Origin of the sequence: Pseudomonas sp. HR1 (assembly GCF_030175875.1) — a bacterium.
Classification (GTDB): Bacteria; Pseudomonadota; Gammaproteobacteria; order Pseudomonadales; family Pseudomonadaceae; genus Chryseomonas; species Chryseomonas oryzihabitans.
Map to the genome: position 1 here is coordinate 1 of NZ_JASNRF010000002.1, position 900,692 is coordinate 900,692.

The 900,692-nt window shown below is 66.0% G+C and carries 815 protein-coding genes, 5 tRNA genes, 1 other RNA gene, 12 pseudogenes and 2 riboswitches; of the genes and pseudogenes, 491 read left to right on the forward strand and 342 right to left on the reverse strand.

Annotated features, from left to right (window positions below; all coding sequences use genetic code 11):
• From QKY98_RS07325 to mgrA, 3 genes are all read left to right on the forward strand, one after another.
• A partial coding sequence (locus QKY98_RS07325; protein ID WP_284670592.1) for a TraX family protein occupies positions 1–633 on the forward strand: 633 nt, incomplete at its 5' end.
• A 193-nt stretch (positions 634–826) separates the two neighbouring features.
• Entirely contained in the window at positions 827–1,096 is a 270-nt protein-coding gene (locus QKY98_RS07330) for a hypothetical protein (RefSeq protein WP_284670593.1), read from the forward strand.
• Entirely contained in the window at positions 1,097–2,134 is a 1,038-nt protein-coding gene (mgrA, locus tag QKY98_RS07335; RefSeq protein ID WP_284670594.1) for an L-glyceraldehyde 3-phosphate reductase, read from the forward strand.
• A 92-nt stretch (positions 2,135–2,226) separates the two neighbouring features.
• Here the strand turns inward: mgrA and QKY98_RS07340 are convergent, their stop codons facing one another.
• Entirely contained in the window at positions 2,227–3,141 is a 915-nt protein-coding gene (locus QKY98_RS07340; protein ID WP_144953920.1) for an AraC family transcriptional regulator, read from the reverse strand.
• 248 nt (positions 3,142–3,389) lie between these two features.
• Between QKY98_RS07340 and QKY98_RS07345 the strand changes: the two genes are divergently transcribed.
• Positions 3,390–4,697, forward strand: a complete 1,308-nt coding sequence (locus tag QKY98_RS07345) for an ABC transporter substrate-binding protein (protein ID WP_284670595.1) — start codon at positions 3,390–3,392, stop codon at positions 4,695–4,697.
• Between the two features lie 60 nt (positions 4,698–4,757).
• A complete protein-coding gene (locus QKY98_RS07350; RefSeq protein WP_077172817.1) occupies positions 4,758–5,531 on the forward strand; it encodes an L-iditol 2-dehydrogenase in 774 nt (257 codons plus the stop codon).
• A gap of 11 nt (positions 5,532–5,542) precedes the next feature.
• On the opposite strand, the gene QKY98_RS07355 is transcribed toward QKY98_RS07350, so the two are convergent.
• The 3 genes from QKY98_RS07355 to QKY98_RS07365 form a co-directional block, all read right to left on the reverse strand.
• A complete protein-coding gene (locus QKY98_RS07355) occupies positions 5,543–6,136 on the reverse strand; it encodes a DUF1349 domain-containing protein (RefSeq protein ID WP_027602287.1) in 594 nt (197 codons plus the stop codon).
• 553 nt (positions 6,137–6,689) lie between these two features.
• Entirely contained in the window at positions 6,690–7,634 is a 945-nt protein-coding gene (locus QKY98_RS07360; RefSeq protein WP_044341878.1) for a DNA replication terminus site-binding protein, read from the reverse strand.
• A 94-nt stretch (positions 7,635–7,728) separates the two neighbouring features.
• Complete coding sequence (locus tag QKY98_RS07365; RefSeq protein ID WP_284670596.1) at positions 7,729–9,306, reverse strand: alkaline phosphatase D family protein; 1,578 nt, start codon at positions 9,304–9,306, stop codon at positions 7,729–7,731.
• 204 nt (positions 9,307–9,510) lie between these two features.
• On the opposite strand from QKY98_RS07365, the gene QKY98_RS07370 reads away from it, so the two are divergent.
• Both QKY98_RS07370 and QKY98_RS07375 read left to right on the forward strand, forming a co-directional pair.
• Complete coding sequence (locus tag QKY98_RS07370) at positions 9,511–10,779, forward strand: 3-phosphoshikimate 1-carboxyvinyltransferase (protein WP_284670597.1); 1,269 nt, start codon at positions 9,511–9,513, stop codon at positions 10,777–10,779.
• A gap of 42 nt (positions 10,780–10,821) precedes the next feature.
• Positions 10,822–13,893, forward strand: coding sequence for a hybrid sensor histidine kinase/response regulator (locus tag QKY98_RS07375; protein ID WP_284670598.1), 3,072 nt, complete (start codon positions 10,822–10,824; stop codon positions 13,891–13,893).
• On the opposite strand, the gene QKY98_RS07380 is transcribed toward QKY98_RS07375, so the two are convergent.
• On the reverse strand, positions 13,853–14,737 hold the full coding sequence (locus QKY98_RS07380; RefSeq protein WP_284670599.1) for a helix-turn-helix domain-containing protein: 885 nt from the start codon (positions 14,735–14,737) through the stop codon (positions 13,853–13,855). The genes QKY98_RS07375 and QKY98_RS07380 overlap by 41 nt on opposite strands.
• A 146-nt stretch (positions 14,738–14,883) precedes the next feature.
• Between QKY98_RS07380 and pobA the strand changes: the two genes are divergently transcribed.
• Both pobA and QKY98_RS07390 read left to right on the forward strand, forming a co-directional pair.
• Complete coding sequence (gene pobA, locus QKY98_RS07385) at positions 14,884–16,068, forward strand: 4-hydroxybenzoate 3-monooxygenase (RefSeq protein WP_044341882.1); 1,185 nt, start codon at positions 14,884–14,886, stop codon at positions 16,066–16,068.
• 78 nt (positions 16,069–16,146) lie between these two features.
• Positions 16,147–16,923, forward strand: a complete 777-nt coding sequence (locus QKY98_RS07390) for a TSUP family transporter (RefSeq protein WP_007161717.1) — start codon at positions 16,147–16,149, stop codon at positions 16,921–16,923.
• Here QKY98_RS07390 and nudC read toward each other — a convergent pair.
• From nudC to QKY98_RS07415, 5 genes are all read right to left on the reverse strand, one after another.
• The gene (gene nudC / locus QKY98_RS07395) at positions 16,891–17,718 is read right to left on the reverse strand and encodes an NAD(+) diphosphatase (protein WP_027599362.1); all 828 of its coding nucleotides are present in this window, start codon (positions 17,716–17,718) and stop codon (positions 16,891–16,893) included. The genes QKY98_RS07390 and nudC overlap by 33 nt on opposite strands.
• A complete protein-coding gene (locus QKY98_RS07400; protein ID WP_027602279.1) occupies positions 17,715–19,415 on the reverse strand; it encodes a FimL-related protein in 1,701 nt (566 codons plus the stop codon). Before QKY98_RS07400 ends, nudC begins: the two co-directional genes overlap by 4 nt.
• Positions 19,416–19,829: 414 nt before the next feature.
• A complete protein-coding gene (gene dnaQ, locus QKY98_RS07405; protein WP_027599364.1) occupies positions 19,830–20,564 on the reverse strand; it encodes a DNA polymerase III subunit epsilon in 735 nt (244 codons plus the stop codon).
• 18 nt (positions 20,565–20,582) lie between these two features.
• Positions 20,583–21,047, reverse strand: coding sequence for a ribonuclease HI (gene rnhA, locus QKY98_RS07410; RefSeq protein ID WP_007161713.1), 465 nt, complete (start codon positions 21,045–21,047; stop codon positions 20,583–20,585).
• Complete coding sequence (locus tag QKY98_RS07415; protein WP_007161712.1) at positions 21,040–21,816, reverse strand: methyltransferase domain-containing protein; 777 nt, start codon at positions 21,814–21,816, stop codon at positions 21,040–21,042. Before QKY98_RS07415 ends, rnhA begins: the two co-directional genes overlap by 8 nt.
• Before the next feature lie 83 nt (positions 21,817–21,899).
• On the opposite strand from QKY98_RS07415, the gene gloB reads away from it, so the two are divergent.
• The 3 genes from gloB (at position 21,900) to fabI (ending at position 25,454) form a co-directional block, all read left to right on the forward strand.
• On the forward strand, positions 21,900–22,679 hold the full coding sequence (gene gloB, locus QKY98_RS07420; protein WP_042134090.1) for a hydroxyacylglutathione hydrolase: 780 nt from the start codon (positions 21,900–21,902) through the stop codon (positions 22,677–22,679).
• A gap of 145 nt (positions 22,680–22,824) precedes the next feature.
• On the forward strand, positions 22,825–24,459 hold the full coding sequence (locus QKY98_RS07425; protein WP_027602276.1) for a lytic transglycosylase domain-containing protein: 1,635 nt from the start codon (positions 22,825–22,827) through the stop codon (positions 24,457–24,459).
• A 194-nt stretch (positions 24,460–24,653) separates the two neighbouring features.
• Entirely contained in the window at positions 24,654–25,454 is an 801-nt protein-coding gene (gene fabI, locus QKY98_RS07430; protein WP_042134086.1) for an enoyl-ACP reductase FabI, read from the forward strand.
• Positions 25,455–25,510: 56 nt separating this feature from the next.
• Here the strand turns inward: fabI and QKY98_RS07435 are convergent, their stop codons facing one another.
• The 14 genes and pseudogenes from QKY98_RS07435 to QKY98_RS07495 all read right to left on the reverse strand — a co-directional run bounded on the left by QKY98_RS07435 (position 25,511) and on the right by QKY98_RS07495 (position 39,297).
• Entirely contained in the window at positions 25,511–26,374 is an 864-nt protein-coding gene (locus QKY98_RS07435) for a formate/nitrite transporter family protein (protein WP_037007038.1), read from the reverse strand.
• On the reverse strand, positions 26,374–26,619 hold the full coding sequence (locus QKY98_RS07440) for a hypothetical protein (protein ID WP_027599369.1): 246 nt from the start codon (positions 26,617–26,619) through the stop codon (positions 26,374–26,376). The genes QKY98_RS07435 and QKY98_RS07440 overlap by 1 nt, the downstream gene beginning before the upstream one ends.
• A gap of 94 nt (positions 26,620–26,713) precedes the next feature.
• On the reverse strand, positions 26,714–27,097 hold the full coding sequence (locus QKY98_RS07445) for a response regulator (RefSeq protein WP_085982650.1): 384 nt from the start codon (positions 27,095–27,097) through the stop codon (positions 26,714–26,716).
• Between the two features lie 107 nt (positions 27,098–27,204).
• Positions 27,205–27,417: a hypothetical protein gene (locus QKY98_RS07450; protein WP_037007037.1), complete on the reverse strand. Its 213-nt coding sequence runs from the start codon at positions 27,415–27,417 to the stop codon at positions 27,205–27,207.
• A 277-nt stretch (positions 27,418–27,694) separates the two neighbouring features.
• Complete coding sequence (locus tag QKY98_RS23935) at positions 27,695–28,558, reverse strand: methyl-accepting chemotaxis protein (protein ID WP_391564128.1); 864 nt, start codon at positions 28,556–28,558, stop codon at positions 27,695–27,697.
• Positions 28,550–29,320: pseudogene (locus QKY98_RS23940) on the reverse strand (MCP four helix bundle domain-containing protein); the annotation flags it as partial. The pseudogene QKY98_RS23940 and the gene QKY98_RS23935, both read right to left, overlap by 9 nt.
• Positions 29,321–29,447: 127 nt before the next feature.
• A complete protein-coding gene (locus QKY98_RS07460) occupies positions 29,448–30,755 on the reverse strand; it encodes an OprD family porin (RefSeq protein ID WP_232104488.1) in 1,308 nt (435 codons plus the stop codon).
• 963 nt (positions 30,756–31,718) lie between these two features.
• Positions 31,719–33,191: an ABC transporter ATP-binding protein gene (locus QKY98_RS07465; RefSeq protein WP_284670601.1), complete on the reverse strand. Its 1,473-nt coding sequence runs from the start codon at positions 33,189–33,191 to the stop codon at positions 31,719–31,721.
• Positions 33,188–34,009, reverse strand: a complete 822-nt coding sequence (locus QKY98_RS07470) for an ABC transporter permease (RefSeq protein WP_284670602.1) — start codon at positions 34,007–34,009, stop codon at positions 33,188–33,190. The genes QKY98_RS07465 and QKY98_RS07470 overlap by 4 nt, the downstream gene beginning before the upstream one ends.
• On the reverse strand, positions 34,006–34,941 hold the full coding sequence (locus QKY98_RS07475; protein WP_284670603.1) for an ABC transporter permease: 936 nt from the start codon (positions 34,939–34,941) through the stop codon (positions 34,006–34,008). The genes QKY98_RS07470 and QKY98_RS07475 overlap by 4 nt, the downstream gene beginning before the upstream one ends.
• A complete protein-coding gene (locus QKY98_RS07480) occupies positions 34,938–36,479 on the reverse strand; it encodes an ABC transporter substrate-binding protein (protein WP_284670604.1) in 1,542 nt (513 codons plus the stop codon). Before QKY98_RS07480 ends, QKY98_RS07475 begins: the two co-directional genes overlap by 4 nt.
• Positions 36,480–36,788: 309 nt before the next feature.
• Positions 36,789–37,391 carry an EF-hand domain-containing protein gene (locus QKY98_RS07485; protein ID WP_284670605.1) on the reverse strand — a complete coding sequence of 201 codons (603 nt, stop codon included), beginning with the start codon at positions 37,389–37,391 and terminating at the stop codon, positions 36,789–36,791.
• A 101-nt stretch (positions 37,392–37,492) separates the two neighbouring features.
• Positions 37,493–38,554 carry a sensor histidine kinase gene (locus QKY98_RS07490; RefSeq protein ID WP_284670606.1) on the reverse strand — a complete coding sequence of 354 codons (1,062 nt, stop codon included), beginning with the start codon at positions 38,552–38,554 and terminating at the stop codon, positions 37,493–37,495.
• 2 nt (positions 38,555–38,556) lie between these two features.
• A complete protein-coding gene (locus QKY98_RS07495; RefSeq protein ID WP_027599379.1) occupies positions 38,557–39,297 on the reverse strand; it encodes a response regulator in 741 nt (246 codons plus the stop codon).
• 345 nt (positions 39,298–39,642) lie between these two features.
• Here QKY98_RS07495 and QKY98_RS07500 point away from each other — a divergent pair, with 345 nt between their 5' ends.
• The 12 genes and pseudogenes from QKY98_RS07500 to tal all read left to right on the forward strand — a co-directional run bounded on the left by QKY98_RS07500 (position 39,643) and on the right by tal (position 48,541).
• Positions 39,643–40,218, forward strand: coding sequence for a sigma-70 family RNA polymerase sigma factor (locus QKY98_RS07500; protein ID WP_156045006.1), 576 nt, complete (start codon positions 39,643–39,645; stop codon positions 40,216–40,218).
• Positions 40,215–40,919: an anti-sigma factor gene (locus QKY98_RS07505; RefSeq protein ID WP_284670607.1), complete on the forward strand. Its 705-nt coding sequence runs from the start codon at positions 40,215–40,217 to the stop codon at positions 40,917–40,919. The genes QKY98_RS07500 and QKY98_RS07505 overlap by 4 nt, the downstream gene beginning before the upstream one ends.
• Positions 40,920–40,993: 74 nt before the next feature.
• A complete protein-coding gene (locus tag QKY98_RS07510; protein WP_284670608.1) occupies positions 40,994–41,557 on the forward strand; it encodes a fasciclin domain-containing protein in 564 nt (187 codons plus the stop codon).
• 236 nt (positions 41,558–41,793) lie between these two features.
• Positions 41,794–42,294: a signal peptidase II gene (lspA, locus tag QKY98_RS07515; protein ID WP_284670609.1), complete on the forward strand. Its 501-nt coding sequence runs from the start codon at positions 41,794–41,796 to the stop codon at positions 42,292–42,294.
• A 303-nt stretch (positions 42,295–42,597) separates the two neighbouring features.
• Positions 42,598–42,776, forward strand: a pseudogene (gene lysC, locus QKY98_RS07520) (Rz1-like lysis system protein LysC); the annotation flags it as partial.
• Positions 42,773–43,302 (forward strand): annotated as a pseudogene (locus QKY98_RS07525) (phage tail protein). The pseudogenes lysC and QKY98_RS07525, both read left to right, overlap by 4 nt.
• Positions 43,295–43,746 (forward strand): annotated as a pseudogene (locus tag QKY98_RS07530) (phage virion morphogenesis protein). Before QKY98_RS07525 ends, QKY98_RS07530 begins: the two co-directional pseudogenes overlap by 8 nt.
• A gap of 192 nt (positions 43,747–43,938) precedes the next feature.
• Entirely contained in the window at positions 43,939–44,718 is a 780-nt protein-coding gene (locus QKY98_RS07535) for a reverse transcriptase family protein (protein WP_284670610.1), read from the forward strand.
• A gap of 145 nt (positions 44,719–44,863) precedes the next feature.
• A complete protein-coding gene (locus QKY98_RS07540) occupies positions 44,864–45,676 on the forward strand; it encodes a hypothetical protein (protein WP_284670611.1) in 813 nt (270 codons plus the stop codon).
• A gap of 77 nt (positions 45,677–45,753) precedes the next feature.
• Positions 45,754–46,218: a phage baseplate assembly protein V gene (locus QKY98_RS07545; protein WP_309545655.1), complete on the forward strand. Its 465-nt coding sequence runs from the start codon at positions 45,754–45,756 to the stop codon at positions 46,216–46,218.
• A 338-nt stretch (positions 46,219–46,556) separates the two neighbouring features.
• Positions 46,557–47,567 carry a tRNA dihydrouridine(20/20a) synthase DusA gene (gene dusA, locus QKY98_RS07550; protein ID WP_284670612.1) on the forward strand — a complete coding sequence of 337 codons (1,011 nt, stop codon included), beginning with the start codon at positions 46,557–46,559 and terminating at the stop codon, positions 47,565–47,567.
• A gap of 47 nt (positions 47,568–47,614) precedes the next feature.
• Positions 47,615–48,541: a transaldolase gene (gene tal / locus QKY98_RS07555; protein WP_027599427.1), complete on the forward strand. Its 927-nt coding sequence runs from the start codon at positions 47,615–47,617 to the stop codon at positions 48,539–48,541.
• Positions 48,542–48,553: 12 nt separating this feature from the next.
• On the opposite strand, the gene rssC is transcribed toward tal, so the two are convergent.
• Both rssC and rssB read right to left on the reverse strand, forming a co-directional pair.
• Positions 48,554–49,036 carry an anti-sigma factor antagonist RssC gene (rssC, locus tag QKY98_RS07560; RefSeq protein ID WP_007158388.1) on the reverse strand — a complete coding sequence of 161 codons (483 nt, stop codon included), beginning with the start codon at positions 49,034–49,036 and terminating at the stop codon, positions 48,554–48,556.
• On the reverse strand, positions 49,033–50,217 hold the full coding sequence (rssB, locus tag QKY98_RS07565; RefSeq protein ID WP_284670613.1) for a two-component system response regulator RssB: 1,185 nt from the start codon (positions 50,215–50,217) through the stop codon (positions 49,033–49,035). The genes rssC and rssB overlap by 4 nt, the downstream gene beginning before the upstream one ends.
• A gap of 204 nt (positions 50,218–50,421) precedes the next feature.
• Here rssB and QKY98_RS07570 point away from each other — a divergent pair, with 204 nt between their 5' ends.
• A complete protein-coding gene (locus tag QKY98_RS07570; RefSeq protein WP_144944946.1) occupies positions 50,422–50,721 on the forward strand; it encodes a PilZ domain-containing protein in 300 nt (99 codons plus the stop codon).
• Between the two features lie 56 nt (positions 50,722–50,777).
• On the opposite strand, the gene QKY98_RS07575 is transcribed toward QKY98_RS07570, so the two are convergent.
• Complete coding sequence (locus tag QKY98_RS07575) at positions 50,778–51,404, reverse strand: MlaA family lipoprotein (RefSeq protein WP_376781520.1); 627 nt, start codon at positions 51,402–51,404, stop codon at positions 50,778–50,780.
• A gap of 217 nt (positions 51,405–51,621) precedes the next feature.
• Here QKY98_RS07575 and QKY98_RS07580 point away from each other — a divergent pair, with 217 nt between their 5' ends.
• Positions 51,622–51,891 carry a DUF4404 family protein gene (locus QKY98_RS07580; RefSeq protein ID WP_007158392.1) on the forward strand — a complete coding sequence of 90 codons (270 nt, stop codon included), beginning with the start codon at positions 51,622–51,624 and terminating at the stop codon, positions 51,889–51,891.
• Here the strand turns inward: QKY98_RS07580 and queF are convergent, their stop codons facing one another.
• From queF to QKY98_RS07595, 3 genes are read right to left on the reverse strand one after another with little or no spacing between them, the layout of a single operon-like run.
• A complete protein-coding gene (gene queF, locus QKY98_RS07585; protein WP_284670614.1) occupies positions 51,892–52,719 on the reverse strand; it encodes an NADPH-dependent 7-cyano-7-deazaguanine reductase QueF in 828 nt (275 codons plus the stop codon).
• Positions 52,720–52,732: 13 nt separating this feature from the next.
• Positions 52,733–53,512, reverse strand: coding sequence for an ABC transporter permease (locus tag QKY98_RS07590; protein WP_027599433.1), 780 nt, complete (start codon positions 53,510–53,512; stop codon positions 52,733–52,735).
• On the reverse strand, positions 53,509–54,441 hold the full coding sequence (locus tag QKY98_RS07595) for an ABC transporter ATP-binding protein (protein WP_027599434.1): 933 nt from the start codon (positions 54,439–54,441) through the stop codon (positions 53,509–53,511). Before QKY98_RS07595 ends, QKY98_RS07590 begins: the two co-directional genes overlap by 4 nt.
• Before the next feature lie 142 nt (positions 54,442–54,583).
• On the opposite strand from QKY98_RS07595, the gene QKY98_RS07600 reads away from it, so the two are divergent.
• Entirely contained in the window at positions 54,584–54,994 is a 411-nt protein-coding gene (locus tag QKY98_RS07600; protein ID WP_284670615.1) for a PA2817 family protein, read from the forward strand.
• A 59-nt stretch (positions 54,995–55,053) separates the two neighbouring features.
• Here the strand turns inward: QKY98_RS07600 and nfuA are convergent, their stop codons facing one another.
• The 3 genes from nfuA to QKY98_RS07615 form a co-directional block, all read right to left on the reverse strand.
• Positions 55,054–55,638 (reverse strand): Fe-S biogenesis protein NfuA, encoded by a 585-nt coding sequence (gene nfuA, locus QKY98_RS07605; RefSeq protein WP_007158397.1) that lies wholly within the window; start codon positions 55,636–55,638, stop codon positions 55,054–55,056.
• An 81-nt stretch (positions 55,639–55,719) separates the two neighbouring features.
• Positions 55,720–56,685 (reverse strand): sensor domain-containing diguanylate cyclase, encoded by a 966-nt coding sequence (locus QKY98_RS07610; protein ID WP_042134048.1) that lies wholly within the window; start codon positions 56,683–56,685, stop codon positions 55,720–55,722.
• Positions 56,686–56,687: 2 nt separating this feature from the next.
• Positions 56,688–57,689 (reverse strand): response regulator, encoded by a 1,002-nt coding sequence (locus tag QKY98_RS07615; protein WP_115945666.1) that lies wholly within the window; start codon positions 57,687–57,689, stop codon positions 56,688–56,690.
• A gap of 233 nt (positions 57,690–57,922) precedes the next feature.
• Here QKY98_RS07615 and metH point away from each other — a divergent pair, with 233 nt between their 5' ends.
• Together metH and QKY98_RS07625 are read left to right on the forward strand one after the other, a co-directional pair.
• Positions 57,923–61,633 (forward strand): methionine synthase, encoded by a 3,711-nt coding sequence (metH, locus tag QKY98_RS07620; RefSeq protein ID WP_284670616.1) that lies wholly within the window; start codon positions 57,923–57,925, stop codon positions 61,631–61,633.
• 93 nt (positions 61,634–61,726) lie between these two features.
• The gene (locus QKY98_RS07625) at positions 61,727–62,854 is read left to right on the forward strand and encodes a PQQ-dependent sugar dehydrogenase (protein ID WP_284670617.1); all 1,128 of its coding nucleotides are present in this window, start codon (positions 61,727–61,729) and stop codon (positions 62,852–62,854) included.
• Positions 62,855–62,889: 35 nt separating this feature from the next.
• Here the strand turns inward: QKY98_RS07625 and QKY98_RS07630 are convergent, their stop codons facing one another.
• Positions 62,890–63,192: a DUF1883 domain-containing protein gene (locus tag QKY98_RS07630; protein WP_017640573.1), complete on the reverse strand. Its 303-nt coding sequence runs from the start codon at positions 63,190–63,192 to the stop codon at positions 62,890–62,892.
• An 85-nt stretch (positions 63,193–63,277) separates the two neighbouring features.
• On the opposite strand from QKY98_RS07630, the gene QKY98_RS07635 reads away from it, so the two are divergent.
• The 9 genes from QKY98_RS07635 to QKY98_RS07675 all read left to right on the forward strand — a co-directional run bounded on the left by QKY98_RS07635 (position 63,278) and on the right by QKY98_RS07675 (position 72,555).
• Positions 63,278–64,306, forward strand: a complete 1,029-nt coding sequence (locus tag QKY98_RS07635) for an RNA methyltransferase (protein WP_027599440.1) — start codon at positions 63,278–63,280, stop codon at positions 64,304–64,306.
• Positions 64,307–64,406: 100 nt separating this feature from the next.
• Positions 64,407–64,811: a hypothetical protein gene (locus QKY98_RS07640; RefSeq protein ID WP_007158404.1), complete on the forward strand. Its 405-nt coding sequence runs from the start codon at positions 64,407–64,409 to the stop codon at positions 64,809–64,811.
• A 49-nt stretch (positions 64,812–64,860) separates the two neighbouring features.
• Positions 64,861–65,883, forward strand: coding sequence for a twin-arginine translocation pathway signal protein (locus QKY98_RS07645; RefSeq protein WP_144958737.1), 1,023 nt, complete (start codon positions 64,861–64,863; stop codon positions 65,881–65,883).
• Between the two features lie 150 nt (positions 65,884–66,033).
• Positions 66,034–66,888 carry an iron uptake transporter permease EfeU gene (efeU, locus tag QKY98_RS07650; protein ID WP_027599442.1) on the forward strand — a complete coding sequence of 285 codons (855 nt, stop codon included), beginning with the start codon at positions 66,034–66,036 and terminating at the stop codon, positions 66,886–66,888.
• Positions 66,885–68,084: an iron uptake system protein EfeO gene (efeO, locus tag QKY98_RS07655; RefSeq protein WP_284670618.1), complete on the forward strand. Its 1,200-nt coding sequence runs from the start codon at positions 66,885–66,887 to the stop codon at positions 68,082–68,084. Before efeU ends, efeO (QKY98_RS07655) begins: the two co-directional genes overlap by 4 nt.
• On the forward strand, positions 68,081–69,373 hold the full coding sequence (efeB, locus tag QKY98_RS07660) for an iron uptake transporter deferrochelatase/peroxidase subunit (RefSeq protein ID WP_284670619.1): 1,293 nt from the start codon (positions 68,081–68,083) through the stop codon (positions 69,371–69,373). Before efeO (QKY98_RS07655) ends, efeB begins: the two co-directional genes overlap by 4 nt.
• Before the next feature lie 21 nt (positions 69,374–69,394).
• Positions 69,395–70,210, forward strand: coding sequence for an iron uptake system protein EfeO (gene efeO, locus QKY98_RS07665; RefSeq protein ID WP_284670620.1), 816 nt, complete (start codon positions 69,395–69,397; stop codon positions 70,208–70,210).
• Between the two features lie 202 nt (positions 70,211–70,412).
• On the forward strand, positions 70,413–72,071 hold the full coding sequence (locus tag QKY98_RS07670; protein ID WP_042134031.1) for a nitrite/sulfite reductase: 1,659 nt from the start codon (positions 70,413–70,415) through the stop codon (positions 72,069–72,071).
• Positions 72,055–72,555, forward strand: coding sequence for a DUF934 domain-containing protein (locus QKY98_RS07675; RefSeq protein WP_027599447.1), 501 nt, complete (start codon positions 72,055–72,057; stop codon positions 72,553–72,555). The genes QKY98_RS07670 and QKY98_RS07675 overlap by 17 nt, the downstream gene beginning before the upstream one ends.
• 61 nt (positions 72,556–72,616) lie before the next feature.
• On the opposite strand, the gene QKY98_RS07680 is transcribed toward QKY98_RS07675, so the two are convergent.
• Both QKY98_RS07680 and sohB read right to left on the reverse strand, forming a co-directional pair.
• Positions 72,617–73,609 carry a YhdH/YhfP family quinone oxidoreductase gene (locus QKY98_RS07680; RefSeq protein ID WP_007158412.1) on the reverse strand — a complete coding sequence of 331 codons (993 nt, stop codon included), beginning with the start codon at positions 73,607–73,609 and terminating at the stop codon, positions 72,617–72,619.
• A 50-nt stretch (positions 73,610–73,659) separates the two neighbouring features.
• The gene (sohB, locus tag QKY98_RS07685; RefSeq protein ID WP_027599449.1) at positions 73,660–74,685 is read right to left on the reverse strand and encodes a protease SohB; all 1,026 of its coding nucleotides are present in this window, start codon (positions 74,683–74,685) and stop codon (positions 73,660–73,662) included.
• Positions 74,686–74,944: 259 nt separating this feature from the next.
• Here sohB and QKY98_RS07690 point away from each other — a divergent pair, with 259 nt between their 5' ends.
• Complete coding sequence (locus QKY98_RS07690) at positions 74,945–75,256, forward strand: SCP2 sterol-binding domain-containing protein (RefSeq protein WP_007158414.1); 312 nt, start codon at positions 74,945–74,947, stop codon at positions 75,254–75,256.
• 301 nt (positions 75,257–75,557) lie between these two features.
• On the opposite strand, the gene QKY98_RS07695 is transcribed toward QKY98_RS07690, so the two are convergent.
• The 7 genes from QKY98_RS07695 to QKY98_RS07725 all read right to left on the reverse strand — a co-directional run bounded on the left by QKY98_RS07695 (position 75,558) and on the right by QKY98_RS07725 (position 90,686).
• On the reverse strand, positions 75,558–77,039 hold the full coding sequence (locus tag QKY98_RS07695; RefSeq protein ID WP_284670621.1) for an efflux transporter outer membrane subunit: 1,482 nt from the start codon (positions 77,037–77,039) through the stop codon (positions 75,558–75,560).
• Positions 77,036–80,146: an efflux RND transporter permease subunit gene (locus QKY98_RS07700; protein WP_027602238.1), complete on the reverse strand. Its 3,111-nt coding sequence runs from the start codon at positions 80,144–80,146 to the stop codon at positions 77,036–77,038. Before QKY98_RS07700 ends, QKY98_RS07695 begins: the two co-directional genes overlap by 4 nt.
• A gap of 1 nt (position 80,147) precedes the next feature.
• The gene (locus QKY98_RS07705; protein ID WP_284670622.1) at positions 80,148–83,279 is read right to left on the reverse strand and encodes a multidrug efflux RND transporter permease subunit; all 3,132 of its coding nucleotides are present in this window, start codon (positions 83,277–83,279) and stop codon (positions 80,148–80,150) included.
• 9 nt (positions 83,280–83,288) lie between these two features.
• Positions 83,289–84,524, reverse strand: coding sequence for an MdtA/MuxA family multidrug efflux RND transporter periplasmic adaptor subunit (locus QKY98_RS07710; RefSeq protein WP_284670623.1), 1,236 nt, complete (start codon positions 84,522–84,524; stop codon positions 83,289–83,291).
• 159 nt (positions 84,525–84,683) lie between these two features.
• A complete protein-coding gene (tpx, locus tag QKY98_RS07715) occupies positions 84,684–85,184 on the reverse strand; it encodes a thiol peroxidase (RefSeq protein WP_027599454.1) in 501 nt (166 codons plus the stop codon).
• Positions 85,185–85,263: 79 nt separating this feature from the next.
• Complete coding sequence (locus QKY98_RS07720) at positions 85,264–88,956, reverse strand: translocation/assembly module TamB domain-containing protein (protein ID WP_284670624.1); 3,693 nt, start codon at positions 88,954–88,956, stop codon at positions 85,264–85,266.
• Complete coding sequence (locus tag QKY98_RS07725) at positions 88,953–90,686, reverse strand: autotransporter assembly complex protein TamA (RefSeq protein WP_219860232.1); 1,734 nt, start codon at positions 90,684–90,686, stop codon at positions 88,953–88,955. Before QKY98_RS07725 ends, QKY98_RS07720 begins: the two co-directional genes overlap by 4 nt.
• Before the next feature lie 121 nt (positions 90,687–90,807).
• On the opposite strand from QKY98_RS07725, the gene xthA reads away from it, so the two are divergent.
• The gene (gene xthA / locus QKY98_RS07730) at positions 90,808–91,620 is read left to right on the forward strand and encodes an exodeoxyribonuclease III (RefSeq protein WP_284670625.1); all 813 of its coding nucleotides are present in this window, start codon (positions 90,808–90,810) and stop codon (positions 91,618–91,620) included.
• Positions 91,621–91,690: 70 nt separating this feature from the next.
• Positions 91,691–93,046, forward strand: coding sequence for a substrate-binding domain-containing protein (locus tag QKY98_RS07735; RefSeq protein WP_284670626.1), 1,356 nt, complete (start codon positions 91,691–91,693; stop codon positions 93,044–93,046).
• 237 nt (positions 93,047–93,283) lie between these two features.
• Here the strand turns inward: QKY98_RS07735 and QKY98_RS07740 are convergent, their stop codons facing one another.
• Positions 93,284–93,694 carry a DUF192 domain-containing protein gene (locus QKY98_RS07740; RefSeq protein WP_284670627.1) on the reverse strand — a complete coding sequence of 137 codons (411 nt, stop codon included), beginning with the start codon at positions 93,692–93,694 and terminating at the stop codon, positions 93,284–93,286.
• Between the two features lie 136 nt (positions 93,695–93,830).
• Between QKY98_RS07740 and QKY98_RS07745 the strand changes: the two genes are divergently transcribed.
• Positions 93,831–95,039 (forward strand): MFS transporter, encoded by a 1,209-nt coding sequence (locus QKY98_RS07745; RefSeq protein WP_027599460.1) that lies wholly within the window; start codon positions 93,831–93,833, stop codon positions 95,037–95,039.
• On the forward strand, positions 95,036–96,244 hold the full coding sequence (locus QKY98_RS07750; RefSeq protein ID WP_027599461.1) for an MFS transporter: 1,209 nt from the start codon (positions 95,036–95,038) through the stop codon (positions 96,242–96,244). The genes QKY98_RS07745 and QKY98_RS07750 overlap by 4 nt, the downstream gene beginning before the upstream one ends.
• 24 nt (positions 96,245–96,268) lie before the next feature.
• Here QKY98_RS07750 and QKY98_RS07755 read toward each other — a convergent pair whose 3' ends face one another.
• A complete protein-coding gene (locus QKY98_RS07755; protein WP_027599462.1) occupies positions 96,269–96,463 on the reverse strand; it encodes a hypothetical protein in 195 nt (64 codons plus the stop codon).
• Between the two features lie 252 nt (positions 96,464–96,715).
• Here QKY98_RS07755 and QKY98_RS07760 point away from each other — a divergent pair, with 252 nt between their 5' ends.
• Together QKY98_RS07760 and QKY98_RS07765 are read left to right on the forward strand one after the other, a co-directional pair.
• Positions 96,716–97,132: a response regulator gene (locus QKY98_RS07760; protein WP_027602230.1), complete on the forward strand. Its 417-nt coding sequence runs from the start codon at positions 96,716–96,718 to the stop codon at positions 97,130–97,132.
• A 1,219-nt stretch (positions 97,133–98,351) separates the two neighbouring features.
• Positions 98,352–98,513 carry a hypothetical protein gene (locus QKY98_RS07765; protein ID WP_284670628.1) on the forward strand — a complete coding sequence of 54 codons (162 nt, stop codon included), beginning with the start codon at positions 98,352–98,354 and terminating at the stop codon, positions 98,511–98,513.
• A gap of 36 nt (positions 98,514–98,549) precedes the next feature.
• On the opposite strand, the gene QKY98_RS07770 is transcribed toward QKY98_RS07765, so the two are convergent.
• Positions 98,550–99,791, reverse strand: a complete 1,242-nt coding sequence (locus tag QKY98_RS07770) for a GTP pyrophosphokinase (protein ID WP_284670629.1) — start codon at positions 99,789–99,791, stop codon at positions 98,550–98,552.
• Positions 99,792–99,880: 89 nt separating this feature from the next.
• On the opposite strand from QKY98_RS07770, the pseudogene QKY98_RS07775 reads away from it, so the two are divergent.
• Positions 99,881–100,063, forward strand: a pseudogene (locus QKY98_RS07775) (site-specific DNA-methyltransferase); the annotation flags it as partial.
• Here the strand turns inward: QKY98_RS07775 and QKY98_RS07780 are convergent.
• Positions 100,060–100,263 (reverse strand): hypothetical protein, encoded by a 204-nt coding sequence (locus tag QKY98_RS07780; protein WP_284670630.1) that lies wholly within the window; start codon positions 100,261–100,263, stop codon positions 100,060–100,062. The pseudogene QKY98_RS07775 and the gene QKY98_RS07780 sit on opposite strands and share 4 nt — an antisense overlap.
• Positions 100,264–100,349: 86 nt before the next feature.
• Here QKY98_RS07780 and QKY98_RS07785 point away from each other — a divergent pair, with 86 nt between their 5' ends.
• Positions 100,350–101,456, forward strand: a complete 1,107-nt coding sequence (locus tag QKY98_RS07785; RefSeq protein WP_284670631.1) for a DNA cytosine methyltransferase — start codon at positions 100,350–100,352, stop codon at positions 101,454–101,456.
• Positions 101,457–101,510: 54 nt separating this feature from the next.
• Here the strand turns inward: QKY98_RS07785 and QKY98_RS07790 are convergent, their stop codons facing one another.
• Positions 101,511–102,227 (reverse strand): hypothetical protein, encoded by a 717-nt coding sequence (locus tag QKY98_RS07790; protein WP_284670632.1) that lies wholly within the window; start codon positions 102,225–102,227, stop codon positions 101,511–101,513.
• A gap of 65 nt (positions 102,228–102,292) precedes the next feature.
• Here QKY98_RS07790 and QKY98_RS07795 point away from each other — a divergent pair, with 65 nt between their 5' ends.
• A complete protein-coding gene (locus QKY98_RS07795) occupies positions 102,293–102,571 on the forward strand; it encodes a hypothetical protein (protein ID WP_284670633.1) in 279 nt (92 codons plus the stop codon).
• On the opposite strand, the gene QKY98_RS07800 is transcribed toward QKY98_RS07795, so the two are convergent.
• Positions 102,568–102,744 (reverse strand): hypothetical protein, encoded by a 177-nt coding sequence (locus tag QKY98_RS07800; RefSeq protein ID WP_284670634.1) that lies wholly within the window; start codon positions 102,742–102,744, stop codon positions 102,568–102,570. The two genes, QKY98_RS07795 and QKY98_RS07800, sit on opposite strands and share 4 nt — an antisense overlap.
• 281 nt (positions 102,745–103,025) lie before the next feature.
• Between QKY98_RS07800 and QKY98_RS07805 the strand changes: the two are divergent.
• From QKY98_RS07805 to mqo (QKY98_RS07815), 3 genes and pseudogenes are all read left to right on the forward strand, one after another.
• A pseudogene (locus QKY98_RS07805) lies at positions 103,026–103,987 on the forward strand (Arm DNA-binding domain-containing protein).
• Between the two features lie 20 nt (positions 103,988–104,007).
• Positions 104,008–105,597: an ABC-F family ATPase gene (locus QKY98_RS07810; RefSeq protein ID WP_027599464.1), complete on the forward strand. Its 1,590-nt coding sequence runs from the start codon at positions 104,008–104,010 to the stop codon at positions 105,595–105,597.
• A 454-nt stretch (positions 105,598–106,051) separates the two neighbouring features.
• On the forward strand, positions 106,052–107,548 hold the full coding sequence (mqo, locus tag QKY98_RS07815) for a malate dehydrogenase (quinone) (RefSeq protein WP_284670635.1): 1,497 nt from the start codon (positions 106,052–106,054) through the stop codon (positions 107,546–107,548).
• A 118-nt stretch (positions 107,549–107,666) separates the two neighbouring features.
• On the opposite strand, the gene QKY98_RS07820 is transcribed toward mqo (QKY98_RS07815), so the two are convergent.
• From QKY98_RS07820 to QKY98_RS07830, 3 genes are all read right to left on the reverse strand, one after another.
• Entirely contained in the window at positions 107,667–109,454 is a 1,788-nt protein-coding gene (locus tag QKY98_RS07820; protein WP_284670937.1) for a gamma-glutamyltransferase family protein, read from the reverse strand.
• 82 nt (positions 109,455–109,536) lie between these two features.
• Positions 109,537–110,037, reverse strand: coding sequence for a DUF1294 domain-containing protein (locus QKY98_RS07825; protein WP_027599467.1), 501 nt, complete (start codon positions 110,035–110,037; stop codon positions 109,537–109,539).
• The gene (locus tag QKY98_RS07830) at positions 110,034–110,870 is read right to left on the reverse strand and encodes an undecaprenyl-diphosphate phosphatase (RefSeq protein WP_027599468.1); all 837 of its coding nucleotides are present in this window, start codon (positions 110,868–110,870) and stop codon (positions 110,034–110,036) included. Before QKY98_RS07830 ends, QKY98_RS07825 begins: the two co-directional genes overlap by 4 nt.
• Before the next feature lie 266 nt (positions 110,871–111,136).
• On the opposite strand from QKY98_RS07830, the gene pnuC reads away from it, so the two are divergent.
• From pnuC to QKY98_RS07855, 5 genes are all read left to right on the forward strand, one after another.
• A complete protein-coding gene (pnuC, locus tag QKY98_RS07835; protein ID WP_027602227.1) occupies positions 111,137–111,700 on the forward strand; it encodes a nicotinamide riboside transporter PnuC in 564 nt (187 codons plus the stop codon).
• Entirely contained in the window at positions 111,697–112,224 is a 528-nt protein-coding gene (locus QKY98_RS07840) for an AAA family ATPase (protein WP_108582681.1), read from the forward strand. The genes pnuC and QKY98_RS07840 overlap by 4 nt, the downstream gene beginning before the upstream one ends.
• 37 nt (positions 112,225–112,261) lie before the next feature.
• Positions 112,262–112,816 (forward strand): Smr/MutS family protein, encoded by a 555-nt coding sequence (locus QKY98_RS07845; protein ID WP_241810075.1) that lies wholly within the window; start codon positions 112,262–112,264, stop codon positions 112,814–112,816.
• Positions 112,817–112,879: 63 nt separating this feature from the next.
• Positions 112,880–113,428, forward strand: a complete 549-nt coding sequence (folE, locus tag QKY98_RS07850; protein WP_027599472.1) for a GTP cyclohydrolase I FolE — start codon at positions 112,880–112,882, stop codon at positions 113,426–113,428.
• 64 nt (positions 113,429–113,492) lie between these two features.
• Positions 113,493–113,798: a putative quinol monooxygenase gene (locus QKY98_RS07855; RefSeq protein ID WP_284670636.1), complete on the forward strand. Its 306-nt coding sequence runs from the start codon at positions 113,493–113,495 to the stop codon at positions 113,796–113,798.
• 126 nt (positions 113,799–113,924) lie between these two features.
• Here QKY98_RS07855 and QKY98_RS07860 read toward each other — a convergent pair whose 3' ends face one another.
• Positions 113,925–114,473 (reverse strand): adenine phosphoribosyltransferase, encoded by a 549-nt coding sequence (locus tag QKY98_RS07860; RefSeq protein WP_027599474.1) that lies wholly within the window; start codon positions 114,471–114,473, stop codon positions 113,925–113,927.
• A 208-nt stretch (positions 114,474–114,681) separates the two neighbouring features.
• On the opposite strand from QKY98_RS07860, the gene QKY98_RS07865 reads away from it, so the two are divergent.
• The 6 genes from QKY98_RS07865 to rbsD are packed head-to-tail and all read left to right on the forward strand — an operon-like array spanning position 114,682 to position 120,503.
• The gene (locus QKY98_RS07865) at positions 114,682–115,638 is read left to right on the forward strand and encodes a sugar ABC transporter substrate-binding protein (protein ID WP_007158440.1); all 957 of its coding nucleotides are present in this window, start codon (positions 114,682–114,684) and stop codon (positions 115,636–115,638) included.
• Between the two features lie 16 nt (positions 115,639–115,654).
• A complete protein-coding gene (locus QKY98_RS07870) occupies positions 115,655–117,211 on the forward strand; it encodes a sugar ABC transporter ATP-binding protein (protein WP_144958769.1) in 1,557 nt (518 codons plus the stop codon).
• A complete protein-coding gene (locus QKY98_RS07875) occupies positions 117,208–118,185 on the forward strand; it encodes an ABC transporter permease (protein WP_007158442.1) in 978 nt (325 codons plus the stop codon). Before QKY98_RS07870 ends, QKY98_RS07875 begins: the two co-directional genes overlap by 4 nt.
• The gene (locus tag QKY98_RS07880) at positions 118,185–119,204 is read left to right on the forward strand and encodes a LacI family DNA-binding transcriptional regulator (protein WP_284670637.1); all 1,020 of its coding nucleotides are present in this window, start codon (positions 118,185–118,187) and stop codon (positions 119,202–119,204) included. Before QKY98_RS07875 ends, QKY98_RS07880 begins: the two co-directional genes overlap by 1 nt.
• Complete coding sequence (gene rbsK / locus QKY98_RS07885) at positions 119,194–120,102, forward strand: ribokinase (RefSeq protein ID WP_284670638.1); 909 nt, start codon at positions 119,194–119,196, stop codon at positions 120,100–120,102. Before QKY98_RS07880 ends, rbsK begins: the two co-directional genes overlap by 11 nt.
• Positions 120,099–120,503, forward strand: coding sequence for a D-ribose pyranase (gene rbsD / locus QKY98_RS07890; protein ID WP_027599478.1), 405 nt, complete (start codon positions 120,099–120,101; stop codon positions 120,501–120,503). Before rbsK ends, rbsD begins: the two co-directional genes overlap by 4 nt.
• Here the strand turns inward: rbsD and QKY98_RS07895 are convergent.
• The gene (locus QKY98_RS07895) at positions 120,500–123,364 is read right to left on the reverse strand and encodes a sensor domain-containing phosphodiesterase (protein WP_256326371.1); all 2,865 of its coding nucleotides are present in this window, start codon (positions 123,362–123,364) and stop codon (positions 120,500–120,502) included. The genes rbsD and QKY98_RS07895 overlap by 4 nt on opposite strands.
• A 352-nt stretch (positions 123,365–123,716) precedes the next feature.
• On the opposite strand from QKY98_RS07895, the gene QKY98_RS07900 reads away from it, so the two are divergent.
• The 3 genes from QKY98_RS07900 (at position 123,717) to QKY98_RS07910 (ending at position 125,930) form a co-directional block, all read left to right on the forward strand.
• On the forward strand, positions 123,717–124,229 hold the full coding sequence (locus tag QKY98_RS07900; protein ID WP_074582481.1) for a ferritin-like domain-containing protein: 513 nt from the start codon (positions 123,717–123,719) through the stop codon (positions 124,227–124,229).
• Between the two features lie 39 nt (positions 124,230–124,268).
• Positions 124,269–125,168 carry a manganese catalase family protein gene (locus QKY98_RS07905; RefSeq protein ID WP_007158448.1) on the forward strand — a complete coding sequence of 300 codons (900 nt, stop codon included), beginning with the start codon at positions 124,269–124,271 and terminating at the stop codon, positions 125,166–125,168.
• A 405-nt stretch (positions 125,169–125,573) separates the two neighbouring features.
• On the forward strand, positions 125,574–125,930 hold the full coding sequence (locus tag QKY98_RS07910) for a hypothetical protein (RefSeq protein ID WP_027599480.1): 357 nt from the start codon (positions 125,574–125,576) through the stop codon (positions 125,928–125,930).
• 46 nt (positions 125,931–125,976) lie between these two features.
• Here QKY98_RS07910 and QKY98_RS07915 read toward each other — a convergent pair whose 3' ends face one another.
• Together QKY98_RS07915 and QKY98_RS07920 are read right to left on the reverse strand one after the other, a co-directional pair.
• Complete coding sequence (locus tag QKY98_RS07915; protein WP_027602219.1) at positions 125,977–126,576, reverse strand: glutathione S-transferase family protein; 600 nt, start codon at positions 126,574–126,576, stop codon at positions 125,977–125,979.
• Position 126,577: 1 nt separating this feature from the next.
• A complete protein-coding gene (locus QKY98_RS07920) occupies positions 126,578–127,747 on the reverse strand; it encodes an aminotransferase-like domain-containing protein (RefSeq protein ID WP_144944916.1) in 1,170 nt (389 codons plus the stop codon).
• Positions 127,748–127,827: 80 nt separating this feature from the next.
• Between QKY98_RS07920 and QKY98_RS07925 the strand changes: the two genes are divergently transcribed.
• The 5 genes from QKY98_RS07925 to QKY98_RS07945 all read left to right on the forward strand — a co-directional run bounded on the left by QKY98_RS07925 (position 127,828) and on the right by QKY98_RS07945 (position 132,355).
• Entirely contained in the window at positions 127,828–128,310 is a 483-nt protein-coding gene (locus QKY98_RS07925; protein WP_077172765.1) for a MarR family winged helix-turn-helix transcriptional regulator, read from the forward strand.
• Between the two features lie 88 nt (positions 128,311–128,398).
• Positions 128,399–129,004: a LysE family translocator gene (locus QKY98_RS07930; protein ID WP_284670639.1), complete on the forward strand. Its 606-nt coding sequence runs from the start codon at positions 128,399–128,401 to the stop codon at positions 129,002–129,004.
• Positions 129,005–129,013: 9 nt separating this feature from the next.
• Positions 129,014–130,201, forward strand: coding sequence for a benzoate/H(+) symporter BenE family transporter (locus QKY98_RS07935; protein ID WP_058791445.1), 1,188 nt, complete (start codon positions 129,014–129,016; stop codon positions 130,199–130,201).
• Between the two features lie 55 nt (positions 130,202–130,256).
• Positions 130,257–131,258, forward strand: a complete 1,002-nt coding sequence (locus QKY98_RS07940) for an NADP-dependent oxidoreductase (RefSeq protein WP_007158455.1) — start codon at positions 130,257–130,259, stop codon at positions 131,256–131,258.
• A 173-nt stretch (positions 131,259–131,431) separates the two neighbouring features.
• Positions 131,432–132,355: a GGDEF domain-containing protein gene (locus QKY98_RS07945; RefSeq protein ID WP_278897558.1), complete on the forward strand. Its 924-nt coding sequence runs from the start codon at positions 131,432–131,434 to the stop codon at positions 132,353–132,355.
• Positions 132,356–132,385: 30 nt separating this feature from the next.
• Here QKY98_RS07945 and rluB read toward each other — a convergent pair whose 3' ends face one another.
• The 4 genes from rluB to zwf all read right to left on the reverse strand — a co-directional run bounded on the left by rluB (position 132,386) and on the right by zwf (position 136,566).
• Complete coding sequence (rluB, locus tag QKY98_RS07950) at positions 132,386–133,447, reverse strand: 23S rRNA pseudouridine(2605) synthase RluB (RefSeq protein ID WP_042133979.1); 1,062 nt, start codon at positions 133,445–133,447, stop codon at positions 132,386–132,388.
• A 293-nt stretch (positions 133,448–133,740) separates the two neighbouring features.
• A complete protein-coding gene (locus QKY98_RS07955; RefSeq protein ID WP_284670640.1) occupies positions 133,741–134,379 on the reverse strand; it encodes a bifunctional 4-hydroxy-2-oxoglutarate aldolase/2-dehydro-3-deoxy-phosphogluconate aldolase in 639 nt (212 codons plus the stop codon).
• A 20-nt stretch (positions 134,380–134,399) separates the two neighbouring features.
• Complete coding sequence (gene pgl, locus QKY98_RS07960; protein WP_284670641.1) at positions 134,400–135,110, reverse strand: 6-phosphogluconolactonase; 711 nt, start codon at positions 135,108–135,110, stop codon at positions 134,400–134,402.
• Complete coding sequence (gene zwf, locus QKY98_RS07965; RefSeq protein ID WP_007158460.1) at positions 135,097–136,566, reverse strand: glucose-6-phosphate dehydrogenase; 1,470 nt, start codon at positions 136,564–136,566, stop codon at positions 135,097–135,099. Before zwf ends, pgl begins: the two co-directional genes overlap by 14 nt.
• A 164-nt stretch (positions 136,567–136,730) precedes the next feature.
• On the opposite strand from zwf, the gene QKY98_RS07970 reads away from it, so the two are divergent.
• Entirely contained in the window at positions 136,731–137,600 is an 870-nt protein-coding gene (locus tag QKY98_RS07970; RefSeq protein WP_007158461.1) for a MurR/RpiR family transcriptional regulator, read from the forward strand.
• A 48-nt stretch (positions 137,601–137,648) separates the two neighbouring features.
• On the opposite strand, the gene QKY98_RS07975 is transcribed toward QKY98_RS07970, so the two are convergent.
• From QKY98_RS07975 to QKY98_RS08005, 7 genes are all read right to left on the reverse strand, one after another.
• Entirely contained in the window at positions 137,649–138,698 is a 1,050-nt protein-coding gene (locus tag QKY98_RS07975; RefSeq protein ID WP_027599490.1) for an AI-2E family transporter, read from the reverse strand.
• A 124-nt stretch (positions 138,699–138,822) separates the two neighbouring features.
• Positions 138,823–140,499 carry a methyl-accepting chemotaxis protein CtpM gene (gene ctpM, locus QKY98_RS07980; RefSeq protein ID WP_284670642.1) on the reverse strand — a complete coding sequence of 559 codons (1,677 nt, stop codon included), beginning with the start codon at positions 140,497–140,499 and terminating at the stop codon, positions 138,823–138,825.
• A 67-nt stretch (positions 140,500–140,566) separates the two neighbouring features.
• Positions 140,567–141,904, reverse strand: a complete 1,338-nt coding sequence (locus QKY98_RS07985) for an ATP-binding protein (protein ID WP_284670643.1) — start codon at positions 141,902–141,904, stop codon at positions 140,567–140,569.
• The gene (locus QKY98_RS07990; RefSeq protein ID WP_284670644.1) at positions 141,901–142,566 is read right to left on the reverse strand and encodes a response regulator transcription factor; all 666 of its coding nucleotides are present in this window, start codon (positions 142,564–142,566) and stop codon (positions 141,901–141,903) included. Before QKY98_RS07990 ends, QKY98_RS07985 begins: the two co-directional genes overlap by 4 nt.
• The gene (locus QKY98_RS07995; protein WP_007158466.1) at positions 142,567–142,842 is read right to left on the reverse strand and encodes a PepSY domain-containing protein; all 276 of its coding nucleotides are present in this window, start codon (positions 142,840–142,842) and stop codon (positions 142,567–142,569) included. It abuts the gene before it with no gap.
• Positions 142,843–142,862: 20 nt separating this feature from the next.
• Positions 142,863–143,171, reverse strand: coding sequence for a PepSY domain-containing protein (locus QKY98_RS08000; protein ID WP_284670645.1), 309 nt, complete (start codon positions 143,169–143,171; stop codon positions 142,863–142,865).
• A gap of 73 nt (positions 143,172–143,244) precedes the next feature.
• A complete protein-coding gene (locus tag QKY98_RS08005; RefSeq protein ID WP_284670646.1) occupies positions 143,245–143,502 on the reverse strand; it encodes a DUF3253 domain-containing protein in 258 nt (85 codons plus the stop codon).
• A gap of 90 nt (positions 143,503–143,592) precedes the next feature.
• On the opposite strand from QKY98_RS08005, the gene QKY98_RS08010 reads away from it, so the two are divergent.
• The 4 genes from QKY98_RS08010 (at position 143,593) to QKY98_RS08025 (ending at position 147,490) form a co-directional block, all read left to right on the forward strand.
• Complete coding sequence (locus tag QKY98_RS08010) at positions 143,593–144,690, forward strand: DNA topoisomerase IB (RefSeq protein ID WP_007158469.1); 1,098 nt, start codon at positions 143,593–143,595, stop codon at positions 144,688–144,690.
• A 267-nt stretch (positions 144,691–144,957) separates the two neighbouring features.
• Positions 144,958–145,692 (forward strand): zinc ABC transporter ATP-binding protein AztA, encoded by a 735-nt coding sequence (gene aztA, locus QKY98_RS08015; protein WP_027599495.1) that lies wholly within the window; start codon positions 144,958–144,960, stop codon positions 145,690–145,692.
• Positions 145,689–146,558, forward strand: a complete 870-nt coding sequence (locus tag QKY98_RS08020; protein WP_077172758.1) for a metal ABC transporter permease — start codon at positions 145,689–145,691, stop codon at positions 146,556–146,558. Before aztA ends, QKY98_RS08020 begins: the two co-directional genes overlap by 4 nt.
• Before the next feature lie 11 nt (positions 146,559–146,569).
• On the forward strand, positions 146,570–147,490 hold the full coding sequence (locus tag QKY98_RS08025; protein WP_284670647.1) for a metal ABC transporter substrate-binding protein: 921 nt from the start codon (positions 146,570–146,572) through the stop codon (positions 147,488–147,490).
• A gap of 116 nt (positions 147,491–147,606) precedes the next feature.
• Here the strand turns inward: QKY98_RS08025 and QKY98_RS08030 are convergent, their stop codons facing one another.
• The 4 genes from QKY98_RS08030 to cobW are packed head-to-tail and all read right to left on the reverse strand — an operon-like array spanning position 147,607 to position 154,125.
• Positions 147,607–148,251 (reverse strand): vWA domain-containing protein, encoded by a 645-nt coding sequence (locus QKY98_RS08030; RefSeq protein ID WP_037007024.1) that lies wholly within the window; start codon positions 148,249–148,251, stop codon positions 147,607–147,609.
• Between the two features lie 20 nt (positions 148,252–148,271).
• Entirely contained in the window at positions 148,272–149,315 is a 1,044-nt protein-coding gene (locus QKY98_RS08035; RefSeq protein WP_284670648.1) for a magnesium chelatase ATPase subunit I, read from the reverse strand.
• A 1-nt stretch (position 149,316) separates the two neighbouring features.
• A complete protein-coding gene (cobN, locus tag QKY98_RS08040) occupies positions 149,317–153,066 on the reverse strand; it encodes a cobaltochelatase subunit CobN (RefSeq protein ID WP_284670649.1) in 3,750 nt (1,249 codons plus the stop codon).
• Between the two features lie 6 nt (positions 153,067–153,072).
• Positions 153,073–154,125 (reverse strand): cobalamin biosynthesis protein CobW, encoded by a 1,053-nt coding sequence (cobW, locus tag QKY98_RS08045; RefSeq protein ID WP_027599500.1) that lies wholly within the window; start codon positions 154,123–154,125, stop codon positions 153,073–153,075.
• A gap of 103 nt (positions 154,126–154,228) precedes the next feature.
• Positions 154,229–154,554, reverse strand: a riboswitch (cobalamin riboswitch).
• Positions 154,555–154,612: 58 nt separating this feature from the next.
• Positions 154,613–154,818, forward strand: a riboswitch (cobalamin riboswitch).
• 86 nt (positions 154,819–154,904) lie between these two features.
• Between cobW and QKY98_RS08050 the strand changes: the two genes are divergently transcribed.
• The 3 genes from QKY98_RS08050 to QKY98_RS08060 are packed head-to-tail and all read left to right on the forward strand — an operon-like array spanning position 154,905 to position 156,154.
• Positions 154,905–155,090 carry a CbtB domain-containing protein gene (locus QKY98_RS08050; protein ID WP_284670650.1) on the forward strand — a complete coding sequence of 62 codons (186 nt, stop codon included), beginning with the start codon at positions 154,905–154,907 and terminating at the stop codon, positions 155,088–155,090.
• A 12-nt stretch (positions 155,091–155,102) separates the two neighbouring features.
• The gene (locus QKY98_RS08055) at positions 155,103–155,780 is read left to right on the forward strand and encodes a CbtA family protein (RefSeq protein ID WP_027602204.1); all 678 of its coding nucleotides are present in this window, start codon (positions 155,103–155,105) and stop codon (positions 155,778–155,780) included.
• Positions 155,780–156,154, forward strand: a complete 375-nt coding sequence (locus tag QKY98_RS08060) for a cobalamin biosynthesis protein (RefSeq protein ID WP_027599502.1) — start codon at positions 155,780–155,782, stop codon at positions 156,152–156,154. Before QKY98_RS08055 ends, QKY98_RS08060 begins: the two co-directional genes overlap by 1 nt.
• Here the strand turns inward: QKY98_RS08060 and QKY98_RS08065 are convergent.
• From QKY98_RS08065 to QKY98_RS08075, 3 genes are read right to left on the reverse strand one after another with little or no spacing between them, the layout of a single operon-like run.
• Entirely contained in the window at positions 156,145–156,987 is an 843-nt protein-coding gene (locus QKY98_RS08065; RefSeq protein WP_007158481.1) for a segregation and condensation protein A, read from the reverse strand. The genes QKY98_RS08060 and QKY98_RS08065 overlap by 10 nt on opposite strands.
• A complete protein-coding gene (locus QKY98_RS08070) occupies positions 156,984–157,613 on the reverse strand; it encodes an L-threonylcarbamoyladenylate synthase (RefSeq protein ID WP_027599504.1) in 630 nt (209 codons plus the stop codon). The genes QKY98_RS08065 and QKY98_RS08070 overlap by 4 nt, the downstream gene beginning before the upstream one ends.
• Positions 157,610–158,482, reverse strand: a complete 873-nt coding sequence (locus tag QKY98_RS08075; protein ID WP_007158483.1) for a PHP domain-containing protein — start codon at positions 158,480–158,482, stop codon at positions 157,610–157,612. The genes QKY98_RS08070 and QKY98_RS08075 overlap by 4 nt, the downstream gene beginning before the upstream one ends.
• Before the next feature lie 60 nt (positions 158,483–158,542).
• Between QKY98_RS08075 and QKY98_RS08080 the strand changes: the two genes are divergently transcribed.
• The 4 genes from QKY98_RS08080 to QKY98_RS08095 all read left to right on the forward strand — a co-directional run bounded on the left by QKY98_RS08080 (position 158,543) and on the right by QKY98_RS08095 (position 161,926).
• On the forward strand, positions 158,543–159,127 hold the full coding sequence (locus QKY98_RS08080; protein WP_150338709.1) for a septation protein A: 585 nt from the start codon (positions 158,543–158,545) through the stop codon (positions 159,125–159,127).
• Positions 159,128–159,131: 4 nt separating this feature from the next.
• Complete coding sequence (locus QKY98_RS08085) at positions 159,132–159,809, forward strand: response regulator transcription factor (protein WP_027602201.1); 678 nt, start codon at positions 159,132–159,134, stop codon at positions 159,807–159,809.
• 111 nt (positions 159,810–159,920) lie between these two features.
• Positions 159,921–160,355 carry a Spy/CpxP family protein refolding chaperone gene (locus tag QKY98_RS08090; protein WP_007158486.1) on the forward strand — a complete coding sequence of 145 codons (435 nt, stop codon included), beginning with the start codon at positions 159,921–159,923 and terminating at the stop codon, positions 160,353–160,355.
• Between the two features lie 197 nt (positions 160,356–160,552).
• Complete coding sequence (locus tag QKY98_RS08095; protein WP_058791427.1) at positions 160,553–161,926, forward strand: sensor histidine kinase; 1,374 nt, start codon at positions 160,553–160,555, stop codon at positions 161,924–161,926.
• Here QKY98_RS08095 and QKY98_RS08100 read toward each other — a convergent pair.
• Positions 161,901–162,467, reverse strand: a complete 567-nt coding sequence (locus QKY98_RS08100; RefSeq protein WP_027602198.1) for a nitroreductase family protein — start codon at positions 162,465–162,467, stop codon at positions 161,901–161,903. The genes QKY98_RS08095 and QKY98_RS08100 overlap by 26 nt on opposite strands.
• A 200-nt stretch (positions 162,468–162,667) precedes the next feature.
• Here QKY98_RS08100 and QKY98_RS08105 point away from each other — a divergent pair, with 200 nt between their 5' ends.
• The 4 genes from QKY98_RS08105 (at position 162,668) to QKY98_RS08120 (ending at position 168,740) form a co-directional block, all read left to right on the forward strand.
• On the forward strand, positions 162,668–164,050 hold the full coding sequence (locus tag QKY98_RS08105) for an adenylate/guanylate cyclase domain-containing protein (RefSeq protein ID WP_007158489.1): 1,383 nt from the start codon (positions 162,668–162,670) through the stop codon (positions 164,048–164,050).
• Positions 164,051–165,011: 961 nt separating this feature from the next.
• On the forward strand, positions 165,012–166,112 hold the full coding sequence (locus QKY98_RS08110) for an amidinotransferase (protein WP_027602197.1): 1,101 nt from the start codon (positions 165,012–165,014) through the stop codon (positions 166,110–166,112).
• 99 nt (positions 166,113–166,211) lie between these two features.
• The gene (locus QKY98_RS08115) at positions 166,212–167,435 is read left to right on the forward strand and encodes an ATP-grasp domain-containing protein (protein WP_284670651.1); all 1,224 of its coding nucleotides are present in this window, start codon (positions 166,212–166,214) and stop codon (positions 167,433–167,435) included.
• A gap of 60 nt (positions 167,436–167,495) precedes the next feature.
• Complete coding sequence (locus QKY98_RS08120) at positions 167,496–168,740, forward strand: ATP-grasp domain-containing protein (RefSeq protein ID WP_284670652.1); 1,245 nt, start codon at positions 167,496–167,498, stop codon at positions 168,738–168,740.
• A 224-nt stretch (positions 168,741–168,964) separates the two neighbouring features.
• Here QKY98_RS08120 and QKY98_RS08125 read toward each other — a convergent pair whose 3' ends face one another.
• Positions 168,965–170,659 (reverse strand): DEAD/DEAH box helicase, encoded by a 1,695-nt coding sequence (locus QKY98_RS08125; RefSeq protein WP_007158490.1) that lies wholly within the window; start codon positions 170,657–170,659, stop codon positions 168,965–168,967.
• A gap of 282 nt (positions 170,660–170,941) precedes the next feature.
• Positions 170,942–171,691, reverse strand: coding sequence for a spermidine synthase (locus tag QKY98_RS08130; RefSeq protein WP_027602193.1), 750 nt, complete (start codon positions 171,689–171,691; stop codon positions 170,942–170,944).
• Positions 171,692–171,803: 112 nt separating this feature from the next.
• On the opposite strand from QKY98_RS08130, the gene QKY98_RS08135 reads away from it, so the two are divergent.
• A complete protein-coding gene (locus QKY98_RS08135) occupies positions 171,804–173,150 on the forward strand; it encodes a class II 3-deoxy-7-phosphoheptulonate synthase (protein ID WP_044342060.1) in 1,347 nt (448 codons plus the stop codon).
• A gap of 22 nt (positions 173,151–173,172) precedes the next feature.
• Here QKY98_RS08135 and QKY98_RS08140 read toward each other — a convergent pair whose 3' ends face one another.
• Both QKY98_RS08140 and QKY98_RS08145 read right to left on the reverse strand, forming a co-directional pair.
• The gene (locus QKY98_RS08140; RefSeq protein ID WP_284670653.1) at positions 173,173–174,372 is read right to left on the reverse strand and encodes a winged helix-turn-helix domain-containing protein; all 1,200 of its coding nucleotides are present in this window, start codon (positions 174,370–174,372) and stop codon (positions 173,173–173,175) included.
• A 33-nt stretch (positions 174,373–174,405) separates the two neighbouring features.
• On the reverse strand, positions 174,406–174,657 hold the full coding sequence (locus QKY98_RS08145; RefSeq protein ID WP_284670654.1) for a DUF1127 domain-containing protein: 252 nt from the start codon (positions 174,655–174,657) through the stop codon (positions 174,406–174,408).
• A 101-nt stretch (positions 174,658–174,758) separates the two neighbouring features.
• Between QKY98_RS08145 and QKY98_RS08150 the strand changes: the two genes are divergently transcribed.
• Complete coding sequence (locus tag QKY98_RS08150; protein ID WP_044342058.1) at positions 174,759–175,610, forward strand: LysR substrate-binding domain-containing protein; 852 nt, start codon at positions 174,759–174,761, stop codon at positions 175,608–175,610.
• Here QKY98_RS08150 and QKY98_RS08155 read toward each other — a convergent pair whose 3' ends face one another.
• From QKY98_RS08155 to earP, 3 genes and pseudogenes are all read right to left on the reverse strand, one after another.
• Positions 175,611–176,351: a sulfite exporter TauE/SafE family protein gene (locus QKY98_RS08155; RefSeq protein WP_027602189.1), complete on the reverse strand. Its 741-nt coding sequence runs from the start codon at positions 176,349–176,351 to the stop codon at positions 175,611–175,613.
• 123 nt (positions 176,352–176,474) lie between these two features.
• Positions 176,475–177,041, reverse strand: a complete 567-nt coding sequence (gene efp / locus QKY98_RS08160; RefSeq protein WP_007158497.1) for an elongation factor P — start codon at positions 177,039–177,041, stop codon at positions 176,475–176,477.
• 48 nt (positions 177,042–177,089) lie between these two features.
• Positions 177,090–178,217: pseudogene (earP, locus tag QKY98_RS08165) on the reverse strand (elongation factor P maturation arginine rhamnosyltransferase EarP); the annotation flags it as partial.
• A 138-nt stretch (positions 178,218–178,355) separates the two neighbouring features.
• Here earP and QKY98_RS08170 point away from each other — a divergent pair.
• Positions 178,356–179,048, forward strand: a complete 693-nt coding sequence (locus QKY98_RS08170) for an endonuclease (protein ID WP_007158498.1) — start codon at positions 178,356–178,358, stop codon at positions 179,046–179,048.
• A 6-nt stretch (positions 179,049–179,054) separates the two neighbouring features.
• Here the strand turns inward: QKY98_RS08170 and QKY98_RS08175 are convergent, their stop codons facing one another.
• The 3 genes from QKY98_RS08175 to QKY98_RS08185 all read right to left on the reverse strand — a co-directional run bounded on the left by QKY98_RS08175 (position 179,055) and on the right by QKY98_RS08185 (position 181,758).
• Positions 179,055–179,666 carry a MiaE family protein gene (locus tag QKY98_RS08175; protein WP_169886934.1) on the reverse strand — a complete coding sequence of 204 codons (612 nt, stop codon included), beginning with the start codon at positions 179,664–179,666 and terminating at the stop codon, positions 179,055–179,057.
• A gap of 73 nt (positions 179,667–179,739) precedes the next feature.
• On the reverse strand, positions 179,740–180,216 hold the full coding sequence (locus QKY98_RS08180) for a DUF1289 domain-containing protein (protein WP_007158500.1): 477 nt from the start codon (positions 180,214–180,216) through the stop codon (positions 179,740–179,742).
• 96 nt (positions 180,217–180,312) lie between these two features.
• Positions 180,313–181,758 (reverse strand): NCS1 family nucleobase:cation symporter-1, encoded by a 1,446-nt coding sequence (locus QKY98_RS08185; protein WP_027599520.1) that lies wholly within the window; start codon positions 181,756–181,758, stop codon positions 180,313–180,315.
• Between the two features lie 297 nt (positions 181,759–182,055).
• Between QKY98_RS08185 and QKY98_RS08190 the strand changes: the two genes are divergently transcribed.
• From QKY98_RS08190 to QKY98_RS08245, 12 genes are all read left to right on the forward strand, one after another.
• Positions 182,056–182,760, forward strand: coding sequence for a GntR family transcriptional regulator (locus tag QKY98_RS08190; protein WP_077172741.1), 705 nt, complete (start codon positions 182,056–182,058; stop codon positions 182,758–182,760).
• A 7-nt stretch (positions 182,761–182,767) separates the two neighbouring features.
• Entirely contained in the window at positions 182,768–183,499 is a 732-nt protein-coding gene (locus tag QKY98_RS08195; RefSeq protein ID WP_027599521.1) for an aspartate/glutamate racemase family protein, read from the forward strand.
• Between the two features lie 355 nt (positions 183,500–183,854).
• Positions 183,855–186,455, forward strand: coding sequence for a bifunctional aconitate hydratase 2/2-methylisocitrate dehydratase (gene acnB, locus QKY98_RS08200; protein WP_197851671.1), 2,601 nt, complete (start codon positions 183,855–183,857; stop codon positions 186,453–186,455).
• A gap of 237 nt (positions 186,456–186,692) precedes the next feature.
• Positions 186,693–186,905, forward strand: a complete 213-nt coding sequence (locus tag QKY98_RS08205) for a hypothetical protein (protein ID WP_197851672.1) — start codon at positions 186,693–186,695, stop codon at positions 186,903–186,905.
• A gap of 44 nt (positions 186,906–186,949) precedes the next feature.
• Entirely contained in the window at positions 186,950–188,017 is a 1,068-nt protein-coding gene (locus QKY98_RS08210; protein ID WP_278897567.1) for an endo-1,4-beta-xylanase, read from the forward strand.
• Positions 188,018–188,144: 127 nt separating this feature from the next.
• Positions 188,145–188,363: a hypothetical protein gene (locus tag QKY98_RS08215; protein ID WP_027602181.1), complete on the forward strand. Its 219-nt coding sequence runs from the start codon at positions 188,145–188,147 to the stop codon at positions 188,361–188,363.
• A 142-nt stretch (positions 188,364–188,505) separates the two neighbouring features.
• Entirely contained in the window at positions 188,506–188,595 is a 90-nt protein-coding gene (locus tag QKY98_RS08220) for a potassium-transporting ATPase subunit F (protein WP_017640468.1), read from the forward strand.
• 9 nt (positions 188,596–188,604) lie between these two features.
• The gene (gene kdpA / locus QKY98_RS08225) at positions 188,605–190,302 is read left to right on the forward strand and encodes a potassium-transporting ATPase subunit KdpA (protein WP_284670655.1); all 1,698 of its coding nucleotides are present in this window, start codon (positions 188,605–188,607) and stop codon (positions 190,300–190,302) included.
• A gap of 1 nt (position 190,303) precedes the next feature.
• On the forward strand, positions 190,304–192,334 hold the full coding sequence (gene kdpB, locus QKY98_RS08230; protein WP_284670656.1) for a potassium-transporting ATPase subunit KdpB: 2,031 nt from the start codon (positions 190,304–190,306) through the stop codon (positions 192,332–192,334).
• Between the two features lie 10 nt (positions 192,335–192,344).
• A complete protein-coding gene (gene kdpC / locus QKY98_RS08235) occupies positions 192,345–192,896 on the forward strand; it encodes a potassium-transporting ATPase subunit KdpC (protein WP_027602178.1) in 552 nt (183 codons plus the stop codon).
• Complete coding sequence (locus QKY98_RS08240) at positions 192,893–195,517, forward strand: DUF4118 domain-containing protein (RefSeq protein WP_284670657.1); 2,625 nt, start codon at positions 192,893–192,895, stop codon at positions 195,515–195,517. Before kdpC ends, QKY98_RS08240 begins: the two co-directional genes overlap by 4 nt.
• Before the next feature lie 62 nt (positions 195,518–195,579).
• Complete coding sequence (locus QKY98_RS08245) at positions 195,580–196,269, forward strand: response regulator (RefSeq protein WP_027599528.1); 690 nt, start codon at positions 195,580–195,582, stop codon at positions 196,267–196,269.
• Between the two features lie 304 nt (positions 196,270–196,573).
• Here QKY98_RS08245 and QKY98_RS08250 read toward each other — a convergent pair whose 3' ends face one another.
• The 4 genes from QKY98_RS08250 to QKY98_RS08265 all read right to left on the reverse strand — a co-directional run bounded on the left by QKY98_RS08250 (position 196,574) and on the right by QKY98_RS08265 (position 199,216).
• Positions 196,574–196,948 carry a histone-like nucleoid-structuring protein, MvaT/MvaU family gene (locus QKY98_RS08250; RefSeq protein WP_007158514.1) on the reverse strand — a complete coding sequence of 125 codons (375 nt, stop codon included), beginning with the start codon at positions 196,946–196,948 and terminating at the stop codon, positions 196,574–196,576.
• A gap of 349 nt (positions 196,949–197,297) precedes the next feature.
• Complete coding sequence (locus QKY98_RS08255; RefSeq protein WP_027599529.1) at positions 197,298–197,873, reverse strand: hypothetical protein; 576 nt, start codon at positions 197,871–197,873, stop codon at positions 197,298–197,300.
• 157 nt (positions 197,874–198,030) lie between these two features.
• Positions 198,031–198,107, reverse strand: a tRNA-Asp gene (locus tag QKY98_RS08260).
• Between the two features lie 161 nt (positions 198,108–198,268).
• Positions 198,269–199,216 (reverse strand): LysR family transcriptional regulator, encoded by a 948-nt coding sequence (locus QKY98_RS08265; protein ID WP_007158516.1) that lies wholly within the window; start codon positions 199,214–199,216, stop codon positions 198,269–198,271.
• Between the two features lie 179 nt (positions 199,217–199,395).
• Here QKY98_RS08265 and QKY98_RS08270 point away from each other — a divergent pair, with 179 nt between their 5' ends.
• The 6 genes from QKY98_RS08270 (at position 199,396) to QKY98_RS08295 (ending at position 205,865) form a co-directional block, all read left to right on the forward strand.
• Entirely contained in the window at positions 199,396–200,694 is a 1,299-nt protein-coding gene (locus QKY98_RS08270) for an MFS transporter (RefSeq protein WP_058791406.1), read from the forward strand.
• Between the two features lie 12 nt (positions 200,695–200,706).
• Positions 200,707–201,891, forward strand: a complete 1,185-nt coding sequence (gene rhmD, locus QKY98_RS08275; protein ID WP_278895412.1) for an L-rhamnonate dehydratase — start codon at positions 200,707–200,709, stop codon at positions 201,889–201,891.
• A 21-nt stretch (positions 201,892–201,912) separates the two neighbouring features.
• Positions 201,913–203,247, forward strand: a complete 1,335-nt coding sequence (locus QKY98_RS08280; protein ID WP_284670658.1) for an MFS transporter — start codon at positions 201,913–201,915, stop codon at positions 203,245–203,247.
• Positions 203,248–203,267: 20 nt separating this feature from the next.
• On the forward strand, positions 203,268–204,068 hold the full coding sequence (locus QKY98_RS08285; protein ID WP_074582576.1) for an aldolase/citrate lyase family protein: 801 nt from the start codon (positions 203,268–203,270) through the stop codon (positions 204,066–204,068).
• A 13-nt stretch (positions 204,069–204,081) separates the two neighbouring features.
• Positions 204,082–205,515, forward strand: coding sequence for an aldehyde dehydrogenase (aldA, locus tag QKY98_RS08290; RefSeq protein WP_284670659.1), 1,434 nt, complete (start codon positions 204,082–204,084; stop codon positions 205,513–205,515).
• Positions 205,516–205,640: 125 nt separating this feature from the next.
• A complete protein-coding gene (locus tag QKY98_RS08295) occupies positions 205,641–205,865 on the forward strand; it encodes a DUF2188 domain-containing protein (protein WP_007158522.1) in 225 nt (74 codons plus the stop codon).
• Positions 205,866–205,885: 20 nt separating this feature from the next.
• On the opposite strand, the gene QKY98_RS08300 is transcribed toward QKY98_RS08295, so the two are convergent.
• Entirely contained in the window at positions 205,886–206,794 is a 909-nt protein-coding gene (locus QKY98_RS08300; RefSeq protein WP_284670660.1) for a LysR family transcriptional regulator, read from the reverse strand.
• Between the two features lie 367 nt (positions 206,795–207,161).
• On the opposite strand from QKY98_RS08300, the gene QKY98_RS08305 reads away from it, so the two are divergent.
• The 19 genes from QKY98_RS08305 to QKY98_RS08395 all read left to right on the forward strand — a co-directional run bounded on the left by QKY98_RS08305 (position 207,162) and on the right by QKY98_RS08395 (position 226,292).
• Positions 207,162–208,325 (forward strand): isovaleryl-CoA dehydrogenase, encoded by a 1,164-nt coding sequence (locus tag QKY98_RS08305; protein WP_007158524.1) that lies wholly within the window; start codon positions 207,162–207,164, stop codon positions 208,323–208,325.
• A 10-nt stretch (positions 208,326–208,335) separates the two neighbouring features.
• A complete protein-coding gene (locus tag QKY98_RS08310) occupies positions 208,336–209,943 on the forward strand; it encodes a carboxyl transferase domain-containing protein (RefSeq protein ID WP_044342045.1) in 1,608 nt (535 codons plus the stop codon).
• 3 nt (positions 209,944–209,946) lie between these two features.
• Complete coding sequence (locus QKY98_RS08315; protein ID WP_284670661.1) at positions 209,947–210,747, forward strand: enoyl-CoA hydratase-related protein; 801 nt, start codon at positions 209,947–209,949, stop codon at positions 210,745–210,747.
• On the forward strand, positions 210,744–212,678 hold the full coding sequence (locus QKY98_RS08320; RefSeq protein WP_284670662.1) for an acetyl/propionyl/methylcrotonyl-CoA carboxylase subunit alpha: 1,935 nt from the start codon (positions 210,744–210,746) through the stop codon (positions 212,676–212,678). The genes QKY98_RS08315 and QKY98_RS08320 overlap by 4 nt, the downstream gene beginning before the upstream one ends.
• Positions 212,675–213,589, forward strand: coding sequence for a hydroxymethylglutaryl-CoA lyase (locus QKY98_RS08325; protein ID WP_181083702.1), 915 nt, complete (start codon positions 212,675–212,677; stop codon positions 213,587–213,589). Before QKY98_RS08320 ends, QKY98_RS08325 begins: the two co-directional genes overlap by 4 nt.
• A 79-nt stretch (positions 213,590–213,668) precedes the next feature.
• Positions 213,669–214,703 (forward strand): LacI family DNA-binding transcriptional regulator, encoded by a 1,035-nt coding sequence (locus QKY98_RS08330; protein WP_284670663.1) that lies wholly within the window; start codon positions 213,669–213,671, stop codon positions 214,701–214,703.
• A gap of 148 nt (positions 214,704–214,851) precedes the next feature.
• Complete coding sequence (locus QKY98_RS08335; protein WP_027602164.1) at positions 214,852–216,207, forward strand: MFS transporter; 1,356 nt, start codon at positions 214,852–214,854, stop codon at positions 216,205–216,207.
• Positions 216,208–216,225: 18 nt separating this feature from the next.
• Positions 216,226–217,584 carry a glucarate dehydratase gene (gene gudD / locus QKY98_RS08340; protein ID WP_077172725.1) on the forward strand — a complete coding sequence of 453 codons (1,359 nt, stop codon included), beginning with the start codon at positions 216,226–216,228 and terminating at the stop codon, positions 217,582–217,584.
• Positions 217,585–217,789: 205 nt separating this feature from the next.
• Entirely contained in the window at positions 217,790–218,500 is a 711-nt protein-coding gene (locus QKY98_RS08345) for a YfdX family protein (protein ID WP_284670664.1), read from the forward strand.
• Between the two features lie 129 nt (positions 218,501–218,629).
• Complete coding sequence (gene mdcA / locus QKY98_RS08350) at positions 218,630–220,306, forward strand: malonate decarboxylase subunit alpha (protein WP_284670665.1); 1,677 nt, start codon at positions 218,630–218,632, stop codon at positions 220,304–220,306.
• Positions 220,306–221,163, forward strand: coding sequence for a triphosphoribosyl-dephospho-CoA synthase (locus tag QKY98_RS08355; protein ID WP_284670666.1), 858 nt, complete (start codon positions 220,306–220,308; stop codon positions 221,161–221,163). The genes mdcA and QKY98_RS08355 overlap by 1 nt, the downstream gene beginning before the upstream one ends.
• Positions 221,163–221,477 (forward strand): malonate decarboxylase subunit delta, encoded by a 315-nt coding sequence (locus QKY98_RS08360; RefSeq protein WP_027599548.1) that lies wholly within the window; start codon positions 221,163–221,165, stop codon positions 221,475–221,477. Before QKY98_RS08355 ends, QKY98_RS08360 begins: the two co-directional genes overlap by 1 nt.
• Positions 221,470–222,336, forward strand: coding sequence for a biotin-independent malonate decarboxylase subunit beta (locus tag QKY98_RS08365; RefSeq protein WP_284670667.1), 867 nt, complete (start codon positions 221,470–221,472; stop codon positions 222,334–222,336). Before QKY98_RS08360 ends, QKY98_RS08365 begins: the two co-directional genes overlap by 8 nt.
• A complete protein-coding gene (gene mdcE, locus QKY98_RS08370) occupies positions 222,333–223,148 on the forward strand; it encodes a biotin-independent malonate decarboxylase subunit gamma (RefSeq protein ID WP_284670668.1) in 816 nt (271 codons plus the stop codon). Before QKY98_RS08365 ends, mdcE begins: the two co-directional genes overlap by 4 nt.
• Before the next feature lie 14 nt (positions 223,149–223,162).
• Positions 223,163–223,783 (forward strand): malonate decarboxylase holo-ACP synthase, encoded by a 621-nt coding sequence (locus QKY98_RS08375; protein ID WP_044342098.1) that lies wholly within the window; start codon positions 223,163–223,165, stop codon positions 223,781–223,783.
• A complete protein-coding gene (mdcH, locus tag QKY98_RS08380; RefSeq protein ID WP_284670669.1) occupies positions 223,780–224,715 on the forward strand; it encodes a malonate decarboxylase subunit epsilon in 936 nt (311 codons plus the stop codon). Before QKY98_RS08375 ends, mdcH begins: the two co-directional genes overlap by 4 nt.
• A 223-nt stretch (positions 224,716–224,938) precedes the next feature.
• Positions 224,939–225,373 carry a malonate transporter subunit MadL gene (gene madL / locus QKY98_RS08385; RefSeq protein WP_144944850.1) on the forward strand — a complete coding sequence of 145 codons (435 nt, stop codon included), beginning with the start codon at positions 224,939–224,941 and terminating at the stop codon, positions 225,371–225,373.
• A gap of 1 nt (position 225,374) precedes the next feature.
• Positions 225,375–226,139 (forward strand): malonate transporter subunit MadM, encoded by a 765-nt coding sequence (gene madM, locus QKY98_RS08390; protein ID WP_027602155.1) that lies wholly within the window; start codon positions 225,375–225,377, stop codon positions 226,137–226,139.
• A gap of 61 nt (positions 226,140–226,200) precedes the next feature.
• Positions 226,201–226,292, forward strand: a non-coding RNA gene (locus QKY98_RS08395) — sX9 sRNA.
• A 3-nt stretch (positions 226,293–226,295) separates the two neighbouring features.
• On the opposite strand, the gene QKY98_RS08400 is transcribed toward QKY98_RS08395, so the two are convergent.
• The 5 genes from QKY98_RS08400 to QKY98_RS08420 form a co-directional block, all read right to left on the reverse strand.
• Positions 226,296–227,204, reverse strand: a complete 909-nt coding sequence (locus QKY98_RS08400) for a LysR family transcriptional regulator (RefSeq protein ID WP_284670670.1) — start codon at positions 227,202–227,204, stop codon at positions 226,296–226,298.
• A gap of 135 nt (positions 227,205–227,339) precedes the next feature.
• The gene (locus tag QKY98_RS08405) at positions 227,340–228,335 is read right to left on the reverse strand and encodes a transketolase family protein (RefSeq protein WP_007158546.1); all 996 of its coding nucleotides are present in this window, start codon (positions 228,333–228,335) and stop codon (positions 227,340–227,342) included.
• Positions 228,335–229,183, reverse strand: coding sequence for a transketolase (locus QKY98_RS08410; protein ID WP_284670671.1), 849 nt, complete (start codon positions 229,181–229,183; stop codon positions 228,335–228,337). The genes QKY98_RS08405 and QKY98_RS08410 overlap by 1 nt, the downstream gene beginning before the upstream one ends.
• A 14-nt stretch (positions 229,184–229,197) precedes the next feature.
• A complete protein-coding gene (locus QKY98_RS08415) occupies positions 229,198–230,496 on the reverse strand; it encodes an MFS transporter (protein ID WP_007158548.1) in 1,299 nt (432 codons plus the stop codon).
• Between the two features lie 77 nt (positions 230,497–230,573).
• The gene (locus tag QKY98_RS08420) at positions 230,574–231,323 is read right to left on the reverse strand and encodes an SDR family NAD(P)-dependent oxidoreductase (protein WP_284670938.1); all 750 of its coding nucleotides are present in this window, start codon (positions 231,321–231,323) and stop codon (positions 230,574–230,576) included.
• Between the two features lie 194 nt (positions 231,324–231,517).
• On the opposite strand from QKY98_RS08420, the gene QKY98_RS08425 reads away from it, so the two are divergent.
• Positions 231,518–232,429 carry a LysR substrate-binding domain-containing protein gene (locus QKY98_RS08425; protein ID WP_077172713.1) on the forward strand — a complete coding sequence of 304 codons (912 nt, stop codon included), beginning with the start codon at positions 231,518–231,520 and terminating at the stop codon, positions 232,427–232,429.
• Here the strand turns inward: QKY98_RS08425 and QKY98_RS08430 are convergent.
• The gene (locus tag QKY98_RS08430) at positions 232,426–233,307 is read right to left on the reverse strand and encodes a LysR family transcriptional regulator (protein ID WP_150338733.1); all 882 of its coding nucleotides are present in this window, start codon (positions 233,305–233,307) and stop codon (positions 232,426–232,428) included. The two genes, QKY98_RS08425 and QKY98_RS08430, sit on opposite strands and share 4 nt — an antisense overlap.
• Before the next feature lie 128 nt (positions 233,308–233,435).
• Here QKY98_RS08430 and QKY98_RS08435 point away from each other — a divergent pair, with 128 nt between their 5' ends.
• Genes QKY98_RS08435 through QKY98_RS08445 form a run of 3 tightly spaced genes read left to right on the forward strand, consistent with a single transcriptional unit; the run spans position 233,436 to position 236,410 of the window.
• Entirely contained in the window at positions 233,436–234,746 is a 1,311-nt protein-coding gene (locus tag QKY98_RS08435; RefSeq protein WP_284670672.1) for a CitMHS family transporter, read from the forward strand.
• The gene (locus QKY98_RS08440) at positions 234,747–236,099 is read left to right on the forward strand and encodes an acyclic terpene utilization AtuA family protein (protein WP_284670673.1); all 1,353 of its coding nucleotides are present in this window, start codon (positions 234,747–234,749) and stop codon (positions 236,097–236,099) included.
• Entirely contained in the window at positions 236,096–236,410 is a 315-nt protein-coding gene (locus QKY98_RS08445; RefSeq protein WP_284670674.1) for an AtuA-related protein, read from the forward strand. Before QKY98_RS08440 ends, QKY98_RS08445 begins: the two co-directional genes overlap by 4 nt.
• A 9-nt stretch (positions 236,411–236,419) precedes the next feature.
• On the opposite strand, the gene QKY98_RS08450 is transcribed toward QKY98_RS08445, so the two are convergent.
• The gene (locus tag QKY98_RS08450) at positions 236,420–236,701 is read right to left on the reverse strand and encodes a hypothetical protein (protein WP_042133866.1); all 282 of its coding nucleotides are present in this window, start codon (positions 236,699–236,701) and stop codon (positions 236,420–236,422) included.
• A 211-nt stretch (positions 236,702–236,912) separates the two neighbouring features.
• On the opposite strand from QKY98_RS08450, the gene QKY98_RS08455 reads away from it, so the two are divergent.
• The gene (locus tag QKY98_RS08455) at positions 236,913–237,365 is read left to right on the forward strand and encodes a type 1 periplasmic-binding domain-containing protein (RefSeq protein ID WP_284670675.1); all 453 of its coding nucleotides are present in this window, start codon (positions 236,913–236,915) and stop codon (positions 237,363–237,365) included.
• A gap of 16 nt (positions 237,366–237,381) precedes the next feature.
• Here QKY98_RS08455 and QKY98_RS08460 read toward each other — a convergent pair whose 3' ends face one another.
• Complete coding sequence (locus tag QKY98_RS08460; protein WP_284670676.1) at positions 237,382–238,353, reverse strand: SDR family NAD(P)-dependent oxidoreductase; 972 nt, start codon at positions 238,351–238,353, stop codon at positions 237,382–237,384.
• Between the two features lie 171 nt (positions 238,354–238,524).
• A complete protein-coding gene (locus QKY98_RS08465; protein ID WP_284670677.1) occupies positions 238,525–240,408 on the reverse strand; it encodes a sigma-54-dependent Fis family transcriptional regulator in 1,884 nt (627 codons plus the stop codon).
• A 365-nt stretch (positions 240,409–240,773) separates the two neighbouring features.
• On the opposite strand from QKY98_RS08465, the gene QKY98_RS08470 reads away from it, so the two are divergent.
• The 5 genes from QKY98_RS08470 to QKY98_RS08490 are packed head-to-tail and all read left to right on the forward strand — an operon-like array spanning position 240,774 to position 246,042.
• Positions 240,774–241,823 carry an ATP-NAD kinase family protein gene (locus QKY98_RS08470; RefSeq protein ID WP_284670678.1) on the forward strand — a complete coding sequence of 350 codons (1,050 nt, stop codon included), beginning with the start codon at positions 240,774–240,776 and terminating at the stop codon, positions 241,821–241,823.
• A gap of 1 nt (position 241,824) precedes the next feature.
• Complete coding sequence (locus QKY98_RS08475) at positions 241,825–242,802, forward strand: thiamine pyrophosphate-dependent dehydrogenase E1 component subunit alpha (RefSeq protein ID WP_007158560.1); 978 nt, start codon at positions 241,825–241,827, stop codon at positions 242,800–242,802.
• 25 nt (positions 242,803–242,827) lie between these two features.
• The gene (locus QKY98_RS08480; protein ID WP_284670679.1) at positions 242,828–243,847 is read left to right on the forward strand and encodes an alpha-ketoacid dehydrogenase subunit beta; all 1,020 of its coding nucleotides are present in this window, start codon (positions 242,828–242,830) and stop codon (positions 243,845–243,847) included.
• On the forward strand, positions 243,844–244,965 hold the full coding sequence (locus QKY98_RS08485) for an acetoin dehydrogenase dihydrolipoyllysine-residue acetyltransferase subunit (RefSeq protein ID WP_284670680.1): 1,122 nt from the start codon (positions 243,844–243,846) through the stop codon (positions 244,963–244,965). Before QKY98_RS08480 ends, QKY98_RS08485 begins: the two co-directional genes overlap by 4 nt.
• 12 nt (positions 244,966–244,977) lie before the next feature.
• Positions 244,978–246,042 carry a 2,3-butanediol dehydrogenase gene (locus QKY98_RS08490; protein ID WP_284670681.1) on the forward strand — a complete coding sequence of 355 codons (1,065 nt, stop codon included), beginning with the start codon at positions 244,978–244,980 and terminating at the stop codon, positions 246,040–246,042.
• Positions 246,043–246,082: 40 nt separating this feature from the next.
• On the opposite strand, the gene QKY98_RS08495 is transcribed toward QKY98_RS08490, so the two are convergent.
• The 3 genes from QKY98_RS08495 to QKY98_RS08505 all read right to left on the reverse strand — a co-directional run bounded on the left by QKY98_RS08495 (position 246,083) and on the right by QKY98_RS08505 (position 249,232).
• Positions 246,083–246,661, reverse strand: a complete 579-nt coding sequence (locus QKY98_RS08495; RefSeq protein ID WP_074582638.1) for a glutathione S-transferase family protein — start codon at positions 246,659–246,661, stop codon at positions 246,083–246,085.
• Positions 246,662–246,724: 63 nt separating this feature from the next.
• Positions 246,725–247,687 carry a methyltransferase gene (locus tag QKY98_RS08500; protein ID WP_074583176.1) on the reverse strand — a complete coding sequence of 321 codons (963 nt, stop codon included), beginning with the start codon at positions 247,685–247,687 and terminating at the stop codon, positions 246,725–246,727.
• A gap of 72 nt (positions 247,688–247,759) precedes the next feature.
• Positions 247,760–249,232 carry an iron-containing redox enzyme family protein gene (locus QKY98_RS08505; RefSeq protein ID WP_144944821.1) on the reverse strand — a complete coding sequence of 491 codons (1,473 nt, stop codon included), beginning with the start codon at positions 249,230–249,232 and terminating at the stop codon, positions 247,760–247,762.
• Positions 249,233–249,501: 269 nt separating this feature from the next.
• Between QKY98_RS08505 and QKY98_RS08510 the strand changes: the two genes are divergently transcribed.
• Positions 249,502–250,422 (forward strand): GGDEF domain-containing protein, encoded by a 921-nt coding sequence (locus QKY98_RS08510; protein ID WP_284670682.1) that lies wholly within the window; start codon positions 249,502–249,504, stop codon positions 250,420–250,422.
• Here QKY98_RS08510 and QKY98_RS08515 read toward each other — a convergent pair.
• The gene (locus QKY98_RS08515; RefSeq protein ID WP_169853753.1) at positions 250,419–250,727 is read right to left on the reverse strand and encodes a hypothetical protein; all 309 of its coding nucleotides are present in this window, start codon (positions 250,725–250,727) and stop codon (positions 250,419–250,421) included. The genes QKY98_RS08510 and QKY98_RS08515 overlap by 4 nt on opposite strands.
• A gap of 154 nt (positions 250,728–250,881) precedes the next feature.
• Complete coding sequence (locus QKY98_RS08520) at positions 250,882–252,501, reverse strand: methyl-accepting chemotaxis protein (protein ID WP_284670683.1); 1,620 nt, start codon at positions 252,499–252,501, stop codon at positions 250,882–250,884.
• Positions 252,502–252,729: 228 nt separating this feature from the next.
• Here QKY98_RS08520 and QKY98_RS08525 point away from each other — a divergent pair, with 228 nt between their 5' ends.
• Positions 252,730–255,816: a hybrid sensor histidine kinase/response regulator gene (locus tag QKY98_RS08525; RefSeq protein WP_284670684.1), complete on the forward strand. Its 3,087-nt coding sequence runs from the start codon at positions 252,730–252,732 to the stop codon at positions 255,814–255,816.
• Here the strand turns inward: QKY98_RS08525 and QKY98_RS08530 are convergent.
• Positions 255,813–257,129 carry an APC family permease gene (locus tag QKY98_RS08530; protein ID WP_027602127.1) on the reverse strand — a complete coding sequence of 439 codons (1,317 nt, stop codon included), beginning with the start codon at positions 257,127–257,129 and terminating at the stop codon, positions 255,813–255,815. The two genes, QKY98_RS08525 and QKY98_RS08530, sit on opposite strands and share 4 nt — an antisense overlap.
• A 393-nt stretch (positions 257,130–257,522) precedes the next feature.
• Between QKY98_RS08530 and QKY98_RS08535 the strand changes: the two genes are divergently transcribed.
• Positions 257,523–260,432, forward strand: a complete 2,910-nt coding sequence (locus tag QKY98_RS08535) for a PAS domain-containing hybrid sensor histidine kinase/response regulator (protein WP_284670685.1) — start codon at positions 257,523–257,525, stop codon at positions 260,430–260,432.
• Positions 260,433–260,441: 9 nt separating this feature from the next.
• Here the strand turns inward: QKY98_RS08535 and QKY98_RS08540 are convergent, their stop codons facing one another.
• The gene (locus QKY98_RS08540) at positions 260,442–261,356 is read right to left on the reverse strand and encodes a SphA family protein (protein WP_027599580.1); all 915 of its coding nucleotides are present in this window, start codon (positions 261,354–261,356) and stop codon (positions 260,442–260,444) included.
• Between the two features lie 107 nt (positions 261,357–261,463).
• The gene (locus QKY98_RS08545) at positions 261,464–262,456 is read right to left on the reverse strand and encodes a helix-turn-helix transcriptional regulator (RefSeq protein ID WP_284670686.1); all 993 of its coding nucleotides are present in this window, start codon (positions 262,454–262,456) and stop codon (positions 261,464–261,466) included.
• A 277-nt stretch (positions 262,457–262,733) separates the two neighbouring features.
• Here QKY98_RS08545 and QKY98_RS08550 point away from each other — a divergent pair, with 277 nt between their 5' ends.
• On the forward strand, positions 262,734–263,699 hold the full coding sequence (locus QKY98_RS08550) for an alpha/beta hydrolase (protein WP_284670687.1): 966 nt from the start codon (positions 262,734–262,736) through the stop codon (positions 263,697–263,699).
• 15 nt (positions 263,700–263,714) lie between these two features.
• On the opposite strand, the gene QKY98_RS08555 is transcribed toward QKY98_RS08550, so the two are convergent.
• From QKY98_RS08555 to QKY98_RS08565, 3 genes are all read right to left on the reverse strand, one after another.
• Positions 263,715–264,881: a D-alanyl-D-alanine carboxypeptidase family protein gene (locus QKY98_RS08555; protein ID WP_007158576.1), complete on the reverse strand. Its 1,167-nt coding sequence runs from the start codon at positions 264,879–264,881 to the stop codon at positions 263,715–263,717.
• Between the two features lie 113 nt (positions 264,882–264,994).
• Positions 264,995–266,368, reverse strand: coding sequence for a sensor histidine kinase (locus QKY98_RS08560; protein WP_284670688.1), 1,374 nt, complete (start codon positions 266,366–266,368; stop codon positions 264,995–264,997).
• Positions 266,346–267,023 (reverse strand): response regulator transcription factor, encoded by a 678-nt coding sequence (locus QKY98_RS08565; RefSeq protein ID WP_042133829.1) that lies wholly within the window; start codon positions 267,021–267,023, stop codon positions 266,346–266,348. Before QKY98_RS08565 ends, QKY98_RS08560 begins: the two co-directional genes overlap by 23 nt.
• Positions 267,024–267,174: 151 nt before the next feature.
• Between QKY98_RS08565 and QKY98_RS08570 the strand changes: the two genes are divergently transcribed.
• Positions 267,175–267,963: a substrate-binding domain-containing protein gene (locus QKY98_RS08570; protein WP_027599585.1), complete on the forward strand. Its 789-nt coding sequence runs from the start codon at positions 267,175–267,177 to the stop codon at positions 267,961–267,963.
• A 157-nt stretch (positions 267,964–268,120) separates the two neighbouring features.
• Here QKY98_RS08570 and QKY98_RS08575 read toward each other — a convergent pair whose 3' ends face one another.
• From QKY98_RS08575 to QKY98_RS08585, 3 genes are all read right to left on the reverse strand, one after another.
• Entirely contained in the window at positions 268,121–269,434 is a 1,314-nt protein-coding gene (locus QKY98_RS08575) for a CitMHS family transporter (protein WP_007158580.1), read from the reverse strand.
• A gap of 114 nt (positions 269,435–269,548) precedes the next feature.
• Positions 269,549–270,862 carry a C4-dicarboxylate transporter DctA gene (gene dctA, locus QKY98_RS08580; protein ID WP_007158581.1) on the reverse strand — a complete coding sequence of 438 codons (1,314 nt, stop codon included), beginning with the start codon at positions 270,860–270,862 and terminating at the stop codon, positions 269,549–269,551.
• 58 nt (positions 270,863–270,920) lie between these two features.
• Positions 270,921–272,000: a 4-oxalomesaconate tautomerase gene (locus QKY98_RS08585; RefSeq protein WP_284670689.1), complete on the reverse strand. Its 1,080-nt coding sequence runs from the start codon at positions 271,998–272,000 to the stop codon at positions 270,921–270,923.
• 146 nt (positions 272,001–272,146) lie between these two features.
• Here QKY98_RS08585 and QKY98_RS08590 point away from each other — a divergent pair, with 146 nt between their 5' ends.
• The 5 genes from QKY98_RS08590 to QKY98_RS08610 all read left to right on the forward strand — a co-directional run bounded on the left by QKY98_RS08590 (position 272,147) and on the right by QKY98_RS08610 (position 277,095).
• A complete protein-coding gene (locus QKY98_RS08590; protein WP_007158583.1) occupies positions 272,147–273,046 on the forward strand; it encodes a LysR family transcriptional regulator in 900 nt (299 codons plus the stop codon).
• Between the two features lie 120 nt (positions 273,047–273,166).
• Complete coding sequence (locus QKY98_RS08595; RefSeq protein ID WP_284670690.1) at positions 273,167–274,108, forward strand: cytochrome ubiquinol oxidase subunit II; 942 nt, start codon at positions 273,167–273,169, stop codon at positions 274,106–274,108.
• Positions 274,109–274,130: 22 nt separating this feature from the next.
• Complete coding sequence (locus QKY98_RS08600; protein WP_502945083.1) at positions 274,131–276,164, forward strand: cbb3-type cytochrome c oxidase subunit I; 2,034 nt, start codon at positions 274,131–274,133, stop codon at positions 276,162–276,164.
• Positions 276,161–276,790, forward strand: coding sequence for a cytochrome (ubi)quinol oxidase subunit III (locus QKY98_RS08605; RefSeq protein WP_027602117.1), 630 nt, complete (start codon positions 276,161–276,163; stop codon positions 276,788–276,790). Before QKY98_RS08600 ends, QKY98_RS08605 begins: the two co-directional genes overlap by 4 nt.
• The gene (locus QKY98_RS08610) at positions 276,787–277,095 is read left to right on the forward strand and encodes a cytochrome o ubiquinol oxidase subunit IV (protein ID WP_017641225.1); all 309 of its coding nucleotides are present in this window, start codon (positions 276,787–276,789) and stop codon (positions 277,093–277,095) included. Before QKY98_RS08605 ends, QKY98_RS08610 begins: the two co-directional genes overlap by 4 nt.
• 45 nt (positions 277,096–277,140) lie before the next feature.
• On the opposite strand, the gene QKY98_RS08615 is transcribed toward QKY98_RS08610, so the two are convergent.
• Both QKY98_RS08615 and QKY98_RS08620 read right to left on the reverse strand, forming a co-directional pair.
• Entirely contained in the window at positions 277,141–278,436 is a 1,296-nt protein-coding gene (locus QKY98_RS08615) for a PQQ-dependent sugar dehydrogenase (protein WP_058786338.1), read from the reverse strand.
• Positions 278,433–278,861 (reverse strand): DUF2231 domain-containing protein, encoded by a 429-nt coding sequence (locus QKY98_RS08620; RefSeq protein WP_284670692.1) that lies wholly within the window; start codon positions 278,859–278,861, stop codon positions 278,433–278,435. Before QKY98_RS08620 ends, QKY98_RS08615 begins: the two co-directional genes overlap by 4 nt.
• Positions 278,862–279,125: 264 nt before the next feature.
• Between QKY98_RS08620 and QKY98_RS08625 the strand changes: the two genes are divergently transcribed.
• A complete protein-coding gene (locus QKY98_RS08625) occupies positions 279,126–280,250 on the forward strand; it encodes an MFS transporter (protein WP_284670693.1) in 1,125 nt (374 codons plus the stop codon).
• Between the two features lie 55 nt (positions 280,251–280,305).
• Here the strand turns inward: QKY98_RS08625 and QKY98_RS08630 are convergent, their stop codons facing one another.
• From QKY98_RS08630 to QKY98_RS08640, 3 genes are all read right to left on the reverse strand, one after another.
• Positions 280,306–281,631 (reverse strand): M20/M25/M40 family metallo-hydrolase, encoded by a 1,326-nt coding sequence (locus QKY98_RS08630; RefSeq protein WP_284670694.1) that lies wholly within the window; start codon positions 281,629–281,631, stop codon positions 280,306–280,308.
• Positions 281,632–281,965: 334 nt separating this feature from the next.
• Positions 281,966–282,418, reverse strand: a complete 453-nt coding sequence (locus tag QKY98_RS08635; protein ID WP_284670695.1) for a hypothetical protein — start codon at positions 282,416–282,418, stop codon at positions 281,966–281,968.
• Between the two features lie 116 nt (positions 282,419–282,534).
• Positions 282,535–283,290, reverse strand: coding sequence for a GTPase domain-containing protein (locus QKY98_RS08640; RefSeq protein WP_284670696.1), 756 nt, complete (start codon positions 283,288–283,290; stop codon positions 282,535–282,537).
• Between the two features lie 913 nt (positions 283,291–284,203).
• Between QKY98_RS08640 and QKY98_RS08645 the strand changes: the two genes are divergently transcribed.
• Positions 284,204–284,827 carry a VOC family protein gene (locus QKY98_RS08645; RefSeq protein WP_284670697.1) on the forward strand — a complete coding sequence of 208 codons (624 nt, stop codon included), beginning with the start codon at positions 284,204–284,206 and terminating at the stop codon, positions 284,825–284,827.
• 33 nt (positions 284,828–284,860) lie between these two features.
• Here QKY98_RS08645 and QKY98_RS08650 read toward each other — a convergent pair whose 3' ends face one another.
• From QKY98_RS08650 to QKY98_RS08675, 6 genes are all read right to left on the reverse strand, one after another.
• Positions 284,861–286,075, reverse strand: coding sequence for a cyclic di-GMP phosphodiesterase (locus QKY98_RS08650; protein ID WP_027602108.1), 1,215 nt, complete (start codon positions 286,073–286,075; stop codon positions 284,861–284,863).
• 186 nt (positions 286,076–286,261) lie between these two features.
• Positions 286,262–287,890, reverse strand: coding sequence for a methyl-accepting chemotaxis protein (locus QKY98_RS08655; protein ID WP_145247788.1), 1,629 nt, complete (start codon positions 287,888–287,890; stop codon positions 286,262–286,264).
• Positions 287,891–288,030: 140 nt separating this feature from the next.
• Positions 288,031–288,672, reverse strand: coding sequence for a response regulator transcription factor (locus QKY98_RS08660; protein ID WP_278387528.1), 642 nt, complete (start codon positions 288,670–288,672; stop codon positions 288,031–288,033).
• Positions 288,669–289,727, reverse strand: coding sequence for a sensor histidine kinase (locus tag QKY98_RS08665; protein WP_037007009.1), 1,059 nt, complete (start codon positions 289,725–289,727; stop codon positions 288,669–288,671). Before QKY98_RS08665 ends, QKY98_RS08660 begins: the two co-directional genes overlap by 4 nt.
• A gap of 26 nt (positions 289,728–289,753) precedes the next feature.
• Positions 289,754–291,061: an ABC transporter ATP-binding protein gene (locus tag QKY98_RS08670; protein WP_284670698.1), complete on the reverse strand. Its 1,308-nt coding sequence runs from the start codon at positions 291,059–291,061 to the stop codon at positions 289,754–289,756.
• Positions 291,062–291,074: 13 nt separating this feature from the next.
• Positions 291,075–292,829 (reverse strand): ABC transporter permease, encoded by a 1,755-nt coding sequence (locus QKY98_RS08675; protein WP_027599601.1) that lies wholly within the window; start codon positions 292,827–292,829, stop codon positions 291,075–291,077.
• A gap of 278 nt (positions 292,830–293,107) precedes the next feature.
• Between QKY98_RS08675 and QKY98_RS08680 the strand changes: the two genes are divergently transcribed.
• From QKY98_RS08680 to QKY98_RS08730, 11 genes are all read left to right on the forward strand, one after another.
• On the forward strand, positions 293,108–294,109 hold the full coding sequence (locus QKY98_RS08680; protein WP_027602103.1) for a substrate-binding domain-containing protein: 1,002 nt from the start codon (positions 293,108–293,110) through the stop codon (positions 294,107–294,109).
• Positions 294,106–295,119 carry an ABC transporter substrate-binding protein gene (locus tag QKY98_RS08685; RefSeq protein ID WP_058791338.1) on the forward strand — a complete coding sequence of 338 codons (1,014 nt, stop codon included), beginning with the start codon at positions 294,106–294,108 and terminating at the stop codon, positions 295,117–295,119. The genes QKY98_RS08680 and QKY98_RS08685 overlap by 4 nt, the downstream gene beginning before the upstream one ends.
• 1 nt (position 295,120) lies before the next feature.
• Positions 295,121–295,978: an ABC transporter permease gene (locus QKY98_RS08690; RefSeq protein WP_027599604.1), complete on the forward strand. Its 858-nt coding sequence runs from the start codon at positions 295,121–295,123 to the stop codon at positions 295,976–295,978.
• Complete coding sequence (locus QKY98_RS08695; protein ID WP_284670699.1) at positions 295,975–296,769, forward strand: ABC transporter permease; 795 nt, start codon at positions 295,975–295,977, stop codon at positions 296,767–296,769. Before QKY98_RS08690 ends, QKY98_RS08695 begins: the two co-directional genes overlap by 4 nt.
• A complete protein-coding gene (locus QKY98_RS08700; protein ID WP_074582689.1) occupies positions 296,766–297,797 on the forward strand; it encodes an ABC transporter ATP-binding protein in 1,032 nt (343 codons plus the stop codon). Before QKY98_RS08695 ends, QKY98_RS08700 begins: the two co-directional genes overlap by 4 nt.
• A gap of 12 nt (positions 297,798–297,809) precedes the next feature.
• Positions 297,810–298,637, forward strand: a complete 828-nt coding sequence (locus QKY98_RS08705) for a phosphodiesterase (protein ID WP_027599607.1) — start codon at positions 297,810–297,812, stop codon at positions 298,635–298,637.
• 179 nt (positions 298,638–298,816) lie between these two features.
• Positions 298,817–299,503 (forward strand): GntR family transcriptional regulator, encoded by a 687-nt coding sequence (locus tag QKY98_RS08710; RefSeq protein ID WP_027599608.1) that lies wholly within the window; start codon positions 298,817–298,819, stop codon positions 299,501–299,503.
• Positions 299,504–299,542: 39 nt separating this feature from the next.
• The gene (locus QKY98_RS08715; protein ID WP_044342000.1) at positions 299,543–300,349 is read left to right on the forward strand and encodes an ABC transporter substrate-binding protein; all 807 of its coding nucleotides are present in this window, start codon (positions 299,543–299,545) and stop codon (positions 300,347–300,349) included.
• A 12-nt stretch (positions 300,350–300,361) separates the two neighbouring features.
• The gene (locus QKY98_RS08720; RefSeq protein WP_284670700.1) at positions 300,362–301,129 is read left to right on the forward strand and encodes an amino acid ABC transporter permease; all 768 of its coding nucleotides are present in this window, start codon (positions 300,362–300,364) and stop codon (positions 301,127–301,129) included.
• A gap of 2 nt (positions 301,130–301,131) precedes the next feature.
• Complete coding sequence (locus tag QKY98_RS08725; protein WP_007158608.1) at positions 301,132–301,908, forward strand: amino acid ABC transporter ATP-binding protein; 777 nt, start codon at positions 301,132–301,134, stop codon at positions 301,906–301,908.
• A 42-nt stretch (positions 301,909–301,950) separates the two neighbouring features.
• Positions 301,951–303,567, forward strand: a complete 1,617-nt coding sequence (locus QKY98_RS08730; protein WP_284670701.1) for a gamma-glutamyltransferase family protein — start codon at positions 301,951–301,953, stop codon at positions 303,565–303,567.
• Positions 303,568–303,608: 41 nt separating this feature from the next.
• On the opposite strand, the gene QKY98_RS08735 is transcribed toward QKY98_RS08730, so the two are convergent.
• Positions 303,609–305,810, reverse strand: coding sequence for an OsmC domain/YcaO domain-containing protein (locus QKY98_RS08735; protein WP_284670702.1), 2,202 nt, complete (start codon positions 305,808–305,810; stop codon positions 303,609–303,611).
• A gap of 97 nt (positions 305,811–305,907) precedes the next feature.
• Entirely contained in the window at positions 305,908–306,786 is an 879-nt protein-coding gene (locus QKY98_RS08740) for a LysR family transcriptional regulator (RefSeq protein WP_169853726.1), read from the reverse strand.
• A gap of 106 nt (positions 306,787–306,892) precedes the next feature.
• On the opposite strand from QKY98_RS08740, the gene QKY98_RS08745 reads away from it, so the two are divergent.
• The 6 genes from QKY98_RS08745 (at position 306,893) to QKY98_RS08770 (ending at position 310,661) form a co-directional block, all read left to right on the forward strand.
• Complete coding sequence (locus tag QKY98_RS08745) at positions 306,893–307,756, forward strand: SDR family oxidoreductase (protein WP_169853725.1); 864 nt, start codon at positions 306,893–306,895, stop codon at positions 307,754–307,756.
• A gap of 100 nt (positions 307,757–307,856) precedes the next feature.
• Entirely contained in the window at positions 307,857–308,207 is a 351-nt protein-coding gene (gene bigR, locus QKY98_RS08750; RefSeq protein WP_027599615.1) for a sulfite-sensing transcriptional repressor BigR, read from the forward strand.
• A complete protein-coding gene (locus tag QKY98_RS08755; protein WP_144958938.1) occupies positions 308,204–308,614 on the forward strand; it encodes a YeeE/YedE family protein in 411 nt (136 codons plus the stop codon). The genes bigR and QKY98_RS08755 overlap by 4 nt, the downstream gene beginning before the upstream one ends.
• On the forward strand, positions 308,611–309,057 hold the full coding sequence (locus tag QKY98_RS08760; RefSeq protein ID WP_197851887.1) for a DUF6691 family protein: 447 nt from the start codon (positions 308,611–308,613) through the stop codon (positions 309,055–309,057). The genes QKY98_RS08755 and QKY98_RS08760 overlap by 4 nt, the downstream gene beginning before the upstream one ends.
• Positions 309,058–309,143: 86 nt before the next feature.
• The gene (locus QKY98_RS08765) at positions 309,144–309,854 is read left to right on the forward strand and encodes an SOS response-associated peptidase family protein (RefSeq protein ID WP_284670703.1); all 711 of its coding nucleotides are present in this window, start codon (positions 309,144–309,146) and stop codon (positions 309,852–309,854) included.
• A 249-nt stretch (positions 309,855–310,103) separates the two neighbouring features.
• Positions 310,104–310,661, forward strand: a complete 558-nt coding sequence (locus QKY98_RS08770; RefSeq protein WP_197851886.1) for a histidine phosphatase family protein — start codon at positions 310,104–310,106, stop codon at positions 310,659–310,661.
• A gap of 9 nt (positions 310,662–310,670) precedes the next feature.
• On the opposite strand, the gene QKY98_RS08775 is transcribed toward QKY98_RS08770, so the two are convergent.
• From QKY98_RS08775 to QKY98_RS08815, 9 genes are all read right to left on the reverse strand, one after another.
• Positions 310,671–312,074 (reverse strand): LLM class flavin-dependent oxidoreductase, encoded by a 1,404-nt coding sequence (locus tag QKY98_RS08775; RefSeq protein ID WP_074582727.1) that lies wholly within the window; start codon positions 312,072–312,074, stop codon positions 310,671–310,673.
• A gap of 8 nt (positions 312,075–312,082) precedes the next feature.
• Positions 312,083–313,036 (reverse strand): ABC transporter permease subunit, encoded by a 954-nt coding sequence (locus tag QKY98_RS08780; protein ID WP_027599621.1) that lies wholly within the window; start codon positions 313,034–313,036, stop codon positions 312,083–312,085.
• On the reverse strand, positions 313,033–314,022 hold the full coding sequence (locus QKY98_RS08785) for an ABC transporter permease (protein WP_081347895.1): 990 nt from the start codon (positions 314,020–314,022) through the stop codon (positions 313,033–313,035). Before QKY98_RS08785 ends, QKY98_RS08780 begins: the two co-directional genes overlap by 4 nt.
• On the reverse strand, positions 314,006–315,544 hold the full coding sequence (locus tag QKY98_RS08790) for a sugar ABC transporter ATP-binding protein (protein WP_284670704.1): 1,539 nt from the start codon (positions 315,542–315,544) through the stop codon (positions 314,006–314,008). The genes QKY98_RS08785 and QKY98_RS08790 overlap by 17 nt, the downstream gene beginning before the upstream one ends.
• Positions 315,541–316,506 carry a sugar ABC transporter substrate-binding protein gene (locus QKY98_RS08795; protein ID WP_144953536.1) on the reverse strand — a complete coding sequence of 322 codons (966 nt, stop codon included), beginning with the start codon at positions 316,504–316,506 and terminating at the stop codon, positions 315,541–315,543. Before QKY98_RS08795 ends, QKY98_RS08790 begins: the two co-directional genes overlap by 4 nt.
• A gap of 12 nt (positions 316,507–316,518) precedes the next feature.
• On the reverse strand, positions 316,519–316,875 hold the full coding sequence (locus QKY98_RS08800) for a hypothetical protein (protein ID WP_027599625.1): 357 nt from the start codon (positions 316,873–316,875) through the stop codon (positions 316,519–316,521).
• A gap of 4 nt (positions 316,876–316,879) precedes the next feature.
• Positions 316,880–318,106 carry an SfnB family sulfur acquisition oxidoreductase gene (locus QKY98_RS08805; RefSeq protein WP_108583031.1) on the reverse strand — a complete coding sequence of 409 codons (1,227 nt, stop codon included), beginning with the start codon at positions 318,104–318,106 and terminating at the stop codon, positions 316,880–316,882.
• 199 nt (positions 318,107–318,305) lie between these two features.
• Complete coding sequence (locus QKY98_RS08810; protein ID WP_284670705.1) at positions 318,306–320,336, reverse strand: hybrid sensor histidine kinase/response regulator; 2,031 nt, start codon at positions 320,334–320,336, stop codon at positions 318,306–318,308.
• 401 nt (positions 320,337–320,737) lie between these two features.
• Positions 320,738–321,727 carry a GlxA family transcriptional regulator gene (locus QKY98_RS08815; RefSeq protein WP_284670706.1) on the reverse strand — a complete coding sequence of 330 codons (990 nt, stop codon included), beginning with the start codon at positions 321,725–321,727 and terminating at the stop codon, positions 320,738–320,740.
• A gap of 107 nt (positions 321,728–321,834) precedes the next feature.
• Between QKY98_RS08815 and QKY98_RS08820 the strand changes: the two genes are divergently transcribed.
• Positions 321,835–322,410 (forward strand): cysteine hydrolase family protein, encoded by a 576-nt coding sequence (locus tag QKY98_RS08820; protein ID WP_077172650.1) that lies wholly within the window; start codon positions 321,835–321,837, stop codon positions 322,408–322,410.
• On the opposite strand, the gene QKY98_RS08825 is transcribed toward QKY98_RS08820, so the two are convergent.
• Both QKY98_RS08825 and QKY98_RS08830 read right to left on the reverse strand, forming a co-directional pair.
• Entirely contained in the window at positions 322,407–323,015 is a 609-nt protein-coding gene (locus tag QKY98_RS08825) for a DapH/DapD/GlmU-related protein (protein ID WP_115945495.1), read from the reverse strand. The genes QKY98_RS08820 and QKY98_RS08825 overlap by 4 nt on opposite strands.
• Before the next feature lie 80 nt (positions 323,016–323,095).
• Complete coding sequence (locus tag QKY98_RS08830) at positions 323,096–323,743, reverse strand: TetR/AcrR family transcriptional regulator (RefSeq protein ID WP_007158625.1); 648 nt, start codon at positions 323,741–323,743, stop codon at positions 323,096–323,098.
• Between the two features lie 148 nt (positions 323,744–323,891).
• Here QKY98_RS08830 and QKY98_RS08835 point away from each other — a divergent pair, with 148 nt between their 5' ends.
• The 9 genes from QKY98_RS08835 to QKY98_RS08875 all read left to right on the forward strand — a co-directional run bounded on the left by QKY98_RS08835 (position 323,892) and on the right by QKY98_RS08875 (position 333,297).
• Entirely contained in the window at positions 323,892–324,311 is a 420-nt protein-coding gene (locus tag QKY98_RS08835) for a DUF2147 domain-containing protein (RefSeq protein WP_074582743.1), read from the forward strand.
• Positions 324,312–324,332: 21 nt separating this feature from the next.
• Positions 324,333–325,217, forward strand: a complete 885-nt coding sequence (locus tag QKY98_RS08840) for a TorF family putative porin (RefSeq protein ID WP_027599631.1) — start codon at positions 324,333–324,335, stop codon at positions 325,215–325,217.
• Between the two features lie 10 nt (positions 325,218–325,227).
• On the forward strand, positions 325,228–326,862 hold the full coding sequence (locus QKY98_RS08845) for a xylulokinase (protein ID WP_027599632.1): 1,635 nt from the start codon (positions 325,228–325,230) through the stop codon (positions 326,860–326,862).
• Complete coding sequence (locus QKY98_RS08850; protein WP_183629769.1) at positions 326,859–327,515, forward strand: class II aldolase/adducin family protein; 657 nt, start codon at positions 326,859–326,861, stop codon at positions 327,513–327,515. The genes QKY98_RS08845 and QKY98_RS08850 overlap by 4 nt, the downstream gene beginning before the upstream one ends.
• Before the next feature lie 8 nt (positions 327,516–327,523).
• On the forward strand, positions 327,524–329,005 hold the full coding sequence (locus QKY98_RS08855; protein WP_284670707.1) for an aspartate aminotransferase family protein: 1,482 nt from the start codon (positions 327,524–327,526) through the stop codon (positions 329,003–329,005).
• Positions 329,006–329,013: 8 nt separating this feature from the next.
• Positions 329,014–329,634 (forward strand): hypothetical protein, encoded by a 621-nt coding sequence (locus QKY98_RS08860; RefSeq protein WP_145150484.1) that lies wholly within the window; start codon positions 329,014–329,016, stop codon positions 329,632–329,634.
• Positions 329,635–329,656: 22 nt separating this feature from the next.
• Entirely contained in the window at positions 329,657–330,844 is a 1,188-nt protein-coding gene (locus tag QKY98_RS08865) for a hypothetical protein (protein ID WP_284670708.1), read from the forward strand.
• Positions 330,845–330,898: 54 nt separating this feature from the next.
• On the forward strand, positions 330,899–332,344 hold the full coding sequence (locus tag QKY98_RS08870; protein ID WP_284670709.1) for an aldehyde dehydrogenase family protein: 1,446 nt from the start codon (positions 330,899–330,901) through the stop codon (positions 332,342–332,344).
• 398 nt (positions 332,345–332,742) lie between these two features.
• Positions 332,743–333,297: a ProQ/FinO family protein gene (locus tag QKY98_RS08875; protein ID WP_027602073.1), complete on the forward strand. Its 555-nt coding sequence runs from the start codon at positions 332,743–332,745 to the stop codon at positions 333,295–333,297.
• 54 nt (positions 333,298–333,351) lie between these two features.
• Here QKY98_RS08875 and QKY98_RS08880 read toward each other — a convergent pair whose 3' ends face one another.
• Positions 333,352–334,521 carry a sensor histidine kinase gene (locus tag QKY98_RS08880; protein WP_284670710.1) on the reverse strand — a complete coding sequence of 390 codons (1,170 nt, stop codon included), beginning with the start codon at positions 334,519–334,521 and terminating at the stop codon, positions 333,352–333,354.
• Positions 334,518–335,192 (reverse strand): response regulator, encoded by a 675-nt coding sequence (locus tag QKY98_RS08885; protein WP_284670711.1) that lies wholly within the window; start codon positions 335,190–335,192, stop codon positions 334,518–334,520. The genes QKY98_RS08880 and QKY98_RS08885 overlap by 4 nt, the downstream gene beginning before the upstream one ends.
• Positions 335,193–335,288: 96 nt before the next feature.
• Here QKY98_RS08885 and QKY98_RS08890 point away from each other — a divergent pair, with 96 nt between their 5' ends.
• From QKY98_RS08890 to QKY98_RS08910, 5 genes are all read left to right on the forward strand, one after another.
• Positions 335,289–336,728 (forward strand): TolC family protein, encoded by a 1,440-nt coding sequence (locus tag QKY98_RS08890; protein WP_284670712.1) that lies wholly within the window; start codon positions 335,289–335,291, stop codon positions 336,726–336,728.
• A gap of 11 nt (positions 336,729–336,739) precedes the next feature.
• Complete coding sequence (locus QKY98_RS08895) at positions 336,740–337,525, forward strand: MipA/OmpV family protein (protein WP_284670713.1); 786 nt, start codon at positions 336,740–336,742, stop codon at positions 337,523–337,525.
• A 14-nt stretch (positions 337,526–337,539) separates the two neighbouring features.
• Positions 337,540–338,637, forward strand: coding sequence for an efflux RND transporter periplasmic adaptor subunit (locus tag QKY98_RS08900; RefSeq protein WP_284670714.1), 1,098 nt, complete (start codon positions 337,540–337,542; stop codon positions 338,635–338,637).
• Positions 338,638–338,640: 3 nt separating this feature from the next.
• Positions 338,641–341,646, forward strand: a complete 3,006-nt coding sequence (locus tag QKY98_RS08905) for an efflux RND transporter permease subunit (protein WP_284670715.1) — start codon at positions 338,641–338,643, stop codon at positions 341,644–341,646.
• A 141-nt stretch (positions 341,647–341,787) separates the two neighbouring features.
• Entirely contained in the window at positions 341,788–344,787 is a 3,000-nt protein-coding gene (locus tag QKY98_RS08910; RefSeq protein ID WP_284670716.1) for a chemotaxis protein CheB, read from the forward strand.
• Positions 344,788–344,797: 10 nt separating this feature from the next.
• On the opposite strand, the gene QKY98_RS08915 is transcribed toward QKY98_RS08910, so the two are convergent.
• The 9 genes from QKY98_RS08915 to QKY98_RS08955 form a co-directional block, all read right to left on the reverse strand.
• Positions 344,798–346,354, reverse strand: a complete 1,557-nt coding sequence (locus tag QKY98_RS08915) for a UxaA family hydrolase (protein WP_284670717.1) — start codon at positions 346,352–346,354, stop codon at positions 344,798–344,800.
• A 73-nt stretch (positions 346,355–346,427) separates the two neighbouring features.
• Positions 346,428–347,612 carry a mannonate dehydratase gene (uxuA, locus tag QKY98_RS08920; RefSeq protein ID WP_284670718.1) on the reverse strand — a complete coding sequence of 395 codons (1,185 nt, stop codon included), beginning with the start codon at positions 347,610–347,612 and terminating at the stop codon, positions 346,428–346,430.
• Between the two features lies 1 nt (position 347,613).
• Positions 347,614–349,047 carry a mannitol dehydrogenase family protein gene (locus tag QKY98_RS08925; RefSeq protein ID WP_284670719.1) on the reverse strand — a complete coding sequence of 478 codons (1,434 nt, stop codon included), beginning with the start codon at positions 349,045–349,047 and terminating at the stop codon, positions 347,614–347,616.
• Positions 349,044–350,321: an MFS transporter gene (locus QKY98_RS08930; protein WP_284670720.1), complete on the reverse strand. Its 1,278-nt coding sequence runs from the start codon at positions 350,319–350,321 to the stop codon at positions 349,044–349,046. Before QKY98_RS08930 ends, QKY98_RS08925 begins: the two co-directional genes overlap by 4 nt.
• Positions 350,322–350,391: 70 nt before the next feature.
• Positions 350,392–351,420 carry a Zn-dependent oxidoreductase gene (locus tag QKY98_RS08935; protein WP_284670721.1) on the reverse strand — a complete coding sequence of 343 codons (1,029 nt, stop codon included), beginning with the start codon at positions 351,418–351,420 and terminating at the stop codon, positions 350,392–350,394.
• Positions 351,421–351,434: 14 nt separating this feature from the next.
• A complete protein-coding gene (gene manD / locus QKY98_RS08940; RefSeq protein ID WP_284670722.1) occupies positions 351,435–352,646 on the reverse strand; it encodes a D-mannonate dehydratase ManD in 1,212 nt (403 codons plus the stop codon).
• A gap of 4 nt (positions 352,647–352,650) precedes the next feature.
• On the reverse strand, positions 352,651–353,634 hold the full coding sequence (locus QKY98_RS08945) for a sugar kinase (RefSeq protein ID WP_074582790.1): 984 nt from the start codon (positions 353,632–353,634) through the stop codon (positions 352,651–352,653).
• Positions 353,631–354,542 (reverse strand): SMP-30/gluconolactonase/LRE family protein, encoded by a 912-nt coding sequence (locus tag QKY98_RS08950; RefSeq protein WP_284670723.1) that lies wholly within the window; start codon positions 354,540–354,542, stop codon positions 353,631–353,633. The genes QKY98_RS08945 and QKY98_RS08950 overlap by 4 nt, the downstream gene beginning before the upstream one ends.
• A complete protein-coding gene (locus QKY98_RS08955; protein WP_223855444.1) occupies positions 354,529–355,824 on the reverse strand; it encodes an MFS transporter in 1,296 nt (431 codons plus the stop codon). The genes QKY98_RS08950 and QKY98_RS08955 overlap by 14 nt, the downstream gene beginning before the upstream one ends.
• 194 nt (positions 355,825–356,018) lie before the next feature.
• Here QKY98_RS08955 and kdgR point away from each other — a divergent pair, with 194 nt between their 5' ends.
• From kdgR to QKY98_RS23950, 3 genes and pseudogenes are all read left to right on the forward strand, one after another.
• Entirely contained in the window at positions 356,019–356,801 is a 783-nt protein-coding gene (gene kdgR, locus QKY98_RS08960; RefSeq protein ID WP_027599650.1) for a DNA-binding transcriptional regulator KdgR, read from the forward strand.
• A gap of 184 nt (positions 356,802–356,985) precedes the next feature.
• Positions 356,986–357,750: pseudogene (locus tag QKY98_RS23945) on the forward strand (MCP four helix bundle domain-containing protein); the annotation flags it as partial.
• 66 nt (positions 357,751–357,816) lie between these two features.
• Complete coding sequence (locus tag QKY98_RS23950; protein ID WP_394373010.1) at positions 357,817–358,605, forward strand: methyl-accepting chemotaxis protein; 789 nt, start codon at positions 357,817–357,819, stop codon at positions 358,603–358,605.
• A gap of 139 nt (positions 358,606–358,744) precedes the next feature.
• On the opposite strand, the gene QKY98_RS08970 is transcribed toward QKY98_RS23950, so the two are convergent.
• From QKY98_RS08970 to leuC (QKY98_RS09055), 18 genes are all read right to left on the reverse strand, one after another.
• A tRNA-Asp gene (locus tag QKY98_RS08970) sits at positions 358,745–358,821 on the reverse strand.
• A 38-nt stretch (positions 358,822–358,859) separates the two neighbouring features.
• Positions 358,860–358,935 (reverse strand) — tRNA-Val (locus tag QKY98_RS08975).
• Positions 358,936–359,014: 79 nt separating this feature from the next.
• Positions 359,015–359,782 carry an SDR family oxidoreductase gene (locus QKY98_RS08980; protein WP_284670725.1) on the reverse strand — a complete coding sequence of 256 codons (768 nt, stop codon included), beginning with the start codon at positions 359,780–359,782 and terminating at the stop codon, positions 359,015–359,017.
• Complete coding sequence (locus tag QKY98_RS08985) at positions 359,779–360,990, reverse strand: O-succinylhomoserine sulfhydrylase (RefSeq protein ID WP_044342554.1); 1,212 nt, start codon at positions 360,988–360,990, stop codon at positions 359,779–359,781. Before QKY98_RS08985 ends, QKY98_RS08980 begins: the two co-directional genes overlap by 4 nt.
• A 10-nt stretch (positions 360,991–361,000) precedes the next feature.
• Positions 361,001–362,509 carry an amidophosphoribosyltransferase gene (gene purF / locus QKY98_RS08990; RefSeq protein WP_007158654.1) on the reverse strand — a complete coding sequence of 503 codons (1,509 nt, stop codon included), beginning with the start codon at positions 362,507–362,509 and terminating at the stop codon, positions 361,001–361,003.
• Between the two features lie 81 nt (positions 362,510–362,590).
• A complete protein-coding gene (locus QKY98_RS08995; RefSeq protein ID WP_007158655.1) occupies positions 362,591–363,136 on the reverse strand; it encodes a CvpA family protein in 546 nt (181 codons plus the stop codon).
• A 54-nt stretch (positions 363,137–363,190) separates the two neighbouring features.
• Positions 363,191–363,856 (reverse strand): SPOR domain-containing protein, encoded by a 666-nt coding sequence (locus tag QKY98_RS09000; protein WP_027599653.1) that lies wholly within the window; start codon positions 363,854–363,856, stop codon positions 363,191–363,193.
• Positions 363,857–363,859: 3 nt separating this feature from the next.
• Complete coding sequence (gene folC / locus QKY98_RS09005; protein WP_108583045.1) at positions 363,860–365,152, reverse strand: bifunctional tetrahydrofolate synthase/dihydrofolate synthase; 1,293 nt, start codon at positions 365,150–365,152, stop codon at positions 363,860–363,862.
• Positions 365,152–366,021, reverse strand: a complete 870-nt coding sequence (gene accD / locus QKY98_RS09010) for an acetyl-CoA carboxylase, carboxyltransferase subunit beta (RefSeq protein ID WP_007158658.1) — start codon at positions 366,019–366,021, stop codon at positions 365,152–365,154. Before accD ends, folC begins: the two co-directional genes overlap by 1 nt.
• Before the next feature lie 210 nt (positions 366,022–366,231).
• On the reverse strand, positions 366,232–366,861 hold the full coding sequence (locus tag QKY98_RS09015) for a phosphoribosylanthranilate isomerase (RefSeq protein ID WP_074582808.1): 630 nt from the start codon (positions 366,859–366,861) through the stop codon (positions 366,232–366,234).
• 54 nt (positions 366,862–366,915) lie between these two features.
• Positions 366,916–367,767 carry a tRNA pseudouridine(38-40) synthase TruA gene (truA, locus tag QKY98_RS09020; protein ID WP_007158660.1) on the reverse strand — a complete coding sequence of 284 codons (852 nt, stop codon included), beginning with the start codon at positions 367,765–367,767 and terminating at the stop codon, positions 366,916–366,918.
• 71 nt (positions 367,768–367,838) lie between these two features.
• Entirely contained in the window at positions 367,839–370,517 is a 2,679-nt protein-coding gene (locus QKY98_RS09025; RefSeq protein ID WP_284670726.1) for a motility hub landmark protein FimV, read from the reverse strand.
• A 123-nt stretch (positions 370,518–370,640) separates the two neighbouring features.
• A complete protein-coding gene (locus QKY98_RS09030) occupies positions 370,641–371,636 on the reverse strand; it encodes an aspartate-semialdehyde dehydrogenase (RefSeq protein WP_284670727.1) in 996 nt (331 codons plus the stop codon).
• 76 nt (positions 371,637–371,712) lie between these two features.
• Positions 371,713–372,825: an aspartate-semialdehyde dehydrogenase gene (gene asd, locus QKY98_RS09035; RefSeq protein WP_007158663.1), complete on the reverse strand. Its 1,113-nt coding sequence runs from the start codon at positions 372,823–372,825 to the stop codon at positions 371,713–371,715.
• 56 nt (positions 372,826–372,881) lie between these two features.
• A complete protein-coding gene (gene leuB, locus QKY98_RS09040) occupies positions 372,882–373,964 on the reverse strand; it encodes a 3-isopropylmalate dehydrogenase (RefSeq protein WP_027599659.1) in 1,083 nt (360 codons plus the stop codon).
• A 19-nt stretch (positions 373,965–373,983) separates the two neighbouring features.
• Entirely contained in the window at positions 373,984–374,748 is a 765-nt protein-coding gene (locus QKY98_RS09045; protein WP_027599660.1) for a class I SAM-dependent methyltransferase, read from the reverse strand.
• A 45-nt stretch (positions 374,749–374,793) separates the two neighbouring features.
• Positions 374,794–375,438, reverse strand: a complete 645-nt coding sequence (gene leuD / locus QKY98_RS09050) for a 3-isopropylmalate dehydratase small subunit (RefSeq protein ID WP_027599661.1) — start codon at positions 375,436–375,438, stop codon at positions 374,794–374,796.
• An 11-nt stretch (positions 375,439–375,449) separates the two neighbouring features.
• Entirely contained in the window at positions 375,450–376,874 is a 1,425-nt protein-coding gene (leuC, locus tag QKY98_RS09055) for a 3-isopropylmalate dehydratase large subunit (protein WP_027602049.1), read from the reverse strand.
• A 141-nt stretch (positions 376,875–377,015) separates the two neighbouring features.
• Between leuC (QKY98_RS09055) and QKY98_RS09060 the strand changes: the two genes are divergently transcribed.
• On the forward strand, positions 377,016–377,885 hold the full coding sequence (locus tag QKY98_RS09060) for a LysR family transcriptional regulator (RefSeq protein WP_144944716.1): 870 nt from the start codon (positions 377,016–377,018) through the stop codon (positions 377,883–377,885).
• Positions 377,886–378,274: 389 nt separating this feature from the next.
• On the opposite strand, the gene QKY98_RS09065 is transcribed toward QKY98_RS09060, so the two are convergent.
• The 12 genes from QKY98_RS09065 to edd form a co-directional block, all read right to left on the reverse strand.
• Entirely contained in the window at positions 378,275–378,448 is a 174-nt protein-coding gene (locus tag QKY98_RS09065; protein WP_007158669.1) for a DUF1289 domain-containing protein, read from the reverse strand.
• A 92-nt stretch (positions 378,449–378,540) separates the two neighbouring features.
• Positions 378,541–379,941: a carbohydrate porin gene (locus QKY98_RS09070; RefSeq protein WP_284670728.1), complete on the reverse strand. Its 1,401-nt coding sequence runs from the start codon at positions 379,939–379,941 to the stop codon at positions 378,541–378,543.
• 64 nt (positions 379,942–380,005) lie between these two features.
• The gene (locus tag QKY98_RS09075) at positions 380,006–381,217 is read right to left on the reverse strand and encodes an AGE family epimerase/isomerase (RefSeq protein ID WP_284670729.1); all 1,212 of its coding nucleotides are present in this window, start codon (positions 381,215–381,217) and stop codon (positions 380,006–380,008) included.
• Positions 381,218–381,257: 40 nt separating this feature from the next.
• On the reverse strand, positions 381,258–382,163 hold the full coding sequence (locus tag QKY98_RS09080) for a carbohydrate kinase family protein (protein WP_007158672.1): 906 nt from the start codon (positions 382,161–382,163) through the stop codon (positions 381,258–381,260).
• A 128-nt stretch (positions 382,164–382,291) separates the two neighbouring features.
• On the reverse strand, positions 382,292–383,392 hold the full coding sequence (locus QKY98_RS09085) for an ABC transporter ATP-binding protein (protein WP_284670730.1): 1,101 nt from the start codon (positions 383,390–383,392) through the stop codon (positions 382,292–382,294).
• Between the two features lie 11 nt (positions 383,393–383,403).
• A complete protein-coding gene (locus QKY98_RS09090) occupies positions 383,404–384,234 on the reverse strand; it encodes a carbohydrate ABC transporter permease (RefSeq protein WP_007158674.1) in 831 nt (276 codons plus the stop codon).
• Positions 384,227–385,144, reverse strand: coding sequence for a carbohydrate ABC transporter permease (locus QKY98_RS09095; protein WP_027599667.1), 918 nt, complete (start codon positions 385,142–385,144; stop codon positions 384,227–384,229). The genes QKY98_RS09090 and QKY98_RS09095 overlap by 8 nt, the downstream gene beginning before the upstream one ends.
• 163 nt (positions 385,145–385,307) lie before the next feature.
• Positions 385,308–386,570 (reverse strand): ABC transporter substrate-binding protein, encoded by a 1,263-nt coding sequence (locus QKY98_RS09100; RefSeq protein ID WP_044342565.1) that lies wholly within the window; start codon positions 386,568–386,570, stop codon positions 385,308–385,310.
• Positions 386,571–386,694: 124 nt separating this feature from the next.
• Positions 386,695–388,143, reverse strand: coding sequence for an ATP-binding protein (locus tag QKY98_RS09105; protein WP_108580971.1), 1,449 nt, complete (start codon positions 388,141–388,143; stop codon positions 386,695–386,697).
• Complete coding sequence (locus QKY98_RS09110; RefSeq protein WP_007158678.1) at positions 388,133–388,873, reverse strand: response regulator; 741 nt, start codon at positions 388,871–388,873, stop codon at positions 388,133–388,135. The genes QKY98_RS09105 and QKY98_RS09110 overlap by 11 nt, the downstream gene beginning before the upstream one ends.
• Positions 388,874–388,978: 105 nt before the next feature.
• Complete coding sequence (locus QKY98_RS09115) at positions 388,979–389,956, reverse strand: glucokinase (RefSeq protein WP_007158679.1); 978 nt, start codon at positions 389,954–389,956, stop codon at positions 388,979–388,981.
• A complete protein-coding gene (edd, locus tag QKY98_RS09120; protein WP_007158680.1) occupies positions 389,953–391,782 on the reverse strand; it encodes a phosphogluconate dehydratase in 1,830 nt (609 codons plus the stop codon). The genes QKY98_RS09115 and edd overlap by 4 nt, the downstream gene beginning before the upstream one ends.
• A 136-nt stretch (positions 391,783–391,918) precedes the next feature.
• Here edd and gap point away from each other — a divergent pair, with 136 nt between their 5' ends.
• Positions 391,919–392,923, forward strand: coding sequence for a type I glyceraldehyde-3-phosphate dehydrogenase (gene gap, locus QKY98_RS09125; protein WP_007158681.1), 1,005 nt, complete (start codon positions 391,919–391,921; stop codon positions 392,921–392,923).
• Between the two features lie 633 nt (positions 392,924–393,556).
• Here gap and scpB read toward each other — a convergent pair.
• Entirely contained in the window at positions 393,557–394,303 is a 747-nt protein-coding gene (scpB, locus tag QKY98_RS09130) for an SMC-Scp complex subunit ScpB (RefSeq protein ID WP_044342567.1), read from the reverse strand.
• Between the two features lie 137 nt (positions 394,304–394,440).
• Here scpB and QKY98_RS09135 point away from each other — a divergent pair, with 137 nt between their 5' ends.
• Together QKY98_RS09135 and QKY98_RS09140 are read left to right on the forward strand one after the other, a co-directional pair.
• Positions 394,441–395,427: a GlxA family transcriptional regulator gene (locus QKY98_RS09135; protein ID WP_077172618.1), complete on the forward strand. Its 987-nt coding sequence runs from the start codon at positions 394,441–394,443 to the stop codon at positions 395,425–395,427.
• Positions 395,428–395,452: 25 nt separating this feature from the next.
• Positions 395,453–395,638 carry a DUF1272 domain-containing protein gene (locus QKY98_RS09140; protein WP_284670939.1) on the forward strand — a complete coding sequence of 62 codons (186 nt, stop codon included), beginning with the start codon at positions 395,453–395,455 and terminating at the stop codon, positions 395,636–395,638.
• Positions 395,639–395,766: 128 nt separating this feature from the next.
• On the opposite strand, the gene QKY98_RS09145 is transcribed toward QKY98_RS09140, so the two are convergent.
• The 4 genes from QKY98_RS09145 to QKY98_RS09160 all read right to left on the reverse strand — a co-directional run bounded on the left by QKY98_RS09145 (position 395,767) and on the right by QKY98_RS09160 (position 399,203).
• Complete coding sequence (locus tag QKY98_RS09145) at positions 395,767–396,678, reverse strand: bestrophin family protein (RefSeq protein ID WP_027602042.1); 912 nt, start codon at positions 396,676–396,678, stop codon at positions 395,767–395,769.
• Between the two features lie 71 nt (positions 396,679–396,749).
• The gene (locus QKY98_RS09150) at positions 396,750–397,274 is read right to left on the reverse strand and encodes a chromate transporter (protein WP_007158686.1); all 525 of its coding nucleotides are present in this window, start codon (positions 397,272–397,274) and stop codon (positions 396,750–396,752) included.
• On the reverse strand, positions 397,271–397,822 hold the full coding sequence (locus QKY98_RS09155) for a chromate transporter (protein WP_027602041.1): 552 nt from the start codon (positions 397,820–397,822) through the stop codon (positions 397,271–397,273). The genes QKY98_RS09150 and QKY98_RS09155 overlap by 4 nt, the downstream gene beginning before the upstream one ends.
• Positions 397,823–397,835: 13 nt before the next feature.
• Positions 397,836–399,203, reverse strand: a complete 1,368-nt coding sequence (locus tag QKY98_RS09160; RefSeq protein WP_267398376.1) for a GntT/GntP/DsdX family permease — start codon at positions 399,201–399,203, stop codon at positions 397,836–397,838.
• A 185-nt stretch (positions 399,204–399,388) separates the two neighbouring features.
• Here QKY98_RS09160 and QKY98_RS09165 point away from each other — a divergent pair, with 185 nt between their 5' ends.
• Together QKY98_RS09165 and QKY98_RS09170 are read left to right on the forward strand one after the other, a co-directional pair.
• Complete coding sequence (locus tag QKY98_RS09165; RefSeq protein ID WP_027599677.1) at positions 399,389–400,021, forward strand: cyclodeaminase/cyclohydrolase family protein; 633 nt, start codon at positions 399,389–399,391, stop codon at positions 400,019–400,021.
• 6 nt (positions 400,022–400,027) lie between these two features.
• Positions 400,028–401,284: a DUF2254 domain-containing protein gene (locus tag QKY98_RS09170; RefSeq protein ID WP_284670731.1), complete on the forward strand. Its 1,257-nt coding sequence runs from the start codon at positions 400,028–400,030 to the stop codon at positions 401,282–401,284.
• Between the two features lie 7 nt (positions 401,285–401,291).
• On the opposite strand, the gene QKY98_RS09175 is transcribed toward QKY98_RS09170, so the two are convergent.
• Positions 401,292–402,230 (reverse strand): cation diffusion facilitator family transporter, encoded by a 939-nt coding sequence (locus tag QKY98_RS09175; protein WP_284670732.1) that lies wholly within the window; start codon positions 402,228–402,230, stop codon positions 401,292–401,294.
• Positions 402,231–402,458: 228 nt separating this feature from the next.
• Here QKY98_RS09175 and QKY98_RS09180 point away from each other — a divergent pair, with 228 nt between their 5' ends.
• The gene (locus QKY98_RS09180; RefSeq protein ID WP_284670733.1) at positions 402,459–404,165 is read left to right on the forward strand and encodes an amidase; all 1,707 of its coding nucleotides are present in this window, start codon (positions 402,459–402,461) and stop codon (positions 404,163–404,165) included.
• Positions 404,166–404,369: 204 nt separating this feature from the next.
• On the forward strand, positions 404,370–404,909 hold the full coding sequence (locus tag QKY98_RS09185; RefSeq protein WP_284670734.1) for a nuclear transport factor 2 family protein: 540 nt from the start codon (positions 404,370–404,372) through the stop codon (positions 404,907–404,909).
• Positions 404,910–404,925: 16 nt separating this feature from the next.
• Here the strand turns inward: QKY98_RS09185 and QKY98_RS09190 are convergent, their stop codons facing one another.
• The gene (locus QKY98_RS09190) at positions 404,926–405,537 is read right to left on the reverse strand and encodes a TetR/AcrR family transcriptional regulator (RefSeq protein ID WP_284670735.1); all 612 of its coding nucleotides are present in this window, start codon (positions 405,535–405,537) and stop codon (positions 404,926–404,928) included.
• A 173-nt stretch (positions 405,538–405,710) separates the two neighbouring features.
• On the opposite strand from QKY98_RS09190, the gene QKY98_RS09195 reads away from it, so the two are divergent.
• Entirely contained in the window at positions 405,711–406,856 is a 1,146-nt protein-coding gene (locus tag QKY98_RS09195) for an MFS transporter (RefSeq protein WP_284670940.1), read from the forward strand.
• A 30-nt stretch (positions 406,857–406,886) separates the two neighbouring features.
• On the opposite strand, the gene QKY98_RS09200 is transcribed toward QKY98_RS09195, so the two are convergent.
• Genes QKY98_RS09200 through QKY98_RS09220 form a run of 5 tightly spaced genes read right to left on the reverse strand, consistent with a single transcriptional unit; the run spans position 406,887 to position 413,499 of the window.
• Positions 406,887–408,428: an APC family permease gene (locus QKY98_RS09200; RefSeq protein ID WP_027599684.1), complete on the reverse strand. Its 1,542-nt coding sequence runs from the start codon at positions 408,426–408,428 to the stop codon at positions 406,887–406,889.
• Positions 408,429–408,486: 58 nt separating this feature from the next.
• Entirely contained in the window at positions 408,487–409,233 is a 747-nt protein-coding gene (locus tag QKY98_RS09205; protein WP_145150402.1) for a gamma-glutamyl-gamma-aminobutyrate hydrolase family protein, read from the reverse strand.
• Between the two features lie 45 nt (positions 409,234–409,278).
• Positions 409,279–410,556 (reverse strand): NAD(P)/FAD-dependent oxidoreductase, encoded by a 1,278-nt coding sequence (locus QKY98_RS09210; protein WP_502945080.1) that lies wholly within the window; start codon positions 410,554–410,556, stop codon positions 409,279–409,281.
• A gap of 55 nt (positions 410,557–410,611) precedes the next feature.
• Positions 410,612–412,105: an aldehyde dehydrogenase gene (locus tag QKY98_RS09215; protein WP_042133652.1), complete on the reverse strand. Its 1,494-nt coding sequence runs from the start codon at positions 412,103–412,105 to the stop codon at positions 410,612–410,614.
• 11 nt (positions 412,106–412,116) lie between these two features.
• Entirely contained in the window at positions 412,117–413,499 is a 1,383-nt protein-coding gene (locus QKY98_RS09220; protein ID WP_284670736.1) for a glutamine synthetase family protein, read from the reverse strand.
• Positions 413,500–413,701: 202 nt separating this feature from the next.
• Here QKY98_RS09220 and QKY98_RS09225 point away from each other — a divergent pair, with 202 nt between their 5' ends.
• The 4 genes from QKY98_RS09225 (at position 413,702) to QKY98_RS09240 (ending at position 415,731) form a co-directional block, all read left to right on the forward strand.
• A complete protein-coding gene (locus tag QKY98_RS09225) occupies positions 413,702–414,589 on the forward strand; it encodes a LysR family transcriptional regulator (protein ID WP_042133648.1) in 888 nt (295 codons plus the stop codon).
• A gap of 294 nt (positions 414,590–414,883) precedes the next feature.
• Positions 414,884–415,096 carry a hypothetical protein gene (locus QKY98_RS09230; protein ID WP_284670737.1) on the forward strand — a complete coding sequence of 71 codons (213 nt, stop codon included), beginning with the start codon at positions 414,884–414,886 and terminating at the stop codon, positions 415,094–415,096.
• Positions 415,097–415,177: 81 nt separating this feature from the next.
• Positions 415,178–415,498 (forward strand): hypothetical protein, encoded by a 321-nt coding sequence (locus tag QKY98_RS09235; protein ID WP_284670738.1) that lies wholly within the window; start codon positions 415,178–415,180, stop codon positions 415,496–415,498.
• Complete coding sequence (locus QKY98_RS09240) at positions 415,495–415,731, forward strand: hypothetical protein (RefSeq protein ID WP_042133645.1); 237 nt, start codon at positions 415,495–415,497, stop codon at positions 415,729–415,731. The genes QKY98_RS09235 and QKY98_RS09240 overlap by 4 nt, the downstream gene beginning before the upstream one ends.
• 24 nt (positions 415,732–415,755) lie before the next feature.
• On the opposite strand, the gene QKY98_RS09245 is transcribed toward QKY98_RS09240, so the two are convergent.
• The gene (locus QKY98_RS09245; RefSeq protein WP_150338814.1) at positions 415,756–416,751 is read right to left on the reverse strand and encodes a LacI family DNA-binding transcriptional regulator; all 996 of its coding nucleotides are present in this window, start codon (positions 416,749–416,751) and stop codon (positions 415,756–415,758) included.
• Positions 416,752–416,913: 162 nt separating this feature from the next.
• Between QKY98_RS09245 and QKY98_RS09250 the strand changes: the two genes are divergently transcribed.
• The 12 genes from QKY98_RS09250 (at position 416,914) to QKY98_RS09305 (ending at position 430,762) form a co-directional block, all read left to right on the forward strand.
• On the forward strand, positions 416,914–418,080 hold the full coding sequence (locus tag QKY98_RS09250; RefSeq protein ID WP_181083573.1) for a Gfo/Idh/MocA family protein: 1,167 nt from the start codon (positions 416,914–416,916) through the stop codon (positions 418,078–418,080).
• Between the two features lie 2 nt (positions 418,081–418,082).
• Positions 418,083–419,153, forward strand: a complete 1,071-nt coding sequence (locus QKY98_RS09255) for a sugar phosphate isomerase/epimerase family protein (RefSeq protein ID WP_284670739.1) — start codon at positions 418,083–418,085, stop codon at positions 419,151–419,153.
• Positions 419,154–419,201: 48 nt separating this feature from the next.
• On the forward strand, positions 419,202–420,437 hold the full coding sequence (locus QKY98_RS09260) for a nucleoside permease (RefSeq protein WP_284670740.1): 1,236 nt from the start codon (positions 419,202–419,204) through the stop codon (positions 420,435–420,437).
• A gap of 354 nt (positions 420,438–420,791) precedes the next feature.
• Positions 420,792–422,342 carry a sugar ABC transporter ATP-binding protein gene (locus tag QKY98_RS09265; RefSeq protein ID WP_027602021.1) on the forward strand — a complete coding sequence of 517 codons (1,551 nt, stop codon included), beginning with the start codon at positions 420,792–420,794 and terminating at the stop codon, positions 422,340–422,342.
• A gap of 37 nt (positions 422,343–422,379) precedes the next feature.
• Entirely contained in the window at positions 422,380–423,366 is a 987-nt protein-coding gene (locus QKY98_RS09270) for an ABC transporter permease (protein WP_027599698.1), read from the forward strand.
• Positions 423,367–423,396: 30 nt separating this feature from the next.
• Entirely contained in the window at positions 423,397–424,341 is a 945-nt protein-coding gene (locus tag QKY98_RS09275) for an ABC transporter substrate-binding protein (protein ID WP_027599699.1), read from the forward strand.
• A 14-nt stretch (positions 424,342–424,355) separates the two neighbouring features.
• Positions 424,356–425,372 (forward strand): aldo/keto reductase, encoded by a 1,017-nt coding sequence (locus QKY98_RS09280; RefSeq protein WP_284670741.1) that lies wholly within the window; start codon positions 424,356–424,358, stop codon positions 425,370–425,372.
• A gap of 91 nt (positions 425,373–425,463) precedes the next feature.
• Positions 425,464–426,474: a zinc-binding alcohol dehydrogenase family protein gene (locus tag QKY98_RS09285; RefSeq protein ID WP_027599701.1), complete on the forward strand. Its 1,011-nt coding sequence runs from the start codon at positions 425,464–425,466 to the stop codon at positions 426,472–426,474.
• Between the two features lie 29 nt (positions 426,475–426,503).
• A complete protein-coding gene (locus QKY98_RS09290; protein ID WP_027602017.1) occupies positions 426,504–426,842 on the forward strand; it encodes an L-rhamnose mutarotase in 339 nt (112 codons plus the stop codon).
• A 64-nt stretch (positions 426,843–426,906) separates the two neighbouring features.
• The gene (locus tag QKY98_RS09295) at positions 426,907–427,614 is read left to right on the forward strand and encodes a FadR/GntR family transcriptional regulator (RefSeq protein WP_027599703.1); all 708 of its coding nucleotides are present in this window, start codon (positions 426,907–426,909) and stop codon (positions 427,612–427,614) included.
• Positions 427,615–427,870: 256 nt separating this feature from the next.
• Complete coding sequence (locus QKY98_RS09300; protein ID WP_197852227.1) at positions 427,871–429,109, forward strand: OprD family porin; 1,239 nt, start codon at positions 427,871–427,873, stop codon at positions 429,107–429,109.
• 60 nt (positions 429,110–429,169) lie between these two features.
• A complete protein-coding gene (locus tag QKY98_RS09305) occupies positions 429,170–430,762 on the forward strand; it encodes an argininosuccinate lyase (protein WP_181083559.1) in 1,593 nt (530 codons plus the stop codon).
• A 4-nt stretch (positions 430,763–430,766) separates the two neighbouring features.
• Here the strand turns inward: QKY98_RS09305 and QKY98_RS09310 are convergent, their stop codons facing one another.
• Complete coding sequence (locus QKY98_RS09310; RefSeq protein WP_181083557.1) at positions 430,767–432,020, reverse strand: cation:dicarboxylate symporter family transporter; 1,254 nt, start codon at positions 432,018–432,020, stop codon at positions 430,767–430,769.
• A 105-nt stretch (positions 432,021–432,125) separates the two neighbouring features.
• On the opposite strand from QKY98_RS09310, the gene QKY98_RS09315 reads away from it, so the two are divergent.
• The 9 genes from QKY98_RS09315 (at position 432,126) to QKY98_RS09355 (ending at position 441,623) form a co-directional block, all read left to right on the forward strand.
• Positions 432,126–433,076, forward strand: a complete 951-nt coding sequence (locus tag QKY98_RS09315; RefSeq protein ID WP_197852230.1) for a LysR family transcriptional regulator — start codon at positions 432,126–432,128, stop codon at positions 433,074–433,076.
• Positions 433,077–433,350: 274 nt separating this feature from the next.
• Positions 433,351–434,109, forward strand: a complete 759-nt coding sequence (locus tag QKY98_RS09320) for an enoyl-CoA hydratase/isomerase family protein (RefSeq protein WP_077172591.1) — start codon at positions 433,351–433,353, stop codon at positions 434,107–434,109.
• Between the two features lie 154 nt (positions 434,110–434,263).
• On the forward strand, positions 434,264–435,328 hold the full coding sequence (locus QKY98_RS09325) for an ABC transporter substrate-binding protein (RefSeq protein ID WP_077172590.1): 1,065 nt from the start codon (positions 434,264–434,266) through the stop codon (positions 435,326–435,328).
• Positions 435,329–435,340: 12 nt separating this feature from the next.
• On the forward strand, positions 435,341–436,393 hold the full coding sequence (locus QKY98_RS09330) for an ABC transporter ATP-binding protein (protein WP_284670742.1): 1,053 nt from the start codon (positions 435,341–435,343) through the stop codon (positions 436,391–436,393).
• Positions 436,390–438,093 (forward strand): ABC transporter permease subunit, encoded by a 1,704-nt coding sequence (locus QKY98_RS09335; protein ID WP_144959066.1) that lies wholly within the window; start codon positions 436,390–436,392, stop codon positions 438,091–438,093. The genes QKY98_RS09330 and QKY98_RS09335 overlap by 4 nt, the downstream gene beginning before the upstream one ends.
• Positions 438,094–438,096: 3 nt before the next feature.
• Positions 438,097–439,632, forward strand: coding sequence for an AMP-binding protein (locus tag QKY98_RS09340; protein WP_181083550.1), 1,536 nt, complete (start codon positions 438,097–438,099; stop codon positions 439,630–439,632).
• A 90-nt stretch (positions 439,633–439,722) separates the two neighbouring features.
• Entirely contained in the window at positions 439,723–440,517 is a 795-nt protein-coding gene (locus QKY98_RS09345; protein WP_197852235.1) for an IclR family transcriptional regulator, read from the forward strand.
• Between the two features lie 305 nt (positions 440,518–440,822).
• Entirely contained in the window at positions 440,823–441,092 is a 270-nt protein-coding gene (locus QKY98_RS09350; protein WP_284670743.1) for a hypothetical protein, read from the forward strand.
• 114 nt (positions 441,093–441,206) lie between these two features.
• On the forward strand, positions 441,207–441,623 hold the full coding sequence (locus tag QKY98_RS09355; protein ID WP_284670744.1) for an NUDIX hydrolase: 417 nt from the start codon (positions 441,207–441,209) through the stop codon (positions 441,621–441,623).
• A gap of 78 nt (positions 441,624–441,701) precedes the next feature.
• Here the strand turns inward: QKY98_RS09355 and QKY98_RS09360 are convergent, their stop codons facing one another.
• Positions 441,702–444,149, reverse strand: coding sequence for a YbcC family protein (locus tag QKY98_RS09360; RefSeq protein WP_284670745.1), 2,448 nt, complete (start codon positions 444,147–444,149; stop codon positions 441,702–441,704).
• Positions 444,146–445,672, reverse strand: a complete 1,527-nt coding sequence (locus QKY98_RS09365) for an NADH-quinone oxidoreductase subunit L (protein ID WP_284670746.1) — start codon at positions 445,670–445,672, stop codon at positions 444,146–444,148. Before QKY98_RS09365 ends, QKY98_RS09360 begins: the two co-directional genes overlap by 4 nt.
• A gap of 103 nt (positions 445,673–445,775) precedes the next feature.
• Here QKY98_RS09365 and QKY98_RS09370 point away from each other — a divergent pair, with 103 nt between their 5' ends.
• Positions 445,776–446,666 (forward strand): LysR family transcriptional regulator, encoded by an 891-nt coding sequence (locus QKY98_RS09370; protein WP_284670747.1) that lies wholly within the window; start codon positions 445,776–445,778, stop codon positions 446,664–446,666.
• A gap of 151 nt (positions 446,667–446,817) precedes the next feature.
• On the opposite strand, the gene QKY98_RS09375 is transcribed toward QKY98_RS09370, so the two are convergent.
• From QKY98_RS09375 to QKY98_RS09390, 4 genes are all read right to left on the reverse strand, one after another.
• Positions 446,818–448,146 carry an MFS transporter gene (locus QKY98_RS09375; RefSeq protein WP_284670748.1) on the reverse strand — a complete coding sequence of 443 codons (1,329 nt, stop codon included), beginning with the start codon at positions 448,144–448,146 and terminating at the stop codon, positions 446,818–446,820.
• An 84-nt stretch (positions 448,147–448,230) separates the two neighbouring features.
• Complete coding sequence (locus tag QKY98_RS09380) at positions 448,231–449,076, reverse strand: NAD(P)-dependent oxidoreductase (protein WP_284670749.1); 846 nt, start codon at positions 449,074–449,076, stop codon at positions 448,231–448,233.
• An 8-nt stretch (positions 449,077–449,084) separates the two neighbouring features.
• Complete coding sequence (locus QKY98_RS09385) at positions 449,085–450,086, reverse strand: transketolase family protein (RefSeq protein ID WP_074582935.1); 1,002 nt, start codon at positions 450,084–450,086, stop codon at positions 449,085–449,087.
• 1 nt (position 450,087) lies between these two features.
• Positions 450,088–450,960: a transketolase gene (locus QKY98_RS09390; RefSeq protein WP_042133616.1), complete on the reverse strand. Its 873-nt coding sequence runs from the start codon at positions 450,958–450,960 to the stop codon at positions 450,088–450,090.
• A gap of 126 nt (positions 450,961–451,086) precedes the next feature.
• On the opposite strand from QKY98_RS09390, the gene QKY98_RS09395 reads away from it, so the two are divergent.
• Positions 451,087–451,992 (forward strand): LysR substrate-binding domain-containing protein, encoded by a 906-nt coding sequence (locus QKY98_RS09395; protein WP_223855447.1) that lies wholly within the window; start codon positions 451,087–451,089, stop codon positions 451,990–451,992.
• A 67-nt stretch (positions 451,993–452,059) separates the two neighbouring features.
• On the opposite strand, the gene QKY98_RS09400 is transcribed toward QKY98_RS09395, so the two are convergent.
• Positions 452,060–452,929, reverse strand: coding sequence for an NAD(P)-dependent oxidoreductase (locus QKY98_RS09400; RefSeq protein ID WP_284670750.1), 870 nt, complete (start codon positions 452,927–452,929; stop codon positions 452,060–452,062).
• Between the two features lie 15 nt (positions 452,930–452,944).
• Positions 452,945–453,565: an RraA family protein gene (locus tag QKY98_RS09405; protein WP_027599711.1), complete on the reverse strand. Its 621-nt coding sequence runs from the start codon at positions 453,563–453,565 to the stop codon at positions 452,945–452,947.
• A gap of 97 nt (positions 453,566–453,662) precedes the next feature.
• On the opposite strand from QKY98_RS09405, the gene QKY98_RS09410 reads away from it, so the two are divergent.
• Entirely contained in the window at positions 453,663–454,562 is a 900-nt protein-coding gene (locus tag QKY98_RS09410) for a LysR family transcriptional regulator (RefSeq protein ID WP_027602003.1), read from the forward strand.
• A gap of 81 nt (positions 454,563–454,643) precedes the next feature.
• On the opposite strand, the gene QKY98_RS09415 is transcribed toward QKY98_RS09410, so the two are convergent.
• Positions 454,644–456,017: an MFS transporter gene (locus QKY98_RS09415; protein ID WP_144959075.1), complete on the reverse strand. Its 1,374-nt coding sequence runs from the start codon at positions 456,015–456,017 to the stop codon at positions 454,644–454,646.
• Positions 456,018–456,375: 358 nt separating this feature from the next.
• Between QKY98_RS09415 and QKY98_RS09420 the strand changes: the two genes are divergently transcribed.
• Positions 456,376–458,391: a peptidase U32 family protein gene (locus tag QKY98_RS09420; RefSeq protein WP_284670751.1), complete on the forward strand. Its 2,016-nt coding sequence runs from the start codon at positions 456,376–456,378 to the stop codon at positions 458,389–458,391.
• 58 nt (positions 458,392–458,449) lie between these two features.
• Here the strand turns inward: QKY98_RS09420 and QKY98_RS09425 are convergent, their stop codons facing one another.
• Entirely contained in the window at positions 458,450–459,154 is a 705-nt protein-coding gene (locus QKY98_RS09425; protein WP_284670752.1) for a glutathione S-transferase family protein, read from the reverse strand.
• 305 nt (positions 459,155–459,459) lie between these two features.
• Between QKY98_RS09425 and QKY98_RS09430 the strand changes: the two genes are divergently transcribed.
• Positions 459,460–460,092: a pyridoxamine 5'-phosphate oxidase family protein gene (locus QKY98_RS09430; RefSeq protein ID WP_144944646.1), complete on the forward strand. Its 633-nt coding sequence runs from the start codon at positions 459,460–459,462 to the stop codon at positions 460,090–460,092.
• A 41-nt stretch (positions 460,093–460,133) separates the two neighbouring features.
• Positions 460,134–460,694, forward strand: coding sequence for a DUF1993 domain-containing protein (locus QKY98_RS09435; protein WP_284670753.1), 561 nt, complete (start codon positions 460,134–460,136; stop codon positions 460,692–460,694).
• 80 nt (positions 460,695–460,774) lie between these two features.
• Here QKY98_RS09435 and QKY98_RS09440 read toward each other — a convergent pair whose 3' ends face one another.
• Entirely contained in the window at positions 460,775–461,371 is a 597-nt protein-coding gene (locus tag QKY98_RS09440; protein WP_027601998.1) for an NUDIX domain-containing protein, read from the reverse strand.
• Between the two features lie 104 nt (positions 461,372–461,475).
• Between QKY98_RS09440 and QKY98_RS09445 the strand changes: the two genes are divergently transcribed.
• A complete protein-coding gene (locus QKY98_RS09445) occupies positions 461,476–462,228 on the forward strand; it encodes a DeoR/GlpR family DNA-binding transcription regulator (RefSeq protein ID WP_284670754.1) in 753 nt (250 codons plus the stop codon).
• A 133-nt stretch (positions 462,229–462,361) separates the two neighbouring features.
• Positions 462,362–463,111 carry a BPL-N domain-containing protein gene (locus QKY98_RS09450; RefSeq protein WP_284670755.1) on the forward strand — a complete coding sequence of 250 codons (750 nt, stop codon included), beginning with the start codon at positions 462,362–462,364 and terminating at the stop codon, positions 463,109–463,111.
• 24 nt (positions 463,112–463,135) lie between these two features.
• Here QKY98_RS09450 and QKY98_RS09455 read toward each other — a convergent pair whose 3' ends face one another.
• Entirely contained in the window at positions 463,136–463,747 is a 612-nt protein-coding gene (locus tag QKY98_RS09455; RefSeq protein ID WP_284670756.1) for an NIPSNAP family protein, read from the reverse strand.
• Between the two features lie 72 nt (positions 463,748–463,819).
• A complete protein-coding gene (locus QKY98_RS09460) occupies positions 463,820–465,295 on the reverse strand; it encodes an MmgE/PrpD family protein (protein WP_284670757.1) in 1,476 nt (491 codons plus the stop codon).
• Between the two features lie 107 nt (positions 465,296–465,402).
• Between QKY98_RS09460 and QKY98_RS09465 the strand changes: the two genes are divergently transcribed.
• Positions 465,403–466,299 carry a LysR family transcriptional regulator gene (locus QKY98_RS09465; protein ID WP_284670942.1) on the forward strand — a complete coding sequence of 299 codons (897 nt, stop codon included), beginning with the start codon at positions 465,403–465,405 and terminating at the stop codon, positions 466,297–466,299.
• A gap of 296 nt (positions 466,300–466,595) precedes the next feature.
• Positions 466,596–468,254 carry a methyl-accepting chemotaxis protein gene (locus QKY98_RS09470; RefSeq protein WP_284670758.1) on the forward strand — a complete coding sequence of 553 codons (1,659 nt, stop codon included), beginning with the start codon at positions 466,596–466,598 and terminating at the stop codon, positions 468,252–468,254.
• Positions 468,255–468,376: 122 nt separating this feature from the next.
• On the opposite strand, the gene QKY98_RS09475 is transcribed toward QKY98_RS09470, so the two are convergent.
• Positions 468,377–468,748: a hypothetical protein gene (locus tag QKY98_RS09475; protein WP_027599722.1), complete on the reverse strand. Its 372-nt coding sequence runs from the start codon at positions 468,746–468,748 to the stop codon at positions 468,377–468,379.
• A 352-nt stretch (positions 468,749–469,100) separates the two neighbouring features.
• Complete coding sequence (rlmE, locus tag QKY98_RS09480; protein ID WP_007158737.1) at positions 469,101–469,721, reverse strand: 23S rRNA (uridine(2552)-2'-O)-methyltransferase RlmE; 621 nt, start codon at positions 469,719–469,721, stop codon at positions 469,101–469,103.
• 244 nt (positions 469,722–469,965) lie between these two features.
• Between rlmE and QKY98_RS09485 the strand changes: the two genes are divergently transcribed.
• Positions 469,966–471,615, forward strand: a complete 1,650-nt coding sequence (locus tag QKY98_RS09485) for an NAD(P)/FAD-dependent oxidoreductase (RefSeq protein ID WP_108581013.1) — start codon at positions 469,966–469,968, stop codon at positions 471,613–471,615.
• The gene (locus tag QKY98_RS09490; protein ID WP_027601994.1) at positions 471,615–472,340 is read left to right on the forward strand and encodes a TrmH family RNA methyltransferase; all 726 of its coding nucleotides are present in this window, start codon (positions 471,615–471,617) and stop codon (positions 472,338–472,340) included. The genes QKY98_RS09485 and QKY98_RS09490 overlap by 1 nt, the downstream gene beginning before the upstream one ends.
• A gap of 181 nt (positions 472,341–472,521) precedes the next feature.
• On the opposite strand, the gene QKY98_RS09495 is transcribed toward QKY98_RS09490, so the two are convergent.
• Positions 472,522–472,914 (reverse strand): winged helix-turn-helix transcriptional regulator, encoded by a 393-nt coding sequence (locus tag QKY98_RS09495; RefSeq protein WP_284670759.1) that lies wholly within the window; start codon positions 472,912–472,914, stop codon positions 472,522–472,524.
• Between the two features lie 103 nt (positions 472,915–473,017).
• On the opposite strand from QKY98_RS09495, the gene QKY98_RS09500 reads away from it, so the two are divergent.
• The 11 genes from QKY98_RS09500 (at position 473,018) to QKY98_RS09550 (ending at position 485,642) form a co-directional block, all read left to right on the forward strand.
• Positions 473,018–473,743, forward strand: coding sequence for an SDR family NAD(P)-dependent oxidoreductase (locus tag QKY98_RS09500; RefSeq protein WP_284670760.1), 726 nt, complete (start codon positions 473,018–473,020; stop codon positions 473,741–473,743).
• A 168-nt stretch (positions 473,744–473,911) separates the two neighbouring features.
• Entirely contained in the window at positions 473,912–474,826 is a 915-nt protein-coding gene (locus QKY98_RS09505; protein ID WP_108581016.1) for an EthD domain-containing protein, read from the forward strand.
• A gap of 376 nt (positions 474,827–475,202) precedes the next feature.
• Positions 475,203–476,426 carry an MFS transporter gene (locus QKY98_RS09510; protein ID WP_284670761.1) on the forward strand — a complete coding sequence of 408 codons (1,224 nt, stop codon included), beginning with the start codon at positions 475,203–475,205 and terminating at the stop codon, positions 476,424–476,426.
• Positions 476,427–477,423: 997 nt separating this feature from the next.
• Entirely contained in the window at positions 477,424–478,146 is a 723-nt protein-coding gene (locus QKY98_RS09515; RefSeq protein WP_284670762.1) for a FadR/GntR family transcriptional regulator, read from the forward strand.
• Complete coding sequence (locus QKY98_RS09520; protein WP_284670763.1) at positions 478,143–479,129, forward strand: ABC transporter ATP-binding protein; 987 nt, start codon at positions 478,143–478,145, stop codon at positions 479,127–479,129. The genes QKY98_RS09515 and QKY98_RS09520 overlap by 4 nt, the downstream gene beginning before the upstream one ends.
• Positions 479,126–480,214, forward strand: coding sequence for an ABC transporter ATP-binding protein (locus QKY98_RS09525; protein WP_115945425.1), 1,089 nt, complete (start codon positions 479,126–479,128; stop codon positions 480,212–480,214). The genes QKY98_RS09520 and QKY98_RS09525 overlap by 4 nt, the downstream gene beginning before the upstream one ends.
• A complete protein-coding gene (locus tag QKY98_RS09530) occupies positions 480,211–481,713 on the forward strand; it encodes an ABC transporter substrate-binding protein (RefSeq protein ID WP_284670764.1) in 1,503 nt (500 codons plus the stop codon). Before QKY98_RS09525 ends, QKY98_RS09530 begins: the two co-directional genes overlap by 4 nt.
• 2 nt (positions 481,714–481,715) lie before the next feature.
• Positions 481,716–482,663 carry an ABC transporter permease gene (locus tag QKY98_RS09535; RefSeq protein ID WP_278388646.1) on the forward strand — a complete coding sequence of 316 codons (948 nt, stop codon included), beginning with the start codon at positions 481,716–481,718 and terminating at the stop codon, positions 482,661–482,663.
• Positions 482,660–483,532: an ABC transporter permease gene (locus QKY98_RS09540; protein ID WP_042133579.1), complete on the forward strand. Its 873-nt coding sequence runs from the start codon at positions 482,660–482,662 to the stop codon at positions 483,530–483,532. The genes QKY98_RS09535 and QKY98_RS09540 overlap by 4 nt, the downstream gene beginning before the upstream one ends.
• A gap of 11 nt (positions 483,533–483,543) precedes the next feature.
• Positions 483,544–485,133, forward strand: a complete 1,590-nt coding sequence (locus QKY98_RS09545) for a gamma-glutamyltransferase family protein (protein WP_144944622.1) — start codon at positions 483,544–483,546, stop codon at positions 485,131–485,133.
• A 263-nt stretch (positions 485,134–485,396) separates the two neighbouring features.
• Positions 485,397–485,642 carry a hypothetical protein gene (locus QKY98_RS09550; protein ID WP_077172563.1) on the forward strand — a complete coding sequence of 82 codons (246 nt, stop codon included), beginning with the start codon at positions 485,397–485,399 and terminating at the stop codon, positions 485,640–485,642.
• Between the two features lie 129 nt (positions 485,643–485,771).
• Here QKY98_RS09550 and QKY98_RS09555 read toward each other — a convergent pair whose 3' ends face one another.
• The gene (locus tag QKY98_RS09555) at positions 485,772–485,993 is read right to left on the reverse strand and encodes a hypothetical protein (protein ID WP_027601984.1); all 222 of its coding nucleotides are present in this window, start codon (positions 485,991–485,993) and stop codon (positions 485,772–485,774) included.
• Positions 485,994–486,329: 336 nt separating this feature from the next.
• Between QKY98_RS09555 and QKY98_RS09560 the strand changes: the two genes are divergently transcribed.
• Positions 486,330–487,268 carry a LysR family transcriptional regulator gene (locus QKY98_RS09560; RefSeq protein ID WP_223855448.1) on the forward strand — a complete coding sequence of 313 codons (939 nt, stop codon included), beginning with the start codon at positions 486,330–486,332 and terminating at the stop codon, positions 487,266–487,268.
• Here the strand turns inward: QKY98_RS09560 and QKY98_RS09565 are convergent.
• Positions 487,265–487,726, reverse strand: a complete 462-nt coding sequence (locus tag QKY98_RS09565; RefSeq protein WP_284670765.1) for a Rid family hydrolase — start codon at positions 487,724–487,726, stop codon at positions 487,265–487,267. The two genes, QKY98_RS09560 and QKY98_RS09565, sit on opposite strands and share 4 nt — an antisense overlap.
• 269 nt (positions 487,727–487,995) lie before the next feature.
• Between QKY98_RS09565 and QKY98_RS09570 the strand changes: the two genes are divergently transcribed.
• The 6 genes from QKY98_RS09570 to QKY98_RS09595 all read left to right on the forward strand — a co-directional run bounded on the left by QKY98_RS09570 (position 487,996) and on the right by QKY98_RS09595 (position 493,483).
• Positions 487,996–488,682: a hydrolase gene (locus QKY98_RS09570; RefSeq protein WP_027601982.1), complete on the forward strand. Its 687-nt coding sequence runs from the start codon at positions 487,996–487,998 to the stop codon at positions 488,680–488,682.
• A gap of 66 nt (positions 488,683–488,748) precedes the next feature.
• Complete coding sequence (locus QKY98_RS09575; protein ID WP_278897454.1) at positions 488,749–489,312, forward strand: antibiotic biosynthesis monooxygenase; 564 nt, start codon at positions 488,749–488,751, stop codon at positions 489,310–489,312.
• Between the two features lie 73 nt (positions 489,313–489,385).
• Positions 489,386–491,224: an amidohydrolase gene (locus QKY98_RS09580; RefSeq protein ID WP_284670766.1), complete on the forward strand. Its 1,839-nt coding sequence runs from the start codon at positions 489,386–489,388 to the stop codon at positions 491,222–491,224.
• A gap of 302 nt (positions 491,225–491,526) precedes the next feature.
• Positions 491,527–491,955 (forward strand): nuclear transport factor 2 family protein, encoded by a 429-nt coding sequence (locus tag QKY98_RS09585; RefSeq protein ID WP_027599744.1) that lies wholly within the window; start codon positions 491,527–491,529, stop codon positions 491,953–491,955.
• Between the two features lie 282 nt (positions 491,956–492,237).
• Positions 492,238–492,795, forward strand: a complete 558-nt coding sequence (locus QKY98_RS09590) for a hypothetical protein (protein ID WP_284670767.1) — start codon at positions 492,238–492,240, stop codon at positions 492,793–492,795.
• A gap of 187 nt (positions 492,796–492,982) precedes the next feature.
• Positions 492,983–493,483, forward strand: a complete 501-nt coding sequence (locus QKY98_RS09595) for a DUF4126 domain-containing protein (RefSeq protein WP_284670768.1) — start codon at positions 492,983–492,985, stop codon at positions 493,481–493,483.
• Positions 493,484–493,533: 50 nt separating this feature from the next.
• Here the strand turns inward: QKY98_RS09595 and QKY98_RS09600 are convergent, their stop codons facing one another.
• From QKY98_RS09600 to QKY98_RS09610, 3 genes are all read right to left on the reverse strand, one after another.
• Complete coding sequence (locus QKY98_RS09600; protein ID WP_044342847.1) at positions 493,534–494,220, reverse strand: LrgB family protein; 687 nt, start codon at positions 494,218–494,220, stop codon at positions 493,534–493,536.
• Positions 494,213–494,563 (reverse strand): CidA/LrgA family protein, encoded by a 351-nt coding sequence (locus QKY98_RS09605; RefSeq protein ID WP_284670769.1) that lies wholly within the window; start codon positions 494,561–494,563, stop codon positions 494,213–494,215. Before QKY98_RS09605 ends, QKY98_RS09600 begins: the two co-directional genes overlap by 8 nt.
• Positions 494,564–494,902: 339 nt before the next feature.
• Positions 494,903–495,523, reverse strand: coding sequence for a TetR/AcrR family transcriptional regulator (locus QKY98_RS09610; protein ID WP_027601977.1), 621 nt, complete (start codon positions 495,521–495,523; stop codon positions 494,903–494,905).
• A gap of 142 nt (positions 495,524–495,665) precedes the next feature.
• On the opposite strand from QKY98_RS09610, the gene QKY98_RS09615 reads away from it, so the two are divergent.
• The 5 genes from QKY98_RS09615 (at position 495,666) to QKY98_RS09635 (ending at position 500,590) form a co-directional block, all read left to right on the forward strand.
• A complete protein-coding gene (locus QKY98_RS09615; protein WP_394373004.1) occupies positions 495,666–496,928 on the forward strand; it encodes a serine hydrolase domain-containing protein in 1,263 nt (420 codons plus the stop codon).
• A gap of 127 nt (positions 496,929–497,055) precedes the next feature.
• Positions 497,056–498,390, forward strand: a complete 1,335-nt coding sequence (locus QKY98_RS09620) for an alginate export family protein (protein ID WP_284670770.1) — start codon at positions 497,056–497,058, stop codon at positions 498,388–498,390.
• A gap of 41 nt (positions 498,391–498,431) precedes the next feature.
• On the forward strand, positions 498,432–498,920 hold the full coding sequence (locus QKY98_RS09625) for a DUF3237 domain-containing protein (RefSeq protein ID WP_108581028.1): 489 nt from the start codon (positions 498,432–498,434) through the stop codon (positions 498,918–498,920).
• Between the two features lie 77 nt (positions 498,921–498,997).
• Positions 498,998–500,170 (forward strand): MFS transporter, encoded by a 1,173-nt coding sequence (locus QKY98_RS09630; RefSeq protein WP_284670771.1) that lies wholly within the window; start codon positions 498,998–499,000, stop codon positions 500,168–500,170.
• Between the two features lie 165 nt (positions 500,171–500,335).
• Positions 500,336–500,590 carry a DUF2790 domain-containing protein gene (locus QKY98_RS09635; RefSeq protein ID WP_027599750.1) on the forward strand — a complete coding sequence of 85 codons (255 nt, stop codon included), beginning with the start codon at positions 500,336–500,338 and terminating at the stop codon, positions 500,588–500,590.
• 94 nt (positions 500,591–500,684) lie between these two features.
• Here the strand turns inward: QKY98_RS09635 and QKY98_RS09640 are convergent, their stop codons facing one another.
• Positions 500,685–500,882, reverse strand: coding sequence for a hypothetical protein (locus tag QKY98_RS09640; protein WP_042133554.1), 198 nt, complete (start codon positions 500,880–500,882; stop codon positions 500,685–500,687).
• Between the two features lie 230 nt (positions 500,883–501,112).
• On the opposite strand from QKY98_RS09640, the gene QKY98_RS09645 reads away from it, so the two are divergent.
• The gene (locus QKY98_RS09645; protein ID WP_027599752.1) at positions 501,113–502,075 is read left to right on the forward strand and encodes an endonuclease; all 963 of its coding nucleotides are present in this window, start codon (positions 501,113–501,115) and stop codon (positions 502,073–502,075) included.
• Between the two features lie 48 nt (positions 502,076–502,123).
• Here the strand turns inward: QKY98_RS09645 and QKY98_RS09650 are convergent, their stop codons facing one another.
• The 3 genes from QKY98_RS09650 to QKY98_RS09660 all read right to left on the reverse strand — a co-directional run bounded on the left by QKY98_RS09650 (position 502,124) and on the right by QKY98_RS09660 (position 505,380).
• On the reverse strand, positions 502,124–503,356 hold the full coding sequence (locus QKY98_RS09650; RefSeq protein WP_284670772.1) for a glutamate carboxypeptidase: 1,233 nt from the start codon (positions 503,354–503,356) through the stop codon (positions 502,124–502,126).
• Between the two features lie 320 nt (positions 503,357–503,676).
• Positions 503,677–504,126, reverse strand: coding sequence for a DMT family transporter (locus QKY98_RS09655; protein ID WP_027599759.1), 450 nt, complete (start codon positions 504,124–504,126; stop codon positions 503,677–503,679).
• A 261-nt stretch (positions 504,127–504,387) separates the two neighbouring features.
• A complete protein-coding gene (locus QKY98_RS09660; RefSeq protein ID WP_284670773.1) occupies positions 504,388–505,380 on the reverse strand; it encodes a dienelactone hydrolase family protein in 993 nt (330 codons plus the stop codon).
• A gap of 183 nt (positions 505,381–505,563) precedes the next feature.
• Between QKY98_RS09660 and QKY98_RS09665 the strand changes: the two genes are divergently transcribed.
• From QKY98_RS09665 to QKY98_RS09685, 5 genes are all read left to right on the forward strand, one after another.
• Complete coding sequence (locus tag QKY98_RS09665) at positions 505,564–506,532, forward strand: helix-turn-helix domain-containing protein (RefSeq protein ID WP_284670774.1); 969 nt, start codon at positions 505,564–505,566, stop codon at positions 506,530–506,532.
• A 65-nt stretch (positions 506,533–506,597) separates the two neighbouring features.
• Positions 506,598–507,524 (forward strand): SphA family protein, encoded by a 927-nt coding sequence (locus QKY98_RS09670; RefSeq protein WP_027601964.1) that lies wholly within the window; start codon positions 506,598–506,600, stop codon positions 507,522–507,524.
• A 10-nt stretch (positions 507,525–507,534) separates the two neighbouring features.
• Positions 507,535–508,752, forward strand: coding sequence for an MFS transporter (locus tag QKY98_RS09675; RefSeq protein WP_027601963.1), 1,218 nt, complete (start codon positions 507,535–507,537; stop codon positions 508,750–508,752).
• Positions 508,753–508,772: 20 nt separating this feature from the next.
• A complete protein-coding gene (locus QKY98_RS09680; protein ID WP_027601962.1) occupies positions 508,773–510,221 on the forward strand; it encodes an amidase in 1,449 nt (482 codons plus the stop codon).
• Between the two features lie 218 nt (positions 510,222–510,439).
• Positions 510,440–512,908, forward strand: a complete 2,469-nt coding sequence (locus QKY98_RS09685) for a PAS domain-containing protein (RefSeq protein WP_284670775.1) — start codon at positions 510,440–510,442, stop codon at positions 512,906–512,908.
• Between the two features lie 25 nt (positions 512,909–512,933).
• Here the strand turns inward: QKY98_RS09685 and QKY98_RS09690 are convergent, their stop codons facing one another.
• On the reverse strand, positions 512,934–513,869 hold the full coding sequence (locus QKY98_RS09690; protein WP_284670776.1) for a DMT family transporter: 936 nt from the start codon (positions 513,867–513,869) through the stop codon (positions 512,934–512,936).
• Positions 513,870–514,007: 138 nt separating this feature from the next.
• Here QKY98_RS09690 and QKY98_RS09695 point away from each other — a divergent pair, with 138 nt between their 5' ends.
• Together QKY98_RS09695 and QKY98_RS09700 are read left to right on the forward strand one after the other, a co-directional pair.
• On the forward strand, positions 514,008–514,511 hold the full coding sequence (locus QKY98_RS09695; protein WP_197027415.1) for an Lrp/AsnC family transcriptional regulator: 504 nt from the start codon (positions 514,008–514,010) through the stop codon (positions 514,509–514,511).
• Positions 514,512–514,703: 192 nt separating this feature from the next.
• Positions 514,704–515,891: a BaiN/RdsA family NAD(P)/FAD-dependent oxidoreductase gene (locus QKY98_RS09700; protein ID WP_284670777.1), complete on the forward strand. Its 1,188-nt coding sequence runs from the start codon at positions 514,704–514,706 to the stop codon at positions 515,889–515,891.
• A gap of 28 nt (positions 515,892–515,919) precedes the next feature.
• On the opposite strand, the gene QKY98_RS09705 is transcribed toward QKY98_RS09700, so the two are convergent.
• Both QKY98_RS09705 and QKY98_RS09710 read right to left on the reverse strand, forming a co-directional pair.
• Entirely contained in the window at positions 515,920–516,921 is a 1,002-nt protein-coding gene (locus QKY98_RS09705; RefSeq protein ID WP_284670778.1) for a membrane dipeptidase, read from the reverse strand.
• An 80-nt stretch (positions 516,922–517,001) separates the two neighbouring features.
• Positions 517,002–517,262 (reverse strand): hypothetical protein, encoded by a 261-nt coding sequence (locus tag QKY98_RS09710; RefSeq protein WP_058790431.1) that lies wholly within the window; start codon positions 517,260–517,262, stop codon positions 517,002–517,004.
• Positions 517,263–517,521: 259 nt separating this feature from the next.
• Between QKY98_RS09710 and cydP the strand changes: the two genes are divergently transcribed.
• The 8 genes from cydP (at position 517,522) to QKY98_RS09750 (ending at position 526,320) form a co-directional block, all read left to right on the forward strand.
• Positions 517,522–517,665, forward strand: coding sequence for a cytochrome oxidase putative small subunit CydP (gene cydP, locus QKY98_RS09715; RefSeq protein WP_169742405.1), 144 nt, complete (start codon positions 517,522–517,524; stop codon positions 517,663–517,665).
• Between the two features lie 33 nt (positions 517,666–517,698).
• Entirely contained in the window at positions 517,699–519,312 is a 1,614-nt protein-coding gene (locus tag QKY98_RS09720; protein WP_284670779.1) for a cytochrome ubiquinol oxidase subunit I, read from the forward strand.
• A 10-nt stretch (positions 519,313–519,322) separates the two neighbouring features.
• Positions 519,323–520,462, forward strand: coding sequence for a cytochrome d ubiquinol oxidase subunit II (gene cydB, locus QKY98_RS09725; RefSeq protein ID WP_284670780.1), 1,140 nt, complete (start codon positions 519,323–519,325; stop codon positions 520,460–520,462).
• Between the two features lie 23 nt (positions 520,463–520,485).
• Entirely contained in the window at positions 520,486–520,602 is a 117-nt protein-coding gene (gene cydX / locus QKY98_RS09730) for a cytochrome bd-I oxidase subunit CydX (RefSeq protein WP_007158843.1), read from the forward strand.
• Positions 520,589–520,885 carry a cyd operon YbgE family protein gene (locus QKY98_RS09735; protein ID WP_051399117.1) on the forward strand — a complete coding sequence of 99 codons (297 nt, stop codon included), beginning with the start codon at positions 520,589–520,591 and terminating at the stop codon, positions 520,883–520,885. The genes cydX and QKY98_RS09735 overlap by 14 nt, the downstream gene beginning before the upstream one ends.
• 217 nt (positions 520,886–521,102) lie before the next feature.
• Positions 521,103–523,064, forward strand: a complete 1,962-nt coding sequence (locus QKY98_RS09740; protein WP_197852272.1) for a methyl-accepting chemotaxis protein — start codon at positions 521,103–521,105, stop codon at positions 523,062–523,064.
• A 505-nt stretch (positions 523,065–523,569) separates the two neighbouring features.
• Positions 523,570–525,531 (forward strand): methyl-accepting chemotaxis protein, encoded by a 1,962-nt coding sequence (locus tag QKY98_RS09745; protein WP_284670781.1) that lies wholly within the window; start codon positions 523,570–523,572, stop codon positions 525,529–525,531.
• A gap of 156 nt (positions 525,532–525,687) precedes the next feature.
• On the forward strand, positions 525,688–526,320 hold the full coding sequence (locus QKY98_RS09750; RefSeq protein WP_074583044.1) for a LysE family translocator: 633 nt from the start codon (positions 525,688–525,690) through the stop codon (positions 526,318–526,320).
• Here QKY98_RS09750 and QKY98_RS09755 read toward each other — a convergent pair.
• On the reverse strand, positions 526,317–528,893 hold the full coding sequence (locus QKY98_RS09755; RefSeq protein WP_044342810.1) for a bifunctional diguanylate cyclase/phosphodiesterase: 2,577 nt from the start codon (positions 528,891–528,893) through the stop codon (positions 526,317–526,319). The genes QKY98_RS09750 and QKY98_RS09755 overlap by 4 nt on opposite strands.
• A gap of 314 nt (positions 528,894–529,207) precedes the next feature.
• Between QKY98_RS09755 and xdhA the strand changes: the two genes are divergently transcribed.
• The 4 genes from xdhA to guaD are packed head-to-tail and all read left to right on the forward strand — an operon-like array spanning position 529,208 to position 535,203.
• Positions 529,208–530,647, forward strand: a complete 1,440-nt coding sequence (gene xdhA, locus QKY98_RS09760; protein ID WP_284670782.1) for a xanthine dehydrogenase small subunit — start codon at positions 529,208–529,210, stop codon at positions 530,645–530,647.
• The gene (gene xdhB / locus QKY98_RS09765) at positions 530,640–533,039 is read left to right on the forward strand and encodes a xanthine dehydrogenase molybdopterin binding subunit (protein ID WP_284670783.1); all 2,400 of its coding nucleotides are present in this window, start codon (positions 530,640–530,642) and stop codon (positions 533,037–533,039) included. The genes xdhA and xdhB overlap by 8 nt, the downstream gene beginning before the upstream one ends.
• The gene (xdhC, locus tag QKY98_RS09770; RefSeq protein ID WP_042133517.1) at positions 533,036–533,863 is read left to right on the forward strand and encodes a xanthine dehydrogenase accessory protein XdhC; all 828 of its coding nucleotides are present in this window, start codon (positions 533,036–533,038) and stop codon (positions 533,861–533,863) included. Before xdhB ends, xdhC begins: the two co-directional genes overlap by 4 nt.
• Positions 533,864–533,898: 35 nt before the next feature.
• Positions 533,899–535,203 carry a guanine deaminase gene (gene guaD, locus QKY98_RS09775; protein ID WP_502945081.1) on the forward strand — a complete coding sequence of 435 codons (1,305 nt, stop codon included), beginning with the start codon at positions 533,899–533,901 and terminating at the stop codon, positions 535,201–535,203.
• A 213-nt stretch (positions 535,204–535,416) separates the two neighbouring features.
• Here the strand turns inward: guaD and ptaA are convergent, their stop codons facing one another.
• A complete protein-coding gene (ptaA, locus tag QKY98_RS09780) occupies positions 535,417–536,580 on the reverse strand; it encodes a pyoverdine biosynthesis transaminase PtaA (RefSeq protein ID WP_074583054.1) in 1,164 nt (387 codons plus the stop codon).
• 143 nt (positions 536,581–536,723) lie between these two features.
• On the reverse strand, positions 536,724–537,821 hold the full coding sequence (locus QKY98_RS09785) for an NADH:flavin oxidoreductase/NADH oxidase (RefSeq protein WP_044342806.1): 1,098 nt from the start codon (positions 537,819–537,821) through the stop codon (positions 536,724–536,726).
• 107 nt (positions 537,822–537,928) lie between these two features.
• Here QKY98_RS09785 and QKY98_RS09790 point away from each other — a divergent pair, with 107 nt between their 5' ends.
• Together QKY98_RS09790 and QKY98_RS09795 are read left to right on the forward strand one after the other, a co-directional pair.
• The gene (locus tag QKY98_RS09790) at positions 537,929–538,252 is read left to right on the forward strand and encodes an ArsR/SmtB family transcription factor (protein WP_284670784.1); all 324 of its coding nucleotides are present in this window, start codon (positions 537,929–537,931) and stop codon (positions 538,250–538,252) included.
• Between the two features lie 187 nt (positions 538,253–538,439).
• The gene (locus tag QKY98_RS09795) at positions 538,440–539,486 is read left to right on the forward strand and encodes an SGNH/GDSL hydrolase family protein (RefSeq protein ID WP_241809716.1); all 1,047 of its coding nucleotides are present in this window, start codon (positions 538,440–538,442) and stop codon (positions 539,484–539,486) included.
• A 68-nt stretch (positions 539,487–539,554) separates the two neighbouring features.
• Here the strand turns inward: QKY98_RS09795 and uraH are convergent, their stop codons facing one another.
• A complete protein-coding gene (gene uraH, locus QKY98_RS09800; RefSeq protein ID WP_042133511.1) occupies positions 539,555–539,926 on the reverse strand; it encodes a hydroxyisourate hydrolase in 372 nt (123 codons plus the stop codon).
• A gap of 216 nt (positions 539,927–540,142) precedes the next feature.
• Between uraH and puuE the strand changes: the two genes are divergently transcribed.
• Genes puuE through QKY98_RS09820 form a run of 4 tightly spaced genes read left to right on the forward strand, consistent with a single transcriptional unit; the run spans position 540,143 to position 543,089 of the window.
• Positions 540,143–541,051 carry an allantoinase PuuE gene (gene puuE, locus QKY98_RS09805; protein WP_077172531.1) on the forward strand — a complete coding sequence of 303 codons (909 nt, stop codon included), beginning with the start codon at positions 540,143–540,145 and terminating at the stop codon, positions 541,049–541,051.
• Positions 541,048–541,560 carry a 2-oxo-4-hydroxy-4-carboxy-5-ureidoimidazoline decarboxylase gene (gene uraD / locus QKY98_RS09810; protein ID WP_284670785.1) on the forward strand — a complete coding sequence of 171 codons (513 nt, stop codon included), beginning with the start codon at positions 541,048–541,050 and terminating at the stop codon, positions 541,558–541,560. Before puuE ends, uraD begins: the two co-directional genes overlap by 4 nt.
• Before the next feature lie 24 nt (positions 541,561–541,584).
• Complete coding sequence (alc, locus tag QKY98_RS09815) at positions 541,585–542,592, forward strand: allantoicase (RefSeq protein ID WP_007158863.1); 1,008 nt, start codon at positions 541,585–541,587, stop codon at positions 542,590–542,592.
• Complete coding sequence (locus QKY98_RS09820) at positions 542,589–543,089, forward strand: ureidoglycolate lyase (RefSeq protein WP_027599785.1); 501 nt, start codon at positions 542,589–542,591, stop codon at positions 543,087–543,089. The genes alc and QKY98_RS09820 overlap by 4 nt, the downstream gene beginning before the upstream one ends.
• Here the strand turns inward: QKY98_RS09820 and rarD are convergent.
• From rarD to QKY98_RS09835, 3 genes are all read right to left on the reverse strand, one after another.
• Complete coding sequence (gene rarD / locus QKY98_RS09825; protein ID WP_169853635.1) at positions 543,086–543,994, reverse strand: EamA family transporter RarD; 909 nt, start codon at positions 543,992–543,994, stop codon at positions 543,086–543,088. The genes QKY98_RS09820 and rarD overlap by 4 nt on opposite strands.
• Complete coding sequence (locus tag QKY98_RS09830; RefSeq protein WP_007158866.1) at positions 543,991–544,842, reverse strand: EamA family transporter; 852 nt, start codon at positions 544,840–544,842, stop codon at positions 543,991–543,993. The genes rarD and QKY98_RS09830 overlap by 4 nt, the downstream gene beginning before the upstream one ends.
• Positions 544,843–544,916: 74 nt before the next feature.
• Positions 544,917–545,507, reverse strand: a complete 591-nt coding sequence (locus tag QKY98_RS09835; RefSeq protein ID WP_007158867.1) for a DUF3060 domain-containing protein — start codon at positions 545,505–545,507, stop codon at positions 544,917–544,919.
• A gap of 172 nt (positions 545,508–545,679) precedes the next feature.
• On the opposite strand from QKY98_RS09835, the gene QKY98_RS09840 reads away from it, so the two are divergent.
• From QKY98_RS09840 to QKY98_RS09850, 3 genes are all read left to right on the forward strand, one after another.
• On the forward strand, positions 545,680–546,570 hold the full coding sequence (locus QKY98_RS09840) for a LysR family transcriptional regulator (protein ID WP_007158868.1): 891 nt from the start codon (positions 545,680–545,682) through the stop codon (positions 546,568–546,570).
• A gap of 62 nt (positions 546,571–546,632) precedes the next feature.
• Positions 546,633–547,187: a peptidylprolyl isomerase gene (locus QKY98_RS09845; protein ID WP_502945084.1), complete on the forward strand. Its 555-nt coding sequence runs from the start codon at positions 546,633–546,635 to the stop codon at positions 547,185–547,187.
• A gap of 95 nt (positions 547,188–547,282) precedes the next feature.
• Complete coding sequence (locus QKY98_RS09850) at positions 547,283–549,154, forward strand: ABC transporter ATP-binding protein (RefSeq protein WP_027599789.1); 1,872 nt, start codon at positions 547,283–547,285, stop codon at positions 549,152–549,154.
• Here the strand turns inward: QKY98_RS09850 and QKY98_RS09855 are convergent.
• A complete protein-coding gene (locus QKY98_RS09855) occupies positions 549,109–549,726 on the reverse strand; it encodes a hypothetical protein (RefSeq protein ID WP_284670787.1) in 618 nt (205 codons plus the stop codon). The two genes, QKY98_RS09850 and QKY98_RS09855, sit on opposite strands and share 46 nt — an antisense overlap.
• Positions 549,727–549,840: 114 nt before the next feature.
• Between QKY98_RS09855 and QKY98_RS09860 the strand changes: the two genes are divergently transcribed.
• The 4 genes from QKY98_RS09860 (at position 549,841) to QKY98_RS09875 (ending at position 552,433) form a co-directional block, all read left to right on the forward strand.
• Positions 549,841–550,098, forward strand: coding sequence for a DUF1652 domain-containing protein (locus tag QKY98_RS09860; protein ID WP_007158872.1), 258 nt, complete (start codon positions 549,841–549,843; stop codon positions 550,096–550,098).
• Between the two features lie 105 nt (positions 550,099–550,203).
• Positions 550,204–550,560: a 6-carboxytetrahydropterin synthase QueD gene (gene queD, locus QKY98_RS09865; protein WP_081320902.1), complete on the forward strand. Its 357-nt coding sequence runs from the start codon at positions 550,204–550,206 to the stop codon at positions 550,558–550,560.
• Positions 550,561–550,642: 82 nt separating this feature from the next.
• Positions 550,643–552,109, forward strand: a complete 1,467-nt coding sequence (locus QKY98_RS09870; RefSeq protein WP_007158874.1) for an inorganic phosphate transporter — start codon at positions 550,643–550,645, stop codon at positions 552,107–552,109.
• A gap of 141 nt (positions 552,110–552,250) precedes the next feature.
• On the forward strand, positions 552,251–552,433 hold the full coding sequence (locus QKY98_RS09875) for a hypothetical protein (RefSeq protein WP_284670788.1): 183 nt from the start codon (positions 552,251–552,253) through the stop codon (positions 552,431–552,433).
• Positions 552,434–552,534: 101 nt separating this feature from the next.
• Here the strand turns inward: QKY98_RS09875 and QKY98_RS09880 are convergent, their stop codons facing one another.
• A complete protein-coding gene (locus QKY98_RS09880) occupies positions 552,535–552,744 on the reverse strand; it encodes a hypothetical protein (protein WP_007158876.1) in 210 nt (69 codons plus the stop codon).
• Positions 552,745–553,167: 423 nt separating this feature from the next.
• On the opposite strand from QKY98_RS09880, the gene QKY98_RS09885 reads away from it, so the two are divergent.
• The 31 genes from QKY98_RS09885 (at position 553,168) to QKY98_RS10035 (ending at position 590,323) form a co-directional block, all read left to right on the forward strand.
• Complete coding sequence (locus QKY98_RS09885) at positions 553,168–555,399, forward strand: NADP-dependent isocitrate dehydrogenase (RefSeq protein WP_044342797.1); 2,232 nt, start codon at positions 553,168–553,170, stop codon at positions 555,397–555,399.
• A 129-nt stretch (positions 555,400–555,528) separates the two neighbouring features.
• The gene (locus tag QKY98_RS09890; protein ID WP_042133495.1) at positions 555,529–555,981 is read left to right on the forward strand and encodes an NUDIX hydrolase; all 453 of its coding nucleotides are present in this window, start codon (positions 555,529–555,531) and stop codon (positions 555,979–555,981) included.
• A 1-nt stretch (position 555,982) separates the two neighbouring features.
• Complete coding sequence (mnmA, locus tag QKY98_RS09895; protein ID WP_027599793.1) at positions 555,983–557,092, forward strand: tRNA 2-thiouridine(34) synthase MnmA; 1,110 nt, start codon at positions 555,983–555,985, stop codon at positions 557,090–557,092.
• Positions 557,089–557,709, forward strand: coding sequence for a high frequency lysogenization protein HflD (gene hflD, locus QKY98_RS09900; protein ID WP_007158880.1), 621 nt, complete (start codon positions 557,089–557,091; stop codon positions 557,707–557,709). Before mnmA ends, hflD begins: the two co-directional genes overlap by 4 nt.
• Positions 557,710–557,796: 87 nt before the next feature.
• Positions 557,797–559,167 carry an adenylosuccinate lyase gene (gene purB, locus QKY98_RS09905; RefSeq protein WP_007158881.1) on the forward strand — a complete coding sequence of 457 codons (1,371 nt, stop codon included), beginning with the start codon at positions 557,797–557,799 and terminating at the stop codon, positions 559,165–559,167.
• 58 nt (positions 559,168–559,225) lie between these two features.
• Entirely contained in the window at positions 559,226–560,404 is a 1,179-nt protein-coding gene (locus tag QKY98_RS09910) for a ribosomal protein uL16 3-hydroxylase (RefSeq protein ID WP_044342796.1), read from the forward strand.
• 12 nt (positions 560,405–560,416) lie between these two features.
• Positions 560,417–560,947, forward strand: coding sequence for a DUF7931 domain-containing protein (locus QKY98_RS09915; protein ID WP_007158883.1), 531 nt, complete (start codon positions 560,417–560,419; stop codon positions 560,945–560,947).
• Positions 560,944–561,705: a secretin N-terminal domain-containing protein gene (locus QKY98_RS09920; protein WP_027599797.1), complete on the forward strand. Its 762-nt coding sequence runs from the start codon at positions 560,944–560,946 to the stop codon at positions 561,703–561,705. The genes QKY98_RS09915 and QKY98_RS09920 overlap by 4 nt, the downstream gene beginning before the upstream one ends.
• Positions 561,706–561,963: 258 nt before the next feature.
• A complete protein-coding gene (locus QKY98_RS09925) occupies positions 561,964–562,377 on the forward strand; it encodes an NADH-quinone oxidoreductase subunit A (protein WP_007158885.1) in 414 nt (137 codons plus the stop codon).
• Between the two features lie 10 nt (positions 562,378–562,387).
• Positions 562,388–563,062, forward strand: a complete 675-nt coding sequence (locus tag QKY98_RS09930; protein ID WP_007158886.1) for a NuoB/complex I 20 kDa subunit family protein — start codon at positions 562,388–562,390, stop codon at positions 563,060–563,062.
• A 51-nt stretch (positions 563,063–563,113) separates the two neighbouring features.
• The gene (gene nuoC, locus QKY98_RS09935; RefSeq protein WP_017642311.1) at positions 563,114–564,898 is read left to right on the forward strand and encodes an NADH-quinone oxidoreductase subunit C/D; all 1,785 of its coding nucleotides are present in this window, start codon (positions 563,114–563,116) and stop codon (positions 564,896–564,898) included.
• A 2-nt stretch (positions 564,899–564,900) separates the two neighbouring features.
• A complete protein-coding gene (gene nuoE / locus QKY98_RS09940; RefSeq protein WP_007158888.1) occupies positions 564,901–565,401 on the forward strand; it encodes an NADH-quinone oxidoreductase subunit NuoE in 501 nt (166 codons plus the stop codon).
• Positions 565,398–566,747, forward strand: coding sequence for an NADH-quinone oxidoreductase subunit NuoF (nuoF, locus tag QKY98_RS09945; protein ID WP_017642309.1), 1,350 nt, complete (start codon positions 565,398–565,400; stop codon positions 566,745–566,747). The genes nuoE and nuoF overlap by 4 nt, the downstream gene beginning before the upstream one ends.
• Positions 566,748–566,887: 140 nt before the next feature.
• Positions 566,888–569,605 (forward strand): NADH-quinone oxidoreductase subunit NuoG, encoded by a 2,718-nt coding sequence (gene nuoG / locus QKY98_RS09950; protein ID WP_284670789.1) that lies wholly within the window; start codon positions 566,888–566,890, stop codon positions 569,603–569,605.
• The gene (gene nuoH / locus QKY98_RS09955) at positions 569,602–570,612 is read left to right on the forward strand and encodes an NADH-quinone oxidoreductase subunit NuoH (RefSeq protein WP_007158891.1); all 1,011 of its coding nucleotides are present in this window, start codon (positions 569,602–569,604) and stop codon (positions 570,610–570,612) included. Before nuoG ends, nuoH begins: the two co-directional genes overlap by 4 nt.
• A gap of 10 nt (positions 570,613–570,622) precedes the next feature.
• On the forward strand, positions 570,623–571,171 hold the full coding sequence (gene nuoI, locus QKY98_RS09960; protein WP_284670790.1) for an NADH-quinone oxidoreductase subunit NuoI: 549 nt from the start codon (positions 570,623–570,625) through the stop codon (positions 571,169–571,171).
• A 9-nt stretch (positions 571,172–571,180) separates the two neighbouring features.
• Positions 571,181–571,693: an NADH-quinone oxidoreductase subunit J gene (nuoJ, locus tag QKY98_RS09965; protein ID WP_027599799.1), complete on the forward strand. Its 513-nt coding sequence runs from the start codon at positions 571,181–571,183 to the stop codon at positions 571,691–571,693.
• A 25-nt stretch (positions 571,694–571,718) separates the two neighbouring features.
• Entirely contained in the window at positions 571,719–572,027 is a 309-nt protein-coding gene (nuoK, locus tag QKY98_RS09970; protein ID WP_007158894.1) for an NADH-quinone oxidoreductase subunit NuoK, read from the forward strand.
• Complete coding sequence (nuoL, locus tag QKY98_RS09975; protein WP_027599800.1) at positions 572,024–573,871, forward strand: NADH-quinone oxidoreductase subunit L; 1,848 nt, start codon at positions 572,024–572,026, stop codon at positions 573,869–573,871. The genes nuoK and nuoL overlap by 4 nt, the downstream gene beginning before the upstream one ends.
• 27 nt (positions 573,872–573,898) lie before the next feature.
• Positions 573,899–575,431 (forward strand): NADH-quinone oxidoreductase subunit M, encoded by a 1,533-nt coding sequence (gene nuoM / locus QKY98_RS09980; protein ID WP_007158896.1) that lies wholly within the window; start codon positions 573,899–573,901, stop codon positions 575,429–575,431.
• 7 nt (positions 575,432–575,438) lie between these two features.
• The gene (gene nuoN / locus QKY98_RS09985) at positions 575,439–576,890 is read left to right on the forward strand and encodes an NADH-quinone oxidoreductase subunit NuoN (RefSeq protein WP_027599801.1); all 1,452 of its coding nucleotides are present in this window, start codon (positions 575,439–575,441) and stop codon (positions 576,888–576,890) included.
• Between the two features lie 150 nt (positions 576,891–577,040).
• Positions 577,041–579,074, forward strand: coding sequence for a M13 family metallopeptidase (locus tag QKY98_RS09990; protein ID WP_284670791.1), 2,034 nt, complete (start codon positions 577,041–577,043; stop codon positions 579,072–579,074).
• A gap of 73 nt (positions 579,075–579,147) precedes the next feature.
• The gene (locus QKY98_RS09995; RefSeq protein ID WP_284670792.1) at positions 579,148–580,818 is read left to right on the forward strand and encodes a bifunctional protein-serine/threonine kinase/phosphatase; all 1,671 of its coding nucleotides are present in this window, start codon (positions 579,148–579,150) and stop codon (positions 580,816–580,818) included.
• Positions 580,819–580,881: 63 nt separating this feature from the next.
• Positions 580,882–582,126, forward strand: a complete 1,245-nt coding sequence (locus QKY98_RS10000) for a nitrate regulatory protein (RefSeq protein ID WP_042133471.1) — start codon at positions 580,882–580,884, stop codon at positions 582,124–582,126.
• 289 nt (positions 582,127–582,415) lie between these two features.
• Positions 582,416–583,741: a CmpA/NrtA family ABC transporter substrate-binding protein gene (locus QKY98_RS10005; RefSeq protein ID WP_042133469.1), complete on the forward strand. Its 1,326-nt coding sequence runs from the start codon at positions 582,416–582,418 to the stop codon at positions 583,739–583,741.
• Positions 583,742–583,770: 29 nt separating this feature from the next.
• On the forward strand, positions 583,771–584,616 hold the full coding sequence (gene ntrB, locus QKY98_RS10010) for a nitrate ABC transporter permease (RefSeq protein ID WP_284670793.1): 846 nt from the start codon (positions 583,771–583,773) through the stop codon (positions 584,614–584,616).
• A 12-nt stretch (positions 584,617–584,628) separates the two neighbouring features.
• Positions 584,629–585,429 carry an ABC transporter ATP-binding protein gene (locus QKY98_RS10015; RefSeq protein WP_017642296.1) on the forward strand — a complete coding sequence of 267 codons (801 nt, stop codon included), beginning with the start codon at positions 584,629–584,631 and terminating at the stop codon, positions 585,427–585,429.
• Positions 585,430–585,670: 241 nt separating this feature from the next.
• Positions 585,671–586,417, forward strand: a complete 747-nt coding sequence (gene cobA / locus QKY98_RS10020) for a uroporphyrinogen-III C-methyltransferase (RefSeq protein ID WP_027599806.1) — start codon at positions 585,671–585,673, stop codon at positions 586,415–586,417.
• Positions 586,418–586,478: 61 nt separating this feature from the next.
• A complete protein-coding gene (locus QKY98_RS10025; RefSeq protein ID WP_044340719.1) occupies positions 586,479–587,498 on the forward strand; it encodes a ligase-associated DNA damage response exonuclease in 1,020 nt (339 codons plus the stop codon).
• Complete coding sequence (locus QKY98_RS10030) at positions 587,495–589,216, forward strand: ATP-dependent DNA ligase (RefSeq protein ID WP_042133461.1); 1,722 nt, start codon at positions 587,495–587,497, stop codon at positions 589,214–589,216. Before QKY98_RS10025 ends, QKY98_RS10030 begins: the two co-directional genes overlap by 4 nt.
• 3 nt (positions 589,217–589,219) lie before the next feature.
• The gene (locus QKY98_RS10035; RefSeq protein WP_284670794.1) at positions 589,220–590,323 is read left to right on the forward strand and encodes an FUSC family protein; all 1,104 of its coding nucleotides are present in this window, start codon (positions 589,220–589,222) and stop codon (positions 590,321–590,323) included.
• Here QKY98_RS10035 and QKY98_RS10040 read toward each other — a convergent pair.
• Positions 590,263–590,748, reverse strand: coding sequence for a hypothetical protein (locus QKY98_RS10040; RefSeq protein ID WP_284670795.1), 486 nt, complete (start codon positions 590,746–590,748; stop codon positions 590,263–590,265). The genes QKY98_RS10035 and QKY98_RS10040 overlap by 61 nt on opposite strands.
• A gap of 495 nt (positions 590,749–591,243) precedes the next feature.
• Here QKY98_RS10040 and QKY98_RS10045 point away from each other — a divergent pair, with 495 nt between their 5' ends.
• The 5 genes from QKY98_RS10045 (at position 591,244) to QKY98_RS10065 (ending at position 595,522) form a co-directional block, all read left to right on the forward strand.
• Positions 591,244–592,023: a transporter substrate-binding domain-containing protein gene (locus QKY98_RS10045; RefSeq protein ID WP_007158910.1), complete on the forward strand. Its 780-nt coding sequence runs from the start codon at positions 591,244–591,246 to the stop codon at positions 592,021–592,023.
• 102 nt (positions 592,024–592,125) lie between these two features.
• The gene (locus QKY98_RS10050; protein ID WP_007158911.1) at positions 592,126–592,866 is read left to right on the forward strand and encodes an ABC transporter permease; all 741 of its coding nucleotides are present in this window, start codon (positions 592,126–592,128) and stop codon (positions 592,864–592,866) included.
• Positions 592,863–593,573, forward strand: coding sequence for an ABC transporter permease (locus QKY98_RS10055; protein WP_007158912.1), 711 nt, complete (start codon positions 592,863–592,865; stop codon positions 593,571–593,573). Before QKY98_RS10050 ends, QKY98_RS10055 begins: the two co-directional genes overlap by 4 nt.
• 37 nt (positions 593,574–593,610) lie before the next feature.
• Positions 593,611–594,723: a succinylglutamate desuccinylase/aspartoacylase family protein gene (locus QKY98_RS10060; protein WP_144944552.1), complete on the forward strand. Its 1,113-nt coding sequence runs from the start codon at positions 593,611–593,613 to the stop codon at positions 594,721–594,723.
• A gap of 34 nt (positions 594,724–594,757) precedes the next feature.
• Positions 594,758–595,522, forward strand: a complete 765-nt coding sequence (locus QKY98_RS10065) for an ABC transporter ATP-binding protein (protein ID WP_007158914.1) — start codon at positions 594,758–594,760, stop codon at positions 595,520–595,522.
• A 70-nt stretch (positions 595,523–595,592) separates the two neighbouring features.
• Here the strand turns inward: QKY98_RS10065 and QKY98_RS10070 are convergent, their stop codons facing one another.
• Positions 595,593–595,724, reverse strand: coding sequence for a hypothetical protein (locus QKY98_RS10070; protein WP_007158915.1), 132 nt, complete (start codon positions 595,722–595,724; stop codon positions 595,593–595,595).
• A 470-nt stretch (positions 595,725–596,194) separates the two neighbouring features.
• Here QKY98_RS10070 and QKY98_RS10075 point away from each other — a divergent pair, with 470 nt between their 5' ends.
• On the forward strand, positions 596,195–596,920 hold the full coding sequence (locus QKY98_RS10075; protein ID WP_027599811.1) for a TorF family putative porin: 726 nt from the start codon (positions 596,195–596,197) through the stop codon (positions 596,918–596,920).
• 3 nt (positions 596,921–596,923) lie between these two features.
• Here the strand turns inward: QKY98_RS10075 and QKY98_RS10080 are convergent, their stop codons facing one another.
• Positions 596,924–601,270 carry a DEAD/DEAH box helicase gene (locus QKY98_RS10080; RefSeq protein ID WP_284670796.1) on the reverse strand — a complete coding sequence of 1,449 codons (4,347 nt, stop codon included), beginning with the start codon at positions 601,268–601,270 and terminating at the stop codon, positions 596,924–596,926.
• A gap of 53 nt (positions 601,271–601,323) precedes the next feature.
• Positions 601,324–602,268: a 2-hydroxyacid dehydrogenase gene (locus QKY98_RS10085; RefSeq protein ID WP_284670797.1), complete on the reverse strand. Its 945-nt coding sequence runs from the start codon at positions 602,266–602,268 to the stop codon at positions 601,324–601,326.
• A 206-nt stretch (positions 602,269–602,474) separates the two neighbouring features.
• Here QKY98_RS10085 and QKY98_RS10090 point away from each other — a divergent pair, with 206 nt between their 5' ends.
• From QKY98_RS10090 to QKY98_RS10105, 4 genes are all read left to right on the forward strand, one after another.
• Complete coding sequence (locus QKY98_RS10090; RefSeq protein ID WP_027601917.1) at positions 602,475–603,704, forward strand: maltoporin; 1,230 nt, start codon at positions 602,475–602,477, stop codon at positions 603,702–603,704.
• Between the two features lie 98 nt (positions 603,705–603,802).
• Complete coding sequence (egtB, locus tag QKY98_RS10095; RefSeq protein ID WP_042133447.1) at positions 603,803–605,086, forward strand: ergothioneine biosynthesis protein EgtB; 1,284 nt, start codon at positions 603,803–603,805, stop codon at positions 605,084–605,086.
• A 3-nt stretch (positions 605,087–605,089) separates the two neighbouring features.
• Positions 605,090–606,052: an L-histidine N(alpha)-methyltransferase gene (gene egtD, locus QKY98_RS10100; RefSeq protein ID WP_284670798.1), complete on the forward strand. Its 963-nt coding sequence runs from the start codon at positions 605,090–605,092 to the stop codon at positions 606,050–606,052.
• A 114-nt stretch (positions 606,053–606,166) separates the two neighbouring features.
• Complete coding sequence (locus QKY98_RS10105; protein WP_044340727.1) at positions 606,167–608,002, forward strand: putative bifunctional diguanylate cyclase/phosphodiesterase; 1,836 nt, start codon at positions 606,167–606,169, stop codon at positions 608,000–608,002.
• A 54-nt stretch (positions 608,003–608,056) separates the two neighbouring features.
• On the opposite strand, the gene QKY98_RS10110 is transcribed toward QKY98_RS10105, so the two are convergent.
• Positions 608,057–609,376 (reverse strand): DEAD/DEAH box helicase, encoded by a 1,320-nt coding sequence (locus QKY98_RS10110; protein WP_044340728.1) that lies wholly within the window; start codon positions 609,374–609,376, stop codon positions 608,057–608,059.
• Between the two features lie 50 nt (positions 609,377–609,426).
• Complete coding sequence (prmB, locus tag QKY98_RS10115; RefSeq protein WP_284670799.1) at positions 609,427–610,341, reverse strand: 50S ribosomal protein L3 N(5)-glutamine methyltransferase; 915 nt, start codon at positions 610,339–610,341, stop codon at positions 609,427–609,429.
• A gap of 111 nt (positions 610,342–610,452) precedes the next feature.
• Here prmB and QKY98_RS10120 point away from each other — a divergent pair, with 111 nt between their 5' ends.
• Both QKY98_RS10120 and QKY98_RS10125 read left to right on the forward strand, forming a co-directional pair.
• A complete protein-coding gene (locus tag QKY98_RS10120; RefSeq protein ID WP_284670800.1) occupies positions 610,453–612,219 on the forward strand; it encodes a thiamine pyrophosphate-requiring protein in 1,767 nt (588 codons plus the stop codon).
• Between the two features lie 75 nt (positions 612,220–612,294).
• The gene (locus QKY98_RS10125) at positions 612,295–612,612 is read left to right on the forward strand and encodes a hypothetical protein (protein ID WP_256681092.1); all 318 of its coding nucleotides are present in this window, start codon (positions 612,295–612,297) and stop codon (positions 612,610–612,612) included.
• Here the strand turns inward: QKY98_RS10125 and QKY98_RS10130 are convergent, their stop codons facing one another.
• From QKY98_RS10130 to QKY98_RS10140, 3 genes are read right to left on the reverse strand one after another with little or no spacing between them, the layout of a single operon-like run.
• Positions 612,613–613,482, reverse strand: a complete 870-nt coding sequence (locus tag QKY98_RS10130) for a rhomboid family intramembrane serine protease (protein ID WP_027599822.1) — start codon at positions 613,480–613,482, stop codon at positions 612,613–612,615.
• Entirely contained in the window at positions 613,479–614,438 is a 960-nt protein-coding gene (locus tag QKY98_RS10135) for a metallophosphoesterase (RefSeq protein ID WP_284670801.1), read from the reverse strand. Before QKY98_RS10135 ends, QKY98_RS10130 begins: the two co-directional genes overlap by 4 nt.
• Entirely contained in the window at positions 614,438–615,322 is an 885-nt protein-coding gene (locus QKY98_RS10140; RefSeq protein WP_284670802.1) for an NAD(+) kinase, read from the reverse strand. The genes QKY98_RS10135 and QKY98_RS10140 overlap by 1 nt, the downstream gene beginning before the upstream one ends.
• Positions 615,323–615,362: 40 nt before the next feature.
• On the opposite strand from QKY98_RS10140, the gene QKY98_RS10145 reads away from it, so the two are divergent.
• Positions 615,363–616,343, forward strand: coding sequence for a DUF1853 family protein (locus QKY98_RS10145; protein ID WP_108581071.1), 981 nt, complete (start codon positions 615,363–615,365; stop codon positions 616,341–616,343).
• Here QKY98_RS10145 and QKY98_RS10150 read toward each other — a convergent pair.
• The 3 genes from QKY98_RS10150 to QKY98_RS10160 all read right to left on the reverse strand — a co-directional run bounded on the left by QKY98_RS10150 (position 616,316) and on the right by QKY98_RS10160 (position 620,873).
• The gene (locus QKY98_RS10150) at positions 616,316–617,239 is read right to left on the reverse strand and encodes a 1-aminocyclopropane-1-carboxylate deaminase/D-cysteine desulfhydrase (protein WP_284670804.1); all 924 of its coding nucleotides are present in this window, start codon (positions 617,237–617,239) and stop codon (positions 616,316–616,318) included. The two genes, QKY98_RS10145 and QKY98_RS10150, sit on opposite strands and share 28 nt — an antisense overlap.
• A gap of 11 nt (positions 617,240–617,250) precedes the next feature.
• On the reverse strand, positions 617,251–618,564 hold the full coding sequence (locus tag QKY98_RS10155) for a chromosome partitioning protein ParA (protein ID WP_169886929.1): 1,314 nt from the start codon (positions 618,562–618,564) through the stop codon (positions 617,251–617,253).
• 287 nt (positions 618,565–618,851) lie between these two features.
• Complete coding sequence (locus tag QKY98_RS10160) at positions 618,852–620,873, reverse strand: NADPH-dependent 2,4-dienoyl-CoA reductase (protein ID WP_284670945.1); 2,022 nt, start codon at positions 620,871–620,873, stop codon at positions 618,852–618,854.
• A 228-nt stretch (positions 620,874–621,101) separates the two neighbouring features.
• Between QKY98_RS10160 and QKY98_RS10165 the strand changes: the two genes are divergently transcribed.
• The 4 genes from QKY98_RS10165 to QKY98_RS10180 all read left to right on the forward strand — a co-directional run bounded on the left by QKY98_RS10165 (position 621,102) and on the right by QKY98_RS10180 (position 626,501).
• Positions 621,102–622,124: a carbon-nitrogen hydrolase family protein gene (locus tag QKY98_RS10165; protein WP_077172504.1), complete on the forward strand. Its 1,023-nt coding sequence runs from the start codon at positions 621,102–621,104 to the stop codon at positions 622,122–622,124.
• Complete coding sequence (locus QKY98_RS10170; protein WP_074583118.1) at positions 622,121–623,164, forward strand: AraC family transcriptional regulator; 1,044 nt, start codon at positions 622,121–622,123, stop codon at positions 623,162–623,164. The genes QKY98_RS10165 and QKY98_RS10170 overlap by 4 nt, the downstream gene beginning before the upstream one ends.
• A gap of 65 nt (positions 623,165–623,229) precedes the next feature.
• Entirely contained in the window at positions 623,230–625,755 is a 2,526-nt protein-coding gene (locus tag QKY98_RS10175) for a mechanosensitive ion channel family protein (protein WP_284670805.1), read from the forward strand.
• Positions 625,756–625,760: 5 nt separating this feature from the next.
• The gene (locus QKY98_RS10180; protein WP_284670806.1) at positions 625,761–626,501 is read left to right on the forward strand and encodes an NUDIX domain-containing protein; all 741 of its coding nucleotides are present in this window, start codon (positions 625,761–625,763) and stop codon (positions 626,499–626,501) included.
• Here QKY98_RS10180 and cysE read toward each other — a convergent pair.
• The 3 genes from cysE to QKY98_RS10195 are packed head-to-tail and all read right to left on the reverse strand — an operon-like array spanning position 626,483 to position 628,405.
• Positions 626,483–627,271, reverse strand: coding sequence for a serine O-acetyltransferase (gene cysE, locus QKY98_RS10185; RefSeq protein WP_044340737.1), 789 nt, complete (start codon positions 627,269–627,271; stop codon positions 626,483–626,485). The two genes, QKY98_RS10180 and cysE, sit on opposite strands and share 19 nt — an antisense overlap.
• A 15-nt stretch (positions 627,272–627,286) precedes the next feature.
• On the reverse strand, positions 627,287–627,853 hold the full coding sequence (locus QKY98_RS10190) for a GNAT family N-acetyltransferase (protein ID WP_284670807.1): 567 nt from the start codon (positions 627,851–627,853) through the stop codon (positions 627,287–627,289).
• 9 nt (positions 627,854–627,862) lie between these two features.
• Positions 627,863–628,405, reverse strand: a complete 543-nt coding sequence (locus QKY98_RS10195) for a helix-turn-helix domain-containing protein (protein ID WP_284670808.1) — start codon at positions 628,403–628,405, stop codon at positions 627,863–627,865.
• Positions 628,406–629,077: 672 nt separating this feature from the next.
• Between QKY98_RS10195 and QKY98_RS10200 the strand changes: the two are divergent.
• The 8 genes and pseudogenes from QKY98_RS10200 to QKY98_RS10235 form a co-directional block, all read left to right on the forward strand.
• A pseudogene (locus QKY98_RS10200) lies at positions 629,078–629,254 on the forward strand (con-10 family general stress protein); the annotation flags it as partial.
• Positions 629,255–629,472: 218 nt separating this feature from the next.
• Positions 629,473–631,278, forward strand: coding sequence for a methyl-accepting chemotaxis protein (locus QKY98_RS10205; protein WP_284670809.1), 1,806 nt, complete (start codon positions 629,473–629,475; stop codon positions 631,276–631,278).
• Positions 631,279–631,280: 2 nt separating this feature from the next.
• Positions 631,281–631,736: a chemotaxis protein CheW gene (locus tag QKY98_RS10210; RefSeq protein WP_284670810.1), complete on the forward strand. Its 456-nt coding sequence runs from the start codon at positions 631,281–631,283 to the stop codon at positions 631,734–631,736.
• Complete coding sequence (locus QKY98_RS10215; RefSeq protein ID WP_108581081.1) at positions 631,733–632,983, forward strand: CheR family methyltransferase; 1,251 nt, start codon at positions 631,733–631,735, stop codon at positions 632,981–632,983. Before QKY98_RS10210 ends, QKY98_RS10215 begins: the two co-directional genes overlap by 4 nt.
• Positions 632,980–633,507 (forward strand): chemotaxis protein CheW, encoded by a 528-nt coding sequence (locus QKY98_RS10220; protein ID WP_027599837.1) that lies wholly within the window; start codon positions 632,980–632,982, stop codon positions 633,505–633,507. The genes QKY98_RS10215 and QKY98_RS10220 overlap by 4 nt, the downstream gene beginning before the upstream one ends.
• Positions 633,504–635,690, forward strand: coding sequence for a hybrid sensor histidine kinase/response regulator (locus tag QKY98_RS10225; RefSeq protein ID WP_284670811.1), 2,187 nt, complete (start codon positions 633,504–633,506; stop codon positions 635,688–635,690). Before QKY98_RS10220 ends, QKY98_RS10225 begins: the two co-directional genes overlap by 4 nt.
• Complete coding sequence (gene cheB, locus QKY98_RS10230) at positions 635,687–636,724, forward strand: chemotaxis-specific protein-glutamate methyltransferase CheB (protein WP_027599839.1); 1,038 nt, start codon at positions 635,687–635,689, stop codon at positions 636,722–636,724. Before QKY98_RS10225 ends, cheB begins: the two co-directional genes overlap by 4 nt.
• A 96-nt stretch (positions 636,725–636,820) precedes the next feature.
• Complete coding sequence (locus tag QKY98_RS10235; RefSeq protein ID WP_284670812.1) at positions 636,821–637,849, forward strand: GGDEF domain-containing response regulator; 1,029 nt, start codon at positions 636,821–636,823, stop codon at positions 637,847–637,849.
• 18 nt (positions 637,850–637,867) lie between these two features.
• On the opposite strand, the gene QKY98_RS10240 is transcribed toward QKY98_RS10235, so the two are convergent.
• Both QKY98_RS10240 and QKY98_RS10245 read right to left on the reverse strand, forming a co-directional pair.
• Positions 637,868–638,782, reverse strand: coding sequence for a diguanylate cyclase domain-containing protein (locus QKY98_RS10240; protein ID WP_027599841.1), 915 nt, complete (start codon positions 638,780–638,782; stop codon positions 637,868–637,870).
• A gap of 6 nt (positions 638,783–638,788) precedes the next feature.
• Positions 638,789–645,394, reverse strand: a complete 6,606-nt coding sequence (locus tag QKY98_RS10245; RefSeq protein ID WP_284670813.1) for a response regulator — start codon at positions 645,392–645,394, stop codon at positions 638,789–638,791.
• A gap of 170 nt (positions 645,395–645,564) precedes the next feature.
• Here QKY98_RS10245 and QKY98_RS10250 point away from each other — a divergent pair, with 170 nt between their 5' ends.
• Positions 645,565–647,670: an NAD(P)-binding protein gene (locus tag QKY98_RS10250; RefSeq protein ID WP_284670814.1), complete on the forward strand. Its 2,106-nt coding sequence runs from the start codon at positions 645,565–645,567 to the stop codon at positions 647,668–647,670.
• On the opposite strand, the gene QKY98_RS10255 is transcribed toward QKY98_RS10250, so the two are convergent.
• From QKY98_RS10255 to ccmA, 10 genes are read right to left on the reverse strand one after another with little or no spacing between them, the layout of a single operon-like run.
• Positions 647,596–648,492: a hypothetical protein gene (locus QKY98_RS10255; RefSeq protein ID WP_284670815.1), complete on the reverse strand. Its 897-nt coding sequence runs from the start codon at positions 648,490–648,492 to the stop codon at positions 647,596–647,598. The two genes, QKY98_RS10250 and QKY98_RS10255, sit on opposite strands and share 75 nt — an antisense overlap.
• Positions 648,493–648,527: 35 nt before the next feature.
• The gene (gene ccmI / locus QKY98_RS10260) at positions 648,528–649,715 is read right to left on the reverse strand and encodes a c-type cytochrome biogenesis protein CcmI (protein WP_284670816.1); all 1,188 of its coding nucleotides are present in this window, start codon (positions 649,713–649,715) and stop codon (positions 648,528–648,530) included.
• Complete coding sequence (locus QKY98_RS10265; protein ID WP_027601893.1) at positions 649,712–650,161, reverse strand: cytochrome c-type biogenesis protein; 450 nt, start codon at positions 650,159–650,161, stop codon at positions 649,712–649,714. Before QKY98_RS10265 ends, ccmI begins: the two co-directional genes overlap by 4 nt.
• Positions 650,158–650,691 carry a DsbE family thiol:disulfide interchange protein gene (locus QKY98_RS10270; RefSeq protein ID WP_027599846.1) on the reverse strand — a complete coding sequence of 178 codons (534 nt, stop codon included), beginning with the start codon at positions 650,689–650,691 and terminating at the stop codon, positions 650,158–650,160. The genes QKY98_RS10265 and QKY98_RS10270 overlap by 4 nt, the downstream gene beginning before the upstream one ends.
• Positions 650,691–652,652 (reverse strand): heme lyase CcmF/NrfE family subunit, encoded by a 1,962-nt coding sequence (locus QKY98_RS10275; RefSeq protein ID WP_284670817.1) that lies wholly within the window; start codon positions 652,650–652,652, stop codon positions 650,691–650,693. Before QKY98_RS10275 ends, QKY98_RS10270 begins: the two co-directional genes overlap by 1 nt.
• Positions 652,649–653,104: a cytochrome c maturation protein CcmE gene (gene ccmE, locus QKY98_RS10280; RefSeq protein WP_027601890.1), complete on the reverse strand. Its 456-nt coding sequence runs from the start codon at positions 653,102–653,104 to the stop codon at positions 652,649–652,651. Before ccmE ends, QKY98_RS10275 begins: the two co-directional genes overlap by 4 nt.
• Positions 653,101–653,277: a heme exporter protein CcmD gene (ccmD, locus tag QKY98_RS10285; protein WP_074583134.1), complete on the reverse strand. Its 177-nt coding sequence runs from the start codon at positions 653,275–653,277 to the stop codon at positions 653,101–653,103. The genes ccmE and ccmD overlap by 4 nt, the downstream gene beginning before the upstream one ends.
• Positions 653,274–654,020, reverse strand: coding sequence for a heme ABC transporter permease (locus QKY98_RS10290; protein WP_284670818.1), 747 nt, complete (start codon positions 654,018–654,020; stop codon positions 653,274–653,276). Before QKY98_RS10290 ends, ccmD begins: the two co-directional genes overlap by 4 nt.
• A 10-nt stretch (positions 654,021–654,030) precedes the next feature.
• Positions 654,031–654,702: a heme exporter protein CcmB gene (gene ccmB, locus QKY98_RS10295; protein WP_027599850.1), complete on the reverse strand. Its 672-nt coding sequence runs from the start codon at positions 654,700–654,702 to the stop codon at positions 654,031–654,033.
• Positions 654,699–655,304 carry a cytochrome c biogenesis heme-transporting ATPase CcmA gene (gene ccmA / locus QKY98_RS10300; RefSeq protein WP_284670819.1) on the reverse strand — a complete coding sequence of 202 codons (606 nt, stop codon included), beginning with the start codon at positions 655,302–655,304 and terminating at the stop codon, positions 654,699–654,701. Before ccmA ends, ccmB begins: the two co-directional genes overlap by 4 nt.
• Before the next feature lie 107 nt (positions 655,305–655,411).
• Here ccmA and fliK point away from each other — a divergent pair, with 107 nt between their 5' ends.
• The gene (gene fliK, locus QKY98_RS10305) at positions 655,412–656,986 is read left to right on the forward strand and encodes a flagellar hook-length control protein FliK (protein WP_284670820.1); all 1,575 of its coding nucleotides are present in this window, start codon (positions 655,412–655,414) and stop codon (positions 656,984–656,986) included.
• A complete protein-coding gene (locus tag QKY98_RS10310) occupies positions 656,983–657,297 on the forward strand; it encodes an EscU/YscU/HrcU family type III secretion system export apparatus switch protein (protein WP_007158963.1) in 315 nt (104 codons plus the stop codon). Before fliK ends, QKY98_RS10310 begins: the two co-directional genes overlap by 4 nt.
• Before the next feature lie 149 nt (positions 657,298–657,446).
• Here QKY98_RS10310 and mazG read toward each other — a convergent pair whose 3' ends face one another.
• The 5 genes from mazG to QKY98_RS10335 all read right to left on the reverse strand — a co-directional run bounded on the left by mazG (position 657,447) and on the right by QKY98_RS10335 (position 663,885).
• Positions 657,447–658,292 (reverse strand): nucleoside triphosphate pyrophosphohydrolase, encoded by an 846-nt coding sequence (gene mazG, locus QKY98_RS10315; protein WP_284670821.1) that lies wholly within the window; start codon positions 658,290–658,292, stop codon positions 657,447–657,449.
• Between the two features lie 69 nt (positions 658,293–658,361).
• Complete coding sequence (relA, locus tag QKY98_RS10320; RefSeq protein WP_007158965.1) at positions 658,362–660,602, reverse strand: GTP diphosphokinase; 2,241 nt, start codon at positions 660,600–660,602, stop codon at positions 658,362–658,364.
• Positions 660,603–660,663: 61 nt separating this feature from the next.
• A complete protein-coding gene (gene rlmD / locus QKY98_RS10325) occupies positions 660,664–662,028 on the reverse strand; it encodes a 23S rRNA (uracil(1939)-C(5))-methyltransferase RlmD (protein ID WP_042133386.1) in 1,365 nt (454 codons plus the stop codon).
• Positions 662,015–662,914, reverse strand: a complete 900-nt coding sequence (cysM, locus tag QKY98_RS10330) for a cysteine synthase CysM (RefSeq protein ID WP_007158967.1) — start codon at positions 662,912–662,914, stop codon at positions 662,015–662,017. The genes rlmD and cysM overlap by 14 nt, the downstream gene beginning before the upstream one ends.
• A gap of 80 nt (positions 662,915–662,994) precedes the next feature.
• Positions 662,995–663,885, reverse strand: a complete 891-nt coding sequence (locus QKY98_RS10335) for an alpha/beta hydrolase (RefSeq protein WP_169742403.1) — start codon at positions 663,883–663,885, stop codon at positions 662,995–662,997.
• A gap of 213 nt (positions 663,886–664,098) precedes the next feature.
• Here QKY98_RS10335 and QKY98_RS10340 point away from each other — a divergent pair, with 213 nt between their 5' ends.
• Positions 664,099–666,867 carry a response regulator gene (locus QKY98_RS10340; RefSeq protein WP_044340751.1) on the forward strand — a complete coding sequence of 923 codons (2,769 nt, stop codon included), beginning with the start codon at positions 664,099–664,101 and terminating at the stop codon, positions 666,865–666,867.
• 4 nt (positions 666,868–666,871) lie between these two features.
• Here QKY98_RS10340 and dinB read toward each other — a convergent pair whose 3' ends face one another.
• The 3 genes from dinB to QKY98_RS10355 all read right to left on the reverse strand — a co-directional run bounded on the left by dinB (position 666,872) and on the right by QKY98_RS10355 (position 668,646).
• On the reverse strand, positions 666,872–667,969 hold the full coding sequence (dinB, locus tag QKY98_RS10345) for a DNA polymerase IV (RefSeq protein ID WP_284670822.1): 1,098 nt from the start codon (positions 667,967–667,969) through the stop codon (positions 666,872–666,874).
• Between the two features lie 93 nt (positions 667,970–668,062).
• Complete coding sequence (locus QKY98_RS10350; RefSeq protein ID WP_007158971.1) at positions 668,063–668,296, reverse strand: hypothetical protein; 234 nt, start codon at positions 668,294–668,296, stop codon at positions 668,063–668,065.
• Between the two features lie 23 nt (positions 668,297–668,319).
• A complete protein-coding gene (locus QKY98_RS10355; protein ID WP_042133380.1) occupies positions 668,320–668,646 on the reverse strand; it encodes a hypothetical protein in 327 nt (108 codons plus the stop codon).
• Between the two features lie 172 nt (positions 668,647–668,818).
• On the opposite strand from QKY98_RS10355, the gene QKY98_RS10360 reads away from it, so the two are divergent.
• The 5 genes from QKY98_RS10360 (at position 668,819) to QKY98_RS10380 (ending at position 673,663) form a co-directional block, all read left to right on the forward strand.
• The gene (locus tag QKY98_RS10360; protein WP_165904647.1) at positions 668,819–668,965 is read left to right on the forward strand and encodes a hypothetical protein; all 147 of its coding nucleotides are present in this window, start codon (positions 668,819–668,821) and stop codon (positions 668,963–668,965) included.
• An 89-nt stretch (positions 668,966–669,054) separates the two neighbouring features.
• Positions 669,055–669,131: transfer RNA gene (locus tag QKY98_RS10365), tRNA-Met, on the forward strand.
• Positions 669,132–669,321: 190 nt separating this feature from the next.
• Positions 669,322–671,979 carry a bifunctional lysylphosphatidylglycerol flippase/synthetase MprF gene (mprF, locus tag QKY98_RS10370; RefSeq protein ID WP_027599857.1) on the forward strand — a complete coding sequence of 886 codons (2,658 nt, stop codon included), beginning with the start codon at positions 669,322–669,324 and terminating at the stop codon, positions 671,977–671,979.
• A gap of 7 nt (positions 671,980–671,986) precedes the next feature.
• A complete protein-coding gene (locus QKY98_RS10375; RefSeq protein WP_145248061.1) occupies positions 671,987–673,261 on the forward strand; it encodes a virulence factor family protein in 1,275 nt (424 codons plus the stop codon).
• 96 nt (positions 673,262–673,357) lie between these two features.
• Positions 673,358–673,663: a hypothetical protein gene (locus tag QKY98_RS10380; RefSeq protein ID WP_027599859.1), complete on the forward strand. Its 306-nt coding sequence runs from the start codon at positions 673,358–673,360 to the stop codon at positions 673,661–673,663.
• 46 nt (positions 673,664–673,709) lie between these two features.
• Here QKY98_RS10380 and QKY98_RS10385 read toward each other — a convergent pair whose 3' ends face one another.
• On the reverse strand, positions 673,710–675,551 hold the full coding sequence (locus QKY98_RS10385; RefSeq protein ID WP_007158976.1) for a potassium transporter Kup: 1,842 nt from the start codon (positions 675,549–675,551) through the stop codon (positions 673,710–673,712).
• A gap of 306 nt (positions 675,552–675,857) precedes the next feature.
• Between QKY98_RS10385 and rimO the strand changes: the two genes are divergently transcribed.
• Positions 675,858–677,183: a 30S ribosomal protein S12 methylthiotransferase RimO gene (gene rimO / locus QKY98_RS10390; RefSeq protein ID WP_284670946.1), complete on the forward strand. Its 1,326-nt coding sequence runs from the start codon at positions 675,858–675,860 to the stop codon at positions 677,181–677,183.
• Positions 677,184–677,190: 7 nt separating this feature from the next.
• Here rimO and cadR read toward each other — a convergent pair whose 3' ends face one another.
• From cadR to QKY98_RS10405, 3 genes are all read right to left on the reverse strand, one after another.
• The gene (cadR, locus tag QKY98_RS10395) at positions 677,191–677,661 is read right to left on the reverse strand and encodes a Cd(II)/Pb(II)-responsive transcriptional regulator (protein WP_284670947.1); all 471 of its coding nucleotides are present in this window, start codon (positions 677,659–677,661) and stop codon (positions 677,191–677,193) included.
• Positions 677,662–677,855: 194 nt separating this feature from the next.
• Positions 677,856–678,035 carry a hypothetical protein gene (locus QKY98_RS10400; RefSeq protein ID WP_007158979.1) on the reverse strand — a complete coding sequence of 60 codons (180 nt, stop codon included), beginning with the start codon at positions 678,033–678,035 and terminating at the stop codon, positions 677,856–677,858.
• Positions 678,036–678,204: 169 nt separating this feature from the next.
• Complete coding sequence (locus QKY98_RS10405) at positions 678,205–679,608, reverse strand: hypothetical protein (RefSeq protein ID WP_284670823.1); 1,404 nt, start codon at positions 679,606–679,608, stop codon at positions 678,205–678,207.
• 136 nt (positions 679,609–679,744) lie between these two features.
• Between QKY98_RS10405 and QKY98_RS10410 the strand changes: the two genes are divergently transcribed.
• Positions 679,745–679,996: a CsbD family protein gene (locus tag QKY98_RS10410; RefSeq protein WP_007158981.1), complete on the forward strand. Its 252-nt coding sequence runs from the start codon at positions 679,745–679,747 to the stop codon at positions 679,994–679,996.
• A 79-nt stretch (positions 679,997–680,075) separates the two neighbouring features.
• Here QKY98_RS10410 and QKY98_RS10415 read toward each other — a convergent pair whose 3' ends face one another.
• The 3 genes from QKY98_RS10415 to tesB form a co-directional block, all read right to left on the reverse strand.
• A complete protein-coding gene (locus tag QKY98_RS10415; protein ID WP_007158982.1) occupies positions 680,076–680,444 on the reverse strand; it encodes a response regulator in 369 nt (122 codons plus the stop codon).
• Positions 680,445–680,469: 25 nt separating this feature from the next.
• The gene (locus tag QKY98_RS10420) at positions 680,470–681,918 is read right to left on the reverse strand and encodes an ATPase domain-containing protein (protein ID WP_027599865.1); all 1,449 of its coding nucleotides are present in this window, start codon (positions 681,916–681,918) and stop codon (positions 680,470–680,472) included.
• 114 nt (positions 681,919–682,032) lie between these two features.
• Complete coding sequence (tesB, locus tag QKY98_RS10425; RefSeq protein WP_027599866.1) at positions 682,033–682,893, reverse strand: acyl-CoA thioesterase II; 861 nt, start codon at positions 682,891–682,893, stop codon at positions 682,033–682,035.
• A 171-nt stretch (positions 682,894–683,064) separates the two neighbouring features.
• Between tesB and QKY98_RS10430 the strand changes: the two genes are divergently transcribed.
• The 7 genes from QKY98_RS10430 to QKY98_RS10460 all read left to right on the forward strand — a co-directional run bounded on the left by QKY98_RS10430 (position 683,065) and on the right by QKY98_RS10460 (position 690,933).
• The gene (locus QKY98_RS10430) at positions 683,065–684,681 is read left to right on the forward strand and encodes a histidine kinase famiy protein (protein ID WP_052382612.1); all 1,617 of its coding nucleotides are present in this window, start codon (positions 683,065–683,067) and stop codon (positions 684,679–684,681) included.
• Positions 684,678–685,310, forward strand: a complete 633-nt coding sequence (locus QKY98_RS10435; protein ID WP_074583152.1) for an exopolysaccharide biosynthesis protein — start codon at positions 684,678–684,680, stop codon at positions 685,308–685,310. The genes QKY98_RS10430 and QKY98_RS10435 overlap by 4 nt, the downstream gene beginning before the upstream one ends.
• On the forward strand, positions 685,307–686,233 hold the full coding sequence (locus QKY98_RS10440; RefSeq protein WP_284670824.1) for a histone deacetylase family protein: 927 nt from the start codon (positions 685,307–685,309) through the stop codon (positions 686,231–686,233). Before QKY98_RS10435 ends, QKY98_RS10440 begins: the two co-directional genes overlap by 4 nt.
• A 12-nt stretch (positions 686,234–686,245) precedes the next feature.
• Positions 686,246–687,022 carry an NYN domain-containing protein gene (locus QKY98_RS10445; RefSeq protein ID WP_150338966.1) on the forward strand — a complete coding sequence of 259 codons (777 nt, stop codon included), beginning with the start codon at positions 686,246–686,248 and terminating at the stop codon, positions 687,020–687,022.
• Positions 687,023–687,176: 154 nt separating this feature from the next.
• Positions 687,177–688,418, forward strand: coding sequence for a zinc-dependent alcohol dehydrogenase (locus QKY98_RS10450; RefSeq protein ID WP_042133367.1), 1,242 nt, complete (start codon positions 687,177–687,179; stop codon positions 688,416–688,418).
• 46 nt (positions 688,419–688,464) lie between these two features.
• A complete protein-coding gene (locus QKY98_RS10455; RefSeq protein WP_284670825.1) occupies positions 688,465–689,709 on the forward strand; it encodes a TIGR03862 family flavoprotein in 1,245 nt (414 codons plus the stop codon).
• A gap of 108 nt (positions 689,710–689,817) precedes the next feature.
• The gene (locus tag QKY98_RS10460) at positions 689,818–690,933 is read left to right on the forward strand and encodes an FUSC family protein (RefSeq protein WP_077172486.1); all 1,116 of its coding nucleotides are present in this window, start codon (positions 689,818–689,820) and stop codon (positions 690,931–690,933) included.
• 18 nt (positions 690,934–690,951) lie between these two features.
• Here the strand turns inward: QKY98_RS10460 and QKY98_RS10465 are convergent, their stop codons facing one another.
• A complete protein-coding gene (locus QKY98_RS10465) occupies positions 690,952–692,844 on the reverse strand; it encodes a metallophosphoesterase family protein (protein ID WP_284670826.1) in 1,893 nt (630 codons plus the stop codon).
• Between the two features lie 138 nt (positions 692,845–692,982).
• Here QKY98_RS10465 and rhlE1 point away from each other — a divergent pair, with 138 nt between their 5' ends.
• Positions 692,983–694,299, forward strand: coding sequence for an RNA helicase RhlE1 (gene rhlE1 / locus QKY98_RS10470; RefSeq protein ID WP_145248070.1), 1,317 nt, complete (start codon positions 692,983–692,985; stop codon positions 694,297–694,299).
• A gap of 331 nt (positions 694,300–694,630) precedes the next feature.
• On the opposite strand, the gene cysS is transcribed toward rhlE1, so the two are convergent.
• Complete coding sequence (gene cysS / locus QKY98_RS10475; protein WP_284670827.1) at positions 694,631–696,016, reverse strand: cysteine--tRNA ligase; 1,386 nt, start codon at positions 696,014–696,016, stop codon at positions 694,631–694,633.
• Complete coding sequence (locus QKY98_RS10480; RefSeq protein WP_058791590.1) at positions 696,016–697,704, reverse strand: glutamine--tRNA ligase/YqeY domain fusion protein; 1,689 nt, start codon at positions 697,702–697,704, stop codon at positions 696,016–696,018. The genes cysS and QKY98_RS10480 overlap by 1 nt, the downstream gene beginning before the upstream one ends.
• Positions 697,705–697,850: 146 nt before the next feature.
• Between QKY98_RS10480 and QKY98_RS10485 the strand changes: the two genes are divergently transcribed.
• The 3 genes from QKY98_RS10485 (at position 697,851) to QKY98_RS10495 (ending at position 700,067) form a co-directional block, all read left to right on the forward strand.
• A complete protein-coding gene (locus QKY98_RS10485) occupies positions 697,851–698,345 on the forward strand; it encodes a peptidylprolyl isomerase (RefSeq protein WP_007158996.1) in 495 nt (164 codons plus the stop codon).
• Positions 698,342–699,070, forward strand: a complete 729-nt coding sequence (gene lpxH / locus QKY98_RS10490) for a UDP-2,3-diacylglucosamine diphosphatase (RefSeq protein ID WP_284670828.1) — start codon at positions 698,342–698,344, stop codon at positions 699,068–699,070. The genes QKY98_RS10485 and lpxH overlap by 4 nt, the downstream gene beginning before the upstream one ends.
• Positions 699,071–699,254: 184 nt before the next feature.
• Positions 699,255–700,067, forward strand: coding sequence for an HDOD domain-containing protein (locus tag QKY98_RS10495; protein WP_074584242.1), 813 nt, complete (start codon positions 699,255–699,257; stop codon positions 700,065–700,067).
• Positions 700,068–700,141: 74 nt separating this feature from the next.
• On the opposite strand, the gene QKY98_RS10500 is transcribed toward QKY98_RS10495, so the two are convergent.
• The 13 genes from QKY98_RS10500 to aroC form a co-directional block, all read right to left on the reverse strand.
• Positions 700,142–700,231 (reverse strand) — tRNA-Ser (locus QKY98_RS10500).
• A 533-nt stretch (positions 700,232–700,764) separates the two neighbouring features.
• Complete coding sequence (locus tag QKY98_RS10505) at positions 700,765–701,502, reverse strand: proteasome-type protease (RefSeq protein ID WP_027601867.1); 738 nt, start codon at positions 701,500–701,502, stop codon at positions 700,765–700,767.
• A gap of 98 nt (positions 701,503–701,600) precedes the next feature.
• Complete coding sequence (locus QKY98_RS10510; protein WP_027599879.1) at positions 701,601–702,401, reverse strand: transglutaminase family protein; 801 nt, start codon at positions 702,399–702,401, stop codon at positions 701,601–701,603.
• The gene (locus QKY98_RS10515; protein ID WP_007159008.1) at positions 702,398–703,351 is read right to left on the reverse strand and encodes an alpha-E domain-containing protein; all 954 of its coding nucleotides are present in this window, start codon (positions 703,349–703,351) and stop codon (positions 702,398–702,400) included. Before QKY98_RS10515 ends, QKY98_RS10510 begins: the two co-directional genes overlap by 4 nt.
• Positions 703,352–703,413: 62 nt before the next feature.
• On the reverse strand, positions 703,414–704,823 hold the full coding sequence (locus tag QKY98_RS10520; protein ID WP_007159009.1) for a circularly permuted type 2 ATP-grasp protein: 1,410 nt from the start codon (positions 704,821–704,823) through the stop codon (positions 703,414–703,416).
• Between the two features lie 257 nt (positions 704,824–705,080).
• A complete protein-coding gene (locus tag QKY98_RS10525; protein WP_007159010.1) occupies positions 705,081–705,422 on the reverse strand; it encodes a ribonuclease E inhibitor RraB in 342 nt (113 codons plus the stop codon).
• A 104-nt stretch (positions 705,423–705,526) separates the two neighbouring features.
• Entirely contained in the window at positions 705,527–706,378 is an 852-nt protein-coding gene (speE, locus tag QKY98_RS10530) for a polyamine aminopropyltransferase (protein ID WP_027599880.1), read from the reverse strand.
• Positions 706,379–706,474: 96 nt separating this feature from the next.
• On the reverse strand, positions 706,475–706,687 hold the full coding sequence (locus QKY98_RS10535; RefSeq protein ID WP_026083979.1) for a PLD nuclease N-terminal domain-containing protein: 213 nt from the start codon (positions 706,685–706,687) through the stop codon (positions 706,475–706,477).
• A 105-nt stretch (positions 706,688–706,792) separates the two neighbouring features.
• On the reverse strand, positions 706,793–707,479 hold the full coding sequence (mtnC, locus tag QKY98_RS10540; RefSeq protein WP_284670829.1) for an acireductone synthase: 687 nt from the start codon (positions 707,477–707,479) through the stop codon (positions 706,793–706,795).
• Positions 707,476–708,027 (reverse strand): 1,2-dihydroxy-3-keto-5-methylthiopentene dioxygenase, encoded by a 552-nt coding sequence (locus QKY98_RS10545; RefSeq protein WP_027599882.1) that lies wholly within the window; start codon positions 708,025–708,027, stop codon positions 707,476–707,478. The genes mtnC and QKY98_RS10545 overlap by 4 nt, the downstream gene beginning before the upstream one ends.
• On the reverse strand, positions 708,024–708,638 hold the full coding sequence (locus tag QKY98_RS10550) for a methylthioribulose 1-phosphate dehydratase (RefSeq protein ID WP_284670830.1): 615 nt from the start codon (positions 708,636–708,638) through the stop codon (positions 708,024–708,026). The genes QKY98_RS10545 and QKY98_RS10550 overlap by 4 nt, the downstream gene beginning before the upstream one ends.
• Positions 708,639–708,761: 123 nt before the next feature.
• Entirely contained in the window at positions 708,762–709,925 is a 1,164-nt protein-coding gene (locus tag QKY98_RS10555) for an MFS transporter (protein WP_027599884.1), read from the reverse strand.
• A 14-nt stretch (positions 709,926–709,939) separates the two neighbouring features.
• Positions 709,940–711,031 carry a chorismate synthase gene (aroC, locus tag QKY98_RS10560; RefSeq protein WP_027599885.1) on the reverse strand — a complete coding sequence of 364 codons (1,092 nt, stop codon included), beginning with the start codon at positions 711,029–711,031 and terminating at the stop codon, positions 709,940–709,942.
• 135 nt (positions 711,032–711,166) lie between these two features.
• Between aroC and QKY98_RS10565 the strand changes: the two genes are divergently transcribed.
• The 11 genes from QKY98_RS10565 (at position 711,167) to QKY98_RS10615 (ending at position 722,615) form a co-directional block, all read left to right on the forward strand.
• Positions 711,167–712,135 carry an alpha/beta hydrolase gene (locus QKY98_RS10565; RefSeq protein ID WP_284670831.1) on the forward strand — a complete coding sequence of 323 codons (969 nt, stop codon included), beginning with the start codon at positions 711,167–711,169 and terminating at the stop codon, positions 712,133–712,135.
• Positions 712,136–712,178: 43 nt separating this feature from the next.
• Positions 712,179–712,958, forward strand: coding sequence for a hypothetical protein (locus QKY98_RS10570; RefSeq protein WP_027599887.1), 780 nt, complete (start codon positions 712,179–712,181; stop codon positions 712,956–712,958).
• Positions 712,959–713,103: 145 nt separating this feature from the next.
• Complete coding sequence (locus tag QKY98_RS10575) at positions 713,104–715,482, forward strand: penicillin acylase family protein (protein ID WP_284670832.1); 2,379 nt, start codon at positions 713,104–713,106, stop codon at positions 715,480–715,482.
• A 244-nt stretch (positions 715,483–715,726) separates the two neighbouring features.
• Positions 715,727–716,923 carry a CmpA/NrtA family ABC transporter substrate-binding protein gene (locus tag QKY98_RS10580; RefSeq protein ID WP_284670833.1) on the forward strand — a complete coding sequence of 399 codons (1,197 nt, stop codon included), beginning with the start codon at positions 715,727–715,729 and terminating at the stop codon, positions 716,921–716,923.
• Between the two features lie 11 nt (positions 716,924–716,934).
• Positions 716,935–717,507, forward strand: coding sequence for an ANTAR domain-containing response regulator (locus tag QKY98_RS10585; RefSeq protein ID WP_027599890.1), 573 nt, complete (start codon positions 716,935–716,937; stop codon positions 717,505–717,507).
• Between the two features lie 98 nt (positions 717,508–717,605).
• Positions 717,606–717,929: a TM2 domain-containing protein gene (locus QKY98_RS10590; RefSeq protein WP_044340768.1), complete on the forward strand. Its 324-nt coding sequence runs from the start codon at positions 717,606–717,608 to the stop codon at positions 717,927–717,929.
• A gap of 146 nt (positions 717,930–718,075) precedes the next feature.
• A complete protein-coding gene (gene alaC, locus QKY98_RS10595) occupies positions 718,076–719,317 on the forward strand; it encodes an alanine transaminase (protein ID WP_007159024.1) in 1,242 nt (413 codons plus the stop codon).
• 94 nt (positions 719,318–719,411) lie between these two features.
• Entirely contained in the window at positions 719,412–719,606 is a 195-nt protein-coding gene (locus tag QKY98_RS10600) for a hypothetical protein (protein ID WP_007159025.1), read from the forward strand.
• Complete coding sequence (locus QKY98_RS10605) at positions 719,606–720,361, forward strand: hypothetical protein (protein WP_058791598.1); 756 nt, start codon at positions 719,606–719,608, stop codon at positions 720,359–720,361. Before QKY98_RS10600 ends, QKY98_RS10605 begins: the two co-directional genes overlap by 1 nt.
• Before the next feature lie 123 nt (positions 720,362–720,484).
• Positions 720,485–721,003, forward strand: a complete 519-nt coding sequence (locus QKY98_RS10610; protein WP_108581114.1) for a DUF4142 domain-containing protein — start codon at positions 720,485–720,487, stop codon at positions 721,001–721,003.
• A 400-nt stretch (positions 721,004–721,403) separates the two neighbouring features.
• On the forward strand, positions 721,404–722,615 hold the full coding sequence (locus QKY98_RS10615; RefSeq protein ID WP_027599894.1) for an MFS transporter: 1,212 nt from the start codon (positions 721,404–721,406) through the stop codon (positions 722,613–722,615).
• Between the two features lie 224 nt (positions 722,616–722,839).
• Here QKY98_RS10615 and QKY98_RS10620 read toward each other — a convergent pair whose 3' ends face one another.
• The 6 genes from QKY98_RS10620 to QKY98_RS10645 are packed head-to-tail and all read right to left on the reverse strand — an operon-like array spanning position 722,840 to position 730,250.
• Positions 722,840–723,412 (reverse strand): GNAT family N-acetyltransferase, encoded by a 573-nt coding sequence (locus QKY98_RS10620; protein WP_284670834.1) that lies wholly within the window; start codon positions 723,410–723,412, stop codon positions 722,840–722,842.
• Positions 723,409–723,945 (reverse strand): GNAT family N-acetyltransferase, encoded by a 537-nt coding sequence (locus QKY98_RS10625; RefSeq protein ID WP_027601857.1) that lies wholly within the window; start codon positions 723,943–723,945, stop codon positions 723,409–723,411. Before QKY98_RS10625 ends, QKY98_RS10620 begins: the two co-directional genes overlap by 4 nt.
• Positions 723,942–725,594 carry an ABC transporter ATP-binding protein gene (locus QKY98_RS10630; protein WP_284670835.1) on the reverse strand — a complete coding sequence of 551 codons (1,653 nt, stop codon included), beginning with the start codon at positions 725,592–725,594 and terminating at the stop codon, positions 723,942–723,944. The genes QKY98_RS10625 and QKY98_RS10630 overlap by 4 nt, the downstream gene beginning before the upstream one ends.
• A complete protein-coding gene (locus QKY98_RS10635) occupies positions 725,591–727,048 on the reverse strand; it encodes an ABC transporter permease (protein ID WP_144953106.1) in 1,458 nt (485 codons plus the stop codon). Before QKY98_RS10635 ends, QKY98_RS10630 begins: the two co-directional genes overlap by 4 nt.
• Positions 727,049–727,053: 5 nt before the next feature.
• On the reverse strand, positions 727,054–728,031 hold the full coding sequence (locus QKY98_RS10640; protein WP_284670836.1) for an ABC transporter permease: 978 nt from the start codon (positions 728,029–728,031) through the stop codon (positions 727,054–727,056).
• On the reverse strand, positions 728,028–730,250 hold the full coding sequence (locus QKY98_RS10645; protein ID WP_284670837.1) for an ABC transporter substrate-binding protein: 2,223 nt from the start codon (positions 730,248–730,250) through the stop codon (positions 728,028–728,030). Before QKY98_RS10645 ends, QKY98_RS10640 begins: the two co-directional genes overlap by 4 nt.
• A gap of 88 nt (positions 730,251–730,338) precedes the next feature.
• On the opposite strand from QKY98_RS10645, the gene QKY98_RS10650 reads away from it, so the two are divergent.
• A complete protein-coding gene (locus QKY98_RS10650; RefSeq protein ID WP_027601852.1) occupies positions 730,339–730,860 on the forward strand; it encodes a cupin domain-containing protein in 522 nt (173 codons plus the stop codon).
• A 306-nt stretch (positions 730,861–731,166) separates the two neighbouring features.
• Here QKY98_RS10650 and aroQ read toward each other — a convergent pair whose 3' ends face one another.
• The 6 genes from aroQ to QKY98_RS10680 are packed head-to-tail and all read right to left on the reverse strand — an operon-like array spanning position 731,167 to position 735,475.
• Complete coding sequence (gene aroQ, locus QKY98_RS10655; protein WP_074584253.1) at positions 731,167–731,613, reverse strand: type II 3-dehydroquinate dehydratase; 447 nt, start codon at positions 731,611–731,613, stop codon at positions 731,167–731,169.
• Between the two features lie 8 nt (positions 731,614–731,621).
• Positions 731,622–732,440 carry a shikimate dehydrogenase gene (gene aroE, locus QKY98_RS10660; protein ID WP_284670838.1) on the reverse strand — a complete coding sequence of 273 codons (819 nt, stop codon included), beginning with the start codon at positions 732,438–732,440 and terminating at the stop codon, positions 731,622–731,624.
• Complete coding sequence (locus QKY98_RS10665) at positions 732,437–733,669, reverse strand: CaiB/BaiF CoA transferase family protein (protein WP_115946619.1); 1,233 nt, start codon at positions 733,667–733,669, stop codon at positions 732,437–732,439. Before QKY98_RS10665 ends, aroE begins: the two co-directional genes overlap by 4 nt.
• The gene (locus QKY98_RS10670) at positions 733,666–734,124 is read right to left on the reverse strand and encodes a MaoC family dehydratase (protein WP_027601849.1); all 459 of its coding nucleotides are present in this window, start codon (positions 734,122–734,124) and stop codon (positions 733,666–733,668) included. The genes QKY98_RS10665 and QKY98_RS10670 overlap by 4 nt, the downstream gene beginning before the upstream one ends.
• Before the next feature lie 8 nt (positions 734,125–734,132).
• Entirely contained in the window at positions 734,133–734,528 is a 396-nt protein-coding gene (locus QKY98_RS10675; protein ID WP_044340777.1) for a VOC family protein, read from the reverse strand.
• On the reverse strand, positions 734,483–735,475 hold the full coding sequence (locus QKY98_RS10680; protein ID WP_284670839.1) for a ketopantoate reductase family protein: 993 nt from the start codon (positions 735,473–735,475) through the stop codon (positions 734,483–734,485). Before QKY98_RS10680 ends, QKY98_RS10675 begins: the two co-directional genes overlap by 46 nt.
• A 91-nt stretch (positions 735,476–735,566) precedes the next feature.
• On the opposite strand from QKY98_RS10680, the gene QKY98_RS10685 reads away from it, so the two are divergent.
• A complete protein-coding gene (locus QKY98_RS10685) occupies positions 735,567–736,475 on the forward strand; it encodes a LysR family transcriptional regulator (protein ID WP_077172457.1) in 909 nt (302 codons plus the stop codon).
• A 66-nt stretch (positions 736,476–736,541) separates the two neighbouring features.
• Here the strand turns inward: QKY98_RS10685 and QKY98_RS10690 are convergent, their stop codons facing one another.
• The 4 genes from QKY98_RS10690 to QKY98_RS10705 form a co-directional block, all read right to left on the reverse strand.
• Positions 736,542–736,988: an Hsp20 family protein gene (locus QKY98_RS10690; RefSeq protein ID WP_007160292.1), complete on the reverse strand. Its 447-nt coding sequence runs from the start codon at positions 736,986–736,988 to the stop codon at positions 736,542–736,544.
• 130 nt (positions 736,989–737,118) lie between these two features.
• Positions 737,119–737,277 (reverse strand): hypothetical protein, encoded by a 159-nt coding sequence (locus QKY98_RS10695; protein WP_007160293.1) that lies wholly within the window; start codon positions 737,275–737,277, stop codon positions 737,119–737,121.
• On the reverse strand, positions 737,274–737,858 hold the full coding sequence (locus QKY98_RS10700; RefSeq protein WP_077172456.1) for an alpha-ketoglutarate-dependent dioxygenase AlkB family protein: 585 nt from the start codon (positions 737,856–737,858) through the stop codon (positions 737,274–737,276). The genes QKY98_RS10695 and QKY98_RS10700 overlap by 4 nt, the downstream gene beginning before the upstream one ends.
• A gap of 2 nt (positions 737,859–737,860) precedes the next feature.
• Positions 737,861–738,118 (reverse strand): hypothetical protein, encoded by a 258-nt coding sequence (locus QKY98_RS10705; protein WP_007160295.1) that lies wholly within the window; start codon positions 738,116–738,118, stop codon positions 737,861–737,863.
• A 105-nt stretch (positions 738,119–738,223) separates the two neighbouring features.
• On the opposite strand from QKY98_RS10705, the gene rapA reads away from it, so the two are divergent.
• Entirely contained in the window at positions 738,224–741,058 is a 2,835-nt protein-coding gene (gene rapA / locus QKY98_RS10710) for an RNA polymerase-associated protein RapA (RefSeq protein ID WP_044340782.1), read from the forward strand.
• A gap of 473 nt (positions 741,059–741,531) precedes the next feature.
• Here rapA and dhbA read toward each other — a convergent pair whose 3' ends face one another.
• Genes dhbA through QKY98_RS10730 form a run of 4 tightly spaced genes read right to left on the reverse strand, consistent with a single transcriptional unit; the run spans position 741,532 to position 745,980 of the window.
• On the reverse strand, positions 741,532–742,287 hold the full coding sequence (gene dhbA, locus QKY98_RS10715) for a 2,3-dihydro-2,3-dihydroxybenzoate dehydrogenase (protein ID WP_058791613.1): 756 nt from the start codon (positions 742,285–742,287) through the stop codon (positions 741,532–741,534).
• Between the two features lie 11 nt (positions 742,288–742,298).
• Positions 742,299–743,162 (reverse strand): isochorismatase, encoded by an 864-nt coding sequence (locus tag QKY98_RS10720; RefSeq protein WP_007160298.1) that lies wholly within the window; start codon positions 743,160–743,162, stop codon positions 742,299–742,301.
• 8 nt (positions 743,163–743,170) lie between these two features.
• A complete protein-coding gene (locus QKY98_RS10725) occupies positions 743,171–744,796 on the reverse strand; it encodes a (2,3-dihydroxybenzoyl)adenylate synthase (protein WP_044340784.1) in 1,626 nt (541 codons plus the stop codon).
• Positions 744,793–745,980, reverse strand: coding sequence for an isochorismate synthase (locus QKY98_RS10730; RefSeq protein WP_284670840.1), 1,188 nt, complete (start codon positions 745,978–745,980; stop codon positions 744,793–744,795). The genes QKY98_RS10725 and QKY98_RS10730 overlap by 4 nt, the downstream gene beginning before the upstream one ends.
• Positions 745,981–746,254: 274 nt before the next feature.
• On the opposite strand from QKY98_RS10730, the gene fepB reads away from it, so the two are divergent.
• Entirely contained in the window at positions 746,255–747,223 is a 969-nt protein-coding gene (fepB, locus tag QKY98_RS10735) for a Fe2+-enterobactin ABC transporter substrate-binding protein (RefSeq protein ID WP_284670841.1), read from the forward strand.
• A gap of 225 nt (positions 747,224–747,448) precedes the next feature.
• Here fepB and entS read toward each other — a convergent pair whose 3' ends face one another.
• Complete coding sequence (gene entS / locus QKY98_RS10740) at positions 747,449–748,678, reverse strand: enterobactin transporter EntS (RefSeq protein ID WP_284670842.1); 1,230 nt, start codon at positions 748,676–748,678, stop codon at positions 747,449–747,451.
• A gap of 126 nt (positions 748,679–748,804) precedes the next feature.
• Between entS and fepD the strand changes: the two genes are divergently transcribed.
• The 3 genes from fepD to QKY98_RS10755 are packed head-to-tail and all read left to right on the forward strand — an operon-like array spanning position 748,805 to position 751,589.
• Entirely contained in the window at positions 748,805–749,800 is a 996-nt protein-coding gene (gene fepD, locus QKY98_RS10745) for a Fe(3+)-siderophore ABC transporter permease (protein ID WP_284670843.1), read from the forward strand.
• A complete protein-coding gene (fepG, locus tag QKY98_RS10750; RefSeq protein WP_284670844.1) occupies positions 749,797–750,795 on the forward strand; it encodes an iron-enterobactin ABC transporter permease in 999 nt (332 codons plus the stop codon). The genes fepD and fepG overlap by 4 nt, the downstream gene beginning before the upstream one ends.
• On the forward strand, positions 750,792–751,589 hold the full coding sequence (locus QKY98_RS10755; RefSeq protein WP_027599916.1) for an ATP-binding cassette domain-containing protein: 798 nt from the start codon (positions 750,792–750,794) through the stop codon (positions 751,587–751,589). The genes fepG and QKY98_RS10755 overlap by 4 nt, the downstream gene beginning before the upstream one ends.
• Here QKY98_RS10755 and QKY98_RS10760 read toward each other — a convergent pair.
• From QKY98_RS10760 to QKY98_RS10820, 13 genes are all read right to left on the reverse strand, one after another.
• Positions 751,586–752,716, reverse strand: coding sequence for a M20 family metallopeptidase (locus QKY98_RS10760; protein ID WP_284670845.1), 1,131 nt, complete (start codon positions 752,714–752,716; stop codon positions 751,586–751,588). The genes QKY98_RS10755 and QKY98_RS10760 overlap by 4 nt on opposite strands.
• A 28-nt stretch (positions 752,717–752,744) precedes the next feature.
• The gene (locus tag QKY98_RS10765; RefSeq protein ID WP_284670846.1) at positions 752,745–753,500 is read right to left on the reverse strand and encodes a glutamine amidotransferase; all 756 of its coding nucleotides are present in this window, start codon (positions 753,498–753,500) and stop codon (positions 752,745–752,747) included.
• A gap of 21 nt (positions 753,501–753,521) precedes the next feature.
• Positions 753,522–754,607: a phosphotriesterase family protein gene (locus QKY98_RS10770; RefSeq protein ID WP_077172451.1), complete on the reverse strand. Its 1,086-nt coding sequence runs from the start codon at positions 754,605–754,607 to the stop codon at positions 753,522–753,524.
• The gene (locus QKY98_RS10775; protein ID WP_027599920.1) at positions 754,604–755,623 is read right to left on the reverse strand and encodes an ABC transporter permease; all 1,020 of its coding nucleotides are present in this window, start codon (positions 755,621–755,623) and stop codon (positions 754,604–754,606) included. The genes QKY98_RS10770 and QKY98_RS10775 overlap by 4 nt, the downstream gene beginning before the upstream one ends.
• A gap of 13 nt (positions 755,624–755,636) precedes the next feature.
• Complete coding sequence (locus QKY98_RS10780) at positions 755,637–756,413, reverse strand: ATP-binding cassette domain-containing protein (protein ID WP_027599921.1); 777 nt, start codon at positions 756,411–756,413, stop codon at positions 755,637–755,639.
• Between the two features lie 12 nt (positions 756,414–756,425).
• Complete coding sequence (locus QKY98_RS10785; protein WP_042133232.1) at positions 756,426–757,367, reverse strand: substrate-binding domain-containing protein; 942 nt, start codon at positions 757,365–757,367, stop codon at positions 756,426–756,428.
• Between the two features lie 243 nt (positions 757,368–757,610).
• On the reverse strand, positions 757,611–758,627 hold the full coding sequence (locus tag QKY98_RS10790; RefSeq protein WP_284670847.1) for a LacI family DNA-binding transcriptional regulator: 1,017 nt from the start codon (positions 758,625–758,627) through the stop codon (positions 757,611–757,613).
• 113 nt (positions 758,628–758,740) lie between these two features.
• A complete protein-coding gene (locus tag QKY98_RS10795; RefSeq protein WP_284670848.1) occupies positions 758,741–762,679 on the reverse strand; it encodes an enterobactin synthase subunit F in 3,939 nt (1,312 codons plus the stop codon).
• Positions 762,680–762,690: 11 nt separating this feature from the next.
• Positions 762,691–762,897, reverse strand: coding sequence for an MbtH family protein (locus tag QKY98_RS10800; RefSeq protein ID WP_027599925.1), 207 nt, complete (start codon positions 762,895–762,897; stop codon positions 762,691–762,693).
• Between the two features lie 22 nt (positions 762,898–762,919).
• Positions 762,920–764,173, reverse strand: coding sequence for an enterochelin esterase (fes, locus tag QKY98_RS10805; RefSeq protein WP_284670849.1), 1,254 nt, complete (start codon positions 764,171–764,173; stop codon positions 762,920–762,922).
• Positions 764,174–764,256: 83 nt separating this feature from the next.
• Entirely contained in the window at positions 764,257–766,446 is a 2,190-nt protein-coding gene (locus QKY98_RS10810) for a TonB-dependent siderophore receptor (RefSeq protein WP_284670850.1), read from the reverse strand.
• A gap of 288 nt (positions 766,447–766,734) precedes the next feature.
• Positions 766,735–766,998 (reverse strand): hypothetical protein, encoded by a 264-nt coding sequence (locus QKY98_RS10815; RefSeq protein WP_007160310.1) that lies wholly within the window; start codon positions 766,996–766,998, stop codon positions 766,735–766,737.
• Positions 766,999–767,302: 304 nt separating this feature from the next.
• On the reverse strand, positions 767,303–767,584 hold the full coding sequence (locus tag QKY98_RS10820) for a hypothetical protein (protein ID WP_027599928.1): 282 nt from the start codon (positions 767,582–767,584) through the stop codon (positions 767,303–767,305).
• A gap of 1,134 nt (positions 767,585–768,718) precedes the next feature.
• Here QKY98_RS10820 and QKY98_RS23955 point away from each other — a divergent pair.
• From QKY98_RS23955 to QKY98_RS10830, 3 genes and pseudogenes are all read left to right on the forward strand, one after another.
• A pseudogene (locus QKY98_RS23955) lies at positions 768,719–769,114 on the forward strand (HAMP domain-containing protein); the annotation flags it as partial.
• Between the two features lie 102 nt (positions 769,115–769,216).
• Entirely contained in the window at positions 769,217–769,972 is a 756-nt protein-coding gene (locus QKY98_RS23960) for a methyl-accepting chemotaxis protein (RefSeq protein ID WP_371100814.1), read from the forward strand.
• 14 nt (positions 769,973–769,986) lie between these two features.
• Positions 769,987–770,907 (forward strand): substrate-binding domain-containing protein, encoded by a 921-nt coding sequence (locus QKY98_RS10830; protein WP_044340792.1) that lies wholly within the window; start codon positions 769,987–769,989, stop codon positions 770,905–770,907.
• Between the two features lie 100 nt (positions 770,908–771,007).
• Here the strand turns inward: QKY98_RS10830 and QKY98_RS10835 are convergent, their stop codons facing one another.
• The 3 genes from QKY98_RS10835 to QKY98_RS10845 all read right to left on the reverse strand — a co-directional run bounded on the left by QKY98_RS10835 (position 771,008) and on the right by QKY98_RS10845 (position 775,119).
• Complete coding sequence (locus tag QKY98_RS10835) at positions 771,008–774,052, reverse strand: autotransporter domain-containing protein (RefSeq protein WP_502945085.1); 3,045 nt, start codon at positions 774,050–774,052, stop codon at positions 771,008–771,010.
• A gap of 223 nt (positions 774,053–774,275) precedes the next feature.
• Positions 774,276–774,800 carry a GNAT family N-acetyltransferase gene (locus QKY98_RS10840; protein WP_284670853.1) on the reverse strand — a complete coding sequence of 175 codons (525 nt, stop codon included), beginning with the start codon at positions 774,798–774,800 and terminating at the stop codon, positions 774,276–774,278.
• Positions 774,801–774,876: 76 nt separating this feature from the next.
• Positions 774,877–775,119 carry a DUF1654 domain-containing protein gene (locus tag QKY98_RS10845; RefSeq protein ID WP_100168972.1) on the reverse strand — a complete coding sequence of 81 codons (243 nt, stop codon included), beginning with the start codon at positions 775,117–775,119 and terminating at the stop codon, positions 774,877–774,879.
• A 528-nt stretch (positions 775,120–775,647) separates the two neighbouring features.
• Between QKY98_RS10845 and QKY98_RS23965 the strand changes: the two are divergent.
• The 3 genes and pseudogenes from QKY98_RS23965 to QKY98_RS10855 all read left to right on the forward strand — a co-directional run.
• A pseudogene (locus tag QKY98_RS23965) lies at positions 775,648–776,625 on the forward strand (methyl-accepting chemotaxis protein); the annotation flags it as partial.
• A gap of 27 nt (positions 776,626–776,652) precedes the next feature.
• Positions 776,653–777,483, forward strand: a complete 831-nt coding sequence (locus QKY98_RS23970; protein ID WP_376786104.1) for a methyl-accepting chemotaxis protein — start codon at positions 776,653–776,655, stop codon at positions 777,481–777,483.
• A 183-nt stretch (positions 777,484–777,666) separates the two neighbouring features.
• Positions 777,667–779,658 carry a putative bifunctional diguanylate cyclase/phosphodiesterase gene (locus QKY98_RS10855; RefSeq protein WP_044340797.1) on the forward strand — a complete coding sequence of 664 codons (1,992 nt, stop codon included), beginning with the start codon at positions 777,667–777,669 and terminating at the stop codon, positions 779,656–779,658.
• Between the two features lie 54 nt (positions 779,659–779,712).
• Here QKY98_RS10855 and QKY98_RS10860 read toward each other — a convergent pair whose 3' ends face one another.
• The 3 genes from QKY98_RS10860 to QKY98_RS10870 all read right to left on the reverse strand — a co-directional run bounded on the left by QKY98_RS10860 (position 779,713) and on the right by QKY98_RS10870 (position 781,467).
• Positions 779,713–780,111: a hypothetical protein gene (locus QKY98_RS10860; protein ID WP_027599935.1), complete on the reverse strand. Its 399-nt coding sequence runs from the start codon at positions 780,109–780,111 to the stop codon at positions 779,713–779,715.
• 224 nt (positions 780,112–780,335) lie between these two features.
• The gene (locus QKY98_RS10865) at positions 780,336–780,785 is read right to left on the reverse strand and encodes a hypothetical protein (RefSeq protein WP_284670854.1); all 450 of its coding nucleotides are present in this window, start codon (positions 780,783–780,785) and stop codon (positions 780,336–780,338) included.
• Positions 780,786–781,074: 289 nt separating this feature from the next.
• Entirely contained in the window at positions 781,075–781,467 is a 393-nt protein-coding gene (locus QKY98_RS10870; RefSeq protein ID WP_284670948.1) for a RidA family protein, read from the reverse strand.
• A 316-nt stretch (positions 781,468–781,783) separates the two neighbouring features.
• Between QKY98_RS10870 and QKY98_RS23975 the strand changes: the two are divergent.
• The 5 genes and pseudogenes from QKY98_RS23975 to mqo (QKY98_RS10890) all read left to right on the forward strand — a co-directional run.
• A pseudogene (locus tag QKY98_RS23975) lies at positions 781,784–782,554 on the forward strand (MCP four helix bundle domain-containing protein); the annotation flags it as partial.
• 126 nt (positions 782,555–782,680) lie between these two features.
• On the forward strand, positions 782,681–783,409 hold the full coding sequence (locus tag QKY98_RS23980) for a methyl-accepting chemotaxis protein (protein ID WP_437123743.1): 729 nt from the start codon (positions 782,681–782,683) through the stop codon (positions 783,407–783,409).
• 620 nt (positions 783,410–784,029) lie between these two features.
• The gene (locus tag QKY98_RS10880) at positions 784,030–784,938 is read left to right on the forward strand and encodes an AEC family transporter (protein WP_181083359.1); all 909 of its coding nucleotides are present in this window, start codon (positions 784,030–784,032) and stop codon (positions 784,936–784,938) included.
• Between the two features lie 96 nt (positions 784,939–785,034).
• On the forward strand, positions 785,035–785,430 hold the full coding sequence (locus QKY98_RS10885; protein ID WP_044340800.1) for a cupin domain-containing protein: 396 nt from the start codon (positions 785,035–785,037) through the stop codon (positions 785,428–785,430).
• Between the two features lie 22 nt (positions 785,431–785,452).
• Positions 785,453–786,958 carry a malate dehydrogenase (quinone) gene (gene mqo / locus QKY98_RS10890; RefSeq protein ID WP_502945086.1) on the forward strand — a complete coding sequence of 502 codons (1,506 nt, stop codon included), beginning with the start codon at positions 785,453–785,455 and terminating at the stop codon, positions 786,956–786,958.
• 318 nt (positions 786,959–787,276) lie between these two features.
• Here the strand turns inward: mqo (QKY98_RS10890) and QKY98_RS10895 are convergent, their stop codons facing one another.
• Positions 787,277–788,200: a LysR family transcriptional regulator gene (locus QKY98_RS10895; protein ID WP_027599942.1), complete on the reverse strand. Its 924-nt coding sequence runs from the start codon at positions 788,198–788,200 to the stop codon at positions 787,277–787,279.
• Between the two features lie 485 nt (positions 788,201–788,685).
• Here QKY98_RS10895 and QKY98_RS10900 point away from each other — a divergent pair, with 485 nt between their 5' ends.
• The 35 genes from QKY98_RS10900 (at position 788,686) to pilM (ending at position 824,825) form a co-directional block, all read left to right on the forward strand.
• A complete protein-coding gene (locus QKY98_RS10900; protein ID WP_027599943.1) occupies positions 788,686–790,047 on the forward strand; it encodes a dicarboxylate/amino acid:cation symporter in 1,362 nt (453 codons plus the stop codon).
• 110 nt (positions 790,048–790,157) lie between these two features.
• A complete protein-coding gene (leuC, locus tag QKY98_RS10905) occupies positions 790,158–791,576 on the forward strand; it encodes a 3-isopropylmalate dehydratase large subunit (protein WP_027599944.1) in 1,419 nt (472 codons plus the stop codon).
• An 11-nt stretch (positions 791,577–791,587) separates the two neighbouring features.
• Positions 791,588–792,256: a 3-isopropylmalate dehydratase small subunit gene (gene leuD, locus QKY98_RS10910; protein ID WP_077172438.1), complete on the forward strand. Its 669-nt coding sequence runs from the start codon at positions 791,588–791,590 to the stop codon at positions 792,254–792,256.
• 719 nt (positions 792,257–792,975) lie between these two features.
• Complete coding sequence (locus QKY98_RS10915; protein ID WP_284670856.1) at positions 792,976–794,289, forward strand: methyl-accepting chemotaxis protein; 1,314 nt, start codon at positions 792,976–792,978, stop codon at positions 794,287–794,289.
• 694 nt (positions 794,290–794,983) lie between these two features.
• On the forward strand, positions 794,984–795,868 hold the full coding sequence (locus QKY98_RS10920) for a ParA family protein (protein ID WP_443218033.1): 885 nt from the start codon (positions 794,984–794,986) through the stop codon (positions 795,866–795,868).
• A gap of 1 nt (position 795,869) precedes the next feature.
• Positions 795,870–796,634, forward strand: a complete 765-nt coding sequence (locus QKY98_RS10925) for a hypothetical protein (RefSeq protein WP_284670857.1) — start codon at positions 795,870–795,872, stop codon at positions 796,632–796,634.
• Positions 796,634–797,335 (forward strand): DUF2786 domain-containing protein, encoded by a 702-nt coding sequence (locus tag QKY98_RS10930; protein ID WP_284670858.1) that lies wholly within the window; start codon positions 796,634–796,636, stop codon positions 797,333–797,335. Before QKY98_RS10925 ends, QKY98_RS10930 begins: the two co-directional genes overlap by 1 nt.
• On the forward strand, positions 797,332–798,744 hold the full coding sequence (gene dnaB, locus QKY98_RS10935) for a replicative DNA helicase (RefSeq protein ID WP_284670859.1): 1,413 nt from the start codon (positions 797,332–797,334) through the stop codon (positions 798,742–798,744). The genes QKY98_RS10930 and dnaB overlap by 4 nt, the downstream gene beginning before the upstream one ends.
• A gap of 104 nt (positions 798,745–798,848) precedes the next feature.
• Positions 798,849–799,172 (forward strand): FYVE zinc finger domain-containing protein, encoded by a 324-nt coding sequence (locus QKY98_RS10940; protein ID WP_273805869.1) that lies wholly within the window; start codon positions 798,849–798,851, stop codon positions 799,170–799,172.
• Between the two features lies 1 nt (position 799,173).
• On the forward strand, positions 799,174–799,563 hold the full coding sequence (locus tag QKY98_RS10945; RefSeq protein ID WP_273805868.1) for a hypothetical protein: 390 nt from the start codon (positions 799,174–799,176) through the stop codon (positions 799,561–799,563).
• On the forward strand, positions 799,560–799,799 hold the full coding sequence (locus QKY98_RS10950) for a hypothetical protein (RefSeq protein ID WP_044340809.1): 240 nt from the start codon (positions 799,560–799,562) through the stop codon (positions 799,797–799,799). The genes QKY98_RS10945 and QKY98_RS10950 overlap by 4 nt, the downstream gene beginning before the upstream one ends.
• A complete protein-coding gene (locus QKY98_RS10955) occupies positions 799,796–800,074 on the forward strand; it encodes an Arc family DNA-binding protein (RefSeq protein WP_273805867.1) in 279 nt (92 codons plus the stop codon). The genes QKY98_RS10950 and QKY98_RS10955 overlap by 4 nt, the downstream gene beginning before the upstream one ends.
• Positions 800,071–801,819 carry a ParB family protein gene (locus QKY98_RS10960; protein WP_284670860.1) on the forward strand — a complete coding sequence of 583 codons (1,749 nt, stop codon included), beginning with the start codon at positions 800,071–800,073 and terminating at the stop codon, positions 801,817–801,819. Before QKY98_RS10955 ends, QKY98_RS10960 begins: the two co-directional genes overlap by 4 nt.
• A gap of 73 nt (positions 801,820–801,892) precedes the next feature.
• Positions 801,893–802,612: an STY4526/YPO1902 family pathogenicity island replication protein gene (locus QKY98_RS10965; RefSeq protein WP_284670861.1), complete on the forward strand. Its 720-nt coding sequence runs from the start codon at positions 801,893–801,895 to the stop codon at positions 802,610–802,612.
• A 17-nt stretch (positions 802,613–802,629) separates the two neighbouring features.
• Positions 802,630–803,925 carry an STY4528 family pathogenicity island replication protein gene (locus tag QKY98_RS10970; RefSeq protein ID WP_284670862.1) on the forward strand — a complete coding sequence of 432 codons (1,296 nt, stop codon included), beginning with the start codon at positions 802,630–802,632 and terminating at the stop codon, positions 803,923–803,925.
• A gap of 501 nt (positions 803,926–804,426) precedes the next feature.
• Complete coding sequence (locus QKY98_RS10975; RefSeq protein WP_284670863.1) at positions 804,427–805,224, forward strand: PFL_4669 family integrating conjugative element protein; 798 nt, start codon at positions 804,427–804,429, stop codon at positions 805,222–805,224.
• Positions 805,225–805,229: 5 nt separating this feature from the next.
• Positions 805,230–805,805 carry a DUF3158 family protein gene (locus QKY98_RS10980; RefSeq protein WP_284670864.1) on the forward strand — a complete coding sequence of 192 codons (576 nt, stop codon included), beginning with the start codon at positions 805,230–805,232 and terminating at the stop codon, positions 805,803–805,805.
• 1 nt (position 805,806) lies between these two features.
• On the forward strand, positions 805,807–806,277 hold the full coding sequence (locus QKY98_RS10985) for a single-stranded DNA-binding protein (RefSeq protein WP_284670865.1): 471 nt from the start codon (positions 805,807–805,809) through the stop codon (positions 806,275–806,277).
• Between the two features lie 241 nt (positions 806,278–806,518).
• On the forward strand, positions 806,519–806,968 hold the full coding sequence (locus QKY98_RS10990) for a hypothetical protein (RefSeq protein ID WP_284670866.1): 450 nt from the start codon (positions 806,519–806,521) through the stop codon (positions 806,966–806,968).
• A gap of 104 nt (positions 806,969–807,072) precedes the next feature.
• Entirely contained in the window at positions 807,073–807,333 is a 261-nt protein-coding gene (locus tag QKY98_RS10995; RefSeq protein ID WP_284670867.1) for a hypothetical protein, read from the forward strand.
• 304 nt (positions 807,334–807,637) lie between these two features.
• Entirely contained in the window at positions 807,638–807,838 is a 201-nt protein-coding gene (locus QKY98_RS11000) for a CrpP family ICE-associated protein (RefSeq protein WP_284670868.1), read from the forward strand.
• A gap of 97 nt (positions 807,839–807,935) precedes the next feature.
• Positions 807,936–808,916: a hypothetical protein gene (locus QKY98_RS11005; RefSeq protein ID WP_284670869.1), complete on the forward strand. Its 981-nt coding sequence runs from the start codon at positions 807,936–807,938 to the stop codon at positions 808,914–808,916.
• Positions 808,852–810,789 (forward strand): hypothetical protein, encoded by a 1,938-nt coding sequence (locus QKY98_RS11010; RefSeq protein WP_284670870.1) that lies wholly within the window; start codon positions 808,852–808,854, stop codon positions 810,787–810,789. Before QKY98_RS11005 ends, QKY98_RS11010 begins: the two co-directional genes overlap by 65 nt.
• Positions 810,786–812,753 carry a DEAD/DEAH box helicase gene (locus QKY98_RS11015; protein WP_284670871.1) on the forward strand — a complete coding sequence of 656 codons (1,968 nt, stop codon included), beginning with the start codon at positions 810,786–810,788 and terminating at the stop codon, positions 812,751–812,753. The genes QKY98_RS11010 and QKY98_RS11015 overlap by 4 nt, the downstream gene beginning before the upstream one ends.
• Before the next feature lie 801 nt (positions 812,754–813,554).
• A complete protein-coding gene (pilL2, locus tag QKY98_RS11020) occupies positions 813,555–814,757 on the forward strand; it encodes a PFGI-1 class ICE element type IV pilus protein PilL2 (protein WP_284670872.1) in 1,203 nt (400 codons plus the stop codon).
• Positions 814,754–816,490 (forward strand): PilN family type IVB pilus formation outer membrane protein, encoded by a 1,737-nt coding sequence (gene pilN, locus QKY98_RS11025; RefSeq protein ID WP_284670873.1) that lies wholly within the window; start codon positions 814,754–814,756, stop codon positions 816,488–816,490. Before pilL2 ends, pilN begins: the two co-directional genes overlap by 4 nt.
• A gap of 4 nt (positions 816,491–816,494) precedes the next feature.
• Positions 816,495–817,829 (forward strand): type 4b pilus protein PilO2, encoded by a 1,335-nt coding sequence (gene pilO2 / locus QKY98_RS11030; protein WP_284670874.1) that lies wholly within the window; start codon positions 816,495–816,497, stop codon positions 817,827–817,829.
• Entirely contained in the window at positions 817,819–818,469 is a 651-nt protein-coding gene (gene pilP, locus QKY98_RS11035; protein WP_284670875.1) for a type IV pilus biogenesis protein PilP, read from the forward strand. Before pilO2 ends, pilP begins: the two co-directional genes overlap by 11 nt.
• A 10-nt stretch (positions 818,470–818,479) precedes the next feature.
• Positions 818,480–820,096, forward strand: coding sequence for a GspE/PulE family protein (locus QKY98_RS11040; protein WP_284670876.1), 1,617 nt, complete (start codon positions 818,480–818,482; stop codon positions 820,094–820,096).
• Positions 820,086–821,174 (forward strand): type II secretion system F family protein, encoded by a 1,089-nt coding sequence (locus QKY98_RS11045; protein WP_284670877.1) that lies wholly within the window; start codon positions 820,086–820,088, stop codon positions 821,172–821,174. Before QKY98_RS11040 ends, QKY98_RS11045 begins: the two co-directional genes overlap by 11 nt.
• Positions 821,175–821,316: 142 nt before the next feature.
• Positions 821,317–821,784 (forward strand): type 4 pilus major pilin, encoded by a 468-nt coding sequence (locus QKY98_RS11050; protein ID WP_177416753.1) that lies wholly within the window; start codon positions 821,317–821,319, stop codon positions 821,782–821,784.
• Between the two features lie 6 nt (positions 821,785–821,790).
• The gene (locus QKY98_RS11055) at positions 821,791–822,726 is read left to right on the forward strand and encodes an ATPase, T2SS/T4P/T4SS family (RefSeq protein WP_284670878.1); all 936 of its coding nucleotides are present in this window, start codon (positions 821,791–821,793) and stop codon (positions 822,724–822,726) included.
• On the forward strand, positions 822,723–824,156 hold the full coding sequence (gene pilV / locus QKY98_RS11060; RefSeq protein WP_284670879.1) for a shufflon system plasmid conjugative transfer pilus tip adhesin PilV: 1,434 nt from the start codon (positions 822,723–822,725) through the stop codon (positions 824,154–824,156). Before QKY98_RS11055 ends, pilV begins: the two co-directional genes overlap by 4 nt.
• A gap of 9 nt (positions 824,157–824,165) precedes the next feature.
• Complete coding sequence (locus QKY98_RS11065) at positions 824,166–824,384, forward strand: hypothetical protein (RefSeq protein WP_284670880.1); 219 nt, start codon at positions 824,166–824,168, stop codon at positions 824,382–824,384.
• Positions 824,385–824,387: 3 nt separating this feature from the next.
• Positions 824,388–824,825, forward strand: coding sequence for a type IV pilus biogenesis protein PilM (pilM, locus tag QKY98_RS11070; RefSeq protein ID WP_284670881.1), 438 nt, complete (start codon positions 824,388–824,390; stop codon positions 824,823–824,825).
• Here the strand turns inward: pilM and QKY98_RS11075 are convergent.
• A complete protein-coding gene (locus QKY98_RS11075) occupies positions 824,822–824,950 on the reverse strand; it encodes a hypothetical protein (protein ID WP_284670882.1) in 129 nt (42 codons plus the stop codon). The two genes, pilM and QKY98_RS11075, sit on opposite strands and share 4 nt — an antisense overlap.
• A gap of 235 nt (positions 824,951–825,185) precedes the next feature.
• Here QKY98_RS11075 and QKY98_RS11080 point away from each other — a divergent pair, with 235 nt between their 5' ends.
• Together QKY98_RS11080 and QKY98_RS11085 are read left to right on the forward strand one after the other, a co-directional pair.
• Positions 825,186–826,103 (forward strand): glycosyltransferase family 2 protein, encoded by a 918-nt coding sequence (locus tag QKY98_RS11080; RefSeq protein ID WP_082066232.1) that lies wholly within the window; start codon positions 825,186–825,188, stop codon positions 826,101–826,103.
• Positions 826,104–826,107: 4 nt separating this feature from the next.
• Positions 826,108–826,983, forward strand: a complete 876-nt coding sequence (locus tag QKY98_RS11085; protein ID WP_284670883.1) for a glycosyltransferase — start codon at positions 826,108–826,110, stop codon at positions 826,981–826,983.
• A gap of 14 nt (positions 826,984–826,997) precedes the next feature.
• Here the strand turns inward: QKY98_RS11085 and QKY98_RS11090 are convergent, their stop codons facing one another.
• A complete protein-coding gene (locus QKY98_RS11090; protein ID WP_284670884.1) occupies positions 826,998–827,816 on the reverse strand; it encodes a WaaZ-like lipopolysaccharide core biosynthesis protein in 819 nt (272 codons plus the stop codon).
• A gap of 286 nt (positions 827,817–828,102) precedes the next feature.
• On the opposite strand from QKY98_RS11090, the gene QKY98_RS11095 reads away from it, so the two are divergent.
• From QKY98_RS11095 to QKY98_RS11135, 9 genes are all read left to right on the forward strand, one after another.
• On the forward strand, positions 828,103–830,121 hold the full coding sequence (locus tag QKY98_RS11095) for a DNA topoisomerase III (RefSeq protein WP_284670885.1): 2,019 nt from the start codon (positions 828,103–828,105) through the stop codon (positions 830,119–830,121).
• A gap of 1,158 nt (positions 830,122–831,279) precedes the next feature.
• Complete coding sequence (locus tag QKY98_RS11100; protein ID WP_284670886.1) at positions 831,280–831,699, forward strand: hypothetical protein; 420 nt, start codon at positions 831,280–831,282, stop codon at positions 831,697–831,699.
• 256 nt (positions 831,700–831,955) lie between these two features.
• The gene (locus tag QKY98_RS11105; protein ID WP_007160880.1) at positions 831,956–832,081 is read left to right on the forward strand and encodes a hypothetical protein; all 126 of its coding nucleotides are present in this window, start codon (positions 831,956–831,958) and stop codon (positions 832,079–832,081) included.
• 303 nt (positions 832,082–832,384) lie between these two features.
• Positions 832,385–832,615, forward strand: coding sequence for a hypothetical protein (locus tag QKY98_RS11110; RefSeq protein WP_058778667.1), 231 nt, complete (start codon positions 832,385–832,387; stop codon positions 832,613–832,615).
• Between the two features lie 103 nt (positions 832,616–832,718).
• Positions 832,719–833,189, forward strand: a complete 471-nt coding sequence (locus tag QKY98_RS11115) for an STY4534 family ICE replication protein (RefSeq protein WP_284670887.1) — start codon at positions 832,719–832,721, stop codon at positions 833,187–833,189.
• 141 nt (positions 833,190–833,330) lie between these two features.
• Positions 833,331–833,498: a hypothetical protein gene (locus tag QKY98_RS11120; protein ID WP_167497031.1), complete on the forward strand. Its 168-nt coding sequence runs from the start codon at positions 833,331–833,333 to the stop codon at positions 833,496–833,498.
• A 51-nt stretch (positions 833,499–833,549) separates the two neighbouring features.
• Complete coding sequence (locus QKY98_RS11125; protein WP_044340834.1) at positions 833,550–833,774, forward strand: hypothetical protein; 225 nt, start codon at positions 833,550–833,552, stop codon at positions 833,772–833,774.
• Positions 833,775–833,890: 116 nt separating this feature from the next.
• Positions 833,891–834,322 carry a hypothetical protein gene (locus QKY98_RS11130; RefSeq protein ID WP_284670888.1) on the forward strand — a complete coding sequence of 144 codons (432 nt, stop codon included), beginning with the start codon at positions 833,891–833,893 and terminating at the stop codon, positions 834,320–834,322.
• 63 nt (positions 834,323–834,385) lie between these two features.
• Positions 834,386–834,940 carry a hypothetical protein gene (locus QKY98_RS11135; RefSeq protein WP_284670889.1) on the forward strand — a complete coding sequence of 185 codons (555 nt, stop codon included), beginning with the start codon at positions 834,386–834,388 and terminating at the stop codon, positions 834,938–834,940.
• A 194-nt stretch (positions 834,941–835,134) separates the two neighbouring features.
• Here the strand turns inward: QKY98_RS11135 and QKY98_RS11140 are convergent, their stop codons facing one another.
• From QKY98_RS11140 to QKY98_RS11150, 3 genes are all read right to left on the reverse strand, one after another.
• Positions 835,135–836,118, reverse strand: a complete 984-nt coding sequence (locus QKY98_RS11140) for a 2-hydroxyacid dehydrogenase (RefSeq protein ID WP_284670890.1) — start codon at positions 836,116–836,118, stop codon at positions 835,135–835,137.
• Positions 836,119–836,221: 103 nt separating this feature from the next.
• Positions 836,222–837,547: a C4-dicarboxylate transporter DctA gene (dctA, locus tag QKY98_RS11145; protein WP_284670891.1), complete on the reverse strand. Its 1,326-nt coding sequence runs from the start codon at positions 837,545–837,547 to the stop codon at positions 836,222–836,224.
• A 92-nt stretch (positions 837,548–837,639) separates the two neighbouring features.
• Complete coding sequence (locus QKY98_RS11150; protein ID WP_284670892.1) at positions 837,640–838,809, reverse strand: mandelate racemase/muconate lactonizing enzyme family protein; 1,170 nt, start codon at positions 838,807–838,809, stop codon at positions 837,640–837,642.
• 102 nt (positions 838,810–838,911) lie between these two features.
• On the opposite strand from QKY98_RS11150, the gene QKY98_RS11155 reads away from it, so the two are divergent.
• From QKY98_RS11155 to QKY98_RS11180, 6 genes are all read left to right on the forward strand, one after another.
• Positions 838,912–839,784 (forward strand): LysR family transcriptional regulator, encoded by an 873-nt coding sequence (locus tag QKY98_RS11155; RefSeq protein WP_284670893.1) that lies wholly within the window; start codon positions 838,912–838,914, stop codon positions 839,782–839,784.
• A 328-nt stretch (positions 839,785–840,112) separates the two neighbouring features.
• Positions 840,113–840,745: a DUF3275 family protein gene (locus tag QKY98_RS11160; RefSeq protein ID WP_284670894.1), complete on the forward strand. Its 633-nt coding sequence runs from the start codon at positions 840,113–840,115 to the stop codon at positions 840,743–840,745.
• 76 nt (positions 840,746–840,821) lie between these two features.
• Positions 840,822–841,187: a hypothetical protein gene (locus QKY98_RS11165; RefSeq protein ID WP_284670895.1), complete on the forward strand. Its 366-nt coding sequence runs from the start codon at positions 840,822–840,824 to the stop codon at positions 841,185–841,187.
• 65 nt (positions 841,188–841,252) lie between these two features.
• On the forward strand, positions 841,253–841,831 hold the full coding sequence (locus QKY98_RS11170) for a hypothetical protein (RefSeq protein WP_284670896.1): 579 nt from the start codon (positions 841,253–841,255) through the stop codon (positions 841,829–841,831).
• A gap of 72 nt (positions 841,832–841,903) precedes the next feature.
• On the forward strand, positions 841,904–843,355 hold the full coding sequence (locus QKY98_RS11175; RefSeq protein WP_284670897.1) for a DUF6094 domain-containing protein: 1,452 nt from the start codon (positions 841,904–841,906) through the stop codon (positions 843,353–843,355).
• A gap of 116 nt (positions 843,356–843,471) precedes the next feature.
• On the forward strand, positions 843,472–845,715 hold the full coding sequence (locus QKY98_RS11180; RefSeq protein ID WP_284670898.1) for an SNF2-related protein: 2,244 nt from the start codon (positions 843,472–843,474) through the stop codon (positions 845,713–845,715).
• 71 nt (positions 845,716–845,786) lie between these two features.
• Here QKY98_RS11180 and QKY98_RS11185 read toward each other — a convergent pair whose 3' ends face one another.
• From QKY98_RS11185 to QKY98_RS11200, 4 genes are all read right to left on the reverse strand, one after another.
• Positions 845,787–846,251: a hypothetical protein gene (locus QKY98_RS11185; RefSeq protein WP_284670899.1), complete on the reverse strand. Its 465-nt coding sequence runs from the start codon at positions 846,249–846,251 to the stop codon at positions 845,787–845,789.
• Positions 846,252–846,372: 121 nt separating this feature from the next.
• Positions 846,373–847,995 (reverse strand): tetratricopeptide repeat protein, encoded by a 1,623-nt coding sequence (locus QKY98_RS11190; protein WP_284670900.1) that lies wholly within the window; start codon positions 847,993–847,995, stop codon positions 846,373–846,375.
• 2 nt (positions 847,996–847,997) lie between these two features.
• Positions 847,998–849,101 (reverse strand): protein kinase domain-containing protein, encoded by a 1,104-nt coding sequence (locus QKY98_RS11195; protein ID WP_284670901.1) that lies wholly within the window; start codon positions 849,099–849,101, stop codon positions 847,998–848,000.
• 103 nt (positions 849,102–849,204) lie between these two features.
• Entirely contained in the window at positions 849,205–849,765 is a 561-nt protein-coding gene (locus QKY98_RS11200; protein WP_284670902.1) for a recombinase family protein, read from the reverse strand.
• A gap of 440 nt (positions 849,766–850,205) precedes the next feature.
• Here QKY98_RS11200 and QKY98_RS11205 point away from each other — a divergent pair, with 440 nt between their 5' ends.
• From QKY98_RS11205 to QKY98_RS11320, 25 genes are all read left to right on the forward strand, one after another.
• Positions 850,206–850,649: a hypothetical protein gene (locus tag QKY98_RS11205; protein ID WP_284670903.1), complete on the forward strand. Its 444-nt coding sequence runs from the start codon at positions 850,206–850,208 to the stop codon at positions 850,647–850,649.
• Complete coding sequence (imuA, locus tag QKY98_RS11210; protein ID WP_284670904.1) at positions 850,642–851,271, forward strand: translesion DNA synthesis-associated protein ImuA; 630 nt, start codon at positions 850,642–850,644, stop codon at positions 851,269–851,271. Before QKY98_RS11205 ends, imuA begins: the two co-directional genes overlap by 8 nt.
• 12 nt (positions 851,272–851,283) lie before the next feature.
• Positions 851,284–852,699, forward strand: a complete 1,416-nt coding sequence (locus tag QKY98_RS11215; RefSeq protein WP_284670905.1) for a Y-family DNA polymerase — start codon at positions 851,284–851,286, stop codon at positions 852,697–852,699.
• Positions 852,675–855,770, forward strand: a complete 3,096-nt coding sequence (locus QKY98_RS11220; RefSeq protein ID WP_284670906.1) for an error-prone DNA polymerase — start codon at positions 852,675–852,677, stop codon at positions 855,768–855,770. The genes QKY98_RS11215 and QKY98_RS11220 overlap by 25 nt, the downstream gene beginning before the upstream one ends.
• A gap of 522 nt (positions 855,771–856,292) precedes the next feature.
• Positions 856,293–856,466, forward strand: coding sequence for a DUF3606 domain-containing protein (locus tag QKY98_RS23780; RefSeq protein ID WP_350030288.1), 174 nt, complete (start codon positions 856,293–856,295; stop codon positions 856,464–856,466).
• Positions 856,467–856,635: 169 nt separating this feature from the next.
• Positions 856,636–857,391, forward strand: coding sequence for a COG4705 family protein (locus QKY98_RS11225; protein ID WP_284670907.1), 756 nt, complete (start codon positions 856,636–856,638; stop codon positions 857,389–857,391).
• Positions 857,392–857,623: 232 nt separating this feature from the next.
• Positions 857,624–858,811 carry a UDP-4-amino-4-deoxy-L-arabinose aminotransferase gene (arnB, locus tag QKY98_RS11230; RefSeq protein WP_284670908.1) on the forward strand — a complete coding sequence of 396 codons (1,188 nt, stop codon included), beginning with the start codon at positions 857,624–857,626 and terminating at the stop codon, positions 858,809–858,811.
• Between the two features lie 61 nt (positions 858,812–858,872).
• A complete protein-coding gene (gene arnC / locus QKY98_RS11235; RefSeq protein ID WP_115947122.1) occupies positions 858,873–859,862 on the forward strand; it encodes an undecaprenyl-phosphate 4-deoxy-4-formamido-L-arabinose transferase in 990 nt (329 codons plus the stop codon).
• A 14-nt stretch (positions 859,863–859,876) separates the two neighbouring features.
• On the forward strand, positions 859,877–861,856 hold the full coding sequence (gene arnA, locus QKY98_RS11240; RefSeq protein WP_502945082.1) for a bifunctional UDP-4-amino-4-deoxy-L-arabinose formyltransferase/UDP-glucuronic acid oxidase ArnA: 1,980 nt from the start codon (positions 859,877–859,879) through the stop codon (positions 861,854–861,856).
• Positions 861,857–861,867: 11 nt separating this feature from the next.
• On the forward strand, positions 861,868–862,749 hold the full coding sequence (gene arnD, locus QKY98_RS11245) for a 4-deoxy-4-formamido-L-arabinose-phosphoundecaprenol deformylase (RefSeq protein WP_145248658.1): 882 nt from the start codon (positions 861,868–861,870) through the stop codon (positions 862,747–862,749).
• A complete protein-coding gene (arnT, locus tag QKY98_RS11250; protein ID WP_284670909.1) occupies positions 862,746–864,389 on the forward strand; it encodes a lipid IV(A) 4-amino-4-deoxy-L-arabinosyltransferase in 1,644 nt (547 codons plus the stop codon). Before arnD ends, arnT begins: the two co-directional genes overlap by 4 nt.
• A complete protein-coding gene (locus QKY98_RS11255; RefSeq protein ID WP_145248248.1) occupies positions 864,386–864,727 on the forward strand; it encodes an EamA family transporter in 342 nt (113 codons plus the stop codon). The genes arnT and QKY98_RS11255 overlap by 4 nt, the downstream gene beginning before the upstream one ends.
• A complete protein-coding gene (locus QKY98_RS11260) occupies positions 864,724–865,125 on the forward strand; it encodes a DMT family transporter (protein ID WP_145248250.1) in 402 nt (133 codons plus the stop codon). Before QKY98_RS11255 ends, QKY98_RS11260 begins: the two co-directional genes overlap by 4 nt.
• Positions 865,122–866,474, forward strand: a complete 1,353-nt coding sequence (locus tag QKY98_RS11265) for a UDP-glucose dehydrogenase family protein (RefSeq protein ID WP_145248252.1) — start codon at positions 865,122–865,124, stop codon at positions 866,472–866,474. The genes QKY98_RS11260 and QKY98_RS11265 overlap by 4 nt, the downstream gene beginning before the upstream one ends.
• 29 nt (positions 866,475–866,503) lie before the next feature.
• A complete protein-coding gene (locus QKY98_RS11270) occupies positions 866,504–868,177 on the forward strand; it encodes an ArnT family glycosyltransferase (protein WP_145248254.1) in 1,674 nt (557 codons plus the stop codon).
• Between the two features lie 15 nt (positions 868,178–868,192).
• Entirely contained in the window at positions 868,193–869,866 is a 1,674-nt protein-coding gene (locus tag QKY98_RS11275; protein ID WP_425326775.1) for an ArnT family glycosyltransferase, read from the forward strand.
• A 193-nt stretch (positions 869,867–870,059) separates the two neighbouring features.
• Positions 870,060–870,764: a methyl-accepting chemotaxis protein gene (locus QKY98_RS11280; RefSeq protein WP_284670910.1), complete on the forward strand. Its 705-nt coding sequence runs from the start codon at positions 870,060–870,062 to the stop codon at positions 870,762–870,764.
• Between the two features lie 12 nt (positions 870,765–870,776).
• The gene (locus QKY98_RS11285; RefSeq protein WP_284670911.1) at positions 870,777–871,529 is read left to right on the forward strand and encodes a TIGR03759 family integrating conjugative element protein; all 753 of its coding nucleotides are present in this window, start codon (positions 870,777–870,779) and stop codon (positions 871,527–871,529) included.
• A complete protein-coding gene (locus QKY98_RS11290; protein ID WP_284670912.1) occupies positions 871,514–872,092 on the forward strand; it encodes a transglycosylase SLT domain-containing protein in 579 nt (192 codons plus the stop codon). Before QKY98_RS11285 ends, QKY98_RS11290 begins: the two co-directional genes overlap by 16 nt.
• The gene (locus tag QKY98_RS11295) at positions 872,089–872,589 is read left to right on the forward strand and encodes an integrating conjugative element protein (RefSeq protein ID WP_284670913.1); all 501 of its coding nucleotides are present in this window, start codon (positions 872,089–872,091) and stop codon (positions 872,587–872,589) included. Before QKY98_RS11290 ends, QKY98_RS11295 begins: the two co-directional genes overlap by 4 nt.
• A gap of 72 nt (positions 872,590–872,661) precedes the next feature.
• Positions 872,662–872,970, forward strand: coding sequence for a hypothetical protein (locus QKY98_RS11300; protein WP_284670914.1), 309 nt, complete (start codon positions 872,662–872,664; stop codon positions 872,968–872,970).
• A 2-nt stretch (positions 872,971–872,972) separates the two neighbouring features.
• Positions 872,973–875,138: a type IV conjugative transfer system coupling protein TraD gene (gene traD, locus QKY98_RS11305; protein ID WP_284670915.1), complete on the forward strand. Its 2,166-nt coding sequence runs from the start codon at positions 872,973–872,975 to the stop codon at positions 875,136–875,138.
• The gene (locus QKY98_RS11310; RefSeq protein ID WP_284670916.1) at positions 875,135–875,617 is read left to right on the forward strand and encodes a hypothetical protein; all 483 of its coding nucleotides are present in this window, start codon (positions 875,135–875,137) and stop codon (positions 875,615–875,617) included. Before traD ends, QKY98_RS11310 begins: the two co-directional genes overlap by 4 nt.
• The gene (locus QKY98_RS11315; RefSeq protein ID WP_284670917.1) at positions 875,617–876,363 is read left to right on the forward strand and encodes a TIGR03747 family integrating conjugative element membrane protein; all 747 of its coding nucleotides are present in this window, start codon (positions 875,617–875,619) and stop codon (positions 876,361–876,363) included. Before QKY98_RS11310 ends, QKY98_RS11315 begins: the two co-directional genes overlap by 1 nt.
• A gap of 107 nt (positions 876,364–876,470) precedes the next feature.
• Positions 876,471–877,943, forward strand: coding sequence for a UvrD-helicase domain-containing protein (locus QKY98_RS11320; RefSeq protein ID WP_284670918.1), 1,473 nt, complete (start codon positions 876,471–876,473; stop codon positions 877,941–877,943).
• Between the two features lie 541 nt (positions 877,944–878,484).
• Here QKY98_RS11320 and QKY98_RS23785 read toward each other — a convergent pair.
• A complete protein-coding gene (locus tag QKY98_RS23785) occupies positions 878,485–878,973 on the reverse strand; it encodes a response regulator (RefSeq protein WP_350030289.1) in 489 nt (162 codons plus the stop codon).
• Positions 878,974–879,490: 517 nt separating this feature from the next.
• On the opposite strand from QKY98_RS23785, the gene QKY98_RS11325 reads away from it, so the two are divergent.
• From QKY98_RS11325 to QKY98_RS11385, 13 genes are all read left to right on the forward strand, one after another.
• On the forward strand, positions 879,491–879,820 hold the full coding sequence (locus tag QKY98_RS11325; RefSeq protein WP_284670919.1) for a hypothetical protein: 330 nt from the start codon (positions 879,491–879,493) through the stop codon (positions 879,818–879,820).
• Positions 879,821–879,984: 164 nt separating this feature from the next.
• On the forward strand, positions 879,985–880,281 hold the full coding sequence (locus QKY98_RS11330) for an integrative conjugative element protein, RAQPRD family (protein ID WP_284670950.1): 297 nt from the start codon (positions 879,985–879,987) through the stop codon (positions 880,279–880,281).
• Between the two features lie 2 nt (positions 880,282–880,283).
• Positions 880,284–880,517 carry a TIGR03758 family integrating conjugative element protein gene (locus QKY98_RS11335; protein WP_284670951.1) on the forward strand — a complete coding sequence of 78 codons (234 nt, stop codon included), beginning with the start codon at positions 880,284–880,286 and terminating at the stop codon, positions 880,515–880,517.
• An 18-nt stretch (positions 880,518–880,535) separates the two neighbouring features.
• Entirely contained in the window at positions 880,536–880,901 is a 366-nt protein-coding gene (locus tag QKY98_RS11340) for a TIGR03745 family integrating conjugative element membrane protein (protein ID WP_284670920.1), read from the forward strand.
• 15 nt (positions 880,902–880,916) lie between these two features.
• On the forward strand, positions 880,917–881,297 hold the full coding sequence (locus QKY98_RS11345) for a TIGR03750 family conjugal transfer protein (RefSeq protein ID WP_284670921.1): 381 nt from the start codon (positions 880,917–880,919) through the stop codon (positions 881,295–881,297).
• Positions 881,294–881,950, forward strand: a complete 657-nt coding sequence (locus QKY98_RS11350) for a PFL_4703 family integrating conjugative element protein (RefSeq protein WP_284670922.1) — start codon at positions 881,294–881,296, stop codon at positions 881,948–881,950. Before QKY98_RS11345 ends, QKY98_RS11350 begins: the two co-directional genes overlap by 4 nt.
• Positions 881,947–882,864, forward strand: coding sequence for a TIGR03749 family integrating conjugative element protein (locus QKY98_RS11355; RefSeq protein ID WP_284670923.1), 918 nt, complete (start codon positions 881,947–881,949; stop codon positions 882,862–882,864). The genes QKY98_RS11350 and QKY98_RS11355 overlap by 4 nt, the downstream gene beginning before the upstream one ends.
• Complete coding sequence (locus tag QKY98_RS11360) at positions 882,848–884,368, forward strand: TIGR03752 family integrating conjugative element protein (protein ID WP_284670924.1); 1,521 nt, start codon at positions 882,848–882,850, stop codon at positions 884,366–884,368. Before QKY98_RS11355 ends, QKY98_RS11360 begins: the two co-directional genes overlap by 17 nt.
• Entirely contained in the window at positions 884,346–884,792 is a 447-nt protein-coding gene (locus QKY98_RS11365) for a TIGR03751 family conjugal transfer lipoprotein (RefSeq protein ID WP_284670925.1), read from the forward strand. The genes QKY98_RS11360 and QKY98_RS11365 overlap by 23 nt, the downstream gene beginning before the upstream one ends.
• Entirely contained in the window at positions 884,792–887,818 is a 3,027-nt protein-coding gene (locus tag QKY98_RS11370; protein ID WP_284670926.1) for a conjugative transfer ATPase, read from the forward strand. Before QKY98_RS11365 ends, QKY98_RS11370 begins: the two co-directional genes overlap by 1 nt.
• The gene (locus QKY98_RS11375) at positions 887,815–888,123 is read left to right on the forward strand and encodes a hypothetical protein (protein ID WP_284670927.1); all 309 of its coding nucleotides are present in this window, start codon (positions 887,815–887,817) and stop codon (positions 888,121–888,123) included. Before QKY98_RS11370 ends, QKY98_RS11375 begins: the two co-directional genes overlap by 4 nt.
• Complete coding sequence (locus QKY98_RS11380; RefSeq protein WP_284670928.1) at positions 888,120–888,815, forward strand: DsbA family protein; 696 nt, start codon at positions 888,120–888,122, stop codon at positions 888,813–888,815. Before QKY98_RS11375 ends, QKY98_RS11380 begins: the two co-directional genes overlap by 4 nt.
• Before the next feature lie 83 nt (positions 888,816–888,898).
• A complete protein-coding gene (locus QKY98_RS11385) occupies positions 888,899–889,357 on the forward strand; it encodes a hypothetical protein (protein ID WP_284670929.1) in 459 nt (152 codons plus the stop codon).
• 377 nt (positions 889,358–889,734) lie between these two features.
• On the opposite strand, the gene QKY98_RS11390 is transcribed toward QKY98_RS11385, so the two are convergent.
• Positions 889,735–889,911: a hypothetical protein gene (locus QKY98_RS11390; protein WP_155951382.1), complete on the reverse strand. Its 177-nt coding sequence runs from the start codon at positions 889,909–889,911 to the stop codon at positions 889,735–889,737.
• A 233-nt stretch (positions 889,912–890,144) separates the two neighbouring features.
• Between QKY98_RS11390 and QKY98_RS11395 the strand changes: the two genes are divergently transcribed.
• The 7 genes from QKY98_RS11395 to QKY98_RS11425 all read left to right on the forward strand — a co-directional run bounded on the left by QKY98_RS11395 (position 890,145) and on the right by QKY98_RS11425 (position 897,314).
• Positions 890,145–890,378: a hypothetical protein gene (locus QKY98_RS11395; RefSeq protein ID WP_144949569.1), complete on the forward strand. Its 234-nt coding sequence runs from the start codon at positions 890,145–890,147 to the stop codon at positions 890,376–890,378.
• A gap of 1,407 nt (positions 890,379–891,785) precedes the next feature.
• Positions 891,786–892,067: a hypothetical protein gene (locus QKY98_RS11400; RefSeq protein ID WP_027602314.1), complete on the forward strand. Its 282-nt coding sequence runs from the start codon at positions 891,786–891,788 to the stop codon at positions 892,065–892,067.
• A 633-nt stretch (positions 892,068–892,700) separates the two neighbouring features.
• Positions 892,701–893,042 carry a TIGR03757 family integrating conjugative element protein gene (locus QKY98_RS11405; RefSeq protein ID WP_284670930.1) on the forward strand — a complete coding sequence of 114 codons (342 nt, stop codon included), beginning with the start codon at positions 892,701–892,703 and terminating at the stop codon, positions 893,040–893,042.
• Positions 893,039–893,986: a TIGR03756 family integrating conjugative element protein gene (locus tag QKY98_RS11410; RefSeq protein WP_284670931.1), complete on the forward strand. Its 948-nt coding sequence runs from the start codon at positions 893,039–893,041 to the stop codon at positions 893,984–893,986. Before QKY98_RS11405 ends, QKY98_RS11410 begins: the two co-directional genes overlap by 4 nt.
• 17 nt (positions 893,987–894,003) lie before the next feature.
• Entirely contained in the window at positions 894,004–895,377 is a 1,374-nt protein-coding gene (locus QKY98_RS11415) for an integrating conjugative element protein (RefSeq protein ID WP_284670932.1), read from the forward strand.
• Positions 895,378–895,379: 2 nt separating this feature from the next.
• Entirely contained in the window at positions 895,380–895,742 is a 363-nt protein-coding gene (locus tag QKY98_RS11420) for a hypothetical protein (RefSeq protein ID WP_284670933.1), read from the forward strand.
• A gap of 9 nt (positions 895,743–895,751) precedes the next feature.
• Positions 895,752–897,314, forward strand: a complete 1,563-nt coding sequence (locus tag QKY98_RS11425) for a conjugal transfer protein TraG N-terminal domain-containing protein (protein ID WP_284670934.1) — start codon at positions 895,752–895,754, stop codon at positions 897,312–897,314.
• 51 nt (positions 897,315–897,365) lie between these two features.
• Here the strand turns inward: QKY98_RS11425 and QKY98_RS11430 are convergent, their stop codons facing one another.
• The 3 genes from QKY98_RS11430 to QKY98_RS11440 all read right to left on the reverse strand — a co-directional run bounded on the left by QKY98_RS11430 (position 897,366) and on the right by QKY98_RS11440 (position 899,295).
• On the reverse strand, positions 897,366–897,746 hold the full coding sequence (locus QKY98_RS11430; protein WP_284670935.1) for a DUF3742 family protein: 381 nt from the start codon (positions 897,744–897,746) through the stop codon (positions 897,366–897,368).
• 284 nt (positions 897,747–898,030) lie between these two features.
• Entirely contained in the window at positions 898,031–898,753 is a 723-nt protein-coding gene (locus tag QKY98_RS11435; RefSeq protein WP_108576350.1) for an anti-sigma factor family protein, read from the reverse strand.
• Between the two features lie 29 nt (positions 898,754–898,782).
• Entirely contained in the window at positions 898,783–899,295 is a 513-nt protein-coding gene (locus QKY98_RS11440; RefSeq protein WP_027597937.1) for an RNA polymerase sigma factor, read from the reverse strand.
• Positions 899,296–899,425: 130 nt separating this feature from the next.
• Here QKY98_RS11440 and QKY98_RS11445 point away from each other — a divergent pair, with 130 nt between their 5' ends.
• Both QKY98_RS11445 and QKY98_RS11450 read left to right on the forward strand, forming a co-directional pair.
• Positions 899,426–899,779 carry a DUF305 domain-containing protein gene (locus tag QKY98_RS11445; RefSeq protein WP_058777457.1) on the forward strand — a complete coding sequence of 118 codons (354 nt, stop codon included), beginning with the start codon at positions 899,426–899,428 and terminating at the stop codon, positions 899,777–899,779.
• A 5-nt stretch (positions 899,780–899,784) separates the two neighbouring features.
• Positions 899,785–900,692, forward strand: a 908-nt coding sequence (locus QKY98_RS11450) for a YncE family protein (protein ID WP_284670936.1), incomplete at its 3' end; no start/stop codon positions are given.

Below are 900,692 nucleotides of genomic sequence, written 5' to 3' on the forward strand. Positions count from 1 at the left end.
CTCTGGCCTAACGCGGAATGGCTGTTCAGCCTGGGCCGCTTGACCTTTCCGCTGTTCTGTCTGGGTATCGCCGTCAACATCGCGCGCTCGCCAGCAGGCGATCTCTATACCGAAAGCAACGCTCGCTACCTGATCTGGATGACGGTGTTTGCCGTCATTTCCGAACTGCCTTTTCGACTCCTCTCCAGCGACAGCGGCACGCTCAACGTCATGTACTCGTTGATGCTGGGATTGCTGATTGTCTGGGGAGTCCATCATCGAGGTCGGGACGGACTGCTGCTCGTGGTGGTTAGCGTCGGTGTAGCCGTACTCATTCGCGAACGGCTTATGTATGGCGTCTTTGGCGCGTTGCTACCTGCGGCGCTGCTGCTTGCCATACGCCGGCCAGGCCTGCTCTGGCTCCTACCTGCTGTGCTCTGCGTGCTAGCCAACTGTCGTAATCGCTGGGTCGAAGAATGGGATCAGCCGGTCTTCGGCGCGCTTATTCTGCTGGTGGCTTTCGTTGCCCCTATGCTCGGGCTCTGGCTGCTACGAAGCGCTAACGACCTGAAGGTCTGGGCAGTACGTCGGTGGGGTTACTGGTTCTATCCAGGCCACTTGACTGCGTTGTACATGATAGAACTCGTGGTCTGAGCCCCTAGCAAACGTACTCGCTATGCTTTGTTGTAGCAGCGAACGACAACAATCTGCGGGCGCCTGCGAGTTACTGTGACTAAAAACTTCACTGCCGAAGCTGACTCATTCTGTCTGCAGTGACATTTCTAATTAGCTACCAGAGTGACATCTGTATTTAGCCTTGACATATGGTTATGGAGCGCTGCACCGAGTGTCTGCCTTTTCACGCTGGCGGCTTTCTGAAATCCGCTACCGCCTTGCCAGTTTGCCAGACATGACCGCTTCAGGAATTCAGATCGCCGCTTACCGCACACCTGCAGCGCAAAATCCGCAGCGGCCGTTTGTACAAGCTGCCGCCGACAGCTTTAATCGGATGGCGTCCGTTCCCGGAGCTCTTTTCCCGGTGGTCGCGCCTCCGCCTGTGTCACCACGCGCGAATGTCCTGGGTTTCCAACAAGTATTCCATCCCGAGGAGTTTTGAATGGCTTATCAAGCCGCTTCCGATCGCTACGACCGTATTCCTTACCGCCGCGTGGGTCGCAGCGGGCTCGTGCTGCCGGCGCTGTCGCTGGGCCTCTGGCACAACTTCGGCGATACCACGCCACTGGATCGTCAGCGCGCCTTGCTGCGCACCGCCTTCGATCTGGGCATCAATCATTTCGACTTGGCCAACAATTACGGGCCGCCCTATGGCAGCGCCGAAATCAATTTCGGTCGGTTGCTGCGCGAAGACTTCGCCGCCTATCGTGACGAGCTCATCATCTCCAGCAAGGCCGGCTGGGACATGTGGCCCGGGCCCTATGGCCAAGGTGGCGGCTCGCGCAAATACGTGCTGGCCAGCCTGGACCAGAGCCTCAAGCGCCTGAGCCTGGATTACGTCGACATCTTCTATTCGCACCGTTTCGACGAACACACGCCATTGGAGGAAACCGCCAGCGCCCTGGCCACCGCGGTCCAGCAAGGCAAGGCGCTCTATATCGGCATCAGCTCCTATTCGGGGACCAAGACCCGGGCAATGGCCAAGCTGCTGGCCGACTGGAAGATCCCGCTGCTGATCCACCAGCCGGCCTACAACCTGCTCAATCGCTGGATCGAAAAGGATCTGCTGGATGCGACCGAGGAAATCGGCAGCGGCGTGATCGCCTTTACGCCACTGGCCCAGGGCTTGCTGACCGACAAGTACCTCAATGGCGTTCCGGCCGAAGCCCGGGTCAATCAGCCCGGTGGCCAGTCGCTGCAGCAAGGCCATCTGTCTGCCGAGAACCTGGCCCGGGTCCGCGCCCTGGATGCCATCGCCAAGCGCCGCGGCCAGAGTCTGGCGCAGCTGGCCCTGGCCTGGACCCTGCGCGATCCGCGCATCACCAGCGCCCTGATCGGCGCCAGTCGGCCCGAACAGATCGTGGAAAACGTCGCGGCCCTGGACAACCTGAGCTTTACCGCCGAGGAACTGGCCGAGATCGACACCCATGCGGTCGAAGGCGACATCAACCTCTGGGCCAAGCCGTCCAGCGCGGAATAAGGCTGTGTTCGGCGTATCTGGCGCTCCAGGGCCAGGTACGCCTACCTCTATGAGCGCCTACCGGCCCAGGACACAAACACCCTCGCCCGCCCTCACCCATGCGGCTGCTGACGCCGGGTTCCGATCTGCTCCTGGCGATACTGACTGGGCGTCCGTCCGGTCTCGTTGCGGAAATGCCGGTTGAAATTGGACAGGTTGGAATAGCCCACCTCGAAACAGATGGCGGCGATGGACAGCTCCGCCTGCAGCAGCAGCCGACAGGCTCGCTGGATGCGCAGCTTGCGCGCCAGTTCGATGAAACCGTGGCCGGTGACCTTCTTGAAGAAGCGTGAAAACCCCGCCTCGCTCATGCCGACGCGCCTGGCGATCACCGGCAGCCGGATGTCCTCGGTGAGTTCGCTCAGCAGATAGTCGAAGGCCTGATGCACCCGTGCGGAACTGCGGGCATCCAGCGCCGGCGCATAACAGGTACTGGCCAGGACGAGCCTCTCGCTTCCCGGCGCCCGGCACAGTAAGCCCAGCAAGGCGAACAGCCTGAGTAGCCGCTCGGCGCCCTGGGCCTGGCCGATCGCCTCGATCAAGGCAGCCGCTTCGCGGGCCGTGTCGCCGCTGAACTCCAGGCCGCGTCGGGCCTGTTCCAGCAACGGCAGATAATCGCCCAGTTCCGGCGCCACGGCGCTCAGCGAGCGCAACAGTTCGCCGTTGAACTGGATGACCACGTCACGGCCAGCGAGCACCTCGCCGGGTGGCAGATCGCCGATCCAGTCGTGCGGCAGATCCGGTCCGATCATGGCTACATGACCTGCGGCAAAGGGCCCGACATAGTCGCCGGCCAGCAGCCGGCCGCTGCCTTGGCGGATCAGGTGGATCTCGTATTCCGGATGATGATTCCAGCGCGCCAAGGCGTAGGGATAGTCGTGCTCGTACCAGCGAAAGCTCTGGTCGGGCGCGGCAAGGATCACTTCCAGCTCTGCCGGCCGCGCCTCGAGGAAGGCGGTCGCCTTCATGATGCACCTCTGCTCGTTCTTGTAGGCCCGCACCGGCCGGCCTGGCTATCGATGCTTTTTTGACCTCGGTGCGCTCGGCGATCCAGGTCAAAAATGTATCGGTAATCGGTCAGTGCCAGGTTAGCCAGCGGCTTGGCCCTGCTGTTGTAATCCTCTCCAGCTGCGCTGTCGAGATCAGATTTATATCGGCGGCCAGTCATTCATAACAACAACAAGCTGCCCGTTGTGGCAGTCACGGAGAGAAGAATATGAAGCGCCCTATCGCCTTGCTGCTGTTGGCCGGTCTCGGGTTGACCGGTATTGCCCAGGCCGTCGAATCGGTCACCGTTGCCACCGTCAACAACAGCGACATGGTGCGCATGCAGCGGCTGTCCCAGGTGTTCGAACACCGGCACCCCGACATCAAGCTCAACTGGGTGGTGCTCGAAGAAAACGTGCTGCGGCAGCGGCTGACCACCGACATCACTACCGGTGGTGGCCAATTCGATGTCCTGACCATCGGCACCTACGAAACCCCGCTCTGGGGGGCCAAGAACTGGCTGGAGCCGCTCGACAACCTGCCTGCCAGCTATGACGTCGAAGACATCTTCCCGGCAGTCCGCCAGGGGCTGTCGGTCAACAACCATCTCTATGCCCTGCCGTTCTATGGCGAAAGCACCGTCACCTACTACCGCAAGGACCTGTTCAAGGCCGCCGGCCTGCAGATGCCCGACAAGCCGACCTGGTCGCAACTCGCCGCGTTCGCCAGCAAGCTCAACCAGCCGGACAAGGAGCAATACGGTCTCTGCCTGAGGGGCAAGGCCGGCTGGGGGGAAAACGTCGCGCTGCTCAGCCTGATGGGCAACGCCTTCGGCGCGCGCTGGTTCGACGAGCAGTGGCACCCCGAACTGACCAGTCCCGAGTGGACGGCAGCGGCCAACTTCTATGTCGACAACATGAAGAAGTACGGCCCGCCCGGGGCTTCCAGCAACGGTTTCAACGAGAACCTGGCCCTGTTCAACAGCGGCAAGTGCGCGCTCTGGGTGGATGCCAGCGTCGCCGGTTCCTTCACCACCGACAAGAGCCAGAGCAAGGTGGCGGACGAGGTCGGCTTCGCCGCCTCGCCCCATGAGGTCACCGACAAGGGCTCGTCATGGCTGTATGCCTGGTCGCTGGCGATCCCGGCGAGCGCCAAGCACAAGGAGGCGGCCAAGACCTTCATCACCTGGGCGACTTCCAAGGAATACATCCAGCTGGTGGCCGACCAGGACGGTATCTCCAACGTCCCGCCGGGCACTCGCCAGTCAACCTACAGCCAGGCCTACCTGAGCGCTGCGCCCTTCGCCAAGATCACCCTGGAAATGATGCAGCACGCCGACCCGGCCCATCCCTCGGCCAAGCCGGTGCCCTATGTCGGCATCCAGTACGTGACCATTCCCGAATTCCAGGCCATCGGCACCTCGGTCGGCAAGCTGTTCTCGGCTGCCCTCACCGGCCAGATGAGCGTCGAACAGGCCCTCAACGCGGCCCAGACCTCGACGACCCGCGAGATGAAACGCGCGGGCTATCTCAAGTAATCCCTTTCTACCCCAAGAAGCCGACCGCGCGGTCGGCTTCTCTCGATTGGAGCCAAGACCATGAACAGACTGGAAGGAAAAAGCACCCTGATCACCGGCGCCGCGCGCGGGATCGGCAAGGCCTTCGCCCAGGCCTACCTCAGGGAAGGCGCGACGGTGGCCATCGCCGACATCAACATCGAAAGAGCCCGCGAAACGGCCGAGGAACTGGGCGAGCGTGCCTACGCCCTGGCCATGGACGTCACCGACCAGGCCTCCATCGACACGGCCATCGCCCAGGTGGTCGCTACCGCCGGCAAGCTCGACATCCTGGTCAACAATGCCGCCCTGTTCGACCTGGCACCCATCGTCGAGATCTCGCGGGCAAGCTATGACCGGCTGTTCGCCATCAACGTGGCAGGTCCCCTGTTCACCCTGCAGGCCGCTGCCCGGCAGATGATCGCCCAGGGGCATGGCGGCAAGATCATCAACATGGCCAGTCAGGCCGGTCGCCGCGGCGAAGCCCTGGTGGCCGTCTATTGCGCGACCAAGGCGGCGGTGATCAGCCTGACCCAGTCGGCCGGCCTCGACCTCATCAAGCACCGCATCAACGTCAATGCCATCGCCCCGGGCGTGGTCGATGGCGAGCATTGGGAAGGTGTGGACGCCCTCTTCGCCCATTACGAGCAACGACCGCTGGGCGAGAAGAAGCGCCTGGTCGGCGAAGCCGTGCCCTACGGCCGGATGGGAACCGCCGAGGACCTGGTCGGCATGGCGCTGTTCCTGGCGTCCAGTGACAGCGACTTCGTGGTGGCCCAGACCTACAACGTCGACGGCGGCAACTGGATGAGCTGATCGCCGCGCGGTCAGCTCAGGTCGTGCAGTTCCTTGACGATCGCCGGCCCGATCTGCAGGTCGGCAAAGCTGACCTCCAGGCCCTCGCGCTGCGGCGAACAGCAATAGGGCCCGACCTGCAGCGCCGCGCCCTCTTCGCTCGCGAAGCGGCACAGCCGCAACAGCGGCCAGGTCTGGCCATCCAGGGAATACTGGAGGCGCAGCACCTCGGCGTGCAGCGTCATGCGCAGCCAGAATCCCCTGACCGCATCAGGCATCGGCCCGAGGGCCCAGTCGGAATGCCCCAGGGTGAGGACGCTGCCCAGATGGGCGATGCCATCGTTGATCTCGAGCCCGGTCTTGCACCAGCGCTCGCTGCCCTGCCGCACCATCAGGCCGGCCTGGTCGTACAGCTCGGTAAAGGTCCCGGTGATCCGCACCTGCACGGTGAAGTCCGCGCCGGCCGCATAACCCCGGAAATGTCCGCTGTCACGTTCGAAGCCGTATTGGGTCTTCTGCCAGAAGTCGGTCTCGCGATCGGTGCTGATATGCAGCAGGCCGTCCGTATCGGACCAGCGCGTCGGCTCGTTCAGCCAATGGGCAGGCAGGGTCTTCGCAAGGGTCATGACAGGTATCCATGGCGGATGGGCTGCGCTCACGATAGATCACGGATGCCCGATGCGCCAAAGCCAGACGGTAAATCGTACTGCGAGGACCACGAGCAGAGTGCTGAGCGCTGTGCCAGGGGCCATTACCTGCCCTCCAGCGACTTTTTTGCAGGCATGAAAAAAAGGGAGCCCTGAGGCTCCCCTGTTCAAGTACGTCTGCTGTCCTCTTGTTTTTGTTGTCGGACGTCGACGTCATCGATCTTTAGTACGCCCCACCAACGAGGTGGGAAGTGAACAGATTACTTTGGTTGCTCTGGAGCGTTCCAAAATGATCGGTTCGCGAGCCTTGGCCGTCTTGTTCTTGTTGTGGGCGGTTAGCGGCGCATCTTGTTGTTCTTGTGCCAGTAATAAAGCACTCGCCGTGCCAACATTCATAAGTCGTTGAAAATCCCGGGTTTCTCTGATTCGAGGCTGGTGTGCAGGCAACTGTTGCGGAGGATTTCGTTACCTTTTCACTCGGCCATGAAGGATCTGGTTACGACATCCACCCGCTCGGTAACGTCATCGGGGCTCAGCGACTGTAGGTCGAGCGCTTGAGCGTAGCCTCGTTGTTGCGCTGGGCGGCGGGCCGTTCCGGGTTATCGGTGGGCAGGTACAGCAACCGCGTGGCCAGCACCTCGCGACGCGGCTTGATGTCGGGTCGCAGTGCCCCGCGCTGAGTCCGGTCGAAATCGCGCAGATCGACGACCTGCATGCCGTCCTGAGCCGGTACCACGAACACCGGCAGGTTCGCGTGGATCATGGCGTCATAGCGACTCTCCTCGCCGAACCAGAGCATCGCCCGCGGATGCGGCGCGATCTTCTTGTGGCGGACCAGGATGTCATCGTCCGCCATGCGATTGAGCGCCTGGTGTTCCTGCCATTCCGGGGTGCGATCCAGGGCGATCCGCTCCCGGTCGGCACGGGCCATGGCCAGGGTCTTGAGTTGCTCGCGCACCTTGGCCACCTTGACCCGCTCTCCCCCTGCGGTGTGCCCGGCCCAGGTAAAGGTCAGCTGCCGGACCGGATCGGGAAAGCCATGCACCTTGCGGATCAGCTGCTTGGTATTGAAGGCGCCACCCAGGGCCTTGCGCATGATGCGGGGCCGCGCCTCCGGCGCCAGCTCCAGCTCCAGGCGTGTCTGCTCGATCGCCGCGCTGAAGGCGGCCTTGCAGGTATTGATGGCCAGGATCTCCTCCATCAGCGGCTCGGCCAGGGCGATATAACCGGGCAGTCGGCTGACCGTACCCGGTGCCTGGCCGGGTTGCAGATGGAAGGCCAGCAAGGCATCGCGGGTGAGTTCCACCGCGGCGCTGCCCTCGAAGGACTCCGCCGCGATGTGGTCGGGCACCCGCTGTTGGGCCAGCAGCGGCAGCCGCCAGACCCGGGCAGCTATCACCTTCCCGGGCCAGCGTTCATTGAAGATAGCGATGCTCCGCTTTAGGTCTTCGAACGCGCTCTTGATGTCTTCGTACATGGCCAACTCCAACCTGATATCTACCAGATTGTAGCATTTACAAGAACTTGGACCTCTTCTTGATAGCTGTGCAGAGGATTATCATTAAGTGTATTTACGCTACAGGGGTGGTATTGCTATTCAGGGGCTGCAACTTCTGGGTAAATTGCGGAAGGCCGTCCTGATCCCTGAGAGTGACTTGCAATTCGGCGGTCTTGCCGTCGATCTCCACCTCCCCGAAGAATTGAAAGTTGCTCAGCGGTGAGGTATTCGCCTGAGGTGGCGCCTTCTGGAACACCACCTCGGGCCCGAAGGTGGCATCCAGCGGGTTGGGACCGAAGCTGCCGGCGTTCAGCGGCCCCGCCACGAATTCCCAGAAGGGTTCGAAATCCTGGAAGGCCGCCCTGTCCGGGTGATAGTGGTGCGCGGCGCAGTAATGCACGTCCGCGGTAAGCCAGACGGTGTTGCGGATCCCCTGCCGGGCGATGAAACGCAGCAGGTCGGCCGTTTCCAGCTCGCGCCCCTTGGGGGCTCCGGGATCGCCATTGGCGATCGCCTCCCAGCGCGCCTGGCCCTGTGCGTCCTTGCCATCCGGGACCTGCAGCCCGATGGGCATATCGGCCGCGATCACCTTCCAGGTCGCCTTGGACGCCTGCAGCTCCTTTTTCAGCCAGTCGAGTTGCTCCTGACCCATAAAGGCGCCCTGGCCGCCCTCCTCACTACCCAGATTGCTGTCATTGCCGGCGCGATAGCTGCGCATGTCCAGCACGAAGACATCCAGCAGGGGGCCATAGGCGATCCGTCGATAGATGCGCCCTGCCCCGTCGGCCGAGACGCCCCGCATGGGCGCGTATTCCAGGAAGGCCTGGCGGGCCCGACCGCTCAGGACATTGATGTCCTTGACCCGGTAGCGATCGTCCAGCGTCTTGCTCGGCGACCAGTTGTTGGTGGTCTCGTGGTCGTCCCACTGCCACACCTGGGGCACCTCGGCGTTGAATCTCTTCAGGTGGGCGTCCATCAGGTTGTAACGATAGTTGCCGCGGAATTCGTCCAGGGTTTCCGCCACCTTGCTCTTGGCCTCGGTGGTGAGGTTGCGCCAGATGCGTCCCTCTTCCACCGTCAGCTGGGCCGGGACCGGGCCGTCGGCATAGATGGTGTCACCGCTGTGCAGGAAGAAGTCCGGCCGCCGCTCGCGCATGGCGTTGTAGATGCGCATGCCGCCGATGTCGGGGTTGATGCCAAAGCCCTGCCCTACGGTGTCGCCGCCCCAAACGAAGCGGATATCGCCGCGCTGACTGGGCGCCGAGCGCAGGTGGCCGATGACGGGCTCGCTGAGCGCGCCGCTGTCTACGTCTTCGAAGCGCACGCGGTAGAAAATGTGCTGATCGGCCGGCAGCCCGGACAGGTCGATGCGGGCCGTGTAGTCCTGGGCCGCCGTGGTGACGGGGCCTGCCGCCTTGCGCAAGGAGCGAAAGCTCTCCTGGGTATCCCACTCCACCAGCAGCCGCGCCGGACGATCCGTCCGACTCCAGATCAGCGCCTGCCCGCCGGTGACATCCCCCGCCTGGACCCCATCGGGTATTCCCGGGCGCCCTGCCGGTGCGGCCCAGGTTCGCTGGCCCAGGGCGGGCAACAGCAGCGTGGCACCCAGGCCTTGCAGAACGCGACGACGATCGGGACGGATAAGGGACATGGCAACGGCCTCTGGCGGAAAAAGGCTAGCACTACCCCGCCTTGATGACCCGTTCGTGACAATAGGGGTAACAGGTAAAAAGCATTGTCCCTATAGGGGTGGTATTAAAGAATGGGCGCTTTGGCCTGGGCGGCCTGAAATGGCATCATGGCGCCCCCATTACGATCCGCCGTTGTGGCCGTCGCGAAGTTGCTTGGAGCCCCCATGTCCGCCAGACCCTACATCACCGTCACCCCGCCCAACGTCGCGCTGCATGGACGGGTCGCCCCACCCGGTTCCAAGTCCATCACCAACCGCGCCCTGCTGCTGGCAGCGATGGCCAAGGGCACCAGCCGCCTGACCGGTGCCCTCAAGAGTGATGACACCCGGCACATGTCCGAGGCGCTGCGGCAGATGGGTGTCACCGTCGACGAACCCGACGCCACTACCTTCGTGGTGACCAGCTCCGGGCGCCTGCAGCAACCGGAAGCACCGCTGTTTCTCGGCAATGCCGGCACGGCGGTACGCTTCCTGACCGCGGCGGTGGCCACCGTTGACGGCGCCGTCACCCTGACCGGTGACACCTATATGCAGAAGCGGCCGATCGGTCCCCTGCTGGAGACCCTGAGCGCCAATGGCATCCAGGTGGAGGCGCCGAGCGGCTGCCCGCCGGTGACCGTTACCGGCCAGGGCCGTCTCACCGCGCGCCGCTTCGAGGTGGATGCCGGCCTGTCCAGCCAGTATGTCTCCGCCCTGCTGATGCTGGCCGCGCTCGGCAGCGAACCGGTGGACGTCGCCCTGCGCGGCAGCGACATCGGTGCCCGTGGCTATGTCGACCTGACCGTGGAGGCGATGCGCGCCTTCGGCGCCCAGGTCGAGCAGCTGGACGCCGCCACCTGGCGGGTCGCCCCGACCGGCTACGTCGCACGGGACTACTTCATCGAGCCGGACGCCTCCGCCGCCACCTATCTCTGGGCGGCCCAGGCCCTCACTGGCGGGACCATCGACCTGGGGGTGGCCGACGACGCCTTCACCCAGCCCGATGCCAAGGCCCTCGACCACATCGCCGCCTTCCCTCGGCTGCCGGCGGTCATCGACGGCTCGCAGATGCAGGATGCCATTCCTACCCTGGCGGTCCTGGCAGCCTTCAACGAGACCCCCGTGCGCTTCGTGGGCCTGGCCAATCTGCGCGTGAAGGAATGCGACCGGGTGGCGGCCCTGCACGACGGCCTCAACGCCATTCGCGCCGGTCTCGCCAGCGTCGAGGGTGATGACCTGCTGGTGGCGGCCGACCCTGCCCTGGCCGGTACCCGGACCGATGCCGTGATCGAGACCCATGCCGACCACCGGATCGCCATGTGCTTCGCCCTGGCCGGCCTGAAGGTGGCAGGCATCCGCATTCTGGACCCCGAATGCGTCGGCAAGACCTATCCTGAATACTGGAATGCCCTGCGCAGTTTGAACGTCCAGCTGAGCGAGGGTATCGAAGCCTAGGTAACGCCCGTCACACGCCCGCTCGCTGAATGGAATCCCCGCATGTCGACCTCTCTGCTCGAACAGCAGGCGCTTTTGCAGTTGACCTCCCACGCTCTGGTCATCACCGACCGTGACGGGTGCATCGAGCGTTGGAACCGCGGGGCAGAACTGCTATGTGGCTGGCCGGCCAGCGAAGCCCGGGGCCAGCGCTTCGCTGATCTGCTGACGTCGGGTCGGGACGCCGCCTTCCTGACCACCGCCCTGCATCAGGCGCTGGTCGACGAGCACGGCCAGGGCGCCGGCTGGATCACGGTGCAGGGCGGTACGCCACGCTGGGTGGAGATCGCCACTACCGCTCTGAAGGACGCCGAGGACCCGCTCGGCTTCGTGCATGTGCTGCAGGACAGGACCGATCAGCTGATAGCCGAAGAGCGGGTGCGACTGGCCCAGGAGGTCGGGCGCGTCGGTACCTTCGAGCTGTTACCCGGCGAGGCCCGACTGCTGGTGTCCTCGGGGTTCTGCCAGCTGTGGGGCTTGCCGGTCAGCCGCAGCTATCCCCTGGAAGAGCTGATCCGGCAGCTGCATCCCGACGACGTCTCCAGCCTGCGAACCCTGACCGCGGCGCCGGACGACGACGCCCTCGACTATCTCGAATACCGCATTCGCCGTGCCGACACCGGCGAGGAGCGCTGGCTCGGTCGACGCGGCCAGCTGATGACCAGCCAGGGCGGCGGCCGCTACCTGGGCGTGTGCTACGACATCACCGAGCGCAAGCTCAACGAAGCCGCCATCACCGAGCGCGATCTCTGGCTGCAGGAGCTGTACCACGGCATGCGCGAGGGCTTCTACATGGCCCAGGCGATCCGCGATGCCGCTGGCCGGATGGAGGATTTCCGTTTCCTGGAGGTCAATCCGGTCTTCGCCACCCTCACCGGCATCCCCCTGGATCAGGTCCTGGGGCGGACGCTGCGCGAATCCCTGCCGCAGCTGGAAGCCGACCTGCTGCCCGCCTATGTCGACTTCATGAACGGCGATGCCGAATTCACCCAGTTCGACATCCTGCTGCACCTGCAGCATGAACACTGGTACGAGGTGCGCGCCCACAAGCTGCCGGGCGACCGTTTCGCGGTATTGTTCATCGACATCAGCAATCATCGCCGCCAGGCTCAGGAGCTGGCCCGCAACGAGGCGCAGCTGCGCGCCATCATCAACTCCATCGACCAGATGGTCTGGGCCACCCGCCCCGATGGCCACCACTTCTATTTCAACAACCGCTGGTACGAATTCACCGGGGTGCCGGAAGGCTCCACGGAGGGCGAAGGCTGGGCCAACGTCTTCCACCCGGACGACCAGGAGCGCACCTGGAAGGTCTGGCACCACAGCCTCAGCACCGGCGAGCCTTACCATATCGAATATCGCCTGCGGCATCGCTCCGGGCGGTATCGCTGGGTGCTTGGCCGGGCGCAACCGGTGCGTGACGCCAAGGGCCGCATCGAGCAATGGTTCGGCACCTGCACCGATATCCAGAGCATCGTCGATGCACGGGAGGTCCTCACCCGTTCGCGCCAGGAGCTGGAACAGCAGATCGAACTGCGCACCCGCGAGCGTGACCGGATGTGGCGCATCAGCCATGACCTCATGGTGATCTGCCGCGCCGATGGCGAGGTGAAGACGGTGAACAGCGCCGCTACCCGCCTGCTGGGACGGCGTGAGACCGATCTGGCCAGCATCCAGCTCACTGAACTCATCCATCCCGACGATCAGCGCCAGGTCTTCGATACCCTGCGCAGCCTGGGCCGCCAACAGGGCTCGGCCAATCTCAGGGCGCGGTTGCGTGGCCGCGATGGCAGCTATCGCATCCTCGACTGGACCGCCAGCGCCGAAGACGAGCTGATCTACGCCGTGGGGCGCGACGTCACCGAGCAGCAGGAGCTGCAGGAGCAGTTGCGCCAGGCGCAGAAGATGGAAGCTGTGGGTCAGCTCACCGGTGGCATCGCCCACGACTTCAACAATCTGCTGACCGGCATCATGGGCAGTCTCGACATGCTGCAGCGGCACCAGAAGGCCGGTCGTCAGGACAAATTCGACCAGTATCTGCATTCGGCGCTGACCTCCGCCCAGCGCGCCGCCGCCCTCACCCAGCGGCTGCTGGCCTTTTCCCGGCGCCAGGCGCTGGATCTGCAGCCCATTCACGTCAACGACTGCGTGCGCTCCATGGAGGAGCTGCTGCTACGCAGTCTGCGCGGCGATATCGTCCTGCAGCTCGAGCTGGACGCCGGACTGTGGCAGGCGCTCACCGATGCCCACCAACTGGAAAGCGCCCTGCTCAATCTGGTCATCAATGCCCGCGATGCCCTGCCCCATGGCGGCACCGTCCGCATCGAGACGCGCAATGTCTATCTCAGCGACAGTGGCAATGGCCTGGACGCCGTGAGCGCCGGTGACTACGTGGCGCTGCTGGTGGCGGACAACGGCACCGGGATGCCGCCCGAGGTCATGGCACGCGCCTTCGACCCCTTCTTCACCACCAAACCCATCGGCCAGGGCACCGGCCTGGGGCTGTCGATGATCTACGGCTACGCCAAGCAGTCCAAGGGGCATGTCCGGCTCGATTCCCTGCCCGGCCAGGGCACGACCGTGGGCCTCTACCTGCCCCGCTACCTGGGCGCCGATGTGGAACCGCCGCGGCTAGCCTCCCCTACGGTCACCGCTCATAGCGCCGGCAAGACCGTGCTGGTGGTGGAAGACGAACCCGTGGTCCGGCAGATGGTGGTGGATCTGTTGCGCGAACTGGGCTACGCGACCCTGCAGGCCGAAGACGCGCGCAGCGCCCTGCCGTTGCTGGAAAGCGGCCGCCCCATCGACCTGCTGCTGTCCGATGTCGGCCTGCCGGGCATGAACGGTCGCCAGCTGGCCGAGATCGCGCGGCAGCGCCGGCCCGGCCTCAAGGTACTGTTCGCCACCGGCTATGCCGAGGGGGCCCACCTGGAAGGCTATCTCGACCCCGGCATGACCCTGATCACCAAGCCCTTCAATCTCGACGCCCTGGCCACGCGCGTCGGCGAAACCCTGGCAGCCGATCCCCTGCCCCTCAGCTCGGCGGCTGTTGGCCCGCAAGACGGCGATAACTGAGCGGACTCTGGCCGGTGCCGCGGCGGAAGAAGCGGGCGAAGTAGGCCGGATCGACAAAGCCCAGGGCATCGGCGATCTCGCCCACCGATGCCTGGGTGTAGGTCAGGGTGCGGCGCGCCTCCAGCAGCAGGCGCTGGTGCACGATGGCCAGCGCCGAGGCTCCGGCCAGCTGCCGGCAGAGGCCGTTCAGGTGTACTCCCGAGATCCCGAGCGCCGCCGCGTAGCGCCCCAGGCTCCAGTGCTCGCGATAGTGCTGCTCCACCAGCGCCAGAAAGCGTCCCAGGTGCTGTTCGGCGCGTCGTGGCAGGGTCGCGCCCTGTTCGGGCCGATGCTGCCGCAACAGCCAGATCGCCAGGCTGTCGAGCAGGGCTTCGAGCATGACCTCGCGACCCGGCTTGTGGCCCTCGTATTCGGCGACGAGCTGACCGATCAACTGGTCGATCCAGGGGGCGTCGGGTCCGCTCAGGTCCAGGCACCCGGCGGCCAGGAACAGTCCCTGCCCGGCTCTCTGGCAGCGCTGCTTCAGGCGCTCCAGCTGAGGCACCGGCAGGGTGACCACGAAGCCCTCCACCGAAGGCTCGAATTCGAAGGCATGCACGCACAACACCGGCAGCACCACCAGCAGCGGCCCGGTCCTTTCGCCCTGCCAGTCTTCCAGCTGCAGGCGCACCCCGCCCTGGCGCACATAGAGCAGCTGCGCGAGATCCGCATGACGATGGGTTTCGATATGCCAGGCATGCAGCCGACTGCGACTCTCGATGGTTTCGCAGTGCAGCAGGTCCGGCGCCGGCCAGGCCTGGGCCTCGCCATACAGCTTGAAGATGGGTGGCAAGGCAGTGGTCATCGTCAGTCCCTGGGCGATAGCCGCACGAATCATTGAAAAGTACCAGAAAGTATCGCAAAGGTCGCTGTCGATACCGGCGAAAACCGTCCAAAAATACCGGAGCCCCATAATAAACGGCGATCACGCCAGACAAGAGGACAGACTCCATGCGCACCCAAGTCGTCATCATCGGCGCGGGCCCTTCCGGACTGCTGCTGGGCCAGCTGCTCACCCGCTCGGGTATCGACAACGTCATCGTCGAGCGCCAGAGCGCCGACCACGTACTCAGCCGCATCCGTGCCGGCGTGCTCGAACAGGGCACGGTCGATCTGCTACGCCAGGCCGGCGTCGCCGGGCGGCTGGAACAGGAAGGCCAGGTGCATGAAGGTGTGGAGTTCGCCATCCACGGCCAGCGCGAGCGACTGGACCTGAACGATCTGCTGGGCGGACGCTGCGTCACCGTCTATGGCCAGACCGAGGTGACCCGCGACCTGATGGCCGCCCGCCAGGCCAGCGGCGCCCCTACCTTCTACCAGGCCAGTGAGGTCCAGCCCCACGAACTCAAGGGCGAGCGCCCTCATGTCACCTGCCAGGTCGCCGGTGAGACGCTGCGCATCGACTGCGATTACATCGCCGGCTGCGACGGCTTCCATGGCGTTTCCCGCCGCAGCATCCCGGACGGCGTGCTCACCGAATACGAGCGGGTCTATCCCTTCGGCTGGCTGGGCTTGCTGAGCGACACCCCGCCTGCCGCCGACGAACTCATCTATGTCAATCACCCCCGCGGCTTCGCGCTATGCAGCATGAGATCGGCGACCCGCAGTCGTTACTACCTGCAGGTGGAAGCCGGAGATTCGGTGGAGAACTGGTCGGACGAGCGTTTCTGGGCGGAACTCAAGGCGCGCCTGCCGGCCGAGACGGCGGCCCAGCTGGTGACCGGTCCCTCGCTGGAAAAGAGCATCGCCCCGCTGCGCAGCTATGTGGTCGAACCCATGCAGTACGGCCGGCTGTTCCTGGTCGGCGATGCCGCCCATATCGTCCCGCCCACCGGCGCCAAGGGACTCAACCTGGCCCTGGGCGACGTGCGCAATCTGCACCTGCTGCTGGAACGCGCCTATCGCAGCGGCGACGCCAGCTGCCTCGAACGCTACTCGGCGCTCTGCCTGAAGCGGATCTGGGCGGCAGTGCGCTTCTCCTGGTGGATGACCACCGCCCTGCACCGTTTTCCGGATACCGATGCCTTCACCCAGCGGGTGCAGGACGCCGAACTCCAGGCGCTGCTCGATTCCAGAGCGGGTCGCACGACCCTCGCGGAAAACTACGTCGGATTGCCCTTCCCCGCCCTGGATTGATCGAGGTCGCCCGCAGGTGGTGACGGCTGCGCGTCTGATGCATGATGGCGCCCCCGTTCCACCTGGCGCCCTACCCTCATGCTCGAATTCGCCCTGGACCCCATGACCCTGACGCTGCTCGCCGGGGTCGCCTTCCTCGCCGGTTACATCGACGCCATCGCCGGCGGGGGCGGCCTGCTCACGGTGCCGGCGCTGCTGATGGCCGGCGTGCCGCCCCATCTGGCGATCGGCACCAACAAGCTCAGCTCGACCTTTGGCAGCGCCACCGCCGCCTACACCTTCTACCGCCGCAAGCTGTTCCATCCCCGTCAGTGGCGGCATGCGCTGCTGGCTACGGCCCTCGGTGCGGGGATTGGCGCCCTGGTGGCCCACCATCTCTCCGCGGACTTCCTCAATCAGCTGCTGCCGGTCGTGGTGTTCAGCTGCGCCCTCTATCTGCTGTTCGGCGGCACGCCCAAGGCACCGGTACTCAGCGATGCGCCCGTGCCGCAACGGCGCCAATGGCCCCAGGGCCTGACGCTGGGTGCCTACGACGGCCTGTTCGGGCCTGGTACGGGCGCCTTCTGGACGGTCAGCAGCCTGCTCCTCTATCCCCTGGATCTGCTCAAGGCCAGCGGCGTGGCGCGCACCATGAATTTCGTCAGCAACGGGGTCGCCCTGGTGATGTTCATCGCCCTGGGACAGGTGCTCTGGGTGCTGGGGCTGACCATGGGTCTGTCGCTGACGCTCGGGGCCTACCTGGGTGCGCGCAGCGCCATCGCCGGCGGCGCCAAGTTCATCCGCCCGGTGTTCATCTGCGTCGTGCTGGCGCTGACCGTCAAGCTAATCTGGCAGCACTGGTTCAGCGCCGCCTAGGCGCTCGACCCGATAGCGATCGATCAGAAAGCGCGAGATGGAAAAGGCCGGCGGCAGCGTCGGCAACTCGCGCAGGTGGAACCAGCGGGCATCTTCGATTTCATCCGGTTGGCACCGGATGTCGCCGCTCAGGTAATCGACGTGATAGCCCAGCATCAGGGAATGCGGATAGGGCCAGTTCTGGCTGCCCTGGTAGCGCAGGTTGGTGACCGAAACGCCCACCTCTTCCATGATCTCCCGGTGCACGCAGGCCTCCGCCGACTCGCCCGGCTCGACGAAGCCGGCCAGGGTGCTGAAGACCCCGGGCGCGAAACGGGGCGACCGCGCCAGTAGTACCTCGTCGCCGCGCGTGACCAGGGCGATCATGCTCGGCGACAGGCGCGGATATTGGGTGAGCTGGCAATTCGGGCATTTGAGGCCGCGCTGGCCATCGAGGGCGAAGGTGCGGGTACCGCACTGTCCGCAGAAGCGATGCTGGCGTGCCCAGGTCCCGATCTGATTGGCATAGCCCAGCAACTTGAACAGCGCATGGGGCGATTGCAGCATCAGCGGCCGCAAGGGTTGCCAGACGCAGCCCTCGATGTCCGGCGGGGTGTCCAGTTCGAGCAGGGTGACCGGCTGGGCCTGCCACTGGCCAAGGCCGTGGCGCTCTCCTTCGAATCCCTGCACCCGCGGATCGTCGCTGGCGAAGAGCACGTCCGCCCCCGAGGTCAAAAACGCCTGGCCGCTATGGACGACCAGCCAACCGCCAGAGGATTGGGCAGTCTGGAACCAGCCGGGCTGCCAGACACTCATGCCGCAGCCGAGGTCCAGCCCAGGGCGCGAATGCTTTGCGCGGCGATATCGAGGATTTCCGGGGTACCGTCCTGACTCTCGGTGCCACCGCTTTCGACAAAGAATTCGATGCTGCTGAGGGCATCCGCCAGCACCTCGAGGGTCGCCGGCTCACAGGCCTGGCCGCCTTCGATCAGGCAGCGCTGGATGTAACCGGTACAGGCACGCACCAGCTCGGCCGCCCGGGGATTGCCCAGGAAGAACAACGCCCCGCGGACGGTATCCAGCAGCGCCGGCACGGTGGCCAGGTGCAGGGCGTCGCCCCGCGAATCGAGGAAGGCACCGATGGCGCGCTTGGCGTCGGTCAGGCCTTTGTAGGCTTCCCGATGCAACAGCGCCTGGGCTTCGCCCAGCTGGTAATTGGCGACACTGACCTGGACGCCATCGGCTTCCAGCGGCACGTCGATCAGCGAGCCCTGCCCTTCGGGCTGGCCCAGCAGACTTTCCACCAGCAGCAGGGCATCGGCCAGGGGCGCGAGATCATCCAGCACCAGGGACTTGTCGCGGAACTGGGAGATGTTCGGCAGGCACTGCTGCAGGACCTGGCCGGCATTCTCCTGGCCAACCATCTCCAGCGTCTTGCCGAGCAGGCCGACCTGGACATACAGCCGGGAGAAGTTGTCGGAGCGTGGCAGCCGATTCTGCTCGGCGCCGTTGCGCAACTCGGTTTCAATGAGATCTATCAGGTCCTTGACCGTCTCCAGCTCTTCGCGGATGGCGGCCGACAGCGAATGCATCACGGCATGACCCGGACCGGCGAGACGCTTCTTGCCGGCTTCGAGCTGGGCGTCGGTGAAACCGAGTCGCTCGAAACCGTAGGCATTCATGACTTCCTGTGGATGGGCGCCTTCGACACCGGCCAGCGCCAGCAGATACAGCAACTCCTTGAGAGTGCTGCGCGCGGGCTCGTGCAATTCGTTGCCCAGCATCTGGCGCAATTCGCGATCCACCCGGGCGAACAGCTGCTTGCGTTCACGGGTGGCAGTCAGGCGACCCTGGGCGAAGCCCTCGACGGTAGCCGCGGCGACCCAGGGCAGGTAGCCGCCGACCTGATCGTGCAGCAGCGCCGCGGAGCGCTCCAGCGCCCGCGCCATTAGGCGCAGACTGGCTACGCCATTGACGTCGCGCAGGAAGCCCAGCAGGCCGACCTGGTACATCTGGCGCATCCGGCGTGCCTGGGCCTGACGCTCGCGCAGGCCAAGGCGCGTGGTGGCGCTGATCAGCGGGCGCTGATCGAGGCGGACGCTGAAGAAATAGCTTTCCGGAAGTTCGGGTTCGCCGCCCGCCAGGCGCAGGGCATTGATCGCCGGCAGCAGCAATTCGGGCATCTCGTCCTGGCCGCTGCGCAGCTGTTCGAGATAGCGGCGCAGGACATGCAGCCCACGGCAGATCGCCATGAGGTGCTCGTCATGCTCGGGACCGGCGCCGGCCGGGATGTCGTTGGCAATCTGCAGCGTCTGATGGGCGAGCAACTGGGCGCCTGCCAGCTCGATCAGCGTCAGGGCGCCGCGAATCTGGCCGATACTCTCGACCGCGCGCTGCAACAGGCTGCTGCAGTGCCGCTCGACGATGAATCGTTCAAGATGGGATTCAGCTTCCTCTATGGTCGCGAACAGCTGTTCGCGGACCAAGCTCAAAGCTCTTGCTCCGGTCACCATAGTGCCTTACGCCTCCTGCGCCATTACAACCTCGCCAACGCCATTTTAAAACGGGAAGAAAGGCTTGCTATTCCAACTAGAGCCTAGGTACCTGCGTCTTCCTGACCGGGCCACACTAATCATTCCAGGCGGACGGGGATTCGACCTCACGCCACGCCAGGGAACCTTGCTCTGGAACGCTAGACCTGTAAATCCACAAAAGCGAAGCGATAATTCCGAATCGTCATATGATTTTCAGGAACCAAGAAAGTTCCGCGCAATTCGAAATTCGAGGCTTCATGCGGGCTCAAATGACCAGCCTGCAGCATCTTAGTTGAACGATAGCTGAAAATTGTGAGGTCTTTCAGCTTATTCGGACGAACGCGAACGCCCGTTCAGGCAGTGACCGGGCGCTGGGGAGAAGGGAGGAAGGCGTTATTCGGCTCCGGCGCCCGCCAGCCAGAGCGGGGTCCGGCCACAGCTCTTCTCGATGGCCGCCATGCGCGCCGCATGGGCATCGAGATCGGCGCTGCTGGCGTTGATCACGCGCGTGCGCTGGCGATCGGCCGGCAGTCGCCGGATCGGCATGACATAGTTGCCATCGCCATTGCCTTCCTGGCCGTGCGCGGCCAGGGACAGGCTGGTCTGGCCACCGGTCATGGCCAGGTAGACGTCGGCGAGGATCTCGGCGTCCAGCAGGGCGCCGTGCAGCTCGCGGTTGGAGTTGTCTACGCCATAGCGCTTGCAGAGCGCATCCAGGCTGTTGCGCTGCCCGGGATGCCGACCACGCGCCATGACCAGCGTGTCGAGCACCGAGCAGTGCTGGGTGATGTCGGCCCGCTCGGGATGGGCACCCAGCCGGGCGAACTCCATGTTGATGAAGCCCACGTCGAAGGGTGCGTTGTGGATGACCAGTTCGGCGCCTTCGATGAATTCGAAAAAGCTGTCGGCGATCTCGGCGAAGCGCGGCTTGTCGGCAACGTATTCGTCGGTGATGCCGTGGACCGCGATGGCGCCTTCGTCGATCTGCCGATCCGGATTGAGATAGACATGGAAGTGCCGCCCGGTCAGTCGCCGGCCAATGACCTCCACCCCACCGATCTCGATGATTCGATGGCCATCGGTCACCGGCATGCCGGTGGTTTCGGTATCCAGAACTACGTATCTCATCGCTAACCTCTTGGCTGGTTACGCCTTGGCGGCCTGCTTGGCCTGCCGGACTTCATCGACACCGCGGTTGGCCAACTGGTCGGCCCGCTCGTTCTCGGGATGGCCGGTGTGACCGCGCACCCAGCGCCACTCGACCTGATGGCGCTGAACCTGCTCGTCCAGGGCCTGCCACAATTCGGCATTCTTCACCGGCTGGCGCGCGGCGGTCTGCCAGCCGCGCTTCTTCCAGTTCACCAGCCACTGGGTGATGCCCTTCATCACGTACTCGGAGTCGGTGGTCAGGCGGATCTGGCAGGGCCGCTTGAGCGCCGCCAGCGCCTGGATGGCCGCCATCAGCTCCATGCGGTTGTTGGTGGTGTTGGCTTCGCCACCCCAGAGCTCGCGCTCCGCACCCTTGAATTTCAGCAAGGCACCCCAGCCGCCCGGGCCGGGATTGCCCTTGCAGGCGCCGTCGGTAAAGACCTCGACGATGTCGTCACTCATTGGATTCACTCGATTCGCGGCGGCTGATCTTGGCCACCGGCATGGGCACCAGCTTGCCACGGGGCTCCTTGCGCGCCTGGGGCACGGGGCGCAGGCCGAACATCAGCTTGCGCGCCGACAGCAGATAGAAGCCCGCCCCCGCCGCCTGTTCGCAGTTGGGTTCGGCCTCGCCCTGCTCCATCCAGGCCAGCCGCTGCTGCCACTTGGGGGATGAAAGCGGCGGACGATAACACCCGAAGCGACGTTTCTCCAGCGCGAAGCCCAGTACCGAGAGCCAGTCGCCGACCCGGCTGGGGCCGAAACAACGGGCCTTGCGCAGGGCATCCCGGGCCAGGTAATGGCGCATGCCCCAGAGGCTCCAGGGGTTGATGCCCACCACCACCAGATGCCCGCCCGGGCGCACGCTCAGAGCCGCTTCGCGCAACAGCCGATGGGGCGCCAGGGAGAAGTCCAGACCGTGCTGCAGCAGGACCACGTCGGCGGCGTGCTCACCCAGCGGCCAGGCGCCCTCCTCGCAGACGATGTCGACATCCCCCAGCGGCGGACCGATGCGCACCGCATGGCGGAGCTGGCCGCAATTGGCCGGCGCCTCGGGGTGCGGACCGTAATGGATCAGATAGCTGCCGAAGTGACGCTTGAGCTCTTCATCGATCAGCACCCGCTCCTGCTCCAGCAGCAACTGGCCCAGCGGGCCGGCCAGCCATTCCCGTGCCGAGCTCATCAATTTCAGCCAGCGCGGATCGACCTGGGCGGAGAATTCATCGTGCATCGTCTGGTCCTCTCATACTGAAGCCTAAGCCCTTCCGCCGACTGCTACCCTAGGGGCCAGCCGTCCGACCAGAGAGCCCATCCATGTTCGACATCCTTCCGCTGCCCGCTTTCAACGATAACTACATCTGGCTGATCAAGGACGCCGCGACAAGACAGGCGGTCGTGGTCGATCCCGGCGATGCCGCCCCCGTCCTGGCCTGGCTCGACGCCCATCCGGACTGGCGCCTCTCCGACATCCTGATCACCCACCATCATAACGACCACACCGGTGGCATCGCCGCCCTGAAGCAGCGCAGCGGCGCCCGGGTCAGCGCGCCAGCCGACGAACGCATCGCCGCGGTCGATCTGCCGCTGACCGACGGCCAGCAACTGGAGGTGCTGGGTACGCGCTTCGAAGTCCTGCGCGTGCCTGGCCATACCGCCGGCCATATCGCCTTCCATGTCCCTGGCGAGCGGCCCCTGCTGTTCAGCGGCGATACCCTCTTCTCGGCCGGCTGTGGCCGCCTCTTCGAAGGCACGCCCAGCCAGATGCTCAGCTCGCTGCAGCGCCTGGCCGAGTTGCCGGACGCCACCGAAATCTACTGTGGCCATGAATACACCCTGAACAACCTGCGTTTCGCCGAGGCAGTGGAGCCGGACAATGCCGCGGTCCGGGAGGCCCTGGCCGAGACCCGGCAACTCAGGGACGCCGAGCGCCCCACCCTGCCCTCCAGCCTGGGCCGCGAACGCCAGATCAACCCCTTCCTGAGAACCGGCGAAAGCAGCGTGCGCCAACGCCTGCAGGAAGAACGCGCGGTTCCGGCCGAGGCGTCGGAGGATACCTATTTCGCCGCCTTGCGCGGCTGGAAGGACACGTTCTGACACCTATTGCCCAGATCCTGCCAGAGCGCTGAAACCCAGGGTTTTCGGTCGTCGTACAGGTCACAGGCCAAGGGGTTGTTCCTTGACCCCCCGGGATGCGGTTCCTAGAATCGCCCATCCTTCAGCTCCCGGAAAGCCCAGACCGATGCCGCCAGCGACGCCGAAAACCCGCGAAATAGACGTGCTGGCCACCTCCTTCAAAGTCTCGGCGCTCTGCCTCGCCGTCTTCCTCGCCGGCTGTCAGAGCAACCAGCAGCCCGATAATCGTGCCTACCAGGCCGATCTGCACATGACGCCCAGCAAGATCCAGCGCCCGCCGGAATGGCTGCGCAAGGCGCCGACCGCGGCAGCGACCAGTGGCGACATTTGGGACCGGGTACGGGACGGCTATCAGTTGCAGGGCGCCGGCGACAACGGCACCAATCCGCGCATCGATCGCCAGCGCCTCTGGTACGCCAGCCACGAAGCCGCCCTCGCGCAGTCCTGCAGTCGCGGTGCGCCCTATCTGCATTACATCGTCGAGCGCCTGGAAGAGCGCAACATGCCGCTGGAACTGGCCCTGCTGCCGGTGGTGGAAAGCTCCTTCAACCCCAACGCCCTCTCGCGCAGCGCCGCCTCCGGGCTGTGGCAGTTCATCCCCACCACGGGGAAGTACTTCAATCTGCGCCAGACCCGCTTCTATGACGGTCGCCGCGACATCACCGCCTCGACCAATGCCGCCCTGGATTACCTGAGCAAGCTGCACGACATGTTCGGCGGCGACTGGCTGCTGGCGCTGGCCGCCTACAACGCCGGCGAAGGCACGGTCAGCCGCGCCATCGAGCGCAACCAGTCGTTGGGCCTGCCCACCGACTACTGGAATCTGTCGTCGCTGCCCCCGGAAACCCAGGACTACGTGCCCAAGCTGCTCGCCGTCTCCCAGATCGTGCGCAACCCGGACGCTTACGGCCTGGCCCTGGAATCCATCCCGGACGAGCCCTACTTCGAAGTGGTGGACATCAAGCAGCACCTGGACCTGGCCCGGGTGGCCGAGCTTGCGGACCTGGATGCCAACGAACTCTATCGCCTGAATCCCGCCTACACCCAGCGCGTCACCATGGACGGCCCCAAGCACCTGCTGGTGCCGGCGGAAAAGGCCAAGCGCCTGGTCGCGACCCTGCCCAACATCACCCCCGACGCCGTGGTGCAGTGGCAGGAATACCGGGTGCGCCGCGGCGACACCATGCGCAGCGTGGCCAAGCGCAATCGCGTGAGCGTCGAGCAGCTCGCCGCCCTCAACAAGCTCAGCAGCAGCAGCCGCCTGTCCGCAGGCCGGGAATTGATGATTCCGCGGCGCGAGACCGGCAAGACCACCACCCCGCTGGAAACCATCGCCGTGGCCGAAGAGCCCGTGGTGCGCACCTACAAGGTGCGGACCGGCGACAGCCTCTGGTCCATCGCCCGGGCCAACGAGGTGGAACTGGCCGACCTCAAGCGCTGGAACGATCTCGGCAAGCGCGGCCTCAAGGTCGGCGAGACCCTGAAGCTGCACGGCACGGGCAGCAGCAGCGCCTCCGCCGTGGCGATGCCGGCGTCCTATACCGTCAAGACCACCCAGGCCGCCGCCAAGGCGACCAAGACCGCCAAGGCCGCGCCCACCTACTACAGGGTCAAGGCGGGCGATTCGCTCTACCAGATCGCCAAGCGCTACAACATCGGCGTGCAGGCGCTGCAGGACTGGAATCCGCGCATCGCCTCCGCCCTGACCCCAGGTCAGACCCTGACGCTGTTCCTCAACTGAGGCGCGACCGCTCACCGCAGCGGTCAACCAGCGCTTTTGTCCCGGGTATCGACCTGCTACCTTACCGCCCCACCCGTGCCTGACCCCTAGCGGAGTCAGGCCAAGATCTCGCTCTGACCTGCGCAGAGCCCTGCCCAACCCGGACCTCAGCCCAAGGCTGCTGCCCGGGAATCAACACAGAAGAGGAAAAAACCATGGGATTTCTCGCCGGTAAGCGCGTTCTCATCGTCGGCGTCGCCAGCAAGCTGTCCATCGCCTCCGGCATCGCCGCGGCCATGCACCGCGAAGGCGCCGAGCTGGCCTTCACCTACCAGAACGAGAAGCTCAAGGGCCGCGTCGAAGAATTCGCCGCGGGCTGGGGTTCCAATCCCGAGCTGTGCTTCCCCTGCGACGTTGCCGACGACGCCCAGATCGAAGCCGTGTTCGCCGCGCTGGCGAAGAAGTGGGATGGCCTGGACTGCATCGTCCACTCGGTCGGCTTCGCCCCGGGCGACCAACTGGACGGCGACTTCACCGCCGTGACCACCCGTGACGGCTTCAAGATCGCCCACGACATCAGCGCCTACAGCTTTGTCGCCCTGGCCAAGGCCGGTCGCGAGATGATGCGCGGCCGTAACGGCAGCCTGCTGACCCTGTCCTATCTGGGCGCCGAACGCACCATGCCCAACTACAACGTCATGGGCATGGCCAAGGCCAGCCTCGAGGCCGGCGTCCGTTACCTGGCCGGCAGCCTCGGCCCGGAAGGCACCCGCGTCAACGCCGTGTCCGCCGGTCCCATCCGCACTCTGGCCGCCTCGGGCATCAAGAGCTTCCGCAAGATGCTGGCCGCCAACGAGCGCCAGACGCCCCTGCGTCGCAATGTGACCATCGACGAAGTCGGCAATGCCGGCGCCTTCCTCTGCTCCGACCTGGCGTCGGGCATCAGTGGCGAGATCCTCTACGTCGACGGTGGCTTCAACACCACCGCCATGGGTCAGCTGAACGACGACGAGTAATCGCGGCAGCTGCCTGATCACTGCGAAGGGCCGGCAATTTGCCGGCCCTTTTGCGTTCAGGTATCACTGCGTACCTGGGCGTGGCTGATCAGCGCGAAGATCAGGCTACCGCCGACGATGTTACCGGCCAAGGTCGGCCCGGCAAAGGTCAGCAGGAAATCGCTCCAGCTCGCCTCACCTGCGAAGACCAGATAGGCCACCTCGACGCTACCCACCACGATGTGGGTGAAGTCACCCAGGGCCATCAGGTAGGTGATGAGCACGATGATCCAGATCCTGGCGTTCTCTGCTGCTGGCAGCATCCAGACCATGGTCGCGATCATCCAGCCCGACACTATGCCCTTGGCAAACATCGCCGAGGCGTCGTTCTCCATGACATGGGTGCCGATTTCCAGAAATTTCGCGTCGGTCTTGGCGTCGAACAGGGGCAGGTGGAGTACCACATAGGCCACCAAGATGGTACCGATCAGGTTGCCCACCAACACGATGCTCCACAGCCTGGCCAGACGGCCAAAGTTGTGCAGCGTTGGTTCGCTCATCACCGGCAGGACTGCCGTAAGCGTGTTTTCGGTGAACAGCTGCTGACGAGCCAGGATCACCGCCAGAAAGCCGGCCGAATAGCCAAAGCTGGCAATAACCTTGCTGTAGCCACCCTCGGGGAGGTTGGCATTGAGCAATCCCATCGCCATCAACGACAGGCCCATGGTCAAACCGGCCGCTAGTGCCGACCAGAACAACGCCGCGATCGTCCGCTCCAGTTCATGATCACCCTGGGTGCGGATGATCTCGTGGAGAACCACCGCGCGAGGCAGCTGACTCTCGCCGACATCCTCCTCTTCTTCACGACTCAGCTCCGGATCTTCCGGAGTGGATTCCTGAGTCTGTCGAGGTTCTTCGCCCTGCTCCTGGTCTCTCTTCATCAGACGGCCTGCTCGTCCCAAAGAAGCTCATCGTTCTCGCCGATTTCCGTCACCCGATTGAGCGCGGCATCAGCGGCTTCTTCCGCTTCCGAGGCCAGATCGAAATGCCGCTCGGTAGCGACCTTGTGAAAGGTCGGACGGGCGTCATCGCGCCGCGCCTTGACGGCGATGACCGCTTCAAAACCCTGTTCAGCCGGAACGGCAGACGAGATCGCTTCGTGATGATCGAAATGCTTGATAGCCATGGACGCCGATGTCTCCAACCTGAGGCGACCGGACTGGTCGCACCTGATCAATAGACTGCCCAGGCAGGAAAACGATCTGTGGCGATGGCGAGGATCAGGCGCCGAGCAGCTTCTGCACCTGGAGGTGGAGACGCTCGAGCGAGAAAGGCTTGGTCAGCAGCGGGACCTTGCCCAGCAACGGCGACCCGGTGTCGATGATTTCGGCGGGATAGCCGCTGATGAAGAGAACCTTGAGGTCGGGGCGCAGCTTTAGCGCCGGCTCGGCGATCATCACGCCGGACACGTCGTCGGGCAGACGAAAATCGGTGATCAGCAGATCCAGCCGTGGCCGCCCGGCCAGGATCCGGAAGGCTTCGAGCGACGAGGGGGCTTGCAGGACGGTGTAGCCCAGTTCGGAAAGATAATCCGCCAGAATCATCAAAATCTGCGGCTCATCCTCGACGACCAGGACAACCTTGCTCTGTTCCGCACTCACCATCTGACCCCTGTACCCACACGCTCGGCTCCCTTGGACACAAGGGGCCTGTAAAGTTCCATTCTAGACGCAGGTTCAGGGTCGCCGGCGGTGCCAGCGACCCTTCGACCTTACTGCTGTTGCTTCTGGCCCTGCTCGTTGAGCGTGGTCTTGCCAGCACCGGTAGCGGCGCCTGCGCCTTCACCGGTCTTCTGACCCGCCGGGGTGCCCATACCGGCGCTGTTGGCCTTCGGCGGATTGCCTGCACCTTCGGTGGCGAAGGCAGCGCCACTGGCGGCGATCAGACCAGCAAACATCAGGGCAGAGATTTTCTTCGCGTTCATGGTAGGACTCCGGGTTGATTGGACACTGTTTAGGCAGGCCAAGCGCCGATTCGTTCTCTACCGGATGCCAGAGGCGATGTAACGGGATACTAAAGACGGTCTGGCGGGTGTGCCAGCGCCGAGCGGGCGTGCCAGAGGCCCCGCCGCCGCTTGGAAGAGTGCCGCGCGACGGGTAGTAGTCAGGCTATTGCAGCATGGGTGACTGAGGCAAAGATGCAGCGGGAGGCTGCGCGCCCTTCCCGCCCGGGCTAGGCGGGAACGGCGCGACGATGCAAGGTCAGACGGCGAATTCCCGCACCACGCGATTCAGTCCGGTGGCGAGCTTGGAGACCTCGGCGCTGGCGCTGGCGGTCTGGGTGGCTCCGGTCGCGCTCTGGGTCGCCAGGTCGCGGATGCTGGTGATGTTGCGATCGATTTCGCGGGCCACCTGGGCCTGCTCCTCGGCGGCGGTGGCAATGACCGCATTGCGGTCGTTGATCTGGGAGATGGATGCGGCGATCTGTTCCAGGGACACATTGGCCAATTGGGCGACCGAGGTGGACTCGCCCGCCAGTTGCTGACTCTCGGCCATGGCCTTGACGGCCAGCGACGAATCGCTCTGGATGGCGCCGATCATCTGCTCGATCTCGCGAGTCGACTGCTGGGTACGATGGGCCAGCGCCCGCACCTCGTCGGCGACCACGGCGAAGCCACGGCCCTGCTCGCCCGCCCGGGCCGCCTCGATGGCGGCGTTCAGCGCCAGCAGATTGGTCTGCTCGGCGATGCCGCGAATGACCTCGACCACGGCGTTGATGTCCTGGGCACGGGAGGACAGGGCCTGGATCTGCTCGCTGGTACTGGCCACGTTCTGCGCCAGTGCCTCGATCGACTGGACCGTGCGGGTGACCTTGTCCAGGCCATCGCTGGTCAGGGTCTGGGTATGCAGCGAGGTGCTGGCCGCATCGGCGGCGTTGCGCGCGACCTCCTCCACCGCCGAACTCATCTCGGTCACGGCGCTGGCAGCCTGATTGACCTCGTCGTTCTGCCGCACATAACCGCGCCCGGCTTCATCGATCACCGCGGTCATTTCTTCCGCTGCGGACGCCAGCTGGGTCGAGCTGTCGGCGATATGGGAAACGGTGTCGCGCAGATTGCCCTGCATCTGGGCCAGCGCCTGCAACATCCCTGCGGCCTCGTCACGACCGACCACGGTGATGCGCTCGGTGAGGTCCTTGCGCGCGATCCGCTGGGCGATGCGCAGGGCTTCGCCCACCGGCAGGGTGATGCTGCGGATCAGCAGCGCGGCCAGCACGACGGTGGCCGCTATGGTCAGGCCGATCAGCCCATAGACCCAGAGCAGGCCGTCGGCATAGGTGGCGCCGGCCGCCTGCCCAGCGGCCTTGGCACCACGCTCGTTGAAGGCGTTCAGCTCGGCGATGGTCTTTTCCAGCGCGTTGGTGAGCGGACGGATCGAGGTGTTGATCAGGGCGATGGCGCCTTCGTTGTCGCCCGCGCGCAGCTTGGGTTCGAAGGTATCCAGCAGTGTCCGGTAGCTTTCGGCGCCCTTGACCACGGCGGCGTACAGCTGGCGATCTTCAGCGTCGGCCACGGTCCTTTCGTAGTCCTTGACCGCGGTGAAGAAGGCCTCGCGATAGCCGGGGAAGGCCGCGACGGTCTGGGCCCGCAGCTGCGGATCCGGCGTGGTGGTGGCCCTGAGGCTTTCCAGGCGCAGCCGCAGCAATCCGCCACTCATCTTCGCCGCCAGCTGGTTGCCCGGCAGCCAACTGGTCTCCACCTCCTGTTCCGCATCGTACAGCTTGCCCATCTGCACCACGGCGACCCCGCCGAGGGCGAAGACGATCAGGACGATCACGGAAAAGAACAGCACGGCGCGGGGCGCGACGTTCAGGCTGCGAAGATTCATGGGTGGGCATCCCTAATAAAATGACTATTAGGGATATCGGCGCAGCGGTGCCCCCTTAAGCCAGGGGCGACGGACGGCCGCGAACCGCTTGCCAGCGGTTGCGGCGTCCATTGGGAGGACGGTAGCGTCAGAGCAATTGCAGCGGATAGTCGAGGATGACCCGCAGCTGATTGACCGAACCGCCGGTGGATGGCGAGCCGCGGTGCCAGGCCTGGCGGACCCGGATCGACAGCCCCTTGACCGCGCCCGACTGCAGCACGTAGCGACCCTCCAGGTCGACTTCGTGCTCGTGGTCGTCGGCGCCATAGAGCCCGCGATAGGCACTGTTGGCCGGCAGATCACGGCCATCGATACCACTGCCCTCAAGGTAGCGGGTCATGAGGCTGAGGCCGGGCACGCCGAGCGTCTTGAAGTTGAGATCGTAGCGCGCCTGCCAGGAGCGTTCGCCCGGGGCATTGAAATCGGAGAGCATGACGGCGTTGGCCAGGAAGATTCCGCCGCCCAGGCGGTCGTTGTCGCCCAGGGCCACATAGTCGAACGGCGTATCACCGTGGATCTGCTGCCAGCCCAGGGTGAAGGTGTGCGGCCCCTGGCTGAAGGCGGTGGCCAGGCTATAGGAGGTATTGTCGATGGGACCCGCCTTGGCCGCTCCGGTATCCCGCGTGCGATAGAGATTCGCATCGAAGGTCAGCGCCTGGGTGCCGGACAGCGCCTTCACCAGATTCAGGTTGCCGTAGTACTGGTTCCAGATGTCATCCAGCTGCGCCGCATAGAGCGACAGGCTGACGCCCTTGACCGGGCTGTACTTGCCACCGGCGAAATCGATGTGATCGGCGCGCTGCCGTGCGTATCCGGCCCAGAGATCCCCGTTGCGGTTGGTGCTGACCTGATCGGTGGAAGAGGTGAAATGCCCTGCCTCCAGCAACAGATCCGTCACGTCGTTACTGAGCAGGCTCCAACCCGTGGCGGTCTGCGGCAGCAGGCGACTGGTGCTGATGGCGAACACCGGCGCCGTGGGCGCCTGTTGCCCATAGCGCACCACGGTATTGCCCAGACGCAGCTTCAGCGCAGCGCCGGCACGGGAATATTCGTCAGCCGGCTCGTTCCCGGCATGGACGGGCAAGTTACCGGTGCCACGGCGCCCCGGGCCGGCATCGAGCTTGAGGCCCAGGTAACCGAAGGCATCGATCCCGACCCCCACCGGGCCCGGCGTGAACCCTGACTGATAGTCCAGCAGGAAACCCTGAGTCCAGTCTTCCTGGTTCGCCCGTCCGTTGGCGCGGTCACTGTTGAAGTAGAAGTTGCGTACCGTCAGCACCAGTTTGCTGTCGTCAACCAAGCCCTCGGCGAAGGCTGCCTTGCAGCCAAGCAGCAGCGTACAGCCGCCCACCACCCCAAGCGTCCAGGGGCCGAAGAATCGGCTGAAACTGGTCAAAGGGCTATTGGATATAGCTCCTTTCTGATAACGCGAGCTTTGCATAACTTCCCCTATTCATTGTCGGCGACTACTAGTGATTGAAGACGCGCAGCCAGACGCGCGCCGGAGAGCAAAGCCGCACCGGCGAGGCTTGATATGCGCGTTGAAGAGAGCCCGCACTCCCCAGTACGGACTCTAAAATCAGGTCATGGCGCTGGCGAATCGACTACCAGAAAGAAAAGACTGCGGATATAAGAATCATCAGTTCCTTAGCGCCAAAAAGCGGAGTTGCAGGCTGACTAATTCAGCCCTTCGCTAGAACTTGAGGCCCTTGTCAAAATGGGCCACATAAACTTTTGTACTCTTGCCCAACCAAGGGTGTAGAAATCAGTCGTCACATGAACTTCATTGCTAGAGCGTTCTCTTATACGGACACCGCCTTGCAATCGCCTGGCGCAGTCGATTGCAAGAGGGGCACGTCTACACGGGATGCATAATGCTGCTTTTTCTTTTCAGCATGCGTCAAGTAATAAGGCGCTCTTTCACTCAAAATTCAAATTTGGACATTTGAGACACCAAGGCTTTTAGCGCCAACAGCCGCCGACAACCAACTAGCACTGAGGATAAAAAGCGGACGTATTATAAGAATGCCTTAATTGAACAGTGGAAACTTACGAACTTCGCAGTGGACGCCCCAACCAAACAAAGGTCGACGAAAAACCTAGATCAAGTCGCCCAGTGGTTGTGCCGCCAACCGAGATTCCGCTCTAACTGACCCAAAGCGCATTACCGGCAACTTGCAATAAAGTAATACCAAGTTGAATCTGCGGCGCTCGAAGCAGGGTGTGGCCACCTCCTGCCCGCTACCCAGGGCTGTTAGCCGCGGCCGTTGCACGCAACACGCGACTGTGGCCGCCGGGTGTCAGGAGGCGCTCTTGGCTGGGAGGGTGAAGCCGGCGCCAAGGGATGCCGGCGAAAACCCTATTCCTGAGCGGTGGAGACCACCTCCATCCCCCTGGAACGGGATTGCCGATCCACCAGACTCCGCGCAAGCGCCGGATCTGCCAGGTGGATGCGCCGATCGGCGACGGCGTCCACCAAGTCTTCGTCATGGCTGACCAAGAGGATGGCGGTTCCGGATTCATCGGCGGTTTCAACCAGCAGCTCGATCATCTCCTTCTGGGTGATGAGATCCAGCCGCGAGCTCGGCTCGTCGGCAAAGATCAGCGCCGGATCGAGCAGGAGCACCCGCAGCAGGGAAAAGCGCTGCAGCTCACCGCCGGAAATATTGCCGGGCAGTCGATCCAGCAGGCGCTCGTCGAGGCGCAGGCGCTGCATCAGCCGACCGATGCGCGTCGCATCCAGCCGATGCAGTCGCACCAGATCCGTTAGCAGTTGACGGATGGTCACCGAGGGCGCGAAGGCGGCCACCGGATCCTGATGCAGCTTCTGGAAGGCGAAGCGACCGAGCCCCGGCTGACGGCGGATCGTCCCGGCGCTGGGCGCGGCCAGGCCGAGCAGGATGTCGCCCAGGGTCGACTTGCCACAGCCCGACGGCCCGGTCACGCCGAGGATTTCCCCGGGCCGGACGGTAAAGGACAACTCCTCGAACAGCTGCCTGCCACCGCGCTGGGCGGCGAGCCCTTCCACCGTGACCACGGCTTCGCCGGTAAGGGACCGCGACGGACGTCTTGGCCACTGAGCGGGATCGGCGGCCAGCAGCTGGCGGGTATAGGCATGCTGCGGCCGGCCCAGCACCTGCTCGGCCGTACCGGCCTCGATGACCTGCCCCTTGAGCATGATCATCACCTCGCCACCCAGCCGGCGCGCCACTTCCAGGTCGTGGGTGATGATGAGCAGGCTGCCGCCTTCGGCGAGCATGGCCTTGAGCAGGTCGATGACCTCGTCGATGCGGTCGCGATCCAGCCCCTTGGTGGGCTCGTCGGCGATCAGCACCGGCGAGCCGCCGGCATGGGTGGCGGCGAAGGCCAGGCGCTGGGCCATGCCCCCGGACAGCTGGAAGGGATACTTGCGCTCGGCGCCGGCCAGGCCCAGCCGCGCCAGATCCGCGCTGGCCCTGTCGCGGGCTTCGCTACGACCGAGGCCGACCACCTGGGTATAGGTCTCGGCGACCTGGGACAGCGCCTGCATGGTCGGGTCCAGGCTCAGCCAGGGTTCCTGGGGCAGCACCGCCAGCCCCCTGCCCCAGTGCGCCCGGCGACCGGTCTGGCGGCCTTCTTCGCTGAAGCCGTCCGCCAGGCCTATCTGCCCGTGGGCCTCTAGCCCCACCGGCAGATTGCCGACGACGCCCTGGGCGAACAGGCTCTTGCCCGAGCCGGTCTCGCCGATGATCGACAACACCTGACCCGGCGCCAGGCGGATGGACAGCGGTTCCACCAGCTGGGTATCAGCGGTACGGATCTCCAGCGCCGTGGTGGTGAGCAAGGCGGTCATGGCTTGCGGCCTCCGGTGATGAGCAGCAGCGACAGCACGGTCAGGAAGATCGCCAGGATCGGCAGACCTATGACCAGCGGCGCCTCGGCGTAATAGGGCAGCAACTCGGTGATCATCAGCCCTAGCTCGGCGGTGGGCGGGCGTACGCCGATGCTGACGAAGCCCAGAGCGGCGATGGCCATGATGGTCGAAGCCGCGCCAAAGGCGGCGATGGTCAGGAGCACCGGCGCCAGCTGCGGCCAGAGATGCCGACGCACGATGTAGACGGGACCGAAGCCCAGCAGCCCGCTGGCGGCCACCGCCGGCGAGGCCAGCACGGTGCGCGCCAGCGCCCGGGTCATGCGGAAGTACTCCACCCAGAGCACCAGGGCCACGGCGCTGTAGAGGGCGACGAAGGAGCCGGGAAACACCGCGACGATCAGCAGCACCAGCAGCAAGCCCGGCAGCGCCAAGAAGAGTTCGGCCAGGCCGCCGAGCAGCTTGTCCACCAGCCCGCCCTTCCAGGCGGCCAGGATGCCCAGCAGCACGCCGGGAATGGCGGCGGTGCAGACGCTGATGAAAGCCAAGCCCAGGGAGAAGCGAATGGCCACTGCCAAGCGCGCCAGCATGTCGCGGCCGAGGTGGTCGGTGCCAAGAGGATAGGCACCGCTGGGCGCCGACAGAATCGCCATATAGTCCTGTCGGGCGATGTCGCCCTGCCAGAGCAACGGGGTGAGGACGGCAAAGGCGATCAGGGCCGCCAGCAGACCCAGGCCGAGCCCGCGCGCGGAAGACCGCTTGTGAGGCGCCGCCAAGGCGACGGTAGCGTCGAGATTCATGCGTTTCTCCCGCGCGGATCGATCAGGTGGTTGGCAAGATCGACCAGGGTATTGAGGATGACGAACAGCAGCCCCATCGCCAGGGCGGTGCCCTGTACCATGGGCACATCGCGCTGGACGATGGCGTGGACCAGGCCGTGGCCGATGCCCGGCCAGGCGAACAGCGTCTCCACCACCACCACGCCTTCGATGAGATACACCAGCTGCACGCCCAGGTAGGTCACCACCGGCACGCCGATATTGCGCAGGCCATGGCGCAGGAAGACGCCAGCGCCTCTCAGGCCCTTGAGGCGGCCGAAGCGGTAGTAGGCGGATGCGGCCACCTCCACCGTGGCATCCCGGGCGACCCGCGACGACACCGCGGCCAGCCCCAGCGCCAGGGTCAGCGTGGGCAGGACGCTGTGCCAGAAGGTACCGTGACCGGCCGCCGGGAACAGTTGCCAGGAGATGGCGAACAGCAGCACGAAGATCACGCCCAGGACGAATTGCGGCAGCGCGCGGATCGCCGTGGTCAGCACCAGCAGGCCGCGGTCCAGCAGGCCGCCCGGGCGCAGACCGGCCATCACGCCCAGCGGCGGACCCAGCAGCAACGACAGGCACACGGCGCCGATGGCCAGGCGGATGGAGCTGCCCAGTTCGTGGGCGACGACGTCCATCACCGGCTTGCCGGAGACCAGCGAATGACCGAGATCCAGGGTCAGCAGATCGCCGATCCAGGCGAAGAAACGCCACAGCAGCGGCTGATCCAGATTCAGCTCAGCCCGCACCGCCTCGGCCGCGGCAGTATCCACCAGGTCATAGCCGTAGCGTCCGGCGGCGATGCGGTAGGCGGCATCGCCCGGCAGCAGGTTCATGAACAGGAAGGTGAGACCGCCCACCAACAGGGCGACCAGGCCCGCCTGCAGCAGGCGAAAGGCGAGCAGCCGGGTCATTGGGCCCACCGCAGCGTGCTCAGGCCGAAGGTGCGCTCGAAGGGATCGATGGCAGCGCCTTCGACGGCATTGGAGACGGCCATCGTCTGGCGGTACCAGGCCACCGGAATCACCGGCAGGTCCTTTTGCACCTGGGCCATGGCGGCATAGCGCTGACGCTGTTGCTCGGCTGGATCATCGCTAGCCAGTAAGGCGGCCATGGCCTGGTCGAAGGCCTGATTCTTCCAGCCCAGAGGGCCCCATTCGGCGCCGCCATGGCTGAAGTCATTGAGCAGAGTGACCAGGGGATCCGGCACCAAGGCGAAGTTGCGGCCATAGAGCGCCAGTTGCAACGACCCATCGTTGTGCGCGGCCGGGATGGCGCTGGAGTTCTGCACCGCGACCTCCACGTCCACACCCACCTCGCGCAACTGTGCCTGCAGGGCGGTGGCGATCAGCGGCAGCTCGGGTCTGTCGGAATAGGTCAGCAGCTTGAGCCTGAGTGGCGTGCCGTCCTTTTGCAGGATGCCATCGGCGCCGGGGGTCCAACCCTGCCCCGCCAGCAGCTTGCGTGACGCCGCCGGATCGTAGGCGAGCGGCGCCAGCGCGGGGTCGTGCCAGGCGGGCACGTTCTTCGCGAACAACTGGGTCGCCCCGGTACCCGGCGCCCGCAACACGGCGGCAGCGACGCCGTCGCGCTGGATGGCCAGGCTGAGCGCCTGCCGGACCTCGACCGGCGCCGTGGCACCAGCGCCGGAGTTCGGGGTCAGCAACACCACCCGCGGGACTGGCTCGATCAGCACCTTTAGGCTGCTGGAGCGCTTGAGGCGGGCGATGCTGGGCGGGTCGAGCTGGAACACCAGCTCAACATCGCCGCTCTCGGCCATCAGGGTGCGGGTCTCACCGCGGCCGGCGGCCAGGTAGGTTGTCCGGGCGATCTCCGGCTTGGCGCCCCAGTAGCCTTCGAAACGTTCGGCGGCCAGGCGCTGCGGCGGTTCCAGCAGGGTCAGCCGGTACGGCCCCGTGCCGATGATCTTCTGCACCTTGCCTTCGGCGTCATAGGCGGCCGGCGCCAGAATATTGGTGGAGGAATGCGCCAGCAGTGCCAGCAGGGGCTTGAAGGGTTTCGCCAGCCGGATCACCACTTCGTTGCCCTCGGCGATGACCGACTCGATGCCCGCCTGCTTGAGCACCCCCGGCTTGCCCCGCGCCGCATCGAGGGCAGCCGCCGCGGCCTTAGCCGTGAGCGCGCTGCCGTCATGGAAGGTCACCCCCTGGCGCAGGCCAAGCCGCCAGGTCAGGCCATCTGCGGATTCCGTCCAGCGCTCTGCCAGTCCGGGAATCGGCTTACCCTGGGCATCGGCTTCGAGCAGGGTCTCGGTGATCTGCATGCGCTGGAAGACGAAACCGGAAATCGACGGGTCCAACCCACCGATCTCGAAAGGTCCGACTACGTCGAAGACGCGTTCTTCAGCGCTGGACAGCGGTGGCACGAAGGCAACCAGGGTCGCCAGGGCCGAAGCGGTCAGCACCAGGCGAAGGGAGCGGGATACAGGCATGACAGTCCTTAGCAGAGCGAAAGCGCCGATACCCGCCGCCGACAGCTGGGCATCGGCCAAGCCAATGAAGGCGCACGTTATATCATAACGTCTTCGTGAGAATCCAAGGCCAGCTGGTGATGGCAACATCTTGAAACAGCTGAAGATTTTGCTGGGGAGCTTCGTCAGAGAGTGACGCCGAATTCACCTGGCCGAAGGCTCGGGTGAGCGCCATTGGAGGCATGCGGAGTCATGCAGGAAGTCGAGTGCAGTCTGAGTGCATGGACCGGACGGCCTCTGGCCGCCCTGCCCTGCACTACCGATCTTTGCTCAGGCGGCCACGTTCAAGGTGCTGCCCGCGGCAGTGCTGCTGCCGTTGCTGCCGATGCTCTGGTACTGGCGCAACACCGCCTGGACCAGTTGCGTGTAGGGGCTCGACGCGTCCTGAGTGCTGGAATCGGCCTCGCTGTCCCCTTGCCCGCTCGCCCCCTGCGGTGGCGGTGGCGGCGGCATGCGCGGAGGCGCTGAACCGCCCAGGCCGGCAACGCCGGCATCGCTGGAATCGCTGGATTCTTCGGTGCCCCTTTGCCCCTGAGGCCCACCCGGCGGCGGCGCGAAGGCCGAGGCGAATTCGCTTTCGCCGACGCTGCCATCGCCATCCTGGTCGAGCATGCCGAGCAGCTTGTCGACGTCGATATCCCCGCTCTCGTCGGTATCCGTCTGGGTATCGCTCGCCGCGCTGGCGGCGGTGGTGAGTTCGCTCTTGCTGATGGAGCCGTCGCCATCGCTGTCGAGCTTGCCGAACAGCTTCTTCAACGGATTACCATCTTCGCTGCCGCTGACGCTACTGCCGGACGCTGTCGCGCCAGTGCCTTTGATCGCGCTGGCACTGCTGTAGTAGCTGGAGTAGCCACTGCCTATTCCGCTGATCATGGATGTCTCTCCCGGGAAATGCGGACATCAGTGTTCCGCGCCTCCCAGTATCCGCTGGGTAGATGTCAGCCGTTTGGTCACTTTGTATGCCGGGCGATACATCAGGGGCGTGGCAGCACCACCTGGCAGGTCAGGCCGCCGCCGGGGGTTTCGCCGAGGGTCAGCTCGCCGCCCATGTGCGCCGCCGCTTCCCGGGCGATGGCCAGCCCCAACCCGGTCCCGCCAGAGGATCGGTTGCGCGACCCCTCCAGGCGATAGAAGGGTTCGAACACCGCTTCCCGATACTGGGCCGGTATGCCCGGCCCGCGGTCGAGGATGGAGATGATCAGCCGCTCCGGCTGCTCGCTCAGGCGGATCTCCGCCTGGCCGGCGTAGCGCAGGGCATTCTGCAGCAGATTGCCGAGGCAGGAGCGCAGTGCCATGGGCGCCACCTTCAGCGGCTGGCAGCTACCCTGGACGGCGACCTGGGCGCCCTCCTCGGCCGCGTCTTCGGCCATGGCCTCGACCAGTGCCTGGACGTCGCAGAGGATGGGGCGCTCCTGGCGGTGCTGTTCGCGCAGGTACCTCAGGGTGCCGTCGAGCAACTCGATCATGTCGTCCACGTCCTGGCTGACCCGGGCGTGCAGGCGCGGATCGTCGATGTCCTCGATGCGCAGCTTCACCCGCGCCAGGGGCGTGCGCAGGTCATGGGAGATGGCCGTGAGCATGCGCCCGCGCTGCTGGAGCTGTTCGAGCAGGTGCTGGTGCATGCGATTAAGCGCCCGTGCGGCCTCGCGGGTCTCCCAAGGCCCGGTAACGGGAATGGGCGAACCATCGAGGTTGTGACTCAGGTGCTCGGCGGTCTCGGTCAACTGGCGCAGCGGCCGGGTCAGCAACCGCGCCCCGAGCCAGGCGGCGATCACCAGCGAGCCCAGCTGGAAGATCAGCGGGCCGCCGAGAAACCACTCGATGTGCCGCCACACGCCGGGTTCCCGGTGCGGGAAAGGCCCGGGCGGAGGTGGCCGATCAAAGCCGGCCTCGCCCTCCATGGGCGGCGGCGGCGGGGGCGGCGGTCGCTCGCCGAGGCCATGCCGAAACCAGAAAAAGGCCAGCAGATGGCCCAGCAGGATGGCCAGCAGAAAGACCGCGAACAGGCGGGCGAACAGGGTATCCAGGCGGCGCACGGCTAGTGCCCTATCTGCCTGGCATCGAACAGATAGCCTTCGCCGCGCACGGTCTTGATCAACTGCGGCGCCCGCGGGTCATCACCCAGCTTGCTGCGCAGCCGCGACACCTGCAGATCGATGCTGCGATCGAAAGCCTCGATTGCCCGCCCGCGGGTGGCGTCGAGCAGTTGCTCGCGGCTCAGCACCTGGCGCGGCTGCTCGATGAACACCCACAGCAGCCGTACCTCGGCATTGGACAGCGGCACCATCACCCCGGCCGGCGAATGCAGCTGGTGCAGGACGCCGTCGAGCTTCCAGCCATCGAAGCTGACACTGGTCCGCGGCGCCTTGCGCTGGGGCACGCGGCCATCCTGGGTCCGCCGCAGCACCGACTGGATCCGCGCCACCAGCTCCCGGGGCTCGAAAGGTTTGGCCATATAGTCGTCGGCGCCCAGCTCCAGGCCAATGATGCGATCCGCCGGCTCGCACTGGGCGGTCAGCATCAGGATGGGAATGCCGCTGTCGCGCCGCAGCGAACGACAGAGGGAAAGCCCATCCTCCCCCGGCAGCATCAGATCCAGCACCACCAGGTCGAAGGCCTCCTCCGCCAGCGCCCGGCGCATCTCCAGGCCATCACCCACCCCGCGGGCGTTGATGCTGAAGCGCGCCAGATAGCCGCAGATCAACTCGCGGATCGCCGGATCGTCATCCACCAGCAGGATGCGCGAGGTCCAGCGCGGGGATTCGGATGACAGCGACATCGGGGCTACCTGAACAGTCGGACGATCTGGACGTGCATGCTAGCCGCTCAGCCTGCAGGGCAGCTACGGCCTGGCATGTAGGCTTGTGTAAAGGTGGTAAAGAGCCGGATACGGAGCCAGAGCCTGCCAGGCAGCCAACCACCCGCAGGCGAGACGCCGTAGGCGCACGACGATGATCGCGATTGCGAAGCCATTCGTTCGATGGTACATCGGACCCATCGCCCCTCGTCCTCTAGAGGGCTGGGAGAGTAAAGCCGTCAGGACTCGCGCTTCAGCGCTCAGCGAAACGCGGCCCTTAGCGAACAAAAACAAGACACTGCCGTGCCTCCTTTCGGAACGCCATCCTTGACGAGCAGATCAGCCGTATCGGCCAGCCCTGAAACGAACCCGGAGCCCGTCGCGCTCAATGTCCTGCTGCAGGCCTGCGGCCAGGGCAATCGCCTGGCCTTCGAAACGCTCTACCGCGTGACCTCGAGCCGGCTGTTTGGCGTGTGCCTGCAGTACGTGGGCGATCGCACGGAGGCGGAAGAGGTGCTGCAGGAGGCCTATACCGCCATCTGGCTCAAGGCCGGCACCTTCGACGCCACACTGTCCAGCGCCCTGACCTGGATGGCGACCCTGGTGCGCCACAAGGCCATCGATCGCCGCCGTGCCCAGCGTCGGCACGAGCCGCTCGACAGCCTGGCCGAGTGGCCGGCGACCCAGTCCGTCGCCGAAGACTTCGAAGCCCATCGCCAGCGTCGCCAGATCGATCTCTGTCTGAAAACCCTGGGCAAGGACCAGCAGACCTATATCCGGGTCGCCTTCTTCGAGGGCTATTCCTATGCCGAGCTGGCCGCTCGCCACCGCATCGCGCTTGGCACGATGAAAAGCTGGATTCGGCGTGGCCTCCTGCAACTGCGAGCGTGCCTGGGCCTATGAACGACGACATCCCTCCTAACGACCGGCACGCGCTGCTCATCGCGGAATACGCCCTCGGCGTACTGTCCGCCGAAGAACGCCTGGAGGTGGAAGAACTCGTGCGGCGGGAGCCTGCCTACCAGGCGCAACTGGCGGCCTGGCAGCGGCATTTCGCCGACTGGCTCGATGAATTTCCGGTCGTCGAACCGCCGGCTCACGTCTGGAACGGTATCCAGCAACGGCTCTTTCCGACGGAGCAACCGGCACCCGAGCCGACCCGCCGCTGGAACGATCCGCGCCTGTGGCGCTGGACGACCGGGCTGGCACTGGCCGCTGCCCTGGTACTGGCGCTGCTCGCGCTGCTGCGCCCGGTCCAGGTCGCGACGCCCGCCCTGCTCGCCCGCCTGGAACAGAGCAATGGCAGCTTGGCGTTCAGCGTCACCCTGCAGGGGAATGGTCGGCAACTGCTGTTCGTACCCGCCGGTAAACCGGATTGGCCAGACAGGAGTCCCGAGGCCTGGATCATCACGGCGGATGGCAAACCCCATTCGCTCGGTCTGCTCCAGGACGCTACGGCCGTGACCCTGACCGTACCCGCCGGGCTCGCACCGGCACTGAAGCCTGGAGCGGTACTTGCGGTCTCCCTTGAACCGCGAACCGGCTCGCCTACCGGCGCGCCCACGGGACCGGTCATCGCCCAGGGAAAAATAATCGCGCTGTGATGCATCCGTTTACCAGGCCGCTCCGTACATTCATCACCCTCATCCGGAGGGCCGAAGAACTCAGGAGACGCACCATGCACACCTTGCTCAAGCGCATCGCCATCGTAGCCAGTCTCGCGATCCTAGGTGCCACCGCCTCGCTCAGCTTCGCCGCCGATACCGTCATGGTCGGCGGTGCACCCATGTACCCGTCCAAGACCATCGTCGAGAATGCGGTCAACTCCAAGGACCACACCACGCTGGTGGCGGCCGTCAAGGCGGCAGGTCTGGTCGACACCCTCAACGGCAGCGGTCCCTTCACCGTCTTCGCCCCGACTAACGAAGCCTTCGCCAAGCTGCCGGCCGGCACCGTTGATACCCTGGTCAAGCCCGAGCACAAGGCCGACCTGACCAAGATCCTGACCTACCACGTGGTGCCCGGCACCCACACCGCCAGGCAACTGATGGCCGAGGCGAAGATGCACGGCGGCATGACCAAGCTGAAAACCGTCCAGGGCGAGGACCTCACCGTGAAGCTGCATGACGGCAAACTTTGGCTGGTCGACGCCAAGGGCGGCAAGGCAGCCGTCACCATCGCCGACGTGATGCAGTCCAACGGCGTGATCCACGTGGTCGATACCGTGCTGATGCCGAAGTAACGGGCATGGACAACGCGGACACCTGTGAGGGGTGTCCGCTTTTATTTGGTATCGACCCGCGGGTGGTTACCTTTTCCGTCGCGAGCAATACTATACCGTATTCTGACTAGCCAGCTGCGCGAGACGCGCCCGAACCCTGCGCCTTTTGAATGCTTGAAGAAATGCCCATCTGTGGAGCTAAAAGGCAGCTTTGATGCGATCATGGCGCCGCCTAACGTACATAGACGGGGATTAAGATGAAGCGGAGTACTTGGACCCTCTGGGCCATCGCAGGGGCGGGACTGGCTTTTGTAGCGGTAGACCAGTTGATTAAGCTCGCTGCATTGGCTCAACTTGCAGCAACCTCCTATCGACTAGGCACCTCTAGCCTATGGATGGATGTGGTCCTGAGTCTGAATCCTGGCGCCTTCCTCAGCATCGGTCAGGATCTGCCGCCGACAGTGAAATCAGTGATTTTCCTTTGCGCGCTGGCAGCTGTGGCAGCCGTTATCTACTGGGCACTCTCGCATTGGAAGCAGTCCCCAGGTCGCTCGGCGGCTTTGTATCTGATCGCTCTTGGAGGCGGTTCGAATCTCATCGATAGATTCTTTCGCGAAGGCCACGTTGTCGACTACCTGGTCCTGAACCTAGGTTCACTCCATACGGGCGTCTTCAACCTCGCAGACGTGGCGATCATGGCAGGTGTGGCCTACCTGGCCCTGTCAGGATTTTCGAAAGAACAGAAGACGCTAGCCTGATCTGCGGGGCAGCGACCAGCGCAGTTATCTGCGGCTAGCCACGGAAGCAAAATGCGATCACATATAGGGCAGCATTCAGGCTCGTCCCGTCTTACTCGCCAGTCCAGCACTGCGGTGAGCAGCACCAGGCTAAAGGGCTAGTTGCCTAATAGCCTATCGACTTGAGCCGCAAAGGCATCAACCAAAAAAGGCTCCGTCAGCAGCCATCTCAGATCCGAGCTGCCCTTCGTCCTGAAAGGCCACAGCGGCATAGCCGGTGAGGAAAAGCACCTTGAGCGCCGGGCGCGCCGTCTGACCGGGCTTTCACCGGAGCCGCGGTTTACCGTGAGTGGCTGTCCAGTGGTACCCGCTGCTAGCTGCCATCGATCAACCCGCGCAATAACTGCGAGCTCGTGGACGACAGCGAGGCCCTGGAAGCTGCCTGGGCCAACTGCGCTGGCCAGGTCGATATGGTCTATGACGCTCAGCAGGCCCACCCATGAACAAGCCCGAGAGCCTGCGCGCTCACTTGCTCGGCGCCGTGCCGGAGCTGCACCACAGCCCTGACCAGCTACTGGTCTTCGACGACAAGGGCAAGCTGCGCTGCACCGCCGCGGCCAGCCTATCCTGGGAGTACGGCTACAAGCTGCAGATCATCCTCGCCGACTTCGCCGGCCATCTGGAGCCCGTGATGCTGCCGCTGCTGGCCTGGTCAGGGCGAACCAGTCCGAGCTCCTGGTCAACCTGGACAAGTCCGCCCAGGGCATCGGCTTCGAGGCCGACATCCTGGACAACTCCAAGGTGGACCTGGCCATCACCCTGCCGCTCACCGAGCGCGTGGTCGTCAAGCATCAGCCCGATAGCACCTACCAGCTCAGCCACGCACCGGAGCCGCAATACACCGAGTACCAAGAGCCGGCCACCTGGCAGGTCTTTACCGGCGGCGAGCTGCTCGCCGAGTGGCAGTCCGGATCCGCCGGCGACGCCCTCGCCCTGGAAACACCTATCCCGGGCCGTAGCCGTGGCTGACCTCGAGGCGCTGGAGACTTGGCTTTCGCCGCTGCTGCAGAAGCTGGATGGACGTAGTCGGGCGCAGCTGGCACGCAAGGCCGCCCAACAGATCCGCCACAGCCAGCAACAACGCATTCGTGCTCAGAAGAACCCCGATGGCTCGCCCTATGCCCCGCGCAAGCCGCGGGAACTGCGTGGAAAGAAGGGGCGGGTCAAGGGAAGATGTTCGAGAAGCTCAGAATGGCACGATATCTTAGGGGAAAAGGGACCCCGCAGGAGGTAGTGGTGGGCTTTGCAGGACGGGTTTCGCGGATCGCTCGTGTCCATCAGTATGGTCTGAAAGATCGAGCAGAGCGTGAGGCGCCAACGATTCACTATGCGCAGCGCGAGATCTTAGGGCTTGCGACAAAGGATCTGACGGTATTGAGAGACTTTATTTCGGACCGCATCACCATCGATTAAGATATTCCAGTCTCATAAAAAATCGCATAAGATCCAGCTTGGGCTGTCCAAGGCTCGCAATTCTGAGATGTATTCGTCTCGGCTTGTAGTGCTTTTACCTTTGACTCTCTGCGAGAGCAGTCTGCCGCCAATGTGTCATGGCGGGGTTGGAGCCTTGGGCAGCCCTTCTGCCTTAGACATAGGATAGTCCTCTTGGCAAAGCCTGACGAGTTTCTAGATCTTCCTCTTCAGCCACCTATAAAAATCAAAAACAACAAAGAATTAGCTGATTTTTTAGAAATCAAAGTCAATAAGCTGACTTATTATGCTTACCACCTCGATGACCGAAAAAAATACACCACTTTTGAAATAAAAAAAAGAAGCGGCGGGCTTAGAAAGATCGATGCCCCAATTAAGGGCTTGAAGGATATTCATAGGCAAGTCCTTTTAAAACTCGATCCTTACTACAAACCAAGATCATGCGTATTTGCTTACATCAAAAAGCGTGGAATCGTAGAGAACGCTGATTTGCACAAGGGTCAAAGATGGATCCTACGCATAGACCTTGTAGACTTTTTCAACACAATCACATTTGAAAGGCTCAAAGGGCTCTTTGCGAGCCAACCATTTTCGATGTCCGAAAATGCCTCTCGAACACTTAGCATGATCTGCACTAAAGATGGCCATCTCACTCAGGGCTCACCTGTAAGCCCTCTACTCAGCAATATTATTTGTCGCGGCCTGGATTACAAACTGAAAGAGATATCGGCGAAGAACAAATGCTATTACTCCAGATATGCCGACGACATTTTTATTTCCAATAATGGCGCAATTTTTCCAAATGCTATTGCCGAAAAGAAAAGCGATGGATCTGTTGAACTGAACCCCCAAATATTATCAACAATTTATGATGCAGGATTCTCACCCAACAAAGAAAAAATCACTCTCAGAAGCCGGGCCGAAAGACAAATAGTAGCAGGGGGTTATTGTTAACAGAAAAACAAATACACCTCGAGAATACATCAAAAGCATCCGAGCAACCCTCTAATCTTGGCGCAAATATGGCTTAGAGAGCGCAGAGGAATACTGGCTTAAGCATATCTTTCGCCAAAGTCCCCATGGGGATAATCAGCCAAGAATGCGATGGGTACTTCGTGGGCAAATCAACCACGTCGGCCATGTCAAAGGCTATAGCGATCCGGTTTACATTGGGCTAGCCAAGAAGCTCAAAAGTCTTGACCCCACCTTCAAATTCAACGAGCAGAATGCTATTGATTTCGTTAGGGAGGAAATCCACATCTATTCCGAGGGTATTACAGACAGAAAACACCTTGAAAACGCTTTACTATCCCTCAAGTCTCAAGGACTGTTTACCGAGCTCAATCTAGTATTCAGAGAAACTTCGACTGACAGTAAGAAACAAGGAAGCGCCGCTCTTAGATCACTTTGCGAGACGTTATGTGCCGCAACTCAAAAACACCTGACAATCTGCCTATTCGACAGAGACGAAAAAGAAATAACTGAGTCAATGGGCGGCTCCACCAGAACATATAAAGATCATGGAAATAATGTTTGGAGTCTAATTATACCCGCACCTGAATTTCGAACCTTAACATCTTTTTGCATAGAACACTTATATAGAGATGAACAGCTTTATCAGTACGACCAAGAGGGCCGACGGCTATATTCCAATTCAGAATTTGACGACAATCAATGCCACCGGGATCCCGACAAATTAGTATTCCAAAAGCATCCAAACAAAAAAGCACTCATACTGGACGACGCAGTAATTGACATTACTACAAAAACAAATGTAGCACTCCCAAAAAATAAGTTCGCAGATTATATATCATCAAAAACCGCGCCATTCGACGACATGGATTTTAGCGGCTTTATACCTACCTTTGATCAAATTATTGAGATCGCAGCGCGATACACGTCGAATAAATAGATCCTCGACTTTGTAGATCCTAACGTTACATAAGCAGACTACTGCGCGCCTCACATTACAAAGCCATCCTCCGCGGCATGACCGACATCGCCGCCCTCTCCCGCCTCATCGAGAACCTGATCCGCCTCGGCACCATCGCCGAGGTCGACCATGGCAGTCTCCAAGACAAGCGCCCTTCCCGGGTTCGGGTTCAGAGCAGCGAGCTGCTGACCGGCTGGCTGCCCTGGCCCGCCCTGCGCGCTGGCACCACCCGCGACTTGGATCCGCACACCTTGGGCGAGCAGGTCTTGGTCCTCAGCCCGAGCGGTCAGACCGCCCAGTGCATCTCCATCACCGGCCTGTTTAGCGCCCTCATTCCTGCCAACGGCGATCGCGCCTACCCGCACCGCCGCACCTACCCGGACGGCGCCGTCGTCGAGTACGACAGCGAGGCCCAACGCCCGCGCCATCCTACCCGCCAGCGGCGTCATAGATCTGGCCAGACCTGGCGGCATCAAGATCGTGGGCCCTACCGGCCACCAGGGAATAGATCAGCAGCGTAAGCGCTGCTGGGCAAGGCGATAGCCAACGCAGATGCTGGCGCGCAGTCATGCAGCTAAAAATCTGAGGCTTTCATCGCACTAGTCGCTTCAGCTGTACGCCACAGAAGCTGGGACGGTCGCCGCTCGATCAGAAACCCGGGATTCTTGATAGACTGTTTCCCTCTCGCGGCGCAGTCGGATTAGGGCATAAACATTCACGCCCTAGCGCTTTCTCGCCGTGCCATCCTTCCCGTCTGCCACCGAGTGCCACACGTTTTTTCCGAGTGCTTAGATTCAGCACTAAGCCGGGGAAAGCACGCTGAATCGGGGCAAAACAGTGCTACACACGAAGTCTCCGAATGCTTGCCACAACCGCCCTACCGCCAGCAACCACGCGCCTTGAGCCGTCCCGCCGCTTCTCCGTGGCGCCCATGATGGACTGGACGGACCGTCACTGCCGCTATTTCCACCGCCTGCTGTCCCAGCATGCCCTGCTCTATACCGAGATGGTCACCACCGGCGCCTTGCTGCATGGCGATGCCCAGCGCTTCCTGCGCCATGACGAGACCGAGCATCCCCTGGCGCTGCAGCTGGGTGGCAGCGTGCCGGCCGAGTTGGCCGCCGCGGCGCGGCTGGGTGAGCAGGCGGGGTATGACGAGATCAATCTGAACGTCGGCTGCCCCAGCGACCGGGTGCAGAACAACATGATCGGCGCCTGCCTGATGGCCTATCCCGAGCGGGTGGCCGACAGCGTCAAGGCGATGCGCGATGCCGTGGCCATCCCGGTGACGGTCAAGCACCGCATCGGCATCTCCGGGCGGGACAGCTACGACGCCCTGCGGGACTTCGTCGGCCAGGTTGCCGAGGCCGGTTGCCGCAGCTTCACCGTACACGCGCGCATCGCCATCCTCGAAGGGCTGTCGCCCAAGCAGAATCGCGAGATCCCGCCGCTGCGCTACGATGTGGCCGCGCAGCTGGTGCAGGATTTTCCGGATCTCGAGTTCATCCTGAATGGCGGCATCAAGACCCTGGACACCTGCCGCGAGCAGCTGGAGGTCTTCGATGGGGTGATGCTGGGTCGCGAGGCCTACCAGAATCCCTATCTGCTGGCCGAGGTGGATGCGGCGCTCTACGGCTGCGACCGTCCGCAACAGACCCGCCATGACGTCATGCTGCAACTGCGGCCCTATGTCGAGGCGCATCTGCAACAGGGTGGCCTCATCCACCACGTCACCCGCCATATCCTGGGCCTGGCGCAGGGGTTTCCCGGCGCGCGGCGCTTCCGTCAACTGCTGTCCACCGATCTGCATCGCAGCCCTGAACCGCTGCGCCTGTATGACGAGGCCACTGAACTTCTCAGGGGCCACTGAGTCACGTCTCCACGATGTCCATTCGCTAACCGAAGGAAAGACCTGCCATGAGCAAGCTGGAACAACTCAAGCAATACACCACGGTCGTCGCCGATACCGGCGATCTGGACGCCATCGCCCGCCTCAAGCCCTACGACGCCACCACCAACCCGTCGCTGCTGCTCAAGGCCGCTGCCCTGCCCCGCTACGAAGAGCACCTGCAGGCCGCCTTCAGCGGCGCCAATGGTGACATCGGCCTGGCCTGCGATCGCTTCGCCGTGGCCGTCGGTGGCGAGATTCTCAAGCTGATCCCTGGTCGCATCTCCACCGAGGTGGACGCGCGCCTGTCCTTCGACACCAGCGCCACCCTGGATCGCGCCCACCGCCTGATCGAGCTGTACGAGAAGGCCGGCATCGGCAAGGATCGCGTGCTGATCAAGATCGCCTCCACCTGGGAAGGCATCCGCGCCGCCGAGCAACTGGAGAAGGAAGGCATCCAGACCAACCTGACCCTGCTGTTCTCCTTCGCCCAGGCCGCCGCGTGCGCCGACGCCGGCGTGTTCCTGATCTCGCCCTTCGTCGGTCGCATCTACGACTGGTACAAGAAGGCCGAAGGCCGTGACTACGAAGGCGCGGAAGATCCGGGCGTGAAGTCCGTGACCCGCATCTACCAGTACTACAAGGCCAATGGCTACGACACCGTGGTGATGGGTGCCAGCTTCCGCAACCTGAACCAGATCGAGCAGTTGGCCGGCTGCGACCGCCTGACCATCAGCCCCGAGTTGCTGCAGCAGCTGTCGGAAGCCCAGGGCGACCTGCCGCGCGTGCTGACCGCCGACAGCAAGGGCGGTGAGCCCAAGCAGCAGCTGAACGAGGCGGCCTTCCGCTGGGCGCACAACGAAGACGCCATGGCCACCGAAAAGCTGGCCGAAGGCATTCGCCAGTTCGCGCGCGATCAGGAAAAGCTGGAAGTGCTGCTGCCCGGCAAGCGCTAAGAGCTGACGCGGTCAGTGCCTTTCGAGGGCACTGACCAGATCGCGAAAGGCATTGCGGTTGGATTCATTGAGGCCCATCAACACCCGATGGGCTTCAAGCACGCGACTGCGCACCTCGGCTTCGGACTGGTCCTGCGGTGGCAGGTCGGTCAGGCAATCCGGGCAAGGCAATACGGTCTCGACGATATTGAACACCTGATCGAAGCCCATGGAATCCAGCAGGCGCAGGATGTCCGGGTTGTTGGTGGTCAGCATGGGCAGCAGCCCGATGCGCTGCCGCGACAGGATCGACAGCTTGGCCAGCAGGCCCAGCGTGGTGCTGTCGATGCTCTGCGTCTCGGTCAGATCGATGACGATGGACGAGAAATTCAGCGACGAGAAGATGTGCTCGATGGTCGCGTCCAGCGCCGAGCAGAGGGTCAGACGCACCTCGCCGGTAAACTTCAGGACGAAGGTGCCATCCTGCTCGGCAAATTGGATTTTTCCGGTGCTCATGCCAGGTTCCTGCTCAACACCAGCAAAGCGATATCGTCGGGCATCTCGGTGACGGATGCCAGATCCAGGGCTTCGCTCAGGCCTGCCAGTGTACCGCCAGCGCGGCGGACGTAGTCGGGCAAGCTTTGTTCTTTCTCTTTCAAATTGTCTCCCGGCAGCAGGTCGAAGATGCCATCCGAAAAGAGGGTCAGGCTGAAACGCTCGGGCAGATCCATCTGGTGGTCATTGTAGGCCGCCTCCTGGAACAGGCCGACCGGCAGCCCCTTGCCGACCAGGAACCGCGTTTCTTCCGGGGTATGCAGGACCGGCAAGGGCAGATGGCCACCGATGCTGTACGCCAGGGTACCCGTGGTTTCGTCGATGACGCCACCCAGCATGGTCACGTGCTTGCCCAATTTGCAATCCAGTAGACCCCTGTTGATGTGGCCGAGCACATCCGAGGGCTTGAATTCGGGCAGGGTGCCGTTGCGCTTGGACTCGTAGAGCAGGCGCGTGGTCATGAACTTGAGCAGCACGGTCACGAAGGCCGACGAGGCGCCATGGCCGGAGACGTCGGCCAGATAGAAGGCGACGCGGTGCTCGTCGATGCGAAAGTAGTCGACGAAATCGCCGGACAGGTACAGCGAAGGGATGATCTCGTGGGCGAAGTTCAGCCCCTCAGTTTCCCAGGGCGTCACCGGCAGCATGTTCATCTGCACGTGGCGTCCGGCGTTCTGGTCTTCCTGCAACAGGCTCAGACTGGCCTGCAGCTCACGATTGGTGTTTTCCAGCTTGACCCGGTAGCGATCGTTTTCCAGGCGCAGGCGGGCGCGATCCAGGGCACGGTTGACCGAGTGCTCGAGCACCATCAGGTCTTCCAGCGGCTTGATCAGGTAATCGGCGGCGCCCAGGCGCAGGGCTTCCACGACGTCACTCATGACACCGGCGCCGGACAGTACCAGCACCGGCGTATCGATGGACAGCTCGCTGATGCGGCGCAGCAGCGTCAGCCCATCGACCTGCGGCATGCGCAGGTCGCAGATGATGAGGTCGGGCTGTTCGCGCTCGAACATTTCCAGGCCCTGCTGGCCATTGCTGGCCTGCAGAACATTGAAGCCACTGTCTTCGAGATAGTCGGCGAGACTGAGGCGAACCACCTCGTCATCGTCAATGATCAAGAGCGTGGCAGGCGAATTAGACATAGAGGATCCAGGCATGCACCCGAACGGCAAACCGGCGGACAGGATCCGACACGGGCCACGGTGATTACGACACGGCGGAGACACTACTCCCATCCACCGGGGCGTTCAAGCTTGCCAACCGGATGGAATTTCTTTACAGGGTGCCTTTATGGAGTTTATACCTCCAACAAACCACCTTCCATCCTCCCAAGCAGTAGGATTGCCATGAGTACCATCGACCGTTCTTACAGTGAAAAGCGCGATTTCATTCGCATGCACGTCGACTCCCAGGCCGTATTGAAGGTCGGCGACGCCTCCTTCGAGGCGCGCTGCGTCGATCTGTCCAGCACCGGTTTCCAGATCGAGGCCGCCACCCGCCTGCAGGTCGGCGACAAGGTAACCGTGCTCATCCCCTCCAGCCATGCCGAACTCCCCGGCCTGGAAGCGGACGCCGAGGTCCTGCGGGTCCAGGCCACCGATTCGGGCAAGCAGCTGCTGGGCCTGTCGGTGCTGGAAATGCGCTAGGCGCTTTGGCTACAAAAAAGGCAGCCCTTGGGCTGCCTTTTTCATTGGGGCCGGGACTAGAAGTCGTCGACCACCTGGCCATCCTTGACCTTGAACTCACGGGTCTGCAGGTAGGCGTTGCGAATGAACACGTACTTGTCGCCGGTGATCAGGCGCTCGGCCTGCAGCAAACCGGCGCGGGTGTCGACGGTGCTGAGGGCGAAGGCGCTGTTGCGTACGGCGACATCGTCCACATAGGGATAGGCGCTGGTGTAGCTGTCCGGGATGCGACCGAGGCCGTCACGCACGCTGCTGGGGCCGAAGAACGGCAGGACCAGGTAGGGACCGCTGCTCGCACCCCACTTGCCCAGGGTCTGGCCAAAGTCTTCGTCGTTGCGCTGCAGGCCGGCCTTGGTGGCCACGTCGACCAGGCCGAGACCACCCAGGGTGGTGTTCATCAGCAGGCGCGCGGTATCGACCCCGGCGTGCTCGACCTTGCCTTGCAGCAGATCGTTGGCCAGGTTGCGCACATCACCCAAATTGTTGAAGAAGTTGCTCACGCCGGTCTGCACGAAGCCGGGCGTGAAGCGCTGATAGCCTTGGGCGACCGGCTTGAGGGCATAGGTGTCCAGGGTATCGTTGAACACGAAGATCTTGCGGTTGAAGCCTTCCCAGGGATCGGGATTCTCGGCTTCGGCCGCCATCGCCTGACCGGCAAACGTCAGGGCCGTTGCAAGGAGCGCTCCCCAGACCCTGGAACCACGTCGCTCGACCGTCATCGCTTCTCTCCTCGTTGAACTCAGACGCCTGAAAGGCGCCGATTATAGTCATAGCTTTGCCAGTTTGGCTTAGGGCCAGGCTCAGTCACTCGATCTTTGACCCAACGTTGCGGTCAAAGAGTCCGGACACAGGAGAAACGCCATGACCACCTCTCATCTGCAGGAACAACTCGACCACCTCCGCCATCAGCTGGACCAGGACCCACCCGCCTCGCCCGAGGACCGGGAGGAACTGGAACTGCTGATCCGGGACATCGAATTCCAGCTGGCCAACGAAGATGCCACCCATACCCGGGATGGCAGTCTGGTGGAAGGCGTCAATCTGGCCGTAGAGCGCTTCGAGGTCAGTCACCCAACCATGGCCGGCACGCTCCGCTCGATCATGAACAGCCTGAGCAGCATGGGCATCTGATCACTGCCGAACGTAACGCTCCGCGGCGGGCTGGATGGCGTCACTGCTTCGGTAGGGATTGATGTCCAGCCCGCCACGCCGCACATAGCGGGCGAACACGGTCAGCTTCGCCGGCTTGAGCAGCCGCCACAGATCCAGATAGATGCGCTCGACGCACTGCTCGTGGAAATCCGCATGCTGGCGGAAGGCGACCAGGTAGCGCAGCAGACTAGCCGCCTCCAGTGCCAACCCCTCTTCGTACTCGATCACCACGGTGCCCCAGTCCGGCTGGCCGGTCACCGGGCAATTCGACTTGAGCAAGTGGCTGTAAAACCTCTGACTATCCCGGGCTTCACCCACGCTCAGCAGTTCAGGCTGCGGGTGGGCGTAGCGATCCAGGCCGATATCCAGGTCATCGACGCACTGGCCATCGGGGCGTTGCATACCACGGGCCGCCCAGTCGTCCAGCGACACCAGGCTGACACCGACGGTCCCCCCGGCAGCGGCGCTCAGGTCCCTGACCAGCACGGCTTCGACGTCGGCCAGGCTGGCGAACGCCGACTGGTTCAGGGAATTGAGGTAGAGCTTGAAGGACTTGGACTCGATGATGTTCGGCGAATCGGCAGGAATGGCGAATTCGCCGATGGCCACCACCGGCTTGCCGGACGGCAGCAGCCAGGACAGCTCGTAGCAGGTCCAGATGTCCACGCCGCGAAACGGCAGGCCCTGCCCGTCCAGCCCCAGCTCCGCCCACTTGGGCGCCCGCGGGATCGGATACAGCAGCTCCGGGGCATACTGGCTGACGTACTCGGTGCTTTTGCCCAGGGGCGATTGTTCTACGCTATGCATGACGCTCAGACACTCAATGACGCATGCCGCGCCCGCTCACGAGCAGACGGATGCTGACCAGATAAAGCACGACCACGGCGACCAGCATGAAGGCGATCGCCACCCCGATGCGGATGTCGGACACCCCGAGGATGCCGTAGCGGAAGGCGTTGACCATGTGCAGGATCGGATTGACCAGGGACACCTTCTGCCAGAAGGCCGGCAGCAGGTCGATGGAATAGAAGACCCCGCCCAGGTAGGTCAGGGGCGTCAGCACGAAGGTCGGCACGATGGAGATGTCGTCGAAGTTGCGCGCGTAAACGGCGTTGATGAAGCCGCCCAGGGCGAAGATCGCCGCGGTGAGGATGATCACCAGCAGCATGATGCCCAGGTGGTGCACCTGCATGTGGGTAAAGAACAGCGACAGCACGCTGACGATGGCCGCCACGGCCAGGCCACGCAGGATGCCGCCCATGGCATAGCCGATGAGGATGACGTGGGGCGACACCGGCGAGACCAGCAGTTCTTCCACCGAGCGCTGGAACTTGCTGCTGAAGAAGCTGGAGACCACGTTGCTGTAGGCGTTGGTGATCACCGACATCATGATCAGGCCCGGCACGATGTACTGCATGTAGGTGAAGCCACCCATGCCGCCGATTCGATTGCCGATCAGGTTACCGAAGATCACGAAGTACAGGACCATGGTGATCGCCGGAGGCAGCAGTGTCTGCGCCCAGATGCGGGTGAAGCGGCGCACTTCGCGATGGACGATGGTCCGCAGCGCCACCAGGTTGGCTTGGAATTCGGTACTCATCGGGCGACCTTGGCTAGATTCTTTTCCACCAGGGAGACAAACAGCTCCTCCAGGCGATTGGCTTTGTTTCTCAGGCTCTGCACCTGGATGCCGGCGGCGTCCAGCTGGCGGAACAGGGCATTGACCCCGCTGGCCTTGTCGATGGCCACCTCGAAGGAGTGATCGCCCAGCAGCCGGGTCGGATAGCCTTCCAGTTGCGGCGCCGCCGTCAGCGGCTGGACCACGTCGACGATGAAGGTCTCGACATTGAGCTTCTGCAGCAGCTTGCGCATGCTGGTGTGCTCGACCAGCTCGCCATGGTCGATGATGGCGATGTTGCGGCAGAGCTGTTCGGCCTCTTCGAGATAGTGGGTGGTGAGGATGATGCTGGTCCCCTGCCCGTTCAGCTCGGTGAGGAAATTCCACATGGAGCGGCGCAGCTCGATGTCCACGCCGGCGGTGGGTTCGTCGAGGATCAGCAGGCGCGGCTTGTGGATCAGGGCGCGGGCGATCATCAAGCGCCGCTTCATGCCACCGGAGAGCATGCGCGAGGGGGTGTCACGCTTGTCCCACAGGCCGAGCTGGGTCAGGTACTCCTCGGCCCGCTCGCCGGCGATCCGCGCCGGGATGCCGTAGTAGCCCGCCTGGGTCACCAGGATGTCGAAGGCCTTCTCGAACTGGTTGAAGTTGAATTCCTGGGGCACCACGCCGAGGCAGCGCTTGAGGCCCGCCGGATCCTTGTCCAGGTCGTTGCCGAACACCGAGACTTCGCCGCCGGACTTGTTGACCAGGGTCGAGAGGATGCCGATGGTGGTCGACTTGCCCGCTCCGTTGGGACCGAGCAGCGCGAAGAAATCGCCTTCGACCACGTCGAGGTCGATGCCCTTGAGCGCGGTGAAGCCGTTGTTGTAGGTCTTGGTCAGACCACGAATGGAGAGAGCTAGACTCATGTGCCTCCCGGCAAGAACTGATTCGCAAAGAAAAGTGCTACTTCCTATAACCCCGGCAGAGGGCAAAGGTTCGATCCTAGTCGAACCAGACAACGTCGGACAGTGCCCCTATACTGCGCAGCCGCTTTTTCAGGAGACACCCATGGCCACTTCCTATCTCGCCCACCACGTTGCCCTCCTCGCCCAGCTGCGTGCGGTCCTGGCCGACGTCGGCGCGGCCGAGCAGGTGCCCTCGGAGAACCACGCGCTGTTCCTCGACCGCTTCGACGAACTGGTCGCCGGCCTGCCGCGGGCGCCCGAAGAGTACGCCTATCTCGGCCAGGACCTGCTCAGCCAGATCTTCAGCCGCTATCCGCAGATCGCTCATCGGGTGCCGCGCGACCTGCTGTGGTTCTTTGGCGGCGATTGCCTGCACTTCATGCCGGACGAAGAGCTGGCGCTCTACCAGCGACTGGACGAGCGTCGCCACGAAGCGGAATCCCGCGGCGAGGCCTTCGACTGGGCGCAGGAACAGCGCCTGATGGCCCTGCCGGACGACGCCGCGCGCCACTGAAACGCCGAAGGGCTATCGAATCGGTCGATAGCCCTTCGTACCCGCAACACGCGCTATCTCTAGTAGTAGGCGTTTTCGCGGTTGGTGTGGTCGGTGACGTCGCGCACGGCGGTGAGCTCGGGGATCCGCTCCAGCAGGGTGCGCTCGACGCCATCCTTGAGGGTCAGATCGACCTGGCCACAGCCCTGGCAGCCGCCGCCGAAGCGCAGGACCGCGACATTGTCGTCGACGATGTCCACCAGGCTGACCATGCCACCGTGGCTGGCGAGCCCCGGATTGATCTCGGTCTGCAGGTAGTAGTCGACGCGCTCGTTGAGCGGGCTGTCCTCGTTGACCATGGGCACCTTGGCGTTGGGCGCCTTGATGGTCAGCTGGCCGCCCATGCGGTCGGTGGCGTAGTCCACCAGGGCGTCTTCCAGGAAGGGCTGGCTGATGGCGTCGATATAGGCAGTAAAGCTCTTCAGCCCGATAGGCTGGTCATCGGGCTTCTCTTCGCCGGGCTTGCAGTAGGCGATGCAGGTCTCGGCGTACTGGGTGCCGGGCTGGGTAATGAAGATCCGGATACCGATCCCGGGGGTATTCTGCTTTTCCAACAGGTCGGCCAGGTAATCCTGAGCCGCGTCGGTAATGGTGATGGCGCTCATGGTCACTCCTCAACAGGTGTGACAAGTTTACGCCACCCCACCCCTCGACGAAAGCCCTAGTGAAACAGTCGGATAATCGTCTCAGTCGAGGCGGTGCACGAAACTGGTCACCCGGTTGCGCCCATTGTGCTTGGATTCGTACAGGGCCTTGTCTGCCTGCTGGATCATCTGCTCGTGATTGCCCAGGGGCACCGACAGATCGGTGATGCCAACACTGATGGTGAAGGCGATGGGCGTCCCCAGCACGTCGAGCCGCATGGCCTCGACCGCCTCGCGCAGGCGTTCGGCGAGCAACCGGGCGCCTTCCACCGCCGTGTCCAGCAGCACCACGCCGAATTCCTCGCCGCCGTAGCGTCCGGCGATGTCGGCATTGCGCACATGGGTCTTGATCACCCCGGCCAGCGCCTTGATCGCCTGATCGCCGACGGCATGACCATAGGTGTCGTTGATGCGCTTGAAGTGATCGATGTCGAGCATCATCAGCGCCAGGCGACCGCCATAGCGCTGGTGGCGGGCGAACTCCTCGGTGAGGCGCTCTTCCCAGTAACCACGGTTGGCCAGACCGGTGAGGCGATCGGTACGCGACAGTTCCTGCAGCTTGTCGTTGGAGAGCTCCAGTTGCCGCTTATTGATGGCGACATCGGTGACATCGTAGATCACCACGCAGATGTGGGCGATGGCACCGGTGGAATCCCGCAGCGGCAGCAGGGTGACGTTCTGGTACATGAAGGCTTCCACGCCGGTGATCGGCTGGTAGCTCTTGAAGTGCACCAGGTAGGGCCGCTGTTCCCAGATGGAAAAGGCCCGGGTACCCAGCAGCACCACGCTCTCGGCCTTGGCGCGAAACCAGGCCTCGTCGATTTCGGCGAAGACGGCGAACAGCGACTGCTGGCTGACCTCGCTGAGGATCCGTCCGGAATGGTTTTCCATGAAGCTGTTCCAGACCTCGATGCGGTAGTCGAGGTCCAGCACCACCACGCCGACATCGATGTTCTGCACGATGTCCAGCAGCCAGTGGAGTTCGTTGATATCGATCTGTGCCGCCATGCTCAACTCATCAGGTAGCCGATCTTGCGGGTGATACGCTTCACCGAATCCTCGGTGAACAGCAGCAGCAGATCGAAGTGGACGTTATGGCCTTCCAGGCTGTAGCTGAGTTCGACCGCCAGGGTCTTCTTCCAGCGGGTCTTGTTGACGACGATGAGTTCGTCGATGGACGCATGGTGGCCGAGGATGGTCGGATGACCCTGGGAAAAGCGGATGTCGAACTGCTCGGCGATGCCGGCCAGGCAGGCGCCGATGATGATGCTCGACAGATCCAGCAGCATCTCGATGTCACCGGACTCCCCTGCCTCGCGCCAGCGCACCAGCTTGGCCATGTCGTCGAATTCGGAGTCGTGGAAGATCAGCAGCGCTTCGCCGGCGATACCCTCGCCGATATAGCCCTGGCAGACCGCACTGAGGCGATCCTCGCGCTGGGCGTCCACCAGCGTCATGTGCAGCTCGCTGACTTCAAGGATATTGACGTTGGGAATCGGCAGCTGGACGAAGACATCCAGCGCCTTGGCCAGCAGCGCGCCGGCCCGACCCATGGAAACGTTGACCACCTCGCGGAAGGCGTCGCGGAAGCTCACCTCCAGCTCGGGACGCACAACCGGTTCCGGCAGCGCCGCAGGGCTGGGGCTATAGAGACCATGGCGCTCGAGCACCGCGGCCAGTTCGGCGGGATCGGCCGGCTTGCGCAGAAAGTCCAGGGCGCCCAGTTCGCGCACCCGGGCCACCGCCTGGTCCTGGACGTCGCCGGAGACGACGATCACCTTGACCGCCAGGCCTTCGTTGCGAATGGCCGCCAGGGTGCCGTAGCCGTCCAGGATCGGCATGGTCAGGTCCAGCAGCATCACCTGACCCAGCCCCTGGCGCAGCGCCGTGAGGGCTTCCTCGCCATTGGTGGCCTGGGTGATGGATACCGCCCAGCCTTCGGGCAGGGAGCGAACCAGCTGCTTGCGCGCCATGTTCGAGTCGTCGCATATCACCAGAGGAATCACGGCCACCTTCCATGACACTGTTTTGACGCACAGTAAACGTCGGTCAATTGCCAGTAAAGCAGCACTTGAAGGCCTTGCCCACCAGACGCGCCAGATCGTCAGACGTTTTCGCCATGAAAGACTCGCCGACCCTGCATGAGCGCTGTTCATCATGGACCGTCGCCAATACCGGGGCAGGCGCCGGCTTTTGCTATGCTGCCACCCTTTGTCCAGCGTCTCTTCATCTCTGTGGAATGCCCATGACCGATCGCAGCTCTCGCCTCGCCGCCCTCCGCCACGCCCTCGCGCAGCGCATCCTCATCCTCGACGGCGGCATGGGCACCATGATCCAGAGCTATCGGCTGGAAGAAGCGGACTACCGTGGCGAGCGTTTCGCCGACTGGCCGAGCGACGTCAAGGGCAACAACGATCTGCTGCTGCTGACCCAGCCGAAGATCATCGCCGAGATCGAGAAGGCCTACCTGGATGCCGGCGCCGACATCCTGGAAACCAATACCTTCAATGCCACGCGCGTCTCCCAGGCCGACTACGGCATGGAGGCCATCACCTATGAGCTGAACCTGGCCGGCGCCCGGGTCGCCCGCGAGGTGGCCGACGCCAAGACCCTGGAGACCCCGGATCGTCCACGTTTCGTCGCCGGGGTGCTCGGCCCGACCAGTCGGACCTGCTCCATCTCTCCGGACGTCAACAACCCCGGCTATCGCAATGTCACCTTCGACGAGCTGGTGGAGAACTACACCGAGGCCACCCGCGGCCTGATCGAAGGGGGCGCCGACCTCATCCTGATCGAGACCATCTTCGACACCCTCAACGCCAAGGCGGCCATCTTCGCGGTCCAGGGCGTGTTCGAGGAGGTTGGCGTCGAGTTGCCGATCATGATCTCCGGCACCATCACCGACGCCTCCGGCCGCACCCTGTCCGGCCAGACCACCGAGGCCTTCTGGAACTCGGTACGCCACGCCCAGCCGATTTCCGTCGGTCTCAACTGCGCCCTGGGGGCCAAGGAATTGCGGCCCTATGTCGAGGAACTGGCGACCAAGGCCGACACCTTCGTCTCCGCTCACCCCAACGCCGGCCTGCCCAATGCCTTCGGCGAATACGATGAAAGCCCCGCGCAGATGGCGGCGGTGGTCGAGGAATTCGCCGCCAGCGGCCTGCTCAACATCGTCGGTGGCTGCTGTGGTACCACCCCGGCGCATATCCAGGCCATCGCCGAGGCGGTCGCCAAGCATCCGCCGCGCCAGCTGCCCGAGATTCCCAAGGCCTGCCGCCTCTCCGGCCTGGAGCCCTTCACCATCAGCCGCGACTCGCTGTTCGTCAACGTCGGCGAGCGTACCAACATCACCGGCTCGGCCAAGTTCGCCCGGCTGATCCGCGAAGAGAACTACGCCGAGGCCCTGGAAGTGGCCCAGCAGCAGGTGGAAGCCGGCGCCCAGGTCATCGACATCAACATGGACGAGGGCATGCTGGATTCGAAGGCGGCCATGGTCACCTTCCTCAACCTGATCGCCTCCGAACCGGATATCTCCCGAGTGCCGATCATGATCGACTCCTCCAAGTGGGAGGTGATCGAGGCCGGTCTCAAGTGCATCCAGGGCAAGGGCATCGTCAACTCCATCTCCATGAAGGAAGGCGTCGAGGCCTTCATCCATCACGCCAAGCTGTGCAAGAGATACGGCGCGGCGGTGGTGGTCATGGCCTTCGACGAAGACGGCCAGGCCGACACCGAGGCGCGCAAGAACGAGATCTGCGCGCGCTCCTACGACATCCTGGTCAACCAGGTCGGCTTCCCGCCGGAAGACATCATCTTCGACCCCAACATCTTCGCCGTGGCGACCGGGATCGAGGAGCACAACAACTACGCGGTCGACTTCATCAACGCCTGCGCCTTCATCCGCGACAACCTGCCCTACGCCCTGACCTCGGGCGGCGTGTCCAACGTCTCCTTCTCCTTCCGCGGCAACAACCCGGTGCGCGAGGCCATCCACTCGGTCTTCCTCTACCACGCCATCCAGAACGGCCTGACCATGGGCATCGTCAACGCCGGTCAGCTGGAGATCTATGACGAGATCCCGGCCGCCCTGCGCGAGCGGGTCGAAGACGTGGTGCTCAACCGTACCCCGGCCGGCACCGATGCCCTGCTGGCCATCGCCGACGACTACAAGGGCGGCGGCGCGGTCAAGGAGGCCGAGACCGAGGAATGGCGTGGCCTGCCGGTGGACAAACGCCTGGAGCATGCGCTGGTCAAGGGCATCACCACCTATATCGTCGAGGACACCGAGGAATGCCGGCAGCAGTGCGCGCGGCCCATCGAGGTTATCGAAGGCCCGCTGATGAGCGGCATGAACGTGGTCGGCGACCTGTTCGGCTCGGGCAAGATGTTCCTGCCCCAGGTGGTCAAGTCCGCCCGGGTGATGAAGCAGGCGGTGGCGCACCTGATCCCCTTCATCGAGGCGGAAAAAGGCGACAAGCCCGAAGCCAAGGGCAAGATCCTCATGGCCACGGTCAAGGGCGACGTCCACGACATCGGCAAGAACATCGTCGGCGTGGTCTTGGGCTGCAACGGCTATGACATCGTCGACCTGGGCGTCATGGTCCCGGCGGAAAAGATCCTGCAGACCGCCATCGCCGAGAAGTGCGACATCATCGGCCTGTCCGGCCTGATCACCCCCTCGCTGGACGAGATGGTCCATGTCGCCAAGGAGATGCAGCGCCAGGGCTTCACCCTGCCCTTGATGATCGGCGGCGCCACCACCTCCAAGGCCCATACCGCGGTCAAGATCGAGCCGCAGTACCAGAACGATGCCGTGGTCTATGTCACCGACGCCTCCCGCGCCGTGGGCGTAGCCACTCAGCTGCTGTCCAAGGAACTAAAGGCCGGCTTCGTCGAGCGCACCCGCGCCGACTACGTCGAGGTCCGCGAGCGCACCGCCAATCGCAGCGCCCGCACCGAACGCCTGTCCTATGCGAAGGCGGTGGCCAACAAGCCGGCCTTCAACTGGCTCGGCTACCAGCCGCCCACGCCCAGCTTCACCGGCACCCGGGTACTGGAAGACATCGACTTGGCAGTCCTGGCCGAGTACATCGACTGGACGCCCTTCTTCATCTCCTGGGACCTGGCCGGCAAATATCCGCGCATCCTCACCGACGAAGTGGTGGGGGAAGCGGCCACCGCGCTGTTCCACGACGCCCAGGCCATGCTCAGGAAGCTGATCGACGAGAAGCTGATCAAGGCCCGCGCCGTATTCGGCTTCTGGCCGGCCAACCAGGTGCGCGACGACGACCTGGAGGTCTATGGCGAGGACGGCCAGCCGCTGGCCACCCTGCACCACCTGCGCCAGCAGACCATCAAGCCCGAGGGCAAGCCCAATCTGTCCCTGGCCGACTTCGTCGCGCCCAAGGAAACGGGCGTGACCGACTACATGGGCGGCTTCATCGTCACCGCCGGCATCGGCGCCGAGGAGCTGGCCAAGGACTACGAACGCAAGGGCGACGACTACAACTCCATCATGGTCAAGGCCCTGGCCGACCGCCTCGCCGAGGCCTGCGCCGAGTGGCTGCACGCGCAGGTGCGCAAGGAGTACTGGGGCTATGCCGCGGACGAGACCCTGGACAACGAGGCGCTGATCCGCGAGCAGTACAAGGGCATCCGCCCCGCTCCCGGCTACCCGGCCTGCCCCGACCATACCGAGAAGGCCACCCTCTTCAAGCTGCTGGACCCCGAGGCCCGCTTCAACGAGGCCGGTCGCAGCGGCGTCTTTCTCACCGAGCACTACGCCATGTTCCCCGCCGCCGCCGTCAGTGGCTGGTACTTCGCCCATCCCGAGGCCCAGTACTTCGCCGTGGGCAAGATCGACCGGGATCAGGTGGACAGCTACACCGAGCGCAAGGGCCAGGAGCTGGCGGTGACGGAGCGCTGGCTGGCGCCGAATCTGGGGTACGACAACTAGCCTGGCAGACGCCTCAGGTAACAAAAACGCGGCCCTTTTCGCGGGCGTCCCTACTAGGGTGTAGGGACTTCCATCGACGAGGACCGCGTGCCCATGAAAGGCCTTACCCTAGCCGCCGGCAGTCTCCTGCTCGGTCTCGCCACCCTGAACGCTAGTGCCGCGCCCCAGGCGCTGAGTGAAGCTCAGTGGCCCTTCACCGCCACACCACGGGCCACCCTTGACGCACCCTGGGCCATCGCCTTCCTGCCGGACGGCACCGCCCTGGTCACCGAGAAAGGCGGCGTCCTCAAACACCTGAACGTGCAGACCGGCAAGGCCCAGGATATCAGCGGGGTACCCAAGGTGGTCGCCGCCGGCCAGGGCGGGCTGGGCGATGTCATCCTGCATCCGCAATACGCCAGCAACGGGCTGATCTACCTCAGCTATGCCGAGGCCGGCGAAGACGGCACCCAGGGCGCGGCGGTCGCCCGGGCCAAGCTGACCCTGAAGCAGGACGGCAGTGGTTCGCTGGGCGAGCTCAAGGTGATCTGGCGGCAGACGCCCAAGGTCACCGGCAACGGTCACTATGGCCATCGCATGAGATTCGGCCCGGACGGCAAGCTGTGGATCACCTCGGGGGAGCGGCAGAAATTCACCCCGGCCCAGGACATGACTGGCAACCTGGGCAAGCTCATCCGCCTCAACGACGATGGCAGCACGCCGGCCGACAACCCCTTCGCCCAGCAGGGCGGCGTCGCGGCCCAGGTCTGGTCGCTGGGCCATCGCAATCCACTGGGTATCGCCTTCGACGCCCAGGGCCGGCTGTGGGAACAGGAAATGGGCCCCCAGGGTGGGGACGAACTGAATCTGATCCAGCGTGCCGGCAACTACGGCTATCCCGAGGTCTCCAATGGCGACCACTATGGCGGCAAGCCGATTCCGGATCATGACACCCGCCCGGAATTCATCCCGCCCAAGATCACCTGGACGCCAGTGATCTCGCCGGCCGGCCTGATGATCTACGCAGGCGACCGCTTCCCCGCCTGGAAGGGCAATGCCTTCATCGGCGGGCTGTCGTCCAAGGCGCTGGTGCGGATCGAACTCAAGGGCGAAGAGGCGCGCGAGGTCGAGCGCTATGCCATGGGCACGCGCATCCGCGACGTCGAGGAAGGCCCCAACGGCAGCCTCTGGGTGCTGGAAGACGGTGCCAAGGCGCGACTGCTCGAATTGCAGCCGAAGTAGCGGCAGGAGTCACCCAGGGACGGGTGACCGCCGGCTCAGCGCAGCTCGGAAGGCGAGCGGCGAACGATCTTGATCGAGTGCTTGATCTCGGGCTTGCGGGTCACGCTGATCGGCCGTTTGGTGACGGTGTCCAGGGTGATGTTCCAGAAGCCAGTGCTCGGTACCGTGATGCGCGCCGGAAAGGTGTCGAAGGCGCCACCGTGATAGGTGTGGCGGCCGCCATTCTTGAAGCTGCGGAAATTGGCATCGTTCATCAGGCGGATGTTGCACACCCCCGAACTCTGGATGACGACCAGGTCGCCCTCGTTGAGATGCTCGCGCTGGTGGATGAACTTCATGACGGGTCCTCGTCTTGCAAAGGACTAGGATAGCATCCCTGCCCTGTCCTATTATCGCCGCCCGCCCTCGACCTGCCCTTTTCCCATGCGTATCTCCGATGTCGTCCAGTTGCTCGCCGATGCCGGCGCCAAGCCCAAGCACAGCGCCCGCATCCTGCGCGCCTGGTGTCAGGGGCTGCCCCTGGACACCGGCACCCGGCGCCAGCAGGCGGAAAACTTCCTGCCCCTGGAGGTGCGCCACGCCATTCCGGCTCTGACCGCGCGACTGGAAGGCCTGGCCCGGGTGACCTCGGAGCACCCGGGCGCCGACGGTTCGGCGCGGATGCTGGTGACCCTCGGCGATGGCCAGGCGGTGGAAAGCGTGCTGCTGCCCCGTGATGGACTCTGCGTGTCGTCCCAGGTCGGCTGCGCGGTGGGCTGCGTGTTCTGCATGACCGGCAAGAGCGGCCTCCTGCGTCAGGTGGGCAGCGCCGAGATCGTCGCCCAGGTGGCCCTGGCGCGACGCATCAGGCCGGTCAAGAAGGTGGTCTTCATGGGCATGGGCGAGCCGGCGCACAACCTGGACAACGTGCTGGAAGCCATCGACCTGCTGGGCACGGCCGGTGGCATCGGCCATCGCAACCTGGTGTTCTCCACCGTCGGTGATCCGCGGGTATTCGAGCGACTGCCGCAGCAGGCGGTCAGGCCGGCGCTGGCGCTGTCGCTGCACAGCACCCATGCCGAGCGAAGGGCCCGCTTGCTGCCCAAGGCGCCCCGGTACGAACCCGGCGAGCTGATCGAGCAGGGGGAAGCCTATGCCCGGCTGATCGGCTATCCGATCCAGTACCAGTGGACGCTGCTGGCCGGCATCAACGACAGCCAGGACGAGATGGACGAACTGCTGCGGCTGATGAAGGGCAAGTACGGCGTGCTCAACCTGATTCCCTACAACAGCCTGGAAGTGGACGACTACCAGCGACCCACTGGCGAGCGCATCGTGCAGATCGTGCGCTACCTGCACAGCCGCGGTCTGCTGACCAAGGTGCGCAATTCCGCGGGCCAGGATGTCGATGGCGGTTGCGGCCAATTGCGGGCCCGGGCCGAGGTGCTGCGCCCGGTGCGCGTCAGCGTCTGACCGATCGTCCTGCGACTGGCCCCGCCCATCAGATCTGGCGGAACGCCAGGCCGGGCGGCCTCTCAGAGTGCACTCGCACCATTCAGAGGGAAGCTTTTCCATGCAGGATCGCATCAAACGCCACGACCCCTTCATCGCCGGTCTGAAGGAACGCCTGCCCGAAGAGCTGCGCGAATCCTTTACCGAGGAGCAGCTGGAAGCCCTCAAGCTGGCCTTCGGCACCCGCAGCTGGGGCAAGCACAGCGTCGATCTGCGCGGCACCGTCAAATTCTGGCACCGCCGTTACTACTTCGTCTTCCTCGCCGGTCGCAACTACCGTCAACTCTCCCGCCTGGAGCAGGAATTGTCCCTGCTCGGCAAGGCCACCGTGCTGGCGGTGATCCTGCTGGCCTGCGGCCTGGTGGGTCTGCTGCTGCTCTATCTGCTCAAGTCGGCGCTGGGCATCGACATCTTTCCCGACTACTCCTTCGGAGTTTGGACCTGGTTCAAGGGTCTATTCGACTAGCACGGATGCTTGACCCTGGCAGGGAGGCTTGCCGCTCGGGAGACCTCCTATGCCCCACCTGAATCGCCGCCGGACCCTCGGCCTGCTGGCTGCCAGTGCCGCCCTGCCCCTGCTGGGCGGCTATCCGCTCAATGCCCTCGCAGCGGGCGACGAATACCTCGCTCTGGTCGAGAAGGAAGCCCCCGGCCTCGGCTTCTATCGCCTGGCCGATGGCAAGCGTATCGGCAGTCTGGAATTGCCCGAGCAACCCCATGAAATCGTCGCGGACCGCCAGGGTCGCTATGCCTACGTCGGCCAGTACGGGGTCAAGAGCTGGCAGGCGCCCGGCGAAGGCGGCCATCAGGTCAGCGTGATCGATCTCGCCGAGCGCCGGCTGGTGAGAGCCATCGACCTGTCGCCCTATCACCGCCTGCACGGCATGCGCCTGGATGACCAGGGCCGCCTCTATGTGCTGAGCGAGACCGACTCGCTGCTCATCCGCTTCGATCGCCCCGCCACCGCCGAATATCCCAGCCAGATCGTCCCGGTTGGTGGCACCCGCAGCCACTACTTCGTCCTGACCCGTGACGGACGCCGCGCCTACGTTGCCGACACCCTGAGCGGTCTGGTGATCCTGGTCGATGCGCACAATCCTGCCGTGCTGCCGGTGAAGAGGTACCTCGGCCAGGCGCCGGAGGGCTGCTGCCTGAGTCCGGACGAGCGCACCTTCTATGTGCTGGATCGCTTCGCCGGCATCCTCCATGCGCTGGATGCCCGCGACCTGACGCCGATCCGCCAGGTCAAGCTGCGCGGCGAAGCGGTACGGGTAGCCGCCCTGCCCGATGGCCGCCTGCTGGTCTCCAACCTGTCGGACAAGAGCCTCTCGCTGCTGCGGCCCGATACCCTCGCTGAAGTCGCCTATCTGCCCATGGGCAGCGCCGTGCCCGGACTCAACCTCGATCCCCGCGGCGAGCGGCTCTTCGCGGCCCTGGAGGACAACCAGCTGGCGGTGGTCGATCTGCGCAACTGGCGCGAGATCCACCGCTTCTCTACCGGCAAGGCGCCGGATACCGCCGTGGTCTTTCGCGCCTGAGGCTCTGCAATACGGGGATCCGCTGCCAACCAGTCAGCGGATCCGCGAGGCACGAGAATCATCCGCATTTAACAATCCGAATCATTGTGATACAAATCACCGACCTCCGGGCGCCTCTGCGCCCCTTCGCTTCTGTCGGTGATAGCTTTCATGCTCGTTCCCTTTCTGATCATGCTCCGCGAAGGCATCGAAGCGGCGCTCATCGTTGGCATCATCGCCAGCTACCTGCAACGCACCGGTCGCGGCCACTGGATGCCAGCGGTCTGGATCGGCGTCATGCTGGCCGCCGCCCTGTCGCTGTTCGTCGGCGCCGGCCTGCAACTGGCCAGCGCCGAATTCCCGCAGCGTCAGCAGGAGCTGTTCGAAGCGGTGGTCGGTCTGGCGGCCACCGCCATCCTCACCTCCATGGTGTTCTGGATGCGCAAGGCGGCGCGCTCGATCAAGACCGAACTGCACGACTCCCTGGAAAACGCCCTGTCCGCCTCGCGCAACCAGGTCTATGCCCTGATCGGCATGGTCTTCCTGGCGGTCGCTCGCGAAGGCCTGGAAACCGTGTTCTTCCTGCTGGCGATCTTCCAGCAGAGCGCCGGCCCCGGCGCGCCCCTGGGTGCCCTGCTGGGGCTGATCATTGCCATCGCCGTGGGCTATGGCCTCTATACCGGCGGCGTACGACTGAACCTGGGCAAGTTCTTCCGCTTCACCGGCCTGTTCATCCTCTTCGTCGCAGCCGGCCTGTTCACCAACTCGGTCAAGGCGCTGCATGAAGCCGGCCTCTGGAATTCGCTGCAGCAGGTGGTCTTCGACTGGAGCCACGCGCTGCCCGCCGACGGCCCGGTCGGTACGGTGCTGGCCGGGATGTTCGGCTACCAGGACACTCCGACCGTCAGCACCCTGGGCGCCTATCTGCTGTTCCTGGCAGTCACCCTGCCGCTGTTCTTCCGCACCCCGGCGCCGCCCCAGCGTCCTGCCGTGACCACCCCTGCCTCGCTGGAGCGCCCGTCGTGAATCACGCCAACCCCCATCCGCCGAAGCAGGGCTCCCTGGCGCTGCGCCTGGCCGTGATCGGCTCGGCCACCCTGCTGATCGCAGCCGCCGCGGCCTTCTACTATGCCTCGCGCGCCGCAGGCGAGCGTCACGCCACCGTGGCCGACGGCGAAATCAAGGTCGACATCCTCGCCAATCGCTGCGAACCCAACGCCCTGCAGGTACCCGCCGGGCCGGCGCGCTTTCGTATCGTCAACCGCTCGGACCGGGCGGTGGAATGGGAGATTCTCGACGGCGTCCTGGTGGTCGAGGAGCGTGAGAACATCGCCCCCGGCCTCAGTCAGGTCATTAATGCCACCCTGGCCCCCGGCGACTACGCCATCACCTGCGGTCTGCTGAGCAATCCGCGGGGCACGCTGAAGGTACTCCCGACCGCCGCCTCGGAAGCCGCCAGCAAGGCCGGTCCGACCCTGACCCAGTTCGTCGGTCCGCTGTCGGAATACCGCGTCTACCTGAATCAGCAGAGCCGCTTGCTGCTGCAGGGTCTCGCCACCCTGCAGCAGGCGCTGACCGCGGGCGATCTAGAGCAGGCACGCGCCGCCTATGCGGCCGCCCGCCTGCCCTACCAGCGCCTGGCGGCGACCGCGCAGCGCTTCGCCGAACTGGACAATCGCCTCAATGCCCGCGCCGACTACTACGAAAAGCGCGAACAGGATCCGGCCTTTGGTGGCTTCCATCGCCTCGAACAGGGCCTCTTCGCTGGCAACAGCACCCAGGGCCTGACAGCGGTCGCCACTCGCCTCGAGCAGGACGCCGCCGCCCTGCGCGACGCCCTGCTCGGCCAGTCGCTGCCGCCCGAACAACTCAGTGGCAATGCCGCGCGCCTGCTGCACAACCTGGCCGGCACCCGGATCTCGGGTGAGGAAGAGCGCTACAGCCAGCTCGTACTGCCCGGCTTCGCCGCCAATCTGGATGGCACGCGCAAGGTGATCGAGTTGCTGCGCCCCCTGCTCGGCAAGGGTCATCCCGAGCTGCAGCACCGCCTGGATACCCAGGCCGACGCCTTCGCTACGGCCCTGGGCGATGTCCAGCGTCCCTACTCCACCCTTTCCCCTTACGACCGCCAGCGCATCGCCGCCGCGGCCCAGGCGCTGGCCGATTCCCTCGACCAGGTCGCCCCGGCCCTGGGTCTGGCCGCGACCAAGACCACGCCATGAAGAAGTCCGCTCCCGATCAGCCCAACATCGAACGTCGCCGCCTGCTGGGTGGCCTCGGCGCCGCCAGCGTGGCCCTGGCCGGTGCCGGGCTCTGCCCGATGCACGCCCGGGCGGCCAGCACCGCCGAGGTGACCCGTGCCCCGGGCAGCGCCAATACCCATCAGCGCCAGGCGTTCCTTGGCCTGCACCAGAGCGGCATCGTCACCCCACGGCCGGCGGCCGGAATGATCGTGGCCTTCGATGTGCTGGCCAGCGATCGCGAGGACCTGGAACGCCTGCTGCGGACCCTCGACGAGCGCATCCGCTTTCTCATGCAGGGCGGCCCGGTGCCCGAGGTCGACCCCAAATTGCCACCGCTGGATTCCGGCATCCTCGGTCCTGTGGTGACGCCGGACAACCTGACCATCACCGTCTCGGTGGGCGAATCGCTCTTCGATGACCGCTTCGGCCTCACCGCGGTCAAGCCGCGGCAGCTGCAGCGCATGACCGGCTTTCCCAACGACGCCCTGGAAGCGGACTGCTGCCACGGCGATCTCTGCCTGCAATTCTGTGCCAACACCCCGGACACCAACATCCACGCCCTGCGCGACATCGTGAAGAATCTGCCCGACCTGCTGGCGATCCGCTGGAAGCAGGAAGGCAGCGTGCCGGTGCAGGATCCGCCACCCGGTCAGCCCGCCGAGAGCGCGCGCAACTTCCTGGGCTTTCGCGATGGCTCGGCCAACCCCGACTCCACCGACCAGCAGGCGATGGACCGGATCGTCTGGGTCCAGCCCGGCAGCGGCGAGCCGGCCTGGGCGGCCCAGGGCAGCTATCAGGCGGTGCGCATCATCCGCAATTTCGTCGAGCGCTGGGATCGCACCCCGCTGCAGGAACAGGAAGCCATCTTCGGGCGGCGCAAGGCCAGTGGCGCGCCCATGGCCGGCGGTCATGAGACCGATGTGCCGGACTATGCCAGCGATCCCAAGGGTAAGGTCACGCCGCTGGACGCCCATATCCGCCTGGCCAATCCCCGCACCGCGGAGAGCCAGCGCAACCTGATCCTGCGCCGCCCCTTCAACTACTCCAACGGTGTGCACAAGAACGGCCAGCTCGACATGGGCCTGCTGTTCATCGCCTACCAGGCCGACCTGGAACAGGGCTTCATCGCCGTGCAGAAGCGGCTGGATGGTGAGCCCCTGGAGGAATACATCAAGCCCATCGGCGGCGGTTACTTCTTCGTCCTGCCGGGGATCACCGATGCCAAGGACTACCTCGGCCGCAGCCTGCTGGCCGCCGCATCGCTTTAACACCTCGACAGGAGAAGTCGAATGAAACGCTCGTTCCTCGCCGTTGCCCTCGGTCTGGCCCTCGCCACGCCGGCCTTCGCGGCCAACTCGCCGCTGGATCTGGTCGGCCCCATCTCCGACTACAAGATCTATGTCACCGACAACCTGGCCAAGCTCACCGGGCAGACCCAGGCCTTCACCGCGGCGGTCAAGCGCGGCGACCTGGCCACCGCGCGCAAGCTCTATGCGCCGACGCGGGTCTCCTACGAGCAGGTGGAGCCCATCGCCGAGCTGTTCAGCGACCTGGACGCCGCCATCGACTCCCGCGAAGACGACCATGAGCAGGGCGTGAAATCCGAGGACTTCACCGGCTTCCACCGCCTGGAATACGCACTCTTCACCCAGAACACCACCGAGGGCCAGGGTCCCGTCGCCGACAAGCTGCTGGCCGACGTCAAGGACCTGCAGGCCCGCGTCGACGGCCTGACCTTCCCGCCGGAAAAGGTGGTGGGTGGCGCTGCGGCGCTGATGGAGGAAGTGGCGGCGACCAAGGTGTCGGGCGAGGAAGAGCGCTACAGCCACACCGATCTCTACGACTTCCAGGCCAACGTCGATGGCGCCAAGAAGATCGTCGACCTGTTCCGCCCGCAGATCGAGAAGCAGGACCAGGCCTTCGTCGCCAAGGTCGACAAGAACTTCGCCACGGTCGACAAGATCCTGGCCAAGTACAAGACCAAGGACGGCGGCTTCGAGACCTACGACAAGGTCAGCGAGCGTGACCGCAAGGCCCTGGTCGGTCCGGTCAACACCCTGGCCGAAGACCTCTCCACCCTGCGCGGCAAGCTGGGCCTCAACTGAGGCCCGCGGTGGGCGGTGTCCGGCGCCGCCCACCCACTCTCCGCTTATCGCCGGAATAGATTTATATATAAAGAAACATCGCTTTTAAGCATATAGACCTGCTGCTATCGTGCACGGCCTAGAAAAGTCGCCAGAGCGCCCCCGGGGTGCCCAAGACTTCGATCACGCGCAGCCGTGCGCGCCGCCTGACAGCAGGATGACCATGTACGTTTACGATCAGTACGATCAACGGATCGTCGAAGAACGTGTCGCCCAGTTTCGCGACCAGACCCGCCGCTTCCTGGCCGGAGAGCTGGGTGGCGAAGAATACCGCCCGCTGCGCCTGCAGAACGGCCTCTACATCCAGCGCTATGCGCCCATGCTGCGGGTCGCCGTGCCCTATGGCCTGCTGAACACCACCCAGGTGCGCAAGCTGGCGCAGATCGCCCGTGACTACGACAAGGGCTACGCCCACATCAGCACCCGGCAGAACTTCCAGTTCAACTGGCCAGAGCTGGAAGACGTCCCCGAGATCCTCGCCGAGCTGGCCACCGTGCAGATGCACGCCATCCAGACCAGCGGCAACTGCATCCGCAACACCACCACCGACCAGTTCGCCGGCGTCGCCCACGACGAGCTGATCGATCCGCGCCCCTGGTGCGAGATCATCCGCCAGTGGTCGACCTTCCACCCCGAATTCGCCTTCCTGCCGCGCAAGTTCAAGATCGCCGTCAACGGCGCCGCGCTGGATCGTGCCGCCATCGAGGTGCACGACATCGGCCTGGAAGCGGTGCGCAACGAGGCCGGCGAGCTGGGCTTCCGCGTGCTGGTCGGCGGCGGCCAGGGCCGTACCCCCCACACCGGCGAATTCATCCGCGAATTCCTGCCCTGGCAGCACCTGCTCAGCTACCTGGAAGCCACCCTGCGGGTCTACAACCGCTACGGTCGCCGCGACAACAAGTTCAAGGCGCGCATCAAGATCCTGGTCAAGGCCCTGGGCGCCGAGGCCTTCGCCGAAAAGGTCGAGGCCGAATGGGCCCACCTCAAGGACGGTCCCATCACCCTGACCGACGCCGAGGTCGCGCGGGTCTCCGCCTTCTTCGTCGATCCGGCCTATGCCGAGCTGCAGGACCAGGACGAGGCCCTCGCCCGCCTGGACGCCGAGCACCCCGGCTTCGCCCGCTGGCGCCAGCGCAACACCTTCCGCCACAAGCGTCCGGGCTATGTCGCCGTGACCCTGTCGCTCAAGCCCACCGGCGTGGCCCCCGGCGACGTCACCGATCGCCAGCTGGACGCCATGGCCGACCTGGCCGATCGCTACAGCTTCGGCGAGCTGCGCACCTCCCACCAGCAGAACGTCATCTTCGCCGACGTGCGCCAGGACCAGTTGCTGGAGCTCTGGCACGCGCTGCGCGAGCATGGCTTCGCCACCCCCAACATCGGCCTGCTGACCGACATGATCTGCTGCCCGGGCGGTGATTTCTGCTCCCTGGCCAACGCCAAGTCGATCCCCATCGCCGAATCCATCCAGCGCCGCTTCGACGACCTGGACTACCTGTTCGACATTGGCGAGCTGGACCTCAACATCTCCGGCTGCATGAACGCCTGCGGCCACCACCACGTCGGCCACATCGGCATCCTCGGCGTGGACAAGAAGGGCGAGGAGTTCTACCAGGTGTCCCTGGGCGGCGACGCCGGCCGCGACGCCACCCTGGCCAAGATCCTCGGCCCCTCCTTCGCCCAGGACCAGATGCCCGAGGTGATCGGCAAGCTGATCAACGTCTACGTCGAGCAACGCACCGAAGACGAGCGCTTCATCGACACCTACCGCCGTATCGGTATCGACCCCTTCAAGGAGCGCGTCTATGCAAAGAATCATTAAGGGCGACCAGCTGGTCACCGACAACTGGCACCTGCTGCCCAAGGACGTCGCCTTCGCAGACGTTCCCAACAGCGACGACGTGATCATCCCGGCCGCCCTGTGGCTGGAGCACGGCCATGCCCTCACCTGCCGCGACGGCAAACTGGGCATCTGGCTGGACAGCGACGAAGAGCCGGAAAGCATCGCCGGCGACCTTGAGCATTTCGATCTGATCGCCATCAACTTCCCGGCCTTCGTCGACGGTCGCGGCTACTCCTACGCCCGGCTGCTGCGCGAGCGCTTCGGCTGGACTGGCGAGTTGCGCGCCATCGGCGATGTGCTGCAGGACCAGCTGTTCTTTCTCAAGCGCTGCGGCTTCGACGCCTATGTGGTCCGCGCCGACCGCGATCCGGAAGCGGCCCTGGCCGGTCTACGCGACTTCAGCGTGACCTACCAGAGCGCGGTCGACCAACCGGAGCCGCTGTTCCGCCGTCGCCAGGCCTGATCGCTGGCTTGGACGCAAAAAGAAACCCGCCATGGCGGGTTTCTTTTTGCCTGGCCTTCGCTCAACCGAGATCGACCACCACCCGGCCCACCATCTTGCCGGCGAGGATCTGGCTGATGGTATCGGGCAGTTCCTCCAGGCCGACCTCGCGGGTCAGGCTGTCCAGGTCGTCCAGCTTCCACTGCACCGAAAGCTTGTCCCAGAGCGCGGCCTTGGCCATCAGCGGCAACTCGACGGAATCCACGCCCAGCAGATTCACCCCGCGCAGGATGAAGGGAAAGACCCCGGCTTCGAACTTGGTGCCCGCCGTCATGCCGCAGCAGGCCACGCTGCCGCCGTATTCCAGCGACTTGATGACGTTGAAGAGGATGTCGCCGCCGACGGTATCCACCGCTCCGGCCCACTGCTGATCCAGGAGCGGCTTGCCGACGCCATCGGCCAGGGTCGCGCGGTCGAGGATCTGCCGGGCGCCCAGGCGATGCAGCCACTCCGCGCGCTCCAGCTTGGCGGTGGACGCCGCCACGTGATAGCCGAGTCGCGCCAGCAGCTTGACCGCAAGGCTGCCCACGCCGCCACTGGCGCCGGTGACCAGCACGGTGCCGGCCTCCGGGGTCAGGCCCATCTGTTCCAGTTTCTCGACGCACAGCGCCGCGGTGAGACCCGCGGTGCCCAGCACCATGGCCTCGCGCAGGCCGAGATTGTCCGGGCGCCGGATCACCCAGGCGGCCGGCACCCGGATGTACTGGCCGAAGCCGCCGGGGGTGTTCATGCCGAGGTCATAGCCGGTGACGAGGACTTCGTCGCCCACGGCGAATTCGCCCGCGCTGGACTGCTCCACCACGCCCGCCGCGTCGATCCCCGGGGTATGGGGATAGCGCCGGGTCACGCCGCGGTTGCCGATGGCCGAGAGCGCGTCCTTGTAGTTGAGCGAGGAGTAGCGCACCCGGATCAGCACCTCGCCCGCGGGCAGGTCGTCCAGGGTGCGTGTCACCACTTCTTGCCGAAAAGCACCATGGGCCCCTTCGGTTACCCAGAGCGCCTGAAAATTGCTCATCGCAGAACCTCCGTTGGAGTCTTGTTATGGGGCCGCCCGTCCTATGGACCTCAGCGCCAGCGGGTCGACTCGCCCAGACGCTCCCACCAGGTGGTCACCAGACGATCGACACCGAGACTCGCCGCCATGCCCAGGCGTTCGGGCAGGGATTTCTTCTCGACGAAACGCAGCGAAAAGACCTCGACCACCTGGGCCCGTTCGGCCAGGTATTCGTCGCTGGTACGCAGTTCGTCCACCAGTTGCTTGCCCAGCGCGGCCTGGCCCAGCCAGACCTCACCGGTGGCGACCTCGTCGATGTTGAGCTGCGGCCGGTAGTGGGAGACGAAGTTCTTGAACAGGACGTGGGTGGTGTCCAGGTCGTGCTGGAATTTCTCCTTGCCCTTCTCGTCGTTCTCGCCGAATACGGTGACGGTGCGCTTGTACTCGCCCGCAGTGAAGACCTCGAAGTCCACGTCGTGCTTCTTCAGCAGGCGATGGACATTGGGCAACTGGGCGACCACGCCGATGGACCCGAGGATGGCGAAGGGCGCGCAGAGGATGCGATCGCCGATGCAGGCCATCATGTAGCCGCCGCTGGCGGCCACCTTGTCGACACAGATGGTCAGGGGGATCCCGGCCTGGCGGATGCGCGCCAGCTGGGAGGCGGCCAGGCCATAGCTGTGCACCAGGCCACCGCCGCTTTCCAGCCGTACCACCACCTCGTCCTTGGGCGTCGCCAGGGTCAGGACCGCGGTGATCTCGTTGCGCAGGTGTTCGTTGGCCGTGGCCTTGATGTCGCCATGGAAGTCGAGCACATAGACCCGCGATTTGCCGGTCTCGCTCTTGCGCTTGGTCTTCTCGGCCTTGGTCTCGCGTTTGCGCAGGGCCTTGAAGGCCTCCTTGCCCAGCACGCTCTGCTGCAACCTCAGCCGCAGATCGCGATAGAAGTCGTTGAGCTTCTGTACCTGCAGCTGGCCGGCCGAGCTGCGCCGGTTGCGGCCGCGAACGGCGGCGGTGAACAGCAGCACGGCGATGATGGCGACCACCACGGTGACGGTTTTGGCCAGGAAACTGGCATAGTCGGCAAGAAACTCCACGGACTCTCCTAGGATGGCGGCAGCAGTGCCCTGCCCAGCATACCGAGTCGCCCGACCGATAGAAACTCGGCGACTCCCGGGCGGTCTTTCTGCACAGGCCGGCCGTGGGCCGTGATCCGGCCGGGCATGCGCCCGCGCCTTTCAAACAAGCGTATGAATATCCGTTGACAGGCCTCCTGTCGCCCCCTACCCTCGGTCGAGTGCCCTGCCCCTCCGCCTGGAGTGGGCCTCATCGAAAAAGACCACAAGGACCCTCGCCATGAGCGCAGCCGAAGCCATCGCCACCCTGAAGAGCAAGTTCGACCCCTCCGCCGCGGCCGGCCTGGACCTCACCTATCAATTCGACGTCGAGGGTGGTGACAACTACTACGTGGTCGTCAAGGACGGCACCTGCGACGTCCAGCAGGGCGACGCCGCCGACCCGGATTGCACCCTGATCATGGACCAGGCCACCCTGGCCGGCATCGTCAGCGGCGAGACCGACGGCATGCAGGCCTTCATGTCCGGCAAGCTGCGCGTCGAAGGCAACATGATGCTGAGCATGAAGCTGGGCGAACTCTTCCCCAACTAAGCGCCAGTCGTGAAAAAGCCGGGCCATCGCCCGGCTTTTTTGTGCCCGCCGTCAGGGCCGCTGGGGCGTGACGTTGCCCTCCCGTGCAGTAGCGTGGAAAACAGCGCAGCCTGTTCCACTGGGGACTTCGCGGCAAAGGGCCCCCTGACCCCAGCCCTCTCCCGCAGGGAGAGGGGGCTATCCACGCAAGCGTTCAGCTCCATCCACTCCGGCACGCCGGTGATCGGCCGTCGTGCCTCGCCCAAAGGCGCGCCCACAGCCTCGACAATCCAGAATCTGCGCGGCTTTTTCCTGCTCACGATCAGGGCCGCCGTGGCGGTGCGGGCGGCGTGAGATTGCCATCCCAGCCACCGCCAAGCGCGGCGATCAGCTGGACGCTGGTGCTGAGGCGACTGCCGAGCAGGGTCAGGTTGGTGCGCTCGTTGCTCAGGGCGGTGGTCTGCAGGGTGACCACGTCGAGATAGCCGATCAGGCCGGCCTGGTACTGGTTCTCGGCCAGTTGCAGGGCGCGGCGCGCGGCATCCAGGGCCTCCTGGCGCACGCCGGCTTCGTCGCTGTAGGTACTCAACTGCACCAGATAGTCTTCCACCTCGCGGAAGCCCGCGAGCACGGTCTGGCGATAACCGGCGACGCTGGCGTCGTAGCTGGCCTCGGCGGACTCCACCTGAGCGCGTCTCAGGCCGCCATCGAACAGCGACAGGGCAAAGGACGGCCCGATCGACCAGAAGCGATTTGGCGTGCTGATCAGGTTGCCCCACTGGCTGGCGCTGTAGCCACCGCTGGCACTCAGGGTCAGGTCGGGATAATAGGCGGCTTCGGCGACGCCGATGGCGGCATTGGCGGCCATGACCTGGCGCTCGGCCTGGGCGATGTCCGGACGACGTTCGAGCAGCGTCGAGGGCACGGCGCTCGGCAGCGGCGGCAACTCGGGAATCGTTTTGACCGCGGCCAGCTGGAAATTGGCCGGGACCTCGCCGACCAGCACCGCGATGGCGTTTTCCAGCTGGGCACGCTGATACCTGAGGTCGATGGCGTCGGCCTGGGTGCTCTTCAGCTGGGTGGTGGCCTGGGCCACATCCGCCGGGGTGACGATGCCGGCGCGGTACTGATTCTGGGTCAGGCGCAGGGATCGCTCGTAGGCGGCCACGGTGGCGTCGAGCAGTCGCTGCTGGGCGTCCAGTACGCGCAGTTGCAGGTAGTTGGTCGCCAGTTGCGTCTGCAGGCTCAGGCGGGTGGCCGCGAGCTCCGCGGCGCTGGCCTGGGCAGAGGCCCGATCCGCCTCCACCTGGCGCCGGACGCGGCCCCAGAGATCCAGCTCCCAACTCACCCCCAGACTGGCGTCGTAGGCGTTGCTGATGGTGCTGGAGCCACCGCTGCTGACGGTGCTGCTGGTGCCATTGGAGTTGCGGATGACGGTGTTGCTGCCCGAACTACCCCCGCGCCCGGAGCGGGTGGCGCCCAGGCTGCTGGAGAGGGTCGGGAATAGCGACGCCCGCGCCTGGCTGACCAGGGCCAGGGATTGCCGATAGGTCGCCTCGGCCTGGGCCAGGCTCTGGTTGCGCTGGTTGAGCTGGACCATCAGACGGTCGAGGGTCGAATCGTCATAGCGCCGCCACCAGTCGCCACGGATCTCCAGGTCCTTGGGCGCCGCCGCCTGCCAGCCTTCGGCGTGGCGATAGGCGACCGGCACCGTGGTGGTCGGCCGCTGGTAGTCCGGGCCCAGGGTACAGCCGGCCAGCAGCAGAGCCAGGGTCAGCGTCGGCAGGCGCAGGGTTGGGGTCATAGCGGCGTATCCAGGGCAGCGTCGGTACGGATGCCGCGCCAGCGATTGACGCGGCGGCGCAGGCGTTCGAAATAGAGATAGACCACCGGGGTGGTGTAGAGCGTGAGAATCTGGCTCAGCACCAGCCCGCCGACGATCACCAGGCCCAGCGGCTGGCGCATTTCGGCGCCTTCGGTATCGCCGATCAGCAGCGGTACGGCGCCGAGGATGGCGGCCATGGTGGTCATGAGGATGGGCCTCAGGCGCAGCAGGCAGGCCTGGCGGATGCCCTCCTCGGGCGTCAGGCCCTGCTGGCGTTCCAGCTGCAGCGCCAGGTCCACCATCATGATGGCGTTCTTTTTCACCACCCCGATCAGCAGGAACAGCCCGAGCATGGAGATCAGGCTGAACTGGCCACCGGTGAGCTGGATGGCCAGCAAGGCCCCTACCCCGGCCGACGGCAGCGTCGAGAGGATGGTCAGGGGGTGGACATAGCTTTCGTAGAGCACGCCGAGCACGATGTAGACCAGCACCAGGGCGCCGAGGATCATCAGCGGCTGCCCGGACACCGTGCTGGCGAAGATGTTGGCGGAGCCGCCCAGGCGCCCCTGCACATCGCTGGGCAGGCCGATGGCGGCCACGGCGCGCTGCACCGCCCGGGTCGCCTGTTCCAGGCTGACATCCGGCGCCAGGTCGAAGTTGATGCTTTCCGAGGCGAACTGGCCGTCGTGGGTGACGCGGTCCTCGGCGAGGCTGTTGGTGTAGTAGGCGAAGGCCGCCAGCGGAACCTGGGCGCCGCTGGCGGTGATGACCCGCACCTGCTCGAGGACGGTCGGGTCCTGGGCATAGCGCGGATTGATCTCCATCACCACCTTGTACTGGTTGAGCGGCTCGTAAATGGTCGAGATCTGCCGCTGGGCGAAGGAGTTGTTGAGTACCGCGGCCACGGTCTCCATGTCCACGCCGAGGCGCTTGGCCTTCTCGCGGTCGATCTGCAGGGTGATCTGCTGGGTGCTGCCTTCGCGACCGTCCACCGCGGTCAGCTCCGGCAGCGCCTTGAGCGCGGCCAGCACCTTTGGCTGCCAGGTTTCCAGCAGCCCGACGTCGCCGGAAAGCAGGTTGTACTCATAGGACGAGGTGCTCTGCTGGCGACCGCCGAATCTCAGGTCCTGGTCCGCCATGAGGAACAGCTGGGCGCCCGGCACCTTGGGTGCATTGGCGCGGATGCGCTCGATGACCTTCTGGGCATCCAGCTGGCGCTCGGCGATGGGCTTGAGGCGAATCAGCATCACCGCGTTGTTCACCCCGCTGCCGGAGCCGGAGCTGCCAACGAAGCCGGAGGCGCTGGCCACCGCCGGATCGGCCAGCAGCGACTTGCGCAGGATCTCGATCTTCGGCTGCATCACCTGGAACGACAGGGCGTTGTCGCCGCGGATGAAGCCGATCAGCTGGCCGGTGTCCTGCTGCGGCATGAAGGTCTTGGGCACCACCACATAGAGCGCCACGTTGAGCGCTATGGTGGCGAACAGACTGAGCAGGGTCAGGCGCCGATGGCGCAGCGCCCAGCCGAGGCTGCGGTCGTAACCCGCCACCAGGCGACGATGGGCGCGCTCGCTGAAGCGCTGCAGGCGGCTTTCGGTGGCCGGGTCATGAGGCCTGAGCCAGCGTGCGCAGAGCATGGGCGTCAGCGTCAGGGACACCACCAGCGACACCAGGATGGCCGCCGCCAGGGTCAGGGAGAATTCGCGGAACAGCTTTTCGACGATACCGCCGATGAACAGGATGGCGACGAAGACCGCCACCAGGGAGACGTTCATCGACAGCAGGGTGAAGCCGACCTCGCGGGTACCCTGGTAGGCCGCCTTGAGCGGCGCCATGCCGTTGTCGATGTGGCGGGCGATGTTCTCCAGCACCACGATGGCATCGTCCACCACCAGCCCTGCCGCCAGGATCAAGGCCATCAGCGACAGGGTGTTGAGCGAAAAGCCCAGGATGTACATGACGGCGAATGTACCCACCAGCGAGATGGGTACCGCCAGGGCCGGGATCACCGCGCTGCGCAGCCGACCGAGGAACAGCCAGACCACGCCGATCACCAGGAAGACGGCGATGATCAGGGTCAGCTCGGCCTCGTGCAGGGTCGCCTTGATCACCCCGGATCTGTCCATGGCCACTTCCAGACGCGCGCTGGCCGGGACGATGGCTTCCAGCGCCGGCAGGCGCGCCTTGAGCGCGGCGATGGTCTCGATGATGTTGGCGTTGGCCTGGCGATTGACCACCAGCAGCACGGCGCTCTGGTCGTTGTAGAAGCCGGCGTTGTAGCGGTCTTCCACGGCGTCGCTGACCTTGGCGACATCGCGCAGGCGCAAGGCCGCGCCATCCTGGTAGCGGATGATCAGGGGCGCGTAGTCGGCCGCCTTGAACAGCTGGTCGTTGGCCTGGATCTGCCAGTTGTGCTCGTCATTGGCCACCGCGCCCTTGGGCCGGCGCTGGTTGGCGCTGTTGATGGCGGTGCGGACGTCGTCCAGCGCCAGGCCATAGTGCTCCAGCTGCCGCGGCTCCAACTCGACGCGCACCGCTGGCAGGGAGCTGCCGCCGATCTGCACCTCGCCCACGCCGTTGACCTGGGACAGGCTCTGCGCCAGCACCGTGGACGCCAGGTCGTACAGCTCGCCCTTGCTCAGCGTCTTGGAAGTCAGGGAGAACACCATGATGGGTGCCTGGGACGGATTGACCTTGCGATAGCGCGGCATCTGGCGCATGCCGCTGGGCAAGAGGTTGCGCGAGGCGTTGATGGCCGCCTGCACCTCGCGGGCGGCGGTATTGACGTCCTTGTCCAGGTCGAACTGGATGATGATCTGGGTCGAGCCCTGGCTGCTGCGGCTGGTCATGGAGCTGATGCCGGCGATGGTGCCCAGGGAACGCTCCAGCGGCGTGGCGACGCTGGAGGCCATCACCTGGGGACTGGCGCCGGACAGGGTCGCCGAGACCGTGATGGTGGGAAAGTCCATCTGCGGCAGGGGCGCCACCGGCAACAGCCGGAAGGCGATGGCGCCGAGCAGCAGCAGCGCCAGGCTCAGCAGCAGGGTCGCGACCGGCCGGGCGATGAAGGGCGCCGAGAGATTCACCTCAGGCCGTCCTGCGCCGACCCAGGCGCTCGCCCAGGCTGTCGAAGGCCAGGTAGATCACCGGGGTGGTGAACAGCGTCAGCACCTGGCTGACCAGCAGGCCGCCGACCATCACCAGGCCCAGCGGCTGGCGCAACTCGGCGCCGGCGCCGGTGGCCAGCATCAGCGGCACCGCGCCGAACAGCGCGGCCAGGGTGGTCATGAGGATCGGCCGGAATCTCAGCAAGGCGGCCTGATAGATGGCTTCTTCCGGCTTTAGCCCCTGGTGCCGTTCGGCGTCGAGGGCGAAGTCGATCATCATGATGGCGTTCTTCTTGACGATGCCGATCAGCAGGATGATGCCGATCACCGCGATCAGGCCGAGGTCGTTGCCGGTGAGCAGCAAGGCCAGCAGCGCGCCGATGGCCGCCGAGGGCAGCGTCGAGAGGATGGTCAGGGGATGGATGAAGCTCTCGTAGAGCACTCCCAAGACGATGTACATCACCACCACCGCCGCCAGGATCAGCAGCAGGGTACTGGACAGGGAGGCCTGGAAGGCTGCCGCCGCGCCCTGGTAGTGGGTGTTGATGCCCACCGGCAGGCCGATCTCCTGCTTGGCCGCATCAATGGCCGCCACGGCGGCGCCGAGGGAAACGCCGTTGGCCAGGTTGAACGACAGGGTCACCGCCGGGAACTGGCTCAGGTGGTTGATCACCAGCCGGGTCGGCCGCTGATCCATCTTCACCAGACTGGATAGCCGCACCGGGGCGCGACCGGTGTCCGTGGTGGTCTCGGTGGTGGTGGCCGTTCCGGTACCGCTGCTGCCGCTGGACGAGGTACCACTGCCCGCCTTCACCCAGACCTGGCTGAGGGCGTCTGGACCCAGGCTGTCAGCGGCGGCGCTGGCCAGCACCACCCGATACTGGTTGGCCTGGGTGTAGATGGTCGAGATCTGCCGCTGACCGAGGGCGTCGTAGAGGGCGTCGGTGATGGCCGAGACCTGGACACCGAGGCGCGCGGCGGCGTCTCGGTCGATGGTCAGGTACAGCTGCAGGCCCTTGTTCTGCAGGTCGCTGGTGACATCCGTGACTTCCGGGCGTTGCTGCAGGGCCTGGGTCAGGCGCGGCACCCAGGTGTCGAGCAGATTGGCATCGGGCGAGTCCAGGCTGAGCTGGTACTGGGTCCGGCTGACCCGGTCTTCGACGCTGAGGTCCTGCACCGGCTGCATGTAGAGGGTGATGCCCACCACCTTGGCGACCTCGGGACGCAGGCGGTCGATCACTTCCTGGGCCGTCACGTCGCGCTCGCTCTGCGGCTTGAGGTTGATCTGCATGCGGCCGCTGTTGAGGGTGACGTTGTCGCCGTCGACGCCGATGTAGGACGACAGGCTCGCCACCGCCGGGTCCTGCAGCACCACCTCGGCCAGCGCCTGCTGGCGCTCGCTCATGCCGCGGAAGGAGATGGACTGGGGCGCCTCGGTGATGCCCTGGATGGAGCCGGTGTCCTGGGCCGGAAAGAAGCCCTTGGGCACCAGCAGGTAGAGCACCGCGGTGAGCACGAAGGTCGCGACCGCCAGCATCAGCATCAGCGCCCGGTTGGCCAGCGACCAGCGCAGCGCGCGACCGTAGCCGGCGATCAGCCGCTCCAGCCAGACCAGTCGATGTTCCGCGGCCTCCTCGCGCTTGAGGAGCCGGGCGCACATCATCGGCGTGAGTGTCAGGGAGATCACCAGGGAGATGAGGATGGCCACCGCCAGGGTGATGGCGAATTCGCGGAACAGCCGGCCGACCACGTCCTGCATGAACAGTAGCGGGATGAGCACCGCGATCAGCGAGACGGTCAGGGACACCAGGGTGAAGCCGATCTGGCGGGCGCCCTTGAGCGCCGCTTCCAGGGGCGTGGCGCCCTCTTCCAGATGCCGGGAGATGTTCTCCAGCATGACGATGGCATCGTCGACGACGAACCCGGTGGCGATGGTCAGGGCCATCAGCGACAGGTTGTTCAGCGAGAAGCCGGCCAGGTACATGGCGCCAAAGGTGCCGATCAGCGACAGCGGCACCGTGACCGAGGGGATCAGGGTGGCGCTGAAGCGGCGCAGGAAGACGAAGGTGACCATGACTACCAGCCCCACCGCCAGCAGCATCTCGTGCTGGACGTCGGTGACCGCCGCGCGGATGGTCTCGGTACGGTCGCTGAGCACGGCGATGTCGAGACCGGCCGGCAGGCTTTCCCTGAGGCTGGGCAAGAGCGCCTGGATGCGGTCGACGGTCTGGATAACGTTGGCGCCGGGCTGGCGCTGGACATTGACCAGAATGGCGCCACTGCGATTGGCCCAGGCGGCCAGGCGGTCGTTTTCCGCGCCCTGGGCGATGGTGGCGACGTCACCCAGGCGCAGGGCGCCGTTGTCGGCGTAGTTGAGGATCAGGTCGCCGTAGGCCTTGGGGTCGCGCAACTGGTCGTTGGCGTCCAGGGTGGCGACCCGGGTGGGACCGTCGAAGCTGCCCTTGGGCTGGTTGGTGTTTTCGCTGGTGACCAGGCTGCGCACGTCGGCCAGGGTCAGGTTGTGGGCGGCGAGCTTGTCCGGATCGACCTGGATGCGCACGGCCGGGCGCTGGCCACCGGCCAGGCTGACCATCCCCACCCCGCTCACCTGGGCGAGCTTCTGCGCCATGCGGGTATCGACCAGGTCGTAGAGCGTGGGCAGCGGCAAGGTCCTGGAGCTGATCGCCAGGGTGACGATGGGCGTATCGGCCGGATTGACCTTGTTGTACACCGGCGGCGCCGGCAAGTCGTTGGGCAGCAGGTTGTTGGCCGCGTTGATCGCCGCCTGGACCTCCTGCTCGGCGACCGACAGGTCCAGCTCGAGATTGAATCTGAGGGTGATGACCGAAGCCCCGCCGGAGCTGGTGGAGGCCATCTGCGACAGGCCGGGCATCTGCCCGAACTGGCGCTCCAGCGGTGCGGTGACGGCGCTGGTCATGACGTCGGGACTGGCGCCCGGATAGAGGGTGAGCACGCGGATGGTGGGATAGTCCACCTGCGGCAGGGCCGCGACCGGCAGCAGGCGATAGGCCAGCAGACCGGCGATGAGCAGCGCCACCATCAACAGGGTGGTGGCGACGGGGCGCAGGATGAAGGGGCGCGAGATATCCATCGCGGCCGGTCAGCCCTGGGTCTTGCCGGGCTTGCGTACCGCCGGCTTGGCTGGTTCGCTGGGCGCCGCCGAGGCCCCGGTGACCACCTCCACCTCGTTGCCCTCGCGCAGGCGATCGGTGCCTTCGGTCACCACCCGGTCACCGGCGGCCAGGCCCTCGGTGACTACGGTCAGGCTGCCGTCATCCGGCCCCAGCTTGAGGCTGCGCACCTGGATCTTGTTGTCGGCCCCGACCACGTAGGCGAAGGTGCCATTGGAGCCGAACTGGATGGAGGCCGAAGGCACCACCAGCGCCTGCTCCAGCACCTGCTCGCGCACCCGCACGGTCACGAACTGGTTGGGGAACAGCGCCTCGTCGCCGTTGGCGAAGCGGGCGCGGAACTTGAGGGTGCCGGTGGCGGTGTCGATCTGGTTGTCGAAGCTCTGCAGGGTGCCGTCGGCGACCTTGCGCGAACCGCCGCGATCCCAGGCTTCGACCGGCAGGGTCTGGCCGGCGCGGGCACGCCTGAGCAATTCGCCCAGCTGGCTTTCCGGCAGGGTGAAGACCACCGAGATCGGCTGGGTCTGGGTGATCACGGCCACCACGGTGCTGTCGTTGGCGGACAGCAGGTTGCCGCCGTCCAGCTGGCGCAGGCCGACGCGCCCGGCGATGGGCGCCTTGATCTGGGTGAAGGCCAGATTCAGCTTGGCATCGGCCACCGCCGCCTGGCTGTTCTTGAGGGTGCCGCGGTACTGGTTGACCAGGGCTTCCTGGGTATCCAGGGTCTGCCTGGCGATGCTGTCTTCGCGGAACAGCCCCTGGTAGCGCTTGAGGTCCAGCTCGGCGTTGCGCAGCTGCGCCTGGTTCTGCTGCAGGGTGCCTTCGGCCTGTTGCAGCGCCACCTCATAGGGACGCGGATCTATGCTGGCCAGCAACTCGCCGGCCTTGACCTTCTGGCCCTCCTCGAAGGCCACCCGCACCAGTTCGCCAGCGACCCGGGTGCGCACATTGACGGTGTTGAGCGCCGTCACTGTGCCGATGGACTTGCGCACGATGGGAAAGCTGCGCTGCTCCACCGCCACCACCCGTACCGGCGTGGGGCCGGTCATGCCGAAGGGCGAACGCGCGCCCTTGCCGCCAGCGGCCTCGTTCTTCTGGCCGTGCTGGTGATACCAATACCAGCCGCCCGCAGCCACCAGCACCACGAGGACGAGCAGCCACACCAGTCGGCGACGGGAGGAAGAGCTAGGCGAAGAGTCGGACATCGGAAGATACGTACACGCTGGGAAAGGCGGAAGATAAGCAGTAGCGAGACGGCTAACCAGCCCCTTTACCGCGATTTTACCTAAAGCAAAACGGGCAGACACAAAAGGCGCCTGCCCGTTTCGAAACGCCCACCGTGCAGAGCGGTGGGTTGGCGGCGATCAGCCGAGAACGGCGAGTGCGGCCGCGTAGTCCGGCTCCTGGCCGATCTCGGGGACCAGCTCGCTGTGCAGCACCTTGTCCTGCTCGTCCAGCACCACCACGGCGCGGGCGGCCAGGCCTTGCAGCGGACCGCTGGCCAGGGCGACGCCGTAGTTCTGCAGGAATTCGGCACCGCGCAGGGTGGAGAGGTTCACCACCTTTTCCAGGCCTTCGGCGCCGCAGAAGCGCTTCTGGGCGAACGGCAGGTCGGCGGAAATGCACAGCACCACGGTGTTATCCAGCTTGTCGACTTCGCTGTTGAACTTGCGCACCGAGGTGGCGCAGGTCGGGGTATCGACGCTGGGGAAGATGTTGAGCACCTTGCGCTTGCCGGCGAGGCTGGCCAGGGTAATGTCCTGCAGATCGCCGTTGACCAGGCTGAACGCCGGGGCCTGCTGGCCGACCTGCGGCAGGTTGCCCTGCACCTCGACCGGGTTGCCACGCAAATTGACGGTTGCCATGAACTGCTCCTTTCTCATGAGACGGGACAGGGAGTAAACACGTTTTCCGCACCCGATCAAAGCGTTACGCGTCCTTGCGTCAAAAATCGCGGCGATAGAAGAAATCCAGGGAGTTGGCCAGACCGCTGGCGATCTCCAGATAGAGCCGGCGGGTGAGCTGGTAGCGCAGGGCGACGGTGTTGGCGGAATCGAACACCCCTACCCCATAACGCACCGACAGCCTGTCGGTGAGATTGCCCGAGGCGACCACGCTGGTCTTGTCCCCCGAACCGGCGGTATCCAGCTGGAAGTTCTGGATACCCAATCGCTGCGCCAGGGCGCCGGCGGTGCCGGAGCTGCCGGCCAGGCCGAGGGCCAGTGCCGCCTGACCGAGCACGTTGTTGTCCCCTTCGCTGCCGCTGGAAAGCGGGCGTCCCAGCACCAGGTAGGCCAGCGCCTGCTCCTGGCTCATGCTCGGTTCGGAGAACACCTCGATGCGCGGCTGCTGGGCGAAACCCGAAAGCCGCAGGCCGGCGGTGACGTTCTGCTCCTGTACCACCCGCACGGCTTCCACATCGATATAGGGCTGGGCGATGGGCCCCTGGAAGAACAGCCGTGCGCGTCTCATGGTGAGGCGCTGACCATAGGCGTTGTAGCGACCGTTGCGCAGGTTCAACTCGCCGCGGGTGTCGAGGTTGTCGCCGATGTGCACCTTGCCAACGATTTCGGCGGACAGGCCGAAGGCATCGAAGGTGAGCTTGTCGGATCCGACCAGCACGTCGACGTCCATGGCGATCTGCATCGCCGGCTGCTTGGCCGGAGCCTCCTGGCCGACGATGACGGCATCGTCCGACACCTTGACCGTGGATGGCGGCAGCTGCTGCACCTGGATGCGCCCGCGCGGCACCCGCACCTCGCCGGCCAGGGCCAGGCGGCCGTCCTTCATCAGGATCTTGAGATCGGGCGCCACTTCCAGCTGCGCATAGGGCTCGACATTGACCGGCAGCTTGTCGCCGGTGACCGCCACATTGACGTCCAGGCCGTTGGCCCAGCCGACGCTGCCCCGGATCTGGCCGCGCCCCTGGGTGCCGCTGCGCCAGCCGCCGTCGAGCAGCGCGGTGTCGCCCTGGATGCGGGCGGTCAAGCCGAGGTCCTGCAGGCGCGTCGGCACGCTGCCGCCGCCGATGTCGCCCCCGCTGAGCTGGATCTGGCCGTTGACCCTCGGTTGCAGCAGGGTGCCACCCAGCTCGCCGGCACCGTTGATCTTGCCTTCGAGGTGTTCGATGCCTTCGACGAAGGCCTTGCCGAGGGCCAGATTCAGGCCCTGCAACTGGAAGCGACCGGCCAGCGCCTGGTTCGGATCGCGGGGATCCAGCCTCGCCTGGATGTCGAGTCGGCCAAGATCGGCACTGGTCAGGCGCACCTGGGTGTCCACCTGCTGCGGCTTCAGGGCGCTGGTGACGTCCAGGCTGTCGTAGCTGAAGGTCTGCCACTGGCCAGCGGCGTCGCGCAGCTTGAGGCTGCCACGACCGGCCTGGAGACGGATCTCGCCATCGGGTCCGGCCTTGGGCAGGCGCAGGTCGACGTCGCCATCGAGGGTGCCCTGCCAGGCCAGTTCCGGGGGCAGCAGCGGTTGCAGACTGGCGAGCGGGAAGGCGCGCAGGTGCCAGGCGAGACGGGTGTCGGGCAGCAGTTGCTGATCGTCGCCACAGAGGCTGGCCGCGCCGGACCGCCAGCAGTGCCGGCCCAGTTCCAGACGCCCGTTGGCCAGGCGCTCGATGCGCGCGGGGCTTTGCAGGGTCCAGTTCTGGCCACTGGCGGCAACCGAGCCGCGGGCCAGTTGGCCTTTCCAGTCACCGTTGTCGGCCAGGGTACCACCGGCCGTGAGCGCCAGGTTGAGCTGTGGCCCCTTGAGCGACAGCTCGGCCTGCTGCTGGCGGCGATCGCCCTGCCCCTGCAGGCGCAGGACGCCGAAATCGCGCCCGGCCGCCTGCAGACCCTGGGCAGTCAGCTCCAGGTTGCCGCGCTGACGGTCATCAAGGGTGGCCGCCAGCGCCAGGCTGCTCATGCGGTTGTCGGCATAGGCGAGCTGGCGCCCGTCGAGGCGCAGCTGGCCAGCCGGCGCCTTGAGGGTTCCGGCCAGATCCAGGCGGCCCTGGGCGCTGCCGGACAGATCGGGCCAGAGCTGGCCGAGGCGCCGCAGATCCAGTTGCAGCTGCCCCTGCAGCCGTTGATCGAGGGCGCCCTGCCCCTGCATGCGATTGTCACCCAGGCGGATGTCCAGCTGCGAAACCTGCCACTGCTCGCCAGCCCCCTTGGCCTTGGCGGCCAACACGGCGGGCTGGTTGCGCAGCCGACCCTTGAGGTCCAGATCGGCGTCCAGCTGCAGGCGGCCATCCTTGAAGGCACCGGAACTGCGCAGCGGACCGGCCAGGCTGCCGGGCAGCTGGGCGACCCAGAAGGCCGGATCAAGGCGGCTCAGATCCAGGGCCACCTGCCAGCTCACGCCCTCGGCGAAGCCCAGGTTGACCTTGCCCTGCGCCCGCCCCTGGCCGGCCTGGAGATCCAGCGAGGGCAGATTGAGCTGGGTGGTATCGCCGCTGAAGGGGGTGGCCAGGGTGAAGGCGCCGGCCGGACCGGTCGCCGCAGCCTTGAGATTGCCCAGGTAGGCACCATCCCTATAGGCCACCTCGCCCTGCAGACGCTGCAGACTTACCGGGGGCTCCGCCATGGGATACAGCCGGCGCCAGGGAAAGTCGCGCCAATCCAGGGTGGCGTCGGCGGCGAGCCCCTGCTGCCAGTCGATCTGGCCGGCCAGCGCCACACGCTGCTCGGGCGCGGCCTGGAGGCGCAAGGCCGCGATCCGCGCGCCCTTGGCATCGACGCGACCCTCCAGATTCAGGTCCACCGGACCGCCCTCGCCCGGCAGTTTCGCCTGGCCGACCAGGGCGTAGCCCGCAGCCAGATCGCCTCGCGCGGTCAGCTTGAGGTCGTTCAGCCGCAGGGTATCGGGCAGGCTGGCGGCCGCCTTGAAGCCATCGGCCACCAGTTGCAGATCGGCCGGGACGTTGTCCACCAGCGGCTGCACCGTGCCGGTCAGGCGGCCGGGCAGATAGCCGCTGCTGTCGGCCTCCAGCTGCAAGGTCTTCTGCAATTCGCCGTTCAGCTTGAGCGCCAGCGACCAAGGCGCGGCCTCCGGCGCAGGCAGGCCGAGGGTGCCCTGCAACTGCAGCGGCCAGGCGCCGCTGGGCTGCAACCGGCCGTGGGTATCCAGGGTGATGCCGTGCGCCATTCCGGCCAGGCGCTCGATGGCTATCCCATCAGCCTGCCAGCGGGCCTGGAGCTCCAGGTCACGGGCCTGTTCGGCGTCGTTGTAGCGGATCTCGCCGATCCGTACCTCACCTAGCTGCACCCCCAGCGGCAAGCCGAGGCTGGGCAACTGGATGGGCCCGCTCTTCTCCGGCGCCGCCTCCGGACTGGGCGCCTGCTCGATGGCGACGCGCGAGGCGACCAGGGTATCGATGCACAGCTGTAGCCTGAGCAGGCAGGCGGGTCGCCAGGCGAATTTGGGAGCCTCGACCGTTACCCGGGTGGCGCCCCCCTCCCAGACCAGCTGCCGGGCCTGCCAATGGCCACCCAGGCGCCCCTGGAAGTCGGTCAGGGTCAGACCCGGCACCCGTTCCAGCACCAGCCGGCTGACGCCGGCGTTGCCCAGCACCAGGGCGAGAAGGAGGATCAGCGCGCCCAGCAGGGCCGCCAGTACGCCGAGAATGACACCGCCTACCGACTTCACAGCTCAGGCCCTATGGAAAAGTGCAGGCGGATACCGCCGGGTTCGTCGAGACCGTGCGCCAAGTCGACGCGGATCGGGCCGACCGGCGAGACCCAGCGTACGCCCACGCCGACGCTGGTCTTGAGTTCGTAGTTGTTGAGGTCGTTGAAGGCGCTGCCCTGGTCGATGAAGGTGGCCAGCCGCCACTTGTCGCGCAGGGGATACTGGTATTCGACCCCGCCGGCGACCAGGTAGCGACCGCCCACGTAGTCGCCTTCGTCGTTTTCCGGCGACAGGGTCTGGTAGTCGTAGCCGCGAACGCTCTGGTCACCGCCGGCGAAGAAGCGCAGCGATGGCGGGACCTTGTTGTAGCCATTGGTGAAGTTGCCGCCCAGTTGCAGGCGTCCGAGGAAGCGGTGCCCGTCGCCCACCGTGATCAGGCCACGGGCCAGCGCCGTGGTGTGGATCATGTTGGCATCCGAGAGCAACCCCTCCTTCGCCGCCGAGACGCCGAATTGCAGGCGATAGCCGCGATTGGGGTCGATGCGGTTGTCGCTGCGCAGCAGGGAGAAATCCACCCCAGGCATCACCAGGTTGGAGGTGCCCTCATCGTCGCCCAGCCGATAGCTTTCGTTGCGCCACTTGAGCGAGAGCACCCGCTCCCAGCCGTTGGGAAACTTGCGATGCCACTCGGGACCCACGGTCAGCAACTGGCTGAGGGAGTCGTCGTTGGCGATCTGCTCGTACTGGTAGCCGCCGGCGAAGCGGAACTTGTCGTTGATCGGGTCCTGCCCGGGAATGTCGTACCAGGTGGCGATGCTCTGGCGTGGCGCCGACAGCTCGGCCTCGGCGCCCAGGCTGTGGCCCTGGGGATTGAGCCAGTGATTTTCCCAGGTGAATCTCAGCCGCGGACCGACATCGGTGGAGTAGCCGGGGCCGAAACCGAAGGTGCGCGGCTTGCGCGTGCGCAGCGTAACCGTCACCGGCACCTCGGCGGCGCCATCCTGCTTGGGATAGGTATCGAGCCGCGCCCCATCGAAGAAGCCGCTGGCCAACAGATTGCTCTGGAAATCGGCGATCAGCTCGGAATCGTAGGGCGTCCCCTGGGCGAAGGGCACCATGCGCTGAAGCAGATCGGGATCGAAGGGCGCATCCCCTTCGAAGGACACCTTGCCGAGGACGAAACGCGGCCCGCTGTCGAACACCAGGGCGATGTCGGCAAATCCGGTGGCAGGGTCGATCCGGAGCTGGTGCTGGGTAAAGGTGCCGCGAAAGAAACCATACCGTTGCGCCTGATTCTGGATCAGGCTCTTGGCGTCTTCGTAGAGGCCCTGGTTCAGCGGCTGGCCCGCCTTGAGTCCGGCCGGTATCGGCTGGCGAAAGGCGCGCAACTCGCGCGCCGGCCCTTCGATACGGATATCCACGTTGCGCAGCCTGACCGGCTCGCCGGGGCGTACCTCGACCACCAGCCGTGGCGTCTCCCCCGGCTCGACGCGGGTCTCGATCTGCGCATGGTAGTAGCCGAGTGCCTGGGCTGCCTGCTCGGCCTGCCGCTCCGTCGCCGGGCGTAGGCGTTGCAACCCGGCGACATCGCGCCCTTCGACGGAGCCGATATAGGCCTGGATGTTGTCTCGCAAGGCGTTATTGGCAGGCTGGACGCGAACGCTGACTTCGGCGGGTGCCGCCCAGGCCACGCCGTGCAGACAACAAATTCCAATCAGGGCGCGGCGTAGAGCGTTCGGCTTATTCATACAGGGATGCTAACGGGCGTTGCGCTGTGAGACAAACGGGAGTGGCCAGGGTTCGCCCGCCTGCCGCTTCGGCGACAGGCTTTCTGCTAGGCTAGGGCCATCCACCTTTAGAGAGGGCGTCATGAAGGTAGTTTGCTTCAATATCAATGGCTTGCGCGCAAGACCTCATCAACTTTCTGCCATCATCGAACGCTATGAGCCGGATGTGATCGGACTGCAGGAAACCAAGGTCTCGGATGACCAGTTTCCCCGGGCCGAGGTCGAGGCCCTGGGTTATCACGTGCACTACCATGGCCAGAAGGGTCATTACGGCGTGGCCCTGCTGTCGCGCCTGGCGCCCCTGGAGTTGCACAAGGGCTTTCCCGGCGATGGCGAGGAGTCCCAGAAGAGATTCATTTATGGCGTCTTCGCCGACCGCCAGGGTCAGCCGCTGGTGGTCATGAACGGCTATTTTCCTCAAGGCGAGAACATCGCCCATCCGACAAAATTCCCTGGCAAGAGGAAGTTCTACGCGGATCTTCAGAATCTACTTGAAGAACGTTTTTCGCCGGACACGCCCTTGCTGCTGATGGGCGACTTCAATATCTCGTCCCAGGATCGTGATATCGGCATCGGCGCCGCCAATGCCAAGCGCTGGCTGCGTACCGGCGCCTGCAGCTTTCAACCGGAAGAACGCGAATGGATGCAGCGGCTGCTGGGCTGGGGCCTGCTCGACAGCTATCGCCAGCTGCATCCCGAAGTCGACGATCGCTTCAGCTGGTTCCCCTATCGCAGCCGCGGTTTCGAGGACGAACCCAAGCGCGGCCTGCGCATCGACACCATCCTCGCTTCGCGGGCCTTGCGCGAGCGCATCGTGTCCGCCGGGGTGGACTACGAGATCCGCGGCATGGAGAAACCCTCCGACCATGCGCCGATCTGGCTGGAATTGGCGTGAGCGGCTGTCACATCGACGTCATGCGGCATGCCTAAGGTGTCGGCCTCGCCTTTAGGCTCGAGGCCGACCCATGAATTGCTCCGCCCCGGTATTCCGCCGCGCCTTTCTGCGGCGAGCGGTGCTCGCGACCCTGCTTCCTCTGCTGCCCTCACCCCTGTTGGCCAGCGAATCCACGACCATCCTCCTGCGCCTGCAGGGCTCCAACACCATCAATGCCCGGCTCGGGCCACGTCTGGTCGCGGCCCTGCTCGCCGAACGCGGCTATCGGGATCCACAGGTGGTGCCCACCGCCGTCATGGACGAATGGCACCTGATGGCCCGAGCCCCGCAGGGCAATACCGTGGCCGTGCAGATCGCGGCCCATGGCTCCAGTACCGGCTTTACCGCCCTAGCCGCGGGCGCGACCGATCTCGCCGCGGCCTCGCGCCCCATCACCGATAGCGAAGTGAGTGCCCTGGCCAATCTGGGTGACCTGCGAAGCAAGGAAGCGGAATACGTCATCGGCCTGGATGGTCTGGCGATCATCGTGCATCCCGGCAATCCGCTGCGGGAACTCGATCTGCAGCAATTGGCGCAGGTCTTCTCCGGCGACGTTGGCGACTGGCAGCAACTGGGCGGCACGCCCGGCCCGATCCGGATCTATGCGCGGGATGACCGCTCGGGTACCTACGACACCTTTCGCGAGCTGGTCCTGAATCCGGCCGGCAAACGCCTGAGCGCCGCCGCCCGGCGCTTCGAGTCCAACGAGGAATTGGCGCAGCGGGTGGCCGACGACCCCGCCGGCATAGGCTTCACCAGCCTGGCGGCGGCTGCCGGGTCGCCAAAGCTCGCCCTGCGCGACGGTGAAGGCCGCGCCATCGCGCCCAGCGAAGCCAGCATCGCCACCGAAGACTATCCACTCGCCCGCCGCCTCTTTCTCTATGCACCGCCGGCCCAGCGTTCGGACTGGACGCGGAGCCTGCTGGAATTCAGCCAGACCCCGGCGGGCCAGGCGGTGGTGCAGCAAAGCGGCTTCGTCGCCCAGCGCATCGAGCCTCTGACCATAGGCGACACCCGCGGCATGCCGCCCGCCTACAGCGAGCTGGCGCGCCGGGCGCAGCGCCTCACGGTCAACTTCCGCTTCACCGCCGGCAGCGCACGTCTGGACAACAAGGCGCTGCGCGATGTCGAGCGGCTGGCCGCCTTCATGCGCCAGCCCGAGAACGCCAAACGGCAGCTGATCCTGGTGGGCTTCAACGATGCCACCGAGGATCCGGCACGGGCATCTCTACTGGCGCGCCTGCGGGCCACCGCGGTGGCCACGGCACTGCGCCATCAGCAGGCCTTCGCCAGCGAAGTGCTCTCCCTGGGCGACCAGTTGCCGGTTGCCGGACTGTCAGCCAATGGCCGGGTCAAGAACCGGCGTGTCGAGGCCTGGATCCATTAGCGATCGCCTGGCTGATTCTTTGGCAGGAAACGGTAGGAAGCAACGGACGGCGTCATCGCCTTCGTGGGTAGAGGGCAGTTGCCGAGTCACCTGGATACAGATTTCGACTGCGTTTCGAGCGCTACCCTGTACTTAAAGTGATTTCTCACAAAGTACCTAGACTCAACACTAAAATAATCTATCAAGCTCATTTTTTTTAATGACTTTTAAGTAATAAAAGACTTCAATTACACGCGCTCACCGGGATGCTGGCGCCACTCCTTCCAATCCCTGTACGGATTCGCCCGGCTTGATCCCGCGCGCCGCAAACCAGCCGGCCTGGGTCTCCAGCGCATAGCGCGCCGGCGCCCTCGAGCAGTGCCGGGTATCGGTCAGAGGCAGCATCTCGACCGTGTTGAGGATCCTGCCGCTGGCATCGATGAAGGCGGCGGCCAGCGCGCTGGGGGTATCGCGCATCCACAGGCAGCGCTCGTCATCCCCAGCGAAGACGAACAGCATGCCCTCGCGAGCAGCCAGTGGCGGTCGCCCCATCAATCCCTGGGCCCGTTGCGCCGGTGTCGCCGCCACCTCGACGGCCAGGCGCTGCTCACCGATGCGCAGTTCGATCCGCTCCGCCGCCCAGCCGGGCAAGGCCACCCAGGCGGCCAACAGCAGCAGACCACCCCAGCCAGTGCCTGGCGCCCGCTTCGCTCCCTCTCGAGCGTGGACAAAAAATGTCATCGCATGTGACCTTTACCGGACGAAAGCAATCTATCCCACATTGTCAGACAACCTCTCGAGTCCGATGTCGACCGCCAGCCTACCGCCCGCACCCTCACCCGCTCTGGCCACCCGCATCACCCTGGGTACGGTGCTCTTCACCTTTATCGCCTACCTTACCATCGGCATTCCCCTGGCCGTGCTGCCGGGCTATGTGCACGACCAACTAGGCTTCAACTCCATCATCGCCGGCCTGGTGATCAGCAGTCAGTACCTGGCTACGCTGTTCTCGCGCTCCCATGCCGGCCGCATCATCGACACGGTCGGCGCCAAGCAGTCGGTACTCTACGGCATGCTCGGCTGCGGGCTCAGCGGCGTGCTGATGCTGGCGTCGGTGCTCTTGCAGGCCTGGCCCTGGGTCAGCCTCGTCGCCCTGCTGCTCGGCCGACTGGTGCTGGGCTGCGCCGAAAGCCTTTCGGGGACCGGCGCCATCTCCTGGGCGATCGGTCGGGTCGGTCCGACCAACACCGCCAAGGTGATCTCCTGGAACGGCGTCGCCAGCTATGGCGCCCTCGCCATAGGCGCGCCGCTGGGCGTAGTGCTGGTGGATACCCTGGGGCTGTGGATCATGGGTGTCAGCATCATCGGCCTGGCCGCCCTGGGCTATCGCATCGCCAAGCCCCGCCCGCCCATCGTCCCGGTCCGCGGCGAGCGCCTGCCCTTCACCACGGTGCTGGGCCGGGTCCTGCCCTTCGGGCTCGGCCTGGCGCTGGGCGGCATCGGCTTCGGCACCCTGGCAACCTTCATCACCCTCTATTACGCCAGTCAGGGCTGGAGCGGCGCGGCCCTGTGCCTGACAGTGTTCGGTTCCTTCTTCATCGGGGTACGCCTGGTCTGCGCCAACGCCATCAATCGCCACGGTGGCTTTCGTGTCGCCATCGTCAGCCTGGCGGTGGAAGCCGTCGGCCTGGCCGTCCTCTGGCTGGCCCCCAGCGTGACCACTGCCCTGGTAGGGGCAGCGCTCACCGGCATCGGTTTCTCGCTGGTGTTCCCGGCGCTGGCCGTGGAGGCGGTGCAGCGGGTGCCGTCCTCCAACCGGGGCGCCGCCCTGGCCGGCTATTCGGTGTTCATCGACCTCTCCCTGGCGGTGACCGGTCCGCTGATCGGGGCGGTGGCCACCCATTTCGGCTATGCCGCGAGCTTTCTCTGCGCCGCGCTGGCCGCGCTGGCAGGCCTGGCGCTCAGCGTTCGCCTCCTCTGCCGTTTCGACGAGTCCTCTCGAGAACAGCCATGACCACGACCGCACCAGCCGCCAGCTCCCTCGCCGTCACGCTGCGTATCGTTTCCATCGTCGTCTTCAGCTTTCTGCTGTTCCTGGCGATCGGCCTGCCGCTGGCGATCCTGCCGGGCTACGTGCACGACGATCTCGGCTACGGCTCGGTCATCGCGGGACTGGCGATCAGCATCCAGTACCTCGCCACCCTCTTCACCCGCCCCCTGGCCGGCAAGCTGGCCGACAGCATCGGCGCCAAGCGCGGGGTGATCTACGGCCTTTTCGGTTGCGTCGCCTGTGGCGTGCTCACCCTGCTGGCCACCTCGCTGCAAAGCGTGCCTGGCCTCAGCCTGGGCCTACTGATCGTCGGCAGGATCATTCTCGGCATGTCCCAGGCCATGATAGGCACTGGCTGCCTGAGCTGGGGCATGGGCAGCGTCGGCATGCAGCACGTCAGCAAGGTAATCTCCTGGAATGGCATCGCCGCCTATGGCGCCCTGGCCCTGGGCGCCCCCCTGGGCGTGGCCATGGTCGCGGGTCTGGGCCTGTGGAGCCTGGGCGTGGCTATCGCGCTGCTTGGCGCCCTGGGTCTGGCCCTGGCCTGGAACAAGGAGCCGGCACCGGTGATTCCCGGTGAGCGACTGCCCTTTCACAAGGTGTTCTGGCGCATCAGCCCCTTTGGCCTCTGCCTGCTGCTGAGCTCCATCGGCTTTGGCGCCATCGCCACCTTCGTCACGCTCTACTACGCGAGCAACGGCTGGCCCAATGCCGCCTTTTGCCTGACCGCCTTTGGCGCCGCCTTCATCTGCGCGCGACTGCTGTTCGCCGGCACCATCAACAAGCTGGGTGGTTTTCGGGTTGCCCTGGCCTGTTTCACCGTCGAGACCCTGGGTCTGCTGCTGCTCTGGCTGGCGGTCACGCCGCAGATGGCACTGATCGGCGCGGCCATGGCCGGGTTCGGGCTGTCGCTGGTCTATCCAGCCCTGGGTGTGGAAGCCATCGTCAAGGTTCCCCCGACCAACCGTAGCGCCGCCCTGGGCGCCTATTCGCTGTGCCTGGATCTGGCCCTGGGCATCACCGGTCCACTGGCCGGCGCTATCGCCAATGGCTTCGGCTTCAGCGCCATTTTCCTCTTCGCCGGCCTCATGGCCCTGGCTGGCCTGGGGCTCAGCGCCCTGCTCTATCACCGGGCGCTGCGCGAACGCCCTGACCTGACGCCGGCCTGACCGCAGGTGAAATCGGATGCGCGCCTACAACGGACCGGGATCCGGAATCGGCGCTGGCGGCTTGGCCGGCTCGGTCAGGTTCTCGACCACTTCGTCGGGGATGTCGGTATCGATCTCCTCGTCAGCCATGTCGGAATCGTTCAGCGGTGCCTGATCGCCACCCAGCCAGAGGGCGAGCGGGGACGTGGTATCGGGCGCCGGAGAAAGAGAAAGGATCATGCCGTGGCTCCTGTGCCGGTCGGTCTCAGAGGTTAGTAGGTCGGCGGCGCCAGATGTTTCATCCTGACGCTTACCGCACGTCGCCCGACTGCCAAGCGGCGTCGACCCCTTGCCAGAGCCTTCGCGCGAGTCAGCTGCCTGGACCTAGAGGCTCATCCCTAAAAAAGCTGAGTGCTGATCCGGGCCATTGGCCAGCAGCCTGGCCAAGGCTGACTAGACTTCAGGTATTTCTCCACTCCGGACTGCCTGCCTATGGATACGCCGACCCGCTCCGCCAGCACCCCGAATCTGCTCGCCGTCGTGGCCGAGGACGAACTGCTGCTCCAGGCACTGGTCCGCGAGGTCCTCAAGCAGGAAGGCTTCCATGTCGAGACCTTCGGCACTGCCGATGCCGCCCTGCAGTTTCTCGAGCTGCACTGGCAGCAGGTCAATGTGGTGGTGTCGAACGTGCGGATGCCGGGCGTGATCGACGGCGTCCAGTTGGCGAAGATCGTCAGTGAACGCTGGCCCGCGGTGCCCTTCGTACTGATGTCCGGCTACGCCGGCCTGAGAAACGACATTCCGTCCGGGGTGCCCTTTCTGCACAAGCCGTGGACACTGGATCAACTGACCGAAGCGATCTGGAAAGTGGTACCCCGGCCTGGCACCCCCGACCCGACCGCCCGCTAGTCCAGCGACACCCGGCCGCCGCCTGCCCCGTACAAAGGACCTCGCAGCTATGACACAATAGGCGGCATGTCGGGCGCCGCCCGCCTTTACCGCAACCCAGCCAGGCCGCCGCGCATCGTCGCGACCCCTCGACCCTGCCCGCTGGAGCTCTGCCCATCCGATCGAAACGCCCCGCCCAAGCCGCCCGCCGGCTCGGGTCGCAGGCGAGCTCCGGTCTGAAACCCCTACAGGTACCCCCCTTTATCTCCACCGCTAAACATTACCATGCAGTATAGGTGGCGTTAGCTTGTGCTCGTAAGGCCCTGGTTTTGCTGGGGTTCTAGGTTTTCTAGGATGGCTTCAGAACCCCTCAAAACGCTCCCGAACGCAGCGATTGGTATCAGAATTGGTATCGCTCGCTGCACCTCTCACGGCGTCCTGCCGACTCGAAAACCTCTCCTTTCGTCACCACCTGCTCGACATCCAGATCGATGGAATTACTGTATGTCCGAACAGTAAGGACGCAACCAGGTTTCGACCCAGATAACTCTTCCGTCCTCGGGCTACGGCGATACCTCGCCGATGAGCGCAACCGGCTTACCTTTTCGGAGATTTGTCATCGGTTCTGTACCGCGGCCGCCCCCACGCCGCTGCAGGTAAGGACCATCGGCCAGTCTGACAGCACGCGTCTTTATAGGTTGGAGTAGTGCTCGACTAGGCTTACGGGTGATGACCTCACGAGGTCCGATAGAGCTGAAGGCCGCAGTGATTGCAACTGAAGGTACGCTTGGCATCCTCGGCTCCGTGCAATCCCCAGCTGCGAATACTGCCCGAACCGCAAGAGTGGCACCTAATACCCCGGTTAGTTTTGCACTCGGGGTTGATATCCAGATACGCCTCAAGTGTAGGCCGGCGCCTCCATCGCCTTACCTCCTCCCTCTTCTGGTGGAACGCATAGGCTATGCCTAGGCCAATGACAAGTGCGACGAACAGCGCCATACCCCTCTCCCTGGAGATCTACAAAATAGGAAAGGTAGTCTCCTACCGAACAGATACAGCAGGAAGGAAATGGCCGCTGAACGTAGGTAGAAAATCGATAGGCGGCGGACCTCAGGGCAATCCTCCGGGCACCTTTACGGTCTGCTCTCTGAATCGGAGAAGTGGCGCGCCGTCATCCTGATGGCCATCGCCATCGCTCGGCTGTCGGGGCATCCGCCTGAGGCTGCTGGCCCGCTTCGACGTGCTGCAGCTCACCGCCCGACCCCAGGCGCTGCTGCTCAGCCTGACCCGCGCCGGTGACCTCGATAGCGCGGTCATGGCCGGAACGATGAAGGAGCCAATGGCCAAGGTGCCGGCTGGCATCCAGCAGGTGTGGATTGCATGTAGCATGATCACCAATTAGGAGCAGGCGGCGGCATAGCCGCCTATTGGCCACTAATCAATTGGAGTACCGCATGAGTATCTCCTTGAATTCTTTACCTCTAGCACCCAGATGCCAATTATTTTCTAACAAATAGGCATCCAACACTGCCTCTGTTGATTTTCCGGCAAGAAGATGGCAAAGATAAAAACAGGCAATCCCCCAATCTAGCTTCATATTCGCAGAATTAATACCGGCACGACTAGGGCGCGCGAAGACCGCCACAGCTAAATCGACAATTTCCGTCTTGAAGCGCTCTAGATGCTGAATGAGGCCACTTATATTATCGATCCCAAAAAATTTGAGTCTATTTATCTGGCTGGCATAATCATCATTTTTATCAAACTCCAGACTGCAGCCGACTGCGCTTGCAAGCTCCTCATCTATCTGGCGCGAAATCTCATTTTTAAGGATAAAGGCCTCGTACGAAACCCTATCGATACCGACATTCACAACCTTGTAATTAACCTCAGCCTCCACTCGCCTTGTGTAATCGATAATTTCATTTCGAATTGAATTGAATTCTTGATCTGCCAACTCAAGAAGCCCCGCTAACCTGGAGAATTTCCGCCTGATTGGAGAAGGCACCTCCAGCTCGCTTTTATATCCAGTATCGTGCTCAATCTCTGCCCACGCATGCTGTAAGATTGAGCGAATCTGAATTTCAACTTTTAAATCTGCGATGGACAGATTCTCTAGAAGCTGTGCTCTTGCTTCAGATAAAGATACAACATAATGAAGCGACACGTAACCAAACCGATCTGGCTCTGTAGCAATCCTTCTATCCAACGTATTATTTTGATCGACTTGAAATTCTTTGGATATTATTTTAGCAACTTTATCGACGTCATCTCCATAGTGAGTAATCACCCTTATCCCTGCAAGATCAGTAATTTCTGACAAATCACTATACTTACGCTTCTTAAGTATCTTCTTTTCCAAGCTACCACGAGCTTTGCAGCGACTCAAAATAGAGTGAACCTCAATGCTGCTAGCAGCCAGCACCCGCACAAGAAGCGTGGAAACAACTTCGCAGAGATACTTATAGGAAGACTCTTGCTTGTCAAAATCTTCCAGTATTTTTGCACTGTAAATATCATCAGGCTCAGCCATGGCATACTTCCCTTTATAGAACTGAACCATTGATTCGGCATAGGATGAAAAACCTTTAGCCAAGAGCGACAGGCTCGACAACATCAAGGCCAATGCGGCCAGGCATGCGAGTAACTTTGTCTGCTCAGTAGGCAGTGACGCTAACACCTTGACCAAGCTTCCATAGATGAGCAGGTTGCAGCCAGCCCCGCATCTAGGTTATCCGTGGAAGACTAGTGCAGCTTGTTGACCGCAGCCTCGTTCTGGACCCGCCCGGCGGCGCCAGCACCATCGCCCTTATGGCTATGCTGGAAGGCCGCCGCTCTGTGCTCTGTGAGCTGAACCCTGAATACCCAGCTCTTGCGCGCGCCCGCCTAGATGCCGCCTGGCTCGACGGCGCAGCGCAGATGGATCTGATCCACGACGCGCCTGCAGCCTAGCGCTGCACCTGCCGCTGGATCTCCTTCAGCGAATCAACCGCCTCGGACTTCTGTGCGGGTCCACCAGGACCGTCGCTGCCGAGGAGTGAAGAGGTGGCTTTCTCGAAAACTCTATCTACGTCTAGACCCTGCCTCTTGGCCTCCTTTAAGAGTTCGGCGGCGAGATGTTCCAAGGCTGCTATCCGGCTATCAGTGCTCATCGTCTTCGATCCTTTGCGGTGGATCTGAAGGTATAGCAGCAGAGCACGTTCCGCGCCCCCGCCCCCCCCGAACCACCGAGCATCCCATGCCTGCCTACTACAACGAGATCGACCCGTATGCGGCCGCGTGGCTGCGCACCCTAATTTCCGCCGGGCACATCGCGCCTGGCGACGTTGACGAGAGGGACATCCGCGATGTTCGACCAGACGATCTCAAGCCTTATGCCCAGTGCCATTTCTTCGCCGGCATCGGGGTGTGGTCCTACGCTCTTCGCCGCGCCGGCTGGCCAGATGATCGACCTGTTTGGACCGGTTCCTGTCCTTGCCAACCTTTCTCCCAGGCAGGCGCGGGAGCTGGGTTTGATGACGAGCGGCACCTTTGGCCGGACTTCCATTGGCTCATCCGCGAGCGCCAGCCTCCAGTCGTCTTTGGAGAGCAGGTTGCGAGCAAAGACGCAGACCCTTGGATCGACCTTGTACAGGCTGACCTGGAAGCCATGGCGTACGCCTTCGGGGCCGTCCCGTTCCCGGCTGCGGGCGTCGGTGCTCCGAACATCCGCGATCGAGCCTACTGGGTGGCCCACCGCGACAGCGACCGACACGCTTCGGCATCCAGGCTTCAGGTTCACAACCAGGAACATCACCCTAAACCACGCTGCCGTTCTAACCGGATGAGGAACACCGACGGCGAACGAATGCGGCGGAACAGCAGAGCGCTTCCTGGAGCGCAAGAGTCAGTTGGGCGGTCGGTGCGGGGCGAGCCTGACGCCTTTGAATCTCCAAGTGCAGCTAGCTGCCTGGCCAACACCAAACGCAGGAACGCCGCAGAGCCTCAGGGGATATGGACAGGACCCGGAGCGCCGCAAGGAGCAAGGGCATCAGATCAACCTCAAGGACGCGGTGCGCTACCTGATCCACGACCAGCCGGCCCGGCTAACGGCTTCTGGTCAGATGCTGACTGGCTCTTCTGCCGGGATGGAAAGTGGCGGGCAGTGGAACCCGGCACATTCCCGCTGGCTGATGGGGCTCCCGCGCGAGTGGGACGCCTGCGCGCCTACGGCAACGCGATCAACGCGGAGGCGGCCATAGCCTTCATCCAGTGCGCGATGGACTTCCCGCCTGAACCTGCTCGCACACCGGTCCCCAGCGTGCTTTATCCCCAGCCAACCCGGCCCTATGTGCCTACGGCTTGAACATCTTCACGTCAGGCCTCTTTTAAGCAGGTTTGGATTGTTAATCGGCCGCAGCTACGGCGAATCGCTACCGCCTGCTTCTTCGCGACCCTTTCTATTTCTCAATTCAAAAATAGATCGGATCTTGCCACCAAATCTTGATCCTCTATTTTTTTTGAGCATTGGAATCTGGGACTCCAAGACAGCCAGTTCTTTAACTGCGCTGTCGGCCAACGACTCAATCAACCCCATGGCGAAAATTTTCTCATCACTACCTTTTAACGTTGTGGCGTAGATAATGGACGCATCTTTCACCTGCTGCTTCACGCGCAGCAAAGCAATTGCAGCCTGAGCAGAGGACATCCTACTAACCTCGAAGCTACCAATAGCTTCAATCAGCACATCCAGTCCGTTCAGTATCAACTTATGATCCGTCTCGCTAACAAAAAGCTTTTTTATCTCTTTAAGCGCCACAACACCGTCAACAGCCTCACTGGCTACTTGATAGGCTTTCAAAGTATAAAGATCATATTCTTCTTCATTTTGAAGATATGCGTGCTTCCGCTGGATTGCCGGAATCGATAAAGCCGCAATTAGCGTGAATATGATACCCACACCTTGAAACCAAGCTGCGCCATCCTTTACGTCCGGCCTATTAAACACATTGAATAGGACTAAAAGCATGCCCACGAAAATAGCTATGAGTAGCGAATACTCAAAATTAAAACCAACTCTTCCATATAACCTTTTCAAATGCGCCTCCATAGCAAAATTTCTGAATTTATATACCACCTAGATCGCAGCCAACCACTGTCGTCCGCGAGACTTCTTATTCTATATAGATTGAGGGCCCTGACATGGCGCCGCAACCCATCAAAACCCTGGTGCGCAGCAAGCGGCTCACGCTGCGCGAGGTGTCCGACCGCTACGGCATCGCCTACGAGGCGGTACGCGAGCGGCACTATCGAGGCAAGAAGCGCGGCGAGGACTTGATCAAGCCGTCAGCGAGGGTGAGCAACACCAGGCGACAGGTGCTAACGCTGCTGGAGCAGGACCTGCCAGGCGTCCAGATCGCCAGGCTTGCGGGCTGCACCCCGCGGGTCGTCAGCTACTACAAGGCGACATACCTCAACTAGCCCTTTTGCTTCCGAGCTGCAGCGATACCGCATGCAATCAGCGCCAGCCCAGGAATAAAGAACCCTGCAGCGACGGCTGAATAGCCCGATGAATCGCTTTCACCAAAGGCGATGCCGCATGCCAGAAGCGGCAGTCCTGAAAGAAACAGCGGGTTGCTGAATACCTTCTTCATGTCGAGCGCTCCATACCGTTTCCCTGATCATACGCCGCCCTGGGCGTAGCGATCTTTCCCCACCATCCCGCACCGCTGGCCGCCGGCCGGCGAGGAGCCCCCATGTCCGCTGCACAGGAACTGGTCGACGACCGCGACAAGCTCAACGAGGCCCAATTCGCCCAGTACCTGGGCATCACCGTCCGAGCGCTCCGAACGCGGCGTGCCCGCAACCAAATCCCCGCCGGCATCTGGATCAAGCAGGGCCGCGAGACCATCTACAGCAAACGGAGGTATGACGAATGGCTGGAAGCGCAATGGATATGCCCACCGGAGTCGAGATTTTCCGCAAGTCGCTCCGCATCCGCTTCACCTGGAACAGCAGACGGCACAGCGAGACGCTCCCCTATCCCGTCACGAAAAAGGGCATCGCGGCTGCATCCCGACTGCGTACTCAGGTAATAGACCTGATCAAGCTGGGCCTGATGGACGACGCCAAGTACGCCGATCTCTTCCCGGGCTCGGCCCTGGCCGCCAGCAGCAACACCTTCGGCGAATACGCGCAACTCTGGCTGGACAGCCGCGGGATGGCCAAGGGCACCAGGAACAACTACCTGAGCGCGCTCAACATCTACTGGCAGCCGCACCTGGCCCGGACCCGGATCGACCTCATCACTCCGGCCCTGCTGCGGCGGATCGTCGCCGAGACCGACTGGACCTCGCCGGCGGTGAAGCGTAACGCGATGACCCGGCTGTTGACGCTGCTGAAGTCGGCGGCCAGCGATGGGCTGATCGAGAAGAACCCGGCCGAGGCCCTGGAGCTGCCGCGCCGGACGAAGAAGGAGGTGGACCCGTTCAGCCAGGCCGAGGCCGACCGGATCATCGAGGCGATGTATGCCCGCGATCACTGGCCCACCAGCATCTATGCCGCGCTCTATGAATCAAGGAGACCCCGTTCGTCTTCCCGCCCTCGAAGAATGCCGAGCATGTGAAGCAGACGTCAGACATCCATCACCAGTGGCGACCTACCCTGGCCGCCCTCGGCATCCGGTACCGGCGGCCTTATAACTGCCGTCACACCTATGCGACAATGTGCTTAATGTCCGGCATGAACATCGCCTTCATCGCCCAACAGCTGGGAAACACGATCCAGATCCTCCTTTCCACATACGCTCGCTGGATCAACTCAGGTTCAGACTGGAGCGAGATAGCAAAGCTCGGAATTGGTATCAAATCGATATCGGCGAATCCGGCGACGCTGTAAGTCCTTGATAGGTAACCCCCTTGATCTCCACCGCTAACATCACCATGCAGTTTGGCGCCAAGCCGCTGTTCGAGAACGTATCCGTCAAATTCGGCAACGGCCATCGCTACGGCCTGATCGGCGCCAACGGCTGCGGCAAGTCCACCTTCATGAAGATTCTCGGCGGTGACCTGGAACCCACTGGCGGCCAGGTGATGCTCGAACCCAACGTGCGCCTGGGCAAGCTGCGCCAGGACCAGTTCGCCTACGAGGATTGCACGGTCATCGACACCGTGATCATGGGCCATGCCGAGCTGGCCAAGGTCAAGGCCGAGCGCGACCGCATCTATTCCCTCCCGGAAATGAGCGAAGACGACGGCATGGCCGTGGCCGAGCTGGAGGTCCAGTTCGCCGAATACGACGGCTACACCGCCGAAGCTCGTGCCGGCGAACTGCTGCTCGGCCTGGGCATCCCCCAGGACCAGCACTTCGGCCCCATGAGCGCCGTCGCCCCCGGCTGGAAGCTGCGCGTGCTGCTGGCCCAGGCGCTCTTCTCCGATCCGGAACTGCTGCTGCTCGACGAACCGACCAACCATCTGGACATCAATACCATCCGCTGGCTGGAAGGCATCCTGGTCGCCCGCAACAGCACCATGATCATCATTTCCCACGATCGCCACTTCCTGAACAGCGTCTGCACCCATATGGCCGACCTGGATTACGGCGAACTGCGCCTGTTCCCCGGCAACTACGACGAGTACATGACCGCGGCCACCCAGGCCCGCGAGCGCCTGCTGTCGGACAACGCCAAGAAGAAGGCCCAGATCGCCGAGCTGCAGCAGTTCGTCAGCCGCTTCTCGGCCAACGCCTCCAAGGCCAAGCAGGCCACCAGCCGGGCGCGTCAGATCGACAAGATCCAGCTGGACGAGGTCAAGCCGTCCAGCCGCGTCAGCCCCTTCATCCGCTTCGAGCAGTACAAGAAGCTGCACCGCCAGGCGGTGACCCTGGAAAACGTCACCCAGGGCTTCGACGGCACCCCGCTGTTCAAGCGTCTCGGCCTGCAGATCGAAGCCGGCGAGCGGGTCGCCATCATCGGCCCCAACGGGATCGGCAAGACCACCCTGCTGCGCACCCTGGTGGGCGAGATGGCGCCGCAGAGCGGCGAGGTGAAGTGGACCGACAGCGCGGACGTGGGCTACTTCGCCCAGGACCACGCCGAGGACTTCGCCGACGACGTCACCCTGTTCGACTGGATGGGTCAGTGGACCCAGGGCGGCGAACAGATGGTACGCGGCACCCTGGGTCGCATGCTGTTCTCCAGCGACGACATCCAGAAGTCGGTCAAGGTCATCTCCGGTGGCGAGCAGGGTCGCATGCTGTTCGGCAAGCTGATCCTGAAGAAGCCCAATGTGCTGGTGATGGATGAACCCACCAACCACCTGGACATGGAATCCATCGAGGCGCTGAACCTGGCGCTGGAAAACTATCCGGGCACCCTGATCTTCGTCAGCCACGACCGCGAATTCGTCTCTTCGCTGGCCACCCGCATCCTCGACATGAGCGAGGCCGGGGTGGTGGATTTCAGCGGCAGCTACGACGACTACCTGCGCAGCCAGGGCATCAACGGCTGAGGCGAGGTTCGTGTAGTGGGTCGCGACACCCACTACACGAATAAAATAGAGGATGCCCTAAGCAGTTACCCTAGGTATCATTTCGCACCGAAACGGGTACTCGACCAGGATCGCCGCGATCATCACCTATCGTTTGCGCCGGGAGACCAGGGGTCTCCTGCCACGTCTCGTAACACGTAGCGCCCCCTTCCGGCACGCTCGACGGGTTCCCTGTCGCATCCTGATCTCCCCGCCTGGTACCGGCCTCCGCCGGTCCGCCAGGACCCTTGCCCCCCATTCAACAAATCAGAACATTGCCGGACGGCCGCTGTCGCAACTGACTGCCATGCCCTACCGGTTGCTCACCCCTGCCCGGCCGTTCGCGGTCAGCCCGGGGTTGCCCAACTCGAGGGCGGGCTCCGACGCCCGCTCTCCCTCAGGTGTAAAGCGAGACACTGTCTCAGGAGTACGATGAATGCACAGTGGTAACGAAGAGTCGGATTTCGTTTTCGTCGGCGCGGGAATCATGAGTGCGACCCTGGCGGTCATGCTCAAGGAACTGGAGCCCACGAGCACCGTCGAGGTGCTCGAACTGCTCGACGTAGGCGCGGCGGAGAGTTCCAACCCCTGGAACAACGCCGGAACCGGCCATGCGGCCCTCTGCGAGCTGAACTACACGCCGGAAAAGGCGGACGGCAGCATCGACATCACCAAGGCCCTCAGCATCAACGGTATGTTCGAGGCCTCCAAGCAGTTCTGGTCCTACCTGGTCGAGGAAGGCCACTTCGGCTCGCCGCGCGCCTTCATCACCCCGGTGCCGCACATGTCCTTCGTCCATGGCGCCAAGGACATGGCCTTCCTGCGCAAGCGCTACGAGGCCCTCAAGGACCACGCCTGCTTCGACGGCATGGAGTATTCCGAGGATCACGCCAAGCTGCGCGAGTGGATGCCCCTGGTGATGGAAGGCCGGCCGGCCACCGAAGCCGTAGCCGCGACCCATGTGGCCGGGGGTACCGACGTCAACTTCGGCGCCCTGACCATGAGCCTGCTCGGTCACCTGCAGACCCGTCCCGGCACCCAGGTCCGCTACAACCAGAAGGTGGTGGACCTGACCCGCGAGGCCGACCAGCGCTGGCGCCTGACCATCGAGGACAGTCGTTCCGGTGCCACCCGCACCCTGATCGCCAAGTTCGTCTTCCTCGGCGCCGGTGGTGCGGCCCTGCCGCTCCTGCAGAAGTCCGGCATCCCCGAGGGCGCCGGCTACGGTGGCTTTCCGGTGAGCGGCCAGTGGCTGCGCTGCGACGATCCGCACATCGTCGAACGGCACCAGGCCAAGGTCTACGGCCTGGCCGGCGTCAACTCGCCGCCGATGTCGGTCCCGCACCTGGACACCCGGGTGGTGGATGGCAAGAAGTCCCTGCTGTTCGGACCCTTCGCCGGCTTCACCACCAAGTTCCTCAAGCGCGGCTCCTTCCTCGACCTGCCCAAGTCGATCAAGTCGGGCAACATCGGCCCCATGCTCGCCGTGGCGCGGGACAACATGCCGCTGACCCGCTACCTGGTCGGCCAGGTGCTGCAATCCTTCGACCAGCGCGTCGAGGAACTGCGGGCCTTCTACCCGGCCGTGCGCAAGCAGGACTGGCGCCTGGAAGTGGCGGGCCAGCGGGTGCAGATCATCAAGAAGGATCCGCAGAAAGGCGGCGTGCTGCAATTCGGCACCGAGATCGTCGCCTCCGGCGACGGCACCATCGCCGCACTGCTGGGCGCGTCCCCAGGCGCCTCCACCTCGGTGTCCATCATGCTGACCCTGGTCGAGCGCTGCTTCCCCAGCCGCTTCCAGAGCGAAGACTGGCAGGCCAAGCTGCGCGCCATGTTCCCGGCCTTCGGTCACAAGCTGGCGGAAGAGCCCGAACTGCTGCGCGAAGTGCGCGAGCGCACCACCCGCGTCCTGCAACTCGACCAGCCGGCCTGACCCCACCGGGATGGCCCACTGGCGGGCCATCCCTGCTCCTGACCTCCCCCCAGCAAAACCGCCCCCTCTCCCCCAGGGAGAGGGCTGGGGTGAAGGGCTATCGCCCTCCGACGCCTGCCTAATCCCCCAGCGCCGCGCCCTCCCGCCGCGGATCGGCGCCGCCCTGCCAACCTGAGCCCATTCGGCGTATCACCTGGATGCCGCTGGTCATCTCGTCTTCGCGTACCTGGTGCCCACGCTGCTCCAGTGCCTGGCGCAGGGCTGGCGTGGTCTCGCCGCGCTCCAGTTCGGTAGGGCCGTTACGACTGCCGAAATTCGGCAGGCCCGCTGCCGCCTGGGGATCCAGCTGCCAGTCCAGCAAGCCGACCAGGGTCTTGACCACATAGCCGGCGATCTGCGAACCGCCCGGCGAGCCCAGGGCCGCCAGCAGCTCGCCACTCTGGCGGTCGAACACCAGGGTTGGCGACATGGTCGAGCGCGGTCGCTTGCCCGGCTCCACCCGGTTGGCCACCGGCAGGCCCTTCTCCCGCGGCACGAAGGAAAAGTCCGTCAGCTGATTGTTGAGCATGAAGCCCTTCACCATCAGGTGGGAGCCGAAGTAGCTCTCCACCGTGGTGGTCATGGACAGAGCGCCACCCCAGGCATCCGCCGCCACCACCTGGGAGGTGGAAATGCGCAGCGGCGAGCGATCCGGTGCCCAGGCCAGGGTCGGGCCGGGTGGGACCCCCGGCGCGGCCTTGCCCAGGCTGCGCTCACCGACCTGCTGCGCACGACTGGCCAGATACCCGGGATCGAGCAGACCCTTGACGTTGACCGGCACCAGCTCCGGATCGGCCACGTACTGGGCGCGATCGGCATAGGCCAGGCGCTCGGCCTCGGCGATCAGATGCACGGCTTCGGGACGCGGCTCCTGGCCCGCCGGCAGCGCGGTCGGTACTGGCCGCAACGGCGCCAGGGCCCAGGCCGGATCGCGCGCTTGCAGGGCCTGGAGGATGCCCAGGGTCTGGGCCACGGTGATGCCGCCGGCGGGCGGTGGCATGCCACAGACGCGCCAGCGCTGGTAGTCGGTGCACAGCGGCGTGCGCGTCCTGGCGCGATAGCCGGCCAGGTCCTGAAGACTCAGGCTGCCGGGATTGGGGCTCTCCTGCACGGCGCTGGCGATGGCCTGGGCCAGGTCGCCGCGATAGAGCGCTCCGGCGCCCTCCCGGGCGATCAGCGCCAGGGTAGCGGCCAATTCCGGGTTGCGCAGCCGGGTACCCACGGGCTTCACCTGCCCCTGGGCATCCAGATAGAGCCCGGCCATGCCGGGTGACTGCTTGAGGAAGGGGTCGTGGACCAGCTGGTTATGCAGCCGCGGCGACAACGGGAAACCCTCCCGGGCCAGGCGGATGGCCGGCTCGAACAGCACCTGCCAGGCCAGCTTGCCGTGGTCGCGATGCGCCAGCTCCAGGGCCCGCAGCACCCCGGGCACCCCTACCGAACGACCGCCGATCCGTGCCTCTTCGAAGGCCATGGGGCTGCCATCCGGGTGCAGGAAGAGCCTTTCCGTGGCCCCGGCTGGCGCGGTCTCGCGACCGTCGTAGGCCTGGACCTTGCGACCGTCCCAGTAGAGCAAGAAGGCACCGCCGCCAATCCCGGAGGATTGCGGCTCGACCAGGGTCAGGACCGCCTGCATGGCGATGGCGGCGTCGATGGCCGAGCCGCCCTGGCGCAGGATCTCCCGGCCGGCCTCGGCGGCCAGGGGATTGGCCGCGGCCGCCATCTGCCGGGTGGCTGCGCTGGCCGTCAGCCCGGGGCGGTAACCGGAACCGGCCTCGGGAGCCGTGGGCAGGGAGTTCTCGCGACCCTGGCTACAGGCGGCCAGGGTCAGGGACAGGAAAAGGGGCGTAAAGATCGACAGAGGCATTCGCAAGGGGGGCTCCTGGGCAACGGGGGCTTTCGCCCGCCAAGCCTAGCCCATCACCTGCCCCACCGCCGCCTGTCTGACCTCAGAGCGGCAGGTGACGGTGCAGAAAGCCGCCGCAGAGCACATCCAGCCAGAGCAGCTGGTGCAGGGCGACGATGGCGAAGAACACCAGCCGAAAGCTCAGCTTGACGGTCTTGTGGCGAAAGCGCTGCTGGGCGATCAGGGCGCCCGGCCAGCCGCCGAGCAATTCGCCCAGGTGCAGCATGCGCTCCGGCACGCGCCAACCCTTGTCGCGGGCGCGCTGCTTGTCGTGCTTGTAGAGCAGGTAGGTGGCCACGCTGGCCACCAGATAGAGCGGCATCGGCCAGAGCACCCCGCGGCCGAAGGCCAGCGACAGCATGCCCACCAGGGGCAGGATGAAGACGGCGATCTGCAGCAGCGCCAGCATGTCCTGGCGGGCGATGGCGGCGCGCTGCTGATAGGGCGTCAGCGGCGCTGCCCGCTTGGCGGCCTTGGGGGAAGCATTCTGCCCAGACGCACGAGCCGGCTTGCGCCGGCTCTGCTGTTCCTTCTCGGGTTTCACCCGGCCGCCTTGGCCGCGTGCCAGTCGATCCAGCCGAATTGCCAGGTGGCCAGGATCAGCAGTCCGAAGACGATGCGGTACCAGCCGAAGACTTCGTAGCTGTGGTTGCCGATGAACTTCAGCAGGGCCTTGACCGCCAGCATGGCGAAGAGGAAGGAGGTGACGAAGCCGACTCCGAACACCAGGACGTCGCTGGCGGTGAACAGGTGACGGTACTTGTACACGGAGTAGACCGTCGCCCCGACCATGGTCGGCATGGCCAGGAAGAAGGAGAACTCGGTGGCCGCCTTGCGCGACAGGCCGAACAGCAGGCCGCCGATGATGGTGGAACCGGAACGCGAGGTGCCCGGGATCATCGCCAGGCACTGGGCGCAGCCGACCTTGAGGGCGTCATGCCAGCGCATGTCGTCCACCTCTTCCACGCGGATGCGATGGGTACGCTTTTCCGCCCAGATCATGATCACGCCACCGATCACCAGGGCGAAGGCCACGGTGATGGGGTTGAACAGGTATTCGTGGATCAGGTCACCCAGGATCACGCCCAGCACCGCGGCGGGCAGGAAGGCGATGATCAGGTTGCCGGTGAAACGCTGTGCATAGGACTTGCGCGGCAGATCGGTGACGATCTCGAAGACCTTGAAGCGGTATTCCCAGACCACGGCCAGGATGGCCGCCAGCTGGATGATGATATTGAAGGCGATGGCCCTTTCCCCACCGAAGCCGATCAGATCGGCAACGACGATCTGGTGGCCGGTACTGGAAATGGGCAGAAACTCGGTGATGCCCTCGACGATCCCCAGAATCAGCGCCTGCAAGGCACTCCATAGGTCCATGGTATTACTCCATCCAAGTGAAACATTTGCAGGTAGCCGGAGCTGCAGGCTCCGGCGGCAACGGGGTTCGAACCGTGACGCTCCGCAGGGCATGGCCCTTCGCGGTACCCAAGACAGCACGTGCTGAAGTCAGCGCCCGGCACCTTACCAGAGCGAGACCGGTTGAAGAGACCGATAGACGGCCATTAGGTGCCGTACAATGACGAATTCAATCTTTCCGGATGTGAAGCATGTCGTTTCTGGAGTCGCTCACCACCCTGCTGGGCATGTCGCCCGTGGAGCTGCTGGCCGCCGTTCTCGGGGTGATCGCCGTCTGGCTGACGGTGCGCCAGAACATCTGGGCCTGGCCCATCGGCCTGGTTATGGTGGTGCTCTACGCCTGGATCTTCCTGGACGTGAAGCTCTATTCGGACATGCTGTTGCAGTGCATCTATGCGGTGCTGCAACTCTATGGCTGGTGGCAATGGCTCAGGGGCGGCCAGCAGCACCAGGGCCGCGAGGTCACTTCGCTGGCGGCGAAACCCCTGCTGGCCGGTCTGGCCGTTGGTGCCCTGGGCAGCCTGGCCCTCGGCTATCTCATGGGTACCCATACCGACGCCGCCCTGCCCTGGCTGGACGCCGCGCTCACCGGCTTCAGTCTGGTCGCCCAGTTCTGGATGGCGCAGAAGCGCCTGCAGTGCTGGGTGCTGTGGTTCGTGCTGGACGTCATCTATGTGGGCCTCTTCTATTACAAGGGCCTCTACCCCACCGCGATCCTCTATGCGGTCTTCGTCGGCCTGGCGGCCTATGGCTGGCTCGACTGGCGTCGCGCCCTGGCGACCGCGCGATGAAGGTGGTGGTGCTGACCGGCCCCGAATCGAGTGGCAAGTCCTGGCTGACGCAGGTGCTGAGCGAAAGGTTCGGCGGTATGCGGGTCGACGAGTACGTCCGCGAATACTGCGAGCGGCACGGTACCGACACCACCCTGGCGGATGTGGAGCTCATCGCCCGCGAGCAAGTGCGTCGGGAAGACCAGGCGCGCGCCGCCGCGCCGCCCCTGCTGCTGCTGGACACCCATCTGCTGAGCAATCTGCTGTGGAGTCGGCTGCTGTTCGGCACCGCGCCCGCCTGGCTGGAGCCGGCGCTGCTGGCCCGCCGCTACGATCTGCACCTGCTGCTCGACCCCCGCGACGTCGCCTGGCAGGACGACGGTCAGCGCTGCCAGCCGGAGCTGACCGAGCGGCTGGCGTTCTTCGCCCACTGCCGCGACTGGCTGCAGGCCCATGGCCAGCCGCTGCTGGAAATCGCCGGCGACTGGTCCGAGCGGCAAACGGCCGCGCTGGCCGCGGTGAGCCGATTGCTGCACGAGGCCTGACCCGCCGGTAGAATGACGTCCTACACCGGAGAACGCCATGCACGACGACGATGCCTCTTTCGCCGACTTCACCCGCGGGATCCGTCCGCTCAAGCAGGATCGCGCCGACACCGGCAAACCGCGCGCCGACCTGGGCCAGGTCGCCCAGCGCCGTGCCGATGCGACCAGGACCACGACCGCTATCCGGGTCGATGGCCTGAGCGATGCCTTCGTCATCGATGTGGGCGCCGAGGACGAACTCTACTGGGGTCGCGACGGTGTCCAGGACACCCAGCTGCGCCGCATCAAGGGTGGACAGATCCCGTTCGAGGGCAGTCTGGACCTGCACGGCATGACCGTGGAGAAGGCCCGGGAAACCCTCTGGGACTTTCTCGCCGAGGCCACCCGCCTGGAAATCCGCTGCGTGCGCATCACCCATGGCAAGGCCGCGCGCCTGGACGGGCGCCGTCCGCTGATCAAGAGCCACGTCAACACCTGGCTGCGCCAGCACCCCCAGGTACTGGGCTTCACCTCCTGCCTGCCCCGCCACGGCGGTACCGGCTCGCTTTATGTCTTGCTCAAGCGCACCATGCTCGAAGGTCGCGACGAGTGACTCCGCGACTCGGGTGACGTCTCATCCGAGCGCCAACCTCCTTATCGACAAACAGGAACCCAAATGTCTCTCGAACAGCACTACTCCTCGATCCTGACCGGACTCGGCGAAGACATCGGCCGGGAGGGGCTGGTGGACACGCCCAAGCGCGCGGCCAAGGCCATGCAGTACCTCTGCCGTGGCTACAACCAGACGCTGGAAGAGGTGGTGGGCGAGGCGCTCTTCACTTCCGACAACAGCGAGATGGTGCTGGTCAAGAACATCGAGCTGTACTCCCTGTGCGAGCACCACATGCTGCCCTTCATCGGCAAGGCCCACGTCGCCTACATGCCCAAGGGCAAGGTGCTCGGCCTGTCCAAGGTGGCGCGTATCGTCGACATGTTCGCCCGTCGGCTGCAGATCCAGGAAAACATGACCCGGCAGATCGCCGAGGCCATCGAACAGGTCACCGGTGCCGCCGGGGTCGCAGTGGTCATCGAGGCGCAGCACATGTGCATGATGATGCGCGGCGTGGAAAAGCAGAATTCCTCCATGGTCACCTCGGTGATGCTCGGCCAGTTCCGCGCCAGCGATGCCACCCGCGCCGAATTCCTCAGCCTGATCAATCGCTGAGTCGGCTGCGACGTCCGCCACCCTGGAGGGTCGAAGTCTCGAACCTCCAGGAGACCTGCACGCCATGCCGGACATCCACAGCCTCACCCTGCTCAGGGCCCAGCCCGAACGCTCCCAGGCGCTGGGCACCCATCTGCTCGATCTCGCCGCCGTGGCGGTAACCGACGCAGGCTGCCTGGACTACCGGGTGTTCCAGGGCAGCGAGGATGGCGACCTCTGGGTGATCCAGGCCCGCTGGGCCTCGGTCGCCGCCCAGGACGACCACTTCAACCAGCCCCATACCCTCGTCTTCCTCGACGAGTTGCCCAAGCTGGCGGACGAGGTGGACCTGTATCCGCTGGAGCCGAGAAGACCGGCTGGCACGCCTTAATACGGCTTACAACGTCCTATCGCGGCCATGGCGGTCCGCCGATGCGGCCGCTCCTACAGGGGGTGATGCTTTTGTAGGAGCGGCCCATGGCCGCGATAAAGCTAAGTCAGCTGTCGCGTGACCTCATCAATACTCCGACAGCGCAAAGCTCGTCAGGGCGAAGGTGGGGATGCCGGCGGCTTCCAGGCGCTTGGAGCCGCCCAGTTCGGGCAGGTCGACGATGGCGGCGGCCTCGTGGACCTCGGCGCCCAGGCGGCGGATCAGGTTGCCAGCGGCGACCAGGGTGCCGCCGGTGGCGATAAGGTCGTCGACCAGCAGCACCGAATCACCGGCGCTGACGCTGTCCTTGTGCACCTCGATCACGGAGTCGCCGTATTCGGTACTGTAGACCTCGGTCAGCAACTCGGCCGGCAGCTTGCCCTGCTTGCGGAACAGCACCAGCGGCTTGCCCAGTTCATAGGCCAGGATCGGGCCGATGAGGAATCCGCGGGCATCCAGCGCCCCGACATGGGTGAAGGACGCCGAACGATAGCGCTCCAGCAACTCCGCCATGACGGCGCGCAGGCCTTCGGGCGACTGGAACAGCGGCGTGATGTCCCGAAAGATCACCCCCGGCTTGGGAAAATCGGGCACGGCGCGGATGAGGGATTTCAGGGCGGATTCGGAAAAGGACATGGCAAAGACTCTCGGGCGCCGGGCGCCTGGTTGAACACGATTGCACAGTATACCGGGGGCTACAGGGCCGGGGCCAACCTGCCGTCCCCTGGCGCTGAATCGATTCATGTAGTGACTTCCGTTGACAGCTACCAACGAAGCGGACATTCTCGCTTTCGCGCAAACGTTTGCGCGACCACAAGAACCATAAGAATTCGGAGATTCCCCTATGCTGGCCTTTCGCCCTGCCCGCCTGCTGGCGGCTATCGCTCTCACCTCCGCTTCGCTGATCCTGCCGCTCGCCGCCAGTCACGCCACGGCCGCCGAAAAGCCCAAGGTCGCGCTGGTCATGAAGTCCCTGGCCAACGAATTCTTCCTGACCATGGAAGACGGCGCCAAGACCTACCAGAAAGACCATTCCGCCGATTTCGACCTGATCTCCAACGGGATCAAGGACGAGACCGATACCTCCAGCCAGATCCGTATCGTCGAGCAGATGATCGTGTCCAAGGTCGACGCCCTGGTCATCGCTCCGGCCGACTCCAAGGCGCTGGTTCCGGTACTGAAGAAGGCCAGCGACGCCGGCATCAAGGTGGTCAACATCGACAATCGCCTGGATCCCGAGGTGCTCAAGTCCAAGTCCCTGGACATCCCCTTCGTCGGTCCCGACAACCGCAAGGGCGCGCGCCTGGTGGGCGAGTACCTGGCCAAGCAGCTCAAGCAGGGTGACCAGGTCGGCATCATCGAGGGCGTCTCCACCACCACCAACGCCCAGCAGCGCACCGCAGGCTTCAAGGACGCCATGGAAGCGGCCGGCATGAAGATCGTCGGCGTGCAATCCGGCAACTGGGAAATCGACAAGGGCAACGCCGTCGCCGCGGCCATGCTCAACGAATACCCTGACCTGAAGGCCCTGCTGGCCGGCAACGACAGCATGGCGCTGGGCGCCGTCTCCGCCGTGCGCGCGGCCGGCAAGAAAGGCCAGGTGCAGATCGTCGGCTACGACAACATCAAGGCCATCCACCCGATGCTCAAGGACGGTCGCGTCCTCGCTACCGCCGACCAGTTCGCCGCCAAGCAGGCCGTGTTCGGGATCGAAGCCGCGCTCAAGCTGGTCAAGGGCGAGCCTACCGGTGCCAAGGACGGCGTGATCGAGACCCCGGTCGAACTCGTCACCCAGCCCTGATCCGAGGAGAGCCCCCATGTCGTCCGAGGTCATCCTCAGCGCCCGTGGCATCGGCAAGACCTATGCACAGCCGGTACTCGGCGGCGTGGACCTGGAATTGCGCGCCGGCCAGGTGCTGGCGCTCACTGGAGAAAACGGCGCCGGCAAGAGCACCCTGTCCAAGATCCTCTGTGGCCTGGTACAACCCACCACCGGCGAGCTGAGCTTTCTCGGCCGACCCTATGCCCCGGGCAGCCGCCGTGAGGCGGAAGCCCAGGGGGTGCGGATGGTCATGCAGGAGCTCAATCTGCTGCCCACCCTCACCGTGGCGGAAAATCTCTTTCTCGACCGCCTGCCCCGGCGGCTGGGCTGGATCGACCGCCGCCAGCTGCGCGAACAGGCGCGGCTGGCCATGGCCCAGGTCGGCCTGGAGTCCATCGATCCGGATACCCCCATCGCCGAACTGGGCGTGGGTCACCAGCAGATGGTGGAAATCGCCCGCAACCTGATCGGCGATTGCCGGGTGCTGATCCTCGACGAGCCCACCGCCATGCTCACCTCGCGCGAGGTGGAGCTGCTGTTCGAGCAGATCGAGCGGCTGCGTGCCCGGGGCGTGGCCCTGGTCTACATCTCCCATCGCCTGGAAGAACTCAAGCGTATCGCCCAGCAATTGGTGGTGCTGCGCGATGGCCGCCTGGTAGCCGATGCGCCCATGGCGGAGTACGGCACCGACCAGATCGTCAGCCTCATGGTCGGCCGCGATCTCGGCGAGCACCTGGACATGGGCGAGCGCCGGTTCGGGCCGCCGCTGCTGGAGGTCAAGGGCCTGTCGCGCGCCGACAAGGTCCAGGACGTCTCCTTCAGCGTCCGCGCCGGGGAGATCTATGGCATCTCCGGGCTGATCGGCGCCGGACGGACCGAACTGCTGCGGCTGATCTTCGGTGCCGATCGCGCCGACTCCGGCGCGGTTCACCTGGCCGGCAAACCGGTCGACCTGGCCTCGCCGGCCAAGGTGGTACGCCAGGGCATCGCCCTGATCACCGAGGACCGCAAGGGCGAAGGCCTGCTGCTCAGCCAGCCCATCAGCGCCAACCTGGCCCTGGGCAACATGGCCAAGGTCGCTCAGCAGGGCCTGGTCAGCGGCGCCCGTGAAGCCGCCCTGGCCGAGCGTCATATCAAGGGCATGCGCATCCGCTGCAACGACGGCAGCCAGCCCGTGGGCGAACTTTCCGGGGGCAACCAGCAGAAGGTGGTCATCGGCCGCTGGCTCGAACGCGACTGCCAGGTGCTGCTGTTCGACGAACCCACGCGCGGCATCGACGTCGGCGCCAAGTTCGAGATCTATGGCCTGCTGGCCGAACTCACCCGCCAGGGCAAGGCCCTGGTCGTGGTCTCCAGCGATCTGCGCGAGCTGATGCTGATCTGCGATCGCATCGGCGTGATCTCCGCCGGCCGCCTGGAAGCCACCTTCGAACGCCATGACTGGGATCAGGAGCGGCTGCTGGCCGCCGCCTTCGCCGGCTATCGCTCCCGCGAAGCCCTGCTGGAAGAACCTGTCCCGCCGCAACCCCTTTCTCAGGAAGCCATTCGATGAGCAGTCTTCCCGTCACCTCCTCCCGGCGCGCCTTCGGCCTGGGCCTGGGCACCTACGTCGGCCTGGCCGCCGCCCTGCTGGCCATGATCGTGCTGTTCTCCCTGATGAGCAGTCACTTTCTCTCCTATGCCACCTTCACCACCCTGGCCAACCAGATCCCCGATCTGATGGTGCTGGCGACCGGGATGACCTTCATCCTGATCATCGGCGGCATCGACCTCTCGGTGGGTTCGGTAGTGGCCCTGGCCGCCGCCGTGGTCAGCGTCGCCACCCTGGAATGGGGCTGGGGCATTCTGCCCGCCGCCGCCCTGGGCATGCTCTGCGCGGCCCTGACCGGCACCCTCACCGGCAGCGTGACCGTGGCCTGGCGCATCCCTTCCTTCATCGTCTCCCTGGGCGTGCTGGAAATGGCCCGCGGCGCGGCCTACCAGTTGACCGATTCGCGCACCGCCTACATCGGCGATGCCTATGCCTGGCTGTCGACGCCCTTCGCCTTCGGCATCTCGCCCTCCTTCGTCATCGCCCTGCTGGTGATCGTGGTCGCCCAGTTGCTGCTGACCCGCTCGGTGCTCGGGCGCTACCTGATCGCCATCGGCACCAACGAGGAAGCGGTGCGCCTGGCCGGGATCAATCCCAAGCCCTACAAGGTCATCGTCTTCGCCCTCATGGGCCTGCTGGCGGGCCTCGCCGCGCTGTTCCAGATCTCCCGCCTGGAAGCCGCCGATCCCAATGCCGGCGTCGGCCTGGAGCTGCAGGTGATCGCCGCCGTGGTGATCGGCGGGACCAGCCTCATGGGCGGTCGCGGCTCGGTCATCAGCACCTTCTTCGGCGTACTGATCATCTCGGTGCTGGCCGCAGGCCTGGCCCAGATCGGCGCCAGCGAGCCGACCAAGCGCATCATCACCGGCGCGGTCATCGTGGTCGCCGTGATCCTCGACACCTACCGCAGCCAGCGCGCCAAGAGCAAGGGCTGATGGCGACCATCAAGGATGTCGCCGCCCACGCCGGCATCTCCTACACCACCGTCTCCCATGTGGTGAACAACAGCCGCCCGGTCAGCCCGGGCGTGCGGGAAAAGGTCGAGGCGGCCATCGCCGAACTGGGCTACGTGCCCAGCGGCGTGGCGCGCTCCCTGCGCAGTCGCGCCACCGGCACCTTCGGCGTGCTGGTGCCCAATGCGGTCAATCCCTACTTCGCCGAGCTGGCGCGGGGGATCGAGGATCACTGCGAACGCCAGGGCTACAGCGTCATCCTCTGCAATTCCGATGACGACGCCGACAAGCAGCTGCGCTATCTGCGGGTGCTCAAGGAGCGCCGCATCGACGGTCTGGTGGTCGCCACCGTGGACGGCGATCCGCGCTTCGCCCGCGCCCTCGCCGGCCTGCGCATCCCGCTGGTGCTGGCCGACCGCCCGCTGGATGGCGTCCAGGCCGCGCATATCCGCATCGATCACCACCAGGGTGGCCTGCTCGCCACCCGCCACCTGCTGCAACTCGGTCATCGGCGCATCGCCTGCATCGGCGGCCCGGCCGACTCCCCCGTCGCCAGCGAGCGCATCACCGGCTACCAGCAGGCCCTGGCGGAGGCCGGTATCGCCCCTGGCGCCATCCAGCGCTGCCCCTTCACCGCCGCCGCCGGTCATGCCGCAGCCTGCGAATTGCTGGCCCGGGCGGAACGTCCGACCGCGATCTTCGCCGGCAACGACACCATCGCCCTGGGCGTGCTGCGCGCCGCCGCCGAACGGGGCCTGAGCGTCCCCGGCCAGCTGTCCGTAGTGGGCTTCGACGACATCGAACTCAGTCGCTATCTCTACCCGGCCCTGACCACCATCGGCCAGTCGATCCGTGACCTCGGCGAACGCGCCGCCCAGCTGCTGCTGGCGCGCCGCGAGACGGTCGGCAGCCCTTCCACCCACGACATCGCCGTACCCCGGCTGGTGCTGCGCGAATCCACCGCGGCGCCCTCTGCTCTGGAGACCTCCCATGCACCCTGACGTCGTCGTCATCGGCAGCCTGAACATGGACCTGGTGGTGCGCACCCCGCGCCTGCCCAAGGGCGGCGAGACCCTCGCCGGCCATACCTTCACCACCGCACCCGGCGGCAAGGGCGCCAACCAGGCCGTGGCGGCCGCGCGCCTGGGCGCCCGGGTCGCCATGATCGGCTGCGTCGGCGCCGATCCCTATGGCGACTTCCTCACCCGCAGCCTGCTCCAGGAAGGCATTGACTGCCAGGGCGTCTCGGTGGCGGCCGAGGTGCCCACCGGCATCGCCTCCATCCTGGTGGACGACCAGGGCCAGAACGCCATCGTCATCGTCGCCGGTGGCAACGGCGAACTGTCCGCCGCCCATCTGCAGGCCCAGGAATCCGTGCTGGACCAAGCCAAGCTGGTGATCGCCCAGCTGGAGGTCCCCCTGGCCACCGTGGGCGCCGCCCTCGCCCGCGCCCATGCGCTGGGCAAGACGGTGATCCTCAATCCGGCGCCGGCCACCGGTCCGCTGCCGGCCGAGTGGTACGCCCATATCGACTACCTGGTGCCCAACGAAAGCGAAGCCAGCCTGCTGACCGGCCTGCCGGTGGAAAATCTGGAGCAGGCTGAAGCCGCTGCGCGCCAGCTGGTCGCCGCCGGCGCCCGCCAGGTGCTGCTGACCCTCGGCGGCCAGGGCCTGCTGCAGGTCTCCGCCGACGGCTGCCAGCACCATCCGGCCACGCCGGTCAAGGCGGTGGATACCACGGCAGCCGGAGACACCTTCCTGGGTGGCTTCGCCGCCGGCCTGGCGGAGGGTCTGGGCGTCTCGGCGGCCATCGCCCTCGGCCAGCAGGCCGCCGCCATCGCCGTCACCCGTCCGGGCGCCCAGCCCTCCATCCCCACCCGCCAGGAGCTCGCCCGGTGAAGAAGACCGCTCTGCTCAACATCGCCCTGTCCCAGGCCGTCGCCAGTCTCGGCCACGGCGACCTGGTGGTCATCGGTGACGCCGGCATGCCGGTGCCGCCGGGCACGCCCCTGGTCGATCTGGCCGTGACCCCGGGCGTCCCGGATTTCCTCAGTGTGGTGCAGGCGCTGCTCAGCGAGATGCAGGTGGAAAGCCATCTGCTCGCCGAGGAAACCCTCGAGGTCCAGCCCCCGGCCCTGGCCGAACTGGAGCGCCTGAACGCCGACGGTGCCCTGGGCAGCCGCCGCCTGGTTTCCCATGACGAGATGAAGACCCTGTGTCGCCAGGCGCGGGTGCAGATCCGCACCGGCGAGTGCCAGCCCTACACCAACCTGATCCTGGTGGCCGGCGTCACCTTCTAGCCGGCGGCCCTGCCCAATAGCTGCCGGGTCGCCTGCAGGTCCAGCGGCCGGGCGAACAGATAGCCCTGGGCATGGCGGGCGCCCATGTCCTTGAGCAGTTGCAGTGCCTGGGCGTCCTCGACGCCCTCGGCGACCACATCCAGGCCCAGCGACTCGGCCATGCGCACGATGGCGCGGACGATGGCGACACTGCGCGTGCTGTCGCCCAGACGCAGCACAAAGGATTTGTCGATCTTGAGGCCGCGAAAGCGGTATTCGTGGACATAGCCCAGCGACGAGAAGCCCGCGCCAAAATCGTCCAGCACCACCGAGACCCCGTGGCGATCCAGGGCCTCCATGGCCGCCTTGGCACGCTCGGGCTCGGCGACCAGGGCCCCTTCGGTCAATTCCAGGCAGATCCGTGACGGCGCCACACCGTACGCGGCGAGGATGCTCAGCACCTCGTCGGCGAATTCCGGCTGCACGATGCTGTAGCTGGAGCAGTTGACGTGCACCACCGGCCAATGAGCCTGGGCGGGCTCGGCCAGGGTGGCGGCGATGCGCGTCAGCATGTAGGTATCCAGCCGTCCGATCAGGCGCAGGCCTTCCAGCTCGGGGAGAAAGGCCCCCGGCGCCAGCACGCTGCCATCGGGCTGTCGCCAGCGGATCAGCGCCTCCAGCGCCGCCACGCGACCGGTGCCGACCTCGATGATCGGCTGGAAGAAGGGCTCCAGTTCGTTACCGTTCTTCAGCGCCTTGCGCAGCGCGCCTTCGCGCACCACCTGGTCGGACACCACCTGGCGCAGTTCCTGGTTGAACACCGCGAAGTTGTCGCGGCCGCCCTGCTTGACTCGGTACATGGCCGTGTCGGCATCGCGCAGCAGGTCATCCGGCTGGCGATGCAGACTGGGATCGGCCACCACGATGCCGATGCTGCAGGACGCGAACAGACTGTGGTCGTCGATCACCAGCGGGCGATCGAAGGCGTCGATGATGCGCTGGGCGATGGCCACCGGCGACTCCAGACCGCCACCGGGCACCAGGATGGCGAATTCGTCACCCCCCAGCCGCGCCAGCAGGTCGGTCTCCCGCAGGCAGCCAGACAGCCGCTCCCCCGCCGCCACCAGCAGCAGATCGCCGAAGGGATGGCCGAACTGGTCGTTGATGCGCTTGAACCTGTCCAGGTCGAGAAACATCACCGCCAGGCCGGCACCGTCGCGCTCCAGCGCCGTCCAGAGTTCGCCCAGGCGCTGCTGCAAGAAGCTGCGATTGGGCAGCCGGGTCAGGGCATCGTGATTGTTCTCGTACAGCAGTCGGGCATTGGCCGCATCCAGGGCCCGGGTGCGCTCCTGCACCCTGACCTCCAGGGCCTGGCGCGACTGCTGGATGGCTTCCGCAGCGCTGCGCCGGGACAAGGCGGTATCGATGTGGCGCGAGACGAAGGTCAGCAGCTCCTGGTCGCGCTGGCTGTAACGGACATCTTCGCGATAGCTCTGCACCGCCAGCACGCCGCGGACCTGCTTGCCGTCATAGAGCGGGATGCCCAGCCAGGAACAGGCTTCCGGGGTGCCCTCGACCGGGGTGATCTCGCCGCGCTCGATGAGCAGGCGGGCCTTGTGCCGATCGATGATGCAGGGCCGCCGTTGGCGGATGGTGTATTCGGTATAGCCGCGGCTGCCGCGCCGGGCGACGGGGGCCGCGGTACGGCGCTCATCGGCGAAATAGGGAAAGCTCACCTCGCCCGAGGCGTCGTCGTAGAGGGCGATGTAGAAGTTGTGGGCATAGAGCAACTCGCCGACGACGCGGTGCAGCCCCCCCAGCAATTCCGGCATGTCGGTGCTGGCGCTGGACAGCTCGGCGATGCGGAACAGCGCCGCCTGCAACTGCTCGGCGCGTTCGCGCTCGGCGATCTGCTCGCGCAGCCGGGCGTTGACCTCCGACAGCTCCTGGGTGCGCTGGCCCACGGTGGCTTCCAGATCCTCGCGCCGGAGAATGCGATCCAGGGCCATGGCCACGTCACGGGCGATGACCTGGAACAGTGCCTGGTCCTCAGGGCCGTAACGGCGCTCGCGGTCGTAGACCTGCAGACTGAGCACGCCGAAGGTGCGATCGGCGCCATCCTTGAGCGGGATGCCCATCCAGAATTCGGGCACGCTGCCCTGGCAGTAATAGGGTCCGTTGGCCTGGGCGGCCTCCATGGCCTCCTTGGGCAGCAGCAGCGGCTCGCCGTGCATGAGGACAAAGGCGGTCAGGCTCGGCTGCTCCCTGTCCAGCGGCTCGAAGGAACCCGGCGCCGGGGGGCTCTCGTCGCGCTGATCGAAGTAATAGGGATAGTGGATCCGGTCGGCGTCGGGATCGAGCAATGCCAGGCAGAGGTTCTCCGCATCGATCAGGGTCACCAGCAACTCATGGGTGCGCTGCATGAACAACTGGCGATCCAGAGTCGAACTGGCCAGGTAGGTGATGTCGTAGAGCACCTGCTGGATGGCCTGGGCCCGCTGCAACTGCAGGCGCTGCAGCACGAAGCCGAATCTCAGGGCCAGGGCGGCGAAATCGGTATGGCCATCGGGACGGGCGAGCAACCAGCCCAGCGGGGTCGGGCCACTGCCGGTGGGATAGCAGCGGAGCGAGGCCTGGGCGGACAGCTGCGCCAGCTCCTCGTCCTCGAGCAATTCCGGCCAGCCACCGGCGTCATTTCCGGTGGCCATGCAAGACCAGTGGCCACGGCGCTGGTACCAGGCCCAGTCAGCGCCCGCAGCCGACGCCCGCAGTTGCGCGATGATCTCGTCCGGCTCCAGCCCCGGCACATTCGGATCCGGCCAGCGTGCCTCCGGTGGCCTGACCGGGCCTACGCCTGACAGCTGTTCCTCAGCCCCTTTCATGCTGACTCCTTCCCATGCATTCGCCGGATCCTGACACAGATGTCCCTGGCTTCGGCAAGTACGGAATGAACGGTTTGCTCGAGGGGGTGAACGGCAAAGATATGACTAAAGACGCTATTTGGCTAATACAAGAGTTGTACAGCAGGCAGGTGTCTGTCCAACAACTCGGCCTGCCAGACAAGCTCCTGCCGCTGGGCTTGTAAAACAAAAAGCCCAGGGCTTCCCCATCGATCCGAAAGGCCGTCGCCACCCGAATCTCTGGCTAGGCCAGGACCACTAATAAGCAGACAGAACGCAATCTGGCGGGGCGCTCCAGCCCGTTGTCGCCACTCTCCACGAGCAGGAGTTTTTCATGACCGCTTCCAAGCAAGACAACCTCATCGATTGGCTGCGTGATGCCCATGCCATGGAGGAACAGGCCGAGAAGATGCTCTCCGCCCAGGCCGCGCGCCTGGAGCACTATCCGCAGTTGCGCCAGCGTATCGAGCAGCACATCCGCGAGACCCAGGAACAGCGGCGGGTGATCGAAGGCTGCCTGAGCCGTCACGGCAGCAGCCCCTCGACCCTCAAGGACATGGGCGGCAAGTTGATGGCGCTGGGCCAGGCCATCGGCGGCGCACCCATGAGCGATGAGGTCATCAAGGGGGCCATCGCCGGCTATGTCTTCGAGAACATCGAAATCGCCACCTACACCACGCTGATCGCGGCAGCTGCCGAGATCGGCGACAGCGAAACGCAGCAGGCCTGCGAACGCATCCTCGAACAGGAGAAGGCCATGGCGGCCTGGCTGCTGGAAGACCTGCCCGCCACCACCCGCGCCTTCCTGGAACGCTCCGCCGACCCCGATCTGACCGCGAAGCGCTGAAACGCCCGAGTTATACCGTGACTAGCCCCTGGAGGTTACATGTTCGTCCATAACAAGCGACTGCAATACACCGTGCGCGTGTCCGAACCCAATCCCGGTCTCGCCAACCTGATGCTGGAGCAATTCGGCGGTCCCCAAGGCGAACTCGCCGCCGCCATGCGCTACTTCACCCAGGCGATAGCCGAGCTCGACCCGGGCCGCAAGGACATGCTGTTCGACATCGCCACCGAAGAACTCAGCCACCTGGAAATCATCGGTTCGATGATCGCCATGCTGAACAAGGGCGCCAAGGGCGACCTGGCGGAAAAGACCCAGGAAGAAGCGGACATGTACCGCTCCCTGACCGGTGCCGGCAATGACTCCCACCTCACCCAGATCCTCTACGGTGGCGGCCCGCAACTGATCAACTCGGGCGGGGTGCCCTGGACCGCGGCCTACATCGACACCGTCGGCGAGCCGACCATCGACCTGCGATCCAACATCGCCGCCGAGGCCCGGGCCAAGATCGTCTACGAGCGCCTGATCAACGTCACCGACGATGCCGGCATCAAGGACACCCTGAGCTTTCTGATGACCCGCGAGATCGCGCACCAGAAGTCTTTCGAGAACGCGCTGCACTCCATCCAGCCCAACTTCCCCCAGGGCAAGATGCCACCGCGGCCGGAATTCGCCAGCGTCTACTACAACATGTCGCAAGGCGAAGGCGATATGCGCGGTCCCTGGAACCAGGGTCAGGACTGGGAGTTCGTGGAGCAGCCCAGCCCCGCCGTGGACGGCGGCGACGGCCTGGCCAGCGTCAAGCTGCCGCCGATGCAGGCCAAGGCGGTCGAACAGCTCGCGACCCGCACCATGTCGGATCCGAATGCTGCACCGGTAACGGGTGCCGATCTGGGCGCCGGCCTGGCCAAGCAACTCGACAAGAACCGTCTGGAAGAGTGATGTCTAGGCGACGGCGCCCATCGGGCGTCGTCGCCCTCCCCTCGGCCCGATGACCTTTCGTCGGCCCGCTTGCGCGCGCTGCGCTTCCGCACGAACCTGGCCAATTGCCATCGGTCCTACTGCCGTCATCGTAGTAGGGAAAGCCCTGATGGAAGATTATCTCCTGGCGTTCGCCATGGTCGCCCTGACCGCCCTGTTCATAGGTCTCACTACCGTCGGTCTGGTGGAATTCACCTGATGGCGCTTTGCCGCCTTTTGCGCTGAACATTTGTCCGGCGGCGCAGTCTGCCGCTGTGCATTGATGCCATCACGTTGTATGACGTAGCCAGGGACGCCACCATGAAACGCCACGCTTACGCCTTAGTCCTCGTTGCAGCCGCTGTCTGCAACGCCCCCGTTTTCGCCATGGACCAGGATGCCCTGCAGTTCGAGCAGGCCAGCATGGTTGCCTTCAAGAGCTGCGCGAACAAGGCGGTGATCGCCGGAACCCGCATCGGCGATACGGCCCGCTTCTCCGATACCGACAGCTGTGTCGTCCAGGCACTGTCGCAGATCGAGCCGGCCTACCAGAAGGCCCTCACCTCCCTGCAGAACAACGGCACCGCCCGCCGCTGCCTGCAGACCTACTACAGCAACTGGCTGACGCTGATGAAATCCCTGCCGGAGCTGCAGTCCAAGCCGCCGTCCTCCGTGCTGCTGACCGCCAACGGTGGCGAGCGCCGCCTCAACCAGTACTGGCAGTTCGTGGTCAGCGCTCGCTGATCACGTCCGAGCGTCCCGCGGGGAGCCCTGGCTCCCCGCTCGCGTTTCAGCCGATGGCGATATGCCCCGGCTGCGCCGCTACCCGCGCCAGCCAGGCCTGGATGGCCGGATAGTCGTCCAGGCTGAAGCCGCCTTCGTGGGCGACGTGGGTGTAGGCATAGAGCGCGATATCGGCGATCGAGTAGTCCTCGCCGACCAGGAAGGGCGTGCGCTGCAACTGCTGCTCCATCACCCGCAAGGCCTTGTAGCCGCGCACCAGGCAGACCTCGTACTCCTCCCGGCGCTCCGCCGGCAGCCCCTGGTAGAGCTGGATGAAACGCGCCACCGCCACATAGGGTTCGTGACTGTACTGCTCGAAGAATTGCCACTGCAGCACCTGGGTCCGCAGCCGCGGCTCGCTGGGCAGGAAGCGCGTGCCGTCGGCGAGGAAGTTGAGGATGGCATTGGATTCCCACAGGCAGGTGCCGTCTTCCAGCTCCAGCACCGGAATCTTGCCGTTGGGATTCTTCGCCAAAAAGGCTTCGCTCTGCGTCTCGCCAGCGAGGATATCGACCTCGTGCCAGCGATACTCCAGGCCGAGCAGGTGCAGCATCAGCACCACCTTGTAGCAGTTGCCGGAACGACGATCGCCATAGACCTGATACATCTCACAGCTCCTTGTCATGGGGGGTGGCTTCCCGGATCACGCTGGCCAGGCGCGCAAGGCCCGTATCCAGCCGTTCGGGCAGCACATGGCTGAAATTGAGCCGCAGCAGACCGCGGTGACGATCCGGTTCGGCGAAGAATGGCTCGCCCGGCATGAAGGCGACGTCCTGCGCCAGGGCGGCATCCAGCAGCGTACGGGTATCCAGGGGCGTTTTCAGCCGTAACCAGAAGAACAGTCCACCCTGGGGAATCTGCCAGTCGGCGATGTCGCTGAAATGTCGCGTCAGCGCCCGCGCGAAGCCATCGCGACGCTCACGGTAGAAGGCCCGGACCTCCTCCAGGTGCCGGGCATAACGCTCACTACCCAGCCATTGCAGCACCTGCCACTGGCTCATGCGGCAGGTGTGCAGATCGGCCGCCTGCTTGAGCGCCCGCAGGGGCTTGAGCAGTTCAGGCGAGGCGATCAGGTAGCCCACGCGCAGGCCGGGCAGCAGCGTCTTGGACAGGCTGCCGGTGTGGATCCAGGCGCTGCGCCGGAGTTGGCCGCACAGCGGCCGCGCCGGCGCGCCGTCATAGCTGAGTTCGCGATAGGGCTCGTCCTCGACCAGGGTCACGCCATACTCGTCCAGCAGGGCTGCCACCGCCGCACGGTTGGCTGCGGAATAGCGCACCCCGGAAGGATTCTGGAAGGTCGGGATCAGATAGGCGAAGGCCGGGCGTTGCTCTTCCAGGCGCAGGCGCAAGGCCTCCAGATCCAGGCCCTCCGGCGTCAGACTGACCTCCAGGCACTCGGCGCCAAAGAACTGGAAGCTCTGCAGCGCCGCAAGGTAGGTCGGGCCCTCCACCAGCACCGGGGTGCCGACGTCGAGATAGAGCTTGGCGATCAGATCCAGGGCCTGCTGCGAACCCGTGGTCACCAGCACCTGGTCCGCCGTGCAGTCCAGGCCATAGGCGCGGGCCTGGGCGGCGATGGCCTCGCGCAGCGCCGGCTCGCCCTCGCTCATGCCGTACTGACCCAGGCCGGCCGGCATCGTGCTCCAGTCCACCGCTGGCAGGCAGCGCTCGGCCGGCAGTCCTCCGGCGAAGGACATCACCTCCGGGCGCTGCGCCGCTGCCAGGATGTCGCGGATCAGGCTGCTCTTGAGTCGGGTCACCCGTTCGGAAAATGCCATCTGCCCTCCTGTGGCCCGTGGCCTGGTAATGAGTCAAACTACTTGACCGACCCTAATCCACTCCGGAAAGACAAGTCAATATGCTTGACCTAAATCAGACCTCCCAGCAGCGCCTGGTCATGGAGACCTTCTTCTTCGGTTACCAGGCGTTCACCGCCAAGGCCGACGACATGCTGGCGCGGCGCGGCCTGAGCCGGGTCCACCAGCGCATCCTGTTCTTCATCGCGCGCGAGCCGGGCCTGAGCAACAAGGCGCTGCTGGAGGTGCTCAACGTCAGCAAGCAGGCGTTGAACATTCCGCTGCGGCAGTTGCTGGAGATGCAACTGGTGGCCATGGAGACGGATGCCGCGGACAAGCGCAAGCGACGGCTATCCCTGACCCGGGGTGGCGCCGCCCTGGAGCAGACCCTGAGACGCGAGCAGATGCGCCTGGTGCAGGCGGCGCTGGCTTCGGCGGGAGCGGACGCGGCCGAGGGCTGGCTGGCGTTCAATCAGGCCCTGGCCGGCCGCCAGGAGAGCGAAACCGAAAGCCAGGACAGTTTGACCCCTTCGGTCGACTCCTGAAAACTGTACCGCTGGTTCGCGGCCTTGGTGTACGGATACCGGCCCGAGCGGCCTGGCTAAGCTGGCGCAAAGCCCAGGGATGCCCCTCATGACCGTCGAACTGCTCTCCGCCTTCACGCTCTTCGCCTTCGTCTCCTCCGCCACGCCCGGCCCCAACAACATGATGCTGCTGGCGTCGGGAGTGAATTTCGGCTTTCGGCGGACCCTGCCGCACATGTTCGGCATCAGCCTGGGCCACATGCTGCTGGTCATCTGCACCGGCCTCGGCCTGGGTCAGCTGTTCGTGCTCTATCCGCCGCTGCAGATCGCCTTGCGGGTCATTGGCGGCGCCTACCTGCTGTATCTGGCCTGGAAGCTGGCCACCGCCTCTGCCCCCACGCCGCACGAATCGGGCAGCGGCAAGCCCTTCGGCTTCTTCCAGGCAGCAGCCTTTCAATGGGTGAACCCCAAGGCCTGGGTGATGGCCATCGGCGCGGTCACCGCCTATATTCCGGCCGAGAACTTCACCGCCAACCTGTTGCTGGTTGCCCTGCTCTTCGCCCTGATCAACCTGCCCAGCGTCAGCCTCTGGACGCTGTTCGGCATGGGCCTGCGCCGTCTGCTCAGCAGCCCGGCACGGCTGCGGCTGTTCAACTGGAGCATGGCCCTGCTGCTGGTGCTGTCCCTCTATCCCATCCTGTTCGGCCATCACTGAGGTTTTTCGATGCACGCGGCTCCGCAACGCCTTTCCCCGCTGGCCGATACCTCGCCCGCCGCCGTGGTCGCCGGCTTCGTCGCCATGCTGGTGGGCTACACCAGTTCCCTGGTGCTGATGTTCCAGGCCGGCCAGAATGCCGGCCTGAGCAGCGGACAGATCTCCTCCTGGATCTGGGCACTGTCCATCGGCATGGCGCTGACCACCATCGGCCTGTCGCTGAAATACCGCACCCCCATCGTCATCGCCTGGTCGACCCCGGGCGCCGCGCTGCTGGTCACCAGCCTGCCGTCGGTGCCCTACAGCGACGCCATCGGCGCCTTTGTCCTCTGCGCCGTGCTGCTCGCCCTCTGCGGCCTCACCGGCAGCGTCGACCGCCTGCTGCGCCGGGTCCCGCCGGCGCTGGCCGCCGCTCTGCTGGCCGGCATCCTCTTTCGCATCGGCATCGAGATCTGCTCCGCGGCCCAGCACCAGACCGCGCTGGTGCTGGGCATGGCCCTGGCCTATCTGGTGGCCAAGCGGCTGTGGCCGCGCTATTGCGTGCTGGTCGCCCTGGTGGCTGGCCTGTTGCTGGCCGCCGGGCTGGGCCTGCTGGACTTCCACGGCCTGCGCCTGGAGTTGGCGGTGCCGGTGTGGACCAGCCCGACCTTTTCCCTGGCCGCCACCATCGGCATCGCCATCCCGCTGTTCGTGGTGGCCATGGCGTCGCAGAACATGCCCGGTATCGCCGTACTGCGCACCGATGGCTACGCGGTCCCGGCCTCCCCGCTGATCGCCACCACCGGCCTCGCCTCGCTGCTGCTGGCACCCTTCGGCTCCCATGGCATCAACCTGGCGGCCATCAGCGCGGCGATCTGCACCGGTCCCCAGGCCCATGAGGACGCCAGCAAGCGCTATACCGCGGCGGTCTGGTGCGGACTCTTCTATGGCATCGCCGGGCTGTTCGGCGCCACCCTGGCAGCGCTGTTCGCCTCGCTGCCCGGCGAACTGGTGATCTCGGTAGCCGCCCTGGCGCTGCTCGGCTCCATCATGAACGGCCTGCACGGCGCCCTCGCCGACCCCGGCCAGCGCGAACCGGCACTCATCACCTTTCTGGTCACCGCCTCGGGCCTGACGCTGGCCGGCATCGGCTCGGCCTTCTGGGGCCTGGTCGCCGGTCTTTTGGCCAGTTTGCTACTGACCGCACGCCGCCGTTAGAACCCGCGCCCCTCCTGACGGGTCGGAAGTGGATCCTTCCCGTCAGGAGAACACCATGTCCCGTACCAATCGCCAATTCCTGCTCGCCAAACGCCCATCCGGCGAACCCACCGCCGACACCTTCGAGCGCGTCGAGCAGCCGATCGGCGAACCCGGCGCCGGTCAGGTGCTTATCAAGAATCTGTACCTTTCCCTCGACCCGGCCATGCGCGGCTGGATGAACGAGGGCAAGTCCTATATCAAGCCCATCGGCATCGGCGAGGTCATTCGCGCCCTGGGCGTCGGCGAGGTGGTGGCGTCCAACCACCCGGACTTCAAGGTGGGCGATACCGTCAATGGCATGCTCGGCATCCAGGACTATTACCTGGGCGAGCCCCAGGGCTTCTACAAGGTGGACCCCAGCAAGGCCAGCCTGCCCCAGTACCTTTCCGTGCTCGGCATGACCGGCCTGACCGCCTACTTCGGCCTGCTGGAGGTCGGCGAGCCCAAGGCCGGCCAGACCATCGTGGTCTCCGGCGCCGCCGGCGCGGTGGGCAGCATGGTCGGCCAGATCGGCAAGCTCAAGGCCTGCCATGTGGTGGGCATCGCCGGTGGCGCGGAGAAATGCCGCTATCTGATCGAGGAGCTCGGCTTCGACGCCGCCATCGACTACAAGGCCGAACCGGACCTCGCGGCCGCCCTGCAGCGCGAGTGCCCCAACGGCATCGACGTCTATTTCGACAACGTCGGCGGTCCGACCCTCGACGCGGTGCTGGCGCAGATCAATTTCCGCGCACGGGTGGTGCTCTGCGGCGCCATCAGTCAGTACAACAGCGACAAGGTGCAGGGCCCGCAGAACTATCTGGCGCTGCTCAGCAACCGCGCGCGCATGGAAGGGTTCATCGTGCTCGACCACGCGGCTCGCTATGCCGAGGCGCAGAAGCAGTTGGCGATCTGGCTGGCCGACGGCCAGCTCAAATCCCGCGAGCATGTGGTGGAAGGCCTGGACACCTTCCCCGAGACCCTGATGAAGCTGTTCTCCGGCGAGAACTTCGGCAAGCTGGTACTCAAGGTATAGGCCCCGCGTCGGAAAGTCGTCACGAGCGGGTCGCGAAAGCGTCCCGCCTGGCTTCTGGGCGTCAACTTACAGACGGCCAATCGCCACCATACGCCTAAGTCATTGATTTTACTGCCACTGCGAGACTGGCACGCTTCTCGCTGTAGAGGGACTATCCGCCAAGGAGAACAGGCATGGTCCCGCCCTCGTCCAACACCATCAATCTCGATCGCGCTCGCCAGCAGCGCAACTCCAACCTGGCCGCCCCCGCCCGCGACAGCGATCCGGCGGTGCTGGGCGCGCTGCGTCAGCGGCTGCTCAGCGTCCTGCAGACCTCGCTGGAGCTCGAACGGGTCCTGCAACTCTTCCGGCAGGAGGTTGATACCCTGGTGGACCTGCCCGGCCTCAGCTACCGCAATGCCGCGGAAGACGTGGCCATCGGCCTGGGCGAAGAACAGGGTCATCAGGTGCACTATCACCTGAGCCAGGGGGACCTGCGCCTGGGTGACCTGACCTTCTACCGCCAGGAGCGCTTCCAGGAGAGCGAACTCGGGGCGCTGGAATACCTGCTCGGCAGCCTGCTGTTTCCCCTGCGCAATGCCCTGCTGTTTCGCGAAGCCCAGAACAACGCCCTGCGCGATGCCCTGACCGGTGTCGGCAATCGCAGCGCCCTGGATCGCGCCCTGGTGCGGGAACTGGAACTGGCCCGCCGGACCCAGCAGCCGCTGTCGCTGCTGATGCTGGACCTGGACCACTTCAAGCGCATCAATGACAGGTTCGGCCATAGCGTCGGCGACGACGTGCTGCGCCAGACCGCCCGCACCCTCGGCAACAACCTGAGAAGCATGGACATGGTCTTTCGCTTTGGCGGCGAGGAATTCTGCGTACTGCTGTCTGCCACCGGCCACGACGCGGCGCATATCGTGGCGGAACGCCTGAGAGCGGCGGTGGAGGCCCAGTCGGAGACCGCCGGTGCCATCCCCCTGCCGGTCACCCTGAGCCTGGGTCTGGCGACCCTGCGCGACGTCGAGTCTCCGCGCTGCCTGCTGCTGCGCGCGGATCGCGCCCTCTATCAGGCCAAGGCCGAAGGCCGCAATCGATTCTGCAGCCTGGCCTAGCAGTCGCCTGGGGCCAGGCGACCTCTCTGCTTAGCGGCGACCGCCCTTGCCGGTACCGCCGCCGCTCGGACCGCGACGCGGGGCAATGCCCGGTGAGGTACGGCCCTTGCTGACCGGCTTGCGGCCCATTTCGCTGGGACGCTCGGCCACGGCCGACCCCTGGGGCTTGCCGGTCTTGCCCGTCTTGTTGAGCTTGTTGCGCGAACCCCGACCGGCATCGATCGGCCGCGCGGTCTTGCGCTGCTGACGCTCGAGCTTTTCCTTGGTCTTGCCGCCCATGGACGGCAGCGCCACCGGCGGCAGGCCGACTTCGCCCGCGAGGATGTCGATCTCCCCCTGGGTCATCTCGCGCCAGCGCCCGACCGGCAGATCGCTGGTCATGAACACCGGACCGAAACGTACGCGCTTCAACCGGCTCACCACCAGGCCCTGGGATTCCCACAGCCTGCGGACTTCGCGGTTGCGGCCTTCCATCACCACGCAATGGAACCAGTGGTTGAAGCCGTCGCCTTCCGGCGCCTGCTGGACATCGGTGAAGCGCGCCGGGCCGTCTTCGAGGATCACCCCGTTCTTCAGGCGCAGCAGCATCTCTTCGGTCACCTCGCCCCGTACCCGTACCGCGTACTCGCGGTCCATCTGGTAGGACGGGTGCATCAGCCGGTTGGCCAGTTCGCCATCGGTGGTGAACAGCAGCAGGCCGGTGGTATTGATATCCAGGCGACCGACATTGATCCAGCGGCCCTGCTTGGGCTTGGGCAGGCGGTCGAAGACGGTGGGTCGGCCTTCGGGATCGTCACGGGTGCAGATCTCGCCTTCGGGCTTGTTATAGATCAGCACGCGGCGTACCACTTCCTCGGCCTGGTCGCGCTTGAGCAGGCGACCGTCCACCGCGATGGCGTCCTTGGGCATGACGCGCAGGCCCAGGGGCGCAACCACGCCGTTGACCTTGATGCGGCCTTCGCCGATCCAGGCCTCGACGTCGCGACGAGAGCCGACGCCCAGGCGCGACAGCACCTTCTGCAGCTTTTCGCCAGCCGGCGCGGGTGCGCTTTCTTCGAGGATTTCGTTTGGGGGATTCTTGTCGAGGGTCATCAGGCACCTCCCGGTGTAGTGGACGACAAAGGCGCCACGGAACGGGCGCCAGGAAAAAGACAGGGGCGCATGATAGCGCCCCTGCTCGCGCCAGCCTAGCGAGTGTGGTGTCTCAGAAGTTGACTGCACAATTTTGGCGGCGCTTTTTCGGCTATGGCGGCGTTGCCACTCCTCGCCATAGCCCTGCTATGACTCGTACCGGCGCCTAGCCATAGCCAAAAAATCACTCGCCAATTCTTGCGCGAACTTCAGAGACACCGCACTAGCCTGGCGGGTGACGGATGGCCGCAGTGTCAGTCCAGTGTGGCCAGGGCCTCGCGGCACAGCTGCTCGACGCGGGTCCAGTTCTTGGCCTTCACCACATCGCCGGGCAGCATCCAGCTGCCGCCGACGCACAGCAGGTTGGGCTGCTGGAAGTAGTTCTTCACATTGCCCGGGTTGACGCCGCCGGTGGGGCAGAACTTGAGTTCGGCGAAGGGGCCGGCAAAGGCCTTGAGCGCATCGACGCCGCCATAGACGTTGGCGGGAAACAGCTTGAAGCGGCGATACCCCAGGCGGTAGGCCTGCATGATCTCCGAGGGCGTGGCGATGCCGGGCAGCAGCGGAATGGGCGCCGCTACCCCGGCCTGGAGGATCTCCTCGGTGGTGCCCGGGGTGACGATGAACTGGGCGCCGGCCTCGACCGCGGCGTCGAACATCCGCACGTCCAGCACGGTGCCCACACCGACATCCAGCTCGGGACGTTCCTGGCGCAGCAGGCGCACCGCGTCCAGCCCGTGGGCCGATCTCAGGGTGATTTCCAGGGCGGTCAGTCCCCCCGCAGCCATGGCGTCGGCGAACGGCAGCACGTCAGCGGGATCGTTGATCACGATCACCGGCAGGATCCGCGCGCGGGCGCACAGGGCATCTAGGGTCGCGATCTTGTTCTGCATGTCCAAAACTCAACTCCTCGTCAGGGGCACCAAAAGACGACCAGGGGTTCGCGCAGGAACGCCTTGATCGGAGTGGCCAGCTCGTCGCCCTCGGCCAGAGCGGTTTCCAGCACCTGTCGCTTGCCTGCGCCCTGGATGGCGAGGATCTGTTGCCGCGCGCGGCTCAGGTAGGCACGGCTCAGAGTGATGCGGGTCTGGGGCGCGGACGGTGCCACGCCGGGGAAGCTGAGGCGCTCGCTGGCCGGATCCAGGGCCTCTTCCAGGCCGGGACTGCCGGGGAACAGCGAGGCGGTATGGGCGTCGTCACCCATGCCCAGCACCAGCACATCGGGCGTCGCCAGGGCGTCGCGCAGCCGGGCTTCGGTCAGGGCCATGCCCTCTTCCGTGGAGCTGGCCGGGCTGTAGAGGTCGACGAAGCCGGCCGTGGCGGCAGGCCCCTGGAACAGGTGCTTGCGCAGCAGGCCGGCATTGCTGTCCGGATGGTCACCGGGTACCCAGCGCTCGTCCGCCAGGGTCACCAGCACCCTGGACCAGTCCAGCTCGGCCTGGGCCAGGCGCTCCAGAAAGGGCACCGGACTGCGACCGCCGGAGACGATCAGCAGCGCTTCGCCGCGAGCCGCCAGGGCTTGGCGCAGCGCGGTGGTGACGGTCTCGGCCAGCGCCGCCGCGTGGGCGTCGCGGTCAGGCAGTTCGCGCAGGGTCACGCCCTGCCCCAGATCAGACGTCGCCATACCAGGATCTCCCGTCTCGTGCGATCAGTGCGATGGAGGTCAGCGGACCCCAGCTGCCGGCGGCATAGGACTTGGGCGAATCGCCCATCTTCGACCAGCCATCCATCAGCTGGTCGCACCATTTCCAGGCCGCTTCGATCTCGTCCTTGCGGACGAACAGCGACTGGTTGCCCTGCATGACTTCCAGCAGCAGTCGCTCGTAGGCATCCGGCGTGCGCAGGTGCTTGAAGGTCTCGGAGAAGTTGAGCTGCAGCGGACCGCTGCGCAGCTGCATGCCCTTGCGCAGGCCCTGATCCTTGCTCATCACCTGCAGCGAGATGCCCTCGTCCGGCTGGATGCGGATGATCAGACGGTTGCTGATCAGGCTGCGCTGCTCGGGGGCGAAGATGTAGTGTGGTGGTTCCTTGAAATGGATGACGATCTGCGACAGCTTCTGCGGCATGCGCTTGCCGGTGCGCAGATAGAAAGGCACACCGGACCAGCGCCAGTTGCGGATGTCGGCGCGGATGGCGACAAAGGTCTCGGTGCGGCTCTCGGTGTTGGAATTGGGCTCTTCCAGATAGCCCGGCACCGGCTTGCCGTCACTGTAGCCGGCGGTGTACTGCCCCAAGACCACCCGGCTGGCGAGCTGGTCGGCGGTGATGGGCTCCAGGGCCTTGAGGACCTTGACCTTCTCGTCGCGGATGCTGTCGGCGGAAAGATCCGCCGGCGGATCCATGGCGGTCAGGCAGAGCAGTTGCAGCAGGTGGTTCTGCACCATGTCGCGCAGCTGGCCGGCCTGGTCGAAGTAGCCCCAGCGACCCTCGATGCCGACCTTCTCGGCCACGGTGATCTCCACGTGGGAGATGTAGTTCTGGTTCCACTGGGTCTCGAACAGGCTGTTGGCGAAACGCAGGGCGATGAGGTTCTGGACGGTTTCCTTGCCCAGGTAGTGGTCGATGCGATAGACGCGGTCTTCGGGAAAGAAACGCGCCACGGCATCGTTGACCACCTTGGAGGATTCCAAGTCGTAGCCGATGGGCTTTTCCATCACCACCCGGGTGCGCTCGCACAGGCCGACGGCGGCGAGGTTCTCGCAGATGGCGCTGTAGACCAGCGCCGGGGTGGCGAAATAGGCGATCAGCGGCGACGTCTCACCCACATCCTCGGCAAGTCCCGTATAGTCTTCGCGATTGCGGAAATCGATGGCGCGATAGCCGAGACGACCACGCATCCGGGTCCATACCGCTTCGTCCCAATCGGCCTTGGGCACATAGTGGCGCAGGCGCTCCTCGATGTGTTCCAGCTGCTTGACCCCATCGCCCTGGTCACGCGCCAGCGCCATGATGCGGGTATCCTCGTGCAGCAGACCTTCACGATCCAGCTGATACAGGGCAGGGAAAAGTTTGCGCAGGGCCAGATCGCCCAATGCGCCGAAGATTGCCAGGGTACAGGGTAGAACTCGGACGCCAGCCATAAATATTCGTTCTTTTACTTAAAGTTTGAGATATTCCAGCACCATCATAGGGGAGCCGGGGCGATTCGCGTAGTCTTTATATTAAAAAATACGGCGCAGGGGTAAGCCCGGCCCACACCTTTTATAGCCTTAGGATAGAGGCACAACAACCACTAGGAGTTCTCATGGATCGTGCCAGCACCCTGCTGCAAACCATCCAGACCCGTATCGGCGAACTCAACCGCGCAGAACGCAAGGTCGCCGAGGTCATTCTGCAGAATCCCCGGCAGGCCACCCGCTACACCATCGCCGCCCTGGCCCAGGCGGCCCAGGTCAGCGAGCCCACCGTCAACCGCTTCTGCCGTTCCCTGGGCGTGAGCGGCTATCCGGAAATGAAGATCCAGCTGGCGCAAAGCATCGCCAGTGGCGCGGTCTATGTCAGCCAGGCGGTGGAAGCCAACGACGAACCCGAGGCCTACGCGGAAAAGATCTTCAGCAGCACCATCGCCTCGCTGGACAGCGCCCGCCAGCGGCTGGACGCCCGCACGGTGGATCGCGCGGTCGACCTGATGATCCAGGCGCGGCAGATCCACTTTTTCGGTCTCGGTGCCTCGGCGCCCGTGGCCCTCGACGCCCAGCACAAGTTCTTTCGCTTCAACATGGCGGTGTCGGCGCATTCGGACGTCCTGATGCAGCGGATGCTCGCCTCCATCGCCAGGACCGGCGATCTCTTCGTGATCATCTCCTACACCGGCCGCACCCGGGAACTGGTGGACGTGGCCAAGCTGGCCCGCGACAACGGCGCCTCGGTGCTCGGCCTCACCGCCAGCAACACCCCGCTGGCCAAGGTCTGCACCCACAGCCTGGACATTCCGCTGCCGGAAGACACCGATATCTACATGCCCATGACCTCGCGGATCATCCAGCTCACCGTGCTGGATATTCTCGCTACCGGGGTCACGCTCAAGCGCGGCGTGGATTTCCAGCCGCACCTGCGCAAGGTCAAGGAAAGTCTGGTCGCGACCCGCTATCCCTCGGAGCCCGACCAGGGCTGACGCGCCCTGCCCGTTCGTGTGCTCCAGTCCCCTGGAGCACGTCGCTCATCAAATATCGTCGCGGTGGCTGAACAGGTCCCAGGTCGACATGAACAGCGCGGCGATCAGCGGGCCGATGACGAAGCCGTTGAGGCCGAACAGCGACATGCCGCCGATGGTGGAGATCAGCACCACGTAGTCGGGCATCTTGGTGTCCTTGCCGACCAGGATGGGGCGCAGCAGGTTGTCCACCAGGCCGATCACCACCACGGCGAAGACGATCAGGATCACGCCCTTGATCACCGCTCCCGTGGCCAGGAAGTAGATGGCCACCGGCACCCAGATCAGCGCCGAGCCGACCGCGGGCAGCAGCGAGAGGAAGGCCATCAGGGTGCCCCAGAGCACCGCGCCCTGCACACCCAGCACGCCGAGGATGAAGCCGCCCAGGGCGCCCTGCACCACGGCCACGATGATGTTGCCCTTGACCGTGGCGCGCACCACGGCGGTGAACTTGGCCATCAGGCTGCGCTTGTGCATGTCACTCAGCGGAATGGCCTTGCGGATCAGCGCCACCAGCTGGGAACCGTCGCGCAGCAGGAAGAACAGCAGGTAGAGCATCACGCCGAAGCCGATCAGGAACTGGAAGGTGCCCTGCCCGAAGCTGAAGGCCTGGGTGGCTACCCACTGGCTGCCCTGCATGGCACCAGCGGAGAGCTTCTGGCGGATGCCGTCCAGGTCACCGGCACCAAAGCGCTGCAGGACGCTGCGTACCGAATCCGGCAAGGCGCCCCAGATCTGCTGGTAGTACTGGCCGAAGTTGAGCTGACCGCTGCTGATCTGCTGATAGAGCAGCGAGCCTTCCTGGACCAGGGAAATGGCGATGAACACCACCGGCAGGATGACGATGAGCAGGATCACGAACAGGGTGCAGAGCGCCCCGAGGTTGCGCCTGTTGTTGAAGCGGCGGACGAACCAGCGCTGCAACGGTGCGAACAGGATGGCGAGGATGGCGCCCCAGAACACCGCCCCCAGGAACGGGGTGAGGATCCAGACGAAGGCCAGCGAGACCACCACCAGCAGGATCAGGAACGTCTTGTTTTCCAGCCGAGCACTTTTCATTGGCTTTCGCGATTCCAAACAAGGATGACAGGCCTTGCTTAGAGCCTCGGAAGCCGTGGGGTTCCCGTGAGCCCCCCCCAACTCGACCTGAAGAGGCGCGCCGGAGAACCCGACGCGCCAGCGATCATACACGGAACTGGCGAACCAATCCGTCCAGCCGCTCGCCCAGACCGACCATGCCGGCAGTACTCTGGGCACCCTGTTGAGCCCCCTGGGCCATGCTGTCCACGGCACCGGCGATGGTATGGACGCTGCGATTGATCTCCTCCGCCACCGCTGTCTGCTCTTCCGCCGCACTGGCGATCTGGGTGTTCATGGCATTGATGGTGGCGATCAATTCGCTGATGGCAGCCAGGGCTGTCCCCGCCTGCTCGGCCTGGGTCGTAGTGGCCTCGCCCATGCCTCCCGAGCGCTCCATGGCACCCACCGCACGGCCAGTGGCCTGCTGCAGACGATCGATCATGCCCTGGATTTCCTGGGTGCTCTGCTGCGTCCGGCTGGCCAGCGCGCGTACTTCGTCGGCGACCACGGCGAAACCGCGCCCGGCTTCACCGGCCCGGGCCGCTTCGATGGCGGCGTTGAGTGCCAACAGATTGGTCTGTTCGGCGATGGCGCGGATCACGTCCAGTACGCCGACGATGGCGCCGACGTCCTGCTTGAGGCCATCGAGGGAGACGCTGCTCTGGCGTACCTCCTCGACCAGCTCGTGGATGCGCGCCACGCTGGTGGCCACGGTCTCCCGGGCCAGCCGGCCCTTCTCCTCGGTCTGGCGGGTGGCTTCGGAGGCCCGCAGGGCGCTGCTCGCCACCTCCTGTGCCGCGGCGGACATCTGGTTGATGGCGGTCGCCACCTGATCGGTTTCGCTGCGCTGACGCTGCATGTCGCGATCGGTGCGCTGGGCCTGCTGGGCCACATCGTCAAGCAGACCGGTGAACTGGTGGGTGATGTCGACGACCTGGGCGATGGTGCCCTGGATGCGATCGACGAAGCGATTGAAGGCAGCGGCAAGCTCACCGATCTCGTCGCGACCGTTGACCGGCAGGCGGCGGGTCAGATCGCCCTCGCCGGCGGCGATGTCATCGAGGTTCTCGCGAATCTGCGCCAGGGGCCTGAGGGTCCGGGCGGCAAAGAGTTGCGCGGCGATACCTATCACCACCAGCAGCACGCCGGAGGTACCAAAGATCAGCCAGAGCTGGTCCTGGGTACGCTTGGCGACCTGGTCGGCCACGGCGGCGACCTCGGCCTCCACGCCATCCAGGTTCACCGCGGAACCGATCACCAGATCCCACTTGGGCAGGTAGTCGGTATAGGCGAGCTTGGGCACCAGCACGTCCTTGTTGCCCGGCAGCGAAGAGCTGTAGCGACTGAAATGCGAGCCATCCTTGCCGACCCGGATCAGTTCCTGGTTGAGGTAGACGCCGCTGGGATCGCGATTGTCCTTGAAGCTCTTGCCGATCCCGGCCGGGTCGTTGCCCTTGAACAGGCGGACCACGTTGGAATCGTAGCCGAAGATATAGCCATCCTTGCCGTAGCTGATGGCGGACAGCAGGCGGATGGCCTCCTGGCGCGCCTCGGTATCACCCGCGGCGGCCTTGTCGTACAGCGGCTTGACCACGGTCATGGCCGCTTCCACGGTGTTCTGCAGGCCGTTGCGACTCTGCACCATCAGCCGCTCGCGGGCATCGGCGACGTCCTTGAGCGCCTGCTCGTGCAAGACCCAGTAAGACAGACCACCCAGCACGAGCGTGAACAGGCAGACGGGCAGGACCGCCAGTAAGGTGACTTTAAGTTTGAGGCTCACGAGGTTCTCCTTGATCGCAAGAGCTGATGCCGTTATCGGCATCGCGCTGCAGAACTTGACCGAGAAGTCACCTCGTAGACGCTGTGCGCACCGGCGCCGGAAGGCGGATGACCACCGCCAGCCCACCCAGCCGGGAAGTCTCAAGGGCGAGGGCTCCACCGCAACCTTCGACGATGTCCTTGGCGATCCCCAGCCCCAGGCCATGACCGGCCACCGCCTCGTCCAGCCGGGAACCCCGCTCGAGGATGGCCTCGCGCTGCGCCTCCGGCACGCCGGGGCCGTCGTCCTCGATCCGGATCAGATAGCCCTCTTCCCGCTGCGCCACCTCCAGCCGAACCTGCCGATCCGCCCACTTGCCGGCGTTGTCCAGCAGGGTACCGAACAGCTCCAGCAGGTCTTCCCGGTCCCAGGGCAGACGCAGTCCTTCGGGCAGATGGCAGTCGAACCGCAGGTGCTCGCCATGCAGGCGATTGAGCAGCCGGCAGAGCTCGCGCAGTTCGGCGGCATCCAGATGAGCGCCTGGCAGGGCCTCGCCGGCCAGCCGGGCGCGGCGCAACTCCCGCTCCAGCCGCTGGCGGATACGCGCCAGTTGCTCGCGCAAGACCTCGCGCTGCTCGGGCAGTGCCTGGAGCTCGGGACGCTCGGCCAGGCTGGTGAGCACCGCCAGCGGCGTCTTGAGTGCATGGCCCAGGTTGCCGATGCCATGCCGCGCGCGCTTCAGGCCGTCCTCGGTATGGCGCAGCAAGGCGTTCATCTCCTCCACCAGCGGCGTGAGCTCGGTGGGCACGCCGGCGTCCAGCGTCGAACGGCGCCCCTGATGCAGCTGGGCGATCTGCTCGCGCACCTGGTCCAGCGGGCGCAGTGCCCGGCGCACGATCAGCCGTTGCAGCAGCAGAACCAGTAGCAGGATCACCAGCCCCAGCAGGGCACCGAACGCGAGGATGCGCGTCAGGTTGGTCAACAGCGGGTTGTAGTCGTCGGCCATCACGACCCGTACCGTCTGGCCATAGCGCTGGTAATCGGCGCGGTAGGTGAGCAATCGCTGGCCGCTGGGGCCGTCCGCCAGGGTCTCGCTCAGGCCACTCCTGGGCGGCGCTTCCAGTTGCGCGTCCCACAGCGAACGCGAGCGCCAGCGGATATCCAGCGCCGGGATCTCGATGAGGAAATAGCGACCGGACAGCGGGCGGGTGTAGAGGCTGCCCAGGCGGCCCTCGTCCAGTTGCAGACCATGGGGCCCACGTACCAGGGCGGCGAGCAGATTTTCCGTCTCGCCGCGCAGCCCGGTCTCCAGATAGCGGCGCAAGGCATGGTCCACCAGCCAGGCGCCCCCCAGGACCAGCACCAGGCCCGTCACCAGCAGAATGGCCACCAGCCCGACCCTGAGGCGGGCCTGGATGGACCTCAATCGACACCGCCCAGGCGATAGCCCTGGCCGCGCCGCGTCTCGATGATTTCGCGCCCCAGCTTGCGCCGCAGGTGATTGACGTGAACCTCGATGACATTGGAGTCGCGCTCGCTCTCGCCGTCGTAGAGGTGGTCGTTCAGGCGCGTCTTGGAGAGGATCTGCCCGGGATGCAGCAGGAAACAGCGCAGCAGACGGAATTCCGCGGCGCTCAGGGAGATGGTTTCGCTGCCACGCACCACGCACTGGCGCGCCTCGTCCAGCGCGAGTCCGGCGGCCTGCAGGAGCGGCTGGTTGGCCACGCCGCGAACCCGCCGCAGCAAGGCGGCGATGCGCAGGCCCAGCTCTTCGGGGTGAAAGGGTTTGGTGAGGTAGTCGTCGGCACCGGCCTTGAGACCGTCGATGCGCTCCGCCCAGCTGTCGCGGGCGGTCAGAATCAGGACCGGCGTCGCCAGCGCCTTTGCGCGCCACTCGCTGAGCACCTCGAGCCCTGGCCGCCCCGGCAGGCCGAGATCGAGCACGATGAGGTCATAGGGCTCCTGAGCACCCTGCCAGGCAGCGTCGCGGCCATCGGCGAGCCAGTCCACGGCATAGCCCTGGCGGGCAAGGAACGCCGAAATTTCGTCGGCCAGGGCGACATCGTCTTCCACCAGCAACAGGCGCATCTAGTCGTCCACCTCGTCCTTCATGATGGCGCCATCCATCGCGCCGATTTCCAATTCGCGGACGACATCGCCGACGAGGATCTCGATCTCGTAGCGATACTGACCGTCTTCTTCTTCCAGTTCGGCTTCCAGCAGCCGAGCCTGGGGATAGCGTTCGTTCACCCGCTGCAAGAGGGTCTCCAGCGGGCGGATAACCCCCTCCTTGCGCAGCTTGAGGGCCTCGTCCTGATCCAGGTCGCGGGCCTGGATCAGCGGCGAGACGCTGCCGAGCAGCAAGAGTCCGGCGAGGACAACGGTCAGTCGTCGCGCTGATCTTTCAGGACTTCGCCGGTGGTGGCGTCGAGTTCCAGATCCCATTTCACACCTTTGGGGTCACGCAGTTCCAGTTGATAGATGTAGCGACCGTATTCTTCTTCCAGTTCGGTCTCGTGGGTGGTCGAGCCCGGATGCTTGGCGATGGCGGCCTGGTTGAGCACCTCGAAGCTCTTGATCTTGCCGCTGTCACGCAGCTTGAGGGCTTCGTCGGGGCCGAGATCGCGGGCCTGGGCAACGCCCATACCGGCGAGCAAGAGGGTGGCGGTCGCAAGGGCGGTAAGCTTTTTCATGGTGATGCCTCTGGTTGCTGTCTGAACGGTTTCCAGAGTAGCCATCGGCCATTAATCGAAACTTAAACGCCGCTTAAGCCAAGCTTAATCGGATCGGACCGCGCCAGGTCGCTTCGGTATCCAGGACCTCGCCCTTCTGCGTCACCCGTAGTTGGCCTGCGCGAGCCAGCTCCCATGCCACCTCGCGCAGGGGCTCCATCAGTGGTCGCCAGTCCGCCGCAAGGTCGCGCGCAACTTCCGAAGGACAGAAGGTGGTCCCTGGGCGGCGCGCCCGTGCCTTGGCCAGCAAGGCTTCGCGCAACTGTGCGTCGGTCGGCTCGAGCGCTGTCATGAGAACCGGGTCCTGTTTCCTGGAGTCCACCGTTTCGACCAGGAAATCGTCGGTGCAGTCATGACCTCTCGCTCGAAACCCTCCAAAGTAATGCAACGCCTCGCCCAGACCGACCTGCCCATCCCCGCCGATGAGCGTGACGACACCGGTACCGCCCTCTGCACCCCCCTGCCGCCCGACCTCAACTACGTCGACGACAGCCAGCCGGGTCTGAGCCGGCGCAAGCTGCGTGGCAAATGGGCCTACTTCACCCCCGCTGGCGAGCGCATCCGCGACCAGGCGGAAGTCGAGCGGATCAACAAGCTGGCCATCCCGCCGGCCTATACCGACGTCTGGATCTGTCCGGACGCCAACGGCCATCTGCAGGCCACCGGACGCGACGCCCGCGGTCGCAAGCAGTATCGCTACCACCCGCGCTGGCGCGAGATCCGTGATACCGACAAGTACGAGCGGATGCTGGCCTTCGGGCAGGCCCTGCCCAAGCTGCGACAGCGGGTGGAAGAGGATCTCGCCCGCCGCGGCCTCTGTCGGGAAAAGGTCATGGCCACGGTCATCAGCCTGCTCGACGCGACCCTGATCCGGGTCGGCAACGCCCAGTATGCCAAGAGCAACAAGTCCTATGGACTCACCACGCTGCGCAACCGGCACGCCGAGGTGCATGGCAACACCATCGCCTTCCACTTCCGCGGCAAGAGCGGGGTGGAGCACGACATCAAGGTCAGCGATCCGCGGCTGGCGCGCACCGTGAAGAAGTGCCTGGAGCTGCCCGGCCAGCACCTTTTCCAGTATGTGGACGGTGATGGCGAACGCCATACCGTGACCTCTTCGGACGTCAACGCCTACCTGCACGAACTCACCGGCGCCGACTTCACCGCCAAGGACTATCGCACCTGGGCGGGCAGCGCCCTTGCCCTGGAAGCCCTGCGCGAATTGCGCTGCGAGACCCAGACCGATGCCAAGAAGGAACTGGTGGACATGGTCAAGGCGGTTTCCCGCACCCTGGGCAATACCCCGGCGGTTTGCCGCAAGTGCTACATCCATCCCGGGGTGCTGGATGCGTTCCTCGCCGGTGACCTCTGCACCCTGCCCAAACCGCGCAAGCGCAAGGGGCTGAAGGAAGAAGAGGTGCTGCTGCTCAACTTCCTGCAGCGGCTGGAAGAGCGGATGGCGGAGACCCAGGCGGCCTGACAGGGTCATGCCCTTCCCTGCCTCTTGCATGGGTCAGGGACCGCTTTGCGGCAAAACCAGATCCTGCTCGCCTGACGTGATTCATCCCGCGCGCCCTGATGACGCTGCTGCATTTGTTATGTTATAACTTTTGCACGTTATCCAAGGCTCGATCATGACATCCCCGCGCGCTTCCCTGCTGCTGCTCTCCGTACCCGCCCGCCTGCTGCTCGCCAGCATTCCCCTGGTCGCCCTGTGGCTGGCCGTGCTCTGGGCGGTCGCCCTGCCATGAGCGCGGCCATCGAGCTCCAGGACCTGACCCTGGCCTATCAGCGACATCCGGCCATCCATCATCTCAGCGGCTGCTTCCGGACCGGCAGCCTCACCGCCATCGTCGGCCCCAATGGCGCCGGCAAGTCCACCCTGCTCAAGGCCATCGCCGGCACCCTGAGACCAGTGAGTGGCCGGGTCGCCCGCGCGGTGCCGCAACGCCGTCTGGGCTACCTGCCTCAGGCCGCCGAGATCGACCGCAGCTTTCCCCTCAGCGTGCTGGAAACCGTGGTGCTGGGCGCCTGGCGCGGCCTGGGCCTCTGGCGCGGGGTGACCGCCGCCCACCGGGAGGAAGCGGCCAGAGCGCTGCAGGCGGTGGGTCTCGAAGGCCTGGAGGACCGCCTGGTCGGCGCCCTCTCGTCCGGGCAATTCCAGCGGGTACTGTTCGCCCGCCTGCTGTTGCAGGACGCTCCCGTGCTGCTGCTGGACGAGCCTTTCACCGCCATCGATGCGCGCACCACCGCGGACCTGCTGACCATCGTCCGCCGCTGGCATGGCCAGGGCCGCACGGTAATCGCCGTGCTGCACGACCTGGAGCAGGTTCGCCAGCACTTTCCCGAGACCCTGCTGCTGGCCCGGGAAGCCATCGCCTGGGGCGACACCGATCAGGTGCTGGTCAGCGAGCATCTGGCCCGCGCGCGCAATCTCGCCGAACGCTGGGACGCCAACGCGGCGGTCTGTGAACGCGCATGACCCTCTATCAATTCCTCGTCGAACCCTTCGTCGAATTCGGCTTCATGCGCCGCGCCCTGGTGGCCTGCCTGGCCCTGGCGCTGGGCGCCGGTCCGGTGGGTGTCCTGCTGATGCTCAGGCGCATGAGTCTGGTGGGCGATGCCATGAGTCATGCCGTGCTGCCAGGCGCAGCCTTGGGCTTCATGGTCGCCGGGCTGTCGCTGCCGGCCATGGGCATCGGCGGAATGCTCGCCGGCCTGCTGGTGGCCGGTCTCGCCGGCCTGGTCAGCCGCTTCACCAGCCAGCGCGAGGACGCCAGTTTCGCCAGCTTCTACCTGATATCCCTGGCCGCCGGGGTGCTGATCGTGTCACTGCACGGCTCCAGCGTGGATCTGCTGCACGTGCTGTTCGGCACCATCCTGGCCATCGACGCCACGGCGCTCTATCTGGTCGCCGGCATCGCTACCCTGTCGCTGCTGGTGCTGGCGGTGATCTACCGGCCGCTGGCGCTGGAGTGCTTCGATCCGGGCTTCCTGCGCGCCGTGGGTGGTCGCGGTTCGCTCTATCACCTGCTGTTTTTGCTGCTGGTGGTGCTCAATCTGGTCGCCGGCTTCCAGGCCCTGGGCACCCTGATGGCGGTGGGTCTGATGATGCTGCCGGCCACCGCGGCGCGCTTCTGGGCCAACAGCCTGCCCGGGCTGATGGCGGTGGCGAGCCTGATCGCCAGCCTCAGCGGCCTGATCGGCCTGGTGCTGTCCTACCACCTTGGCTGCGCCTCGGGTCCGGCCATCGTCCTCACTGCGGGTGGCTGCTACCTCCTGTCCCTGCTGTTCGGTCGCCTGGGTCTCTACCGGCGACTGCGCCCCCGCCCCCACCTCACCCACTGAAAGGAGTCACCATGAAATCCCTGTTCTCCCTGGGCGCTGCCCTCCTGCTCGCCGCTGCCGGCCAGGCCCAGGCCGCACCGGTCAAGGCCGTCGCCACCTTTACCGTGATCGCCGACGTGGTCAAACAGGTCGGTGGCGATCAGGTGCAGGTCTCCTCCCTGGTCGGTCCCAATGGCGATCCCCATGCCTATGAACCGACGCCCACCGATGCCCAGGCGCTGAAGCAGGCCGATGTGGTGTTCATGAGCGGCCTGCACCTGGAAGGCTGGATGGACCGCCTGATCAAGGCCTCCGGCCAGGCGCGCCCGCCGGTGGTGCTCAGTGAGGGGATCAAGACCCGCGAGATGGCGGAAGACGAGGATGAACATGGCAACGCGGACCATGATCACGACCATGGCGGTATCGATCCCCATGTCTGGAACAACCCGCTGAACGCGGTCGTCTACACCCGCAACGTGGTGAAGGCGCTGTCCGCGGTGGATCCGGCGCAGGCCGCCACCTTCAAGGCCAACGGCGATCGCTACATCGCCGAACTGGAAGCCCTGGATCGCTATGCCCGCGAGCAGATCGGCCAGGTACCCGAGGCCAAACGCAAGGTGCTGACCTCCCACGATGCCTTCGGCTACTTCGCCGACGCCTATGGCGTGACCTTCATCTCGCCGCTGGGTCTGTCGACCGAAGCCGAGGCGTCCGCCCAGGACGTTGCCAAGCTGATCCGCCAGATCAAGCAGGAGCATGTCGCCACCTACTTCTTCGAGAACTCCAACGATCCGCGCCTGGTACAGCAGATCGCCAAGGCCAGCGGCGCCCAGCCGGGTGGCGAGCTGTACGTCGAAGCCCTGTCTCCGGCAGACGGCCCGGCGCCCACCTATGCCGCCATGTTCCGTTACAACGTGGATACCCTGGTCAAGGCGATGAAGGGCGGGCATTGAGGCTCTCTGTTAGGTTGGGTTGAGCGCAGCGAAGCCCAACAGAACGAGGCTCGAGTGCCTCGGTGTCGGGCTTCGACGATGGGACCGCCTCAACCCGACCTACGCCGCACCGGTGGCTAGACCACCGGTACCTCCTCGAGGTGAAGGTATTCCGCACCCAGGCGCCGAGCCAGTTCCCCTGCCCGTCCCAGGCGCAGTGGTCCCAATTCGATATCCAGCACCCGGATGGGACAGTCCGGTAGGGCCAACCCCTCCAGCTCACGCAGACGTCCATCGGTGACCAGCAGCAGCTGGCATTCCTCGCCGGGGTGTTGCCGCCGACGGCTCGTCAACCAGGCCTGAGCTTCCACCAGTCCCGCCAGCAAAGGCGTTCCGCCTCCCGCGCCCAGCTGCTCCAGCCATGCCTGAAGGGCCTGCCCGCTACGCTGGCCCTGGAAAGACCATTCGGGTCGCGCCCCCGCCGTCTGCAGGACCGCGACCCTGACCCGCTGGCGATAGGCCTGCTCGAACCAGTCGGCCAGCAGCCCCTTGGCCTGGGCCAGGGCACCGTGGCGGCGGGTGGACGCGGAGTGATCGAGGATCACCAGCCAAAGCTGGGCCGGACGCTGCCGGCGTGGTTGCCGGAGGAGATCACCCGCGCGACGGGGACGCCCGCGGAGCAGCGTCGGCACCCAGGCAACAGGGCCTTCGGTACCCGGCGAACGCGCGCCCTGGCGACCGCCTGCGGCCTTGCCCGTCCCGCTTCGGGCATCGCGATCCAGGGTGCCGGACGATCGGATGCCTAGGGCTTTTTTGCCCCGCCCAATCGGCGTCTGGGACCCGTTGCAGTGGGCTCCGGCGCCAGGGCACCCCAGCTATCGCCCTCGCCCTGCGCGGTCTCGGCATCCCCCTGCTCCTGTTGATCGCCAGGCTCTCGCTCCGGAGTAGTGGGAGCCAAATCATCCTGCAGGGGTGGTATTACTGAGGGACCATCCGCCAACTCGCGGCGCCGATGGCGCAGGGCGAATTCGGCCACGGCGGCGATATCGGCGTTTTCGATCGCCACGGCGCCGCGCCAGGCCGCATGGGCGCGCGCCGCGCGTAGCCAGACCAGGTCGGCGCGCAGGCCATCGACACCGGCCTGGTGGCAGCCTGCAGTGATGGCCTCCAGGGCGGCATCGTCCAGTGGAATGTCGGCCAGCCGTGTACGGGCCACAGCGCAGCGCTGACGCAGTTCCCCCTGCGCCGCTTCCCACTGCGCAATGAAGGCTGACGGATCGCTGTCGAAGGCCAGCCGCCGGCGCAGGATCTCCGCCCGCTCCCGGGGGGCCGGCCGGCTGTCCAGCGCCAGGGCGAAGCCGAACCTGTCCAGCAACTGCGGACGCAACTCGCCCTCCTCCGGATTCATGGTGCCCACCAGCAAAAAGCGCGCGGCGTGCTCATGGGAGATGCCGTCGCGCTCCACCCGGTTGACCCCACTGGCCGCCACATCCAGCAGCAGGTCGACCAGGTGATCCGGCAGCAGATTGACCTCGTCGACATAGAGCACGCCGCCATGGGCCGCCGCCAGTACGCCCGGCGCGAAGCGCGCCCGGCCTTCGCCCAGCGCCGCATCCAGATCCAGGGTGCCGACGATGCGCTCTTCGCTGGCGCCCAGAGGCAGGGTGACGAAGGGACCGCCGCCGAGCAGATCGGCCAGGCCCCGGGCCAGGGTCGACTTGGCCATGCCCCGGGGACCTTCGATCAGCACACCGCCGATACGGGGATCGATGGCATTCAGGCACAGCGCCAACTTGAGGCTGTCTGCGCCGACCACGGCGGCCAGGGGAAAGACAGGGGCGGTCATCTCAGGCTTCATCCATATCCATCAGCAGCTGTTCGAGGGCTTCGCGGTAGTCGCCCGGCTGTTGCCAGAGACCGCGCTGCTGGGCCTCCAGCAGGCGCTCGGTCATGTCGCGCAGGGCCTCGGGGTTATGGCGCTCGACGAAGTCACGGGTATCGGCGTCGAGCAGATAGGCATCGGCCAGTTGCCGGTACTGGTGATCCTCCACCAGTTCGGTAGTGGCGCCGAAGCCGAACAGGTAGTCCACGGTGGCGGCCATCTCGAAGGCCCCCTTGTAGCCATGGCGCTTCATGCCGGCGATCCACTTGGGATTGGCTGCTCGGGAGCGCACCACGCGGCCCAGCTCTTCCTTCAGGGTGCGGATCTTCGGCAGATCGGCCTGGGCATGGTCGCCGAAGTAGCTGGCGCGCCGCTGGCCGCTCAGGGTCTCAGCGGCGGCCAGCATGCCGCCCTGGAACTGGTAGTAGTCGTTGGAATCGAGCAGGTCGTGCTCGCGGTTGTCCTGGTTCTGCAGTACGGCCTGCAGCCGACCGAGGCGGCGGGAGAAGTCATCGCGAGCGGCGGTGCCCTCATCCTCGGCGCCATAGGCGTAGCCGCCCCAGTTGAGGTAGGCCGTGGCCAGTTCGCTGCGATCCTGCCACTGGCGTTCTTCCACCGCGCCCTGAACACCGGCGCCATAGGCACCGGGCTGGGCGCCAAAGATGCGCCAGCCGGCCTGACGCCGGGCGAGGTCAGCAGCGGTACCGGCCGCTTCCAGGGCAGCGCGCTCGCGGCGAACCTGGGCGGCCAGGGGGTTGAGATCGTCCGGCTCGTCCAGAGCGGCCACCGCCTGGACCGCGGCATCGAACAGCCGTACCAGACCGCCGAAGGCATCGCGAAAGAAACCGGAGATGCGCAGGGTGACGTCCACCCGCGGACGATCCAGCAGCGACAGCGGCAGGATCTCGAAGTCTTCGACCCGGGCGCTGCCGGTCTGCCACACCGGGCGCACACCCAACAGCGCCATGGCCTGTGCGATGTCGTCGCCGCCGGTCCTCATGGTCGCCGTGCCCCAGACCGATAGACCCAACTGGCGCAGGTGGTCGCCCTCCTCCTGCAGATGACGCTCCAGCAGCAGATTGGCCGACTGCCAGCCGAGCCGCCAGGCGGTCATGCTCGGCAGGTTGCGCACGTCCACGGAAAAGAAGTTGCGCCCGGTGGGCAGGACATCCAGCCGCCCGCGACTGGGCGCGCCGCTGGGACCGGCCGGCACGAAGCGCCCGTCCAGGGCCGCCAGGAGGCCGCCGATTTCAGCGGGGCCACAGGCGTCCAGTGCCGGCGCCACCTGGGTGACCAGGTGTTCCAGCACCGGACGGGTCGCCGGCAATTCGACCAGCGCCAACGGCAAGGGCTCGGCATCGACCATCGCGGCGACCAGCGCCAGGGCCAGCAATTCCAGGCGCTCCCGGGTATCACCCAGGGTGCGCCAGGGTTCGGCGGACAGCGCCGCCAGGCAAGCCGGGCGCGCCCCCTGCCAGGGCTCGCCCAGGTCGGCGGCCAGGGGATCGAACTCCAGCTGCAGATCCTTGGCCAGCGCCCGCAAGAGACTCGCATTGCCGCCCTGGGCATCGCCACGGGGGATGCGCAAGAGCGCCACCAGGGTATCGCGACGCAATTGCCCGGTCGGGGATTCACCGAACACATGCAGGCCATCGCGGATCTGGGACTCCTTGAGGTCGCACAGGTAGGCGTCCAGCTGCGGCAGCCAGCTGTCCGGATCGTCGGTGATCACCAGCCCCAGCTCGCGATCCAGGGCGGTCTCGCGCACCAGTTGCAGGATCTCGCCGCGCAACTCGGTGGCGCGCCGCAGATCCAGCAGGCTGGCGTCATAGTATTCGTCGGCCAGCCGCTCCAGATCGCGCAGCGGCCCGTAGCTCTCGGCTCGGGTCAGCGGCGGCATCAGGTGGTCGATGATCACCGCCTGGGTGCGCCGCTTGGCCTGGGCGCCCTCGCCCGGGTCGTTGACGATGAAGGGATAGACGTTGGGCAGCGGTCCGAGAATGGCGTCCGGCCAACACTCCGCCGACAGCCCGACGCCCTTGCCCGGCAGCCATTCCAGGTTGCCGTGCTTGCCCAGATGCACCACGGCCTGGGCGCCATAGGCCTCGCGCAGCCAGAAATAGAAGGCCAGGTAGCCATGGGGCGGCACCAGCGCAGGATCGTGGTAGACCGCCGCCGGATCGACGTCATAGCCACGCGCCGGCTGGATGCCGACAAAGGTCAGGCCGAAGCGCACCCCGGCCACCATGAGCCGACCGCGACGGTGCATGGGATCGGTCTCGGGTCCGCCCCAGCGCTCGATCACCGCCTGCTGCAGGCTGAGCGGCAACCCGGCGAACAAAGCGTGGTAGTCCTGCAGCGCCAGGCTCTGCAACGCCGGGCGCAGATCGCGCAGGGCGCTGTCGTTGGTCACCCCACCGAGCAGACGCTCGATCAGGGCGGTGCCGCTGTCCGGCAGATTGGCCACCGGATAGCCGGCCATCTGCAAGGCGCGCAGTACCCCAAGCGCTGCCGCCGGGGTATCCAGGCCCACGCCATTGCCGATGCGGCCGTCACGGGTCGGATAGTTGGCCAGGATCAGGGCGATGCGCTTGTCCGCCGCGGGACGCCGCGCCAGCTCGATCCAGTTGCGCGCCAGGCGGGCGACGAAGGCCATGCGTTCGCCATCGGCCTGGTAGTTGACCACGTCGCTCTGGCTGCGCTCGCAGCGCCAGGCCAGGCCCTTGAAGCTGATCGGCCGGGTAATGATGCGCCCGTCCAATTCCGGCAGGGCGATATGCATGGCCAGGTCGCGGGCACCCAGACCCTGGGGATTCTCCAGCCAGCGCTCGCGATTGTCCTGGGCGCAGATGGCCTGGAGCACCGGCACCGGGCGACGGAACGGCGTCAGATTCGGCCGCTCCGGACTGGACTGGGCGAAGCCGGTGGTATTGAGGATCAGGGCGGCGCTGGTCTCGTCCAGCAGCCGCTCCACCTCCTCCAGACAGGCCGGCTCCTTGAGACTGGCCACGGCGATAGGCAACGGATTCAGCCCTTCGGCGGCCAGCTGTTGGCAGAAGACGTCGACGAAGGCGGTGTTGGCCGACTGCAGATGGGTGCGATAGAACAGCAGCGCCGCGGTCGGCCAATCCGGTCGCCAGTGCTGGCGCCAGCCGTCCAGACCCAGGCCTTCCGGCTGATAGACCGCCGCCCGCGGCAATTCCCGTGGCGGCTGGTAGGTGTAAGGGGCACCCAGGCATTCGGCCGCCAGGCAGTGCAGGAAATCCCGGGCATTGCCCAGCCCTCCCTGGCGCAGATAGCGCCACAGCCGTTCGGCCAGGTCCGGCGCCACCGTACTCAGGGCCATCAGCTCAGGATCGGGCCGATCGCAGCCGGGTACCGCGATCAGGGTCAGCCCCCGCGCGGCCAACTCGGCCAGCCGTTCCATGCCATAACGCCAGTAACCCTGGCCGCCGTGCAGGGAGATGAACACCACCCGAGCCTGGCTCAGCACCTCCTCGACATAGAGGTCCACCGAGGCGTGGTTCTGCAACTGCATGGGATTGGCCAGGCGCAGACTCGGATAGTCCTCGTCCAGGCTACGGGTCGCCTCCGCCAGCAGCGCCAGGTGCGAATCGCCACTGCAGAGTACGACGATCTCACCGGGCGTCTGCGCCAGGTGGGCGATGCCGTCGTCGGGGACGAAGCCGCCCGGCTGGGTACGCAGCAGATGCATCTGGCGTCAGGCGACCGCGGCGCGCAACTGGGCGGTGATGGCCGCCTGGTCCAGCTCCTGGCCGATCAGCACCAGCTGGGTGCTGCGAGTCTCATCGGTCTTCCAGGGGCGGTCGAAGTGCTTGTCGAAGCGGGTGCCGACCCCCTGGACCAGCAGTCGCAGCGGCTTGCCGGCGATGGCCGCGAAGCCCTTCACCCGCAGCACACCATGGGTCTTGACCACCTCGGCCAGGGCCGCCAGCAGGGTCGCCTCGGCCACCTCGGGCAGCTGGACGCCGAAGGAGTCGAATTCGTCGTGATCGTGGTCTTCATGACCTTCGAGGTCATGGTGGGTGGGACGGCTGTCGATATGGGCCTCGGATTCGGCCTGCAGCCCCAGCAGAACCGACAGCGGCAGCACGCCGCGACTGGCTTCCACCACCTTGACCGCCGGCGGCAACTCCTCGGTGACCTCGGCACGTACCCGCGCCAGGGCCTCGGCATCCAGGCCATCGGCCTTGTTGAGGATCACCAGATCGGCGCTGGCGAGCTGGTCTTCGAACAACTCGTGGAGCGGCGATTCATGGTCGAGGTTGGGGTCCTGGCGGCGCTGGACGTCCACCTGCTCGGGATGGGCGGCGAAGGTGCCGGCCGCCACCGCGGGGCTGTCGACCACGGTGATCACCGCATCCACCGTGCAGGCGTTGCGGATCTCCGGCCACTGGAAGGCCTGCACCAGGGGCTTGGGCAGGGCCAGGCCACTGGTCTCGATGAGGATATGGTCGATGTCGCCGCGGCGGGCTACCAACTCCTTCATCACCGGGAAGAATTCTTCCTGCACGGTGCAGCACAGGCAACCGTTGGCCAGTTCGAAGACGCGGCCCTGGGCCTCTTCCTCGGTACAGCCGATGCTGCACTGGCGCAGGATTTCACCGTCGATGCCCAGCTCGCCGAATTCGTTGACGATCACCGCGATGCGGCGGCCTTCGGCGTGGTCGAGCATGTGCCGCAGCAGGGTGGTCTTGCCGGAACCGAGGAAGCCGGTGACGATGGTGACGGGGGTCTTGGCCAGGGTTTTCATGGGCTGCCCTTAGAGAGAAAGCGAAAGAAGACGGGCAGGCATGCCAGGCGCTCGCGCCGCGGCGAGGCCCCAATGGCAGCCCGGATCACCCCGCCCGGTTGCGTGTTCGAAACGTGGCGAGGCAGGTCTCCTGGCTCGCGGCGCCCGGCTCCGGCCTTCCCGCGTGAGCAGTGGCCTTAGAGCGTGTTCATAATTTCGCGAGCTAGAGTCAAACAAGGCGAAGATGCTTGAGGAAGCGGAGTTTACGAATGGTAAATGAGCATTCCGAAAGCAGCTTCAACGCAGTTTGGCCGACGCGCAGCAAATTATGAACAGGCTCTAGTGGAGAGGCTAAAAACGCCGCTTACAGTTGCGGGGGCAGCCGCGGTGTCGCACCGCGTTCCCTTTCAAGCTCTTGCCGACAAGAGCACCTCGCAACGCGACAGGCTACGAGCGCCCCGCCGGGGTGTCAATCGGCCAGACTTGACCGGCGGACGAGGCGCGTGGTCTGCTCGCCGCTGCTTCAGGTGTCGCGACTCCGCCATGGGTCGCGGTGAAACGGGAAGCCGGTCCGAGTCCGGCACTGCCCCCGCAACGGTAGACGAGCGCAGGATCACAGAGCCACCCGGCCGGCAAGTCTGGGGAAGGCGATCCTGGTAGTTGCAGCCTGCAACCCTCGTGAGTCCGGAGACCGGCCTGCTGCTTTCAAGCAACCCGCGGTGGGCGGTCGTGCTGGACGGCGGCCGCCTGCGGCTCGCTGCCTCGGCGCGTCCCTGCCGCTTCGACTCCGAGGCCCTGCCATGACCGCTACCCGCTCGATAACCGCCCTGCCCCAGACCAGTACCCGCACCCAGCGTCTGACCGCCACCCTGCTCGCCTGCCTGCTCGGCCTGGGCCTGGTGCTTCTGGCCGGTTTCTCCCATGTCGAGGCGCTGCACAACGGCGCTCACGATACCCGCCATAGCGAAGGCTTCCCCTGCCACTAAAAGGAGTTCGCCATGTTCCAGCGTATTGCCTTCAGTGCCGGCGTGGCCGGCCTCCTTGCGGCCCTGTTGCTGAGTGCCCTGCAAAGCCTGTGGCTGACCCCGCTCATCCTCCAGGCGGAAACCTACGAGGTCCAGACCGAGGCGCCCGCCATGGCCGGACAGCATCATCATGGTGAAGAAGCAGCCTGGACGCCGGCGGATGGCTGGCCGCGAACCCTGTCGACCTTTGGCGGCAACCTGGTGGTGGCGGTAGGCTTCGGCCTGATCCTGGCGGGCCTGTTCAATCTAAGAGGCCCGACCCGCCTGCACCAGGGCCTGCTGTGGGGCCTGGCCGGCTATGCCACCTTTTGCCTGGCGCCCAGCCTCGGCCTGCCGCCGGAGCTTCCCGGCACGGCCGCGGCGGATCTCACCCTGCGTCAAGCCTGGTGGCTGGGCACTGCCGGTGCCACTGCCGCGGCGCTCGCGCTCCTGGCGTTCACTCGCCATCCCGGCTTCAAGATCGCCGCCCTCGGGCTGCTGCTCATTCCCCATCTGCTGGGTGCGCCCCAACCCGTCGCCCAGGCGAGCCTGGCACCGGAGGCCTTGCAACGGCACTTCCAGATCGCCGTGCTGGCCAGCAACCTGCCGTTCTGGCTGCTCCTAGGACTCGCCTGCAGCTGGCTGTTCCATCGCCAGGCGCCTCAGGCCTGATGGCGCTGGTCCTGGGCCTGGGTTGCCGCCGGGGCTGTTCGGTGGAGGAGCTGACCGCGCTGGCCCTGGCAGTGCTGCAGGAGGCCGGCTGCGACCCCAACGCCCTGACGGCGCTGGCGACGGTGGACCGCCGTGTGGAGGAAAACGCACTGCAACACCTGGCCCAGCGCTGGCAACTGCCCTTGCAGGGCTTCTCCGCCGAACGTCTGGCGCAACAGGAGGGCATCGCCGCGCCGAGTGCGGTCGCCTTGCAACACACCGGCAGTCCCAGCGTGGCTGAAGCCGCGGCCCTGGCCGCGGCCGGTGAAGGCGCCCGATTGCGGGTCGGCAAGCGCAAGAGCGCGGCCGCGACGGCAGCGCTGGCTTACGCCTGAGCGACCTCTTCCGCATCAGTGTCTCTGACCCGGGCGCGGACGTGGATGGGGCTGAAGGGCTCGTTCTGCACCAGCTCCACCAGGGATTCCTTGACCAGCTCGAGGATGGCCATGAAGGTCACCACCACCCCGAGCCGGCCTTCATCCAGGGTGAACAGCGCCACGAAGGGCACGAAGGCGCCATCCTTGAGGCGCTCCAGCACCTGGCTCATACGCTCGCGGGTGGACAGCACCTCGCGGGTCACCTGGTGACTCTCGAACAGGTCGGCACGGCGCAGGACCTCGCCCATGGCCAGCAGCAACTCGCCCAGCTCCACCTCGGGCAGGAGCTTGCGCGCCCGCGCCTCGGGCGCCGGCAAGCTGGGCACCACGAAGTTGCGTCCGTCCCGCGGCAGGTCGTCGAGGTCCTCGGCGGCCTTCTTGAAGCGCTCGTATTCCTGCAGCCGGCGGATCAGTTCGGCGCGCGGATCTTCCTCTTCGGCCTCCAAGCCTTCGGCGCGCGGTAGCAGCATGCGCGACTTGATCTCCGCCAGCATGGCGGCCATCAGCAGGTATTCGGCGGCCAGCTCCAGTTGCACCGCCTTCATCAGCTCGACGTAGCTCATGTACTGCCGGGTGATCTCGGCGACAGGAATGTCGAGGATGTCGATGTTCTGCTTGCGGATCAGATAGAGCAGCAGGTCGAGAGGCCCCTCGAAGGCTTCGAGAAAGACCTCCAGCGCATCCGGCGGAATGTAGAGGTCCTGGGGCAGTTCGGTGAAGGCCTCGCCATAGACCAGCGCCAGGCGCAGCTGCTCGGGCTCAAGCAGCTGAGGGTCCAGGGCTTCGCTCATGCTTCGATCATGAAGGGCGTGGGATCACCGGCACCGACGCGGATCACTTCCGGCTCGTCGTCGGCCAGGCTGATCACGGTGGAGGGCTGCAGGCCACCCGGACCGCCCTCGATCACCAGGTCGACGAAATGCTCGAGACGCTCGCGGATCTCCCAGGCATCGCCCAGGGCCTCGTCATCCCCCGGCAGGATCAGGCTCACGCTCATCAGCGGCTCGCCCAGCGCCTCCAGCAGCGCCAGGGTGATGGGATGCTGGGGCACCCGCACGCCGATGGTGCGCCGCTTGGGATGCAGCAGCATGCGCGGCACCTCGCGAGTGGCGTTGAGAATGAAGGTATAGGGTCCGGGGGTGTAGGCCTTGAGCAGGCGGAAGGCGCTGGTGTCCACCTTGGCATAGATGCCCAGCTCGGAGAGGTCGCAGCACACCAGGGTGAAGTTGTGCTTGTCGTCGAGCTGGCGTATGCGGCGGATACGCTCCACCGCGCTCTTCTCGCCGATACGGCAGCCCAGGGCATAGGACGAATCGGTGGGATAGGCGATGACACCGCCGGACTGGATGATTTCCACGGCCTGACGAATCAGCCGCGGCTGGGGATTCTGCGGATGAATCTCGATGAACTGGCTCATTGGGGTTCCCGATTCTGAGGGTACAGCGGTTGACTGAAGCGCGCCCAGAGGGGCGGCAGATCTTCGGGCAACGGGCGGTACATCCCCAGCTCCGACCAGTCGGCCGGCGCATGGAAATCGCTGCCCGCACTGACCATCAGACCGAATTCCCGCGCCAGAATTGCCAGGGTGCCGACCTGCTCCGCCGGCTGCACGCCATTGACCACCTCGATGGCGTGGCCACCGCCGGTGACGAATTCTCCGATCAGCTTGCGCAGCTTGGTGCGGGTGAAGCCATAGGCCAGCGGGTGGGCCAGACTGATCCATGCCTTGGCGCCCTTCAGGGTCGCCAGGGTCTCGGCCAGGGTCGGCCAGTGCTGCTTGACGTCGCCGAGCTTGCCGCCGCCCAGCCACTTGCGAAAGGCATCGCCGCGGTCTTCGACGAAGCCGGCCTGCACCAGGTATTCGGCGAAATGCGGCCGGGCCGGCGCATTGCGACTGTCGCCCAGGGCCAGCTGCACCGCCCGGGCGCCGTCCAGGGTGCCGGGCATGCCCTTGGCCGCCAGCCGCCGGTCGATTTCCCGGGCGCGTTCCCAGCGTCCCTCGTGTAGGGCTTCCAGCGCAGCGTTCAATTCGGGCGCCTCGGGGGCGAAGTTGTAGCCCAGCACATGCAGGGTCGCCCCACCCCAGGTACAGGACATCTCGATCCCGGGCAGCAGACGCAGACCCAGGCCGTCCGCGGCTTCCAGGGCTTCGGCATAGCCATCCAGGGTGTCGTGGTCGGTGATGGCCAGCAGTTGCACCCCGCGCTCATGGGCGCGTCTGACCACCTCGGCGGGCGCGAAGGCGCCGTCCGACGCGGTGGTATGACAGTGCAGGTCGATACGCATGGCTTTCTCCTCCGGCTTCATCAGGTATTATGCCGCGATGCACTGCTATCGGCTGCGTTAATGAAACAATTCATCGATTTCATCCCTCTGCTCCTGTTCTTCCTGGTCTACAAGCTCGATCCGCGTCCGGTGGAGTTCGCCGGGCACGCCTTTACCCTGGGCGGCATCTTCAGTGCCACCGCGGTGCTGATCATCGCCTCCCTGGTGGTCTACGGCGCGATCTTCGCGACCCAGCGCCGGCTGGAGAAGAGTCAGTGGCTGACGCTGATCGCCTGCCTGGTGTTTGGTGGCATGACCCTGGCCTTCCATAGCGAGACCTTCCTGAAATGGAAGGCGCCGGTGGTGAACTGGCTGTTCGCCCTGGCCTTCCTGGGCAGCCATTTCATCGGCGACAAGCCGCTGATCCAGCGCATGCTGGGCCACGCGGTGCGCCTGCCAGCCCCTATCTGGACGCGGCTGAACGTCGCCTGGATCGTCTTCTTCATCGTCTGCGGCTGCGCGAATCTCTACGTGGCCTTCACCTACGAAAGCTTCTGGGTCGACTTCAAGGTCTTTGGCAGTCTGGCGATGACCCTGGTGTTCATGCTCGGTCAGGGCCTCTATCTGGCGCGCCATCTGCAACCCATGGATGAACCGCGAGACTGATCTCATGAGTCAGATACTGCTGATCGATGACGACCAGGAACTGTGCGACCTGCTCGGTGCCTGGCTGAAACAGGAAGGCTTCGAGGTCACCGCCTGTCATGCCGGTAGCGACGCCCGCAACCAGTTGCGCGAGGCGACGCCGGACGTGGTGGTGCTGGACGTGATGCTGCCTGACGGCAGTGGCCTGGAATTGCTCAAGCAGCTGCGCAGCGATCATCCGCAACTGCCCGTGCTCATGCTATCGGGACGGGGCGAACCCCTCGACCGGATCCTCGGCCTGGAGCTGGGTGCCGACGACTACCTGGCCAAACCCTGCGATCCGCGCGAACTCACCGCGCGCCTCCGAGCCATCCTCAGACGCAGTCATCCGGCCCAGCCTGCAGCCCGCCTGCAGCTGGGCGACCTGTCGCTGAGTCTGGCGCGCGGCGTCGCCAACATCGGCGAAACCGAGATCACCCTGACCCTCACCGAGAGCCGCATCCTCGAAGCCCTGCTACGGCAACCGGGCGAGCCCCTGGAAAAGCAGGCCCTGGCCCAGGCGGCCCTGGGCCGCAAGCTGACCCTCTATGATCGCAGCCTGGACATGCATGTCAGCAATCTGCGCCGCAAGCTCGGCAGCCATGCCGACGGTCGTCCGCGCATCCTGGCGCTGCGGGGCCGCGGCTACTACTACAGCGTCTAGCCCACCGCGCAGCCTTTACCCCCTCTTTACCCCCGCTGACCGCCACTGACTCCCCCGCTCCTAGACTGGGCTCATCCGGTGTTGCACCGGTCATCCCAAGGAGATTTCCCGATGCGCAAACTCATGCCCGCCGTGCTGTTCGCCGCCCTGCTGCCGACCCTGACCCTGGCCGCTACCCAGGACAGCACCGACATCACCCCGCCGCCCCACGGCAAGCTGATGGATGGCGGTCCGCGTGGCGATGGCCCTCTGCGCGGCCTCAAGCTGACCCCCGAGCAACGCGAGCAGGTCGGCAAGCTGATGGGCGAGGAACGCCAGCAGCAGCGCGAGATCGTCAAGAGCTACCTCGACAAGCTGCCCGAGGATCAGCGCAAGGCCCTGCACGATCAGCTGGATGGCAGTCGCGACAAGACCCGTCAGTCCATTCGCGCCCTGCTCAAGCCCGATCAGCAGAAGCGCTTCGACGAAATGGAAAAGAAGCGTGAGGATCGCGCCAAGGAGTGGGCCGAGTTCCAGCAGTGGAAGCAGGACCACAAGTCCTCCTGATCCCCGATCGCTGCGCCGATGGTCCTCGGCGCAGCGTCTGACCAAGAACCTGCCCAAAGTCTCGCGAGCTAGAGACAAACAAGGCGAAAATGCCTGAGGAAGCGGAGTTTACGAATGGTAAATGAGCATTCCGAAGGCATTTTCAACGCCGTTTGGCCGACGCGCAGCAGACTTTGAGCAGCTTCTAAGGCGACTGCATGGTTTTTCGTTCCCTCTTCTGGCGCATCTTCGCCACCTTCTGGCTGGCCATCCTGTCCGCGGTCGGCCTGACCATGCTGCTCGGCCACCTGGCCGACCAGGATTCTTGGATCCTCGCGCAGCATCCCGGCCTACGCGATCTCCCCGAACAGTGGGTGCAACGTTATGAAAACGACGGTCCCGCCGCCGCCCAAGGCCTGCTCGAACAGCGCAAGGGCCGCTACGGCATCGATGTGCTGGTGCTGGGCGAGAACGGCTCGCCCCTGGTGCGCGGCACCCTGCCACCGCGCATCTTCGACCAGGATCTCGACCAGCCGCAGCGTCAGCAGCGCCCCGGTCCTGGCGCCCGCGACCCCAACCGGCCGCTGCCCTGGCGACGCCTGACCGACGAATACACCAGCCCGAGCGGCCAGACCTACCTGTTCATCTACCACCTGCCCACCCCCGAACTGGGCGCCTGGCGCCGCCAGAGCCTGTTCTGGCCGGTCGGCATGCTGGCCATCGCCACGGTGGTACTGACCCTGTTCAGCCTGCTGCTGACCCTCAGCCTGACCCGCCCGCTCAATCATCTCAGGCGTGCGGTCCATGATCTCGGGCAGACCGCCTATCAGCAGGACACCCTCGCCCGCCTCGCCCGCCGCAAGGACGAACTGGGCGTGCTGGCCGAAGACTTCAATCGCATGGGCGCCCATCTGCAGCGCCTGATCGACAGCCAGCGGCAGCTGCTGCGCGACGTGTCCCACGAGCTACGCTCCCCGCTGGCCCGCCTGCGCATCGCCCTGGCGCTGGCCGAACGCTCCGACCCCCATGACCTGGGCAACATGTGGCCGCGCCTGACCCTGGAATGCGATCGCCTGGAAACCCTGATCGGCGAGATTCTCGCCCTGGCCCGCCAGGAAGCGGATCCCGGTCCGCCCGAGCAGCTGGAATTGCACCCGCTGCTGGAAGGCCTGGTCGAGGATGCCCAGCTCAGCGCCCCGCAGCAGCGGGTAGAGCTGGACGTTCCCGCCGCCCTGCGGCTGGACGGCTGGCCCGATGTGCTGGAACGGGCCCTGGACAATCTGTTGCGCAATGCGCTGCGCTTCAACCCGCCCGCCCTGCCGATCGTCATCTCGGCGACCGCCGCCGCGGGCGAGGTGCGCATCCAGGTGCGTGACCATGGCCCCGGAGTCAAGGTCGACGACCTGCCCCGGCTGGGTGAGCCCTTCTTCCGCTCGGATCAGCAGCACGCCACCGGCTATGGCCTGGGGCTGGCCATCGCCCGCCGCGCCATCCAGCGCCATGGTGGCGAGCTGCACCTGAGCAATCACCCGGACGGTGGTTTTCTCGCCACCGTCACCCTGCCGCTCAGACCGGTCCTGACCAATGGCTGACCTGGCCGCTCAGATCACGCGGCGCCGGGATCCGCGGCGCCATCTCCGGCGTGCCCAGGTAGATGTAGCCCACCAGTTGTTCGTCCTCGGCCAGTCCCAGCCCCTGCAGCACCCAGGGATCGTAGCTGAACTCACCGGAACGCCAGACCGCACCCAGGCCCAGGGCGAAGGCCGCGTTGACCAGGCCGTGGGCGACGCAGCCGGCGGTGATGATCTGCTCCTGGACCGGCACCTTGGGGTGTTCCTGGGGCGTGGCGACGACGGCGATCACCAGGGGGGCCCGCAGCGGCATGCGCCGCGCCTTGTCCAGGGCCGCCGCATCTGCGTCGGGCTCGCGCCGGCGCAGGGCATCGGCATAGAGCTCGCCGAGCGCCGTGCGGCCGGCGCCGCTCACCAGGATCAGCCGCCAGGGGCGCAGCAGCTTGTGGTCCGGCGCTCGGTCCGCGGCGCGCAGCAGGGTCTCGAGTTGCGCGGGCGTTGGGCCCGGTTCGATCAGGCGACCGACCGAGGCGCGATTGCAAAGGGCTTCGAGGGCATCCATAGCGTCTCTCCTGTAAAGATGCCGCAGTGTACCCCAGGGACGACTGCCGAATTTGGCTGTCACAGCAGCGGAATGGCTGACATTCTTGGCCGCTACCGGGGCGGTCGGCTAAGATCGCGAATGCTAGAAAACCCGGCCGCTTTCATCGTCGCGAACGGAGTTATCCCGACCTCTCGCCTTTTTCGAAACGGACCCGACAGATGAAGTTTGCGCTCAACCGGTTCCTCGCTGCGTCCGGTGACAGCCTGGGCGTCTACTACGCCCGGGTATTCGCCTATCTGATCGCCGCCGCCAGCGTCACCGCCGGGTACTACACCCAGGCCGATGCGGTGGGCCTGTGGCTGATCCCCTATGCCCTGCTCTACCCCCATGTGGCCCAGACCCTGAGTCTCAAGCTCAGACGCGATCGCGGCGCCCAGACCGATATCATCCTCGCCGCCCTGGACGCCATCCATGTCGGCATGGCCGCGGTGGTGTTGCGCTTCCCGCTGATGCCCACCCTGATGCTGCTGTTCATGCTCGGCTATACCAGCATGCTGCGCGGTGGCCCGCGCCTGCTCGGCCTGTGCCTGCTGTTCGCCACCAGCGCCGCGGCGCTGGGCAGCGCCACCTTCTTCCAGGGTGTCGACCTCACCAGTCCGCTGCTGGTGGCGGTCACCAGCGTGGTGGGCACCATGCTGCACCTCTGGGGCACCGGCTACTTCCTGCATCGCCAGCGCAAGCGCCTCATCCAGATCAACGACGATCTCAAGCGCGAGCAGGAAAAGTCGGCGATCCTGGCGCACAACCTGGCCAAATACCTCTCGCCCCAGGTCTGGGAGTCCATCTTCACCGGCAAGCAGCACATCGCCCTGGGCACCCAGCGCAAGAAGATCACGGTGTTCTTCTCCGACATCAAGGGCTTCACCGAGCTGTCCGAAGAACTCGAGGCCGAAGCCCTCACCGACATGCTCAACAACTACCTCAACGAGATGTCGAAGATCGCCGTCAAATACGGTGGCACCATCGACAAGTTCGTCGGTGACTGCGTGATGGTGTTCTTTGGCGACGCCAACAGCCAGGGCGCCAAGAAGGACGCCGTGGCCGCGGTCTCCATGGCCATCGCCATGCGCAAGCACATGAAGGTCCTGCGCCAGCAGTGGCGCAGCCAGGGCATCAACAAGCCGCTGGAGATCCGCATGGGCCTGAACACCGGTTACTGCACGGTCGGCAACTTCGGCTCCAGCACGCGCATGGACTACACCATCATCGGTCGCGAAGTGAACCTGGCCAGCCGCCTGGAGAATGCCGCCGATGCCGGCGAGATCCTGATCAGCCACGAGACCTACTCGCTGGTCAAGGAAACCATCATGTGCCGCGACAAGAGCTGGATCACCGTCAAGGGCTTCAGCAAGCCGGTGCAGATCTATCAGGTGGTGGACTTCCGTCGCGACCTGGGCGCCTCTCCCAGCTATGTCGAGCACGAACTGCCGGGCTTCTCCATGTACCTGGATACCAACAACATCCAGAACTACGACAAGGAGCGGGTCATCCAGGCGCTGCAGCTGGCAGCGGAAAAGCTCAAGGACAAGGTAATTCTTTAAAGCGACCGCAGACCCTGCGGCCGCATCTGGACGTACCTCGGCGTCCTTGGCTGGGCGCAACCAGACCGCCAGCGCAGGCGGCATCCGGACCGCTGCCCGGCAGGCGCTGATATATCGCTGACAGCCACAGAGCGCAGCCAAGCCTGCCCTCCCTTGGCCATATCCATTGCCGCCCACCAGATCGCATCTTGGCTCGGCAAAGAGACAAGGTCTTAGCTGAAGCGAACTTGCTGCTGCGGCCCAACTGGAAAGGCCCAGACCTTCGATACCCAGGCTGCCCTGCCCCTTCAAGAAGCACTCGACGCCGAAGACTTATCTATGGCTCTAGCACGAGCCACCCAGTGATGAGGCATCTCCATTTGTGCCGCTGGCGAACCGGCCTATCCCGATTTGCAGGAAAGGCAGCCGGGCGGTGATCAGCCTTGACCAGCGTATCTTCGCGTCACAGGGTACCGATGCTGGCAAGGTGCAGCCCAACCTCCTGGGCAACTTCCACAGTGGGCCTTCGATAGCGCCCCGTAGCCCCTCCCCGCAACGTGGAATCTCCCGAAGCGACTTTAATAAGCCATGAACATGCCAGCAGCATGATTTCCAAAGAAATACTATCAGCATATCAATTTTCGGCCTGCTTATTACATGCATGCCAATACCTATCGCGCGGACCGGCGTATCTTCGTTATATGAACTAGCCTAACCAGGCCAAGCCGCCAACCACAGGTATTTTAGAAAAACGCAGCAGTAATCAGGAACATCCACTACAAATCACCACCCAAGCAAGAACTATCAATTAAGCAGAAGGCGCGCACACTCACCCACACCCTTAGCACCGGCACCCGACCACCACATACGAATACCGTCATCTTATAATCCGACAATATATAACTTCCTAACCGCCTCTCTTGCCACCCACTAGTTTTTCGCCAAACATATACTCTTCATTTACTGCCGAAGGCCATTTATCATGGAATTCCAAACAGAAGAGCCGTCATCCTTTTCCAACCTGGAAAGCCCCGTAGAAGTCTATACGGAGTGGGATCCCCTGGAGGAGGTCATAGTTGGCATAATGGATGACATCCGCGTACCTGAATGGGATACCGGTCTGAGAGCCATCATACCCAGAGAGTCGAGCGACTTTTTCCAGACATACTCTGGACAGCGATTTCCGGAAGAACTGGTCATCAAGGCCAGGCAGGAAGTCAATACGCTGGCCAGGATCCTGGAAGCCGAGGGCATAAGAGTAAAACGGCCAAACGAGTTCAATCACCATCAGCCCATAGTGACTCCCCATTTCACTACAGGTGGCACCTTCTACTCCGCCATGCCAAGGGACTGCCTTTTCGCAATCGGCAAAAAGATCATTGAAGTGCCCATGGCCTGGCGCAGCCGTTACTTCGAGACCTTCGCTTTTCGTGACATCCTGAACGATTACTTTAGCAGAGGTGCTGACTGGATCTCAGCCCCCAAGCCGATGCTGAAAGACAACATCTGGAAAAAGGATTATGACTTCGACCAGGAGATTCCATTCAACTCCATAATCACCGAGGTGGAACCGCTATTTGACGCGGCCGACTTCATGAAGATGGGCCGCGACATCATCGGCCAGCGCAGCCATGTAACGAATAACAAGGGCATCGAATGGCTGCGCAGAACCCTCGGATCGGATTATCGCATCCACATCTATGAGTTCGAAGAGCCAGGACCCATGCACATCGACACGACGATACTGCCGCTGGCGCCAGGCCGCGTACTCGTCAACAAGGGCTGGGTACCGCAGATTCCTGACATCTTCAAAGATTGGGAAATCCTGACTCCGCCGCCGTCCAACCTGCCCGACGACCATCCTCTTTACATCACTTCCAAGTGGATTCACATCAATGTGCTGATGCTGGACGAAAGAACGGTGGTCGTCGAGCAGGACGAGGAGGCTCTGATCAACGCCTTCCGCCAGTGGGGTTTCAAGACCATCCTCTGTCCCTTCAAGCACTTTCAGACCTTCGGTGGCTCCTTCCACTGTGCCACGCTGGATGTCAAACGGCGCGGAAGCCTGAAAAGTTATATCTGAAGACTTCCGGCGCCCATCTGGAAACAGTGGGGCGCTCTAAGCGCGCAGGGCCCGAGGCCCTGCGCGCACCAATAGCCGCAAGCATGACAGGATTTGGAAATGCAGCTCGAACATACGGTACTGATCGTTTCTTCCGACCTGGATGTCGCCTTGAACGTAGCGGCGCTCAAGGCGAAGTATGACCTGCAGACCTGGAGTTTCGTCTTCCTGCTGGAGGATTATCTGGGCGAGGCGCGAGAGGAATTGGAACGCCCGGAAAACTTTCTCGTCTCTGACTTCGCCATTGCCACCGAGGTAGAGGCAGCGCTTGATAAGATAGCTCGCCACTACAGCATTTCTACCGCGGTGGCTTTCGACGAATTTTCGCTCTACGTAGCCGCTTCAGCAAATGAGCGCTGGCAACTTCCAGGCATCACCCGAGAAGAGGCGCAAAGGTTTCGCGACAAGAAAAAAATGAAAGAGATCGCTAAGCGCGCAGGAATCAGGACCGCCAGAGAAATAACGCTCGATGAAATCAAGCTTGGGCAGGTGCAGTTTCCCATCATCGTCAAACCGCGTTCGCTGGCGGGCGCTCAAGGCGTCCGGATCATTACCGAAGCAGACGAAATGTCGTCCATCGATATCGATTCGAACCCTGAATATCAGGATATGAGCAAACATCAGTATCTTATCGAAACCTATAATCCAGCCTGCATCTACCATATTGATTGTATCGTCCGTAAAGGAACACTGGCCTTCCTATCGGTCGGCGAATATCTAGGCAAACCCATGGATTTCCTGCAGGAAAAACCGGTCGGCGTGATAGCGGTTCCCGAGGAGATGATCGAGGATATCTGGCGCCATTTTACCGAATCCGTGATAGCCGCCTTTGACGCGCCTGACGGGGTCTATCACATAGAGGCCTTTGCTGGCGCAGAACTGCTGGAAATCGCCTATCGACCTGGCGGCGCGGCCATTGTCGAGATGATAGAGATGGTCTACGGGCTGGACCTGAAGCTAATCCATCTCGCGGCACAACTGGGCCTGGATCCTTCAGTCGATATCCAGCGGAGGGCCCAAGCCTTTGGCTATATGACCTTTCCTAAAAAGCACCTTTCCCTCACACCGCTTTACGTCACAGAGGTGGCCTTACCACCCCTGGAAAATCTGCCAACGCTTAGCACCCATTCGATACCCAAGGCCGGCGATGTCGCGTCGGGAGAATTCTACTGCTACAAGGACTCGCTGGGCTCATTCGTCTTTTGCGGCGATCGCGATCTCGTGCTTCAGGACATCGACTACCTGAACAGGCATTACAGCGTCGCTGTTGACGCTGAACCGTAGATAGCGGCCTGGGACCGCTGCTCCCACAGATATCCGCCACGACCAAAGGCCCCGTTCATCATGAGAATTGACCAGCCCAACACCCTATTGATCATTTCCTCCGAACTGGATGTCGATGAGGTGGTCGCCAGACTCAGGGACACCTATGAGCTAGCGCGATGGACATTCGTCTACCTCTTGGAGGACCTGCTGGGCCAGGCTGGAGCGGAACTGGTGCGGAGCGACACCTTCCTGGTCCGGGACTTCGCCGTCCATGGCGAAATTGACAGCGTCCTTGATCGAATCGCCGACACCTACGCCATTACCGCAGTCCTTCCCAATGACGAATTCGCGGTGCACGTCGCGGCGTGGGCCAACGAACGCTGGGGCTTGCCAGGGCTTACGCTCGATATGGCTGTGCGCTTTCGCGACAAGAAGCGGATGAAACAGATCGCCCAGCTGTTCAACATACCCACCGCCAAGGAAGTTACCCTCGACGAGCTGAAAAGCGGCGCGGCGACCCTTCCGGCCATTCTGAAACCCCGATCGCTGGCGGGCGCCGTGGGAGTCAGGATCATCACCGATGCCCGCGAGCTCTCCGGCCTCCCCCGCGATACGGGTGACAGCTACCAGGACATGAGCGAACACCAGTACATCATCGAAACCTATAACAGCCAGCCTCTGTATCAACTCGATGCCATCGTTCTCGGCAAGCAACTGGCGTTCCTCAGTGCCGGTGAATACCTGGGGAAACCCATCGACTACCTTGCCGAGCAACCACTGGGGTATCTCTCAGTTCCCCAGGAGGATCTCGAGGCGCTCTGGCGTCCCTTCGCCGAACGGGTGATAGCTGCGTTCGATTGCCCTGACGGGGTCTATCACATCGAAGCCTTCGGCGACGCAGGCGCTGGTTTGGAATTGCTGGAAATCGCCTTCCGCCCGGGCGGCGGACATACGACCGAGATGATAGCGTTCGCTCATGGCCTGGACCTGCGCCTGCTTCACCTCGCCCTGCAACTCGGCCTCTGTGAATCCCTGCAGGCCAGCCGCCGCTGCGAAGCCTGGGCCTATATGATGTTTCCGAAAAAGCACCTGTCCCGCGAAACGCTCCATGTCTCCCACCTGACGCTCGCAGCGATCGAAAGCCTTCCGACATTGAGCATGAAGACCCTACCGCGTCCGGGAGACATAGCGTCGGGTGCCTTTTTCTGCCACAAGGATGGCCTGGGTACTTTCGTATTCTGTGGCGAGCGGCGAAGAGTCGCCGAAGACGTCCAGTACGTTCTGGAACATTACCAGGTACATCTCGCTGTCAGAGGCAGCTAGCCCTTAGCAGCGCTCGCAATCCCCGCTCCTCTCACCGTTCTCGCCTGAGACCGTTCCCGTGGATTTGGCGACCTACCAGTCCCTTCGCAGGCGCCGGGAAACGGCGACCCGTAGCGTATACGTGCGTGAGTACAGGGTTGGTCTTACCAGGCTTCCAGCGCAACAAAAAGGCCCCGACGCCTTACAGCGCCGGGGCCTCTTATCGCCAGGCAAAAGCCTGGGGATCAATCCTCGCGATAGCGACGCAGGCGCAGGGCCTTGCCGGCTACGCGGGTGTCCTTGAGCTTGGTCAGCAGACGCTCTAGGCCTTCTTCGGGCAGCTCCACCAGGCTGAAGGAGTCACGGATCTGGATGCGGCCGATGGCCTCGCGATCCATGCCGCCTTCGTTGATGATGGCACCCAGCAGGTTCTTGGCGGCGACGCCATCACGGGCGCCCAGGGCGGTGCGGCAGCGCACTCGGCCTTCCGGCAGCGGCTGCATCGGACGACGCTCGCCACGGTCCGGACGCTCACCACGCTCGGGACGATCGCCCCGCTCGCTGCGCTCGCCACGGGGACGCTCGCCACGGCCGGCGCCGGGGGTGAGCGGCTGCTCGCGACGGACCGACTCGATGTCCAGGGCGCGGCCGCTGGTCAGCTTGGCCAGCAGGGCCGCGGCCAGGGTCGAGGGATCGCACTGCAGACGCTCGCACAGCTCCTGACGCAGGGCGCCATGGGTGGTGTCGGCATCGGCCAGCAGCGAACCCACGCCATCGGCCAGGCGGGAGATACGGGCTTCCAGCACGGCTTCGGCGTCGGGCAGACGGATCTCGCCGACGCGCTGACCGGTGACGCGCTCGATGACCTGCAGCATGCGGCGCTCGCGCGGGGTGACCAGCAGCAGCGCGCGACCTTCACGACCGGCACGGCCGGTACGACCGATACGGTGCACGTAGGATTCCGGATCGTAGGGCATGTCCACGTTCAGGACGTGGGTGATGCGCGCCACGTCCAGGCCGCGAGCGGCGACGTCGGTGGCGACCACGATGTCGAGCGAACCGTCCTTCAGCGACTCGATGGTCTTCTCGCGCTGGGCCTGGGGCATGTCGCCATTCAGGGCACTGACGCGATAGCCCTGGCGCTCCAGCAGCTCGGCCAGGTCCAGGGTCGCCTGCTTGGTGCGCACGAAGGCGATCAGGGCGTCGAAGTTCTCCACTTCCAGCAGGCGCAGCACCGAGGCCGGCTTCTGGTCGGCGTGGACCATCAGGTGCGCCTGCTCGATGCGGGCGACGGTCTGGGTCTTGGCCGCGATGCGGACGTGTTGCGGCTCCTTGAGGTGACGCTCGGCGATGGCGCGGATCGACGGCGGCAGGGTCGCCGAGAACAGTACGGTCTGGCGGGATTCCGGCATGGCTTCGAAGATGAATTCGAGGTCATCCATGAAGCCCAGCTTGAGCATCTCGTCGGCTTCGTCGAGCACCAGGTGCTGGACGGTGGCCAGCAGGTTGTCGTCGCGACGCAGGTGGTCGCACAGACGACCGGGGGTGGCGACCAGAACCTGGGCGCCCATGCGCAGGGACTTCAGCTGCGGGCCCATGGGCGCGCCGCCGTAGAGGGCCACGACCTTCACGCCGGGCATCTCGGTGGAATAGGTTTCGCAGGCGGTAGCCACCTGCAGGGCCAGTTCACGGGTGGGAACCAGCACCAGAATCTGGGGTTCGCGGCGGGACGGGTCGAGCTTGGAGAGCAGCGGCAGAGCGAAGGCTGCGGTCTTGCCGGTACCGGTCTGGGCCTGGCCGATCATGTCGTGGCCGGAGAGAATCACCGGGATGGACTGCGACTGGATGGGCGACGGCTCTTCGTAGCCGACGGCCTTGATGGCGGCGAGGATGGCGGGATTGAGATTGAGCGCAGCGAAACCGCTGGTGTCCTGGGTCATTGTCTTGCCTCGTGTGCTTCGCAAAGACCCCAAAGCCAAGAGCTGCGCTTATCCGAATGACCGAAGTCGCCCAGGCAGCCAAGGTGTGAGCTTTTTGCGAAATAGCGGATGAAAAAGGGGTGAAGCGTCTAGGATTGTTCGCCGTCGGGCGAACGCACGACCGGTGTGGCCATGGCGGCGGACCGGGAAAATGCAGTTCCTGAACGGAAGGTCAAAAAGACCGGGGCGAATGATACCCGAACCCTGGACATTTCTCCAGAGAACCTTGGTCTACTTTTGTGGTCAGGTTGCCGCACGCAGGTTGTCCAGATAGGCCTCCACATCGAACCCTATCCGCGGGGTCAACTCCCGGGCGCGCTGCCGCGTGCCCGCCTCGTCCAGCTCCTGCTCCAGACTGGCCGGCACCAGCAGGATGACATTGCCCTCGACCACCGGGCACTCCCAGTAATGATGGCGGAATAGGCCGCGCAGCAGTGCGGCGCCCAGGGGCTTGCCGTCGGTGGCGCTCCACTGGTTGATCATCAGCCAGCCGCCGGGGTTGAGCTTGGCCTGGCAGTTTTCCAGGAAGCGCCAGGCCAGATGGGCACTGGACGGACCGACATCGGTATAGAGATCGACAAAGATCAGATCGGCAGGCGCCGCGCTGTCGAGCAGGTCCAGGGCATCGCCGATGCGGATGGCCAGGCGCGGGTCCTCGTCGAGGCCCAGATGCTGGCGCGCCAGGCGCGGCACCGCAGGACGCAGCTCCAGGGCTTCCACCGCCTCCAGGGGCAGCCACTTGAGGCAGGCCTGGGTCAGGGTGCCGGCGCCCAGGCCGAGAAAGAGCGCTCGCCGCGGCTGCGGGTGGCAGAGCGCGCCCAGCAGCATGGCGCGGTTGTAGTCGTATTCCAGCCAGGCGGGGTCCGCGGTGAAGACGCAGCTCTGTTCCACCTCCTCGCCAAACTCCAGGAAACGATAGGGCCCCACCTCCACCACCCGGATCCGGCCATGGTCATCGACGACCTCTTCCAGCAACACTTCCGTCTCGACCATCACCACCCTCCTCTATAGCCGCCCATGGTAGCCGCGATGGGCACTGTCTATCGAGCGTTGCGCCCGTGATCGGTTAGTATGGAAGGCTTCGTCGCACCACTCAGAGAGAATCATGTCCGCGCCCTGGAGCCCCACCAGCTGGAGAAGCCTGCCCATCCAGCAGCAGCCCGAATACCCCGATCAAGCCCGTCTCGCCGAGGTCGAGCGCACCCTGGCCGGCTATCCGCCGCTGGTGTTTGCCGGCGAAGCCCGCGAATTGCGCCGGCAGTTCGCCGAGGTGACCCAGGGTCGGGCCTTCCTTTTGCAGGGCGGTGATTGCGCGGAAAGCTTCTTCGAATTCTCCGCCGGCAAGATTCGCGACACTTTCAAGGTGCTGCTGCAGATGGCGGTGGTCATGACCTTCGCCGCGGGCTGCCCGGTGGTCAAGGTTGGCCGCATGGCCGGCCAGTTCGCCAAGCCGCGCTCGTCCGGCGATGAAGTCCAGGACGGTATTTCCCTGCCGGCCTACCGCGGCGACATCGTCAACGGCATCGACTTCACCGAAGGCAGCCGCATCCCGGATCCGCAGCGCCTGATCCAGGCCTACAACCAGTCCACCGCGACCCTCAACCTGCTGCGCGCCTTTGCCCAGGGCGGTTTCGCCGACCTGCACCAGGTCCATCGCTGGAACCTGGACTTCATCGCCAACTCGGCCCTGGCCGACCGCTACCACCAGCTGGCGGACCGCATCGACGAGACCCTCGCCTTCATGCGCGCCTGTGGCCTGGACACCGCACCCCAGGTCAAGGAAACCAATTTCTTCACCGCCCACGAGGCGCTGCTGCTCAACTACGAGGAAGCCTTCGTCCGCCGCGACAGCCTGACCGGTGACTGGTACGACTGCTCGGCGCACATGCTCTGGATCGGTGACCGCACCCGCCAGCCCGACGGCGCCCACGTCGAATTCCTGCGCGGCGTGAACAACCCCATCGGCGTCAAGGTCGGTCCTTCTACCACCAGCGAAGACTTGATCCGCCTGATCGACACCCTCAACCCCGAGAACGATCCGGGTCGCCTCAACCTCATCGTGCGGATGGGCGTGGGCAAGGTCGGCGATCACCTGCCGCGCCTGATCCAGACCGTCGAGCGGGAGGGTCGCCAGGTGCTGTGGAGCTCCGACCCCATGCACGGCAACACCATCAAGGCGTCCACCGGCTACAAGACCCGGGATTTCGCCAGCGTGCTGGGCGAGGTCAAGGAATTCTTCGGCGTGCACCAGGCCGAGGGCACCTACGCGGGCGGCATCCACATCGAGATGACCGGCCAGAACGTCACCGAATGCATCGGTGGCGCCCGCCCAGTCACCGAAGACGCCCTGTCCGATCGCTACCACACCCATTGCGACCCGCGCCTGAATGCCGACCAGTCCCTGGAACTGGCCTTCATGATCGCCGAGACGCTCAAGGGCATTCGCCGCTAAGGCAGAGAGCGCGCGGCGCGCCCTAGTGCCGCGCCACCGCCTCGCGCAAGACGTCCGCCGGCCCGTGCAACTGCAGGTCGGCGAGACCGAGCCAGTCGGCCAGGGCACGCAACTGCCCCGCCAGGGCGTCCAGCCCCTCGTCATCCAGCCCCGCCGCCTCCAGATGCACGGCATGCACCGCCAGCCGTGACTGCGCCCGCTCGGCGCGCAGATCCACCCGCGCCGCCAGCCGCTCCCGGTAGAGAAAGGGCAGTACATAGTAGCCATAGACCCGCTTGGGCGCCGGCGTGTAGATCTCCAGTCGATAGCGAAAGCCGAACAGCTGCTCGGTGCGCTCACGCTCCCAGACCAGCGAATCGAAGGGCGACAGCAACGCCGCGGCGCGCACGGGGCGCCCGTGACTGGGTGTCTCGGCGACATAGGCCGGCTTCGACCAGCCCTGCACCTGGAGGGACTGCAAACTGCCCTCCTCCAGCAATTCGGCGAGGCCCTGGCGGGCTTCGGCCGGACTGAGACGGAAATAGTCACGCAGCTGGACCTCGCTCGCCACGCCCAGGGCACGGGCGCTGCGAAGGAGCAAGGCGCGGCGGGCGGCTTCGGGCGCAACAGCCGGCGCCGCGAGGATCTCCGCCGGAAGCACCCGCTCGGGCAGGTCATAGAGGCGCTCGAAGCCGCGCCGCCCGGCCACCGTCACCTCACCGGCGGCGAACAGCCACTCCAGCGCCAGCTTGCCCGGACTCCAGTCCCACCAGGGACCGGCCTGCTCGACCCGCTTGGCCAGGCTGCCGGCGCCCAGGGCACCCCGCTGCACCACCGCCTCCAGGGTCTGGGCGACGACCTGCGGCTGTTCGACGGCGAAACGCGCCAGCTGCCGATAGATGCCGATGCCCTGGCGCGCCTGATCGCGCCGCCAGCGCAGCTCGGCCCAGACCTCGGCCGGCACCAGCGAAGCCTCGTGGGCCCAGCATTCATAGAGCTGGCGCCTACGCCCCTGGCCCCAGGCCAGGGCATCGAAATCGGTGAAGGCATAGTGGCCGAGACGGCTGAACAGCGGCAGGTAGTGGGAGCGCACCAGCGCATTGACTGAATCGATCTGCAGCACGTTCAGGCGTGCGGCCTGGCGATACAGGGTGGCCGGACCCGCGCCACCCTTGGGTTGATTACCGAAACCCTGGGCGCGCAAGGCCAGACGCCGGGCCTCGCGCAGGGAAAGGCTGTCCATCCGAGCTCCTGATAGAGGAAGGGATCTTTCACCCTAGCAGGATCGGCGGCAGCGCTCCTCCGCGGGCTGCTGCCAGAACGGCTTGTCGGCCTCCTGCCAGGCATCGGCGCGACTCAGGCCGAGGTCGTGCAGCGCGCCTTCATCCAGCCGATAGAGCGCTCGGCGTTGGCGGGAGAGCTCTATTGCTCGCCGCAACCAGGCCCAGACCTGCCGCAGACGAGAGGTGACGCCCGCAACACCAGGGGAACGCCCGGACGAATCTCGGTGAGCTATGAGCTGAGCCATGGTGCATCTCCTTCTCCAGAGGGTATGGCTCAAGTCTGGAAGCTGGCTTAACATCAATCCAACGAATCTTTCTGATGCGATCCATTCACCGAGCTGATGCCATGAACTACCCCAGCATAGAGACCGATCTGCTGCGCACCTTTGTCGCCATCGCCGATCAGGGCGGCTTCACCCGCGCGGCCGAGGTGGTCAACCGCACCCAGTCGGCGGTGAGCATGCAGATGCGCAAGCTGGAAGAGGACGTGCTGCAGCGCCGACTGTTCGAGCGTGACGGCCGCCAGGTCCGTCTGACCGCGGAAGGCCAGATCCTGCTGGGCTTCGCCCGGCGGATCCTCAAGCTGCATGGGGAAGTGATGACCACTCTGCGCGAGCCGCACATGGTGGGGACGGTGCGCATCGGCACCCCTGACGACTACGTCATGAGGTTCATTCCGGGCATCCTTGCGGGCTTCGCCAAGGCCTACCCGCTGGTGCAGGTGGATGTCCACTGCGAGCCCACCGCGGGTCTGCTGCAGCGCCAGGATCTGGATCTGACCATCGTTACCCGCGAACCGGGCAACGAGATCGGTCTGCCGTTGCGGCGGGAACGCTTCGTCTGGGCCGAGGCACCCGGGTTCGACATTCACCAGCGCGATCCGCTGCCGCTGGCGATGTTCAATACCTCCTGCTTTCTCAGCGAATGGGCCCGCCGCGCCCTGGACAATCGCGACCGTGGCTATCGCCTGGCCTACAGCAGCCCCAGCCTTGCCGCGCTGCTGGGCATCGTCAAGGCAGGCCTGGCGGTCACCGCGCAGCTGGAGAGCCTGCTGCCGAGCGAATTGCGCCGGCTGGGAGAAGCCGACGGCATGCCCGACCTGCCCTCCTGTTCCATCGAACTGCTGCGTAATCCACGCAGCGCCTCGCCGATCATCGACACCCTCGCCGAGCATATCGCCGAGGGCTTTCGGCAGTAGTCAGCGCAGCGCCAGCAGCACCGCGCAGAGCAGCAGAAAACCGCAGAACAGCAGGCGCAGCAGCCGTTCGGGCAACTGGTGGGCCAGCTTCACGCCCCAGCTGACGCTGAGCAGGCCGCCGATGGCCAGGGGAATGCCGACGCTCCAATCCACTTCGCCATGCCAGGCATAGCTGGCCAGGGTGACGCCCGTGGTGGGCAACGCCATGGCCAGGGACATGCCCTGGGCCGCGACCTGGGTCAGCCCCATCACGCCCGCCAGGATGGGCGTGGCGATCACCGCCCCGCCGACGCCGAACAGCCCACCGACCAGTCCCGCCACCAGCCCCAGCACGCCAAGGCCCAGACGGCTCGGCGTGGTCAGCGGTGGCTGGCCACGGCGATAGAGTTGCCAGAGGTTGTAGAGCACAAGGAGCAGCAGGAAGCCGACGAAGCCGTGGCGCATGGAGCGGGCGTCCAGGGAGACCGCCAGTGCCGTGCCCACCAGGGCCGAGACCATGCCCGCGCCCGCTAGCAAGGCGGCGCGCTGCCAATCAATGCGGTTGCGCTGGTTGTACTTGTAGACCGACAGCAGCACGTTGGGCACCACCATCACCAGAGCGGTGCCCTGGGCCAGTTGCTGGTCGAGGCCGAACAGCAGCGCCAGCACCGGAATGGCGATGAGGCCACCGCCGATGCCGAACAGCCCACCCACCACACCCAGCACCGCCCCGAGGACGACATCGATCAACAAGGTAAACAGCAATTCCACGGCAATTCTATCCAGCGGCGAACGGATTTGGAGAGACCGGCCAGGCCGGCCTGCGGCGAAAGCCCAGACAGCAAAAAGCCCGGCAAGCCGGGCTTTCTGGTCGAGACGCCTGGTTTAGACCTTGGCGCGCGACTTGTACTCGTTGGTACGGGTGTCGATCTCGATGTGGTCACCGATATCGCAGAACTCGGAGACCTTCAGCTCGTAGCCGTTGTTCAGGCGAGCGGTCTTCATGACCTTGCCCGAGGTGTCGCCGCGAACGGCCGGCTCGGTGTAGGCGATCTGGCGCACGATGGTGGTGGGCAGTTCGATGGAGATGACGCGGTCGTTGTAGAACACCGCTTCGCAGACGTCGGTCATGCCGTCTTCGATGAAGGCGATGGCTTCGCCCAGGTCGTCCTTCTCCACTTCGTACTGGTTGTAGTCGGCGTCGACGAAGACGTACAGGGGATCGGCGAAGTAGGAATAGGTTACTTCCTTGCGATCCAGAATCACCGGCTCGAGCTTGTCGTCGGCGCGGAAGACGGTCTCGGTCGCGCTGCCGGAGAGCAGGCTCTTCAGCTTCATCTTGACCACTGCAGCGTTACGGCCGGACTTGTTGTATTCAGCTTTCTGGATGACCCAGGGAGCGTTATCGATCATGGCCACTTGGCCGGCACGGAACTCTTGTGCGGTTTTCATGCGGTTATCCGTATGGATGGAAGAACGGGATTTCGAGGCGCCATATGATAGCCAATCTGTATGGAAATGCACCAGGCTGGCGGCAAGATCGCTGTGAGAAGCCATCCGATCGCTCCAGTCACGCGCCAGCAGACGCCAGTTTTCGACCTGCGTATCCAGCGCCGACCAGGCCGCAGCCAGGTCGCCACGACCGTTCCAGGCCAGCCACAGGGCACTGACCGCCGCGCCCAGTTCAGGAGTCCCGGACGCCACATAGCGCGCCAGGAAGGCCTCGAGCTTGACGAAGTGGGCGTCCTCTTCCTGCGGATAGATGTGCCAGACGAAGGGATGCGCCGCCCATTGCGCGCGGACGAAGGAGTCCTCGCCGCGGATGGCATTGAAGTCGCAGCACCACAGCAGGCGGTCGTATTGCTGCTGGGAGACGAAGGGCAGCACCTGCACCCGCAGCGCGCCACGGCCGTGGCTGTCGCCGGCCTTGAGCCAGTCGACGCCCAGCCAGGCGGCGACGTTGGCCAGCACCCGCCCCTCCGGCACCAGCAGGCAGGTCGGCCGGTTAGCGGCGCTCAGGGCATCGAGCCAGTCGATCAGCGCCGGATTCTCGTAGGCGAACAGCGAGAACAGGCGCTCGCCCGGCTGCCGGCGGACGCCCAACCCGGCAAGAAAATCGTCCCGCGTCGCGACCGCCTGCTGGAAGCCGTCCCGCTGCTCGAGCAGGTCGCGCTCGCGCAGCAAACCGCCGACCTTGGCGGTAAAGCCGGGAAAGAAGAAGTACTTGTTCAGCCCGGTGGGCTGCAGCGACGGCAGAGCATGACAGCCTTCGATCCACTCCTCGGCGCTCAGGTATTCCAGATTGAGCCAGAGCGGTCGCTCGGCGCGCCCCGCCATGGCGGTGATGAAGCCTTCCGGCAACTGGCAGGCGAAGGCCTCCACCACCACGTCGCCCGGCTCGGCCGGCGTCCAGTCGGCATGCCAGAGGCGTACCTCGACCCCGCGATGCCACTGCTGCTCGGCCGTGCCATCGACCCCCGGCTGGATCCGCGCCAGGGGATAGAGGTCGTCGATCCAGAGGCGGACCTGCTGTCCATGCTCGGCGACCAGCTGATGGGCCAGACGCCAGGTGATACCCGCGTCCCCATAGTTGTCCACCACAGTGCAGAAGATGTCCCAGGCTGCCATGCCATACCTCTAAGTCATTGATATCGAATCGTGTTTCGCTTCAGCCAGCGGGTGATGCGCGGCAGATTCCAGTGAACCCAGTCACACCGCGCCCCCAGGCGGGTCGGTAGTATCCGCGCTTTTTCGGACGGATTCTCCATGTCGTTGCGCCCCGCCCTGCTGTTCTGCCTGAGCCTGGCTTCCCTGAGCGCCCTGGCGACACCCCAGCCGCCCCGCACCTTCAGCGAAGCCAAGGTGGTCGCGACCAAGGTCTATGCCAAGCAGGGCGTGGACTTCTATTGCGGCTGCCACTACAGCGGCAAGACCGTGGATCTGAAGAGCTGCGGCTACGTCCCGCGCAAGAGCGCCCAGCGCGCCAGCCGCATCGAGTGGGAACACATCGTGCCAGCGTGGGTGATCGGTCACCAGCGTCAGTGCTGGCAGAAAGGCGGGCGTAAGAACTGCACGGCCAGCGATCCGGTGTACCAGAAGGCCGAGGCCGATCTCTTCAACCTGGTGCCGGTGGTCGGCGAGGTCAATGGCGATCGCAGCAACTTCGCCTTTGGCTGGCTGCCGCAGAAACCCAGCCAGTACGGCGCCTGCCAGATGGTGGTGGACTTCAAGGCCAAGACCGCCATGCCGCGTCCGGAGATCCGCGGCATGGTCGCCCGCACCTACTTCTACATGAGCGATCGCTACGGCCTGCGGCTGTCCAAGCAGGACAGCCAGCTCTACACCGCCTGGACCAAGCAGTACCCGCCCGAGGCCTGGGAGCGCCAGCGCAATCAGCGCCTGGCCTGCATCATGGGCCATGGCAATCCCTACGTGGGCCAGACCAAGGCCTGCAAGTAGCGCGACTCAGGCAGCGGTTGGAATACCGCTGTGGAATCTCAGCTCGCCATCGCTGGAGGTGATCAGCTCCACTTCCAGGGCGCGGACCTCGGCGATCTTGGCGTCGACGTCGTCGCGCTCGCCATAGAGGTAGGCGAGCTTGAGATAGTCCTGGAAATGCCGGGCTTCGGAGGCCAGCAGGCCGCTGTAGAACTTGCCCAGCTCCGCGTCCAGATGGGGCGCCACCGCACCGAAGCGCTCGCAGGAGCGGCATTCGATGAAGGCACCGATCACCAGGCTGTCGGTCAGCTTCAGCGGCTCATGGTTGCGGCAGAGCTTGCGCAGGGCGCCAGCATAGCGTGCCGAGCTGACGTTGCGATGCTCGATGCCGCGGCGCTTCATGATCTGCAGCACCTGTTCGAAGTGGCGCAACTCTTCGCGGGCGATGCGCGACATCTTCCAGGACAGTTCGGCGCGATTGGAATAGGTGAACAGGTAGTGAAAGGCGGCGCCGGCGGCCTTCTTCTCGTTGTTGGCGTGGTCCTGCAGCAGCGTCGGCAGATCCTGCAGCGCGGCCTCGACCCAGGCATCCGGCGTACGGCAACCGAGGAATTCGTTCATCTCGGGCAAGGACATCAGCGTAATCCCGTGCAAAAGCCGCGCATTATAGAGAAAGGCGCGCGCCTGGGCAGCGCCGCTCGCCTGCTGACGCTCAGACGCGGCTGTCGACCCCTTCGAGCAGGAAGCGCGGGGCGATGTAACGGTCGTAGTGGGCTTCGGAGAGCAGAAAGAATTCCCGGTCGATGGCGTCGCGCAACTCGGCCAGCGGGCGCTCGCGAAATTCCGGCAGGAGGCGCACCCCATAGGCGTCCAGCTGCTGGATATGGCGCGCACCCCGGGCCAGCAACTGATAGGCCCAGCAATACTCGGACTGATCCGGCCGGAAGCGGATGCTGCGCTGCTGCAACTGCTGGCGCAACAGCCCCGCATCGAAGACATCGACCTTGGCCGACACCACCTGCACCAGCAGCAGCTCCAGGCGCGCCCAGACGGCGCGACGCTCCTCTTCGCCGTAGAGATTCCAGTTCACCACCTCGTGGTGGAATCTCTTGCAACCACGGCAGACGTGGTCGCCGAACATCGTCGAGCACAGGCCGACGCAGGGCGTCTTGATGACAGGAGCGGGCATGGGCGGCAAGCCTTGGAGCAAAACGCCTAGTCTAGCCGGAAACGGCAACGACCGGCGCGGGTGGCCCGCGCCGGTCGTGCAGAACCTCAGGTCAAATCACACCGCGGCGACGCCGCGGCTCGGCAGCGGGCTGGCGCTGCGCCGGCTCAGGGCATAGAAGAACAGCCCGCCGAGGAAGCAGCCGGTGAACCAGGCGAAGTTGGCGATCGGCTTGAACCAGGGCACGAAGGTGAAGCACAACCCGATCAGCGCCGCGGCCACCAGCGCCTGGACCGCAACCCAGTTGACGCCACCGCTGTACCAGTAAGCGCCCTGCGGGGAATCGTCGAACAGGGCATCGACGTCGATCCGGCCCTTGCGCAGCAGGTAGTAGTCCACCAGCAGGATGCCGAACAGCGGGCCGATGCAGGCGGCCAGGACATCCAGGGTGTAGTGGATCACCTCAGGGTTGTTGAACAGGTTCCAGGGGGTGATGAAGATCGACGCCACGGCCGCGATCATGCCGCCGGCGCGCCAGCTGATCTTGCTCGGCGCCACGTTGGCGAAGTCGAAGGCCGGCGAGACGAAGTTGGCGACGATGTTGATGCCGATGGTGGCGGTCACGAAGGTGAAGGCGCCCAGCAGCACCGCGGTAGTGTTGTCGATACGGGCCACGGTGGCGATGGGGTCGTGGATCATCTCGCCGAACACCGGCAAGGTGCCGGAGACGATCACCACGGTGACCAGGGAGAAGGCCAGGAAGTTGATCGGCAGGCCCCAGAAATTGCCGCGCCGCACATCCTGCATGGAGCGGCAGTAGCGACTGAAGTCACCGAAATTAAGCGTGGGCCCGGAGAAGTAGGACACCACCAGGGCGATGGCGACGATCACCTGGCCAAAGGCCGCCCAGCCGGTCAGCTGCTTTTCCGCCAGGGTGAAGCTGATGTTGCTCCAGCCGGCGCGCCAGACGATCCAGGCGGCGAGGAGGAACATCACCGCATAGACGGCGGGACCGGCCCAGTCGATGAAACGGCGGATGGACTCCATGCCCGCCCAGAAGACGCAGGCCTGCAGGAACCAGAGGGTGAGGAAGCCGCCCCAGCCCAGGTAGGAAAGGCCCAGGAAGCTGCTGTCGCCATAGACCGCCAGCGCGGGAAAGAAGCGCAGCACCACGATGACCAGGGCGCTGGAGGCCAGGTAGGTCTGGATGCCGTACCAGGCGACCGCGATCAGGCCACGGATCACCGCCGGAATGTTCGCGCCGAAGACGCCGAAGGCCAGCCGGCAGATGACCGGATAGGGAACGCCGGCCTGCTGGCTGGGCCGGGCGACCAGATTGGCGACCACCTGCACGATGCAGATCCCCACCAGCAGCGCGATCAGTACCTGCCAACTGGCCAGCCCCAGGGCGAACAGGCTGGCGGCGAAGACATAGCCGCCAACGCTGTGCACGTCGCTCATCCAGAAGGCAAAGATGTTGTACCAGCTCCATTTCTGCTCGACCGGGCCGAGGTCTTCGTTGTACAGGCGCGGGCTGTAGCCCGGGGGAATCTGCTGGTTCATTAATCGCCTCCTCCGTGGTGGCGGGCACCTGCATACGGCGCCCGCCTTGTTTTGTATACAATCCACCAGGCAGAGAACGTGCCAGCTACCGAAAAATGTCCTTAACCTCCTGGCTCGATAGAGAATTTTGAGGAAAAGAGGCTCTAACCCAGGCCTGCAGGCGTTACCGCAGATGCACTTCTCTGGGGCGTTTGGTGGCAGACAGGCGCTACCTTGGCGCACGAGGCGGAACGCATTCGCCCATCGTCGTCGCCCGAGACTTTGTATACAATTCAGGCAAATCGCCGGAGTCAGCCCATGAGTGCAGTACCCTCGCCGCTCGCCGTTGCCGCCTCGCCCCGGGACGAACGGATCTACCAGGACATTCTCGAAGCCATCGTCGAGCATCGTCTGACCCCGGGCACCCGGCTGCCGGAAGACACCCTGGCGGAAACCTTCGGCATCAGCCGCACCGGCATTCGCAAGGTGCTGCAGCGGTTGGCCCTAGAGCGGCTGGTGACCCTGCGCGCCAATCGCGGCGCCCAGGTCGCCCAACCCAGCGCCAAGGAGGCCCAGGACATCCTCGCTGCGCGCCAACTGATCGAACCGGCGCTGATGCCCCTGGTGGCCGCCCGCGTCGACAGCGCCCAGCTCACGCCCCTGCGGCAACTGTGCCTCGAAGAGCACGAAGCGCAGCATGGCGGCCGCCACAGCCTGGCGATCCAGTTGTCCGCGCGCTTTCACGTCGAACTCGCCGCCCTGGCCGACAATCAGGTGCTGACCGAACAGGTCGCCCAACTGGCCAGTCGCTCTTCGCTGCTGATCGCCATCTATGGCTCGCGGCACAGCCTGGGCTGCGATTGCGGCCAGCACGAAGACCTGCTGGACCTACTCGCCCGCGGCGACGGCACGGCTGCCAGCGAGTGGATGGCGCAGCACCTGCGCCTCATCCGTGAATCCCTCCGGATCGACCGGCCCACGGCCGCCGAGCCCGATTTCCGCAGCATCTTCAAACGCAGCTGAGGCTCCCATGCAGATTCAGGTCATCAATCCCAACACCAGCGCCAGCATGACCGCCAAGATCGGTCGCGCGGCCCAGGCCATTGCCCGACCGGGCACCACCATTCTCGCCAGCAATCCGGACGCCGGTCCGGTGTCCATCGAAAGTCACTACGACGAGGCCGTGGCCGCGGTCGGGGTGATCGAAGAGATGCGCAAGGGCGTCGAGGCAGGCTGCGCGGCCCACGTCATCGCCTGCTTTGGCGATCCGGGCCTGCTGGCCGCGCGGGAAATGGCCCAGGGGCCGGTACTGGGCATCGCCGAGGCCGGCTTTCACCTGGCCAGCCTGCTGGCCACCCGCTTCGCGGTGGTGACCACCCTCACCCGCACGCGCATTATCGCCGAGCACCTGCTGCAGCGTTACGGCTTCGCCGAGCTGTGCACCTCGGTGCGCTGCATCGACCTGCCGGTGCTGGCCCTGGAAGCCGCCGACGACAGCCTGATCGAACTGATCGCCGCCGAGGGCCGCCGCGCCCGTGACGAGGAAGGCGCCGGCGCCATCGTGCTCGGCTGTGGCGGCATGGCCGATCTGCGCGAGGCCCTGAGCGAAGCCATCGGCATTCCGGTGATCGAAGGCGTCAGCGCCGCGGTCAAGCTGGCCGAATCCCTGGTCGACCTGGGCCTGGGCACCAGCAAGCACGGTGACCTGGCCTACCCCATCGCCAAACCCTTCAGCGGACGCTTCGCGCACCTGGGCCGGTAGCAGCCTGCGGCCAAGGTCTAAACAGCCGACGCAGCGATGCGACAACGCGGCGCTTAACTTCGCTCGAGGCTTGGCGTAGAATTAGGCAGCCTTATAGGCGCAATGTCCGATACGAAGCTGTTTTCAAAGCGTCACGAGCAAAGTATCCGGCGATCCGGCAGCGGCGGCCTCATCAACCGCCCTGCTGCAGATCAGCTTTTCAGCAGCCGGCGTAAAACTTTGAAAACAGCTTCCGGCGGAATGCGTCCGGCGCGACGGCGGTCCTGCCCGCAGCCTCCCCCGTCTTACCCTGCCGAATGCATTTCGGGGCGCCAGCCCCCGGACGCAATATTGGACCACTGATGAGGGTCAACCTGTGCTTGAAGCCTATCGTAAACACGTAGAAGAGCGTGCCGCCCAGGGCATCGTGCCCCAGCCGCTGAACGCCGAGCAAACGGCCGGTCTGGTCGAACTGCTGAAGAATCCCCCGGCCGGCGAAGAAGAATTCCTCGTCGACCTCATTACCAACCGCGTGCCGCCGGGCGTCGACGAAGCCGCCTACGTCAAGGCCGGTTTCCTCTCCGCCATCGCCAAGGGCGAAGCCCAATCCCCGCTGATCTCCAAGCAGCGCGCCACCGAGCTGCTGGGCACCATGCAGGGCGGCTACAACATCGCCACCCTGGTCGAGCTGCTGGACGACGCCGAACTGGGCGCCGTGGCCGCCGAACAACTCAAGCACACGCTGCTGATGTTCGACGCCTTCCACGACGTGGCCGAGAAGGCCAAGGCGGGCAATACCCACGCCAAGGCCGTCATGCAGTCCTGGGCCGAGGGCGAGTGGTACAAGAAGCGTCCGGAAATCGCCGAGAAGTACACCCTGACCGTGTTCAAGGTGCCGGGCGAAACCAACACCGACGACCTCTCTCCTGCGCCTGACGCCTGGTCGCGCCCGGACATCCCGCTGCACGCCCTGGCCATGCTGAAGATGGCTCGCGACGGCATCGTGCCCGAGCAGCAAGGCAGCATCGGTCCGCTGAAGCAGATCGAGGAAGTGCGTGCCAAGGGCTTTCCGGTCGCCTATGTCGGTGATGTGGTCGGTACCGGTTCGTCCCGTAAGTCCGCCACCAACTCGGTGCTGTGGTTCTTTGGCGACGACATCCCCTACGTGCCCAACAAGCGCGCCGGTGGTTTCTGCTTCGGCTCCAAGATCGCCCCGATCTTCTACAACACCATGGAAGACGCCGGCGCCCTGCCGATCGAATTCGACGTATCGGAGCTGGAAATGGGCGACGTCATCGACGTCTATCCCAAGGCCGGCAAGGTCACCCGCCACGGCAGTGACGAGGTGCTCGCCACCTTCGAACTCAAGACCCCCGTACTGCTGGACGAAGTCCGCGCCGGCGGCCGTATCCCGCTGATCGTCGGCCGCGGCCTGACCGAGAAGGCGCGTGCCGAACTGGGCATGGGTCCGACCGACCTGTTCAACAAGCCGGACCAGCCGGCCGAGAGCAGCAAGGGCTACACCCTGGCGCAGAAGATGGTCGGCAAGGCCTGCGGCGTCGAGGGCGTGCGCCCCGGCACCTACTGCGAGCCGAAGATGACCACCGTCGGTTCCCAGGACACCACCGGCCCGATGACCCGCGACGAGCTGAAGGACCTGGCCTGCCTGGGCTTCTCGGCTGACCTGGTGATGCAGTCCTTCTGCCACACCGCGGCCTATCCCAAGCCCATCGACGTCAAGACCCACCACACCCTGCCGGATTTCATCCGCACCCGTGGCGGCGTCTCCCTGCGTCCGGGCGACGGCATCATCCACAGCTGGCTGAACCGCATGCTGCTGCCCGACACCGTCGGCACCGGTGGCGATTCCCACACCCGCTTCCCGATCGGCATCTCCTTCCCGGCCGGTTCCGGCCTGGTGGCCTTCGCCGCGGCTACCGGCGTCATGCCGCTGGACATGCCGGAGTCGGTGCTGGTGCGATTCAAGGGCAAGATGCAGCCCGGGATCACCCTGCGTGACCTGGTGCATGCCATCCCCTACTACGCCATCCAGAAGGGCCTGCTGACCGTCGAGAAGAAGGGCAAGAAGAACATCTTCTCCGGCCGTATCCTCGAGATCGAAGGCCTGGAAGACCTGACCGTGGAGCAGGCCTTCGAGCTGTCCGATGCCTCCGCCGAGCGTTCCGCCGCCGGTTGCACCATCAAGCTGTCGCCCGAGTCCATCACCGAGTATCTGCAGTCCAACATCACCCTTCTGCGCTGGATGATCGAGGAAGGCTACGGTGACCCGCGCACCCTGGAGCGCCGCGCGCGCGCCATGGAAGCCTGGATCGCCAACCCGGAACTGCTCGCCGCCGATGCCGACGCCGAATACAGCGAAGTCATCGAGATCGACCTGTCCGAGGTCAACGAGCCGGTGCTGTGCGCCCCGAACGATCCGGACGACGCCCGTCTGCTGTCCCAGGTGGCCGGCGACAAGATCGACGAGGTGTTCATCGGTTCCTGCATGACCAACATCGGTCACTTCCGCGCCGCCGGCAAGCTGCTGGACAAGGTCAAGGGTTCGATCCCGACCCGTCTGTGGCTGTCGCCGCCGACCAAGATGGACCAGCACCAGCTGACCGAGGAAGGCTACTACGGCATCTACGGCAAGGCCGGTGCGCGCATGGAAATGCCGGGCTGCTCGCTGTGCATGGGCAACCAGGCCCGCGTGGCCGCCAACGCCACCGTGGTCTCCACCTCCACCCGCAACTTCCCCAACCGCCTGGGCGACGGCGCCAACGTCTACCTGGCGTCGGCGGAGCTGGCAGCGGTGGCCTCGATCCTGGGCAAGCTGCCCACCGTCGAGGAGTACATGGAATACGCGAAGAGCATCGACAGCATGGCCGCGGACGTCTACCGCTACCTGAGCTTCGATCAGATCGCCGAATTCCGTGAAAGCGCGGAAAAGGCCCGTATCGCCGCCGTCGAAGTCTGACGCTAGCGTTCGGTACTGAAAAACCGCCCCTCGGGGCGGTTTTTTTATGGGGGTTTCGCCGTAGGGTGGACAACGCGAAGCTTGTCCACGTAGCCGCCGGGAGAGGCCTTGATGGCTGCCGGTGGAAAAGGCTGCGCCGTTTTCCACGCTACGCGGCCGGCATGGGCACGTGCCTTAAGCGCCTGTTAACCCGGATACCGTTACCTTCGGCGCTCCACCACGCCTCGGGTACCTGCCATGAAACGTCTTGCGGTCATCATCCTGTCGGTTGCCCTGCTCGGCCTCAGCCAGGCGAGCCTGGCGGCGGGTTGCATCAAGGGTGCCGTGGTCGGCGGGGTGGCCGGGCATGTCGCCGGTCACCATGCCATCGCCGGTGCGGTGGCCGGGTGCGTCATCGGCCACCATCTGGCGGCGAAGGCCAAGGAAGAGTCGCCGCACACCCATGGCTGAACGGCCGTCCGCCACCCACTACCGATTGCTGGGAGATCATCACTATGCCGCGCGCTCTGCTCGCCCTGCTGGTGTCTCTGGGTCTCTGGAGTGCCGCTGCCCTGGCCGCGGAGCCGATCGCTACCCGCTCCCTGGCGGCGGCCTATGGCGGGCGCCTGAAGATCGGCGCCGCCATCGAACCCGATCAGCTCGCGGGTCCCGACGGGGCGCTGCTGGCGCAGCAATTCGGCAGCCTGGTGGCCGAGAACGCCATGAAGCCCCTGCGCATCCATCCGCAGGAAGATCGCTATGTCTTCGGGCCGGCCGATGCCATCGTCGCCTTCGCCGAGCAGCACGGCCTGGCGGTGCGCGGCCATACCCTGCTCTGGGGCAGCCACACCCCGGACTGGTTCTGGCGGGGTGCCGACGGGCAGCCGGGCACCCGGGAGCAGGTGCTGCAGCGCCTGCGGGTGCATATCGCCACGGTGGTCGGCCACTACCGCGGGCGAGTCTATGCCTGGGACGTGGTCAACGAGGCCATAGACCCCAACCAGCCCAGTTGCCTGCGTGACGATCGCTGGCTGCAGGTGGTCGGTCCGGACTATCTGGCCGAGGCCTTTCGCGCCGCCCATGCCGCCGATCCCCAGGCGCGCCTGTTCATCAACGAATTCAACACCCACGAGCCCGCCAAGCGCGACTGCCTCGCGCGGGTGGTCAAGGGCCTGCTGGCCGAGGGCGTGCCGGTGCAGGGCATCGGCCACCAGACCCATATCAGTATCTACTGGCCAGCGCTGGCGGCCATCGATCAGTCGCTCACCACCTTCGCCAAGCTGGGGATGGAAAACCAGATCACCGAGCTGGACATGAGTCTCTATCAGCACCACGACTACCATCCCGTACTCGGTCTGCCGCAGCGGCTGGACCTTCAGGCCGAACGCTATCGCGACTTCATGGCCATGGTCCTGAGGCACCCCGAGGTGAGCGCCGTGACCTGGTGGGGCGTGGCCGACGACCACAGCTATCTGAACAACCCGCCCGGCGTACCGGGAGACGACCAGCCGCTGCTGTTCGACCGCCACCAACGGCCGAAACCAGCCTACTGGGCCGTCCTGCATCAGGCGCCCCACCCGTAGCCTGGCGGCTGGCAGGCTCTGGCATGCGGCTTGTCCACGGAAGATTTGCACAAGGCGGCGAACCCCCGGAGCGCCGCCAGGTCAATTGTTACAGGACATTACTTCGCACCCACGAGAGGTCGCCACCATGAAGCTCCTGCCTACCCTTGCCCTGTCTGCTCTGCTGCTCGGCGCCAGCCAAGCCACCTTCGCCGCCGGTTGCGTCAAGGGCGCCGTGGTCGGCGGCGCCGCGGGTCATGTCGCCGGTGGTCACGGCGTTGCCGGTGCCGCCGCGGGCTGCGCCATCGGGCACCACGAGGCCAACAAGAAGGCCAAGGAAGAACAGCAGGCCGCGCCCAAGCAATAGTCGCAAGGCCCCGCCAGCACTGGCGAGCGGGGCCGATTTAACGCTTTCTTTACGCCCCGCCACCGCTCCCCGCCTCGCTTCTTTACACCCCTCCTCCCGACAATTTCTCCACGCGGCAACGGCCGTCTCTGGAGAACTCGCGATGACCCCCTGGAATCTTCTGGCCCTGCTCCTGGCACTGGGTCTGTTCGTCTATCTGCTGGCGGCGCTGTTGCGCGCCGGCCGGTCCTAGGGAGGCGGCATGGACAGCCAAGCCGCGTTCCTGATCCTGGCCTTCCTGGCCCTGACCTTTCTTCCCGCGCCCTTCCTGGGGCGCTACTTCTACCGCGCGCTGGAAGGCGAGCGGACCTGGCTGACCTTTGTCGGCGGGCCCCTGGAGCGCCTGACCCTCAAGGTGGTGGGCACCGATGGCCGTGGCCAGGACTGGCGCGCCTATGCCATTGCCCTGGTGCTGTTCAACCTGCTGGGGATCATCCTGCTGTTCGCCATCCTGCTGCTGCAGGGCGAACTGCCGCTCAATCCGCAGCACCTGCCCGGGCTCGAATGGACCCTGGCGCTGAACACCGCCATCAGCTTCGTCACCAACACCAACTGGCAGGCCTACAGCGGCGAAGCCTCACTGAGCTACTTCAGCCAGATGGTCGGCCTGGGCGTGCAGAACTTCGTCAGCGCCGCGGTGGGCGTCGCCGTGCTGGCCGCGCTCGCCCGCGGCATCACCCGCCGCAGCGCCCAGGAGATCGGCAATTTCTGGGTCGATCTGTTTCGCGCCACCTTCTATGTGCTGCTGCCGCTGTGCGTGCCCCTGGCGCTGCTGCTGATCTGGCAGGGCGTGCCCCAGACCTTCGCCGCCTATGTCGATGCCACCACCCTGCAGGGCGCCAGCCAGACCCTGCCGCTGGGCCCGGCGGCCAGCCAGATCGCGATCAAGCAGCTGGGTACCAACGGCGGCGGCTTCTTTGGCGTCAACTCGGCGCACCCCTTCGAGAACCCCACGGCGCTGAGCGATCTGCTGGAGCTGTCTGCCATCCTGATGATTCCGGCCGCGCTGGTGTTCAGCTTTGGCCACTACGTCAAGGATCGGCGGCAGAGCTGGGCGATCTTCGCCGCCATGTTCGGCCTGCTGGTGGTCGGCGGCGCCGTGGCCATCGGCGCCCAGAATCACGCCAACCCCGCGCTGGCCGGTCTGTCGATCACCCAGGGGGCGTCCCTGGAAGGCCTGGAGACCCGCTTCGGCGGTATCGCCTCGGCGCTCTGGGCCACGGTGACCACGGCTGCATCGAACGGCTCGGTGAACGCCATGCATGACAGCCTGGCACCCCTGACCGGCCTGATCGCCCTGTTCAACATGATGCTCGGCGAGGTGATCTTCGGCGGCGTCGGCGCCGGTCTCTACGGCATGTTGCTCAATGTGCTGATCGCCGTCTTCATCGCCGGCCTGATGGTGGGTCGTACCCCGGAATACCTGGGCAAGAAGCTGGAAGCCCCCGAGGTACGGCTGCTGGTGGCGACCCTGCTGGTCATGCCGCTGGGCGTACTGGTGCTGGGCGCCATCGCTGCCAGCGTTCCGGCCGGCGTGGCCGGGATCGGCGCGACGGGCCCCCATGGCTTCAGCCAGCTGCTCTATGCCTACACCTCGGCCACGGCCAACAACGGCTCGGCCTTTGGCGGCTTCAGCGCCAACACCCCCTTCCACAACCTGATGCTGAGCCTGGCCCTGCTGATCGGTCGCTTCGGCTACATCCTGCCGATCCTGGCCATCGCCGGCAGCCTGGCCGCCAAGCGACCCGTGCCGCTCGGCCCCAACAGCTTTCCCACCCACGGCCCGCTGTTCGTCACCCTGCTGGTGATCACCCTGCTGCTGGTGGGCGGCCTGACTTTCCTGCCGACGCTCGCCCTGGGGCCGATCGCCGACCATCTGCAACTGTTCGGAGTCCGCTGAAATGGATGCCCAGACCCACACCCTGCCCACTCCTACCCCTGGCACCCTGTGGCGCCAGGCGCTGCGGCAGGCCTTCGTCAAGCTCGACCCGCGCCAGCAGATCCGCTCGCCGGTGATGTTCGTGGTCGAGATCACCGCGCTGTTTTCCACCCTGCTGTGCCTGGCGCCGGACAATGGCGTGAGCACCGGTGTGGCAGTGCAGATCACCCTCTGGCTGTGGTTCACCCTGCTGTTCGCCAACTTCGCCGAAGCCCTCGCCGAGGGGCGTGGCAAGGCCCGCGCCGACAGCCTCAAGGGCATCGGCCAGAATCTCGCCGCCCGCCTGGAGGAAAACGGCGAGCACCGGATGGTGCCGGCCAGCTCGCTGCGCAAGGGCCAGATCGTGCGGGTGGAAGCCGGCGAACTGATCCCCGGTGACGGCGAGATCATCGAAGGCGTGGCCGCGGTCAACGAGGCGGCCATTACCGGGGAATCGGCACCGGTGATCCGCGAATCCGGTGGCGATCGCTCGGCGGTCACCGGCAACACCCGGGTGGTGTCGGACTGGATCCGGATGCGCATCACCGCCAACCCCGGCGAGTCGACCCTGGACCGCATGATCGCCCTGGTGGAAGGCGCCAAGCGGCAGAAGACCCCCAACGAGGTCGCCCTGGACATCCTGCTGATCGGCCTGACGCTGATCTTCCTGCTGGTGGTGGTGACCCTGCAGCCCTTCGCCGCCCTGGCCGGTGGCGAGCTGCCGCTGCTGTTCCTGGTGGCACTGCTGGTGACCCTGATCCCCACCACCATCGGCGGCCTGCTCTCGGCCATCGGTATCGCCGGCATGGATCGCCTGGTCCGACTGAACGTGATCGCCACCTCGGGGCGCGCCGTGGAAGCCGCCGGTGACGTCCATACCCTGCTGCTGGACAAGACCGGCACCATCACCTTCGGCAACCGCCGTTGCAGCGCCCTGTACGCTACCCCCGGCATCACGCCCAAGGGCTTGGCCGAGGGTGCGCTCTACGCCTCGCTGGCCGACGAGACCCCGGAAGGCCGCTCGATAGTGGAGTACCTGCGCAACCTGCACCCGCTGGAAGAGCCGCCGCGCGCCCAGGTTATCCCCATTCCCTTCAGCGCCGAGACGCGCCTGTCGGGCATCGACTGGCAGGGCCGCGAGTATCGCAAGGGTGCGGTGGACGCCGTGCTGATATTTCTCGGCCAGACCCGCGCCGACCTGCCGGAGGTATTGGCCCGGGAGATCGAGACCATCGCCAAGAGTGGCGGCACCCCGCTGCTGGTCTGCGGCGAAGGCCGGCTGCTGGGCGCCATCCACCTCAAGGACGTGGTCAAGCCGGGCATCCGCGAGCGCTTCGCCGAGCTGCGTACCCTGGGCATCCGCACCGTGATGGTGACCGGCGACAACCCCCTGACCGCCACCGCCATCGCCGCCGAGGCCGGGGTGGACGACGTCATCGCCGAAGCCACGCCGGAAAAGAAGCTGGAGCGCATCCGCAGCGAACAGGCCGAGGGCAAGCTGGTGGCCATGTGCGGTGACGGCGCCAACGACGCCCCGGCACTGGCCCAGGCCGATGTCGGCATGGCGATGAACGACGGCACCCAGGCCGCCCGCGAGGCCGCCAACCTGGTGGACCTGGATTCCGACCCCACCAAGCTGCTCGACGTGGTGCAGGTGGGCAAGGAACTGCTGGTGACCCGCGGCGCCCTGACCACCTTTTCGGTGGCCAACGACGTGGCCAAGTACTTCGCCATCCTGCCCGCGCTGTTCGCCGGCATCTATCCGCAGCTGAACGTGCTCAACGTAATGCACCTGGCCAGTCCGCAGAGCGCCATCCTGTCGGCCATCGTGTTCAACGCCCTGATCATCGTCGCGCTGATTCCCCTGGCGCTGCGCGGAGTGCGGGTCAAGGCCGCCAGCGCCGCCGCCCTGTTGCGCCGCAACCTGCTGATCTATGGGCTGGGCGGCATCGTCGTGCCCTTCGTCGGCATCAAAGCTATCGACCTGGCGCTCGGCGCCCTGGGTCTGGTCTGAGGAGACCGCCATGCTCATGCAATTGCGTTCCGCCGTGCTGATGCTCCTGTTGCTCAGCGCCCTGACCGGGGGCGCCTACCCCCTGCTGGTGACGGTGCTCGGCCAGGTGCTGTTCGCCGACCAGGCCGGCGGCAGCCTGATCCAGCGCGCCGACGGCAGCGTGGTCGGCTCACGCCTGATCGCGCAGAAATTCAGCGGCCCCGAGTGGTTCCAGCCGCGCCCCTCGGCTGGCGACTACGCCACCGTCTCCAGCAGCGCCAGCAACCTCGCGCAGTCGGCACCGGCGCTGCGCGAGCGGATCGAGAAGGCACTGCCCGAGGTCCAGGTGACCGGCCAGGGCCCGGTGCCCCAGGAACTGGTGACCACCTCCGCCAGCGGCCTCGACCCGGACCTCACCCCGGCCGGCGCCCGCTATCAGATCGCCCGGGTCGCGGCCGCGCGCGGCCTGGCCCCGGAACGCCTGCAAGCCCTGGTGAACGAACAGACGCGCACCTCGCGCTTCGGTCCGGCAACGGTTAATGTCCTGCTCCTCAACCTGGCCCTGGCAGACCTGAGCAAATGACCGACAGCACCGGGCGCGCCGAAGCGCTGCTCGCCGAACACCGCGAAGGCCGTGGCCGCCTCAAGGTCTTCCTGGGGGCGGCGCCCGGCGTGGGCAAGACCTACGCCATGCTGCAGGCGGCCCAGACCGCCCTGCGCCAGGGCCGCCGGGTGCGCGCCGGGATCGTCGAGACCCATGGGCGGCGGGAGACCGCCGCCCTCCTCGCCGGCCTGCCGCAGCAACCGCTGCGGCGGGTCGAGCACCGCGGCCTCAAGCTCAGCGAACTGGATCTGGAAGGCCTGCTGGCCGATCCGCCGGAGCTGGTGCTGGTCGACGAGCTGGCCCACAGCAACGCCCCCGGCAGTCGCCATGCCAAGCGCTGGCAGGACGTCGAAGACCTGCTCGCCGCCGGCCTCAACGTCTACACCACGGTCAATGTCCAGCACCTGGAAAGCCTCAATGACGAGGTGCGCGACATCACTGGCGTCCAGGTGCGCGAGACCGTGCCGGACCAGGTACTGCTCGATGCCGATGACCTGGTGCTCATCGACCTGCCACCCCGGGAATTGCTGGAGCGCCTGCGCGAGGGCAAGGTCTATGTGCCCGAACAGGCGCGCGCGGCCATCGATGCCTTTTTCAGCCAGACCAATCTCACCGCCCTGCGCGAGCTGGCCATGCGCACCGCCGCCGCCCAGGTGGATTCGGCGCTCGCCCTGAGATACCGCCAGCAGGGCCAGGCCGCCCCGCCGCTACTGGGTCGCCTGATCGTCGGCGCCGGCACCGCACCTTCGGCGGAGCGCCTGGTGCGCCATGCCAGTCGCCTCGCCGACCAGCGCCACCTGCCCTGGACCCTGGTCCACGTCGACACCGGCCAGCCGCTGGACGACGCCGCCCGCGCCAACCTCCAGGCCAGCCAGCGCCTGGCCGAACGCCTGGGCGGCGAGGTGCTGACCCTGAGAGACAGCGATCCGGCCCGCGCCCTGGTCCGCCATGCCCGCGACCAGCGCGCCAGCGTGCTGCTGATCGGCCGCGGCCGGCCGCGCGGCTTCAGCTTGCGGCGCCGTCTGGCGAGTCGCCTGCTGCGCCTGGCCCAGGGGCTGGAGATCGCCATCCTCGATCTGGATCGCGACGCCCCGCCCGCCGCCCGCCCGCGCCGAGCCATCAAGCCCGGCCCCTATGGCGCCGCCGTCCTGGCGACCGCTGTGGCCGCGGCCATCGCCGAAGGCCTGTCCGGACTGCTGGAACTGCCCAATATTTCGCTGATCTTTCTGGCCGCCGTCCTGCTGGTGGCGGTCCGCAGCAGTCGCGGTCCGGCGCTGTTCTGCGCCCTGCTGGGCTTTCTCGCCTACGATTTCCTGTTCATCCCGCCGGCCTTCTCGCTGACCATCAACCGCGAGCAGGACGTCCTCACCCTGGCCTTCTTCCTGTTGATGGCCCTGCTCACCGGCGACCTGGCTGCCCGTCAGCGGCGCCAGCTGCAGGCGCTACGCCGGACCCAGCGCGAGACCCTGGCGCTGCTGGACTTCACCCGCCAGCTGAGCGCTGCCAGCGATCGTCAGGCGGTGGCGAGCGTCACCCTCAAGCAATTGGGTGATGCCACTCGCCCCGTCTGCCTGCTGTTGCCGGAAAAGGCGGGGGAGCTGGTGAGCCAACCGGACGATCTGCACCTGGCCGACAACGAACGCATCGCCGCCGAATGGGCCTGGAAGCAGGAAAAGCCGGCGGGTCGCGGCACCGATACCCTGCCCTCAGGCGGCTGGTGGTGGTGGCCGCTGCTGGGCGAGGGTGGCAGCCTGGCCGTGCTCGGCATACGGCGTGACGACGGCCAGCCGCTGGATCACGCCGAGCGTCGCCAGCTGGCCAGCCTGGCGCAGCCGCTGGCCCAGGCCCTGGCCCGGGTGCGCCTCAGCGAGGATCTCGAGGCCGCGCGCCTGCACGGCGAGACCGAACAGCTGCGCAGCGCCCTGCTCGCCTCGGTGTCCCACGACCTGCGCACACCGCTGACGGTGATGCGCGGCTCCATCGATGCCCTGGCGACTCTGGGCGAAGCCATACCCGCCAGCGATCGCCAGGAGTTGCTGGACGCCACCCGCCAGGAGGCCGAACGCCTCGATCGCTATATCCAGAATCTGCTGGACATGACCCGCCTCGGCCACGGCAGCCTGCAATTGGCGCGGGACTGGGTCGACCCCGGCGATATCCTCGCCAGTGCACTGCAACGCCTGCAGCCGCTGCTGACGGGATTGCGGGTAGCCACCCGGATCGAGCCGGGTCTGCCGCTGCTCTGGGTTCATCCGGCGCTGATCGAACAGGCGCTGGTCAATGTACTGGAGAATGCCATCCGCTTCTCCGCACCCGGCGGGCGGCTGGAGATCAGCCTGCTGCGCCAGGGCAATGAACTGCAGCTGGCCGTGGCCGACGAAGGCCCGGGCATTCCGCCCGAGGATCGCACGCGGATCTTCGACATGTTCTATACCGCGGCGCGCGGCGATCGCGGTGGCCAGGGTACCGGTCTGGGTCTGGCGATCTGCCATGGCATGGTTGGCGCCCATGGCGGACGGGTCAGCGTGGAAGACGGCCTGGACGGTCGCGGCACCACGATGCGCATGCACCTGCCGCTGCCCGCTCCTCCGGCGGCATAAGACTGGCTCATGCGGCAGCCGCAGCGGCTATGATGACGCCCTCTCGTGTGGAACCCGTTCAGATGCCCGCTCACGTCCTCGTCATCGACGATGAACCCCAGATCCGCAAATTCCTACGCATCAGTCTCGCGGCCCAGGGCTACCAGGTCAGCGAAGCCGCCACCGGCACCGAAGGCCTGGCCCAGGCGGCGTTGGGCCAGCCGGACCTGGTGATTCTCGACCTGGGTCTGCCCGATCGCGACGGCCAGGAGGTGCTGGTCGAATTGCGCGAATGGTCCGCGGTACCGGTGCTGGTGCTGTCGGTGCGGGCGGACGAACGCGAGAAGGTCCGCGCCCTGGATGCCGGCGCCAACGACTACGTGACCAAGCCCTTCGGTATCCAGGAATTCCTGGCGCGCAGTCGCGCCCTGTTGCGCCAGACCTCGGCCACGGCGAGCCAGCAGGTGGCGGCGCTGGAGGTTGGCGATCTTAAAGTGGATTTCGCCTATCGCCGGGTCACACTGGGCGGCAGCGAAGTGGCCCTGACGCGCAAGGAATACGCCGTGCTGGCCGCCCTCGCCCAACATCCGGGACGGGTGGTGACCCAGCGGCAATTGCTGATCGATATCTGGGGCCCGACCCATGCGCAGGACAGTCATTATCTGCGCATCGTGATTGGCCATCTCCGACAGAAGTTCGGGGACGACCCGGTAGCACCGCGCTATATCGTCACGGAGCCCGGCGTGGGTTATCGCCTGCGCGCCGAAGGTTAGCCTTGCTGGGCTGAATGCCGCTTATCCAGTGCGGAAACAAGCCGCCTTCGCCGTTATCCCCGCACCCTAGACCCTCTGCATAAGTCTGAATGGCACTGGCCTTTCTTATGAGCCTAGAGGCGACTAAAAGATATGATGAATGCGAGAGTGATTGCAGCTAGAGCAGCTGCCTGGAACATATTCGTCCCTGGTAAGGACTTGAAGAGGGCGGAAGTGCGCGAGGTGAAGAGGCTGCAGCGGTGGGAAAAGATTCCAGTCGGTAGACTCGCCTTGCACGGCTACCGACTGCAATCCCGTCGAGACGTTACTGCAACCAGCCTTCCACGGTATCGGCGCCGTGTTCGGCTTTCCAAGCCTTGAGCAACTTGTGGTTGCCGCCCTTGGTTTCGATGATTTCGCCGGTCTTGGGATGCTGATAACGCTTGGTGCTGCGCGGACGACGCTTGCCTGCCGGCTTTTCCGGGTGCGGCGTCTGCGCCTTGTGCTTGGGGGCAGCGTTGGGATCCAGGATGCCGATGATATCGCCCAGGTTCATGTGGTATTCATCCATCAGGGCCTGGAGCTTACTTTCGAATTCGATTTCTTTTTGCAGGGAACTGTCCTGCTTGAGATCTTCGAGCAGCTGCAATTGGGCGCGAAGTTGCTCTTCGGCGGCACGGAATTCGGCGAGACGGGACATGGGCACTCCTGAGGGCTATTTGAAAAAGCGGGTGGAAACTTCGCCCGCAGGCGAAAGTTGCACGCGACAATAAAGGATTGATGCCCCGGATGCCAGCGACAAGTAATCCTTTTGAAAAAATAGAGGCCACTTCTTGTGTCTGCAAGTTTGAATATTAAGAAAACCTTAAGCCAGGCCGGCGGATTGGCGCCAACAAGGTCTTGCGAGGCCTCTTCGCAAGTTACCCGGTAGTAACCGAAGCCATCAAAGAACAGCCAGCCAAGTAAGAACGCTCAACTAGACTGCATAATCATGCAGAAGTTGGCAAAACTTCCGGGCTTGGACCTGGCTAGACGCTCTGGCATGCGCCTCAGGCCGAGGCGTCCAGGTCTGGCTGGGCTTCGGGCAGGGGCTGCCAGTTGAAGGTCTGGGCTATTACCCGGCGGTATTCGGTATCTATGGCCACGGGCGTGCGCCGGATATAGTCCCGCGCATGGGCCTGCCGCTCGTGATCGAGGGTGCGCAGATAGTGGAGCGCTTCCGCCGCCGTGGGCATGCGCTGATTCAGACCACCACTGCGCGGCGGCAAGGCCGTCCAGACCACGGCGTCGACGCCCTGCTCCGCGGCCCAGGCGGCGATGCGCGGCTGAAAGGGCGAATGCGGACCACTCGGCCAGCTGCCGATGCATTCGGGCTGCTCTCTTGGCACCCCCTCGCGCTCACGCAGGGCGTCGCGCGCTTCTTCCAGGGTGTCGACCGCCAGATAGGCCCAGAGCACCTGGACCTCGGCCACACCGTCACAGATGACCGTGGCCAACTCGCCGCTGTCACCTTCCCGGGCGAATTCGATGGGCAACCTGGGGCCGTCCTCGAACCAGTCCGAGGCGACCGGCAATTCCGCCGCCTTCCAGATCAACGACCCCCAACCCAGACAGGCGATCTTCATGGCCACTCCTACGCATCGACGTTAGGCCATTGGAGACTAACGAAGCGTCGGGGGTTTCCTGGCGGCAAGACTTGGCGACAAAAGTGCAGGACGAAAAAAAGCGGCCGCAAGGGCCGCTTCTTTCGTTACCCGCGAGCCGGAGCTCGCGGGTGGTAGGTGGCGCAGCGGACGGGACTCGAACCCGCGACCCCCGGCGTGACAGGCCGGTATTCTAACCGACTGAACTACCGCTGCGCATGGAAGCCTTGCGGCATCCTGCTGGCACTTGCCGAGAACCTGTTCAGCGGGGTTCTCTGCACCAGCGGCCGCTAAGATACTGATTTATCAGGGAAGAAACAACAGGCGTAGCGAAAATATTTCTCGCCGTGCACAGCCGGCGGCGTCCCCCGTCTCGTTCAGGCCGCGGCGCCAGCGGCCTGCTGCCTGAGCAGGCCGAGAAAGCCTTCCAGGGCCGCGCTGGGTACCTGCCCCGTGCGCAGCAGGATACCGAAGGGCGTCAGGGGTTCGGTGATCTCCAGGTCGAGCGAGACCATCAGCCCGGTACGCAGGTGATCGCGCACCACCGCCTCGGTCAGCACCAGGATGGCGTCGGTGATCTGTACCAGCTGCAGCATGGCGAATACCGAGCCGCATTCGATGACGTCCGCGGGAGGTGGCAACTGGCGCCGGGCGAAGGCGGCCTCCAGCGCCACCCGGGCCGGACTGGCTTCGGGCTGCAGGATCCACGGCCACTCGGCCACCAGTTCGGCCAGATCGGGCGCGGCGCGCCCGGCCAGCGGATGCCCGGTGCGCACCACCACCGCCAGGTGCTCGTTGCCCAGGGGCTCGAAGGTGAAGCGACCGAGATCGGCCGGCTGGGTGAAACGGGCGATGGCCACATCGATCCGCTCCTGCTCCAGCAGCTCGGTGAGCTGGTCGCTGGTGTCGCCGAGGATGCGTAGCTGCAGGCCCGGCTGGCGCGCCTTGCTCTCGGCGATGGCCCGCACCACCAGATCGGGCAAGGCGCCCATGATGGCGCCCACCGCCAGATGCCCATAGCCACCGGAGCGCCGCGCATCAAGGTCTTCGGCGCAGCGATCCAGGCCATTGAGGGCGCGCCGGGCGAACTCCAGGATCTCCGCGCCCAGCGCCGTGGGCTTCAGGCCGCGCGCCTGGCGTTCGAACAGCGCGCAGCCAAAGGCTTCCTCGACGTCCTGCAGCATCCGCGTGGTGGCTGGCTGGGACATGTGCAGGGCTTCCGCGGCGCGGTGCAGATTGCGGGTACCGGCCAGGGTCACGAGCATCAGCAGGTGCTTGTAACGCAGGCGACTGAACAGCGCGCGGGCATGAGGAGAAGCGTTCATTAACGGCGTCCTGATGGGGCGAGCGGCGGCGGGTCCTGCAGGGCGGGAAGGCTCTGGCCAAGACCGCGCGCGAATCGATACCTTAAGGGTATCGGTTCTAAACAAAAAGCGATTATCCAGGCATTGCAACTGCGACTACCTTGAGCCGTGGCCGAATCACAACAACAAGAGAGATCGCCATGCACACCACCCTGTCACCGGGGCTGGTCGCCAAGGTCACCCGGCGCCTGCTGCCCTTCCTGCTGCTGATGTACGTCATGGCCTTTCTCGACCGGGCCAACGTGGGTTTCGCCAAGGTCGCCTTCCAGGCCGACACCGGCATCTCCGACGCGGCCTTCGCCTTTGGCGCCGGGGTCTTCTTCGTCGGCTACGCCTTTCTCGAGATTCCCAGCAACCTGATCATGCACCGCGTCGGCGCCCGGCTGTGGATGTGCCGGATCATGGTCAGCTGGGGTCTGATCTCCGCCGCCATGATGTTCGCCCACACGGCGACGGCCTTCTATGTGCTGCGCTTCTTGCTCGGGGTGGCCGAAGCCGGCTTCTTCCCGGGCGTCATCCTCTACCTCACCTACTGGTTCCCCTCGCGCTACCGCGCCCGAGCACTGGGCTTCTTCTACTTCGGCGCACCCCTGGCCTTCATCTTCGGCAGTCCGCTGTCGGGCCTGCTGCTGGAATTCGACGGCCTCGGCGGTCTGCACGGCTGGCAGTGGATGTTCCTGGTCGAAGGGCTACTGGCCAGCTTGGTGGGTGTCTGGGCCTGGTTCTACCTGGACAATCGGCCGCGCGATGCCCGTTGGCTGAGTGCCGAAGAAAAGCAGACGCTGCAGCAGGCGCTGGATGCCGAAGACGCCGCCAAGCCGCACCACGGCGGCCTGCTGCGCCTGCTCGGACAGCCGCGCATCCTGCTACTGTGCAGCATCTACCTGCTGATCCAGGCCAGCGTCTATGGCGTGGTCTTCTATCTGCCGACCCAGGTGGCCGGGCTACTCGGGCAGAAGGTCGGGCTGCTGGTCGGCCTGGTCTCGGCGATTCCCTGGGTCTGCGCCCTGCTCGCCGCCTGGCTGATCCCCAGCTGGTCGGATCGCACCGGCGAACGCCGGCGCACCGCCGCCGCCACCCTGGCCATCTCCGGTCTGGGCATCGCCGCCTCGGTGACCTTCTCGCCGCTCTATGCCCTGATCGCCCTGTGCTTCGCCGCCGCCGGCTTCATCGCCGTGCAGCCGCTGTTCTGGACCTTTCCGTCCGACCAGTTGCGCGGCAGCGCCGCCGCGGGCGGCATCGCCCTGATCAATACCTGCGGCGCCATCGGCGGCTTCATCGCGCCCCTGGCCAAGCGCTGGGCCGAGGTGACCTTCGCCCACCCCGGCGCCGGCCTCTATCTGCTCGCCGGCACCACCCTGGTCGCCGCCGCCCTGATCCTCGGCCTGCGCCGCCGCGACCAGGCCGATCCCCAACCCCAGCTCACGCCCAGTCATTAAGGGAGCCTCGCCATGACCCTACCCACCATCAAGCAGGTGCGCGCCTACACCCTTCGCGGCGGCGGCGCCGACTACCACGACCAGGGCGACGGCCACTGGATCGACGACCACATCGCCACGCCCATGGCCAAGTACCCGGAATACCGCCAGAGCCGGCGCAGCTTCGGCATCAATGTGCTGGGCACCCTAGTGGTGGAAGTCGAGGCCAGCGACGGCACCGTGGGCTTCGCCGTCACCACCGGCGGCGAGCTGGGCGCCTTCATCGTCGAGCGGCATCTGGCGCGCTTCCTGGAGGGGGCCAAGGTCACCGACCTGGAAAAGATCTGGGACCAGATGTACCTCTCCACCCTCTACTACGGGCGCAAGGGCATCGTGCTCAACACCATCTCCGGGGTGGATCTCGCGCTCTGGGACCTGCTCGGCAAGCTGCGCCAGGAGCCGGTGCACCAGTTGCTCGGCGGCGCCGTGCGCGACGAATTGCAGTTCTATGCCACCGGCGCCCGGCCGGACCTGGCCAAGGAGATGGGCTTCATCGGCGGCAAGTTGCCGCTGCAGCATGGCCCGGCCGAGGGCGAGGAAGGCTTGCGCAAGAACCTGGAGGCCCTGGCGACCATGCGCGAACGGGTCGGCGACGACTTCTGGCTGATGCTCGACTGTTGGATGAGCCTGGACCTCAACTACGCCACCCGCCTGGCCCAGAGCGCCCAGCAATTCGGTCTCAAGTGGATCGAGGAGGCGCTGCCGCCGGACGACTACTGGGGCTATGCCGAACTCAAACGCAACGTGCCGAAGGGCATGCTGGTCACCACCGGCGAGCACGAAGCCACCCGCTGGGGTTTCCGCCTGCTGCTGGAGATGGGTTGCTGCGACATCCTCCAGCCCGACGTCGGCTGGTGCGGCGGCCTCACCGAGCTGATCCGCATCTCGGCCCTGGCCGATGCCCACAACGCCCTGGTGGTTCCCCACGGCTCCTCGGTCTACAGCTACCACTTCGTCATCACCCGCACCAACAGTCCCTTCGCCGAGTTCCTGATGATGGCGCCCAAGGCCGACGAGGTGGTGCCCATGTTCCATCCGCAGTTGCTCGACGAACCCGTCCCGGTGCGCGGCCGCATGCGCGCCTCGGCGCTGGATCGGCCCGGCTTCGGCGTGCGCCTCAATCCGGAGTGCGCCCTGGAACGTCCCTATCGCCACTGAGGCGTTGCCCAGGAGGGCTGGATGAAAGCGACCCAAGACACCCTGGCGACGCCCCTGCCGGATGTGCGCCCCGCGGCAACGCCGCTGCCACCCAAGAGTGCCCGGCTCAAGCGGGTCCAGGTGATCGCCCTCGCGCTGCTGGTGCTGGCCGGCTTCGTCAACTACCTGGACCGCAGCACCCTGGCCATCGCCAACCAGACCATCAGCGGCGAACTGGGCTTCACGCCGACCGAGATGGGCCTGCTGCTGTCGGCCTTCGCCTGGGCCTATGCCTTCGCCCAGCTGCCCATCGGCGGCCTGCTGGATCGCTTCGGCGCGCGCCTGACCCTGGGCCTGGGCATCTGCCTCTGGTCCATCGCCCAGGGCGTGCTCGGGCTGCTCAGCAGCCTGCACCTGATGATCCTCGCCCGCGTCGGCCTGGGCATCGGCGAGGCGCCGCAATTCCCGGCCGGCGCCAAGGTGGTCAGCGAGTGGTTCAACGTGCGCGAGCGCGGCCTGCCCTCCGGCATCTTCAACCTCTCCTCCTCGCTGGGACCGGCGATCTCCCAGCCGATCCTCACCGCCCTGCTGCTATGGCTGGGCTGGCGGCAGATGTTTATCGCCATGGGCGTGCTGGGCGTCCTGGTGGCGGCGCTCTGGTACCTGAGCTATCGCGACCGGGTCCAGGTGGCGCTGGACGCCGCCGAGCGGGCGCACCTGGACGCCGGGCTGCCACCCCAGGACGCCGGCCAGCGACTGACCTTCGCCGACTGGCTGGGGCTGTTCCGCCGCCGCCTGACCTGGGGCGTGGTGATCGGCTACGTGGGCATCATCTACATGCTGTCGCTGTTCCTGACCTGGCTGCCGGCCTACCTGGAGCGGGTCCATCACCTGTCCCTGGCCCAGGCCGGCTGGGTCGCCAGTCTGCCGTTCCTGGCCGGCGCCTGTGGCGTGATCGGCGGTGGCCTGCTGGTGGATCGCCTGACCCGTAGCGGGCGCAGCCTGGCCTTCAGCCGCAAGCTGCCGATCTGCGGCGGTCTGGCCGCAGCCGGGCTGTTCGCCCTGTGCAGCGCCGGGGTGGCCGGCATCGGCAGCGTCATCCTCTGCTTCAGCCTGGCGCTGTTCAGCCTCAACGTGGCGGTGGCCGGCACCTGGTCGCTGGTCAGCGTCGCCGTGCCCTCGCATCAGGTCGCCTCGCTGGCCAGCATCCAGAATTTCGGCGGCTACTTCGGCGGCGCCTTCGCCCCGGTCATCACCGGCATGATCGTCCAGCAGACCGGCTCCTTCGGCCTCGCCCTCGGCATCGCCGCCGCGGTCGCGGTGGCCGGCGCCCTGAGCTACGGCCTGCTGGTGCGCCTGCCCGATACCCCTTCCTGATTCCCCTGGAGACCACCGTCATGGACCTGCCACGCAATCCCTTCAAGGCCCGCCTCACGGGCAGCGATACCCTCTATGGCCTCTGGGCCGGCTTCGCCACCGGCTATGCCGCCGAAATCGCCGCCAGCACCGGCTACGACTGGCTGCTGATCGACGGCGAACACGCACCCAACACGGTACCGAGCATCCTCGCCCAGTTGCAGGCGGTGGCGCCCTACCCCACGGCGCCGGTGGTGCGCTGCGTGACCGGTGACGCGGTGCTGATCAAGCAGTTGCTGGACATCGGCGTGCAGACGCTGATGGTGCCCATGGTGGAGACCGCCGACCAGGCCCGCGCCCTGGTGCGGGCCATGCGCTATCCCCCGCATGGCATCCGCGGCGTCGGCGGCGGCCTGGCCCGCGCTACCCGCTGGGACGCGGTGCCCGACTACCTGCACAACGCCCATACCGAGCTGTGCCTGATCGTCCAGGTGGAGTCGCGCCTGGGCAGCGACAACGTCGCCGAGATCGCCGCGGTGGAAGGGGTGGATGCCGTCTTCGTCGGTCCGGCCGATCTCTCCAGCGGCCTGGGCCATGCCGGCAATCCGGGCCATCCCGAGGTGCAGGCGCGCATCCGCGCCGCCATCGACGCCACCCGCGCCGCCGGCAAGGTGGCCGGGATCCTGGCGCCCCAGGAAGACGATGCCCGGCGTTATCGCGACTGGGGTTGCCAGTTCGTCGCCGTCGGCATCGACATCAGCCTGTTCCGCCAGGCAGCGCTGGCCAACCTGGCCCGCTATCGCCCCCTCGACGCGCCCCAGGCGCCCTCTCGCACCTACTGACCCGGAGTCCGCCATGGCCGATCTGCCCGCTTACCAGAACTACATCGATGGCCGCTTCCTGCCGGCCGCCGAGGACTTTCTCGTCCACAACCCGGCCACCGGCGAGGCCCTGGCCCGGGTGCCGGCCTCCAGCCGCGACCACGTCGACCAGGCCATCGCCGCCGCCCGCCGCGCGCAAAAGGCCTGGGCCCGCAAACCGGCGATCGAGCGGGCCGGCCATCTCAGGCGCATCGCCGCCAAGCTGCGCGAGCAGGCACCACGACTGGCGCAAACGATTGTCGCCGAACAGGGCAAGATCCACGGCCTGGCCGAGGTGGAGGTCAATTTCACCGCCGACTACCTCGACTACATGGCCGAGTGGGCGCGGCGCATCGAAGGCGAGATCATCACCAGCGACCGACCCGACGAGCAGATCTTTCTCCTGCGCAAGCCACTGGGTGTGGTGGCCGGCATCCTGCCCTGGAACTTCCCCTTCTTCCTGATCGCCCGCAAGCTGGCGCCGGCGTTGCTCACCGGCAACACCATCGTCATCAAGCCCAGCGAAGAAACCCCGATCAATGCCCATGAATTCGCCCGCCTGGTGGCCGAAACGGATCTGCCGCCCGGGGTGTTCAACCTGGTCAGCGGCGCCGGTTCCGTGGGGGGCCAGCTCAGCGCCCACGCCGGCATCGACATGGTCAGCTTTACCGGCAGCGTCGCCACCGGCTCGCGGATCATGGCCGCTGCCGCACCGAATTTGACCAAGCTGAACCTGGAGCTGGGCGGCAAGGCGCCGGCCATCGTCCTGGCCGATGCCGACCTGGACCTGGCGGTCCGCGCCATCCGCGACTCGCGCATCATCAACACCGGGCAGGTGTGCAACTGCGCCGAGCGGGTCTATGTGGAGCGCGCGGTGGCCGAGGCCTTCATCGAGCGCATCGGCCGCGCCATGGCCGCCACCCGCTATGGCGACCCCCAGGCCGACACCGGCGTGGAGATGGGACCGCTGATCAACGCCGCCGGTCTGGACAAGGTGGCGGCCAAGGTCGACGTCGCCCTCGGCCAGGGCGCGCGCCTGGTCACCGGTGGCCGTCGTGCCGACCTGGGTCGCGGCTTTCACTTCCAGCCCACGGTGCTGGCGGACTGTCGCGCGGACATGCCGATCATGCGCGAAGAGATCTTTGGCCCCGTGCTGCCGATCCAGATAGTCGATGATCTCGACGAAGCCATCGCCCTGGCCAACGACTGCGAATACGGCCTCACCTCCTCCGTCTATACCCGCAGCCTGGGCAAGGCCATGCACGCCATGCGCGAGATCGACTTTGGCGAGACCTACATCAATCGGGAGAACTTCGAAGCCATGCAGGGCTACCACGCCGGGGTACGCAAGTCCGGCATCGGCGGCGCCGACGGCAAGCATGGCCTCTATGAGTACACCCATACCCAGGTGGTCTATCTGCAGGGCTGAGTAGCGCTGCCCGGTCCCCTGCCTGGCCTGCCCGGGCCGGTTCGCTCGAATGTTCTTGGGCGAACGCGGGTCGAAACAGCTGCAACCCAAGACCAGGCAAGGGCCAAGGGCCCCAGGGAGACCAGATGCAGAACTACCACATCCTACCCACCGACACCGGCTGGGAATTCAAGGAAGAGCATGGCGATCGCGCCCTGCTGAAGGCCTCGACCAAGGACGCCATCGTCCACCAGGCCGCGCAATACCTGGACGGCAAGACCGGCAGCGTCAAGATTCACACCGCGGATGGCCGCATCGAGGAAGAGCGTACCTATCCACGCAGTGCGGACCCGGCGCAGTCCAAGGGCTGAGGTCGAGGCGCCTTGCCCCGCTACCCCGCCGCCGACACCAGGAACTGCCGAAACGCCTGAGCCCCAGGGCCCAGGCGCTCCTCGGGACTCCAGATCAGGCCCAGCTCCATGGGCGGGATGGTATCGGCCACCGGGCGGGCTTCCAGCTTGCGGCCTTCCAGCGACCAGCCGCGATAGAGCATGTCGGAGAGGATGGTCACGCCGAAGCCGTGGGCGACCAGGCCGCGCAGGGATTCCATGGACGAGGTCTTGAACACCACGTTGGGTTCCAGGCCTGCCGCCCGCCAATAGCGCAACGTGGAGGTCTCGCCTTCGTCCACCGTGGCAAGGATGTAGGGATAGGGGGCGATATCGGCCAGGGTGACGCACTCCGGCGCCAGCAGCGGATGGGCGCTAGGCAGCCAGAGCTGACGCGGCGAGCGCATCAGCAGATGACGCTCGAAGGGCTGGGTGGCGTCGACGTTGGAGATGACGGTGAGGCCCAGCTCCAGGGTGCCGTCGGTGATGCCGGCTTCGATGCTGGGTCGGTCCATGTCGCGCAGGTCGATGTCGATCTGCGGATAGCTGCGCTTGAAGCGCGCCAGTAGGGTCGGCAGGTAGTAGCCGAGCACTGCATAGGAGGCGCCGACGCGCGCCTGGCCAGTCAGGGCATGACTCTGGAACAGCGGCTGGCTGACGGCGTCCTGCAGGGTGTCGAGGATGTGCCGGGCATGGTGATAGAACTGGTGGCCCTCGGCGGTGAGCTTCACCCCATGGGGCAGGCGCTCGAACAACCGCACGGCGAGCCTCGCCTCCAGCTGACTGACCGCCGTGGTGACTGCGGACTGACTGACGTTGACCGCGCTGGCGGCCAGGGAAAACTGGCTGTTCTCGGCGGCGGCGACGAAGTAGCGCAGCTGCCGCATCGAGATGTCCTGGTGCAGTGCCATCTGATTTTCCAATACCTGGATTCTATTTTTATCGTTTCACGATAGCGCATTTCTCCTCCTAGACTCAGAGGCACAGGCGCGCCGCCTTCCTCTCGCGGTCGCCATGACAAGAACAATGAACAGGAGGACGGACCATGAGCGCCCTGGCGCCCGCGTTCCGCACCCGCGCGTCGAGCGCACCCTTGCCCCGCCGTCGGCGGCCCTGCCCGACGTCCTTGCGGCTATCGCTTTCGGGCCACGCCCGCGCCTGGCCGATGAAACAGCCCCGCCCTGTCCCTTTCCGCTCCGCACCGTGCCTGGCGGCCGCCCTGCGCACGCCTGTTCGGCTGACCGCTCGCACCCGACAATCCCAACAACAGGTGACCCCATGAGCTACCCGAGTCTCAACTTCGCCCTGGGCGAGACCCTCGACCTACTGCGCGATCAGGTGCGCACCCTGGTCGCCCGCGAGGTGGCGCCCCGCGCGGGCGAGATCGATGCCAGCAACAGCTTCCCCATGGATCTCTGGCGCACCTTTGGTGACCTGGGGCTGCTCGGCATCACCGTGGGCGAGGAATACGGCGGCGCAGGACTCGGCTACCTGGCCCATGCGGTGGCCATGGAAGAGATCAGCCGCGGCTCGGCTTCGGTGGCCCTGTCCTACGGCGCCCATTCCAATCTCTGCGTCAACCAGATCCATCGCAATGGCAGCGCCGCGCAGAAGGCCCGCTACCTGCCCGGACTGGTCAGCGGCGAGCACGTCGGCGCCCTGGCCATGAGCGAACCCAACGCCGGCTCGGACGTGGTCTCCATGAAGCTGCGCGCCGAACGCCGCGGCGATCGCTATGTGCTCAATGGCAGCAAGACCTGGATCACCAACGGCCCCGATGCCCACACCTATGTCATCTACGCCAAGACCGAACCGGAAAAGGCGGCCCATGGCATCACCGCCTTCATCGTCGAGCGTGACTGGAAGGGTTTCAGCCGCGGCAGCAAGTTCGACAAGCTGGGCATGCGCGGCTCCAACACCTGCGAGCTGTTCTTCGACGACGTGGAGGTGCCGGAGGACAACGTGCTGGGCCAGGTCAATGGCGGGGTCAAGGTGCTGATGAGCGGCCTGGACTACGAGCGGGTGGTGCTCGCCGGCGGCCCGGTGGGCATCATGCAGGCCTGCCTGGACGTGGTGCTGCCCTATGTCCACGACCGCAAGCAATTCGGCCAGAGCATCGGCGAATTCCAGCTGATCCAGGGCAAGGTGGCCGATCTCTACACCGGCCTCAACGCCAGCCGCGCCTATCTCTATGCCGTGGCCCAGGCCTGCGACCGCGGCGAGACCACCCGCAAGGACGCCGCCGGGGTGATCCTCTACACCGCCGAGAAGGCCACCCAGATGGCCCTGGAAGCCATCCAGATCCTCGGTGGCAACGGCTACATCAACGAATACCCCACCGGTCGCCTGCTGCGCGACGCCAAGCTCTACGAGATCGGCGCCGGCACCAGCGAGATCCGCCGCATGCTGATCGGCCGCGAGCTGTTCAACGAAACCCGGTGAGGACGCCTTCATGACCGTGCTGACCTCCACGCTGAACCGGCGCACCCCGGACTACCAGCGCAACGCCGCCGCCATGGCCGAACAACTGGCCCGGCTCGACGGGCTGCTGGCGCGCATCCGCGAAGGCGGCGGGGCCAGGGCCCAGGCGCGCCATACCGCGCGCGGCAAGCTGCTGCCCCGCGCGCGCATCGATCTGTTGCTGGACCCAGGCTCGCCCTTCCTGGAAATCGGCGCCCTGGCCGCCCTCGACGTCTACGAGGAAGAGGTACCGGCCGCCGGGGTGGTGGCCGGCATCGGCCGCATCGAGGGCGTCGAGTGCATGATCATCGCCAACGACGCCACGGTGAAGGGCGGCTCCTACTATCCGCTCACGGTAAAGAAGCACCTGCGCGCCCAGGCCATCGCCCTGCAGAATCGCCTGCCCTGCCTCTATCTGGTGGATTCCGGCGGCGCCAACCTGCCGCGCCAGGAGGACGTCTTCCCCGACCGCGAGCACTTCGGGAGGATCTTCTTCAACCAGGCGACCATGAGCGCCCAGGGCATCCCGCAGATCGCCGTGGTGATGGGTTCCTGCACCGCCGGTGGCGCCTATGTGCCGGCCATGAGCGACGAGACCATCATGGTGCGCCAGCAGGCCACCATCTTTCTCGCCGGTCCGCCGCTGGTGAAGGCCGCCACCGGCGAGGTGGTCAGCGCCGAGGAACTGGGCGGCGCCGATGTCCATTGCCGGACCTCCGGCGTGGCCGATCACTACGCCGAAGACGATGCTCATGCCCTGGCCCTGGCCCGGCGCTGCATCGCCAACCTCAACTGGCGCAAGCTGGGCGACTTGCAACTGAAGACGCCTATCCCGCCCCTCTACCCGGCCGAGGAACTGCACGGTCTGGTGCCGGCCGATCCCAAGCAGCCGCTGGAGGTGCGCGAGGTGATCGCGCGGCTGGTGGACGGCAGCGTCTTCGATGAATTCAAGGCGCAATTCGGCACCACCCTGGTCTGTGGCTTCGCCCACCTGCACGGCCATCCGGTGGCCATCCTCGGCAACAACGGCATCCTCTTCGCCGAATCTGCGCAGAAAGGCGCGCACTTCATCGAACTGGCCTGCCAGCGCCGCATCCCGCTGCTGTTCCTGCAGAACATCACCGGCTTCATGGTGGGCAAGAAATACGAGGAAGGCGGCATCGCCAAGCACGGCGCCAAGCTGGTCACCGCAGTGGCCTGCGCCCGGGTGCCCAAATTCACCGTGATCATCGGCGGCAGCTTTGGCGCCGGCAACTACGGCATGTGCGGTCGCGCCTACGATCCACGCTTCCTGTGGATGTGGCCCAACGCGCGCATCGGCGTGATGGGTGCCGAGCAGGCGGCCGGGGTGCTGGTGCAGGTCAAGCGCGAGCAGGCCGAACGCGCCGGCGAGGCCTTCGACGACGAGGAGGCGGCGCGGATCAAGGCCCCCATCGTCGAGCAGTACGAACGCCAGGCCCATGCCCACTATTCCAGCGCGCGGCTGTGGGACGACGGGGTGATCGACCCGGCCCAGACCCGCGAGGTCCTCGCCCTGGCCCTGTCGGCCAGTCTCAATGCCCCTCTCGAGCCGACGACCTTCGGCGTCTTCCGGATGTAGGCCATGACTGACTTCCACACCCTGGAACTGATCCGTGATCCACGCGGCTTCGCCACCCTCTGGCTCGATCGCCCGGATCGCCACAATGCCCTGGATGCGCAGCTGATCGCGGAGTTGGGCAGCGTGCTCGCCGAGATCGCCAGCGATCAAGCCCTGCGCTTTCTGCTCCTGCGCGGCCGCGGGCGGCACTTCTGCGCCGGCGCCGACCTCGCCTGGATGCAGGCCTCGGCCCGCCTGGACGCCGCCGCCAATCGCGCCGACACCGAGCGCCTGGCCGAGGTGATGTATCGCCTGCAGGCCTTGCCGATGCCGACCCTGGCGGTGGTCCAGGGCGCGGCCTTTGGCGGCGCGGTGGGCCTGGTCAGCTGCTGCGACCTGGCCCTGGCCGCGGGCGACGCCATCTTCTGCCTGTCGGAGGTGCGCATCGGCCTGGTGCCGGCGGTCATCGCGCCCTTCGTGACTCGCGCCCTGGGCGAGCGCATGGCGCGCCGCTACATGCTCGGCGCGGAGCGCTTTTCCGGCGAACGCGCCGCCGAGCTGGGCCTGGTGGCCGAGACTGCGCCGGCTGCCGACCTGGACACCCTGGTCGAGGCCTGGATCGCCCGGCTGCTGGACAACGGGCCCCAGGCATTGCGCGCCTGCAAGCGGTTGCTGGACGGCGCTGGCGCGGGCGCACCCCCCGACGAGGTGCGCTCCTTCACCGAGGGCCTGATCGCCGAGGTACGCGTCACCCCCGAAGCCCAGGAAGGCCTGCAGGCCTTTCTGGAGAAACGTCGTCCCGCCTGGCAGGAGACCTCGCCATGACCTTCGACCGTCTGCTCGTCGCCAACCGCGGCGAGATCGCCTGCCGGGTGATGCGTACGGCCAAGGCCCTCGGCCTGGGTACCGTCGCCGTGCACAGCGCCATCGATGTCGACGCCCGCCATGTGCGCCAGGCCGATCAGGCAGTGGACCTGGGCGGGACCAAGCCGGCCGACAGCTATCTGCTGGGCGAGCGCATCATCGCCGCGGCCCTGGCCACCGGCGCCCAGGCGATCCATCCGGGCTACGGCTTCCTGTCCGAGAATGCCGCCTTCGCCGAGGCGGTGGCCGCGGCAGGGCTGGTCTTCGTCGGTCCTCCCGCCGCGGCGATCCGCGCCATGGGCAGCAAGTCCGCGGCAAAGGCGCTGATGACCGATGCCGGGGTGCCCCTGGTGCCGGGCTATCACGGCGAGGACCAGTCCCTGGCCACCTTTCGTGACGCCGCGGCGCGCATCGGCTATCCGGTCCTGCTCAAGGCCACCGCCGGCGGCGGCGGCAAGGGCATGAAGATCGTCGAACACGAAGCCGACCTGGCCGAGGGCCTTGCCTCGGCCCAGCGCGAGGCGCTCTCGGCCTTTGGCGATGCACGGATGCTGGTGGAGAAATACGTGCTGCAACCGCGCCATGTGGAGATCCAGGTGTTCGCCGATGCGCACGGCCATTGCCTCTATCTCAACGAACGCGACTGCTCCATCCAGCGCCGCCACCAGAAGGTGATCGAGGAGGCGCCCGCGCCGGGTCTCACGCCCGAATTGCGCCGGGCCATGGGCGAGGCGGCGGTGCAGGCGGCCCAGGCCATCGGCTACGTCGGCGCCGGCACCGTGGAATTTTTGCTCGACGCCCGTGGCGACTTTTTCTTCATGGAGATGAATACGCGGCTGCAGGTGGAGCACCCGGTCACCGAGGCCATCACCGGCCTGGACCTGGTGGCCTGGCAGCTGCGCGTGGCCGCGGGCGAAGCCCTGCCCCTCACCCAGGCGCAGGTGCCCTTGCACGGCCATGCCATCGAGGTGCGCCTCTATGCCGAGGACACCGACCAGGGCTTCCTGCCGGCCTCGGGCACCCTGCAGCTCTATCGCGAGCCCGCGGCCGGTCCGGGGCGGCGAGTGGACAGCGGCGTAGAGGAAGGCGACGAAGTGTCGCCCTTCTACGATCCCATGCTGGCCAAGCTGATCGCCTGGGGCGACAGCCGCGAACAGGCGCGCAAGCGGTTGCTGGCCATGCTCCAGGACACCGCGGTGGGCGGCTTCGCCACCAACCTCGCCTTCCTGCAGCGCCTGCTCGCCCATCCGGCCTTTGCCGCGGCGGAGTTGGACACCGGTTTCATCGAGCGGCATCAGGCGGCCTTGCTGCCCGCACCCGCAGAACTGCCGGAGGCCTTCTGGACCCTGGCGGGCCAGGCCTGGCTGGCGACGCTGCCCGCCGCTGCCGATCCCACGTCACCCTGGGCGTCCCGCCAGGGCTGGCGCCTGGGTGGACCACCACGCATCGCGCTGCGCCTGGCCTGTCGTGGCGAGGTGCGCACCCTGAGCCTGGTCGACCCGCTGGCCGTCGCATTGAGCGGTGATCGGCTCCACTGGCAGGTGGACGGCGTTCGCCACAGCGCCCGTCTCCATCGCCGAGGGCCGACGCTGTTTGTCGAATGGCAGGACCGTTTCGAAGCCGTCACCTGGGCCGATCCGCTGGCCGAGGTCGCGCGCCAGGCGGATGCCGGTGGCCTCACCGCGCCGATGAACGCCAGCGTGGTAGCGGTTCCGGTGGCCGTGGGCGACATCGTAGAAGCCGGGGCCCCGCTGGTGGTGCTGGAGGCGATGAAGATGGAGCACAGCATCCGCGCGCCCCGTGCCGGCGTGGTGGCGGCGCTGTTCTGTAGCCCGGGCGAGCTGGTGGCCGAGGGCGCCCCGCTGGTGGAACTGGAGGAGGTGGCACCATGAGCGATGCCCTGCCGTCCCGGGTGCGGCTGGTCGAGGTCGGACCCCGCGATGGCCTGCAGAACGAGCCCCAGGCGCTGGGCATCGCCGAGCGTATCCAGCTGTGCACGGCGCTGGTCGCCAGTGGAATGCATCATCTGGAGGTGGGCAGCTTCGTCTCGCCACTCTGGGTGCCGCAGATGGCCGGGACCGCCGAGGTGCTGGCAGGACTCGGCCGGCCCGAGGGCGTGGTTCGTTCGGTACTGGTACCCAACCTGAAAGGTTTCGAAGCCGCACTGGCGGCGGGGGTGGACGAGATCGCTGTGTTCGCCGCCGCCTCGGAGGGCTTCTCCCAGCGCAACATCAATTGCTCCATCGCCGAGAGCCTGGCGCGCTTCGTGCCCGTGGTCGAGGGCGCGCGGGCGGCGGGCATCCGGGTGCGCGGCTATGTGTCCTGCGTGCTGGGCTGCCCCTACGATGGCGAGGTCGCAACCGACCAGGTGGCGAGCGTGACCCGCGAACTGCTGGAGCTGGGCTGCGCCGAGGTCTCCCTGGGCGATACCATCGGCGTCGGCACCCCGGGCCGGACCCGGGCGCTCTGGCAGCGACTGGGCCGGGAGGTGCCCCTTAGCCAACTGGCCGGGCATTTCCACGACACCTACGGCCAGGCCCTGGCCAACGTCTACGCCAGCCTGCTCGAAGGCGTCGCGGTGTTCGACAGCTCCGTCGCCGGGCTCGGCGGCTGTCCCTATGCCCAGGGCGCCAGCGGCAATGTCGCCAGCGAGGACCTGGTCTATCTGCTGGATGGCCTGGGCATAGCGTCCGGCGTCGACCTGGAGAGACTGGTCCGCGCCGGACGGGACGTTTCCGCCCTGCTCGGTCGCCCCAATCAATCGCGGGTCGGCCGCGCCCGGGCAACGCGAGCGGTCAACTAGCCGGGGCCCTGGCCGGCGCCCATGGCAACCGCCGGGGCTTGCTCTCATAATGGCAGCCTCTCTCATCCAAGGACCCGCTTTGGCCAGGAAGTCCCGACGCGAACTCGCCCAGCTCGATGGCACCACCGAGCTGCCCCTCACCGTGCGCGAGGTCGCCCTCGCCGCCGGGGTGTCGCCCATTACCGTGTCCCGGGCACTGCACCGCCCGAGCCTGGTGAGCGCCGCCACCCGCGAGCATGTCCTGGCCGTGGTCAAGGAACTGGGCTATGTGCCCAATCTCCTGGCGGGCAGCCTGGCCTCCAGCAAGAGCCGGCTGGTGGCCATCCTCTTGCCCACCATCGCCAATTCCATCTATGCCACCGTGGTGCAGGCGATCATGGATCGCCTCACCGCGGCGGGCTACCAGGCGCTGATCGGTCCGACCGGCTATTCACCGGAAAAGGAAGAGGAACTGCTGGAAGCCATCCTCGGCCGCCGCCCCGATGGCATCGTCCTCACCGGCACCCTGCACACCCCGGCGAGTCGCGCGCGGCTGGCGGCGCTGAACATCCCGGTGGTGGAAGCCTGGGACCTGAGCGCCGAGGCCCTGGACATGCAGGTGGGCTTTTCCCACGAGCAGGTCGGCGTGGCCCTGGCGGAGCACTTCGTCGCCCGCGGCTATCGCCGCTTCGGGGTGATCTCGGTAGACGATCCCCGCGCCATGCGCCGCAACCTGGCTCTGCAGGCCCGCCTGGTCGAACTGGGCATCCCCGAATTGCCCATGGAAGTGCTGCCCCTACCCGCCACCTGGGAAGTCGGCCGCATCGGCCTGGCGCGCCTGCTGGAACACCCCGAACCGCCGGAGCTGGTGCTGTGCAGCTCCGACACCCTGGCCCTGGGCGTGGTCGCCGAAGCCAGCAGCCGCGGCCTGCGCATCCCCGAACAGCTGGCGGTGGTCGGCTTCGGCGACACCACCAACGGCCGCTTCGCCACCCCGGCGCTGTCCACGGTCAGCGTCAATGCCGATGCCATGGGCCAGCGCGTCGCCCAGGCGCTGCTCGACCGCCTCGCGGGCGATCAAACTGCGGTAAGCCTCGACACCGGTTTCGCCCTGATCGAGCGGCAGAGCTCCTAGCCACTTTTTTGCGCCCGGCCACAGATTTAACGGTTGAATGATAGCGTTATCTGTTTAATGATAACGCTATCGTTGTCAGACGACTTACAACATAAGCCCGCTACACGATGTCAGCCCGCACACAAAAACAAACCAGTGGGAGCTCTCCATGCACGAAACCAAGCAGACGCGCGTCCGCTATCTGATCCTGTTCATGCTGTTCGTGGTGACCACGATCAACTACGCCGACCGCGCCACCATTTCCATCGCCGGCTCCGCCCTGCAAAAAGACCTCGGCATCAGTGCCGTCTCCCTCGGCTACATCTTCTCCGCCTTCGGCTGGGCCTATGTGCTCGGCCAGATCCCCGGCGGCTGGCTGCTCGATCGCTTCGGGTCGAAGAAGGTCTATGCGGCAAGCATCTTCACCTGGTCGGTGTTCACCATGCTGCAAGGCTACATCGGTGAATTCGGCATCGGCACCGCGGTGTTCCTGCTGTTCGCCCTGAGATTCATGGTCGGCCTGGCCGAAGCGCCCTCCTTCCCCGGCAACGCCCGCATCGTCGCCGCCTGGTTCCCCACCAAGGAGCGCGGCACCGCCTCGGCCATCTTCAACTCGGCGCAGTACTTCGCCACCGTGCTGTTCGCGCCGCTGATGGGCTGGATCGTCTACCACTTCGGCTGGCAGCACGTCTTCGTGGTGATGGGCGCCCTGGGCATCGCCTTCTCGGCGGTGTGGATGGCGGTGATCTACAGCCCCCGCGAACATCCCCGCGCCAACAGCGCCGAGGTCGAATACATCGCCAGCAACGGCGGCCTGGTCGACCTGGACACCCCCGGCAAGAAGAGCGAAGGTCCGAAGTGGAGCTACATCGGCCAGCTGCTGACCAATCGCATGATGGCCGGCATCTACCTGGGCCAGTTCTGCATCAACGCCCTCACCTACTTCTTCCTCACCTGGTTCCCCGTGTACCTGGTGCAGGAACGCGGCATGACCATCCTCAAGGCCGGCATCATCGCCTCCCTGCCGGCCATCTGCGGCTTCATCGGCGGCGTGCTCGGCGGGGTGATCTCCGACTGGCTGCTGCGTCGCGGCAGCAGCCTGAGCGTGGCGCGCAAGACCCCCATCGTCGCCGGCATGCTGCTGTCGATGAGCATGATCCTCTGCAACTACGTCGACGCCGACTGGATGGTGGTGGGCTTCATGGCCATGGCCTTCTTCGGCAAGGGCATCGGCGCCCTGGGCTGGGCGGTGGTCTCCGATACCTCGCCCAAGCAGATCGCCGGCCTCTCCGGTGGCCTGTTCAACACCATCGGCAACCTGTCCTCCATCACCACCCCGATCATCATCGGCTACATCATCGCCGCCACCGGTTCCTTCAAGATGGCCCTGGTATTCGTCGGTGCCAATGCCCTGGTGGCCGCCATCAGTTACCTGTTCGTCGTCGGCGAGATCAAGCGCGTCGAGTTGCGCGGCGTACCCACGCCGCCTGCCGAAGCCCCGCTCGCCGCTGAAACCTCTCGCTGATCGCCAAGGAGCCCGACCATGACCCAATTCAACGCCACCCCCGCCCTGCACACCGGCACCCCGGTGGTCACCTCGCTGGAAGTCGTGCCCGTCGCCGGCCAGGACAGCATGCTGCTCAACCTGAGCGGCGCCCATGGCCCCTACTTCACCCGCAACGTGCTGATCCTCAAGGACAGCGCCGGCCGCACCGGCGTCGGCGAGGTGCCCGGCGGCGAGAGCATCCGCCAGACGCTGGAAGACGCCCGTCAATTCCTCATCGGCCAGCCGCTGGGGCAGTACCAGCGCATCCTCGGCCAGGTCCGCCAGGCCTTCGCCGGTCGCGATGCCAGCGGCCGTGGCCTGCAGACCTTCGACCTGCGCATCACCATCCACGCCGTCACCGCCCTGGAAGCCGCCCTGCTCGACCTGCTCGGCCAGCACCTGGAGGTGCCGGTGGCGGCCCTGCTCGGCGAAGGCCAGCAGCGCGACGCCGTGGAGATGCTCGGCTATCTGTTCTATGTCGGTGACCGCAACAAGACCACCCTGGACTACCGCAGCGAAGCCGAGAGCGACGACGCCTGGTTCCGCGTGCGCAACGAAGAGGCCCTGACCCCTGAGACCGTGGTGCGCCTGGCCGAGGCGGCCTATGACCGTTACGGCTTCAAGGACTTCAAGCTCAAGGGCGGCGTACTCAGCGGCGACGCTGAGATCGAGGCGGTCACCGCCCTGGCCGAGCGCTTCCCCGAGGCGCGCGTGACCCTGGACCCCAACGGCGCCTGGTCGCTCAAGGAAGCCATCCGCCTGTGCCGCGACCAGCACCATGTGCTGGCCTATGCCGAGGATCCCTGTGGCGCCGAGAACGGCTATTCCGGACGCGAGGTGATGGCCGAATTCCGCCGCGCCACCGGCCTGCCCACCGCCACCAACATGATCGCCACCGACTGGCGCCAGATGGGTCACGCCATCCAGCTGCAATCGGTGGACATCCCCCTGGCCGATCCGCACTTCTGGACCATGCAGGGCTCGGTGCGGGTGGCGCAGATGTGCAACGACTGGGGCCTGACCTGGGGTTCGCACTCCAACAACCACTTCGACATCTCCCTGGCCATGTTCACCCACGTCGCCGCCGCGGCGCCGGGCAAGATCACTGCCATCGACACCCACTGGATCTGGCAGGACGGCCAGCGCCTGACCAGGCAACCGCTGGAGATCAAGGGCGGCCTGGTGGCGGTGCCGCAGCAGGGTGGCCTGGGCGTGGAGCTGGACCTGGACGCCCTGGCCCGCGCCCACGAGCTGTACAAGGCCAAGGGCCTCGGTGCGCGCGACGACGCCATGGCCATGCAATTCCTCTCGCCCAACTGGACCTTCGATAACAAGAAGCCCTGCCTGGTGCGCTAGGCCCTTCGGCCCACCAACAGCGCCCGCTCCGGACTCTCCGGGGCGGGCGCTGTTTCCGTTCCAGCGTCCGACACCTGGAATTACACCTACCGATAGCCTGCTAAGCGTTCGTTAAGCTCACCGGATGGACACTGACCCCAAGGTATCTCGCAACCCTGCCCGATACCCCCGCGGTTCCAGTTACTTTCGTATCCGGGAGAAGCACATGAACCTCAATCGTCGTATCGCCAAGAGCCTCCTCGTCCTGACCATCGCCTCGGTGTTTTCCACCGCCGCCCTGGCCGACACCCGACCCGACATCGCCACCCAGCAGGTCGCCACCCTGCCGGCGATCTCCCAGCAGGGACAGCAGGCCTTCATGGACGTGGTCGCCGCCCGCCAGGACCTCTTCGAGGCCCATGTCGATCAGGCCAAGCAGCACCTGGCCGCCGCCGAGAGCGCGCTGCAGACCGCCCAGACCGACAAGACCGCCTACCTCAAGTCGGCCAGGGACCTGCGCGGTCAGGACGGCAAACTCATGCAGGTCTCCGCGCAGGACGCCAAGGCCACGTCCTGGCTGCCGATCTGGAGCGGCATGGCGCTGCGTGACGACTATGTCGCCACCCCGGCCAAGAACCAGGCCGTGGCCCAGGCCAACGAGAAGATCCAGCAGGGCGATACCAAGGCCGCCGGCGAGATCCTCAAGGTGGCCGGCGTCGACGTCGACTACTCCACCGCCGTGCTGCCGGCCCAGGAAACCCTGGATCTGGTGCACCGGGCCAATCAGGAGCTGGGCCACGAGCAATACTGGCAGGCCAACCTGACGCTCAAGCAGGTGCAGAACAGCCTGAGATACGACAACGCCAACGTCGACGTGACCCCCACCGGCTGGTTCTCCAAGACCACCACGGTGTTCACCCCGGTCGACAAGACCTGAGCCGGTCGCGGCGGCCTGATGCAGGCGGGATCGTTAACTTCAGCGTAACGATTCCGCGTTCAGGTTGATTGAACGCCGGGGAAGCGAGGTCTAGGGTGACTCCACGACAGGTGATTCGTGGAGACTCCAATGACAACGACATCCCACCCACCGGCTCGGATCACCAGGCGCCGCCGCGACAAGCAGCAGCGCCTGGACCGGGTGGCCGCGCTGGCCGATGGCAAGGTGCTGCCCACCGCGTCCATCGTCGCGGCCCTGGAACAGCTGCTCGCCCCCGGCGACCGGGTGGTGCTGGAAGGCAACAACCAGAAGCAGGCCGATTTCCTCTCCCGCAGTCTCGCCCAGGTCGATCCGGCCCGGCTGCACGACCTGCACATGATCATGCCCAGCGTCGGTCGCGCCGAGCACCTGGATCTCTTCGAACGCGGCATCGCCCGCAAGCTGGACTTCTCCTTTGCCGGCACCCAGAGCCTGAGGATCAGCCAGCTGCTGGAAGACGGGCTGCTGGAAGTGGGCGCCATCCACACCTACATCGAACTCTATGCCCGGCTGCTGGTGGACCTCATCCCCAAGGTGGTGCTCAGTGCCGGCTTCATGGCCGACCGCGCCGGCAACATCTATACCGGCCCCAGCACCGAGGACAGCCCGGCGCTGATCGAGCCGGCGGCCTTCAGCGACGGCATCGTCATCGTCCAGGTCAACCAGCTGGTGGACGACGTGTCCGAGTTGCCGCGGGTCGACATCCCCGCGGACTGGGTGGATTTCGTGGTGGTGGCCGACCGGCCCTTCTATATCGAACCCTTGTTCACCCGGGATCCGCGCCATATCAAGCCGGTGCACGTGCTGATGGCGATGATGGCCATCCGCGGCATCTACGAGCGCCACCAGGTGCAGTCGCTCAACCACGGCATCGGTTTCAACACCGCAGCCATCGAACTGATCCTGCCCACCTACGGCGAGCGCCTGGGACTCAAGGGCAAGATCTGCCGGCACTGGACGCTCAATCCCCATCCCACCTTGATCCCGGCCATCGAGAGCGGCTGGGTGGAGAGCGTGCACTGCTTCGGCACCGAGCTGGGCATGGAGGGCTATATCGCCCAGCGTCCGGACGTCTTCTTTACCGGTCGGGACGGTTCGCTCCGCTCCAACCGCCTGCTCAGCCAGCTGGCCGGTCAGTACGCCGTGGACCTCTTCATCGGCGCCACCCTGCAGGTGGATGGCGATGGCCATTCCTCCACCGTGACCCGCGGGCGCCTGGCCGGCTTTGGCGGCGCGCCCAACATGGGTCATGACCCGCGCGGCCGCCGCCATCCCACCCCGGCCTGGCTGGACATGCGCCAACAGACGGGCGACAGCGCCCCGGCGCTGCTGGAGCGCGGCAAGAAGCTGGTGGTGCAGATGGTCGAGACCTTCCAGGAAGGCGGCAAACCCACCTTCGTCGACACCCTGGATGCGGTGGAGGTGGCGCGCAAGAGCGGCATGCCGCTGGCGCCCATCATGGTCTATGGCGACGACGTGACCCACCTGCTCACCGAGGAAGGCATCGCCTATCTCTACCGCGCCCGCTCCCTGGAAGAGCGCCGGGCGATGATCGCCGCCGTGGCCGGGGTCACCGCCATCGGTCTGCGCAGCGATCCGGCCGAAGCGCGGCGGCTGCGCCAGGAAGGCCTGGTCGCGCTGCCCGAGGACCTCGGCATTCGCCGCACCGACGCCAGTCGCGAATTGCTCGCCGCCAAGAGCATCGGCGAACTGGTGGAATGGTCCGGCGGCCTCTATCAACCCCCGGCCAAATTCAGGAGCTGGTGATGCCCGCCCTCGCCCGTCTTGCCCCGTCTCCCGCCGAACGCCTGGCCGACCTGGCCGTGACGGCCCTGGTCGACGAAGCCGAACTTTCGCCCAAGCCGGCCCTGGTGGATCGTCGCGGCCAGGGTGCCCACCAGGACCTCAGCCTTGGCCTGATGCTGACCTCCGCCCAGGCGCTGAGGCCCTGTTTCCAGGCCATGGCCGAAGCCGCCGAGCTGGGGCTGCCCGCGGCCGACTTGCGCCGCCTGATCGGCCGCCTGGGTCGCGATGGCGAAGCCGCGATGCTGAGCGTGACCGGTGGCGTCAACACCCATCGCGGCGCCATCTGGGCGCTGGGGCTGCTGGTGACGGCGGCCGTGCATGAGCGTCCTGGCTCTGCTGAGGCCTTGTGCCTTGCGGCAGGTCGCCTGGCTAGCCTCCCGGATCCTGATGCTCCCAGCACTCTGCCGAGCCATGGCCAGCGTGTCGCCCAGCGCTATGGCGTCGGCGGCGCTCGGGCCGAGGCGGCCGCCGGCTTTCCCGCCATCCACCAGCGCGGCCTGCCGCAACTGCGCGCCAGCCGCCAGGTGGGTGCCGGCGAGCAGAACGCCCGTCTGGATGCCCTGCTGGCGATCATGACCCGGCTGGACGACACCTGCGTGCTGCACCGCGGCGGCCCCGCCGCCCTCAGCGCCATGCACCAGGGTGCCCAGGCGGTACTGGACGCCGGTGGCAGCGCCAGCCTGGCCGGGCGCCGCCAGCTGCTGGCCCTGGATCGGGAGTTGCTGGCCGCCAATGCCTCGCCCGGTGGGGCCGCCGATCTGCTGGCCGCCACCCTTCTCGTCGATCGCCTGGAGCCACGGCTCCCTGGAGACCTCTGATGGAACATTTCAGCTGCAGCTATCCGGCCAGCCAGCGCCGCCGGGGTCGGGCCCTGGTGGGTTGCGTCGGCTCGGGGGATCTCGAAGTCCTCCTCGAACCCGCCAACGCCGACTTCACCCTCAGGGTGACCACCTCGGTCAATGGCAGCGAACCGCGCTGGCGCGCCCTCTTCGACCGGCTGTTCGCCGCCCGTGACGACCTGCCGGCCCTGACCCTGGACATCCACGACTTCGGCGCCACCCCCGGCGTGGTGCGCCTGCGCCTGGAGCAAGGTCTGGAAACCCTCGACCTGGAGGAAGCCGCCCATGTCTGAAGCCACCCTTCCCGACGTGCAGGAATTGCTGCACAGCCGCAGCTTCGTTGAACTCGGTGCCCGCGAACGGGCGCGCACGGTGCTCGACGCCGGTAGCTTTCGCGAGCTGGTCGGGCCCTTCGAGCGGCTGATGTCGCCCTGGCTGCCCAGGCAGGGCATCGTCTGCCAGGCCGATGACGGCGTGGTGGTGGCCAAGGGGCTGATCGACGGCCAGCCGGCGGTGGTCTGCGCCATCGAAGGTGCCTTCCAGGGCGGCAGCATGGGCGAAGTGGGCGGCGCCAAGATCGCCGGGGCGCTGGAATTGGCGCTGGAAGACAACCTCTCCGGCACCCCGACCCGCGCCGTGCTGCTGCTGGAAACCGGCGGTGTACGGCTGCAGGAAGCCAACCTGGGGCTGGCGGCCATCGCCGAGATCCAGGCCGCCATCGTCGCCCTGCGTGCGCATCAGCCGGTCATCGGCGTCATCGCTGGCAGCGTCGGCTGCTTTGGCGGTATGTCCATCGCCGCGGGGCTATGCAGTCAGCTGATCGTCACCCGCGAGGCCCGCCTGGGCCTCAACGGGCCCCAGGTGATCGAGCAGGAAGCCGGGATCGAGGAATACGATTCCCGCGACCGCCCCTTCATCTGGAGCCTGACCGGCGGCGAGCAGCGGGTCGCCACAGGCCTGGCCGATGTCTTCGTCGCTGACGACAGCGCCGCCGTAACCGCCGCCATCCGCCAGGGTTTCGCCGCTGGCGTCACCATGCCCCTGCGCAGCCAGCAAGCCGACCGCTATCTGGCACACCTCGCCGATCTCGACACCCGTCCCCAGGCGGACGCCGCCGCGGTTCGCCACCTCTATGCCGGAGACCAGCCATGAGCACCCAGCCTTCGCAACGCGGCCTGACCTGGTTCCGGGCCTTGGCCGGTCAGGGCGAGGCCGTCACCGGCCTGCCCGCCTCCCTGCGCGTCGCCGACTTCGAACTGGCCGGACGCCCCGCGCGCTGGCTGGCGGTGGTAGCGGATGCCGAAAATCCCTTTCCCCGCGCCCGTCAGGGCGAGGTGGGCCTGCTGGAGGGCTGGGGCCTGGCCCGGGCCATCCAACAGGCCATCGCCGAGGATAGTAACGCCGCGGTGAAACGCACCCTGATCGCCCTGGTGGACGTGCCCAGCCAGGCCTATGGGCGCCGCGAGGAAGCCTATGGCATCCACCAGGCCCTGGCCGGGGCCGCCGGGGCCTATGCCGAGGCGCGTCTGGCCGGGCACCCGGTGCTGGGGCTGCTGGTGGGCAAGGCCATGTCCGGTGGCTTTCTCGCCCATGGCTACCAGGCCAATCGGCTGCTGGCCCTGCGCGATTCCCAGGTGCAGGTGCATGCCATGGGCAAGGCCTCGGCGGCGCGGGTGACCCTGCGCAGCGTCGAGGACCTGGAACGCCTGGCGGCCGATATTCCGCCCATGGCCTACGACCTGGACAGCTATGCCTCCCTGGGCCTGCTCTGGCGCCAGCTGGAAGTGGCCCAGCCCGACCAGCCCTCGGCCGAAGCTGTGCAGCAGGTGCGCCAGGCCCTGGCCGACGCCCAGGCGGATGTGCTGGCCAGCGGAGCCACCGATCTCAGGCTGCGGCTGGATGGCGCCAATCGCGCGGCCTCTCGCGAGGTGCGCGAACGCCTGAGAGCGGGATGGAGCGCGTGATGAGCGGGCGGTCGATGGGAGCCCAATACAGACCCCACGACCTGCTCTGGGGCCTGACGCCGGATGGCCTCCCGCCGGAACCCCCGGCCTGGGCGGTAGAGGTTGTCCAGGCCGGGCTGCCGGTGGTAGTCCGCCGTGCGGTACCCGAATCAGACCTCATCCCGGTCGGCCTGCGCGGCACCACCCGCGCCGAACGGCTGGCGGCCTTACTGGAGCCTGCTGCCGTGAGACGCCAGCTCTCACCCGAGGCCCTGAGAGTCTCCAGTGATTGCCGTGACCTGCCCGTCTTTTCGACCCTGGCCTTTATCGAACCGCTATTGGATGACCTGGGGCTGCCCTGGGGACCCACCGGCGCCGCGGGTTATGAATTGGCCTCCGGCTGGCCGGCGCTGCACGCCGGGAGCGATCTGGATCTGCTGATCCGCTGCGCAACCCCGCTGTCGCGCGACCAGGCCCGGGCCTTGCTGACGTCCCTGCAGGGGCAAGCGCTTTGTCGTCTGGACATCCTGCTGGAAACTCCGCTCGGCGGCGTGGCCCTGGCCGATTGGGCCGGAAACGCCCCACGCGTGCTGCTCAAGACCGCCGCCGGTCCCCAGCTGGTAGGCGATCCCTGGCCGGAGGCGCGCGCCGCATGAGTACCCTCTTCCAGTTTCCCGGCCAGGGCGCCCAGCGGCCCGACATGCTGCACGCTCTGCCCGACGACGCCGAGATCCGGCGGACGCTGGCGGAAGCCGCCGAGGTGCTGGACACCGACCCACTGAGCCTGGACTCTGCCCAGGCCCTGGAACACACCCGCGCCGTGCAGCTCTGCCTGCTGATCGCCGGCGTCGCCACGGCGCGCCTGCTCTTGAGCCGCGGCCCGGCGCCGCAACTGGTGGCCGGGCTGTCCATCGGCGCCTATGCCGCCGCGGTGGTGGCCGAGGCCCTGGAGTTCGCCGATGCCCTGCGCCTGGTGGCCCGGCGCGGCGAGTTGATGCAGGCGGCCTATCCGAGCGGCTACGGCATGCTGGCGATCCTTGGCCTGGGGCGTGGCGCGGTCGAGAAGCTGGTCAATGATCACCACCGTCCTGACGCGCCGCTGTACCTGGCCAACGCCAATGCCGAGCAGCAATACGTGGTGGCGGGGAGCGACGCGGGACTGGCCGTGCTGGCCGAGGCGGCGCGCACCCAGGGCGCGGCGGCGGCCAAGCGCCTGGCCATGAGCGTGCCCTCCCATTGCCCGCTGCTGGCGGAGGCTGCCACGACCCTGGACCAGGCCTTCGCCGGCGTGGAGCTGCGCACGCCGCGCCTGGCCTATCTGAGCGGCACCTCGGCACGGCGGCTGGTGCGCGCCGAGCAGCTGCGCGACGACCTGGCCTTCAACATGGCGCGGCCCATCGAATGGCACGCCACCCTGGAAGCCGCTCGCGAGCGCGGCGTGCGCCTCGCCATCGAGCTGGCGCCGGGCAGCGTGCTCACCCAACTGGCCAGGCGCGTGCTGCCCGCCAGCGGTGTTCTGGCCTGGCAGGATACCCACCCCGACACCCTGGAGGCGCTGCGGCGCGAGGAGGCGGCGCGACTGGACTGAGCTTTTCGCACGAGTCGGCCGCCCTCACCCCGGCCCTCTCCCAGAGGGAGAGGGGGTAAGAGCGGGAGCCGTGCCAGGCTTACACCCAACCTACAGGAACAACGGAGACCTTCAGACAGGGCGGCTGCCCTTACCCCTGCCCTCTCCCTCAGGGAGAGGGGGCAAGAGCGGGAGCGCTGCCCCAGGCTTCACCCCACCCCAAGCACAACCGAGGACAACAACAATGATCATCTACGGTGTAGCGCTCCTGGCCGTCTGCATGCTTGCAGGCGTCATCATCGGCGACTTCCTGGGCGTTCTGCTCGGGGTCAAGTCAAACGTCGGCGGGGTGGGCATCGCCATGCTCCTGCTGATCTGCGCCCGACTCTACATGGAGCGGCATGGCGGCATGAGCAAGGAATGCGAATTCGGGGTCGGCTTCTGGGGCGCGCTGTACATCCCGGTGGTGGTGGCCATGGCGGCCCAGCAGAACGTGGTTACCGCCCTGCACGGCGGACCGGTGGCGGTGCTGGCTGCCGTGGGCGCCGTGGGGATCTGCGGCTTGACCATCGCCCTGATCAGCCGCAGTCATCGCGGCGAACCGCTACCGCCCTTGCCGGACGCCGCCGTGGCCCCCGCGACAGCGGTCACCCATGCCGCACCGGTCGGAGGTCGCTAGGATGAACGACATCGTCACCAAAGCCCTGCAACACAACGGCCTGGTCGCCGCCTTCGCGCTGATCGGCCTGATCATGTGGATCTCGGTGATCCTTTCGCGCCGACTGACCTTTGGCCGGGTGCACGGCTCGGCCATCGCCATCGTCATCGGCCTGGTGCTGGCCTGGGTCGGCGGGACCGTCACCGGGGGCCAGAAAGGCCTGGCCGACCTTGCGCTGTTTTCCGGTATCGGTCTGATGGGCGGCGCCATGCTGCGCGACTTCGCCATCGTCGCCACCGCCTTCGAGGTCCAGGCCACCGAGGCGCGCAAGGCCGGAATGATCGGCGCCGTGGCCCTGCTGCTCGGCACCGTGCTGCCCTTCATCGTCGGCGCCGCCGTGGCCTGGGCCTTCGGCTACCGCGACGCGGTGAGCATGACCACCATAGGCGCGGGCGCGGTGACCTACATCGTCGGCCCGGTGACCGGCGCCGCCCTGGGCGCCAGCTCCGACGTCATGGCGCTGTCCATCGCCACCGGCCTGATCAAGGCGATCATCGTCATGGTGGCGACGCCCGCGTCGGCGCGCCTGCTGGCGCTGGACAACCCGCGCTCGGCGATGGTCTTCGGCGGTCTGGCCGGCACCGTCAGCGGCGTCACCGCGGGGCTCGCCGCCACCGACCGCCGCCTGGTGCCCTATGGCGCCCTCACCGCCACCTTCCATACCGGCCTGGGCTGCCTGCTGGGGCCGTCGCTGCTGTTCTTCTGCGTGCGGGCGCTGGTGGGCTAAGAGCAACTGGTAAACCTGCTGCGCGTCCGCCAGACGGGCGCGTGCAGTGCTCGGAATCCTCATGTACCGCTCGTACACTCGTGCGCGAGCCCGGTCCGCTTCCTGCGCGCCGCGCGCACCCGCCTGACGGCCGCTCGCTACGCTTTACTAGCCGCTCTAAGAACGCGCGTACATCCGGCATTCGGCGACGAAGGCCAGCAGATTGGGATCGCGCTCGCGGCTGCGCAGGAAGACCGCGCCGATGCGCTGCTGCAGCCGGTAGCGCGGGGCCAGGGGCAGCAGCTTGAGGCGGTTCTGGTAGACCGCCTCGACCCGCCCCGGCAGCAGCGCATAGCCCACCCCGGAGCTGACCATGCTCATCAGCGAGAAGATGTCGTTGACCTGCATGATCACCTCCGGCTCGAAGCCGGCCTGGGCGAACACCTGGCGGCCGTCGCGAAAGGTGGCGAAGCCCTGGGTCAGGGTCACGAAGGGCACCCCGGCGAGGTCGCGCAGGTCCACCTCGGCCTGGTCGGCGAAGGGCGAGTCGCTGGGCGCGGCGAGAAAGATATCGTCGCTGAACAGCTCCACACTCTCACAGTCGGCATTTACCACGGCGTCGTCCAGGGCCACCAGCATGGCGTCCAGCTTGAAGTCGTGCAGCTGCTCGGCGAGATCGGCGTTGGAGCCCAGCACCAGGTCGATGTTGAGTTCGCTGCGCCTGAGCTTGAGGCCCATGATCAGTTGGGGCACGGTCTTGACCGTCAGCGAATAGAGCGCCCCCAGGCGAAAGCGATCGGCGGAAAAACCCGCCGCCTGCCGGGTGAGCCGCACCGTCTCCGCCAGGTCCTGCAGCAGTCGCTCGGCGCGCGCCTCCAGCACGAAGGCGCCGTCCAGCGGCGTCAGGGTACGCCCCTCGTGCTTGAACAGCGGACAGCGCAGGGCGTTCTCCAGCGAATGGATGGCGCGGTGCACGCTGACATGGCTGGTGCCCAGCTCGGCGGCGGCCCGCGCCAGGTTGCGACTGCGCATGAAGGCCAGAAAGATCTCCAGCTTGCGCAGGGTGAGGTCATCGGTATCGGACATGGCGGCCAGCGGGCGGTGAGAGACAGCTGATCACCTTGCCCGGATGGGCGGGCGGCGTCGAGTCTTCGAATCGCCCTGGCGGCGCCTGGCTTCCTCAGTGCACTCCCTGAGGTAACCAGGCGCCCACTCCCCGCCCTACAACCAACCCTTGATCTGCTGGCAGACCGCCGTGGTGGAGATGCCGTAGCGGTCGTGCAGGGTCGGCAGCGCCCCGGCGTCGAGGAAGGCGTCGGGCAGCGCGATCTGGCGGAAGGTGGGCGTCACGCCGTTGCGCAACAGGGTGGTCGCGACGGCCTCGCCCAGGCCACCGATCAGCGAATGGTTCTCCGCCGCCACCACCAGCCGCCCCGGCTTGCGGGCTTCCGCCAGGAGGGTGGCTTCGTCCAGTGGCTTGATGGTCGGTACGTGCAGCACCGAGACGTCCACGCCATCCGCGGCCAGGGCCTCGGCGGCCTCCAGGGCGCGCATGGTCATCAGGCCGGTGGACACCACCAGCACGTCGCGTCCGGGGCGCACCACCTGGGCCTTGCCGAGCTGGAAGCGGTAGTCGTAGCGGTCCAGCACCAGGGGCACGTTGCCGCGCAGCAGGCGCATATAGACCGGCCCCTGGTGGGCGGCGATGGCCGGCACCGCCTGCTCGATCTCCAGGGCATCGCAGGGGTCGATCACCATGAGGTTGGGCATGGCGCGAAAGATCGCCAGGTCGTCGGTGGCCTGGTGGCTGGGGCCGTAGCCGGTGGTCAGCCCGGGCAGGCCGCAGACGATCTTGACGTTGAGATTCTCCTCGGCGATGGCCATGCAGATGAAGTCGTAGGCGCGTCGCGAGGCGAACACCGCATAGGTGGTGGCGAAGGGCACGCAGCCTTCGCGGGCCATACCGGCGGCGGCGCTCATCAGCAGCTGCTCGGCCATGCCCATCTGGTAGAAGCGCTCGGGATGGGCCTTGGCGAAGATGTGCAGGTCGGTGTACTTGGCGAGGTCCGCGGTGAGGCCGACGATGTCCTGGCGCTGTTCGGCCAGGGCCGCCAGGGCATGACCGAAGGGAGCCGGTCGCGTGGGCTGGCCCTCGGCGGCGATGCTGGCGATCATCGCCGAGGTGGTCAGGCGTGGCTTGGTGGCGGTGGTAGTCATCAGAAGTCCCTCCCGGCATCCAGGGCGTCGAGGGCCAGGGCCCATTCGTGCGCCTCGACGCGGATGAAGTGAGTCTTGTCGCGGGTTTCCAGGAAGGGCACGCCCTTGCCCATGCGGGTATCGCAGAGAATGATCCGGGGCTGCGCGCCCGGGTGCTGGCGAGCCCGGTCGAAGGCGGTGACCAACGCCGCGCGGTCGTTGCCGTCGACGCGCTGGACGAACCAGCCGAAGGCCTGCCAGCGCTCGGCCAGGGGCTCGAAGGCGAGGATCTCGCGGCAATGGCCGTCGGCCTGCTGGTTGTTCACGTCCACCAGGGCGATGAGATTGTCCAGCTGCCAGTGGGAGGCCGACATGGCCGCTTCCCAGGTGGCGCCCTCGTTGAGTTCGCCATCGGACAGCAGGTTGTAGACGAAGGATTTCGACTGCTTGCGCTTGAGGCCGAGGCAGGCGCCCACGGCGACGCCCAGGCCCTGGCCGAGGGAACCGCCGGTGATCTCCATGCCGGGGGTGTAGGCGGCCATGCCCGACATGGGCAGGCGGCTGTCGTCGCAGCCATAGGTCTCCAGTTCTTCCTGCGGCACGATTCCGGCCTCGATCAGCGCGGCATAGAGGGCGATGGCGTAGTGGCCGATGGACAGGTAGAAGCGATCGCGCCCTTCCCATTCGGGCTCCTGCGGCTGGTAGCTCAGGGCATGGAAGTAGGCGACCGCCAGGACGTCGGCGACGCCCAGGGCCTGGCCGACATAACCCTGGCCCTGGACCTGGCCCATGCGCAGGGCATGGCGGCGGATGTTGTGGGCGCGCTCGGCCAGCGAGAGCGTTGCGGGTTGTGGCGAAGAAGCGGTCATGATCTGTACCTCGATTAGCGATTGACCAGGGCGGCGGGAATGCGCAGGACCAGCGTGGCGCCGATCACCAGCACCCCGGTGATGAGGAACATGCCGATGGCGCTGGAGCCGGTGCTGGTGGTGATCCAGCCGATCAGGTAGGGCGAGCAGAAGCCGGCCAGGTTGGCGAAGCTGTTCACCGCGGCGATGCCGGCGGCGGCGGTGACCCCGCCCAGCAGCGTGGTGGGCAGCATCCAGAACAGCGAGGACGCGGAGAGGATGCCGGCCGCGGCCAGGCACAGGCTGAGGATCGACAGGGTGACGTTGTGGCCGAACACCGCCGCGAGACTGAGGCCACATGCGCCCAGCAGCATGGGAATCACCAGGTGCCAGCGGCGCTCGCGGTGCCTGTCCCCACTGCGCCCGGCCAGCAGCATGGCGACGATGGCGCACATATAGGGCAGGCTGGTGAGCAGGCCGATGTGCAGCGGATCGGCGACCCCCGAATTGCGCACCAGGGTCGGCAGCCAGAAGGTGATGGCGTACTGGCCCATGACCACGCAGAAGTAGATGGCGGCCAGCAGCCACAGCCGGCGATCACGGATGAAGTCGCGCACGCTGGCGTGCTCGGTCTTGTGCTGGTTGTCCTCGGCCAGTTCCTTCTGGATCAGCGCCTTTTCCTCGTCGTCCAGCCAGGTCGCCTGGTGCACGCCATCCTTGAGGTAGCCGAGCACCATCAGCCCCACCACCACCGTGGGGATGGCTTCGATGACGAACATCCACTGCCAGCCGGCCCAGCCATGGACGCCGGCGAACTGATTCATGATCCAGCCCGACAGCGGTCCGCCGATCATGCCCGACAGCGGAATGGCGACGAACCAGAGCACCGTCATGCGGGCGCGGCGGTAGGAAGGAAACCAGTAGGTGAGATAGAGCAGCAGGCCCGGCGCCAGGCCGGCCTCGGCTACGCCGAGTAGGAAGCGCAGCAGGTAGAACTGCCAGGCCGTCTCGACGAAGGCGAACATCCCGGAAAGGATGCCCCAGGTGATCATGATGCGGGCGATCCAGCGGCGGGCGCCGACCTTGTGCAGGATGATGTTGCTGGGCACCTCGCAGAGAAAATAGCCGAGGAAGAACATGCCGGCGCCGAGGCCGTAGACGGCTTCGCTCAGGGCCAGGTCGTTCATCATCTGCAGCTTGGCGAAGCCGACGTTGACCCGGTCCAGATAGGCGCAGAAGTAGCACAGCATCAGGAAGGGCATCAGCCGCCAGGCGGTCTTGCGATAGGCGTTGGCGCGCGCCGAGGTGGCCGCTGCCAGGGTGAGCGTAGTCATGGTCTGATCTCTTGTTGTTATGGACGCCGCAGACGCGGCGCCCTTGTCGATGCAGAGCGTTGAAAACGAGGGGGCGATCAGTGGATCAGCATGCCGCCGTTGACGTCCAGGGTGACGCCGGTCAGGTAGCCGGAGAGATCGCTGGCCAGGAACAGCGCGGCATTGGCCACGTCCCTGGGCTCGCCCAGGCGACCCAGGGGGATGCCGTCGATGATCGACTGGCGGCGCTCGTCGTGCATCAGCCCGCCGGTGATATCGGTCTGGATCAGGCCGGGAGTCAGGGCATTCACGCGGATGCCGTCCGGCCCGAATTCCCGCGCCATGGCCCTGGCCAGGCCCAGCACCCCGGCCTTGGCGGCGCTGTAGTGGGGACCGCCGAAGATGCCACCACCACGCTGGGCGGACACCGAGGACAGGCAGACGATGCTGCCACCCCCCTGCTCGCGCATGGCCGGGATCACCGCCTGGGACATCAGCAGGGTGCCGCGCAGGTTGACGTCGAGGATGCGGTCGTAGTCGGCGCGGCCGATCTCCAGGGTCTTCACGGGCTGGGTGATGCCGGCGTTGTTGACCAGCACGTCGAGGCGACCGTAGTGGGCGAGCGCCTGGTCGACCGCGGCCCTGACCTGGGCTTCGTCGGCCACGTTGGCCGCCAGGCCCAGGTGACCTTCGCCGAGGCTGGCAGCGGCATCCCGCGCGGCGCTGGCATCGAGGTCGAGGATGATAACCCGCGCGCCCTGGGCGGCGAAGGCCTGGGCCGTGGCTCGACCGATGCCGCGGGCGGAGGCGGCACCGGTGACGAGGGCGATCTTGTCTTGCAGCAGCAGGGAATGCAGGGGCATGACGCTATCCTTCTTGTTGTTGTGGAGGGCTTTCGCTGAGGGCCAGAGTGCCCCCGCCCCAGGGCCCCAGCAACGCAGCCTGCGTCAGACCGTGCTGAATAAAATTCATGCCTGCGGCTTGGCAGTCGGGTCTTACCACCTGAGAATCGACCTCGAACTGGCCACAGGACCCGCAACTCATGGATTCCGGCAAGACGCTTTCCCTGCCACCCCTGAAAGCCCTTCAAGCCTTCGAGCAGACCGCCCGCTTCGCCAACGTCGCCCGCGCGGCCGAGCAACTGGCGCTGACGCCCTCGGCGGTCAGCCATCAGTTGGCCAAGCTCGAAGCCCTGGTGGGGCGCGCCCTCTTCGTCCGCGGCGCGCGCGGCATGACCCTGACCCCGGCCGGGGAGCAATACCTCGAAGAGGTCAGCGAGGTGCTGCACCGGCTGGCCATGGCCACGGATCGCGCCGCCAGCGATGCCGGCCTGGAATGCCTGCGCCTGCACTCGGCGCCGAGCTTCGGCCTGCTCTGGCTGATGCCACGGCTGGAACAGTTCCGCCAGAGCCATCCCGACCTGCAGATCAATCTCTCCTGCTCCTACGAATCCCTGCACTTCAGCCGCGACAAGGTGGACATCGACATCCGCCACGGCCTGCCCAGCTGGCCGAACCTGGAGATCCGCACCCTGCAGCGCGAGCGCCTGGCGGTCCTGGCCGCGCCGCAGTTGCTGGAAAAACGTCCGATCCACTCGCCGGCGGATCTGCTGCACAGCGAGCTGATCCTGTCCGAGGCCACTCTGATGAAGTGGCCCAACTGGTTCGCCCAGCAGGGCCTGGCGCTGCCGGAACGCCCCTATACCCTGAGTTTCGATCGCTCCTACATGACCCTGGAAGCCGCCCGCCATGGCCTGGGCTTCGCCTTGGAGAGCACGGTGCTGGCAGCGGACTATCTGGCCCGCGGTGATCTGGTGCGGGTGCTGCCTCAGGATGACGACCTGCCGGTGGCCGCTCACCATCTGGTGTTTCCCCGGGCGCACTCGCGCTACGCCCGGGTGCGGCGCTTTCTGGACTGGCTGCAACAGGAACTGGGCCAGCCCTTCGAGTACTAGAGCACCTGCAGCCGCTCCCTGAGCAAGTCGACGAAGGCCTGGGCCGCCGGGGTGAGGCTGCGGCCGGTGGGGGTCAGGATGCCCAGCGGCCGGGCCAGGCTCTCGCCGCGGACCGGCAGGGCCACCACCGGGGCCTCGCCACCCGCCGATTCCGGCAGCAAGGCCAGGCCCTGGCCGGCCGCTACCAGGGCCAGCAGGGTGCTCATGTAGTTGGCCTCCAGGGCCGCCACCAGGCGCAGGCCGGCGGCGGCGAAGGCGAAGTCCAGGCATTCGCGCACGCTGCTGTCGCGCCCGGTAAGCAGCAAGGGCACGGCGTCGAGTTCGGCCAGGGTGATTTCGGTGCGGCCTGCCCAGGGATGGTCGCGGGGGACGAACAGCTGCAGGTGATCGACGTACAGCGGCTGGAAGTCCAGGCCTACGGCCCGTGGGCGGACGCCGATGCCCAGGTCCACCTGCCCTTCCCTGACCAGCGCCTCGACCCGGCCGGCCACCACGTCCTGCAGGCGGACCTCGATGGCCGGATGACGCGCCTGGAAGGTTTTCAGCAACTCGGGAAAGGGTCCCATGAAAAAGGACGGCAAGGCCGCCAGGGTGATCCGTCCGCGGCGCAGGCCGGCCAGGTCCCGGGCGTGGGTCTGGACATCGCCCAGGTCCACCAGGATGCGCTCCAGGGGGCCGCGCAATTCTTCCCCGGCGGTGGTCAGCTGGACCCGCCGCGGGGTGCGCTCCAGCAGTTGCACCTCCAGCCAGGCTTCGAGTTGCTGGATCTGCACGGTGAGCGCCGGGGGTGACAGGTGCAACTCCTCCGCCGCCCGGGCGAAGGAGCCCTGGCGGGCCACGGCGAGAAAGGCCTGCACATGCTGGAGCAGATTCTTCATTTTGTTTTTCTGAACGCTGCTTCGGAAGATTCCAATTTACAGGACATCGGACGTCTTCGAATACTGGACCCACAACAACAAAACCTCCCGTGCGCCCGCCTGCCGCGCCACGGTCCAAGGAGTCCGCCATGCTCGCCCTGCTCGGTGTCGTCACCATTCTCGCGTTGCTCGTTGCGGTCATGAGCAAACGCGTCTCGCCCCTGGTCGCCCTGATCGTCATCCCCATCGCCGCGGCCCTGATCGGTGGCTTCGGCCTGGGCACCAGCGCCTTCATCATCGCCGGCATCAAGGGTGTCGCCCCGGTGATCGGCATGTTCGTCTTCGCCATCCTGTTCTTCGGCATCATGACCGACGCCGGGATGCTCGATCCCATCATCGACCGCATCCTGCGCACCGTCGGCACCCGGCCGACGCGCATCGTCTGCGGCAGCGCCCTGCTCGCCCTGCTGGTGCACCTGGACGGCTCCGGCGCGGTGACCTTCCTGGTGACCATTCCCGCCATGCTGCCGCTCTATACCCGCCTGGGACTGGACCGGCGCATCCTCGCCTGCGTGGCGGCCATGGCCGCCGGGGTCAACTTCCTGCCCTGGACCGGGCCGGTGCTGCGCTCGTCGGCCGCCCTGCACGTGCCGGTGGCCGATCTGTTCCAGCCGCTGATCCCGGTGCAGCTGGTGGGCCTGGCCTTCGTCTTCGCCAGCGCCTGGTGGCTCGGGCGGCGCGAGGAGAAGCGCCTGACCCTGGCCGGCCAGGCGCCGTGGCTGGCCGGCGGTGGCGCCGGTGCCGCGCCGGAGCGGGTGCTCAGCGAGGCCGAGCGTGCCTTGCGTCGCCCGCAGCGCTTCTGGATCAACCTGCTGCTGACCCTGGTGGTGATGGCCGTGATGATCGCCGGCTGGGTCGATCCAGTGGTGATGTTCATGCTTGGCACCGTGGCCGCGCTGTGCCTGAACTACCCCTCGGTGGACGCCCAGAAGGCGCGCATCGACGCCCATGCCAAGACCGCCCTGACCATGGCCAGCATCCTCTTCGCCGCCGGGGTCTTCACCGGCATCATGCAGGGCAGCGGCATGCTCAAGGCCATGGCCCAGGTGGCGGTGGCCGGCATCCCCGCCGGACATGGCCAGCTGATCCCGGCGGTGGTGGGTTTCCTCTCCATGCCGCTGAGCCTCCTGTTCGATCCGGATTCCTTCTACTTCGGCGTCATGCCGGTGATTGCGGAGGTCGGCCGCAACCTGGGCGTCGATCCAGTGCAGGTTGCCCAGGCCTCGCTGCTCGGGGTGCACACCACCGGTTTCCCGGTCAGCCCCCTGACCCCGGCGACCTTCCTGCTGGTGGGCCTGTGCAAGCTGGACCTGGCCGATCATCAGCGCTTCACCATCCCCTTCCTGTTCGCGGCCTCGGTACTGATGACCCTGACCGCCCTGCTCCTGGGAGTCTTCTAGATGAGCCGTCTTCTTCGCATCGGCTGCGGCGCCGGCTATTCCGGCGATCGCATCGAACCCGCCGTGGAACTGGCCGAGCATGGCCGGCTCGACTACCTGGTCTTCGAATGCCTGGCCGAACGCACCATCGCCCTGGCGCAACAGGCGCGGCTGGCCGATCCCGAGGCAGGTTTCGATCCGCTGCTGGAAGCCAGGATGCGCCGTATCCTGCCGCTGCTGAATAAGGCCGGACGGCCGCGCCTGCGGGTAGTCACCAACATGGGCGCCGCCCATCCCTCCGCCGCGGCGCGCAAGGTCGCGGCCCTGGCGCGGGAGCTGGGCGTAACCGGTCTGAAGATCGCCGCTGTGGCCGGCGACGACGTGCTGGCCCAGTTGCCCGCCGACGCCCGGCTGGACAACGGCCAGACCCTGGCCGAACTGGGCGACCGATTGATCTCGGCCAACGCCTACCTGGGCGTGGAAGGCATCGTCCAGGCCCTGCAGGCGGACGCCGATGTCATCATCACCGGGCGGGTGGCCGATCCCTCGCTGTTCCTGGCGCCGCTGGTGCATGAATTTGGCTGGGCGGCAGATGACTGGGAGCGTCGCGGACGCGGCACCCTGGTCGGCCACCTGCTGGAATGCGCCGGCCAGGTCACCGGCGGCTACTTCGCCGACCCTGGCTACAAGGACGTCCCCGACCTCGCCCGCCTGGGCTTTCCCCTGGCCGAGGTGGACGCCGACGGCCAGGCGACCCTGACCAAGGTGGCCGGCTCCGGTGGCTGCGTGACCCCGGCGACCTGTACCGAGCAGTTGCTCTACGAGGTGCATGACCCGGCGGCCTATCTGACGCCGGACGTGACCGCCGACTTTTCCAGCGTCGCCCTGGAGCAGTCCGCACCCGACCGGGTCGCGGTCAGCGGGGCCCGGGGCAAGCCGCGCCCGGAACAGCTCAAGGTCTCGGTGGGCTATCGCGACGGCTGGCATGGCGAAGGCCAGATCTCCTACGCCGGCCCGGGTGCCGTGGGCCGGGCCAGGCTGGCGGCTGACGTGGTGCGCGAACGCCTGCAACTCTGTGGTGTACCGGTGGAAGAGCTGCGCTGCGAACTGGTCGGCTGGGACGCCCTGCACGGCGCCACCTTAGCGGCCCGGGCCAGCGGCGAACCCTGGGAGGTGCGCCTGCGCGTCGTCGGCCGCTGCGCCAACCGGGCGGCGGCGGTGCAGATCGGCAACGAGGTGGAAACCCTGTACACCAATGGCCCGGCTGGCGGTGGCGGCGCCACCAAGGCGGTCCGCGAGGTGATCGCCGTGGCCTCGCTGCTGTGGCCGCGTGCGGCCGTCACCCCTACCCTGGAGCTGGAGACGTTGCCATGAAATTGCGCGAGATCGCCCACGTCCGTACCGGCGACAAGGGGGACATTTCGAACATGGCGGTGATCGCCTATCGCCGCGAAGACTTCGACCGCCTGCGCCAGGCGCTCACCGCGGAACGGGTCGCCGCCTGGTTCGCCGACAGTCGCCCAGCCGCTGCCGCGCCGGTGCGCCGCTACGAATTGCCGGCCCTGGGCGCGCTGAACTTCGTGCTGCCCGGTGCCCTGCGCGGCGGCGTCACCCGCTCGCTGGCGCTGGACGCCCACGGCAAGGGCCTGGGTGCGGCGCTGCTGGATCTGGAACTGGAGGACTAGAGACGCCGCTCAACCTGGAGTACCGACCCCCGCGCAGGGCAGCCGCGTCAGCAGAACGGTGTCCTTGTCGAGGGGTACCTGGGCCCCCTTGCGTCTGAGTTCGTTGATGGCGTGCAGCAGGATCAGATTGACCTGCTCCACCTCACGCATGTCGTCCGCCTTCAGCAGGCGCGACACCCGCACATTGTGATCGGCCTCGATGAGGGTGATCAGCAAGCCGTCGCTGCGCCGCTCCAGCTCGTGGCGCACGGGCGGATCGAGTTGGGCCAAGCGTTCATGCAACCTGTCCATCAGCAGGGCTCCCGGAGGAACGTCACCCTGTTCAGGCTAGCCGCCTCGGTGAAGAACGCAAGGTCTCTATTCGGGGCCTGTCCGCCGACGGGAAATGCCCTCCGTTCACTCGGGCACGGGGGCATCAACGGATGCGAGGTTGTCATGAAGCTGCCATCCACTACCGGCACGCTGGACCTCTTGACCACCACGCCGTGGCAGAGGCCCATCCATGGATACTCGTCCCGCCATCCGCCCGCTCGATCCTTTCGCCACGCCATCGCAGCGGCTCGCGCTCACTACCGATTTAGGCCACTGCCGCTCCGCCGAGGCGCACGGCCAGCGCATCGCGCTGGCCACCCAGCGGCTGATCGCGCTTGGGCATCGACGAATCCTGCTGGTCACCGCCGGTGAGCCGCCAATCGCCGACTTGCAGGCTCACAGTCAGGTCATGCTGGCGGAGGGGTTGCCCCTGTTGCCCTGCCTGGAGCTCGATCCGGCAGCCATCCTGTGTGGGCCGGAGCTCGCCACCCGCCTGCAAGGCGCTGCTCCGACCGCCCTGCTCTGCACCCGGGCTATCCTGGCCCAGACACTCCAGACCGCCCTCTACCCTGGCGCGCTACCCTCGCTGACCATCACCGGTCCCGAAGCGCGTACCGAGGCAGATAGCGCGTCTTGGCACTAGCTGGGACGTCCATGCCTTAGAAATTCGAACCCCTGATCGTCCGTCCCGCCTGATCGGGCTGCTGCAGATTGCCCGAGGTGGCGGCCTTGGCCGGATTCCAGTCGATCTCGGCGCGCTGGACCGCGGTCGCGGTGAAGCGCTCGTTGAGCTCCGGCGCCAGGCGATGCCCCCAGTAGGCCAGCTTGGCCTTGTAGCCCACGGTGATTTCCTTTTGTGGCTGCAGCAGCGCGCCGACGATGGCCTGCACCGCCTTGTCCGGCGAATCCTTGGTGGGCAGGTCGGCGCGGTGGCCGGTGTAGGTGGCGGCATGGCCCCAGATCGGCGTATCCAGCGCCCAGGGCAGCACTGTCGACAGCTGGATGTTCGGCTGGCGTCCACGGCGCAATTCCTGCTGCAGCACCCGACCGAGACTGAGCACCGCGGCCTTGGATGCCGAATAGGACGCCTGGTAGGCGTGGGGAATCTCGCCGTCCACCGAGGCCACGTTGACCAACCGGCCGTAGCCCTGGCGGCGGAAACGCTGCAGGGCCAGGTGGCTGCCGATCACCACACCCTTCACATTGGTATCCAGCAGGCGCAGGTGGTCTTCCAGGGGCACCTCTTCGAAACGCCCCACCGCCACCACGCCGGCATTGTTGATCCAGCCGTCGATGCGGCCGAAGCGCTGCTCGGCCTGCTCGGCCAGGGCGGTCATCTGCGCCACGTCGGCCACGTCGGTGGGCACTGTCAGGGCGGCCACGCCCAGGGCCTGGACCTCGACCGCGAGGGCTTCCAGCGCCTCGCTGCGCCGCGCGGCCAGCACCAGGTTGGCACCGTGCCGGGCCAGCGCCAGGGCCACGCCGCGGCCGACGCCACTGGAGGCGCCGGTCACGACGATAGTCCGGCCATTCAGCTGCTGGTGATCGATCCGCGGCGAACGCCGGGACGAGGTGCGATTCAGCAGAGCCAGGGCGGCAGGCAGGGCAAGCAACAGCGGCAGGGTACGCATCAGGGGGCTTCCTCAGGGTCTGTGTCTGAGGTGTGACTCCTCGGCGACCGCGCTGACGTCCCGCAGCGAGACGATCGGGGCCAGCGTTGCCGGCGCCCGCCGTTTCGGTTGTCTGCGGTAACCACCGTGCCAGGGCAGCCCCTGCTGAGCATGACCGTTCGGCGGAACGCCTCAGTCCTCGGACTGGCGATGCGGCATGGCGATGCCATGCAACTTGAGCCGCCGGTAGAGGGTGGCCCGGGACATCCCAAGCGCCCGGGCGGTCGGAATCGCCTTCCAGCGATGGCGGACAAGGGCCGCCAGGATCGCCCGCCGCTCGGGGCTGTCGATCTCGGGTGGCGGCTCGGCGGCCGGCGCGTCACCCATCCGCAGACTGGCCGGCAGATGATCGAGACTGATGAAGTCGCCGTCGCACAGGGCGCAGGCGTAGCGCAGCACGTTGCGCAATTCGCGCACATTGCCCGGCCAGTCATGGGCCAGGATGGCCTCCTGCACCTGGGGCGCCAGCTCCGGCGCGGGACGCTTGCCGCACTCTTCTTCGAGCAGCCGCCGCGCCAGCGCCAGGCGGTCGGCACGCGCGCGCAGCGGCGGCAGCTGAAAGACGGCACCATTGAGGCGATAGAGCAGGTCTTCGCGAAACAGCCCGGCGGCGACCTGCACCTGGAGGTCGCGGTGGGTGGCGCAGACCAGCCGCACATCCACTCGCCGCGGCTGGGCGCTGCCCACCGGCAGCACCTCGCCTTCGGCCAGCACCCGCAGCAGCCGGGTCTGCAGCGCCAGGGGCATGTCGCCGATCTCGTCGAGAAACAGGGTGCCGCCATCGGCCGCCACGATCAGACCATCGCGACCCTGGCGCTGGGCGCCGGTAAAGGCCCCCGCGGCATGGCCGAACAATTCGCTCTCGATCAGGCTTTCCGGCAGCGCCGCGCAATTGAGGGCGACGAAGGGTCGCCCGGCACGATCGCCACCCTGGTGCAGGCCGCGGGCAAAGACCTCCTTGCCGGTGCCGGTCTCGCCGGTCACCAGGATCGGCAGGCCATGGCGATAGAGCCGCAGGGCGGTCGCGAGCGCCTGGCTGACCCGCGGCTCCTCCTCGGGGTTCGCCGCACGCGGCTCGCGGACCAGCGGGATCACCACCCCAAGACGCTGACGCGGCGCCCGTACCCGGGCGTGGAAATGTGCTTCGCCCAGGCGCAGGGGTTCGCCATGGTCCTCCTGCAACCGCGCCGGGGCATCGCGACCGAAGAGCTCGTCCAGGCGCTGCGGCAGATAGCCCAGCTGAGCGAGGCAGAGTTGCCGGGCCGGGCGATTCAGACCGGTCAGGCGTCCGCTCTGATCCCAGGCCAGCAGCAATTCCGGCTGGGTGTCGAGATAGCTGGCCTGGGCATGGCCGCAGAGCACCCAGTCACCCCGGGCGCTGTGCATGAAGTAGGCATTCTCGATGCGCTGGGCGCTATCGCGGGTGAACTGCCGGATCAGCAGCTGGCTGCGGCGGTCGTCCGGCGAACGCGGCGCCGAGACGTCCAGTACCCCGAGCAACTCGCCGCTCGGCGCGAACACCGGCGCGGCGGTGCAGGTCAGGCCGGTAAAGGCCACGCGGAAGTGATCGGCCTTGTGCACCGTCACCGGCGCCCGGTCGGTGAGCACCGCGGCGACCCCGCAGGTGCCCTCCTCCTGCTCGGACCAGCAGGTGCCCAGGTAGAGCCCGGCGCGGCGGCATTCGTCGTCCAGCCGATCGCTGACCCGGTAATCCAGGGTATGGCCCTGGGCGTCGGCCAGCAGCACGCAGTAGTCGGCCGCCTCGACCCGCGCATGCAGGGCGCCCAGCTCGCCATCGGCGACGCGCAGGAAGTCTTCCGCCGCCTGCTGGTGCTGGCGCAATTCGTAGCGCGAGAGGATGCGCGGACCGCGCAGGCTGCCCGGGTCGAGTTGATACTGCTCGAAGGAACGACGCCAGGAATCGAGGATGCGCCCGGGCGGACTGGCCGAGCGCAAGGGCGCACGCAGGGCCTGGTCGATGGCGCGGGCGTGATAGCGGGCCTGGGTAGACAACATGGGCGTCTCTCCCTGAATTCCGGTCATGGCATGGAAGGCCGGTCATTGTTCTGCCCTTCATTTAGCGCCCCCTGGCCCCGGCCTTCAAGTCCGCCGCGGCCTGAGACGAATCGTCTCAGCGTCTCGCCTTGCCGTCGCAGCCCTGAGACGCCCCGGCGCAAAGCGCCCGTCCCGCCGGACCTGGCCATCCCCCCGCAAAGCCGCATCCAGCCTGGCCTGCAGCGAAACTATAGCGACCTGGCACCCGCCTTGCTCAGGGCTCTGCGACGCTCCCAAGACAACGACAAGAGGGCCAGACCCATGAGCGCACCCCGGCATCGCCGCACGGCTGCCCTGACCGATGGTCCAGGCCTCGGGAGTCAGCCATGCCCATAACCGTCGGCATCCTGCCCAACCCCGCCTCGGGGCGTGACCTGCGCCGGCTGACCGGCAATGCCGCCCTCACCTCCAGCACCGACAAGGCCGGGGTGGTGATGCGCCTGCTGGCGGCCTTTGGTGCCACCGGGGTGGAGCGGGTGCTCCTGCCGCCGGACATGACCGGTATCGCCGCCGCCGTGCTCAAGGCCAGCGGCAGTCGCCAGGCCCGCGAGCAGCGCTGGCCGGAGCTGGTGTTTCTCAATCTGCCGCTGACCCAGACCGTGGACGACACCCGCCGCGCCGCGCGGCTGTTGCTGGCCCAGGGCGCGGCGGTGATCGCCGTGCTCGGCGGCGACGGCACCCACAAGGCGGTGGCCGCCGAGGTGGGCGACCTGCCGCTCTTGACCCTTTCCACCGGCACCAACAACGCCTTTCCCGAATTGCGCGAGGCCACCAGCGCGGGCCTGGCCGGCGGCCTGGTGGCGAGTGGCCGGGTCGATCCGGCGCTGGCGCTGCGGCGCAACAAGCGACTGCGGGTGGAGGTGCCGGAGCGCGGCATCCGTGACTGGGCGCTGGTGGACGTGGCGGTCTGTCGCCAGGCCTATCTCGGCGCCCGGGCGGTGACCCGGGTGGAGGATCTGGCCGAGGTCTTCACCACCTTCGCCGAGCCTTGGGCCATCGGCCTGTCGGCCCTCTGCGGCCTCTGGCATCCGGTCGCCCGCAGCGCCCCCCATGGCGGCTGGGTGCGGCTGGAGCCCGAGGCGCCGGCGCAACTGACCGTCCCCCTCGCCCCCGGCGTGCTGGCCCAGGCCGGGATCGCCGCCAGCGGCCTGCTGCTGCCAGGCGAGCCACGCACCCTGTCGCTGGCCGCCGGCACCCTGGCGCTGGACGGCGAGCGGGAAATCGAATTCGGCCCCGAGGCGCGTCCGCAGGTGACGCTGGACCTCGACGGCCCCCTGAGCATCGACGTGGAGCGGATGCTGGAGCTGGCGGCGCAGCAGCGCCTGCTGGTCCGCCGCCGGCCCACGTCGGCCCTCGGCAATCCTGGAGAACAATAAGATGAGCGAGACCCCAAGCGTCGAAAACCTGAGCCATGCCTACCGGGTGATGCGCACCATCCGCGCCTTCGAGGAGCGGCTGCACGTGGAATTCGCCACCGGCGAGATTCCCGGCTTCGTCCACCTCTATGCCGGTGAGGAAGCCTCGGCCGCCGGCGTCATGGCGCACCTGGGCCACGAGGACAGCATCGCCTCCACCCACCGTGGCCATGGCCACTGCATCGCCAAGGGCGTGGACGTCTACGGCATGATGGCCGAGATCTATGGCAAGAAGACCGGGGTCTGCCAGGGCAAGGGCGGCTCCATGCACATCGCCGATCTGGAAAAGGGCATGCTCGGCGCCAATGGCATCGTCGGCGCCGGCGCGCCCCTGGCCGCCGGCGCCGCCCTGGCGGCCAAGCTCAAGGGCAGCGACGCCGTGGCCGTGGCCTTCTTCGGTGATGGCGGCTCCAACGAGGGCGCGGTGTTCGAGGCCATGAACCTGGCCTCGGTGTGGAATCTCCCCTGCATCTTCGTCGCCGAGAACAACGGCTATGCCGAGGCCACCGCCTCCAACTGGTCGGTGGCCTGCGACCACATCGCCGACCGCGCCGCCGGCTTCGGCATGCCCGGGGTGACGGTGGACGGCTTCGACTTCTTCGCCGTCCATGAAGCCGCCGCGGCCGCCGTGGCCCGCGCCCGGGCCGGCGAAGGCCCCTCGCTGATCGAGGTGAAGTTCACCCGCTACTTCGGCCACTTCGAAGGCGACGCCCAGACCTATCGCGATCCCAACGAGGTCAAGCAGGCCCGCGAGCAGCGCGACTGCCTCATGCAATTCCGCGAGCGGGTGACGCGCTCCGGCCAGCTGCAGCCCGCCCTGCTCGACAGCATCGACCAGGAAGTGGAGCAGCTCATCGAGGACGCCGTGCGCAAGGCCAAGGCCGATCCCAAGCCCGGCCCGGAAGACCTGCTCACCGACGTCTACGTCACCTACGCCTGATCGGAAAACAACAAGGAGCGCCACCATGGCCAGAAAGATCAGCTACCAGCAAGCCATCAACGAAGCCCTGGAACAGGAGATGCGCCGCGATCCCACCGTCTTCCTCATGGGCGAGGACAACGCCGGCGGCGCCGGGGCACCCGGCGAACAGGACGCCTGGGGCGGCGTGCTCGGCGTCACCAAGGGTCTCTATCACAAGTTTCCCGGGCGGGTGCTGGACACCCCGCTGTCGGAGATCGGCTACGTCGGCGCGGCGGTGGGCGCCGCCGCCCGCGGCACCCGGCCGGTGTGCGAACTGATGTTCGTCGACTTCGCAGGCTGCTGCCTGGACCAGATCCTCAATCAGGCCGCCAAATTCCGCTACATGTTCGGCGGCAAGGCGGTCACCCCGCTGGTCCTGCGGACCATGGTCGGCGCGGGCCTGCGGGCCGCGGCCCAGCATTCGCAGATGCTCACCTCCTGGTGGACCCACATCCCCGGGCTCAAGGTGGTCTGCCCGGCCACCCCCTACGACGCCAAGGGGCTGCTGATCCAGGCCATCCGCGAAAACGACCCGGTGATCTTCTGCGAGCACAAGCTGCTCTACGGCATGCAGGGCGAGGTACCGGAGGAGTCCTATGCCATCCCCTTCGGCGAGGCCAGCTTCCTGCGCGAGGGTGACGACGTCAGCCTCATCACCTATGGCCGGATGGTGCACCTGGCCATGGACGCCGCTGCCAACCTGGCGCGCCAGGGGGTGTCCTGCGAGGTGCTGGACCTGCGCACCACCAGCCCGCTGGATAGGGACAGCATCCTGGAAAGCGTGGAAAAGACCGGTCGCGCGGTGGTCATCGATGAAGCCAACCCGCGCTGCTCGGTGGCCACCGACATCGCCGCCCTGCTCGCCGAGCAGGCCTTCGACGACCTGCGCGCCCCGGTGCAGCTGGTGACGGCGCCGCACACCCCGGTGCCCTTCTCCGATGCCCTGGAAGACCTCTATATCCCCGACGCGGCCAAGATCGAGCGCGCCGTGGTCAAGATCACCCAAGGGAGGCAGGCCGCATGAGCCAGATCCATACCCTGACCATGCCCAAGTGGGGCCTGTCCATGAGCGAGGGCCGGGTCAACGCCTGGCTCAAGGCCGAAGGCGACCCCATCGCCAAGGGCGACGAGGTGCTCGACGTCGAGACGGACAAGATCAGCAGCAGCGTCGAGGCGCCCTTCTCCGGCACCCTGCGCCGCTGCCTGGCGCGCGAGGACGAGACCCTGGCGGTGGGCGCCCTGCTGGCCATCGTGGTGGAAGGCGAGGCCAGCGACGAAGAGATCGACGCCGTGATCGCTCGGTTCGAGGAAGACTTCGTGCCCGGTGGCGAAGACGCCGCCGAGGCCGGTCCCCAGGCCCAGCGCATCGAACTCGACGGCCGGCCGCTGCGCTATCTGGAGCGCGGTGAAGGTGGCTTGCCCGTGATGCTGATCCACGGTTTCTCCGGCGATCTGGACAACTGGCTGTTCAACCACGAGGCCCTGGCCGCCGAGCGCCGGGTGATCGCCCTGGACCTGCCCGGCCATGGCCAGTCCGGCAAGACGCTGGCCACGGGCGACCTCGCCGAGCTGGGCGCCGCGGTGCTGGCACTGCTCGACCACCTGGACATCCCCCGCGCCGTGCTGGTCGGTCACTCCATGGGGGGCGCCGTGGCCCTGCACCTGGCGCAGGTGGCGCCGCAGCGGGTCGCCGGCCTGGTGCTGATCGGCAGTGCCGGGCTGGGTTCGGAGATCAATGGTGACTACCTCGAAGGCTTCATCGCCGCCACCAGCCGCAACCAGCTCAAGGGCCCGGTCAGCCTGTTGTTCAGCGATCCGGGCCTGGTCACCCGGCCGATGCTGGAGGATCTGCTGAAGTACAAGCGGCTGGAAGGCGTGGACCAGGCGCTGCACCAGCTGGCGGGCAACCTCTTCGCCAATGGCCAGCAGGCCCAGGTAATGCGCCAGGTACTGGGCGGTGAAATTCCCGCGCTGCTGATCTGGGGCAAGGCCGACGCCATCATTCCGGTCCAGCATGCCGAAGGCCTGCCCGCGGCCGTCCAGGTCGAGATCCTGGAGGGCCAGGGCCATATGGTGCAGATGGAAGCCGCCGACCAGGTCAACGCCCTGATCCAGGCCTTTCTGCCCCGCTGCGAACGCTAGAGGAGCCTCGTCATGAAAGCAGCCCGTTTCCATGCCGCCCGCGACATCCGGGTGGAAGACGTCCCGCCACCCGGCGCGCCGGGCCCCACCCAGGTGCTGGTCAGGAACCAGTTCTGCGGCATCTGCGGCACCGACCTGCACGAATACCTGGGCGGCCCCATCTTCATTCCCACCGCGCCGCACAGCTACACCGGCGGCCAGGTGCCGCAGATCCTCGGCCACGAGTATTCCGGCGTGGTGGAGGCCGTGGGCAGCCAGGTGACCGCGGTGAAACCCGGTGACCGGGTCTCCATCCAGCCCATGGTCTCGCCGCGGGACGACTACTACGGCCGCCGCGGCCAGTACCAGCTCAGCGAACAGCTGGCGATCATCGGCCTGTCGCATCCCTGGGGCGGCATGGCCGAGTACTCCCTGGTGGAGGATTACAACGCCATCCCCATGCCGGACGACCTCAGCACCGCGCACGCGGCGCTGATCGAACCCACGGCGGTCACCGTCTACGCCACCCACAGGGGCGGTGTGAAACCCGGCGACAGCGTGCTGGTGGCCGGTGCCGGACCCATCGGCCAGTTGCAGGTCATGGCCGCGCGCGCTGCCGGGGCCACCCGGATCTTCCTGGTGGATCTCAACGACAACCGCCTGGAGATGGCCCGGCGCCTGGTGGACGGCCTCATCACCCTCAATCCCGGCAGCACCGATGTGCTACGCGAGGTGCGCGCCCACACCGCCGGTGGCGTCGGCGTGGACGTGGCCTTCGAATGCGTCGGCGCCGAGGCCCCGCTAGGGCTGTGCCTGGAAGCGGTGCGCCGCCAGGGCGTGGTGGTGCAGGTGGGAATGCAGGGCAAGCCGCCAGCGCTGGATGGCTTCACCCTGACCTACAAGGACGTCGACCTGCGCGGCTCCTGGTGCTACTCGACGCTGATGTGGCCCAAGGTCGCGGCCCTGATCGCCAGTGGCCAGCTGCCGGCGGAAAAGGTGGTGACCCGCCATATCGCCCTGGACGACGTGGTGGAACAGGGCTTCGAGGCCTTGCTGGACAAGGCCGGGACCCAGTTGAAGATCCTGATCGAGTTGTAGGGCTTTCCCACGCGGCCGGCCGCGTGGGCTTCTTCTCGCCCTACTGGAAGGTCGTCGCGCTAAAGCTCGGGCGTGCGGTGAGGCGCTGGTGGAAGGCCACCAGCCGTCCGTGCGCGGACCAGTCGATCTCCGGCAGGCGAAAGCTCAGGTAGTCCAGGCCGACGGCCACCAGGTAGTGGCTGAAATCGAGGTCCTGTGCATCCAGCGTGGACGTCTCCGCCAAGCGCGCCAGCAGCCGGTCGATGGCCGCCAGTCGGCGGGCACCCAGCACCGAGTCATCCTGAGCCGCACCGCCATGCTTGCGGGCGATCACCGTGCCGAAGGCGGCGTCGATCAGGCCCTGGCCCAGGCCGGCCAATTGCAGGCGTTCGGCCGCGAGCGGACTGCCGCCACCCAACTGGTGCAGATGGACACAGATCAGCAGGGTCTCGCTGAGGGCAAGGCCCTCGTCGGTGATCAGGGCCGGGACCTTGTTGCCCGGGTTGGCTGTAAGCAAGGTCGGATCGTCGTTCCAGGGATCGCTCCACACCAGTGTCAGTCGCGCGCCGAAGCCGGCTTCGAGGGCGGTGACGCGCGCAGCGCGGGCATAGGGCGAGGTCTGGTTCAGCAGCAGTTGCATGGCGGACTCCGGGACACGGCGGGTGATGAGGGCGCCCGCCAGTGTAGCCGCTGGCGTACGCCCTCAGTGCGGTCGGGTCACCGTTAGGACCACGGCGGCGATGCGATCGGTATGGGCATAGACGCCGCTCTCCAGTTCTTCACCGAAGACATCCGGGTCCAATTCGCGATAGCGCCAGGCCACGTCCTGGTCGGCCAGGCGGGTGCGGACTTCCTCCAGGAAGGGATCGCGTCCCTCGACCATGGCCACGCCGGTGTAGAGCAGCAGGGTGCCACCCGGGGCCAGGCGCTCCAGCGCCGTGTCGAGGATGGCCAGCGACAGGCCAGCGCCCAGCGCGCCGCCGCCATGACGATAGGCGCGCTCGCCCGGATCGACCAGATAGGGCGGATTGGACAGGATGAAGTCGAAGTCTCCGTCCACGTCCTTGAGCAGATTGCTGTAGCACGCTTGCAGATTGTCGGCTCCGGCCAGCGCGGCATTGACCCGGGTCAGTGCCAAGGCGCGCTGGTTGATGTCCACCGCGAGCACCTCGGCATCGGGCCGCGCCAGGGCGACCAGGATGGCACCTGGACCGGCGCCACTGCCGATGTCCACCGCCCGGCGGATGGTGCCGGTCTCGAAGCGCAACTGGGCTTCCAGGGCACTGGCATAGCGATAAGTATCGGGGCCGAAGAACACCGCATCGGCTTCTTCGGTGGGATAGGCGGAATGCACGAACAGCTGATCGCCCAGGCTCGATACCCGTACCCGACTGCGCCAGCCGCCGGGCACCGGGGTCAGCAGCTCGGCCGCGGCCAGGGCGTCGATGAGGGACTCCGGCAGCACCTCGCGGGAAAACGGCCGGCTCCAGCCGAAGACGCCTTGCAGATCCCGTGCCCAGGCATTGCCGGGTCGGGCATTGACCCGGGCGTGAGAGGCCGGGGTCGGGGTGATGAAGTGATAGTCGGCTGCACGCAGCGTCTCGACTAGCAGCTCCAGCGCCTTGGTCGGGTCCGGGGTCGTCGCGGGGTGTTCGGGGTGTTCCATGGCCGTCACGGGCAGGTCCTTAGGTGGCAATCGAAATGAAAAAAAGGACCCTCGCGGGTCCTGGCCTGGGCGTCAGCCCAACAGCGAGACGAACAGCCGCGTCGCCAGCAGGCCGGCGCGGCTGTGATGGCGCGCCGGCGACAGCTGCTCGACCAGCAGCGCCATGGCGGCGGCGCGACTGGGCTGGCTCGCCAGCCGTTGCTCCAGTGCGGCTTCCTCGCTGTCGAAATCGCTGGTCTGGGCCCTGCTCGCATTGGCCGCCCCGCCCTGCTCCGCTTCCAGCGCCGGGCACAGGCGTTCCTGCTGGCGCTGGCGGGCGCGAAAGCTCACCTCGCGGCGCGGCAGCACGGCCACCCGCTCGCCAGTGGCCTGCTTGCGGGCGCCGTTGTGCACGAAATCGCCGGCGATCCAGTCGTGGATCAGTTGCTGCTCGTAGGCGGTGAAGACGCCGAACATCTCCGCGCGTTCGCCCTGGATCAGCCGCCAGAAGCGGCTGTTGGTGGGGTCCTCGTGGCGCTTGATCCAGCCCTGTTCCTGCATCACCTGGAGGAAGTCCGGAATCTGCGACGGATCGTATAGCCAGTCGCTGACGCTGCGTCCGCCGATGCGGCAATAGTCGGAATGCACATAGCGGCCGACGCTGCTCTTTTCCGCCAGCACCTCGATCACCGCCTGCTCCAGGTCGAAGCCGGCGATCACCGAGGTGGTGCTGGCGCCCAGTTCGTTGAGCAGATAACCCTGCACCACGCGCTGGTAGAAGGCCGCGCGGCCTTCCGCGGGCATGGCGTCGTGCACCGCCTGCAGGGCCTTGCGCGCATGGCCGGTGCCGGCGTTGTCGACGGTCACGTGCAGGGTGAAGTAATAGGGGTCGATGCCCAGTTCGTTGAGCTCGTAAGAGGTGATCAACAGGTGCAGCGGCAGTTGCTCGTAGCCCAGGTTGAAACCCAGCACCTCGGGCAGGTAGTGATCGGCGTTATGGGCCAGGGCCAGCTGGATGGCGCCCTGCACATAGTGGTCGTCGCTCAGGTCGGCGAAGTCCTCGCAGCCGTGGCTGGCCAGCAGCTTGCGATAGAGCACCACATGATTCTTGTCCGGTTGGCCGTCGCCCAGTTCTTCGAGGTAGATCTGGATGGCGGCGCGATAGCGCAGGTCGTCCCAGTGGGCCAGGGTGCCATAGAGCCAGGCGCCATCCACCAGTTTGGTCGGCGCCACGCCGCGCAGGAAATACAGCGCATGGGCCTTGCTGCCGAAATAGCGGCGCGGCGCCCCGGCCTTGCGTGCGGCCAGGTAGTCGCGGTACTGGGCGCCGACCCGGGCGTTGTTCTCCAGCACCCAGGCCTCCAGGCCGTCGGAGTCTTCCGGCAGGTCGGCGGTCATGCCGGCTACCGCCTGCAGCTGGTCGTCGAGAAAGAGACGGGCCCGCTCCTGCGCCTGGGCACCCGGGTGGTCTACCAGCAACGCCTGGTAGAGCGCCTTGGCGGGTTCGAGAGTGACCGGGTTCGAGGCGGCGTGCTGGCCGGTAACGGCTCTTGTCGTGGTCTGCATGAGGGGCACATCTGGCAGCTGATGAATACCTCATTCGGCCCATGGGAGAGACCTAGGTTCCTGACCGAACCCGCGCTGTAGCGTGCCGCCTCGCTTGTGGCCGTCAAAGGCGCAGGCTCGGGAACACTGCCATTCGTCGGCGGCCGGTCCGCGCCGCTTCGCCTGTTGCCACCTTCCTGGCCAGGCGACGGGTGACCCGACGAGGGACCTCATTTCCCACCCTGACAGGCCGATAGCCTGGAAACCCATGCGACCGCCAGGCCCTGCCCATGTCCCCCGCCGATTCCGACGTCGATCTGCGCACCCTCCTCGATTCGATCCAGGAGTTCATCGTCGCCAAGGACGGCCAGGGGCGCTGGCTGTTCGTCAATCGCATCGTGCTCGAAGCCTATGCCATGGTCGGCTTCGACTATGTGGGCATCACCGATGTCGAGTTGATCGAGCGGTTTCCGACCCATGCCGAGGCCTTCCGCTACAACATCGACACCGACGAGCAGGCCTGGCAGAACGGCGCGCCCACCCAGATCGAAAAGTCCTTCCTGGGCCCGGACGGTCGCATCAACACCTGGGAAGTGGTCAAGACCCCGCACTTCGATGCCCAGGGTGGACGGCGGCTGCTGACCATCGTCAGTCGCAACGTCACCGAGCGCAAATTGGCCGAGACCGCCCTGCAGGAAAGCGAAAGGCGCTTCCGGTCACTGGCCTACCTGGACGCCCTGACCGGCATCGCCAACCGCCGCAGCATCCTCGACCAGATCGCCCATTACCGGGCTGGCGCTGCCGGCCACCTGCCCTGCGCCCTGTTCTATCTGGACCTCGACCGCTTCAAGGCCATCAATGACGAATTCGGCCACGAATTCGGCGATCTGCTGCTGGTGGCCTTCGTCGCCCGGGTCAGCGCCTGCCTGCGCACTGGCGATCTGCTTGGCCGGATCGACGGCGACGAATTCATCGTCTTCCTGCGCGAGACCTCCGCCGATGCGGCCCTGGCCCTGGCCGAGCGCCTGTGCAGTGCCCTGCAGCGACCCTGGCAGCTGCAGGGCATCAGCCTCCAGACCACCTCCTCCATCGGCATCGCCCATTGCACCGATGGCAGCCTCAATGTCCATGAACTGATCCGCCGCGCCGACGGCGCCCTGTACCAGGCCAAGCGCGCCGGCCGGGCGCGGGTGGTGCTGGCCGAGGCCTAGAGGCGTTCGGTCGGCTGGGCGCGGATCAGGATCTCGCGCTGGCGAAAGGCCGCTTCCAGCCGGCGCCGATAGTCCGTCCACCAGGCCCTGTCCAGGGCTTCGGTCATGACCTCGTAGACCAGCAGCTCGTCGTCCTCGACGCGCTCCGCCTCGTCCTGGCACAGGCCCTCCACCGGCGCCCGGCTGAAGGCGGTCAGCCCGCCGAAGCGCGCCACCAGTTCCTCACGGACCTCCTGGAACAGCGCCCCGGGCAGGCGCTGGCCGTCGTTGTCGTTCAGGGGTAGCAGCAACTGGATGAGGTACATGGCCGTCTCTCCTGGGATCTTTCGCTGCAGACCCCCTGGCACCCCTGACCGGTTCCCGGCCGTTGGTCCCGCCATGCCGGCCTGCCGGTAGGCAGGAAACGAAAAGGCCCTGCCGAGGGGCTCTCGGCAGGGCCTTTCCAGGCGTTCAGCTGGATCAGACCGAGAAGCGACCGACCAGGCGATTCATGTCCACCGCCAGGCGCGAGACCTCATGGGCGGCCGCGGCGGTCTGGTGGGCACCGGCCGAGGTCTGGATCGACAGGTCGCGGATGCTGACCAGATTCTGGTCCACCGATCGGGCGACCTGGGCCTGCTCTTCCGACGCCGTGGCGATGAGGAAATTGCGCTCGTTGATCTCGGTGATGGAGCGGGCGATCTCCTCCAGGGCGGCGCCGGCTTCGTGGGCGATCTTCAGGGTGGCGGTGGCCTCGTCGCGGCTGCGTTGCATGGCCTGCACGGCGCCTTCCGAACCGTTCTGGATGCCGCCGATCATCTGCTCGATCTCGCGGGTGGATTCCTGGGTTCGGTGGGCCAGGGCGCGCACCTCGTCGGCGACCACGGCGAAGCCGCGACCCTGTTCACCGGCCCGGGCGGCTTCGATGGCGGCGTTCAGCGCCAGCAGGTTGGTCTGCTCGGCGATGCCACGGATCACATCGACCACGGTGGCGATGCCTTGCGCCTGTCCGGCCAGAGCGACGATCTGCTCGCTGGTGTGGGACACGGTGCTGGTCAGGGAGTTGATGGCATTGACGGTCTCGGTGACGCGGGCCGCGCCCAGGCCGGTGGAGCGCTCGGATTGCTGCGCCGAGGTCGAGGCCGAGGCGGCGTTACGCGCCACCTCCTCCACGGCGGCGGTCATCTCGTTGACCGCCGCGGCAGCCTGTTCCACCTCGCCGTTCTGGCGTTGCAGGCCACGGCTGGCTTCTTCGGTCACGGCATTCATCTCTTCGGCGGCGGACGCCAGCTGGGTCGAGGCTTCGCCGATGTGGCTGACGGTGTCGCGCAGGGTCTGCTGCATCTGCACCGTGGCCCGCATCAGGTCGGCCATCTCGTCGCGACCCTCTGCCACAACCGACACCCGCAGATCGCCTTCGGCAATGCGCTTGTTGATGGCCAGCACCTGGCGCAGCGGCTGCAGGATGCTGCGGGTATAGAGCACAGCCATTACTACGGTGAGGACCACGGCCACGGCGGAGATGACCCCGAGCAGCCAGAGGTTACGGCTATAGGTCTGGTTGGCCAGCTCGCCCGCCTGCTTGGCGCCGCGTTGGTTGAAGTCACCCAGGGCGACGATCTTCTCCTGCAGGTCGTTGGTCAGCGGACGGATGTTGGCGTTGACGTAGGCGGTCCCTTCGCTGGCCGGACGCGTCCGGGCGATGGCAACGATCTCGTCGAGCCGGGCGTCGTAGGCCTTGACGCCGGCGGACACGGCATCGGCCAACCGCTGCTCCTCAGGCGAAGCGACCAGGGCCTGATAGGCCGCCACCTCCTTCTGCAGCTGGCCGCGCGTCTGGGCGATGGTCGCCGCGGCGGTCTGCTTCATCTGGTCGTCCTCCGAGGCCACCATGCGCAAGGTCTCCAGGCGCAGACGGAGCACCAGGGTATCCATCTTGGCGGTCTGGGCGATGCTGGCCATCCAATTGGTCTCGACGTCCTGCTCCGCTTTATAGAGCGAATTCAGGCCGACGGCCGAGGTGACCGCCAGGACCAGCAGCAACAGGGTGACGGCGGCAAAACACACGGCCGAACGGGCCGACAATCTCAGGGTACGCATGGAATGACTCCGGGCAGACAGGGCAGATTCACCTCCTTCTGTTCGGCGTCACCGTCCCTTGACTGAATAGCCACCCATCGCCGATCAGCGGCACCCCCTCGATAAGCTGCAGGCTAGAGCTGGCGCGGCCTGCAGCGATATACACCGGCCCGACGACGGGAGCCCAAGCCTGGCAAAGGACCACTCTAACTCAGGCTAGAATGAGCCTTCTCCACCATCGAAATGCCCATGTCGCCTATCAAGTCCCGCCCTGCGCACCTGGTCCCGCTGCGCAACCGCCTGCTGGCCATCGCCTTCGCCGGGATCGTGCCCCTGGCGCTGATTGCCGGGCTGGGGCTGTGGCTGCTCGTCCATCACCAGCAGCATGAAGCTGAACAGCGGGCGCTGGAATCCAGCCGCCAGGCCGCCACCACCATCGAGAGCGAACTGCGCCGTTCGGTGACCATCCTCCAGGCCCTGGCCGAGTCGCCCCTGCTGGCGGCGGGCGACCTGGAGGGCTTCGCCACCCTGGTCGAGCGGGTCCTGCCGCTGGCGCCGGGATGGCGCTCGGTGCTGCTCGCCACACCGGATGGCCAGGTGGTCCGGCGCATCTCTACGCAACAGCGTCAACCCGCGGGCTCGCTGGCCGAGCCGGAAAGCTTCGCCGAGGTGGTCGCCCGACGTCGCCCGGTCATCGGTCAGCTGGGCAAGGGGCCCTCCGGCCAGCTGGCCTTTCCGGTAAGGGTGCCGGTGCAGCGCGAGGGTAGGCTGAGCTTCGTGTTGACCGCGGTGATGACACCGGAAAGCATCCGCGCGGCGCGTCTGGCCCGCGCCCTGCCCAAGGACTGGGTGGGCTCGGTATTCGATCGCCATGGCCTGCGCATTGCCCGTACCAGTCTGCATGAGGAAAGCCTGGGCGAGCCCGCCCTGCCAGGCCTGGCGGCGATCCTGACGCAACCGGGTGAGGAAGGCGTCGGCACCGCCCGTACCCGCGAAGGCCGCCAGGTCTATACCGCCTTCGTGCGCCTGCCCGATTCCGGCTGGACCGTGACCACCGCCATCCCCACCGAAGAGGTGACCGCGGCCGCCAATCGTTCCTTCGCCCTCTATGGCGGTGGCCTGGTGCTGTCGGTGGCTTTCGCCTGGGCGATGGCCCTGCTGCTGTCGCGGCGCATCAGCCAGCCGGTACAGGCGCTGCAGGCCGCCGCCCAGGCGCTGGGCCAGCGCCAGCCACCCGTGCTGCCGGACAGTGACGTCCTGGAGATCCGCCAGGTCGGCGAAGCCCTGCTGGCCGCAGCCGACGCCCGCCGGCTGCTGGAAGAGGAGCGGGACGACTACCTGCGGGGCCTGCAGCGGAGTCAGGAACAGTTGCAGCTGCAGGTCGCCGATCTGGAGGTCCTGCAACGGCTCAATCATCGCCTGCTGCAATTGCCCTCGCTGTCGCAACAGTTGCAGGAGATCCTCGAGGTCCTCTGCCACTTTCATCAGACGTCTCAGGGCTGCGTCTCGCTGCTGGAAGACGGCAAGCCGCCGCAGCTGTATTTCGCGCCGGGCTTCGCGGCCGAGGAGCAGGACCAGTTGGCCGCCCTGCAGCCCGCGGACAGCGCCTGTGCCGCCGCCCTGCGCAGCGGTACCCGCGTGGTGATACCGGAGCTGGCGACCGCGCCTGAGTTCGCCGCCCTGGCCACGCTTGGCCGCCGCCTGGGCTTTGCCGCCCTGCATGCCGTGCCCTTGCGCAGTACCCTACACGGCACCCTCGGCGCGCTCACCGTGCACCTGCCGGAGGCCGGGGAACCCACGCCGCGCCAGCAGCGCCTGGCCGATCTGTGCGCCTCCAAGGCGGCGCTGGTGATCGATCGCGCCCGGATCCAGGAGGCCGCGCTGCACTCGCAACGCCGCCTGCGGGTGGCGCTGGAGAGCTCGCAGGTGTCCTTTGGCATCGCCGTGCCCGCTGCCGAAGGCGGCTTCGTCTGGGACTATCTCAACCCCATCGGCGCCGCCACCCTGGGCCACGACGGCAGCGCCGCGCATCCCAGCCTGCCCTGGGCCGGTCCGCGCATCCTGCAGGCCTGTGGTGAGCACCAGGCCGACGAGGCGGCCTGGTCCGTCGAACTACAGGGCGCCGATGCCAGTGGCACCAGCCGCTGGCTGCAGATCAGCGCCACGCCCTTCGACGGCAACGTGGCGGTCTGGTTTCTCGACATCACCGAGCGCAAGCGCCAGGAACAGCAGCTGCGCGACAACGATCGGCAAAAGGATGAATTCCTCGCCGTGCTGGCCCATGAGCTGCGCAATCCCCTGGCGCCCATCCGCCATGCGGCGGCGCTGATCGCCGCGCCCCAGGCCTCGCTCGAACAGCAACAGCGCAGTTGCCAGACCATCGAGCGGCAGGTGGAACGCATGGGCGCCCTGCTCAATGACCTGCTGGACATCTCACGCATCACCTTTGGGCGCATCACCCTGCACAATGCCTTCGTTACCCTGCAGACGGTGCTCCAGGCGGCGGCCGACGCGGCCCAGGCGCCGATGCAGGACAAGGGTCAGAGCTTCATGCTGCAACTGCCCGAGGCGCCGCTCTGGCTGTACGCCGATACGCTGCGCCTGGAGCAGATCTTCATCAACCTGCTGGGCAACGCCGCCCGCTACACCCCGGCGGGCGGTCGGATCATCCTCTCCGTACAGGCGGGCGCCAAAGAGGTGCGGGTGGAGATCGCCGACAACGGCATCGGCATCGCGCCCGAACGCCTGACCGATCTTTTCCAGATGTTCGGCCAGATCGATCCGCGCCTGGCAGAACGCTCGCCGGGCCTGGGTATCGGCCTGGCGCTGTCCCGCGAACTGGCGCGGCTGCAGGGTGGCGACATCACCGCGACCAGCGCCGGCCTGGGTCAGGGCAGCCGCTTCATCGTGAGCCTGCCGCTGACCGTGGCGCCTCCGGCGGCAATTGCCGAGCCCGTCGCAGCGGCGCCAGCGCTGCCGGCCACCCGGCGGATCCTGGTGGCGGACGACAACCCCGACATCGCCGACACCATCGCCGAATTGCTGGAGCTGGATGGCCACGAGGTACGGGTCGTCTACGACGGCCAGGCGGCGCTCACGCTGTTCCAGAGCTATGGCCCCGACATCGTCATCTCCGACATCGGCATGCCGGGGCTGACCGGTCACCAACTGGCCCGGGCGATCCGCGAGATCCCGGCCGGGCAGGCCGTCAAGCTGATCGCCATGACCGGCTGGGGTCAGGCCCAGGACAAGGCCGAGGCCTTGGCGGCGGGCTTCGATCATCACCTGACCAAGCCGGCCGACATGCAGACCCTCTATGCGCTGGTGGGCGGCTAGGCGGTGACCCGGCGCGCGCCGGCCAGCCGCGTCAGCCCATAGAGCGCGGCGCCGACCAGCAGCATCAGCGCGGCGCGCCACCAGGTCGCCGCGCCCTGCTGGGCCAGGAGCAGCGCACAGGAGGCCAGGGCCAGCACCGGAAAGAGCCAGTGGACGCGGAAATGCGCGTGTTCGACCCGGTCGCGCTTGAGCACCAGCACCGCCAGGTTGGTGCTGATGAACACCACCAGGAGCAAGAGCACCACGGTCTCGGCCAGCACATCCAGGGTGCTGGTATAGGTCAGGGCGATGGCCACCGCGGTGGTGGCGAGGATGGCGACCCCCGGGGTCTGTCGCCGCGGCAGTACCCGACCGAGCACCGCCGGCAGCAGCCCCTGGCGGGCCATGCCGTAGGCCAGGCGGCTGGCCATGATCATGGTCAGCAGCGCGCCATTGGCTACCGCGATCAGGGCGATGACGGCAAATAGCCGGGTCGGCACGCCCAGCCCCGAGGCGCCGAGGACGTCCATCAGCGGCGCGCCCGAGGCCTTGAGCTGCGCCACCGGCAGCACCAGCGCGGCGCCCGCCCCCACCAGCATGTAGACGATGCCGGCGATGACCAGGGCGCCAAACAGCGCCCGCGGATAGACGCGGCTGACATCGCGTACCTCCTCGGCCAGGTTGGCCGAGGTCTCGAAGCCAACGAAGGAATAGAAGGCCAGCAGCGAGGCGCTGAGAATGGCCACCGTGGCCGAGGGCGCATCCACCTCCAGCAGCCGCGCGGGCTCACCCTGCCCCTGGGCGACGAACCAGGCCGCCGCCACGATGACGATCACCAGGCCCGACAACTCGACCAGGGTCATCACCAGGTTGACCGACAGCGATTCCTTGATGCCCCGGGCATTGAGCAGGCCGATGAGCACCAGGAAGGCCAGGCAGACCCAGCCGGCCGGCCAGGGCACCAGGGCCTGCAGATAGCCACCGGCAAAGGCCACCGCCAGCCCCGCGGCACTGGTGACGCCAGCGGCCAGCATCGAGAAACCCACCAGAAAGGACAGCCAGGGCCGGCCGAAGGCGCGTTCGGCAAAGACCGCCGCGCCGCCCGCCCTCGGGTACTTGGTGACCAGCTCCGCATAGGAGGCGGCGGTCAGCAGGGCGAACAGCAAGGCGATCAGCAGCGGCGCCCAGATGGCACCGCCGACCCGCCCGGCGATCGTCCCCGCCAGGGCATAGACACCCGCGCCCAGCACGTCGCCGAGGATGAAGAACAGCAGCATGGGCAGGGTGATGGCGCGTTTGAGCGTGGTGGTTGCGGGGGAAGATTCCGTGGCCATGGCGTGGTGCTCCTGGAGCGGTCGAAGAGACGGACGCGGGCCCTTGCCGAACCCGTCGCGTGCAACCGTAGAGAGCCCGCGCGCCGACCGGGTTCCAGCCCCTGACCGTTCGTCCCCCGGGCCGGACGGTCAGGCGCGCGGGCATAGCGCGATCCTGGGCCCCGGCTGCCGGCCAGCCGCCGCTGCGCTTGCCCTCGTCTAGCCCGGGAGCCCGCGCGAGCGCACCGTTTCGCTGGCATGCAGCGGTTTTGCCCGGCCACCGGCAAGCCACCGATCCGCCGGGTTTGCCGATCAGCGGCAGGGCCTTTTCGCCCTCGCGGGCCCTTGCCACAGTCTCCGACTTTTTGCGGTCGAACGACCTGAAGATCCCTGCCCCCGAGGATGCCCAGCAAGATGAGTGAGGGACCCCTGGCCACGCTGACGCGCGCCGAACTCGAAGCCGAGGTGCTGCGCCTGCGCGCCGCCTTGCAGGAGGCCCTACCGGACAAAGACGCCCCCCGCCGCCCCAGCAAGGCACGCAGCCGCGCCGTGCTGGAAAGCACCACCCAGTTCGCCATCGTGGTCTGCGACCGCGAGGGGCTCATCACGGACTGGAATCCGGGCGCCGAGCAGGTCATGGGCTGGACCGCCCAGGAGATGATCGGCCAGGATGCCTCGCGCTTCTTCACCCCTGAAGACCGGGCCAACCGTCGTGCCGCGTACGAGATGGCCAAGGCGTTGCGGGATGGCAGCGCCATGGATGAGCGCTGGCACCTGCGCAAGGACGGCCAGCGCTTCTGGGCCTCGGGCGAGATGATGGCCCTGACCGACGACGACGGCGAGCCCCTGGGGTTCGTCAAGATCCTGCGCGATCGTACCGTCGAACACCTGGCGGGCCTGGCGCTCAAGGAAACCCAGGAACGCTACCGGCTGGTGGCCGAAGCCACCAACGACGCCATCTGGGACTGGGACTTCAGCACCGGCCAGGTGCGCTGGAACGAAGCCCTGACCACGGCCTATGGCCACGCCCCGGAAGCGGTGGACTCTACCGGCAGCTGGTGGCTCGCCCAGATCCATCCGGACGACCGCACGCGGATCGACGCCTCCATCCATGGGGTGATCGATGGCGACGGCCTGGTCTGGACCGACGAATACCGCTTTCTGCGTGCGGACGGCTCCTATGCGCTGGTGTTCGACCGCGGCCGGGTGATCCGTGATGTCTACGGCCGCCCCACGCGGATGATCGGCGCCATGCTGGACATGAGTCAGCTGCAGACGGCGGAAACCGCCCTGCGCAAGAGCGAAGAGCGCTTTCGCGCCATCATCGAGACCATCGGCTCGGCCTTCGCCATCGTCCAGGTCAAGTTCGATGCCGACGACAAGCCCATCGACTACCGCTTCCTGGAGGCCAATCCGGCCTTCGAACGCCAGGCTGGGGTCAATCTGCGCGGCAAGTGGGTGACCGAGTTCGCCCCCAACCTGGAGCAGTTCTGGTTCGACACCTATGGCCATGTGGCCAAGACCGGCGAACCGGCGACCTTCGAGAACTACGCCAACACCTTCGAACGCTGGTTCGACGTGCGCGCCGTGCGGGTCGGCGACCCGGACGAGCGCCAGATCGCCATCCTCTTCAGCGACGTGACCGAGCGGCGCAACGCCGAGGAACGGCTGCGCGTCAGCGAGGCCCTGGCCCGGGAGAACATCGAGCGCGTGCAGCTGGCGCTTTCCGCGGGCGCCATCATCGGCACCTGGCACTGGGACCTGCCGACCGACAGATTCACCGTGGACGAAGCCTTCGCCACGGTCTTCGGCCTCGATGCGCAGCTGGGCCGCGAGGGCCTGAGCCTGGCGCAGGTGGTCACCAACGTCCATCCCGATGACAAGGAGGGCCTCGCCCGGGCCATCGAGGTGGTGATCGCCCAGGCCGGATCCTTCGCCCATCAGTACCGGGTGCGCCGCGCCGACGGCCACTACTACTGGATCGAGGCCAACGGCCGGGTCGACCATGCCGCCGACGGGACGCCGCTGCGCTTTCCCGGCGTGCTCATCGACGTCGAGGAGCGCCGCGCCATCGAGGCCGAGCGCGACAAGGCCCTGGCCGCCCTGCGCACCCTCAACGACACCCTGGAGGTGCGCGTGGCCGAACGCTCGGCCGAGTTGATGCAGGCCGAGGAAAAGCTGCGCCAGGCGCAGAAGATGGAAGCCGTCGGCCAGCTCACCGGCGGCCTCGCCCACGACTTCAACAACCTGCTGGCCGGTATCTCCGGCGCGCTGGAACTGATGGAGACGCGCATCGCCCAGGGTCGGCTGCGCGAACTCGATCGCTACCTGGTGGCCGCCCAGGGCGCGGCCAAGCGCGCCGCCGCCCTCACCCACCGGCTGCTGGCCTTTTCCCGGCGTCAGACCCTGGCGCCACGACCGGTGGACGTCAACCAGCTGATCGATGGCCTCACCGACCTCATCCAGCGCACCGTGGGTCCGAGCATCCAGGTCGAGACGGTCGGTGCCGCCGGCCTCTGGCCCGCCCTGGTGGATCCCAGCCAGCTGGAAAATTCGCTGCTCAACCTGTGCATCAATGCCCGCGACGCCATGCCCGACGGCGGCCGCATCACCATCGAGACCGCCAATCGCTGGATGGATCGCGAGACCGCCCGCGCCCAGGATCTGCCGGAAGGCCAGTACCTGTCGCTGTGCGTGACCGATACCGGGGTCGGCATCCCGCCCGAGGTGGCGGCCCGGGTGTTCGAGCCCTTCTTCACCACCAAGCCCATCGGCCAGGGCACCGGTCTGGGCCTGTCGATGATCTATGGCTTCGCGCGCCAGTCGGGCGGCCAGGTGCGGCTCTACTCCGAAGTCGGCCAGGGCACCACCCTGTGCATCTATCTGCCGCGTTATCTGGGCGAGGCGCCGGCCGATGAAGACCTGGCCACGCGCCTGGACATGGCCGGCAGCGCCCAGGGCGAGACGGTGCTCATCGTCGACGACGAGCCGACGGTGCGGATGCTGGTGGTGGATATCCTCGAAGACCTCGGCTACGCGGTGATCGAAGCCGCCGACAGCCTCACCGGCCTGAAGATCCTGCAGTCCGATGTGCACCTGGATCTGCTGATCACCGACGTTGGTCTGCCCGGTGGCATGAACGGCCGGCAGATGGCCGATGCGGGGCGCCAGTCACGCCCGGGGCTCAAGACCCTGTTCATCACCGGCTATGCCGAGAACGCCGCCATCGGCAACGGCCACCTGGACCCCGGCATGGAGATCCTGACCAAGCCCTTCGCCGTGGACACCCTGGCGGCGCGGGTGCGCGAGATGATGGGCGGCTAGCCCGCCCCGCTAGAAGCTGGCGCCGATCTTCAGCGCCACCGTATAGCCCTCCGCCCGGTTGCGCGTCTCGAATTCCTTGTAGGCGTGCAGCCAGATGGCCGGCAGCCCCGAGGCGGGGTCGAAGTAGCTGAGCGCCGGCCCCAGCGCCAGGGTGCGGGCGCGGTTGCCACGGGTCAGGCCCGGGGCGTCGTCGTCGCTGAGCTGGCGGTAGTAGTAGCCGCCCAGCCCCGCCGTCCAGGGACCGACGTGCTGGCCCACGGCGAATTCGTGGCGGTACTCCACCCCGCTGCGGTAGTCGGTGGCCGAGTTGCGCGCATTGATGTCGACCTGGAAGCTGGACGACAGCTCCAGCCCGCTGGGGCTGATGTAGCTGGCATTGAAGATCGGTGAGACCGTCCAATGGTTGGTCCCGGGACTGACCAGGCGATTCTTGTCGTAGTCGCCGGTGGGCGCCTGGATCGACAGCTGGGTGTTGATGCCGACGCCGGGCGCCGGCTCCCAGGCGAGGATCAGCGGGATCAGCTGCAGGTCGGCCGGGCGGAACAGCTCGGCGCTGTCGCTGAACACCCGCTGCCCGCCGGCGTTGATACCGAGGTCCGCATCCATGCGAAAGAACACCGAGACCGCGCCGAAGCCGTAGCGCGCCCCGAACAGCTGCTGATCGGTCATGCGCAGATAGGCCAGGCCGATGGCCAGGACGTTGATGTTGAAATCGTTGCCATCGTCCCGGCCATGGCTGTCCTTGATCACCCGCGCCTGGTAGTCGCTGAAGCGCATGCCGATCGTACCGACGGGCGTCGACGGCGGCATGAAGCCGGCGCCGAAGTCCTGCACCCCGGCGGCGGTGGTCGGCATGCCCTTCTCGGTGGCGTGGGTGGTGGCGGCCAGCGCCGCGAGTGACAGGACGGCGGCGCGGGTCAGCATTCCGGGCAGAGACGGCATGGCGGGATTCCTCAGGGCTTTCGAGCGGGCGAGCGAGGCCTCACCGGGCACGCGAGGCGCCCGGTCTTGGCGTAGGGATCAGGGGGAGATCAGTCCGGCGCGGCGGCGACCTGTTGCGCGATCTGCGCCTTGCGGTTGACGCCGAGCTTCTCGTAGATGCGCCTCAGGTGATGACGGACCGTGGCCGGCGCCATGCCCAGGTTGCGGGCGACTTCCTTGTAGGTCTGGCCGAGGGCGAAGCACTGGGCCACTTCCAGCTCGCGGGCACTGAGGCGTTCCGCCGAACTGCGCCGGCGCGCCTTGAGCAGCAGCAGATCGCCCAGCGGCTGGGCCTCGAGCTGCAGGGTACGGCCCTGGTAGGTACCCTGGGGATCGCAGGCGGGCGGCAGGCGATTGCCCTGCCAGCCCTCCCACTCTCCCGCCAGCAGGGCGGCGAAGCCGGGCTCCATGGACAGCAGCACGCCATAGCGATCGCACACCGCCAGGGCCAGTTCGTCGAAGCTGCCCTGGCTGTCTCTCAGGGTCGCCAGGGTGCGCAGGCAACTCTCGCGCTCGGCATGCAGCAGGTGCGGCATCAGCCATTCCACCAGCTGGCATTCCATGGCGGTGAAGGGGGTGGCGGGATGTTCGCGGAACAGCGTGAGGTGGACACCCAGGCGGGTCTGGTCATCGGTGAGCACGATGCGCAGGCCGTGGGCCAGGCCATACCGCTGCCCCAGGGCCGCCAGGCTCGGCGAAGCCGTCAGGTCCTGGCAGTCGAACACCTGGCAGCGCCCCTGCACCAGGTGCAGGTCGCCGAGGGTGCGGTCGTCGGCCTTGAGGGCATCCCATTCGCGGGTATAGCTGCCGGGCAGCCCCAGCAGAAAGGTGCTGTGCGCCACGGGGACGCCGTCGCGCCAGGCGGAGTTGCCCCACCAGGCCTTGTCGAAGGCGACCAGGCGCTGCAGCTGCGCCAGGGCCTGGGCATGGAATTCGGTGATGGCTCCGCCCCGCAGGCGGGCTTGCAGGGCCAGGACGACCTGGCTGAAGCGTGCGACCACGTCGCTGGGCACACTGCAGGAAACGACGGCTGACTGATCCATGCTACCCCCATTGTTTTGATTGTCTGGGTAGGATGCCGGCCCCCTGACGAGGCCTGGCTTGGGTCCGAGTCTACCGTACCGCGGCGGCGCGCCTATCGTTCAGATGCAGGATAGGCCGCCCTCAGCCACGGGCGCGCCCGCGCAACGGCCGCGGGCTAGCCGAGGTCCAACAGCCGCCGCCATCGTTCATCTGATCGATAGACCCGCCCCAAGCCTGCGGCGAGGCTGGCGGCGACCCGGCGTCCATCCTGGCGCCCGGGACCACAGGAGAAGCCCCATGCCCGACGTCTTCGCGCGCCTCACTCCCGAGGTGGCCGGCCTGCTGGCGCAGCTGGCCGCCCACCCGCAGCCGCCGCTGGATAGCCTCACCCCGGCGCAGGCGCGCGCCGCCTATGTGCAGCTGAATCGCGCCCTTGGCCTGCCGCCGGCGCCGGTGACGCGGGTGGACGAACTCAGCGCTCCCGGTCCCCTCGGCCCCATCCCGCTGCGTCTCTACCGCCCCTATGCGGAAGACGATCGACCGCGCCCGCTGGTGGTCTATCTGCACGGCGGTGGCTGGGTGATCGGCGACCTGGACAGCCATGATTCGCTCTGCCGCCAGATCGCCCTGGGCACCGGCTTCGCGGTGCTGGCGGTGCACTATGCCCTCGCCCCCGAGCATCCGGCACCGGCGAGCCCCGACGATGTGCTGGCCGCCCTGCACTGGCTGGCCGAGGCCGGCAGCGCCCTGAATCTCGATCTCGACCGCGTCGCCGTGGCCGGCGACAGCGCCGGCGGTGGCCTGGCGGCCATGGCCGCGCTGCACCTGCGCGAAGGACCGATCCGGCTCAAGGCCCAGGTGCTGATCTACCCCGGCGTCGACAACACGCCCGAGGCCTGGAACCACCCCTCGCGCATCGAGAATGCCGAGGTCCCACCGCTGACCCGGCCGATGATGGATTACTTCTCGGGGATGTATCTCCAGGACGTGGACACCCGCGACCCGCGCGTCTCGCCGCTCTATGCCCCCTCCCATGCCAACCTGCCGCCGGCGCTGATCTTCGGCGCCGAATGCGACGCCCTGCGCGACGATGCCCGCCTCTATGCCCAGGCGCTGATCGGCGCCGGCAACGCCGTGGAGTACCACGAGTTGCCGGGCATGATCCATGGCTTCATCGAGATGCTTGGGGTGCTGCCAGGCGTGCGCTGGACCCTGGAAAGGATGAATGCCTTTCTGCGCGAGCACCTGCAGCAGGCGACCTGAGGCCGCCCGCGCGGGTCAGACCCGGCCGAACCAGTGCAACACCAGCCGGTAGAGGTGCTCTGGCCAGCGCGACCACCAGCCGCCCTGCGCCGCCGCCTCCAGGGCCACCAGCGGGCGGGTCTGCAGGACGCGGTCGCCCTCCACCAGCTCCAGGCGGCCGACCACCGCGCCCTGGGCGATGGGCGCCACCAGCGGCTCGTTCAGTACCAGGCGGCGCTCGGGCGGTTGCTGGCCCTTGGGACGGGTCAGCACCACGTCCTCGGTCACGCCCACCGGCAGGGTCGCCTGCTCGCCCTCCCAGATCGCCGGGGTGCCCAGGGCGACGCCGGCCTTGTCGAGGCTCAGGTTGTCGAAGAAGCGATAGCCGTAGGTCAGCAGCTTCTGGGTGTCCGCCGCGCGGTTGTTGATCGAGTTGGAACCGAACACCGCGGTGATCAGCCGGCGTCCGTCGCGCAGCGCCGAGGTGACCATGCAGTAGCCAGCCGCCTCGGTATGCCCGGTCTTGAGGCCGTCCACGGTGTGGTCGCGCCACAGCAGCAGGTTGCGATTGGGTTGGCGGATGCCGTTCCAGGTGAAGTACTTCCTGGCATAGAGCTCATAGTAGGCCGACTCGTCCTGGATGATGGCGCGGGCCAGCAGCGCCATGTCGTAGGGCGAGGAAAAGTGCTCGGGGTCGGGCAGCCCGGTGGGATTCATGAAGTGACTGTCGTGCAGGCCCAGCCGCTGCGCGGTGGCGTTCATCAGGCTGGCAAAGCTCTCGTTGCTGCCGGCGATGTGCTCGGCCAGGGCCACGCTGGCGTCGTTACCCGAGTCGATGACGATGCCCTGCAGGAGATCGTGGACCGACACCTGGCTGCGCGGATCGAGAAACATCCGCGAGCCTTCGGTGCGCCAGGCGTGCTCGCTGACGGTGACCGGGTCGTCGGCCTTGAGCTGGCCGGCCTGGATGTCGCGGGTCGCCACATAGACGGTCATCAGCTTGGTCAGGCTGGCCGGCGGCAGGTGCTCGTGGGCATTCTCTTCGGCGATCACCTGGCCGGTGGTGGCATCCATCAGCACCCAGGCCTTGGCCGAGAGCTGGGGCGGCGAAGGAATCAGCACCGTGGCGGCGGGCGCAGCGGCGGGCGCGGCCTCGACCTGGCCGAGCCAGGCGAGACCCAGGGCGGCGAGGCCCAGTAGCAAGGGGTGTTTCACGAGCGGCAGATCCGGTGTGGCAGGAGGGGCCCGCCATCCTGGGAGAGCCCTGCCCCGGTCTCAAATGAAGCAAAATGAAGAAAAATTTAGGAAGGCGCACCTCACCCGGCGCTGGTGATGATCACCCGCGCGCCCACCGGTTCGGCCGCCTCGATGCTCAGGCTGAAGCCATGCAACCGCACGATGGCCGCCACCAGCGACAGGCCCAGGCCATAGCCCGGTTGCTGGCGACTGGCATCGCCGCGATAGAGCCGGCGCAGCACGCTCTCGCGCTCGGCCTCGGGAATGCCGGGGCCGTCGTCGATCACCTCGATGCGCACCGCCAGGCCGACGCCACGCGCCACCAGCCGCACCCTGCCCCCTTCGGGAGCGAACTTGAGGGCGTTGTCGAGCAGATTGACCAGCGCCTCGAACAGCAATTCGGCGTCGCCCTGCACCTCTGGTAACCCCTCGCCCAATTCCAGGCTCAGGGTCTGGGCCTTTTCCTGGGCCAGGGGTTCGTAGAAGTCATGGGCCTGGCGCAGCAGCGCGGCCAGGTCCAGGGGCGCGAAGGCCATGCGCCGCCGGGTGTCCTCCAGCTCGGAGATGCGCAGCAGGCCCTGGAAGCGCGACATGATGGCCTCGGTCTCGGCCAGCGCCTCGCCGAGGCTGTCGGCCTGGGGTTCGGCCAGCGGCAGTTGCTGCAGCTGGTGCAGGCGCGCCCGCAGCCGCGTCAGCGGGGTGCGCAGGTCATGGGCGATGCCGTCGCAGACGCCCTTCACCTCGTGCATCGAGCGCTCCAGCTGCGCCAGGGTGGTATTGACCGCATCGGCCAGCATGTCCAGCTCGTCGTGGCGCGGCGACAGTGGCAGGCGTTCCTCCAGGTGACCGGCGACGATCCGTTCCAGGCTGCGTTGCAGTCGCTCGACGCGCCGCAGCGGTCGCCGCCGCAACAGGTGCCAGCCGACCAGGCCAGGGATCAGGGTCAGCGACAGACCCCAGAACAGCGCCTGGCCGATGATGCCGCCCACCGCCGAAATGGAGCCGCCGTCGCGGGCCAGCACCAGGATGCGGCCGTCGGCGCGGCGCTGCAGAAAGGCATGGCTGCTGCGGGTCTCGTCCAGGGCGTCGGTGGTCCTGAGGCCGCGCTGCAGGTAGTGCACCCGGCCGTCGTCCGGCAGGTTGCGCAGGAGCTTGACCAGGTTGCCGGCCACAAGGCGCCCATCGGCCTCGAACAGGCCGTAGGCGTCGATGCCGGGCATGGAATAGACCTCGCTGGCCTGCAGCTCGCCCAGCAGGTCGGCATCTGCCACCTTGCCGTAGTAGTGCGCCCGCTGCAGCAGGGTGCGCTCCGCCACGGCGCCCAGGTAACCGGAGATCTGCCAGTAGAGCACCCCGGTGAAGACCGCGCCCCAGGCCACGAAGAGCAGCGCATAGAGCGCCAGCAGGCGGCTGCTGCCCGAGCGCCAGCGCCTAGTCCGGGACGACGAGGACATAGCCGGCTCCGCGAACGGTATGCACCAGCGGCCGCCCGACCCGCTCGATCTTGCGTCTGAGCCGCCCCATGTGCACGTCGATGATGTTGGTGCCCGGATCGAAGTGATAGCCCCAGACCTGCTCGAAGAGCATGGTACGGGTCACCAGTTGCCCGGCGTTGCGCATCAGGTAGGTGAGGATCTTGAATTCGGTGGGCAGCAGGGCGATGGCCTCGCCGGCCCGGGTCAGGGTGTTCTCGATCAGGTCCAGGGTCAGCTCGCCGACCCGCAGCTGGTGACTGGCGGACTGCGCGCCCGGCCGTCTGAGCAGCGCCTCCAGGCGGGCCATCATCTCCACCAGGGAAAAGGGCTTGGTCAGGTAATCGTCACCGCCGCATCTCAGGCCGCGCACGCGCTCGTCGACATCGGACAGGGCGCTGAGCATCAGCACCGGGGTGGCGATGCCGAGGCCACGCAGGGTGCTGACGATGGTCAGGCCATCGAAGTCCGGCAGCATGCGGTCGAGGGTGATGATGTCGTGGCCGCCGGCGATGGCCGCGGCCAGGCCCTCGCGGCCGGTGCTTTCCCAACGTACCTGATAGTCTTGCGCCCGCAATTCGCTGGCGATGGCGTGGGCGGTCACCTCGTCGTCTTCGATGACCAAAGCCTGGGTCATGATGGCCTCTGGATCTGGCGCCCGGTCTGGCGGACCGGACACCCTAGGGAAAACGACCAGGTCGGTAAATTAAATTTTTCTTCATTCGGACTAACGCGCTTCCGCCTCGCCCGCGGTCTATCGTCGGTCTTTTCACCCTGGAGTCTTCACCATGTTTCGACGTCTGCCCACCCTCGCCCTTGGCGCCCTGCTGCTGGCCTCCACGCCACTGCTGGCCGCACAACCCGTCACCACCCTCACGGTGCTGAGCTCGGGCGGCATCATGGGCGCCATCCGCGAAGTCGCCCCGGCCTATGAAAAGGCCACTGGCGTGAAACTGGACATCGCCGCCGCGCCGTCCATGGGCGACACGCCCCAGGCCATCCCCCAGCGCCTGGCCCGCAACGAGCCGGCCGACGTGGTGCTGATGGTGGGTTCGGCGCTGGACAAGCTGGTCGCCAACGGCCAGGCGCTCAAGGACAGCCGCGTCGACCTGGGGCAATCCTTCATCGCCATGGCGGTGCGCAAGGGCGCGCCCAAGCCGGACATCTCCACCATGGAGGCCTTCAAGCAGAGCCTGGAAAGCGCCCAGTCGGTGGCCTATTCCGACAGCGCCAGCGGTGTCTACCTGGCCCACATCCTGTTCCCGCGCATGCAGCTGAGCGATGCCTTCAAGGCCAAGGCGCGCATGATCCCCGCCGAGCCGGTGGGCGAAGTCGTCGCCCGCGGCGAGGCGCAGCTGGGCTTCCAGCAGCTGAGCGAGTTGAAGCCGGTGCAGGGCATCGACATCGTCGGCCTGATCCCCGACCAGGCGCAGAAGATGACCCTCTATTCCGGCGCCGTGGTCAGCAAGAGCACGCACCCGGATGCCGCGCGCGCCCTGCTGCAGTACCTGGCCTCGAAAGACGCCGCCAAGGCCATCGAGGACAGCGGTCTCAAGCCCATTCCGGCGCAGCAGTAATAAGGCCGCTCCCACAGCGGTTGATGCTTTTGTAGGAGCAACTGTCTTGATCGCATATCGCGGCCATGGGCCGCTCCTACAGGCACGGACGCCACCGTAGGAGCGGCCGCTACGGCGCACCGGCATGGCCGCGATAAAGACAGTTGCTCCGCCGGCGTCAGACGAAGAAGGAGATGGCGCCGGTGAGCAGGGCGATGGCGGTGATGACCAGGGAGGTCAGCACCGCCCATTTGACGGTGGCCTTCTGGAAGTCGCCGATGTCGCGGTCGACCATACCCACCAGCAGCAGCGTCGAGGCCACCAGCGGACTCATCAGGTGCACCGGCTGGCCCAGCACCGAGGCGCGGGCGATCTCCACCGGATCGATGCCGTAGGCCGCGGCGGCGTTGGCCAGGATGGGCACCACGCCGAAGTAGTAGGCATCGTTGGACAGCACGAAGGTCAGCGGCATGCTGGTGATGGCCACCACCAGCGGGAACCAGTGGCCCCAGGCCGGCGGAATCCAGTCGACCAGGGTCTGGGCCAGGGCGTCGACCATCTTGGTGCCGGAAAAGATGCCGGCGAAGATGCCCGCGGCGAACACCAGCAGCACCACGGTCATGGCATTGCCGGAGTGGGCCAGGATGCGCTCCTTCTGCAGCTCCAGTTGCGGATAGTTGATCATCAGCGCCAGCACGAAGCCGATCATGAAGAGGATGGCGGCGTGCATCACGCCCATGACCAGGGCGGTCATCACCGCGATCACCAGCACCAGGTTGACGTAGGCCAGGCGCGGCCGCTTGGTCGGCGAATCACCGAGGATCTCCTCGATGTAGCACTTGCCGCCGGCCGCCCCGCCGCTCTCCAGGGCGACGTTGCCGATGCGCGCGCGCTCGCGGCGACCCAATAGGTAGGCGGTGAAGACCACCCAGGCCGCTCCGCCGATCACCGTGGGCAGCATGGGAATGAAGTAGGCGGTGGCGTCCAGCCCCAGCGCGGCGATGGCGCGGGTGGCCGGGCCGCCCCAGGGACTCATGCCGCTCATGATGCTCAGGGAGAGCATGGAGACGGTCGCCAGCACCATGGGATTCATGCCGATGCGTTTGTACAGCGGCAGCATGGCCGCGCAGGTGATCATGTAGGTGGTGGTGCCGTCGCCGTCCAGGGCCACCAGCAGCGAGAGCAGCGCGGTGCCGATGGCGATCTTGACCGGGTCGCCGTTGACGCGCTTGAGGATCTTGCGGATCAGCGGATCGAACAGCCCGGCGTCGATCATCAGGCCGAAGAAGAGGATGGCGAACAGCAGCAGCGCCGCCGAGGGCGCCACCATCTTCAGGCCGTCGAGCATCATCTTGCCGGTGGTGGGGGCGAAGCCACCGATGAGGGCGAAGACGATGGGCACCACGGTGAGCGCCACGATGGGCGACAGACGTTTGCTCATGATCAGGTAGGTGAAGGTCACCACCATGATCAGACCGAGAAGCGCGAGCATAGGCATATCCCTTGTTCTTGTTGTGGGTCTGGCCGGACGCGGGCCAGCCGATCCCCGCCTCCGGCCAGCTGACGGCGCGGAGGTGGGATTGCAGCGGTAGCGGGGTTGGAACGATCAGGCGTGGGGACGAACGTCCGGTGCCGTCCACTCGGCGGCCTCGGGCAGCGCCACGGGTTCGGCCTTGCCACTGGCCAGGGCGCGCATCAGCTTGTCGCGATCGCAGGCGCCCTCGCCCAGCGCGATCACCACGGTGGCCACGGCGTTGCTGGCCAGGCTGGTGAGGGCGCGGGCCTCGGACATGAAGCGATCGATGCCGATGAGCAGCGCCAGCCCGGCCAGGGGGATGTCGTGGATCACGGTGAGGGTCGAGGCCAGGGCGACGAAGCCGCTGCCGGTCACCCCTGCCGCGCCCTTGGAGGACAGCAGCATGATCGCCAGCATGGTCAGGGTCTGGCCGACGGTGAGGTCGATGTTGCAGGCCTGGGCGATGAAGACCGCGGCCAGCGACAGGTAGATGGCGGTGCCGTCCAGGTTGAAGGAGTAGCCGGTGGGCAGCACCAGACCGACCACGCCCTTCTTGCAGCCCAGGCCTTCGAGCTTCTGCAGCATGCGCGGCAGCACCGGCTCGGTGGACGAGGTGCCCAGCACCACTAGGAATTCCTCGCGGAAGTAGCGCAACAGCTTCCACAGGCTGAAGCCGCGCGAGCGGCACAGCGCGCCCAGCACCACGAAGACGAAGAAGGCGCAGGCGATGTAGAGGGTGGCGATCAGCTTGGCCAGGGAGCCCAGCGAGGTGATGCCGTACTGGCCCACGGTAAAGGCCAGGGCGCCGAAGGCACCCACCGGGGCGAAGCGCATCAGGTAGCCGAAGATGCGGAAGACCATCTGCGACGCCGACTCCAGCACGTCCAGCACCGGCCGGCCGCGCTCGCCCATGGCGGACAGGGCGAAGCCGCAAAGCACGGCGATGAACAGCACCGGCAGCACCTCACCCTTGTTGAACGCCCCCATGAAGGTGTCCGGGATGATGTGCATGAAGAAGTCCACCACGCTGAGCTTGGCCGCCGACGCCGTGTACTGGGCGATGCTGGCGGTGCTCAGGGTCGCGGGATCGATGTTCATGCCCACGCCGGGCTGGAACAGATAGACCGCGCCGAGGCCGATGAACAGGCTGATGACGGTGAGCACTAGGAACAGCAGCAGCGTCTTGCCCATCAGCCGGCCCAGGGTGCTCTTGTCGGTCATGCCGGCGATGCCCGTGACGATGGTGCAGAACACCACCGGGGCGATCATCATCTTGATCAGTTTGATGAAGGCGTCACCCAGGGGCTTGAGCGCGACGGCCTGTTGCGCCCAGAAGTGACCGACCAGCACCCCGAGGACCACGGCGCAGAGGATCTGGAAGTACAGCGATTTGGCAAGTTTCATGGGGCATCACCGTTTATTGAAGTTGTGCGGATGCGCTGGTGGAGGGTCAGGTGCTACGTCAGCCGGCGAGCCTCCGCGCGGTGGGCGCGTAGACATGGCCGGCGAACAGACGGCGCGCGGTCCGGACGACCGAGGCCTGGATGGTAGTGCCGTCCGCGCCGCCGCGCGACAGCACCACGTCGATCCCGCCGCTGGGATGCTCCAGGCGGACGTGCGTCAGGTCACGCGCCGACTCGCCGAGCAGCCCCATCACCACGGTCTCCGGGGTGACGCAGGCGGTGGCCAGGCCGATGGAGCCGGTGATGGCCAGCGCCCGGTGGCAGCTGTGTGGCATGAAATAACGCACCTGCAGGGTGCCGCCCTGCTGGGGCGCGGAAATCAGCACCGGCTTGGGGATCACCTTGCCGCTGACATCGCCCAGGCCCATGGCCCGACCCGCCTGCAGCCGCAGGGCTTCCAGCCGCGCCAGCAGCGCCGCGTTGGCGTCCAGTTCGGCCGGCCGCTCGCTGCCGGTCACGCCCAGGTGGCGGGCCTCGACGATCATCATCGGCATGGCCATGTCGATGCAGGTCACCGGCACGCCGTCGAAGACATCCGTGGCCTGGCCGGTGGGAAACAGCTGGCCGGTTTTGCTGCCCACGGCGTCGAGAAAGGTCAGCTGCACCGGCGCGGCGGTGCCGGGCACGCCGTCGATGGCGGTGTCGCCTTCATAGCGCACCAGGCCGCCGGGCGTATGCACCAGGGAATCGACGAAACTGTTGGTGTTGAGGTTGCGGATACGCACCAGGGTCTTGCCATCTCTCGCGGCAACCAGCCCCTGCTCCACCGCGAAGGGCCCCACGGCGCAGAGCATGTTGCCGCAGTTGGGTGCGGTATCGACGCGCCGCTCGGCGACCATCACCTGGACGAAGAGGTAATCCACGTCGGCATCGGGATGACTGGACGGGCTGATGATGGCGACCTTGCTGGTCTGCGGACTGCCGCCACCGATGCCGTCGATTTCCAGCTCGTGGCCGGCACCCATGAGGTCGATCAGCATCTCGTCGCGCGCGGCGGGATCGCTGGGCAGGTCACTGGCGTGGAAGAAGGGGCCCTTGGAGGTGCCGCCTCGCATGAGAACGCAGGGAATACGTTGCATGACTGCTGACTCTTGTTGATCAATAGCGGTTATTGATGTTCTGGAAACAAGATTGGCAGCCGGATATAAATCTATCCAATGCAAATATCAGCACTATTATTCCACTTGGATAATCAATAAAGCCGGCTTTCCGAAACGGGGTGTTCATGGACTACGAGCTGCAAGATATTCGATCTTTCGTGAAAATCGCCGAACTGGGCAGCTTCCACGAGGCCGCCGATGCCCTGCACCTGTCACAGCCGGCCCTGAGCCGGCGTATCAAGAAGCTGGAAGACGGCCTGGGCACGCCCCTGCTCGAACGCACCACTCGTCGCGTCGGCCTCACCAGCGTCGGCCGCGATTTCCTGCCCAAGGCGCGGCGGCTGCTGGACGACTTCGAGGACTCCATCCTCAGCATCCGCGAACTGGCCGAGCGCCAGACCGGCCAGGTCACCCTGGCCTGCATCCCCACCGCGGCCTTCTACTTCCTGCCCTCGGTGATCCGCCAGTACAACGAGCAATACCCCAAGATCCGCATCCGCCTGCTGGACCTCAGCGCCAACGACGGACTGGAAGCCGTGCTGCGCGGCGAAGCCGACTTCGGCATCAACATGCTCAGCGGTCAGCACCCGGACATCGAATTCGTGCCCCTGGTGCAGGAGCAATTCGTGCTGGCCTGCCGGCGCGACCACGAACTGGCCGGGCGCCCGTCGATCAGCTGGGCCGAGCTGGTCGAGCACCGGCTGATCGGCGTGGGACGTCTGAGCGGCAACCGGGTGCTGCTCGATCATGCCCTCTCCGCCCGCGGCATTCGCCCCAAGTGGTTCTATGAGGTGCAGCACCTGTCCACCTCCCTGGGCATGGTGGAAGCCGGCCTCGGCGTCTCGGCCATGCCCAGTCTGGCCATGCCGGATGCCGACCACCCGACCCTGGTCAGCGTGCCCCTCAGCGATCCAGAGGTGACCCGGACGCTGGGCCTGGTCTCGCGTCGCGGCGCCTCGCTGTCGCCCGCCGCGGAAAAATTCGTCGCCATCCTGCTCGGCCAGTGGAAGACCGAACAGCCCTAGCTCGCGGCCTGTACGCCAGCGCGTCCTGAGGCGGGGCGGCCAAGCGCCAGTATCCAGTGAACGGCTCGCCTGCTCGGGCGGTCTGTTGGCTGCAACAACTGGTTACGGTCGAGTCCGCTCATGTCCCTTGCGCGAAAGTCGCGTCCTACTTCTCCCTGCCCGGGGAGCACCTCGAGGCGCCGTCTGGCGGTCGGGTCCCTGGCCGGCCTGCTGCTGGCCGCTTCGCTCACTGGCTGTTCGCCGCTACAGCAAGGCTTTCTCGCCCCGGCCGGTCTCGCCGCCAGTGGCGAACGCGACCTGCTGCTGTGGATCATCGGCCTGGCGCTGGTGGTGGTCCTGCCGGTGATCCTGCTCACCCCGCTGATCGTCTGGCGCTATCGCCACGGCAACACGCGCGCCGCCTACCGGCCGCGCTGGGAATTCTCCTGGCTGCTGGACATCTTCGCCTGGGGCGTGCCGGCGCTGATCGTCGCGGTGCTGGCGGTGCTGGTCTGGACCCGCACCCACAGCCTCGATCCCTATCGCTCGCCGACGCCCAGCCAGGCGCCGCTGGAGGTCCAGGTGATCGGCCTGGACTGGAAGTGGCTGTTTCTCTATCCCGAACAGGGCATCGCCACGGTCAATGAACTGGTCCTGCCAGCCGGACGCCCGGTGCAGCTCAGACTCACCAGCGATACGGTGATGCAATCCCTGCTGTTGCCGCGCCTCGGTGGCCAGATCTACGCCATGGCCGGCATGCAGACCCAGCGCTACCTGCAGATTCCCGCGCCCGGCCAGTTCGAGGGCCGCAACGCCCAGTACAGCGGCGAAGGCTTCCAGGATCAGCATTTCCCGATCCGGGTGCTGGATGCGCAGGACTTCGCCAGCTGGACCCAAGGCGTCAGCCAGACCCGCGAGGCGCTGGATTGCGCCCATTACCAAGTGCTGTCCCGCCCCGGCACCCTGGAGCGGGCCGCCGAGTTGCGCCTGACCCAACCCGCCCTCTTCGCCTGGGTGCTGGCGCGCTATCGCCAGGATCCGGTACCCGCCTGCGCCACCTTCCAGGGAGCCACCCATGACTGATTCCTCGGCCCTCTGGCACCTGCTGTTCGGTCGCCTGGGCTACGACGCCCTGCCCTTCTACAGCCTGGTCGCCACCTGCGGCGCCAGCGTGGTGATCCTTGGCGCCCTGGCCACCGCCGGGGTGATCACCTGGCTCGGCAAATGGCGCTATCTCTGGCAGGAGTGGTTCACCAGCCTGGACCACAAGCGCATCGGCATCATGTATGTGGTGCTGGCCCTGGTGATGTTCAGCCGCGGCGTGGTGGAAGGCGTGATGATGCGCACCCAGCAGGCCCTGGCCATCGATGCCCCGGGCTATCTGCCACCGGAGCACTTCGGCCAGCTGTTCAGCACCCACGGCACCATCATGGTGTTCTTCGTGGCCATGCCCTTCCTTACCGGGCTGATCAACTTCGTCATGCCGCTGCAGATCGGTGCCCGCGACGTGCGCTTTCCGCTGCTCAACGCCATCAGCCTCTGGCTGACCGTGGCCGGTGCCGCTCTGGTGATGGTCTCACTGGTGCTGGGTCGCTTTTCCACCGGTGGCTGGAGCGGCTATCCGCCCTATACCGGCGCCGAATACCAGCCCGGCGTCGGCCCCGACTACTGGATCTGGGCGCTGACCCTCAGCTCCATCGGCAGCACCCTGACCGGCCTCAACTTCGCCGTCACCCTCTACAAGGAAAGAACACCGGGCATGCGCCTGTTCCATATGACGCTGTTCAGCTGGACGGCGCTGTGCACCAGCATCCTGATGATCTTCGCCATGCCGCCGCTGACCGTGGCCACCCTGCTGCTGGCCCTGGACCGCTACCTGGACTTCCATTTCTTCACCAACACCCAGGGCGGCAACCTGATGAACTACATCAACCTGTTCTGGCTGTTCGGCCACCCGGAGGTGTACATCCTGATCCTGCCGGCCTTCGGGGTGTTCTCCGAGGTCTTCGCCACCTTCTCCACCAAGCGGCTCTATGGCTATCACTCGCTGGTCTGGGCCACCCTGGTGATCGCGGTGCTGTCCTTTACCGTCTGGCTGCACCACTTCTTCACCATGGGCCAGAGTCCGAAGATCAATGCCGCCTTCGGCATCGCCACCATGCTCATCGGCATCCCCACCGGAGTGAAGATCTACGACTGGATGGCGACCATGTTCCGCGGGCGCATCCGCCTGACCACGCCGCTGATCTACGCGGTGATGTTCATCATGCTGTTCGTCATCGGCGGCCTCACCGGCATCACCCTGGCCACACCGCCGGTGGACTATCAGGTGCACAACACCGTCTACCTGGTCGCTCACTTCCACAACATGCTGATCCCCGGGATGCTGTTCGGCATGCTGGCCGGCTATCACTTCTGGTTTCCCAAGGCCTTCGGCTTTCGCCTCGACGAGCGCTGGGGCCGCATCGCCGCCCTGAATTTCGGCCTGGGCTTCCTGCTCGCCTTCATGCCGCTGTACGTGCTGGGCGTCTCCGGCCTGCCGCGGCGCAGCCAGGCGATCCACAATCCCGATTTCGCCCCGCTGCTGTGGGTCGCCGAGCTGGGTGCGGTGATCCTGCTCGCCGCCCTGGCCAGCCTGGTGATCCAGCTGGTGGTGAGCATCCGCCGCCGCGACAGTACGCGGGTGCCGGTGGGCGACCCCTGGAATGGCCGCACCCTGGAATGGGCCGTGGCCGCGCCGCCGCCGGAATACAACTTCGCCGTGCCGCTGCCGATCAACGACCGCGACCCCTTCACCTGGCTCAAGGAGCACGGCCTGGCCTATGACCGGCCGCGCACCTATGCCGACATCGAACTGCCAAAGAACAGCGCGGTGCCTGCCATCGTCGGGGGCGCAGGCTTTGCCTGCGCCTTCGGGCTGGTCTGGCACATCGGCTGGCTGGCCGTGCTCGGCCTGGGGGTGGCCTGGGGTGCGGTGATCGCCCGCAGCTTCCAGCGCGATACCGAGCGGCTGATTTCCGCTGCAGACATCCGGCGCGAGCACGAGGCCTGGCTGGATCTCGTCGCCGCGACGCGAGCGGTCAACCGCGACGAGGAAACAGGGCCGGGCAACCGTGGCCTGGCGGAGATGGGCCCATGAGTCCGCGCGACATGAATCACGCCGGCCTCAATGTCGGCGCCACCGATCACGCCACCCACGCCGAGGCCGAGTATTCGCTGTTCGGCTTCTGGATCTTCCTGATGAGCGACGCTCTGGTGTTCGCGCTGCTGTTCGCCATCTACGCGACGCTGCAGCACGCCACCGCCGGGGGCCCGGTCGCCCGGGACGTCTTCGAGATCGGCAGTGTCACCCTGCAGACCCTGGTGCTGCTGGCCAGCAGCTTCACCTATGGCCTGGCGTCCCTGGCCATGAAGTACCACGAGGGTCGCCTGCGGCCCCTGGTGACCTGGCTGCTGGTGACCCTGGCGCTGGGCCTGGTCTTTCTGGGTCTGGAGGTGCACGACTTCCTCGGCATGGCGGACAAGGGCGCCCTGCCCCAGCGCAGCGCCTTTCTCTCGGCCTTCTTCGCCCTGGTGGGCATGCACGGGGTGCACGTCGCCAGTGGCTGTCTGTGGCTGGTGGTGATGCTGGTGCAACTCAGGGTGTTCGGCCTGGATACGCCGGTGAAGACCCGGCTGATGCGGCTGGGCCTGTTCTGGCATTTTCTCGATATCGTCTGGGTAGCCATCCTCTCGGTGGTCTACCTGCAGGGGCTGCTGCCATGAAGAGAGATGACTATCGTCGGGAGCTGACGAGCTACGTGATCGGTCTGCTGCTGGCGGTGACGCTGAGTCTGATCCCCATCGGCCTGGTGCTCTTCCCGAGCTGGCCGCGCGGCACCACCCTGGGGGTCATCTTCGGCCTGGGTCTGCTGCAGATCCTGGTGCACCTGCGCTGCTTCCTGCATATCAGCCTGGGCCGCTCGCACCGCCACGACCTCTATCTGCTGCTATTCACCAGCCTGATCCTGGTGCTGATGGTGGTGGGCAGCCTGGTGGTGCTCGGCGATCTGCAGCACCGCATGCATTGATCGGCTTGCCGCCCGACTGCGCGGCAAGCCGATCCATCTCGCACCTTACTGGGTACGCGTCACACGCCAGACGGTGTTGGCCAGGTCGTCGGCGATGAGGACGCCACCGCGCTGATCCACCGCCACCCCGACCGGTCGGCCGCGGGTCTTGCCGTCGTCGCCGTAGAACCCGGTAGCGAAGTCGATGGGCTCGCCGGCCGGACGGCCCTGCTGGAAGGGTACGAAGACCACGCGGTAGCCCACCGGCTTGTCACGGTTCCAGCTGCCGTGCTCGCCGACGAAGACGCCATCGGTGAATTGCCCGCCCACCGCCGCGGTGGAAAAGGTCACGCCCAGGGCGGCGACGTGGGAGCCCAGGCTGTAGTCGGGCTTGATGGCGGCGGCCACCTTGGCCGGATCCTGCGGCTGGGCGCGGGTGTCGACGTTCTGCCCCCAGTAGCTGTAGGGCCAGCCATAGAAGCCGCCTTCGCGGATGGAGGTCAGGTAGTCCGGCACCAGGTCCGGGCCGATCTCGTCGCGCTCGTTGGCCACCGCCCAGAGCTGGCCGCTGTCGGGCTGTATGGCCAGGGCGGTGGGATTGCGCACCCCGGTGGCATAGTTCTTGTGCGCACCGCTCTGGGCATCGATCTGCCAGATCACCGCGCGATCCACCTCGACGTCCATGCCGCGCTCGCCGACGTTGCTGTTGGAGCCGATGCCCACATAGAGATAGCGACCATCGGCGCTGGCGGCGAGGGACTTGGTCCAGTGGTGGTTGATCGCCGCCGGCAGCTCGACCAGCTTGTCCGGCGCGCCGCTGGCCTGGGTCTGGCCGTCCTGATAGGGAAAGCTGACCAGGGCATCCTGGTTGGCCACGTAGATCCGGCCGTTGGCGAAGGCCAGGCCATAGGGCGCGTTGAGATTCTCGGCGAACACCGTCTTGAGTTCGTACTTGCCGTCGCCATCGGCGTCGCGCAGCAGGGTCAGGCGATTGCCGCCCTTCACCTGGGTGTTGCCCTGGGCCTTGATGTAGCCGGCGATGACGTCCTTGGGCTTGAGCTTGGGCGCGTTGCCGCCACGGCCTTCGGCCACCAGGATGTCGCCATTGGGCAGCACCAGCATCTGTCGCGGAATGCGCAGGTCGGTGGCGATGGCGGTGATGGTGTAGCCCTGGGGCACGCTGGGGGTGCGATCGCCCCAGGGGGCAGGCTCGGCGATCTTCATGCTCGGCAGGAGGCCGCGCTGAGGTTCGGGCAGCTTGGGATCGGGACCGCGGGCCTGGGTGTCGGCGCCGCCCTCGTTGCCGCAGGCGGCCAGCAGCACGGCCAGACCCAGGACGCTCAAGACTCGTGGAGTGCTCATCGGACCACCTCCGAACGCAGGTTGGAGAGACCGATCCAGGCAGCCACCAGGCTCAGCACCGACACGACCACCGAGAGGATCAACCCGGCGGGCATCACCGCCCAGGCGTCCTTGGCGTGCTCGAAGGCATTGACCAGCCCCAGCACCCAGGCCAGCAGCAGCAGGAGGAAATAGGCCGCCGGCCGGCGACCACGGAAGCGCGCGCCGAACAGATTGCCCAGGGCGAACAGCAGGGCCAGCCCGGACAGCAACAGCGCGCCGGCGATCAGCCAGGCGGCGAAGTTGGCCCACTGGATCTGCTGGGTCTGGTAGTAGGCGATATCGCTGAGCAGGCCGCCGATGAACAGCGGGACGGAGCCGGCCAGCAGCAGCGCGTGCAACGGGCCGGGCCGGACAGGGTGGTAATGATGGGCAGCTACGGTCACTGACGACTCCTTTTCATGACGGGACGTGGCAGGGCCGGGCAGCCACTGCGCGGCGCAAGACGCACTGAAAAGGATTGCGCGCGCACGCGGTTAGTTCAGCCGTTTCGCCTGGCGGACACCTCTTGCAAAAGAAGAGATAATGACAGTCTCGTTGCAGTCACGGCCTCTGCCTGGCGCCTGTAGGGCCGGGCCGTCACTGCAATCCGCTGTCCAGCCGGCGACCGACGGGCTGGACCTCACCTCCCCCACAGGAATCTCTTGCGCATGACCTCTTCCCGGTCCGTCGACCAGGCCTCCCGGCGCGCGGCCATCGTCCTCGCCTGCTGCCTGCCCAGCGACGTGCTGCTCTATCTCGTCCTGCCCATGTACGCCCCGGTCTTCGGCATCAGCCTGATCGAGGCCGGCATCCTGCTGGCCGCCAACCGGCTGATCCGCATCGTCGGCTATGGCTATGTGGTGCAGCTCTATGCCCGCTGCGGCGATCGCCGCAGTCTTGTCGTGGCTTCCGCGGTGGCCGCCCTCTGCGCCCTGGGCAACGCCCATCTCTCCGGCTTCTGGGCACTGCTGGGACTGCGCCTGGCCTGGGGCCTGAGCTTCGCCACCTTCAATCTGTCCACCCAGGTACTGGCCACCGCCGATCCGGCCGGCGCCGCCCGGCGCACCGGTACGTCCCGGTCGCTGATCGCCATCGGTCCCATGCTGGCGCTCTCGGTGGGCGCCTGGCTGACCCTGCAATACGGCCCGCGCGCCGTGCTGCTGCTGAGCAGCGGACTCTGCCTGATCGGCCTGCTGCTGGCCCTGGGGCTGCCCCGCGCCGGGCACGAATTGCCGGCGCCCGGACGGCGCCTGCGCTGGCCGGATCGCATCGTCACCTGGTCCTTTATCGAAGGGGTGACCCTGGACGGCCTGTTCATCTTTGGTCTATCGGCCTTTTCCCAGGCGGTACTGGGCGGCAATGCGGTGCTGGTCGCTGGCTTGCTGATGGCGCTGCGTTATCTGTCCGACATGCTGCTCAGCCCGCTCGGCGGCCGGGCGGCGGATCGCTATGGCGCGGCGCCCATGCTGGTGGTCTGCTCGACGCTGACCGCGCTGTTCCTGATCGCCTTCGGCTTTCACTGGCTGATCCTCGGCGCGGGCGGGGTGCTGATCCTGCGCGCCCTGCAGATCCCCCTGGTGGTGACCCTGGTCGCCACCCGCCATCCGGGTCAGGCCCGGCTGCCGGCGCTGGCCTCCAACGCCATGTGGCGCGACGTGGGCGCCAGCGTCGGTCCGCTGCTGGCCGGGGCGCTCATTCCGCTGGTGCCCTCGACCCTGCTGTATCCGCTGTCCGGCGTGGCGATCCTGGCCAGCTCCCTGGCCTGCCTGCGACTGAAGCCGGCGAGCGAATGAGGCCGCCGGCCCTGGCACCTGTCCCTTGCGGACAGCTGCCAGGGCCGGCTGCGGGCTACTTGCCCTTGGCCTGCAGCACCGGCTCGCTGACGCCCTTGACGCCGACCAGGGTCAGGCTGGTCAGCAGCACGTTCTGCGGACCCTGGTAGGCGTCCACCGGCTTGTACCATTCCGCCAGCGAGTGGGCACTGCCACCCTCCCCGCCACCGCTGATGGTCATGGCCGGAATGCCCAGCGACATGGCGGTGTTGGAATCGGTGCTGCCACCGCTGAGGGTGACCTTGGCGCCCTTGGTGACCGCCGCAATGGAGCGCTGCGCCGTCTGCACCATGGGCGAATCCTCCGCCGTGCCCCCGGCCGGACGATCGCCGATCAGCTTGATGTCCACCGAGATCTGGTCGGTCTCCCAGCGCTGGTTCTCTTCCTTCACCGCGTCCTGCACCAGGGCCAGGATTTCCTTCTCTTCGGCCAGCAGCGCGGCCTCTTCGTTGGATCTCATGTCCAGGGTCAGGCGCGCCTCGCCGGCGATGGCATTGACCGAGGTGCCGCCCTGCACCGTGCCCACGGTGAAGGTGGTCTTGGGTTCCTTGGGCGGACGGACCTCGGCGATCTTGGCAATGGCGCGACCCATGGCGTGGATGGCGCTGGGCCGACCGAACTCGGCGAAGCTGTGGCCACCCGGTCCCTTGAAGGTCATCTCGTATCTGTGGCTGCCGGTACCGCGATTGACGATGCGGCGCACGTCTATGCCATCCACCGAGATGAAGCCGTCGATGCCCTGGCGATCCTTGAACAGCGCCTTCACCCCGCGCAGGTTGCCCAGCTCTTCCTCGCCCACGGTGCCGACGAAGACCAGGTCGCCCACCGTCTCGATGCCGCTCTTGTTGAGGGCGTCGATCACCGACAGCAGCGCCGCCAGGCCCCGGGCGTCATCGCCGATGCCGGGGCCGTAGGTCCTGCCGTCCTTTTCCTTGAGGGTCAGGTCGGTGCCTTCGGGAAACACCGTGTCCAGGTGCGCCGACACCACGAGCTGCGGCCCCTGGCCAGTGCCCTTGCGGGTAGCGATCACATAGCCTTCCGGGGCGATGCTGGCGTCCTTGAGACCCAGCTCCTGGAAGCGCTTGAGGTAATACTCGGCGCGCACCTTTTCCTTGAACGGCGGCGCGGGAATCTGGGCGATATGCTTTTGTTCCATGAAGGTGCGGCCATCGTCGGCGCGCAGCGCTTCCAGCGCCTTGGCGACCCGCGCATCGCCCTGCACGGCGGACAGGGAACCCTCGACCCCCGGCGCGGCGGCCAGGGGCAGCGCCAGGGTGGCGGTCGCAGCGGTGAGCACTAGAGCGGAAAAGCGGTTGGCCAAGGCCGAACGAGCAAAAGACATCTGACACTCCCATTGCCTGAATTGGTATTCCGATCGAGCACATTCGTCAGACGAATGCGCAACTTGTTGACAATAGGTGGGAGAACGCGAATCGTCAAAAATAAAGGCTTAAGGAAATATTGCACAAAGTCTATTATGCCGAACACCTGCAGGAACTGCTAAAGACTGGGATAGGCAATACGTTTTGGCAAAGGACGATTAAGAATAAGATCGCTACTGCTTAAGGAAAAATTGAACGCAATTAGAAATATAACGTAGAAAAGAAGAAAAACTCATAACCACTCCTAATTCAAGTCAACACTACATGCCAACAACCAAACCAAAAAAACCAAAATTATCTTTTTAAAAAAAACATGACAAAAGCCACAAGCGCAGCAATCAAATATGCAAGAGTAACCAGCATAACCAGCCTTAATCTCGCAGCCTTCATTAACTTACGCCTTTTGGACTTACTCAACGACTCCGAGCACTTTGCAATTATAGGAGACAACAGCCATTCAACATCACCTTCCTGCCCGGATTCGAAAGAATCAATCAGCAGAGGTGCGTTGTCATCAAGCATTTCCTGAACTTCTTTGATCAGCTCGGAATCTCTGACTCCGCGCCAAACCAATGTAAGGCTAGATTTACGATCATCAAATTGTGCTAAACGCTGATTAAAAACCGGCTCAGACTCTACACACAACGGAAGCAAATCTTCTACTGCCGGATAAAACATATCTACTGAAGACGGCCTGAAATGATCAAAATCAATATGACTAAAATGAGAATAGTAGATAAGATCCATTTTCGAATCTTTAGATCTTGCAACTACAGACCTGTGCCCTTTCAGCGACGCAACCAATATAAACTCCACTGGAGAATTATATTCAAACACAATATTAGACCTTGGCATCACATGCATTATGCCTTATTCCTATCAGCGACAAAATCCCTAATATTTTCCATCATGCCCGCCATGTCCTGAGCATTATTGTTGCTATGTATGCTAAATGTTAACTCATTTGCAACCTGGATTCTCTTCCAAGCGGCAACATGATTTTGAAACCATTGCTCAAGCTCAGATGACTGCTGACCAGCCTCCCAAAGGTCGCGCTTATTGAATAACAAATGCAATCTCGCCAGCCGAGTACCTCTTTTTATAACAGGCTCAATTTGCTCAATGAACCTGTCATGATCCGCAAGTCTTTCGTCCGACTTTAAAGATTCTACAGAGCTAGCATTATGATCCACAAATAAAATCAAAAAGTCCGCCTCTTTTGAAACCTCAAACTGCTGTACATACTCCTTTCCATCAGCATCAAGCAACGCAACATAATGTGGCGGATCCCCAGGAAGCATGAGCATTTCGGCTCGCACGGTATTTGTGCGTGATGGAACCGCAGAGCGGTGCTGAGCTCTTTTTAAAAAAGTGCTTTTTCCTGACTGAGAAGCTCCAACCACTACGACACGAACTATTTTTTCGTCCAAAGATAACAAATCTTCTATGGAAATTTGTTGATTCAAAAACTGAGAAGCCCTCATGGCTTTTGGAGGCACGCTTTTATAGCCAATATAAGCTACGCTTCCAAAAAGAGCGACACCGCCCAGAGTGGCGGCTAGCGGAACAGACAAAATGGTACCGGTTAGAGCTGCAGCACCAGACAGCAGTGCAACCATACCACTTGTACTTTCAACTTTATCTCTAAACCTAGCAGGCCATGCCTGCCACTTCCTTGAGCTTGCCAATCAAACCACCCAAATCATTCAAATTAATAGTTCACGCTTGACAATCGAAAAGCTCAGCGGGGTCGACTCAAGCACCGCAAAACCTCGATTATCCTCAAAAAAATAACCACTGACAAATTTTATTTTGTCTTGCATCTCACGAATAAAACCCACACAAGCTGACGAATCCATACATAAGCTCGCATACAGCTCAAAATAGCGAGAATACTATGCCATGGATCAAACCTATTAAAAATTAAAAATCACCTACGCCAGTACTGCGCACTCATACTCCGTCAAACCAAAAACCATCAACAAAGTTGGAAGAAGCTATATGCTTTTCGGAAAAGGCCCCACTCAAACGGTATTCGCACGATAGATTTATTTTCTAGCAAAAAACCGGAGGACCCTATCAGCACCAATACATCTTTAACATGCCGATGCTCTTGCAGCAATAGTAGCCTGCCTAGTTATAGGCTCGCGCAAAGCACCCAAACATTCGAATCCATAAACTTTAAGGGCTCTGATACAGACTAGCGGCTTGCTAAAATATGTACTCTTTCCGACCCAATGCACCACTAGCCCTATAACTCAGCTCATGGAATTCCCAAGAATACGAGAGCAGCCTTGCAAGGCTAATCAGCTACAGCACCCATGTCCTTGATATCAGTCTCGCAACATCGCCGTCGGAAGGCGAGATCAAGGAGTGCTCTGATGGAGTACTGCTGGCATTGGCGCAGCAGATTAGGGCAGCGTGCGGCCTAATAGAAAGGTCTGCTCACACCAGGTGGCGAGCGCCGCCATGCCTGCCAAGCCGCTTAGATCCTGGCGAACCGCTACCCCATTTCTGCTCAGGAGTCGCCCCGTGAGACTTTCCAACCTGGATCACTTGGTCATCATGGCCCCAACCCTCGACGCGGGCGCCCGGTATGTCGAGGAGCGCCTCGGCGTGGCGCTGCAGCCCGGCGGCCAGCATGCACGCATGGGCACCCACAACCTGCTGCTCGGGCTGGGGGACGGCTATCTGGAAGTCATAGCCCCGGACCCGGACGCGCCGCCGCCGACCAGACCGCGCTGGTTCGGGCTGGATGAGCTGGCACCGGACGCTGCGCCCCGCCTGGCCCACTGGGTGGCTGGGACCCAGGGCTTGGCGCAGGCGGATGCGCACCTCACGCAGACCTTCGGTCGCATCGAGTCGATGAGTCGCGGCGCGCTGGCCTGGCAGATCTCGATCCATGCCGATGGGCAGCTGCCACTGGGCGGGGTCCTGCCCAGCCTGATCGACTGGGGCGACGCCCGGCACCCGGCGGCTGGGCTGGTCGATCAGGGCTGTCGCCTGCAGCGCCTGGAGCTCAGGCATCCCGATGCCGCGGGGCTCGGGCAGCAGCTGGAGGCGATCGGCTTCTCCGGACCCGTCGCGGTGCTGCCTGGGGAGAGACCCGGCTTGTTGGCCTACCTGGAGACGCCGACGGGTCTGAAGACCCTCTGACGGTCGGCCCCCAAACGGCGACCCCTCATCCGTTCAGCCAGGCACCACCAGTCCCTTGGCGCGGTAGGCGTCGATGTCGATGCCATAGGCACCCGAGGGTTTCACTTCGCGAACGCTGACCAGACGGCCCTGCTCATCGAGCGGATTGCGCGCCAGGTCGAGCACCCGCTCCGGGCGCGGCTGCTTGCTGGCGTCCAGCACGATCAGCACGCGGGGCTTCAATTTGCTGCCGGCGTCGAAGCCGATGATGATGCCCACCTCGCCGGTGCTCAGCTCGACGATCTCGCCCGGCGGATAGACGCCGATCAGCTGGATGAAGGCCAGCACGACGACTTCGTCGAATTGCGTGCCCCGGGCTTCGAACAGTACGCGCAGGGCTTCCAGGCTGGAGCGGCCCTCGCTGTAGGGGCGATCGCTGGTGATGGCGTCGTAGGCGTCCACCACGGCGATGATCCTGGCCTTGAAGGGGATGCGGTGCGCCGGCAGCTGGCGGGGATAACCCTTGCCATCCATGCGCTCGTGGTGGGTATGGGCGACGTCGACGGCGGCCGGCGGCACCTCGCTGTTGGCCATCAGCAACTGATAGCCGTAGGTGGTATGGGCCTGCATGATGCGAAATTCTTCGTCGGTCAGGCGGCCTGGCTTGTTGAGGATCTCGTCGGGCACCTTGATCTTGCCGACGTCGTGCAGCATGCCGCACACCCCCAGTTCTTCCAGTTCGAGAGGCAGCAGGCCCAGCGCCTTGCCCAGGGCGATGGCATAGAGCGAGACGCGCAGGCAGTGCTCCGCGGTGTAGTGGTCGCGCTGCTTGATGCGCGCCAGCCAGAGGCTGGCCGCAGGGTGCTTGAGCACGCTCTCGACGCACTCGCCGACCGCGCGGCGCACTTCGCCGACGTCGAGTTCCTTGCCGAACTTGACGGCGTCGAGCATGCGCATCGACACGGCGCGGGCTTCACGCCACACCGGTTCGGTGGTCTTGACCTCATCCCGGTAGTCGATGGCATAGGTCTTGGCCTGAGCGCCTGCCGACAGGCTGGCGGACAGCGGCGTCACCGTATGGCTCTGGCGGCGATCCACCCAGACGAATTCGCAGGTCTCCTGCAGGGTGCGCAGGTCGTGCGCGTTCTGGATGGGAAAGCCCTGGAACAGGAAGGGCGTGCCCGCCCAGGGTCGATCCAGTTCGCAGACGTACATGCCCAGCTGCAATTGGGAGACAGGTACTCTGAGACTGTATTGGGGCAGCGCCATGGTTTCTCTGCGAGAGCGTCGAGGGACGAAACTAAATAGGTATTACAATAACCATTGATACCAAAAAGCCACTACTCGGGAAAGCGCCCGGCGGGTTCGGGCCGATGAGCCGGCGAAACAGAGTGGCCAAAGGTAACCGAATGTAAGAAGAGCGGGCGCGCGACCGCCGTCAGCGCGCCCTGCCCCTCACGCCAGCTTGAAGCGGCGCACCAGCGTCTGCAGTTCACCGGCCAGTTCCGACAGCTGCTCGCTGGCGCCCACGGTTTCGCGGTTGCCATCGCTGGTCTGCACCGACAGATCGCGGATGCTGATGAGGTTGCGGTCCACCTCGCGGGAGACATGGGCCTGCTCTTCGGAGGCGGTGGCGATCTGCAGATTGCGCTCGTCGATCAGGCGCACGGCCTGGAGGATGTCGCTCAGGGCCGTGCCGGCTTCCTGGGCGATCACATAGGTGGCCTGGGCCTGGGTGGTGCTGAGCTGCATGGAATCCACGGCTTCGGCTGAGCCCTTCTGGATCGCCTGGATCATCTGCTCGATCTCACGGGTCGAGGTCTGGGTGCGATGCGCCAGGGCGCGGACCTCGTCGGCGACCACGGCGAAACCGCGGCCCTGCTCGCCCGCGCGGGCGGCCTCGATGGCGGCGTTCAGCGCCAGCAGGTTGGTCTGCTCGGCGATGGCGCCGATCACGCTGAGCACCTGGCTGATGTCCTGGGCCTGCCCGGCCAGGCCTTCGACCTGGACCGAGGTCGACTGCACCTGCTGGGTGAGACGCTGCATGGCGTCGAGGGCCTGGCCGACTTTGGTGTTGCCGTTTTCCGCCGCAGCACTGGATTCCCGCGCGGCCTGGGAGGTGGACGAGGCGTTGCGCGCCACCTCTTCCACGGCGGCGCTCATTTCGGTGACCGCGGTGGCGGCCTGGTCGATCTCGGCGTTCTGGCTGGCCAGGGCGCGACTGGCCTGGTCGGTGACGGCGTGCATGGTGCGGGCGGTATCGCTCAGGCGGTCGGACGAACGCGAGATGCCATGCAGGGTGTCCTTGAGATTGTCCTGCATCTGCGCCAGGGCGCGCATCAGGCCTGCGGCTTCGTCCTTGCCGGTGGGATCTATCCTGCCGGTCAGCTCACCCTGGGCGATGGCATTGGCCACGGCCAGGGAGTCGCCGATCGGCTGGGCCAGGCTACGGGTCAGACGCCAGGCCAGCAGCAGGGTCACCAGCACCGCCAGCAGCATGATGCCGACCACGATGCTGACGCTGCGGTCATAGATGCCGGTGGCCGCCTCCCCCGCGTGACGGGCGCCTTCGCCGTTGAAATCGCGCAGGCGGGTCAGTTGCTCCTGATAGCCTTCGGCCCGCTGGCGCTGCTCGCCATTGGCCAGCCTGAGGGCCTCGGCGCGATCGCTGGCGGCCAGGGTGACGATGCGATCCAGCCCGTCCAGGTAGCCTTTCATCTGCAGCGCGGCCTGCTCGAAATTGGCGCGCTCTTCAGCGGTAGAGATCAGATGGTCGCGGTAATAGGCCGTGCGCGCATTCATCAGATCGCGATTCTGCTGGATCTTCCGCGTTGCCATGGCCATGGCGGCGCTGTCCTCAGTGGCCAGCAGCCGAATGCTCTCCAGCCGGGTGTGCATCAAGGCGATCTGGATGTCATCGGTGGTCTGGACGCTCGCCAGCCACTCGGCCTCCATCGCCTGCTCGGTGGCGCGCAGGGCCTTGAGCTGGACCAGGGCGAAGGCCCCGAGCAGCATCACGAACAGGGTGACCGCACCGAAGCAGAGGATGGCGCGGGGGGCGATGCGTAGCTGACGAAGGTTCAAGACGGGCTCCTTGGATCGGCGAAAGGCGATCCTCTAAAACCCGTATCGACTGACTATTGCCTTTCTTTAGCGCGCAAGTGATTGGCGCGACAACCAGGCTGCGGAGCCGGTCCAGCGCCTGTACTCCCGACAGGAAAGGCCTAGCCGCGCGACGCCTCCAGCCGCTCGACCATCTTGACCAGCTCCGCCAGGGAACCGGCCTGCAGCTTGCGCATCAGGGCGGCGCGACGCACCTTGACGGTGATCTCGCTGACCCCCAGCTGGGCGGCGATCTGCTTGTTGAGCAGCCCGGTCACCACCCGCGCCAGCACCGCTCGCTCGCCGTCGTTGAGGGTGTCGAGGCGGCTCTGCAGATCCTGCAACTGGCGGCGCTGGGCATGGGCGTCCTGCGCCTTGCGCAGTGCCTGGTCGATGGCATCGAGCAGGTCCTGGTCGCGAAACGGCTTGGTGAGGAATTCCAGGGCGCCCTGCTTCATCGCTCGGACCGACATGGGGATGTCGCCATGGCCGGTGATGAAGATGATCGGCAGCGCCAGGCCACGCCGCTGCAACTCCTGCTGCAGATCCAGGCCGTTCATGCCGGGCATGCGCACGTCCAGCACCAGGCAGCCCGGCGCGTCCAGCCGGGCCCGCTCGAGAAAGTCGGCGGCCGAGGCATAGCTGCGGGTATCGAGCCCCACGGACGCCAGCAGGTCTTCCACGGCGGCGCGCACCGAGGCGTCGTCGTCCACCAGGTGGACCAGGGTGGGCTGGGTTTGGTCGGTCATGCTCGCTGAGGTCATGGTTGTGGATCCTTGGGCAGGCTGCAGTAGACCCCGGTGCCGCCCTCCGGCAACGAGGTGGCCCAGATCCGCCCGCCGTGGGCTTCGACGATGGAGCGACTCAGCGCCAGGCCCAGGCCCATGCCCTGCGCCTTGGTGGTGTAGAAAGCCTCGAACATCTGCTCGCGCGCTACCGGCGTCAAGCCACGACCGCTGTCTTCGACGCCGAGGCGGATGGCGCCGGCGGTGTCCTGCCCCACCTGGATGACCACCCGCCGCTGTTCGGGCGGTATCCCTTCGAGGGCGTCCAGGGCGTTGAGCAGCAGATTGAGGATGACTTGCTGCAGCTGGCTTTCGTCGGCCAGCAGCGGCGGCAGGCCCTCCTGCAGGCGCACCTCCACGGCGACCTGGCGCTGGCTCAATTCGGCGCGGACGAAATCCAGCACCTTCTCCACGGTATCGGCGACGTTGAGCCAATCCTTGGCCACCTGCGCCTGGCGCACCAGACTGCGCACCCGGGCGATCACTGCGCTGGCGCGGTGGGCGTCGTCGATGACCCGTTGCGCGGCCTGCACGGCGCGCTCCACCTGCGGCGGCTGATTGCTCAACCAGCGCTGGCAGGCGTTGCCACTGGCGGCGATGGCGGTGAGCGGCTGATTCACCTCGTGGGCGATGGACGCGGCCAGTTCACCCAGCTGGCTTAGGCGCCCGGCCTGGACCAGACGCGTCCGGGCCGCATCGGCGGCGCGCTTGGCGGCCTCCAGGCGCAGCGACAGGGCGGCGACCGCGACGATGGCCAGCAGGCTGATGATGCAGTTGACCAGCCCCGCCTCCTGGTCGCCGCTACGGGTGGCGACATAGCTGCAGAGCACCAGCAGCGTGCAGCCCAGGGCGGTGACCGTGACCCCGCGCGCGGACAGGAAACCGGCCGCCAGGAGCACCACCACCACCTGGAAGACGCCGATGGCGATCTCCCGGTCGGTGAGGGTGTCCAGCAGGGCGATGCCCAGCGCCAGGGCGCAGAGGCCCCCTAGCCGCAGCCAGTGGGTGGTGGTGGCGAAGGGGCGTCGATCCATGGCCAGTTTCTCGTTCGTGGTCGCTCTTAGCCCGGATTTTCCAGGCTGAACATATCGGCCGCTTGATCATAGGCGAAGAGCTCACCATAGCGCCCCCACTGGATGGCGCTGCCGAGGGTGCGGGCGGCGTCGGCTTCGTCCATGAAGTCCTCCAGTTCGTCGCGGAAGCGCCGCGCCGGCGCCGTGTGGCCCTGGCGATCGTCCAGCACCCGGCGGATATGGGCCACCAGCGGCACGAAGTTGAGCAACTGGCGGGCGAACAGCTGCTTGCGCACGTCCACCCCCGCCTCGACGTAGGCGCGCCCGGCCGGCAGCAGGCGCAGATCGCCGCCTTCGAGGACCGCCAGGCGCAGCAGTTGCAGCACCTCGGCCAGGGGAAAGAGTTCGTCGAGCGCATAGCCCAGCCCGCCGGCCAGTTCCGGCAGGTCGGCGCGACCGTCGTAGGGCGCGGCCTGGACCGCCTCCAGCAGGCCGGCCAGGGCGTTGGTCGAGACCGTCGGCAGCCGCATGCCCAGGCCATTGCCAGGAACCCCTGCGTCGTGGGGCGCCGGGGTGGCCTCGCCGGTCATGCGCACATAGATCTCCTCCACCAGTTCGCGAAAGGCCGGATCGTGGCGATTGCGCGGCTGCGGCAGGTCGATGCGGATCTCGCTGGCGACGCGCCCGGGATTGCTGGAAAAGATCAGTACTCGATCGCAGAGCAGCACCGCCTCGGCGATGTTGTGGGTGACCATGAGGATCGAACGGATCGGCATGCGCCCCTCGACCCAGAGGTCGAGCAGGTCGGTGCGCAGGGTCTCGGCGGTGAGCACGTCCAGCGCCGAGAAGGGTTCGTCCATCAGCAGCACGTCCGGGTGCACCACCAGGGCACGGGCCAGGCCGACGCGCTGGCGCATGCCGCCGGAGAGCTCCTTGGGATAGGCGCTCTCGAAGCCGTCCAGGCCGATCAGGTCGATGGCGGCCAGGGCGCGACGACGGCGCTCGTCCAGCGGCACGTGCAGGGCTTCCAGGCCGATCTCAACGTTCTGCAGCACGGTCAGCCAGGGAAACAGCGCGAAGCTCTGGAACACCATGCTGACCCGGGCGCGCTGGCCGTCGTCCTTGGGCGGGAAATGGACGGTGCCGCCGCTGGGGGTGAGCAGGCCGGCGATGGATCTGAGCAGGGTCGACTTGCCCGAGCCGGAGCGCCCCAGCAGGCCGACGATCTCGTTTTCGTGCAGGGTCAGGGAGACTTCGTCCAGCACGACCCGGGCCGGGCCGCCGGCGTTGCCATAGAGCTGGCGGACGTTCTGGACGTCGATGAGGGGGAGGGAATTCAGCGCGGTCAGGTTCATGGCGTTTCTCCTCTTAGTCGAGCCGCAGACGCCGCTCGGCGTAGGCATACAGGGGCCGCCAGAGCAGCCGGTTGAATCCGAGTACGAAGATCGACATCACCACGATGCCCAGGGCGACCCGGGGGAAGTCGCCGGCGGTGGTCATCTGCGCGATGTAGGCGCCCAGGCCATGGGCCTGCAGGCGTTCATTGCCCCAACTCACCACCTCGGCGACGATGCTGGCGTTCCAGGAGCCGCCCGCGGCGGTCAGGGCGCCGGTGACGTAGTAGGGAAAGATCGCCGGCAGGGCCAGCTGCCGCCACCACTGCCAGCGCTTGAGACCGAACAGCCGGGCCGCTTCGCGCAGGTCGTTGGGCAGCACGCTGGCGCCGGCGATGACGTTGAACAGGATGTACCACTGGGTGCCCAGCACCATCAGCGGCGACAGCCAGATGTCCGGATTGAGGTGGAAGCTGACGATGCCCACCACCGCCACCGGGAACAGCACGTTGGCCGGAAAGGCGGCGAGGAACTGGGCCACCGCCTGCAGACGCTGCGACCAGCCCGGGCGCAGGCCGATCCAGACGCCGATGGGCACCCAGATCAGGCTGGCGACGGCGATCAGCAGCAGCACCCGGGCCATGGTCAGCAGCCCCAGGCCGAGCACCGCGACCGCTTCCACCCAGTAGACGTCGGCGGCGATGAAGCGGTACAGCGCATAGACGCCATAGGGCAGCACCACCAGCAGCGCGCCGTACCAGAGCACGTCCAGCCCGCGCTGCAGCCAGGCGCGGCGGTGCGGCGCCAGGTGCCAGTGCGGCCAGGCGCGGCGGATCCGCGGGGTGGCGAGCTGGGTGCAGAAGCTGCCGAAGCCGCCCAGCATGCGTCCCAGGCGCGCACGCCGGACCAGGTCGTAGACCCAGGAGCGCGGCACCTGCTGGCTGGCGGTCTGCTCGACGCGGAAACGATCGGCCCAGGCCACCACCGGGCGGAAGAACAGCTGGTCGTAGACCAGGATCACGAGGCCCATGGCCAGCACCGCCCAGCCGATGGCGGCGATGTCCTGCCGGGCGATGGCCAGCGCCAGCCAGGAGCCGATACCAGGCAGGTTGATGGTGTTGTCGCCCACGGTGATGGCTTCCGAGGCCACCACGAAGAACCAGCCGCCGGACATGGACATCATGGTGTTCCACACCAGGCCGGGGATGGCGAACGGCAGCTCGAGGCGAAAGAACCGCCGCCAGGGCGACAGCCCGAACTGGCGGCTCACCTGCTGCAGGTCCTCGGGCACGGTGCGCAGCGACTGGTAGAAGCCGAACGCCATGTTCCAGGCCTGGCTGGTGAAGATGGCGAAGATGGCCGCGCACTCGGCGCCCAGCTGGCGACCGGGAAAGAGCCCCAGGAAGAAACTCACGGTAAAGGTCAGGAAGCCGAGGATGGGCACCGACTGCAGGATGTCGATGGCCGGCAGGATCAGCAGCTCCGCCTTGCGACTCTTGGCCGCCAGGGTGGCGAAGACAAAGGTGAACAGCAGCGAGGCGCCCAGGGCGATGAACATGCGCAGGGTGGTGCGCAGGGCGTACTCGGGCAGTCGCGCCAGGTCGAGGGTCATGGGATCGGCGTCGAGCACGGCCAGGGGCGCGCGCATCTCGGCGACGCCATGCCAGATCAGCGCCAGGGCGATCAGCCCGAGGACGAGGCAGAGGGCATCGGCCCACAGGGAGGTGGGACGTTGCCGCAGCGAGCGCGGCGCCACGGCGGGGGTGTAGAGGCCAGGAAGGGTCTTCATGGCGTACCTCTTTGAATGGGGGCCTTGGGAGAGCGGCCGGCCCTGCCGCGCAGGGTTCGGACACCGGGCTAATCTAGGCGCGCCATCCCGTCCCAGCCATCGAAACGATGGACGTTTGGCTATACCAAGGTATATCCCGCCCTCGCCTGCTGCCCTGCGCGCCGGAGGACCTACCGGCGCGCAGGGCCAGAGCAGAAGCTTCATCTCGCTGTCATCGTCCCGACATCTGCCGCCGGCATTGTCTGCCCCCAATGAGATCGATCTCAAACGAGGCCGGCATGACCGATCTGAAACAGGTAGCGCAACAGGCGGGAGTCTCCCGGGCCACCGCGGCACGTGCCTTCGCCACGCCCGAGCAGGTGCGCGAGAGCACTCGGCAGCGGGTGCTGGACGCCGCGCGCAGTCTCAATTTCCGCCCCAACCTGCTGGGCCGCCAGCTGCGCCAGCAGAGCACCCGGCTGATCGGCGTGGTGGTGCCGAGCCTGCTCAACCCGGTGTTCGCCGAACAGCTGCAGGCCATGGAGCGCACCGCGCGCAGCCAGGGCTATTCGCTGGTGATCGCCACCACCGACTACCAGCCCGAGCGCGAGGCGGCGGTGGTGGAGGAACTGCTGCGCCAGCGCGTCGCCGGTCTGGTGCTGACGGTGGCCGATGCCGACCGCAGCGAGGTGCTGGCCGAGCTGAGCCAGGAGCAGACGCCCTTCATCCTGGCCTATCACGAACCCCAGCGCCCCTATGCGGCGGTGGCGGTGGACAACCGCCAGGGCATGGCCATGGCCACCGAGCATCTGCTCGGCCTGGGACACAGCCGCATCGCCCTGGTCTCGGGGCCGGCCCAGCAATCGGATCGCAGCGAGCGCCGGTTCGCCGGCTATTGCCAGGCCATGGCCACCGCCGGCCTGCCGACACTGCCGCGCCTGGAATTGGCCAGCCACACCGACGCCGACTGGGCGGAGCTGGCGCCGCTGCTGGAGCGCCACGCCCCGACCGCCCTGCTCTGCACCAACGATCTGCTGGCCATCAGCGTCATCGCCGAACTGCAGCGCCACGGGGTGCCCGTGCCCGCCGACCTCTCGGTGGTGGGCTTCGACGGCATCGCCATGGGCGCCCGCCTCGAACCCAGCCTGTGCAGCGTCATGCAGCCCCTGCAGAGCCTGGGCGCCGTGCTCGTCACCGAATTGCTGGCGCTGATCGCCGGCAGTGCCACCCACCAGCAGTGTCTGCCCTGCCTCGTCCGTCCCGGCACCAGTGCCGGCCCCTTGAAGGAGCCCTACCGATGAAATCACTCTTCCCCGTGCGTCGCCTCCTGGCCGGCGTGGTCCTGGCCTGTGGCCTGGCCAGCGCCCAGGCCGCCGAAACCGCCATCTGCTACAACTGCCCGCTGGAGTGGGCCGACTGGGGCGCCCAGCTCAAGGCCATCGCCGCCGACACCGGCATCGAAGTCCCCCAGGACAACAAGAATTCCGGCCAGTCGCTGGCCCAGCTGGTGGCCGAACGCGAAGCCCCGGTGGCCGACGTCGTCTACTACGGGGTGACCTTCGGCATCCAGGCCGACAAGGCCGGGGTGTTGCAGCCCTACCAGCCCAAGCACTGGGACCAGGTCCCGGCCGGCCTCAAGGACCCCAAGGGTGAATGGACCGCCATCCATTCCGGCACGCTCGGCTTCATGGTCAATACCCAGGCCCTGGGCGGCAAGCCGGTGCCGCAGCGCTGGGCCGATCTGCTCAAGCCCGAGTACCGCGGCCTGGTGGGCTACCTGGATCCGTCCAGCGCCTTCGTCGGCTACGTCACCGCAGTGGCGCTCAACCAGGCCCTGGGCGGCAACCTCGACGACTTCGGCCCGGCCATGGCCTTCTTCAAGAAGCTGGCCGCCAACGATCCCATCGTGCCCAAGCAGACCGCCTATGCCCGCCTGCTCTCCGGCGAGATCCCGATCCTGGTCGACTACGACTTCAACGCCTACCGCGCCCGCTACAAGGACAACGCCCCGGTGGCCTTCGTCATCCCCCAGGAAGGCAGCCTGACGGTGCCCTACACCATGAGCCTGGTGAAGGGCGCGCCGCATCGCGCCAATGGCGAGAAGGTGCTGGACTACGTGCTCTCGGACAAGGGCCAGGCGCTCTGGGCCCAGGCCTATCTGCGCCCGGTGCGGGACGTGCCGTTGCCGGCCGAGGTGAAGGCGCGCTTCCTGCCCGACGCCGACTATGCCCGCGCCGGCACCGTCGACTACGGTCACATGGCAGCGGTCCAGGAAGCCTTCGCCAAGCGTTATCAGGCCGAGGTGCGCTGAGATGCAGGGCCTCGCCGTCTCCCTCGGGCGCCGCCGGGTGCCGCGCCGGCTGCCCTGGCCGGTGCTCGTCGCCCTGGCACCGGCGAGCGCCTTTCTGCTGGCCTTCTGGCTGCTGCCGCTGGCGCAGCTGCTGGTACTCGGCGCCCATCCGGACGCTGCCGGCCGCTCCGGCTACTGGCAGGTGCTGACCAGCGCCGGCTATCTGTCCGGACTCGCCCAGACGGTGGCCCTGGCCGCCGTCACCACCCTGGCCACCCTGCTGGTGGCCGGCATCGCCGGCTGCTTCCTGGCGCGGCATGCCTTCGTCGGGCGCAGCCTGCTGGTGGCCCTGCTGACCTTTCCGCTGGCCTTTCCGGGCGTGGTGGTGGGCTTCCTGATCATCCTGCTGGGCGGCCGCCAGGGGCTGTTCGCCGGTCTCGGCCGCAGCCTGGTCGGCGAGCCCTGGGTGTTCGCCTATTCGCTGTTCGGGCTGTTTCTCGGCTATCTCTATTTCTCCATCCCGCGGGTGATCCTCACGGTGATGGCGGCTTGCGAGACCCTCGACACCAGCCTGGAAGAAGCCGCCCGCTCCCTGGGCGCCGGCCTCTTCGCCGTGGTGCGCGATGTGCTGATCCCGGGCCTGACCCCGGCGCTGCTGTCCAGCGGCGCCCTGTGCTTCGCCACCGCGATGGGCGCCTTCGGCACCGCCTTCACCCTCGGCACGCGGCTGGCGGTGACGCCCATCGCCATCTACGACACCTTCACCAACTTCGCCAACTTCGGCGTGGCCGCGGCGCTCTCGGTGGTGCTCGGCCTCGTCACCTGGCTGGTCCTGCTGCTGGCGCGGCGCCTCGGCGGCGTCCAGGGAGACCTGCGATGAATCGACCCCTGCGCTTCTGGCTGCAATTGCTGTTCACTCTGCTGGTGGCGGCCTTCCTGCTGGTGCCGGTGCTGCTCTCGGTACTGGCCGGCCTCACCCGCAACTACTTCCAGGGCCTCGCCAGCGGCCTCACCCTCGACTGGGTGATCCAGGTCTGGCAGGCCTATGCCCCCACCGTCTGGCTGTCGCTGCAACTGGCGCTGGGCACGGCGGTGCTCGCAGTCGTACTCGGCGTCCCGGCGGCCTATGCCCTGGTGCGTCTGGACAACCGCTTCGCCCGCGCCTTCGAGGAATTGCTGGTGTTGCCGGTGGCCATGCCCGGCTTCGCCTCGGCGCTGGCGCTGCTGCTGACCTACGGTCACCTGGGCGGCTTTCGCCGCAGCCCGGCGATCATCCTGGTGGGCCACCTGCTGTTCACCCTGCCCTTCCTCATCCGCCCGGTGATGGCGGTGCTCAGACGCAGCCAGCTGCCGCTGCTGGAGGAAGCCGCCGCCAGCCTTGGCGCCGGTCCCTGGCGGCGCTTCTTCGGCGTGGTGGTGCCCAATGCCCGCGCCGGCATCCTGGCCGGCAGCCTCATGGTGATCACCCTCTCGCTGGGTGAATTCAACCTCACCTGGATGCTGCACACGCCCCTGACCAAGACCCTGCCGGTGGGCCTGGCCGACAGCTACGCCTCGGCGCGGCTGGAGGTGGGCTCCGCCTACACCCTGATCTTCCTCTTGCTGATCGTGCCGCTGCTGGTCGCCCTCCAGTTCCTCAGCGCCCGTCTCTCCCGTGGAGCCCTGCGATGACCCAAGGTACCGCCGTCCGCCTGCGCCACTGCGCCAAGACCTTTGCCGGAGGCCGCCAGGTACTGCAGCCCCTGGACCTCGACATCCACCCGGGCGAGACCCTGGTGTTTCTCGGCCCGTCCGGTTGTGGCAAAACCACCACCCTGCGCCTGATCGCCGGCCTGGAGCAGCCCGATGCCGGTGGCCAGGTGCTGTTCGACGACCGCGACGTCACCGGCCTGCCCATCGAGCGGCGCGACGTCGGCATGGTGTTCCAGAACTACGCCCTGTTTCCCAACCTGGACGTGGCCGGCAACATCGCCTACGGCCTGAAGATCCGTGGCCTGCCGCGCGCCGAGCGCGATGCCCGGGTCGCCGAGCTGCTGGCCATGATGCATCTCGAGCCCCTGGCCGAGCGGCGCATCCAGCAGCTGTCCGGCGGCCAGCGCCAGCGCGTGGCCCTGGCCCGGGCCCTGGCGCCGCGCCCCCGGGTGCTGCTGTTCGACGAACCCCTGGCGGCGCTGGACGCCCAGCTGCGCGAGCAGTTGCGGGCCGACATCGGCGCGCTGCTGCGCGAACTCGGCACCACCGCGGTTTACGTCACCCACGACCAGCAGGAAGCCCTGGCCCTGGGCGATCGCATCGTGGTGATGGGCGAAGGCCGCATCGCCCAGATCGGCACCCCGACGCAGATCTACCAGCGCCCGGCCAGTCGCTTCGTCGCCGGTTTCGTCGGCCAGCTCAACCGCTTCGAGGTGCGCGCCCACAGCGGCGCCGAGGTGGCGGTCGCTGGCGGGCGGCTGCCCTGGACCGGCGCGGCCAGCACCCTGTTCTGCCGCCCGGAACACCTGGAGCCGAGCGCGACGCCCGCGCACCTCACCGGCATCCTGGTCGGACAATTCTTCCAGGGCGCCCATTCGCGGCTGCTGGTGGAGGTGGGCACCGGCCAGCCGCTGCTGGTGGACACCGCCCAGCCCCTGCAGGCGCAACCGGGCGACCTGCTGCACCTGAACGTGCGCCCCGACGCCCTCTTCACCCTGGCTTCCTGACTGGAGACCCTAATGCACGCGCCCTTCCTGCTGGCCCAGCTCAGCGACCTGCACATCAAGGCCGGCGGCCGGCTGTCCTACGGGGTAGTCGATACCCTCGGCGCCCTGCGCCTGGCGGTGGACCGCCTCAACGCCCTGCAACCGCGCCCGGATGCCCTGGTCATCACCGGGGACCTGGTGGACTTCGGCACCCCCGAGGAATACGCCACCCTGCGCGAGGTGCTGGCCGAGCTGGCCATGCCCTTCTTCGTCATCCCCGGCAATCACGACGACCGCGCCGCCCTGCGCGCCGCCTTCGCCGATCACCCCTATCTGCCGGCCCAGGGCACCCTGGACTGGCAGCAGGACTGCGGCCCGCTGCGGCTGATCGGCCTGGATACCCATATCCCCGGCGAGCACGGGGGGCGTCTCGACGCCAGGCAACTGGCCTGGCTCGACGACCAGCTCGCCCAGGCACCCGACCAGCCGACCCTGGTGCTCCTGCATCACCCGCCGTTCCCGGTCGGCATCGGCCATATGGATCGCATCGGCCTGGCCGGCGGTGCCGAACTGGAAGCCGTGATCCGCCGCCATCCCCAGGTGGAACGCCTGCTCTGCGGTCACCTGCACCGGCTGATCCAGCGCCGCTTCGGCGGCACCCTGGCCTGCGTCTGCCCTGGCGTGTCGCACCAGGTCGACCTGGACCTGCGCGAGGCCGCGCCCTCGCGCTTCCGCCTGGAGCCGCCGGGCCTGCTGCTGCATCGCTGGGCGGACGAGGCGCTGGTGACCCACCATCTGCCGCTGGGCAACTATCCCGGGCCCTATCCCTTCTTCGCCGCCGACGGCCAGTTGCTGGACTGACGCCGCCCCGTTTCGGGTCCTGGGGTAGCAAGGCGGCGGCAACTGCGACCCAGGCTGGTGCAAAAGGTAACGCCGGCGCCGGACCGCCCTGACCCGCGGCCCAGCGCTGGCAAGCATTTGGTTCCCTGGCATGGGCCTTGCCTTAGCAGATTGGATACAAAAATCCAGGAAGCCAGCCCATGCCGCTCTCCGCTCTGTCCCGCTCCACCGCCCTGAGCGCCGAAGAAGAGGCCTATCGCCATCTGCTGCAGGCCATCTGCGCCGGGCACTATCGCAATGGCGAACGCCTGATCGCCGAGGACATCGCCACCACCCTGGGCATGAGTCGCATGCCGGTGCGCAGCGCCTTCCAGCGCCTCGCCGCCGAAGGCCTGGTGATCCTCCGGCCGCACCGCGGCGCGGTGGTGAGCGGCCTGGACCTGGACGACATGCGCGAGGTGTTCGAGATGCGCAGCGCCCTCGAAGGCCTGGCCATCCGCCTGGCCACGCCCCATGTCGGCCCCCGCGAGATGACGCGCCTGGAGCGGCTGCTGGAAGACCTGGACGACGAGCAGGAACCCGGCGCCTGGGTCGCCCAGCACCGCGCCTTCCACGAATACCTGTGCAGCCTGGCCGGCCGGCCGCGGCTGCTGCGCCAGATCAACGGCCTCTATGCCCTGATCGAGCCGCACATGCAGCTCTGGCTGCACGCCGACCGGCCCCAGTCGGCCCGCGACGAACACGCGCCCATCCTCGCCGCCCTGCGCGCCGGCGATGCCGCCGAGGCCGAGCGGGTGTTGCGCGAGCACATCGAGGGCACGGTGCCCGACCTGCTGACCTTTATCGAACGATCGGGCGACCAGACCCGAAGTGCGCCCCCGCGCTGAGCCATCCGCCCTGCCACCCCCGTCCTTCCGGAGAAGACCATGACCCGCCACCGGCTTTCCTGCAGTCTGCTCGCCCTGACCCTCGCTGCCGGCTTCACCCAGGCCGCCCCCCAGATCCCCGAGCGCCTGGCCAAGGCCTCCAAGATCACCTATTGCGGCGCCCTCGATACCCCGCCGATCGGCTTCTTCGACGAAGCCCAGAAGCCCAAGGGCCTCACCGTCGACCTCGGCGCCGAGATCGCCAAGCGCCTCGGCGACAAGAAGGTCGACTGGCGCGTAGTGCCCTTCTCGGGCCTGATCCCGGCGCTGCTGGCCGGTCAGTGCGACCTGCTGATCGACCAGCTGTTCGACAAGCCCGAGCGCCGCCAGGTGATCGACATCGTCAACTACATGTACTCCAGCCAGGCGGTGGTGGTGCCGGCCGGCAACAAGGCCGGCATCCATACCCTGGATGACCTCACCGGCAAGAAGGTCGCGGTGCTCAACGGCTCCACCATCCGCACCCTGCTCGACGCCCACAACGAAGAACTGAAGAAGGCCGGCAAGGCGCCCATGAAGCTGGTGGCCTACAACAGCGACACCGACGCCTTCCAGGCCCTGCGCCTGGGCCAGACCGACGCCTACGGCACGACCGTGGAAACCGCCGCCTACTACCAGGGCGTGGCGCCCGGCCAATTCGAGACCGGCGTGCCGGCCTTCGCCCGCATCCTCACCGGGATCGGCGTGCGCAAGGACGACAGCCAGCTCAGCGCCGCCCTCACCCAGATCCTCGCCGACATGAAGGCCGATGGCAGCTACGCCGCCCTCATGGCCAAGTGGCACCTGGAAGGCGACAAGCTCGATTAAGGGACGGTCACGATGAACTTCAGCTGGGATGTGTTCTGGCAGTACCTGCTGCACCCGAGCGACGTCTACCTCTACGGCCTCGGGCTGACCTGCGTCATCGCCGTCGGCGCCATGCTGCTGGGCTGCGCGCTCGGCCTGCTGGCGGCGCTGGCACGGCTGTCGCGCTACCGGGCGCTGCAATACCCGGTGCGCTTCTATGTCTGGCTGATGCGTGGCACGCCGCTGCTGGTGCAGATCGTCTTCCTCTACACGGCCCTGGCGGCCGGCGGCATCTTCCGCTTCGAGGACCTGAACCTGGGTTTCCTGGTGATCCCGGGCAACATCCAGGCGGCCATCATCGCCCTGGGTCTCAACGAAGGCGCCTACATGGCCGAGATCATCCGCGCCGGCATCGGTGCGGTGGATCGCGGCCAGTACGAGGCGGCGCGTTCCCTGGGCATGACGCCGGCCAAGCTGATGCGGCGCATCGTGCTGCCCCAGGCGCTGCGGGTGATCATTCCGCCGCTCGGCAACGAGTTCAACGTGATGCTCAAGAACACCACCCTGGTCAGCGTCATCGGGGTGCAGGAGCTGCTGCTCAGCACCCAGATGATCACCTCGGCGACCTTTCGCGTCTTCGAGCTGTACCTAGTGGTGGCCATCTACTTCCTGGTCCTGACCACCCTCTGGGGCTTCTTCCAGGCCTGGCTGGAGCGGCGCTTCGGCAAGGCCGACGGTCACAGACCCACCGCCACCGGCCGGCTGTTCAGCCTGCAGGGCTTCAAGCTACGGGGACGCTAGCCATGACGACCACGCAAGAACCCGTGATCCAGGCGCTGGAGGTGCACAAGGCCTTCGGCGAGCTGGACATCCTCAAGGGCGTGAGCCTGGAGGTGCGCCGCGGCGAGGTGGTGGTGCTGATCGGCGCCTCCGGCTCCGGCAAGACCACCTTCATCCGCTGCCTCAACCACCTGGAGGACATCCAGGGCGGCACCATCCGCGTCAACGGCGAGCTGATGGGCTTTCGCGAGCGTCCCGATGGATCGAGGGTCAGGGACTCCGAGCGCAACATCGCCCGCCGCCGCCGCGACATCGGCATGGTGTTCCAGAGGTTCAATCTGTTCCCGCACATGACGGTGCTGGAAAACATCATCGAGGCGCCCATCCAGGTGCTCGGCGTGGCGCGCGCCGTCGCCGTGGAGCAGGCCCGCGCCCTGCTCGCCCGGGTGCGACTGTCCGACAAGGCCGACCACTATCCGGCGCAACTCTCCGGCGGCCAGCAGCAGCGTGTGGCCATCGCCCGCGCCCTGGCCATGAAGCCCCAGGCCATGCTGTTCGACGAACCCACCAGCGCGCTGGACCCGGAAACCGTCGGCGAGGTGCTGCAGGTGATGAAGGAACTGGCCGAGGACGGCATGACCATGGTGGTGGTGACCCACGAGATGGGCTTCGCCCGCGAGGTGGCCGATCGCGTGGTGGTGCTGCACCAGGGCGAACTGATCGAGGAAGGCCCGCCCGCCCAGGTGTTCGGCAATCCCACCCATCCGCGCACCCGCGAATTCCTCAGTCGCGTGCTCTGAGCCGACGCACGCCGCTACCCGATTGAAGACGAAGAGCCTGCCATGCTGAATTTCTCCGCCCACGACTACCCCTATGCCTCGCAACGCCAGAGCGTCTTCGCGCGCAATGGCATGGTCGCCACCTCCCAGCCGCTGGCCGCCGAGGCCGGCATCGCCATGCTGCGCCAGGGCGGCAACGCCATCGACGCGGCCATCGCCACCGCCGCGGCCCTGACCGTGGTGGAACCCACCGGCAATGCCATCGGCGGCGATGCCTTCGCCCTGGTCTGGGTCAAGGACAGGCTGCACGGCCTGGACGCCAGCGGTCATGCCCCGGCCAGCCTCGACATCTCCACGGTCAAGGCCGCCGGCCACGAACGCATGCCGGTGCACGGCTGGCTGCCGGTCACGGTGCCGGGCTGTCCGGCGGCCTGGGCCGAGTTGTCGCGGCGCTTCGGCAAGCTGCCCTTCGCCACCCTGTTCGAACCCGCCATCGCCCTGGCCCGCGACGGCTTCCCGGTCTCGCCGGTGGTCGCCCACCAGTGGCGCATCGCCCAGGCCGAGTACCAGGCCAGCCGGGATAAGTCGCCCGAACTGGAAGCCTGGTTCGACACCTTCCTCATCGAGGGCAAGGCCCCGGTCGCCGGCCAGCTGTTTCGCAATCCGGCCCAGGCGCGCACCCTGGAAGACCTGGCGCAGACCCGCTGCGAGAGTTTTTACCGCGGTGCCCTCGCCCAGCGTCTGGCCGAACATGCCGCCGCGACCGGCGGCCACCTGACCGCCGCTGACCTGGCCGGCTACCAGCCGCGCTGGGTCGAGCCGATCAAGGTCGACTACCGTGGCTATCAGGTGTGGGAGATCCCGCCGAGCGGCCAGGGCCTGATCGCGCTCATGACCCTGAACATCCTTAAGGGCTATGACTTCGACCAGCGCGACAGCCAGCTCACCTGGCACCGCCAGCTGGAGGCGATGAAGAAGGCCTATGCCGACGGCCTGCACTACATCACCGATCCCGAGCACATGAGGGTCGCCGCCAGCGTCCTGCTGGACGACGCCTATGCCGAGCGCCGTCGCGCCGAGATCACCGACCAGGCCCAGCCGCCGCTGCACGGCGATCCCCAGGCCAGTGGCACCGTCTACATCGCCACCGCCGATGGCGAGGGCAACATGGTGTCCTTCATCCAGAGCGCCTACCACGGCTTCGGCTCCGGCGTGGTGCTACCCGACAGCGGCATCGGCCTGCAGAATCGCGGCTCGGAATTCAGCCTGGATGCCGCGCATTCCAACGCCCTGGCGCCGGGCAAGCAGACCTTCCACACCATCATCCCGGGCTTTTTGACCCGGGGTGACGTGCCCATCGGACCCTTTGGCGTCATGGGGGGCTACATGCAGCCCCAGGGGCATGTGCAGATGGTGATGAACCTGGTGGACTTCGGCCTGAATCCGCAGGCGGCGCTGGATGCGCCGCGCTGGCAATGGCTGGGGGAGATGAAGGTCGGCATCGAGCAGGCGGCTTCCCGCGCCCTGGCCAGTGGCCTGGCGCGGCGCGGCCACCAGATCGAGATCGCCCACGACTCCACCGACTTCGGTCGCGGCCAGATCATCGTCCGCGATCCGGAAACCGGCGTGCTCTGCGGCGGCACCGAGCCGCGCGCGGATTCCCATATCGCGGTCTGCTGACCGCTGGGAAGGCCCCGCCCCGCTACGGGCGGGGCGCTACCTCAGAGCGCGATGCCGGCCGCCCTGGCCCGCGCCGCGTGCAGCTTGCGATAGCTGTCGATCAGTCGCAGGTGCTTGTCGATGCCTTCCAGCTTGACGCTGGTGGGCGTCAGGCCGTGGAAGCGCACCTCGCCCGAAACCGAACCCAGGGCGGCGTCCAGTCGCTCATTGCCGAACATGCGCCGGAAGTTGACCTCGAAGTCGGCCAGTTCCAGTTCGTCGTCCAGCTCCACTTCCAGCACCGCATTGAGCGCCTGGTAGAACAGGCCGCGCTCCAGGGTGTTGTCGTTGAACTGCAGGAAGGTCTCGACCTCTTCCTTGGCCTCTTCGAACTGCTGCAGCGCCAGGTGGATGAGCAGCTTGAGTTCCAGCAGGGTCAACTGGCCCCAGACGGTGTTCTCGTCGAATTCCACGCCGATCAGGGTGGCGATGCGGGTGTAGTCGTCCACCTGGGTATCGTCCAGGCGTTCGAGCAGGGATTCCAGGGCCGCATCGTCCAGGCGGTGCAGGTTGAGGATGTCCTCGCGCACCGGCAGGGCCTTGTTGGTGTTGTCCCAGATCAGGTCCTCGACCGGATAGATCTCCGAGTAGCCCGGCACCAGGATGCGACAGGCCGGCGCGCCCAGTTCCTCGTACACCGCCATGTAGGCTTCCAGGTCCCGCTCGGCGAGGATGCCGAACAGGGTGGCGGCCTCCTGGGCGGTGGCGTCTTCACCCTCGCTGGAAAAGTCCCAGTCGACGAACTCGTGATCGGCCTTGGCGCTGAAGAAGCGCCAGGAGACCAGGCCACTGGAGTCGATGAAGTGCTCGACGAAGTTGTTGGGCTCCATCAGCGCCTGGCTTTCGAAGGTCGGCTGCGGTAGGTCGTTCAAGCCCTCGAAGCTGCGACCCTGCAACAGCTCGGTGAGGCTGCGCTCCAAGGCGATCTCCAGGCGCGGATGGGCACCGAAGGAGGCGAACACTCCACCGGTGCGCGGATTCATCAGGGTCACGCACATCACCGGGAATTCACCACCCAGGGAGGCGTCCTTGACCAGTACCGGGAAGCCCTGGGCTTCCAGGCCGCGGATGCCCTCGACGATGGCGGGATAGCGGGCCAATACCTCTTCAGGCACATCCGGCAGCGCCAGCTCGCCTTCGAGGATCTCCCGCTTCACCGCCCGCTCGAAGATTTCCGACAGACACTGCACCTGGGCTTCGGCCAGGGTGTTGCCGGCGCTCATGCCGTTGCTGAGGTAGAGGTTCTCGATCAGGTTCGAGGGGAAGTACACCACCTCGCCATCGGACTGGCGCACGAAGGGCAGCGCGCAGATGCCGCGCGCCACGTTGCCGGAGTTGGTGTCGTGCAGGTGCGAGGCGCGCAGTTCGCCTTCCGGGTCGTAGAGCTTGCGGCAGTAGCGGTCGAGGATCTCCCGGGGCAGCGCGTCCTTGGGCCCCGGCTGGAACCAGCGTTCGTCGGGGTGGTGGACGAAGGCGGCGTTGCCGATGGCCTCGCCCCAGTACTGGTCGTTGTAGAAGAAGTTGCAGTTGAGGCGCTCGATGAATTCGCCCAGCGCCGAGGCCAGGGCCGCTTCCTTGGTCGCACCCTTGCCATTGGTGAAGCACAGCGCCGACTGCACATCGCGCAGGTGCAGCGACCAGACGTTGGGCACGATGTTGCGCCAGGAGGCGATCTCCACCTTCATGCCCAGCTCGGCGAGGATGCCGGAGAGCTTGGCGATGGTCTCTTCCAGCGGCCGGTCCTTGCCGGGGATGTAGGTCTGGCGGGTGCCATCGCTGGGCAGCAGCAGGGCCTGGGCATCGGCGTCGAGGCTTTCCACCGCCTCGATGATGAAGTCCGGACCGGCCTGCACCGCCTTCTTCACCGTGCAGCGATCGATGGATCTGAGGATGCCCTGGCGGTCCTTGTCGGACAGCTCGGCGGGCAGCTCGACTTGGATCTTGAAGGTCTGCTTGTAGCGATTCTCCGGGTCGACGATGTTGCTTTGCGCCAGGCGGATGTTATCGGTGGGGATGTCGCGGGTCTGGCAATAGAGCTTGACGAAATAGGCCGCGCAGAGCGCCGAGGACGCCAGGAAATAGTCGAAGGGCCCCGGGGCCGAGCCGTCACCCTTGTAGCGGATGGGCTGATCGGCGATCACCGAGAAGTCGTCGAACTTGGCCTCGAGCCTCAGGTTGTCGAGAAAATTGACCTTGATTTCCATGCACAGCATTCCGGTTTGGAGACAGAGTGGCCGCCATTATCCGGACAAAGGGCGGCGGGTGATACGCAGGCTGTCGTCTCGCCGCCAGCGGACTCCGCTAGTCCAGCCGAAAGATGCCGTCCGGATAGCGCGCGCAGAGGAAATCGACGAAGGCCCTGACCTTGGGGCTCTGCAGTCGCCGCGAGGTGTGCAGCACCCAGAGTTCGGTCTCGCCGGCCTGGGTGCCCCAGCGGCTGAGCGCGCCCTGGTCCAGCTGCCGTTGCACCAGGGACAGCGGCAACAGCGCCGCACCCGCCCCGGCGAGCACCGCCTCGCGGATGGTCAACAGCGAGGTCAGCTGCACCACCGGCTGGGGCAGGAAGCGCGCCCCGTCCTCCGCGAGCGTCCAGACCTCGCCGTCGCCATGGCCGGGCATGACCACCGCCGGCAGGGGCATGGGTTCGGCAGCGGATTCCGGGGGGCGATCGAGGCCAGGTGCTGCCACCAGCACCCTTCGATCCCGGGCGAAACAGCGCCCCACCAGGCGGCTGTCGGCCGCCGGATTGATGCGGATGGCCAGGTCGAAATGCTCGTCCACCAGATCGGCCAGGCGATCCTCGCCCACCGCTTCGATCAGGATCTCCGGATACTGCCGGCGAAAATCCGCACTCAGACGTCCCAGCGCCACCTGGGAAAACAGTAGCGGCGCCGCGATGCGCAACCGCCCACGCGGCACCGCCACCCCCTCCTGCACCGCCGCCACCGCCTCCTGCACTTCGCGCAGCGGCCCCAGGGTCCGGGCCGCCAGCTCGGCACCGGCCGGCGTCAGCAGCAGGCTGCGCCCACCCCGCTCGATCAGCCTGACACCCAGGGCCTCTTCCAGCTCGGCCAGCCGCCGCGACAGGCTGGCCTTGGGTCGGCCACTGGCGCGACTGGCCTTGCCGATGCCGCCGTGGGTGGCGATGAGCTGGAAGTCAAAGAGCAGACTGAAGTCCAAGGCAGTGTCTCGATTATGGAACGAAGTGTTCCTATTTTAGCGGCTATTGGCTCAAGGTGAGACGACTTAAGGTGGCTCCACCCCTCACCCACCTGGAGTTACCGACATGACCATCCTCGTCACTGGCGCCTCCGGCCGCGTAGGCCGCCACCTCGTGCAACAACTCGTGCAGCGCGATGCCAAGGTGCGGGTACTGACCCGCAATCCGGCCAGCGCCGATTTTCCTGCCACCGTCGAGGTCATGCAGGGCGACCTGCTCGATCTCGCCGCCCTGCGCCGCGCCTTCAGCGGCGTTTCCACCCTCTTCCTGCTCAACGCCGTGACCGGCGACGAATTCACCCAGGCGCTCATCACCCTCAACATCGCCTGGGAGAGCGGCGTCGAGCGGGTCGTCTATCTCTCGGTCTTCGGCGCCGACAGCGCGGTCAACGTGCCGCACTTCGCGGTGAAGTTCGGCGCCGAACGCATGCTCGCGGCCATGGGCTTTGGCGCCACCATCCTGCGGCCCAGCTATTTCATCGACAACGAAGCCATGCTCAAGGACGTCATCCTGCAGCACGGGATCTATCCCATGCCTCTCGGCGGCAAGGGCGTGGCCATGGTCGATGCCCGGGACATCGCCGAGGTCGCCGCCCTCGAGCTCATCCGCCGCGATCAGGCGCCGGGCAGGCTGCCCAGCACGACGCTCAACCTGGTCGGCCCGGACACCCTCACCGGCGAGGGCGCCGCGGCGATCTGGAGCGAACTGCTGGGTCGCCCCATCCTTTACGCCGGCGACGATCCCCAGGGCTTCGAGCAGAACATGGCGACCTTCATGCCGGCCTGGATGGCCTACGAGATGAGGCTCATGGCCGAGCGCTATGTCAGCGACGGCATGCTGCCGCAACCCGGCGACCGCGAGCGGCTGGTGCAGATGCTGGGGCGCCCGCTGCACGGCTATCGCGACTTCGCCCGGTCACTGATCGGCTGACGGGTACCACCCTGGCGCGGATCAACGCGCCACATCACGCTTGCCGGAGAGACAATATACATTATATAAATATGTATATTGTCCTCGCTCAGGCGTGCTTATGACGACTCTTCCTGCCCAACCCTCCCCCGGCGCGGCCCTCTCTGCCCAGGATATGCAGGTCCGCGCCCGGGAGGTGGCCGCCCTGCTCAAGACCCTGGCGCATCCGGTTCGCCTGCTGCTGGCCTGCGCCCTGGCCGAAGGCGAGTACGCGGTCGGCGAACTGGAAGCCCGCCTGGACATCCACCAGCCCACCCTTTCCCAGCAACTCGGCGTGCTGCGCGAAGCCGGCCTGGTCACCACCCGCCGCGAGGCCAAGCAGATCTTCTACCGCCTCACCGAAGACAAGGCCGCCCAGCTGCTGCAGGCGCTCTACCAGATCTTCTGCCAGGCGCAGGACACGCCAGCATGACCCTCGCCGCCTATCTCCCTGCCCTGGCGGGCGGACTGCTGCTGGGTGCGGCGGTCAGCCTGCTGTTGCTGGTCAACGGCCGGATCGCCGGCATCAGCGGCATCTTTGGTCGGTTGCTGGGCGGCCAGCAGGTCGGCACCGGTCTGGTTTTCCTGCTGGGCCTGGTCCTGGGTCCGCTGCTGATGCGCGGTCTGCACGACTTCCCCCAGCCGACCGTGAACGCGACCTGGCCGACAGTGCTGCTGGCCGGGCTGCTGGTGGGCTTCGGCACCCGGCTGGGCTCGGGCTGCACCTCGGGTCATGGCATCCTCGGCGTGGCCCGAGGGTCGCGCCGCTCGCTGGCCGCGACCGCCGTCTTCCTGCTCCTTGGACTGGCGACCGCCACCCTGGGTGGGTTGCTACGATGATGCTCTGGCGGCTGGTCATCACGCTGCTGGCCGGTCTGCTCTTCGGCAGTGGCCTGGCCCTCTCGGGGATGCTCGATCCCGCCCGCGTACTGGGTTTTCTCGACCTCGCCAGCGGCCACTGGGACCCCAGCCTGCTGCTCGTCCTGGGCGGCGCCCTGCTGGTTGCCCTGCCCGCCGTTCAGCTGCAGCGTCGACTCAGCCGCCCTCTGCTTGACACCCGATTCCAGCTGCCGCCAATGGCACCCATCGACCGCCGCCTGCTACTGGGCGCAGCGCTCTTCGGCCTGGGCTGGGGTCTGGCAGGCCTTTGCCCGGGCCCGGCCCTGGCCGGCCTGGGCCTGGGCATCGCCAAAACCTACGGCTTCGTCGCAGCCCTGGTCGCGGGGATGGTGCTGCACGACCGTGGTCTGGCCGGACGCGAGACGGCGGCGCCCAAGGCCTGAGCGCCAGGTACTTCGCGCGTGGGGCGCGGTCCAAAGTAGGGACGCGCGGCGCTTCAGCCTGTGTCTCCCTCGCCCAGGAGCATCCCATGTGTGGCCGTTTCGCCCAGTACCGCTATGCCCTCGACTACCTGGACGCCCTGGGCGCCCAGCCCGCGGACGTCCGCACCGGCCTGGAGCCCCGCGCCCTGGGTCGCTACAACGTGGCGCCCGGCACCCGGGTTCAGCTGCTCCACCAGCAGGCCGATGGCCTGCACCTGGATCCGGTGCGCTGGGGCTACCAGCCCGCCTGGGCGCGCCAGGCCAAGCGGCCGCCGGTGATCAACGCGCGCGTGGAGACGGCGGCCACCAGCCGAATGTTTCGCGGCCTCTGGCAAAGAGGCCGCGCCTTGGTCATCGTCGATGGCTGGTACGAATGGAAGAAGGATTCCGCCGATCCCAAGCTCAAGCAGCCCTACTTCATCAGGCTGAAATCCGGCGAACCGCTGTTCTTTGCCGCCATCGGCCACTTCCGCCCGGCCGACCAGGCACCTCAGGACGATGACGGCTTCGTCATCATCACGGCTGCCTCCGACGCCGGCATGGTCGACATCCACGACCGCCGCCCGCTGGTCCTGCCACCCGCCGTGGCGCGCGAATGGCTGGACCCCGAGCTGCCCATGGAACGCGCCAGCGAGATCGGCGAGGTCGAGGGTACGCCGGTGGACGCCTTCGACTGGTACCCGGTGGGCAAGGCCGTGGGCAGCGTGAAGAACGATGGACCCGAGTTGCTGGAGCGGATCGCCGAGCCGCTGGTGTAGGCGCTGCCCCATGTCCGCCTCGTCCCCCAGCCGGCGGCACAGTGGGTTCGCCCCTGCGGCCTCCTGCCCTTGGCAACCGGACCAGCAAGGCGCCCGGAGCAAAGCTGGCGCAGCCTCGCCAACGCCGGAGTGCCCAGCGCACGATACGCTGGGAGTCGCCGTTGTAATCACGGGATAGCCCTTGCCATGACCTAGTTGCAAGAGGCGTTCATATCCAAGCGTTTTTCTTCCGGCAACGACCCAGGTCCCATGAAAATCATACTGATGCGCCACGGCAAGCCGGCGCTGGAGAACTACCGTGCCGTCGCCGCGCGAGACATGGTCGACTGGATCGCGGACTATGATCGGTCCGATATAGGCACGGATGCCGCCACTCCGGAGGCGATAGCCGCGGCCAGGGATATCGGCCTGGCAGCCACCAGCACTGCACCACGCGCCCTGACTTCTCTCGCCGCATTGGGCAAGGCGCCAGCCATCGAGGACACGACCTTTCGCGAGGCGGCACTGCCCGTGGTGAGCGTTCCGCTGCTAAGCCTGTCACCCTTCACCTGGGCCTTCGTCTTTCGTCTGCTGTGGCTGTGCGGAGTGGCGAAAGACTCCGAGTCCTGTGCCCAGGCGAAACAGCGGTCGAGACAGGCAGCAGACAAGCTCGCCGCCCTGGCCGGTGGCCCGGACAGCATATTGCTGCTGGGCCACGGCTTCATGAATCGACTGATCGCCAGGCAGTTGCTACGCCAAGGCTGGCTAGAAGTCAGCAAGACCGGCAGTGGCTACTGGGGCTTTGCCGTCTATGAAAAGGCGGAATAACGGGGCGGACTAGGCCGGCACCCGTATCACGCTTTCCTCCCGCTGCCGCGCCAGGTCGCGATAGCCGGCGGCCGGGTGCTCCGCCGGCAGCCGCGGGCCGGCGCTGCCGAGCTTCTCGCGTAGCGTGCCCGGCTGATAGGCGCGCTTGTAGACCCCGCGCCGCTGTAGCTCCGGAACCAGCAAGTCCACCACGTCGGCGAAGGTCTCGTGGGTCACGGCATAGGCCAGGTTGAAACCATCCACGTCGGTCTCCTCAACCCAGCTCTGCAACTCGTCCGCCACCGTCGCCGGACTGCCTACCAACAGCGGCCCGAAGCCGCCGATGCCGACCCAGTCGGCCAGTTCCTGCACCGTCCATTGCTTGCCGGGATCGGCGGTGGAAAAGGCCTCCACGGCGGACTGGATGGCATTGGTGTGCAGGTGCTTGAGGACCTGGTCCGGGCGGTAGGCGGCGAAGTCGATACCGGTCCAGCCGGAGATCAGGGTCAGGGCGCCTTCGTAGCTCACGTAGCCCTTGTAGTCCTGCCACTTGGCCCGCGCCTGGGCATCGGTTTCGCCGACGATGACCGTCTGCAGGTTGAAGATCAGCACCTGGCGCGGATCGCGACCGGCCTCGGCAGCCCGGCGGCGGATATCGGCCACGGTTTTCTTCAGCACCGTCTTGGACGGGGCGGCGACGAAGACGCATTCGGCGTGCTCGGCGGCGAATTGCCGGCCACGGCTGCTGGCGCCGGCCTGGTAGAGCACGGGCGTGCGCTGCGGCGAGGGTTCGCAGAGGTGATAGCCGGGCACCTGGAAGTGCCGCCCGTGGTGGCCGATGGGATGCACCTTGGCCGGATCGGTGAAGCGGCCGGAGGCGCGGTCGCGCAGCACCGCGCCCTCTTCCCAGCTGCCTTCCAGCAGCTTGTAGACCACCTGCAGGTATTCCTCGGCGTAGTCGTAGCGGGCATCGTGATCGGCCTGCGCGGACTGGCCGAGGTTGCGCGCGCCGCTTTCCAGATAGGAGGTGACGATGTTCCAGCCGATGCGCCCCCGGGTCAGGTGATCCAGGGTGGAAAGCCGCCGGGCGAAGGGATAGGGATGCTCGAAGCTCAGGGAGGCGGTGAGGCCGAAACCCAGGTGACGGGTCACCGCCGCCATGGGGGTGATCAGCGCCAGGGGATCGTTGACCGGCACCTGGGTGGCCTCGCGCAGGGTCGCCGCCGGGCCGCCGCCATAGACGTCGTAGAGGCCGAGCACATCGGCGATGAACAGGCCGTCGAACAGCCCGCGTTCGAGCAGTTGCGCCAGCTCCGTCCAGTATTCGAGGTCCTTGTACTCCCAGGAGCGGTCGCGCGGATGGCGCCACAGTCCGGGCGACTGGTGGGCGACGCAATTCATGTCGAAGGCATTGAGGCGGATTTCGCGGGACATGGGGACTCCTAGCGCGACGCGTCGCGGCGCCGCGCCAATTGGTTGAGGGTCAGCACCAGCAGGATCAGCAGCCCGGTGGCCACCTGCTGCCAGTAGAAATTCCAGCCCACCAGCAGCAGGCCGTTGGCGGCCACCGCCAACAGCAGTACACCCAGCAGACTGCCGGGGACGTTGGGCCGGCCGTGGCGATTGAGGCTGGCGCCGATGAAGACGGCGCCGATGCCGTTGATGAGGTAGGCATTGCCCGAGAGCGGCACATAGGCATCGATGCGCAGCGCCAGCAGGATGCCGGCGACCGCCGCCGCCAGCGCCGTGGCCAGGCAGGTCCAGAGCGCCAGGCGGCGCAGCGCCAACCCCGAATGACGCGCCACCAGCGGCTGGCTGCCCAGGGCCAGCAGCGCGCGGCCCAGGCGTCCGCGCGCCAGTACCACCCCGTAGAGCAGTGCCAGCAGCGCCACCGCCCAGACCGCCGCCGGTGCGCCCAGCCAGCTGCTCGCAGGGGGTCGGAATTCGGGTTTGAGGTAGAGCGGCAGGCCGCCCTCGGACAGCAGCTGTTGCAGGCTGGTACCGATGAACAGCACGCCCAGGCTGGCCAGGAACGGCGACAGCCCCACGCCGGCCACCAGCAGGGCGTTGGCCAGCCCCACCAGCAAGCCCAGCCCCACCCCACCGGCGAGCGCCACGGCGAGCGGCCAACCGGCGTTGAGCAGGGCGATGCAACCGAAGGCCGCCAGATCCAGGGCGATGCCCACCGAAAGATCGATGCCGCCCGCGGCGATGGCGTAGGTCAACCCCAGGGCCACCAGCGCCGGGACCAGGCCATTGTTCAGCAACAGGCTGAGCAGGTTGCCCTGGCTGAGAAAGCCGGGCGCGGCCAGGGCGAAGACCACCACCAGCGCCAGGAACAGCAACGGCAAAGCCAGGCGCAGACCGGACCGGCCGAGGGCAAGGGTCGCGTTCATCGATGGCCCTCCTGGCGCAGGCTGGCCGCGGCCACCACCAGCAGGATCAGCGTGCCCTGGACGCCATTGACCAGGAAGCTGCTCACCCCGAGCAACTGAAAGCCATTGCCGAGCATCCCCACCAGCAGGGCCGCCAGCAGGGTGCCGCCGACGCTGGGTTGCGAGCGCCAGGAGAACACCGTGCCGAGAAAGGCGATGGCCACCACCGGCAGCAGCAACTCGCCCGAACCCGGGGTGCTGCCGCTGAACCAGGCGACCGACAGCAGCGCCGCCAGGCCCGCGCAGCCGCCGGCCAGCAGATAGCTGGAAAACACCAGCCCGCGCACCGGTAGACCCGCCGCGCGGGCCGCCTCGGGATGGTCGCCCACCGCCGCCAGGCGCAGCCCATAGGGGGTGCGCTGCAGGAGCACCGCCAGCGCCAGAGCGGTCACCAGCAGCACCCAACCCGCGGCCGGTATGCCCAGCCAGCTGCCGAGGCCCAGCAGATCCAGCCAGGGCGCACTGGCCGGCAGCACGGTATTCTCGCTCAGCACCAGTTCCAGACCGGCTACCACGTTGAGACTGGCCAGGGTGGCCAGCAGCGGCGGCAGGCCCAGCAGGGTCACCGTCAGGCCGTTGAGCGCTCCGACCAGCAACCCGCAGACCAGGGTCAGGCCAATGGCCAGCGGCGCACCGTAGCCGGCGTTGACCAGGGTCGCCTGTAACGCCGCGCAGAGTCCGAGATTGGCCGCCAGCGACAGGTCCAGGCCACCGGCAAGCACGTTACCTCCGCCGCCGACGATCACCAGGGTCAGGCCCAGGGCGAGAATGCCGGGAATGGCGGCCTGGGCCAGGATGTTGGCCAGATTGCCGGCGCCGAGAAAGCCCGGTGCGCGCCAGGCGAACAGGACCGCGATCACTGCGAAGGCCAGCAGCGCGCCATGGCGCCAGAGGTCCGGGCGCCAGGTCGGGACCGGGATCGACAACCGATCAGGAGGCGAGGCCAAGATCCGCCCTCCGATGCTGTCTGGCGGGCCACTCACGGGCGCCGGTGGCGGCGGCCAGAAGCTCCTCCGCCGTCAACTCGGCCGCCGGGCGTGCCGGCAGCAGGCGGCCGCGGTGCATCACGTGGATGCGGTCGCAGAGATTGAGCAATTCGGGTAGATCCACTGACAGGATCAGGACGCCGGCGCCCTGCTCCACCAGCCGGGCGACCTGGCGATAGAGTTCGGCGCGGGCGGCGAGATCGATGCCCACGCTGGGTTCGTCGAGCAGATAGAGCCGCGCGTCCCGGGCCAGCCATTTGCCCAGGGCGACCTTCTGCTGGTTGCCGCCGCTGAGATGACGCACCGGCGTCTCCAGATCCGGGGTACGGATGTCCAGCGCCTCGCGTAGCCGTAGCGCCGCCTGGCGTTCGGCGCCTGGCCGGCGGAGACCGAACCAGCTGAAACGTTCCAGGGCGGCCAGCGTTAGATTCTCGGTCACGGTGAGATCAAGTGCCACGCCCTGCTGGCGGCGATTCTCCGGCAACAACGCCAGTCCTGCTCGCACCGCCGCGCGGGGACTGGCGAAGCGGTGCGGGCGACCGTCCAGCAGCAACTCGCCCTCGGCTACTGGCAACAGACCGAACAGCGTCTTGAGCAGCTCCTTGGCACCTGAGCCCACCAGGCCGGCGATTCCGACCACCTCGCCACGGCGCACCTGCAGGTCGACCTCGGCGAAGGCCCCCGGACGGCCCAGCCTGCGGGTCTCCAGCAGCACCTCGCCTGGCGCGGTCCGGGCCTTGGGATAGGCCTCGCCCAGGTCCCTGTTGATCATCAACCGCGCCATGGCCGCTGCCGGCGTCACGCTGGGCGTCACCTCGGCCACCACCCGGCCGCCACGCAATACCGTGGCGCGATCGCAAAGGCGCTCGACCTCCTGCAGGTAATGGGACACATAGAGCAGGGCCAGCCCCTGGTCGCGCAACTGGCGCAGCAGGGTCAGCAGGCGCTCCACCTCGCCATGGGCCAGGGCCACCGTGGGTTCGTCGAGCACCAGCACCTCCGGCGTGCCGAGCAGCGCCCGACTGATCTGCAGCAGTTGCTGTTCGGCGCTGCTCAGCTCCGCCACCCGGGTTCGCGCGCGGCAGTCCAGGCCGAAACGCTCGGCCAGCAACCGCTCCGCCGCCCGTTCCTGCCCACGGCGATCCAGCAGCGGGCCGAGGCGCCGCTCCTGCCCGAAGAACAGCGCCTCGGCCAGGGTGAAGTTGGGCGGCAGCAGCCGCTCCTGGTGGATGATGGCGATGCCACGGCGGGCCAACTCGCGCGGCCCGACGCCCGTCAGGACTTCACCATGCAGGCGCAGCGCCCCGGTGTCGGGCGTCACCAGGCCGCCGAGCACCTTGATCAGGGTGGACTTGCCGGCACCGTTCTCGCCGATCAGGCCGTGGATCTCGCCGGCCCTCAGGGTCAGGTCCACACCGTCCAGCGCCCGGGTGGCGCCATAACGCCGGGAGATACCCTGCAGTTCGAGGATCGCCCTGCTCATGGATCACCTCGCAGCGCCGCGACCTGACTCAGGTTGCCAGGGGTGGTGAGCAGGGTAGCCACATGGGTCTCCCTAGGCAGGTCGCGCGCACCGGCCAGATAGCGAGCGACGTTCTGCACCGCGGTCCGGCCCATCAGCGCCGGTTGCTGGGCGACCACCGCGCCGACCGGACTGTCGCCGCGCTTGAGCAACTCCAGCACCTCGGGCGTGCCGTCGACGCCATAGGTCTTGATCTCGGTGCGGCCCGCTTCGATCAGCGCCTGGCTGGCGCCGAGCTGGGGAATGTCCCAGGCCGACCAGATGGCGGCGATCTGCCCCTTGGGATACTTGTTGAGTAGCGCCGCGATCTGGCCACGGGCGTCCTGCACGGTGTTGGGAATCACGTCGCGCAACTCGGGCTGGATGATCTTCAGTCCCGGATGGGCGTCGAGTACCTTGCGCAACTCGGCGTAGCGGATAGCGCAAACCGGCACGCCCTGGAAGCCGTTGAACACCAGGATGTCACCCTTGGCGCCGGTGTCCTTTGCCAGTTGCTCGGCCAGCTCCCGCCCAGCGGCGGCGTTGTCCGAGGTGGTGTTGTTGAGGCTGTACTGGGAGGGCGCATCGATGGTGAACAGCGGGATGCCGGCCGCCTGGATGCGGCGCAGCCAGGGGTCTATCACGCTCAGGGTGCCCAGGGTCTGGATCACCGCGTCCGGCTTCTGGGTCACCAGGGTCTGCAGCTGGGTCACCAGATTCTTGTCGTTGCGACCGGCGTCCAGGGTGATGGGCGTGCCGCCCAGCCGCTTGACCTCTTCCACCTGGGCCTGGAAGGCCTTGAGATCGAAGTAGTGACTGGTGCCGGTCATGCTGATGGCGATGCGCTTGCCGGCCAGCGACGGGACCTCGTCGGCAGCCGCCAGCGCGGTCGTGGCCAGCAGCGGCATTAGCAGGAGGGAACGAAGCAGTGTACGCAGTGACATGGCAGTCCTTTTCTAGTCGGTGATCGTCAGGTGGTGCTCGCCCAGCAGGCGCCGGAGGTCGCGAACGCTCGGCCCGGGCTGACGGGGCGCCGGGGCGTCCGTCAGCCATTCGCGCTTGAGTTCGGCCGCAAGCTGGCGGGCATGGTCGGCAGCCAGGCGCGCCTGGATCTGGCGTACCGGGGCGTCTTCGCTGCGGTGCGGTCGCTGCAGGGCGCGAGCGGCGGCCAGGCGCACCTGGAGGTCACCCACCGTGGCGATCACCAGCGGATCGCGGGCGCGGGCGTCCAGGGGCAGCGCCTCGCGCAGGTCAGCGAGTACCTGGTCGGCGAAGGCGAGTTCGGCTTGGATGGCAGGGGCGAGATCGGTCATGGCATCAGTTCCAGGCGTGACGGGGCGGCTCGACGCCGTTGAGCAGGTGGTTGCCGATCAGGTGGTACTTCCAGCGCACCGGATCGTGCAGAGTATGGGTGCGGGCATTGCGCCAGTGGCGGTCATGGCCGAAGCGCGCCGAGACGCTGCGGGTGCCGCCCAGCTCGCAGAGGCGATTGGCGGCGGCCAGGGCGATCTCGGTGGAGGCGATCTTGGCCTGCCCCACCACCACCGAGGCCTCGGCGACGCTGGCCGCGGAGGGCGCCGCCAGAGCCCGGTCGACGGCGGCGCCGGCGTCTTCCAGCAAGGCCTCGGCGGCGGCCAGCCGCCAGCTCAGGTCGCCGATCAGCGCCTGGCTCAGCGGATCCTGCCAGCCGTGCTCGAGTCCGCTGTCGGTCCAGGGCCGCGCCACCCGGGCAGCCGCCAGGGTGGCGGCAAAGGCGCCGCGGGCGATGCCGACGTCCACCGCCGCCTGGATGATCTGGGACACCGGGCCGTCCGCCGTCGGCCGTTCGAAGGCCTTCCAGGCCGGCAGCACCGCGCTGCGCCGGACACTGACGCCCTTGAGTTGCACCCGGCCACTGGCGGTGGTGCGCTGGCCGAAGCCGTCCCAGTCATCGATCACCGTCAGGCCACCGGCATCGCGCGGGACCAGGGCGAGATGAGCCAGACCCTCCTCGTCCAGCGCCACCGTGGGGACCACATGGGCGAACAGCGCGCCGGTGCAATAGGCCTTCTCGCCATCGATCCAGGCGGTGTCCCCGGTAAAGCGGATGCGCGTCTCGAACTGGGTAACGGTCTTGCTGCGCGCCTCGGAGAAGGCGTTGCCGAAGCGATAGCCCTGGAGCACCAGGCCGAGGTAGTGGCGCTGCTGGTCCGGACTGCCGGTCAGCAGCAGGTTGTTGACCACGCCCAGGTGATTCTGCGGCAGCTGACCCAGGGAGGGATCGGCTGCGGAGATACGGGCGATGACTTCCGCCACGGTGCCGAAGCCCACCCCGGCGCCGCCGAACGACCGCGGCACGGTGATGGCCCAGAGACCACTGGCCGAGAAACGCTCGATCTCGGCCCAGGGCAGGCGCCGCTCCTGATCGCGACTGAGCGCTTCGCGGGCGAAATCCTCCGCCAGCGCCGCCGCGGCATCGAGGGCCTCGGTGGCGTCGCGCAACACGGTGGCGGGACGTTCGGGTAAGGCGTGGGGAACGGCAGTGAGCGAGGGGGCGACGGCCATGCAGGGACTCCCTTAAAGGTGGCCCCTGAGCTGGAGCACATGCCGTGCCAGCGCGAAAATCTCGCTATATCAGTGACTTAAGTGAAAACCTCGCCGCCTGGAAGTCCCTGACCGAACAGTTTCCCGGACAACTGTTGCTCGGGGAACAGCCCGGATGGCCGAACGCGGGCAGTCGCGCAAGCCCGTCCCCGGGCTCTCCTCAACCCGCCGGATTCAACATCTCGCTGATCTTGTTCGCCAGCGCATCGATGGCGAAGGGCTTGGTGATGATCTCCATGTTGGCAGCGAGATAGCCCTCCACGTTCGAGCCTTCCGCATAGCCGGTCGCCAGCAGCACCTTGAGTTCCGGGCGGTTGGCCTGGGCCAGATCGGCCAGCTGGCGGCCATTCATGCCGGGCAGGCCCACGTCGGAGATCATCAGGTCGATGCGCTGGGGATTTTCCAGGAACGGCATGGCTTCCTGGGCATTCCCGGCTTCGAGGGTCTGATAGCCGAGTTCGCCCAGCACTTCCACCATCAGCGACCGCACCACGGCCTCATCCTCGACGACCAGCACCACCTCGCCGACGCCGAGGGGAGCGCTGCGGCTTTCTTCGCTGGGCAGGATGTCCAGGTCACCGCCCAGGCACGGCATGTACAGTTGCACCTGGGTGCCCTTCCCCGGCTGGGACAGGATGCGGACCCCGCCGTTGGCCTGACGCATATAGCCATACACCATGGACAGCCCCAGGCCCGTCCCCTGCCCGATCGGCTTGGTCGTATAAAAGGGCTCGAACACCTTGGCCAGCACCTCGGGCGTCATTCCCACCCCGGTATCGGCCACGGTAAGCGTCACGTAATCACCCTCGGCCAGATCCATCGCGGCACCCTCTTCCGGCGTGAGATGCACGGCTGCAGTGGTGATGGTGATGGTGCCGCCATCCGGCATGGCATCGCGGGCGTTGATGGCCAGGTTGATCACGGCGCTTTCCAGCTGGTTGGCGTCCATCCGCACCAGCGCCAGGCCCGCGGCCAGGTGCGTGGTGACGGTGATGTCTTCCCGGGTGGTGCGGTGCAGCAGGTCCTCCAGGGACGCCACCAGGGGATTGACCTCGAGCGGTTTCAGATCGAGGGTCTGGCGTCGGGAAAAGGCCAGCAGCCGCTGGGTAAGGGCCGCCGCGCGTTGCGCCGAGGTGACCGCCGCCGTGATGTAGCGCTCGTCATTCGTCTCGTCACCGCTGCGCCGACGCCGCTGCATCAGCTCCAGACTGCCGATGACCCCGGTGAGCAGATTGTTGAAATCATGGGCGATACCCCCGGTGAGCTGACCCACGGCCTCCATCTTCTGCGCCTGGTGCAGGGTGTCTTCCACGCGGGAACGCTCCGCCACCTCGGCCGCGACCCGCGCCTCGAGCGTTTCGTTGAGGTCGGACAAGGCCTTTTCCGCCTGCTTGCGCGCGGTGATGTCCGCGCAGGTGCCGGTGACGTAGGACGGGTTGCCGGCGGCATCCCGGAAGACCTTGCCCTTGCTCAGGAGCCACTGTCTGCCTGCGTCGCGCTTCAGGCGAAACTCCACGACGAAATCCTTGCCATGGACGCATTCCGCTAGCGCTGCTCTGACGATGCCCCGGTCAGCGACATGCACATGGTCGAGGAAGCGCTCGACGGGTTCCGAGGTCAGGACGTCCGGCAAGCCGAACAGCTGCTGCAAGGCACTATCGCAATAGAAGCTGTGTTCATCGATGTACCAGTCGAAAATGCCTGCCTCGGAGGCCAGAAGGGCAGCGCGAAAGCGCTCGTCGGCAAGCTTCAGATGGGTGCGGGAATGTTGCTCGGCCAGCACCTGGTCAGTGACGTCTTCGGTCTGGTGGATGATGTAGCGAACCTCGCCCCGGTCATCCAGCACCGGGACATTCAGCGGACTCCAGTAACGGACCTCGAAACCACCCCCCTCGCTGGCTGGCCGGGGAATGTCGTACTTGGTGATCGCCATACGATCCGGTTTGCCGGTCTGCACCACCCGCTCCAGCGAGGCCCGCAGCACACCGGCGCCGAACTCCGACTGCCCGTCCGGGTTGCGGCCGAACACCTCGAAAATCGAGCGACCTATGCAGTCCTCCCGTCGGGTATTGGTACCGCGAACCCGCCCTTCGTTGGCCGCCACCATGATGAAATCGGGACCAGGCGTCAGTACCAGGACCAGGTGAGGCAGCGCCTCGAACAGCAGCTGAAAGTTTGGATCTTGACTCATTGTTACCTGCATGGGGCTTGTCATCTCTGAGCGCGCGGCGCTCGGATCGATGCCTCGCGGAAGCTGGAGGCACCGTCATCTGTACTCTTTCTGTGGAGGAATGGATCAGGGCTCAGTTCAAACAGGGAGACGAATCGCCCGTTCCGCGCACCGGGCATCCGTCGGTAGATAGAGGGTGAACACCTGAGACTGGGACGGCCCTACCGCTCTCGGCAGCTGCCCCAAAAGGATCGGTACCGGCGGATTCTACCGTTGCGCTTGGCGACAACGGATTCCTGCAGGCGGGCCTTTCCGATCACAGCTACGGCTTTCTGGACAAGCTGCGCTCAGCGGGTCCTTGGTCGTCCGAAAACCGCCCGTGGGACCGCCGGGGTGGCGGTCGGCTGGCCCCGCCCTCGCCCTCAGCGTCCGCTTCCCGCCAATCCGCCAAACCGCCGCCGGTAATCCCCCGGGCTCAGCCCCACGACCCGGGTAAAGACCTTGCGGAAGGCGCCTGGATCGCTGTAGCCGACCTCCCAGGCGACCCGTTCGAGCGGCAGGCGGCTGGCCTGCAGCAACTCGCGGGCACGGCCGACGCGCAGTTGCTGGCCGTAGGCGGTGGTGGTCATGCCGGTGGCCTGGCGAAAGCGGCGCAGAAAGGTACGAGGTTCCAGTCCGGCGCGTTGGGCCAGGGTGTCCAGGGCGAGGTCCTGGGCGCCGGTCGCCAGCAGCCATTCCTGTACGGCGAGGATGGCACTGTCGCCGTGGTTCAGGCGCGGCGAAAAGGCGCTGTAGTAGCGCTGCTGTCGGCCAGGCGGGTCGATGACCAGGGTCCGCGCGGTGTCGAGCATCCGCCTGGCGCCCAGGTAGCGGTCGACCAGGCGCAGACCGAGATCGGTCCAGGCCATGAGGCCGCCGGCGGTGACCAGGTCCTCGCCGTCGATGAGCAACTGGTCGGCGTCCAGATTCACGCGGGGGAAACGGGTGGCGAAGCGCTCGACATGCAGCCAGTGGGTGGTGGCGGTACGGCCATCGAGCAGACCGGTTTCCGCCAGCAGGAAGGCACCGGCACAGATCGAGGCCAGGCGCACGCCCTCGCCATGCTGCAAGCGCAACCAGTCACCATAGGGCGCGGCGGCGGCCGGTGAAATCGGCTCGGCCAGACTGGGCGGCACGATCAGCACCTGGGGCGCGCCGCTTGCCCCGGGCAGGGAATCGTAGACCCGCCTGGGCAGCGTCTCGCCCTCCTCCAGCCGCCAGTGGCTGACGCGCAACCGCGGGCGCTCGGCATCCTCCGCGGTCCCGGTGAGGCGCCCGGCGATCTCGAACAGATCGGTGAGGCCATGGACCGTCGCCTGTTGCACGCCGGGATAGAGCAGCAGGCCGAGTTCGATCGGTGGTTGATCGTGCATGTGTCGCTGGCGCCCCTGAAGTTGTCGGTCACGCCCCTTCGCCGGCGGGCGCGGTTGGCCAATCATGGCCGGACCCAAAACCTGAAGCATCTTCCGAGAGGCTGGACATGAGCAAGCACGCCGTCGTCGTCATCGATCTGCAGAACGAGTACCTCCCCCGCGGCAAACTGCCCCTCAGCGGCATCGAGGCCGCGGTCGCCAATGCCGCGCGGATCATCGCCCACGCCCGCGACCAGGGCGTGCCGGTGATCCATGTGCAGCATCTGTCGCTGAGCGCCGAGGCGCCGATCTTCGTGCCCGGCAGCGATGGCGTCGAGATCCAGGCCGCCGTCGTGCCCCGCGCCGGCGAACCGGTGGTGGTGAAGCACTATCCCAATGCCTTTCGCGAGACCTCTCTCAAGCAGCTGCTGGACGAGCGCGGTATCGAATCGCTGGTGGTGGTGGGCGCCATGAGCCATATGTGCATCGACGCCGGCGTCCGCGCCGCGGCCGATCTGGGCTACGCCGTGACCGTGATCCATGACGCCTGCGCCACCCTGGATCTGGAATTCAACGGGGTCCGGGTGCCGGCGGCCCAGGTGCACGCCGCCCTGATGGCGGCGCTGGCCTTCGCCTATGCGAGCCTGGAGTCCACCGACGCCTATCTCGCCGGCCAGGGTACTGCGGCGCCCGACTCGCCTTAAGGCACGCCCTGGTCAACCAGCTCCAGCCGCGCGACCCGGGTGCCGGGCGACAGCAGCGCGCCCGGCGCGATGACCGCATTGGCGCCCAGTCGGCAATTGTCGCCGATCAGGGCGCCGAACTTGATCACCCCGGTGTCTATCACCCGGTCTCCGTGGCGGATGCGGATGACCGCGCCGTCACTTTCATTGCGGTAGTTGGCGACGATGGCGCCCGCCTCCAGATTCACCCCGCTGCCGATCAGCGAATCCCCGACGAAATTGAAGTGGGCGAGCTTGCTGCCGTCCAGCAGCAGGCTGCTCTTCAGCTCGCAGGCGGGCCCCACCACGCAGTGGGCGCCCAGATGAACACCGCCGCGCAGATAGGCGCCCGCCGCCACCAGGGTGCCGGGCCCGATGATGACCGGCCCCTTGAGCACCGCGCCCGCCTCCACCACCGCGGTCTCATGGATAGCGCTGTCGCCCTGGCGCCGATAGCCGGGACCGAGCCGCGCCAGTAGCAGCCTGACCTGGTGCTCGCAGGCACCGGTTAGCGTCCAGGGCGGGGCAGCTTCCAGGCGCAGGCTGGGCCAGGCGGCGATGTAGGTGGCGATATCCAGATCAGGCATGACGGGCCTCGACAGCGGTGAAACGCCTGCCGATTCTGACCTGAGTCCCCCACGGATGCTCGCTCCGGCGGGCGAACGGCTCAGCCGTCGCGCAGGCGCCCCAGATGACCGCTGAGCATGGCGGCGACGGTGCGGCAGGTGCTTTCCGCCGGCAGCTCTTCATCGAACAGCAGCTCCACGGTGGAATGGATCAGCTCGACCACGATCCGCGCGACCTGGGCCACGGCGGCCGGCGGCACGCTGGGCAGCAGCAGCACCAGCAACTCCGTCTGCTGCGCCGCTACCCGGCGGTGCGAATCCAGGCGCACGTGCTCCAGCGAGGGCACCGCGCGCAGCGCCTTGAGGATCCACATGCCACCGGCGGTCTCGGCGGTGACCCGGTAGGTATCCAGCAAAAGCCCGGTCAAGACGTCTTCCACCCGCTCCAAAGGACCGGCCAGCAGCTCGGCATTGATCCGCCCGTCTATCTGCGCATTCTGCTTTTCCAGCAGGCGCCGGCCCAGCTCCTCCAGCAGGGCGTACTTGTTGGGGAAGTAGCGATAGAGCGCCGGCGGGGTCAGCCCGGCGCAGTCGCAGACCAGATTGGTCGACAGCCGCTCGATACCGACCTGACAGAGCACCTCCGCCGCCGCGGCCAGGATGCGTTCGTAGGTTTCCGCTGCCCGCTGCTGGCTGGGGCGGGCCTTGGGCGTGGCGCGGGAGGATGGAGCGGACTCTTTGGCGACCATGAAAAAGCTCTCGTCTAGACGAAAAAACACCTTGATGGGCAGTAAAATGATAGTTATAACTATCTTGTAGCGATAACTATCATATCAGCAACCGCGTTGCCCTTACTGCCTCCAGCCACAACCACAACAAACAGCAGGAGCCACCTCCATGAAAACACCCCTCGCGCTCGCCGTCGCCCTCTGGGCGCTACCCCTGGCGCCCGCTCTGGCGGCTGACGCCGCACCGGTCCAGGGTCTCTGGCTGACCGCCGACCAGGGCGCCGCCGTCAAGGTCACGCCCTGCGCCGACAACGCCAGTGCCCTGTGCGGCACCATCGTCTGGGACAAGGACGCCGGCAAGGCCAGCGATACCTGCGGCACGCGGGTCTTCCAGATGAGTCGCGACGACGGAGGTACCTGGCGCGACGGCTGGGTGTTCGATCCGCGCGATGGCAAGAAATACAAGGGCTACGTCCGCCGCAAGGGCGACGACCTCAACATCCGCGCCTATGTCGGCACCGAGGTGCTCGGCAAGACCGAACAGCTCACCCCGCTGAGCACCCTCCCCGCCACCCCGCACTGCAGCTAAGCCACCGCAAGGAGCGACCCCATGAACCGGATTCTTCACCGCACCCAGGCGGCGGCCCTGCTGTGCCTGAGCGTTCTCGGCAGCGCGGTCCAGGCCGATGACGACCTGGCCAGCTATGCGCTGACCATCACCCCGCGCCTGCTCTCGGACGTGCGCAACCGCAGCATCTCGGACTCGCTCAATCGGCCGGGGGCCAAGGTCACCGTGGAATTCGCCCATGAAAGCGGCCTGATCGGCCTGGCGGAGATCGGCAGCGTGAGCAAGAAGCAGTTCCTCGACGGCGATGGTGCCAACGTCCTGCTGGCTGGCGGCTACCGCTTCGGCGATCCGGAGGCCTGGCACTTCGGCGTGGGCCTGGCAGGGGAATTCTTTCCCGGCGCCCACTTCAAGGCGCCCAGCCGCATCGATCCGGAGACCGGCGCCCCCGATGGCTTTCGCAGCACCAACTACAACAGCCAGTTCGCCGTGCTGGAGATCGGCTACGGGGCACTGCAGGGACGCATCCTCAACGTGCTCTCGGAAAACTACCGCGGCGCCAACACCGCCGGCGTCTGCGGCGCCCAGCTGCAATTCAACCCCGACCCCACCAAGGGCCTGGAGTGCTATGCCAAGGGCGAGCACAACTCCCGCGGCAGCCTGCTCTACGACCTGGACTATCGCTACGAGCTGACCCCGCGCACCAGCCTCAAGCTGCACGCCGGCTACCAGCAGATCCGCAATTTCTCCGAGGCCAACTTCAGCGACTACGGCGTCGGCCTGGTGCATCGCCACTGGGGCTTCGACTTCGGCCTGGACTACCTGAGTCCCCATACCCGGGCGCGCGAACTCTACATCGCCGAAGACGGCGACCATCAGCGCGCGACGGACGAGGCCCGCTGGGTGCTGTCCGTGGCCCGCCCCTTCTGAGCTGGCGCCCATGAAACCTCACGTCTTCGCCACGCCGCCCGCGCCGGTCCAGGCCACCGCCCTCGATGGCCTGGTGCTGGTGGTGGACCTCGGCACCTCCGGCTGCAAGAGCGCCCTGGTCACCCTTGGCGGCGAGGTGGTCGCCTGGACCTTCCACGGCGTCACCCTGCACGTCGAAGGGCACAGCGCCGAGCAGGAGCCGGAAGACTGGTGGCAGGCCTTCCTGCGCGGCGCCGGCGAATTGCTGGCGGCGGATCCGGCGCGGCGGCGGCGCGTGGTGGCGGTGTGCTGCTCGACCCAGACCGAGGGCACGGTGTGCGTGGACGCCAACGGCCAAGCCCTGGGCCGGGCGCTGCTCTGGCTGGACATGCGCGGGGCCGAGTCGGTGGCGCGGCGGGTCGGCGGCGGTCGGCTAAAGGTCGCCGGGTATTCGCCCTTCAAGCTGTGGCGCTGGATCCGCCTCACCGGCGGCGCGCCCTCGCTGTCGGGCAAGGATTCCGCCGGGCACATCGCCTACCTGCAGGACCACCAGCCGGAGCGCTATGCGCGCACGGTGAAGTTTCTCAATGTCCTCGACTTCATGAATCTGCGCCTTACCGGGCGCTGCTGCGCCACCGCCGATTCCATCTGCACCGCCTGGATCACCGACAACCGCGATTCGCGCCAGGTGAAGTACGACGCCGGGCTGATCCGCACCCTGGGCTTCGACCGCGACAAGCTGCCCGACCTGGTGGATTCGGCGGAGGTGATCGGCACCCTGACCGGCGCGGTGGCCGACCAGCTCGGCCTGCCGCGCAGCACCCCGGTGGTGGCCGGCTCGGTGGACACCTCGGCGGTGGCGGTGGGTTCGGCGGTGGAGGACTTCGCGCCGCACCTCTATCTCGGCACCTCCTCCTGGCTGGGCGCCCATGTGCCCTTCAAGAAGTCCGATGTCTTGCGCCACATGGCCGCCGTGCCCAGCGCGGTCAAGGGCCGCTACCTGGCCATGGCGCTGCAGACCGCGGCGGGCGCCAACCTGTCGTTCCTGCGCGACAAGGTGCTCTACCACCCGGACGAACTCCTCAGCGACGAACAGCACCCGGATCTCTATGCCCTGCTCGACCGCATCGCCGCCCGGGTGCCGGCGGGCGCCCGCGGGCTGCTCTACACCCCCTGGCTGTATGGCGAGCGCAGCCCGGTGGACGATCCCAGCCTGCGCGCGGCACTGATCAATCTGTCGTTGGAGCACACGCGGGAAGACATCATCCGCGCCTTTCTCGAAGGGGTGGCGCTCAACACCCGCTGGATGCTGGAACCCTTCGGCCGTTTCCTCGGCCGCCGGCCAGAGCGGATAACGGCGGTGGGCGGCGGCGCCCAGTCCAATCTCTGGTGCCAGATCATGGCCGACGTCACCGGCCAGGTGATCGCCCAGCCCGATGCGCCGATCCAGGCCAATGCCCGGGGCTCGGCCTATATCGCCGCCGCCGGCATCGGCGCCCTGGCCTTCAGCGACGTGCCGGCGCTGCAGCGACCGCCGCGGCTCTACCAGCCCTGCCCCCAGGCGCGGGCGCGCTACGACGACAGCTACGCCACCTTTCTCGAAGTCCGCCGGCGCCTGGCGCCGCTCTATCGCCGCCTCAACCCCAACCAGGGAGCCCGACCATGAGCGATACCCTCGAAGCGCGCGAACAGGTGGTCGATCTCTGCCTGCACCTGGTGCGCCGCGGCTTCTTCGCCGCCACCGGCGGCAACCTGGCCCTGCGCCTGGACGCCGAGCGCATCGCGGTGACCCCTTCCGCCCTCGACTACTACCAGATGGGCGCGGAAGACGTCTGCATCCTGCGCCTGGCCGATCTGCACCAGCTCGAAGGCGATCGCGCGCCCTCGGTGGAAACCGGGTTGCACGCCCGGGTGCTGCGGCGCTTTCCGGCGGCGGGCTGCAGCCTGCACACCCACCAGCCGCTGGCCAGCGCCTGCACCCTGCTGGGCGAGGCCCTGACCGTCGACGACCCCGAGCGCTGGCCCGAACTGGGCCGCCGCCTGCCGCTGGTGGGCTATGCCCCCTCCGGTACCGGCTGGCTGGCCAAGCGCCTGGATCGCGCCCTGAGCGCCGAGAGCCCGGCCTATCTGCTGCGCAACCATGGAGTGCTCTGCTACGGCGCCAGCGCGCGCCAGACCCTGGCGGTGCTGGAGCAGCTGGAAGCCTTCTGCGAGCACTACCTGGTCGGTCGTATCGCCAGCCGCCCAGGTGTCTCCGCAGCCGACAGCCTGGCGCGCCAGCGCCTGCTGACCACCCTCACCGCCTCCCTCCCGTCCTGAGGTCCGCCATGAATCAGCCCCTGACCACCCCGCCGCCCCTGGTACCCACGCCTCCGGCGATTTCCGCCTGGCCGGATACCGAGACGCTCTATCGCCGTTTCGACGCCCTGGTCAAACAGCCCATGCGCCCGCTGCGCCGCGAGGCGCTGGCCAAGGTCATGGGCTATTTCGACGAGCGCTGCCAGGGCTCGCGGCGGCTCGCCGAAGAAGCCAAGCGCTTCATTCCCGGGGGCATCCAGCACAACCTGGCGTTCAACCATCCCTTCCCCCTGGCCATCGCCCGGGCGGAGGGCGCCCACCTCACCGACGTCGACGGCAACCAGTACATCGACTTCCTCCAGGCCGGCGGCCCCACCCTGCTCGGCTCCAATCCTCCCGGCGTGCGCGACCAGGTGCAGCGCATCCTCGCCGAGTGCGGCCCGGTCACCGGCCTGCTGCACGAATACGAGGTCAAGCTGGCCGAACTCGTTTGCCAGAGCGTGCCCGGCATCGACCAGGTGCGGTTGCTGGGCTCGGGCACCGAGGCGGCCATGGCCGCGGTACGCCTGGCGCGGGCCTATACCGGGCGCCGCTGGATCATCAAGATCGGCGGCGCCTACCACGGCTGGAGCGATCAGCTGGTGTACGGCATGCGCCTGCCCGGTACCGGGCGCATGGAGGCCCTCGGCATTCCCCGCGGCGCCACCGCCCACACCCAGGAAAGCCCGCCCAACGACCTCGAGGCCCTGCGCCGGCGCCTGCAATTCAATCGCCTGCGCGGCGGCACCGCGGCGGTGCTGGTGGAACCCTTCGGCCCGGAGAGCGGTACTCGCCCGGTGCATCCGCACTTCAACCGCGAGGTGCGCAAGCTCTGCGACGAATTCGGCGCCCTGCTGATCTTCGACGAGGTGGTGACCGGTTTCCGCGCCGGCATGGGTGGGGCCCAGGGCTACTTCAAGGTGCTGCCGGACCTCACCGTGCTCGGCAAATGCCTGACCGGCGGCTACCCCATGGCCGGGGCCCTGGGCGGCAAGGCCGAGGTCATGCAGCTGCTGGTGGGCGGCATCGGCACCTCGTCGAAGCGCGCCTTCGTCGGCGGCACCCTGTCGGCCAATCCGCTGTGCTGCGTGGCCGGCTACTACGCCCTCAAGGAGATCCAGCGGCTCGACGCCGCCGGCCAGGCCGGCCGCGCCGGCGATCGACTGCGCCAGGGCCTGGAGGAGATCATCCAGCGCCGCAACCTGCCCTATGTCGCCTACAACCTGGGCTCCATCGTCCACCTGCAGACCTCCGGGGTGCTGCTGCTCGACACCGGCAATCCGCTCAAGCTGCTGCGGGCGCGCAACGAGGCCAAGGCGCGCAAGCACATGATGGAAGAGATGGGCGCGGCCTATACCGCCCATGGCCTCATCACCCTGGCCGGCAGCCGCATCTACACCAGCCTGGCCGACAACGACGCCGTGATCGACGACGCCCTGGAGCGTTTCGACCGGGTCTTCCAACTGGTATGAGGCCGCCCATGAAAGCCGAATCGCGCCAGCAATGGCTGGATCTGCAGCAGCGTCTGGCCCGCCAGGGCGAGCGCTCGGCCCTGGCCCTGTCGGTGCGCATACCGGGGGCGGCGAGCTTCTGGTACGGCACCCTGGGCGATGCCGCGCCCTGCGAGATCGAGCTGGCCCGCCGCAGCGGCGCCGCCCTGGATCATGCACTCGTCTACCGGTCGCGACCGGATGTCGGCGCCATCATCCAGGGCGCGGGGCGCTACGGGCAGCATGTGGCGGACTTCGGCGGCCAGTTGCCGGAGCTGTTCGACGAGCAGGCCCGGCACCTGGGGCGGATGGCGCCCGCGGTGGCCCGGGGCGATGCCCTGGCGGAAGCCCTGGCCGCGCGCGGCAACGTCCAGCTGCTCGGCGGCCAGCCACTGTGCCTGGGGACCACCGCCAGTCGCGCCGCCCTCAATGCCGAGCTGTTCGAGAAATGCGCCAAGGCCTACACCCTGGCCCAGGCCACCGGCGCGGTGCTCACCCGCCTGCCCTGGTGGGTGGTGCTGATCGCCACCCGCCGACTCCAGCGCGACCAGCGCGCCGCCGCCGAGGCCTTTCGTCAGGGCCGGCTGCCGGCGGAAAGCCGTGGTTACTAGCCACTCTTCGAAGGTAGACCCCATGACCGTCACCGCGCCCGCTCCGCCTCGCCAGGTCCAAGCCGCGCTGCTGCTGGGCTCCCTGGCGCTGCTCATCCTCGGCCTGCAGCCGCTGCTGCTCGGCGAGCTGTTCACCAGTGGCCGGGCCAGCCTCGACGGCCTCGGCCTGGTGGCCATGGGCGAGATCGTCGCCCTGGGCCTGGGCGTGATCGCCGGTGAGGCCCTGGGCCCGCGCCTGGGGCTGCCAGCCGTACTGTGGCCGGCGACGCTGCTGGCGGTCGCCGCCGACCTGGCCAGCGCCCAGGCCAGCGGTGATCTGCCGTTGCTCGGCCTGCGCGCCCTCGCCGGCCTTGGCGAAGGCCTGCTGCTCTGGGCGGCGGTGGCGCTGATCGTCCGTCAACCCACCGCCGAGCGGCTGTCCGGCCTGTTCATGGCACTGCAGACCTTTTGCCAGGGCCTGCTGGCCGCCCTGCTGGCGCTGTGGATCCTGCCCCGGCTGGGCAGCGCCGGCGGCTTCCGGCTGCTGGCCGGTGTCACCGCCCTGGCCCTGCCGCTGACCGTCGCCCTGCCACGCCGGCTGGCGGCAGTGGACGTCCCTGGCAGCGCGCCGGTCCGCCATAGATGGCGACTGCCCCAGGCCCTGCTGCTGGCCTTCGTCGGCTGCCAGCTGGCCGCCATCGGCGCGCTCTGGGCCTATCTGGAACCCTATGGCGAAGCCCTCGGACTGGACGCCAGCCAAGCCCAGACCCTGATCGCCGCCAGCTTCGCCGCCCAGTTGCTCGGCGGCCTGGCCGGCGCGGTCCTGGTGGCCTGGCTGCCGGCCGCCACCACCCTGACCCTGGCGACCCTGACGCTGGGCAGCCTGGCCGCGCTGATCTATGGCCTGGCGCCGGGAGCGCACCTGAGCTTCGTGCTGCTGTGCCTGACCTTCACCTTTCTCTGGCAGACCCTCACCCCCTTCCAGATCAGCCTGGCCCTGCGGCTGGACGCCAGTGGCCGCGTCGCCACCCTGGTGCCCTCGCTGCAACTGCTCGGCTGCGCCGCCGGCCCGGCGCTGGCCTCGCTCTGGCTGCAGGGCGCCGCGGTCCGACCCGCCGCGCTCACCAGCGCCCTGCTCGCCCTGCTGGCCCTGGGGCTGGCGGCCGTGCTCGCCCGCAGTGCCCGCGGCCCCCGGCCGGTACCGCGCTGGCGCTGGCAGCGCCCAGGCTGAATACTGCCGCCGTCGCCGTATCGTCCCCTTCCTGCCCCCTTGCGGACTGCTGCCATGAATGCACCCCTCCCCGATCCCGCTCCCGCCCTGGGCGACCCCGAGATGCTGCAGCGGCTGTTCGCCGCCCAGGGACCGCGTGCCCTGGCCCTGCGCGGCTCCAGCGCCGCCGAGCGCCTGAGCCTGCTGCAGCGCCTGCATGGCGCCCTGGTGGCGCGGCGGGGGGCGCTCTATGCCGCCTTTCGCCAGGACTTCGGCAAGCCCGAGGTGGAGGTGGAACTGTCGGAGATCATGCCGGTGCTGGAAGAGATCCAGCACGCGCGCCGCCACCTGCGCCGCTGGATGAAGCCACGGCGGGTGCGCCCGACCCTGACCTCCCTCGGCTGCCCGGCGCACATCCACAGCCAGCCGCGCGGGCGCTGCCTGATCATCGGCCCCTGGAACTACCCGGTCTCCACCCTGCTCGGCCCCCTGGTGTCGGCCTTGGCGGCCGGCAACAGCGTGATGCTCAAGCCCTCGGAATTCACCCCGGCGGTCAACGCGGTACTGCGCGAACTGCTGGCCGAGGCCTTCACCCCGGACACCGTGGCCTTTTGCGAAGGCGATGTCTCCACCGCCCAGGCGCTCTTGGCGCTGCCCTTCGACCACTTCTTCTTTACCGGCTCCACCGCCGTGGGCCGCCTGGTGATGCAGGCCGCTGCCCGGCACCTGGCCTCGGTGACCCTGGAGCTGGGCGGCAAGTCGCCGGCGATCATCGACGCCAGCGCCGACCTGGACGCCGCCGCCGAGCTGCTGCTCTGGGGCAAATTCCTCAATGCCGGCCAGTCCTGCGTGGCGCCGGATCATGTCTTCGTCGCCCGCCGCCTGCTGCCGGCCTTCAAGGAGCGCTGTCGCGCCCTGCTGGTGCAGCGCTACGGCAGCGATGCCGCCGCCAGCCCGGACTATGCCCGACTCATTCACCAACGCCACGCCAGCCAGCTGATCGGACTGCTGGAACAGGCCCAGGCGGCCGGTGCCCAGCTGATCCACGGCGGCGCGCACGACGCGGCCGGGCGCTACCTCGCACCGACCCTGCTGGATTGCTCGGCCATCGACAGCCCCCTGGACAGCCAGGAGCTGTTCGGTCCGCTCCTGCCGGTGATCGCCTACGACGACCTGGAAGAGGTACTGCAGCGCATCGACGCCGGGCCCAAGCCCCTGGCGCTCTATCTCTGGAGTCGCGACCGCGACATCCAGCAGCGAGTCATCGCCCGCACCAGCTCCGGCAGCGTCGGCCTCAATCTGTGCATGCAGCAGTACACCCAGCTGCACCTGCCCTTTGGCGGCGTCAATCACTCCGGCAGCGGCAGCGCCCATGGCCAGGCCGGTTTTCGCACCTTTTCCCACGAGCGCAGCGTGCTCGCCGCCGGTCCGCTGCTGGCCGTTCGTCTGCTGCTGCCGCCCTATTCACCGTTCAAGCTGCGGCTGGCGCAATGGGTGTCGCGCCTGACCGGAGGCGGCTAGGTCCAGTACGAGAACTGCCTGCGCATCGGCGATGCTTCGTTGGAAAAACCCCTGGATCGCCAGCCCGGTCGGAATGCTCCTTTACCGCACGTACACTGCGCTCCCTCTGCTTTTTGGTTGGTGAGCGCTACCCCTTTGAGCAGCCTTGGGCGGTTACTCCCGTTGGTCGTTTCAATCCGCCTCACCTTCGCTCGGCGACTTTTGTACCGGACCTGGAAAACGCCCAGCAGGGCACACCATCCGCCGGGAATGACGCCGCCAAGGATGCACGAGCGGCAAACCAGCCTTTAGAATGACGGGCCGCCAGCCTTGGGCGTGCCGATCTGCGATTGGCGCGGTCCAAGCCCGGCATGGGTTACCCTTGCACGTGAATTCTATTTGGAGCGGTGAGCTGAACGATGGGCTTTGAGCAACTAGCTGAACTACGCGACCGCCTGCGGGCCGAAAAAGCGCAGGTAAAGACCGAGAGCAACGAGCGGCCGGCGCGGAGACCTTCACCGAAAGCCAAGCCCCGCGAGCAGAAGCCCCGCGAGCAGGATCCGGTGGTCGAAGGCATCCGCCGTCTGCAAAAGCACTTCCCGCTGGCCTTCCCGGTCAATCCGGCACCCAAGGTGCCGCTCAAGGAAGGCATCCTGAAGGACGCCGAGCAGCACCTTGAGCGCCTGGGCATCACCGGTGACCAGCTCAAGCAGTCGATCGCCACCTGGTGTCGCGGCACCCGCTACTGGGCGGCCATGACCGAAAACGCCCCGCGCCTGGATCTGGATGGCCAGCCGGCTGGCACCGTGACCGCCTCCCAGGCGGTCTATGCCAAGCAGCAGGCACGCCGCCAGCGCGCCCAGGCCCGCCGTGAGCAGGCCAAGGCCAAGGCGGACACCGCCGCGCCTGCCGAAGCGCAAGTGCCTGCAGCGGCCGAGACCGTTGCCGCTCCCGCAGACGACGCCTCCGCCTGAGCCCCGCTGCCCCTGTCGCCCAGACAGGGGCAGTCGTTCCAGACGCCCGCCGCGTTAGGACAGCCGTCCCGGCAACTCGATGCGCATGACCGTCCCCCCACCCTCGCGCCCCAGGGCGACGATGCGGCCCTGATGCGCCGCGCAGATGGCGCGGGCGATGGACAGGCCCAGGCCACTGCCGCCAAGGTGCCGTGCCCGGGAGCTGTCGGCGCGCCAGAAGCGGTGAAAGACCCGCTCGCGATCGGCTTCGGCGATGCCCGGGCCGCGATCCCGGAATTCCAGCACCAGGCCCTCGGCCAGGGCCAGCTGGACGATCTCCAGTTCGCCGCCGCTGGCGCCATAGCGCAGGAAATTTTCCAGCAGGATGTTGAGCAACTGGCCGATGCGATGGCGGTCGGCGTACAGCCGTTGGCGGGGATCCAGTTCCAGGCGCAGCTGGATGGCCTCGGCCTGCAGCTGGGGCGCGAACCAGGCCAGCCGCTCTTCCACCAATGCCGCCAGGGCGAAGGACCGCTGATCCAGCGCCAGTTGCCCGGCCTCGGCCAGCGACAGGGTGTGCAGATCGCCCACCAGGGTGTTGAGCAGGTCGAGCTGGCGCTTGACCATCTGCAACTGGCGGGCATCGGCGGGAAAGACCTCGTCGAGGATGCCCTGCACCCGCACCGAGGCGGCGTTGAGCGGGGTGCGCAGCTCATGGGCGAGGATGGCGCTGGAATCCCGCACGTCGCGCTCGTATTGCTGCAGCCGCGCGGTGAGGCTGTTGAAGTCCAGCGCCAGGCGGCGCAATTCCGCTGGCGCCGTCTCGGCCACCTCCAGGCGGGTCTCCAGATCGCCGGAGGCCACCCGCCGCGCCGCCGCGGCGATGGCGGAGAACTGGCTCGACAGCGGGCGTGACAGCCGAAAGCCGGCCAGCAGGATCAGCGGCACGGCCGCCAGCACCAGCCCCGCCAGCACCCACCAGTCGCGGCTGGCGATGCCGGGCAGGAAATAGCGCACCGGATAGTAGTGGCTGAACAGCGCCCAGAGTCGCGCCTCGTTTTCCTGCGGATCGGCGCGCAGCTGCAGGATTTCCGCCCGCGCCGCCTGGGGCACCTGGCGCAGCACCCACCAGTCGCCAAAGAGAAACCAGAGGTACATGCCGGCGGCGATCAGCAGCACCGCGCCCAAGGCCAGCAGGCTCATGCGCCAGCCGACCCAGCGCCCCAGCGGGGCCTGGCGCTTCATGAAAAGCGATAGCCAATGGCGCGCACCGTCACCGGCACGCCGGGAAGGCCCGCCGCTTCCAGCTTGCGCCTGAGGTTGTGCAGGTGGGTGTCCACCACCCGCGCCAGGGCCTCGCTTTCCGGCAGGCAGCGCTCCAGCAATTCCTCGCGGGTAAAGGCCTTGTGCGGAGTGCGCATCAGGGTGGCGAGCAGGCCGAATTCGGTGGGCGTCAGCTCCAGGGCCCGTGCCTCGACGGTGGCGCTGAAACGTTCCAGATCCACCGTCAGGGCGCCATGGCGCAGCCAGCGGTCATCGCGCGGCGCCAGGTGGCAGCGGCGCAGCACCGCGTGCACCCGCGCCACCACCTCCTTGGGGTTGTAGGGCTTGACCACGTAGTCGTCGGCGCCATAGCGCAGGGCGCCGAGCTTTTCCGGCTCGTCGCCGATGGCGGTCACCATGATCACCGGGGTATCCCCGGCGCGGCGGATCTGTGCCAGCACCTCGGTGCCACCGAGGCGCGGCAGCATCATGTCGAGCAACACCAGATCGGGTCGCTCGCGCTGGAACAGCTCCAGCCCCTGGCGGCCGTCTTCGGCGAGGATGACCGCGAAGCCATCGCGCAGCAGATAGGCCTCCAGCACGCTGGCGCTGTCGGCGTCGTCTTCGACGATGAGTATGAGTTTGTCGCCCACGTCCGCTCTCTTGATCGAATCTAGACAATTCGCCGAAGGAATCTTGATTCGGCGTCCCTAGGCTGCGACCCATGCCTTGCACCGGGTCCGCCTGCCATGCCTTCACTCGCCGCTTCCATCACCTGCCAGTTGCTGCTGATCGGTCTGCTAGGCCTCAGCGGTTGCTCGCTGATTCCCGACTACCAGCGGCCGCCCCTGCCGGTGCCCGCGCACCAGGGGCTGTGGCAGCGGCAGGACGCTGCCCCCGCGGTGGGCGTTGATCTCAGCCCTGACGAGCGCCAACTGCTGGCCGCGGTCAGCGCTGAAGCTCTCCTGCCAGAGCTGGTGGGCCAGGCGCTGGCGGGCAATCGAGACTACCGGATAACCCAGCTCAGGGTCGAGCAGGCGCGGGCGCAGCTGGGCGCGCGCCAGGCCGACCGCTGGCCCACCTTGGGCCTGGCGGTGCAGCGGCCGCGCCAGCGCTTCGCCGACCAGGCGCTGGACGAGCGCTACCAGCAGGACCTGGCCACCGCCACCCTCGGCGTGGACGCCTTCGAACTGGACTTCTTCGGGCGGGTAGCCAGCCTCGGCGAAGAGGCCCGCCACCAACTGTTGGCCAGCGCCTATGGCCAGCAGGCCGCGCGCGGCGCCCTGGTAGCCGAGGTGGCGCGCCTTTTCCTGCTGGCCCGCGAGGCCGATGCCCAGGTCTTCAGCGCCCAGGCCATGGCGGCCCTCAGCGATGAGCTGGTGCAGCGGACCCGGGCACGCATCGCCGCCGGCGACCTGGCCCCGGCTGCCCTGGAGCCCCTGACCCAGGCCGCCCTGGACGCACGCCAACTGGAGCAACAGCGCCTGAGCCAACGCACCCAGGCCTATGGGGCGCTGGCCTGGGTCACCGGCTACCGGCTGGCGCCCTCGCCCAGCGCTGCGCCTGCCCCGGCCGGTCCGCCGCCGGAACTGCCGGGCGAGCTGGCCGACCTGCCCTCCAGCCGCCTGCTGGAGCGTCTCGACGTACGCGCGGCCGAGGAGCGCCTGCAGGCGGCCAACGCCAGCATCGGTGCGGCCCGCGCCGCCTTTTTCCCGAGCATTCGCCTGAGCACCGCGGTGGGCCTGGCCAGTCCGCAACTGCAGGACCTGTTCAGCGCCGGCCAGGGGCTGCGCCTGCTGACGCCGTCGCTGTCCCTGCCGCTGTTCGACGGCGCGCGCAACCAGGCCAACCTGGATTCTGCCAGGACCGCTCGCGACCTGGCCCTGGCCGCCTACGAACGCACCCTGCAGGACGCCTTTCGCGAACTGGCCGACGGCCTGGAAGAGCGCCGCCTGTTGCTCGCGCAGCGGCAGACCCTGGCCGCCCAGCTGCAGTTGAGCCAACAGCGCCGCCAGCGTCTGGCGCGCCAGTGGCAGGCCGGGGCCGGCGATCCCGGCGCCAGCCTGCAGGCCGGTCTCGACGGGTTGCGCGCCGGCGAGGCGCTGCGCCAGACCGGCCAGGCCCTGCGCCTCAATCGCCTGCGCCTGTACCGCGCCCTGCACGGCCTCGACCACCCTTCCGCCACCTGAGAGGACTCGCCATGACCCGCACCACCCTGCTGCCGCTGCTACTCTGCCTGACACCCCTGGCCGGCCAGGCGGCCGACGCCTCGCCCTGGGGCGACCACACCGACGTCAGCCTCGGCCTGGTGGCCGGCGCGGTCAGTCGTTACATGGGTTCGGCCGCCTACCGGCCGCAGTTGCTGCCGCTGGTGGTGGTGCAGCGTGGACCCTTCTTTGCCGACACCAGTCGCGGCCTCGGCCTGCAATGGCAGTCGGCCCAGGGACTGACCCTCAGCGGCGCCCTGAACTACGACTTCGGCCGCGATGACCGCGACAACGCCTCGCGGCCAGGCGCCGACCGCTTGAAGGGTATGGGCGAGGTCGACGGCGCCACGGTGCTGGACCTCAATCTGAGCCAGGCCCTGGCGCCCTGGCTCAGCCTCAACGCCGAGGGCGAATGGCGACTGGCCGGGGCCAAGCGCGGCAATCGCTATCGCCTGGGCGTGGAAGCCATCGGCCTGCACACCGACCAGGACACCCTGGCGCTGGATCTCGACGCCCACGCCGGTGACCGCCGCTTCAACCAGACCTATTTCGGCGTCACCGCCGCCCAGAGCGCCGCCAGCGGCTTCGCCCCGGCGCGGCTCGACCGGGGCATCTATGCCTATTCCGCCGCGCTGAACTGGTTGCACGCCTTCGATCCGCACTGGAGTTCGGTGGCGACCCTGACCACCACCTACTACGGCGACCAGGCACGCGACAGCCCGCTGCGGCAGCGCGCCACCGCCACCACCGCCCAAGTCGCCCTGACCTACAGCTTCTGATCCTGGAGCCCGCCATGCCTGGCCCGCGCCTGACCTCCGCCCTCGCCTTACTCCTGCTGCTGCCCCTGCTGGGCGGCTGTTCACCCGATGAACGCCCCGGTCCGGTGCCCCTGCGCACCGTCAAGCTCGCGCCGGTCGCGCGGCTTGCGGCCCAGGCCCCGCTGCTACCCGGCCTGGTGCGCCAGCCGCACAGCTCGGCGCTGGCCTTCGAAAATGGCGGCCGGGTGCTGAGGGTGGCCGTGGACGTGGGTGCCCGGGTCGCGGCCGGGCAACTGCTCGCCGAGCAGGACGCCGAACCGGCACGCCTGCGCCTGGCCCAGGCCAGCGCTCGGGTGCAGGCCGCTCGGGTGGAGCTGGACCAGCGCCGCGCCGGGCAGCGGCGTGCTCGGCAGCTGTTCGCCGACGGCAACCTGGCCAAGGCCGAGCTGGAAGCCGCCGACGCCGCCCTGGGTGCGGCCCAGGCCCAGCAAGGAGGCGCCGAGGCGGAACTGGACCTGGCGCGCCGCGCCCTGGCCCAGACCCGGCTGATAGCGCCCTTCGCCGGCCAGATCGTCCTGCGCGCGCCGGAGCCGCTGCGGCTGGTGGGCGCGGGCGAGACCCTGTTCGGGCTGCAGGCCGACGGCGAACGTCAGGTGGTGGTGCAGGTGCCGGCCGCCCTGGCCCAAAGGCTGGCGCCCGGCACTCAGGCCCAGGCCTATGCCACGCGCGACGGCGCGCCCCTGCCGCTCCGGCTGGTCGGTCTTTCGCCGCGTGCCGAGCAGGGCCTGCTGCAGGAAGCGGTCTTCGCCCTCGACCAGCAGGCACCGGCCCTGCCCAGCGGCAGCCTGCTGGACGTGCGTCTGCCGCTGCCGGCCCAGGCGCAGCTGGCGGTTCCCCTGGGCGCGCTGCTGCCCGGTCAGAGCGGCAGCGCCGGTCAGGTCTATGTCTACCAACCGGAGACCCAGCAGGTGAAACCGCGCCCGGTCACGGTAGCGGCCCTGCAGCAGGGCCAGGCGCTGATCGCCAGCGGGCTCGCCGAGGGTGACCAGATCGTGGTGGCCGGCGCCGCCTTCCTGCGCGCGGGCGAGCATGTGCTGCCCTATCGGCCCGGCACCGTGCTCACGGGGGAGTAAGTTATGTCCCTGACCGCTTTCGCCCTGCGCCGGGGTCGCCTGGTGCTCTTTGTCGCCCTGGCCCTGCTGCTCGGCGGTCTCTATGCCTTTCTCGGCTTTCCCTCCCAGGAGGAGCCCAGCGTCACGGTGCGCGACGCCCTGGTCAGCGTCGCCCTGCCCGGCCTGCCCAGCGACCGGGTGGAAGAGCTGCTGGCCAAGCCGCTGGAAGACCGGCTGCGCGAATTGCCCGAACTCAAGACCCTGGTGACCACCCTGAGACCCGGCCAGGCCATCGTCCAGCTCACCGCACGGGACGAGATCACGGACCTGCCGGCGCTCTGGCAACGGGTGCGCAACAAGGTCGCCGAGGTGGCGCAAGAGCTGCCCGAAGGCACCCAGGGGCCGGTGGTGGACGACGACTTCGGCCGGGTGGCAGTGGCGTCCATCGCCGTGACCGCGCCCGGCTTCAGCCCGAGCGAACTGCGCAGCGAAGCCGAACGGCTGCGTCGGGCGCTCTATGATCTGCCCGGGGTGGATCGCATCGCCCTCTATGGCCTGCAGGAAGACCGCGTCACCCTCGAACTGGACGCCACCGCCCTGGCGCGGACCGGTCTTTCGCCCCAGGCCCTGCTGGCGCAGCTGCGGGCGCGCAACGCACTGGTCAGCGGCGGCAGCCTGCGCCAGGGCGACCGTGCGCTGAGCCTGGCCATCGGCGGCGAACTGGCCGATCCCGCCGCGCTGCGCGCCGTGCCGATCCAGCTGGCCGACGGCCGCGCCGTGCCCCTGGCCGAGCTGGCCCAGGTGCGGGTCGAACCCGCGCAGCCGGTGCGCAGCGCCGCCTTCTATCGCGGCGAGCGCGCCCTGGTGCTGGGCATCGCCATGACCCCGGGACGCAACGTGGAAGCCTTCGGCGCTGCGCTGCACGACCGGCTCAAGGCCCTGGAGGCCAGCCTGCCCGCCGGGTTCGCCCTGCACCGGGTGACCTTCCAGGCCGAGGTGGTCCATCACGCCATGGCGCGCATGCAGCACGTGCTGATGGAAACCATGGTGATCGTCATGGCGGTGGTCATGCTGTTCCTGGGCTGGCGCCTGGGCCTGATCGTCGGCGCCATCGTGCCGCTCACGGTACTGGCCACCCTGCTGGTCATGCGCGCCCTGGGCATAGAACTGCAGACGGTGTCCATCGCCGCGCTGATCCTGGCGCTGGGACTGCTGGTGGACAACGGCATCGTCATCGCCGAAGACATCGAACGGCGCCTGCGCGCCGGCGAGGACCGCCGCGCCGCCTGCGAGGCCGCCGGCCGGACCCTGGCCATCCCGCTGCTGACCTCTTCGCTGGTGATCATCCTGGCCTTCTCGCCGTTCTTTCTCGGCCAGACCAGCACCAATGAATACCTGAGGTCCCTGGCCGTGGTGCTGGCGCTCACCCTGCTGGGCTCCTGGGCGCTAAGCCTGACGGTGACGCCGCTGCTCTGCCTGCGCCTGGTGCCGGATCCCACCCATACCGGCGCCAGCACCGACAGCGCCCTGCACCGCGGCTATCGCCGGATGCTGGAAGCCCTGCTGCGGCACCGGCTGGCCTATCTGCTGGCCATGCTCGGGCTGCTGGTGCTGGCCACCCTCAAGGTGCTCAGCCTGCCCTACGACTTCCTGCCGCCTTCGGATCGCAATCAGTTCCAGATCCCCGTCCAGCTGGAACCCGGCACCTCGGCCGAGCGCACCCTGGACCTCATGCAGGGCTTCAGTCGCTGGCTGGGCGCGGATGCCGATATCGTCGAGAGCATCGGCTACGTCGCCGAGGGCGGTCCGCGCATCGTGCTGGGGCTCAATCCGCCGTTGCCCGGTCCCAATGTCGCCTATTTCACCGTGACCACTCGCCCGGACGCCGATCTCGCCCAGGTCATGGCCCGGGTCGGCGCCGAGCTGGCGCGCGGCTATCCCGAGGTGCGCGCCCAGCCCAAGCGCTTTTCCCTGGGCACCACCGAGAGCGGCCTGGCGGTCTATCGCCTGAGCGGACCGGACGAGGCGGTCCTGCGTCAGCTGGGCAGCGATCTTGCCGACCTGCTCGCCGCCGTCCCCGGGACCCGCGACATCCAGGACGACTGGGGTCCGCGGCTGCTGCGCTATCAGGTCGAGGTCGACCCGGCCCGGGCCCGCGCCGCCGGACTCGACCGGCGCGACCTGGCCCAGACGCTGCAACTGGCCGGCGACGGCCTGAGCGGCGCCCGGTTGCGCGATGGCCAGTATGCGGTCGAGATCGCCGCGCGCAGCCCTGCCCCTGACGGCGATCCAGGCAGCCTGCTGGTCTATCCCCAGGGCGGCGGCGCGCCGCTGCCGCTGGGGGCGGTGGCCCGGATCGAGCTGGCCAGCGAGGCCGGGGTCAAGGTCAGACGCAATCTGCAGCGCACCCTCACGGTCAGCGCGCGCAATCCCGGCATGACCGCCGCTACCCTGGTCGCCACCCTCGCGCCCCAGTTGCCGACCCTGCAGTTGCCGCCCGGCTACCGCCTGGAGCTGGGCGGCGAGAGCGAGGATTCCGCCGCCGCCAACGACGCCCTGCTGCGCTACCTGCCGCTGGCCGCCGTGGCCATGCTGCTACTGTTCCTCTGGCAATTCGACTCCTGGCGCAAGGTGCTCATCATCGTTGCCAGCATCCCCTTCATCCTCATCGGCGTGGCCCTGGCGCTCTGGCTGAGTGGCCATCCCTTCGGCTTCATGGCCACCTTCGGCCTGCTGTCTCTGGCCGGCATCATCGTCAACAACGCGGTCTTGCTGCTCGAACGCATAGAAGCCGAACGCCAGGCCGGCAAGCCCCTGATCCCGGCGCTGCTCGACGCCGCCGGCGAGCGCCTGCGGCCGATCATCATGACCAAGCTGACCTGCATCCTCGGTCTCATCCCGCTGATGCTCTTTGCCGGTCCCCTGTGGACGGGCATGGCCATCAGCATGATCGGCGGCCTGGCCCTGGGCACCCTGGTGACCCTGGGGCTGATCCCGGTGCTCTATGGCTTGCTCCATGGGCGCCGTTAGCGGGCAACCGGGCGCGAGAAGGCGCCGCTTCGCTGGCGCAAAGGCGGGGTGACGTTATGCTGGTAGGGATCCGGCGCCACCCGCTCCTGTGGCCGCCCCTCGCCCCGATGCCCCCGCCCGGGCACCGCCAAGGACTCTCCCATGACCAGACTCCAGTCCCCATCGGAGGCTGTCGCGCTTCCCCCGCTCATCGTGATCGGCGCCTCCGCCGGCGGCATCACCGCGCTGCAGCAGCTGTTCGAGGCCATCGGCACCCAGTTGCCCTTCGCCTTCGTCGTGCTGCAGCATCTACCGCCCAGCAGCTCCAGTGGTCTGCGCAGCCTCCTGCAAAACTGGTCAGCCATGCCGGTCGAGACGGCCGCGAGTGACACCCACCCCAAGCCCGGCACTGTCCATCTGCCCTCGCCCGCCGCCATCCTGACCCTGGAAGACCAGCGTTTTCACACGCGCCCAGCCGAAGGTGGGCAGCGAAGGCCGGAAACCGACGCCATCGATGCCTTCCTGGAGAGCCTTTCGCCGCAGGCGGCCGCCCGTACCGTCACGGTGATCCTGTCCGGCAGTGGCATGGACGGCACCGCCGGGGCTATCCACATCCGCCAGTGCGGGGGCACGGTCATTGTCCAGGATCCGCTGACGGCCGCCCATCAGGGCATGCCCAACGCCATCGCCCAGCGCGGTCTGCATCATCTGGCCCTGCCCATCGCCGCTATCGCGCGCTATCTGATCGGCTGCGCCGCGCCGGAGTACCGCTGGCCGGAGCCCACGACCCAGCCGACCTCCCTGGCAACGACCCTGGAGCAGATCCTGGAGCTGATCCGCCGCCAGGCGGCGTTCGACTTCAGCGGCTACAAGACGTCCCCCCTGCTCTGGCGCATCCAGCAGCGCATGGATGTACGCCGGGTCTGGGCCTTCGGCGACTATGCCGCGCTGCTGGAGGACGACCCCGCCGAGCTGGTGGCCCTGGTCAAGGGCATCCCTATCCATGTCACCGAATTCTTTCGCGATCCGGACGCCTGGGACGTACTCGGCGAAGAGGTGCTGCTGCCGCTGCTGAAGCGTCCGGCGACCGAGCCCCTGCGCATCTGGATCCCCGCCTGCTCCACGGGGCAGGAAGCCTATTCGATGGCGATGTTGCTCGACGAACTGCGTACCGCCCATGGCTGCACCACCGGAGCCCAGCTGTTCGCCACCGAGCCGGCCCCGGAGATGCTGGCCCAGGCCAGCCGTGGCGCCTATCGCGGCAGAGAGCTGGCGACGCTGTCACCCGCACGTCTGGAAAGATTCTTCTATGCCGTCGATGGGGCCTATCGGGTTCGGCGCTCCTTGCGCGAGCGCATGGTCTTCGCGGTCCAGGACCTGCTGCTCGACCCACCGTTCGCCGCGATGGATCTGATCAGCTGTCGGAATCTGCTGATCTACCTCGAACCCGAGACCATCGACTTCGTGCTGCAGCTATTGCACGGCGCGCTACGGCCTGGCGGCTATCTGCTGCTGGGCAAGAGCGAGGCCTATCCCCTGCATCGCTTCGGCTTCGAACCCGTGGCCCTGCGCTGGAATCTCCATCGCAAGGCAGGGCCCTTGCCGGGCCCGCCGCCCACCCTGCCCCGGCGACGATCCGGCCGGACAGCGCGCGCCCTCGAAGCCGAGCGCACGGCCCTCGAACACTTCGAGCTGCCGTCGGTGCTGATCGACGTCGAGGGGCAGGTGCTGCGCCTGTACGGCAACACCGAGGCCTTTCTCGGCCTGCCGGTCGGCGAACCGAGCTACCGACTGCTCGATCTGGTGCCCCGCCCCTGGGTCGCCACCCTGCGCCATCACCTCACCGGCGCCCTGCACGGTGGCGAGCCAACGCTGGTCGCGGGCTTGCCGGATCGCTTCGACGCCACCTTGAGCGTCACCTTGCGCATCACGCCCCTGGATGGTCCGGGTCAACAGGATCAGGTGTTGGTGTCCTTCATCCGTCAGTCAGGGAGCGCGGGGACACCCGCGTCTCCAGACGTTTTCGATGACACCCGGGTGGTAGAGGAAGCGGACTGGCGTGAAGCGATCCGCCTTTCGCAGGAAGAGCTCGAAGCCTCCCGCGAGGAGCTGCAGGCGCTCACCGAAGAACTCAAGGCCTTGAACAACGAACTCAAGGACACCAACGACCAGCTGCAACTGAGCAACGAGGACCTGAACCGGGCGAACGACTCGCTGCAGGACCATATCGGGCAGTTGCAGATGCAGCGGCGGGTCCTGTCCTCAGGCGCCGTGATGACCCTCTGCCTGGATGCCGAGCTGAAGATCCTCTGGTTCACCCCGGCCATGACCGACCTGCTGCCGCTGCAACAGGCCGATACCGGGCGGCATGTGCGTGACCTGGTACCGAAATTCCAGGATCCCGAGCTGTTCGAGGACATTCGGCAGGTGTTGCAGGATGGCGAGCCCCGCACGGCGGTGGTGCAGTCCCGGGACAGCCGCTGGTTTTTGCGGCGAATCTACCCGGATACGGGCAATCCGCGAGCCGTCGCCGGTGTCGCCGTCACCTTCGCCGATATCACCCTGCGCACCCAGGCGGAGCTGGCACTGCGTGAACGCGAACGCCAGCTGAAACGCAGTCAGCAATGGCTCACCGCGCAGAAGGACGCCTTCCAGTCCGCCATGAGGGGAGAAGGCCTACGCCGGTCGCTGGGCATTCTGATCCAGGCCCTGATCGCCGAAGCGGGTGATCAGCGCCGGTGCGCCTTCTTTCTCTCCAAGAGCACGGGTCTGAGCCATGTGGTGGGTATGACGGAGCGCTACGCCCGGGACGTGGAGGGTTGCCCGATCTCCCTTGATTCGCTGGCCTGCGGGCTGGCCATCGCGCTGGGTGAGCCGGTCATCACCCGCGATGTGCTGGAGGAGCCGCTCTGGGAATCCCGGGCGTGGATGGCACGTCAATACGACTTCCGTGGCTGCTGGTCCTTTCCGGTCAAGACTGCGGACGGTGAGAGCCTCGGTTCCCTGGCGATTTATTTCCAACATCCCCGACTGCCGGATGCGATGGATCTCGAACTGGCCGCGGCCTTCACCCACACCGCGGCGATCATCATCTGGCGGCACCTGCAACCGGATGGCGAGGCCGTGACCAGCGGCATCGACACCGGGCTGGCAGAGCCCTGATACCGCCCACTCAGGTGGTGGCGCCCAGTTGCCAGGGGACGAATTCGTTCTGCCCGTAGCCGTGCAACTCGCTGCGGCTGCGCTCCCCCGAAGCCAGCGCCAGCAGGCGCTCGAAGATGAAGGCGCCCCGCTCTTCCAGGGTGGTGCTGCCGTCCACCAGGCCCCCGCAGTCCACGTCCATGTCGTCGCGCTGGCTCTCCCACAGCCGGGTGTTGGTGGCGATTTTCAGCGACGGCGTCGGTGCGCAGCCATAGGCCGAACCCCGGCCGGTGGTGAAGGCGATCAGGTTGGCGCCCCCCGCCACCTGGCCGGTGGCCGAGACCGGGTCGTAGCCAGGGGTGTCCATGAACACCAGGCCCGGGGTGCGCACCGGCTCGGCGTAGCCATAGACCGCCATCAGATCGGTGGAACCGGCCTTGATCACCGCCCCCAGGGATTTTTCCAGGATGGTGGTCAGGCCGCCGGCCTTGTTGCCCGCCGAGGGGTTGTTGTCCAGGCTGGCGCCGAAGCGGGCGCAGTAGTCCTCCCACCAGCGGATGCGTTCCACCAGGCGCTCGCCCACTGCCGGGCTGGCAGCGCGCCGGGTGAGCAGGTGTTCGGCGCCGTAGATTTCCGGCGTCTCCGAAAGGATGGCAGTGCCCCCGGCGGCCACCAGCAGGTCCACCGCCCGGCCCAGGGCCGGATTGGCGCTGATGCCGGAGTAGCCGTCCGAGCCGCCGCATTGCAGGCCGAGGATCAGATGCCGCGCACTGACCGGTTCGCGCTGCACCGCATTGGCCGCGGGCAGCAACGCCTCGACCGCGGCGATGCCACGGGCCACGGTGGCGGTGGTGCCGCCGCTGTCCTGGATATTGAGGGTCTGCAGTCCCGCATGCTCGGCGAGGCCCTGGTCGGCCAGCAGTGAGGGGATCTGGTTGGCTTCGCAGCCGAGGCCGATGAACAGCACGGCGGCGAAGTTGGGGTGGGCCGCATAGCCGCCCAGGGTGCGGCGCAGCACCGCCATGCCCTCGCCCTGGGTGTCGATGCCGCAGCCGACGCCATGGGTCAGGGCGACCACGCCGTCGACGTTGGGATAGGGCTCCAGCGCCGCGGGACGGACGTCGCGGCGGAAATGGTCGGCCACCGCCCGGGCCACCGTGGCCGAGCAATTCACCGAGGTGAGGATGCCGATGTAGTTGCGGGTCGCCACCCTGCCATCCGGGCGGACGATGCCGAGAAAGCTGCGCTCGATGGGCGCCGGGGCGCCACGCGCCTCGATGCCGAAGGCGTGTTCGCGGGTGAAGTCGCCCATGGCCAGGTTGTGCACGTGCACATGGCTGCCGGCGACGATGGCCGCGCGGGCGAAGCCGATGATCTGGCCATAGCGGCGTACCGGCGCACCTGCGGCGATGGCGCGCACGGCGACCTTGTGCCCAGCGGGCACCGGTTCGCGGACCTGCACGCCCTCCTCCGGCAATTCCAGGCCGGGCACCAGCGCCTGGCGGGCGATGAGCACATCGTCTAGCGGGTGCAGACGCAGGGTGGCGCGGGCAGCGGCCGCGGCGCCGCTGCGGGTGATCAATTCCATAGGGGTCTCCATGTCAGCCTTCGAATTTGGTCTGGACCACGCCTGAGGGGTGCCTGATAGCTGCAGATCCGCATCAGCCCCGCTCCTCTTCCAGTTGCCGCACGGCCTGTTCCACACCGCGCAATTCCGCCAGGCCCTTGAGCCGGCCGATCAGCGAATAGCCCGGATTGGTCCGCCGCCCCTGGTCATCCAGCAGCTGATGACCATGGTCCGGCCTCATGGGCAGGCGCGCTCCGCCTGCGCGTGCGCGGCGATGCTCCTCGCGCACCAGTTCGCGGATCACCCCGACCATGTCGACGTCGCCATCCAGATGATGGGCCTCGTGGAAGCTGCGCGGATCCGCCTCGCGCCGGGTCGCCCGCAGGTGGACGAAATGGATGCGCGGCGCGAACTGGCGGGCCATGGCCACCAGGTCGTTGTCGGCGCGCACGCCATAGGAGCCGGTGCAGAAGGTGAGGCCGTTGGCCGGGCTCGGCACAGCATCCAGCAGCCACTGGGCATCGGCGGCGGTGGAGACCACCCGGGGCAGACCCAGCAGCGGTCGCGGCGGATCGTCCGGATGCACCCCCAGGCGGATGCCCACTTCTTCCGCCACCGGCACCACCGCCTGGAGAAAGGTCGCCAGGTGCTCGCGCAGCTGCGCGGCGTCGATACCGGAATAGGTGGCCAGCAGGGCCCGCAGGTCGGCCACCGTGTAGCCCTCCTCGGCGCCCGGCAGACCGGCGATGAGGGTGCGCACCAGTTCCTCGCGCCCGGCGTCGTCGAGCCCGGCGTGATAGCGGCGCGCCCGTTCGATCTCCGCGGCGGTGTACTCGGCCTCGGCGCCGTCGCGCTGCAGGATGCAGAGATCGAAGGCGGCGAAGGCGTCCTGATCGAATCTCAGCGCCCAGCCGCCGTCGGGCAACCGATGGGCCAGCTGGGTGCGGGTCCAGTCGAGCACCGGCATGAAGTTGTAGCAGACCACGTCGATGCCGCACTGGGCGAGGTTGCGCAGACTCTGGCAGTAGTTCTCCAGATAGCGTTCGCGACCCGGCAGGCCGCGCTTGATGTCTTCGTGGACCGGGATGCTCTCCACCACCGACCAGGACAGCCCCGCCGCCTCGATCAGCGCCTTGCGCTCAGCGATGGCGGCCACCGGCCAGACCTCGCCATTGGCGATCTCGTGCAGCGCCGTGACGATGCCGGTGGCCCCGGTCTGGCGGATGTCGGCGAGAGAGATGGGATCGCGCGGGCCGAACCAGCGCCAGGTGTGTTCCATGTCAGACTCCTTGCTCGGTCAGATCGGCGATGGCCGCTTCGATACCCGCCGCGGCGATGCGCGCGTGGGCCCGTTGCACCGCGGCGCGAAAGACGGGGTGCGCGGCCAGGTCAGGGGGAAAGACCTCGGCCAGCGCCAGCACGGCGTCCACCCGCGCCGCGCCCGTAGGCAAGGCGGCCAGGGTGGCGCGCAGGGGATCGTCCAGCGCCTCGCCCTCGCCTTCACCATAGTGGATCCAGGCCGCCACGCCGAGGGCGGTGCAGGCCGGATCACCGCCCTGCTCCAGCAGCTGCCGGGCGCCCAGCAGCCAGCGTTGCGGCAGCTTCTGCGAGCCGTCCATGGCGATCTGCCGCAGGCGGTGCTGCAGGGCATCGTTGCGGAAGCGCGCGACCATCGCCTGGGCATAGCCCGGCAGATCCACGCCTTCCGGCATGTCCAGGGTCGGCGCCGCCTCGCGACTCATGTAGCGGTGCACCAGGGCCGCCAGGCGTTCATCGGCCATGGCCTCGGCCACGGTGCCGTGACCGGCCAGGCTGCCGACATAGGCCAGCAGCGAATGGCTGCCATTGAGCAGGCGCAGCTTCATGGTCTCGAAGGGACGGACGTCCGCCACCATCTGCACCCCTTCATGTTCCCAGTCCGGGCGCCCTTGCGGAAAGCGGTCCTCGACCACCCACTGACTGAAGGCCTCGCCGACCACGGCGGCCGGGTCATCGCAGCCGAGATCGCGCAGCCGCGCGAAGGCGGCTTCGTCCATGGCCGGGACGATGCGATCCACCATGCTGCAGGGAAAGGCCACCTCGGTAGCGATCCAGGCCGCCAGCCCGGCGTCCTGGGCCTCGGCCAGGGACACCACCGCCTGGCGGGTCCGCTGGCCGTTGTCCGGCATGTTGTCGCAGCAGAGCACGGTGAAGGGCGCGATGCCGGCCGCCCGGCGCCGGCGCAGGCCTTCCACCAGCAGCCCCGGCGCGGTGCGCGGCGCCCGCGGTTCGGCCAGGTCGTGGACGATGCCGGGATCGTCGCGGCGCAGCGCGCCGCTGGCCGGACTCAGGCAATAGCCCTTTTCCGTCACCGTCAGGGTGACGATGCGCACCCCGGGATCGGCCAGCCGGGCCAGCAGGGCCTCGCGCCCGGCCCCGCCGTCGCCGGCGTAGAGCACCTCGCGCAGGGCGCCGATCTCGCGCAGCACCCCTTCGCGCCGGTTGCGGTATTCGGCCACGTGATAGCGGCCCTGCTGGGCGCTGAGGGTCTCCACCAGCGCCCGCCCCGATCTGAGGTTGGCACTGCACAGGCCCCAGGCGCCGCCGCCATGGCGGGCCAGGTTGCGCTCCAGGTAGACCGCCTGGTGGGCGCGATGGAAGGCGCCCAGGCCCAGGTGGACGATGCCGATGGCGGGCACCGGATAGCGCGAAGGAATACGTTCGAAATCGCTCATCGGGCGCCTCCAGTCGCCAGCGCGGCAGGTGCGTCCGCCGGCCGCTCGGCCAGCGGCTTGACGAAGCGCGCCACGCACAGCGAACCGATCACGGTCAGGGCCCCGGCCAGCAGGAAGGCGCTGGTGAAGGCCCCGGTGAATTGCACCAGGTAGCCGGTCACCGCCGGGCCGATGATGCCCGAGGTGTTGGCCAGGAAGTGCATGAAGCCGCTCACCCCGCCCACCCGCGCCGCCGGCACCGTGTCCTGGATGATCGCCCAGTAGATGGCGCCGGTCAGGTAGAGGAAGAACACCGAGAGCGCCACCAGGGCCACCGCGGCATAGAGGGTGCTGACCAGGCCGGCCACGGCGATGCACAGGGCGCAGGCCAGCAGGCAGGTCACCAGCACCACCTTGCGCGAGAACATCAACCGGCCGGTCTTGCGGAACACCCAGTCGGACAGATAGCCGCCCACCGCCAGGCCGATGAAGCCCAGCACCCAGGGGATCACCGTGGCGATGCTCATGTCCTTCACGTTGAGGCCATAGGCCTGGATCAGGTAGCTGGGAAACCAGGTGAGGAAAAAGAACAGGGTGTAGTTGTAGGCGAAGAACGCCAGGGCGGTGAAGAGCACCGTGGGCTGGCGCAGGTAGTACTTGAGCGGCCTGACCTCGGTGTCCACCACGGCCACGGCGCGCTCCTCGGCAGCGAGGTCGGCGGCCAGCTGGCCGGTTGGCTTGTCCTTGATCCAGAGGTACCAGACCACCGCCCAGACGAAGCCGATCAGCATGATGACGACAAAGGACACCTTCCAGCCGTAGGCCACCGCGATCACGCCGACGATGGGGCCGGAGATGGCGCCGCCCAAGGGGGTGCCCGACATCGACAGGCCCAGGGTGCGGCCGCGGTTGTGCGGCGCGTACCAGTTGTTGACCATCTTGCTGGTGGAGACGCTCAGGGGCCCCTCGGCCATGCCGAACAGCACCCGGATCACGATCAGCGCGGCAAAGCCCGAGGCCAGCACCGTCAGGCCGCTGAACGCCGACCAGAGCACCATGGCCAGCAGCAGCGTGGTCTTGGCGCCATAGCGGTCGGCGGCCCAGCCACCGATGAAGTTGAACGCCGCATAGCCGACGAAGAAGGCGCTGAACAGCAACCCCATCTCGCCGGCGCTGAGCGCGAAGTCCTTCTGGATCAGCGGCGCCGCCACCGACAGCGCCGAGCGATCCAGATAGTTGACGACCCCCGCCAGGAACAGCATGACGAGTACCAGTCCACGACCTTGTCCAGCCATTTGTTACCTCCCGCTCATTGTCTTTATTCGGTAAGGCATCGCAGCGGCGCCCCTCGGGGAGCCCGTGTTGTCAGGCGTTGCCACCCCATTGCACCAGCACCTTGCGGGTCTGCTCGGGGTGCCTTTCGATCAGCTCGATGGCGCCCGGCATCTCCTGGCTGGCCACCTGGTGGCTGATCAGCGCCGCGGCATCCAGCCGGCCCGTCGCCAGCAGCTCGATGACCCGCGGAAAGCGGCCGTTGTTGAGCCGCGAGCCCACCAGCGTCAGTTCCTTCTTGATGATCTCCAGCTGCACCAGCTCGCTGGGCGTGGCGCTGAAGCCCAGCAGGCCGATGCGCCCGGCCGGCGACGCAAGCCGGACGATCTCCGGCAGCAAGGCTGGATGGCAGGCGGCGTCGACGATCAGCGGCACGCCCTCGCCGCCGGTGGCTTCGCGCATGGCCGCCTCGACATTGGTCTCGCGACCATTGAGGGTGCGGGTCGCGCCCAGGGTCCGGGCGGTGGCCAGGCGATCGTCCAGCACATCGGTCACCGTGATGTCGGCGATGCCCAGTGCCCTGGCCATCTGCACCAGGGTCAGGCCGATCACGCCGGCGCCGTAGATCAGCAGGCCATCGCCGGGCAGGAACTGCATCCGCTCCAGCACATTGAGGGCGATGCTGTAGGGCTCGACCAGGGCGGCCTGGGCCAGCGGCAGACCGGGCGGCAGGCGATGGGCGTTGCCGGCGGGTACGCAGACCTCTTCGCTGAAGCCGCCATCGCGGTGCACCCCAAGCACCTGCAGGCGACTGCAGACATTGGGCCGGCCGATGCGGCAGGGATAGCAGCTGCCGCAGGCGATCACCGGATCGACGCAGACCGGATCGCCCACCGCCAGGCCGCTCACGCCCTCGCCCACCTCGCGCACCACGCCGGCGAACTCGTGGCCGGTGACGCGGGGAAAGCGCACGAAGGCGTTCTGCCCATGGATGATGTGCATGTCCGAGCCGCAGATGCCGGCATAGGCCACTCCGACGCGGACCTCACCGGGCGCCAGCGTGGGCACCGCGACCTCTGCGATGCTGAATTCGTGGGGCGCTCTGACCTGAAAGGCTTTCATCCTGGACTCCTCCTTCACCAGTGCCACAGGGTGCCATCCACCAGCCGGTTCACCGGCAGGCTGGCGCGTTTGTACGGATAACGGGCGGCGAGGTCTTCATCGATGTCCACGCCGTGGCCGGGCACCTCGCCCGGGGTGAAATGGCCATCGTCGAAGCGATAGGCATGGGGAAAGACCTCCTCGATGCGCGCCTCGTGGGGCATGTGCTCCTGGATGCCGAAGTTGGGCACCCAGCTGTCGAAGTGCAGTGCCGCGCCCATGCACACCGGCGACAGGTCGGTGGCGCCGTGGAAGCCGGTGCGCACCTGGTAGAGCGCGGCCAAATCGGCGATGCGCCTCATGTGGGTGATGCCGCCGGCATGCACCAGGGTGGCGCGGATATAGTCGATCAGCTGCTCCTGGATCAGCTCGCGGCAGTCGTGGATGGAATTGAACACCTCGCCCACCGCCAGCGGCGTGGTCGTGTGCTGGCGGATCAGGCGGAAGGCCTCCTGGTTTTCCGCCGGGGTGCAGTCCTCCAGCCAGAACAGGTTGTATTCCTCGACCCTCTTGCCCAGCCGTCCCGCCTCGATGGGCGTCAGCCGGTGGTGCACGTCGTGCAGCAGGTGCAGGTCGTCGCCAAAGCGCTCGCGCACCGCGGCGAACAGCTTGGGCACGTGATTGAGGTACTTGGCGGTGTCCCAGACGTGCTCGGCCGGCAGGTCGCTGTCGGCCGGCTCGTAGCGCTCGCCCTCGCGCTTGGCCACGCCGTAGGTGGTGGGAATGCCCGGCACCCCGCACTGCACCCGCACCGCGCGATAGCCCTGCTCCACATGGCGGGCCACCTCGTCCAGGCAGCTCTCGATGTCCTTGCCGGTGGCGTGGCCATAGACCATCACCCGCTCGCGACTCTTGCCGCCGAGCAGCTGGTACAGCGGCATACCGGCGGCCTTGGCCTTGAGATCCCAGAGCGCCACGTCCACCGCGGCGATGGCGGTCATGGTGACCGGTCCGCGCCGCCAGTAGGCGCCGCGATAGAGGTACTGCCAGATGTCTTCGATGCGATGGGCGTCGCGACCGATCAGCGCCGGCAGCACGTGCTCTTCCAGGTAGGCCACCACCGCCAGTTCGCGGCCGTTGAGGGTGGCGTCACCGAGGCCATAGAGGCCTTCGTCGGTGACGATCTTGAGGGTGACCAGGTTGCGACCGGGACAGGTGACGATGACGCGGGCTTCGGTGATCTTCATGGCTTCAGGCCTGGGCAGTGAGCGCGGGAATCAGGGGCGGCAGCGCCGGCATGGCGGCGCGCGGGATGAGTGCACCGGGATGCTGGATGACCGTGGCGGCGAGGCGATGCCCCCAGGCGGCGGCCACCTCGGGCGCCCCGCCCTGGAGGCGGCAGGCCAGGTAGGCGGCGCTGAAGGAATCCCCGGCGGCGGTGGTGTCCACCACTCGGGCCACGGCTTCGCCGGCCACCTCCTGGCGCCCCTGGCGATGCTGCAGCAGGCAGCTGCGCGCGCCGCGCTTGAGCGCCACCTCGGCCACGCCCCACTCGGCGTACTGGGCAAGCAGCGCCGCCTCGTCGGCAAAGCCGAACAGCGCGGCGTCGTCCTCCCAGGTCACCAGCGCCAGGTCGGCGAGCTGCAGCAACCGGTGATAGGCCGTGCGCGCCGCCTGCAGATTCGGCCATAGCCGCGGCCGGTAGTTGTTGTCGAAGACGATGCGGGTGCCGGCGGCGCGCGCCTGGCGCAGGGCTTCCAGCAGCCGCTCGCGACCGGTATCGGTCAGCACCGCCAGGCTGATGCCGCTGAGATAGAGCAACTGATACTCGGCCAAGGCCGCCAGCAGCGGCTGGGCCTCGGCGCCGTCGAAACACTCCCGCGCCGCCGCCTCGCCCCGCCAGTAGAGGAACCGCCGCTCGCCGTCGGCATCGGTCTGGATCAGATAGAGTCCCGGCAGACGCCCGGGCAATACCCGCACCCGCGCGTCACTCACCCCCTCCTCCCGCCAGCGTGCGCGCATGGCCTGGCTCAGGCTGTCGTCGCCCACCGCGGTAAGGTAATCCACCTGCACCGGGTCATCCCCGAGCAGCCGCCGCAGATAGACCGCCGCATTCAGGGTATCGCCGCCAAAGGCCTGGCCCAGCTGGCCATCTTCCTGACTGCGCAACTCGACCATGCATTCGCCGATGAGGCCGATGCGGGTCAGGGGGGACGAAACGAGGGGTAGCGTCATGCAGACTCCTGAGGATGGTCCGGAACCCGGACGCGGCAGGCGGACACCGCCAGGCCGGTCACGCCGGGATCGAGGCGAAAGCTGCGCCCGGCCAGGGGTTGCGCCTGGCGGGCGGAATCATCGAGACCCACCCGGGCGGTGGTGATCAGCAACTGCTCCAGGCGCGCGCCATAGAAGGCGCAGGAGGTGACCCGCGCCACCGGCAGCTCCACCCAGGCGAGCAATACGCCCTCGGCGCTCCAGCGACTCAGGCGATAGCCGTCCCAGTGCGCGATCCACAGCGCGCCCTCGCTGTCCACGGCCAGGCCATCGGGCACGCCGGGCTGCTCGCCGAAGTCGATGAGGGTGCGCCCGCGACCGACCTGGCCGCTGGCGAGATCGAAGTCGAAGGCCTGCACCCGGCGGGTGGGCGAATCTATGTAGTAGAAGGTCCGGTTGTCCGGGCTCCAGCCCAGACCGTTGGACACGGTGATGCCGTCGAGCACCTGATGCAGTTGGCCATCCAGGTCCAGGCAATACAGCCGGCCACCGCCGGGCGCCTCGTCGAGCAGCGTGGTGCCCAGCCAGAAGCGGCCGAGCGCATCGCACTTGCCGTCATTGAAACGGTGCTGAGGCCCATGGACCGCCCGGGGCGGCTGCGCAATGGGCGTCGCCTGGGCGGCGCCGGCGGCCAGGCGCCAGACGCCGTCGCTCAGGGCCAGCCAGGTGGAGCCGTCGATATGGGGCACGGCGCAGCCCAGCGGTCGGCCGAACTCCAGCACCTCGACCGGAGCCGCCGGCTGCGGCGCGGCGCGCAACAGGCGACCGGCGAGGATATCCACCCACAGCAGCCTCTCCTGCCGGGTATCCCAGACCGGGCCTTCGCCCAGTTCATCGCTATGGTCGAACAGGCACTCAGGTGGCGCCATGCTGGGTCTCCTCCACGAAGCGCAGCGGTATCAGCACCAGCAGGCAGCTCAGGGCGAGCATGGCGTAGCTCCAGTGCCAGCCGAAATGCTCGATCACGTAGCCGGCCACCGGCCCCACCAGAAAGCCCGCCAGGCCCAGGCCCACGCCAATCAGCAGACCCAGGCCGCTGCCGGCCGCGCGGGGCGAGGAATCCACCGCCAGCGAATAGAGCACCACATAGGGCGAATTGCGGAACAGGCCCCAGGCCAGCAGCAGGGTCCAGGCCATGGCGCGGCTGTCGATGAACATGCACAGCGCCACGCAGATCGAGAAACCGACGGTCAGGATGCCCAGCGCGAACTTGCGGCCGCGGTGATCGCTCAGCGTCCCCCAGAAGATCTGCCCCGCCCAGCCCACCAGCCCCGAGGCGCCGGAGATCACCGCGGCCTCGGCCAGGCTCAGCCCCAGCTGGCTGGTGAGCTGGTAGGTCAGAAAGGTGGCCACGCCCATCTCGGTCCAGAGAAACAGGAAGTTCATCACCAGGCAGAGGCGCACGTTGCGCTCGGCGAAGGCCTGGCGCAGGTTGCTCAGCGGATTGCGCGAGACCGGCGCGGCGGTGTCGACCGGCACGGTCAGCCGTTGCTCGCGGATCCAGGCATAGACCTGTTCCTCGTTGCGGCGGCGGCCCAGGTAGAGCTGCAGCAGGATGATCGGCAGACCGATCAGGGGAATCCAGAGAAAGGTGGCGCGCCAGTCGCCATTGGCCAGGATCAGCCCCATCAGGACCGGGCCGACGAATTGCCCCAGGGGCATGCCGGTATGGTGGACGCCCAGGGCGAAGCCGCGATTTTCCTTTTGCCAGAATTCGCTGGCCACGGCGATGTTGACCGGCTCCATGGCGCCGGTGCCCAGGCCCATGGTGAATCTCAGCACCTGCAGGGCGCCCAGCGAGCGCGCGTACACGGTGGCGAAGGCCGAGCCTATGGTCAGGGCGCAGGCCCCCACCCAGCTCCAGGCACGGCGGTGGCCGGTGCCGACACTGTCGGCCAGCACCCCCACCACCAGAGCGCCGATCAGGGTGCCAACGAAACTCAGCGAACTGAGCCAGCCACCCTGGGCGGCGTCCAGTCCGAATTCCTGCATGATCGCCGGCAGCACGGTCGGCAACAGCTGGCGATCCACCGAAATCATCAGCATCGCCAGGGTGGTGATGCCCAGCATCTGCCAGGACACCGGATGGGCGCGGGGCAGCCAGCGGGGAGTATGAGCGGCAGGCGCCAATGCGCCCGGGGCCTTGGTCATGGATTTCATCGTCGCGGGTTCCGTTGTTGTTTTTGTTCGCACCGCCGGCGACTGCCAGCGGTGAGAGAAGACCCTTACGCGCGAAATGCTTTGGAACGTTGTTCCATTCGCTGGCGGACAGTGTTGCTGGCCTTTCCCGCATCCGTCAATCAGAATGGAACAGTGTTCCGGCAACCAGGCGACCGGCGGTCCCCATGGAAAAGAATCAGCAACTCGGCAATGACATGGTCAGCGCCGTCGGGCGCACCCTGGCGGTGCTCGAAGCCCTCGGCGAGCGCGAGGACGACTGCGGCGTCTCGGAGCTGGCGCAGCAACTGGACCTGTCGAAGAGCACCGTCCACCGCTTCCTGCAGACGCTCAAGGCGCTGGGCTATGTGGTGCAGGACGCCGAAGACCGCTACCGCCTCAGCGTCAAGCTGTTCGAACTGGGCGCCCGCGCCCTGCCCCAGCTGGAGCTGGTCCGCGAAGCCGAACCAGGCATGCGCCTGCTCAACGACCTCACCGGCGAGACCGTCCACCTCGGCATCTTCGACGAGGGCGCCATCGTCTATGTGCACAAGCTCGATTCGCGCTACACCCTGCGCATGTATTCGCGTATCGGTCGGCGGGCCCCGCTGTATTGCACCGGGATCGGCAAGGTGCTGATGGCCTGGCGCCCCGAAGCCGAGGTGCGGCAGATCCTCGCCCAGGAAACCTTTGTCCGTCGCACGCCCAACACCCTCGACAGCCTGGCCGCCTACCTCGCGGAACTGGCGCGGGTTCGTGAGCTGGGCTTCGCCGAAGACCACGAGGAATTCGAGGCCAACATGAGATGCCTGGCGGCGCCGATCCGCGATCGCTTCGGCCAGGTCATCGCCGGCCTGAGCGTGTCCTTTCCCTGCTTCCGCTTTCGCGAAGACCTCAAGGCCGAGTACGTCGAGCAGATGCTCGCCACCACGGCGCGCATCTCGGCGCAGATGGGTGCCCCGGCCGGCTAGCGCCAGCCGGGATCGTCGGTCCCACGAGGGCACTGATTCGGGCGTCCAGCCATAGTCAGACCAATGGTCCTATGGCCGGCTCGGCCTTAAGCCGCCGCTAAGCCACCCCCTATAGCGTGTGATGCACATCACAACTCCAACCCGGTGTCCCGCCGGGGCTACCCTCACGGTGACTGTCATGATGATGCGCACACTCAAGGTGGGTCGCCGGTCGGCCTTGGCCTTCTCGGTTATCGTAGTAATCGTCATCGCGCTCGGGGCCATCGCCCTGATCCAGATGCGGCAACTCAGGCAGTCGGAAATCGAGGTGGAAACGGACTGGATGCCCAGCGTCCGCCAGGCCGGTCAGATGACCGCGGCACTGCTCAGGTTGCGCCTCGAAAGCCTGAGAGCCCTGGGCACCCGGGATCCCGCGCGCCAGCCGGAAATGGCCATGGCCCTGGTCGATCTGCGCAGCCGCTTCGCCACCGGGGTAAAGGACTATGCACCCCTGGTGTCCAGCGATGCGGAGCAGCGGCTGTACCAGGCGGTGCAGGACGGGGCCACGGCTTATCTGGGCCTGCTGGACAGCTTCGAGACCCTTTACCGCACGGGGGATCTGCCCGGTGCCGAGGCCCTGGCCAACGGTGGCATGCGCGCGGCCGCCGACCAGTTGCAGACGCAGATCGAAAACCTGGCCGCGCTGAATGACCGGGGCGCCGTCGCCTCGGGCATCGAAGCGGGACGGATCTACGACCACGGCCTGGCCTGGGTCGTGGGGCTGATCCTCGCCACCCTGCTGGCCACCATCGCCCTGGCCTTCCTGCTGACACGCAGCATCACCCTGCCCATCGGCGAAGCCCTGCGCATCGCCCAGCGGATCACCAACAAGGATCTTGCCGAAGACATCCAGGTCACGGGTCGCGACGAGGCCGCCGGCCTGCTGACCGCCCTGGCCGGCATGCAGGCCAATCTGCGCGATACCGTGGCCCATCTGGCGGACAGCTCCAGTCAGCTGGCCGCCTCCGCCGAGGAGATGACCGCGGTGATCGACGCTGGCAATCGCGGCCTGCTCAGGCAAAACGACGAGATCGGCCAGGTGGCCACGGCGGTGACGGAAATGAGCGCCGCGGTGGACGAGGTGGCGCGCCACGCGGAGGAAAGCGCCGGCGCCTCGCAACGGGGCAGCACCCTGACCCAGGCCGGTCTGCAACACGTGGCCGCGACCCTGACCGCCATCGAACGGCTGGCTACCCAGGTCGATCAGAGCAGCGGCCAGATCCAGACGCTGTCGGGACGCGCCCAGGCCATCAGCAATGTGGTCGACGTCATCCGCGCCATCGCCGAGCAGACCAATCTGCTGGCGCTCAATGCCGCCATCGAAGCGGCACGCGCCGGCGATCAGGGTCGCGGCTTCGCCGTGGTCGCGGATGAGGTCCGCGCCCTCGCCCACCGCACCCAGCAGTCGACGCGGGAGATCGAGGCCATGATCGGCACCATCCAGCAGGATTCGACGGACGCGGTGAAGGCCATGCAGCAGAGCAGCCAGACCGCCGAACAATCCCTGGCCGTTGCCCGGGAAGCCAACGGTGCCTTATTGGCCATCGCCGGAGCCATGAACGGCATCGACGAGCGTACGGCGCTGATCGCCACGGCCGCCGAACAACAGGCCCTGGTGGCCAAGGACATCGACCGGGGCCTGATCAGCATCAAGGACCTGTCCGACCAGACCGCCGCGGGCGCCAGTCAGACCTCCAGCGCCAGCAATGAGGTGTCGCGCCTGGCGGCCGGTCTCCGTCAGGTGGTGGCGGAATTCGTGATTTGACCGGGGCCGGCGCTGGCCGCCAAAACGGCGCCAGTCCGCGAAGGATCGGCCGGCCTTTTCTCCAGGCACAAAAAAAGCTGCCCTAGGGCAGCTTCTCTTGCGTCGTTCGGGCAGTTCAGAGGACCCGGAACGACTCGTATGGCGCGGCGGACGGGACTCGAACCCGCGACCCCCGGCGTGACAGGCCGGTATTCTAACCGACTGAACTACCGCCGCGCATTGCGTGCACCTTGCGGAACACTTCCCGAAGAGTTTGGTGGCTGATGACGGGATCGAACCGCCGACCCCCTGCGTGTGATGCAGGTGCTCTCCCAGCTGAGCTAATCAGCCATCCCCTTCGGGTGACGCGCATTCTCCTCGTAGCCCCTTGATCCGTCAAGGATTTTTCCAATTTTATTTTTTACGGGCGCTATTCCAGGTAGATCATCTTGCGGGTCATGCCACCGTCCAGGGTGATGGCCTCGCCGGTGATGAAACCGGCGTTGCCGCCGAGCAGCCAGGCCACGCAGGCCGCCACGTCCTCCACCGTCCCTACCCGTCCGACCGGATGCTGCTCGTGGTCGGCGGCGGACAGCGGTTCGGCCTCGCGGACATGGGCATCGCGCGCATCGATCCAGCCCGGGCAGAGGGCATTCACCCGCACTTCCGGGCCGAGGCTGACGGCCAGGGCATGGGTCAGGGCCAGCAACCCGCCCTTGCTCGCGGCATAGGCTTCGCTGTGGGGCTCGGACTGCCGGGCGCGGGTCGAGGCGATGTTGACGATGGCGCCCTGCTGCTCGCGCAGATAGGGCGCGCAATGCTTGGCCAGCAGCATGGGGCCGTCCAGATTCACCCCGAGCACCTTGCGCCACTCGGTCAGCGCCAGGCTTTCCAGCGGCTGGCCCTGGGCGGTGGCGAGACCGGCGTTGTTGACCAGGGCGTCCAGCCGACCGAACTGGCCGATCACCTGGGCCACGGCGGCCTCCACCTGACCCTCGTCAGCCACGTCCAGAGCCACGAACCAGGCGCGCTCGCCGAGTGCGGCGGCCACCTTGGCGCCGCGCTCCTGCTCGATATCGGCCACCACTACCCGCCAGCCTTCGGCTATTAGCCAGGCGGCGATACCCAGCCCGATCCCACGCGCCGCGCCGGTGACCAGGGCGACACGCAGCTCTACCGGTGCGAACGTCAGACTCATAGCGCCGCCAGTCCGCGGGCCAGGTCCTGGCGCAGATCGCCCAGGTCTTCGAGACCCACGGCGATGCGGATCAGGCTGTCGCTGATCCCGGCATTGGCGCGCTCGGCCGGCGACAGCCGCCCGTGCGAGGTCGTCGCCGGGTGGGCGATGGTGGTCTTGGTATCGCCCAGGTTGGTGGTGATGGAGATCATCCGGGTGGCGTCGATGAAGCGCCAGGCGGCGTCGCGCCCACCGGCCACCTCGAAGCTCACCACGGCGCCAAAGGCGCTCTGCTGGCGGCACGCCAGCTCATGCTGCGGATGGCTTTCCAGGCCGGCATAGTGGACCCGCTCGACGCCGGGCTGGCCTTCCAGCCACCGTGCCAGCTCCAGTGCGGTCTGGCTGTGCGCCTGCATGCGGATCTTCAGCGTCTCCAGGCCCTTGAGGAACAGCCAGGCGTTGAAGGGACTCAGGGTCGGGCCCGCGGTACGCAGGAAACCCACCACCTCTTTCATCTGCTCGGCACGACCGGCGACCACGCCGCCCATGCCACGACCCTGACCGTCGATGTACTTGGTCGCCGAATGGATGACGATGTCGGCACCCAGCGCGAGCGGCTTCTGCAGCGCCGGGGTGCAGAAGCAGTTGTCGACCGCCAGCAGCGCGCCCCGGGCATGGGCGATCTCGGCCAGGGCGGCGATGTCCACCAGCTCCGCCAGGGGATTGGACGGCGACTCGACGAAGAACAGCCGGGTGTTGGGCTTGCAGGCCGCCTGCCAGGCGTCCAGATCGGCCAGCGGCGGATAGTCCACCTCGATGCCGAAGCGCTTGAAGTACTTCTCGAACAGACTGATGGTCGAGCCGAACACGCTGCGCGAAACCAGCACATGGTCACCGGCGCTGCACAGGCTCATGACCATGGCCAGGATGGCCGACATGCCCGAGGCGGTGGCCACCGCCTGCTCCGCGCCTTCCAGGGCCGCGATACGGGTCTCGAAGGTACGGACCGTGGGGTTGGTGTAGCGCGAATAGACGTTGCCCGGCACCTCGCCGGCGAAGCGCGCCGCGGCATCCGCGGCGGTCCGGAACACGTAGCTGCTGGTCAGGAACAGGGCTTCGCCATGCTCGCCTTCCGGCGAGCGCTGCTGCCCTGCCCGCACCGCCAAGGTCTCGAAGGCCGCGCCCTCGAGATCACTGTCCAGGCGTCCGGCATCCCAGTCTTGGCTCATGTGCAGCTCCTTAGTCGTTGTAGAGATCGATGATGGCGCTGACCGCCTTGTGCTTGACCTTGGCCGCGTCGTTGCGCGCCTGTTCGATCCGGTTCAGATAGGCGGCATCGACGTCGCCGGTGATGTACTCGCCATCGAACACCGCGCAGTCGAACTGCTCGACCTTGGGTGCCTTGCGGGTACGCACGGCTTCCTGCAGGTCCTGCAGATCCTGGTAGATCAGCCAGTCGGCGCCGATCAGTTCGCCGACTTCCTCGGTGGTGCGGCCGTGGGCGATCAGCTCGTGCACGCTGGGCATGTCGATGCCGTAGACGTTGGGGAAACGCACCGCCGGGGCCGCCGAGCAGAAGTAGACCTTCTTGGCGCCGGCTTCGCGGGCCATCTGGATGATCTGCTTGCAGGTGGTGCCGCGGACGATGGAGTCGTCCACCAGCATCACGTTCTTGCCGCGGAATTCCAGTTCGATGGCGTTGAGCTTCTGGCGCACCGACTTCTTGCGCGCGGCCTGGCCGGGCATGATGAAGGTTCGGCCGATGTAGCGGTTCTTGACGAAGCCCTCGCGGAACTTGACGCCCAGGTGATTGGCCAGCTCAAGCGCCGCGGTGCGGCTGGTGTCCGGAATCGGGATGACCACATCGATGTCGTGTTCGGGGCGCTCGCGCTGGATCTTCTCGGCGAGCTTCTCGCCCATGCGCAGGCGCGCCTTGTAGACCGAGATGCCATCGATGATGGAATCCGGACGCGCCAGGTAGACGTGCTCGAAGATGCAAGGCGCGTATTGCGGATTCTGCGCGCACTGGCGGGTGTAGAGGCGACCGTCTTCGGTGATGTACACCGCCTCGCCCGGCTCCAGATCACGGATCAGGGTGAAGCCGAGTACGTCGAGGGCGACGCTCTCGGAGGCGATCATGTACTCCACGCCGTATTCGGTGTGACGCTGGCCGAAGACGATGGGACGGATGGCGTTGGGATCGCGGAAGCCGACGATGCCGTAGCCGGTGATCATGGCCACCACGGCGTAGCCGCCACGGCAGCGCTCATGAACCTCGGAGACCGCGGCGAAGACGTCGTCCTCGGTCGGCTGCAGCTTGTTGCGCACCGCCAGCTCGTGGGCGAAGACATTGAGCAGCACCTCGGAATCGGAGGTGGTGTTGACGTGGCGCAGATCGGATTCGTAGATCTCGCGGGACAGCTGCTCGACGTTGGTCAGGTTGCCGTTGTGCGCCAGGGTGATGCCATAGGGCGAGTTGACGTAGAACGGCTGCGCCTCGGCGGAGCTGGAGCTGCCGGCGGTGGGATAGCGCACGTGGGCGATGCCCATGTGGCCGACCAGATGCTGCATGTGCCGCTGCTGGAAGACGTCGCGGACCAGGCCGTTGTCTTTGCGCAGGAAGAGTTTACCGTCCAGGCTGGTGACGATACCGGCGGCATCCTGACCGCGATGTTGAAGGACGGTGAGCGCGTCGTACAAAGACTGGTTGACGTTCGTCTTGCCCACGATACCTACGATGCCACACATGTGACGCGACCCCACTGTTTCAAGTGATGCGACGGCGGACCATCGCAGGATGACCCCGCAAGGCGAGGCCTGGAAAAGCGTTCAAGGAGCCTTGGGCCCCAGCTGCGGCAGCAGTTGCAGACTGGGCATGGGCGTCGCGCCCAGCCACTGGCCGGCAAAGCCCAACAGCAGATTCTTCGACCAATCGGCCACCAGCAGAAAATGTGGAACCAGCACCGACTGCTGCCACCAGCCATCCTGCTGGACCGGCCCCAGGCTCAACAGCCCCACGGCCACTGTGATCAGCAAGGCACCGCGGGCGGCGCCAAAGGCCATGCCGAGAAAGCGATCGGTGCCCGACAATCCGGTGACGCGGATCAGTTCGCCAAGCAAGAAGCTCACCAGGGCACCCACCAGCAGCGTCAGCACGAAAAGAATGACACAGGCGGCGATCACTCGCCCGGACGGCACCTGAATATAGTCGACCAGATAGGTGGACAGTGCCCCACCGAAGACCCAGGCCACGCCACCGGCAACGATCCAGGTGGCCAGTGACAACGCTTCCTTGACGAAGCCGCGCCTGAGACTGATCAGGCTGGAAACGATGACAACGGCGACGATCGCCCAGTCCACCCAGGTGAAGCCCACGGCAAGGTCCACTTACAAAAAGGCCCTGCATTCTAGCAGAGCCTTGTGACCGGGTTAACCGCGCTCCGGCTGAAAGCGCACGACGAAACCCTTGACGCCATTCTGCTTGTTGAGCTGATCGCGCAGCCGATCCGCCTCGCTGCGCTCTATCACCGGTCCGACGAAGACGCGATTCATGCCGTCGGCGGTGCGCACATAGGCGTTGTAGCCCTGGCTGCGGAGCTTGGCCTGCAGGGCGTCGGCGCTGGGCCGGGACGACAGGCTGGCGAGCTGGACCGACCAGCTGTTGGGCAGATTGGCCGCGCCCAGCCGCGAGTCCGGCTTGGCCGCCGGCGCCGGTGTAGCTGCGGGTGCCGCCGGCGCGCTTGCGACGGGCGCAGGGGTGGCGGGCGCCTTGGCGACCGGCGCGGCAGGCTGGGATTGGGCAGGCGCGGGACTTACCGGCGCATTCTGCGTCGGCGCCTGGCCGGCGGTACCGGCAATGGGGGTCTGCGGCTTGCCGAGCGGCTTGGCCGGCTCGTCCGGTACCACCACCACGGGCGGCGCCTCGGGCGTCTGCACCGGCTGCACCTCGGTCGCGGGCACCGTGGGTGCGGCCGGCTGGGGCGGCGCCTCGACCGCCACCTTGCGGGCGTCGTCCTGGCGATTGAAGAGCATGGGCACGAAGATGATGATCAGCGCCAGCAGCACCAGCGCTCCGATGACTCTTTGCTTGAGCATGGGTTATGCCTCCGCGGATTCGGATGGGGAAGAGAGCTGCGCGAGCACCTCGGCGACGCTGTAGAAGGAGCCGAACACGACCACCTCGTCGTCGGCCGCACTGGCGGCCAGTTGCGCCTCGAAGGCGGCCAGCAGGGAGGCATGGGCCTCGGCCTGGACACCGCGTGCAGCCAGGCGTGCGGCCACCTCGGCCCCGTCGCGACTGCGCGGGGTCGGCAGGGTCGCCACCGCCCAGCTGGCGAACAGGCCCTCCAGGGGCGCCAGGATGCCGTCCAGGTCCTTGTCGGCGAGAACGCCGAATACCGCGCGACGCACGCCGGCGATTGGCTTCATGGCCAGGCGCCGGGCCAGGTACTCGGCGGCGTGGGGATTGTGGGCCACGTCCAGCAGGACGCTACGGGTCTCCCCTGCCCGCTCGACCTGGCGGCGATCGAGTCGTCCGGTCATGCGCGTCGCCTGCAGGGCCGCGGCGATCTGCTCCGGCAGCCAGGGCTGGTCGAGCAAGGCGTAGGCCTGCAAGGCCAGGGCGGCATTTTCCATGGGCAGGTCGAGCAACGGCAGACCGGGCAGCGCCAGGGCGTTGCCCTGGGCATCGCGCCCGCGCCAGAACCAGCCGGCGCTCTCGATCTGCAGGTCGAAGGCTTCGCCGCGCAGCAGCAAGGGAGCACCCAGGCGCTCGGCGACTTGGATCAGTGGCGCGGGGGGCTCCAGATCGCCACAGAGGGCCGGCTTGCCGGCGCGGAAGATACCGGCCTTTTCCACGGCGACGCTTTCGCGGGTGTCGCCCAGCCATTCGGCGTGGTCGAGGCCGATGCTGGTGACCAGCGCCAGATCGGCGTCGATCAGATTGACCGCGTCCAGGCGTCCGCCCAGACCGACTTCGAGGATGGCGACGTCCAGCCGGGCACGCTCGAACAGCCAGAAGGCCGCCAGGGTACCCACTTCGAAATAGGTCAGGCTGATCTCGCCCCGCGCGGCTTCCACCGCGGCGAAGGCGGTGCACAGATCGCTATCGCTGGCCAGGGTGCCGTCCACATCGACGCGCTCGTTGTAGCGCACCAGATGCGGCGAGGCATAGACGCCGACCCGCTGTCCGCTGGCGCGCAGCAGACTGGCGAGAAAGGCGCAGGTGGAGCCCTTGCCGTTGGTGCCGGTCACGGTCACCACCCGCGGGGCCGGCCGGGTCAGACCCAGCCGCTGCGCGACCTCGCGCACCCGGTCCAGGCCCATGTCGATCGCCGACGGATGCAGCTGCTCGAGATAGGCCAGCCACTGCGCGAGGCTGCGCGAAGCCATCAGGCCGCCGGTACCGGCTGGTGCTGGAAGGTCGCCAGCAGACGCGCCAGGCGATCACGCAATTCCTTGCGCGAGACGATGATGTCGACGGCGCCGTGCTCCAGCAGGAATTCGCTGCGCTGGAAGCCTTCCGGCAGCTTTTCGCGCACGGTCTGCTCGATCACGCGCGGACCGGCGAAGCCGATCAACGCCTTGGGCTCGGCGACGATGACGTCACCCAGCATCGCCAGACTCGCGGAGACGCCACCATAGACCGGATCGGTCAGCACCGAGATGAAGGGGATGCCCTCTTCGCGCAGACGCGCCAGCACCGCGGAGGTCTTGGCCATCTGCATCAGCGAGATCAGCGCTTCCTGCATCCGCGCACCACCCGAGGCGGAGAAGCAGATCAGCGGGCAACGCTCTTCCAGGGCCACGTTGGCCGCGCGCACGAAGCGCTCGCCGACCACGGCGCCCATGGAGCCACCCATGAAGGAGAATTCGAAAGCACAGACCGCCACCGGCATGCCCTTGAGGGTGCCGCGCATGGAGATCAGGGCGTCTTTTTCGCCGGTTTCCTTTTGCGCGGCGGTGAAACGGTCCTTGTACTTCTTGCTGTCGCGGAATTTCAGGCGGTCCACCGGCTCCAGCTCGGTACCCAGTTCTTCACGACCCTCGGCGTCGAGGAAGATGTCCAGGCGGCGTCGCGCATTGATGCGCATGTGGTGACCGCACTTCAGGCACACGTCCAGGTTCTTTTCCAGCTCCGGACGATAGAGGACCGCTTCGCAGGCCGGACACTTGTGCCAAAGACCTTCCGGCACCGAACTGCGCTTCACCTCGGACCGCATGATGGAAGGAATCAGTTTGTCGACCAGCCAATTGCTCATGCATCTCTCTCCACTTGCATGGGCTCCCAGCGCGACCGCGGCCGCGCCTTCCTTGAGCATCTGTAATAGGTTCGGCAGCGCCCGCTGTTGCCCGGGCCGCTACCCTGTTGTCTCATGCCGACTCCCGGGGGGTCGGACGGCAGGCCCACCAGGGCGGATCTGCTTGAATATGTCGCAGGTGTGGACGGCAACCACCCGACGAGGGTCACATCAGGCGACCGGCGCACCCCGCACGGCCGCCACGAAACGCACGATCTCGGCGGCATCCTTGATGCCCTTGGCCTGCTCTACGCCGCCGCTCACGTCCACGCCATAGGCGCGGGACGCGGCGATGGCGGTGGCGACGTTGGTCGCGTCCAGTCCACCGGCCACGATCAGCGGCAGCGACAGATCCCGGGGTACCCGCGTCCAGTCGAAGGCCTGCCCTGTCCCACCGGGTACGCCGGCGACATAGGTGTCGAGCAGCAGCCCGCGGGCGCCGGCATGGTCCCGGGAGATGGCGGCGAGGTCGATATCCTCGCGCATGCGCAGGGCCTTGATATAGGGACGGCGATACCGGGCGCACTGCGCCGGGGTCTCGTCGCCGTGGAATTGCAGGAGGTCCAGGGGCACGGCGTCCAGCGTCTCCTCGATCTCGCAGGGAGAGGCATCGACAAAGAGCCCGACACTGGTGACGAAGGGCGGCAGCGCCGCGACGATCTGGCGCGCCTGGGCAGCGCTCACCGCCCGTGGGCTGCGCGCATAGAACACCAGGCCGATGGCATCGGCGCCGGCGGCCGCGGCGGCCAGCGCATCCTCGACCCGGGTGATCCCGCAGATCTTCACTCGAACGTTAGCCAAACCGGAATGACCTCGTTCCAAATCGATGGATGTTAGCAGACCACCCGCGCAGCGTCAGCCTTGGGGGTCATCCAGCTCGGGGATATGCCCCAGGAACAGCGGACCCAGCGGCCGCTTGGGCACCGGCGTGCTCTCGGGATATTCGGCGTCCACCAGGTAGAGGCCGTAGGGATGGGCGGTTACGCCACCCAGGCGCCGCTCCCGCGCCGCCAGGACCTCGGCGACCCACTCCACCGGTCGCTCGCCACAGCCCACCGCCATCAGCACCCCGGCGATGTTGCGCACCATGTGATGCAGGAAGGCGTTGGCGCGGATGTCCAGCACGATCAGCCGCCCGCTCTGCCAGAGGCGCAGGTGGTGGATGGTCTTGATCGCCGACTTGGCCTGGCAGGCCTTGGCCCGGAAGGAGGTGAAATCATGGGTACCGAGCAGCACCTGGGCTGCCTCGCGCATGGGCTCGATGCGCAACGGACGATGATTCCAGGTGACCTCCTCCGCCAGGTGCGCAGGCCGGATCGGATCGTTATAGATCACATAGCGGTAACGCCGCGCCATGGCGCTGAAACGGGCATGGAATTCGTTGCTGACCGGCTTGACCCAGGTGACGCTGATGTCGGACGGCAGATTGGCGTTGGTGCCCATCACCCAGGCCTTGAGTGGCCGCGCGACCGGGGACTCGAAATGCACCACCTGGCCGGTGGCGTGCACGCCACAGTCGGTACGCCCGGCGCAATGCAGCGCGATGGGCGCCGCGGCGACCTCGGACAGGGCGTCTTCCAGGGTCTCCTGAACGGAGCGCACGCCCGGCTGCTGGCGCTGCCAACCGCGATAGCGGGCGCCCTTGTACTCGACGCCGAGCGCGATGCGCTGCGGCGGGACGATGATGGTGGGGTCTAGAAAATCCAAGGCGACGGCCAGGCGAAAAAAAGGGGAGGCAGCTTATAGCGCCTCCCCTCCTCTGCCAAGTCCGGCCAGCCTCAGCTGAGCTGGGCGATGATCTCGCGCGCTTCCTGCTGTTGCCCGGCGTTACCCTCGGCCAGCACCTCGTCGAGGATGTCCCGGGCACCTTCCGGATCGCCCATGTCGATGTAGGCACGCGCCAGGTCCAGCTTGGTGGCGGTCTCGTCTTCGCCTGACAGGAAGTCGAAATCGTCCAGACCATCGCCCCCGGTGGTGCCGCTGGTGGTCTCCGCATCGAACTGGCGGGAGGCCTCCTGCAGGCGGGCGGCGAATTCCTCGTCGCTTTCGCGCTTGGGCGCCGGCTGCTCGTCGTCGAAGTCGGACAGATCGAAACTCGCAGGCAATTCGGCGTCGGTCGTCGAGGTCGCCGGCTGCGCCAGCGGCTCGTCGAAGGCCGAGCCGGCACTGGAATCCGCAAGAGGCTCCTCGTGCGCCAGGTCGCCCTGCCGTTCGAATTCGCTGAAGTCCAGGGCGAAGTCGTCGTCCTTGGCGGCGGGAGTCGCCGCCGGGGTGGCCGCGGGTTCGGCATCGAAATTCAGATCGAAGTCGAAATCGTCGCGCGGGTCGGCCGCCTTGGCCTGAGCATCGGCGAAGGCCTCGCCGAACAGCGGCTCCTCGGCCGGACCGGCAGGCTGATGACCCTGGGTGTCCTCGCTGCCGAAGTCATCCAGGGACAGATCGAAGTCCTGGCTGTCTTCGGTGGCCGAGAAGCCCTGGTTGCGGGATTGCTCCTCGCTCAGTTCGTGGGCGGCGGCCAGGGCAGCCGCGCCGACCGCAGCGGAGGCTACCGCGACGGTGGCCATGGCCGGATATCGCGACTTCAGGTGCTCGACCGCCGGCTGGGCGCCGCCGATCTCCTTGAGTTCGCGCTCTTCGCGCTGGAAGCCGTCCTTGTCGCCCATCTCGGCATAGACTTCCATGAGCTTGAGGCGCAGATCGGCGCGATGGGGCTCCTGGTCACTGGCCTTCTTGAGCACCTCGGCCGCCTGGCTGAAGCGACCATAGGCCATGTAGATGTCGGCCTGACCCAGGGCATCGTCCTGGGCATCGGCGTCTCGTGCGGCGTCCTGGGTACCCTGGTTCAATTCCAGGCCGGCGAGCGCGTGGTGATCACCGAGTTCGGGATCGGCGTCGAACACCGTATCGCTGCGCGCGGCTTCGGCGTCGCGCTCACGCTCGGCCTCCTTCACGGCATTGCGGCGCGCGTTGATCATCAGCAGCACCAGCAGCGCCAGTAACGCGCTGCCGCCGATGATGCCCAGCCACAGCGGATTGCTGAGGATCTCGTCGAGGAAACTGTTGGTGGCCTCGGTCGGCTCGGTGGCCGGGGTGCTCGGGGTGACCGGAATGACCTTGGGCTCGCTGGCCGCGGGCGGCGCCGAGCCGGTACCCGCCTCGCTGGCGGGCGGCGTGGTGGCGGGCGCAGGGGTGGCCTCGACCGGAGTGGCCGGGGTCGCGGCCGTCGGCTCCTGGGGCGCCGGCGTGGCGGTGTTCTCGGTCGCCGCAGGCGCGACCGGCGCCGCGGCTTCCGGGGTCGCCGGCGGCTGGGCCGGCTGGCCCGCAGCCTGCGGATTGGCCATGTTGGCCTGCATCCGCGCCAGCTGGGCATCCTTGAGCTGCATGATCTTCTGCAGCTTGTCGAGTTGCGACTGCAGATCGCCCAGGCGGCTCTTGAGTTCTTCGTTCTCGCGGCGGGTGGTGTCCAGGCTTTCCTGGGTCACCGCCAGGCGATCGGCGAGGGACTGGTCACCGCCCTTGCCACCGGCGGACTCGCCCGCGCGCCCGGCCGGCTGACCGGAGAGCAGCTTGAGATTGTCCCTGGGGGCGGCGGCGGCCGGCGCCTCGTTGCCGCTCGGCTGGGCGGAGGCGTCCACCTGACGACGCGGCGTACCGGCTGGTGCGGCGGTGCCGCCCTGCTTCCAGGCGCGGGTCTGGCGAGCGATCTCGGCGACCGCCTCGCGCTGGGGTCGCGTACCGGCCTGGGCCTGATCGGGCAGGCGCAGCACCTGTCCGCTCTTCATCAGATTGATGTTGCGATCGATGAAGGCGTCGGGATTCAGATCCTGGATCGCCAGCATGGTCTGGTCGACGCTGACGCTGGAGGCAGGGCGATTGCGCGCCGCGACTTCCCAGAGGGTGTCGCGCGGCTCGGTGGTGTAGGTGCCAGGCGTCTGGGTCGTACTCGGCGCCGGCGCGGCTGGCGGCGTGGCCGGACGCGGTGCGCTCGGCGTGTTGACGCGTGCTCGCGGCGTGGCCGGGACCTGGGGTGCGAAAGGCGCGGCGGCGGCCTGCGGGGTATAGAGCGGCGGATCCAGCAGCACGGTGTACTCGCGCAGGATACGGCCGCTGGGCCAGTTCACTTCCAGCAGGAAGTTGAGATAGGGCTCGCGCACCGGACGCGCCGAGGTCACGCGGATGACGGTGCGCCCGTTGCGCACCTCCGGGGTGAACTTGAGGTCGTTGAGAAAGAAGGCACGGTCGACGCCGGCCTTGCCGAACTCTTCGACGGACGCCAGATTGGGGCGCAAGTCGGCGGTGCCGAGGTCACGCAGGTCCGACAGATCGATGGTGGCATCGAAGGGCTGATTGAGGGCGGAGTTGAGGTGGATCTCCCCCAGGCTGAGCGCCTGGGCCGCGCCAGACATCAAGGCGCTCGCCGCTGCAATTGCCCGCACCAGTTTCTGAACTCGAACCATGACCGTCCCTTTTTAGAAGCTGTCGATCGCGCCACCGTGCGGGCGCCTGTGTCCATCGCTGCGTGCCACGTCCACTGCCCTTTTACTCAAGCCAAAAGGGCGAAGCATTTCACGAAGTATCTTTTAGGCCGACTGTTTAAGCAACAATTCGGCCAGCTGAACGGCCGTCAGTGCCGACAATCTGACATTGTCCGCCACCAGCCAGCATTCCAGCCGTCGCGCATCCCGCGGATGTCGCCGTACTCGCCCCACCAGCACCTCTTCCCGCCCCAGGGCATCGCCGACCGCCGACGGACAATCGACGTCTTCGTCGAGCGCCAGACCCGGCTCGTCACCCAGGGCCTCGAGCACCTGCTCCAGCTGCCATTGCTCCCTGCCCCTCAGACTCAGCGCCAGGCTGTCGCCAAAGAAGACCGGGGCCTGCAGGGCCGTGACATCCAGCACCGGCAAGGTCGCTCCCAGCACCTGCTGACATTCGTCCAGCAGGCGATGTTCCTGGGCAGTATAGCCATCCGCGGCCGGTGCACCGGTGCGACCGAGCAGATTGAAGGCCAGCTGGCCTTCGAACAGCCGGGCCTCCACCGGGCGACCATTGAGCAATTCGGTGGCCTGCCGCGCCAGTTCCTCGACGCCGCCACGGCCGGCGCCGGAGGCTGCCAGGCAAGCGGTCAGGGACGCATCGGTGAGCGCATTCAGGCGGGCCAGCACGGCGGCCACGCTGGCGGCGGCCTGGGCAGCCGCCAGGGGAACGCCGAGCCAGGCGTTCGCCGCGAGGCTGTCCAGGCGTTCGCCATTGATGCGCGGCAGTACGGACAGCGCGGCGGAGGCGCCGCTGAGATCGAGCACGGCGCAACCAGCGGCGGCCAGTTGCGGCTTCAGGCTTTCCACCACGGCGGCGGGCACGGCGAGGATGGCGATGCCGACCTGGGCGAAATCGAAGCCTTCGAGCCCGGTGACGCGCAGGTTGCTGCCTCGGAAGGGCAGATTCTGACCCGCCGACTCACCGCTGGCGAGCAGGTGCAGCCGCCCGAGGGGCACGTCGCGCTCGTCGAGGAGTTCACGAATGGCTTCGCCGTAGGCGCTGGTGGCGCCGACGAGGGCGATATCTCTGGCAGTCATGATGAGGCGTCCGCAACGAAAGAGGGCCGCACTTTACTGGCGGCCCTCCTCCCTAAGCAAACGTTTAGCCGTCGACCTACTGTTCCAGCAGGATCCGCAGCATGCGCCGCAGCGGCTCCGCGGCGCCCCACAGCAGCTGGTCGCCCACGGTGAAGGCGCCCAGGTACTGGGAGCCCATGTTCAGCTTGCGCAGGCGGCCGACCGGCACGCTCAGGGTGCCGGTGACGGCAGCCGGGGTCAGGTCGCGCATGCTGACGTCGCGGTTGTTCGGCACCAGCTTGACCCAGGGGTTGTGCTGGCTGATCAGACCATGGATGTCGGACAGCGGCACGTCCTTGTTGAGCTTGATGGTCAGCGCCTGGCTATGGCAGCGCATGGCGCCGATGCGCACGCAGATGCCGTCCACGGGAATCGGATTCTTGAAGCGACCGAGGATCTTGTTGGTCTCGGCCTGGGCCTTCCACTCTTCGCGGCTCTGGCCGTTGGGCAGTTCCTTGTCGATCCAGGGAATCAGGCTGCCGGCCAGGGGAACGCCGAACTGCTCGGTGGGGAAGGCTTCGCTACGCAGGGTCTCGGCGACCTGGCGATCGATGTCCAGAATGGCGCTGGCCGGATCGGCCAGGCTGTCGGCGACGGCGGCGTGAGTCGCGCCCATCTGGCGGATCAGCTCGCGCATGTTCTGCGCACCGGCGCCGGAGGCAGCCTGGTAGGTCATGGCACTCATCCAGTCCACCAGACCGGCTTCGAACAGGCCGCCCAGGGCCATCAGCATCAAGCTGACGGTGCAGTTGCCGCCGATGAAGTCCTTGCGGCCATCGGCCAGGGCCTGGTCGATGACGCGACGGTTGACCGGGTCCAGCACGATGACGGCGTCATCCTGCATGCGCAGGCTGGAGGCCGCGTCGATCCAGTAGCCTTTCCAGCCGGCCTGGCGCAGCTTGGGGAACACCTCGCTGGTGTAGTCGCCGCCCTGGCAGGTGAGGATGACGTCGAGGGTCTTGAGCTCGTCGATGCTGTAGGCATCCTTGAGCGGCGCCACGCCCTTGCCAATGGCCGGGCCTTCGCCGCCGACGTTGGAGGTGGTGAAGAACACGGGCTCGATCAAGTCGAAATCCCGCTCTTCGAGCATGCGCTGCATGAGCACGGAGCCCACCATGCCACGCCAACCGATCAGACCTACACGTTTCATCGCTACTGCACCTTTGTTGTCTTGAGGACGGCCGCCTCCCCTGGCGGCCGATCAGATTAACGCCTAACGAGCGCCGCTACTACTGCTTCGCCCATCTCGCGGGTACCGACCCGCTGCTTGCCTTCCGACCAGATGTCGCCGGTCCGCAGGCCCTGGTCCAGCACCTGGCCCACCGCCGCCTCAATGGCCTCGGCCGCCGCCGCGGCACCAAAGGTGTATCTGAGCATCATGGCCACCGAGAGGATGGTGGCCAGCGGGTTGGCGACGCCCTGGCCGGCGATGTCGGGCGCCGAGCCGTGGCAGGGTTCGTACATGCCCTTGTTGTGCGCATCCAGGGACGCCGAGGGCAGCATGCCAATGGAACCGGTCAGCATCGAGGCCTCGTCGGAGAGGATGTCGCCGAACATGTTGTCGGTGACGATGACGTCGAACTGCTTGGGCGCGCGGACCAGCTGCATGGCGGCGTTGTCGACGTACATGTGGCTGAGTTCGACGTCCGGATAGTCCTTGGCCACCTCCTCCACCACTTCGCGCCACAGGCGGCTGGATTCGAGGACGTTGGCCTTGTCCACCGAGCACAGCTTGCGGCCCCGCAGGCGGGCCATGTCGAAGCCGACGCGGGCGATGCGGCGGATCTCGCCTTCGCTGTACGGCAGGGTATCGAAGGCCTGGCGCTCGCCGTTCTCCAGCACCCGGGTCTCGCGCGGCGAGCCGAAGTAGATGCCACCGGTCAGCTCGCGGACGATGAGGATGTCCAGGCCGGAGACCACTTCCGGCTTGAGGGTCGAGGCTTCGGCCAGTTGCGGATAGAGGATGGCCGGACGGAGGTTGCCGAACAGGCCCAGGGCGGAACGGATCTTCAGCAGACCGCGCTCGGGACGGATGTCGCGCTCGAGCTTGTCCCACTTGGGACCGCCCACGGCGCCCAGCAGCACGGCGTCGGCGGCGCGGGCACGCGCCAGGGTCTCATCGGCCAGGGGCACGCCGTAACGGTCGATGGCGGCGCCGCCCAGGTCGTCATGAACCAGTTCGAAGCCGAGGTCATGGTCGCGGTTGACCGCTTCCAGCACCTTGACCGCCTCGGCCATGATTTCCGGACCGATGCCGTCGCCCGGCAGGATGAGGATCTGCTTGCTCATTGTCTTTTCCTGTTCCAAATCAGATGGGCTGGGCCCAGAGAACCATGACGTCGACGGTGAAGGAGCCGTCGCGGTCGATTTCGAAATACTGGCGCACTTCCTGGCCGATCTTGCTCTGCAGGCTGCGGATGGCCTGGCACTGTGGCTCGGGGGTGCGCATGCGCGCAGTCCAGCTGGCGAAGTCCAGGCGCAGGCGCTGGCGACGGCAACGGGTCACGCCGAGGCGCGCCATGTCCAGCAGGCGGTGCCACTCGGCGAAGGAATAGTTACGCACGTGGCTGATGTCGCGCAGGATCTCCACCGTCTGCAGGTAGGTATCCAGGCGCGGGTTGGCTGGCGAAATCACGTCGATGATGGCCATCTCGCCGCCATGGCGCAGTACCCGGCGCACTTCGCGCAGGGCAGCACCGATGTCGCGCCAGTGGTGCGCCGAATAGCGGCTGAAGACGAAGTCGAAGCTGGCGTCGCCAAACGGCAGGTGCTCGGCCATGCCGGGCTGGACGCTGATGTTGTCCAGGCCCTGCTCGGCCGCGCTGCGCTTGACCACCGAGAGCATTTCCTCGGCCAGGTCCAGGGCGACAACCTGCCCGGCCACGGGCGCCACGTTGTAGCTGACGTGACCGCCACCGCAGCCGAGATCCAGCACCTTGGCGCCTTCGCGCTGGGCCACGGCGTCGCGCAGTTCGAGGAGTTCGGCGCCCTGGGCATGGACGGCACTGGTCAGATAGGCCTCGGCGGTGGCGCCGAATTGCTGCTGTACGTGTTGCTCGTGGTCACCGCTCATGGAGCCTCCGGAAAGAGCGCCGACCTCGCGGGCCGGCGACTGGGTTCAGGCGCTGGGGAACATCCAGGGACTGCTCTGGCGATAGCGGTCTTCGAAACTCGCGATGGCGTCGGCATCCTGCAGGGTCAGGCCGATGTCGTCCAGGCCATTGAGCAGGCAGTGCTTGCGGAAGGCATCGATCTCGAAGGACAGCGCCACGCCATCGGGACGGCGCACGGTCTGGCTCTCGAGATCGACCACCAGCTGGTAGCCCTCGCTGGCTTCGACCTGGCGGAACAGCTCGTCGACGTCGGCATCGCTGAGGATGATCGGCAAGAGGCCGTTCTTGAAGCTGTTGTTGAAGAAGATGTCGGCGAAGCTCGGCGCGATCACCGAGCGGAAGCCGTAGCCATCCAGCGCCCAGGGCGCGTGCTCGCGGCTGGAACCGCAGCCGAAGTTCTCGCGGGCCAGGAGGATGCTGGCGCCCTGGTAGCGCGGCTGGTTGAGCACGAACTCGGGATTCAGCGGACGCTTGCTGTGGTCCTGGCCGGGCTGGCCGACATCCAGGTAGCGCCACTCGTCGAACAGGTTGGGGCCGAAGCCGGTGCGCTTGATCGACTTCAAGAATTGCTTGGGAATGATCTGGTCGGTGTCGACGTTGGCGCGATCCAGGGGTGCGACCAAACCGGTGTGCTGGGTAAAGGCTTGCATGGTCAGGCTCCTCAGGCGTTGGCGAAGTCGCGGACGTCGACGAAACGACCGGCGATGGCGGCGGCGGCGGCCATCGCCGGGCTCACCAGATGGGTACGGCCACCGGCGCCCTGACGGCCTTCGAAGTTGCGGTTGGAGGTGGAAGCGCAATGCTCGCCACTCTCCAGGCGGTCGGCGTTCATCGCCAGGCACATGGAGCAGCCCGGCTCGCGCCATTCGAAACCGGCTTCGATGAACACCTTGTCCAGGCCTTCACGCTCGGCCTGGGCCTTGACCAGGCCGGAGCCCGGCACCACCAGCGCCTGCTTGAGGGTGGCGGCGACCTTGCGGCCCTTGGCCACGGCGGCGGCGGCGCGCAGGTCTTCGATGCGAGAGTTGGTGCAGGAGCCGATGAAGACGCGGTCCAGCACGATGTCGGTGATCGGCTGGTTGGCCTTGAGGCCCATGTACTTCAGGGCGCGCTCGATGGAACCGCGCTTGACCGGATCGGCTTCGCGAGCCGGGTCCGGTACCTGCTGGTCGACGGCCAGGACCATCTCCGGCGAGGTGCCCCAGCTGACCTGCGGCTTGAGCTGGGCGGCGTCGAGTTCGACCACGGTGTCGAAGTGGGCATCGGCATCGGACACCAGGCCGCGCCACTGGGCGACGGCGGCTTCCCAGACGGCGCCGGTGGGCGCGAAGGGACGGCCCTCGACGTAGTCGATGGTGGTCTGATCCACCGCGACCATGCCGACCCGGGCACCGGCCTCGATGGACATGTTGCAGATGGTCATGCGGCCTTCCATGGACAGGGCGCGGATGGCGCTGCCGGCGAATTCGATGGCATGGCCGTTACCGCCGGCGGTGCCGATCTTGCCGATGACGGCGAGCACGATGTCCTTGGCGGTGACGCCGAAGGGCAATTCACCCTCCACCAACACCCGCATGTTCTTCATCTTCTTGGCCACCAGGCACTGGGTGGCGAGCACGTGCTCGACCTCGGAGGTGCCGATGCCATGGGCCAGGGCACCGAAGGCGCCGTTGGTGGAGGTGTGGGAGTCACCGCAGACCACGGTCATGCCGGGCAGCACGGCGCCTTGCTCCGGGCCGATCACGTGGACGATGCCCTGGCGGACGTCATTCATCTTGAACTGGGTGACGCCGAAGTCGTCGCAGTTCTCGTCCAGGGTGCGGACCTGGATGCGCGAGATCTCGTCCTTGATGGAGTCGAGGCCTTCCTTGCGATCGGGGGTGGTCGGCACGTTGTGATCGGGGGTCGCCAGGTTGGCGTCCAGACGCCAGGGCTTGCGGCCGGCCAGACGCAGGCCTTCGAAAGCCTGGGGCGAGGTCACTTCGTGGATGATGTGGCGGTCGATGTAGAGCAGCGCGGAACCGTCGTCGCGCTGCTTGACCAGGTGCATATCCCAGAGTTTGTCGTAGAGCGTCTTGCCAGCCATGGATCGATTCCTCATCAGGCGTGGAACGGCACGGGCCTTTGCATGCCCTTGGTGCTTGTGGGGTCAAAGATACCGCGCTAGGCTCGCATGAAACAAATTCATCTTTTTCATGAAGCGCATAACCAACAGGAATTCGACGTCTTGGATCTCGCCAATCTGAATGCCTTCGTCGCGGTGGCCGAAACCGGCGGCTTTTCCGATGCGGGCGAGCGGCTACACCTGACCCAGCCAGCGGTGAGCAAACGCATCGCCGCCCTGGAGCTGCAGCTGGGACTGCGGCTGTTCGATCGCATCGGGCGCGAGGTCAGCCTGACCGAGGCGGGACGCGCCCTGCTCCCCCGCGCCTATCAGATTCTAGGCGTGATCGATGACACCCGGCGTGCCCTGACCAATCTCAATGGTGCCATCGGCGGGCGGCTGACGCTGGCGACCAGTCACCACATCGGCCTGCACCGGCTGCCGCCGATCCTCAGGCGCTTCACCCGGGACTATCCCGACGTCGCCTTGGACATCCGCTTTCTCGATTCGGAAGCGGCCTACGACGAGATCCTGCATGGGCGGGTGGAGCTGGCGATCATCACCCTGGCACCCCAGACCGCGGCGCCGATCAAGGCGGTGCCGGTGTGGAGCGATCCGCTGGATTTCGTGGCGGCGCCCGAACATCCGCTGGCGAACCAGGCGGAGGTCACCCTGGCCGACGTGGCGCGGCATCCGGCGGTGTTTCCCGGTGGCAATACCTTTACCCGGCTGATCGTGCATGGGCTGTTCGATGCCCAGGGACTGACACCCAATATCGCCATGAGCACCAACTACCTGGAGACCATCAAGATGCTGGTGTCCATCGGCCTGGCCTGGAGCGTGCTGCCGCGTACCCTGCTGGACGACCAGGTGCGTCGCCTGCCGTTGCCGGGGATTCAGCTGGAGCGCCAGCTCGGGTACATCCTGCATACCGAGCGCACCCATTCGAATGCGGCGCAGGCGTTCATGGGGTTGCTGGATGAGGCGGGTTGAGCCGTGATTGGGGACTAGCCGTGCCTGAGATCGCGGCCATGGGCCGCTCCTACAGGCAGGCTCCGTACTCATAGATACGTAGCGTGGAGACGGCACAGCCTTTTCCGCAAGGGGGGGTTGATGGCGAGGAGCGCCCTCACCCCAACCCTCTCCCCAAGGGAGAGGGGGCTATCCGAGTAGGGGTTCAACTCCAACAGCGCGGGCTCGACCTGGGCTGGATGTCTACATCGCGGCCATGGCGGTCCGCCGATGCGGCCGCTCCTGTAATTTGGCCTGTGCTGTAGGAGCGGCCCATGGCCGCGATCAGCCGGCACTCGCATAAGGCACGCGGCCCGGCATTGTCGAGCTTCGCGGCGCTCAGACCAACCTACGGCGCCGTCAGAAACGCATCAGCCCTTCTTGAGCTTCTTCAGGCGCTTCCTGGACTTGTCGATGACTTCCTTGCGCTCCTTGTCCTTCAATTCCTTCCATCCCTTGATCTCTGAGCGTTTGCGGCCACATCCCTGGCAGACTTCGTCCTTGATCTTGCACTGGCTGATGCAGGGACTTTCGACCTTACCCACGGCAACCTCGGAAATGAAAAAGGCCCTGCAGTATAACCACTGCAGGGCCCTGTCCAGCGCCATCCGGCAGGATGGCGGGCTATGGGGGCGATTTAGAAAACCGCTTGAACCTTCAGGCCGCCGACCACGGCATTGTCGACTTCACGCACGCCACCCGGGCTCTTGATGTACTGGATGTTGGGTCGCACGGTCAGCCAGTTGGTCACGTGCACGCCGTAGTAGAGCTCGGCGTCGTACTCGTTGTGCTGCAGGGGCGTGTAGGCCGGATCGTCGTAGTCGGTGGCACCGGCGGCCTGGTTGAGGGCGCGCTGGTTGTCGCGGAAGTCGCTGTTGGTGCTGATGCGCGCGACGCCGAAGCCGATGTCATCCTTGGGACGACCGTCGAAGGGGCCCTTGTACACCAGGCCGGCCTGGACGTAGTTGCTGACCTTGTTGACGTCCTTGGCATGGGCGGTGAAGTTGGCGAAGACCGACAGGCCGCGACTCGGGTCATCGTTGTGTGCGGTGATCTGCTGACGCGCCACGATCCAGTAGCCGTGCTTGCTGGAGTGCTCCTTGTAATCCAGCCCGGTGAGGGCGGCGGAGTTGCCGTTGACGTCTTCGTAGACGTCGTTGGCCTTGGCGGTGCTGTAGTAGTAGCCGACGCGGTATTCGCCCGGCAGGCCGTTGACCTTGGGCGACCAGACCATTTCCACCGGCAGGACCGCACCCTTGGTGCCGCTGCCGTTGAGCTTGAAGCCGTTGCCGGTTTCCAGCAGCGACGGATTCTGCTCGTAGGCGCCGACCTGGACGAACAGCTCTGGGGTCAGGCTGTACTTGACGCGCAGGGCCCACTGGCTGACCGGCCAGTTGTACCAGACGCCTTCCCAGTTGCCGACCTGGGAGCCGCAGAACGCCAGGTTCTGGAAGTCGCACTCGAAGGAGTTGAAGTCCTCGCCCTCGCCGAAGCGACCGGCCTTGATGTCCAGACGGCCATCGAAGAAGCCCTTGGACAGCCACAGCTGGGTCAGACGCCAGGTCTGACCACGGCCATAGACTTCCTGCACCGAGGAGTAGCCGCCGACGCGCGGATCGGTGATGCGGTCGTCGGTCAGGTTGCGGCCGTCGCGGGAGGTGATGGCCAGCTTGAACACCGAGTTCTCCCAGCCGGCGATCTTGTTCATGTCGCCCCAGAGCCCAAACATGTACTGGGAGCTCCAGCGCCCGGTGCGGTCATCGTCGTAGCCGCCACGCAGGTTGGTCGCGCCCTCGCCGACGTATTCGAGCTTGATGTCCCAGCCCTTGTCGCGCAGGTCCTTGCGCACGCCACCCCAGTCACCGGTCATGGTGTTGCCCAGCGGCTCGAAGGCGGCCTCGGTGTTGTTGACGCCACTAAAGTTGCCACCCGGGTTGGCCTGGGGCGCCGCCTGGGCACCCGCGGCGACCGCCAGGGCCAGCAGCGACACCAGGGGCAGTGCGCGCCCCGGACGATTCTTGTGGTTTTGCTTGTTCATTACTGAGATCCCTTTTTATTGAAGTGATGACACCCCGGGTGCCCGAAACCCGCGTCTCTAATACTTACGGCAGGACGTTGAGGACTTCGTAACAGGCACCCATGGTGTGGTAGTCGACCTTGCCGGCCGGACTCTTGTCGTCGGAGTACTTGTGGTTCCGACGGTCGAGCAGGCGCCACCACGCGCCGTGCTCGTGATCGATGAAATGCGTCCAGCTGTAGCGCCAGAGCGCCTCATAGTGTTCCCAGTAGCGGGCCTCGCCACTGCGCTCCGCGAGCAGCGCCGCGGCGGCCAGGGCCTCCGCCTGCACCCAGAAATACTTGTCCGGATCGCAGGGCGAGCCGTCCGGGGCGAAGCCGTAGTAGAGACCGCCGTGCTCGCCATCCCAGCTCAGGCGCCAGGAGATGTCGAACAGCGCCTGGGCGCGCGGCAGCAGCCAGGGCTGCGGGCGATGGCGCTCGAGGATGAGCAGCAGCTTGGCCCATTCGATCTGGTGCCCCGGCTGGAAACCCCAGGGCCGGAACAGGTTGGCCGGATCGTCGCGGTTGTAGTCCCAGTCGATGGACCAGTCGCTGTGGTAGTGCTCCCAGACCAGGCCGCCGGGGACCTCGTCGGCCACCCCGCCCTGCCCCAGGGTCAGTGCGGCCTGGCGCTGGGTCATGTTGCGCGCCAGGGTCTCGGCGCGGTCCAGGTAGCGCACCTCGCCACTGGCTTCGAAGGCGGCCAGGAGGGCTTCGCAGGCGTGCATGTTGGCGTTCTGGCCGCGATACGGCGCCACGGTCTGCCAGTCGGCGCTGATCTCGTCGACATAGAGGCCATCGGCTTCGCGCCAGAAATGGGTCTCCAGGGATTCCCAGGCTTCGCTCAGCCAGCCGCGGGCTTCCTCGATGCCGGCCTGCAAGCCGTGGGCATAGGCCAGCACCACGAAGGCCAGGCCATAGCAGTGATTGGTGCCATCCACCACGGTGTCGCCGTCGAGCAGCCAGGCATAGCCGCCATTGGCCTGGCGATGCCGCTCGCGCAGGTATCTCAGGCCATGGCGGGTCGCGTCCAGAAAGGCCGGATCGCCATAGTGCCGGTAGGCCATGGCGAAATCGAAGACGAAGCGGGTGCTGGAGACCAGATGGCGGGTCTGGCTGTCGTAGACCGTGCCGTCGTCCTTGAAGAAGTGATAGAAGCCGCCTTGCCGATCGACACAGCGGGGATGGTAGAACGCCAGGGTGTGGCGGACGTGCTCCAGCAGGGTGTCGCGACGACGAAAATCGGGGAAGTCCATCGGGTTTCCTTGGCGGCTATTGTTGTTGTGGGAACGCGGTCTAGAGGGGGCTCACCTGCAGCAGGGCTTCGACGTCGGCGCGGGTCGGCGCATAGGCGCCGGCATGGCGGCAGGACACCGAGGCACTGGCCGCGGCGAATCTCAGGCGCTGCTGCAGATCGGTCAGGCCCAGCAGGCCGGAGGCCAGCCAGCCGGCCATGCAGGCGTCGCCGGCACCCACGGTGTCGGCCACGTCCACGGCGATGGCGGCCTGCTGCCACTCGCCTTCCGGCGTATAGAGCACCAGGCCGTGTTCGCCGCGGGTGAAGAGGATGCGGGCGTGGGGATTGAGGGCGCGCAATTCGTCCAGCGCGGCACGCTCGTCCAGGCCCGGATAGATCTGGCGGATGTCTTCGTCGGACAGCTTGATGTCGTCGGCCAGGCGCACCAGCTCGGGAAAGGTCTGCTGGCGATAGCGATCGTCCATCAGGTTGCGCCAGTTGGGGTCGTAGCTCAGGCGCTTGCCGGCGGCCTTGGCCTGACGGGCCAGGTCCAGCAGGGTGTCGGCCAGCGGATAGCGGGCCAGGCTGATGCAGCTGAAATGGCAGACCTCGGCGGCCTCCAGCCAGCCTTCGGGCAGCAGCGCCGGATCGAACTGGAGATCGGCTTCGCCAGCGAAGAAATAGCGCGGCGGACGACTCGACGGCACGATGGCCACCAGCGGATCGGCGGCGACGCGCTGCAGGAAGCGGGTATCGAGGCCGGCGGTTTCCGACTGCCAGGCGATCTCGTCACCCAGACCGTCCTGGCTGATGGCGCCGCCAAAGGCGCTTTCCACGCCCAGCCGGGCCAGGCCACGCGCCACGTTCCAGGGGGCACCGCCCGGGTAACCCCGCCATTCGCCAGGATTACCCTGGACGATGTCGGTGAGGGCTTCGCCAAAGACCACAACGCGGGGTAGTGCCATTGTTGTTCTCCTGTCTGTCACGGCGGCCGGAGCTGCACTCCTGGCCTCTGGTAGGGCCGCGACCCGACGTCAGGCGCGGCGGCGGGCGGACCTTACCATTGCTGTAACGTTTCAGCCATGAGCTCCGTTCAAGAAAGTCGGCGACCGCTCGCAGGATCGAACAGCACCGCCCGTCGCGAATCGATCCGCCACAGCACCTGGTCGCCGGCCCGCGGCGCTTCACCCGGGGCCACCCGGCAGCAGACCTTGGTGCCGTTCCACTCGGCATACAGCAGGGTATCGGGACCGGTCGGCTCGACCACCTGGATCCGCGTCAGGATGCCTGGCACGGCGTTGTCCGCCGGATGCGCCGACTGGATCTGCTCCGGGCGCACCCCAAGGATAGCCTCTCGCCCCGCGAGCGCTGGATCCAGATCGGGCAGGTCCACCTGGCTGTCGCCGATATCACCGGTGACGCGGGCGACCACCCTGCCCTCGCGCGCTTCCAGGCGCACCGGCACGAAGTTCATCGGCGGCGAACCGATGAAGCTGGCGACGAAGAGATTGGCCGGATCGTTGTAGATCTCCTCGGGGGTGCCGAATTGCTGCACCTCGCCGTCCTTCATCACCGCGACGCGGTCGCCCAGGGTCATGGCTTCGATCTGGTCGTGGGTGACGTAGACGGTGGTGGTCTGCAGGCGCTGGTGCATCAGCTTGATCTCGGTGCGCATCTCCACCCGCAACTTGGCGTCGAGGTTGGACAGCGGCTCGTCGAACAGATAGAGCTTGGGCCGGCGGGCCAGGGCGCGGCCCATGGCCACCCGCTGCTGCTGACCACCGGAGAGCTGCGCCGGCTTGCGGTCCAGCAGATGCTCGATCTGCAGGAGCTTGCTGACCCGCGCCACCTCGGCGTCGATCTGCTCCTTGGGCGTCTTGCGGATCTTCAGGCCGAAGGCGATGTTCTCGCGCACGGTCATGGTCGGATACAGGGCGTAGGACTGGAACACCATGGCGATGTCCCGGTCCTTGGGCTCGACCTGGGTGACGTCCTCGCCGTCCAGGCAGATGGCGCCGCTGCTGATGTCTTCGAGGCCGGCGATGGCGTTCATCAGGGTGGATTTGCCGCAGCCGGATGGCCCGACCAGGATGAGGAACTGACCGGCGTCGATGCGGATGTCGATACCCTTGAGGGCTTCCTGGGCGGCGTTGCCGTAGGTCTTGCGTACGCTTTTGAGTTCGAGAGCTGCCATGGTGGCCTTCCTTATCCTTTGACCACGCCCGAGGTCAGGCCCCGGACGAAATACTTACCCGCGAAGATGTAGACCAGCAGCGTCGGCAGCGCGGCGATCATGGCGGCGGCCATGTCGACGTTGTATTCCTTGGCGCCGGTGCTGGTGTTGACCAGGTTGTTCAGGGCGACGGTGATGGGCTGCGACGACCCGCTGGCGAACACCACGCCGAACAGGAAGTCGTTCCACACCTGGGTGAACTGCCAGATCAGGCTGACCATCACGATGGGCGTGGACAGCGGCAGCAGGATCTTGAAGAAGATGGTGAAGAAACCCGCCCCGTCCAGCCGCGCCGCCTTGATCAGGGCATCGGGGATGCCCACGTAGTAGTTGCGGAAGAACAGCGTGGTGAAGGCCAGGCCGTAGATCACGTGCACCAGCACCAGGCCGGCGGTGGTATTGGCCAGGCCCAGCTGGCCGAGGGTGAAGGACATCGGCAGCAGGATCACCTGGAAGGGAATGAAGCAGCCGAACAGCAGCAGGCTGAACAGCAGATTCGACCCGCGGAACTGCCACTTCGACAGGGCGTAGCCGTTGAGCGCGCCGATGAAGGTGGAGATGAGCACCGCCGGGACGGTGATCATGAAGGAGTTCCAGAAGTAGCTGTGCACCACGTCCCAGGCCTTGAGCCAGCCGATGATCGTCCAATCCAGGGGCAGGCTCAGCAGGTTGCCGGTGCGGACGTCGTCCGGGGTCTTGAAGCTGGTCAGCAGCATCACCAGCAACGGCACCAGATAGACCGCGCAGGCGATGATCAGGGTGGCGTGGATGGCCACGCGATTGACGTTCAGAGCCTTAGCCATTTCGCTTGCTCCGCAATTCCGAGTAGAGGTAGGGCACCAGCACCGCCAGCACCGCGCCGAGCATCAGCACCGCACTGGCCGAACCCAGGCCCATCTGGCCGCGGGTGAAGGTGTGCTGGTACATGAACACCGCCGGCAGGTCCGAGGCGTAACCGGGGCCGCCCGCGGTCATGGCCATGACCAGGTCGAAGCTCTTGATGGCGATGTGGGCGAGGATCATCACCGCACTGAAGAACACCGGCCGCAGGCTGGGCAGGACGATGCGCAGGTAGATGGTCGGCAGCCCTGCCCCGTCGACCTGGGCGGCTCTGAGGATGGAGGAATCCACGCCGCGCAGGCCGGCGAGGAACATGGCCATGACGAAACCCGAGGCCTGCCAGAGGGCGGCGATCAGCAGGCAGTAGATGACCCGGTCGGGATCCACCAGCCAGTCGAAGCGAAAGCCTTCCCAGCCCCAGTCGCGCAAGAGCTTGTCGAGCCCCATGCCGGGGTTGAGCAGCCACTTCCAGGCGGTGCCGGTGACGATCATCGACAGCGCCATGGGATAAAGGTAGATGGTGCGGATGAAGCCTTCGCGGCGGATGCGCTGGTCCAGCAGGATGGCGAAGAAGACGCCGATGGCCAGGCTCAGCAGAATGAACAGGCCGCCGAAGATCGCCAGGTTCTTGCAGGCCACCAGCCAGCGATCGTTTTCCATGAGCCGGGCGTACTGGGCGAAGCCGGCGAAAGTGTAGCTGGGCAGGAAGCGCGAGTTGGTAAAGGAGATCACCGCCGTCCACAGCATGTAGCCATAGAGGCAGACGACCATGGCGATGGCCGTGGGCGCCAGCACCAGCTTGGGCAGCAGGCGCTGCAGCCGGTCCGGACGTCGACTGACGGTCGCGACGGGAAGGGTTTCGGTAAGAGCCATGGGGCGCTCCCAAGGGGTGGTATTATTTTTATGGAGCTGGCCGGTCTCAGAATGCATCGCGGCACAGCACCTGGGCTTATCGCGGCCATGGGCCGCTCCTACAGGCAGTTCCGGCGCCTGCAGGAGCGGTCTCAGCGGCGGACCGCCATGGCCGCGATTGGCCTTACTTCGCGGCCTGGATGGCGGCGACCAGTTGCTCGGTGGCCTTCTTCGGATCGGCGTTGGCGTCGTTGAAGAAGTTGGTCACCACGTCAAAGATGGCGCCCTGCACATAGCTGGTGTTGGCCATGCTGTGCGCCATGCTCGGCTCGGCCTTGCCCTCGGCGTTGGCCGTCTGGAAGTCCTTGGCGGACTGCTGGGCGCAACTGTCGAACTTGGCCAGGTCGATGTCGTTGCGTACCGGGATGGAGCCCTTGTTGAGGTTGAACACCTCCTGGAAGGGCTTGTCGATGACGGTGCGCACCAGGTCGTCCTGGGCCTTCTGGTTATCCTTGTTCTTGATCTTGAACATGGCCAGGGAGTCGATGTTGTAGATGAAGTCGCCCTGGGTGCCCGGCATCACCACGCACTCGTAGTCGACGCCCGGCTTCTTGCCGGCAGCGGTGAATTCGGCCTTGGCCCAGTCACCCATGATCTGCATGCCGGCCTTGCCCTCGATGACCATGGCGGTGGCCAGGTTCCAGTCGCGACCGGCGGCGTTGGGATCGACATAGCCCTTGATGCGCTTGAAGGTCTTGAACACCTCGACCATCTTGTCGCTGCGGATGGTGTCGGCATCGGTCTGGACGAAGACCTTGTCGTAGCCTTCCGGACCCATGATGGCCATGACCAGGGATTCGAAGATGGTGCCGTCCTGCCAGTTCTGGCCACCATGGGCCAGGGGCACGACGCCGACGGCCTTGAGCTTGTCGGCGGCCTCGAAGAATTCGTCCAGGGTGGTGGGGACCTTGGCGCCGGCCTTCTTGAAGACGGCGGGGTTGATCCACAGCCAGTTGATGCGGTGGATGCCGGCCGGTACCGCGACGTATTCGCCATCGTGCTGCATGGTCTGGGCCACGCGCTTGGGCAGGATGGTGTCCCAGTTGCCCTGCTTGGCGATGTCGCTGATGTTGGCCAGGAAGCCCATGCCGGCCCATTCCTGGATGTCCGGGCCCTTGAGCTGGGCGGCGGACGGCGGATTGCCGGAGACGGCGCGGGTCTTGAGCACGGTCATGGCGGCCTCGCCGGCGCCACCGGCCACGGCGAAGTCCTTCCAGGTATCGCCCTGCTTCTGCATCAGTTGCTTGAGGACATCGACGGCGCGAGCCTCGCCACCGGAGGTCCACCAGTGCAGCACCTCGACCTCACCGGCATGGGCGGTCAGGGGGGCGGCGAGCGCGGCGCAGGAAAGGGAAACGGCGAGAGCGAGACGATTCAACGCATTCATGAGGGGGTCGTTCCTTGTTGTTTTTTTATTGGAGCTGGGCCGAGTCTAGTCAGACGACTGCGGCCGTGGGTAACGAAGGGAAGGAGATTTGTCACGGGCTGGTGACATAGCGAAAAACGGCTACCTAGCTGCGCGGCAGGGTCAGGGTAACCCGCAGACCGCCCTCGCGCCGGTTGCGCAGCTCCACCTCGCCACCATGGGCATGGGCCAGGTTGCGGGCGATGCCCAGGCCCAGGCCATAACCCTGGCGGTCGGTGGCCAGACGGACATGGGGCTGGAACACCTGCTCCAGCTCCCGCTCCGGCACTCCCGGGCCTTCGTCGTCGACATGCAGGACGAAGGTCTGGCCGTCGTCTTCCACCTGCAGGTGGGCGCGATAGCCATACTTGAGGGCATTGTCCAGCAGGTTGCCGATGCAGCGTTTCAGCGCCAGCGGCTTGCCCAGCAGGGTGCCCCGGGCTTCCCCGGTGAGGCGCACCCGCGGTGGCTGCTCCTGGGTGAAGGGCTCCACCAACTGCAGCAGCAGCGCCTGCAGGTCGACCGGCTCCAGATTCTCGTGGATGTCGGTGTCCTTGACGCACTGCAGGGCGCCCTTGACCAGCAGGTCCAGCTCGTCGAGATCGCGCACCAGCTTGGCCTGCATCACCTCGTCGTCCACCAGCTCGGCGCGCAGACGCAGCCGGGTAATGGGCGTGCGCAGGTCGTGGGAGATGGCGCTGAACAGCTGGGCGCGCTCGTCCAGGTAACGGGCGATGCGTTCACGCATGGCGTTGAAGGCGCGGGTGACCTCGCGGATCTCCTGGGCGCCCTCCTCGCGCACCGGCGGCGTATGCACCTCCAGCGACAGCTCTCGCGCGGCACGCGACAGCCGCTTGAGCGGGCGACTCTGCCAGCGGATCAGCAGGCCGATGAACAGCAGCAGGAAGGCGCTGCTGAAGACCATGAACAGCAGCTGCTGCAGCGGCAGCCAGGACTCGTCCAGGCTGTAGTAGGGCGCCGGCATCAGGGTGGCGAGATACACCCACTCCCCTTCGCCGATGCGGATCTGGGTCACCAGCACCGGCGGCTCCAGCGGCTCCAGACTCAGGGCGTAGTGTGCCCAGGAGCGCGGCAGTTCGTCGAGCGCCACGGCGCCGTTGAATAGCCGCAGCTGCTGCGGGCCGATGAATTCGACGTACATCGGCATGGCCGCGCCCAGGCGTTCGCGCAGTACCGCCTCGACCCCCTGGAGCACCGCCCGGCGGCCGGGCGTATCCGGCAGCGCCTGCATGGTCAGCGGCTTTTCGTTGAGCGAGACGAAGAAGCGCGTGCCGCCCATGTTGCGCAACTGCTCCAGCACCAGCGGCCGATAGGCCGGCGGCAGCAGGCTGAAGTAGCGCACGCTGGCGGCGATGGAATAGCCCAGGCTGCGGGCCGCCGTCTGCAGGCCCTGGTTGCGGTCGCTGCGCAGGGAGGCGGACCAGAACAGTGCCGAGGCACCCTGGGCCAGGAGCACCGCCAGCAGGGTCAGGAGCAGCATCCGCGCCAACAGGGAACGCGGCACCAGCCGCGCGAGCAGACCGCTACACCGCATCGGCGACCAGTCCGCTGACCTCGGCGGCGAGCAGATAGCCGGAACCCCGTACGGTGCGGATCAGCCGCGGCGACTTGCCGGTGTCTCTCAGGCGCTGGCGCAGGCGACTCACCGCCATGTCGACGATGCGCTCCAGCGGCAGCACCTCGCGCCCGCGGGTGGCATTGGCGATGGTGTCGCGATCGAGGATCTGCTGGGGATGGTCGAGAAATAGCTTGAGCAGGGTGAAATCGGCGCCGGAGAGGATCACCTCCTCACCGTCGCGATGGAACAGCCGGTGGCTGACCGGATCCAGGCGCCAGTCGTCGAAGGTGAGCAGACCGGTGGCCGCCGGGCGCGTCTCGCCGAAGCCGGCCCGGCGCAGCAGCGCCTTGATGCGTGCCAGCAATTCACGCGGACTGAAGGGCTTGCCCAGGTAGTCGTCGGCGCCCAGCTCCAGGCCGATCACCCGATCGGCTTCGTCGGAACTGGCGGTAAGCATGATGATGGGGACCTGGCGGCAACTGGACTGCTCGCGCATCCAGCGGCAGAGGGCGAAGCCGTCTTCGCCGGGAAGCATGACGTCGAGGATCAGCAGATCGGGGACGAAGTCGCCCAGCGCCCGGCGCAGTTCGCGGCCGTCGCCGACGGCGCGCACCAAATAGCCGGCACGGGTGAGATAGGCGTCGAGAAGCTCACGGATTTCCCCGTCGTCGTCGACGACCAGGAGGGATTTGCCCAGGGTGGACATGGCGATGTTCGCTCTTGTTGTCTTGGCCGGAGGCCAGCTACCGGTAGTGCCGGCAGCATACCGGGGTCGGGCGACCTTGAGTAGTCGCCCGACCCCGGGGATGGATCAGGCCTGCCGTGCCTCGGCGATGGTCTGATCCAGGGCAACGCCGGCACCGAACAGGCCCGGGTACTCGGCGGTCACCAGCCAGGCCGGGATGTCCTTGAGGTAGGCGCTGCTGGTCTTGCCCTTGTCGGCGAAGGCATGGGCGAAGGCCCCGCTCTGGAAGCGCTCGACGAAGCGCGGCAGGATCCCGCCGGCGATGTAGACGCCCCCCAGGGCGCCCAGGGTCAGGGCCGCGTTGCCGGCGACCCGCGCCAGCCAGATGAAGAACTGTTCCAGCACGGCGTCGGCATAGGGATCACCCTTGAGCGCCAGCTCGCAGATGTCCGCCGCGCTGTGCAGGGCGGCGGTCCGGCCGTCCAGTTCGCAACTCGCGTGATAGAGGTTGACCAGGCCGCTGCCGGACACCACGCGCTCGGCGGAGACGTGGTTGCCGAACTGGCGCTTGAGGATCTTCCAGATATCGAATTCGCGCTGGGTGTTGATCGGCAGGTCGACATGACCGCCCTCGCTGGGCAGCACGATCCAGCGATCCTTGCCGCTCGGCACCAGGCTGGCGAGACCCAGGCCGGTGCCCGGCCCGATCACCAGGCGCGGGCGGGTCGGCAGGGCGATGCCGTCGCGCACCTGGACGGAGTCCGCCGGGTCCAGGCGGGCGATCGCCCAGGCCATGGAGGTGAAGTCGTTGATCAGCAGCAGATGGGTCAGGCCCAGCTCGCGGCAGAACTGCTCGCGCTTGATCACCCAGTGATTGTTGGTGAAGCGGAAGTCACCCTCGCCCACCGGGCCCGCACAGGCGAGGCACACGGCGGTGATGTCGTCCAGCGCCACGCCGGTCTGCGCCAGGTACTTGCGCACGGCGTCTTCCGGGCAGGCGTAATCCGCACAGGCGAAGACCTCGATGGCCTCCAGGCGACCGTCGCGCCACAGGGCGAAGCGGGCATTGGTGCCCCCGATGTCGCCAACCAAAGCCAAACTCATTTCAGCGCCTCCAGGCTGGAAGTAAATGCACTGGCACCTGATTCGGCCGTGCTCATGGCGCCGCGCATGAAGGCGAACAACTCACGACCACAGCCTACCCCGGTGCCCTGGGGCGCTTCGACCGCCTGGCGGGCCATCCATTCGTCCGCCGGGACCAGAATCTTCAGCTCTCCGGTACGCCCATCGACACGGATGAGATCGCCATCACAGACCTTGGCCAGCGGACCGCCATCGATGGCTTCCGGGCACACGTGAATCGCCGCCGGAACCTTGCCCGAGGCGCCGGACATGCGGCCGTCGGTGACCAGCGCCACCTTGAAACCGCGATCCTGCAGCACGCCCAGGTAGGGGGTGAGCTTGTGCAACTCGGGCATGCCCAGGGCCTTGGGTCCCTGGAAGCGTACCACCGCGACGAAATCGCGCTCCAGCTCGCCGGCCTTGAAGGCGGCCGCCAGTTCGCTCTGGTCATGGAAGACCCGCGCCGGGGCTTCCACCAGCTGGTGCTTGGGCGCCACGGCCGACACCTTCATCACGCCGCGACCGAGGTTGCCCTGCATGACGCGCAGACCGCCCTCCTCGTTGAACGGGCGACTGGCCGGACGCAGGATGTCTTCGTCCAGGCTCTCGGCCCGGCCGGTGCGCCATTCCAGCTTGCCGTCCACCAGGAAGGGTTCCTGCAGGTAGCGCGACAGGCCACGGCCCATGATGGTGTTGACGTCTTCGTGCAGCAGCCCGGCCTCGAGCAGGGTGTGCACCATGAAGTTGACGCCACCGGCGGCGTGGAAGTGGTTCACGTCGGCCTTGCCGTTGGGATAGACCTGGGCCAGGGTCGGGGTCACCGCCGAGATCTCGGCCATGTCGTCCCAGGTCAGTTGGATGCCGGCGGCCTGGGCGATGGCCGGGATGTGCAGGGTGTGGTTGGTCGAGCCGCCGGTGGCGCTCAGGGCCACTACCGAGTTGACGATGGACTTCTCGTCGACGATCTCGCCCAGCGGCATGAAGTTGCCACCCTGGTGGGTGATGCGGGTCACCTGGCGCGCCGCCTCGCGGGTGAGTTCGTCACGCAGCGGGGTGTAGGGATTGACGAAGGAGGAACCCGGCAGGTGCAGGCCCATGACCTCCATCACCACCTGGTTGGTGTTGGCGGTGCCATAGAAGGTGCAGGTGCCGGGGCTGTGGTAGGACTTCATCTCCGATTCCAGCAGCTCTTCGCGGGTCGCCTTGCCCTCGGCGAAGGCCTGGCGCACGCGCGCCTTCTCCTTGTTGGAGATGCCCGACGGCATGGGGCCGCCCGGGACGAAGATCATCGGCAGATGGCCGAAGCGCAGCGCGCCGATCATCAGGCCGGGAATGATCTTGTCGCAGATGCCGAGCAGCAGCGCGGCGTCGAACATGTTGTGCGACAGGGCCACGGCGGTGGACATGGCGATGACTTCGCGACTCGCCAGACTCAGCTCCATGCCGGCCTCGCCCTGGGTCACGCCATCGCACATGGCGGGTACGCCACCGGCGAACTGACCGACGGAGCCGATCTCGCGCAGGGCCTGCTTGATGATCTCCGGATAGTGCTCATAGGGCTGATGAGCCGACAACATGTCGTTGTAGCTGGAAACGATGGCGACGTTGGCCTGGTCCATCAAACGGAGGCGCTGCTTATCCGTCGAGGATCCACACCCGGCGACGCCATGGGCGAAATTGGCGCATTGCAGTTTGCCGCGCTGCGGACCGTCGCTGGCGGCGGCCCGGATCATGGCGAGGTAACGCTCACGGGTCGGACGACTGCGTTCCACCAACCGCTGTGTGACTTCGAGGACGCGAGGATGCATGGTTTCGATTCTCCACCGGGCTAAATTTGTTGTTATTTAAAACATTCACAGCCAAATTGGCGCTATTATTCCGCTTAGCACGCGTCATGTGTAATGTTTTTTACAACAAAACCCAGCTATCGCGAGGTTTCTCTCAATGAGTATTCGTATTGCCATCAATGGTTTTGGACGCATCGGCCGCAACGTGCTGCGGGCGCTGTATACCGAAGGCTATCGCCAGGACCTGGAGGTCGTCGCGATCAACGACCTGGGCGACGCCGCCATCAATGCGCATCTCCTACAGTATGACAGCGTTCATGACCGCTTCCCTGCCGAGGTGTCCGTCGAGGGCGACAAGCTGGTGGTCAATGGCGATCGCATCGCCGTGACGGCCATCCGCAATCCGGCCGAGCTGCCGTGGAAAGAGATGAAGGTCGACGTGGTGTTCGAGTGCACCGGTCTCTTCACCAACCGCGACAAGGCCGCTGCCCACCTGGAAGCCGGCGCCTCCAAGGTGATCATCTCGGCCCCGGGCAAGGACGTGGACGCCACCATCGTCTATGGCGTCAACGACAACATCCTGCGCCAGTCGCACCAGATCATCTCCAACGCCTCCTGCACCACCAACTGCCTGGCGCCCGTCGCCCAGGTGCTGCAGCGCGAACTGGGCATCGAGAACGGTCTGATGACCACCATCCATGCCTACACCAACGACCAGAACCTGTCGGACGTCTATCACTCTGATCCCTTCCGGGCGCGTTCGGCCACCCAGTCGATGATCCCGACCAAGACCGGTGCCGCCGAGGCCGTGGGCCTGGTACTGCCGGAGCTGCAAGGCAAGTTTAGCGGCATGGCCGTGCGGGTGCCGACCATCAACGTGTCACTGGTCGATCTGACCATCCTGACCGCCAAGGAAACCGACGCCAAGACCATCAACGCCTTCATGAAGGCCGCGGCCGAAGCCTCGCCGGTACTGGGTTACAACGACAAGCCGCTGGTCTCCATCGACTTCAACCACAACCGCCTGTCGTCGATCTTCGACGCCAACCACACCAAGGTGAGCGGCAAGCTGGTGAAGATCATGGCCTGGTACGACAACGAGTGGGGCTTCTCCAACCGTATGCTCGATACCTGCAAGGCGCTGGTCAACGCGCCGGCCTGAGGTCTGTAGGACTCAGCTGAAAAAGCGCCTTCGGGCGCTTTTTTCGTTTTCGGCTGCGGCAAGGTCGGTCCATGGATGCGGCCGCTCCTGCGGGGGAGTTCCGAGGATAAGAGCCACTGTCTTTATCGCGGCCATGGGCCGCTCCTACAGCAGCTGGATCTTCTGTAGGAGCGGTCGCTACGGCGCACCGGCATGGCCGCGATACGAGTCGGAGCCTGTTCCGGTCAAGCACCCATAGTGAGCCCTGCCCCTCACCCCGGCCCTCTCCCCGAGGGAGAGGGGTTGTTCGAGCGAGCGGTTGGTCTTCCGCGGCCAGGAAAGCACCGTAGCGTGGAAAACGGCGCAGCCTTTTCCGCTTGGGCCTTCATCGTGAAGCGTGCCCTCACCCCAACCCTCCCCCAGGGAGAGGGGGTTGTTCGAGCGAGCGGTTGGTCTTCCGCGGCCAGGAAAGCACCGTAGCGTGGAAAACGGCGCAGCCTTTTCCGCCTGGGCCTTCATCGTGAAGCGTGCCCTCACCCCAACCCTCTCCCCGAGGGAGAGGGGGCTATTCGAGCGAGGGGTCTGCTTTCGGCGGGAAAGGGGCGGCTCAGCGTGAAGGTTGGGTTGAGCAACGCGAAGCCCAACGGGCCCGACTCAACCCTGGTCTTCCTCGTCCACCGCCTGCTGCAGATCATCGAAATCGGTCTTGAGGCCGGTTTCCATGGCGTCCAGCTCGGTGAGCAGGGTGCGGAAGCTGGTGCGTTCGGGAAGCACCAGGGTGCCCTCCTCCACTTCTTGCGCATCACCGACGCCCAGGGCCGCCAGGCTCAGTTCGGGGTCTTCCAGCACCGAGGCCGGCTCGGGCTCCAGTTGGCGGACTTCGGCCAGGGGCGGCAGCTGGTCGAGGCTGCGCAGGTCGAAATAGTCTAGAAAGGTCTTGGTGGTGGCGAACATGGCCGGGCGCCCGGGCACGTCGCGATAGCCGACCACGCGGATCCAGTCGCGCTCCAGCAGCGTCTTGACGATCTGGCTGTTGACCGCCACCCCGCGCACCTCCTCGATCTCGCCGCGGGTGATGGGCTGGCGATAGGCGATTAGCGCCAGGGTCTCCAGCATGGCGCGGGAATAGCGGGGCGGGCGCTCTTCCCAGAGCCGTCCGACCCAGGGCGCGTACTTTTCGCGCACCTGCAGACGATAGCCTGAGGCCACTTCCTTGAGTTCGAAGCCGCGCTTGCGGCAGGAGCCGCCGAGCACCGCGAGACCAGCACGCAGGTGGGCGGGCTCGGGGCGTTCGTACTCTTCGAAGAGTTCGGCCAGGCGCTCCAGGGTCAGAGGTCGGCCGGCGGCGAGCAGGATGGCTTCCAGCAGCGGCGCCAGTTGCTTGGGATCGGTGTAGTTCATGGGCGGCGATGATAAGGCCGGGCGCGGGTGCCGCCAAATCCAACCTGTCGCAGGATGGCCAGATTCTTGGGGTGTTTGACCTTGTCGCCAGCCTGGCGGCCAGGGCATCCTCGGCAGATCGCTACGGAGAGCCACCCATGCCGCTGATCGCCGCCCTGCTCTATCCCGATGTCATGAGTCTGGACGTCACCGGTCCGCTGCAGGTGTTCGCCTCGGCCAATCTGGAACGGGAGCGCCAGGGGCTGCCCGCCCACTATCAGTTGCGCCTGCTGGGCGCCGCCGAAGGGCTGGTGCGTACCTCCGCCGGGATCGGCATCCAGGCCGAACAGAGCTGGTACGACCTCGACGTGGGCGAGGTGGACACCCTGCTCGTCCCCGGCGGCCTGGGCATCGAGACGCTGCGCCAGGACGCCGGGCTGCTGGCCTGGCTGCGCGACCTGGAACCCCGGGTACGACGACTCGGCTCGGTGTGTTCCGGCGCCCTGCTGCTGGCCAGTGCCGGGCTGCTGGACGGCCGGCGCGCCACCACCCACTGGGCCTATGTCGACGAACTCGCGACCTTTCCGGCCATCGCGGTGCAGGGCGATCGCCTGCATACCTACGATCCCCAGGGACGCGATGGCGATCCCCATGTCTTCACCTCGGCCGGTGTCACCGCCGGCATCGACCTGGCGCTGGCGCTGGTAGAAGCCGATCTCGGGCGCCCTCTGGCCCTGGCGGTGGCGCGCCGGCTGGTGATGTTCCTGCGCCGCCCCGGTGGCCAGGCGCAATTCAGCGCCTGCCTGGCCCCTGACCCGGGGCGGACGCCGCGACTGGCCGCCCTGCTCGACTGGATTCCCGGTCACCTGGGGGAAGACCTGGGCCTGGAGCGCCTGGCCGAGCGCGCCCATATGGCGCCGCGCACCCTGTCGCGCCTGTTCAGCCGCGAGGTGGGCATGGGACCGGGGCGCTATGTCGAGCAGGTCCGCCTGGAGACGGCGCGGGCGCTCCTGCAGGACGGCCAGGCGTCCATCGCCACCGTGTCGCGCCTGTGCGGCTTCGGCCATCCGGAAAACCTCCGGCGCACCTTTCACAAGCACCTGGCGGTCAGCCCCCAGGACTACGCAGCGCGCTTTGGCGCCTGATTAGGGAGAGACGGTCATGCTGGACATGCGTACCTCGTGTGAACACTGCGCCAAGGCGCTGCCGATGGAGAGCGAGGAGGCGCTGATCTGCTCCTATGAGTGCACCTTTTGCGCGGAATGCGCCGCGGGGCCGTTACAGCAGCGCTGCCCGAATTGCCAGGGGGAGTTGCTCAGGCGACCGCGGCGGGAACCAAAGGACCCGGAAGATTGAATCGACGCCGGGCGTATCGACAGCCGTAGCGTGGAAAACGGCGCAGCCTTTTCCACTGGGCGTCCGCGGTGAGGCGTGCCCTCACTCCAGCCCTCTCCCACGGGGATAGGGGGCTATCCGCCCTGCCCTCACCGCAACAACCCCGCCTCCGCCCGGATCGGCTCGGGCGTAGGCTCGCCCAGCAGGTCCAGCACGGCGATCTCCAGGCCGCGGCTGAGGGCGTCCAGTGGCAGGTGGTTGGGCTGGGTGCCGAAGGGATCGGCGATCTGGTCGCCCAGGGCGTCCAGGCCGAAGAAGGTGTAGGCCAGCACCAGCACCGCCAGGGGCGTGAACCAGCCCAGGCTGTCCACCAGGCAGAACGGCAGCAGGAAACAATAGACGTGCACCACCCGGTGCAGCATCAGGATGTAGGGATAGGGAATGGGCGTCTGGCGGATGCGCTCGCAGCCGCTGAGCACCGCGGTCAGCCGGTCCAGCTGGTGGTCGAGGTTGGCGATCAGCGGATCGCCGAGGCCTTCCTCGCGGGCCCTGGCGACCAGCCGGGTGCCCAGCCGGCGGATCAGCGCGCTGGGTCGGTGCGGTGCCGCGAGCAAAGCATCCTCTCCCACCAACACGCGCTGCAGATCGGCCGACGGCGCTTCACGGCGCAGGTGGTCACGCAGGGCATAACCGAAGGCCAGCAGCGGAGTCAGCAGCTCGCGGCGCTCGGTCGAGCTCAGCCCCGGCAGCAGGGTCTCGACCTGGCGCGCCAGGTTGCGCCCGGCGATCAGCAATTCGCCCCACAGACCGCGCGCCTCCCAGAAGCGCTGGTAGGCGGTGGTGTTGCGAAAGCCGAGAAAGATCGCCAGGGTCAGACCCCAGAGGGTCAGCGGCGTGGTGGTCAGGCCGAAGTCGAAGCGCAGGAAGACGCCATGGCTCAGGGTCACCGCCAGGCTCAGCAGCACCACATAGAGCAGCTTGGGCCAGATCGCCTGGACGATGGAGCCGCGAACGGTGAACAGCAGCTCGCGCAGCGAGGGATTCTGGGGACGGGTGATCACAGCGGTGTTCTCGATTGAGGTAAGGACTTCGACGCTATCCGCGTCCGGCAGTGCCTGGGGCCCCTCGCGGTTCAGGGTCCGAACAGCACCCCGACCAGGGCCCCGCCGGCCAGCAGCCACAGCGGATGCCAACGGGTGAACAGCGAGCCCAGGGCGCCTGCGGCCAGGATCAGCACCCACAGCGGCGCGGTGGCCACGCTGCTGCCCACCAGCCAGGCGCTGGCCGCCACCAGGCCGACGGTGACCGGCACCAGCCCGGCCTGCAGATGCCGCCGCCAGGGGCGATCGGCGAAGCGCTGCCAGAGGTGTAGCACGCCCAGGGTCAGCAGCGAGGACGGCACGAACTTGGCCAGGGAGGTCACCAGCAGCCCCGGCCAGCCGGCCACGTGCCAGCCGATCAGCGGCACGATCATGAGGTTGGGACCGGGCGCGGCCTGGGCCAGGGCGAACAGGGCGGCGAAGTCGGCGGCGCTCATCCAGCCGTGCACCGTCACCACCTGGCGCTGCATCTCCGGCAGCACCGAGTTACCGCCGCCAAAGGCCAGCAGCGACAGCTGGGTGAAGATCAGCGCCAGGGCCAGCAGAGTCGTGCTCATAGGCCCTGCCGATAGCTGAGCAGCACGCTGATGGGGGTGAGCACCAGCATGGTCCAGAGCAGCGGCAGTTTGAGCAGCGCCAGGGCGAGAAAGGCCAGGCAGGCGATGCCCAGGGCCAGCCAGCGACCGCGCAGGGGCTGGACCAGCTTGACGGCCATGGCCACCAGCAGCCCGGCCGCCGCGGCGGCGAGTCCGGCGAAGGCGCGCCCCACCAACGGATCGTCGTGGTAGCGGTCATAGAGCACGCCCAGGCCGACCACCACCAGGGTCGGCCCCACCAGCAGTCCGGCGGCAGCGGCCAGGGCGCCGCTCCAGCCGGCGAATCTCATGCCCACGGCCACCGAGAGGTTGATGATGTTGCCGCCCGGCAGGAACTGGCAGAGACCGAGCAACTCGGTGAATTCCTCCGCCGACAGCCAGCGACGCTTCTCCACCAGGTAGCGCCGCGCCAGCGGCAACACCCCGCCGAAGGCCGTGATACCCAGGCCGAAGAAGCCCAGGAACAGATCGCGGCGGCGCGGGCGGTTCAGGGTGGGAGCGGTCTCCATGGGCACCTCTCAGCTAGAGCCAGAGCGACAACAATAGCGTACCCGCGAGGCCGGTGACGGAAACCAGCGTCTGCAGCACCGACCAGACCCACAGCGTCTGCTTGAGCTCCAGGCCGAAGTATTCGCGCACCATCCAGAAGCCGGCGTCGTTGACATGGCAGAAGAACACCGAACCGGCGCCGATGGCCAGGGCGATCAGCGAAGCCTGGGGACCGGCCAGCCCGGCCACTACTGGCGCGAGGATCCCGGCCGTGGTGGTGGTGGCCACCGTCGCCGAACCGGTCGCCTGGCGCAGCGCCACGGCGATCAGCCAGGCCAGCAGGATGTAGGGCAGATGGGCGCCTTCGGCCACCTTGGCCACGGTATGGCTGACGCCGGCGTCGAGCAGTGTCTGCTTGAGGCCGCCGCCGGCGCCGATGGTGAGCAGAAGCGCGGCGATGGGTGCCAGGCTCTTGCGCAGCACGCCACCGACGCGCTCGCGCGGCATGCCGCTGCCCCAGCCGAGCAGCACCGTGGCCGCCAGCACGGCGAGACCCAGGGCGATCAGGGGTTCACCGAGAAACTTCAGCCCCTCCGCCAGACCGCTGTGGGGATCCAGGGCGACCTTGGCGAAGGTGCTGCCCAGCATCAGCAGCACCGGCAGCAGGATCACCAGGAGCGACAGGCCGAAACCCGGCTGGCGGGCGTGCTGGTCGCGGGCGCTGAACAGCTCGCCCAGTTCCGCCGGCGGCTGGATGGTCATGCGCCGCGACAGCCAGCCGCCGTACAGCGGGCCGGCCAGGATCACCGCCGGGATGGCGATCGCCAGCCCCAGGAGCATCGTCAGGCCGAGGTCCGCGTGCAGCGCCCCGACCGCAATGAGCGGACCGGGATGCGGCGGCAGCAGGGCATGCAGGGTGGTCATCCCGGCCAGCGCCGGAATGGCGATGCGCAGCAGCGGCTGCCCGGAGCGCTGCGCCATGACGAAGATGATGGGCACCATCAGCACAAGGCCCACTTCGAAGAACAGCGGCAGGCCGATGACCATGGCCACCAGCGCCATCACCCACGGCAGGCTGCGGCCCTTGCCCAGCCCCAGCAGGGTACTGGCGATGCGGTCGGCGGCGCCGGACTCGGCCATCAGCGCGCCGAGCATGGAGCCCAGGGCGATGATGATGCCGGCCTCGCCGAGGATGCCACCCGCGCCCTTGCTGAAGGCCTTGGCCACGGCCTCGGCGGGCAAGCCGGCGCCCAGCCCGGCGATGAAGGTGCCGATGAGAATGGACAGGAAGGGGGGCAGACGGGTGACGCCGATGAGCAGGACGATGGCCAGAATGGCGGCCAGGCAGCAGAAGATCAGCCGGGTGTCATGGGCGACCCAGGCGAGCGCAGCAGGATCCACAGGTGACTCCTTGTAACTTATTGTTTCAGGATCACCTTAACCGAAACGCCGGCCGAGGTACGACGTAAATCGAAATAAAGCCTGTCGCTTATTGCACTTAGCTTGCGAACCTCAGCCGTTTCGCACGATCCAAACAGCGTTCGGTCGTGACCGAATCCCTTACCCTTTGCTTGCAGGCGGTTGGCATGAACGAAACCTCTACTCTCTGGCAGCAGACCCTCGCCCAGTTCCGCGACGGCACCGGCTCCACCCTGCCCACCCCGGGCAGTGGCGCGGCGGCTACGGTGGCGGCCTGCCTGGGTGTCGCCCTGATCCTAAAGGGCCTCAAGCTCAGCCAGCAGCGCCAACCGGTGACCCGCCACGCCGACCTGATCACCGTCGGCGAGCGCCTGCAGGAAGCCCTGAGCACCTGTGCCGATGCCGATGTGCAGGCCTTCGCCAACTACCTGGAAGCCGATCGCCAGGCCAGCGGCGCCAGTGCCGAGGGCGAACGCCGCCAGCAGGCGCTCAATCTGGCCGCGGCCAATGCCGTGCAGATCCCCATCGCCACCGCCCAGCTGTGCCTGGAGGCCCTGGACCTGGCCGTCACGGCCACGCCGCTCACCGTCGAGCCGCTGCGCAGCGACACCCTGGCCGGTGGCCGCCTGGTGCATGGCGCCCTGGGCGCCGTGCTCACCACCGTGGACGCCGACCGCAATGGCCTGAAATCCGGTGACGCCCGGGAGGCCGCCCGGCAGATGCGCGACAAGCTCCAGCAGCAGGCCGACCAGCGTCTCGCCCAGCTGAGCGCCACCCCCGTACCGCCGGCCATGGGCTGACGCGCGGTGCTGGCCCGCCTGGGCTGGGTCCTGCGCGGACTGCAGCGACGCCTGTGGTTTCGCGCCACCCTGTTCTCGGTCGCCGGGGTGGCGACCGCCCTCCTCGCCCTGCTCCTGCGCGACCATATCCCGACCTCGCTGCCGGCCAAGGTCGGCGCCGATGCGGTCGACAAGATCCTCACCATCATCGCCAGCAGCATGCTGGCGGTGACCACCTTTTCCCTCAGCACCATGGTGACGGCCTACAACGCCGCCGCCAGCAGCGTGACGCCCCGTGCCTATCCGCTGCTCCTGGAAGACAGCACCACCCAGAACGCCCTGGCCACCTTTCTCGGCTCCTTCCTGTTCAGCCTGGTCGGCATCATCGCCCTGAGCACCGGGCTCTACGGCGACAACGGCCGGGTGGTGCTCTTCGCCGTGACCCTGGTGGTGATCCTGCTGATCGTCTTTACCCTGCTGCGCTGGATCGACCATCTCTCGCGACTGGGCCAACTGGATGCCACCAGCGACAGCATCGAGGACGCCGCCAGACACAGTCTGCAGCGCTGGCTGGCCCAGCCCTACCTGGGCGGAGTGGCGGCGCCCGTCGATGAGCCCGCCCGTGGCCGCCCGGTCATGGCCGACCGCACCGGCTATCTGCAACGGGTGGACATGCCACTGCTGGCCGACCTCTGCGGTGACCAGGGTCGCCTGCGCCTGGCCGCCCTGCCCGGCGCCTTTCTCGATCCGGCGCAGCCGCTGCTCTGGGTCGAGGGCCTGCCACCGGAAAAGGACCAGCGCCTGCGCGCCGCCTTCACCCTGGATGCCCGCCGGGTACACGACCAGGATCCGCGCTTCGGCCTGACGGTGCTGGGCGAGATCGCCACCGGGGCGCTGGTGCCCTCGCGCAGCGACTCGGGCACCGCCATCGCCATCCTCGGTCGCGCGCAACGGCTGCTGACGGCGCTCACCGAGCCGCGGGAAGCGGTCGAACCCCGCTATCCGCGGATCGAGGTGCCGGAGCTATCGCTGGATGACCTGTTCGACGACTTCTTCCTGCCGGTGGGTCGCGATGCGGCGCCGCTGGTGGAAGTGGGCATGCGGCTGCAGAAAGCCCTGGGGCGCCTGGCGGTCCAGGGCGATGCCCGGATCAGGCGCGAGTGCCTGCGCCATTCGCGCCTGGCGCTGACCCGCGCCGAGGCCACCCTTGGCCAGGCCGAGGACCGCGTCATCCTCCAGCAACTGGCCGCGGACGTCGAACGCCTCTGCACGGCGCGCCAGTAGTGCAGCGCTAGCGCGACCAGGCCGGATCGGTGGTGAAGGCGATGGTCAGCCAGCGGTCCGGCCCCTCGCCGCCAATGGCCTCGCCGATCTGGTCGCGGATGGCGTCCCATTCGTCCAGGGTCTTGGCCGGCCACCCCAGGGGCACGATGAAGTAAAGCTCGATCTGCCGCGCCCGGCCGACCTTGGCCACATAGGCGCGATAGTCGAGAAAGCCGAAGCGCGTGACCATGCCCCGGGCGACTTCATCGACCTGCCGCTTGAGCTCCGGCGGGGTCACCATGAGGATCTCCCTGACGGCCTGCCAGACCAGCCTGAGCGGTATGGGGATGATCAGCACGCAGATGATCGACAGCACCAGGGGATCGATGTAGGGCGTGATCCAGGCATAGACCGTGCCCTGGGCCAGGGCGCCGATCAGGAAGGCCACCACCAGGGCAGCCGAGATGCTGCCCGACATGATCCAGCTCTTGATGTCGAGCCTGAGGAAGTCCGACTGGATGTCGCGGTTCAACCGGTGCACCAGGGCGGCGAATCCAAAGCAACTCAAGGCCGCGACCAGCGCATAGAGGAGCGCCATGCCGAATGCCAGTGCCTTGCCGCCACTCATCAGGCTGATGATCGAGTTGACCAGCGCGTAACAGGCCACGATGCACAGCACGCTGCCGTTGAGCGCCAGGACCATGGGTTCGAGGTGCCAGAAACCCATGTTGAAGCGCTCGGCCAACCGCCGATCGCCCTCCGGTTCCTGCGCATGCCGGTGGATCAGCATGGCCACCAGCAGCGCCACGCCGCTCATGAAGGCGTCGGTCAGCGAATAGAAGCCGTCGAAGACGATGGCATAGGAACCGGACAGCACCCCGAAGGCGATACCCACGGCCGCCAGCAGCACCGTGACGGCAATGGAAAAGCGCAGCACGCTGCGCTCGTTGCTCAGCCATTTCAGCATGATCGACTCCGGCCACGGGATCGCCTCCCGGCGTGGCCAACGGGTTGAGTTAACGCCAAGCATAGAGGCCGACAGCTCAACCTGCATGGGCGGTCCGGCAAGGCTTCCATGCGCGGACGCAATCAAAAGGCGGTGGGCTTCGGGTGTACACTGCAGCGGTGCTTTTTTCTCCCGGGATCTCTGGCAGCCGCCTGTCCCGTACCGTGGAATCCTCAACGGCGACCCACCATGATCGAAGTTACCGAACGCTCCATCGCCGAGTTGCGTCGCGCACTCGAAACCGGCCAGACCACTGCGGTAGCGCTGGTCGAGGCCTACCTGGCCCGGATCGACGCCTACGATCCACCCACCAGCGCCACCGCGCTCAATGCCGTGGTGGTGCGCAATCCCGAGGCCCTGGCCGAAGCGGCCGCGTCCGATCGCCGGCGCGCCCGTGGCGAGACCCTGGGGCCGCTGGACGGCATCCCCTACACGGCCAAGGACAGCTACCTGGTCAAGGGCCTCACCGCCGCCTCCGGCAGCCCGGCCTTCAAGGACCTGGTCGCCCAGCGCGACGCCTTCACCATCGAGCGGCTGCGTGCTGCAGGCGCCATCTGCCTGGGCAAGACCAACATGCCGCCCATGGCCAACGGCGGCATGCAGCGCGGCGTCTATGGCCGCGCGGAAAGTCCCTACAATGCCGGCTACCTGACCGCGCCCTTCGCCTCCGGCTCCTCCAATGGCGCTGGCACCGCCACCGCGGCCAGCTTCGCCGCCTTCGGCCTGGCCGAGGAAACCTGGTCCAGCGGCCGCGGCCCGGCGTCCAACAACGGCCTGTGCGCCTACACCCCCTCGCGCGGAATCATCTCGGTGCGCGGCAACTGGCCGCTGACGCCGACCATGGACGTGGTGGTGCCCTATGCCCGCACCATGGCCGATCTGCTGGAAGTGCTCGACGTGGTGGTGGCCGACGATCCCGATACCTCCGGCGACCTCTGGCGCCTGCAACCCTGGGTGCCGCTGCCGCTGGCCTCGGCGGTACGTCCGGCGTCCTACCCGGCCCTGGCCACCGGTCCCAATGCTCTGGCCGGCAAGCGCCTGGGCGTGCCGCGCATGTTCATCAACCAGGATCCGGACGCCGGCACCAGCGAGAATCCCGGCATCGGCGGTCCCACCGGCCAGCGCATCCAGACCCGCGACTCGGTGATCGCCCTCTGGGAACAGGCCCGCGCGGCGCTGGAAGCGGCCGGCGCCAGCGTGATCGAGGTGGACTTCCCGCTGGTCTCCAATTGCGAAGGCGACCGCCCCGGCGCGCCCACGGTGTTCAACCGCGGCATCGTCTCCCGGGAGTTTCTCCATGACGAACTTTGGGACCTGTCCGCCTGGGGCTTCGACACCTTCCTGCGCGACAACAATGATCCCAAACTCAATCGCCTGGTGGACGTCGACGGCGAACTGATCTTTCCCCACGAGCCCGGCACCCTGCCCAACCGGGAAGGCGACCTGGCCGCCGGCATGGCCGAATACGTGCGCATGGCCGAGCGGGGGCTCAAGACCCTGGAGCAGATCACCACCCTCCCCGACGGTCTGCGCGGCCTGGAACGGACGCGCAAGCTGGACCTGGAAGACTGGCTCGAGGCCCAGGGCCTGGACGCGGTGCTCTTTCCTACCGTGGCCGACGTGGCCCCGGCGGATGCCGAGATCAATCCCGCCTCGGCCGACATCGCCTGGAGCAACGGCGTCTGGGTCGCCAACGGCAACCTCGCCATCCGCCACCTGGGCGTGCCGACCGTGACCGTGCCCATGGGCGTGATGGCCGACATCGGCATGCCGGTGGGCCTGACCTTCGCCGGTCGCGCCTATGACGACGCCAACCTGCTGCGCCTGGCCGCCGCCTACGAGGCGACCGGCCTCAAGCGCCAGATACCGCCGCGGACGCCGCCGCTGGTGGGTTGAGACAGAAGGCGTGGACGCTGGCCGCCAGGCTTCACCCGGCGGCCGGAATCGAGGGTGACCCCTGGCGTCAAGGCGCGCTAACCGGAGTGTCCAGCCCCGGGCCGGTTATGCGGACGCCGTCAGCGGCCTAAGGTGGGTTCCAGGCAGGTGCCGTTTGCCGGCGCCGCTGCCCACCTCCACTCCGTCCTGCACGAGCCTACCGCCATGAATCCAACCAAACGTCTGACCGGGAGCGCGCTGCTGGCGCTCGCCCTTTTGAGTGTTCTCTGGAGCGGCGTCGCAGCCGCCGAATCCACCGCTGAACGCAACCAACGCCTGGTCGAACGGGCCTTCGCGAACTGGAGCGCGGGCCGCGGCAGTCTGTTCGACGACCTGCTCTCGCCCACGGTGGTCTGGACCATCCGGGGCAGCGGTCCGGCAGCGGGCACCTACCATGGCCGCGAGGATTTTCTGCAACGCGCCGTCCGCCCCTTCGCGCAGCGCCTGGCCACGCCCATCGTGCCCCGGGTCGAGGGCATCTGGGCACGCGAGGATCAGGTCGTGGTGCGCTGGATGGGCACGGCCACCGCGCGCGATGGCGCGCCCTATCGCAACGAATACGTGTGGATCTTCAGGATGGACGGGGCACGGGCGACCCAGGTCGAGGCCTTTCTCGATCTCGTCCCCTACCAGGACGTCATCGACCGCATAGCCCTGGCAGACCCCTTGCCCGCCATGCCCAGCGCAGAACGGCAGGCGCCCTGACGCCACCCCCGTGCGATCACGGCCGATGAGCGTCCCAGAGCGTCAGCGCCAGGGCGATGGCGCCCTCGATCACGGACAACGCCACGCCATCCCGCGCCATGGGTGAAATGCCCAGCAGCAAGCCTTCGAACAGCGTCGCCAGGACAGGCGCTTCGGTGCCCGCCGCGAGATCGCCACGGTCGATACCGTGCCTGACGCAGGCCAGCAGACCGGCGCGGATCCGGGCACGGGCCTCGCGCAGGGGCAGCGGAATGCTGGAGTCTTCATCCGCATAGGAGCCCAGGGTGCCGAGCGCCACCAGGCAGCCCTTGGGCAGGCGCTCGTCGCACTGCATCCGCGCCGAGCGAGACAGGGCCGAGGCAATCGCCTCCCGCGGGGCCAGGGTCTCGTCGAACAGCGGATCGTTCACCCGGCCATGGGTCTCCATGTAGCGGGCGACCACCTCCTTGAACAGCGCCTCCTTCGAACCGAAGGCCGCATAGAAGCTGGGCGCGGTGATGCCGCCGCCGATCGCCGCCTTGAGCCGACTCAGGGAGGTCGCCTCATAGCCATAGCGCCAGAACAGCAGCATCGCGTCATCGATTGCCTGGGTGCGGTCGAAGGACCGCGGACGCCCCACCTGAGCCACAGCCGTACTCCTCGTCAAAATCGATTTTTATACTAGACGATACAGAATTCATTGACCAGCTGGAGGACCTGCTCCTTAGATATATACCGATCGATACATATCTAAGGAGCCTAGCCGTGACCGCGACCCCCAACCCTGAACGCCTGCCAGTCGCCGCGCTGCTGGCGCTGGCGATGACCGGCTTCATCTGCATCATGACCGAGACCCTGCCCGCCGGCCTGCTCCCCGAGATCGCCCAGGGACTCCAGGTCTCCAATGCGCTGGCCGGGCAGACGGTGACCGCCTATGCCGCCGGCTCGCTGACTGCCGCCATCCCCCTCACCCTGGCGACGGCGCGCTGGCGGCGTCGCCGGGTGCTGCTGGCGACCATCCTGGGCTTTCTGCTGTTCAACACCCTCACCGCGCTCTCCTCCAGCTATCCGCTGACCCTGGTCGTCCGCTTCGCCGCCGGGGCCGCGGCCGGCCTCGCCTGGAGTCTGCTGGCCGGCTATGCCCGGCGCCTGGTAGTGCCGCGCCTGCAAGGGCGGGCGATGGCCATCGCCATGCTCGGCACGCCGGTCGCCCTGTCGCTGGGCGTACCCCTGGGGACCTGGCTGGGCGGGCTGCTGGGCTGGCGGCTGGCCTTTGCCTGCATGTCCGCCCTCACCCTCGGCCTGATCGTCTGGGTGCTGGCCAAGGTGCCCGACTATCCCGGGCAGACCGAGGGTCAGCGCCTGCCGCTGCGCCAGGTGTTCGCCACGCCCGGCATTCGCGCCATCCTCGGCGTGGTCTTTACCTGGATGCTGGCCCACAACCTGCTCTACACCTATATCGCCCCCTTCGTCGCCCAGGCCGGGCTGGGCGACCAGGTCGACCGGGTGCTGCTGACCTTCGGGGCGGCCTCGTTGCTGGGGATCTGGATCACCGGGCGGATCGTCGACCACAGCCTGCGGCGAGCGGTGCTGCTGAGTCTCCTCGGCTTCGCCGCGATCGCGCTGCTGCTGGGACTCAATCGTGACTCGGCGCCGCTGCAGTACCTGGGCGTCTTTGGCTGGGGCCTGACCTTTGGCGGTGCGGCCACCCTGCTGCAGACCGCCCTGGCGGATACCGCGGGGAGTGGCGCCGATGCTGCTCTGGCGATGAACGTGGTGACCTGGAACAGCGCCATCGCCGGGGGCGGCATCCTCGGCGGCCTGTTGCTGGACGGCATCGGCCCCCAGGCGCTGAGCTGGGCGGTGGTGGCGCTGTCCCTGAGCGCCCTGGCCATCGCCGCCACTGCCCGGCGCCACGGCTTTCCCGCCGGCACCCGGGCGAGCGGCTCAGCGGTCATGGGTCACTGACCCCGGGGTGCGGGCGCCCTGCCCGCCTCTTCAGCCCTGGTGCGGCTGTGCCTCCAGGGTCTCGCCCTGGAAGAACGCCGGCGCGCGCCAGCGGGCGAACAGCATCAGCACCAGGCCCAGTGCCAGGATCGTCACGGCGATGATGAACACCAGGCCGATGCCGCCGAGGTGGGAGCCGCTGCCGAAGTCCGGCGAGAGGCTGGCGATGGCGGTCTGCCAGAAGATCACCGAGAGGATGATGGCGCCCAGCAACGGGCAGAGGCCACGCAGCAGCGCATGGCGCAGGCTGTCGAACAGGCTGCGGCGGAAGTACCAGACGCAGGCGTAGGCGGTCAGCGAGTAGTAGAAGCAGATCATCATGCCCAGGGCGGTGATGGTGTCCGCGAGGACGTTGTCGCTCAGGGTGCGCATGACCACATAGAAGCCGCCGGTGGCGATGCCCGCGGCGATGGTGGCATAGCGCGGCGTGCGCGATCTCGGGCAGATATGGGCGAAGCGCCGCGACACCGCGCCGTAGTACCCCATCGCCAGCAGGGTGCGCGCCGGGGAGATGAAGGTGGACTGCAGCGAGGCGGCGGTGCTGGCCAGCACCGCAATGGACATCAGGATCGCCAGCGGCCCCATTACCGGACCGGCCAGGTGGGCGAAGACGTTTTCCTGGATCTCCGGATTGCCCAGGCCCAGGCCGGCTTCGCTGATGCCGGCGAATTGCAGGGTCGCCGCCGCGGTGAAGAGGTACAGCAGCAGGATCAGCAGCACCGTGACCGTGGCCGCCCGCCCCGGCACCTTCTGGCTGCCCACCGATTCCTCGCTCACCGTGAGGCAGACATCCCAGCCCCAGAAGATGAAGATCGACAGCGACAGCCCCGCCGCGAAGGCGGAAAAGGATTCGACGTTGAAGGGATTGAACCACTCCGGGTGGAAGACCACCGGCGCCGCCTCGGGCGCGGCATTGAAGGCCGCCAGGGAAAAGCCGATCAGTACCAGCAGCTGCAAGGCCACCAGGCCGTACTGGACGCTCATGGTCATGCCGATGCCGCGACAGCTGATCCAGACCGCGATGGCGATGAAGACGCAACAGGTGACGACGTTCACCAGCAGGTGCTGCGACAGCGCCGCCAGCTCCGCCCGGCCGCTCAGCTGGGCGAGGAACAGGTAGAAGAAGTCCACCGCCACCCCGGCGAGGTTGGACAGCACGATGGTGGTGGCTGTGACCAGGCCCCAGCCGCCGATCCAGCCGATCATGGGACCGAAGGCGCGGGTCGACCAGGTAAAGGAGGTGCCGCTGTCCGGATCGACCGCGTTCAGCTCGCGATACCCCAGGGCCACCAGCAGCATCGGCAGGAAGCCGACGATGAAGACCGCGGGCAGATAGACGCCTACCTCGCGCACGGTGGGGCCCAGGGCGCCGGTCAGGGTGTAGACGGGGGCGATGGTGGAAATGCCCAGCACCACGCAGGCGAGCAGCCCGAGGGAGCCGGCGGCCAGGCCCTTGGCGGACGGATCGGCCAGGGCGGCCGGCCCGGCGGTGTCCGAGCCGCCGGCCGGCGTGCCCTTGCGCTGTTCGGTCATAGGTCTCTGTCCTGCTGTTGGTCTTGTTATTCAGAGTGCGGCGTGTGCGGCAAGGTGCCTAGCGCGCGGCGGCATGGCGCTGGCAGGCGTCGCGAAAGGCGTCCAGCAGCGCCAGGGATTCGGGGTTGTCGCGGAAATTCCACTCGGGATGCCACTGCACTCCGACGACGAAACCGGGGGCGTCGGCCAGGGATACCCCTTCCACCAGGCCATCCGGCGCCTGGGCCTCGATGCGCAGCCCGGGCGCCAGGCGCGCGATGCCCTGGCTGTGCAGCGAATTCACCTGGAAGCTGGCCGGCAGGCCGAGGCGCTCGAACACCCCGCCCGGCGGCACCGTGACCGGATGGGTGGGTGCGTACTGCTCGGCGAGCAGCTCGCTCTGGGGCTCGCGGTGATCGTCGTGCCCGGGCAGTTCCTGGACGCGCTGGTGCAGGCTGCCACCCAGGGCCACGTTCAGCTCCTGAAAGCCGCGGCAGATGCAGAACACCGGAATGCCGCGGTCGATGGCCAGGCGCAGCAGCGGCAGGGTGTAGGCGTCGCGCGCGGCATCATGGTGGGTGCCGGCGAGACTCGCCGGTCCCTGGTAGTGATGGGGCTCGACATTGGATGGCGAGCCGGTGAACAGCAGACCGTCCAGGTGCGCCAGTAGCGCCTGCGGATCGCTCGGCACGCTGCGCGCCGGCAGCACCACCGGCACGCCGGCATGACCCGCCGCCTCGACGTACTTGTCGCCGACGGTATGGGAATCGTATTTGCCGAGCGTCTGCCGGCACGCCGTCACGCCGATGAGGGGCATAGGGGACATGGCTTATCTCCAGAGTGCCCGCCGGTACGCGGCGGGCGGACAGGGTCAGATACCGAGGCGATCGCGCAACTGGTAGTAGGTCGCGCCCAGAGCGGTGAAGGGCACGCGCAGGAGTTGCCCGCCCGGGAAGGGATAGTGCGGCAGGCCGGCGAAGGCATCGAAGCGCTCGGCCTGGCCGCGCAGGGCCTCGGCCAGCACCTTGCCGGCCAGGTGGGTGTAGGTGACGCCGTGACCGCTGCAGCCCTGGGAGTAGTAGATGTTGTCGCCGAGGCGGCCCACCTGGGGCAGGCGCGACAGCGTCAGGAGGAAGTTGCCGGTCCAGGTGAAATCGATCTTCACGCCCTTGAGTTGCGGAAAGGTCTGCAGCATCTTCGGCCGGATGATGGCCTCGATGTCCGCCGGATCCCGCGCGCCATAGACCACGCCCCCGCCGTAGATCAGCCGGCGATCGGCGCTGAGGCGGAAGTAGTCGAGCAGGTAGTTGCAGTCCTCGACGCAATAGTCCTGGGGCAGCAGGCTGCGCGCCAGCTCCTCGGACAGCGGCTCGGTGGTGAGCACCTGGGTGCCGCAGGGCATGGACTTGGCGGCCAGTTCCGGCACCAGCCCGCCCAGGTAGGCGTTGCCGGCGACCACCACGAAGCGCGCCTTCACCTGACCCTGAGCGGTATGCACCACGGGGTTGGCACCGCGGTCGATGCGGGTGGCCGCGCTTTGCTCGTAGATCTTGCCGCCGAGGGACGCCACGGCCGCCGCCTCGCCTAGGGCCAGGTTGAGCGGGTGGATATGGCCGCCGCTCATGTCCAGCAGGCCACCCAGGTAGCGATCGGTGCCGACCACCCTGCCGATGCCGGCCTTGTCGAGCAGCTGCAGCTGGGTATGGCCGTAGCGCTCCCAGAGCTTCTGCTGGGCTTCCAGGTGACCGAGCTGCTTGCCGGTCAGGGCCGCGAACACGCCACCATCCTTCAGATCGCACTGGATGCCATAGCGAGCAATGCGCTCACGAATGATGCGACCGCCCTCGAAGGCCATCTCGCCCAGCAGTTGCGCCTGCTTGGCCGGCAACTGCCGCTCGATGGTATCGATGTCGCGGCTGTAGCTGTTGACGATCTGGCCGCCATTGCGCCCGGAGGCGCCGAAGCCGACCCGCGCCGCTTCCAGCACCGTCACGCTGAAGCCGTGCTCCAGCAGGAACAGCGCGGTGGAAAGCCCGGTGTAACCGGCGCCGATGATGCAGACGTCGCTGTCGACACTGCCCTGGAGCATTGGATACTCGGTGTGGATGTTGCGCGAAGCCGCGTAGTAACTGCCGACGTGTTGTTGCATGGTGAGATTCCTCTGCCTGCGGCTCCGGCGCGAACGCCTGGGCCGCCGCGCCTGTTCAGAGCTTGATCCAGGTCGCCTTGAGTTCGGTGTATTTGTCGAAGGCGTGCAGCGACTTGTCGCGTCCGTTGCCGGACTGCTTGAAGCCGCCGAAGGGCGCCGTCATGTCGCCGCCATCATACTGGTTGACCCAGACACTGCCCGCACGCAAGGCGCGGGCCACGCGATGGGCGCGGGAGAGGTCGCTCGTCCAGACGGCGGCGGCCAGGCCATAGGGGGTGTCATTGGCGATGCGCACGGCCTCCGCTTCGCCGTCGAAGTCGATCACCGCCAGCACCGGACCGAAGATCTCTTCCCGAGCGATGCGCATGGCATTGTCTACGCCTTCGAAGATAGTCGGCGTGACGTAGCTGCCGCCGGTTTCGCTCAGGGCCCGCTCACCGCCGCTCACCAGTCGCGCCCCCTCGGCGCGGCCGGCCACGATGAACTCCAGCACGGTGCGCAGATGGCCTTCGTCCACCAGGGCGCCGACGCGGGTATCGGGATTCAGGGCATGGCCGGGCGTCCACGCCTGCAGCGCCTCCGCCACCAGGGCCAGAAAGCGCGCCTTGATCGAGCGCTCGACTAGCAGCCGCGAGCCGGCGATGCACACCTCGCCCTGGTTGAAGGCGATGGCTGCGGCGGCTGCCTCGGCTGCGGCCCTGAGGTCCGGGGCGTCGGCGAAGACGATGTTGGGGCTCTTGCCACCCGCCTCCAGCCAGACCCGCTTCATGTTCGACTCGCCGGCATAGACCAGCAGCTGCTTGGCGATGCGGGTGGAGCCGGTAAAGACCAGGGTATCCACGTCCGGGTGCAGCGCCAGCGCCTGGCCGACGGTGTGGCCGTAGCCGGGCAGCACGTTGAACACGCCCGCCGGGATGCCGGCCTCCAGCGCCAGGGCAGCGATGCGAATGGCGGTCAGCGGCGACTTCTCGGACGGCTTGAGGATCACCGAGTTGCCGGTGGCCAGCGCCGGCCCCAGTTTCCAGCAGGCCATCATCAGCGGGAAATTCCAGGGCACGATGGCCGCGACCACCCCGACCGGTTCGCGGGTCACCAGGCCGAGCTGGTCGCGCGGCGTGGGCGCCACCTCGTCGTAGACCTTGTCGATGGCCTCGGCGCTCCAGCGGATGGCATTGGCCGCCGCCGGCACATCGATGGCGAGCGAATCGCTGATCGGCTTGCCCATGTCCAGGGTTTCCAGCAGCGCCAGCTCCTCGGCATGGGCCAGCAAGAGATCGGCGAAGGCGATCAGCACCCGCTTGCGCTGCGCCGGTGCCCGATGGGCCCAGTCGCCTCGCGCGAAGCTCGCCCGCGCAGCCTGCACGGCGAGCTCGGCATCCTCGGCCATGCAACTGGCCACCCGGGCCAGCGGGCGACCATCCACCGGACTCAGGTCGGCGAAGGTCGCGCCGCCCTGGGCGGCCTGGTAGCGGCCGTCGATGAAGGCACGGGCTTCGATGGTCAACGCCTGGGCACGCTGCTCCCAGTCCTGTTGCGTCAGCACGGTCATGATCAGGCCTCCTAGACGGTATGCAGGTACCAGTTGTATTCGAGGTCGGAGATGGTGGTCTCGAACTCCTCCAGCTCGGCTTCCTTGCAGGCGACGAAGATGTCGATGTACTCGGGGCTGATGTACTGGTTCATCACCGCGCTGTCGTCCAGCCGGCGCAAGGCGTCGCGCAGGTTGTTGGGCAGGCTCTGTTCGAGCTGCTCATAGGAGTTGCCACTGACCGGGGCGCAGGGCTCCAGGCGCTGGGTCATGCCGTGGTGAATGCCGGCGAGGATCGAGGCCATCATCAGATAGGGATTGGCATCGGCCCCGGCGACCCGGTGTTCGATGCGGATCGCCTCGCTGCTGCCGGTGGGCACGCGCACCGCCACGGTGCGGTTGTCCAGGCCCCAGCTCGGCGCATTGGGCACATAGAACTGGGCGCCGAAGCGGCGATAGGAGTTGACGTTCGGGCAGAGGAAGGCCATCGACGCCGGCAGGGTTTCGAGAATGCCGGCGATGGCATGGCGCAGCGGCGCATGGTGCTCGGGATCGTCGATGGCGAAGATGTTCTGCCCGGTCTGCTTGTCCAGCAGCGAAATGTGCACGTGCAGGCCGTTGCCCGCCTGGCCGGGATAGGGCTTGGCCATGAAGGTGGAATCCATTTCATGGTCGTAGGCGATGTTCTTGATCAGCCGCTTGAGCAGCACCGCGTAGTCGCAGGCCTTGATGGCGTCTTCGACGTGATGCAGGTTGACCTCGAATTGCGCCGGCGCGGATTCCTTGACGATGGCATCGGCCGGCAGCCCCTGCTCCTTGGCGCCTTCCAGCATGTCCTGCAGGCAATCCACGTATTCGTCCAGGTCGTCGATCAGATAGACCTGGGTGGAGACCGGTCGCTTGCCGGAGATCGGCGAGCGCGGCGGTTGCGGCCGGCCGTTCACGTTCTCCTGGTCGATCAGATAGAACTCCAGTTCGAAGGCGGCGCAGATGGTCAGCCCCAGGTCGTCGAACTTCTTCACCACCCGGCGCAGCACCTCGCGCGGATCCGCGAAGAATGGCGAGCCGTCCTGCTCGTGCATGGTCATCAGCAGTTGCGCAGTCGGGCGCTTCTGCCAGGGTTCGTAGCTCAGGGTGCCAGGGATGGGAAAGCAGGTGCGGTCGGCGTCGCCGATGTGCAGGCCCAGGCCGGTGCTTTCCACCGTGGAGCCGTTGATGTCCAGGGCGAACAGCGAGGCCGGCAGATTGATGCCGCGCTCATAGACCTTGGAGAGACTGGCCCGCTCGACTCGCTTGCCCCGGATGACGCCGTTCATGTCGGTGATCAACAGATCGACGTACTGGATCTCGGGGTGCTCCTTGAGAAAGCCGTTGGCTTCGGTGAGCTGGACGACGCGGGGGGATATCGAATTCATGGGAGGCATCCTTGACGCTGGCCCGCTTCGTTGTGCTTGCTCGTGCGGGTCTGGCAGCGTGGCTGTGGGCGGTGGTTGCTGCAGGCGCCGACCCTGTCTGCAAGGTCCGCCCTTCCACCTGATTGCCCTTGGGGGGCCAGGCCAGTATAAATTGGCATGAGCGCAACCCATATCGGCGAATCGGCAAAGGAAGAATGCACCGATGCAATATCAGATAGGTCATGCCGATCTCAAGCTGATCCTCGCCCTGGTCCGCGGCAGGACCCTGGCCCGCGCGGCGGAACAGTTGCAGGTGGACGTCTCCACGGTCTTTCGCGCCATCCGCAAGCTCGAAGCCAATCTGCAGGTCGCGCTGTTCGACAAGACCCGCCGCGGCTACACCCCGACCCAGAGCGCCAAGGCCCTCGCCGAACAGGCCGAGCGCGCCGAACAGGCGCTGGATGCGGCGCGCATCGCCCTCACCCAGGGCGAGAACGTCATCAGCGGCACGGTCCGCCTGACCTGCACCGATGCCGTGCTGCGCAGCCTGCTGCTGCCCGGCCTCGCCGACCTCATGCCGCGCTATCCCGCGGTCGCCCTGGAAGTCGCCACCTCCAACACCTTCGCCAGCCTGAGCCGACGGGATGCGGACATCGCCCTGCGCCTGTCCAACGCCCCGCCCGAACACCTGATCGGCCGCCGGCTCGGTCGCAGCTCCTATTTCGTCTGCGGTCACGAACGCTATCGCAGCGGTTACGGCCAGCTGGCCACCGAGCTGCCCTGGATCGCCCCGGACGACTCCCTGGCCGATCACGTCTCGGTCGCCTGGCTGAGACAGGCCTATCCCAGCCTCACTCCGCGCTATCGCTGCAGCAGCATGTCTTCGGTAGGCAGCCTGGTCGGCGCCGGCCTCGGTGTGGCCGCCCTCCCCGACTTCATGATCAGCAGCCTGGAGGGCGTCGAACGCCTGGGTCCGGCGCTGCATGGCTGCGACACCGATATCTGGCTGCTAACCCGCCCGGACAATCTGTCGCTGCGCTCGGTGCAGATCCTCTTCGATGAGTTGGCGAATCTGTTGAAGGCGCGAATAGCGGATGTCTGTCAGGCCTGAAACGAAGCGTTCGTTCGTCCGTTTTGCTGCCAACTTGCCTAAAACTTTTGAAACACCACGTCCCACTTAAACAACCACCTAAAAAGGTTTTAACGAATTTTTCACGCATTCTTCACGAGCTTTTTGAAGATAAGGTCGCTAATGCGACCAAGAGCCCTCAAGCGCTCTTCCGACAACCAGAGTCAAGCACGCAAGGCGCTCTTTCCAAGTAGATCGTCGGCGACGAATTGCCTTAAAAAACAAGCGGGTTAGGCGATATCCATGGGCGTGAGGAACCTGTCCATGGAGACAACGATGAGCCGCCTGTTCGTCATCCCCGAGAATCCCAATCGTGACTGCCTGCTGCAGATCCACAGATTGCTGACGTTGAGAATCGATCAACTGCGCAATGTGGATATGGGCAGTCCGCAACTACAGGACATGCTCTTTCAGTTCGAAGCCCTGACGGCGGAAACTATCCAACTGGTGGAGGAAGTCGCAGTTCGACTTGCCACGGAAACAAGCTAGCTGACGACTGACAGTGCAAGTCCGGACGGCGCGGCACTCCTAGGCGAAACGCCTCCTGGTGATCCGCATCGCTGCCGGCAAATGCAGACCTTGGGTAACGTCGCCCTCAAGGAGGAAGGCGCGCACGATCAGGCTCCGTCCAGCATGAGCGTCCATTCGCAGATCAAGAGCTGCCGGCTCGATTCCGTTCTCGAAAAGCTGAACGACACGACCGGCAGCCGGCAGCCACCCGTCTTCGCCAGCGCCCCGGCGCGGCGCCACCCCGCGAGGCGTCCGACGCTGTCCAGACTGCTGGAGCGACTGCGCCGCACGGCTGGCTCGAGCACGTCCGGCGAGCGCGATGCCGAGCGGCGCCGAGCCCCCAATGAAGTCATCACCAAGCATCCAAGGCCAGACCGATGAAGAACGCCAAACTCGCCACGCTGCCCACGCAAACACTGATGCAGCGCCTGACGCGTGAACTGGACGGCTGGACCGTGCTGGTCAGCCCGACCTGCCCGGACGGCTCGATCTTCGCGCGCCTGTATTCGCGCGCCGACCGGCGCGCGATCGTCATCCCCTTCGACGTCCAGGCGATCGATAACGACAGCTATATCCGCGAGCGACTGGCGCTGGTGCGCGCCTCCCGCGTCTGAGCGGACCTCCGCGCAACCGGCCTCTCAGCCAGGGCGGCAGGGGCCGGTACTGCCCCGTACCACCAGCTCGAAGGGCAGCACCACCTCCCGACAGGGCGGTGGCGAACCGGCGAGGGTCTCCAGCAGCAGGGCGACCGCGCGCTGGCCGAAGGCCTCCGCGGGTTGGGCGATGGTGGTCAGCGGCGGATCGCTGTAGGCGGCGAAGGCGATGTCGTCGAAGCCGGCCAGGGACAGATCCTCGGGCACCCGCAGTCCGGCGCCGCGAAGGGCCTGGAGGGCGCCGATCGCCATTTCGTCGCTGCAGCAGAACAACGCCGTCGGCCGCTCCGAAAGCCCCAGCAGTGCCCGCGCCGCGGCGGCGCCGGCGGCCAGGGTGAAATCACCCGGGTGCAGCAGGTCAGGATCCAAGGGGACACCGGCCTGGCTGAGCGCCTCCTGATAACCCGCCAGGCGTTCCAGGGTCAGCGGACTGCGTTCCGGGCCCTTGATCAGGGCGATGCGCCTGTGACCGAGCGCCAGCAGGTGTTCGGTCAGGCAGCGGGCGGCGGCGCGATTGTCCAGCCGCACCTTGGGCCAGGAATGCTCGGCGAGCACCTCGCAGGCATTCACCGCCGGCGGTGCGTCGGGGTCACCGGCGAAGGGATCGAAGGCGCGCAGCTGGATCACCCCATCCGCCTGCCGCGCATAGACCAGTTCGGCGTACTCGCGCTCGCGGGCCTCGTCCCCCGCGGTATCGCACAGCAGCACCCGATACCCCGCCGCCTGGGCCGCCTGCTGAATCCCGGCGATGACGCGGGCGAAGAAGCTGTTGGCGATCAGCGGCACCAGCACCACCAGATTGCCGGTGCGGCGCGAGCGAAACTGCACCGCCATACCGTTGGGCCGGTAGTTGGCCGCGGTCACGGCGGCCTGCACCCGTTCGCGGGTCGCCGGCGCCACCACCTCGGGATTCTTCAGGGTGCGCGATACGGTCGCGACCGATACCCCGGCCAGTTCGGCGACCCTGCGGATATTGGACATGCGGCCTCGGTTGGCGTGGGAAAGGGTGCAACTGTGCGCAAAGCCCGGCGTGCGGGCAAGCCGTACGTCCGCCGGGCGCTTGACTAAAGCCCGGCGCAGGCTCCAAATACCCGCATATGTAACCGGTTACACTCAGCACAATAACAAACCGAGGGTAAGAGGATGCAGGCTGAAACCGACGGCAAGGTCCGTTACGGCATGATCGGTGGCGGCCAGGGCGCCTTCATCGGCGCGGCCCATCGGCGCGCCGCGGCCTTGGATGGCGCGCTCGAACTGGTGTGCGGCGCCTTCAGCCGTGATTTGGCCAACAACGAGGCGACCGGTCGCGAGCTGGGTCTGGCGCCCGAACGGGTCTATGCCTCCTGGGAGACCCTGCTGGCCAGCGAAGCCCGGCTGCCCCCCGAGCAACGGGTCGAGTTGCTGGTGATCGTCACGCCCAACGATCTCCATGTACCCATCGCCCAGGCGGCCCTGAGCGCCGGCTTCCACGTCTTTTCGGAAAAGCCCGCCGGCATCTCCCTGGCCCAGGTGCAGCGCCTGGCGGAAACGCTGGCCGCCTTGCCCCTGCGCTATGCGCTGGCGCACACCTACCTCGGCTATCCGCTGGTGTGGGAAGCCCGCGAGCGCGTCGCCCGCGGCGAGCTGGGGGCGCTGCGCAAGATCCATGTGGAATACCCCCAGGGCTGGCTCGCCCAGGACCTGGCCGCTACCGGCAACCGGCAGGCGGCCTGGCGCGACGATCCGGCCCTCTCCGGTCCGGGCGGGTGCCTGGGCGACATCGGTACCCATGCCTTCAGCCTCGCCGAATTCATCGGCGGCCAGCCCATCACCCGCCTCAGTGCCCACCTGCGCAGCCACCTGCCCGGTCGGCGGCTGGACGACGATGTCATGGTTCTGTTCGAAACCGCCGCGGGCGCCAGCGGCAGCCTGCTGGCCAGCCAGGTCTGCATTGGCGAGGAGAATGGCCTGCGCATCCGCCTCTACGGAGAGCGCGGCAGTCTGGAATGGCAGCAGCAGGCACCCAACAGCCTGCTGCAGCGCAGCCTCGACCAACCGCCGCAGACCCTGCGCGCCGGCCTCGGTCTGCCCTGGCTGAGTGCCGGCACCCAGCAGCGCCTGCGCCTGCCCGCCGGGCACCCGGAGGGCTATCTCGAAGCCCTGGCCAATCTCTATCGCGAGCTGGCCGCGGCCATTCGCGATCCCGCCGATCCCGCGCCGGGCCTGCCCGGCATCACCACCGGCTGGCGCGGCCTGGCCTTTATCGAAACCGCCCTGGCCAGCCATCGGCGCCAGGGCGCCTGGACCCCCTTACCGACCCTAGGAGCCTGAACATGGCCGCCAACGCTCGTCCCGGCCTCAAGGGCCCGGCGATCTTTCTCGCCCAGTTTCTCGACGACAAGCCGCCCTTCGACACCCTGCCCAACCTGGCGCGCTGGGCGGCGGACCTCGGCTACCGCGGCATCCAGCTGCCGACGCTGGGCCCGCAGTGCCCGAATCTGGAACGCGCCGCCGCCAGCCAGGACTACTGCGACGAACTGCTCGGGCAGTGCGCCGACGCCGGGGTGGCCATCAGCGAACTCTCCACCCACCTGCAGGGGCAACTGGTGGCCGTGCATCCGGCCTTCAGCGAAGCCTTCGACGGCTTCGCCCCGCCGGCGCTGCGCGGTCGTCCGGAGGAGCGCCAGGCCTGGGCGGTCAAGCAGCTCAAGCTTGCCGCCAAGGCCAGTCGCCGCCTCGGTCTCAAGGCGGTGGCGAGCTTTTCCGGTGCCCTGCTCTGGCCCTATGTCTATCCCTGGCCGCAGCGGCCCGCCGGCCTGGTGGACGAGGGCTTCACCGAACTGGCCCGGCGCTGGCGACCGATCCTCGACGTCTACGGCGAAGAAGGCATCGACCTCTGCTTCGAATTGCATCCGGGCGAGGACCTGCACGACGGCGCCACCTTCGAGCGCTTCCTGGCGGCCGTGGACGACCATCCCCGCGCGCGCATCCTCTATGACCCCAGCCATTTCGTCCTGCAGCAACTGGACTACCTGGGCTTCATCGACCGCTATCACGCGCGCATCGGCATGTTCCACGTCAAGGACGCGGAATTCCGTCCCGATGCCCGCAGCGGCGTCTATGGCGGCTACCAGGACTGGGCCGAGCGGCCGGGACGCTTCCGTTCCCTGGGCGATGGCCAGGTCGATTTCGGCGCCATCTTCAGCAAGCTCACCCAGTACGGCTTCGACGGCTGGGCGGTGCTGGAATGGGAGTGCTGCCTCAAGGACGCGGCCCAGGGCGCGGCCGAAGGAGCGCCCTTCATCCAGCGCCACCTGATCCAGCCGGCCACCCGCGCCTTCGACGACTTCGCCGGCGGCGACGCCGACCCGGCGCGCAATCGGCGGATGCTCGGCCTGGAGTAAGGACCCGCCTCGTTTTTTCGTCACATAACCCACAACAAGGAATCGACGATGAACGCACTTTCGCTACGCCTGAGCACCCTGATGTTCCTGCAGTTCTTTATCTGGGGCAGCTGGTTCGTCACCCTGGCGACCTTTCTCGGCAATACCCTGGGCGCCAACGGCGGCCAGATCGGCCAGGCCTTCGCTACCCAGTCCTGGGGCGCGATCCTGGCACCCTTCGTGATCGGCCTGATCGCCGATCGCTACTTCAACGCCGAGCGCATCCTCGGCCTGCTGCACCTGGCCGGCGCGGTGCTGCTCTACCAGCTCTATGCGGCGGCCGACTTCACCACCTTCTATCCACTGGTACTGGCCTACATGCTCTGCTACATGCCGACCCTGGCGCTGGCCAACTCCGTGGCCTTCCGCCACCTGGCCGATCCAGCCCGGCAATTCGCCAAGATCCGGGTTTGGGGCACCCTGGGCTGGATTGCCGCCGGCCTGGCGATCAGCTTCGTCTTCGCCTGGGACAGCCGCAGCGGCATCGCCGCCGGGGCCCTGCGCAACACCTTCCTGCTCGGCGCCGCGGCTTCCCTCATCCTCGGTCTCTACAGCTTCAGCCTGCCGCGCACCGCGCCGCTGCCGGCCACCCGCGGCGGCCTGGGCGCGATGCTCGGCCTGGACGCCCTGCGCCTGCTCAAGGACCGCAGCTTCGCGGTGTTCTTTGCCGCCTCGGTGCTGATCTGCATTCCGCTGGCCTTCTACTACCAGAACGCCAACCTCTTTCTCGCTGAACTGGGGGTGGCCAATCCCACCGGCATGATGACCCTCGGCCAGGTGTCGGAGGTGGGCTTCATGCTGCTGCTGCCGCTGTTCATCCGCCGCTTCGGCCTCAAGCGCACCCTGCTGGTGGGAATGCTGGCCTGGGCGGTGCGCTATGGCTGCTTCGCCCTGGGTGCCCAGGGTGACGCCCTCGCCTACCTGCTGCTGGGCATCGCCCTGCATGGCGTCTGCTACGACTTCTTCTTCGTTTCCGGGCAGATCTACACCGACGCCAAGGCCGGCGAAGCGAACAAGAGCGCGGCCCAGGGCCTGATCACCCTGGCCACCTATGGCGTGGGCATGCTGGTCGGCTTCCGGGTCGCCGGGATGGTCTCGGACCACTATGCCAGCGCCGCCGGCCATGACTGGCAAGGCATCTGGCTGTTCCCGGCGCTGTTCTCCCTGGGCGTGCTGCTGGCCTTCCTGGTTACCTTCCGCGACACCCGCCCGGCACGCGCCGCGGCGGCTGCGCCCGTGCGCTAGGACATTGCGATCGGAGGCCCGACTCGACTTGGGTCGGGCCTCCGATCAGCGCCTTCCTCCCCGACGATCCAGCTAGACCCGTGGCCCAGGCGCTGCGCCTGCCGGTCTGCGCCTTGGGGCTATCCCTCCCGCGCCCTCCTCTACAGCAAGGCCACGCTGGCCCGAGCGCCTGCCCCTCCCGCGCCCATCGCCTGCCTTGAGCAAGAAGGCTTTCACTAATCAGACCGCACTCTGGCAAGACCAATTCGAAAAAATCCAATTGGTCTTGCCAGATATCCAGACTGGGGTGTAGCTTTCCCTGCCATGGATCTCACATAGGGCAGCGACCCTAGAACAACAACAAGAGAGAGCACCATGCTGGATACCCCATCGCCCCGCGGCGAAGGTGGCGGCCCCGTACCGGCTGCGCCCGCGCCCTGTCTGACGCTCGAAAACATCTCCAAGCGCTTTCCCGGCGTCGTGGCCCTCAACGATGTCAGCCTCAGCCTCTACCCGGGCGAGGTGCATGCCATCTGCGGCGAGAACGGCGCCGGCAAGTCCACCCTGATGAAAATCGTCAGCGGCCAGCAGCCGCCGGACGATGGGCGGATCCGCTACCTGGGCGAAGAGCGGCAGTTCAAGTCGGTATCGGAAGCCGAGCAGGTGGGCATCGCCATCATTCACCAGGAGCTCAACCTGGTACCCCACCTCACGGTGGCGGAAAACATCTTCCTGGCCCGAGAGCCGGTGCGCTTCGGCCTGATCGACAGACGCAAGATGCAGGCGGACACCGAAGCCTGCCTGGCGCGCCTGGGCGTGGCCATCAGCCCCCGCGCGCCGGTCTCCAAGCTGTCGGTGGCCCAGCAGCAGATGGTGGAGATCGCCAAGGCGCTGTCGCTGGACGCCCGGGTGCTCATCCTCGACGAACCGACCTCCTCCCTGACCGAAAGCGAGACCCAGGCGCTGTTCAAGGTCATCCAGGACCTCAAGGCGCGCGGCGTCGGCATGCTCTACATCTCGCACCGGCTGGACGAGATGCGCCACATCGTCGACCGGGTGACCATCCTGCGCGACGGTCGCTACGTCTCCACCCAGCGTTTCGCCGAGACCAGTGTCGACGCCATCGTGGCAGGCATGGTCGGGCGCTCCCTCGACGAGAAATTTCCGCCACGCACCGCCGTGCCCACCGGAGAGGTGCTGCTGCGGGCGCGGGGCCTGACCCGCAAGGGGGTCTTCCAGGACATCAGCTTCGAGCTGCGCCGCGGCGAGATCCTCGGCTTCGCCGGCCTCATGGGCGCCGGGCGCACCGAGATCGCCCGGGCGATCTTTGGCGCCGACCGGCTGGATGCCGGCGAGGTGGAGATCAACGGCCGCGCGGTCACCATCCGCAGTCCGCGCGACGGGATCGATGAAGGCATCGCCTACCTGTCCGAGGACCGCAAGAAGGATGGCCTGGCGGTCAAGATGACCCTGGCGCACAACCTGACCCTGGCCAATCTGGACGCCCTCTGCGGGCCGCTGGGGTTCATTCGCTTCGGCGAGGAGGCGCGGGTCGCCCAGGACTACGTGCGGCGGCTGGACATCCGCACGCCCTCGATCGACAAGGTCACCCGCTATCTCTCGGGCGGCAACCAGCAAAAGATCATCATCGGCAAATGGCTGTTCCGCGACGCCCGGATCATGTTCTTCGACGAGCCCACCCGGGGTATCGACGTCGGCGCCAAGTACGCCATCTACGAAATGATGGACCAGCTGGCGGCCCAGGGCATCGGCGTCGTCCTGATCAGTTCGGAGCTGCCGGAATTGCTCGGCATGAGCGATCGGATCCTGGTCTTTCACGAAGGTCGCCTGACCGGCGACGTCGAGACCCGGGCCACCTCCCAGGACCAGATCATGCACTACGCCTCCGGCTGCACGTCGCACTGACGGCAGCTCGCCCACGCGTGTCGAGCGAGACAGAGAAATGACCGAAAAACAAAAAGAATTCCTGCAGAAGTTTGGCGCCCTGGTCAGCCTGCTGGCGCTGATCGCGGTGTTTTCCTCCATGAGCAGCGCCTTCCTGACCATGGGCAATGGCATGAGCGTGGCCTTGCAGGTCACCTCCATCGCCTTTCTCGGCCTCGGCGCGACGGCGGTGATCATCACCGGCGGCATCGACCTCTCGGTGGGCTCGGTGCTGGCCCTGGCCGGCGTGGCCAACGCCATGGCGGTCAAGGCCGGCGCGTCCATCGAGGTGGGCATTCTGGTCGGCCTGATCGTCGGCGGGATCTGCGGGGCGATCAACGGGCTGTTCGTGACCCTGGTCAAGCTGCCGCCCTTCATCGCCACCCTGGGCATGATGCTGGTGGCCCGCGGCCTGGCGCTGCGACTGACCGATGCCCAGCCCATCTCCGGACTCGGCGCCGCGTTCGGCACGCTCGGCAACGGCACCCTGGGGCGCATCGAACGCATCGGCGACGACGGCTTTCCCAACGTGATCTTTCCCGGCATCCCCTACCCGGTGATCATCATGATCGTGCTGGCCATCGCCCTGTGGCTGGTGCTCAGCCGCACCCGCCTGGGCCGCCACATCTACGCCGTGGGCTCGAACGCCGAGGCGGCCCGCCTCTCCGGGGTCAAGGTGCGCGCGGTCACCCTCTTCACCTATGTGCTGTCCGGCGTGCTGGCCGGCCTGACCGGCGCGGTGCTGATGTCACGCCTGGTCACCGCCCAGCCCAACGAAGGGGTGATGTACGAACTGGACGCCATCGCCAGCGCGGTGATCGGCGGCACCTCCCTTTCCGGTGGCATCGGCAGCGTGTCAGGCACCCTGATCGGCGCCTTCACCATTGGCGTCTTGCGCAACGGCCTCAACATGCTTGGCGTCTCCAGCTTCACCCAGCAGATCATCATCGGCCTGGTGATCCTGCTGACCGTCTGTATCGACCAGCTCCGCAACCGCAAGAAGTGAACCCTCGATAACAACAACAAGGAACGACCGATGAAAAACTTCAAGAAAGTGGTCCTGGGTGTCGCCCTCTCCGCCGCGACTTCCCTGGCGCTGGCCGGTAACGGCGAGATCGCCGTCATCGTCAAGAGTGCCAACTCCAACTACTGGCAGAACGTGCAGAAAGGCGTACAGGAAACGGCCAAGCAGCACGCCAACTACAAGGTCACCTTCCAGGGACCGGCGTCGGAATCGGCGATCGCGGACGAGGTGAACATGGTGGTCAACGCGGTCAATCGCGGCGTCTCGGGCATCGTGCTGGCGCCGTCCGACCCCGATGCCCTGGTCCCGGCCATCAAGCAGGCCTGGGAAGCCCATATCCCGGTGGTGCTGATCGACTCCTCGGTGGCGGAAAGCGGCGCGCCCTACTACCAGTCCTTTCTCTCCACCGACAACAACAAAGCCGGCGAGCTGTCCGCCCAGCGCATGATCGAAAAGGTCGGCAAGACCGGCAAGATCGCCATCATGTCCTATGTGCCGGGCACCGGTTCGGAAGTGGGCCGGGTCGGCGGCTTCCGCAAGTACCTGGAGCAGCATTCGCAGCTGACCGTGGTGGGCCCCTTCTATTCCCAGTCGCAGATGGCCAACGCCCTCAACCAGACCACCGACGTCCTGGCCTCCAATCCCGACCTCAAGGGCATCTACGGCGCCAACGAACCCACCGCGGTCGGCATGGCGCGGGCCATCGCCCAGTCCGGCAAGGCCGGCAAGCTGCAGGCCATCGGCTTCGACGGCAACGAAGACCTGCAGGGCTTCGTCCGCGACGGCACCCTGGACGCCATCGTGGTGCAGAGTTCCTATCGCATGGGCCTGGAATCGGTCGCCACGGTGATCAAGGTCATCGAGAAGCAGAAGGTGCCCAAGTTCATCGACACCGGCGTCCTGCTCATCGACAAGGCCAACCTGGACAGCCCTGACGCACGCAACGTGCTCTATTGAGCGGAGGCCTGGCGATGAATCTCTCCGAACGGCGTCCCCTGGCGAAAAGCCCGCTGGCCCTGCCGGTGCTCGGGCTCGGTTGCTCCCAGCTGGGCGGGCTGTACCGGGACATGCCGCTGCAGCAGGCCGTCGACACCCTGGCCGGCGCCTGGCAGCAGGGCATCCGCTATTTCGACACGGCGCCCTTCTATGGCTACGGCCGCTCGGAGCATCGCCTCGGCGCCTTTCTCGACGAACAGCCACGGGATGACTTCGTGCTCAGCAGCAAGGTGGGCCGGCTGCTCGCGCCCAATGGCAGCGAGCGCGCCAACGGCGACGGCTGGGAACGGCCGCTGCCCTTCAAGCCGGTCTACGACTACCGCTACGACGCCATCCTGAGGTCCCACGAAGACAGCCTGCAGCGACTGGGGCTGGCGCGGATCGACATCCTCTATGTGCACGACATCGGCCGCCGCACCCATGGCGAGCGGCACGACCTCCACTGGCAGGCGCTGACCCGGGGCGGCGGTTTCCGCGCCCTGGAAGAGCTGCGCAGCAGTGGCCAGATCCAGGCCATCGGCCTGGGCGTCAACGAATGGGAGGTGGTGGTCGACAGCCTCGAGGAGTGCCCGCTGGACTGCACCCTGCTGGCCGGTCGCTACACCCTGCTGGAACAGGAAAGCCTGAAGCCCCTGCTCGATCGCTGCCGGGCCCAGGGCCACGCCATCGTCGCCGGCGGGGTCTTCAACTCCGGGATCCTCGCCGGTGGCCAGCACTTCGACTATGGCGCGGCGCCGCCGGCGGTGGTCGCCAAGGTGCGGGCGCTGCAGGAGGTCTGCCGCGACTTCGCGATCCCCCTGGCCGCCGCGGCCCTGCAATTTCCCCTGGCCCATCCGGCGGTCGCCTCGGCGGTCATCGGCGCACGCAGCGCCGAGCAGGTCGCCAACAACCTGGCCTGGCTGCAGACGCCCATTCCGGCGGAGTTCTGGAGCACCCTCAAGCAGCGCGGCCTGCTGGACGCCGACGCTCCCGTGGCGGGAGCCCCGGCATGAAGCCGCACCGCCCTTTCCACCCGCCTCTGTGGCGACGGACGCTCGCCGCCCTGAATCCAACGTGCATCCCGATGCGATGCGGAGTCTTCCTATGCTGACCGTCATCTGTGAAAAACCCGGCCTGCTGGTCTCGCGCGATACGCCCAAGCCCGCCCGAGGCGAAGGCGAAACCCTGATCCGCATCCGCCGGGTCGGCGTTTGCGGCACCGACCTGCACATCTACGAAGGCAACCAGCCCTATCTGGAATACCCACGGGTGATGGGCCACGAGATTTCCGGCGTCGTCGAGGAAACCGACGACAGCGGGCGCCTGCAGGCGGGAGACGTCGTCTACGTGGTGCCCTATCTGTCCTGCGGCCAGTGCATCGCCTGCCGCCAGGGCAAGACCAACTGCTGCACCAGGATCGCGGTCCTGGGCGTGCATCGCGACGGCGCCCTCACCGAATACCTCAGCCTGCCCGACCGCTTCGTCTTCAAGGCCGAGGGCCTCAGCCTCGACCAGGCGGCCATGGTGGAATTTCTCGCCATCGGCGCCCATGCCGTGCGCCGCTCGGGCCTGGGCCAGGCCCAGCGCGTGCTGGTGGTGGGCGCCGGTCCCATCGGCATGGCTGCGGCCATCTTCGCCGGTATCGCCGGGGCCCAGGTCACCGTCCTCGACACCCGCACCGATCGCCTGGCGTTCTGTCGCCAGCATTTGAAGGTCGCCGCCACGGTCACCGTCGGTGACGGCGACAAGGACGAACTGGCGCGGCTGACCGATGGCGACTTCTTCGATGTGGTGTTCGACGCCACCGGCAACGCCCGCGCCATCGAGCGGGGTTTCGAATTCGTCGCCCATGCCGGCAGCTATGTGCTGATCTCGGTGGTCAAGGACCACATCCGCTTCGCCGACCCCGAATTCCACAAGCGCGAGACCACCCTGCTCGGCAGTCGCAACGCCACCGCCGAGGACTTCCAGCACGTCGAGCGCTGCCTGCGCGAAGGCCTGATCCCGGACCAGGCGCTCAATACCCATCGCCTGCAACTGGCCGAGTTGCCCACCCGCTTCGCCGAGCTGCTGGACCCGGCCCGCGGTGTCGTCAAAGCCATCGTCGAAATCTAACGGGCCTGACCTGGCCGAGGAGCGAGACCATGACACGCTACTGCCTGTTGCTGGACCTGCGGGACGACCCCGAACTCATCGCCGAATACGAACGCCAGCATGCGGCTGTCTGGCCCGAGGTCATCGCCCATCTGCGCGAAGCCGGCGTCGCCAACATGACGATCTGGCGCCTCGGCTGCCGCCTGACCATGCTGCTCGAGGCGGGGCCGGACTTCTCCTTCGCCCGCATGCAGGAGCTGGAACAGCGCAATCCGAAGGTCCAGGAATGGGAAACCCTGATGGCGCGCTATCAGCTGTCCTCGCCGGAGGCGGGATCGGAAAAGTGGCAGCTGGCGACCCCGCTGTTCGAGCTGGCGGCCCTGCCCTAGGTCGCTGGCGCCGATCCGGGTAGCCCATGAGATACTGAAGCCCTTGAAGATGCAGGTTTCATCGATGACGCTGCCCACTGCCACCACCGAAAGAAAGCTCTACCAGAAGATCGCGGACCGCCTGCGCCAGCACATCCGCGAGGGCGCCATCGAAGCCGGCACCCGCCTGCCCCCGGAGCGCGACCTGGCGCAGTTGCTGGGCGTCTCCCGGCCGTCGCTGCGCGAAGCCCTGATCGCCCTGGAGATCGAAGGCAGCATCGAGGTCCGCCAGGGCTCCGGCATCTATGTGAACGCCGCCCTGCTGAACAACGGCGCGCGGACCTCCACCCTCGGCGAGAGTCCTTCGGAGCTGATGCACGCCCGGGCGATCATCGAAGGCGCGGCCATCGTCCTGGCCTGCTCCCTGGGCGGCAAGGCCGACTACCGCTACCTAGCGAAGTGCATCCAGAACATGAGCGACAAGATCGCCCAGGGGCTGTCGCCCATGGAGGACGATCGCAAGTTCCACTGCCGCCTGGCCCGGATGAGCGGCAACTCCACGCTGGTGCGCATCATCACCTCGCTGTTCGACGAGCGCCACAGCCCCATCTCCACCCATGTCGCCGAGCAGACCGAAAGCCAGAAGACCTGGGGCGTCGCCGTGGCCGAACACGAGGCCATCCTGCGCGCCGTGGAAGCCCGCGACCTGATCGGCGCCCAGACCGCCATGCGCCACCACCTGCTCTGCTCGGAAGCGCGCTGGCTGGAGGGGTTCGCGTCCAGCGAGGAGTGAGGCCATCACTCGCGACGCAAGATTGCCTCCTCCCTGCACCCCTCGCGACCTGGATCCCGGGCTCCGTCGATCTTGGGCAACGCCCGGCGACGGCTGCCTCCAAGTATCCGCCTGAATACATATTCAAAAAGTATCAAGGTCGGACTTTTCATATATTTTTAATCTTTTGGCAAACTCCTTAAGGTTCCCACCGTGAGCTGACAAAGCCTCACGAGAAAACGCGCCCAATAACAATAACGCGTCAAGGAATCTCATCATGCGCATGTCACCGCTAGCCCTTGGGGTCGGTACCGCCGCCCTCGCATCCTTTCTACCCTCCGATGCCTCCGCCGAGTTCTTCGGCGACAGCCAGGCCGATCTGGAACTGCGCAACTTCTACTTCAATGGTGACTATCGCCAGTCCGGCGCTCGGCAATCCAAGCGAGAGGAATGGGCCCAGGGCTTCATTCTCAACTATGAGTCCGGCTTCACCGAGGGGACCGTGGGCGTTGGCGTCGACGCCTTGGGCATGCTGGGTCTAAAGCTCGACTCCGGACCGGACCGGCAGAACACCGGTCTGCTACCAGTGGGCGACCGACGAGCGCCTGAGGACTACAGCAAGCTCGGGCTGACCGGCAAGGTGCGGGTATCCAAGAGCACGCTGAAGGTCGGCACCCTGATCCCGCGAATACAGACCGTCCGCAGCAGCAACTCACGTCTGTTGCCGCAGACCTTCCAGGGTGCTCAGCTGGTCTCCAAGGAACTGGACAACCTGACCTTAAACGCCGGGCGGCTGACCCAGAACCGGGTTCGCAACGACAGCGCCAACGAGGACATGACCGTAGCGGGCAGTGGCATCAGCGGCGGCCGCGCGTCCGACCAGTTCGACTTCGCCGGGCTGAGCTACAAATGGAGCAAGCAGCTCACCACGGTCTACGACTACGGCCACCTCGACCAGAACTACGAACAGCACATGTTTAACGTGCTGCACGTCCTGCCGCTCGGCAAGAACCAGTCGCTGGAGACCGATCTGCGCTACGCCCGCTCGCGCAAGGACGGCGGTAGCAACGTCGACAACGATGCCTATGGCGCGAAGTTCACCTTCAACGTCGGTCATCATGCCTTTGGCGCCGCCTACCAGCAGATGGAGGGCGCGACCGGCTTTCCCCATCTCAATGGCACCGATTCGTACCTGGTCAACTACGTGATGCTGTCTCCGGATTTCGCCAATCCCGGCGAGCGCTCCTGGCAGGTGCGCTACGACTACGACTTCGCGGCCTGGGGACTTCCAGGCCTCGCCTTCATGACGCGGTATCTCAAGGGCGACCATTTCGACGGACCCGGGGGCGTCGCCGGCAAGGAGTGGGAGCGCGACACCGAGCTGGAATACACCTTCCAGAGCGGCAGCCTGAAGAACTTCAAGGTGCGTTGGCGCAATGGCAGCTACCGCAGCCGCAACGACACCGAACTCGACCAGAACCGCCTGATCCTCAGCTACACCCTGCCCCTGCTCTGATCCGCACAGCCGGCTGTGCACCGCGCCGGCCTCGATTCCTTCCCGACAGGACGCTCATCCATGCCTGCTATCCCACGTTTATTGCCGCTCGCCCTCCTCGTCGCCCTGGCCGCGAGTACCCCGGCGCTGGCCGCCAATACCGCCGACGCCCCCTGCAAGACCACCGCCGAGTGCAAGGCCGAAGTCGCCAGGATCGGTGGCACCGTCACCCACAGCGGCACTCGCGCCGGCGGTGTCGAAGACCAGTTCGACGGCCTGAATCGCATCAACAAGGCCTCCATCGTGATGCTGACCGAGGAAGGCATCGTCACGCCGGAAATGGGGCGCAAGATCGCCGGCGGGGTCAAGTTCGCCATTGACCAGGGTGGTCAGCCAGACGGCAAACGACCCACCGACATCCTGCAGCTGGAAAAAATCATGACCGACAAGATCGGTCCGGAAGCCTCGCTGATCCACTCGGGCCGCAGTCGCCAGGACATCTACGCCACCTATCGGCTGGCCTCTCTGCGTGGCCAGGTGCTGGCCTACAGCGACGCCCTGAACGCGACCCGGCAGCGGTTGCTGACCCTTGCCGCCGCCAACGTCGATACCCTGGTGCCGGCCTATACCAATGGCGTCCAGGCAATGCCGATCTCCTACGCCCACTATCTGCTCGCCTACGCCGATTCCTTCGCCCGCGACGCCCAGCGCATCGCCCAGCTCTACCAGCGCCTCAACCTCAGCCCGATGGGCACCGCCGTGCTGGCCAACTCAGCCTATCCGCTCAACCGCGAGCGCCTCTCCGCCCTGCTCGGCTTCGATGGGGTACGCCAGAATTCGCTGGATTCCAGCCAGGTGTCCACCTACGACATCCCCATCGAAGCGGCCGACATCGCCGCCTCCTCGGCCATCCGGCTGGGCGCGATGATCGGCGACATCCATACCCAGTACCACCAGATCCGCCCTTGGCTGCTGCTGGAGGAAGGCGCCACCTACACCAGCAGTGCCATGCCGCAGAAACGCAATCCCGGACTGCTGATGCGCACCCGAGAAGCCGCCTCGGACACCATCGGCCTGGCGCAGACCATCACCCTGCGGGCGCACAACGTGACCACCGGCATGACCGACTACAAGTTCGCCTTCGATGACCTGAATTTCTATGACTCGGCCATCGGCATGTTCACCAGCATGGACCGCGTGCTCGACGCCCTGAAGGTCAATCCGCAGCGCGCCCTGGAAGAACTGGAGAACGAATGGACCACCTCGATGGAGCTGGCAGATACTCTGGAGCGGGCGCACAAGGTGCCCTTCCGCATCGGTCACAGTTTCGCCTCGCTGATCGTCACCGAAGCCCGCGACGAAGGCTATACGCCCAAGACCTTCCCCTTCGCCAAGGCGCAGCAGCTCTACATCCAGGCCGCGGAAAAGTATCAGTGGAAGGAAACCAGTCTGCCGCTGCAGGAGGCCGAATTCCGTACTGCCCTCTCGCCGACCAACATGGTCAGGACCCGGGTCGGCACCGGCGGTCCGCAACCGGCCGAGGTGCAGCGCCTGCTTGGCGAGGCGAAGAAGGCCCTGCAGACCGATGTCGACTGGACCAAGGCCCGGCGTCAACGGTTGGCCGAGGCCGACAGCGCGCTCGATCAGGCCTTCGGCAAGCTGCTGAAGCCGTGATCGCCTAGTGCCGTCTACGGGCGAGCGCCGCCACCAGTCGCGGCCGATCCAGCGTCCCCTGCCAGCGCGCCAGCGCCAGGCAGGCGACGCAGTTACCCAGCACATTGGTGAGCGAGCGGCACTTCATCAGCCGCTCGACGCCCAGCAGCAGACCGACCGCCTCCACCGGCAGGAAGTGGAGGATCGACAGGGTCGCCGCCAGCGTGAGGAAGGCCGAGCCGGCGACACTCGTCGAACCCAGGGTAGTGATCAGGCCGACGACGATAAAGGTTGCCAACTGCGCGGCCGACAGCTCGATCCCGGCGAACTGGGTCAGGAACAGCATCGCCACGGCGATGTATAGATTGGAGCCTGCCAGGTTGAAGGTGTAGCCGGTGGTCAGCGACAACCGCACCAGCTCCATTGGGCAACCGGCGCGTTCGAGGCGGCCGATCAGCATGGGCAAGGCCGCGACCGAGGAACCGGTCACCGCCACCAGCAGCAACTCGTGCTTCAGCCAGAGGACCAGGCGCAGTAGGGAAAAGCCACAGAGGCGCGCCACCAGTGCCAGCACGCCGCAGATGAAACACAGGGCGGCCAGATAGACCGCGAGCAGAAACTTCAACAGCGGCCACAGGGAGGCGCCGCCATAACGGGAGACGGTGAAAGCCATGGCGCCAAAGGCGGCAAGGGGCGCCAGGCGGAGGAACAGGCGCAGCAGCCGCAGCATTACCGCCAAGGCCCGCTCGATCCCGGCGAGCCAGGAAGAGCCTCGGTCACCCAAGGCACGCAGGACGAGTCCCAGGACGATGGCCAGGCACAACACAGGCAGTATGGCGCTCTGGGTAAAGGCGCCCAGTAGCGTGCCTGGCAGACTGTCGAGCAGACCTGGCATCGACGAGGGAGCAGCCGGCAGCAGGGGGTCAGCCGGTTCGGCACTGCCCCAGTTGATCGGTATCGGGCCGGGCGCGACGGCACTGCCGGGATGGATCACCAGGCCGACGATCAGACCGACCAGCAGGGAGAGCAAGGACATCACCTGAAAGTACAGCACCATGCGCGCCGCCATGACGCCAACGCCCTGCCCCAGCCGGGCGATGGCCGAGACGATGAGCGCAAACATCAGCAGGGGGATCGCCAGACCAAGGGTGCGCAGGAACAGATCGCTCAAGGGCTTCATGGCTGCGGCGAGGTCCGGGTGCCAGAGGCCGAGCACCAGCCCGCTGGCGAGGGCCACGCCTATCTGCACACTGCCATTGCGAGCGATCCGCGCGATCATCCGGACTCCTGCCATTGTTATTATTCTGCCGGTGGCGCCAGACACCTTGCGCCCCATCCTAACCGATCGGTCACCCTGACCGGCGTCTGCGAGGTCAGCGAGCGAATGGAATTGCGGCATCTGAGGTACTTCGTCACGGTGGCCGAGGAACAGCATTTCACCCGTGCCGCCGCGCGCCTGCACATGCAACAGCCGCCGCTCAGCCAGCAGATCCGGGCCCTGGAGGACGAACTGGGCTTTGCCCTCTTCCTGCGCCATCCCAAGGGCGTCGCCCTGACCGCCGGCGGCGCCGCCTTCCTGCAGGAGGCCCGTGACATCCTGGCTCGGGTCGGCCAGGGCGCACATCGTGCAGCACGGGTCGCCAAGGGCATCGACGGAACCCTGACGCTGGGTTTCACCAGCTCGGCAGCCGCCCATGCATTGATTCCCCGCATCATCCGCGCCTACCGGGAAAGCTACCCGGACGTGGAAATCGCCATTGCCGAGGACAATGCCCAGGGCCTCACCCAGCGGGTGGCGGAAGGCCGCCTGGACTTGGGCATCCTGCGCGCCCCGGTCAGCTCGCCGGAGGGCGTCACGTATCACCGCCTGCTCAACGAGGCGATGCTGCTGGCCTTGCCGAGCAATCACCGACTCATCGCAGGGATCGGCCCGGAGGCCCTGCAAAGCCTGGCGCACCGCGGACTGTCACTGGCGTCCCTGGCCACTGAAGCCTTCATCCTGGTGCGCAAGCCGGGCGCGCCGGGTATGTATGCCAATCTGCTGCACGCCTGTCGCCATGCCGGCTTCGAGCCCCGAATCGCTTTCGAAGTCGACCGCATGCTCACCAACCTCAGCCTGGTGGCGGCCGGCGCCGGTATCTCCGCGGTACCGGCGTCCATGACCGAACTGCACAGGTCCAGCATCTTCTACTGCCCTATCCTGGACGCCCGCCCCCGGCTGGCCGCCCCGATTACCCTCGCCTGCCGCGCCTTCAATCCCTCTCCCGCCCTGCAGAACTTCATCGTCCTGGCCCGGCAACTGGCGGGCAGACCACAGCGGCGGGCACGGGGCTGATCTCCAGGCATCAGCCCACGGCCACGACCGCCCGGGTCTCTGCCGCCGCCACCTTTCCTTACCCACCCAGACAAGCAGCGGCCCGACCAGGCGTCGCCGAGGTCCGTTGCTGCCTGCGCGCCGGCTAGACAAAGGGCCTTGCCCGAGTCGATTTCGCAGCTTCTCCAGTTGCCGATTACTGGCCGGTCGGCGACAGCAATCACGACTTGACAGCCCTTTGATAAAAGATAAAGGTAAATCTCCTTTAAATAACTTTTATCGAATGGAGATAAAAATGAGTGACATCCTGATCGATATCCAAGGCGCGGTGGCCGTCATTACGCTCAACCGCCCCGGCAAGCTCAACGCCTGGACCACCCCCATGCGCAACGAGATCATCGAGGCGCTCGAGCGCTTCGAAGCGGACGACGCCATCCGGGCCATCATCATGACGGGTGCCGGTGACCGGGCCTTCTCCGCGGGCCAGGACCTCTCCGAAGCCCATGATTTCGATGGCGAGCGTGCCGTCGCCTGGGTGGGCGAATGGCAGCGCTATTACGCCGCCCTGCGTGGCCTGTCCAAGCCGCTGGTGATGGCCTTGAACGGTACCGCGGCAGGTTCCGCTTTCCAGGTGGCCCTGCTGGGCGACATCCGGGTCGGCCATCCCGGCGTGCGCATGGGTCAACCCGAGATCAATGCCGGGATCGCCAGCACGACCGGCCCCTGGATCATGAACAGCATGCTCGGCATGTCCCGCACCATCGAACTGACCCTGACCGGCCGACTGATGGAAGCCGACGAGTGCCACCGCATCGGCCTGATCCATCACCTCGTCCCGGCTGAAGAGGTGTTCACCAAGGCCTTGGAAGTGGCCGAAGCCCTGGCGGCGAAACCGCCGGTGGCCATGCGCCTGGACAAACAGCGTTTCCGGGAAATGACCGAAGCCGGCTTCCAGGACAGCATCGAGGCGGGTACCCGCATCCAGCGCGAGGCCTACGAATCCGGCGAACCCGCCCGGATGATGGAGGCCTTCTTCCAGCAACGCGCCAAGTAAGAGCGCGGCCGCTCCTGACCGGGAACGCCACCCTCCACGCCTCGCCCACGAGGCCTTCCGCTATCTCTGCCGACGACATGGGTTCACCGCTGCCGGGCGTTCGCGGCACGGCAAGACCTGCAAACGAGCTTTCGTTGCCAAGGAGTCAGTCCAGATGAGTCAATTCCAGAATCCAGGTCGCCGCCAGGTGCTCAAGGCCGGCGCCCTCCTGGCCGCCGCGGCAGGCCTGCCGCGTATCGTTTTCGCTCAGGATCAGCGCCTCGTGGTCTCGGACCCTGGCGGCCCCTATACCGAGGCCTATCGCCGGGCCTTCTACACGCCCTTCGAGCAGGCGACCGGTATCAAGGTCATCAGCGTGGCCCGCGAATCCCAGCCGGTCGCCCAGTTCTCGGCTATGGTGCAGACCCGCAACTATGTCTGGGACGTCACCACCCTGACGATCTCGGCAGACATTCCCTTTCTCGAGGAAAAGGGCTTCCTCGAACCCATCGGGCTGAAGGCGGAGGACTATCCCGAGCTCCTCCCCGAGGCGATCACCCCCAACTGGCTGGGCGTGGACGTCTATTCCACCGTCCTGGCCTACCGCACCGACACCTTCGCCCCCGGCAAGGGCCCCCAGTCCTGGCGCGATTTCTGGGACGTCGAGAAGTTTCCCGGCCGCCGCTGCCTGAGACGCAACCCGCTGGATACCCTCGAACAGGCACTCATGGCCGACGGGGTCGCCATCGATGACCTCTATCCGCTGGACGTGGAGCGTGCCTTCAAGAGCCTCGATCGCATCAAGCGCCACGTCGACATCTGGTGGACCTCCGGTGCCCAGGCCATGCAGGCCATCCAGAGCGGCGAGGTGGACATGATCTCCACCTGGAATGGTCGCGCCCAGGCGGCCATCGACAATGGCGCCCCGGTCGAGATCGCCTGGAACCAGGGCCTGTACTCCATCGAAGGCTGGGCGATTCCCAAGGGCACGCCGCGCGCGGACCTCGCCAAGCAGTTTGTCCGCTTCTGCGCAGATGCGCAGCGCCAGGCCGAATTGACCAAGACCCTGGCCTATGGCCCCACCAACCGCAAGGCCTTCGACAGCATCCCCGCCGAGCGCGCGCGTCTGCTGCCCACCGAGCCGGGCAATCTGCAGCACATGCGGCTGCCCAGTCCGCAGTGGTGGGCGGAAAATCGCGCCGCGGTGACCGAGCGCTTCAACGCCTGGATTCTGTCCTGAGGGGAGCTGGAGATGGCCATCAAACTAGCAACCGTCGGCCTCGGCAAAACCTATGGGGACGCCGTTGCGCTGCAGCCCACCGACCTGACCGTGCAGGACGGCGAATTCCTCACCCTGCTCGGGCCCTCCGGTTCGGGCAAGACCACGCTCCTGCAGATGATTTCGGGGCTGGTCCAGCCCTCGATGGGTACCCTGCTCATCGATGGCCAGGACGCCACCCGCACGCCGCCAGGCGAGCGAGGGATCGGCCTGGTGTTCCAGAGCTATGCGCTGTTTCCGCACCTGAGCGTGTGGGACAACGTCGCCTACGGGTTACGCATGCGCAAGCGGAGCAAGGTCGACATCGCGAAGGCGGTCGACGACGCCCTCGACATGGTGCGGATGCGCGACTTCGCGCGCCGTTACCCGCAGGAGCTCTCCGGCGGCCAGCAGCAACGCATCGCCCTGGCCCGCTGCTTCGTCTATCGCCCCTCGGTGATCCTGCTGGACGAACCCCTGGGCGCGCTGGACAAGAATCTGCGCGAGCACATGCAGCTGGAGATCCGCCACCTGCATCGCGAGCTGGGTGCCACCTTCATCTATGTCACCCACGACCAGGAAGAGGCCCTCACGCTGTCCGATCGCATCTGCCTGATGAATCAGGCCCGCATCGAACAGCTGGGAACGCCCGAGGACCTCTACGACAGACCGGTCAGCCGCTTTGCCGCAGGCTTCATCGGCCACTCCAATCTGTTGGAGGGCCGCTTTGTCGGCGAACGCAGGCTGCAGGTCGAAAACGCCACCCTGGACCTCGACGCCCATCAGGGGTGCGAGGGCAGTGAAGGCCTGCTCCTGGTCCGCCCGGAAGCCGCGCGGCTGACAGCGCCAGGGGATGGACTGCTTCAGGGTGTAGTGGACGAGTGCGTCTTCCTAGGCAGCGATTTACGCGCCCAAGTCAGATTGCCATCGGGCAAGGCGTTCAACGTCAGGTGCCCGCGGCAATTGACCGTCAGACCGGGTGATGCGGTGGGCATCACCTGGGACCCGCGCCAGGCCGCGCTGCTACCGGCGGAGGTCCGCCCATGAGCCTGCGTCGAGGTCTGCTACCTGCACTGCCGGCCCTGCTGTTCCTGGGCGCCTTCTTTCTGCTCCCGGTCGCCGAGATGCTGGTGGGTAGCGTTCAGGGCAACGCCGGCGAACTGACCCTGGCCAATTTCGAACGAATCGCCTCGACGCCCATCTATGCCCGAGTGCTCTGGATCACCTTCTGGATTTCCGCCCTGACCGCGGTACTCGCGGTCCTACTCGCCTACCCCATCGCCTATCTGCTGTGTCGCCTGTCGCCTCATGGGCGGGAGCGTTGGCTACTGTGGATCATGCTGCCGTTCTGGACCAGCTATCTGGTGAAGACCTACGCCTGGATGTTGCTGCTCAGTCGCAAGGGGCTGCTGACGACGCTTGCCGCCAAGGTCGTCGACGATCCGTCGGGACTGGTGCCGGCGCTGTCCGGCACCCTGATCGGCATGGTCCACGCCATGCTGCCCCTGGCGGTGATCACCCTGCTGCCGATCATGAGAACCATCGACAAGCGCCTGATGCCCGCGGCGGAGACCCTGGGCGCCAGCAGGGCGATGAGTTTCTTCAGTGTCTTCCTGCCCCTGTCCGGGCCCGGCGTCGCCGCGGCGAGCCTGCTGGTCTTCATCACCAGTCTTGGCTTCTTCATTGTGCCGGCCCTGCTCGGTTCGCCCCGCGAAATGATGGTGGCGCAGCTGGTCATCTCGTCCGTGCTAGACCTCTTCGACCTGCATTTCGCCGGCGCCCTGTCGGTGGTGCTGCTGGTCTGCTCGCTGCTGGTGTTCTGGCTCTTCGATCGCGTGGCCGGATTGTCTTCGCTCAGCGGCGAGGCGCCGAAGAATCGCCGCGCCGGGGTGTCCCAACACCTGCTGATCGGCCTTGGTCATGCCCTGTCGGGCCTGCTGCCGCGGCGATACGGACAGGGAGACAGCCTCATCCTTACCGGCTACAGCGTGCTGCTGGTGGCGCTGCTGATCCTGCCGGTCCTGGTGGTGATTCCGCTGGCATTCACCAGCGCGCCCTATATCGCCTTTCCACCCAAGTTGTTCAGCCTGAAATGGTTCGCCGAGTTCTTCTTCTCGCCGGTCTGGCAGGCGGCGCTCTGGCGCTCGCTAAGTGTTGGGGTGCTCACGGCGCTGTTCGCGGTGATCCTTGGCTTCGGTGCGACGCTGGCTCTGACCCGCCTGCCTTCACGCTGGAACAAGCTGCTGTTCGCGCTGTTCATCTCACCCCTGATCGTGCCGCGCATCGTGATCGCCCTCGGCCTGCTCTATCTGTTCTCGCGCATCGGCCTGGCCGGTCGCGATCTGGGCCTGGTCATCGGGCATACCGTGCTGGCCCTGCCCTATGTGGTAGTCACCCTCAGCGCCGCCTTCAAGCAGTACGACTGGCGGCTGGACGATGCCGCGCGAATTCTCGGGGCCTCCCCGCTGACGCGCCTGCGGACCGTCACCCTGCCGCTGATGTCGAGCAGCCTGGTATCCGCCTTCCTGCTGGCCTTCATCACCTCCTTCGATGACCTGACCATCGCCATCTTCGTCAGTGGCGGCATCAACACGACCCTGCCCAAGCAGATGTGGGACAGCATCCAGCTGGCGCTCTCCCCCACCCTGGCGGCGGTCTCGACCACGCTGGTCGCCTTCATCGTCGTCTTCGCGCTCCTCGCCCGCTGGGTGTCCTCGCGCGCTACCGCCAAACTCCAAGGACGCTGATCCATGCATCCCCATACCGATTTCTTTCCCGCGCGGTCCCCCCAGGATCGCCTGGATGTCATCCCGCTCCTCCATGAATGCCTGACCGATACCGCCGGCCGGATGCGCATCGTCTTCGGCGAGCTGGCGCTGGACCGCGAACAGCTTCGCGCCCGGGTCGCCGGGTTGCAGCGCGCCCTGGAGGCGCGGGGACTGGGGCTGGGCAGTCGGATCGCGACGTTCCTCGGCAACAGCGCCGATCAGGTCGCCCTGATCTATGCCATGACCCTGAGCGGCATCACCTGGATCCCGATCAACACCAAACTGCGGGGCCCGGGACTCGACTATCCCTTCGAACATGCCCGGCCTGACCTGGTGATCAGCGAGCCCGCCCTGCAACCGCTGCTGCAGGCAGGAGCTGCCCAGCGCCTGCCCCTGGTGACCCTCGCAGATCTCGTTCGCGAGGCCGGCGCCGCACCCGCTGCCGAGCTTCGTCCGGAGCAGGTGGCCTTCGACCACCCGCTGTGCATCATCTATACGTCCGGCACGACCGGCCACCCCAAGGGCGTGATCTTTACCCATCGCATGATGCGCATCGCCGGCGAGTCGGTCATCCGGGTGGCCGACGTCCAGCCGGACGACCATCTGCTGATCTGGGAGCCGATGTGCCATATCGGCGGCGCCCAGATGCTGATGGCGCCTCTGCTGACCCCCTGCGAGTTGCACATCGTGCCGCGCTTCTCGGCCAGTCGCTTCTGGGATCAGTGCGCCGCCGCCCAGGCCACCCAGCTGCACTATCTGGGCGGCATCATCGACATCCTGATGCAGCAGCCGCCAGCGGCCTGGCCGGCTCGCCACCCGCTGCGCGTCCTCTGGGGTGCAGGCGTCGGCCTGAATCGCTGGGCCGACACCGAAGCGCGCTTTGGCTGTGCCCTGCGCGAGTGCTACGGCATGACCGAATGCTCGAGCTTCGCCACGCTGAACGAGCGGGGAACGCCGGGCTCGGTGGGACGCCCCCTGCCCTGGCTGACCGTCGAACTGCTGGATCAACAAGGTCAAGCGGTGGCCGCCGGCGAACTGGGAGAAATCGTGCTGTCGAGCGCGGTGGAAGGCGCCTTTCTGCCAGGCTATCTCGACAATCCCGTGGCGACCGCCGCCACCCTTCGCGAGGGCCGCCTGTTCACCGGCGACTTGGCCCGACGCAACGCCGACGGTGAGCTGTTCTTCGTGGGCCGGAAAACCGACAGCATGCGCGTTCGTGGCGAGAACGTCTCGGCCTGGGAAGTGGAGCGCATTTTCAATAGCCATCCGGCCGTCCATGCCAGCGCGGCGGTCGGAGTCGCCTCCGCCATCGGCGAACAGGAAATCCTCTTGTACGTGCAGGCCAAGCCTGACACCGCGCTCGACTTCGCCGCTCTCGCGGCCTGGTCCGCAGACAAGCTCGCTTCCTATCAACGACCGACCTTCTATCAGGCGGTCGATGCCTTCGACCTGACACCCAGCGAGCGCATCAGAAAGCATCTGCTGAGCCGCTCGACGGCAGACGCCTGGAAGTGCTGAGAAAGGATCCAGGACTGGCTTTATCGAACTGCGATAGAAAAATAGCGCCGGCGACCCGATAATTCGCGCCCCCCAAGCAGGAGTCTCTCCATGAGTGATCCGCGACGTCCGCGCAAGGACCCCACCGCCTCTTCGCTATACGTGCAATCCGTCGAGAAGGCGATGAAGGTCCTGACCGCGTTCGATGGCAGCAAACGCCATCTTTCGCTCTCGGAAATCGCCGGGCTCGCCGATATGGACATCAGCGCCGCCCAGCGCTTTACCCATACGCTCAGTACCCTTGGCTACCTGACGAAGGGCGCCGACAAGAAATACGAGCTGTCACCCAGGCTGCTCGATTTCACCTTCCACTACCTGTCGTCTAGCGAACTGGTCAATAGAGCCGCCCCCTATCTGCAGCAACTCAGCAGCGAGACGGAAGAGGCCACCAACCTGACCGTCATGGACGGGACCGACATCGTCTACGTCGTGCGTATCGTCAGCCGCCACGTGTTCAATGCCAACGTCATCGTCGGCAGTCGACTTCCCGCCTGGTGTACCGCACCCGGACTGGCGATTCTTTCCACCTATGCGGATCACGAGGTCGATGACATCCTCGATCGCAGCGAGCTGATCGCCTATACCCCGGCGACGGTCACTGATCGCGACAAGGTTTGGGAAAACATCCGGCAGGCTCGCCAGCGGCGCTACGCCCACGTCGAGGATCAGTTCTTCTACGGTGACACCTCGACCGCGGCAGCGATCGTCGATGCAGCAGGCCGCGGGATAGGGGCAGTCAACGTCGCGGTGACCCGCGCACGCTGGAATGCCGAGCGCGACGAAAAGCGCATGGCAGACCTGCTCATTTCCACCGCTGCGGCAATCTCGGCCAAGCGCAAGGGCTAGCGATAGCGTGTCGCGGGCAAGCAGGCTCCAGGCGCGCAGCTGCGGCTGTCGCGCTGCTGGGCCGAACGCCGCTTCGGCGGCCTAAGGTTCTTTAGCGAGGCCGAGCTCGGCAGCCATCTCTCGGCGATGGAGAATCCGCAGTAGTTCGTGGCGGATCTGCGCGGGACCTTTCGGACGCTGCGCTGAGGGCGTCCGCTCCAAGACTGCGCGTTGGCAGCCTGACGCAAAGGCCCAGGGTCGCGCTTTAACACTTGTTTACAAGCGTTCAGGAAGTTTTACACGCGGCCCTTTATCGATCGATACCCTTGACCCTCGACGATCATTCGCTGAATGCCGTTTTCGCGCAGAGGGTTATCGAGGTGAGGCACGTCCTGAAGAGCATCGGCGCTATCGCCATGATACTGGGCTTGGCAGCCGTCCTTCTGGGGTGGCTGATCGATCCCTCCCTTTCCCTGCAACGCGGCATCAAGTTCGCTTCGATAAGGCGCGAATTCCTGCAGACGGACCTCTTCCTCTGGGGCGCCCTGCTGTTCGCGGCCGGGTTCAATGGCTATGCGCTGCACAGCGATCCCTAGAAAGATCTCCGACGGCCGCCACGCGCCCTCATAGCGTAACCAGGAGCGCCGCCGGTTGCCTTTTCGCTCGTCTCACTGCACGGTGACCCACCCACCTCAACCGGGACGCCTGCCTTGACCCCTACCCTCCACATCGCCGCTGCCATCCTCCTGAACGATCGCCGGCAGCTGCTGCTGGTGCGCAAGGGTGGCACCACCGCCTTCATGCAACCGGGCGGCAAGGTGGATCCGGGGGAGCAACCCTTGGAAGCCCTGATCCGCGAACTGCAGGAAGAGCTCGGTCTGGTCATCACCGCAGAGGCCGCGACCTTTCTCGGCAATTATCAGGCGCCCGCCGCCAACGAACCCGGGTTCAGGGTCGATTGCGCGCTGTATCAGGTCGCCATACGCGCGGGGGACCAGGCGGTGCCTGCCGCCGAGATCGAAGAGGCGGTATGGGTCGCAGTGGACGAACCCGGCGATCTGCCGCTGGCGCCCCTGACTCGCGATGTGATTCTTCCCCTGCTGAGGCGGCAACTGCTGACCTCTTAGCAAGGGGCCCTGCCCCCTCGGTCTCGGATGCAGCTGCCAGGCCGCTTGAAACTTCGGGTAGCCTGGCGCCGGCAAGCGTCAGCCCCTGGGCAACGGCTGCCACCCGCCGGCCGTGCGTACCTCCAAGCAAGCCGGCAGGCCATACAGACGCAGCAGGTGCAGCCAGCCGTTGCGCACCAGATCGCGCACGACGGCGTGGTTGGCGATCACCTGGTCGATCATGGCGCGCGGCGCCTCGATCACCACGTGCAGGCGAAGCGGCCGGTGCATCCATTGCTGGCCGTCGTGCAGCGACTGGCGCGCCAGACCGATGCGCAGGTCGCCGCCGTTGCCTTCGAACACACCGATATGGCCGCCCACCACGTTGTGCAGCAACTTGTTGCCGCTGCCGAAGCGCAGGTTGTCGGTGGTCGAGGTGAAATACTGCAGGTTGATCCAGTGCGCCACCACCATGGGCGCCGTCATGATCAGCTCCAGCACCTTGCCCTCCTGGTCCTGCCGCCAGTCGTAGTCGTGCAGGAAGGTGCGGCCCTCCAGATCCACCGCGCGGGTGCGCGCCCGCGGCGCGGCGATGAAGGCGGCATTGCCGGCGAGGCCCCATTCCGGCCGGGTCTGCGCCCAGTCACGGGCCCGCCGGCGCAGCTGGCCGAGCAATCTTTCCGGCTGCGCCGGCAGCGGCGCCAGGCCCAGTTTGCCCGCCCGCTGCCGCCGCACCTCGGCGCTTGCGCTATCCAATGCCAGCCGCAGGCGCTGCCAGCTGGGCTGGAGCTCTGCCGGAAGCGACTCGCACCCGAAGACCCGCACCTCATCCGTCGTGGTGTTGTGCAGCCCGGCCAGTACCTGGCAGTGCGGCGGCAGGTCGAGTCCGCGCACCCGCAGCCCGGCGCGCACCTGGGCATCGTTGAGCAGGCCGGCCAGCAGCCGCGCATTGATCTCGCCGCTCTGACCACAGCAGACGCCGCAATCCAGACCCGCCGCCTGAGGGTTGTTGGCGCTCTGACTGCCATGGCCGAGCAGCACCAGCAGGGGCGGCACCGGCCCGTTCAGGCCCATGGCCTTGAGGATACGCTCGGCCAAGTCGACCCGCTGCAGCTGTGACATCTCCGGTAGCTGTGGTTGCAGCTGTTGCCGCTCATGGCGGCGCCAGGCGCTGAGTTCGGGCGAAGACGCGCCACCGGCCAGGCCATAGGTCCGTCCCAACAGCGCCCCGGCATAGCCCAGCCCGACGCTTTCCACCAGGGTGAAGGTCGAGGCCGGCAGCCGCTCGAACAGCCGCCAGCGACCCAGCCGCGCCAGACGACCTTGACGCACCTGTGCCAATTGCCGATCCCGTATGGCATCGCCACTGCCCTCGCTGACCTGCAGTTGCGGCGCGAGCAGGCCCGGCAATTGCGGGCGCGTGGCACCGGTACCCAGCGGGGTAAAGGCGATGGGCAGCCCGAAGAAGCCGGCGAAACCGCCGGTTTCCAAGGCCGGGCAGGTCTGCTCCAGGGCGCGCCTGAGGGGCTCGGAGCGGACGTCGATACAGAAGAACAGCTTGGCCAGTGGCACCGGGGGCAAGGCCGCCGGTACGCTGTGGCACAGCGTCTGCTGCAGGTGCTCCTGCCAGGCCAGCTCGTCGGCGCGCTGCCACAGCTGCAGGGCCTGCCAATTGGCCGAAGGCATCCGCTGCAACCCCTCCTCCCAAGCCGCACGCCAGCACTGCCAACGACTGTCGGCATCGCGCCGCCGATCATCCACCAGCCACTCCCAGGCCGCGCGAATGGCCAGCAACTCCAGCAGCGTGCGGTCGTCCTCTCCCTGCAGCCGAGCCTGCCAGTGCCGATAGGCGCACCATGAGGCCCAGCCCAGGTTGCGCAGCAGCAGGCAGTCGAACCAGGCGGCCCAGTCTGGTGCCGGCAGCCCCAAGCGGTCGACCGCCGCCTCCAGGGCCGCCTCGGGGAGTGCCGGCAATTCGGCGATCCGCTGGTGCAGCTCGCGACAACCGCTGAGTACGCTCAAGCCCCGGTCAGCCAGCAGGCTGGCGCGCCAGGTCTGATAGAGCCCGCCACCGTCTGACGGACGCCAATCCGCCTGTTCACGATCGAACCAGGCCGCGCAACTCTGGCCGATCTGGTGGGTGATCAGTGCGGGCCAGCCCGGGAGCGGAATTCCTGGCTCGGCCAGATCTTCCAGCAGCGGCAGCCCTTGCCCGACCTCGGCGGGAGCGTCCAGCGCCTCCAGCAGCCAGGTCGGCTTGCAGGACGACCCCTGCTCGGCCAGCGCCTGCTGTAGATGACGCTCGGCGATACGCCCCTCCCGCCAGGCCTGGCGATAGTCGGCCGCTTCCAGGGTCAGGCGGCTGCCGGCCCATTGCCAGAGTTGCGCGGCCACGGCCTGCCAGGCCTGGTCGCGCCGCTCCCACAGCGGGTTCACAGCGATCATGCGATCCAGCGGCCAGGTCGGTGCGATGCGCGCACAGGCCTGCCGGGCGGCCTCGTGCAGGGCCTGGTGCTCAAGGCTGGGAAGTGTTTCGAGGACGGTCATGCGCGATCTCCAAGGGTTGCGTTCAGCGGCTGGGGCGCACGCGCCGGCCACAGGCGAAAGGTCAGGCGGGTGAAGTGCTCGTCCAGGTAGAAGCCGGCAAAAGCCAGGGGGTAGAGCCGTTGCGCCAGGGCGCCGTGCGGTCGGGCCAGCAGCAGGCCCTGCACCAGGTAAAGTCCGACCAGCATGACCATCGCCACCACGGTCAGCGGCAGCGGCGCCGTGGCGAGGTGCTGGTCGAGCAGCCAACCGGCCGCCTGGTGCCACAGCAGGTAAGCGCCCAGTAGCAGGCCGAACATGAGCAGGCCATGGGCGGGTTGGTCGCGGCGCAGGCACCAGGGCGCCAGGCCGATCGCCAATAGCGTCAGAGCCACCAGGGGCAGCTCATGGCTGGGCAGCAGCCAGCGCCAGAGTCCTTGCAACAGGAGCAGCGCCAGCGCGGCCGTGAGTAGCGCCCGCAGCAGGCCGCCCAGTTCGAGCGTGGGTGCCGGCGGCTGCAGAGCATGCTGGCGGGCGTGGGCCACCGTCTCGCCGGCGGCGAGGAAGGCATGGGCCTTGTAGAGCGAGTGGGCCAGCAGGTGTACCAGCGCCAGTTCGTACAGACCGAGCCCGCATTCCAGCAGCATCAGGCCCATCTGCGCGCAGGTCGACCAGGCCAGACGGACCTTGATGCTGATCCGGGTCATCATCACCAGCGCGGCCAGGACCGCGGTCAGGCCGCCAATCAGCACCAGCAGGCTCTTCGCCGGCACTGCGGCGGAAAACAGCGGGGCGAAGCGCAGCAGCACGAAGCCGCCCAGGTTGACCACCCCGGCATGCAGCAGGGCCGAGACCGGCGTGGGCGCCTCCATCACCTGGATCAGCCAGCCATGCACCGGCAACTGCGCCGATTTGAGGATCACCGTCAGCGCCAGCAGCAGCGCCGCGCCCTGCCATTCCCAGCCGAGCGGTCCCCCCGCCTGCACCTGGGCGGTCACGGCGGTGAGCATCATCGAAATCTGGCTGCTCCCGCCGGCCTGCACCAGCAGCAGGGTCGCCAGCAGCAGACTGATATCAGCCAGGCGGCTGGCGAGGAATTTCTTGTGGGCTGCGACGACCGCCTGGGGGCGTTCGCGGTAGAAGGTCAGCAATAGATGCAGGCACAGACTGGAGAGGATCCAGGCACCTGCCACCAGCACGAGGTTGCCGCTGGTGACCACCGTGGCCACCGCCGCCAGGGTGCCCAGCAGCGCGAGCACATAGCGCCGCTGCCCGGCCTCCCCCTCCAGATAGCGCCGGGAATACTCGATGATCACCAGCGCCAGCAGGCTGATCAGTCCGGCCATCGCCAGGTCCAGGCGGTCGGGGTGCCGGGTGTCGTGGAGCGCCTGCAGCCAGGCCGCCAGCACCAGGAAGACGCCCAGATAACCCGCGACCCGTGCGGGTAGCCAGAGTCGGCTGGGTGAAGCGAGGACGGCTGCAGGCAACAGCGCCAGGGCATAGACCCAGGGCAACAGGGGAGCCAGGGAAAACGGCAGGCTAGACATCGTGCACACTCCATGAACACCAGATACCGATAGTTTCAGGATGTGTACGAATTATTTAAAATAGATTGATCAGAACCTAACGTTCACTTTTGAAGAACGAATCATGCGCCGGCTCAATTTTCACCACCTGCACTACTTCTGGGCCGTGGCCAAGGAAGGCAACCTCACCCGCGCCGCCGAGGCGCTGCATGTCTCCCAGTCCGCCCTCTCCACCCAGATCCGCGTGCTCGAGGATCAGCTCGGCCATCCCCTATTCATCCGCTCCGGACGCAGCCTGCGGCTGACCGAAGCCGGGCAGCTGGTGCTGGACTACGCCGAGACCATCTTCGCCTTGGGCAGCGAGTTGCAGGACACCCTGCAGAACACCCAGGAAGCCAACCAGACGCTGCGCATCGGCTCCGTGGCGACCCTTTCGCGCAACTTCCAGGAAAACCTGCTGCGCCCCTTCCTCGGTCGTGAAGACCTGGTGCTGACCCTCGAATCCGGCAGCGTGGACGAACTGCTGGAGCGCCTGGCGCTGCACAAGCTGGACGTGGTGCTGACCAACCAGGCGGTGAGCGCCGACAGCCAGCGCACCTGGCAATGCCGCCTGCTGCATCGCCAGCCGGTGTGCCTGATCGGCCCGCCGCGCCAGGACAGTCGCCCCTTCGATCTCCACCGCGACCTGCAACAGGCCCGCCTGATCGTGCCCGGTCGCAGCAGCGACGTGCGCAGCCAGTTCGACGTCTATTGCAGCGGCCAGGGGCTGACGCCCCGCATCTGCGCGGAGGTAGACGACATGGCGTTGCTGCGCCTGCTCGCCCGCGACTCCGGCGACATGGCCCTGCTGCCCGCCGTGGTGGTCCAGGACGAACTGCGCAGCGGCGCGCTGCAGCTCTACGCCGAGGTGCCCGAAATCGCCGAGCGCTTCTATGCGGTGACCCTGCAGCGACAATTTCGACTGAGCATTCTGGAGGTGTTGCTGGGGCAGCCAGAGGTGCCGGAAGCCGTCTGATGGGCAGAGGCGCTTGAATCTGCGTCAGGAGACGCGGCCTGACTCCGCCATTGCGGTGGAGTCAGGCCGCTGTGCACCGCAGAAGCGCTAGCCGCATCAAGTGTTGAAGCCCCGCGTCACTCGCTACGCCGTTGCGCGCGCAAGCGGAGCGTCAGCCCAGGGTGACGGGCCGCGGTGCCAGCACCGCCTGCCGTTTGGTATTCGCGACCGCAGGCGCCGTTTCCGGCATCCGCAGCGCACAGAGCGTGGAAATGACGCCGAGCGAACTGAACAGGAGCGCAGGCCCCATCCAGCCCACCACCGCGAACAGCCCAGTCGCGAGGAATGGCAGCAGCCCGGCGATCATGGAGGCGCCGTTGTAGCCTAGGGAAATACCCGAAGAACGCACATTGGGCGGGAACTGCTCGGTGAACCAGCTGGCTTCGACGGCAAAGATCGGATCATGGCTAAGCAGTAGGGACAGCGCCACTGCAACGATGACCATGACGAAGATCCCACTGTTGATCAGCAGGAACAGCGGTATCCCGAACGCGATGGTGAACAGGGATCCCAGGAGAAACACCGGCTTGCGCCCGATCCGATCGCTCAGGGCACCGAACAACAAATGGCTGAGCAGGCCCAGTGCCGACCCTATCATGGTGCCCCAAAGCACGTTTTCCTTGGTCGCAACGCCTGCCAGCAGGACGTAGGAGAGCATGAAGCTGGTCGCCAGGTAATAGCCGCCGGTTTCGGCAAGGCGCAGACCGATGATTTGCAGAATCTTTCTCCAGTCGTTGCGAATCACCTCGAGCGCCGGCTGTTTGACCAGCTTGTTCTCCGCCTTCATCTTTTCGAATTCCGGGGATTCGCTGACACCCATACGGATATACATGCCTACCCCGACCATCACCACCGATGCCAGGAATGGCGCTCGCCAGACCCAGTCACCTTCGAATAGCGCCCCGGAGGCCAGGAAAGCACCGTTCGCCATCAACAGGCCCAGCGGGATACCAATCTGCGGCACAGCGCCAAAGAAGCCGCGGCGATGCGGTGGCGAGTGCTCGCAGGCCATCAGGACGGCGCCACCCCACTCGGCACCGAAGCCGATTCCCTGGATCATCCTGAGCAGGATCAGCAACAGTGGCGCGACCACGCCCGCCTGTTCGTAGGTCGGCAAGGCGCCGATCAAAACCGTGGCGCCGCCCATGGCGATGAGCGACCAGAGCAGAATGGCTTTGCGTCCGATGCGGTCCCCGTAATGGCCGGCCAGATAACCACCTAAGGGGCGCATGAAGAAGCCCACCGCCATGGTGGCGAAGGCGGCGAGGATACCGACGATGGGTTCAGTCGTATGGAAGAACACGCTACCGAACCAACCGGCGGCGGCCGTCCCGTAGATGAAGAAGTCATAGCTCTCCACCGCCGAGCCAATCATGGAGGCGAAAGACACTTTTCCGGCACTGTCCCGGGCCGGCATGGCCTTGCTATCTGAAGGGTGCATGGATAACTCCGCTACCTATTGTTGTTGTAATGAGGCAGGTGTCTGCCTCTGGTGGTGAAGCCGAGAAACTATGAATTGTCGGCGCTAGCGCCAGGTCTCGATGACGCGACTGTCATCTCGCTGACCAAGCCCCGCTGCGGCTGCTGCCTGGAAACGAGCATGGGCGGTGTCGAGCAACGGTACCGCGGCCTGGCAGGCCAGGGCGGCCTCGGCGACCAGGCCACTGTCTTTCACGAAGATGTCCACCATGCTGGTCACACGGGTGTCCGTGCCCTCCAGCATGCGCGGGCCCCGATCGCTGAGCATCCAGGAGCCGCCTGCGCCCTTTTCGACCAACTCCAGCACCTGCTCCGGCTGCAGCCCAAGGGCGCGTGCCAAACTGAGCGCCTCGGCAGCCGCCACCAGGTGCACCGAGCACAGATGCTGGTTGACCACCTTGATGGCCTGGCCATCGCCGACCTGGACGCCGGCATTCTTGACCTCCCCCATCGCTTGCAAGACCGGCTCGCAACGGGCTACGGCCTCGGCCGCACCCGCGGCGAAGATCAGCAGGCTCCCAGTAAGGGCGCGGGCCACCCCGCCGGTGACCGGTGCATCCACGACCTGCACACCTTGCGCCTGAAGGCGGCTCGCCTGCTCGCGAACGGACGCCGGACCCACGGTGCTCATGACAATCCAGTGCTGGCCGGCACGCAGCCCACTGCACTGGCTGACCAGGGACGCCAACTGCGCCGGCGTCGCCACCATCACCACCACCACGTCGGCATCGATCAGCGCCTGCCACTCGGCGACCGCTTCCAGCCCTTCCGCTGCGGCCCGTTCCCGGGACGCCTCCGACAGCTCGATGCCGATCACACGGTGCCCGGCGTGCTGAATCTGTACCGCCATGGGCAAGCCGATGGCGCCCAGTCCTACGAAAGCTACGTTCATGCTGCCTCCTAACCCAACCAGCTTTGAATGCGGGCGACCATGGCGGTCGTGGAAATGCCGTAGCGATCGTGCAACGTGGGCAAGGCGCCGGCGTCGAGGAATTGATCCGGCAAGGCGATCTGCCGGAACTCCGGGTACACGCGGGCGCGCAACAACGTCAGCGCGACCGCCTCGCTCAAGCCACCTACGGTGCTGTGATTCTCGGCCACTATGACCAGCCGACCACTACGGCGGCATTGCTCGATGAGGGTGGCCTCGTCCAGCGGCTTGATGGTGGGTACATGCAACACCGCTACGTCGGCACTGCCATCCGCCATGGCTTCAGCGACTTCCAGCGCCCGCATGGTCATGATGCCGCTGGACACGATCAGCACATCGCGTCCGTCACGCAGCAACTTGGCCTTGCCCAGCTCGAACTGGTAGTCGTATTGGTCCAGGACCATCGGCACCTTGCCCCGCAGCAGGCGCATGTAGACCGGCCCCTGGTGAGCGGCGATGGCTGCGACCGCCTGGGTGGTATCCAGCGCATCGCAGGGATCGACCACGGTCAGACCAGGTATCGCGCGCATCAACGCAAGGTCGTCGGTGGCCTGGTGGCTCGGGCCATAACCGGTGGTGAGCCCTGGCAGAGCCGCGCAAATCTTGACGTTCAGATGTTCCTCGGCGATGACCTGATGGATGAAGTCATACGCCCGGCGGGTGGCGAACACCGCGTAGGTCGTGGCGAACGGCACCAGGCCTTCCTTCGCCAGACCGCCGGCCGCTGCCATCAGGAGCTGCTCCGCCATGCCCATCTGCAGGTAACGCTTGGGAAACTCCCGGGCGAAAATGTGCAGGTCGGTGTACTTGGAAAGATCCGCCGTCAGGCCGACGATGCGCTCATCCCGCGCAGCTGCCGCGATGAGCGCCTGTCCGAAGGGCGCCGCTTCAGTACGTTGTCCCTCACTGGCGATAGAGGCGATCATCGCCGAAGTGGTGAGGCGTGGCTTTTTTAGAGTATCGACACCCATGTCACTGCGCTCCCTGGTGGTAGTGGCCATCGAGCACCTCGAGCGCCTGCTGCCACTCATGGGGCTCGACTCGGATGAAGTGGTTCTTTTCCCGGGCTTCGAGAAAGTCCACGCCCTTGCCCATCAGGGTGTCGAACAGGATGACCCGAGGTTTGGGCTCGGCCAGCGCCATGGCGCTATCGAACGCCGCGAGCACGGCGGCCAGATCATTGCCGTCCACGCGCTGGACGTGCCAGCCGAAAGCCTGCCATTTGTCCACCAGCGGCTCGAATCCCAGGATGTCATTGGAATCACCATCGGCCTGCTGTCTGTTCAAGTCCACCAGGGCAATGAGGTTGCTCAACCCATGGTGCGCCGCCGACATCGCGGCCTCCCAGGTCGCCCCTTCGTCGAGTTCGCCATCGGACATTGAGTTGAATACCCACGCCGGGTTGTTCTTCAGCCGCAGTCCCAGCGCCATCCCGACGCCAATCGCCAGCCCTTGGCCAAGCGATCCACCTGAGATCTCCATGCCTGGTGTGTAGGTAGCCATTCCCGACATCGGCAGCCGACTGTCATCCGCGCCGTAGCTCTCCAGCTCACTCTCGGGAATCACCTGCGCCTCCAGCAAGGCGGCATAGAGCGCTATCGCGTAATGGCCATGGGAGAGCAGAAACCGATCCCGACCCTCCCATTCAGGATCGCTGGGGTCGAGATTCATGGCGTGGCAATAGGCGACGGCCAGGACGTCGGCCCAACCAAGGGCCTGGCCCACATAACCCTGGCCCTGGACCTCACCCATACGCAGGGCAAAACGGCGGATGCGCCAGGCGTGATAGGCCAGACGTTCGAGCGGTTCCACTGCCGGAGCGGTGGCCTCAGATCTTATTGTCATTATGAATTCCTCGATGTGCAGATCCGCTCACGACAGGTGCTTAGAATTCATCCTAAACACGGTGAGCGGCCTGAAAATCAAGCTACCATCGAGAAAACAAGACCGACAAAGGAGTTTTTAACAGCAATGGATGAATTCAACTCACGCATGAACCTGCTTAGACGTGTGCCGTTGACGACCCTCAGAGTATTCGAGGCTGCCGGTAGAACCGAGTCCTTTGCCACGGCCTCCCAGGAGCTGGGCATCACCTCCAGCGCGGTCAGTCACTCCATTCGCAAACTCGAGGAAAGCATCGACTTCACGCTGTTCGAACGCAGTACGCGCGAAGTCCGCCTCACCCCCAAGGGTCGGCTGTTGCTCGAACACGTTCAGCGCGGGCTGGGCGAGATGTACCGCGGACTTTCGCTCATTCAAGCGGATGAGCCGCCGCCGCTGCGGCTGCACACCGCGCCTAGCTTCGCGACCCAGTGGCTATTGCCGAGGCTGCCGGACTTTGTGAAGAAGTATCCTCACATCGATCTGCGCTTCTCGGCGAGTACCGACTATGCACGATTCGAGAATGACGATTTTGACCTCGACATCGTCTACGGCGAACCGCGGCAGGATTTTTGCGAACACGTGCCGCTGGCCGTCGAACACCTCACACCTCTGTGCTGCCCTGCGCTGGCCGAAGCCATCAAGGCGCCGCAGGACCTGCACCAGCACACCCTGATCCAATGCGATGTGCAGATGCTGCAATGGAAGGGCTGGTTCGAGGCCAACCACCTGCTGCCCGTTCACCACTATTCTCTACGCTTCGACCGTAGTGCCATGGCGATTGCCGCCGCGGTCAATGGCATGGGCGTGGTGCTGGAATCCACGCTGCTGGCCGAACGGGAACTGCAGGAGGGGCGCCTGGTAGCCCCCTTGCGCAGCCTGACTCACGACATCCAGTACGTCGGCCACTTTCTCGCCTACCCCAAGAGCCGGAACCGCAAAGAAGCAGCGGAAGTGTTCAAGAAATGGCTGCTGGACGAGTTGGGGGTTCGTTGATCCAGAAGGAAGGCTCGCTCAGATCGGCAAGAGCGCCGAGCAAAGAGTTTCGCTCGGCGCTGCCCCGCTACCTCACCACGCCATTGGCCTTGAACAGCCAATCGAAGGCCTGGCCAAGACTCGGCGATGCCGTGTCGATAGGCGCGCGTGCCAGCTGCGCGGATGTCCGAGCGAATACCTCCCTCACCCCAGGCAGCACCGCCACCGGCAGCTCGGCGGCCCGCAGTTGGCGTTCGGCCTCTTCCACTTCCTTGAGACGGCGCGGGGCATGCACGACATGCGTCCTGATGAGGGCGCCGAGAAAGTCTCTTAATGAGGCCTGGTCGATATCGCTCAGGGCGTCATGAAGCTTTTCCGTGACACCCTGCTTCTCGGCCGCCATGAAGCACTCGATGGTCAAGGCTTCCAGTCCCTTGGTGAACACGCTGCGCAGGATCTTCAGGGCGGCCGCATCGCCCGCGGCGCCGCCCTCGACGGGCTTGAGCGGTGCCCCGGCTTCGGCAAAGAGGACGACCGCGCGCTCCAGGCCGATACCGGCGGCCAGCAGATTGGTTTTCGCGTGCGTCAAGGCGATGGCCCCCAGGATGGCCACGTCCACATAGGGAATGGAGCGCTCGGCCGCGATGGCCGCGGCTCGTCTGATCTGCTCCGGATCCGCGGTGGTCATGTCGATGAACAGCGCACCCGTCCGCATAAGGGCGAGCGCCTGCTCGGCGACTGGCAGCGAGACAGTGCCGAATACGCAGGAGACGACGACATCGCAATCGGCTACCCCATCCTCCATCGAGGTGACGAGAGCCACGCCATGCTCTTTCGCGAAGGCCTGGGCCCTGGGTGAAGGCTTGAGGTCACACAAGAGGATTTCGTGGCCTGCCGCCGCCCAGGGGTGCGCGTAGGTAAGGCCCACTTCGCCTGCGCCGATAATCGCTAGTTTCATTTGCTTGTTCCGTAATCAGTGGGCCGCGTAGGCGCCCCGGTAGGTTCCCGCGGCAATCTGCGCGAGCATTTCCGCTTCCTTGCGCTCGGTCGCCAGGCAACGGTCGAGCAACTCCGCCGCCTGGGCCAGGGGAAAGGCGACGATGCCGTCATGGTCACCCACGACGAGGTCTCCTGGTGAAACGATCATGTCGCCAATGCTCACCGGCACGTTGATCTCCCCCGGGCCGTTCTTGTAGGGGCCACGGTGATAGCCCCCGCGAGCGAAGATGGGGAAGCTGCCCTTGCTGATCGTCGCCAGGTCGCGAATCGCCCCATCGACAACGACGCCCGCGGCACCGCGTTTTTCCGCGATAGCCGCCATGATGTCGCCCATCAAGGCGCGACTCAGGTCGCCACCGCCATCGACCACCAGCACCTGGCCAGGGACGAGGAGCTCCAGCGCCTGGTGGATCGCCCGGTTGTCGCCGGCGGGTACTTTGACGGTGAGCGCAAGGCCGGCCATGGTGCCTTCGATCCGGTGGAAGGGCCGCAGCGGAGCGCCTGGAAGCCGGTCGAGACAGTCGCTGATGATCGAGGTGGAGGTGCGGGCGAAGGCTTCGACCAGCGAGGTCGGACTGGAAGCGTTGACGTTCATAAGGGCTCCTCTTGTTGGATAACGTCGAGGATAGGCCCGTGGCCAAATAGAAAAAGCGATATTAAGGTATGGCCATTCATGCCCTGGAGGAATGCCAATGGTCACGCTACGCCAGTTGCTGGCGCTGCACTGGATCGAACGTCTGGGTACCTTCGAAAGGGCCGCCGAGCATCTCAACACCACCCAGTCAGCCATCTCGAAACGGGTGCAGGAGCTGGAGTCCTCCACCGGCCTGCAGCTGTTCGATCGCTCGCAGCGGGGTGCCCGCTTCACCGCCGAGGGCGAGGAGCTGCTGGTCATTGCGCGCGAGATGCTCGATCTGAACGAGCGCATCACCTCGCTCAAGGACGGCAAGCACGTCACCACCCGCCGTCTGCGACTGGGCGTTACCGAACTTACTGCCTGGACCTGGCTACCGCGCCTGGTCACGCGCCTGGTTGCCGACTTCCCCGGGCTTACCGTGGAGCCGGAAGTCGACATGAGTCGCAATCTGCACGAGCGGCTGATGGACGATCTGGTCGACCTCATCGTGATACCGGACACCTTCACGGCGCCCGAGGTCACCAGCGTACCCCTCGCGACCGTGGAGAATGCCTGGATGGCCGCGCCGGGACTGGTCCGGAGTTCAGGCGTGGTGGGCCTGGCCGAGCTGGCCAAGTATCCCATGCTGATGCAGGGCAAGAAGTCAGGATCGGGCCTGTTCGTAAATCGCTGGCTGCATGCACGCGGAATAGAGCTGCCCAGGATCCTCTCCTCCGACAGCCTCACCGCCATGCTCGGTCTGGCTTCGGCGGGCCTGGGCGTCACCTACCTGCCACGCGAATGTTTCCGCCCGCTGGTGGACGAAGGCAAACTCGTCATCGTCGAGACCGATCCCGAGCTGCCACCGGTTCCCTACATGGCGATGTACCGCAATGATCGGCCCTCGACCTTCGTCGCCGAGATCGCCACGCTGGCGACGCAACTCTGCGACTTCACGAAACAGTTGCAGCGTTAGCCCGCTATCGCCAGACCGTCCTGCGGCTACCAGAGCGACAGCGCAGCAGACGGCCGTGATCCTGGACCAAGGTTCCGCCCCCTAGTCAGCAGAGGCCTCGACCGGCGCGGTAGCCGGTTCGGAAATGGTCAGCACGAAGGCCAGCGCAGCCAAGGAGCAGACGCCGAGGAAGATGAACACCGCCGTCCAGCTGTAGCTATCCAGCAGGAAGCCGGTGATCAGCGGCGCCATGGCGCCCCCCGCCTGGCCCGCGCTGTTGACCACGGATGCAGCCACCGGATAGGTCGTTCTGGTCGTCAGTCCCATCGAATAGACCGAGAACGACGAGTAGCCGATATTGAGCAGAAAGCCGGTACCAAACAGCAACAGGCTGACCGCGAGCAGCCCGTTGGGTGCGTAAACCAGAGCGACCATCATCACGCAGGTCGCTACCGCGCTGATCATCATGGTCGGTTTGCGACGGCGGTCCAGGATTCGATCCGACAGCCAGCCGCCGACGATATTGCCGAGCACCCCGCCAACAAAGGGCAAGGACGCCACGAAGCCGACCTGCATCAGTTCGAAGTGCTTTACCTCGCCCAGGTACTTGGGAAGCCAGGCCAGGAGCACGTTCACCACTCCGGTCATCAGCAGGTAGCCCAATCCACAGCCCCAGATGTTCCAGGACCTGAACACGGAGCGGGACGTATCGAGGAGGGGGGTGCGCTCATAGCGCAGCGCGCGGTCGAGCCTGCCGAAATCCCGGTGCTTACGGACCGACTCGCTGTGCGCGGTCGTCTGGTCTTCGATGTGTTCGGCTTCGGCGTCACTCACCTGCTTGCAGGCTCTCGGATCATTGGGGACGAGCCACCACCACAGCAAGGCGAGCAGCACGCCTGGCAGGGCGAAGGCGATGAACATGGTGCGCCAGCCATCGAGCAGAATCAGCGCTGCCCCCAATGGCGGTGCTATCACCGCGCCCATCTTGGCGGCGGACAGGAAGGCGCCGGTAGCCGTGCCCTTTTCCCGCGGCGGAAACCAGCGGTTGATGGTGCTCAACATCGACAGGGGCAAGGCCGCTTCTGCGACGCCCAGCGCCGAGCGATAGATCTTGAGCATACCGATGCTGTGGGAGGTGCCGATCAGCAGCGTCACGAGCGACGTCAGGCCAATCGCCGCGGGGGCGACCACGCGCACGCTGACCTTACTCAGCAGAAAGCCCGCCGGTATCTGACCGAGCGAGTAGAACAGGAAGAAGGCACTGACCAGCAGACCCACCTCGGCATTGGTCGCGCCGAACTCCTTCTGGATATAGGGCAAGGCGATCCCGATATTGGCCCGATCGGCTGCGGCGAGCATGTACACGACCACGATGACCGCCAGTACCACCCAGCGATAGCGGGTCCTCGACCGCGTCTGTAACGCTGCCCGTTCCGCCACTGCCGGTGCCGGCTTTGAAGCCAGGGATTCGGTCATGAGTCCTCCGATTTTTATGTTTATTAAAGGTGACGGAGGTTTTACGACGGCCCATTAATGGAAAAAAGCGATAAAGAGGCACAGGCATTCATTCCCCTTAGGAATGAGCAGCGTCCACAGTTGGCGGGATAGCGATGCTTGAGCCCTTGGCAGCCAGCTTGCGGGTCGCGATCGCTGCACTCTATGGGCAGGAATAAGGGGCGGAAACACGGATAACTGTCGGTCAGCCGGCGGGGCTGTGAATCCTGTCCCGGTTGATGGGCTGGCCCAACCACCCAGCACCCCAGGCGTGCCCTCCTCCCCCTCGCCCGCTACAATGCGCGCCTTGCCGTGCCACGCCTGATCGAGAAGAACCGCCATGTCCCTGCCCAAGCACCATCTGGAATTGCTCAGCCCTGCCCGCGATGTCGGTATCGCCCGGGAGGCCATCCTGCATGGGGCCGATGCCGTCTACATCGGCGGGCCGAGCTTTGGTGCGCGGCACAATGCCTGCAACGAGGTCAGCGAGATCGCCGAGCTGGTGAAATTCGCCCGCCGCTACCATGCGCGGGTGTTCACCACGATCAACACCATCCTGCACGACGACGAGCTGGAGCCGGCGCGCACGCTGATCCACCAGCTGTACGACGCGGGCGTGGATGCGCTGATCGTGCAGGACCTGGGCGTGCTGGAACTGGACATTCCGCCGATCGAGCTGCATGCCAGCACCCAGACCGACATCCGCACCCTGGCGCGGGCCAAGTTTCTCGACCAGGCCGGCTTCTCCCAGCTGGTGCTGGCGCGGGAACTGAATCTGCAGGAGATCTCGGCCATCGCCGCCGAGACCGACGCGGCCATCGAATTCTTCATCCATGGCGCCCTGTGCGTGGCCTTCTCCGGCCAGTGCAACATCTCCCACGCCCAGACCGGTCGCAGCGCCAACCGCGGCGACTGCTCCCAGGCCTGCCGCCTGCCCTACACCCTGAAGGATGACCAGGGTCGGGTGGTGGCCTTCGAGAAGCACCTGCTGTCGATGAAGGACAACAACCAGAGCGCCAACCTGCGCGCCCTGGTCGAGGCCGGCGTGCGCTCCTTCAAGATCGAGGGGCGCTACAAGGACATGGGCTATGTGAAGAACATCACCGCCTACTACCGCCAGCTGCTCGACGAGATCCTGGAAGACCGCACCGACCTGGCGCGCGCGTCAAGCGGTCGCACGGCGCACTTCTTCGTGCCCGATCCGGACAAGACCTTCCACCGCGGCAGCACCGACTATTTCGTCACCGACCGCAAGGTGGACATCGGCGCCTTCGACTCGCCGACCTTTACCGGACTGCCGGTGGGTCAGGTGGAAAAGGTCGGCAAGCGCGACTTCATCGCCGTGACCGAGGAGCCGCTGTCCAACGGCGACGGCCTGAATGTGCTGGTCAAGCGCGAGGTGGTGGGCTTTCGCGCCAACGTCGCCGAGCTCAAGGGCGAATTCGAGGAGGACGGCCAGAAGCGCTATCGCTATCGCGTCGAACCCAACGAGATGCCCGAGGGGCTGTTCCGCCTGCGCCCGAATCATCCGCTGTCGCGCAACCTGGACCACAACTGGCAGCAGGCCCTGCTCAAGACCAGCGCCGAGCGCCGCATCGGCGTGCGCTGGGAGGCCGAGCTGCGCGAGCAGCGGCTACAGCTGACTGTCACCAGTGAGGAAGGCGTCAGTGTTTCGGTTGCCCTGGACGGTCCCTTCGGGGCGGCCAACAAGCCGGAGCAGGCGCTGGATGGCCTGCGTGATCTGCTGACCCAGCTGGGCACCACCGAATACCACGCCCTGGACGTGAGCCTGGACGCACCTCAGGCTTTCTTCGTGCCCAATTCGCAACTCAAGGCGCTGCGCCGCGAGGCCATCGAGCAGCTGACCGCTGCCCGAGTCGCCGCCCACCCGCGCGGCAGCCGCAAGGCCGAGAGCTGTCCCCCGCCGGTGTACCCCGAGTCGCACCTGTCGTTTCTCTACAACGTCTACAACCAGAAGGCCCGCGACTTCTATCATCGCCATGGCGTGCAACTGATCGACGCGGCCTACGAGGCCCATGAAGAGCCTGGCGAGGTGCCGGTGATGATCACCAAGCACTGCCTGCGCTTCTCCTTCAACCTCTGTCCCAAGCAGGCCAAGGGCGTCACCGGCGTGCGCACCAAGGTCGCGCCGATGCAACTGGTCCACGGCGACGAGGTGCTGACCCTGAAATTCGACTGCAAGCCCTGCGAGATGCACGTGGTGGGCAAGATGAAGGGCCACATCCTCGACCTGCCGCTGCCGGGCAGCCAGGCCGCGGCCAAGGCGCTCGCCAGCATCAGCCCGGAAGACCTGCTCAAGACCATCCGCAACAAGCCGACCGGGTACAGTCACTGAGCCCTGAGGGCATGACGTCGCTGCTGGCTAGCCAGCAGCGATCCGCCGGCCCGATTCGCTAGCGCTCGGCTGCCGCGGGTGTCTGCCGCGCCAGTCCGTTGTAGGCGTCGAGCATCCGCCCACACCAGGCCGTAATGGGGTCGTCCTGGGCCAGCAAGGGTTGGGTGCTGACGATCCGCGCCCACTGAAAGGCGCCAAAGACGATGTGATCGGCATAGGCCGGGGCTTCACCCGCCAGGTAATCCTGCAGGGCCAGGGTGCTGCGCAGGGGCTTCAGGACTTCGCGGAAGGCTTGCAACGAGGCCTCGCGCTGTCCAGCCAGGGCCTCCAGCGAGACGCCAAACGCCGCTTCGCGGGTCCGCTTGAAATAGTCTTGGTCGGCTTCATCCAGCACCGCATGGACGTCGGGCAGGATCACCCGCGCCAGCGCCGGATGCACACTGTCCGCGACCCATTGGTTGATGAAGCGCGTCGTGGCCTTGAGCGAAGCATCGCCCAGTAGCGAGGGCCGCTCGGGGTATTGGCGATCCAGGTACTCGGCGATGGCCCAGCTGTCGCTGACCCACTGCTCGCCATCCACCAGCACCGGCACCTTAGCCTGCCCGGAAGCGGCGATGGCCTCCTTCTCGTGAAAGCGCCAGGCCACGGTCTCGACCGGCAGTCCCTTGTGCGCCAGCGCCAGCCGTATGCGCCAGCAATAGGGGCTGAAGCGGCAGTTGTCGTCGGCACCGGTCAGTTCGTACAGGCGTAGCGGAAGGCTCATCAGGATGTCTTCTCTTGGTTAACCAATGGGGATTCACGGGTGACGGTCGGGTCGCGCACAGCCACCGATCAGGTCTTCTGGGACAGCGGCAAACGGCTATAAGCACCCGACCGCTTGCGCTTTCTTTGGTCCGCCATGGCGAAGGTCGCTAGCCAGGCGACGCTCGGGGGAACCTGCTCACAGACCGAGCCCCCACCTCGCCTATCGGCTACAGTTCAGCCAACCCTTTGGCTGCCGCGAACGCCAGGCGCCGGAAAACCAGCGCGCGAGAAGGCGCGCAAAGCACCTCGAACCAGGAGTCGCACATGGAGCAGGACAACCCCGAGCAGGACTACCTCAGCTCGCTGGAGGCGCTGGAAAGCCTCTACGGCGAGGTCGCGGCACCCTCGATCCTCAAGGAGATCGATCACATCCACCCCGTTTACCAGCCCTTCATCGAAGCCGCTTCCTTCGTGGTCCTGGCCTCCTCGGGGCCCCAGGGACTCGATGCCTCGCCGCGCGGCGATGCGCCGGGCTTCGTGCATGTCGAGGATGCCAGGACGCTCTACCTGCCGGACCGCCGGGGCAACAATCGCCTGGATACGCTGCGCAATGTCCTCCAGGATCCCCGGGTGGCGCTGCTGTTCCTGATCCCCGGTATCGGCGAAACCCTGCGCATCAACGGCACCGCCCGGATAGCGGTCGATCCGGCCTTGCTGGCCCGCTTCGAGGTCAAGGGTCAGCGCCCGCGGACCGTACTGGAAGTCACGGTCACCAGCGTCTACTTTCAGTGCAGCCGCGCGGTGATCCGGGCCGGCCTGTGGGATCCCTCCAGGCACCTGGCGCGCAGCGCGCTGCCATCTCCCGGCACCATCCTCAAGCAGCTCTGCCCGACGCAGGTGGACGGCGACGCCTACGACCAGGCCTTGCCGCAGCGGATCGCCAGCACGCTCTACTAGGGCTGCCCGGCTCTGCCTCCAGCCCCCATAAAGGACTCGCCATGACCTTCACCGATATCCTCGTTCCCACCTATACGAATCTGCTCGGCGCCCTGTCGGCCTGGCTCGGCAAGGCCGAGACCCAACGGCCGGACGGTGCCGCCGAGGCCCTGCTGGTCGCCCGCCTGGCGCCCGACATGTTCCCGCTCGCCACCCAGATCCGCTTCGCCTGCGTCCAGGCCCAGGAAGGGATGTTGCGACTGCACGACCAGGCCTTTCCGCCCGAACTGACGGACCTGCTCAACGAAGGCCGCAACGCCGCCGAACAACCGGGCACCCTCGCCCAGGCGCAGGCCCGCATCCGCGAAACCCTGGACCAGGTACAGGCCATCGCCGGCGAAGGGTCGCCCATCAAGGAGGGCGCGCCGGTCGCTCACGAACTGCCCCAGGGCCTGGTGTTCGACTTCACCGCCGAACAGTACGTCCGCGACTGGGCGCTGCCGCAGTTCTACTTTCACGTGATGACCGCCTACGCCATCCTCCGGGCGCAAGGCGTGGAGCTGGGCAAGGCCGACTACGTCGCCCATGTACTGCCCTTCCTGAGGCCCGGCGCGTCCTCCTAGTTGCCAGGCGGTCAGCGCCCGGAGCCGAGTCTCCCGGATCCGAGAGGGGCTGCCAGAGCCCTGGTCGTCAGCCTTGGCGATCAGCTGACCGCCGGGTGTGGCATGAGCTTCAGGGCCGCGTACTGCAGCAGCATGATGGTCTTGCCGTCACGAATGGTCCCGGCATCGATCATCGCCAGCGCCTCGTCCAGGTCGACCTCGAGCACGGCGATGTCCTCACCTTCCGCGACATTGCCACCCCCGGCCGACTTGCGATCGCCCGGGGCGTACTCGCCGACGAAGAAATGCAGCCGCTCGGTCACCGAGCCGGGGCTCATGAAGGCATCGAACACCTGCCGCACCTCCCGCACCTGAAAGCCCGTCTCCTCCTCGACCTCGGCACGGATGCGCACCTCGGGCTCGGCCGCGTCCAGCAGGCCGGCGGGCGCTTCGATCAGCAGGTCGTCGTGCCCGTTCACGAAGGCCGGATAACGCAGCTGGCGCGTCAGCACCACAGTGCGCCGCCGGGGATCGTAGAGCAGGATGGTCGCGCCATTGCCGCGATCGTAGGTCTCTCGCGATTGCCGCTGCCAGGTGCCGTCACTGCGCAGGAAGGCGAAGGTGGTCTTCTTCAGGACGAACCAGTCGTCAGACAACACCTCGACCTCTTCGACACGAATACGCGGGGCGATGCTCATGGGCGATCCTCTGGGTTGGCGAACGGTGTTTACCGCTCTGGGGCTGCGCGTTAGAATTCGTGCAGTTTCGTGCAACGTCAAGAATTTTCGTGCAGGAGTCTCCGATGCTGACCCGTGAACGCAGGGCGCTTATCCAGCGGGTGCTGCGCCAGGAAGGCCGACTGGTGGCCAAGACCTTCAGCCAGCAGCTGGGGGTATCGGAAGACACCATTCGCCGCGATCTGCGGGAACTGGCGGCGGAAGGTGTGCTGCAACGCGTGCATGGCGGCGCCTTGCCGGCGTCGGCTGCCGTCGCGGACTACGCCAGGCGTGAAGAGACGTCCACGGCCAGCAAGGTGGCGCTCGGCCAGGCGGGCATCCGCCTGATCCAACCGGGACAGATCGTCTTTATCGATGGCGGCACGACCAATGTCCAACTGGTCCGCCACCTACCCAAGGAGCTTGAGATCACCGTAGTAACCCATAGCCCGAATATCGCGGTGGAACTGGTCGAGCATCCGCTGATCGAGGTCGAGCTCATGGGTGGCCGCCTGTTCAAGCATTCCATCGTGACCCTGGGCGCGGCCTGTGCGGAGGCCATCGCCCGGGTGCGGGTCGACAGCTACTTCATGGGCGTGACCGGGCTGCATCCCGAGACGGGCGCCACCACCGGCAATGCCGAGGAAGCCGCGATCAAGCGCATCATCAGCCGCCAGGCGGCGGAGACCTTTGTGCTGGCGACGCGGGAAAAACTCGGCGCGGCCTCTCCCTACGGCATCATCCCGCTGGCCGATGTCAGCACCCTGGTAACGGACGCGGCGCCTGACGACGAGGCGCTCGGGGCGCTGCGTTCGGCGCTTTCCGTGATCCACGCCTGACGCCCCTACCGCCCTGGCACGCCCTTCGCCTGATAAGCTGACCCGCAGTTGCGTGTTTCGGTCCTTGAATGGATGGGGCCAAAGCCTGATGCCGCTTGCCAATCCTAGAGCCCCCTGCAAAAGAGTCCCGCGGATGACGCTTTCAACTGGAGTAAGACGCGCCGCGCTGGCGCTCCTCTGTCTGGCCGGTCCCTTGCCACTGGCCCAGGCTGCCCAGGCGCCCACCGTGGCGGTGGCCGTCTACCGCGGCCCTGCGGGATGCGACGACTGCTCCGAAACGGTCCGGACGGCCATCGAACGGCTGGACCCGCGCTATCGCGTTGACTTCGTCGGCCCGGCGGAACGCATCGATATCACGCCCGCCAACCTGCGCCGCTACAGCCTCTATGTACAGCCGGGCGGCGGCCAGGACATTCCCGCCGCCCTGGCCAGCCTTGGCGATGCGCGCAGCGCCGCGCTGCGTGACTACGTCGCTCAGGGCGGACGCTATCTGGGACTGTGCATGGGCGCCTACCTAGCCGATGCCGGAAATCTCAGACTCATACCCGACGATCTGGACTCGGAGGTGGGACGCCCCGGCTTTCCCGTGACCACCATCGACGACGCCGCGGTCGCCGTACGCTGGGCAGGCCATGACGACCACGTTTTCTACCAGGATGGGCCCTATCTACCGTCCAGTCATGCGCCTGGCGTTCGGGTGCTGGCGACCTATGCCAACGGGGACATCGCCGCGGCCCGCTATCCCTTCGGCCGTGGCGTGGTGGCCCTGAGCGGACCGCATCCCGAGGCCGATGCGAGCTGGTTCGAACAGGCGGGTATCCCACCGGAAGAAAGACCTCGGAGCGCCCTGTTCCGCAACCTCATCGACGCAACCCTGCGCTGAGACCGGCCACGTCGCGGTTCGTGGTCAACGCAGAGGCGAATGCTCACTGGCCAGGGCGATCATGGACGTCGCCTGCTCGATCTGCTCGGGAGCGCCCTTGGGCGGCCACAACCCTGCGGCATAGTGCTCAGCGCGCAAATCGAAGCGCTGCTGAATGGATTCGAAGCCCCAGATGTGGGTGATACGCGGTGGTCCATCGAGGGCGATCATGTTGATCACCAGATGTTCGGTGTAAGCCTTTGCCGGCTCCAGCGCAGCCCGCCACGCGGTGAGCGTGGGGGGCAGGCCACCGGGTTTCAGCCAGTAGGTGCGGAACTCGTAGAGACCGCCATAGACGCGGGGTTCGATGTCCGGCAGGAAGTCGAACCCCTGGTAGCTCTCCTGCTGCAGGGACCGCACCAGGCCAGTGCCGTTGAAGGGATTGGCGCTCCGGTGACAGCGCTGGCGCTCTGCCGCCAACTCCTCGCACGAAGTGAAGCTCCGCAGGATCAGGACAGCACCGAGTTCCCCGATTTCGGAATGCCACAGACCGAGGACACGCCCGACATCTGCGCCCGCCATCCAGCTCGTGGCGGCAGCCAAGATCTCGGACAGCTTCAGTAGTGGGCCGGTCAGCTTGGTCAGCTCATAGCGCATGGCGATTCCTCCTCGTACGAATCACGGGTTCGAGCTGGCGTGGCTTTCGCGGCGCAACCTAGCGCCGCTCCCTTAGGCGGGACTGCGCCTGGCGGCTCGGGCGATCTGGCCCGCATCCGCCAGTTGCTCCACCTGCCAACAGGCTTTCAGGAGCGACAGGGTTTGCTGCCTGGGCAGGATGCCTTCGGCCAGATCACTGAACTTGGCTTCCAATTGCTCATTGGTCATGGGCACTTCCACGCTGCCGATGGCGTGCTGGATGTACTGGTGCACCTGACGACCGTCGGTCAATACGACGGTCATGTCCACCTGCTGCGGCTTGATCTCAGGATCGACCGTGGCTATCACCTTGCCTCGCAGAGCGACCACAGCGGGATCCTGAACCGCCTGATCACTGTATTGCCGTTCTCCTGCGGCGCCCTGGATCAGCGCGATGGCCACCGAATGGTAGATGCTGAACTTGCCTTCCAGACCTGTCGTGGGCGTCTTCTTGCCAGTCAGCTCCAGCACCAGGGGATGGACCCGCAGGCGTACCTCGGCGATCTGCTCGGGCTTGAGCTGGTATCTGTTGCGGAGCTGGATGGCCGCATCCAGCGCCGGATGGATGACGATGCCGCAGGCGAAGGGTTTATAGGTGTTGAGCGCTGCTTCGTAGCGAGTCCCCAGCCCTTCGGTGATCTCTGTGAAATCCTGCTTGGTGCTGATGGTATGGGCCCAGCCGCGCTTGGCTTCGAGCATGCCCTGGGAACTGGTGAAATCCTGCGCCGCCAGCAAGGCGGCGAAGAGGCCGTTGCTGGCGGCCCGACCGGGATTGAAACTCTTGTTCATGGAGCCAAAGGATTCCCGCAGGCCTACCGGCTGAGAGGCGGCCAGACCCAGCGCCCAGACCATCTGCTGCTCATTGAGCCCCAACAGCTTGCCGGCCGCCGCCGCCGCGCCGAATACCCCCGCCGTGCCGGTGATATGCCAACCCACATCGTAATGATCGGGATAGACCGCATTGCCGATGCGGCACTCGGTTTCCACACCGAGGATCAGGGCATTCAGAAAATCCGCTCCCTTCACCGGCCGGTATTCGGCCAGCGCCAGGATGGCCGACACCACCGGCCCGGCGGGATGGATGATGGTTTTCAGATGAGTGTCGTCGTAGTCGAAGATATGACTCGCCACGCCATTGAGAAAGGCGGCATTCATGATGTCGAGTCGCTCGGTCCGGCCGAGCAGGCTGGCCTGTTCGGGCCCGGCGAATGGCTGGAGTGCGCGCAGGGCGCGAACGACCGTTTCATGTTGGGAGCCACCCACGGCGACGCCCACCCAGTTGAGCAACGTGCGCACCCCCTCCTTGCGTACGTTCGCCGGCAGGTCTTCATAGCGAGCCTTGACCAGATAGGCCGCAAGGATGCGAGTGGTGTCCTTGCCTTCCGCCACCACCGATGCCGAGGTGGCGGCCGGGGCAGCATCGGCGGCCAGGGCAAGGCGGGGCGCGGCGGCGGCCGCCGAGGCGACGGCGCTGATTTTGAGCAAGCTGCGACGGTTCAAAGGAATCATGCAAGGCTCCGATGTTGTGATTGCTGGGCGTTGCGCGCTCTCACAGCATGAGCGAGTCGCCCGCTAAACTTAACTGCATTTATCAAATGGACCCATGCATGAAAAACATGAATGTGGAGATGGGAGATCTACGCGCCTTTGTCGCCGTGGTAGAGCTGGGCAGCTTCGCGGCGGCTGCGCGGGAGCTCCATCTCTCCCAGCCTGCACTGTCCCGACGCATCATCAAGCTGGAGACCAGCCTGGGCGTGCGCCTCCTCAACCGAACCACGCGGCGTATCGAACTCAGCGCGCCTGGCCGCGCCTTTCTCGGTCGCGCTCGGCAGGTGCTCAATGATTTCGATGAGTCGCTGCTGGACGTAACCGATGCGGCGAACCGTTTGACCGGCGAGGTCACCCTGGCTTGCGTCCCCACGGCCGTCAATCAGCTCATGCCCCAGGTCCTTGATCGATATCAACAGCTATACCCGGGCATCCTGGTCCGGCTTCTGGACGAAGGCGCCAGCGATGTACTGACCCGAGTGACGCGTGGCGAGGCGGATTTCGGCATCAACTACCTGGGTGCCCAGGAAGGCAATCTGGTGTTCGAACCTCTGCATGAGGATGACTTCGTGCTGGTCTGCCAGAGCACTCATCCCTTGGCTGCGCGCGCTGCAGTGCACTGGGCGGAGCTCAAGGGTCACAGGTATATCTCGGTCAACAAGGCCAGTGGCAACCGTATGCTGCTTGATCTGGCCCTCGCCAAGATCCCCAACCTGCCCAAACCGGTTCTGGAAGCGCGACACGTTAGAACCGTGATCGATCTGGTAGCTGCCGGACTGGGGGTAGCCACGGTACCGCGTCTGGCCATTCCCGGCAGCGCGCTCGACACCTGCCTGGTCGCCGTGCCCCTGGTTGAACCCTCGATCACCAGATCACTGGGTATCGTCACCCGGCATGGCCAGTTGCTTAGCCCGGCCGCCCAGCGTTTGCGCGAGCTGCTCAAACAGCAGGTGGCTGCAATCTAGCGCTCCGTCTTGCTGCGCAATGCAGAGCGGTTGATCACGACGAAGCGAGACTGGAAGCCGATCCAGGGTCTGGAGACGTCCAACCGGCTTGATCGACCAGCGCGAAAACCTATTGCAACAACGTTTATTGGCAAAACTTCAGGAAAATTCGGCGAATTGGCTGTCAATTGTAAACACGGCAAAGGGCCACCATAAACTTCCAGATATTCGATCCGAAAGCCTAACTATTGACGTCACTATCCCGTCGTCGTTTGTGACTGGTGTCGTTCACTGGTCCTTTCAGCAGGAGCTTTCAGATGTTCAAGAATTTCCGGATTGGCACCCGCCTTATCGTGTCCTTTATCGCCGTGGCGTCCATCAGCCTGGTCGTGGGGTTGGCAGGTCTGAGCAACAGCAGCCAGATCAACGATCTGGCAACTCAGCTCTATCAGAACGAGTTGCTCGGGCTGTCCTATATCAAGGAGGCCAATCTGAACCTGGTCTTTATCGGCCGCGCGCGCAGCAACTACCTGCTGGCAACCTCCGAAGAGGATCGCAATCGGGCCAAGGCGGAGGTCAAGCTGGGCCTGGCCAACGTGCGGGACAATCTCGCCAAGGCCCGCCCCCTGTTCAGCAGCGAGGCGTCGGCCGCCAATTTCCGGCAGATCGACGAGTTGCTCGGCAGCTACACCTCTCAACTGGACCAGGCCATGGCGATCGCGGGCAAGCGGACGCTGCGGGACGCCGATCCCGAGCTGGACAACCAGCTGGTCAGTGTCCGCCGTTATGGCGACCAAGTGGGCGTGCTGATGACCGAACTGTCCAAGCGCAAGGAGCAGAACGCCAGCGACGCCAACGACCTCACCGACCAGATCTATGCCCGCAGCCGGGTCATGCTGATCGGCATCATCGCGGGGGGCGTGGCCTTTGGCATCCTGCTGGGCTTCCTCATGAGCCGCAGCATCACCCGGCCCCTGCGCGCCGCGGTCGAGATCGCCGATCGCCTGGCCGCTGGCGACCTCACCCAGCGCATCGACGCCGAGGGCCGTGACGAGACCGCCGCCCTGCTCCGCGCCATGGACGGCATGAACCAGCGCCTGTCGCAGATCATCAGCGATGTCCGCAGTGCCTCCGATGGGCTGGCTAGCGCGTCGGAAGAGATCTCTGCTACTGCCCAGAGCATCAGTCAGGCCAGCACCGAGCAGGCCGCCTCGGTCGAGGAGACCAGTGCCAGCGTCGAGCAGATGTCGGCCTCCATCGCCCAGAACACCGAGAACGCCAAGGTCACCGATGGCATGGCCGCCAAGGCCAATCGCGAGGCCAACGAAGGCGGCCAGGCCGTCAGGGACACCCTGGTGGCGATGAAGACCATCGCGGCCAAGATCAGCATCATCGACGACATCGCCTACCAGACCAACCTGCTGGCCCTCAACGCCGCCATCGAGGCGGCCCGTGCCGGCGAGCATGGCAAGGGCTTCGCCGTGGTGGCGTCCGAGGTGCGCAAGCTGGCGGAGCGCAGCCAGGTCGCCGCCCAGGAGATCAGCAACGTCGCCCAGGGCAGCGTGGCCCTGGCCGAGCGCGCCGGCTCACTGCTGGACGAGATGGTGCCCTCCATCAGCAAGACCTCCGACCTGGTGCAGGAGATCACTGCCGCTTCGGAAGAACAGACCTCCGGCGTCGAGCAGATCAACAGCGCCATGCTGCAGTTGAGCCAGGTCACCCAGCAGAACGCCTCGGCCTCCGAGGAACTGGCCGCCACCGCCGAAGAGATGAGCAGCCAGGCCGAATTGCTCCAGCAACTGATGGAGTTCTTCACCTTGAACAGCACCCTGACTGGCCAAGACCTGTCGCGCCCCGCTACCAAGCGCTCGGGACTGGGGCTGCCCAAGCGGGCGGCCGCTCTCGTCGACAACTCGCGGCATGCCAGCCAAGGCGGCATCCCCGTCGGCTATGCCCGTTTCGAAGAGCCGGCCTGAGACCGGTCCGGCAATACGGTCCCCTTCGGCAGAGGTGCTCACCCCAGGGTGAGCACCTCTGCCTGCAAGACACCGGATGGACGCTGGTCAGGATCCCTGGCCAGGCTGTCTGCTGGAAAGCCTCAGCGGCCCACGCCGAGAAAGGCTTTGAGCTCGAGCACGATAGCCGTGACCTCTTCCTTATCGGTGAAGCCGATCCGCGGCCAGTCATAGCGACTGTCACGCTCGGTGGGGTGGCCGCTGGCGACTTTCAACTGCCTGAAGAAGTGTCGGGTTTCGACGACCCCTCGGCCTGCGCGCCTGGCATGGGATTCGATCTCGAAGGCGATCTCGCCCAGATTGCCCTCGGCCAGACCCGCCACGGGCCGATACAGGAAGATCTGACCTCGCTCGGCCTTCACGCATCTGAAACCATGCCCGCTTTCCATCTCGTACAAGGCGCCATAGATGTCCGTCAGCAATCTTCTGGCCGTCTCGAACACATAGGTATTCATCTCTTCCGCCCCCAGTTTTCGGCACGAGATCACCGCAACAACTGCTTGAGCGCAGATGAATAGGAAACCCTAGCAGCCGCCCAGGAATTAACTCCTGCCGGAAACATCCCTTCACAGTTGCGAGATAGCGCTGAAGAGCAACGCCAGTTCGCCTTGGCCCTGATTACGGGATTCTCAGCGTCTCCTGAGCAAGGGAGCGGCTTTTCGAAAGACGCGTCGATGTGCTGCAGCAGCTCCAGGATCCGGCGCACACACTCGGCGGGTAGTGGCAGGTATTAATGACGAAACAGCACGGCGGAAGATCATCTCGGCGGGCCATCTGGCAGGCCCGCGCTGGCGGCAAGGGCCAGAGCTAGCCCTTGAAACCCTTGCCCACCAGATAGACCTCGCGCGAGCGGGGACGCGAGGCTTCGGGCTTGCGGATCGACACCTTCTCGAAGGAGGTGCGTACGTCTTTCAGAAAGACATCGGAGCCTTCGCCTTGGAACACCTTGACCACGTAGTTGCCACCGGGCTTGAGCACCTGGCGCACCATGTCGAGGGTCAGCTCCACCAGGTACATGGCGGCGGCCTGGTCGGCGGCCGCGACCCCGCTGATGTTGGGCGCGATGTCGGAGACGATCAGATCGGGCTGGCGGCCATCGAGCACGCCGAGGATCTTCTGGAAGACGGCATCGTCGGTGAAGTCGCCCTGGACGAAGTCGACGTTGTCGAGGGCTCCCATCGGCAGGATGTCGGTGGCCACCACGCGGCCCTTGTCGCCAACGATGCCGCCGGCCACCTGCGACCAGCCACCGGGCGCTGAGCCCAGGTCCATGACCAGCATGCCCGGACGGATCAGCTTGTCCTTCTCGTTGAGCTCGATCAGCTTGTAGCTGGAGCGCGAGCGCAGGCCGTCTTTCTGAGCGCGTTTGACGTAGGGATCGTTGACGTGTTCATCCAGCCAGCGACGGCTGCTTTTGGATCTTTTCATGTTGGAGCTACCACGGGAAAGCGGGTGAGGAGCGGACGCGCGCCAGGTCGGGCCGGCCGCAAAGTGGCGGCGATTATAAGCCGATAACGCCCGGGGACGAATCGGGGATCGCCCGAGCGACCGCCAGGCCGCCCAGTGGAGCGCCCATCGTCCCGGCCTGACAGCGCTGGAGCCGCCGGGTACAATCGCCGCCCTACCCCCCTCGTCCCTTCCTTTGCCGGAGTCACCGGCCAGGATTATTGTCATGATTCGCATCAACGAACTGTCTCTGCCGCTTGACCACACCCCCGCCGAGCTGCGCCAGGCCATCCTGGAACGCCTGAAGCTGAGCGACGCCGACCTCCTCGATTTCACCGTGTTCAAGCGCAGCTACGATGCGCGCAAGAAGAACAGCGTCATCCTGTTCATCTACATCATCGACCTGGAAGTGCGCGACGAGACGACGGTACTGGCGCGCTTCGCCAATGACCTGCACGTGCGTCCGGCGCCGGACACCGGCTACTACCCAGTCGGCCAGGCGCCGGCCAACCTGACCGAGCGCCCGCTGGTGGTGGGTTTCGGTCCCTGCGGCCTGTTCGCCGCCCTGCTGCTGGCCCAGATGGGCTTCAAGCCCATCGTGCTCGAGCGCGGCAAGGACGTGCGCAGCCGCACCAAGGACACCTGGGCGCTGTGGCGCAAGAAGGTGCTGAGCCCCGAATCCAACGTGCAATTCGGTGAAGGCGGTGCGGGGCTGTTTTCCGACGGCAAGCTCTACAGCCAGATCAAGGATCCGAAGTTCTACGCCCGCAAGGTGATGCACGAATTCGTCCGCGCCGGCGCGCCGGAAGAGATCCTCTACGTCAGCAAGCCGCACATCGGCACCTTCCGCCTGACCGGCGTGGTCGCCGCCATGCGCGAAGAGATCATCGCCCTCGGCGGCGAAGTCCGCTTCGAGAGCAAGGTGACCGACCTGGTGATCAACGACGGCCAGCTCGAGGGCGTGGTGCTCGCCAGCGGTGAGACCCTGCATAGCCGCCATGTGGTGCTCGCCCTGGGTCACAGCTCGCGAGACACCTTCCGCATGCTGCACCGCCAGGGCGTGTACATCGAGGCCAAGCCGTTCGCCGTCGGCTTCCGCATCGAACACCCCCAGGGCATGATCGACCAGGCCCGCCTGGGCAAGTACGCCGGCCACCCGGAACTGGGCGCCGCCGACTACAAGCTGGTCCATCACGCCAGGAACGGCCGCGCCGTCTACAGCTTCTGCATGTGCCCGGGCGGCACCGTGGTGGCCGCCACCTCCGAGCCGGGCCGGGTGGTCACCAACGGCATGAGCCAGTACTCGCGCAACGAGCGCAATGCCAACTCCGGCATCGTGGTGGGCATCAATCCCGAGCAGGATTTCCCCGGCGATCCGCTGGCCGGCGTCGAGTTGCAGGAGCGCCTGGAATCGCGCGCCTACGAACTGGGCGGCAGCGACTATTGCGCGCCCGGCCAACTGGTCGGCGACTTCATTCGCGGCGTGCCCTCCACCGAATTCGGTGAAGTCGAGCCCTCCTACAAGCCCGGCGTGCGCCTGGGCGATCTGGCGCCGTCGCTGCCCGCCTATGCCATCGAGGCCATCCGCGAAGCCCTGCCCGCCTTCGGCAAGCAGATCCGCGGTTTCGACCGCCATGACGCCATCCTGACCGGCATCGAGACCCGCACCTCTTCGCCAGTGCGCATCACCCGCGACAACGACAGCCTGCAGAGTTTGAATCTGCGCGGCCTGTATCCAGCCGGGGAAGGCGCCGGCTACGCCGGCGGCATCCTGTCCGCCGGCGTGGACGGCATCAAGGTCGCCGAGGCCCTGGCCAAGGCGATGCTCGCGGAAGGCGACGCCCAGGACGCGCCGCTGGTTCGGGCCGCGGGTTGATGAAGCTCGACGATATCAAGAAGCTCCACCAGAAGAAGTACCGCGCCGAATTCGGCCACTTCCTGGTGGAGGGCGAGCACCTGGCGCTGGAACTGCAAAAGGCCGCGCTGCAGCACCCCCCGCTGCAGCGCGCCGAACTCTATGTGACGGGCGCCTACGAACACTGGCAGAGTCCGTTCCGCACGCACCTGATCAGCGACCGCCAGATGGCGCAGCTCGCCGACACCAAGACCCCGCAGGGCATCCTTGCGGTGGTGCCCATGCCCCGGGAGCCCGTGGCAGCAGCGGTCGAGGGCGAGCGCGCCGTCTATCTGCACGAGATCCAGGATCCGGGCAACCTGGGCACCATCCTGCGCACCCTGGCCTGGTTCGGGCGCTTCCGCTGCCTGCTCAGCCCGGGCAGCGTCGATCCCTACAACCCCAAGGTGGTCCGCGCCAGCATGGGCGCCATCTTCCACACCCCGCTGGAACTCGACGTCGAACTCGCCGGCCTGCAGCAGCGCTTCCCCCGCCTCGCCTGCCTGGACATGCAGGGCACGCCGGTGCAGTCCGCTGATTTCGCAGCCTTCGACTGCTACCTGTTCGGCAACGAAGCCCGCGGCGTTCCGCGCGAGCAGCTGGCGGCGCTGAACGCTCAGCCCTTCACCATCGGCGGCTCGGGCGCCATCGAGTCCCTGAATCTGGCGGCCACGGTGAACATGTGCGCCTATGAGTTGAGTCGGTAGCGCTGGCGCACGCCGCGTGGTGGCCGCTCCAGAGGGCGGCGAGGCTCCTCCCAGGCGAAGAGAGGCCGTCCCGCCCGCGCTCATGACTCACCAAGCCTCTTGCCGGGGATTCACTGGCAGTCCCTGAAGCACCACGCCCGTCCGCTGCGGTGGTAAGAGCGGCGAACCCAGATCACAGGCGCTAACAGTCCTCGTTCTGCCCTTCCCCCTTTCGCGACTCGTCGTAGACCCGTTGCGCCTCTTCCATGGCGGCACCATTCGCCAGAGACCATTGATAAAGCGCGGCGAAGGGTTCGCGCAGCGAGCTGCCAAGCGGGGTGATGGTGTATTCAACGCCGATCGGCTGTGTCGGCAGTACCTTGCGACTGATCAGGCCGTTGCGCTCGAGCCGCTTCAGGGCCTCGGAAAGGGATTTGTGGGTGATGCCGTGGAGGCGGCGCTTGAGATCGTTGAAGCGCGCCGGCTGCGTGCACAGGACGCTCAGGATCAGCACGGCCCACTTGTTGCCGATGTGTTCGAGGATGGGACGCGTCGCGCTGACGTCGAGCGGGAGTTCGAGCTCGTTGCTGGACATGGGTATCCGCCTGGATATCTAGGCACCCTCAGGTGCGTTCTTGCGATCAGATATACGAATGATACCGTCCTCCTGGACAGCCACAGCAACCGGGTGAGGATCCATGAGCATACTTTCAGCAAAAGTCGCCGTCGTGATCGGTGGTCATGGCGGGATCGGTGGGGCCATCGCGGAACGCTTCGCGACCGAGGGCGCCACGGTGTACGCCAGCAGTCGACGCACCCAGGCTCGCGACGTCGAACGCGGCGCGGGCAGGTTGCTCGAGCGCAGCCTCGATGCGTCCGATGTGACGGCCCTTGCCGCCTTCTTCGACAGCGTGCGGCGCGAAGCCGGGCGGGTGGATGTGCTGGTGGTGAACGCCGGCCTCTCGGAGTTCGCACCGCTCGAGGCCATCAGCGCAGAGCACTTCGACCGCACCTTCGCGCTCAACGTACGCGCCCTGCTCTTCGCCACCCAGGCGGCCACGGCGATCATGCCCGCTGGCGGCACCGTCGTATTGATCGGCTCCATCGCCGCCGCGATCGGCACCCCAGGCTATGGCGTCTATGGGGCGAGCAAGGCGGCGGTACGCGCCTTCGCGCGGACCTGGGCCAATGAACTGGCGCCCCGCAGCATCCGCGTCAACGTCGTCGCGCCGGGCCCCACGGACACCGCCATGATGGCGGCGACCTCGGCGGAGGTGAGAGAGCAGCTGAACAGGCTGATCCCACTTGGCCGGATGGCACGCGTCGAGGAAGTGGCCGCGGCCGCGCTCTTTCTCGCCAGCGACCAGAGCAGCTTCATCACCGGCGCCGAGTTGCCGGTCGACGGTGGCATGGCGCAGGTCTGACAAGCGTCTCGCACCTGGATGTTCAGGACGCGCTCCACGGATCGAGCGCGTCCGGGTCCGGGCGGGTAGGTACGCACCATGGCCCGGGATCTCGCTCGCGAACGTCCGGAGCTTATCGCCAACATCAGGGGTCCACTTTCCAAGCCTCGCGTCCAGGAATGCGCCCCCATGATCACTCTCAACAGCTACACCACGGTCAAGCGTCGCGAACGCGTGCCCCATGACCTGTTCGCGCAATACTGGCGTGATGTCCACGGTCCCCTGTGCGCCCGTCTGCCGGGGCTCGGTCACTACGTCCAATACCACTTCGACCGAGAGCAGGACGCCCATCTGTGGCCGCTGGCCGAGGGCATCCGCGAGATTCCCGACTACGAACTGGATGGAATGGTCGAGATCGGCTTCGCTGACGAGGCGCATCAGCGTATCTTCCAGGCCGCCAGCCCCGTGCTGTTCAGCGACGAGCAGAACATGTTCGCCGAGACGCTTGCCTATGATCTGCCCCATGGCTCCCACGCCTTCAAGAACACGCTGGCGGACGAGCAGCACAACGGTCCCGACCAGCTGGATCGCCTGCAGCTCCATCTGCATCCCCGCGACAGCCTCGAGGACCTGAACAATTATCTGCTGAGCCACCTGGGCCCGTGGCTGGCCACCCAAGCGGCCGTCCTGAAAGTGCGCGTCCACCCGTGCGTGCCCTTCGTCAACGACGGTCAGCATCCGCCGTCGCCCGACGTGGCGCACCGGGCCGATGCCATCCGCGCGGCGCTGTCGATGGTGGAGATCGTCTTCGCCTCGCCACTGGAACGCCGACGTTTCTTCGCCAGCGAAGCCTTTCGCAGCAGCCTGCTCGAACAGGCGCGGCACATCGCCTGCCTTAAGGCATTCGCCGTGTCCGGGGTTTACACCTACGTCCATGCCGGCCAGCTCACCACCGCCGGCCTGCGCGGCAGTCGCGCGGCCGAACTGATCGAACGCCTCGGGGCGGTCAACCAGACGCAGGACGAAGTCGTGCATCTGCTTCGTCACGGCGCGTTACCGGAAAACGATGCGCCCTCCTCGGCATCGACCCCACTCCAAGACTGAAGGCCATCGGTCCTACTTCCGGCCGGCTTGGTTGTTCACCCCATGCTCGACAACGGCGCCGTGCCGGCCGCTAGGGCCGGACGAGGAGACCTTCGTCCCGCCAACTTCTGCCAGCCCGGCTGCTCGGGCTGGCGGGCTGGCCATTGCAAACAACAAAACGAAATGACATTCTAAAAAGCCAGCTCATAGCTGGTTGTTACCCCGCAACTTGAAACGGCCGGCCTGATGACGGGTTCTGCGCACTGCCCGCCCTGTATGGCATGAGCGCCAGGGGTAGCCGCTCTTGTCCCAAGCATCGCCGTGCTGGTTGTCGCGGTGCCGCACTTGACCTGCCGGACCGGCCGCTGCCTGCCGAGTCAATCTGGAGACAGCCTTCTTGGCGAAACCTGCTCAGCCCTCCCGTTGGCCCACCGCTGTACGGGCGCTCGCCCATCGTGACTTCCAGATCTATTTTGCCTGCCAGGGCGTGTCGACCCTGGGCAAATGGGTGCAACAGGTTGCGCTGTCGTGGATGGCCTATCACGTCACCGCTTCCGCCACCCTGCTGGGCGTCATCACCTTTCTGACGCTCGCTCCGCAACTGCTGGTAGGTCCGATCGCCGGCGCCTGGATCGACCGCCACGACAAACGCCGTTGCCTGATCGCGGCGCAGTCGCTGCTGGCCATCCAATCGCTGTTGCTCGCGCTCTTGAGCTGGCAAGGCTGGATCGACGCACCGATCCTGATCGCCATGGCTCTATTCCTGGGCTTGCTGAATGCCCTGGAAACACCGCTCAGACAGGCACTCATCGGTAGCTTCGTGGCCGACGCCAGCGATTTGCCCAACGCCCTCGCCCTCAATGCCATGCTGATCAACGCCGCGCGCTTCATCGGCCCGCCGTTGGCCGGCGCCCTGATCGCCGCCAGTAGCGAAGCGCTGTGCTTCCTGATCACGGCGATCGCCTTTGCCACCTTGCTGCTGGGCCTGACGAAGGTTCAGGGCAGCGCGACCGCCAAAGCCAGCGGTTCGACCAGTCAGATGTTTCGTGAAGGCCTGGACTACGTCTGGACTACCTTCTCGGTCCGGCGCCTGATGCTGGGTGTGGTCGCCGTCAACCTGCTGGCCTCCAACTACAGCGTCTTGCTGCCGGTACTGGCCAAAACGCTCTACCTCGGCGATGCCCGGATGCTGGGGTGGCTATGGGGAGCCGCCGGTGCGGGTGCCTTCGTCGCCACGATCATGCTCGCCCTCGCCGGCGCCTTGCACCGCCTGAGGCGCGTGATCTTCATCGCCGAGTTGTGCTGCGCCCTGGCCCTGTGCCTGCTGGCGTTCCAGCTGCCGCTTACCTTGGCGCTACTGTTGCTGGCCCTGCTGGGCTTCGGCATCACCGCCAACAACGTCAGCACCAACATGCTGTTGCAGGGCGATGCCCCGGCAGCGCTGCGTGGCCGCGTGATCGCCCTGTACATCGCCATGCGCTTCGGCTTCGAGGCGGTGGGTGGCCTGCTCGCCGGCTTGCTCGCCAGCGCCCTAGGCGCCCCCCTCACGCTCGGCATCGCCGGTCTGCTGTTGCTGACGTTCCGTGCAGTGGAAAGCCATCTCAATGCCAAAAAGGAATGAAATGCCGATTCGCAGGTAAGGCTCACCACGATCAACACCCCTCTGAGGGCTGAATCGAAGTAGCGAGAAAGTGGTAGTCGCGTGCCAGAAGGGCGTCAGGATAGGCAGCCCCCCACCTCTCGATGGAGGCAGCCATCGCCATCTGCGTTCGATACTTGCACAGTGTTCGCCGCCAAAAACGGTGATGCGATCCTCTACCTCAGCGTTATCCGAGTCCTACAGTCGCCTGGCTGTTCCTGCTGATGAATCGAACGGAAATGACCTTCGGCGAGTACCAGAAGGAATTCTTCAAGAGATCGCTACCGATGTTTGGCCTGTTCATCGTCACCGCCATCGTGACCGGTGAACTGCCCATCGGCTGACGCCCTGATGCCAGTCGGCCGTCATTTGGGAAGGCGAGCGGCGACGTCCCCGCGGGTGGTCTTGGGCCAGACGTAGAAGCGCACGCAGCCGAATGCCGAGCGAGTGATGCCGGCATTCGGCGCAGCCATGCGTAGTCGCGAGAAATGCAGCCTTTTGACGGTCCTTATCAACGTTCGCCTGGGCCGGGCTTAGGCGCTGACGTCCACGACAACTCTCCCGCGGACCTGTCCATCAGCAACTCGACAGCGGGACCGAACATTTACGTAGGGTCCGGCAGCACGAGGAAGATCTGGCTATCCGTTGCATCGATCCGCTCAGCGTGGAAGGCGGAGTATCGGGGCAGGCGCTGAATGACATCCCCAACGCGCCGCTCCGGTGCAACCGGGCTCCATCCTGGCGCAGCGTCTCGTGAGTAGCCGGACAAAGGTTCGCCCAGACGCGAACCAATGCTGCGGGTCCGGACCGCGACCGGAATCCAGGCATCGCCCCAGAGCCTCGCGCTGAAAGGTCCAGCGAACCAATTTCAAATGGCATCGGCCTTGCACCCGCCTCAGGTATTCGCATCTCCCCTGCGATCGCGTTGTTAGCGCGTTTCGCAGCGGGAGACGGCCCAGACCTAAGAGGCAAAGGTTCGATGCAGATCCACACCGACGATAGTGCCCGCCTGGCCCTGGATGCCTTGCGCAACCTGGTGGCCCAGCAGAGCAACCTCCCCGACAAACCCCTGCCGCCGGAGCGCGAGCTGGCCAGTGAATTCGGCGTCAGCCGGCGTTCCATCCGCCGTGCCCTAGCGGTGCTCGAAGCCGAGGGCCAGGTGTGGCGCCGCCAGGGCAAGGGCACCTACGTGGGCCCCACGCCGCCCAGCGCGGCCCTGACCCTCGCCCAGCTCTCAGGGCGCACCAACTTCAGCGAGGTGATGGAAGCGCGGCTGCACCTGGAGCCCAATCTCGCCGCCCTGGCCGCCCAGCGCGCCAGCGGCGAGCAGCGCGCCCTGATCCGCCGCATGGCCGAGCGCACCGCCTTCGAACGCCTGGGCAGCAGTGAGGATGCCGATGCCATCGAGCTATGGGACAGCGCCTTCCACCGCAGCATCGCCGAAGCCGCCGGCAACCGCCTGCTGCTGGACCTGTTCGAGATGCTCGACGCCATCCGCCTGGATCCGATCTGGCGCGACCTGCGCCACCGGGCGCGCAACGCCCAGCGCCTGCTGGCCTATCACGACGACCACCAGGCTCTGGTGGAAGCCCTCGATGCCCGCGATCCGGTGCGCGCCGCGGCGGTGATGCGCGCCCACCTGCGCGCCCTGCAACTGGCCCTGGACAGCGTGCTGCAACAGACCCTGGAGCAGGCCCTATGAGCGCCCCGGTGTTGGTGGTGGACGACCTCAGCGTACGCTTCGCCGGAGCCCCGGCCGCGGTGGTGGAAGGTCTGAGCTTCACCGTGCAACCGGGCCGGACCCTGGCCCTGGTCGGCGAATCCGGCTGTGGCAAGAGCGTGACCTCCATGGCGCTGATGGGGCTCCTGCCGCCGAGCGCCCGCATCCAGGCCCGCCAGGCGAGCTTCATGGGCGAAGACCTGCTGACCATGCCCGAGGCGCGCCGTAGTGACCTGCGCGGCGATCGCCTGGCCATGGTGTTCCAGGAGCCGATGACCTCGCTGAATCCGGCCTTCACCGTCGGCGAACAGTTGATGGAAACCGTGCTGCGCCATCGTGGTGGCAGTCAGTCGGCTGCCCGGCAGCGCGCCCTGGAGATGCTGGAGAAGGTGCGGGTGCCGGCGGCGACCCAGCGACTGGCGGCCTATCCCCACGAACTCTCCGGCGGCATGCGCCAGCGGGTGATGATCGCCATGGCGCTGGCCAACGACCCGGCGCTGATCATCGCCGACGAGCCCACCACGGCGCTGGACGTGACCATCCAGGCGCAGATCCTCGAACTCATCGCCAGTCTGCAGGCCGAGACCGGCAGCGCCATGATCCTCATCACCCACGACCTCGGCGTGGTCGCCGAGGTCGCCGACGAGATGGCAGTGATGTACGCCGGCCGGGTGGTGGAATCCGGCCCGGTCGCCCAGCTGTTCGACGATCCGCAGCATCCCTACACCCTCGGCCTGATGGGCTCCATGCCCTCGCTGGGACCGCGCACGGGACGCCTGGCGACCATCGCCGGCCGGGTGCCGACGCCCGCCGAGATGCCGGCGGGCTGCCGCTTCGCCAGCCGCTGCCCCTTCGTCCTCGATGCCTGTCGCGTCGCGCCGCCACCCCTGGTGGAACTCGCTCCCGGGCAGCAGGTGGCCTGCCTGCGCGCGCCCCTGGAACAGCACCTGGAGACCCCCGCATGAATGCCGTGGAACGTCCCATACTCGAAGCCATCGGCCTGACCAAGCACTTCGGTGGCCAGGCCGGTTTCCTGCAACGCCCAAAGCCACCGGTACAGGCGGTGAGCGATGTCTCCTTCACGGTGCGCCGCGGCGAGACCCTGGCGCTGGTGGGCGAGTCCGGCTCGGGCAAGTCGACCCTCGGCCGCCTGTTGCTCAACCTGCTCGCGCCCACCGCCGGCGACGTCATCTACGAAGGCCGCAACCTGGGCAACCTCAGCCCGGCGGCGCTGCGTCAGGTGCGTCAGGAATTGCAGATCATCTTCCAGGACCCTTTCGCCTCGCTGAATCCGCGCATGAGCGTGGCCGACATCGTTGGCGAGCCCGTGTGGCTGCACCAGCCGCTGAATCGGGGCCAGCGCGCCGAGCGGGTGGCCGAGCTGCTGCGCACCGTGGGCCTGGCGCCGGAACTGGCGGGGCGCTATCCCCATGAATTTTCCGGCGGCCAGCGGCAGCGCATCGGCATCGCCCGGGCCCTGGCCGCCGAGCCGCGGCTGCTGCTCGGCGACGAGCCGGTGTCGGCGCTGGACGTCTCGGTGCAGGCCCAGGTGGTGAACCTCCTGGAAGACCTCAAGGCGCGCTTCGGCCTGACCCTGATCATCGTCGCCCACGGCCTCGGCGTGATCCGCCACATGAGCGACCGGGTGGCGGTGATGTACCTGGGCGAGATCGTCGAACTGGCGCCGGTGGAGGCGCTGTTCGAGTCGCCCCTGCATCCCTACACCCAGGCGCTGCTGGCCGCGGTGCCGGTCAACCATCCGCGGGCGCGGCGGCCACGCACCCTGCTCGGCGGCGACCTGCCCAGCCCCACGGCGCCGCCCAGCGGTTGTCGCTTCCACACCCGCTGCCCCCACGCCCGGCCGCTATGCCGCGAGGCCAAGCCGCTGCTGGAATCCGCCGCCGGCGAAGGCCGGGTGGCCTGCCACTTCTGGCGCGAGATCGCCGGCGCGGGCGCCTCACCGCCGCCGCTGATCGCCACCAGCGCCGCCTTCACGCGCCGCCTGGCCCTGTTCAACCGTCATCAATCCCTTCTGGAGTCCACCCCATGAAAGCCTCCGCCTGGCTCACCGCCACCCTTCTGCTCCTGGCCGGCGGCTCCGCCCTGGCCGAGACCACCCTGCGCATCGGCATCCAGGACGATCCCGACGTGCTCGATCCGCACCGCTCGCGGACCTATTCGGGGCGGCTGGTCTACACCGCCCTGTGCGACAAGCTGGTAGACGTCTCGCCACAGCTGGAGCTGGTGCCCCAACTGGCTACCGCCTGGCAGTGGAGCGACGACAACCGCAGCCTGACGCTGCAATTGCGCCAGGGCGTGACCTTCCATGACGGCGAAGCCTTCGACGCCGCCGCGGTGAAATTCAACCTGGACCGCGCCCGCAGCCTGCCCGACTCGCTGCGCAAGAGCGAACTGGCTTCGGTGGATACCGTCGAGGTGGTCGATCCCCAGACCGTGCGCATCCGCCTCAAGCAACCCGACGCCACCCTGCTCGCCCAGCTCTCCGACCGCGCCGGCATGATGCTGGCGCCCAAGGCGTCCACCGGCGACGTGGGTAGCAAGCCGGTCTGTTCCGGTCCCTATCGCTTCGTGCAGCGGGTGCAGCAGGACCGCATCGTGCTGGAGCGCTTCCCCCAGTACTGGAACGCCAGCGCCTACCACTTCGACCGGCTGATCTTCCTGCCCATCCCGGACACCTCAGTGCGCCTCGCCAACCTGCGCTCGGGCGACCTGGACATCGTCGAGCGGGTCGCGCCCACCGACGTCAAGGGCCTGCAGGGCCAGGCCGGCTTCACCCTCTACAACACCCCGGGCCTGGGCTACATGCAGCTGATGGTGAACATGGCCAACGGCGACCGGGCGAAGAATCCCTTCGCCGGCGACAAGCGCGTGCGTCAGGCCTTCGACCTGGCGCTGGATCGCGAAGCGCTCAACCAGGTGGTGTTCGACGGCCTCTATGCGCCCAGCGTGCAGCCTTTCCCGCAGAGCAGCCCCTACTACGACAAGGCCTTCGCCGTGCCGGCCCGCGACGTGGCGCGCAGCCAGGCACTGCTCAAGGCCGCCGGCGTCAGCCTGCCGGTCAAGGTGGAGCTGAAGATCGCCAACAACCCCATCGCCCAGCAGGTGGGCCAGCTGATCCAGGCCATGGCCGTCGAGGCCGGCTTCGAGGTCAACCTGGTCGCCACCGAATACGCCACCCTGCTGGCCGAACAGCACGCCGGCAACTTCCAGCTCGGCCTGAGCGCCTGGTCCGGCCGCCCCGATCCGGATGGCAACGTGCATCAATTCGTCACCTGCAAGGGCAACCAGAACGACGGCCGCTACTGCAACGCCGCGCTGGATCAACTGCTCGACCAGGCCCGCACCATCAATGACCAGGCCCAGCGTCAGGCGCTCTATGCCCAGGCCCTGACCCTGCTGCGCGAGGAGCTGCCGGTGTTCTATCTCTATTTCGATCCGCGCATCATCGCCACCCGCGCCGATCTCAAGGGCTTCGTCCCCAATCCCGACGGCCTGATTCGCCTGGCCGGCGTCACCCGCGGGCAATAGCCATGCTGCGCCTCTTCCTGCGTGGCCTGCTGAGTGCCCTGCCCACCCTGCTGCTGGTGTCGCTGTTCGTCTTCACCCTGCAGCAACTGCTGCCGGGCGATCCGGTGCTGGCCATGGCCGGCGAGGAGCGTGATCCCCAGGTGCTGGAATTCCTGCGCGAGAAATACCGGCTGAACGATCCCGTACCGGTGCAGTACCTGCACTGGATGGGCGGGGTGCTGCGGGGTGACCTGGGCATCTCGCTGCGCACCGACCAGCCGGTGACGGCGCTGATCGCCGAAAAGCTGCCGGTGACCCTGGAGCTGTCGCTGCTGGCCATCGTCATCGCGCTGCTCATCGGCATCCCCACCGGCATCCTCGCCGCGGTACGCCGGGGCACGGCGGTCGACTACGGCGCCAACCTGGTGGCCCTGTCCGGCATCTCCATCCCGCACTTCTGGCTCGGCATCCTCCTGATCCTGCTCTTCGCGGTGAAGTTGCAGTGGCTGCCGGCCTCCGGTTTCGTGCCCCTCCACGAGGACCCGCTGCGCAACCTGCGCACCCTGATCCTGCCGGCCTTCGTGTTGGGCGCCGGCCTCTCCGGCACCCTGATGCGCCATACCCGGGCGGCCATGCTGGAGGTGCTGCGCGCCGACTACGTACGCACCGCCCGAGCCAAGGGCCTGCGCGAGCGCGTGGTGATCCTGCGCCATGCCCTGCGCAATGCCTTGATGCCCATCGTCACCCTCACCACCCTGCTGTTCGGCGAACTGCTCGGCGGTGCGGTGCTCACCGAGCAGGTCTTCAGCATCCCCGGCTTCGGCAAGATGATCGTCGACGCCGTGTTCAACCGCGACTACGCGGTGGTCCAGGGGGTGGTGCTCTGCGTGGCGGTGGGCTTCGTGCTGCTCAACCTGGTGGCCGACCTGCTCTACCGCCTGATCAACCCGCGCCTGAGGCACGCCGCATGAACGCCCTGACCCTGCCCCGCCCGGCCACCCTGAGACCCGCGCGCTCGCCCTTCTGGCGCAAGTTCAGCGCCAATCGCGGCGCGCTGCTTGGCGCCGCCTTGATCCTGACCTTCGCCCTGGCCGCCCTGCTGGCACCCTGGCTGGCCCCCTTCGATCCGCTCAAGACCAGCTTCCTGGCGGTACGCAAGGCGCCCTCGGCGCTGAACTGGCTGGGCACCGACGAACTCGGGCGCGACCTGCTCTCGCGCCTGCTGTGGGGCGCGCGCAGTTCCCTGTTGGCGGGCGTGGTCTCGGTGGCCATCGCCCTGCTGGTGGGGGTGCCCCTGGGCCTGGTCGCCGGCTACTTCGGCGGCTGGCTGGACGCCGTGGTCTCACGCCTGGTCGAAGCCCTGCTGTCCTGTCCCTTCCTGGTGCTGGCCATCGCCCTGGGGGCCTTTCTCGGCCCGAGTCTGGGCAACGCCATGATCGCCATCGGCCTGTCCGCCATGCCGGTGTTCGCCCGCCTGACCCGTGGCCAGGTGCTCGCCATCCGCCACGAGGACTATCTGGAGGGGGCGCGCGCCATCGGCCTGCCGGATCGCTGGATTCTCTGGCGCTACGTCCTGCCCAACATCCTCTCGCCGCTGGTGGTCCAGGCCACCCTGACCATCGCCGCCGCCATCCTCGCCGAGGCCAGCCTGTCGTTTCTCGGCCTCGGCCAGCAACCGCCGATGCCCTCCTGGGGCTCCATGCTGAACACCGCCAAGAACTTCATGGAGCAGGCGCCCTGGATGTCCATCGCCCCGGGCGTCTGCATCTACCTCACCGTCCTCGGCTTCAACCTGCTGGGCGACGGCCTGCGCGACGCCCTCGATCCTCGTCACCAATGAGACCCTTCGCCATGCCCGATCTGGACTATCACAACCCCTATTCCTCGGCTCGCTCGCCGGTCATGGGCCGCAACCTGGTGGCCTGCTCGCAGCCGCTGGCCGCCCAGGCCGGCGTGGAGATGCTGCGCCGCGGCGGCAACGCGGTGGACGCCGCGGTGGCCGCCGCCATGGTGCTCACCGTGGTGGAACCCACCGGCTGCGGCATCGGCAGCGACGCCTTCGCCATCGTCTGGGACGGCGAGAAGGTGCAGGGCCTCAATGCCTCCGGCCGCGCACCGCGCGGTTGGACGCCGGAATTCTTCGCCGGCCAGAGCGCCATGCCGGCCCGCGGCTGGGGCGCGGTCACGGTGCCCGGGGCTGTCTCGGCCTGGGTCGCCCTGGCCCAGCGCTACGGCAAGCTGCCGCTGACCACCCTCGCCGCCCCGGCGATCCACTATGCCCGCGACGGCTTCCTGCTCACCCCGGTGATCGCCGAACTCTGGCGCCGCGGCGCCGAGCAGCTCAAGGACCAACCCGGTTTCGCCGCCTGCTTCCTGGCCAACGGCGTACCCCGGGCCGGCACCCTGGTACGCCTGCCCGACCACGCGCGAACCCTGGAGGCCATCGCTGAAAGCAACGGTGCTGCCTTCTACCAGGGCGAACTGGCCCAGGCCATGGCCCGCCATGCCCGCGAACACGGAGCGGTGCTGGACGAAGAGGACCTGCGCGCCCACCGGGCCGACTGGATCGACACCCTCTCGGTACCCTTCGCCGGCGCCGTGGTGCACGAGTTGCCGCCCAACGGCCAGGGCATCGCCACCCTCGCCGGCCTGGGCATCCTCGAAGCCGCCGGTATCGGCGCGGATCCCGTGGACAGCCCCGCCACCCTGCATCGCTCGATCGAGGCCATGAAGCTGGGACTGGCCGATCTCTACCAGCACGTCACCGATTCAGCGCACATGCGCGTCCAGGCCGAACACCTGCTGGACCCGGCCTACCTGCGCGAACGCGCCGGGCTGGTCGGGTCGCGTGCCGGCGATCCCGGCTATGGCGCCCCACGCCCCGGCGGAACCGTCTGCCTGTCGGCGGCTGATGAGAGCGGCATGATGATTTCCTTCATCCAGTCCAACTACATGGGCTTCGGCTCGGGCGTGGTGGTGCCGGGCACCGGCATCAGCCTGCAGAATCGCGGCGCCGGCTTCACCCTGGCCCCGGATCACGTCAACAGCGTGGCCCCGGGCAAGCGACCCTTCCACACCATCATCCCCGGCTTCGCCATGAACGCCGACGGCACCCCGCTGATGGCCTTCGGCCTGATGGGTGGCCCCATGCAGGCCCAGGGGCACCTGCAACTGATGCTGCGCATCCTCAAGTACCGGCAGAATCCCCAGGCCGCCGCCGACGCACCACGCTGGCGCCTCGAAGGTGGCCGCCGGGTCGCGGTGGAAAGCAGCCTGGACCCGGCCACCCTGGAAGCACTGCGGGCCCTGGGCCACGAGGTGACGGTGGAAGAGCCCTCCGGCGTGTTCGCCTTCGGCGGCGCCCAGATCATCCAGCGCGTTGCCGGTGGCTACGTGGGCGGCTCCGATCCGCGCAAGGATGGCCTGGTGGCCGGCTACTGAAGCCGAAAGCGGCGGCCCCCAGGCCAGGCGCGGCGCCTCAGGCTACTCGACCTCAGCTTGAGGCGGCGAGATCGGTCGGGCTCGGGCGGGACAGGGTGTAGCTGGAATCTGATCAGAACGTTTCAGCCACACCGTGCCTATTCGCGCCCCTGCCGCCGCTCGTCGAAAGGCAGCGGCATCGTCTTAATGCTTATTGCGATACCAAAACAATATGGACATAGTGGCTAGGCGCCATCAACCAGACAAGAGCCTGAGACCTCGCCATGCATCCTGATCCCCAGAGCCAAGCCCGGGAGGCCCTGCTCGGCCTCCATCGTCAGCTACAGGAAAATGCCAGGCGGCTGGGCAAGGTCGATTGCGACGATCCGAACGTCCAGGCTGTGCTCCAGGCCGTACAGGATCTCAACGAACGGGTGGCCGACATGGTGGCCGAGACGGCGCTGCTGGCGCCTGTGCCTCTGGGATTGGTGGCGGAAACGGCTCCCACGGGAAGCTCGGATCAAGACTGACGCCACGTCTACGCCGGATCGGGAGGCCGTGGCTGCCCCTCCAAGGATCGGTCGGCCGCGGAAAGGCCCGGACCAGGCGCAATGCCTGAACAAGGCGGGCCAACGCCCGGCGCGGGCACCTCTGGCCTTCTAGCCTTCAGCCTCGTCCGGCTGGCGACGCTGGAAGCTACGTGCCCATTCGAGCAGGGCATTTTCGTCGTCGGTACGATCGTCCACCCCACACTCTTCCAGCACCGTGATGACCCGGCGCATGAAGCCCTGATCGAGACGGGCCTGGTCCATGACCCGGTTCAGGTCCAGCGGACTGGTCAGGGTGAGGCGAGGTGGAAATTCGGTGTCGTCGATGCCCATGGTGGTCTTACCTGAAAGCACTGCTGTCGATTGCCGACTGGCTTATTGCCATCATCTTTCGTGATGGCCTGATGAATACATCAGTTATCGCATGAACTGTCCATATTGATGACTGAGCGGCACTTGGCCGGGGGGAATCGCCAGTGACCGCCCGCCAAATACGCCCGTGGAAGGCCCGCATGGCTGCAGGTACCGCCAGCGCCCTTGCCCGACCGTGGTTCTGCCATGGCCTTTTTCGTATGATGCCCGACAACAACCGACGGAACCTCAGGTGTGGACGCCTCAGCAAAACCGGCTTCTCCAAGCCAACCTGATCAGGCTGCAGCGCGCTGGGATGTGGGGGCGGCGGTCAGCCAGCTGTCCTGGGACGACCTGCGCATCATCAAGGCCCTCAGCGAGTCCGGCAATCGGGCGGCGACCGCCAAGAAACTGGGCATCAACGTCTCCACCGTCTCCCGACGGGTCGCACAGGTGGAGAAAACCCTGGGTGTCGCCCTGTTCGACCATCGTCGCTCCGGCTACCAGCTGACCGTCGAAGGCGAAGAGCTCCGCGCCCTGGGCGAGCGGGTCGAATTGGATATCGTCAGCGTCGCCCGACGGGTATCCCGCGCCGCCCAGGGGCCATTGGGCAAGCTGCGCATCACCACCAGCGACTCGCTGCTGCTGTACTTCCTGACCCCCATCATCGCCGATTTCAAGGCGGCGAACGATGGCATGACCATCGAGGTGCTGGTGGGGAATCAGACCTTGAGTCTGGCCCGCGACGAGTCTGACATCGCGATCCGGGCCACCAGGAAGCCCGCCGACAGCCTGGTCGGGCGCAAGCTGGCCACCATCGCCTGGGCCGCCTATGGCAGTCGCGGCGGTGCGCGGCAGGAGGATCCCTATGCGGCCGGTCAGGCCTGGGTGTCCTACACCTCCGCCCTGGCCAACCTCAAGGCGGCTGCCTATCTGGAATGCCGGGTGGCGCCTGAGGATGTCTCCTACCGTACCGATTCGGTGGCCGCCGCCAGTGCGGCCATCGTGGCCGGGCTGGGTTTCGGCTTTCTGCCCTGCATGCTGGGCGATACCACGCCCGGCCTGGTGCGCGTGGGGCCGGTGGTGCCGGAGCTCAACGACGAACTCTGGCTGCTGACCCATCAGGACATCCGCAAGTCCTGGCGTGTTAAGGCCTTCATGGCGTTCTGTGCGGCAGCGGTGGCCGAGCAGAAGGCGCTGGTGGAAGGTCAGCGCCCGTTTGCCACTGCGCCCGAAGAGCGCGAAGCCTCTGCCTAGCGCGCGCGACTGCCAATCACCGCCCGGCAGGCGATCTCGATCAGCTGCGGGCGCTGGGCCAGCCGCGAAACACCTATGATGTTGCTGGCGCAGCGCGGTGCCTCGCAGCCGTAGGCCGCCTTGCGCACCTTGCCGACGACAGCGAAGGCGGCGTCCATGTCCAGCACATAGAGGGTTTCCTCGACGACGTCCTGCAGGGTGGCGCCATAGAGCGCGAGCAGTGTGGCGATGTTGTCGTAGGCGGTGCGCATCTGCTCGCCCATGGTGGAGAAGTCGCTGGGGCGGCCCTCGCTGTCCAGCGGTGCCGGCGCCACCAGATTGCCGTCCGCGTCGTGATTGAACTGCCCCGAGACGAAGATTTCGTTACCCACCCTATGGGCCTGCGGATAGCCGTAGGCCTGCTCCCAGGGTACGCCCCAGTACGCCGTGTCCTTGTCCTTCAACTGTGCTGCTGCCATTGCCTGTTCCTCGCGGAAAGTGGATTCGCGCTGTGGAATCCGGGTGATTGGAAGGCCACACCCTAGCAGCACCCTGCCAAATCAGATGGCGCAAATTTGCGCTTTCAAAGGCGCAAAAGTGCACAAGCACAGCCTCGATTGATCCCTTACCTTGGATAGCAGTTCCGGTCACAACCGCTGCGAACGAGGCCATCGCCCCCTTGAAGGCGAGCCGCCCAGATCGCCGCACGGAGCACATCCCAAACCACACTCAATCGATAGGTGAAGCCATGAACAACTCCAAAACCGAAGTCCTGACCCCCCTGAACAGCCAACTGATCTTTATCGACCAGCAGCCGCAGATGGCCTTTGGCGTCCAGAGCATCGATCGCCAGACCCTGAAGAACAACACCGTCGGCCTGGCCAAGGCCGCCAAGATCTTCAACGTGCCGACCATCATCACCACGGTCGAAACCGAAAGCTTCTCCGGCCACACCTATCCCGAGTTGCTCGCCGTGTTCCCCGAGGCGCCGCTGCTGGAGCGCACTTCGATGAATTCCTGGGACGACCAGAAGGTGCGCGATGCGCTCAAGCGCAATGGCCGCAACAAGATCATCGTTTCCGGCCTCTGGACGGAAGTCTGCAACACCACCTTCGCCCTCTCCGCCATGCACGACGCCGGCTACGAGATCTACATGGTCGCCGACGCCTCGGGTGGCACCACCCAGGCCGCTCACGACTACGCCATGCAGCGCATGATCCAGGCCGGCGTGATTCCGGTGACCTGGCAGCAGGTCCTGCTGGAATGGCAGCGCGACTGGAAGAACCGCGACACCTACGACGCCGTCATGGCCCTGGTGAAGGAGCATTCCGGCGCCTACGGCATGGGCGTCGACTACGCCTACACCATGGTGCACAAGGCCCCCGAGCGTATCGCCCACGGCCCCACCCTGGCGCCGGTCGCCGCCGCCGTCTGAGCCCCTGCCAGCCCCACCGTCTCGGGCGGGGCTGGCGCTTCCCCAGTCCAGGCAGGAGTCCTGCTCATGAATCCCGCTTCCACTACCGCGACCCTGGTCGTCCGCCACCAGGTCCATCCGCAGCACGAACGGCGCTACGAAACCTGGCTGCACCAGACCATCGAGGCCGCCAGTCAATTCCCCGGGCACCTCGGGGTGGACGTCGGCCGGGAACGCCATGGCGATGCCCTGCAGTTCACCTCGGTGCTGCGCTTCGACGAGATGCAGCACCTGCAGGACTGGCTCGCGTCCTCCGCCCGCCAGTGGCTGGTCAGCCAGGCACAGGGTTGGCTGCAGGACGGCGACAACACCGAGGTCCGGCTCGGCAAGGACTTCTGGTTCGCGCCCCGGCCGGCCGAGCAGGCACCGCCGCGGTGGAAGCAGGTGGTCATCAGCTTCCTGGTCATTCTGCCCCTGAGCCTGCTGGTACCCGCGCTCTGGCAACCGGTATTCGGCGTGGCGCCCTGGTTGGCCGGCTACCTGATGAGCAACCTGCTGATCACCCTGAGCATCGTGGTGCTGGTGGTGTACCTGTTCATGCCGCTGGCCACGCGGATGCTGGATCCCTGGCTGACCGCCGACCCCGCCTAGGGCGTGGCCCCGGCCCCTGCCCTCACCCTTTCGCCCTCTACAACCCTTCCGTTCGTTCACAAGGACCCTACCCATGAGCGCCGATCTGATTCTGTTCAATGGCCGCCTGCACACCGTCGATCCCCAGCAACCCCAGGCCACCGCCGTGGCGATCAGGGATGGCCGCTTCATCGCGGTGGGCACCGATGCCGAGGCCATGGCCTTTCGTGGCACGGCGACGCGGCTGATCGATCTGCGGCAGCGCTGTGTGATCCCCGGCCTCAATGACTCGCACCTGCACCTGATCCGCGGCGGCCTCAACTACAACCTGGAGCTGCGCTGGGAGGGTGTTCCGTCGCTGGCGGATGCCCTGCGTATGCTCAAGGAGCAGGCCGAGCGCACGCCCACGCCGCAGTGGGTGCGGGTGGTGGGTGGCTGGACGGAATTCCAGTTCGCCGAAAAGCGCATGCCTACCGTCGAGGAACTGAATCGGGCCGCGCCGGACACGCCGGTCTTCGTGCTGCACCTCTACGATCGCGCGTTGTTGAATCGAGCGGCGCTCCGGGCGGTGGGCTATGACCGTCACACCCCCAACCCACCCGGCGGCGAGATCCAGCGCGATGCCAAGGGCGATCCCACCGGCATGCTGATCGCCCGGCCCAACGCCCTTATCCTCTACGCGACCCTGGCCAAAGGGCCCACGCTGCCGCTGGAATACCAGGTGAACTCAACCCGGCAATTCATGCGCGAACTCAATCGCCTGGGCGTCACCAGCGCCATCGATGCCGGCGGCGGCTTCCAGAACTACCCGGAGGACTACCAGGTGATCCAGCAGCTGGCCGACAACGACCAGCTCACCGTGCGCATCGCCTACAACCTCTTCACGCAGAAGCCCAAGGAAGAGCTGAACGACTTCAAGCACTGGACGAGCAGCGTCACCCTGCACCAGGGCACCGACTTTCTCCGACACAACGGCGCCGGCGAGATGCTGGTGTTTTCCGCCGCCGACTTCGAGGACTTTCTCGAACCCCGGCCGGATCTGGCCCCGAGCATGGAAGACGAACTGGAGCCGGTGGTGCGCCATCTGGTCGAGCAGCGCTGGCCGTTCCGGCTGCATGCCACCTATGACGAGTCCATCTCGCGCATGCTCGATGTCTTCGAAAAGGTCGATCGCGACATCCCCTTCAACGGGCTGCCGTGGCTGTTCGATCACGCCGAAACCATCAGCCCGCGCAACATCGAGCGTGTCCGGACCCTGGGCGGCGGCATCGCCATCCAGCATCGCATGGCCTTCCAGGGCGAATACTTCGTCGACCGCTACGGCGCCCAGGCGGCCGAGGCCACCCCGCCGATCAAGCGTATGCTCGCCGAAGGCGTACCGGTCGGGGCGGGTACCGATGCCACCCGGGTGGCCAGCTACAACCCCTGGACCGCGCTCTACTGGCTGGTGAGCGGCAAGACCGTCGGCGGCATGACCCTCTATCCGGAAGGCCTGCCCCGGGCCACCGCCCTGCAGCTCTTCACCCACGGCAGCGCCTGGTTCTCCAGCGAGCAAGGCAAGAAGGGACAGCTCAAGGTCGGCCAGCTGGCCGATCTGGTGGCGCTCTCGGCCGATTTCTTCAGCGTCGAGGAAGAGCAGATCAAATGGCTCGAATCGGTGCTGACGGTGGTCGGGGGCAAGGTGGTGCATGCCGCCAGCGAATTCGCTGACCTGGCGCCGCCAGCCGTGCCGGTCATGCCGGACTGGTCACCGGTGGCCATTGCACCTGGCCATTGGCGTCCCGCGGCCCCGCTGGCGGCCAGCCTCCACCAGTGCATCGGCTCCTGCGCCGTTCACCAGCACCAGCACGATCGCGCACGCCGCAGCTCGGTGCCGGTCAGTGACCACCAGGGCTTCTGGGGAGCCTTCGGCTGCTCGTGCTTCGCCTTCTAGCCCTGCACCGCCGTCAATCGCTGTCGGCTCGCTGCGGTCGCGGCAATGACCACTCATGAGGTGCCTCGGGCCCAGCATCCCGGCGCTTGCCGGCCTCGGGTTGGGTTCTGCGGGCACCTGCAGGTGCCAGCCAGTCGCAGCCAACAGGCCAGGCATTCCGCCTTCCGCGGAATGTGGCCAGGGCTGGCCTTACGCCTTTCCGCCAGGCACAATCCAATAGTCATACGATGACCGACAAGAAGGGTCGTCCTGTGACGTCTGCTACGCCCCCTTTCCGACAACTACAACAAAAGGATACGCGCATGAAAAAGCTGAAATTGGCGGTAGGTTTCCTGTGTCTGTTCAGCGGCTATGTCGCCGCGGCTACCGGCGATGAAGGCGATGTCGCCACTGCGGTCGACAAGCTGACCCAAGCCATGTGGCACAAGGATATCGCGCAACTCGATGCCCTGACCGCGGACAACCTGACCTACGGCCATTCGAGCGGCAACATTCAGGACAAGAAGGCCTTCATCGCCGATATCGAAACCGGCAAAAGCGCCTTCAACGAGCTGAAGATGCTCAATCAGAAGATCACGCTGTCCGGCGACGTCGCCCTGGTGCGCAATCACTTTTCCGCCCAGGCCGTGAACAGTGGGAAGGTCGTGCCCACCGAAATCGAAAACTTCCAGATCTGGCAGAAACAGAACGGCCATTGGCTACTGATCGGTCGCCAGGCCTTTCGCTTCTGATATCCCGGCTGGTCACCGAACGTCGCCAAGGCCTAGGGCTCACACCGGCCTCCTCACGAGCCGCCCGCCGAATTCAGGTGGCCGCCTCGGGCGCGCACCCCACGCTCCGGTTCCAGACAAGCCCTGGGGTGCGGCGATGACCAGACGGCAAGGTCCCTACTCCGCTCCGCCGGGCGGGGTGCGGATCACCGGCCCGACTTGGCTTCCCGCCTGCGTCGTCTACCCTTAAGGAATCCATCATCCTTTCGGGGGCATGATGGATTCCAGGACGCTGGAGGCATCATGGATCTGATCATTCGACACTTCGAAGGCCAGCCCTTCGTCAGCAACCCCTATGTACCGGGCACTTCGCTTCGCCAGGATCTGTTCGAGCGGCAATTCACCATCCTGCTGCACGGGACGATGAAGCGCTTCGAAGACGCCGGGCATGGCACCTTCCATGTCGCCGGGCATGTCCAGCTCGGCCAGTGCGGCGTGCTCGATGACGTCCTCCGGATCGCCTTGGCGGCGGTCCGCCAGGATCGCTATCCGCCCCCCGTGGCGGCGCTCGACTTTCACCCCAAGCGGATCTCCGTCTCCGATCGTCACGGCCACCTGGTCATGGCCGGCAAGGTGGATCGCGAGCACCGCCGCATCGACTGGATCGACCCCTGCAGCTCGGCCGAGGAAGAACAGGTGGTGCTGGCGCAGCTCCAGCTGTTGCGTTCGCGCTCGGCCTTCCAGCACGACTGGGACCATTTCCGGACCTCGCGGCTGCTGGATACCGATGCCGACCTGCTCAAGGGCCGGCTGGTCCACACACCCTGGCGGCCCCACGTCCGGGCACTGCTAAGTGCCTGATCACACCCCATCCGGCAGGAGCGTCGCCGCTTCCTGACGACAGGACCGGTAGCGAGAGCGTCCGCGCCGCGAGACCGGAAGGCGGGCATCCCTGGATACGAGCAGGCGTGCGACCCGTGGTGCCATCCAGCTGAACAGCCACCCGTGGATCCGGTCCCTATTGGAACGACCATTGGGAGACTCGACGATGACGACAGCCAGCAATGTCTTGTGGGGCGCCTTGGCCATTGGCGTGGTGACGGGCATGCGCAGCATGCTGGCGCCGACCCTGGTCAACCGGGCACTGGCGGAACGTGCGGACCTCGACGAAGCTTGCGAACCCGCTCGCACGCTCGCGTCGCAGCCCGTACGGCAGTACCTGCTGCCCCTGGCGGCCGGCGAGCTGTTGGGCGACAAATTGCCCTTCGCGCCGGACCGTACCATAGCGCCCTCTATGTTGGTCCGTGCCCTGTCCGGTGGCGTCAGCGCAGCAGCTCTCGCCGGCGCGCGACGGCAACCGCGGCTGTTGCCTGCCGTGATCGGGGCGACGGCGGCCTGTGTCGCCGCCCGGGTCGCGATAGGACTGCGCAAGCGCTACGCCGCTGACACCTGGATCAACGCGGGTCTGGGCCTGGCCGAGGACGACATCGCCTTTTCGTTGGGCCATGCCGGTCTGCGGCGAGCCCTGCAGGAGCCCCCGAGGCCGTGACGCCCGGACTGGCCTGCCACGCCCCTTCCCGCCCGCTCGGGCAAGGTCGCTCAGGCACCTAGCACCCAAGGCAGCACCAGTGCCGTCAGGATGCCGAGCAGGATCATGCCGAGTGCCGAAAAGGCCGCCGTCTCCTGACCTTCGCGCAACGCATGGGCGGTGCCTATGGCATGGCCGTTCATGCCCAGGGTCAGGCCGCGGGCCGCCGGATCCTCTACCTTGCAGACCTTGAGCAGCGGCAGCGCCAGCGTGGTGCTGATCACGCCGGTCAGCATGACGATCACCGCGGTCAGGGGCGCGATGCCACCGAAATGATCCGCCAGCGGCAAGGCGATCGGCATGGTGACCGATTTGGGCACCAGACTCATCAGCAGGGTCTCGGACAAGCCGAACAGCCAGCCGAGGGCCAGGGTCAGGGAGACGCCCACCACGCCACCGACCACGAGGGTTATCAGCAGCGGCGTGCAGAGCGCCCTCACCCGTTGGGCATTCTTGTAGAGCGGAACGGCCAGGCCCACGGTGGTGGGCCCGAGCAGCATAGCGAGCATCCCGCTGGCGCTTCGATACTGCTCGTAGGAAATGCCGCCGATCCAGAGCACGGTGGCGACGATGACCGTGGTGACCAGCACCGGTTGCAGCATGACCAGGCGCAGGCGCTGCTGCAGCACGAGCGCCAGCTGATAGGCCGCGAGGGTCAGGGACAGGGCCAGCAGGGGTGCGAGGGATTGATCAGCCATGGTCTTTGCTTCGTCCGATCAGGTACTGCAGCAACCAGCCGCACAGCGGCACCGTGACCAGCAGAGACAGGGCGATGACCAGTACCAGGCGCAACCACACCGAGGCCTCGAGACCGCTGAAATCGACGATGCCCACCGCCGGCACCACGAGCATCAGCGGCAGGTACCTGAGCAGGTTGCCGGCCATGGTCTCCACGCCTTCCGGCACTCGACGCAAGAGCATCAGCAGGGCGAAGAGGACGATGATCCCTATGACGCTGGCCGGAATGCCGCCTATATGAGTCGTCAGATAGACGCCCGCCAGATAGCAACCCACCAGCATCAAGAAGTCCGCTATAGGCATAAGCACTCCATTACCTTGTTGTTCTGAGCAGCCCGCACGCGCCGCACCGGCCCGTTGGATACGGCAGGAGTATCGATCGCTGCCGATAAGGCGGTTCAACGTTCACCTGCTCCGCGCGGCCTCACTATAGGCGCATCTGAAAAGGGCTGGGCACCTCCCTGCCGGGATAGGTGAGAGACGCTCGCCTTGGTCGACTCACTGTTGGGTTGGCGCCGCGATCCGCTTCGCCTGCCCCCTGCCCTCGCAATCGTAGCGCCGTAGAGCACCCCTGAGCGAAACCTGACGAAACGCCAGCCGACCCGCAAAGACACTGCCACGGCTGATGACGCCGCTGGCGCCTCACGCCGGCAGCGCGCGCATGCCCTCGAAGATCAGGCGCGTGGTGTTGCGCACGTTGGCCGCGTGGCCTTCGCGATCCAGCGGGTCACTGGCCGTCAGGCGCAGCAGCTGCAGATGGGAGTAGTCGTTGAGCAGAAAGGCGGCCAGTTGCACATCCAGGTCGGCGCGCAACTTGCCGGCGGCCTGCAACTCGCGCAGCACCTTGGCGATCTCGTCCTGCAGGCCGCTGTTCATCTGCCGGTAGGCCAGGGGCAGGCCGCTGTCGCCCCCCACCAGCACCAGCGGCAGCAGTTCGCGCCAGAGGGCGGCGGGCAGGACATCCAGCGCGTAGCTGACCAGCAGGTGCTCCAGGTGGCAGAGCGCGTCGACGGGATCCGCGAAGTCGCGGAGGTGCCGGCGCACGTCGACCAGGGCCCGGCGATCGGACTCCTTGATCATCTCCAGGATGATCTCGTGCTTGCTGCCGAAATACTTGAACACCGTGGGCGCCGAGACGCCGGCCTCGCGGGCGATCTGCTCGACGGTGGTCTCGCGAAAGCCCTGGCGCTGGAACAGCATGACCGCCGCGGCCGAGATGGCGGTGCGGCGTGATTCCTTCTGACGTTCGCGTAGCCCGCTCACCGTCGCTCCTGATTCCTGGGGTGCCAGACAGGATAGCTGGCCAGGCTTCGGCAAAGAAAATATTTTATTGACTAAAGAAATTAACAGGGTTAATTATTTTCTCGTACCTGCTCTACGCAGGGCCACTGCCAGGATGAGTCTGATGAACCAGAGCCTCGATCGCTCCCTGGTTTCCCGGAGTCGGGAAGTCAGCGAGATGTACGACAGACAAGAACAAGAGCCCGTACTGATGCAGGGTTTTCCGGCCGAGCCGGACCGGCGCGTGACCTGGGCCAACTGGATGTCACCGCCGTTCAATCGCTGGGGCTTCCGCCATCTGGCGCGCCTGCGCCCTACCATCGAGGTGGCGGCCGGACCGCGACCGGACAGGGTGCTGGCCCATGCACCCGAGGCCCTCGAAGAACTGAGATTCGAGAGCAGCTGCGGCCGCAGCGTCAGCGCCCTCGACCATCTGCAGGCCAGCAAGACCGACGGCTTTCTGGTGCTGCACCAGGGCCGGGTGGTGTACGAGCGCTACTTCAACGGCCAGGTCGCCACCGACCGCCACATCATGTTCTCGGTCACCAAATCGCTGATCGGGTTGCTCGGCGAGCAACTCATCCACGATGGCGTGCTCGATGCCCAGGCGCCGACCCAGCGCTATGTGCCGGAACTGGCCGGCAGCGCCTTCGGTGACGCCACCGTCCGCCAGTTGCTCGACATGGCCGTGGGCGTCCACTACACAGAGCTGTACGACGATCCGACTTCGGAAAGCTCCCAGTACGGCTATGCCTGTGGCTTCAAGCCCGCGCCGTCCGAGTACGCCCAGTACGAGTCGCTGTACCAGTACCTGCCGTCGTTGCGCAAAAGAGGCGAGCACGGCGGCCTCTTCCACTACGTGACCGCCACCACCGAGGTGCTGGCCTGGGTGATGGAGCGCGCCAGCGGCCTGGGCTGCGCCGAGCAGTTGCAGCGGGTATGGCAGCAACTCGGTTGCGAGCGCGACGCCTACTTCATGGCCGATCCCTGGGGCCGCAGCGTCGCCGGCGCCGGCTTCAACGCCACGCTGCGCGACATGGGCCGCTTCGGCCTGATGCTGGCCAATGGCGGTGTGGTCGATGGCCAGCAGGTCATCGACCAAGCGGTGATCGAGGCCATCGCGGCCGGCGGGGATCCGGCCGTCTATGGCGTGCACCAGGACTTCTCCGACTGGACCCCGGGCGCCTCCTATCGCAGCCAGTGGTACGTCTTCAATGACCACAGCCCAGCCCTCATGGCCAGCGGTATCCACGGCCAGTACCTGTTCGTCGACTTCGCCTCGGAGGTGGTGATCGTCAAGCAGTCGTCGCTGCCCGAGGCGGTCACCGAACTGGACATCGATACCGTTCGCCTGCTGCGCGCCATTGCCGCCCAGTTGCGCGGTTGATCCACCCCTAACGAGATCGAAGAGCGCCGGCTCGCCAGCGCTCCCACCTGCACTGTCAGGTATCCGGTGGTCGCCTTGGCCATCCTTCACTGCCCTGTAATACAAGAAAAATAGTCAGGAGCTCCACATGTGCACAACCAAACGCCTTCCCGGCGTGCTGCTGGCGCTCGGCCTGCCGCTGGCCAGCCAGCCGGCCCTGGCGGGCTATGCGTTCGATTACGAGAATCTCAAAGGTGACCTCAACCTGACGGTGGGCGCCGGTTCCATCAGCACCCGGGGCGTCAACTTCGGTGCCGGGCGCGTGGATGCCCGCAGCGGCCAGAACGACGGCAGCCGCAGCGCCTGGCAGGAGTTCTACGTCAAACCCGGCGTCACGCTCGACTATTCGCTCAGCGACAGGCTCCATCTGCTCGCCGGGGGCTCGGTGGTCGGCGCCACCACCTTTGGCGACGGCGATGCCGGTGGCTTCACCCGCAGTTCGGACGGCCGTTTCGCCCCCGAAGAGCTCTATGCCGGGGTGCAGCTGGGCGACTGGAAATTCACCGCGGGCCGCCAGAATTTCATGGTCGGCACCGGCTTCATCGTCATGGACGGCAATCTCGATCTGTTCGGCGATGGCGCCTACTGGCTCGGTCCGCGCACTGCCTTTCGCGACTCGGCGATCCTGGCGTGGGGGCAAGGTCCGGCCCAGGCCCAGGCCTTCACCCTGCGCACCGACGATCACTACGGCGACTTCCGCCTGAGCGGCGCCAACCTGGATTACGACCTCGACGGCCAGGTGACCCTCGGCGCCCTGGCCATGACGGTCGATACCCTGGCCAGCCGAGACAGCACCGCGGTCCGCCGCGACGGCATGCGGGTATACAACCTGCGGGCCTTGCGTGGTCACCTGCCGGGCCTGCCCAACCTCGCCCTCAATGGCGAATACGCGGTGCAGCGCGGCGGTGACGGCGCCCTCAGCTACGACGCCAGGGCCTGGTACGCCCAGGCCGACTATCAATTCCAGGACCTGCCCTTCAGCCCCACCCTCGGCTATCGCTACGCCGTCTTCTCCGGTGACAGCAACCCGACTGACAATCGCCAGAAAGCCTGGGACCCGCTGAGCAAGGGGTTCACGGACTGGAGCACCTGGCTGATCGGCGACGTGGTGGGCAACTACCTGCTGTTCAACAGCAACGAGCGCGTCCAGCAGTTCTCGCTGAAGAACCGCCTCGGCGACACCCTCACCCTCGGCGTCATCCACTACCAGTTCTGGCTCGACCAGGCCAACTTCCGCGGCGCCGCGGTCAGCGATCGGCGTTTCGCCGACGAGACCGCGGTGTATCTCGACTGGACCCCCAACCGGCAGTTCTACGGCTCGCTCTCGTACAACTGGGTGCAGGCCAGGTCGGCCGCCCGCCAGGCGTTCGGCGATAACGAGCGCTTCAGCGCCCTCGAGCTGTACTTCACCTATCGCTACTGACCACCAGCCACCACTGCCCCCGAGGGGCACAGGAGAGCGTGATGAATACCAAGACAGAAAACGGGATCGCCGTGCCGACGCTGGAATGGGTGCTGAGCCTGCATGTGCTCATCGATCCGGCCGATGGCCTGGGCGCCTGCACGGATGGCCAGCGCAGCAACTACCGCATCACCGGCGGGCAGTTCGAAGGCCTGAACGTGCGCGGCGAAGTCATCGCCGGCGGCGCGGATTTCTATCTGCTGCGCAGCGATGGCGTGGGCGAGCTGGACGCTCGCTACAGCCTGCGCAGCGACCAGGGCGAGTGGATCAACATTCACAACACCGGCCTGATCACCCTCAGCGACCGGGGCCGGGCGCAGGTCGCCCAGGGCCTCTGGCCCATCGCCGAGGAGGACTATCACTGCAGTTGCACGCCGCGCTTCCAGGTGGCCAGCGGCAGACTCGACTGGCTGACCCGTAGCGTGATGATCGGCAAGGTGGGCTATCCCGCCGCCGACCAGGTCGCCATCCATTGCTATCGCCTCACCTGACCGCCCACCCCTCTCGCAGCACGGCTTTCTACTGAAGCGGCAGGCCCCGCCGTGGCCGAGCCGGCAGGTAAATGACCATGACCATCGCCCATCAAACCCTGGTACGCGCCGCGTGCATCGCCATCGCCGCCGCCTCGATCCTCGTCATCGGTGTGCAGCCGATCTTTATCGGACTGCTGACCGAACGCCTCGGCCTGAGCCTGGCGCAGCAGAGCTGGACCCTGTCCGTGGAGATGTGCGGCTCCATCGTCGGGACGCTGCTGTACCTGCCGATGATCCGCTTCCTCGGTCCGCGCACCTTGGCCCTGGGCACCGCCCTGCTCCTGCTGTTCGCCAACACCGCGACCGCCAGCGTCACCGCGCTCGATCCGCTGCTGGCCTTGCGCGGCCTCTCGGGTCTCTGCTCGGGTGTGCTCTACTCCTACGCCATCTACTGGCTGGGCAGCATGCCGGGCCAGGACAGGTCCTTCGGCATCCTGCTGTTCGTGCAGACCGCCCTGTTCGCCAGCAGCGCGGTGATCATGCCGATGATCGCCCAGTGGCAGGGTTTTGCCGGGGCGATCTACTACCTGGCAGCCTGGTTCGCCCTGGTCTGTCTGCTGAGCCTCTGCCTGCCGGCCAGGCACAGCCCGGAAACACGATCCGTCTCCCAGGCGTCGCTACGCTCCGGCCTGACGGTGATCGGCACCTGCTCGCTGCTCGGCATGCTGTTCCTGCAGCTGTCGATCTATTCGCTGTGGGGCTTCGTCGAGGGCATCGCCAGCGACGCCGGGGTGGCACCGGTCGATATCGGCTGGGCGATCAGCCTTGGCCTGCTCGGCGGCCTGCCCGGTGCGGCGCTGCCGAGCCTGGCCGGGCGGCACCTCGGCCGGGTGCCGATGATCCTCACCGGCTCCCTGGCCGTGCTCGGCGCCATCTACCTGCTGGCCACGCGCATCCACACCGCTGCGGATCTGCTGCTCGCGGTCTTCCTGATGAACTTCGGCTGGAACCTGGCGCTGTCCTACTACATGTCGCTGGTGGTGACCCACGATCCGAGCGGTCGCCTGACCAAGCTGGTCGGCGTGGTGCAGGTCGCCTCGGCCGCCGCGGCGCCGACCCTGCTGGGCCTGATCATCGAAGGCAACGACCGGCGCAGCCTTTTCGTGCTGTCCTCAGGGGCCATCCTCATCGGCTGCGTCCTGGTGATCGTCATGCTTTCCTGCGGGCGGCGCCGGGTGCCGGGCAAGACACTGGACTGCTCGGTCTGAGCGTTGGGCGCCTGGTAAGAGGTCCGCGCGGATCTCTCGGCCTTCTGCGCGACCAGGCGACAACCTCCATGACCGATTTGTCATGCGCCGGTCAGGCTGACGTCCCCCCTGTCCTCCTAGAGTGGCCCGGTCAGCGAATAGCTACCCCACTCAAGAGGACTCATCATGAAAGCACTGCTGCTCGGTCTCTTCGGTCTGCTCGCCACCGGCTCCGCCCTGGCCGCTCCCGACCATCCCGCCCTGATCCACGACCAGCCCGGCTTCTTCGTTCCCCTCGACGTCGACCGGGTGGTCAGCCAGACCGACCTGAGCGCCCAATGCGGGATCGTCACGGCCCGCCTCGACTATCTGGATCACGCTGGCCGAGAACATGAACTGGATTACCAGGTGTTCGGCAACGGCTGCTACAACCAGAATTGAGGCGCTAGTCGACTCAGTGCCGAAGGAGCGCCTGAATAGGCGCCTCCCTTAGCCGGACTCCGGGCGCCTCACGCCAGGCGCCGGCAGCCAGACACTAGAAAAACCGATAGGCCTTGGCCAGCGCCCGCTCCAGCACGGCGATGCAGGCGTGCTCGTCCGCATAGGATAGGAACTGGCGCTGGGCATCGGCCTGGGCCTGGGCATGGGCCAGACGCGTCTTGCGCTCGGCCAGCTCCTGCTCCAGCAACGAGGTGCTCATACCCAGATCACAGCAGGGGTTGGGGCCATTCATAAAAAACTCCGGACAGATGTGCAGACTGCGTCATCAGACAAGTTTTTGAGATTTGGTTCACAAATCGTAGCGAATCTCATTGTTGCTGAATATGCGTTCCACCGCGGTGTTTCCCGCCCCCTCGGGCTAGAGCGCTTCCTTGACTCCCCCCAACCTTTGCACCCGCCATCAGCCCGGCAAAAGCTATACAATTCGGCGCCCTAAATAAGCCGTGAAGATACATGCGTCCTCTGCTCTCGCTTCTCCTGGCCACGCTGCTGGCCTCCTCCGCGTTCGCCGCTGCGCCCGATACCTTTGTCGAAGCCAAGGTAATCGCCAAACAAAAAGTCTATTTCGACCAGAACACCAGCGCCCAGGGCGACCTCTATTGCGGCTGCCAATGGGAGTGGGTCGGCAAGTCCGGGGGGCGCGTCGATGCCGCCTCCTGCGGCTTCCAGGCACGCAAGCAGGAAACCCGTGGGGAGCGCACCGAATGGGAGCACATCGTGCCGGCCTGGACCTTTGGTCATCAGCGCCAGTGCTGGCAGAACGGCGGCCGCGAACACTGCGTGGCGGATGACCCGGTGTTCCGGGCCATGGAGGCCGACCTCTTCAACCTCTACCCCGCCGTGGGCGAGGTGAATGGGGACCGGGCCAATTTCAACTACGGCATGGCCCAGGGCGTGCAGCCCCAATATGGCCGCTGCACGACCAGGATCGACTTCCAGGAACGCGCCGCCGAACCGCGCGACGAGGTCAAGGGACTGGTCGCCCGGGTCACCTTCTACATGTTCGATCGCTACGGCCTAAACATGTCGCGCCAGCAGCAGCAACTGCTCATGGCCTGGGACAAGCAGCAGCCGGTCACCGCCTGGGAGCGCGAACGGGACAGACGCATCGCCGCGGTGATGGGCTACGGCAATCCCTTCGTGTCCGGCGAGCGGCACTGGACGCTGGGCTACCAGCCGGTCGGCGACGGCATCGTCAGCCCGCTGCCCGGACCGAAATCGGCGCCGAAGGCACCGGCCAGGACCGATAGCCCTGCCGCTGCCAGCCAGGGCGCGATCATCGGCAACCGCAACAGCCACGTCTATCACCTGCCGCAAGGCTGCCCGAGCTACGCCCAGGTGTCGCCGAAGAACCAGGTCACGTTCGCCTCGGAAGCCGAGGCGAAGGCGGCCGGCTTCACCAAGGCGGGCAACTGCGCGCCCTGATCGCTGGCCGCTGGGCGCTGGCCCCCATGCATCAGGGGGCCTAGGCCGTCACTGCCCCTTGGACAGCTCCACCAGCATGCGCGTGAGCAGATAGATACGCGGCGCCACGCTGTCCAGTTCGACGTACTCCTCCGGGGTATGCAGCTTGCCGCCGACGATGCCGAAGCCGTCCAGGGTGGGCACGCCGGCACCGGCGGCGATGCTGGCATCCGCGGCGCCACCGCTGCCTTCGACGGTCAGCTTGCGGCCCAGCTCGCCATAGATGCCCTGGGCCATGGCCAGCAGCCGATCGCTCGCCGCCGTCTGCGGCATCGGCGGCAGGCCACGCTCCAGCCGGGCGGTCACCTCGGTATCGGGGATCTGCTTGTTGGCAGAGATCCGCACCAGGTCCTTTTCCACCCGGTCGAATTCTTCGGGCAGCGCGGCGCGGACGTCGGCCTTCGCCACGGCGTGATCGGGAATCACGTTGATGCGCTCGCCCGCCTCGATCACGGTGAAGTTGACCGAGGTCTTCTTTTCCGCATCGCCCAGGTTGCCCAGTTGCAGCACCTGGTGCGCCACCTCGGTGGCGGCGTTGCGCCCCAGCTCCGGCGAGACGCCGGCGTGGGACGACTTGCCCTTGACCTCCACCACGGCGGTGGCGCTGCCCTTGCGCCACACCACCAGGCCATCGGCCGGTCGACCGGGCTCCAGATTCAGCGTCACGTCGTGCTGCTTGGCGGTACTGGCGATCAGCTCGGTGGCGGCCTGGGAGCCGGTTTCCTCGCTGGCGTCCAGCAACAGGGTGATCTGCCCGTAGTCCTTGAAGTCGAGCTGCTTGAGGATCTCCAGCGCCGCCAGGGCGACCACGATGCCGCCCTTGTCGTCGGACACGCCCGGACCATAGGCGCGTTTTTCATCGGTGCGATACGGCCGGGCCTTGGCGGTGCCTTCCTTGAACACCGTGTCCATGTGCGCCAGCAGGAGAATCTTCGCCTTGCCGCTGCCCTTGAGCGTGGCCACCAGGTGCTGGCTCTTGTCCGGCGCGGTGTTGGGCACCTGCTGCAGCGTGGCGCCGAGTGTCTTCAATTCCGCGCTGACCAGCTTGCCCACCTCGCTCAGGCCGGGCTCGTAGCCGGAACCCGAGTCGATGTTGACCAGTTGCTCCAGCAGCTTGAGCGTCGGCGCCTTGGCCTGCTCCGCGGCAGTCTGGATGCGCGCATCGAGCGCGGCACTGGCGGGCAAGGCGATACAGCAGGCGAGAACGGCAGCGAGGGTGGTGCGGAAGAACGGAGCGGACATCGGGCTTTCCTTGTTGGCATTGTTGGATTAGTCAGACAACTGTAGTCGCAACAAGGACATAGGGGAAATTTGGGCCGCCAGCTCTGTGCACCTGCCGCTAATCCGCTTAGTAATAGGGATCGCCTTCTGCCTAAGCGATCCAGGAGAGTGGAAGGGTAGCCTGGATGGCTTAGGCAACAGCCAAGGTCCCCCAGCAAACGGATCTTGACGGGAGAACTGCTGCTTTCACCATGCAGCGGCCAGGGCCAAACGCAGCCTATCCCTGGCGAGAGCGACCTCTTAGATGCGACTGGCAGCCACGCGGAGGGCAAAAAGCAGCGTCAGAACCGGGCGATCAGCACCACCCCGGCGATCATCAGGATCGCGCCCAGCAGCCGCCAGCCGTTGACCGCATGCTGTTCCATGGAAAACAGGCCGAAGTGATCGATGGCCAGGCTGGCGATGAGGTTGGCGGTGATGGTGACGCCGTTCACCGGCGCTGCGCCGAGGCGCTGGATGAACAGCAGACCGGCAAAGACCGCCACCGCACCGGCGATGCCGCCCAGGGGTGCCCACCAGGGCATGTCGCCGATCTGGCTCACCGACGGCAGCGGCCTGGGCATGCAGATGAACAGCCCGATCGCGACGAAGGTGACCATCACGAAGGACACCGAGGTCGCCAGCCAGGGATTGACCAGCGCCTTGTTCAGCGAGCCGTTCATGGCCGCACCGGCAGCCTGCAGGAATCCGGCAACGACGATAAGGATATAAGCCCAGTTGGCAGTATTCATCAGGAGTCGTCTCGGAGCGGAGCATGGGAGAGACGCGGGGCCGCTCAAGCGACCCGGCGAGGCCTGAATTACGACTGGACACATCTTGTAAAAGTGCCGTCTCGCTCACGCGTGAAGGCTCTACACCGGGATATTGGCCGCTTTTTCGACCAGCGGGCCTGACTCGCCGCCTGGATGCGTGCCGGTCCCGCCAGGCGATCCGCTCGAACCCCGATGCGGTCCTGCGCCCTCCTCCGCCAGAACCGATGTCGAGCGTGAGCCCTATTTCACGATGGCCCTGACCGCCGCCAGCACATCCCGGGTGGCCTGCCGGGTCGCCTCCGCATCGGGCCCGACCTTGGGCCCCAGCACCACGCAGCTATCCTGATAGGAAAAGACCTTGCCGGTCTGCTGGTTGATCAACTCGCCCTTGGCGTTCTCGGTAATCCGACACTCACGCACGGTCTGGCTGCCCTTCGCGACCACCACCGGACTCCAGGCATAGGGGCTGTCGAAGCCGTGCTCGGCGTGAGGATAGGTGTGCACCCCGAGATCGGCGCCCTGCTGCTTGAGCGTGGCGAGATAGCCCTCGCAGCGGGAATAGGGATCGTAGTTGTCGGCCAGGCCGTGGTAGACGCGCAGCGGCTTGGCGACGACCCGGTCCTGCTCGCGAAAGCTGATCGAGCAGTCGGGATAGAACGACAGATAGCCGGCGAACTGGAAGTCCTGACTTTTCCAGCGCTTGTCGAAGCGCTCCATGGCGGCATAGAGCGAGGCCTGCCCACCACGGGAAAAGCCCATCAGGATGATCTTGCCTGGATCGATGCGGGGATGCCGCGCGAGCAAGGCACCGGCGCGATAGTCATCCAGCACGAAATTGAGCCGCCCCAGCTGAGCCTGATTGGTGGCGGTGCTGGTGATGCCCCGCCCCGAGAAGCCATCCACGGCAAAGGTGGCGATGCCGGCCTGATTGAACTGCCGCTGCCAATAGGTGATGTTGGCCCCCACCCCGCCCGACCCATGCTGAAGAAGCACCACCGGCACCCTGCCCTCGCCGGGCGGCAGCGACAGTACGCCGCCGAGCAGAACCTCGGTGCCGCCCTGGTCCCCCGTCAGGAATTGCTGATCGCTCAGGGTCAGCGAGGTGAAGGTCAGCACCTCTTGCCGAGCGGGTATGTCGGTAACAGGCGCGGTGGCGGCGAAAGCCGTGGCACTGGCAAGACCGGCAATGGCCGCGAGCAAGGGGCGCAGGGTTCCAGCGGACAGGTAGCGCATCGGTTGCATCCTTCTTGTGAGGTCTTCCCAGGGTAGCCAATCGGCGGTGCCCTGCTGGAAAGACGGCGAGCAGAACCCGCCGCACTAGCCAGAATTGGCACCCTTGCCGCGCGATCCTGCCTTGAGGTACGAAATTTGTAGCTCTCGCACTACCGGCCCTGTGCTACCCAAAAGGTTTCCTAAATGCACCAAGACGGCTCCCTCGCGTTACCGCCGCGCGTCCGCCATCGGTATACCGGTGACATCGACGAGCATGCGCTCTGCGTCGAGGGCTGGCGCATGCAATACGATCAGTTGTCGGCGGGGCGCTTCCACGGCGAGCTCAGCGACCTCTGGCTGGACGATGTCAGCCTGCTGCGGGACAGATCCAACCAGGCGATGCTCAAGAGTGGCGAGGCTCAGGGGGACACCCTGACCTTCAGCCTCCCCCTGCGCGACGCTGGCGCCCTGCACTGCGCCGGCCATACCCTGCACGAAGCCCAGTTGCTGGTGGCGCGAGGCGACAACCTGCCGGAGCTGCGGACCCCGGCCAATCTCGAACTGCTCTGCATCAACCTGCGGGAAGCCGAGATGGCGCGGCTGCTGGCCAGTCAACGCAGCGACCTGAGCGTGCGCGATCTTTCCGGCTGCTATCGCCTGCCTGCAGGGGGGCCCCACGGGGAGCTGGCCGCCCTGGCCCATGAGCTCTTCGCCTCCGAGGCGGAAATCCAGTCCTGGCTGGCCCATCCGCGTACCCGCGCGACCCTGCGCGATACCGTGCTGCTGTACCTGCTCGATCTGCTCGACACCTCGGAGCCCCAGGAACTGGCACCGAGCGCGCGCCTGCGGGTGATCCGCCGGGCGCGGGAATACGCCCTGGCGCATCCGGACCAGCCGCCCAGCATCCTCGAACTGTGCAGTCGCGTGGGCGCCAGTCGGCGCAAGCTGCAGTACTGCTTCCAGGAGACGCTGGGCATCAATCCGGTGGCCTATCTGCGAACCCTGCGCCTCAATGCGGCCCACCGCGCCCTGCGCCGGGGCGCAGGCGAATCGGTACAGGACGTCGCCGTCCAGTGGGGCTTCTGCCATCTCAGCCGCTTCGCCCGCGACTATCAGCGGCTGTTCGGGCAACTGCCCTCCGCCACCCTCAAAGCCGCCATGCAGAAGTGCTGAATCTGGCTAACGGCGGGTAACGGCTTTCCCTCAGGCTCGAATGGCCAATAAGAAGAGGGAACTCCATGAACGTTACCCGCCCGCTCCACACCCTTGCCGTCGGCCTCACCGCGCTGGGAATGACCGCCGCCAGCCTCGCCACCGAGAACGGCTCGCCCACCACCGCCTTCGGGGTCTACGACTTCGGTGCCGGCTTCACGCCACCGCCCACGCCGCACGGCACCCTGGGCTTGCGCGCCAACTACTACCGCGCCACCTCCGTCCGTGACAGCCACGGCCGCGACAACGGCAGCGACTTTTCCATCGACGTCCTCTCCCTGGGCCTGGCCTATCTGAAGATGACCGATACCCGGGTGCTCGGAGCCCGCTATGGCTTCGGCGGGGTCCAGCCCTTCTTCAAGATGGACGCGGACCTTACCGTCAAGGCCAACGGCGTGCCGGTGTTTTCCGACCGCGCCGAGCTCTTCCGCCAGGCCGACATCCAGGTCATTCCGCTGATCCTGCAATGGGAGCCCTCGCGCAACCTGGGCGTGAACTTCTGGTTCCAGGTGCAGGCGCCTACCGGGGACTACGACAAGCGGCGGCTGGTGAATCCGGGCACCAATCACTGGACCGTCTCGCCCATGCTCAACCTGAGCTACATCTCCGATTCGGGCTTCGAGGTCTCGTCCAGCTTCCAGGCCGACTTCAACAGCCGCAACAACGCCACCGACTACCGCAGCGGCACGGAGTACCGTCACGAATTCGCCGTGGGTCAGCACCTCGGCCCCTGGACCCTAGGCCTGGGCGGCTACTACTACCGCCAGCTGACCGACGACGACGCCCCTGGCCTCACGCGCGGCAATCGTGCTCGGGTGCTGGCGCTGGGACCCGCGCTGAGCTTCTTCCAGCCCGGCCTGCCGCCGGTCTGGGTGCACCTCTACAAGGAAGTCGACGCCCGCAACCGCGCCGAGGGCTACGCCTTCGCCGTGCGGCTCTCCCACAGCTTCTGAGGATCTGCGCATGACACTCAACGTCTCCTCCCGGCAAACTCCCGGTCGGCCGCAGGGTGCCGTACTCCTGCTCGGTAGCAGCCTGACCATCATGGGCTCGGTGATGGTCGCGCCGATCATTCCCAAGCTGGGCGCCGAATTCGGTCCCGTCGAACCCCGTGCCGATCTGCTCATCCCCCTGGCGATGACCGGCCCGGCGCTAGCCATCGCCCTCTTCGCCCCCCTGGCCGGCTGGCTGGCCGACCGCCTGGGGCGCAAGCGCCTGCTGATCCTGGCGACGCTGTGCTATGCCGTGCTCGGCATGCTGCCGGCGCTGCTGCAGTCGCTGCCGGCCATCACCCTCACCCGGCTGATCTTCGGGCTGGCCGAGGCGGCGGTTATGACCTGTTGCGTGACGCTGATCGCCGACTACTGGCAGGGCAGCCGGCGCCTGGCCTATGTCAACGGCCAGGTCGTCGCCATCAGCCTGGTGGGCTCGCTGTTCTATGTGGTGGGTGGCGCCCTGGGCGAGCATTCCTGGCGCACGCCCTTCTATCTCTATCTGCTGCCCCTGCTGCTGGTGCCCTTCATGCTGCGGCTGCTATGGGAACCGGTCCGTTCCGCCGTGCAAGCTGGCATCGAAGAAGGCCCGCAGCACAGCGCGCCGCTACCGCTGCTCGTCAACTACCTGCTGGTCTTCGCCGGCATGGTGCTCAGCGTGGTGGTGCCCATCCAGAGTCCGCTGCTGCTGGTGCAGCTGGGCGTGACGTCCAGCACCCTGATCGGCGCCTCGGCGGGTCTTGGCCTGCTGGCGACCCTGGGCGGTCCCTTGCTATGGCCGCTGTTGCGGCGCGGGTGGGGCCTGGCCGGCTGCAACGCCGTGCTGCTGGCCTGCATGGGCAGCGGCCTCTGGCTGCTGGTCCATGCCCGCAGCTACGAGGCCGTGCTGGTGGCGGTGAGCATCCACGGCCTGGGCGTCGGCATGCTGGTGCCCAACACCATGGCGCCGGTGATGGGTGCCCTCAGCGCCCGGGCCCGGGGTCGCGGCATGGGGGGCTACACCGGCTGCCTGTATCTCGGCCAATTCGCCAGCCCCCTGGTGGTGGCGGTGCTCCTACCCTTCGCCGGCGATCTGCACCTGGCCATCCGCGCCCTGGCCCTTGCCGCGCTGGTCGCGGCCCTTGGCTGGGCCGCGATCGGCCTCCTGCGCCGCAAGACCGCCCTGCCGACCCCATCGCGCTCTTCCTGAATTCTGATCGAGGATCTTCCATGCACAGCCTGCAATCCCTGCTGGACACCCACGACGGCCACGGCCTGGCGATGCTGCTGCGGCAGCGCGAGATCACGGCGGGCGAGCTGCTCGAAGCGGTCATCGAGCGCCTGGACACCGTGGAGCCCAGCCTCAATGCCGTCAGCGAGCGACTCTATGACCAGGCCCGCGCCGCGGCCAGGGCGCCGCTCGACGTCAATGCGCCCTTCGCCGGGGTCCCGACCCTGGTCAAGGACCTCTTTACCCCGTTGGCCGGGGCCCGCATGACCAATGGCTCCCTAGCCCTCGGCGACGCGCGCCCGGATTTCGACTGCGAACTGGTCACCCGGCTGCGCCAGGCCGGCTGCCTGTTCGTCGGCACTACCACCTCGCCGGAATTCGGCACCTCCTACAGCACCGAATCGCGCCGTTTCGGCGCCACCGCCAATCCCTGGAACCCGGCCCACAGCGCCGGCGGTTCGAGCGGCGGCGCTGCGGCTCTGGTCGCTGCCCGGGTGGTGCCCTTCGCCCACGGCAACGACGGCGGTGGTTCGCTGCGGGTACCGGCCTCCTGCTGCGGGATCTTCGGCCTCAAGCCCAGTCGCGGCCGGATGCCCTCCGGCCCCATCGTAGGCGAAGGCTGGGCCGGCATGGGCACGCCCCATGCCATGAGCCTGTCGGTGCGCGACAACGCCCTGCTGCTGGACGCCACCGCCGGCGCCGATCTGGGCGCGCCCTACGCGGCACCGAGCCAGGAGGTGCCCTTCGCCAGCCTGCTGGAGCGCGATCCGCGCCCGCTGCGCATCGCCCTGGTCGAGCACCTGGCGCCCTGGCCCAGCGGGCCCGACGCCCTGGCCGCGGTGCGCCACACGGCGCGGCTGTGCGAAAGCCTTGGCCACCACGTCGAACCGGCAACCCTGCCGGTGGACCTGCCGTGCTTTCTCGACCAGGTCTTCGACATCATCGGCCCGAGCACCCGCCACTACCTGCAGGTGCTGGGCGCGATGCGCGGTACCCCGGTCAGCGAAGAGGAACTGGACGCCCGCACCCGGGTGATCCTGCGCGAGCGGGGCGATATCCCCGCCCACCGCTACGCCGCCGCAGTCGAAGGCCTGCACGCCCTGGGCCGGACCCTCGCGCGCTTTCTCACCGACCATGACGTCATCCTCAGCCCCACCCTGACCCGTGAACCGCCGCGCCTGGGTGAACTCGACGGCGGGCACGCGGAGCGCCCCCTGGCCGAGGCCATCGCGGCCTTCCACAGCTACTCGCCCTTCACCGCCCTGTTCAACGCCAGTGGTCAGCCGGCCATGTCGGTGCCGCTGTGGTGGACGCCCAGCGGCTTGCCCCTGGGCAGCCACTTCGCCGCGCGCTTCGGCGCGGAAGGCACCCTGCTGGCCCTGGCCGCCCAGCTGGAACGCGCGCAACCCTGGGCGGGACGGCGGCCGCCGTTGCTGGGTAACCGCTGAAGCCCTGGCCGCCGGGCAACGGCGGCCGCGGTCCCGGGTGGCAGACGGAGACGCCCATCGCAAACCGGTGGGCATCCTGTCACCCGCTTCGCTTGGATGCTCGCTATACTGGCCGCGCACGGCCTGTGACGAACACCTCTAGCATCCGTGTTGGAGGCTTCAACCTGTCGCTCGCCATCTTCCCCGCTGCCCCGGCAGGGCACCGTACGAGCGACCCGATGAGCACTCTCACCTCGACTCCAGTCCCCTCGTACCTCCTGTCCCAGGACATCGATCTCATTGCCGAGATCGCCGCGGTACCCAGGATCCTGGACGTGGTCTGCCGGATGACAGGGATGGGCTTCGCCGCCGTCGCCCGGGTGACCGACGATCGCTGGATCGCCTGCAGTACCCTCGACCTGATCGGCTTCGGCCTAGAGCCCGGTGGCGAACTGGACGTCAAATCGACCATCTGCGACGAGATCCGCGACCATCGCCAGCCGGTGGTGATCGACGACGTGGCGCTGGACGAGCTCTATCGCCATCATCACACGCCCAGGCAGTACGGCCTGCGCAGCTATATCTCGGTCCCCATCGTGCTGGACGACGGCAGCTTCTTCGGCACCCTCTGCGCCATCGATCCGCAGCCGGCCAAACCCAGCAGCCCCGAGATCCTGCCCGCCTTCGAACTCTTCGCCAGCATGATCGCGCTGGAGATCGGCGCCCAGCGCCGCTTCGTGGCCGCCCGCAACGTGCTGCACAGCGAAGGCTTTTCCCGCAGCCTGCTCCAGGCCAGCCTGGATTGCGTCAAGGTCCTCTCCGCCGGGGGCCATATCGAATTCATGAACGCCCAGGGCCTGGAGCTCAACCAGTTGCAGTCCGTCGATCAGGTGATGGGCTGCGAATACGCCGCGCTCTGGCCTGACGCGGAGGTCGAGAAGATCCGCCACGCCGTCAGGCGCGCCGTCGAAGGCCAGGGCACCCGGGTCGAGGGATTCTGCCCCACGGCCCGGGGCGAGCCGCGCTGGTGGGAGGTGTCCTGTTCGCCCTTCGCGGTGGCCGGCACCGGCGAGGTCAAGATCGTCTGCATCTCGCGCGACATCAGCAGTCGCATCCTCGCCCAGCAGGCGCAGCAGGCCCGTGCCGAAGCCATTGCCGCGCTCAACGACGAGCTGGAGCTACGCATCTCGGAGCGCACCGCCGAGCGCGACCAGATCTGGAACTGCTCTACCGATCCGCTGTGCGTGGCCGACCTCGAAGGCTTCTTCGTCAACCTCAATCCGGCCTGGACGGCGACCCTGGGCTGGTCGCTCGACGAGCTCAAGGCCCGTCCCTTCCTGACCTTCGTCCACGATGACGACCTCGTCGCCACGCGCCAGGCGTTTCGCGACGTCAAGCAGGGCATGGCGCTGGTCAGCTTCGAAAACCGCTATCGCCACCGCGACGGCACCTACCGCTGGTTTTCCTGGAATGCCACGCGCAACGGCGAACTCATCTATGCCACCGTGCGCGACGTGACCCAGCAACGCCAGCAGACGCTGGATCTCGCGGCCGCCGAAGACGCCCTGCGCCAGGCGCAGAAGATGGAAGCCATCGGCCAGCTCACCGGGGGCGTGGCCCACGACTTCAACAACCTGCTCACCGTCGCCCGCACCTCCTGCGACCTGCTCAAGCGCCCCAACCTCAGCGATGCGCGACGCGAGCGCTACCTGGAAGCGATCTCCACCACCGTGGATCGCGCCGCGCGATTGACCGGGCAACTGCTGGCCTTCGCCCGGCGCCAGGCCCTGGCGCCCGAGGTGTTTTCCGCGCGGGACAATGTCCTGGCCATGGGTGACATGCTGGAAACCCTGCTGGGTTCGCAGGTGGGCATCGAGCTCGAGGTAGGCGATGACCCGTGCCTGGTCTATGCCGACCCCAGCCAGTTCGATACCGCGATGGTGAACATCGCGGTGAACGCCCGCGACGCCATGAGCGGTGCCGGACGCCTGACCATAGGCGTAATGACCGTCGCCGGCATTCCGGCCGGCGGGGCTCAGCCAGCGCTGGACCTCCCGGCCGTGGCCATCACCCTGGCGGACAACGGCAGTGGCATCGCCCGGGAACACCTGGAGCAGATCTTCGAGCCCTTCTTCACCACCAAGAGAGTCGGCCAGGGCACCGGACTCGGCCTGAGTCAGGTGTTCGGCTTCATCAAGCAGTCCGGTGGCGAGGTGCGGGTCACCAGCGAGGTCGGCCGCGGGACGACCTTCCGCCTCTATCTGCCGCTCGCGCCGGCCAGCGGGCCGCAACCGACCCTCGCTGATGCCACGGCAACGGTCGATGGCGGTGGGATCACCGTCCTGGTGGTCGAGGACAATCTCGAGGTGGGTAGCTTCGCCGTCGACCTGCTGGGCGATCTCGGCTACCACGCAGTCCTGGCCACCAACGCCGAGCGCGCCCTCGCCCTGCTCGCCGACCAGCCGGGTCGATTCGACGTGGTCTTCTCGGACGTCGTCATGCCCGGCATGAGCGGGCTGGAGCTGGCCATCGAGATCAGACGCCTCTATCGCTGCCTGCCGATCCTGCTGACCTCCGGCTACAGCCACGTCCTGGCGACCAATGGCGCCCAGGGCTTCGAGCTGATCCACAAGCCCTATTCGGCGGAGGCCCTGTCACGCCGGCTGCAGCAGATCCTCGAAGAAACCGCGACGCACCTGACCACCTAGCGCGCCACGGTACGGGCGGTCAGGCTCAGGTTCGTCCGGGGCGCACCGCCAGGGCCGAGACGAGCACCCCCGCCACCACCAGGCCGAGCCCGGCGACGAACAGGCTCGACACGGTGGCGCCAAACGCCAGGCAGGACGCCAGGGTTCCCACCAGGGGCACCCCGAGCGTGACGGTCGACATGGCGAAGGTGGATATCCTCCGACCGAACTCCGCCGAGATGACGAAACAGGCCGAGGTGGCGATCGGACCGATAAAGAACAGCTCCTGCAACAGCCGGGTATCCAAGGTGACGGCGGTCGGCCAGCCTTCGCTCAGCCAGGCGGCAAAGGCCAGGGGCACCACGGCCAGCAGCATCTGCCAGGGTGCCAGTGCCAGCGGCGACGTCACCCAGCGATGGCGCTTCACATGGAGGATAACGAGCGCCCAGCTCACCGCGGCGAGCAGGAGAAAGAGTGCCCCCTTCACGGTGCCCGGCTGCGTCCAGTCGAGTTCCGCGGGACTGCAGACGGCGACCACCCCGGCCATGCCGATGGACAATCCGGTCAGCTGCAGGCGCGACGGCGCCTGGCGAAACAGCAGCCAGGCGACCAACACGCACCACAGGGGCGTGGTGTAGGCCAACAGCACGGCCCTGCTGGTGTCGATCTGCACCATGGCCACCATGCCAAGCCCGGTGAAGGTCATCATCTGCAGCAGTCCCACGCTGGCGATGATCGGCAGGTCCTGCCGGGTGGGTAGCCTGAGTTGTCCCCGCAGCGCCAGGTAGAGGCACAGGCAGACCGCGGCGCTGGCGAATCTCACGGTCGCCAGCCAGAGCGGCGGCACCGATTGCAGGGCGAGCTTGGTCACCGGCCAGCTGCTTCCCCACAGCAGCACCATGACGCCGAGCGCGACATAGGTGGAGGAAAGCCCGAAGGCCTTGCCTGGAAGGTCGAGGTTCTGCCGAATCGTAGCGCTCACGATGCCACCCTGTTGCCCATGGATCACTCGGAGTTATGCTATTTCCGCTCGCGCGCGAAAACGCACCTTTCTCTTCGTGAAAAATGGAAAGATCGGTACATCCAACCCTGTAGAGGTCGCAAAGAGGAAATTCCTACCGTGAACCGCGCCAAACTCGACGATGCCAGCCTGCGCATCCTGGATGCCCTGCAGCAGAACGCCGAACTGAGCAATGCCGAACTAGCGGAAATCGCCGGACTCTCGACGTCCCCCTGTTGGCGGCGCGTGGCGGACATGAAGGAGCATGGCGTCTTGCGCGGCGCCGTGACCCTGGTCGATCCGGCCGCGCTGGGGCTCGCCATCAACGTTTTCGTGCATGTGTCGCTCAAGCTGCAGGACAAGCAGTCGCTGGAGGTCTTCACGGATGCGATCAAGGAGCGTCCGGAGGTCATGGAGTGCTACCTGATGAGCGGCGAGGCCGACTTCATGCTCAGGGTGGTGAGCGAGGACCTGGCCAAGTACCAGACGCTGCTGCTGGATTGCCTCACGACCATCCCCGTCGTCGCCAGCATCAGATCGAGCTTCGCCCTGAGCCAGGTGAAGTACACCACCGCCCTACCGACCAATCACCTGCGCGGACGGGCGGCGGGCAGCCGTCGCTGAGACTGCCCGCTGCCGCGCGTCCGGCCATGGCCGAGGGTGCCCATGATCGCCGCCCGCCCCGGCCCGCGCCTGTCGGAGGGTGCCCGGACAGCCGGACCCGCGATGCGACGGCGGCCATCCACCCCGGGCGAGCGATCGGGTAACATGCGCCGCCGCGGGCCAGTGGCCCCTTTCTCTCGGTAAGGAGTCACAGTGTTCGAGACCCAGGTCATCATCATCGGTGCCGGCGCGGCCGGTTTGATGTGCGCCCTGAGCGCCGCCGCGCGCGGGCGCCGGGTGCTGGTACTCGACCACGCCAACAAGGCCGGCAAGAAGATCCTCATGTCCGGCGGCGGCCGCTGCAACTTCACCAACCTCTATTGCGAGCCCGCCAACTTCCTCTCGCAGAACGCGCATTTCTGCAAATCGGCACTGGCGCGGTACACCCAATGGGACTTCATCGCCCTGGTGGCCAAACACGGCGTGCCCTACCACGAGAAGAAGCTCGGCCAGCTGTTCTGCGACAACAAGGCAAGCGACATTCTCGCCGTGCTGCTGGACGAGTGCGAACAGGGCGGCGTCGACATCCGCCTCAATACCTCGGTGCAGGAGATCGCCCGCCTCGACCCGGGCGGCTATCAGCTGCAGACCAGCCTGGGCCCGGTGCGTGGCGAGTCCCTGGTGATCGCCACCGGCGGCCTGTCCATCCCGACCCTCGGCGCCACCGGCTTCGGCTATCAGGTCGCCCGCCAGTTCGGCCATCAGCTGCTGCCGACCCGCGCCGGTCTGGTGCCCTTCACCATCACCGATCCGCAGCTCAAGGAATTCTGCAGCGGCCTGTCCGGCACGGCGGTGGAAGACTGCCGGATCAGTTGCAACGGCCAGAGCTTCGTCGAGAATCTGCTGTTCACCCACCGTGGCCTCAGCGGTCCGGCGATCCTGCAGATCTCCTCCTACTGGCAACCCGGCGACAGCCTCAGCATCGACCTGCTGCCGCACCTCGACCTGGCCCAGTGGCTCGCCGAGCAGCGCCAGGCGCGGCCCAACAGCGAACTCAAGACCCTGCTGGGCGAGCTGTTCACCAAGAAGATGGCCACGCTGCTCGCCGACAGCTGGTTCCAGTCCCGGCCGCTGAAGCAATACACCCCGGACGAACTCAAGGCCATCGCCGCCCGCCTGCACGACTGGCAACTGGTCCCGGCGGGCACCGAGGGCTACCGGACCGCCGAGGTCACCCTGGGCGGCGTCGACACCCGCGAGGTGTCGTCCAAGACCCTGGAGTCGCTCAAGTCGCCCGGCCTGTACTTCATCGGCGAGGTGCTGGATGTCACCGGCCACCTGGGCGGTTTCAACTTCCAGTGGGCCTGGGCGTCGGGTTACGCGGCGGCGCAGTACGTCTAGGCCAGGGGAAAGCGCTTTGCGCCTGGACTCAGGCAGCCGCAGACGGCCAGGTCTGGCTCGCGATGCGCAGGAAATTCCCGCCCAGGATGGCGTCGATGTCGGCGGCGGTGTAGCCCCATCCCACCAGTTGGCGTATCAGTTCAGGTAGCGCCTCGGGTTGCAGCTGGGTATGACCATGCGGCTGTCCATAGTGGCGTGCGGGCCACCAGTCTTCGGCGTCGACGCCAGCGGGCAGGTCATGGTCGGCCGGGCACAATTCGGTATCCAGCCCGATGCCGATATGGCGAATCCCGACCCGCTCCGCCAGGTAGTCGATCTGGCGGACAAAGCTGGCCACCGAAGCCGCGGGATCACCCAGAAAGATGCCTAGCCCGGTCAAGCCGATCACCCCATCCTGGTCGGCGCAGGCGCGGATCTGGCGATCGCTCACCGTCCGCGGATGCTCGTGGAGCGCCTTGATGTTGGTGTGGGAAAAGACCACCGGCCGTGTCGACACCGCCATGATCTCCAGGCTGGCGCGCTCGCTCGCGTGGGCACAGTCGAGGGTGATGCCCGCCGCATTGCCGGCCGCCACCATCTCGCGACCCAGCGCCGTCAGACCGCCTCCCGCGCCATGGCAACCCCCGGCGCAGCTGTTGTCGCGGTTGTAGGCGAGCAGCATCTGGCGCACCCCGAGACTGGCATAGAGCCCGACCATCGCCGGGTCGTCGAGCAGCATGGTCGAGCCTTCGAGATCGAAGGACACGGCCAGCCTGCCTTGCTCACGCGCCCGGTGGATGTCGGCCACCGTGCCGACCAGACGGAAGTGAGGCTCATGCCGCGCCAGCCAGGCGCGGAAATCCACGAGGGTTTGCACCACCGTCGCGAAAGGCGTCATGTCCATGCCTACGTTGATCGACACATGATGGAAGCCGGCCGCGCGATAGCGATGCAAGCCGGACATGTCCTGCCCCGGCACCAGGGGCAGGCAGGCATGCGCCTCCCAGCGGATCGGCCCGAGTCCCGCGGATATGGCTGTGACCGGCTGCATTGGCGTCCCCCTACGCACGTCTTGAGGGATGCAACATAGCATGCGAACGGGGGCCGGGGTCCGCCCGGCCCGCCGCGGCGCTAGCCGACGTTCACGGTCCGCAGCAGCGCCGGATCCACGACCCTTGCCTGATAGCGCACCGACGCCTGGCCATAGGCCTGGGGATCGAGCACCTGGTCCCAGCGTGCCGGTGCCTGCGTCTGCACCGCGACGACCTCGGACTGGGCCGCCTTGGGCTGCAGTGCGGCCTGGGCGCGTCTTTCATTGATCTCGGCAGCCATGGCGGTGTAGCTGGCGGTGCTGAGCAGGGCGAGAGCGGCCATCTTGTTGAAGACGTTCATGGTGGATCCTCCTGTCTTGAACACGGGGGCTGGCGTCGCCGCGGCAGCGGGCCGGCGTCAGTCACGGTTCCACCTTGCGCCCAGGCGTCTTAACGCTGTCTTAACCCCTCTGAACCCGACCTGAACGACTGCGACAACCTGCCCCAGGCGATGGCCACTGGCCAATTGATCTGGATCAGTTTTGCCCAGAGCCAGCAGGCGCATCCTGCATGCAGCCGCCACTCCGTCCTGGAGCGGCGCCACGGCTCGCGAGGTCGCCATGAACGGACGCCTGGTCAAGGAACTGCTGATCATCCTGCTGATCAAGCTGGCGCTGCTCATGGCGATCAAGAGCCTCTGGTTCAGCGCCCCCACGGTGCCGCCCAACGCCACCCAGGCGGTCAGCGCCCACCTGCTGGACTAGTACCCCTTCCCTTCGCTTGAGGAGATTGCCGGGATGATCTCGGAATCCGTCGTGGACCTGTCACGCCTGCAATTCGGCATGACCGCGCTGTATCACTTCATCTTCGTGCCCCTGACCCTGGGGCTGGTGGTGATCCTGGGGATCATGGAGTCGGTCTATGTGATGACCGGCAAACAGGTCTACAAGGACATGACCCAGTTCTGGGGCAAGCTGTTCGGCATCAACTTCGCCCTGGGCGTCACCACCGGCCTGACCATGGAGTTCCAGTTCGGCACTAACTGGGCCTACTACTCCCACTATGTCGGCGACATCTTCGGCGCGCCCCTGGCCATCGAGGGCTTGATGGCCTTCTTCCTCGAATCGACGCTGATCGGGCTGTTCTTCTTTGGCTGGGAGCGGCTGTCGAAAGGGCAGCACCTGCTGGTGACCTGGCTGGTGGCCCTGGGCTCGAATCTCTCCGCGCTGTGGATCCTGGTGGCCAACGGCTGGATGCAGAATCCGGTCGGTGCCGAATTCAACTACGTCACCATGCGCATGGAGCTGGTCGACTTCGGCGCTCTGCTGCTCAACCCCGTGGCCCAGGTGAAGTTCGTCCACACCGTGGCCTCGGGTTATGTCACCGGCGCCATCTTCGTCCTGGCGATCTCCAGCTACTACCTGCTCAAGGGCCGCGACATCGGCTTCGCCCGGCGTTCCTTCGCCGTGGCCGCCGCCTTCGGCATGGCCGCAGTCATCTCGGTGATCGTGCTGGGCGACGAATCCGGCTATCGCGTGGGCGAGGTACAGAAGGTCAAGCTGGCCGCCATCGAAGCCGAGTGGAACACCGAGGCAGCCCCTGCCTCCTTCACCCTGTTCGGGATCCCCAACCAGCAGGAGATGCGCACCGACTACGCGGTGAAGATCCCCTATGTGATGGGCCTGATCGCCACCCGCTCCACCACCGAGCAGGTCACCGGCATCAAGGATCTGGTCAAGCACTACGAAGAACGCATCCGCAGCGGCGCCCAGGCCTATGCCCTGCTGGAGCGCCTGCGCGCCGGCGACGACTCCGCCGTCACCCGCGCCGCCTTCGATGCCCGCAAGCATGACCTGGGCTATGGCCTGCTGCTCAAGAAATACACCAACGATCTGCCTGCCGCCTCCGACGAGCAAGTGCGCAAGGCCGCCCTGGACACCATCCCCAACGTGGCGAGCGTGTTCTGGACCTTCCGCATCATGGTCGCCAGCGGCGTGCTGATGCTGGCCCTGTTCCTCTGCGCCTTCTGGGCCTCGACCCGGCGCAACGAACTCAGGAAGCCCTGGCTGCTGAAGTGGGCGCTGTTCAGCTTGCCCCTGCCCTGGATCGCCACCCAGACCGGCTGGTGGGTCGCCGAGCATGGTCGCCAGCCCTGGACCATCAGCGAGGTGCTGCCCACCCACCTGTCGGCCTCGACCCTGGCCCCAGCCGACCTCTGGGGTTCCATCGGCGCCCTGGTCACCTTCTACACCCTGCTGCTGATCGTGGAGCTGTACCTGATGATCCGCTTCGCCCGCCTCGGCCCGAGCAGCCTGCATACCGGCCGCTACTTCCATGAACGCGCCGCCCAGGTCGGCGACGCCCTGCGCCAGGCTGCGGCGGCCAAGCCCGCTGCCCCGGCCAACGTCTGAGGAGACCGCCATGTTCGACTATGAAGTCCTCAAGCTCATCTGGTGGGTGCTGATCGGCGTGCTGCTGATCGGCTTTGCCCTCACCGACGGATTCGACATGGGGGCCATGATCCTCATGCCCCTGATCGGCAAGACCGACAAGGAACGCCGCGCCGCCATCAACAGCATCGCCCCGCACTGGGACGGCAACCAGGTGTGGTTCATCACCGCCGGCGGCGCCCTCTTCGCCGCCTGGCCGATGGTCTATGCCACCGCCTTCTCCGGACTCTACTGGGCGCTGCTGCTGGTGCTCTTCGCCCTGTTCCTGCGCCCGGTGGGCTTCGACTACCGCAGCAAGCTGGACAACAGCCGCTGGCGCAGCGCCTGGGACTGGGGCCTGTTCACCGGCAGCCTGGTCCCGGCGCTGGTGTTCGGCGTGGCCTTCGGCAATCTCTTCCAGGGCGTGCCCTTCCAGCTCGACGACACCCTCAGATCCACCTACAGCGGCAGCTTCTTCGCCCTGCTCAACCCCTTCGCGCTGCTCTGCGGCGGGGTCAGCCTGGCCATGCTCTGCGCGCATGGAGGCAGCTGGCTGATGCTGCGCACCCACCAGGCCCTGGGCGAGCGCGCCCGCCGCGCCACCGGCCTGTGCGCCCTGCTGCATCTCGCCACCTTCGGCCTCGCCGGCGTCTGGCTGGCCCATGGCATCGACGGCTACGTGCTGATCAGTCAGGGCGATCCGGGCACCGCCCTGAATCCGCTGCACAAGGTGGTCGCGGCCGGCAACCCGGGCTGGCTGGCCAACTACCATGCCCAACCGCTGACCCTGATCGCCCCGGTCGTGGCTGTACTCGGCAGCGTCCTCGCGCTGCTGGGCAGCAGCTGGCGTCAGGCCGGTCTGGCCTTTACCGGCACGGCCCTGGCCATCGTCGGCACCCTCGCCACCGCCGGCTGCGCGCTGTTTCCCTTCGTGCTGCCGTCGAGTCTGGATCCGGCCTCCAGCCTGACCGTCTGGGACGCCGTCTCCAGCCACAAGACGCTGGGCATCATGTTCGTCGCCGCGGCCGTCTTCGTGCCGCTCATCCTCGCCTACACCCTGTGGAGCTACGTCCGCATGTGGGGCAAGGTCGATGACCGCTTCATCGACGCCAACCCCCACGGCCTCTACTGATCAGCCTCTCAAGGAGACACGCCATGTGGTACTTCACCTGGATCCTCGGTGTCCTGCTCGCCGCGAGCTTCGGCATCATCAACGCCCTCTGGCTGGAAAGCACCCGGGAGCTGGACGTCCATGACGATGCCGAATGCTGAAGCCCTGCCCCGCGTCCACCCGCTGGGGCGGACGCTGTCCCTGCTGCTGGCGGCGCCCCTGGCCCTGCTGCTGCTGATCCACCCCGGGCTGATGCTCGACGCCAGCGGCCACTACAGCCATCCGCTGCTGATGGCGGTGATGCTGGGCGTGTCCGCCGGACTGGTCCACGGCGTCGGCTTCGTGCCGCGCCTGTGGCTCTGGCGCTTGGTGTTCGGGCCGGCGGTGGGCTGGCCGCTGCTGGTGCTCGGCTACGCCCTGCTCTTCAGGGCGCAGCTGGGCTGATCGATGTCTGACCCTAGCGCCCGGCCTCCCCGGGCGCAGCACGCACCACCCGGCGTACCGCCTGACATACAGCCTGGTGCACTCTCACTCGCACCACTGATTAACCTGACTATAAAGATTCGTCCCGGGGTGCCGACATAACCGCAATCGACCTCGCCCACGACGGCTGATCGCTTTGCCGCCGGCGCCCCTGCTGACCGCCTCAGAGAAGTCCACCATGCTCAGGAATGCCCCCCTAAGTACCAAGCTCCTGCTGATCCTGCTGCTGCCGCTGGCTGGCTTCCTGGTGATCTCGGGCCTCTACACCGCCGACCGCTACGAAACCTTCAAGGACATGGAGCACACGGTCACCGCCAGTGCCACGGCGCAACGCATCAGCGCCGTGATCACCAGCCTGCAGCGCGAACGCGGCGCCAGCGGCGTCTTTCTCGGCAGCGGCGGCAAGTCGATGCAGGACAAGCTGAAGACCTTCCGCCAGGACAGCGACAACGCCCATGGCGCACTCAAGACCCTCGCCAGCGGTAGCGATGCAAACATCCAGGCCCTGCTGCGTGCCCTGGACGGTCTGCCGGAGCTGCGCACCAAGGTCGACGGCCTGGCGCTCAACAGCACCCAGTCCGGTGCGGCCTACACCGACCTGATCAAGACGCTGATCGGCTATACCCATTCGCTGGAAGCCGGGGTCGACGATCCGGCCATCCTGCGCGCCCTGGGCGCCCTCAATCTGTTCGTCGAGATGAAGGAACGCGCCGGTCGCGAGCGGGTGCTCCTGGGTCTGGCCTTCAACCAGAATCGCTTCGACGCCAGCCTGCTGTCGCGCTTCGCCCGCAACCTGGGCGAATTCTCCGCCTATGCCGACGCCTTCCAGCGCAAGGCCACGCCCGAGTTCATCCGCCAGCTCGACGACACCTTCAAGCAACCCAGCGCCCAGGAAGTCAGCCGCCTGCAGCAACTGGCCTTTACCGTTCCCCTTGGCGACGCCCTGGGCGTCAAGCCGGAGGACTGGTTCAACCTGGCCACCCAGCGCATCGACCTGATGGGCAAGGTGGAGGCGGACCTCGGCGCCAGCGTCGGCGCCCAGGCCGAGCAGGCCCGCGCCAATGCCAGTCGCGACCTCTGGATCACCCTGGGCCTGGTACTGCTGGTGCTGGTGGCCGTCTCGGCGCTGGCCTGGGTGATCATCCGCAACATCAAGCAGGCGGTCGAACAGGTCAATGGCACCCTCACCCGCCTGGCCACCCGCGACCTCACCGCCCGTTGCGCCTATCAGGGCCGGGACGAGTTCGGCACCATCACCGGCAACCTCAACCAGATGAGCCAGGAGCTGGGCCAGGTCATCCAGGAGATCGGCGCGGCCACCGTCCAGGTCGCCACCGCTGCCGAGGAGGCTTCGGCGGTCGCCATCCAGACCAGCCAGAACGTCGCCCAGCAGCGCCTGGGCACCGATCAGGTGGCCACCGCCATCGCCGAGATGAGCGCCACGGTCAAGGACGTCGCCCGCAGCACCACCGAAGCCGCCGAGGGCTCGCGCCAGGTCGAGGGCAACACCAGCCAGGGTCGTCGCGAATTGCAGGCCACCATCGGCCTGGTGCAGGGGCTGTCGGTGCAGGCCGAACGGACCTCGGACATCATCGCCGAACTCAAGCACGAGAGCGACGCCATCTCCTCGGTGCTGGATGTGATCCGTGGCATCGCCGAGCAGACCAATCTGCTGGCGCTCAACGCCGCCATCGAAGCCGCTCGCGCCGGTGAGGCCGGGCGTGGCTTCGCCGTGGTGGCCGACGAGGTGCGCTCCCTGGCGCAAAAGACCCAGCAATCCACCGGCAGCATCCAGCAGATGATCAATAATCTGCAGACCGGCTCCGACCGCGCTACCCAGGCCATGCAGGAAACCCTGAGCCAGGTGCAGACCGGCGCCAGCAATGTGGTTCGCGCCGGCGAGCTGTTGGGCGAGATCGCCGAGGGCGTGACCCTGATCAACGATCGCACCATCCAGGTCGCCTCGGCCGCCGAACAGCAGAGCCAGGTCGCCGAAGAGATCAGTCGCAACGTCAACGACATCAACGACCTGGTGATCCAGGTCAGCGCCGGTGCCGAGCAGACCGCGGTCACCAGTCGCGAACTGGCGCGCCTCGCCGAACAGCAGCAGGCGCTGGTCGGCCGCTTCCGGGTGGCCTGACCCTAACCAGGCATTCGATGGCCAGCGAGGGGGACAGCTCGGGTTCCCCCTCGCTGGCCATCCGCTGCAACCCCGCCTTCCCGCTTCTCGCTGTTCTCTCCCGCCTCCCCGCGTTGCCCTGTCGTTGGGCTTGGTCGCCCTTCGGCACTGCCCAGCCTGCCCCCAACCCGGACGTCAGTGCTCTGTACCGAGTTCTACCGTGTGCCCCGGCTTGATCCTTCCACCGCAGGCCTTTGCCGCCATCACCTTTCAGCCCCGGTGGCGACTCCGCGGTTCCAGACGGAGCAGGGAATCGGCAACCAACACCCATGAACCGCTCTAGCACGCTACTTGCAGGCATTACAGCCGGTCATGCGCGCGCATCCGCCACCCGGGTATTTCTCCAAGCAACAGTCAGGCTTTGAGCAGCTGAATCCTGTCCGGCGATGCCTGCGCGGTGACCTCTCATGGAACCGATCCCTCGCGTCCCAGCAAGCGCGAGGGTCATCTCTTGAAGGACTGACCGATGCTGAAGAACGCCGCCCTGAGTACCAAGCTGCTGCTGATCCTGCTCCTGCCCCTGACCGGCTTTCTGCTGATTTGCGGTCTCTTCCTCAAGGAGCGCTACCAGACGCTGGAGAATCTCGATCACACCGTGACCGCCAGCGCCACGGCGCAAGACGTCAGCACCCTGATCACCAACCTGCAACGCGAACGGGGCGCCAGCGGCGCCTTTCTCAGCAGTGGCGGCACGGCCGTGCGTGACGACCTGCGAACCTATCGCCAGGACAGCGACCAGGCCCAAGGCGCCTTGCGCGCCCGGGTGGCCAGCGACGATACCGCCCTGCAACCCGTGCTGAAGCTCCTCGACGGCCTGCCCGGGGTACGCACCACCGTGGACGGCCTGACGATCAGCGGTACCCAATCCAGTGCCGCCTATACCGAGATGATCCAGGCGTTGATCGGCTACAACAGCAAGCTCGAAGCCGAAGTCGAGGATCCGGCGATCAAGCGCGCCCTGAATGCCCTGAATCTGTTCGTCGAGATGAAGGAAAGAGCCGGCCGCGACCGCGCGCTGCTGGGGATAGCCTTCAGCAGGAATCGGCTGGAATTGCCGCTACTGGTGCAGATCGCACGCAATCTCGGCGAATTCACCGCCTACGCCGACGCCTTCAGGCAGAGGTCCGCGCCCGAGGTGGTCCAGCGATTCGAGGACCTCCTCAAGCAGCCCGGTGCCCTGGAGCTGGCGCAGTTGCAGCGGCGTGCGCTCTACACGACGCCGGGCAGACCGCTCAATGTGCAGCCGGACACCTGGTTCGACCTGGCCACCCAGCGCATAGATCAGCTGGGCACCCTGGAAACGGAACTGGGCGCCAGCATCATCGCCACCACCGAACAGCTACGCGCCAGCGCCAGCCGCGATCTCTGGACCACCCTCGGCCTGATGCTGGTGCTGCTGGTGGCCGTTTCGGTGCTGGCGTGGCTGGTCATCCGCAACATCAGGCAGGCGGTCGAACAGGTCAACGGCACCCTCACCCGCCTGGCGACCCGCGACCTCAGCGCCCGTTGCGTCTACCAGGGTCGGGACGAATTCGGCACCATCACCGGCAACCTCAATCTGATGAGCCAGGAACTCGGCCAGGTCATCCAGGAGATCGGCGCGGCCACCCAGCAGGTCGCCACCGCCGCCGAAGAAGCCTCGGCGGTCGCCATCCAGACAAGCGAAAACGTGACCCAGCAACGCCTGGGCACCGATCAGATGGCCACCGCCATCGCCGAGATGAGCGCCACGGTCAAGGATGTCGCCCGCAGCACCAGCGAAGCCGCCGAGGGCTCGCGGCAGGTCGAGGCCAGCGCCCGCCAGGGTCGCCACGAATTGCAGGCCACCATCGGCCTGGTGCAGGGGCTGTCGGTGCAGGCCGAGCGCACCGCGCAGATCATCGCCGAACTCAAGCAGGAGAGCGACGCCATCTCCCTCGTGCTGGACGTGATCAATGGCATTGCCGGGCAGACCAATCTGCTGGCGCTGAATGCGGCCATCGAGGCGGCGCGCGCCGGTGAGGCCGGTCGCGGCTTTGCCGTGGTGGCCGACGAGGTACGCTCCCTGGCGCAAAAGACCCAGCAGTCCACCGGCAGCATCCAGCAGATGATCAGCCGCCTGCAGAGCGGCACCGACCGCGCCGCCCAGGCCATGCAGGAGACCCTCGGCCAGGTGCAGACCGGCGCCGGCAACATGCTCCGCGCCGGCGAATTGCTCAGCGAGATCGCCGAGGGCGTGACCCTGATCAACGATCGCAATATCCAGGTGGCCTCGGCCGCCGAGCAGCAGAGCCAGGTCGCCGAAGACATCAGCCGCAACGTCAGCGACATCCATGAGCTGGTCATCCAGGTCAGCGCCGGTGCCGAGCAGACCGCGGTCACCAGTCGCGAACTGGCCCGCTTGGCCGACGCCCAGCAGTCATTGGTGGGGCGCTTCCAGGTGGCCTGAGCCCCGCGCCGGCCGCTGTACGGTGGAAAAGCCGCCCCTCTGGATGGCGACGCCGGCGCGCCCTGTCGCCAGACTGGGCGCCGCTGTCAGCGACTGGTCGCCGGCAGCGCAGGACCGGCCAGCCCAGGACCGGCCACCAGACCGCCTGGAAACGCCATGGATACCTTTGCCCTCTACCTGCTGCTGTGCGGCCTCACCATTGCCAGTCCCGGTCCGGGCGTGCTGCTCACGGTCAACAACGCCCTGCTGCTGCAGTGGCGCGGCGCCCTGCCAGGCATCCTCGGTGTGGTGCTGGGCATCCTCCTGGTAGCCATTCTGTCCAGCACCGCGCTCGGCGCCCTGGTGAGCAGTTCGCCACGGGCGCTGCAGGGGCTGCAATTGCTTGGCGCGCTCTATCTGGGCTGGTTGGGTCTGAGTCGCCTGCGCCAGGACTCGCTTCCAGGCCAGCGGACCGGCACGACCCGGCCGGCGATCGGCGTCGCCAGACGCCTCCGGCAAGGGCTGCTGGTGTCCCTCACCAATCCCAAGCTGATCATCTTCTTTCTGGCGCTGTTTCCGCCCTTCATCCAGGCGGACCGCCCGGTGCTGCCGCAGCTGGTGCTGCTGGTGGCGAGCTTCTGCCTGTTGAGCCTCCTCATTCACTGCAGCTACGCCGGGGCCGCAGCAGCCTTGAGTACCCGCCTGACCGCGGGTTCCACCCTCGCGCGCCTGAACCGGGCGGCCGGCGGACTCTTTCTGCTGTTCGCCGCGCTGCTGCTGGGTGCGGCCCTGGGTGCTCCTAGTGCCTAGTGCCTGGTGGCGACCAGGGTGCGACTGGCGTCGTTGGACGCTTCCCGCGGCCGTGCCTGGTCCTGCCGCAAGGCGGCGAACCGCGCCTGAGACAGCGGTCGCTGCAGATGGAAGCCCTGGGCCTGGTCGCACCTGAGATCGGCGATGCGCGCCAGTTGGCCGGCGGTCTCGATGCCCTCGGCCACCACCGTGAGCGACAGCGCCCGCCCCATGCTGACGATGGCCTCGACGATGGCCGCGTTGCTCTCGCTTACCTCGATGTTGGAGACGAAGCTGCGATCGATCTTCAGGCAATCGAAGGGATAGGTGCGCAGATAGCTCAGCGAAGAATAGCCGGTACCGAAGTCGTCCATGGACAGCCGCACCCCCAGCGCCTTGAGCTTCTTCATCAACTCCAGGGCGCCCGCGGCGTCGTCCAGCAGGACGTTCTCGGTCAGCTCCAGCTCGACCCGCGCCGGATCGATGCCGGTGCGGTCGAGCACCTTGCGCACCCGCGCGACCAGATCGTCGCGCTGGAACTCCAGCGGCGACAGGTTGATGGACACGATCAGCTCCGGCTCCCAGACCACCGCCTGGCTGCAGGCTTCCTGCAGCACCCAGTCGCTCAGGCCGAGGATCAATCCGGTCTCCTCCGCCACCCCGATGAATTCGGCCGGTGCCAGGCGACCGCGCGTGGGATGGTTCCAGCGCACCAGCGCCTCGGCGCCCAGCAGGCGCTGGCTGCTGGCGTCGAATCGCGGCTGGAAATCCAGCTCGAATTCCAGCCGCTGCAATCCCAGGCGCAACTCGGTCTCCAGCTGGCGCCGCTCGAGGATGCGCTGGTTCATGGTGGGCTCATAGAACCTCAGGGTATTGCGCCCGGCGGCCTTGGCTTCGTACAGGGCGATGTCCGCATAGCGCAGCAGATCCTCGGCGCCATGGCCATCCTGGGGCGCCTGGGCGATGCCGATGCTCGCGCCGATATTGATATCGTGCTCGTCGATGCGCATGGTCCGGCCGATGCCCTCCAGCATCCGGTTGCACATCAGGCTCACCTGCTCGGCACTCAGGCAGCCGTTCACCGCGATCAGGAATTCATCGCCGCCGATGCGCGCGACCAGATCGCCCTCCCGGACGCTGGCGCGCAATTCGCGAGCGACCTGGCAGAGCACCTGATCGCCCGCCCCATGGCCGAGGGAGTCGTTGACCGGCTTGAAGCGGTCCAGGTCGAGGGCCAGCAGATGCAGCGGCTGACTGGCACTGACGCCCTCGGCGAAGCGCTGCGCCAGGTAGCGGTGCAGCTGATGACGATTGGCCAGTCCGGTCAGGGCGTCGTGCCGGCTGATGTGCTCGATGCGGGCCTTGGCCTCGATCTCCTCGGTCACGTCGCATACGGTGCCGCGAAAGCCGGCCAGCAGGCCGCCGCTGATGATGGGCTGCGCCGAGAGCTGGCAGTACCTGAGCTTGGCCTGGGCATCGCGCATCTCGCAGGGCAGCGGACGGCGGGTGCGGCCGGCCGCCAGCGGCGTCCGGGCCACCTCCTCGACCTGGCTCGGCGGGTAGCCCAGCAACTCGTGCAGCGGACGCCCCAGCCAGTCTTCGCGGCTGAAGCCGGTGACGGCTACGAAGCGCTCCGAGAGATAGACCAGTCGCTGTTCGGCGTCGCTCTCCCAGATCCAGTCGGACGAGGCCTCGGAAACGGTACGAAAGCGCTGCTCGCTGTGCCTCAGGGCATCTTCGGCCACGTCGGTCTGCCGCGCCGCCAGGGCGATCCGCCGGCGCAGGTACCAGACCAGCAGCAGCGCCAGGCCACACATGGTCGCCAGCAGCGGCACGAATTGCGTCAGCAGGCGATGCCCCATGCCATGCACCAGCCAGTGGAAGGTCACCGCGATACCCGGATCGGACCTCACCACCAGGGTCGGCCGCTCCGCCAGGGCGGGCAGGTCCCCGGGCTCCGCGGTCAGCCCGGGCAATTCGAAGGCGTGCCCGAGCTGGGCCAGCTTGTCCGGCGTGAGGATGTCGACGAACACCATATAGGACAGCCGCTTGAAGTCCTGGTAGGTCGCATCCGGGCGGATGACCGCGGCCAGCACGCTGGCCGGCTGGCCATCGATCAGGAAATAGCCCTGGGCATAGCCATCCTTGAGCGAGCGTTCCCGCGCCTGCGCCAGCAGCGCCGTCTGGTCGTCGCCGAGCCAGGTGTCCAGTTGCATCTTGCTGCGGCCGCCGCCAACCACGGCATAGCGGGTCACGCCATTGGGTGCCAGGATGAAGGCGCCGTTCACCCCGTAGCCGCTGTAGAGGGACGGCCCCACATTGTCCTCCTCGTAGGCCCAGTTGACGTCGACCTTCTTATTGGTCCGCGCATAGGCCTCCAGCCAGAAGGAATAATCGGTCAGCACCCGACCCAGTTTGTCCACCCGCGTTTCCAGCGCGCGCTGGGCGTCCGCCTCGCTGTGGTGGCGTTGCTGCTCGTCGATGCGCGCGCACAGGTCGAACAGCATCCAGCCCGCCAGGGCGAAGATGAGGGTGACCAGGGCGAAGAAGCCGAGGGAGGCCTGACGGGCGACACGATTGAGTTGGGTAGGCACGGGGGCGACCTGTTGCAACGGGTTGTACGAGGGTGCTGACGGCAGGCGGCCAGGCCGTAATCGTCTGCCTTTATATCGGCACTGCCTTGGGCGGCTTGAAGCCCCCGCATAAATATTCCGCAGAAGAGCTCGCTAGAGCGGCTGCTTTTGCACCATCCATGGGCGCAGCCGTACCGAGTGCGCCAGGACGGCGCAGCCTTTCCTGCCCCTCTTGCTCAAAAACGACAGAGGGGCGCCACTCACCCGGGCAAATGTTGACCTATCGGTCAGCTTTACCCACCATCAAGGCATTCGAGACCAGGTGGAGAGCGGCCGTGATCAGGTTTCTGCTGGACCAGGAGCTGCGCGTTGAAGAGCAGCTCGATCCCAACCTTACCGTGCTGCAGTACCTGCGCGAGCGCTGCGGCAAGACCGGCACCAAGGAAGGCTGCGCCTCGGGCGACTGTGGCGCCTGCACCGTGGTGCTGGCCGAGCCCGACGGCGACCAGCTGCGCTATCGCACCGTCAACAGCTGCCTGACCTTCGTCGCGGCACTGGACGGCCGGCAACTGATCAGCGTGGAAGACCTCAAGCACCAGGGCCGCCTGCACAGCGTGCAGCAGGCCATGGTCGACTGCCACGGTTCCCAGTGCGGCTACTGCACCCCTGGCTTCGTCATGTCGCTGTTCGCCTTGCAGAAGAACGTTGCCGCGCCGGATGACGCCGCCACCCACGAGGCCCTGGCCGGCAATCTCTGCCGCTGCACCGGCTACCGGCCGATCCTGGCCGCAGCCGAGCAGGCTTGCGCCGGCCGTCAGCCGGACCACTTCGATGCCCGCGAGCAGCAGACCCTGGAACGCCTCGAGACCCTGGCGCCAGCACCCGATACCCGGCTGCAGGGCGCCAACCGGCGCTGCCACAGCCCCACCACCCTGAGCGAACTGGCCGGTCTCTACCAAGCGCACCCCGAGGCGCGCTTGCTGGCCGGCGGTACCGACCTGGCCCTGGAAGTCACCCAGCAGCATCGCCGTCTGGAGACCCTGATCTACCTGGGCAACCTCCCGGAATTGCGCGGCGTCACCGTTGGCGACGATTCTATCGAGATCCGCGCCGCCACCCCGCTGGCCGACTGCGCCGCCGCCCTGGCCGCCGACTACCCGGACTTCGGCGCCCTGCTGCAGCGTTTCGCCTCCCTGCAGATCCGCAACCAGGGCACCCTGGGCGGCAATATCGGCAATGCCTCGCCCATCGGCGACAGTCCGCCCCTGTTGCTGGCCCTGGGCGCCAGCCTGCTGTTGCGCCAGGGTGAACGCCTGCGTGAACTGGCTCTGGACGATTTCTTTCTCGACTACCGCAAGACGGCCCTGGAGCCCGGCGAATTCATCCAGGCGATCCGGGTGCCGCGGGCGCGTGAGGGCCTGGTCTTTCGCGCCTTCAAGGTATCCAAGCGGCTGGACGACGATATCTCCGCGGTTTGCGCCGCCTTCGCGCTGGAGCTCGACCAGGACCACGTCGCGGCGGTACGCATCGCCTACGGCGGCATGGCGGCCACGCCCAAGCGTGCCGCTCACTGCGAGCAGGCGCTGCTCGGCCAGCTCTGGAATACCACGTCCATCGAACGCGCCGTCCAGGCCCTGGCCGAGGATTTTGCCCCGCTGTCGGATTTTCGCGCCAGTCGCGAATACCGCCTGCTGACGGCGCAGAATCTGCTGCGCAAATGTCACCTGGAGACCACCCAGCCCACGCTCGCCACGAGGGTCACCGCCCATGTCTAGCACCCTCCCTGTTCGCACCCCCGAGGAAATGGCCGCGGCCTTCGCCGCCGGCCTGGCCACCGGCGTCGGAAAATCGCTCAAGCACGAGAGCGCAGACAAGCATGTCAGTGGCGAGGCCCTGTATATCGACGATCGCCTGGAATTCCCCAACCAGTTGCACGTCTATGCGCGCATGAGCGAGCACGCCCATGCGCGGATCAAGCACATCGATCTCGCGCCCTGCTACGCGATTCCCGGCGTGGCCCTGGCCATCACCGCCGCCGACGTACCGGGCCAGCTGGACATCGGCGCCGTCCTCCCCGGCGATCCGCTGCTCGCCGATGGCGAGGTGCAGTACCTGGGCCAGCCGGTATTGGCGGTGGCCGCTACCAGCCTCGATGCCGCCCGCCGTGCGGCCCAGGCCGCCCTCATCGAATACGAGCCGCTGGAGGCCATCCTCGACGTCAAGGAAGCGCTGCGCCGCGAGCACTTCATCTCGCCCAGCCACAGCCACCACCTGGGTGACGCGGCCGCCGCCCTGGCCGCTGCCCCCCATCGTCTGCAGGGCGAACTGGCCATCGGCGGCCAGGAGCACTTCTACCTGGAAACCCAGGTGGCCTCGGTCATGCCCACCGAAGACGGCGGCATGCTGGTCTATTCCTCTACCCAGAATCCCACCGAGGTGCAGAAACAGGTGGCCGAGGTGCTCGGCGTCTCCATGAACAGGGTCACCGTCGACATGAGACGCATGGGCGGTGGCTTCGGCGGCAAGGAGAGCCAGGCCGGCATGCCGGCGGCGCTCTGCGCGGTGTTCGCCCATCTCACCGGGCGCCCGGTGAAGATGCGCCTGCCGCGGTTCGAAGACATGCACATGACCGGCAAGCGCCATCCCTTCCATGTCGAGTACGACGTCGGCTTCGACGACGACGGCCGGCTGCTGGGCATCCGCTTCGAACTGGCAGGCAACTGCGGCTATTCGCCGGACCTGTCCAACGCCATCATCGACCGCGCCATGTTCCATGCCGACAACGCCTACTTTCTCGGCAACGCCCAGATCACCGGCCACAGATGCAAGACCCATCTCGCTTCCAACACCGCCTACCGCGGCTTTGGCGGCCCCCAGGGCATGCTGGCCATCGAGAACGTCATGGACGCCATCGCCCGCCATCGCGGTCTCGATCCGCTGGAGGTCAGGCGGCGCAACTACTACGGCAAGGAGACGCGCAACCTCACCCACTACCACCAGGTGGTGGAAGACAATCTGCTCGAGGAGATGACCGCGGACCTGGCGGCCAGTAGCGACTATCAGGCGCGTCGTGCGGCCATCCGCGACTTCAACCGGAACAGTCCGGTACTGAAGAAGGGCCTGGCCCTGACCCCGGTGAAATTCGGCATCTCCTTCACCTCTTCCTTTCTCAACCAGGGCGGCGCCCTGGTCAATGTCTACACCGACGGCAGCATCCACCTGAACCACGGCGGCACCGAGATGGGCCAGGGGCTCAACACCAAGGTCGCCCAGGTGGTGGCCGAGGTCTTCCAGGTCGACATAGCCCGCATCCAGATCACGGCGACCAACACCGACAAGGTGCCCAACACCTCGCCCACCGCCGCCTCCAGCGGTACCGACCTCAATGGCAAGGCCGCGCAGAACGCGGCCCAAACCATCAAGGATCGCTTGATCGACTTCGCCAGCCGGCACTTCCACATCGGGCCCGAAGAGGTCGACTTCCGCAATGGCCATGTCAGGGTGCGCGATCGCCTGCTGAGCTTCGAGGAGCTGATCCAGCTGGCCTATGTCGGCCAGGTGTCGCTGTCCAGCACCGGCTACTACCGCACGCCCAAGATCCATTACGACCGCGACCAGGCCCGCGGTCGGCCCTTCTACTACTACGCCTTCGGCGCCGCCTGCTCCGAGGTGCTGATCGACACCCTCACCGGCGAATACCGGCTGCTGCGCACCGACATCCTCCACGACGTCGGCGCCTCCCTGAATCCGGCCATCGACATCGGCCAGGTGGAAGGCGGCTTCGTCCAGGGCCTGGGCTGGCTGACCATGGAAGAACTGGTGTGGAACGACGCCGGCAAGCTGCTCACCGCCGGTCCCTCCACCTACAAGATCCCGGCGGTGAGCGACGTGCCACCGGATCTGCGCGTGCGCCTTGTGGAGAATCGGCAGAATCCCGAGGCCACGGTGTTCCACTCCAAGGCCGTGGGCGAGCCGCCCTTCATGCTCGGCATCTCGGTGTGGTGCGCCCTGCAGGACGCCGTGGCCAGCGTGGCCGACTACCGCTTCCACCCGGCCCTGGACGCCCCGGCCACTCCCGAGCGGGTGCTCTGGGGCGTGGAGCGCATGCGCCGCCTGGCCGCCGAGAGCCAGGTCATACCCGTGACCGCCACGGAGGAACCGGCATGACCCCCAAACGTGGCTGGCTGGCCCTGCTGGCCGACTTCGAGGCACGCGGCGAACCCTGCGTGCTGATCACCGTGGCCGACGAACAGGGCTCCACACCCCGCGAGGCCGGCACCAAGATGCTGGTGGGGCGCGAGGAGCAGCACCTGACCATCGGTGGCGGTCATCTCGAATACCGCGCGGTGGACATCGCCCGGGAAATGCTCGCCGCCGGCACCCGCCAGCCGCGCCTGGAACGCTTCTCCCTGGCCGCCAGCCTCGGCCAGTGCTGTGGCGGCGTCACCACCCTGCTGTTCGAACCTCAGCTGGCGCAGGACGTCCCGGTGATCGTCTTTGGCGCCGGCCATGTCGCCCGGGCCTTGGTGCCGCTGCTGGCGGGATTGCCCTGCGCCGTGCGCTGGGTCGACTCGCGGCCCCAGGAGTTTCCCGCCGTCCTGCCCGCTGGCGTGGAAAAGATCGTTACCGACGAGCCGGTCGACGAGATCGCCCGCATGCCGGCGGGTGCCTACTACATCGTCATGACCCATAATCACCCCCTGGACCTGGAGCTGACCGACGCCATCCTCGCCCGCGGCGACCATGGCTACTTCGGCCTGATCGGCTCCAGGACCAAGTGGGCCAAGTTTCGCCACCGCCTCGCCGCCCGTGGCCACGGCGCCGACCGCCTGGCCACGGTTCGCTGCCCGCTGGGCCTGCCCGAGGTCCAGGGCAAGTTGCCGCTGGAGATCGCCATCGCCGTGGCCGGCGAGGTCATCGCCCACTACGGCCGCCAGGCCCAGCAGGCGGACCAGCCGCTGCGCCTGGTCAACGCCGTCGCGCCCAGCTGATCCCTTTTCCGCCGCTTCGTCTTTCAGAGATCGTTATGACTGCCATCGCCCATCGTGCCGCCCTGCTCCACAGCCTCGCCGACCCGGCCGAGGTGGGGCTGGACGCCTCCTACGAATACCACGCCGACGGCCTGCTGCTGGTCGCGGACGGCCGCATCCAGGCCATGGGTCCGGCCGCCGAACTGCTGCCCACCCTGCCAGCCGGCACCGAGGTGATCGAGCATCGCGATGCCCTGATCACCCCCGGCTTCGTCGACACCCATATCCACTATCCGCAGACCGGCATGATCGCCAGCTACGCCGAGCAGCTGCTGGACTGGCTGGACACCTACACCTTCCCCACCGAGGGCGCCTTCGCCGATCCGGCCAAGGCCGCCGAGGTGGCCGAGGTCTTCGTCGGCGAACTGCTGCGCAACGGCACCACCACCGCCCTGGTGTTCGGCAGTGTCCATCCGCAGTCGGTGGATGCCTTCTTCGAGGTCGCCGAACGCCTCGACCTGCGCATGATCGCCGGCAAGGTGCTGATGGACCGCAACGCCCCGGACTATCTGCAGGACACCGCCGAGTCCGCCTACACCGACAGCAAGGCGCTGATCCAGCGCTGGCACGGCAAGGGCCGGCTGCACTACGCCGTCACCCCGCGCTTCGCCCCCACCAGCACGCCGGAGCAACTGGAAGCCGCCGGCCGCCTGCTGGCCGAGCACCCGGACGTCTACCTGCACACCCACCTCTCCGAGAACCTCAAAGAGATCGACTGGGTGAAGGCGCTGTTCCCGGAGCGCAGCCACTACCTGGACGTCTACGACCACTTCCAGCTGCTCGGTCCGCGCTCGGTGTTCGCCCACGGCATCCACCTCTGCGACGCCGAATGCCAGCGCCTGCACGACACCGGTTCGGCGGTGGCCCACTGCCCCACATCCAATCTCTTCCTCGGTAGCGGGCTGTTCGATCTAGAGCGGATGGAAGCCTTCAAGGTCAATGTCGGTCTAGGTACCGATGTCGGCGCCGGCACCAGCTTCTCGCTGCTGCAGACCCTCGGCGAGGCCTACAAGGTGCAGCAACTGCGCGGCCATCGCCTGCACCCCTTCAAGTCGCTCTACCTGGCCACCCTCGGCGGCGCCCGCGCCCTGCGCCTGGACGACCGCATCGGCAGCCTGGCCCCCGGCCACGACGCCGACTTCGTGGTGCTCGACCTCAAGGCCACCCCGCTGCTCGACTACCGCCTGCAGCAGTCCAAGAGCCTGGAAGAAACCCTCTTCGTCCTCACCACCCTGGCCGACGACCGCGTGGTGCGCGAGACCCATGCCGCGGGTCGCCGGGTACACAGCCGCGACAGCTGAACCTGTTGGGCTTCGCCGCTGGAGCCGCCTCAACCCAACCTACCCATCAACGTAGGTTGGGTTGAGCCTAGCGAAGCCCAACAAACCCAAACGACCAAGCCCGAGCCTCGATCCGGTAGCGTGGAAAACCGCGCCGCGTTTTCCACTGGCAGGCCCGCGGCAGGGTGGATAAGGCTGCGCCGTTAGCCACCCTGCAAGCGCTTTATCGGCGGATCAGGCGAGCTGCGCCAATTGGCCACCCTGGCGTTCCAAGGGCGTGAATCCGGCCAGCGCCGTCGGGTCCTTGAGCACCGCGACGAAGGCTTCGCGGAAGGCCTTCATCTCATTCGGCAACCCGACGCTGACCCTTACCCAGGTCGGCCACGCCGGCCAGGTGCGACCGATGACGATGTTGCGCCTGGCCAGGGCGGCGATCACCTGCTGGCCCGGATGACCGGTATCGACCATGAAGCAGTTGCCCTGGGAGGCCGTGCAGGCGAAGCCCCGTTGACGAAGCCAGGCCAGGGTCTCGTCGCGCGTGGCGGCATTCTCCTTGCGGCGCTGCGCTACCAGCTGGCGATCCTCCAGGCTGGCCATGCCACCCAGCATGGCGGCGACCGGAATGGCATTCTCGCCGCCGAACACCTCCAGCTTGGCCAGCAAATCCGGTTTACCCACGGCGAAGCCCAGTCGGGCGCCGGCCATGCCGTAGAGTTTGGAAAAGGTCTGCAGGACCAGAACATCGTCATGCTGCGCGGCCAGGTCCAGGCAGCTCTTTTCGTTGCTCAGGTGGATATAGGCCTCGTCGATCATCACCACGCTACCCTTGGGGCGATTGGCGATGGCGAATTCGATGCGCTCGCGTGCCGTGACGGTGCCGGTGGGGTTGTTCGGATTGCAGATGTAGATGAGCCCGGCCTGGCTGTCCGCCGCCAGCATCGCGGGAATGTCGTGGGCATGGCTGGCGTCCAGCGGAACCTCGTGGACCGGTGCCCCCTTGGCTTTGGCTGCCACCATGGCCGCTTCGTAACTGGGGTTGGCCAGCACCAGGCTGCGGGGCCCGGTAAAGGCCATCACCGCGTACTGCAGGGGTTCGCTGGAGCCGCAAAAGGCGTGTACATGATCCTTCGGCAAGCCGTGCTGGCGGGCGAACAGCTCGATCAGCTGCTGCTGATACTCGAAGTGATAACGGCCACTCAGGGCCGCCCCTCGCTGCATGGCGGCCACGGCCTTGGGCGAAGGTCCCAGCGGATTCTCGTTGTAGTTGATCAGCACCTTTTCCCGCACGGGCGGCGCGGCCGTATCCGCGGCAGCCAGACGGGACCAGCCCACCAGCGGAACTGCGGCGGAGGCCAGGGTGGCCAGGCTGACGAAGGAGCGACGAGACATCTCGGACATGACAATTTTCCCTGTATGACGATAGAGCAGCGATGGATCGCTTTGACGTCATGCAAGGTGCGGGCCTAACGATTAGCTAGCTATCATACTGGCCACTCGCCAGTAGAAATGGCCGCCGGTCCGCGGCGGCCATTTCTTCAGCCTCAACTGGTGCGATAGCGCTCCAGCCAGTGGGCGTAGGGCGCCGGCAGCACCCAGGACGGCTTGTCGACGCCCAGGGCCTTGGCCGCATAGTAGGGCCAGTGCGGATCGGCCAGGTGGGCGCGACCCACCATCACCAGATCCAGCTGCTCGTCGGCCACCACCTGGTTGGCCAGGGCCGGGGTGTCGATGTTCCAGGCCGAGGCCACCTTGAGCCCGGTCGCCTTGCGCACCTGCTCGGTGATGGGCGCCAGCAGGCCCGAGCCCCAGGGGATGTTGGCGGTCGGGGTGGAGAAGCCGATGCTGACGCTCAGCAGGTCCAGGCCTTCGCGCTTGAAGCCCTGGGCCAGCTCGATGGATTCGGCCAGCGTCTCTTCGTCGCGACCGTCGTATTCGATCACGCCGAAACGCGCGGTCAGCGGCAGGTGCTCCGGCCAGACCTGGCGCACCGCGGCCAGGGTTTCCAGCAGGAAGCGGCTGCGGCCGGCGAGGTCGCCGCCGTACTGGTCGTCACGCTGGTTGGAGTGCACCGAGAAGAAGCTCTGCGCCAGGTAGCCGTGGGCGAAATGCAGTTCCAACCACTCGAAGCCGGCCTCGTAGGCCCGCTTGGCGGCATCAACGAAGTCCTGACGGACCCGGGCGATGTCGTCCAGGGTCATGGCCTTGGGGACCTTGGGCAGGTTGGCGCCAAAGGCCACGGCGGACGGGGCTATGGTGTCCCAGCCGCGGGCGTCGTCGGCGGCGATATGGTCGTCACCTTCCCAGGGTCGATTGGCGCTGGCCTTGCGACCGGCGTGGGCGATCTGGATGCCCGGTACCGAACCGGCGGCCTTGATCGCCTGGACCACCGGCACGAAGGCCTGGGCATGGGCGTCCGACCAGATGCCGGCGCAGCCGGGCGTGATGCGGCCTTCCGGCGAGACCGCCGTGGCCTCGACGACGACCAGACCCGCACCGCCACGGGCCAGGCCGGCATAGTGGACCTGGTGCCAGTCGTTGATGACGCCGTCCACGGCGCTGTACTGGCACATGGGCGGAATGGCGATGCGGTTGCGCAGCGTCACGTCCTTGAGGGTGAAGGGTTGGAACAATGCGGACATCTGAGCGGTCTCCCGTATGGTGACAAGGTGTACGTCGAAATCTTGTTCGTTAATTCGATATTAATCGAACATAACATAATCGCCAACCCCCGGTGTATGATTGGCGCATGCGCCCTTTCAAACATCCCAGTCCCGACGAATTTTCCCTTGAGCGTCTGTTCCACGCGCTCAGCGATCCCGTGCGCCTGGATATCGTCCGCTATCTGGCGCGGGTCGCCGAGGCCACCTGTGGCGAACTCGACGGCGGCCGTCCCAAGTCCAGCATGTCGCATCACTTCCGTGTCCTGCGCGACGCCGGCCTGGTGTATACCCGCAACGCCGGTACCACGCACATGAACCAGTTGCGGCGCGAAGACCTGGATCAGCGCTTCCCCGGTCTGATGGCAGCCATCCTGGCGCAGTCTTCCGATCCCGTCGCCAAGCCGGACTGACCCACCCTGAATGGCAGCGGGCGGGCCGCAATCGCCCCGTCCCACCCGAGGTCCTTGCCTGTCGTCGCCTGCCGTCTCGGCTGGTCCGGGCGCGGGGAACTCTCCGCCGTTTTTTCCGCTCTTCCCGGTATGAAGGTTGCAACAGGCACGGGCAGCACAGACGCTGGGCGCTGCCGGGAGGTAGAGGATGGGCAAGCACTGGGGATTGGCGACCGCACTGGCGGGTGTCGCCGCGCTACTCGCCCTCGTACCCAGCCCCGAGCCCATCGCCGAGGCGCGGGGTATCCAGAGGGTCATCGCCTTTGGTGACAGCCTCATGGACTGCGGCACCTTCGGCCACATCTATGCGACCAATCCGGGGCGTACCTACCCGCAGGAAATCGCCGACGCCTACGGCATCGAGCTGGGTCCCAATCGTCAGGTGGAAGGCTATGGCCACGAGGGGCCGAGCGACCCCGACGGTCTCTGCTACGCCGAGGGCGGCGCCGTGACCGGCAGCTTCACCGAGCCGGGCTTCGACCACAACGAGGCGCCACTGGCCTTTTCCCAACAGATCCGCAACTTCGAGATGCAGCATGGCCGCTTCCGCCAGCAGGACCTGGTGCTGGTGCAGATCGGCGGCAATGACATCATCGGCCCCTTCTACGACAAGAAGCTCAAGGCCGCGCTGATGGCCGACGCCCCACTGCCCCCGGAGGTCCGCGAACAGGTCGAGGCGCGGATCAGGCATACCGCCCTGAACGAGGTCAAGCTGCTGCGCTATCTGCTGAGCCTGGGTGCCCAGCGGCTGGTGGTGCTCAACAACACCGACTACGGCAAGGCGCCCTATCTCGAGCCCTGGACCGAGCAGGTGGCCCAGCGCAACCATGATCTGGTCAAGCTCTACAACGATACCCTGCAGGCCAACCTGCCGGCCGGAGACCGCCTGCTGCTGGTGGATGCCTACCGGGTAATGGAAGAGGTCTTTGCTCACTACGGCAACTACGGCTTCACCCATGCCGAAGGGGATGCCTGTCTCCCCGGTCGCGAATTCTGCGATCCGGACAGCTACGTCGAACCGGGCGCCGACCAGGCCTATATCTTTGGCGCCCGCGGGCATTTCGCCAGCCGTACCCACAGCATGCTGGCCCAGGTGGTGCTGGAACGCATCGCCCAGACCTGGCCCGGCAGTGCCGTGCCGGATCGTCCGCTGCTCGCCACCGCGCGACTCAACACCGAGCCGACCATCCACTAGCGCCGCGGACCTACGCCCTACCCTGGTGCCGATTCGGGCGCAAGCGCACCGCCGCGGAGCAGTTGCCGCTAGCTGCCGCGGTAGGTCGAGTAGCTGTAGGGGGAGACCAGCAGCGGCACATGGTAATGCGCGCCCTCGTCGGCGAGGCCGAAGCGCAGGACCACGGTATCGAGAAAGGCCGGCTCATCCAGCGCCACCTGGCGGCGCCGGTAGTAGGCGCCCACCTCGAACTCCAGCTCATAGACTCCCGCCGTGAAGGCGTCGCCCTGCAACAGCGGCGTATCGCTGCGGCCATCAGCGTTGGTCCGCCCTTCACCCAGGGCCTGTCGCGCGGCCCCCTCCAGACGGTACAGGCGAAAGACGATATCTGCGCCCGGACAGCCACCGGCGGTGTCCAGCACATGGGTCGTCAGGTAACCGCCAGGGGAAGAAACGGACATGGGAGCGCTCCTGCAGGGTGATGAGCCAGCCTAACAGTTTTTCAGCCAGCGATTGTATACAGCCCTGCCAGAGGCACTGTCTGCGGCCCGGGCGCGTTCCAGCCGGCCGAAAGTCTTCAGACCGGTCAGACCAGTTAGGCAGGATTCTTGCTGGGACTCGGCAAAGGTCTCCAAACATTGTATACAAAACATCTCGACTGCCAGGATGCCCCTTCCATGACCTATCCCCGTGATCTCATCGGCTATGGCGCCCAGCCGCCTCACCCCCGCTGGCCGGGTGACGCCCGCATCGCCCTGTCCTTCGTGCTCAATTACGAAGAGGGTGGCGAGCGCAACATCCTCCACGGCGACAAGGAGTCCGAGGCCTTCCTTTCCGAGATGGTCGCCGCCCAGCCGTTGCCGGGCGTCCGCAACATGTCCATGGAGTCGCTCTACGAATACGGCAGTCGCGCCGGCGTCTGGCGCATCCTGGAACTGTTCGCCAGGCACCAGGTGCCCCTGACCATCTTTGCCGTGGCCATGGCCGCCGAGCGCCACCCCGAGGTCATCCGCGCCATGGTCCAGGCCGGCCACGAGATCTGCAGCCACGGCTATCGCTGGATCGACTACCAGTACATGGACGAAGCCGAGGAGCGCGCCCATCTGCAGCGCGCCATCGAGATCCTCACCGAACTGACCGGCGAACGACCGCTGGGCTGGTACACCGGCCGGACCGGTCCCAATACCCGGCGCCTGGTGATGGAGGAAGGCGGCTTCCTCTACGACAGCGACACCTACGACGACGACCTGCCCTATTGGGAACCCGATACGCCCACCGGCAAGCCACACCTGGTGATCCCCTACACCCTGGACACCAACGACATGAGATTCACCCAGGTCCAGGGTTTCCACACCGCCGAGCAATTCTTCCAGTACCTCAAGGACGCCTTCGACACCCTCTACGAAGAAGGCGCCAGCGCGCCCAAGATGCTTTCCATCGGTCTGCATTGCCGGCTGATCGGTCGCCCCGGTCGCCTGGTGGGCCTCAAGCGCTTCCTCGAATACGCCCAGAGCCATGAGCGCGTCTGGTTCGCCCGTCGGGTGGACATCGCCCGTCACTGGCACCGGGAGCATCCGCCGGCATGAGCACCTTCCAGACCGTCACCCCCAGCCAGCTGGAGCGCGCTGCCTTCGTCGCGACCTTTGGCGGCATCTACGAGCATTCCGCCTGGGTCGCCGAGCGCGCCTTCGACGAGGGCCAGCCGTTGCCGGACAGCGTCGAAGCCCTGCACCAGCGCCTCGCCGCCCAGGTCGCCCGCGCCAGCCAAGCCGAACAGCTGGCGCTGATCCAGGCGCACCCGGATCTCGCCGGACGCGCCGCCCTGGCTGGAGAACTGACCGCCGCCAGCAGTGGCGAACAGGCCGGCGCCGGCCTCGATCAATGCACCCCGGAGGAACTCGAACGCTTCACCCGCCACAACGAGGCCTACCGCGCCAAATTCGGCTTCCCCTTCATCATGGCGGTGAAGGGCAGCAACCGGCACCTGATCCTGGCCGCCTTCGAGGAACGCCTGCCCAACAGTCCGGAGCAGGAATTCCAGCGCGCCCTGGCCGAGATCGACCGCATCGCCCTCTTCCGCCTGCAGACCCTCTGACCCCTCCCCCGACAAGAGCACCCCATGAAACGCACCTACGCTGCGCCCTTCGAGAAGTACCTCAACCTCGCCGATGCCCGCCTCGGCACCCGTGTCATCAGCGTCACCGACGACTGGTTCGCTGCCGCCGACCGCATGCTCCAGCCCCACGAGCCGGAGTGGAAGGAAGGCGTCTACGACGACAACGGCAAGTGGATGGACGGCTGGGAGTCGCGGCGCAAGCGCTTCGAAGGCTACGACCATGCGGTCATCCGCCTGGGCGTGCCCGGCTCGATCAAGGGCGTCGACATCGACACCCGCTGGTTCACCGGCAACTACCCGCCCTCGGCCTCCCTGGAAGCCTGCTTCTGCGCCGAGGGCGACCCGGCCGCCGATGCCGCCTGGACCGAGGTGCTGCCGGCCATCGAGATGCAGGGCAACAGCCACCACTACCATGCCATCGCCGATGACCGCCCCTGGACCCACCTGCGCCTGAACATCTATCCCGACGGTGGCGTGGCCCGCCTGCGGGTCTATGGCATCCCCCACCGCGACTGGTCGGCCCAGGCCGACGACGAGGTGCTGGACCTGGCCGCCGCCCTCAACGGCGGTCGCGCCCTGGCCTGCAACGACGAGCACTATGGCCGCATGAGCAACATCCTCAACCCGGGCCGCGCCGCCAGCATGGCCGACGGCTGGGAAACCGCGCGCCGCCGCACCCCCGGCAACGACTGGGTGATCGTCGCCCTGGGCCACGCCGGCATCGTCGAGGAAATCCTGGTGGACACCTTGCACTTCAAGGGCAACTACCCGGACAGCTGCCAGATCCAGGGCGCCTATGTGCGTGGCGGCACCGACGGTCAGATCGAGACCCAGAGTCTCTTCTGGAAGGAGCTGCTGCCGCCGCAAAAGCTGCAGATGCACCAGGAGCACAGCTTCCGCGAGCAGGTGCGCGACCTCGGCCCCATCACCCACGTGCGCCTGAACATCTTCCCGGACGGCGGCGTCAGCCGACTGCGACTGTTCGGCAAGGTGGCGCGGGGCCAGGCATGAGCCGGCCACTGCGCATCGAGCCGCTGACCGCCGAGGGCTTCGCGCCCTTCGGCGAGGTCATAGAGACGGCGGACCGGGACTGGTATCCCATCAACAACGGCTCGACCCAGAGATACCACGCCCTGGCACGGGTCGAGACGGGGCCGGCGGACGGCGCGGCGATCATCAGCATCTTTCGCGCCCGGCGGCTGGACTATCCGCTGACCATCGCCATGCTCGAACGCCATCCCCACGGCAGCCAGGCCTTCGTGCCGCTGCGCGGCGAGCCTTTCCTGGTGGTGGTGGCGCCGCCGGCGACGGTCCCGGATGCCGGCGCCATCCGCGTCTTCCGCACCGATGGTCGCCAGGGCATCAACTACCATGCCGGCGTCTGGCACCACCCTGTGCTGGCCCTGCGCGACGAGGATGAATTCCTCATCGTCGATCGCGCCGGTAGCCTGCCCAACTGCGACGAGTTCTTTTTCGCGGCCGCGGAGTGCCCGACCCTGGCGCTCTAGGGCGCCACTGGCGCGCGCCTGAGCTGCTTGCGCAGCAGGCGCGCACTGTCGAGACAGACCCAGGCCACCGCCAGCCAGATGGGGCCATAGGTCCAGATCGCGCCCTCCGGCAGCTGCTCGCCGAGCACATAGAGGGCGACGAACACCAGCAGCGCCGGCTCCACATAGCTGAGGATGCCGAACAGACTCAGCGGCAGCATGCGACTCGACGCCAGCATGGCGGCGAAGGCGATGGCACTGAGCAGGCCCAGGCCTGGCAGGAGCGCCCAGAGCCAGGGCGACTGCTGCAGGATGACGCCGGGCGAGAACCAGTGCAGGGCGAGCAGCGCGAAGGGCAGCAGGCAGACCATCTCCAAGACGAACCCGGACAAGGCATCCACCGCCATCCAGCGGCGCAAGACGAAATACGGCGGATAGCCCACCACCGGCAGCAGGCTGACCCAGGACAGCGCCCCGGTCACCCAGACCTCGTTGACCACCCCCAGCAGCGCGCAGCCGACCGCCAGCCGCTGCAGCGGTCGCAGGCGCTCGCCATAGACCAGCCGGCCGGTCAGCACGATGGCCAGGGGCAAGAGGAAGTAGCCCAGCGACATGGCCATGGCCTCGCCGTTCATGGTCGCCCAGACGAACACCCACCACTGGATGCCCATCAGCAGCGCCGCCGCCGGGATCGCCAGGCACAGCCGGGGCTCGCGCACCAGCCGCTTGAGCGTGGCCCACAGGGCCCTGCCCTCCCGCAGCAGCACCACCAGCAGGAGCACCATGGGCAGCGACCAGACCACCCGCAGGGCCACCACCTGCAGGCCGTCCAACGGCGCCAGCCAGGCGAAGTACACCGGCATCAGCGCGAACAGCACCGACGACAGCACCGAAAGGCCCAGGCCCTTGCCGGACAGCACGTTCATGACTGACGCCCCAGACGATTGATGAATAGCGACAGCAGGATGATCCCACCGCCCAGCAACAGCCTAGGCAGATCGGCCGGGTGCTGCCAGATCAGTAGGCTGACCAGCAGGCCCGCCGGCACATGGGCTTCGTTCATGATCGCCAGGGTGCCGCCGTTGACCCGCAACGAGCCCAGGGTCCACCAGTAGAGGCCGAGCGCCGTGGCGAAGACGCCCATCCACACCAGTACGCCCCACTGCAACAGGGTGCCGGGCAGCCGCGCCGGATTGCCGAACAGCAGAAAGGACAGCGCCGCCACCAGCAGGGCGCCGAGAAAGAACAGCCCGAAATGGCGATGCAGGGCGCCCTGCCCGGCATAGGCATGCCCCAGGTGCTTGCACAGCACCTGGCCGGCGGCAAAGGTCAGGTTGGCCACCTGCAGCAGGAGAAAACCCAGCAGGTAGTCACCGGTCAGCGGCTGGAAGCGGATCAAGGCGGCGCCGCCCACCGCCACCACGGCGGCGAGCAGCGACCAGATTCGCAAGTGCCGCTGCCAGGCGTCGTCCAGCAGGGTCACGTAGATGGGCGTGAGCACGGTGAACAGCAGCACCTCGGGCACCGTCAGCACCGCGAAGCTGCGATACAGGCACAGATAGGTGATGCCGAATTGCAGCGCGCCCGCCGCCATCAGCCCCAGGGCGAAGCGTCCCGGCACCCCGCGCCAACGGGTGAAAGGCAGGAACAGCACGAAGGCGATGGCCACGCGGACCAGCACGGCGAAGTCACTGTCGACCCGACCGGCGAGGTATTCGCCGATCAGGCTGAAGGAAAACGCCCAAATGAGGGTGACGAGCAGGAGATAAGGCATGACGGCGGCGCACGAAAAAGGTGCGCGACCTTAACGTGCCCGCCGCCCGAGGGAAACCCCCGGCCCTTCACGGCCTAGCGGGTGGCGTTCAGGCCCGAGGGTTCGCCGCCGGTGAGGCCCGCCACCGACTGGTTGGCCTGCAGTACGTTGTCGGCGCCCGAGACCAGCGTCTTGGGCTCGGCCACCCCGGCCGCGCGGGACCAGTAGACCTGCTGACTGGAACCACCCACGGCGATGTCGGCCTGGCTGAGCAGGGTCAGGCGCGCCTTGGCGCCGTAGCCGTAGGCATCGACCTTGGCCAGGCCATCGCTGCCGCGCACATTGGCCTGCACCTGCTGATAGCCGCCGCCGATGCTCAGGCTGGCCACGGCGCCCCTGACCGTGGTCACGCTGCCCAGGCCATGGATGGTCAGCGCCCGGGCGCTGTCGAGCACCAGGCGATGATGGCTGCCATAGACCGACACCTCACCGCACTGGCCTTTCAGGGTCAGGGTATTGCCCTCGCCGGACAGGGACACGTCGCGCCCCTCGCAGTCGAGGGTCCGGCTGATGTTCATGCCTTCGATATCGATGGGATCGGCGGCCGCCGCGCGAGATTCCTCGGCCTGGACCAGCAGCGGCGCGATGACCAGACAGCAACCCAGCAACGCCTTGAATGACGACATGGAGACTCCTTGTCTTGCCTAGAGTGGGAAACTCATCGGCAGGCTTGGAGGCTGGCGCCGGCGGGACATTTGACCCGCCAGCCGACATTTTTTCATGCCGTGATGGACGCCGCGTTTTGCCATTGCCAGGCTAGGCACTAACATGCGCCCTTTCGTGAGCCCAGAGCGCTTGATGAAGACTCCTCGCGTTTCCCTCGATCAGTGGCGGACCCTGCAGGCGGTGGTGGATCACGGCGGCTACGCCCAGGCCGCCGAGGTGCTGCATCGCTCCCAGTCGTCGGTCAGCTATACCGTCGCGCGCATGCAGGAGCAGCTCGGCGTGCCGCTGTTGCGCCTAGAGGGACGCCGCGCCGTGCTGACCGATGCCGGCGCCGTGCTCCTGCGCCGCTCGCGCCGCCTGGTGCAGCAGGCCAGCCAGCTGGAGGAACTGGCCTACCACATGGAACAGGGCTGGGAGTCCGAGGTGCGGCTGGTGGTGGACGCCGCCTACCCCACCCGTCCCCTGCTGCTGTGCCTGCGCGAATTCATGCCGCAAAGTCGTGGCTGCCGGGTACGGCTGCGCGAAGAGGTGCTGTCCGGCGTGGAAGAGGCCCTGCTCGACGGCTCGGCGGACCTGGCGATCACCGGGCTGGTGATCGCCGCGCACCTGGGGGCCTCCCTCGGCACCGTGGAGTTCGTCGCCGTCGCCCATCCCGAGCATCCGCTGCACCAGCTGCAGCGCACCCTGGTGACCGCCGATCTGGAAGAACAGCTGCAGATCGTGATCCGCGACAGCGGCCGCGCCCAGCCGCGGGATGCCGGCTGGCTGGCCGCCGAGCAGCGCTGGACGGTGGGCAGCATCAGCACCGCGGCGACCTTCCTGCGCGACGGCCTGGGCTTCGCCTGGCTGCCCCGGGACGCCATCCAGACCGATCTCGAGGCCGGTCTGCTCAAGCCGCTGCCCCTGGAACAGGGCGCCCAGCGCTTCCATCCCTTCCAGCTCTACAAGACCCGCCAGCACGAGCTGGGCCCGGCCTCGCAGATCCTCATGAACCTGCTGCGCAAGCATGCCCTGCCACGCTGACCGTGGCGGGGTGCCGGCCGGGTTGCTATCGTTCGCCAGTCGTCTCTGCCACTCAAGGATCCATCATGTTCAAAGCCCTGCTTGCCGCCTGCGCGCTGTTCGTCGCCTCCTCCACCTTTGCCGCGGACAATCCGCACGTGCTCATCAGCACCAACAAGGGTGACATCGAGGTCGAGCTGGACGCGGCCAAGGCACCGGTCAGCACCGAGAACTTCCTCGGCTACGTCGACAGCGGCTTCTACAAGGGCACCCTGTTCCACCGGGTCATCCCGGGCTTCATGATCCAGGGTGGCGGCTACACCCGCGACATGCAGGAAAAGCGCACCAAGGCGCCGATCAAGAACGAAGCCGACAACGGCCTGAAGAATCTGCGTGGCACCCTGGCCATGGCGCGGACCTCGGACGTCAATTCCGCCACCAGTCAATTCTTCATCAACGTTGAGAACAATGCCTTCCTCGACCACGGCTCGCGCGACTTCGGCTATGCGGTGTTCGGCAAGGTCGTGCGTGGCATGGAAGTCGTCGACCAGATCGCCGGGGTCCAGACCACCCGCCAGGGCATGCTGCGCGACATTCCCCGTGAACCGGTCATGATTCTCGCTGCCAAACGGCTGTAGCCGACCCGTCCTGCCGGACGATCCGCTGGCGGTCGTCCGGTCAACCAGGCGAGGCCCCAGTGCGAGACGCCGTCTCCTCCTCACAAGGACCCCGCATGATCTTTCGCCGCTTCGAACGCCTCATCGATGCATTTCGGGAAGCCCCCGATGAAATGCCGCCCACTGGCGTCGGCGCCTTCTATCTGCACTTCCTCAAGCAAGCCTGGCCGGCCTTCGCCCTGTTGTTGGCGGTCGGTCTGATCGGCGCCCTGATCGAGGTCGCCCTGTTCAACTTCATCGGCCAGATCGTCGACCTGGCCGGCAGCGCGCCCAACAGCACGGTGTTCTTCCAGGAGCACGGCGGCACCCTGATCTGGATGGCAGTGGTTACCCTGGTCATCCGGCCGCTGTTCATCAGCCTGCATGACCTGCTGGTGCACCAGACCATCACCCCCAGCCTCACCACCCTGATCCGCTGGCAGAACCATCGCTATGTGCTCAAGCAGAGCCTGGGTTTCTTCCACAGCGACTTCGCCGGGCGCATCTCCAACCGCATCATGCAGACCGGTGTCTCCCTGCGCGATTCGGCGGTGCAGGCGGTGGACGCCATCTGGCACGTGCTGATCTTTGCCGTCACCTCGCTGATCCTGTTCGCCCAGGCCGACGTCTGGCTGATGGTGCCCCTGGTCCTCTGGATCATCGGCTACGTCATCGCCCTCTGGTATTTCGTGCCCCAGACCAAGGAGCGCTCGGCCATCGCCTCCGAAGCCCGCTCGCAGCTCTCCGGACGCATCGTCGACGGCTACACCAACATCTCCACCCTCAAGCTGTTCTCCCACTCCGCCCAGGAGGAGCAATACGCCCGCCAGGCCATGGAAGAGCAGACCGAAAAGGCCGAGAGCGCCGCGCGCCTGATCACCGCCATGGGCGTGACCATCGCCATCCTCAGTGGCTTCCTCATCGCCGGCACCACCGGCCTCGCCCTCTGGCTCTGGCACCAGGGCGTCATCAGCGTGGGCGCCATCGCCCTGGCCACCGGCCTGGTGATCCGTATCAACAGCATGTCCGGCTGGATCATGTGGGTGGTCAACGGCATCTTCGAGAACATCGGCATGGTGCAGGACGGCATGAGCACCATCGCCAAACCGCGCCAGGTCGGCGATGCCCCGGACGCCAAGCCCTTGCAGGTGAGCCGTGGCGCCGTGCTGTTCGAGGACATCCATTTCCACTACGGCAAGGGCGCCGGCATCATCGAAGGCCTGACCCTCGACGTGGCCCCGGGCGAGAAGATCGGCCTGGTCGGCCCCTCGGGCGCCGGCAAGTCCACCCTGATCAACGTCCTGCTGCGCCTCTATGACCTGGAAGGCGGTCGCATCCTGGTCGATGGCCAGGACATCGCCCACGTCACCCAGGAAAGCCTGAGATGCCAGATCGGCGTGGTCACCCAGGACACCTCGCTGCTGCACCGTTCGATTCGCGAGAACCTGCTCTACGGCCGCCCTGAGGCCACCGACGAGGAGCTGCACGCGGCCTTGCGCAAGGCCAAGGCCGACGACTTCATCGCCCGCATCACCGATGCCCATGGTCGTACCGGCCTGGACGCCCAGGTGGGTGAGCGTGGCGTCAAGCTCTCCGGCGGCCAGCGTCAGCGCATCGCCATCGCCCGCACCCTGCTCAAGGACGCACCCATCCTGCTGCTCGACGAAGCCACCTCCGCCCTCGACTCCGAGGTGGAAGCGGCCATTCAGGAGAGTCTGGAGACCCTGATGGAAGGCAAGACGGTGATCGCCATCGCTCACCGGCTGTCGACCATCTCGCGCATGGACCGCCTGGTGGTCATGGAGCGCGGCCAGATCGTCGAGATGGGTTCCCACGACGAGCTGATCGCCTACAACGGTCTCTATGCCCGCCTATGGCGCCACCAGACCGGCGGTTTCGTCGGTCACGGCGTGCCGGGCAGGCAGCGGGTGCGCAGCAGCTCCAACTGACGCTCCTGGTCCAGCCCCGGGTAGAAGCCTTCGATCTTCTGCAGGCCGCCCAGCCAGCTGCGTCTTTCCACCACGCACTCGAACACCGGGCAGGCTGTCTGCCCGGTGGTGCCGCAGTCGCGGTAGTAGGTCAGGCGCTGGCTTTTCTGCGCGGTACCCTGGAACGGGCCTTGGCGCTCCTGCAGCACATAGAAGTCGATGTCCGCCGCGCTGCGATGGTTCTCCCACTGGAACGCCAGGGTACTGGGATAGAAGAGCACCAGCAGGCCCGCCAGCAGCACCCAGAGAATGGCCGCCGTCACCGGCAGGGGCAGCCGCGAACGGAAGCGGCGGCCACCGCGGATGATCAGCGCCGTCACTATGGTGACCAGCGCCAGGGCTATGCACAGCGACGGCAGACCGGTGATGACCTGCCCCGCCACGCCGATGTCCAGGCCACTGGGTGACGGCACTGTCCGATAGCCGATCTCCAGTCGCTCCCAGCCCATCCGATTGCCGATCAGGCCGGCGAGACCGAAGACCGCGGCCAGGCCGACCAGAGCCCAGAAGGTACGAGGATTGCTGTTGCGCATGGGGAAACGTCCAGACAAAGACCGGGAGACTGCCTAAGCCCGCAGGCGTTGGCAAATCAGAATTTCTCCGCCACCCGGTCCTCTATAGAAGAGGATCTGCAGAGGAATCCGTCCATGACCATCGATCTCGCCCGCGCCGTCCACATCGTCGAAAAGGCCTTTCTGCCGCTGCACGGCGAGGTCCGTGAAGACCCCAGCGACGCCAGCTTTTCCTTCGCGGTGACGGACGGCAGCCAGGTCCTGGCCTCGGTCGCCCACGTCGCCCGCAGCCAGTACAGCCATGCCGGCCACCTCGCCGCGCTGATCGAACGGACCCGCCTGGAACTGGCGCACGACGGCCATCTGCTGGAACCCTGGTCGATGCCGGGCTAGCCGCTGGCCGCTGCCGGGCAGCGGGAGGTTCGGCAAGGCGCTGTCGAGCTGATAGACTGCCGCCCCGCAGCCGCCACACCCCGTGGCCCAACGCGAGTGGTTATCGTGGAAATTTTCAAAGAATTCATTTTCGAAGCCGCGCACTTCCTGCCCAATGTTCCGGCAGGTCACAAGTGCGGCCGTCTCCATGGGCATTCCTTCAAGGTAGGCCTGCACATCGAAGGCGAGGTCGATCCCCATACCGGCTGGGTCCGGGATTTCGCCGACATCAAGGCCGTCTTCAAACCCCTGTACGAGCGTCTCGACCATCACTACCTGAACGACATCCCGGGCCTCGAGAACCCCACCAGCGAGGTGCTCGCCCGCTGGATCTGGCAACAACTCAAGCCCCAGCTGCCCGAACTCAGCCAGGTCCGCGTCCATGAGACCTGCACCTGCGGCTGCATCTACCGCGGTGACTAATTCGCCCCTCCCATTCAAGGTGGCGATGGCGGCAGTCATTTTTCTGCCATAATTCGCGCCTGCCAACTGTCGACGTATCCCCATGTTCGAACTTTTCAGCGGACTCCATGCCTGGGTCGCCATCAGCCTCGTCTTGGCCCTGGCCTTTGTGCTGGCCTTTGAATTCATCAACGGCTTCCACGACACCGCCAACGCCGTCGCCACGGTGATCTACACCAAGGCCATGCCGCCGCACCTCGCGGTGTTCTTCTCCGGCATCTTCAATTTCCTCGGTGTGCTGCTCGGCGGCGTTGGCGTCGCCTACGCCATCGTCCACCTGCTGCCGGTGGAGCTGCTGATCAACGTCAACACCGGCCACGGTCTGGCCATGGTGTTTTCCCTGCTCGCCGCGGCCATCACCTGGAACCTGGGCACCTGGTACTTCGGCATCCCCGCTTCCAGCTCCCACACCCTGATCGGCTCCATTCTCGGCGTCGGCGTGACCAACGCCCTGCTCACCGGCATCCCGATGAGCGAAGGGGTGAACTGGCAGAAGGCGATCGACATCGGCCTGTCGCTGATCTTCTCGCCGCTGGCCGGCTTCGCCGTCGCCGGCCTGCTGCTGCTCGCCCTCAAGCGCTGGCGGCCGCTGTCGAAGATGCACAAGACCCCGGAACAGCGCCGCGAAGTGGACGCCAAGAAGCACCCGCCGTTCTGGAATCGTCTGATGCTGGTCCTCTCGGCCATGGGCATGAGCTTCGTGCACGGCTCCAACGACGGCCAGAAAGGCATCGGCCTGATCATGCTGGTGCTGATCGGCATCGTCCCGGCCAAGTTCGTGCTGGACCTGGACAGCACCACCTACCAGATCGAGCGCACCCGCGACGCCGCCATCCACCTGGGTCAGTTCTACGAGCGCCAGGGCGACAACCTCAAGGACTTCCTCGCCGAAGTGCCCGGCAATCGCGATCTGCCCCAGGAATTCCGCTGCGCCCCGCACATGACCGTGCCGACCCTGCAGGCACTGCTGGCCGATCTGGAAGGCATCACCGACTACCGCGCCATGAGCGACGACCATCGCCAGCAGGTGCGCCGCTACCTGCTGTGCCTGGACGACACCGCCAAAAAGGTGAGCAAGCTGCCGGTGTTGACCGCGCGCGATCGCGACGACCTCAGTCGTCTGCGCAAGGATCTCACCAGCACCACCGAATACGCGCCCTTCTGGGTCATCATCGCGGTCGCCCTGGCCCTGGGCATCGGCACCATGGTCGGCTGGCGCCGGGTGGTGCTGACCGTCGGCGAGAAGATCGGGCGCCAGGGCATGACCTATGCCCAGGGCGTCAGCGCCCAGGTGACGGCTGTGGCCGCCATCGGCATGGCCAACGTCTTCGCCCTGCCCGTCTCCACCACTCACGTGCTGTCCTCGGGCGTGGCCGGCACCATGGTCGCCAATCGCAGCGGCCTGCAGGGCAGCACGGTGCGCAACATCCTGATGGCCTGGGTCCTGACCCTGCCGGCCTCCATGGCCCTCTCCGCCGGCCTGTTCTGGCTGGCGCACCTGTTCCTGTGATCCGCGCCGACCGGGCGCCGCCTCGGCGGCGCCCGGGCGGACCCCGCATCGGGAAAGCCTGAACAGGATAGCTATTGACGAGTCTAGTGAAATGTGTCCCAGCAGAGACACCTTTCCGAGACAGCCGTACGGTGAACGTCAATGACTCCTGCGACCTACATCCTTCTTCTGATTCTGGGCTGGCTAGCCCTGGCGCTGGCCATACTCTGGGCCATGCTGCGCCTGGCACGTCGCGCCAGACCCGTGGCGATCTCCTCGCCCAGCGTGCTGCCCAAGGCAACCCCCACCGCCCCCGTGAGTCCAGGCAAACATCTGGTCTGCTAGAAAAGCGGACGTGACGAGGCCCCCTCGACACCCAGGGAGTGCGCGGGAGAAAAAAGAAGGATTCTTATTGTTTGAAAGGAAGGGATTCGAGCGAAGGCGAATCAGGTGAGCAGGGTATTTTCCTGAGCACTGCGGCTCATCTGCTCGAGGATCTGGTCTTGCTGCTGCGGGGTCAGGGTGTCCCAGCAGTGGTGCTTGATGAACAGCCCGGCGCCGAAGGCGACGTACAGCGACAGGGCGACGATCACGAGCGTTTCCAGCCCGACGATAGCCCAGGAACGACTCTTGGACGCATTGTCCTTGGTTTTCATAACGACCTCATCAGATTAAGAGGGGCAATAGTTTAGTCCCTTAAGCAACTGCCGTGCAGCGCCAGCCGTCGAATGGTCAAGCCTCTTGACCTGGTTGCTCGATGCAGCTGTGCGCTTCTACCAGACCCGTCACAGCCGCAACATCTGCCCACAGCCAGGCCGCGGCAGTACGAATGCACGCCAGGCGCCGCGCTGATATACTCCGCCGACTGACGGGTCGCTGCAGGCCCTGCCGGTTCCGCTGGCTGTATCGGCCGATCCCGCAATTTCCGCAGCGACGCTTTGTCGCATCGCACGTCCATCGCCGCCGCGCCTGTCGCGCGGCCCGATAACGCCTTCTTGGGGCGTCTATCGACTCAAGGGTCGATCCTCGCTCGCCCGGCTTCGCGCCACAGCTGTGATAAAGAGGAGTTAAAGCAAGACATGTCCACCACGTCGAAGATCATCTACACCCTGACCGACGAAGCGCCCGCCCTGGCGACCTATTCGCTGCTACCCATCGTCGAGGCCATCACCGCCTCCTCCGGCGTCGCCCTCGAAACCCGTGACATCTCCCTTGCCGGCCGCATCATCGCCCTCTTCCCCGAGTACCTGAAGGAAGAGCAGCGCATCTCCGACCACCTCGCCGAACTCGGCGAACTGGCCACCACTCCCGAAGCCAACATCATCAAGCTGCCCAACATCAGCGCCTCGGTCCCGCAGCTCAAGGCGGCGATCAAGGAACTGCAGGGTCAGGGCTACGCCCTGCCGGACTATCCGGACGAGCCCAAGGACGACAAGGAAAAGGACGTCAAGGCGCGTTACGACAAGGTCAAGGGCAGCGCCGTGAACCCGGTCCTGCGCGAAGGCAACTCCGACCGCCGCGCGCCGCTGTCGGTCAAGAACTACGCCCGCAAGCACCCCCATCGCATGGGTGCCTGGAGCGCCGACTCCAAATCCCACGTCGCCCACATGGATGCCCATGACTTCTATGGCAGCGAGCGCTCGGCCACCATCGAGAACGCCGGCAGCCTGAAGATCGAACTGATCGGCAAGGACGGCAGCAGCAAGGTCCTGAAAGAGAAGACCGCGGTCAAGGCCGGCGAGATCGTCGACGCCTCGACCATGAGCCGCAAGGCTCTGCAGAGCTTCATCGCCGCCCAGATCGAAGACGCCAAGGCCCAGGGAGTGCTGTTCTCCGTGCACCTGAAGGCCACCATGATGAAGGTCTCCGACCCCATCATGTTCGGCATCATCGTCGGCGAGTTCTACAAGGACGTCCTGGCCAAGCACGAAGCCGCCCTGAAAGAAGCCGGCTTCGATCGCAACAACGGCATCGGCGACCTCTACGCCCGCCTGTCCAGCCTGCCGGAAGCCACCCAGGCCGCCATCAAGGCCGATTTCGACGCCCAGTACGCCCAGCGTCCGGCGCTGGCCATGGTCAACTCCGACAAGGGCATCACCAACCTGCACGTGCCGAGCGACGTCATCGTCGACGCCTCCATGCCGGCCATGATCCGTGACTCCGGCAAGATGTGGAACGCCGAAGGCAACCTGCAGGACACCAAGGCCATCATCCCCGACCGCTGCTATGCCGGCGTCTACCAGGTGGTGATCGAGGACTGCAAGCAGCACGGCGCCTTCAATCCCAGCACCATGGGCAGCGTGCCCAACGTCGGCCTGATGGCGCAGAAGGCCGAGGAATACGGCTCCCACGACAAGACCTTCCAGATCCCCACCGACGGCACCGTGCGCGTGACCGACGACCAGGGCAAGGTGGTCTTCGAGCATCCGGTCGAGGCCGGTGACATCTGGCGCATGTGCCAGACCAAGGACGCGCCGATCCAGGACTGGGTCAAACTGGCCGTCAACCGCGCTCGTGCCAGCAACACCCCGGCCATCTTCTGGCTGGACCAGAACCGCGCCCACGACGCCCAGGTCATCGCCAAGGTCGAGCGCTACCTCAAGGACCACGACACCAACGGTCTGGACATCCGTGTCCTGGCGCCCGAGGAAGCCACCCGCGTGTCCCTGGAGCGCATCCGCAAGGGCGAGGACACCATCTCGGTGACCGGCAACGTCCTGCGCGACTACCTGACCGACCTCTTCCCCATCATGGAACTGGGCACCAGCGCCAAGATGCTGTCCATCGTCCCGCTGATGAACGGCGGCGGCCTGTTCGAGACCGGTGCCGGCGGCTCCGCGCCCAAGCACGTCCAGCAGTTCGTGCAGGAAAACCACCTGCGCTGGGATTCCCTGGGCGAGTTCCTGGCCCTGGCCGAATCCCTGAACCACCTGGGCGAGACCACCGGCAACGCCAAGGCCAAGATCCTGGCCAAGACCCTGGACCAGGCCAACGGCAAGTTCCTCGACAGCAACAAGTCGCCGTCGCGCAAGGCCGGTGAACTGGACAACCGCGGCAGCCACTTCTACCTGGCGCTGTACTGGATCCAGGCCCTGGCCGAGCAGAGCGAAGACGCCCAGCTCAAGGCCCAGTTCGAGCCGGTGGCCAAGTCGCTGACCGCCGACGAAGCCAAGGTGGTCGCCGAGCTGAACGGCGTCCAGGGCCAGGCCGTGGACATCGGTGGCTACTACCACCCCGACCAGGCCAAGACCCGCCAGGCCATGCGTCCGAGCGCCACGCTCAATGCCGCCCTGGAACAGCTCAAGGGCTGAACCTGAGGGCTGCATCCGCAGCCTGAATGGGTGATCACAGCGAACCCCGGCCCCGGCCGGGGTTCGCTGCATTTGGGGCACGCAAAGCTTAAGGCGTATACTGCGCGATTACCGATAGCGGAGTCCGAGATGGATTGGCACGCCCACGTCACCGTGGCCACCGTGGTGGAAGACGCCGGTCGCTTCCTGCTGGTGGAAGAAGAGAAGCAGGGTCGCCTGGTGCTCAACCAGCCGGCCGGGCACCTGGAGCCGGGCGAGAGCCTGATCGAGGCGGCATGGCGCGAAACCCTGGAAGAAACCGCCTGGCAGGTGGAGATCCTGGGCGTGATCGGCATCGGCCTCTATGTCGCCCCGACCAATGGCGTCACCTACTATCGCACGGCCTTCCATGCCCGCCCCCTGGCCCATCAGCCGGAGCGCGCCCTGGACGCCGACATCACCCGTGCGGTGTGGCTGACGCTCGACGAGATCCGCGCCGAGCAGGCCCGGCTGCGCAGCCCCCTGGTCCTGGACGCCATCGAGAAGTATCTGGACGGGCACCGCTATCCCCTGTCGATGATCGTAGATATGAGAGGTTTTTGAAGTGAACGGCACCCGCGTCATCGTCGGCATGTCCGGCGGAGTGGATTCCTCGGTCTCGGCCCTCTTGCTCAAGGAGCAGGGCTATCAGGTCGAGGGCCTGTTCATGAAGAACTGGGACGAGGACGACGGCACCGAGTACTGCACGGCCAAGGAAGACCTCGCCGATGCCCAGGCGGTCTGCGACCGCATCGGCATCAAGCTGCACACGGCCAACTTCGCCGCCGAGTACTGGGATCACGTCTTCGAGCACTTCCTCGCCGAATACAAGGCCGGCCGGACGCCGAATCCGGACATCCTCTGCAACCGCGAGATCAAGTTCAAGGCCTTCCTCGACTATGCCCTGGCCCTGGGCGCCGACCTGATCGCCACCGGCCACTATGTGCGCCGTCGCGACGTCGACGGCCAGACCCTGCTGCTCAAGGGGCTGGACGCCAACAAGGACCAGAGCTATTTCCTCCACGCCGTGGGCGGCGAGCAGCTGGCGCGCACCCTCTTCCCGGTGGGCGAACTGGAAAAGCCCGAGGTCCGCGCCATCGCCGAGCTGCATGGCCTGGCCACCGCGCGCAAGAAGGACTCCACCGGCATCTGCTTTATCGGCGAGCGTCGCTTCAGCGACTTCCTCAAGCAGTACCTGCCGGCGCAGCCGGGCGACATCGAGACCACCACCGGCGAGGTCATCGGCCGCCACCACGGCCTGATGTACCACACCATCGGCCAGCGCCAGGGCCTGGGCATCGGCGGCATGAAGGACGCCGGTGACGATCCCTGGTACGTGCTGAGCAAGGACCTGACCCGCAACGTGCTGATCGTCGGCCAGGGCAATGCCCACCCCTGGCTGTTCGCCGAGGCCCTGACCGTCAGCGAGATGTTCTGGGTCAATGACCTGGAGCTCGCCCAACCGCGCCGCCTCACCGCCAAGGTCCGCTATCGCCAGCAGGACCAGCCCTGCCGGATCGAGCGCCAGGGCGCCGGCTACCGGGTAGTCTTCGACGAACCCCAGCGCGCCGTGACCCCCGGCCAGTCGGTGGTCTTCTACGACGGCGACGTCTGCCTGGGCGGCGGCGTGATCGAACATTATCAACCCGCCTGCGCCGAGGCGCCCGCCGCATGAATCGCACCCAGGAACAACTCATCGCCCTGGGCGGCGTCTTCCAGGCCGCCGTGCTGGTCGACCAGCTGGCACGCACCGGCCAGGTCGCGGAAGAACCCCTCGCCTGTCTGCTCGGCAGCCTGCTGGTGCGCGATCCGGGCAGCACCCTGGAGGTCTACGGCGGCCAGGTCGCGCCTCTGCGCGAGGGCCTCGGCGCGCTTTCCAGCACCCTGGAGCGCAACCCCAACAGCCTGCAGCGCGAGCCGCTGCGCTACGCCCTGGCGATGACCGCCCTGGAACGCAAGCTGGAGAAGCGCGGCGACCTGCTCGATCTCATCGGCCGGCGCCTCACCCAGATCCAGTCCCAGGTCGAGCACTTCGGGGTCGCTCACGAGAACGTCATCGCTGCCTGCGGGGGTCTCTACGAGGACACCCTGAGCACCTTCAAGCAGCGCATCCAGGTGCACGGCGAGATGCGCTACCTGCAGCAATCAGCCACCGCCTCGCGAGTGCGTGCCCTGCTGCTGGCCGGCATTCGCTCGGCCCGCCTGTGGCGCCAGCTCGGCGGTCACCGCTGGCAACTGGTGCTCAATCGCCGCAAGCTGCTCGACAACCTCTATCCCCTGCGCAACGGCTGATCCCGGACCGGCCGGCGGCGGTACTAAAGCCCCGGTCTTTGCGTGTAGAATTCCGCCCCTTTCTCCCCCGCTACCAAGAGAATGCCCATGCAGCTCTCCTCGCTCACCGCCGTATCGCCCATCGACGGCCGTTACGCCGGCAAGACCGCCGCCCTGCGCCCCATCTTCAGCGAATTCGGCCTGATCCGTTTCCGCGCCCAGGTCGAGGTCCGCTGGCTGCAGCGCCTGGCCGCCCACGCGGGCATTCCCGAGGTCGCGCCCTTCTCCGCCGAGGCCAATGCCCTGCTGGACAAGCTGGCCACCGAGTTCAGCGTCGAGCAGGCGCAGCGGGTCAAGGACATCGAGCGCACCACCAACCACGACGTCAAGGCCATCGAGTACCTGCTCAAGGAAGAGGTCGCCGGCCTGCCGGAACTGGCCGCGGTCAGCGAATTCATCCACTTCGCCTGCACCTCCGAGGACATCAACAACCTGTCCCACGCGCTGATGCTGCGCGAAGGCCGTGACCAGGTGCTGCTGCCGCTGATGCGCCAGATCGCCGGCGAGATCCGCGTGCTGGCCCATCGCTTCGCCGACGTGCCCATGCTCTCGCGCACCCACGGCCAGCCCGCCTCCCCCACCAGCCTGGGCAAGGAACTGGCCAACGTGGTCTATCGCCTGGAGCGCCAGATCGAACAGATCGCCGCCATCCGCCCGCTGGGCAAGATCAACGGCGCGGTGGGCAACTACAACGCCCACCTGTCCGCCTACCCGGACGTCGACTGGGAGGCCAATGCGCGCACCTTCATCGAAGACGACCTCGGCCTGACCCTGAATCCCTACACCACCCAGATCGAGCCGCACGACTACATCGCCGAGCTGTTCGACGCCATCGCCCGCTTCAACACCATCCTGATCGACTTTGATCGGGACGTCTGGGGCTACATTTCCCTCGGCTACTTCAAGCAGAAGACCGTGGCCGGCGAGATCGGCTCTTCGACCATGCCGCACAAGGTCAACCCCATCGACTTCGAGAACTCCGAAGGCAACCTGGGCATCGCCAACGCCATCCTCCAGCACCTGGCCAGCAAGCTGCCGATCTCCCGCTGGCAGCGCGACCTGACCGATTCCACCGTGCTGCGCAACCTGGGCACCGGCCTGGCCCACGGCGTGATCGCCTACGAAGCCACCCTCAAGGGCATCGGCAAGCTGGAGCTCAACGCCGCGCGCATCGCCGAAGACCTGGACGCCTGTTGGGAAGTCCTGGCCGAGCCGGTGCAGACCGTGATGCGCCGCTATGGCGTGGCCAACCCCTACGAGAAGCTCAAGGAGCTGACCCGCGGCAAGGGCATCAGCGCCAGCGCCCTGCAGGACTTCATCGACGGCCTGGAAATCCCTGAAGCCGCCAAGGCCGAACTGCGCCAGCTGACCCCGGCCGGCTATATCGGTAATGCGGCCGAGCAGGCCCGTCGGGTCTGAGGCTGCCTTCTTTTTCACGCCCGGCCTCGCCGGGCGTTTTTCATTGCGCGAGGTGTGCATGAACCCGGATCAACCCCTGCAACTGCTCGGCGGCCTGACCGCCCGTGAATTCCTCCGCGACTACTGGCAGCAGAAACCCCTGCTGATCCGCCAGGCCATCCCGGATTTCCAGAGCCCCCTGGAACCGGACGAGCTGGCCGGCCTGTCGCTGGAAGAGGAAATCGAATCCCGCCTGATCATCGGCCAGGACCGCACCTGGGAGCTGCGCCGCGGCCCGCTGCCGGAAGACACCTTCGCCGGCCTGCCCGAGCGCGACTGGACCCTGCTGGTGCAATCGGTCGACCAGTTCGTCCCCGAGGTGGCCGAGGTGCTGGAGGCCTTCCGCTTCCTGCCCAGCTGGCGCGTCGACGACGTCATGATCAGCTACGCCGCCCCCGGTGGCGGTGTCGGCCCCCACTACGATCACTATGACGTCTTCCTGCTGCAGGGCCATGGCCGCCGTCGCTGGCGCATCGGTCAGCCGTGCACCGCCGACAGCCCGCTGATCGACGGCCTGGAGCTGAAGATCCTCGCCGACTTCCAGCAGACCGACGAATGGGTGCTGGAACCGGGCGACATGCTCTATCTGCCGCCGGGCCTGGCCCACGACGGCATCGCCGAAGACGAGTGCATGACCTACTCCATCGGCTTCCGCGCCCCCAGTGCCGGCGAGGTGCTCACCCACTTCACCGACTTCCTCAACCAGTTCATCCCCGAGGACGAGCGCTACAGCGACGCCGGCTGCGCCCCGGCCAGCGAGCATCCGGCGGAGATTCCGCCCGAGGCCATCGAGCGGCTGCGCGGCCTGATGGAGCGTCACCTGAGCGACGATCGCCTGCTGCTGGCCTGGTTCGGCCAGCACATGACCGAGCCGCGCTACCCGGAGCGCGTCGCCGGAGAAAACCTCAGCGCCAAGCAGCTGCGCAAGGAACTCGACGAAGGCGCCCTGCTGATGCGCAACCCCAGCGGCCGCATCGCCTGGAGTCGCCTGGAAGACGAGGTGATGGTCTTCGCCAGCGGCCAGAGCCGCCTGCTGCCCATGCGGCTGCAACCGCTGCTCGACCTGCTATGCTCGGCGGACGTCCTGCACGAGGCCAATCTCGCGCCCTGGCTGCAGGACGACGATGCCATGCGCCTGATCCGCGAACTGCTCCAGCAGGGCAGCCTGATCTTCGCCGGAGAAGACGACGACGAGTGATGGGGAGCCGCCGTGGACGAGTCCTTTGCCGATCTGACCCTGGACGGATTGCCCGAACCCCAGCTCGGCCAGGACCTCGCCCTGCGCCTCGAAGGCCTGGACGCCCTGCGTGAGCACGGTGTCCGCCTCATCGGCCAAGCCAGCCGCCAGCTGAGCATCCAGACGCCCGACCTGGAAGCACCGCTCTACGACAATCTCGCCGTCGAGGCGGCGATCAAGCGTCTGCTGCTGGGCCATCCGCGGCATCAGGTCCGCATCCTCATCAACGACAGCGCCCTCGCCATGCGCCAGGGGCACCGACTCATCGCCCTGGCGCAACGCCTGACCAGCAATCTGTTGATCCGGCGGCCACCGGCCGATCAGCACCCGGAAGGCAGCTGCCTCATCGTCGACGACCAGGCCCTGCTGCGCCGCACGGGCAGTGCGCCCACCGGCTTCGTCCGCTACGGCGACCGCGCCGCCGTCAAGGTTCAGCAGCAGGTCTTCGATCGCCTCTGGGCCAGCAGCCAGCCGGATCAGGAATTGCGGAGGATGGTGCTGTGAAAGGTCTGCTGGCGTTCCTGTTGCTGCTGACGACCACCGCCTGGGCGGCGCCTCGTACCGAGGTCATACCCCTGCAATACCGCACCGCCGACGATCTGCTGCCTACCTTGCAAGCCGTCCTTGGCAGCGAAGGCAAGATCAACGTCTACGGCAATCAGCTGATCGTCAATGCCGAGCCGGCCAAGCTGGCCGAACTCAAGAGTCTGCTCGCCCAGCTGGACACCCAACCGCGGCGCCTGCTCATCACCCTGGCCACCCGCGCCGGCAGCTCGGGCGCCAGTCAGGGTTATTCGGTAAACGGCGACGTGCGTGCGCCCCAGGTACGCATCATCGAAGACAGCACCGACCAGAAGGAGGATGGCGCCCAGCGCGTCCAGGTCACCGAGGGCTACCCCGCCTTCATCCGCTTCGGTGAAGACGTCCCGGTGACCACCTACCAGACCTCGCCCTATGGTCAGAGCTACGCCCAGACCGATTACCGCCGCCTCGAACGGGGCTTTCAGGTCACCGCCCGCCTGAGCGGCAATCTGGTGCACCTGGACATCAGCAGCGTCGATGACCGGGCCGCCGCCATGCGTCCGGGCACGGTGCAGACCCAGAGCGCCGCCACCCGCATCAGCGGCCCCCTGGGCCAGTGGCTGGACCTGGGCGGCTTCCGGCAGCAGATCGAGGGCGACCAGAGCGGCCTTGTCCGCCACTACTCCACCGAAGGCCGTGACGACCGTCAGCTGAGCATCCGCGCCGATCTCATCGACTAGCAAACCGGCGAACGGCAGAACTCCTGCCGCGGCTGGCAATCTAGGACACAGGAACAGAAGGAAGTTATTTGAGAATAATTCTTATATTCATTCTCAAATAAACCGGAAGTTCTGTTTAGTTTGATTCAAAGCAGTCCAATAGAATCTTTTTGGACCAATAAATTTACAGAATGAATCGATAGAGCATAAAATCTGTCTGTCTTGCGACACCGTGTCGCACTGATAGCGCCTGATACCCAATAATTAAGGATTCAAAGCATGTCTGAGTCGATCAGCCTACTGACCCACAACTGGAGCTTCGCGGTATTTCTCCTGGGCGTGGTTGGTCTGATTGCCTTCATGCTCGGAGTCTCGAGCCTGCTCGGCAGCAAAGCCGTGGGCCGCAGCAAGAACGACCCCTTCGAGTCCGGCATCGTCCCCACCGGGGGTGCCCGTCTCCGTCTCTCTGCCAAGTTCTACCTGGTCGCGATGCTCTTCGTGATCTTCGACGTCGAAGCCCTCTTTCTCTTCGCCTGGTCGGTGTCCATCCGTGAATCGGGATGGGCCGGCTTCGTGGAAGCCTCCATTTTCATAGCAATTCTGTTGGCGGGTCTTGTCTACCTGTGGCGAATCGGAGCGCTCGATTGGGCGCCTGCGAGCCGTCGCGAGCGGCAGGCGAAGTCGAAACAATGAGGCTTTGGCAATGCAATACAATCTCACCCGGATCGATCCCGATGCGGCAGTAGACCGCTATCCGGCCGGCCAGCGGGAAACCGTGGCCGACCCCGTCGAAAGTCAGGTCAACCGCAGCATCTTCATGGGCAAGCTCGAAGATGTCCTGCGGGGCGCGGTCAATTGGGGACGCAAGAATTCCCTGTGGCCGTACAACTTCGGCCTGTCCTGCTGCTATGTGGAAATGACCACCGCTTTCACGGCGCCCCACGACATCGCCCGCTTCGGCGCCGAAGTCATCCGGGCCTCGCCGCGTCAGGCCGACTTCATGGTCATCGCCGGCACCCCCTTCATGAAGATGGCCCCGGTCATCCAGCGCCTGTACGAGCAGATGCTGGAACCCAAGTGGGTGATCTCCATGGGCGCCTGCGCCAACTCCGGCGGTATGTACGACATCTACTCGGTCGTTCAGGGCGTGGACAAGTTCCTGCCCGTCGACGTCTACGTGCCCGGCTGCCCGCCTCGCCCCGAAGCCTTCCTCCAGGGCCTGATGCTCCTGCAGGACTCCATCGGTGAAGAACGCCGCCCCCTTTCCTGGGTGGTGGGCGACCAGGGTATCTACCGCGCCGAGATGCCTTCGCAGCGCGAGCAGAACCGCGAGCGCCGCATCCAGGTCACCAACCTGCGCAGCCCAGACGAAGTGTAAGTCCCCTTCGGGACCTGCACGCTGACGACGATCGATTAGCGACGGAACATCATGACCGCAGACACCGCTCTGTCCGCCTCTGCGCTCGCCCCTGCCGGCGAAGCGTCGGTGGTTGGCGAACTCCAGGGCCAATTCGGCGCCGACGCCCTGACCCTGCAAGACACCCGTACCGGCATGCCGGTGATCTGGGTGGCACGCGAACGAATCATCGAAGTACTGCGCTTCCTGCGCAATCTGCCCCGCCCCTACGTCATGCTCTATGACCTGCATGGCGTGGACGAGCGGCTGCGGACCCACCGCCGCGGCCTGCCCAACGCGGACTTCACCGTTTTCTACCACCTGCTGTCCATCGACCGTAATAGCGATGTAATGCTCAAGGTGGCCCTCTCCGCCAACGACCTGCGCCTGCCCACCGCCACCGGCATCTTCCCCAATGCCAACTGGTACGAGCGGGAAGTGCTGGACATGTACGGCATCCACTTCGACGGACACCCGCTGCCCAAGCGCATGCTGATGGCCGACAACTGGCAGGGTCATCCGCTGCGCAAGGACTATCCGGCGCGCGCGACCGAGTTCGATCCCTATGCGCTGAATGCCGCCAAGCAGGACCTCGAACAGGAAACCCTGAGATTCAAGCCCGAGGAATGGGGCATGAAGGAGCATGCGGAGAATTCCGACTTCATGTTCCTCAACCTGGGTCCGAACCACCCCTCCGCCCACGGTGCCTTCCGCATCATCCTGCAGCTGGACGGCGAAGAGATCGTCGACTGCGTGCCGGAGATCGGCTACCACCACCGCGGCGCCGAGAAGATGGCCGAGCGCCAGTCCTGGCACAGCTACATCCCCTACACCGACCGGATCGACTACCTGGGTGGGGTGATGAACAACCTGCCCTACGTCCTCTCGGTGGAAAAGCTCGCCGGCATCAAGGTGCCGTCGCGGGTCGACTTCATCCGCGTGATGATGGCCGAGTTCTTCCGCATCAACAGTCACCTGCTGTACCTGGGTACCTATATCCAGGACGTCGGTGCCATGACCCCGGTGTTCTTTACCTTCACCGACCGTCAGCGCGCCTACAAGGTGATCGAGGCCATCACCGGCTTCCGCATGCACCCCGCCTGGTTCCGCATCGGCGGCGTCGCCCATGACCTGCCGCGTGGCTGGGACAAGCTGGTCCGCGAATTCCTCGATTGGATGCCCAAGCGTCTGGACGAGTACGAAAAGGCCGCGATGAAGAACAGCATCCTCATCGGCCGGACCAAGAACGTCGCCGTCTACAACACCAAGGAAGCCCTCGAGTGGGGCGTCACCGGTCCCAACCTGCGCGCGACCGGTCTGGACTTCGACCTGCGCAAGGCCCGCCCCTACTCCGGTTACGAGAACTTCGAATTCGAAGTGCCCATCGCCCACAACGGCGACTGCTACGACCGCGGCATGCTGCGCGTCGAGGAGATGCGCCAGAGCCTGCGCATCATCGAGCAGTGCCTGCAGCACATGCCCGAAGGCCCGTACAAGGCGGATCACCCGCTGACCACGCCGCCGCCCAAGGAGCGCACCCTGCAGCACATCGAGACCCTGATCACCCACTTCCTGCAAGTGTCCTGGGGTCCGGTGATGCCGGCCGGCGAAGCCTTCCAGATGATCGAGGCGACCAAGGGCGCCAACAGCTATTACCTGACGAGCGATGGCAGCACCATGAGCTACCGCACCCGCATCCGGACGCCGAGCTTCCCGCACCTGCAGCAGATCCCGGCCGTCATCCGCGGCAGCATGGTGTCCGACCTGATTGCCTACCTGGGCAGTATCGACTTCGTCATGGCCGACGTGGACCGCTGAGCATGAGCACCGAAACCCTGATCCAAACCGACCGTTTCGTCCTGAGCGAAACCGAGCGCTCGGCCATCGAGCACGAGATGCACCACTACGAGGACCCGCGCGCGGCGTCCATCGAGGCCCTGAAGATCGTCCAGAAGGAACGTGGCTGGGTGCCGGACGGCGCCATCTACGCCATCGGCGAAGTGCTGGGCATTCCCGCCAGCGACGTCGAGGGCGTGGCAACCTTCTATAGCCAGATCTTTCGCGTACCGGTCGGCCGCCACATCATTCGGGTGTGCGACAGCATGACCTGCTACATCGGCGGCCACGAATCCGTGGTCGGCGAGATCCAGCGCCAGCTGGGCATCGGCCTGGGCCAGACCACCGCCGACAGCCGCTTCACCCTGCTGCCGGTCTGCTGCCTGGGCAATTGCGACAAGGCCCCGGCGCTGATGATCGACGACGACACCCATGGCGATGTCCAACCCGCGGGCGTGGCCAAACTGCTGGAGGGATACGCATGAGACTGACCTCCTTCGGGCCTGCCAACAGCATCGCCCGTACCCCCGAGACCCACCCCCTGACCTGGCGCCTGCGTGAAGACGGCGCTCCGGTCTGGCTGGAGGAATACCAGGCGAAGGACGGCTACGCCGCGGCCCGCAAGGCGCTGACCGAGCTGGCCCCCGATGCCATCGTCCAGGAAGTCAAGGACTCCGGCCTCAAGGGCCGCGGCGGCGCGGGTTTCCCCACCGGCGTGAAGTGGGGCCTGATGCCCAAGGACGAATCCCTCGATATCCGCTACCTGCTGTGCAACGCGGACGAGATGGAACCCAACACCTGGAAGGACCGCCTGCTCATGGAGCAGCTGCCGCACCTGCTGGTGGAAGGCATGCTGATCAGTGCCCGGGCGCTCAAGGCCTATCGCGGCTACATTTTCCTGCGCGGCGAATACGTCGACGCCGCCGCCAACCTGCGGCGCGCGGTGGAGGAAGCCAAGGCGGCCGGCCTGCTGGGCAAGAACATCCTCGGTAGCGGCTTCGACTTCGAGCTGTTCGTCCACACCGGCGCCGGTCGCTACATCTGTGGCGAAGAGACCGCGCTGATCAACTCCCTGGAAGGCCGCCGCGCCAACCCGCGCTCCAAGCCGCCCTTCCCCGCCGCCGTCGGCGTCTGGGGCAAGCCGACCTGCGTCAACAACGTCGAGACCCTGTGCAACGTGCCGGGCATCGTCGCGGGCGGCGTCGACTGGTACAAGAGCCTGGCTCGCGAAGGCAGCGAAGACATGGGCACCAAGCTCATGGGCTTCTCCGGCAAGGTGAAGAACCCTGGCGTCTGGGAATTGCCCTTCGGCATCACCGCCCAGGAGCTGTTCGAGGACTACGCCGGCGGCATGCGCGACGGCTTCAAGCTCAAGTGCTGGCAGCCCGGTGGCGCCGGTACCGGCTTCCTGCTGCCCGAGCACCTCTCGGCGCAGATGTACGCCGGCGGCATCGGCAAGGTCGGCACCCGCATGGGTACCGGTCTGGCCCTGGCCGTGGACGACAGCGTCAACATGGTCTCGCTGCTGCGCAACATGGAAGAATTCTTCGCCCGGGAATCCTGCGGCTGGTGCACCCCCTGCCGCGACGGCCTGCCCTGGAGCGTCAAGCTCCTGCGCAGCCTGGAGAAGGGCGAGGGGCAGCAGGGCGATCTGGACACCCTGCTGCAGCTGGTCAACTTCCTCGGCCCGGGCAAGACGTTCTGTGCCCACGCACCGGGTGCCGTCGAGCCCCTGGGTAGTGCCATCAAGTATTTCCGCGAAGAGTTCGAGGCCGGTGTGCGCAAGGCGCCCAGCGAGCCGCGACCGACTGCTTCGGCGAGCGTGACCTGAGGATCGGCCCCCGCGGGGGCCGCTTCCATCGCTTTCTGGCCGGACCCGCTCCGGCCGGCGCTGCCTCTGGCGATCGCCAGGGCGGCGCGAACGTTTTCCCATTAGCCAGACCCGCCCTGCGCGGGTGAGAAGAAAACCCTATGGCCACTATCCACGTAGACGGCAAGACGTACGAGGTCGACGGGGCGGACAACCTCCTCGAAGCCTGCCTGTCCCTGGGGCTCGACATCCCCTATTTCTGCTGGCACCCGGCGCTGGGCAGCGTCGGCGCCTGCCGCCAGTGCGCGGTGAAGCAGTTCGCCGACGAGAACGACACCCGCGGGCGCCTGGTCATGTCCTGCATGACCCCGTCCAGCGACAAGACCTACATCTCCATCGAAGACGCTGAAGCCAAGGAATTCCGCAGCTCGGTCATCGAATGGCTGATGACCAACCATCCCCACGACTGTCCGGTCTGCGAAGAAGGCGGCCATTGCCACCTGCAGGACATGACGGTGATGACCGGCCACAACAAGCGCCGCTATCGCTTCACCAAGCGTACTCACCAGAACCAGGACCTCGGCCCGTTCGTCGCTCACGAGATGAACCGCTGCATCGCCTGCTATCGCTGCGTGCGCTACTACAAGGACTACGCCGGCGGTACCGACCTGGGCGTCTATGGCGCCCACGACAACGTCTATTTCGGCCGCGTCGAGGACGGTGCCCTGGAGAGCGAATTCTCCGGCAACCTGACCGAGGTCTGCCCCACCGGGGTGTTCACCGACAAGACCCACTCCGAGCGCTACAACCGCAAGTGGGACATGCAGTTCGCCCCGAGCATCTGCCATGGCTGCTCGTCGGGCTGCAACATCAGCCCCGGCGAGCGCTATGGCGAACTGCGCCGCATCGAGAACCGCTTCAACGGTTCGGTGAACCAGTATTTCCTCTGCGACCGTGGCCGCTTCGGCTATGGCTATGTCAATCGCAAGGATCGTCCGCGCCAGGCCCTGCTGAAAGATGGCAGCCTGGAAACCGGGATCGATGCCGCCCTGGATCGCGCCGCCCTGCTGCTGCGCGGCAAGAAGGTGATCGGCATCGGCTCGCCGCGTGCTAGCCTGGAAAGCAACCACGCCCTGCGCGAACTGGTCGGCGCCGAGAACTTCTACAGCGGCATGAGCGCCCGTGACCTGGCCAATGTGCGCCTGGTGCTGCAGGTGCTCAAGGACAGCCCCCTGCCCGTCCCGACCCTGCGCGCCATGGAAAAGCACGACGCCGTCTTCGTCCTCGGCGAGGACCTGACCCAGACCGCGGCCCGCCTGGCGCTGTCCCTGCGGCAGTCCGTCAAGGGCAAGCCCGAGGCCATGGCCGCGGCGCAGAAGATCCAGCCCTGGCTCAACGCGGCCGTGCAGAATATCGGCCAGAGCGAGCGCAATCCGCTGTTCATCGCCAGCGTCGCCGCCACCCGCCTGGACGACGTCGCCGACGCCCGTCTGCATGGCTCGCCGCTGGAACTGGCCCGTTTCGGCCATGCCGTGGCCCATGCCATCGACGCCAGCGCCCCGGCCGTCGACGGCCTGAGCGACGAAGTCGCCGAGCAGGCGCGTCTGCTGGCCGAGACCCTGCTGGCGGCCGAACGTCCACTGGTGGTATCCGGTACCTCCCTGGGTGAACCGGCGCTGATCGAGGCCGCCGCCAACCTGGCCAAGGCTCTGGCCGCCAAGGGCAAGGCCGGCTCCCTGAGTCTGGTGGTGCCCGAAGCCAACAGCCTGGGTCTGGCGCTCTATGGCGGCGAGTCCGTCGAAGACGCCTTCGCGGCCCTGGAAAACGGCCAGGCCGATGTTCTGGTGGTGCTGGAGAACGACCTCTATCGCCGCGCCCCTGCCCAGCAGGTGGATCAGGCCCTGGCCCGCGCCCAGGTGCTGGTGGTGCTGGATCACCAGCGCACCGCCACCGCCCAGCGCGCCGATCTGGTGCTGCCGGCGGCGAGCTTCGCCGAAGGCGACGGTACCCTGGTCAGCCAGGAAGGTCGCGCCCAGCGCTTCTTCCAGGTCTATGAGCCGAGCTACTACGATCCCTCCAGCCTGGTCCGCGAAGGCTGGCGCTGGCTGCACGCCCTGCGCAACACCCTGGACAACCGTCCGGTGGACTGGACCCAGCTGGACCATGTCACCGACGCCGTGGCCACTGCCGCGCCGCAACTGGACGGCATCCGCGACGCCGCGCCCAACGCCAGCTTCCGGGTGAAGGGCCTCAAGCTCGCCCGCGAACCGCACCGCTACAGCGGCCGCACCTCCATGCGCGCCAACCTCAGCGTGCACGAGCCGCGCGCGCCCCAGGACGCCGACACCGCCTTCGCCTTCTCCATGGAAGGCTATGCCGGCAGCGCCGAGCCGCGTCAGCAGATCCCCTTCGCCTGGTCCCCGGGCTGGAACTCGCCCCAGGCCTGGAACAAGTTCCAGGACGAGGTCGGTGGTCACCTGCGCGCCGGCGATCCGGGCGTGCGCCTGATCGAGACCCAGGGCGATCGCCTGAACTGGTTCGCCGTCCCGGCCGCTGCCGTGCGCAGTACCGCGTCCGGCTTCCAGGCCGTGCCGCTGTACCACCTGTTCGGCAGCGAAGAGACCTCTTCCCGTGCCGAGCCGGTGCGTGAGCGCATCCCGGCCGCCTACGTGGCGCTGGCCAAGGCCGATGCCGACCGCCTGGGTGTCAACGAAGGTGCCCTGCTGCGCCTGCAGGTCGCCGGTCAGGAATTGCGCCTGCCGCTGCAGATCAAGCCCGAGCTGTCCGCCGGCCTGGTCGGTCTGCCCGCCGGCTTCGAAGGGATTCCGGTGGACTTCGCCGGCCTCTCCGTGGAAGGACTGCAGGAGGCCGCGGCATGACCTGGCTCACCCCCACCCTCATCGCCGTGGTGATCGGCGTCCTCAAGGCCATCGTCATCCTGCTGGCGGTGGTCATCTGCGGGGCGCTGCTGAGCTTCGTCGAACGGCGCCTGCTGGGTCTCTGGCAGGACCGCCACGGTCCCAACCGGGTCGGTCCCTTCGGCGCCTTCCAGCTGGGCGCCGACATGCTGAAGATGTTCTTCAAGGAGGACTGGACGCCCCCGTTCGCCGACAAGATGATCTTCGCCCTGGCACCGGTGATCGCCATGGGCTCGCTGCTGGTGGCCTTCTCGGTCATCCCGATCACCCCTACCTGGGGCGTGGCGGACCTGAACATCGGCCTGCTGTTCTTCTTCGCCATGGCCGGCGTCAACGTCTATGCGGTGCTCTTCGCCGGCTGGGCGAGCAACAACAAGTTCTCGCTGCTGGGCGCCATGCGCGCCTCGGCCCAGACCCTCTCCTACGAGGTGTTCATGGGTCTGTCGGTGATGGGCATCGTCGCGGTGACCGGCTCCTTCAACATGAGGGACATCGTCGAGGCGCAGCACCAGGGCTGGTGGTTCATCATTCCCCAGTTCTTCGGCTTCTGCACCTTCTTCATCGCCGGCATCGCCGTCACCCACCGTCACCCCTTCGATCAGCCGGAAGCCGAGCAGGAGCTCGCCGACGGTTACCACATCGAATACGCGGGCATGAAGTGGGGCATGTTCTTCGTCGGCGAGTACATCGGCATCGTGCTGATCTCGGCGCTGCTGGTGACCCTGTTCTTCGGCGGCTGGCACGGTCCCTTCCTGGATACCCTGCCCTGGCTGTCCTTTGTCTGGTTCGCCCTGAAGACCGCCTTCTTCATCATGATCTTCATCCTGTTGCGTGCGTCCATTCCGCGTCCGCGCTACGACCAGGTAATGGCCTTCAGCTGGAAGTTCTGCCTGCCCCTGACCCTGATCAACCTGCTGGTGACCGGTGCGGTGGTGCTCTATAGCGCCACGCCGGCCATCGGCCAGTGAGGTATCCGTCATGATCAAGGAAATCCTGCACGTCCTGCATGGCACCTACACCCAGTTGCGCAGCGTGGTGATGGTCTTCAGCCACGCCTTCCGCAAGCGCGACACCCTGCAATACCCCGAGGAACCCGTGTACCTGCCCCCGCGCTACCGCGGCCGCATCGTGCTCACCCGTGACCCCGACGGCCAGGAGCGCTGCGTGGCGTGCAACCTGTGCGCCGTGGCCTGCCCGGTCGGCTGCATCTCGCTGCAGAAGACAGAAGCCGAAGACGGTCGCTGGTACCCCGAGTTCTTCCGCATCAACTTCTCGCGCTGCATCTTCTGCGGCATGTGCGAGGAGGCCTGCCCCACCACCGCCATCCAGCTGACCCCGGATTTCGAGATGTCCGAGTTCAAGCGCCAGGAGCTGGTGTACGAGAAGCAGGACCTGCTGATCTCGGGTCCGGGCAAGTATCCGGAATACAACTTCTACCGCGTGGCCGGCATGGCCATCGCGGGCAAGCCCAAGGGTGCCGCGCAGAGCGAGGCAGAGCCGATCAACGTGAAGAGCCTGCTGCCCTAAGGAGCTGTCGTGGAATTCGCCTTCTATTTCTCCGCTGGGGTGGCCGTCCTGGCCACCTTCCGGGTGATCACCAACACCAATCCGGTGCATGCGCTGCTGTACCTGATCATCTCACTGCTGGCCGTGTCCATGGTGTTCTTCGCCCTGGGCGCACCCTTCGCCGGGGCCCTGGAGATCATCGTCTACGCCGGCGCCATCATGGTGCTGTTCGTCTTCGTGGTGATGATGCTCAACCTCGGGCCGGTCGTGGCCGAGCAGGAGCGCAAGTGGCTGACCCCCAAGGTCTGGATCGGTCCGTCGATCCTCGCCGGTGCGCTGCTGGTGGAACTGCTGGTGGTGCTGTCGCGTACCCCGGGCGGCGCCGCCATCGGCCACACCTCGGTGGAAGCCAAGGCCGTAGGCATCAGCCTGTTCGGACCCTATCTGCTGGCGGTCGAACTGGCCTCCATGCTGCTGCTGGGTGCCCTGGTCGCGGCCTATCACCTGGGTCGCAGCGACGTCAAAGACGGGATCGGCGAGTGAGTCGCCAAGGACTGGAGAACAGCCAATGAACGCCATACCTCTGGAACACGGCCTGGCCCTCGCCGGCGCCCTGTTCGCCCTTGGCCTGGTGGGCCTGATGGTCCGCCGCAACATCCTCTTCGTGCTCATGAGTCTGGAAATCATGATGAACGCCGCCGCCCTGGCCTTCGTGGTCGCGGGTAGCCGTTGGGGCGCCCCCGACGGCCAGGTGATGTTCATCCTGGTGCTGAGCCTGGCCGCCGCCGAGGCCAGTATCGGCCTGGCGATCCTGCTGCAGCTCTATCGCCGCTTCCACACCCTCGACGTCGATGCCGCCAGCGAGATGCACGGATGAACCTGCTACCCCTCACCTTCGCCTTTCCCCTGGTCGGCTACTTCCTGCTGGCCTTTTCCCGCGGTCGGCTGTCGGAGAATCTCTCCGCGCTGATCGGCGTGGGTTCGGTGGGCCTGGCGGCGCTGGTCGCCGCCTGGGTCGGCTGGAACTTCCACGTCGCGCCGCCCGCCGACGGTCACCTGACCCTCGTCCTCTGGCAGTGGATGAACGTGGAGGGCTTCGCGCCCAACATGGCGCTCTACCTGGACGGCCTGTCGCTGACCATGCTCGGCGTGGTCACCGGCGTCGGCTTCCTGATCCACCTGTTCGCCTCCTGGTACATGCGCGGTGAAGAGGGCTACTCGCGCTTCTTCGCCTACACCAACCTGTTCATCTTCAGCATGTTGCTGCTGGTTCTCGGCGACAACCTGCTGCTGCTGTACTTCGGTTGGGAAGGCGTGGGCCTGTGCAGCTATCTGCTGATCGGCTTCTACTACAGCGAGCGCGCCAACGGCAACGCGGCGCTGAAGGCCTTCATCGTCACCCGTGTCGGTGACGTCTTCATGGCCTTCGGTCTGTTCATCCTGTTCATGACCCTGGGCACCCTGGACATCCAGGAGCTGCTGCAGAAGGCGCCCGACGTCTTCGCCAGCGGCGATCCGCTGATCGTGCTGGCCACCCTGGCCCTGCTCGGCGGCGCCGTCGGCAAGTCGGCCCAGCTGCCGCTGCAGACCTGGCTGGCGGACGCCATGGCCGGTCCCACCCCGGTCTCCGCCCTGATCCACGCGGCGACCATGGTGACCGCGGGCGTCTACCTGATCGCCCGGACCCATGGCCTGTTCCTGCTGGCCCCGGAGATCCTGCACCTGGTCGGCATCGTCGGTGCCGTGACCCTGGTGCTGGCTGGCTTCGCCGCCCTGGTGCAGACCGACATCAAGCGCATCCTGGCCTATTCGACCATGAGCCAGATCGGCTACATGTTCCTGGCCCTGGGTGTCGGCGCCTGGCAACCGGCGATCTTCCACCTGATGATCCACGCCTTCTTCAAGGCGCTGCTGTTCCTCGCCTCGGGTTCGGTGATCCTCGCCTGCCACCACGAGCAGAACATCTTCAAGATGGGCGGCCTGTGGAAGAAGATCCCCTTGGCCTACGCCAGCTTCGTGGTGGGTGGTTCGGCCCTGGCGGCGCTGCCGCTGGTCACCGCCGGCTTCTACTCCAAGGACGAGATCCTCTGGGAAGCCATGGCCAGCGGTCACACCTACCTGCTCTATGCAGGCCTGGCCGGTGCCTTCCTGACCTCGATCTACACCTTCCGCCTGATCTTCATCACCTTCCACGGCCAGGCGCACACCGAGGCCCATGCCGGCCACGGCATCGCCCACAACCTGCCGCTGGCGGTGCTGCTGGTGCTCTCGACCTTTGTCGGCGCGATGATCGTGCCGCCGCTGGCCGGGGTGCTGCCGGAATCCATCGGCCATGCCGGTGGCGAAGCCAAGCACTCGCTGGAGATCACCTCGGGGGCCATCGCCATCGCCGGTATCCTGCTGGCCGCCCTGCTCTTCCTCGGCAAGCGTTCCTTCGTGAACGGCCTGGCCAAGAGCGCACCGGGTCGCTTCTTCGGGACCTGGTGGTATCACGCCTGGGGCTTCGACTGGCTGTACGACCTGATCTTCGTCAAGCCGTACCTGCTGCTGGCCCGCCTGCTGCGCCGCGATCCCATCGACCAGGCCATCGGCCTGATCCCGATGCTGGCGCGCGGTGGCAACCTGGCACTGAGCATCACCGAGAACGGCCGTCTGCGCTGGTACGCGGCTTCCATCGTGGGAGGCGCCGTGCTGCTGCTCGGCGCGCTGCTGCTGGCCTGACCCCCTGACTAAGGATAAGTACACGTCATGCTTCTGCCCTGGCTAATCCTGATCCCCTTCATCGGCGGCCTGCTCTGCTTCCTCACGGAAAAGACCGGCCCGCTGGTGCCCCGCTGGATCGCTCTGTTCACCATGCTGCTGGAGCTGGTGCTCGGCCTGTGGCTGTGGGCCCACGGCGACTACAGCCTGGCTCCGGCCCCTGGCGCCGAAACCGCCTGGACCGCGGAATTCCAGATGAACTGGATTCCGCGCTTCGGCATCAGCCTGCACTTCGGTCTCGACGGCCTGTCGCTGCTGATGATCCTGCTCACCGGCCTGCTCGGTGTGCTGGCGGTGACCTGCTCCTGGCGCGAAGTGCAGCGCCACGTCGGCTTCTTCCACCTCAACCTGCTGTGGATCATCGGCGGCGTGGTGGGGGTGTTCCTGGCGCTGGACCTGTTCCTGTTCTTCTTCTTCTGGGAAATGATGCTGGTGCCGATGTACTTCCTGATCGCGCTGTGGGGCCATAGCTCCGCGGACGGCAAGAAGAGCCGCATCACCGCCGCCACCAAGTTCTTCATCTTCACCCAGGCCAGCGGTCTGATCATGCTGGTGGCGATCATCGCCCTGGTGCTGGTGAACTACGGTGCGACCGGCGTCCTGACCTTCGACTACGAAGACCTGCTGCAGCTGCAACTGGATCCCAAGCTGGAATACCTGCTGATGCTGGGCTTCTTCATCGCCTTCGCGGTGAAGCTGCCGGTGGTGCCGGTGCACTCCTGGCTGCCGGATGCCCACGCCCAGGCGCCGACCGCCGGTTCCGTCGACCTCGCCGGCATCCTGCTCAAGACCGCCGCCTACGGCCTGCTGCGCTTCGCCATTCCGCTGTTCCCCAACGCCTCGGCGGAATTCGCGCCGATCGCCATGTGGCTGGGCATCATCGGCATCTTCTACGGCGCCATCCTGTCGTTCGCCCAGACCGACATCAAGCGCCTGGTGGCCTACTCCAGCGTCTCGCACATGGGCTTCGTGCTGATCGGCATCTACTCCGGCAGCCCCCAGGCGCTGCAGGGCGTGGTGGTGCAGATGATCGCCCACGGCCTTTCCGCCGCCGGCCTGTTCATCCTCTGCGGCCAGCTCTATGAGCGCATGCACACCCGTGACATGCGCCAGATGGGCGGGCTCTGGGCGCGGGTGCCCTACCTGCCCGCCCTGAGTCTGTTCTTCGCCTCGGCTTCGCTGGGTCTGCCGGGTACCGGCAACTTCGTCGGCGAATTCCTGATCCTGCTGGGCGCCTTCCCGGTGGTGCCGATGATCACCGTCATCGCCACCTTCGGCCTGGTGTTCGCCTCGGTCTACTCGCTGATCATGATCCACCGCGCCTACTTCGGTCCGGCCAAGGCCGAAGGCGCCCTGCCGGGTCTGAACGCACGGGAACTGTCGATGCTGCTGTTGCTTGGCGTGCTGCTGGTGCTGCTCGGCGTCTATCCGCAGCCGGTGCTGGATACCTCGGCCGCGAGCATGGCCGGTGTCCAGCAGTGGCTCGGCGAAGCCTTCTCCTCTCTCGTTTCCGCCCGGTAAGAGCGCCATGACCTTTACCTACGAACACTTCATCGCCCTCCTGCCGATCATCATCACCGGCTTCACCGCCGTGGTGGTGATGCTGGGCATCGCCTGGCGGCGGGATCACACCATCATCCCGACCCTGGGCGTGATCGGTCTCAACCTGGCCCTGCTGTCCTGCATCCCGGCCCTGGGCGTCGGCGCCATCGACGTCACCCCGCTGCTGCGCATCGACGGCTTCACCTGCTTCTACATGGCGCTGATCCTGATCGCCACCCTGGCCTGCATGACCCTGTCGCATGCCTACATGGAAGGCTATCCGGGCAACCGCGAAGAGCTGTACCTGCTGCTGCTGATCTCCGCCACCGGCGGTCTGGTGCTGGTGGCGGCGCAGAACGTCGCCGGTCTGTTCATCGGCCTGGAACTGCTGTCGGTACCGGTCTACGGCCTGGTGGCCTACAGCTACTTCAATCGCCGCTCCCTGGAAGCCGGCATGAAGTACCTGGTGCTGTCCGCCGCCGGTTCGGCCATCCTGCTGTTCGGCATGGCCCTGCTCTACGCCCAGTCCGGCAGCCTCAACTTCGCCGACATCGGCATGCAGATGGACGCCCCGGCCAGCACCGGCCTGCTGATGGAAATCGGCCTCGGCATGCTGATCGTCGGTCTCGGCTTCAAGCTGTCCCTGGTGCCCTTCCACCTCTGGACCCCGGACGTCTACGAGGGTGCCCCGGCACCGGTCGGCGCCTTCCTGGCCACCGCCAGCAAGGTCGCCGTTTTCGCCGTGCTGGTACGGGTGTTCCAGACCATGCCCATGGCCACCGAGGACGGCTGGCTGCACGATGCCATCGCCTTCATCGCCATCGCCTCCATGCTGGTGGGCAACCTGCTGGCGCTGATGCAGAGCAACCTCAAGCGTCTGCTGGGTTACTCCTCCATCTCCCACTTCGGCTACCTGCTGGTGGCAGTGGCCTCGGGCGAAGGCCTGTCGATGGAAGCCGTGGCGGTCTACCTGGTGACCTATGTCTTCACCAGCCTGGGCGCGTTCGGCGTGATCACCCTGATGTCCAGCCCGAGCAACGGCCAGCGTGACGCCGATGCCCTGTTCGAGTACCGCGGCCTGTTCTGGCGCCGTCCGTACCTGACCGCGGCGCTGACTGTGATGATGCTGTCCCTGGCCGGCATCCCGCTCACCGCCGGTTTCATCGGCAAGTTCTACGTCATCACCGTGGGCGTGGAAGCGGGCATGTGGTGGCAGACCGCGGCCATCGTGCTGGGCAGCGCCATCGGCCTGTTCTATTACCTGCGCGTGATGGTCACCCTGTACCTGACCGAGCAGGGCCTGCAGCGCCACGATGCGCCGATGAACTGGGGTCAGCGCGCCGGTGGCGTGATGCTGATCGCCATTTCCATCGCGACCTTCGTCCTCGGCGTCTATCCGCAGCCGCTGCTGCAACTGGCGCAGCTGACGGTGTTCTGATCCAGGACGTCGCCCACGATCCCCGCTTCGGCGGGGATCGTCGTTTCTGGGGTCCGCAAGAGACCCGCCCTTGGCAGGGTCGCGCCCCGACCGCTACCCTCGGCGCCCTACCCTGCTTTTCCTGTCCTTTCCTGGAGACCCTTTTCTCCCATGCCTGCGTTGAAACCTCTCACCCTCGCCATCGGCCTGCTGCTCGGCGGCCAGGCCTTCGCCGCCCCTGTCTTCGACGTCACCGAACTGGGTGACCCCGCCACCGCCTGCAGCGACCTCGACACCTTCGTCAACCAGAAGTGGGTCGCCGCCAATCCGATCCCGCCGGACAAGTCGCGCTGGGGTTCCTTCATGGCCCTGGGGGAGAAATCGCTCAACGACCAGCACGCCATCCTGCGGCGTGCCGCCCGCACGGCCGATCGCGCGGCAGCGGGCTCGGTGGAACAGAAGATCGGCTGGCTGTATCGCTCGGGCATGGACGAGGCCGCCATCGAGCGCGCCGGCTATCGCCCGATCCAGGCGCAACTGGCGGCCATCGATGGATTGCGCACCACGGCCGATGTCGTGAAGTACCTGCAACAGAGCTTCGCCCGCGGCGACATGCAGGTGTTCTCCTTCGGCTCCGGCGCCGACTACCAGAATGCCAAGCAGCAGATCGCCTATGCCTACCAAGGCGGCCTGGGCCTGCCGACACCCGATTACTACACCGAAGCCGACTACGCCAAGCTGCGCCAGGCCTATCTGGGCCACATCGCCCGGCTGCTGGTTCTGACCGGCGTACCCAAGGCCAGGGCCGCCGCCCAGGCCGAACTGGTGCTGGCCTTCGAGAGTCGCCTGGCGCGCGCCTCGGTCAAGCCGGTGGAGCTGCGCAATCCGGAAAACCAGTATCACTACCTGAGCTTCGCCGAGGCCAACCAGGTGACGCCGCACTTCGACTGGCAGGCCTTCTTCGCCAGCCAGGGCGTCACCGGCCAGCAGGGCTTTTCGCTGTCCCAGCCGGGCTTCTTCGCCGAATTCGACCGGATGCTGGCGGAGACCCCCGTCGAGCAGTGGCAGGCCTATCTGCGTGCCCATGTGATCGACGACGCCGCGCCGCTGCTGTCCCGACCCTTCCAGCAGGAGAGCTTCGAGTTCAACCAGAAGACCCTGAGCGGCCAGCAGCAGCAGAGCGAGCGCTGGAAGCGGGTGCTGCGCGCGGTCAACGGCGCCATGGGCGAAGGTCTCGGCCAGCTCTATGTGGAGGAGCATTTCTCGCCCCAGGCCAAGGCCCGCGCCCAGGAACTGGTGGACAACGTGATGCTGGCGCTCAAGGCGCGCATCGAGCAGCTCGACTGGATGAGCCCGGAGACCAAGCAGAAGGCGCTGGCCAAGTGGGATAGCTTCCTGCCCAAGATCGGCTATCCGGAGCGCTGGCGTGACTGGAGCGGCCTGACCCTCCAGCCCCAGGGATTCTATGCCAACCTGGAAGCCGCCTCGCGCTTCAACTACCGGCATGACCTGGACAAGATCGGCAAGCCCACCGACCGCAAGGAATGGGGCATGTATCCGCAGACGGTCAACGCCTACTACAGCCCCACCGACAACACCATCAACTTCCCCGCGGCCATCCTGCAGCCGCCCTTCTTCTATCCGGACGGTGACGACGCCATCAACTACGGCGGCATCGGCGCGGTGATCGGCCACGAGGCCAGCCATGGCTTCGACGACCAGGGCAGCAAGTTCGACGGTGCCGGCAACCAGGTCGACTGGTGGACCCCGGCCGACCGCAAGGCCTTCGAGGCCCGCACCGGCAAGCTGGTGCAGCAATTCGACGGTTATCGGCCGCTGCCGGACCATCCGGAGCTGCACGTCAACGGCAAGCTCACCCTGGGCGAGAATATCGGCGACCTCGGCGGCATCAATGCCGCCTATGACGCCCTGCAACTGGCCCTGGCGAAGAAGCCGGAAGAGGCTGCCCGGAAGATCGACGGCTATACCCAGGACCAGCGCTTCTTCCTCAACTGGGCGCGGGTCTGGCGGGGCTCGATCCGTGAAGAGCAGGCGCGCCTGTTCCTCAACACCGATCCCCATGCGCCCATGAGATTCCGTGCCATCGGCGCGCCATCCAACATGCCAGCCTTCGCCCAGGCCTTCAGCTGCAAGGCAGGCGATGCCATGGTCCGGCCGGACGAGCAGCGCGTGGAAATCTGGTGACGGACCAGGGGCGTCGGTCGAGCGGGTATCGCTTTTGCATCGCTCGCCTTCTCTCTCCCCTGGCGCCCCGTCCATGCCCCTAGAACTCGCCTTCGCCGAAGCCACTGCGACCGGTCCGCGCAAGGAAAACCAGGACGCCTTGCGCAGTGTCCAGCCCAGCGCGGCGCTGGCGGCGACCAAGGGGCATCTGTTCGCCCTCGCCGATGGCGTCAGCGGTTGTCCGGATGGTGGCCTGGCGGCGCGCGCCACCCTTCAGGCCCTGGCCCAGGACTACTACTCCACTCCGGAAACCTGGCCGGTGGCCCAGGCGCTGGAACGACTGCTGCTGGCGCAGAATCGCTGGCTGCAGGCCGCCGGCAATGGCCAGCCACTGCTGACCACCCTCACCGCCCTGGTGATCCGCGGCCGGCGCTACACCCTGGCCCATGTCGGCGATTGCCGCGCCTATCGCTGGCACGGCGAACGGCTGACCTGTCTCACCGTCGACCACGTCTGGCAGCAGGCCGGCATGCAGCATGTGCTGACCCGCGCCCTGGGGCTGGAAAACCACCTGGTGGTGGATTTTCGCGAAGGCGAACTGGAAGCCGGCGAAACCCTGCTGCTGGTAAGCGATGGGGTCTGGGCCGCGCTGGGCGAAGACAGCATGAGGCGCATCCTCGTCGACGGCGTCAGCGATCTGGACGCGACCGCCCAGGCGCTGGTGGCTGGCGCCCTGCATGCCGGCGGCCAGGACAATGCCAGCGCCCTGCTGGTGCGGGTCGATCGCCTGCCGGACATCTCCCTGGCCGATACCCTGGCCAATGCCGACACCTGGCCGCCGCTGCCTGCCCTGAAGCCCGGCCAGGCCTTCGAAGGCTGGACGGTGGTGGAGCGCCTGGCCGAGTCGCGGCAATCGCTGCTCTACCGGGTCACCGATGAGGGTGGCCGCCCCTGGCTGCTCAAGACCCTCCCCGCGGCACTGCAATTCGACACCCTGGCCGGTCATGCCCTGCTCATGGAGGAGTGGTTCCTGCGGCGCGTTGCCGGCCGCGCCTTCGTCGAGGTGCATCCGCTGCCAAGGCGCGCCCACCTCTATTTCGTCCAGCGCGAATATCCGGGACGCACCCTGGCGCAACAGCTGACCAGCGACGGGCCCCTGGCCCTGGCCGACTGGCTGGACGTCGCCTCGCGCCTGTTGCGTGCGCTCGGCCAGTTGCACAGACGCAACATCCTTCACCGCGACATCAAGCCGGACAATCTGCACCGTGGCCAGGATGGTGAACTGCGCCTGCTGGACTTCGGCCTGGCCTACTGTCCGCAACTGTCCCAGGATCTGCAGGACAGCCCGGGCACCCCCAGCTACCGGGCACCGGAATCCTTCGAAGGCGCCGAGCCGAGTCCCGCCCAGGATCTCTATGCGGCCGGGGTGACCCTCTATCAGCTGCTGACCGGTGGTTATCCCTACGGCGAGGTGGAGCCCTTCCAGCGCCCACGCTTCGGCACGCCCGCCAGTGTCCTGCGCCGGCGTCCGGATGTACCGGCCTGGCTCGACGACTGGCTGCAGCGGGCCGTGGCGGTCGACCCCGCCGAGCGCTTCGAAACCGCGGAAGAAGCCCTGCTGCTGCTGGAGCAGGGCGAGCGGCAACCGGCGGTCCGCGCCCTGCCGCTGCTGCACCGCGATCCGCTGCGCACCTGGCAGGTGGTCGCGACCCTGTCGCTTCTGGCCAACCTGGTGCTCGGGCTGTTGTGGCTCTATCGCCACTGAGGCGTCCCGGTCTGGAGCAGCTTTTGCAGGCCAGTGGCCAGCCTCCTGCTCGAGTCTCGCCCCATGTCCGATCGCCAGATGCCCCCTGCCCTGCGTTTCATGCTGGCGGCCCGCCGTTGCGAACTGCAGCAACTGGAGGGGCTTGCCCTGACCTGCGAACTGGTGGAGGGCGCCAGCGCACTGGTACATGACCTGCAGCGCGAGCGCGGCTTCAGCAATATCCTGCTGGGGACGGGCAGCGATCGCTATCGCAGCGCCCTGGAACGGCATTCGGCGACGACGCGCTGCAGCGAGACGCGTCTGCGCGAAGGCCTGGACACCTTCGACGCCAGCCTGGCCCAGGATCGCCCGCGCCTGCTCAACCGCATCGCCTGTGTCCTGCACCTGCTCGATGGCCTGCCGGGTCTGAGGCGCGGCGTGCTCGACCGGCGCCTGGGGATGGAAGAGGCCACCGCGGCCTTCTCGCACCTGATCGGCGGCTTGCTGGCGGTCATCTTCGAGGCGGCCGACACGGCGAGCGACCCGGGTCTCAGCCGGGCCCTGGTGGCGCTGTTCAACTTCATGCAGGGCAAGGAACTGGCGGGCCAGGCCCGGGCGACCGGCGTGGTCGGCTTCGCCCAGGGTCATTTCGATGCCGTGCTGCTGGCCCGTCTCGACGACCTGGACAGTGGCCAGGCCCGTTGCTTCGCCGGTTTCCTCGACCATGCCGATCCCCAGGCCCTGGTCCTCTGGCACGGGGTGCAGGAGTGCGCCTCGCGGCAGCAGATCGAACGGCTGCGCGGCGTCGCCCAGCGCACCTCGGCGAGTGCCCAGGTGGAGCCGGCGCTGGCCGAACTCTGGTTCGAACTCAATACCCGCCGCCTGGACGCCATGCAGGGGGTCGCCCAGCACCTGGTCCTGGAACTCCGCGCGCGCTGTGCGAAGAGCATCGCCCAGGCCCGGGCGGACCTGGACAGCCATCGCAAGCTGTCCCGCCGCCTGGCCGAGCTCGACCGCGAGCCGAGCACGCCGCTGCTGTTCAGCCTGACCGCCAATCCGCTGGGTGAAGCCCGGCCAGGCGAAGGTCAGCCCGGCATCCTCGAATTGCTGCACGAGCAGACCCGACGCCTGCACGAGGTGGAGGCGGAGCTGCAGGAAACCCGCCGCTCCCTGGTCGAGCGCAAGCTGCTGGAGCGCGCCAAGCAGCAGCTCATGCAGCAGCTGCAACTGCCGGAGGCGGACGCCCACCAGCATCTGCAGCGGCTGGCGATGCGCAGCGGGCGACCGCTGCCCGAACTGGTCCGGCAGCTACTCGGCCAGGAGCCCTAGGTCGGCACTATTCACCGATCAGTATTGGCCATCGTACTGCCCGGGCCCGTTCGGCACCCTCCATGCGCCGCCAGGGCGCACCGCGCCAGCGGAACGCCCCCTGACTGTGCGCCCAGGAACCGCAACGGCCTGGATCGCCCGGGATTCCGGGCTTGGCACAGTCCCTGCAAAAGTCCTGGCGAGCGCCTCGCGCTCCCACAGCAATCCCCGGACGAAGGTGTCCACGCTCGCAGCCCAAGCCTGCCGAGAGTGGATGCCTTTTTTTGTGCCCGCGAAATAAGGAAGGACGATGGACGACAGCTCGCGTAACGATGACCAGGCCGGTCGCGGACTCCCCCGCCGCAGTTTCCTCAAGCAGTCGCTCGGCGTACTGGGCGCTGGCGCCGCGCTCACGCTGCTGCCACCCGGGCTGAGGTCCGCCGCCTGGGCCTCCGGCAGCGATGCCGTGGAGACGACCAAGGCCAAACTGGGCTTCATCGCCCTCACCGATGCGGCGCCGCTGTTCGTCGCCGACGAGCTCGGGCTGTTCGCCAAGTACGGCATGACCGAGGTGGAGGTGCTCAAGCAATCCTCTTGGGGTACCACCCGCGACAACCTGGTGCTGGGCTCGGCGGCCAATGGCATCGACGGCGCCCACATCCTCACCCCCATGGTCTATCACCTGGCCTCCGGCAAGATCACCCCCAACGGCCAGCCGCTGCCCATGGCGCTGCTGGCGCGGCTGAACGTCGACGGCCAAGGCATCTCCCTGTCAAACGACTACAAGGAGCAGAAGGTCGGCCTCGACGCCAGCGGCTTCAAGACCGCCCTGGCCGCGCGCCAGGCCGCTGGCAAGAAGACCTCGGCCGCCATGACCTTCCCGGGCGGCACCCATGATCTGTGGATTCGCTACTGGCTGGCAGCCAACGGTATCGACCCGAACAAGGACATCACCACCCTGGTGGTGCCCCCGGCGCAGATGGTCGCCAACATGAAGGTCGGCAACATGGACACCTTCTGCGTCGGCGAGCCCTGGAACGCCCAGCTGATCAAGCAGAACATCGGCTACAGCGCCCTGACCACCGGCGAGCTCTGGGCCAATCACCCCGAGAAGGCCCTGGCCCTGCGCGGCGACTATGTCCAGGCCAATCCCAAGGCCACCGTGGCGCTGCTCAAGGCGGTACTGGAGGCCCAGCAATACTGCGACGTGGCGGCGAACAAGCCGAAGGTCGCCGAGATCTGCGCCAAGCGGCGCTGGATCGGCGCGCCCGCCGAGGACGTGGTCGGCCGCCTGCAGGGCACCTTCGACTACGGTACCGGCCGGGTGGTGCAGAACAGTCCGCACCTGATGAAGTTCTGGAACGAGCATGCCTCCTTCCCCTACCAGAGCCACGACCTCTGGTTCATTACCGAGAACCAGCGCTGGGGCTATCTACCCGGCGACCTGGATGCCCAGGGCCTGATCGCCAAGGTCAACCGCGCCGATCTCTGGCGCGAAGCGGCGGCGGCCATCGGCGTCCCGGCCGGCGACATCCCCGCCGGCAACTCGCGCGGCAAGGAAAGCTTCTTCGACGGCAAGGTGTTCGACCCCGCCGATCCCAAGGCCTATCTCGCCAGCCTGACGCTCAAGGCCTGACGTCCACCATCCCTCAAGGAGTGCCGCCGATGAACGCCCACACCCGGCCGCCCAAGGCCCTCGCGACCTTTCGTCCGCAAACCCGTCTGCGTCGCTTCGGCCAGCAGGTGCTGCGCAATGGCCTGCCACCGCTGGTGGTGGGCGCCCTGCTGGTGATCGTCTGGCAACTGCTGTGCAGTCGCCCCGGCGCGGCCCTGCCGCCGCCGAGCCAGGTGGTCAACGACACCTGGGAGCTGATCACCCAGCCCTTCTACGACAACGGCGGCAATGACGTGGGCATGGCCTGGCAACTGCTGGCCAGCCTCGAACGCGTCGCCTACGGCTACCTGATGGCCGCCGTGGTGGGTATCGCCCTGGGCGTGCTGGTGGGCCAGTCGGCCTGGGCCCTGCGCGGCCTCGATCCACTGTTCCAGGTCCTGCGCACCGTGCCACCGCTGGCCTGGCTGCCGCTGTCCCTGGCCGGCTTCAAGGACAGCCACCCCTCGGCGCTGTTCGTCATCTTCATCACCGCCATCTGGCCGATCATCATCAATACCTCGGTAGGCATCCGCAACATCCCCGAGGACTACCGCAACGTGGCGCGCGTCCTGCGCCTGAATGGCTGGGAATACTTCCAGAAGATCATGCTGCCGGCCGCCGCACCCTACATCTTCTCCGGCCTGCGCATCGGCGTGGGCCTGTCGTGGCTGGCCATCATCGCCGCCGAGATGCTGATCGGTGGCGTGGGCATCGGCTTCTTCATCTGGGATGCCTGGAACGCCTCGCGCATCAGCGACATCATCCTGGCGCTGGTCTACGTCGGCGTCATCGGCTTCCTGCTCGACCGGCTGGTGGCCCTCATCGGCCGGCTGGTCACCCGCGGCACCGCGAACTAGAGGACTCCCACCATGGCCCAGCCCTACCTGAGCATCGAGCACGTCGACAAGAGCTTCACCCGCAACGGCCTGACCTCCACGGTGCTGCGCGACGTCAATCTCAAGATCGAACGCGGCGAGTACATCTCCATCATCGGCCACTCCGGCTGCGGCAAGTCGACGGTGCTCAACATCGTCGCCGGCCTGATCGAACCCACTTCCGGCTCCATCCTGCTGGAGAACCGCGAGGTCCGCGGTCCTGGCCCGGAGCGCAGCCTGGTGTTTCAGAACCACTCGCTGCTGCCCTGGCTGACGGTCTACGAGAACGTCGCCCTGGCGGTGGACAAGGTGTTCAGGGGCGCCAAGAGCAAGGCCGAGCGCCATGCCTGGACGCTGCACAACCTGGAAATGGTCAACATGAGCCATGCCCTGCACAAAAGACCCAGCGAGATTTCCGGTGGCATGAAGCAGCGGGTCGGCATCGCCCGGGCCCTGGCCATGGAGCCCAAGGTGCTCTTGCTGGACGAGCCCTTCGGCGCCCTGGACGCCCTCACCCGGGCGCATCTGCAGGATGAGGTGATGCGCATCCAGAGCGAATTGCGCAACACCGTGATGATGATCACCCACGACGTGGACGAGGCGGTGCTGCTCTCGGATCGCATCGTCATGATGACCAACGGCCCGGCGGCCACCATCGGCGAGATCCTCACCATCGACCTGCCGCGGCCGCGCGATCGCATCACCCTGGTCGACGATCCCCGCTACAACGGCTATCGCCACGCGGTGCTGAGCTTCCTCTACGAGAAGCACAGCCACCCCGGTGCCGTAGCCTGACGATTCGCCCCGTTTCGAGGCAGCACGCCTCGAAACGGGGCGATTTTACGGTCTCCCGCGCGCGCAAACCCAGGGTTTGTCTCGCAGGGGCAACTGGCACGAAGCCTGCAAATCCTCAGACAACATAGGTCTTTCTTCAACGGCGAGGAAAGACCCTCCGGACAAAGGCGTCCCAGCTGCTTGCAGCGGGACGCCTTTTTTTTGCGTTACAGTCGCCACCCTGGATACGAGAGGTCACTACATGAGCGGGAAAGTCTGGTTGATCGGTGCCGGCCCCGGCGATCCCGAATTGCTGACCCTCAAGGCCGTGCGCGCCCTGGCCGAGGCCGAGGTGGTGATGATCGATGATCTGGTCAATCCGGCGGTGCTCGAACACTGCCCGAACGCCCGGGTGATCCGCGTCGGCAAGCGCGGCGGTTGCCGCTCCACGCCCCAGGCCTTCATCCATCGACTGATGTTGCGCTATGCCCGCCAGGGCCGTTGCGTGGCCCGGCTCAAGGGCGGCGATCCCTGCATCTTCGGTCGCGCCGGCGAGGAAGCCGAATGGCTGGCCGCCCGTGGCGTCAGCAGCGAGATCGTCAACGGCATCACCGCCGGCCTGGCCGGCGCCACCGCCTGCGGCATCTCCCTGACCCTGAGAGGCGTGGCCCGGGGCGTGACCCTGGTCACCGCCCACACCCAGGACGACAGCGCGCCCAACTGGCCGGCCCTGGCCGCCACCGGCACCACCCTGGTGGTCTACATGGGCGTGGCGCGCCTGGCCGAGATCCAGCAGGGCCTGCTGGACGGCGGTCTGGCCCTGACCACCCCGGTGGCCATGATCGAGAACGCCTCCCTGCCCAGCCAGCGCGAGTGCCGCTCGACCCTGCAGGATCTGCAGGTGGACGCCGCCCTCTTCCAGCTGCGCAGCCCGGCGATCCTGGTGATCGGCGAGGTGGTCGGCCAGGCCGCCCTGCAACAGGCCCTGAGCTTCGCCGCCCAGGCCTGAGCGGCGAACTCCGGAGCCCAGCCGCCGTTCCTATGGGTAATCCCCCAGCAGAGCGGCGCCCATGGACCTCGTCATCGCTCGCCCGGACGGCCTCTACTGCCCGCCCGGCGACTTCTACATCGATCCCTGGCATCCGGTGGAACGTTCGGTCATCACCCATGGCCACGGTGACCATGCCCGGGTAGGCAACGGTCACTATCTCGCCACCTCGGCCAGTGCCGGCATCCTGCGCGCCAGGCTCGGTGCCGACATCAACCTCCAGACCCTGGAATACGGCGAGGTCATCGACCACCACGGGGTCAGGCTGAGCTTCCATCCGGCCGGCCATGTGCTGGGCTCGGCCCAGGTACGCCTGGAATACCGCGGCGAGGTCTGGGTCGCCTCGGGCGACTACAAGGTCGAACCCGATGGCACCTGCACCCCTTTCGAGCCGGTGCGCTGCCATACCTTCATCACCGAATCCACCTTTGGCCTGCCGATCTATCGCTGGCGACCCCAGGCCGAGATCTTCGCCGAGGTCAACCAATGGTGGCGCGCCAACCAGGCCCAGGGGCTGGCCAGCGTCCTCTACAGCTATGCCTTCGGCAAGGCGCAACGCCTGCTGCACGGCCTCGATCCGGAGATCGGCCCCATCCTCGCCCATGGCGCGGTGGAGCCGCTCAACCGGGTCTATCGCGAGGCCGGCATCCGCATTCCCGAGACCCACTACGCCGGCGACTTCAAGAAGAGCGATCCTACGTTGCGCCAGGCGCTGATCATCGCCCCGCCCTCGGCCGGGGGCAGTACCTGGATCCGCCGCTTCGGCGAACACAGCGACGCCTTCGCCAGCGGCTGGATGATGCTGCGCGGCACCCGCCGCCGGCGCGGCGTGGATCGCGGCTTCGTGCTCTCCGACCACGCCGACTGGCCGGGCCTGCTGTGGGCCATCGAGCAGACCGGCGCCGAGCGGGTGATGGTCACCCATGGCTCGGTCGCCACCCTGGTGCGCTACCTGCGCGACCAGGGGCTGGACGCCCAGGGCTTCACCACCGAATACGGTGAGGAAGACGACACCCCCGTCGCCGCGGAGGCCCAGGCATGAAGGCCTTCGCCGAACTCTACGGGCGTCTCGACGCCACCACCTCTAGCAATGCCAAGCTCGCGGCCCTGGTGGACTACTTCGGCAGCGCCCCGGCCGCCGATGCCGCCTGGGCGGTGTATTTCCTCGCCGGCGGGCGTCCCCGTCGGCTGGTGCCGACCCGGCAGCTGCGCGAATTGACCATGGCCCTCTCCGGCCTGCCCGAGTGGCTGTTCGAAGAGAGCTACCAGGCGGTGGGTGACCTGGCGGAGACCATGGCCCTGCTGATTCCCACCGCCGATGCCGCCAATGCCGAGGGCCTGGCCTTCTGGCTGGAGGAGTACCTGCTACCCCTGCGCGGCCTGCCACCGGAAGAGCTGGCCGAGCGCTTGCCGCCACTGTGGGGCCAGCTGGATCGGCAGAGTCTGATGGTCTGCATCAAGCTGATCACCGGCGAATTCCGTGTCGGTGTCTCCAAGCTGCTGGTGACCCGTGCCCTGGCCACCCTGGCGGACCTGGATCCCAAGCGCGTCGCCCAGCGCCTGGTGGGCTATACCGATCTCTCCCACCGTCCCACCGCCGAGGGCTATGCCCGCCTGGTCGCCCCGGAAAGTCCGGACGAGCACGCCCAGCGCGGCGGCCAGCCCTATCCCTTCTTTCTCGCTCACGCCCTGCAATTGCCGGTGGAGCAGTTCGAGGCGCAACTGGGGCCGGCCGAGGACTGGCAGGTGGAATGGAAGTGGGATGGCATCCGCGCCCAGCTGGTCAAGCGCGACGGTCGGCTGTGGATCTGGTCGCGGGGCGAAGACCTGGTCACCGATCGTTTTCCCGAATTGCATCCCCTTGCAGAAGCGCTGCCCGATGGCACCGTGATCGACGGCGAGATCGTGGTCTGGAAGGAAGACGCCGCGCCCGACACCCTGCTCAGCAGCGAAGAGGTGAGCGAGCAGCAGGATGGCCGCGATCCGGCCGCGCCCATCCCCTTCGGTGTGCAGCCCTTTGCCCTGCTGCAGCAGCGCATCGGTCGCAAGACCCTGGGCAAGAAGATTCTCGAAGACGTGCCGGTCATCCTGCTCGCCTACGACCTGCTGGAATGGCAGGGCCACGACCTGCGCAGCCAGCCGCAACGCCAGCGCCGCGCCGAGCTGGAGCGGGTGGTGGCCCGTTGCGCCAGCCCGTTGCTGAGACCCTCGCCGCTGCTGCACGGGCGCGACTGGCAGGATCTCGCCCGCCAGCGCGAGGCCTCCCGCACCCTGGGCGTCGAAGGCATGATGCTCAAGGCCCAGGATTCGCTCTATGGCGTCGGTCGCACCAAGGACATGGGCACCTGGTGGAAGTGGAAGGTCGATCCCTTTTCGGTGGATGCGGTGCTCATCTATGCCCAGCGCGGCCACGGGCGGCGCGCCAGTCTCTATTCCGACTACACCTTCGCCGTCTGGGACGGTCCGCCGGAGAGTAGCGAACGCACCCTGGTGCCCTTCGCCAAGGCCTACTCGGGTCTGACCGACGAAGAGATGCGCAAGGTGGACGCCATCGTCCGGCGCACCACGGTGGAGAAGTTCGGCCCGGTGCGCAGCGTCGAGCCGACCCTGGTGTTCGAACTGGGCTTCGAGGGCATCGCCCTGTCCAAGCGCCACAAGAGCGGTGTCGCGGTGCGCTTTCCGCGCATGCTGCGCTGGCGCCACGACAAGCCGGTGGCCGAAGCCGATACCCTCGACATCCTGCAGAATCTGCTGGCCTAGCCCATGGCCGGTCAGACCGCGCCGCCGGTCGCCGATGGCGACATAGGGGCCCCTCGGGAACCGCGCTGGGCCCTGGCGCTGGCCTGCCTGCCGGCGTTGGCGATCATCCTGCTCGCCGGCGGCTGGACGGGTGCCTGGCTGCCCTGCGTGGTGGCCCTGGGCGGCGCCTATACCGTCGGCTTCGGCGCCTACAAGAGCTTTGCCGCCGAACCTCTGGCACCCATGCTGGTGGCGGCGCTGGGGATGGCCTTTTCCGCCGTGGTCGGCTCCCTGCTAGGTCATCAGCTGCCGGCGCTGGTCCTGGCCGGTGCCCTCTGGGCCGCCTGCTGTGCCTGGCTGTTCGCCGTTGGCAACGGCCCCTGGTGGATCACCCAGCAGTGGACGGTGGCCCTGCTGGTGGCCGGCGGCTTTCCCGGTGACCTGCAGCAGGCGCTGCTGCGGGGCGGTCTGGTGCTGGGCGGTGGGCTGCTGCAACTGGTGCTCTTCGCCCTGGTGCAGAAGGCGCTCTACCGCTCCCAGTGGCGGCTGCGCACCGGCTCCCTGAAAGCCCACCTCCACGAGGTCGTGGTGCTGTTCGCGGACAGGTTTCGCCTCGGCCGCTACGGCTTCTATGCCGCCGCCGTGGTCGCTCTCTGCCAGACCTTGACCGGCCTGCTGGAGTACGGTCACGGCTACTGGGCGCCCATGACCGCCCTGCTGGTGCTCAAGCCGCGCCTGGGCGACACCTGGCGGCGCGGCCTCGGCCGGTTGGGCGGCACCCTGGCCGGTTGCCTGCTGGCGGGCGCGGTGGTCTGGCTCGATGACACCCCTGCCGTCCTGGCCGGCGCCTGCCTGCTGTGTGCGGCAGGTGCCTATCTGCTGCAGGACGGGCGCTACTCGCTGCAGACGCTGTTCATCACCGGCACCACGGTACTGATGGTCGCCCTGGCCGGCGCGCCCGAGGCCAGCATCGCCCGCGAACGGATCGGCAGCACCCTGCTCGGCGGCGCGGTCGCCCTGCTCTTTCTGGCGCTGGAGGCCGGCGTCGAACAGGGACTCGCCCGCCTTCAACGGCGACGTCGGTTGCGCCAGGCGAACACCAGCAACCCCAGCAAGGCGCCCAGGTAGCTGCCATCGTGCATCCAGGCCGCCAGCAGGAAACCACGACGATCCTGCACGCAGGCCGGCACCTGCAGGACGCTGCCCAGCTCCAGGGCGAGCCAACCCAGGCCCAGGCCCAGCAGGGCGCAGCCCAGTGCTCCGAGCAGCACGGCCGCGCTGCCGCGCCAGAGATAGCGGTCACCGGCAGGCCGCCCGCGGGCCAGCCAGAGCAGCGCCAGGCCCAGCGGCAGTCCGGCCACCGCGCCGGCCTGCAGGCCGACCCTGGCCGCTCGCCAATGAGGCGCCAGCGCCGTGTCGAGCAGGCCGAATTGGAGAAATTTCAGGCAGGTGAAGTAATCCGGTCCCAGGCCATAGCTGACCTGATCATGCAGCGCCCCATAGAGTGCGGCCAGGGCGATCAGCGCCAGTAGCCTGCCCAGGCCTCGCGCCACCGGCTAGCCCAATGCCTTGTGGTAGCTGTGCCGGCCTGTCCCCAGCGGTCGCGGCAGAAAGCCGCAGTCTCCGTGGCCGGGCCTGTCGTCGAACCCAACTTGGTAGAGCACGCCAGAGGTCATCGCCTTTTCCCGACCGGTCATCTCGCCTCGCTCCCGTTTCCTTTGCACACAGCCGCACGCCGCTATTGCTACCGAGCAGATACGATGTCTTATCGAATCGGGTCTTCTGCTACCTTTCTGCCCACCTTTGGCGCACGCGTGTCTTTTTAGACCCAAAGCAGTGCGTTCGTCCGCCACGGGCAGGAAAGCCGCGCCTTTCCGGTGCATAATGCGCGCCGCTTGGCTGGGTCGGCTGCTACAGGATGTAACCAACGCGGCAACCGCGTACAGATTTGGGACGATCTTCGCCGACTGGTAAGCTTATTGCTCCCGCGAGGGCACGGGCGTCGTACTGGCGCCATGATTTCATCCACATTCGCACTAGGATCCGACATGAAAAAAAGCTGGCTGACTCTCTCTGCGCTCGCCCTGTGTCTGGCCGCCGGTTCGGCGATGGCCAAGGAATGGAAAGAGATCCGCTTCGGTGTGGATACCACCTATCCGCCCTTCGAATCCCAGGCCGCCGATGGCAGCTTCGTCGGCTTCGACATCGAGCTGGGCAACGCCATCTGCGAGAAGCTGGAAGTGAAGTGCAAGTGGGTGGTGAGTGACTTCGACGGCCTGATCCCCGGCCTGCGCGCGCGCAAGTTCGACGGCATCCTGTCCTCGCTGACCAAGACCCCGGCGCGTGCCGAGCAGATCGACTTCTCCGACCTGCTGTGGTCGGGTCCCTCCTCCATGGTCACCAAGGAAGGCGCCAACCTGCAGGCCACCGCGGAAAGCCTGAAGGGCAAGACCGTCGGCGTGCAGCAGGGCACCATCCAGGAAACCTTCGCCAAGCAGAAGCTGGCGCCCAACGGCGTCAACGTCCAGAGCTACCAGAACCAGGATCAGGTCTATGCCGACCTGGTGTCCGGTCGTATCGACGTCGCCATGCAGGACATGCTGCAGGCCGAAGGTGGCTTCATGAAGTCGCCCCAGGGCAAAGGCTACACCAACACCGCCATCCACGACGAGCTGCTGCCGGCCGATACCGCCATCGGTATCCGCAAGGGCAACGACGAGTTCAAGACCTTCGTCAACAAGGGCATCGCGGCCATCCACGCCGACGGCACCTACGACAAGATCCAGAAGAAGTACTTCGGCGACCTAAACCTCTACGATCCCAAGTAAGGTCGGTTCGGCAGACGCCCCCGGTGCCACCGGGGGCGTTTTACGTATGACCGTTGGCGCTCGTGGCGCCCGCGGCCTCACCAGGCGATTCTCCCAAGACGCATGCAGCAGAATTCCTTCGACTCCTTCTTGCAGTCCATCGGACTGGGCACGCTCAGCCTGCATGGCTACGGCCCGCTGATCCTGGAAGGCACCCTGACGACCCTCAAGCTCGCCGGCTTCGCGCTGATCGTGGCGGTCATCCTCGGCCTGCTCGGCGCCTCGGCCAAGCTGTCGCGCCTCGCACCCCTGCGCTTCATCGCCCAGAGCTACACCACCCTGATCCGGGGCGTGCCCGATCTGGTGCTGATGCTGCTGATCTTCTACAGCCTGCAGAACTGGCTGGGCGCCCTCACCGACTACATGGGCTGGGACTACATCGACATCGATCCCATGGCCGCCGGTATCGCCACCCTCGGCTTCATCTATGGCGCCTACTTCACCGAGACCTTTCGCGGCGCCATCCTCGCGGTGCCGCGCGGCCAGGGCGAAGCGGCCCTGGCCTACGGCCTGACCCGCTGGCAGACCTTCACCCTGATCACCTTTCCGCAGATGATGAGATTCGCCCTGCCCGGCATCGGCAACAACTGGCAGGTGCTGCTCAAGGCCACCGCGCTGGTCTCCATCATCGGCCTGGCCGATCTGGTCCGCGCCTCCCAGGAGGCCGGCAAGGGCACCTTCAAGCTGTTCTACTTCCTGATCGTCGCCGGCGTCATCTACCTGCTCATCACCGCCGTGACCAATGCCATCCTCGGGGCGCTGGAACGGCGCTATCACGTCGGCGTGCGGGAGGCCAAGCGATGATCGAACTCCTGCAGCAATACTGGAAACCGCTGCTGTGGACCGACGGCTACCACATCACCGGCCTGGCCATGACCCTCTGGCTGCTGGTGGCCTCGGTGGTGATCGGCTTCATCGTCTCGGTGCCGCTGTCGGTGGCCCGGGTCTCGGAGCGCCGCTGGCTGCGCTGGCCGATCGGCTTCTATACCTACGTCTTCCGTGGCACCCCGCTCTATCTGCAGCTGCTGATCTGCTACACCGGCATCTACAGCCTGGGCTTCGTGCGCGACCAGCCGATGCTGGGCAGTTTCTTTCGCGACGGCCTGAATTGCACCATCCTGGCCTTCGCCCTGAACACCTGCGCCTACACCACCGAGATCTTCGCCGGGGCCATCCGCAACACGCCCCATGGCGAGGTCGAGGCGGCCAAGGCCTATGGGCTGGACGGCTGGCGCCTCTATGTGCACGTGATCCTGCCCTCGGCGCTGCGCCGCTCGCTGCCGTTCTACAGCAACGAGGTCATCATGATGCTGCACTCCACCACCCTGGCCTTTACCGCCACGGTGCCGGACCTGCTCAAGATCGCCCGCGATGCCAACACCGCCACCTTCCTGACCTTCCAGGCCTTCGGCCTGGCCGCGTTGCTGTACCTGGCGGTGTCCTTCATCCTGATCGGCCTGTTCCGCCTGGCGGAGCGCCGCTGGCTGGCCTTCCTCGGCCCGACCCACTGACCCAAGCGGCCGCGCCCGGCGCGGCCCCGGAGTTGTCATGCGCCATCTCACCCATCCGCTGGTCGCCCCGGTCCCGGGCACCGAGCGCTGCATCCACAGCTTCCACTTCGGCCCCGCCGACAGCGGTCGCAAGGTCTACATCCAGGCCTCGCTGCATGCCGACGAATTGCCCGGCATGCTTACCGCCTGGCACCTCAAGCAGCGCCTCAAGGCGCTGGAAGCCGCCGGTGAACTGCTGGCGGAAGTGGTGCTGGTGCCGGTAGCCAACCCCATCGGCCAGGACCAGCAGGTCGCCGACGTCCACCTCGGTCGCTACGAGCTGGAGACGGGGCAGAACTTCAATCGCCGCTTCCGCGACATGACCGCCCAGGTGGAGGCCGTCATCGCCGAGCGCCTCGGCGATGACGTGGCCGCCAACCAGGCCCTGGTGCGCGAGGCCTTCCGCACGGCCCTGGCCGCGGAATCCGCCACCACCCAGCTCGACAGTCAGCGCCTGACCCTGCAGCGCCTGGCCTGCGACGCCGAGGTGGTGCTCGACCTGCACTGCGATTTCGACGCCGTGGCCCACCTCTACACCACGCCGGAAGCCTGGCCCCAGGTCGAGCCGCTGGCGCGCTACTTCGGTTCCGAAGCCAGCCTGCTCGCGACCGATTCGGGCGGCCAGTCCTTCGATGAATGCTTCACCCTGCTCTGGTGGAATCTCAACCAGCGCTTTGGCGAGCGCCTGCCCCTGGGCAGCCTGTCGGTGACCCTGGAGCTGCGTGGCCAACTGGACGTGCGTGATGATCTCGCCGCGGCGGATGCCGAGGCCATCGTCAACTACCTGCGCCACCAGGGCTTCCTGAGCGGCACCGCCGCCCCGCTGCCACCGCTGCTGCAACCGGCCACGCCGCTGGCGGCCGTGGAGCCGGTGGCGACCACCCAGGGCGGTGTGCTGGTGCTCAAGGCCCAGGTGGGCGAGCGCATCGCGGTCGGCCAGGTGCTGGCGCACGTCATAGATCCGATCAGCGATCGCGTCGAAGAGGTGCGCAGCGCGGTCGCCGGCATCCTCTATGCGCGCTCCAATCGCCGCATGGCCACCGCCGGCATGGTGATCGCCCATGTGGCGGGCACCGAGGCCTATCGCAGCGGCTACCTGCTCTCGCCGTGATCCCTACCCCTTTTCTGCTGTGGAATCCCTATCCATGTACAAACTGACCGTCGAAGGCCTGCACAAGCGTTACGGCGACCACGAAGTGCTCAAGGGCGTGTCGCTCAAGGCCAAGACCGGCGATGTGGTCAGCCTGATCGGCGCCAGTGGCTCGGGCAAGAGCACCTTTCTGCGCTGCATCAACTTCCTCGAGCAGCCCAACGCCGTGACCATGACCCTGGACGGCGAGACCGTTCGCATGGCCGATGATCGCGGCGCCGTCCGGGTGGCCGATGCGGCCCAGCTGCAGAATCTGCGCACCCGCCTGGCCATGGTGTTCCAGCACTTCAATCTCTGGAGTCACCTGAGCGTGCTGGACAACATCACCCTGGCGCCGCGCAAGGCCCTGGGCGTGAGCAAGGCGGAAGCCGAAGACCGCGCACGCAAGTACCTGGACAAGGTCGGCCTGCCCGCCCGAGTCGCCGAACAGTACCCCGCCTTCCTGTCCGGCGGTCAGCAGCAACGGGTCGCCATCGCCCGTGCGCTAGCGATGGAACCGGAGATCATGCTTTTCGACGAGCCCACCTCGGCCCTGGACCCGGAGCTGGTCGGCGAGGTGCTCAAGGTGATCCGCGCCCTGGCGGAAGAAGGTCGTACCATGCTCATGGTGACCCACGAGATGGCCTTCGCCCGCGAGGTGTCTTCCCAGGTGCTGTTCCTGCACCAGGGGGTGGTGGAGGAAGAAGGTCCGCCGAGCGAAGTGCTGGTCAGTCCGCGGAGCGAACGCCTGCGCCAGTTTCTCAGCGGCAATCTGAAGTAAGCCCGGGTCCCCGGCCGGGGACCCTACGCGAACCCGGCGGCGCCCGCCGCTCGGATTCGCATCAGCGCGTTCAGCGGCGCTGCTGCTGACGACGACGCTGGGCAGCCAGTTGCTCGCGCTCGCGACTGGGAATCGGGATGGCCTTGACCAGACCGAGTCGGGCGAGCAGGTCCAGCATCAGAGCTTGTATACGGTCGTTCATGAAAACTCCTCGAGCCAGCGCTCAGTCAGGGACAGCCAGGGTGGGCAGCATGTGCTGCCTTCCTCCACAATATTGAGCCTTTCCCTGTCGATTCAATCCACTGGCGTGCGGTTGTTCGTCGCAACAGGGCTGCGCTTTGTCAAAAAGTGTGTCTTTTACCTGGACGGCAGCGGCCGCGTGGATGCTCGCTCGCAGAGCAGTCGGTTGCCGATTGTTATCGGAACCCATATCAAATTCGACGGTCTGGAGCCTAACGACGAGTTCAATTCTCGATCTGAAAACTGACGAATGGCGAAAAAATACCCTCTTCGTTGGTTATCATCGAGGGACGATAACGGGTTAGCCGCGGTTTCTCATCCAATAACAACGATGTCATCAGGGTGTTCGCACCTCGATGTTCTCCCTGCTTGTTGTTATCCCCATCACATCCTTTCTCAAGTTAGCGTGACCGGCACGGCAGGAGTGCTCCCATGACCAGATCCTTACCTCTCTTCCTCGTTTTAGGGCTGCTGGCCAGTCCGGCGCTGGCGGCCAGCTGGGGCATGCAGCGCGAGGTAGGGGATTTCGATCTGAAGATGGGCACGGCGCCGTCACGCAGCATGGCCCAGGGACTGGTCGCACCGAACTCCGCCGGCATGGGCGGTGGCTTCGATCTCACCCACGACAGCGGGCTGTACTTCGGCCAGTGGACGACCAACAACGCCTCTTCCGCGGAAGCGCCGCTGCTGGAGATGGACACCTACGCCGGCTACAAGCACCGCTTCGCCCCAGGTTATGGCTACGAACTGGGCGTGATCAACTACAGCAACCTGATCCAGAACGTCGATCCCAGTCGCGAGCTGTATTCCGGGATGACCGTCTATGGCAAGCGCCTGGGCGCCGCCTTCGCCAATGACCCGGGGCGCCACAATGCCTCGGTCTATGCCGACCTGGGGACCCTGCCGCTGATCAAGACCGGTGTCTCGCTCAAGTACACCAACTATGTGCTGGACGTACCCACGACCCTCGACAGCGGCGGCATGGTGCGCAGCTTCAACGACTGGTCGGTGAATCTGAGTCGCAAGTGGGTGAATACCCTGTTCAACCTGACCTACAGCGGCACCAGCCTGAGAGGCGCCGACTGCTCGGTGTATTCGGGCCACAACACCTACTGCGACAGCGCCCTGATGCTCAAGGCCTCGCACCCCTTCTTCTAGTCGTTACTGCCGCAGCAGGCTGCGCCCGATGCCGACCTGGGGCCGTTCCCGTCCCAGTTGCTGCAGCGCCTGCCGCGCCCGCACCTGTTCTCCTGCGTCCAGCTCCACCAGCCAGTCGACCCTGGTTCCCACCCGCGTGGCGATCGGCACTCCGTCGCGATAGAGCAGGCGATTGCCGGCCACGGCGGGCACCTTGGCCCCGGGCAGCAGGGTGCCGACCAGATTGAGCGGATCCAGCGCCGAGACGCACACCCAGAGATCTTCCGCCGGACGCTGGCGCCACTCACGCAGGGGTGCGATGGCCGCCGGATCGGCAAATTGCTCGCCGGACAGACCGGCGATGAAGCGCCCGCCGCGGATTTCGCCGCGGGCTTCCAGGCGATGGCAGGCGCGCAGGAGATCGCGCCAGGGCGGCAGGACGGCGCTCTCACGCTGCAGCAGCTGCCAGCAGAGCACGCCATAGCGACGCAGTAGCAGCCCGACCAGCCGCTCCAGCAGCGCATCCGGCAGCCGCGCCTCGTCCGGCGCCTCGGCGGGCCGCAAGGCGACCCAGCGACCGGCATCCTCCATCCCGCCATAGAGCGCCATGCGCCCGCGGCGCGAATCGCTGCGACCACTGCCACGCTTGGCCGCCGGCTGCAGCAGGGCGCGTAGGCCGGCGAAGCTGTCGGCGTTGACCGCACCGGCCCCTACCAGCTCGCCCAGGGCCGTCTCCAGCTCGCTGCGCAGCAGGCGCGCCTCGCCGAGCAATTCATCGAAAAAGGAGGCGCCGCGGTGGGTCAGCACCTCCAGCACCCGTTGCGCCTTGGGTGACAGCACTTCGCTGCCGGCGGGCTCGGTCAGGCTGTTCCAGTCGGCCAGGTGGCGGCGCGGCAGCAGGACGATGGGCGAACCCTTGACCGGTCCGCCGCCTCCGCGCCCCGCCTGGGGCAGGCGCAACCAGACCACGCGACCGGCGCGGCAGAGGTCATCGAGGTAGGTGAACTGATAGCTCGGCAGGCGACTGGGCAGGATCTCGCCTTCCCAGCCGGCGGCGGCGACCTCGAAGCCTTCCAGCAGGCCGATCACCTGCTCCAGGCCCTCATTGCCTCTCAGGATCGCCGGACCGGTCAGATGCTGGTGCTCCAGCAGAAATCTCAGGTAATCGGCCAGGGCCACCGGCTCAATGGCCTTGCGCAACCGCCCCAGGGTATAGCGATGGATCCGCGCCAGCAGGTGGCGCTCGCACCATTCCCCGGCGCTGTCCGCCGCGGTGAAGCGTCCCTGCAGGACATAGCCTTCACCCTGCAGGGCCAGCAGCGCCGGTGTGAGCTGGGCCGACGGCAACCCGAGACTGGCGGCCAGTCCATCCTGGTCTACCGGACCCAGGGCGGTGAGGCGCGCGCGCAGCAGCTCCACCAAGGCCGCCTCGGCATCCGCGGGCGCTGCGAAACCCGGCGGCGCCTCGAGCGCCGGCTCGGTGGCGACGCCGGGAAACAGCGCCTGGAACAATGGCAGTCGCTCGGCCGCGATCCACAGGGTCGCCGCCGGCAGCCGCAGCCGCCCTGCCCGCCCGGCCTTGACCAGCTGGCGCGCCTGGGTCTGCTGCGGTGCGACTTCAGCTTCGGTGAGAAAGCCGATGCCCAGCAGGGCTTCGTGCAGGTCATCGGCGCTTTCCAGCCGCGGCCAGGCTTCCTCCCGCACCAGGGCGATGGCCGCCGGATCCAGGGCGCCCAGTTCGTCGGGATCGGCACCGCCGAAGCGGCGATTCTGCACCGCCAGGGTCCGCCGCTCCTCGACGGGCGCGTCGTCCAGATAGGCATAGGGCTTGGCCGTGAGCACCTCGGCGGCCAGCGGCGAAGGGCCGGGCAGGTCGTGGGTCAGCAGGGTCAGTTGGCCCGCCGCGATGCGCGCCAGCAGGGCCAGCCAACCGCGGCTGTCGAGGGATTCGTGCAGGCAATCATCGAGGGTCTGGCGGACCAGTGGGTGCTCCGGCACCTGGCGCTCGCCGGCGAGATTTTCCAGACAGGCCACCTGATCGGGAAAGACCGTGGCCAGGAGGTCTTCGCTGCGCATGCGCTGCACCTGGGTCGCCACCTTGCGCCCGGCGCTGAAGCGCGGCAGCGCCAGGGCCGTGGTGGCGTTCCAGCGCCAGCGCACCGCGAACAGCGGGGCGTCGAGCAGCGCCTGGATCAGCACGGTCTCGGCGGTGGCCGGATGCAGATAGCGCCAGACCTCATCGAGCACGAAGCTGTGGCTGGTGGCCAGCGAGAGGATCAGGGCGTTCTCGGTCGCCGCCGCCTGCAGCTCGACATTGAAAGTGCGGCAGAATCTCTTGCGCAGGGCCAGGCCCCAGGCACGGTTGATGCGGCTGCCAAAGGGCGCATGAATGATCAGCTGCATGCCGCCGGCCTGGTCGAAGAATCTTTCCATCACCAGGGTCTGCTGGGTCGGCAAGGCGCCTAGCGCCTGGCGCGTCCGACCGAGATAGTCCACCAGCTGGCGCGCTGCGTCCTCGGCCAGCGCATAGGCCGCGCCGATGCGGGCGATGGCCGGTTCGGGCGGCTCGTCGGCGCCGGGCAGCAGGGGTTCGAGTTCCGCGCGCAGCCGCGCCAGACCCGCCGACAGCTCATCGCTGCGCCCCGGCGCCTCGCCGTGCCAGAAGGGAATGTTGGGCGGCTGGCCCTTGGCATCCTCCACCCGCACCTTGCTGCCTTCGATCTTGACGATGCGGTAGGCGGTGTTGCCCAGCTGGAAGACGTCGCCCACCAGGCTTTCGAAGGCGAAATCCTCGTTGACGCTACCGACGGTATGGCCCTGGGGTTCGAGCAGCACGCTGAAATCGCCGCTTTCCGGGATGGTGCCGCCGCTCATCACGGCGGTCGCCTTGCCGCCCCGACGGCCGCGCAGGAGTCCGTTGACCGCATCCCGATGGACATAGGCGGCGCGCGGACCGCGGCGATCCGTATAGCCCTGGCTGAGCATCTCCACCACTGCCCGGTAGTCGGCTTCGCTCAGCGCGGCATAGGGTTCGGCCTGGCGCAGTACGGCCAGCAGGCCTGCTTCCGACCACTCCTGGCAGGCGACCTCGGCCACCAGTTGCTGAGCCAGGACGTCCAGCGGCGCCACGGGGATGTGCAGGGTATCCAGCTCGCCCCGGCGCACGCAGTCGAGCAGCGCCACGCACTCCACCAGGTCGTCGCGCGAAGTGGGAAACAGCCGTCCCTTGGGTAGCCCGCCGACCTGGTGATTGGCGCGGCCGACCCGTTGCAGGAAGGCGGCGATGGAACCCGGCGAGCCGATCTGGCAGACCAGATCGACCTCGCCGATGTCGATGCCCAGCTCCAGGGAAGCGGTCGCCAGCAGCAGGCGCAATTCGCCGCGCTTGAGGCGCTGCTCGGCGTCCAGTCGCTGCTCCCTGGCCAGGCTGCCGTGGTGGGCGGCGACCTGGGCATTGCCGAGGCGATCCGAGAGCTGGCGCGCCATGCGCTCGGCCAGCCGGCGGGTGTTGACGAACACCAGAGTGGTGCGGTGCGCCTCGGCCAGTTCGGCCAGGCGGTAGTAGATCAGCTCCCAGGCCTGGGTGGACAGCAGCGCCTCCAGGGGAATGGGCGGCACCTCCAGCGCCAGGTCGCGGGCGCGCTGGTGGCCGATGTCGATGACGGTGCAGGGCCTGGGCTGCCCCTGGGCGTCGCGGCCGACCAGAAAGGCGGCCACGGCGGCCAGCGGTTTCTGGGTGGCGGACAGGCCGATGCGCTGCAGCGGATGGCCCGTGAGGGCCTCCAGACGCGCCAGACTCAGGGTCAGGTGGCTACCGCGCTTGCCATCGGCGATGGCATGGATCTCGTCGACAATGACGCCGCGGACGCTGGCCAGCATTCGTCGCCCGGAATCCGAACCCAGCAGCACATAGAGGGATTCGGGGGTGGTGACCAGCAGGTGCGGCGGTCGCCGGCGCATGGCGGCCCGCTCCTTCTGCGGGGTATCGCCGGTGCGTACCGCCGTGCGCAAGGCCAGCGGCGGCAACCCCCGCGCCTCCAGCGCCGCGCCGATGCCGGCCAGGGGTTCTTCGAGATTGAGGCGGATGTCGTTGGACAGGGCCTTGAGCGGCGACACATAGAGCCAGAGGCAGGCCTCGGGCAGGCCACCCTCCTGCAACGCTTCCTGCACCAGGCCATCGAGCACGGCGAAGAAGGCGGTCAGCGTCTTGCCCGACCCGGTAGGCGCGGCCACCAGCACCGATTCACCGGCGCGAATGGCCGGCCAGGCCTGCAGCTGAGCCTCGGTCGGGGCGGGAAAGCGCGTCGTGAACCAGCTGCGCGGCGCTTGGTGGAAGTCCGCCAGGACGGCGGCAGGCGAATTCGAGGTCATGCGCCCAATATGGGAGGGGTCATCCGGGGCCACAACCCAAGCCGACCGGCGGCTCAGGCGATGCGATTGCGCAATTCGCCCCCCTGCAGCATGGCCTGGATATTCGCCAGCATCACCTCTTGCTGGGCCTGCTGGGCCGAGGCCGCATTGGCCGCGACATGGGGACTGAGCACCAGGTTGGGCTGCTGGCGCAGGCGCTCGGGCACCTCGGGTTCGCGGGCGAAGACATCCAGCCCGGCGCCGGCGATCACCCCCTGCTCCAGGGCGTCGGCCAGGGCATCCTCGTCGACCACGCTGCCGCGAGAGATATTGACCAGATGGCCCTCGGCGCCGAGCGCGGCCAGGACCTCGGCATCCACCGCGCCCACGGTCTCGGCGCTGGCGCGGACCGCCACCACCAGCACGTCGCTCCAGCGCGCCAGCTCCAGCAGGCTGCCGTGATAGGCATAGTCCAGCCCCTCCCGCCTTGAGCGATTGAAGTAGCCAATCTCCATGTCGAAGGCTGCGCCACGCCGGGCGATGCGCCGACCGATCTCGCCCAGGCCATAGATGCCCAGGCGCCGCCCGGCCAGGCCCGGGACCTGGGGCATGCGCTCGACGGCGTTGCCCTGCCAGCGGCCGCTGCGGACGAAGGCATCGCCCTGCAGCAGGCGGCGCGCGCTGGCCAGGACCAGGCCAAAGGCGAATTCGGCTACGGCGGTGGCATTGGCATCACCCGCCGTGGTCACGGCGATACCGCGCGCGCGGCAGGCGTCCAGTTCCACGCCTTCGTAGCCGGTGCCGTAGCAGGCCACCAGCCGCAGCGCCGGCAGGGTATCCAGCAGCGCGGCGCGGGTCGGCAGGCCGCCGATGGTCAGCAGCGCCACGGCCTCCTCGGCCCCCGCGGGCAGCGCCGCGGGATCGGCCGAAGGAAAGGGCCCCAGGACCCGGTAGTGGGCTTCGAGCCGGGTCACCAGTCCCTGGGGCAATTGCGGGGCCATCAGCAGCGTCGGTTTCATTTTGTAATACTTTCCCTGAGGCAAAATCCAAGCGTCGCCAGCAGGAGCCGTGGCCGTCAACCATTCTCTTTAGGCTGCCGCTTTCGGCGGTCTTGATCCGTGCCTTCGAACCAAGGCAAGTCCTTGATCGGCTGGGAAATTCGCGCAACTTGTCGAGCCGGGCCCAGGTCCGATCGGCGTCCGCCAACCACACAGGGATTTTCGGGATGACCAGAGTTCTCCGCCAGGCCGGCACCACCTGCTGTCTTGCCTTCCTTGCCGGCAGCCTGCCGCTGACCGCCACGGCGCTGGAATTCAGCGGCTACGGCCGAGTGGGTGTCGGCGGCTCCGCGGAAGGCGGCAAGCAGAGCTGCTTCCAGCTGCCCGGCGCACCCGCCAAGTACCGCCTGGGTAACGAATGCGAGACCTACTGGGAACTCGAATTGCACCAGACCCTGTACAAGGGCGTCGATGGCACCGAACTCAAGGTGCACGGCATGGCCAGCCTCTACAACGTCTATGACCAGACCCCCACCTTCAGCGGCGACAACGGCAACGTGCGCCTGCCGCAGATCTGGACCAGTCTCAGCCTGCCGGCGCTCAATGGCGGTGGTCTCTGGGCCGGGCGTCGCTACTACAAACGTCACGACATCCATATCAACGACTTCTACTACTGGAATCCGAGCGGCACCGGTTTCGGCGTGGAGGACTATGGCCTGGGCGACAGCGGCCTGCGGCTGAGCTACGCCTTCAGTCGCGAAGACAACATCGACCAGCCGGACAAGGCCAACCGCCACGACCTGAACCTGGGCGGCATCAAGACCAATCCCGGTGGCGAGATCGAACTGGGGCTGTCCTACATCCAGCGCGCCGGTCAGGTACAGAATGCCCACAGCGGCTGGTCGGCCACCGCCGAGCACAAACAGGCGCAATTCTTTGGCGGGGTCAATGTCTTCACCGTGCAATACGGTCGCGGGCCAGGCACCGGCCTGGGCGCGACCGGCAGCCTGACCGCCGATAGGGATTACGAGAGCCTGCGCGTGCTCGAATCGCCGCGCTGGCAGCTCACCCCGCGCTTCGGCGGCCAGTTGCTGGCGCTCTATCAGCGCGACCGCGCCCCCGGCGATGGCGGCCAGACCTGGTACTCCTTCGGCGTGCGGCCCAGCTATGCCTTCACCCGTCTGTTCAAATTGCAGGTGGAGTTCGGCCACGACCAGATCCATCCCGACAGCGGCGCCACCCGCAAGCTGAACAAGGTCACCGTGGCGCCGACCCTGGCGCTGGGCGGCATGGGGCTGATGGACCGGCCGGAGATCCGCCTCTACTGGACCTACGCCAGCTGGAACCGCGGTGCCCAGGATGCTGCCGTGGCCGGTACGGCGCTGTCCGACAGCGGCGCCTTCGGCGATGCCCGTCACGGCAACAACTTCGGCGTGCAGCTGGAAACCTGGTGGTAGACAGGGGCAAGCGAGACCGCCCGTCATAACCGGGCGAACTAAACTTATGCCGCCCGGTCGGTTTCCTGACAACCAAAAGGCCGACCAGGGAGAACGCCATGAATCCTCTCGCCCGCGAGCTGCCCGCAGCGAGTGACACCGCCACCACCCTGCTCGAGCGCTTCCAGCGTGTGCGCAGGGCCAGCGAGGCGCTCTGCGCCCCGCTCACCGTCGAGGATTACGTCATCCAGAGCATGGCCGACGTCAGTCCGCCGAAATGGCACCTGGCCCACGTCACCTGGTTCTTCGAGGCCTTTATCCTCAAGCCCTTCCTCAAGGGTTACCAGACGCCCAATCCGGCCTACGACTACCTGTTCAACTCCTATTACGAGACCCACGGCAAGCCCTTTCCGCGGGCGGCCCGCGGGCACCTGTCGCGGCCGGGCGTGGACGACGTCTATCGCTTTCGCGCGGCGGTGGACACGGCCATGGCCGAGCTGCTCAGCGCGCCGCCGGCCGAACATGCCGCCGAGATCGCCCGGCGCCTGGAACTCGGCCTGCACCACGAGCAGCAGCACCAGGAATTGCTGCTCATGGACATCAAGCACATCCTGGCGCAGAACCCCCTGCATCCGGTCTATCGCGCCGACCTGGCCAAGGGCCCCAAGGCCGCGGTCGCGCCCCTGGGTTGGGAAGCCCATCCGGGCGGCGTCCGGCATGTCGGCCATGGCGGCGACGGCTTCGCCTTCGATTGCGAGACGCCGGTGCATCGGCAATTCGTGGACGACTTCCAGCTGGCCGATCGGCTGATCACCAATGGCGAATACCTGGCCTTCATCGAAGACAACGGCTACGGCCGCAGCGATCTCTGGCTGTCCGACGGCGCCGCGGCCATCCGCACCCTTGGCTGGCAGGCGCCGCTGTACTGGCAGAAGCTCGATGGCGTCTGGCACCACTTCACCCTGGGCGGCCTGACCCCGGTGGATCCAACCGCACCAGTCTGCCACCTGAGCTTCTATGAAGCCGATGCCTACGCCAGCTGGGCCGGTGCCCGGCTGCCCACCGAGGCGGAATGGGAAACCGTGGCGGCGCGCCAGCCGATCCAGGGCAACTTTGTCGACCAGGATCACCTGCAACCGGTCGCCAATGCGGACCAGGGCATGCGCCAGCTGTTCGGCGACGTCTGGGAGTGGACCGGCAGCGCCTTCCGCCCCTACCCCGGCTTCAAGCCACTGCCGGGCAGCCTGGGCGAATACAACGGCAAGTTCATGTCCGGCCAGATGGTCCTGCGCGGGGGCTGCTGCGCCACGCCCCAGGACCATGTGCGTGCCACCTACCGCAACTTCTTCTATCCCACCATGCGCTGGCAGTTCTCGGGCCTGCGCCTGGCCAGAGAGGTCTGACCCATGGCCCTAGCCGTGCGCTTCTTCGATCAGCAACCGGTGACCGTCGCCGACAGCTCGCTGCGGGACGATGTGCTCCAGGGCTTCGCCCAGACCCCCAAGGCGCTGTCGCCCAAGTACTTTTACGATCAGCGCGGTTCGGAGCTGTTCGAGGCCATCACCCGGCAGCCCGAGTACTACCCCACCCGCACCGAAGAGGGCATCCTGGCCGCGGCGGCCGGTGAGATCGCCCGCCTGGCGGGGCGCGACGCCGCCCTGGTCGAACTGGGCAGCGGCGCCAGTCGCAAGGTGCGCCTGCTGCTGGAAGCCATGCACCCGGCCGGCTACCTGGGCATCGACATCTCCCGGGAATTCCTGCTCAGCAGCACCCAGCGTCTGGCGGCCGACTATCCCTGGCTGGACGTCAGCGCCGCCTGCGCCGACTTCAGCCGCCCCATGACCCTGCCCGACAGTCTCGACGGCCTGCGCCCCATCGCCTTCTTTCCCGGTTCGAGCATCGGCAACTTCACCCCGGAAGAAGCCGGCGTTTTCCTGCGCAATCTGCACCGGATGCTGCCGACGACCGGTGGCCTGCTGATCGGCGTGGACCTGATCAAGGACAGGGCGCGGCTGGATGCGGCCTACAACGATGCCGCGGGAGTGACCGCCGACTTCAATCTCAACCTGCTCGAACGCATCCGCCGCGAGCTGGACACCGATCTGGATCCGCAGCGCTTCCGCCACCTGGCCTTCTTCAACGAAGAACAGGCGCGCATCGAGATGCACCTGGTCAGTACCCGCGATCAGACGGTACGTCTCGAAGGCCGCCGCTTCACCTTCCGCGAAGGCGAGCGGCTGCATACCGAGAATTCCTACAAGTACAGCCTGACGAGCTTTCGTGCGCTGGCCGAAGACGCCGGTTTCAGACAGGTGCGGGTGTGGACCGACCCCGAGGGGCTGTTCGCCGTTTTCTACTTCGCGGCCTGATCCTTTCGACAGATAAATGACAACCGGTAGACTGTGAGGCGGGTAGTGAGGGAACTCTCGACCCCATCACGCTCTAAGTAGCAATCTGCTACTACAGCGCACCGAGATGTTGCTATGGAGCCCGCTCCACTCACTGCGGCCAACGAACGCCAGCGTCTTGCACTGCTGCGCGATCTTGCCCTGATCGATCGCCCTGCCGACCGTGCCTTCCAGGATCTCACCGATCTCTGCGCCCGGTTGTTCGATGTCCCCTATGCAATGATCTGCTTTCTTGACGGCCAGCAGGTCCATTGTCGAGCCACCGTAGGCTGCGCGCCTTTCACCGTGCCGCGCGGCCAGTCGTTCTGCCAGCACCTGCAGGAAACCAATTTGCCGCTGCAGGTGGAAGACGCCCGCAACGATGCCCGCTTCGCCGACCTCCAGGTGGTGAGGGGTGCACCGAACATCCGCTATTACCTGGGCGCGCCGCTGCGCACCGCCGAAGGGCTGATGCTCGGCAGTCTCTGCCTGTTCGATGCCGCTCCCCGCGCCGCCCTACCCCAGGATCGGCTGGTGGCGCTGCAGCAACTAGCGGCCCTTGCCAGCCAGCACATCGAATTGCTGCGCACCGAAGCCTTCTGGGATCCGGTCACCCAGCTGCCCAACGGTCAGCGCTTCAGCGAGGATGCCGAAGCCCTGGCCCGGGCCGGTACCTCGGTGGTGGCGGTGGCGGCCGATCTGTTCGCCCAGAGCTATCTCAACGACTTCATCAAGGCCATGGGCCAGGCGCATTTCGATGGCCTGCAACGGGCCATCAAGCAGCACCTGCGCCGCCTGCTACCGGCTGAACAACCGCTGTATCGCCTCGGACCGGCCCGCTTCGGCTTTCTGCTGCACGACGCCGACGAGGCCGCGCAGCGGGCGCTGCTCGAGCGCCTGCAGCAGGAATTGACCGGGGTGCTCGACTACAATGGCATTCCCATCCAGACCCGGCTGGGCCTGGGGGTGATGTCCCTGACCGACGACCATCCCACCGACTGGCTGCGTGCCCTGATCGCCACAGCCGACGATGCCCGCGCCGAAATGCGCGGCTGCCGGTATTTCGATCCGCAGCATGACGCCGCCTACCGCCGCGCCTTCGCCCTGCTCAGCGCCCTGCCCCAGGCACTGCGCGCCGAGGACCAGTTGAGCCTGGTCTATCAGCCGCGCATCGATCTGGCCACCGGTCGCTGCCACAGCGTCGAGGCGCTGTTGCGCTGGCAGCATCCGCACCTTGGCCCGGTCAGTCCGGCGGAATTCATTCCGCTGGCGGAAAAGACCGCGCTGATCACCGCGCTGAGTCGCTGGGTCATGCAGCAGGCCATCAGCCAGGCCTATGCCTGGCAACGCGAGGGCCGGGGCCTGGGGGTGGCGATCAACATCTCCGCCCATGACCTGAACGATCCGGACTTCACCGAGCACACCACCGACCTGCTGCAGCGCTATCCGGTCGACCCCCGGCGCCTGGAGCTGGAGGTCACCGAGAATGCCCTGCTGGGTGACGTGGCGCTGATCCATCGGCAGCTGGCCGCCCTGCGCGAGCTGGGCATCGGCATCGCCATCGACGACTTCGGGACCGGCTACAACAACCTCTCGCACCTGCGTGAGTTGCCGGCCGACACCATCAAGATCGACCGCAGCTTCGTCCGCGAACTGACCCACCGCACCAAGGACCGGCTGATCGTCAGCTCGCTGATCGAACTGTCCCATCAACTGGGCTTTCGCATCACCGCCGAGGGTATCGAGACCGCCGAGGCCCTGGCCAGCCTGCTGGCCATGGGCTGCGACGAAGGCCAGGGCTTCTGGATCGGCAAGCCCATGCCCGAACCGGAATTGCAGGCCTGGTTGCTGATCCAGCAACCGGATCTGCAACGACGCCCTACGCGGCGTGCGCCGGTCTTCCAGCTGTTCGACAACGCCGCCAAGCACTGAGGCGCCCTGCCCCGCGGTCTAGCCGCGGGTTGGCGCCTCAGGCCCGCCGCAAGATCACTCCTGGGTGCGCTTGCGCGGCGGCGCGAAGCCGTCGGCCGACGTTGGCACCAGGGCGCCGGGACGGCGTTCGGACTTGGGTTTGGCCTTGCTCTTGGCCTTGCCGTCCTTCTTGCCCTCGGTCTTTTTCTTCTTCACACCCGCGGCCTTGCCCGAGGCCTTGAGCTTTTTCGGACCGCTGTAGCTGGCCTTGAGACCCGGCAGGTGACGACGCTCGAATCTCAGCTTGAGATAGCGCTCGATGCTAGACATCAGATTCCAGTCGCCATGGGTGACGAAGGAAATCGCCAGACCGGCCTCGCCGGCGCGCCCGGTGCGGCCGATACGGTGGACGTATTCGTCGCCACTGCGCGGCAGGTCGTAGTTGATCACCAGGTCCAGGCCGTCGACGTCCAGGCCGCGGGCGGCCACGTCGGTGGCGATCAGCACCTTGACCGCGCCGCTCTGCAGCCGCTCCACGGCCAGCTTGCGGTCCTTGGTGTCCTTGTCGCCGTGCAGCACGAAGACCTTGAGGCCCTCGGCCACCAGGCGGCCGGTCAGGCGATCGGCCTGCACCTTGGTGTTGGTGAAAACGATGGCCTTGCGATAGGTCTCGTTGGCCAGCAGCCACTGCAGCAGGCGCTCCTTGTGCGGCGGCTCGTCGGCCAGGATCACCTGCTGCACCACGGCTTCGTTGAGCTCGCCGGTGCGGTCCAGCATGAGATTCTGCGGCTCGCGCAGGACCTGCTCGACCACCTGACGCAGGCTGTTGCCCCCGCTGGTCGCGGAGAACAGCAGGGTCTGGCGGCCTTCGCGCTCGCAGCTGGCGGCGATCTGCAGCACGTCCTCGGAGAAGCCCATGTCGAGCATGCGGTCGGCTTCGTCCAGCACCAGCATCTCGATGTCCCTGAGATCCACGTTGCCGGCGTTGCGCTGCTCCAGCAGGCGACCGGGGGTGGCCACCAGGATCTCGGGATTCTTGCGCAGGCCGGCGGCCTGGACGCGGAAGTCCTCGCCGCCGATCACCAGGCCGGCCTTGAGAAAGGTGAACTGGCCGAAGCGTTCGATTTCCTTGGCGGTCTGCTGGGCCAGCTCGCGGGTCGGCAGCAGGATCAGGGCGCGGGCACCGGAACGCGGCTTGGGATCCTTGAGCAGTCGATCCAGCAGCGGCAGCAGGAAGGCCGCGGTCTTGCCGCTGCCGGTACGGGCGGTGACGCGCAGGTCATGGCCCTCCAGGGCCGGACCTACGGCAGCGGCCTGGACCGGGGTGGGCGTCTTGAAGCCCAGGGTGTCGAGGGCCTTGAGCAGGCGCTCGTGCAGAGCGAGTTCGGTAAACACGGGGTAGACCTCGGTAAAGAAAGGCGGCCGCCACCGGCGACCGCAGGTGATCAGGGGACCAGACGGCTGCGGAACAGCGCCTGGTGCTCGCGGCACTGGGCGGCGGCGAGCAGGAAGACGCCATGGCCGCCGCGCTCGAATTCGAGCCAGGTGAAATCGACTTCCGGATAGAGCGCCTCGACGTGGACCTGGCTGTTGCCCACCTCCACGACCAGGATGCCCTGCTCGGTGAGGTGATCGGCCGCTTCGGCCAGCATCCGTCGCACCAGATCCAGGCCGTCGTCACCACAGGCCAGGCCCAGGGCCGGTTCGTGCTGGTACTCGGCCGGCATGTCGGCGAAGTCCTCGGCATCCACGTAGGGCGGATTGCTGACGATCAGGTCGAAGCGCTGCCCCGGCAGGCCGGCGAAGCCGTCGCCCTGGACGGTATAGACGCGCTCCTCCAGGCCGTGGCGCTCGATGTTCTGCCAGGCCACTTCCAGGGCGTCGTAGGACAGATCGCCGAGGGCCACCTCGGCCTCGGGGAAGGCATAGGCGCAGGCGATGCCGATGCAGCCCGAGCCGGTGCAGAGATCGAGGATGCGCGCTGGCGTGGCCGGCAGCCAGGGGGCGAATCGCGCTTCGATCAGCTCGCCGATGGGCGAACGCGGCACCAGCACCCGCTCGTCGACGGTGAAAGGCAGGCCGCAGAACCAAGCTTCGCCGAGCAGATAGGCGGTCGGCACGCGCTCCTGGATGCGCCTGTGCAAGAGCACCCCGAGTTCGTAGCGCTCGTCGTCTTCCAGGGCGCAGTCCAGGTAGCGGTCGGCGGTGTCCCAGGGCAGGTGCACGGCGCCCAGCACCAGGGCGCGGGCCTCGTCCCAGGCGTTGTCGTGGCCATGGCCGAAGAACAGCTCTTCGGCATGGAAGCGGCTGACGGCCCAGCGGATGTGGTCGCGCAAGGTGCGCAGGCGGGATTCGCTCATGAAAGGCTCCGGATGATCAGCCGCGCATTCTAACCCGCGCCCGGTCCGGCTGCAGGAACTTAACGCCGGACCCCTTCTTCCTAACCCTAAAGGTCCAGTTAGGAGAACGTCATGAGCAAGACCGTAGCCGACCATCTCTGGGAGCGCCTCGGGCAGTGGAACGTCGAGCGCGTCTTCGGTTATCCCGGCGATGGCATCAACGGCATCATGGGTGCCCTGGGGCGGGTGGCCGAGCAGTTCGACTATGTCCGGGTGCGCCACGAGGAGATGGCCGCCTTCATGGCCTGCGCCCATGCCAAGTTCACCGGCGAGGTGGGCGTCTGCCTGGCCACTTCCGGGCCCGGGGCCATCCACCTGCTCAACGGCCTGTACGATGCCAAGATGGACCATATGCCGGTGGTCGCCCTGGTCGGCCAGCAGGCCGCCTCCTCGCTCGGCAGCGACTACCAGCAGGAAGTCGACCTGCACACCCTGTTCAAGGACGTGTCCGCCTACGTGGAGACGGTGGTGCATCCGGCGCAACTGCGCCATGTCATCGACCGCGCCTTTCGCGTGGCCATCGCCGAGCGCCAGGTGGCCACGGTGATCATTCCCAACGACATCCAGCAATTGCCGGCGGTGGAAAGCCCGCCGCACCAGCACGCCAATGTCCTTTCCGGGGCCGGTGCCATCCCGCCACGGCCCTATGCCCAGGAAGACGACCTGCAGGCCGCCGCCGACATCCTCAATGCCGGCAAGAAGGTGGCCCTGCTGGTGGGCGCCGGTGCCCTGCAGGCGCGCAGCGAGGTGATGGCGGTGGCCGAGAAGCTCAGCGCCGGGGTGGCCAAGGCGCTGCTGGGCAAGGGCGTGGTCTCCGACGAACTGCCCTATGTCACCGGCTCCATCGGCCTGCTCGGCACCGAGGCCAGCGATCTGCTGATGAAGGAATGCGACACCCTGCTGATCGTCGGCTCGACCTTTCCCTATACCGAATTCCTGCCCAAGGAAGGCCAGGCGCGGGCGGTGCAGATCGACCTGCATGCGCGCAACATCAGCATGAGGTATCCCATCGAGCAGCCGCTGCTGGGCGATGCCGCCGAGACCCTGAGGCGCCTGCTGCCGCTGCTGCAGAGCAAGCCCCACGACAAATGGCGCGCGCGCATCGAGAAGAGCGTGGCCGACTCCTGGCATTCCATCGAGCAGCGCGCTTTGGCGCCCGCCGATCCGATCAATCCGCAACGGGTGTTCCATGAACTCTCCAGCCAGTTGCCGCGCGACGCTATCCTCTGCGGCGACAGCGGCTCCCACACCAACTGGTATGCCCGCGACATCCGCATGAGCGGGCAGATGCTGGGGTCGCTGTCGGGCAAGCTGGCGACCATGGGCTGTGGCATTCCCTATGCCATCGCCGCCAAGTTCGCCCATCCGGATCGTCCGGTGATCGCCCTGGTGGGCGACGGCGCCATGCAGATGAACGGCAATGCCGAACTGGTCACCCTGCAGCAGTACTGGAAGAGATTCAGCAATCCGACCTTCATTGTCATGGTGCTCAACAACGGCGATCTCAACCAGGTGACCTGGGAGCAACGCGCCCTGGCCGGTGATCCCAAGTTCGCCCCGGCCCAGGACGTTCTGGACTTCCCCTATGCCCGCTATGGCGAATTGCTCGGCTTCAAGGGCCTGCGCATCCATCGTCCGGACGAGGTGGCCGATGCCTGGCAGCAGGCCTTCGAAGCGGATCGCCCGGTGATGCTGGAGTTCGTCACCGACCCCAGCGTGCCGCCGTTGCCGCCGCACATCAGCTTCGAGCAGGCGCGGGCCTTCCTCGGCGCCATCGCCAGTGGTGATCCGAATCGCTGGGACATGCTCAAGCAGGGGGCCCGACAGCTGCTGCGCTAGCCCGCGCCTCTCAGGCTCGCCAAGGACCGCCGAGGCGTATAACCTCGGCGGCCTTACAGCGCCTGGGGTATGAGTATGCAGTTGCCCGAGCAAGACCGTTTCGATCCGCCGCCGCTGCGCCTGCGGCGGCCCTTTCTAACCTCCCTCGCCGCCGGCCTCGGCACCCTCTCGGTGCTGACGGGTTTGGCCGCGCTGCTGGCGGGCGGTGCCGCGCTGCTGCAGCTGCCGCAGTTGGCGCCCTATCTGTCCCTGGCCCGCGAGACCGCCCAGGGCTTCCTGGGTGGCGGCGCGCTGCTGTTGCTGGTCGGGCTCTGGTTGCGCCGCCGCAGCCAGCGGCGCTGGCGCTATCGCAATGCCCTGAGCCTCTCGCCCGAGCTCAAGCGGCGGCGCTAGCTAGCGCTGCCGCAGGCGTGCCAGGCCACCGCCCAGCAGGCCGGTAAGGCAACCCAGCACCAGGCCGCCGACATGGGCGCCATTGGCGATGGAGCCGAAGCCGAGCAGGTCGAAGACGCCGGTCAGGCAGATCACCAGCCAGATCAGCATCATGGCCACCACGCCGCGCGGCATGCGATAGGCCGGATTGGGCGCCAGCCACTGGAACAGCCAGCAGTGGCCGAGCAGGCCATAGAGCACCCCGGACAGGCCGCCGAACAGGGCCGGGCCGGTCCAGGCGTACTGCACCAGGTTGGAGCCGGCGGCGAACACCAGGGTCAGGAGCAGCAGCATCAGGCCGCCCTGGCGGAATTCGATACGCCGACCCAGCTCCCAGTACCAGAGGGCGTTCATCGCCAGGTGCAGCAGACCGAAGTGCAGGAAGATCGGAGTGACCAGCCGCCACCATTCGCCACGGGCCAGGCTGGCGTCGAGATCGAGGAAGGCGATGTGCTCGGCGTCGATCAGGCGGAATTCCTGCAGCGTCAGGTAGTGGATCAGCGCCAGGTTGTCGCCCAGTTCGGTGGCCAGGCCCAGCAGCAGGGTGATGGCGAGAAAGACGGCGCTGACCGGACTGGCCTTGAGTTGCGCCAGCAGGCCGAAGCCGCGGGGGCCGCGGGCGGTCTGGACCTCGCCACGCGGATCGCCATCGGGATAGCGCTCATAGAGGCTGCGGGTCTCTTCGACCCGTGCCGGGTCCAGCACCCAGAGCACCTGGCTGTCGCCCTCTTCCACCACCCGGTGGCGGATCTGCAGGCGCCGCAGCAGGCGGGTGAAGCCCAGCAGGTCGCGACCCAGGGGCACGCGCAGCACGGGTTGCGGCTGGTTCATCGCCCCTCCTCGCGCTGGACGTCGATCCAGACGAACTTGGCCGGATCGATCTGGCGTTCGTCGTCGAGGCGGTAGGCCACCAGCTTGCCGTACTTGACCGCGCTGTAGTCCAGGCAGGCCAGGTTGGGCCGCAGAGGTTCGGGATGGCCATCGCGCCAGTAGTGACCGACGAACAGCATCGGCTCCTCTTCGCCATAGCAGAGCAGCCCGGCCTTTTCCTCGTCGCTCAGGGGTTCGCAGGCGATTTCCGCCGGCAGCGCATCCGGCTGGAAGACCACGTCGCCATAGGTCTGGGGATCGCTCTCCCAGAACTTGGTGCGAAAGCGCGCCCGCACGTAGCCGTCGCTGCCGGTGAGGCGCAGGCCGTGGGGCAAGGGCAGCGAGACGCCGTTGAGCAGGCGCGAGCCGACCCGGCTGGCGAGGCTGCCACCGACGATGGACTGGCGGACGAAGTCCTCGTCGATGCAGGCGTCCGGATAGTGGTTGAGGAGTTCGTCGATCAGCCGCTGATCCCAGCAGGCATGCACGATGCGGAAGTGACCGAAGTCCTTGCACAGCGGCAGGGTGTAGAGCCAGTCCAGGTGGTCCTGCCACTCGCCGGGATGATCGGCGAAGGCGGCCAGGGTCTCCTGGATCAGTTGGCGATGACGGGGGGTGTGTTCGCGCACCCAGGTCTGGCCGGTGCCGGGGAGCGCCGGGGTGTGCCAGGCCAGGGCATTGAGTTCGTGATTGCCAAGGATGCAGTGGGCATGGCCACCCTCGACCATGGCGCGCACCCGACGCAGGGCGCCGCGGATGCGCGGGCCGCGATCGACCAGGTCACCGAGAAAGATCGCCTGGCGTTCGGGATGCTGCCAGACGCCGTCCACCTGTTGATAGTCGAGGCGCTCCAGCAGCAGGTCCAGGGTATGGGCGCAGCCGTGGATGTCGCCGATCAGATCGTAGCCGCGGGGCATCAATCGTCTCCCAGGCGACTGCCCCAGCCGAGCTTGGTCCGGCAGATCTCGTAGTAGTTGTGATCCAGGGGATGGATCAGCCTGAGCTTGTGGGGCTTCTTCTGAATGGTCACGGTATCGCCGGGTGCGCAGGTGAAATGATTCTGGCCATCACATGAGACCTGCGGATAGATCGTCATGTTCGGCGACACCAGGATCGACAGGGTGCTGTCGCCGGAGACCACGATGGGCCGGCTGGACAGGGTGTGGGGATACATGGGCACCACCACCATGGCATCCAGCTTGGGATGCATGATGGGACCGCCCGCCGACAGCGAGTAGGCGGTGGAACCGGTGGGGGTGGCGACGATCAGGCCGTCGGCGCGCTGGCTGCAGACGAACTGGCCGTCGATGTACAACTCGAACTCGATCATCCGGGTGGACTTGCCCGGGTGCAGCACCACGTCGTTGAGGGCATCGCCCTGGCCGATCATCTCGCCGCCGCGCTCGACGAAGGCGTCCAGCAGGAAACGCGTCTCCATCAGGTACTGGCCGTCGAGCACCTCGGCGACCTTGGTCTCCAGCTCGTCGGGGCGGATGTCGGTGAGAAAGCCCAGCTTGCCGCGGTTGATCCCCAGCACCGGCACCCGCGGGCGCACCAGGGCGCGGGCGGCGCCGAGCAGGCTGCCGTCGCCACCGACCACGATCACCAGGTCGCAGATCTCGCCCATGAGCTTGCGCGACACCGTCTGCAGGCCGTGTCCGGGCAAGACTTCGGCGATGGTGTTTTCCAGGATGACGTTGCGCCCGCGTTGCAGCAGAAAGGTCTTGAGCCGGCGGATGGTGTCCAGCACCTGGGTGCTGCCGAGTCGACCGATGATGCCGATGTTACGAAAGGAGTCCATGACGCGCCGGCGGCCCCGTTGGCTGGAAAGTGCGGAAAGTATGGGCGAAAGGCCGTGGCAGCGGCAAACCGCCCTCATCCGACCACGGGTCGCCGCCGGTGATCCGCAGCGGCCCGGCTTGGCCTATGCTGGCACCATGACGCCCTTCGCCGAGCTGCACGCCCTGCCCCGCCGCCTGAGCCAGCCCCAGGTGCGCGATCTCGCCTGGACTCTGGTCGCGCCGCCCTTGCTGGAGGCCGCCGACACCCGTCATCCGCTGGCCGCCAGCGACTGGGCGACCCACCCCGAACGTCTGGCCGACTGGCTGCGGCAACAGGACGCGGCCCCCGCGGCCCTGGCGACCTGGCTGGCCCAGGGCAGCGACCGCCGCCTGGGGCGCCAGTACGAAAGACTCTGGCAATTCGCCCTGGAGCGCGCGCCGGGGCTGAGGTTGCGCGCGGCCAACCTGCCCCTGCGCGACGGTGACCGTACCCTGGGTGAACTGGACCTGCTGGTGGAAGACGCTGAGGGGGTCCATCACCTGGAACTGGCGGTGAAGTTCTACCTGGGCGAAGGCCCGGCGGACGCGCCCCGCTGGCTGGGCCCCGGCGGCGAAGACCAGCTGGCGCGCAAGCTCGCCCATCTGCGCCAGCGCCAGTTGCCGCTGTCGGCCACGCCCCTGGCCCGGGCCAGCCTGGCGGCGCTGGACATCGCCCCGCCGCGGGCGGCGCTGTGGTTGGGCGGCTATCTGTTCCAGCCGCTCGATCGCCCCCTGCCCTGGCCGGCGGACGCCCTGCCATCCCGACAACCCCAGCTGTGGTGCGCGCGCGGGCAACTGCCGGAGGGTCCCTGGGAGGTGCTGCCCAAGGGCCACTGGCTGGCACCCGCAGTGGCCGACACGCCCTGCCTGCCGCTGCCGGACGGCGAGCCGATCTGGCCGCAATTGCTGGTGCGGCGCGATGCACGCGGCGACGAGGATGCCCGGCTGTTCCTGGTGCCTGGGGGTTGGCCGCTTCAGCCGCCGACCCACTTCGCCAGCTGAGGCTCCAGCGCGCGGCGGCCCTGGAGGCCCCCGCTGTGGATCAGCACCAGGCGACTGCCCGGAGCCAGCGCGCCGCCCTCGATTGCCTGGCGCAGGGCCAGCCAGAGCTTGCCGGTATAGAGCGGCTCCAGGGCGATCCCGGTCTGCGCCTCGAACTCCGCCATGGCCCGGGCCAGTTCGGCATCGAGGCGGCCGAAGCCACCGCGGCTGGCGTCCAGCAGGTGCCAGTTCGGGGCCATGTGCTGGGCCAGCAACCGGTCGAGGTTGGCTTCGACGCCGTGCCCGGGCGGCACCGCCAGGCCGCCCACCACCTGCCAGGCGGGATCGGCGGCGCGGATCACCCCGGCCAGGGTGGTGCCGGTGCCAGCGGCCAGCCAGACTTGCTGGCAATCGGGCCAATCCAGGGCGGCGAGGCCCTGGCGCAACTCCGTGACGATGGCCGCGCAGGCCGCGGCGGCCTGCTCGTCGCAGCCGCCTTCGGGAATGGGCAGCAACCCGGGATAGCGCGCTTGCCAGGGCTGCCAGAAGTCGGCGTCATGGCGACGGCGATAGCCGCCATAGCCGAGCCAGTGCAGGGTCATGCCCTGGGCCTGCAGATCCTGGACGGTGGGCGTCAGGCAGGGTTCGCCGCGCAGGAGGCCGACGGTAATGAAGCCTTCCGCCCGGCCCAGGGCGGCCAGCGCATGCAGATGATTGGAGTGGGCACCGCCGAGACTAATGAGCCCACGGCCCTCGCCCCGGGCCAGGCGTTCGCGCCAGGGCCGCAGCTTGTAGCCCTTGTTGCCGTTATGCGCGGCCGGGCGCTGATCCAGGCGCAGCACCGCCAGGCGCAGGTCGCGCGCCGCCAGGGCGGCGAGCTGCACCTCCTGCAGCACGGCGGGTGGGAGAGATGTCATCCGCCGGGAATTCAGAGATTGGCGACGTCGCCATCGCTGTCATCGCCACGGTGCTCGGCGCACAGCGTCGAGCGCAGCGGATCGAACTGGGCGGGGTGCTCGACCCGCACCACCGGCCGCCCGCAGCGCTCGCCCTCCACCTCGGCCTGGCACACCGGCTGCTGGTGATGCTCCAGCCAGCGCTGGTATTGCTCGCGGCTGACCTTGCAGTGCTCGGCGACATAGCCCAGGGGATCGGCGCTGAACCGCGGCACGTCCTGGCGGCTGAGGATCAGATGACCCGCCCCCGGCTGGAAGGTGACGAACAGGATGCCCTGGCGCGCCAGGCGCTCCAGCTGCCCTTCGTTGCTGTCGCCGATCAGCTGGGCGCAGCGCTCGCGCAGCTGGCGGATGTCTTCCTGCAACTGGCCGTCCAGCTCGTCGCGGTACTTGAGTTCCACCTCGCGGATGGTCAGCTGATTCTTCAGCTCGCCCACCGCGGCGGCCACCCGGGCTTCGCTTTCGGCTTCGGACTGGATGCGCAGCGCCTCGATCTTGTAGAGGGCGTTGCGCTCCAGGGTGCGCATCTGTTCGTTGAGTTCTTCGCGCTCCTGGCGCGCCAGGTCGTGCTGTTGCTCCAGGTGCTGGGCCAGGGCGGCGTAGCGCACCTCCAACTCGGCCTTGGCGGCGCGGACTTCGTCGGCGTCGCGCTGCAGGCGGGCCAGGTCTTCCTGGTGCTGGCGGGTCAGGGTCAGCAGCCGGGTGCGCTGGCCGGCGATCAGCTTGTCCAGTGCCTCCTGGTGTTCCTGGGCGAGGATACGGCGGACCCGTTCGAGACGGGCCTCGACATCGATGCCGTCGGCGGCACTGGGGTGGTATTCCCCGGCCAGTTCCACCTCGCCATCGCGCGGCGCGACCAGACCCAGGCAGTCGCGGATCGCCTGCCAGTCGTCATGCTCGGCCTCGCTGCGCGGATCCCAGAGATCGCCCTGGTGCCAGGAGATCGGGCAGTGGCTGCGACTGGCCAGACGGATCGGCCCGGCGCCCAGGTCGGGACCGACATCGCCGCGCTCGGCCAGCTCCGTAAGCGGCAGGTCCCACTCCGGCAGCGGACTGCCCTGGGCATCGAAGGCCAGCAGGAAAAACACCGCGGCCTTGACCCGGCGGTGGTCGTCCAGCAGCAGATAGACGAAGCGATGGCGCCGTCCGGCGCAGTCGAGCAGCGTCTGGTCGCCCTGCCAGAGCGCCTGGAAATCGGGAAACAGCAAGGCGCGATTCACACCCTGGTCGCCGAACCCCAGCACCACCGGGGTCAGTACCGCCTCTTCGTTCAACGTCTCTGCCATCTCTCGCCGCGTGCTCTGTCGATCCCACATGAATACCGAGGCCGGCCTCTCGCCAATTGGCGACCGGACCTGCATCCGCGCGCCGACCTCGGGCGGCGACGCGCTTGATCCGCGTCGCCGCCCGACTGCTCCAACGCGCCGGGCCCCCACCCGACGCATCAGGACGGCAGCTTAGCCAATCCTGGTCGGCGGGATGGAAGAGAGGCCAGACATTGGGACGAGGGTCGGTCCGGAACCGATGTTATGCGGAGTGGATCACAGAAATCATCCCTGATTGCAACGAAGAGTTACAGCTCGGCGGCAAGGCGAGTGGCCTGATCGATGGCGCGCTTGGCATCGAGTTCGGCGGCGACATCCGCGCCCCCGACCCGATGCACCGCCATGCCGGCGCCGAGCAGTTCGTCTTCCAGCTCACGCAGGGACTCCTGGCCGGCGCAGAGCACGACGTTGTCGACGTCCAGCACCTGCTCGCCGCCATCGGGCAGGCGCAGGTGCAGACCGGCATCGTCGATGCCCAGGTATTCCACCCCGCCAATGGCCTTGACGCCACGCTGCTGCAGGCGCGCGCGGTGGATCCAGCCGGTGGTCTTGCCCAGGCCCTTGCCGGGCTTGCCCGGCTTGCGCTGCAGCAGCCAGACCTCGCGCGGCACCGCCGGTGGCGCGGCCGGGGCCAGGCCGCCACGGCTGCTGAAGCTGGGGTCTATGCCCCACTCGCGGTAGAAGGCGGTGATGGGCTCCGCCTCCTGGTGGCCATGGGTCAGGAAATCCGCCACGTCGAAGCCGATGCCACCGGCGCCGATCAGGGCCACCCGCCGGCCTACCGGCTTGCGCTCCAGCAGGACGTCCAGATAGCCCAGCACCTTGGGATGGTCGACCCCCGGGATGGGCGGCACCCGCGGCGTCACCCCGGTGGCCAGGATCACCCCGGCGAAACCCTCGGCCTGCAATTCGGCGACGCTGACGCGATGGTTGAGGCGGACATCCACCGCCAGTCGCTCCAGTCGCCGCTGGAAATACCTCAGGGTCTCGCCGAATTCTTCCTTGCCGGGAATGCGCCGGGCAACATTGAACTGGCCACCGATGCGCTCGCTGGCTTCGAACAGCACTACCCTATGGCCGCGCTCGGCCAGGGTGCAGGCGGCCGCCAGCCCCGCCGGCCCGGCGCCGACCACGGCGAAGGTGCGGGGCTCGGCGGCGGGCAGGATCTGCAATTCGGTCTCGTGGCAGGCGCGCGGATTGACCAGGCAGCTGGTCAGCTTGCCGGCGAAGGTATGGTCCAGGCAGGCCTGGTTGCAGGCGATGCAGGTGTTGATCTCGTCGGCGCGGCCGGCGGCGGCCTTGGCGACGAACTCCGGATCGGCCAGCAGCGGGCGGGCCATGGACACCAGGTCGGCCTGGCCGGCGGCGAGGATGGCCTCGGCCACCTCGGGGGTGTTGATGCGGTTGGTGGCGATCAGCGGCACCCGCACCCGGCCCTTGAGCTGGGCGGTGACGGCGGCAAAGGCGCCGCGCGGCACCAGGGTGGCGATGGTGGGGATGCGCGCCTCGTGCCAGCCGATGCCGGTGTTGATCAGGCTGACCCCGGCGGCTTCCAGCCAGAGCGCCAGCTGCAGGCATTCCTCGGGAGTGCTGCCCTGCTCCACCAGATCCAGCAGCGAGAGGCGGAAGATGATCAGGAAGTCCGGACCGGTCGCGGCGCGGATGCCCTCGACGATGGCCAGCGGCAAGCGGCAGCGCTGGGCGAAGTCGCCGCCCCAGCGATCCGTGCGGTGATTGGTCCGCGCGGCGATGAACTGGTTGATGAAGTAGCCTTCGGAACCCATCACCTCGACGCCGTCGTAACCGGCCTGTTGCGCCAGCGTGGCGCAGCGGACGAAAGCGGCGATCTGCTCCTCCACCTCGGCTTCGTCCAGTTCGCGCGGGGTGAAGGGATTGATCGGTGCCTGCAGCGCCGAGGGCGCCACCAGCTGGGGGTTATAGGCATAGCGACCGGCGTGCAGGATCTGCAGGCAGATACGGCCGCCGGCGGCGTGCACCGCGTCCGTGACCGGCCGATGGTGTTCGGCTTCCTCGGGGGTGGTCAGCTTGGCCGCGCCCTTGGCCACGGCGCCCTCTTCGTTCGGCGCGATGCCGCCGGTGACGATCAGACCCACCCCGCCCCGCGCCCGCTCGGCGAAAAAGGCCGCCATCCGCGCGAAACCGCCGGGCCGCTCTTCCAGCCCCGTGTGCATGGACCCCATCACCACGCGATTGCGCAACATGATCGACCCCACGGGCAGAGGTTCGAGCAGATGCGGATAGCTTTCCATAGGGGTGGTATTACGGGGGGCAAGCTCGATCATGGCGGTCTCCGGTGGTTGGCCTTTCTGGGAAAGCCTGGCGCCACGATAGGAGGAGCGCGCCCCCGTCTCAATCACCGGAAATGACAACCTCTTTACCCAAATGCACAGCCGCCCCTTGGCAGTGGCGGTCTGGTCTCCTACCCTGAGCACCTTTATCCCGCCCGGCCCAGGAGGCCGGACCGCTCTGGAGTGCCGATGCGCAAGCTCGTGTTCCTGGTGCTGATCGCCCTGTTCGCCGTGCTGGCGGGCTGGGTGGCCCAGCGGCCAGCCTTCCATTACCTGTCGGATCTGCGCAGCAGCCTGGCGGTGGACCTGACCACCACGCCGGCGGCCGCCACCACCGGCAACCTGCTGGGGATCGAGCCCGAGCTGATCGCCCTGGACTACGGCAATCCCGAGCGACTGCGCCTCAAGCTCGATGCCTATCTGGCCAATGCGCGGCGCCTGGGCCTGATCGGCGCCCAGACCATCGTGGTACTGCCCGAACACCTGGGCACTCCGCTGGCGCTGATGGGCGAGAAACCCGAGGTCTATGCCGCCGCCCGCAGCGAAGACGCCATCCAGTGGCTGCTGCTGGGCAATCCGCTGCGCGTGGCCCGCGCCTGGTTCCAGGCCGAGGGGGACCGGCGCCTGGCCGACAGCCTGTTGCGCATGAAGGCCTGGGACATGGCCAGCGCCTATCAGCAACTCTTCGGCGGACTCGCCCGCCAGTACGGTGTCACCCTGGTGGCCGGCTCCATCGTGCTGCCCGGTCCGACCCTGGTCGACGGCGAATTGCAGGTGGGCACGGGACCGCTGCGCAATGTCACCCTGGTCTTCGGACCCGATGGCAAGGTGCTCGGCCAGCCGCTGGTGCGGCCCCTGACAGCCCGGGAACGCGGCGACGATCTCAGTCCGCCCCTGCTGCGGCTGCAGACGCCGCTGGGCCGTCTGGGCGTCATCCAGGGCAGCGACACCGGTCGCGCCGGGGTGCTCGACGATCCCCAGGTGGAACTGCTGGCGATCCCCGCCCTCGCCTCGGGCGCCACCCCGGCACTGGCGCCCTTCGATGTGCAGCGTCTGCGCGCCGCCGGCATTCGCGCCGCGCTTGAGGTGCAGTTGCGCGGACGGCTCTGGGAATGGCAGGCCGGTGGCGGCAGCCGGGCCTTCACCCCGGACGCCGAAGCCGCCACCGATCCTGCCCGGGCCGGCAGCAAGCTGATCAACCTGCGGCTATGAGCGCACCGGCGCTGCGCCTGGGCGATCTCTCCACCGGCTTCGTGCTGGCGCTGGCGGCGGCCGTCGACCAGCGGGGCGCCGATGCCGCCGGCCTGCTGGCGCGCTTCGGCCTGAGCGCGGCGCGGCTGGCCGAACCCGGCGGACGGCTGTCGATTCCCCATTACATGCGCCTGGGCCACGCCGCCCTGGAGCTGACCGGCGATCCGGCGCTGGGCCTGGCCATGGGCCGGGCGATGCGCCCGGCCTTTCTCGGTCTCGCCGGCGTCACCGTGGGCCAGGCGCCGGACGTGCGCCACGCCGCCGAGACGCTGCTCAGGCTGGAGCCGCTCTATGGCCGCAACTACCGGGGTCGGTCGCGCTATGCCGCCCAGGGTCGCGACGCCTGGCTGCACTTCTATAGCATCAGCCCCTACAACGCCTACAACCGCTTCGTGGTGGACGCGGTGCTGAGCGCCTGGCTGGCGTTGCTGGGCACGGTGGCCGGCCAGGCGCTGCAACCGCGCCGCGTGCTCATCGAATACCCTGCCCCGGCGGACCTCGCGCCCTACGCGACCGCCTTTGGTTGCCCGGTGGAATTCGGCGCCGCGGAGAATGCCCTGTTGCTCGATGCCGCGACCCTGAGCCGGTCCGGTCCCGAACATTGCCCGGCCACCTGGCGCCAGTTGCTGGCGCTGAGCGACGCCGAGCACGGCCGGCTGACTCGCACCCGCGGACTCACCGAGCGGGTGGTCGAGGTCATGGGGCCGCTGTTGCGGCATGGCGAGCCGACCCTGGAACAGATCGCCAGCCGGCTGCGCCTGCCCTCCTGGACGCTCAGACGCAAGCTGGCCGAGGAAGGCACCCAGTACCGCGCCCTGCTCAACCTGACCCGCCGCGACCTGGCCCTGGCCTATATCCGCGACACCGAGGCCAGTTTCGGCGAGATCGCCTACCTGCTCGGTTTCGCCTCCCCCGCCGCCTTCCAGCGCGCCTTCAAGCGCTGGACCGACCAGACCCCCGGCGACTGGCGGCGCCTGCAGCGGCAGGGCGTGGCCGGCTGAAGGGAGCATAGGCGCCGATCGTGGGTCCTAACTGCCTGATCCTTCACCAGGACTGCGCTCGCCCCATGCCCAATTTCCTGTTTGCCCTGCTACTGCTGTGCCTGGCGCTGCCGCTGCGCGCCACCGAAACCCCCGCCCAGGCCGCGACCGGCCTCGATCCCCAGCAGGCGCGCCAGGTCGCGGCCCTGCTGCAGGATCCGCAGCGGCGCCAGGAGCTGATCCTGACCCTGCAGGCCATTGCCAGCCAGCCGGCCAGCGCGGCCGCGACCAACCCGGCGCCGGCGAGCACAACAACCGCCGCTGCGCCGGCCACGGCCGCCACCCCGGCTACAGGCGAAGAAAAGACGCTGGTGCCCCTGGAAGCCAATGGCCTGATCGCCCAGACGCTCAGTCGCGTCGGGCGCTGGGCCGACAACCTAGGCAGCGAACTGAATCAGGTACAGCGGGCGGTACGCAGCCTGCCGGACTGGTCGCGCGCCAGCTTCACCTCCGAAGCGGGTCGCCGGGCCCTGTTGCAGGCCCTGCTGACCCTGGCCACCCTCTTCGCCGCCGGCCTGCTCGTCGAGTGGCTGATCCGTCGCGCACTCCAGCGCCCTCGGCAACGGCTGCAGCGCCAGGCCGATCACGCCGACAGCCGCGCCCGCCGCCAAGCCCAGCAGCAGGCGGCCCAGCCGTCACCGCCTGCGGCCGCGGCACCCGCGGCCGAAGAGGCCGCTACCCGCCCGGCCGAACCCGCGGTGGCCCTGGTCATGACCCAGCGCGACGGCGTTGATCAGCTCGAAGAGGTGCCCATCGCCCCGTCCGATAGCGCCGCACCGGTGCCGGATGAGCCCGCGCCCAGCTCCATCCCGGCCGATCCCGCTCCCGCCAGCCCCGCCCGACGCAGCGGCGAAGAGCACTGGACCACCCTGCGGCATCTGCCCTTCGCGCTCGGGCTGCTGGTGCTGGAAGTACTGCCGCTGCTGGCCTTCTGGGCCATGGCGGCGCTGCTCATCCACTACCTGGTGGGCTCGGATGCCAACCTGCGCGAGCTGGTCGGCGGCTTCCTCGGCGCCTACCTCACCACCCGCCTGGCGCTGATCGTCATTCGCCTCCTGATCGACCCCGCCGCCCACGGCATCCGCCTGCTCAAGGTCAAGGCGCCCCTCGCCTGCACCCTGCTGCGCTGGCTGCACGCCTTCGTCGCCCTGATCACCTTCGGCCTGGCGCTGGCCCAGGCCGCGGACATCCTCGGCGCCAACGAAGAAGGCCGCGAGGCCATCGTCAAGCTGGTCTCGCTGCTGGCCCACCTGCTGGTGGTGGGGCTGATCTTCCACGTGCGCCGGCCGGTGGCCGCGCGCATCGCCGGGCGTCAGGATGGCAGTGGTGCCCTGGCCGTGCTGCGCGCCTGGCTGGGCCAGGTCTGGGCGGTGTTCGCCGCGGTGTTCGTCATGGGCGGCTGGACCATGTGGGCGCTGGACATCGAGAACGGTCTGCCGCGGCTGATGAACTTCGTCGCGCTGTCCGCCGGCATCGTCATCCTCGGGCGCCTGGCGGCGGTGTTCCTGCTCGGCCTGCTGGGTCGGCTGTTCCAGCCGGCGGCGAGCGAAGGCGCCAGCGGCAGCGATCTGCACCTGCAGCGCTACTATCCGCTGGCGCGCTGGCTGGTGGGGGTGATCGTCACCCTGATCACCGCCCTGGCGCTGTTCCAGTCCTGGGGCTGGGGCGTGCTGGACTGGTTCGGCGAGGGCAGCATCGGTCGCAATCTGCTGTCCGCCTTCCTCACCATCCTCATCGCCGCCATCATCGCCGTGGCGATCTGGGAAGGCGCCAACGCCGCGGTGAACCGGCGACTGAGCAGCTGGAGCGAACGCGGCGATACGGTGCGCGCCGCCCGGCTGCGCACCCTGCTGCCCATGCTGCGCACCGGCCTGTTCATCCTGGTCGCGCTGATCGTCGGCCTCACCGCCCTGAGCGAGCTGGGCATCAACACCACGCCGCTGCTGGCCAGCGCCAGCATCATCGGGGTGGCGCTGGGCTTCGGCTCGCAAAAGCTGGTGCAGGATTTCATCACCGGCATCTTCCTGCTGCTGGAAAACGCCATGCAGGTGGGCGACTGGGTCACCGTGGCCGGGGTCTCGGGCACCGTGGAATACCTGTCGATCCGCACCGTGCGCCTGCGCGCCGGCGACGGCTCCCTGCACATCGTGCCTTTCAGCTCGGTGTCCGCGGTCAACAACATCAACCGCGGTCTGGGCAACGCCGCCCTGCGCATCAGCGTGGGCTACGAGGAAGACATCGAGCGCGTCATCGCCGAACTCAAGGACATCGGCGCCGGCATGCGCGCCGACGATGCCTTCAAGGAGCTGATCCTCGCCGATCTGGAGATCTGGGGCGTGGACGCCGTCGACGGCTCCATGGTGACCATCGCCGGCCAGATGAGATGCCTCGACAAGGGCCGCTGGGGCGTGCAGCGCGAACTCAATCGCCGCATCCTCGAACGCTTCCGCGAGCGCGGCATCGAGATCGCCAATCCGCGCGCCAGTCTGCTGCTGCCCAGCGAAGCCGGTATCGTACCCTCCACGCCCATCCCGTCACGCCCTGCGGAGTGAACCCCGTGCAGTACCGCCAAGACGCCTTCAACGGCCTGATCATCGATGCCGCCTCGCTGCCCACCGACCGCGAGGCTTTCGCCCCGGCACTAGAGGAGTTGCTCGACCGCGCCCGGCGCGAGGGACGCAACCTGATCTGGCTGACCCTGCCCCTGGCCCTCGGCGATCTGGTGGGGGTCGCCACCGCCGCCGGCTTCGTCTTTCACAACTGCCTGGAGCAGGAGCTGACCCTGGTCTGGCGCGGCACACCCACGGCCTTCGCGCCCTTCGTGCCGACCCACAGCCTGGGCGTGGGCGGCCTGGTACTCAACGACCGCGGCGAATTGCTGGCGATCCGCGAGCGCGGCAGCCAGGGTTACAAGCTGCCGGGCGGCCATGTCGAACTGGGCGAAGACCTGGCGCCGGCGGTGGTCCGCGAAGTCTGGGAGGAAACCGGCATCCGCAGCGCCTTTCGCAGCGTGGTCGGCCTGGTGACCACCCATCCCTACCGCTTCGGCAAGTCCAATCTCTATGTGGTCTGCCGCCTCGATCCGCTGAGTGCCGAGATCGCCATCCAGGATCCGGAGGAGATCGAGGACGCCTGCTGGCTGGCGCTGCCCGAGTACCTGGCGGATCCGGGCAACAGCGCCTTCAATCGCGAGCTGGTGCGCAGCCTGGCGCAGGCCGAGGGCCTGCAGGCGAGTGCGCTGAACAGCGAGCGCTATCCCAAGGCCGAGGTCTTTCTCGCTCAGCCGTCGAAGGACTGATCCATGCTCTCGGCCGGATGAGCGTCGCGCGGACGCCCCACCGGACGGGCGGGAATGCCCACCACCGTGGTATGGGGCGCCACCGGGTGCAGGACCACGCTGTTGGCGCCGATCTTGGCGCCTTCGCCGATCTCCAGATTGCCGAGGATCTTGACCCCGGCACCGATCATCACCCCGCGACGCACCTTGGGATGCCGATCGCCCTGCTCCTTGCCGGTGCCGCCCAGGGTCACCTGCTGCAGGATGGAGACGTCGTCTTCCACCACCGCGGTTTCGCCGATGACGATACCGGTGCCGTGGTCGAGCATGATGCCGCGCCCCAGCCGGGCGGCCGGGTGGATGTCGATGGCCAGCAGCCGATTGCAACGCGCCTGCAGGTGCAGGGCCAGCAGCCGCTCGTCGTTGCGCCAGAGGGCATGGCTCAGGCGCTGGGTCTGCAGCGCCAGGAAGCCCTTGGAGAACAGGAAGATCTCCAGCAGGCTGGCATAGGCCGGATCCCGCGCCAGCACCGCTTCCAGGTCCGCGCAGGCCGCTGCGGTCAATGCCGGCCACTCGGCATGCAGGGCGGCGAAGCGCTCGGCGAGGGCCTCGGCCTGCCCTGGATCCTCCGCCAGGGCCTCGGCGCAGCGCCGGACCAGGGCTGCCGTCAGATCCACCGGCTGCAGCAGCGCGCGCGTCAGCCCCGCGGCCAGGGCCGGAGCATCGCGACGCCCGGCCTCGGCCTGGGCGCACAGGAGTTGCCAGAGTTCGGGAGCGGAGCGAGGCGGCATGGTGGATAGGCGTCCTTAACTGAAGGCGCCCAGCTTAACGGGCACGGCGTTCAGCGTCTTGTACATCAGGGTGGTGCTGTCACGGCGTTCCGGTTGGCGGGCATCCAGGGAATAGCCGGGGATCCTGCCGACCACCTGATAGCCAAGGGACAGATAGAGCGGCTCGGCATGGTCGTCGCTGCGGGTGTCCAGGGTCAGCAATTCCCGTCCTTCGGCCCGCGCAGCCGCCTCCACCGCCTGCATCAGCCGGCGCGCCAGTCCCTGGCGACGCCAGTCCGGATGCACCAGCAACTTGACCACGTCCGCGCGGTGCGGCTGGTTGGCCGGGGTATCCAGCACCAGCTGCACGCTGCCGACCACCCGGTCGTCCTGCAGCGCGGCAAACAGCAGCCGGGTGCCCCGGGCCAGGCCCGGCGCCACGGCTTCGGTCCAGAAACGCCGATTCACGCTGTCGGCGAGCGGCAGGATGAAGCCGATGCTGGCGCCCTGCTCGACACAGGCGGCCAGCAGGCGCTGGAAGTCATCCAGATGACGGGTGAAGGCGGCAGCCTCGAGCTGCTCGATACGCAGGGACGCACTCATGGACACACCTCAGATCATGAACAGGAGATAACGGGCGCCCGCCGGACCACTGAGGAAGCGGCTGCTGCCCCAGAGGCGATAGCGCAGGCAATCGCCGACGCCCAGGCGGTAGGACTGGTCTTCGATCCACAGCTGCAACTCGCCTTCGAGCAGCAGCAGATGGTGTTCGAGGCCTGGGCGGGGCGATGCCTCGTAGCGGATGTCCACGCCTGGCCCGAGCGCGCTTTCGATGACCTCACCCGCCAGGGCCTGGGCCGGCGGCGACACCGAACGGCGGGTGAACGCCTGCGCGGGATCGCTCCAGATCTGCTGCGCCTGGCGCTGGACCTGGGCCGGATAGCGGCTTTCCACGCTGTGCAGCAGGCGTGTCAGGGTCAGGCCGTAGGCCGAACAGAGTTGCCCGAGCACCGCCGTGGTCGGGCTGACCTCGGCGTTCTCCAGGCGAGACAGCGTCGCGCGACTGACCCCACTCAGGGACGCCAATTGCTCCAGGGACCATTCACGCTCCAGGCGCAGCGCCTTGAGCTTGACCGCCAGTTGTTGATCCAGCATGACCACCTCCCTATAAAGGGAATTTTTCTCACATCAGAGAGAAAAGCGCAAGGTTAATGCTGTGCTACCCCTGTCGCATCAGGCCGCTGCCAAAGTTGATATCGCGTTAAACCTTATCGGAGAAACTCTTTACCGGGCACGTCGTTATATCCAGATGCCTTTCCGGACCATTCAGCAACGAGAGGCTCTAGCCAAGCCGTCCGCACTTTTCCACCGGCATCGAAAGAGCGCTATTCTGTAACATCGAACAAGCAGGCACGCGCGACGAAGATGATAATTTTCAGGCGACTCCAGAACGCGACTTCGATAAAGGCGTCTGAATGCCTGAGCGCGTTAAACCCCAGCGAAAACGCTCCCTTCAGCAAGATGTTTCAAGAATTTTCAGCGCCAGACAGGGATTCCAACCGGAAAGTTATTCCGACCTTGGCCGAATTCTTTTACAGCTCCTGTACAACTTTTCCGGAAACGGCTCTAGCAGGACAAAGTTCAAGTTTAAGTCTGTATCGAAGTTGCACCTCGTATAACAATATATCCCTCCATCAGCCCGCTCGAACTCGCTTTATAAAGCCCTACTCTCAATATCCGAATCGCTTAGCCTTTGGGGGCACGCATTCAACTGTTCAATAAATGAAAGTGGGAGAAGTTCTTATGGCCAACAAAAGTAGCAATCCAGGTAACTTCGCCAACAATCGCGAGCGCGCCGCCGAGGCGGGTCGCAAGGGCGGACGGGCGAGCGGCGGCAACTTCGCCAACAACCCGGCCCGGGCGTCCGAAGCCGGGCGCAAGGGTGGCCAGAACAGCCATGGCACCCGCCGTCCCGAGGCCGCGAACGACGCCGCGGCGACCTGAGGCATTCTGCCCCCATGGCAGCCGCCTCGGATCAGAGACTCCGGGCCGGCTGCTACCTTTGCTTCTCGCTTACCCTCCTGCCCCGCCGCCCGCCGCCTATCCTGCTCCTCCAGTGAGTTCCAACTCACACAAATGCATGACCGTGCTACTTTTATCGGACAACCCGAGTGGTCCCCAGGGCTCGCTCTCCCTGCTTCTGTCCGTCTGCGCCGGTGCCCATGCTCAACAACATTCGCATCCAGAACAAACTCTTCGCCGGCTTCGCCGCCATCATCGCCCTGGTGGTCCTGCTGCTCTGGCTGACCTATGCCGCCTTGCAGAGCCTGGTCGACGCCAACCGCTGGGACAGGCACACCGCCGAGGTGCTGCTGTCGGTTACGGCGCTGGACAACAACCTGCTGGAAACCCGCGCCAGATTGCGCACCTTCTGGTACTCAGGCGCTAGCGCCGATGCCGATACCGCGCGCCAGGCGCTGACGTCCCTGACCGCGGCCGTCCGTGTGCCCCAGCAACTGACCCAGGACAACGCCAGCCAGCAGCAGCGCTTCGCGCGCCTGAGCGCCGATCTCGACAACTGGCGGCAGAACACCTTTGAGCCCCTCCTGCGCCTGCGCGAGACGGGCAACCTCAGTCCGGCTCAACTGGCCAACGAACCGCTGGTCACCGCCCTGTCCACCCAGGTCACCAACCTGCGCCAGCAGATCCAGGGCATAGGCGACGAAGAGCGCCGGCTGTCCGCGCAACGGGCGGGCCATACCGAGGAAGTGCGTGACCAGCTGACCTGGACCCTGGTGGCCGGCGGCACCTTCTGCGTCCTGCTGGCCGCCCTCATCGCCTGGTTGCTGTCCCATCACCTGTTGCGCTCGATTCGGCGCCTGACCGACACCGTGGCGCGCATCTCCGCCGGTGACAGCGGCGCTCGGGTGCAGGTGCTAGGCCGTGACGAACTCGCCCAGGTGGGCCTGGCCTTCAATCAGATGGCGCAGCAGATCCAGGACGACCACGCGCGCGAACAGGCGCTGATGCACCGCCTGCGCGCCGATGTGGACGACCTGCTCGAGGTGGTCAACCGGGCTGCCGCGGGCGACCTCACCGGGCGCACCAGCGTCACCGGCGACGACGCCATCGGCCAGCTGGCTCGCGGCCTGAGCAAGATGATCGAGGACCTGCGCGGCATGATCGCCAAGGTGCAGCGCGCCGGTATCCAGGTGACCTCTTCCACCACCGAGATCGCCGCCTCCTCCCGCCAGCAGGAGGCCACCAGCATCGAGCAGGCGCAGACCAGCGTGGAAGTGCTGAGCACCACGCGGGAGATCGCCGCCAACGCCAATGCCCTGGTGCGCACCATGGAAGAAGCCGTGCAGGTCGCCGACGAGACCACCCAGGGCGCGGAGCAGGCGCGTAGCAGCCTGGCGAGCATGGACGGCACCATGCAGCGCATGGTGGCCGCCACCGATTCCATCAACGCCAAGCTCGCCGCCCTGTCGGAGAAGTCCAGCCACATCAACAAGGTGCTGACTACCATCACCAAGGTCGCCGATCAGACCAACCTGCTGTCGCTCAACGCCGCCATCGAGGCGGAAAAGGCCGGCGAGGCCGGGCGGGGTTTTTCGGTGGTGGCCACCGAGATCCGCCGGCTGTCCGACCAGACCACCGCCGCCACCGACGACATCGAGCAGATGCTCAAGGACATGAATTCCGCGGTGTCCGCCAGCGTCATGGGCATGGACAAGTTTTCCGAGGAGATCCGCCGCAGCGTGCAGGAGGTGGCCAGCGTCAGCGACCAGCTGGCCGAGGTGATCGAGGACGTGCAGAAGCTGCCGGCGCGCTTCGACATCGTGCTGGAGGGCATGCAGTCCCAGGCCGTGGGCGCCGGCCAGATCGCCGAGACCATCACCCAGCTCAACGACAGCACCCAGCAGACCACCGAGGCGCTCAAGGCTACCAGCGAGGCGGTCCAGTATCTGCAGCAGGCAGCCCAGGACCTGCAGAGCAGCGTCGCTACCTTCTCGGTCACTCGTTGAGCATGCAGATCCTGGTCTTCCAGCTGGCCGAGGCCGCGGCGGCCCTGCCGACGACGGCGATCCGCCAGGTGCTGCCCCTGCTGCAGCTCACCCGCTTTCCTACGGCGCCCGCGGGCGTCGCCGGCCTGATGAATCTGCACGGCGCGGCGATCCCGGTGGTCGACGTCACCGCCATGAGCGGCGGCCCAGCGGCCCAGGCGCGCCAGGACACCCGCATCCTGCTGGTGGACTTCACCCTGCCCGAGGGCGGTAGCCGTCCGCTCGGCCTGGTGGTGGAAGGCGTCGCCGGCGTGCGCCGGGTCACCGCCCGCGCGCCGCGACCGGCCGGCGTCCGCCTGCCCGACTACCCCTGGCTCGGCGAAGTGCTGGAGACGCCCGAGGGCCTCTGGCTGTGGCTGGAACCGGATCGCTTGCTCTCGCCAACCCTGGCCGCCCTGCTGTTCCAGGAGGCCGCGTGAAGCTCGATCCCCGGCTGGCGCCCCTGGTGCGGGCGCGCACCGGTCTGGCCATCGCCGACGACATGCTCGGTCGCGCCATCCGCCAGCGCCTGCGCGAGCGCCAGGAGGGCGATGCGGAGGCCTATATGGCGCGCATCCTCGACGACGAAGGCGAATTCGCCGATCTGCTGGACCTGCTGGTCATCCCCGAGACCTGGTTCTTTCGCGATCCGCAGGCGATCGCCCACGCCGCCCGCTTCGCCCAGGAGCGCCACGCCCGCAGCGGCGCGCCGGTGCGGCTGCTTAGTCTGCCCTGCTCCACCGGCGAGGAGCCCTATACCCTGGCCATGGCGCTGTTCGATACCGGCCTGCCCGCACAGGCCTTCCAGGTCACCGCGGTGGACATCAACGAGCCGTCCCTGGAGCGCGCCCGCCGCGGCCTCTATGGGCGCAATTCCTTTCGCGCCCGCGACCTCGGCTTTCGCGATCGCTATTTCGACGCCGAGGGCGATCGCCAGCGCCTGGCCGAACGGGTGCGCAACCAGGTGCGCTTTCGTCAGGGCAACATCCTGCAGCTGGGCAGCCTGCGCGACGGCGCGCCCTTCGACGTGGTGCTCTGCCGCAATCTGCTGATCTATTTCGACGACCAGACCCAGGGCCGTGCTCTCAGCCACCTGGCCGCCCTGATGCACGACGACGGCCTGCTCTGCGTCGGCAGTTCGGAAATGGTCAGCGCCATGCGGCATGGCTTCGCCAGCCTGGGCGTGGCCCACGCCTCGGCACTGGTCAAACGCCAGGCCGCAGGCGCCGAACCCGCGCGTCCGCACCCACAGCCGGCGTCGCCACGGCGCAAGGCCGCGGTGCGACCGCCGCCCCCGGCGCCGCCGCTGCCCGCCCGCCTGCGCGCCAGAAGCACACCCGCACCCGCTCCGATAACACCGGTCGCCAGCAGCGCTCAGCCGCTCGATGAAGCCCAGCGCCTGGCCGACGCCGGGCGTGGCGCCGAAGCCGAGGCGCTGCTGCGCGACCTGCTCGAGGCGGATCGCAGCCAGGCCGGTGCCCACTTCCTGCTGGCGCTGATCCTGCCCGACGACCGCGCCGCCGAAGCCGAGCGGGCGCTGCGCCAGGCCCTCTATCTGGAGCCGGGGCACTATCCCGCCCTCTGTCGCCTGGCGCTGATCTGCGAAAGAGCCGGCCGCCTCGACGAAGCCGGACGCCTGCGCGAGCGCGCCGCGCGCATCCAGACCCGCGCCGGTGACGACGCATGAGCCTGAATCGTGAACTCAGCGCTCTGGAGCGCGCCGCCTGGGCCGAGCACTATGCCGAACCCCTGGACGACCGCCAGGCGCGCTCGGCCAGCGCCCTGGTCTTTCGTCTGGGCGCCGAATGGCTGGGGCTGCCGGGCAGTTGCCTGGTGACCGCCACCGAACCCACCGCCGTACACCGCGTTCCTCACCGGCGTTCGCCGCTGCTCCGCGGCATCGTCCCGGTACGCGGCCAGCTCCAGCCCTGCATTGCCCTGGAGCTGCTGCTGGCGGTGGCACCGGGCGACCAGACTCGCGGCTTTCCGCGCCTGCTGCTGTTGCATGTCGGCCGCCGCGACTGGGCCGTGCAGGTGGACGAGGTGCTGGGGCTGCAGCGCTATGCCCCCGGCGAGGTGCAGCCGCCTCCCGCGACCCTGGGCGGCGACTTGCTCAGCTATCTGGGCGGTGTCTATCGCGAAGGCGAGTACCAGGTCGGCCTGCTCGATCTGCCACGGCTGGAGCGGGCCCTGGAGGAGGCGCTGCGATGAGCCAGCCACCGCGCGATGTGCGCGAGATGTCCCTCTATGATCTCTTCGCCAGCGAAGTGCAGAGTCATCTGCAGCCGCTGGATGCCGGCCTGCTGCGTCTGGAGCGCGATCCCTCAGACACGGGGGTGATCGAGCCGATGATGCGCGCGGCCCATTCCATCAAGGGTGCGGCGCGCATCGTCGATCTCGACGGCCTGGTGGAGTTGGCCCATGCCATGGAGGACTGCCTGGTCGCCGTCCAGGCCGGGCGCCGCAGGCTCGGACCGGCGGATATCGACCAGCTGTTTCGCTGCGTCGACGTCCTCGGCGAGGTCAGTCGCCTGGACGAAGCCGCCAGCCAGCGCTGGCAGCGCGAGCAGCGTGATGCCCAGCGGGCACTGGCGCAGGCGCTCAGCGCCACTGACAGCGAAGCGCCCCCGCCTGTCGTGGCCGCCCCCCAGGAGCCGATGCCTGCCCCGGCGGTCCAGGACGAACCGGCACCTGACGCCGAGCGCAGTCGGGATCCGCTGCGGGTGGACAGTGGTCGCTTCAACCAGATTCTCGCCCTCACCAGCGAGGCGCGGGTCATGGGCCTCGGCCTGCATGGCCTGGTCCAGGGCTTCCAGGGCTATCGCGCCGAATTGCAGGGACTGTTCGGCCAGGCCCAGGCGGTCAGCAGCGAGTTGCGTCAGCGCCAGGAAGGCCTGCTCGATCGCTATCAGCAGCAGCTGCAGGCTCTGGAAGCCTATGAGCGGCGCCTGCTTGGGGTCTGCCAGGGACTGCTGGACGAGGTGCTGGGGGTGCGCATGCGCCCGCTGCGCGATGCCGTCCAGGGCTTTCCGCGACTGGTGCGCGACCTGGCCCGGGGGCTGGACAAGGACGCCGTGCTGCAGGTGGACGGCGCCGACACCCTGATCGATCGCGAGGTGCTGGCGCGGCTGGAAAGCCCGCTCAATCACCTCCTGCGCAACGCCGTCGACCACGGCCTGGAAACCCCGGCCGAACGCCGCGCCCTGGGCAAGCCCGAGTGCGGCCAGATTCGCCTCGAGGCGCGGCATGTCGCCGGCCGCCTGCAGGTCAGTCTGCACGACGACGGTCGTGGCCTGGACCTGGAGCGCATCCGCGCTGCGGTGATCGCCCGCCGCCTCAGTCCGCCGCCAGTGGCCGCCGAGCTGAGCCCGGCGGAGTTACTGGAATTCCTGCTGCTGCCCGGCTTCAGTCTCAAGGAGGCGGTGACCGAGCTGTCCGGGCGCGGCGTGGGCCTGGACGTGGTGGCTGACGCCATTCGCGCCCTGGATGGCGAGGTCCGCCTGGAAACCCGCCCGGGGCTGGGCTTCAGCACCCACCTGCTGGTCCCGGTCAGCCGCTCCATCGTCCGCGCCCTCATCGTCGACATCGCCGGCGAGGCCTATGCCCTGCCGGTCAACCGGATCGAACGGGTGCTGCGTCTGGATCCGGCCGCGGTGCACTCGCTGGAGGGCAAGGCCTTCTTCCTGCTCGGCGAAGATCGCCTGGGCCTGGTCGCCGCCCATCAGCTGCTGGAGCTGGACGGCGCGCCGCCCAGCGGCGATCTGGCCGTGCTGGTGATCGGCAGCGGCGACCGGCGCTACGGGCTGGTGGTGGATCGCCTGCAGGGCGAGCAGGGCCTGGCGCTCAAGCCGCTGGACGAGATCTTTGGCAAGTTGCGCTCGGTCACCGCCGGAGCGCTGCTCGACGACGGCAGTCCGGTGCTCCTGCTGGACGTCGCCGATCTGCTCACCGGCATCGAGCGCCTGCTCGGCGAAGGCCGCCTGCGCCAGGTGCAGAGCGGCGCCGTCCTGGACAGCCGGCGGGTCAAGCGTATTCTGGTGGTGGACGACTCCCTCACGGTGCGCGAGATGGAGCGCAAGCTGCTGGAAGGCCAGGGCTACCAGGTGGAGGTCGCGGTGGATGGCATGGATGGCTGGAACGCCGTACGCGCCGGCGAATTCGACATGCTGCTGTCGGACATCGACATGCCCCGCATGAACGGTATCGAACTGGTGGAACTGGTGCGCCGCGATCCGCGTCTGCATGCGCTGCCGGTGATGATCGTGTCCTACAAGGATCGCCCGGAAGACCGGCTCAAGGGCATGCAGGCCGGTGCCGACTACTACCTGACCAAGGGCAGCTTCCACGACGATGCCCTGATCACCGCCGTGCAGGACCTCATCGGAGCGCCATGAGAATCGCCATCGTCAACGATCTGCTGCTGGCCACCGAAGCCCTGCGCCGCCTGCTGACGGGCGACGGTCGCCATACGGTCGCCTGGATCGCCCACGACGGCGAGGAAGCGGTGGCGCGCTGCGCCGAGGACCGCCCGGATCTGATCCTCATGGATCTGCAGATGCCCCGTCTGGACGGCATCGAGGCCACCCGCCGGATCATGGCCCAGTCGCCCTGCGCCATCCTCATGGTCACCGCCACCCCCGACGACTGCGAAGGCGTGTTTCGCGCCATGGGCGCCGGCGCCCTCGACGTGACCGCCACCCCGGCCCTGAGCGGCGGCGCCGACGGCGGCGCCCTGCTGCGCAAGATCGCCCGTATCGAACCCCTGGTGCGCCTGCCGGAACGCGCCGCCCGCCCGCAACCGGTCAGCGCTGCCGCTCCCGCCGATCGCGCCCAGGCGACGCCGGACACCCTGGTGGCCATCGGCGCCTCCACCGGTGGCCCGGCAGCCCTGGTCAGTCTGTTCGAGGCCTGGGCGCCCACGCCCCAGGCCAGCGTGGTGCTGGTACAGCACATCGATCGGCGCTTCGCCCCCAGCTTCATCGGTTGGCTCGGCACCCAGATCGCCTGGCCGGTCACCGCCGCCCTGCCCGGCGCCCTGCCCGCCCCCGGTCAGGTGTCCGTCGCCCTGGGTGACGACCATCTGCTGCTGGACGAGCGCGGTCGCTTCGCCTACACCGCCGAACCGGTGGATTACCCCTATCGTCCCTCGGTGGATGTGTTCTTCGACAACCTCGCCAGCCACCCGCTGCGGGCCGCCAAGGCCCTGGGGATCCTGCTGACCGGCATGGGCCGTGATGGCGCCAGCGGCCTCTATGCCCTGCGCCAGAGCGGTTGTCCGACCCTGGCCCAGGATGAGGCCAGTTGTGCCGTATACGGCATGCCCGCGGCTGCGGTTAGAATGGGCGCCGCGGAGCGCGTACTCAGCCCCACGCAGATCGGTGCCTGGCTGCAACGACGCTTCGGCAACGGCTCGCGGAACAGCATATGACAGGTCGCCAACAGGAGCGTTGGACGACGCAGTGGCAGGGACTGGCCAAGAAGAGACGCGGGACGTTTGACCCCGCCCGCACAAGGACTCGCAGTAATGGCCACGCACGAGGGTAATACCCTGGACAGCCTGACCGCACCCAAGGTGCGCCTGCTGCTGGTGGACGATCAGCTGATCATCATCGAAGCCCTGCGGCGGATGATCGCCGATCAGCCCGACATCGAGCTGCATTACTGCCTGGACGCCCACCAGGCGGTCGGCATGGCCCTGCAACTCAAGCCCACGGTGGTCCTGCAGGACCTGATCATGCCGGAGATCGACGGCCTGGAAACGGTAAAGCGTTTCCGTGCCGAACCAGCGCTGCGCGACGTGCCCATCGTGGTGCTCTCCTCCAAGGAGGACCCCCAGGTCAAGGCGCAGAGCTTCGCCACCGGCGCCAACGACTATCTGGTCAAGTTGCCCGACAAGCTGGAACTGCTGGCGCGGGTGCGCTACCACTCCGAGGCCCATGTGCTGCGCGCCCAGCGCGACGAGGCTTTTCGCTTCCTGCGCGAAAGCCAGCGCCAGCTCGCCGAGGCCAATATCCAGCTGCAGAAGCTGGTGGCCATCGACAGCCTCACCGGCATCAACAACCGCCGCCATTTCGACCAGACCTACGAAGGCGAATGGCTGCGCGCCCGGCGCAATCGCCAGCCGCTGGCCCTGCTGCTGTGCGACGTCGACCACTTCAAGCGCTACAACGACACCTATGGCCACCTCAGCGGCGATCTCTGCCTGAAGAAGGTGGCGGCGGTACTCACCGAGCAACTCAAGCGACCGGCCGACCTGGTGGCCCGCTACGGGGGCGAGGAATTCGCCATGGTGCTGCCGGAGACCGACGCCGAGGGCGCGCTCAAGGTCGCCGAGGCCTGCCGGGCCGGTGTCGAGCGGTTGCAGGTGGCCCACTCCGGCAGCGAGCTGGGCTTCGTCACCATCTCCATCGGCGTCGGCAGCATCCAGCCGCAGAGCGGTGACGACCACGAAGCCTTCATCGAGCGCACCGACCAGGCGCTGTACCAGGCCAAGGCCGAAGGCCGCAACCGGGTGCACCTGGTCAAGGGCAGCGGCAAGGACCTCCCGGCCTAGGGACGCGGCGGCTGCGACCTAGAAGCTGCGACTGACCAGGCGATTACGCCCTTCGGCCTTGGCCTGGTAGAGCAGGTTGTCGGCGGCCTTGAGCAGGCCCTCCGGGGTCTGCTCGGGGGTCGGATTACAGCAGGCCAGGCCCATGCTCATGGTCAGCCAGAGCCGGTCCTCGGCCAGCGGATGAGCGATGCGCAATTCGGCGATGCCCTGCCGACAGCGTTCCAGCACCGCCTCGGCGGCCGTGCGCGAAGCGCCCGGTAGCAGCAGCACGAACTCCTCCCCACCATAACGCGCCAGGCAATCCCGCTCGCGGATGCGCTGTTCCAGCACCTGAGCGACCCGCGCCAGCGCCTGATCCCCGGCGCCATGGCCGTGGGTATCGTTGTACTGCTTGAAGTAGTCGATATCGAGCATGGCGATGGCCAGCGAGCCCCGCCGGCTGACCGCCAGCTGCCACTCGATCGCCAGCTGCTCGTCGAAGCGGCGGCGATTGCCCACTGCGGTCAGCGGATCCATGTGCGCCAGCTCTTCGAGCAGCCGCCGCTGGCGGGCCAGTTGCAGGTGCAGCCGCACCCGCGCCAGCACGGCCAGAGGATTGAAGGGCTTCTGGATGAAGTCGCTGGCGCCCAGTTCGAAACACTCCACCTCGCGGTGCAGGTCATTGGCCGCGGTGATGAAGATCACCGGGATGGCACTGGTCTCGGCGCGGCGCTTGAACAGCTGGATCAGTTGCAGGCCGTCGATGCCGGGCATCACCACGTCCAGCAGGATGAGGTCGGGGTGCTCGCGGGCGGCCTTGGTCAGGGCCTGCACCCCGCTCTTGGCCAGCATGATGCGCGCCTCGTCGCGCAGCAGGTCGCCGAGGACGCGCAGATTGCTCTTCTGATCGTCGACGATGAGGATCAACGGCAGGTCCGGACGGCGCCCCTCCATGGGCACCTAGCTCGACCGCTGTCCGGCCTGCCGCACCCGTCGCAGCAGATCCGCGGTGGCATCGGCGGCATGCTCGAACTCCACCTCGTTCACCCATTCGCGAATGCGTACCACGTCGGCGCTGTGGGGCGTGCTCACGCAGGCGCGCAGCAGGGTGTCGAGGACCTCCTCGGCAGCGAAATCCGACGTTTGCAGCAGGGCGATCAGGCGTTCGAGCAGGGCCTCCAGCTCCTCGACCGTGCCCTCCTCGCCACCGGCCACCTCGACCAGGATCTCGTCGAGAGACGCCAGGCAGCGCTCAGCCTCGGCGTGCAGGCGGCGCACGTCCTCGCCGATGGGCTGGGCCAGGCGGATCCTGTTGGTCAGGCGTTGCGCCGCTTCCTGCAGGTCGATGGCGCCGACATAGGCGGCGGTGGCCTGCAGGCCGTGGGCGCACTCGAACAGCGCGGTGACATCGTCCGCCGCACGCCAGGCGGAGATCCGCCCCGGCAATTCGGCCTGTTGCACGCGGAAATCGCGGATCAGCTGTTCATAGAGTTCGGCGCTGCCGCGCAGCAGGCGCAGCGCCGACTCGGGTTCGAGCACCGCACTGGCACGCGCCCGCGCCAGCACGCCGATCTCCTTGACCTCCACGACCTCTTCCACCGCCTTGCGCTCGGCCCGTTGCAGCTGCTCGAGATTGGCCCAGGCGGCGATGATGCGGAACAGTTCGGCGGGATCGAGCGGCTTGACCAGATGATCGTTCATGCCGGCATCCAGGCAGCGCTCGCGATCGCCCGGCAGGCCGTTGGCGGTCATGGCGATGACCGGCAACCCGGCCAGCGCCGGTCGGGTACGCAATTCGCGGGTGGCCGACAGGCCGTCCAGGCGTGGCATATGGACGTCCATCAGCACCAGGTCGTAGCGCTGCTGTTCCAGCTGGTCCAGCGCGGCCTGGCCGTCTTCGGCCACGTCGATCAGGATGCCGCTGCCCTGCAGGAAGCCGATGACCACCTGGCGGTTGATGGCGTTGTCGTCCACCAGCAGCAGGCGGATGCCCTGCAGATCCACCACACTCTGGCCCACCGTCGGCGCGGCGACCGGCGCCAGGCCCAGTCCGGACAGCAGTCGCTGCACGGCGGGACCGGTAACCGGTTTGTCGAGAAGCTCCAGACCCGGCAGATCCTCGCCCAGGCTGCGCACCTCTTCCGCCTCGTAGGGCGAGGCCAGCAGGGTCACTGCCAACTCCGGCTGCCGGGCGCGCAGCTGGCGCGCCAGGGCCAGGCCGTCTTCGCCGCCCAGGCGCCAGTCGACGATGGCCAGTTCGAAGACCGACGTGGCCATGGCCGACAGGGCCTGCTCGGTGGATTCGGCTTCCACCACCTGCATGCCCAGTTCGCGTAGCCGTTGCCCCAGGGTGCGCCGGGCCAGGCCGTGGTCGTTCACCAGCAGGACCTGGCGCGGGGTCTGGCTGGGCAGCCGCTCGGGCTCGCCCACCACGGGCAGGGTCAGCCGCAGGGTAAAGCAGGAGCCGCGCCCGGCTTCGCTGTGGACGTCGAGGGTGCCGCCCATGAGTTCGGTGAGCTGGCGGGAGATCGCCAGGCCCAGGCCAGTCCCGCCATAGCGGCGGCTGATGGAGCCGTCCGCCTGGGTGAAGGGCTGGAAGAGTTGTGCCTGCTGGGCCTCGGTCAGGCCGATGCCGGTGTCTTCCACCGCCAAACTGAAATGGGCACGACCGGCTTCGCAGACCGCGCCGACCCGGATCAGCACATGGCCCCGCTCGGTGAACTTGACCGCATTGCTCAGCAGATTGACCAGCACCTGCTGCAGGCGCAGCGGATCGCCTTCCAGCGCCAGGGGAATGTCCGGACCGCAATCCAGCACCAGTTCGACACCCTTCTCATGGGCCTTGAGGGCGCAGAGATTGAGGGTTCGTTCGAGCACCTTGGCCAGGTTGAAGCCCAGCTGTTCGAGCTGGGTACCGCCGGCTTCGTTGCGCGAATAGTCGAGCACGTCGTTGATCACGCTCAGCAGGGTCTCGCCGGAATCGAGGATCTTGCCGACATGGCCGCGCTGTTCGCCGGACAGCCTGGTACCCAGGGTCAGGCGGCTGAGGCCGATCACCGCATTGAGCGGGGTGCGGATCTCGTGGCTCATGGTCGCCAGGAACAGCGACTTGGCCGCGGCCGCCTCTTCGGCGCGAATGCGCGCCTGGTCCAGTTCGAGGGTGCGCTCGCCGACGCGCTGCTCCAGGGTCTCGTAAATCTGCGCGTGTTCCAGGGAGATCGCCGCCTGGGTGGCCAGGATGCTCAGCACCTGCAACCGCCCCGGGGTGAAGGCCTGGGCCAGCAGGTTGTTTTCCAGATAGAGGATGCCGATCAGGCGATTCTGGCGCAGCACCGGCAGGCAGCAGACCGACCGCGGACGGCGCGCGCGCATGTAGGCGTCGCGGACGAACCGACCGGCACGGGCGGCGTCGTCGAGAATCACCGGCTCGCGATGGCGGATCACATGGGACACCAGGGTCAGGGGCACCAGACCCTCGCCGGCATCCTGCTCGTTCAGCGCCAGCGGCAGTCCCTGCAGCACCTTGGGCTCGGCGGCGCCACTGCAGACCGAGGCCTGCACCAGCCAGCGCCCGCCCTCGGGCAACAGCAGCAAGCCATGCTGAGCGCCGCCCTCCTCCAGGATGATGCGCATCATCCGCGCCAGCAGCTGATCCAGCGCCAGTTCGTTGGAGATGGTCTGCAGCGACTTGAGCACCGACAGCCAGTCCAGGCGCATGATGTCGCTGGTGGACTGGGCCTGGGTGCGCTGCACCGTCAGGGGAGTGGCCTCGGCCACGCGCAACCAGTGGGGAAATTCGTTTTCCAGCGCCTGGGCCTTGGCTGCGGCGCCCCAGTGCAGATAGCTGCGCTGGGCGTCCTGCAGGTAGGTCCGGGCGATGCGCGGACGCTGCTGTTCCAGCCAGAAACGCCCATAGAGTTCCTCGGCCAGCGCCGCACCCTGGCGGAAGCCATGCAGCCGCGCGGATTCCAGGGCCTGCTCATAGAGGTCCATGGCGGCGTCGGCGCGGCCCTCGCGGCGCGCCCGTTCAGCGGCCACCAGGTCGCGCTTGTGGGCGAAGTTTTCCGGGCAGTGCGCCGCCCAACCACTCAACCGCTCCTGGGCGGTCTCGATCTTGGCCAGGGTCTCGCCTGCCAGTTCGCCCTCGGCGAGCAGGATCAGCGCCTGATAGAAGGCGTGCTCGGCGATGCTGAACCAGCCGAAGCTGGCCGCCAGCGAGGCCTCCATGGCTTCGGCGTGCTGCCGGGCCTGAGGCAGTCGGCGGAACAGCAGCGCCGCCTGCATCTTGTTGAAGTCGTAGTAGTTCAGGCAGAGGACATGGCCGCTGTCGTGCATCTGCCGTACCAGCGCCGCTTCGTCCTGGCCCTCCTCGTCCCAGGTCTCCTGGCTCGGGGTGAGGCCCTGCAGCAGGCGCAGCGACTGGCGCAGGATGGTGAAGATCTCCAGGGTGTTGGGATCGCCGATCCCTAGCAGGATCCGCTCGATCTCCGCCGTCTCGCCGAGGATGTCGTCCAGCGGCGCGCCGGCGTGCTGCAGGTGCTTGAGGATGTGGAAGGCGCTGTAGGCGGTGAAGATGATCTCACCGGTGCGCTGACCGGCCGCCAGGGCCTCGCGCAGCAGGGCGACGTTGTCCGCTATGGGGCTCGACCAGGGGCTGTTGGTCACCGCGAACATGGTGTAGACCTTGCACTTGAGCGGCAGATTGCCGGTGCGGTCGACCAGGTCGACGGCCAGCCGCCCGACCTGATAACCCAGCTCGTAGCGACCGTGGAAGGCCGACAGCAGCGAGCCGTAGTTGGCATAGCCGAAGGGCGAGAGATCGCCGTTGCCGTACTGGATCGACAGCTTGACGATGCGCATGACCGCCAGCAGGCTCATTGGCAGGTCGACGTTGATCGCCGGCCCCCAGAGCAGGCCCAGCAGGCGGATCAGCAACTGGGCGCGCGGGTCTTCCATGCGCGGCAGGTCGAGCAGCGCCGCCGGGTTGCGCGTGGCCAGCCAGGCCTCGACCTCGGCGCTGTCGGCGCCAATGGCCTGATTGATGGCGTCCGGTGCCTCCGGCCAGGGCTCGTCCAGTGCCTGGATACCGGCCTTGGCCACGGTCAGGGCTTCGGTGAAGCGCCCGAGGCCGCTGTAGAGATCGATCTGCAGGGCCCGCACCCCGGCTTCCTCGAAGGTGCTGCGCGCGCGCGGCAACAGCAGTTCGCAGATGCGCAGGGCCTCGTTGGCATCGCCACAGAGGTGCGCGACCTCGGCCCATTCCCGATGCAGCTGGAACAGCAGCGCGTGGCAGCTCTCCCAGGCGGCGGCGTCGATCAACGTAACGGCCGTGCGCAGGAAATCCTGGGCGGCCGGATAGGCATTGGCCTGGCGCGCCTTGCGGGCGGCGTCCAGATTGAGCTCCAGCAGCTGCAGCCGCTCGGCGGGCGTCTCGATCAGGGCGACGGCCAGGTTGAGGTGACTGACCGCGTCCAGTCGCGTGGCGCTGCCTTCGGCGAGATACAGCTGCCCGGCGCGCAGATGGACCCGTTCGCGCTCGGCGGGCGCCAGCAGCGAATGGGCGGCATGGCGCACCTGATCGTGCAGGAAGCTGTAGTGGGTGGGCGTCTGCTCACCCGCCTGGCCACCCTCGGGCTCGGTGAGCAGGCCTTCCTGCACCAGCGACTGGCAGCGCCGGCGGATGTCCGCGGGCGATTCCGCCATCAGCGCGGCCAGGCGGTCGCTGGAGAAATGGGTGCCCAGGCAGGCTGCCCATTGCAGCAGCTGCGAGGTGGCGGCCGGCAGGTCCTTGAGCTTGCCCACCATGAAGTCGACGACGTTGTCGTAGACGTCCAGCGCCTGGAGCCGGGCCAGCTCCCAGTGCCACTGGCCGGTCTCGCCGTCGAATTCCAGTAGGCCTTCCTGCTGCAGGCTGCGCAGCAGCTGCTCGATGAAGAAGGGATTGCCTAGGGTCTTGTCCAGGCAGAGGCCGGCCAGGGCCGCCTGGTCTTCCGCCGGTGCCGGCAGCAGCTCGGCGATCAGTCGCTCGATTTCCACCCGCGACAGCGGTCCCAGCGACACAGTGCGGATCAGCGCCGCACCCAGCAACCGTTCCAGGGCACTGCCCGACAGCTGCTCTTCACGATGGGTCGCCACCAGCAGCAGCGGCCCCTGATCGCCGCGGGCCAGCAGGCGCTCGATCAGCCGCAGCGACGGGCTGTCGGCCCACTGCAGATCGTCCAGCCACAGCAGCAGCGGCCGGGAGTCCGCGGCAAAGGCCAGCAGCAGCGCGATCACGGCTTCGTCGAAACGTTGCTCGGCCTGCAGCGGCGGCAACTCGGCCACCGGTGCCTGGGGCCCGAGCCAGCTGGCCAGCTCGGGCGAGACCTCGGTCAGCACCCCGGCGTTGCCCCCCAGGCCCTCCACCAGGCGGTCGGCAAAGGCCTCGTCCAGGGTCTGGCCGATCTCCACCAGCTCGCGCACGGCCTGGCGCAGGGCGCCATAGGGCACGCCATTGCCAAGAGTCTCGAACTTGCCGTAGGCGAGCAGCACCCGATCGCCCTGGCGGCGGACGAAGGCATGCACCAGCGCCGATTTGCCCACCCCGGACTGGCCGCTGACAAAGACGGCTTCGCTCCGACCCAGGGTCGCCCGGGCCAGTGCCTCTTCCAGCAAGCGCAGCGGCGCGCCGCGCCCCTGCAGGGTACGCACCGGCACCAGTCGCGCGGGCGGATCCTGCTCGCCGAGGGCGAAGGGCGTCCGCTCACCGGCCTGATGGGCCGCCTGGCAGCGCTGCAGGTCGCGCAGGATGCCGAAGCAGCCCTGGTAGCGCTCTTCGGCGGCCTTGGCCATGAGCTTGTCCACCAGCGCCGCCAGCATCGGCGGTACCGTCGGCACCCGCTCGACCAGCGAGGGTGCGCGCATCGCCAGGTGCGCATGCACCAGCTCCAGCGGATCCTGGGCGCGGAACGGCGGCTCGCCCGCGAGCATCTCGTAGAAGGTCACGCCCAGCGCATAGAAGTCGCTGCGGTAGTCCTGGTGCCGCCCGGTCCGCCCGCTCTGTTCCGGGGCGAGATAGGTCAGCGAGCCCTCCAGGCGGCTGTCGCTGCCCTGGACGGCGCCAAAGGCCGTGGCGATGCCCAGATCGGTCAGTCTCAGGCTGCCGGTGGTGCAGTTGCAGACGATGTTGCGCGGATTGAGGTCGTTGTGGGCGATGCGCAGCCGGTGCAGCCGCGCCAGGGCGCGGACGATGGCCAGTGCCCAGTCGAAGAAGTCGTCCAGCGCCAGCGGCCCGGCGGCGAGCAACTCGGCCAGGTCGCTACCACCGATGTCTTCGAGCACCAGCACCTGGCGACCCTGGTATTCCAGCAGTTCCAGGGCGGCGCTCACCGCCCCGCTGGCACTGGCGCGGCGGGTCAGCTCGAATTCATGGCGCAGCCCGGCCTGGGCCTGGGGCGTGGGATAGTCGGCGGCCAGCTGCTTGAGGATCACCGGCTGGCCATCGACCAGGCGCGTGCCGCGGTAGATCAGGGCATGGCGGCTTTCGCTCACCCGCGTCTTGCAGCTGTAGCCTGGAATCCTCAACACCGCGTTCGCCTCGATCCTCGGCCGACCGGTCTACGCCGCGCCAGCGCCTCAACTATTTCCGTTGCCTTGCTAAAGTCTCAAGGGAACTTTTCGATAAAGTGATATTACCCTAGCCATCATCTGGCATTCGTCCACTGGTGCAACAATTTGCACACTTCGGAGCAATAGGCATGGACGCTGTACCTTCTGTCCGCAAGATCGCCATCTTGGGTGGCGGCGTGTCCGCCGTCACCACCGCCTTTCGTCTTACTAATGAGCCCAACTGGCAAGAGCGTTACCAGATCACCCTGTACCAGCAGGGCTGGCGTCTCGGCGGCAAGGGGGCCAGCGGACGCAATGCCACCGACCACCAGCGCATCGAGGAACACGGCATCCATGTCTGGTTCGGCTTCTACTACAATGCCTTCCATAACCTGAGGCAGTGCTACGAGGAACTGGACCGGCCCGCTGGCGCCCCGCTGGCGACCCTCGACGAGGCCTTCTTCCCACATTCCCACACCGCCTTCGCCGACGACTTCCAGGCGCAGTGGACCACCTGGCCCATCGACACCCTGGCGTTGCCCGGCAAGCCCGGCGAGGGCTGGAATCCCAAGCCCTTCATGGCCGCCGTCGGCGATCTGCTGGAGTGGCTGCTGCGGCTGGGCGAGGTGGACGACACCCCGACCGCCGCTGCGCCAGGTGGCCTGTTCGCCCGGCTGCGCGCACATTGCCGCGAGGAGCTGCAAGAGCGACTCCTGAACGAGGCGGAGCGCCAGCTGCAGCAGGCCCGCACGGCGCTGTCCGACGGCGTCGACCATCCCGTGCTGCTGGCGCTGCTGCGCAAGCTCCGCGGCCTGCTCGGCGACGTCCTGCACGACCGCAGTCAGACCCACGTCAAGGCCCACCGGCTGTGGCTGCTGATGGACTTCGGCCTGACCGTGCTGATCGGCATGCTCGCCGACGAGGTCTATGCCAAGGGCTTCGCGGCGCTCAACGCAGAAACCTTCCAGGCCTGGCTGAGCCGTCATGGCGCCAGCACCGCGACCCTGGACGGCGCGGTGCTCAAGTCCCTGCACGGCGGCATCTTCGCCTATCGCGACGGCGATCTCGCCCAGCCCGACGTCGAGGCCGGCACCGTGCTGCGCGCCGCCCTGCTGGCCCTGACCACGGCCAAGGGCTCCTTTATCTGGCGCATGCAGGCCGGCATGGGCGACGTGGTCTTCGCGCCCTACTACGAGGTGCTCGCGCGCCGCGGGGTGGACTTCCGCTTCTTCCACCAGGTGACCGCCATCGAAGCCGCCGACGACGGCCAGGGCCCGCGGGTGACGCGCCTCCAGATCCAGCGCCAGGTCAGGCTCAAGGGCGCCGCCTACCAGCCGCTAGTGGACGTCAAGGGCCTGCCCTGCTGGCCCTCGGCGCCGCTGTACGAGCAGCTCGACGACCAGATCGCCCGGGACCTGCAGGAGGGCCAGATCAACCTGGAATCCAACTGGAGCGGCTGGCAGGGCGTCGAGCGGCTGGAACTGCAGGTCGACCGCGACTTCGACGAGGTGGTGCTGGGGATCTCCGTGGCCGGCCTGGCCGACCTGGCCCCCAGCCTGTGCGCCCTGGACCCGGCGTTCGCGCGCATGACCCGGCAGGTGGCTACCGTCGCCACCCAGGCCGTGCAACTCTGGCAGAATCGCGACGCCTGGCAACTGGGCTGGAGCGGCTCGCCCGAGGGCGGCCAAGCCCCCGAGCTGCTGGGCTTCGCCGCCCAGGCGATGGACTCCTGGGCCGATGTCAGCTACCTGGTGGACCGGGAGGACTGGTCGAGCGGCACGCCGCCGGCGGACATCAGCTATTTCTGCGGGGTGCTCGCCGCCGCGGCCGCCCCACCCATCGGCAAAAAGGATGACTATCCGCAGCAGGAAGCCGCCAAGGTGAAGCAGGCCTTCCTCGACCTCATGAACGGCAAGCTGGGTGCCTATTGGCCGGAAGCCGTGACCCCGGCGGGCTATCGCTGGGACTTCCTGCTGGCACCCGCCGAGGTCCAGGGCCAGGCGCGCTTCGACTATCAATATTGGCGCGCCAACGTCGATCCCAGCGAGCGCTATGTGCAGAGTGTGGCCGGCAGCAGCCGCCATCGGCTGACCACCGACGGCAGCGTCTGCCACAACCTCTACCTGACCGGCGACTGGATCGACAACGGCTTCAACATGGGCTGCGTGGAGTCGGCGACCCTATCCGGCCTGCAGACCGCTCGCGCCCTGCTCGGCCACCGTGAGGTCCTGCCCGGCGAGGACGCCTTCCAGTAGCGCCACCGTCTGGGCCGCTGCACGCTCGGTGCAGCGGTCCACGGCAGGCGGATAGCACGGCTCGCCGCCGTCCAGGTAAGCCAGCAATTCGGGCGCCTGGTTCCAGACGGCAGCCTCGCTATAGAGCTTGTGTAATTCGAAGCGGATCCAGCCGTCCATGAGGCGCACGCCCAGTTCCTCGATACCCAGCCCGTGCCCCTCGATGATCTCGCGATCCGCCTCGGTGAGGGGATAGTGCGGGGGATAGAACTCGGCGAGGCTGACCAGCAGCTTGACCGAGAAGCCGCGCGGATCGGCCAGCAGTGCCCCCAGCTCGGCGAACAGCGTCGCCTCCTCCACCAGCGCCTGGGCGAACATCAGCCGATAGAGGGTGATGTTGAGGAACAGCTGACCTACCGCGTTCTCCGCGCGAGCCTCTTCCTGATGCAGGGCGAAGCCGGCGAGGATGGAGGCGTTGTGCGCCCGATACCAGTGACGCGGGGTGGGATCGGCGATGAAGGTCAGCCAGCAGCGCGTCGGATAGGGCGCCTGGTCACCGGCCAGTCCATGCTGCGCCAGGCAACCGGCCAGCTCGGACAGATAGATGAAGTACAGATTGACGTTGCGCCACCAGGCGCTGCCGGTCACGGGATCCAGGACACCGGCCTGGATTTCCCAGTCGAGAAAGGCCAGCTCCGAATCGCCATAGCTCAGGCCATCGTTGTCGGCGTCGCCAAAGCTCCTGTAGAAGTCCTCGCGGACCGCCCGCCGCCGGACAGGCACGTTCTCGATCTGGCGACAGAGTTCGCGGGTCGCCGCGACGGCGTCTTCATAGGTGTACATGCCTTCCCTGCCCTGCGTGTTGGAATCCTGGCCGATCATGGCGCAATGGCATCACCGACCTCCACGCGCAATAGGCTGAACGCACTAGAAGGGAGCTCCAGTGGCTGTCCCTCATGCCGCCAGTCGCCCTTGAGCGGATCGCCGCCCCGGGCGATCACCACCACGGGTCTTACCCGCCGGTGGTCGGACAGCTTGCGCTGGGGCAGCATGGCGTCGCGGTCATCCAGGCGCACCCGCCGGGGCAGATCGGCAACCCGCAATCGCCGTACCGCCAGCGGTGGGCCGAGCTGATCCACCGCCAGGGCCAGCACGAAGACGCTGTCCTCGGGCCGTACCCGCTGCGCCACCGCGGGCGCCAAGCGGACCTCCACTTCGAGCCCCGGCGTGGCCAGCGCCTGACCGGCCGCCCGCGCCGCCGTCTCCGCCCGGGCGATCCCCTGGGCGAGGGTGGCGCGCAGGGGATCGCCCGCTGGCAGCACGGTGACCAGCCGCTGCCAGTAGCCTGCCGCCTCGGCGTAGCCCCCCCTTTCGTAGGCAGCCATGCCCAGCAGCCCCAGGGTGGTGGGCTCCCCGGGGTTGGCGGCCAGGGCTTCGTCGGCCAGCGCCCGGGTCTGGGCATCCAGCTGGCGCCCGGCGGCGAAGAAGCGGGCCTGGGCCAGTTGCCCGAGGACCTCCGCGCGCCGGCCATCACGAGGGATGACCTGTTCGAAGGCGGCCACGGCATCCCGGTAGCGACCCAGGCCGGCATAGGCGCGTGCCAGCAGGTACCAGTTGTCGGCCGCCTGGGGTTGCAGTCGCGTCGCTCCCTCCAGATCGGCCAGCAGCGCCTGGGGCGAGGCCGGCGGCGCGGCGAGACGCTGACTCAGTTGCCAGGCCGGCCAGCCGCCCAGCAGCAGGTAGAGCCCCAAGGCCAGGGCCGGGCCGCCCAGGGCGACCGCGACCCCCAGGCGACGGCCGCGGCGCTGGGGCGAAGCCTCCTCGGCAGGACTGTCGGCGAGCAGGCTGCGGCCGGCCTCGGCTTCGGCCAGCGCCAGGGCCTGGTCGTCCAGCTCGCCCCGGGCCGCCCGCGCCCGGGCTTCGGCCAGGCGCTCCTGATAGAGGGTGTGATTGAGCACCGCGCGCTGGTCCGCCGTGGCGGGTCCGCCGCGCAGGAGCGGTACCAGCAGGATCAGCAGCGCCAGGATCAGCAGCAGCCCCGCCAATCCCCAGAAGGTCGGCATCATGGCTCCTCCTCCGCCTGCAGCGCGGCCAGGCGCTGGCGTTCGGCCTCGCTCAAGGCCTGCTCCGGCCGGCGCCGCCGCGTCAGGACCAGCAGCAGGCCGGCACCGCCCAGCAGGCCCAGGCCCGGCAGCAGCCACAGCAGCAGGGTGCGCCCCTCGAAAGGCGGTCGATAGCGGATGAATTCACCGTAGCGCTGCTCCAGGTGGGCGATGATCTCGGCATCGCTCTGCCCGGCCGCCATCAGGCGCTGGATCTCGCGGCGCAGATCGCCGGCGATGGGCGCATTGGAATCGGCCAGGTCCTGGTTCTGGCACTTGGGGCAGCGCAGTTCGCGGGTCAGCGCCTGGAAGCGCGCACGCTCAGCGTCGTCGCGAAAGCCATAGGGGTCGATGGCCGCCTGGCTCAGGATCGACCAGAGCAGCAACAGCAGCAGCCAGCCGGCCCTCATGGCGTCGCTACCAGGGCGCGATAGCGCGGCCCGAGGTCTGCGTCCCAGACGCGCTGATCGATCACCCCGACATGGCGATAGCGCACCACGCCCCGGGCATCGATGAGAAAGGTCTCCGGCGCGCCATAGACGCCCAGGTCCAGCCCCAGCCGGCCTTCGTCGTCGCGAATATCGAGCTGGTAGGGATCGTGGAACTCCGCCAGCCAGCGGCGGGCGCTGGCGTTGTCATCCTTGTAGTTGATGCCGTGGATCACCACGCCCTCGGCCTTGAGTCGAGTGAGCAGCGGGTGCTCGTCCCGGCAGGCCACGCACCAGGTGCCCCAGACATTGACCAGCGCCGGGCGGCCGAGCAGGTCCTGCCGGGTGAACAGGCGGTCGTCCTGCACGCCTGGCAGCGAAAACGCCGGAAAGGGTTGGCCGACCAGCGCCGACGGCAGGGCCTGGGGATCGCGATAGAGCCCGCGAAAGAGAAAGCCGGCCAGCACCAGAAAGGCCAGCAGTGGCAGGCAGAGCAACAGGCGACGGCGCATCAGCGGGACTCCGCGGCAGAGGCAGGGGAAGACGACCGGCGGCGGCGATAGCGCGGATCGGCCAGGGCCAGCAGGCCGCCCAGGGCGGTGAGCAGGCCACCAAGCCAGATCAGCCGGACGAAGGGCTTGATCTGCAGGCGCACGGCCCAGGCGCCCTGCCCCAGCGGCTCGCCGAGGGCCACATAGAGATCGCGGGTCAGGCCGGCGTCGATGGCGGCTTCGGTCATCACCGCGCCACTGGCCAGATAGCGGCGTTTTTCCGGGGTCAGCAGGGCGACCACCCGGCCCTCGCGCTCGACCTGCAGCAGGGCGCGCTCGGCGGTGAAGTTGGGCCCTTCGTAGTGCTGGGTACCCGCGAAGCCGAAACGATAGCCCTGGAGTTCGACGTGCTCGCCCGGCGCCAGGCGCAGATCGCGCTGCACATCCAGCTGGCTGGCGAGCACCACGCCCAGGGCCAGCACCGCCAGCCCCAGGTGGGCCAGGTGCATGCCCCAGTAGCTGCGTGGCTGACTGCGCAGGCCGCGGCGCCAGCCCAGCGCCGCCACCTTGCCCAACGCGTCGCGCAGCGCGGTCAACAGGATCCAGGCCGCCAACGCGAGCACCGCCAGGATCGCCGCCCTGGGCTGATCCAGCCACCAGCCAAGCAGACCGGCCAAGGCCGCGCAGCCCAGCAGGATGGGTGCCAGCAGGCGCGCCAGCCAGCGACCCGGGCTGCTTTTCCAGCGCACCAGCACCCCGACGCCCAGGGCCAGCATCAGCAGCGCCATCAGCGGCACGAACAGCAGGTCGAAATACGGCGGGCCCACCGACAGCTTGGCGCCGGTCAGGCTGTCGATCACCAGCGGATAGAGGGTGCCGAGCAGGACCGTGGCGGCGGCGGTCACCAGGATAAGGTTGTTGATCAGCAGCAGGGCCTCGCGCGACGCCAGGCCAAAGGACGCCGAGCCGCTGAGCGCCGGCGCACGCCAGGCGAACAGCGCCAGCGAGCCGCCGACCACCAGCAGCAGGAAGGCCAGGATGAAGACGCCACGGGTGGGATCGCTGGCGAAGGCATGCACCGAGGTCAGCACCCCCGAGCGCACCAGAAAGGTCCCCAGCAGACTGAGGGAAAAGGCGGCGATGGCCAGCAGCACCGTCCAGCCCTTGAACAGGCCGCGTTTCTCGGTCACCGCCAGGGAGTGCAGGAGCGCCGTGCCCACCAGCCAGGGCATGAAGGACGCGTTTTCCACCGGATCCCAGAACCACCAGCCGCCCCAGCCCAGTTCGTAGTAGGCCCACCAGGAGCCGAGCACGATGCCGCAGCCGAGAAAGGCCCAGGCGAGCAGGGTCCAGGGCCGGGCCCAGCGCGCCCAGGCGGCGTCCAGCCGGCCTTCCAGCAGCGCCGCCAGGGCGAAGGCGAAGGCCACCGAAAAGCCGACGTAGCCCATGTAGAGCATGGGCGGATGCAGAATCAGCCCGGGGTCCTGCAGCAGCGGATTGAGGTCGTTGCCCTCCCGCGGAAATTGCGGCAGCAGGCGGGCGAAGGGATTGGAGGTGGCGACCAGAAAGGTCAGGAATCCGGTGGCCACCAGCCCGAGGATGCCCAGCACCCGCGCCAGCAGCGCCTGGGGCAAGGATCGCGAACAGCACGCCACCGCCAGACTCCAGCCCGCCAGGATCAGCGCCCAGAGCAGCAGGGAGCCCTCGTGGGCGCCCCAGGTGGCGCTGACCTTGTAGTACCAGGGCAGGCGACTGTTGGAGTTGGCCGCCACATAGGCCACCGAGAAGTCGTCCTGCAGAAAGGCCCAGGTCAGGGCCGCAAAGGCCAGCGCCAGGAACAGCCACTGGCCGAAGGCGGCCGGGCGCGCCAGGCGCATCCAGTCGACCTGACCGCGCCAGGCGCCCAGCAGCGGCAGGGTGCCCTGCACCAGAGCCATGGCCAGCCCCAGCAGCAGGCAGAGTTGTCCGAGTTCCGGGATCATGGCGCCGGCCTCGCGCCGTCGAGCGGCCGTCCGGCCTGGCGCAGCGCCTGGCTCACTTCGGGGGGCATGTATTTCTCGTCGTGCTTGGCAAGGATCTGGTCGGCCACCAGGCGCCCCTGGTCGTCGAGTCGACCCAGGGCCACCACGCCCTGCCCCTCACGGAACAGATCCGGCAGGATGCCGGCATAGCTCACCCGCACCTCCTGCTGGAAATCGGTGATGACGAAACTCACCGCCAGGGAATCCGCGGCGCGTACCAGGCTGCCCTGCTCCACCATGCCGCCGGCGCGGATGCGGGTATCGCGCGGCGCCTCGCCTCGGGCGATCTGGCTCGGGGTATAGAAGAGGTTGATATTCTGCTGCAGGGCGCTGAGGGCCAGCGCCGCTGCGCCCCCTACGCCCAGCAACAGCAGCAGGATCCACAGCAGCCGACGACGACGAACCGGATTCATGGACGCCGCTCCCGCCGCCAGCGCTGGCGCAACTCCCGCTGCAGCCGGCGACGCGCCTGCCAGCCGTGCAGCAGCAGGCCGCCGAGGACGATCAGGGTCAGGCCGAAGGCCGGCCAGACATAGAGGCCATGACGCCCCATGCCAAGGGCTTGCGCCCAGTCCACGCCGCTCACGCGCCCTCCTCGCCCAGTTCCAGGCGTACCCAGCGACTGCGCCATTCGCGCCTGAGCACTTCCAGACGCATGCGCTGCAGCAGCACGCCGGCAAAGAACAGGTAGAACGCCAGCACCATCACTAGCAGCGGCAGCCACATGGCCGCCGGCATCGGGGGACGCTCCACCAGGCTGAAGGTGGCCGGCTGGTGCAGGGTGCTCCACCACTCCACCGAATACTTGATGATCGGCAGATTGACCGAGCCCACCAGCGCCAGGATGGCGCAGGCCCGGGCGGCGCTCTCGCGATGGTCGATGGCCTGCCCCAGGGCGATCACGCCCAGATAGAGAAACAGCAGCACCAGCATCGAGGTGAGCCGGGCGTCCCAGATCCACCAGGTGCCCCAGGTGGGAATGCCCCACAGCGACCCCGTGGCCAGGGCGATCACGGTCATCCAGGCGCCGATCGGTGCGGCCGCGCGCAGGGCCACATCGGCCAGCTTGAGGCGCCAGACCAGGCCGATGGCTCCGGCGAACGCCAGCAGCAGATAGCAGGATTGCGCCAGAAAGGCCGCCGGCACATGCACATAGATGATGCGAAAGCTGTCGCCCTGCTGATAGTCCGGCGGCGCCAGGAAGAGGCCCCACACCAGACCCACGGCCAGCAGCAGTCCGGCCAGCGCCAGGCAGGGCCCCTGCAGCCGGCCGGCCAGGCGATAGAAGATGGCGGGAGAGCCCAGGCGATGCAGCCAGGTCCAGTTCATGTCGTCCTCGTCATTGGGCCGCGCCGATGCGCAGGCCGGCGGCGATCGCCAGGGGGGCCAGGGTCAGGGCCAGCAGGGTCAGGCAGCCCAGCCAGAGCAGCAGCCCCGCTACCGGCAGGCCCAGCCGCGCCGCGTCCAGGGTGCTGGCGCCAAGGATCAGCACCGGGATCTGTAGCGGCAGATTGAGCAGCGCCAGCAGCAGCCCGCCACGGGCCAGGCCCACGGTGAGGGCCGCGCCGATGGCGCCGATCAGGGTCAGGGCCAGACTGCCCAGGGTCAGGGCCGCCAGGGTCGCCGGCAGGGCCGCGGCGGGCAGCCCCAGCATCAGCGCCAGTACCGGCGTCAGGGCCACCAGGCCGAGGCCGGCGAAGCACCAGTGCACCAGCAGCTTGAGCAGGACCAGCAGCGGCAAGGGCTGGGGCGCCAGCAGCCAGAGTTCCAGGGAGCCGTCCTGCCACTCGCTGCGAAACAGGGCTTCCTGACCCAGCAGCAGGGCCAGCAACAGCGCGATCCACAAGAGTCCCGGCGCAAGAGCGGCCAGCTGCTGGCTATCGGGCCCCAGGGCCAGGGGAAAGAGGGTCACCACCAAGGCATGGAAGGCCAGGGGCGTGAGCCACAGCGCCGGTCGGCGCCAGGCCAGGCGCCCTTCGCGCCCGAGGATGGCCAGCCAGGCGCCGCTCATCGACCAGCGTCCAGCCAGAGCAGCCGATGGGCGGCCGGGGCGGCTTCCAGCTCGCGGTGACTGGTCAGCACCAGGGCACCACCCGCGGCGCAATGCGCCTGCAGGCGCGCTTCCAGCCGCGCGCAGGTGCTGGCGTCGAGGGCGGTGAAGGGTTCGTCCAGCAACCACAGCCGCGGCGGCTCGGGCAGCTGGAGGCGGGCCAGGGCGACGCGGCGACGCTGGCCGGCCGAGAGCTGCCGGCAGGGCTCGTCCGTCCAGTCGGCCAGCCCCTCCGCCGCCAGGGCGGCCCGGCAGGCCTCCCGCGTCGTCGGGCGCCACAGATTGGCCAGGCTATGGAGATTTTCCGCCGCGGTCAGCCCCTCGGCGATGCCGGGCGCATGCCCCAGCCAGAGCAGTTCGGCGGCGGCGGGCCGGCGTACCGTACCGGCATCCGCCGGCAGCAGTCCCGCCAGGATGCGCAGCAGGCTGGTCTTGCCACTGCCGTTGACGCCCCCGATCTGCAGCGATTCGCCCGCCGCCACGCTCAGACTCAGGTCGTCGAACAGCAGGCGACCGCCCCGTTCGCAACGGAGCGCGACGGCGTCGAGCAGGGGCTGATTCAAGACAGGGGTTCTCACGGCACTAAAGTCGGTCGGGCGCTGGCCGTTAACCCGGCACACGCCCTTGAAGGCGCGCCATTATACACAGGCGATTCCACCGGACCTGCCCGATGACCTCCATCTCCGCGATCCAACCCAGCGCTGGCGTCTCGCCCGCCCTGCCCGTGCGGGCCGCGGCGGCGCAGGCGTCGGACGCGGGGGCGCAGATCCTGCAGGCCCTGCAATCCCTCGACGACCTGATTCCGCCCGGCAGCACGGCCACCGCCGAGGTGCTGGCCACCCGTCCGGCCGGCCAGAGCTTCCAGTTCCTGCTGCAACTGCAGCTGGCCGAGGGCGGCAGCGTCCTGCTCACCACCCAGAGTCCGACCAACAACCTGCCGGTGGGCAGCCAGCTGCTGGTGAGCACCCTCGGCTCCACCCAGCTGGCCGTACTGCTGCAGAGCCTGGAAGGCGACGCGCCACCACCGCCGCTGCAGCAACTGGATCTGCGCCAGTTGCCGGTAGGCACCACCCTGCAATTGCGGGTGCTGAGCAGCCTGCTGCAGCAGCCACCCGGTGCGGCGCCTACCTACGAGGTGATCGCCAAGGCCCTGAGCTCCAGTCTCGAAGGTCGCCAGCTCAAGCTGGAATCGCCCCGCCCGGTGCCGGTGGGCAGCCTGCTGACCGTGGTGATCAAGGACAGCCAGGAGGTCACGGTGCTGCCCATGGCGCAGCGCCTCGACCAACTCGACATCGACCGCCAACTGCAGGGCCAGGGACAGCGCCAGCTGTCGATGAATGCCCTGCTGCAATGGCTGGAGGACGTCCCCGAGGCGGACCTGCCACCGTCGGTGGGTGCGGCGCTCAAGTCCCTGCTGGCCAATCTGGAACACACCGAGGCCCTGACCACCCCGCAGGGCTGGGCGCGCGCCCTGGCGCGCAGCGGTCTGCAACTGGAGCAGCAACTGCTGGATCGCGGCGGTCCCGAGCTCCAGGAAGACTTCAAGGCCAACCTGCTGCGCCTGGTGGATCGGCTACTGGCGAGCCTGCCGGGCGACGCCCTGCGCAATCCCCAGGTCGCGATCCAAACCGCCCAGCAGAATCTGCCCGATGCCTTGCGCCGGGCGCTGGGCGACGCCGCCACCGCCAGTCGCCAGCCCACCGCCCTGGACTTTCCCCTGGGTGAGCGCGACGGTCGCGGCCTCAGTGCCGCCAACGCCGAACTCGACGAATTGCTGCAACTGGCCACTGGCGTCATCGCCCGGCTGCAGACCCACCAGCTCGCCAGCCTGGCGCAGACCCAGGTCTTGCCCGACGGCTATTACCTCTCCACCTGGCAGACCGAGATCCCCTGGCGCGATGGCGAGCGCCTTGGCGCGGTGCAGGTGCGCTTCCAGGAGGAACGACCGCCGCCGGACAGCCGCGGTGAAGCCCGCGACAGCCTGTGGAAGGTGGAACTGGCCTTCGATCTGGCGCCGCTCGGCCCGCTGCAGGTACGCGCGCAACTGGCCAGTGGCCGGCTGTCGAGCGAGTTCTGGGCGGAAAAAGGCGCCACCGCCACCCTGATCGATACCGAATTGCCCCATCTGCGCGAGCGCCTGCTGGCCGCCGGCTTCGTGGTCGGCGACCTCAGCAGCCGCCAGGGCCGTCCCGCACGCCATCCGCGCACCTCCCTCGAACAACGCTGGATCGACGACACCGCATGAGCACGACCGCCGCCCGCCAGGCCATCGCGCTGTCCTATGACGGCAGCAGCGCCCCCATCCTCTCCGCCAAGGGCGACGCCGAACTGGCGGAACTCATCCTGGCCACCGCCCGGGAGCACGAGGTGCCCATCTATGAGAACGCCGACCTGGTGCGCATCCTGGCGCGCCTGGAGCTGGGCGCGGAAATCCCCGAGGCGCTCTATCGCACCCTGGCCGAGATCATCGCCTTCGCCTGGCACCTCAAGGGCAAGTGCCCGGCGCACCTGGCCGACCAACCGGATCTGTCGTACGGTTGGGAGCGGATGCCGTAGATATCCAGCTCAATTCTCTTATCGCGGCCATGGGCCGCTCCTACAGGGAGTGATGCTTTTATAGGAGCGGCCCATGGCCGCGATAGTCCAGTCAGGCCGGTCGCTACGGCGCACCGGCATGGCCGCGATAAAACCCGCAAAAACCTGCCCTACCCCCGCCGCAACGAATGCCCAACGGCGCCCTTCTCTTCCACCTTGGCGGCATCCCACAGGGCATCCATCTCGTCCAGACTGGCCTCCTGGGGCGAGCGGTCCTGGGCTTTCAGCGCCTCTTCGATGAAGCGGAAACGCCGCTCGAACTTGGCGTTGGCCTGGCGCAGAGCGTCTTCGGCGTCGACCTGCAGGTGCCGCGCCAGGTTGACCATCACGAACAGCAGATCGCCGACCTCTTCCGCCACCTGGGCCGCCTGGCCGTTGGCCATGGCCTCGCGCACCTCGTCCAGTTCCTCCTGGATCTTGGCCACCACCGGCGTGGCATCGGCCCAGTCGAAGCCGACATTGGCCGCACGCTTCTGCAGCTTGGCCGCGCGACTCAGGGCCGGCAGCGCGGCCGGCACGTCGTCCAGCAGCGACAGCTGCTCGGGCGCCGCGGCCTTTTCCGCCCGCTCCTCGGCCTTGATCTCTTCCCAGCGGCGCTTGATGGTCGCCTCGTCCAGCCGCGGCAGGTCCAGCGGGCCATGCAGGTCGCCATCGGGAAAGACATGGGGGTGGCGTCGCACCAGCTTGCGGGTGATGCCATCCACCACCTGGGCAAAGTCGAAATGGCCATCCTCGCGCCCCAGCTGGCTGTAGTAGACGACCTGGAACAGCAGATCGCCCAGCTCGTCGCGCAGCTGCGGAAAATCCCGCCGGGCGATGGCGTCGGCGACCTCGTAGGCCTCTTCCAGGGTGTGGGGCACGATGCTGGCGTAGTCCTGGCGCAGGTCCCAGGGGCAGCCGTGTTGGGGGTCGCGCAACCGGGCCATGAGGTGCAGCAGGTCGTCGAGCTTGTACATTGGGTGAATCCTGTCACTGGAAAAAGAACGAGGCGCCAGGAGGCGCCTCGTGGGGGCATCGTCACCGGCTCAGGCGGCGCGATTGCGCCGGGCTTCGATGATGTTGGGCAGCTGGGAGATCCGTCCGAGCAGACGACCGAGGGCGTCCAGGCCGGGGATCTCGATGGTCAGCAGCATGTTGGCAGTGTTTTCCTCGCGATTGGAGCGGGTGTTCACCGCCAGCACGTTGATCCGCTCGTTGAGCAGGATCTGCGAGACATCGCGCAACAGACCGGAGCGGTCGAAGGCCTTGATAACGATATCGACCGGATAGGTCTGCACCGGCACCGGGCCCCAGCTCACCTGGATGGTCCGTTCCGGCTCGCGACTGGCCAGCTGCAGGGCGTTGGCGCAGTCCTGCCGGTGGATGGTCACGCCGCGCCCCAGGGTGATGTAGCCGACGATGGCATCGCCCGGCACCGGCTGGCAGCACCCGGCGATCTGGGTGAGCAGATTGCCCACCCCCTGGATCTGCACATCGCCGCGCTTGCCCGGCTTGTTGGTCGGCTTGCGCGGCAGGAGATCGAGGGTATCGACGCCCTTGTCCGGCTCCACCAGCTGCTGGGCGGCGTGCATCACATGGGCCAGGCGCAGGTCACCGGCGCCCAGGGCCGCCAGCATGTCCTCGGCACCCTTGTAGTTGACCTTCTCGGCCAGCGTATTGAAGTCCACCGGCGGCAGCGCCAGGCGCGACAACTCGCGCTCGACCATGGCCTTGCCGGCGGCAACGTTCTGGTCACGCGCCTGGAACTTGAACCAGTGGACGATCTTGGCCCGGGCCCGCGAGGTGTTGACGTAGCCGAGGTTGGGGTTGAGCCAGTCGCGGCTGGGCGAGCCCTGCTTGCCGGTGATGATCTCCACCTGCTCGCCGGTCTGCAGCTGGTAGTTCAGCGGCACGATGCGGCCGTTGATCTTGGCGCCACGGCAGTTGTGGCCGATCTCGGTGTGCACCCGATAGGCGAAGTCCAGCGGCGTCGCGCCCTTGGGCAGGTCGATGGCGTGGCCGTCGGGAGTGAAGACATAGACCCGGTCCGGCTCGATGTCGACGCGCAACTGGTCGGCCAGGCCGCCGATGTCGCCCAGCTCCTCGTGCCATTCCAGCACCTGGCGCAACCAGGAGATCTTCTCTTCGTAGTGGTTGGAGGCCGACTTGACATCGGTGCCCTTGTAGCGCCAGTGGGCGCAGACCCCCAGTTCGGCCTCTTCGTGCATGGCGTGGGTACGGATCTGCACCTCCAGCACCTTGCCCTCCGGACCGATCACCGCAGTGTGCAGGGAACGGTAGCCGTTCTCCTTCGGGTTGGCGATATAGTCGTCGAACTCGCGGGGAATGTGCCGCCACAGGGTATGCACGATACCCAACGCGGTGTAGCAGTCACGCACCTCGGGTACCAGCACCCGCACCGCGCGCACGTCGTATATCTGGCTGAACTCCAGGCCCTTGCGCTGCATCTTCCGCCAGATGGAATAGATGTGCTTGGCCCGGCCGCTGATGTCGGACTTGATACCGGTGGCGGTGAGTTCGTCACGCAGCTGCTGCATGACATCGGCGATGTACTGCTCGCGATCCAGCCGCCGCTCGTGCAGCAGGGTCGCGATCTGCTTGTACTGCTGGGGCTCCAGGTAACGGAAGGACAGGTCCTCCAGCTCCCACTTGATATGACCGATGCCCAGGCGGTGGGCCAGGGGCGCATAGATGTCGGCCACTTCGCGAGCCACCCGGTTGCGGCGCTCTTCGGTGGCGTTCTTGACCGCACGGATGGCGCAGGTGCGCTCGGCCAGCTTGATCAGGGCCACGCGCACGTCGTCGACCATGGCCACCAGCATGCGCCGCAGGTTGTCGACCTGGGTCTGACTGCCCAGCACCATGGACTTGCGCGGATTGAGACTCTCGCTGATCGCCGCCATGCGCAGCACGCCTTCGATCAGCTTGGCCACCACCGGCCCGAAATGCTCCGCGGCCGACTCCAGGGTCGCCTTGCCCTCGCGCACCGCCCGGTAGACGATGGCCGCGATCAGGCTGTCCTGATCCAGCTTGAGATCGGCCAGGATCTCGGCCATCTCCAGCCCGGTGTGGAAACTGGAGGTACCCTCCGCCCAGGTGTGCTCGACCTGGCCGGAATTCTCCTCCGCCGTGCGGGCGAAGCCGCAGGCATCCAGCAAGGTCTCGCGATCGAGATTCGGATCCACGCTCTGGATGTGATCCAGCCAGGCGTGAAGGTTGATGCTGCCATCGACGTTGACTGGCTGATGCGCTCTGACCTGTACCATCTACCCCTTCCTCACGGCGGTGCCTTCGCCGGATTGGCTCGCATCGGTTGGCGAGCCGTCGTTACCCGGGCATCCCGCCCGCTTCGAACAACACCATGGCTTCCACATGGGCGGTCTGCGGGAACATGTCGAGAATGCCCGCTCTTGTCATGCGATAGCCCTGTCGGACCAACTCTCCCGCGTCCCGCGCCAGGGTGGCCGGATTGCAGGAGACATAGACCAGTCGCCCGATACCCAGGCCGCTGAGTTGCCGGACCACTTCCAGCGCACCGTCGCGCGGCGGATCCAGCAGCGCCAGCGAATGGCTGCCCAGATCGGCGGGTAGCGGGTTCGACAGGTCCACCTGTAGAAAGTGCGCGTTGCCGATGCCGTTGTCACGCGCATTTTGTATTGCCCGGGATGTCATCGCCGCGACCCCTTCGATCCCGGTGACGGCCGCCGCCTGCCGCGCCAGCGGCAAGGCGAAGTTGCCGAGGCCGGAGAAGAGATCGAGGACCCGGTCGTCGGCCTTGGGCGCCAGCCAGTCCAGCGCCTGGGCGACCATGGCTTCGTTGATGGCGGCATTGACCTGGACGAAGTCGCCCGGCTGATAGGCCAGCGTCAGGTCCCAGGGCGCCAGCCGATAGCCCAGCCTGGCGTCGGCCTGGTCCGGTTGCGGCTCGCCCTTGCCCTGCCACCAGAGCTGGACGCCGGCCGCCGCGCAGAAGTCGCGCAGGCGCGCCTGGTCACCCGGCAGCAGCGCCTGGGTATGGCGCACCAGCAAGGCGGTTGCCGTCCCCTGGAAGAGTTCGACATGTCCGATCGCCTGGGGCCGTTCCAGCCCGCTCAGCAGCTCCGGCAGCGCCCGCAGCAGGGGCTGCAGTTCCGGCACCAGCACCAGGCAGTCGTCGGGGGTGACGATGTCCTGGCTGGCTTCGGCGCGAAAGCCCACCTCCAGGCGGCCCTGGCGTTCGTCCCAGCGCACCGCGATGCGGGCGCGACGGCGATAGCCGAATTCGGGTCCGACCATGGGCGCGGCCCAGGCCAGCGGCTGCACCCCGGCCAGCCGGCGGAACTGCTCGGCCAGGGCCTCCTGCTTGAGGGTCAGTTGATCGGCATGGGGCAGGTGCTGCAGGGTGCAACCGCCGCAGCGGTCGGCCACGCTGCAGGGCGGCGTACGCCGCAGCGGACTGGCCTCCAGCACTCTAAGGGTACGGGCTTCGACCACCTGGCTGCGGGCACCGAGCACCCGCGCCTCGACCCTTTCGCCCGGCAGGGCGCCGGCGACGAACCAGGTCCGCCCGCCTTCGTGAGCGATGCCGCGCCCGTCATGGGACAGCCGCTCGATGCCCAGCAGCTGCCGCTTGCCGGTCGGCACCCCGGTCGCCCGGGCGCCACCGGCCGGCTGGAAGCGCAGTCCGCCACCGCCCCGCTTAGCGCGCGTCATAGACGCCGGTCGACAGGTAGCGATCGCCTCGGTCACAGATGATCGCGACGATCACCGCATTGTCCACTTCCCGGGCGATGCGCAGGGCGCCCGCCACCGAACCACCGGACGACACGCCACAGAAGATGCCTTCTTCCCGCGCCAGGCGGCGCATGGTGTCCTCGGCTTCCTGCTGGCCCATGTCGATGATGCGATCCACGCGGCTGGCCTCGTAGATCTTTGGCAGATAGGCCTCCGGCCAGCGACGGATGCCGGGGATGGCCGCGCCCTCCTCCGGCTGCAGACCGACGATCTGCACCTTGGGATTCTGCTCCTTGAGGTAGCGCGAGGTGCCCATGATGGTCCCGGTGGTGCCCATGGAGCTGACGAAATGGGTGATGCTGCCATGGGTCTGGCGCCAGATTTCCGGACCGGTACCCAGGTAGTGGGCCACCGGATTGTCGCCATTGCCGAACTGGTCGAGCACCTTGCCGCGACCTTCGGCCTGCATGCGGGTGGCCAGATCCCGCGCCCCTTCCATGCCGTCTTCCCTGCTCACCAGGATCAACTCGGCGCCATAGGCGGTCATGGCCGCCTTGCGCTCGGCACTGGAGTTGTCGGGCATGATCAGGATCATGCGGTAACCCATGATGGCCGCCGCCATGGCCAGGGCGATCCCGGTATTGCCGGAGGTGGCCTCGATCAGGGTATCCCCGGGCTGGATGTCGCCGCGGGCCTCGGCCTGGCGGATCATCGACAGCGCCGGGCGGTCCTTGACCGAGCCCGCCGGATTGTTGCCTTCCAGCTTGAGCAGCACGGTACTGCGGGTGTCGCCGGCCAGGCGCTGCAGGCGCACCAGCGGTGTGTTACCGATGCAATCGGCGATGGTGGGATAGTGCAGACTCATGAATCAGCTCGTTCCGCCAAGGGTGAAAGCCTTCCATGATACTCCCAAAGCCCCGCCGACCCTACCCGTCCGGCGCCTGGCTAGGGTCGGCGCGTGGCGGCACCGTCGCTGGCCACTTCCAGGGCCGCGGGCAGGCTCACTGACAGCACCCCCTCCGGACCCAGGTTGGGCCGTATCTCGGGCGTCACCTGCATCCCCGGCAGTCCGGCCAGACGCTCGGCCAGTCGCTTGGCGGCATCGGGCGCCACCTTGCGGGTCAGGTCCTCGGTACCGGAATACAGCCAGAGCTGCACCGGCCGGGCCCCGCCCACGCCCTGGAATTCCTGCGCCCGCTTGAGAATGAAGCCCTGCTGCCAGCCGAAGGCGACATCGCTCGCCACATAGCGCTGGAACGCCTGCGGCTGTCTATAAAGGGTGTCGAGCACGAAGAGGCCGCCGTAGCCATGGCCCCACAGCGTCTGGCGATTGGGATCCACCGGCACGCTCTGGGTCAGCAGCGGCTTGATGCGCTGCTCGATCAGGTCGAGAAAGGCCCGCGAGCCTCCTGCCGGCCAGTCCTTGCGCACGTCATCGCGGGCGCGGCCATTGCCCACCGCCGGGGTGTAGTCGTAGGTGCGCTCCTGCATGGCGTCCGCGGCATCGGCGTAGCCGATCGCCACCAGCACCGGGGCACTCTTCAGCTTATGGGGCGACAGCCAGACATCCTGGAGTTGCGCCAGGGCGGCATCGCCATCGAGCAGGAACAGCGCGGGATAGCCCATCATCGGCGCCGGCTGCTTGGGAATACCGATATAGACCCGATAGCGGCGCTTGCCATCCGCCGAGTCGAGCAGGTGCGTCTCGAAGCTGTAGTACATCGACCCCCGCTCCACCAGGGTGGTCTTCTTCGGCTCCTGGGCCTGGGTCGGCGCCAGCCAGCCGGTCCCCAGCAACAGGGCCCCCGCCAGCATCAGACTGCAACTCTTCTTCAAAGGATCTCCTCGAACGCAACCGCACCGGAACGACCGGCAGTCCCTACCAGACCGCCGATGGGTTCAATGGTTGTGCACCGCGGCCAGGGACCGTGGCAGCCTTCGCGGATTTTCTCGAATCAGAGCGCCAGGGGGTGCGACCCCTTTCGCAAAGACTCTCTTTACATTTGGTAAAGGGGTTAGACTGGCCAAATTTCCTTTGGGGGACGTGCAGTGCTGGACGAATTGGGACTCAAGGGGCGCATCCTGCTGTTGAGCGTCCTCCCGACCTGCTGCATGGCGGCCCTGCTGGGGGTCTACTTCAGCTGGGTGCAGCTGTCCGACATGCGCAGCCAGCTCATCGAGCACGGCCAGCTGGTGGCCCAGCAGATGGCGCCGCTCATCGCCCCGGCCATGCGCACCGGCGACAACGACCAGCTCAACCGCATCGCCCAGCGCGCCCTCGACCAGGCCGATGTCCGCGCCATCACCTTCCTGGATGCCGACGGCAACGTCCTCGCCCACGCCGGTCCCTCGATGACGGTTGAGCTCACCGGGCGCGACTACCAGACCATCAGCATGAGATCCGGCCTGGACATCACCCACTTCAACCTGCCGGTGCAGACCCACGACCTGCGCCTGACCCGCAGCGACGGCAACCCGGCCACCCCCCAGACGCTGGGCTGGATCCAGCTCGAACTCTCCCATCACGCCACCCTGCTGCGCGGCTATCGCAACCTGGTGGCCGGCCTCCTGCTGATCCTGCTCGGCCTGGCCTTCACCGCCTTCATCGCGGTGCGCATGGGTCGGCGCATCAACCGACCGCTGCAGGTGATCGCCCAGGGCGTCAGCCAGTTGCAGGAAGGTCGCCTGGAGACCCGCCTGCCGACCCAGCTCGGCAGTCCCGAATTCGACGAACTGGCCACCGGCATCAATCGCATGGCCGAAGCCATGGAAAACGCCCAGTTCGAGATGCAGAACAACATCGACCAGGCCACCGAGGACGTGCGCCAGAATCTGGAGACCATCGAGATCCAGAACATCGAACTGGATCTGGCGCGCAAGGCCGCGCTGGAGGCCAGCCGCATCAAGTCGGAATTCCTGGCCAACATGAGCCACGAGATCCGCACCCCGCTCAATGGCATCATCGGCTTCACCAACCTGATGCAGAAGAGCGAACTGACCCCGCGCCAGCAGGATTACCTGAGCACCATCCAGAATTCCGCCGAGAGCCTGCTGGGCATCATCAACGAGATCCTCGACTTCTCGAAGATCGAAGCCGGCAAGCTGGTGCTGGAGAATCTGCCGTTCAACCTGCGCGACATGATCCAGGACACCCTGACCATCCTGGCGCCCTCGGCCCATGAAAAGCACCTGGAACTGGTCTGCCTGGTCTATCGCGACACCCCGACCCACCTGGTCGGCGATCCGCAGCGCCTGCGCCAGGTACTCACCAACCTGGTGAGCAATGCCATCAAGTTCACCCACTCCGGCACCATCGCCGTGCGGGCCATGGTCGAGGAAGAGACCGACGACCACGCCCAGCTGCGCATCAGTGTCCAGGACACCGGCGTCGGCCTCACCGACGAAGACCGGCAGATGCTGTTCCAGGCCTTCTCCCAGGCCGACAACTCCCTGACCCGCCAGGCCGGCGGCACCGGCCTCGGCCTGGTCATCTCCAAGCGCCTGATCGAGCAGATGGGCGGCGAGATCGGTCTGGAAAGCATCCCCGGCGAGGGCTCGGAATTCTGGATCACCCTCAACCTGCCCAAAGCCCATGGCAGCGTCGAGAGCCACAAGCGCATCGCCCTGGCCGGTCGCCGCGTCGGCCTGGTGGAGCCCCACCCCCTCACCCGCCAGGCGCTGCAGCACCAGCTGGAAGAATGCGGCCTGAGCGTGGAGCCGTTCGAGACCCTCGAGCAGCTCAGCGAAGCCGTCGCCCATCCGGCCTCCGGCAAGTTGCCGGTCAGCCTGGCGGTACTCGGTGTCAGCGCCCGCAGCATTCCGCCGGATCTGCTCACCGAGCGCATCTGGGAACTGGGCCGCCAGGACTGCAACACCCTGGTCTATTGCCCGACCACCGACCAGGCGGTCTTCCATGCCTCGCTGCCCGATGTCCATTGCCAGCTGCATTCCAAGCCGGCCTGCAGTCGCAAGCTGGAGCAGGCGGTGGCGGAATTGCTCAACCAGCGGCCGCAGCGCAACGAAAGCGGGGGCCTGGGCATCACCGACCGCCCGCCGCGACTGCTCTGCGTGGACGACAATCCGGCCAACCTGCTGCTGGTGGAGACCCTGCTGACCGACCTAGGCGCCCAGGTCACGGCGGTGGAAAGCGGCTATGCCGCGGTGGAAGCCGTGCAGCAAGAGCGCTTCGACCTGGTGTTCATGGACGTGCAGATGCCCGGCATGGACGGACGCCAGGCCACCGAGGCGATCCGCGACTGGGAAGCCAGCGAGGGCGGCACCCCGGTGCCCATCGTCGCCCTCACCGCCCACGCCATGGCCAACGAGAAACGCGCCCTGCTGCAGAGCGGCATGGACGACTACCTCACCAAACCCATCAGCGATCGGCAACTGGCCCAGGTCATCCTCAAGTGGACCGGCCTGCGCCTGCTGCACAGCTCGGCGCCCGAGGTCACCAGCCTCAACAGCGGTGGCCAGGACATCTCCACCCTGCCGGTGATGGATGCCGACGAAGGCCTGCGGCTGGCCGCCAACAAGCCGGATCTGGCCAAGGATCTCCTGAGCATGCTGCTCGCCTCCCTGGCCGCGGATCGCCAGGCCATCCGCCAGGCCCGTGAAGACGGCGATCGGATCGCCCTCATCGAGCGTGTTCACCGCCTGCATGGCGCCACCCGCTATTGTGGCGTACCCCAGCTGCGCGCGGCCTGCCAGCACAGCGAAACCCTGCTCAAGCAGGGCGCTCCCACCTCCAGCCCGGCGCTGGAAGAACTGGACGCGGCCATCGTCAATCTGTCGACCCAGGCCAAGAGCCCGCTCTAGCGGGCTAGTCCTCGAACAGCCTCAGCTGCAGCGCCGCCTCGCGCAGATCGGTCAGGCGCACGCCCACGCCCAGCAGCCGTACCGGCCGATTGCCCCGGCGGTAGGCCTGCTCCAGCAGGCGCCGATAACTGCCGAGATCGCGACCGGCGCCCTGCTGCTCCAGGGTGGTCTGGGTGAAGTCGTGGAATTTGACCTTGATGAAGGGCCGCTCCGGGCGATAGCGGTCCGCCAGCCGCGTCAGGCGCTCTTCGAGCTTGGCCAGCAAGTCGGGCAATTCCTGTGCACAGGCGGCAGCGTCGGGCAGGTCGCGGTCATAGGTGCGTTCCACGCTGGCCGACTGCCGCTGGCTGTCCACTTTGACCTGGCGCTCGTCGATGCCATGGGCCAGCGACCAGAGGCGCTCGCCGAAGCTGCCGAATTCGCGCAGCAGATCGAAGCGCGACCAGGTCTGCAGATCGCTGCAGAGGACGATGCCGCGACGCTTGAGCTTGTCGGCGGTGACCTTGCCGACGCCGTGCAGCTTGGCCACCGGCAGCGCGGCGACGAAGTCAGCCACCTCGTGGGGAGCGATGACGAACAGCCCGTTGGGCTTTTTCCAGTCGCTGGCGATCTTGGCGAGAAACTTGTTGGGCGCGACCCCGGCGGACACCGTGATGTTGAGCTCCTGCCACACCCGCCTGCGGATATCGCGGGCGATCAGGGTAGCACTGCCGTTGAACAGCTCGCACTGGGTGACATCCAGGTAGGCTTCGTCGAGGGACAGCGGCTCGATCAGCTCGGTGTAGTCCTGGAAGATCCCGTGGATCTGCCGCGACACCTCCTTGTAGACCTCGAAGCGCGGCTTGACGAACACCAGGTCGGGACAGAGTTTCTGCGCCTGATGGGAGGACATGGCCGAACGCACCCCGAAGGCCCGGGCTTCGTAGTTGCAGGTGGCGACCACCCCGCGCCGATCGGGGGTCCCGCCTACCGCCAGCGGCTTGCCGCCCAGGCGCGGATCGTCACGCATCTCGATGGACGCATAGAAGCAGTCACAGTCGACATGAATGATCTTGCGCTGGCGCTTGGGTGGGAGCTGGGCGAGAGAATTGTCCGGAGCCATGGGAGGAGATGCCGGGCCGGGCATGACGGCTGATTATCCGTACAGTAAGCCAAGACCGCCCGGATTTGTCCATGGCGAACGACGAATCACCCGTCAACCGACGTCTTGCAGCAGGCGTTGCCGGTGCACGACCTCTTCGCGCAGCTCATCGACCACCGCCTTGAGATCGTGGGCGTGGTGCAGCTGATCGTAATAAAGGTGGCGTTCGGCGATCACGCCGTCGGGTGTGGTGATCATCAATCGTGCGAAATGCTCGCTGCGCTCGAAGAACTCGATGCGACCCAGGCCCTGGAGATGGTGGAGCAAGGTTTCCAGCAGGAGATTCATGGCGGCCCCTTGGACTTTCCTGGTCAAACGGTCCGGTCGCGCTGCCCATCGTCGAAAGGTGCACTCTCGTCGCCGGCGATGGCGGTCCGATCTTCTATATGGCCGGAGCGAACATGGCGGGACGTGGTGTCCAGCAATTCCTGCGCAGCGGCGCGGAGCGTCTGCATGTCGTCGACGAGCAATTCGACTTTCTCCACGACCTGAAGTGCCATCTCCGCCGCGCCTTTGGCACTGCTGCCGGTCAGCGCCAGGGAAAGATTGCACAACTGGGCGACCAGTGTCGCTATATCGTGATCCATCACGCGCATGATGCGCTGATCCAGACAACTCGAATCCTGGGAAGGCTGCATGAGGTTCTCCATAACACTCATCGAGGATAGCACATGGCCACCACCCGCCTTAACCGCTTAGCGGCGTTTTGCTATCACCTTCTCACTTGATTGAAGAGGCACTCTCATCGGGTTTCCGGACTCTTTGCCGCCAGGACAGGTCGACTGAGGACGTACCTCTAGGAGAACCCTCATGAAACGCCCTCTACTCCTGTCCTCCGCCCTGCTCCTCAGCCTCATGCTGGGTGGCTGCTTCGATCGCGACCAGTCGGATCAACAGAATCGCTCGAGCGGTGAAAAGGCATCCGTGCAGATGCAGAAAAGCGATGGCGACAAGTAGGCCCACCCCTGATTGGTAAATAAGCCTTTGATCGCTATTAAATTTTTCTTGACGAATTTTTCCTTGGCCCTATACTGAGCCCCATCGGACGCGGGATGGAGCAGTCTGGTAGCTCGTCGGGCTCATAACCCGAAGGTCGTTGGTTCAAATCCAGCTCCCGCAACCAAATTCGAAAAAACCACTCTCTTGAGTGGTTTTTTTTTGCGCTGAATTTGACCCAGGTCAGATCCAAGCGGTGCGAACTTGGCAGCTGCAAGAGCTACAAAGGTTGGTATAGAGCTTTTTTATCTGTACAAGGCTTGGCAAACCGCGCGCGACCAGTAATCTGACGCGCGTTCCTGTCTAGAGGAGTTTGCATGACTGCACCTGATCCAGCCAAAGAGGTCTCCTCGAAGCCGGCATCCCCTGCGGACCACCCCGTAGCGCCCCCTCAAGCGCTACCCTGGCGCCTTCTGGAGCGGTTGACGGCCTATCGACAACCCATCGAACTGGGCGTCACCCTGGTACTGTTCGCCGCCGCCTTGGTGGTCTGCTGGCACCTGCTCAGCAGCATCGATGGCGAAGCCCTCCACGATGCCCTCCACGATATCCCCCATTCCTCGCTGATCGGCGCCCTCATCGCCGCGGCCGCCGGTTTCACCATCCTGCTCGGTTACGAGTGGTCGGCCATGCGCTTCGCCGACGTCAAGTTGCCGGCCCGAACCTGGACCATGGGTGGTCTTACCGCCTTCGCCATCGGCAACGCGATCGGCCTGTCCATGCTGTCCGGCGGCTCGGTGCGCTATCGCCTCTATGCCCGTCAGGGGCTCAGTGCCTTGGAAGTGGCGCAGATGACGGTATTCTCCAGTCTGGCGCTGGGCACCGCCCTGCCGCCGCTGGCCGCCATCGCCGCCCTGACCAACCTGCCGGCCTCCACCCAGGCCCTGCGCGTGCCGGAAGCTGTCATCGTCACGGTGGCTGCCCTGATCCTGATCGGCTATGCCGTGGGCATCCTGGCGCTGCGTCGCTGGCGCGCGCCCGAGCAGCCCTGCGCCCATGCCCTGCACTTCCGCATCGGCAAGCGCGCCCTGCGCCTGCCGACCCTGCGGCTGTCCGTGCTGCAGCTGGTGATCACCATCCTCGACGTGACCGCCGCCTCGATGGTGCTCTATCTATTGCTGCCCACGGCGCCGCCCTTCGGTGCCTTCCTGCTGGTCTACCTGCTGGCCCTGGCCGCCGGGGTGCTCAGCCATGTTCCGGGCGGTGTCGGCGTGTTCGAAGCGGTACTACTGGCCGCCTTCGCCAATGAGCTGGGCGCCGCGCAGCTGGCCGCGGCGCTGGTGGTCTACCGCCTCTTCTATGTGCTGCTGCCGTTCGTGATCGCCTGCCTGGTGCTGCTGTTCAGCGAAGGCCGGCGCCTGCTGTCGAACAGCCCGGCCGTACGGGTCGCCTCCGGCCTGGCCGCACCCATCCTCGCCATCCTGGTTTTTTTTTCTGGGGTGGTGCTGCTTTTTTCTGGGGTCACCCCTGAAATAGACACCCGCCTGGAGGGCATGGACTTCCTGCTCCCCCAGCGGCTGATCGATGCCTCCCACCTGGGCGCGAGCCTGATCGGCGTCGTCTGTCTATTGCTGGCGCAGGGATTGCGCCGGCGCCTCTCCGCGGCTTGGGCGGTGACCTTGGTTTTGCTGCTGCTGGGCTGCCTGCTGTCCCTGTTGAAAGGTTTCGACTGGGAGGAAGCCTCCATTCTGGCGATGACGGCCGCGCTGCTCGCCATCTTTCGTAAATCCTTCTATCGCCGCAGCCGGCTGATGGAGCAGCCCTTCTCGCCGCTGTACGTGACCGCCAGCATCTGCGTGGTCGCCGCCTCGGTGTGGCTGCTGCTGTTCGCCTACCAGGATGTCCCCTACGAAACGCGTCTGTGGTGGCAATTCGCGCTGGACGCCGATGCCCCGCGCGGCCTGCGGGCCGCCCTGGGCAGCTCCGTCCTGCTGCTGATCATCGCCCTGGGCTGGCTGCTGCGCGCCGCGCCGCCGCCCATCGAAGCGCCCACCGGCGCCGAGCTCGAGCGCGCCTTCGGCATCGTGCGCAAGTCCAGCCAGCCGGATGGCGGCCTGGTGATGACCGGGGACAAGGCCCTGCTCTTCCACGAAAGCGACGATGCCTTCCTGATGTACGGACGGCGGGGCCGCAGCCTGATCGCCCTGTTCGATCCCATCGGCCGCTCCCAGCCCCGCGCCGAGCTGATCTGGAAATTCCGCGACCTCTGCGACCTGCACCATGCACGCCCGGTGTTCTACCAGGTACGGGCGGAGAACCTGCCCTTCTACATGGACATCGGTCTCACCGCGCTCAAGCTCGGCGAAGAGGCGCGGGTCGACTTGCATGCCTTCGATCTCGACAGCAAGGGCAAGAAGGACCTCAGATACACCTGGAATCGTGGTCAGCGCGATGGCCTGGCCATCGAATTCCACGCCCCGGGCGAGGCGCCCCTGGACGAGCTCAAGGCCATCTCCGACGTCTGGCTGGAAAGCAAGCAGGTGCGCGAGAAGGGCTTTTCCCTGGGTCGCTTCGATCCGACCTATCTCAGGCACTTCCGCATCGCCGTGGTGCGCTTCCAGGGCAAGGCGGTGGCCTTCGCCAACCTCCTGGAGACCGAACGCCCGGATCTGGCCAGCATCGACCTGATGCGGGTCACCGCGGATGCGCCCAAGCAGACCATGGAATTCCTCATGCTCGGGCTGATCCTGCACTTCAAGGCCGCCGGCTTCGCGCGCTTCTCCCTGGGCATGGTCCCGCTGGCCGGCCTGCATCCCCGCCGCGGCGCCCCCATCACCCAGCGTCTGGGCGCCATGGTGTTCAGACGTGGCGAACAGTTCTATAACTTCCAGGGGTTGCGGCGCTTCAAGGACAAGTTCGATCCGGAATGGGAACCGCGCTACATGGCGGTCCCCGCCGGCCTGGACCCCCTGGTCGCCTTCGCCGATACCGCCGCCCTAATCGCCGGGGGTTATACCGGCCTGGTCAAACGTTGAGACTCCTATGCTGAAACGTGCACTCGCAGTACTGCTCGTCATCCTGCTGATCGCGGGGGGCCTCGGCTGGTGGTGGCTCCATCGCTGGCCCTCGGCGCCCCAGGTCAAGGTCATGGCGCAGCCGGACGGTCGCCTGCTGACCATGGCCGCGCCCAAGGGCGAGCCACACGCTCGCGTGGTTCTGGCCACACCTGCGGATCTGCAGCTGGCGGACGCCGATCTGCTGGGGCTGGCGACCAACACCGGCGCCGAGATCGTCCAGTACGAGGTCCAGGTCTCCAACAACTGCCAGGCGCAGAACGACGACTTCGCCGCCGCCGCCAAGCAGCTGAGCGGCGCGCCGACCTTTGTCGGCGGCATCGGCCCGGGCGCTGCCCGCGCCTGGCGCTGGCTGGCCACCCAGGACAACCCGAAGGCCGCCGCCCTGAGCGTCGGCTTCAACCTGGAAACCCTGGATTGCCCGGACGCCCTGCCCGCCAAGGCGGCAGCCGGCCAGTGGCACATCGCCTGGAACGATCATCCGACCGATGATTCGGCGATCTTCGTGCGTCAACAGAGCAATGCCGACCTGACCATCGCCGACTACGGCACCGCCCTGCCGGTGGTGCTGCGTACCCAGCTCAAGAACCGCCTGCTGGGTCAGCACAACGACATCCCGACCATCGAGATGCCGGCAGATCCCGACGTCAAGCCCGGCCATCCCGACGTGGTGACCATCTTCTACTCCGGTGACGGCGGCTGGCGCGACATCGACCGCCTCTCCGCCCAGGCCATGAACGAAGCGGGCTATCCGGTGGTGGGTGTGGATGCGCTGCGCTACTTCTGGCAGCACAAGAGTCCGGAACAGGTGGCCGCCGACCTGGCCAACCTGATGCAGGAATACCGCGAGAAGTGGAACGCCAAGCACTTCGTGCTGGCCGGTTACTCCTTTGGCGCCGACATCCTGCCGGCGGTCTACAACCGCCTGCCCAAGGCGGATCAGGACCAGGTGACCTCGCTGCTGCTGCTGGCTTTCAGCCGCAAGAGCAACTTCGAGATCGCCGTGGAAGGCTGGCTGGGCAAGCCGGGTGACGAAGCCGACACCCTGCCGGAAACCAGCAAGATCCCCGCCGCCAAGCTGTTCTGCGTCTATGGCGAGGAAGAGAAGGACGACAGCGGTTGCACCCAGCCGGGCCAGCCGGGTGAGAAGCTGGGGCGTCCGGGCGGTCACCACTTCGACGAGAACTACGACAAGCTGGCCGACTTCATGGTCAAGGCCATCGAGGCCCGTACGCCGCAATAGCCTATCCCGTCCGGGCCTGCGGGCCCGGACGAACGGCCGGAACAAGGAGCCGGTCTCCCGCGGTCTATGGCTGCAACAGCCACGGAGACCCCCGACATGAGCACACCGCTTTCCGCCGATGCCGCCAGCAAGATCCTGGTGGATGCCTTCCAACCCCTTGGCTGCGTGGTGTCGTCCGGTGCGGATGGCCATGACCTGGCACTGGGCGTGGTGGATGCCCAGGGCAAGACGCTCTATACCGAAGAACAGCTCGGCGAAGCGGACTACGCCGATCCCCTGCGCCTGGCCGGCTACATCGGCACGGTACGCAGCGAGCTGGAGAGCCGGGGCCAGACCCTCGACAGCTGGCAGATGCCCTTCATCACCGATCCCGACGCCCTCCCCCCGCCAGTGTTCAACTAGGCAAAGAAAAGGCCCCTGCTGGGGCCTTTGTGCTTTTCGCGCTCGGCTAGATCTCCACCTGGGTACCCAGTTCGATCACCCGGTTCACCGGCAGCTTGAAGAATCTCAGGTTGCCGTTGGCGTTCTTCATCAGGAAGACGAAGAGATTCTCGCGCCAGGGCGCCATGCCCAGGCGCTTGGAGGCGATGACCGTCTCCCGGCTGAGGAAGTAGGTGGTACGCATCGGCGTGAAATCCAGTCCCGGATAGGGGCAATGGCTGAGCGCCAGGGGAATGTCCGGTTCGTCCATGAAGCCGTAGTGCAACACCACCCGATAGAAGCCATCACCGAAGTCCTCGACCTCCATGCGCTCGCCGCGCGACACCCGCGGACGATCCTCGTAGCGCACCGTGAGCAGCACCACCTGCTCGTGCAGCACCTGGTTGTGCAGCAGGTTGTGCAGCATGGCGTGGGGGACCACGTCGGTACGGGCGGTCAGGAACACCGCGGTGCCCTTGGCGCGGAACGGCGGTTGGGCGCGGATGCTGCTGATGAAGATCGGCAGCGGCAGCGCGCCGTCGTCCAGGCGCTCCACCACCAGTTGCCGGCCCCGCTTCCAGGTGGTCAGCAGGATGAAGATGACGATACCGGCGATCACCGGGAAGGAGCCGCCGGAAAAGATCTTCGGCGCATTGGCGGAGAAGTACAGCACGTCCACCAGCAGGAAGCCGATCAGCAGCGGCACCATGATCCAGCGTGGCCATTTCCACAGCAGCAGGATTACCGCCGACACCAGGCAGCTGGTGATCAGCATGGTGCCGGTCACCGCCACGCCGTAGGCTTCGGCCAGGTTGGCCGAGGACTGGAAGGTCAGGATCAGGAAGATCACCCCCAGCATCAGCGCCCAGTTCATCAGCGGAATGTAGATCTGCCCCTGCTCCTGGCTGGAGGTGTGCTGGATCTGCATGCGCGGGATGTAGCCCAGCTGGATGGCCTGGCGGGTCATGGAGAAGGCGCCGGTGATCACCGCCTGGGAGGCGATGACGGTGGCCAGGGTCGCCAGGCCGATCATCGGCAGCAGCAGCCATTCCGGGGCCAGCAGATAGAAGGGATTGCGCACCGCCGCGGGATCGGCGAGCAGCAGCGCGCCCTGACCGAAGTAGTTGAGCACCAGCCCCGGCAGCACCAGCAGCAGCCAGGCCCGGGCGATGGGCTTGCGGCCGAAGTGCCCCATGTCGGCGTAGAGCGCCTCGGCGCCGGTCAGCGCCAGCACGGCCGCGCCCAGCACGATGAAGCCCTTCACCGGGTTATCGGCGAAGAATTGCACCGCCCAGTAGGGATTGAAGGCCTTGAGCACCTCGGGCTGCTGGACGATACCATAGACACCCAGGGCGCCCAGGGTGGTGAACCAGAGCACCATGACCGGCCCGAAGAACTTGCCGATGGTGGCGGTACCGCGCTTCTGGATGGCGAAGATGCCGACCAGGATCACCAGGGCGATGGGCACCACCCAGGCTTCCAGGCCATCGAAGGCCAGTTCCAGGCCCTCCACCGCCGACAGCACCGAGACCGCCGGGGTGATCATGCTGTCGCCATAGAAGAGTGCGGCGCCGAACAGCCCGAGCAGCACCAGGGTGGTGGCCAGGCGCGGCGAGCCCTGGGCGGCACGCCGGGCCAGGGCGGTGAGCGCCATGATGCCGCCCTCGCCCTGGTTGTCGGCACGCATGACGAAGGTGATGTATTTAAGGGTGACCACCCAGATGAGCGACCAGAAGATCAGCGACAGGATGCCGAGCACACTGTCGTGATTCAGCGGCAAGCCGTAGTGCGGCGAAAAGACTTCCTTGAGGGTATAGAGAGGACTGGTGCCGATGTCGCCGTATACCACACCGGTGGCGAGCACGATCATTCCCAAGGCCGAAGGGGCTTTACCACCGTGCTCGTGTTCCGGACGGCTCATGCAGGGCTCCTAGAGTCTAAAATCGGCGCATCCTGCGCCGAAGCGGCGTCAGGATCAAGTTGAAAAGGCCGGTAGCGTGGCGCGCGCAACCTCTCAGCGCAGCGCTTCCAGCACCATAGACTCCTTGGTCGGCAAAAAGCTCTGCGCGGTCGCCAGGACCTGCCTGCCCCTTCCAAGCAGCGGCAGAGATGGCTAGAATCGCGCGTTTTTTGATCAAGGCGCCTCCTGAGCGCCCGCCGAGGTTAGCCCATGTCCATCCAAACGTCCGCCCCCAAGGTCGGTTTCGTCAGCCTCGGCTGTCCCAAGGCCACCGTCGACTCCGAACGCATCCTCACCCAGCTGCGCATGGAAGGCTACGAGATCGTGCCGACCTATGAAGACGCCGACGTAGTGGTGGTCAACACCTGCGGCTTCATCGACAGCGCCAAGGCCGAGTCCCTGGACGCCATTGGCGAGGCCATCGCCGAGAACGGCAAGGTGATCGTCACCGGGTGCATGGGTGTGGACGAGGGCAACATCCGTGGCGTGCATCCCAGCGTGCTGGCGGTGACCGGTCCGCAGCAGTACGAGCAGGTGGTCAGCGCCGTGCACGAGGTGGTGCCGCCGCAGCTGGAGCACAATCCGCTGATCGATCTGGTGCCGCCCCAGGGCATCAAGCTGACCCCGCGCCACTACGCCTACCTGAAGATTTCCGAAGGCTGCAACCACAGCTGCAGCTTCTGCATCATCCCCTCCATGCGCGGCAAGCTGGTCAGCCGCCCGGTGGGCGACGTGCTGTCCGAGGCCGAGCGCCTGGTCAAGGCCGGCGTCAAGGAGCTGCTGGTGATCTCCCAGGACACCAGTGCCTACGGCGTCGACCTCAAGTACAAGCTGGACTTCTGGAACGGCCAGCCGGTCAAGACGCGCATGCTGGAGCTGTGCGAGGCGCTGTCGGGCATGGGCGTCTGGGTGCGCCTGCACTATGTCTACCCCTACCCCAATGTCGACGACGTCATTCCGCTGATGGCCGCCGGCAAGCTGCTGCCCTACCTGGACATCCCCTTCCAGCACGCCAGCCCCAAGGTGCTCAAGTCCATGAAGCGCCCGGCGTTCGAGGACAAGACCCTGGCGCGCATCAAGCGCTGGCGCGAGATCTGCCCGGAGCTGACCATCCGCTCCACCTTCATCGTCGGCTTTCCCGGCGAGACCGAGGAAGACTTCCAGTACCTGCTGGACTGGCTCACCGAGGCCCAGCTTGATCGCGTCGGCTGCTTCCAGTACTCGCCGGTCGAGGGCGCACCCGCCAACGAGCTGGGCCTGGAGCCGGTGGCGGACGAGGTCAAGCAGGAGCGCTGGGAGCGCTTCATGGCGCACCAGCAGGCCATCTCCGCCGCGCGCCTGCAGATCAAGATCGGTCGCGAGATCGAGGTGCTGATCGACGAGGTGGACGACCAGGGCGCCATCGGCCGTTCCTATGCCGATGCCCCGGAAATCGACGGCAACGTCTATGTCGACAGCGCCAACCCGCTGAAGCCGGGTGACAAGGTCTGGGTGCGGGTCACCGACGCCGACGAGTACGACCTCTGGGCAGAGGCGCTCTGATTCCTAGCTAGTCATGCAGGCGGTGGGTGCCGGGCACATGGGCGTGCCCGGCCGCACTGCAGTTGGCGGTGGTCGCCGACGGCGCCGCCGGCTGACCGAGTTCGCGCAGGATGCCGCAACGGTCCCCTTCGCCCTCTCCCTGGCAGTGGCGCCTCAGGGTCACTAGCTGCTCACGCAACTGATTCAACTCGCGGATACGCACCTCGACATGATGCAAATGGGCGCCGATCAGGGCGTCCACCTGGGCGCAGCCGGGTTCGCGGGTATCGCGCAGGGCCAGCAGGGCGCGAATCTCTTCCAGCGTCATGTCCAGCGACCGGCAATGGCGAACGAAGACCAGGCGCTCGACCTGGCTTTCGTCATAGCTGCGGTAGTTGCTGCTGCTGCGCGCCGCCGGATTCAGCAGCCCTTCGCGCTCGTAGTACCTGATGGTCTCGACGGCGCAATCGGTGCGCCTGGCCAATTCGCCGATCTTCATCATCCTGTCTCGTTGAGCTGAGGTGCACAGCCTGCCGTGCCTGAGCCGCTGCAGCAAGGACGGAAGACGGTCAGGGGGTTGAGGGAGCGACGTTACCGGAGAGGGAAGACCCGGATAGTCCGGCTGACGAGGGGCCAGACAGGACGACGCCCCGGCGATGAGTGGGTCGCCGGGGCGTCGAGACAGCCGCCAGATTAGTTGGCGTTGTTCTGGTAGAGCGCGGAGACCCGGTTGGGATGCTCCGACTGGAATTGGGCTTGAGCGTTGGCGCGAATCGACTTGCTCGACATATCGCGGCTAGCGGCGGACGCCGTGCCCGACAGCAGACCCATGAACAGAACGGCGACGATGGCTTGGACACCCAGGACTTTCATAGCGAATACCTCTTGGTTGTGCTGTTTCGATAGACACAGCGTACTCCCAGTACTAATTCGCCAAAAAGAGTCCTTTTAGAGAGTGATATTTACCTCTGAGGAAAATATCACTTGGGAACTTCCAGACCTCAGGCAGCAGCCCCCGGCCTGACCAGGGGCTCTGGGCCGGCTATCGCAGGTCGCTCAGGTGCTTTTCCAGGCCCATGGCGCGACCGGCTCCGACACTGGTCAGGTGGAAGAAGCCATAGTCCTCCAGGTAGGTCCAGCGACTCAGGGGGCCATGGCCCGCCTCGCCATGCCGGCACTCCAGGGTCTTGGCCCGGCCGCTGAGACTGGCCAATACCCGGCGCGCCTCGCCGTCGCCAACCACCTTGCAGGACAGCCTGATCTCGCGCTGCTCGGCGCCCTTGAGATTGCCGGTCAGGGTCTGCCGCGCCTGGTAACCGACCTGGCTGCCAACGGCGAGGGCGCGCCAGTCGCCGCTGAAGGTCAGCTGATCCAGGCTGGCGACTTCTTCCACCGGCAGGTTGCCGTTGTCGATACGGGTACGGCGTACCAGGTCGATCAGCCCGCGCCAGGTGAGCGAATCGACCCGAGCCGCCTTGCCCTGGGCACTGAAGCGCAGCAGTCCGGGCTGGGCGCCAGGGCTGACCTGCACCTCTTCGCGATAGGCATGGGTCTGGCCTTCGTAGCGGCTCTCGCCCTCCTCCACGAAGCGCTGCACAACCACCCGCGGCGCGGGCAGCGCCAACGCCTTGAGCGCCTGCAGGGGCTGCGCCTGGGCCGCGGGTAGTTCGCCGGGAGGCGGCGGAGCAGCCGGCGGTGTGGCGGCGGCCCTGACCTCTTCCATGCGCGGCGTAGCCAACAAGGCGTCTCGCCGATCACAGGCGGCTTCCAGCAGGGTACGCCGTTCGGCCGGCGCCGCCGTGAAGGCTTCCTGGCCCTGGGCGCTCGGCTGGCTGTCGGTCACCCGCCCCGCATCGTCCAGGCCGTAGCGCGCCAGCAGCAGGTAACGGCGCGCCGTGCAGTCGGCCGCCAGGGATTCGCGCCACTGGCGCACCGGAGCACCGTAGCGTGGCGTCTGCAGGGCGACGGGCAGTTGCTGACCCGCCCAGAAACGGCGCACGCCGTTATCGTCCACCAGGCTGTTGCGATCGATCACCAGGGTGTCGCCGCCGGGGCCCCTGGCGAGGGCGCGCCAGTCGGCGTTGGCGGGCCGGGCGCAGAGCGCCGCCACATCGGGACGCTGCTTGAGCGCCGCGACCTTGGCCGCGCTCAACGGCAAGGGCGCGGCATAGGCATTCACCCGCCCCGGATAGACCCGCTGAGCGCCATCCAGGTAGAGCAATTCGGCCTGGTCAGCCGCGCAATCCAGGGAGACCAGGGCGGAGCCGCCATCGGCCAGGGCGAGCGCCAGCTGCAGACGCGAACCCTCGCGCAGAACGCTCTCGGCGATGATAGGACGGGCGAAGAGGTCGTCGGCCCCGGTCGGGGCTTCGGCCGGCGGCTGCTGAGTGCTGCAGCCCGCCAGGAGCGACAGCAGGCAAAGGGCGGAAAAACGGCTGGAGATCATGGATCCTCTCGGCAGGGAACCGCGATACACGTCGCGAACAGCAAATTGACCTGAACGAAATGCGTCTGGCGCGGATCAATAAAGGAAGCATGCCGCTTGGCATGACCTCCCCCGTTTCCCCACACGAGGTGCATTTATGAATACCGATCAGATCATAGGCAATGCCAAGGACGCTACCGGCAAGGTCCAGGATAGCTTTGGCGCGGCGACCGGCAATGCCGACTGGCAAGCCCAGGGCAAGGCCCGTCAGCTGGAAGGCAAGCTGCAGGAGCAGTATGGCCAGGCCATCGACTGCGCGCGCAACGTGACCGCCGACAAGCCCTTCACTGCCCTGGCCATCGCCGGCGGCGTCGGCTTCGTGCTGGGCGTACTGCTTTCGCGCTCCTGATCGGAGACGCGGGGCTGGCCGCTGCGCCAGCCCCATAGCAAAAAGGCCTGTCTAGACAGGCCTTTTTGCTATGGGTTCGTCATTGCTCCAGGGTCACCAGGTGCTTGTGCACCGCATCGACGATGTCGCTGATGTTGAACGGCTTCTGAAACACGGAATCGAACAGCTCCGAACTCTCCTGAGCCAGATGCGCCTGGGCGCCGCTCATGAGGATAATGGGCAGATGCTGCAAGCCCTGACGTTCACGCAGGGCCTCTGCCAGCTCGCGGCCGTTCATCACCGGCATCATGAAATCGGTGATGACCAGGGACGGTAGTTCGCGATCGAAGACGTCAAGCGCTCGGCGACCATTGCTCGCCTTGACCACCATGTAGCCTTCGTCTTCGAGGGCGAAGGCCAGGATGTCCGCTATCAGGAATTCGTCATCGACTACCAGTATCGTCGTCATCTGGAGATTCTCCCACCCGACGCGATCATGGTTGTGTGGAGGGCATGGCTGAACCTGAAAGTACCTTCACCATGTCTTTGAATGCCTTTTTCAGCTCGATTCCCGAGTCGTCGATGATCAGTTCGCACAGCGCTGGATCGTAGATGCTGTCCCTGACCTTGAGGATCGACAGCACCCGCTTGATCTCGGCCTCGGCCTCGACGAATCGCAGCAAAATCAGATTGTCCACCATGCTGGAAAGTTCAGGCGCCGGCGCGGCGATGTCCGCGCCAAAGACGTCGCGCAATTCCCAGGTGGCTAGAACTGTGACGCCCTGGGTACGCAGCTCGTTCAGTAGCGCGCTGAAGTATTCGATGAGCCGTCCTTGCGGCAGGGCGAAGCGGGCGATGGCGCCCAGGCTGTCGATCACCAGCCGCTTGATGCCGTGCCGTCTGACCATGGCCAGCAGTTCGAGACCGACCTCGTCGAGGCGCATCTCGGTGGTCGGTTGCCAGTGCAGATGCAAGGCGCCCTCGTCGACCCGGCTGGCCAGGTCGAGGCCCAGGGCGCTCGCCTTGAGCAGCAATCGCTCCGGCGGTTCGTAGAAGCCGAACATCAACGCAGGCGCTTCCGGCGTGCAGGCCGCCAGGAAGTTCAGGCTGATGGAGGTCTTGCCGGCACCCGATGGCCCCATGAGCAGGGTGGTCGAACTCTCCGGCAGGCCGTTTTCGATCATCGCATCCAGCGACGCCATGCCACTGGGCACGCGCTGGTGACCGACGCGATAGGTCGCGCCGGCCGAAGGATCGCGATACAGCGCCTCGAGGCGCGGAAACACGGTGATGCCGGCATCGGAGATGGTGAATTCGTGAAAGCCCGGCAGCGCGCCGCTGCCACGGGTCTTGCGCAACGCCAGGCGGCGGATGGTGCGACTGCCGATTTCTTCCTCGTGCAGATCCAGCACACCATCGACCATGGTGTGTTCCGGGCTGCCGTCCTCGAGACGCGCGCTGGTGAGAAAGATGACCGTGCAACCGGCAAAGGCCGCATGCCCCTGCAACTCGGCGATGAATTTCTTGGTGTCGATCGGCGTTTCCGCGCGCGACCGGGCATTGAGCAGGCCATCGACCACCAGCAGACTGGCCTTCTGCCGGCTGATCTCGCGACGCAGCAGGCGGACCACCTCGTCCAGCCCCTCACCTTCCATGGTGTCGAAGGCACTCAGGTACTGGACCTGGTCGCCGATGCAGGAGCGGTCGAAGAAATCCAGCGTGGAAAAGAACTGGAACATCCGCTCGTGGGTTTCCGACAGCATGGTGGCGAACAGAACCCGCCCACCGCCGCGCACATGGTTGAAGGCGATCTGGTTGGCCATGATCGATTTGCCGGAACCCGGACGCCCCTGGATGACATAGGACGCACCTGCAACCAGGCCTCCCTTCAAGATCTCATCCAGCCCCTGGATACCGGTTACGACGCGCGCGAGTCGATTCAAGAACGATGCCTCAAACTAATGTTGTGCCTGGGACGCCCAGCCGCGGGCATCCAGTCCTTCGCAGGCAAGAGCCTATAAGGGTGATAACCAAATAGCCAGCCGGACGGCTGGATCTCAGCCGCGTTTGCGAATCAGTCCTTCCTGGGCCACCGAGGCCACCAGCTGACCCGCGCGGTTGTAGATGCTGCCGCGGCACAGACCGCGGGCACCACCGGCCCAGGGGCTGTCGATGGCGTACAGCAGCCAGTCGTCCAGGCGGAAATCGCGGTGGAACCAGACCGCATGGTCGAGGCTGGCGATCTGCAGCGAGCGATCCCAGAAGCTGGTGCCATGGGGCAGCAGCGAACTGGGCAGCAGATTGAAATCCGAGGCGTAGGCCAGCAGATAGCGATGCAGGGCCGGCTGGTCCGGCAGGTCGCCGGTGGCGCGGAACCAGACGTGGCGGACCGGTTCGGTGGGCTGCGGCTGGAAGGGGTCGGTAAAGACCACCGGGCGCATCTCGATCGGGCGCGGGCCGAGCAGCTTGTCGCGCAGCGGCGCAGGAATCAGCTCGGCATAGCGCTGGGCGTGGGCGATTTCCGATTGCAGGGTCTCGGGTGCCGGTACCTCCGGCATGGTCGTCTGATGCTCGAAACCCGGCTCCTCGATATGGAAGGAGGCGCTGCAGAAGAAGATCGGCTGCTCGCCCTGGAAGGCGGTGACCCGGCGCGTGGAAAAGCTTCCGCCGTCGCGAATGCGATCCACCTGGTAGGTCACCGCCTCAACCGCCGACCCGGCGCGCAGGAAGTAACCGTGCAGCGAGTGCACCCGGCGCTCCACCGGCACGGTCTGGCTGGCCGCCGACAGCGCCTGCCCCAGGACCTGACCACCAAAGAGCTGGGGAAAGCCCAGATCCTGGCTGCCGCCCCGATACAGATCGGGGGCCAGGGATTCGAGGGTCAGTAGATCGACCAGGTTGTCCAGCACCTTGCTCATGGGTAGGGTTCCTTGACAGAGAGCGATCATCATACGCAAAACCGGTCAAATCCTGTGCGTTCGCCGTGCTTCCAGACACATTGCTCATCGTATGACGATAACTGGTGGAGCTTGTGGCCGTATAAAGGGTCACAATAAAGGTATCGCTGTCCGCTCGCAGGCTTCCTCTCCATGACCGAAACCGCAAACGCTTCGTCTTCCCACCCCGCCGCGGCCCAGATCGCGGAGCTGGGCAAGGGTCTCGGCCACGACGACATCTTCTTTGCCGCCGTGAAGAAGACCCGGATGCCGATGATCGTGACGGATCCGCACCAGCCGGATAACCCGATCATCTTTGCCAACGAGTCCTTCCTGCGTACCACAGGTTATGCCCTGGACGAGGTGCTGGGTCGCAATTGCCGCTTTCTGCAGGGACCCGACACCCGCCAGGAGCACATCGCCGAGATCCGCAACGCCATCCGCGAGCAGCGCGACTGCGACATCGAGTTGCTCAATTACCGCAAGGACGGCTCGACCTTCTGGAATGCGCTGTTCATCTCGCCGGTGCTCGATCCCGCGGGCCAGCTGCGTTATTTCTTCGCCTCGCAGCTCGACGTCTCCCGCCGCCGCGACGCCGAAGACGCCCTGCGCCAGGCTCAGAAGATGGAAGCCCTGGGTCAGCTCACCGGCGGCATCGCCCACGATTTCAACAACCTGTTGCAGGTGATGGTCGGCTACCTGGATATCCTGAGGATCAACCTGGACCGCCCGGAACTGGACAGGGACAAGGCCAAGCGCCATGTCGACAACACCCGCGACGCGGTGAATCGGGCGGCGACCCTCACCCAGCAGCTGCTGGCCTTCGCCCGCAAGCAGCGCCTGACCGGGCGCGCGGTGGACCTGAACAAGCTCATCAATGCCCGCCAGAGTCGCTTGGCCCAGGCCCTGGGCGGCCCCTTCCGCTTCATCTTCCGCCCGGCACCGGCGCTGTGGAATTGCCGGCTCGATCCGATCCAGCTGGAGACGGCGCTGCTCAACATCGTCGACAACGCCCGCCTGGCCATGCAGGAGCGCGGCACCGGCACCCTGACCCTGGAAACCCTCAACGTCGAGGTCAATGGCCAGGACCTGGCCCATGGCGGCCTGGCCCAGGGGCATTATGTCTGCATCGCCTTGACCGACACCGGCTGCGGCATGTCGACCGACGTGCTCGGGCGCGCCCTGGACCCCTTCTTCACCACCCGCGACGAAGGCCAGGGCAGCGGCCTGGGCCTGTCCATGGTCTATGGTTTCCTCAAGCAGTCGGGCGGCCTGGTCAGGCTCTATTCCGAGGTCGGTATAGGCACCTCGGTGCGTCTCTACTTCCCCGTTTCCGAAGAGGAGGCGCGCGAACACCCGGCGCCCCTGCCGACCCCGCACGAGGACAGCGGCGGTTCCGAGACCATCCTGGTGGTGGACGATCGCCCGGACGTGGCGGCCCTGGCCCAGGCCATCCTGGAAGAGACCGGCTATCAGGTGCTGGTCGCCCACAATGGCCAGCAGGCGCTGGACATTCTCGCGCGCGAACCCGCCATCGACCTGCTGTTCAGCGACCTGATCATGCCTGGCGGCATGAATGGCGTGATGCTGGCCAAGGAGGCCCAGCGGCGGCAGCCCGAGTTGCGCATCCTGCTCACCACCGGCTACGCCAACAACGCCCTGGAACTGGAAGAAGGCAACGGCGAGCGCTTCCCCATCCTCAACAAGCCCTATGGCCGCCAGGATCTGACCCGCTGGATCCGCCGCATGCTGGACAGCGCCCAGCCATGAAAGAAGAGGCCCTGGAGCGCGAGCCCGTCAGCTGCGACACCGGGCAGGATGGCCCAGTGGACCTCCAGAGCTTTCTGGCCTGCCTGGAGCGGGTGGGCAACAGCCCCAGCCAGGTCTCGGTGCAGCACCTGATCGACGCCATCGGCAGTCGCTCCTTCGGCCCCATGATCCTCCTGCCGGGCGTGCTGGCGATCTCGCCGCTCACCGGCATTCCCGGTATCGCCACCGCCATCGCCGTCTTCGTGATGCTGGTGAGCGGTCAGCTGCTACTGGGGCGCGACCACTTCTGGCTGCCGCGCTGGGTGCTGCAGCGCTCCGTCTCCCGCGGCAAGCTGCGCAAGTCGCTGCGGCTGCTGCAGAAGCCGGCGCGCTGGGTCGACAAGGTGGTCAAGTCGCGGCTGCGGGTACTCACCTCGCGCCCGGCGCACTTCGTCACCGCCCTGCTCTGCATCCTCATCGCCGCGACCATGCCGGTGCTGGATCTGGTGCCCTTCGCCAACACCACGGCGGGGCTGGCGCTGACCTCCTTCGCCCTGTCGCTGATCGCCCGCGACGGCCTGCTGTTTCTGCTGGCGCTGGGTTTCTGTACCGGTATCCTCTGGTTCATCCTGGAGCTCCTGGTGTTTTGAGCACACGCCTGCCCCTGGTCTACCACGAGGACTACAGTCCGGCCTTCCCCGCTGGCCATCGTTTTCCGATGGAGAAATTCCGGCTGTTGCACGAACACCTGGGTGCCAGCGGCATCCTGGGCGTGGACAACTGGCAACGGCCCGAACTCTGCCCGGACGAACTACTGGCGCTGGCCCATGCCCCCGACTACATCCAGGCGTTCAAGGCCGGCGAACTGCCGCCGCCGCTGCAACGCCAGCTGGGCCTGCCCTGGAGCGAAGCCCTGGTGCGCCGCACCATCCGCGCCGTGGGCGGTTCCCTGCTCACCCTGGAGCTGGCGCTGCGTCATGGCCTGGCCTGTCACCTCGCCGGGGGTACCCACCATGCCCATCACGACTATCCGGCCGGCTTCTGCATCTTCAACGACCTGGCGATCCTGGCGCTGTCGCTGCTGGAAAGCGGACGCGCCGGACGGGTGCTGATCCTGGACTGCGACGTCCACCAGGGCGACGGCACGGCGCGCATCCTGGCCGAGGTGCCCGACGCCGTCACCGTCTCCCTGCACTGCGCCACCAACTATCCGGCGCGCAAGGCGCAAAGCGACTGGGACATCCCCCTGCCCCGCGGCCTGGACGACGCCGGCTACCTGCGGGTGCTCGACGACGCCCTGGGCTACCTACTGCCGCTCCACCAGCCCGACGTGGTGCTCTACGACGCCGGGGTGGACGTCCATCGCGACGACGCCCTGGGCTATCTCGAATTGACCGATGCCGGTCTCGCGGCGCGCGACGGTTTCGTCTTGCGGCGCTGCCTGGCGGCGGATATACCCGTGGTGGGGGTGATCGGCGGCGGCTATTCGGCCGATCGCCTGGCCCTGGCCCGTCGTCACGGCATCCTCCATCACACGGCGACCCAGGTCTGGCACGAGCTCGGCCTGCATTGAACAGGAGTTTCCATGAGCAAGACCGCCAAGACACCCGAATCCAGCCAGGCACGCCTGGCCGTGCTGATCGACGCCGACAACGCCCCCGCGGCCATCGTTGATGGCCTCATGGCCGAGATCGCCCGCTTCGGCGTGGCCAGCGTCAAGCGCATCTACGGTGACTGGACCCAACCCCAGCTCAACAGCTGGAAGAAGGTGCTGCTCGACCACTCCATCCAGCCGGTGCAGCAATTCGGCTACACCAAGGGCAAGAACGCCACCGACAGCGCCCTGATCATCGACGCCATGGACCTGCTCTATACCCGCCGCTTCGACGGTTTCTGCCTGGTCTCCAGCGACAGCGACTTCACCCGCCTGGCGGCGCGACTGCGCGAGGAAGGGCTGACGGTCTACGGCTTCGGCGAGGAGAAGACGCCGGATCCCTTCGTTTCGGCCTGCGACAGATTCATCTACACCGAGATCCTCAGGTCCAAGCCGCGGGAAGAGCCGCGCGAGGCCGCCGGCGCCAGCGACAAGCCCGCCACCACCAACCGCGGCAAGCCCAAGCTGAGCACCATCCTCAAGCTCATCGAGCAGGCGGTGGAAGACGCCTCCGACGAAGGCGGCTGGGCCAATCTGGGCATGGTCGGGGCCAACCTCGGCAAGGTGCGGCCGGATTTCGACGCCCGCCTCTATGGGCACCGCAAATTCAGCGGCCTGGTCAAGGCCCATGGCGATCGTTTCGATGTTCAGGAACGCGATCCCGCCGACGGCAGCGCCGGCAAGGCCGTCTATATCCGCAACCGCTGACGCCGCTGCGCCTGCCCGGCTCTGGCCCGGGCAATAGCGGCGAAAAGTCGCGAACTGTCGCTATCAGATCGCCATACCACCGGTCCGACCTCGCGGAACCGCTCGGCTTACGGCGGCCTCCACCCTAGGTGCTTACCGCCCTACGGAGACCGCCATGCGAGCCTTGACCTACCACGGTGCCCACGATGTCCGCGTCGATACCGTCCCCGATCCGACCATCCAGGACGCCGACGACATCGTCCTGCGGGTGACGGCCACGGCCATCTGCGGTTCGGACCTGCACCTCTACCGCGGCAAGATTCCCACCGTCGAACACGGCGATATCTTCGGCCACGAATTCATGGGCATCGTCGAGGAAACCGGCCCGGCCGTCACTGCCGTGCAGAAAGGCGACCGGGTGGTGATTCCCTTCGTCATCGCCTGTGGCAGCTGCTTCTTCTGCAACCAAGATCTCTACGCCGCCTGTGAGACCACCAATACCGGTCGCGGCGCCATCCTCAACAAGAAACAGATCCCGCCGGGCGCCGCGCTGTTCGGCTTCAGCCATCTCTATGGCGGCGTGCCGGGCGGCCAGGCCGAATACGTGCGGGTGCCCAAGGCCAACACCGGTCCCTTCAAGGTGCCCGGCACCCTGGCCGACGAAAAGGTGCTGTTCCTGTCCGACATCCTGCCCACCGCCTGGCAGGCCGTGCTCAACACCGGCATCGGCCAGGGATCGAGCATCGCCATCTATGGCGCCGGCCCGGTCGGCCTGCTGTCCGCGGCCTGTGCGCGGATGCTGGGCGCCGAGCGCATCTTCATGGTCGATCACCACCCCTATCGGCTGGCCTATGCCCAGCAGACCTATGGCGTCATCCCGATCAACTTCGACGAAGACGACGACCCGGCCGCCACCATCATCGAGCAGACGCCCGGCAAGCGCGGCGTCGACGGCGTGGTGGATGCGGTGGGCTTCGAGGCCAAGGGCAGCACCACCGAGACCATCCTCGCCAATCTCAAGCTGGAAGGCAGCAGCGGCAAGGCCCTGCGCCAGTGCATCGCCGCGGTACGCCGTGGCGGTACCGTGAGCGTACCGGGCGTCTATGCCGGCTTCATCCACGGCTTCCTGTTCGGTGACGCCTTCGACAAGGGCCTGACCTTCAAGATGGGCCAGACCCACGTGCAGCGTTATCTGCCGGAGCTGCTCGAACACATCGAGCGGGGCGACCTGGCGCCGGAGGCTATCATCACCCACCGGATGTCCCTGGAGCAGGCGGTCGAGGGCTACAAGATCTTCGACAAGAAGCAGGAGGACTGCCGCAAGGTGATCCTGACGCCCGGACGCAGCGAGCCGCTGATTCCCGAACGACTGGAAGAACCCCTGGCGGCGCCCCTGGGCCAGGCCGGCGTGGTCTAGCCACGTCGCGTACAATGGCGGTTTTCCTCAGCTCCTGGATGCCGCCATGTCTCTCCTCTCCGCCACGCCCGCCGTCGCTGTCATCGGGGGCGGCCCTGCCGGGCTGATGGCGGCCGAGACCCTGGCCGCCGCAGGCGTCCATGTGGACCTCTTCGATGCCATGCCGTCGGTGGGCCGCAAATTTCTGCTCGCCGGCGTGGGTGGCATGAACATCACCCATGCCGAGGAGCAGTCTGCCTTTCGCCAGCGTTATCGCGAGCGTGAGAGCGGCGTCAGCCCCTGGCTCGACAGCTTCGATAGCAACGCCCTGCGCGCCTGGATCCATGAGCTGGGTATCGAGACCTTTGTCGGCACCTCGGGCCGGGTGTTTCCCGCCGACATGAAGGCCGCACCTCTGCTGCGTGCCTGGCTGCATCGCCTGCGCGACCAGGGCGTATGCATCCACATTCGTAGTCGTTGGCTGGGCTGGGACGCCGAGGGCCGGCTGCGCCTGGCCACCCCGGAGGGTGAGCGGCTCCTGCAGCCCCAGGCTACGGTACTGGCGCTAGGCGGTGGCAGCTGGCCGCGGTTGGGCTCGGATGGGGCCTGGCAGGCGCTGCTGGCCGCGCGAGGAGTCGAACTGCGCCCGCTGGAACCGGCCAATTGCGGTTTCGAGGTGGCCGGCTGGAGTGATTTTCTCAAGACCCGCCACGCCGGCGCGCCGATCAAGCCGGCCGCCCTGGCCCTGCCGGGTCAGCCGCCACGCCAGGGCGAATTCGTGCTGACCGACACCGGAATCGAGGGCAGCCTGGTCTATGCGCTGTCCGCCGAAATCCGCACGGCCATCGAACGGGATGGCCAGGCGACCCTGACCCTGGATCTGGCGCCGCAGCGTGACCTGGCGGAACTCGGCCGGGCCCTGGCCAAGCCCCGCGGCAGCCAGTCCCTGGCCAACCACCTGCGGCGCCATGCCGGGATCGACGGCGCCCGGGCCGCCCTGCTCCGCGAACTGGCCCCGCCAGAGACCTTCCAGGACATGGGCCGGTTGGCCCAGGCCTGCAAGGCCGTGCCCCTCACCGTGGTCAGAGCGCGGCCCCTGGCGGAAGCCATCAGCAGCGCGGGCGGTGTACCCCTGGAAGCGCTGGACGACGGCCTGATGCTCCGGCAGCTGCCGGGCGTCTTCTGCGCCGGCGAGATGCTCGACTGGGAGGCGCCCACCGGCGGCTATCTGCTCACGGCCTGCTTCGCCAGTGGCCGCGCGGCGGGCCAGGGCGTGCTGCGCTGGCTGGCCACTGGTGGCAGCTCGGCCTGAGCGGTCCCGTCGCGATGCGCCTCTACCGTTCGCGGCCGGCTCCTGTGCTGCCAGACGGCGATCAGCGGCGGTAACATAGGCAGCGATCACGGTACTCATCAGGGATCCATGTCTCCCTCTCAGGCGTTGTCGGAATTCAGGCAGTTGTTGCGCGATCTGGCAGGCGATCTCCGCCAGTTCGGCCGCGACCGGCGCCGTCTGGTCGACGAACTGGAAACCCTGACCTCGGTCCTGCTGGCGATCCTGCTCGGCCACCTGGCCGGGGTTCAGCATGTCGGTTGGGCGGCGTTCAGCGGCTATATCGTGATGAGGTCAGATGTCCGCGACAGTTTCTCGCGCGGCTGCCTGCGGGTGCTGGGTACCTGTATCGGCGCCGCAGGCGCCCTGTTGGTCCTGCGCCACCTGCAGCTGAACCCCTACGAGCAGGCCGTCCTGCTGGGCACCGTGGGCAGCATCACCCTCTATCTGACACTGGTGGGCCGCTATGGCTATGCCTGGTTGCTGGGCGGCCTCACCTACGCCATGGTGGTCCTGGCGAGCCTCCAGGCGCCCGATCAGCTCGAGCAATACGCCCTGTCACGGCTGTTGGAGGTGGCGCTCGGCACCTCGGCGTGCGTGCTGGTGAGCGCCCTTTCCACCTACGGCGTCCGTGCGCGCCTGTGGCCCAAGGTGCCGACCACGGTGGCCTCGACACCCCGAACCCTGGGTGTCTGGCAGCCCCTGGCGTTGCGCCATGCGCTGCAGGGAGGTCTGGCCCTGGCCCTGCTGTCCCTGGGCGCGACGGCAGAGATCGGGGTGGATGTCAGCCAGGCGGCCATCACCATCCTGGCGGTCATGGTGGTTCCCTTCGACGGCCTGAGCAGCGCCGGCAAGGCGGTTTCCAGAAGGCTGTTGCATCGAATGCTCGGCTGCCTGCTCGGGGGTGGCCTGGCGGCCCTTCTGCTGTTGGTCAGCCAGGAAAGCCTCTGGCTGACGCTGGCGGGCGTTGCGCTCGGTGTGCTGATCGGCAGACACCTCGAGAATGGTCCGCTCGGTATCGGCTATCTCGGCATGCAGTTCGCGCTGGCGTTTCTGGTGGTGATGGTGCCTGACCACTATGACCATATCGACCCGGTGGCAGGCCTGGCCCGGCTGGGCGGCATCCTGCTGGGTTTTCTGGTGCTGGAGCCGGTGTACTGGCTCTCGACCTGGCTGATCAGGCGCCTGTCACCCGGAAGACCCTAGGGCGCCGCGGCGCCGACCTCAGGCCGGGCGCTCGACGAACTCGGTGGCCGGCGAGCCATCGGCATTGTGCTGGCGGATCACTGCCGGGCGCCCTTCCCCGTCCAGCAGCACCTGGCCGATGCCGGCACCGTTCCACAGTCGCTCGCCAGCCTCGCGGCGATCCGGCAGGCGCGGCTGCAGCTCCCACCGGCGGCGCTTGGTGAAGCCGTTGAGCGGCGACCAGGGCGCATAGAGCCAGCGATTGAGTCGGTCCAGGGTGGCCAGCAGGCGCGGTGGGAATTCGTTCTTGATGCCGCTGCTGGTGATCTGCCAGAGCCGCGGCTCACCGCGCCGGTCCCGGATGCGGATGTCGTAGACGAAGGAATAGTGCACGTCGCCGGAAAGCACCACGTAGTTGCCCGGGGTGCGGCGGTGGCGAAAGATGTTGAGCATGGTCTTGGCCGCCCCGGGGTGGGCCATCCAGTTCTCGGCATCCACCATCAGCGGCTGGCCGAACCAGGTAAAGATGCGCTGCACCGCCTCGATCAGCTTGACCCCGAACATGGGCGCAGCCGAGACGATCACCGCCGAGGGATGGTCCAGCAGGTCCTGCTGCAATTCGCAGAGGGCTTCCCAGTCCATCAGCCCCGAGGGGTGCTCCAGGCGCCGCTCGCTGCGCCAGCGACGGGTCCGGGTGTCCAGCACGATCAGCGGCGGGCTGGTCTTCAGCACGTAGTGCCAGCCCTGGAAGCGCAGCAGGTCGTCGATGCAGGCGTTCTGCGTCGGGCACTCCAGCTTGCCGTCGTCACCCGCCGTGTCCAGCAGCCGGGCCGTGGCCGCCAGGGGTTCAGCCACGGCTTCCGGGGCGTTGCCCCAGGCCTGGCAGAGCAGATAGGCCAGCAACGCATTGCCGAGGATGCGCCGGGAAAAGGGATGGCCGTAGGCGGTCTCTTCCCAGCGGGCGGAGAGGTTCCAGTCGTCGGTGACGTCGTGGTCGTCGAAGATCATCAGCGTCGGCACCCCGGCCAGGGCCCGCGCCGCCTGAGGCAGGGTCGCGACGAAGCCCTCGATGCAGCGCGACTCGGCGGCGTAGCGCTCACGGTCCTTGGCGTCGAGCGCCGGTGGCACCACCTCGATCAGCGTCCAGGGCGTCGGCGACCAGCAGAGCAGATAGAGCGCCAGCACCTCGCTCAGGGTCACCAGGTGGTTGTGGGCATTGGTGGAGGTGAAGATGGGTTTCTCCACCCCACCGAAGAATTTCTCGCGCAGCGCCCGGTTGGACTTGAAGGCCGGCAGCAGGTCCTCGCGGTGGTAGAGGTTGGCGGCATGGGCCATCAGCGCCTCGCTGTCCGCCACCACCGCCCCCTCGAGGTCCTCGCCATAGAGCCCGAGGCGGCGGATCAGCGCCTGCACCGCCAGCAGCATCGGCCCGGCGACGTCATCGGCATAGACCTGGTCGCCCGTGAGCAGCAGCGCCGCCGGCGACTCCTCAGGGATCGTGCAGCCCTGCAGCAGGCGATCCACGGCGATCAGGCCGTCGGCCGAGGCATGGTGGGGCTTGCGGCAGGAGCCGTGCAGCAGATGATCGAAACGCGCGCGCAGGACGAAGCGCGGCAATTCGCCCTCGGCGGAGAGCAGGTGCGGCGCCCAGTCGCGGATTCCGCCGGCGCTCAGCTGCAGGTCGTAGCGGAGGAAGGTGTCCGTGGGCAACTCGGTGTCCGGCCGGACCTCGATCAGCTGCAGGTAGGCCTGCTCGCCCAGGCGCAGGCACTGGGTCTCCCCCTGCACGCCGAGCTCGGTCGCCCCTTGCCACAGCCGCGGCACGGGCGTCTCGGCCGAGCGGGTCACCAGCCACAGCAGCAACCGGGACGCTTCGGTGCGCCGCAGCAGCGGGCCGGCCAACACCGGGGGCAAGGTAGGGGTAGCGCTCATGGGGTCTCCTGTAGCCACGCAACTGACCACTATGCCGTGCCGGGATTCCGGCTGCAGCCGCCGCCTGGCTACAAAGTTTGAGCGCGCTTCACAGTCGGCCTAGAATTCGCTCCCTTTTCGACGCCATCCGGGCCTGTCATGACCTTTGCCGACCTCGGCCTCATAGATCCGCTGCTGCAGGCGCTCACCGCCCTGGAGCACAGCTCCCCCACGCCCATCCAGCGCCAGGCCATCCCGGCGGTGCTGGCCGGTCGCGACCTGCTGGCCGCCGCCCAGACCGGCACCGGCAAGACCGGCGCCTTTGGACTGCCGCTCCTGCAGCGACTGGTGCAGGAAGGCCCGGCGGTGGCGCCAAACCATATTCGCGCCCTGATCCTCACCCCCACCCGCGAGCTGGCCGAGCAGGTCCATGCCAGTCTGCGCGACTATGCCCAGCACCTGCCACTGCGCACGGCCGTGGCCTACGGTGGCGTGAGCATCAATCCGCAGATGATGAAGCTGCGCAAGGGCGTGGACGTGCTGGTGGCGACCCCCGGGCGCCTGCTCGACCTGTTCAACCAGAACGCCGTGCGCTTCGACCAGGTACAGCTGCTGGTGCTGGACGAAGCCGATCGCATGCTCGACCTGGGCTTTTCCCGGCAACTGGGCGAGCTGTTCGTCATGCTGCCGCGCAAGCGCCAGACCCTGCTGTTCTCGGCGACCTTCTCCGACGCCGTGCGTCAGCTGGCCGCCCCGGTACTGCGCGATCCCCAGACTATCGACGTCAGTCCGCGCAACACCGCCGCGGTCACCGTCAAGCAGTGGGTGGTGCCGGTCGACAAGAAGCGCAAGACCGAACTCTTCCTGCACCTCTATCGCAGCGGACGCCATGGCCAGGTGCTGGTGTTCGCCAAGACCCGCAAGGGTGTGGAGCAACTGGTGGAGGCGCTGCAGGCCGAGGGGCTGGCGGCGGAATCCATCCATGGCGACAAGCCCCAGCCCGCACGGCTGCGTTCCCTCGCCCGCTTCAAGGCCGGCGAGGCCGACATCCTGGTCGCGACCGACGTGGCCGCCCGTGGCCTGGACATCCAGGACCTGCCGCTGGTGGTCAACCTGGATCTGCCCATCGTGGCGGAAGACTATGTCCACCGCATCGGCCGGACCGGCCGCGCCGGCAACCAGGGCCAGGCGGTGTCCCTGGTGTGCGCCGATGAAGTGGAGCAGCTGGCGGCCATCGAGACCCTGATCGGCCAGATCCTCATGCGCCGCGACGAGCCGGACTTCATCCCCGACCATCGTGTCCCCCAAACCGGCCCGGGCGGCCTGGTCATGAAGAAACCCAAGAAGCCGAAGAAACCCAAGGTGGGCGGTCCGGTATCCGACAAGCCCCTGGGTCGCTGGGTGGAAGACGGCAAGCCCAAGGTCAAGTCGGTGCGCAAGGCGCCGGGTTTCGGCAAGGCGCGCAAGAAGCCCTGAGCCCAGGAAGGGTGGACAAGGCTGCGCCGTTGTCCATCCTACGACCCCCACCTCGTAGCCTGGAAAACCGCGCAGCGTTTTCCGGGTGAGGAGTTGAACGCACATGGACAAGGCTGCGCCGTTGTCCACCCTACGGCCCCCACCTCGTAGCCTGGAAAACCGCGTAGCGTTCCCCGGGTGAGGAGTTGAACGCACGTGGACAAGGCTGCGCCGTTGTCCACCCTACGGCCCCGCACCTCGTAGCCTGGAAAACCGCACAGCGTTTTCCGGGGATGGTGGACCAGGCCAGACAGGCGGATGACGCAGAACCATCATCCACCTGATCGCGGACCTACTCCGCCAGGCGCCAGGTGGTGCCGCCCTTGCCGTCTTCCAGCACCACGCCCAGGGCAGTGAGCTGATCACGGATGCGGTCGGATTCCGCCCAGTTCTTCTCGGCACGAGCAGCAAGGCGCGCCTGGATCAGCGCCTCGACCTCGGCCGCATCCACCCGGCCCGCCGCATCGGCGCGCAGGAAGGCTTCCGGCTCCAGCTGCAGCACGCCCAGCACCTCACCCAGTTCGCGCAGCCGCCCGGCCAGGCCAGCCGCCGCCGCCGGATCGCTCTCGCGCAAGCGGTTGATCTCGCGGGCCAGTTCGAACAGCACGCCACAGGCGCCGGCGGTGTTGAAGTCGTCGTCCATGCACTGGGCGAAGCGCTCGGCGTAGCTTTCACCACCCTGGGCGGGCGCCTGGGGCAGGCCCTTGAGCGAATGATAGAAACGCTCCAGGGCGCCCTTGGCTTCGCGCAGGTTGTCTTCCGAATAGTTGATCGGACTGCGGTAGTGGCTGGCGATCAGCAGGTAGCGCACCACCTCGGGGTGGTACTTCTCCAGCACCTCGCGCAGGGTGAAGAAGTTGCCCAGCGACTTGGACATCTTCTCGCCGTTGATGGTGATCATCCCGCAGTGCAGCCAGGCATTGGCGTAGGTCTTGCCGGTGGCCGCCTCGCTCTGGGCGATCTCGTTCTCGTGGTGCGGGAATTCCAGGTCGTTGCCGCCGCCGTGGATGTCGAAGGTCTCGCCCAGGCAGCAGGTGGACATCACCGAGCACTCGATGTGCCAACCCGGACGCCCGGCGCCCCAGGGCGACGGCCAGCTCGGCTCGCCCGGCTTGGCGGCCTTCCACAGCACGAAGTCCAGCGGATCTTCCTTGGCCTCGCCCGGCTCGATGCGGGCACCGATGCGCAGGTCCTCGACGCGCCGCCGCGACAGCTTGCCGTAGCCGGCGAAGCGATTGACCCGGTAGTAGACGTCGCCATTGCCCGCGGCATAGGCGTAGCCCTTGTCGATCAGGGTCTGGATCATGGCGTGCATGCCGTCGATATGATCGGTGGCGCGCGGCTCCTGGTCGGGCTTGCGAATGTTCAGCCGCGCCTCGTCCTCGTGCATCGCCTCGATCATCCGCGCCACCAGGTCGGTGAAGGGCTCGCCGTTGGCGTTGGCGCGGTTGATGATCTTGTCGTCGATGTCCGTGATGTTGCGCACGTAGGTCAGGTCATAGCCGCTATGGCGCAGCCAGCGGGTGATGACATCGAAGGCCACCATGCTGCGGCCATGGCCCAGGTGGCAGTAGTCATAGACGGTCATGCCGCAGACGTACATGCGCACCTGCCCCGGCACCAGCGGCGTGAAGGCTTCCTTGGTCTTGGTCAGGGTGTTGTAGAGGTGCAGCGCCATCATTGCCCCCAGGAATCGCGCAGGGTCACGGTGCGGTTGAATACCGGCTTGCCAGGCGCCGAATCCTTGAGGTCGACGCAGAAGTAGCCCTCGCGCTCGAACTGGAAGCGGTCTTCCGGCTGGGCCTGGGCCAGGGACGGCTCGGCGCGGCAGCCCTTGAGCACCACCAGGGACTCGGGGTTGATGTTGTCGAGGAAGCTGCCGCCCTCTTCGCTCTTCTCCGGCTGGGCCGAACGGAACAGGCGATCGTAGAGGCGTACCTCGCACTCCACGCTACCCTCGGCCGGCACCCAGTGGATCACGCCCTTGACCTTGCGGCCTTCGGGGTTCTTGCCCAGGGTGTCCGGATCGTAGCTGCAGCGCAGCTCGATGACCTTGCCGTCGGCGTCCTTGATGGCTTCGTCGGCGCGGATCACGTAGCTGCCGCGCAGACGCACCTCGCCACCCGGCTCCAGGCGCTTGTAGCCTTTGGGCGGATTCTCTTCGTAGTCGCCCTGGTCGATGTACAGCTCGCGAGTGAAGGGCAGCTGGCGCACGCCCAGGTCCTGCTTGGGATGCCGTGCCAGTTCCAGGTTTTCCACCTGGCCCTCGGGGTAGTTGGTGATCACCACCTTGAGGGGCTTCAGCACGCACATGGCGCGCGGGGCGTTCTGGTCCAGGTCCTCGCGGATGGCGAATTCCAGCATGGCGACGTCGACCACGCCGTTGGAGCGGGTCACACCGATCATCTCGCAGAAGTTGCGGATGGCGGCCGGGGTGTAGCCGCGACGGCGATAGCCCGACAGGGTCGACATGCGCGGATCGTCCCAGCCCTGCACATGGCCTTCGTCCACCAGCTGCTTGAGCTTGCGCTTGCTGGTGACGGTGTAGTTCAGGTTGAGGCGGGCGAATTCGTACTGGCGCGGCTGCGCCGGCACCGGCAGCTTGGCCAGGAACCACTCGTACAGCGGGCGATGGTCCTCGAACTCCAGGGTGCAGATGGAGTGGGTCACGCCTTCCAGGGCATCGGACTGGCCATGGGTGAAGTCATAGCTCGGATAGATGCACCAGGCATCGCCGGTCTGGTGGTGATGGGCGTGGCGGATGCGATAGAGGATGGGATCGCGCAGGTTCATGTTGGGCGAGGCCATGTCGATCTTGGCGCGCAGCACCTTCTCGCCGTCCTTGAATTCGCCGGCCTTCATGCGGGCGAACAGGTCCAGGTTCTCGGCCACCGAACGGTCGCGGAAGGGGCTGTTGCGACCCGGCTCGGTAAGGCTGCCGCGGTAATCGCGGGCCTGCTCGGGGGTGAGGTCGCAGACATAGGCCAGGCCCTGTTCGATCAGATTGACGGCCCAAGCGTAGAGCTGGTCGAAGTAACTGGAGGCGTAGCGCACCTCGCCGGCCCAGTCGAAGCCCAGCCAGTGCACATCGCTCTTGATGGCGTCGATGTATTCCTGGTCTTCCTTGGCCGGGTTGGTGTCGTCGAAACGCAGATGGCAGTCGCCGCCGAATTCCTTGGCCAGCCCGAAGTTCACGCAGATCGACTTGGCGTGGCCGATGTGCAGGTAGCCGTTGGGCTCCGGGGGGAAGCGGGTGACGATCTTGGCCTGCTTGCCGGCGTCCAGGTCAGCCTGGACGATCTGCCGCAGGAAATGCGCGGGGGCGGCTTTGGCGGCGGTGGACGAGTCGGAAGTCGGCTTGCTCATGGGATCCTTAACTGGGCAGACGCGCGGCCAGGGTAGGCCGGGCAAAGGTAAACCCGTATCATAGCCCAACCCGTCAAGTCCCGGCGAAACCCTTGAGGCCTTCGCCGGGTCTGGATGCTGTCCCCCTTAGCTACGGATTCGCTGCCATGATCAAGCTGCACACCAACCACGGCGTCATCACCCTGGAACTCTTCGAGGACAAGGCGCCCGAAACCGCGGCCAATTTCAAGGAATACGTCAAGAGCGGTCACTACGACGGCACCATCTTCCACCGTGTGATCAGCAACTTCATGGTCCAGGGCGGTGGTTTCGAGCCGGGCATGAAGCAGAAGCCGACCCGCGCCCCGATCAAGAACGAAGCCAACAATGGCGTCTCCAACGCGATCGGCACCGTCGCCATGGCCCGCACCATGGACCCGCACTCCGCCTCGGCGCAGTTCTTCATCAACGTGTCCGACAACACCTTCCTCAACCACACCGCGCCCACCAGCCAGGGCTGGGGCTATGCGGTGTTCGGCAAGGTCGTCGAAGGCATGGACGTGGTCAACGCCATCAAGGGCGTCGCCACCACCAGCAAGGCCGGTCACCAGGACGTGCCGAGCGAAGACGTGATCATCGAGAAGGCCGAGATCGTCGAGTGATCCTACTGGTCTCCGACCTGCATCTCGAACCGCAACGCCCGGACCTGGTCCGGGCGTTTTTGCATCTCCTCGAAACCCGCGCCCGCGGTGCCGAGGCCCTGTACATCCTTGGCGATCTGTTCGAAGCCTGGATCGGCGACGACGCCATGGGTGCCTTCGAGCAGGAGATCGCAACGGCCCTGCGCCAGCTGGCTGACAGCGGTACGGCCATCTACCTGATGCACGGCAATCGCGACTTTCTAATCGGCAAGGCCTTTTGCCGCCAGGCTGGCTGCCGCCTGCTGCCGGATCGCCATATCGCCGACTTCCACGGCCGTCGCGTGCTGCTGATGCACGGCGATACCCTCTGCACCCGCGACGAGGGCTACCAGAAGCTGCGCCGCATCCTGCGCAACCCCCTCACCCTCTTCGTCCTGCGCCACCTGCCGCTGGCCAGCCGCCAGAAGCTGGCGCGCAAGCTGCGCAGCGAAAGTCGCCAGCAGACCCGGGCCAAGGCCATGGACATCACCGATGTCACCGAGGCCGAGGTCGAGCGGGAAATGCGCGCCGCCCGGGTGACCACGCTGATCCACGGCCATACCCACAGACCCGCCCGTCATGAGCTGCTGCTCGATGGCCAGCCGGCCGAACGTATCGTGCTGGGCGATTGGGACCGTCGCGGCTGGGTGCTGGCAGCCAGCGCAGCGGGCCTGAGCCAGGTCGACTTCGCCCTCGACGAACGGTAATGACGCAGCCAGGCAAGCCTGGCTTGCGTGCGGCAAGTCCCTGACCGGAAAGGCAATCCTGCGCGGCCACCTGGTCCTGGTCGCCCGGGCTGCGACCGATCGTCACATGGCGACTACAGAAATCCGCGCAGGCGACCGATGACGAGGGTGTAAGGAGATGTAACCCTTTTCCGCGGAGACGCCCATGCAACTCGACACCCTCTTTGCCCAGCTGCACAACCTGCCCAACGTCCCCGAAGTGGCGCAGGTCCTGATCCGGCAATTCGACGACCCCAACACCAGCATCGAAACCCTGTCGCGCACCGTGGCGCGTGACCCGGTCATCGCCGCCAAGGTGCTGCGCCTGGCCAACTCGGCGCGCTTCCGCGGCGCCCGCGAATCCACCAGCATCGAAGACGCCGCCCTGCGCCTGGGCTTCAACACCCTGCGCACCCTGGTCCTGGCTTCGGCCTTCGCCAGCGGCTTCAAGGCCGCACCCGGCTTCGATCTGCAGGCCTTCTGGTACAACAGCTTCCTGGTCGCCAGCCTGTGCAAGCCGCTGGCCAAGCAGGCCGGCCTGGACCAGGAAACCGCCTTTACCTGCGGCATGCTGCATGACATCGGCGAGTTGCTGATCCAGAGCGGTGCGCCGGAGCTGGCCCCCAGCCTGGCCGGTCGGGCCACCGCCAGCAGCCATCGCGCCGCCGACGAGACCCTGCAACTGGGCTTCGGCTATCCGGAAGTGGGCGCCGAGCTGGCGCGTCGTTGGCAACTGCCCCAGGTGCTGCGCGATGCGATCGGCTATCAGGCCCGCCCGCTGCAGGCGCCGGAAGGCAACGGCTATGCGCTGATCGTGGCTCAGGCGGTCGCCGTGGCCGAGGTGCTGCACGAGAATGCCGGCGACAGCAAGGTGCAGGACCTGAGCGGCCCGCTGTTCGCCAGCATCGACCTGGAACAGCTGACGGCCGTGCTGCCCAACGCCCGGGATACCGCCGCGACCTTTGCCCAGGCCGCCTGATCCCCGGAGGGCCTGGCCAAATCGCAGGCAAGAAAAAACCCCTGGAGCTGGGCTCTCAGGGGTTTTCTCAGATCTGGCGGTGAGGGAGGGATTCGAACCCTCGATAAGATTTCTCCTATACACACTTTCCAGGCGTGCTCCTTCAACCGCTCGGACACCTCACCAGATTTGCTCAGTGGCTGCATCTGCATCACCGAGGCGCGCAACTATAGGCAAAGGCGATTTCGATGGCAAGCTTTTTCTTCAATCGATTCATACATTTGCATTCACGACCTGGAAGGGCCTGCGCCCTGCCCCGTTCACGGGATGACCGGCTGGTCGCTCCTCCCCTGCTCCAAACCGTTGATACCTCCGACCAACGGTAGCGTCGCACGCATTTTCCTAATCATCTGAAAGCAAAGGAAAAATCCCTTGGTACGACATTTCTGATAACCGCCTGGCCGGTTACCACCACAAAACTGAAATTTATGTTCTATAGCTACTGGATAGTGCTCAAGCCTGCGGGTATCAGTAACTGCATGCCGCTGTTGCGCAAGCGCTTCCCGCTGAAGACGTAAAGGCTCTAAACAGCTAACAATAAAGGCCCCGAGTCATGTTCAAGAATCCCGTCCCCAAGTGGCGTCAGGCGAGTTTCGTCCTCATCGTCACCACCGTCGTGCTGGTCATCCCCAACCTCTCGCGGTTCTTTGGCTGATCCCTAGCGCCAATAATCCGCAGGTGCTGCCGGCAAGGCTGCCAGCAGATCACGCAGCCCCTCCCCCCAGCCCTTGCGCAGGGCCTGGAAGTAGGGATCCTGTTCGTCGATCCGATGACTGCTGACCTGCGCCAGTCGATCACGCGGATAGACCACCAGATCCAGCGGTAGCCCCACCGACAGGTTGCTGCGAATGGTGGCGTCGTAGGACAGCAACGCACAGCGCAGGGCTTCTTCCAGCGGCGTCGCGAAGGTCAGCGCCCGATCCAGGATGGGCTTGCCGTATTTGCTCTCGCCAATCTGGAAGTAAGGCGTGTCCTCGGTGGCGCTGATGAAGTTGCCATGGGGATAGAGATTGAACAGCTCCGGCTCCGCGCCGCGGATCTGCCCACCCAGCAGAAAGGAACAGCTCAGGTCCAGGCCGTGACCGCTGGGCGCATCCTCGGCATCGCGCTGCAGGACCTCGCGCAGGGTCTGCCCCAGCAGCCGGGCGGCGTCGTACAGGGTGGGTACGCCGTGCAGGTTGTCCTGCTCGCTGTCCAGGCGCTGTCGCAGCAGACTGATCACCGCCTGGGAGGTGGCCAGATTGCCCGCCGACTGGATGACGATCAGGCGCTCGCCAGGGATACGGAACAGGTGCAGCTTGCGAAAGGTGGCGATATTGTCGACCCCGGCATTGGTACGGGAATCGGCGACGAATACCAGGCCATCTTGCAGTTTCATGGCGACGCAATAGGTCATGCGAACCTCGGCTGATCGAACGGTCGACGCGACAGCGCCCGACAGCAAAAGAAAAGACGGCCCCTGGCCGCCTTTTCGTCTGCTATGGGCAGCGCCGATTATTGCTGTTGCTGCGCCTGCTGCAAGGGCTCGACCAGCACCCTGGCCTCCATGTGCTCCACCCCGCCGCCGCGGCGCATGCCGCGCACGGGACAGGCGTCCAGGTAGTCCAGACCGATGGCCAGCCGTAGGTGCCGCTCCGGCCGGGCCAGGCGATTGGTGACGTCGTAGCTGTACCAGGCGCCGTCATGCCAGGCTTCCGCCCAGGCGTGGCTGGAGAGGTGCGCGCTGTCGTCGGTGCACAGATAGCCGGACACATAGCGCGCCGGGATGCCGAGGCTGCGGGCGCAGGCCAGGAAGGCATGGGCATGGTCCTGGCACACCCCGGCGCCCTTGGCGAAGGCCTGGGCGGCATTGCCGTCCACCTCGGTAGAGCCGGGCACATAGGTCATGCGCTCGTGCAGGCGCTCCATCAGCTGGATAAGGGTGTCGCGATCGCGGCGACCGTCGCAGACCTCGCGGGCGAAGGCGGTCAGCGCCTCGTCGGCCTCGGTCAGCCGGGTCTGGCGCAGGAAGGGAAAGGCCGAGGCCTGGCAGGGTTCCGCCTCGAAGGTCTCGTCGATCTCCACCTGGCCGCTGGCGGTGATGGTGATGGCGTCGTGCGGCGTATCCAGGGTCAGCACATGCAGGATGTTGCCGAAGGGATCGCGCTGCGCCCGCGCCGGCCGTGGCAAGGCCAGCTCCCAGCCGAGGATCCGCTGACGGGCGTCGTCCTGGGGCGTGAGCCGCAAGTACTGGATGCTCGCGCGTACCTGGTCTGCGTAGCGATACAGGGTTTCGTGATGAATCGCGAGTCTCATACGGTCTCCAGGTAAGCGGTATTGATGGCGCTGCCGAGCTGGCGGACATGGACGATGAAGTCGCCGATCCAGGCATGGAGTCCTTCTTCGAGCACCTCGTCGATGCTGGTATAGCGCAGCCGCGCCTCGAGACCGGCCGCCAGGCGCTTGGCCTCGCGGCCGTTCTCGCCGGGCAGACTGGCCAGCACCCGGTGCAGTTCGATCACGCAGGCCAGCAGCGAGCGCGGCAGGTCTTCCTGCAACAGCAGCAGTTCGGCGCCATTGCGCACGTTGAGTGCATCGCGATAGAGCTCGGTGTAGGCCTCGAAGGCGCTAAGGGCGCGCAACAGGGCGCTCCACTGATAGAAGCCGCGGGCGGAGGCGTCGCTGATGGCTTCCGCCTCCTCTTCCCCCAGTACCTGGTAGCGGGCGTCGAGCATGCGCAGGGTGTTGTCGGCGCGCTCGACGAAGGTGCCCAGGCGGATGAAGCGATAGGCGTCGTTTCTCATGATGGTGCCGACGGTGGCGCCGCGGAACAGGTGGGAGCGCTCCTTGACCCATTCGCAGAAGCGGCTGATGCCGAAGCGGATCAGACCGGTGACGGCAATCTCGCGCATCTCCAGCCAGGTGGAGTTGACGTTCTCCCACATGTCGGCGGTGATGCGTCCACGCACCGCGTGGGCATTGCTGCGCGCGGCCTGCAGGCAGCAATAGATGCTGCCGGGGTTGCGCTCGTCCAGGGCGAAGAAATGCAGCAGGCGCTCGGGGTGCAGAGCGCCGTGCTTTTCCCGGTAGTCATCCAGGGTGCCGGTGATGAGCAGCGGCATGGCCAGCTCGTCCAGGCCTCCGCCCTGCCCGCTCTGCGGCATCATCGACAGCGAATAGCTGACGTCCAGCATCCGCGCGAGATTCTCGGCGCGCTCCAGGTTGCGGGACATCCAGTACAGATCGGCAGCGGTACGACTCAACATGGTGGGGTCGCCTTTCAAAGGTCCTTGCGAGGCCGCCGGGGCGGCCACTGTTCTGTGGCGATCTAGTCCTGCACCACCCAGGTGTCCTTGGTGCCACCGCCCTGGGAGGAATTCACCACCAGCGAACCTTCGCGCAGGGCGACCCGGGTCAGGCCACCGGGCACCAGGCGCGTCTTGCGACCGGACAGCACGAAGGGCCGCAGGTCGATGTGCCGCGGCGCGATGCCGTTCTCGACGAAGGTCGGGCAAGTGGACAGCGACAGGGTGGGCTGGGCGATGTAGGCGCTGGGATTGGCCTTGAGCCGGGCGCGGAAGGCTTCGATCTCCATGCTGCTGGCGGTGGGGCCGACCAGCATGCCGTAGCCGCCGGAGCCATGGACTTCCTTGACCACCAGCTCGGGCAGGTTGGCCAGCACATGGGACAGTTCGTCCGGCTTGCGACACTGCCAGGTGGGCACGTTGTAGAGGATCGGCTCTTCGCTGAGATAGAAGCGGATCATCTCCGGGACATAGGGATAGATCGACTTGTCGTCGGCCACTCCGGTGCCGATGGCATTGGCCAGGATGACGTTGCCGGCGCGATAGGCCGCCAGCAGGCCAGGGACGCCAAGCAGAGAATCCGGATTGAAGGCCAGGGGATCGAGGAAGGCGTCGTCGAGGCGGCGATAGATTACGTCGACCTTCTGGAAGCCCGAGGTGGTGCGCATGAACACCTGTTCGTCGCGTACCAGCAGATCGGCGCCCTCCACCAGCTCCACGCCCATCTCCCGGGCCAGGAAGGCATGCTCGAAGTAGGCGCTGTTGAAGCGACCCGGGGTGAGCACCGCCACCGTGGGGTTGTTGACTGGGGTGGAACTGCGCAGGGTGTCGAGCAGCAGATTCGGATAGTGGTCGATGGGCGCGATGCGCTCCAGGGTGAACAGCTCGGGAAACAGCCGCATCATCATCTTGCGGTTCTCGAGCATGTAGGACACCCCGCTGGGGGTGCGCAGGTTGTCTTCCAGCACGTAGTAGGCACCGTCGCCATCGCGCACCAGGTCGACCCCGGCGATATGGGCATAGATGCCATTGGGCAGGTCCAGCCCCTGCATCGCCAGCTGGTACTGATCGTTGGCCAGCACCTGCTCGGCGGGAATGACCCCCGCCTTGATGATGCGCTGGTCGTGATAGAGGTCGTGGAGAAAGAGATTCAGCGCCTGGACGCGCTGGATGCAGCCGCGCTCGATGATCTGCCATTCGCTGGCGGGAATGGCCCGCGGTAGCGCATCGAAGGGAATCAGGCGCTCCGTGCCCTGCTCGTCGCCATAGAGGGTGAAGGTGATACCGGCGCGATGAAACAGCAGGTCGGCTTCACGCCGCCGCTGGGCCAGGAGTTCCGGGGGTGTCTCGCTCAGCCATTGCGCATAGCGACCATAGTGCGGTCGGCATTGCGCCTGGACGTCATACATCTCGTTATACAGTTGGCGGCTCATGCCGATCTCCTTGTCACCCACGGTGCAGCTTCGCAAGCCGCGTGCCAGCGCAAGAGGCTTGTAGATCAAGCTCTTGCGCGGCATCGGGTCGCGCGGTGCACCAAAGCCAGGCACGTAAGCGTGCGCATGCACCGCAACGTTTCCGTCATGAGCCTAAGACGGTGCGGCGGGCGGAAAGTGCGATGATTGAGCGGCGGGGTGATTTCAGAGGGTGAGACGGGCATCCCCGGCGGGATGCCGCCTCGGCAGGGCTTGGATCAGGCAGAGCTGCGGCTGACTTCCTGGGTCACGCCCCAGCCGTCGAGCTGGCCGCCCAGGGGCACCACCACCGCTTCCAGATCGCTTTCGAAATCGTCGATGGTGGCGTGGGTGGCGAACATCACCTTGCTGACCTGCAGATGCCAACCCCCCTCTTCGTGCGGCATCACCTGGGCATTGAGGGACTCGCCGTGAAACTGGTCCGCAGCGATGCGGGCCTTGCCTTCATCGGCGAAGATGGCGAAGAAGTCGATTGGATGGAAGCGGGCGAAATCGAAGCCGCCCTCCTTCATCCGCTGCAGCAGGTTCAAGCTCACATCATCGGCAAACGACAAGGACATAGGACAACCCTCCTCTGGTTCGGATGATCTTCTCGCCGAAGCGTCGCTACCGACGTCCGGCGAGTCGCGGCTGAAAACTCGAACGGTGCCGCGACCGCCAGGGCTTACGCCTTGCCGATGGCCTCCAGCACGTATCGAGGTAGAGCAAAGGCAGCAGCATGCAGCTCCGGGGTGTAGTAACGGGTCTGGATGCCTGTATCACTGTAGCGCTGCGCCAGGGTTTCGGCATCTTGCCGACGCAAGGTCACGTCCTTGCTGCCCCAGGCGAGGGTCATGACGCCCCCTATGTAGGTAGGCACCGCTGACAGATAAAAGTGCCAGTCGGCGAACAGCCCGGACATCCGGCCGGCAGTGGTCCTGACCTCGTCCAGTTGCAGGAAGGGGGTACCGTTCTGGGCCACCATCACGCCGCCCTCGTTCAGGCAGCGATGGCAGGCCTGGTAGAAGTTTTCCGAGAACAGCACCTCGGCCGGGCCGATGGGATCGGTCGAGTCGGAGATGATGACGTCGTAGCGCTCGGTGGTGTTGGCGACGAAGTTCATGCCGTCGTCGATCACCAGATTCAGCCGCGGATCCTCGAAGGCACCCGCGGAATGGCCGGGGAAGTGCTCCTTGCACATCTCCACCACCGAACCGTCGATCTCGACCATGGTGATGTGCTCGACCCCCTGGTGCTTGGCCACTTCGCGCAGGATGCCGCCGTCGCCGCCGCCGATGATGAGCACCCGCTTGGGCGCCGGATGGGCCAGCAGGGGCACGTGGGTGAGCATCTCGTGATAGATGAATTCGTCGGCCTCGGTGGTCTGGATCACGCCATCCAGGGCCATGACCTTGCCCAGCACGGCGTTCTGGAAGATCACCAGGTGCTGATGCTCGGTGCGCACCTCGTGCAGCATGCGCTCGACGGTGAAGCGCTGGCCATAGCCGTCGTAGAGGGTTTCCAGGTAGTCGCTCATGTCGATCTCCGCAGGTGGCAGGCCGAGACGAGCAATGCCCGGCCAAAAGCCGGGCATTGTAAGAGCTGGATGTGACAGGCTCCAGTGTTGTGCTGGCTAACCCTTGTGGGTGGGCGCGGTGGCCGAGCGATTGCCGCGCGGGCCGGCGGCCGCCCAGGCGATCAGGCCGATCACCGGCAGCACGATGATGAGCACGGTCCAGCCGATCTTGGCGTTGCTGGTGCTGTCACTGCGGATGACGTTGACGATGGCCCAGATGTCGAGCAGGAAGACGATGAAGCCCAGTACACCGCCAATGGTGGAATTGATCATGTCGCGACTCCCGTTGCGAGGACACAGGTCTCGTCAATTGGGACTGGCAAGAGCGGCGTCGAGTTCGGCCGGCTCGCTTGGCAGCGGCGCCGGCTATGAGCTTCAGCTGAAGGCCGCGAGATCGATGTCGGCGAAGGACGCCACGCACGGATGATCGCCGAGCTGGCCACCGGCACGCACCAGGCCACAGGTCGGCAGACCCGCCTGGCGCGCGGCATCCAGCTCTTCCACCACGTCGGAAAGAAACAGCAGGTCCGCCGGCTCGTGGGTGGTGGCCGAGGCAATGCGCGCATAGGACGCGGCGTCGCGCTTGCCGCCGGTCAGGGTATCGAAATACCCGGAAAACAAAGGGGAGAGGTCGCCGTGCTCCGAGCAGCCGAAGATCAGCTTCTGCGCCTGTATCGAGCCCGAGGAATAGACGTACAGCGGCAGCCCGGCCGCGTGCCACTGGCGCAGCGCCTGGACCGCGTCGGGATAGACGTGCCCCTTGAGGGTGCCGGCGCGATAGCCCTGCTCCCACACCTGCCCCTGCAGGGCCTTGAGCGGGGTGGCCTTGCGGTCGGTGGCGATCCATTCCAGGAGGATGGCGATCACCCGCTCCACGTCGGCGTCCAGCTCGCCGGCTTCGGCGCGCACGGCGTCGAGCTGCTCGGCCACCGCCGGCTCCCCGGCCTGGGCGCGCACCAGCGCCGGCAGGTGCTCGCGGGCATAGGGAAAGAGCACGTCGAAGACGAAGCTGACGGCGCTGGTGGTGCCTTCGATATCGGTGAGGATGGCCTTGATCGTCACGCCTCGACCTCCAGGCGCGGGAAGCGCTGGGCGATGTCGACGCCGGTGAAGTGGGCCACCCAGCCGTCGGGATTGTCGAACAGGCGAATGGCGACAAAGGACGGCGACTCGCTCATGTCGAACCAGTGCGGGGTGCCGGCCGGCACCGAGATGAGGTCGTCCTTCTCGCAGAGCACGGCGTAGACGTGATCGTCGATGTGCAGGGTGAAGAGCCCCTGCCCGGCGACGAAGAAGCGCACCTCGTCCTCGTTGTGCCGGTGCTCTTCGAGGAACTTGGCGCGCAGCGCCTCCTTCTGCGGATGCTCGGGATGCATGCTGATGACGTCGACGGTCTGGTAGCCGCGCTCCTGGATGAGGCGATCGATCTCCGGCCGGTAGGCGGCGATCACCTCTTCCTGGCTGGCGCCGGGTGCCACCGGGGCGGTGGCCTGCCAGCGCTCGAAACGCACCCCGACCTCGGCCAGGGTGGCGGCGATGTGCTCGCCATCGCTGATCACCTTCAGCGGCTGGCGCGGTTCGGCATCGTGGTAGACGGTCAGTCGGCTCATGGACGCAGGCTCCGGGTCTTGAGTTCGCATTCGAAGAGGAATTCGAAGGCTTCCACGTGGCGCAGGGCATCGGCCATGCGCGGGCCCCAAGTATAGAGGCCGTGTCCGCGGATCAGGTACCCCACGCAGTCGGGGTGCACGTTCAGCCAGGTCTGCACCTTGTCGGCCAGGCGCGGGATGTCCTGGTCGTTGTCGAACACCGGGATTTCCACCCGCACCTCGTGGGTGGTGACGCCGTGCAGGGCCTTTTGCAATTCGTAGCCGTCCAGCAGCAGGCGATCCCCCTCGAGCTGGCGCGAGAGCACCGTCGAGTTCACCGAATGGGTGTGCAGCACGGCACCGATCTCCGGCTGCCAGCGATAGAGCTGGGTGTGCAGCGCGGTTTCCGCGGACGGCTTCTTGGCCTCCAGCGGCGTGCCATCGAGATCGGTGGCGAGGATGTCGTCCAGCTCCAGCTGGCCCTTGTGCTTGCCGGACACGGTCAGCAACAGGCGGCTGTCGGACAGCCGCACCGAATAGTTGCTGCTGGTGGCCGGCGACCAGCCGCGGCCATAGAGGAAGCGACCGGCATCGATGATTTCCCGGGCCAGTTGCTCACGCTGCTGGATCATGGAGGGTTCTCCTTGGTTCTGTACGAAAAGTCGCCGAGCGACGGTCAGGCGAGGCGAAAAACGCTGAGGAAGCGGAGTTTACGAGAGGTAAATGAGCATTCCGAAGTGTTTTTCAACGAAGCATCACCGAGCGCAGGCACTTTTCGTACTGGACCTAACGGACAAGAGGATGAGGAAGGCCCCCGCCAGCGCCGCCAGGGAGGCGCCGGCAAAGGCGGCAAGGGCACCGGACACCTGCCAGGCATAGCCAGCATACAGCGCGCCGAGCGCCCCGCCAGCCCCGGACAGGGCGGCATAGAGCGACTGGGCCTGGCCCTGGCGGCGGCGGTCGAAATGGGACTGGACGAACTGGATGGCGGCGGCATGGAAGCAGCCGAAGGTGGCCGCATGCAGCAACTGGGCGAACAGCAGCACCGCCAGGTGATCGGCCAGGGCGCCCAGCAGCAACCAGCGCCCGGCGGCGATGAGAAAGGCGGCTACCAGCAGGGTGTTGAGCGCCAGCCGCGCCAGCAGCTGCGGCATCACCAGGAAGATCAGCACCTCGGCGACCACCCCCAGCGACCAGAGCTGGCCGATGACGCCGCGGCCATAGCCGAGGTCTTCCAGGTGCAGGGTGAAGACCGTGTAATAAGGACCGTGGGACAGCTGCATCAGCGCCGCGGCGAGGAAGAAGGCCAGCACCCGTGGCTGGCGCAGGGTGGTCAGGAAGGGCTCGGCCGGCGCCTCGGGGCGCTGGCCCGGATCGACCTTGACCCCCGGCACCGCCAGCGAGGCGAGCAGGATGATCGCCATCACCAGCAGCAGATAGGCCGGGTAGAGATCCAGACTGACGTATTCGAAGGCCCAGCCGAGTCCCGCCACCGCGGCAATGAAGCCGATGGAGCCCCAGAGGCGGATACGCCCATAGCGCTGTGGCTGGTCGCGCAGGTGGGCCAGGGTGATGGCTTCGAACTGCGGCAGCACCGCATGCCAGAAGAAGGCATGTCCGGCCATGATCAGCGCCAGCCAGGCGAAGCCCTGGCCCAGGTAGATGCCGGAAAAGCACAGCAGGGTGCAGGCGGCGCCCAGGCGGACGATGCTCAGCCGGCGGCCGGTGCGATCGGCCAGCCAGCCCCAGAGATTGGGCGCCAGCACCCGCATCAACATGGGGATGGCCACCAGTTGGCCGATGGCGGTGCCGGAAAAGCCCAGGTGGTGGAAGTACAGCCCCAGGTAGGGCGCCGTGGCCCCCAGCAGCGCGAAGTAGGCGAAATAGAAGCCCGACAGCCGCCAATAGGGAACCGGCATCGTCCGTCCGCTGATCAGAGTTGCGGTAGGACGGGCGTGCCCACCCGCACCTCGGCGTTCTGGGCGCGGTGACGCAAGAGGTGATCCATCAGCACCAGGGCCATCATCGCCTCGGCGATGGGCGTGGCGCGGATGCCCACGCAGGGATCGTGGCGACCCTTGGTGATGATATCCACCGGTTGGCCGTGGACGTCGATGGAACGCCCCGGGGTGGTGATGCTGGAGGTGGCCTTCAGCGCCAGGTGGGCGACGATGGGCTGGCCGGAGGAGATGCCGCCGAGTACGCCACCGGCGTTGTTGGACAGGAAGCCTTCCGGGGTCAGTTCGTCCCGGTGCTCGGTGCCGCGCTGGGCGACGCTGGCGAAACCGGCACCGATCTCGACGCCCTTCACCGCGTTGACGCTCATCAGCGCATAGGCCAGCTCGGCGTCGAGGCGATCGAAGATCGGCTCGCCCAGCCCCGGCGGCACGCCGTCGGCAACCACGGTGATGCGCGCACCCACAGAATCCTGATCGCGGCGCAGCTGGTCCATGTAGGCCTCCAGCTCCGGCACCCGGTCCGGATCGGGGCTGAAGAAGGCGTTCTCTTCCACGCTGTCCCAGGTCTTGAAGGGGATCTCGATGGGACCCAGCTGGCTCATGTAGCCGCGCACCCGGATGCCCTGGGTGGCCAGGTACTTCTTGGCGATGGCACCCGCCGCCACGCGCATGGCGGTCTCCCGCGCCGAGCTGCGACCGCCGCCGCGGTAGTCGCGCAGGCCGTACTTGTGGTGGTAGGCGTAGTCGGCATGGGCCGGGCGGAACAGGTCCTTGATCGCCGAGTAATCCTTGGACTTCTGGTCGGTGTTGCGGATCAGCAGGCCGATGGGGGTACCGGTGGTGACGCCTTCGAAGACCCCGGAAAGGATCTCCACCTCGTCCGCTTCCTGGCGCTGGGTGGTGTGGCGGCTGGTACCGGGCTTGCGCCGATCCAGGTCGCGCTGCAGGTCGGCGAGGTCCAGGGGCAGTCCGGGTGGGCAACCGTCGACGATGGCGACCAGCGCCGGGCCATGGCTTTCGCCGGCGGTGGTGACGGTAAACAGCGTGCCGAGGGTATTGCCGGACATGCGAGGGCTCCGCGCTACGGGTGAAAGGTATAGATTCAAATTGGGAATGGGCGATTTTACACGCGCCGTGGTCTTTTACACGGATTGTGTGCGGGATAGGCCCCCACACCCCAGCTCTCCGGTGCCCTTCCCGCCATGCGTCTGCTGTTCTCCCTGCTGCTGTACCTCGCCCTGCCCGCCCTCGCCACGGCGGCCGATCCCGTGCTCTATCGTCCCCTCCAGCTCGACACCGGCAGCGGTGTGCTCAAGGGCAGTCTGATCCTGCCCCGTAGCGACAGGCCGCAACCGGTGGTGCTCTTCGTTTCCGGCTCGGGGCCCATCGATCGCAACGGCAACGCCCCCGGCGCGCGCAACGCGGCCCTGCAGCGGCTGGCCGAGGCCCTGGGCCGGCAGCGGATCGCCAGCGTGCGCTTCGACAAGCGCGGCGTGGCCGAGAGTCGCAGCGCCGAGCCGGACGAGAGTCGCCTCAGCGTGGAGCGCTATGTCGACGACCTGGTCGGCTGGATCCGGCTGCTGCGCGCCGATCCGCGCTTTTCCACGGTGATCCTGCTCGGCCACAGCGAAGGCGCCCTGATCGCCAGTCTGGCCGCCGACCGGGTGCCGGTCGCCGGGGTGGTGACCCTGGCCGGCAGCGGCCGGCCCATCGACGTGGTGCTGCGCGAGCAGTTGGCGGGCAAGCTGTCGCCAGCCGGCCTGGCCAGTGCCCAGTGGATCATCGACCAGTTGCTGCGCGGCACCCCGGTGCCCGAGGTACCGAAGGAATTGCTGGTGCTGTTCCGCCCCAGCGTCCAGCCCTATCTGATCTCGCTGTTCCGCCAGGATCCGGCCAGGGCCTTCGCCGGCATCCACGCCCCGGCGCTGATCGTCCAGGGCACCCATGACATCCAGGTGGAGGTCGACGATGCCCGCGCCCTGCAGCGCGCCAAACCGGATGCGGAACTGGCCATCATTGCCGGCATGAACCATATGCTGCGCATCACCCCGGCGGACTTCCAGGCGCAACTGCCCAGCTACGACAATCCCAACTTGCCCCTGGCCCGCGCGCTGGTCGAGCGCGTGACCACCTTCGTCGCGCGCTCAGGTTCCTCGCGCGCCGGCCGATAAGCCAGCAAAGGCGCCCAGGCGGCGCACCCGCTGGAGCCCGTCCGTGGAAACCCCCGATCACGCATCACCGGCCGTCGAGGCCGCACCCAACGAGCCCCATCCCTGGGCCAGCCTGCCGCCGGAGCGCTTTCAGCTGCTGCGGCTGATGCCGCAGCCGGCGGATCGCCGGGTCGGCGCGCGCCCGCTGCGCTTCGTGCAACTCGGCCTGGTCGAGCGCCATGGTGACGAGGAAAGCCTGCTGCGGCTGACGGTGCAGATTCCCGGTCAGCTGCTGCACCGCGAGGTGAACGTGCTGGAGGTCTGGGTCGACCATCGCCAAGGCGAAATCCGCCTCGGCCCGGAGCGCGGTCTGCAGATCGAGCCGGAAGAACGCGGCCTGGGACGCTTCCTGCTGGCGCGGGCGGCCGCCTGGGCACGCCTGCGCTGGAGCCACTACCGGGTGCAGGACCTGCCCCTGGCGCGCCGCGACGCCCTCGACGAAGACAGCCGCAAGCGCCGCGACCACGTGCTCGGCGCCCAGGGCTTCACCGTCGAGACGGCGGCGGATGACGAGCGTCAGCAGCTCTGCCGGGCCGCCCGGGTCAGCCAGCTGCGCGAGGACTGGAATGCCGACAAGGTGCAGCTGCTGTCGCTGCTGGACGGTGCCACCCTGCTGGAGCAGTGCGACCGGGTGATCGACGAGCGCGATGCCAGTCTGCGCCAGCTGGAGGACCGCATCGCCCTCTATCGCCGCGATGACATCTCGCTGCGCTTCGCCATCGGCTGCCTGGCGGTGTTCTGCCTGTTCCAGGCCGCGCTGCTGATCTGGATGGCGCTGCGCTGAGCGGTCTGGTGCCGCGCCAGGCACCCTTGCCGACGACCTGTCGGCAGCGCCCAGGCGCCACCCCTCGCCCGAGGCTTGCTCCCCCGCCGGACCCTGCTAACGTAGCCACCCGTTCGCATCCATCCGCCCGGAGTGTCCGCTGTTCATGGTCTCGCCTCTCCTGTTTCGCCCGCGCGCGCCCCTGCGTCTCGCTACCCTCGGCCTGCTGACCGCCCTCGCCGGCTGCCAGTACCTCGGCGAAGAGCAGCCGACCCGCAGCCAGCCGCAACTCAAGGGCAGCCTGCCGCTGCGCGGCCTGGCGCAGACCGCCTCGGTGCGCCGCAATGCCGACGGCCAGCCGCTGATCGAGACCACCACCTTTCACGATGCCCTGTTCGCCCTCGGCTACGTCCATGCCAGCGAACGCCTGGCGCAGATGGTCGAGCTGCGCCTGCTGGCCCAGGGTCGGCTGGCCGAGGCCTACGGCGAAAGCCGCCTGGACAGCGACAGGTTCATGCGCGCCGTGGACCTGCGCAAGGCCGCCCAGGTGGCCTACGGCAACGCCTCGCCACGGATGAAGGCCTTCTTCGAGGTCTATGCCCGGGGGGTCAACGCCTATCTCTATCGCGCCGGCGAACGGGTCCAGCTGGATGGCCACGACTACCGCGCCGAATACTGGAAGGCCGAAGACAGCGCCCTGCTCTTCGAACTGCTCAACTTCGCCCAGGCGGTGGACCTGCGCAAGGAAACCGCGGCGCTGGCCCTGGCCACCCAGGTCGGTCCCGAGCGCCTGGCCTGGCTCCTGCCCACCTACCCGGACGAACCCCTGCCGGACGAGGAGACCGCCAAGCTGCGCGGCCTGAATCTGCGCGGCCAGCTGCCAGGGCTCGAAGCCCTGCTGCAGGTCCAGCGGCAACTGGCGGAGCAGGCGCCCTTCGGCGGCCCCACCGGTACCGCCTGGGCGGCCACCCCGGGGCACACCCGCAGCGGCCGCAGCCTGCTCGCGGTGGACAAGGTCAGTGCCGTCGGCCAGTCGCCCTTTACCCTGGTGACCCTGAGGGCGCCGCGCTTCGAGGCCGTGGGTACCACCCTGCCCGGTCTGCCACTGCTGCTCGACGGCTACAACGGCAAGCTGGCCTGGGGCGCCGCGACCCTGATGGGCGACAGCCAGGACCTCTACCTCGAACGCCTGCAACGCCAGGGCGGTCGCCTGCAGGTGCAGAGCGGCGGTCAGTGGCAGCCGGCCGGCGAGCGGGTGGAGACCTTTTTCGTCCGCGGTGAAAAGCCGCGGCGCGAGACGCTCTATACCAGTCCCCGCGGTCCGCTGCTGAATCTGGCCCTGGCGCCGGACGCCAACGGCTACGGCCTGGCCCTGCGCAGCAGTCGCCTGGAAGCCGACAAGAGCCTGGACGCCCTTTTCGACCTCTCCCGCGCCAAGGATGTGGAGCGCGCCTTCGAACTGGCTCGCGACCTGCGCGCCAGCGACTGGAATCTGGTGTTCGCTGATGCCGAGCACATCGGCTGGCAGGTGACCGGGCGCTATCCCAACCGCCGCAGCGGCCTGGGTCTGCTGCCCTCGCCCGGCTGGGACGAGCGCTACGCCTGGGATGGCTACGCCGATCCCATGCTGCACCCCTATGACCAGGATCCGGCCCAGGGCTGGCTGGGCGCCGCCAACCAGCGCGTGGTACCGCGTGGCTACGGCATGCAGCTGTCCAGCAACTGGTCGGGCCCCGAGCGTCAGGAGCGCCTGGCGCAACTGGCCGGCCGTTCGGCGCGCCTCGATGGCCGCGACGCCATGGCCCTGCAGCAGGACCAGACCACCACCCTGGCCGCCAAGCTCAAGACCCAGCTCGACTCCCCCGGCTTCGCCGCGCCGCTGCGCCAGGCCATCGCCGCCCTCTCGGCGGGCCAGCGCCCGCAGGCGGAAGAGGCCCTGCGGCGTCTGCAGGGCTTCGACGGCCGTCTGGCCGCCGGCTCCGGTGACGCGGCGCTCTACGAAGCCTTTCTCCAGGCCCTGGCCGAACAGACCTTCGCCGACGAGCTGGGTGGCACCAGGAGTCCGGCCTGGCAGGCCTTCACCACCCTCAGCGACACCGGCTACAACGCCATCGTCGATCACCTCCTGGCGCGTGACGACAGTCCCTACTGGGATGACGTCAGCACCGCCGCCCACGAAGACAAGCCGGCGATCTTCGCCCGCGCCCTGGCCGCGGCCGTCGCCACCTGCGAAGTCCGGCTGGGTAGCGATCGCGCCAGCTGGCAATGGGGCCGCCTGCACCGCCAGGACGGCAACGCCTATGGTGGCGACGGCTCGACCCTGGACCTGACCGCCAGTCACTGGGGCGGCAATGACCAGGTCTGGCTGGCGCCGGCGCTGCGCCTGGTGGTGGACTTCGGCCTGGCCGAACCGCTGCAGGCGAGCCAGGTCGGCACCCCGGGCAAGGGCTGGACCCGCGGGCAATACCAGAGCCTGCCGCTGCAGCCGCAGAATCTGGAGCGCGTCTATGGGCGCGACCGCCTGCTGCTGATTCCACAGAAGTAGTCCCACCGCCGGCAACCCGCGACTTGGCGCGGGTTTTGCCCCGCTTCTGACCGACCTCAGCCGGCGTCGCCCTCGTTCGCCGCGCCGCGGACCGCTGCAAAGGCGCTGTCCCGCAGGCGCCCTGGCAATGAAAGCGCCCGTTGATGGTGCCGCGCCTGTCACCATAATGGTGCAGGCCCTAGTCGAGACGCCCATAGCGGTGCACAGAGAGGCGCCCTGGCGTCTGTCAGTTGCCGGAGACACCATGCCTGCCCAGCCTTCCCCCCACGCCGCGCACCTCTGGGTCGCGGGTTCGGACGCCCCGGAAAAGCCGGAGCTCAACCTGGGCTTCCTGCCCCTGAGCGATGCTGCCTCGCTGATCGTGGCGGCGACCCAGGGCTTTGGCGAACCCCATGGCCTGACGCTCAATCTGCACCGCCAGCCCTCCTGGTCGGCGCTGCGCGACAACCTGCTCAACTGCCAGCTCGACGCCGCGCACTGCCTCTACGGCCTGGTCTATGGCGCCCATCTCGGCCTGGGCGGCGCGCCCGCCACGCCGATGGCGGTGCTCATGAGCCTGGCGCAGAACGGTCAGAGCCTCAATCTGGCGCGTAGCCTGACCCGGGAAGGCGTCCGGGACACGGCCTCCCTGGTGGAGCGGATCCGCCAGCCGGACGCCAGACCGCTGACCCTGGCGCACACCTTTCCCACCGGCACCCATATCTTCTGGCTCTACTACTGGCTGGCGGCCCAGGGCATCCATCCCCTGCAGGACGTGCGCACCGCGCTGGTGCCGCCACCGCAGATGCCCGAGCACCTGGCCGCCGGCCGGGTCGACGGCTTCTGCGTCGGCGAACCCTGGGGCGCCGCCGCCGTGGCGCGCGGCCAGGGCTTCACCCTGACCACCACCCAGGCGATCTGGCCGGACCACCCGGAAAAGGTGCTGGCCTGCACCGGCCACTTCGCCGAGCGCTATCCCAATACCGCCCGGGCGCTGATCCGCACCCTGCTCGACGCCAGTCGCTTCATCGAGGAAAGTCGCGAGAATCGCCTGGGCACCGCCCAGCTGATCAGCGGCGCCGACTACGTGGACACCGACGCGGCGCTGCTCGCCCAGCGCTTTCTCGGTCACTACGAGGACGGCCTCGATGGCCATTGGGAAGACCAGCACCCCCTGGCCTTCCATCGCCAGGGCGCGGTCAATCCACCCTATCTCTCCGATGGCCTCTGGTTTCTGACCCAGTTCCGCCGCTGGGGCCTGTTGCGCGATGAGCCGGACTACCTGGCCATCGCCGAGGCCGTGCAGTGCACCGAGCTGTACCGGCAGGCCGCCACCGACCTGGGGCTGGCGGTACCGCCGACCCGGCGCAGCAGCACCCTGTTCGACGGTCGCACCTGGGACGGCAGCGATCCGGCCGGTTACGCCCGCAGCTTCGCCATCCACGCGCTCAGCGACTACTAGGGAGAACGACCTTGCGCATCCTGCTCATCGACGACACCCCCAAGCAGGTCGGCCGTCTCAAGGCCGCGCTGATCGAAGCCGGTTTCGAGGTCATCGAGGAATCCGGTCTGACCATCGACCTGCCCGCACGCATCGAGGCCCTGCGGCCGGACGTCATCCTGTTCGACACCCAGTCACCCGGGCGCGACGTCATGGAACAGGTCTGCCTGGTCACCCGCGACCGGCCGCGCCCCATCGTCATGTTCACCGACGAGCATGACCCGGCGGTGATGCGCCGGGCCATCCAGTCCGGCGTCAGCGCCTATATCGTCGAAGGCATCCAGACCAGTCGCCTGCAGGCCATCATCGATGTGGCCCGCGCCCGTTTCGAGACCGACCAGGCCCTGCGCGCCGAACTCCAGGCCCGCGAGCAGCAGCTGCTGGAGCGCAAGAAGGTCGACCAGGCCAAGGGGCTGCTGATGAAGATGCGTGGCTGCAGCGAAGACGAGGCCTATACCCTGATGCGCCGCCAGGCCATGAGCAAGCAGCAGAAGCTGATCCAGGTGGCCGACCAGATCATCGCCATGAGCGAACTGCTCGGCTGAACCGGCGTCAGGAGCCCGCCACGGGAAATGGTCTGGCTCCGCTTTGTGTGGCACTATCCGCGCCCCCTGGATATTCACCCTCGAAAAGGACGTCTGTCATGAGCTCATTGCAAGCCGAAATGCTGGTCGAACAAAAGGTCGCCAACGCGCGCAAATCCACCGGCGCCGCCTACCTGATCTGGTTCTTTCTCGGCATGCTCGGCGGTCATCGCTTCTACCTCGGCCGCACCGGTACCGCCGCCATCATGCTGGTGCTCTCGCTGCTCGGCTGGGTCACCTTCTTCATTCCCTGGATCATCCTGGGGATCTGGTGCCTGATCGATGCCTTCCTCATCCCCGGCATGATCCAGCAGCACCAGGACAAGGCGCGCCAGCAGGCGCGACTGGAAGTGGCGGCGTTGCAGGCCGGTCACGCGCGCTGATCCGCACCGGAGCGCCTCGCCAGCGGCGCCCCGCTGATTTTTTCCTCGACAAGCGCAGCGACCTGCGGCTACTGTCCGCTGCAGGTCACCTCCTGTGACCCACGTCGCTCGGACGGTTCCGGGCGCTTACGTACTTCGAGGAACGCATGACTGATTCCAGTCCCGTGCGCCGCTTTGCGCGCATCGATCGCCTGCCCCCCTACGTCTTCAACATCACCGCCGAACTCAAGATGGCCGCGCGCCGTCGCGGTGAGGACATCATCGACCTGTCCATGGGCAATCCCGACGGGGCGACTCCGCCGCACATCGTCGAGAAGCTCTGCCAGGTCGCCCAGCGCGAAGACACCCACGGCTACTCCAGCTCCAAGGGCATTCCGCGCCTGAGACGCGCCATCTCCCACTGGTACCGCGATCGCTACCAGGTGGAGATCGATGCCGACAGCGAAGCCATCGTCACCATCGGCTCCAAGGAAGGCCTGGCTCACCTGATGCTGGCCACCCTGGATGCCGGCGACACCGTGCTGGTGCCCAATCCGAGTTATCCGATCCACATCTACGGTGCGGTGATCGCCGGCGCCCAGGTGCGCTCGGTACCCCTGGTGCAGGGCATGGACTTCTTCGCCGAACTGGAGCGGGCCATCCGCGAAAGCATTCCCAAGCCGAAGATGATGATCCTCGGCTTTCCCTCCAACCCCACCGCCCAGTGCGTGGAGCTGGATTTCTTCGAGCGCGTGGTGGAACTGGCCAAGCGCTACAACGTGCTGGTGGTGCACGACCTGGCCTATGCCGACATCGTCTTCGACGGCTGGCAGGCGCCCTCCATCATGCAGGTGCCTGGCGCCAAGGACATCGCGGTGGAATTCTTCACCCTGTCCAAGAGCTACAACATGGCCGGCTGGCGGATCGGCTTCATGGTTGGCAATCCCGAGCTGGTCGCCGCCCTGGCGCGCATCAAGAGCTATCACGACTACGGCACCTTCACTCCGCTGCAGGTGGCGGCCATCGCCGCTCTGGAAGGCGACCAGCAGTGCGTGCGCGACATCGCCCAGCAATACCAGCAGCGCCGCGACGTGCTGGTGCGCGGCCTGCACGAAGCCGGCTGGATGGTGGAGAACCCCAAGGCCTCCATGTACGTCTGGGCCAAGATTCCCGAGCCCTATGCCCACCTGGGTTCGCTGGAATTCGCCAAGAAGCTGCTGGCCGAGGCCAAGGTCTGCGTCTCGCCGGGACTGGGCTTTGGTGACTATGGCGACGACCATGTGCGCTTCGCCCTGATCGAGAACCAGGACCGCATCCGCCAGGCGGTGCGCGGCATCAAGCAGATGTTCCGTGCCGACGGCCTGCTGCCCAAGGCGGCCGCGCGCAAATCCGGGGTCGAGCCGGCCTGAGTCTTCGCCGCGCCGTCGACCGGCGGCGCGGCGAATTCTTGTCAGTCCGGGCGTTCCAAGCTATAAGCCGCTAGTGACCTCCTGGGATATCGCCATGCTGAAAGGCCTGTTCAATTTGCTCAAATCGCCCTCCGCGGACGATCTCAAGCTGGCCGCGAGCATCAACAACTCCTACAAGTCCATGCGCGTGGTCGGTCGCGGCACCCTGCGCATCGATCCGGCGGAGATCTTCGACTCCCCCGAATTCAAGGAAGACCTGGACCGCGCCCGGCGGCTCATCAACCGCTGATGTTCCTGCTGCTGCTCCTGCCGATCCTGGTCAGCGGTTTTCTCGTCTGCCACAAGCATCCGCTGTACTTCTACCGCCTGCATCGCTACGAGGGCCAGTACCTCTATCTGCAGAGCGCGCGCTTCGGCCTGTTCTGCACCCTGCTCGCCGTGATCCTGCACCTGGGCATCGCGCAAATCGTGCAGGGGCGCAGCTGGTCCTGGGGTGAGCGGACCTTCTCCCTCGACTACTTCGCCGGTCTCGCCGAGCTGCTGCGCCGCACCGGCACCCTGGAAGATCCGCTGCAGGCCGCCTGGATCCTGCTGGTGACGGTGACCGCCCTGCTGATTCCCACGGCCTGGGCCACGCTGGCGCGCTGGACCATCAAGCGCAAGTACGGCCTGAGCGAGGACAACTACCGCACCTTCATCCTCGCCGGCATCCTCAAGGACAGTCCGCTGGACGATCTGCTGATGACCGCCTCCATCAACAAGGAGACGCTGATGCTGACCCTGGAGGAGCGCAAGGTGTACGTCGGCCGCATCACCACCCTGGGCGAACCGAGCGAAACGGAAGGCGCCGACCAGGACGTCTGCATCAAGCCGATCATGAGCGGCTACCGCGACAAGGACAAACTCTGGGTGACCTTCACCACCCACTATGCGGACAAGGGCAAGGACATCTACCTGACCCTGAAACAGAGCCAGATCGTCTCGGCGACACGCTTCGATTTCGACGCCTATGAAGCGTTTCGCTCAAGCGTAAGCCGCGCCTGATCTGGCTTCGCGCACTTTCTTCAGGGAACGTATGACTTTTTGGGCAGGTCCCATTTGCAGGCGCGTTCACCGCACAGCGGTGAGCCCCTTCCCTTACTGCCCAAGAAAATCAGGAGCACGTCCATGACGCCCATGCTGAAGAAAGCCTCCAGCCTGTCCCTCGCCATCCTGCTGGCTGCCGGTGCCGGCCTGGCCCAGGCCGCCGACAAGCTGTCTCCGGCCGAATTCGTCGACGACGCCTCGGCCAAGGGCATCGCCGAGATCGAAGCGGCCAAACTGGCCCTGGACAAGAGCAAGTCCCAGGACATCAAGACCTTCGCCCAGAGCATGATCGACGACCACACCAAGGCCAACGAGCAGCTCAAGAGCCTGGCCCAGGAGAAGAAGCTGAAAGTCTCCACCGACGCCGAGCTGATGGACAAGGCCAAGGCCATGATCCTGCAGGTGCGTGACGACTCCTTCGACCGCTCCTATGCCAACAACCAGGTCGTGGCCCACGAGCAGACCATCGAGATCTTCCGCAACGAAGCCAAGACCGGCGATGACGCCGCGCTCAAGGCCTTCGCCGAGAAGACCCTGCCGAAGCTGGAGCACCACCTCCAGGAAGCCAAGGCGCTGCAGACCAAGTACGCGAAGCAATAGCGTCATCCCAATAGAAAAGGCCGTGGCGAGTGATCGCCACGGCCTTTTCTTGCAGCCTATCGCGGCCATGGGCCGCTCCTACAGAGGCTACCGTACCTGTAGGAGCGGCCCATGGCCGCGATCCGAACCCGGCCCGCACTACTTCGTAAGCGCCAACAAGGGGCAACCCGCCGTGACGGCGCTCAATTCTTGTGCAGCGCCTTGACCGATTCAGACGCTGCCAATATCGCGATCCCCAGCTAACACTGGGCTCACTCAACTTGGCTTCGCTCTTGCAAAGACCTCGGCAGGGGTGGCCAACGGCGGTCACCCAACCGACAAAGGCGTCAGTTCACCTCCCGGCAACGGGCAAGGGTGACTGGCGCCTTTTTCATGCCCGTGACGTGCCCGAGGTGCCTCCATGAGTCCCAGTTTCTGGAAAGCCGGCCATGCGCCGACCCTGTTCGCCGCCTTCCTCTACTTCGACCTGAGCTTCATGGTCTGGTACGTGCTCGGTCCCATGGCCGTGCAGATCGCCACCGACCTGCAGCTGACCACCCAGCAGCGCAGCATGATGGTGGCCACGCCCATTCTCGCCGGTGCCGTCCTGCGTCTGATCCTGGGCTTCGTCGCCGATCGGCTGTCACCCAAGACCGCCGGCATCATCGGCCAGGTGGTGGTGATACTGGCGCTGCTGGTGGCCTGGCAGCACGGTGTGCACAGTTATGAGCAGACCCTGGTGCTGGGCCTGTTCCTCGGCTTCGCCGGTGCGTCCTTCGCCGTCGCCCTGCCGCTGGCCTCCCAGTGGTATCCGCCGCAGCACCAGGGCAAGGCTCTGGGCATCGCCGGCGCCGGCAACTCCGGGACGGTGTTCGCCGCCCTCTTCGCCCCGGCGCTAGCCAAGGCCTTTGGCTGGACCAACGTATTCGGCTTCGCGCTGATCCCGCTGATCCTGACCCTGGTGGTCTTCGTGCTCTGCGCCCGCAACGCCCCGGAACGGCCGGCGCCCAAGAAGCTGGTGGACTACGGTCGTGCGCTGAACGACAAGGACAGCTGGTGGTTCATGTTCTTCTACAGCGTGACCTTTGGCGGCTTCCTCGGCCTTGCCAGCACCCTGCCCGGCTACTTCCATGACCAGTACAGCCTGGAGCCGGTGGTGGCCGGCTACTACACCGCCGCCTGCGTCTTCGGCGGCAGCCTGATGCGGCCCCTGGGCGGTGCCCTGGCCGACCGCATCGGCGGGATCCGCGCGCTGCTCGGCATGTATACCGTGGCGGCCATCTGCATCGCCGCCGTGGGCTTCCACCTGCCCAGCGCCATGGCGGCCCTGGCGCTGTTCGTGGTGGCCATGCTCAGCCTGGGCGCCGGCAACGGTGCAGTGTTCCAGCTGGTGCCCCAGCGCTTCCGCAAGGAAATCGGCGTCATGACCGGGCTGATCGGCATGGCGGGCGGCATCGGCGGCTTCGCCCTCACCGCCGGCCTGGGCGCGGTCAAGCAGGCCACCGGCGACTATCAACTGGGCCTCTGGCTGTTCGCCGCCCTCGGCGTGCTCGCCTGGTTCGGCCTGCTCAGCGTCAAGCGCCGCTGGCGCACCACCTGGGGCTCGGCTGCCGTTACCGCAGCGCGGGTCTGAGACCCGATTCAAAGTCTGCTGCGCGTCGGCCAAACCGCGTTGAAAATGCCCTGGGTCGCCAGCCCGGTCGGAATGCTCATTTACCGCTCGTAAACCCGAGCGCGGGTCCGATCCGCTTCCTCAGCCACTTTCGCGGGGCCGCCGAGGCCTTGTTTGTCGCTAGCTCGCGAGACTTAGAACAGGATCTGAGGGAAGTCCGGCGGCCAGGGGCCGCCGGTTTTCATTCAGGGGGCGGAACGCACGTAGCTGGTCAGCACGTGATCCCGCCAGACCCCGTCGATCTCCAGATAGCGCCGCGCCAGGCCCTCGCGCTCGAAGCCGAGCTCGGTCAGCAGATGGGCGCTGCGGACGTTCTCCGGCAGATGGTTCGCCATGATCCGGTTCAGGCCCAGCTCGGCGATGACGAAGTCCCGCCCCAGGCGTACGGCCTGGCGCATCAGCCCCCGCCCCTGCCAGGCCGCATCCAGGCCGTAGCCCAGGTAGCAGGCCTGGAAACCGCCGCGAACTATCTGGCTGAAATTCACCGTGCCTATGACCAGCGGGCCCGCTCGCAGCACCAGGCGCAACTCGCTGAGACCCGGCCCGCCGGCGCGGTAGGCGGCCGCCTGCCCCTGCCATTGCGCCAGGGTATAGAAGGCGTCGGAGCGCCGCGGCATCGACAGCGCCAGGTGCTGGCGATTGCGTCGGTAGTAGTCGGCCACCGCGGCGGGATCGGCCAGGGTCAGGTCGATCAGTTCCACCGCCTCGGTCACGGCGAAGCGCGGTGGATACTGCAGCGGAACGCTCAGGGCGGTCATGACTTCACCTGCGGCGGCAATTCATAGACCCAGGTGGCGCAGCGCTGCCCGTCCGGACCTTCCCGATCGTTTTCCAGCACCCGGACGCGCCGGAAACCGACCCGTTCGGCAAGGCGCTGGCTGGCGTCGTTGGCGGCCGAGGTGGTGAGAAAGAACCCGGCCGTGCCCCGCTGCTCGACGAAATACCGCAGTGCGGCGGTCATCAGGCCCTGCCCGGTATGCAGGCTGTGCAGCCAGTAACCGATCTCGAAGCGCCGCCCGCCGTCCAGTGGCGTGAGCCCCAGGCAGCCGAGCAGTTCGTCACCGCGCACCAGGAAGTAGCGTTTCTCGCCCTGGGCGAGGGTGAAGGCGCCGCGGGCCGCGAGCAGGCTGTCGCGGGCCTGGGCGACGCTGGTCTGTTCGCGCGCCCAGGCAAGGAAGCGGCGGTGCTCGGCATAGCTCCAGTTCAGGGCGTCGGCGAAGGCCGCGGCCAGGCGCGGTTGCGGCCACACCAGCTCGAAGTCGGCCAGGGCGATGCGCGGTGGAAAATTCATGGCGAGGTCCCGAATTCCAGGCGCGGCACGGCGGCCAGCAGGCGCTGGGTCATGGCGTGAGCGGGCGCGCGCAGCACCCGTTCGGCGCTGCCCTGTTCGACGATGCGACCGCCGTCCATGACCGCGATACGATCGGCCAGGTACTCGACCACGCCAAAGTTGTGGGTGATGAACAGATAGGCCAGGCCGCGCTCCGCCTGAAGTTCGCGCAGGAGATCGAGGATCTGCGCCTGCACCGAGACGTCCAGCGCCGAGGTGGGTTCGTCGCATACCAGCACCCGCGGCTCGACGATCAGCGCCCGGGCGATGGCGATGCGCTGCCGCTGGCCGCCGGAGAATTCATGGGGAAAGCGCTGCAGGGTGTCCCCCGGCAGCCCGACCCGCTCCATCAGGGCGGCGGCACGTCTCTGGCGCTCGGCGGCGTCCAGTTCCGGGCGCAGGGCCAGCAGCCCCTGCTCCAGGGTGGCAGCGATGCGCATGCGCGGATCCAGGGAGGCGAAGGGATCCTGGAAGACGATCTGGATCTGCCGGCGCAGTCGTTGCAGGGTGCGTCCATCGGCCGTGAGCAGCTCTGCGCCGCCCAGGCGGGCACTGCCGCCGATGCGCGGCCCGTCGAGCAGCCGCAGCAGCGCCTTGCCGGTGGTGGTCTTGCCGCAGCCGGATTCGCCCAGCAGGGCCAGGGTCTCGCCGGCGTGGAGGTCGAAGTCCACCCCGTCCACCGCCTTGACCCAGTCCCGCGTCCGACCCCAGGCCCCGCGGCGGAGCGGATAGTGCACGGCCAGGTCGCGTACCTCCAGCAAGCACTCGCCCGGGGTTCGCGCGGGCAAGGTGCGGGGTACTCCTGCCAGGGTCTGGCCGCGCTTGGCGAAGGTGGGAATGGCGGCGAACAGCTCGCGGGCATAGGGATGCCGGGGCGCCTGAAAGAAGTCCGCCGCTGGTGCGCTTTCGACGATCTCGCCGTGGCGCATCAGGGCCACGTGATGGGCCACCTGGCGCACCACCGCCAGGTCGTGGGTGATCAGCAGGATGGCCATGCCCAGTTCGCGCTGGATGTCGGCCAGCAGCGCGAGGATCTGCGCCTGGACGGTGACGTCCAGCGCCGTGGTGGGCTCGTCGGCGATCAGCAGATCCGGCTCGGCGGCCAGCGCCAGGGCGATCATGATGCGCTGCTTCTGGCCACCGGAGAACTGGAAGGGGTAGTCGTCGATCCGTCGCTCCGGCTCGGGAATGCCCACCCGCCGCAGCCATTCCACCACCCGGGCGCGGGCGGCGGCGCCGCGCAGCGCGGTATGGGCGCGCAGGGTTTCCTCGATCTGCTCGCCGATGCGCATGACCGGATTCAGGCTGGTGGCGGGCTCCTGGAAGATGGTGCCGACGCGCCCGCCGCGCAATTCGCGCAGGCGCCCTTCCGGCAGTCGATGCAGATCGGTACCGGCCAGCAGCGCCGCGCCCCGGGCGATACCCAGCGAAGGCGGCAGCAGGCGCAACAGCGAGAGCGCGGTGACGCTCTTGCCGCTGCCCGATTCCCCGACCAGGGCAAAGGTCTCGCCGCGGGCGATGGCCAGGCTCAGGCCGCGCACCGCCTGGCGCGTGCCCTCCTCGCCGTCGACCAGGATCTCCAGGTCGCGGATCTCCAGCACCGGGGTCATGGCTGCACCTCGCCCTGGCCGGGACGGCGCCTGAGCCAGGCGGATCTCAGCCGGCGACTGCGCGGATCGAAGGCGTCGCGCACGGCGTCGGCGAACAGGTTGGCCGCCAGCACCAGGGCCAGCATGAAGGCGAAGGCGCTGAACAGGTTCCACCAGATCATGGGGCTGCGGGACATCTCGGTGCGGGCGTCGTTGATCATGGAGCCGAAGGAATTCATGGTCGGATCGACACCGATGCCCAGGTAGGAGAGCACCGCCTCGTAGAGCACCAGGCTGGAAAATTCCAGGGTCAGGGTGATGAGCACCAGGTAGAAGACGTTGGGCAGCAGGTGCCGGCGCAGGATGGTGAAGTGGGAAACGCCGAAGGCCCGCGCCGCCTGCACGTATTCCAGCTCGCGCAGCTTGAGCGCCTCGGCGCGCAGCAGGCGGCAGAGGCCGGCCCAGCCGGTGAGGCCGAGGATCAGGCAGAGCATGAAGAGACGCAGGTCGGCGCGCGCCGCGCCGGTGTCGAACAGCTCCGGATGGCGGTCGATGAACACCTGCATCATCAGCACGCAGGCCGCTACCAGCAGCACCCCGGGGATGGAGGTCAGGGTGGTGTAGAGGTAGGTGATGACGTCGTCCACCCGGCCCTTGAAGTAACCGGCGGCCAGGCCGAAGACGATGGCCGGTGGCAGCATGGCCAGGGTAGTCAGGCTGCCGATGACGAAGGCGGTGCGGATGCTCTTGAGCGACTGGTAGAGGACGTCGTTGCCGGTGCCGTCGGTGCCCAGCACGTGGTAACCACTGGCCAGGGCGATCACGCTGCCGGACACCAGGCAGACGCCCAGCCAGGTCAGCAGGATGGCGCGCCAGGGCGTGGCGGTCTGGCCGCGGAGGATGAGTCCGCAGCGGCTGGCTAAGCCACCCGGCTCGCGCAGCCGTGCCGCGGCCAGGGCGGCAGTCGCCAGGGCCAGCGCCAGACCGCCGAGCAGGCCCAACGTCAGCCGCTTGAGGACATCGCCCCGCCACTCGGTAGCGGGATCGCGCAACGTGGTGCCGGCATGCTTGAGGCGGGGAAAGTCCCGCAGCGGCGCGCCCTCGGCGCTGGTGCCCAGGGTTTCCTTGGTGAACTGGTGGGTGGCGAGCGGCGCCGAATAGGTCTTCTCGCGCTGGGTCAGGCTGGTCTCGGCCAGCAGGCCGTCGAGGGCCGAGAGCACCGTGGGCGAGTAGATCGGCGCCGTGGCGCCAGGCGTCGCGGGTAACTGGGGCCGGTAGTGCAGCGAATCCAGCAGGGCGATGGCGACGAAGCTGGCCAGCACCACGGCCGCGCTCATCGCCGGGGCATCCTGCAGCACCCGGCGCCAACTGGCGCGCAGGGCCGGCTGGCGACGCGCGCGCCAGGCGTAGATCAGGCTGCCGGCCACCAGCAGATAGAGGGCGAGGTCGGTCCAGAGCAAGACGAATTTCGGCATGGCGGCTACCTGAAGCGAACGCGCGGATCGGCGAGGGTGTAGGACAGGTCCGCCAGGATCAGGCCGACGATGTAGAGCACCGACCCCAGGAACACCATGGTGCGGACCACGGCGAAGTCCTGGCCGTTGATGGCGTCGATGGTGTAGCTGCCCAGGCCGGGAATGCCAAAGAAGGATTCGGCGATCAGGCTGCCCATGATCAGCAAGGGAATGGCCGAGACCACCCCGGTGAGGATAGGCAGCGCCGCATTGCGCAGCACATGGCGCAGGAGCACCTGGCGCTCGGCCAGCCCCTTGGCGCGGGCGGTGCGCACATAGTCCTTGCCGATTTCTTCGAGAAACAGCGCGCGGTAGAAGCGCGCCTGGCTGCCGAGGCCGGCTATCACCGCCACCAGCACCGGCAGGGCCAGGAAGCGCAACAGGTTCCAGCCCTCTTCATAGCCCGAGAAGGGCACCAGGCGCAGCGTCTTCGCGAACAGCCACTGGCCGGCGATGATGTAGAAAAGTGAGGAGATCGACAGCAGCACCACGCAGAGCACCACGCCCCAGAAGTCCAGCCGGGTGGCGCGAAAGAATACCAGCAGCAGGGCGAAGCCGACGCTGGCCGCCAGGCCGAGCACGAAGGTCGGCAGCGCCAACGCCAGACTCGGGCCGGCGCGCTCGGCGATCTCTCGGCCGATGTCGCGGCCGCTGTCGGAGGTGCCGAAGTCGAACACCAGCAGACTGGCCGACCGTTCGAAGAAGAGCGTATCGGTCAGCCGCTCCATTCCTTCACGGGTGGTATTAATGAGCAGCGGCTTGTCGTAGCCGTGCTCCGCCTTCCAGTCCTCGATGGCTTCGGCGGTGACGTACTTGCCGCCGATGGCCAGGCGCGCCATGTCGTCCGGGGTGTTGACGGTAAAGAACAGCAGAAAGGTCAGCAGATTCACGCCGATCAGGATGAGCACGCCATAGGCCAAGCGCCGCAGCAGATAGCCGATCATCGCCGCCCCTCCCCGTTGCCGTCGCCAAAGGCGGTCTGCCGCTCCCGCCGCCGGAGGCTGCGCCAGGCCGGCCAGATCAGCAGCAGCCCCAGCCCCAGCAGCAGCCACAGCGGCCAGAGCACCGGCCGGTTCCATTCCAGCACCTTGCGCTCGCGCAGCGCCGGGTCCAGGCGCAGATAGCGCAGCTGATCGCGCACCATCTGGGTCGGCTTGGCGTTGTAGACCCACTGCTGATAGGCCCCGGCCGACAGGGGATTCCAGCCGAACAGCCAGGGCGCGTCCTGCTGCACGATGGCGACCATGCGCCGGATCAGGGCGACCTTTTCCGGTCCGTCATCGAGACTCTTCATCTGCTCGAACAGCCGGTCGTATTCGGCATTGCTGTAGTTGCCGGCATTCTCGCCACCGTGCTTGGCCTTGCCCTGGGGACCGTAGAAGAGGAACAGGAAGTTCTCGGCATCGGGATAGTCGGCGTTCCAGCCCCAGAAGAAGATCTGCGCCGCGCCCTTGCGCATCTTGTCCTGGAATCTGTTGTAGTCCGAGCCGCGCAGTTCCAGCTGGATGCCCAGCTTGGCGGTCTGCTGGCGCATCCAGTCGAACATGGCACTGTCGCCGCTGGTCTGGGCGTCGTATTGCAGGATCAGCGGCCGCCCGCTGCTGGCGTCGCGGCCATCGGGATACCCGGCTTCGGCCAGCAGCCGCCTGGCCTCTTCGATGGGTCGCCGCTCGGGCTTGCCATCCACCATTCGATAGACCACCGGGTTGCTGCCGGCCGGCGGCGCTTCATAGCCCAGCACGCCCGGCGGCAGCGGGCCATTGGCGACCAGGCCGTTGCCGTTGAGAAAGACGGTGATGTAGCTCTCCCAGTCGAAGGCGATCGACAGTGCCTGGCGCAGCTTGCGATTGCGCACCTGCTGCTCGGGCGTTGCGCCCTGCCCCACCACCGGATCCAGCCAGTTGAAACCCAGGTACCAGTTGGACGCCTCCACCGCGGTGGGCAACTTGAGGCCACGCTCGCGGTAGAGCTCGGCGGAATCGGCCGAATCACCGGCCTTGGTGCGCAGCGCCACGCCATATTCGCCGCGCTCGACCTGGGGGGTGTCGTAGTAGCCCTGGATGAATTTGCCCATCAGCGGCACCCCTTCCTTTTCCAGGCTGAACACCGCGCGGTCGATCAGCGGCATGGGCTTGCCGCAGTCGTCCAGCCGTCCCTGTTCGCGATCCTCGGGCTCCCCTTCGCAGGGATAGGGATCGGCGTGGTAGTTGGGATTGCGCTCCAGCACATGGCGGCGATTGGGGATGGACTCGGCCAGGCGATAGGGTCCGGTGCCCACCGGCCAGCTGTTGAAGCCCAGGTTGTGCTCGGCCATCCCCGGCTGGCTGTAGAAGCGATCCGCCTCCCAGGGCACCGGCGCGGCGAAGGTCATGGCCAGCCAGTAGTTGAACTGGGGGTACTTGCCGATCACCCGCAGCCGCAGGGTGTGGTCGTCCAGCACCTCGACCCCGGGCAGCTCGCCCTGGCGCAGGTCCAGCCAGGGCAGCGGCGCGCCCCTGGGCAGGCCGGCGCGCAGGGACTTGTCGGCGGCGCGCAGGCCGTCCCCGAAGGCCTGCATGCCGACCAGATGCTCGGCGAAGATGGCGTAGCTGGGCGAGACCAGCCGCGGACTGGCCAGGCGACGCAGGCCGTAGGCGTAGTCGGCGGCGGTCAGGGCGCGGCTGCCGGTCTCGGGAAAGTCGGGGATCTGGTAGCGATCGGCCAGGTCGGCGGGCTGGATCGGGAAGTAGCGGTAATGGCCCTGGGCATCGCGGGCGAAGGCCGGATGGGGCGCATAACGGGCGTCGCGGCGGATGGGGATGTCGTAGACGCTCTCGGCGATCTGCGCGGCCGGTGCGTCGTCCGGCAGGCGCCGGCCTTGGGCATCCAGGTAGTAAGGCGTGACCACCCGCTCGGCGCCGCGGGGGATCAGCGCGTAGGGCCGCTTGAAGTAGTGGTAGCCGTAGAGGGGTTCATAGATGTTGTAGGTGAAGTTGGTCTCGTCGCCGGAATAGGAACTGGCCGGATCGAGGTACTTCGGCGAGCGGGTGGTGAAGGCGGTATAGAGGGTATTCTGACCTTCGGCTCCGGCGCGGTAGGGGCTGTTGATCGGCGTATCGGGTGAACAGCCACCGAGCAGCGCCAGGGTCAGCAGTGCGAGGAGTTGTCTGGACAGTCTGGGCATCGCGTTCCTGCACCGAAAGGGACCTGAGGCGGCAGCGTCCGCCTAACCGGCTAAGCTTGAGCTATTTTCCCGCGAGGCGCAGCACCCCATGCAATCCCGGAAAGATTTCGACAAGATCGTCCACTGGTCCCAGCTCCAGGCGCCCGACGGCCCCGGCTATGCCGACAGTGACGAGCGCTTTTCCCTGGGTGCCGCCTTCGGCCGCCACTTCGGCTTCGCCCGCCTGGGCATCCACCACGAATGGCTGCCACCCGGTCGCCGCACCTCGCGGCCCCATGCCGAGGCCACCGAAGACGAATTCATCTATGTGATCTCGGGCCACCCCACCGCCTGGATCGACGGTCACCTCCAGCGCCTCAAGCCGGGCGACGGGGTGGGTTTCAAGGCGGGGGATGGCGTCGCCCACACCTTCATCAACGAGACCGACGAGCCGGTGGAGTTGCTGGTGGTGGGCGACACCAGCCGGGCGGACAACCGCCTGCACTATCCGCTGCATCCGGAATACACCGCCGGTCTGGGGGACAAGCAGTGGCAGGACTGTCCCAAGCGGGAACTGGGGCCGCATACGGGTGAGGCGATATCGCGCAAAAAGGACGACGAGTGCCCTTGAATCCGTTGCGACTCCCCGCCTCCATCCGCGCCAACGCGGGACTTCTCACCCAGTTGCAATTGGCGCCCGATACCTGCTCCGGCTGTGGCGAGCATCGGCTTGATTCTCATGCCGAGAGAAGCGGTGCCTCCCTACCCTGCTTTATCGCGGCCATGGGCCGCTCCTACAGTGTAGGAGCGGCCCATGGCCGCGATAGCCTGCAGGGCCTCAGCCAACACCTTGGTGCGTGGAAAACGCTGCGCGGTTTTCCACCCCACGAGGGATCTGTGGGAGCGCTCCCTTTCCCTCGGGGTGGGGGGCGGCGGCTCAGGCCCTGCGCGCCTGGGCCGCGCTCACCGCCGCGCGCAGCGCCAGCAGGTAGCTGTCCACGCCGAAGCCGGCGATCTGCCCCAGCACGATCTCGGCGAACACCGAGTGATGGCGAAAGCTCTCCCGCGCATGGATGTTGGACATGTGCAATTCCACCACCGGGACGGTAAGGATCGCCAGGGCGTCGCGGATGCCGTAGCTGTAGTGAGTCCAGGCGCCGGCGTTGATCAGCACCCCGTCGACGCCCTCCTCGTAGCCCTGGTGGATGCGCTCCACCATCGCCCCTTCGTGGTTGCTCTGGAAGGACTCTATTTCCACCCCCAGTTCCGCGCCAAGGGCCGCCAGCCTGGTGTCGATCTCGGCCAGGGTCACGGTGCCGTACTGCACCGGATCGCGCTTGCCGAACATGTTGTGGTTGATACCGTGCAGCATCAGGATCTTCATGGGATCGCTCATGTCAGGGGAAGGGTCAGCCGGTCGATGACCGGCCGGGTCTCGGGGCGCACGCCGCGCCACCAGGCGAAGGCTTCAGCGGCCTGCTCCACCAGCATGCCCACGCCGTCCGCCAGTTGCGCCACGCCCTGTTCCTTAGCCAGGCGCAGGAAGGGCGTCAGCCCCTTGCCATAGGCCAGTTCGTAGGCCAGCGCCGCCTGGGCAAAGACGTCGGCCGGGACTGGTGGCAGCTCACCGACCAGGCTGGCCGAGGTGGCGTTGATCACCAGGTCGAATCTCTCCCCTTGCAGGGCCTCGTAGCTGCTTACACTCAGCAGCGGATGCCCGATCTCCTGGGCGAGCCCTGCGGCCTTCTGCCTATCGCGATTGACCATCACCAGCGCCGCCGGCCCGGCCGCGAGGAAGGGCAACAGGGCGCCGCGGGCCGCGCCCCCGGCGCCCAGCAAGAGCACCCGCTTGCCGGCCAGCGGCTGGCCGAGGTTGACCTCGATGTCGCGCAGCAGGCCGATGCCGTCGAAGTTCTCCGCCAGCACCCGCTCCCCCTCGAACTTCAGCGCATTGGCCGCCTTGGCCAGGCGCGCCCTTTCGCTGGGCTCGGTGGCCAGCTGGAAGGCCTGCAGCTTGAAGGGCGCCGTGACATTCATGCCCCGCCCGCCCTGGGCGCGAAAGCGCTCCACGTCACCGGCAAAATCCTCCAGCGAGCCTTCGATGGCACCGTACTCCAGGTCCTGGCCGCTGGTTGCGGCGAACAGCCCATGGATGAGAGGGGACTTGGTGTGATTGATCGGGCGGCCGATCACCGCGTAGTGGTCGGTCATGCCGGCATCTCTTGGGTGAAGAGCACGCCATCGGCCTGCAGCTGGGCGATCTCGTCCGCGCTGTAGCCCAGGCTCCGGGCCACGGCGGCGTTGTGCTCACCGAGATCCGGCGCCACCTGCTGGATGGTGGTGTCGCAGTCGGAAAAGCGGAATGGCAGATTGGGCATGCGCAGGGTGCCGAAGCGCGGGTGCTGCTGCTCCTGGATCATGCCGCGGGCCTTGATCTGCGGATCCTCGATCACCTCGTCGATGCGCTGCACCTTGGCGCAGGGCACGTCGATCTCGTCGAGCAGCGCCAGCAGCCGGGCGACCGGATTGGCCGCCACCCAGGCCTTGACGATGGGCAGGATAACTTCGCGATGGGCGTTGCGGCCGGTGGAGGTGTGGAAGCGCAGGTCACTGCCGAAACCCGGCTGGCCAGCGTCCTGTTCGACCAGGGCGGCGAAGCGCTTCCAGGAGTCGTCCACCTGGGCGGCGATGACCAGGTCGCCGTCCTGGGCGCGGAATACGCCATAGAGGGTCGAGGTGGGCATGTCGTGACCGGTCTGCTGCGGCAGGATCTCGCCGCCGGACAGGGTGTAGCACTGCACCGCGTACTCGTGCATGGACACCAGGGTGTCATACAGCGCCATGTCGATGTGCTGGCCGCGGCCGCTGGTGACCCGGCCGAGCAGCGCCGCGTTGATGGCGGCCACCGCGTGGGCGCCGGTGTACATGTCGCCCAGGGAGATGCGCAGCAATGGTGGAGCCTCGCCCGGCGTGCCGACCATCTGCATGATGCCGCTCTTGGCCTCGGCGATCAGGCCGAAGCCGGCGCGATGGGCGTCGGGCCCGGTGTGGCCGTAGGCGGAAATCGAGCAGTACACCAGTCGCGGATTGCGCGCGGACAACTCCTGATAACCCAGGCCGAGCCTGTCCAGGGCGCCGGGCCGGTAGTTCTCGATGAAGACGTCGGCACTGTCGCAGAGCTGCTGCATGAAGGCCTTGCCGCGCGGGTCCTTCATGTTGACGCTGACGCCCTGCTTGCCCATGTTGAGTTGCAGGAAGTAGCCGCTCTGCTGGTCGTCGAGGACGAAGGCGTGCTGGCGCCCGGCATCGCCGCTGCCGGGACGTTCCACCTTGATGACCTCGGCGCCCAGCGCCGCCAGGCAGCGCCCCACATAGGGACCAGCGAGGAAGTGGCTGTAGTCGATGACCCTCAGGCCTTGCAGCGGCAGTGGCTGACTCATAGGGCGCCCTCCCGCCGCGGCACCATCAGGCGGTGCTCGCCGCGCTGGACCACCTCGCCCTTCTGGTTGATCAGCTCGGACGGCAGCACCACGATGCCCCAGCCCGGCTTGCTCTTGCTGGGTCTCATGGACCCGACGCGCATTTTCACGTGCAATTCGTCGCCGACGCGGATCGGCAGGAGGAAGTCCCAGGTCCAGCCCAGCGACATCCCCGGCAGGAAGCGATAGTCGCACTGGGTCTTGAGACCGTCGGCGATGGACAGCCCCATCAGGCCATGGGCGACCAGGCCGCCGAAGTGGCTGGCATTGGCATAGGCCTCATCGACGTGGACCGGGGTGTGGTCACCGGTCAGGTCGGCATAGGCCAGGATGCGTTCCTTGGTGACCAGGTAGCTCGGGGTGATCGCCTCGTCGCCTTCGCGGGCGTCCTCGAAATATTTTTCTTGTACGGTCATGGTCGCTGTCACTCGGTTTGACGGGCGTTGACGGCCAGGGCGTCGTGCACGGCGCGGGCCGGCACGGCCTGGATGAATTCCAGCGCCAGGCCATCGGGCAGGCGCAGCCAGTTGTAGCCCTGGGGCAGTTGCTCCACACCCTCGAAACGCCGGGCGGCGGCCAGGGCGGCGTCGAGGTCCTCGCACATCAGCCCCAGGTGGCCCAGGCGCCCCTCGGGGCCGGCGAAATCCGGCTTGCTCATGAATTGCATACCGCCCAGGGTCCAGTACTGGGTGGGCTGCTCGACCGTGCCCTGCACCTCGCGCAGGGTCATGCCGAACACCTCGTGGAAGAAGCGGATATGCCAGTGGATGTCTTTCACCCAGATGGCCACGTGTTCCAGGTAGGCCTTGGGAATGCTAATGATGTGGCGTCCTCTTGTTGTCGATCGGCCAGGGCGCGCTCGATGCCCTTGATGCAGGCGACCAGCGTGGCGTTGACCGGGGTCGGTACGCGGTACTGCTGGCCGAGCCGCACCACCGCGCCGTTGATGAAGTCGATTTCGGTGATGGAGCCCCTCTGCAGGCTCTGCAGCATGGAGGTCTTGAACGACGGCGCCAGCCCTTCGCGGGCCAGTTGCCAGGCGGCATCCGGTTCCTGCAGCCCCAGCTCGACCCCGGCGGCGCGGGCCACCGCGATGGCCTCGGCGACCGCCTGCAAGGCGGTGTCGCGCAAGAGCGGCTCGCTATAGAGCTGGCCGTAGGTGAGCTGGGTGATGCCGGTGAGGGCCCCGGTGGCGACGTTGACCTGCAGCTTGTCCCACAGGGTGCCGCGGATGTTGGCGCTGACCGTGGTGGCGAGGCCCGCGCCGGCAAAGGCCTCGGCGACCGCTTGCACCCGCGGGGTGAGCTGGCCGTCGAGTTCGCCGATGAGGGTCTGCTTGCCGGCCACCCCGCTGCGGATCCGCCCCGGGCCGAGCAGCACCCCGCCGACATAGGTCTTGCCGGCGATCACCCGCTCCGGGCCGACGATCTCGGCCAGCAGCTCTTCGTGGCCGAGGCCGTTCTGCAGCGACAGCACCAGGGTCTCGGGACCGACCAGCGCCAGCGCCTGGCGCATGGCCTCGGCCGTGGCGAAGGACTTGACCAGCACCACCACCAGGTCGACCACCCCGACCGTCTCGGCGCTCATCGCCGCCCGTACCTGGACCCGGCGACGGCCCTCGGCGGTCTCGATGTCCAGGCCGTCACGGGCGACCGCCGCGATATGGGCATTGGGCCGATTGAGCAGCCAGGCCTCGTGCCCCGCCTCGCTCAGCCAGGCGCCAAAGGTGCTGCCCAGGGCGCCGGCCCCGAGGATGCAGATTTTCATGGATCGGGCTCCTTGTTTTCGCCCTACCCTAGGCCCGCGTCTGCTATTGAGCTATACAAAGAGTCCAATTTGCCCATCAGGAATGCTGATAATGCTGCCGACGGACGGCCTGCCCGAACCCAAGCTGCTGATGCTGTTCGAGGTGCTCTATCGCACCGGCAGCGTGACCCGGGCCGCCGAACAGCTGGGTCAGAGCCAGCCCACCATCAGCCTCTGGCTGGGCAAGTTGCGCCAGCAGCTGCGCGATCCGCTGTTCGTGCGCACGCCTGGCGGCATGAAGCCCACGCCCCAGGCCGAGGCCCTGATCACCCCCTGTCGCGAGGTGCTCGAATCCCTGCGCCGGCTGGTGGCCTGGGAAGTCGCCTTCGAGCCCGCCACCGCCCAGCGGCTGTTTCGCCTCTGCCTGAGCGATGCCAGCCACATCACCCTGCTGCCGCGGATCCTGGCGCAGTTGCGCGAGATGGCGCCCGGGGTTCGGCTGGAGATCGCGCGGATCGACGGCAATACCGAGCAGGCTCTGGAGATCGGCGAGGCGGACCTGGCGATCGGCTTCATTCCCTGGCTGGGCGGCAGCCTCTATCAGCAACTGCTGTTTCCCCAGGACTGGGTCTGCCTGGTCAGCGCCCGCCATCCGCGCCTCGGCGAGCAGCTGACGGCCACGGCCTATGCCGAGGAGGGCCACGTGCTGGTCAGTGCCGGCACCGGGCAGAAGCTGCTGGAAGCGGGTCTGGTACGCGCCGGGATGCAGCGCCGCATCGTGCTGGAGCTACCGGGCTTTCTGGGCGTCGGCGCGGTGGTCGGCACCTCGGACCTCATCGTCACCCTGCCGCGGCATATCGGCACCACCCTGGCGGAGACCTATGGCCTCAGGGTCCACGAATGCCCGGTACCGATCGAAGGCTTCGCGGTCAGGCAGCACTGGCACGCGCGCTATCACCAGGACGCCGGCAACCGCTGGTTGCGCGGGGTGCTGCTGGAGCTCTTCGGCCAGGGCCGCTAGCGCCGGGGCCGCAAACGAAAAAGCCCCAGCACGGGGCTGGGGCTTTTAGGCAGGACGCCTGGACGATCAGTTGTCCAGAGCCGGGCGCTGGCCGGCGATGGCGATGCGCTTGGGCTTGGCTTCTTCCGGGATCACGCGCACCAGTTCGATGCTCAGCAGGCCGTGCTTGAGATCGGCACCCTTCACCTCGATATGGTCGGCGAGGCGGAAGGACAGCTTGAAGGCGCGCTGGGCGATGCCCTGATGCAGGAAGGTCACGCTCTCGGCGCTGTTTTCGCGCCGGCCACCCTTGACGGTGAGCACGCCACGCTCGACTTCGATCTCCAGGTCATCTTCCTGGAGGCCGGCGGCGGCGATCACGATGCGATACTGGTCGTCACCGTGCTTCTCGACGTTGTAGGGCGGATAGGAGCTGCCAGCGTCGTTGCGCAGAGCGGATTCGAACAGGTCGTTGAACCGGTCGAAGCCGACGGAATGACGGAACAGCGGGGCCAGGGACAGTACGTTGCTCATGGTGAATCTCCTGATAGGTTCAGCAAGTTTCGGTGTTGCCTGCGGGACCCGACTTCGGCATCCCGCATGAACCTAGATAGGAATCCCCCACAAAATTTCAAGGGCGAATCCCGACGAACGGTAGTGCCCGCTATTTCTTCTTCGGCTTGCGCTTTTTCTTCTTGGCGGCGGTCAGCGGCAGCGCCTGCTCGAAGGCCGAGCGCACCTCCTGCAGCCGGCGCTCCTTGAGGTCGTGGATGCGCTTGCCGCGCTCGGTGGTGAAGTCGATGAGATTGCTGTCGTCGCTCATGTCGCTATCCGGCGAAAGGTGAGATTCAGCCGCAACTCGCTGGCTTTGCGGGTCTTGGCGATCTGGTGCTGCCAATGATGCTGGGTCGCGCCGGCCATGACCAGCAGGCTGCCGTGACCCAGTTCCAGGGAATGGCCGATGCGGCTGGTGCCCTTGCGGCGGAAGTCGAAGCGCCGGGCGGCGCCCAGGTTGAGCGAGGCGATCAGCGGATTGGTGCCGAGACTGGCCTCGTCGTCGCTGTGCCAGCCCATGGAATCCTGGCCGTCGCGGTAACGGTTGAGCAGCACGCCATTGAAGGCCTGGCCGCAGGCCGCCTCGACGGCTTCACGGATGAGTTGCAACAGCGGCGTCCAGGGCAAGGCGGCGTGATCCAGGCCGGCGTAGCCGTAGACCACCCCGGGGTCGGCATACCAGGCGACCTGTCGCGGCACCGGGTGCCAGCGGCCGAACACCCGCACCTGCGGCTGGCTCCAGGGGATTTCGGCGTCCAGCTGCTGCAGCCAGGCATCGGCTCGTTCCGGGGATAGCCAGTGCGGGTGGAAGGCCAGCTCGGCGTCGTCCAGCTCCAGGCGCTCGAGCATGGCTAGACCCGCAGATCCACCTGGGCGCCCACCTGCTCCGGCTCTTCCAGGGCCTGGGCACGTTCGGCGCCGAGGCCCTGGCGCAGGGCTTCGCGCTGCCGGCGGCGGCGGCGCGCCTCGCGATCCAGGGTCGCTTCGTCCTCCAGCGGGGCGTGCGCCGTTTCGGCAGGTGCCGTCACCGGCGCGACCACGGGGCGCACGGGCGCCGGATCCAGCTGGTTGGGTGGGGTCACGCCCAGGGGCGGAACGATGGGGATCATGACGGGGACCTCGAATTCGCGGACTGCGGCAAAGAGCGCGTTAGGCTTCTGACTCCGCTTTCGCTAAAATAGCCGGCTTTTTGATAGCTGGGGAGAAGCTTCCACATGGCGTCGCATCAACCGGGACAACGCTGGATCAGTGACAGTGAGGCCGAACTGGGCCTGGGAACCATCCTGGCCCTGGACGGCCGCCTGCTCACGGTGCTCTATCCAGCCACCGGTGAGACGCGCCAGTATGCCCAGCGCAACGCCCCGCTGACCCGGGTGCGCTTCGCCCCGGGCGACGAGGTGACCCATTTCGAGGGCTGGAAGCTCACCGTGCGCGAGGTCTCCGAAGAGGACGGCCTGCTGACGTACCACGGCTTCACCGCCGAGCGCGAGGCACGCAGCGTGCCCGAGGCCCAGCTGTCGAACTTCATCCAGTTCCGCCTGGCCAGCGACCGCCTGTTCGCCGGGCAGATCGATCCCCTGCCCTGGTTCGGTCTGCGCTATCACACCCACGAGCACCGCAACCGCCTCCTGCAGTCCAGCCTCTGGGGCCTTGGCGGTACCCGCGCCCAGCCGATCCCGCACCAGCTGCACATCGCCCGCAGCGTGGCCGACCGGGTCGCGCCGCGCGTCCTGCTGGCCGACGAAGTGGGCCTGGGCAAGACCATCGAGGCCGGCCTGGTGATCCATCGCCAGCTGCTCAGCGGTCGCGCCAGCCGCGTGCTGATCCTGGTCCCGGAAAATCTCCAGCACCAGTGGCTGGTGGAGATGCGCCGCCGCTTCAACCTGGAAGTGGCGCTGTTCGACGCCGAGCGCTTCATGGCCAGCGAAGAGGGCAACCCCTTCGAGGACGCCCAGCTCGCCCTGGTCTCCCTGGACTGGCTGGTGCGTGACGAAAAGGCCCAGGATGCCGCCTTCGCCGCCGGCTGGGACCTGTTGGTGGTCGATGAAGCCCACCACCTGGTCTGGCACCCCGAGGGCGCCAGCCGCGAATACAGCCTGGTCGAGCAACTGGGCGAGGTCATCCCGGGCGTGCTGCTGCTGACCGCGACGCCCGAGCAACTGGGCCAGGACAGCCACTTCGCCCGCCTGCGCCTGCTCGATCCCAGCCGCTTCCACGACTTCGCCGCCTTCCAGCAGGAGTCCCAGCACTATCGCCCGGTGGCCGAAGCCGTGCAGGAACTGCTCGACGCCGGCGCCCTCAGCCCGGCCGCCCAGGACGCCATCGGCGGTTTCCTCGGCCAGGAAGGCGAGACCCTGCTGAACGCTGCCGCCGCCGGCGATGCCGAGGCCCGCGCGCGCCTGGTGCGCGAGCTGCTGGATCGCCACGGCACCGGCCGCGTGCTGTTCCGCAACACCCGCGCCGCGGTCAAGGGTTTCCCCGAGCGCGAGCTGCACGCCCACGCCCTGCCCTTCCCGGATGCCTACCTGGACGAGGGCGTCATGCCCGGCCAGTCGCTGCAGCCGGAAACCGAATTCGCCCCGGAAGACGACAACGACCGCTGGTGGCGCCACGACGGCCGCGTCGAGTGGCTGATCGACACCCTCAAGGCGCTCAAGCCGCACAAGGTGCTGGTCATCTGCGCGCGCATGGAAACCGCCCTGGACCTGGAAGACGCCCTGCGCCTGAAGTCCGGCATCCCGGCCACGGTGTTCCACGAGGGCATGAGCATCCTCGAGCGCGACCGCGCCGCCGCCTACTTCGCCGACGAGGAATTCGGCGCCCAGGTGCTGATCTGCTCCGAGATCGGCAGTGAAGGCCGCAACTTCCAGTTCGCCCACCACCTGGTGCTGTTCGACCTGCCGGCCCACCCGGACCTGCTGGAGCAGCGCATCGGCCGTCTCGACCGGATCGGCCAGCGCCACACCATCCAGCTGCACGTGCCCTACCTCGAAGGCAGCCGCCAGGAGCGTCAGTTCCAGTGGTACCACCAGGCGCTGAACGCCTTCCTGGCCACCTCGCCGACCGGCAGCGCCCTGCAGGCGCGCTTCGCCAGCGAGCTCGACGAGCAGCTGGCCGGTGGCGACGACGCCACCTGGCAGGCCTTGCTGGAACAGGGCGCCCAGGCGCGCGCTGCCCTGGAAGCCGAGCTGCACAATGGCCGTGACCGCCTGCTGGAACTCAACTCCTCCGGCGCCGGTGCCGGCGAGCAACTGGTCGAGGACATCCTCGAGCAGGACGACCAATTCGCCCTGCCGATGTACATGGAAGAGCTGTTCAACGCCTTCGGCATCGACAGCGAAGATCATTCCGACAACGCCCTGATTCTCAAGCCCAGCGAGAAGATGCTCGACGCCGGCTTCCCCCTGGGCGACGACGAAGGCGTGACCATCACCTACGACCGCAACGTGGCCCTGGTCCGCGAAGACATGCAATTCCTGACCTGGGAGCATCCCATGGCCCAGGGCGGCATGGACCTGGTGCTGTCGGGCTCCATGGGCAACACCGCCGTGGCGCTGATCAAGAACAAGGCGCTCAAGCCGGGCACTGTCCTGCTGGAGCTGATCTACATCAGCGAGGCGGTGGCGCCGCGCGCCCTGCAACTGGGCCGCTACCTGCCGCCGCTGGCGATCCGCTGCCTGCTGGACGCCAACGGCAACGACCTGGCTGCCCGGGTGGCCTTCGAGACCCTCAACGATCAGCTGGAAAGCGTGCCGCGCACCAGTGCCAACAAGTTCGTCCAGGCCCAGCGCGACTCCCTGGCCAAGCTGATCGGCGGTGGCGAAGGCAAAGCTCTGCCCCGTCACGAGGAACGCGTGGCCAAGGCCCGCCAGGCCTACCTGTCGGGCATGGACGAAGAGATCGCCCGCCTGGAAGCCCTGCGCGCGGTCAATTCCAGCGTCCGCCAGGACGAGATCGACCGCCTGCGCCAGCAACGCGAAGAAGGCCTGACCTACCTGGACAAGGCCTCGCTGCGCCTGGAAGCGATCCGGGTGCTGGTGGCGGGTTGAGTGGAGGGCTTCGTTAGCGAAGCTCTTCAGCAATACCAATCGCGGCCATGGCGGTCCGCCGATGCGGCCGCTCCTACAGGTTGAGCACAGACTGTAGGAGCGGCCCATGGCCGCGATGCGTTTCATGACAATACCCTGGGCTTCGCTATCGCTCAGACCAACCTGGCTACTCTCCCGCCGCCAGCGGTCGAGCCCCGGTTCACCGCCGTATCTTTGAGTCCGTAGCGTGGAAAACGGCGCAGCCTTTTCCACTGGGCGTCGAAGCCAGGGCCGCCCTCACCCCAACCCTCTCCCGAGGGGAGAGGGGGCTATCCGAGCAGGCGTTCAGCTTCTTCTGCCCCGGCAAGCTCGGGATCGGTCGCGAGGCAAGCCGTAGGTTGGGTTGAGACAGCCGCATCGTCGAAGCCCAACAGGCGGAGTCGAACCCGCCGTGTTGGGCTTCGCTGGCGCTCAACCCAACCGACGAAAACCTCTCACGCCGCCAGGGTCGCGCCGCCGTCCACCACGATGTCCTGCATGGTGATATGGCTGGCCAGGTCCGAGGCGAGGAACAGCACGGTGTTGGCGATCTCGTCGGGCTGGGCGATCTTGCGCAGCGGGATGCCCAGCTTGAAGTCTTCCGGCAGGCCGTCCACCAGGCGTTGATAGCCCTCCGGCGAACCGAGCATGCCGGCCAGCATGGGGGTCGCCGTGGAGCCCGGCGAGACCACGTTGCAGCGCACGCCCGACCCGGCCAGTTCCAGGGCCACGCAGTGGCTCAGGGACACCAGCGCCGCCTTGGAGGTGCAGTAGCCGGCCATCTGCAGGCGCGGCACGTGGGCGGCGTTGGAGGCGATGTTGACGATGGCGCCCCGGCCCTGGGCCTTGAACAGCGGCACCAGCTGGCGGAACAGATAGAAGGGTCCGGAGACGTTGACGTCCAGCAGCGCCTGCCAGTCGTCCAGGCTCAGGCTGTCGCTGGTGCCCAGGCGCAGCACGCCGGCGCCATTGACCAGCACGTCCAGGCGGCGCTCTTCCGCCAGCAGCGCCTGGCAGACGTCCTCCACCTGGGCCGCGTCGGCGACGTCCAGTAGCTGGGTGCGGAACGGATAGCTGCCCTCGGCGAATTGCCGGTCGAGGCCGATCACCTCGGCGCCCGCCGCCTGGAAGCGCCGCGCTACCTGCAGCCCGATGCCCTGCCCTGCGCCGGTCACCCAGACGCGCTTGCCGGTGAAATCCAGTTGCGTCATCAGCAGATTCCTCAGGCGCGCGCGCGCAGCAGGTCCAGCCAGCCCTGCAGGGTCGGCTGGGCGGCGAGATCGGCGAAGGTCACCGGCAGACCGCGCTTCTGCCACTCGCCCACCAGGGTCATGACCTGCACCGAGTCCAGGCCGAAATCGGTGAGGTTATCGTCCAGCGCCGGTGCTTCATCATCGGCGTCCAGCAGCGGCTGGACCTGGGCGCGCAGCCAGGCTTCATCGAGCACGGCCGCACCCGCGCCGGTGACCTGGGCGGTACTCAGGGTGCTGCCGCAGCGGGTCGCCACGTAGCGCAGCGCCATGCGGTGCTCTTCCTCGCTGAAGTCGGCCACGGCGTCGCCGATCAGGAAGGCCTGGATATCCCTCATGAAGGCATCGGTGCAGGTGGTCAGGCAGCCGATATGGGCATAGACGCCGCAGACGATCAGCTGATCGCGCCGCCATTCGGTCATCAGGTCCTGCAGATTGGAACGGTGGAAGGCGCTGTAGCGCCACTTGGTCAGCACCACGTCGTCAGCCTTGGGCGCCAGCGCGTCCACCACCTGCTGCAGCGCGGGATCGGCCTGGGTCAGGCCCGGGCCCCACATGTCGTTGAGCAGGGCGCGATCGGCCGGCGGCTGGTCGGTGGGCTGGGCGGTATAGACCACCGGCACGCCCTGGGCATCGGCCCAGGCGCGCAGGGCGGCGATGTTGGCCACCACCTGATCGATCAGCGGGCTGTCGTCGCCATAGAATTCGACGAAATAGCGCTGCATGTCGTGGATCAGCAGCACGGCGCGATCGGCCACGGGCGTCCAGTCCACCTTGTTGGCGGGAAAGCCGTCGGGCTGGGGCAAGGGATAGGAGGCAAGACGGGGAATAGCCATGGGAAACCTTAGGGACGCTCGGTGGATGGGGTCTGCAGCTGCTCGCGCAGGCGGCGCTTGTCGATCTTGCCGACGGCGGTGAGCGGCAGCTGGTCAAGGAACTGGAAACGGTCGGGCAGCTTGTACTCGGCCACGCCCTGCTCGCGCAGGTAGCGGCGCAGCGCCACCGGCTTGAGTGCCGGATCGCTCACCACCAGGCAGGCGCAGCTCTTCTCGCCCATCAAGTCGTCGGCGATGGCGACCAGGGCCGCGTGGGTGATGCCGGGATGGCGCAGCAGCAGGCCCTCGATCTCGGCGGCGGCGATCTTTTCACCGCCGCGGTTGATCTGGTCCTTCACCCGCCCGACCACCTTGAGGTAGCCGGCGGCATCGCGCTGGACCACGTCGCCGGAGAAGTAGAAGCCCTCGGCGTCGAACACCTGGGCGTTGTGCTCGGGGCTGCGGTAGTAGCCGCGGAAGGTGTAGGGGCCACGGGTGGACAGCAGGCCGGGCTCGCCGTCGGGCACGGGATTGCCGTCCTCGTCGGTGATGCGCACCTCGTCATCCGGGCTCATGGGCCGGCCCTGGGTGGTGAAGATGCGCTCGGGTTCGTCGTCGAGGCGGGTGTAGTTGACCAGGCCTTCGGCCATGCCGAACACCTGCTGCAACTGGCAGCCCAGCTCCTCGGGCACGCGGCGCGCCTGGGCCTCGGCGAAGCTGGCACCGCCCACCTGCACCACCCGCAGGCTGGCGAGTCGCGCGCGCTGCTCGGGTGCGGCCGCGGCCTGCAGCCAGAGCGCCACCGCCGGGGGTACCAGGGCCACCCAGTCCACCTGATGGCGTTCGATCAGCGCGAAGCAGCGCAGCGGCTCGGGATCGCGGGCCATGACCACGCAGCCACCGGCGATGAAGACGCCCAGCGCGCCGGGCGAGCTGAGGGTGTAGTTATGGCCCGCCGGCAGCGCGCAGAGAAAGCGCGTCGCCGGGCTCAGGCGGCAGATCTCGACGCTGCGTCTGAGGCTGTAGTAGTAGTCGTTGTGGGTGCGCGGGATCAGCTTGGGCGTGCCAGTGCTGCCCCCGGATAGCTGGAAGAAGGCCACCTCGCCACCGGCGGTGGGCGTCAGCTGAAAACCGTCCAGCGGGGTATCCAGGCGCTGCTGGAGGCTGCGCGCGTCGTCGGCGCCGTCCAGCAGTACCTCGCCGAGGCCCGGCGCCACGTCGCGCAACTCGGCGAGGAAGTTGTCGTCGCGGAACAGGTTGTGCTCGCTGGAGGCGATCAGCAACCGGGGCTGGATCTGCTGCGCATAGGCGAGCAACTCCAGCTTCTGGTGGCTGAACAGCGCATTGACCGGGGCGATGCCGGCCTTGAGCAGGGCAAAGAACACCACGTAGAACTCGGCCACGTTGGGCAGCTGCACCAGGGCCGTGTCGTGGCGGCGCAGCCCGGCGGCCTGCAGGTGGGCGGCCAGGCGACTGGAGCGCTCGTCCAGCTCGGCATAGCTCAGCTGCCGCTCGCCGCAGAGGATCGCCGGCGCGTCCGGCAGGGCCGCGCGGCTGCGCGCCAGGATCTCGGTCATCGGCAGGTCGAGCCAGTAACCCAGGGCGCGATAGCGCGCCGCCAGGTCGTCCGGCCAGGGGGTGAATTCCAGACTCACGTGGGGTTCTCCTCGTCGAGCAAACCACAGGCGGCACGCATGGTGCCCAGTTTGGCGGTGACCTCGGCCCACTCCGCCGCAGGGTCGGAGGCTTCGACGATGCCGGCGCCGGCGAACAGCCGCAGCCAGTCGCCCTGCACCGTGCCGCAGCGGATGGTGACCACCCACTCGCCGTTGCCCTGGGCATCGCACCAGCCGACCATGCCGGTGAACAGGCCGCGGTCGAAGGGCTCGATGCGCTGGATCAGCTGGCGCGCCGCGGCCGTGGGAAAGCCGCACACCGCCGGGGTCGGATGCAGGCGGCAGGCGAGTTGCAGCGCCGAGGTGCGGCTGTCGGCCAGCTCGCCGTCGATGGCGGTGGACAGGTGCCACATGGCGTTGGTGCTGAGCAGCGAGGGGCCTTCGGGTACGTCCAGCCGGCTGCACAGCGGCGCCAGCTGCTCACGGATGTCCTCGATCACCAGACGATGTTCGTAGTGGTCCTTGCTGGACTCCAGCAACTCGCGGGCGACGCGCTGGTCTTCCTGCGGATCGGCGCGGCGCCTGGCCGAACCGGCCAGGGGATTGGTATGGACCTGGGCACCCTGTTTGCGCACCAGCAACTCGGGGCTGACCCCGACCAGCTCGCCGCCCTCGGCGGTGGGGATGCGGAATTGATAGCCGGTAGGATTCTGCCGCGTCAGATTGGCGAGGATGGTCTCCACGTCGGCAGGCTCGGCCAGGCGGATCTCCTGGATGCGCGACAGCACCGCCTTGCTCAGCTCGCCACGGCGGAAGGCCTCGATGGCCTCCTCCACCGCCAGGCAGAAGCCGTCCGCGCTGGGCAGGTTGCGCACCTCGCGCACCTGCGCCGGGGCAACCCCTGCGCTGCTGACCGGCGCCGGGCGCGCAGTCCAGGCATGCTCCCGAGGCACATAGAGGCAGGAGGGCCTGGTGGTATCGAAGGGAATGGCGCCCATGATCACCGGCTCGGCGATGCCGGCCTGGCGGGCACGGGCGAAGGCTTCATCCACGGCGTGCAGGAACAGGCTGTCCCGGTGCGCGCCGCCACTGGCCGGTGTCTCGACCCGGGCACAGATGCCCCGCCCCTGCAGGACGCGATCACCCGACTGGAACAGGAATGCGGCCTGTTCCCGACGATCGGCAGCGATTCCGCCGACCACCTCAGCCCTCTTGCTCGTCATTTCGATGGACCTCTACACGAATGATAATGCTTATCAATAAGCAGAAGCTAAAGGTTGCCTGCCGGAAAGTCAATTCGTTAGGGACCGAACGATCTCGCCGAATGGCCAGCAACCCTTTGAAATCTCTGGTGAATCTCCACTGGGCAGAGCGCCGGCGGGTACCGGATCCACGGCTCCTGCCCTGGCCCTGTCGGCTACGGGAAAGGAACGACTTGCTGCCCAGGGGGTGGTTCTTTGAAAATGAGAGTGATTATCTTACAACTGGAAGGCGTCCATGTTCAGCTTGTTGTCAGTGTTTCGCATTCTCACCACTCTGGCGGTCGCCACCCTGATCCTGGGCGGCCCCGCTCAGGCGGCGGACTGGCCGCGGCAGATCAACGCCGACGGCAGCCAGGTGACCCTGCCCGCCAAGCCGCAACGCATCGTCTCCACCAGCGTCACCCTTACCGGTTCCCTGCTCGCCATCGGCGCGCCGGTGGTGGCCAGCGGCGCCACCTCGCCCAACAACAGATTCGCCGATGACCAGGGCTTCCTGCGCCAGTGGGGCGCGGTCGCCAGGCAGCGCGACGTGAAGCGGCTGTATATCGGCGAGGCCAATGCCGAAGCCGTGGCCGCCGAGGCGCCGGACCTGATCCTGGTCAGCGCCGCCGGCAACGACTCGGCGCTGCGGCTGGTCGAGCAACTCAAGGCCATCGCCCCGGTGCTGGTGGTGGGTTACGACAATCGCAGCTGGCAACAGGTGGTGGAACTGCTCGGCCGGGCCACCGGCCGCGAGGACGCCGCCCGCAAGGTGGTCGGCGACTTCGACCGGCGCGTCGCCGATCTCAAGGCGCGCCTGCAGCTGCCGCCGCAACCGGTATCCGCCTTCGTCTACAACCCGGCGACGCGCCAGGCCAATCTCTGGACCGCCGCCTCCTCCCAGGGCCAGTTGCTGGAAAGCCTGGGCTTCACCCTGGCGAAACTGCCGGCGGGGCTGGAGACCGGCCATAGCCAGGGGCAGCGCCACGACATCCTGCAGCTCGCCGGTGAGAACGTCGCCACCGGTCTCACGGGCCAGACCTTTTTGCTGTTCGCCGCGGACGCCAAGGAAGCCGAGGCGGTACGCAGCAATCCGCTCCTGGCGCACCTGCCGGCGGTCAAGGACAACCGCGTGGAAGCCCTGGGCGCCGAGACCTTCCGTCTCGACCCCTACAGCGCCAACCTGCTGCTGGATCGCCTGGAGCAGCGCTACGCCAAGCCCTGAGCAGAACAGTTACTGTGAGGTTTTCTAGGCGAGGAGTCTGATAGCGGCCATGGCGGTTCGCCGATGCGGCCGCTCCTACAAGACATCGGTGTTTTGGTGATCGCGGCCATGGGCCGCTCCTACAGGTGCCGGCTAGCCTGTAGGAGCGGCCCATGGCCGCGATCGGTCTTGTCCACTGCTGATCGCCGTATGCACCCGTTAGAAACGCCGTGGCGGTTTTACACGCTAGGCGCCCAGGCTTTCCGCCCGGCGCAGGCCTCGGGCCAGCGCCCAGCAAAGGGCTGCCACCGCGGTGGCGACCAGACCGAAGACGCAAGCTGCCTGCGCCGGCAGCAGCAGGCTGGCCAGACCGCCGAACAGCGCTGCGCCGATGGCCTCGCCGCCGATGTTCTGCGCCGTCCACAACGCATTGATCCGCCCCAGCAGGCGATCCGGCGTCAGGCGCTGGATCAGCGCGTACTGCACCAGGGAATTGAGCGCACCCAGGTAGCCGAACAGCACCAGGCACAGCGCCGACAGCCAGAAGCCGGGCAGCAGCGCGAACACCGCCACCGCGAGAAAGGTCGCCACCGCGGTCATCAGCAGGGTACGCCCCGGGCGTGGCGCCTGGTTCAGTCGACCACTGGTGAGGGCGCCGATGGCCGCGCCCAGGGGCGCGGCGGCATAGAGCCAGCCCAGGTGTCCGGTATCCAGCCCCCAGTCCTCCCCCAGCGACGGATAGAGCACCCGCACCGCGTTGGCCATGGTGACCAGGGCGCCGACCAGGGCGACTGCGCCCAGCAGGCGATTCTCGAACAGGAAGGCGATGCCGCCGCCCAGGGCCTGCCAGGGCGTCTCGCGTGGCTGTTCCGGCGGAGGCAACGGCGGCAGGCGCAAGAGCACCAGCAGGGTGATGAGGGTACCGCCGGCGGTCAGGCCGTAGTTCCAGGCCACGCCACTCTGGGCGATCAGCAGGGTGCCCAGCGGCGGGGCGACGATGGCCGCCACCCGCACGCTGAGCATGTTCAGGGCGCCGGCCTGCACCATGGATTCGCGCCCGACCAGGATCGGCGTGACCGCCAGCAGCGCGGTCACGCCCAGGGCGCCAAAGAAGCCGTCCCACAGCGCCAGCAGGTAGATGGCGGTCAGCGACGGCTCGGGCAGGCTGGCGTTGACCGCCAGGCCGATGAAGCCCAGGCCGCAGATGGAACGCGCGGCCAGGATCAGTTGGCGCCGCTCCAGGCGGTCGGCCAGCACCCCACCGGTGAGCAGGCCGACGAACATGCCGATACCGGCCATGCTCAGCGCCAGGCCCACCTTGAGCGGCGAGTCGGTCAGCGCCTGGACCTGGATGGGGATGGCCACGGCCAGGAGGCCGAGGGACAGCACGGAGACCAGGCGGGCGATGAACAGGGTGCGAAAGGCGGCATGGGACCTGAGCAGGCCGAAGTCGAGCAGGAAGGACGTCTTGGACATGAATCACCGGAAAAACACAGGGGACGCTATCGAGCCGCCGGGGCAAGGCTGTTAGCATGTAATACAGACTATCATGTGTTAATACGCCTTGTTCTCATCCACTCCCCTCCCCGTCGGTCGCCGCGGATGACCCCGCGCCGCCTCCTCATCCTCGGCTGCGCCGCTGTCCTGCTGCTCCTGGTGATGGCTGCCAGCCTGGCGCTCGGCGCCACCGCCATCCCGCTGGCCGATGTCTGGCAGGCGCTGGGCCAGGGCTGCAGCGAGCCGGCCTGCCTGATCGTGCGCGAGGCGCGGCTGCCACGCACCCTCGCCGGGCTGCTCGCCGGAGCGGCGCTGGGCGTGGCCGGCACCCTGATGCAGGCGCTGACGCGCAATCCCCTCGCCGACCCGGGCATCCTCGGCGTCAATGCCGGAGCCAGTTTCGCCGTGGTGCTGGGCATTGCCCTGTTCGGCGCCAGCGGTCCCGAGCAGTACCTGGGCTTCGCCTTCGGCGGCGCCCTGCTGGCCAGCCTGGTGGTGCTGCTGGCCGGCATCGCCGGTGGCGGCGGCTTCAACCCCATGCGCCTGGTGCTGGTCGGGGTGGCCCTGGGCGCCATGCTCGAAGGCGTCAGCTCGGGCATCGCCCTGCTCGATCCCCAGGTCTACGATCAGCTGAGATTCTGGCAATTCGGCTCCCTGGACGTCCGTCAGCTCGATCTCTTGCGCAGCGCCAGCCTGCCGGTGCTGGGCGGGGTGTTCATCGCCCTACTGCTGGCGCCAGCCTTGAACGCCCTGAGCCTGGGTAGCGATCTGGCCGTGGCCCTCGGCACCCGGGTCCGCCAGACCCAGTTGCTCGGCCTGCTGGCCATCACCCTGCTCTGCGGGGCCGCTGCCGCGGCGGTCGGCCCCATCGCCTTCGTCGGCCTGATGGTGCCGCACCTGGGTCGCTGGGCCATCGGCGAAGACCATCGCTGGCTGCTGCCCTTCGTCCTGCTGTTCACCCCCAGCTTGCTGCTGACGGCCGATATCGTCGGCCGCCTGCTGGTGACCAACGAGTTGCGCGTCTCGGTGGTGACCGCCTTCCTCGGCGCGCCGCTGCTGATCTGGCTGGCGCGCTGTCAGCGCCAGGGAGGCCGGGCATGAACCGTCCCGGTCGCCTGCGCCTGCCCGGCGTGCTGCTCACCCTGCTCGGCGGCGCCCTGTTGCTCGCCCTGTTCGCCCTGGGCAGCGGCAGCCTGTCCCTGAGTCCCGCCCAGGTGCTGGCCGCCCTGCTCGGCGAGGCGCCGCGCGGCATCGAACTGGTGGTCACCCAGTGGCGCCTGCCGCGGGTGGCCCTGGCCCTGCTGATCGGCGCCGCCCTGGGCCTGAGCGGGGCGCTGTTCCAGTCACTGCTGCGCAATCCCCTCGGCAGCCCGGACATCATGGGTTTCAACACCGGTGCCTACAGCGGCGTGCTGGTCGCCTTGGTGCTGTTCCAGGCCAGCATCCTCTGGAGCACCACCGCCGCCCTGATCGGCGGCCTGCTCAGCGCGGCGCTGGTCTATGCCCTGACCTGGCGCGGCAGCGGCGTGGATACCCTCAGACTCATCATCGTCGGCATCGGCGTGCGCGCCCTGTTGATGGCGCTCAACACCTGGCTGATCGTCCATGCCTCCCTGGAAGCCGCCTTCAGCGCCGGCCTGTGGAGCGCCGGCTCGCTCAACGGTATCACCTGGGCCAAGGCCTGGCCGGCGGTGGTCTTCATCCTGCTGGCAGGTGTAGCCAGCCTGGCGCTGAGTCGCCGGCTGTTCCTGCTGGAGATGGGCGATGACACCGCCTGCGCCCTGGGCGTGCCGGTGGAGCGCACGCGGCTGTCGCTGCTGGGCCTGGGCGTGGTGCTCACCGCCGCCGGCACCGCGGTAGCCGGACCGATCTCCTTCATCGCCCTGGCCGCTCCGCAGATCGCCCGCCGCCTGACCGGCACCCAGCGCCTGGCGCTGCCCGCCGCCGCCCTCACCGGCGCGGTCCTGTTGCTGGGCGCGGATCTCATCGCCCAGCGCCTGTTCCTGCCCTATGTCCTGCCGGTCGGCCTGGTCACGGTGAGCCTGGGTGGGCTCTACCTGATCGGCCTGCTCATCTGGGAGTCCCGCCGCTCATGAACGACGCCCCCGCTTCGCGCCTGCACGCCGAGCGCCTGACCCTGGGCTACGGCCGCAAGCTGATCGCCGAAGACCTGTCGCTGACCATCCCCGATGGCGAGCTGACGGTCATCATCGGCCCCAACGGCTGCGGCAAGTCGACCCTGCTGCGCACCCTAAGCCGGCTGCTGGCGCCCAGCCAGGGTCAGGTCTGGCTGGACGGCCAAGCGATCCAGAGCTATCGCACCAAGGAGGTGGCCCGCCGCCTGGGCCTGCTGCCACAGAGCTCCCAGGCCCCGGGCGACATCTCGGTGCGCGACCTGGTGGCCCGCGGACGCTATCCGCACCAGACGCTGTTCGGCGGCGTGCGCGCCGACGACGAGCGCGCGGTGACCCACGCCATGCAGGCCACCGGTGTCTTCGAACTGGCCGATCGGGCGGTGGACACCCTTTCCGGTGGCCAGCGCCAGCGGGTCTGGATCGCCATGGCCCTGGCCCAGGAAACCCCGCTGCTGCTGCTCGACGAGCCCACCACCTGGCTCGACATCACCCACCAGATCGACCTGCTGGAATTGCTGGAAGACCTCAATCGCCAGCAGGGCCACACCCTGGTGATGGTGCTGCACGACCTCAACCACGCCTGTCGCTACGCCACCCACCTGGTGGCCATGCGCGACGGCAAGGTGCTGGCCACCGGCCGCCCGCGCGACGTCATCACCCCCGCGCTGATCAAGGCGGTCTACGACCTGGACTGCCTGATCATCGACGACCCCGTGGCCGGCACCCCCATGGTGGTACCCCTGGCGCGGCGCTAGCGTCCGGCGAGCATCCAGTCCCGGAGCAACTGCCCGTAGAGCTCGGTGCCCTCCTCCAGGCGTTGCAGCTCGCAGTATTCGTCCACCTTGTGCGCCATGCTCGGTTCGCCCGGCCCCAGGATCAGGGTGGGCGGATCGTTCAGCGCGGGCAGCAGCACGGCGGCATCGGTGAAATAAGGCACCACGCTGGCGGGCAGCGCCCCGCCGTGCAGGGTGGCGCAACGGTCGAAGACCTGCCGCACCCAGGCGTCGCTCCTGTCGGCACAGACCCCGGGCAGATCCACCAGGACCTCCAGCTCCAGATCGCTGCCCAGATGCTCGGCCAGACGCCGCTGGATGTCGGCATGCGCCAGGTTCGGTGCGGTCCGCAGATCGAGGGTGAAGGCTGCACGATCCGGCACCGAGTTGATGTTCAGCCCACCGCTGACGGTCCCCACGTTGAGCGTGGGTTGGCGCATGAGCGGATGCGGCGGGCCGACGGCGAAGGTGCGCGCCTGGCCAATGGCCTCGGCCAGGCGGTAGATGGCGTTTTCCCCCTCCTCGGGCATGGCGCCGTGGGCCGTGCGGCCATGGGCGGTGCAGCGGAGCCAGAAGGCGCCCTTGTGCCCCAGCACCGGCCGATTGGCGGTGGGTTCGCCCACCAGCAGCGCGCCCAGCTCGCCAAGCAGGTGCGGCGCGTCCCGGCACAGCGCCCGGGCGCCGTCGCAGCCGGTTTCCTCACCGCCGGTGAGCAGCAGCCGGACGCCAGGCCCCTGGGCGATGACCTCGCGATTGCGCTGGCAGGCGACGATGAAGGCGGCGATGCCCGCCTTCATGTCGCTGGCGCCGCGGCCATAGAGGCGCCCTTCGGCCACTTCGCCGGCAAAGGGCCCGTGGCGCCAGGTGCCATTGCCCAGGGGCACCACGTCCAGGTGCCCGGTAAAGCCCAGCGGCTTGCCGGCCCCGCGCCCCGGTAGCCAGGCCACCAGGTTGCAACGTCGTTCGCCGAAATGCTGCAACTCGCAGTGGAAGCCCGCCTCGCGGAGCGTCGTGACCAGGAACTGCGCACAGGCTTCTTCATCGCCCGGCGGATTGAGCGTGGGAAACCCCAGCAGCGCTCGGGTCAGGGCCAAAGGATCGTCGAGCATTGGGGATCTCCAGTCGGACTACGGGTGATCAGGCGCGCCGCAAGAGCCAGTCCAGGCAGTTGAGCCAGAAGCGGCGATAGGCATCGCCGGCCAGGAAGTCGTCGGGCATCCAGTGCATCGACATGTCGCTGGTCCAGACCAGGGTACGCCCCTGGCCGACTTCCCGGGTCGCCAGCAGTGGATGACCGCTACCCGCGACGCTCGCCACGAGCTGGGCGTCCGGGTGCAATTCCACCTCGTTGTAGCCCAGCAGATAGGACCAGTCCTGGGGCAGGCCACGCAGCAACTCATGCTCGCCGTGCACCTCTGGCGTGAAGCCCTCGGGCACCTCGATGCGGTCGTCATAGGGCAGGCAACGCACCGGCAGCACCTCTTCCACCGCCGTACCGCGATAACGGGCCCCCCCGTTGATGCCCTGGAAGCTGTAGTAGCCACCGACCATCATGAGCGCGCCACCCTGCAGCACATACTCGCGCAGCGCCGTCAGGCGATTCGGTGTGCGGCGGCTGCGCAGCCAGGTATCCGGATGCAGCAACAGGCTGTTGGCACCGATATCCGACAGGATGATCACCTGGTAGTCGCGCAGGGCTTCCAGCGTCGCCGGAAAGTCGGTTTGCGCCTGGTCGGCGCACATCTGGGTGACGGCATAGTCGCTGTCGGCCAGTGCGGTCAGCAGGCGCTGGGCGCCATTGTGGGCGGTGACGGAGGCGAACTGGTCAAAGCCTTTGATATGGGTCGCGGTGCTGACCCAGGATTCGCCAGCGAGCAGAACGGACTGTTTCATAGGTTCTCCGGTTGCGGGACTTTAGGCCGATCGAACGCGCTGGAAGACGCGGCGCGGGTTGTCGATCAGCAGGGTTTCCAGTTGCGCCCCCGTGACGCCATGGCGGCGCAGACGCGGGACGAAGTGCTTGAGCAGGTAGCCATAGCCGTGGCCGCCGTAGCGGGTGAGCATGGTCTTGAGAAAGACGTCCTGGGACAGCAGCAGGCGCTCGCCGTAGCCGGCCTCCAGCAGACCGACGAGGGCGCGAGCGTTGTCTTCGTCGGACGGCGACTGGGCGGCCTCGTCGGCGAAGTAGTAGCCCATGCCGATCATGTCGTATTCGAGGAAGGCACCCCGCTCCGCGAGTCCGTGCTGGTAATCGAGGTCGCGATGACTGGGATTCATGTGGCAGAGCACCACGTGGTGCAGGTCGGCGCCCTCGGCGGCGGCGATGTCCAGCACCCGGTGGCCCAAACGTTCCCAGCCGGGCAGATGGACCGCCAGGGGCACCCCGGTAAGGCCGCTGGCCCGGGCGGCGGCGCGCAGGGATTTTTCCTCGCTGGCGGTAAAGGCGGCCGACACCCCGATCTCGCCGATCAGCCCGGCGATGACCTCCGGCTTTTCCGCCGCTCCGCCCACGTCGTGGACGATCTGGGCGGTCAGTTCCTCCACCGAGCGCTCCCTGACATAGGCCGGGTGCGAGGGCTCCAGGTAGAAACCGGCACCCATGATGATGTTGAGACCCGTGAGCCGCGCGATGCGCTGCAGCGCCTGGGGATCGCGACCGATGCCGAGGTTGGTGGGATCGACCACCGTCTCCCCGCCCAAGGCGCGATATTTCAGCAACTCGGCGCAGGCCAGCTCCACGTCGAACAGCTGGCAGTTGTCGCGGCTGACCAGCGGATTCATATGCAGCTCGCCGAGCAGTTCGATGCTCACCGGCTGCTCGGCCAGGTGTCGCTCGCCGCAGCAACGGGGTGGCACCCATTTGCCGGAGGCGTCGAGCAGAATGTGCTCGTGCATCAGGGTCACGCCCAACCGGTCCACCGGCAGCGGGCCAAGCACCGTCATGGCATGGCCGCTGTCGACCCCGACCGGAAGCGGCTCGGGATGGCGAAACAGACTCATCCGCCTACCCTCCCCAGCGGGCGGCCGGTCTTGAGGATGCGGGTGTTGAGCCAGATGGCCAGCAGCACGATGGCCCCCGTGGCGATCTGGGTATAGAAGGGCGACACATGGGCGAGGATCAGGCCGTTCTTGATCACCGCCATGGTCAGCACGCCCAGCAGGGTGCCAAGGATGGTGCCGAAGCCGCCGAACAGACTGGTGCTGCCCAGCACCACCGCCGCGATGACCTCCAGTTCGAAGCCCTCCCCCTGGTTGGAGGAACCACTGCCCAGTCGGGCCGTTACGATCATCCCGGCCAGCGCCGCCGCCATGCCGCTCAGGACGTAGACGCGCAGCAGCACGCCGCGGGTATTCACCCCTGCCCGGCGGACGCTTTCGGCATTGGCGCCAATCCCCGTGAGATAGCGCCCGAAGCGCATCCTGCCCAGCAGCAGCATGCCGCCCAGCACCGCGAAGAGCGCGAGCCATACCGCCAGCGGCAGTCCGAGCACCCAGCCGCGACCGAGCGCGAGAAAGGCGCTGAATTCACGGGGAACCGGAATGGAATAGCCCTGGGTGATGAGCAGCGCCAGGCCGCGAATGATGGTCAGGGTCGCCAGGGTCACGATGAACGCCGGGATTCCCGCGTAGGCGATGAAGTAGCCGTTCAGCGCACCGATCAGCGCCCCCACCAGCAGGCCGCCGGCCAGCACCACCGGCCAGGGCAGCTGCCAGGTGTTGAGGCCGAGGGCGGCCAGGGCGCCCACCAGGGCCAGGGTGGAACCGACCGACAGGTCTATGCCACCGGTGGTCACCACCAGGGTCATGGCCACGGCCACGATCAGCAAGGGCGCGTTCTGGCGAATGACGTTGAGCAGGTTGCCGCTGCTGAGGAAGTTGTCGGTCACCAGCGCGAACAGCAGGCAGCAGAGGGCGAAGAACAGCGCGATGCTGGCGACGCCGGGATAGTCGTGCAGCAGGCGGCGCAGCGGTGACTGCACCACCACGCGCTGTCGGGTCAGGTCGAGGGTATTCATGAAATCCTCCGATTCAGGCGCAGGCGGAACGGGCGGTGAACTTGTGGCCGACGATCAGCTCGACGATCTCGCCCAGACTGGTGTCGGCCACCCGGCGCTCGGCCAGGTTCTGGCCCTCGTACATCACCATGATGCGGTCGCAGACCAGGAAGAGATCCTGCAGCCGGTGGGTGATGAGGATGACGCTCACCCCCTGGCGGCTGATGGTGCGGATCAGCTCCAGCACCGCCTCGACCTCGGCCACCGCCAGGGCGGCGGTCGGCTCGTCCATGATCAGTACCCGGGGTTCGAAGGCCGCGGCGCGGGCTATGGCCACGGCCTGGCGCTGGCCGCCGGAGAGGTGGCGTACCTGGGCGCGGGTATCGGGCAGGCTGATGCCCAGCCCCTCGAGGATGCGGCGCGCATCGGCGTGCATCTTGCGCTCGTCCAGCAGCGGCAGCCCGAGCAGCCGGCGGCGGGGCTCCCGCCCCATGAAGAGGTTGCCGGCCACGTCCACGGTGTCGCACAGGGAGAGATCCTGATAGACCATCTGGATCCGACAGCGCTGGGCATCCGCCGGGCCCTGGAACACCTCTTCGCGGCCGTCGATGCGGATGCAGCCACTGGTGGGCAGCACCGCGCCGGAAAGAATCTTGGTCAGGGTCGATTTGCCGGCGCCGTTGTCGCCGACCAGCCCCAGGACCTCGCCGGGCTGCAGGGCGAGGTCGACGCCGCGCAGGGACTGGATGGAGCCATAGCTCTTGGTGATGCCGGTCATGCTGACCCGGGGAACCGTCGTCGCAGTGTCCATGCTCGGTCTCCGCTACTTGAAGTCGGCGCGATAGGCATCCAGGTTTTCCCGGGTGACCAGGGTCACCGGGATATCCTGCTGCTTGGTGACCTGCTGGCCGGCGAGCAGCGCCAGCGCCGCCTCCACCGCCGCCTTGCCCATGCCGCGGGTGTTCTGCTGCACCACCACTGCCACGGAGCCGTCATCCAGGCCCTGGACGGCCTGGGGCGACAGGTCCCAGCCAAAGATCCGGGTGCGCTCGCCGCTGCCCTGGGCGACGCTGGCCGCCACGGTGCCAATCAACGCCGGCTCGCCGGTGGCATAGACGATCTGCAGATCCGGATTGGCGGTGAGCAGATTTTCCGCGGCGCTCTGCGCGGTGTCCTGCACGTTGTTGCCATCCACGGTACCGACGATCTTCGCCTTGGGCGCGCGCTGGGCCAGCCCCTCGCGGAAGCCGTCCAGACGCAGGTTCTGCACGTAGGAACCCAGGGCTCCCACCACCCCGACCTTGGCCTCGCCACCCAGCTCTCGGGTGATGTAGTTGCCGGTGTATTCCCCCAGCTGGCGAGCCGCGGCGCGGTTGTCGACGCCGACCTGCACCTGGTTGTCGCCATTGAGCACGGCGTCGATGGCCACCACCGGGATACCGGCCTGGACCGCCGCCGAGACCGCCGGCTTGATGCCGTTGACGTCGATGGCACAGACCAGGATGGCGTCCACCCTGTCCTGGATGTAGGCCTCGATGGCGTCGTTCTGGGCGGAGGGGTTGTCGTTGGCGTTGAACACCACCAACTCGGCGCCCGCCGCCTTGGCGGCGGCCTGGGCACCCTGGGTGATCTGGGTGAAATAGAGCGCCTGCTGATTCACCTGGACCAGTGCCAGCCGCTTGGCCGGCGCCGCCTGGGCACTACCGGCCAGGCCCAATCCGAACACCATCAGCATGGAAGCGAACGTCTTGCCGAATCGAAGCATCTCCATCCTCCTCTACCCTGCCAACGGATGTGGCAGCGGTTAGTAAACCGGTTTACTAAGTGGGCCAAAAAATAGAACCGGGAAGGTTCTGTTGGAAAGGAAACAGCACAAGGCGTGCCAGCAGCGACTGGAGGACCCTCTTCCACTGCCAATTCAAATGGTTACTCAAACCCCCTGCGCAGAGCCTCTGGCCGGACAGCCAAGAGAGTGCTCCACGACTGGGCAGAATGGAAACGCCGGGTGCTACCTTGGGGCAGGCACTGGGGCGACCGAGCCCCGTTCCACCAGCGTTACAGCGACCCGCTGCTCCCCGACTACCGGCTGCCCGGCAAGCACCGCCAGCAGGGCTTCGATTCCCTGGCGACCCAGGTCCCGCGCCGACTGGCGCACGGTACTGAGCGGCGGCGTGAGCAATTCCGCGTAGGGCGCGTCGTCGAAGCCGACCAGGGACAGGGCATCGGGAACCGCCAGGCCGCGTTCGCGCAGGGTATCGAGCACCCCTACCGCGATGAAGTCGCTAGCGGCGAAGATCGCCTGAGGCGGCTCCGGCAGATCCAGCAGGGTCGCGGCCGCCTGACGCCCGAAGTCGCGGCTGTACTCCCCCAGCAGCAGATAATCGGGACGCAAGGGTATTCCGGCCGCGGCCAGGGCTTGCTCATAGCCCTCGCGCCGCTCCCTCACGCTCATCACCGCTGCCGGTCCGGAGACATGGGCGATGCGCCGATGCCCCTGGCGGATCAGATGCTCGGTGGCCAGTCGGCCGCCGGCGACATTGTCGGCGAAGACCTTGGGCATCGAGGTACCCGGGACATCCTCGTCCAGCAACACGATCTCCCGATAGGCGCCCAGTTGCGCCGCCAGCGCCCCGTCATCCGCGCGGTTGGTGATGAACAGCAGACCATCCACGCGGCGCGATCCCTTCCAGTGGACGTACTGGATTTCCCGCGCCGGATCGTTGCGCGTCAGGCAGAGCACCAGGTTGTAGCCATGGGCGAAGGCCGTGGCCTCGGCGGCGTCGGCCAGCTCGGCGAAAAAGGGATTGGCGATGTCCGGCAGCACCAGCCCGATGGTCTCGCTGCCGCCCTTGCTCAGGCGTTGGGCCAGGCTGTTGCGCCGAAAGCCCAGGGCCTCGATGGCCCCTTCGATACGCTGCGCCGTGGCGGGTGGCAGGCTCAGACTGTGATTCAGGTAGCGCGAAACGGCAGACTTGGACAAGCCTGCCTGCCGGGCGACATCCTGAATGGTCACGCTTTTCGCCATGGGTCCACCTGCAACGAGAGAAGGAGCGGCCTGGCCGATCATCTCTCCTGCCCCGCCCAGGCTTCACACCTTGCCTGAGCGGGGAGTCGCCGTCGAGCCGAACCCGCGAGCCGTCACAGCGCCTTCAACGCCCGATTCAGCACCGGGCCGATCTGCGTCAGCTGGGCCGGGGCGATGATGTCGACGTGGGCGCAATCCACCTCGTGAGCCTGCAGGCGGGTGATCCAGGGCGCCCAGGTGGCCTTGACGTCCATTCCCGCCGGCAGGGTGCGCCGGGCGACGAACATCAGCGCCTCGCCCTCGAAACGCGCGCTGCGCGCCGTGGCCAGCAGCCGCACCGAGTCGGCGTAGTTGCCCTCGATGGTGGCGAACAGCTCCGCCCCCTCCCCCAGCGCGGGATCGGCCAGGCCCTGCTGGGCCGCCAGGAAGGCCTCGCGCTCGCGATTGACCTCGGCCAGCACCTCCGGGTCCAGCTCGCGCTGGCCTTCGCGTTCCTGCCAGTTCTGAGTTTCCGGCGGATAGGTGTCGAGCAGGCCGAGGAAGGCGACCTGCTCTCCTGCCGCCTGCAGCCGCGCCGCCAGACCCTGGGCCAGGGTGCCACCCAGAGAATAGCCGAGCAGATGATAGGGCCCCTGCGGCTGCACCTCGCGCAGGGTGCGCAGATGGCGCTGGATGACGGCTTCCAGGTCGGCGCCCTGGGCCAGGGGGCCGTCCGGACGCGGCGACTGGATGCCGAGTAGCGACCAGCGCGGATCCAGGTGGCGCGCCAGCACGCTGAATTGCCAGGCGAAGCCCGAGGCCGGATGGAAGCAGAACAGCGTCGGGCCATCGCCCGGGCGTAGCGGCAGCAGGGTCTCGAAGCCGGCGCGGGTCGCGCTGGCCGCATCCTGCTCCAGCTGCCGGGCCAGGCGGGCGACACTGGAGGCCACCATGATCTGGCCGATGGACACCGGCCGCCCCAGGCGCCGACGCAGCGTGGCGGCCAGGGTCATGGCCAGCAGCGAATGACCGCCCAGGGCAAAGAAGTCGTCGTCCGCACCGACGATGGCGCAGCCGAGCACCTCGGAAAACGCCGCGGCCAGATCGCTTTCCAGCCCCGGCGCCAGGGGGCGACTGGCGGCCCTGGCCACGCCCTGGGGCGCCGGCAGGGCCTTGCGATCGAGCTTGCCGGTAGCGCCCAGGGGCAAGGCGTCCAGCTCCACCAGGGCCACCGGCACCAGGTGCGGCGGCAGGCTTTCGCCCAGGCGCGCGCGCAGGCGCTCCAGGTCCAGCGCGGCGCCGGGCTGGGCGACGAGATAGCCCACCAGTTGGCGGGCATCGCCGCCGGTGGCGGTGGCCGCCTCGCCCAGCACCCGGGCATGGGTGACCGCCTGGGCCACGCCGGGCAGCGCCAGCAGGGCGTGGTCGATTTCCGCCAGTTCGATGCGCTGCCCGCGCAACTTGACCTGGTCGTCGCTGCGGCCCAGGTATTCGGCGACGCCCTCGGGCAGCCAGCGCGCCACGTCACCGGTGCGATAGAGGCGCTCGCCCTGCCCGTCCGGCGCGGCGATGAAGCGCGCGGCGGTCAGCTCGGGACGGCCCAGGTAGCCATCGGCGAGTTGCACCCCGCTCAGATAGAGCTCGCCCGCCACACCCGGCGGTACCGGGCGCAGACGCTCGTCGAGGATGTGCAGCCCGGTGTTCCACACCGGCTTGCCGATGGGCACGCTGCTGCCGCTGACAGCCGCCAGGGCGGCGCCATGGGCCGGATGATAGGAGACGTCGACCGCAGCCTCGGTGGGGCCATAGAGATTGTGCAGGGGCGCGCCGACCCGGCGCTCCCAGGTGCGAGCCAGTTCGGTGGGGAGCGCCTCGCCACTGCAGAACACCTGGCGCAGGCTGGCGCAGCGGGCCACCGCGGCCGGCTCGCCCAGACTGGCGACGAAGGCCGCCAGCATCGAGGGTACGAAGTGTACGGTGGTCACCCGCTCGCGGGCGAACAGCTCCTGCAGCGCCAGGGGATCGCGATGGGCCTCGGGTGGCGCCAGGTACAGCCGGGCGCCCACCAGCAGCGGCCAGAAGAATTCCCAGACCGAGACATCGAAGCTGCTCGGCGTCTTCTGCAGGACGGTGTCACCGGCGCCGAGGGGGTAGCTGTCCTGCATCCACAGCAGGCGATTGACGATGGCCGCATGCCCGACCACCACGCCCTTGGGCCGGCCGGTCGAGCCGGAGGTATAGAGCAGATAGGCCGGATCAGCGGGGCGCGGTCCTTCGAACACGGGAGCCTGGTCTAGCCCCTCCAGCGGCGCATCGAGAATCAGCACCTGCTCCTCGCGCAGCCCCGGGAAACGTCCACGTTGACTGGCATCGGTCACCAGCACCCGGGGCCGGGCATCGTCGAGCATCAGCTGCAGGCGCTCGTCGGGATAGCCGCTGTCCAGCGGCAGGTAGGCCGCGCCCAGCTCGAGCGTCGCCAGCAAGGCCAGGGACAGGAACACCGAGCGTGGCAGGGCCACCGCGACGATGTCACCGCGACCGACCCCGGCCTGGCTCAGGCGCTGGGCCAGGGCCAGGACCTGCTGGCGCGTCTCCTCATAGGTAAAGGCGTGCTGCAGATCGGCCAGTGCCGGTGCCGCGGGCGTCCGCGCCGCCTGCTCGGCCAACAGCGCGGCTAGGGTGGTGGCGGGCAGCGGGCGCTCAGTGGCATTGATGGCGGCCAGCCAGTGCTGATCCGTGGACGCCAGCAGATCGGCTTCGCCCAGGGTGAGCCCAGGTTGAGTGGCGAACTGCTGCGCCAGCAGGCCGAAGCGCTCGGCGTGCCCCTGCAGCAGGTCGGCGGCATAGCGCTCGGCATTGCCCAGCAGCTTGATGTCCAGGGCGCCGCCGGCTTCCAGGTAGAGGGCGATCTCCAGGTCGCGCACCGGCCCCGAGGCCAGTTCGTGGGTAATGCCGGGCACCCCGGCGAAATCCAGCGCGAAATCGAACAGCTTGAGGTTGATCACCGGTCCGGTCAGCGGCTCGGCATCGCCCGGCCGGCCGAGATCGCGGGCGATCTGCTCGGCGTCATAGCGCTGGTGGCGACGCACCTTCTTGAGTTCGGCGGCCAGCACGGCGGCGAGTTGCGGCAGCGTCTGGGTCGAGTCGGTGCGCACGCCCAGGGGCAGGACGTTGAGCGTCGCGCCGCCGGATTTCAGCGCCACCGACCCCATGCGCCTCATGAAGATGAAGCCGGCGCTGAAGGCCGGCTGACCGCTGAGACGGGCGAACCAGGTGGCGGCCAGGGCCACGGCCAGATCGGCCGGCGTCACGCCCTGGGCCTTGCCCTGCTCGGCCAGCCCGGCGAAGACCGCGGCGGGCACCCGGGCGCGTGCTTCCACCACCCGCGGCGTCGGCACCTGCCCCGCCAGGCCACCGGGTGCCAGGGAGGCGGCCGGCGGCAAGGCCGCGCCGCGCTCACGCCAGAAGGCTTCGTCACGCTCGCGCACGGCCGACTGCCGATAATCCTGGTATTCGCGCACCACCTCGGCAAAGGAGACGAAGGGCGAAGCCTCGGGCGTCTCGCCGCGCACCGCGGCGCCGTACAGGGCCGCTACCCGCTTGGCCAGGGCGGCGAAGCCATAGCCATCGATCAGCAGGTGGTGATAGCGCTGATACCAGAACAGGTGATCGTCACCCAGCTGGTAGATCCGGTTGAGCCACAGCGGCCCGCCGCTGGTGGCCCTCAGGTCGCCGTCGAGGTCGGCGCGGATCGCCGCGTGCGCCGCGCCTTCCGGATCGGCTGCCCCGCGCAGGTCCAGCCACTCAGGGGCAGGCGTGGCCGCCTCATCGTCGATCCACTGCACCAGCTCGCCCTCGCGCTCGGCGAACTTCAGTTGCAGGCTGTCCAGCTCGCCCAGGCCCTGGACGATGGCCGCCTGCAGCGCCTGGCCATCGATCGGCCCGCGCAACTCGACCAGATGGGCCACTGCAAAAGCATTGGCGTGGGGCGACAGCTGATCGGCCATCCAGATACCGGGCTGGGCGGCGACCAGGGGCAGTTCGCGCGAAATAGAAAGCGGCGTAGAGGACACAGGAACTCCAGTCAGGAAAGCAGGGAGGCGACCGGGCGGATATCGCGCCAGTGGCTGGCGAGCCAGTCGTCGCAGGCCGCGCGCGGCGCCGGTCCGAACACCGGCTCCCAGCCGGCGGGAACGGTCATGGCCTCGGGCCAGAGGCTGCACTGCCCCCGGTCATTGCGCAGGATCAGCAGCACCTGGGCGGGATCGTCGAAGGGATTGAGAGCGTCCATAGGACCTCCTGGCAAATAGGGGTTAACGCTGGGCGTCGGCGGCGACCCAGGGTCGCCAGAGCTGGACCAGGCCATCGAGCAGCCCGCCGCGCCACCAGAGGGCGTCGTGCCCCCCATCGATCTCGCGATAGTCGAGCACGTGGCCCTGCTCGCGCAGGCGCGGGACCAGGGCCCGGGAGGCTTCGAGGATGGCCGGCTCGCGCAACCCGGCCTCGATGAACAGCCGCAGGGGGTGGGTGCTCCCCTGCCCGCTCGCCAGTGCCTCGAACAGCCGTCCCGGCGCGCCACGCTGCGGCCACCAGAAGGACCCGGACTGACTCAGGGCGCAGCCGAAGCGCTCCGGCCAATGCAGCGCGGCATAGAGCGCCGCCAGCCCGCCAAAGCTCTGCCCGGCCACCACGGTCGTGGACGACGACTGCGCATGGGGCGCCCAGTCGCGCACCTGGGGCAGCAGTTCTTCCTGCAACGCCAACCAGAATTGTGGATTGCAGGGCAACTCGCTGCCGCGCAGGGCGCGGTCGCTGTTGTCGATCAGCAGATAGACCGCCTCCGGCAGTTGCCCGGCCGCGGTGAGCTGCTGCAGTGGCGCGCCCACGGGCATCGTCTGCGCCCAGAACTGCCCATCCAGCAGGATGGCCAGCGGCCGCTCCAGAGGGGTGGTATTACCAGTGGCGAAGACCCACACCGGACGGCTGTTGCCCAGCCGTGCACTCTGCCACTCGTACTGTTGCAGACTCGGCCAGGCCGCTGGCGCCAGGCTGCGGTCGGCATCGAAGGCGGCCCAGGCCGGCTGGGCAGGCGCCTCCGGCAGGTGCACGCCCGACACCGCCAGCCCGCGCCCACCCTGCCAGGCGCGTCGCGGATTGAGCCGGTCGGCCTGGGCCAGGGGAAAGACGCTGCGCCACCAGAGGCGGATGCCCTGGAGATCGGGTTGGGCCTCGCCTTCGAAGGGCGCTGGCTCCCCGCTGGGGATCAGGCAGTAGCTGCCGCGCCAGCGGCCATCCAGTTCGGTCTCCCAGGCCCAGACATCGGTGCCTGGCAGGCGCCGCAGACTCTGCGGCAGGCCCGGTTGATGATGGTCGGTGACCCCGGTGATGTTGAGCCAGACCCGCTGGGTGCCGGAGCGCCCGGCCAGCCCTTCGGGATCGCGCCAGACAAAGGTCAGGCGATAGCGTCCGTCTGCGGTGGACTCGATCAGCGGCGTGCCACGACAGGCCACGGCCTGCCACCAGGGCTCGCTGCCCACGTCGTCTCGCTGGAAAAGTGAATCTTTCATCGCATCAAGGTACATCGTCGCAAGGATCGTCATGGCCTGCATCGCGCCGGCCGACCTGGGCCCTGCCCGGGTCGGCCTGGGACTCAGAAGTCGTAGCGCGCCCCGACCATCACGCTGCGCGAGGGGCCCTGGAAGTTGAAGGTGGAAACCGAACCTACGCGCGACCAGTATTCCTTGTCGAGGAGGTTGTTCACGTCCAGGGTCGCGGTCAATTGCTTGGTGACCGGATAGGAGAACTTGGCATCCACCGTGGCATAGCCCGGGGCGGAGACGGTGACGCCGGAGGTCTGGTTGGTCTGGGAGAAATCGCTCATGGCGGTCACCCCGCCACCGATGCTCAGACCGGTCAGCGGACCGCCCGCCAGGGTGTACTTGGTCCACAGCGAGGCCATGTGCTTGGGCATGGCTTCGAACAGGGTGTTGCCATCGCCACTGAGGTTCTGGGTATCCATGTAGGTGTAGCCGGCGAGCATTTCCCACTGCTCGGTGAGCTTGCCGCTGACCTCGATCTCGGCGCCCTTCACCCGCGTCTTGCCGGACGCTTCGGAATAGGTGGTGATGGCCACACCGTTGGCGTCGAAAGGTCGGGTAGCCCGGTTCTCATCCGTCAGCTGGAAGATCGACAGCCGCGCATTCATGTCGCCGTTGAAATAGCTGCCCTTGATACCGACCTCGTACTGGTCACCCTCGCGCGGATCGACGGCCTTGCCCTGGGCGTCCAGCTCGCTCTGCGGCTTGTACACCTTGGAATAGCTGGCATAGAGGGAATGGTAGTCGTCCAGGTCGTAGACGGTACCCAGATAGGGGGTGACGAAGCCGCTGTGCTTCTGGCTCTCCCCCGCCTCGGCACCACTGGCCAGGGTGGTGGTATAGGCCTCGCCCCTGTACCAGGAAACGCGGGCACCGCCGATCAGCGCCAGGCGCTCGACGGGGCGGAAGGTGACCTTGGAATAGAGGCCGAATTCGCGATCCTCGCCGCTGTAGTCGGTCTGGTAGACGCGCGCCGGCTTGGCGAAGCGGGTCGGCGAATAGCTGTTCACATTGACCGTACCCAGGACGCTGTTGCCGTTCTGGTAGTCGGTGTCGTAGTGCTTGTAGTCGGTCCCCACGACGAATTCGCTGACCTGACCCAGGGTCTCGAACGGCTGGCTGTAGCTGGCGTCGAGGGAATAGGCGTCCTGCTCGAAGTCCCGGGTGCTGGCGCGGATGCTGGTGTTGCCGTTGGCCTGCACCGCCCCGCCGGTGAAGGCATAGAGGTAGTCCGCCTCCCGATGCGAGGCCCGGGCGGCGAGGCGCCCATAGCCGCCATTGTCGAATCTGTGGGTCAGCTCGAAGATGCCGTCGGTGGTCTTGCCGTCGAAGTAGTTCCAGTCCGCCCCCAGGAAACGCGACTGGCTGAAGTCCAGCAGATTGCCCTGGGCATCGGTGGGATAGCCATTGTGCGGGGTGAGGTTCTTGACCTGATGGATCAGGCCGAAGGAGATCTGGGTGGCGTCGGACAGGTCGATGTCCAGATCGCCATAATAGCTCTGGTCGGTGTTGGCGTTGTAATCCACCTCGCCATTGGTGTCGGCGCGGGAGGCGACGAAGCGACCCCGGACATTCTTGCTTTCGGTGAGCGGACCGGCCAGGTCGATTTCCTGGTAGTTGGTGTCCCAGGAGCCGTAGCGCCCGGTGATGTGCCCCTGGAAGTCCTCGGTGCCGCGCTTGCGCACCATGTTGACGATGCCGCCCAGTTCGCTGGTGCTGTTGAACAGCCCCGAGGGCCCGCGCATGATCTCGACCCGGTCGAAGGGCGAGAGGATGGGCACGGTGCCGAAGATGCTGGTCATGGGCGCCGGCAGGCCGTCGATGTTGTATTCGTCGTATTCGTAGCCACGCGAATAGATGGAGGAGCGCCCGCTGTCGTTGGTCAGCACCCGCAGGCCGGCGGTGGACTTGGCCAGCTCGTCCAGAGTGTTGAAGTTGCGATCCTTGATGTAGTCGCTGGTGTAGGAGGTGATCGACTGGGGGATATCGCGCAGGGCGGCCGGCGTCTTGGTGCCCACGGTCGCCGAATCCACGGTATAGCCGCCGGTCTGTTCCGAGGGTGCCATGTCGTAGAGGCGATTGCCTTCGATGGTCAGGGTGTCCAGTTCCGTGGCGTTCTGCTCGGCCACCGTGGCGGCCAGGGCCGTCAGCGGAAAGGGAATCAGCGCGCCGATCAGAAGCAGCTGACGGAGAGCCCCGCGGCGAAGGCGGACGGGCTGGCAGAGGGTTCCTTGGGTGTTCATGGTGATCCTTGTGACCGTGGCGTTGCAGCCGACGCCGTGCACTGGAAGGCTGCTGTTCGCGTCGTCGCGCGAGGGCCAGCACTTTAAATGATAAAAACTCTCATTATCAAATGTTACGTTAAGCAATAGCTGTTCGCATTGCCAACGCCAGGCAGCCGTGATCCACGCCCGGAGGTCAGGACGGCATCAGGAGAGGATGCGGAAAAAGAGGAATCGACCGGACCGGGAGGGTCCAGTCACAGGAGCAGGCCAGCCGTGAGCGGGCCGGAGGGAGAGGCCCGGCGGTCGTTAGAGACCGGAAACCGCCGGCGTCTTGGCCGCTACCTGGCCAATCACCGGACTGGGCAGCCGGCAGACGATTTCGCCGATGGCATTCATCCGCGCCAGACCACCGTCACCCTTGCAGGCGTGGTAATCGGCAAGGTGCTCGGAGGGCGAGTTGCGCAGGCCCTGATCGAGGGCCACCACCAGGGCGATCACCCCCAGGCCCAGGGCGACGATTTCGAACGTGCTGCGGGCACGATACCAGTGGATCGGTCGCGAAGGGCTCATGGCGGCTCCGGAGGATGGACGAATAGTGGCGAAGTGGCTCCTACTCTAATCGTCCTGGCCCGGATGTAAACAGCCGTTGCTCGCCTGGACGACAGCTGTCGTCGGCTCGTCAACGGCCGCCGGTTGGCAGCCCGTCAGTGCGCCACCCTGACCTTCCGCCCCAGAATCCCGGGGTGCGGTAGCCGGCGGGCTTCGTCATCCGCCTGAGCCACCGGTAACCGTGACCGCCCTACCCTGCGCCCAGCGGCCGCGAGCAGCGCGGCAATTCGCCCACTGCCGGCCGGCAAGGGAGGCAGAGCCTACGTCAGGGATTTTCCTTGCTGGGCGTCTTGATATAGCCGGGCACGGCGGAATCGGGGGGCGTGTTGCGCCCTTCGGTGGCCGCGGCTTCATTGGCCTGGGCCCGGTCTTCCTGCGCCTTGGCCTGCTCCTTGGAGGCCCGCTCGACCTTGCCCTCAGCCGCCTTCTCCTGGGCCTTCTGGCTATGGGCCTGGGCGTCCTGGGCATGGTCTTCGGAGGTCTTGTCGCACGCGGTCAGGGTTGCGGCGGTAGCCAGTACGAGGGAGCACAGCAGAGCTTTGGACATCGGGTATTCCTGAAAAAAGAGACCTTTCAGGGACCTGGAGAAGCACCGGTTGGTTTCTGCCCCGCCGCGCCGGCTTTGCGACCTGAGGTGTCCGTCGCATGGCGACCACGGAGGAACGCGCGCCGCATGCCTGGAGGTGGCGGATCTGGGATCGCCAGGTAGCGCCCCTCGCGCCTTGCCCAAAGAGCGAACCGGCCCGCCAGCCCCTGGCACGGGTGGCGGACGCCACGGACGACAGCTGATCGCCTGGCCAAGGCCGCACGTCCGCGGACGATGCGGCCAGGTCCGGTGATGCGACTAGGCTGACAGCACGTTGGCCATGGACGGTAGCGGGACGCTCGATCGGGTCCCGGCGCTGATGGCCTCCTGCCTCGACACCGATAACAAAAGCAGGGAACCAGCATGACGATTCTTCAACGCGTGGTCGGCGGCATTGCACTTCTGGTGCTCCTGCTGCTGGGCATCGTCGCCGTAAGCTTCAACAGTACCCAGTCCATCCATGAGCGGCTGGCGGTCATCACCGAGCAATCCGCGCCGCTTGGCCAGGCCGTTGGCGAGATCAACGTGCAGTTGCTGGGGGCCAACCAGACCCTGCTCGGCCTGCTGGCCGAGACCGACGCCGCGGCGATCGCCACCCGCGAACAGCAATTCCAGCAGCAGTTCGCCGATTATCTGCAGCTGCACCAGCGCCTGCCGGCGCTGTTGCGCGCCCATGACCAGCTGACCCAGGCGCTCGATCAGGAGCAGAAGCTGGGCAATGCCTATGGCGACCAGGCGAAGACCCTCATCGACAGCTACCGCCAGCTGGTCGCCATCCGCCGCGAAACCCGCACCCTGCAGGGCTATGCCACGCCGGAGGCCAATCGGCTGTCCAGCTATCTGCAGGCCTACAGCGCGCAACAGAAGGCCGAAGGCGCCACTGCCGCCGTCCGCGCCGCCCAGATGCTGCTGATCGAAACGGACAAGACCTACGCCGCCTTCGCCGCCCAGGCGGCGCGTCTGGATCTGCCCGGCCTGGATGTGGTGCTCAACCAGCAGCAGGATGTCATCACCGATCGCCTGCGCGCCCTGGCCGCCATCGACGAGCGCAGCGCGCGCATCGTCGGGGTAATGGTCACGCGCCTCCTGCACGAGATGACCGCGCCCGATGGCCTGCGCCAAGCCTATCAGCGCCAGGCCGCGGCCGAAGGCCAGTTCGACGCCCAGCGCCAGCGCACCGGCACCGCCCTACAGGCGACCCTGGACACCCTGCGTACCCTCAGCGCCGGCGCCGTGGCCGTGGCCCAGCAGGCCAAGAGCGATACCGACGCTACCGTGGCCACCAGCCGCCAGGTGCTCGCCATCGTCGCCCTGCTGGCGATCGGCGCGGCCCTGATCATCGGCTTCTGGGTCGCGCGTGGCCTGCGGCGCCCGCTGCTGGCCTTCCGCGAGTCGCTGCGCCAGGTCACGGCCGGCGATCTGCGGGTCCAGTTCGATGTGCGCCGCAAGGATGAATTCAGCGAACTGGGCGGCTATCTCAACGAACTGATCCGCTCGCTGCAGACCACGGTGCAGACCCTCACCCAGTCGGCCGACGACCTCCGGGGTACCGCCCAGGCCAATGCCGACATCAGTGCCAGCACCACCCGCGCCGTGGAAGAGCAGACCGAGCGTCTGGGCTCCGCCGCCTCGGCGATGACGCAGATGGAAAGCACCGTGGCCGAGGTGGCCCAGCGCGCCCTCGACACCAAGGATGCCGTCGACCACACCTTCGAATTGAGCACCACGACCGGCACCACCGTCGCCGAGACCATCGACAGCATCCAGCGCCAGGCGCGGCAGATCCAGGTCGCCGCCCAGGCCACCGATGAGCTGCAGGGCTATGGCCAGAGCATCGACGGCATCGTCGATGCCATCCGCAACATCGCCGAGCAGACCAACCTGCTGGCCCTCAACGCCGCCATCGAGGCGGCTCGCGCCGGTGAACAGGGGCGCGGTTTCGCCGTGGTCGCCGACGAGGTGCGTTCCCTCGCCAGTCGTACCCAGGCCTCCACCACCGAAATCCAGCAGCAGATCGAACAGATGCAGCAGAAGATCCATTCGGTGGTGGAGATCATGGGGGTGAGTCGTGCCCAGTCCGGCGAGTGCGTGCAACTGGCCTCCTCCGCCCGGGAAGCCCTGCAGAGCATGAGCCAGGCGGTCGGCACCATCCGTGAAATGAACACCCAGATCGCCGCCGCCACCGAAGAACAGAGCGCCACCGTCCAGGAGACCAGTCGCATGATGGTGCAGATCAACGACGCCGCGCTCCGCGCCGCGGAGGGCGCCGACAGCGCCGCCCGCAGCAGCGAGGACCTTTCGCTCATGGCCAGCCGGCAGCGCGAGCTGCTGCAACGCTTCAGTGTCTGATCGGGGACCGACTCATGTTCAAGCCCAAGCTTCGTCTTCTCGCCGGTCTCGTCCTGGCCGCCACCTGGGTCAACCTGGCCCAGGCCAACGCGCCGCTCATCGGTGTCCTGACCTCCAAGCGCGACAACTTCCGCACCCTGCTGATCAACAACGTCGAGGAGCGCGCCCATACCCTGGACGCGGACCTCTTCCTGGAAAACGCCAACAGTGACAGCGCCCTGCAGCTGCGCCAGTACCGCAACCTGATCGCCGCCCACGTCGATGCGGTCATCGTCAATCTGATCGACGACAGCAACACCCAGGAGATGCTGGCGCTGGCGATGAGCAGCAAGGTGCCGCTGGTGTTCATCAACTACCGCCCCAGCGTCTCTCCCCTGCCCGCCTATGCCGGCTTCGTCGGCTCCGACGAGGTGGAAGCCGCGACGATGCAGATGGAGGAGCTGGCCCGCCGCGCCGGTTACAAGGGCAAGGTGGCGATCCTCATGGGCGAACCGGGCCACCCAGCGACCAAGCTGCGCACCGAGAGCGTCGAGAAGGTAGTGGCCAAGTATCCCGACATGCAGGTCGTGGTGAAGGCCTCGGCCAACTGGCAGCGCAGCGAGGCGACCGAACGCGTCCTGCAGTGGGTCGACAAGGGCGTGGCCTTCGACATCGTCGCCGCCAACAACGATGAGATGGCCATCGGTGCCATCCGTGGCCTGGAAAAGGCTGGCAAGCCGCTGGCGAAGTTTCTGGTGGGCGGCATCGACGGCACGCCCGATGGCTTGCAGGAAATGCGCGAGGGCAAGTTGGCGGTCAGCGTGCTGCAGGATGCCAAGGGCCAGGGTCAGGGCGCGGTGGACATGGCCTTGCGCCTGGCCAATGGCTCCACCAGCAGCAATCTCACCCGGGTCCCCTTCCAGCTGATCACGCCGGACAACCTGGCGTCCTTCTAGCCCGGAAAGCAGGCGAGGCCATCCGTCTCCGGTGGCCTCGCCCGTCTTCAGTACCCAGTACCAGATGCCCTATTCGCTCGCGCGCTCGGGACGCCTATCCTCAGAAGCGCCAGCTGAGTCGCGCGTCGAGGTCCTGGTCCCTGGTCCGACCGCTCAGTTGTCCGTCATAACCCAGGCCCAGCGAGACCGTCTCGCTCAGCGCCAGGTCCAGCGCCCCGCGCACCACCGCCGCGTCACGCGCGATGGGCGCCCCCACCACCTTGAACGCCGGGCCGCCAGCGAAGGCCGCCTCATGCTCGGGGGTGGTGTCGCCAAAGGCGTGGCGCCAGCCCAGGGTGGCACTCGGCACCAGCTTCCAGTCACCCAGCGGTTTGCTCGCCAGGCGCAGGCCGAGGGTGCTGAAGGTCACGTCGGTGTTCTGCCGCGGATTGTCCAGGTCCAGCGCCCCGCTAAGCTCGTGGAAGCCGTCGGTCTGCAGGTGCACATGGGCCAGGTTGGCGAAGGGCGAAAGATTCAGCCTCCCCGCTTCGATCCGATAGGCCAGCTCGCCGAAGGCCTGGGTGGTGCCGGCGTCGTAGTCCGGCGCCAGGCGCTGGTCGGTGCCGAGGATCGCCAGGTTGCGCCGTGCCTCCACCTGGTGCCAGCTATGGGCCAGGCCCAGCTTGAGGCTGAGGGCATCCCACTGCTGGGCGGCATAGAGGCCCAGGTGGTAGTCGGTGCTGTCCGCCGAGCCGGATTTGCCGCGCAGGTCGAGATCGGTGTGGCCGAAGCCCACCAGCCCGCCGACGCGCCAGCCGCCGTCCAGGGGTACGTCGCTGCCGATCAGCAGGCCGCGGCTGTGGCTGTCCAGGCTGCTGGCGTCGTGACTGCCGTCGTTGTGGCCCCAGGCGCCGAGGGCCTGGGTCCAGACCAGTCCGCGCTCGCGACTGCCGGCCAGACCCTGGATGCCGGAGCTGGACGGGAGCTCGCTCTGGGCATCGCTCAGGCGATCGCTCATGGCAGTGCGCACCAGCCGGCTGTTTTCCACCAGCACGGTCTTGGTCGAGGCGTGCAGTTCGTTGCCCAGGCTCTGGAACGTCGAGCCTGCACCCGCGGCATTGGTCGCGGCGACCTGATTCCAGAGTGCATTGCCGGCGCCGGCGCGATCCAGGCCCGCAGCGGCGGCCCGGGCGTTACGGCCCTCGGCCAGGTCGGCGAAGGCCACGCCATTGCGCGCCAGGCTCAGGGTCGCCTGGTTGGCGCCATAGCTCAGGGTCGGGGTCAGGAAGGCGAAGTCGGACTGGATCGGGCCGAAGCGGCCGCTCAGCCCGTTGCCCGCGCTCAGCAGCTGATAGCTGCCCAGCGGCTGCCAGTAGGGACTGGAAACCAATGCCAGGGTGGCGCCATTGACGGTGATACCGCCCGTGGCCACCAGGCGATCGGCGCGGCCGCTGGCATCGGTCTCGACCTGGTAGACGGAGCCCTGGTCGAGGGTGACGTTGCCGTTGACGTTGAGCTGGCCCACCGAGTTGCCGGGGGCGAGGATGCCGCCCTGGGCCACGCGCAGGCTGCCGAGACTGCCATTGCCACCGAGGGTGGCGCCCGAGTTGACGGTGACCGCCGAATTGCCGAGGTTGCCGTTGATGGCCAGGCGACCCTGGTCGACGCGGGTGGTGCCGGCGAAGTCGCTGTTGCCGGTCAGGCTCAGGGAGCCGACCCCGGTCTTTACCAGGCTGCCGTTGCCGTGCAGGTTGTTGGCCAGGCTGTCGTTGACCGACTGATCCAGCACCAGGGTGGCGTTGTCGGTGATGTCGCCGCTGCCAAAGGCCCGGGCATGACCGCGCAGGGTACCGCCATTGATCAGCGTGCCGCCGCTGTAGGTGTTGAAGCCGCTGAGGGTGAGTTCGCCGCTGCCGTTCTTGGTCAGGCTGCCGCTGCCGCCGATGTCGTTGCGCCAGGCGTCGCGGGCGTTGAAGCCACCCTGGCTGGCGTCCAGGTTGACGCTGACATTGCCATTGAAGGCGCCGTAGCCGTCGGCCGCGGCCATCAGATTGAGCCGGCCGTAGCCGTTGGATTCGTCGATGACCGCATAGCCCGAAGACAGCTCGGTGCTGGCCAGGATGTCGCGGCGCTGACTGGCGGTGAGATAGGGAAAGCGCGTTTCCAGCAAGACCTCGGCGTTGACCGGCACCACCGGCGCCAGGTTGGTCGGGCCGACGGGGGCGAAGCCGTAGGTCAGGCGTGCGGTGTACAGCGCCTTGTCCTGGGCATGCTGGGATTGCCGATCGGTGGCTGGATCGATCCGGTCCACGCAGTTGTTGATGTCGCCGCCACATTGCTGGGCGAAGTAGACCTGGGCCTGGGCGAAGGCATCGCTGCGCAGCTGGGCGTTGCTGACCAGGTTGTCGATGGCGAAATAGGTGGCGGTGATGCGCCCGCCAATCACGTCCAGCGGCGAGTGCATGCCGGCGACGATGCGGTTGTTGCCCAGCTCCGAGGCGCGAAACAGTTCCTCGCCCAGGCGCTGGGGCACGGCATAGCCGAAGCCGATCCCGGCGAGATAGGCGGCGTTGGTGTGGCCACTGGGAAAGCCGCCGTCGCTCTGCGGTGTGGTGCTGAGGGCCGGGCGCAACGACAGCGGCACGATGTCCACGCCCGCCTGGCGCCAGGGCCGCGGATACTGGTAGGCATTCTTGGCCGGGGTGGTGGAGGCATCGTTGCGGATCGCTTGGACCAGTTGCACCACCTTGCCCAGCTGCGAATTGGCGTCGCCGGCACCGTTGCCGTTGTCGCTGTACTTGGTGGTCTGGGTGGAGGCATCGAACACCGGGATGGTGGTGAAGGCGCCGGAGCCGGCCAGGTAGCCATTGGCCAGGGAACCCAGGCCGCTGATCAGGCTGTAGCTCTGGTCGCGGCGGTCATCGTAGTAGGCCGCTATCTCCTGGGCCTGGGTGCGGGTCTTCGCGAGGTCGACCACGTACTGGATATTGCGCTGCAGGATGGGCGCCCCGAAGGCGGTGGGCGTGCCGGTGTTCCAGCTGGCGCCGGGCGTCCAGAGCTTGTTGTAGCCGGATAGCAGATCGACGCCATTGATGGCGTTGTTGCCCGAACGGCTGGCTGCCTGCACCGAAAGTGCCAACAGCGATGCCGCGAATGCGATCGTCAACACCGCGGGTTTGTTACCTGAACGTTTCACCAGCGCTTCCCCTTGGGCCTGTGGATACAACTTGTTACAAGCTGTCTTGGGGCGGCGAGCCTAGAGCGGTGATGTGACGGTGATGTGACGGTGTGGCGGCGGTTCGAAGGCAGTTTTACGACATCTTATGAAGCCCAGCACCACGACTCGCAGGCCGCAGCGGCAACGGTGCTTCGTATGTGGTGAGCGGGTCCTAACCGAGGCGCAACCTGTCCAGATCGCACCAGAGGTGCAGCTTGGTGAACCAGGTATCTCCCACGGCGACCGCCAGCGGCTCTCTGCCGAAGACGCTGAAGCCTGCCTGCTCGTACAGCGCCAGAGCGGCCTGATTGCCCTCGGTGACCGTGAGCTGGACGACCCTCAGGTCGGGCCAGGTCGCTACCTGGCCCAGCAATTCGCCGAGCAGACCTTTCGCCAGGCCCAGCCGCCGGTGCCGATCGGGCACGTACAGGCCGAACAGGGTCGCCTTGTGCCGAGCCTTTTCCCGCGTCTCGCGGCTCAGCCCCACCACGCCCAGCAGCTCCGCGCCCTGGGTCGCGCCCCAGACCCGTTCCCCTGCTCCGTCACCCTCCTGCAGACGACGCTCCCACCACCCGAGCGGCAGCCCGGCCCGCTCTGCAGGACTGGAGGTGAAGGCTTCCGGATGCCTGGCATAGGCGTCCAGCATCAACTGGCGATAGGCGGGAGCCCAGGTCGGGCCCAGACGCTGGATGTTCATTGCCAACCTCCCTTTCAATCGACAATCCGCTTACCGAAGCCAGGGCGGATGCACTGGACGAGCCTGTCGCGTCCGCTCAGAAATCGTCGTAGCAGACCTTCCAGAACAGGTCGATGCTGCCGTCGTCACGGTGGGCCACGATCAGCCCCTCGGTCTCCTCGAAGGCCTCGAGCAACAGCGCCCAGTCTTCGCTGCTGGCCTCCAGGCGCTCCACATGGACGTGCCTGTCGAGGACCCCGCGGGCGTTGTTGACCAGCCGCGAGACCCTCATCGTCAGGCGGTCATAGGAAGTCAGCTGAGACGACTGGCTGTATGCCATGGGCGCAGCCTCCATACCTGTTTTTTTATACAGTATTTCCCGATTCGGGTAATTGGCAAGTTGCTGTCCGCTCCGGTCCACCAGCGAACAGTCCACGCCCTTGTCTCGGACCCTACCCGGCTTGTATCCGGCTGACCAGGCGGATACCCGAGCTCCCCTCGGCAGACCAGGCGCCGTCCATCCATAAATTGGCACCAACCATCCCCGGGAAAGATGTGACATGGATCACTTTTTCGCCGTTATGGTCAGACTTACCCGCTATGTCCAGGTCGCCCCTGGCGGGCACTCGCACCTGCCTTCGCCTCGGCGATTAACCGACGGCCCTGGAGGCTACGTCCGGGGTGGCAGGTATTCAACGTCCGTCCGCGGGCGAAAAACTATCGCGATAACAATTACCGCATGTCCGCCGGAGACTCGTCCTCGCCGGCCTTTATCCAGGTAGTCCTAATGCAGCACAATGGCTGGAATTTCCTCAGCAACATCAGCGTCCGGGCCAAGCTGGCGCTTGGCTTCTCCCTGCTCATCGGCATGATCCTGCTGGTGGCCTACACCGGCTGGCAAGCCACGGACGCCCTGCGCGATCGCAGCGAACGAATCGGCGACATCTCCGGCTACAGCACCCTGGCGCGCGACATGCGCATCGAGCGCCTCGTCTATATCGTCAAGGCCGACGATGCCCAGGCGGCAAAATGGCTGGCCGCACTGGACAAGATCGAAGCTCAATTGCAGAGCATCGTTCCCAACTTCAACTCGAAGGCCAACGAAGCCCTGCTGAGCGAAGCCCAGGGCGCACTCAAGCGCTATCGGGACTTCTACACCCAGGTCGTGACCGCCACGCGGGAGCGTGCGGCGATCCAGCAGGCGGCGACCGCCACGGCGGAAGCGGCCAACACCTATGTGCTGGCCTTGGCCACGGCGGCCAACGCCCCGGATGGGCGAGTCGAAGACCGCCAGCAGGTGGCGGCCCTCTTCATCGACCTGCAGCAGATGCGCATTGCCCTGCGCAGCTATGCCACCACGCCTACCAAGGAAAGCGAGGCCGCGGCCCAGGGTGCCCTGGACGGTATCCAGGCAAAGGTCAAACGACTCGCCACGACCAGCGCCTTGCCGACCGAGACGCTGCAGACGCTTGGCAAGGAACTCGCCGGCTACCAGCAGCGCCTGCAACAACTGATCACCGCCCAGGTCCAGGTGGATCAGGGCCAGGCCGGAATCACCACCACCATCACCACGCTGCTGTCGGTGGCCGACAAGCTGACCGCGATCCAGAAGGAATTCCAGCTGGCGGATGTGAGCGGTGCACGTCAGCTGTTGCTGGTATGGCTGGCCATCGCCATCGCCCTGGGCCTGCTGGGCGCCTGGCTGATCACCCGCTCCATCGTCCGCCCCCTGAAGGACACCGTTCTGCTGGCCCAGACGGTCGCCAACGGCGACTTCACCCATCAGCTGGAGGTGACCCGCAAGGATGAACTGGGCGCGCTGCAGCTCAGCATGCTGCAGATGACCACGAACCTGCGTGGACTCATTGGCGAGATGAAGGACGGCGTCGTCCAGGTCGCCAGTGCCGCCGAGCAGCTGTCGGCGGTGACCGAGCAGACCAGCGCCGGCGTGCAGGCGCAAAAGATCGAGACCGATCAGATCGCCACCGCGATGCAGGAGATGACGGCGACCACCCACGAGGTGGCGCGCAATGCCGGGGCAGCCGCCCGCTCGGCACAGGAGGCCAGTCAGCAGGCCCAGCAGGGCGACCAGGCGGTCGACAAGGCCGTCGCCCAGATCGAACTGCTGGCGCAGGAAATGGCATCCACCAAGGCGGCCATGGCCACCCTGCGCGGCCATGCCGACAGCATCGGCGGCGTGCTCGACGTGATCAAGGCCGTTTCCGAGCAGACCAATCTGCTGGCGCTCAATGCCGCCATCGAAGCCGCTCGGGCCGGCGAGGCGGGCCGCGGCTTCGCGGTGGTCGCCGACGAGGTCCGCGGCCTGGCCCAGCGCACCCGCTCCTCGACCGACGAGATCGCCCAGCTCATCACCGGCCTGCATCAGAGCACCGATCGCATGGCGGCCGTGCTCGACCACAACGTGCAGTTGACCGACAGCAGCGTCGGCCTGTCGCGCGAGGCGGGCGAGATGCTCAAGCGCATCACCCGCTCGGTCAAGGACATCGAATCGATGAACGATCAGATCGCCTGCGCCGCACAGCAGCAGGGTGCGGCGGGCGAAGAGATCAGTCGCAACGTCACCAATGTCCGCGACATTTCCGACCAGACCGCGGCCGCCAGCGAAGAGACGGCGTCCTCGAGCATGGAGCTGGCCCGCATCGGCGTACGCCTGCAGGAGATGACCACCCGCTTCAAGGTCTGAAAAACACCCAGCCCCCTGCACAGCGACCTGTGACAGAGGGCTCGGACCGTCAGGTTCTCCAACTCAACCACTGGTCATCTGGGACGAATCTCCAAACGAGAAGGCGGTCACAGAATGCCATCATATTGACATTACACGTCTATCCGCGGACGTCGCTATCCAACCTGTCAGCCCGGGCTTGCCATGAAAACCTCCCCAGAGCTGGGTCGGCTCGTCGATCAAACGCTTGCCCAACCGGTCGGGCCCTTTGCCTTCGCCCCGGTGCTGGAGCGCCTGTTTCAGCTGGACATCCATAAGCAGCGCACGCGTCACCTCACGCGCTGCCTGCTCATCGGCACCCTGAGCTACAACAGCTTTCTGATCTGGTGGTGGCTCCTGCTGCAAGACGCCTTGCCCTGGGCAGCCGCCCAGATGCTGGGGATCGCCACCCCCTTCGCACTGTTGGTCGTGGTGCTGCTGCGCGGGGTACCGACGCGCTGGCGCGAAACCCTGGCCTCGCTGCCGTTCTATGTCGGCCTGCTGGTGGTCTACAACCTGGTGATCAATGGCCCCTCGGGCAGGGAGATGAATCAGACGCTGTTCATCTTTACCTGGCCGCTGATGCTGGCCTTCGTCAACACCTGCATGAAGAGTCCGCTGCTGCCGGCCCTGCTGTTCAATGGCTTCGCCCTGTCGGTGATCGCCCTGGCCGTCCATGAAGCGCCGGTGTCACCGATCGTGGGTGGGCTGATGATGACCAACGCCATCGTCATGGCCTTCTTTTCCCTGTTGGCCAGCTACTGGCTGAACGTCGAAGGGCGCCGCTCCTATCTGTACAAGCTGCGTGAAGAAGTCCGCCTGGCGTCACTCAGTTCGGCCAACCAGGATCTGCAGATCCTCTCGGAAACGGATTCCCTCACCGGCCTCGCCAATCGGCGTCAGCTCCATCTGCTGCTGGAGGACTTCTGGCAGCGGCGCCTGGCCGGCGAACAGGGGGCCGTGCTGCTGATCGACGTGGACCACTTCAAGCGCTACAACGACTACTACGGCCATCTTGCCGGGGATGATTGCCTGCGCACCGTGGCCAAGGCCCTGGCGGTCGGGTTGGGCCCGGGTGACCGGGTCGGTCGCTATGGCGGCGAGGAGTTCGTCGTGCTGCTGGAGCGGATCGGTCCGGCCGCCGCGCTGGACGTGGCCGAGACCATCCTGCAGCGCGTTCGCGACCTGCGGATCCCGCACCAGGGCCGCCAGGATGACAAGACCCAGGTCACCGTCAGCATCGGCATCGCCCGCAGCGGTCTTGCCGGCCTGAGCACCGCGGAGGACCTGCTCGACTGTGCGGATCGCGCCCTCTATCGCGCCAAGCGCGATGGCCGTGACCGGGTCTTCGAGGGCGGCATCGATGCCATCCTCGGCGCGCCTCTGGACCATGCCGAGCTGCTCACGCCGGAAGATGTCCGCAAGGGGCTGGTGGGCAACGAATTCCTGCTGCACTACCAGCCCATCTACCGCGTCGAGCCCAGGCAGGTGACGGGTTACGAGGCGCTGCTGCGCTGGCAGCACCCGACCCTGGGCCTGGTCTCGCCCGAGGTGTTCATCCCGTTGGCCGAACAGGGCAACTTCATCATCGCCCTGGGCGAGTGGGTGGTGAAGGAGGCCTGTCTCGCCGCCAGTCAGTGGCCCCCGCACCTGAGCGTCTCCATCAATCTCTCGCCGCTGCAATTCGCCGATCCCATGCTGCACGAGCGGGTGTCCGCGGCCCTCAGACTCTCGCGCCTGGCGCCGAATCGTCTGGTGCTGGAAGTCACCGAAGGGGTGGAACTGGTCATAGATACCCGGACCCGCCAGTCCTTCGCCCTCCTCCAGCTGCTGGGCATCCGCATGGCCCTGGACGACTTCGGCAGCGGCTTCGCCGGCCTGGGCCCCATCCTCGAACTGCCCTTCCAGTTGATCAAGATCGATCGGCGGATCCTGGCGATCCAGGATGAGGAACAGCGCGGCGAGGTGCTGAGCTCCCTGTTGCTGCTGGGCAAGGCCATGAAGCTGGAGGTGCTCTGCGAAGGCGTGGAAACCCCGGAACAACTGGCGCTGCTGCAGCAGCTGGGGGTCCGGCTCGCCCAGGGCTATCTGTTGGGCAGGCCGGCGGCCGCGCCGAGCGGTCAGCAATTGCAGCTGATGGCGTCCCTGGAAGCCTGAGGCCCGGCCGCTGGCCGCCCATGACGGCAGCCTGCAGAGCGGCCACCAGCCCGTTTAGAAGATCGCCAGGCTATCCAGGACCGCCGTGTAGAGCGCGGTCCCGTAGGTGACCACGCCGAGCGGCACCCCCACGGCGGCGCCCAGGATCAGGGCGCAGACCAGCAGCGCCACCAACGGTATGCCGAACACGGGCTGCACCAGAAAGTGGTCAGGGTCGGTCTGCCCGGCCGCCTTGGCCTTGGACGCCGCTGCCGGGTTGCCGGCGTCGGAACGGGAGCGCGTGGCGGGCGCAGGCTGCTCACGCCCGGGCCTGGCCTTGCCTTCCATCTCGATCAGGTTGGCGATATCGGCGAGGGTGCCGCTGTTGCGGGTGATCTGCTCATGAGCAGCGCGGAGGGAATCGGGCTTGGCCGTGCGGCCTGCACCGCGAGGAGGTCTTCGTGAGGCAGTCATAGTGCAAGAAACGGCGGAGAAGGCGCTTAGAATGACACAGACTGAGGTTAGGGTTGTTAACCTTAATCGCGTGCATGGCTAATTGCCACCACCTCTTTTCCTGCAGCAAGCCCTGGGTGCGCAATGAGTGCCCAACGGCTCTGGTTCCGGCAAGTCAGAGGCGGCCTGGGTACGAATCTGCCTGAGCGCCTTTCGACAGACCGACAACTCGCCTCAGGAGGACCTCAGGGTGCTGACTTCGCCGGTACCTGCTTGAGCAGCGGAACGCTGATTTCTTCTTCGGCCTCGAGCGCGGCCAGCGCCAGGTGAATGGCTTCGAGCCGCTCCTGTGCCGAGTAGTCTCCCCCGTCGTCAGGCAGCTCCAGCTGTGGCTCGGAGCCGCCAGGGGTCGGCCATTCGCAGGCGTCCGCGTGGCCTGCAGCGAAATGGCGGGCCAGGGTTTCCAGCGAAGGATTGGGCTGAGGTTCTCCCGCTTCATTCGGCCGAGCGGACTCGCTCGGGCCCGGCTTGTACCCGGGTTCGGGCGCAGCGTCCTGCTGGACGTACAGCGCCACCGCTGTCCCCTCGCCCTGACCCTTGGCGGTCAACGCCGCCTGGGTGCGCGTCAGTTCGAGGGTGGGCACTATCCCGGCCTGGTACAGGGCCAACAGCTCGGCATCGACGTAGCCCAGCAAGAGGTAATTCGTTGACGTTTCACTGCCATCTGCCCGCATCTCAGTGCTTCCTGAATCGGTTGAAGAATCGCGCTCGTGGGTCGCGCGGTGAATGCTGCGGCCGACATTCTGCCGGCGCTGTCGATCGCTAGGCAGGAAAGATCGCTCGCGCGAGCAGACCAATGCTCTCGAGGCAGTTGAACGCAGCAAACTCGCTTGTGGAAACCGCACCTGCCGTGACGTGTGAAGTGGAGGCGGTAAGGCACAGATCACCCCGAATGCCAGCCCCATCTGCCGCAGCCGGCCAGGTCTATCGCTGCACGGCGATGCACTTGATCTCCGCGAGGAGTCCGGCATGGGCCAGTTCGGCGACGCCGATGCAGGTCCAGGCGCACGTCCCCCTGGGAAAAAGCGCATCCTTCACGCGCCTGAACACTGGCATGTGCCTGGGCAGGTCGACGTGGAACGTCGTCAGCTCGACCACGTCCTGGAAGGTGCAGCCACCCGCGGCCAGGACAGTGCGAAGATTTGCCCAGGCTGCCCGGAATTGCTGCTCGGGGTCCTCGATCACCTCCAGGTCCGGCGTGCGGCCCACCTGCCCTGCGCAATAGAGCGTCTTGCCGACCTTCACGGCGGGGACATAACCCGCACGCTCCACGAGCAGGCTCATGCTGTCAGGGATGATCAACTGGCGGTCTGTCATCGTCTTCGCGCTCACGGCCATAGCCACAGAAAGCACAGGCTAACAACAGCCGCGGTCCGCGGCCTAGCCCCGGCCTTTCCTGGGCTGCCTCGAGCGTCTGTCCTTTCGGGAGCCGTCCCAACCCCCTGGAGTGACGGTCAGGGTCACTCATCCCGCAGACGACTGTCGCTCTTCCGGCGGAAGCCCGTACCGACTGCCCGGATTCAAGCCCTCACAGCGCAAAATCGGCTGAAACACGCGTTCTAGACAGCTTTTTTCTCAAGTTACCGCAACCCTTGCCGTTACGTTTCTCACACTCCTCAACCGGTACATGGATATGACCCTTCGCGCGTTCAACATCGCCACCCGCAGCCTGCTGTGCTTCGGCCTCCTCGCCTTGCTGGTAGCCGGGCTGGGTATTTTCGGCATCACCCAGATGTCGCAGATCAGGGACCAGAGTCTGGTGATCGAAACGAGCAGCATCCCGGGGATCGTGGAAGCCGATAACCTGGCCCTGCAACTGGCCCGGACCCGCATCGAGGTGCTGCGCCTGCTGGCCATACCTGATGCCGCTACCGTCGCCAACACGCGCAAGAAGATCGAGAGCATCAGTGGCGAGGTCGCCGACGCCTTCGGCCGCTATGCCGGCATGGTCAGCTCCGACCGTGAGCGCCAGGCCTTCGAGACCCTGCGCCAGGTCCACCGGGACTACCTCAACAACGTCAACCAATTGGCCGATCTGGTCGCCGCCGGCAAGGTGGAAGAGGGTCGGGCCCTGGTGCAGGCGGCCATGGCCCAACTGGGCACCAAGATGAACGAGAGCACCGAGGCCCTGCGCAAAGTGAACCAGGAGGACGTCAAGGCAGCCACCGAGGACGCGGGCATCACCTATAGCCACTCCAAGACGATCACCTGGCTGTCCATCGGCCTCGCGCTGGGCCTGACCCTCCTGCTGGCCTGGCGCATGACGGTCAGCCTGACCTACCCCATAGCCACCGCGGTGGCCGCGGCCAGGGTCATTGCCAGCGGCGACCTGACCCAGACCCTGGACGCCCGTGGTCACGATGAGGCTGCCCAACTGCTGCAGGCTATGCAGCAGATGCAGACCAATCTGCGCGATACCCTGGGCCATCTCGGCCAGTCGGCCACCCAGCTGGCCTCCGCCGCCGAGGAAATGACCGCCGTCATGCAGGAGAGCGCCAACCGCCTGCAGCAGCAGAACAGCGAGATCGAGATGGCCGCCACCGCGGTGACCGAGATGAGCCAGGCGGTCGAGGAAGTGGCCGGCAACGCCACCTCCACCTCCACCGATTCGCGCCAGGCCGCGGCCAGCGCGCGTGACGGCCAGCAGCAGCTGGGCAATACCCTGGTTGCGATCGAGACCCTGACCGACAACGTGATGAGCGCCAGCGATCGCGCTCGCGAGCTGGCCGAACAGACCCGCAATATCAGCCAGGTCCTCGACGTCATCCGCTCGGTGGCTGAGCAGACCAACCTGCTGGCGCTCAATGCGGCCATCGAGGCCGCGCGGGCAGGCGATGCCGGTCGCGGCTTCGCGGTGGTGGCGGATGAGGTCCGGGGCCTGGCCCAGCGTACCGGGGACAGCACGCGCGAAATCGAGAAGATGATCGGCAGCATCCAGCACGGCACCGGCCAGACCGTGAATGCCTTGCTGACCAGTGCCGACCAGGCGCGCCAGACCCGCGAACAAGCGCAGGCCGCCAGTGGCGCCCTGGAGACCATCGCCCAGTCGGTGTCGGGTATCGATGAGCGAAATTTGGTGATCGCCAGTGCCGCGGAAGAACAGGCGCAGGTGGCCCGCGAGGTCGACCGCAATCTGGTACGGATCCGCGATCTGTCGGTCCAGACGGCGACCGGCGCAGAACAGACCCGCGCCGCCAGCCAGCAGCTGTCTGAACTGGCGGTTGAGCTGAATGGGCAGATTCGGCGATTCCGCGTGTAGATGTCGCCGACCCTCCAGATACCACCTCCCCTCCCGGGTCCTGTCGGCAACCGGCCGGCAGGCTGACGCAGGGTTGCGACCCGTCGAGTACGACCCGATCCGGGTGATACTCGACGGGCCCCGAGCCGTACCGAGCGAGCGCTAGGACGGAGTAACGATGACGTCGTTCGAGTGAGAGGACGGCGTCGCCGTGATCGGCAGAGCGCACCAACCTGACTTCTGGACCTCTAGCTCTGCGGAACGCAGCGTCAAGGACCTCGGAGCCATCTAGACGGCCTGCGTAACGCCCTAAGTCGTCCCGGCCTGGCCGTCGCACGGTGAAATATCTATCTGCCTGATATTGAAATTAGACCAAGGTCTAATTCCGACGAACGGTCATTCATCTCTGTAAACGAATGTGTCCCTTTGCCATCCTAGAAAAGGCAGAGGGCCTTTGTAGAGCCTTTCAAACGCAGCGGAGCCCGTTGTATCGCTTACCTGCGTGCCTACACCGCCTTGCCCTCCTCCACTACCGACAGCCTTACGCGGAATTGGGAGTTTCGGATGTCAAGCCGTTCATTCGCTGATCCAAGGCACTCTGGCAATGCGCTCTTTGTCTCCGTGACGGCGAGGCAGCGGCCATGATCGAAACCATTTCTCAGGCACTCGCCCCCATCATCTTCGTCACGGCCCTGGGCTGGTGCGCCGGCCGCTGGGGCATCCTGCAACAGACGGCGAGCAAGCCTCTCGCCACCTTCGTGGTCACCTTCGCCCTGCCTATTGCGCTGCTGCTCGCCGCCGCCAAAACCCGTCCCGAGCAGATTCTCAACCTGCCCTATGTGGCAACCCTGGCGTCCGGCCTGATCGGGATCTGGCTGCTGGGTCTGCTGCTCGGTCGTTACCGGGGCGGGCACACCTGGCGCGAAGCGACCATGCGCGCCATCACGGTGTCCTTTCCCAATATGGCCTACTGCGGGCCGCCCGTCCTGATCGCTGCCGTCGGCCCCTCCGCCGTGCTGGCGGTGATCGTCGGCAACCTGATCTACACCCTGCTGGTGCTCCCGCTGTCGCTGGTGCTGTTGAGCGGCGGCGGCGCGCGCCAGGCGCTCGAAAAGGCCCTGCGTCAGCCCCTGGTACTGCTGCCCCTGCTGGGCCTCGCCTGCGCGCTGCTGGGTATCCGGCTGCCGCAGCTGCTGGTGTCGGCGACGGACGAGATCGGCCGGGCAGCCGGCGGCGTTGCCCTGTTCACCCTGGGCCTGATCCTGTCTGGCATCCGGCCGAGCCTCGATCGCGACATCGTCCTCAACCTGGGACTGAAGAATCTGCTGCAACCGCTGGTGATGCTCGCTGTGGGCGTAGCCGTCGGCCTGCAGGGCGAGCTGCTCCAGCAGGTGTTCCTGCTCGGCGTGCTGCCTGCCGCCACGGCAGCGCCCACCCTGGCCATGGCCCATGGCGTCTACAGCGAGGACGCGGCGCGCAGCGTGTTGTTCAGCACCCTGCTGGCCATCCCGGGCATAGCGTTGGGCATCGTGCTGGCCGCCCACCTGTAGCAGGCGGCGCACCCGCATTCAGGGCCTGGCGGATGCCCTGTGTCATCCGGCAAATCCGCCCACTCCGATCACTCACCCAGGCTTCAGGAGACGGAAATGGCTATTCGATGTGTACGGCTCTGGACCGGCAGCGAGGGTGATTCGCTGTTCGAGGAAGGCCATCTGGAATTGGGCGAAGGCCTGCACGGCAAGGCGTCGGGCCTGCCGATCGCGGTCACCGAACTGTCCTTTCAGGAAACCACCGCGGGGGGCTCCTTCGCCTGGCACCAGGACCCGCAGCCCCAATTCGTCATCACCCTCACCGGCACCCTGGAATTCGAGGTGAAGTCAGGCCAGACCTTCGTGCTGCGGCCCGGCGACGTGTTGCTGGCCCAGGACGACACCGGCTCCGGGCACCGCTGGAAGCTGCTCGGCGACGAGCCCTGGCGTCGTGCCTATGTCATCTACGAACCCGGCGCCGACCTGCGCTTCGTCCCCCATACCGCCGCCTGACCTGGAGCAACCGATCATGTCCCTGTCTTCCACGGATTCACCCGACGTCGTGCTGATTGGCGCCGGCATCATGAGCGCCACCCTGGGCACCCTGCTCAAGGAGCTGGACCCCACCCTCAGCGTCACCCTGTTCGAGAGCCTGCACGATTGCGCCCAGGAGAGCTCCCAGGGCTGGAACAACGCCGGCACCGGCCATGCCGCCAATTGCGAGCTGAACTACACCCCGCAACGGGACGACGGCAGCGTCGACATCGCCAAGGCGCTCAAGGTGAACACCCAGTTCGATGTCTCGCGCCAGCTGTGGGCCCATCTGGTCCGCAAGGGCGCCATCCCCGATCCGCAGGCCTTCATCCACGCCTGCCCGCACCTGAGTTTCGTCTGGGGTGCGGACAACGTCGCCTTCCTGCGTGAGCGCTACCGCACCATGAGCGCCCACCACTGCTATCAGGGCATGGAATACAGCGAAGACCGCGCGCAGATCGCCGAGTGGGCACCGCTGATCATGGAAGGGCGCAGCGCCGACGAACCGGTGGCCGCGACCCGCATGGTCACCGGGACCGATGTCGATTACGGTGCCCTCACCCACCTGCTGGTGCGCCAGCTCAGCCAGCAATCGGGCTTCGCCGTGCACTACCACCAGCGGGTGGTCGACCTGGCCCGTACCGACGGCGGTGGCTGGCGGGTAACGGTGGAGGACGTCGAGCACGGCGGCCGGACTGAGGTCACCGCCCGGTTCGTCTTCATCGGCGCCGGTGGCGGTTCGCTGCCGCTGTTGCAGAAGTCCGGCATCCCCGAAGGCCATGGCTTTGGCGGCTTTCCCATCTCCGGCATCTGGCTGCGCTGCGATGTCCCGGCGCTGGCCGAACGGCACCAGGCCAAGGTCTATGGCAAGGCACCCTCGGGTTCGCCGCCGATGTCGGTACCGCACCTGGATACCCGCATCGTCGGTGGCCAGCGCTCGCTCCTGTTCGGACCCTATGCGGGCTTTTCCACGCGCTTCCTCAAGCACGGCGCCCTGACCGATCTCTTCACCTCGCTGCGCCACGACAACATCCTGCCGCTGCTGAACGTGGCCAAGGACAATATGGACCTGACCGAGTACCTGATCGGGCAGATCTTCCAGAGCGCCAACCAGCAGTTCGCCATGCTGCAGCAATTCTTCCCCCTGGCGCTGAAGCGCGACTGGCAGGAAGCCGTGGCCGGGCAGCGAGTGCAGACCATCAAGCCCACCGGCCAGCACGGCCTGCTGAGCAAGAAGGGTGAGCTGGAATTCGGCACCGAGCTGGTGAGCGCTGCGGATCGGTCCATCGCCGCGCTGCTGGGCGCCTCGCCCGGTGCCTCGACGGCGGCGGCCATCGCCCTGGAGGTGCTGGAAACCTGCTTCCCGGAGCGCCTCACCGAAGACGCCTGGCTGCCGGCGCTGCGACTCATCCTGCCCACCTACGGCCTCGATCTGAAGACCGATGCGGCGGCCTGCCGGCAGAGTCGCGCCGAGACCGCCAAGGTCCTGGGGATCGTCGACGTCTGAGACAGGCCAGCCGCAGCCCATCCCTGCCCAGCGGCAAGGCTGCTGGGCGTTGCCAGCGTGGCGGTAGCGCGGAGCGCGCAGAAGTCAGTGTCTCCGCTACCGCTACCCTCTCGGGCATCGAGTAATGACCTGGGTAATACCTGCGGCAATGCCACCCTGTTGTTCGCCGTCGGGCCTGGAAAAGGCGCGACGAGATCCTTCGGGAGATCTGCGGCAGCCAGTTTGAGATTCGGCGCCCTGGCGCTGACCACTTGGAAATCCCTGCTTCGGCGAAGACGGCCATCCTTCGCCACCTGGCCGGAGTTCAGCAGGATGTAGTCAGTCTTCAGGATGGCCTGAATCTTCACCCATGGCGTTGATGTTGGAGAAACGCTCGACCAGGAAATCAATCAGGCTGCGCACTCGAGCCGACAGATGCAGTTGTTGCGGATACACCGCATAGATATCCGCCTGCTCGGTGTAGTCTTCCAACACGACTTTAAGGCGACCGCTGCGTACATAGCGGGCCAGATCCCATTCGGAACGCTGCAGAATCCCATACCCTTCCAGCGCCCAATTCAGGGCCACCTCGCCGTCGTTACAGCTCAGTACGCCATGGACCTTAACATTCTGGGTTCGCCCGCCATGATTGAAGTTCCAGACGCCGTAGGTCGCCTCATTCTGCCGCAGAAAGATACAGCTATGGTTCTGCAGGTCCGCGAGTCGGGTCGGGGTGCCATGCTTTTCCAGATACAGGGAAGAGGCGCATAGCAGTCGGCGATTGGCGGCGATCTTGCGTGCGTGGAAAGCCGCATCCGGGAGGTTGCCGATGCGGATGGCCAGATCGAAACCATGGGTCGCAAGATCCAGAGGGTGATCGCTGAGCTCGAGTTGCACCTTCACTTCCGGATAACGGGTATGAAAGGCCGCTAGGGCCGGGCCGATATAGCGCCGGCCAAAACCCAGGGTCGCATTGACGCGTATCAGGCCCTTGGGTGTGGCGCGACAACTGCTGACCAGCTGCTCCACCTCGTTGATCTGAGTGAGGATGCGTTCGGCGTGGCTGAAATACATCTCACCTTCAGCGGTCAGGCTCATGGAGCGGGTGGTGCGGTTGACCAGGCGAATGCCCAGGCGTGCCTCCAGCGCGCTCAGACGTTTGCTCACCGCCGGCGGCGTTACGCCCAGATCACGGGCTGTCGCCGCCAGGCTGCCCTTCTCCGCGAGCAGATGGAAAAAGGCGAGATCGAGGGTCTGACTCATTGTTAACCCAGAGTTAATTAAGTAGTAATTTCTAAGCACTCACACTGTAGCGATCACTATATATACTCCTATCACCTTCTGCTGAACAGCCTGCGGCCAGCCAGGTCACGAGCCTGCTGGCGAGCCAGATCCTGTTATCGGGACAATTACGACCGAAGCAGCTTTCAGGCGTGCGTAGCGAACTAAGAACCAGGCCACCGGATCATAGGCCCGCCTATTCCGGCGAAGAAAGTCAGCGTCGAAATGTTCCTGTTATAACCAGGCCATATCCAAACTCTTGATATTAACCGAGGAGATAGCTGCAGCCATTCCGCTCGTCCGTAAAAAGCCTGAAAGCCCAACTCGCATTAGACGAACGCATTACTGAAGATGATTGATCGCTGATCGGCTTGATTGCCTCAAGTGATGATTCAGACATCCCGCAGCCGGACAGAAAACTGTTCTCGCGATGTCTCCTGACAAAAATAACAATGCAGGATTCCATAATGAAAAAAGCGCTCGGAAAGCTATATGTACAGGTATTGCTCGCCGTAATAGCCGGCTCCCTTGTCGGTGTACTGTTTCCCGAAACGGGCGCCGCGCTGAAACCTCTGGGTGACGCCTTCATCAAGCTCATCAAGATGCTCTTGGCGCCGGTCATCTTCCTCACGGTCGTGACCGGCATCGCGGGCATGGAAAACATGAAAGAACTGGGGCGGGTCGGTTTTCGCGCCCTGATCTATTTCGAAGTGGTTTCCACCCTGGCGCTTGTCGTCGGTCTGGTGGTGGCCAATGTATTGAGCCCCGGCAGTGGAATGAATGTCGACGTCTCGACCCTGGATACCTCAAGTCTCAGCGGCTATGCCACGGCGGCCAAGCATACGTCGGCCATGGACTTCTTGATGGGCATCATTCCCCACACGATCGTCGATGCCTTCGCGAAAGGCAACGTGCTGCAGATCCTCCTCTTTTCCGTCTTGCTGGGGGTAGCCCTGGCCAATGCCGGGCCCCGGGCGAAGCTCTTCGTGGACACGCTCGACAGCCTGACGCAAGGCATGTTTCGGATCGTCAGCATGGTGATGCGCCTGGCGCCTATCGGTGCCTTCGGCGCGATCGCCTTCACCATCGGCAAATACGGATTCGGCTCGCTGTTTTCGCTGGGCAAGCTGGTGGCCTGCGTCTATCTCACCTGCGCCCTCTTCGTGATCTTCGTGCTGGGGCCGATCTGCCGCTACAGCGGCTTCAGCCTCTGGAAGTTCCTGAGGTACATCAAGGAAGAACTGTTCACCGTGCTGGGGACCTGCTCCTCCGAATCGGTGTTGCCGCAAATGATCTCGAAGATGGAAAGAGCGGGTGTATCCAAGCCGGTGGCAGGACTCGTCATCCCATCGGGCTTGACCTTCAATCCAGATGGACAGGCCATCTATTACACCATTGCCGCCATCTTTATCGCCCAGGCGACCAATACGCCTCTGACACTGACCGATCAGCTGATCGTGCTGACCGTTCTGATGTTTACCTCCAAGGGCTCTGCGGGCGTGGCCGGCGCAGGCTTCATCATCCTCACCGCGACCCTGGCCTCGCTCGACACCATCCCGGTGGCCGGCATGGTGCTGCTGCTGGGCGTGGATCGTTTCATGTCCGAGGCGCGAGGGATCACCAACACGATCGGCAATGGAGTAGGAACCATGGCCATCGCCAAATGGGTAGGCGCCTTGGACACCGCCAAGATGAATAGAGCCCTTGATGGCGAAGACCTGGAAGAACCCCGTGATGCTGCACGATCCGAGACCGCCAAATCGGCCACGTCACCGAGCGAGACTCTCGTGCAACTGCCCGATGTTACAAGTCGGGCGCTCAAACACTGATAAAGATTCAGTTTTGTTCAGTACCTGTAGATGAAAAACACGCACTCGTTGCTCGACTCGATCTAAGAGCCAGTTTCCTGGCAGACAAAAACTCAAAGCAGGATATTGCGATGGTTAGCAAAACGCTTTACGACAAACTCTGGGATTCGCACCTGGTGAAACAGCGCGACGATGGCTCGGCGCTGCTCTACATCGACCGTCACATCATTCACGAAGTGACTTCCCCGCAAGCCTTCGAAGGCCTGCGTCTGAGTGGCCGCACGCCATGGCGAGTCGATACCAACATTGCGACCCCGGATCACAACGTGCCGACTACGCCGGAGCGCAAGGGCGGCATCGCCGCCATTACCGATCCGGTTTCGCGTCTGCAAGTGCAGACCCTCGACGACAACTGCGATCAGTACGGCATCACCGAATTCAAGATGAACGACGTTCGCCACGGTATCGTCCATGTCATCGCACCGGAACAGGGCGCCACCCTGCCGGGCATGACCGTGGTCTGCGGCGATTCCCACACCGCCACCCACGGCGCCTTTGCTGCGCTGGCACACGGTATCGGTACCTCCGAGGTCGAGCATGTGCTGGCGACCCAGTGCCTGGTCGCCAAGAAGATGAAGAACATGCTGGTTTCCGTCGATGGCCAATTGCCGTTCGGCGTCACCGCCAAGGACATCATCCTCGCGGTAATCGGCAAGATCGGTACCGCCGGGGGTAACGGCCACGCCATCGAGTTCGCGGGCAGCGCCATCCGGGACCTGTCCATGGAAGGCCGCATGACCATCTGCAACATGGCCATCGAGGCCGGCGCCCGCGTCGGCCTGGTAGCGACGGACGAAAAGACCATCGCCTACGTCGAGGGTCGCCCGTTCGCCCCGAAAGGCGTGGAGTGGGAGATGGCCGTCGAAGCCTGGAAAGATATGGTGTCTGACACCGGCGCCCATTTCGACAAGGTCGTCGAGCTCGACGCCGCGCAGATCAAGCCACAAGTCAGCTGGGGCACTTCGCCGGAAATGGTCCTGGCCGTGGACCAGAACATTCCCGATCCTGCCCAGGAGCTGGACCCGATCAAGCGCGATTCCATCGTCCGTGCCTTGAAGTACATGGGCCTGACCCCTAACCAGGCCATCACCAACATCCAGCTCGATCGCGTGTTCATTGGCTCATGCACCAATTCGCGGATCGAAGACCTGCGTGCTGCGGCCGTGATCGCCAAGGGCCGCAAAGTGGCTTCGACCATCAAGCAGGCCCTGGTCGTGCCGGGCTCGGGTCTGGTGAAAGCCCAGGCCGAAGCGGAGGGCCTGGACAAGATTTTCCTCGAAGCCGGTTTCGAGTGGCGCGAGCCAGGTTGCTCGATGTGCCTGGCAATGAACCCGGACCGCCTGGAGTCCGGCGAGCATTGCGCCTCCACCTCCAACCGCAATTTCGCCGGGCGTCAGGGAGCCGGTGGTCGTACCCACCTGGTCAGCCCAGCCATGGCCGCCGCCGCGGCGGTGAACGGTCGTTTCGTCGACGTCCGCGATCTGATCTGAAGGAGACAAGCATGAAAGCCTTTACCCAGCACACAGGACTCGTCGCCCCTCTGGACCGCGCCAACGTCGACACCGACCAGATCATTCCCAAGCAATTCCTGAAGTCGATTTACCGGACGGGTTTCGGCCCCAATCTGTTTGATGAATGGCGCTACCTGGATGAGGGACAGCCGTACCAAGACAATTCCAAGCGGCCACTGAACCGGGATTTCGTCCTTAACGCCGAGCGTTATCAGGGTAGCAGCGTCTTGCTCGCCCGGGAGAACTTCGGCTGTGGCTCCAGTCGCGAGCATGCGCCCTGGGCCTTGGAGGAATACGGTTTCCGCAGCATCATCGCGCCGAGTTTCGCCGATATCTTCTTCAACAACAGCTTCAAGAACGGCCTGCTGCCGATCGTTTTGAGCGATAGCGAAGTGGACGAGCTTTTCAAGCAGGTTGAAGCCAATCCGGGCTATCGGCTGCACATCGACCTGCAGGCCCAGACCGTGACCCGCCCCGATGGCAAGGTTCTGAGCTTCGAGATCGACGGCTTCCGCAAACACTGCCTGGTCGAAGGACTGGATGATATCGGCCTGACCTTGCTGGAAGCCGATGCGATCCGAGCGTTCGAGGTCAAGCACCGTGCCCGTCAGCCCTGGTTGTTCAGAAATGCTGAAGAGCTGGCACCAGCGCTTGGGTAACGGCCATGAACCTCTGATCACCCTTGTTTCAGTGACATTAGCTTCACCTTGAAATAAGCCGATATCCCCTCTCGCTCTGGTTTCAAAGACGACCTGGCGGACGACCACTCATCGCTCCGTTAAGGTCGGCTTTCAGAGAGAGAGGGGTCCCAATGGGGCCGTGGTTGCGCTGTTTGGACCCTCCTTGTGTCCAATTACACCGGCGTGAAGACTGCATAAGCGGTGCCGCCGCGTCGACAAGCTGATGGCATCTCGAGCAGCACCCATTCGCCCGCCTCCATATCCATCTGCTGGCCATCGTCAGGCAGATGGAGGCTGCGCGCTGCCCTCACCTCAACTCGGCCTTTAACGTCTTCCCGCTGCCGGCTGTGGGCCACCCGACCACGTTACGCAGCATCGCCGGCGGTCAAGATCCCGCTCATGAAGCTCAGCATCGATCCACAGCTGTGGCGAATGCTGTAGGACAAGCAGCGGATGATTCAGGGCCGGGTGCAACTGGCCCATTCAGTAATGGACTCGCTGGGCCGTTTGAAACCGCCCTATCGTCTGTGTTTTACCGATGGGCCTCCGCGAGTCTCTGCGCCGTCGCCACACATTGACCGCACGTTCGATCTGCAACCCAGCTTTAATATCGCGTTAAAGATAATTGCGCTCGTGCCGACATTTGATATCAAACAGACATCACATGTCCGGCCATATCACCTACCTGGAACCGCCCTATGTCCATCCTTCAGCATCTGTCCATCATGCGTGGTCTCGACGTAATCGCTTCCGCTGTCGAGCGTCCCGAGGCCGCAGCCAGGCTCGATTCGCTCACCGGGCCAGCCCCGGTGCGCAGGGTAGCTGAAGGCCTGAAGGTACTGCTGGCTCGCCAGGGGACACTCGACGCCCAGTTGCACGAGATGCAAAGCGAGATCGAACAGCTGACCGCTCGCCTCGCCGAGCGCGAAGCCGCGGCTGACCGTTTGGCAACCCGCTTCGACCTGGTCAATCGTGCTACCAGTGAAGGCCTGTGGGATATGGAAGTGGTCGCCGGAGATCCGGTCAACCCGCGTAATGCGTTCTGGTGGTCGGATCAGTTTCGCGCCCTGCTGGGCTTTCGCAACGAGCAGGACTTCCCGAACGAGCTCGGAAGCTGGGCCAATCGGCTACACCCGGAGGACAGCAAACCGACTCTGGACGCATTCGCCCGGCACCTGAATGATCGCAGCGGCAACACCCCCTATGACATCGAATACCGCGTGGCGACCAAGAGCGGCGAGTATCGCTGGTTTCGTGCGAGCGGCGAGACCCTCCGCGACGGCAAGGGTACGCCGCTGCGTGTGGCGGGCTCCCTCAGGGACATCCACGATCAGCGCCAGCGCGACGCTGAACTCGAGGTGACCCTGACGCGTTTCGAGCTTGCCCGCGAAATGCTCAATGATGGTCTCTGGGACATGGAGGTGATAGCGGGCGATCCGGTCAATCCGCAGAATCCCTTCTGGTGGTCGCCCCAGTTTCGTCGCCTGCTGGGATTCGAGACAGTCGAAGAATTTCCCGATGTTCTCGACAGCTGGGCGTCCCGCCTGCATCCCGAGGACAAGCAACGCAGCATCGAGGCCTTTGGTGCCCACCTCAACGACCGCAGTGGCAAGACGGGCTTCGATATCACCTACCGCCTGAAATTGAAGGATGGCAGCTACCGCTGGTTCCGGGCGCGGGGTCAGACCCGACGCGCCCATGACGGAACGCCCCTGCGGGTGGTGGGTGCCCTGACCGATATCCATGCCACCCATGAGCAGAATGCCCTTCGCGATTCTCAGCAGGCCCAGCATCGCGAGATGGAAGAAAACCTGAAGAACGTCACCGATATCGTCAGTTCGATCCAGGGCATCGCCGCCCAGACCAACCTGCTGGCGCTCAATGCCGCGATCGAAGCGGCACGAGCCGGCGAGGCCGGACGAGGCTTTGCGGTGGTAGCCGATGAGGTTCGCAAGCTGGCGACGCGCACGTCCGAAGCGACGCAGCGGGCTGCCACCATGATCCAACAGTGACGGTGCGCACGCCTTGGCTGCCTGGCCTGAACCGCCAACTGGCGGTGCAGTCAGCTTGAGAGAGTGCTCCAGCTCATCTTTCAGGTTGGCTTATCTGAGAGCTTCAGACTGAATCTGCCCCCGCCCTGCGCGGGGGCTTTTTTTTGTCGATATGAAGCCAACCGTTCGCCACGCCAGGGCGCATGACGCCTCCCCTACCGAACACCTCTCCCCTTTCGCAGTCGAATCCGTGCCCACCGGCGTGGCGCTGACATCCGCGCCGGTTCAGACGCCCGAGGTGACGCTGCCTGTCCGGCAATCTCCAACCGTCCCTCAGGCGCCGGGCACCTTTTCGGCGACTACCGTACCGGTAGCCGTTCCACCCCAGGCGAGGGGGGCACTCTTTGAGGGTCTAGTGCGGGATACGTTTCAGCGTTGGCAGCAGCCTGGCCTTCTAGCGTACAACCCAGGCCGGCCACACGCCTGACTTGGCGATTACACCTCAGGGCAAGAACTACTCGCAGTCTGAGAGAGCCTTTTAGTTTTCCTGGCCATAGGCCTGAAACGCAAAAACCCTCCTTGCGGAGGGTTTCTGGTGAAGATGGTGGGTCGTGTGGGATTCGAACCTACGACCAATTGGTTAAAAGCCAATTGCTTTTGACCCATCACTGCACCCAGGCGCGACGCGCCTCTCAGTGAAAACAAGCGGCCTCTAATGAACCCATTAGAGGCTGCACATTTGAAAACTACATCTGCGATTTCGACCAAGGGCGGTACAGGAAAAACCACCAAGACCGCCAACCTAGGCGCGTTCTGTGCCGATGCAGGGCTCCGCACCCTACTGATTGACCTGGATCCTGTCCAGCCTTCCCTCTCGTCCTACTACGACCTCGTCGAGCCCGCTCCCTGCGGCGTCTTCGAGCTGATCGCCAGCAACGAGACACGTCTCGACCGCATCGTCTCCAAAACGAATATCCAGAATCTTTCGCTGATCTATTCCAACGATCCGCACAACCACCTGATCAACCTCCTCCTGCAGGCGCCTGATGGCCGGCTTCGCCTGGCTCATCTCAAGGACATCTTCCAGGACGACTTCGACCTGGTGCTGATCGATACGCAGGGGGCCCGCACCGTGCTCCTTGAGATGGTCATGCTCGCTTCGGACCTCGCCGTCTCCCCCCTTCCCCCTGAAATGCTATCCGCCCGCGAATTCAACCGCGGCACTCTGCAGATGCTGGACGGACTCCGACCCTATGCCCGCCTTGGGCTGCCGGTACCGCCCATCAAGGCCGTAGTGAACGGTCTGGATCTCACCTCAGACGCGCGCCAGCTTGATGCGACGATCCGGGAGACCTTCCGTGGCCATTCCGATATCCAGGTCATAGATACCGTCATCCCTGATGCAGTTGTCTATTGTGAGTCGGCAACTCATGGGATCCCTGCACACCGCCTGGAATACAGGCAGCCCAGCAACCGTCAGGCACCCGCTGCCTTGCAGGTCATCCGCAACTTAGCCATCGAACTCTTCCCCGAGTGGACTGAGCGCTTCACCGCCATGACCGAGTCGGTCGTACATGCCCTGGTTCGAGAGGGCAAGTGAGATGGCCACTTCCCAAAATCATGATCTGACCCAGGCCACAGGCATCACTGCAGATGTGGTGCTGGAACAGGGAAAGTTCTACGACGCGAAGGATTTTCGCAAGGTGCAGACCGGGCTCTCCAGCGCTGCCCGCGAGCTGCGTGCGCTGACCCAGTACAACAACACGCTCCTCGGCCGCCTCGGTGCACAGCTCTCCCACGAGCAGCGCGAGCTGCTGAGCAACGCTGCAGCCCTACTGGACTCGGTGAAGTACAACGTCGAGCACGCCAAGGAGCGGAAGGCACGAGAAGAGAAGGCTGCCGCCAAGCTTCGTGAGCAGCGCGAGCGACAAGCGAAGCAGCTGGTCACCCAGCACTTCCCGCTGCCAACCACGACAGTCGAGCAGCAGATCGAAGTACTGAAGCTGTACATCACAATCAGGCCAATCACCGATGGCTGGCTGCTGAAAGAAGATGGTCGCCTTCGCGACATGATTCAGTCTCCAGCTCCAAGCTGGACAACCACCAAGAAATGGCGCCTTGACCAGGTAACAAGCCTCATCGCAGACCTGAAATCCTCAGTCGAACATCACCTTGTTTTCGTGGACCAGTCTCCTTCCCAGCGGCTGGAGTCCCTACAGAAGCGAATCACTGAGGTACGGGAGGCAAAACTTTCGAATCCCAGCGCCAAGGAGACCATCAAGGTCTGGACCGAAGCGCTGCTGGAAGTCACACAGGCCTCAGGTCCAGAGACGTCGATGGCCTCCTCTCAAGGGGGGGCCGCCTGATGAACGCCAACAAGCAGAAGATCCTGGAGCGCGTCGCCAAATGCTTCGCGCTGGCCAAGGACGCCGGCGCCGCGCCAAACGAAGCTGAGATCGCGCTGCGTCAAGCACGCAAGCTCATGCAGCAGCACAACCTCATGGACGTTGACGTCCAGGCAGTGCTGGCAAGCGAGGCAGTCGTTGCCACCGGCACCCGCAAAGCACCCGCCCATTGGCTTCACCAGCTCGCACTGGTGTGTGCCCAGGCATTCGATTGTGATCCCCTGGCCTTTCGCGATCAGCGCCTGGGGTGGGCCTTCAAGTTCGTCGGTATCGGTGTCGGGCCTGAGATGGCCAGCTACGCCTATTCCGCGCTCCACCAGCAGCTCCTGGCCGCGCGCAAGGTATTCGTCCGCAGCCAAACTCGCTGCAAGCTGACCACCAAACGCCGTCGTGGCCAGGTATTCGCCGAAGGCTGGATCGAAGCGGTCAGCGTCAAGGTTCACCAGTTTGCCAGGGGCAAGCCAGATGAGACCCAGCGCGTCATCGATGCCTACCTGGCCGTGCACCATCCGGACCTGACCACCGTAGAGCTTGAGCACCTTGAGGCCAAAGGCCACGACGTGCGAGCGCGCTATCAGGGCTACGAGCTGGGGACTCAAGCTCAGCTCCACCGCGGCGTTGGCCAGCGCCGTGACCAGGTAGCGCTGGGAGGTCGGCCATGAACGTCGTTCAGCTCCTGGAAGCCTCCGACCACGATCACTCCGTGCATGTCTCAGACGCTGAGCGCGTAGCGGCCGGCTTGGTCCCGCCTCATTCTCAAGAGGCCGAGCAGGCCGTCCTGGGCGGACTGATGCTCGACAACAGCACCTGGGACCTGATCGCTGACGTGTTGCTGGAGGAAGACTTCTTCTTCCGGCACCACCAGCTCATATTTCGGCGAATCGCCCTGCTCGCCTCTCAATCGCGGCCCTTCGATGTCGTGACCCTCGCCGAGGTGATGCCCGACGTCGACGAGGTGGGCGGCCTTGCCTATCTGGGGACCTTGGCCAAGGACACCCCCTCGGTGGCCAACATCGTCGCGTACGCGGAGATCGTCGCCCAGCGCGCACATCTGCGCCGCCTGATTCTGCTGGGCTTTGCCAGCAGCCGCGAGGCGTCAGCACCGGGTGCCAATGCCGCCGAAGTGCAGGAACAGACCGAGCAGCGGTTGTTCGCGCTTGGCCAAGACCGCAAGGGCGCCGAGTTCTGCAACGTCACTGCAACGTTGAGCAAGCTGATCGACACCATCGACGAGCGCTTCAACAACCCTATGCCGGTGACGGGTGTTCCTTCAGGTCTTACCGACCTCGATACCCTCACCTCGGGATGGCAGGACACCGACCTGATCATCGTCGGTGCCCGTCCTGCCATGGGCAAGACCGCCTTCTTGCTCAACTGCATCACCAAAGCGCTCCACCATGCGGTTGGCAAATCGGTACAGGTCTACAGCCTGGAGATGCCGGCTGAACAGCTGATGCTCAGGCTTGTGGCGATCATCGGGCACATCGATGCCACGAAGCTCAAGCTTGGGCAGTTGGAGGATGAGGACTGGCCAAAGCTGACCATGGCCGTCAACACCATCAACGGCTTTGGCGATCGCCTGGTCATCGACGACCAGGCTGGCCTGTCCCCCACGATGCTGCGCGCCAGAGCCCGTCGTGCCGCGCGCCGTTTCGGCCCGCCCGCCCTGATCCTGGTCGACTACCTGCAGCTGATGCGCTGCGAAGGCCAAGAGAACCGCGCCAACGAGATCGCCGAGATCTCTCGCTCGCTCAAGGCGCTCGCCAAAGAGATGAAGTGCCCGGTCATCGCGCTCTCCCAACTCAACCGAGGTCTGGAGTCTCGGCCGAACAAGCGCCCTGGCCTTGCCGATCTGCGTGAATCCGGTGCGATCGAGCAGGACGCCGACGTGATCATGTTCCTGTACCGCGACGAGTACTACCACCCGGATACCGAGTTCAAGGGCATTGCTGAGCTGATCGTTGGCAAACACCGCAACGGCGAAGTCGGCACGGTCCGCGCCGCCTTCATTGCCAAGCAGACGCGCTTCGAGAACCTGAGCGCGCAGGCCTGGCAGGAGATGAACGTATGAACCTCCTGACCATTGCACTCGGGTCCGTTACCGATGAGTCGCAACCCTCTTCCCTGCCCTTCCCCTCGATCGTTCGCCGGCGGGAGCCGGCAAGGAGCTGCTCGATGAGCCCGCAAGCTATGTTGTCTGGGGTTACTCACCAGTGCCGCAACTGCGGCCATCACCTCTGCCGCCGTCCCCTTACCGCTGATGAAATTCTGGTCTGCAGCGTCTGCCATTCGCTAGACGTGGAGCCCCTGCAGCTCGTCGATCAGCCAGCACCTGGTCCCTTCCACGACACCACCGTCGTCTTCCGCGTAGCCGGCTCCCGCAACGATGCGGCAGGGCTGATCAAGACCCTGGACCTGCTGTTCAAGGACGATGGTCTGGCCGAGATCGTGGCCATCGAGTCGGGCAACCAGCTCCAGCACCGGGCGGGAGGCCAATGACATGCTCTCCCATCACACCCCGGAACAGGATCTCCCTTCTCATACCGATCGCGAACGTGACCGGCAGAGGCTGGATGCAGCGCTGAACGACTTCCTGGCCAATGGTGGCCAGGTCGTTGAAGTGAAGCCCACCGAGCGCGCCGCCGGCGGTCCCAGCTTCGTCATCAGCGCGCAGCGCGAGGAGCTACGCCAGCTGGCCGAGGCCAAGCCGGCAATCGAAGTTTCCGACGAGGACCTGGTGCGGCTCCTTCGAGCCCGCGCCTTGCTCGGAGACACGCTACGCACCGCGTCCAGGCGCCTACAGCAGCCCCTGGATCGCTGTCATGGCCTTGCCCGGGCGCATCGACTGCCTTTCAAGGTGGGATACGTGAAAGGAGGTAGCCGCACATGACGACGCCCGCCCATGCGCTACGTGGTGCCAACAAGAACCTGCAGGACCTGGTGGCGTTCGCCCTGGATGAGGGCTGGATCGTCGCCCGTACCAAGGGCGGCCACGTCAAGTTCTTGAAAGTCGGCTACTGCCCCATTTTCACGTCTTTCACGCCCAGCGATCGCCGCGCCGGCCTCAATGCCCGCGCCCTGCTGCGCCGTGCCCAGCCTATGAACGAATTGGACCAGACCCTATGACTACCGCAACCAAGCGCAAGCCATCCGTACGGAAATCTGCAACAGAGGATGAGAAGTTCGTCGTCCGCTTTCCCAAGGGACTCCGTCCTCAAATCGCCGAGGCCGCCAAGCAGGCCCATCGGTCGATGAACGCCGAGATCATCAGCCGCATGGGCCGCACGCTCGAGCTCGAGGATGAGGTCTTTCGTCTGCAGCGCGTTATCGACCAGCTGCTGGCCGCCAATGATGAGTCCAGCCGGCCGGCAAGTCGTGCCGCTCAGGAGATCCACGCATGAGCAAGCCCAGCAACGAAGCCGTCACTCAGCGTCTGTTGGCCGGTGGCTTCGCCGGATCGAGCACTCCTGTTGCACGCCTGGCGGATCCGATCAAGGAAACGCCCATGGTCCTAACACTGGATGAGTTGGCGCCTTACAACCGCAACCCCCGAACCACCCGAAACCCGCTGCATGATGAGATCAAGGCGTCCATCCAAGCACGTGGGCTGGATCAGCCACCGCCTGTAACCCGGAGGCCCGGCGAAGATCACTACATCATCCGCACGGGTGGCAACACTCGCCTGGCCATTCTCAATGAGCTATGGAGAGAGACCAGGGATGAGCGTTACTTCCGTATCCATTGCCTGTTCCGCCCCTGGTCCGACCGCGGCGAAATCGTCTCCCTGACCGGTCACCTGGCCGAGAACGATCTGCGCGGCAACCTGATGTTTATCGAGCGCGCCGTCAGCATTGATGCTGCTCGTGAGCTCTATGCCCAAGAAGCGGGCCGAGAGATCTCTCAGAGGGAGCTTGTGAGGAAGCTAGCTGAGGATGGATACCGTATATCCCAGTCCCACATCAGCAAAATGCAGGAGACAATCCGTACCCTGGTGCCCGCGATTCCAGGACTACTCTATTCGGGATTAGGTAAGCCTCAGATTGAGAAGCTACTCAATTTGCGTAGCGCCGCGCTCAAGGCCTGGATCAGCTTCGATGGCCAAGAGGCGGACTTCGAGATCCTCTATCAAGAAGTGCTGAACGGCTTCGACGGACCCACCGATAATTTCGTTTTCGATTCCATCCAAGACGAGCTGATCGGACAGATCCGTAGAGCGTTGAACATCAGCTATGAGGAGGTGCTAAAGGCCATCCTGGATCATCAGGACAGCAGCCGTCGCTCGCAGTTGGTGGGGGTACAGGTGGCCGATGGCCAGATACCCCAGATTCCCGCCTCCGGCAATGCGCTACCTGCCCAGGGCAACAATCCCACCCTGGAACAGCAGCCTGGTACCCCAGCCAAGCAGAAGCCACAAGGCGCCTCCCCAGCCACACCAGCGCCACTACCTGAGCGCGTCGGCGGTACCGGAGCGGTCGACGCGACTCCTCCGCAACATACTCCGCCGGATCCCGAACAACTGTCCGAAGACGAGCGCTCAGCTCGCCTGAACGGCCACATCGTGACGCCCGATGGCATCGGTCAGAAGGTACGGGATGTTCAGCGACGCATTGCGGCCGAGCACGGCGAAACGCTACCTGACTTCAACAGCGATGCTCTGCGTGCCATTCCCGTCCAGGCCGGGGGTCTGTATCCCATCTCGGACGTCTGGTACATCGAGCGTAGTAGCGATACTCCGGACGAACTGCGCAAGGTCTTGAGAACGCTCGTCCTAGAAATCGCCCAGCTGTGCGACGTTCCAGGTGAGCTGCTCAAGTCCACCGACTTTGCACTTGGCTTCACGCTTTCTACCCCTCAGTCAGAGCTGACCGCACGCGGAACGACATCCTGGCAATTCCTACAGTCCTTGACGGGCATGTACAGCTACGTGGTGTCGCGGGACCCAGAAAACGCCGAGGCACTTACGGCAAGCATCGCGGAAGAGAACGCGACATTTACCTTGAACCTGGGCCAGTTGCTTCTTGGCGATCCCCTTTTCGATAGCAAGCCAGCCAGCACCGAAGGCCGCATGACCGATGCAGCCCTAGTGAAGCTGTTTCGGGTGATCCGTCTCGCTCGCCGGCTAATCGAACTCGAGGCTGGGCAGTAGCCCGGTCACCTTCTGGACCTGCATTAGGAAGTCGCATATGTCCACGAAGTACAACCCCCTGAATCAGGCATTGATGGACCAGATCCTCCATCACCTGCGCAATGGCCAGGTCCAGCGCTGCCTGGACATTGGCTTGGACGTTGAGGTCTTAAACCTGCTGCGTCAGCCCCAGGCCCACAGCATTCTGAAAAACGCTCCGGCGCGCTGGTGCAAGATCCAGATCGACCTCGACATGGTCAAGAAGCTCCTGGAGAACTGCGAACGCGATGAGCGTGAAACCCGCCTCGTGCATCGGGCTATCCAGCTGGGCGCCACCAACGGGATGATCAAAGACTTCTTTGGCATGGCGCCCAGCGAGATCAATGTCGTACGTCAGTTGCTGAACGTCCCCGGCCGCCCAGGCCGAGTGGCGGGACTCGATGATACCGACCAGGTCTGGTATCGCTTCCTGGACCTGATGAGTACCCATGAGGTCGACCACATGGACGCGATCGCGCTGCTCGACATCTGCATGCTCATCACCGAAGAGCTCAACGGTCCCTTCGAGTCCATCAAGCACAAGCACGACCAGATCACCCTCGGCCTGATCTGGAATCTTGTCCAGACCTGGCTTAACGAGGGCCTCTATCCACCCAAGATCGCCCGTGCCCCCCTACGGTTGATATCCGATGCCCGCAGAAGACGGGACAGCTATTCCACCGAAGAACAGGCCACGGGCGAGGCCCTTTCCGAGGCGCAAGAACAGGATCAGTCCACTGCCCTCGGGCAGATGGACTTGATCGAGCTGGACTAGGCAGAAGGCGACAACAGGTGAAGACCCCTGCTCCACGCGTCTCCCATCTACTCGGTCGCGCCCTGGACGTTGCAGCATCACACCTGAACGTCCATGTCCAAGCCCAGCGCGACTACAGGCAGAAAACCGGCGAAGACCTACCCAAGGAATTCGCCGGCATCGTTTTCAGTGGTAACCCCCATGAGACCGTCCCACGCCGGCTACTGCTCGATGATCGTCTCTCCCCCCTGGAGCGCAATACCTGGCAGGTGTTTCGCCTGCTGATGAACGGCGATGGCGTCACTGCCTTCCCGACCTACGATCAATTGAGACCCTATCTAGGCAACAATCCAGGCCGTCCCGCTTCACGCGAGACCGTGGCCAAAGCCTTGACCGTGCTGCGCCTGACCCGCTGGTTGAGCCTCGGCCGCCGCGTCCGTGATGCGATCACCGGCCAGGTTCAAGGCAACATCTACATCCTGCACGATGAGCCGGTCGACTATTCCGAAGCCATCCAACTCGATCACGACTTCCTACCCCTCGTGGCCAACGGCCTCGAGCACTCGAATAGCTCCGTCCGCGAGATTGCAGGCATCACCTTTGACGAGATGCTGGTCAGTGAGACCCAGGAGCTGCCTACCCGGGTTGAGGTGTTCAGAGAGCGTTTCCGCGCCCAGGGACTTGAGGATCCTGTCCGTGCTGCGATCCCTCCGGCTGAGTTCGGATTCCGAACTCCGGTCTTGCCGCCCATGAATCACCAGAGTTCGGATTCCGAACTCAGTCAAAAAAGCCCAGATGATCAGCTCCCGCCCCTCAGTTCGGAATCCGAACTCAGTGTAAATCAGGGGGTTTCAGCCTCAGTTCGGAATCCGAACTCATCTAGTACGTATACGAATACAAATACTGATGTATCTAAAAGCTCTGTACTGCGAGAGGAGCAGGACACAGGATTCGCATGGCCCAGTGCCTACCAGCGGATGACGTCCCAGCAGCAGCATCGAGCCCAACAGGCCATAGCAGCTGTTAGCCCCGACCTTCGGCAACCGCTGATCAAGCAATGGGGCGCGCGGTGCGCCTCGGGCGGGGTAGCCAAGCCGCTTGCCTACCTGATGAAGCTCATCCAGAAGGCCCAGACCGGTGACTTCAATGCCGATTGGCAGCCAGCCGTAGTCCAATCAGCCGCTTCGGCCCTACCCGCAGCAGCACCTGCAGCCGCTGCAATTCCACGGTTTGAGCCGGCGCCAATCCAGCCCAGAGCTGTCAGCGATGCTCGAACCGGGAATGACGTCTTCAAAAATCTAAGGGCGATGATGGGCCGGGGACGCAGCGAATGAGCGCAGTCACTTCCCTCCGCATTAGCAGACTCCCAGAGCTGGTGTTTAACAGTTGCTTCGACAACAGCACCTGCTCAACGGAAACCCAGGGTGATTCCACTGGAATCACCTTAACAGCGGACCCCCGGGGTGACTCCACTGGAATCACCTTAGCAGCGGACCCCCAGGGTGATTCCACTGGAATCACCTTAGCAGCGGACCCCCAGGGTGATTCCACTGGAATCACCTTAACAGCGGACCCCCAGGGTGATTCCACTGGAATCACCTCAGCAGCGGACCCCCAGGGTGATTCCACTGGAATCACCTTAGCAGCGGACCCCCAGGGTGATTCCACTGGAATCACTTGCTCGACCGAAGCTCAGGATGATGCCACTGGCATCACCCTCGCTATCGCCGTAGGCCTGCAACCTCCGCGCATCCAGATACGGTTATCGGCTGCCCCCCAGCGCCAGTCTCGGCACCCTGCCCGAGCGTCATCTCACAACCCAAGGAATCCTTCTCATGGCTGACACCTTCCAGCTCAACCTGGGCTCGCTCAGATCGAGCGTCAATCTCACCCTGCATACCCATCACGCTTCCCGCCTCTGGTTCGGCCGGCAGCGCTCCGACAACAAGCCCGGCATGATCGGCTTGTCCGGCTTCTCCAACATCATCAACCGCATCTCCGCCGGCGCCACCAAGGATGATCCCTACTCCGATCTCTTCCTCATCATCATCGAGGACAAGATCGAGGAGTCAGAGCAGCAGCTGACCGCGATCGACGAGCGACTGGACCAAGTCATGGCCATGCTGCCCAAGCAGCTCGACGTGGGTACCAACCTCTCGATCCAGCCGCTCAAGCTGCCGCTATACCTGAACTCGCCGCTGGCCTTTAAAGGTGTGTATCTGCTTACCCGCTATGACGAGCTGGTGCGCCGGATCCTCCTGGCCGCCCACATCGGCCTGATCGACAACGGCTCCAAGGAGGCCTGGTTGGACGAAGGCGCCGCCGTGCTTCGCCGCCTGTACGGCGTGGGCCAGCGGTACAAGGGCTACAGCGGTGCGTCGCGCGACGACATCGCCGCCAACAATGCCCGCGCCACCAACGCCCAGCAGATGTACAGCTTCCTGGAAATGCCCAAGGACGTCCTGGAAGGAACCCGCCGTAGCAAGTTCGCCCCGGCGATTCAGCGTCCAGGTGACGCCCCGGCCATTTCCAGCGGCGGAGACGACGGCTTCGATGGCGACTCCGCCGACGAGGATGAGCATTTGGACGCTATGGCCAGCGCTCACCCCGTCGCCGAGATGAGTGAGGCCTGATCGCTATGGCACTGCAACAGTCCACTCAAGGCGCGAAAACCGCAGACCTGCAACAGGCCGCCTTCCAGCCCCTGCAACAGGAAGTCTTCGCGAACCTGCAACACGCCCCCTTCTACAAAGGGCTTTTAAAACCCTTTAAAGGTAAGGGAGCACTGGACCAATTAGCCGAGCAGTGCCGTTCCCTTGAAGCCGACCTGAACACCCTGGCCCAGGAGCGGATTCTCGCGCAGGCCCAACGCTTCCCCTTCACGCTCCTGCCGATCCGGATGACCCACCAGCACACCTCAGCTGGCCCAGTCTTTCTGCGCTGGCAGCAGAGTGGGACACGAAAGATGGGCGTGGGACTTTGGGCGGACCTGTGCCGCCACGACCTGGTCACCGAAACACTGCTCCAGGACCTGCACGCCATGGAGCTGCAGCGCATTGCTTTGAATATGCAGATCAGCCTGGTCCATGCCATCGGCCGGCAGGCCGCCGAGTGCGCCGAGAAGATGGCCCAGGCCGACGCCGTTTACACCGAACAGCTGCAACAGATCATCCAATCCCGCGGCGAAGACGCCGCATCCCAACAGGAGGCCTGACATGGGCACAGCAGTAGTATGGGAAGGCAACATCGGCTCCGCACCCGAGTACAAGCGGTTCCAGAAAGACAATCAGGATCCGCGGCACCTGCTCCGCCTGAACGTCTATTTCGACAACAATATTCGCCTGCAGGACGGCTCCTACGAGGATCGCGGTGGCTTCTGGGCGAACGTCGAGCTCTGGCACCGCGACGCGGAAAGCTATAGCCGTCTGTACCAGAAAGGAATGCGGGTGCTGGTCGAGGGCCGGGCGGTCCTCGATAACTGGAAGGACGGCAACGGCGTCGAGCAGGCCGCGATGAAGGTCCAGGCCAACCGGATTGCGTTTCTGCCCCAACGCATCGAGTCCATCACGATGGGCCAGGGTACAGGCCAGAGCCAGAGCCAGGCGCGACCGGTCACGACCGGTTCGGCACCTGCCCGCGCTCCGGCCTCAGTTAGTGACGACTTCGACGACCAGATCCCCTATTAGGGCCTCCTCGAAAATTTCGCCGCCCTCAGCGTGAAGCTGCCGGGAGACAGGACTCAGTCAGCGTGGGCCTGTCGCCCCGGGCCGAGCAGTGGCAGAAAAGTCGCCCCTCTGCGTGAAGCTGCTGGGAGAGTCACCTTCCTTCTCGTGTCTCCCCAGCTACCTCCTCAACTCTAGGTAGGCAGGATCCGCGGCCCAACGTGAAGCGGCAGGTAGTGCCTACTCGAACAGCGTGGAACCGCACATGGACAACGCCAACCGTTTCAAGCGCGCCGTACAGATTGCCAGTCGCGATCTCGATGCTATCCAGAGTCTGTGCCAGGCAAAGATCAACGAGGTTGGAAAGGTCCGTAGACTCGGTGCCATCGGCGACGTCTCAATGCGCGCCCAGGGCTACATAGACGCCTGCCACGAGTTTCTGGGCCTGCATGAGGACCAAGTACGGCGGTTGGTCTGGAGCCTGAACGAGTATCGAATGACTCGACGCGAGCAGTTGGTTGGGGCCTATTTCGGCGATGAACCTCAGGACGTGACCCATGATGTAGAAGTCGCGATCGACTGGTGGAACGGTATGAATCAAGCCGAGCAAGAGCACTGGCTCAGCCAGGCCAAATCCACTCGCCCACAGAATGCGCGCCGGGCCTACACGGCCCATCTGAAGCGGGAGTGCGAGCGTCTCTACGTCAAACGGTAGGGGCGCAGATGGATAGCCGGGTGATTCGGTAGGTGTCAGCGGCTTCGCCGGCAAGCCGCAAAACCACGATAATCGCCACCTACAATCGCCAGCCTGTCACTGCTATGTCCGACGAAGCACCCCGCTCTGAATTTGATCGACTCTATTGGGCCGTCCGTTCTGTTCGCGAAGAAATGCTAGCCATCGAGGCGACGATCGAGCAAAAGAAGCGGGAGATTGAGCTAGAGGAGCGAAAGCTGAGCGACCTCAAATGGAAGTGGTGGGATGCACAGCAGGCGCTGGCACTTTGGGAGCACAAGGAGATGGCTCAGCGTAGACAAGACGCCGCCCTACAGGCCGAAATCAAAGTATGGGTACCGGACTAGCCCTAGGTCATGACCATATGAGCAGTGACGAAATCAAGATTGGCTGTCTAGCCTTCCTGGTTATTGTGGCGATTGGGGAAAAACTGCCGGCTGGGATTGTGGCGAGATTCCCTAAGCTCCGCGGCTGCATCAAAATTCTCTCGTACATAATGATCACTGTGGTTGCGTTTTTTGCCACGACCGGGAAGTAGCAACATCTATCGCTGGTGCAAGAGCTAGACTGGCCAGGACACGCTGCTAGCCCTCGATCGCACCCCTTCGTGACTCTCTCGATCCAATTAGACTCGTTCAGCGTGGAGCACCCATGCAGGTCGATCCTCAGGTAGATCCCAACTCAACGGATACGCGCGTGCGTAACGCCCCGCACGCCCGAGCAATGCGCGAAGGCGCCCAGGCCGCCCGAGCGCACGCCGCTGTCCACGTCTGTCCCTATCGGCATCCTGGTCTGCGAACTTCCCGGCTTCGTGGGTATGCCCAGGCCCAGCAACAGTGCTTTGACTTCTAGGCCAACCTGTTCAGACCTGGATAGGGTTTCGCCTTCCTCAGACACCTGACTCACCGCGACCCTTGACCTTTCTGCTCTTCGAACGAAGGTCTACGCGATGTCTCATCTGACAATACTCTGCTTACTTATCGTCACGGCCTTTGCGACTAGCGCCGCAAGGGTGCTTGGGCCTTACAACTACTTCGCGTCTACTGAGGTTCAATCCCTGATCCATCTCGGGTTTAGCGGTATAGCCGTCGCCTGGGGAGCGTTGATAGGTATCTGGACATGGAAACTAGCAGCGAGAGCACTGCTTTTCACACGGCAGAAGGTTCAGGATTATCGGCGTCGGAAAGAAGCCCTAGAGTGGTACGTCGAAGCCCTTGGCGGGGATATCAACCAGCACCAAGTCAACCTCATCAACGAGCGGCTGACCTATGGCGATCGCTGGGAAGCGGCGGAAGGATTGCTCAAGGCCTACTACGGCCCGGGGATTGAAACCAGCGACATCCAACGGCTCGATGACCTGGCAGACCGCGGCTGGCGAGTGACCGGCAAGCTCAAGGTCGATGCGCTCTGCCTGAGCCTTGCGGGTCGCCATCAGATTTATACCCCGCTACGCCTGCTGCCCCAGTACTCGAAAGCCCCTTTACCAGCCTCGCCTCCCTCGCCATCGCCGTTGAAGCCCTTTCGTGGGGACGATCCCTGGTACTCGCCCGACGTGCTGAAGTTCTTCGCCGCGCGCAACACCTTCACCCTGTTCCAACGGCACGGTGGCATCGATCTCGATTGGAGGCGCAACGATGGCCAACGCACTGACCCTATCTCTCGCGAAGACTGCGCGGCCATGCTCAAGGCCATGCAAGCCTGGATCAGACGAAAGACGTCAGAGGCTGAAGCAGCGGCCCTGGGCACCGATCTCGAGTACGTGCGACACGATATTGCTCATATCACCGAGGCGCTTTTTCGCGAGCAACATCAGCACTGTCACAGCGTCATGTGGGAAGTGACCGGGGACGATAATCGGGAGCGCGATGACGACGATCGCCGGGCAGACGAGTATTGCCACCGGCTGTATTCAGGGCCTGCCGATGAGTGAGCGCTCTAGTGCATGCAAGGCCTCCAGGTACAGCGAGCGGCAGCTTGCCGTTGCTCATACCTGGGCCTCGCACTTCCAGATCAATGGCCCTAAACGCGACACGTTCATCGACCAATACCTTCGCTCTACGCGGTTCTCCCGCTGCTGGTGTGTCAGCGTTGAGGTACCCGGCCGAGCAAGCCTTGTCACCGTCCTTCGCCTAGGGGATCTGGTGCAGCTCTATGATGGTGTGTGCATCCGGACGAAGAAGGTCAAGCCGATCGACCGTATGCCCAAGCGAAAACCAGCGGAGCAATCGGCTTTGCGCTTGGCTCGATACCTGCTGCTGCCTCACATCAGCTGGCCGCTTCAACCGCTGATGACGTCGTTCTGCGACACCGCTCGGTCGGTCGCCAGGCAGTTGGCCTGCGACGATCTGGGGGCCTTCGGGAAGGCATGGGACATCGATGGGCACAGACACAACCGTTACTTCAGGCCCCGTTCGGCCTACTACCTCACGCAGATCGGTGCAGCGCTAAGAGCCTTTCTCGCGGCGGTCGATCAACCGCGTCTGTTCGCGATTCGCTCCGCGAACTGTCCTTCGGCTGAACTCTACAACTGGCTGTCGCGGGGTAATCCCGAACGACGACATCAGGCGTTGAGGTCACAGCCGATCCTGATACCGCTACTGGTGCTGTGCGACGACGACGACTGGCCTCTTAGGCGCCGTGACTTCGACAAGGGCCCAGCCCAGCTGCAGGCATCGCTTCGCCGTTATCACCCTAGCGATTCGACCCTCAACGAGGCGCTACTTGGCGCCGCCGTAGACGCAGGATTACCTCTGGTGCCGTTGCTCACCTGGGTGTTTGGCGCACCGGCCGCCTCGATCCGTTTCCTGGGAAGCGTCCGCCCCAATTGCGCCGGCACAGCGCTGAGCCTCATCAACCGCGAGGGTCGTGGCTTGGGGTGGCTGGGGCTGCTGGTGGGCGCCCAACTAGGCAATCGCAGGCCTCAGAACCGCCGTGATTGGCGGGCCGTCCATGAGCTGCTCAGCAGCGTGCCCCACAACGCCGCCGGCCTCATTGACTGGTCGCGTCTACTCGCTGGCACTCCGACGGCATGGGATGACCCCCGATGGCCGGGTATTCGCGCGACATTGACAGACGTCAGGGAGCTGCTCAACGCTGTGTGTGATGAGTCTCCGAGCGCCCAGCGGGCCGCCAAGGGGCTTGAGTACTTCCTCGGGCGTAGCTCTTACGCCCAGATCGCACGCCTGGTACAGGACTTCCACGAGGCTATGGCCAGGGCACGTGAATTTGCCGACAGCCAGGGCCCGCTCCGGGAGACGGATGCGCACACCTCCTGGCCGCCTCTGCTGAGCAAGTCACGCACTTTCGATTGCCCGAATGGCCTGCAGGTCCTGGAGCTGGTGTGTCCTGCTGACCTGATGAGTGAGCACCTCGCCCTGGGTCACTGCATCGATAACTACGACTATCGCGCCTATTCCGGCGCCTGCCGGCTGTTCTCCGTCCGAGAGTCAGGCCGCGCACTGGCCTCGGCGGAGTTGGTAATGCCCCTCGAACGGCTCACCAAGAGCGCACAGACGCAGCGGCTGACTCGCTCGCCCAGCGAGCTACAGGTAGTACAGCTGCGCGGACGCCACAATCGAGCTATTGCAGGTGACGAGCCTGCAGGGGTTGCGTTCAACTGGTTCATGACCGCGCTACGGCGTGGCCGACTGTCGGTCACCCTGGAATGGCCAGATGTCTCGCACACCATGAGTCGATTCGCCAAGGATGCCTGGCGTATGCACTATCATCGATTCCTGTGGGAGTGGCTGACGCACCGTTTGGGCCTTGCTGACGCTGTCGCCGGCCTGGCTCATACGGCATGAAGCAACCTTCGCTTCGCAATACCGCCGGCTCGACCCAGCTACTGCAGCGCGCGGTGTTCGACGGGTACGACTTCGGCCTGAAGATGCCCTATCTCGAAGGGGCCAACCGCCTGCTGACGAGCAGGGGTGGCTCCTTCATTCGCCGTGGCGAACATCCGTTGTCCGGGTATTGGCGGCTGCCCCAACGGCGGCTGCTTGAGGACTTGGACGTCCTATTTCACCAGTTGGGCGAGCTGGCCGACGGGCGCTTTGCTCAGGATTGGTCGGGCTTCAGCCGCAAGATTGCGGACGCCCAGGCCGATGCCCGACGAGACCTCTTCATCTGGGGGATGCGCCTGCGGATCGCGCCGCTGTCCGGTGGCGGCGTGGTGCTCTCCGGGGACTATCACCCGGGTTGCGTCGCCGTGGCCAAGCGCATGCAGGGCCTCTTCCTCTCCACCAGTCGCGCCTGGCGGGTGCCAGCATCGGCCGAGCTGCTGCGCAGTAACCTCATCCTGGAGCTGGGGCTGCTCGAGGAGCAGTTCGAGATGCTCGACGTGCTCCAGGAGCTGCTGTCGGATGGCTCAGTCAGCGCCGCCCGTGACGTCACCGCGATGTCGATTGGAGGACCACCCCAGGAGCGAATCGCGTCTTCAGCCGACGAGGACAGTGCGGCGGACGTCTACCTGGCCGCGGTGCCCGACATCGCCAAGACCAGCTGGACACTGCAGGCGATTGAGGCCGAGCTCAAGCCGTATTCGCTGATGTCTCACCAGCCTGCGGGGATCCGCCACCTGCTGCAGCGCACCAGCGCACTGCTGGCCGATGACATGGGGCTGGGCAAGAGTCGCCAGGCGGTGATCGCCGCAGGCATCCAGTCTTCTGGCCACCAGATCCTGGTGGTGGTGCTGGCCAGCCTGGTCATCAATTGGGAGCGGGAGATTCAGGCGGTCTATCCGGACGCGCGAATCGCTCGGCAGCGGTATCAGGCTGATGCCCAGTGGGTGATCGTCAATTACGAACGCCTGGGCGATTTCGTCGCGGTCGCTGATCAGTTCGCGGTGATGATCGTTGATGAGGCCCACCGGCTGAAAGAGCCCACGGCCGCCTGGACGCGCAACGGTTTCGACATCGCCGCCAAGGTGCCCAATCGCTACCTGCTGACCGGGACACCGGTGCTCAATCGCGAGTCGGAGCTCCATACGCTGCTGCGCCTGTCGGGCCACCCCATCGGGCAGCTGCCGCTCAAGGACTTCTGCGAGCGCTTCGCCGGCAGCTCTGAATTTCGCCAGGGGCTGCGTGCCGAGATCGGCGACTGGATGCTACGCCGCCGCAAGGACGTGCTGCCCGACCTTAAGGGCAAGCAGCGGCAGACCGTGCCGGTCGTGCTCGATGAGGCGCAGCAGGTCGAGTACAACGCCATCCGCAACGCCGATCAGCCCGTATTCGCGCGGTTGGGTCGGCTTCGCCAGCTCCTGGAGCGCGTGAAGGTGCCGGTGGTGATGGAGCTGCTGGGTGAGCTGGATCCGGAGGACAAGGTGATCCTCTTCTGCGAGTACAAGGAGACAGTGGCCACGCTGCAGCAGCTGTGCGAGGCCGAAGGGCTGGGATGCGTCACCCTGGTAGGCACTGACAGCCTCACGAAGCGGCAGAAGGCAATCGATCGCTTCCAGCAGGACGTCGATTGCCGGGCATTCATCGGCACGACGTCAGCGGCTGGCACCGGCAACAACCTGACCGCTGCCAACTACGTGTTTTTCCTGGGGCTGCCCTGGACGCCGGGGCTGCAGGACCAGGCCGAGGACCGCGCTTACCGCAACGGCCAGCGGCGCCTGGTGGTGGTGAAAATACCGCTGGTGGAGAACAGCATCGATCTGCAGCTTTGGCAGATGCTCCAAGACAAGCGGCGGATCGCACAGGACCTCATCGAGCCAGACGCGGTCAATAAGGCCCAAGAACGAATAGCCAGAGACCTCTGCCCTTGAATGATGTGCATGTAGCCCGGGCATTCGTCGCCCAACTCGAGCGTGAGCTTCCTCACTGCAATTGCTTGATGAGCGTGGTGTGCCCGGACCGAGGTGCGGCTGTGCGTGTGATACCTAAGCGTGGTGATACTGCCCTCACCCTTCAGCTAGACGTTTCGCGGCTGAGCGATTCGGGGTATGTGGAGCAAATGCTGCAAGTCATCCGTGATCAAGTGTCCCGCGGTTGAACAATGGCTAACGAGGTGGGTCACTCTTTCTGAGTGCTCCACACTCATCTCTTAGAGGTTGGCAAATCTGTAGGCTTCGAACTGAGTTATCCCCTGCCAGGAGCAGGGGATTTTTTTGCCCATTGCGAATCGCTCCTGTTGCGCAGGCTGATGCTCCAACTGCACGCTGATTGAGTGGCACTTCGCCGCGTGACAGGAGCTATTCATGGAAAACAATAACGAAAAAACTCATCAGCCGGTGGACCGTAGCAGCGTCGACCTAAACACCCCGGAGGCCATGGAGAATTGGCTCGCTTTCTTTGGCTGCGACCGGGCCGATCTGATACGGGCCTGGAGGTCAGTCGGTTCGGGATCAGTGGCAAGTATCCAAGGAATGATTGCATATCTTGAAGGGCGCAAAGTCCCACCATTACCAGACCCACCAGTACCAAAAAAGCAGAAGCGTAACTACGACGACCCCTCGCCTAGATAACCGGGGCACTTAACCTCTTTCGCTCTAGATACGGTTATCTCCTGCTTTCCAGACAGGTGCCTGGCACCGTGAGCCCCACTACGAAATGGGGCCACACCGCACATGATCTGGAAGCTCACCACCCTCTCGCCGCTCGCCTTCGCCGTCGCATTGGCAGGCTGTGCTCAGCAGGAGCCTGCGCCCAGCGCACCCGGCCCCGACAGCTCGCGCAATCCGGAGCTGCTACAACCCGATCTCTATCCGAAAGGTGCTGCTTCAGAGCCCCAGGTGCGCTACGGCCGCTACACCCTGGTGAATACCGCGCCGGAGACCGAGCAGCGGGACCTGATGGCCCAGATCATCGACGTGAACATCCCGGCCAACATGAAGCCGACCGTTCGCGACGCGATGCAGTATGTGGTCAATCGCTCCGGCTACAGCCTGTGCGGTCCAGAGCAGGGCCACGTCAACATTCTCTTCACTCGCCCGCTTCCGGCGGCGCAGTACAAGCTAGGTCCCATGAGCCTGCGCAACACCCTGCAGGTACTGGCTGGTCCAGCCTGGCAGGTCAAGGTCGACGAAGTCGTGCGGTCGGTGTGCTTCGTGCTCCGCCCGGGCTATCAATTGCCGGAGGGTCAGCGCTACGCCGTTGCGCCAGCAGCTCCCCCGACCACGGCCGCCACAAAGTCTGTATCCACTGCCTCGAACTCGGTGGTGACTGTGGCCACTGTGCCCGCTACCAAGCCGCTGGAAACTCACACCGAACCGGCAAAGCCAGCCACGAACGTAACCGCCACACCGGCAGTCAAACCTATGCCCGCCGGCGCGGCGCTGACATTCGCGCCGGTCAAAGCGCCAGGAGAGTCATTGCATGTCGGGCAATCTCCAAACGCTTCCCTGGCGAAGGGCACCTCTGCCATACCTGCTGCGGTAGCGGCTTCGGTTCCTGCCAAGACTGCCTCTAGCGCAGCCGTCACACTAGCCAAGCCGTTGCCCACTGTGGGCGCTACGGCGGCCGGCGCCTACACCCTGCCTTCGGTCCGACTGACCGAGCCTGTCTCTGCCATGACCCAAACCTGGGATGCGCCCATTGGCAGCACCCTTCGACAGTCCGTCGAGGCCTGGGCCAAGCGTGCGGGCTGGCAGGTGGTCTGGGAGCCCGATGACCTGGACTACCCCATCGAGGCCGCCCTGCACTTCCGCGGCACCTTCGCCGAAGCCGTTGCCCAGGTCTTTCCGCTCTACGACGGCGCTCGCCGCTCCTTCATCGTCGATGGCAACTCCGGCCAGCGCATCGTTCATGTTTCCGAGAGGAAGAAGTCATGACCCACCCCCTTCGCCTGAGCGCCCTGGCGGCGGCGCTCCTGCTCGCCAGCTGCTCGGTACAGCGGGTGGACGAATCGGCCCAGCGCGCCGAGAACGACGCCGCCATGGCCAGCCAATACGCTGCCGTGCTGCGCAACCAGCAGCAACAGCCCAAGCGCGAGACCGTCGTGTTCAGCGACAAACCCTGGGTTTCGACACAGCCGGTGGTGGCCAAACGCGGCATGCCCTCCGCGCTGGATTGCGAGCTCAGCTATCGCCCGTCCGGTAGCGTCGGCATCACCGAGATCGCTCAATACATCACCAGCCAGTGCGGTATTGCCGTGCTGGTCTCCCCCGATGCACTGAACCCCAACGCCGGGCCAGCCAGTGCGCAGGCGGCCAGCACCGGACCGGCGCCGATTGGCAATCCCAGTCCGGATAGCCTGGCAGGTCTACTGCCTGCAGGGGTTATCACCAACCCGGCGACCATGGGCGCCGCCGGGACTGCGACGGGCTCCGGCTATCGGGCGACCGACTTCACCAGCATGGGCGCCAGCAGCCAGGTCAGCGGCCTCAAGTACAGCGGTAAGGCCTCCGGCCTGCTCGATGAGGTCACCGCGCGCCTTGGCCTGGGTTGGCGGTATTCGCCCGTCGAACGCGCTGTACGGATCAGCTATTTCGAGACGCGGGTCTTCGATGTCTGGTCGTTCGGTGACAAGCAGGTCATTGCCAGCACGGTGAAATCCGGGATGGCCACAGCCGCCGGAACCAGCGGTAGTAATTCGGGCGGATCGAGCACCAGCTCCGGTGTCACAGGCGACGCCGGCAGCAACCAGAGCACCACGGTGACCCTGGAGTCCTCGATCCTGCAGGACATTCAGAACAACGTGAAGGCGATGCTCAGCGTCGCCCCAGCTGGGCGGATGTACCTGGCTCCGTCCACAGGGACTCTTACCGTAACGGACCGCCCGGAGGTGATCTCGCGGATCGAGGCCTACCTCAACAACACGAATCGCGCCATCACCCAACAGGTGCTGTTCAACGTCAAGGTCTTCGAGGTCACGTTGACCGACACGGACCAGCTCGGCCTCAACTGGGCAGCGGTCTACAAGTCCCTCAATGCCAAATGGGGGCTCTCGCTCTCCAACACGGTCTCCGGTATCAGCACCAGTGCGACCTCGGCGTCGATAGGGATCGTCAACACAGCTGATTCTGCCTGGGCTGGTTCCAATGCCATCGTGCAGGCACTGGCCGAGCAAGGCCGCGTCTCTAACGTCCGCTCTCCGTCGGTGACCACCCTCAACCTGCAGCCGGCGCCCCTGCAGATCGGCAACGTCCAAGGCTACCTGGCCTCTAGCCAGACGACGTCCACAGCGTCGGTAGGCTCCAGCACCTCGCTCACGCCAGGCACCATCACTAGCGGCTTCAACATGACCCTGCTGCCCCGCTTGCTTGAGCACGACGAGATGCTGCTGATGGTGTCGATCAACATGAGCAGCAAGCCGACCTTCCAGACCTTCACCAGCAACGGCTCCAGTGTCCAGTTGCCGGACTACGACGCCAAGTCGCTGTCGCCCAAGGTCAAGCTCCGCAGCGGCCAGACGCTGATCCTGTCCGGGTTCGAAGAGCTCAACGAAAACGCGGCCAAGACCGGTGTGGGTGACCCTAGCTTCTTCGGCCTGGGCGGCAGCCGCACGCGGACCTCGGGGCACAGCGTCCTGGTAGTGCTGATCACGCCGATCGTGACGGGCTGACAGCATGGCCATTGTCAGCACATCACCGGCCGCCCCGGCGCAGACTGCCCAGATCCTGAGCTACCACGGCAAGAGCTTTGTCTCCGGTCTGCAATGGCATCCGTTGGGTAGTCTGACCGGCTACATGAAGGAAGCCCGGGAATACGGACGCCTGCACAAGATGGACATCGTCGCCATCCGGCGCACGCCCAATGTCATCCAGGCCGGCTTCGTCGCGCGCAGCGCCGGGGCCATGAAGGGGATGTACTCGTTGGCCGCAGCGCTGGCCGGGCAGCTAGGTCAATCCTGGCTGGCGGCCTGGCAGGTGCCAGGTGATGAGCCTCGTTATGCTCTGGTAGCTGTGATCGACGGCGCCGTCATACCCGGTTATGACCTGGTGGGCTCGGCCACCGAGATTCAGCGCAAGGTCGCCCAGCTTGAAAGCCGCGCCCTGACCTTTGATGAGACCTACCTGCCGACTGAGTTCGGCCAGGGCGGCAAGCCGCTCGACATCGAAGAGCTGTTGCAGCCTGGCAATTTGAAGCGCGACTACGCCCTCAAGCCGCTTGCTTTCGGGATGAGCAAAGGCGAGTGGATCCGCGTAGGGGTCCTCGGACTCATCGTGGTGGCAGGGGTTATCGGCTACAGCCAGTGGGAGGCGCATAAGCGCGAGCAGAAGCGACTCGCCGCCGTCGCGGCCGAGGCCGCACGTCAGGCCGAGCTGCAAGCGATCAACGAGCGCTCCAAAGAACAACAGACCATCCAGGCCCTGGAACATCCTTGGGCGAAGCGCCCAGGCGTGGCGGACTTTCTCCTGACCTGCAACGGCGCTATCGACAGGCTCCCTCTCTCCATCGCTGGCTGGTTATTCACCTCGGCCCAGTGCGACGGCGTGCTCTTGTCGACCAATTACAAGCGCGACGGTAACAGCACGGCGTCGGCCTTTGTCGCGGCTACACGCGGGCACTTCGCCGATGAACCGGCATTCTTCGATGAAGGCAATGGCGCGGCCCTCAAGCTGACCTTCGAGCCACCCTTGGCGGGCGACGATGAGTTGCTGCAGGCGACGCCAGCCCTCGCTGGCCTGACCTCCTGGCTCCACGGACAAGGCCTGGCACCGACAGTCAAGGAAGTCCCGGTGGTCATTCCGGCACCTCAGGCCATGCCTGGCCAGCCGGCGCCGCCCGCACCGCCGCCCCCGGACTTCAAGCACTTCGAGCTGACCTTCAACACCGCGCTGCCGCCTGACATCGTCCTTAAAGACGTGCCCGACCAAGGCTTACGGCTGCGCGAGATCAAGACCCTTCTGCAGAGCGATCAGCTGGCCTGGTCGGTGACCGGTGACCTCTATGTCAAATGACCTTTCCTTCGCCGTGATCGGCGCCCTGATGCTGACGCTGGCCGCCCCGGCCTGGGCCGATACCTCCAAATCGGATGATCCAGACGGCATCACCGTTGGTGAGCTATCTCGGGTGCAGAGCGAAACCATCCTCTACAAAGCCCAGGGGGAGCGAGCCAAGGCGTTGCGCGAGCTGAACGATGGCGGAGCTCAAGCCAAGGTGGCCCCCCTGCCCAGTTACCTGCCACAGCCTGTCGCGATGCCTAGCAGCGCAGTAGGCGGCAGCGTTGAGCATGCTGGCACGGTGGACCAGTTGCCCGTGGTGAAGCTGATTTACGGGTCCGGCAAAGCCCTACGCGCGACCTTGCTCTACACCGGCGGGTTCGAGATCGATGCCTCTCTTGCATCCACCGACCTGCCCGGCGGCTACCGCGTGGCCAGCCTGACGCTAGACAGCGTAGTGCTTAGCCGCGGCGGTAAACGCTATCCGCTGGGGTTCTCCAATCGTGCCCCGAGCTATCCGGTGGCATCGGTAGCTACCAGCCAAGCCCCGGTATTGCCCGTGACCGTCACGCCAATGAATCCGGTAGCGCCGGTGCCGGTTTCCGCTCCGATCCCCATCGCCCTTCCGGGCTCCGCGCCTGCCGCCATTCAACCCTGAGGCCACTTTGATGAATTCGAGCAATCACATTGAATCGGCTGCGGACGAGGCGGAAGGCGACGCCAGGGCTATCGGCCAGCGGTTAGCGGGTGAGCTGGTGAGCGAGCTACTCCCGCTCCAGTCACGTCGCGTCCTTACTGCCGAAGGTGCCTTATGGGGCTCGGTGAAACCGGAGCTGCGTCAGCTCCTGGCTCTGGTCGAAGGTGCACGGCCCGCCGATCACGCACAGCTACTGGTGTCAGGCCAGCACCTGCGCGACCCCTTCGTCATGGCGTTCATGGGTGAGCTGGATCGGGCGGACCTGGACTATCGCGTGGTACCCAGCACCCTGAGCGAGATCCAAGCGCTGTACCAGGTCGATACGACCCGCAGCAGTACCACCACAGGGCTCGACAGTACTTCCCGCCAGCAGGAGGTCATCCGCCTGCTTGGCGAAGCTCACAGCCGTGGGGCTTCGGACGTCCACTTCGTTGTCGGTCGCGAAATCACGCACATCCTCTTTCGCATCCATGGACTGCTGACCGAGTACGGTCAGATCCAGAGCCGCATCGGCCGCGAACTCTGCTCGGCGCTCTACAACTCCATGTGCGACGTAGCCGAAGAGCACTATCAGCCCGAGATCAGTCAAGACGCCCGGGTCAAGCACGCCTTTGTGGCCCAACTGGGGCTCTTCGGCGCACGGGTCGCGTCACGGCCGTTGGTAGAAGGACCGCTCATGGTCCTGCGGCTGCTCTATGACGAGAAATCCAAGCAGTCCCTGAGTGAGCTGGGGTTTCTCGTCGAACAGATCGTCCTGCTCGATCGGCTACGCAGACTTCCGTACGGCGTCATTCTCATCACCGGGCCCACCGGCTCTGGCAAGTCGAAGACCCTGCAGGTGACCCTCAATACGCTGCATAGCGAGACTGAGGGCACTCGCCACATCCTCACGGTCGAGGATCCACCTGAGTACCCGCAAAAGGCCAACCAGTCGCCGCTGGGTCATGCCGAAACCTGGGACGGCGCCATCACCAACACCATGCGACTGGATCCGGACATTCTCATGTACGGCGAGGTGCGTGACCTGGCCACGGCCCAAGCGGCGTTTCGCGGCGGCATGACCGGTCACCTGGTCTTCTCGACCCTGCACACCAACAACGCGGTGGCCAGCCTACAGCGGCTCATCGACATGGGCGCCGACCCCAGTCTGGTGACAGATCCCGCGCTCATGTCGGGCCTCATCAACCAGTCACTGCTGCCGGTGCTGTGCACGCACTGCGCGCAGCCGCTGGACAGTCAACGCGACCAGCTGAATACGGCCCTGGTCGAGCGACTGGAACGGGTCATGGATACCGCGAAGGTGAGGCTGCAGGGTCCGGGGTGCGCGCATTGCCGCAACATGGGCGTCTCCTCTCGTACCGTCGTCGCCGAGGTACTGGTCCCCAACCACCGCTTCATGCAGATCTTCCGCGACCGAGGTGCCAGCGCGGCGAAAACCTACTGGGTTAGGGAGATGGGCGGGATCACCAAGCTCCAGCACACCATTAGCAAAGTCGCGGCTGGCCTGATCGATCCGCGCATGGCTGAGACCATTGTGGGACCGCTGGACATGGATCTCTTCGTCCTGGAGCAGCCCGATGCTCAGTAGAGTCTTGGACAGTTGGACGACCTTTGCTGATGCCTGGTACGCCAAGCAGTTTGGCGGCAAAGAGCGCATCCAGTTCTATGAAAGCCTCTGCGCACTCCTCGAGAATGGCGTCGGCATCGACGATGCTCTGGAAGAGGTCGGCGGAATCTTCAGCGATAACGGCAAGAAGCGCCGAGACCCGACCGCCCTGGCCACGGCGGGCATCAGCCAGGCCGTGCGTAACGGCAAGTCGCTAGGCGATGCCTGCCAGCGCTGGATGCCCTACCAAGAGACCGCGATCATCGCCGCCGGTGAGCGTTCGGGCGCCTTGGTACAGGCCTTTCTGGACTGCGTGCAGATGATCGAGGCCCGCGGTCGGATCTTGTCTCTGATCCTGTCCGTGACCGTCTACCCCATCATGCTCTGGGCAATGATGGCCTATCTGCTCCACGTCATCGCCTCGCGCATGGTCCCGGCCATGACCCGGGTCTCCAACCCCGAAGGCTGGACCGGCATCCCCTACCTGCTCTACCAGGTTTCCAGCTACGTCAACAACTGGGGCCTGCTGACCCTGATCGTCGTGCTAAGCGCCATCGTGCTGGCCATGGGTTCGCTGCCCTACCTGACCGGACCGCTTCGCGTCAGGCTCGATCGCATGCCGCCTTGGTCGATCTACAAGGCCCTCCACGGCTCCACCTTCCTGCTCAACATCTCGGTGATGCTCAAAGCCAACATCAATCAGATCGAGGCCTTGCAGTCCCTGCAGCGTGGCGCCACACCCTGGCTGCGCGAGCGCCTGATCGCGGCTATCTACGGCGTCAATCAGGGCAAGAACTTCGGCGAGGCCCTGCGCCTGGCTGGGCACGAGTTTCCCGACAAGACCGCCGTCCAGTTCCTCTGCGTATTGGCGACCCGCAAGGGCTTCTCCGAAGCCATCCACCGGTTCAGCAATCGCTGGATCGAGCAGACGCTCAAGCAGGTGGAGCGCTACACCAAGGCCTTCCTCACTTTCTCGACCATCGCCATGGGGCTCTTGATGCTCCTGGTCGTCAGCGGCGCCTTCAGCCTGCAGAGCAACGTTGCCAGCCTCTCCCACTAGACCCACCACCCAAGGAACCGCCATGAGCCAACCCTGCACCAGCCTCACTCAAGCCGACATTGAGACGTCGCACAACACAGTCGAGTCCACGCCGTTTCGTCTGCCGCCGCGCCACCGGCAGCGTGGCGTCTTCAGCCTGGAAATGATGTTCGTCCTGATCATTGCCGTCGTCGCCCTGGGCTACATCATCTACAACGGCGGTAGCCTCATGGGCTCCCAGGATGTGACCAACGAGCAGTCCAACATCGGCACCCTCATCGCCAACACCCGTAAGCTCAAGGCCAGCAGCGGCTACGGGACGTCCGGCACCAGCCTCGTCTCGCAGCTGGTGGCCAGCAAGGGCCTGCCCAACATGAGCGTCAATGGCAGCAACCTGTACAACGCCTGGGGCGGCTCGGTCACCGTGGTATCGAGCGGCATGACCTTCACCGTTACCGAAAACGCGCTGCCTCAGGATGCCTGCGTCACCCTGGCCACCAAGATCAGCCGCGGTACTAAGGTCACCACCGCCATCAACGGCGGAACCGCTGTCACCGGCGAAGTGGATCCGGGCACCGCTACCAGCGGCTGCAGCAAGGACGCCAATGTTGTGGCCTGGACGGTCTACTGAGTCCGCATGAGCCTGATCACGCAAGCCAACTTCGTCGACCTCTTCCTCGGCCCGGACTTCTCGGACGTGAAGGGTCTCGACGGCTCCGGTAGTCGACGGGAATCCGCGCCGGCCGCCTGGAGCACTGAGCTGCAGGCGTTGCGCGAGCAATGCCAGGCAAAGTCGACGGAGTTCGGCGATCCGGAATTCTCGCTGGTCCAGGACGGCATCGTCCTGCGGGTAACGCAGATCAAAGACGCCTTCTCGGAAGACGTCTTCATCATCCGTAAATCCAATGCCCAGATCCGCCCCTTCCACATGCTGGGGTTTCCCGAATCGCTAGCCACCGCCATGCTCAGTGACCAGGTGCGCGGGCTGGTCATCTTCTGCGGCGAAATGGGCACCGGCAAGACCAGCAGCGCCGCTTCGCTGATCGCTGCACGCCTACAGGCCTGCGGGGGTACAGCATTAGCCATCGAGGATCCGGCCGAGACGAACCTCAACGGTCTGCACGGCGAGGGACGCTGCATCCAGATGCAGGTGTCCCGCCGCACGGGTGGCTATGAGGAGGCGCTACTGCGCGCCTTGCGCACCGGTGCCGACATGATCCTCATCGGCGAGATACGCGACATCCCTACCGCTGTTCAAGCGGTACGCGCCGCCATCAATGGCGTCTTCGTCGCCACCACCTTCCATGCCGGCAACCCCACCCAGGCGCTGGAGCGGGTGCTGGCTCTAGCCAGCAATGAGATCAAGAACGCTCGCGAGATCCTGGCTCAGGGACTGGTAGCGGTGGTGGCTCAGACGCTGGAAACCCGCAATGACCGCCGCATCCTCAAGGTGCGCAGCCTTCTGGTCACCGGTGAAGACGGGCCCAGCATCCGCGAGAAGATTCGGGCGGGGCACATCGCGCAGCTGGACCAGGACATCGACAATCAACTCAAACGAGACCTCTGGGGATGAATACCTCACTCAGCAAAGCATCACAGCGGGGCTTCATCGCCCTGGATATGCTCTTTGGCCTGATCGTCTTCGCTGCCGTGATGACCGGTACCGCGGTCCTGGTAGCCAATCAGATGGACTCTCAGAATTATCGGATCGCGGCTGACCAGCAAAAGCAGGTTGCCGACGCCGCGGCCAAGTACCTGAAGGACAACTTCGCCACGGTTTACGCGGCCGCCGGCACCACGACGCCAGCGCAGATCACCCCGGCGATGCTGCGCAACACCAAATACCTCCCTGCGGGTTTCACCGACACCAACGCCTTTGGCCAGACCTTCGTTGTGCTAGCCAGGCGGGTCGCGACCAACCAGCTCGAATCCATCGTGCTTACCACCGGTGGCCAGGCCATTGATGAGATGGGCACCCGTGAGATCGCCGAAAATCTCGGCGCCCCGGGCGGCTTCGTGCCGGTGGCGAACACCGGCATCATCCAGGGCGTGCGCGGGGGCTGGTCGCTGACCCTGAGCAACTACGGTGTGAACCCGGGCGTGGGCCACACCGCCAGTGCCCTGTTCCTGCAGGACGGCACCCTGGCCAACGACTACCTCTACCGCAATGCCATCGCCGGCAAGCCCGAGCTGAATCGGATGAACACCGCCCTGAACATGGGCGGCAACGACCTCAACAATGCGGCCAATATCACCGCCTCGGGTACCGCCAATATCTCTGGCGATGTGAACGCCGGCCGCAACGTCAACGCGACTAGCAACGTGAACCTTAACGGCACGCTCACGGCCGGCGGAGACCTCCGGGCGGGTTCCATGTACCTGCAGGGCAATGCGTCCATGAACGGCAATGCCACCGTCGGAGGCAATGTCGCTGTCACTGGAGACACGACCACCGGCTCGATGTATGCGCGTGGCAACGTCCAGGGCGTCACCGCCAGCATGTCAGGGGAGACCTATACCACGGGTTGGTTCAGGACTCGTGGGGATACCGGCTGGTACAGCGAGAAGTGGGGCGGCGGCTGGCACATGACGGATAGTGACTGGGTGCGTACCTATGCGGGCAAGAACGTCTACACGTCCGGCCAGATGCGCGGTAATAGTCTCTTCTCTGACGGCAGGACGTATGTCGGCGAATACATCCAGTTGATTGGCTCAGCCAATGAAAACTGGGGTTGTAGCCCAAATGGACTCGTGAGCCGCGATGGCGCTGGTGCATTGCTCTCCTGCGAGAGTGGGCTGTGGCGTAGACCCAAGGCCAAAACACCGACTTGCACGGCCTACACCATTCCGGGCTACGACCCGAACGACGTGACAACTCGGGCGTGCCCCGTGGGCACCAAGGTCGGTTGGGACACAGGTGGCAGTGGGCAGCGTTGGGCGTCTACGCCCAACATCGCCATCGGCCAGAACGATTATGCGACCATCTTTTGCTGTGAATTCTGAGGTAGCCGCATGTACGACATTCCAACCCTCCTAGCGCTGCGCCTTCTGGCTAGCGCTGTGCGTGTCCAGCAGCAGACGCTGGAAACCATGGCCCTCGACGAGCCGGGGACCCATCAGGCCCGGGAGCTGCTGCACCAAGTCGATGCTCTGCTCGAGGAGATGATTGATCCGGACCAGCTTCAGACCTTGGTTGACGAACAGCACCGCCTGAGCCGGAAGGTGGGCTGAGCCATGCCGATGCTCTGGGTCATCATGGTCGTGATGCTGGCAGGGGCCGGTTTGCTGAGCGAGCAGCTGCAGCGCAGCGACAACCGCCGTCAGGGGGTCGATGTCTCAGCGCTCGCCCACAACCTGCTGATCTATCGGAATGCGCTGGCTGAGTACGCCTACAACAACCCGGGCATCGCTGGCGCGCCTGCGGATTCTGCACTGGCCTTGCCCACCTGGTGGGTGCACGCGGCAGGGGTGAGCGGCTATGTGCAGGCCGGATCCAGCTACGCCTACTACGCAGCGCCCCCCAATGGCCTGGTGACGACGTTGGCCGAGCTCACCGAATCCGCCGCGGTGGGCTACGCCACGAACGGGCAACTGGTCAGCCCCTCGTCTGGCGCCACTGGAATCGCCCTCCCAGCGGCCGTCCCTGCCGGCGCAGCCGTGGCCTATCGCTAGACGAACAGTTCGGCAAGCAGGGCAACGCCGCCGACCAGAACGGCGCCAGCGGCCAATGTTAGGGCCATCATCAGACCACTGGCGGTCGCAGCGATCATGTCGGTCGGGTGGTCTTCGGTGTCCATGCTGAGATCCAGATAGGAAGTCACTCTGGATCGTTTGGGTAGCATGAAAATTCAGGCAGCCGTCCAAGGGCGTGGACCAGTGGAGGGTTTCGGGGAATGACTGCTAGGACCGGATTAAGGCAGATAGGCGAACGGTGAAGCCCCAAAGCTTTCGGGTCTCAAAAATGACGTTTGAGTCGCGTGGTGTCCATCGCTCCAAGTACAATTTCATGGCGTCAAGAATGGACCTTTCGCTATGCAAGCTCTCCCCCTCCCGCGCATGTCACCGGATGATGATGCCCTGAGGCATCTGCCCCTGATCTCCGTGATCGTGCCCTGCTACAACGCAGGCGCTTATCTTGAGGAAGGCCTGGCCAGTATCTATGCCCAGGACTACCCGCGCTTCGAGGTCATCGTCGTCGACGATGGATCAACCGACGACAGTGTGCAGCGCCTGGTCGCGCTGCAGGAGCGATTTGACTTCGAGCTGGTGACTCAGCCCAATGCTGGCGTCAGCGCTGCGTTAAATACCGGCCTCGCCCATGCCCGAGGCAAGTACGTCGCCACACCGGATCTGGACGACGTGATGCTGCCGCAATCTTTGCGGATCCGCGCGGCCTACCTGGAGGAGCATCCCGAGACGCCTTGTGTGGGCGCCTTGGTCAGTTTCATGGACAGCAACGGCAACTGGCTCAAGGACCAGCACGCTGGAGCCGTTCAACTGCTGGACTTCGATGAGGCGCTACGGAAGACGCGGGTGGTCGGGGCACCGGTTGCGCTTTATCGCAAGGCGATACTAGACGAGGTCGGCGGCTACGATCCGGCAATTCGCGTCCAGGACTTCCAGATGACCCTCAAGGTCTCGGCCCTGGGCCAACCTATTGCGATCTTACCCGTGATGGTCACGCGCTATCGACGCCACGCGGGAAACCTTTCCCGCCGATACCGGCTGCTGCTTGAGGCGGATCTGCTCGCCATCGCGCCCTATCAGGATCACCCTGGCTATCGGCAGGGGCACACGTCAGTCGTCAACAAGGCGCTTAAATACGCCGTGCGGCACGACAAGCTCGAAGCGCTGCGCATGCTGCGGCTAATCCCATTGCGCTCTATGGACCGCACTACCCTGCACCGGGTACGACGTCTGCTTACGCCCTACCGGCCTTCCAGGAAGTAGCGCCATGATCTCCATCGTCATTTGCTCGGTGAAGCCTGAGCTGCTGGAAGCGGTTACGCGAAACATCGAAGCCACGATCGGCGTGCCCTACCAGCTGATCGCTATCGACAACCGGCAAGCTAATCGTGGGTTATGCGCCGTCTACAACGAAGGCGCCCAGCGTGCTCGGCACGACATCGTGTGCTTCATGCACGAGGATCTGGAGCTCTTGGAGGTGAACTGGGGCCTCAGGGTGGTTGACCACTTCCAGGAAGACGGCCAGCTAGGTGCGATCGGCGTTGCCGGGGCCCGCTTCAAGAGCCGTGGCCCTTCCGGCTGGATGGCCGCCGGCAAGTCCGAGACGAACTGCATGCGTCTGTACCAGCGGCATCGTGACGGTACGGATAACCTGTTTCACCTTCGCCCTGCAGGCGATAGGCGTCCGCGTCAGCCGGTTTGCACGCTCGATGGGGTCTGGATCTGCGCTCGCCGCGAGGTGGTCCTTGAGCTGCCCTTCAACGAAGCCCTGCCCCCCTTCCATTTCTATGATATTGACTTCGCCCTGCGGGTGAGCCGGCGCTATGAGGTGGCGGTGGTCTACGACGTCGGGCTGCGCCACTTCTCAGAGGGCCATTTCGATGCGCGCTGGATGCGGGCCGCGCTCGACTACCAGGCTCTACGCGACGAAGTGGTGGCCCGTGTGGCAATGGGCGCCGATGACCTCTCGGTGCCTTTGCTAGAACAACGCGGCGCACGCTTCTGGATGAAGTTCTTGCGCAAGGTGAAGGCGCCGTGGCGCCTGCGGTGGGAGTGGGTGCAGGCCAGCGGCGCGCTGGGCTATCCCAAGCTGTGGTGGCTTGCGGTCAAGTTTCTCTGCTACTACCCGTTGAAATTCCGCTAGGCCAGTCGGCCTTCTTACGAAGCGAGTGCTCGGCGGGGACGGTTCAGCTCACGCTGTACCTGATGCGGACACGCCCGGGGAAAGACGTCCTCAGGTATCAAGCTCTGCTGGGAGAGGTTGATGATACGTCGACCTTCCGCTGCCAGCACGCCAGCGGCCAGCTCCATCGCCGGCAGGATCCGCGTCTGCAGGTGCTGATCCAGACCGCATGGCGCTGATTGACCAGGTGCCGTCTCATAGAATCGCGGCGCCTGGACATTGAGATCCACCCCAGCCAGGTAGATCTCGTCAAAGCCCAGGTGATAGGCCAGCTGCATGCAGATATACGCCACCGTGCGGACGTCGAAAACGCCGTAGTCCATGTCCTTGCTGAAGCCAATGTCCCGCGCCCGCTTGCTGAATGGCGAGACCAGCCGCACAGCCTGGTCCTGATCGCGGCCAAAGTAGTCGCGAAAGCTGGCCCGGGGCGCCTTGCGCAGCGCGTAGGCCTTGCCGGTGTATCGACTGGACAGTCGCTCGATGTCCTCGGGCCACAGGGCCAGGCGCTGCGCCTGCTCGACCGCAGCCTCATAGAGAGCAGGCTGCTGCTCTTGGAAGCTGCGATCACTGCAAACGTAGTACAGCGGCCGGACGGACGCCTCGAGGAGCTTGGTGACCGCGCCGTTCATGGTAATGATCGGCACGCCGGCCCAGCGGCGAATGTCGAGCTCGGCGGATGAAGGCCCGGACGCCAAGATCAGGACGGCGCCCCGATGGGCATTTTTTTGCGACGAGAAAGCGCTTCCCACGTGGACAATCTCCATAGGCGGGCCAGACAACTTGACCTTGGCCAAGCGCGAATAGGGTTCGTTCGGAAGGGCTTGTTGTTATCGAAAGCGAGGGGCTGTTGCAGAAGATCCCGCTCGGAAAGCAGAAAACGCTGGCAGCTGGTGTCCGCTGAAAATTGACCCAGGTCACAATGATCCCAAACCAAGCCCTTCGCCCACAATGATCGTTAGCGGGACAACTATTTCCCAGTTGTAACCATATCTGGACCAGATTCGGTTAAGCGCTGCCCTGGAATGCCGCACCTGCCACCGTTCGCCTTGTAGGCCAGACGGCCATCGACAGGTGAATCCCATGCGTGTGTTTTTGTGCGAAAAGCCCAGCCAGGGTAAGGACATTGCCCGGGTGCTCGGCGCTACCGGGCGCGGTGAGGGCTGCATTCGTGGCCAGGGGGTAGTGGTGACCTGGGGGATCGGTCATCTTCTGGAGCAGGCCCCCCCCGAGGCCTATGATCCGCAGTTGAAGTCCTGGTCTCTGGACGCGCTGCCGATCCTTCCGGCGAGCTGGAAGGTCGAGGTCAAGCCCAAGACCAGCAGCCAGTTCAAGGTGGTCAAGGCGCTGCTCAAGGAAGCGACCGAGTTGGTCATCGCCACCGACGCCGATCGCGAGGGCGAGATGATCGCCCGCGAGCTGCTGGAGCACTGCGGCTATCGCGGGCCGGTCCAGCGACTGTGGCTGTCGGCGCTCAACGACGCCTCGATCCGCCAGGCCCTGGCGAGCCTCAAGCCCGGGGCGGAAACCTTTCCCATGTATCACTCCGCGCTGGCTCGCTCCCGGGCTGACTGGCTGATCGGGATGAACTTCACCCGGCTGTTCACCCTGCTTGGCCGCCAGGCCGGCTACAGCGGGGTGCTGTCGGTAGGACGGGTGCAGACGCCTACGCTGCGTTTGGTGGTCGACCGCGATCGGGAGATCGCCCACTTTATCCCGGTGCCCTTCTGGAGCCTGGAGGTGCTGCTGGCCGCCAACGGCCAGACCTTCACCGCCCAATGGAGACCTGCCCGCGACATCACCGATGACGAGGGGCGCTGCTTGGACCAGCGCCATGCCCTAGCTGCACAGGCGCGCCTCACTGCCGGATCTACCGCCATTGCGGTGTCGGTCGACACCGAGCGGGTCAAGGAGGTGGCACCCCTGCCCTTCGATCTGGGTACGCTGCAGGAGATCTGCTCGAAGAAGCTCGGCCTCGGGGCACAGGAGACCCTGAACGTCGCCCAGGCGCTGTATGAGACACACAAGGCGACGACCTACCCGCGGACCGACTGCGGCTACTTGCCCACCAGCATGCTACCGGAGGTGCCGGCCGTGCTCGAGGCGATCCGGCGCACAGACCCGTCCATTGCCCCGGTGCTGACCTGCATCGATCCGGCGCAGCGCTCGCGGGCCTGGAACGACGCCAAGATCACCGCGCACCACGGCATCATCCCGACCCTGGAGCCCGCCAACCTGGCGGCCATGAGCGACAAGGAGCGTGCCGTCTACAGCCTGATCCGCGCGCACTACCTCGCCCAGTTCATGCCCCACCACGAGTTCGACCGGACGGTGGCGGATTTCGACTGCAACCAGGTGGCGTTGCGAGCGGTGGGCAAGCGCATCGTCGTGCCTGGCTGGAAGACGCTGTTCCAGACCGCGCCTGCTGCTGAGGATGATGAGGACAGCAAGGAGAAGGACCGCTCGCAGATCCTGCCGCCGCTGCAGAACGCCTCTCGCGCCCAGGTGCAGCAGGCCCAGCTCAAGGCGCAGCAGACGCAACCACCTAAGCCTTACACCGAAGGCGATCTCATCAAGGCGATGAAGACCGTGGCCAAGCTGGTGACCGATCCGCGCCTGGCCGCCAAACTCAAAGAGACCACGGGCATCGGCACCGAGGCCACCCGGGCCAGCATCATCCAGGGGCTGATCGATCGTCAGTTTCTGCTCAAGAAGGGCAAGGCAGTACGGGCTTCCGACGCCGGCGTCTCGCTGATCGCCGCGGTGCCGCCGGCAGTGGCCGACCCTGGCACTACTGCCATCTGGGAGCAGGCCTTGGACATGATTGAGGCAGGCACCATGCGGCTGGACGACTTCATCGCCAAGCAAGGCGCCTGGATCGGCAAGCTGGTCGCCCAGTACCGCCAGACCACGCTTAACATCAAGGTCCCGGAGGGTCCGTCCTGCCCGCTCTGCCAGGGCAAGATGGCACAGCGAAAGGGCAAGAGCGGCAACTTCTGGTCATGCCTACGCTACCCAGACTGCAAGGGCCTGGTGAACATCGAGGCATCGAAAGGAAACGGCAAGACAGGTAGCAGAAGCAGAGGTGCGGCGAAGACTTAGAGGGCGAGCAGCAGCTGCTGCCAACTCGAAAAGAGCGAATCGATCAGATCAAAACACCCAATCCGCAGATGGCAGCAGCGCGCATCAACCCCAGCGCGCAAGAACGAAAGCAAGGTAACGTCCAAGTCAGCTAGGGCTTAGATTTTGCCTGGTAGAAGATTGCTCCACAACCGGTCCTCGGCAATCTTGCGTTAAAAAGTATCGCCCCCCCATAATGCAGATGTTCCACCCCGCTCGCGCACTGGCGGTCATCAGTGGCAACCCCGGAGTTTCTCGACCTGGTCCTGAAGCTCCACCCCCAAGAGCACGCTAAGCATCGGGTAGGGCGTGTAGATCTTTGCGTGATGCTCTCCCTGTGTCTCCCTGCTCCGCAGCTGACACGCAGCCGTCTAACTACGTGAAAAGCGGGTTTACAGGCACATAGGGCTCACAGAAGGTTCGGTGCACACTGTACTTCGGGCCAACCTGGTGTGTTGGCCCACACTGTTCCTCCCCTTCAGCTGCATTCGAAGGGTAGCCTGGTCCTCTCGGCATCGCCTGGTGGACGAGGCTACCCCTCGGGTAGCCCTCCTCTCTGCCGGTGCCCGCCGGCGCAAAAATGGGATCCCTTTGTGCGCGGATGCGTGCCTTGCGATTACTGGCCCTAGCCACGATAACGGGTCGGGTGAATGCGACGATCATCAGGACGGTAGGTCAATGCCCAGGGACCACCAATGCCGGTGCTCACGCTCACAGGTGGCATCTTTCTCTTGAGCTCCACTAGCCTTACCCTCGCCGAGGCGCCTTGCTGCTAGACCCAGCGCTGCGCCTGGCGCGCTTCTCCTGCTTTCTCTTCCTCGCTCCACCGCCGCTTCCTCGCCCGCCTTGCTCCGCCCTCCTTCCGCTTGACAGCCCTATCCGCCGCCTCCGATGATTGCCCCATGTTCCGCTGACGTCGTCAGCAACATGCCCAGGCAGCTCTGGATCTCAAGACTGCAACGTGGCCATCCACGTCGATCCGAACCCATAGTTCGCCAAGCTTCCGGAGGCGCGAACGGTTGACCGGTTCTACCGGTTGATGGAGGCACCTCACACATCTGCTCTACCTACCCAGCGGGGACACACTCCCCCGCCCGGGATCAGTGTTTCTCCGCATTACTCACCTGCAGGAGAAACACCATGACTACCCCTACCCTGAGCTATCGCTTTGGCGAATCCGTCGGTACTGCCCTGCGTGAAATCATTCGCTCCGTGCGTAATGCCCAAGCCCAGGCACGTGCTGCGCGTCCGTCCATAGCAGCGGCTGAACGTCGTGTACTCGAGTTTCCGCAACCGATCGTATCGGCTGCAGTGCTTGAGGAGATGGATCACGTGCCGGCGCTCGTTCGCCGCAACGCGATCGACCTCAACACCTGGTTCAAGCAAAACACCCAGGAAGCCCAGCCTGAAAAGCCCAAGCGTGAGCGCAAGCCGCGCAAACCCAAGGCTGCCGCCTCTGTCACTGAGCCCGTCCAGTCGCCAGCGCCCCGCGTGCTGCGTCCGGGCTCCCTGGACCAGCTGATCGCCCCGATCGACCCTGAGGTCGCGCTGGCCAGCTGATTCACACCTTACCCACCCCTGTCGGGAAACCTCCCGTCAGGGCGGTTTTCCTGACTTCACCCCTGAAGAAGGAAGACTATGAAACCTAAGCGTCAAGCTGCCCTCGCGGAGGATCTCCGTAAGATCGGTACAACCGCTGTAGCCGCTGCCGTCGTAGGCCTTTTCCTCAGCGACCACAAGTCGTTGACGGCTTGCGCACTGGTAACTGGTGCAGTAATTTGGCTGTATGGCATCTACCTAACCAAGGAGGAATGACATGAGCCAGACCGCCTTCGGGATACTCATGCTGGGAAGCCTGCTGACTCTGTGTACTGGTTTGACGGTCTGGGCTGACTGGCCCAACCTCAAGCAGAAGGCTCAGAAACTGCTAGGCCACCACTGATTGATGCGCCGCTTTACCAAAGCCCTCCTCGGAGGGCTTTTTCATTTCAGGGGTATTGACAAGCGATACGGCCCTGAACATTCTGAGGGTGTATGCCGCTGACGTTGTCAGCAACATGCCCCAGGCAGTCTCGGATCTCACGACTGCGGTGCGCCCCAAGCGCATTGATCCAAACCCAAGTTCGCTAAGCATTCGGTAGCGCGAACGATTGACCGGCACCCCCGGTTGATGAATGCACCTTCCACCCACCCTCGATGGGACTACCCGTCAGGGCCGGTCTCCGTCACAACCTGGAGACCTTCCATGAGAAGCGGTTTAGCGTTGTACCAGGCATTGCGCTCCATCGATGTCTCGGAAGACAAAGCAACTGCTGTTGTCGATGCTCTGGAGACTGAAATGCAAACCCAGCTGGCTACCAAAGCTGATCTGGCACAGCTCAAGTCCGAGCTCGAACTCAAGCTCACCATCCGCATGGGCGTCATGCTCTCTGCCGCTGTAGGCGTCATGCTGACTGCGTTCAAGTTCATGCACTGACCTGGCACCACCCTTTCTGGCTACACCCACCCACGCGGGGAATACTCTTCCCCTCCCGGGCAAGGTGTTCTCCGTTTTCACCTATTGAAACTGGAGATACACCATGAGCAACCAAGCCAACGAAAGCCAATACTTCGACCTGCACACCACCGGTATCGGTTACCTCAACCGCATCCGCGAAGTGAAACCCAAAGGCAGAGGCGCCAAGCCGTTTTTGGCCGTCGCCGTAGCAGCCCTGTGCGGCAGCAAAGAAGCGGTGGAATACCGCTACATCGACTGCAATGTCGTCGGCGCCGAAGCTGAAAAGCTGGTTCGTCGTTGCATTGAAGCCGTCAACGCTGAGAAGAAGGTCCTCGTGTCCTTCCGCATCGGTGATTGCTGGGCTGATCCCTTCACCTACTCTTCCGGACCGAAGCAGGGACAACACGGCGCAAGCCTGAAAGGTCGCCTCCTGTACATCGGCTGGATCAAAGTAGAAGGTGAGTTCGTCTACGAAGCCAAACCGCGCGACGCAGCCCCGTCTGAGCAGCAAGGTACGGATCAAGGGGATGACAGCGACCAATCGGCCGCTTGATTCACCCAGTTCTTCCAGGCGCCCACCGGGCGCCCCTGCTCTACCTAGGCTTTGCCACCTTTCTCTTCGCACACCCATCCGGGGGCACCATCCCCGGACCGGGGCATGGTGATCTCCATTAGCTGAATTTTGGAGCCCATCATGCAAGTCATCGCCACCATCAAGTCCGAGCTGCCCGCCCTGCCCATCGTTGCCGAAGTCTCCTATGACGACGCAACCGAAGAGCTGCTGAGCAGCGACCTGTTCTGCGACAACGCCTGGTTTCTGTTCGAGATGAACGCTACCAGCGCTGATCGCGTCCAGGCCTGACTGACCACACCCTATAGGCGCCCTCGGGCGCCTTTGTCTTTTGGAGGCCCCATGGCAACCGATACCGCACCTGCTCACAGCAAGTTCGATCACGACGACGCCGGCAACAACTACCCGTTGCAGGTCCTGCAGTCCCGCCGCGGTTTCTACCTCGGTACCCTGGACGATGAAGGCCTGCCCTTTAGCCGTGAGTCGGCCGAATACTTCCGCAGCCATAAAGCTGCAGCAGACGCTCTTCATTCGGGAAAGTGGGCTCGGCATTCGCTGAGCATCTGACCACCTGAACACCACCCACCAGGGCTCTCTCCCTGGTGGGATATGGCCCTGACGCACCTAGGTATTTGCCAGCTAGCTATCGATTGCTATGCTGCAACCTCAACAGGATGTGAACCATGCCATATAACGTTGTGATCTCAGGATGCGTCGAGTGCGCGGTCGTCAGCCTGGAGGCTGCCGGTCAGGCCCTGACCTTCTACCGAGCACTAGGCCACAAGCCGCGGTTGTTCTACTCGATGTCCATCGATCACCTCGGTGATGAGATTGATGACGCGGGCAAGACCCTGCGCGAGTACACGTCGATGAGCGCGGCGGAGTTTGCCGAGTACCTCAAGAGGTTTCGTAAGGTCCGATACGCCCGCGATCACGATCTTGACTGCCCTACCGTATCAGCGTCGCTTTTCAACGTGATCGGGGCCTACAAAGGCCGTGAACGCGTGATCGCTGAGCTTCACTACCAGGATGGATCAGAGCAACCCTCTGACATTCGCGTCTATACCCATTTGCTGCGTGTCACCCAGGGCCTCATGGCGCTCGAAGACCTGTAGCAACACCCAACACCACCCAGAGGGGCTGACCCTCTGGGCAGCTCTTCGTCCGAGGAGCTGCACATGAACACCGATCCTACTTCCGCCACTCACACCATCACCGAACACACCGGCCTAGTGGCCGTCCTGGTCGACCTGCAGCGGCAAGGTTGGCGCGCAACTGAGCTTTGGGATGGCGAGGAATGGAGGCCTATTTCCACCACCTGGTCCGCTGATGAGATTGCCGAACACGCAGCGGAAACCGATCTGGCCAAAGTGCGCTTCCTATCAGAAAGCCATGCGGGCTACGAAGGCGCGATGCTGCTGGTGTGGGGCAACAGTCCCATCGAGCTGATCGCCGACATGACCATCGCAAATGGCTTCGCTGAGGCCGTCGAACGCGCTCAGCGGACGGTTTGGCCACACTACCCTGACGATGAAGCTGCCATCCGTTGGGCTTGCCCAAAATGCGGATCGGCTGATGTCTCGGCAGAAGGTGGAGTGGAACCACCTCACCCCGTGACGGATTCTCTTGAGGATGATGAAGCCGCCTGCGACGACACCTGCGAGATGACCTGCAACACCTGTCAGCACCAAGACAGCGCGATGTTCTTCGCTGTCGACCTAGACCAGCTGTAACCCGCGCTCAAACGAGCTCTACATCTATCACACCACCCAGAGGGGCCGACCCTCTGGGCGGCTCCTCCTTTTGAGGAGGTACTTATGACGGTGCCTGCCCTTCATATGCGGCCATCGATACCCGGCTATCCGCTACAAGCTGCTAATCAGCTCAATGTAGTACGCCGTTCTTGGTCAGCTAATGCACCCAAATATCAGGCTATTCGACGATCCCATGCTTCGGAATTAACGAGATCTCTGGGTCGATTTCCTGCCAAGCCGCAAAGAAGATTTTCTATCGCGCGGACAGCCATCGCCCGCCGCGTCTCATGGGTAGCGGAGCCGATATGCGGAACGGTGACCACATTGCTGAGGCTAAAAAGCGGTGACGTCGCCATCGGCTCTTTCACGAAGACATCAAGACCTGCGGCACGGATCTCTCCCGCCGCTAGGGCTTGTACCAGGGCAGCCTCGTCGACCACTGGCCCACGGGATACGTTAACGAGGATTGCGGATCGCTTCATCAGCTGAAATTCCTTGGCACCGATGAAGTTTTTGGTTTTTTCAGTCAGGGGCGTCATGGGACAAACAAAGTCCGACGACCCAAGCAACTCTTCTTTCGACAGGTATCGCGCGCTCAGCTCACGCTCAATATCCAGTTTACGTGAACGCCCGCTGTACAAAATCTGCATGCCGAAGCCAAAGTGACCACGACGGGCAATAGCACTGCCGATCTGACCCATCCCGAGAATCCCAAGCGTCTTTCCATGCACATCGGTACCGAATTGCGCTTCGCCCGTTGCCTGAAGCCAGTTGCCTGTCTTCGTCCAGTGATCAAGCTCCGGGACCCTCCTGGCCGTCGACAAAATCAGTGCGAAGGCGAGGTCGGCAGTGGTCTCAGTGAGTACATCGGGGGTGTTCGTCAGAAGGACCCCTTGCTCGGTCAAGGCATTCACATCGTAGTTGTCATAGCCGACAGAGATGCTTGAGATGATCTGTAGATTCTTGGCAGATTCGATCTGTGATCTACTGAATTTTCTATTGCCGCCGATGAGGCCATGCGCCACGGGCAAGACCCTATCTAGCTGACTATTCAAGTCTTCGCCGGCTCCTTCGAGCCTGATGATTTCAAGTTCCTGTGCATAAGGCTCAAGAAGATCAACTGGAACACGATTGAAGGCGACAACCGTCTTGCGCATGGATAGCTCTCAAGGCTGTGGGATTGTTGATTGTCTTGCCGGCCACTAACACGCTCCTGGTGTGGGTGAACAAACAGCAAGCCAGCCTTGCGGCTGGCTTTTTTTAGTGAGTGACTGGCTTAGCAGGTGGAAGCTCAGCCCCCTTTGGAGGAGCGGTTTTTAGCGACTCGATCACTCGCTTGGCCTGCTCCACATCGAAGGCGCCGTCCCATTTAGCGATGGCGATAGTGCCGATGCCATTGCCGATCAAGTTGGTCACAGCGCGCGCCTCGTTGAGGAAGCGATCGATACCAAGCAGCAGCACCAGGCCTACCAAGGGAATGGCGTGGATGGTGGTGAGCGTCGCTGCCAGAGTGATGAAGCCGGCACCGGCAACCCCGGCAGATCCCTTCGAGGTCAGCAGAAGCACACCCAGCAGCATCAGCTGATCCATGATGGAAAGCGGGGTATTGGTAGCCTGGGCGATGAAGATGGCCGCCATGGTGAGGTAGATGCAGGTGCCGTCAGCGTTGAAGGCGTAGCCGGTAGGCAGCACCATGCCCACTACAGACTTTTCGCAGCCCAACCGCTCCAGCTTGGCCATCATGCGCGGCAGTACTGCCTCGGTGGAGCAGGTACCGAGAGTGATCAGAATCTCGTCCTTGAAGTAGCGCAGAAACTGCATCAGGGACAGTCCAGACCAACGCGCGACAGCACCCAGTACCACGACGATGAACAGGAGCGTCGTGATGTACAGAGCCACCAGCAACTGCCCCAACGACAGCAGAGTGCCGATGCCGTACTTGCCGATGGTGAACGCCATACCGGCACCCGCCCCAAGCGGCGCGAGCCGCATGACCATACCGACGATCTTGAACAACCCCTGCATGAACAGATCGATGATGTTCACCAGTGGCTTGCTCTTCTCACCCAGCTGAACCAGGGCGATGCCCATCAGTACGGAAATCAGGATCACCTGCAGCATCGAGCCCTTGGCAAAGGCATCGGCGAAGGTGTGAGGGATGATGTTGAGGAAGAAGTCGACCGTACCGCCCTGCTGCTCAGCGGCCTGGCTATACTTCTGCACTGCGCTACCGTCGAGCGTGGCAGAATTGATGTTCATGCCCACACCGGGCTTGACCACGTTCACCACAATCAGGCCGATGACCAGCGCAATGGTGGTCACAATCTCGAAGTAAGTCAGAGCCTTCACTCCGATACGTCCTACCTCTTTGATGCTGCCCATCTTCGCGATGCCAACCACTACGGTACCGAAGATGATGGGCGCTAGAAGCATCTTGATCAGCTTGATGAAGCCGTCGGCAAGCGGCTGCAGCTTGGCACCTAGCTGAGGTTCGAAATAGCCAATTGCACCGCCGATGACGATACCGATCAGCACCTGGATATAGAGTTGGCCATACCACCGGGACTTCTTGATCTCCGCTTCCATTGGGGCACCTCGTTTTATTGTTGTGTTCGGGGCTTGCTGGATTCTGTACGGGTATCTGGCCGCGTTTTGAGAACGCGGCCAGAGGAGATTTATCAGCTGTCGCTGAGCTCGCGCATGACCTTGTAGAGCGCCGACTTGGCTTCGAAGCCCACACCCGGCACATCCGGCAGACCGACGTAGCCGTCTTCCACGCGGATGCCATCGGCGAAGCCACCGAAGGGCTGGAACACGTCTGGATAGGATTCGTTACCGCCCAGATGCAGGCCGGCAGCGATGTTCAGCGACATCTGGTGGCCGCCGTGGGGTACTACGCGACGCGACGACCAGCCCAGCTCTTCCATCGCCTTGAGGGTGCGCATGTACTCGACCAGGCCATAGGACAGGGCGCAGTCGAATTGGACGTAGTCACGATCGGAGCGCATGCCACCGTGGCGCAGCAGGTTGCGTGCATCCTGATGGGAAAAGAGGTTTTCCCCAGTAGCCATCGGCAGATCGTAGTGGTTGGCCAGCTCGGCCTGGAGAGCATAGTCCAGCGGGTCGCCAGCCTCTTCATACCAGAACAGGTTGTAGGGCTTGAGCGCCTCGGCATAGGCGATCGCGGTCTGCTGATCGAAACGACCGTTGGCATCCACCGCTAACCGACGACCATCGCCGACCACATCGATCACTGCCTCGATACGACGGATGTCTTCGGCCAGCGGAGCGGCGCCGATCTTCATCTTTACCACGCTGTAGCCACGGTCGAGATATCCACGCATCTCATCCTGCAGCTGGGAGTGGTCTTTACCCGGGTAGTAGTAACCGCCGGCAGCGTACACCCAGACCTTGTCGTCGGCCTGGCCGTTGCGATAGCGGTCGGCGAGCAGACGGTACAGCGGCTTGCCTTCGATCTTGGCGACGGCGTCCCACACTGCCATGTCGATGGTACCCACCGCGACGGAGCGCTCACCATGGCCACCGGGCTTTTCGTTGGTCATCAGGGTCTTCCAGATGGCGAACGGATCGAGGTTGTTGTTTTCCTTGTCGATCAGGCTCTCGGGGTCGGCTTCGCTCACCCGGGCCAGGAAGCGATCGCGCATCAGAGCGCCCTGTCCGTAGCGACCGTTGGAGTTGAAGCCATAGCCCACAACCGGCTTACCGTCGCGGATTTGATCCGTGATCACGGCGACGACCGAACAGGTCATCTTCGAAAAATCGATATAGGCATTCGCGATGGGCGATGCAATGGATACGGTCTTCTCACGAATCTCGACGATACGCATTGGGTGCGCTCCTTTGTTGTTGGAGGCCCAAACATAGACCTAGCGATCTACCCCGCCTAATGCTATTAATGCCTGACCACATGCTGAAACGGCATTGCCCAAATGGAGCTGGTCTGGCTCGAAGATTTCATTGCGTTGGCGGAGAGCGGTAGTTTCATTCGCGCCGCCGAAGCTCGCCATGTCACACAGCCGGCATTCAGTCGCCGCATTCGTTCCCTGGAGCACTGGGTAGGCACACCTCTGTTCATCAGGACGCCTCAAGGCACGTCGCTTACCGAAGCCGGCAAGTTCATCTTGGACGATGCCCAGGACACCATCAGTCGTCTTTACCGGTTGCGTGAAGATGCCCTTCAAGCCAGTGGGACGGTCATCAAGCACCTGGAGATTGCGGCAACCCATTCCCTGTCGTTTACCTTCTTCCCCAGATGGATCCGTCAGCTCGACCGCAAAGCCCCCATCGAGGCCATTCGGCTCCATTCAGACAGCATGCCCCGCTGCGAAGGGATGCTTTCCCACAGCCACGTGCAATTCCTGCTCAGTCACAGGCACATCCACGTGCCACCTCGCCTTCCCGCGGATGCCTATATCAGCAAACGGATAGGAGAGGACTCGCTCATCCCACTGGTTGCAAGCAACGTGAACCTGGCTGTGGATCTGAGCGAGCTACCCTATCTTGCGTACAGCGAGGAGTCCGGCTTAGGTCGCTTTGTGGCGCACCAGTTTGCTGATAAGGCCGACTACACGAAGCTGAAGCCGCTCTTCAGAAGTCATCTCGCCGCGGTGCTGATGTCGATGGCCCTAGAGGGCAAGGGCATCGCCTGGCTTCCCAGATCGCTGACCGAGCAGGAGATGTCTTCAGGTCACCTTGTACGCGCACTGGATGAGAGCTGGGACATCCCCTTGGAAATCCACCTCACCAGACCCACGGCTGTTATCAGCAGCTTTGCTGAAAACTTCTGGCGCCAGCTTGGGTAGCGTTGCAGCCTAGCGCTCGAAATCGCTGCAGCTAGATCTGCTTCTAATGCTGCTACCACCACAAAGCGTATGCTTTACCCCTTGCAGTGTTGACCGAGCGGAAGGTTGCCTACAGAATTCGGCGTACATGCAGCTGACGTCGTCAGCCATGCCCAGGTGGTCAGGATCTCAAGACCACGGCGCCCTGCGCTGATCCAACCCCAAGCTTGCCGAGCATCCGGTAGCGCAAGCGGTCGGCTCCGCCGATGGATGCACCTCTCACCGTTTTCTCCCACAGGGTACCCATTCCCTGTCGGGCATGGCGTGCCCCCTATTCACGAGGACCGCCATGATCAAGATCCCCGGCCACCTGGCCATCCGCACCATCCAGGGACGCAACGGCGCCTTCAACGTCGGCCGACTCTCTACCTCAATCGGCGAATTCGTCATCAAGGACGCTGTGCTCGAGCAACACGTCGAGGGCAAGTACCGCGGCGAGTTCGTCATAACCGAGATCCGTGCATCCTCCTACAGCACCGGCGGCCGCCTGGTCATCGAGATTCGCGCGCGCCTGGACAGCATGGTGCTCGAGGACCTGGACACCCTGACTGCCTACGACAACGCGCAGATCGATGCGCAGTCACCAGATCCACTCGATGAAGAGCAACCTGTTGCGGCGCCCCCGCCAAAGGCTCGACCCCAACCCTCTCGTTCCGCCAGGCCCGCCAGCGCTCCGGTCGCGCCTGCAGACGACAACGCACCCTTCGGGATGCCGGCATCACCTGCCTCTACTCAGCTGACACCTGAGCCAGATGTCGATGATGCTGACCAGGAGCTCTTCGGTACGGTCTGGCCACTCGGCGAGACCGTGCGGCTGGACTCCACGGTCGACCGGCAACGCCTCCGGCAGCAATGCCAGCGTCTGGGCGAGCTGGGCTACACCATGGACTTCAAGTCACAGGCCTGGAACCGCGCGGCCTGACCTCACCCTCACAACCACACCCGGCTGGGACCTCTCCCAGCGGGAAGGCCTGGCCATCACCTCAAGGACCTTCCCTATGGGCTGGCTGTTTTCTCACCCCACGCGCGATGCGCTGATCGCCGAACTCACCGCCAATGGCGAGACCACCAACTGCACGCGCACGGTCCTCGATCATCACCTGGTCGATAACGTGCTGTGGCAGGTCGTGAAGCTAATCCCCAAGCGCGATGGCATCTTTCCCGGCGTCGCCGCCGGTGAGGCCTGCGTTTTGATCGGTTGCGACCTGTTGGACGTTCACGGTGGTCAATGGGGCCATAAGTCCCTGGACGAAAGCTCGGGCCCCTTCTACTGGAGTTGCCCGCTGCACTTTCTGCCCAGGGCCACCCATGGCATCAACCCCGAATGGCGCGAAGGCGTCCGGCGATACCACGCGGCGCGCTGAGCGCCTTCTCTCACCCACCTCGGGGCAACCGCCCCTGGGCGCGTTGCCTCCCTCAGGAGCTGACGATGCCCCTCTACCCTATCGATGAGTGCCCCGATCTGCTGGTGGACGCCTGCGTCTGCGATGAAGAGCGCCGGCTGATCTTTCTGTCGGCCTGGGGCCGTGACACCGCCGTCCAGGAGTTTCTGGCCAGGCTCACCCTGGGCCGCAGCGAAGGCGGCCTCGAGCAATTCCACCTGGTCCAGAGCGGCCACAGCCTGCCGGTCTTTCCGGACGCTGAGCGCCTGGAGAAATGCACGACCCGCCAGCTGCGCGGCACCCTGTTTGGCAGCCTGCTTCACGTCTGGCTATTCGACAGACGCTGCGCGGTACCTGATCGTGCCAATCACCTGGCCTACGCCCTGGTGCGCGACAACATCGACCCCCTGGCCAGCCTCTGGCCGCTGGTGATCGACACCTGCCCACTCCCGCTCCTGCCGCACTGGCAGGGACCGGTCATGGAGCTGCTCCTGCAGGAGCAGATGCTCGAGCGCCTACCTGGCGCCCTGGGCGACCTGGCCGGCTGGCGACTGCGACTCAAGCTCGACGAGCTGCAGTACCACCTTGGCAAGCGCATCCGCGCGGGTCAGCTCACCACCTCCTGATCGGGCCGCTTGCGGCCCTCACTCATTAACGTTTTTAACGTTCCTTAACTCTAACTAACGGGAGCTTTACCTATGGCCCTGATGTTTCCGCGCCTGGCGCGCAACTTCGCCAAGAACGGCTATTACCCCACCGATGAGGTCACCCTCGAACGTACCCTGCAGGCCCTGAGCCCTGCCTCCACCGGCACCATGCGGATCCTCGATCCGTGCGCCGGCGAAGGTGTGGCCCTGGCGGAAGCGGCTCATACCCTCGGGCGTGAGCGCGTCCAGGCCTGCGCGGTGGAGTACGACCGGGAGCGTGCCGAGCACGCCCGCGGCCTGCTTGATCGCGTCCTGCAGGGCGACCTGATGGACACCATCGTCACGCGGCAGGCCTTTGGGCTGCTCTGGCTCAACCCACCCTACGGCGACCTGGTCGCCGACCACAGCGGCGCCACCCAGTACCAGGGCAGCGGTCGCCGGCGACTGGAGAAGCTGTTCTATCAGCGCTCGCTACCGCTCCTGCAGTACGGCGGCACCTTGGTGCTGATCGTGCCGAGCTACGTCTTGGACGATGAGCTGTGTGGCTGGCTCTGCAACCACTTCACCAGCCTACGGATCCACGCGGCTGCGGATCCGACCTTCAAGCAGGTGGTGATCTTCGGTATCCGGATCCGCCGGCAGGACCTGGCAAGGCCCGCTGACGTCAAGGCAACCCGAGAGCGCTTCCGGGCGATCGGCAGCGGCGAGGCCTCGGCTGAACCGCTACCGGAGGTATGGCTCGATGAACCCTATGGTGTGCCGGCCGCCGTCACGGAGCTGGAGCACTTCTACCGCGTCACTCTGGAGCCTGAGCAGCTCGCCCTGGAGACAGGTCGACTGGGCGGACTCTGGAGCGACTTCACCCTGCACTTTGGCCAGGCTGGCCAAGTACCACGACCACCGGTCAAGGCGCTGTCGCAATGGCACCTGGCCCTGGCCCTCGCGGCCGGGGCGATCTCGGGCGTGGTCACCTCTCCCAATGGGCGCGTCCTGGTGCTCAAGGGCGACACCTACAAGGAGAAGGTCAGCCGCACTGAGTTCACTGAGGATGAGGACGGCAACGTCCTGGAGTCGCGGATCCTGACAGACCGTTTCGTGCCCGTGATCCGGGCCTGGGACATGACACCGGGGTCGCAGACGCTGGGACAGGTCCTGACCATTACCTCGGTGCCGGCAGCGGCCGAGCCACCACCACCTGCAGCACCTGAACCGCGCCGGCTACCGACTGGACCCTTTGACCCCGGTCGGATCGTCATGACGGCAGCGGTAAGCGACCTAGTGGAGCGCGGCGAGCTCAATCCCGTGACCTACCTGCGGCGTCACCTGCAGGCGGACTGGGGCGAGCTTGACCAAGAGGACAAGCACAGCAATGACCAGGCCCTGCGCCTGGGCAATCGCCTGTTTTCCAACTACGAGACCCCGATGTCCGATGAGCCCCGGCTCTGGATCATCACCGAAGCTGACCGCAGCGCGACAACGCTGCAGTTACCCTCGGACTACTAACCCTACCCGCCGCCGGCGGCCACGCTGTTACTCGACATCCTTTTACTTCCACCCCCTGGGTACGCCGATACCCTTCCGGGGTCGGCCGTGCCCGTTTCTCATCCCAGGAGATCCACATGACCGACCTCAACGCTGGCCAACCGGCCCTGCTCACCACCGTCAGCCTGACCGACTTCATCGCCGAGTTCGGCGAGGGTCTGCTCGACTCCCTCAACCGTTCCAACCCACCGGTCTATGCCGGCGCTGCACACCCCGGGCGCCAGGCCGTGATGGCGGGCCTCAAACGCACCCCCTTCCCGGCGCAAGCCGATGTCGTCCAGGCGATCGCCGCGCTGCTACTCGACCGCGGCGAACAGGCCGGCATCATCAACGCCGAGATGGGGACCGGAAAGACCATGATGGCCATCGCCGTGGCGGCTGTACTTCACGCCGAGGGCTATCGCCGCACCCTGGTCGTCTCGCCGCCCCACCTGGTCTACAAGTGGCGGCGGGAGATCCTCGAAACCGTCCCGGGCGCGCGCGTGTGGGTGCTCAACGGGCCGGACACCCTGGTGAAGCTGCTCAAGCTCCGCCAGGCCTTGGGCGAGCCCTACGATGGTCGTCAGGAGTTTTTCATCCTGGGCCGCGTGCGGATGCGGATGGGCTTCCACTGGCGGCTGGCGTGCGGTACGCGCCGCGCCGCCGGCGGAAGGCGACTGGCCTGCTGCACTGACTGTGGTCGCGTGCTCGAGGACGAAGAAGGCAACTACCTCACCCTGGAAGACTTCCAGCGCGAGGAGCGACGCCGGCAGTGCCCGAAGTGCAAGGCGCCCCTCTGGACGCTGATGCGCCCGGGCAAGGCCGCCGGCGGTGACAGGCGCAGCGTGATCCTTAAGTCGATGTGTCGCATACCGACCATTGGCCCCATCCGGGCAGAGAAGTTAGTGGCGGACTTCGGCGAAGAGTTTCTCGCCACGATGCTGGCTGACAACGTCCATGAGTTCATCAACCTAATGGACGCCAAAGGCAACTTCGTCTTCAGCGACCGACAGGCCAAGCGCATGGAGCGAGCGATGGCCAACCTGGAATTCGGCTTCGGCGAAGGCGGCTACCAGCCGACCGAGTTCATCAAGCGCTACCTCCCGGACGGCTACTTCGACCTGCTGGTGGTGGACGAGGGACACGAGTACAAGAACAGCGGTTCGGCCCAGGGCCAGGCCATGGGGGTACTGGCAGCGAAAGCGCGCAAGACGCTGCTGCTGACGGGCACGCTCATGGGCGGCTACGCCGACGACCTGTTCTACCTCCTGTTCCGGATCCTTTCCCGGCGCATGATCGAGGACGGCTACCGACCGAACGCGCGCGGCAGCATGGCCCCTGCGGCCATGTCGTTCATGCGCGACCATGGCGTGCTCAAGGACATCTACACCGAGCGAGATAGCCAATCGCACAAAACGGCCCGGGGTAAGAAGCTCTCGGTACGGACGGTGAAGGCCCCAGGCTTCGGCCCTAAAGGCATCCACCGCTTCGTACTGCCCTTTACCGTGTTCCTCAAGCTCAAGGACATCGGTGGCAATGTGCTGCCGGCGTACCAGGAGGAGTTTGTCGACATCCCGATGGAGGCGCACCAGGACGCGGCCTATCGGCAGCTGGCTGGCAAACTGACCGCGGAGCTCCGCCAGGCCCTGGCACGCCGAGACACCACGCTACTTGGAGTGGTGCTCAACGTGCTGCTGGCTTGGCCGGACTGCTGTTTCCGGGCGGAGGTGGTGAAACACCCTCGGACCCGGGACACATTGGCCAGGGTAGATGCGATCTTCGACGAAGACCAAGCGAGCCCCAAGGAGGAGGCGCTGATCGAGCTGTGCCGTCAGGAGAAGGCGTTAGGCCGCAAGGTGTTGGCCTACACCGTCTACAGCGGCACCCGGGACACGACTGGCCGGCTCAAGCGTTTGCTCGAGCAAGCCGGTCTGAAAGTGGCGGTACTGCGTGCTTCGGTGGACACGGCTCGGCGCGAGGATTGGATCCTCGACCAGGTCGACCGCGGCGTCGACGTCCTGGTCACCAACCCGGAGCTGGTGAAGACCGGTCTGGATCTGCTGGACTTCCCGACCATCGTCTTCCTACAGACGGGCTACAACGTCTACACCCTGCAGCAGGCAGCGCGCCGGTCGTGGCGGATCGGTCAGAAACAAGCGGTACGGGTGCTGTTCTTCGGCTATGCCGGCAGTTCGCAGATCACCTGCCTGCAGCTGATGGCCAAGAAGATCGCGGTGGCTCAGAGCACGTCGGGAGACGTTCCGGAGTCAGGGCTCGATGCGTTGAACCAGGATGGTGATTCGGTCGAGATGGCGTTGGCTAGGCAACTGGTCATCAGCTAACAATAAGCCCCCTTCCATGAGGGGGCTATTTTTTAATATGAAATATCAAAAAATCACTTAACAAAGCACAATTATCTAGGACTTTTTAACATATTAGGAGACATCGTCCACTGATCATAAACATATGTTAGATACACACTCATAGCCCACAGCAAACCAAAGATAATAACGCCTTCCGATAGCTCGTTTGGGGGCACCTTGCCTAACTCATTAAGTTTCCACCAAAGCAGCAAGCACGTAAGCGAAGCCGAGCTAAAAGTACCAGTTAGAAACCCAAAAATAAAAGTAGCAATTCTCCGCGACGCTGAGCGAGCATCCAGAACGATAACTGTAATTACCAGCAAGCCAAGCACAAACACAGCAAACAAAGCTAAAGAAACACGCCTGGTCGATGTCAACGCATTAATAGCTATTTTGGTCCAACCTTCCCCCAACTCTCCATCAGCACTCACCCCAAATTTTAATAACCAAAACAACACGAAGGCCACAACAGCCGACGCCATAAACCGTCTCAGCTCTTTCTTCCACGGAGGCATGATACTCCGACGACTCAATGCATTTCGAACACATACGCACCGCCCTTTAGAATCGTTTGGCCCCGTCATTCTGCACTCCCTGTTTCAAACGGAAATAGTTGTGAATACATCACGCAAAATCTTAATCTAGATAAAAATGGATTGCAGATTTGAGATCGTCACTTTTATGGACAAAAAGTGGCTTACGATCAAGACTCCCGGAATCGTTAGCAATATAAGCTTTCCACTCAACCCCAGACGCCTTAAACTTTTGAATCTTATCTAGATAAAATAATGCAGCAGGCAATCCGATGCCAGAGGAGTTTTTCATTGCAGACTGAATATTTTTCAGCAGCGCGCTTTCCCATGGTGAGTTTGCCAGCAGAGATTCCCTCCAGTGATTGACCATCAATAGCAGATGATTCTCATGCTTTTCATCCCTACTAATTTTCTCTGCCTTTTCGTAATATCGTTTACCGAGATCGCTCTCACCAAGGCGATAGCAAAGAAGGCCCATGTTTGCTATTGCGTGGGAGCGGCTTTCACCTTTAGCTATACTAAAAGATTTTATGTACTTGATCCAACCAACTATATCAGCTTCTTCAATGGCAGCGTCATGCACTCCTATACTAGCAACTTTTGCGTAAATTTGATTCAGGTGAAGCGTTTCATTTCCAGGACTGACTTTCAGCCCCTTATCGGTCATATCTAAAATTCTTGGATAGTCATCTAGTATCGCGGCAAAATAAGAAGCGAGCACAGCGGGCTTGCTGGAATACGGCTCAGACCTTTGCCAATCCATAGAATAGGATAGAGCGTCATTTATATCCATTTTTATATACGAAGCCCAGGTTTTAGCTTCATACGCATAGGTCAAAAGATCCACATCCACTGAGGCATCTGTTTTTATATCATGAGCCTGTTCAGCCCACTTAGCTTGTGCCAAGGAACTTCTGTTAGGTACAATAAGTGACTGCTTAAAATACGGGCGAGCTCTTTTGATAGCTCCGGACGAAAGTTCTTGGGTAGCCATGCTACTAGCCAGCTCAGACAAATGAGCCGGACCAATATCTCTCTTAAGAAGATCCTTTCCAGAATTAATGTACTTACTTGTCTTGCTCTGCACTTGAGCCAAAGATATTTCAGTAGCAATTAGCCAGGGATCCGCTTTCAGTGAGGGATTTCTTGTCAAAATATCTGACGATCTATCAGGCTGATCCAGATGCAAAAATAACCTAGCAGCAACTCTACTCAACCACCTATGCCGGGGAGCCAAGCCTATCGCGACCAGCATCGCCTTTTCTGCATGATCATGATGACCTTCCGCAATATGGAGTCTCGCTAAATCAGCCCAAGCAAGCGGATCTCTTGGTCTGATAGTCAATGCGCTACGAATAAGGGAAATTTGCTGTTGCGTATTTATCAGATCTGTCTGAAATTCATTTTTATAGCTCTCACCCTCAAGCGCTTGCTTTGCCATCAATACCAGGGAGCCAGGCATATTATCAGTGGAAATAATTTTCTGGGCCGCTATCAACTTCCCCTTTTGTTCACCCTCGATACTCGACACATTGAAGAGTTCTGCAGCCACTCCTGCTGTATCGGTCGCTTCCAACTCCTCCAATAGCAGCCGTGAAAGACTCCCCGGTGCAGGGCCATCGACCTGTTTTTTTACAGATTTATTTTCCGCTAAAGAGACAGCATCAGTGGATGAGTCCCAGATTGGCAAAACCTTTCTGTCAAGCTCTCTATTGCCGCCGCTCATATCTAAATCGCCTTCCGCCGGATTATAGCGTGCTTCTCTGCTTCGACCCGCAGCCTATCCAGCTCACTTATAAACCGATCAAGACCCAAGCTTGCCACGCTCTGCTTCCCGAGCACTCTTCTGCTACCGCGCATTTTATAATCAGGATTAGCCGACTGATCAATCAAACTCATAACTTTGTCACGCGCCCAGTCTGGGATAGCAGTTCTAATTTCGAGCATGCCTTCACTAAATGCCTTTTGCAAGAACGGCAAGGCCAATTCGTAGCTAGATCCGCTACCACCCCAAGCACTTGGAGCTTGCTCCTTGGGCACTTTTCGCGACAGTATTTCATTTACAGTTAAACCAAAAATCGTAAAGCATATAAGTGAGCCAAACTGATAAACGTCACATCGTTCACGCCTATCGAACCACTCAGTCAGAGTTATTCCATACAATTGCTCAGGGGGAGCGTACGATTGATCCCCCGCCACAACCCAACTGTCATAAACACCGTCTTTACCCTGAATACTTGCCCTTCCTAAATCACCAATTTTAGCTGCGTTCTTTTCAAACACCATAACATTTGATGGCTTAATATCTTGATGACTCACTTTTGCAGAGTGAAGCTGCTTGATTCCGAGCGCGACATCTTTTAAATAACAAAACTTGGAAGCAAAATCTTGAGGCTCGGCTCCTTGCAAATGCCCTCGGATGTCTCCGTGAGAAGCCAGCTCCATAATCATATAGTGAACGACATTTATTCTATCCCCAGGCTGCTGGGGAACCAAAACCTCACCATAATCGACTATCTTTACAACTTGCCTCATACGATTTTTCACGCACAAGACATTTAAACCTTGCTCATTCAGGAACGCGGTAGTTTCGCGCTGCAGGGTCTCCATCATTTTGTCCTCCCCGTACAGCACTATCACTCTATCCAGATCAAAAGCTTTCAGAAATGCTACCTCCGCACCACGAACAACGCGATACGAAACTGAAAAGGTCCCGCCGGTCCCTTCTCCGTCTTCAAACGTTTGACCGTAGGAGAGCAGCTCTTCGACACTCCATCCGTTCTTCAGCTGCATCCCCACCAATCTTGCAGCAGGCGTGGTTTTCGAAATCATTAAATACAAATCCTTTTAATGGGAAACAACCATGTTATCGGCCTCCGCAGCCAAACCTTTAAAAACCAAAAACCATATACAACTCCTAACACCATAAAAAGCTTTAAACCCACCTTCTTTTGACGGTTGAAACGCTGACACCTAGCTCCAAGGCTACTTGCCGTTGACTTTTGCCTTCGCACTTAAGCCGGGCGACTTCCGCCTCTGTAGTACAAGCAGGCCTACCTAAAATCTTGCCCTGTTTTTTTGCTCTAGCAAGGCCAGCCTGAGTTCTTTCAACTAATAAATCTCGTTCAAACTCCGCGACTGCGGAAATGACTTGCATAGTCATCTTGCCAGCCGCACTCGTAAGATCAACACCTCCTAATGCCAGGCAGTGAACTTTTATATTTCTGCCAGCAAGACTCTCTACTGTCGATCTAACATCAAGCGCATTTCGCCCGAGCCTATCAAGCTTTGTCACTATGAGCACATCGGTTGCCTCAAGACGTTCTAATAGCTTTAGGAACACTGGACGTTCACACGCAGATACAGAACCAGAGATGGTCTCTCTAAAAACTCGGTGCGGTGCCACTGAGAACCCCGCAGATATGACCTCATACTCCTGATTAGCAGATGTCTGATCAGCGGTACTCACTCTCGCATACAAAAAAGCTCGGCTCATGGTCACCGGGGCCTCAAAAAGGTGGGATCAGAAGGATAATGGGCTCAAAAAGCCTAAGCCTATATTTTGCTACTAGGCGATGGCAGCACTATAAGCCGACTCAAAAACGAACGTTTTTGATACCAGTGATTCGTTCGACTTACTAGAGCTGGTCGATCGCTGTGGTGATGCACTGGGGCGCGCGCAGGTAAAGATGGATCCTCGGCGCTACGTTGTGGAAATGACGTGGCTTTCTCTCTTACCTCCATGACCTACCGTTCGTCGGCGTCAAGCTTGCTGGGAACCCTTTCGCTGATTACTGTCTATCCATACAGTATCCTGAAAGGAGGTTTATCCCATGTCCATTTCGTGCCCCATCCCTCGTCCCTGCCACGGTTGTCCCGGTCGTTCTGTCGAGTATCAGAAGGTCATGGCTTCAGGGATCGAGCAGGTGGGCCGCTATGGACATGCTTGGTGATGAGCAGGATAGCTTCGAACAGCAGCAATCCCTTTTCCGCCCCACGGAGCTGATGTACTGCCGCAACCTCGTTGATCTGCTGACCGAAGAGCTCGACCAGGTGCGTCAGTGCCTGGGGCAAGCCCAGCGCGCCAATCGCATTTTGGTCGCTGAGCGGGATGTCCTTACAGCGGAAGTGCAGCGCCACCGACTGCGCTACGTTCAGTTCGTCCAGGAAGAGAACCAGCGCCACGTACCCCGGGGCGACCGGCTCATTCCGGACGACCGTGACGATCCCCTCTCGCGCGCGCAGCGTCATATCCTGCGCCTGGAGTCGATGAACTCCGTCCTGCACGCTGACCTCTTCAAGGTGCGTGCGCAGCTGCAAGTCCTGCTCACTGAACGCAGTAGCAACCCGTCGGCGCCGACGGAGGTGCAGCATGGATAACGCGGCCACCAATGTCGTTGCGCTCGACTCCCTGCTCGACAGTCGGCGCGTGTGGCGCGGGCAGAGTCCTCACGTCGACGCCAGCACCCAGCCTACCGGCCACTCGGCGCTCGATGCTCAACTGCCGCTCGGCGGGTGGCCTGATGCAGCGCTTACCGAAATCCTGAGCGCCCGACCGGGCCTGAGTGAGCTCACGCTCGTGTGGCCGACATTGGCACGCCTCACTGCCGCCGGCGAACGCGTCGTGCTGATCGCTCCCCCGTATCTGCTCTACCCGCACGCCTGGCTGCAGGCCGGCGTCGACCTTGGCCGGCTGAGCGTCATCCAGGTGCAGGGCAAAGACGTGCTGTGGGCGGCAGAGCAGTGCCTGCGCTCTGGTAGCTGTGGCGCGGTGCTCTGCTGGCCCAGCCGTGCGGACGATCGCGCGTTGCGCCGGCTGCAGGTGGCTGCAGAGACCGGGCAGACCCTCGCCTTTGCGTTCCGCCACCAGCGGGAAGCCGTCAATGCCTCACCTGCAGCCCTGCGCCTGGTGCTCGAGGGTTCGCCTCAGCAGCTGCGAGTGCTCAAGTGCCGCGGCGGCAACCCACCGGCAACGGCGCTTGCCCATCGGGTCTGGCATTGAGGGACGACTGCCATGAAATGGGCCTGCATCTTTTTCCCGCAGTTCGCGCTGGACGGTGTGCTGCGAAATTGTCCTGACCCGGACGAACCCCTGGTACTGCTCCACGGGCCGATACAGCGCCGGATCATTAAGGCGGCGAACCCGGCGGCGTTGGCGCTCGGCCTCCGGCCTGAGATGACCTACACCGCGGCTCAAGCGATCTGCCCGCAGTTTGCGACGGTGGAGCACGACGAGGGGGCGCTACGGCGCCAGCACGAGCTGCTGGCGGCGTGGGCGTACGGGTTCAGCTCCCAGGTGAGCTTGCACTTCGCCGACGCCCTGGTGCTCGAGGTGCAGTCGAGCCTGCCGCTCTTCGGGCCCTGGCCTCGATTCGAGGCACGCCTGCGCCAGGAACTCACGGCGCTGGGCTTTGGCCACCGGATCACCCTGGCGCCCAACCCGGTCGCCGCCCGGGTGTTGGCCAACGCCGGCGACAGCCTGGCGGTTCGGGACGACGCAGGCCTGGCCAGCGCTATGCGCACGCTGCCAGTAGCGCTGCTTGGCTTCGAGCCGGAGATCGTCCAGGCCTTGAGCCGCATGGGGCTTCGCCAACTCAGCCAGGTACTGGCGCTGCCGCGGGCGCAGCTCGCCCGGCGCTTTCCACTGAGTCTGCTCAATCACCTAGATCAGATGCTGGGCAGCAAGGTCCTGCCCCTGGAGTTTTTCCTGCCCCCGACCACCTTCAGGCTGCGGATCGAGCTTAACTTCGAAGTCGAGTCGACCCAGGCTCTGCTGTTTCCGCTGCGCCGCCTGACCTCGGACCTGGCCACCTACCTGGCCGGCCGGGACATGGGCGCCCAGCGCTTCACCCTGCGCCTGGAGCATAGGGAGGCGCCGACCACAGAGGTGGTGGTTGGCTTACTCGCCCCGGAGCGTGATCCCGCGCTGCTGTTCGAATTTGCCCGGGGCCGCCTGGAGCCCACCCAGGTGGTTGAGCCGGTACTCGCGATCGGCCTGGTTGCCGACGAGTTGCCCTCCTTCGTTCCTCAGCACCGCGGCCTCTTCGATGATCGTCCGCAACAGACGGTGAGCTGGGAGCAGCTGCGCGAGCGGCTGCGTTCACGCTTAGGCGACGATGCGGTCTATGCGGTAGGCGCCCAAGGCGATCACCGGCCGGAGCGGGCCTGGCGGCGAGATACGCCTTCGTTGACGCTCCAAGCATTGGGACCGAATCGGCGGCCTGGCTGGCTGCTGCCGGCGCCGGAACCCCTGGATGTCGATCAGTCACGGGTCCTGAGCGGGCCTGAGCGTATCGAGAGCGGGTGGTGGGACGGTGAGGATGCCCGTCGGGACTATTACGTGCTCGAGCTCCCCGACGGGCGCACGGCCTGGGCCTTCCAGGCGCCGGCCGAAGGCCCGGGGTGGTGGGTGCAGGGGTGGTTCGCGTGACACCCGGCTATGCGGAGCTGCACTGCCTGTCGAGCTTCAGCTTCCAGCGCGGTGCCTCAAGCGTCGATCAGCTGTTCGAGCGGGCCAAGGCCATGGGCTATGAGGCGCTGGCCATCACTGACGAGTGCACACTCGCCGGCATCGTGCGGGCCTGGCAGGCATCGGAGAAGCACGAAGTCCGGCTGATCGTCGGCGCGGAGTTTCAGGTCGCCCAGGGCCCCAAGCTCGTGCTGCTGGTGGAAGACCTGCAGGGCTACCAGCAGCTGTGCCGACTGATCACCCTCGCGCGCCGGCGCGCGGACAAGGGCAGCTACCGGCTGCTGCGCGAGGATCTCGAACAAATCGCTGGCCTCGTCGCGCTCTGGTTACCGGAGCGGGATGCGGAAGCGGAGTCCGTGCGCTGGTTGTTGCAGGTGTTCCCCGGCCGGCTGTGGATTGCCGCCGAGCTCCACTTCGATCAGGACGACCAGGTACGGCTGCAGCAGCTGCAGGGGCTGGGTGCGGCCTTGGGCGTAGGGCTGGTGGCTACCGGTGACGTGCACATGCACTGCCGCGGGCGCCGGGCCCTGCAGGACACCATCACCGCCATCCGCCATCACGTCCCGGTCGCTGAAGCCGGCCAGCTGCTCTTCCCGAATGGCGAGCGCCATCTGCGCACCCGTGATGCTTTGGCGAGGTGCTATCCGCCCGGGCTGCTGGAGGAGACCCTGCGCATTGCAGAGCGCTGCACCTTCAGCCTGGCGGAGCTCCGTTACCAATACCCCAGTGAGGTGGTACCAGAGTGCCACACGGCCACCAGCTGGCTGCGGGTTCTCACCGAGGAGGGTTGCGCCTGGCGCTGGCCCGAAGGCCTGTCTGATCGGCTGCGCGCCCAGATCGAAAAGGAGCTTCAGCTGATCGCCGATAAGGCGTATGAGAGTTACTTCCTGACGGTGCATGACATCGTCCGCTTCGCACGGCAGCAGGGGATTCTCTGCCAAGGGCGCGGGTCAGCCGCGAACTCTGCCGTCTGTTTCGCCCTGGGTATCACCGAGCTGGATCCGACCCGGATCAACCTGCTGTTCGAACGCTTCATCAGCCACGAGCGGGACGAGCCGCCGGACATCGACGTCGACTTCGAGCATGATCGCCGGGAAGAGGTCATCCAGTACATCTTCCGCCGCTACGGCCGGCAGCGCGCCGCGCTCACCGCGGTAGTATCCACCTATCACGCTGCAGGCGCCGTGCGGGACGTGGCCAAGGCCCTGGGCCTGCCTCCCGATCAGATCACCGCGCTGGCGGACTGCTGCGGCCGCTGGACGGGCAACCTGCCGCCAGCGGAGAGACTGCGCGAATCGGGCTTTGACCCTGATAGCCCCCTGCTCCACCGGATCCTGGTGCTCACCGGCGAGCTAATCGGTTTCCCGCGGCACCTGTCCCAGCATCCGGGCGGTTTCGTCATCGCCGATCAGACGTTGGATACCTTGGTACCGGTCGAGAACGCCGCCATGGAAGGACGTACCGTCATCCAGTGGGACAAAGACGATCTCGATGCGATGGGCCTGCTCAAGGTCGACATCCTCGCCCTGGGCATGCTCAGCGCCCTGCGCCGGTGCTTCGACCTGGTCAGAGGCTATCGGGGTGAAAAACTGACCCTGGCCACCGTCCCCCAAGAGGACAAGCCGACCTACGCCATGATCAGCCGGGCGGATACCCTTGGCGTGTTCCAGATCGAGTCACGTGCCCAGATGGCGATGCTGCCGCGCCTCAAGCCGCAGACCTTTTACGACCTGGTGATCGAGGTTGCCATCGTCCGACCCGGCCCCATCCAGGGAGGGATGGTCCACCCGTACCTGCGCCGGCGGACCGGTCAGGAAGAGATCAGCTACCCGCCGGAGCTGGAGCGCGTCTTCGGCCGAACCCTGGGCGTGCCGCTGTTCCAAGAGCAGGTGATGGAGCTCGCCATCCTCGCGGCGGATTACACCCCAGGCGAGGCCGATCAGCTGCGCCGCAGCATGGCGGCCTGGAAGCGGCATGGGGGTCTTGAGCCGCACCGGGAGCGGCTCACCTCACGCATGCTCGCCAACGGCTACACGGCCGAGTACGCCGCGGACATCTTTCGGCAGATCGAGGGGTTCGGTAGCTACGGATTTCCAGAGTCTCACGCTGCCAGCTTCGCCCTACTCACCTACGCGAGCTGCTGGCTCAAATGCCATGAGCCTGCCGCGTTCGCCGCCGCGCTGATCAACTCCTACCCCATGGGCTTCTACAGCCCCGACCAGATCCTGCAGGACGCCCGGCGGCACCGGTTGCAAACGCTGCCGGTAGACGTGACCTGCAGCGACTGGGATTGCAGCCTCGAGGCTGTAGCGGATAGCCCGCAGCCGGCGATCCGGATGGGCATGCGGATGGTGCGCGGGCTGGCCGAGAAAGCCGGGCGCGCGGTTGAGCAGGCCCGCCGGCATCGGCCATTCCGCGACGTCACCGACCTGTGCCTGCGCGCAGGCCTCGCTGCCAAGGCCCGGGAGTGCCTGGCGGATGCAGGTGCACTGAAGGGCTTGGCCGGGCACCGGTTCCAAGCACGCTGGGCGATGGCCGCAATCGAGCCGCAGCTGCCCCTATTCGCCGAGGGCGCTGTCGTTGAGGAGGAGATCCAAGAGCTGGTTGCGCCAACTGTGGGTGAGAACCTCTATTCCGACTATGCCTCCCTAGGTACCACCCTGGGCCCACACCCGCTCACTCTGCTACGGCCGGAGCTGTCGGCACGGCGGCTGATGAGCTCGAAGGAATTGAAGGAGCGGCGTCATGGCCAACCGGCCCGGGTCGCTGGTCTGGTGGTTGGCCGGCAGCGACCAGGTACCGCAAGCGGCGTGACCTTCGTGACGCTGGAGGATGAGTACGGGATGGTGAACGTGGTGGTGTGGCGAACCCTGGCGGAGCGCCAACGGCGGGAGCTGGTAGCCTCTCAGTTGATGCGCGTGGACGGCACCCTTGAGACACGCGATGGTGTGCTGCATGTGGTGGCAGGTCGGCTGGAGGATATAAGCGAGCTGCTACAGGGGCTGGATACGCGCAGTCGTGATTTTCACTAGACCAAGCTCGCTATCTCTTAGCGCATAACATCAACGAGATTCCACGACCTATAGGCAGCAGCAAAGGATTGCTTAGAGACGTCGACAAGCTATTGCAGCCACGTGACGTGCAACGTCGCAGCTTCCAATTATCAGCAGCATCCTCTTCCGCTACCTAAATGTGGCCCATCAGATTTTTCGCCAATCAACTTGTTACAACACGTTTCTCACCCAGAAGCAAACTCATACCTTCAGCTACGAAGGTAAAGCATGACCTGCCTCGCCTATCTTAACTTGTATATCTCTATCTAGAGCTTCTCCAGCTAGCTTTCTATGTGGCTGGGGGGGCTCCATGCTTCGGATAGAGACCAAAGAGCATTTGATAATCATTATCAAAGACCAAGAGTTCTGATAAATCTATTTGGATCGTCTACCCTAGCAAAAGCGCCGATAAAAACTGCTTCTCGATAGGATTAGCGTTTCTTACCACTAGGAAAGTAGAAATTAGACCACTGTTTCCTATAAAGAGCTAGGGCAAAGCGAGTGAAAGATAAAGACGCAACTTATGACAAAGAAAAAGACTGCTTGCTGATCAATGTAAGCGAGAAGTCAGAGCTACTATACTGGTCTAAAAAGCTAGGCATATCTGCAGATATTCTTAAGACCATTGTTAGAGATGTAGGCCCACGCATTGATAAGGTAAAGGCGAGGCTTTGATCAAAGCGCTGACATGCTTAGATTCACGAATGACACTGCCACGCTTCAAAAAACACGTGCCTTTTCTATTTTTTCATGAAGGCATGACTATTTTTTGACAATTCAAGCGAGATGATGCGCGCCTCGCCGGTCACCCCGTCCGGCACTTCCTCTCAAGCGTATCTTCTCGATGAACAAGCTTCCTCAAATCACCCTGGCCTTTTGGGTCATGAAGATCTGTGCAACGACATTGGGTGAGACGGCCGGCGATCTCGTCTCAATGACGTTGGACGTCGGCTATGCCCTGAGCTCAGTCATCCTCATCAGCTTTTTCATAGCGACCCTGCTGGGTCAACTCTCGGTGCGCAGGTACCACCCACCGCTCTACTGGACGGTTATCCTGGCCACCAGTGTCGCGGGCACCACGATGTCTGACTTCATGGATCGTACCCTGGGTCTGGGCTACGCGACCGGCTCAGCCATCTTGATTGCGATCCTCGCCAGCATCTTCATCATCTGGTACCTCAGCGAAAGAAGCCTTTCGGTGAGCAACATCACCAGTCGCAAAGCGGAGCTCTTCTATTGGGTCGCGATTTTGTTCTCAAACACTCTGGGTACAGCATTGGGTGACTACTTGGCTGATGATTCGGGCCTGGGTTTTGCTGGCGGCGCACTGCTTATCGGAAGCCTTATCGCATTTATGGCGATACTTCATTACGCGACCAAGATTTCGTCAGTTCTTATCTTCTGGATTGCATTCGTACTCACGCGCCCTTTCGGTGCCACGTTGGGCGACGTACTTACCAAGCCCCACGATCATGGCGGCCTCAATTTCGGAACCGTAGGCTCCTCGTTGGTATTGCTGTCGATTCTACTTGCACTGGTCATATATGCGTCAATGAACAATCAGCGCGCAATATCCAAGAGTCAGCCAACCTCGTCCTGACCCAAAGGTGCGAGCATTCGCAGGCGGAACAACAGGGATGCTTCGCTTACATCCCGCAGACATTGAGTCGAGTTATCGAACTGCACCCGCTCTAAAGAAGGCTTTCATGGCTATTTGCCGTCATTAAGCGCTATAGCGCGGATCGAAACCATACCTCTAGCCATCCCATGAGGCGCTTCGCCAAACACGGGCTACGCTATCTCAAGTGAACTTTTTTACTGGATGCAGTGTTATGACAGAAGTGCTTCAAGCCTCGGGAAACATCAACGTCGACCTGCCCTTCCTACCCTTCTCTCGGCCCAGTATTGGGCAAGAAGAAGTGGCTGCCGTCACTGAGGCACTTACCTCTGGCTGGATCACCACTGGCCCGAAAGCAAACGCGCTTGAGGAGCGCTTTGCCGCCTCCATAGGCGCTGCCCATGCCGTGGCCCTGTGCTCGGCCACCGCCGCCATGCACGTGACCCTGCTGGCGCTGGACATCGGCCCCGGTGACGAGGTGATCACCCCCTCGCTGACCTGGGTCTCCACCGCCAACATGATCACCCTGATCGGCGCCACCCCGGTGTTCGTCGACGTCGACCGCGACACCCTGATGGTCTCCGCCGAGCAGGTGGCCGCCGCCATCACCCCGCGCACCAAGGCCATCGTGCCGGTGCACTACGCCGGCGCCAGCTGCGACCTGACCCCGCTGCGCGCCCTGGCCCGCGAGCACGGCGTGGCACTGATCGAAGACGCCGCCCACGCCGCCGGCACCCGCTACCAGGGCGAGCCCATCGGCCAGCGCGGCACCGCCATCTTCAGCTTTCACGCCATCAAGAATCTGACCTGCGCCGAAGGCGGCATGCTGGTGACCGACGACGCCACCCTGGCCGAGCGGGTGCGCCGCTTGAAATTCCACGGTCTGGCGGTGGATGCCTTCGACCGCCACGCCCTGGGCCGCAAGCCCCAGGCCCAGGTACAGGAGCCCGGCTTCAAGTACAACCTCTCGGACATCCACGCTGCCCTGGCATTGGTACAACTGGATCGCTTAGATGACATCAACAAGCGCCGCTGGCTGCTGGCCCAGGCCTATATTCTGCGTCTTGCGCATCTACCGGTCGCCCCCCTTTCGCTGCCCGACTACGCCCAGACCCACGCCTGGCACCTCTACATCCTGCGCATCTGCCCCGAGCGGTGCGGTATGGAGCGCGAAGCCTTCATGGCCGGCCTCAAGGCCCGCGGAATCGGCACCGGCATCCATTTCACCGCCACCCACCTGCATCCCTGGTACCGCGAGCGTTGGCCGACGCTTTCGCTGCCCAACAGCGAATGGAATTCGGCACGGCTGTGCTCCATCCCTCTCTTCCCGGACATGACGCTAGATGACATCGACCGCGTGGTCACTGCCATCGAAGACGTACTTGCCATAGGTACAGCCTAACCGGTGATCCGGCATCTCGTATCCCAGTGAAGCAATACTCAGAACCTGTTGGAGAAGGCGTATGAAGCCCTATGCCATCGATAAGCTGTCCGTGGTGATCCCCGTCTACAACGAAGAAGCCAGCCTGCCGGAACTCCTGCGCCGCACCCGCGCCGCCTGCCGCCTGCTGGATTGCCAGGTGGAGATCATCCTGGTCGACGACGGCAGTCGCGACCGCAGCGCCGAACTCCTGCAGCAGGCCGCCAGCGAGCCGGACAGCCCGGTCGTGGCGGTGCTGCTCAATCGCAACTACGGCCAGCACTCGGCGATCCTTGCCGGCTTCGAGCAGGCCCGCGGCGATCTGATCATCACCCTGGACGCCGACCTGCAGAATCCGCCGGAAGAGATCCCGCGCCTGGTGCACACCGCCGCCCAGGGCTACGACGTGGTGGGCACCGTGCGCCAGCAGCGCCAGGACTCCTACCTGCGCACCCTGCCGTCGCGGCTGATCAATCGCGCCGTGCAGCGCTCCACCGGCGTCGCCATGCGCGACTACGGCTGCATGCTGCGCGCCTATCGCCGCCAGGTGGTGCAGTCGATGCTGGCTTGCCACGAGCGCAGCACCTTCATCCCGATCCTGGCCAACAGCTTCGCCCGCCACACCACCGAAATCGAGGTGGCCCACGCCGAGCGCGAGCACGGGGATTCCAAGTACGGCTTCCTCAAGCTGATCCACCTGATGTTCGACCTGCTGACCTGCATGACCACCACCCCGCTGCGCATGCTCAGCCTGTTCGGCGCTGGTCTGGCGCTGTTCGGCTTCTTCTTCGCTGCCCTGCTGCTCTTCCTGCGCCTCACTCATGGCGCTGACTGGGCGGCCGATGGCGTGTTCTCGCTGTTCGCCATCCTGTTCATCTTCACCGGCGCCCAGTTCCTCGGCCTCGGTCTGCTCGGCGAGTACCTCGGTCGGGTTTACAACGATGTCCGTGCGCGACCGCGATTCCACATCGAGCAAATCATAAGTGCGCCTGGCACCTCCCCCTCGCCGGCACCGCTTCGCCAAGTCCAGTAACAGGAAAGCCCCTGATGAAAACCGCCATCGTCTTCGCCTACCACGACATCGGCTGCGCCGGCCTCGCCGCGCTGATCCAGGCCGGCTATCCCATCGCCGCCGTCTTCACCCACCCGGATGACCCGAGCGAGAACCGCTTCTTCGGTTCGGTGGCGCAGCTCTGCGCTCGCCATGGCATCCCGGTGCACGCGCCGGAAGACGTCAACCACCCGATCTGGGTCGAGCGCATCCGCGCCCTGGAGCCGGATTTCATCTTCTCCTTCTATTACCGCAACCTGCTGTCGGGCGACGTCCTGGCCTGCGCCAAGCGCGGCGCCTACAACCTGCACGGTTCGCTGCTGCCGCGCTATCGCGGTCGGGCCCCGGCCAACTGGGTGCTGGTCAACGGCGAGACCGAGACCGGCGTAACCCTGCACCGCATGGTCAAGCGTGCCGATGCCGGCCCGATCGTGGCCCAAAAACGTGTAGAGATTGCGCCTGACGACACCGCACTCACACTTCACGCCAAACTAAGGGAAACAAGCCAAGCGCTGCTCAATGAAGTGCTCCCTACACTTGCCTCCGGAACAGTAGAGGAACGCGAGCAGGACGAAAGCCAGGCCACCACCTTTGGCCGCCGCAGCGCCGCCGATGGCGAGCTGGAGTGGAGCCGTCCGGCCGCCGAACTGGGCAACCTGGTGCGCGCCGTGACCCAACCCTATCCGGGCGCCTTCGGCTGGATCGGTGACCGCAAGCTGATCGTCTGGAGCGCCCAGGCGCGCCAGGAACGCCATGACCAGACTCCCGGCAGCGTGCTGAGCCTGGAGCCGCTGCGTATCGCCTGTGGTGAGGGCGTGCTGGAAATCCAGGCCGGCCAACTGGGTGACAACGGCCTGTACCTGTCCGGCCCGCAACTGGCCCGCGAAGCCGGCCTGGTGGCCGGTGCCCGCCTGCATCGCCAGGATCGCCGCGCCAAGCGTCGCACCCGGGTACTGATCCTGGGCGTCAACGGCTTCATCGGCAACCACCTCTCCGAGCGCCTGCTGGCCGACGGCGAGTACGAGGTCTATGGCCTGGACATCGGCTCCGATGCCATCGAGCGGCTCAAGGCCAATCCGAATTTCCACTATGTGGAAGGCGACATCTCCATCCACACCGAGTGGCTGGAATACCACATCAAGAAGTGCGACGTGGTGCTGCCGCTGGTGGCCATCGCCACGCCCATCGAATACACCCGCAATCCCTTGCGCGTGTTCGAACTGGACTTCGAGGAAAACCTCAAGATCGTTCGCCACTGCGTGAAGTACGGCAAGCGCGTGATCTTCCCGTCCACCTCCGAGGTGTACGGCATGTGCCAGGACGAGCGCTTCGACGAAGACCGCTCCAACCTGGTGGTCGGCCCGATCAACAAGCAGCGCTGGATCTATTCGGTCTCCAAGCAGCTGCTCGACCGGGTCATCTGGGCCTACGGCGCCAAGGGCCTGAAATTCACCCTGTTCCGTCCGTTCAACTGGATGGGCCCGCGCCTGGATCGCCTGGACTCGGCGCGCATCGGCAGCTCCCGCGCCATCACCCAGCTGATCCTCAACCTGGTGGAAGGCACCCCCATCAAGCTGGTCGACGGGGGCGCCCAGAAGCGCTGCTTCACCGACGTCGACGACGGCATCGAGGCGCTGTTCCGCATCATCGAGAACAGGGGCGGTCGCTGCGACGGCCAGATCGTCAACATCGGCAACCCGGACAACGAAGCGAGCATCCGCGAACTGGCCGAAGAGCTGCTGGCCCAGTTCGAGGCCCATCCGCTGCGCCATGAATTCCCGCCCTTCGCCGGCTTCCGCGAGGTGGAGAGCAAGAGCTTCTATGGCGACGGCTACCAGGACGTGGCCCACCGCAAGCCCAGCGTGGAGAACGCCCGCCGCCTGATCGACTGGCAGCCGACCACCGCCATGGCCGCCACCGTCGGCAAGACGCTGGACTTCTTCCTGCGCGAAGCCCTGGCGCAGCGGGAGGCCTGATGAACACCCTGATCCCGGCCAGCCTGCGCATCGACGTGGACACCTATCGCGGCACCCGCGAAGGGGTACCGCGGCTGCTCGACCTGCTGGACGAAGCCGGGGTCAAGGCCACCTTCTTCTTCAGCGTCGGGCCGGACAACATGGGGCGCCACCTCTGGCGCCTGGTGAAGCCCACCTTCCTGTGGAAGATGCTCAGATCCAAGGCCGCCAGCCTCTATGGCTGGGACATCCTGCTGGCCGGCACCGCCTGGCCGGGTCGGCCCATCGGTCGCGACCTCGGTCACCTGATGCGCGAGACCCGCGCCCGCGGCCACGAGGTCGGCTTGCACGCCTGGGATCACCACGCCTGGCAAGCCCATACCGGAAGCTGGAACCTGGAGCGCCTGGGCGCCGAATTCGGCCGTGGCCTGCAGGCTCTGGAAGACATCCTCGGCGCCAAGGTCGACTGTTCCGCCGCCGCCGGCTGGCGCGCCGATCCGCGCGTGGTGCTGGCCAAGGAAGCCTTCGGCCTCCGCTACAACAGCGATTGCCGCGGCAGAAGCCTCTTCGTTCCTCGGTTGGAAAGTGGAGCTTTGGGCACTCCTCAGATCCCGGTAGACATGCCGACCTTCGATGAGGTGGTCGGCCCCGACCTTCCTGCCGCCGACTGGAACAGCTATCTGCTCAAGCGCTTCCGTCCGGGGGCGCTCAACGTCTACACCCTGCACGCCGAGGTGGAAGGCATCGCCTTCGCCGAGGACTTCCGCGCCCTGCTCAAGGCGGCGCGCGAGCAGGAAATCCATTTCGTACCCATGGGCGATCGCCTGCCCGAGGATCCACACAGGCTTCCAGAGGGGAAAGTTGTCCGCGGCAGTCTTGCGGGACGCCAGGGATGGTTAGGAGTGCAACAATGAGTCGAGTGCGTCTGCTGTTCTTACTGCCCGTGGCGCTACTAGCGTACGTGCTCCCCTTGAATTGGCGCGGTCTCTGGATTCCAGACGAATCGCGTTACGCCCAAATTGGCCAAGAGCTGTGGCGAAGCGGCGATTGGGTAGTACCCCACTTCCTGGGTCTGCCCTATTTCGAGAAACCCATCGGTGGTTATTGGACGCAGGCGATAGCTCAAGCCTTGCTGGGAGACTCGCTGCTCAGCGTACGCGTTGTACCCTTGCTAGCCGGCTTCGCCACAGCAGCTTTAGTTGTCCGCCTGACGCGTCTGATCTGGGGTGATCGGCAACTGGCGCTACTCGCCGGTGTGCTCTATCTGTCGTGCCTCGCCATAGCGGCGTCGGCCACCTATGTGACTCTGGACGCCCAGTTCGCCTTCTGGACGACGCTTTCGCTGCTAGCCCTCTGGCAGGCTCAAGCCGCTACTACCCTCGGCGTGGCGCTGCGCAATTGGGCATTGCTGGGCCTGGCCTGTGGCTGCGGCCTGCTGACCAAAGGCTTTCTCGCCCTGGTACTACCTGTACTGGTCGCCTTGCCCTTTTTCGTCTGGCAACGCCGACTGCTGGAACTGATTTGCCGCGGCCCCCTGGCCGTCATTGTGGCGGCGCTGGTCGTGGCCCCCTGGGCGCTCTGGGTAGCCCACCGCGATGGCGACTACTGGAATTTCTTCTTCTGGCACGAACACATCCAGCGGTTTGCCAGCGATGACGCCCAGCACGAGCGACCTTTCTGGTTCTATGGGCCGATTCTACTGGTCGCCATCCTGCCTTGGACGGGCCTGCTTCCTCGCACCCTGGGCAACCTCTGGCAGCAGCGCAGCCATACGGGGACTGCCTTCCTAGGGATCACCTTCGTCAGCCAGTTGATCTTCTTTAGCCTCAGCCGCGGCAAGCTACCCACGTACCTTCTTCCAGCCATGGCGGCACTGGTACCCCTGCTGGCGCGTGTGCTTTTCGACGCCTATCAGGCTGGCCAATGGCAAGCACTGCGCCTCAACGGAATCTTCAACCTGTTACTGGGCGTCCTGGGATTCGGCGCTCTAATGGTGTTCGACGACCGAATCTATGGCGGCGCCGATAACCTGGCATGGGCGCTGGCACTACTGGCACCCATTGGCTTCGTCCTGGCTGGTCTGGGAGCTCTGCTTTGGCCTAGACAGACGGCGCTGGCCCCGGCCCTAGCGATCTGGCTGGTACTGCCGCTGCTCACCGTCGCCCTGCCCAAGGGCCTGGTCTACAACAAGCTGCCCAGCGTCTTCGTTCAGGATCAGCTACGCAAGCTGCAACCGGCCCATCTGCTGGTCAGTAATGACCTTGGTGTAGCGGCCAGCGTGGCCTGGGCAACTCGCCGCTCGGACGTCGTGATCGTCGGTGGCCCAGGAGAGCTGAAGTATGGTTTCGATCGCCAGCCCGACAGTGGTCGTCTGCTAGATGACGGCGAACTACCGAACTGGATCGAGGAGCATCGTCGCGAAGGCTCCATCGCGGTGCTGCTGCGGATGAGTGGCGACAGTGACGACCGGCTGCTCGCGAGTCTACCGGCCACTTCGGACAAGATCGTCAACGAGCGTCTCGTCCTGCTGGTCTACCCGAGGACAGCGCGGTGACGGCCACTGAAGTGACGTTGATCGTAGCCGTCATCCTGCTCACCAGCGCCAGTCAATTCGGGCAGAAAAAGGCCGCAGCTGCAGGATCAGGATTTGCCGCTTTCATAAGCTCGAAATGGCTATGGCTAGCGCTGGCCTGCATGGGAACCGCCTTGCTGCTCTGGTTCGCGGTGCTGCAACGCGTCCCGGTCGGCATCGCCTATCCGTTGCTGTCGCTCAATATCCTGGCCGTCACGCTCCTGGCGCGTGTGGCGTTCAACGAGCGGATCGGTCGCAGAGCCTGGTGGGGCTGCCTATGCATCGTACTGGGCGCAGCGCTCCTGGGTGGTCAGGCATGAACAGCCTGGCTTCCCTCTTCGCCAGTATCGGGCTGACTGCCGCGGCGCAGTTGCTCATGCGCTATGCCCTGGTGCAATTACCTGCCGTGTCGAGCTGGCCAACCGATCCGGGGGCGCTACTCAGCGCGGCGGGTGTGCAACTAGCCGTTGGCGTGGGCTGCTATGGCCTGTCGATGCTGGCCTGGCTGATCGCCCTGGCGAAGATACCGTTGGGCCGGGCCTACGCCGCCTTGAGTCTTTCCTACGTACTGGTTCATCTCGGCGCCCTCTGGTTGCCAGGTGCTGCCGAGTTCACGTCCGCGCGCCCGCTACTGGGCATCGCGCTGATCGTGGTTGGCGTTGCGCTGGTTGGCAGCGATCGCGCCCCTGTCTCCTCCCCTATCAGGAATACCCTATGAACATCAGTGTATTCGGCATCGGCTATGTCGGCCTGGTACAGGCCGCCGTCCTCGCAGAAGTCGGCCATCAGGTTGTGTGCATGGACATTGACCAAGCCAAAATCGACCGGCTCAAGCGCGGAGAAATTACCTTGTACGAGCCTGGTCTCGAAGAACTGGTACGCAACAACCTCGCCGACGGTCGCTTGGAATTCACCCATGATGCGGCAACAGCGGTCGCACACGGCAGCGTCCAATTTATCGCGGTGGGTACCCCACCGGCAGCCGATGGCTCTGCCGATCTCACCGCGGTGTTCGCCGTGGCCGAAACTATCGCCCGCTTACGTTTGGAGCATCGCGGCAGTGATCCTCTGCTGGTGGTCAATAAATCGACCGTCCCCGTCGGTACCGGTGATCGGGTGCGCGCCATCATCGATGAAGTCCTGGTGGAGGAAGGTCGGACGCTGCACGTCGAGGTGGTCTCGAATCCGGAGTTTCTCAAAGAGGGCGCGGCCATCACGGATTGCAAGCGACCGGATCGTATCGTGGTGGGCACCGAGTCACCCGAGGCGCGCGAGCTGATGCGCGAACTCTATGCGCCCTTCAACCGCAACCATGATCGCATCCAGTTCATGGATATTCGCAGTGCGGAGCTCGCCAAATACGCGGCCAACAGTCTGCTGGCCACCAAGATCAGCTTCATCAACCAGATCGCCGAGGTGGCCGAGCGTGTAGGTGCCGACATCGAGGCTGTGCGTCTCGCGATCGGCGCTGATCCACGCATCGGCAGTCACTTCATCTACCCCGGCTGCGGCTATGGCGGCTCCTGCTTTCCGAAGGATTTGCAGGCGTTGATCCGAACCGGCGAAGAACAGGGACTCTCCCTGGATCTGCTGCACGCAGTCGAGGCGATCAACGCCAGACAGAAATCGAAGCTTTTCAGGCGTATCCACGGATACTTCAACGGGGAACTGCAGGGGCGCACCTTTGCACTCTGGGGCTTGGCGTTCAAACCGAACACGGACGACATGCGCGACGCGCCAAGTCGCGTATTGATGGAGGCCTTGTGGGCTGCCGGTGCTCGCATACGCGCCTTCGACCCCGTGGCCATGGCCGAGGCGCAACGCCTCTATGGTCATGCCGACCGCCTCGCCCTCATGGGCACGCCCGAAGCTACGCTCGCTGGAGCCGACGCCCTGATCGTCTGTACCGAGTGGCAGCAATTCAAGGCGCCCGATTTCGACCTCCTTTATGAACAGCTCAAGCAACCCCTGATCTTTGACGGCCGAAATCTCTATGACCCCGAGCGGATGGCCAAGCGCGGATTCGAGTACTTCGCCATTGGCCGCGGTAAGTCCCTCGCCGCCTGACACTGAATTTCCTTTGGATAGTGTTTTTAATGAAACCTCTGCAGTTATCCATCGACACGCCGTTGCATCATGACTCTCAGGGCAAGCTAGGCTTCGAGAGTCTGCTCGCCTTTGTGGCAGCGACGGTGCTCTTTACCCTCGGCATCTGGAATCAAGCCCCTCAAGGCTTTGATGGCCGGTGGGCAGTATTCCTCAACGAGATGTTCCGCCACGGGCCTTCATTCTTCGCCACCACCTATGGCCAGCCATATCCCGATTACCCTGGCACGGCGACCTGGTTGAGCTGGCTGGCCGCGCGAGTCATAGGTGCACCCAATCAACTCGCCAACGTACTGCCTACGGCCTTGGCCTCCGCCGGTGTTCTGGCCATCACCTACCGGATTCTCGCCGACCGCAGCCGGGCCTGGGCCCTGCTCACCGTGCTGCTGGTAGTGCTGACCCCTCAGTGGCTAGAAAAGGCGCGTGCCGTCTGCCTGGATCAAATGATCGCCCTCGTGGTACTCGCGTGTTTCTACCTGTTCTACCGCGCTGATCGTGATAACCACCCCGCGCTGCGCTTGCTCGTTTTTCCGCTTTTCGTACTGGGTTTCGCCATCCGCGGGCCTTTGGGACTGATCGAACCCTGCGCCGTCGTGAGCGTGTACTGGCTGGTAACTGCTTGGTGTGATCCGCGACGCAGACCGGCGGCTATCCGCGGCCTGATCGGCTATGGCCTAGCTGGACTCATCCTGCTAGCCGCGTGCTGGTGGACACTGATGCAGCTCGCGCGCCTGGAAGGCGGTGACACCTTTGCGGCCGAGGTCTGGCAAATGCAGATCACAGGACGTCTCGACGAGAGCGGCAAGCCGTTCTGGTATTACCTGCAGCTTGGCCTGTACCGCTATCTGCCGGTGATGCCGCTGGCATTACTGACCCTCTTCGCCTGGCGCCGGGAATTCCTTTTTAGCTCCGACACTGCAGACCGCCGACAGCTCCTGTGGCTTGCGGGATGTGGGCTGATTATCTTGCTCGGCTTGTCCGTTCCACATTTCAAACGCGCTTACTACGTCGTACCCATGGTGCCCTTCCTGGCCGCGATCGCCGCCTTCGCGCTGATACAAGCAGAAGCACGTCTGCGTCGCATGGAAGTCACCTATCGCACGCTTGTGGGCCTGCTACCCGCGCTGGCGATCGTAGCGCTGTTTGTTTGCCGCCACCTCTGGCAGAAACACGGCTACTGGCCAGATGTATCCCTATCGGGCCTGATTATTCTCTTCGCCGGCCTTCAGCTTGTGAGCTTCATGAAATGGCGCAGCCAGTACGGTACCAAGCGCCTGTTGACCCTAAGCGCCCTCGCCTTCACGGCGCTTTGGGTAATGTTGGTAGCTGTAATTGAACCCGCCCAGGATCTGGAATACGAGACGCGAGGCTTTGTTACTCAGGTAGAAGGCTTGCGTGAACAGCAGCCGGGGCCCCTCGTGTTCTTTGGACTTGGCCAAGACACCTGGGCTATCCGCTACATCATGAACCTCGATCACGACGAGCAGCCGATCTTCGTTGGGCGCGATCAGGGCCCTCTACTAGATACCCTGCCGGCTGGTTCATGGATCGTGCTCGCACGGCAAGATCGGGACTTACTTGCCGGCACCGCTCTGGAAAAGCTCCAGCCCGTGTTGGAACGCCGTCTGAATGGCAATCCCTGCTTGGTCTATCGGCTTCCATAACTGGGCTTTGCAACAATGAAAACTCTGCAAATATCCATCGACACGCCGTCGATGACACGCTCCAAAGCTGGAATCAGGGTCGAAAGCCTGCTGGTCTTCATCGCTGCAGTCGCACTCTTCACCCTAGGGATCTGGGATCAAGCGCCGCAAGGCTTTGATTACCGATGGGCGCTGTTTCTGAAAGAGATGTTCCGCCACGGCCCATCGTTTTTCGCCACGACCTATGGCCAGCCCTACCCCGATTACCCTGGCACGGCGACCTGGCTGAGCTGGCTGGCTGCGCGAGTCATAGGTGCACCCAATCAACTCGCCAACGTATTGCCCACGGCCCTGGCCTCTGCCGGTGTTCTGGCCATTACCTACCGGGCTCTCGCCGACCGTAGTCGGGCCTGGGCCCTGCTCACCGTGCTGCTGGTCGTGCTGACTCCTCAGTGGCTGGAAAAGGCGCGTGCTGTCTGCCTGGATCAGATGGTGGCGCTCGTGATGATGACGTGCTTCTACCTGCTCCACCGCGCCGATCGCGATAACAGCCCCACGCTGCGCCTGCTCGTCTTTCCGCTCTTTGTCCTAGGCTTCGCCATCCGTGGCCCCCTAGGCTTGGTAGAGCCCTGCGCCATTGTGACCGTGTACTGGCTAGTGATTGCCTGGTGCGATCCGCACCGCAGATCGGCTGCAATACGCAATCTGATTGGCTATGGCGTAGTCGGGCTCATCCTGCTGGCCGCATGCTGGTGGACGCTGATGCAACTGGCCCGGCTGGAAGGCGGTGAGGCCTTCGCTGCAGAGGTCTGGCAAATGCAGGTCAAGGGACGCCTGGACGAAAGCGGGCAACCCTTCTGGTTCTATCTGCAACTGGGCTTGTACCGCTATCTGCCGGTGATGCCGCTGGCGCTGCTGACCCTCTTGGCCTGGCGACGGGAATTGCTGTTCAGCCCAGACAAACCCGAACGCCGCCAGCTCCTGTGGCTGGCCGGGTGTGGCCTGATCGTTCTGATTGGCTTGTCCATTCCCAACTTTAAACGGGCCTACTATGTCGTGCCCATGGTGCCCTTCCTCGCCGCCATTTCCGCATTTGCGCTGATTCAGGCGGCAGCGCGGCTGCGCTGGATGGAGATGGCCTATCGCACCCTGGTGGGCGTGCTACCCGGGCTTGTGCTCGTGGTTGTGCTGGTTGGCCATCATCTCTGGCAAAAGCAAGGTTATTGGCCGGACGTTTCGTTAGCGGGTCTGATCCTCTTCTTCGTTGGCCTGCAGCTTATGGCCTTCGTGAAGTGGCGTACTACCGTCAGTGTGCGGCGCCTGCTGAGCCTGAGCGGAGTCGCCTTTGCGGCCCAATGGCTCATGCTGGTTGCGGTAGTTGAACCCATCCAGGACGTGGAATACGACACCAGAGGCTTCGTAACCCAGGTCGAAGGGTTGCGCGCCCAACAACCGGGGCCGCTGGTGTTCTTCGGCATTGGCCAAGACAGCTGGGCGATTCGATACATGATGAACGTGGATCACGACGAACAGCCGATCTTCGTTGCGCGCGAGCAGAAAGCGCTGCTGGATGCACTTCCGGCTGGAGCCTGGGTGATACTTGCCAGACAGGACCGCGAGCTGCTGGCAGGCACACGACTAGAGAAGCTCCAACCCGTAATGGAGCGCCGCCTCAATCGCAACCCCTGCCTGGTCTACCGTATGCCGTAGAACCGCTTGCACCTGTAGTCCGGTGATGCAATAGCCTTCTAGTAAGTAGATCGCCACGCTCACCTGCTCCTCAGCCTACGTGTCACGGGCTGTTGAACCCCGAAATCTAACCTTCTGAGACCTGAATAAGGTTTCCTACTGACCCCTCGCAAAGCTTCTGCGACCGTGCACGGCATCCTGTGCGAGGTCCCCTATGAAGCGCCCTTCCCTCTCCCAAACGCTAGTCGCCACTGGCTTTGCAGCCTTGTCTGGTGCCTGCCTGTATCTCTACGTTGAGCTGTCCCACCTCAATCGAGGCCTGAACGCCACGGCTGACCAGAACACGGTCCACGCCATCACCCAACGTCTAGACAAGATGCAGGACCAGATGGATGGCTTCGACGGCGGCAAGCGGGTCCAGGATGCGGACTTCCGGGCAAGTCAGCAGGCGCTGTCTCAACGTATCGATACCGTCCAGGCCATGCTGGTGGAGATCCAGCACGCCAATCAGACCGCGCTGAAGGGCATGGCCCAGGCGGGCGACCTGGTCGTGCTCGAGGCCAAGCTGGAAGGCCTGCAAAACGACCTGGGGGATCTGCGCAAAAAAGCGGCGGAGCCCCCAAAGGTGTCGCCGCCACTGATCGTCCCCAAGCAGCGCAGCACCCCGGCGATCGCGCGCAAGTCCGAGCCGGCCAAGCCGATCGAGACGCCTCCTCCGTTCACGGTAGTCGGTATCGAGTACCGCGGCGGTGAGCGCTTTCTTTCCGTCGCTCCGCCCGGCAGCACTCAGCTCAGCGAGCTTTACCTGGTGCGCCCGGGCGACAACGTCGGCGGTACCCGCTGGCGGCTGGCCAATTTCGATGACCGCCAGGCGCAGTTCAGCGTCGACGGCGCGACCCGCACCCTTTCCGTCAAGTAGTAGAGGCAATTCATGCGCCCCCAGTCCCCTCTCTTCCCGGCGAGCCTTGCGATCGCCCTCATCCTACTCTCGCCGTCCGCACCGGCACTCACCGCAGACCTTGTCGCCCCCCAAGTCTTCTCCGGCGAAACGGGTAGCGCTGAGCGCCAAAGCGCGGTCCAACGTAACGACAGTGCCATCGCCCAGGAATGGGGCCTGAGCAGTCAGGAATTCCAGCGCTACCGGACCCTGATGCAGGGCAGTCGTGGCGTCTACTCACCTGGTCTGGATCCGCTCACCGCCTTGGGCATCGAAGCCCAGTCCGATGCCGAGCGGCGCCGCTACGCCGAGCTGCAGGTTCGCGCCGAGGCGCAGCGGGTGCAGAAGGAACTGGCCTATGACCAGGCCTACCGCGACGCCTGGAATCGCCTGTACCCGAACCTACAGCCGGTGCAGGCCGGCGGCCAGGCAGCGCCCCAGGCCAGTCCAGCCGTGCGCGGCAATGGGCGGCTCGCCGTGTTCGTGACCGATAGCTGCGCCGCCTGCAACGAACGGGTTCAGGCGCTGCAGAGCGCTGGCCAGGCCTTCGACCTCTACCTAATCGGCAGTCAGAACGACGATGCCCGGATCCGCCGCTGGGCCGTGCTCGCTGGCGTCGATCCGGCCAAGGTGCGCGGACGGCAGATTACCCTCAACCACGACGCCGGTCGCTGGGTCCAGCTGGGCCTGGGCGGCGAGCTGCCGGCCGTTGTCCGCGAGGTGAATGGGCAATGGCTACGGCAATGATCAAGGCGCTCAGCGCCGGCGTGATCCTGCAAGCACTTGCGCTCGGCGCCCAGGCCTCCGAGACACCGCCGCCCGCCTATCAGCTGGCTGCCCATCAGGCGGGCATCCCCTCCGAGGTGCTGTACTCGGTCGCCCTGCAGGAGAGCGGCACCCGACTACGCGGGAGGGGCACGCAGCTGGTGCCCTGGCCCTGGACGCTCAATGTCGCCGGCGCGGGCTATCGCTTCGCCACCCGCGCTGATGCCTGCACGGCGCTGCTGGTCGCGCTGAGTACAGCGGGCGCCAAGCGGGTCGACGTTGGCATCGCCCAGGTCAACATGGGCTGGAACGGCCATCGCTTCGGCCGCGGCGTCTCGCCTTGTGAGGCACTCAACCCCTACAAAAACCTGGAAGTCGCAGCGCAGATGCTCGCCGAGCTGCGCGCCCAGGGCGGCGACTGGATCAACGTCGCCGGCCGCTATCACCGTCCCGCTGGCGGCGCCCCCGCTGCCAAGTACCGCGAGCTCTTCGCCAAACACCTGAGCCGGGTCACCGGCGTGACCTTGCTGGCCTCGAACCCATGAAGCAGACCCTCTCGCTCCTCATCCTGACCGTGACCCTGCCACTGGCCGCCCAGGCTGCCAGCCTCACCGTGGTCGAAGATCGTGGCGGCGTCTCAGCCCTGCCCTACTACCAAAGCCTGAATCCAGAGCCGGTACAGGCACAGCAGCAAGCGCCGCTGCCCCAGCCTACCCAGGCCCTGGGTTTCCCCGTGCGATCGCAACAGCTCACCCCCGGCACCGTCCAGGGCCGCGCACTCAATGCACCTGGCCTGCAGCCCTTTTTTCTGATCGGCGACGACGAGCTATCTCGCCAGTGGCTGGCCAGCCGTGGCGAGACTCTGCAGCGGCTCGGCGCCGCTGGCCTGGCTGTCAATGTCGCCAGCGCGCAGCGCCTCGCCGCGATCCGCAGCTGGGCCCCGGGGCTGGCCATCAGCCCCGTACTAGGTGATGACCTGGCAGCCCGCCTGGGAATCGCCCACTACCCCGTACTCATCACCCCAACCGCTCTTGAGCAATAGGAGATCCCAGTGCCCAGCTCTCAGACTCCACACTCAGCTGCTGATGATGCCTCTAAGGCGGATACGCATGACGTGAGTCCAGCTCAGGACGAAAGCCGCGGTCATCCCGTCACCTTCGGCCCAACACGGTCAGGTGCTTCGTTCTATCTGACTATGGTCATTCGTCTACCTGACCATGAAAAAGCACGCGCTGCCCTGGCAGGTGATGTCGAGGTTCTGGTCGATCTTCATGGCGGCGAGATCACCGGACGCTCAATGGATGATGAGATAACCCTCTGTGAGCGCTTCGAAGCCGCGCTGTCGCGTGGCGAAGCCGAGGCTATCCGCAAAGAGCACGCCGCGGCCCTGCCGCTGCCAGACGCTAGCGAGCTGGAGCGCTGATCATGGCCCGCAATCATGCCCTGGACACGCTGCTCCGGCCTGCAGTGGAGCTCTACACGGTGCAGGTGTGCCTGGCCATGGCCTTCCTATGCGTGTTCGCGCCCTGGGCCGTCGCCCTGACGCCGCTGTTCGGCCTGGTTACGGCCGTCGCCTTTCTTGGCTTCGGCACCTACCGCTTCCGCCAGGCGCTGCGCGTGCTGCGCTACCGGCGCAACATCCGGCGCCTGTCGTACTACAGCATGACCAGCAAGGAGATCCCGGTCAGCAATGAGCGGCTGTTCATGGGCAAGGGCTTTCGCTGGGAGCAGAAGCACACCCAGCGCCTGGTCGACACCTACCTGCCGCAGTACGCGCCCTATGTCGAGCCGTCGGAATGGACCAACAAGGCGCGGCGACTCGAAGCGCGCCTGGAATTCGCGCCTTTCCCCCTCACCCTACTGGCCAAGGCCACCGCCTGGGACAACGCCGCAAACCCCTTCCGGCCGCTGCCTCCGGTGGGCGGCCTGCCGCGGCTACACGGCATTGAGCCCGAGGAGCATGACGTCAGCCTGCCGCTGGGCGAGCGGGTCGGTCACTCCATCGTCCTGGGCACCACGCGGGTGGGCAAGACGCGCCTGGCCGAGCTTTTCATCACCCAGGACATCCGCCGCAAGCGGCGCGGCCAGCATGAGGTGGTGATCGTCTTCGATCCCAAAGGCGATGCTGACCTGCTCAAGCGTATGTACGTCGAGTGCGAGCGCGCCGGCCGGGCCAACGAGTTCTACGTCTTCCACTTGGGCTGGCCGGACCACTCCGCGCGCTACAACGCGGTGGGGCGCTTCGGCCGGATCTCGGAGGTGGCCACCCGCGTCGCGGGCCAGCTGTCCAGCGAGGGCAACTCGGCAGCGTTCAAGGAATTCGCCTGGCGCTTCGTCAACATCATTGCCCGGGCCCTGGTCGCCCTGGGTCGGCGGCCGGACTACCTGCAGATCCAGCAGCACGTGATCAACATTGAGGGGCTGTTCCTGGAATACGCCCAGAAGTACTTCGATGAGCACGACCCCAAGGCCTGGGAAAAGATCATCTTCATCGAGAGCAAGCTCAACGATAAGAACGTCCCCTTCAACATGAAGGGCCGACCGCTGCGGGTTATTGCCATCGACCAGTACCTGAACCAGACGCGCGTGCTGGATCCGGTCATGGATGGCCTGCGTAGCGCGGTGCGCTACGACAAGACCTATTTCGACAAGATCGTCGCCTCGCTGCTGCCGCTGTTGGAGAAACTCACCACCGGTCGCATGGCCGAGCTGATCGCCCCGGACTACCACGACGTCAACGATCCGCGGCCGATCTTCGACTGGATGCAGGTGGTGCGCAAACGCGCCGTGGTCTACGTCGGCCTGGACGCTCTCTCCGACACCGAGGTCGCCGCGGCGGTGGGCAACTCCATGTTCTCGGACCTGGTCTCGGTTGCCGGCCATATCTACAAGTACGGCATCGATGATGGCTTGCCCGGGGAGGCCAGCAGCAAGGTGGCCATCAACCTGCACGCTGACGAGTTCAACGAGCTGATCGGCGATGAGTTCATCCCCATGATCAACAAGGGTGGCGGCGCTGGCCTGCAGGTGACGGCCTACACCCAGACCCTTTCCGACATCGAGGCCAAGATCGGCAACCGCGCCAAGGCCGGACAGATCATCGGTAACTTCAACAATCTGTTCATGCTGCGGGTCCGCGAGACGGCGACGGCTGAGCTGCTGACCAACCAGTTGCCCAAGGTGCAGGTCTTCACCGCCACGCCGGCGAGCAGCGCAAGCGACGCCGTCAACGACAAGACCGCCTTCACCTCCAACACCCATGACCAGTTGAGCGCCACCAGCGTGCCCATGCTGGAGCCCGCCCATGTGGTGGGCCTACCCAAGGGCCAGTGCTACGCGCTGATTGAGGGTGGCAACCTGTGGAAGGTACGGATGCCGCTGCCAGCGGTGGATCCGGATGAAGCGATGCCCAAGGACCTGCAGGAGCTCGCCGAGAAGATGCGCAAGGCCTACCAGGTGGGCCAGGCCACCGGCAGTGAGTGGTGGGAGGCCCCAGGGCAGCGCCGGGTCGCAGACGATCTGCCTTTGGACCTGCAGGACGACTTCCGGCAGATGGCCCAAGGCGCTGCAGACGAAGGAGACGCGGCATGACCACCGGCCCTGATCACGCCCGTCTCGTCGCCCTAGCCGCCGCTTGGTTGCGCCGGCAGGGCTTTCCCCTGGTCGCAACAGAGCTGCGGTGCTTCGGATCACGCGAGCAGCCGGATGTGCTGGGCTTTCGCAGCAACTGCTCGACGCTGATCGAGGTGAAGACCAGCCGCGCCGACTTCCTGGCCGACCGGAACAAGCCTGAGCGCACCGCCGGCGGCCTAGGGCTCTATCGCTTCTACCTCTGTCCCGAAGGGCTGCTGCAGGCCGCTGACCTACCGCCGGGTTGGGGCTTGCTGGTAGCCACCGGCCGCCAGGTAGCCGAGGTCGTGCGGCCCCGCGGCAACCTCTGGCCGCCGGCAGGGCGAGCCGGTGGCACTGAGTGGGAAGCCTTCCAGCATCAGCCGGATCTTGCCGCCGAGCGCCAGGCGCTTTTCTCCATCGCCCGGCGCGCCAGCGCCGCTCCTCGAGGACGCCGATAATGGCCGACGTCGCCCAGCGCGCTCAGCAACAGCAGGTCAAGGAGCAGACCTTTATCGGGTCGGTGCTCAGCTTCCCCTTTCACTTCATCGGCGTGATGTTCCTGTCCCTGGGCGGTGCCATCCTGGTTGATTGGCTTTGCCTTTACTTCTTCTGGCCGGAGGCTGGCTGGCACCACGCGAAAGGCATGCTTGATCACGAGCTAGGCTGGCTGTCCCAGGGATTTCTCTCCAGCGTCGTGGTTCAGGAGCCCGGGCACACGGCGACCTGGCTGGTAGGGCTGCTCTACGACTGGGTCTTTGTGAAAACAGGACTGGTTCAGTGGCTGACCGGGATGCAGCAACTGGCGGCAGCCGGCCCGCGGAGCGAGCTCGATGTGCGCTACCTGGCCGCGCAGAGTGTCACGACGGTGCAGACCTATGGCCTATCTGCCCTCTTCACCATCCTGGTGTTCTGCGTGCGCCTGGTAATCCTGATCCTAGCGGTACCGCTCTTCGCCATGGCCGCCTTGGTCGGCTTCATCGACGGCCTTGTGCGGCGGGACATCCGCAAGTTCAGCGCCGGCCGCGAGTCGAGCTACTTCTACCACAAGGCCCGTAGCACCATGCTTCCGCTGGCCCTGCTGCCCTGGTCGCTGTACCTCGCCTTGCCGATCAGCGTGAGCCCACTCCTAGTGCTGCTGCCGTGTGCAGCGCTGCTGGCCCTCTCGGTGAACCTCACGACCGCGTCCTTCAAGAAATACCTGTAGCCGCCGGCGTGCTCAGTGGCCCCAGCCCGGCCACAGAGCCATTTGATACAACATCAAAATGCAGGGGTGGTATTGAACCCCTGTCCCAGCTGATCTGGAGTTACCCCATGCAGTTGACCCCTGAGCAAGCCCCCGCCATCGCGTCAAACGCCCGCAAGCTGCTGATCCAGGCCTTTGCCGGCACTGGCAAGACCACCACCCTGGTGGGTTACGCCAGCGCCCATGCGGACGTGAAGATGCTTTACCTCTGCTACAACAAGTCGGTGGAGATGGCGGCCAAGAATCGCTTCCCGCGCAACGTCACTTGCAAGACCGCCCACGGCCTGGCCTATGCGGTTTATGGCACCCAGTACCAGCACAAGCAGGCCGGCAACCTGCGCATCACTGAGGTGGCCCGGGTGCTGGATACCCAAGATTGGGAGCTGGCCCGGGACGTGGTCAACACGCTCAACACGTTCATGGCCAGCGCTGACATGGCCCTGGACGGTCGGCACTTCACCCGCTACGACGGTCGCGGCCTGACGCCGCTGCAGGAGCGGCGGATCACCCAGGTGGTGGGCATGGCCATCAGCGTCTGGAAGCGCATGATCGACCTACAGGACGCCGGCGTGCAGATCACCCACGACGGCTACCTCAAGCTCTACCAGATGAGCCGCCCGGACCTATCCAACCGCTTCAGCGCCATCCTGCTCGATGAGGGCCAGGACGTGAACCCGGTGATCGCCGACCTGGTGCAGCGGCAGCGCACCATCCAGGTCATGGTCGGCGATCGCCACCAGCAGCTCTACCGTTTCCGCGGAGCCCAGGACGCCCTGAGCGCGGCGTGGATGGCCGATGCCGAGAAGCACTACCTGACCCAGTCATTTCGCTTCGGCCCAGCTGTGGCCCACGTGGCCAATGTCATCCTGTCGTTCAAGGGCGAAACGGTGAAGCTGCAGGGGCTTGGCCAGCGCACCCTGGTCAAACGCACGCTACCGGAGGACCTCGCACACCGGACTTGGCTGCATCGCACGGTCAGCGGCGTGATCGAGAACGCTCTGCGCCTGGAGAAGCAGGGTGGCCAGCGCATGTTCTGGATTGGCGGGATCGACAGCTACTCGCTGCGCGAGCTCGAGGACCTGTTCCAGTTCAGCCGCGGTCGTCATGACCTGGTGCAGCAGAAGAAGCTCTTGCGCGACTACCGTGACTTCGAGCAGTACCAGGAAATTGCCAAGGCCACTCAGGACCCGGAGATGCAGCGCTCGGTGCGGATCATCGAGGCCTACTTCGACCTACCCAAGCGCATCGAGCAGCTGCGCCGCTGCGCAGTGGCCAGCGAACTGGATGCCACGGTCACCTTGACGACCGCGCACAAGGCCAAGGGCCTGGAGTGGGACTTCGTAGGACTCTACGACGATTTCAGCGCGGATCCGCTGGCACCGGAGATCGACCGGGCCAGCCGTGACGATGAGTTGAACTTGCTATACGTCTCGGTGACCCGAGCCATGCAGATCCTGGCGGTGAACTCGTTGGTTATCGACGTCATGCAGCGGTACAAGGACGCGAATGGGGGACTGCAAAACCAGACTCAAACGCATTGACTAGAGCACGTACTTGCGGACGAATGCATGCAACAAGTCGGCATCTAAGATGCTTGCCGTAGTTCAGCTCAAGCCGCACCTGTTCACCGCGGGCAGCGTAGTAAAGCTCAAGCGAAGCGGTATTTCTTTCCGTATCGCAGCAACGATTGAGGCAGAAGGATAAGCCCATGTCACACTGTATAGATGCCCTGTATTGAGCCCGCTGGGGGGCGAAGCATCTTGCCTCATTCCAAAGAGTTTCAGCCAAGGTTGCTCGCGAGGATCGCGCATGAAGCTGAACGTCAGTATCACGCTTCCGATGAGTATGTTGACTCAATGCCCTGGGACAGTCTGGACGATCTGGATCAGCAGGCTTGGGCTTGGAAGGCCTGTAGCGCACTAGGCATTTCGACTAACCAGTGGCGTTTGGCAATCAACCTTTGCCGGACTCCAGGCCAGTCGATAAAGCTATTGCTCCTTGAGTTGCGCCGCCAGCATCCATAAAAAACTCACAAGCTCCGTTGTGGGTGAAAACGATTAGGCCGTGATTAGTCGATCAGACCTAGTCAGCCTTTCGACAGACATTGCGACACAGCTGAATTAGCCGATCCAACGCCCAAGGTTTGGCTAAGAATACAGCCCGTGTCTGCAGGGCCTCGACTGCCTGGATGTGACCTGAAGATATCACTACTGGCACAGATGGCCACTGTCTGGAGAAGGCAGTCGCCAGTTCCAACCCATCCATGGATCCAGGCATCTTGACGTCAGTAAAGAGAAGATCCGGTGGTGCTGGCTGAACTGACAGGTATCGCCATGCCTCGTCCGCAGTATTGAACGCCGTGACTTGAAAACCTTCTTCCTCAAAAACCTCAGTCAAAGCATCTACTAACAGGGTCTCGTCTTCAGCTATCACTACCCTGTTCATTGTGGAAGCGCTCTCGATGGGGCCTGGGAATTTGTGCTGATCATACTCAAATAGCGCAACGACAATGGGATGCAAGCGGCAAATCCCTGAAAGTAGCTGATTAGCAGGACAACCGGTGTGTTGCATCAGACTTGTTGACGTCACACGAGATCAGCTCTTTCCGGTCAGGTCGCTGCCCCATCCAACACGCTGATAAACAAGTATTCTGCGATTTGAGCTGGCTCAGCCGGACACGATCAACCGCAAAGGTAGCGATTGCTTCTAGCTATGCCGTAGGTGGTCGGATTGGCAGTGATCGAATAGCTCGGGCGCGATCTCGAAGAACTGTCTCCCCTTGTGCGGCCGTGACACGATCCACGTCAATGGGCGCCAGAATGCAATCTTCGAGCTGATCAAACAGCCTGACCAGATGGCCTAAGCCGACGATAGCCATGGCATAAATCATGTCTCGCCAGTCTTTTTTAGCGTCCTCGGTGAGAACCGCAGCATCGGCCATACGACCTCCCACGAATTTCGGATGGCAGCAATACCGCGAATTTCTTTCATACCGGGCTATAACCGTTTCGGACACGGATGTGGTTGCGCCTAGCGAGCCTCGGGTAGCGAGGTAAGGATGGCTAACACTATCGAACTGGAGCCGTCCATGTCCCCTGCCCGCTTCGAATACCACACTGAGTTCGCCCCCCTTACCTACCGCGTCCAAGAACGCGGCTGGCTGCTGTTCAAGCACGAAGAGCAGACCGGCACACCTGACATTGCGGCCTTCCTGGCCGATCCGGAGCGGCAGGCCCGACTGCAGGCCCTTGGCGCCGAAGGCTGGGAGCTGGTCAGCGTGCAGCCGGTGCTGGAAGGCCGGGCCCAGATCGGTCAGCAGACCGCCCAGGGCAACCAGGGCTGGGGCGTTAGCTACGCAGTGGCCACCGGCTTTCTGCTGTTTTTCAAGCGGCTTATTACCCCGACGCAAAGTCAGTAAACAAGCGGGTTTGCAACCTATTTGGGTGCAGTAATGGTTTCCCGCTGACCTCCCCTACGGCGCTCGGCATCCTGTGCGACATCAACCCGCTAGCCCAGGGCCCTGCTGTGAAACTGTCCTTCTACTCTCGCACGCCATCCCGCCGCTTCGCCCTTGCCGGCAGTCTGGCCATCGCGCTCGGGATCCTGACGAGCCAGGCCCAGGCCGCCGGCACCGCCTCCGAGCAGGCCAACGTCGACGTGATGATCAGGCAGCTCAACGCTGTCGAGGCCGTCGCCCGGCGCAGCGCAGAGTTGCCGAGCGAGGGCAGCACCCGCTACCGCCTCGACTACAACCGACTGGCCGCCGACATCGCCCGAATCCGTCAGGGTCTTCAGGACTACCTGGCACCGAGCCGCGCGCAGCCCCGCGATGCAGCCGAGCTCTCCGGTCAGTATCAGCGCGAAGGCGCCCAGCCATGAGCATGACCGCTGCTCAGACCGCTGCCTTTCAGGCGGCCAGCGGCCTCACACCAGCGGCCAGCAATACGTTTTGGCTTTCGGTAGCCATGACCATCACCACCCTCTGGTTCGCCTGGCTGGGCATCAGCCTCTACAAGGGCTGGGCCAACCAGAACCTCAAACCCGCCGCGGCCAAGGGCGCCCTGATAAGGGGACTGATCCTCTACTTCGTCCTGTCCTGGCTGATCTTGCACTAACCCCTCGAGGAGAAATCCATGCTGTCCCTCAAACGTCTGTTCACCCTCGGCGTTCGCGCCAAAACCCAAGCCCTTCTGGCAAGCGCCGCTCTGGTGCCGGCAGTCAGCCAGGCAGCCTTACCCAGCGCCCAAGCGCCATCGCGTGGCGAAGGTTCCACCTGGCTCGAAACGCTCAAGAACTACGGCTACGACGGCTTCATGCTGATCGCACTGGCCCTGTGTGCCTTCTGCCTCATTGTCGTGGCCGCCCATGGCATTGGCGTCTATCACGAGATCCACACGAACAAGAAGACCTGGAAAGACCTGGGTGCCACCGTCGTTGTCGGCGTGATCCTCATCGGCCTGGTGATCTTCATCGTCACCAAAGCCAGCGGCATCATGTAAGGCAGGACGGCGCAGATGGACATCACCCAGGACCTGCACGAGGACGGCACGCTTCTCTTCTTGCCGAATCGCCTCAATACCCAACCCGTTGTCGTGGGCGGCCTGACCACCGACGAGATGTTCGCCACCATCATCGTCTGCGCCTCGTTCGGCTTTGTGGTCGGCATTCCCTTGGCGTTTTTCACGACTCCGGCCATGCCGATCTTTGCTGCGCTAGCCTGCGGCTCCCTGGGCCTTGTGCTTGCCGGACGTCAACTGCGCCGCTGGAAGCGCGGGCGGCCCGAAACCTGGCTGTGGCGGCAAGTGGAATGCCGCCTGGCCCAATGGGGGATTACCGGGCGCCACCTGGTGATCCGCAGTGGTAGCTGGAGCTGCAAACGGATGGTGGGGCTATGAGTCGCGCCTGGAAGCTCTCCGACTCGCAGCGCGCCCACATCACGACGCTGCGCCTGGCTCTGGGTCTCATGACCGGTATCGCCATATGGAACGGCTATGGCTGGTCCACGGCGCCGAAGGATCTCACCGTCCATGTGCCCCCGGATCTGCGCTCGGGTAGCACACGCCCCTGGTGGGAGATACCTCCCGAGTCGGTCTATGCCTACGCCTTCTACATCTTCCAGCAGATGAACAGCTGGCCCTCCGATGGCGAGAAGAACTACAGCGACAACATCGCGCGGCTGGCCAACTTCATCACCCCGTCCTGCAAGGTCTACCTGGAAGGTGATGAGGCGCTCAAGCGCAATGCCGGCGAATTACGCAGGCGCGTGCGCAACGTGGCGGAGATCCCCGGATCGGGCTACGGCGATGACCCCACCCGGCGCGTCCAGGTGCTGGGCAACAGCGAGTGGACCGTCATGCTCGATGTCGTCGCGAACGAGTACCTGGGCGGCGAGAAGGTCAAGACGGCGCTCACGCGCTACCCGCTGCACGTCGTCAGAGCCGACGTCGATCCCGAGAAAAATCCTTGGGGTATGAAGTGGGACTGTTACAGCGGTCAGCCGCAGCGGATCGAGGCTGGTATCGAAGTCAAAGCCCGAGGTACACCATGAGGTCCAGTCATTCCCTAGCCCTGGTGCTGGGCGGCCTGCTGCTGAGCAGCCTGGCCCAGGCCATCGAGATCCGCAAATGGGAACGCGTCCCCATGGCCATCCCTTTGGTGGTGGGCCAGGAGCGGATCCTGTTCGTCGACGCCAACGTCCGCGTCGGTGTGCCTCCAGCCATCGCCGACAAGATCCGGGTACAAAGCACCGGTGGTGCGATCTACCTGCTGGCCAAGGAGCCCATCGAACCGAGTCGGTTGCAGCTGCAGAACGCGGCCACTGGCGAGATCATGCTGGCCGACATCGCTGCCACCCCCGCCCAGGAAGGTCACGCCCCGCTGGAGGCGATCAAGATTGTGCCCGGCGATACGACCCCGACCCGATATGGCCAGGCAGCTTCGACCAGCGGAAGCAATGCCCCCAGGGCCACAGCCAAGGCCAGCAGCCAGGCTGATGAAGATGACGACGAGCCGGCCCCGCCCAAACGCGAAACGCCGATTCCCGTCGTGCTCACGCGGTATGCCGCTCAGATGCTCTATGCACCATTGCGTACAGTGGAGCCGGTCGACGGCGTCGCCCAGGTCAAGGTCGACAAGCGCCTGGACCTGTCGACGCTGCTGCCGGCACTGCCCGTCGAAGCCAGCCAGTTGGGCGCCTGGCGGTTGGACGACCATTGGGTGACTGCCGTGAAGTTGCGAAACCAGACCGGCCAGCGCCTGGCCCTCGATCCGCGCGAGTTGATGGGCGACTTCGCGACCGCCACCTTTCAGCACCCCTACCTCGGCGCCCGTGGCGATGCCAGCGACACCACGGTGCTCTACCTGGTCACCAAGGACCACGGACTCGGCCAGTCGCTGTTGCCCAGCCTGAGTGCGGCTGATCCTCGAGTGAGCTCGGAGGCGCGCCATGCAGCTCAGAAGTAATCCGCTCCTCAAGTACGCTCTGCTACCCCTTCTCGTCTTGGTGGTCTTCGTCGGAGTAAAAATGCTCGGCCGCGACAAATCCGTAGAGCCGGAGCAGCCGCAATCTGCCCAGCTCACCCCCGAGCAAGCCAAGGCGCTCGGCATTGAAGGCGATACGGCCAATGACACCCTGCGCACCATCGTCGCCGAAAGTCGCCAGCTGAAAGACCAGATGAGCAAGGTCCTGAAAGACAACGAAGAGGCCAAGCGCGAGAACGAAGGCCTCAAGGCTCAACTTAGCAACATCAACAGCACGGTCGACAACCGCGTCCAGGCGGGCATCAACCAGGGCATGGAGAATCAGCAGAAGCAGACCCAAGGACTCGTCGATAATTTGCAGAAGCAGCTCAACACCCTGTCGCAGATGGGAAGTCAATTGGGTGGCGCTGCAGGCGCCGGCGGCGATATGCCAATCGGGCTCGGCATCAACCCGGGCGAAGGTAATCAGTTCAAGAAAGGCAGTGGCAGCTCGGACCTGGTCTGGATAGAGCCGCAGGACGGCACGGCCGTCGATGCCAATGGCAAGCCCCTCGCCGCCGGCAGTGGCCAGGCGGCCAGTGGTTTTGCCTTCCCCACGTCGTTCGGTGCCGCTGGCCAGAAGACCCTGGACGCGGCGTCCGGCGGTGCGCAGCGCGTGGCGGATGGTGTGGGTGGGGATGAACAGACGCGCAAGAAGGTGCGTAAGGTCTACACCCTGCCCCAGAACTCGACGCTCATGGGTTCGGTATCCATGACCGCACTGGTTGGCAGAGTGCCGGTCGACGGCACGGTCAACGACCCCTACCCCTTCAAGGTGCTGATCGGCCCCGACAACCTGACCGCCAACGGTATCGACCTGCCCGACGTCGCCGGCGCCGTCGTGAGCGGTACCGCCTCGGGTGACTGGACGCTGTCCTGCGTGCGCGGGCAGATCCGCAGCATGACCTTTGTCTTCACCGACGGCACGGTCCGCACCCTACCCGCCCCCCAGGAGAATGGTGGTCAGCAGAACAACGGCCAGAACAACCAGAACAGATCCACCAATGGCCAGCCCGCTGCTATTCAGGGCGGCATGGGTTGGATCAGTGATCCCTATGGCATCCCGTGCATTGCCGGCGATCGCCGAAGCAATGCTGCCCAGTACATCGGCTCCCAGGCGCTGATCACGGCCGCCGGCGCCGGCGCTGCCTCTCTCATCAAGAGCGATGGCAGCAGCTCCAGCTACGTACAGACTTCCAGCGGCACCATCGGCACGACCGGGATCTCCGGCAACGAGGCCATGGGCAAGATCCTGAACCAGGGCGTCAGCGACATTTCCACCTGGGTGAACAAGCTCTACGGCCAGGCCTTTGCCGCCATTTACGTGCAGCCCGGGGCGAAGGTGGCCATCCACCTCGACCAGGAGCTGGCCATCGACTACGAACTCAAGGGCCGCAAGGTCGACTATCGCAAGGGAGCTCGCCATGCCTCGGCTGATCTCGACTAATTATGCACGACTACAAATGGCGGCTGTGCTGGCCATGGCCCTGCTGGCCGCGGGCTGCTCGGTCAACAAGGAGAAGATGCTGCCACATGGCGACCAGACCATGATGGACGTCTGGAACGCCGGCACCACCGGCTCGGGCGGCAGCAGCCAAGGCCGTCAGCTCGTCGACGCACGCGCTGAACTGCGCCGCCCCGTGGACACGGCCCAAACGCGGCCGCTGGCGGACAACGCCGGCTATTCGCGCACAGCGCAGAACGAGATCTACAGCCAGTTCAAGCGCCTGCCCAATCCGGACCTGGTTATGTACGTCTTCCCACACCTAGCCGGCTCCGACCCCGCCCCCATCCCCGGCTACACCACCGTTTTCCCGCTCTACCAGCGTGTGCAATACGCCATGCCCGGTGAGCGGGTGGAGAACTACTGATGGGCATCTTCGAACGCCTGCGTGGCAAAAAGACCACCGACACTTCAGCGGCTGAGCTGGATCTTGTACCGGGCCAGCCTGGACATACTGACGCGGTTGATGAAGGGGCTCTGTCAGCCGAAGCTGAGCCAGTCATCCACCCCGAATCCATCCGCGCCACCCGCGCGCTGGAGGTCGGCGAGGAAGCCGCCTATCAACGCCATCTGGATCGCTTGAAGGCTCATGGCATCCCAGAGCCCGGTGCCTGGAGGACTGGTAAGGAGAAGCCTGCGACCGTGGCCGACGTGGCCAGGCTCTATGACGTCAATCCCAGCTTCACCAACCTGCTGCCCTGGATCGAGTATCTACCTGAGCACCAGGCCATGCTGCTCGAGGACGGCAAGTCCTTGGCTGCGTTCTTCGACATCGTGCCGATCGGCACCGAAGGCCGCTCACCGGCCTGGCTACGCCAGGCGCGGGATGCCCTCGAGAACGCCCTGCAGGACAGCTTCGATGAGCTCGAGGTCAGTCCCTGGGTTATTCAGATGTACGCCTACGACGAGATCCAGTTCGACAGCTATCTCGAAGGCTTCCGTAACTACGTGAAGCCACGCGCCCAAGGTTCGGCCTTTACCGAGCTCTACCAGGGGCTGATGAAGCACCACCTCTCGGCCATCTCCAAACCCGGAGGCTTGTTCGAGGATAAAGTGGTTTCCAAGCTGCCCTGGCGTGGCCAGCAGCGCCGCGTCCGCCTGGTGGTATCACGACGCAGCGTCGGCGACGGCCTGATGCGTGGCCAGGATCCCGCGCTCTATCTGCGCAATACGTGTGAGCGCCTGGTCGGCTCGTTGGCCAACGCCGGCGTCCGAGCCATCCGCATGGAAGAGCGTGCGATCCGACACTGGCTCCTGCAGTGGTTCAATCCCTGCCCCGATCACCTAGGCACCACGCGCAAAGACCATGACCGCTTTTTCGAGCTGGTGAACACACCGACCGAAGTCGAGGATGGCACCATCCCGGTGCTGGCCAGCGGCACGGACTTCTCACAGTGCCTGCTGTACCGCGAGCCTCGCTCGGACGCAGACAAGGGCATCTGGTTTTTCGATGGCCAGCCTACCCGGGTGATCATGCTTGATCGGCTTCGCGAGGCGCCTAAGACCGGGCATTTGACGGGCGAAACCCGCCAGGGCGGTGATGCGCTCAATGCCCTGATGGACAAGCTACCTGAGGACACGGTGCTGGCCATCACCCTAGTGGTTACACCTCAAGACACTCTTGAAGCCCACCTCAACGACCTGCACAAGAAAGCTGTGGGTGACAATCAGGCCTCGGCGCTGACCCGTGAGGCCATTCAGGATGCGCGATACCTTATTGGCCGCAAGCACAAGCTGTACAAAGGCAGCGTCGCCTTTTACGTACGCGGCAAGCACGAAGCGGAGTTGACGCAGCGCTGCATGAACCTGACCAACATCCTGTTGGGCGCAGGCATGGAGCCCGTGCAGCCTGACGATGAGGTCGCTGGCCTTTCCAGCTATCTCCGTTGGCTGCCCGCCAACTTCGATCCGAATCAGCCCCGCGCCCTGCAGTGGTACGCCCAGATGCTGCTCGTTCAGCACGTGGCCAACCTGGCCCCAGTCTGGGGTCGTCACACCGGCACCGGGCATCCCGGGACTACCGTCTTCAATCGCGGCGGCGCGCCGCTGACGTTCGATCCTTTCAACAAGGAAGATCGTCAGATGAACGCCCACGGGTTCGTCTTCGGCCCCACCGGGGCTGGCAAGTCGGCGACCCTAAATAACCTGATGATTCAGTGGCTGGCCGGCTACCGGCCACGCATGTTCGTCGCCGAGGCCGGAAATAGCTTTGGCCTGCTGGCAGACTTTGCGCAGCGACTGGGTCTCACCGTGCATCGCGTACGTCTCTCTCCAGGATCCGGCGTCAGCCTGGCACCCTTTGCTGACGCCATTCGTCTTGCGGACGACCCGGCTCGTGTTGCCGTCCTCGATGCAGAGGACCTGGAGGCGTCGGACCGCAACAGTACCCCTCAGGCCGACCTAGAGGACGATCAGCGCGATGTGCTCGGTGAGATGGAAATCGTGGCGCGCCTGATGATCACTGGTGGTGAGGAGAAGGAGGACGCTCGTCTGACCCGCGCCGACCGTGCTGCCATCCGTCACGCCATCATCAATGCGGCTAAGGCCTGCTTCAAGGCCGAGAAGACCGTGCTGACCCAGGACGTCCGCGATGCTCTGAGTGCGGCCGCGCGGGACGAAGGCCTTCCCGCGGCGCGTAGAGAGCGCCTGCAAGAGATGGCCGAATCCATGGATATGTTCTGCATGGGCGCCGATGGAGAGATGTTCAACCGCCCCGGTACGCCCTGGCCGGAAGCCGACCTGACCGTAGTGGACTTCGCTACGTACGCCCGGGAGGGCTACCAGGCGCAGCTCGGCATCGCCTATATCTCGCTGCTCAACTCGATCAACAACATTGCCGAGCGTGACCAGTACAAGGGCAGGCCGTTAATCAAGCTGACAGACGAAGGCCACATCATCACCAAGCACCCGCTGCTGCTGCCCTACGCCATGAAGATCACCAAGATGTGGCGAAAGCTCGGCGCCTGGTTCTGGCTGGCTACCCAGAACATCGACGATATCCCGCTCTCCGGCGCGCCGATGCTCAACATGATCGAGTGGTGGATCTGCCTCAACATGCCGCCGGATGAGGTCGAGAAGATTTCCAAATTCCGCTCCCTCACCCCTGCGCAGAAGGAGCTGATGCTGTCAGCACGCAAGCAGAGCGGCGCCTATACCGAAGGCGTGGTGCTGTCCAAATCCATGGAGATCCTCTTTCGCGCGGTTCCGCCGAGCCTCTTCCTGGCCCTGGCAATGACGGAGCCGGAAGAGAAGGCTGAACGTGCGCAGCTGATGGAGGAACTCGGCACCGACGAGCTGGGCGCGGCCGTCGCCGTGGCGGCGCGACTGGATCGGCTACGCGGCATTGAGCCCTACCCCTTCGATCTGCCACCCGCTTCGGGAGCACGCGGATGAGGGCGATGGACCGCTTTACCCAGGACCTCATCGACAGCCTGACACAGCTACTCAGCCAACCCGGGCAGGATACCCTGACCGCGCTGCAGATCTGCGCTCCGGTACTAATCACCAACCTGCAGGTGGTTAAAGCGCGCGCAGTGGATCGCCGGGAGATCGAGGCCCAGCTTGATACGGCGCTCAAAGACTGGCTGGCCAAGCATCCGCAGCCGGATGAAGCACAGCAGGCCTTGCTTGAGGCCCTGCATCGGGATGTGCTGGGCAGGGACAGCGATGAGGCCACGGCTAGGGAGGCTTCAGCATGAAGAAGCCCGCCATTCTGGCTACCCCATGGGGCCTCTACGGAGTCTTGGCCGCTATGCTCGCCTGCACCTCAACCGTGATTGCCAGCCAAGGGCATGGCACGCAGGAATCTGTCCAAACAAGCTCCAAACCACCGATCTTCGTCTACGGAAACACTTCCGCGCGCTTCACGCTGATCGAGTACGGCGACCTGGAGTGTCCTTATTGCAAGGATGCCTTCCCGCAACTCAAGCAGCTGATTGCGCGGCACGATCAGCTGAATTGGCAATGGCAGCACCTACCACTCCCCATGCATGGGGAGGCAGCCCAGTACGAAGCACGGCTGGTGACCTGCGCCGGTTGGTATGGAGGCAATCCGGTGTTCTGGCAAGCCATCGAAGCTGTTTACCAGCACAGCCGTAGCAACGGTGCTGGCCTCGCGGTGCCGATCGATCAACTGGGCCTACAACCCGCCGTTTCGCTGCAGCACCTCCAGGGCTGCGTCCAGGACAACGCTGCAGTACGCCAAGCAATCGCGACGCAGACTAGCGCTGCGGCAAAGCAGCGCATCGATGCTACGCCGACCTTCGAGCTGAAGGACAATAGCTCTGGCCGGGTCATCCGCCTGCCATCCTTGCTGGACGACGCCGGCATGCTGTCCGCCATGGACTGGCTGGCTACCCAGGAGGGGGCCGATGCGCAGCAGCGCCAATGACATCCCGCTATGGCTGGCCAGCCTCTCCGATAAAACCCTGCAGCGGCTCAACAGCCGCCTCACCCATCTACTGCGGATGATCGATGTCGAAAGACAACGTCGTGAAGCCCAGCGCCGCCGACCTTCCCTCTCAGCAGGCCCCCCCGATGAGTCATCCCGCTAAGTCATGCCCCTCGCCGGCAGTGGGCGCCTCAGCTCCAAAAGCCCGGATCGTCTTCGAATCCAGAGACGCACTTCCTCCGATCAAGCTGGCACAGGTCACTCATCTGTTCCGTGAGCATTGGCTGTTTCGCGTGAGCGTCTATGAGCATCAGGAGGCCTACGACAGCGAGCGGGAGGCGATGCAGTCAGCGAAACGTCTGCTGTTCACCCTCTTCGGTGACATCGCCTATGACCAGCAGAAGGCAGCACTTCGCCGCGGTGATATCGCCCTGGCCCTTCGTTTCGCTGAACGCCGTGGGTACTGGCAGGGCCGACAGGACGAAAAGCACCTGCAACAGGCTGCCGTTGGTAGTGCGCTCGCTGTCTTGAGATACCTGTAGGTTTCCGAAATTGCTGCAAAACTTTGGAAATACCCAAACCGAAACCAGCCGATGACAGCAATTGGCCGAGTGCAGCCCGTTGCCACCGGCTGCACTCGGCCAATAGCAGTCCTTCATCACTGGATTAAAATCGGTCGAAAGCGGACAGGTAGGAAAAAAGCTAACAGTGAAGAAGTTCGCCTATCGTGTAATAAAACCCACAGCCCATAGACAGACTTATTTAAGTCAACGAACCCAATACAGCCTGGCAATAAGTGGAGTGTGTCGGAAAATATATCTGCGCCATAGACTTGCCAGAATATGCCGCCATCCAGGCATATGCGGGTAATCTCCAGCTCGCCGTTAGCGCTTCAATGTTAGATGACCGCTAGTATAGCTCAGGCTTTGATAATTACTGTATCTGCATCTAGTGGAAGATGTGAGCCTTTAACCCGCAATTCATTGATGGCGTAAAGTATTGTCAGGTTCAGGGCCTCTGCGCTTCGCATGGTTCGAGGGGTGATGAATCTGAAGACACTGGCGTAAATTTCAATATCCAACAGCGTCAAAAGCATGCCACTATTCCTATACTCAATAAAATGCTTTATAGGTGGGTCTAACGCAGACAGCGCCTGTCGGAGGTCGTCCATTTCGATTTCCGCTCATCTAACCAAAGGCTATAATGAGAAGACACCTGGTAAGATAGACTGTTATCCACCGCTCATCAGATGAGCGAAAACGTGATATTGCCATAGATACTATCTCTCATGAATGGTTATCGTAGCGATTTTCACTATAGGAGCGTGGCATGAAAGAGCTGGATAGAAAGCACGGAATAGAGCTGCTCGAGCGGTACTCAGCGGAACAAGACGCCATTAATCAGCTACTACGTCAAATTTATGAATGTCATGGAACAGCTGATACCGAAGCTCTTCGCAATATGCTGGGTCTATGCATTGTCGAAATTCAAGAACGACAAGAGACCGTTTTAAAGGCGTTTCGCTTTCTATTGGAATCTGACGCAAGACCTCAAGAGACCTAGCGAGACGGTAGTCGCGACCTAAAATGCGAAGTGCATCGCTTAATTTTGGGATCTTCTCATTATCGTTTCGCTTGCGCAAATTTAACACGGCGAGGAGCTAACTCGGCAGACTTTGCGAGCTAAGGCATGATATTCAAAGTAAAGCATCTTGCTACTGGCACGTAAAAACCTCCTTATGGTGCTGGTATGCCGGCAACTACGAATGGAATTGAAAAATGAGCGAAGCAAGAAAATTGTACGTTGGCACCAGAGAAGTCGAACATCTCACCCGGCAAAAAATCAGCATCGAATAACTGAAATTATCAGCTGATAGGGCCGTTTTAGAAATCCTGTTCCAGCGTTACGCGGAGAATCTCGAAAAAGTCCGCATACTTGAGCTTGACTTGAATAGGCTTAAGGTCATTCACTGAGGTTTGAATAGCCGGTTCTCTAGCGAAAATCTTGGTTCAAGCAGAGGTAGCCCCGAAACACTGCAGCGATCAAGGATGTCATTCTCGGCGTGGCCGTTAGTTACACCGGCATTGACGCGGGAGAAGAACTTGCAGAGTTGGTTAAGATCCCAGGCCAAACCAATGCCGCCGGCCGTGCCCCATCTAACCAGATTTTCACCGCCCCAGTCAGATGGATCCATTTTTTACTTTAGAAAAGAAAAAGCCCGGCGCAATGGCTGGGCTTTGTTTGGTTTGCAATTAAGCTAGCGAGGCGCTGGCTCTTGGTCGTCGATATCGCCCGTCACCGGATCTTCCGGAGCGTCCAAATCGGAATCAGGCTGATTTGCTGGGTCGGCCTGGTCAGGGTCCAAGGGTTCAACCGCATCAGGCTCAGTAGCCTGCGCGAAACGAGAACCCGCGATAGCCGCGTCAATCCCGAATAGCGATCTCACTATCATGGCCGGCGCAATCGGCGAACTGAAGCTTTGGAAGACTCTGGACGTAGTGATCATTTACCACCTCACATTGAGGCCGAAAATGGCCTCATAAGCTTGGAAGTGGAAAACACACGCTCGTTCAGTGGCCACTATTACCGACGGTCCCTATTGTTAGGGATTCACTTTCTCGTTCCTATCGGCCGCCTTCGAGCGGTCGGAAAGCGCTTGTTGACGGAGCTTTGCAATTTTGGTTAAGCGGATCTGAGCGTTCCGTGCCTGAGTCTCTTCAAGCGTAGGCGGAAGGTCTTCCGGGGCTGCTCCTGCATCAATTCTTGGTCTTCGAATATCTGACATCGTTGTCTCCCATGTTTACGATATATGCTCTGCATGGGAAGGGGTAATCGGTGCACAGTTCAGTGGCCACCATTACCGGTTGTCTGAAGACAAAGGCAAAAGTTCGGTGAAAATCCGATCCGCTTACGCTTGACCGAAACGTACCCTCCTTTGCCAAGCTAGGTAAGTCGCACGTGGAGGTAAAAATGAGTCATCAAGTAAATAAATTCAGTCTTACCTCCTACGTGGAGGCGTTCTTCCCATCAAACTTCGAGGTGATGCTCGAACGAAGCGAGACCAATCCTGACGATAGGATCCTCACCGTCTGCGACGTAATAACTGACAGGACCACGAGCTATGAAGGTCCGTTGCTCGCAATTCTGGACATCTGTTCGATGGGCGCGATCGCGGCCGACCTCTGCAACGAGCTCTGCGGTCACGCCGCGACGCGCCGTGTGGAGATCAGCAAGCTAAGGAAATGGTCGTAAGGGATATGATCGTAGGCAGGCGTCAGCCACTCGTCATCTAGGCCACCGCGATTTTTTCGGCCCTCACCTGCAGGCAGGTGATCTGCCAACTGCCGGCCTAGCCGAAGAACAGCACCCGTATAACCTGCTTCTGGTCGTTTACCGCCCTCGCCGAAGGTCAGCTACGGGTCGACCGCCAACGGCAGCTTTGGGTCGATAGCAGCCATTCGAGCTGTTCTCAGGTCTTAAAGTCTATCCCTTAATTGCTCACGGAAATTCTGCAGGCGGTCGCAGCTATCACAGGCAGCCCCTAGGGCCGTCGCATGAATTGCCACCAGCAGTCGCAGCAATTTCGAACATCTAAAGCCGCCAATGGAGGCCTTCGTCGGCGAGCAGTCGCACTCGTTTCGGAAACCGACGATACCTCAGCTGACCCAGATCACGACCTCTAGGTAGAAGTCGTTTCCTAACCTCCTGCGATCTAGATACGGTTTCCCGCTGACCCAGCCTGCCTGATCACGTTTCCTGTACCAGCCATTTCTTTGCCTGGTACTGCGTATGCCCCCTCTACTCTCCCGCTCGCTAGCTGGGCCGCCGCTCCGCTGGCTGATCTATGCACTCGCCGCCTGCAGCGCGCCCCTCGCGGTGGCTGACGTGCTGGCTATCTCCAACGCCGCTCACCCCCTGACCAACAGCGCTGGGGCTCGCGTCGTTCTGCTGGACGCCCCCGAGCGCCTTGAGCGGCAGCTCTCCGAAGGTCTGCCGGCGGACCCGCGGCACGCTGCAGCCATCATGCAACAGCGTATGCGCTCGGCGTCGGCGCAGCAGCTGGGCCGGGATCTCGCCAAGGCGCACCAGGACGTCGCTGACGTCTGGAGCCTGGGGGTCACGAAGCTTCCTGCCGTGGTAGTCGATCGCCAGTATGTGGTCTACGGCCAGCCCGACGTGGCGGCCGCCGTGGCCAGCATCGAGCGCTTCCGGAGCACTGGCCGATGACGCCGCGTCTGCAGCGCCTCCAGCGCCTCGCGCTGGCCATCCCGCTGGCCACCAGCCTGCAGGCCACGGCAGCGGTCACCACCGCGACCATCGTGTCGTCTTCGCTCTCCCCCGAGTGCCTCGAATACAAGGTAGTCGGCATCTGCTACTGGCTGTTCTGCACGCCGTTCGGCTGCAAGGTGAAGACCTCGGCCAAGGTACGGCACTTCGTGCCCGATGCCGTGGTATCCAGCTACGCCAATACCGGTGAGAACCCGTGGACTGAGATGGCGTCTTTCAGCCCGGTCAGCAGTGTCGCCGCCGGCGGCAATGACCCAGGCGACAGCGCGACTCAGGCGAACGCCACCGTCAGCGCCCGGTTCAAGAACACCGACGTCATCGGCCACCCGGGTGGCTACGCCTTCAGTCAGTTCGCCAGCGGCTCCGGCTACACCTGCAAAGGCGCCGGTACCGCCTACATGCCCTACCTGCTCAGCAACTACGACTACCTGGCTTGGCGATACGGCATTCCCGAGGTCGTGTATCCGGAGGCCCTCATCCCGGGCAAGCGCGAAGTGGGCGGCACCTTGTCCGGCGACCTGTGGGGCAATGTCTATCCGCGCAGCGGCTTCCTGCATCAGCCCGACGACTACAAGGCCGCGGCGGTCATGGCCCAGCGCGCCGGCGACGTGGTCACGCGCTCTGGCCAGATCCACGTCTACCAGCCTCTGCTGGCCCAGGCCGAGGACGGCTATTGGCCCGCGGGCGAGCTGCTCGAGGGCGACGCCACCACCGGCAAGTGGCAGGAGCTCACGCCCACGCTGAGCCAGAGTTGTGCTGCCTTCCCCAACCCGGGCCCACACGTCCAGGACGCCGTCGGCGCCTATGCCTGGGCGCTGTGGCGCCCTTACAGCTGCTGCAAACGTGAAGGCCAGGTCTTCCTGGGCAGCACCGACTTTCAATGATCAGGGAGCCGTCGATCATGAGCACCACTCGCCTCACCCTGCTGGCCAGCACCTGCCTGGCCGGCCTTCTCCTCGGCAGCGCTGTCCAGGCGGCCGAGCCCTACCGCGTGCAGTCCCAGGGCAGCGTCATCGGTGACGACGTGCTCTACAGCATCGGCGGCGGCAACGCCGTGTCCATGGGCAGCGTCGGCAACATGGATAGCATCCAGATCGGTGGTGGCTGGAACACCAACCTGATCTGCGGAAACATGAGCCTGACCAACACCCTGCAGAACCAGCTCAACGGCGCCACCCAGGGTTTTCAGACCATCATGAGCTCGGTGCTGCAGAACGCCACCAGCGCCGTCGCTTCCCTCCCGGGCCTGATCCTGCAGCGCGCCAACCCAGGCCTATACAACCTGATCACCAACGGCATTGGCCAGGCGCGCCTGGATTTCGATCGCTCGAAAGGCACCTGCCGCGCCATCGCCGACAAGATGCTCGATGTCGCCGGCGGCCAGGTTGGCTGGAACAAGCTCGCCGAGGGTGAGGCGATGAAGTCGGCCGCTGCCGGCACCACCGATGCCGTCGCGGCCATCAACCAAGTCGAGCAGAAGAGCGGGAACGAGGGCGTGACCTGGGTTGGGGGGAGCAAGGCTGGGGGCAGTGGCCAGCAGCCCATCAAGGTGGTCGGCGACGTCACCAAGGCCGGTTACAACATGCTCAGCGGCCGGGCGCCCACCAGCACGGGGAGCATCCCTGCCAACAGCTGTAACGGCGGCCTCGTCTGCAGCACCTGGTCATCACCGCAGGAGGCCGCGACCTTTGCCACCCGCGTCCTGGGCGAGCAACAGCAGCAGACCTGCGACAACTGCCAGAAGACGGTGACCCAGGCCGGGGTCGGGCTCACCCCGCTTATCCAAGAGACCTACGACACCAAGCTCAAGGCGGTGAACGCGCTCATCGCCGGCACCCAGCCGATGACGGCAGAGAACCTGGCTGCTGCCGGCAGCAACTCCATCCCAGTCACCCGCGGCATCATCGAATCGCTGCGTACCGAACAGGACCAGGACGTGCTGGCCAAGCGGCTCGTGTCCGAGGTCGCCCTGGCCGATGTCATCGAGAAGGCCCTGTCGCTGACACGCACTCTGGCCGCTGGCCGTCAGGAGCCCAATGTGGCCGCCAACCAGGTCGCCCAGACGCAGGTCGACCAGAACGCCGCCAACCTGCAGGCCGAGATCCAGAACCTCAAGACCGAGCTGGACATGCGCCGAGAGCTGGCCGGCAACTCGCCGACAACCATCCTGCAGCGCGCCTCGATCCGCAAGGATGCCTCCAAGGGCATCTTCCAGGGCGATCCTCTGCCGAACCGGCTGGATCGCACCGAAAATCCGGCGAAAAAGGCCGACTGATCATGACTACTTCTTCTTGGACTCAGCGCGTTCGTACCGGACTCCGAATCGGTCGGCGCGGCCTTCGTCTGACCTGGTCGTTGCTATGGCCCTTCCTGCTGGCGGTATCCATCGCCCTAGGCTTCGTGCTGGTGGCGGCGTGGGGCTTCGGCGACCTGCAGAGCTATCGGCAGTGGCAGGCCGATCATCACATCCACTTTCTGGCATGGCGGATCTGCCTATACGCCGGCCTGGTGGTTTTCTGGTGGCCCAGCCGGAAGCGGCTCATCGCACAGACCAATGATCGCGGACGCCTCTATCGCTGCGAAGTGATGGTCGTATTGGTCATCGGCCTCTTCGAATTGCGCAATGCCGGGATGCTGTAGGAGATCGCCATGCAGCTCTATACCAACGACTACCTTGAGTATTACCTGACCCTGGTGGGCTGGATCATCAACAGCGGCATCTGGGAAATGATCGGCGGGACCGGCCTATTCGCCGCGCCCTTCGCCGCCATCGTTATCCAGGAATGGCTACGGGCCCGCGGCGAGGGCCAGGACGAGGGCAACAAGGGAATCCTCAGCTTGGCCAGGATCGAAAATCGGTTCTATACAGCCATCTTCGTCATCATGCTCGGGCTCATGCCATCCACAGCGGCAACCATCAGCTTCTCGACCATCCAGTACGACCAAACTCGCTCCAAGCAATGCCAGGTCGACGTGCCCAAGCCGGACGCAACGGGCTGGGCAACCTCCTTCAGCACCCTCAACGGCAAGAGCGCCCAGGTGCCGGTCTGGTGGATGGTGGTCCACGCCCTGTCGAAGGGCATGGCAGCGGGTGCGGTGGCCAGTATTCCCTGCGGTCAGGATCTGCAGCAGCTACGCATGGAGGTCAACGCCGAGAGGATCGACAATCCCCTTCTCGCGCAGGAGGTAGCAGACTTCACCAACGACTGCTACGCCCGGGCTCGCGCCAAGCTTTTCATGACCCAGCCCACCCTGACCGACAAGCAGTACCTGGACATCAGCTGGATCGGCTCGAAGTACTTCCTCAACACCAGCGGCTACTACAGCGATGGCAGCTCGGGCTTCCGCTCACATACGCCGCGGACGGCCTGGCCCTATGATGCAACCCGAGATGCGGGCCTTGCACAGACCACAGGAGGCGGGGGCTATCCCACCTGCACCCAGTGGTGGTCGGACGGCTCCATTGGCCTCAAGGCGCGACTGCTGGCACAGGTTGAACCTGACACCCTCACCAAGCTCGCCAAGTGGGCGAGCTTCATGTCTCAGGACGAGGTGAATGACTCAGTGATTCGGGACCTGGTCTCCCCGAAGAAGCAGACGCTGACGCAGGGGCAGGTCTACGGGGACTACGGTGGTCAGGTGGGTACCACAATCACAGGTGATATCACCCGCGTTGCTTCAGGATTAGGTCAAGCGGTTGGCTCAATTGCGTACTTCCCAGCAATGGACAGCGTCCGGCAGGCCGCGCCGATGGTAATGGCCTTCTTGAAGATGGCGTTCATCATCTGTATCCCCATCGTGCTGGTACTGGGGACGTATGACCTCAAGGTGGCCATGACGCTCACGTTCGCCCAGTTCGCGCTGATCTTCGTGGATTTCTGGCTGCAGCTGGCGAGGTGGGTCGACAGCACCATCATGGACGCGCTGTATGGCACCGGAATTTACAAGGTCAACAATACCGCACCCCATGCGAACTTCGACCCTATTATCGGCCTTAGTAACATGCAAGGGGACATGCTTTTGAACTACGTAATGGGTGCGATGTTTCTGATCCTGCCCGCGTTTTGGGTTACCGCACTGACGTGGTCAGGCTACAGCATTGGCAGCGTGCTCAGTGGCTTGGATAAGGGCGCGCAATCTGCGAAGAACGAAAGTGCGGCAGGAGGAAAGATGGCCGCTTCAGCCGTGATGAAGCGAGATGCATCAAGGTAGCGGACACAAAAAAGCCCCTGAACTTTAGGGGCTTTCTACAGAGACGATCGCTCAGTCGTGGATCTTCAAACCCATATTGTCGTAATAGCCATAACCGTCAGCACCATCTCTGTAAGCGCCATTGTAGTCGCACTCCTTCAGAGCCATGTTCAGACTGGGAGAAACTGACGAGTTACGGTCGAGCCCCCCAACGACTATGTAGGCCACAAAACCAAAGCCAACGAGAGGTACTACCAGCATCCAGGAGTACATCAGCGCAGACACTACTAACACAGCTCGTAAAAGGAGTTTGAAGCCATGCACCATGGTGGTGGATAGTCCAAAACCACTGAGAGCTTTTGCCACAAGACGCTCGATGCAGAACAGGGGCATCAGCGCCTTAGCGATGTAGCGACCCACGTTTGAAGCGGGTGACTGTGCTGAACTGAACATATGAACACCCCATACTGCGTCAAAAGGGATTGCGTTATGACATCATTTATACGCCCCAACTCACTAGCCTGCAACAGCTTTATCGTGCTAGACACTGCAGAGACTTGAGCAATCTGTCATATGGATCAAGGGGTTAGGAGCGGAAATGGGCTGGAGCAAAGGAGGGAATGGAAGGGGGCTTTAAGGGTAAAAGCCCTACCAGAAAGGGCTCCGCCGTTGGTGAAATGACCTCCAAATGTTGGACAGGGTTGGTTTCAAGCAACGAGCACTGGTCTGAATGGGAACTAGAGAGGTGGCCTCTGCGAGATCGCCTCACGCAAGGTATCAAACGATGCTTCGCTAGGACTCACCAACGCAAAGTTGTAGCCCTGTCCTGACCAATAGTCAGCCGTAACGTCGCTTTCCCTACGAGATCCGTGGCCAACGTCGCGCTGGCTGTTGGGATGCCGCACATAGAAGATCACTTGGCGCCCTTTCGTATCCCGGTAGAGCACCATCGCGGCGGCGCCGGTGTCCGTGGCCATGAGACGACCACCCACTGGGATCAAGCCGAAGCGCTCCAGGTTAGGGAGGGCGGGCGCCTGCACAAATGTCCTTTCAAGCCAATGCTGAATCGCACCGTCCTGGCCGGTTACATCGACTGGCGGCCGCCCCTCGGCGCTCGCAAATAGTCGATAAGCCTCCACGGCATCCGCCATTGGAACGTGCGCCCGCCGCAGCATCGATTCCCGTGCCTGCCACCCTAAGCCGCTACCCAGGCCTAACGTCAGCACTAGCGAAGCGAGATAAGTCATACGTCTTTTACGTCTGGCGACTATCCGGTGTCGCACGACTGCTGGCATAAGGTGTGTCGGTAAAGGCTCAAGCACGGGAGAAAAAATCAGCCGTAGCCGACGATTCTGCTCGCGGATATCAGCTACCCGTGCGGCATCTTCCGGATGGGTTGCAAGATAGCGCATCACCTCCTCGTGCCGCAGCGCATCCAACTGATTGTCGGCATAAGCCATCAACTCTTCAGGAGTAGGAGGTCGATACATCATTTCAATACTCGCAAAGCGGCGGTAGCCAAAGGACTTTCGTGGATCTGTCTCAAGGCCGCGCGTGCCCGCGCCAAACGAGACATGACGGTTCCCAGTGGAATGCCAAGCGCCTGTGATACATCGCGATAGCTCATGCCTTCCACCGCGACCAACAGCAGCAGGGCACGCTGTTCGTCATTGAGTCTCTCAAGATTCGTCAACGCTTCTTGATCCAGATAGATCGTCTCAGCCGAAGGCTCAACCGGGACCTCTTGGAATCCCAGCCACTCCAACAGACGACCATAGCGGCGCTCACGACGTCGGCCATCAACGAATTGGCGGTACAGGATGGTGAACAGCCAGGCTCGCACATCACCGGCGGGACAGCGCGTGTTCCCATGCGTAAGCGCCCGTTCTAGACAACTCTGGACCAAGTCATCGGCGCTGGCTTCGTGACGAGTAAGCGATCTTGCGAAGCGACGCAGAGACGGTAGTAGCTGAGAAAGCATGGCGTCATCAAGCATGGACATTCCCCTGGTATCGCTGACAGACGCTTGAGCTGACCTTTTATTCCCCACAATTTTTATTTTTGTAGGTATGGAATAACCCAGACCGTACAAACGTCTGCATTGGAAACTCACCAGTCTGCTGGAGCGCCACGTGTTTTCAGTCAAACACCCGTTGTTGGCAGTCACCCTTCTGGTGCTCGCGCTTCCCATTGCCTGGGCCGAACCTGATAGCAGCGCCGCCACGGCGCAGGCCGACAACCGTCAGGCCATGGATCAGATGATGGCCGCGATGCACAAGCCCAGCAGTGGCAACGTAGACCGCGACTTTGTGACCCAGATGACGGCACATCACCAGGGTGCGATCGAAATGGCACGGATCCAATTGCGGTATGGCCATAACGAACGCCTACGCCGTCTGGCCCAAGAGATCATTGTCACCCAACAACAGGAAATCGCCGTCATGCAGCAGGCGCTTTCTGAATTGCCCGCCTCTCCAACTCGGTAATCCTCATGCCTCGATTGTCGCTCACCCCGCTCGCCGCTGTGTTGTTAGTAATCTCCTGCACCGCTTCAGCCGGTCAAGTTCCGCGTGCTGCTGCACAACCGGACATCACGATTAGTTCCCAAGACCGTGTGTATACGGCGGAGCAGTTCTCCAACACGGTATCGGTGATTGATCCCAGCACGGAAAAATTGCTCGGCGTCATCACCCTAGGCGACAGCCAACCCAAGAACTTGAGTCCTTTGTACAAGGGCGAGCTACTGGTGCATGGCTTGGGATTTTCGCCAGATGGGCGAACCTTGGCCGTCGTAGCGATAGGCTCGAACTCCGTGTCCTTCATCGACACCGCCAACAACCAGGTGAAGGGTAAAACCTATCTGGGTCGCGCGCCTCATGAAGCCTTTTTCACCCCTGACGGCAAAGAGCTTTGGGTCACGGTACGGGGCGAGGACTATATCGCCGTGATCGACCCGGTGACTTTCAAAGAGAAGACGCGAATTGGCGTACCGCCAGGCCCTGGCATGCAGATCTTCTCCCCTGATGGCCGCTATGGCTACGTCTGCTCCTCGTTCACTCCGGAAACCGTAGTGGTTTCGGTTGCCGAGCATCGAATTGTTGGCCGCGTCGCTCAGGCGAGTCCCTTCTGCCCCAACATCGCTGCGTCTGCAGATGGCCAACAGGTCTGGCTCACCCTAAAAGATGTCGGTAAGACCCAGGTGTTCGCAGCCAAACCGCCGTTCAGCTTGATTAAGACGCTTGATACTGGCGCGATCACTAATCACGTCAACTTGGTTCGCAATGCCCGCGGAAGCTTCGCCTATGTAACGGTAGGCGGAGAAAATCGAGTCAAGGTCTTCCGAACCGATGATTTCAGCCAAGTCGCCAGCATTCCTGTTGGCGCTTTGCCCCACGGTCT

Excerpts from the sequence above, each read along its gene's own strand:
- QKY98_RS07935 (WP_058791445.1), top strand. The coding sequence starts at position 129,014 with ATGCACGCGGCTCCGCAACGCCTTTCCCCGCTGGCCGATACCTCGCCC.
- QKY98_RS07865 (WP_007158440.1), top strand. The coding sequence starts at position 114,682 with ATGCTGGCCTTTCGCCCTGCCCGCCTGCTGGCGGCTATCGCTCTCACC.
- QKY98_RS08685 (WP_058791338.1), top strand. The coding sequence starts at position 294,106 with ATGAAATCACTCTTCCCCGTGCGTCGCCTCCTGGCCGGCGTGGTCCTG.
- QKY98_RS07910 (WP_027599480.1), top strand. The coding sequence starts at position 125,574 with ATGGACCAGGATGCCCTGCAGTTCGAGCAGGCCAGCATGGTTGCCTTC.
- QKY98_RS09245 (WP_150338814.1), bottom strand. The coding sequence starts at position 416,751 with ATGTCCAATATCCGCAGGGTCGCCGAACTGGCCGGGGTATCGGTCGCG.
- folC (WP_108583045.1), bottom strand. The coding sequence starts at position 365,152 with ATGGCTTCGCGCAGCCTCGCGCAGTGGCTGGCCTATCTCGAGCAGCTG.
- QKY98_RS07435 (WP_037007038.1), bottom strand. The coding sequence starts at position 26,374 with ATGAAGAGAGACCAGGAGCAGGGCGAAGAACCTCGACAGACTCAGGAA.
- QKY98_RS11225 (WP_284670907.1), top strand. The coding sequence starts at position 856,636 with ATGAACAAGCTTCCTCAAATCACCCTGGCCTTTTGGGTCATGAAGATC.
- QKY98_RS09295 (WP_027599703.1), top strand. The coding sequence starts at position 426,907 with ATGACGCTGCCCACTGCCACCACCGAAAGAAAGCTCTACCAGAAGATC.
- QKY98_RS07945 (WP_278897558.1), top strand. The coding sequence starts at position 131,432 with ATGGTCCCGCCCTCGTCCAACACCATCAATCTCGATCGCGCTCGCCAG.
- fepD (WP_284670843.1), top strand. The coding sequence starts at position 748,805 with ATGACCCCGCGCCGCCTCCTCATCCTCGGCTGCGCCGCTGTCCTGCTG.
- QKY98_RS11205 (WP_284670903.1), top strand. The coding sequence starts at position 850,206 with ATGGACATGCTTGGTGATGAGCAGGATAGCTTCGAACAGCAGCAATCC.
- QKY98_RS07345 (WP_284670595.1), top strand. The coding sequence starts at position 3,390 with ATGAAGCGCCCTATCGCCTTGCTGCTGTTGGCCGGTCTCGGGTTGACC.
- entS (WP_284670842.1), bottom strand. The coding sequence starts at position 748,678 with ATGTCCAAGACGTCCTTCCTGCTCGACTTCGGCCTGCTCAGGTCCCAT.
- QKY98_RS10460 (WP_077172486.1), top strand. The coding sequence starts at position 689,818 with ATGTCTCCCTCTCAGGCGTTGTCGGAATTCAGGCAGTTGTTGCGCGAT.
- QKY98_RS23970 (WP_376786104.1), top strand. The coding sequence starts at position 776,653 with ATGAAGGACGGCGTCGTCCAGGTCGCCAGTGCCGCCGAGCAGCTGTCG.
- QKY98_RS10845 (WP_100168972.1), bottom strand. The coding sequence starts at position 775,119 with ATGGCATACAGCCAGTCGTCTCAGCTGACTTCCTATGACCGCCTGACG.
- nuoN (WP_027599801.1), top strand. The coding sequence starts at position 575,439 with ATGACCTTTACCTACGAACACTTCATCGCCCTCCTGCCGATCATCATC.
- QKY98_RS08295 (WP_007158522.1), top strand. The coding sequence starts at position 205,641 with ATGCAGAACTACCACATCCTACCCACCGACACCGGCTGGGAATTCAAG.
- QKY98_RS10990 (WP_284670866.1), top strand. The coding sequence starts at position 806,519 with ATGGACAACGCCAACCGTTTCAAGCGCGCCGTACAGATTGCCAGTCGC.
- dhbA (WP_058791613.1), bottom strand. The coding sequence starts at position 742,287 with ATGACGCAACTGGATTTCACCGGCAAGCGCGTCTGGGTGACCGGCGCA.
- QKY98_RS10050 (WP_007158911.1), top strand. The coding sequence starts at position 592,126 with ATGCAGCAGAATTCCTTCGACTCCTTCTTGCAGTCCATCGGACTGGGC.
- QKY98_RS08875 (WP_027602073.1), top strand. The coding sequence starts at position 332,743 with ATGGGCTTTGAGCAACTAGCTGAACTACGCGACCGCCTGCGGGCCGAA.
- cadR (WP_284670947.1), bottom strand. The coding sequence starts at position 677,661 with ATGAAGATCGGCGAATTGGCCAGGCGCACCGATTGCGCCGTCGAGACC.
- QKY98_RS08430 (WP_150338733.1), bottom strand. The coding sequence starts at position 233,307 with ATGAAGAATCTGCTCCAGCATGTGCAGGCCTTTCTCGCCGTGGCCCGC.
- QKY98_RS08720 (WP_284670700.1), top strand. The coding sequence starts at position 300,362 with ATGAACTTCAGCTGGGATGTGTTCTGGCAGTACCTGCTGCACCCGAGC.
- efeB (WP_284670619.1), top strand. The coding sequence starts at position 68,081 with ATGAAGAAGTCCGCTCCCGATCAGCCCAACATCGAACGTCGCCGCCTG.
- QKY98_RS07990 (WP_284670644.1), bottom strand. The coding sequence starts at position 142,566 with ATGCGCCTGTTGCTGGTGGAAGACGATGTCGCCCTGGCCGACGAAATT.
- QKY98_RS10125 (WP_256681092.1), top strand. The coding sequence starts at position 612,295 with ATGCAGTTGCCCGAGCAAGACCGTTTCGATCCGCCGCCGCTGCGCCTG.
- QKY98_RS07340 (WP_144953920.1), bottom strand. The coding sequence starts at position 3,141 with ATGAAGGCGACCGCCTTCCTCGAGGCGCGGCCGGCAGAGCTGGAAGTG.
- QKY98_RS09925 (WP_007158885.1), top strand. The coding sequence starts at position 561,964 with ATGTCTGAGTCGATCAGCCTACTGACCCACAACTGGAGCTTCGCGGTA.
- rhlE1 (WP_145248070.1), top strand. The coding sequence starts at position 692,983 with ATGACCTTTGCCGACCTCGGCCTCATAGATCCGCTGCTGCAGGCGCTC.
- QKY98_RS09215 (WP_042133652.1), bottom strand. The coding sequence starts at position 412,105 with ATGACCGTGCTGACGCAACAGGACTGGGAGCAGCGTGCCCAGGCGTTG.
- QKY98_RS08955 (WP_223855444.1), bottom strand. The coding sequence starts at position 355,824 with ATGACCAAGGCCCCGGGCGCATTGGCGCCTGCCGCTCATACTCCCCGC.
- QKY98_RS09595 (WP_284670768.1), top strand. The coding sequence starts at position 492,983 with ATGACGACAGCCAGCAATGTCTTGTGGGGCGCCTTGGCCATTGGCGTG.
- QKY98_RS11165 (WP_284670895.1), top strand. The coding sequence starts at position 840,822 with ATGGGCTGGCTGTTTTCTCACCCCACGCGCGATGCGCTGATCGCCGAA.
- QKY98_RS08025 (WP_284670647.1), top strand. The coding sequence starts at position 146,570 with ATGAAATCCCTGTTCTCCCTGGGCGCTGCCCTCCTGCTCGCCGCTGCC.
- QKY98_RS09880 (WP_007158876.1), bottom strand. The coding sequence starts at position 552,744 with ATGAAAACCAAGGACAATGCGTCCAAGAGTCGTTCCTGGGCTATCGTC.
- QKY98_RS10505 (WP_027601867.1), bottom strand. The coding sequence starts at position 701,502 with ATGACCTATTGCGTCGCCATGAAACTGCAAGATGGCCTGGTATTCGTC.
- QKY98_RS09240 (WP_042133645.1), top strand. The coding sequence starts at position 415,495 with ATGAAGAACGCCAAACTCGCCACGCTGCCCACGCAAACACTGATGCAG.
- QKY98_RS09565 (WP_284670765.1), bottom strand. The coding sequence starts at position 487,726 with ATGGCAGCAGCACAGTTGAAGGACAAGGACACGGCGTACTGGGGCGTA.
- QKY98_RS07925 (WP_077172765.1), top strand. The coding sequence starts at position 127,828 with ATGCTTGACCTAAATCAGACCTCCCAGCAGCGCCTGGTCATGGAGACC.
- dnaQ (WP_027599364.1), bottom strand. The coding sequence starts at position 20,564 with ATGAGATACGTAGTTCTGGATACCGAAACCACCGGCATGCCGGTGACC.
- QKY98_RS11435 (WP_108576350.1), bottom strand. The coding sequence starts at position 898,753 with ATGGCTTATGCCGACAATCAGTTGGATGCGCTGCGGCACGAGGAGGTG.
- QKY98_RS10885 (WP_044340800.1), top strand. The coding sequence starts at position 785,035 with ATGGCTATTCGATGTGTACGGCTCTGGACCGGCAGCGAGGGTGATTCG.
- QKY98_RS09375 (WP_284670748.1), bottom strand. The coding sequence starts at position 448,146 with ATGCACCCTTCAGATAGCAAGGCCATGCCGGCCCGGGACAGTGCCGGA.
- QKY98_RS09280 (WP_284670741.1), top strand. The coding sequence starts at position 424,356 with ATGAATCTCTCCGAACGGCGTCCCCTGGCGAAAAGCCCGCTGGCCCTG.
- QKY98_RS08055 (WP_027602204.1), top strand. The coding sequence starts at position 155,103 with ATGTTCCAGCGTATTGCCTTCAGTGCCGGCGTGGCCGGCCTCCTTGCG.
- QKY98_RS09860 (WP_007158872.1), top strand. The coding sequence starts at position 549,841 with ATGACCATCGATCTCGCCCGCGCCGTCCACATCGTCGAAAAGGCCTTT.
- QKY98_RS10575 (WP_284670832.1), top strand. The coding sequence starts at position 713,104 with ATGGTCTCGCCTCTCCTGTTTCGCCCGCGCGCGCCCCTGCGTCTCGCT.
- QKY98_RS08300 (WP_284670660.1), bottom strand. The coding sequence starts at position 206,794 with ATGGCACTGCACCAGGACATCTCGATGCGGCAGCTGCGCTACTTCGTC.
- QKY98_RS09405 (WP_027599711.1), bottom strand. The coding sequence starts at position 453,565 with ATGAACGTCAACGCTTCCAGTCCGACCTCGCTGGTCGAAGCCTTCGCC.
- QKY98_RS08745 (WP_169853725.1), top strand. The coding sequence starts at position 306,893 with ATGACCATCCTCGTCACTGGCGCCTCCGGCCGCGTAGGCCGCCACCTC.
- QKY98_RS11045 (WP_284670877.1), top strand. The coding sequence starts at position 820,086 with ATGCTCAGTAGAGTCTTGGACAGTTGGACGACCTTTGCTGATGCCTGG.
- QKY98_RS08140 (WP_284670653.1), bottom strand. The coding sequence starts at position 174,372 with ATGGACAGCCTTTCCCTGCGCGAGGCCCGGCGTCTGGCCTTGCGCGCC.
- QKY98_RS08355 (WP_284670666.1), top strand. The coding sequence starts at position 220,306 with ATGCCCGCCCTCGCCCGTCTTGCCCCGTCTCCCGCCGAACGCCTGGCC.
- QKY98_RS10690 (WP_007160292.1), bottom strand. The coding sequence starts at position 736,988 with ATGAGCAACGTACTGTCCCTGGCCCCGCTGTTCCGTCATTCCGTCGGC.
- folE (WP_027599472.1), top strand. The coding sequence starts at position 112,880 with ATGTCTCTCGAACAGCACTACTCCTCGATCCTGACCGGACTCGGCGAA.
- QKY98_RS10785 (WP_042133232.1), bottom strand. The coding sequence starts at position 757,367 with ATGCTTCGATTCGGCAAGACGTTCGCTTCCATGCTGATGGTGTTCGGA.
- QKY98_RS08855 (WP_284670707.1), top strand. The coding sequence starts at position 327,524 with ATGAATCAGCCCCTGACCACCCCGCCGCCCCTGGTACCCACGCCTCCG.
- QKY98_RS09340 (WP_181083550.1), top strand. The coding sequence starts at position 438,097 with ATGCATCCCCATACCGATTTCTTTCCCGCGCGGTCCCCCCAGGATCGC.
- QKY98_RS09475 (WP_027599722.1), bottom strand. The coding sequence starts at position 468,748 with ATGAATACCTATGTGTTCGAGACGGCCAGAAGATTGCTGACGGACATC.
- QKY98_RS07355 (WP_027602287.1), bottom strand. The coding sequence starts at position 6,136 with ATGACCCTTGCGAAGACCCTGCCTGCCCATTGGCTGAACGAGCCGACG.
- QKY98_RS08775 (WP_074582727.1), bottom strand. The coding sequence starts at position 312,074 with ATGTCCCGCGAAATCCGCCTCAATGCCTTCGACATGAATTGCGTCGCC.
- QKY98_RS08735 (WP_284670702.1), bottom strand. The coding sequence starts at position 305,810 with ATGGAAATCAAGGTCAATTTTCTCGACAACCTGAGGCTCGAGGCCAAG.
- QKY98_RS09485 (WP_108581013.1), top strand. The coding sequence starts at position 469,966 with ATGATTCGCATCAACGAACTGTCTCTGCCGCTTGACCACACCCCCGCC.
- QKY98_RS10945 (WP_273805868.1), top strand. The coding sequence starts at position 799,174 with ATGCTCTCCCATCACACCCCGGAACAGGATCTCCCTTCTCATACCGAT.
- alaC (WP_007159024.1), top strand. The coding sequence starts at position 718,076 with ATGACTGATTCCAGTCCCGTGCGCCGCTTTGCGCGCATCGATCGCCTG.
- QKY98_RS10545 (WP_027599882.1), bottom strand. The coding sequence starts at position 708,027 with ATGAGCCGACTGACCGTCTACCACGATGCCGAACCGCGCCAGCCGCTG.
- QKY98_RS09555 (WP_027601984.1), bottom strand. The coding sequence starts at position 485,993 with ATGGGCATCGACGACACCGAATTTCCACCTCGCCTCACCCTGACCAGT.
- QKY98_RS10435 (WP_074583152.1), top strand. The coding sequence starts at position 684,678 with ATGAAAGAAGAGGCCCTGGAGCGCGAGCCCGTCAGCTGCGACACCGGG.
- QKY98_RS10770 (WP_077172451.1), bottom strand. The coding sequence starts at position 754,607 with ATGAGTCTGTTTCGCCATCCCGAGCCGCTTCCGGTCGGGGTCGACAGC.
- QKY98_RS07780 (WP_284670630.1), bottom strand. The coding sequence starts at position 100,263 with ATGAGCACTGATAGCCGGATAGCAGCCTTGGAACATCTCGCCGCCGAA.
- QKY98_RS08250 (WP_007158514.1), bottom strand. The coding sequence starts at position 196,948 with ATGTCCCGTCTCGCCGAATTCCGTGCCGCCGAAGAGCAACTTCGCGCC.
- QKY98_RS09070 (WP_284670728.1), bottom strand. The coding sequence starts at position 379,941 with ATGAACAAGCAAAACCACAAGAATCGTCCGGGGCGCGCACTGCCCCTG.
- QKY98_RS09435 (WP_284670753.1), top strand. The coding sequence starts at position 460,134 with ATGACCTTCACCGATATCCTCGTTCCCACCTATACGAATCTGCTCGGC.
- QKY98_RS08100 (WP_027602198.1), bottom strand. The coding sequence starts at position 162,467 with ATGGATGCCCTCGAAGCCCTTTGCAATCGCGCCTCGGTCGGTCGCCTG.
- QKY98_RS11055 (WP_284670878.1), top strand. The coding sequence starts at position 821,791 with ATGAGCCTGATCACGCAAGCCAACTTCGTCGACCTCTTCCTCGGCCCG.
- cysE (WP_044340737.1), bottom strand. The coding sequence starts at position 627,271 with ATGCCGCCTCGCTCCGCTCCCGAACTCTGGCAACTCCTGTGCGCCCAG.
- QKY98_RS08455 (WP_284670675.1), top strand. The coding sequence starts at position 236,913 with ATGGATACTCGTCCCGCCATCCGCCCGCTCGATCCTTTCGCCACGCCA.
- QKY98_RS07640 (WP_007158404.1), top strand. The coding sequence starts at position 64,407 with ATGCAGGATCGCATCAAACGCCACGACCCCTTCATCGCCGGTCTGAAG.
- QKY98_RS07725 (WP_219860232.1), bottom strand. The coding sequence starts at position 90,686 with ATGAATAAGCCGAACGCTCTACGCCGCGCCCTGATTGGAATTTGTTGT.
- QKY98_RS09395 (WP_223855447.1), top strand. The coding sequence starts at position 451,087 with ATGGATGAATTCAACTCACGCATGAACCTGCTTAGACGTGTGCCGTTG.
- QKY98_RS08770 (WP_197851886.1), top strand. The coding sequence starts at position 310,104 with ATGAAAATCATACTGATGCGCCACGGCAAGCCGGCGCTGGAGAACTAC.
- QKY98_RS08435 (WP_284670672.1), top strand. The coding sequence starts at position 233,436 with ATGCTCGCCCTGCTCGGTGTCGTCACCATTCTCGCGTTGCTCGTTGCG.
- puuE (WP_077172531.1), top strand. The coding sequence starts at position 540,143 with ATGACCTATCCCCGTGATCTCATCGGCTATGGCGCCCAGCCGCCTCAC.
- QKY98_RS07750 (WP_027599461.1), top strand. The coding sequence starts at position 95,036 with ATGACCACGACCGCACCAGCCGCCAGCTCCCTCGCCGTCACGCTGCGT.
- QKY98_RS08210 (WP_278897567.1), top strand. The coding sequence starts at position 186,950 with ATGCCGCGCGCTCTGCTCGCCCTGCTGGTGTCTCTGGGTCTCTGGAGT.
- QKY98_RS09360 (WP_284670745.1), bottom strand. The coding sequence starts at position 444,149 with ATGACCGTCCTCGAAACACTTCCCAGCCTTGAGCACCAGGCCCTGCAC.
- dctA (WP_007158581.1), bottom strand. The coding sequence starts at position 270,862 with ATGAAACTTGCCAAATCGCTGTACTTCCAGATCCTCTGCGCCGTGGTC.
- QKY98_RS11370 (WP_284670926.1), top strand. The coding sequence starts at position 884,792 with ATGGGCATCTTCGAACGCCTGCGTGGCAAAAAGACCACCGACACTTCA.
- QKY98_RS09550 (WP_077172563.1), top strand. The coding sequence starts at position 485,397 with ATGCATCCTGATCCCCAGAGCCAAGCCCGGGAGGCCCTGCTCGGCCTC.
- madL (WP_144944850.1), top strand. The coding sequence starts at position 224,939 with ATGATCATCTACGGTGTAGCGCTCCTGGCCGTCTGCATGCTTGCAGGC.
- QKY98_RS08060 (WP_027599502.1), top strand. The coding sequence starts at position 155,780 with ATGGCGCTGGTCCTGGGCCTGGGTTGCCGCCGGGGCTGTTCGGTGGAG.
- QKY98_RS11190 (WP_284670900.1), bottom strand. The coding sequence starts at position 847,995 with ATGAGCGGCGGCAATAGAGAGCTTGACAGAAAGGTTTTGCCAATCTGG.
- QKY98_RS11260 (WP_145248250.1), top strand. The coding sequence starts at position 864,724 with ATGAACAGCCTGGCTTCCCTCTTCGCCAGTATCGGGCTGACTGCCGCG.
- QKY98_RS09490 (WP_027601994.1), top strand. The coding sequence starts at position 471,615 with ATGAAGCTCGACGATATCAAGAAGCTCCACCAGAAGAAGTACCGCGCC.
- QKY98_RS10085 (WP_284670797.1), bottom strand. The coding sequence starts at position 602,268 with ATGAAACCGACGCTGCTGATGGCCCCGCAATTGCCCCAGGGACTGGTG.
- QKY98_RS08365 (WP_284670667.1), top strand. The coding sequence starts at position 221,470 with ATGTCTGAAGCCACCCTTCCCGACGTGCAGGAATTGCTGCACAGCCGC.
- QKY98_RS11095 (WP_284670885.1), top strand. The coding sequence starts at position 828,103 with ATGCGTGTGTTTTTGTGCGAAAAGCCCAGCCAGGGTAAGGACATTGCC.
- mazG (WP_284670821.1), bottom strand. The coding sequence starts at position 658,292 with ATGTACAAGCTCGACGACCTGCTGCACCTCATGGCCCGGTTGCGCGAC.
- QKY98_RS11325 (WP_284670919.1), top strand. The coding sequence starts at position 879,491 with ATGTCCCCTGCCCGCTTCGAATACCACACTGAGTTCGCCCCCCTTACC.
- rssB (WP_284670613.1), bottom strand. The coding sequence starts at position 50,217 with ATGTCTAATTCGCCTGCCACGCTCTTGATCATTGACGATGACGAGGTG.
- QKY98_RS08910 (WP_284670716.1), top strand. The coding sequence starts at position 341,788 with ATGACCAGACTCCAGTCCCCATCGGAGGCTGTCGCGCTTCCCCCGCTC.
- QKY98_RS11350 (WP_284670922.1), top strand. The coding sequence starts at position 881,294 with ATGAGTCGCGCCTGGAAGCTCTCCGACTCGCAGCGCGCCCACATCACG.
- QKY98_RS09095 (WP_027599667.1), bottom strand. The coding sequence starts at position 385,144 with ATGGCTCTTACCGAAACCCTTCCCGTCGCGACCGTCAGTCGACGTCCG.
- QKY98_RS07710 (WP_284670623.1), bottom strand. The coding sequence starts at position 84,524 with ATGTCCGACTCTTCGCCTAGCTCTTCCTCCCGTCGCCGACTGGTGTGG.
- QKY98_RS10240 (WP_027599841.1), bottom strand. The coding sequence starts at position 638,782 with ATGGAGGGGCGCCGTCCGGACCTGCCGTTGATCCTCATCGTCGACGAT.
- tpx (WP_027599454.1), bottom strand. The coding sequence starts at position 85,184 with ATGGCAACCGTCAATTTGCGTGGCAACCCGGTCGAGGTGCAGGGCAAC.
- QKY98_RS10255 (WP_284670815.1), bottom strand. The coding sequence starts at position 648,492 with ATGTACACCTATGAAGACGCCGTCGCGGCGACCCGCGAACTCTGTCGC.
- QKY98_RS23935 (WP_391564128.1), bottom strand. The coding sequence starts at position 28,558 with ATGCAGGGCAATCTGCGCGACACCGTTTCCCATATCGCCGACAGCTCG.
- QKY98_RS07920 (WP_144944916.1), bottom strand. The coding sequence starts at position 127,747 with ATGGCATTTTCCGAACGGGTGACCCGACTCAAGAGCAGCCTGATCCGC.
- QKY98_RS08440 (WP_284670673.1), top strand. The coding sequence starts at position 234,747 with ATGAGCCGTCTTCTTCGCATCGGCTGCGGCGCCGGCTATTCCGGCGAT.
- QKY98_RS09400 (WP_284670750.1), bottom strand. The coding sequence starts at position 452,929 with ATGAAACTAGCGATTATCGGCGCAGGCGAAGTGGGCCTTACCTACGCG.
- rluB (WP_042133979.1), bottom strand. The coding sequence starts at position 133,447 with ATGACCCTCGACAAGAATCCCCCAAACGAAATCCTCGAAGAAAGCGCA.
- QKY98_RS10175 (WP_284670805.1), top strand. The coding sequence starts at position 623,230 with ATGCCCAATTTCCTGTTTGCCCTGCTACTGCTGTGCCTGGCGCTGCCG.
- QKY98_RS10415 (WP_007158982.1), bottom strand. The coding sequence starts at position 680,444 with ATGACGACGATACTGGTAGTCGATGACGAATTCCTGATAGCGGACATC.
- QKY98_RS07820 (WP_284670937.1), bottom strand. The coding sequence starts at position 109,454 with ATGCCTCTGTCGATCTTTACGCCCCTTTTCCTGTCCCTGACCCTGGCC.
- QKY98_RS11390 (WP_155951382.1), bottom strand. The coding sequence starts at position 889,911 with ATGCTTTTGACGCTGTTGGATATTGAAATTTACGCCAGTGTCTTCAGA.
- QKY98_RS07735 (WP_284670626.1), top strand. The coding sequence starts at position 91,691 with ATGAATTGCTCCGCCCCGGTATTCCGCCGCGCCTTTCTGCGGCGAGCG.
- QKY98_RS07370 (WP_284670597.1), top strand. The coding sequence starts at position 9,511 with ATGTCCGCCAGACCCTACATCACCGTCACCCCGCCCAACGTCGCGCTG.
- QKY98_RS08725 (WP_007158608.1), top strand. The coding sequence starts at position 301,132 with ATGACGACCACGCAAGAACCCGTGATCCAGGCGCTGGAGGTGCACAAG.
- speE (WP_027599880.1), bottom strand. The coding sequence starts at position 706,378 with ATGAGCGACTACCTGGAAACCCTCTACGACGGCTATGGCCAGCGCTTC.
- QKY98_RS23980 (WP_437123743.1), top strand. The coding sequence starts at position 782,681 with ATGGCCGCCACCGCGGTGACCGAGATGAGCCAGGCGGTCGAGGAAGTG.
- QKY98_RS11265 (WP_145248252.1), top strand. The coding sequence starts at position 865,122 with ATGAACATCAGTGTATTCGGCATCGGCTATGTCGGCCTGGTACAGGCC.
- QKY98_RS10465 (WP_284670826.1), bottom strand. The coding sequence starts at position 692,844 with ATGAGCGCTACCCCTACCTTGCCCCCGGTGTTGGCCGGCCCGCTGCTG.
- QKY98_RS08490 (WP_284670681.1), top strand. The coding sequence starts at position 244,978 with ATGAAAGCAGCCCGTTTCCATGCCGCCCGCGACATCCGGGTGGAAGAC.
- QKY98_RS11130 (WP_284670888.1), top strand. The coding sequence starts at position 833,891 with ATGCCATATAACGTTGTGATCTCAGGATGCGTCGAGTGCGCGGTCGTC.
- QKY98_RS08020 (WP_077172758.1), top strand. The coding sequence starts at position 145,689 with ATGACCCTCTATCAATTCCTCGTCGAACCCTTCGTCGAATTCGGCTTC.
- pnuC (WP_027602227.1), top strand. The coding sequence starts at position 111,137 with ATGTCGCCCGTGGAGCTGCTGGCCGCCGTTCTCGGGGTGATCGCCGTC.
- QKY98_RS08575 (WP_007158580.1), bottom strand. The coding sequence starts at position 269,434 with ATGCTCGCGCTTCTCGGTCTGATCATGGTGGTGACCTTCACCTACCTG.
- QKY98_RS08900 (WP_284670714.1), top strand. The coding sequence starts at position 337,540 with ATGCCTGGCCCGCGCCTGACCTCCGCCCTCGCCTTACTCCTGCTGCTG.
- QKY98_RS08535 (WP_284670685.1), top strand. The coding sequence starts at position 257,523 with ATGAGTGAGGGACCCCTGGCCACGCTGACGCGCGCCGAACTCGAAGCC.
- QKY98_RS09250 (WP_181083573.1), top strand. The coding sequence starts at position 416,914 with ATGCAGGCTGAAACCGACGGCAAGGTCCGTTACGGCATGATCGGTGGC.
- QKY98_RS07415 (WP_007161712.1), bottom strand. The coding sequence starts at position 21,816 with ATGCACGATGAATTCTCCGCCCAGGTCGATCCGCGCTGGCTGAAATTG.
- QKY98_RS09720 (WP_284670779.1), top strand. The coding sequence starts at position 517,699 with ATGATCTCGGAATCCGTCGTGGACCTGTCACGCCTGCAATTCGGCATG.
- QKY98_RS10600 (WP_007159025.1), top strand. The coding sequence starts at position 719,412 with ATGCTGAAAGGCCTGTTCAATTTGCTCAAATCGCCCTCCGCGGACGAT.
- pobA (WP_044341882.1), top strand. The coding sequence starts at position 14,884 with ATGCGCACCCAAGTCGTCATCATCGGCGCGGGCCCTTCCGGACTGCTG.
- QKY98_RS09685 (WP_284670775.1), top strand. The coding sequence starts at position 510,440 with ATGAGCACTCTCACCTCGACTCCAGTCCCCTCGTACCTCCTGTCCCAG.
- QKY98_RS08650 (WP_027602108.1), bottom strand. The coding sequence starts at position 286,075 with ATGGCGCTGCCCCAATACAGTCTCAGAGTACCTGTCTCCCAATTGCAG.
- QKY98_RS08240 (WP_284670657.1), top strand. The coding sequence starts at position 192,893 with ATGACCGACAGCACCGGGCGCGCCGAAGCGCTGCTCGCCGAACACCGC.
- QKY98_RS08255 (WP_027599529.1), bottom strand. The coding sequence starts at position 197,873 with ATGAAGATCGCCTGTCTGGGTTGGGGGTCGTTGATCTGGAAGGCGGCG.
- QKY98_RS10155 (WP_169886929.1), bottom strand. The coding sequence starts at position 618,564 with ATGGCAGAGACGTTGAACGAAGAGGCGGTACTGACCCCGGTGGTGCTG.
- QKY98_RS11280 (WP_284670910.1), top strand. The coding sequence starts at position 870,060 with ATGAAGCGCCCTTCCCTCTCCCAAACGCTAGTCGCCACTGGCTTTGCA.
- QKY98_RS10310 (WP_007158963.1), top strand. The coding sequence starts at position 656,983 with ATGAGCACGACCGCCGCCCGCCAGGCCATCGCGCTGTCCTATGACGGC.
- QKY98_RS10105 (WP_044340727.1), top strand. The coding sequence starts at position 606,167 with ATGGAGCCCGCTCCACTCACTGCGGCCAACGAACGCCAGCGTCTTGCA.
- QKY98_RS08525 (WP_284670684.1), top strand. The coding sequence starts at position 252,730 with ATGTCGCCTATCAAGTCCCGCCCTGCGCACCTGGTCCCGCTGCGCAAC.
- kdpB (WP_284670656.1), top strand. The coding sequence starts at position 190,304 with ATGGATGCCCAGACCCACACCCTGCCCACTCCTACCCCTGGCACCCTG.
- cysS (WP_284670827.1), bottom strand. The coding sequence starts at position 696,016 with ATGGCGCTGCACCTCTACAACACCCTGACCAAGACCAAGGAAGCCTTC.
- QKY98_RS08660 (WP_278387528.1), bottom strand. The coding sequence starts at position 288,672 with ATGACCTCAGCGAGCATGACCGACCAAACCCAGCCCACCCTGGTCCAC.
- QKY98_RS11135 (WP_284670889.1), top strand. The coding sequence starts at position 834,386 with ATGAACACCGATCCTACTTCCGCCACTCACACCATCACCGAACACACC.
- QKY98_RS07900 (WP_074582481.1), top strand. The coding sequence starts at position 123,717 with ATGACCGCTTCCAAGCAAGACAACCTCATCGATTGGCTGCGTGATGCC.
- QKY98_RS10755 (WP_027599916.1), top strand. The coding sequence starts at position 750,792 with ATGAACGACGCCCCCGCTTCGCGCCTGCACGCCGAGCGCCTGACCCTG.
- QKY98_RS08950 (WP_284670723.1), bottom strand. The coding sequence starts at position 354,542 with ATGGCGCCACCTGAGTGCCTGTTCGACCATAGCGATGAACTGGGCGAA.
- QKY98_RS08665 (WP_037007009.1), bottom strand. The coding sequence starts at position 289,727 with ATGGATCGACGCCCCTTCGCCACCACCACCCACTGGCTGCGGCTAGGG.
- leuC (WP_027599944.1), top strand. The coding sequence starts at position 790,158 with ATGGTTAGCAAAACGCTTTACGACAAACTCTGGGATTCGCACCTGGTG.
- QKY98_RS07670 (WP_042134031.1), top strand. The coding sequence starts at position 70,413 with ATGTACGTTTACGATCAGTACGATCAACGGATCGTCGAAGAACGTGTC.
- QKY98_RS08705 (WP_027599607.1), top strand. The coding sequence starts at position 297,810 with ATGCACGCGCCCTTCCTGCTGGCCCAGCTCAGCGACCTGCACATCAAG.
- QKY98_RS08130 (WP_027602193.1), bottom strand. The coding sequence starts at position 171,691 with ATGGTCGAGACGGAAGTGTTGCTGGAAGAGGTCGTCGATGACCATGGC.
- QKY98_RS08840 (WP_027599631.1), top strand. The coding sequence starts at position 324,333 with ATGAACCGGATTCTTCACCGCACCCAGGCGGCGGCCCTGCTGTGCCTG.
- lspA (WP_284670609.1), top strand. The coding sequence starts at position 41,794 with ATGAAGCGGAGTACTTGGACCCTCTGGGCCATCGCAGGGGCGGGACTG.
- QKY98_RS10270 (WP_027599846.1), bottom strand. The coding sequence starts at position 650,691 with ATGCGCCGTCGCCTGTTGCTCTGCCTGCCACTGCTGGCCTTTCTGGTG.
- QKY98_RS10405 (WP_284670823.1), bottom strand. The coding sequence starts at position 679,608 with ATGATCTCCAGCCGTTTTTCCGCCCTTTGCCTGCTGTCGCTCCTGGCG.
- purB (WP_007158881.1), top strand. The coding sequence starts at position 557,797 with ATGCAGCTCTCCTCGCTCACCGCCGTATCGCCCATCGACGGCCGTTAC.
- QKY98_RS08850 (WP_183629769.1), top strand. The coding sequence starts at position 326,859 with ATGAGCGATACCCTCGAAGCGCGCGAACAGGTGGTCGATCTCTGCCTG.
- QKY98_RS09290 (WP_027602017.1), top strand. The coding sequence starts at position 426,504 with ATGACACGCTACTGCCTGTTGCTGGACCTGCGGGACGACCCCGAACTC.
- QKY98_RS09630 (WP_284670771.1), top strand. The coding sequence starts at position 498,998 with ATGACCATCGCCCATCAAACCCTGGTACGCGCCGCGTGCATCGCCATC.
- QKY98_RS09445 (WP_284670754.1), top strand. The coding sequence starts at position 461,476 with ATGCTGACCCGTGAACGCAGGGCGCTTATCCAGCGGGTGCTGCGCCAG.
- QKY98_RS08280 (WP_284670658.1), top strand. The coding sequence starts at position 201,913 with ATGAAAGCGACCCAAGACACCCTGGCGACGCCCCTGCCGGATGTGCGC.
- QKY98_RS08930 (WP_284670720.1), bottom strand. The coding sequence starts at position 350,321 with ATGGCTGGACAAGGTCGTGGACTGGTACTCGTCATGCTGTTCCTGGCG.
- QKY98_RS08135 (WP_044342060.1), top strand. The coding sequence starts at position 171,804 with ATGTCCGCGCCCTGGAGCCCCACCAGCTGGAGAAGCCTGCCCATCCAG.
- QKY98_RS10815 (WP_007160310.1), bottom strand. The coding sequence starts at position 766,998 with ATGAGCCCTTCGCGACCGATCCACTGGTATCGTGCCCGCAGCACGTTC.
- QKY98_RS10520 (WP_007159009.1), bottom strand. The coding sequence starts at position 704,823 with ATGAGCCGCCAACTGTATAACGAGATGTATGACGTCCAGGCGCAATGC.
- QKY98_RS09200 (WP_027599684.1), bottom strand. The coding sequence starts at position 408,428 with ATGACCGAACAGCGCAAGGGCACGCCGGCCGGCGGCTCGGACACCGCC.
- QKY98_RS08085 (WP_027602201.1), top strand. The coding sequence starts at position 159,132 with ATGAGTCAGATACTGCTGATCGATGACGACCAGGAACTGTGCGACCTG.
- QKY98_RS08195 (WP_027599521.1), top strand. The coding sequence starts at position 182,768 with ATGCAGATTCAGGTCATCAATCCCAACACCAGCGCCAGCATGACCGCC.
- arnT (WP_284670909.1), top strand. The coding sequence starts at position 862,746 with ATGAGTCGAGTGCGTCTGCTGTTCTTACTGCCCGTGGCGCTACTAGCG.
- QKY98_RS10515 (WP_007159008.1), bottom strand. The coding sequence starts at position 703,351 with ATGTTGAGTCGTACCGCTGCCGATCTGTACTGGATGTCCCGCAACCTG.
- QKY98_RS09090 (WP_007158674.1), bottom strand. The coding sequence starts at position 384,234 with ATGGCTAAGGCTCTGAACGTCAATCGCGTGGCCATCCACGCCACCCTG.
- QKY98_RS10615 (WP_027599894.1), top strand. The coding sequence starts at position 721,404 with ATGAGTCCCAGTTTCTGGAAAGCCGGCCATGCGCCGACCCTGTTCGCC.
- QKY98_RS09045 (WP_027599660.1), bottom strand. The coding sequence starts at position 374,748 with ATGAGCGGTGACCACGAGCAACACGTACAGCAGCAATTCGGCGCCACC.
- QKY98_RS09875 (WP_284670788.1), top strand. The coding sequence starts at position 552,251 with ATGACTCCTGCGACCTACATCCTTCTTCTGATTCTGGGCTGGCTAGCC.
- QKY98_RS11085 (WP_284670883.1), top strand. The coding sequence starts at position 826,108 with ATGATCTCCATCGTCATTTGCTCGGTGAAGCCTGAGCTGCTGGAAGCG.
- QKY98_RS08035 (WP_284670648.1), bottom strand. The coding sequence starts at position 149,315 with ATGACCGCCCCTGTCTTTCCCCTGGCCGCCGTGGTCGGCGCAGACAGC.
- QKY98_RS08400 (WP_284670670.1), bottom strand. The coding sequence starts at position 227,204 with ATGTCCGATACCGATGACCTCACCCTGCGCAAGCTGGAGATCTTTCTG.
- QKY98_RS08320 (WP_284670662.1), top strand. The coding sequence starts at position 210,744 with ATGACCTTCGACCGTCTGCTCGTCGCCAACCGCGGCGAGATCGCCTGC.
- QKY98_RS11215 (WP_284670905.1), top strand. The coding sequence starts at position 851,284 with ATGAAATGGGCCTGCATCTTTTTCCCGCAGTTCGCGCTGGACGGTGTG.
- QKY98_RS09450 (WP_284670755.1), top strand. The coding sequence starts at position 462,362 with ATGACGCTTTCAACTGGAGTAAGACGCGCCGCGCTGGCGCTCCTCTGT.
- QKY98_RS09310 (WP_181083557.1), bottom strand. The coding sequence starts at position 432,020 with ATGATCGCGCGGATCGCTCGCAATGGCAGTGTGCAGATAGGCGTGGCC.
- uxuA (WP_284670718.1), bottom strand. The coding sequence starts at position 347,612 with ATGGAACACACCTGGCGCTGGTTCGGCCCGCGCGATCCCATCTCTCTC.
- nuoF (WP_017642309.1), top strand. The coding sequence starts at position 565,398 with ATGAGACTGACCTCCTTCGGGCCTGCCAACAGCATCGCCCGTACCCCC.
- QKY98_RS11315 (WP_284670917.1), top strand. The coding sequence starts at position 875,617 with ATGGCCGACGTCGCCCAGCGCGCTCAGCAACAGCAGGTCAAGGAGCAG.
- QKY98_RS08700 (WP_074582689.1), top strand. The coding sequence starts at position 296,766 with ATGACCCAAGGTACCGCCGTCCGCCTGCGCCACTGCGCCAAGACCTTT.
- QKY98_RS08105 (WP_007158489.1), top strand. The coding sequence starts at position 162,668 with ATGAAGTTTGCGCTCAACCGGTTCCTCGCTGCGTCCGGTGACAGCCTG.
- hflD (WP_007158880.1), top strand. The coding sequence starts at position 557,089 with ATGAATCGCACCCAGGAACAACTCATCGCCCTGGGCGGCGTCTTCCAG.
- pilP (WP_284670875.1), top strand. The coding sequence starts at position 817,819 with ATGTCAAATGACCTTTCCTTCGCCGTGATCGGCGCCCTGATGCTGACG.
- QKY98_RS11395 (WP_144949569.1), top strand. The coding sequence starts at position 890,145 with ATGAAAGAGCTGGATAGAAAGCACGGAATAGAGCTGCTCGAGCGGTAC.
- QKY98_RS11115 (WP_284670887.1), top strand. The coding sequence starts at position 832,719 with ATGAGCAACCAAGCCAACGAAAGCCAATACTTCGACCTGCACACCACC.
- QKY98_RS10190 (WP_284670807.1), bottom strand. The coding sequence starts at position 627,853 with ATGAGTGCGTCCCTGCGTATCGAGCAGCTCGAGGCTGCCGCCTTCACC.
- alc (WP_007158863.1), top strand. The coding sequence starts at position 541,585 with ATGAAACGCACCTACGCTGCGCCCTTCGAGAAGTACCTCAACCTCGCC.
- QKY98_RS11005 (WP_284670869.1), top strand. The coding sequence starts at position 807,936 with ATGTCTCATCTGACAATACTCTGCTTACTTATCGTCACGGCCTTTGCG.
- QKY98_RS23950 (WP_394373010.1), top strand. The coding sequence starts at position 357,817 with ATGACCGCGGTGATCGACGCTGGCAATCGCGGCCTGCTCAGGCAAAAC.
- QKY98_RS10870 (WP_284670948.1), bottom strand. The coding sequence starts at position 781,467 with ATGACAGACCGCCAGTTGATCATCCCTGACAGCATGAGCCTGCTCGTG.
- queF (WP_284670614.1), bottom strand. The coding sequence starts at position 52,719 with ATGCATAGCGTAGAACAATCGCCCCTGGGCAAAAGCACCGAGTACGTC.
- QKY98_RS09990 (WP_284670791.1), top strand. The coding sequence starts at position 577,041 with ATGCCTGCGTTGAAACCTCTCACCCTCGCCATCGGCCTGCTGCTCGGC.
- QKY98_RS08125 (WP_007158490.1), bottom strand. The coding sequence starts at position 170,659 with ATGACCCAGGACACCAGCGGTTTCGCTGCGCTCAATCTCAATCCCGCC.
- bigR (WP_027599615.1), top strand. The coding sequence starts at position 307,857 with ATGACGACTCTTCCTGCCCAACCCTCCCCCGGCGCGGCCCTCTCTGCC.
- QKY98_RS10525 (WP_007159010.1), bottom strand. The coding sequence starts at position 705,422 with ATGTCCTTGTCGTTTGCCGATGATGTGAGCTTGAACCTGCTGCAGCGG.
- dinB (WP_284670822.1), bottom strand. The coding sequence starts at position 667,969 with ATGGCTCCGGACAATTCTCTCGCCCAGCTCCCACCCAAGCGCCAGCGC.
- QKY98_RS11335 (WP_284670951.1), top strand. The coding sequence starts at position 880,284 with ATGACCGCTGCTCAGACCGCTGCCTTTCAGGCGGCCAGCGGCCTCACA.
- QKY98_RS10025 (WP_044340719.1), top strand. The coding sequence starts at position 586,479 with ATGGACCTCGTCATCGCTCGCCCGGACGGCCTCTACTGCCCGCCCGGC.
- QKY98_RS07635 (WP_027599440.1), top strand. The coding sequence starts at position 63,278 with ATGCGTATCTCCGATGTCGTCCAGTTGCTCGCCGATGCCGGCGCCAAG.
- QKY98_RS08935 (WP_284670721.1), bottom strand. The coding sequence starts at position 351,420 with ATGAAAGCCTTTCAGGTCAGAGCGCCCCACGAATTCAGCATCGCAGAG.
- QKY98_RS08710 (WP_027599608.1), top strand. The coding sequence starts at position 298,817 with ATGCCGCTCTCCGCTCTGTCCCGCTCCACCGCCCTGAGCGCCGAAGAA.
- imuA (WP_284670904.1), top strand. The coding sequence starts at position 850,642 with ATGGATAACGCGGCCACCAATGTCGTTGCGCTCGACTCCCTGCTCGAC.
- QKY98_RS09540 (WP_042133579.1), top strand. The coding sequence starts at position 482,660 with ATGAACGCCCTGACCCTGCCCCGCCCGGCCACCCTGAGACCCGCGCGC.
- QKY98_RS08310 (WP_044342045.1), top strand. The coding sequence starts at position 208,336 with ATGACCGTGCTGACCTCCACGCTGAACCGGCGCACCCCGGACTACCAG.
- QKY98_RS08925 (WP_284670719.1), bottom strand. The coding sequence starts at position 349,047 with ATGAGCGATTTCGAACGTATTCCTTCGCGCTATCCGGTGCCCGCCATC.
- QKY98_RS11010 (WP_284670870.1), top strand. The coding sequence starts at position 808,852 with ATGACGACGATCGCCGGGCAGACGAGTATTGCCACCGGCTGTATTCAG.
- QKY98_RS08845 (WP_027599632.1), top strand. The coding sequence starts at position 325,228 with ATGAAACCTCACGTCTTCGCCACGCCGCCCGCGCCGGTCCAGGCCACC.
- QKY98_RS11150 (WP_284670892.1), bottom strand. The coding sequence starts at position 838,809 with ATGCGTATCGTCGAGATTCGTGAGAAGACCGTATCCATTGCATCGCCC.
- QKY98_RS09300 (WP_197852227.1), top strand. The coding sequence starts at position 427,871 with ATGCGCATGTCACCGCTAGCCCTTGGGGTCGGTACCGCCGCCCTCGCA.
- QKY98_RS08560 (WP_284670688.1), bottom strand. The coding sequence starts at position 266,368 with ATGTCCTCGTCGTCCCGGACTAGGCGCTGGCGCTCGGGCAGCAGCCGC.
- QKY98_RS08080 (WP_150338709.1), top strand. The coding sequence starts at position 158,543 with ATGAAACAATTCATCGATTTCATCCCTCTGCTCCTGTTCTTCCTGGTC.
- QKY98_RS09855 (WP_284670787.1), bottom strand. The coding sequence starts at position 549,726 with ATGCGCAACAGCAATCCTCGTACCTTCTGGGCTCTGGTCGGCCTGGCC.
- QKY98_RS09785 (WP_044342806.1), bottom strand. The coding sequence starts at position 537,821 with ATGTCCGCATTGTTCCAACCCTTCACCCTCAAGGACGTGACGCTGCGC.
- QKY98_RS11355 (WP_284670923.1), top strand. The coding sequence starts at position 881,947 with ATGAGGTCCAGTCATTCCCTAGCCCTGGTGCTGGGCGGCCTGCTGCTG.
- QKY98_RS09890 (WP_042133495.1), top strand. The coding sequence starts at position 555,529 with ATGGATTGGCACGCCCACGTCACCGTGGCCACCGTGGTGGAAGACGCC.
- QKY98_RS10810 (WP_284670850.1), bottom strand. The coding sequence starts at position 766,446 with ATGAACACCCAAGGAACCCTCTGCCAGCCCGTCCGCCTTCGCCGCGGG.
- QKY98_RS08865 (WP_284670708.1), top strand. The coding sequence starts at position 329,657 with ATGACCGTCACCGCGCCCGCTCCGCCTCGCCAGGTCCAAGCCGCGCTG.
- QKY98_RS07610 (WP_042134048.1), bottom strand. The coding sequence starts at position 56,685 with ATGGCGGCACAGATCGATATCAACGAACTCCACTGGCTGCTGGACATC.
- QKY98_RS11105 (WP_007160880.1), top strand. The coding sequence starts at position 831,956 with ATGAGCCAGACCGCCTTCGGGATACTCATGCTGGGAAGCCTGCTGACT.
- QKY98_RS09085 (WP_284670730.1), bottom strand. The coding sequence starts at position 383,392 with ATGGCAGCTCTCGAACTCAAAAGCGTACGCAAGACCTACGGCAACGCC.
- QKY98_RS09420 (WP_284670751.1), top strand. The coding sequence starts at position 456,376 with ATGTCCCTGCCCAAGCACCATCTGGAATTGCTCAGCCCTGCCCGCGAT.
- QKY98_RS09790 (WP_284670784.1), top strand. The coding sequence starts at position 537,929 with ATGCGCCCTTTCAAACATCCCAGTCCCGACGAATTTTCCCTTGAGCGT.
- leuC (WP_027602049.1), bottom strand. The coding sequence starts at position 376,874 with ATGGCTGGCAAGACGCTCTACGACAAACTCTGGGATATGCACCTGGTC.
- accD (WP_007158658.1), bottom strand. The coding sequence starts at position 366,021 with ATGAGCAATTGGCTGGTCGACAAACTGATTCCTTCCATCATGCGGTCC.
- QKY98_RS10635 (WP_144953106.1), bottom strand. The coding sequence starts at position 727,048 with ATGCCGAAATTCGTCTTGCTCTGGACCGACCTCGCCCTCTATCTGCTG.
- QKY98_RS09235 (WP_284670738.1), top strand. The coding sequence starts at position 415,178 with ATGCAGACCTTGGGTAACGTCGCCCTCAAGGAGGAAGGCGCGCACGAT.
- QKY98_RS08880 (WP_284670710.1), bottom strand. The coding sequence starts at position 334,521 with ATGAAGCGCCAGGCCCCGCTGGGGCGCTGGGTCGGCTGGCGCATGAGC.
- cysM (WP_007158967.1), bottom strand. The coding sequence starts at position 662,914 with ATGAGTCTGCACTATCCCACCATCGCCGATTGCATCGGTAACACACCG.
- QKY98_RS08185 (WP_027599520.1), bottom strand. The coding sequence starts at position 181,758 with ATGAACCAGCAGATTCCCCCGGGCTACAGCCCGCGCCTGTACAACGAA.
- QKY98_RS10955 (WP_273805867.1), top strand. The coding sequence starts at position 799,796 with ATGACTACCGCAACCAAGCGCAAGCCATCCGTACGGAAATCTGCAACA.
- QKY98_RS08470 (WP_284670678.1), top strand. The coding sequence starts at position 240,774 with ATGCCCATAACCGTCGGCATCCTGCCCAACCCCGCCTCGGGGCGTGAC.
- QKY98_RS10495 (WP_074584242.1), top strand. The coding sequence starts at position 699,255 with ATGCAACTCGACACCCTCTTTGCCCAGCTGCACAACCTGCCCAACGTC.
- metH (WP_284670616.1), top strand. The coding sequence starts at position 57,923 with ATGACCGATCGCAGCTCTCGCCTCGCCGCCCTCCGCCACGCCCTCGCG.
- QKY98_RS11310 (WP_284670916.1), top strand. The coding sequence starts at position 875,135 with ATGACCACCGGCCCTGATCACGCCCGTCTCGTCGCCCTAGCCGCCGCT.
- QKY98_RS10350 (WP_007158971.1), bottom strand. The coding sequence starts at position 668,296 with ATGAATCTCCTGCTGGAAACCTTGCTCCACCATCTCCAGGGCCTGGGT.
- QKY98_RS10965 (WP_284670861.1), top strand. The coding sequence starts at position 801,893 with ATGGACCAGATCCTCCATCACCTGCGCAATGGCCAGGTCCAGCGCTGC.
- QKY98_RS08375 (WP_044342098.1), top strand. The coding sequence starts at position 223,163 with ATGGGAGCCCAATACAGACCCCACGACCTGCTCTGGGGCCTGACGCCG.
- QKY98_RS09205 (WP_145150402.1), bottom strand. The coding sequence starts at position 409,233 with ATGTCCCCTATGCCCCTCATCGGCGTGACGGCGTGCCGGCAGACGCTC.
- dusA (WP_284670612.1), top strand. The coding sequence starts at position 46,557 with ATGCTTGCCACAACCGCCCTACCGCCAGCAACCACGCGCCTTGAGCCG.
- QKY98_RS07470 (WP_284670602.1), bottom strand. The coding sequence starts at position 34,009 with ATGAATCTCGACGCTACCGTCGCCTTGGCGGCGCCTCACAAGCGGTCT.
- prmB (WP_284670799.1), bottom strand. The coding sequence starts at position 610,341 with ATGAGCGAATCCCGCCTGCGCACCTTGCGCGACCACATCCGCTGGGCC.
- QKY98_RS09140 (WP_284670939.1), top strand. The coding sequence starts at position 395,453 with ATGCGTACCTCGTGTGAACACTGCGCCAAGGCGCTGCCGATGGAGAGC.
- QKY98_RS08715 (WP_044342000.1), top strand. The coding sequence starts at position 299,543 with ATGACCCGCCACCGGCTTTCCTGCAGTCTGCTCGCCCTGACCCTCGCT.
- QKY98_RS07480 (WP_284670604.1), bottom strand. The coding sequence starts at position 36,479 with ATGCCTGTATCCCGCTCCCTTCGCCTGGTGCTGACCGCTTCGGCCCTG.
- mprF (WP_027599857.1), top strand. The coding sequence starts at position 669,322 with ATGACTGCACCTGATCCAGCCAAAGAGGTCTCCTCGAAGCCGGCATCC.
- QKY98_RS10565 (WP_284670831.1), top strand. The coding sequence starts at position 711,167 with ATGCGTCTGCTGTTCTCCCTGCTGCTGTACCTCGCCCTGCCCGCCCTC.
- QKY98_RS11110 (WP_058778667.1), top strand. The coding sequence starts at position 832,385 with ATGAGAAGCGGTTTAGCGTTGTACCAGGCATTGCGCTCCATCGATGTC.
- QKY98_RS10695 (WP_007160293.1), bottom strand. The coding sequence starts at position 737,277 with ATGAGCGACGACAGCAATCTCATCGACTTCACCACCGAGCGCGGCAAG.
- QKY98_RS10220 (WP_027599837.1), top strand. The coding sequence starts at position 632,980 with ATGAGCCTGAATCGTGAACTCAGCGCTCTGGAGCGCGCCGCCTGGGCC.
- QKY98_RS08170 (WP_007158498.1), top strand. The coding sequence starts at position 178,356 with ATGTCGTTGCGCCCCGCCCTGCTGTTCTGCCTGAGCCTGGCTTCCCTG.
- QKY98_RS10855 (WP_044340797.1), top strand. The coding sequence starts at position 777,667 with ATGAAAACCTCCCCAGAGCTGGGTCGGCTCGTCGATCAAACGCTTGCC.
- QKY98_RS10900 (WP_027599943.1), top strand. The coding sequence starts at position 788,686 with ATGAAAAAAGCGCTCGGAAAGCTATATGTACAGGTATTGCTCGCCGTA.
- QKY98_RS07390 (WP_007161717.1), top strand. The coding sequence starts at position 16,147 with ATGCTCGAATTCGCCCTGGACCCCATGACCCTGACGCTGCTCGCCGGG.
- QKY98_RS11170 (WP_284670896.1), top strand. The coding sequence starts at position 841,253 with ATGCCCCTCTACCCTATCGATGAGTGCCCCGATCTGCTGGTGGACGCC.
- QKY98_RS10775 (WP_027599920.1), bottom strand. The coding sequence starts at position 755,623 with ATGAATACCCTCGACCTGACCCGACAGCGCGTGGTGGTGCAGTCACCG.
- QKY98_RS07845 (WP_241810075.1), top strand. The coding sequence starts at position 112,262 with ATGCACGACGACGATGCCTCTTTCGCCGACTTCACCCGCGGGATCCGT.
- QKY98_RS09885 (WP_044342797.1), top strand. The coding sequence starts at position 553,168 with ATGTCCACCACGTCGAAGATCATCTACACCCTGACCGACGAAGCGCCC.
- QKY98_RS07940 (WP_007158455.1), top strand. The coding sequence starts at position 130,257 with ATGTCCCGTACCAATCGCCAATTCCTGCTCGCCAAACGCCCATCCGGC.
- QKY98_RS10170 (WP_074583118.1), top strand. The coding sequence starts at position 622,121 with ATGAGCGCACCGGCGCTGCGCCTGGGCGATCTCTCCACCGGCTTCGTG.
- QKY98_RS10430 (WP_052382612.1), top strand. The coding sequence starts at position 683,065 with ATGACCGAAACCGCAAACGCTTCGTCTTCCCACCCCGCCGCGGCCCAG.
- QKY98_RS09465 (WP_284670942.1), top strand. The coding sequence starts at position 465,403 with ATGAATGTGGAGATGGGAGATCTACGCGCCTTTGTCGCCGTGGTAGAG.
- QKY98_RS11100 (WP_284670886.1), top strand. The coding sequence starts at position 831,280 with ATGACTACCCCTACCCTGAGCTATCGCTTTGGCGAATCCGTCGGTACT.
- QKY98_RS10620 (WP_284670834.1), bottom strand. The coding sequence starts at position 723,412 with ATGACCGCCCTGAGCGTTCCGCTGCAGTATCCACCGCGCTTCGCCGTG.
- QKY98_RS11000 (WP_284670868.1), top strand. The coding sequence starts at position 807,638 with ATGCAGGTCGATCCTCAGGTAGATCCCAACTCAACGGATACGCGCGTG.
- QKY98_RS08790 (WP_284670704.1), bottom strand. The coding sequence starts at position 315,544 with ATGAGCAGGGCGATCCTCGAACTGCAGGGTATCTCCCGGCGTTATGGC.
- QKY98_RS11195 (WP_284670901.1), bottom strand. The coding sequence starts at position 849,101 with ATGATTTCGAAAACCACGCCTGCTGCAAGATTGGTGGGGATGCAGCTG.
- QKY98_RS08325 (WP_181083702.1), top strand. The coding sequence starts at position 212,675 with ATGAGCGATGCCCTGCCGTCCCGGGTGCGGCTGGTCGAGGTCGGACCC.
- QKY98_RS11040 (WP_284670876.1), top strand. The coding sequence starts at position 818,480 with ATGAATTCGAGCAATCACATTGAATCGGCTGCGGACGAGGCGGAAGGC.
- QKY98_RS09195 (WP_284670940.1), top strand. The coding sequence starts at position 405,711 with ATGACCGGCTTCATCTGCATCATGACCGAGACCCTGCCCGCCGGCCTG.
- QKY98_RS09910 (WP_044342796.1), top strand. The coding sequence starts at position 559,226 with ATGAACCCGGATCAACCCCTGCAACTGCTCGGCGGCCTGACCGCCCGT.
- QKY98_RS11200 (WP_284670902.1), bottom strand. The coding sequence starts at position 849,765 with ATGAGCCGAGCTTTTTTGTATGCGAGAGTGAGTACCGCTGATCAGACA.
- gloB (WP_042134090.1), top strand. The coding sequence starts at position 21,900 with ATGTTCGACATCCTTCCGCTGCCCGCTTTCAACGATAACTACATCTGG.
- pilM (WP_284670881.1), top strand. The coding sequence starts at position 824,388 with ATGCCGATGCTCTGGGTCATCATGGTCGTGATGCTGGCAGGGGCCGGT.
- QKY98_RS08095 (WP_058791427.1), top strand. The coding sequence starts at position 160,553 with ATGGTTTTTCGTTCCCTCTTCTGGCGCATCTTCGCCACCTTCTGGCTG.
- QKY98_RS09600 (WP_044342847.1), bottom strand. The coding sequence starts at position 494,220 with ATGGCTGATCAATCCCTCGCACCCCTGCTGGCCCTGTCCCTGACCCTC.
- rarD (WP_169853635.1), bottom strand. The coding sequence starts at position 543,994 with ATGAACGTGCTGTCCGGCAAGGGCCTGGGCCTTTCGGTGCTGTCGTCG.
- QKY98_RS11340 (WP_284670920.1), top strand. The coding sequence starts at position 880,536 with ATGCTGTCCCTCAAACGTCTGTTCACCCTCGGCGTTCGCGCCAAAACC.
- QKY98_RS08545 (WP_284670686.1), bottom strand. The coding sequence starts at position 262,456 with ATGGATCAGTCAGCCGTCGTTTCCTGCAGTGTGCCCAGCGACGTGGTC.
- QKY98_RS08425 (WP_077172713.1), top strand. The coding sequence starts at position 231,518 with ATGGATTCCGGCAAGACGCTTTCCCTGCCACCCCTGAAAGCCCTTCAA.
- efeU (WP_027599442.1), top strand. The coding sequence starts at position 66,034 with ATGCTCGTTCCCTTTCTGATCATGCTCCGCGAAGGCATCGAAGCGGCG.
- QKY98_RS07600 (WP_284670615.1), top strand. The coding sequence starts at position 54,584 with ATGGCCACTTCCTATCTCGCCCACCACGTTGCCCTCCTCGCCCAGCTG.
- QKY98_RS09835 (WP_007158867.1), bottom strand. The coding sequence starts at position 545,507 with ATGTCGTCATTCAAGGCGTTGCTGGGTTGCTGTCTGGTCATCGCGCCG.
- QKY98_RS10700 (WP_077172456.1), bottom strand. The coding sequence starts at position 737,858 with ATGCTCGAGCGCCTGGAGCTGGACGACGCCGAGCTGGCCTTCCACCCG.
- QKY98_RS08265 (WP_007158516.1), bottom strand. The coding sequence starts at position 199,216 with ATGAACGCTTCTCCTCATGCCCGCGCGCTGTTCAGTCGCCTGCGTTAC.
- rlmE (WP_007158737.1), bottom strand. The coding sequence starts at position 469,721 with ATGAAAAGATCCAAAAGCAGCCGTCGCTGGCTGGATGAACACGTCAAC.
- rbsK (WP_284670638.1), top strand. The coding sequence starts at position 119,194 with ATGCACCCTGACGTCGTCGTCATCGGCAGCCTGAACATGGACCTGGTG.
- nuoE (WP_007158888.1), top strand. The coding sequence starts at position 564,901 with ATGAGCACCGAAACCCTGATCCAAACCGACCGTTTCGTCCTGAGCGAA.
- kdgR (WP_027599650.1), top strand. The coding sequence starts at position 356,019 with ATGGAAAAGAATCAGCAACTCGGCAATGACATGGTCAGCGCCGTCGGG.
- QKY98_RS07680 (WP_007158412.1), bottom strand. The coding sequence starts at position 73,609 with ATGAGCAATTTTCAGGCGCTCTGGGTAACCGAAGGGGCCCATGGTGCT.
- QKY98_RS08415 (WP_007158548.1), bottom strand. The coding sequence starts at position 230,496 with ATGACTACGCTCACCCTGGCAGCGGCCACCTCGGCGCGCGCCAACGCC.
- QKY98_RS09255 (WP_284670739.1), top strand. The coding sequence starts at position 418,083 with ATGGCCGCCAACGCTCGTCCCGGCCTCAAGGGCCCGGCGATCTTTCTC.
- QKY98_RS07760 (WP_027602230.1), top strand. The coding sequence starts at position 96,716 with ATGGATACGCCGACCCGCTCCGCCAGCACCCCGAATCTGCTCGCCGTC.
- QKY98_RS08835 (WP_074582743.1), top strand. The coding sequence starts at position 323,892 with ATGAAAACACCCCTCGCGCTCGCCGTCGCCCTCTGGGCGCTACCCCTG.
- QKY98_RS07930 (WP_284670639.1), top strand. The coding sequence starts at position 128,399 with ATGACCGTCGAACTGCTCTCCGCCTTCACGCTCTTCGCCTTCGTCTCC.
- QKY98_RS09530 (WP_284670764.1), top strand. The coding sequence starts at position 480,211 with ATGAAAGCCTCCGCCTGGCTCACCGCCACCCTTCTGCTCCTGGCCGGC.
- QKY98_RS09225 (WP_042133648.1), top strand. The coding sequence starts at position 413,702 with ATGCAATATCAGATAGGTCATGCCGATCTCAAGCTGATCCTCGCCCTG.
- QKY98_RS10000 (WP_042133471.1), top strand. The coding sequence starts at position 580,882 with ATGTCCGATCGCCAGATGCCCCCTGCCCTGCGTTTCATGCTGGCGGCC.
- QKY98_RS10455 (WP_284670825.1), top strand. The coding sequence starts at position 688,465 with ATGTCTCTCCTCTCCGCCACGCCCGCCGTCGCTGTCATCGGGGGCGGC.
- QKY98_RS08760 (WP_197851887.1), top strand. The coding sequence starts at position 308,611 with ATGATGCTCTGGCGGCTGGTCATCACGCTGCTGGCCGGTCTGCTCTTC.
- QKY98_RS08360 (WP_027599548.1), top strand. The coding sequence starts at position 221,163 with ATGGAACATTTCAGCTGCAGCTATCCGGCCAGCCAGCGCCGCCGGGGT.
- QKY98_RS09620 (WP_284670770.1), top strand. The coding sequence starts at position 497,056 with ATGTGCACAACCAAACGCCTTCCCGGCGTGCTGCTGGCGCTCGGCCTG.
- QKY98_RS09305 (WP_181083559.1), top strand. The coding sequence starts at position 429,170 with ATGCCTGCTATCCCACGTTTATTGCCGCTCGCCCTCCTCGTCGCCCTG.
- QKY98_RS07440 (WP_027599369.1), bottom strand. The coding sequence starts at position 26,619 with ATGGCTATCAAGCATTTCGATCATCACGAAGCGATCTCGTCTGCCGTT.
- pilV (WP_284670879.1), top strand. The coding sequence starts at position 822,723 with ATGAATACCTCACTCAGCAAAGCATCACAGCGGGGCTTCATCGCCCTG.
- QKY98_RS10080 (WP_284670796.1), bottom strand. The coding sequence starts at position 601,270 with ATGACCTCGAATTCGCCTGCCGCCGTCCTGGCGGACTTCCACCAAGCG.
- QKY98_RS09100 (WP_044342565.1), bottom strand. The coding sequence starts at position 386,570 with ATGAATGCGTTGAATCGTCTCGCTCTCGCCGTTTCCCTTTCCTGCGCC.
- QKY98_RS08145 (WP_284670654.1), bottom strand. The coding sequence starts at position 174,657 with ATGGCTCAGCTCATAGCTCACCGAGATTCGTCCGGGCGTTCCCCTGGT.
- QKY98_RS07540 (WP_284670611.1), top strand. The coding sequence starts at position 44,864 with ATGCGATGGGTACTTCGTGGGCAAATCAACCACGTCGGCCATGTCAAA.
- nuoG (WP_284670789.1), top strand. The coding sequence starts at position 566,888 with ATGGCCACTATCCACGTAGACGGCAAGACGTACGAGGTCGACGGGGCG.
- QKY98_RS08110 (WP_027602197.1), top strand. The coding sequence starts at position 165,012 with ATGGAATTCCAAACAGAAGAGCCGTCATCCTTTTCCAACCTGGAAAGC.
- QKY98_RS09830 (WP_007158866.1), bottom strand. The coding sequence starts at position 544,842 with ATGCCTTATCTCCTGCTCGTCACCCTCATTTGGGCGTTTTCCTTCAGC.
- QKY98_RS10375 (WP_145248061.1), top strand. The coding sequence starts at position 671,987 with ATGCTGAAACGTGCACTCGCAGTACTGCTCGTCATCCTGCTGATCGCG.
- QKY98_RS10165 (WP_077172504.1), top strand. The coding sequence starts at position 621,102 with ATGCGCAAGCTCGTGTTCCTGGTGCTGATCGCCCTGTTCGCCGTGCTG.
- QKY98_RS11175 (WP_284670897.1), top strand. The coding sequence starts at position 841,904 with ATGGCCCTGATGTTTCCGCGCCTGGCGCGCAACTTCGCCAAGAACGGC.
- QKY98_RS10225 (WP_284670811.1), top strand. The coding sequence starts at position 633,504 with ATGAGCCAGCCACCGCGCGATGTGCGCGAGATGTCCCTCTATGATCTC.
- QKY98_RS11425 (WP_284670934.1), top strand. The coding sequence starts at position 895,752 with ATGCAGCTCTATACCAACGACTACCTTGAGTATTACCTGACCCTGGTG.
- QKY98_RS07365 (WP_284670596.1), bottom strand. The coding sequence starts at position 9,306 with ATGTCCCTTATCCGTCCCGATCGTCGTCGCGTTCTGCAAGGCCTGGGT.
- QKY98_RS10610 (WP_108581114.1), top strand. The coding sequence starts at position 720,485 with ATGACGCCCATGCTGAAGAAAGCCTCCAGCCTGTCCCTCGCCATCCTG.
- QKY98_RS08180 (WP_007158500.1), bottom strand. The coding sequence starts at position 180,216 with ATGCCCGCTCCTGTCATCAAGACGCCCTGCGTCGGCCTGTGCTCGACG.
- QKY98_RS10685 (WP_077172457.1), top strand. The coding sequence starts at position 735,567 with ATGCTGCCGACGGACGGCCTGCCCGAACCCAAGCTGCTGATGCTGTTC.
- QKY98_RS10930 (WP_284670858.1), top strand. The coding sequence starts at position 796,634 with ATGAACGCCAACAAGCAGAAGATCCTGGAGCGCGTCGCCAAATGCTTC.
- QKY98_RS10045 (WP_007158910.1), top strand. The coding sequence starts at position 591,244 with ATGAAAAAAAGCTGGCTGACTCTCTCTGCGCTCGCCCTGTGTCTGGCC.
- QKY98_RS08680 (WP_027602103.1), top strand. The coding sequence starts at position 293,108 with ATGACCGATCTGAAACAGGTAGCGCAACAGGCGGGAGTCTCCCGGGCC.
- QKY98_RS09680 (WP_027601962.1), top strand. The coding sequence starts at position 508,773 with ATGCACAGCCTGCAATCCCTGCTGGACACCCACGACGGCCACGGCCTG.
- rapA (WP_044340782.1), top strand. The coding sequence starts at position 738,224 with ATGGCGTCGCATCAACCGGGACAACGCTGGATCAGTGACAGTGAGGCC.
- QKY98_RS10590 (WP_044340768.1), top strand. The coding sequence starts at position 717,606 with ATGAGCTCATTGCAAGCCGAAATGCTGGTCGAACAAAAGGTCGCCAAC.
- QKY98_RS08475 (WP_007158560.1), top strand. The coding sequence starts at position 241,825 with ATGAGCGAGACCCCAAGCGTCGAAAACCTGAGCCATGCCTACCGGGTG.
- fepB (WP_284670841.1), top strand. The coding sequence starts at position 746,255 with ATGTTCAGCTTGTTGTCAGTGTTTCGCATTCTCACCACTCTGGCGGTC.
- aztA (WP_027599495.1), top strand. The coding sequence starts at position 144,958 with ATGAGCGCGGCCATCGAGCTCCAGGACCTGACCCTGGCCTATCAGCGA.
- QKY98_RS10090 (WP_027601917.1), top strand. The coding sequence starts at position 602,475 with ATGACCAGAGTTCTCCGCCAGGCCGGCACCACCTGCTGTCTTGCCTTC.
- QKY98_RS07955 (WP_284670640.1), bottom strand. The coding sequence starts at position 134,379 with ATGCAGAACAAGATCGCGACCCTAGATGCCCTGTGCGCCCGCGCGCGG.
- QKY98_RS09425 (WP_284670752.1), bottom strand. The coding sequence starts at position 459,154 with ATGAGCCTTCCGCTACGCCTGTACGAACTGACCGGTGCCGACGACAAC.
- ntrB (WP_284670793.1), top strand. The coding sequence starts at position 583,771 with ATGAACGCCCACACCCGGCCGCCCAAGGCCCTCGCGACCTTTCGTCCG.
- aroE (WP_284670838.1), bottom strand. The coding sequence starts at position 732,440 with ATGACCGACCACTACGCGGTGATCGGCCGCCCGATCAATCACACCAAG.
- nuoM (WP_007158896.1), top strand. The coding sequence starts at position 573,899 with ATGCTTCTGCCCTGGCTAATCCTGATCCCCTTCATCGGCGGCCTGCTC.
- QKY98_RS07360 (WP_044341878.1), bottom strand. The coding sequence starts at position 7,634 with ATGTACGAAGACATCAAGAGCGCGTTCGAAGACCTAAAGCGGAGCATC.
- QKY98_RS08635 (WP_284670695.1), bottom strand. The coding sequence starts at position 282,418 with ATGGATCTTATCTACTATTCTCATTTTAGTCATATTGATTTTGATCAT.
- nfuA (WP_007158397.1), bottom strand. The coding sequence starts at position 55,638 with ATGAGCGCCATCACCATTACCGACGCGGCTCAGGATTACCTGGCCGAC.
- QKY98_RS08730 (WP_284670701.1), top strand. The coding sequence starts at position 301,951 with ATGCTGAATTTCTCCGCCCACGACTACCCCTATGCCTCGCAACGCCAG.
- QKY98_RS10950 (WP_044340809.1), top strand. The coding sequence starts at position 799,560 with ATGACGACGCCCGCCCATGCGCTACGTGGTGCCAACAAGAACCTGCAG.
- QKY98_RS09155 (WP_027602041.1), bottom strand. The coding sequence starts at position 397,822 with ATGGAGACCGCTCCCACCCTGAACCGCCCGCGCCGCCGCGATCTGTTC.
- QKY98_RS10485 (WP_007158996.1), top strand. The coding sequence starts at position 697,851 with ATGATCAAGCTGCACACCAACCACGGCGTCATCACCCTGGAACTCTTC.
- QKY98_RS10730 (WP_284670840.1), bottom strand. The coding sequence starts at position 745,980 with ATGACGAGCAAGAGGGCTGAGGTGGTCGGCGGAATCGCTGCCGATCGT.
- arnB (WP_284670908.1), top strand. The coding sequence starts at position 857,624 with ATGACAGAAGTGCTTCAAGCCTCGGGAAACATCAACGTCGACCTGCCC.
- cydB (WP_284670780.1), top strand. The coding sequence starts at position 519,323 with ATGTTCGACTATGAAGTCCTCAAGCTCATCTGGTGGGTGCTGATCGGC.
- QKY98_RS09660 (WP_284670773.1), bottom strand. The coding sequence starts at position 505,380 with ATGCGCTACCTGTCCGCTGGAACCCTGCGCCCCTTGCTCGCGGCCATT.
- QKY98_RS08755 (WP_144958938.1), top strand. The coding sequence starts at position 308,204 with ATGACCCTCGCCGCCTATCTCCCTGCCCTGGCGGGCGGACTGCTGCTG.
- QKY98_RS10830 (WP_044340792.1), top strand. The coding sequence starts at position 769,987 with ATGTTCAAGCCCAAGCTTCGTCTTCTCGCCGGTCTCGTCCTGGCCGCC.
- QKY98_RS08815 (WP_284670706.1), bottom strand. The coding sequence starts at position 321,727 with ATGCACGATCAACCACCGATCGAACTCGGCCTGCTGCTCTATCCCGGC.
- xdhB (WP_284670783.1), top strand. The coding sequence starts at position 530,640 with ATGTCTAGCACCCTCCCTGTTCGCACCCCCGAGGAAATGGCCGCGGCC.
- QKY98_RS07895 (WP_256326371.1), bottom strand. The coding sequence starts at position 123,364 with ATGAAAGGGGCTGAGGAACAGCTGTCAGGCGTAGGCCCGGTCAGGCCA.
- QKY98_RS07465 (WP_284670601.1), bottom strand. The coding sequence starts at position 33,191 with ATGACCGCCTTGCTCACCACCACGGCGCTGGAGATCCGTACCGCTGAT.
- dctA (WP_284670891.1), bottom strand. The coding sequence starts at position 837,547 with ATGGAAGCGGAGATCAAGAAGTCCCGGTGGTATGGCCAACTCTATATC.
- QKY98_RS10780 (WP_027599921.1), bottom strand. The coding sequence starts at position 756,413 with ATGGACACTGCGACGACGGTTCCCCGGGTCAGCATGACCGGCATCACC.
- QKY98_RS10915 (WP_284670856.1), top strand. The coding sequence starts at position 792,976 with ATGTCCATCCTTCAGCATCTGTCCATCATGCGTGGTCTCGACGTAATC.
- QKY98_RS11320 (WP_284670918.1), top strand. The coding sequence starts at position 876,471 with ATGCAGTTGACCCCTGAGCAAGCCCCCGCCATCGCGTCAAACGCCCGC.
- QKY98_RS09275 (WP_027599699.1), top strand. The coding sequence starts at position 423,397 with ATGAAAAACTTCAAGAAAGTGGTCCTGGGTGTCGCCCTCTCCGCCGCG.
- QKY98_RS09525 (WP_115945425.1), top strand. The coding sequence starts at position 479,126 with ATGAATGCCGTGGAACGTCCCATACTCGAAGCCATCGGCCTGACCAAG.
- QKY98_RS08220 (WP_017640468.1), top strand. The coding sequence starts at position 188,506 with ATGACCCCCTGGAATCTTCTGGCCCTGCTCCTGGCACTGGGTCTGTTC.
- QKY98_RS10015 (WP_017642296.1), top strand. The coding sequence starts at position 584,629 with ATGGCCCAGCCCTACCTGAGCATCGAGCACGTCGACAAGAGCTTCACC.
- QKY98_RS10985 (WP_284670865.1), top strand. The coding sequence starts at position 805,807 with ATGGGCACAGCAGTAGTATGGGAAGGCAACATCGGCTCCGCACCCGAG.
- QKY98_RS11285 (WP_284670911.1), top strand. The coding sequence starts at position 870,777 with ATGCGCCCCCAGTCCCCTCTCTTCCCGGCGAGCCTTGCGATCGCCCTC.
- QKY98_RS09380 (WP_284670749.1), bottom strand. The coding sequence starts at position 449,076 with ATGAACGTAGCTTTCGTAGGACTGGGCGCCATCGGCTTGCCCATGGCG.
- QKY98_RS11430 (WP_284670935.1), bottom strand. The coding sequence starts at position 897,746 with ATGTTCAGTTCAGCACAGTCACCCGCTTCAAACGTGGGTCGCTACATC.
- QKY98_RS23785 (WP_350030289.1), bottom strand. The coding sequence starts at position 878,973 with ATGCAACACACCGGTTGTCCTGCTAATCAGCTACTTTCAGGGATTTGC.
- QKY98_RS09175 (WP_284670732.1), bottom strand. The coding sequence starts at position 402,230 with ATGCTGAAATGGCTGAGCAACGAGCGCAGCGTGCTGCGCTTTTCCATT.
- QKY98_RS09740 (WP_197852272.1), top strand. The coding sequence starts at position 521,103 with ATGCTCAGGAATGCCCCCCTAAGTACCAAGCTCCTGCTGATCCTGCTG.
- QKY98_RS08565 (WP_042133829.1), bottom strand. The coding sequence starts at position 267,023 with ATGACCCAGGCTTTGGTCATCGAAGACGACGAGGTGACCGCCCACGCC.
- QKY98_RS07745 (WP_027599460.1), top strand. The coding sequence starts at position 93,831 with ATGTCGACCGCCAGCCTACCGCCCGCACCCTCACCCGCTCTGGCCACC.
- QKY98_RS07875 (WP_007158442.1), top strand. The coding sequence starts at position 117,208 with ATGAGCAGTCTTCCCGTCACCTCCTCCCGGCGCGCCTTCGGCCTGGGC.
- QKY98_RS10380 (WP_027599859.1), top strand. The coding sequence starts at position 673,358 with ATGAGCACACCGCTTTCCGCCGATGCCGCCAGCAAGATCCTGGTGGAT.
- QKY98_RS11015 (WP_284670871.1), top strand. The coding sequence starts at position 810,786 with ATGAAGCAACCTTCGCTTCGCAATACCGCCGGCTCGACCCAGCTACTG.
- QKY98_RS10640 (WP_284670836.1), bottom strand. The coding sequence starts at position 728,031 with ATGATCGGCTATCTGCTGCGGCGCTTGGCCTATGGCGTGCTCATCCTG.
- QKY98_RS10760 (WP_284670845.1), bottom strand. The coding sequence starts at position 752,716 with ATGCTCGACGATCCTTTGGCCCTGACCCGAGCGCTGCTGGGGTTTCCC.
- QKY98_RS10790 (WP_284670847.1), bottom strand. The coding sequence starts at position 758,627 with ATGGCGAAAAGCGTGACCATTCAGGATGTCGCCCGGCAGGCAGGCTTG.
- QKY98_RS07400 (WP_027602279.1), bottom strand. The coding sequence starts at position 19,415 with ATGGTGACCGGAGCAAGAGCTTTGAGCTTGGTCCGCGAACAGCTGTTC.
- arnA (WP_502945082.1), top strand. The coding sequence starts at position 859,877 with ATGAAAACCGCCATCGTCTTCGCCTACCACGACATCGGCTGCGCCGGC.
- QKY98_RS08675 (WP_027599601.1), bottom strand. The coding sequence starts at position 292,829 with ATGAAGACCCTTCCTGGCCTCTACACCCCCGCCGTGGCGCCGCGCTCG.
- QKY98_RS11140 (WP_284670890.1), bottom strand. The coding sequence starts at position 836,118 with ATGCGCAAGACGGTTGTCGCCTTCAATCGTGTTCCAGTTGATCTTCTT.
- QKY98_RS10480 (WP_058791590.1), bottom strand. The coding sequence starts at position 697,704 with ATGAGCAAGCCGACTTCCGACTCGTCCACCGCCGCCAAAGCCGCCCCC.
- QKY98_RS08670 (WP_284670698.1), bottom strand. The coding sequence starts at position 291,061 with ATGAACCTGACCGCGCTGAATTCCCTCCCCCTCATCGACGTCCAGAAC.
- QKY98_RS10210 (WP_284670810.1), top strand. The coding sequence starts at position 631,281 with ATGCAGATCCTGGTCTTCCAGCTGGCCGAGGCCGCGGCGGCCCTGCCG.
- QKY98_RS09750 (WP_074583044.1), top strand. The coding sequence starts at position 525,688 with ATGGATACCTTTGCCCTCTACCTGCTGCTGTGCGGCCTCACCATTGCC.
- QKY98_RS10410 (WP_007158981.1), top strand. The coding sequence starts at position 679,745 with ATGAATACCGATCAGATCATAGGCAATGCCAAGGACGCTACCGGCAAG.
- purF (WP_007158654.1), bottom strand. The coding sequence starts at position 362,509 with ATGTGTGGCATCGTAGGTATCGTGGGCAAGACGAACGTCAACCAGTCT.
- QKY98_RS10680 (WP_284670839.1), bottom strand. The coding sequence starts at position 735,475 with ATGAAAATCTGCATCCTCGGGGCCGGCGCCCTGGGCAGCACCTTTGGC.
- QKY98_RS08690 (WP_027599604.1), top strand. The coding sequence starts at position 295,121 with ATGCAGGGCCTCGCCGTCTCCCTCGGGCGCCGCCGGGTGCCGCGCCGG.
- QKY98_RS08980 (WP_284670725.1), bottom strand. The coding sequence starts at position 359,782 with ATGAGTCTGACGTTCGCACCGGTAGAGCTGCGTGTCGCCCTGGTCACC.
- QKY98_RS07840 (WP_108582681.1), top strand. The coding sequence starts at position 111,697 with ATGAAGGTGGTGGTGCTGACCGGCCCCGAATCGAGTGGCAAGTCCTGG.
- QKY98_RS08820 (WP_077172650.1), top strand. The coding sequence starts at position 321,835 with ATGAGCAAGCACGCCGTCGTCGTCATCGATCTGCAGAACGAGTACCTC.
- QKY98_RS08450 (WP_042133866.1), bottom strand. The coding sequence starts at position 236,701 with ATGGACAGGTTGCATGAACGCTTGGCCCAACTCGATCCGCCCGTGCGC.
- pilL2 (WP_284670872.1), top strand. The coding sequence starts at position 813,555 with ATGATCTGGAAGCTCACCACCCTCTCGCCGCTCGCCTTCGCCGTCGCA.
- cobA (WP_027599806.1), top strand. The coding sequence starts at position 585,671 with ATGAGCGGGAAAGTCTGGTTGATCGGTGCCGGCCCCGGCGATCCCGAA.
- ptaA (WP_074583054.1), bottom strand. The coding sequence starts at position 536,580 with ATGTCCGAGATGTCTCGTCGCTCCTTCGTCAGCCTGGCCACCCTGGCC.
- pilO2 (WP_284670874.1), top strand. The coding sequence starts at position 816,495 with ATGGCCATTGTCAGCACATCACCGGCCGCCCCGGCGCAGACTGCCCAG.
- QKY98_RS11075 (WP_284670882.1), bottom strand. The coding sequence starts at position 824,950 with ATGGACACCGAAGACCACCCGACCGACATGATCGCTGCGACCGCCAGT.
- QKY98_RS10140 (WP_284670802.1), bottom strand. The coding sequence starts at position 615,322 with ATGGACTCCTTTCGTAACATCGGCATCATCGGTCGACTCGGCAGCACC.
- QKY98_RS09335 (WP_144959066.1), top strand. The coding sequence starts at position 436,390 with ATGAGCCTGCGTCGAGGTCTGCTACCTGCACTGCCGGCCCTGCTGTTC.
- QKY98_RS09545 (WP_144944622.1), top strand. The coding sequence starts at position 483,544 with ATGCCCGATCTGGACTATCACAACCCCTATTCCTCGGCTCGCTCGCCG.
- QKY98_RS11185 (WP_284670899.1), bottom strand. The coding sequence starts at position 846,251 with ATGCCTCCGTGGAAGAAAGAGCTGAGACGGTTTATGGCGTCGGCTGTT.
- QKY98_RS11380 (WP_284670928.1), top strand. The coding sequence starts at position 888,120 with ATGAAGAAGCCCGCCATTCTGGCTACCCCATGGGGCCTCTACGGAGTC.
- aroC (WP_027599885.1), bottom strand. The coding sequence starts at position 711,031 with ATGTCCGGCAATACCCTCGGCACGCTGTTTACCGTCACCACCGCCGGC.
- ccmI (WP_284670816.1), bottom strand. The coding sequence starts at position 649,715 with ATGATGCCGACCTTCTGGGGATTGGCGGGGCTGCTGCTGATCCTGGCG.
- gap (WP_007158681.1), top strand. The coding sequence starts at position 391,919 with ATGAGTATTCGTATTGCCATCAATGGTTTTGGACGCATCGGCCGCAAC.
- QKY98_RS09870 (WP_007158874.1), top strand. The coding sequence starts at position 550,643 with ATGTTCGAACTTTTCAGCGGACTCCATGCCTGGGTCGCCATCAGCCTC.
- QKY98_RS10445 (WP_150338966.1), top strand. The coding sequence starts at position 686,246 with ATGAGCAAGACCGCCAAGACACCCGAATCCAGCCAGGCACGCCTGGCC.
- QKY98_RS08090 (WP_007158486.1), top strand. The coding sequence starts at position 159,921 with ATGCGCAAACTCATGCCCGCCGTGCTGTTCGCCGCCCTGCTGCCGACC.
- QKY98_RS10400 (WP_007158979.1), bottom strand. The coding sequence starts at position 678,035 with ATGAAAGTCCTGGGTGTCCAAGCCATCGTCGCCGTTCTGTTCATGGGT.
- guaD (WP_502945081.1), top strand. The coding sequence starts at position 533,899 with ATGACTGCCATCGCCCATCGTGCCGCCCTGCTCCACAGCCTCGCCGAC.
- QKY98_RS08805 (WP_108583031.1), bottom strand. The coding sequence starts at position 318,106 with ATGGCCGTCGCCCCCTCGCTCACTGCCGTTCCCCACGCCTTACCCGAA.
- QKY98_RS09675 (WP_027601963.1), top strand. The coding sequence starts at position 507,535 with ATGACACTCAACGTCTCCTCCCGGCAAACTCCCGGTCGGCCGCAGGGT.
- QKY98_RS09820 (WP_027599785.1), top strand. The coding sequence starts at position 542,589 with ATGAGCCGGCCACTGCGCATCGAGCCGCTGACCGCCGAGGGCTTCGCG.
- QKY98_RS07695 (WP_284670621.1), bottom strand. The coding sequence starts at position 77,039 with ATGACCCCAACCCTGCGCCTGCCGACGCTGACCCTGGCTCTGCTGCTG.
- mqo (WP_284670635.1), top strand. The coding sequence starts at position 106,052 with ATGCACAGTGGTAACGAAGAGTCGGATTTCGTTTTCGTCGGCGCGGGA.
- fepG (WP_284670844.1), top strand. The coding sequence starts at position 749,797 with ATGAACCGTCCCGGTCGCCTGCGCCTGCCCGGCGTGCTGCTCACCCTG.
- relA (WP_007158965.1), bottom strand. The coding sequence starts at position 660,602 with ATGGTACAGGTCAGAGCGCATCAGCCAGTCAACGTCGATGGCAGCATC.
- QKY98_RS08585 (WP_284670689.1), bottom strand. The coding sequence starts at position 272,000 with ATGCAACGTATTCCCTGCGTTCTCATGCGAGGCGGCACCTCCAAGGGC.
- QKY98_RS09165 (WP_027599677.1), top strand. The coding sequence starts at position 399,389 with ATGAACGAAACCTCTACTCTCTGGCAGCAGACCCTCGCCCAGTTCCGC.
- QKY98_RS08520 (WP_284670683.1), bottom strand. The coding sequence starts at position 252,501 with ATGCGTACCCTGAGATTGTCGGCCCGTTCGGCCGTGTGTTTTGCCGCC.
- QKY98_RS08640 (WP_284670696.1), bottom strand. The coding sequence starts at position 283,290 with ATGGTTGCACTGCTGTCTGGTGCTGCAGCTCTAACCGGTACCATTTTG.
- QKY98_RS08540 (WP_027599580.1), bottom strand. The coding sequence starts at position 261,356 with ATGCTGACCCGCGCCGCCGTCCTGTCACTCGCGGCGCTGGCCGCCACC.
- QKY98_RS10355 (WP_042133380.1), bottom strand. The coding sequence starts at position 668,646 with ATGCAGCCTTCCCAGGATTCGAGTTGTCTGGATCAGCGCATCATGCGC.
- QKY98_RS10580 (WP_284670833.1), top strand. The coding sequence starts at position 715,727 with ATGCCTGCCCAGCCTTCCCCCCACGCCGCGCACCTCTGGGTCGCGGGT.
- QKY98_RS10075 (WP_027599811.1), top strand. The coding sequence starts at position 596,195 with ATGACCAGATCCTTACCTCTCTTCCTCGTTTTAGGGCTGCTGGCCAGT.
- xthA (WP_284670625.1), top strand. The coding sequence starts at position 90,808 with ATGAAGGTAGTTTGCTTCAATATCAATGGCTTGCGCGCAAGACCTCAT.
- QKY98_RS10450 (WP_042133367.1), top strand. The coding sequence starts at position 687,177 with ATGCGAGCCTTGACCTACCACGGTGCCCACGATGTCCGCGTCGATACC.
- QKY98_RS08065 (WP_007158481.1), bottom strand. The coding sequence starts at position 156,987 with ATGAGCGAAGCCCTGGACCCTCAGCTGCTTGAGCCCGAGCAGCTGCGC.
- QKY98_RS08315 (WP_284670661.1), top strand. The coding sequence starts at position 209,947 with ATGACTGACTTCCACACCCTGGAACTGATCCGTGATCCACGCGGCTTC.
- QKY98_RS08050 (WP_284670650.1), top strand. The coding sequence starts at position 154,905 with ATGACCGCTACCCGCTCGATAACCGCCCTGCCCCAGACCAGTACCCGC.
- tal (WP_027599427.1), top strand. The coding sequence starts at position 47,615 with ATGAGCAAGCTGGAACAACTCAAGCAATACACCACGGTCGTCGCCGAT.
- QKY98_RS08285 (WP_074582576.1), top strand. The coding sequence starts at position 203,268 with ATGGACCTGCCACGCAATCCCTTCAAGGCCCGCCTCACGGGCAGCGAT.
- QKY98_RS09590 (WP_284670767.1), top strand. The coding sequence starts at position 492,238 with ATGGATCTGATCATTCGACACTTCGAAGGCCAGCCCTTCGTCAGCAAC.
- cobW (WP_027599500.1), bottom strand. The coding sequence starts at position 154,125 with ATGAAAACCCTGGCCAAGACCCCCGTCACCATCGTCACCGGCTTCCTC.
- QKY98_RS09520 (WP_284670763.1), top strand. The coding sequence starts at position 478,143 with ATGAGCGCCCCGGTGTTGGTGGTGGACGACCTCAGCGTACGCTTCGCC.
- egtD (WP_284670798.1), top strand. The coding sequence starts at position 605,090 with ATGGCCCTAGCCGTGCGCTTCTTCGATCAGCAACCGGTGACCGTCGCC.
- QKY98_RS08795 (WP_144953536.1), bottom strand. The coding sequence starts at position 316,506 with ATGTCACTGCGTACACTGCTTCGTTCCCTCCTGCTAATGCCGCTGCTG.
- QKY98_RS07755 (WP_027599462.1), bottom strand. The coding sequence starts at position 96,463 with ATGATCCTTTCTCTTTCTCCGGCGCCCGATACCACGTCCCCGCTCGCC.
- QKY98_RS09080 (WP_007158672.1), bottom strand. The coding sequence starts at position 382,163 with ATGGCACTACCCCGCGTTGTGGTCTTTGGCGAAGCCCTCACCGACATC.
- QKY98_RS09625 (WP_108581028.1), top strand. The coding sequence starts at position 498,432 with ATGAATACCAAGACAGAAAACGGGATCGCCGTGCCGACGCTGGAATGG.
- QKY98_RS07450 (WP_037007037.1), bottom strand. The coding sequence starts at position 27,417 with ATGAACGCGAAGAAAATCTCTGCCCTGATGTTTGCTGGTCTGATCGCC.
- QKY98_RS08205 (WP_197851672.1), top strand. The coding sequence starts at position 186,693 with ATGAAACGTCTTGCGGTCATCATCCTGTCGGTTGCCCTGCTCGGCCTC.
- QKY98_RS09370 (WP_284670747.1), top strand. The coding sequence starts at position 445,776 with ATGCGCCGGCTCAATTTTCACCACCTGCACTACTTCTGGGCCGTGGCC.
- QKY98_RS09410 (WP_027602003.1), top strand. The coding sequence starts at position 453,663 with ATGGTCACGCTACGCCAGTTGCTGGCGCTGCACTGGATCGAACGTCTG.
- QKY98_RS09655 (WP_027599759.1), bottom strand. The coding sequence starts at position 504,126 with ATGAATACTGCCAACTGGGCTTATATCCTTATCGTCGTTGCCGGATTC.
- cheB (WP_027599839.1), top strand. The coding sequence starts at position 635,687 with ATGAGAATCGCCATCGTCAACGATCTGCTGCTGGCCACCGAAGCCCTG.
- QKY98_RS08895 (WP_284670713.1), top strand. The coding sequence starts at position 336,740 with ATGACCCGCACCACCCTGCTGCCGCTGCTACTCTGCCTGACACCCCTG.
- aldA (WP_284670659.1), top strand. The coding sequence starts at position 204,082 with ATGGCCGATCTGCCCGCTTACCAGAACTACATCGATGGCCGCTTCCTG.
- edd (WP_007158680.1), bottom strand. The coding sequence starts at position 391,782 with ATGCATCCTCGCGTCCTCGAAGTCACACAGCGGTTGGTGGAACGCAGT.
- QKY98_RS07830 (WP_027599468.1), bottom strand. The coding sequence starts at position 110,870 with ATGGACCTATGGAGTGCCTTGCAGGCGCTGATTCTGGGGATCGTCGAG.
- QKY98_RS09585 (WP_027599744.1), top strand. The coding sequence starts at position 491,527 with ATGAAAAAGCTGAAATTGGCGGTAGGTTTCCTGTGTCTGTTCAGCGGC.
- QKY98_RS08190 (WP_077172741.1), top strand. The coding sequence starts at position 182,056 with ATGAGTGCAGTACCCTCGCCGCTCGCCGTTGCCGCCTCGCCCCGGGAC.
- QKY98_RS09710 (WP_058790431.1), bottom strand. The coding sequence starts at position 517,262 with ATGAACGTCTTCAACAAGATGGCCGCTCTCGCCCTGCTCAGCACCGCC.
- QKY98_RS09075 (WP_284670729.1), bottom strand. The coding sequence starts at position 381,217 with ATGGACTTCCCCGATTTTCGTCGTCGCGACACCCTGCTGGAGCACGTC.
- QKY98_RS07425 (WP_027602276.1), top strand. The coding sequence starts at position 22,825 with ATGCCGCCAGCGACGCCGAAAACCCGCGAAATAGACGTGCTGGCCACC.
- QKY98_RS08810 (WP_284670705.1), bottom strand. The coding sequence starts at position 320,336 with ATGAGTCAAGATCCAAACTTTCAGCTGCTGTTCGAGGCGCTGCCTCAC.
- QKY98_RS09570 (WP_027601982.1), top strand. The coding sequence starts at position 487,996 with ATGAACAACTCCAAAACCGAAGTCCTGACCCCCCTGAACAGCCAACTG.
- QKY98_RS08465 (WP_284670677.1), bottom strand. The coding sequence starts at position 240,408 with ATGTTGTCTACCCAGGCCCGCTATCACGCCCGCGCCATCGACCAGGCC.
- QKY98_RS07505 (WP_284670607.1), top strand. The coding sequence starts at position 40,215 with ATGAACGACGACATCCCTCCTAACGACCGGCACGCGCTGCTCATCGCG.
- QKY98_RS10980 (WP_284670864.1), top strand. The coding sequence starts at position 805,230 with ATGGCACTGCAACAGTCCACTCAAGGCGCGAAAACCGCAGACCTGCAA.
- QKY98_RS10555 (WP_027599884.1), bottom strand. The coding sequence starts at position 709,925 with ATGCCGGTTCCCTATTGGCGGCTGTCGGGCTTCTATTTCGCCTACTTC.
- QKY98_RS08605 (WP_027602117.1), top strand. The coding sequence starts at position 276,161 with ATGAGTCCGCGCGACATGAATCACGCCGGCCTCAATGTCGGCGCCACC.
- QKY98_RS11050 (WP_177416753.1), top strand. The coding sequence starts at position 821,317 with ATGATGTTCGTCCTGATCATTGCCGTCGTCGCCCTGGGCTACATCATC.
- QKY98_RS10065 (WP_007158914.1), top strand. The coding sequence starts at position 594,758 with ATGTACAAACTGACCGTCGAAGGCCTGCACAAGCGTTACGGCGACCAC.
- QKY98_RS07975 (WP_027599490.1), bottom strand. The coding sequence starts at position 138,698 with ATGAAAAGTGCTCGGCTGGAAAACAAGACGTTCCTGATCCTGCTGGTG.
- leuD (WP_027599661.1), bottom strand. The coding sequence starts at position 375,438 with ATGCAAGCCTTTACCCAGCACACCGGTTTGGTCGCACCCCTGGATCGC.
- QKY98_RS08445 (WP_284670674.1), top strand. The coding sequence starts at position 236,096 with ATGAAATTGCGCGAGATCGCCCACGTCCGTACCGGCGACAAGGGGGAC.
- QKY98_RS09325 (WP_077172590.1), top strand. The coding sequence starts at position 434,264 with ATGAGTCAATTCCAGAATCCAGGTCGCCGCCAGGTGCTCAAGGCCGGC.
- QKY98_RS10150 (WP_284670804.1), bottom strand. The coding sequence starts at position 617,239 with ATGACATCTCTCCCACCCGCCGTGCTGCAGGAGGTGCAGCTCGCCGCC.
- QKY98_RS07570 (WP_144944946.1), top strand. The coding sequence starts at position 50,422 with ATGAGTACCATCGACCGTTCTTACAGTGAAAAGCGCGATTTCATTCGC.
- QKY98_RS10060 (WP_144944552.1), top strand. The coding sequence starts at position 593,611 with ATGCGCCATCTCACCCATCCGCTGGTCGCCCCGGTCCCGGGCACCGAG.
- uraH (WP_042133511.1), bottom strand. The coding sequence starts at position 539,926 with ATGTCCGTTTCTTCCCCTGGCGGTTACCTGACGACCCATGTGCTGGAC.
- QKY98_RS08485 (WP_284670680.1), top strand. The coding sequence starts at position 243,844 with ATGAGCCAGATCCATACCCTGACCATGCCCAAGTGGGGCCTGTCCATG.
- QKY98_RS09840 (WP_007158868.1), top strand. The coding sequence starts at position 545,680 with ATGAAGACTCCTCGCGTTTCCCTCGATCAGTGGCGGACCCTGCAGGCG.
- QKY98_RS08345 (WP_284670664.1), top strand. The coding sequence starts at position 217,790 with ATGAACCTCAATCGTCGTATCGCCAAGAGCCTCCTCGTCCTGACCATC.
- QKY98_RS08000 (WP_284670645.1), bottom strand. The coding sequence starts at position 143,171 with ATGAAAAAGCTTACCGCCCTTGCGACCGCCACCCTCTTGCTCGCCGGT.
- QKY98_RS10070 (WP_007158915.1), bottom strand. The coding sequence starts at position 595,724 with ATGAACGACCGTATACAAGCTCTGATGCTGGACCTGCTCGCCCGACTC.
- QKY98_RS10925 (WP_284670857.1), top strand. The coding sequence starts at position 795,870 with ATGGCCACTTCCCAAAATCATGATCTGACCCAGGCCACAGGCATCACT.
- QKY98_RS10510 (WP_027599879.1), bottom strand. The coding sequence starts at position 702,401 with ATGAGACTCGCGATTCATCACGAAACCCTGTATCGCTACGCAGACCAG.
- leuD (WP_077172438.1), top strand. The coding sequence starts at position 791,588 with ATGAAAGCCTTTACCCAGCACACAGGACTCGTCGCCCCTCTGGACCGC.
- pilN (WP_284670873.1), top strand. The coding sequence starts at position 814,754 with ATGACCCACCCCCTTCGCCTGAGCGCCCTGGCGGCGGCGCTCCTGCTC.
- QKY98_RS10385 (WP_007158976.1), bottom strand. The coding sequence starts at position 675,551 with ATGATCGTGCTCGCCACCGGTGTGGTATACGGCGACATCGGCACCAGT.
- kdpA (WP_284670655.1), top strand. The coding sequence starts at position 188,605 with ATGGACAGCCAAGCCGCGTTCCTGATCCTGGCCTTCCTGGCCCTGACC.
- QKY98_RS09580 (WP_284670766.1), top strand. The coding sequence starts at position 489,386 with ATGAGCGCCGATCTGATTCTGTTCAATGGCCGCCTGCACACCGTCGAT.
- QKY98_RS09495 (WP_284670759.1), bottom strand. The coding sequence starts at position 472,914 with ATGTCCAGCAACGAGCTCGAACTCCCGCTCGACGTCAGCGCGACGCGT.
- QKY98_RS09150 (WP_007158686.1), bottom strand. The coding sequence starts at position 397,274 with ATGAGCACGACTCTGCTGGCCCTGGCGCTGATCTTCACCCAGCTGTCG.
- QKY98_RS10195 (WP_284670808.1), bottom strand. The coding sequence starts at position 628,405 with ATGCTGGATCAACAACTGGCGGTCAAGCTCAAGGCGCTGCGCCTGGAG.
- QKY98_RS08615 (WP_058786338.1), bottom strand. The coding sequence starts at position 278,436 with ATGAGCACTCCACGAGTCTTGAGCGTCCTGGGTCTGGCCGTGCTGCTG.
- QKY98_RS08010 (WP_007158469.1), top strand. The coding sequence starts at position 143,593 with ATGCAACGCCTCGCCCAGACCGACCTGCCCATCCCCGCCGATGAGCGT.
- QKY98_RS07375 (WP_284670598.1), top strand. The coding sequence starts at position 10,822 with ATGTCGACCTCTCTGCTCGAACAGCAGGCGCTTTTGCAGTTGACCTCC.
- gudD (WP_077172725.1), top strand. The coding sequence starts at position 216,226 with ATGACCCAATTCAACGCCACCCCCGCCCTGCACACCGGCACCCCGGTG.
- QKY98_RS07860 (WP_027599474.1), bottom strand. The coding sequence starts at position 114,473 with ATGTCCTTTTCCGAATCCGCCCTGAAATCCCTCATCCGCGCCGTGCCC.
- QKY98_RS11410 (WP_284670931.1), top strand. The coding sequence starts at position 893,039 with ATGACGCCGCGTCTGCAGCGCCTCCAGCGCCTCGCGCTGGCCATCCCG.
- scpB (WP_044342567.1), bottom strand. The coding sequence starts at position 394,303 with ATGAACTACACCGATCCCAAGCAACTGGCGCCGCTGCTGGAAGCCATC.
- QKY98_RS09260 (WP_284670740.1), top strand. The coding sequence starts at position 419,202 with ATGAACGCACTTTCGCTACGCCTGAGCACCCTGATGTTCCTGCAGTTC.
- QKY98_RS09535 (WP_278388646.1), top strand. The coding sequence starts at position 481,716 with ATGCTGCGCCTCTTCCTGCGTGGCCTGCTGAGTGCCCTGCCCACCCTG.
- QKY98_RS08070 (WP_027599504.1), bottom strand. The coding sequence starts at position 157,613 with ATGAGCCAGTTCATCGAGATTCATCCGCAGAATCCCCAGCCGCGGCTG.
- QKY98_RS09025 (WP_284670726.1), bottom strand. The coding sequence starts at position 370,517 with ATGGTTCGAGTTCAGAAACTGGTGCGGGCAATTGCAGCGGCGAGCGCC.
- QKY98_RS08410 (WP_284670671.1), bottom strand. The coding sequence starts at position 229,183 with ATGACCGCTTCTTCGCCACAACCCGCAACGCTCTCGCTGGCCGAGCGC.
- QKY98_RS08495 (WP_074582638.1), bottom strand. The coding sequence starts at position 246,661 with ATGCAACTGCTGCTGAACCAGACCTCGCCCTATGCCCGCGCTGCGCGC.
- QKY98_RS07905 (WP_007158448.1), top strand. The coding sequence starts at position 124,269 with ATGTTCGTCCATAACAAGCGACTGCAATACACCGTGCGCGTGTCCGAA.
- QKY98_RS09220 (WP_284670736.1), bottom strand. The coding sequence starts at position 413,499 with ATGAATTCGATATCCCCCCGCGTCGTCCAGCTCACCGAAGCCAACGGC.
- QKY98_RS07855 (WP_284670636.1), top strand. The coding sequence starts at position 113,493 with ATGCCGGACATCCACAGCCTCACCCTGCTCAGGGCCCAGCCCGAACGC.
- QKY98_RS11365 (WP_284670925.1), top strand. The coding sequence starts at position 884,346 with ATGCCTCGGCTGATCTCGACTAATTATGCACGACTACAAATGGCGGCT.
- QKY98_RS11360 (WP_284670924.1), top strand. The coding sequence starts at position 882,848 with ATGCAGCTCAGAAGTAATCCGCTCCTCAAGTACGCTCTGCTACCCCTT.
- dnaB (WP_284670859.1), top strand. The coding sequence starts at position 797,332 with ATGAACGTCGTTCAGCTCCTGGAAGCCTCCGACCACGATCACTCCGTG.
- QKY98_RS07595 (WP_027599434.1), bottom strand. The coding sequence starts at position 54,441 with ATGAGTCTAGCTCTCTCCATTCGTGGTCTGACCAAGACCTACAACAAC.
- QKY98_RS07590 (WP_027599433.1), bottom strand. The coding sequence starts at position 53,512 with ATGAGTACCGAATTCCAAGCCAACCTGGTGGCGCTGCGGACCATCGTC.
- QKY98_RS09670 (WP_027601964.1), top strand. The coding sequence starts at position 506,598 with ATGAACGTTACCCGCCCGCTCCACACCCTTGCCGTCGGCCTCACCGCG.
- QKY98_RS10005 (WP_042133469.1), top strand. The coding sequence starts at position 582,416 with ATGGACGACAGCTCGCGTAACGATGACCAGGCCGGTCGCGGACTCCCC.
- QKY98_RS08630 (WP_284670694.1), bottom strand. The coding sequence starts at position 281,631 with ATGTCTTTTGCTCGTTCGGCCTTGGCCAACCGCTTTTCCGCTCTAGTG.
- QKY98_RS08800 (WP_027599625.1), bottom strand. The coding sequence starts at position 316,875 with ATGACCGATCTCGCCCCTGCCATCCAAGCCGAACTCGCCTTCGCCGAC.
- QKY98_RS11120 (WP_167497031.1), top strand. The coding sequence starts at position 833,331 with ATGCAAGTCATCGCCACCATCAAGTCCGAGCTGCCCGCCCTGCCCATC.
- QKY98_RS08515 (WP_169853753.1), bottom strand. The coding sequence starts at position 250,727 with ATGTACCTCATCCAGTTGCTGCTACCCCTGAACGACAACGACGGCCAG.
- ccmE (WP_027601890.1), bottom strand. The coding sequence starts at position 653,104 with ATGAATCCGGTTCGTCGTCGTCGGCTGCTGTGGATCCTGCTGCTGTTG.
- cydP (WP_169742405.1), top strand. The coding sequence starts at position 517,522 with ATGAACGGACGCCTGGTCAAGGAACTGCTGATCATCCTGCTGATCAAG.
- QKY98_RS09735 (WP_051399117.1), top strand. The coding sequence starts at position 520,589 with ATGCCGAATGCTGAAGCCCTGCCCCGCGTCCACCCGCTGGGGCGGACG.
- QKY98_RS09930 (WP_007158886.1), top strand. The coding sequence starts at position 562,388 with ATGCAATACAATCTCACCCGGATCGATCCCGATGCGGCAGTAGACCGC.
- QKY98_RS08305 (WP_007158524.1), top strand. The coding sequence starts at position 207,162 with ATGAGCTACCCGAGTCTCAACTTCGCCCTGGGCGAGACCCTCGACCTA.
- QKY98_RS10035 (WP_284670794.1), top strand. The coding sequence starts at position 589,220 with ATGGCCGGTCAGACCGCGCCGCCGGTCGCCGATGGCGACATAGGGGCC.
- QKY98_RS08505 (WP_144944821.1), bottom strand. The coding sequence starts at position 249,232 with ATGCAGACCACGACAAGAGCCGTTACCGGCCAGCACGCCGCCTCGAAC.
- QKY98_RS09285 (WP_027599701.1), top strand. The coding sequence starts at position 425,464 with ATGCTGACCGTCATCTGTGAAAAACCCGGCCTGCTGGTCTCGCGCGAT.
- QKY98_RS09135 (WP_077172618.1), top strand. The coding sequence starts at position 394,441 with ATGCCGCTGATCGCCGCCCTGCTCTATCCCGATGTCATGAGTCTGGAC.
- QKY98_RS10235 (WP_284670812.1), top strand. The coding sequence starts at position 636,821 with ATGGCCACGCACGAGGGTAATACCCTGGACAGCCTGACCGCACCCAAG.
- QKY98_RS11345 (WP_284670921.1), top strand. The coding sequence starts at position 880,917 with ATGGACATCACCCAGGACCTGCACGAGGACGGCACGCTTCTCTTCTTG.
- rhmD (WP_278895412.1), top strand. The coding sequence starts at position 200,707 with ATGACCCTACCCACCATCAAGCAGGTGCGCGCCTACACCCTTCGCGGC.
- leuB (WP_027599659.1), bottom strand. The coding sequence starts at position 373,964 with ATGAGCAAGCAGATCCTCATCCTGCCGGGCGACGGCATCGGTCCGGAA.
- QKY98_RS09795 (WP_241809716.1), top strand. The coding sequence starts at position 538,440 with ATGGGCAAGCACTGGGGATTGGCGACCGCACTGGCGGGTGTCGCCGCG.
- QKY98_RS10995 (WP_284670867.1), top strand. The coding sequence starts at position 807,073 with ATGTCCGACGAAGCACCCCGCTCTGAATTTGATCGACTCTATTGGGCC.
- QKY98_RS09265 (WP_027602021.1), top strand. The coding sequence starts at position 420,792 with ATGCTGGATACCCCATCGCCCCGCGGCGAAGGTGGCGGCCCCGTACCG.
- QKY98_RS08460 (WP_284670676.1), bottom strand. The coding sequence starts at position 238,353 with ATGCGTACCCTGCCGCTGTTGCTTGCCCTGCCTGCCGCCCTGGCTCTG.
- QKY98_RS08945 (WP_074582790.1), bottom strand. The coding sequence starts at position 353,634 with ATGACGCTACCCCTCGTTTCGTCCCCCCTGACCCGCATCGGCCTCATC.
- QKY98_RS10880 (WP_181083359.1), top strand. The coding sequence starts at position 784,030 with ATGATCGAAACCATTTCTCAGGCACTCGCCCCCATCATCTTCGTCACG.
- QKY98_RS09230 (WP_284670737.1), top strand. The coding sequence starts at position 414,884 with ATGAGCCGCCTGTTCGTCATCCCCGAGAATCCCAATCGTGACTGCCTG.
- QKY98_RS10055 (WP_007158912.1), top strand. The coding sequence starts at position 592,863 with ATGATCGAACTCCTGCAGCAATACTGGAAACCGCTGCTGTGGACCGAC.
- QKY98_RS09640 (WP_042133554.1), bottom strand. The coding sequence starts at position 500,882 with ATGAATGGCCCCAACCCCTGCTGTGATCTGGGTATGAGCACCTCGTTG.
- QKY98_RS11125 (WP_044340834.1), top strand. The coding sequence starts at position 833,550 with ATGGCAACCGATACCGCACCTGCTCACAGCAAGTTCGATCACGACGAC.
- QKY98_RS07785 (WP_284670631.1), top strand. The coding sequence starts at position 100,350 with ATGCCTGCCTACTACAACGAGATCGACCCGTATGCGGCCGCGTGGCTG.
- QKY98_RS09415 (WP_144959075.1), bottom strand. The coding sequence starts at position 456,017 with ATGACCGAATCCCTGGCTTCAAAGCCGGCACCGGCAGTGGCGGAACGG.
- QKY98_RS08530 (WP_027602127.1), bottom strand. The coding sequence starts at position 257,129 with ATGGCCACGGAATCTTCCCCCGCAACCACCACGCTCAAACGCGCCATC.
- QKY98_RS08245 (WP_027599528.1), top strand. The coding sequence starts at position 195,580 with ATGCCCGCTCACGTCCTCGTCATCGACGATGAACCCCAGATCCGCAAA.
- manD (WP_284670722.1), bottom strand. The coding sequence starts at position 352,646 with ATGAAGATCACCGAAGCCCGCGTCATCGTCACCTGTCCCGGTCGCAAC.
- QKY98_RS10820 (WP_027599928.1), bottom strand. The coding sequence starts at position 767,584 with ATGTCCAAAGCTCTGCTGTGCTCCCTCGTACTGGCTACCGCCGCAACC.
- QKY98_RS08625 (WP_284670693.1), top strand. The coding sequence starts at position 279,126 with ATGACCTCTTCCCGGTCCGTCGACCAGGCCTCCCGGCGCGCGGCCATC.
- QKY98_RS11375 (WP_284670927.1), top strand. The coding sequence starts at position 887,815 with ATGAGGGCGATGGACCGCTTTACCCAGGACCTCATCGACAGCCTGACA.
- QKY98_RS10720 (WP_007160298.1), bottom strand. The coding sequence starts at position 743,162 with ATGGCTATTCCCCGTCTTGCCTCCTATCCCTTGCCCCAGCCCGACGGC.
- QKY98_RS08150 (WP_044342058.1), top strand. The coding sequence starts at position 174,759 with ATGAACTACCCCAGCATAGAGACCGATCTGCTGCGCACCTTTGTCGCC.
- QKY98_RS11415 (WP_284670932.1), top strand. The coding sequence starts at position 894,004 with ATGAGCACCACTCGCCTCACCCTGCTGGCCAGCACCTGCCTGGCCGGC.
- QKY98_RS09315 (WP_197852230.1), top strand. The coding sequence starts at position 432,126 with ATGGAATTGCGGCATCTGAGGTACTTCGTCACGGTGGCCGAGGAACAG.
- QKY98_RS08985 (WP_044342554.1), bottom strand. The coding sequence starts at position 360,990 with ATGAGCCAAGACTGGGATGCCGGACGCCTGGACAGTGATCTCGAGGGC.
- aroQ (WP_074584253.1), bottom strand. The coding sequence starts at position 731,613 with ATGAAGATCCTGATGCTGCACGGTATCAACCACAACATGTTCGGCAAG.
- QKY98_RS09390 (WP_042133616.1), bottom strand. The coding sequence starts at position 450,960 with ATGACAATAAGATCTGAGGCCACCGCTCCGGCAGTGGAACCGCTCGAA.
- mgrA (WP_284670594.1), top strand. The coding sequence starts at position 1,097 with ATGGCTTATCAAGCCGCTTCCGATCGCTACGACCGTATTCCTTACCGC.
- QKY98_RS08570 (WP_027599585.1), top strand. The coding sequence starts at position 267,175 with ATGTTTCGACGTCTGCCCACCCTCGCCCTTGGCGCCCTGCTGCTGGCC.
- QKY98_RS11295 (WP_284670913.1), top strand. The coding sequence starts at position 872,089 with ATGAAGCAGACCCTCTCGCTCCTCATCCTGACCGTGACCCTGCCACTG.
- QKY98_RS07795 (WP_284670633.1), top strand. The coding sequence starts at position 102,293 with ATGGCGCCGCAACCCATCAAAACCCTGGTGCGCAGCAAGCGGCTCACG.
- QKY98_RS09575 (WP_278897454.1), top strand. The coding sequence starts at position 488,749 with ATGAATCCCGCTTCCACTACCGCGACCCTGGTCGTCCGCCACCAGGTC.
- QKY98_RS10920 (WP_443218033.1), top strand. The coding sequence starts at position 794,984 with ATGAACCCATTAGAGGCTGCACATTTGAAAACTACATCTGCGATTTCG.
- QKY98_RS07495 (WP_027599379.1), bottom strand. The coding sequence starts at position 39,297 with ATGTCGCTGTCATCCGAATCCCCGCGCTGGACCTCGCGCATCCTGCTG.
- QKY98_RS08405 (WP_007158546.1), bottom strand. The coding sequence starts at position 228,335 with ATGACTACCACCGCCACCAAGCCACGCCTGACCACCTCGGCGATGATC.
- nuoK (WP_007158894.1), top strand. The coding sequence starts at position 571,719 with ATGAACGCCATACCTCTGGAACACGGCCTGGCCCTCGCCGGCGCCCTG.
- QKY98_RS11155 (WP_284670893.1), top strand. The coding sequence starts at position 838,912 with ATGGAGCTGGTCTGGCTCGAAGATTTCATTGCGTTGGCGGAGAGCGGT.
- uraD (WP_284670785.1), top strand. The coding sequence starts at position 541,048 with ATGAGCACCTTCCAGACCGTCACCCCCAGCCAGCTGGAGCGCGCTGCC.
- QKY98_RS09180 (WP_284670733.1), top strand. The coding sequence starts at position 402,459 with ATGATCGAAGTTACCGAACGCTCCATCGCCGAGTTGCGTCGCGCACTC.
- QKY98_RS10625 (WP_027601857.1), bottom strand. The coding sequence starts at position 723,945 with ATGAATTTTCCACCGCGCATCGCCCTGGCCGACTTCGAGCTGGTGTGG.
- egtB (WP_042133447.1), top strand. The coding sequence starts at position 603,803 with ATGAATCCTCTCGCCCGCGAGCTGCCCGCAGCGAGTGACACCGCCACC.
- QKY98_RS07645 (WP_144958737.1), top strand. The coding sequence starts at position 64,861 with ATGCCCCACCTGAATCGCCGCCGGACCCTCGGCCTGCTGGCTGCCAGT.
- QKY98_RS09385 (WP_074582935.1), bottom strand. The coding sequence starts at position 450,086 with ATGGGTGTCGATACTCTAAAAAAGCCACGCCTCACCACTTCGGCGATG.
- mdcE (WP_284670668.1), top strand. The coding sequence starts at position 222,333 with ATGAGCACCCAGCCTTCGCAACGCGGCCTGACCTGGTTCCGGGCCTTG.
- QKY98_RS10860 (WP_027599935.1), bottom strand. The coding sequence starts at position 780,111 with ATGACTGCCTCACGAAGACCTCCTCGCGGTGCAGGCCGCACGGCCAAG.
- QKY98_RS08860 (WP_145150484.1), top strand. The coding sequence starts at position 329,014 with ATGAAAGCCGAATCGCGCCAGCAATGGCTGGATCTGCAGCAGCGTCTG.
- QKY98_RS08075 (WP_007158483.1), bottom strand. The coding sequence starts at position 158,482 with ATGCGTATCGACCTGCACTGTCATACCACCGCGTCGGACGGCGCCTTC.
- QKY98_RS08595 (WP_284670690.1), top strand. The coding sequence starts at position 273,167 with ATGTCCCTTGCGCGAAAGTCGCGTCCTACTTCTCCCTGCCCGGGGAGC.
- madM (WP_027602155.1), top strand. The coding sequence starts at position 225,375 with ATGAACGACATCGTCACCAAAGCCCTGCAACACAACGGCCTGGTCGCC.
- rssC (WP_007158388.1), bottom strand. The coding sequence starts at position 49,036 with ATGAGCACCGGAAAAATCCAATTTGCCGAGCAGGATGGCACCTTCGTC.
- QKY98_RS09505 (WP_108581016.1), top strand. The coding sequence starts at position 473,912 with ATGATCACTCTCAACAGCTACACCACGGTCAAGCGTCGCGAACGCGTG.
- QKY98_RS07915 (WP_027602219.1), bottom strand. The coding sequence starts at position 126,576 with ATGTATCAGGTCTATGGCGATCGTCGTTCCGGCAACTGCTACAAGGTG.
- QKY98_RS07870 (WP_144958769.1), top strand. The coding sequence starts at position 115,655 with ATGTCGTCCGAGGTCATCCTCAGCGCCCGTGGCATCGGCAAGACCTAT.
- nuoH (WP_007158891.1), top strand. The coding sequence starts at position 569,602 with ATGACCTGGCTCACCCCCACCCTCATCGCCGTGGTGATCGGCGTCCTC.
- QKY98_RS11290 (WP_284670912.1), top strand. The coding sequence starts at position 871,514 with ATGGCTACGGCAATGATCAAGGCGCTCAGCGCCGGCGTGATCCTGCAA.
- QKY98_RS11160 (WP_284670894.1), top strand. The coding sequence starts at position 840,113 with ATGATCAAGATCCCCGGCCACCTGGCCATCCGCACCATCCAGGGACGC.
- QKY98_RS09110 (WP_007158678.1), bottom strand. The coding sequence starts at position 388,873 with ATGTCCACCCTGGGCAAATCCCTCCTGGTCGTCGACGACGACGGGGAA.
- QKY98_RS10630 (WP_284670835.1), bottom strand. The coding sequence starts at position 725,594 with ATGACCCCGGTGCTGGAGATCCGCGACCTGGAGATCCTGGTCGACGGC.
- QKY98_RS10265 (WP_027601893.1), bottom strand. The coding sequence starts at position 650,161 with ATGAGGGCCGGCTGGCTGCTGCTGTTGCTGCTCTGGTCGATCCTGAGC.
- QKY98_RS10705 (WP_007160295.1), bottom strand. The coding sequence starts at position 738,118 with ATGATCCCCATCGTTCCGCCCCTGGGCGTGACCCCACCCAACCAGCTG.
- QKY98_RS10645 (WP_284670837.1), bottom strand. The coding sequence starts at position 730,250 with ATGCCCAGACTGTCCAGACAACTCCTCGCACTGCTGACCCTGGCGCTG.
- QKY98_RS11420 (WP_284670933.1), top strand. The coding sequence starts at position 895,380 with ATGACTACTTCTTCTTGGACTCAGCGCGTTCGTACCGGACTCCGAATC.
- kdpC (WP_027602178.1), top strand. The coding sequence starts at position 192,345 with ATGCTCATGCAATTGCGTTCCGCCGTGCTGATGCTCCTGTTGCTCAGC.
- QKY98_RS09270 (WP_027599698.1), top strand. The coding sequence starts at position 422,380 with ATGACCGAAAAACAAAAAGAATTCCTGCAGAAGTTTGGCGCCCTGGTC.
- QKY98_RS10840 (WP_284670853.1), bottom strand. The coding sequence starts at position 774,800 with ATGAACATCCAGCGTCTGGGCCCGACCTGGGCTCCCGCCTATCGCCAG.
- QKY98_RS10670 (WP_027601849.1), bottom strand. The coding sequence starts at position 734,124 with ATGACCGTACAAGAAAAATATTTCGAGGACGCCCGCGAAGGCGACGAG.
- fabI (WP_042134086.1), top strand. The coding sequence starts at position 24,654 with ATGGGATTTCTCGCCGGTAAGCGCGTTCTCATCGTCGGCGTCGCCAGC.
- QKY98_RS10145 (WP_108581071.1), top strand. The coding sequence starts at position 615,363 with ATGGGCGAAAGGCCGTGGCAGCGGCAAACCGCCCTCATCCGACCACGG.
- QKY98_RS09185 (WP_284670734.1), top strand. The coding sequence starts at position 404,370 with ATGAATCCAACCAAACGTCTGACCGGGAGCGCGCTGCTGGCGCTCGCC.
- nuoI (WP_284670790.1), top strand. The coding sequence starts at position 570,623 with ATGATCAAGGAAATCCTGCACGTCCTGCATGGCACCTACACCCAGTTG.
- nudC (WP_027599362.1), bottom strand. The coding sequence starts at position 17,718 with ATGAGTGTCTGGCAGCCCGGCTGGTTCCAGACTGCCCAATCCTCTGGC.
- QKY98_RS08215 (WP_027602181.1), top strand. The coding sequence starts at position 188,145 with ATGAAGCTCCTGCCTACCCTTGCCCTGTCTGCTCTGCTGCTCGGCGCC.
- QKY98_RS07445 (WP_085982650.1), bottom strand. The coding sequence starts at position 27,097 with ATGGTGAGTGCGGAACAGAGCAAGGTTGTCCTGGTCGTCGAGGATGAG.
- QKY98_RS07485 (WP_284670605.1), bottom strand. The coding sequence starts at position 37,391 with ATGATCAGCGGAATAGGCAGTGGCTACTCCAGCTACTACAGCAGTGCC.
- QKY98_RS10895 (WP_027599942.1), bottom strand. The coding sequence starts at position 788,200 with ATGAGTCAGACCCTCGATCTCGCCTTTTTCCATCTGCTCGCGGAGAAG.
- QKY98_RS10940 (WP_273805869.1), top strand. The coding sequence starts at position 798,849 with ATGAGCCCGCAAGCTATGTTGTCTGGGGTTACTCACCAGTGCCGCAAC.
- QKY98_RS11065 (WP_284670880.1), top strand. The coding sequence starts at position 824,166 with ATGTACGACATTCCAACCCTCCTAGCGCTGCGCCTTCTGGCTAGCGCT.
- QKY98_RS08270 (WP_058791406.1), top strand. The coding sequence starts at position 199,396 with ATGCACACCACCCTGTCACCGGGGCTGGTCGCCAAGGTCACCCGGCGC.
- QKY98_RS09330 (WP_284670742.1), top strand. The coding sequence starts at position 435,341 with ATGGCCATCAAACTAGCAACCGTCGGCCTCGGCAAAACCTATGGGGAC.
- QKY98_RS09460 (WP_284670757.1), bottom strand. The coding sequence starts at position 465,295 with ATGATTCCTTTGAACCGTCGCAGCTTGCTCAAAATCAGCGCCGTCGCC.
- QKY98_RS09030 (WP_284670727.1), bottom strand. The coding sequence starts at position 371,636 with ATGACTGCCAGAGATATCGCCCTCGTCGGCGCCACCAGCGCCTACGGC.
- QKY98_RS09605 (WP_284670769.1), bottom strand. The coding sequence starts at position 494,563 with ATGCCTATAGCGGACTTCTTGATGCTGGTGGGTTGCTATCTGGCGGGC.
- QKY98_RS07800 (WP_284670634.1), bottom strand. The coding sequence starts at position 102,744 with ATGAAGAAGGTATTCAGCAACCCGCTGTTTCTTTCAGGACTGCCGCTT.
- QKY98_RS10120 (WP_284670800.1), top strand. The coding sequence starts at position 610,453 with ATGAGCAAGACCGTAGCCGACCATCTCTGGGAGCGCCTCGGGCAGTGG.
- QKY98_RS08780 (WP_027599621.1), bottom strand. The coding sequence starts at position 313,036 with ATGAACGCGACCCTTGCCCTCGGCCGGTCCGGTCTGCGCCTGGCTTTG.
- QKY98_RS10135 (WP_284670801.1), bottom strand. The coding sequence starts at position 614,438 with ATGCCCCGCGGCTACGATCTGATCGGCGACATCCACGGCTGCGCCCAT.
- zwf (WP_007158460.1), bottom strand. The coding sequence starts at position 136,566 with ATGGCTGGCGTCCGAGTTCTACCCTGTACCCTGGCAATCTTCGGCGCA.
- QKY98_RS07510 (WP_284670608.1), top strand. The coding sequence starts at position 40,994 with ATGCACACCTTGCTCAAGCGCATCGCCATCGTAGCCAGTCTCGCGATC.
- QKY98_RS08115 (WP_284670651.1), top strand. The coding sequence starts at position 166,212 with ATGCAGCTCGAACATACGGTACTGATCGTTTCTTCCGACCTGGATGTC.
- QKY98_RS09705 (WP_284670778.1), bottom strand. The coding sequence starts at position 516,921 with ATGCAGCCGGTCACAGCCATATCCGCGGGACTCGGGCCGATCCGCTGG.
- QKY98_RS09615 (WP_394373004.1), top strand. The coding sequence starts at position 495,666 with ATGAACCAGAGCCTCGATCGCTCCCTGGTTTCCCGGAGTCGGGAAGTC.
- arnC (WP_115947122.1), top strand. The coding sequence starts at position 858,873 with ATGAAGCCCTATGCCATCGATAAGCTGTCCGTGGTGATCCCCGTCTAC.
- efeO (WP_284670620.1), top strand. The coding sequence starts at position 69,395 with ATGAAACGCTCGTTCCTCGCCGTTGCCCTCGGTCTGGCCCTCGCCACG.
- QKY98_RS07625 (WP_284670617.1), top strand. The coding sequence starts at position 61,727 with ATGAAAGGCCTTACCCTAGCCGCCGGCAGTCTCCTGCTCGGTCTCGCC.
- QKY98_RS08590 (WP_007158583.1), top strand. The coding sequence starts at position 272,147 with ATGGACTACGAGCTGCAAGATATTCGATCTTTCGTGAAAATCGCCGAA.
- QKY98_RS08005 (WP_284670646.1), bottom strand. The coding sequence starts at position 143,502 with ATGACAGCGCTCGAGCCGACCGACGCACAGTTGCGCGAAGCCTTGCTG.
- QKY98_RS11180 (WP_284670898.1), top strand. The coding sequence starts at position 843,472 with ATGACCGACCTCAACGCTGGCCAACCGGCCCTGCTCACCACCGTCAGC.
- QKY98_RS11400 (WP_027602314.1), top strand. The coding sequence starts at position 891,786 with ATGAGTCATCAAGTAAATAAATTCAGTCTTACCTCCTACGTGGAGGCG.
- QKY98_RS09105 (WP_108580971.1), bottom strand. The coding sequence starts at position 388,143 with ATGCGGTGTAGCGGTCTGCTCGCGCGGCTGGTGCCGCGTTCCCTGTTG.
- QKY98_RS09345 (WP_197852235.1), top strand. The coding sequence starts at position 439,723 with ATGAGTGATCCGCGACGTCCGCGCAAGGACCCCACCGCCTCTTCGCTA.
- QKY98_RS08335 (WP_027602164.1), top strand. The coding sequence starts at position 214,852 with ATGCACGAAACCAAGCAGACGCGCGTCCGCTATCTGATCCTGTTCATG.
- QKY98_RS08915 (WP_284670717.1), bottom strand. The coding sequence starts at position 346,354 with ATGGAATTGATCACCCGCAGCGGCGCCGCGGCCGCTGCCCGCGCCACC.
- cydX (WP_007158843.1), top strand. The coding sequence starts at position 520,486 with ATGTGGTACTTCACCTGGATCCTCGGTGTCCTGCTCGCCGCGAGCTTC.
- QKY98_RS08120 (WP_284670652.1), top strand. The coding sequence starts at position 167,496 with ATGAGAATTGACCAGCCCAACACCCTATTGATCATTTCCTCCGAACTG.
- QKY98_RS07350 (WP_077172817.1), top strand. The coding sequence starts at position 4,758 with ATGAACAGACTGGAAGGAAAAAGCACCCTGATCACCGGCGCCGCGCGC.
- rlmD (WP_042133386.1), bottom strand. The coding sequence starts at position 662,028 with ATGACGCGCGCTAAGCGGGGCGGTGGCGGACTGCGCTTCCAGCCGGCC.
- QKY98_RS08830 (WP_007158625.1), bottom strand. The coding sequence starts at position 323,743 with ATGGTCGCCAAAGAGTCCGCTCCATCCTCCCGCGCCACGCCCAAGGCC.
- QKY98_RS10275 (WP_284670817.1), bottom strand. The coding sequence starts at position 652,652 with ATGATCCCGGAACTCGGACAACTCTGCCTGCTGCTGGGGCTGGCCATG.
- QKY98_RS10605 (WP_058791598.1), top strand. The coding sequence starts at position 719,606 with ATGTTCCTGCTGCTGCTCCTGCCGATCCTGGTCAGCGGTTTTCTCGTC.
- QKY98_RS08510 (WP_284670682.1), top strand. The coding sequence starts at position 249,502 with ATGTCCCCCGCCGATTCCGACGTCGATCTGCGCACCCTCCTCGATTCG.
- traD (WP_284670915.1), top strand. The coding sequence starts at position 872,973 with ATGGCCCGCAATCATGCCCTGGACACGCTGCTCCGGCCTGCAGTGGAG.
- QKY98_RS08890 (WP_284670712.1), top strand. The coding sequence starts at position 335,289 with ATGCCTTCACTCGCCGCTTCCATCACCTGCCAGTTGCTGCTGATCGGT.
- QKY98_RS10960 (WP_284670860.1), top strand. The coding sequence starts at position 800,071 with ATGAGCAAGCCCAGCAACGAAGCCGTCACTCAGCGTCTGTTGGCCGGT.
- QKY98_RS07575 (WP_376781520.1), bottom strand. The coding sequence starts at position 51,404 with ATGGCGGCCGAAGCCGAGAATCCCGATCCCTGGGAAGGCTTCAACCGC.
- QKY98_RS09470 (WP_284670758.1), top strand. The coding sequence starts at position 466,596 with ATGTTCAAGAATTTCCGGATTGGCACCCGCCTTATCGTGTCCTTTATC.
- QKY98_RS08500 (WP_074583176.1), bottom strand. The coding sequence starts at position 247,687 with ATGGAACACCCCGAACACCCCGCGACGACCCCGGACCCGACCAAGGCG.
- QKY98_RS10360 (WP_165904647.1), top strand. The coding sequence starts at position 668,819 with ATGAAACGCCCTCTACTCCTGTCCTCCGCCCTGCTCCTCAGCCTCATG.
- QKY98_RS09635 (WP_027599750.1), top strand. The coding sequence starts at position 500,336 with ATGAAAGCACTGCTGCTCGGTCTCTTCGGTCTGCTCGCCACCGGCTCC.
- QKY98_RS10160 (WP_284670945.1), bottom strand. The coding sequence starts at position 620,873 with ATGGAAAGCTATCCGCATCTGCTCGAACCTCTGCCCGTGGGGTCGATC.
- QKY98_RS07690 (WP_007158414.1), top strand. The coding sequence starts at position 74,945 with ATGAGCGCAGCCGAAGCCATCGCCACCCTGAAGAGCAAGTTCGACCCC.
- QKY98_RS07630 (WP_017640573.1), bottom strand. The coding sequence starts at position 63,192 with ATGAAGTTCATCCACCAGCGCGAGCATCTCAACGAGGGCGACCTGGTC.
- QKY98_RS08905 (WP_284670715.1), top strand. The coding sequence starts at position 338,641 with ATGTCCCTGACCGCTTTCGCCCTGCGCCGGGGTCGCCTGGTGCTCTTT.
- mdcH (WP_284670669.1), top strand. The coding sequence starts at position 223,780 with ATGAGTACCCTCTTCCAGTTTCCCGGCCAGGGCGCCCAGCGGCCCGAC.
- QKY98_RS10765 (WP_284670846.1), bottom strand. The coding sequence starts at position 753,500 with ATGAAACAGTCCGTTCTGCTCGCTGGCGAATCCTGGGTCAGCACCGCG.
- QKY98_RS11080 (WP_082066232.1), top strand. The coding sequence starts at position 825,186 with ATGCAAGCTCTCCCCCTCCCGCGCATGTCACCGGATGATGATGCCCTG.
- mdcA (WP_284670665.1), top strand. The coding sequence starts at position 218,630 with ATGACAACGACATCCCACCCACCGGCTCGGATCACCAGGCGCCGCCGC.
- xdhC (WP_042133517.1), top strand. The coding sequence starts at position 533,036 with ATGACCCCCAAACGTGGCTGGCTGGCCCTGCTGGCCGACTTCGAGGCA.
- QKY98_RS10800 (WP_027599925.1), bottom strand. The coding sequence starts at position 762,897 with ATGGACGCTCTCAATCCCTTCGACGATCCCGCCCAGGTGCTGCTGATC.
- QKY98_RS09440 (WP_027601998.1), bottom strand. The coding sequence starts at position 461,371 with ATGAGCATCGCCCCGCGTATTCGTGTCGAAGAGGTCGAGGTGTTGTCT.
- QKY98_RS10130 (WP_027599822.1), bottom strand. The coding sequence starts at position 613,482 with ATGAACCAGCCGCAACCCGTGCTGCGCGTGCCCCTGGGTCGCGACCTG.
- QKY98_RS10550 (WP_284670830.1), bottom strand. The coding sequence starts at position 708,638 with ATGATCCAGCAGCGTGAGCAACTGGCCCGGGAAATCATCGATGCCGGT.
- fes (WP_284670849.1), bottom strand. The coding sequence starts at position 764,173 with ATGAAAGATTCACTTTTCCAGCGAGACGACGTGGGCAGCGAGCCCTGG.
- QKY98_RS10030 (WP_042133461.1), top strand. The coding sequence starts at position 587,495 with ATGAAGGCCTTCGCCGAACTCTACGGGCGTCTCGACGCCACCACCTCT.
- QKY98_RS09850 (WP_027599789.1), top strand. The coding sequence starts at position 547,283 with ATGATCTTTCGCCGCTTCGAACGCCTCATCGATGCATTTCGGGAAGCC.
- QKY98_RS09455 (WP_284670756.1), bottom strand. The coding sequence starts at position 463,747 with ATGCGCTATGAGCTGACCAAGCTGACCGGCCCACTACTGAAGCTGTCC.
- efp (WP_007158497.1), bottom strand. The coding sequence starts at position 177,041 with ATGAAAACCGCACAAGAGTTCCGTGCCGGCCAAGTGGCCATGATCGAT.
- QKY98_RS07880 (WP_284670637.1), top strand. The coding sequence starts at position 118,185 with ATGGCGACCATCAAGGATGTCGCCGCCCACGCCGGCATCTCCTACACC.
- QKY98_RS08870 (WP_284670709.1), top strand. The coding sequence starts at position 330,899 with ATGAATGCACCCCTCCCCGATCCCGCTCCCGCCCTGGGCGACCCCGAG.
- QKY98_RS07580 (WP_007158392.1), top strand. The coding sequence starts at position 51,622 with ATGACCACCTCTCATCTGCAGGAACAACTCGACCACCTCCGCCATCAG.
- QKY98_RS11385 (WP_284670929.1), top strand. The coding sequence starts at position 888,899 with ATGTCGAAAGACAACGTCGTGAAGCCCAGCGCCGCCGACCTTCCCTCT.
- QKY98_RS10290 (WP_284670818.1), bottom strand. The coding sequence starts at position 654,020 with ATGAACTGGACCTGGCTGCATCGCCTGGGCTCTCCCGCCATCTTCTAT.
- ccmB (WP_027599850.1), bottom strand. The coding sequence starts at position 654,702 with ATGAGCGGCGCCTGGCTGGCCATCCTCGGGCGCGAAGGGCGCCTGGCC.
- QKY98_RS08825 (WP_115945495.1), bottom strand. The coding sequence starts at position 323,015 with ATGCCTGATCTGGATATCGCCACCTACATCGCCGCCTGGCCCAGCCTG.
- QKY98_RS09515 (WP_284670762.1), top strand. The coding sequence starts at position 477,424 with ATGCAGATCCACACCGACGATAGTGCCCGCCTGGCCCTGGATGCCTTG.
- QKY98_RS09365 (WP_284670746.1), bottom strand. The coding sequence starts at position 445,672 with ATGTCTAGCCTGCCGTTTTCCCTGGCTCCCCTGTTGCCCTGGGTCTAT.
- asd (WP_007158663.1), bottom strand. The coding sequence starts at position 372,825 with ATGAAACGTGTAGGTCTGATCGGTTGGCGTGGCATGGTGGGCTCCGTG.
- QKY98_RS10250 (WP_284670814.1), top strand. The coding sequence starts at position 645,565 with ATGGACGCTGTACCTTCTGTCCGCAAGATCGCCATCTTGGGTGGCGGC.
- QKY98_RS08610 (WP_017641225.1), top strand. The coding sequence starts at position 276,787 with ATGAAGAGAGATGACTATCGTCGGGAGCTGACGAGCTACGTGATCGGT.
- nuoL (WP_027599800.1), top strand. The coding sequence starts at position 572,024 with ATGAACCTGCTACCCCTCACCTTCGCCTTTCCCCTGGTCGGCTACTTC.
- QKY98_RS07545 (WP_309545655.1), top strand. The coding sequence starts at position 45,754 with ATGACCGACATCGCCGCCCTCTCCCGCCTCATCGAGAACCTGATCCGC.
- QKY98_RS07675 (WP_027599447.1), top strand. The coding sequence starts at position 72,055 with ATGCAAAGAATCATTAAGGGCGACCAGCTGGTCACCGACAACTGGCAC.
- QKY98_RS07380 (WP_284670599.1), bottom strand. The coding sequence starts at position 14,737 with ATGACCACTGCCTTGCCACCCATCTTCAAGCTGTATGGCGAGGCCCAG.
- cobN (WP_284670649.1), bottom strand. The coding sequence starts at position 153,066 with ATGCATCTGCTGCGTACCCAGCCGGGCGGCTTCGTCCCCGACGACGGC.
- QKY98_RS09210 (WP_502945080.1), bottom strand. The coding sequence starts at position 410,556 with ATGCAACAACACGTCGGCAGTTACTACGCGGCTTCGCGCAACATCCAC.
- QKY98_RS07970 (WP_007158461.1), top strand. The coding sequence starts at position 136,731 with ATGGATCGTGCCAGCACCCTGCTGCAAACCATCCAGACCCGTATCGGC.
- QKY98_RS09745 (WP_284670781.1), top strand. The coding sequence starts at position 523,570 with ATGCTGAAGAACGCCGCCCTGAGTACCAAGCTGCTGCTGATCCTGCTC.
- QKY98_RS09995 (WP_284670792.1), top strand. The coding sequence starts at position 579,148 with ATGCCCCTAGAACTCGCCTTCGCCGAAGCCACTGCGACCGGTCCGCGC.
- QKY98_RS10205 (WP_284670809.1), top strand. The coding sequence starts at position 629,473 with ATGCTCAACAACATTCGCATCCAGAACAAACTCTTCGCCGGCTTCGCC.
- QKY98_RS09430 (WP_144944646.1), top strand. The coding sequence starts at position 459,460 with ATGGAGCAGGACAACCCCGAGCAGGACTACCTCAGCTCGCTGGAGGCG.
- QKY98_RS11270 (WP_145248254.1), top strand. The coding sequence starts at position 866,504 with ATGAAACCTCTGCAGTTATCCATCGACACGCCGTTGCATCATGACTCT.
- pgl (WP_284670641.1), bottom strand. The coding sequence starts at position 135,110 with ATGGCGACGTCTGATCTGGGGCAGGGCGTGACCCTGCGCGAACTGCCT.
- QKY98_RS09665 (WP_284670774.1), top strand. The coding sequence starts at position 505,564 with ATGCACCAAGACGGCTCCCTCGCGTTACCGCCGCGCGTCCGCCATCGG.
- QKY98_RS08480 (WP_284670679.1), top strand. The coding sequence starts at position 242,828 with ATGGCCAGAAAGATCAGCTACCAGCAAGCCATCAACGAAGCCCTGGAA.
- QKY98_RS11440 (WP_027597937.1), bottom strand. The coding sequence starts at position 899,295 with ATGTCCATGCTTGATGACGCCATGCTTTCTCAGCTACTACCGTCTCTG.
- QKY98_RS09115 (WP_007158679.1), bottom strand. The coding sequence starts at position 389,956 with ATGAGTTTGGCTTTGGTTGGCGACATCGGGGGCACCAATGCCCGCTTC.
- QKY98_RS09320 (WP_077172591.1), top strand. The coding sequence starts at position 433,351 with ATGAGTGACATCCTGATCGATATCCAAGGCGCGGTGGCCGTCATTACG.
- QKY98_RS10975 (WP_284670863.1), top strand. The coding sequence starts at position 804,427 with ATGGCTGACACCTTCCAGCTCAACCTGGGCTCGCTCAGATCGAGCGTC.
- QKY98_RS08550 (WP_284670687.1), top strand. The coding sequence starts at position 262,734 with ATGCCCGACGTCTTCGCGCGCCTCACTCCCGAGGTGGCCGGCCTGCTG.
- QKY98_RS10665 (WP_115946619.1), bottom strand. The coding sequence starts at position 733,669 with ATGAGTCAGCCACTGCCGCTGCAAGGCCTGAGGGTCATCGACTACAGC.
- QKY98_RS07475 (WP_284670603.1), bottom strand. The coding sequence starts at position 34,941 with ATGACCCGGCTGCTCGCCTTTCGCCTGCTGCAGGCGGGCCTGGTCGCC.
- QKY98_RS07705 (WP_284670622.1), bottom strand. The coding sequence starts at position 83,279 with ATGGATATCTCGCGCCCCTTCATCCTGCGCCCCGTCGCCACCACCCTG.
- QKY98_RS09500 (WP_284670760.1), top strand. The coding sequence starts at position 473,018 with ATGAGCATACTTTCAGCAAAAGTCGCCGTCGTGATCGGTGGTCATGGC.
- QKY98_RS11275 (WP_425326775.1), top strand. The coding sequence starts at position 868,193 with ATGAAAACTCTGCAAATATCCATCGACACGCCGTCGATGACACGCTCC.
- QKY98_RS09650 (WP_284670772.1), bottom strand. The coding sequence starts at position 503,356 with ATGTCCGCTCCGTTCTTCCGCACCACCCTCGCTGCCGTTCTCGCCTGC.
- nuoC (WP_017642311.1), top strand. The coding sequence starts at position 563,114 with ATGACCGCAGACACCGCTCTGTCCGCCTCTGCGCTCGCCCCTGCCGGC.
- QKY98_RS08695 (WP_284670699.1), top strand. The coding sequence starts at position 295,975 with ATGAATCGACCCCTGCGCTTCTGGCTGCAATTGCTGTTCACTCTGCTG.
- rnhA (WP_007161713.1), bottom strand. The coding sequence starts at position 21,047 with ATGAGTGACGACATCGTCGAGGTCTTTACCGACGGCGCCTGCAAGGGC.
- fliK (WP_284670820.1), top strand. The coding sequence starts at position 655,412 with ATGACCTCCATCTCCGCGATCCAACCCAGCGCTGGCGTCTCGCCCGCC.
- QKY98_RS10650 (WP_027601852.1), top strand. The coding sequence starts at position 730,339 with ATGCAATCCCGGAAAGATTTCGACAAGATCGTCCACTGGTCCCAGCTC.
- QKY98_RS09000 (WP_027599653.1), bottom strand. The coding sequence starts at position 363,856 with ATGCTCAAGCAAAGAGTCATCGGAGCGCTGGTGCTGCTGGCGCTGATC.
- QKY98_RS08765 (WP_284670703.1), top strand. The coding sequence starts at position 309,144 with ATGTGTGGCCGTTTCGCCCAGTACCGCTATGCCCTCGACTACCTGGAC.
- tesB (WP_027599866.1), bottom strand. The coding sequence starts at position 682,893 with ATGAGCAAGGTGCTGGACAACCTGGTCGATCTACTGACCCTCGAATCC.